Genomic DNA, 897561 nt, shown 5'->3' with positions numbered 1-897561 from the left:
CCCGCATCGGCCAGGTTGCAATATCCTGCGGATTTGGCGTCGCCGGTTCCCCCCGCGGCAAAGAAAAAAGGCGATCCGAAGACCGCCCTTTCTTATTCCAGAGACAGGACTGATTGGAAGTCCATGCCGCCCGTCTGGTGCGCTTGCGACGCCAGACCACCAAGGTGGCATGGGCGGCAAAGAAAAAGGGCGATCCGAAGACCGCCCTTTCTTATTCCAGAGACAGGACTGATTAGAAGTCCATGCCGCCCATGCCGCCGCCAGGCATCTGGGGCATTGCCGATTCCTTCTTCGGAAGTTCGGCGATCATGGCTTCGGTGGTGATCAGCAGCGAAGCAACCGAAGCTGCGTTCTGCAGAGCCGTGCGAACAACCTTGACCGGGTCGACGATGCCGAGCTGGATCAGGTCGCCATATTCGCCGGTCTGGGCGTTGTAGCCGTAGTTGTCTTCGTTCTTTTCGAGGATCTTGCCAACAACGATGGAAGCTTCGTCACCAGCGTTTTCTGCGATCTGGCGAACCAGAGCCTGCAGAGCCTTGCGCACGATGTTGATGCCGGCTTCCTGGTCGTCGTTTGCACCCTTGGCGGTGATCTTCGTGGAAGAACGCAGCAGGGCAACGCCGCCGCCCGGTACGATGCCTTCCTGAACAGCAGCGCGCGTCGCGTTGAGAGCGTCGTCGATGCGGTCCTTCTTTTCCTTCACTTCAACTTCCGTCGAACCGCCAACGCGGATCACGGCAACGCCGCCAGCGAGCTTGGCAAGACGTTCCTGCAGCTTTTCGCGGTCGTAGTCGGAAGTGGTTTCTTCGATCTGCGCCTTGATCTGGGCAACGCGGCCTTCGATGTCCGACTTCTGGCCGGCACCGTCGACGATCGTGGTGTTTTCCTTGGAGATCGAAACCTTCTTCGACTTGCCGAGCATGTCGAGGGTAACGCTTTCGAGCTTGATGCCGAGGTCTTCGGAAATGACGGTACCACCGGTCAGGATGGCGATGTCTTCCAGCATGGCCTTGCGGCGGTCGCCGAAGCCAGGAGCCTTGACGGCAGCGATCTTGAGGCCGCCACGCAGCTTGTTGACGACGAGCGTTGCAAGAGCTTCGCCTTCGACGTCTTCAGCGATGATGACGAGCGGCTTGCCGGTCTGAACGACAGCTTCGAGAACAGGCAGCATGGCCTGGAGGTTCGAAAGCTTCTTTTCGTGCAGAAGGATGTAGGCGTCTTCGAGGTCCGCAACCATCTTTTCCGGGTTGGTCACGAAGTAGGGCGACAGGTAGCCGCGGTCGAACTGCATGCCTTCGACGACTTCGAGTTCGGTTTCAGCGGTCTTGGCTTCTTCAACGGTGATGACGCCTTCGTTGCCGACGCGCTGCATTGCTTCAGCAATGTCGAGACCGATCTGACGTTCGCCGTTTGCGGAGATCGTGCCGACCTGAGCAACTTCTTCCGAAGTGTTGATCTTCTTGGCCTTGGCCTGAAGGTCCTTGACGACTTCTGCAACGGCCAGATCGATGCCGCGCTTCAGGTCCATCGGGTTCATGCCGGCAGCAACTGCCTTTGCACCTTCGCGAACGATGGCCTGGGCCAGAACCGTTGCGGTGGTGGTGCCGTCACCGGCGATGTCGTTGGTCTTGGAAGCGACTTCGCGAACGAGCTGTGCGCCCATGTTCTCGAACTTGTCTTCCAGTTCGATTTCCTTGGCGACCGAAACGCCGTCCTTGGTGATGCGCGGTGCGCCGAAGGACTTGTCGATTACGACGTTACGACCCTTCGGGCCGAGGGTGACCTTCACTGCATCAGCGAGAATGTCGACGCCCTTGAGCATCTTTTCGCGCGCTGTGCGGCCGAATTTGACTTCTTTGGCTGCCATTTTCAAAACTCCTGGTTTCGAACGGCCGGACCGGGTCCGGCTTGAAATTTACGGAAACGATGGGTCCGGCGAAATCAGCCGATGATACCCATGATGTCGGCTTCCTTCATGATCAGAAGGTCTTCGCCGTCGAGCTTGACTTCAGTGCCCGACCACTTGCCGAACAGGACGCGATCGCCAACCTTGACGTCGAGAGCGACGACCTTGCCGGCCTCGTCACGTGCGCCGGAACCGACGGCGACGATTTCGCCTTCCTGCGGCTTTTCCTTGGCGGTATCGGGAATGATGATGCCGCCCTTGGTCTTTGCTTCGGATTCAACGCGACGAACGACGACGCGATCATGAAGCGGGCGGAAATTGGTGCTTGTCATTGCCTAATCCCTCGATCAAATGACTTCAGGAACCTTTTGGAGGTTCACGTGATGGGTGTTAGCACTCCCCTTGTTGGAGTGCCAGCGAAACCGAGATAAGGAGGCGTTCTACCTGAGTCAAGAACGCGCCGTCGGAAAAATTTTATGCGCTATGGTTATCAGCGTTCCATGACAGAAATTTCCCATGCTTGGGAGAAGTCATAAAACTCCACATCGTGAGCTTGGACGGCGCGAAAAGTCGCCGCCGTCATCCTCGGGCTTGTCCCGAGGATCTGCCAACGCATTGATTTTCTCGACGTGTTTAGATCCTCGGGACAAGCCCGAGGATGACGGCGAGTGTGAGGCGGCATTCCGTTCGGGCCGAAGCCCCGCTCGATACCGCTTTTTTTCTTGCCATCGGCGTCCCGCTTTGCGATGTGACGCACACCCTTTTCTCGCATCCGGAAAGCATATCATGGCCCATCGCATTCTCACCCTCGGCGAAATCACTGATGGGTTCGACGTTATTCTTTCGGATGTCTGGGGCGTGCTGCACAATGGCGTCAGCGCCTTTCCCCATGCGGCGGTTGCACTGCACGAAGCGCGCAAGGCCGGCAAGACGGTGGTGCTCATCACCAATTCGCCGCGTCCAGCCCCGGTGTCATTGCCCAGCTTCGCGTGCTCGGCGTGCCGGATGAGGCCTATGACCGCATCATCACCTCCGGCGACGTTACCCGCGGCCTGATCGCCGAAGGTCCGAAGAAAGTCTTCCTGCTTGGCCCGGAGCGGGACATGCCGCTGCTCGAAGGTCTCGATGTCGAACGGGTGGGCGAGGCGGAAGCGCAATCCGTCGTCTGCACCGGTTTCTTCGACGACGAGACGGAAACCCCCGAGGATTATACCGAGATGCTCAAGGGCTTCATCGCCCGCGGCGCGCCGATGATCTGCGCCAATCCCGATCTGGTGGTGGAGCGCGGCGAGCGCATCATTCCCTGCGCCGGTGCCATGGCCGCCTATTATGAACAGCTCGGCGGCGAAGTCCGCATTGCCGGCAAGCCGCATGCGCCGATTTATGAAGCCTGCCTTGCGGCGGCCAAAGAAGTGCGCGGTTCCTTCCCGAAGGATCGCGTGCTCGCCATTGGCGATGGCATGCCGACGGATGTGAAGGGCGCGATTGCGAGCGGCCTCAACCTTCTTTATATCAGCGGCGGCATTCACGCTGCCGAATATACGCTGAACGGCCACACGGACGAGGCGCTTCTGAACGCCTATCTGAAGGGGCAGGGTGCTGCTCCCGGCTGGTGGATGCCACGCCTTGCCTGAGAACGTCTGGCCCGAGAACATCTGGCCTGAGCTGACGTAAAAAATGGATCGACTGCCATGACCGTCTTTCATCGCAACGAAAAAAAAGAGCCGCTGCCGGAAGCTCTTCGCGGCGGCGTGATCGCAATCGGTAATTTCGATGGTGTGCATCGCGGCCACCGCGCCGTTCTGGACCGTGCGCTGGAACTGGCCGAGGCGCGTGGCGTGCCCGCGCTGGTTCTGACCTTCGAGCCGCATCCCCGTTTCGTGTTCCGCCCCGAAACGCCGGTCTTCCGCCTCACCCCCGCACCGTTGAAGGCGCGCATTCTTGAAGCCATCGGTTTCCGCTCCGTCATCGAATACCCCTTCGACAGGGAATTCTCGCAGCGTTCGGCGGAAGAATTCGTCAAGTCCATTCTGGTCGACTGGCTGGGCGCCAGCGCCGTCGTCACCGGCTTTGATTTTCACTTCGGTAAAGGTCGCGAAGGCGGCCCGGCATTTCTGATGGCGGCCGGCAAGCGCCACGGTTTCGATGTGACGCTGGTGGATGCCTTCCGCGACGAGGGCTCGGATGTCGTTTCCTCCAGCCGCATCCGCTCGCATTTGTGCGAAGGCGATGTGGCGGGTGCGGCCGGATTGCTGGATTACCGCTTCACGGTGGAAAGCGAAGTCATCGGCGGCCAGAAGCTTGGGCGCACATTGGGTTATCCGACAGCCAACATGGCGCTGGCACCTGAAACGGAACTGAAGGCGGGTATCTATGCCGTGCGGTTCCGCCGTCCCGATGGTTCGATCCGAGATGGTGTCGCAAGTTTCGGCTACCGCCCGACGGTGACCGAAAACGGCGCGGCGCTGCTCGAAACCTATGTCTTCGATTTCTCCGGCGATCTCTACGGCGAAGTATGTTCGGTGTCCTTCTTCGGACACTTGCGCGACGAGCTGAAATTCGACGGTCTGGAGCCGCTGGTCGCGCAGATCAGGCGCGATGAGGAAGAGGCGAGGGCGATGCTCTCAGGCGTGCGGCCGCTGAGCGAAGTTGATGAGAAGATCGCGTTTTGAGCGCGCAGGGCCGGTCAGCCCGTATTCCGGCCCATATTGCTGTCGCTTTTCTCTTCCTTTTTGCTGGAAAACCGCATAAACAACCGGCCATGTCCCAATACCGGTTGATGTTTAAAAATCAGATTGGCCGAATTATTGGCCCGGCCTTCCGCCCGCTCTGAAGAGCCGGAAGGTCCGGGATTTTGGCGCTTGTCATGGCATTTGTGACGGTGCTTTCCGAATTTGCCCTCTTTGAAATTGAGACGGCGCGACCGACACGGCGCGCAACAACGGTACGATTATGAGCGACACCGCAGAAAAATTCGATTATTCCGCCACCCTCTATCTGCCGCAGACGGATTTTCCGATGCGCGCCGGCCTGCCGCAGAAGGAACCGGAAACGGTCAAGCGCTGGCAGGAGATGGGCCTTTACAAGCGGCTGCGCGCCTCCGCCGCCGGCCGCGAAAAATTCGTGCTGCATGACGGCCCGCCCTATGCCAACGGCAATATCCACATCGGCCATGCGCTCAACAAGATCCTGAAGGACGTCATCACCCGCTCGTTCCAGATGCGCGGTTACGATGCCAATTACGTGCCGGGCTGGGATTGCCACGGCCTGCCGATCGAATGGAAGATCGAGGAAGCCTATCGCGCCAAGGGCAAGAACAAGGACGAGGTTCCGGTCAACGAATTCCGCAAGGAATGCCGTGACTTTGCGGCTGGCTGGATCAAGGTTCAGTCGGAGGAGTTCAAGCGCCTCGGCATCGAAGGCGACTTTGAAAATCCCTATACGACGATGAACTTCCACGCCGAAGCCCGCATCGCCGGCGAACTCCTGAAGATCGCCCGCACCGGCCAGCTTTATCGCGGCTCGAAGCCGATCATGTGGTCGGTGGTCGAACGCACGGCGCTGGCGGAAGCCGAAGTCGAATATGCCGATGTCGAGAGCGACATGATCTGGGTCAAATTCCCGGTCGTGGATGTGAAGGGAGCAGCAAAAGCAGAGTGGGTATCAGGAGCCAACTCAGTTTTGCCTGTAGTCAATGATCTCAACGATCTTGAGGGTACTTCAGTCGTCATTTGGACGACCACACCGTGGACCATCCCCGGTAACCGCGCCATCGCGTTTTCGTCGCGGGTCGAGTATGGCCTCTACGAAGTTGAAAGCGCGCAGAACGATTTCGGTCCGCAGCCGGGCGAAAAGCTGATCTTCGCGAAGAAGCTGGCCGATGAGGCCGCCGCCAAGGCGAAGTTGACCTTTAAGCTCGTTCGCGATGTGACAAGCGAAGAACTGGCCGCCATCACCTGCGCCCATCCGCTGGCGTCGCTCGGTTACGATTTCGCGGTTCCGCTGCTCGAAGGCGATCACGTTACCGACGATGCCGGTACGGGCTTCGTGCATACAGCGCCGAGCCATGGCCGCGAAGACTTTGACGTCTGGACCGCGCATCAGCGTGAGCTGGAAGCGCGCGGCGTGTCGCCGGCCATCCCGTTCCCGGTCGGCGACGACGGCTTCTACACGGAGGACGCCCCCGGTTTCGGCCCGTCCGCCGAAGGCGGTGCTGCCCGCGTCATGGACGACAACGGCAAGAAGGGCGATGCGAACGAGCGTGTCATCAAGGCGCTGATCGCGGAAAACAACCTGTTTGCCCGAGGCCGTCTGAAGCACAGCTATCCGCATAGCTGGCGCTCCAAAAAGCCGGTCATCTTCCGCAACACGCCGCAATGGTTCGTCTATATGGACAAGGAACTGGGCGACGGCACGACGCTGCGTTCTCGCTCGCTTAGCGCCATCGACGACACCCGCTTCGTCCCGGCCTCCGGCCAGAACCGCCTGCGCGCCATGATCGAAGGCCGGCCCGACTGGGTTCTGTCGCGCCAGCGCAGCTGGGGCGTACCGATCGCCGTCTTCGCCGACGAAAAGGGCGAAGTCCTGGTCGATGAGGCCGTCAACGCCCGCATCCTCGAGGCCTTCGAGGCTGAAGGTGCGGATGCCTGGTTTGCCGAAGGCGCCAAGGAACGCTTCCTCGGCAATGACCACGACCACGCCAGATGGCTGCAGGTCATGGATATCCTCGACGTCTGGTTCGACAGCGGCTGCACCCACACCTTCACGCTGGAAGACCGCCCGGACATGAAATGGCCGGCGGATGTCTATCTTGAGGGTTCCGACCAGCATCGCGGCTGGTTCCATTCGTCGCTGCTCGAAAGCTGCGCGACGCGCGGCCGTGCACCCTATAACGCCGTTGTCACCCATGGTTTCACCATGGATGAGAAGGGCGAGAAGATGTCCAAGTCCAAGGGCAACGTGGTTTCGCCGCAGGAAGTCATGAAGGACGCCGGTGCGGATATCCTGCGCCTGTGGGTCATGACCACGGATTATTGGGAAGACCAGCGCCTCGGCAAGGCCATCATCCAGACCAATGTCGATGCCTATCGCAAACTGCGCAACACCATCCGCTGGATGCTCGGCACCCTTGCCCATTATGAGGGCGAGGAGATCGCCTATGCCGATCTGCCGGAGCTGGAAAAGCTGGTGCTGCACCGCCTGTCCGAACTGGATGGCGTCGTTCGTGAAGGTTATGACGGCTTCGAGTTCAAGAAGATCGCCCGCGCGCTGGTGGATTTCGCCAATGTCGAGCTTTCGGCCTTCTATTTCGATATCCGCAAGGACACGCTTTATTGCGACGCGCCGTCGTCGCTGAAGCGCCGTGCTTCGCTGTCGGTCATCGCAAAGCTGTTCGATTGCCTCGTCTCGTGGCTCGCGCCCATGCTGCCCTTCACGACGGAAGAAGCGTGGCTTTCGCGTTATCCGGATGCTGAATCGGTGCATCTTGCCCAGTTCCCGGAAATCCCGGCGGAATGGAAGAACGATGCGCTGGAAGCGAAGTGGGAAAAAATCCGCAAGGTCCGCACGGTCGTGACAGGTGCGCTGGAAGTGGAGCGTCGTGAAAAGCGCATCGGCTCCTCGCTTGAGGCTGCTCCCGTCGTGCATATTGCCGATGCCGACCTGCTGGCGGCGTTGAAGGGGCAGGATTTTGCCGAAATCTGCATCACTTCGGCCATTTCGGTGGTGGGTGATGAAGGCCCGGCCGATGGCTTCCGCCTGCCGGAAGTCGCAAAGGTCGTGGTCGAGCAGAAGCTGGCGGAGGGTGCAAAATGCGCCCGCTCGTGGCGCATCACCACCGATGTCGGTTCCGATCCGGATTATCCGGAGGTTTCGGCCCGCGATGCGGCCGCGCTGCGCGAGCTTGCGGCCCTGGCATAATGAAAATGGCCGGATGAATTGCGCTTTGGCTCTTCATCCGGTACACCTGCCTGAAAATGGCCGGATTTGCACGGCAATGCGGGCTGCCGCCTGCCGAAAGACGATGTCTGGCGCAGTGGGACAGACGGCTGGAAGGGTTTCGATGAAGACGATGCAGGGTAATGCGCAGGGTTTGGGCATGTTTCGCACGGTTGCAGGCATCACGGCGATAGGGGTGCTGCTCGGCGCTTGCACGAGCCCGACCTACGGTACGGGCAAGACGGCGGCGGAACAGCTTGTCGACGACCTCGGCAACGCGACGTCGATCACCGGTGATCAGACCAAGCGTAACCTGAAATACAGCCCCCGCCCGGGCCTCGTCGTTCCGGCCCAGTCCCGCGCCGAACAATTGGCCGCGCCGCAGCAGAACATGGCAAGCCGCGAAAACAACCCGCAATGGGTCGAATCGCCGGAAGAGACCCGCGAACGTCTGCGCGACGAGGCGGATGCCAACAAGAACAATCCGCACTACCGCTCGCCGCTGCTCGCCGGTAACGGCACTGCCGGCCAGATGACCGAAAGCCAGAAATGGGAAGCCTTCCGCAAGGCGAAGGCCGAAGCCCAGGGCGGCTCGGTCGTTAACGCCCAGCGCCGGTTCCTTACTGATCCGCCGGCCGAATATCGCAGCGTTCCGCAGGATCAGCTGACCGATCTTGGTGAGCCGGAGCAGAAGAAGGAAAAGCGCCGCAAGAAAGAAGCGGCTGTCGCAAATACCGGCAAGAGCTGGTGGAACCCCTTCCAGTAAAAACCAATGGCTGATGGCCTGCGAGAAAGCTTGCGCCTCCCGCCGGTCGCTCAATCGTCGAGACGTTTCTCGCGGAAAAATTGCCGCAGGATTTCCGCACTTTCGCTTTCCGCAAGTCCCGAATAAACATCCGGCGCATGGTGGCATGTCGGCTGGCTGAAGAAGCGTACACCATTATCCACCGCGCCGCCCTTGGGGTCTTCCGCGCCGTAATAAAGGCGGCGGATACGGGCGAACGAGATCGCCGCCGCGCACATGGTGCAGGGCTCAAGGGTCACATAGAGATCGGCGCCAGGCAGCCGTTCCTGCCCCAGCGCCTCGCAGGCCATGCGGATGACGGCGATTTCGGCATGCGCCGTCACATCGTTCAATTCACGGGTGCGATTGCCGGAACTGGCAATGACGCGGCCCTCCAGAACCAGCACCGCGCCGATAGGAACCTCCTGGCGTTCGCCGGCAGCGCGGGCTTCCGCCAGCGCCAGTTCCATGAAATGCGTCCTTTCGGCCATTGTGTTTCAATTTCCTCTTAACCCTTGTGCTTGGACCTGATAGGACAGCCCAAACAACAGGCAAACAGCAAATGACTTTTAAAGACAAGCCGAAGCGTGACGGCGGCAAGACAATTAGCCGCGACAAGAAGCCGAAAGGCCCCGGCAAGCCCGCCGCAGAGCGTGAAAAGAAACCGGTGGAAGCAAAGGCTGCCACGGCGCAGGAAGCCGTCGTCGGCACCAAGCCCGAGCGCATCTCCAAGATCATGGCGCGTGCCGGTGTCGCTTCGCGACGCGATGTCGAGCGGATGATCATGGAAGGCCGCGTGTCGCTGAATGGCGTCAAGCTGGATAGCCCGGTGGTGAACGCCACGCTTTCGGACAAGATCGAAGTGGACGGCATGCCGATTCGCGGTGCCGAGCGCACGCGTCTGTGGCTCTACCACAAGCCCGCCGGCCTGGTGACGACCAACTCAGACCCGGAAGGCCGCCCGACCGTTTTCGACAATCTGCCGGGTGAATTGCCGCGCGTCCTGTCGATCGGTCGCCTTGATATCAATACCGAAGGCCTGCTGCTTCTGACCAATGATGGCGGCCTGTCCCGTGTGCTGGAACTGCCGACCACCGGCTGGCTGCGCCGCTACCGCGTGCGCGCTCATGGTGAGGTCGATCAGGCCGCACTCGACAAGCTGAAAGAGGGTATCGCCGTTGACGGCGTGCTGTATGGCGCGATCGACGCGACTCTCGACCGCACCCAGGGCCACAATGTCTGGATCACCATGGGTCTGCGCGAAGGCAAGAACCGCGAGATCAAGAACGTGCTCGGCGCGCTCGGCCTTGAGGTCAACCGCCTGATCCGTATCTCCTATGGCCCGTTCCAGCTCGGTGATCTCGCTGAGGGCAAGGTGCTTGAAGTGCGCGGCCGCATGCTGCGCGACCAGCTCGGCCCACGCCTCATCGAGCAGGCTGGCGCCAATTTCGACGCGCCGATCTACGATGCGCCGACGGTTGACGACGAAGAAGAAGTACCGGCAAAGCGCGCCAAGCCGGAATGGGCAAAGGGCGACGCGCCGGAAGGCAAGCCCCGTTTTGAAAAGACCGCCGGCAAGCCGGAAGACCGTCGCGAAAAGGCGCTTGGCCGGCTCGACACCAGGCGTGGCGACAAACCTGCCGGCAAGTTCGGCTCCAAGCCCGCCGGGAAATTCGGCGCGAAGGGCCGCAGCGAGGACGATGGCGAAGAGCGCCGCAGCCCCCGCCAGCCCGCCGGCACCAACCGCACCGCCAATGTGTGGATGGCGCCCGGCGCAAGGCCGACCCGTGACGGCAAGGAACGCAAGTCTTCCGCCCGTGCGGAAGCCGAAAGCCTGTTCAAGAAGCCATCCGCCCAGGCGGAGGCGCGCCGCAACGTCGTCAGGCATGCCGATGCCGAGGGCGAGTGGATCCGTTCGGATTCCCCCCGCGAAGAGGAAGGTGGTCGCGGACGCGGCGACCGTCCGCGTGGCGGCAAGAGCTTTGGCGATCGCGCGCCTCGCGGTGAAAAGACTTTTGGCGACAGGCCATTCCGCGACAAGCCGCGTGAGGATGGTGACCGCCCGCGCAGCGACCGCCCCCGTGGCGAGAAGAGCTTCGGCGACCGCACCGCGCGTGGCGGAAAGCCTTTCGGCGACCGGCCGTTCCGCGACAAGCCGCGTGAGGAGGGTGATCGCCCGCGCAGCGACCGTCCGCGCGGCGAAAAGAGCTTCGGCGATCGCACCGCGCGTGGCGAAAAACCTTTCGGTGACCGGCCGTTCCGTGACAAGCCGCGTGAAGAGGGGGATCGCCCACGCAGCGATCGTCCGCGTGGCGAGCGACCTTTCGGGGATAAGCCCCGGGGCGCAAAACCGGGTGGCAGACCCGCATCGGGCAAGCCATCCTTTGGAAAACCGGGCGAGCGTGGCGAACGTTCGGGTTTTTCGGGCAAGGGTAAAGGCCCCGGCGGCAATGGCCCCGGCGGCGGCAAGCCGGGTGGCAAAGGCCCGGGTGGCAAACCTTCTGGAGGCAGGGGAATGACACGTAATGCGGATCGTAGGCGGTGAGTTCCGCGGCCGGACACTGGCCGCGCCGAAAACAAATTCCATTCGTCCGACAATCGACAGGACGCGGGAAAGCCTCTTCAACATATTGAGCCACGCCTATCCGGAAAGTCTGGATGGCACGCGCGTTCTGGACGTTTTTGCCGGAACGGGCGCGGTCGGTCTGGAGGCTTTGTCGCGCGGCTGTCGCGTGGCGCTCTTCGTCGAAAACGGCGTCGAGGGCAGGGGGCTTCTGTGGGAGAATATCGATGCGCTGGGGCTGCACGGGCGTGCCCGCATCCTGCGGCGTGACGCGACCAAGCTCGGCGGCGTCAACAATATCGAGCCTTTCGATCTTCTGTTTGCCGATCCGCCCTATGGCCATGGCCATGGCGAGAAGGCTTTCGCTGCTGCCCATGGTGGCGGCTGGCTGACACCCGGCGCGCTTGCCATTCTGGAAGAGCGCGGCGATGTCGCGGTCAATGTCGATGCAGCGTTCAAGCTGCTTGAAAGCCGTATCTTCGGCGACACGAAAATGCATTTCTACCGTTACGAGCCCTGACGGGAACACCTTCCCGTCACGCCACGGTCTTGTCTTGTTTGCCGAATAGGCAGAGCCTGCGTCCTGTCGACCTATACTGTCAGGCAGTGTCGCGGATAGGCTATGCCGGCAGACAGGACCTGTGCGGGGAAAGAGTTTTGGGTATTCGCATGGAGCAGGGTGTAAACGAGAGCGTCACGATCGTCCGCGCCGGAGAAGATGTTCTCGAAGGCGGCGGCACGGGTGGCCAGGAACCGACATTCGGCGTGGCGCTCGGTGGCGGCGGTGCGCGCGGCATCTGCCACATCAACGTCATCGAGGCGCTGGACGAACTCGGCATCCGGCCGGTGGCACTATCAGGCTCATCGATCGGTTCCATCATCGGTGCAGGCATGGCGGCCGGTATGACGGGCCGGGAAATCCGTGAATATACGCTCGAACTCATGGGGCGGAAGGGCTCGGTGGCCAACCGGCTCTGGAGCCTCGGCCCGGCATCGATGCGCCATGCGGTCGATGGTTTTCGCCTCGGGCAGTTCAATCTCGAACTCATTCTGCACGCACTGATGCCGCAGGCCCTGCCGAAGGATTTCTCGGAACTTGCCATTCCGCTCAAAGTGATCACCACGGACTATTACGCCCAGACCGAAGTGGTGGTGGAGAGCGGCGAAATCATCCAGGCGCTGGCGGCGTCCGCCGCCATTCCGGCGCTGTTCATGCCGGTGCGTATCGATGGCCGCATCATGATCGATGGCGGCATCTTCAACCCCGTGCCCTATGAACATCTGCTGGATCAGGCCGATATCGTCATCGGCGTCGATGTGGTCGGCGGTCCCGAAGGCGACGGCACCACCATGCCGAACCGGCTGGACAGCCTGTTCGGCGCCAGCCAGCTGATGATGCAGGCGGCGATTGCCCTGAAACTGAGGTTACGTCCGCCGCACATTTTCCTGCGCCCGCCGGTGCACCGTTTCGGCGTGCTGGATTTCCTGAAGTCCGAGGAGGTGCTGAACGCATCCGCTGGCATCAAGGACGATCTGAAACGGCAGATCGACATGCAGGTGGAACTGTTTCACCGCGGGCAGGGCGTGGAGGCTTGAGCGGTACTCCGTGAATATTCACTATCGAGCGAGCGGGTGCCACTCTCTTCTTCTCCCCGCCGGGGAGAAGGTCGCGGCAGCGGGATGAGAGGGCGACGGTAGCGATATACGGAGAGCTTGCCCCCTCATCTGACCCTTCGGGCCATCTTCTCCCCGGCGGGGAGAAGAAACAAGCAGCGCGCTCCCTGCGCTAATGCCTGCCTCGTCACCTACAACGAAACTTCCGTTTCCCCGTCTTCCTCTTCCTCACGCTTCTCCGCCTTGTTCTTCGGCTTCATCAGCGGCTCAGGCTTCACTTCGCGCACCGGCTTGTTGTGCAGCATCTGCCTGCCGGCGGCGAGACCTTCCACGGCCTGTAGCTGCAACCGCTCCTCGTCGCGTTCGCGTATGTCGTCGGAGATCGCCAGCGCCCTTTCGCCGTCCATGTCCAGCCCTTCCAGAATGCGCCTGCCGAACAGCAGGCCCGATTCCAGCGTCTCGCGGATTTCATATTCCACGCCCTTTTTCCTGAGATCGAGAGAATGCACGCGGTCATAGGAGCGGGCATAGATGCGCACGCTTGGAAATTCCGACTGGATCATGTCGATGATGCGGTCGGTGACTTCCTTCTTATGGGTGCAGACCGCCACCAGATCGGCCCGTTCGATGCCGGCCGCGATCAGCACATCCTTGCGGGTGCCATCGCCGAAAAAGATGCGGAAACCGAACCGTGCGGCCTGACGCACGCGATCGGCCGAACTGTCGATGACAGTCACATCCCGCCCGCCCGCCAGAAGGATTTGCGAGGCGATCTGGCCGAAGCGCGAAAAGCCGATCATCAGCACATCCGCGCCCGCCCCGTCGAAATCCTCGTCCAGAGTGTCTTCCTCAGCATCCTCCGCCGTCAGCCGGCGCGAAATCACGGCCAGTAACGGCGTCAGCGCCATGGAAAGCGTCACCACGGCAACGAGGATCGAGGCGGTCGCCTGCGGAAACAGTCCGGAGGCAGCGGCCGTCGTGAACAGCACGAAACCGAATTCACCGCCCTGCGCCAGAAGCAGCGCGATACGGCTCGACGCATAACGGGACGAGCCGGCGACGCGGCACAGATTGTAGATGACGGCCGCCTTCACCGCCATCATCGCCGGAACGGCGATCAGGATGAGGACGATGTGCTCATAGACGATGTTGACATGCAGCGACATACCGACCGCCATGAAGAAAAGCGCCAGAAGCAGCCCGCGAAACGGCTCTATATCGGCTTCCAGCTCGTGCCGGTAGGAGGATTCCGACAGCATCAGCCCAGCCAGCAACGCGCCCATGCCCATCGAAAGCCCGACCGCCTCCATGATGGCGGCAGCACCGATGACGACGAAGAGGGCGGCGGCGATCATCACTTCCCGCGCACCCGTGCGGGCAATGATCTGGAACATCGGTGTCAGCAGGTAGCGCCCCGCCAGCACCATGCCCGCCACCGCGATGATCGAAGCAAGGAGATCGTAGGACATCGAATCCGTCGGCACGTCCGGGCGGTTCGAAAGAATGGTGACGAGGGCAAGAAGCGGTACGATTGCGAGATCCTGAAACAGCAGGATCGAAAAGGAGCGATTGCCGTGGCGGGTGTTCATGTCGCCGTCATCGGCAAGGATTTGCAGCGCAAAGGCGGTGGAGGAAAGCGCAAGGCCGAAACCGGCGACGAGACTGCCGCGTGCATCGATCAAACCCGCCCACCAGGCAATGGCGGCCAGCACGCTGCCCGTCACCAGCACCTGCGCCAGTCCGAGCCCCAGAATGTCGCGCCGCATCTGCCATATGCGCGATGGCTTGAGTTCCAGGCCGATGATGAAGAGCAGGAAAACGACGCCCAGTTCCGAGACATTGAAGATGTCCTTGGCGTCCGTGACGAGATGCAGGAAGGGCCCGATGATGATGCCCGCCACCAGATAGCCGAGCACGGTGCCAAGCCCGAGTTTGCGGAAAACCGAGGCCGCGATGACCGCGCCGGCCAGAAGCAGCAAAGGTTCGGAAAAGAGAGCGTCGTGCTCGGTCATGCGGGCGGACTTTCGAATATGGCGGCGATGGAGCCGCTCAGATGGAGAAAGCGGCGTTTCGCCCTTGATGCGGGGTGCCTGGCACAATAAATGGAACAGGAATGAAAGGCCAACTCATGTCCTCAGAAATAGATTCTTCCAAACTTCTCGATCGCGCCAGTGAACTTGTCGATCTTGCCCGTGCAGCGGGTGCGGATGAGGCGGACGCCGTTGTCGTCCGTTCACGCTCGCAATCGGTCGGCGTGCGGCTGGGCAAAGTGGAAAGCACCGAATCCTCCGAGAGCGACGATTTTTCGCTCCGCGTTTTCGTCGGACGGCGGGTGGCGAGTGTTTCGGCCAATCCCGGCTTCGATCTGAAGACGCTGGCGGAACGGGCAGTGGCCATGGCGAAGGTCTCGCCGGAAGACCCGTTTGCGTGTCTGGCAGACAGGGAACGGCTGGCGACATCCTACGACGATCTCGAACTTTTCGATGCGACCGAGGTCTCGGCCGATCAGCTGCGCGAAGCGGCACTCGCCTCGGAAGAGGCGGCACTTGCCGTCAAGGGCGTCAGCAATTCCTCCGGCGCCGGCGCATCGAGCGGCATGGGCGGCCTCGTCCTCGTTACTTCGCACGGTTTTTCCGGCAGCTACATGGGCAGCCGTTTCAGCCGCTCCGTCAGCGTCATCGCTGGCGAAGGCACGAAGATGGAGCGCGACTACGATTTCGACAGCCGCCTCTATTATGCTGATCTCGATGCGGCCGAAGAGATCGGCCGTCGCGCCGGTGAAAAAGTCGTGCGGCGGGTCGGCCCGCGCCAGGTGGATACCGGCAGCAACATTACCGTGGTTTTCGATCCCCGCATCGCCCGCGGTTTCGTTGGTGCCATTGCCGGCGCGATCAACGGCGCTTCCGTCGCCCGCAAGACCAGCTTCCTGCGTGACAAGATGGGGCAGCAGGTTCTAAAAAAGGGCCTCCACCTCACCGATGACCCGCAGATCGTTCGCGGCCCGTCCTCTCGTCCCTTCGATGGCGAAGGTGTCAGGGGCGAGAAGATGACGATGATCGAGGACGGGGTGCTGAAGCACTGGTTCCTCTCCACCTCGGCAGCGCGTGAACTCGGCCTTGAAACCAACGGCCGCGGCGTGCGCGGCGGAACCTCGGTATCGCCGGCCTCCACCAATCTCGCGCTGGAGCCGGGCGAACTATCTCCGGAAGAACTGTTGGCGCAGGTCGGAAGCGGCTTTTACGTCACCGAGCTGATCGGCCATGGCGCCAATATGATCACCGGTGAATATAGCTGTGGTGCAAGCGGCTTCTGGATCGAGAATGGCGAAAAGTCCTTCGCGGTCTCGGAGGTGACGATTGCCTCGAACCTGAAGGACATGTTCATGCGTGTCACGCCGGCCAACGATATCGACCGCAAATACGGCGTCGCCGCACCGACGCTCGCCATCGAAGGCATGACGATCGCGGGCAAGTGAGGCAACCTGCGGGTTGTTTTCGCCGGCACTTTGTGTGCAAGTGCGAAGAGAAAAACAGGCGCGCCGCCTGAGGCGCGCGGAAAAGACGGCAAAATGAACGATATTGCAGAGGCCCGCTGGGCTTCCGATTTGAGGCTGGTCCTCGAGGCCGCGCGCAAGGCCGGCGAGACGGCGCTCGGTTTTTTCCGCAAGGATCCCGAGGTCTGGTGGAAAAATGGCGGTCTTTCGCCGGTGAGTGCGGCCGACTACGCCGCAAACGAAATTCTCGAAACCATCCTGCGATCCGCCCGGCCTGACTACGGCTGGCTGTCGGAAGAGACGGACGACGACACGGACAGGCTTGCCCGTTCCACCGTGTTCGTCGTCGACCCCATCGACGGAACCCGCGCCTTCATCGGCGGCAGGGACACCTGGTGCGTCAGCGTCGCGGTCGTGCATCAGGGGCGGCCGGTGGCGGCTGCCCTTGTCGCGCCGGCGCTCGCAGAGGAATTCACGGCAATGGAAGGCGGCGAAGCGCTGAAGAATGGGGAACCCATTTCCGCTGCCCGCGAAAATACCGGCACCTTCCATCTGGCAGCACCTGAAGATGTGATCGCGCACCTGCCGGACGAGGTTCGGGACGGCGTCAAGCGCATTCCGCATGTGCCGTCGCTCGCCTATCGGCTGGCCATGGTGGCGGATGGCCGCATCGACGGAACGCTCGTCAAGGCGAACTCGCACGAGTGGGATTTGGCCGCCGCCGACCTTATCCTCGAAAGGGCGGGCGGCCTTCTGGTCGGCCTTGATGGAAAACCTCTGATGTATAATCGCCGTGAGGTAAACCACCCCGCATTGTGCGCTGCAGCAGATTATGCGCTGCCTGCGCTTTTGAAAGCGTTTTCGCATCTGTCCGACGGTTGACGTTTGCCGGGAAATCCCGCAGATGAGGGGCTCTCTCAGAGCTTAAGAAAGAGATAAAGACATGACGGAATCTGGCAAACAGAAACAGCTGCTGCACCTGGTGTTCGGCGGCGAACTGGAAAACCTTCAGGATGTTCAGTTCCGGGATTTGAATGCGCTCGATATCGTCGGCATCTATCCTGACTATGCTTCTGCGCTGACCGCGTGGAAATCCAAGGCCCAGATGACGGTCGACAACGCCCATATGCGTTATTTTATCGTGCATATGCACCGTCTTCTCAATCCCGACGACAAAATTTGAGTACCTTTGCCCTTGCGTTGTAATACTATCGGGTGAAGGCGAGTTTTCCCGTGATTCCTGCCAAAGACGTGCAGGCCGGGATTTGGATTGCGAGAAAATGTGATCGCGCTTTCGTTTCCGATGACAAAAAATGACGCAATTTGAGAAGAAGTAGGCGGCGATAACAACAAAGAACAGGGGCAGGGCATTGAGCGGAATGATCAAGGGCAGAATGTCATGAGCAGCCGTCTCGCACGCTTCGCTCTTTCCGGTTACCGGATTGCCGGGATTGCCGCCTATCCCTTTGCCCGTCCCTATCTTTCCTATCGGGCGGCAAAGGGCAAGGAAGACAAGCGCCGTCGCCTCGAACGCTTCGGTTATGCCAGCGCCGAGCGCCCGCGCGGGCCGCTCGTCTGGTTCCATGCCGCAAGTGTCGGCGAGACGCTCGCTCTCATTCCGCTGATCCGCGAGATACGCAAGCGCGACATCTACGTGCTCCTGACCACCGGTACCGTGACCTCGGCCGAGCTGACCCGCACCCGGCTTGGCGATGATGTCATCCATCAATATGTGCCGCTGGACATCAAGATCGCGGTCAATCGTTTCCTCGCCTATTGGGCGCCGGATGCCGCCATCACCGCTGAATCGGAAATCTGGCCGGTGACGATGATGGAGCTGGAGCGCAGGCACATTCCCCAGATCAGGGTCAATGCGCGCCTGTCCGACCGTTCCTTCGATCGCTGGAACAACCGGCACGATATTGCGGAATCGCTGTTTTCCAAGCTTGCCCTCGTTGTCGCGCAATCCGATCTCGATGCCGAACGCTTCCGCGATCTCGGCTCCTGGCCGGTGGTCATTTCCGGCAACCTCAAGGGTGATACCGATCCGCCACCCTGCGACGAGGCTCTGCTCGAGCACTATCGCAAGCAGGTCGGAACCCGCAAGACATGGGCGGCGATCTCCACCTTCGACGGTGAAGAGAAGGCAGCCGCCACCGTGCATGCGGCGATCAAGTCGCGCAATGGTCAATTGACTATCATCGTGCCGCGCCACCCAGAGCGGGGCGACGATGTGGAAGCCATGCTGAAGACCATGGGGCTGACTGTAGCCCGCCGAAGCCGCAACGACGTCATCACGCCGGAAACCGATATTTTCCTTGGCGATTCCATCGGTGAGATGGGGCTTTACCTGCGGCTGACCGAACTTGCCTTTGTCGGCCGCTCGCTGACGGCTGAGGGCGGCCAGAACCCGCTGGAACCGGCGATGCTCGGCTGCGCGGTATTATCCGGCGCGCATGTGCAGAATTTCCGTGAGGCCTATCAGAAACTGATCCGTGCCGGCGGCGGTCGCATCATCCGCGATGTCGAGATGCTGGCCAAGGCGGTGCATTATCTGCTGGTCAACGACAATGAGCGTTACAAGATGATCGATGCCGGCAACCGGGTCATTCAGGATATGCGCGGCGCGCTTTCCTCCACCGTCAAGGCGCTGGAACCCTATATCAACCCGCTCACCGTTACCGCCAAGCTGCAACCGCGGAGCGCCATCGGTTCATGGTAGCGGATATCGAACGTGATGTGACGCAGTCGATCGCGGCCGTCCTTTTCGACAAGGACGGCACGCTTCTGGGCTATGACGCAAGCTGGGGACCAGTGAACCGCGAGCTTGCGGCGATCGCGGCCAAGGGTGATCCCGTTCTTGCAGACCAGCTGCTCGCCGCCTGCGGCATGGACCCCGTCACCGGCCATGTGGTACCCGACAGCCTGCTGGCCGCCGGCAATACGGCGGAAATCGCCGCCGGTCTGGTCGCGGCCGGTTCGCCCTGCGATGTCGGCGAATTGACTGCGCGGCTCGATCGGCTTTTCACTGAGGCAGCGGATAAATCCGTGCCCGTCACCGACCTCAAGGCATTTTTCGCAAGGCTGAAGGCACGCGGCTACAAGCTCGGCATCGCTTCCAGCGACAATGAAAACTCCATTCGCCAGACGGCCATTCGCTTCGGTTTCGAAAGCGATGTCGATTTCGTCGCGGGTTATGACAGCGGTTATGGCACCAAGCCGCAACCCGGCATGGTTCTCGGTTTCTGCGAGGCGGTTGGGTTCCCGCCGGAGCGGGTGGCGGTGGTCGGCGACAATAATCACGATCTGCATATGGCAAGGAATGCCGGCGCGGGATTGCGCATCGCAGTTCTGACGGGCACGGGATCACGCGAAAGCCTTGGCGCCGATGCGCATTATTGTTTCGATGACATTACCGCGCTGGAAGCACTGCTGCCGGAACGGGTTGCTTAGGACGATAAGGTCCATTTTCCGTCATTCCGGCCTTGAGCCGGAATCCAGCCAGCCCAAGTCCTTGGGCTGAAAGGAGACCTTCCCACCGCGCAGACGCGCGTCGACTGGATTCCGGCACAAGGCCGGAAAGACGGAGAGTGGGTGTCCCCAGCGCACAGACATGTCGAGTAAAGCACCGCAAGCCGGTGTCGGGACAGACAAGGGAAACCCACTCAGTCCATTTTTGCAATTTACGGTTTTTTCTGGCAAACAACCTCCGGACATGACATCCGAACGGAATGCTGCGGACGACGCGGCCGGGAGCGGGCATATATGGTTTCTGAAGCGCCGCCGTTCTGGTGGCAGAAAGCAGGCTGGCAGGCCTGGCTGTTATCACCGTTTTCCCTTCTATACGGCAATATTGCCGGCCGGCGGATGCGTACGGCAAAACGGGCGAGCGTTCACGTTCCGGTCATCTGCATCGGTAACTTCACCGTGGGCGGTGCTGGAAAGACGCCGACAGCGATGGCAATCGCCAGAGCCGCCGTCGCAAAAGGCCTCAAACCCGGATTTCTCAGTCGCGGATATGGCGGCACGCTTGATGTCACCACCCTTGTCGATCCCGCGCAGCACCGCTCCGCCGATGTCGGCGATGAACCGCTGCTGCTTGCACGCGAGGCGGTGACCGTCATTTCCCGCAAGCGGGTGGAAGGCGCGCACCGGCTGGTGAAGGAGGGCGTGGACCTCATCATCATGGATGACGGTTTCCAGAGCGCCCGCCTGACGCTGGATTATGCGCTCGTCGTCATCGACACGGTGCGCGGCATCGGTAACGGCCATCTCGTGCCGGGCGGTCCGGTCCGGGCGCCGCTTGCCGAACAGATGCGGCATATGACGGGACTTCTGAAGGTCGGCAACGGCCATGCAGCCGATCCGCTGGTGAGAATGGCGGCAAAGGCTGCAAAACCGGTTTTCGTAGCCGCAATCACGCCGCAGGAGCCGCAGGATTTCAGGGGAAGGCGCGTGCTGGCCTATGCGGGCATCGCCGATCCGGCCAAATTCTTCAGAACCGTCGAGGCTGTGGGCGGCGAGATCGTGGAGCGGCGCTCCTTTCCCGACCATCACCATTTCAGCGACGACGAGATCGCCGATCTTCTGCAGGACGCCGGCAAGCAAAATTTGCAGCTGGTGACGACGGCCAAGGACGCCATACGCCTCAACGGTCACCATGGCCGGGCGGAAGAATTGCTGTGGAACAGCGTGGTGATCGAGATCGACATGGTGTTCGACGATCCCAATGCGGCTGGAACGATCATCGAGACGGCGGTGGTGAACTGCCGCGCCCGCCTGCTGCGGGAACATGCGCGACCGTCGATTTAGAGTACCTAAGAAGATAAACCGCCGTGCACCTACTTCTCCTCATTCCTGTGCTTGTCACAGGAATCCAGCCGACGCGCGTCTGCGCGGCGAGAATAGTCCTCTCAGCCTAAGGACTTGGGCTGGCTGGCAACTGTATTGTCAGGTTTTAGCAAAGACGGTTTTATCCCTGAGGATTGCGTTTGCGGCGACGAGGATTTTGCGGGCGATGGCAATGATCATGACCTTGAACGGTTTGCCCTTGGTCTGCATGGTTTGCGCCGTGCGGGCGAAGGCGGTCTTCAGCCTGTAAGCCACCAGCGCCGCCATGTAGAGGGCATCGCGCACGCGCTTTCGTCCGCCGCGAATATGGCGCTGGCCGCGTTTGATGCCGCTGTCGGCATTGAAGGGAGCAAGTCCCGCCAATGCCGCCATGGCTTTGGAAGAGCTGCCGCCCAGTTCCGGCATATGCGCCATCAGCGTGAATGCGGTGACTGGCCCGACGCCCGGAATGGAACGAAGCCTGGTGCTTTGTTCGTTCAGTTCCGCGTTTTCCCGGACATGGGCGTGACAGGCTTTTTCGATCGCCTCGATCTCGCCGTCCAGCCAGATGAGATGGCGCTCCAGACTATCGTGCTCCATGGGTTCTGCGCTGGAAAGGCGAAGCCGCTCCTGCTGGCGCATGGCAACGAGCTGATCGCGCCTTGTATGGAAGCTGGCAAGCGCCTGCCGGGCCGGATCGGGTGGTGTGCTGGTTGCGGGGCCAAGCGTTTCGCCCATGCGTGCCAGCAGGCGGGCATCGATGGCGTCGGTCTTGGCCAGGCGGCCGGTGGCTCTTGCGAAGTCGCGCGCCCGGGCGGGGTTGACCCGGCAATACGGACGCTGTTGCCGATCGAGAGCCGCGCGCAGCTGCCTGTCATAACGCCCGGTCGCCTCCAGAATGACCGTCGCCTCCTGCCCCTCCAGGCTTTGCAGCCATGCATGAATGGCGGCAGCGGTGTTGTCGATGCGGATATGCCGGGATGTCCGGCCGTCGAAAAGATCAAGATGCGCCTTGGCGACGTCGCATCCAATGAAAACAGGGTGTATCATGGCAAGCCTCATCCTGTGCTTCGAGGTCCGCGCTCACGGCCTCAATCAACTGTTCAGGTTGGGATATCAAAGGCGGACGGAGGACCAGAGCCAGCAAGCGGTCTCAAACGACCAGGATCCCGACGGCCTTCCGTCCGCTACCATTCTAGCACAGACGCAATACACAGGATCCCTGTGACAAGCACAGGGATGAGGGTGGAGAGTTGAGCAGTCTCAGCGTGAAAAGAAGCGTTCTCACGCATGGCTCTTTATGGGCGTGCTTCCGCGCCTGATCACGCAGGCAAATTACCAGCTTTCTTTTCGGCCTCCAGCGAAGCGGCGGCGTCCACATAGGCTTCCTGCCGCGCCACGCTCCAGTAGCGGAGTTCGTCGAGCGGAATGGTCTTGCCGGTGATGGCGCAGGCAACATGCGAGCCGGTCTGCACGATCCGGAAGTCACCGTCGAGATATTCGATGACGGCGAGACGGTTTCCGCCTCCTTCAAATCTGTTCATCCGTTTTCGTCTCCTGCTATGTCCTGTCAGTGCATCCAGCCCGAAACGGCGCAGCGTTCTCCTGAACAATCCGGATGCTCCAGTCCCTTGAATTTATATCTCTCGACGCGGCCCAAGGCCAGCCCGCCGGGTAACGAGATCAGCTGCGGCCGAAGAGCCGTTCTATATCGGAAAGTTTCAGCTCGATATAGGTCGGTCGGCCGTGATTGCACTGGCCGGAGCCCGGCGTGTTTTCCATCTGCCGCAAAAGCGCGTTCATCTCCTCCGGCCGCATGCGCCGGCCGGAACGCACCGAACCGTGGCAGGCCATCGTGGCGGCGACATATTCGAGCTTGTTGGCAAGCGTGGAGGCGGCGTCCCATTCGGCAATCTCGTCGGCAAGCTGCCGCACCAGCCCCTGCACATTGACCTCGCCGAGCATGGCGGGCGTTTCCCGGACGGCGACCGCGCCCGGCCCGAAACGCTCGATGACGAGGCCCAGCGCATCGAAACCGGCGGCATGATCCATCAGCCGGTCGCAATCCTCTTCCGGCAGGTCGATGATCTCGGGGATGAGCAGCACCTGTGAAGGCGGGCGTCTGGAATGCAGCGCGTTGCGCATTTCCTCAAACACCAGCCGCTCATGCGCGGCATGCTGATCGACGATGACGAGACCGTCTTCCGTCTGCGCCACGATGTAGTTCTGGTGCAGCTGCGCCCGTGCCGCACCCAGCGGATAAAGCACCGGTTCTGGCGAGGGGCTTGCGGCGGCCTCGTAAGTCTCCCGCGGCTCGGCCCGCGCCGTCGGCATGGTGATGTCGGAAAAGCGCGACTGCACGGCCTCCGAAAATTGCGTTCCGCTGGAAACGGCAAGCGGCCGGGAAGGAGAAGTCGCGGCGGACCATGTTGCGGACGGAGAAGGCCGGAGATTGGACGGGCTGTAACCCGGGCGGAAGGCGCTCATCATCTGGCTCGCACCCGTCGTTGCCGCCCTGTCGCCGTCGCGCGTCAGCGCCTGGCGGATCGCGCCGACGATCAGCCCGCGAATAAGGCCGGGATCACGGAAGCGCACGTCGGATTTCGCCGGATGCACGTTCACATCCACAAAGGCGGGGTCGAGCGTCAGGGACAGCACCGCAACGGGATATCGCCCATGCGGCACGGTTTCGGCATAGGCGCCGCGAATGGCGGATAAAAGCAGCTTGTCCTGCACCGGACGGCCGTTGACGAAGACATATTGATGCGCCGAATTGCCACGGTTGAAGGTCGGCACGCCGGCAAAGCCGGTCAGCGTCACATCCTCGCGCCCGGCATCGATCTCGATGGCGTTGTCCTTGAATTCCGCACCCAGAATCTGCGCCATGCGGGCGAGGTGGTCATCGCCGGTCGAGGGGATTTCGAGCGTGGAACGGTCGGTGCCTGACAACACGAAGCGGATATGCGGAAAGGCGATCGCCATACGCTTGACGACCTCGGTGATGGCGGCCGCCTCGGCGCGTTCCGTCTTCAGGAATTTCAGCCGCGCAGGCGTGGCGAAGAACAGGTCGCGCACCTCGACGATGGTGCCGGCATTCGAGGCGGCAGGCCGCACGTCCGAAACCTTGCCGCCGGTGACGGAAATGACCGAACCCTGTTCCGCGCCCTGTTGGCGGCTGGTGATCGACAGCTTGGCGACCGAGCCGATGGAGGGCAGGGCCTCGCCGCGAAAGCCGAGCGTGCGGATATCATCCAGCGTCGTGGATATTTTCGAGGTGCAATGGCGCCGGACAGCAAGCTCGAGATCGGCAGGCGACATGCCGGAGCCGTTGTCGGTGATGCGCACCAGCCCCTTGCCGCCGCCCGCCGTGGCGATCTCGATCCGCGTCGCGCCGGCGTCGATGGCGTTTTCCACCAGTTCCTTCGTGGCGCTGGAGGGTCTTTCGATGACCTCGCCGGCGGCGATCTGGTTGATGAGGGTTTCTGAAAGCTGCTTGATGGCCATGATCGTCATTTTCGCGGATTCGTCACCGCTTCGAAAGCAAAAAACTCTGACGACGAGAGTTTGCACATGTTTTCCGGCCTGTTCGGCATTTAATCATTTCCGTCAACGCCGGGTTAAGCGTTAATCCGACTTTAATCGGCCCTGGTTATGGTGAGGCGGCTTGAAATGACCGCAGGAACGAGGCCCCCCTTTCGGGTGGTGTGTGACGTCGACTATGGGTGAGCGTCATCATCTCCTCAAGACTGCTTCAAGTGGCGAACCCTGATGTCTCTTTTTCGGAATGTGTCGTTTCATCCCGGCATCCGCCTCGGACGATTCCAATAGAAACATAAGCCTGACCCCTTAAAAACAGGCGGGAGTTTGCAGTTGAGTGATTTGGCGTCCTCTGGCGCGGGCGTTCATACGGTGATGCTTGATGCCCTTTGCGACGCGCTTGGCGCGGCGATCGTCGTTTACGACCGTAATGATCACATTATTTTCGCAAGCCGGAAGCTGTTAAGTTTTTTTCCGCTCGAAGAGGGCGTTGTCGGACCGGGCGCGCGGCTGCGCGACTATCTGAGCGCGCTCTACGATTGTTATCTTCTGGAGGCGGAAAGCCTGGCCGCCAATGCCCGCCAGCTCGGGCGGGACGAATGGATCGGCGAGCGTCTGGCGCTGCACTGGAAGGAACGGGCGGAAAAGACCGAGCGGCTGAAGGGGGAACGCTTCCTGCGTTTCGTCATGAACCGCCTGCCTTCCGGTCTCGGCATCAGTGTCGTTGCCGATATTTCCGAACAGAAGAAAAGAGAAGAGCAGTGGCGCATCGATCTTGAGCGCGTCCAGCTGATCGAGGATATTCTCGACAATCTGCCGTTTCCGGTTTTCGTTAAGGATCGGAACATGGCCTATGCCGCAATCAACAAATCCGCCTGCGCCATGGTCGAGACCAGTGCCGAAGCCATTCTCGGAAGAACCGTTTTCGATCTCCATTCGCGCAAGGTCGCAGGCCGCATCGACGCTGCCGATCGCATGGTGCTGGACACCGGCACGCCGAGCGTCATTCCCGAAAGGGTGAGACGCCTGAACGGCGAAGAGGTGCTGACGATCACGCGCAAGCAGCGTGTTGGGCGTTCGGGCCGATATTTCCTCGTGACGACGATGGAGGATGTGACGGCACTTGCCACTATCGATGCGAACGGCATGCCCGTCATTCCTTCGCTCGAACACGTTGCTTTCGTCGCCTCCACCTATGGCAAGGATGATGAACGCGATGCCAGAAGCGGCCTGCTGAAGAGCAAGGCGGTGCTGGTCGTATCCGAAAACGGTCGTTTTGGAGACGTTGCCGGTCGAAGGCTGACCGCAGGCGGCATGGATTATGCCGTCGTGACGAGCGAGGAAGAACAGCGCAGTTTCATCGACATTGCCGCCTCTGCCGGCGTCGGCATCGATGTCGTTGTCGTCGATGCGCAGATGAGCGTCGCATGCCTTGATATCGCGGAAGCCCATGGCCTGCCCGTCGTCACCATAGAGGAAGACGAAATCGATGCATCGCTGCTGCATTATCTTGCCGTTGGCCTCAGCTCCTCTCCCAGGGAAAAATCCTCTGAAGAAGATTGGGAGATCATGACCGAGGACCTGCCCAAAATCCTCAAGACCGGGGGCGTCTGCGAGATACTTCTCGTCGAGGACAACAGGGTCAACCAGATCGTCTTCTCGCAGATCCTCGAAGGCCTGGGGCTGTCTTACCGGCTCGCCACCTCGGGCGAAGAGGCGCTGCGTCTTTTTGCGGAACAGGCGCCCTCCGTCGTCCTGCTGGATACGACACTTTCCGATATCGACGGTTTCGAGGTTGCCCGCCGCATGCGCGAGCTCGCCGGTGACGATCGCATTCCCATTGTCGGCGTCATCACCCATGCATTCGAGGGTGATCTCGACAAATGCCTGGCGTCGGGTATGGACGACATGCTGCTGAAACCCGTCAGTCCCGATATGGTCGAGGCTGTTTTCCTGCGCCTTTTCGGCAAGGATACCCTGCGACTGCAAGCCTGAAATCCAGCCGCCACGGTGAAAACACAGCACATTTTTTGCCGCTGCTCGGGTCTTTTTGAGGCAAGCCGTGGATTTGCCGGAAAACGCCGCCGCTTTTTCGGTTCGCGGCTCTATGGCTTTTTTAATACTTGCCCTGCATTGTGAGCGCGATCACACAGGATTCACGAGATGCAGGAATGAAACGGCCAGAGCCGCAGACGTTGCAGGTCAGCCAGAACGAGCTGCAAGCGATGGCTTACAGCGATCCTTTGACGGGGCTCGGCAACAGATACCGTCTACGGGACAAGATTCGCATGCTCGCGAGCGAACGCTCCAGCGATCCCGCACCCTTCACGGTCGGCATTGCGAATATAGACGGCTTCAAACCCATCAACGATCTTTTCGGCGTGCAGGCGGGCGACGAGATTCTGTGCCAGGTGGCGCATCGCCTGAAGGCCTGCATTCCCGATGGCGCGGTCGTGACGCGCCATGACGGCGATGAATTCGCTTTCGTGCTGCCGCTGGTCTTCGAGCGCACCGGTGCCGAGCGCATCGGCAACATGATCAAGGACGTGCTCTCCGCCCCTTACGATCTCGGCGATCGCAACGTCCGGCTTTCCTCTTCCTTCGGTTTTGCCATCTACCCTTTTGCCGGCGATGATTTCGAGGATCTGCTGAAAAGCGCCGAGACGGCGCTTTACCGGTCCAAGCGGCGCGGCCGTGGCCAGATAACGGTCTATTCGCGCGAGATAGCGCAGGAGATGAAGCGCGCCACCCAATTGGAACAGGCTCTGCGAAACGCCATCATCACCGATGCGATCGATGTGCATTTCCAGCCCATCGTCAGGCTGGAAGAGGCCAAAGTCATCGGTTTCGAGGCGCTTGCCCGCTGGAACGATCCTGATCTCGGCTTCGTATCGCCCGCCGTTTTTGTGCCGCTGGCTGAAGAAAGAGGTTTTATCGACGCCCTTTCGGAAGCCCTGCTCAGGAAGGCGGCGGAAGCAGCCCTGTTCTGGCCGCGCGAGCTCTTCCTGTCCTTCAACCTGTCTTCCGCGCAGCTGATGGACCCTGGCACGGCGGACAATATTCTCTCTATCCTGTCGCGTGTCGGTCTCGACCCACATCGGCTGGAGCTTGAAATCACCGAAACGGCTGTCATGACCTCCGCCGATACCGCGCAGCGCATCATCAGCGAGTTGCAGAGCGCGGGTGTTCGCATCTCCCTCGACGATTTCGGCACCGGCCAGTCGAGCCTCGGCCGCCTGCGCGACTTCACCTTCGACAAGGTCAAGATCGACCGCGCCTTCGTTTCCCGCATCAGCAGCGATCGCCCCTCGGAACACATCATCAAGGCCATCGTCGCCATGTGCGAAGGTCTCGATCTTGAAGTGGTGGCCGAGGGTATCGAGGAGCGTGCGGAAGAGGAAAAGCTGCGCGCGCTCGGCTGCGCCATGGGCCAGGGCTATTTTTACGGCCGCCCCGCCGATGCCGCCGCAACCCAGCGTTACCTGCACGAGAATTACCGCGAGATCCTGTCGGATATTCCCTGAGAAGTGAAATGGCCGTTAAGAGGCGGTGGCGGGACCTCCCCACCTCCCTCATTCCTGTGCTTGTCACAGGAATCCAGCCGACGCGCGTCTGCGCGGCGAAACGACTCCTCTCAGCCCAAGGACTTGGGCTGGCTAGATTCCTGTGACAAGCACAGGAATGAGGGGAGGGCGGAGCGTGCTACGCCTCACAACCGGTAAAGCGGCTCGAACCGGCCTTTCACCTCAATCCCAAGCTCGAATGTCTTTCCGTGCTGCGGGTTGGCAGCAATGGCGTCGTCGTCGAGATTTTCGCGGGCGGATGTGACGAGAAGACGGGACGCATCGGGCCCAATGAAGGCCGGGCAGGTGGTCTGCCCCGCCGGCACCAGATAGCGTTCGATATGATTGCCACTGGCATCGTAACGATCGACCGCACCCATGCCCCAGCGGGCGTTCCAGATATGACCTTCCGCATCGCAGACCGATCCGTCTATGCCGCCATCGATACCGGCGGAATCGACCAGCACCTCGGCCTTACCGGAGGGAAGGCCTGTCTCGGCATCAAGAGGCACCTTCATCAGTTTATTCACCTTGGTGTCGACGTAATATCCGGTCGCGCCGTCAGGTGAAAAGCAGATGGAATTCGGAATGCTGACTTCAGCAAACAGCTTGGTGACGGTGCCTTTGGCGACGTGGTAGATGCTGCCCGCGCCGGTTTCCGCCTTCCTGCCCATTGTGCCGATCCAGAGCGCGCCCGAGGGATGCATGCGCCCATCATTGGAGCGGTTGCCGGGCATGTCCTTTTCCAGTTCCGCATGCAGCGTCAGCACGCCGGTCGCCGTGTCACGCAGGAAAAGGCCGTCATCGGAGGCGATCAATTGCTTGCTGTCGCTGATCTTGGCCAATGCGCTACCCATGAAAGGCAGGGCATAGACAGTTTTGCGGCCGGAAGCGAAATGCAGCTCATGCAGCTCCCGTTCGACAATATTGAACCACCAGGCGGTGCCGGTCGCGGCGTCAAAGGTCGGGCCTTCGCCAAGCGTCATCGGCGTCTCGTCCAGAACCTGTCCGGCAAAGGGAAAAACGGTTGCCAAGCTCTTATCCTCCGGTTGCGGCATCATAGGCAGAAAGCGTGACGGTGGCACGTTCCCGAACCTCCGCCGCCGTCATGCCGGGCTTGTAGAGGCTTGTTCCAAGCCCGAAGGCAAGGATGCCAGCCTTTGTATATTCGCTGAAATTCTTGTCCGACACGCCACCGACGGCGGCGATAACCAGATCCTTCGGCAGGATTGTCCTGATGGCATTGATACCGGCGGGGCCGATGATGCTGGCGGGGAAGAACTTCAGTCCCGTCGCTCCGGCCTTTGCGGCAACCAGCGCCTCGGTGGGGGTGAGAACGCCCGGCATCGTCACCATGCCCTTGACGCGCGCGGCGACAATCACGTCGGCATCGGCGTTCGGGCTGACCATCAGCTTGCCGCCGGCCGCATCAAGCGATTCCACGTCTTCCACACTGAGCACGGTGCCCGCGCCGATCAGGCAATCGGCGGGCGCCATCTTCGCGGCGATCTCGATCGAACGGAACGGATCGGGTGAATTAAGCGGGATTTCGATGGCGCGGAAGCCGGTCTCGATCAGCGCGCCGACGACGCCTTCGGTTTCCTCGGGTTTCAGACCGCGCAGAATGGCGATCAGCGGATATTTTATGGAAGGGAAGGGGATACGCATGGTGGTTCTTTCGTCCTGAAGCGGAATGGCGACAAGTGCGAGCGGTTTTCGCGAGAAATTCCGCTCACACTATATTATTTAGGCCCAGATGGCATTTGCAGCGGCCAGCAATCCGCGCCGCACGGCCTCATCTGCATCGATGACCGTATATTGAATGTCCAGGGCTGCGAATGCACCCTCGTAAAGCGCGCCAAGTGCGCCGGAGCCGATCAGCACCACCGGCGTATCCCGCCTTGCGGTGGAATGCGCGCCGGCGATTTCCAGCCCGATCATGATGCCGGAAAGCTTGGCCTTGGCGTCGGTTGCGGCAAGGCCATGCAGCAACTGCCCGGAGCGCAGGGTGAACAGGCGGTTGGTCGCCAGCTGCGGATTGGCGTAGATGTCGCGCACGGCCGCCTTGAAGGCCTCGTGTTCGCCATTAAAGGCTTCGGCCTCGGCCACCGCATGGGAAAGGATCGTCTGCTTGGAGATGACCTCGAAGAGTTCGCCGGTCATGAACGTGGCAAAGCCGGTAACGTCGCCGCCCTTGACCGTCACCCATTTGGAATGCGTGCCGGGCATGCAGACCAGCTTTTCGCCGGCATCGGCGGAAGCGAGCGCGCCGAGCAATTGCGTTTCCTCGCCGCGCATCACATCGGGCGCGTTTTTATCCCGCTGCGCCAGACCCGGCAGAATGCGCACATCCCGCGCCTGACCCGGCACACGAACTGCACCGTCAAGAACCGCGGAAAGCGATGCCGGCACGTCGATATAGCCAGCCTCGACCCAGCCCTGCCGCGCCCCCGCCATGCCGCAGACGAGAACCGGCAGGTTGTCCGGCGCGCCGATGGCATCGAGATGGGATTGCAGCACCTCGGCAAAGCCGGTGCGCATGGCTGTCGTCATGCCTTCCGCGCTGCGTCGTTCGGCCAGCACCGCGCCTGATCGGCTGAGGAGCCAGAGCCGGAAGCTGGTCGTGCCCCAGTCAACGGCGATAAAAGCGGGTTCAGACATTATAACAGGCCTCCGTCTACGATTATGGATTGCGCCGTGATGGCGCTCGATGCCGATGATGCGAGAAACAGGCACGGCCCCGCCAGATCGGCGGCGACAAGCGTGCGCTTGAGACATTGCCGCGCCGTGGTCGCGGCAATCCCGTCATCCGTCAGCCATAGTTCCTTCTGCCGCTCCGTCACGATCATGCCCGGCAAAAGCGCGTTGACGCGGATGTTTTCCGGCCCCAGCCGGCCGGCAAGACTTTTCGTCAGGCCGATAATCCCGGCCTTGGCCGCCGCATAAGAGGGAAGATCGCCCATGTTGAGTAGAAACGAGATCGAGGAGAAATTGACGATGGACGCATCCTTCGCTTTTCTCAAATGGGGAAGCGCCGCCTGAATGGTGAAGAACATCTGCTTCAAATTGACGGCCTGATTGGCATCCCAATAGGCTTCCGTCACGGTGTCGATGTCGTGGCGGTCGTCCCATGCGGCGTTGTTGACCAGCACCTTGAGGCCGCCGGTGGCGAATGCCGCCGCCTCCACTGTCCTTCCGATTGCAGGAATGTCGCTGAGGTCGGTCTTGAAGAAATGCACCGGGTGAGGCGCGGTGGCCGACAGCCGCCGGACAAGCGCGAGGCTCGGCTCTTCCGCAATGTCGATGAAGGCGACCTTCGCCCCCTGCATGGCAAAGGCTTCCACCAGCGATGCGCCGATGCCGGAGCCGCCGCCGGTGACGAGCACGCCCGCGTCCTTAAGGTCATGGAAATGGGCTTGCGTCATCGGCATCGTCTCATCCATTGAGGGCTTGATTGTTCCAATATATGGAACTAGATTTTACTAAATGGAATTATTCTCTTGGCGTCACGCTTATGTCAAGGCAGATGACGGTGGATGTTGCCATGCCTGATCTTAAAAAGCCCGATGATCAAAAGCATGACGCCGTTCCGGGCCGCGCGCGAAAAACGGAAACCGTGACCGGCACGCTCGGAAAGGCCGTCTCGCTTCTGGAACTCATTGCCTTTGCCGAGAAACCGATGCGCTTTACTGATGTGGTTGAGGCTTGCGGCCAGCCGCGCGGCACCGTTCATCGCCAGCTCTCCCATCTCGTCGCCGAAGGTCTGATCGACCATGCCGCCGACCAGACCTATGCCGTGGGTTTGAGGCTGCTGCAACTGGCGGCGAAAGCCTGGAGCGGCAACGATCTGCGCAGCATTGCCGCCCCCCACCTGGCAGCGCTGCAGGAAGCGACGCAGGAATCCGTGCATCTCGCCGTTCTGAACGGCGGCCAGGTCACCTACCTCGACAAGATGGAGGGCAAGCAAAGTCTGCGCATGCATTCGCAGGTCGGCAAAACCTCGCCGGCCTATTGCACGGGGGTGGGCAAGGCCGCGCTTTCGCTGCTTGCCATCAAGGATCTGGCGGGGGTCGCCGCAGGGCTGGACTTTCACCGCTTCACGCAAAACACGCTCATAACCCCGGAGGCGTTGATTGAGGATGTCTCGGCTATCCGTAAAAACGGTTATGGCTTCGACCTGCAGGAGCATGAGATCGGAATCCATTGTGTCGCAGCGCCGGTGCGGGCGCCCGGGCGCAATTTTTATGCGGCGATTTCCGTCACCGGTCCCGCCTATCGCGTTGATCTGGAACAGCTTCGCAAATGGGGACCGCTGGTGCGCGAAACCGCGGATAAAATTGCGGCGGAACTTGCTTTCAAATTATCCCCGGTTGCGGGCGGTTGAATAAAGCAGGGCTAGAGAAACGCTGGCAGAGAACGGGTTTGTGAAAGTGAAATCGTATTTTCGATTATTCTGAATTAAGTTTTCAACTTTTGTTTGCATGAATCGATTTGGTGAGTAACATCCGCAATTCCGGGCAAAGGGGGTCTTTGCGGCGGCATTTTCTCATTCTCGAAGAACAGCTTTCATGCAGAAAACAGAGACGGCCGCCGTTCAGTCGATTGGTGTGGATTGCGTTCGCGAGATCGCCGATCTGAACACGCAATTCGACATATTCCGTTTTTTGAAACGGTTGACGGAGGCATGGGAATTCAAGGCCTTCATGGTACTCGACCTGTCGTCCGAAATGGCGAGCGAGCTGTCGCAATATACCATCATCACCAGCTGGCCGGCCGAACTTTTGCAGCGTTACGATGAAGAGGGCATGCTGCAGAACAGCCGGGTGATGGCGCAGTTGAAAAAATCGACCGCACCCTTTTCCGTTTCCATGGATTTTCTGGCCAAGGGTGACGAACATATCGCCAGGAAATCGGTAATCGGTCTCTTCGAGCGGTTCGAAATGATCAATTCGGTTTGGTTTCCCGTTCACGACATCACCACGACGAGGGGCGCAGTGTCGTTCTCCGGCAATAAGACGGTTCTGCCGCTCAGCCAGCTGGCGGAGCTTTTCTATATTTCCAGCCATATCTTTGCCCGGCTATCTGAAATCCGCCGACTGGACCTGCGCGTGCCCGAAACATTGAGCGAGCGGGAAATAGACTGTCTGAACTGGACGGCGGCCGGCAAGACCAGCGCCGAAATCGCTGAAATCATGATGCTGTCTGAGCATACCATCAATCATTACCTGAACCGCGCGACGAAAAAACTCGACACGGTCAACCGCACCCAGGCGGTTGCCAAGGCTCTGCGCGTCGGCCTGATTAAATAGCGAAATCGCAATTTTATCATTGTGATAAACGGGTTCCTGGGCGATCCTTCTTTCGAATCACCGGAAAGGAGAAATCGTTTGCCGGAACGGCATAAGGTAAAAGCGGGATTTTCTCCGACTGTCGACTGCGCCGTGCTGGTAGCCGCTGCCGAGAAAGGCTTTGCTGCCGATGAAGGCATAGAACTGGAACTCGTCCGAAAGCAGTCCGCGCGCGCCGTGCTTGCCGCACTTGACGAGAATGACGTTCAGATCGCGCATCTGCCCGCGCCGCTTCCGGTCGGTTCCGCTGTTGGCCTCGATGATCTGCCCGCCGATATCATCGGTGTCTTCACACTCTCCCTTGGCGGATCGGCAACGACCGTTTCTCATGGATTTTACGACGAGCTTTACCGTGAAGGTTTGAAGCTGCCGGATCCGGCGGCCTTCGGGCGAGCCATGGCCCGTGTCTGCGCCGCGCGCCGGGCCGCGGGCGGGAACCCGCCTGTATTCGCGGTCGAGGATATCGTCTCCACACCGTTTTATGCCCTGCGATATCTGCTCGGAAGCTGTGGCGTGCTGCTCGGGCGGGATATGGAAATTGTCGAAGCCCTGCCGAAGGCGATGCCGGCACTTCTGGAAAGCGGCAAGGTCGACGCGCTCTGTACCGCCGAGCCGGCGGGCAGCGCCGTGGTTCTGGGTGGTACCGGGCGGATCGTCACCACCGGAGCACTGATCTGGCACAATGCCCCGGAAAAGATGCTGGCCACGAAGCGGCCCTGGGCGGAGGCGAACGCCACCCTGCTGGAAGGGCTGCTGCGCGCACTTTACCGTGCCGGCGAATGGTGCGCGAATCCCGCCAATATAGAAGAACTCACCGGCATTCTCGCCGCTCCCCATTATATTGACGAAAACGGCGAATTCCTGCTTCCGGCGCTGACGGGATATATTTCCACGTCTCCGAGGGACATGCAGCGCTATCCGGAATTTTTCGTGACGAGTGCCAAGGCCGCCAATTTCCCCTGGCAGAGTCAGGCCCTGTGGTTCTTCAGCCAGATGTTGCGCTGGGGCGAGGTTCCCGCCGAGCGCCGGTTCGACGCGGTGGTGGTGGAGGCTGCGCGCAATGCCTACCGGCCGGATATCTTCCGCAAGGCGATGAAGCCGCTTTTTGTGCCCGTGCCGGGCGCAAACCTGAAGCTGGAAGGCACGCTTAGGGAGCCGGTGCATGTCGGTGCCTCGCGCACCGGCCTCGTGCTCGGTCCAGATTGTTTTTTCGATGGCCGCGTTTTCGACCCGGAAACACTCGATATGGACGACGAAATCTGAAACCGGAGTGTTAAATCGTCGCGAATGTCCGCACCATCTTCTTTAGCATTGGCTAAGTGCTCTGGCTTGTCTATGGATGGCGCGGAATTGAGCCCCTATCCGGCGGGATGATGTAGCGGAGTAAAATTATGGCAGAGGTCAGCAAGAACCAGGTCGAGAAGGCTTTGGAGGCCGTCATCTATCCCGGCAGCGATAAAAACATCGTGGCGCTCGGCATGGTCTCTGAAATCTTCATTGCCGACGCGAAAGCCTATTTCTCGATCACCGTTCCCGCCGACAAGGCAGCCGATATGGAACCGTTGAGGCTTTCGGCGGAAAAGGCCGCCAATAGTGTTGAAGGTATTGTCGGCGCAGTCGTGGCGCTGACCGCGGATCGAAAGCCGGGCAAAGAGCCGCCGCCGCGCCCCGCCGCCGCGCCCGGCCGCCCGGCCGCCCAGCCACGCTCTTCCAAGGTCGGGGTCCCGGGCGTCGGCGCCATCATAGCGGTTGCCTCGGGCAAGGGTGGGGTCGGCAAGTCGACGACTGCTGTCAATCTGGCGCTCGGTCTGCAGGCGCTCGGCCTCAGGGTCGGCATGCTTGACGCCGATATCTACGGTCCGTCCCTGCCGAGGCTGCTTAAGATTTCCGGTCGCCCGCAGCAGCAGGAAGACCGCATCATCGTTCCCATGGAGAATTACGGGCTGAAGGTCATGTCCATGGGCTTCCTGGTGGATGAGGAAGCGGCGATGATCTGGCGCGGGCCGATGGTGCAGTCCGCATTGATGCAGATGCTGCGCGAAGTCGCATGGGGCGAGCTCGATGTGCTGGTGCTCGACATGCCGCCCGGCACGGGTGATGCGCAGCTCACCATCGCCCAGCAGGTGCCGCTCGCCGGCGCGGTCATCGTTTCCACGCCGCAGGATCTGGCGCTCATCGATGCGCGCAAGGGCATCACCATGTTCCGCAAGGTGGAAGTTCCGCTGCTCGGCGTCATCGAGAATATGAGCTATTTCATCGCGCCGGATACGGGAGCGCGTTACGATATTTTCGGCCATGGCGGCGCAAAGGCGGAGGCCGAGAGGATCGGCGTACCGTTCCTCGGCGAGGTGCCGCTCACCATCTCCATCCGTGAAATGTCGGATGCCGGAACGCCTGTTGTTGCCGCAGAACCGGACAGCCCGCAGGCTGCGATCTACCGCGATATTGCGGAAAAAGTCTGGGCACGCATCGGCGCGGACGAAAGAAAACCGGCGCCGAAAATCGTTTTCGAATAGCGTTCAACAAGCCGACCCAATAGTGGGATAGGAAGAATATCATTTAAATACAGTAGATTAATCGGTGCATTCGGAGAGGGTCTTCGGGTTTAATCTCCAGAGATGCTTCGCCTGCAAGGCTGTCGCGAAAAAATATTGCTTGATTGCTTCTCGCTTTGGGAGCATACGCCTGCGCCGTTTGGCTCTTGGTCCGTCGGGCTGGCGAGATGTGAAAATCCCGCCCGTTCCAGCGTTCCCTGAAGTGTCGTCCAAAGGTTTGCCGACCTTGAACAGGATATGTTAAGCAGCATTGCGGCTGAAGCCTGCGATGCGGACCGGAGAAACGGATTGATAAAAGCCTATCGCGCCAATTGCGAGGCGATCAGCCTGTCGCCAGACGACGGCTCCGAACAGATTCTCGACGACGTCGTCTGGATCGATCTCGTCAATCCGGACAGGGCTGAAGAGCATCATGTGGAAAAGCTGCTGGGGCTTGACCTGCCCACCCGCGAGGATTTGAAGGACATCGAGCCCTCCAGCCGCCTCTACATGGAAGACGGCAATGTCTTCATGACCGCTTCTCTGGTGTGGAAGGCGGACTCCGACGATCCGCGCCTGACCGACGTCGCTTTCATTCTTGCCGGCAAACGCCTCGTGACGATCCGTTATGCCGAGCCGAAGTCGTTCAACCTTTTCATCGCCGCCATCACCCGCGCGCCGCATGAAATGCGCAGCGGCACCGTGCTGCTTTTGAAGCTGCTTGAAACCATCGTCGACCGCACGGCGGAAATCCTCGAAAACTCGGTGGCCGGCATCGACAATCTCGCCGCCGAGATTCTCGGCAGCCAGGCGCGCAGCAAGCGCAAGCAACCGCGCTATCTCGAGGAACGCCTGACGAATATCGCCGCCTATCACCGCCTCATTTCAAAAGTGCGCGACAGTCTCGCATCGCTTGCCCGTGTGCAGGGTTTTCTGCACACAAGCACGCAGGTGCAGCAGGACAAGGAGGTGAGGGAGCAGGGCAAGTCGATCGGGCGCGATATCCAGTCGCTGACCGAACATGCCTCCTTCGTTTCCGGCAATCTGACGTTCCTGCTCGACGCTTCTCTCGGCATCATCAACATCGAGCAGAACGGCATCATCAAGATTTTCTCTATTGCCTCGGTGGTGTTTTTGCCGCCGACCCTGGTGGCTTCGGTTTACGGAATGAACTTTCAGCTCATGCCGGAGTTGAACTGGACGTTTGGTTATCCACTCGCGCTCGTCGTCATGCTGATGTCCGCAATCATCCCGTTTCTCTTTTTTCGTTGGAAGGGCTGGCTCTGAGGAGCCAGGATCATCATGTCTCAAATCGTCGACAAGGACGTTGCCGAGAAACCGGATTCGGACGACAAACATCAGAACAAGGGCTTTATGCCGCGATCCTTGGTTCCATCGGTGTTGTTTATGGCGATATCGGTACCAGCCCTCTTTATGCCTTCCGCGAAGCCCTGCGGCCGATCGCCTATGATGGCGTGACGCGGGAGGAAGTCATCGGCCTGACATCGCTGATGATCTGGGCTTTGACGATCATCGTGACGTTCAAATATATCACGCTTCTGCTGCGCGCCGACAATGACGGCGAAGGCGGCACGCTCTCACTTCTGGCGCTGTTGATGAAGACGGCCGGCACCCACCGCAGCATTCTCATCGTGCTCGGCCTCATCGGCGCTGCCCTTTTCCTGGGCGATGCCATGATCACGCCTGCACTTTCGGTGCTTTCGGCGGTGGAGGGTCTGAAACTCGTCACTCCGGCGATGGATGACTTTATTATACCGATTTCCGTCTGCATTCTCATCGGCCTCTTCGCGATCCAGTCGCACGGCACGGGAACGGTGGCGAAATTCTTCGGACCGATCACCGCGGTCTGGTTCCTGGTCATGGGTGTGGCCGGCCTCATTCACATCGCCGATGATTTCGGCATTCTCTATGCGTTCAACCCCTGGCATGCGGTCGAGTTTCTGGCCAATGAAGGCTTTTACGGCATCGTCGTGCTGGGCGCGGTTTTCCTGACGATCACGGGCGCTGAAGCACTTTATGCCGATCTTGGCCATTTCGGCCGCCGTCCCATCCAGTGGGCATGGTTCTGTCTGGTGTTCCCGGCACTGACGCTGAATTATCTCGGTCAGGGCGCGCTGGTTCTCAAGGATCCGGCGGCAATGTCCAATCCGTTTTACCTGATGTTCCCGCAATGGGCGATCCTGCCGGCCGTCATTCTGGCCACCGCCGCCACCATCATCGCCAGCCAGGCGGTCATAACAGGCGCGTTCTCGCTCGTGCGTCAGGCCATCCATCTCGGCTACCTGCCGCGCATGGAAATCCTCTTCACCTCGGAAACGAATACGGGGCAGATCTACCTTCCCGCCGTCAACACCATCCTGCTGTTCGGCGTGGTCGCGCTCGTGCTCACCTTCAAGAGTTCGGATGCGCTGGCCACCGCCTATGGCATTTCGGTCACCGGTGCGATGGTCGTCACCAGCCTGATGTTCTTCGAATTCGTGCGCAAGCGCTGGCAATGGTCCATCTGGCTGGCGCTTGCCGTGCTGGCGCCGCTTTTGCTGCTGGAACTGGTGTTCCTCGGCGCCAACCTGCTCAAGATTCACGATGGCGGTTACGTGCCGGTCATGCTGGCAATCGCCTTTACCATCATCATGACCACCTGGCAGCGCGGCTCGAAAATCCTCTTCGCCAAGACCCGTCGCAGCGATGTGCCGCTCAAGGCCTTCGTCGCTTCGGTCGAGAAGGAAAGCGCCCATGCGCCGGTGCGTGTGCCCGGCACCGCGATTTTCCTGACTGGCGATCCGGAGGCCGCACCGGCCGCATTGCTGCACAATCTCAAGCATAACCACGTCCTTCACGACAAGAACGTCATCCTGACGATACGCACCGAGGACCAGCCGCGCGTCCGCCCGGAAGATCGTTATACTCTCACGAAACTGAGCGATCGCTTTGCGGTGGTCGAACTGCATTTCGGCTTCATGGAAACCCAGAACGTCACCCAGGCGCTGGGTTACCTGAGGCGCACCGGCTACAAGTTCGACATCATGTCCACCTCGTTTTATCTCGGCCGTCGCAAGCTGGTGCCGGATCCGAAGTCGGGCATGCCGGGCTGGCAGAACCGCCTGTTCATCGCGCTCGCCGAAACGGCAGCCGACCCGTCGGATTATTTCCGCCTTCCGGCCAACCGCGTGGTGGAACTGGGCTCCCACGTCGTCGTCTGACCATTGGGTCGCATGCTCGTTGGCTACCGCGGAGAAAATCTGGTCGAAGCTTATGGAGATCTGCCCTACGGCTTCGTCAAGGAGCGTCGGTAATGCATGGCGACAACGCCGTTGCGGAGCGGTTTTACAGAAATCAGTTCGAGGTGTCGCGCGCCCGGCAAGCCGTTCTCGTACAAAGTGGGGCCGTGGCCGGCGATCCTGGGGTGAACGAGGAACTTGTACTCGTCGATCAAATCCAGCCGATCCAGCGCAGCCGCAAGCTTGCCGCTGCCCAGGAGCACGCCCGCCGGGGTCGCATCCTTGAGATTCTGTATGGCTGTTCGCAGATCACCGGCGATGTGGTGGCTATTGTTCCAAAGGAAGTCGGTTCGCGTTGACGACACCACGTATTTCGGCTTGGCATTCAGCTTGATCGCCCAATCGCGCATCGGCGGAGATGCCTCCGCCTCGCCGCGGGCGACTGCCGGCCAATAGCTTTCCATCATTTCGTAGGTGACGCGGCCCCACAACATCGCCCCGCTCTCGTCCATGAGCCGAGTGAAGAAGGCGTGTGTCTCGTTGTCGGCTATACCTTCCTGGTGGTCGACACAGCCGTCCAAGGTCACGTTGATGCTGAAGGTCAATAGTCCCATGCCGCAAACATACAATCTTCCGATATCGTAGTCACGCGGGCTCGTCCCTTGAAACGCCTGCCTCGGCTTTGGTGAGCCCGCACCCTGGAAGATGGTTACACATTAACGTGAAGCCACGTCCGGGCGCGGCGTTAACCAAGCATCAAGGTTAATAAGAGATTCTCGAACACCTGTAGCAAATTTGGTTGTCGGTGTTCGGAGTGCTGGTTTTGCGTTCGAAAAGTGTAATGCGTCGTCGGTCCTCCGCGTCCTTTCAGACATGGACGTCCAGATGGGCCTCACCGGTCGTCTTCGGCCTTGCCGCCTGGCTCGTCTTTCCCTCCCTCGCTGCGCGTGCTGATCTCGCCTCCCTGCTGGCCGGGCTGGACAATGGCGGCGAGCAATGGCGCATGGTGCTGACAGCCTCTCCGGCCGGCTCCGTTCACAACGCCTCGCTCACTTTCAACGATGCGGCAGGGGAGGCGGCGCTGCATGGCAGCGGCATGACCCTGCCCGATGGCCGCAAGGTGGCCTTCGTGACCAACAAGAAGGGTGAGGAGACGACACCTGACAGCGACCGCGTCAACCGCGCCGCCAAGAAGGGCCGCATCGTCGCAACCGAAATCATGCAGCCGCCGAAGGCCTTCACTGCCGGTTCCGTTCTGCAGCGCACCAGCATGCTGGATATAGAGCCGCTGAAGCGCAAGGACCGCACCGCTTTCGTCAAGCCGAAGCGCGGCAAGGATGTCGAACTCGCCTCTTTCTATTTCCGCCGTGATGAAAAGAAGGCGGACAAGAGCGTCTCGCCGATGCTGGCGGAACTCATCACCAACAGGACCCCGGACATTCTCGCCACGGCTTACGCGCCCGCCGCACCGGATTTTGCCCGCGAGTCTCCTTTCGACGCCATTCTCAGGAAGCCCGAGGCTGGACGTTTCGTGCCGCAGATCAGCGAGGAGGACCACGCCTGGGCTGCGACCCCGCTGCCGGCCGAGGTGTTTTCGCCGGCCGAACAGCAATGCCTCTCATCCGGCATCTATTTCGAGGCGCGCGGAGAATCGGTGAAGGGGCAGGCGGCCGTCGCGCAGGTCATCCTCAACCGCGTCCGCAACCCCGCTTATCCCAAAACCATCTGCGGCGTGGTCTACCAGAACAAGGACTGGCGCAACCGCTGCCAGTTTTCCTTCGCCTGCGACAATATCAAGGACCGCGTGAATTCCGAACGCCACTGGAAAATGGCGCGTGAAGTGGCCATGGCCACCACCGCCGGCAAGATCTGGCTGAAGGAAGTGGGTTCCGCCACCCATTATCATGCCGTTTATGTGCGTCCCGCCTGGGGCAAGACCATGAAGAAGGTCGGCAGGATTGGCCTGCACGTCTTTTACCGTACCTATGGTGGCGGCTGGAGCTGATCACACCGCCAATTTGTCGCATTTTCCGTGTCAAAAATGCCGATTCCCTCGCGAAACATCGCCGTCAAACGGCGATTTGGCATCAAGTCATTGTTTTTCAATGATTAATTTGTGCTGAAACAAGCGCCCTCAGTGCCTTGACTAGAGAAGCCCCTAAAACTATGTTGCGCGCGACTTCAGAGCGGGCTGGAACAGGCTTAATCCGTCACCGTTTACAACTCCAAAGGGTTCTGGCATGGCTGGAACGGAGAAAATGGGTGGGATTTTAAGATGACTGGCAACCGTGACGATAGTCTGGACGAGCGCCGCAAGCGCCTTGCTGACGAGCTGGCAAAGGTGAAGGCGGAGGATGAGGCGGAAGTGAGGGCGGAGACCAACGCTGCTGAAAACCGTAAAGGTTTTGCGATGGCGGTGAAGCTCTCATCGGAGTTCATTTCGGCCATCGTGGTCGGCGCTATGCTGGGTTATCTTCTGGACTATTTTGTCGGCACGACGCCGTGGGGGATGATCGTTCTTCTTCTTCTCGGTTTCTGCGCAGGCGTATTGAATGTGTTGCGCTCGACCGGCGCGGTGGCCAAGTCGCCGCTGCTGGAAAAGGCGGACAGACGAGACGAGGGTGGAAAAGGCGGCGTTTAAGCTGTTTTTTCTTGCAGTTGAGATGCCGCGCAGTCGCGGCGACAGGTAAAGAGGGCAGCCGGTGGCAAACGATCCGACCCATCAGTTCTTGGTGCAGCCGATCATTCCGATCGAAATTGGCGGCGTCGATTTTTCCTTCACCAATGCGTCGCTTTTCATGGTTGCGACCGTGGCTGCCGCTTCGGGTTTCCTTTATTTCGCGACGTCGAACCGCGGTCTGATCCCGACCCGCATGCAGTCCGTCGCTGAAATGTCCTATGAATTCATCGCCTCCATGCTGCGCGAAGGCGCCGGCAAGAAGGGCATGGTGTTCTTCCCCTTCGTCTTTTCGCTGTTCATGTTCGTGCTGACGGCAAACCTTCTCGGCATGTTCCCGTATTTCTTCACGGTCACCAGCCAGATCATCGTCACCTTCGCGCTCGCCTGCCTCGTCATCGGCACGGTCGTCGTTTACGGTTTCTACAAGCACGGTCTTCATTTCTTCGGCATCTTCGCCCCCTCGGGCGTACCGAAAGCGCTTTTGCCGCTTGTCGCGTCAATTGAAATGATCTCGTTCCTGTCGCGTCCGATCAGCCTTTCCGTTCGTCTCTTCGCGAACATGTTGGCCGGCCACATCACGCTCAAGGTTTTCGCAGGCTTCGTCGCCTCCATGGGCGCGCTCGGCGCGCTCGGCATCGGCGGCGCTGTCCTGCCTCTCATCATGACGGTCGCAATGACCGCTCTCGAATTTCTCGTTGCCTTCCTGCAGGCATACGTCTTCGCGGTACTGACTTGCATGTACCTGAACGACGCCGTGCATGGTGGTCACTGAGAAGTAAAGTCGCTGACCCCGGAAACGGGCGTCAAAAACAGCCGCAACAACCTATATCTCAAGGAGTCTCACATGGAAGCGGAAGCAGCAAAGTACATCGGCGCAGGTCTCGCATGCCTCGGCATGGCTGGTACGTCCCTCGCACTCGGCCGTATCTTCGGTGATTACCTGTCCGGCGCACTGCGCAACCCCTCTGCTGCCGACAGCCAGTTCGGCCGTCTGGTATTCGGCTTCGCCGTTACGGAAGCTCTGGGCATCTTCTCGCTGCTCGTTGCTCTCCTTCTCCTGTTCGCTGTCTAATATCGGCATCAGGTCTGGATCACGGCTCGCGCTAATGGCGTGCCGTGATCCTTCGCATTTGCAGTCCCCCTGGAGGTGAGCATGTTCGTGACCGAGGCTTATGCCCAGTCAGCACCGACCGTAGGTGAAACGCATACGGAAACTCCGGCTGTCGGCCAGCCGCAACCGGAAGCCACGCACACGGAAACCGGTGTAGCGCACGGCGCTGAACACGGTGCTTCCGGCGTTTTCCCGCCGTTCGACCAGTCTACTTATGCATCGCAGGTCCTGTGGCTGGCGATCACGTTCGGCCTTTTCTACCTGCTCATGCAGAAGGTCATCGTTCCTCGCGTCGGCGGCATTCTCGAAAACCGTCATGGACGCATCGCACAGGATCTCGATGAAGCGGCACGGCTGAAAACCGAAGCTGACGCTGCCGTCGAAACCTATGAAAAAGAACTCGCGGCAGCCCGCGCCAAGGCAAGCTCGATCGGCTCCGCGGCACGTGACGCCGCCAAGGCGAAGGCCGATGCCGACCGCGCCGCGATCGAAGCCGGACTTGCTGAAAAGCTCGTCGCCGCCGAAAAGCGCATTGCGGGCATCAAGGAACAGGCTTTTGCCGATGTCGGCGCTATCGCCGAGGAAACCGCGACCGCGATTGTCGACCAGCTGGTCGGCGCCAAGGTCAAGGACACCGACGTCAAGGCCGCCATTGCCGCCGCTTCGAATGTGAAGGGAGCCTGATATGGCGTTTGATGCATCATTTTTCGCTCTCGTCGGCCTTATCCTTTTCTTCGTCCTGATCGCCTATCTCAAGGTTCCGGGCATGCTCACCAAGTCTCTGGACGAGCGCGCACAGAACATTCAGGACGAGCTGGCCGAAGCCAAGCGCCTGCGTGAAGAGGCCCAGCACCTGCTGGCCGAATATCAGCGCAAGCGCAAGGAAGCGGAAGCGGAAGCAGCAGGCATCGTTGCCGCTGCCGAACGCGAAGCCGCCGCCCTGACCGCCGAAGCCAAGCAGAAGACGGAAGAATTCGTCGTCCGCCGCACGGCCCTTTCGGAGCAGAAGATCAAGCAGGCCGAAGAAGACGCCATCGGCGCCGTTCGCGCCGCCGCCGTGGACATCGCCATTGCCGCTTCCGAGAAGCTCATTGCCGAAAAGACCACTGCCGCCGCAAAGGCCAAGCTTTTCGCTGCGACGATCAGCGACGTGAAGTCGAAGCTGAACTGAGATTTATCTCGGTATTGTTCAAAACCCCTCCGGCTTCCGCCGCGAGGGGTTTTTTATTTTCGGCGCTGGGATTGTTTGGAAATACAGTGCCGACAGGCCTGTCGAAATGCTGTTCTCTTAATGGGCCACTCATACAAACGGTCAGCCTGCGGGGTGGAGGGCAGGTTAAAAAAGGGCGGGTATTGGCAAGCGTTAGGGTTTGGCTCTCGACCCTAAATATTCGATCGCGCGTCCGCTTATTGCCGCAGCAGCAGATTTCCTTATTCTACGGAGCAAGCGACTTGGTCGCGATGCTGAGACAGCCTCATGAAGCTCCGCAGGACATAGCCGAATGATCGACTTTTATCCGCTGTATTCTACCCCACAGAGTGAAGCGATCGAAGATTTTATCAATCGGCACTACGAACTAAAACGACCAGTCTCCTGCAAGCTGCTTCAGCGTGGATTTAATGACGTTTATCTCGTTACCGTGAACGACAGCGAGCGTTATGTGTTTCGGCTTTCCCACCGTCGTGCCCGTGGCGCAGCCGACGTCAAAAGCGAAACTGCATTTCTGTCCCATCTCTCTAAATCAGGAGTTCCAGTCGCCGGGCCAATTCCGACACGTGACGGTACTTTCTTCGTTCGAGGCCAGTCGCCGGAAGGTGTACGCGAGGGCGTGCTTTTTAACGCGCTTGGTGGGCGTGAAGTCCATGCCGCTGATACTGGCGATGCCCGGGCTAACGGAAAGACCCTTGCTCTTGTGCACAACGCGGCAGAGACATTTCCCATTGGCGAAACGCTATATCGACTTGATCTCGAACATTTGTTGCATCGGCCTCTCGCGCGAATACGTGACAGCGGAATTGTGGATGATGCGCGGGTTCTCGTTGATCTTCAAGACATCGCCAAGCGCGCAGCAACGGCGATCGAGGCGTCCGATAATCTGACTTGGACATATTGTCACGGAGACTGCCACGGTTTCAATTCGCGTATCAATGAGGCTGGTGAAGCCGTATTCTTCGACTTTGATGATGGAGGCCCGGGATATCTCGCTTATGATCTCGCTGTCTTCCTCTGGGCTCAAATCTCCTTTGGCCGGGAACAGATTACCGTCTGGCACGCCTTCGTGGATGGGTATCGGGCAATTCGGCCGATATCGCCTGACGACTTCGAAGCGGCGCTGAGGTTTGTGACGGTTCGTCACCTATGGCTTATGGGTGAACACGCAAGCCGAACCCACGAATGGGGAAGCAATTCTGTCGGATGGATCCCGCGGCAGGTTAATTTTCTCACCAAGTGGGAGATCGATCGATTTTCCGATCGTCTGTTCTGAGGCTGACGCCAGCGCACCAAGCTGAAAAGATTGGCCGCTCTTTGTCGCAGACAAAGTCAGGTTCTGATTTGCACCCGCTTCCCGGTTTCGCCCGTGTTGACCTATTTTGTATTGCGAAGGCGCTGATCGAACGAATTTATCTGAATTTCAAGTTGCGTCCGTCGCCACGATCAATCCTGCTTCAGCGGCCTGAAACTCATCCGGTGCAGCGGGCAGGGTCCATGGCTCTCGATGGCGCGAAGATGAGCCGGCGTGCCGTAACCCGCGTGGCCTTCGAAACCATAGGACGAATGCACGATGCCAGCCCGCTCCATCATCCGGTCGCGGGTTACTTTGGCGATGATCGAGGCGGCGGCGATGGAGAGGGAGCGGGAATCGCCCTTGATGACGGCCTTGGCCTCGCAGGTGATGCCCGGTGGCTTGTCGCGGCCGTCGGCCAGCACGAGGGCGGGGGAGGTTTCGAGGCCGAGCACGGCGCGGCGCATGGCATCGAGGCTGGCGCGCAGGATGTTCATGCTGTCGATCAGTCCGGGACCGGAGGAGGCGACGGAAACGACAGAGGTTTCCATGATGAGCCTGAACAGGCTCTCCCGCTTTGTCTTCGTCAGCTTCTTGGAATCGTCGAGGCCCTTTGGGATATTGTCCGGATCGAGAATGACCGCCGCAGCGACGACCGGTCCCGCCAGAGGTCCACGGCCTGCCTCATCCGTACCGGCCACGGGCCAGAGGCCCTTCTTTCTCGCTTCCAGTTCGAAAGAGAAATCCGGGCCGGCATCGGCAAGATCGAAGAGGGCAGGAGAATCGGGTGCGGTGCGGCGTTTCATGCGGCGAAACTTGCACACACACCCGATCTCCTGCAAGCCCCCGGAAGCGGGCGATGACAGGCGCGGTGAGCCGGGATCGAGGGGCGTGGCTCACCGTGCCCCTGAGGTCGTCATGACCTTTGATCCTCCAGCGGGGCGGCAGAGGAAAAATGATCGCACGCGAGGCGGCGGTTCCGGGGGGTGATGTCCGGCAGGCCAGGGAAAACCCGCCGGGCATTTCGTCGAGAGCAACAAGACAAGAAGGTTGCTCCTATGGTTCTGAATTCCGTCTGTTAAAGGCTCACAGAGCCTCCAATTATTGGCGAATTATCCTTCATGGTCGGCGTCATCTCCGGACCGAGCCCGGGGACGACGCCGTCTTCAGTTCCGGCATTCATCACCCTCGGACACTTTCCGCATCTGCTGCTTAAAGCAGCGACAATTGCACCCCCGCGCCACCCGGCGGCACGAAGAGATCGTCGCGCAGATGAATGCCGCGGCGAACGAGGCCGAGCCGTTTCGTTGCCATCTCGAAACGCCTGCCGATCTGCCAGGCATAGGGACCGGCGCCCTTCATGCGCTTTCCGAACTCCGCATCGTAATCCTTGCCATCGCGCATGGAGCGCACCAGCGACATGACATGCCGGTAGCGGTCCGGATAGTTGCGCAGCAGCCAGTCGCGGAAGAGGGGGCTGACCTCCAGCGGCAGGCGCAGCAGCACATAGGAGGCCTCGGTTGCGCCGGCGGCCTTGCCGGCTTCCAGAATGCGCTCGATCTCATGATCGTTGAGCGCCGGAATGACAGGCGCCATCATGACGGCCACGGGAATGCCAGCATCCGTCAGCGCCTTGACGGCCTCCAGCCGTTTTTCCGGCGTTGCGGCGCGCGGTTCCATGCTGCGCGCCAGCTTGCGGTCCAGCGTCGTCACGGAAATGCCGACCTTGGCGAGGCCCTTCCTGGCCATCGGCGCCAGAATATCGATATCCCGCTTGATCAGCGCGGATTTGGTGACGATGGCGACAGGGTGCTCGGCCTTCGCCAGCACTTCCAGTATTTGCCGCATGATGCGCCATTCGCGCTCTATCGGCTGATAGGGATCGGTATTGGTACCGATGGCGATGACGCGCGCCTTGTAGCCGGGTTTCGCCAGCTCCCTTTCGAGCAGCTTTGCCGCATCCGGCTTGGCAAACAGCTTGGCCTCGAAATCCAGCCCCGCCGAAAGCCCCATATAGCTGTGCGTAGGTCTTGCGAAACAATAGATGCAGCCATGTTCGCAGCCGCGATAGGGATTGATGGAGCGGTCGAACGGAATGTCGGGCGATTCATTGCGGCTGATAATGCTGCGCGGCTTTTCCACCTGCACCTCGGTGCGGAACGCTGGCAACTCTTCGAGGGTTTGCCAGCCATCGTCGAAAACCTCCCGCTGCAGGGCCTCGAAACGCCCGTCCGGGTTGAGACCCGCGCCACGGCCGCGACGACGGTCGATCTCGATCCGCAGGCCCGATGCATCGGCCAGCGCATTGGCAATGTCAGGCGTATGGCGCGGCTGAAAGGCAGCCTGCCCTGAAAGCGTATGGTCTCTCATCTGGATGCTCCAAGGTCATGACGCACCTTTGAAGGCACGCCCAACGCCCTAAACCGTTTCCGCTCGAAGAGGCTTTCACTGCCGCTTCGAATGATTAAATTCCTAACGCAGAAATGAGAACATTACAAGAACAAAAAATCACGATCGGCATCTTCCGCCTGGTCGTGCCGCGATAAGGCCATCGTGGATTTTCCCGTGACGAGCGGAGTGGCAATTTATTGTGCGATGCGTTAGAGCTATGCATATGTTGACAGTCATAATGGAATGCCGGGATCAGGAACCGGAACTGGCGCACACGCTGTCTGCGCTCGTAACCGGTGCCGTGGAGGGGCTTGTAAGCGATGTTGTGGTCCTCGATCACGGTTCGCGCGATGGGTCGTCGCGTGTCGCCGACGCCGCCGGCTGCCGTTTTTATGTGCAATGGGACATTGCCGATGTCATGCATTCGGCGCGCGGACAATGGATCCTGCTGGTCGAACCGGGCGCACGCCCGCAGAGCGGCTGGATCGAGGAAATCCTCGACTATGTGGCAGTGTGTGCGGAGCCGGCGCGGTTTTCCCCATCCCGTTACCACAAGCGCCCGTTCTTCAGCCGAATCATCCGCCGCCAGCCGCCATTGGAATATGGCTACCTGATGCCGAAGAAACATGCGGTGGCGATCGCAAAACCCGGCATGGGCCTGTCACAGCTCGTCCACGCGCAAAAGCCGCGCCGCCTGAATGCAGAGCTGGTTCCGGCCTGGACAGCGCGACCTTCAAGCTAAGCTGAAGCGCTTAAACTCTCAAAGTATAATCAACTGAAGACTGAACTGGGTTGCGATACCTGGAAACTGCAAAATTTTGCCGAGAAGCAAGAAGATGGACTCGACTTCTGCATGAATAAATGCAACCTATACATGTCTTTCAGGGGAGGGTTGCATGTTCTGCGGATTCTTTCAGTCTCATTCTTCTAAAATCCACGCTGCCTTTTGTTTTGCTACAATATTAGCTTTGCCGACGACAGCTTTGTCCCAGGCCCTATGTGGAACGGGGGGCGTCGTTTTCACCACGAAAGAACTCAAAGTTGATGCCGATGGGGCGCCGAACTCCTATCTGGTGAACGGCGAAGGCCTGTCCTACACCTGCGATGGAGTGACCGCGGTGGGGTCAACACCCGATACTGACCGGAATGGATGGCAGAAAAAATGCCGCGATGCCTGGAAGAAAGCTGTTGCGACCGGTGATTATTCGAAGGTCAGGATATTTGGTTTTTCCAAAGACGAGAACAATAGGCCGATAGTTCAAAAGGCTGGCGATCCCCTGCCGGGAAAGGCTTTCATAACGGAGACTTCCGTTTCGGTTCCGGATGGGCCGGCAGGAACACAAAGGCATTGGGTCGATGCCAACGAAATTCCGTATGTTGTTTTGTCTGGTAGTTTTGTGAGGAAGTATGGTGTGAAGGGTGGCGACATAGCCGTCGTTTATCGCCCGGCAACCAAACGTTTCGCCTATGGGATTTATGCTGATGGCGGTAAGCTTGGCGAAGCGTCCGTGCGCTTCCATCAGGATATCGGCAACAACCCTTTGGTAAACAAGGGTGGCGTCCTGAGAGCAAAATCAGGCATTGCCGACGAGAAGAAAAATAAAGATCCGATCCCGGTCATTACGGTCGTTTTTCCCGGAAAAACGTCTCATCCCACCGTCGACGCAAAAAAATGGCGTGCCGAGATTGCCGCGATGGGAAAAGAGCAATTCGACAAATGGGGCGGCATTGAGAAATTGATCGAATGTGCACGCTAGTTTGAGTTGTCCTATCCTGACGGAAAGCGGGCGGCGATGGGCCGCCCGTATTCGATCAGATCTTCGGTCAGCTTAACCGGCGGAGAGCACCTTGCCGGGGTTCATGATACCGGCAGGGTCGAAGGCATGCTTGATGCGCCGCATCAATTCCATTTCGATGCCGGGCCGGATGGCGGCCAGTTCGTCGCGCTTCAATTGGCCGATGCCGTGTTCGGCCGAAATCGAGCCGCCGAGCGACAGCACGATGCTGTGGACGATCTCGTTCATATCACGCCAGCGGCCGATGAACTCGGCCTTGTCGGCGCCGACCGGCTGGGAAATATTGTAATGGATGTTGCCATCACCGAGATGGCCGAAGGCGCAGACGCGGGCGCCCGGAATGGCGGCGATAACCGCCTTTTCCGCAGTCGCCATGAATTCCGGTATCTTCGAAACCGGCACTGAGACGTCGTGCTTGATCGAACCTCCCTCGGGTTTCTGTGCATCCGACATGCTTTCGCGCATGTGCCAGAGCGCCTGTCGCTGCGCTTCCGATGTCGCGATCACCGCATCCTCGACAAGCCCGGCCGTAAACCCGCGCTCCAGCAGCGATTGCATCATCGTCTCCGCCGTCTCCGCTGAATCGGAGGTGGAAATGTCGATGAGTGCGTACCAGTCATGCGGATTTTCGAGAGGATCGCGCACGCCGGGAATATGTCTCTTGGTGAATTCCACGCCGATGCGCGGCATCAGTTCGAAGCCGGTCAGCGCTGTGCCGCAAAGGTTCGAGGCCATTTCGAACAATCTCAGCGCGTCTTCGGTGGAGCCAAGCCCCGCAAAGGCCACCTGATGACCGAGCGGCTTCGGGAAAAGCTTCAGCACCGCACCGGTGATGATGCCGAGCGTGCCTTCCGAGCCGATGAAGAGGTCGCGCAGGTCGTAACCCGTATTGTCCTTCTTCAACCGGCGCAGCCCGTTCCAGATTTCGCCTGTTGGCAGCACCACTTCGAGCCCCAGGCAAAGCTGGCGCATATTGCCATAGGCGAGAACCGCCGTGCCGCCGGCATTGGTGGCCAGATTGCCGCCGATGCGGCACGACCCCTGCGAGCCGAGCGACAGCGGAAACATGCGCTCCACCGTATCGGCGGCCTTGTGAATATCATCAAGAATGCAGCCGGCATCCGCCACGATGATATTGGCGACGGGATCGATATCGCGGATGCGGTTCATGCGCTCGAGCGACAGGATGATATCGGTGCCGTCCGCACGCGGTGTCTGGCCGCCGACAAGGCCGGTATTGCCGGTCTGCGGCACGATGGGGGTTCCTGTTTCGCTCGCAAGCTTCAGGATGGCCGCAACTTCTTCGACCGAACCGGGCTTGATGAGCAACGGCGAGGCCCCGCGATAAAGCCCGCGATTTTCCACAAGGCGCGGCGCCATTTCCGCCGGGTCGCGGACCGCGTTCTTTTCGCCGACAATGGCGGCAAAGCGGTCGAGGATGTCGGAGGAGGGGATGGCGGTGGTCGTCATGGGCGGCGTCTCGCTGTCTTTTGAAACATGGGCGAAAGGATTGGGTGCCGTCAGCCTCGCGGCGCGGCGGCGCGGGAAAGGCGGTCGTTGATCGCCTCTCCGAGACCATGGGTGGGAATGGCGGTGATGGCGATGGTAGCCGCACCGCTAGCATCGGCGGCTTTGAGATAATCGAACAGATTGGCGGCGGCCTCGGAAAGATCGCCGGAAGGGCTGAGATCGAGCACGGTGCGTGCCGCCTCTTCACCGGCAATGGCGATGCCGCCGAACCGGATCAGCGCTTCGCCGGGGGAAACCGATGTTGCACCGAGGCGCACGGCAGCACCCGGCGCATAATGCGAGGCGAGCATTCCGGGCGCCTCAATGGCGGCAGAGGCTTTTTTCGGCCGCTCGAGCCGTTTGCCGGCAACGCGCTCTATCTCCTCTGTGACAATGCCGCCGGGACGGAGCAGCCGCACCCGGCCATCCTCTTCCACCTTGACGATGGTGGATTCGACGCCGACGGAAGCTGCCCCGCCATCGAGAATAAGATTGATCTTTTGACCGAGATCGGCCTCGACATGGGCCGCACTCGTCGGGCTGATCTTGCCGGAACTATTGGCGCTCGGCGCGGCCAGCGGCCGGTCAAACCTTCGGATCAAATCACCGGCAAAACCCTGCGGCACACGAATGCCGACCGTGTCGAGCCCGGCCGTTGCGAGCGAATGAATGCCGCTTGCCGGTTTGAGGGGCAGAACCAGCGTCAGCGGGCCGGGCCAGAAGGCTTCGGCGAGGCGGCGCGATACGGGGTCAAAAACCGCGTAACGTTCGGCCATGGCGATATCGGCCATATGGCAGATCAACGGGTTGAACTGCGGCCGGCCCTTCGTCTCGTAAATACGGGTGATGGCGGCCGGATCGGTGGCGTCGGCAGCAAGGCCATAGACGGTTTCCGTCGGCAGGGCGATGGGCTGGCCGTCTGCAAGCTCGCTAACGGCTGCCTGCAAGGCGGTTTCCCGCTCGGTTTCGATATTGATGTGACGCGCCATGATGCTGCCTTTCAGGGCGGTCAATAGCGTATTTCAAGCCTTTATGGGAAGCATTATCGCTGCTTTTATATTGCCTTGATGATCTTGCGCATCTCGTCCGAGCGCGCGCCGAGCATCAGCACGTTCTTCAGGGCCACACGCGGATCATGGGTCTGGAACAGAAGGCCGCTGCGATGGAAGGACGTATCGACCGCGAGGCCCCGATCGGGCAGCGCATTGATGGCGACGGCGAAATACATCCGTGAATAACGCGCATCGATATTTTCGAAGAAGTTTTCAGCGCCACTCAGCTCGGCAAAGAAATTCGCGAAATAGAACGACCAGAAAACATGGCGGCGCGCGTCGAAACTGGTTTTCGCCGCCGTGACATGGCAATAGCCGAGATGCGGCCGTTCATCGAGCAGATGGTGGAAAACCATCTTGGGAAAGCGGATGGACTGGTGAAAGCCATTGAGACGGCTATGGGTGGCGTCGGCGGCAGCTTCTAGCTTGCGCCCGGTTATCGCGGCCACCTCGTCATGGCTGTAATAGACGCGCTCCTTCGGCAGCCAGCGTTCTTCGTAACGGGTGATCCGTCCGGTGCGCAGGAAGTCCGAATGCGCGGTATTGGAACGTATCGGCGTGACCGAATGTTTTGCCGCATCGAAATAACGTATGCGTGTCGCCTTCTCCACCAGGAGCGCCCTCGTTGCTGTCGATAAGCCAACATAGTTTAGGCAGCGTTAAAACTCCGTTGCGCCGTTACCCCCGTTTTCTGACGGGTTGATAGGATGTGCGCAGCATCATGCGTCATATTGCGACGCGGTTTATCGGACCGAATAGCGCGCGGATTTCGCAAGCGGAATGGCCTGCGACGGCCATCGGCGCATGTCGCAATTTGTCGCCAATGCGGAAGCCGATGTCGCTGTTTGCGCTGCCGCAAATACCCGCCGGTGTTTAGATGGGATCATGCTTCCGCAGCCCGCGTGAATGGTGCCGGGCAGGGCGGTTTGATCGAGGATTTGGCCATGGAATTGCGTGAAACCGTATTGCGCCAGCTGAAGAACCGCCGCGAAGGCTTCAGTCTGGAACAGCCTTTCTACACGGACCCGGATTATTTCAAGCTGGACATGGAAACGATCTGGTATCGCGACTGGCTGTTTGTCGGCCATGATTGCGAGGTGGCGAAGTCCGGCAGCTATTTCACCGTTCAGGTCGGGGCCTATTCCGTCGTCATCGTGCGCGGTCGTGACGGGCAGATCCGTGCCTTCCATAATTCCTGTCGCCATCGCGGCTCCCGCGTCTGCACCACGCAGAAGGGCCAGTCCGCACGTCTCGTCTGTCCCTATCACCAGTGGACGTACGATCTGGACGGCAAGCTGCTGTTCGCCCGCCATATGGGCGAGGAGTTCGACAAGGGGATTTCGGCCTGAAGCCGGTCGCCTGCGAAACCGTTGCCGGTTACGTCTTCATCTGCCTTGCCGACCAGCCGGCGGATTTCGCGCCGATGCGCGCCGAAGTCGAAAGCTACATGGCCCCGCACCGCATCTGGGAGGCCAAGGTCGCGCATGAAAGCACTATCATCGAAAAGGGCAACTGGAAGCTCGTCTGGGAAAACAACCGCGAATGCTACCATTGCGCTGCCAACCACCCGGAACTCTGCCGCACCTATCCCGAAAATCCGAGCGTGACGGGAACGGATGGTGGTGCGAGCGATCCTGAAATCGGCGGCCACTGGGCGCGCTGCGAGGCCGCCGGCCTGCCGAGCCGTTTCAAGATCGACCCCAAGGGCCAGTTCCGCGTCGCCCGCATGCCGCTGATCGGCGAGGCCGAAAGCTACACCATGTCCGGCAAACGCGCCGTGCGCCGGCCGCTGTCCGACGATGTCAGCATCAGCCATATCGGCGCGCTGCTTCTGTTCCACTACCCGACGACGTGGAACCACTTCCTCGGTGACCACACCATTTCCTTCCGGGTGCTGCCGCTCAGCGCCAACGAAACCATGGTCACCACCAAATGGCTGGTGCACAAGGATGCGGTCGAGGGCGTGGATTACGATCTGGAAGACCTCACCCACGTCTGGAACGAAACCAACGATCAGGACCGCCGCATCGTTGAGGAAAATGCCTTCGGCATTCGTTCCCCCGCCTATGAGCCCGGCCCCTATTCCATGGAGGACGAGGGCGGCGTGATGCAGTTCGTCAACTGGTATGCCGATTTCATGGTCGACCGGCTGTCCGGCGACAAGGCCAGGCTTTCGGCTGTAGCGTGATGCGAAGATGAATATGGTTGTGAGCTACAAGCACATAGACGAGATGAAGCCGTGGAGTGACAAGCTTCACCTGCTGGAATGTATCTCGGTGACACCAGAGACGTCTGACGTGATGACGTTCCTGTTCCGCTCCGAGGATCAGAACTGGTTTCGTTATCTGCCGGGGCAATTCGTGACGCTGGAACTGCCGGTCGGCAAGGATTCGCTCTACCGGACATATACATTGTCCTCCAGCCCGTCGCGGCCCTATGCGCTGTCGGTCACGGTCAAGGCGCAGGCCAATAGCATCGGCACCCGCTGGATGTTCGATAATCTGAGGCCCGGCATGAAAATCCGGGCGCTCGGCCCGCTCGGCGACTTTTCCTACGTCAAACATCCCGGCGACAAATATCTGTTCATCTCGGCAGGCTCCGGTGTCACGCCGATGATGTCGATGGTGCGCGACATGAGCGACCGCGCCCCGCAGAGCGATATTGCCTTCATCAATTGTTCGCGGACTCCCGGCGATATCGTCTTCCGTCACGAGCTGGAATATCTCGCGCGCTTCATGCCGAACCTGTCTCTCGGCTTTATCGTCGAGAAATGCGGCCGCACCGATCTGTGGTCCGGCCTGAAGGGCATGGTCGACAAGGCCAAGATCGCATTGCTTGCGCATGATTTCATGGAACGCACCGTCTTCTGCTGCGGGCCGGAGCCTTTCATGGCCGCCGTCCGCTCCATGCTGGAAGCGTCGGGCTTCGATATGGGGCGCTACCATCAGGAAAGCTTTTCGCCCGCCACTCCCGTTGCCGTCGGCGAAAGCGTTCTTGTCGATGCGGATGGCGAAGCGCTGTCGATGGTGGGCTTTACCGTTTCCGGAAAAGAAATGCCGTGCCAGCCCGGCCAGACGGTTCTCATGACGGCGCGTGCTGCCGGTGTGCGCATCGGCGCTGCCTGCGAATCGGGAATTTGCGGCACCTGCCGGGTGCTGAAACTTTCCGGCGAGGTGGAGATGAACCACAATGGCGGTATTCTCGATGAAGAAATCGAGGAAGGTTATATTCTCGCCTGCTGCTCGAGGCCGCTGACGGACGTGAAGGTGGAAGCCTGACAGGCTGTGCACCACCTTCCAGTTCCACCGGTTTTTGTCGTGGAACTAAATTTCCTCAAACTCGTTTGCACGTCATCGAATTCTTTTCGGGTGTTCCATGGGGCTGACCCTTACCTCCGATGAGAGCGAGCGATGAAAAGGCGCGGTTCAACGCGTCAGAGCAAACGGAGGAAGATCATGATGAATTTCCGGACAACGAGCGTCGCCACGGCGATTGTCGTTTTCCTCACCAGCTTCACGCCGTCGCAGGCGTTCCAGGCGCCCGTGCCGATGCCGAAGCCGGCAATATCCACCGACAATAATGTCGTTCCGGTGCAGTACCGCGAATGGGACCGCCGCTACGACCGCAGGCACGGTGACCGCATGTATCGCCCGCGCCCGCCGCGTGACGGATATTACAACGGCCATCGTGGCTATCGCGATCGTCGTCCGGGTTACCGTTATCACAACGGTTACTGGTTCCCGCTGGCAGCCTTCGCCGCAGGTGCGATCATCGGTGGCGCCGTGCAGCAGCCGCGTCCTGCCTATGGCGGCAGCCATGTGTCCTGGTGCCAGAACCGTTGGCGCTCGTATCGCGCTTACGACAACTCCTACCAGCCGACCAGCGGTCCGCGCCGCATATGCTGTGGCGCGCCGCCGCCTTCTGGACAGAAATGAAATAACTTCTGGACAGAAATTTTTCTAGACCGTTAGAACTAGCTTGCCAGCCGCTGCCCATTCTGGTCCATCCACGCGGCATAACACTGATAGATTTTCTCCGGCTAGATGAATGGCTTTGAAAGCTGTGCAAGCCACTGGCATGCAGCCGCACGAATGAAAGCGTCTCCGTTTCCTCATCTATCAACATCCTATAGCGCGCAAAATCGAATGGCGTGTCGCGCAACAACGATTGGCAACAAAAATTCAGCGAGCGCTCCCACTATCAACATGGTCGTTGACCGCAGTGTGATTGCCAAATACCTCTTTCTCTAAACACTTGGAAGGCGGGGCAAGGCGATGACTGTCACATATGAGCATAGCAGTGAACGACGACTTTCCGTTTCGAGAACCGCGATTATTGCTGTGCTGCTATTTTTGTTTGCCTTGGCCGTTCGCCTTCTGGTTCCGTATGCGGAGTGGAACCTAGACGGAAATCACATCCTTCAGACTGTGATTTATTACACCCTCCAAGGTGTTCAGGCAGGCGGTGTGAAACTTCGATACTGGTATCAGGACAACCTCTATCAGTGGTGGCTTGAGGCCTTTTATCCCGTACGTGAATTTGCAAATCCCCTTACTACAGTGTCGTTCGAGCAGGCACTTCTAGTCGCCAGTTTGTTGCCGAAGATACTCGGCGCACTTAACGTTTCCCTTCTTTTCTGCCTGTCGATTTCGATGGGAGCGGACCGAAAGACGAGCATCCTCATGTCGTTGGCATACGCGGTGACGGCACAACACGTTGTTCTGTCCTCTATTGTCGAAAGACAGATCATCTCTCAGACGCTCTTGCTCATTTCGTTTTTGCTCGTTGCCGCTGCACCTCGAACGCTGTACCGCCGATACGCGACTTATGGCCTAGCACTGGTGGTCAACGTTTTTGGTGTCGTCTGCTATTCCCCACCGATCATCTTTCTGCCGTTCCTGCTGGCTTTCATGATCTCCTACGAGGTCCAAAAATATGCGGATGCTAGGTGTCGCTTAAACTGCTGCCTAGCGATATTGGGTCTGTTTCTCCTCGCAGACCTTATCGTTCTTATTGCGACAGGGGCATCGGTGCTCAGTGTTCTAAAACAGGCGATAGAGAACTTTGTGCTTTATGCCGATCCCGGCTCTCAAGACGAATTTTCAAAAATCGATAACTCATTGATCGTTGCCAATGTCTTCTGGCTGTTCGGGCACCTTTTTCAATGGTTGCCGTATTATCGATCCGAAAGACTTCCGGAAGTATCATTTTGGGCGGTCGCGCTGTCTGCAATCGTCGTGGCTTATTGCCTGTATAGCGCAACGGCTTCGTTGCTCGTATTTCGTCGCTATATCAATTCCGGTTTTGGCGACTTCTTTGGCACGGCGTCCGCTCGACTAGGCATACTTTCCGCCGCTTTCCTGACCGGTGTTGCATTTACATTGGTGGTCCGGCACGGCAACCAAACTGAGTTCTACATAATGCCGTACACATTCATTGTCCCCATCGTGGCTGAACGCCTGTCTCGCCAATGGACAGGTGGAGGAAAAACAACCGTCGCCTTACCGGTTAGTGTTGCCTTCGTTTTCCTAACGCTTCTCAACCATCCCTACATCGGAAAGAGTGTGCAGGAACGCAACGTCTACCTTGAAACCAACGCGGAAACGATCCTGCCATGGTTGCTGCTCAAGCCCGAGTAGCTAGAGGGTGTACCCCCAAAGATCGATAATCATCATCTTATTGAGTTCTGTAGGGCAACTGCTCTGAAGGGCGTAAAAGAAGTTACGCCTACCTTGAGCTATTGGCATCCGAACGTCGTCAGCGACGACATCAACACCAATCTCGTCTACCACCCACTCCTGCGTTTTGGCTCGATCCAGCACACGATTTAGATTGTAACGAGAAGGCATAACTCGCAGAGACACACATCCGGTCCCGCTCGTCGGAAGAGCGGTAAATCCTCGCTCGACGGTCAAGATGAGGCTCTTAGCGTTAGCGGGAACAAGGCCCGGATATCGGATATCGATGTCGATCGACCCGTATTCGTCTGCGATATCCTCGCAAATGATCAGGTTTTTGGGGTCCCAATCAGTGCCGTTGTCGAACCACACCTCGCTCATATCGTGTTTCCCGGACCGTTCGCAGGCCACGCGAATGCATCTACCCCAGCTACGTCCACGATGCCCCGGAGGCGATCAGATCATTCACTGCACCTTCAGCATTAAATGACGCCTGCACATGCGCTCCGACAGCAAGGGCTGCCGACGTGACCTCGGCGGCTGACAACGTGATCCAACCAGATAGGGCCTTGAATCTTGTAGACGGCGCGCCTGAACTGACGATGTAGGAATGTGCGTTAGCTATCATCGACTGGCTGTCGCGGCTTGTATCGATAGTTGCGCTGTTGATAACGATGCCGCCCGTCTCGACAGCAAAGCGTTTCATTGCGGCATAGGTCCGCAGCTCATCTGCCGTTGGAGCTGCTTCGACTGGCGCCTTGAAGGCTTTCCCGTCGTAGCTCCACCCTGCTTCCACTGGCTTACCGCAGGCAACAAATTTAGCAGCCAAGGTGGGGTGAAAAGCATCCTCTGCGGCTATATTTTCGGGAAGTGTGATGACTTCCAGAACGTTGCCGTTCTCAATACGTGCGAATTTTGTCATCTCTTGCCTCAAGGTAAGTAGTATTCGACTATGACCATTCCCGGAGCGCCAAATGCTCCGCCGTAGTTTGAGCCGCCGCCACCGCCACCGCCGCCGGGCGATTGTCCAACTGACGGCTGGCCACTTGATGTCCCTCCGCCAGGTCCGCCGCCTGACGCTCCAGCCCCACCGACGCCCCCGATGCCAGTTGAACCGATGATCGTTCCGGACGATCCTTGACCCCCTGTCGATTGGAAGTGGCCACCCATACCAATACCGCCGCCGCCGCTGATCCCTTGATTGTTTGGTGGCGCGCCTTTACCGCCGCCGCCACCTGTGCACGAGATGGCGGATCCAAAAGACGAGCTCCCGCCGTGCGCTCCATCCCCATACGTCGCGTTTCCGGCACCGCCCGCGCCGCCAGCACCAACGATGATCGGAACTGCAACTCCTGGTGTGACGGTGACATAACCTTCCGCATATCCACCACCACCACCACCGCCACCAGCGCCGACACTCTGGTTTCCTCCACCTCCTGCGCCGCCTGCCCAAACACGCGCGAAGCCGGAACGGACTCCGGCCGGAGGCACCCACGAATAAGTTCCAGCCAAGGAATAGACGACTACGACGCTTCCCCTGTTCAGCCGTGAGTTCAAAATGGATGTCGAGAACGAAATCTGGAAGGCAGCGCCGGTGTAGACAAGTTGGGCAATAGCCCCTGCAGGCAGATCACCTGCGGCCGGATCGTTACCGTTATCGAGCTTGATCGGTGCTGCGCCAAGGCCATTGATGTTGAGCGTGCACGCGCCTGTGTTGGTGGTCGAAATCAACAACCTGATCGGCGCGCCAACGAGACTGGCGAGAGAAAGAGGCGTCGGCGTTAGGATAGCGGTAAGCACGTTGGCTGTGCCACCGGCGACAGCATAGCTCCATTTGCCGGACTGAGCATCAAGCGCGAGCTTTTCGACGTAGGTACCGGCGATACGCTCGAACACGCGGCCATCCGGCAGGCTGACGCCATGACCATCGGGCGGCGAAGCATAATTCCAGCCTGAGCCATTCCACTCGGCAAATTTGCCGATATTGGTTGCCCATACGCCGGTAGCGTTAGAAGGAACAAGGTAGGTGTCACCCACGGCCGGGTTGCCGGGAGCGCTGGAGAGTGTCATGGACAGAACAGGCAACCAAGGCAGACGCATGAGCTGACCCATCGGAACCTTGCGGTTTTCTACCCAAGCCCGTGTGGCAAACAACAGGGAAGGATCGACCAGCAACGTCACATTGGCGTTTTCGCCAATGATGATCTGGAATTCGTAACGGATGTCTTCAAGCTGACCTTCGAGCGCGGTCGGCTTGTACTGGCTAACGGGCTTGGCGACGGCAATCATCGATCCGGCCTGATCAAAAATACCGAACTCGCGCATCCACCAGCCACCGGCATTAGTCGGGATGATCGCCGTCACCAGAATAGCAGATGGGTTGTCCGGATCGGTTTCGACGCTTTCGACCGGCGTGCGCCAGACCTCGCGAACCAAAGCTGTGCTGGCGGCGGTCGGGTTGGTTTCCGCGCCATTGCCGTCACCAATGGCGAAATGGGTGATAACAACCGCATCGCCACCGGCAGCGCTCTGCGCCAGCTTGACCTTGCCGTTGGTGGTAACGAGAGAGAAATATGCCTGCGCCATGCCTCAAGCTGCCTTTGCGTTGATGCGGATGCTGCGGAGCGCATAAGCTCCGGTCCCCGCGAAGGTGGAAATCGAATAGGCCGCATCACCGAGTTGCGGAGCCATGATGCGGACAGTGCGGCCACGGCGGGACGCGGCACCAAGGCGAAGGGTTGCTTCGCCGCGCACGCCGTACTGGATGGCGATATCCTGACTGTGCCGCTTGGCGGCAGCGATGATGCGGGCCGCCGCCTTCTGGTTCGGCAGATCGAGCGGTGCATGGCCGTTGATGACGGTATCGTTGATAAAGAGAACGACCTTGTGCGTGTCGTGGTAAGCCTTCGGCTCTTCCTGCCACCATTGCGTCCAGCGGGCGGACACGCCGATGGTTTCTAACGCCTTTTTCACACCGGCCACCGTTCCGCGCATGGCATGGATTTCAGGTGCAGCGTCGATCATGGCGCGCATCAAATCCTCGCGCATGTCCGGAGAGATGAAATCGAGCAGCGCCGCTTCCACCACCATGATGGCCAAGAGCGCGGCCGGGGCCGTCAAGGCATCCTGAACGACAAGCGCAGACGGCCTGAAGGTGGCGAGCGTCTGGGACAGTGCCTCAATGAAATCGCGGTCGCGCTGGTCGCTGACGCCGGGAGGAACAAGGATGGCAGGAATGAAATCACTCATTCGGCACCACCACGATGTTAACGACAAGCGAAGCCAAAACCGGGAACTCGTGGGCGGCAAGGTCGGTGAAATCGAAACTGGTCAGCTTGGCGTCCGCGACACGCGGCAGGGCTTTCAGCGCTGACGTGACGACAGACGGTGCGATCTGCGGGCCAAGCTCCTGCGTCCACGGCTGGAATGCCGCCTGCGCCACGCTTTCGAACAGCACCTGCTGACCGGCCGCCGCCTCGCGAACGCGGACGGTCAGCACCATGTTGAAATTGACCGGTTCCGGAGAGTGGACAACGACAAAATCACCCATCGGGCGGCGGGTGTTCGGATCAAGGTAGGCTAGAACCGCCGTCTTCAGCTCATTCGATGGAAGGCCGGTTTTCATAAGCGGGTAAATATCGATGTGGCCCGGTTCCGGTCGGATGACCGCAACGTCCACGATCTCCGGATTGACGGCCATGACATGCTCGCGATAGCCGTCGCGAGGTCCGGCCTTGCTGATCGTATGAAGGGCGTTGGCGGCGCGAAGGCGAAATCGTTCCTTCTCTTCGATATCGGTCCCGCCCGAAATATCCGTCATATTGCTGGCGCTGGTGACAAATGCCACCGGGTCGAGAATATCCGTCACCTTGCCGACGCCGAGACCGTTCCATGTCGCGCCGGTTGCCGTCGCTCTTGCGCCAACGGTCGCTGCCAGCATCCCGGCCGGAATGACAAGATCGGAATCGGTGGCGAAGGTCACGGCATTGCCAGCGCCGACGCGGGTACCTTTGGGAATGATCGTGTCCAGCAGCCGAATGGCTGATAGCCGAAACTCGATAGTGGTGGTGGCGGCCTGCGCCAGAAGCCGGAAGGTCGAGACATTGGCGGCACGGTTTTCGAGATGAATACCTTCGGAGAAAACGACCGTGTTCTGAAGAACGCCTGTCTGCGCCGCCTCGTTGAGCAACGACAGGGCATAAGCCGCGACTTCGATCAGGTACATTTCCGTTTGCGCCGGATAGAGCGTTCGGTTGGCAACCGCTTCGAACTTTGCCTTGAACTGCGCCTTCAGCACGGCCGGATCGCGCTCAAAAAATTCGGGAGCGCCATTGGCGCGCAGTTCTTCAAGGGTGCGCTTGACGGGATCAGCCATTATAAACGACCTCCGTTACCTGAAGATCGTCCAGCACGGACTGAACCGGCCGCCAGAAAACCTGTGTCTGGAAATGGGAAAACTGCACCATGTTGACCACGACACGCTCGACGGTGACACGCGGCTCCCAGATCGCGATCTGGTCCCAAATCTCGCGGGTCAGGTAGGGAATGCCGATATCCGGGTGCCGGTCGATGGAGCCGAGAATATCGACACCCTTTTCTGGTTCGGTCGGAACCGAGCCTTTTGGCGTCAGGATAAGGTTGGTCATCGACTGCGACAGGTCTTCGACCGCCGTAACGATCTGGCCGTAGGTGTCCGGCGCAATGGCGGTCTGAGGATCGGCGCGGCCGACCTTCATGGACCAGTGGCGGTGGGTGATTTTATCCTTGTCGATCATGCGGAGACAGTGCCGCACGCCACAAACAAAAATGACCGGAACTCGGTTCCGGTCAATCGCTGAAGGTGTAGGAAGGTTAGCGGCAAAAGGCTAAAATGACAAGCCCGAGACCTAATCCACCTCCCATTTAGCAGCGCCAGAGATCAGGGCAGCGCCGCAGCCGCAGATATCGCCGTCGCGGGCGATGGGTGCGCCCTCGCAACTGTACTTTCCCGAACCCGTGACAATGGGCGTGACGCCATGGCCGGGAATGGGGCAGGAATGCATGTCGCCTTTCCGGGCGATCAGCGCCCCCTCAGCGGACCAGTTCGCGGCGCTTGATATCACGGTGCCGCCGTGCGTGGATGCGTCACCAAGACGGACAATCTTCGGCATCAGGAGAAATGTCCCTTCGCAGCCTTCACGTTGAATTCGCCCGATACCTCAATATTGACGCTGCCCGGTATCTTGATGTCCAGATTGCCGCTCCCCGTATCGAGCCGGATGTGGCCACCGGCGAAGGTGATCACGACCTGTTCGTTGGCATCGCCTGAAGGCGCATCCTTGGCATTATAACGCGAGCCGATGATACAGCCGCTTTCGCCCTTGGCGTCCATGGCGCACCAGACCTCGTCTTTCTCACCGGGCATCTGGAAGGCGGAAACCCCGGTTGAGGATTTCGCCAGAACGTCGATCCATTGCGTCACCAGCTCGTCTTCGTCCTCGAACTGGACCTTGACGCGCATCGTCTTCGGATCGCGGTCAACGACGATGCCGCGCCGCGCTGTCGGGTTCTGCCCGTATTCACTATCGCTTCGCTTTGACAAGCTCTGCCCCCGTTGTATAGCCGCCACGGCTCATTGTGTGTCTGGAACTGTCGATGACCAGAAGCGTGTCGTAACGGCCGAAACCGCTGGTCTCGACTACGACGCCGGCGACGGCCGAGACATTGCCGACCAGCTCGACCGATCCGGACAGCGATTTCCGATTCTTGCGATGCAGGCGGGATTTCGCGAGCTTTTCGGCCTGCGCAGCATTTTCCACCCGCTCCCCGGTGATGTTGAGCACGTCACCAGTCTTTACGTCACTGTCCTCAACTTCGGCTTCGATCTTGGACTTCTGGTTTTCGTCCATGGCCGTCACCTTGGCCTTGGAATAGGTCTTGTCGGTCTGGAAACGAAAACGGTAGTTCAGCAATTGCAGCCCGAGCTGCGCATGGCTGATGGTCAGGGCGGCGGCACGGCCATCCACGGATTTGATGCTGGTAAAAATCGCTCGATTGCCCCGCACGCTGAAATAATGCCCGGTGTCTTCGGCAAGCCGCGTTAGAAACTCAAGGTCACGTTCCCTGCGCTGGGTAACGCGCTGGAAATTCTGCTCCTCGATGTCGCCTTCGACCGACAAACTGTTTTCGCCTGCGACCTTTTCCACGATCTGGCGTAGCGACTGCTTTTCGAAGGCACGGGTTTTCTGGGTCCGGAGCGGTTTCGAGATCGGCGCGGCAAGCCCGCGAATGGTCATTTCGTCGCCGCTCCGACTGCCCGACGCTTCCGGTTCATCCATTTCGAAGGTGCCGCAGGGAAGCACGCCGCCTGCGCCGTCGAAGATGGTGAGCGCCATGGTGTCGCCCTTCTCCGGAAGCCAGTCATTCTTCCAGAGGCCATCCTTGTCCTGCACTGTCACGTCGATTTCATCGATCTCACCGTGAGCCTTGTCGGTATAGGTGATCGACGTGGTCATGGGCTTGATATCCGATGAGATATCGACGCCCCTATAGATGAGCGAGAAATAAGGTTTCGTCGCCATGGTCAAACACCATAATCCGGCTTGTCGCGCTTCCACGGCGGTAACAGGCTGGTGTTAGCGGCCTCTTCCTCAATCACCGGAATTTTGAGCGTGACACCCTGCGGCAGCATGAGCGGCTGCACAGCCAGGTCATCAAGGATCAGGTGCCGGTTGGCCTCTAAAATGACCGTCTGTTTGTACTGGTCACCGTAATAGCGATAGGCCAGCAAATCCCAGCGATCCCCGGCAATTGTCCTGTGCTCGAAATACTCTCCTGTCAGCTTCACCGTCATTTACGCACCTGCGGATTGGTGGTGGCGCTGCCGGAGAGCGCCGTGGCACGGCTCTTGGCGATTGAGGTCAGTTGCGCGAACAGGCCACCCGCCAGCGGGTCTTCCAGCAAGCCCATGGTGGCCTCAATTCTAACGGGGCTGCCGCTGCGGTTCGTCTTGGTGATCCCGAGCGACAGGCTTTCGATCACGTAGCGCTTGCCGGTAAAAGTGCCGTCGCCAAGCGACAAGGGCAGCGGTGACTTGACCGCAAAGGCGATTTCCAGCTTCGCCAGTTCGGCGGCCGGGTCGCAGAATTCCTCAGAAAAGAAGAAGCTGAAGGACTGCGTATCGAGTTCTTCGCCAATCTCCTGAAGAGCCGGTTTACCCCGCGTGGTGGCATGCTGGACGAAGGTTCCCGCACGCTCGATGCCGTGCGACACGGGGCCGGTCAGTGGCGCAACGCCGAAGGGGATGGTGCCGAGAAGATAGATCACTCCGCAAGCTCCCACGTGCAGTCAAGCAACTGTTCCTGATAGCTCTGGCAGGAACGGCAATGGCGCTCCTGTCCTTCTTCAAGCATGGTGCCGCAATCGCACTGCCATGACCGTTCTTCGGCTACGGCATTGAGGGCGGTCTTGCGGGTTTCGAACCGGTTGCGATGACGCATGATCTTACGTTTCCCTTCTGCCCCTACGGCGATCTTCTTCTTCCATCATGGCCGCGAACTCCCGGCCACTTTCCCGCAACGCGTCCTTCACGGCCTGCTTGATATCGGCAGGCGCACCGGCTCCGGCCGGGATCGGGACGGTCGGGCTGAAATGGTAGACGTTTCCCGAACTGGCGGGAGCCGCTGACTGGACGGATGCGCGAGCAACCTGCGCACGGGCGGCGTCAGCGCCGGTGGATGCGGTCGCGACGTTCGGCGCGGAGATCGCGGCGGCCGCCATGGTCGCGGCCGATGCGGCGCGCATGGCCTTGACCATCGGTTCGGCCCGGATCGATGCGGCGATAGTTTCCCCAAATTTGAGGCGATGAATGTCAGAAAGCGGCCCAATCTTCGCAGGCGAGGACGGCAGGTGATCGCGTATCGTCTGCGTCATGCGCTGGATTTCTTCGACCACAACAGCGGCACGCGCCCGCATGCCCGCCGCCATGGTGTCCATCAGCGCTGCACCCTGATCGTAGAATGATACCCCGGCAAGATAGCTGCGGGCCTGCCCGATGACATTGGTGATCGACGGCACGAGTTTGGCGGCGGCAGCGTCCAGTTCCGCAAGTTTCTGCAAGGCGACGGTTGCGTTTTCGCGCAAAGCAACGGCGTCCGTCATGGTGGCGGGTGCGGCGGGCGTTTCAGCGGTATCATCACCGCTGAAGCTCAAAACCGATTTCACCTTTTCCCATGCTGCACCAGCTCGGGCGGCTGCGCCGTCGATCAATCCGCCAAGCGCATCGGAAATCCCGGCCCACGATCTCTGGATTGCCTCGACCGGTGACCATTCGAACAACGCTTTGATCCGCGACCAAACAGCGTCTACGGCTGCAAACGCGCTTTCCACCGCTTCTGTCGCTGTCGTGGACAGGCCAGCCCAAAGCCTTGAAATCGTCTCGACAGGAGACCATTCAAGGACGGCTTTAAGATTACTCCATGCCGCCTCTACAAGGCCGCGCAACGCCTCAATACCCATTGCGGCGAGTAACTGGTGGGCGTCCCAAAGTTTGGAAAGAACGGGCATAGGATCAAAGCCGATCCAGCCTTTGACGGTGTTCCAGGCATTGGTCGCGGCATTGGCCATTGAGTTCCAAAGATCGATAAAGAACGCCTTGATCGGCTCCCAGTTGAGATAGATCAGAGCAGCACCGGCGACGATGGCAGCAATGGCAAGCGCAATGGGATTGGCCATTAGCGCCGCGCTCAGCATCGACAGGCCCATGGCGATCTGGACGAGACCGGCCGCTGTGGAAATCAGGATCGGCGCAAAGGCCATGCCCGCGAGAATAGCGGCAAGGCGCTCCCATCCACCAACATATTCAGCAGCGACGGAGAGGTATTCGCCAAGGCGCGAGAGCACCTGATAGACGCCAGTGGCAAATTCCCATGCCGCAGTAAGCACTGTCACGAGGCGGTTACTGATGTAGGTCGCCCACTGCTGTAGGGTGCCATCGTCCGCCATACGGTTGACGGTGGCGAGAACCATTTCAAGTTTCGACTTCATCCAGTCGAAAAGACCGGCGTTCATTATAGCGAGCTGGAATTGCATCCAAAGATCGCCAAGATTGGAAATCATGCCCTCCCATGTGCGGGATAGCTTGTCCATCGCTCCGGAAAAGCGATCAGACATAATTTTTTGCAGTACTTTCTGGATGCCGCCGGGGTCCGATGCCAGTGCCTTGGCGATCCTTTTTTGGCCGTTGATGGTGTAGGAGTACGCGATCTCATCGCCATCTTTGGCGGCACGAATACCAAATTCCTTCAGGCGCTCATTCTCACCCGTCACGGCGTCCGCGATGGCTTCCACCGCCTGTTCAAGCGGCTTCCCCATCGCGGCGGATGCATCACCAAGATCACGAAGTAGACCGTTAGTGGGGTCAAGGCCATACGCTCGCAGCTTCACAAAGCTGTCCATAACGCCGTCCAGTTCGTACGGTGTTTTCGCTGCGAAGTTGGTCACCCACGCCATCGCATCTTTGGCTTTGGCGCTGGAGCCTTCTGTCGTTTCGAGAATGGTCTGGAATTTTTCGAATTTTGATGCGGTGCCAATCAGTTGGCCCGCAGCCAAACTAGCAGCTCCGACCGCGACGGTCGCAACCCCTGCGGCAAGCGCCACTCCGCGAAAGGTTTTTCCGGCTCCGGAGGCAACTTGCCCTAAACCCGATTTCGCTAACGCAATGGTCTTATTGTGCAGAGCGACGGTCGCACGGGCGGCGGCCTGCGCACCTGCAACAACGCCGTTGTACGCCGAACGGGCGATGGAGCCGATTTTTGAAAGTGCCGATGCATGACGTTCCGTCGCCCGCGTGGCACCGGCTGAAGCGGCAGCGCCAGCTTTTGCACCCGCCCGCATGGCCTTCGCCGTCTTGTCTTCGGCGGCCTTGAGCTTGTTCATGATTTTGCTGGCGCGATCCACGCCCTCGAAAATCATCTGGAACTTCATGCGCGTGCGTCTCCGGTCGGGACGGAATACCCCGGAACCAGAGATCGCATTTTATCCTGAGGGAAATGACCGGAACCCGGTTCCGGTCAGTTTTTGCCTGAAGCTGCTTTGATCGCTTCGGCCTTCGCCTCTTCCAAGGCGACTGTTTCTTCATACCAGAAACAGAATTCGTCTTCATTCATGGCATCAAGGTAACGATCTGTCCAGCCTTGCTGCACCATCATGACGTGCTGCGCCGGATCGGACAGTTTTACTTCGTCTGCGTCGTCCCGTTTCCCTCGCCGTCTTCACCAGCACCATCGGCTTCATCATCGCCGCCGAAGACTTCACCGATCAACTGGAGGGTATCGCCAGCGGACAGGAGTTCGGAAACTTCGGTGATGTTCAGCTTTTCGCCTTCGAAGAGGACAGTTTCCGCGACAAAGGCAACCTGCGCCTTGGCATGGTCGCGCTTAGCGATGCGCTGTGCCCGCATCCACTTGCCGTGATTGATGAACTTGGGGACCGTGCAAACGACGCCACTTTCATCCAGTGTGACGGTGCGGTTGCCGGCGTTGGCATCCTTGTGGGCCTTCAGCTTGGCGCGAACGCCGGTCAGTTTGACTTCTTCTGCCACGGTTGTCTCCTGTGTGACGTTAGAACTTGAAAGAAGGGCCGCGCCTCTAACGCGGCCCGATAGGCTGGAAGGGGTGCCGAGTTAGCAGCGCATGCGGGTTTCGATGAAGTTGAGCGCGTCCGTCTTCAGGCTTTCGGCATATTCAGGGGCAAGAGGGTGCGCCGTCCTGACTGCCTGATGCCAGGGCATGAATTCGTCCACCTCCATGGACGCGATGGCAACGGGGGAAACATGCATGACGAACGGGCCGATATCGTCGGCGCTGACGATAACGCTGTAGAAATCACTTCGGCTTTCCGTCGCAGCCGGGACCGGCGATGTGAAGAAAAGAGAGGCCAATACGAATGTCGCTGCGCCAAACAGTGCCAGATAAGGAAATGAAAGATATCGCTTTACCATGGGTTCCTCAGAAAGGGTTCAAGGTGTGTCAGGACGCGCTATCAGCGCGGCCAAACGTCTGCGCCATTGATGCGATAGATGTTGTTCCACGCATCAAATTCGATGATCGGGGTTTCGCCGCCATAGATGGACTGCTTGAAGGAGCTGATGGAAATATCGTGCTCCTGCCCGAGATTTTCCCCGAGCTTGGCGGTGCGGCCGCCCGTCTTCATCATCTGGAAGCCGATGTGGGTGATCAGCGTATGGGACTGGTTGCTGTTCAGTCCTTCGCCATCGAATACATCGACATAGGAATGAAGCTGGAGCTTGTGCACCTTGGTCGGGTTGAGGATCGTGCGGGACACTTCTTCGTCCAGCCATTCGAAGGTGATCTTGCCGTCAATCGCCTGCACCGGGCGACCGGGGAGCTTCAGGACGCCGATCATGCCGAGCGTCTGGTGTTCGATCTCGGCATGGGCGATTTCGCCCATGTCCAGCTCGGCCACGCGCCCGCACACATCAACCTCGTTGATGTAGCAGTCGGACTGCGTGATCTGACCGATTTTACGTGCCATGGATTATGCCTCCTGTCAGGCCGCGAGCGAAAGCGCGTTGGAAATGAATTTCGTATCGACATACGAGTCGATGGTGATGCGCTCCATGACCGAAATCGGGTGGCATTCGAGCCGGTAATAGAACTTTCCGTCCGCGATCTGCTCGGCGGTGTTTTTCTGCCGGTCAAAACGGAAAGTGCCGCCGTAGATGGCAACGTCGGTCTTCGAGCGCAGATAGGCGTTCACGCCTTCTTCGGCCGCTTCGACGGTCATGGGCGAACCAAGGCGATCCACGTAATTCATCGTGTAGAAGATGATCGCCTCGTGGATCATGTCGAGGATGCGGCGGGCATGAATGAAGTTCTCGACATGAGACGAGGTCGGGAAAGCCGCCGAGCGGTTGCCAAAGACCCGGATGCCGGTCGCGAAGGATCGCATGGCGGTAACGATCCCGGCTTCGTTGAGGAAGTTGGTGTCGTTCTGGTAATCGGACGGATAGAAGTTGATCGGCACTTCCAGATCGACAACGCCCTTGATTTCGCGGTTGGACGGCGAATTCTGCCAGCCTTCGTTGAGATCGGTCGCGATGATGACGCCAGCCAGACGCGAAGACAGCGGATCGAGCCGCGTTTCCGCAGCCCCTGTCGTGTCTTCGATAACGACATGCGGATAGGTCAGCACGGTGCGGGCGCTGGAAGTGTTGGCCGTTCCAGTCACGCCGCGAGCCGCGACGGCCTGCTGTTTCGTCAGGCCAAGTGGAAGGTCGGCAATCGCCAAGGCATGCAGGCGGCTGGCAACCACGTCCATCTCGGCGCGAACCGTTGCGGCAGGCGAATAGCCAGGCGCGATGATGAGCTTCGGGAAATAGCCGAAATTGTTGTAGCACTCGTAGGCGCCCGAAAAACCGGAGGCGAGACCGGCAGGGGAAATCGTGCCGTTGATGTCAACGGTTGTCACCTTGGAGGGATCGGGGTTCGCGCCCTCTTTGTGAACGTCCGGATCGAAGACGTTGTTGACGATGATCGTGCCGCCGTCGCCCTGATCGAAGATCGCATCCAGTGCGGCCGGGATCGTGTAACCGGCCTTGTGTGCGCCGAACGCCGCCGCACCTTCCGCCCGCGAGCGGATGATAACGCGCTTGTTGATGTAGTCTTCCCGTGCCAGTGCAGTGGCATGCACGTCCTGAATGGGTGCCGTGCCGTTGACATAGGTGACGGCGGATTTCACGTCGCGAACGACTGTCACGCCGTCCTTATGTTCGATGACTTCGGGGCCGTGGTGGAAAGTTGCCGCCATGTTTTAGGCTCCTTCAGCGGATGCGTCGGCAGGCGCTGCATCATCCTTGCCGGTTTCGACAATGAGCAGCTTGCGGGCGATCAGGTTTTTGACGGTGTCGTTGTCTTCCGGCAGATCGGCGTAGGACGTGCCGGGAAAGAGCATGCGGGTGGTTCCGTCCGCTTCCAGCGGCGTGACCGGGCCACTGTAGCGATACGATTTGCGGTTCAAAGGCGTCTTGGCCATATCCTTCTTTCCTTCAGGGGGTTGCTGTTGCGGGCCGGATCGGCGGCTGGAGATGGTGGCGGGCGACAGCCGGGACCGGCAAGGAAATGCGGATTTCCCAGCGCCAGACGCCGTCTACCTCTTCAATGAGTTGGTCACGGGTCATGACGGCGGGGCCAGCACCGGCAAAGGAGCGGCCCTGCACGGCAAGGCGGATGTCCTCAAGGTGCGCGTAAGCGCCACCTTCGCCGCGCAAAGACCGGACCAGCAGCACGAGCGACCATTCCATGGCGCGGGCCTGTGCGGTGTTGGCGGGGCCTTTCGGGGCCACGTAACGGGAACCGGCATAGTGGACGAGCAGAGCAGCGGGCAGGTTCGAAAAATCGTAGAGCTTTGGATCGTTCGGGAAATTCTCAACCTTGCACTGGCCGGAGACGTTCTCCTTCAGGTGCGGCAGAAGCGCATCTTCGACCTGTTCGATGATGAGCGGCGGGCGGGCGGTGCGCAGAACCTCGCTCATGAATTCCACCCGTAGAGAATACCGGCAACGCGGGAGGGCGGGATAATGGCGTCAGCGCGGGTCGATCCGGCCTCACCGTTGATCGGTTCGCCAGCAATCGGAAGCTCGAATTTCCCCGTGGCGACGGCCTTGATGTTTGACATGGCGGCGTCATGGCGCTCACGCACGGTGGTTTCGACCTGTCCCTGTCCACCCGACTTGTCGCGCAGGCGGTAACGGGCAACGTCACCGATCAAGCCCTTGACGAGCTGAGGCGTGGTTTCGGGGGTGAGCGTTTCGATGACGGCGTAACGGGCGCGGGAATAACCGACAAGAATATCTTCGGCAAAGGTGATGGCGGTTTCGATCTTCGCCACGTCGAGCGTGCGACCGACCATATCGTTCAGATTACCGATGCCCGCGATCTGCGAGACTTCGGCAAGGCCGAACATCGTCGTAAATTCGTCAACCGTTAGAAAACGTGGCATCGGTCAAAAATCCATGGGTGAGAGTGAAAACGAGCGGGATGGATGTGGTGCACCATCCCGCTCGAAAGGCCCGGCTTGGGAGACTTCGGAACGGGCCTTATTTCGGGGTCTTGGGCGTCTTCGCCTTGTCTGCCGACTGCTCGGCAAGCTTCGCCAGTTCGGCCTGTGCGTCCGCCAGTTTGGTTTCCGCGTCGGCTTTGGCCTGTTTTTCGGTGGTGAGGTCAGTTTCGAGATCCGCGATCTTCTTGCGTGCCTCAACAAGCTGGCTGTCCTTGGCCTGAAGATCATTGACGGCAGTGCTGATCGCACTCTTTTCGCGATCCAGTTCATGCGTCAGATCGAAAATCCGGTTTTCGAGCGTTGCGGTATCGAGCAGATGATCCGCGTTCAGCACATCAATCCGGCCAGCGGCGGCATCTTCCACCGCCTTCTGGAAATCGCTCTCCAGAACTGTGTCGGTCATGTCGAGTGCATTGGAAAGCTGCTCGGCAAGTTCCGGATTGATGACGCCGGAGGCAGCGAGTTGGAGTGCCAGCGTCGGAGTGACGTAGACAGTCTTACCAACCGGTTCTCTAACGCCATGAACCTTGGCGGGGCCGGTGAGTGTGACGGAAATGGTGTTTTTGTCCATGATCGTCCCCTATCAGGCCGCAGCCGCGCCAGCGTTCTGGAAGAGGAAGCCGCCTTCCGGCCCTACGAGATACGGGCGGCGTTCGAACTTGGCAGGATAAACCCACGAGTCCGTGCTATCGTCCCAATAGGGCTTCTGAATGTGCGGATATCCCTTCAGCTCGTAGGTGTATCCGTAAGACGGAACGCGGAAATTGTTTCCCTTCTCCGGAACATAGGCGAGGATCGCATCATCGCCCCATACGTCGAGAGCCGGGTCTTCGTCTCCGGAGGTTTCCGGCAGGTAGACGGCCTTGCCGATAACGACGCGCTTCACGTCGAAAAAGGCCGCCAGCATTTCTTCCGTGATGCTCTCACGGCCGGTATATTTGAAATGCTCCTTGATCTTCGCATGCCGTTTGAGGGCAGCACCGGAGGTCGGGCCAAGAGCCAGCGTGTTTGGATAACGCCCGATAGAGCGACGAATGACTTCTTTCGCGTCCGAAATATCGGCTTCCGGGTCACTGAGAGAGGAGGACCAGCGATCAGTGCCGGCAAGAGCAACTTTGTTGCTGTTGCTGTAACCCGCCGCGTCACGCGCCATTTTTGCGCAATCGTATTCGAGGCCAAGGCCAGTAATGTCCAGAACCTCTTCGACAGCGCCCTGTCCAAGATCGATACCGGGGACGCTGTTGGCTTCTTCCAGATATTCTTCCGGAACCACGCCTTCCAGCGCGTCCTGGACAAGTGAAATCGGATCGGAACCGTAGCCCGGCTGAATGCGCTTCTTCTTGGCGCCGGGGGCGCGGCGAGTGTTGACGAGGCGAAACGCGCTCTTATCGAAGCGCAGCACCTTCATGGAGCGGTTGGGAACCGGAACCGCCGGGAAAAGAACCGGAGCGATAAATTCGAGGTTTCTGTAACCGCGAGCATGTGTCGAAAGGATTGGATCGACGACTGCGGCGGTACGCTGGTTGAGAGTATTGCTCATTCGGTTTTGTCCTAACGGATAACAACAAAGATGGTGACGAACTGGCCATCGGCCGCAGTCGTAAGAGCGCGGGCAAAGACGTTGGCGGAATTGGCAAGGGCGGTCTTGACCCCACCAGCCGCAGCGGAAATGAGTTTGTCGCCCTTGGCGATGGCACCACGCGCACGGACACGAACCGTGCCGATCATCATGCCCGCAACATCAAGCCCGACTTCGGTGGCCGGGTTCTGTGCGACAGCCTTCACGGGAGCGTCGTCGGCTGTAATCTTCGCGTCGTTGAAATCGACAAGATCATAGGCGGCAAAGACGGTCGTTGCGGTGATGGTCTCGCTGTAGATCGAATTGAAATACTGCATGTCGGAAAGCTCCTGTCAGGAAACGGCGCGCACGGCGTCGAGATAGGCGGTGCCGGGGTGCTGGCGCTGGTAGGCCTCCGCTTTGGCATGCAGCTCCATACCGTTGGGATCGACCTGCTTGCCGTCAGCGGAGAAGGAAGCGGGACGGCTTCCAGAACCGGGAACTTCCGGCATGTCGAAAGCACCAAACGAAACGATCTTCGGCTGCGCTGCCAGAATATCGCGGAGCGCCTTGGCGACGGGAACAGCGGTTTCACCGGCCGCGAACGAAACGGAGGTTTCGGCAGGCAGGGCGTCAAGGATCAAAACGACCCTGTCCTTGCTGTCGGGCAGAAGCTTGCCGTCAGACACGAGGCCCTCCGCAAACGAGACGTTTTCAGCATGGGCGGCGTCGGCTTCACGCTTCTTGATGCGCTCTTCACGCGCCTTCAGATCGGCTTCCTGAGCCGCAAAGGACGGATTGGGGTTAGGCACGGGGGCAGGCTCCTTCAAAGGGGGAACAACGGGGGCGGAAAATGACGGGCGGGAAACGGGCTGTTTTTCGATCTCGGTTTCAGAAAGCCATTCGAGGCGATAGGCGGGCAGCGCCTTGTCGGCATCTTCCATGCCGAATTTCTCGATGAGGAAATCACGCAGCGACCGCAGGATGCTGGAAGTCTCTTCGAAACCGCGTTCCCCGAAGGACGAGGCGAAGGTGGCGCTGCCTTCAGAAGAGGAAAAGGCGACGTTCTTCAGGCCGGAGACCGCCGGGGCCGCGCCGCCAAGAAAGCCGATATGTTTCGGGTACCATGTGCCGGGGGTCGGATTGGCCGCCTGATCAGGAGAAAACAGCTGAAGTGACACCTTCTTGTAGGTGCCTTTCTTGACCTCTTCGGCAAAGGCCGGGTTGATCTCGCTAACCGTCGCATAGAGGCGATTGGTTGTCGCGTCGAAATCGAAGCTTTCGGCCCATGCGAAAGCAGGCGCATCCGTGGAAGGGTGGCCGACGACAACAGGTGCTGGCGCGGTCTCATAATCGTAACCGTCCGCCATCGCCTTCAGGTCGGCGGCGGTATAGGTCAGCTCGGTGCCTTCCATCGACTTGAAAGTGCCGGGGCGGAAAACTTCGATACGGGCAGTGGCGGAAGCGGTGGTCATGTCGGCTCCAGAAATCATCTGAAGCGACCATGCGGCACGCTGAAAAAGAAAATGACCGGAACTCGGTTCCGGTCAGCAAGATTGGGTTTGCAGACAGACAATGCGCCATGTCGTGATTGGTTTCAAGCCCGGATCGCACCCGAATGCGGCAGCAAGGCCGCAACCGGCTCACAGCCGGTTTCTAACGCGTCTCTAACGCGGGGGTAACCCAAAATCGGTATGAGCGGACACCCGAAAGGCTTATGCGCACCAGCGGGCGAAAATTTCAAGGGCGTTATTCGACCTCCAGCCAGTCCTCCGCAATCTCAAAAATTCTAGTTTCATCGTCGGATGAAAGACCGAGATAGGGCCGCGCCGGGATGGTGACTTTTCGATTCCGGCCCGCTTCGCCCCCGAGCTGGTGAATGGCGGCATAGACCAGCGCCGAACCGATACGGACATCGTTCTGACTGGCGACCATGTTAATGGAGCCGCGCAAGGCTCCAGAAGCCCGCAAGATGGTGATCGGCGCATTGCCGTACTTTCTCATGCGCAGATCCCGCGTCACCAGCGACAATGTTTTCCAGCGGGAACCGTCCGGTGCGGTTTCGCTGTCGAAGCGTTCGTCTGTCGAATTCAGCAGATGCTCCCCGACATTCTTGTGAAACCCTTCGCGGTTCGTCATGCGCTCGACCAGCTCCGCCAGCTTCTCGCGCATATCCGCGTCGTTGATCGTGGTTTTGTAGCTGATGCCTGCCATTGGACTTTTCCGCTATCTGAGCCTATATTATCATTGTCAGTGAGCGAGACCGGCGATGGTCACGCCAGTTTGCTGGCACAAAGGCCGGATCGCTCCCGGCCTTTTACTTTTTCGGGCGCTTATAAATCAGCTTGCCGACGCGCCGTTTCTCCAGTGCTGCGAAATCCGCTTCACCCTTCTTGTCGGTAAAGTCGAAGCTGGTGACGGCCTCCCACGTCTTCTCCCCGATCTCGAAAACAATCTGCATGGCGGTTTTTGGATCGACGCGGATATAGCGCCGGTCCACGACCATGTCGCCGCTTTCGACCTTGCGGGCGACACCCATCCAGATTTCGTCCGGATCAAGAAGTGCCTCGGCCATCATCGACATGACACGATGCCGGTTCCGCTTCAGCGCCTTCAGCTCGCCATGGCGATTTCTGAAAAGCAGATCGGAGACCGGGATTTTCGTGCCGGATTTATCCTCGAACAACACGGCCCGGTCGATATCGGCCCCGAAGGGTTTGAGGAAGGCGCGAACATAATCTTCCGGCGTCTGGCCGTCCTTCAGCAGTTTCGCCTTGAAGGGTTTTGCCGCCTTGACGAGATCGGAGACCGGCTCCGGCGTGTCGATCGCGACGGCCATGCGTGGATTATCGAGCAGCTCGCGGCCCTCATCCATCAGGCTGGACGGCGTTAGACCACGTTCCCAGAGATCACCCGGCATATAATCCCAGCCGTAACCGATGCCCTGCGGCTGTTCGATCAGCGCGCCAGAGACGGGGTCGATCATCGGCATCATCAGATCGGCAGGCGCTTCATCCGGCACGTCCTTGCCCCGGCGCTTCAGATCGCGCAGAGAGAGCGATCGGACGCCGCAGGAGCAATACCAGTCGTTCGGCGGAAAGTGCGTTTTCCACCATGGATCATCATGGCGATAAATCCTGCCATGCAATGCCTCATGCGATGGCCGGGGGATTTTCGGCTTGCGGGTTTCGCCGTGCCGGTATTCCCAGAACGGCCGCAGCTTCAGCACGTCCGGATCGCGCATCTGCTTCAGGCGACCGGCCATATAGGAGGTGCGCATGTTGGTTTCGAAGATGATGCGGGTGCGCCAGCCGTATTCGCCCTTGTAGGTCCAGCCGTATTTCGAGACGATGCGGTCGAAGTCGTTGCGGAAATCCTGAAGGGTGCCGCCCTTTTCCATTATGTCAGCAATCGCCGTCTGGAAATCAGAAAGCATCGCCAGATCGGTGGCACCGGCGATGACGAAAGCGCGGTCGTGGGTACCGCGCATGGCATCGGTCCACACCTTGGTGGGCTTGCCGCGCTTCTGCCTGAAGAACTCTATCTGTTCCTTGAAAGGCTGGTTGAAAACATCGGCGTCGATAAAACTTTTCGCCTCGCCATCAAGGAAAACCGCTTCACGCCCCTGAAGGCTGGAAAGCTCCAGCGCGTCACCGATCAGTTTTCCTAACGCATCCGGAGACCATTTTGCGCCGAGCTGGAGAATGGCGCGGGCGACGGCCGGGAGATCGGCCGCAGTATCTACGGCGGTGCGGATGGCATTCAGGCGGCGCGTGAAATGTCCCGCCGTCAATTCCTCAACCCGGTCGGCAACATCACTGACCGGATCGGGATCGGCGGCAAATCCTACCGAGCTACGGAGTTTTTTTTTACGTCGACCGGCCCAAACAGGGCAGCGAATGCCGGGTTTTCGGCGGCGGCCTTGCGCAACAGCGCATCACGCTTGCCATGTTCCGAGAAGGCGAAGCGTGCGTCTACCAGCCGGTCGATGGCCGTTTCCGAAAGCGCATGCGTCAGTTCGAACGAAACGATGAACTCGCGGGCTGTATCGTCATCGTCCATCATGGCGGCCGATTTGAGGATTTCGACCAGCGCCGCATTTTCTGACGTGGCGGCTTCAGCCTTTGCCTTGCGGGTTTCGGCCTTGGCCTTTTCGTTGCTCGGACGCACGCGCCAGACGCGGGGCACGCCAGCGCCGGGGAAGTTATAATCAATCAGCCACTGCACGAGCTGCTCGTGGAACGTATCGGACAGATGGTCGGCATCGCTGTCCACCAGCAGGTCGAGAATATCGGCGTGGGTTTCTGCGGCGGCTTTCGAACCGTGAGAGCCGATGTCGGTTGTGAGGGTCTCGCCAAGGATGCAGATGGAAATCTGGCGGTCCCAATATTCCATCCATTCCCTGTAGCTGACCGATCCGGAGCGGGCCGCCTCCAGAAATTTTACATCCGCACCCTTCGGCACGGTGATGGCGGCGCTGGTCTGGATGCTGGCAAGCTTCTGCAGAAGCAGGTTCTGTTCGTCCGTCAGCATGCCATAGGGCGTTTCCGCAATGACGGTCGGGCCTGCGAACTTTTCGAGGAAATGCAGCCAGAATGCCACACCCTCACGCTTGAACAGGACCGCCCAGAAAAGCTGCGAACCGAGACCAAGGCCATATGGATTGTTGCCGACGACGCCATGGCGATGCACGATGAACTTGCGGTCAGGCAGTTCTTCGCCCTCGTTCATGTTCGTCCAGGTGAGCAGGCGAGGCCGCCAGTCATGGCCGAAAGCGAAGCGGCGCTGATCGTGTGTCACGATCTTTTCCGGCACGATGCGGTTGTTGTCACGCTTCCAGACGACTTCCGAAACGGAAAAACCCTTCAGGATCGCGCCGCCGGACAAGTCTTCGGAGATACGGTCGAAGGGCAACTTCTTCAGCGTCTTGCGCACGAAATCCGCCGCTTCCACATCCTGCGGCTTGTCGGAGGCCGCAACGCATTCCCATTCGCGGGCGACAAGATGCTTATTGCGCTTGGTGAGGATGGCACCGGCATGGGTGTCGCGCTTGATCTCGTCATAGATTTTGAGACCTTTGCCGCCGCCGCGCTGGATCAGCGTATCGTCGGCATGCTGAAGCGCGCCGCTGAAAAACGGGATGGTGATGTCGTTCGTCGCGTTAGCAATCAACGCACGGGCGTCTGCGGGCAGGTTCTTCCGCTCGGCTGCTGTCACCGCTTCCGCTGCAAAGGAGGCCGATTTCTGTTTTTTGCGACGGCTCATAGGCGATACCCTCCAAGTCTCTGCTGGCCGCTGTTCGCAGCCGTATTAATCCCGCCGCTCGCTCCGGCCGTGGCACCACCCGCATATTCGAGCGTGTGCTGCCAGAGCATGTCGAGGCAGTCCGGGCCGTCATCGTGATCGGCGTTCGGCCATTGTTGAAGCTGGTCGATCAGCGTCTGGTGTGTTTTGTTGAGGCGGATCAAACCGCCCGCGACGGGGGGCTGAAGCCGCTCGATGCGCAAATCCTTGTCCGCAATCGGCGTGACCGGCACGGCGGAAATTCCAACGCCCTGCCGTGCCGCCGTCGCCATCAGCGTGGTACGCAAAAATTCCTGAAACTGAACGGCTTCCACAAACCACAGCAGGCAGCGATATTGCCGCTGCATGGCGATGACATCGGAAATGATGATGTCAGGCAGACGGCGGCGGATGGACGCTTCCAGCAAATCCATGGTGCCATGCAGCCGGTTGAAGCCGCCGACAAGAATAGCGCTCGGATCGCGGCCATGGCCCTTTTTGCCAAGCGACGGGTCGATGCTGCCAAAATGGATAAGATCGGGCTGCTTTAATACCCAGAACGTCAAATCTTTGAACGGGCTGGCCTCGTTGATCGGCTTGTTCTGGTATTCGGTCGCGAAGCTGTCATGGTCGGACGCCCGTTCCAGCATGAGGAAGATAAGCGGCTGGATCGCGGGCCAGTTGACGATGGCACCGGCATCCATGTCCGCCTTGCGCTCGGCGTAGAATGCGCGGGCAGCGTCCTCGCCGTCATTCTGGTAGACTTCCTCGAACTGGTCCCAAAGGTCCATCCGGTCGGGAAACTGGATGACCGCCTGAAACTCGGCAACCCGCCAGACCGGCGATTTCGCGGCACGAACAAGAACGGCGTCATAATGAAGAACGGTCCCAACCCAGACCACGTCCATGGAACCGTCTGGCGGCCCCACCTTCAGAGCGGCGCGCTTGATCCATGTTTCCAGCTTCTTGCGCTGCTCGGGCGAACGCACCGCCTCGTCATTTTCCAGATCGTCAAAGAACATCAGGTCGGGACGATACGGGCCATGGCGACGGCCGCGCAGCTTCTGGTTCGCACCAAGCCCTTCGACACGGATATTGTTCTTGGTGACGATCTCGCCTTCACGCCAGACACGCCCCTGACCGGCAACTTCCGGAAAGTCATTGGCAAGGCGCGGGTTTTCCGTCAGCTCTGCCTTGATCGCCTCGATCAGCAGCGCCGCCTGCGCATAGACATCGCAGACTTCCAGAATATAGCGCTTGTAGCCAAGGCAGATGCAATAAAGCGCAAAACCGAGCGACAGGTGCGTGGATTTGGATGAACCGCGTGGCGCGATAAACAAATCTCTAACGCCCTTTTCGGAGGCGAGGATTTCCGGAACACGGGCAAAGATCGTCTTGTGAAACAGGCTGTGTTCGCCCTTCACATAATGCGGCAGGTAGGTCTCCAGAAAATACTGGAAGCCCGTTTCGGGAATTCTGACTTTAGCCAGGCGCTCGGCTTTGGCCTTCGGATCGGCCGCAAAGGCGGAAACCGACAGGTCCACCCAACGGGCAAGCTTGTCGGCTTCGCTTGATATCCAGTCGCGAAAATCCTTGTCGCTGACCTTCGCCTTCAGGACCGGTTTTTTCATCATGACGAAAAGGCGCTCGCGATCCTGTCACCGAACGGAACAAGGATTTCCTGCACCACGGAAATGTGCTGCGGGAACTGCTCCTGAACGAAGGCAATGAGGTGCTGGACAACCGACTGCGCCACGCCCAGCTCGGAGATTTTAGGTGCCAGCTTTCCAGCAGATGCGGTGACCTTCACCATGGCATCGCCCAGCGCCACCATGTGCTTGATCTTCTGATCAATGGAGAGGTCTTTGTTGTTCTTAACCTCGTCCAGCAGGGCCTGCGCCATGATGACGAAATCTTCGACAACCGATGACACGACAACGTCGAGACCTTCACCGGCAAGCACCGCGCCCGAACGGGCCATGTCCCAATCGTCGCCATCGGCCTTCGCCGCCGCCTTCCAGCGCCCGATAGTGGCCTGACTGACGTTCAGCGTCACGGCGATGGTGGCAAGCGTCATGCGCCGATAGACATAATCGGAGCGGGCCTTGCGGCGGGTTTCCATATCGTTAGCCACTCAAGCCGCCTTTCAGAATAAATGCCATGATGCCGCCAATGATCGCCGTGACGATCAGCCACGCGACCTTGCTGATTGAATTCTTGATTTCGATAAGGCTGGTCTGCATGCCAACGGCGCGGACCTCAGCAACGGCAGAATCGCGCTCCAGATCGGTGACGCGTTCGGCAAGGTTATCGATTTTGGTGTGCGCCTGATCGACTTTGGTGGCGATATGCGAAGGGAAGTCAAAGCCGTTCATCGGCGTCCTCTAATGGCGGCAGCAATTGCATTGAGACCGCCGCCGACAGCCTGAATACCGAAGAAGGAAAGAAGGATCGCGCCCTGCCACTCGTCAAAGGGCGCGGGAAATTTCGGGATTGCCCAGCCCAGCTTGAAACAGGTGTCGAGGGTGACGAGCAGGAGATGCAGCGCAAAGCACCCGGCGATGATCGCCGTGATAAGCCGCATTTCCCAGAAACCGGAAGACGCCAGCCGGATTTCTTTCGCGTTCCGGGCGGCGTCGATCTGACGGTTGACATCGGAAATAGCAGCATCGGCAATAAGCCGTTGCTGCTCGTTGTCCGCCTTCAGCCGCAGTTCATAGGCGCGGGTCAACGCACCCGCGAGATCACCGGAAAGCCATCGCAAAAGGGCAGCTGTCATCAAATCCCCTTGATACGATTGACGGACCAGCGGCCGGAACCGAACATGTAGAGCGCGCCGCCACCCATCAGCAGCAACAGCGCCGTGACGCCAAAGGCCCATGGATTGTTAACGCCGACAAGGGCAGACGTGGCGGCCGTGACAACAGTGCTGCCAATCAAGGTTTTGACCGAACCACTGGCGGAGGGTTTGACATCATCCGCCGTCGCCAGCGCATGATTGGCATCGGTTTCCTGAAGCGGAACGGAAGCGGCCTCAATGGCATCGAGAAAGTTCTTGTGATAGCCGGCGATAAGCTTCGCCTTGTCGGTGCCGTTGACGATACGGCGAGCGCCTACGGCATCATCGGACTTGTCGTTGAAATAGTCGGAGAGCTTTTTGCCGGTGAACAGGCCTTCGGCCATGCCGACGATGGCGATACGGGCGCTGATAGCCGGGTCCATGGCGAGCGAGGGATTACCGACCAAATCGACGCCAAGACGCTGCCCAAGGCGGTCGTAGTTGTCCTCATGGGTGATCTGGATATCACCACGGCCGAACCAGCCGTCACGCCAGTAAGGCAGCTTTACCGAACCGAGTTTGCCAGCCTTCCAAGCCGCTTCAAGACGGCTTTTCGCCTGCGCGTCGGATGTTGCGAAAGTTTCCCGCACGGGCTGCATGCGTCCGCCAGTTTCATGGAAAATCTGCGCGAGGATGTTTGCCAGCCAGCGGCGGTCGATCAGCTTGTAATATTCCCACTGCTCCAGAATGACGTTGATGCCGTCGATCTGGCTTTGCGTCAGACGGCCGCCGAACGGCGCACGGCGAATGTAGGAAAAGAAGGTGGTCTGGTTTTTGATCGTGGACATGTCGCCTCGCGGGTGCGGTTTGCAGTTGCGAGGACATTGGCAAGGTCACCAAAAGAAAATGACCGGAACTCGGTTCCGGTCAGGTGTTTTCGAAGAGATCGAACTGATTGCTTGGCGGAGCGTTGGCAACTTCGCGGACCCACCGCTGCGTGATGCCAAGGCGTCGGGCAATTTCCCCGCGGGACAGTCCCTCTGCCTCCAGTCGCCTGATATCGGCCTTCATACTGCGCGGCGGGCGGCAGTGCGGGACCGACAAAAGCGATCCGCCCATATATTTGCATACCTCATACCCATCCTCTTTGCCAAGAGCCAGAATGACGGCATGCTGATCGTGCGGGTTTTTCGGAAACTTGATTTCCATGCCGCCGTACGTCTGCACGATCTTTAACGCCAGACGCATGCCGATGGTTTCAGCGATTTCCTCAATGGATGCGGGCATCGGGCGGGCGTCGGTCATGCCAGCACCGCCCGACTGCCGGAAACCATATTCCGCAAAACCGATTGCATAACGATGAGTGCCGCTGCTACACGTTGAGCGTTAGAAACGGGGTTGTTTCCATGAAGCTGCTTATTGCCGCCATTTTGTCGTTCGCTACGCCTTTCGCGGCCCATGCTGGTACAGATTGGCAGAAAAAGGCGCTCTCCGCTGTCAAGGCAGAAAAGACCGTGCTGGACGCCAAATGGCGTATGCCGAGCCAAAACGTACTTTGGGTGGCAATGGCGGGAGACGGCAGCAGCAGGGATGGTTTTGCTGAATATCTGTGCGAGGTCATCACCGACACTGCCCCGGCTGGCGCGTTGAAGACCGTTTGGATTTACGACCCCGCATCCTACAAGGCTGGCGGTACGGCGATGGGAACGGCTGCTTGCAAGTGAGATCATATCTTGCCTGCCTTTCCACGCTTCTCCATCGACTTCAGCGCAGACACAATTGGCTCCGCCTGAGCCTGCGATAGAAAATCCACATCGACGACAATCTTGGCGTCTTCCGGCGAAACGAACCGCTTGCAGAAGGCGCTGAGCGCCTTCACCGAAGCGTCGTCAATCACGCCGAGCCGTGCGCATGATTTCCACAACGCGTGAATATAACGCGACCACGGCCGATTGGCGGTCGGGCGATGTTTTTCAAGCTTTCCCTTGGCCGATTTTCCCGGCTGCACCTTGAAGCCGAGACGTTTAAACTCATCCACCACGGCGATGCGCTGGCGCTCCGACATAGCGCGAAGCGATGAAATTCCCGTCACTCGGACCAGCAAAGCGCGGTACTCGGTTTCGTCCAGCTCGAACTGCGATTTAGCGACATTGATCATGGCGATGGTGTTCATGCCACACCTGCCATTTCGGCTTCAGCCATTGCCGCCAGTACGGATGCTGCGAAGAACACCGGCGTGAAAACACGGGCGTAAACAAATTTGACCGTCATACCCTGCTGTTCGGCAGCGATCCAATGTGCGTCACGGCTTTCGGCGTCGGTAAAAACGGCAGCAATCGATTCCGCTTTCGTAGGGCGGAAACTATGCGGCAGCAACGTTCCTTCAGGGCTGCAAAGAGCATACCCCTGTGCGAAGGAGGGAGGTATGAAGCGATCAGAGTTCATCGGCCGCCTCCAACTCTTGCGGGTGACAAGACATGGTGTGCTTGTCGCCGCGAAACAGTACCTGGACGTAATGACCGGCGCTGGCATTCTCTGGCATGATCGTGCCGATCCGACCCGTCACGGTGTGACGCACGAACTGATTGACGGTGACTTCCACGCCGTAATAGTTGCGGATGTAATCGTAGCTCACGCAGCACCTGCCGTTTCCAGCTTGGGGCGGCGGCTGTCCGCCCAAGCCCTGAAGGCATCGAACTGGCAACGCGAGCAGGGGCGCATTTCGCCCTCAATGATGCTTTTCACCTTGCCGCTGCTATCGCAGCAACGGCACTTCAGCTTGACTGGCTCTGTCATTCCGCACCGCCTTGCTCGACAGAGACCAGAGCGGCTCTGGCGGTATGACCGGCAGCATTGTTTAGCACCATGGCGATGTTCGCCACGAGCAACGCAACGATTTCATCCGGCATGACGCCAGCAGAGTCGACGGTAAGAAGCTCTTCTCCGTCCGCATCCAGCAGGACGCCCATATCCTGCTGAGAGCAGGCTAGCGGAAAAGCGATGCCCAACTCCCCCATTGCTTGTGAGAAAGCTTCAGGCGTCGTGGGGTTCTCTACACGAGTTTCTCTCATCCCTCTTGCCTCACTGAACCGTTGAAATTTCGAGTTCGAGCGGCTCTATTGCGAACACCTCGCCCTCCGATTTGATCGTGACGCCCGCGACAGTGCGCGCCTTGTCTGGATCGTTCAGCATGGCCTCCTTATTGATTTCCTCTTTCTCGCGGATGAACGCCTTCAGACCGAGAGACTTGAGAGCCTCTATGACGGCTTCAGCGCCACGGATGGAGACACTGGCAGGAAGCGAGCGCCACCGGACGGTGCCGGTGCCGAAGTCGTGGAACTTCACCTTTTCGTTGTTGGTGAGGATCACGCGATTGGCTTCGCACCATGCTTGCACACCGCGCTCGTGCTCCGCCAGCTCGGCAGCAAAATCGGCAGTATCGGCTTCGAACTTTTCGCCGATCATCCTGATTGCTTCGTCCGCTAACGCCGTTTTGGCGGCAATCTCGCGGCGCAGCGTGCCGACACGGCCAACTGCCCAGATAGCGCCCTCGCGGGTCTGCGGAACGCGGGAGATGGCTTTGGATTTCTTTTTCAGTGCAGATTTCATGTGGAATGGACCTCGTATCAGGCGGTTTCAGTAGGATTGCTGGAAGGATTGGCCTTGCGGGCGCTGGCGAAGGCGGAAAGGGACACCACCTTCTCCGAAAGCAGCGGGCGCAGATCGACCGGTGCATCTGGCGTCGGATAAAGCGTGGCCTCCATGTCTTTCGCGTGCGCTTCGCAGGATGAAAGAAGGCAGGCGATATGCCCCGCCACATCGGGCGGCACGGCAACGCGGCCGTTATCGTAAGAAATCAGATGGTTCTTCAGGAGAGACAGGAGGGCCGAAAGCTTCAGCATCTTTAGGTTCCTTTCAGTGGTCGGAAACAAGGGCGATGGAAGAAAGAAGCTGACCGTTGAGCGGCACATGCGGGCGGCCGGTCAGATATTCGATGGTCATTTCCATGTGCTTCGCCTCCATTTCGATGAGGCGAAGCGTTAGAAAAAGCTCCGGGGCATCCAGTCCGCTAACGAGCGGCAACAGTCGGTCGCGCAGCTGCGCGGCGGCGTCAGACAGCATTTGCGGCCTCCGGCTTCTTCTGGTTTCTCGGGTTCTGCGGGCATGACTGGCACGCCAGCCACTGCTTGAGCTTGACGGGATCGCTTTTCGCCATCGGTGCGGTGCGGTGGCTTTCGCAAGTGCCGGGGGCGATGGCGTCACGAACATGCGGGCACCAAACCTGCTGCCCGTAGAGCGCCATAACCTTGTGCGCGATCTTCGCCTGCACCTTGTTCATGCCCGCGCTGTATGTGCCGGAGCAAAGCAGCGAGATCGCGGTGCGGGACACGCCCAACTCGTCACCGATCTGCTTTTTCGTGCGGTCAGGCTTGGCAGCTTCGGCGCGCAGAACGTCCAGCCATGCGGGATCGACAAGAGGCATCAGGCTTGCTTGGCGCATGGCATGGCCTCTCTGATGTTAGGATCGTAGACGCTGCCATCGACACTGCTGACGACAGGGGCAAGCAATCCAGAATTGCGGCTAAGCCGGTAGCGCATCTGGCCTTTCGGACCTCGCGGCAATTCGATGAGGTAACCCGCCCGTTTCAAGGCAAGCAGATATTTTCCGGCTTCCACTTCCGGCCGCTTCAAGGGCCAGTTCGCCGCCATGACAAGCTCCGCTGCCATGAAAGTCCCGGACATCCGCATGACGGCCCAAAGGCGCTGGCGAAAACTGTCGGACGGTGGCGCTGCGGGACGCACCGGCTGCACCGGCGTCGGAACAACGCCGGTACGTTTCGCCTTTTGCCCTGCGGCGGTGAGCTGATAGCACCCCATCTTGCGGCGCTCGATCAGAGCGACCGTCACCATCTTGGCCGTGACGCGGGCAAGCTGTGTCCGCGTCAGGCCGGATTTTTCCTCAAGCGCATCCAGCGTCAGGCATGCGGTGCCGTCGAGCGCCTCAAAAATGCGGTCAAAATGCAGGGTCGAACTATCCCGTTGCATCATGCAAACTCCGGGACATGGATGGGCTTGCTGGTACGCCGGTCGCTGAGAACCTTCAGACCCGCCATATCGGCCACGGTCACGCCTGCCGGGCCGGGATCGGCGCGCAGGCCGAATTTCTCGATGTTGGCGATGGCTTCCAGAACCTCGCGGTTAAAGCCCTGCGAAACCTTCAGCACGAAATCAATGAGGCAATCTGCCACCTTCACTTCGCATTTGCGGTCGATCAGCAGCCGGATATCCTCGCGACTGGCCTTCTGAAATTTGACGCGCTGGCTAATGCGGCTGGAAATCTGCGGGAAGCGGGAAATATTGTCGTTGATCTTGCCCATGCCCACGAGGATGACGGGCATCTCCAGCATGTCAGAAATGTCACGCACGGTTTCGAGCAAGGCTTCCTTGGTCGAGATATGGTCCGCCTCGTCAATGACGAGACCGAAGGTGCGCTTGGACATCAGGGCAGCGGAATGGCGGCTGCCAAGCTCGCGCAGGATGGTTTCGTACTTTTTCTCGATGCTGTAGGGCGGCTTGACGGGCAGCGCTTCCAGCAGCTCGTTCATCATCCACCCCGATTTCCATTCCTTTTTGGCGCGCAGATAGACCCAGCCGCTTTGGGCCACCCAATTCTTGAGCGTCGTGGTTTTGCCCAAGCCGGGTTCGCCATCGACCACGGCAAGGCAAGCCTCCTGCGCGCCGCGATCTTCCAGAGCCGACAACGCCGAAAGAAAGCGCTTCACGTTGCTGGTCTCGACAAATGTATTTTTCATGCGTATTTTTCCTCGTGTTAGTGGGCGTCAGGCAGCGGCGCGGATGACGTTTCGAAGGGCGTCCACGTCGATGCCTGACAGTCGAAACAGCTCAATGGTGGTTTGCCTCTGGAGGCATCGACGCAAAACACCCACCTGATTGGCTGTCAGTTTTTCCGAATTTTCTAACGCCCATGCCGCAAGCGCCTCATCGGTCGCGAAGGTCAGCCTGCGGTTGGTCTCTGCGGCTCCGGATGCCGCAGAAGGGGTTTCCGAATTATCGATCACCAGCACGGGACCAGCCGGAACCGGCTCGGGCGTGATATCGATGAAGGGCATGGGCTGGATCGGGGTTTCTTCCAGCAGATACGGGGCGATGTATTCGGCATCGATGTCGCGGCGCTTCGCCTCGTTGCGCTTGACGCGCCCCTTGTGGCGGGCGTCTTCCGCCGCCTTCTGGAAGGTGCGCGGCACATAATCGGCCTTGTTGCCGGTGAAATCGGCAACGCAGATCAGCGGCCCCGGCTGACCTTCCTCACGGTCGATCTCGCGTACCCAGACATAGCGGGCCTGCGCGAAGTCGTAGCCGACCATGACCTCTTCGCCGTGATACCGCTCCAGCGCCGCGTGGTAATACTGGTTGGTATTCCATTCCACGAGGCCGCGACGGGCGACACGGATTTCGTAGGGGCGGAACAGATCGTCGCGTAGATCGTCATCGACCGGGACCGGCTCGAAACCGTCAGCAACATGCAGCGCCCAGAACTCGTTAGGAGAATAGTGACGGTACCTGCCGGTGCGTTCGTCGCGGAAGCGCGGCAGGCCGTCATGCGGGCGGTTATTGTACTTGGCGATGGCTTCCTCGCACATGGCGCGGAAATCGTCCCATGACGGCAGCAGGCGGGAGGAGCCGAACTCCTTCAGGTCGCTGCGGGTCGCCTTGTGGGCGATCTTGGCGGCTTCCTTGTCCATCTCGGCACCGAGATAGGTGGGCAGCTTGCGGGCCAGTGGGTTCCAGACCGTGCCGTTAAAACGTTCGATGATGCCCTTGGCCTGCGAATTGTACGGCAACGCGTGCATTTTGGTGATGGACAGGCGGCCCATCAGGCCGTTTACATCGCCGTCGAATGTCTTGTTTTTGTAGCCGGGACCACGGTCGGTATAGAAGATGGCCGGAATGCCGTGGTCGCAGCAGGAGTTGCGCAGGGCCTCCGTCACCGAGATGACATTTTCCTTGAGCGCGATGGAGAAGCCGACGCACTTGCGTGTCGCCACATCAAGGATAGAGGTGATTTCCGGCTTGAACGGCTTCTTCGAAAATGGGTTTTCGACTTCGGCATCGAACGTTTTGCCGTCCGCCGTATAGATCGTGGTCGGGAAGAGGTTTTCCGTCGAGCGCTGGATGTAGGCCATGCGCGACCGGAGCGTTAGAAGCCCCTCGCGACCGACGTTCTTTTCAATGTCGTTCAGCTTGTGACGTAGCGTGTAACGCACATGCTCAATCGTCAGTGCGCTGCCGGGATGTTCAGCCTTGTAATCTTCCAACGCTTCCGTTGCCGCCAGCTTGGACGGCTTGCAGTAGAATTTGAGGAAGGCGGAAAACTCTTCCGAGATCGGCTCTTCTATCTTTGTCAGCGCGGGCGCTAGGGCGGTGATGCCGCCAGCATCGCGGGCACTGAACCATTCATAGATGGTGGCGCGGGAAATCCGGAACTTGTCGCCCGACCGGTCATTGGCAAGGCGCAGGGTATCTTCCAGCAGGCCAAAACCGTCCGGATCGGCAAGGAGCGAAACACATTCCAACAGGACGCGCTCCCGGCCGGTCAGGGCCTCACCGGCTTCGACCTTCTCCTTGGCGATGTTGCGCTCGGCATGTTCTTCCTGTGCCTGGACAAAGTCTAGAATGGCCTTGCGACGGCCCCATCCGCCCTTCATGGCGATATAGCGGTCAATGGCGAGTAGGATTTCGCCACGCGCCTCCATGGCCTGACGCTGGCGAAACCGCAGCGACGTGACCGGGAGTGCCGCAACCTTCTTCCGGGCGGTCTCACGCTCTTTTTCCTGTGCGGCAAGCTGATGTGCCCTGATCTCGCGACCTGTGATGACCGTATGCATAATGTCGGGCAGGACATTCAGATGGTATTCCCGGCCGCCACCGACAGCGGCGCGGTCACGGCAAAGATTTTCCGGCAGGTTGTTCCAGCCTTCTTCTTTGGCGCGATCTCTAACGCCGCGCTCCGAATTCGGGAAAACACTGCTTTTCAGCCCGCGCTCTGCGGCGATTTTCGCCAGTTCCCCTGCGGTAAACCATTCCTTGGCTATCATCGTTTTGCTCTCCTGCGGGTATCGAGTGCCCGAATACGGGCGTCGATTTCCTCGCGATGTTCTTCCAGAAGGCGCTGCTCGATCAGGTCGGCATACTCATTCTCGATCACGGTCAGACCGAACTGCCCCGGCACGAAGCCGAGCAGGTCTTTCGCGCCGGTGGCGTGAACAAGGGCAATGAAGGCGTCGAGCGGGATGCGGTGGCCTTCCGAGCCTTCGGAAGTCCACTTGTTGAGCATTTCCACCGATACTTTCCGGTCGAGAAACTTGCTGATCTGCTGCGCAATTTCATCGCGGCCAAGGCCGTCTTCGCGGGCATCGCGAAGCGCATGGGCAATCAGCCGCGCAATCTTGTTTTCCAGCCGCCCGCGACCGACCACGTCATCGCTGTAGCCGACAGCCACCTTGGGCGGCTCCCAGCTAAACAGGTCTTTCGTGAGAGGGTCGCGGCGGCGGGCCATTACTGGATGCGTCCCCGGCGCTTGAGCGAGGCAATGACGCGCTCTTCGTTCTGATCGATGACGCTATCCAGATCGTCGTCTTTCAGGTCGGCAAAGAACTTGCTTAGGATCGCGATGTTCTTTTTCATCTCCGCGAGGCGAGCATCGACCTGCGCCGACACCGCCGCGTCAGCGACGGGTGCAGGAAGGGAATTCAGGGTGCGCTTGATGGTTTCCAGCTTCTTTTCCGCTGGCGTCATCACCGTACCCTTGGCGAAAATCGTAACGGCCTCGCTGACCGTTGATGCGGCAGGCGGGTTTGAAAGCAGAAGATCGAGCACACCTGCCTGTGCGGTTGGCGACTGTTCGGAAATCTCTTTCAATGCTGATTGGTTGGCCGCAAGCCGTGTGCCAGCGGTCCGTTTACGGCTATCCGGCGTCAAATCCTTCCAGATTTTGACGGCCATTTCGACGGCGCGGCGTGACAGGCCGGTTTTCTCGGCGGCATCGGCTGCAAACGCAAAGATTTCGTTTGCAGAACCATTCTTCGCCAAAGCACCGGCGAGGCCAGCTTTAGTTTCAGGATGCTGTCGCTCATAAATCATCTTCAACTCATAAAGATGATGGCAGCGGTCACGGGCAGTGAGATCGTGGCGGTATAGGTTTTCCGAGACCTCTTCGAGGCGCGCATCATCATCGCTGGTCGCGGAAGAGATACGGGCGGGGATGCTGTCCCACTCAAGAAGAGTATAGGCGGCGTGCCGATGGAGACCGGTAACGAGTTGGTTCCGCCCATCGACAACGCGCACCGTGATCGGATTGATCAACCCGTGGGCCGCAATGTTGAAGGCCAGAGCTTCCGCCCATGCGGCGTCCAGTTCACGGGCGCGGTCCTCTGGGATTTCGATGTCTGAAAGTTTGATATCCTGCACCGGGGCGATGCGAATGTCGGGGATGGTGATCGTGGTGTGAGCGGTCATTCTTGCCCTGCAAAACTAAGGGAGTGCTGTCTGTGCGGAGCCGCCAGCGGGGGACGGCGTGGCGGCTCCGCAGGATCGCGCCGGACGCAAGAACCGGATCGGCGCGATGAAAGAGAAGGATCAGGCGGCAGAAGCGTCGTATCTGTCCGCGATTTCACGCAGGCGGCTGGCTACAAGCTTGGCGGCTTTGGCCTCAGCGTCACGTCTGATTTCGGCAAGGGTTGCGTCGTAGAGTCGAGCAGCAAGCGTGTCGAAGTCGCTGGATGCAGGCAGTTCCGCAATCATCCCGAGCACGTTAATCCGGCGCGTCTCGGGATCGATTTCAGCGGCAATCAATGGGCGCACTGGCCCCGCACTCTCCGGCACTGCCACCATGGCATCGACCGCATGGACCGCCAACTCCGCTTTCGCCTTCACCGAAGACGGCTGAAATTCAGGCAGCGCGGCTGCAAGCTTTTCCTGCGCGGTGGCGCGACGGTGACGGCGATCGTTCTCCGGTTCCCATCGCTTTTCCTGCCGGGCGGTGGAAGCAACCGGAACGGAAATAGCGGCGTTTGGACCCTCGCCACCTGGGCGAGGAATGAGGTTTGCCTGAACACCGGCAATCCAGCGCTTCACAATGGCGCGCGGCGGCGGCTCGATATGGAGGAAACGCAAATCCTGAGCGAAGTCCTGATAAGCAGTCTGGCCGTTGTAGCTGGCAGACTGCGCTTCATCCCATAGACGGGCGGCAGACGAGATGGCGGGTTTAGGCAAGTCATGGAAAAAAGGAATGACTTCACTGTCAGCAGAGCGAACGGAGTTGGACAATATGTTGCTCATGCTGCCACCCGCGTGTCAGCCGCCGCGTTAGATTTTTGACTTTCTAACGGAGGGTACTTTGCTGTATCCAAGATGCCGGAGCTTTTCTTTGGGTAACGATTCGGCCAGAGGTGTTCGGGCTTCTGTTCTATGAACGAAGCAAGAGTTGCCTGACCTTCGTAATGCGTGATGGTGTTCAGTTTTCGTAGCAGGGAGCTATGCAATCCAGAACGAATTGCGAGTTCGGTTAGCGTCATGCCTCTACGATGGACTTCGGCCTTTATGGCTTGCCAGTCCATCACCGGCTTTGATTTGCTCATAGGTTTTCTCCGCTGAGAAAACGGGCGTTGCAGCGCCCGTTTTTTTGGGACTTCTTCGGTACAAGTGCGAACCGCATAAGCGCTTCGCAGTTAGGAGTATTAGCAGAGATTCTCTGTTTTGAAAACAGGGTTTTTCTGTTTTGCTATGGCGCGCACAGCAATTGCAAAAACGCCTTTAGGTCAGAGACTTACCAAGGTGCGGGAAGCTATAGGCTTCCCGCATAGGAAGGCTTTTGCCGAAGAAATCAGTATAAATGCTGAAACTCTGGGAGGGTATGAGCGCGGCGATTCGGAACCGGACATTGCATTCCTTTCAACCTACAAACAGAGATACTCTGTTAATCTCGACTGGCTCATCACTGGTGAGGGGGAGATGTTCTCGCCAAAAGATGTAGTCCGCGAGCTAAGCAGCCGTGTCATTGACCCCACATCCGGATCGGGAAGTTTTCTTGTTGAAGCCGCTCGCTACATCGAAGAAAACAGGACAGAGCGTCTGCCCGTTGAGCTGAAGAAGGCCGATTTTGTTAATCTGCCTCAATATGATGTAAGGGCGTCGGCTGGTCGTGGCCTTATTCCGATCAACGAAATGCCAGTCTCAGAAACAGCCTTCGAAAGAGCGTTTCTGAGGAAAATGGGCGGCGCACCTGATTTTTGCTTTATGATGTGGGCAACTGGCGACAGCATGTTGCCGACGATTAATGACAACGCGCTGTTAATTGTCGATTCAAGTCAGCGTGTTGTGGATCATGGGCGAATTTACGTCTTTGCGGTGGGAAACGCTGTCTTGGTGAAGCGTGCAAAATGGCGCATGGATGGCACCCTTGAACTGACGTCAGACAACGTTGACGGAAACTATCCTGTCGAGACTTTCCGTGCTGATCGGGTCGAAGACCTGACGGTTGTGGGACGAGTAATCTTTATCGGCCATCAGTCGTGATTTAGTTTCTAACGCTGGAACGCAGTTCTTGGCTGCCGACTTATATTTCTGCGCATAAAACTGCCGCCTGTCGGAAATCTATTGAAAAACAGCATCTTAATTCAAGTCGGCAATCCGCCGTCTAAGTCGGCGCAAACTGCCGACTTAATAGCTTTCGTCCATCGGAAATTTTCGGCGACGGAAGCGCGTGAAGTAGCTCTTCTCTATTTCTCGCTTGTCCTCTCCGACGCCGAAACGCCTTATGCAGCAAGGTTTTTTGCCCGATGAGTGGACGCGCATACTAATGAGGAATCTTTGCCAGCAGAATGCGCGATTAATGGTTTGAAATGCGCGATTTCGGCCCGCCTTTGGACAGCCATTTGCAATCCTGTCCAGCACCCGCGTTAGCATATAAGAGCGATTTCCCCTTATTTCACAAGCCTTTGCGAGTTCCTTTTGGCTGGATAGCTAGTGTCCAGAAGGTGTTACCCCCCTACATATGCGTATCGCCTTACAGCCGCTGATAGTGGTTTTCGAAAGCCCGGATTTGATCCGGGCTTTTGCTTTCGGGCTGCCGGATCGGGTAACCGAAGCGTGAATGCATCGTTAATGCTGGGTTCAGGCGAAAACGCCTAGCCTGCAACCTCAAATGTAACGGCCAGCGCCGACAAGCTGGCTGAGTAAGAAGAAAAAGGTGCTATTATTCACGTATAACGGCCTGTCGACCGTCGTGAATGGAGGAAGTCAGATGAGAGACTATATGAAGAATATCTTGGCTGTCGGTCTTTCTGCGATCGTGGTTGCGGGAGCGATTGTTCCGGCAGAAGCGGCAATGCCATTGCCGACGGCACCGAAGAGTGTCGAGACGGTGGGCAACGACGCCAGCAAGAATATCGTGAATGTGCAGTACTGGCGCGATCGTCGCGACTGGGATGGCGGACGTCGTGGCTGGTACGGCGGCCATCGCGGTTATCGCGATTATCGTCCGGGCTATCGTCATCATGACGGTTACTGGTTCCCGCTCGCAGCCTTTGCGACGGGTGCGATCATCGGCGGTGCACTTTCGCAGCCGCGCGAAATCTACCGTCCGGTTCCGGAATATCGTCCGCGTCCGGTCTATCGCGAATACCGCCCTGTCCGTCGTGCCGGCATGAGCCAGGCGCATGTGAACTGGTGCTATGGCCGCTATCGGTCCTACGATGCCTATAGCAACACGTTCCAGCCGTATCATGGCCCACGCCAGCCCTGCTATTCGCCTTACAGCTGATAAGTGGACGAGCTGAAATCGATGGAGCTGCCCGGAGAAATTCCGGGCGGCTCAAGCTTCTTATAGGCCTCGTAACATCAGCCTTCGTCATCCTCGGGCTTGACCCGAGGATCTATTGTCGCCGGTGGTTGTGGATCCTCGGGTCAAGCCCGAGGATGACGCTGAGTGGGACTGTCGACGCCACCCCGCTAAGAAGTCGGTTGACCTCTGTTGATCGTCACAGAATCCGCGCCCGCTTCAGCACGAACCAGGCGAGCGCCACCGAGATCACGATGAAGATGCTGGCCGAAAGCGTGCCGCCCGTGCCGACCGTAAACGGCAGCTCATCCGTATTCATGCCGAAAAAACCTGTGACCAGCGATGGCGGCAGCAGGAATGCCGTCATCAGTGACAGGATATAAAGATGCCGGTTTGTCTCCGACGAGAGTTTGGAATCGATTTCCTCGTGCAGCAGCCTTGCCCGCTCCTGCAAAGCGTAGACGTCATGGTCGACGGCTTCCAGACGCCCCATCAGGCGTGAGGCGACATCCTCGAAACCGTTGGGCATCTCGTCATCATCGGCGGCCGAAGCTCGCCGCATCAGGGTCAGCACGGTGCGCAGATGCCGGTGCAGGCGCACCACCGTGCGGCGCAGCGGGGCAAGCCGCCGCCGTTCGTCGCGTGTCTCGCTGTCATAGACCATATCCTCGATGGCGTTCAGCTCTTCCGTCGTCTCCATCACCAGATTGATGAGTGAGCGCTGGAATTCGGCGACAAGGCCTTCGAACACATGCGATGGTGTGAGGTAACGGTTGGAATTCTTGTCGACCGCCGCCTTCAACCGGTCCACCGAACGCAGCGGCTGCAGGCGGGTGGTGATGATGAAGCGGTCGCTCACCGCAAAATGCAGCCACCCGAAATCACGCGTCTCCTTGTCGAATTCCCGCTGGAAATCGACAAGCGTGCCATAGAGCGATTTTTCATCCACCACGATGGAGGGATGTGTCTCATGGGTGGTGAGGCTTGCCCGCGCTGCCGGATCGAGGCCTTCGATGGTTTCGAGAAAATTTGCCACCCGCTGATCGGCGAGATTGAGATGCAGCCAGAAGAAGCCGTCGCACTCGGACATTTCCTCGAGACCTGCATCGGGCGCCAGCCGCCGGCAAGGCGCTTTTCCGGGCTGGAAATGATAGGCCCAGACAAGGCCGGGGATGACGGGTGTTATGAGATCCATCGTTGCAGTCCTGACCGGCTGGATGGGAGGAGGGAGGCGTTCGTCGTTCCGGTGTGGGAGCGGCGGCGGCGAAGCGCCTTTCAGCGCATGCTGAGCAAATTCATATGACAGTTTTATAACAATCCCGCTGAAATGACGGGAATTTTCAAATTGACGTTTACGTAAAAATCATTTAGCCCGAAGAGCAGCACGATAGGCAAAAGCTTCGGGAGGAGGCAGCATGTATACCGCGCCGGTGGACGATATCGCCTTTACGCTCAAACATGTGGCGGGTCTGCAAGACGCGCTTGCAAAGGGTGCGCTGGGGGACCTCGGTGAAGATGTCGTCGATGCCATTCTGCACGAAGCCGGTCGTTTCGCCACCGCCGAGGTCGCTCCGCTTGCCGAGATCGGCGATCGTCAGGGCGCAAAACTCGCCGACGACAAGGTCACGACGCCGGATGGCTGGGCCGATCTTTACCGTCGCTGGGCGGAAGCCGGCTGGAACAGCCTGACGGCACCGGAAGAGTTCGGTGGCCAGAACCTGCCGCATATGCTGAATGTCGCCGCGCTTGAGATGTGGAATTCCGGTTCCATGGCCTTTGCGCTGGCGCCGACGCTCACCATGGGGGCGGTGGAAGCCATTGTCACCCATGGCAGCAACGATCTGAAACGCACCTATCTTCCAAAACTCGTATCCGGGGAATGGACCGGTACGATGAACCTCACCGAGCCGCATGCGGGATCGGACCTTGGCGTCCTGAAGACCCGTGCCGAGCGCAATGGTGACGGCACCTACCGCATCTTCGGGCAGAAGATTTTCATCACCTGGGGCGAACATGACGCGGCGGACAACATCATCCACCTCGTTCTCGCCCGCCTGCCGGACGCACCGGCCGGCACACGCGGCATCTCGCTCTTCCTCGTGCCGAAGTTTCTCCCTGATGACGACGGTACGCCGGGCAGCAGAAACGATGTCTTCTGCCATTCTCTGGAGCACAAGCTTGGCATTCAGGGCTCGCCCACCTGCACGATGATTTTCGGAGACGGCAGGTTCGGGGAAGAGAAGGGAGCCCTGGGCTGGCTTATCGGCGAGGAGAACAAGGGTCTCGCCTGCATGTTCACCATGATGAACAACGCCCGCCTCGCCGTTGGCATGCAGGGCGTGGCGATCTGTGAAGCGGCGACCCAGAAGGCCATCGAATACGCCAGAGAGCGCACGCAGGGCAAGGCGCCCGGCTGGCAGGGTTCCGGCATGAGCCCGATCATCGAGCACCCGGATATCGCCCGCACGCTTCTGACGATGAAGGCGCTGACGCAGGGATCGCGGGCGATCTCCTTCAGCTGCGCGCATGCCATCGATATGGCGCACGCGACTGAAGACGCCCGGCAGCGCGCTCACTGGCAGGAGCGCGCTGCCCTCCTGACACCGATCGCCAAATCCTTCTCCACCGATGCCGGTGTCGACGTTGCCTCCATGGGCATTCAGGTGCATGGCGGCATGGGCTTCATCGAAGAAACCGGTGCCGCCCGTTACCTGCGCGACGCCCGTATCGCCCCGATCTATGAAGGCACCAACGGCATTCAGGCGATCGATCTGGTGGTTCGCAAGCTGCCGCTATCCGATGGCGCGCAGGTGCGTGGTTTCATCACCGAACTGCGCGAGATCGCCGCCCGGACCGCCGCCTCGAACCGCGACGATCTCGGCGAGACGGCCCGTTATCTGGAAACGAGCCTCAACGATCTGGAAACGGCGACCGACTGGCTGCTGGAACGGCTGAAGACGGGCGAAACCGAAACCGCACTCGCCGGCGCGACACCCTACCAGCGTCTCTTCGGGCTGGCGCTCACGGGAGCCTATCTCGCCAAGGGCGCATTGGCCTCCGTGGAAGACGGCAGGGGCGGACAACGCGCCGCACTTTGCCGGTTTGCGGCGGAAAACCTGCTGGCGGAAACGGCAGCGCTCAAGGACCGCGTCATCGCCGGGGCGGCAAGCCTTGCCGCTGCCCGCGCCGTTTTGGCTTCCTGAGTTGATTGAGGAGAGAGCTATGTCGGACGATCATATTCTCGTCGAGCGGGTCAGCCACGCACCCGAAGTCCTGACCATCCGCTTCAACCGGCCGGACAAGAAAAACGCCATCACCGATGCAATGTATCTGCGCATGGCTGAAGCCTTGCAGGCCGCCAATGCCGATCCTGATATTCGCGTCGTTGCGTTTCTCGGCACGGAAGGCTGCTTTTCCGCAGGCAACGATATGGCCGACTTCCTTGCATTCGCCATGTCGGGCGCAAAAGGAAAGCTTGCCGTTCTCGATGTTCTGAAGGCACTCGCGACCTTCGAAAAACCGCTGGTTTCGGGTGTCGATGGTTTGGCCATCGGCATCGGCACGACGCTGAACCTGCATTGCGATCTGACCGTTGCTTCCAATCGCAGCCTGTTCAAGACACCTTTCGTGGATCTGGCGCTGGTGCCGGAAGCGGCATCCAGCCTGCTTGCACCGAGGCTCATCGGCCACCAGCGCGCCTTTGCGCTGCTTGCCATGGGCGAAGGTTTTACCGCCGAACAGGCGTTGCAGGCCGGAATGATCTGGAAGGTCGTGGCCCCGGAACATGTCGAGAGCGAAACGCTGGCACTCGCGACCCGGCTTGCCGCCAAGCCGCAGCAGGCGCTGAAGATCGCCCGCGATCTCGTGCGCGGCAATACGCAGGATGTGCTGGCGCGCATCGATGAGGAAGCCCGCCATTTCATCGCGCAATTGCAAAGTGCGGAAGCACGGGCCGCCTTCGAGGCATTCATGCGCCGTTAAGCGTTTCGGCAGGAAGTCCTTGCGGTTAAGGAACCGGTCAATATGGCTTGGGTTAAATACCGTACCGTCATTGTCCGAAAGCCACCCGCATGCGTCACTTCGTTTTCGCCCTGTCCCTATTCCTTTCCGCCGCGACCGTTGCCGAAGCGACGATGATCGCGCCTTCGCCAGTTTCGAGCAACAACGTCATTCTGGCGCAGTCCACGCAGGACGGTAGCCCGAACTTCTATTCCGGGAACAGCCGCGATCGCCAGCGCCGCGCGCGGTTCGTCTGCGTCATCACTCCGCCGGATAGCGCCAATCGCCGCAGGCCCTATATCTGCCCCATCGAGCAGGGCCGCGTCGGCGGTTCGTGCCGTTGCTCGGGCGTGGTCGGTAACGGCACGGTCGATACGGCCTGGTAACAAACCCCTTGGCCCTCATTCCTGTGCTTGTCACAGGAATCCAGCCAGCCCAAGTCCTTGGGCTGAAAGGACTCCTCTCCGCCGCGCAGACGCGCGTCGACTGGATTCCTGTGACAGGCACAGGAATGAGGGCAGTAGTGATTGCGGGCACATGAATCGTTGCGTCAGCTTCTTGTGAACGGCTCTCCCCCCGGATTGCTTATTTCTCCAGCACCGCCACGGCTTCCACATGCGGCGACCATAAGAACTGGTCCACCGGCGTCACCCGTGTCACGCGATAGCCGCCTTCCGTGAGAAGGGCGAGGTCGCGCGCAAGCGTCAGCGGGTTGCAGCTGACGGCGACGATCTTCTTCACCGTGCTGCGGGCAAGTTCCTTGCACTGGAATTCCGCACCCGCACGCGGCGGATCGAACACCACCGCATCGTAGTTCTTCAATTCGCTCGTCATCAGCGGCCGGCGGAAGAGATCACGCTTTTCGATGCTGACGGGTTTCAGGCCCTGCGTGTTGCGGGCGGCGAAATCGAGCGCCTTCAGCGGCTTGTCTTCCGCTTCCACCGCATGTACCCGGCCGATACGCGCGAGCCTCAGCGCAAAGGTGCCGGAACCGCAAAACAGATCGGCAATGCGCTTGGATTTGCCCACATGGGCCAGCACCAGCTCGGCCATGGCGTCTTCGGCCTGTTTGGTCGCCTGGGTGAAACCGCCGGCCGGCGGCGAAACCGGAACGCCGCCGAATTCGATGATCGGCTTTTGCGGTTCGATGAGGATTTCACCCGACAGCGAGACGCGGGCGATGCCGCGCATGGCAAGCACCGTTTCCGTCAAGGCACGGCGCTGCTTGTCGCCGACGGATTTGATGCCTTCGACTGAAATGTCGAGACCCGAAAGCGTCTCGAGAACGGTCATGCGAAACGGCTCGGCATTCGACGCAAGGGAAAGGCCGATGGCGCGGATGGCATCCAGCCGCGCGACAATGCCGGGCGAGGTGACGGGACATTCCTCGATGGCGACGATGTGATGGCTGTTCGCCTGGCTGAAACCGAGAAGCAGACCCTTTTCCGTCCTGCGGGCGGCAAACACCGCGCGGCGGCGCTCGCCGGGGCGACAGATGACGAGATCGTCCACCGGCGGCGTGAGACCCTTCGATCGAAGCGCCGAAACCACCAGCTCCCGCTTGAAGGCGTGGTAGGGCTGATCGGCAAAATGCTGCAGCGAACAGCCGCCGCAGGCGCCGTTAACGCCCTCGGGACCAAAGTGGCGGCAGGCGGGTTCACGGCGGTCTGCCGAGGCTTCCGCAATCGAGATGATGGTGCCGGTATCCTTGACCTTGGCAATCGCCACGGTTTCGCCGGGCAGGGCGAAGGGCACATAGACCGGGCCGTCGGGACAGTGCGCAATGCCATCGCCCTGCGCGCCAAGGCTCTTGATGCTGACGGTCTGCGTGCTCATGGCTTTTGGCCTCCGAGAAGAAATTCGATATTGCCGTCGCCGCCGGAAATCGGTGAGGGAATGAGGCCAAGGCTCTTCCAGCCCATGTCTTCAACGAGCCAGCGCTCCAGTTCGGCAGCAACGGCGGGGCCGTTTCCGGCTCTTTCAACAGGCCGGCCTTGCTGATGGCGTCGCGGCCCGCCTCAAATTGCGGCTTGACCAAGAGAACCGCCAGCGCGCCGGAGGTTGCAAGCCCAAGTGCGGGGGCGAGCGCCAGCTTGATGGAGATGAAGGACACGTCGGAGACGATGAAGTCCACGGATCGGTCATCGATGTCGTCGGCCGTGAGGAAGCGCGCATTCAGCCCCTCCAGATTGGTGACGCGCGGATCGTTTTCGATCCTTGGATGCATCTGCCCGTGGCCGACATCGATGGAGGTGACGTGCTTGGCACCGCGATGAAGCAGCACCTCGGTGAAGCCGCCGGTGGAAGCACCGACGTCGAGACATTCGTGGCCCTTCGGATCGAGCCCGAAATGATCGAGCGCGGCGGTAAGCTTGAGGGCAGCGCGGGAAACATAGGCCTGCGCCGGATCGGTAATGGCGATCTTGACGTTTCCGGCAACGGTCTGGCTGGGCTTGGTGGCGGTTTTCCCGTTGACGCTCACGGTGCCGCGCGCAACCGCATCGCGCGCACGCGAGCGGCTGGCGAAGTGGCCGAGCGATACAAGAAGCTGGTCAAGCCGTTCATTTTCAGGTGTTTTGGACATGGTCCCGTGTCAATGACCGTCAAACTCCGCCGATGCAAGCGATTTATCATCGAAACCCGCCGACATTGCCGCCTTCGCCCTGATACAGGCGTGAATGTGGCATCGCTCAAACAGCATATGCGATTAATCCAATATAAAGGCTTGTATTGCACTTTGTGCGCAAGGCCCGTGCGGCCAGTCGGAACCTGCCATGACGGCATCTCCTCCAATCCACATTATTGCGACCGTTGCAACGCAGACGCTTGCTCCGAGGCATCGGGTCGCCGAGAGAGTTTGCGATGTCGCTGAAAAACTTCCCCATCAACATAAAGCTCATAGTCACCTTCTGTGCGTTGATGAGCGTATGCCTGCTCGCCTCTGCGGTCGTATTCTGGCAGACGCTGGGGAGTGAGCGCGTCACGATCGAAAACAACCGCACCAAGGATATCATCCAGGCCGTGGACGGCGCGACGGCCGCCATGCTGGAGCAGGCCGTCAACCAGCGCGGCTTCCTGCTGTTTCGCAGCGACAGCACCTATAATGATGTATTTGCCCAGCGCGACCTGATGCTGAAGAAGCTCGACGAAGCCCGCGTGCTTGCCGCCGGCCGGCCGGACATCCTGCAATCCATCGACGACATGCAGAAATCCGCCACCGTGTTCTTCAAGGAACTGGCGGAACCGCAGATCGCCGCGCGCAAGACGACCGAAGCGCCGATTTCCGAAATCATCGAGATCGGCCGCAACCAGGCCAAGGGCCAGCTCGACGGTTTCCGCGCCTCCGCGGCCAAGATCAAGGAACAGCTGAACGGCCTGTCGACCGCTTACGCGGCCGAACAGCAGGCTGCGGCGCTGAACCTGAAATACGCGCTTCTGGGCGGCGGCGCTGTCGCCGGTCTTCTCGCCGTTGCCCTCATCTGGGCGCTGTCGCGCTCGATCGTTACGCCGATCGTCGGCATGACGGCGGCGATGAGCAGGCTTGCCGATGGCGACATGACCACGGAAGTTCCGGCGGTCGATCGCGGCGACGAAGTCGGCAAGATGGCCAAGGCCGTCCTCGTCTTCAAGGAAGCCGGACTGGAAAAATCCCGTCTCGCCGGCGAAACCGAGCGCATGCGCTCCGCAACCGAGACCGAGCGTCGCCGCAACGAGGAAGAGAAGGCGCAGGACGAAGCCGCCAACGCCTTTGCGCGTGACGAGCTGGGCAAGGGTCTTTCGGCTCTGGCGGAGGGCGATCTTGCCTACCGGATCGAAACACCGTTCGCCTCCTACATCGACCCCATCCGTATCGATTTCAACAGCGCCGTCGAAAAGCTCCAGCATGCCATGCGCGCCGTTGGCGAGAATGCGGCAGCGATCAATGCCGGCGCTTCGGAAATGCTGTCTGCCGCCGATGATCTGTCGCGCCGCACCGAACAGCAGGCGGCCTCCATCGAGGAAACCGCCGCAGCCCTGGAAGAAGTCACCACCACGGTGCGTGATAGTGCCAAGGGCGCCGAAGATGCCGGCAGTCTGGTTCAACGCGCCCGCGCCGGTGCGGAAAAGTCGGGCGTTGTGGTGCGCAATGCGGTTGCCGCCATGCGCGAGATCGAAAAGTCCTCCGGCGAGATCGGCAACATCATCGGCGTCATCGACGATATCGCCTTCCAGACCAATCTTCTGGCGCTGAATGCAGGCGTGGAAGCCGCCCGTGCGGGTGATGCTGGCAAGGGCTTCGCCGTCGTCGCGCAGGAAGTGCGTGAACTCGCCCAGCGTTCCGCCAATGCCGCCAAGGAAATCAAGACGCTGATCGGCGCTTCCAGCCGGCAGGTGGAAAACGGCGTCAATCTCGTCGACGAAACAGGCAAGGCGCTGGACCTCATCGTGGCGGAAGTCGAGGAGATCAACGCCCATGTCAGCGCCATCGTCGTTGCCGCCCGCGAACAGGCGACGGGCCTGCAGGAAATCAACACGGCCGTAAACACCATGGATCAGGGCACGCAGCAGAATGCCGCCATGGTGGAGCAGCAGACCGCCGCCAGCCATTCGCTGGCCCGCGAAGCGGAAGCGCTCAACAGCCTGCTCGGTCAGTTCAGGATGGGTGGCACGCGTGCTGCCGTTGCCAGCGCCGGCAATGGTGCCGGCAGCTATGCGGCTCCTCGCCACTCCTCGGCAAAACCAGCCTTCCAGCCGGCACCCGCGCCGGCCAGGAAAGCACCGGTGAAACCGGCCTCCGCTACCGCAAGACCGGTCTCGTCACCGGCCCGTGCGCTTGGCCAGAGCCTCGCCCGCGCCTTCGGCGGCACGTCGGAAGCGCCAGCCGCGAAGGATCAGGACTGGACGGAGTTCTGAGCGGGGCGGTCAGTATCGTTGCACAGAAAAAAGGGGCCCGGTGCGGCCCCTTTTTATTGCTCTGTTTTCGGATCAAATAGGCGGGCGCTCGACCCTTCGCATCAGCAGATGATAAGTTAAGCCCGCCGCAGTTTTTCGAGAAAGGCGATTTCCAGATGGCAGCTCGCGTTAAGTTACGGCTTTTGGATGGTGAATATGGGGTGGCGCGGCTTCACGCGTCTGAAGCCATTCCGGCCTGGGCCGATGGCGGCGGGTTCGTCAGCATCAGCCGCACCGATGACGAACTTTCCATCGTCTGCCGGAAAGACCGCATCCCGCAGGATGTTCACTTTGATGCCGGCTGGTCGTGCTTTAAGTTTCAGGGGCCATTTGCCTTTGATGAAACGGGCATCGTCCTCTCCGTCATCGAGCCCTTATCCACCAATGATATAGGAATATTTGTGGTTTCGACTTTCGATGGCGACCACCTGCTTTTGAAAACGAGCGATCTCAAAAAAGCGTCCGGTCTGCTGGCAAACGCGGGACATTCGCTCACCTGAGGATCCATTTAGCCATGACGATTTTCTGACGGTAGGCGTTTTGAAGGGTCTCACGCGGAATGATCGGCCCGCATTGGATGCCAGATGGAAATATCCCGTGGCGCATCCAGAAGCTCTGGCAATGCATCGTGCCATGCCTGCCGATAGGGGCGATGTATCTGAACGTCGAGAACGTCCTGATGGTCGCTCCAGGTCTCATGCAGCAGGAAACGGTTTTCGTTTTCGCCGTCGCGATGCAGGGTCGCGTTCAAGAACGTCTTTTCGTGCCGCATGGCGTCGAGAAGCGCATTCAGCAATTCGAGAAAGCGCTCGCGCTGGCCGGGACGGACCTGAAAGCCGATAAGATAGGTGGTGTGCACGGGTCTTACTCCTTGGTGTCTTGCATCAGGGCGGTGCGGGTTGCTGCGTCAGCGGGGTAGAAACATTCCAGCACCAACTCGGACAGCGTGACGTCTGTGGCCGTTCCGAAAACCGTGGTGGTTGAAATGAAGCTCAATATGCCGCCCGAAGATGGATCGCGAAGCTGGAGCGGTATGGCCAGAGGGTCGGCCCCGGCGGCATCGGGCGAGGCCTTTGGCGCGGGATAGGCCGCAAGCTCCGCATGCAGCCGGGAAAGCACCCCGTCTCCCGTCTCTTCGACCTGACGGCGCAGCCGTTCCAGCAGGTGATGACGCCATTCGGCAAGGTTGGCGATGCGCGAACTCAGGCCCTGCGGATGCAGGCTCAGCCTCAAGGCGTTGAGCGGTGGGCGAAGCAGCTCTTCGGAAACGCCGGCCAGAAGCGACGTAACCGCCTCATTGGCGAGAACGACGTTCCAGTGGCGGTCTACGGCAAGGGCGGGGAAGGGCATGTGCCCATGCACCACGGTTTCGACGGCCCGCCGGGCCGCCGCCATATCGGGCGCGTCCAGCGAGTGTTCGGAATGAACAGGCGCATAACCCGCCGCCAGCATCAGCCGGTTGGCGGCGCGGGCGGGCATGGAAAGCTGCTCGGCCAGTTTCGCGAGCATCTCGCGGCTGGGGGATGATCGCCCGTTTTCCACGAAGCTCAGATGGCGCGCGGATATATCCGCCTCCATCGCCAGATCGAGCTGGCTCAACCTGCGGCGCGCACGCCATTCCTTCAGCACCTGGCCGACATGTTCTCGATGATGTGTCATGCCCCACAGCCTAGCAGAAGAGAGCGGCAATGCGATTACCTGTGAGGTAATTGTTCCGCTTCCCGACCCCCGGCATGTTTGGGCCGTCAACCAGAAGGAGCGCAATCATGACGCAGCATCTCGCAATCGCCGAAACCTATCTCGCAGCATGGAACGAGGAGGACAATGAACGCCGCAGGCATCTCGTCGGTCAGGCGTGGTCAGAAAACACGCGCTACGTCGATCCGCTGATGCAGGGCGAGGGTCAGCAGGGGATTGCCGCGATGATCGAGGCGGCGCGGCAGAAATTTCCGGGATATCGGTTCGTACTCACAGGCTCCCCGGATGGCCACGGCAATTTCACCCGTTTTTCATGGCGTCTCATTTCGCCAGACGGAGACGATGTCGCTGGCGGAACCGATGTCGTCAGCCTGAATGCCGAGGGGCGGATCGAAAATGTCGTCGGTTTTCTCGATGGCGCGGCATGAGGCAGAGGCGGGATCGTCCCGCCTCCTGTCCCGGCAATCTTGTCAGCCGGCGAAACCGACGCCGGCCTGACGCTGGCCGAGCGCATTAAACACGGTGGAAACGATGCCGGCACGGTCGAGGCCGGCATTGGCATACATGGTCTCGGGCTTGGCCTGCTCCACCCACTGGTCGGGCAGGGTCAGCGTCCGCACCTTCGGGCCATGGTCGAGCAGGCCGGCACTGGCCATGAAATGCAGAACATGCGCGCCGAAACCACCAACGGAGCCTTCTTCGATGGTCACCAGAACCTCGTGATGGCTGGCCAGCTGGCGGATGAGGTCGAGATCGAGCGGCTTGGCGAAGCGCGCATCGGCAACCGTGGTGGAAAGTCCGGCGGCATCGAGATCTTCGGCAGCCGCCAGGCATTCGGCAAGGCGCGTACCAAAGGAGAGGAGGGCGACCTTGGTGCCTTCCTTGATGATGCGGCCCTTGCCGATCTCAAGAATCTCGCCACGTGCCGGCATCTCGACGCCCACGCCTTCACCGCGCGGGTAACGGAAGGAAATCGGGCCTTCATCATAAGCCGCTGCCGTGCGGACCATATGTTTCAGCTCGGCCTCGTCGGCCGCTGCCATCACCACCATGCCGGGCAGGGTGGCAAGGAAGGTCGTGTCGAAAGAGCCGGCATGGGTCGGCCCATCCGCACCGACAAAACCGGCGCGGTCGATGGGGAAACGCACCGGCAGGCTCTGGATCGCCACATCATGCACCAGCTGGTCGTAACCGCGCTGCAGGAAGGTGGAATAAAGCGCGCAGAACGGCTTGTAACCATCAGCCGCAAGCCCCGCCGCAAAGGTGACGGCATGCTGTTCGGCAATGCCGACATCGAAGGTGCGAGACGGGAAAAGCTCGGCCATCTTGTCGAGGCCTGTTCCATTCGGCATGGCGGCGGTGACGCCGATGATCTTGTCGTCGAGGGTGGCTTCCTGGATCAGCGCCTCGGCAAAGACGCTGGTATAGCTCGGCGCATTCGGCTTGGCTTTCGCCTGCGCGCCGGTGATGACGTCGAATTTGTTGACGCCGTGATATTTGTCGGCCGCCGCTTCCGCTGGCGCATAACCCTTGCCCTTCTGCGTCACCACATGGATGAGAACAGGGCCTTTCTGGTTGTCGCGCACATTGCGCAGCACCGGCAAGAGGTGATCGAACGAATGACCGTCGATCGGGCCGATGTGATAGAAACCAAGCTCCTCGAACAGCGTGCCGCCGGTCACGTAACCACGGGCATGGGTCACGGCGCGGGTAATGGCGCGATCGATGGTCTTGCCGAGATAGGCCGTCAGTTTCTTGCCGAAATCACGGAAACCCATATAGGTGCGGCCAGAGGCAAGACGCGCCAGATAGGCGCTCATCGCGCCCGTCGGCGGCGCAATCGACATGTCGTTGTCGTTGAGGATGACGATCAGCCGCGCATCGAGCGCGCCGGCATTGTTGAGCGCCTCAAACGCCATGCCCGCCGACATGGAGCCGTCGCCGATGACGGCGATGACCTTGCGGTCGCTTTCATCCAGCCCCGCCGCCACCGCCATGCCGAGACCGGCGGAAATGGAGGTGGAGGAATGGCCGGCGCCGAAATCGTCATATTCGCTTTCGGCCCGACGCGTGAAACCGGAAAGGCCGCCTTCCTGGCGTAGCGTGCGGATGCGCTCGCGACGTCCGGTCAGGATCTTGTGCGGATAACATTGATGGCCGACATCGAAGATCAGCCGGTCTTCCGGCGTGTTGAACACCTTGTGGATGGCAATCGTCAATTCCACCACGCCAAGGCCGGCACCCAGATGGCCACCGGTTTTCGACACCGCGTCAATCATCTCGTCGCGCAATTCCCGTGCCAGTTCCGGCAGGTCGCGATCATCGATCTCCTTGAGATCGGAGGGGAAATTTACCCGGTCGAGCAATGGTGTCTGTGGCATTCCGGTCAATCGTTCGGCCTTTTCTTGTCGTCAGCAGGGCGTGCCAGAGCGTCTTTCATGTCGAAAGCCGACGGTGCAGCCCTGCATGTCGTACACTTCTATAGAATTTCAACCTTCCGGCAAAGGGACAAACTCTTCTTCGTCGCCGGGAACGATATCGAAGCGTCCGGTTCTCCACTCCTGTTTGGCCTGCTCTATGCGTTCTTTTGATGACGAAACGAAGTTCCACCAGATGTAGCGACGCTGATTGAGTGCAGCTCCACCAAAAATCATGATGTGACAGCCATTGCTGCCAGCCTGCAGCGTGATGTCGTCGCCGGGCCGGAAGACGAGCAGCTGGTCGGCGGCGAAGATATCGCCGGCCACATCGAGCGAACCGGAGAGAATATAGATCGCCCGTTCCTCATGATCGGCGGAGAAGGGAAATTTCACGCCCGGCTCCAGCGTCAAATCAACGTAAAGCGTATCGGTAAAGGCCGAAACGGGGGAGGTAAGGCCTTCAAATTCGCCGATTACCACCCGGCCGGACGCGCCCTTGAGGTCGATCAGCGGCATGTCTTCCTTCGCCGTATGGGCAAAGGCGGGGGCGATTTCTTCCATATGGTCTGGCAGGGCAAGCCAGGTCTGCAGGCCGGACATGGAAAGCGGATGGCCGCGCAGGTTTTCCGGTGTGCGTTCCGAATGCACGATGCCGCGCCCGGCCGTCATCAGGTTGATGTCGCCGGGGCGGATGACAAGCTCGGTGCCAAGGCTGTCGCGATGCTTGATTTCGCCGTCGAACAGATAGGTGACGGTGGAAAGCCCGATATGAGGATGCGGTTTGACGTCGAGTGCCTCGCCCGCTTTCAGGATCGCCGGGCCCATGCGGTCGAAAAAGATGAAGGGGCCGACAAGACGCCGCTGCCGCGTCGGCAGCGCCCGACGAACCGCAAAGCCGCCAATATCGCTGGTGCGCGGAATGATGAGATTTTCGATGGCGTCGCAGGCAAAGGCATCACCCGCGACGGGATCGTTGCCGGGAAAAAAGGACATCGCAAGTTCCTCGTTTTGTCTGGCGGGAGTTTATCACAACTGTCGGTACTGGGGAGCATCGCGATATTGAACGCTGTGTTTGTGCGTCGTTACCGGATGCAAGGGAGCGATTTTAACGCGGCTCAACCCACGAACTCCCTCATTCCTGTGACGAGCACAGGAATGAGGGAGGAGATAATTACTCCCCGTCCAGCGGTTCCACGCCCTGCGGCTTGCCCGCACGATCGAGGCGAATCTTCTCGATTCGCTTTTCAGCAGCGTTCAACAGTGTTTCGCAATGTTTCTTCAGGGCTTCGCCGCGCTCATAGATGGCGATTGATTCGTCCAGAGCCACGTCTCCGCGTTCCAGGCGTGCGACAATGCTTTCCAGCTCGGCGACGGCCTTTTCAAAGGAATAACCGCTGACATCGGCTGTGTTGGCATTTTCCGTCATGTTCAACCCTTCATCATTCTCAAAATATGCATGGCTGCCGATTCCGCCAGCCCTTCCAGATCATAACCGCCTTCAAGCAGGCTGACGACCCGGTTCGAGGCGTATTTGTCCGCCATTTCCAGAAGCCGCCCCGTCGCCCAGTCGAAATCCTCACCGACCAGATTGATCTGCGCCAGGGGATCGCGGTGGTGCGCATCGAAACCGGCGGAGATGATGATGAGATCAGGCGAAAAATCCGCAATTGCCGGCAGCACGCGCGATTTGAAGGCCTCGCGAAAATACTCGCTGCCGGTATTGGGCGAAAGCGGAGCGTTGACCACATTGTTCTTCACGCCGGTTTCGTTTTTATCGCCGCTCCACGGATAGAGCGGCATCTGGTGGGTGGAACAGAACAGCACGGAGGTGTCGTTCCAGAAAATATCCTGTGTGCCGTTGCCGTGATGCACATCCCAGTCGATGATGGCGACGCGCTCTGCCCCATGCACCTTCTGCGCATGGCGGGCGGCAATTGCCGCATTGTTGAAGAGACAGAAGCCCATGGCCTTGGCGGTTTCCGCATGGTGCCCGGGCGGGCGGGCGGCGACGAAGACATTGTCGGCGGCACCCGTAAAGACGTCGTCCACCGCCGCCATCGCCGCACCTATGCCGGTCAGCGCCGCCTGCAGGCTTTTCGGCGAGACATAGGTGTCGGCCTCGATGCGGTTGATCTCGCCATCCTCTTCGGGGATCTGGCGCATGACGGCAAGCAGATGCTCTTCCGGATGCGCCAGAAGCACGGCGTCCTCATTGGCCTGCGGCGCTTGCCTGCGTTCAAGGCGCTCGAAATTCGGATGTTCGAGCGCGATGTTCAGCGACCGCAGCCGATCCGGCCGCTCGGGGTGGCCTTCCGGCGTGATGTGCTCAAGGAAGATCGGATGTTCGTAAAGACGGGTCGCCATTCTTTTCCTCCCGGAGAAAGCTAGCTCAGGCGCGCTGCGGCAGGAGCGGATAACCCGCCATCACGGCGCGGCCGGCAAGAGCGGCAAGGACGGCCTTCAGCGCATCGCCCGGAATGAAGGCGAGCGAACCCATGAAGGCCTTTTCGAAACCAAGCCCGACGACCAGTGCCAGATAGGTGATGCCGAAAGCGTAAAGCACGACCACGCCGCCGATCAGGCTGGCGATGAAGAAACCGACGCCCTGCGCCAGAGCCGACTGGCCACGGTTGACGAGTTTTTCCGAGAGAGTGCCGGTGACGAAAACCGCCGCGATCCAGCCGATCAGGAAGCCCGTGGTCGGCGTGGTGAAGATGGAAAGGCCGCCGCGTCCGCCTGACAGTACCGGCAGGCCGATGGCGGCAATCAGGATCGTCAGGAGAACCGCCAGCGTGCCGCGTTTTGCGCCCAGCACGACACCGGCCAGCATGACGCCAAGCGACTGTGCGGTGATCGGCACCGGAATGAAACCCAGCGTGATCGGCGGCAGAAGCCCCAGTGCGATGATGATGGCGGAAAACAGCGAAATCAGCACAAGGTCGCGGGTCGTCATGGCTCGGAAACTCCGGATGGTTATCTGGCCGTCAGCTTTGGCCTCTGAAACCGCGCGCGTCAATGGCGTCGGCAATGGCATCGGCATCCTTCAACGTCATAATCACCAGCGGCACGATGATGGTGGCCATGCGCACCGGCAGGCCGCGCGCCCGGTGCGCATCGCGCACCGCATGGTAACGGTTGACGATTTCAGGCACGAACCGCACCACCAGCCCGACGGCAAGCCCGATATCGGCGGCCTTGACCAGCCCCAGCCTTTCCAGCGGTGCGGCGGCAAGCGCAATTTCGTCCATGAATTGCGAAATGCTGACGGTGATGGTGACGGCGGTGGCGAGAAGCGCCAGTGCTGTCAGCCGCAAAAGATTGACGCTGGCATCATGGGCCGGAAGCAGCAGATAGCTGAAGGCGGCAACGAGCAGAATGGTCAGCATCACCGGGCGCAGCCGCAGGCCGATCTCCCGCAAGGGCAGCCGCGTCTGGCGCAAAATGGCGGCGGCCAGAACCACGGCGCATCCCAGCAAAATCAGGTCTCGGGTAAGGAACAGCGCGATGCTGAAGACCATCAGCGTCAAGAGCTTGAGGCGCGGCGGGACGCGATAGAGCCAGCCGGTGCCTTCGACATGCAGGGACTTCATCGCGATGCCACCTCGAGATAGCGCGCCACCGCCTCTTCGGGGTCGGCATCGGCAACCAGCGCACCCTCGTGGAAGACCAGCACGCGGTCGAAGCCGGCAACCAGCGGCAGATCATGGGTGATGACAACAAGCGCCTGCGACAGCGCCGCCATCGTTTTTTCCACGATCGCGCGGTTTTTCAGATCGAGCTGGTTGGTCGGTTCATCGAGAATGAGGATTTGCGGGTCGGTGACCAGAAGGGCCGCCAGCGCCGAAAGCTGCAATTCGCCGCCGGAAAGCTCGTGCGCGCGCCGTTCTTCCAGATGAGAAATGCCGAGCCGGGCAAGCACGGCCTTCACCCGCGTTTCCGTCTCCACGTTGTTGAGGCTGAGCCGCTTCAACCCGAAGGCGACATCGTCGCGTATGATCGGCAGGATGATCTGGTTCTGCGGATTCTGGAAAATGAAGCCGACCGTCTGCAGCACCGCTTTTGCATCCTTGACGGTATCGAGACCGTTCACCGATACCTTTCCTTCGGTCGGCTTGGTGAGCCCGTTGACGAGCCGCGCAAAGGTGGTCTTGCCCGAGCCATTGAGGCCGATCACGCCGATGCGCCGTTCAGTCAATGTCAGGGACAGGGGCTGTAAAGCCTGCCTGCCCTCGAAGGCCACGCCGGCACTGTCGAAACGGATTTCCAAGACTGATGCATCCCTCTATCGCTTTCCGGTTCTATATCGTGTCATCAACAGAAGTGAAACAAAGAACAAAAAAAGAACATTGCAATCCTGAAAAAGCCGTCATACCTTCAACGCCATGACGATCAAGGTTTCGAACGAAGCGGCAAGGCGGATTTTTCTGGCGCGGCAGGGGCTTTCCTCTCCGCCCGGCAAGGCGCTTTCCAAGGATGGCCTGCTGCAGCTCATCACCGGTATCGGTTTCGTGCAGGTGGACAGTATCGGCACGGTGGAGCGCGCCCATCATCAGATAATATTCTCCCGCAATCAGACCTACAGGCGCGAACATCTGACCACATTGCTGGAAAAGGACCGCGCGCTGTTCGAGCACTGGACGCACGACGCCTCCATCGTACCGACGGAATTTTATCCCTATTGGAAACACCGCTTCCGCCGCCGCGAGCCGATCATTCAGGAACGCTGGCGCAAATGGCACGGCGAGGGTTTCGATGCCGCCTTCGGTGAAACGCTGGAGCGCATTGCCGCCACCGGTCCGGTTCTGGCGCGGGAGCTGAAGGAGGAGGGGCACCAGTCCGGCGGCTGGTGGAACTGGCATCCCTCCAAGACCGCGCTCGAATATCTCTGGCACACCGGCAAGCTCGCCATAGCCGGCCGCGTGAACTTCCAGAAGGTCTATGATCTCGCCGAACGGGTCATTCCCGGCGAGCATCATGAAACCGAGGTGGAACACGCCGAATTTGTCGACTGGGCCTGCCGCGAAGCGCTGAAGCGACTGGGTTTCGCCACCCATGGCGAAATTGCCGCCTTTTTCGATCTCGTTACCCCGCAGGAGGCGAGGGACTGGGTCAAGAACCATCGCGACGAACTGTGCGAGGTCTCGCTTCTCGCAAGCGATGGCGGTGCTGCCCGCCCGTCCTATGCCTTTGCGGATTTCAGCGCCGATGTCTCCGACCTGCCGGAACCCTCGTCCCGCGTCCGTGTGCTGAGCCCTTTCGATCCACTGTTGCGCGACCGCAACCGCACGGAGCGGCTGTTCGGCTTTTATTACCGCATCGAGGTCTTCGTGCCCGAGCCGAAACGGCAATATGGCTATTATGTCTTCCCGCTTCTGGAAGGAGACCGTCTGATCGGCCGCATCGACATGAAGGCGGATCGCAAGCGCGGCACGCTGGACCTGCGCCGCCTTTGGCTGGAGCCGGGCGTGCGCGCCTCAGCTGGACGGCTGGAGAAGCTCGACGCGGAATTGTCGCGGCTTGCGAAGTTTACGGGGGTCGAGAGTGTGAATTATCTGGAGGGCTGGCGGGAGGACGGATGAAGGTGCCTTTTTGCGGTGCCCGAATGTCGTGGCGAGCGCCGCCACACCCGACGTCATCCTCGCCCTTGAGGCGAGGATCCACAAGCGCGGAAACAATGGCTTCCGGGATCATGACTCCATGTGTCTGGAACACCGCAAGCGTGTCGCGTCGGAAACTGCGGGATGGATCCTCGGCACAAGGCCGAGGATGACGCCGAGCGGGCGGAGAGCGCACTAGACCGAAGCGCTCTCGCAAAGCCCCAAATCAGCAGATATCCGTCGCCGAAATCTTGATGCCGAAACCTTCGAGGCCGACGTAATGGCGTTCGCGCGTCGTCAGCAGCTTGATCGAACTGATGCCGAGGTCCTTCAGGATCTGCGCGCCGAGGCCGATTTCCAGCCACTCATTTTCGCGGGAACGGGCCTGCGCATGCGCCTCGTCCGGATCGCGTGACTTGCGCCGTCCGGCCACCTGGCCGACACCGACGGAGCCTTCGCGCAGATAGACGATGACGCCTCGGCCTTCCTCGGCGATCTTCTGCATATAGTGCCGCACCGGCTGGCGGTCGCCAAACACGTCGTCAGCAACGTTTTCGGGATGCAGGCGAACGGGAATATCGACGCCATCGCGAATATCGCCGAAAATCACCGCCATGTGCTGCATGCGGTCCCAGGGCAGGGAATAGGTCTGCGCCTTGGCCGGTCCGAAAGGCGTTTCGATGGTGAAGGCGGATTCCATCTCCACCAGCGTTTCCTTGCGCTGGCGATAGGCGATGAGGTCGGCGACGGAAACCTGCTTCAGCTGGTGTTTGTCCGCAAAGGCAGTGACCTGCGGCCCGCGCGTGACGGTGCCGTCATCATTGACGAGCTCGCAGATGACGCCGATCGGTGGCAGTCCCGCCAGCTTGCAGAGATCAACGGCCGCTTCGGTATGGCCGGAGCGCATCAGCACGCCGCCTTCGCGGGCAATCAGCGGGAAGATATGGCCGGGCCGGGTAAAATCGGCGGCGCCAACATTGGGGTTGGCGAGGTTGCGCACCGTCAGCGTGCGGTCGTCGGCCGAAATCCCGGTGGTGGTACCGTGCTTGAAATCGACGCTGACGGTAAAGGCGGTCGTATGGGCGCTGTCGTTTTCGGCAACCATGGCATTGAGGTTCAGCCGCTTGGCTTCCTCACGCGGCATGGGGGCGCAGACGATGCCGGATGTGTGGCGCACGATGAAGGCCATCTTTTCCGCGGTGCAATGAACCGCCGAAATAATCAGATCGCCTTCGTTCTCCCGGTCGTCATCATCGGTCACGACAACGATCTCGCCGGCTTCGAAAGCGCGGATGGCGTCGACGACACGTTTCTGATCATATGCCATTTCTAGTCTACCTCACTTCAACCGGCCGGTCTGGCCGCGATCTCTCAAGTAATGGTCGGCAACGGTGCAGGCCACCATAGCTTCGCCGATCGGCACGGCGCGAATGCCGACGCAGGGGTCGTGGCGGCCCTTGGTGCGCACATCCACATTGTTGCCGTCCGCGTCGATCGACTGGCGCTCGGTCAGAATGGAGGAGGTGGGCTTGATGGCGAAGCGGGCGATAACAGGTTCGCCGGTCGCGATGCCACCCAGAATGCCGCCGGCATGGTTGGAGAGGAAAATAGGCTTGCCGTCATTGCCCATGCGCATCTCGTCGGCATTCTCTTCGCCGGAAAGCTCGGCGGAGGCAAATCCCTCGCCAATTTCCACGCCCTTGACGGCGTTGATCGACATGAGATTGGAGGCGATATCCTGATCGAGCTTGGCATAAATGGGTGCGCCGATGCCGGCCGGAACCCCTTCCGCCACCACTTCGACAACGGCGCCGATCGACGATCCCGCCTTGCGGATGCCATCGAGATAGTCTGCCCACACGGGCACCATGGCCGCATCCGGGCAGAAGAACGGGTTCTGGTCGATCTGATCCCAGTCCCAATTGTCGCGGTTGATCCTGTGTTTGCCGATCTGCACCAGCGCGCCGCGCACATTGAGATCAGGCACCACCTTGCGGGCGATTGCGCCTGCGGCGACACGCGCCGCCGTCTCGCGCGCGGAAGAGCGCCCGCCGCCGCGATAATCGCGAATGCCGTATTTCAGGTCATAGGTGAAATCGGCGTGGCCGGGGCGGAAGCGCCTTGCGATCTCGCCGTAATCCTTGGAGCGCTGGTCGGTGTTTTCGATCAGCATCGAGATCGGCGTGCCGGTCGTCACCATCGTCTCGCCGTCCTCGTCCAGCATCACGCCGGAGAGGACTTTTACAATGTCGTCCTCGCGGCGCTGGGTCACGAAGCGGCTCTGGCCGGGCTTGCGCTTGTCCATCCAGTGCTGCACCTCGGCAAGCGTGAAGCGAATTCCGGGCGGGCAGCCATCCACCACGCAGCCCAAGGCGGGCCCATGGCTTTCTCCCCAGGTGGTAACGCGGAAAAGATGACCGAAGCTGTTATGCGACATATTTTTCAAGACCGGAAAACAGGGCCGACCTGCGGACAGGGGCCGTTTAAAACAAGCGGATTTGTCATAGTGGAAAATGAGACCAAGGCAAAAGCCTTTCTTTCATCGCAGGCCCGATAAGAAGGTGACATACCGTTCACGAAGCGCGACAGGCCGCAGGGCGACACACATAACCACGGAGAATAGACCCGGCTGGGGAAATGATTCGGTGTGAACCCCCGGGTTTTGGGAGATGACGAGAGTATAAAGATGCCGGCGTTTTCCACGCTAATCCGGAGTTTTCCAATATTGCTGCGAAATGCGGTGTAAAAATCACTAACGGCTTGAACGCGATCCCAAATCCGTTCATCAATTGGGCCGAAAATGTCATGGTTGCGGGCAATTTCCGCCACATTCGAAAGGCAATTCTTCATGCATGTAAGGTTTTCACGCAAATCCACGAAAGCTAGATCGATGCGTATGATGATTGCCGCCCTTCTGGCTACCGCCAACCTTTTGATGCCCATCAACGGCTTCGCCCAGAGCGTCGACGTGGAGGGAACGATCAGCAAGATCGACGCGAATGGCCTCAGCATTACGCTCAACGACGGCAAGACCTATCGCGTGCCGGAAGAGTTCAATTTCGAAGGCTTGAAAGCGGGCGTCAAGGTCGTGGTTTTCTACACGGAAGTGGATGGCAAACGCGTGGTCGACGATCTTCAGGTCGTTGAGTAAATTTCCAGGCGGTAGCTATTATCCACCCTCATTCCTGTGCCTGTCACAGGAATCCAGTCGACGCGCGTCCGCGCGGCGGGAGGAGTTCTTTTCAGCCCAAAGACTTGGGCTGGCTGGGTTCCTGTGACAAGCACAGGAATGAGGGAGTTCTCCGAGAAACCGGCCAGATTAAAGTCGCCCGCTGCTATTGATTTTTACGTCGCGGATTCTGTCCGCAATTGAGGAAGCCATTGCCGCAATTCCTTTACGAAATCCACTCCGCACTATTCCTGTCCATCTCGACTTTCAAAATCCGGTCCTGCGGGATTTGCGTCCGTGAGGCCTCGTCCTTGTCCATGCCTGACACCAGCCGGAAGATGGAGCGGATGACGCCGCCATGGCAGACGCATACCGTCGGAACCTCGACGGAGGATAGCCATGCGCCGATGCGCCAGGAGAGGATTTCATAGCTTTCGGCATCCTGTCCGGGGGGAATGAAGTCCCATTTGTTGGCCTTGCGCGCCTTCACCCGGTCGGGAAACTCTTTTTTCAGTTCCGGAAGGGTCTGGCCTTCCCAGTCACCGAAGGAAACTTCGACCAGACGGTCATCGGTGCGGTAGGCCCTGGGATCGAGCCCCATGGCCCCGCGCATCAGTTCCATGGTCTCGCGCGTGCGCCCGAGCGGGCTTGCCACGTAGTCGAAATCATCAGCCGATGCGCCGAGAATACGCGCCAGGACCTTGCCGTTGCCGACCGCCTGCTGGCGGCCAAAATCATTGAGCGGAATGTCTTTCTGGCCCTGAAGCCGGCGTATCGCATTCCAGTCCGTTTGTCCGTGTCGGATCACATAGACGAGCAAGGCGATACCCCTGTTTCAAGCATTCCTGAAGCGGGATGGCGAAAACTGAGAGCAGTTTTCGCCATCCCGCTCTAATTATTTGATCTCGTGGCGGTCAGTCCTTGACCACCGAAATGTCAGGCGCGTCCACCGCCTTCATGCCGATGGTGTGGTAACCGGAATCCACGTGGTGGATTTCGCCGGTCACGCCCGTCGAAAGGTCGGACAGCAGGTAAAGCGCCGACTTGCCGACTTCCTCGATGGAAACGGTGCGCTTCAGGGGCGCATTGTACTCGTTCCATTTCAGAATGTAACGGAAGTCGCCGATGCCGGAAGCCGCAAGCGTCTTGATCGGGCCGGCGGAAACGGCGTTGACGCGGATGCCGCGATTGCCGAGGTCGACGGCGAGATAACGCACGCTTGCCTCGAGTGCGGCCTTGGCCACGCCCATGACGTTGTAGTTCGGCATGACCTTCTCGGCGCCGTAATAGGTCAGCGTGACGATCGAGCCGCCATCATTCATGACAGGCTCGGCGCGCTTGGCAACGGCGGCCAGCGAGAAGACGGAAATGTCCATGGTGCGGTTGAAATTGTCGCGGCTGGTGTCGAGATAACGACCGGTCAACTCGTCCTTGTCGGAGAAAGCGATGGCGTGCACGACGAAGTCGATCTTGCCCCAGTGCTTTTCCAGCCCGGCAAAAACCGCATCGATCGTCTCGAGATCGGTCACGTCACAGTGGCCGGCCATGAATGCACCGAGTTCCTGCGCCAAGGGCTCGACGCGCTTCTTCAGCGCATCACCCTGCCAGGTGAGTGCGAGTTCCGCGCCTGCGTCCGCGCAAGCCTTGGCAATGCCCCAAGCGATTGAACGATTATTGGCGACGCCCATGATGAGGCCGCGTTTGCCAGCCATGAGGCCGGATGCCTGAGCCATTTTATGCTCCCTGATACTTTCGATTGATCCTGCCTATGGCATAGGCTGCAATCCTGTTCAAGATTGCCAAAGATCATCAACTGTTAGGGAGCGTAACAAAGGGTGCGTTGTCCCGCCTATTCGCAAAACTTTCACAAATAGAGGCCTTCGCGCATGTGCCGCATGAGGTCGGTCACCTTTTCATCCGGCTTTTCGAGCAGGATGATGCGCAATTCAATGACGAGATCGCCATACCCGCCCTTGCCATCGGCAAGACCCTTGCCGTCAAGCCTGAGCACACGATCAGAGCCGGACCAGGCCGGAATGGTGAGATTTTCCTCACCGAGCGGCGTTTTCACGATCGTTTCGCAACCCAGAACGGCATCGCCGAGCGAGATCGGCAGCGTCGTGTGAATATCGAAGCCGCGAAGGGAAAAGATGTCGTCGCGTGCAGCCAGCAATGTCACGGCAAGATCGCCGCGCGCCATGTTGGGAAGCTTCAGCCCCTGTCCCTTCAGCCGCACCACGTGACCGTCGGTCATGCCGGGTTCGAGCTGGAAACGGGCTTCGCGCTCCTCGGCAAGCGCAACGGTGATCCACTTGCGCTCGAGGAGGTCTGCGACCGTGACCGTGGCTTCCGCCGTAATGTCAGGTGCTTTTTCCGGTGTCGGCTGCGGTGCGCGGAAGCGGCGCACGAGGGCGCTGAAGAGATTGGCTGCAAGCGAGGCTGAGGAGGTTTTGTCGTCGGCGGTACCCGGCTGCGCCGTTTCGCCAGCAGCCGGCATATCGCTTCTTGCACCGCTGGCCGCCGCTTTCGCGGCTTCCGCCGCCTGCTGCACCTTGGGATCGTTCTGCGCCTCTGCGCCAAATATCCGCTCGACGATATCCTCGGCCGTTTCCGGCCGGCCATCTGTCTTCTGGCCGGTCTGCGCCCTGTTGCGGGCATCCGCGCGGGCCAGCTCCTCCATCAGCTTCTCGGCGGCTTTGGCGCGCTCGGCAGCCTCGCGCGCTGCCTCCCGCTGCTGCATGATGGTTTCGCCGCGCTGCTTCTTCTCGGCCGCCCTGCGGGCCTGATCGTAGAGATCGCGTTTCTTGGGGTCTTTCAAAAGATCATAGGCCTGTCCGATCTCGGCGAATCGCGCCGAGGCATCGGGGTCGTCGCGATTGGCGTCCGGATGGACGGTTTTCGCCTTCGTGCGCCAGGCGGCCTTGATTTCCTCGTGGCGGGCGTCACGTTTTACGCCGAGGATCGAATATGGATCGCGCATGCGAAACACCAGTTACATTGGCTCAGGTGCATGCTGCCGCTCATGGCGCAATCCTGAAACTAACCCCTCCGAAAAGGGATGCCCGCGATCATTCGCCTGCACGCCCTCGTTTTATCAACGTCGACTGTTGCAATAAGTTGCTAATCAGTTCTTTACGGAGGATACGCGCCGGGCTGGGGCCGGCCTTATTCCATGCGCCAAGGTAAACAGATTATTTCTGCTCGAAGCGTGTCAGCAGCCATTCGCCGGTTTCCGACAGGCAGGCCTGGCCGGCATAGGCTGCAACGCCCTCGAAGGAGTGGCGTGTCGTCCTGAATTCGCGGCAGACGAAACCGCTGGATTTGTCTTCGTGAATGGCGGTCACGACGCCGGCGCTGCCGGTTGCGGCATTTGCCCAGGGCAGCGGCTGGTCGGCAAGTTTGGCCAGATCCGCCGATGTCACCGCGTTGCGGATGGTCGCGTCGTCGGTCTGCGGCCCGTTATTCTGCTGGTTTGGAACGGAGGCGGTGGAAAGCGAGCGATCGACCTTGTCGCCGCCGAACAGATCGAGACTGACGCATCCGCTCAGCACCACGAGCATTGAGACGACGGCGGAAACTTCCGCGATCGACGAAAGGAGGCCCTTTGTTCGACTGTTCGACTTTGCTATGACGGTCACCATCTTTCACCAGAGATCATCTCTGGGGTCCAAATCAGCTCGGGAGCATTTTAGTCAATATGTCGGAAACGGGGTTAACATCCAGTGACTTCACTGAAGAAAATGAACCGTTCACGCTTTTTGCCGAATGGCTGAAGGATGCAGCGGCCTCCGAAATCAACGATCCGAACGCGGTCGCACTCGCAACTGTGGACGAAAACGGCCTGCCGAATGTGCGTATGGTGCTGCTGAAGGACGTCGATGATCGCGGCTTCGTTTTCTATACGAATTTCGAAAGCCAGAAGGGACGCGAAATCCTCGGCCAGAAAAAAGCGGCCATGTGTTTCCACTGGAAAAGCCTGCGTCGGCAGGTGCGCCTGCGCGGCGAGGTGGAGATCGTCACCGATGCGGAAGCGGACGCCTATTACGCTTCGCGCCCGCGCGGAAGCCGCATCGGCGCCTGGGCGTCGAAGCAGTCGCGGCCGCTGGAAGGCCGTTTCGCGCTGGAGAAGGCCGTCGCCGAATATACCGCCAAATATGCGATCGGCGATATTCCGCGCCCGTCCTACTGGTCCGGGTTCCGCATTCGCCCCGTCAGCATCGAATTCTGGCACGACCGCAAGTTCCGTCTGCACGACCGCGTCGAATTCCGCCGCGAGACGCCGGATGCGCCCTGGTCCAAGGTCCGCATGTATCCTTGATGCGGTAAAGGCGGGCCGTTTGAGCTGTTGGTGAAATCTCACGCCAAACTCGACGTCATCCTCGGGCTTGACCCGGGGATCCATGGTCGCGCCTGATTGTGGATCCTCGCCTCAAGGGCGAGGATGACGGAAGAGCAAGCGCACTGTTGTTGCAGTTGAAAGGCAGTCCCTTCTCTCCACCTATTTCAGCAGCGAATCGAAGAGCGGCAGGCCGATGACGGCGGAAATGGCGATCAGGCCGTAGCAGATGCGCCTGAACGCCGCCTCGTCGGCAAGCCCGTGCAAACGCGCGCCGGCATAAAGACCCGCCCCGTAAAATGGCAGCGCCAGCAGGAAGAAAACCAGGACATCGGCGGTGAACAGGCCGTTGAAAAAATAGCTGGCGGTGGAGATTACCGTCGAAATCGCGAAATAGAGAATGACATTGGCGCGCACGAAGGCGCCCTTGAGGGCGCCGCCGAGCCAGTAGGCAACGATGGGTGGGCCACCCAATTGTGCAGCACCCGAAAACAGCCCGGCGACAAGCCCGGTGAACAGGGTCAGCGGCGTTTTCGGCCGGCCGCTATAACGCCAGCCGGAAAGCAGGAACAATAGGAGCACGACGACCACGACGGAGATGATCCAGCGCAGCGCGAGTGGATCGCCGTTGGAAAGAAGGAGTGTTCCGAGCGGAACGCCGACAAGTGCACCGGCCGCCATGGTGAAGACTTCCCGCCGGTCCGCCATGCGCCATGCGGGCGGTATCATGCCGAGTGTCAGAACGCCGTCGACCACCAGCAGAACCGCCGAGGCGATGCGTGGCCCGACGATGGCGCTCGCCAGCGGAATGAAGATGAGGGCTGCGCCGAAACCGGAAAAACCGCGCGCAAGGCCGGCGAGAAAGGCAGCGCCCGCAAACATCGCAAGCAGCGACGGGCTATGCGCGGTGATGAGAGCCGAGAAAAAATCGAGGTGGGACATGGGCGATGGCACGGTTGTTCGAATACCTTTTCTCTATCTCGCTTGCAGGCGCATGTCGCGAAAATTTCCGTTCATGGTTGCACGACCCCCTTAAGGGTCGACGCCGTTGGAGAATCATGATTAGAGTTGTAGCGCAGGAACAAAGGATGAACAAATGCTTGCTGTCATGATGCACCAGTTTGAAGAAGCCTCGCAAAAATATGCTGCTGAAAACGGAATCTTCCGCGACCCGGACTGGTACATGCTGAAGCTTCAGGAAGAGGTTGGCGAGGTCACACAGGCCTGGAACCGGCTGACGGGGCGAGGGCGCAGCAAGGGTACGAGCAAAGAGGAGATGAAGCGGGATCTGGCCGACGAAACCGCCGATCTCCTCGGCCATGTGCTGTTGCTGGCCCATTATAACGGTCTCGACATCAAAGGGTCGATAGAACGCAAGTGGCGCTTTACGCCGCCGGCATGACAGTTCGTGGCGTGCGATTCGACCTCCACGTTGCCGGCTCTGCCACTGCTGCGATTATGAGAGCGAGACCATGAAGAACAGAGTTGCGAGAATGGCGGCCACCGGTGTCATGACCCGCCGCTCCGCACGGCTTCGCGACATGGCGTTCAGCCCGATGCTCACCGCAAGCGTGCAGGCGATGATCCAGATGCCGGCTTCGATCCAGCCTGCCGGCCAGAGAGTGATGACGCCTGCCTTTTGCAGCGGAAAAGATGCGGCAAGGGCGTAGATCGCGACAGACCCCACGCTGGCAATGCGCTGCGTGGCTGGAAGAACCCTGTGCTCGCCGCCCCAGGCGAAGCGACCGAGAGGCGCACCCGCCGCAAGGGTAATCTGAAATGCGGAAAGAACGAGCAGGATAAATGTCGCGAGCGACACGGCGACAAGCAGCATGACCACTCCATTTATGAATGCGCTGACAATGAATTCGAACAGGATCGGCCTTTCAGCCGATATGTGCCTCATCATAAAGACCAATGGCTAAAGCCATGTGACGCGCTTTCATGCCTCTGAAAGTTGCGCCTTTTGCAGAAGGCCTGCAACCGCATGAAGGTCGCTTGATACAGCGACGCATTTTTCCCGCATTTCATCCGTCGGCGGCGCGACATCAGGCACCATGATCGTCAGCATGCCAGCCGACGAGGCGGAGCGGACGCCGTGATAGGAATCCTCAAGCGCAAGGCACTGCCCCGGATCGATGCCGAGACGTTTTGCGGCGGTCAGATAGGGCATGGGCGAGGGCTTCGGATCCGTATAGTCGCCGCGTGCGACAATGGTGTCGAAACGCCTGAGCAGATCGTAGGGCCCGAGATGGCGCGTCACCGAATCATGCCGCGAGGACGTGGCGATGGCGCGGCGAATGTCGAGCCGGTCGAGGAGATCGAGAATCTCGACGACGCCGGGTTTCAGCGCTACGCCTTCCGCCATCAGCACGGCAAGATGCCGGAGCCACGCGTCGCGGAAGCTATCGATGGGGAAATCCGCGCCATAATCGGCAAAGATGGTTCCGGTGATGACGTCCCACGGGCTGCCGCAGACCTTCTGATAGGTCTCGACCCGCATGCCGTGGCCGCCCTCATCCGATGCGGCCAGAAAGGAATCGCGATAAAGCGTCTCACTTTCGATCAACAATCCGTCCATGTCGAAAACGACAGCATGAGGAAGAAAAGGCAGCATGGTGACTTAACCGAACCGGAAGGGGCGTTCGCCGAGGCTCTCGAACGGGCGGATCAGATAGCCGTCCGGATCGGCGACGATGAATTGCCGGTTGCCGACTTCGACGGTGCCGCGTCGGTACCATTTTTCTTCCGGCGACAGGACAAGATCGATCATGGCCCGCTCCAGCCGTGCGAGAACCGGCTGCAGCGAGGGGACGGCGAGCTGCAGGTTCATGCCGCGCCCCAGCGGAAATTCAAGTGCTGCATTTTCCGCAACGAAGGTCCGGGTCGCGCCGATCTGGTCGATCATCAGCTGCGCGTTACCCAGCGCCAGATAGGCAAAACCCTCTTCGGCACGCTCATAAACCACATGAAAACCGATCAGGTCACAATAAAAAGCGCGGCTTTTCTGCCAGTCGCTGACGGCTAGTTCCGGGACGAGGGCATTTCGTATGATGGTCATGGTCTCCTTTGCCGCGCAAGCCCGGGGTGGGAGGAGTGGCCTGCGGTGGTGGGGCGATCTTAGCGTCTTACAGGTGACTTGCCAGAGAAATCCTCATCATGGCAGCCATGTGCGACGCTGTGGGCTGAGACTGCCTGCGACGCTACGGGCTGAACCTGTCGCACGAGGTTCCATTTTCCATCAGGCCACGACATTCCCACCGTCATGCCAGACTAGATCCGGCATCCAGCCAGCCCAAGTCCTTGGGCTGAAAAGGAGTCTTTCTCGCCGCGCGAACGGGCGTCGGCTGGATTCCGGCTCAGGGCCGGAATGACGGATGTGGATTTCGCCACATCACGACAAAGGCCGCGCCGTGCATCGTGACTTACGCCACTAGCCGCAAGCCGAAAGACTTACGCCTTCGTGCCGCCGACGGTGATCTGGTCCATGCGCAGATGCGGCTGGCCGACACCGACCGGCACCCATTGCCCGGCCTTGCCGCAATTGCCGATGCCCGTGTCGAGTTTCGAATCGTTGCCGATCATTGAGACACGCTTCATCGCGTCCGGCCCGTTGCCGATCAGCATCGCGCCCTTGACCGGCGCGCCGATCTTGCCGTTCTCGATCAGGTAGGCCTCGGTGCAGCCGAACACGAATTTGCCGGAGGTGATATCCACCTGTCCGCCGCCGAAGGAAACGGCATATATGCCCTTTTTGACGGAGGCGATGATCTCCTCCGGCGTCTTGTCCCCAGACAGCATGTAGGTGTTGGTCATGCGTGGCATCGGCACATAGGCATAACCCTGCCGACGCCCGTTGCCGGTGGCCTTCGCGCCCATCAGCCGGGCATTCTGCCGGTCCTGCATGTAGCCCACCAGCCTGCCGTTCTCGATCAGCACATTATAGGCCGAGGGTGTTCCCTCATCATCGATGGTCAGCGAGCCGCGACGGCTGTCGATGGTGCCGTCATCCACGACGGTCACGCCGGGAGCAGCGACCATCTCGCCCATCAGGCCGGCGAAGGCCGAGGTCTTCTTGCGGTTGAAATCGCCTTCCAGACCGTGGCCGACCGCCTCATGCAGCATGACGCCGGGCCAGCCGGAGCCGAGCACCACATCCATGGTACCAGCAGGCGCATCGATGGCGGTGAGGTTGACCAGCGCCTGGCGCAGCGCCTCGTCGGCGCCGCGCTGCCAGTTCTCCGTCGTGATGAAATCGCCAAAGCCGACGCGGCCGCCAATGCCGTAGGAGCCGCTTTCCTGCCGGTCGCCTTCACCTGCGACCACGGAAATATTGATGCGGGTCATGGGCCTGACATCGCTGACGCGGTGGCCATCGGCGCGCAGAATATCCACCACCTGCCAGCTTGCGGAAATCGTCGCCGTCACCTGCCGGACATTGGCATCCTTGTCCCGCAGATAAGCGTCGATGTCGGTGAGAAGTTTCACCTTCTCCTCGAAGCTCGGGCTGCCGATCGGGTTTTCGTCGCCGTAAAGCTTCTTGTTGGTGCGCTGGGGTGCGGCGGCATAGGAGCCTGAATAACCTCTGGTAACTGCGCCGACCGCGTCCGAAGCACGTTTCAGCGCACTTTGAGAAAGCTCGCCCGCATGGGCGTAACCCACTGTCTCGCCGGCAACGGCGCGCAGGCCAAAACCCTGGTCGGTGTTGAAGGAGCCGCCCTTGAGCCGGCCATTGTCGAAGGTCAGCGATTCGGCCTGCGCATGTTCGATGAAAAGCTCGCCATCATCCGCGCCGGTAAGCGCTTCGGCGACCAGCTTGCGCAATTGCGACTCGTCGCAATCGAAGAGATTTACAAGGTCGTTGGTCATCGGCGGCTCCAGTCTTGATCGTTATGACCGATTTAGGGACTGGAGCGGGCAGAAGCAAGGCTGGCCTTTGATGGCAAGCAGTCTTAAGGAAGCGCGTCGTAGCCCTCGGCAAAGCCGGTCAGTTCGATCGGAATGCCGACACGGTCCTGATCGACGGATTCACGCAGCGCGAAGACGGCGGCCTTGCCGGCGCGCAGAACCTTCAGCAATTCGTCGTCGATATCGACTTCGACATAGCAGCCCTCGGAGAAGCAGCGGGTAAAATAGGCCCGGCCGATATTGTTGTTGTCGATATAAAGCTCCATGCCGTCCTTGAGCAGCACGCCGAGCGGCGCAAGGATGCGCAGGATGCGCGACTTGCGGTCGGCCGTCTTCAGCACCACCACCGAAAGCCCCACTTCCGGGCGGTCGTCGGCAATCACGTTCTGCATCAGGGCGCATTGTTCTTCGGACGCGCCTGCCGGCTTGTCGCAGATCACAGACCAGGCGCCATGCGTCGACTTCGGCGTGCCGGGCGGCTGCTGTTGCGCCAGCGCCGCAGCGGCGGGGGCGATGATGGCAAGACCGGCGGCGGCAAGAAAAGTGCGCGCGAGCGGGGAAAGACGCATGGATACCTCTGGGATTCGAATCAGTGCGGCTATTCTGACGCTATAATCCGGAAAAAAAAGCCTTGAGCCTTCAATTCCAGCGGAGTTGGGCGGAAATAGGACCTGTCCGTGCGTATGGACGTGTGATTTGCCTTGCACGACATTTATTATCCGGCGACGAAACTGGCCGCAAACCCGGCGTTAAGAAGGGGCTTCGTCGCATTTGCGCCGTTTGAAACTGCGTTCGGCCAGTCCCTCCGGCATGGGAGCGGAGAAAGTCGTCCGTGGATTGACCAATGGCAAAATTGGGGCGCATCCGTGTCCCGACGCATATTGCGGCTGAGGACAAACTGTGGTTTGAAGTTAGTACCATTAGCATGGATTCTGCGTTTGTGATTGATCAAGATCAGACGCGTGAGGGAGAGGGTACCGTGACGAATAGGATTTACGCAGCACTGGCGGGGATGACCTGTCTGCTCACGGCTGTCGGCGCCCAGGCCGATCAGCCGGTGCATTGGCAAATGGGCATGCAGGAGGCAGCCACGCCGATCATGCACGAAATACGCTGGTTCGAACAATATACGCTTTGGTTCATTGTTCCTGTTACGCTTTTCGTTCTTGCGCTGCTCATTATCGTCGCCTTGAAATTCCGCGCCGCGAAAAATCCGGTGCCTTCCAAGACCAGCCACAACACGACGATCGAAGTTGTGTGGACGCTCGCGCCGGTTCTCATTCTCCTGTTCCTCGCTTTCCCCTCGTTCAATCTTCTGAACGCACAGCTGACGCAGCCGGAAAACCCGGACCTGACGCTGAAGGCGACCGCGACGCAATGGCTGTGGAGCTATGAATACAAGGCCGCTGAAGGCGCAGAGCCGCTCTCCTTCGACAGCTACATGCTGAAGGAGCAGGATCGCGCCGCTGCCGGCAAGGAGGACAAGGCCCGCTATCCGCGTCTTCTTGCGGTAGATAATGAAATGGTCGTTCCGGTCGGCAAGACCGTTCGCCTTCTGGTCACCGCCGCTCCGACGGACGTGATCCACGCCTTCGCCATGCCCGCTTTCGGCGTCAAGATCGACGCCGTTCCGGGCCGCCTCAACGAGACATGGTTCAAGCCGGAAAAGGAAGGCCTTTATTACGGCCAATGTTCCGAGCTTTGCGGCAAGGACCACGCCTTCATGCCCATCGCCATTCGGGTGGTTTCCGAACAGCAGTACAACGCCTGGCACGCCGCCGCCGCTTCTGATCTGAACGGCGCGAACCGGGCGCTGATGGCCTCAATCGACGGTGCTCCGCGCACGGTTGATGTTGCGGCCAACGAAACCAACTGACGACTGGAGTGAGGACAATGGCTGGACCTTCCACACACGACGATCATCACTCGCATGGTCATTCCGCAAATGAAGCGCACGCGCATGACGATCATTCGCATGATGCGCATCATTCCCATACGCCGGGCTTTTTCGCCCGCTGGTTCCTGTCCACCAACCATAAGGACATCGGCACGCTCTATCTGATCTTCGCCATCATGGCGGGCATCATCGGCGGCGGGCTTTCCGTCGTCATGCGCATGGAGCTGCAGGAGCCGGGCATCCAGATATTCCACGGTCTGGCTTCCATGGTCTACGGCTTCGAGGGCGACGCTGCCATCGACGGCGGCAAGCACATGTTCAACGTGTTCACGACAGCGCATGCGCTCATCATGATCTTCTTCATGGTCATGCCGGCGATGATCGGCGGTTTTGCCAACTGGATGATCCCGATCATGATCGGCGCTCCGGATATGGCTTTCCCGCGCCTCAACAATATTTCCTTCTGGCTGATCGTTCCGGCCTTCATCCTGCTGCTCCTGTCGCTCTTCGTCGAAGGCCCGGCGGGCGGTTACGGCGTGGGTGGCGGCTGGACCATGTATCCGCCGCTATCGACCAACGGCATGCCGGGACCGGCGGTGGATCTTGCGATCTTCTCGCTGCACGTTGCCGGCGCGTCCTCGATCCTTGGCGCCATCAACTTCATCACCACGATCCTGAACATGCGCGCACCGGGCATGACGCTGCACAAGATGCCGCTGTTTGCCTGGTCGGTTCTGGTCACCGCATTCCTGCTCTTGCTTTCCCTGCCGGTTCTGGCGGGTGGCATCACCATGCTTCTGACCGACCGTAACTTCGGTACGGCCTTCTTCTCGCCGGAAGGCGGCGGTGATCCGATCCTCTACCAGCACCTGTTCTGGTTCTTCGGCCACCCGGAAGTGTACATCCTGATCCTGCCGGGCTTCGGCATCATCAGCCACATCGTGTCCACCTTCTCCAAGAAGCCGGTCTTCGGTTATCTCGGCATGGCCTATGCCATGGTCGCCATCGGCGCGGTCGGCTTCATCGTGTGGGCGCACCACATGTACACGGTCGGCCTCTCGCTCGAAGCGCAGCGTTATTTCGTTTTCGCAACAATGGTCATCGCGGTTCCGACGGGGATCAAGATCTTCTCGTGGATTGCGACGATGTGGGGCGGTTCGCTGACCTTCTCGACCCCGATGGTCTGGGCGATCGGCTTCATCTTCCTGTTCACGGTCGGCGGTGTTACCGGCGTGCAGCTCGCCAATGCCGGTCTCGACCGTTCGCTGCATGACACCTATTACGTCGTGGCGCACTTCCATTACGTGCTGTCGCTCGGTGCGGTCTTTGCGATCTTTGCCGGCTGGTATTACTGGTTCCCGAAGATCACGGGCTACATGTACAACGAGTTCATCGGCAAGCTGCACTTCTGGGTGATGTTCGTGGGCGTGAACCTGATCTTCTTCCCGCAGCACTTCCTCGGCCTTGCCGGCATGCCGCGCCGTTACATCGATTATCCCGATGCCTATGCCGGCTGGAACCTGGTATCTTCCTATGGTTCCTATATCTCGGCCGTTGCCGTGTTGATCTTCCTGTTCGGCGTATGGGAAGCCTTCGCCAAGAAGCGGATCGCCGGCAACAATCCCTGGGGTGAAGGTGCGACGACGCTTGAATGGCAGCTGTCCTCGCCGCCGCCTTACCACCAGTGGGAACAGCTTCCGCGCATTCGCTGATGCGTGGCCGGGAAGCGCAGGCGGGGCTTGCGCATTCCGGTGGCTGAAAATGGGATGGCACGGTATCGTTTCGTGCCGTTTCCCGCATCTGAAGGCATATCCGGAGGCGTGAGGCATTTTGTCCAAGCGAATCCGGGCGCCTGACATGATAAATGCCAAGCGCTGGGCTAAGATGGCATTCGACGCTTTATTCCGGTGACAGCCGCAAAGAACAAATCAAAGCGCCACCATACCGAAAAAGCCATTCGGTTTTCGGGCAGGTGCAAAGGATGCCGCGGCAAGCGGCATTCGTAAGAAAAACAGGACAAGAAATGACCGTTATCGACAATCGCGAAATGCTGGGTGCGGAAAGTTCCGAACTTTCGGAAGCCGGCGCGCGCGATTATTTCGAATTGCTGAAACCGCGCGTCATGTCGCTCGTCGTCTTCACGGCCTTTGCTGGCCTCGTGCTCGCGCCCGGCGAAATCAATCCGGTTCTTGGGCTCATCGCCATTCTCTGTATCGCCGTTGGCGCCGGTGCCTCTGGCGCTCTCAACATGTGGTACGATGCGGATATCGACGCCGTGATGACCCGCACCGCCAGACGGCCGATCCCGTCGGGCCGCGTCGCCCCGGGCGAGGCGCTCGCCTTCGGATTGACCCTCTCTGCCTTTTCGGTGGTCATCCTTGGCCTTGCGGTCAACTGGTTCTCGGCCGGCCTGCTTGCCTTCACCATTTTCTTTTACGCCGTCGTTTATACGATGTGGCTGAAGCGCTCGACACCGCAGAACATCGTCATCGGCGGTGCTGCCGGCGCTTTCCCGCCCATGCTCGGCTGGGCCTGCGTGACCGGCGGCGTCTCGCTCGACAGTATCATCCTGTTCCTCATCATCTTTCTCTGGACGCCTGCGCATTTCTGGGCGCTTGCCCTGTTCAAGATGCGCGATTACGGCTCCGTCGGCATTCCGATGATGCCGAACGTGGCGGGCGAGCGTTCCACCAAGAACCAGATGATCGTTTACGCCGTGCTGACCGCAGCCGCTGCGGTCGCGCCGTATTTTACCGGTCTCGCGAGCGTCGGTTACGGCATTTTCGCGGCGGTGCTGAGCGCGATCTTCATCTACTGTTCGTTCGATGTCCGGCGCATGCCGGAAGGAGACGAGAAGATGCTGCCCGCCAAGAAGATGTTCGCCTATTCGGTGCTTTACCTCTTCGCCATCTTCTCCGGCCTTCTGGCCGATCATTTCGCGCCGGCCCTGAAGGCCGTGATTTCGGGAGTTCTGTGATGGAAACGGTAGAACTGAGCGCTGCGCAGAAAAAATCGAGACGCGGGCGCAACATCGCGCTCGGTGTCGTGCTCGCGGGGCTGGTGGTGCTGTTTTACATCATCACGATCATCAAGATCGGTTCGCATTGACGGTCTGACAATGAGAGCTTGACTGGAGGAGTGGAGGAGGAGATGGCGAATATGGGAGCAGAAACGGCAAGGTCCGGCACGCAGCGGGTGAGCAATCGCTCCATCCTCGTGCTCTGTCTCGTGTTTTTCTGCGCGATGATCGGCATGGCTTATGCCGCCGTACCCCTTTATACCCTGTTCTGCCGCGTCACCGGCTATAACGGTACGACCCAGCGCGTCGAGCAATATTCCGACGTCATTCTCGACAAGACCATCAATGTCACCTTCGACGCCAACACGTCGAACGGCCTCAACTGGGATTTCCAGCCGGTCGACAGGAAGGTCACGCCGAAGATCGGCGAAACGGTGCAGGTTACCTTCAAGGCGACCAACCGCTCACCGGTTGCGACCACGGGCACGGCGGTCTTCAACGTCACGCCCATGGAAGCGGGCGCCTATTTCAACAAGGTGGAGTGTTTCTGCTTTACCGAAACGACGCTGCAGCCGGGCGAAACGCTCGAAATGCCGGTGGTGTTCTTCATCGATCCGGACATCGCCACGGCGCGCGAAACCAAGAGCATTCATACTTTGACGCTGTCCTATACGTTTTATCCGGCCAAAACCGAAAAACCGGTTGCGTCCTTGCCGGTAAAAACTGAATCTGGCGAAAGCAAATTGTGAGAGGAGATCTGGCCTTCATCTTAAGGCCGGATCAGGGAAGAGATACCAGGGGATTGTCGCAATGGCAGATACGCATCAGAAGAACCACGATTACCACATCATAGATCCAAGCCCCTGGCCACTTCTGGCCTCGATCGGCGCCTTCATTCTGACCTTCGGCGGCGTCTGTTACATGCGTTACCTGTCAGCTGGCTCCTTCAAGCTGTTCGGTATGGAAATGGCCAATCCCTGGCTGTTCTATATCGGCCTGGTCATCGTGCTTTACACCATGTACGCATGGTGGGCGGACACGATCAAGGAAGCCAATGAAGGCAGCCATACCCGCGTCGTTTCGCTTCACCTGCGCTACGGCATGATCATGTTCATCGCCTCGGAAGTGATGTTCTTCGTCGCGTGGTTCTGGGCCTATTTCGATGCGAGCCTGTTTCCGCACGAGGCCATTCAGGCCTCCCGCCTCGAATATACCGGCGGACAATGGCCGCCCAAGGGCATCGAGGTTATCGATCCCTGGCACCTGCCGCTCTACAACACCGTTATCCTGCTTTTGTCCGGCACCTGCGTCACCTGGGCGCACCACGCCCTGCTGCACAATGACCGCAAGGGCCTGATCACCGGTCTCGTGCTCACCGTCGCCCTCGGCATCCTGTTCTCGACCGTGCAGGTCTATGAATACATGCACGCCCCGTTCGACTTCAAGAATTCGATCTATGGCGCGACCTTCTTCATGGCCACCGGTTTCCACGGTTTCCACGTGTTCGTCGGTACGGTTTTCCTTCTGGTCTGCCTGTTCCGGGCCATTGCCGGCGGTTTCACGCCCAAGCAGCATTTCGGCTTCGAAGCGGCCGCCTGGTACTGGCACTTCGTTGACGTTGTCTGGCTGTTCCTGTTCTTCGCCATCTATATCTGGGGTGGTTGGGGCGCGCCGGTACACGGGTAATTGCATCCGATAGAGACCCAGGCCCGAAGCAAGGCATCGCTTTTGGAGCGAGTGGGTCCAACTTGTTTCTTCTCCCCGCCGGGGAGAAGTCCGCGGCAGCGGGATGAGGGGGGCGACGTTAGCGATAGACCGAGAGCTAGCCCCCTCATCCGACCCTTCGGGCCACCTTCTCCCCGGCGGGGAGAAGAAATGCAACGCCGAGTAACGAGCTATTGCCCTTGTCTGGAGGTGAGCTTCCTGCAGGCTCGGCGTCATCCTCGGGCTCGACCCGAGGATACATAGCTCCGCTCAAATCGTAGGTCCTCGGGTCAAGCCCGAGGATGACGGAGGAGGGAGGATAGGTCCTTCGTCAACACTTCACGGGCGGCGATGCCGCCCTCGTGCTTGAGCGCCTTCCCAGCAAAGGGTTGCAGGCTGAAGCGGGAGGTCTCACCATGTCTGAACAATCAAACGGCAATTTCGCGCCGGTAGACCCGATCAGGGTCGGGCTGAAAGGCTGCTGCCCGCGCTGCGGCAACGGCCGGCTGTTTGACGGCTTCCTGACCCTTAGGCCGGCCTGCAGCGCCTGCGGGCTGGATTACGGTTTTGCCGATGCGGGGGATGGCCCTGCCGTCTTCGTCATGCTGATCGTGGGTTTTCTGGTGGTCGGGCTGGCGCTCTGGTTCGATCAGCGTTTTGCGCCACCCGTCTGGGTGCATGTCATGCTCTGGTTGCCTTTTACGGTGATTGTCTCGCTCGTGCTGCTGCGCAAGCTGAAAGGGATCATGATTGCGCTGCAATACCGCAACAATGCAAGCGAAGGCAGGCTTGATCGTGAATGACGTTTCCCACATGAAGGCGGCGGAAAGACGGGTCTGGTTCGCCGCGCCGCTGGTGCTGCTGGCACTTGCCATCCTTCTCGGGCTTGGCACCTGGCAGGTGAAGCGTCTCTATTGGAAAGAGGCGCTGATCGCCGATATCGAGGAACGGCTGAATGCTGGCCCGGTCGCGCTCTCCGATATGGAGGCGATGGCGAAAAGCGGCGGCGATATCGAATATCGCAGGGTCAGGCTGTCAGGCACTTTCGATCATGCCAGCGAACGGCATTTCTTCGCCACCTATCAGGGCCGAACCGGTTATTACATCTACACGCCGCTGACGCTTGCCGATGGCCGCATTCTTTTCGTCAATCGCGGCTTCGTGCCCTTCGAGATGAAGGAGCAGGCCAAGCGTCCAGACGGCCAGGTCGACGGCGAAGTCACGATAACCGGGCTGGCGCGCGCGCCGCTGGTGGCGAAGCCATCCTCGCTGCTGCCCGATAATGATATCGCCAAGAACATCTTCTACTGGAAGGATCTGGCAGCGATGGCCTCCAGCACCGATATCCCGTCCGATCGGCTGGTCCACCTTTTCGTGGATGCCGACAATACGCCCAATCCCGGTGGCTGGCCGCAGGGTGGCGTGACGCTGATAGATTTGCCCAACAATCACCTCCAATATGCGATAACGTGGTATGGCTTGGCGGCGGCCCTTGTCATCGTCGCCGGTTTTGCCTATTTCCGGAACGGTAAGGCACAGGGTGACTAAAGCGGGCGCCGTCCGGTAAGGCAGGTTATCGGGCAAAGGCCAAGGAGCACGAATGAACATCGCCGTTTCCAAACCCCCTTTGACGATAAGGCTGTGCGGACCGCGCGGCTTTTGCGCGGGCGTGGACAGGGCGATCCAGATCGTCGTGCTGGCGCTCAAGGCCTATGGCGCGCCGGTCTATGTTCGCCACGAAATCGTCCATAACCGTTATGTGGTGGAAGGGCTGGAAGCCAAGGGTGCGGTCTTCGTCGAGGAGCTGCATGAAATCCCCGCCGAGCACCGCGAGCAACCGGTGGTCTTTTCCGCCCACGGCGTGCCGAAATCCGTGCCAGAGGATGCGCAGGCGCGCAACCTGTTCTATCTCGATGCCACATGCCCGCTGGTCTCCAAGGTGCATAAGCAGGCCATGCGCCACCAGCGCCTCGGCCGCCATGTCGTGCTGATCGGCCATGCCGGTCACCCGGAGGTCATCGGCACCATGGGGCAATTGCCCGAAGGCACCGTCTCGCTGGTCGAAACGGTAGAGGATGCCGGCACTTATGAACCGGTCGATCGTGAAAACCTCGGTTTCGTCACGCAGACGACATTGTCGGTTGACGATACCGCCGGCGTTATCGCCAGGCTTCAGGAACGTTTCCCCGCCATTCAGGCGCCCGCCGCCGACAGCATCTGTTACGCAACCACCAACCGTCAGGATGCGGTCAAGCAGGCGGCGCCCGGCTGCGATCTGTTCATCGTCGTCGGTGCGCCCAATTCCTCCAATTCCAAGCGGCTGGTCGAGGTGGCGCTGCGCGCTGGCGCCAAACACTCGGTTCTGGTGCAGCGGGCAGCGGAAATCGACTGGGATGCGATCGGCGATATCCGCACGGTTGGTCTGTCAGCCGGTGCGTCTGCACCCGAAGTCATCGTCGACGAGATCATCGAGGCCTTCAAGGCGCGGTTTGACACGACGCTTGATCTGGCTGTCACGGTTGAGGAAACGGAGCATTTCCTCGTCAATCGCGAGCTGCGCAGCATTGAGCTGACGACGGACGACATGGCTTTCGTCAACGGCAATGCCAGCAACGCCCTGCCGCCCAAAACCGCCGCCTGAAACGGAATGGCGGTCAATGCGGGCGGTTTTCGCCTCGCATCCGTCATCCTCACCCCAGATTTCCACTCCATCCTTCATCAAGAGATTTGAAATTGGCAGTTTATACGGACATCACCGAAGATGATCTGAGGAATTTCCTCATACAATATGACGTCGGTACGCTCACCTCCTACAAGGGCATTGCCGAAGGCGTCGAAAACTCCAATTTCCTGCTGCACACCACCAAGGACCCGCTGATCCTGACGCTTTACGAGAAGCGCGTGGAAAAAAACGACCTGCCGTTTTTCCTCGGCCTCATGCAGCATCTGGCCGCCAAGGGCCTGTCCTGCCCCTTGCCTTTGCCGCGCAAGGATGGCGAGCTGCTGGGAGAGTTGTCCGGTCGTCCGGCGGCGTTGATCTCCTTCCTTGAAGGCATGTGGCTGAGAAAGCCGGAAGCGAAACATTGCCGCGAAGTTGGCAAGGCACTGGCCGCCATGCATCTGGCCGGTGAGGGCTTCGAGATCGAGCGCCCCAACGCGCTCTCCGTCGAAGGCTGGAAGGTGCTTTGGGACAAATCCGAAGCCCGCGCCGACGAGGTGGAGAAGGGCCTGAGGCAAGAAATCCGCCCGGAAATCGATTATCTGGCCGCCCACTGGCCGAAGAATCTGCCCGCCGGCGTCATCCATGCGGATCTGTTTCAGGACAACGTGTTTTTCCTCGGCGACGAACTTTCCGGCCTGATCGATTTTTACTTCGCCTGCAACGATCTGCTCGCTTATGACGTGTCAATCTGCCTCAATGCCTGGTGCTTCGAGAAGGATGGCGCTTACAACGTCACCAAGGGCAAGGCGCTGCTGGAGGGCTATCAGTCGGTGCGTCCGCTGAGTGCTGAGGAGCTCGATGCGCTGCCGCTTCTGGCGCGCGGTTCGGCGCTGCGGTTCTTCCTGACGCGTCTCTATGACTGGCTGACGACGCCGGAAGGCGCGCTGGTGGTGAAGAAGGACCCGCTGGAATATCTGCGCAAGCTGCGGTTCCACCGCTCCATCAGCCATGTCGCCGAATACGGGCTGGCCGGCGAATGAAACATGTTGATATCTTTACCGATGGCGCCTGTTCCGGCAATCCCGGTCCGGGCGGCTGGGGTGCCGTGCTGCGTTATGGCGAGGTCGAGAAGGAACTGTCCGGCGGCGAGGCGGAGACGACCAACAACCGCATGGAACTGCTGGCAGCCATTTCCGCGCTGAACGCGCTGAAAAGCCCCTGCGAGGTCGATCTTTATACCGACAGCGCCTATGTGAAAGACGGTATCACCAAATGGATTTTCGGCTGGAAAAAGAAGGGCTGGAAAACCGCCGATAACAAGCCGGTCAAGAATGTCGAGTTGTGGCAGGCGCTGGAGGCGGCGCAGGAGCGCCACAAGGTCACCCTGCACTGGGTCAAGGGCCATGCCGGCCACCCGGAAAACGAGCGCGCCGATGAACTGGCGCGCAAGGGCATGGAGCCCTTCAAACGGCGGTAATGGAAGCCTGTTCTGCTGCGGTCTTTATAATCCGGGGTTGTGAAAACTGAAACCCGATCTATCTTGTCGTCAAACAGCCGGACGGTGTTCCGGCGGAGGAGAGGAATTCGGATGATCCTGCATTGTGTATTTTTGCGCTTCAAGGCTGCGACGGCATCCTCTGAAAAACAGGCTATCTTTGAGGCGATTGCGGCCCTGAAGGACGTGATACCCGGCATCATCGATGTGAAACACGGCCAGAATGTCTCGCCCGAGGGCCTGAACGGCGGTTTCGTCGACGGTTTTATCGTGACGCTTGAAAGCCCCGAGGCCCGCGACGATTACCTCGCCCATCCCCAGCATATGGAAGTCGGCGAGCGCCTCGTGTCGCTGACCGATGGCGGTCTGGCCGGGCTTCTGGTGTTTGATATGAATGTCTAAGGGGAGGGCGGCTTGGCCGCCCTTTTTGTTTGTGGCTAAAAGCAGCGTTGATGCGTTTGGCGATGTCGTGTCAGTCGATACATCGTCACCTCGGACTTGATCCGGGGTCCAGCGCGATCAAGTCCTTGATCGCAAAAGACTCTTATCACGGCGCAGACGCGCCGTGGCTGGATGCCGGATCAAGTCCGGCATGACGGAGAGACTAAGCCACCAGCTCTCAAAGCTGCTCGATCATCGCCGCAGCGGCCGAAACCGTCGCCTGGCCGGGGTTTTCCTCGACATTGAGCGACTTCACCACGCCGTCTTCGACCAGCATCGAATAGCGCTTGGAGCGTACACCGAGGCCGCCGCCGGAAAGGTCGGCATCAAGGCCAAGTGCCTTGGTGAAAGAGGCATCCCAATCTGCGAGGAAGTGGATCTTGCCCTGACCGCCTGACGATTGCGCCCATGCGCCCATCACGTGCCAGTCATTGACGGCGACAACCGCGATGTCATCCACGCCTTTTGAGAGAATGGCGTCGCGGTTTTCGAGGTAGCCCGGCAGGTGGTTCAGCGAGCAGGTGGGGGTAAAAGCGCCGGGCACGGCGAAGAGCACGACCTTCTTGCCGCCGAAAAGCTGATCGGTGGTGGTTTCCACCGGGCCGTCGGCCGTCTTTTCCTTGAAGGTTGCGGAAGGCAGTTTTTCGCCGATCTTGATGGTCATGTCCATGCTCCTGTGGCCGTTCGGTTCGCGCGACTATAGAGCAACCAAATGAAACGTGTCATGCGGTTTTCGCGGGAAATTCCATTGCGGAAGCGATCGCGCAGGCGTCGCCGCCGAACCGATCAGGGCTTTGGAAAATTGAGCATCGTTTCCATGGCCCGGTCGCCGGATTTGACCAGGATGGGCCAGCTATTGCCCTGCACCTGGTAGGTTTTCGGCAGGCCCTTGATGTTCATGTAGAAAGACAGCTTGCGCTTGTCGCGCACCATGTTCTGCGGCTCGTAATAGGCAAAGCCGGAGGGACCGGCGATGAAAATGTCGGTTTCCTTCGGCGCGTTTTCCGGCAGTTGCAGCTGCACGCCGAGCATGGTCTTGTCAGGTGTGATATGGAAATCGGTCACCTTGAAATCGTCTGATGCCGCCTCGGGCAGTGTCTCGCGCGCCTCTTCCAGCAGGCGCCGTTCCTCGCCGTCGTCATCGCCCGCATTGCCGCGCTCAATCGAAAACGTCGCCTCGAAGGGAATGCAGATATTCTGGCAGACACCGATGAAGGCGGTGAGGTCGATCTTCCCGCTCGCCGATGTATCGGCGGCTTTCAGCTGAAAGGGAAGGCTGACGGCGTGATCATAGCCGATATCGGTAAGATCGCCGTTTTCGATGAGCTTGGGAACGGGATAGGCCATGGAGATAAGGCTCACGCCGCTTGCCGGGTCAAGCGAGATCTTCGGCGGTATGCCGGCTTCACCCGGTTCGCGCCAATAGGTAATCCAGCCGTCTTTCGGTTCGATCTGCAGCACGCCGCGCACAACGCCGTCGGCATCCATCGCAAGGCTTGCGACGCGCATCTGGCCGCCCTCGCTTCTCGCCCAATCGGTAATTTCCGCCTGGGCGGCTTGTCCGCCGCCGAGGAAGGCGGCGAAAGCGGCCGCGAAACGAAGATGTGAAAATCGAAAGAATGTCCTGACGCTCATAGTTCCCGTCTAACCCAACATCGGCTGGCGGACCAGTTACGAATTCGTGCGATGCATCATTTTCGGTTGATTGATGGCACGCGATGCCGCATCCTGTCCTTTGTCGAAGTGCGAACGCCGCTTTCCGTTCGATGACGGAATTCGGCCTGCTGGAGGCGACGGTGAGCTTTTCAACCCTGATGGACAAACGCGAACGTGGCTTTCTCGATGGTCAGTTCCTCATCGCGATGCCGGGGCTGGACGATGGCAATTTTGCCCGTGCGGTGATCTATATCTGCGCCCATTCGGATGCCGGCGCCATGGGTTTCATCATCAACCGGCCGCAGCAGATCACCTTCACGGATATTCTGCTGCATCTGAAACTGGTTGATAGCAACGACGCCATCATGCTGCCCAACCGCACCCGGGAATTTCCGATCCAGTGCGGCGGCCCGGTCGAATCCGGCCGGGGTTTCGTGCTGCATTCGGACGATTACCTGAGCGAATCCAGCATTCCGGTCAGCGACGACATTTCGCTGACGGCGACGCTGGATATTGTTCGCGCCATTTCCAATGGCCGCGGCCCGCAGAGGGCCACCATGCTTCTTGGTTATGCGGGCTGGGGTCCGGGCCAGCTGGAAAACGAGATCGCCAATAATGGCTGGCTGAACTGCCCGGCGGCGGAAGAGCTGATTTTCGACCGTGGACTGGACAATAAATATGAGCGGGCGCTCGCGCTGATGGGCGTCGACCCCCGCATGCTTTCCACGGATGCAGGGCACGCCTGAAATTTGCGCCGCCCCCACACGGTCGCGGGCTGGAACCAAACCTTGACCCCTTACGTTACTCACCCGGAAAGCCGGACAAACAGTGCGGCTCAACTAGGGAGCAGTGACATGGGTAGCACATCAGACAAGATCGCCGGCAAGGCCAACGAAGTCGCCGGCAAGGTCAAGAAGAACGTCGGCGAAGCCACCGGCAACAACGAGTTGCGCGCCAAGGGTGCGGCCCAGGAAACCAAGGGCAAGGTTCAGAAGAACGTCGGCAAGGCGAAAGACGCCGTCAAGGGCGCCGTCGACCGCATGTAATGCAGTCTGACGTGTTTCCGCCTCTTGGATGAAGCGGTGCTTTGGAGCGCATGTGTTTGTAGCACATGCGCTCTTGTCGTCTGGGCGTCGTTTGATGCGGGTAATTTCCCCGACAAGGGAAGCAGCGCAGACAACAGGTCAAGCAAGACCTTGAACCGTCAATCAAACTCGGCGTCGTCCTCGGGTCAGGCCGGAGAATGACGCCGTAACCGTAATTGCCAGGAGTTGGCGTATGTCGCCGACCCCTCCCGTCCCATGATCCATCGCAAGGGTTTCATAAATGAAGCTTTTTTCCTGCGCATCCTGTGGCCAGCCGGTCCATTTCGATAATCGTTTCTGCGTTTCCTGCGGCCATCGCCTGGCCTTTGTGCCGGAACGGCTTTCCATGGAAGCGCTGGCGCCTGCGGGCGAGCCCAATTGGCAGATCGTCGCCGACCCGCAAAAACAGGTGCGTTTCTGCGCCAATGAGGTGAATGACATCTGCAACTGGTCGGTGCCGGCGGAAAGCCAGAACGCCTTTTGCCCGGCCTGCAGCCACAACCGCCTGGTGCCGGATATCGCAACGGATGAGGGCGTCGAACAATGGCGCCGCATCAGCCAGGCGCAGCGGCATCTGTTTTATTCGATCCTGCGGCTCGGCCTGCCGCATCCGAACCGGGATGCCGATCCGGAAGGCGGGCTCGTTTTCGACTTTCTGGTCGATGAGGTCGCACCAGACGGTTCCGTCATTCCCGCCATGACCGGTCACGATGAGGGCCTGATCGCCATCCGTGCGGCCGAAGCCGATGATGCGACGCGCGAGCAGGTGCGCGCCAACATGAATGAGCCCTATCGCACCATGCTTGGCCATTTCCGCCACGAGGTCGGGCATTTCATCTGGAACAAGCTGGTTCGCGATGAAAACCGCCTTGAGGCCTGCCGTGCGGTGTTCGGCGACGATCGCGAGGACTATGCAGCCGCGCTTCAACGCAATTACGAGCAGGGACCGCGCCCCGACTGGCAGGAAAGCTTCATAAGCTCCTACGCCTCCGTCCACCCCTGGGAAGATTTCGCCGAGTGTTTTGCGCATTATCTGCACATCGTCGACACCCTTGAGACTGCGCGCGCTTTCGGTGTGGCGATCGATCCTGACGGACATGAGGAGATGGCGGCAGAAGTGACGTTCGATCCCTACAAGGCCCGCAGTGCCGCGCAACTGGTCAAGGCCTGGATTCCGCTCAGTGTCGCCATCAACTCGATCCAGCGCAGCATGGGGGAGGCGGACCTTTACCCCTTCGTGCTGTCGCCGCCGGTGGTGACCAAGATGGAATTCATCCACGACCTCTTGCACGGCAGGGTGGCGGCGGATGCGTCGCCGCCGGTGGCGATGGTTCAGTAAGGAACGACTTGCCCTCGACGTCATCCTCGGGCTTGACCCGAGGATCCACAATCACCCGCGATAATGGATCCTCGGGTCAAGCCCGAGGATGACCTCGCGTTTGGGGGAGGGAGAAGGGGAGGGGGAGTGCGCTGCTGCACCCCATCCCCTTTACGAAGCCCGCTTTGTCGGCTGGAACCGCTCCCGCAGAAGCTTCAGCGCGGCATCGCCTGACACGGGTGTGCCGAACAGAAAGCTCTGGCCGAAATGGCAGTTCATGCGCGAAAGCTCCGCCGCATCCTCCGGCGTCTCGATGCCTTCCGCCACCACCTGCATGTCGAGCGCGCGCGCCATGGCGATCACCGAGCGCAGGAGCACGTTGCGCTTGTCGCTGGTATTGGCCACCAGCGCCTTGTCGAGCTTGATCGTGTCGAAGGGGAAGCGGGTGAGATAGGCAAGCGACGAATAGCCGGTGCCGAAATCATCCATGGCGAGGCTGAGGCCGGTTTCCTTCAGCTTGGAAAGCACCAGCCGCGCCTGTTCCGGGTTTTCCATGACGACGGATTCCGTCAGTTCCAGCTTCAATTGCTGCGGATTGCAGCGTGTGCGCGTCAGCATGCTGCGCACGTCGTTGTACAACTCGTTGTTCAGCAATTGCGCGCTGGAAATATTGACGGAGATGAAGATCGGCATCTTCTCGATGGCATGCTGCCAGTCCATCAGATCGGTCGCCGCCCGTTCCAGCGCGAACATGCCGAGCGGTTCGATCAGGCCGGAGGCTTCCGCGATCGGAATGAACTCGCTTGGCGGGATATTGCCGCGCTTGGGATGTTCCCAGCGCATCAGCGCTTCGAAACCGGCCAGCTCCCCATCATCAAGCTTGACGATCGGCTGATAGGCGAGCGACAGCTCCTTGCGCTCGATGGCGCGGCGAAGGTCGCTTTCCATCTGCAGGCGGTCAGTGCCGGAAGTGCGGAAGGCGGGGCGGAACGGCTCGACGCGGTTACCGCCGGCGCGCTTGGCGCGATACATGGCAAGTTCCGCGTCACTCAAAAGTCCGGCCGCACTTTCCTGCTGGTCGATCCACGAGACAAGGCCGATGGAGGCGGTGAGGATGATTTCGCGATTGGCGAAATTGATCGGCACCATGATCGCCTTGTTCACCGCATCGGCGAAATCTGCGACACGCTGCGGATCGCGCTCCGAAGTCAGGATAAGGCCGAATTCATCACCACCGAGGCGCGCCAGCGTATCCTGCGGTTTCAACAGGCGGCGCAGGCGGCGCGTCAGCGCGATGAGAATATTGTCGCCGGCGGCAATGCCCAGCGTATCGTTGACCAGCTTGTAACGGTCGATATCGATCGCCATCACGGTCGGGCGCACGCCCTCGCTGTCGGGCGAGAGGTTGAGGATCGATTGCAGGCGGTCGAGGAATACCTGCCGGTTCGGAAGCCCGGTCAGATTGTCGTTCATCGCATCCTGCAACAGCCGCTCGACCGAATTCTTCTGCTCGGTAATGTCTGTAATCGTGCCGACACAGCGGATGATTTCGCCGTTGGAGCCGAGAACCGGACGGGCGCGGATTTGCAGCCAGTGGAAATGCCCGTCTTCAGCGCGAATGCGGAATTCGTGGTTGAGGCGGCCCTTGCGGTGGTCGAGCAGCACGTCGAGCGTCGCCTTGAACCGGTCGCGATCGTCAGGGTGCAGGCGCGGCAGCCAGTTGCGCGCGGCACCATGCATGGTGCCGGGTTCCAGCCCCAGCCGGTTGGAAATGTCGGGCGTCGTGACGATGCGGTCACGCGTCACGTCCCAGTCCCACACGGTATCACCGCTGCCCGTCAGTGCGAGAGATTGGCGCTCGAGATCGGAGAAGAGGCCCTGCTGATAGGCGCTGCCGGCAAAGGCGTGCTGAATGACCGTGAAGCCGATCAGAAGCACGATCAGCACCAGCCCGCCGCCAAGCGCCGGCTGCACGATGTCGTTGTCCAATTGTCCGGTCACCGTCAGCCAGCTGCCGAACAGCCAGACGAGGATGAGCGCCCAGGACGGAACGAGCAAAATAGCCCGGTCGTAACGGTTGAAGCCGAGATAGATGATGAGCGCGATACCGGCCGTTGCGGTGAGCGCGAAGGACACGCGGGCGATGCCCGACGCAACCGAAGGATCGTAGATCGCGACGCCAAACAGCAGCGCCAGACCCACCACCCAGGCAAAAGTCGCGTAACCCAGATGCGCATGCCATCGGTTGAGATTGAGATAGGTGAACAGGAAGACCACGAAGCTGGAGGCGAGCGCCACTTCGGCGCCCGCCCTCCATATTCGCTGATCGCTGGATGTGACGGTGATGAGCTTTTCAAGGAAGCCGAAATCGACGCAGATATAGGCGAGCACCGCCCAGGCAAGTGCGGCGGAAGCTGGCAGAACGGAGGTTCCCTTGACCACGAACAGAATGGTCAAAAGCACGGCCAGCAGACCGGCAATGCCGAGAACGATGCCGCGATAGAGCGTGAATGCGTTGATCGTGTCCTTGTAGGCTTCCGGTTCCCACAGATAGATCTGCGGCAATTGCGGCGTCGATAGCTCGGCGACGAAGGTGATGACGGAGCCGGGATTGAGCGTGATGCGGAACACGTCGGCATCCGGGCTTGGCTGCCGGTCCAGTGCAAAGCCTTCGCTCGGCGTGATCGCGATGATGCGCTGCGAGCCGAGATCGGGCCAGAACAGTTTCGAGTTCACCAGACGGAAATGCGGGGCGACGATGACGCGTTCCAGCTGCTCTTCGGAGACATTGGCGAGCGCAAAGACCGCCCAGTCGCCCTGGTGGTCCGTGGAACTGGCGCGCACCTCGATACGGCGGCGGATGCCATCGGGGCCGGGCGCGGTTGAGACCTGAAAGGCCTCGCCCTGATTGGCATAGATATCGGTGGTCGCGGTCAGATCAAGCGCCGTGTCGTCACGGGAAATCTTCACCGGCTCGAAGGCGTAGGAATAGGAAGCAAAAAGCAGGAACAGCAGGAAAAACGGCGCAGCCAGTGCGATTGCCGCCAGACGTTTCGACGAGCACGGCGCAGTGTGATTGTAGGTCATGTATCGTACTTCGTTCCGCCGGAGCTTTGCTTGTCGGCAAGAAGGGAAAACATCATATGATCCCGCCATTGGCCATTGATTTTCAGATATTCCCGCAAGAGACCTTCCCGCTGGAACCCGGCATTTTCGAGAAGCCGGATGCTTTTGAAGTTTTCCGGAATACAGGCTGCCTCGATACGGTGCAACTGAAGTCCGTTGAAGATGTAGGGTATTACCAATTTTAATGCGGCAGACATATGGCCTTTGGCAGCGTGGCGTTCGCCTGTCCAGTAGCCGATCATGCAGCTTTGCGCGGCGCCCCTGCGGATGTAACCGATGGTGATGCCGCCCACCAGCAGGGTCTCCTTTTCGAACAGCAGAAACGAAACGGCGGTGCCGGAGGAAAATTCCTGGCCGTTGCGCACCACGCGCATCCGGAAGGAGCCTTCCGTCAATTCGTCCGGGCGCCAGGTGGGTTCCCAGGGCTGAAGAAACTGCCGGCTTTCCGACCGCAGGACGTGCCACTGCTTGAAATCGCCATAGCGCGGCAGTCTGAGAAGATGGTCGGCGCTGCGCAGTTCGGGCGTGTCATTATGTCGGGAAAGAAAACGCAGCATTCACCATCCCTGTGCGGAAAAACCGCCACCCTCAGCCGTTCGCCTTTATCCTTGCAGGCTGCTGCGCAGAAAGCGCCGCAGTAATGTCTGAAAGAGGCGGCAGATGTTCGAGCGGGCCAATTGCGGACAATGTCGGAACTGTATCGAAAAACAGCCGTCCTGCAAGATCGGTCAGGCGGTCCTGCGTGATGTGCTCGAGGCGCTCCATCATCTCCTCATTGGGGATAGGCCGGCCGTAAAGCATCATCTGCCGGGCCATCTGGCCGGCGCGGGCGGCCGGGCTTTCCTGCCCCATCAGCAGCTGCGCGCGGATTTGCGCGCGGGCGCGGTCGATTTCTTCCTGATGGATGGTCTGCGACGACTTGCGCAATTCCTCCAGAATGACCGGCACCAGTTCCGGCAGGTCGTTGCCGCCGGTGGCCGCATGCACGCCGAAGATGCCGGTATCTGAAAAACCCCAATGGAAGGCATAGACAGAATAACAAAGACCGCGCGCTTCACGCACTTCCTGAAACAGCCGCGATGACATGCCGCCGCCCAGGATATTGGCGAGGATCTGCGAGCAATAGAAATCACGAGCGTGATAGGCCTTGCCCTCGAAGCCGAGAAGCACCTGCGCGTCCATGAGGTCGCGGGTCTCGCGGATTTCCCCGCCGGTATAAATGGCCTTTTCGAGAACCGGCGTGGCGGCCGGCAGCTGCGGCAGCGAGGCGAACCGTTCTTCTACCTGCTTGACGAAGCTATCGTGATCGACGGCACCCGCCGCAACGACGAAGATGCGATCCGTCGTGTAGTTGCGGGCGAGATAATGCCTGATCTGGCCGGTGGTGAAGGATTGTACGGTATCAGGTGTGCCGAGGATCGGGCGTCCGATGGTCTGGTCGCGATAGGCGACGCCGGAGAAATTGTCGAAGATCACATCGTCAGGCGTATCGGTTGCGGCACCGATTTCCTGGAGAATGACGTTTTTCTCCCGCTCCAGCTCGTCTTCGTCGAAGAGCGATTCCGTCAGAATATCGGCAAGGATATCGACGGCGAGGGGGACGTGGTCTTTCAGAACGCGCGCATAATAGGAGGTTGTTTCCGTCGAAGTCGCGGCGTTGACTTCGCCGCCGACATTTTCGATCTCCTCGGCGATCTGCCGGGCGGTGCGGCGCGCCGTACCCTTGAAGGCCATATGTTCGAGAAGATGGGCGATGCCGTGCTCGGCAGTCGTCTCGTTGCGGGAACCGGATTTGATCCACACCCCAAGAGCAACGCTTTCGAGATGTGGCATTTTTTCCGTGACAACGGTCAACCCGGATGAAAGCCGGGTCACATTAACTCTCATACTCAACGTCTTTCCGCGTCTCTATTTGCCGGCGCGTGCATGGCTGCCGATGAAGGTTTCCACGGCTTTCAGCTCTGCATCCAGAATGTCGAAACGCTCCTCCCGGTTCATAATGTCAGCTAACCATACTGGAAGCGCAGGCTCGATTGCGCAAGCGGATTTTACGGCGGCCGGGAATTTAGCCGGATGGGCGGTAGACAGGACCACCATCGGGCTGGATGCTTTTTCGTGCTTTTCCGCCACGAAAACGCCAGTGGCCGTATGCGGATCGATCAGGTAACCGGTCTTTTCAAGCGTATCGCGGATCGTCGCCGCCACCTGCTTCTCGGTGGCACGACCGGCACGGAAATCCTTTTTGATGAATTTCAGCGCATGCGGCGGAATTTCAAATGCGCCGGATTGCTTGAGGCCGTCCATGGACGCCTTTACCGCAGAGGAATCGCGGCCATAGGCTTCAAACAGCAGGCGCTCGAAGTTGGAAGAAATCTGGATGTCCATCGAGGGCGAGGTGGTGGGCGTGACGCCGCGCATCTCGTAACGGCCGGTCTTCAACGTGCGCGCCAGAATGTCGTTGTCATTGGTGGCGATGACAAGCTTGTCGATCGGCAGGCCCATCTTCTTGGCGACGTAACCGGCAAAGATATCGCCGAAATTACCGGTCGGAACGGTGAAGGAAATCTTCCGGTCGGGGCCGCCGAGCGACAGAGACGCGGTGAAGTAATACACCACCTGCGCCATGATGCGCGCCCAGTTGATGGAATTCACGCCGGAAAGCTTCACGCCATCGCGAAACTTCACGTCGTTGAACATTTCTTTGACGAGGTTCTGGCAATCGTCAAAATTGCCGTTGATCGCCAGCGCATGCACGTTGGAAGCCGTGGAGGTCGTCATCTGGCGCTGCTGCACCGGCGAGACCTTGCCGTTCGGGAAAAGGATGAAGATGTCGGTGCGCTCACGCCCGGCAAAGGCGTCGATGGCCGCGCCGCCGGTATCGCCCGAGGTTGCGCCGACGATGGTGGCGCGTTCGCCTCGCTCGGAAAGCGTGTAATCCATCAGGCGGGCGAGAAGCTGCATCGCCACGTCCTTGAAGGCGAGCGTGGTGCCGTGGAAAAGCTCCAGCACGAAGGTGTTCGGGCCGGTCTGCGTCAGCGGCACGACGGCCGGATGACGGAACGTCGCATAGGCGTCGTCGATCATCGCCCTGAACTTGTCGGCCGGAATTTCGCCGCCGGTGAAACGATAGAGAACCTCAAACGCGATGTCCTGATAGGATTTGCCGCGCAGGTTGCGGATTTCCTTCTTCGACATGGACGGCCATTCGCGCGGCACGTAAAGCCCGCCGTCACGGCCAAGGCCCGCCAGAAGCGCGTCGCAGAAACCAAGCGAAGGGGCCGCACCCCTGGTCGATACATATTTCACGAGATAGTCCCTTGTCCGGTGCCGGTCATCGGCTTCTTCTTCAGCAGCGTCTCACGGAAATGAGGCGATTGGCGAGGTAATGAAGGGCTTTTTTGAAAATTCAAGCAAAACCGAACATGCCAATCGATTTTTTCCGGCGTCGCTGCTATAGACCATCGCCAACCTGCGTGAAAGGTCAATAAACAGCGTCTCCGGTTCGGTTCCGGGACAATGGAGAGGGAATTAGAAGAGTGTCAGGGAATTTCTTGCGTTTGTCCGCCGCGATGTCGCTTCTGGCCGTTGTTGCAGGATGCAATTCCTCCAATCCGTCGGACTCGCTTGCCGTCAACCCTCCGGCGGCGCAGGCCAATGCCGTTGCTCCGGTGGTGCAGGCCAACTGCCCGACGGTCACGGTTCTCGATGCCAACGCCGTCCACCGCGTTTATGCCGGTGGCGCCAAGGATGATCCGCAGAAACTCGCCTATCAGGTCTCGCTGTCAGATACGACGCGCTCGTGCACCGCGAACGAAACCACGCTGACGGTGAACGTGCTGGCGCAGGGCCGCCTCGTTCCTGGCCCGATGGCCAAGCCCGGCCGCGTGACGGTTCCGATCCGCGTGACGGTGAAGGACGGCGACGGCGAGATTTACGGCGAAACGACCAATTTCGCCATCGATGTCCCCGCAGGCGGAGCTGGCACGCAGTTCATTTTCAACAACGACCATGTGGCCATTCCCAACGGTCCGGGCGGCGCACCGAAGTCGGTCAGCGTCTATATCGGCTTCGGCGGCGAGAGCGCGAAGTCAAAGACCAAGCGCCGGTGATTTGACGGGCGAAATGTAAAAACCGGAGTCTGCTCGGCAGGCTTCGGTTCTGATTGCGCGCAAAGGTCCGAATTCCGTCACCCCGGACTTGATCCGGGGTCCAGCGCGGTCAAGTCATTGATCGCAAAAGACTCTTCTCACGGCGCAGACGCGCCGTGACTGGATGCCGGATCAAGTCCGGCATGACGGAGGAGAGGTCTACGACTTTCCATGCTTTTTAAGCGGAGGGTTTTCCCACAGCCATCGCTTTCTCCGCTGACGGGCGGCTACGAGAGTTTCGATACTCCTCCACAGCCTCAAAAAAAGCTGGCGGCAAAACGTCCCTGGCGGGGCGCGCATTTGCTAGCTCTTCATTCGACATCTCGGGAAAGTCGACAGCATCCCAGTCCGCTTCGGTATAGCCTTGGCCGGGTACGAATTCCTTTTGTGGCTGGGATGTAACCACAGCTACCTCGTCAAAAAGCGCCTTCCCACTCCGCCATTGCCGCAATGACGGCGGGCAGGTCCTGCATGCGCGAAATCACTGTTTCCGCGCCCGCATCCGTCAGCCGGTCGGCATGGCTCGGATAGGTGTGGGATGCGCCGGTGAAGCCGATGACGCGCATGCCGGCGGCCTTCGCGCCATGGATGCCGTGCACGGAATCTTCGACCACGACCACGCGGTCGGGGGAGACGCCGAACTGGGTCGCGCCGTGCAGGAAGATATCCGGCTTCGGTTTCACGCGGTCGGCTCCGAGATCCTTGGCGGAATAGATATGCGGCGCGAAATAGGGCTTCAGACCCACCTTCGTCAGCATCATGTCGAGGCGGTGGCTGGAGGAATTCGAGCAGATGCAGCGCGGTGTCGTCAGGCGCGACAGCGCGAATTTGACGCCCTCGATGATCTTCACGTCGCGTTCCAGCCGCATGTCGAGCAGCTTTTCGGATTTGTCGAGCAGGGAGGCGGAGAGGGGAATGCTGGCTTCGCTTTCCACCTGCAGAAGAATGTTCTTCCAGGTCATGCCGGCGAAGCGCTCGCCCATTTCCTCGACGGAGATCGGATAACCGGCCTCGGTCAAAAGACGGGACTCCACCTGCGCCGCGATGATTTCGGAATCGACCAGAACGCCGTCACAGTCGAAAATAATGAGGTCGAAGCCGCTCATGGGCGCTCCCTGTATCGAATTTGCTTGGAAGAAAGTGATGCCGGCGCTTTTAGACCATGTCTGCGCCAAGCTCAACCGGTTGCCCCGCAAGGGTCGGTCCCATCAGGCTCATAGCTTGGCCGGTCGGGCAAGCGACTGTGCGGCTTCGAATATTCGGCTTTGCGCATCTGCCGCGTGCAAAAAGCGCTACACACAGTCGCGCCAGATGCGTTAAGGGATGTTATGCCCAAGACAGTGAAAACCACGCCTGAAGACACCATTGCCGCACGCATCAGCCGCACTCTGGCCGACCGCATCGTTCGCGGTGAACTGTCGCCGGGTGAACGGCTGAGGCAGGATCATATCGCTGCCGAATTCGGCGCCTCGCATGTGCCCGTGCGTGAGGCGTTCCGCAGGCTGGAAGCGCAGGGCCTGGCGGCGAGCATTCCGCGCCGGGGCGTGCGGGTCGCGGATTTCGGCCTTGCCGATGTGCGCGAAGTCGCGGAAATGCGCGCGGCACTCGAGGTTCTGGCGCTGCGCCACGCCATTCCCAACATGACTTCAGCCATTCTCGACCAGGCGGAAGCCGCGACACTCGAAGGCGATAGCGCCGTCGATGTGCAGCACTGGGAGGAGGCCAATCGCCGCTTCCACCGCCTCATCACCGCGCCCTGCAACATGCCGCGCCTGATGGAGGCGATCGACGGCCTGCATGCGGCGAGCGCCCGGTTCCTGTTTTCCGCATGGCGGGCCGGCTGGGAGCGCCGCACCGATACCGACCACCGGGCAATCCTTGACGCCTTGCGCGGTGGCCGCGCCGAGGAGGCGGTGCGCATCCTCGACGGCCACGTGCAATGGATCGGCCGCAAGGCGATCCGCACCTCTTCCGGCTCGATGCACGACGCCTTCGCGATCGTTGGATAAGTCAAGCGCAACTTGCTCCATATGGTGGCTCTCGGCTCGCCCTTTTGGACTCCGTCGAAAAAGTCGGGTATCGATATCCTGTCCGCGACAAGATCAGCGGAAGGGGGAGATGGATGACGGTTGAGACGGCGAAATCACCGGGCGGATTTTTCGGCTGTCCCGCCTTGCGCTCCCTCTGTCCGCAGACCCCTTTCCAGCCCGGGAAACACCGCCAGTGACGGTTCGACTGCGCCCGCATCACCTTCTCTGCATGCTGACCTATGTGGGGAAGGGATATTCATCCGGCTTCGTCGAAAATTACGATCGTGTTGCCGCTCGCCTGAATGCGGGCGACGAAGATATCGAGCTGGTGGACGGCCCTGACGATATCTGCGTCGGCCTTTTGTGCGAAAGCCATGCCCACTGTTTCAACGAAGGCGTAGTGCAGAGGGACGAGGCGGCCCGGCTTTCGGTTTCGACGCTTTTGGGCGAAACACTGACCGCCGGCAAACGGCTGCGGGTGACGCCGGATCTTTTGGCAAGGATGCGCATGGCTTTCGCCGCCGGAGACATCCGGCAGGCCTGTCGCGGTTGCCAGTGGATCAGGTTGTGCGATCGCATCGCGGCGTCAGGATTTGCCGGCGTGAAAGTTGGCGAGCCGCTGCAAATGACGGTCAAACACGAAAAGCATTTTTCCAGCCATCCGATGCTCAGGCCTAAATATGGATCGTCTGGCCGGAAACTGTGACGGTCCACATTCCACATTCCCCCAACGCCCTCATTCCTGTGCTTGTCACAGGAATCCAGCCAGCCCAAGTCCTTGGGCTGAAAAGACTCCTCGCGCCGCGCAGATGCGCGTCGACTGGATTCCTGTGACAAGCACAGGAATGAGGGCGGGAGGACCCATCAGCCACTACTCCGGCACGTTCGTCTCTGTCCGCTCTGCGGCCTTGACCGTCGCCTTGATCTCCTTCGGGTCGCGGCCGGACTTCTCGTCGTAGCTCACCTTCACCGAATAATCGCCGGGATGCAGGGTCTCCTGATGCCGGGTGCCGTACCGGCCGGAAATTTCCTTTTGCGTGCCCTGAAGGTCTTTGGTCGTTTCGACGATGTCGATCCGCTCGGCACCCGGCGCCGTGATTGCCAGAACGCCCGCATTAAGGTCGATGTTGATTTCAGAGCGTTTTCCGGCCGTCACGGTAAAGGGCTGCTCGACCATGACTTTGCCCAGACGGGCGCGCATCACGAAATCGCCCGCCGGCATTTCCATGATCTTGCCGGTGCCGTAAACGCCGTTGATGGTCTGGCGGGTGCCGTCCAGCGTCTCCTTGGCCGAGAGCGCCTCGAAACGGATATCGTCCGTCTCCACTGCCTTGCCGTCCTGCGCATAGACCGCCTTGGCAACGACCACGCCGCTCGGAATGACGAGCTCGTGGCTGATCTTTTCCCCGGCCTTGATGGCAAGCGTTTCCTGCGCCCGTGCCGGGCCGATGCTGCCGGTGAGGAGCACTTCGCCTGCCGGCACGAAGGCCGTGTTCTGGCCGTAGACGCTGTCCTTGAAATCGCCCTTGGTGATTTCGGTCTTCGCCTGCGTTTCCACATCGCTGTCGGGGCTGCGCTTCGGCACCACCGTCAGTTCTGCCGCGTCGAAATTAACCTTCGGCCTTGCGACGCTTCCGTCCTTCACCTCAAATGGTATTTCGCGGGTGACATTGCCCAGCACCGCGACGCCGACATATCTGCCGGCCGGCAGCTTCGCCTCGAAAGTGGCGTCATAGGACCCGCCGGCATTGGCATCCGTGCGCGTTCCGTTCCGATCGGCCTTGTAAAAATCCCACCGCACTTTGTCGCTGTTGCCGAGCGAGGGGCCGCCATCGAAAAGAACAGCGTCGGTCACGACGTTAAATTGCGGTGCCGGCTGCTGCGCCCGCGACGGTGACGGCAGTGCCGCCACCAGAAGAACGGCGGAAACGACATGCATTGAAAAAGAAGCCGTTCGCATCATGGACCCCATTCGGATTACCCCCCGTTATTGCCGGCCTTCCTGCCGCATGGATATGCGCAACAGGACAACCCGTTGTGCACAACGTTTTTACGGGACTTCGGGTTCCCCATGCGGCGGCGCAAATCCGCCATGCACGCCTCGACAGCCATTTATTTTGCATTTTCCGTGACTTGTTCAGGCTTTGATAACCATCTTCGGTAACCATAAGCATCAGTAGAGAGTAAGCGTATGGAGCGAGTACCAATGGCAGCAGTTTTTCCGCTGGCCGATTTTCGGCGTGCCGGTTTTGATCGTGCGGGCGAGAGTGACGCCTGGAAAGACAGCATCATCAAAGGTGATTGTGTCGCTGCCTTGGATGCCCTCCCGAGCCAGTCGGTGGATGCGATTTTCGCCGATCCGCCCTATAATCTCCAGCTTGGCGGCACGCTTCACCGGCCCGATCAGTCGCTGGTCGATGCCGTCGATGACGAGTGGGACCAGTTCGCCTCCTTCGAGGCTTATGACGCCTTCACCCGCGCTTGGCTGCTCGCCTGCCGCCGTGTGCTGAAGCCCAATGGCACCATCTGGGTCATCGGCTCCTACCACAATATCTTCCGCGTCGGCTCCATGCTCCAGAACCTCGATTTCTGGATCCTCAACGACATCGTCTGGCGCAAGACCAACCCCATGCCGAATTTCAAGGGCCGCCGGTTCCAGAACGCCCATGAGACCATGATCTGGGCCAGCCGCGATCCGAAAGCCAAGAACTACACCTTCAACTACGATGCGCTGAAGGCCTCCAATGACGATGTGCAGATGCGCTCCGACTGGCTGTTCCCGATCTGCAGCGGCCATGAGCGGCTGAAGGGTGACGACGGCAAGAAGGTGCATCCCACCCAGAAGCCGGAAGCGCTGCTGGCGCGCATCATCATGGCCTCCACCAAGCCGGGCGACATCGTGCTCGACCCGTTCTTCGGCTCCGGCACCACGGGTGCGGTTGCGAAACGTCTCGGCCGCCACTTCGTCGGCATCGAGCGCGAACAGGATTATATCGATGCGGCCTCCGCCCGCATCGCCGCCGTCGAGCCGCTCGGCAAGGCGGAACTGACCGTCATGACCGGCAAGAAGGCCGAACCGCGCGTGGCCTTCAATACGCTGGTGGAAAGCGGGCTTGTCCGCCCGGGCCAGGTGCTGACGGATGTGAAACGCCGTTATAGCGCCATTATTCGTGCCGATGGTACTCTGGCATCCGCCGGGACCGCCGGCTCCATCCACCGCCTCGGCGCGAAGGTGCAGGGTCTCGACGCGTGTAACGGATGGACGTTCTGGCATTTCGAGGACGGCGACGAATTGAAGCCGATCGATGATCTCAGAACCATCATCCGCAGTGAAATGGCAAAGGCCGAATAGTCAAAAGCCTTGGAGGCTGAAGACGGACGATCCACCGCCCGCCCTTGTCAGGATACGTCTCCGTCCGGTTTAGTACCTTCAGTCCCGGATGGAGAACGACCAACGCCCGGCACCTCGGTGTCGGGCGTTGGTATATTCGAACATTTAATTTTAGCTAGACAAGTTTCGCGCAAGAGACCGGCCATAGTGTCTGATGCAAAGCAGTGGTTGTGAAAATCCGGTTCGGACAGATCACGAAAACATTGCTGTCCCATGCCGCTTGCGGCAGGACTGGCGCAGGCCGGAGACCGCCATTTCCGCCTGCGCCAATTTTCTTTTGTGGTTTCCGCAGGCTTTCATGAGCCGCCATGATGGCCCGCCCGGCAAAGACAAGTTCCCCAGCCTTAACAATAGATGTCCTGCGCGTTACGGAAGATTAACGTGACGCTATACACGCCCGGGAGTACATATTCTTCCAGGCTGAGTGTCGCCGGCGGTTGAAGAGAATCGCGACGCGACGATGCGAGACAGCCGGATTCGCGGGCCTTTGCCTGCGATGAACAAGGAGGCGTGCCATGCGCTCGCTTTTCAGGAAAGTCACAATAGCATCCTTCATTCTGGCGGCCGCCACGGGCGGCGCTTTCGCGGCCGGACATTCGCATGGCGAGCATTCCGGCTCGGGTGGAATGCATAGCGATCGCTCTCATGATTTCGACCGCGGTGGGAGACATTTCTTCCGCCATAACGATGACGACCTGTTCATGAACAACATGTCCATGAACTATACCGCCCCTGCCGCTTACGGGCAGAGGCCGCACCTGGTCCGTGTACTTCATGAGCTTCGTGTCGCCGACCACCGGATCGACTTCGAACGCCAGCAGGGCAGGCTGAGCGCAAGCGCTTTCAACAGGCTCGAAAATCAATCGTCCGCAATCCGCACCCAGGCGCTGAAAACGGCTGACATGCATCATGGCCATATTCCCATGAAGGCATTTTCCACCCTTCAGGGCGAAGTCCGGCAACTTGACCGGAACATCGTCCGCATGAGCTGACCGGGGCTTTCCCGCCCTTGTGCGGCAAGGACCGGAAAGACTGCCACAAACCGTGCCGGAGAGCGGTGACGGGGCACGAACCCGCCCTCCGGCCTTCCAGATTATCACCCCCTTGGGGTTGCGCGGATTTCGAAAGAAACGATCGGAAACTCAAAAAACCATGCGCCCGGCCGGATGCATGGGGAGGCGGGCCTGCCTGCTCCCCTGAGGGCCAAGGCCTTGAGGATGTCCTTGAAAGGAGAAACATCATGTCCACTATTCTTCGCAGATATCGCATCGCAGCTTTGCTTGGCGCAGCCTTTGTCGCCACACCGCTTGCAATGCCGCTTTTTCTGCACAACACGCCCGCTTTCGCCCAGGCCGGATTATCGGCCGTTCCCGGCCCGGTAACATCCGGCGGTTCCTTCGCGGGGATCGTCGCCTCCGACAAGCCGGCGGTGGTGACGATCACCACTGAAATGAAAACGCAGGGGCAGGCGACTGATGATACCACCCCCTTCGAGGAACAGTTCCGCCAGTTCTTCGGCGAGCAGGGTATTCCCATGCCGCAGCAACAGCCCAAGCAACGCCAGCCCCAGCAGGCGGAAGCGCTCGGTTCGGGCTTCATCATCTCGCCGGACGGCTATATCGTCACCAACAATCACGTCATCGACAATGCCACCGCCATCAAGGTGACGCTGGATGACGGCACCGAGCTTCCCGCCACGCTTGTCGGCGCCGACCCGAAATCGGATCTGGCCGTCGTCAAGATCACGGCGCCGAAGCCCCTGCCGGTCATCTCCTGGGGTGATTCCGACAGGCTCAAGGCCGGCGATCAGATCCTTGCCATCGGCAATCCGTTCGGCATCGGCACCACGGTTACGGCCGGCATCGTCTCCGCCCGCGGCCGCGATCTGCACAGCGGACCCTATGACGATTTCATCCAGATCGACGCGCCGATCAATCACGGCAATTCCGGCGGCCCGCTGGTCGATGTCGAGGGTAAGGTGGTCGGCATCAACACCGCCATCTACTCGCCAAATGGCGGCAGTGTCGGTGTCGGTTTCGCCATTCCTTCCGATCAGGCGCAGAATGTCGTCGTCCGTCTCATGAAGGACGGTTCGATCCAGCATGGTTTCATCGGCGTCCAGATCCAGCCGGTGACGCCGGATGTGGCGAATGCGATCGGGCTGGCAGCAGCGGAAGGCGCGCTGGTCGCCAAGGTTGATGCCGATACACCGGCAGGCCGCGCCGGCATAAAGACCGGTGATGTGATCACCGCGCTCGGCGGACAGGCGATCAAGTCGCCACGCGATCTGTCGCGCATGGTCGCCGATCTCTCACCCGGCCAGAAGGAACATGTCACTGTCTGGCGGCAGGGAGAGGACAGGGATCTCCTGATTACCGTGGGTGGAAACGACACCCAGGGCGGCGGGCAGCCTTCCACCGATAATGGTCAGCAGCAGGGCGACGCGTCATCGCAATCCCTGCCGATGATTGGCCTTGGTCTGGCGGACATAACGCCGGCCGTTCGTCAGGCTCTCAGCCTGCCACAGGGCGAGACCGGGACTGTGGTTGAAAGCATCGCGCCGTCGAAGCCTGCCGCCGAGGCCGGCCTGCAGGTGGGGGATGTGATCGTCTCGGTTAATCAGACCGCGGTGAAGTCGGCAAGCGCCGCCAAGGCCGCGATTTCGCAGGCGGGAAAGGCGGGGCGTAAATCCGTTCTGCTACTGGTTCAACGCGGAGACGCGCAGACCTATCTTGCCGTGCCATTCGCACATGGCTGAGGCCAGCATTCCGGAATGAACCGGACGATAAAGGGCAACTCCACCGGAGCTGCCCTTTCTCTCATTCTCAAGCATCGACACCGTAGGATCGCAGATCCTGTTTCAGCTTTTCAGCGCCGGTGAAGTGCACCGCCTGCCAGCCGGCGGCCTTGGCGCCTTCGACATTGACGAGCGTATCGTCGATGAAAATGCTGGCGGCGGGTCAAGGCCGAATTCCCGGGCGTGCAGCTCGTAGATCGCCACATCCGGCTTCAACAGCTTCACGTCGCCAGACACCGTCACGCCGCGCGGCAGGGTAAGGAAGGGGAACATCTTCTGCGCCTCGCGGAAGGTATCGGAGGCGAAATTGGTCAGCATCGTCACGTCGTGGCCTTTGTCGATCAAGCCAGTCATGATCGCGACGCTGTCGTCATAGGAATGCGAAACCATCTCGTGCCAGAACTTGCGGAAGGCGCGGATATGCTCTTCCCGCTCGGGAAACTGTTCCATCAGCAGCGCCTCGGCGTCTTCCCAGCCGCGTCCGCGATCCTGTTCGAGGTTCCAGTCATGGGTGCAGACATTCTCGAAGAACCATTTGCGCTCGTCGGCATCGGGAATGAGGCGGCTATAGGGAATATGCGGATCGTAATGGATCAGTACCTTGCCGATGTCGAATACGATATGCTCAATCTTGGTCATCGAAACTTCCTGCTTTCATCGAATGCGGATGGAATAGGCAGATGGAATAGCTTGGGCGATGACTTTTTTCATCACCGTCGGCAAGGCTTGCGCGTCAAGATTTGTAACCGGCTCCCACCATCCGTCATCTGGGCCGGTTTCAAGACAGTCCGGCACCTGCGCGCGATAGACCGTGAGCCTGAGCTCGAAATGGGTAAACACATGCACGATGACGCCCGCCGCCTGCCAGGTGGCAGCAAAGGGCGCGTGGGTCGTGTCCGTGCCGCCATCCAGGCGGGCGGTCCATGCCGTTGTCGGCACTTCGGTCATGCCGCCGAGAAGGCCGCTTTCGATGCGTCGCCTGAGCAGGATTTCGCCGTTTGCATTCACCGCCACGAAGGCGGCTCCCAGCCGCACCGGCTTTGCCTTTTTCGCGGCCTTGACCGGAAAACGCTCCGGCTCGTCATGGGCAAGCGCAAGACAGCTGCCATTGAACGGACAGAGGGCGCAGGCCGGCCGCTTCGGCGTGCAGATCGTGGCGCCCAGATCCATCATCGCCTGGGCAAAATCACCGGGCCGGTCGGAAGGGGTGAGCTCCGCCACCTTCGCCTTCATGGCGGGTTTGGAGCCGGGCAGGGGCGCATCTATCGCAAAAAGGCGGGAGATGACGCGCTCGACATTGCCGTCCATCACCGCCGCCTGCCGGTTGAATGCGATGGCCGCAACCGCCGCCGACGTATAATCGCCGATGCCGGGCAGTTTCTTCAGGCCCTCTTCGGTATCCGGAAAGACGCCGCCATGTTCTTTCGCCACCGCTTCCGCGCATTTTTTAAGGTTGCGGGCGCGGGCGTAATAACCAAGCCCCGCCCATGCGGCCATCACATCTTCGACCGGTGCCGCCGCCAGATCGCCGACACTTGGCCAGGCGGCAAGGAACTTCAGGAAATAGGGCTTCACCGCCTGCACCGTCGTCTGCTGCAGCATGACTTCGGAAAGCCAGACATGATAGGGATCGGCACGTTTTCCCTGTGCCGCCATGGCCGGAGACGTACGCCACGGCAACTCGCGATGGTGGCGGTCATACCATGCGAGAAGTCGTTCTGCCGTTGGATGTGATAGGTCTTGGCGAGCATATGTATTCATTGCCGCTGAACATAGTCGCGGCGCGGCAATCTGCAACAGGGCGCGACCGTGGCGAAGTGGAAAATCGCGTCCGGTGATGAATGCCGTCGACACCCGTCGTCTGATTTCGAAGAAAGGAAAACCGATGCCGAACGCGCTTCTCGATGTGATACCCCAGCCACTCCTGTCCGTTATCGGAGTTCTGCTTTCCCTCTACATTATCGGGCGGCTGCTGAACCATCTTGGCCGGATGTATTTCGGGCTGGAAAACAGCGTGGCTTTTGTCGTGGCGCGCGTGATCCGCGAAACTGGCGAACTGGAGAAAATGCGCTCGAAGCCCTCGCGGCGCTTTCGCATGTTTGAATCCGGTTTCTGGGCGCTTTTTTGTCACGTCCTGTGGATATACATGTTTGTCGTCTTGGCATGCATGTTGGTGATCGCCCTTATGTCGGATAAACCCGGCATGGCGCATCTGAAGATTTTGGTGGTGGCCTATTTCCTCTTTGGATGTTTGGTGGCGCGAATGATAAGCTTGGGCGCCCGCAGGGACTGGCGGCGATTCCGCGCGCTCCTGCGCGGTGAAGGAGATGACGATGGCGCGATCGTTTGAGGTCGGTTTTTCGCCTCTGTCGAGGAAAGCATGAAAAAACCTGCAAATTCGTTCCGCAAGGGCGTCGTACAGATCGCCGAAGTCGCCAATGGCATCATGGATCCGGTCCTGTCGAAACGGGCGGGTATCAACACGGCGCTGCTCGGCTCGTGGGATGAGATCGCCGGCGATGACTTTGCCGATTGCACGCGGCCGGAGAAAATCACCTGGCCGCGCCGCGACGAGGGCCGGATCGCGGCGGTTACCAGCCGGGTGTGCTGACGATTGCCTGCGAAGGCGCACGAGCCCTGTTTCTGACCCATGCGCAGGGCGAGTTCATTGCCCGCATCAACGGGTTTTTCGGCTTTCCGGCAGTGCGCCAGATCAGGATCGTGCAAAAACCGGTCTCCCAGGCCGTTACCCGAAGGCGAAAACCCCAGCCGCTGCGCGGCGACGCCGCCAAACGCCTCAACGACATGATGGACGGCATCGAGAGCGAGGCGCTGCGCAGGGCGGTGGAACGGCTCGGCACGGCGGTGATGCAGAAGAAGAAGCCGCGGGGCGGGACAATTTGATGCACTGCGTCGTCCTTGACTGGTCACAATTCTTTGACAAGAAGAGTTCAAAACGCCGCTTGTGATGAACAGGCCGTCGCTATATCGGAATCAACGGACAATAGAGTCTATTACCAACAGGTGCTTTCATGCATTTTCCCGAACTGACCATTTCCCGTCGCAGCCTGCTCGGCGGCGTTGCTCTTGCTGCCATTGCCACGGCCCTGCCGTTTGCCTTCACGCCCGGTGTTGCCGAGGCGCAGGAACTGCCTGAATCCACCGGTGACGTGGATATGGCTGCGGTGATGAAGCCCGGCCCGCTGCCGGAAGCGGCGCTCGGCGATGCGAATGCGCCCGTCAAGATCGTCGAATATATGTCGATGACCTGCCCGCATTGCGCAAACTTCCACAACAAGACCTTCGACGAGATCAAGAAGAAGTACATCGATACCGGCAAGGTCTATTTCGTGCTGCGCGAATTCCCGTTCGATCCGCGTGCGGCGGCGGCCTTCATGCTGGCGCGCTGCGCACCGGAAGGACAGTATTTCCCGTTCGTTTCCATGCTGTTCAAGCAGCAGCAGAGCTGGGCTGTGGCACAGGATGCCCGTGCGGCCCTGCTGCAATTGTCGAAAATGGCCGGTTTCTCACAGGAGTCTTTCGAGGCCTGCTTGACGAACCAGAAACTTCTGGATGATGTGAACGCAACGATGCAACGCGGTGCGACGGAATTCGGCATCAACTCCACGCCGACTTTCATCATCAACGGCAAGAAATATGCAGGAGACATGTCGGTTGAATCCATGTCGGCTGTCATCGACAAGCTGCTCTGATCGCCGAACCCCTAAAGGAACGGGCGGCGGATATTTCCGTTCGCCCGTTTTTTATTGCCGTATTTCTGTCCGGAGCGTTGCGGCATGAAGTTCAACAAGCTCCGCGTCGTCGGTTTCAAATCCTTCGTTGAACCTTCGGAATTCATCATCGAGCCGGGCCTGACCGGTGTCGTCGGCCCGAACGGCTGCGGCAAGTCCAATCTGGTGGAAGCGCTCCGCTGGGTGATGGGCGAAAACTCCTACAAGAACATGCGCGCATCCGGCATGGATGATGTCATCTTCTCCGGTTCCGGCAATCGCCCGGCCAGAAACACCGCCGAAGTCGGCCTTTATCTCGACAATTCGGACCGCACCGCGCCCGCCGCCTTCAACGATGCCGATGAAATTCAGGTGACACGCCGCATCGAGCGCGAAAACGGCTCGGTCTACCGCATCAATGGCAAGGAAGCGCGCGCCAAGGATGTGCAGCTTCTGTTTGCCGATGCCTCCACCGGCGCGCGTTCGCCCTCCATGGTGGGGCAGGGGCGTATTGGCGAACTCATCAACGCCAAGCCGCAGGCCCGCCGCCAGCTGCTGGAAGAGGCGGCCGGAATTTCCGGCCTGCATTCCCGCCGCCATGAGGCGGAGCTTCGCCTGCGCGCCGCCGAGGCCAATCTGGAGCGGCTGGAAGATGTGACCGCCCAGCTTGAAAGCCAGATCGAAAGCCTGAAACGCCAGGCGCGACAGGCCAATCGTTTCAAGATGCTGTCGGCGGATATTCGCTCCCGCGAGGCGACCCTGCTGCATATCCGCTGGGTGGAGGCGAAGGACGCGGAGGGCGAAGCGGAAAGCGCGCTCAATCAGGCCACGAACATCGTTGCCGAAAAGGCGCAGGCGCAGATGGAAGCGGCAAAACAGCAGGGCATCGCCAGCCTGAAACTGCCGGAACTGCGCGAGGATGAAGCGCGTGTGGCCGCCGCCCTGCAACGCCTGCAGATCGCCCGCACCCAGCTGGATGACGAGGCAAACCGCCTGTTGCGCCGCCGCGATGAGCTGGCGCGCCGGCTCTCCCAGCTTGGCGAGGATATTGTCCGCGAGGAACGGCTGGTTTCGGACAATGCCCAGATACTCGCACGGCTCGATGAAGAAGAGGCCGAACTTCTCGAAATTCTCTCCGATTCCGGCCGCCATGCCGAAGAGATGCGCGAAGCCTTCGAGGCTGCCGCCGCCAAGCTGACCGAAAGCGAAGCCGTTTTCACGGCACTGACCGCAGAGCGCGCCGAGGCCGCTGCGGGACGCCAGCAGCTGGAAAAGGCGATCCGCGAGCTTTCCGACCGTAAACTACGGTTGGAACGCCAGTCGCAGGAAGCGTCCTCCGAGATCGGTGCCGTCGATGAAAAACTCTCCGGCCTTCCCGATCCGTCCGAGCGCCGCGAGGCGGTGGAGGCTGCCGAGATCGCGGTGGAAGACGCGTTGATCGTGGCGGAAGAGGCCGAAGCCGCCGTTGCCGCGGCGCGCTCCGCCGAAGCGCTGGCGCGCGGCCCGCTGGAAACGGCGAGAAACCGGCTGAACGCGCTGGAAACCGAAGCGCGCACCATCACCAAGATTCTCGCCTCCAGCGCTGCCGCCACCGGCAGCTTCACGCCGGTTGCGGAAGAAATGACGGTGGAACGCGGTTTTGAGGCAGCGCTCGGTGCCGCCCTTGGCGACGATCTCGAGAGCTCGCTTGATCCCGCCGCTGCCGCCTACTGGGCCGGCAATGGCGACGGTGCCGGCGATCCCGCTCTGCCGCAGGGTGTAAAACCGCTTCTGGACTACGCGAAGGCACCGGATCCCCTGCGTCGCGCGCTCGCCCAGATCGGCATTGCAACCGATATTGCGCAAGCCCTGCACCTGATGCCATCGCTGAAAACCGGCCAGAGGTTGGTGACGCGCGAGGGGCGCTGTTTCGCTGGGACGGCCACATCGCCAGCGCCGACGCACCGGGAGCGGCGGCCCTTCGTCTGGCGCAAAAGAACCGCCTTGCGGAAATAGAGACGGAGCTTGAAGAGGCCCGTTTCGGTCTTGAGGAAGCCGAAGAGCAGCTCTCCATCAGAACCGAGGATATCCGAAGCGCTGAATTGCGGCTATCGGAAGTGCGCGACAGAAGCCGGCTGGCGACGCGCCAGCTTGCCGAAGCGCGAGAGGCGCTCACCGCCGCCGAACGCGCCTCGGGTGATCTTCTGCGCCGTCGCGATATCGTTTCCGAAGCGCTGAACCAGATCGGCGCGCAGATAGACGAGATCGTCGTTCAGGAAGAAAACGCCCGCATCGAAATGGAAGACGCGCCGGATCTTTCCGCCCTTGATCTGCGCCTGCGTGAAAGCCAGCTCGAGGTCGCCACCGATCGTGGCCTCTTGGCGGAAGCGCGTGCCCGCCACGAAGGGGTGAGCCGCGAGGCGGAAAGCCGCCAGCGCCGGCTGCAAGCGATTGCGCAGGAGCGTTCCACCTGGGCATCGCGCGCCGCAAGTGCCGCCGATCATATCGCCACCCTGCGTGAACGCGAGGAAGAGGCGCGCGAGGAAATAGCCGAGCTGGACATAGCGCCGGAGGAGTTCGACGAGAAACGCCGCAACCTCCTCAGTGAGCTTCAGAAAACCGAAGACGCCCGCCGTCAGGCCGCCGACCGGCTGGCGGAGGCGGAAAACCTGCAACGCGCTGCCGACCGGGTTGCCGTGACGGCGCTTTCCGAACTGGCCGAGGCCCGCGAAAAACGCGGACGCTCCGAAGAGCGGCTGGTCTCCGCCCGCGAGAAGCGGCAGGAAACCGAACATCGCATCCGCGAAACGCTGAATACCGAGCCGCACATGGCGCTGCGCCTGACCGGTCTTGGCCCTGACCAGCCGAAGCCCGATATTCGCGATGTCGAGCGCGATCTCGACCGGCTGAAGATCGAGCGCGAAAGGCTTGGCGCGGTCAATCTGCGTGCGGAAGAGGAGCAGGCCGAGCTTTCCGCCAAGCTCGCGGCCCTCATCAAGGAACGCGACGATATCATCGACGCCGTGCGCAAGCTGCGCGCCGGCATCCAGAACCTCAACCGCGAGGGCCGCGAACGGCTGATTGCGGCCTTTGATGTGGTGAATTCGCAGTTCCAGCGGCTTTTCACCCATCTTTTCGGTGGCGGTACGGCGGAATTGCAACTCATCGAATCCGATGATCCACTGGAGGCAGGGCTGGAAATTCTCGCCCGCCCGCCGGGCAAGAAACCCCAGACCATGACGCTGCTTTCCGGCGGCGAACAGGCGCTGACGGCCATGGCGCTGATCTTTGCCGTCTTCCTCACCAATCCAGCACCTATCTGCGTGCTGGACGAGGTGGACGCGCCGCTGGACGACCACAATGTCGAGCGTTATTGCAACCTGATGGACGAAATGGTGGCCTCCACCGAAACCCGCTTCGTCATCATCACCCACAATCCCATCACCATGGCGCGCATGAACCGCCTCTTCGGCGTAACCATGGCCGAACAGGGCGTCTCGCAACTGGTGTCCGTGGATTTGCAAACCGCCGAACAGCTGCGCGAAGCCGTCTGAGCGTCGTTTTCCAGTCATCATCCATCGTGAATTTATCTGGCCGCATCACCCATTCGGGTGGACGACAATGCGCGGCGTTTTGTTATGGTTAGTACAGAAGCCCAAGAGTGCTCTCCCAACCCCACCATCCGGTTTCCTGTACCGGATGGAATGCCTTGCGAGGCCGCTGCCGTGGCCTCGCAAGGCTTTCTTTATTGGTCTCGTGGTCTCTCGATCTCTCGGTCCCTCATTCCTGTGCCTGTCACAGGAATCCAGCCAGCCCAAGTCGTTGGGCTGAAAAGACTCTTCCCCGCCACGCAGACGCGTGTCGGCTGGATGCCTGTGACAGGCACAGCAACGAGGGAGTGGGGATGTACCGCTTGCGGTACTCAGACGAAGTGGCGCAGGAATTCCTTTCTGGCACCTACTCCGCCTCAAGCCGTCGCCCAACTCACGCGGGCACTAGCCGCAGCCGCGTGCCCCAGGGATCTATCGCTTCCACAACTTTGTTCTCCATCTCCACCAGCACATAACCGGCCGCCCGCAGCCGTGTTTTCTGCACTTCTAGGTCGGCGGGATTTTTGATGGTGAGCGCAAACCAGTCGAGGCCGGTTTCGGTGGTGTTACGGCCTTTTGCGCCCCGACTGTTCCAGGTATTGACGGCCAGATGGTGATGATATCCGCCTGAAGACAGGAAGGATGCATCCGTGCGGGCATCCTGTGTCGGTTGCAGGCCGATAGCTTCCTCGTAAAAGGCGCGGGCGGCGGCAATCTCGCCGACCCGCAGGTGAATATGGCCGATGCGCATCCCCCTGGGTGCGGCTTCATAATCGCTTTTCCTGGTGTTGGTCAGCGCCACGAGATCATCGACATCAAGCGGTTCGGTGCCCATTTTCACCACGTTCCCGCTCCACACCCATGTGTCCTTCGGCCGGTCGCTGTAAACCTCGATGCCGTTGCCCTCGGGATCGTTGAGATAGATCGCCTCGCTGACATTGTGATCGGCAAAACCGGAAAGCGGCACCTGTCTGAGCGCCGCATGCACCAGCCACCGCGCCAGATCCTTGCGGCTGGGCATCAGATAGGCGATGTGGAAGAGGCCGGCTGAAGTGGGGCTTTCGTAATCGGCGGCCGGCTTGTGGACGAGATCGAGCAGCGGCACGGTGCCGACGCCGAGCGTCACGCCCCTCGATGTGCGCTCCACCTCGTTAAGCCCCAGCACGGAACGGTAATAGTCGATCATCGGGTCAAGTTCGCGAACCCGAAGGGCGGCCTGGCCGATATGCATGGGGGTCGTCAGCGCGAAGGGAAGGACCGCGCCGGCATTTGCGGCGGACGTGGCGCCTTCTGCTCTCAGAGCACCGGCAAAGGCGGTCGCGGCGCAAGAAATTCCGGCAAATTTCAACGTATGGCGGCGAGTAAATTGCATGAATAATCTCTTTTTGGGCGATGTGAATGGCTTAGGGAACACTCCGTTTCTCCGCACTACACGAATGCGTCAGCAACGCTGTTATTTTGCTTTTGCGGCAATTCTGGTGCGCAATTCGCCGCAATTATGCTGCACTGCGATGTAAACTGCACGTTGCGGCGTTTCCAACATGCTGCCAATGCTGTAGATGATAGAAAAATGACAACGCTTCTGGGTGGAGAGCGTGGAATGAAAAAGTGGGTTTATACCTTCGGCAACGCTGCTGCCGAAGGCCGGGCAGGTGACGTTGCTATATTGGGCGGCAAGGGTGCAAACCTTGCCGAAATGGCAAGTCTCGGCCTTCCCGTTCCCCCGGCCTCACCATCATAACCGATGCCTGTGCGCTTTATCACAGGAACGATCGCGATCTTCCCGAGGAGCTGAAGCTGCAGGTCATGGCCGGGCTTCATGGCATGGAAGCCGTGACCGGCAAGACATTCGGCGGCAGCCAGACGCCGCTGCTTCTGTCGGTCCGCTCAGGCGCGCGCGCCTCCATGCCGGGCATGATGGACACCGTTCTCAATCTCGGTCTCAACGACCGTACCGTCGAGGCGCTCGGCCACGATGCGGGTGATGCCCGTTTCGCCTGGGACAGCTACCGCCGCTTCATTCAGATGTATGGCGATGTCGTCATGGGCCTCGACCACGAGCTGTTCGAGGAAATTCTCGAAGATGAGAAAGGCCGCCTCGGCCATGAATACGATACCGATATGTCGGCAGTTGAATGGCAGCACGTCGTCTCGCTTTACAAAAAGCTGATCGAGGACGAGTTGGGCGAAGCCTTCCCGCAGGACTGTCATGTCCAGCTCTGGGGCGCGATCGGCGCGGTGTTTGCCAGCTGGACGAACCATCGCGCCGTGACCTACCGGCATCTGCACAATATTCCCGGAGACTGGGGCACGGCGGTCAACGTCCAGGCCATGGTCTTCGGCAATCTCGGCTCGTCCTCGGCAACCGGCGTCGCCTTCACCCGCAATCCTTCGACGGGAGAGGCGGAGCTATACGGTGAATTCCTCGTCAATGCACAAGGGGAAGACGTGGTGGCGGGCATCCGCACGCCGCAATCCATCACCGAGGCTGCGCGTCTGGTCTCCGGTTCCGACAAGCCTTCGATGGAAAAGCTGATGCCGGAGGCATTCAGTGAATTCCTGGCGATCTGCAGGCGGCTGGAAAATCACTATCGCGACATGCAGGACCTAGAATTCACCATCGAGCGCGGCAAGCTCTGGATGCTCCAGACCCGTTCCGGCAAACGCACCACCCGCGCCGCCATGAAGATCGCCGTTGATATGGTCGAGGAAAGGCTGATTTCCAGGGAGGAAGCCGTCTGCCGCATCGAGCCATCTTCGCTCGACCAGCTGCTGCACCCGACCATCGATCCCGGCATCTCCCGGCCCGTCATCGGCTCCGGCCTGCCGGCTTCACCGGGGGCTGCGACGGGGGAGATCGTCTTCACCTCGGAAGAGGCGGTCGCCGCCGAAGCGGAAGGGCGCCGCGTCATTCTGGTGCGTATCGAAACCAGCCCGGAAGATATTCATGGCATGCACGCCGCCGAAGGCATTCTGACGACGCGCGGCGGCATGACCAGCCACGCCGCCGTGGTGGCGCGCGGCATGGGCATTCCCTGCGTCACCGGTGCGGGCTCCATGCGGGTCGACATGCGCAACAAGGTGCTGATCGGTGTCGGCTGCATGCTCAAACGCGGTGACGTCATCACCATCGACGGTTCCTCCGGCCGGGTGCTGAAGGGCGAAGTGCCGATGACGCAGCCGGAACTCTCGGGCGATTTCGGCAAGCTGATGCAATGGGCCGACGGGCTGCGCCGCATGACGGTGCGCACAAACGCCGATACACCGGCCGATGCGCGTGCCGCCCGCGCCTTTGGCGCGGAAGGCATCGGTCTCTGCCGTACCGAGCATATGTTCTTCGAGGGCGACCGCATCCATGTGATGCGTGAGATGATTCTCGCCGAAAGCGAAAAGGGCAGGCGGGCGGCGCTCGACGAGCTTCTGCCGATGCAGCGCTCGGATTTCACCGAACTTTTCCAGATCATGCACGGCCTGCCGGTAACGATCCGCCTGCTCGACCCGCCGTTGCACGAATTCCTGCCGAAGACGGATGGCGAGATCGTCGAGGTGGCCGCCGCCATGGGTATGCCGCAAACGGTGTTCCGCCAGCGGCTGGATGCGCTGCACGAATTCAACCCCATGCTCGGCCATCGCGGCTGCCGGTTGGCGATTTCCTATCCCGAAATCGCGGAAATGCAGGCGCGCGCCATTTTTGAAGCCGCCGTTGCGGCGGCGCGCATCACCGGTGCGCCGGTTGTGCCTGAGATCATGGTGCCGCTGGTCGGCCTCCGGTCAGAGCTTGATTACGTCAAGGCCGTCATCGACACGGTCGCCGCCGAGGTGGCGGAAGAGACCGGCATGACGCTCGAATATCTGACCGGCACGATGATCGAGCTGCCGCGTGCGGCGCTTCGCGCCCATGTCATTGCGGAAGCCGCGGAATTCTTTTCCTTCGGCACCAACGACCTGACGCAGACGACCTTTGGCATTTCCCGTGATGACGCGGCGCGTTTCATCAATACCTATCAGCGCAAAGGCATCATCGAGCGCGACCCGTTCATCTCGCTCGATTTCGACGGCGTGGGGGAATTGATCCGCATCGCCGCCGAACGCGGCCGCCAGACGCGGCCGGAACTGAAGCTCGGCATTTGCGGTGAACATGGCGGGGATCCGGCCTCAATCCATTTCTGCGAGGATGCCGATCTCGACTACGTGTCCTGTTCGCCCTTCCGTGTGCCCATCGCGCGTCTCGCAGCCGCTCAGGCGACGCTTGCTGCAAAGGCAAGGCAGGGCGAGACCGCCAGCAATGTCGCCTTCATTCCCGTCAGGGGTTCTGTCGGACGATGATCTGACGTTCGACCACGACCGGCCTATAGAACATGTCGCGGTTCATCTGCGCCTGCCAGGCGCGGTTGTCGGCGCGGCGGTCTAGATCAAGGTCCAGCAGGCATCCGGCCATCTGGTCCGTACCGGGGCGGAAACCATAACCCCGGCATGTCGCCTCGTCCCGCGCCCGGCGCTCTTCCGGCGTCAGCGTCTGGCAGGCGGTGAGTGCCAGCATGGCGGCAAGCGCACCGAAGACGATGGAAACGCGCATTTTGTTTCTCCCTTGAGCATGACAGCCGTACGGCACTTTTATTGCCGCGATTGATACGCCTGTTTTCTTGTGGGGAAAAGCCGCGTAGGGGCGGAAAGTTGCATTGGAAAGCTGGCGGCCGCAGAACTGCGACCGCCCTTCATTTGAACAGACGTCAGGCCGCCGCAACCTCCCGGTCATCGAGCGCTTCGATGTCCTTGGCGTTGTTGTAGACGGCCTCATCCAGAATGCCTTCACGCTTGGCGACGATGGTGGGCACCAGCGCCTGACCGGCGACGTTGACCGCCGTGCGGCCCATATCGAGGATCGGGTCGATGGCGAGCAGCAGGCCCACACCTTCGAGCGGCAGGCCGAGCGTGGAAAGCGTCAGCGTCAGCATCACCACCGCGCCCGTGAGGCCGGCGGTTGCGGCGGAACCGAGCACGGAGACGAAGACGATCAGCACATATTCCTGGATGCCGAGCGGCACCTGGAAGAACTGCGCGATGAAGATCGCCGAAATCGCCGGATAGATGGCGGCGCAGCCGTCCATCTTGGTGGTGGCGCCAAGCGGCACGGAGAAGGCGGCATATTCGCGCGGAACGCCGAGGCTCTTTTCCGTCACGGTTTCAGTGACGGGCAGGGTGCCGATGGAGGAACGCGAGACGAAGGCGAGCTGGATGGCCGGCCATGCGCCCGCAAAGAAGCGCGATGGCTTCAGGCCATGGGCCAGAAGCAGCGCCGGATAGACCACGAAAAGCACCAGTGCCAGACCGATATAAACGGCCGCCGCATACCAGCCGAGCTGCGACAGCGTCGTCCAGCCATATTGGTCAACCGCGCGGCCAAGCAGGCCGATGGTGCCGATCGGGGTGAGCCGGATGACCCACCAAAGGATTTTACGCACGATGGCGAGCAGCGACTGGTTGAAGGCGAGGAACGGCTCCGCCGCCTTGCCGGCTTTCAGTGCCGCAACACCAAAGGCAATCGATACCACGAGCAGCTGCAGCACGTTGAAGTTTAGCGAGGTGCTGCCGGAACCGTTGTTGATTTTGGTAGACGCTTCGAGGCCGAAGACGTTGGCAGGAACGAGGCCCTTGAGGAAGTCCAGCCACGAACCGGTGGAGGACGGCGCAGCCGCAGCCGTATTGGCAATCGCCGTGTTGACGCCCGGCTGAATGACGAGGCCGAGCACGATGCCGATGACCACGGCGATCAGCGCCGTGATTGCGAACCACAGAAGCGTCTGCCACACCAGCTTTGCCGCATTGGAGAGGTTCTTGAGATTGGCGATGGAGGCGACGATGGCAGTGAAGATCAACGGCGGAACCAGCGCGCGCAGGAGCTGCACGAAAATGCTGCCGATGGTCTGCAGCGTCACCGAAAGCCAGTTGGGGCTGCCGGCGGCATCGGGACCGATATTGCGCGCAACGAGCCCGAGCAGCAGGCCGATGACTATGGCTATCAGAACCTGAAAGCCGAAATTGCGATAAAAGGGTTTGGCCCCGGAGGGTCGGACGGGCGTCGTTGCCTGTGACATGGCGTGTCTCTTTTTTATGCAAGAAAGCGAGAATGATGCACGTTTTACACGCATTCTCGAAGTAAGGGACCGAGAATACGCCGATTTCCTCAGCAATTAAGGGATGAGCTTGCGTATTTGTTGCACTACCGGTGCATTATTCTCTTATGGGCAAACAATGCGGAAAAATATTCCCGCCATCGTCGCCCTGGTCACGCACACGCTCGAACCGATGTTGGAGGCTCGGAGCCTTTAGCTTGGCAACGCCGTGACAGCACGCTCCCCCACACCGGACTGGATCCGGGTCCATTGCGATCACGATCCCCGATCGCGGGCGTCTTCTTCCAATGCGCACACGCCGTTGCGTCATACCGGATAAGGTCCGGCATGACGCAGGAAAGGTTTGCGCACTTAGCATCGGATCGGACCCGTCCTTTGTTTTCACCGCAAATCCGGTCTATGACATCATATGCAGGTGATTCCCTTGCCAGATTTCGGGTGCAACGCTTTTACGCCAATGCGATCTTACGGATATCCGCTTCCATGACTGTGCGTTTCGTCCGGCCTTTTTCGGTTGCAGCCTATCTTTCCCGCTATCTTGGTCTGGCGGCGCTTTCGCTTTTTCTCATCGCCGCCGGCATTCACCGCTTCGGGCCGTTAACGACGCCTGATCTCGTCGGGCTGCTGATGATTGCCGCCGGAATTGCTCTGGTCGCCGTGCTTCTGGCGTTGATCGGCCTCGAACGGTTATGGACGAAAGGTGCGCGGGGCGGCCTTTCGGCGCTTTCGGCGCTGCTTCTGTCGGCTCTTCCGCTCGGCGTCGTCGGTTATGGTGCCTTTCTCTACTGGCAACAGCCGAAGATTTACGACATCTCCACCGATCTTGCCGATGTGCCGGAATGGCTGGTGATGCCGGCTGCCAACCAGCAATGGCTGGTCAGGCCCGCAACCGTTGCGAAAGAGGACCGCGATGCGCAGGCCGAAGCCTATGCGAGCCTCGCCGGACGCCGTTACGAAGGCGCGATAGACCGCATTTATGCCGCCGCCAAAAAAATGGCTGCCGCTCAGAACATTCGCATCACCCATACCAAGGGCGTCATCGGCGCGGTGGAGGCTCCTCCGGTCGTCATTCCGGAACAGGGCAAGACGCCGCCCGCCGAGGAGGGGCCGGTGGAGGATCTGCCCTCCATCGTGCCGGTGCCCATGGCCCGTCCGGCAGAAGCGCCGCAACCCACCTTCTTTAATGGCAGCGGTGTGGTGCTGATGCAGGGCGAAACCCGCACACGCATCTGGGGCCTGCGCTTCGATATCCTCATCCGCCTGAAGGAAGAGGCGGAAACCACCATCGTCGACGTGCGCGTCGCTTCCCGCTATGGCCCGCACGATCTTGGCATGGGTGCTGCAATCGCGGAGGCCTATCTCGATGCGCTGGATGCGGAAATGCAGGGGTTGAACGACAATTGAGCCTTTTCCGATAAGTGAGGTTTGCGGCAGTGAGTGTCGCTGCGTCGCTGCCGCTCGATTCTTCTCCCCGCCGGGAGAAGATGCCCCGAAGGGGCAGATGAGGGGGCAAAGCTTTCGGTCTATCGCTAACGTCGCCCCTCATCCCGCTGCCGCGACCTTCTCCCCGGCGGGGAGAAGGAGACAAGCCGCACCCGCTCGTCCCATCAACGGGGCAACGGGGATGAGGCCTTAACAAGTTTTGAAATGTCGCGTGCCAGAAATACCCGCTATGCCGGGAAATATTCCCCCAGCAGCGATGGCGCACCATCGGTCCGCACCTCACCCTTTTCAATCAGGTCTTCGATATGCGCCAGAACGGAAAGGGCCGCAGCCCCATGCAGGCGCTTGTCGGTGCTGGCATAGATGACCTTCACCATATCGGCGATCCGCCGGTCGCCATCTTTGATGCGCTTCAGAACCGCTTTTTCCCGCATGCGCCGATGGGCGCGCAGGCCCCGCATGAAGGCGGCGGGATCGGTGACCGGGCCGCCATGGCCGGGCAGGAACAGCCGGTCGTCGCGGGTGAGCAGCCGTTCCAGGGAGGCCATGTAATCGCTCATCGCCCCATCCGGCGGCGCGACGATGGTGGTGGCCCAGGCCATGACGTGATCGGCGGAAAAGACGATGCCGCTGCCATCAAGCGCGAAGGCGGCGTGGTTGGCGGTGTGTCCTGGCGTATGCAGGGCCGTCAGTGCCCAGCCGTCGCCGGAAAGGCTCTGGCCGTCACTAAGCGCAATGTCCGGCACAAAAGCCGTATCGGAACTTTCCGCAAAGGGATTGGTCTCACCCACATGCAGCGGCCGGGCGGCCCGGTGCGGGCCTTCCGCGACCGTCAGCGCGCCGGTCGCCTCTTTCAGCCGCCGCGCTAGGGGCGAGTGATCGCGATGGGTATGGCTGACGAAGATATGGGTGACCTCGCGGCCATCAAGCGCCGCCATCAGCGCCTGAAAATGCGCCTCATCCTCCGGGCCGGGATCGATGACGGCGACGGAACGGTCGCCGACAATATAGGAGTTTGTGCCGTGGAAGGTGAAGGCGGAGGGATTGTTGACGGTGATGCGCTGAATGAGCGGGGCGACGGGAACCGCCTCGCCATAGGCCGGCTGGAAATCGAGATCGAATGCCGGGTCCGCCATCGAGACCTCCTGAAAAATGCCATGCCACCCAGAGCCACGGCCTCAGCCGCGCCATCGCCAAGCCCTAACATGCCATGTCAGGCACGGCATCCAAAAAGCTTGGATTTTGTGAAAAAATAAGTCGCCGGGTCATTGCCGGGCCGGGCAGGCTTTGCTAATCAGGCGCGGTTCAGGCAGCGGCGTTTCGCCCACGCTGCCCTGTTGGGGCGTCGCCAAGCGGTAAGGCACCGGTTTTTGGTACCGGCATTCCCAGGTTCGAATCCTGGCGCCCCAGCCAAATTTTCTTACCGCAGTTAAATAAGAGACTTAGACGTAGATGCGTACCTCGGTGAGTACCTCACTATGTACCCCGTTTGCCGCAAGATTTGAACTCTTTCGACCACCTATGTTGCGTGAGTGATAGTCGCTCACTTTTTGCCAAGCAGTTGGCGGCGTCATGATCGGAAGTGAGGAAGCTGGAAGAGCGCGCCGCAACCTCATTGATAAATGGTTATTGCCCGGACTATCGAACAGTGACCTTGATACTATCGGCTGTGGATACCTGTGCGTTGCGAATATTATCGCAATTTTCGTAGGATATAGTGTGCGTCCTGTGCCTTGCCTTTTGGGGATCTAATTGAATGAAGACGACTTTACTATTCTGTGCAGCAGTGATGACGCTGGCTGGCTGCCAGACACCGGCACCACAATCTGTTTTGGATTCGCAGCGTCCTCCTACCAGATCGATTAAACGGGACTATGTGGCCGTCCTGCGCGGAACCATTAAACCTGGGGATTTCACGAAAGCCGAGATTTCGAGCGTAGTGTTGCTCGATCCCGCAAAGCAGATTTACGCTTTTTGCACGCGGACAGCAGAACGTTCCAATCCCAATTGGTCGTATATTGGCATAGCCTTGTACCAGAATGTGAGCGTGGACGCCTCAAAGAATGACTACCGCTGCCGTGACAAGCGGTTGCGTTACTATAATTTTCCTGAGTTGCTGAACATGAAGTCCTGATTGCGATTGCGCGGCGCAAAGCTCGTCTTCCGCGCCGCCCATCTTCACTCCTGTGCTGGAGACCATGCAAGGAAACTTCAGGAGAAGTTCGGGGGCTCAGCGAAAGACAGCAAAGACGCCGCGCATCCAGAGACACGCGGCGTCGAATCCTAAATCGCAGCCAAGCCTTAAAGCGCGATATCCGGCACCTTCTTCACCGGCGCGCCCGCAGGGGCCGCACCGGCGCCCTTCAGCGCCTCAAGGTCGATCTGCGGCGGGGTGGGCAGCTGCAGGTGTTCGGCGGTGTAGGCCCATTCCTGCTGCACTTTTTCCGGGTCGTCATTCAGCTTGGTGCCGTAGCTCGGCACGATCTGGCGGATCTTGGCCTGCCATTCCGGTGTCGCCACCTTGTCCTTGAAGACCTTTTCCAGAACGCTGAGCATGATCGGAGCGGCCGTGGAAGCGCCTGGCGAAGCGCCGAGCAGGCCGGCAATGCTGCCGTCCTTTGCGGCGACGACCTCGGTGCCGAGCCGCAGTACGCCACCCTTTTCCGCGTCGCGCTTGATGATCTGCACGCGCTGGCCAGCCTGCCACAGACGCCATTCGCCCTGCTTGGCATTCGGGAAATATTCCTTCAGCGCGGCAAAGCGGTCGTCGTCCGACATCATCAACTGGCCGGCGAGATATTCCACCAGCGGATATTCATCGATGCCGACGCGCACCATCGGCCAGGCATTGCTTGTCGTGACGGAGGAGACGAGGTCGAAATAGGAACCTTCCTTCAGGAACTTGGTCGAGAAGGTGGCAAAAGGCCCGAACAGGATGACGCGCTTGCCGCCAAGCACGCGGGTATCGAGATGCGGAACCGACATGGGCGGCGAGCCGACCGAGGCCTTGCCATAGGCCTTGGCCAGATGCTGCATCGTCACATCAGGGTTTTCATTGATGAGGAAGGAGCCGCCCACCGGGAAACCGGCATAATCATCACCTTCCGGAATGCCGGACATCTGCAAGAGGTGCAGCGCGCCGCCACCGGCGCCGATGAAGACGAATTTCGCATCCACCACCTGCTCGGCATCGGTCTTCGTGTTGGTGTAGGTCACGCGCCAGCTGCCATCTGCATTGCGCTGGATATCGGAAACCTCGCTGTTGACCTGCAGGTCGAAGTTCTGGTCACCCTGCAGATGCGATACGAACTGCCGGGTGATTTCGCCGAATTCCATGTCGGTGCCGAGCGGCGACCATGTCGCGCCGATCTTCTGGGAAGGATCGCGGCCTTCCATCATCAGCGGCACCCACTTCTTGATCTGCTCGGGATCAGTGGAATATTCCATGCCGGCGAAAAGCGGGCTGGCCTTCAGCGCCTCGTAGCGCTTTTCCAGATAGGCGACGTTTTCATCACCCCAGACGAAGCTCATATGCGGCGTGTGGTTGATGAAGGAACGTGGGTTCTTCAAAACGCCGTTGCGCACCTGCCATGCCCAGAACTGCCGGGAAATCTGGAAGGATTCGTTGATGTTGACGGCCTGGCTGATCTTGATGTTGCCGTTGTCGTCTTCCGGTGTGTAGTTGAGTTCGGCAAGCGCCGAGTGGCCGGTGCCGGCATTGTTCCAGCCGTTGGAGCTTTCAAGCGCCACGCCATCCAGACGCTCCAGCATCTGCATCGACCAGGTGGGCTCGAGTTCGCGCAGCCACACGCCAAGCGTCGCGCTCATGATGCCGCCGCCGATGAGAAGCACATCGACCTTCTTGGCGGCCGTGTTGGCGAGAAGCGGTGTAACCGGCAGCGCGGCTGCGGCGATGCCGGCGAGCGCGCCGCCCAGAACCTGTCGGCGGTTCATGGGAAATGCGTTGGAAAGGGAGGTTTCCTTGGAAAGATCAGTGAGCTGGGATTTGTCTTGATCAATGGGAGTCACGGCCATACCTGATTCTTGTTTTGTGTTAAAAACATTCCTCCCATTCGCCCCGTTACAGCAAAGCGTAAACCGGCACAACCCGGACTCATTCACTCCAGTTCAAGCGTTTTTGCGGGGTTTTTACCGGGACATAAGGTCGCAAACGCGATTTTCGCCGCCTTGCGAATTGTCATTTTTTAGGATTACGAAGATTAGGCGCGGCTTTCAAACGGTTGAAAACGTCCTGCGTGCAAGATGCCGCGGAAAGGCCAGCGAGCCGCCGTTTGCGGAGCTACAGCGGAAGGGCTGGGCCGTGGCAGGCAAATTTTTTTCAGGAAAATGACAATAGTCCCCAAAAAGTGAAAGGCCCGCCGGTGTGGGCGGGCCTTGCTGTTCCATTTGCTTGCCGAAAAGCTCAGTTTGCGGCGAGGAATTCCGCGCAGTAGCTCGGACCGTTGACGCCGGGGCGGTCGGAGACCGTGCGCACCGAGGTGATCGTATAGTCGCTGGAAACGACAAGCTGCACCGTGCAGGAGAGCGAGGCGGTGCGGGCAGGCGAGATCTGGCGACCCTTCTTGCCGTCCTTGCCTTCTTCGAACTTGGCCGGAATGGTGGCCTTCTTGTAGCCGCCGCGCCAGTTATAGACGGTCGAGCTGCCGGTCTCCGTGTCGCTCAGCGGCGGGCCGAATTTTGCGAAGAAAATACCTGCCGACTGGCCTACCCACCGCGTTTCAACGGGGCTCTTCTGGGTGAAGGAAGGGGCGGAGCCGCCCGTGGAGGTCGTGCAGGCGGAGAGCGCAATGGCAAACGCTGCGAGCGTTACGCTGCGAAATAGCATGGTGAAATGTCCTTTGTGCCGTGTCCGGCTTCCCGCCGGTCATTCCGTTCCCCTAGCAGATTTGACGGCGACGGGCAGGGGAGGCGTGCTGCCTGACGAAAATTTCCTGCCACAATTGCTTTTTTGTAACGTTTTCGGCCATCCAGGCCCGTGCCGAGGGCACCTCTTGGTCGCCCTTCGCCACGCCGGGAGAACTTGTCATAAAAAATGCAATATGCCGCTTGTCGAATGCCGGAGGCTGGTCTATAGAAGCGCCGCTGGTCACGGAGTGTAGCGCAGTCTGGTAGCGCACCACGTTCGGGACGTGGGGGTCGGAGGTTCGAATCCTCTCACTCCGACCAGCTTAAGCCCAATATTTCCCGAGGGCTTGCAGCCAATCCCGATAGTTACTGAAAATCCTTCGAAGTCTTCTACCGAAACCGGACCGTTTAGAATGCATTCGCGCACACGCGCCCGCAACTCAGAGCTTTAACGACTGCACGGGCAGTCAGCTACTCATTCCCGCCAGCGCGAGAATGAAAAAAACGCGGACAACAGCTTCGGACAAAAGTAATAGCCTCAACGTAAGTGCGGTCTATCGCCATTAGCGATAGCGGTAATCACCACGCCAGTCTCGACGGTCGCGCCAATCCCTTCGGTCGCGCCAGTCGCGACGGTCATAGTCACGATAGTGGCGGTCGCGGTCATAGCTGCGGTAATAAACGCCGGTCGTATAATATCCGCCGCTCCGGTATCCTCGATCGTCGACACAGCCGCTCAGGATGCCCACCGAAACCAGGCAGATCGCTGCAGTCAGAATTTTCATGATCTTCATCTCCCAATGACGGACTCTAACGTGCGCTTGAGTACGCAGTTCCATTGCTGGGAGAGTGAGCTGTCGACCATTAACCGGGCCTGAACGCGGTTCCACGGGTTTCCCTGTCAATTGCCGTGGCTGGACTATCCGGGCACCACGCAGGCTGCGACGCCAGTGCGAAGCGGTGCCACCGCGTTCGCCATCTTCCCGGCTCAGCTTGCGTTCGGAAATCTGATGAGTTTGCCGGTATCGACTGTAAAGAAGCCATTCTCAGTGCAGCCGCAGGGAACGCAACCGCGCCTCACCCGTTATCCATTCACAACGACAATGGAGGATAACATGCTAAAGGGTATTGCGCTGTGGGCTATGGGCGTTCCGGTTGTGGTGATCATTCTGCTTTATATGTTCGTGTTTTAAGCGGCGCCTACACAACGGCCCGCAAACGAAAAAAGGCGACCGCATCGCGGTCGCCTTTTCTGTTCGTATCGGAACGTCCGTCAGTCCAGATCGCCGATCAGCCGTGAGGCCGTTGCGCCATCCGTGCGGCGGATGTCGATTTCGTCGCGGTGTTTGGCCAGCAGTTCGCTTGCCAGAAGCTTCTCAGCCAGATGCGCGGGCAGGGACAGGATGACCCGGTCGCCCTGTTCCTCGGTCGCGCCAACGCTGCGCTTGCCGGTGATCATGCCGCCCGCAACCGTGTTGTTGGTATCAGGGTCGATCAGGATGAAGGAGCCGGTTGCCCGGTTCTGCTCATAGGCATCGAAGATCGCCGTCTCGTCAAAGGAGAGCCGCACCTTGCCGATGGCGTTCATGGAGAGCGACGTCTCGTGCGCCTGCCATTCGCCTTCCTTGAGGTTGAGCTGGCTCACCGGCTGCACGCTGACGCGCTGGCGGCGGCTGCCGCTTTTCAGCCAGTAGCGCTTGCCTGCCTCGATGCCGCCCGGCTGCAAGGCCACGATCTGGGCGTCGAAGGCAAGGCCCGTCTGCGGCTGTGCCTCGATGGAGACGATCATGTCGCCGCGCGACACGTCCACCTGACGATCAAGGACGAGCGTGACCGCATCACCAGCCACGGCGGCGTTACGCACCAGATCGAAAGTGACGATCTGCTTGACGTTCGCGACCATGCCGGAAGGCAGGATGACGACGCTGTCGCCCGGCTTCACCGAACCGCCGGCAACCGTGCCCTGATAACCGCGGAAGCTCTCACCGGGTCGCGATACGCGCTGCACCGGCAGACGGAAGCCGCCGGACTGCGCGGAGCGAACGGTGGCAAGCTCCAGCGTTTCGACAAGCGTCGGGCCTTCATACCAGGGCATGGAGGCCTTGCCTGAGAGCACGACGTTTTCACCCTTCAGCGCCGACATGGGAATGGCGGTAATCTGCTTGATACCGAGATCGGAGGCGAAATCACGGAACTCGTGGGCGATCAGCTCAAAACCGGCCTTGTCGTAATTCGTCAGGTCGATCTTGTTGACGGCCAGCACGAATTGCCGGATGCCCATCAGCGCGGCAATGGTGGCGTGGCGGCGTGTCTGTTCCAGAATGCCGGTGCGCGCATCGACGAGCAGCACGGCGAGATCGGCGGTGGAAGCGCCGGTCGCCATGTTGCGGGTATATTGCTCATGGCCGGGCGTGTCGGCCACGATGAAGGCGCGCCGATCGGTGGCGAAATAACGATAGGCGACATCGATGGTGATGCCCTGTTCGCGCTCCGCCTGAAGACCGTCGAGCAGCAGCGCGAAATCGGGCAGGCCGAGATCGTTCTGCTTGCCGCTATCGCGGTGCAGGGTTGCGGCCTGGTCTTCCTTGACGGCCTTGGTGTCCCAGAGAAGACGGCCAATCAGGGTCGACTTACCGTCATCCACGCTGCCGCAGGTGATGAGACGCAGCGGCCGCGTGTCGCGCGCCGCCTTCGAATGCTCGGCAAAGGGCAGAATGGTGGCGGAAGAGGCGTTGGGGGTCGCAGCGGCACTCATCAGAAATACCCCTCGCGCTTCTTCTTCTCCATCGAGCCGGACTGGTCACGGTCAATCGCGCGACCCTGCCGTTCGGAAACGGTGGCGATTTCGAGTTCAGCGATCACTTCCTGAAGCGTCGCCGCCTCGGAGCGGATCGCGCCCGTCAGCGGGAAGCAGCCGAGGGTGCGGAAGCGGATCGAGCCATGCTTGATCTCTTCGCCGGGCAGCAGTTCCAGACGCTCGTCTTCAGCAAGGATCATCATGCCGTCGCGCTCGATGTAAGGACGCTCGGCAGCGTAATAGAGCGGTACCAGCGGAATGTTTTCCGCCTCAATGTAACGCCAGATGTCGACTTCCGTCCAGTTGGAGAGCGGGAAGGCGCGCACGCTTTCGCCCTTGCGGACCATGCCGTTATAGATGTTCCACAGTTCCGGGCGTTGGTTGCGCGGGTCCCATTTGTGGTCGGGCGTGCGGAAGGAATAGATGCGCTCCTTGGCGCGGCTCGCTTCCTCGTCACGCCGCGCGCCGCCAAAGGCCGCGTCGAACTGGCCGGCATCCAGCGCCTGACGCAGCGCTTCTGTCTTCATGATGTCGGTGTAAAGCGCCGAACCATGAGAGAAGGGCGTCACGTTTTCGCTCGCACCGCGCGGATTGGTATGGGAAATCAGGTCGAGATCATATTCCTTGACGATATTGTCGCGGAATTCGATCATTTCCTTGAATTTCCAGCCCGTATTGACGTGCAGCAGCGGGAAGGGGATGCGGCCGGGGAAGAAGGCCTTGCGCGCCAAGTGCAGCAGCACGGAGCTATCCTTGCCGATGGAATAGAGCATGACAGGGTTGTCGAATTCGGCGGCGACTTCGCGGAAGATGTGAATAGCTTCGTTTTCAAGCGCCTTCAGATGGGGATCGAGCGGCGGCTTGGATGCGACAGTATTCTTGCTGTCCGTCTCGTGGACTGCGTTGGACATTGTGAACTCCGGGAGATGGTCTGAATGATTATCGTTGCGGGATGGCGGAAACGGCGGATGTCTGCTCCGCACCGGCGACATGAAGACCGCATTCGCGCTTCTCGTCGTTTTCCCACCACCATCGTCCGGCGCGCTCAGGCTCGCCGGGCTTGATGGCGCGCGTACACGGCTCGCAGCCGATGGAGGGGTAACCGCGCTGGTGCAACGGATTGACGGGGATGTTCTCCTGGGCGACATGCGCCCGGATGAGATCGATATCCCAGTCAGCCAGGGGATTGATCTTGATAAGATTTCGCTCGGCATCGAATTCGGCGAAAGGCGTCGTGGCGCGATTGCCCGACTGGCCGCGACGAAGGCCGGTGATCCAGAAGGAGGCGCCGTCCAGCGCCTTGCCAAGCGGGATCAGCTTTCTGACATGACAGCAGGCGTGACGGGCTTCAACACTCTCGTAAAAACCGTTGAGCCCATATTTTCCGGCATAGGCGTCGATATCGTCCTGCTCGGGCCGGAAGCGGCGGATTTCAATGCCGAAACGCTCCTCGGTTTCATCGATGAGATCGACGGTTTCCTTGAACAGGCGGCCGGTTTCGAGTGTCACCACATCGATCGGCAGGCGGTGAGTGCCGATGGCTGCCGTAATGACCTGATCCTCGATGCCGAGGCTGGTGGTGAAAACCGCGCGTCCGCCGAGGCCTGCGATAAACGAAAGCCGCCCCGCCAGATCGAGCCCGGCAAGCGTGGCATCGAGGGAAGTGGTATCGGCAGAGGCATTTGCTGAATTGATCGTCATTGTCACGTCCGGGATTTCCATGGCCGATTATTGTTGAAATCCGGCCTCTGGAACAGAAATGACAGTCTTTGTGCGCTGCGCTTAAGAGCAAAAATGCCTCTCGCGCGCGTGGTATGAGCAAAAGATGCCCGTTCACCTTCTTTGCCGCTTGGATATGCACCGTGGTGCGATCGGAAGTGATAACGACGTATATTCGCGGCTCAAGAAAATTTTGAGCTCGTATTACCCGAGCTGAGACCCTGCAGGCTAATGATCAGCGAGATCGAGGCGATGTAGCGCTGAGCGACCGGATCAGCCGTTATGTTTCGTATTGGTGAGGAGACAATCCTATTTTTATAATAAAGATATGTAATATATATATGGATATAGTGAATTAATATTTATTTATACTTTTAGTGTTACTATAATATAGGTGTATTAATCACGGGGATGTAAGTAATGAAAAATTTTAAAATATCATTATGGGCAATCGCCGCACTATTTATTCCGGCTAGTCACGCCTTTGCTTTTAACTTCGGTTTTGTGAGGGTACCAGATTGGATGGATTATTATATTTCGGTGCTTTTTGGTGTGTCTTTGGTCAGCTATCTTGGGGTTCTCGCAACGAAACCCCAAGGAGTTCCAACAAGTCAGCTTTCGCAGGTGAAGATTTCTCTCATCACAAATATTTTCCGTTTTATTTTGCTCATCGCGTTCGGACTGTTAATGCTCATGGTATTCGTCGGTATGGGTCTACGACGCTACGCAGAAGCGTAAGTCCGGCGTACCGGGCTGTCATAAAAGTCGGTCGCAAATCCGATTTTGCGACTGATTTATGCCACAGCAATTCAACGCCGGCGATTTTATCGAAAAACTTGGCTTGCGTGTTCGAGCACGCCAGCTAAAGGTTCATGGCGAAAAAGATTTGAACAAATAGGCAAGTCGTTTTCGCTTTAACTGTAAATATGAAAACTTCTTTAGCCGGAATTGCCGGGTTTCCGGGCTTGTGGTCTACTGGTTTTACAATGATTTCGCAGAAGGCAAAATATGCGCTGAGGGCGCTCCTTTCGCTGGCCAAGGCCGACGGCGCCTGTCCTGTGCAGATTTCCGACATTGCCCGTGAGCAGGCCATTCCGAAAAAGTTTCTGGAGCAGATCCTTCTCGAAATGAAGAAGGAACGTATCGTCGAAAGCCGACGCGGCAAGCAGGGCGGTTATCTCCTGGCGCGTCCGGCCTCGGATATCACCTTCGGCGAGGTGCTGCGCCTCATCGACGGGCCGCTCGCCCCCTTGCCGTGCCTGTCGCAGACCGCCTATCGCCGCTGCGAGGATTGCGATGGCGAAAAGCAATGCGAGATACGCCACGTGTTTGCACGTGTGGCCGACGCCACCCGCAACATCCTTTTCAACACCACCATCGCCGATGCCGTCGCCGGTGTCGACGTGCCGGAGCTTTTGACGGCCTGACCGCTCGGCGGCATTTGGCCTGCGCCAGCTGTTCCCTCCCCTCATTCCTGTGACAAGCACAGGAATGAGGGGAGGGACAGGGTGCGCCGTGTCTACCCTGAGCTTGAGCCCGCTGAACGGACAGCCCTGTGCTGATCGTCTCTCCCATCCCCTCGCACTGCCCGACGAAAAAATCGTCTAAAACCCCATAATATTTTTCGCCGTCAGCGTAAAAAATCGTCAAAAATGTGAAATGCTTTTGCATTCAGCAAAGTTTTACACGACGCTTGTTGCGCCTTTCGCTTATGCTGCGCTGTATTTGTTGCCCGGGGAAACGCTCTCGGGAAACACTTTTTCGATCGTATTCAGCCTCATTGACCAACTCTACTCAACCGGTAGAGTTAAGCCATCGCAATCAGGAGGGAATACCGATGTCCAAGTTTCTGTCCGGTTTGAGCGCTGTCGCTCTCGGCCTGTCCCTGACATTGGGGGGCGTTGGTTCGGCGGTTGCACAGACCAAGCTTCTCAATGTGTCCTACGATCCGACCCGCGAACTCTACAAGGATTTCAACGAGGCCTTCGCCAAGAAGTGGAAGGCTGACACGGGTGAGGATGTGACCATCCAGCAGTCGCATGGCGGCTCCGGCAAGCAGGCGCGTTCTGTCATCGACGGTCTGGAAGCGGATGTGGTGACGCTGGCGCTGCAGAGCGATATCGACGCCATTGTCGAAAATTCTGGCAAGATCAACAAGGACTGGCGCTCCCGCCTGCCGCATAATTCCTCGCCTTACACCTCCACCATCGTGTTCCTGGTCCGTAAGGGCAACCCCAAGGGCATCCATAATTGGGGCGATCTGGTGAAGGGTGACATCCAGATCGTCACGCCGAACCCGAAGACCTCGGGCGGCGCACGCTGGAACTACCTTGCCGCCTGGGCCTGGGCCAATGAAGAGTTCAAGGGCGACAAGGACAAGATCAAGGCCTATGTCGGCGAACTCTACAAGCGCGCCCCGGTTCTCGATACTGGCGCCCGCGGCTCCACGGTCACCTTCGCACAGCGCCAGATCGGTGACGTGCTGCTGGCCTGGGAAAACGAGGCCTATCTCGCCGGCCAGGAATTCGGCGCTGACGCCTTCGATATCGTCGTTCCGCCGATCTCGATCCTTGCCGAACCGCCGGTCGCCGTGGTTGACGCCAATGTCGACGCCAAGGGCACCCGCAAGGTGGCGGAAGCCTATCTGCAATATCTCTATTCCGACGAAGGCCAGAATATCGCGGCGAAGCACTTCTATCGTCCGTCGAACCCGGCTGTGGTCAACAAGGATCTGCTCAAGCAGCTGCCCGATATCAAGCTTGTCACCATCGACGATCCGCAGTTTGGCGGTTGGGCCAAGGCGCAGCCTGAACATTTCGGTGATGGCGGCATCTTCGACCAGATTTACAAGCCCGCCAAGTAAGCGGATGATGGGCTGAAAGAGATTGCCCGCCCGAAAGGGAAGCAGAATAACAGCAGCTCGATCGACCGGACACCATGCCGGTCGATCCTTTATAACAAGGCCGGGGAACACCGGCTCCCAGAGAGCATTTCCAGGAAAACTGGACCCCGGTTTTCTGTCTGGAAATGCGTTAAACTAAAGATTATCCGGAGCCTTGATGAGCAATAATACATCCGGAAACAGGTGGAAGTGGCGTCAGTCGAGCGTAATACCCGGCTTCGGCCTGACGCTTGGTTACACGGTAACCTATCTGTTTCTCATCATTCTTATTCCGCTGGGCGGCCTCATCTGGTCCACGGCGAAACTGGGTTTTTCAGATTTCATTGCGATCGCCACCGACAGCCGCACGCTGAATGCGCTGCGTGTCAGTTTCGGCACGGCATTTCTCGCCGCGTTGGTCAATGCGGTTTTCGGCGTCATCGTCGCCTGGGTTCTGACGCGATATCGTTTTCCCGGCCGCCGCTTCGTTGATGCCATCGTGGATTTGCCCTTCGCCCTGCCAACGGCGGTCGCCGGCATCGCGCTCACCACGCTTTATGCCAATCGCGGCTGGGTCGGCTCGCTGTTCGAACCTTTCGGCATCAAGATCGCGTTCACGCCGACCGGCATCGTCATTGCGCTGATCTTCATCGGCCTGCCATTCGTGGTCCGCACCGTGCAGCCGGTCATGGAAGAGATTGACCGGCAGGTGGAAGAGGTGGCGGCGACGCTTGGCGCCAACCGTTTCCAGACCATCACCCGCGTCCTGCTGCCGAGCCTGACGCCCGCCATTCTCACGGGTTTCGCGCTCGCCTTCGCACGCGGCGTCGGCGAATACGGCTCGGTCATCTTCATCGCCGGCAATATTCCCTACGTCTCGGAAATCGCGCCGCTCCTCATCGTCATCCGGCTGGAGGAGTTCAACTATGCGGCCGCGACCGGCATTGCCACCATCATGCTGATCATCTCCTTCGCCATGCTGTTCCTCATCAATCTCATTCAGGCCTGGAGCCGCAAGAGGTACGGTTATGTCTGACGCTTCCCGCACGTCTGCCCGGCCCTTCCGTGATCCCGCCAGCGAGAGCCTGCCAGCCCGGCTGGCGCTGATCGCCGTCGCCTTCCTTTTTCTTGCGGCCTTCCTGGTGCTGCCGCTGGTATCGGTGTTTTTCGAAGCCTTCCGGAAAGGCGCCGACGCCTTCTGGGAGGCGATCGTCGAACCCGACGCGCTCTCCGCCATCCGTCTGACGCTGCTTGTCGCCGCCATTTCGGTGCCGCTCAACCTCATTTTCGGGGTTGCCGCCGCCTGGGCAATCGCGAAGTTCGAATTCAAGGGCAAGGCGTTTCTGATAACGCTGATCGACCTGCCGTTCTCGATCTCGCCGGTCATATCCGGTCTGGTCTATGTCATCCTGTTCTCCTCGCACAGCGTGCTCGGGCCATGGCTGAAGGGTTACGGCATCGAAATCCTCTTCGCCGTTCCCGGCATCGTGCTTGCCACCATCTTCGTGACCTTTCCTTTCGTGGCGCGAGAATTGATCCCGCTGATGCAGGATCAGGGCAATGGCGACGAGGAGGCGGCGATTTCGCTTGGTGCTTCGGGCTGGCAGACCTTCTGGTATGTCACGCTGCCGAATATCAAATGGGGCCTGCTCTATGGGGTGCTGCTCTGCAACGCCCGCGCCATGGGTGAGTTCGGCGCGGTCTCGGTGGTGTCTGGCCATATTCGCGGCGAGACCAACACCATGCCGCTGCATGTCGAGATACTCTATAATGAGTACAATATCGGTGCTGCCTTTGCGGTGGCGACGCTGCTGGCCGGTCTGGCGCTCGTGACGCTCGTTCTCAAAACCATTCTCGAAATACGCTTTGGCGCGGGCAACGCAGCCGGCAAGCATTGAAAGGCATATTCATGGAAGTGAAAGTTTCCGGCATCACCAAGCAGTTCGATCGCTTTCCGGCGCTGAACGACGTGTCGCTCGACATTCGTTCCGGTGAGCTGATCGCGCTGCTCGGTCCCTCCGGCTCCGGCAAGACGACGCTGCTGCGCCTCATCGCCGGCCTGGAGCAGCCGACCGAAGGCCACATTTTCTTTGGCGATGAGGATGCCTCGCACCGCACGGTGCAGGAACGCAATGTCGGTTTTGTCTTTCAGCATTACGCGCTATTCCGCCACATGACGGTGGCGGAAAACATCGCCTTCGGCCTCAAGGTGCGTCCCTCCGCCAAGCGTCCGCCAAAGGCCGAAATCCGCAGACGGGTATCCGAGCTTCTCGACATGGTGCATCTCTCCGGTCTCGAAAAGCGCTATCCCACGCAGCTTTCCGGCGGCCAGCGCCAGCGCGTGGCGCTTGCCCGCGCGGTCGCTATCGAGCCGAAGGTGCTGCTTCTCGATGAGCCTTTCGGCGCGCTCGACGCCAAGGTGCGCAAGGAGCTGCGCCGCTGGCTGCGCGAATTCCACGACCGCACCGGCCACACCACCGTCTTCGTTACGCACGATCAGGAAGAAGCGTTGGAGCTGGCCGACCGTGTCGTCGTCATGAGCCAGGGCAGGATCGAGCAGGTCGGCACGGCGGATGACGTCTACGACACGCCCAATTCCCCCTTCGTCTTCTCCTTCATCGGCGAATCCTCAAGCCTGCCGGTAACGATCCGTGAACGCCATGTGCTGTTTCAGGGGGAAAGCATCGGTATCGATGAGAGCGGCGATGGCGAGGGCGTGCTTTTCTTCCGTCCGGAAGATGTGGCGCTGACGGCGGAGAAGGACGCGCTTTACGGCAAGGTCACCACCTGTCGTCGCCTCGCCGGCACGCGCATCGCGGAAATCGACATCGCCAATAATGGCCACGAGCCCTATCACCTTGAAATCGAGGTGCCGCTCAACGCCGCCGTCGCAGTGGGTGCCGAACTGCGCTTCCGGCCGACACGGTGGAAGATTTTCCGCAAATAACGGGCGGCGGGTCGGCGTCCGCAATGTCCTCGTCACACACCGGCCTTGCCGGTATTCAGTCAGCCCAAGGACTTGGTCTGGCTGAATCTCTGTGACAAGCACAGAGATGAGGGAAGCTGGTGAATGCGCTGATATGCCCGGAAACGGGAAAGGGCCGCCAGAGGCGACCCTTCCATGAGCTTGGTCCTGTTTACAGACCCGGGACTGTTTCTCAACGTTCCGAAGGCAAGAGGTTTTTACGCCGAGGGCTGCCCCGTCGAAAACCCACCCTTTCCATTGCCTGCACCAGAGACCGAAATCTCATTAGACATTGGATCACCTCCTTCCGATACGTTGAACATAACTAGAAGGTAGTACGATTCGCGGTTAATGCAAGAGGGGTTCGTTCGAGGTATTGCCAGGCGGATTACGCCGCTTCTCCGGCACTCACGTCGAATTCGAAATGGATGCTGTCGTAGGGAAACTCGATGCCGCCCTCATTCCTGTCGATGATGCCCGCGTGGAGCAGCGTCGTCACATCGCGATGAACGGCCTGCACATCCCGTCCCACACGGCGCGCTACCTCGCGGATCGAAAGCGCCCCCTGTCCCGCGAGAGCCCTGACGATGGCAAGACGCAGCGGTGCGAGAATGCGGTGCAAATCCTCATAGCTTGAAAATGCGACCGACGGTTTTGCCGCCACCGGCTTTCCGGACATCGCCAGATTTCCGGCGGTGACAAACCGGTCTTTAATGTCGTCGATTGAGCTGAGACGTACGGTGAGAGCGGTCATGTCAAAATCCTTTTCATATCAGCCTGAAAAGCATCGAAGAGGCTTCAAGCGTCGTGAACTCAATTGCGTCCTCATGCCCCGCCATATGGCGATGATCACCTTTCCCGCGCTCATTGTCATAACGCAGAACGCATTCCCCCTCGATCACAAGCGCCAGCCGGTATTTGAAAGAGTGGACGCTTCCAGGAACTGGCTCCGGCAGATGCCACAGGACAACCTCGAAGAAGGCCGTTTCATTGATCACTCTGCGGGTCTTTTCGAGCAGTACGGCCTTCATGTTGTTATTCATGACAACGCCCATGGATGTTGTCAACGAAAACAACGCTGTTCGCTTCTTGCCGTCAGGACACCCGCATCACGATCTTGCCGATATGATTGCTGCTTTCCATCAGCCGGTGGGCCTCCGCCACTTCGTCCAGCGTGAAGACCCGGTTGATAACCGGTGCAACCTTGCCGCTTTCGATGAGCGGCCAGACCTGCTCGACGAGGTCGTCACGGATGGCGCGTTTCTCGTCGGCGGTGCGGGGGCGCATGGTGGAGCCGGTGACGGTGAGGCGCTTGACCATGATCGGCGTGAGATTGACCTTCTCGGCGGTGGCGCCACCCAGAAAGGCGATGATGGAAAGGCAGCCATCCTTGGCGAGTGCGGCAAGGTTCTTTTCGAAATAGGCCGCACCAATCATGTCGAGAACGACATCGACGCCCTTGCCATCGGTCTCGGCCTTGATGACGGCGGCGAAGTCTTCCTCGCGGTAGTTGATGGCGCGTCTGGCGCCGAGCTTGACGCAGGCTTCGCATTTCTCCGCTGAGCCTGCGGTGGCGTAGACATCCGCGCCGAAGGCTTTGGCAAGCTGTATGGCCGTTGTGCCGATGCCGCTGGTGCCGCCGTGGATGAGCACGGTTTCCCCTTCGGTGAGGCCTGCCATCTGGAACAGGTTGGCCCAGACGGTAAAGAAGGTCTCCGGCAATGCGGCAGCCTTGACGGCGTCGTAGCCCCTGGGGAAGGGCAGGGCCTGTCCGGCCGGCACGGTGCAATATTCGGCGTAGCCGCCGCCATTGGCGAGCGCGCAGACCTTATCGCCCGGCTTGAATTCACTGACGCCTTCACCGAGCGCCACCACCTCTCCGGCAATTTCGAGGCCGAGGATCGGGCTCGCATCCTTCGGCGGCGGATAGGTTCCCTGCCTCTGCGCGACATCGGGGCGGTTGACCCCCGCTGCCTCGACCTTCACCAATATCTCGCCTTTGGCGGGTTTCGGCAAAGGCGCTTGCGAAAGCTGCATCACCTCCGGTCCGCCATGGGAGGGAAGGTCGATGAAGCGCATTTTTTCGGGCAGGGTCATGGTGTCGGGCATGGCCAGGGGCAACTCCTCACTTGTCGGCGTCGCCTGAAGATGTAGGTCAGATGCGCCGTTTAGGGAAGAAGTCCCTTTGTCACGAGTGTCATTTTGTCTCGCCGAATACCCGGATGACGAGGCCGCCGTCATTTTCCTTTGCGGCCGCCTTGATGCAGGCGATCTCGCCGCCGATACGCTCGGGATTGGCGATGATCAGCCCTTTCGGCAGCGTGAGGACGCCGATCGAGCAGCGCAGCAGGGCGAAGTCACGCTCGTTGCCGTGGCGGTCCTGGCCCTTCATGCATCCGGCTGCACGGTCTTCGTCGGAATAGAGTTCGGCGACGTCGTCATGAAAATCGCTGAGCAACCGTTCGAGGATTTCCGTCAGTTCCTCCATCGACCAGTCGCGCACACCGATGAAGAAGTCATCGCCGCCGATATGGCCGAGAAAGCAGTCACCGGCGAAGAAATACCGGCGCATCAGGGCCGAGAACAGGGTGATGGCGTGGTCGCCGGCGTTGAAGCCATATTTGTCGTTGAAAGGTTTGAAATTGTCGAAGTCGCAGTAACAGAAGAAACGGGTCTCGTCGCCATCGCTGCAGCTGTCGACGATGAAGCCGCCGATTGCGCGGTTGCCGGGCAGCGCGGTCAGCGGGTTCTGGTCCTGCGCCATCTTTAGCTGTTTTTCATTGATGACCTTGATGAGCGACGCTGCCGAGACGATGCCGGCGTAACGCATGTTCTCGGTCAGGATGATGCAGGCGCTGCCACCCATGCTGGCGAACATGTTCATCAACTGGTCGGCATCCGCATCCAGACCCACAATCGGCGCGGGGTCGACGAAGTGGGAAATGGTGCGCTCGTAGATCTTGTTCTTGAGCAGATCGCGTCCGAAAGGCCGGTAGATATATTCCTTGAGGTGATATTCGTTGATGACGCCGCGCGGTTCGCCATTGGCGTTGAGGACCGGGAAAAAAGCCTGCTGCGGGTTTCTGCGGAACAGTTCGAAGACGCTGTCGACGCTGTCATGCTCAAACACGGTGGGAAGACGCTCTATTTCGCGGCGGATCAGAATTTCGTCCAGCGACTGGCTGCTGCGCCGCGCCACGCCGAGACGGTTGAGATGGGGAAAGCTCTCAGGCAACTCGCTGATGAACACCGTCGGCTTGGCGATCAGCCAGCCCTGCACGAGATCGACGCCATATTCGCGGCAGGTCAGAAATTCCGCTTCCGTTTCGATGCCTTCCGCAATGACGCGAACGCCGAGAACATGGGCGATGTTGACGATGTTGCGCACGAGATGCTGCTTGCGGGGAAGGTGGTCGACACCGCTGATGAAATGCCGGTCGATCTTCAGGTAATCCAGCGGGAAGTCGCAGAGCAGCTTCATCTCGCCGTGGCCGGCACCGAAATCGTCGATTGCTAGCTTGAAGCCTTCCTTGCGCATCCGCGCAATCAGCGACGTGAATTCCGGCACGCTGGTATTGTCGAAACGTTCGGAAAGTTCAAAGCAGATGGAAGAGGCCGGAATGCCCGCCCGCGCCAGATGGCCGACGAGCTTGTCGAGAATGGCGTCTCCATGCGGGATCAGCCGCACATCCAGATTGAGAAACAGGGTGGTGGAGGAAAAGTCGGGCAGGGTGGAAAATTTTGCCAGCGCCCGGCTTGCCAGCATCTGCTCGAAGGCCTTCAACTCGCCGTCTGCTGCCGCCTGGTCAAGAAGCGCCAGCGGATTGGAAAAGCCAAGCCGATCATGGCCGCGCATCAGCGATTCATAACCGAAGATCGTGCCTGTCGTTGCCTCGACAATGGGCTGAAACGCGGTCTCAAGAACAAGCTTCGCCATCGGAAACATCTGCCCGGAGGCAAACCGTCTTATGACATCGTTTTCCACTGTGACGGCCTGCATTTCTGTTCTCCGCTATTGCCCGTCCCAATCGTGGCATGCGCATGGAATGCCCATACGGGACGCGTCTCTTTTGCGGCAACAATTGCAGATGACAGGTCAACAAAAGCTTTCACGACTGTGAAGCTTTTGTGAACGTTTTATAACGGGCCCTCTATATCTAAAGAGGGCGTTGCGCCGGGCCCTATGCCCGGCGGACGTGGCCGGTGTGAGCAGCGTAAAGTTCCGCAACATTCATGCGTTCGCGGTCCGACTCGACAGGTTCTGCGGGGGTGGAGCCGACACCGTGTTCGGCGGAGGCCGCCCATAGTCTCAGCGCGGCCCTGACGACCTCGCTGCCGGATGCATAAGCGCCGCAATTAACGGCCTCGCGCATTCTTGCTGCCTGTTCCGGGGAAATCGATACTGTCACCATTGGCATGATATCACTCCCTTTTTCAATGACCGCCATAGGCAACCCGATAGATGTCCGCCGTGCGGACGGGGCGATGGCAATCTTTTGCGGGCGGTCGTTTTTTGAGGTTTTCGTCTGGACGCCGCTTCCAGCGAAATTGGTATCATTGTCTATCTTACCACGAAACGCGTTCCATACCCAATTTGCAGTATATAGGGGTTTAGTTTTTCCCTGTTCCTCGTCTACCCGATATGAGGCGGCAGGCGCGCCACAAACACCCTTATGTACGCATTGCCATGGCGAGCGCGATCATCGCAAAGCCCTGCATGATAAGGTCAATCGCCAGAAACAGGCCAAGCACCCAGAGGCTGTTCACCGGCCAGCCGGCGGCAATCACCAGACCCGCCAGTGCGGTCACTGCACCCGCCACGGCAACCCAGCCCCAGCCGGTTGCCGGTTTCAGCCTGAAGCCGACGACAAGGCGGAAGATGCCGGCGATAACCAGCGAAACCGCCATCAATAATGTCAGCACCGCCGCCGTCAGATCAGGGTTCTGGAAGGCGATGACGCCGGCAATGGCATAAAGCAGGCCGCTCAGCGTCCAGAACAGCACGCTTTCCCAGCCCTTTACCTGAAAGGCATGGAAAAGCTGCAAAATGCCGCCCATCAGCATCATGACGCCGACGTAAAATACGGAGGCAACGGTGGCGACGAGAAGATTGCCGAGCGCAATGACCCCAAAGGCCAGAAGAACGAGGCCAAGGGCCAGAAACCAACCCCACTTTGCTCTGAGGGGTGAAAATCCAGGCGCATTGAGACTGTGTGTCATCTCGCTGTCTCCATGAATGGTCGGGGTAAAGCTATCACGATTGCAGCATAGCGCAACGAGAATGCCGAAGATTTGATCCAGATCATGAGGCGCATGCAGCGGCAAAACCGTCTGCGCTTCAGTCTTTCCGCCCGGCAGCACATCCGCGACATGAAATGGCGCATTTTTTATTGATTGATTGATCAATCAAGAATATTTTGCCCGCCATCAAGGAGACCCTTATGCCCAAGATCGGAATGGAGCCTTTGCGCCGGAAGGCGCTTGTGGATGCGGCACTGCGCACCATAGGCCACCATGGTTCGCTGAATGTGACGATGTCGGATATCGCGAGGGAAGCCGGTGTGTCGGCGGCCCTTGCGCATCACTATTTCGGCAGCAAACAGCAGCTCCTTCTGGAAACCATCCGCAGCCTGCTGCGCGACTTGAGGCGTGATGCGGTGGCGGCGCTGACCCGCGCCAATGGCCCGCGTGCAAGGCTGAGCGCCATCGTCCACGTGTCCTTTCAGAGCGACCAGTTCACGCCCGAGACAGTGTCGGCATGGCTTGCCTTTTATGTCGAGGCGCAGCGTTCCGAGGAAACGCGCCGCCTGCTCGTGCTCTATTCGCGCCGTCTGCGGTCCAATCTCATGGCAAGCCTCAACCGGCTTTGCCCGCCCGATGATGCCGCGCGCATTGCGGAAGGGGCGGCGGCCCTTATCGACGGGCTTTATATCAGGCACAGCCTGCGTTCGGCGCCCCTCGGTCTCGCTTCAGCGCCGGCGCTTGTCGAGGATTATTTCGACATGCAGCTCAAATCTTTTCCCGATGGACAGCGCCCGAAGCCGTCCATCTGTGTTCTCTAAGGAGTATTCGACATGACCATCGCGACGCCGCTTAAGGCGCAGCCCAAAGCCTCGCATTTCATCGACGGGGACTATGTCGAAGACAATACCGGCACGGTGATCGAAAGCATCTTTCCGGCAACCGGCGAGGTGATTGCACGACTGCATGCGGCAACGCCGGCCATTGTCGAGCGCGCCATCGCCTCGGCCAAACGCGCCCAGAAGGAATGGGCGGCGATGAGCCCCATGGCGCGCGGCCGCATCCTCAAACGCGCCGCCGATATCATGCGCGAGCGCAACGACGCGCTTTCGACGCTGGAGACGCTGGATACCGGCAAGCCAATTCAGGAAACCATCGTCGCCGATCCGACCTCCGGCGCAGATGCCTTCGAGTTTTTCGGCGGTATCGCGCCTTCCGCGCTGAACGGCGATTATATCCCGCTCGGCGGCGATTTCGCCTATACCAAGCGTGTGCCGCTCGGCGTCTGCGTCGGTATCGGTGCGTGGAACTATCCGCAGCAGATCGCCTGCTGGAAGGCGGCACCCGCGCTCGTTGCCGGCAACGCCATGGTCTTCAAACCCTCGGAAAACACCCCGCTCGGCGCGCTAAAGATTGCCGAAATCCTGATCGAAGCCGGTCTGCCGAAGGGCCTGTTCAACGTCATTCAGGGCGATCGCGACACCGGCCCGCTGCTGGTCAATCACCCGGATGTGGCCAAGGTTTCGCTTACCGGCTCGGTCCCGACCGGCCGCAAGGTGGCCGCTGCCGCTGCCGGGCATCTCAAACACGTGACGATGGAACTCGGCGGCAAGTCGCCGCTGATCGTGTTCGATGATGCCGATATCGAAAGCGCCGTCGGCGGGGCCATGCTCGGCAACTTTTATTCCTCCGGCCAGGTCTGCTCCAACGGCACGCGTGTCTTCGTGCAGAAAAAGGCGAAAGACCGCTTCCTCGAAAATCTGAAACGCCGCACCGAAGCGATGATCCTCGGCGATCCCTTGGATTACGCCACCCATCTCGGCCCGCTGGTCTCGAAAGCGCAGCAGGAGAAGGTCCTTTCCTATATCGAGAAGGGCAAGGCGGAGGGAGCAACGCTCGTCACCGGCGGCGGCATTCCCAACAACGTCTCGGGCGAGGGCGCTTACGTACAGCCGACCGTGTTCGCCGATGTGACGGATGGTATGACCATCGCCCGCGAAGAAATCTTCGGCCCGGTCATGTGCGTTCTGGATTTCGACGATGAGGACGAGGTTCTCGCTCGCGCCAACGCCACGGAATTCGGCCTCGCCGGCGGCGTCTTCACCGCCGATCTCGCCCGCGCCCATCGCGTGGTTGACCAACTCGAGGCGGGCACGCTGTGGATCAACACCTACAATCTCTGCCCGGTGGAAATCCCCTTTGGCGGGTCGAAGCAATCTGGTTTCGGGCGGGAGAATTCGGCCGCCGCGCTGGAGCACTATAGCGAGTTGAAGACGGTGTATGTGAGCACGGGGAAAGTGGACGCGCCTTATTAATTCGGTTTGGCGGGCGGGGCTTACCCCCCTCTGTCCTGCCGGACATCTCCCCCTCAAGGGGGGAGATCGACCTGAGGCACGGTCTCGCCAATCTCAACGTTCGAGAATGAAATGACGAAACAGCGTCTTGCTGATCTCCCCCCTTGAGGGGGAGATGTCCGGCAGGACAGAGGGGGGTGAAGCCCCGCCCGCCACAACCAATCGGAACCAACGCTCATCGGAGAGAGCAAATCATGCACGCAGATTACGTCATCGTCGGTTCCGGTTCCGCAGGCTCCGCCATCGCCTATCGCCTGTCGGAAGACGGCCGCTATTCGGTGATCGTCATCGAGGCGGGTGGTTCGGACTTCGGCCCCTTCATCCAGATGCCGGCAGCACTCGCCTGGCCGATGAGCATGAAGCGCTACAACTGGGGTTATCTCTCCGAACCCGAACCGAACCTCGACAACCGCAGAATTACAGCGCCGCGCGGAAAAGTCATCGGCGGCTCGTCGTCCATCAATGGTCTCGTTTATGTGCGCGGCCATGCGGAGGATTTCAATCGCTGGGAGGAGCTTGGCGCGCAGGGCTGGGCCTATGCGGATGTGCTGCCTTACTTCAAGCGCATGGAACATAGCCATGGCGGTGAAGAGGGTTGGCGCGGCACGGATGGGCCGCTGCACGTTCAGCGCGGACCGGTCAACAATCCGCTGTTCCATGCCTTCATTCAGGCCGGCGCACAGGCAGGCTTTGAACTCACCGACGACTATAACGGCTCCAAGCAGGAGGGTTTCGGCCTCATGGAGCAGACCATCCATCACGGCCGCCGCTGGTCCGCCGCCAATGCCTATCTCCGGCCGGCGCTGAAGCGCGGCAATGTCACGCTGGTGAGTGGTTTTGCCCGCAAGGTCGTCATCGAGAATGGCTGCGCCGTGGGGGTGGAGATCGAGCGAAAGGGTGTCGTGGAAGCCATCACGGCCAATCGCGAGGTGATCGTCTCCGCATCTTCCTTCAATTCCCCGAAACTGCTGATGCTTTCGGGCATCGGGCCTGCTGCCCATCTGGCGGAAATGGGCATCGAGGTGAAGGTGGATCGTCCGGGCGTGGGCGCAAACCTTCAGGACCATATGGAGTTTTATTTCCAGCAGGTCTCCACCAAGCCGGTCTCGCTTTATTCCTGGTTGCCGTGGTTCTGGCAGGGCGTGGCGGGCGCGCAATGGCTGCTGTCGAAGGGCGGGTTAGGGGCCTCCAACCAGTTCGAGGCCTGCGCCTTCCTGCGCTCTGCAGCCGGTCTGAAACAGCCTGACATCCAGTATCATTTCCTGCCCGTCGCCATTTCCTATGACGGCAAGGCCGCCGCGAAAAGCCATGGTTTTCAGGTGCATGTGGGCTACAACCTGTCGAAATCGCGCGGCAATGTCACCCTGCGTTCCGCCGATCCGCATGACGACCCGGTCATCCGCTTCAACTATATGAGCCATCCGGAAGACTGGGAAAAATTCCGTCATTGCGTGCGCCTGACGCGAGAAATCTTCAGCCAGAAAGCTTTCGACGATTTTCGCGGACCGGAAATCCAGCCGGGCGAAAAGGTGGAGACGGACGAGCAGATCGACGCCTTTTTGCGAGAGCATCTGGAAAGTGCCTATCACCCCTGCGGCACCTGCCGGATGGGTGATCGCAACGACCCGATGGCGGTGGTCGATCCCGAATGCCGTGTGATCGGCGTGGAGGGATTAAGGGTCGCCGACAGCTCGATCTTCCCGCATGTGACCTATGGCAACCTCAACGGCCCGTCGATCATGACCGGCGAAAAGGCGGCGGATCATATTCTCGGGAAAGCCCCTTTGCCGCGCTCCAATCAGGAGCCGTGGGTAAACCCGCGCGCGGCCGTCAGCGACCGGTAAGGATCAATGATAGTCGTCTTCGCGCTGGTGGCGGACGGCGGCGATGGTGACTGTTTCCGGGCCGTCGATGCGGAACAGCACGATATAGCCGGATGACCCGAACGGTACGAGGAGTTCGCGAATCAGGCTGTTTTCCGCAGATGCTTTGCGGCAACTGAAGGGAAACTCACCGAGAATCTCCAGTCCTGCTCTTATGGCGCGGATCGCTTTCTCAGCCACATCGATGTCGTAGGCGATCAGAAAGTCATAGATGCGATCAAAATCCGCCAGTGCTTCTTCGGTATAGCGAAGCTCATATGTCATTTTCGCTTCGCGGCTTTCGCAGCATCAAGCTTTCGTTGCATCATCGAAAGAACATCGTCGGTCGTATAATAAACGCCGGTGCGCTCAGCGTCTTCGAGTGACGCGAGCCCACGTGCAATGAACTCCGCCTGCGATTTGCGGATTTCCACCTGCCTGCGCACGGACTCTTCAACGAAGGAGGACAGTGTCTCGCCTTCCTTCAGCACGCTTTCAGCAGCTTCGCGAAAATCCGCGGTCACCCGCAACGAAGGGATCGTCGCCGTTTTCATATTGGTTCTCCGTGCGTTGCAATTGCGATGCGAAGCTTCGATCACGAACCGCGCAAAGTCAAATGCAAAACTTGCAATCAGTGCCCGGGAGGCCGATAAACGGGCATCCCGCCTACCAAAGACTGATCTGGACCGCCATGCCCGCCGACTACAAAAAGCTGAAGATGCTTCGCCGTTCCCGTGTTGTCTGGGGATCGTGGCGGGTGTGGAAGCCAAGAGCCGTATTCTGGTTTGGCGCGCTTGCGGTAGGCATCATCAGCGTCGGGTTCGCATGGGCGGCGGATCGCGCCCAGCATCTTTTCTTCACCGCCACCTCTTCCGGCGAATGGTCGTTCCTGTTGCCGCTCGTCATAACGCCGCTCGGCTTCACGCTTTGCGCCTGGCTGGCATTGACGGTTTTTCCCAATGCAGGCGGCAGCGGCATCCCGCAGGCCATCGCTGCGCGGCACCTGCGAGACGATGCGGATCGCTCGCGGCTTCTGTCGCTGAAACTCGCCTTCGGCAAGGTGGTGCTGACGGTCGCTGGTCTTTTGTCCGGTGCTTCCATCGGCCGTGAGGGCCCGACCGTTCAGGTGGGCGCCTCGATCATGCTGCAGGCCGCGCGCTGGGGCGGCATGGCGCAGGCGAAAGGCCTCATCCTTGCGGGATCGGCGGCGGGCATTGCGGCCGCCTTCAACACGCCGCTCGCGGGCATCGTTTTCGCCATTGAGGAAATGAGCAAGACCTACGAATCCCGTGCCAACGGTCTCGTCCTCACCGCCGTCATCCTGTCGGGTCTTGCCTCGCTGGCGCTGGTTGGAAGCTATACCTATTTCGGTGCGAGTTCGGTACTCGCTGAAACGGTGAAGGACTGGCTTCTGGTGGTGATCTGCGGCATCGGCGGCGGTGCGTTCGGCGCGCTTTTCAGCGCCGGGGCACTGCGCCTTTCCGCCCGCATCCGCCGCTTTGCGCAGACCATGCCATTGAAGCGGATGCTTGCGGTTGCCGCCGCCTGTGGTCTTGCCTCCGCTATTATCGGCATTGCAACGGGTGGCGCGACCTTCGGAACGGGCTACGAACAGGCGCGTGCGGCGATCGAGGGTCAGGCTGCGCCAACCTTCTTCTTTATCGAAAAGCTGGCTGCGACTTTCCTCGCGATGATGTCGGGTATTCCCGGCGGTATTTTCGCGCCGTCACTGTCGGTGGGCGCGGGCTTTGGCAGCACCATGGCCAATTTACTTGGCACCAGCATCGGCCTCGGCGCCATTGTCGGCATGGCGGGATATTTTGCGGGCGTCGTGCAGGCGCCGATGACGGCCTTCGTCATCATTCTCGAAATGACCGGTAATCATGAGGGGGTCATTCCCATCATGGCCGCTTCGATGCTGGGATATCTGACGTCCCGCCTGTTTTCCCGCGAGCCGCTCTATCACGGCCTGTCGCGCGTTTTCATCGCGCAGGTCATCCGCGCAAGAAGGGCAGGTCATACCTCCAATGCCTGATGGCGTCAGATGCGGGTATCCGCCACCCCGAAATAACCCAGCCCCGGTATCTTCACGCCGGGCCGGCTGAAATCCACACCCGCAACCAGACCGAGGAAATTGACCTCGAAGCCGCTGCGCGCGCCTGCGGAAATGCCGAACAACCCGCCAAGCGAAATGCTCGCATCCTTCCAGTCATCGGCGACATGATAAAAAGCGCCGTTCGGCAGATAATCACGGCCAACCGCGTCGGGCGGCAATACCACTCCCAGTTCAGGCACGCTGCGCAGCACATGGGCGACGAAGGTGTTGGAGTTCGGGCCGGGATAGATGCGGTATCCGCCCGGTTTGCCATAGGGGTAATCGGCAATCGCCTTTTCGATCTTCGGGATCAGCTTTTCCGCCTCTGCGCCATGGATGGCGACGACCTGACGCGGGGTGTTGGAATACCAGAAGGCATCCGCGGCATAGCCGTTGCGGCGGATCGGCGTGCCCCAGCCCACCTTGTCGTAACGGTCATAAGCCGTCGCGCCCGGCTTTTTCAGCACGATCCAGGCGTGGCTGGCAACGGAGCCCTTGAAGCCGCCGGTCATGGCGGAGAACACATAAACCGCGGCCTCACCGTCGGCGTCGGCTTGCGGAAGGGCGCCGGAAGATGACCAGCGGGCATCACGCCAGCCCTGCGGATGCTCCCGCATGGCCCACAAACCGGCTGAGGCCAGTGCGGGAAGCAGATAGATAACGGCAATCGCCAGCAGCAGACGTTTTGCAAATTTCACTGATAGCCCCGTGCATCGGAAAATCAATCGCGCTATCAACGGCATGAAATCAGAATTTTTTGAGGCTGCGAACATGAACAATTCCGTTACCGTCGAAGTCACCCGTGGAAACCTTGTCGAAAGCCGCCATCAGGGCCTTGCCGTGGTGGTGGATGGCGATGGTGACGTTCTGTTCTCGGCCGGCGATATCGAGCGTGGCATCTTCCCGCGTTCCGCCTGCAAGGCCATGCAGGCCCTGCCGCTGGTGGAAAGCGGTGCTGCGGACGCCTATGGTTTCGGCAGCCGTGAACTGGCGCTTGCCTGCTCCTCCCATTCCGGCGAAGACGACCATGCGGAGCTTGCCGCCTCCATGCTTGCCAGGGCAGGCAGGGATGTCGATACGCTGGAATGCGGCGCGCACTGGTCTTCCGATCAGAAAACCATCATTCATCAGGTCCGCACGCTGGAAAAGCCGACGGCGCTTCACAATAATTGTTCCGGCAAGCATTCCGGCTTCATCTGCGCCTGCTGCCACACGGGCACCGATCCCAAGGGCTATGTCGGCTACGATCACCCCCTGCAGCGGGAAATCCGCGCGACGATGGAAAGCCTGACGGGCGCGGCGATCGGCCATGACAATTGCGGCGTGGATGGCTGTTCGATCCCCACCTATGCTGTGCCGCTGAAGGGGCTGGCGCATGGTTTTGCCAAAATGGTAACGGGCAGGGGGCTGGACGAGGGGCGTGCCAAGGCCTCCCGCCGCCTCGTGGAGGCCTGCATGGCGGAACCGTTTTACGTGGCGGGCACCGGCCGCGCCTGCACGAAGCTGATGCAGATCGCACCGGGAAAGATTTTCGCCAAGACCGGCGCCGAAGGCGTCTTCGTCGCGGCGCTGCCGGAACAGGGCGTCGCGATCGCGGTAAAATGCGAGGACGGCACGACACGCGCGGTCGAAGCGATGATTTCGGCATTGCTCGCCCGCCATTTTGGGGAAGGCAGCGCCGAGCAGCAGGCCTTGCTGGGTATGGCGAACCGGCAGATGCGCAACTGGAACGGCATCCATGTCGGCGATATCCGCGTTGTCGGCCTTTAGAAATAACCTTTGACGCGACCGGTTGCCGGCACGATGATGGCTGGCCCTTGCGCGTGGCAGCCATCCCGTGGCTGCCGGCAGGGGCCGGCGTCCGCACACGAGGAGGTGGGCGCCCTCATTGCTTTGGAGGTCGCATATCCATGTTCACACTGTTTTTCTCCCCCGGCTCCTGCTCGCGCGCCAGCCATATCGTGCTTGAGGAATCCGGCCTGCCTTACACGGCCCACCGCGTCAATTTCGCAGATGGCGAGCAACGCTCCGAGGCATTCCTGAAAATCAATCCGAAAGGCCGCGTGCCGGCGCTCGCCACGGCCAGCGGGGTGTTGACCGAAACGCCCGCCATTCTCGCCTTCATCGCCCAGATGGCCCCGGAAAAGAAACTCGCACCGCTCGACGATCCCTTCGAGTTTGCCCTGATGCAATCCTTCAACGCCTTCATTTCGTCCACGGTGCATGTCGCCCATGCGCATGGCCGGCGCGGCAGCCGCTGGGCGAGTGAGGACAGTTCTCTGGCGGATATGAAGGCGAAGGTGCCGCAAACCATGACCGACTGCTTCGAGCTGATCGAGCACGGCATGCTGCATGGCCCATGGGTTCTGGGCACGGCCTATTCGGTCGCCGACCCCTATCTCTTCGTCATGTCCGGCTGGCTGGAAAGCGACGGCGTGGATATTGCCCGCTTCCCGAAGGTGCATGATCACTTCCGCCGCATGAACGAGCGGCCTGCGGTTCAGAAGGCGCTGGCGGGTGAGAAGGGGTGAAGCCTTAATGCGCCCAAGGGACCCCGGCTGGCGCCCTCGTTCAAGCAGCTTGCTTGTTTGCCACGCTCGCTTCCCTCATCCCTGTGCTTGTCACAGGGATCCAGCCAGCCCAAGTCCTTGGGCTGAAAGACTCTTCCCGCCGCGCAGACGCACGTCGGCTGGATTCCTGTGACAAGCACAGGAATGAGGGGCGAAAGAGATGCGCGTCGGCTCAAGGCCGGAACGAGGGAGGTGCGGGAGGAGGAAGAACGCCTTCTGCTCAAGCCGCCTCGGCGGCCCGGCTGTCCCACATCGTCTTGAAGGCCGTGCGGGCCTGGCAGCGGCCCAGCCAGCTTTTTACCGCCGGATGGGCGTCGAACAGCGGCTGGTGACCCTGCGCATAACGGACTATTTCCGCCGCATTGAGATCGGCGACGGTGAAACGGTCACCCACCAGATAATCATGATTGGAAAGATGCTGTTCCAGCACCCGGAAAGGGCGCTTCAAGAGGCGCGCGGCGACATCGATGACCGCCCTGCCGGCATCGCCTTCCGAGAGCCCTTCGGCCACGGCCGAAGAAATCTTCAGCGAATTGGCTTCGACTTCGGTTGCGGCGAAAAAGGACCATTGCAGCATCGCCGCATCTTCCTTCAGATCGACCGGGGCGAGCGATCCACCATATTTGCGGGCGAGATAGAGATTGATGGCCATGGATTCATAAAGCACCATGCCGTCATCCTCGATGCAGGGAATGGTGCCCATCGGGTTGATGGCGAGAAACTCGGGAGACAGCGTGTTGAGCGGGGCGTCGGTCGCCAGCGGATCGGCAAGGCGGCGGGCCTGTATCACCGGCACATGCTTGAATTCTATGCCCAGTTCCCCCGCAAGCCAGAGCGTGCGCGTGGCGCGGGAACGGTAGACACCGTAAATCGTCAACATCGAAATTTACCCCTTGAACCAGTTCGGTGACGGCACGTTACGGTTTCACTGTTTTAAAGTGAAGTTGCAGATCGCTGGGCCAACTATGATTTTTTCTGATCCGTCAGGAAGTCCGTATCCGGCGAGAGACGATACTCGAAACGGTCGATGAAGCGTTCGAACAGACGTGCGAATGTCTCGACATCCTCGTCCGCCCATCCATCCATCACATCCTTGATAACGCTCATCTTGGTCCTGCGCATTTCCTGCAGCAGGCTGGTGCCGAGCGGTGTGATCTCGACGATACTGCGACGGGCATCCTCCTGCGAGACGCCGCGTTTCAACAGGCCGCGCCCGACCATATCCGCCACCACGCGGCTGCCGCGCGAGGGGTCGATGCGCATGCCCTCGGCAATGGCGCCAACGGTAACATCGCCGTCCGCGCGGCGCAGGATGTCGAGGACGTCGATATGGGAGAGTTCGAGACCGGGAGCGAGCTTGGCCAGCGCCATGCGGCCGATGATGCGGCGTCCGATCATGATGCGCATGCGCGTCATCGTATTACCGATACGCCTGATGTCATCAGGCAGATCCTCGTTCCAGTCTTCCTCAGTCGCCACGCTTCATCGTCCCTTTCGATGCTGTTTCCGATCACATTTAGTGGCATTAGCATAGATGTCAAAAACTTGCCATTGACATATATATGCTAATAGCACACAAATTGTCGCAGCAAAACCGCCGGAAGCCAACGAGATTTTTCATGGATATGTCTACCGCCCCCGTGGCGCCGCTTGTGTCGGATCACCGGCGCAGGCTCATCGTCTTTCTGTTTCTGATGCTGGCCATGTTCATGGCGACACTCGACAACCAGATCGTATCGACAGCACTTCCCACCATCGTCGGCGAATTCGGCGCGCTGGAGCGTTTCGGCTGGATCGGCTCGGCCTATCTTCTGGCCACCAGTGCGGTCATGCCTGTTTATGGCAAGCTGGGCGATCTGTTCGGACGAAAATACGTGATGATTGCGGCGGTCATCATCTTCACGCTCGGTTCGCTCGCCTGCGGGCTGGCCTGGTCGATGGATAGCCTGATCGCGGCCCGCGTGCTTCAGGGCCTCGGCGGCGGCGGCATCATGGTGTCGATCTTCTCCGTCAATGCGGATCTGTTCGAACCGCGCGAAAGAGCTCGCTACCAGAGCTATTCCAGCCTCACCATCATGGCCTCCGGCAGCGTCGGGCCTATCCTCGGCGGCACGATGAGCGATCTGTTCGGCTGGCGGTCGATCTTCCTCATCAACCTGCCGCTCGGGCTGATCGTCATCACCGGCCTGATTTTCCTGCTGCCTTACCGCCGCCCCGCGCGCCAGCCGAAGATCGATTATCTCGGCGCCGTGCTGCTGGCAGCGACGATTGCCAGCGTCGTCTTCTGGGCCGACAGCAGTGAATTGTTCGGCTCGCTCATTGCCGGTCCAAGCCTCGGCATCATCGCCTTCGCCGTCATCGCCGCCTTCCTCTGGGTGCAGGTGGAGCGCCGCGCGCCGGAACCCGTGGTGCCGCTCAGGCTCTTCAAGGACAGCACCTTCCCGCTGTTGATGATCGTTTCGCTGACCAGCGGCGGCATCGGAATCGGCATGGTGAATTATTATGCCCTGTTCCTGCAGACCACCACCGGGCTTTCCCCCTCCCATGCCGGGCTGTTCTTCATCGCGGTCACCGGCGGCATCGTCATGGGCTCGCTATCGGCCGGGCGGCTGATCTCGATCACCGGCGTCTACAAGCCGTTTTCGGTGGCAGGTCTGACGATCAACCTTCTCGCCATGCTCTGCTTTACGCAGGTGCATGCCGGCACGCCGCTGGTGCTGATCGGCGCGCTGATGCTGGTGCAGGGTTTCGCCGTCGGTCTTGGCCAGCAGGCGCCGATCATCGGCGTACAGAATTCCGCGCCAAAGGCGGATATCGGTGCCGCAAGCGGCGCGGTGACCCTGACCCGCATGGGTGGTGCTGCCATCGCCATCTCGGTCTATGGCGCAATTGTCACCTCCAGCCTCAAGGGCGTTGCCGTCACCATTCCGGGTGTCGGCAGGATCGAGGAGTTGACGCCGAAGATGCTGTCCGAACTGCCCGCGGCATCCCAGACAGCGGTTGCAGCCCTTTATTCGGATGCCTTTACCCCGCTGTTCTTCGCAGCCGCCGCAACCGCCGCCATCGGGCTTGCCGCAGCACTGATGCTGAAACCGGTGCGGCTACCCTCGGCGACACCGGCGGCGAAGCCGGCGGAGAGTGCCGGGGAGTAGGGGCGGGACTTTTGCCTGGACAAGAAAATCGTTGAATGCGGGCTTTACGCGGCATTCAACGATTTTTCGACGGCCAGACGGAAGCCCAGCGCATGCATGACTTTCTGCACTGTTTCGTAGCGAAGCTTCGAGCCCGGCTTTAGAGCCTTGTAGAGGCTTTCCCGACCGAGACCGGAAACATCCGCAATGTGTGACATTCCGCGAGCCCTGGCGACTGCGCCAAGGGCGGCAATGAAGACATCCGGGTTTTCATCTTCCATCGCGACGGCCAGATATTCGATCATGGTTTCATCGCTGTCGAGGTAGTCTGACACATCAAATTTGCTGAATTCCGTCATGGTCATTTCTTTCCAATTGTTTGCGCCATGTCGATCGCAAGCTTTATGTCCCGCTTCTGGGACGACTTGTCCCCGCCGATCAGAAGGAAATAAACTTTTTTGCCAATGCGGGTGAAATAGACCCTATACCCCGGACCGTAGTGGATGCGCATTTCGGAAACGCCGCCACCTACCGGCTCGCAATCGCCGAAATTTCCATGCTTGGCAGCGGTAAGACGGTGAAGAATCCGCACCTTTCCAGTGCGATCCTTTAAAGCCTTCAGCCATTCGTCGAACTCCGCCGATCTCTCGAAACTGTTCATCATAAAAAGTATCCGAGTGGATACAATTTAGCAAGCGCAAATCCCATGGCTGTCCTCCAACCGGCCGTGCGCTTGTATTGCGCCCGCGAACGTCGTGCCGCAACTCGATACAGCCCCGGCTCAAAGCCAAAATGACAGTGGGGTGACGGCAAAACAAAAACACCCACGCTGGAAATTTAACGCCCGTTCCGCGTTATGCTCGCAGCACTTTACATTCGCGCGGGCGGTCCTATCTCAATGAATATGAAGCCGGAACAGCTCCTGAACTCCACGCCCAAGGGCCTTTATTGTCCGCCGGGCGATTTTTATATCGACCCCGTGCGCCCGGTGGCGCGCGCGTTGATAACCCACGGCCATTCCGATCATGCCCGCGCCGGCCACGGGTCCGTGCTGGCCACCCGCCAGACGCTTGATATCATGCGCATCCGTTATGGCGAGGATTTCTGCGGCAGCGAACAGGCGGTCGCGTTCGGCGAGACGGTGGAGGTGAACGGCGTGACCGTCGGTTTCCATCCCGCTGGCCATGTGCTGGGTTCGGCGCAGATTTCCGTGGAAATGAACGGCATTCGCATCCTCGCCTCCGGCGATTACAAGCGCGGTATCGACCCCACCTGTACGCCCTTCGAAACGGTGCCGTGCGACGTGTTCATTACCGAGGCTACCTTCGGGTTGCCGGTGTTTCACCATCCGCTGCCGCGGGTGGAAATCGGCAAACTGCTGACCTCCATCAGGCAGTTTCCCGAGCGCACCCACCTGGTCGGGGCCTATTCGCTCGGCAAGGCGCAGCGCGTCATCAGGCTCTTGCGCGATAATGGTTACGCCGACCCCATTTATATCCACGGCGCGCTGGCGCGGCTTTGCGATTATTACGTTTCGCAGGGCATCGATCTCGGTGATCTCAGGCCCGCAACAGTGGAAAAAAGCAATCCCGCCGCTTTCAAGGGCGCCATCGTCGTCGGCCCGCCCTCGGCCTTTCAGGAACGCTGGGCGCGACGTTTCAACGAGCCGCTGATCGCCTTCGCATCCGGCTGGATGATGGTGCGGCAACGGGCAAAACAGGGCGGCGTGGAGCTGCCGCTAGTGATATCAGACCATTGTGACTGGCCGGAACTGCTCGAAACCATCCAGGAAATTGGCCCGCAAGCCGTGTGGGTCACCCATGGGCGCGAAGAGGCGCTGGTGCGCTGGTGCGAATTGCAGGGCATTGCCGCCAAGCCGCTGCATCTTGTCGGTTACGAGGATGAGGGGGATTGAGATGAAAGCCTTCGCCACGCTGCTCGACCGCCTCGTTCTCACCCCCTCGCGCAACGGCAAGCTGAAGCTGCTGACCGATTATTTCCGCGATACGCCTGATCCCGACCGGGGTTACGGACTGGCGGCGATTGCCGGCACGCTGGACCTTAAAAGCGTCAAGCCTGCCATGCTGCGCGAGCTGGTGCTGGAGCGCATGGACGAGGTGCTGTTCCGCTATTCCTACGATTATGTCGGCGATCTGGCCGAGACCATATCGCTGGTCTGGGGCAATATCGGCGGTGCTGATGATTCCGAGGCGCAGGATCCGCGTCTCGGCGAAGTCGTCACATTGATGAATTCGCTCGGCCGTACCGAGGTGCGCGGCGCCGTGCGCGATCTGCTCGACCGGCTCGATACATCCTCGCGTTTCGCTTTCCTCAAACTCGCCACCGGCAGCCTGCGCATCGGCGTTTCGGCGCGGCTGGCGCGTCAGGCGCTGGCGGATTTTGCCGGTAAGGACATCACCGAGATCGAGACCCTCTGGCACGGGCTGACGCCGCCCTATACGCCGCTTTTCGCCTGGCTGGAGGGCAAGTCCGAGCGGCCGGTGCTGGCGACGCCTGCCATCTTCCATTCGGTGATGCTGGCGACACCGGTTGCAGACGGCGATCTCGATGCGCTGGACCCGGCCGACTACGCCGCCGAATGGAAATGGGACGGCATTCGCGTGCAATTGTCCCGCGCCGGCGCCACGCGAAAACTCTATTCCCGTTCCGGCGACGATATTTCCGGCGCCTTTCCCGATGTTCTTGACGCGATTGACTTCGAAGGGGTGATGGATGGTGAGTTGCTGATTGGCGGCACAGCGCGGTCCAACAATCTCACCCGCACCTTCTCCGACCTGCAGCAGCGGCTGAACCGCAAGACGGTGACAGCGAAGATGCTGGATGATTATCCAGCCTTCATCCGCGCCTATGACCTGCTGTTCGAGGGCGAGAGCGACATCCGCGCGCAGACCTATCTGGAGCGCCGCGGCAGGCTGTCGGATATTATCGAGCACGCACCGCATGACCGTTTCGACCTTTCGCCGCTGATCGGCTTTTCCAGCTGGCAGGAACTCGACACGCTGCGCGCCGCCCCGCCCGATCCGGTGATCGAGGGCGTGATGATCAAGCGCCGCGACAGCGCCTATCAGGCCGGCCGTGCCAAGGGGCCGTGGTTCAAGTGGAAACGCGATCCCTACAATATCGACGCCGTCATGATGTATGCGCAGCGCGGCCACGGCAAAAGGTCGAGTTATTATTCCGATTTCACCTTCGGCGTCTGGGCGGAAGGTGAGGACGGCGAACAGCTCGTGCCCGTCGGGAAGGCCTATTTCGGCTTCACCGATGCGGAGCTGGAGGTGTTGGACAAGTTCGTGCGTGACAATACGGTCGAGCGTTTCGGCCCGGTGCGGGCGGTGCGCGCCACGCCGGATTTCGGTTTCGTGCTGGAGGTGGCCTTTGAGGGCATCAACCGTTCCACCCGCCACAAATCCGGCGTCGCCATGCGCTTCCCGCGCATCGCAAGGCTCAGGGCCGACAAGCTGCCGGCGGAGGCGGATCGCCTGTCCACGCTGGTGGCGATGATCGATGGTGTGGAGGGGTAGTGCTTCCTTGTCCAGAAATTGCCACGATGCCTGCGAATACATTGTTGTCATTCGCGAATCCGTGATTGGACAGTTTCCCGCCGCAGTGTTGAACTGCTAATATTCTCATTCCCGCCCTCAGGTGCACATATGGCAGAAAAACGCTTTCTTTCCTCACCTTTCGGACAGGAAGAGAGCGGCGTGATCTGCCCGAGCCTGACACGGCGCGGCCTGCTTGTCGGCGCGATTGGCGCCTCGGTGGCAGCGCTCTTGCCGCCGGGTGCAAGCGCGGCGGGTTTTTCCGCCCCCGAAGTCCTGCCGCTCGAAAGACAGGACTATGCGGAGGCCCGCAGACGTTTCCACACCCATCTGCTGCGCAAGATGCCCGCACCGGAAAAATCCTCAGCCCTCGGCACGCCACCCGGTGCCGAACGGGTTACCTATCCGGGCGGGCCTGACGGCTCCATCGAGCTTGTCGCCTGGCTCTCCCACTACCAGCCATCCGGGACGCCGAAACCAGCCGTCCTGTTTCTCCACGGCGGCAATGCCACGGGTGACGGCCATTGGGCGCTGATGAAGCCCTATTGGGAAGCCGGTTTCGTCGTGCTTCTCCCGTCCTTCCGGGGTGAGAACGGCCAGAACGGCAATTATTCCGGTTTTTATGATGAAACGGCGGATGCGCTGGCGGCTGCGGCCTATCTGGAAAACCTGCCCGGCATCGACAAAAAGCGGTTCTTCATCGCCGGCCATTCCAATGGCGGCACGCTGACGCTGCTGGCGGCCATGAGCCGCAAATTTCGTGCCGCCGCGCCCATGTCCGCGGGCGTCAATTCATGGCGTTATTTCAACCGCTATTCGGACGAGATCTGTTTCGATGAAACCGACGAGCGCGAATTCATCATGCGCTCCTCGGTCTGTTTCGGCCCGAGCCTCAAATGTCCGGCGCTGCTGCTGCGTGGTGACGAAGAGCGGCCATTTGATGCCGATCACCAGCTGTTTGTCGATCGTGCTTTGTCTTCCGGTTTCAAGGTCGACAAAAAACTGCTGCCCGGAACCCACAATGGCGTGGTCCCGGGCGCGGTGACGGAAAGCATCCGCTTTTTCAATCAATTCACATAAAAGGGCCGAAAACCGCTCGCGCAGCTTTCGGCCCTTCTGAAATCAGGCGCTCTTCTTGAAATAGCCGAGCAGCCGCATGGCATTGGCGGTAACGAGAACCGTCGCGCCGGTATCGGCAAAGACCGCAAGCCACAGGCCGGAAAGGCCGGTAACGGTCGTCACCAGAAACACCGCCTTCAGGCCAAGTGCGATCGTCACATTCTGGCGGATATTCGCCATCGTGGCACGCGAAAGACCGATAAGGCGGGCCGCATCGCCGACATTGTTGCGCATCAGCGCCGCATCCGCCGCTTCCATCGCCACATCCGTGCCCGAGCCGATGGCGACACCGACGCTGGCGGCGGCAAGTGCCGGCGCATCGTTGATGCCGTCACCCACCATCACCACGGTCTTTTGGGCGGCCAGCTTGCGGATTTCCTCGACCTTGTTCTGCGGCAGGAGTTCGCCGCGCGCTTCAAGGCCCAGCTTGTTGCCGATGGCACGCGCCGTGCGGGCATTGTCACCCGACAGCATCAGCGAGGAAATGCCCATGTCCTTCAGCGCCTTGACACCTTCAGCCGCATCCTTGCGCGGTTCGTCGCGCATGGCGAAGAGGCCGCTTGCGGTTCCGCCGGCCATCACGACAGCCACGGTCTTGCCTTCGCTTTCCAGTGCGGAAATGCGATCGGCCAGTTCCTTCGAGAGGGTGCCGACTTCGGTTGCAAAGCGCGGCGCGCCGATGAACAGGTCCTTTCCGCCGACAGTGCCCTGCATGCCGCGACCGGAAATCGCCTTGATGTTGGAACCGGGCAGGGGCTTCACACCGGCCTTTTCGGCATGGTTGACGATGGCCCGCGCCAGCGGATGGCTCGATTCATGCTCGATGGTTGCCGCCTCGGCGATCAACCCGACCTCGTTGCCATCAAGCGCCACCACGTCGGTCACCACAGGTTCGCCAAGCGTCAGCGTGCCCGTCTTGTCGAAGGCAACGGTTTCGGTACGCGCCAGCATCTCGATAACCGCGCCACCCTTCACCAGCATGCCGTGGCGTGCCGCAGCCGAAAGGCTGGAGGCGATGGCCGCGGGAACGGAAATGACGAGCGCGCAGGGGCAACCGATCAGAAGCAAGGCGAGACCGCGATAAATCCAGGTGTCCCAGTCACCAAGGCCGGCAAGCGGCGGCACGATGATGGTGAGCACGGAGATCGCCACGATCAGCGGCATGTAATAACGTGAGAAGTTCTGGATAAAGCGCTCGGTCGGCGCGCGCGCATCCTGCGCTTCCTCGACAAGGGTGATGATGCGGGCGATCGTGTTGTCTTCCGGTGCGCGGTCGACGCGGATGCGCAGCGAACCGTCATGGTTGATCGAGCCGGCAAAGACGCGCGCGCCTTTTTCCTTGGCGACCGGAATGCTCTCGCCGGTCATCGGCGATTCGTCGACGCTCGACTCACCTTCCATCACCACGCCATCGGCGGCGATACGGTCGCCCGGACGTGCCACGACCACCTGGCCGATGCGCACCTGATCGGCGGCGACCTGACGCAGCGCGCCGTTTTCCTCCACCAGTGCCGTTTTCGGCAGCAGCGAGCCAAGGGCCTTGATGCCCGAACGGGCGCGAGCGGCCGCAAAGCCTTCCAGCAATTCACCGATGGAGAACAGGAGCACGACGATGGCCGCCTCTTCCGCCTCGCCGATGAAGATCGCGCCGATGGCGGCAATCGTCATCAGCATCTCGATGGTGAAGATCGCGCCGAAACGCGCCGCGTTGAAGGCATTGCGTGCAATGGGGAACAGCGTCACCAGCGTCGCGACGATGAAGGCGTAACCGCCCCAGGCCGGAAAGCTCAGCTCCGCCGCATAGGCGACCGCGACCAGAATGGTGCCGGTGAAAGTGTTGCGGGCCTTTGCGGTGCGCCACCAGGCGCCTTTTTCATCCGCGCCGTGGGCATGGCCGACTTCAGCGCTCGGGGCTGCTGCCGTCACCGTCTGCGCCTTGTCATGGGAATGACCGGCGTGATCATGGTCGTGGCCGCCGCAATTTGCATGGTCGTGATCCGAGTGATCATGGCCGGCGTGATCGTGGCCTGAGTGGTCATGCCCCGAATGGTCATGCTTGTGATCATGGCCGCTGCACGAACCGTGATCGTGGTCGTGATTACCCTCCACCTTTTCGCGGGCAGCCTTTTCCTGCGGCAGCAAAGCGGGCTTGAAGCCGAGCTTGCGCAGCGTGTCCTCGATTTTTTCGACCGGGGTTTTGCTTTCGGCAAGCGACAGGTTCAGCCTTTCGCGTGCGACGGATACCTTGACGTCGGCAACGCCGGGCAGGCGCGAAAGCGCGGTCTCGATCTTCGCCGCGCAGCTGCCGCAATCCATGCCGCCCACAGAAAAGATCAGGGCATTGCTGCCGTCAGCCTTCGTCTCCGTGTCGGCATGGTGGTGGCCACCGCACGATGAATGGTCGTGATGCTCGGCCTCGACTTTTGCCTGCGGGGCCTTTTCCTGCGGCAGCAAAGCGGGTTTGAAGCCGAGCTTGCGCAGCGTATCTTCGATCTTTTCGACCGGGGTTTTATTCTCGGCGAGCGACAGGTTCAGCCTTTCCCGCGCAACGGAAACCTTGACATCGGCCACGCCGGGCAGGCGCGAGAGCGCGGTTTCGATCTTCGCAGCACAGCTGCCGCAATCCATGCCGCCGACCGTAAAGGTCAATTCCTCGGAGTTGCTGTTCAAATTGTCGCGTGTCGAAATATTCATGATTTCCGCTCCTGAATTCCAATCGACAGCCAATCTGGCACCTCTAGCAACTAGAGGTTCAAGAGCAAAAATGCAGTTTCTCGATTTTTTTTGAAAGGCTCACACCAGCTTCGCGCCAGCCGCGTGGTGCATCTTGCCGCCACAGTTGGTTCCATGAAGCGGTTCAGATGACAGCACTCCTATTGAAAAACGGCCGCCGGGCGGCCTCTCTGGCGGGCCTTGCGGCTCTGCCCCTGTTGAGCGGCTGCCTTTTCGTGACGGATACGAGCCGGATGAACCCTGACGTCTTCGTGCAGGAAACCGCGCCCGTCTTCAATTTCAATTCCGTAAGCTCCAATCGCCAGCCGGAGCTGCCGCCGCAGCCGGGTCAGCTTTCCACGCGCCCGCCGGACCTGTTCAGAACCCGCTTCCATCAGGAATATGGCCCGCCGGTGCGCGGCCAGGGCCTCAGCGCACCGCAGGTTCAGGGCATGAATACGCCGCGGGCCGCGGGCCAGAGCGCGCCGCTCGCACCCGACCGGATGGCGACCTATGGCCTGCCCGTCTCCAACCCGCTGCACCGCGTGATGTATGGGCCGATCCGCGATGATGACCGTTCCTTGCCGGCCATTCCCTATGGCCGCATCGATCCGCGCTATTTGAGGCAAGAGGTGAGTTACCAGACGGCGGAAGCGCCGGGCACCATCATCGTCGATACGAAACAGCATTTCCTTTATCTGGTGCAATCGGGCGGCAAGGCCATCCGTTACGGTGTCGGCCTTGGACGTGACGGTTACGCCTGGTCGGGTCGCGGCAAGATCCAGTGGAAGGCGAAGTGGCCGCGCTGGACACCGCCCGACGAAATGGTGAAGCGCCAGCCGGAACTCACTTCCATTTCCGCCGCCAATGGCGGCATGACGCCGGGTCTCAACAATCCGCTTGGCGCCCGTGCGCTTTATATTTTCAAGGACGGCAAGGACACGCTTTACCGCGTGCACGGCACGCCCGACTGGCAGTCCGTCGGCAAGGCGACCTCGTCCGGCTGCGTGCGCATGCTCAATCAGGATGTGATCGACCTCTATGAGCGCGTGCCGCAGGGCGCGCAGATTGTGGTTATCTGACCACGTTCTGAAAGAAAGCGCTGTGCCGCGCCGTCGCTCAAACGCCTTGTGACTGGCTTTTAGCGGTCGGTTAACTATTTTCGCAATACGCCTGAGACGTGGAACAAACGACGTACAACGGCGATATAGCCGTTCGCAATGTGGGACAAACCGGACTTATGACGAGCACCGACACAGATCTTTCCAGACGTACCTTTCTCTCCCTTCTCGGCATTTCCTCCGCTTCGCTTCTGGCAGGCTGCGCCTCGTCGGGCACGGGAGACGCCATCCGCCAGCAGGCAAGCGCCATCGGCAGCGATTTCCGCCAGATGTTCTCGCCGGGCGTCAGCGATGCGGAACTGGCCGTCATGTACGGCTCCGTCGAGGATGGCGGTTACGTCATTCCCGCCGTGCCCTATCAGAAAATCGACCGGCGTTATTATCGCCAGCGGGTCGTCGACCCGACCGGCGAGCGCCCCGGCACCGTCGTTGTGGATACGCGCTCGCGCTTCCTCTATGTCGTGGAGCAGGGCGGCAGCGCCATGCGTTACGGCGTCGGCATCGGCCGCGATGGCTTTGCCTGGTCGGGTGAGGGCGTCATCCAGTGGCGTCAGAAATGGCCGAAATGGACCCCGCCGGATGAAATGGTCGCCCGCCAGCCGGAACTGGTCAAATATTCGTCCAAGAATGGCGGCATGCCGCCGGGCCTGAAGAACCCGCTCGGCGCGCGCGCCCTCTATATCTTCCAGAACGGCAAGGACACGCTTTACCGTCTGCACGGTTCGCCGGAATGGAACTCCATCGGCAAGGCCGTCTCTTCGGGTTGCGTGCGCCTGATGAACCAGGATGTCATCGACCTTTACGACCGCGTGCCGCAGAAGGCGCGTGTGGTGGTCTGGCAGTAAGCCGATACTCAATCGCATAAAAAGGCGGCCATGTGCCGCCTTTGTTTTTTGAGGATTATGGTCGCGCCAGGCTATCCTTCAGCGCATTCACCCGGTCCCGCAGCTGCGCCAGCTCCTCCAGCCCGCAACCGGTGGCGCCGCCGATGGCCGCCATGATCTTCACGCCCTCTTTCTTGAGGTCGGCGCCCTTCGTCGTCAGGGCCACCAGCACCTGCCGCTCATCCACCGTGCCGCGTTTGCGGGTAATCAGCCCTGCATGTTCCAGCCTCTTCAGCAGCGGCGAAAGCGTGCCCGAATCAAGCCCCAGCATTTCGCCGAGCGCCTTGACGGTGGAGGTCTCTTTTTCCCAAAGCGCCATCATGACCAGATATTGCGGATAGGTCAGCCCGATCGGGTCTAGCAGCGGTTTATAGGCCCGCGTGAAGGCATGTGCCGCGCCATATAGGGCAAAGCATATCTGCTGGTCCAGCCTCAACAGGCTTTCCATCTTGGTGTTATCGCCCTCTACGCCCATTGTTTTGCTCCAAAAATCAACCGGGAAGGGAACAATCGGCCCCGGCTTTCGGTTCCTGCCGCATGGATGCGCGACGAAATTTCGTGAAAATTATCGCAAAAAACAATTTCGCATTCAATGTACAAAATTATATTGCGCACAATTTAATTGTTCGCTATAAGAGCTTCAACACCAACCCGAAGGGAGTAAATGCCATGCCTATTCTCTACACGACCAAAGCATCCGCCACCGGTGGCCGCGCCGGCAACGCCAAGTCGGAAGACGGCGTCCTCGACGTCACGCTGACTGTTCCGAAGGAACTGGGCGGCGATGGCGCCCGTGGCACCAATCCGGAGCAGCTTTTTGCTGCCGGTTATTCGGCCTGCTTCCTCGGCGCCTTGAAGGCTGTCGCCGGCAAGCAGAAGGTAAAGATTCCTGAAGACACGACTGTGACGGCAACTGTCGGCATCGGCCCGCGCGAAGACGGCACCGGCTTCGGCATCGAAGTGTCGCTGAAGGTCAACATTCCCGGTCTGGAACGCGAAAAGGCAGAGGAACTGGTTGCCGCCGCCCATATCGTCTGCCCCTACAGCCACGCGATGCGCACCTCCACGGAAGTGCCCGTTTCGGTAGCCTGATTTTTCAGGCTTGAAATGCGGGGCCGGGGTTCATCCTGGCTGCTGATGGGGAGCGAAACTCGCAGCACCCGCGACGTCATCCTCGGGCTTGACCCGAGGATGCATCGGTCTCGGTGGGTATGGATCCTCGGGTCAAGCCCGAGGATGACAGAGGCGAGATTTCGCGCCTCCGTCGGCAACGCTTGGGCCGGGTTCATCCCGGCCTTCTTGTTTTCAGAAAGAAACATGCTATATTCTTTCTAAGGAAAGGATTTGTGCCATGAATATTCACGCCAAGACCGCCAGTGATCCTGCATCGCAGGGCAGGGTCGTTACCAAGGCCGTCATCGCCGCTGCCGAACGGCTGGGCCTGAACGCCGCCCGCACGGCGGATATTCTCGGCGTTTCCGCACCCACGGTCTCGCGCATGAAACGACTTGATTTCCTGCTGGAGCCGGGCGCCAAGTCCTTCGAGCTTGCGGTGCTGCTGATCCGGGTGTTTCGTTCGCTGGACGCCATCGCCGGTGGCGATGAGGCGGTCGCGAAAAACTGGCTGCGCAATCACAATACGGCGCTTGATGCCGTGCCTGCCGACAGACTCACCACCATTACCGGATTGATCGATGTCCTCTCCTATCTGGACGCCCGACGCGCTCCTGTCTGAAAAACGCACCGCATCGGGAAAATACTGGCGGCTGGTGGAGGCGCAGCATCAGGTTTCCACCATGAAGCTGGTGGACACGGTGGAAGAGCAGTCGCTGCTGGAAGATATTCTGGAGGCGAGCAAGAGGCCGTTTCCGCCGGAATGCGCCGGTTTCGACTATCTTCTCGCCACCCCCTTCCGTTATGGCGCTGCCTATCCGCATGGCTCGCGTTTCCGCCGGGCAGGGTTTACCGAAGGCGTTTATTACGCCGCCGCGAAGGTGGAAACTGCGCTTGCCGAAATGGCCTTCTACCGGCTGCTTTTTTATGCGGAATCCCCCGGCACGCCACTGCCTGCCAATCCCGCCGACTATTCCGCCTTCGCGGCACGCATTGCCACGGATGCGGCGCTCAATCTCACCAAGCCCGAACTGAGCCGGGACGAAGCGCACTGGACCGACCTGCAGAATTACGAGCCCTGCCAGGCGCTTGCCGAGCAGGCGCGGCTGGCGAAAATCGAGGCCATTCTCTACCGCTCGGTGCGCGATCCCGCAGGCGGCCTCAACATTGCCATCCTGTCACCTAAGGCCTTTGCCGCGAAAGCGCCGGTGGAACGGATGAGCTGGCGCATTCACCTGTCCAAAACAGGGGTGCAGGCGCTCTGCGAATTTCCGATGCGCAGAACTGGTTTTTCGGTTTCGGATTTTGCCGGTGATCCGCGTCTGGCGGGTCTGTTGGGTTGATTCTCGTCTGTTAGGCAGGACGTCGCCGCCTGTTTCTTCTCCCCGCCGGGGAGAAGGTGGCCCGAAGGGTCGGATGAGGGGGCAACGGCAGCGATGGACCGCACCCTTGCCCCCTCATCCCGCTGCCGCGGACTTCTCCCCCTAGGGGAGACGAAACAAGCGGCATCCCTACAGTCTAATCGGGCCTAGCCGTAAGTTCGGGCAGCCCTTACTGCTTCGCCACACGCGCGCGCAGTTCTTCCACATGCGCAGCGATTTCCGGTGTCACCGCCTCGCCGAAATCTTCCATTTCAAACATCGGGCGGATTTCGATCTCGCTTTTTTCCAGCATCGGGTTCGGGCAGCGTTTCACCCATTCCACCGCCTCGTCCATGTCTTTCACCTGCCAGAGCCAGAAGCCGGCAACCAGTTCGTTGGTATGCGGGAAGGGGCCGTCGATTACGCTGCGGCTGTCGCCGTCAAAAACGATCCTTTTGCCCTTGGAGGAGGGGTGCAGGCCGTCGCCGGAAAGCATGATGCCGGCATTGACCAGTTCCTCGTTGAATTTCCCCATCGCCTCCATCAGCTCGGTCGTCGGCATGACGCCATCTTCGCTGCTTTTCGTGGCCTTTACAAAAACGATGACACGCATTGTCTTTCCTCCTTGGTTGCGTCTTCCCGATAGTTTCGCCGTTCGTCGCGACGGCCCGATGACATTTTCGGCGACAAAAGTGGCGATATGCCGCCTTCGTGTCAGCCGAGGTCGATGAGATCGCGGCGCAGCCGGTCAGGGTCGCCGCTGCCGATGCGGGCTTCGATTTCGGCATGGGTCTGTTCCCAGATGGGGAAGGCGGCGGCGAGCACGGCCATGCCATCGGCCGTCAGCCGCAGGCGCTTGCCGCGCCTGTCCCTGGGATCCTGCTCGATGCTGACCAGCCCGCGCCGTTCCAGCGGCTTCAGCGCCGCCGTCAGCGTCGTGCGGTCCATGGCCAGAAGGTTGGCGACCGGCCCCATCGGCGGCGGTTCCGGCCGGTTGAGCGACATCAGCAGCGAAAACTGGCCATTATTGATGCCAACAGGCTTCAGCGCGTTGTCGAACAGCCGCGCAAGCGCCCGTGCCGCACGCTGCGCATGCAGGCAGAGACAGGCGTCCCGCACGAAAAGAGTTGCTGAAAAAGGAATTACGCTGGCGTTTGACATGGGATAAATATGTTGATATCAACCTAATTAGTCAAGCGGAACTTGATGCCCCGCTGATGGTTTTATTGACTTTCAATGCAGAAATAGGCGGCGCGCTGCGTGGGAGCGGAGTGGTGCCGTGGTGAAAGACGGATCCAAGGAGGAAAGATCATGTCTCATCCCGTTGTTTCGAATGAGGAGTGGATTGCGGCCCGCCGCGACCTGCTGGTGAAGGAAAAGGAACTGACCCGCGCCCGTGACAGGCTGAACGAAGCGCGGCGTGCATTGCCCTGGGAAGAGGTGACGAAGGACTATATTTTCGATGCGCCTTCCGGCCCGAAATCGCTGAAGGAACTCTTTGGCACCTGCAGCCAGCTCATCGTCTACCATTTCATGCTGGCGCCCGACTGGGAGGAGGGCTGCACCGGCTGTTCCTTTTTTGCCGACCATGTCGATGGTGCGATGGTTCACCTGAAGCACGGGGATGCGGCCTTCGTCGCGGTCTCCCGCGCGCCGCTCGAGAAGATTGAAGGCTACAGACATCGCATGGGCTGGAAGTTTCCGTGGGTTTCGGCTGACAGCAGCGACTTCAACTATGATTATCAGGCCTCCTTCCGCGATGAGGATATCGAGAGCGGGGCTATCACCTATAATTACCGTGAAATCGAGCCTATGGGCGACCTGAAGGACCTGCACGGTGTCAGTGTTTTCGCCAAGGGCGAGGACGGCAAAATCTACCATACCTATTCCGCCTATGCCCGAGGCATGGAACAGGCGCTCGGCACGCTGATGCTGCTCGATCTGGTGCCAAAAGGCCGTAACGAAGACGGGGTAATGGATTGGGTGCGTCGGCACGATCAATATGAGGACGAGCCGAAAGCCGCATCCTGCTGCCACTGAAAACAGACAGACGAGGAGGACACAAGATGGAAATGGAAATCGCCAAACCGCAGAAGGAACATGAATTCCTGAAGAGGATTGTCGGAGACTGGGTCATGACCTCCAGTTCCGGCCATGAGGGATATGATCCTGATGATCCGAACCAGCAATTCAACGAGACCGTCCGCTCCATTGGCGGGCTGTGGATCATTGGCGAAGGCACCGGCAAGATGCCTGACGGAACGGAGATGACGGCCGTCATTACGGTGGGTTTCGACCCGGCCAAGGGCAATTTCGTCGGCACCTGGGTGGGGTCGATGATGACCAATCTCTGGGTCTACAAAGGCTGGCTGGAAAATGACGGCAAAACCCTGACGCTGGAAGCGGAAGGGCCTGCCTTTGACGGTTCCGGCCGCATCGACACCTATCACGATGTACTGGTGCTGCATGACGATAGTCACCGCAGCTTTTCCGGCAGCGTCAAGCAGCCGGATGGCACCTTCAAAACCTTCATGACGTCGGAATTCCGGCGCAAGGCATAAAGCGCTGCCGGAATTCATCCGAACCCGAAGCGCCGCCGCATTCCGCGGCGGATGATCGCTAAAAATTCGCACCAAGATCTCCGGAGGAGACAAAATGTCCGATACACACGGAAAATTCATATGGGTCGAATTGATGACGCCTGACATGGAAGCGGCCGCCCGCTTCTATGGCCATGCCATCGGCTGGCAGACCAAGGATTTCGGTTCGCCGGAAATGCCCTATCTCGTGCTGGAAGCTGACGGCAAAGGCATGGGCGGCATCATGGAGCTGACCGAGGAACATAAAGGGCAGGGCATTCCGCCGAACTGGACCGGTTATGTCTCCGTGGACGACGTCGATGCCTCGGCGAAACAATTCGAGGCAAAGGGCGGCTCCGTCATGCGCCAGCCGCAGGATATCCCGGAAATCGGCCGCTTTGCGGTGGTGGCCGATCCCTATGGTGCGGTTATCTGCATCATGACGCCGCTGCCGATGGAGAGCGGCGGTTTCCCCGAGGACATGCAGAGCAAGCAGGGGCATGTCGGCTGGTACGAACTGATGACGGGCGATGTGGATGGAGCGACCGCCTTTTACGGCGACGTCTTCGGCTGGACCAAGGACCATGATTTCGACATGGGCGAAATGGGCCCGTATCGCATCTTCGCCCATAACGGCAAAGCCATTGGCGGCATGATGAAACGCATGCCGCAGGTACCCGTCTGTTATTGGGGTTATTACTTCAATGTCGACGGTATTGATGACGCCGTCACCCGCATCAGCACCGGCGGCGGCAAGGTCGTCAACGGCCCGATGGAAGTGCCCGGCGAGAGCTGGATCGTCAATTGCCAGGACCCGCAGGGCGCGTTCTTCTCGCTGGTTTCGCAGAAGAAATGACGGTTAGTACCCCTCCCGCCGCGAAACCGGCGGGAGGGGGTGGCCCATTCGAGGGCCATTACGCCGAGGCGAAAAACGCTTCCGGATCGTCGACTTCCACCAGCTTCCGCTTGTCTATCAGCCAGAAACGGGTCCCGACCGCCCGCACGAAACTTCTGTCGTGCGAGATGAGGACGCAGCTGGCTTCATGGCCGGTAATCTCCGCCTCCAGCGCTTCCTGCCCTTCAATGTCCAGATGGTTGGTGGGCTCGTCCAGCAGGTAGAAATTCGGTTCCGTCAGCCGCAGCGCCAGCATGGCAAGCCGGGCCTTCTGCCCGCCGGAAAGCGTTGCGATGCGGCGTTTCTGCATTTCCATGTCGATCCCCGCACCCGCAAGCAGGCCGCGCACCCGCTGGTCGCCAATGTCGAACCGGCGCGTCATGAGCGCAAAGGCTGTGCTGTCGTCGTCGATTTCCGCAAGCGACTGATCGACATATCCGGCCACCAGCGATGGCGTCGCCTTTATGCCTTCGCGTATCTGCTCGGCATCGGTCACCGCTTCTTTCAAAAGCGAGATCAGCCGCGTCTTGCCGACGCCGTTGCGGCCGAGAATGACGACGCGGTCGCCCTGGCGGATAAATTGCCGGCCGGTGCGAAACAGCACTGTTCCATCCGGTATCGAGACGGGGATATCTTCCAGTGTAATCAGGACCTTGGCGTGGGTGCCACGATTGGCGAGCTGGATCTTGCCGGCTGATCGTTCCTGATGTGCCGGCCGCGCTTTTTCCTCCAGCTTTTCGGCGCGCTGGCGCAACTGCTTGGTCTTGATGGTCAGTAGATCGCTGCCGGAATTGATGCCGATATTGTTGAGCTTCGCGGCCTGCCGGCGCAATTGCTGCACGGTTTTCATGTCGCGCTGGAAGCGTCGCTCATCGGCCGCATCCTCCTCCGCAAGTGCCGCACGCGCGTGGCTATAGGGCAGGCGGAAGAGCGCCGAATTTTCCGGCCGCAGAAACAGCGTGGTTCTTGTAACATTGTCGAGGAAGGCGCGGTCATGGCTGACGATGACGACCGCCGTATCGCGCGGCAGCTGATTGAGCCAGCTTTCCAGCACGTTGATTTTTTCAAGATCGAGATGGTTGGTCGGCTCGTCGAGCAAAAGGACATCCGGCTCGGTGATCCAGGCCCGCGCCAGCATGGCAAGCCTCTGCCAGCCGCCGCTCAGTTCTTTCAAAAGGCGCTGACGATAGGGCTCCGGCACCATCATGGCGTCGAAAATAATATCGGCGCGCCAGCTTTCATTGTCGATCGCATCCGCCGGCAGGGCGGAAAGCACGGCGTCCCGCATCCTCTGTTCCAGAAGCGCCGACGGCAGGTGCTGATGGACGATGGACTGCGTCAGCCCGCGTAGCCGGGTGATATCGCCATTGGTGGCGTCCAGTTCACCGGCAAGGCAATTGAGCAGTGTGGATTTGCCGCAACCATTCGCCGCCACGATGCCGATGCGGTCTCCCGCATTCACGGTGAGGCTGAGATTGGAAAAAAGCGGTTTTCCCAGAATGATTCCGAGATTGCGAAGCGTGATAAGGGTCATGAAGTCGTCTCTGGCAAACGGACCAGCAACGAGCCGTGCTCCGCCATGGGCAGGACTGCGTTCAGCTCGAGTTGGTCAGTTATGAAAAATGCGCAACCGCAGACATGCTGCTTTCTGCGCGGCCTTTTGGGCAAACCAGAGTGTTTGGTGTTCCGGTCAGCCCTGCAAACGCGTCTGCAGGGCAAAAAGGTGGCAGAGCTGGCGGTTGCGCCAGAAGCAGGAAATATCCATGCGAAGCCTCCTTTCTTGATACGGGTTGAACTGATCGATGCTTAACAGCGGCGGCGTTGGGAGGCAATGGGTTTTGTAAAAGGGGGAGGTTAGGGAATGCGGTATGGGCGCGCAGCGACGATTGATCGCCAGACGCCTCCACTTCCGTCATTCCGGCCTTGAGCCGGAATCCAGTCAGCCCAAGTCATTGGGCTGAAAAGACTCTCTCCGCCACGCAGACGCGTGTCGGCTGGATACCGGCGCAAGGCCGGTATGACGGAAGGAGCTTACGGAAACGCTGTAAGCATGGAGCCTGCCCCAACAGGTGCGACCTTTGCGGTAGACCGGCTGAAACGTATCGCTTTACCGCTTCAAGCTCCCCAAAATCCCCCGCACGATCGCCCGACCGACAGAGGTTGCAACCGAGCGGGCAGCACTTTTCATCGCCGCCTCGATCACCGTCTCGCGCTGGTAGCCGCTCGTCTTGCGTGCCCCGCCATTGCGGGTGCCGGTGGTGGAGGCCTGCGTGGGTTCGTCATCGCCGAAGCCTGGCAGACGCCAGCGTCCCGAGGCATTGTCGGACTGGTTTGCGGTGTTTTCCTCTTCCGCGCGTTTGGCGGCTTCGGCTTCCGCCGCCTTCTGGGCGCGGGCATTGAGGATTTCGAAGGCTGATTCCCGGTCGATATCCTTGTCATATTGGCCGGCAACCGGGCTCAGATCGATCAGCGATTTGCGCTCGGCATCCGTCAGCGGCCCGACACGGCCCGATGGCGGCCGCACGAGGGTACGCTCCACGATGGAAGGCGCGCCCTTGTCATGCAGGGTGGAAATCAGCGCTTCACCCGTGCCGAGCGTGGTGATGATGTCGGCCGTGTTGAAAGCCGGGTTCTGGCGGAACGTATCGGCCGCCGTTCTCACGGCCTTCTGTTCGCGCGGCGTATAGGCGCGAAGCGCGTGCTGCACGCGGTTGCCCAGCTGGGCGAGGACGGTTTCCGGCACATCAAGCGGGTTCTGCGTGACGAAATAAACGCCCACGCCCTTGGAGCGGATAAGCCGCACCACCTGCTCCACGCGCTCGACCAGCACCCGCGGCGCGTCGTTGAACAGCAGATGCGCCTCGTCGAAAAAGAACACCAGGCGTGGCTTTTCCGGGTCGCCCACTTCCGGCAGTTCCTCGAAGAGTTCCGAGAGCATCCACAGCAGGAAGGTGGCGTAAAGACGTGGATTCATCATCAGCTTGTCGGCGGCGAGAACCGAAACCGTGCCACGCCCATCGGTGCCGACGCGCATGATGTCGGCGATCTTGAGTGCGGGTTCGCCGAAGAAATTCGCCGCACCCTGCTGTTCGAGGACAAGCAGCCCGCGTTGCAGCGAGCCGACCGAGGCCTTGGAGATAAGGCCGAACTGGTTGGAAAGCGCCGTTGCGTTTTCGCCCATGTAGTTCAGCAGCGATTGCAGATCCTTGAGGTCCAGCAGCGGCAGCCCGCCCTGGTCGGCGATCTTGAAGGCGATGTTCAGCACGCCTTCCTGCGCTTCCGATGCATCCATCAGCCGGGCGAGCAGCAGCGGCCCCATTTCGGCGATGGTGGCGCGCACGCGATGGCCTTTTTCACCGTAGAGATCCCAGAAGATCACCGGCGACTTGCCATAGGAAAAATCCGTAAAGCCGATCTGCTCGGCGCGTTTCTGCACCCAGTCTTTCGCCTCGCCCTCAGCGGCGATACCGGAAAGATCGCCCTTGATATCGGCGCAGAAAACGGGAACGCCGGCCTTGGAGAAGCTTTCGGCCAGAACCTGCAAGGTCACGGTCTTGCCCGTTCCCGTCGCGCCGGTGATGAGGCCGTGACGGTTGCCGAATTTCAGCTCCAGATATTCGCCCTTGTTCAGGCTGTCGTCCGGATTGCGGCTGGTCCCGATATAGAGCTGTCCGTCCTGCAACATCGACCATTTTCTCCTGCGGCTGACGCGAATTAAAGCGTTACAAGCATGCTTTGGCCGCTGCCTGTAAAAGCGGCCTTTTCATAGTTTGGTTGTGATGATCTTATAAGGACAGTTTCAAGGCGCAACAACTGCTTGATGGCGATGAAGAAAAACCGCCTCATGAAAGTTGCCGCACCCGCCCGCCGCCCGCTTGAATGCGGCATGGGATTGTTTTACGTTGACGTTAACGTCAGTTATTCGATGTTGGCGTCGTTTTTCAACAGGAGGCAAGAATGAACGAAGTCGTAGATCAGATCGCCGCAAAGGCGGGTATCGACCCTGCACTGGCCGAAAAGGCCGTTGGCATGATTCTGGGTTTTCTCCAGCGCGAGGCGGCAGACGGTCCGATCGCCCGCATGATCGAAGCCATTCCGGGCGCCAGCGATCTGGTGGCGCAGTATAACGGCGAGGGCGCCGGCAACGGTGGCGGCCTGCTCGGCGGCCTGATGAGCGCGATTGGCGGCGGCGGCATCATGGGTCTCGGCCAGCAGCTGATGAGCCAGGGCCTCGGCATGGGCGAAATTTCCACCCTTGCCAAGGAAACCATCGCGGTTGCCCGCCAGCATGCGGGCGATGAGGTTGTCGATCAGGTGATCGCTTCGGTTCCGGGCCTCAGCCAGTTCGCTTGATGCGACGTTATTCCAATGCGGGGCGCGGCGGCTGTTCGTTGAACAGGCGCCGCGCCTCTTCTATTTCCGCATGGTGCGTTTCCGCCCAGATCCATACGCCGCAAAAGGCGCTGCCAAGCGTTCTGCCCAGAGGCGTGAGATCATAATCCACATGCGGCGGAATGACGGGGTGCACGGTGCGGCGCACCAGCCCGTCGCATTCCATTTGCCTCAGCGTTTTCGTCAGCATCTTCTGGCTGATGGTGCCGACCAGCCTGCCGATCTGCGTGAAGCGCAGGGTGCCGTTCTCTTCCAGCACCTCAAGGATCAGCATCGTCCATTTATCCGCGACTTTCGCGATGATGTCCTGCACCAGCGCCTCGATGACCGGATCAGTCTCAGTCGGCGGCGGGACCTTGCGCCTGTTCTCGATCACGGGATCGGCGGCGTGCCGTTTCATCTTACACTCTCCTTTGGGTAAGTATAATTCTTTCGGGTGCCTACTTACGAATAGAGAGTAGAATAGCTAATTTCCTGTCATCCAACAAGCACGACAACACGACAAGGATTTTCCGATGAAAACGACAGGCAACACCATTCTCATCACCGGTGGCGGCTCCGGCATCGGGCGGGCGCTGGCGGAAGCGTTCCACAGGCTCGGCAACAAGATCGTCATTTCCGGCCGCCGCCAGACCGTGCTGGACGAGGTGACGGCGGCCAATCCCGGCATGGCCTCGGTGGTCATGGACGCGACCGATGCCGATGGCATCCGCGCTTTCGCGGACAGTCTCATCAAGGCGCACCCGACGCTCAACGCCGTCATCAACAATGCCGGCATCATGCGGCCGGAGGATATCGGCGCGGCCCCGGATTATCTGGAGACGGCAGAGGAAACCATCGCCACCAATCTTCTGGCGCCGATCCGGCTGACGGCGGCGCTCCTGCCGCATTTCCTCAGGCAGCCCGATGCCACGGTGTTGACCGTGTCCTCCGGTCTCGCCTTCGTGCCCATGGTGCTGACACCCACCTACAGCGCCACCAAATCGGCCATCCATGCCTATTCGGTCGCGTTGCGTGAGCAGCTGAAAGAGACCCCGGTCGATGTCATCGAAATCGTGCCGCCCTATGTGCAGACGACGCTGATGGGCGAAGGGCAGGCAAGCGACGAGAGAGCCATGCCGCTCGAGGCCTTCATTTCCGAAGTGATGGATATTCTGACAAACCGCCCGGAGGACAGGGAAGTGGTGGTGGAGCGCTGCAAGCCGCTGCGATTTGCTGCCCAGAACGGCAATTTCGATCAGGTCTTCGGCATGATCAACGGCATGCATCCGTAAGCGTCCCTGTGCGGGGCAGGCTGCCTGTGATAGCCTGGCGTTCTTTGAAGGGAGCGCCAGGTTTTTTATGGGCAGTCGTCAATTCCTCATGCCGAAAACTGCCATGCCCGGTATCTCTGCGGTTGTGGCGGATAGCGACCGTGTCTTCCCACGCCACATGCACGATCAGTTCGGCATTGGCCTTGTGGAGCGCGGCGCGCAGAAATCGCTCTCCGGTCGCGGCATGGTGGAGGCGAAAGCGGGCCATGTCATCACGGTCAACCCGGGTGAGGTCCATGACGGCATTCCGTTGGGAGAGGGCGGCCGCGCCTGGCGGATGCTCTATCTCGACATCGATATCGTACGGGACGCCATTGCCGATATCAGCGAAAAAGATCACGGCACTTTCGAATTTTCCTATCCCGTTGACATCAGGCCTCTGGCAGATCGGTTCCGCGCGCTTTTTTCAGCCGTGACGGCAACGGATCGCCGGGGTGACACCCTTCGCAGCGACGAGACCCTGCTGATGCTGCTCGTGGGTGCAATGGAAACGGTGGCAACACCACGCGAGACGGCGGCACCCGATAGCATAAGACGGGCGAAAAGCAGGATCGATGACGATCCCGCCCGGCCATTGCGCCTAATCGATCTGGCGCAGGAGGCCGGCATGAGCCAGTTCCGCTTCCTTCGATCCTTCAGCAAGGCCACGGGGCTGACGCCGCACCGCTACCTTTTGCAGCGACGCCTGCATCTGGCACGGGATGCGCTGGCCAAGGGCGCGCCGCCCGCCGATGTCGCCTTTTCCGCCGGTTTCTCCGACCAGAGCCATTTGAACCGGCTTTTCGTGCGGCAGTTCGGGGTGACGCCGGCGGCGTATAGGGTGGCGGTTTCGTAGAAGCTATCCTCCCTCATTCCTGTGCTTGTCACAGGAATCCAGCCAGCCCAAGTCTTTGGGCTGAAAGGACACCTGCCCGCCGCGCAGACGCGCGTCGACTGGATTCCTGTGACAAGCACAGGAATGAGGAGGAGTGGGTTGAGCCCAGCCCGTATCCAGCTGCAATTTCATCCAAGACCCCCGCGCCGGGCACAGTCATGCTCCTGTCCTCCATCCCACAGGACTTGCAGCTTTCATGACCCTTGAATTCCTCATCACATCCCTCGTCGTCGCGGCCTCTCCCGGAACCGGCGTGGTTTACACGCTCGCCGCCGGTCTCTCCCAGGGGGCGAAAGCGAGCATCATTGCGGCCTTCGGCTGCACGCTCGGCATCGTGCCGCATCTGCTGGCCGCCATCACCGGCCTTGCCGCCATTCTGCACGCCAGCGCGCTGGCCTTCGGCGTGGTCAAATATCTGGGTGTCGCCTATCTCATCTACATGGCATGGAACACGCTTCGCGAAGATGGCGCGCTGAAGATCGATGATGGCCAGGAACATCGCGGGGTGACACGGGTCATCGGCGAGGCGATCCTCATCAATCTCCTGAACCCGAAACTGTCGATCTTCTTTTTCGCGTTCCTGCCGCAATTCATTGCGCCGGAGGAGGTTTCTCCGACATGGCGCATGGTCGATCTGGGGCTGATCTTCATGGCCATGACGTTTCTGGTGTTTGCGCTTTACGGCTGCTTTGCCGCCTCGGTCAGGCGCCAAGTGGTGGCGCGCCCGGCCGTGCTCACCTGGCTGAGACGCAGTTTCGCCGCCGCTTTCGTGGCGCTCGGGGCGAAACTGGCTTTGACGCAGCGGTGAGGCCGAGCCGGGCTCACGCTACCGGTTGTCTCAATCGTCCCAATCGGGTGCGAGGTGGCCGGGGCTGACGATGCGGCCGTTCGGTTTGGCAAGCGCGTGGATCGCCTGCATTTCCTCTTCCGTGAGCGCAAAATCGAAGATGTCGAAATTCTCCTTCAGGCGGCTTTCCGTCGCGGTCTTGGAAAGCGCCACGACATCCGGCTGCTGCACGGCCCAGCGCAGGGTCACCTGTGCCGCCGTCTTGCCGTGCCTTGCGCCGATATCCTTCAGCACCGGATCGTTCGGCACCCTGCCATCGGCCATCAGATAATAGGCGGTGACCGAAAGCCCGTTTTTGCGCGCTGCCGAGATCACCTTCGTCTGGTCGAGATAGGGATGGTATTCGATCTGGTTGGTGGCAAGCGGCGTGTCGGACAGTTTAACCGCCTCTTCGGTCAGCGCCACGTTGAAGTTGGAAATGCCGATATTGCGGACCTTTCCGGCTTTGCGCACCTCGTTCAGCGCACCGATCCGTTCCGCCAGCGGCACATCGCTTTTCGGCCAGTGCAGGAGCAGGAGATCGACATAATCCGTCTTCAATTTCTGCAGGCTTTCATCGACCGAGGCTAGAAAATCATCGTGCCGGTAGCGGTCCACCCAGACCTTGGTGGTCAGGAAAATATCGTGCCGGGAAATGCCTGATTGCGCGATGACCTCGCCGACCGCACCTTCGTTCTTGTAGATCTGCGCGGTGTCGACATGGCGGAAACCGAGTTTCAGCGCCTCCGGCAGAATGCGCCGCACATCGTCTTCCGGAATGCGGAAGGTGCCGAAACCGAGGGCGGGAATATTCGCGCCGTTGGCGTTGATGTGATACATGGATGTCTCTCCTGTTTGCTGAAAACATGACCGGCAAGGACTGCCGGACGGGGAAGCGGTCTTTTATTAACTGGTGTCCGCGCCATCGGTTTCAACCGGGTGGGCGATATCACATCAATACGTAATCCACCGGGCGCGGATCGGCCGGAAGGTCCGTCTCGCCCATCGCCTCGCGCAGATTGATCTCGATGACGGTGGCGAGCGAATTGATCGGCAGCGCATTGAAGCCGGTGCCGAAGGGGTCTTCCAGCTCGTCGGACAGGGCATCGAGGCCGAAAAATGTGTAGGCGATCAGTGTGCTGGTAAATGGCGTGGCCCAGCCGAGCAGATCGGTGAAACCAAAGGGCAGCAAAAGGCAGAAGAGGTGCGCGGTGCGGTGCAGCAGCAGCGAATAACCGAAGGGAACCGGCGTGTGGCGAATACGCTCGCAGGAGGCAAGTGCGGCCCCCATCTGCTGCACGGTGGCATCCAGCATCTGCAACTGGATATCGCTGATCTGCCCTTTTGCGTTTGCGGCAACGAGATCGCTGGAAATTCCGCGCAGGAGCATTTCCGGCCTGTTGCGGCTGCGGGCATAGCTCTCCGCCAGATCATCCGGGATGAGCCCGGCAACAGCCGATTTCGCCCCGCCCGGGCGCAGATGCGAAACCAGCTCGTGGCAGAAGACGATGGCGAGATCGATGACCCGTCGGCGCGAGACGGGATCGGTGACGCCCTGCCGGCTTTCCAGAAGGGCGCTCTGGCGCGAGAGCGTGCGCGCCACGGTAATCAGTGCACCCCATTGCTTGCGGGCTTCCCACCAGCGGTCGTAACAGGCATTGGCGCGAAAGCCGAGGAAGACCGAAAGCGCAATACCCAGCAGTGAAAACGGCGCGCCGTTCAGCGCCTGCACCAGGTCGGGCCGATCCTTGTGCGCCCAGACGACGAGCGTCGACAGCAGGAAAACGGCAAGCACCTGCGGAAAGATGCGGACGATGATGGAGCCGCGCACGATGATGAAAAGTTGCAGCAGGTTCGGTTTTGGACGAACGATCATGGCGGAGACTCGAAAATGCCTGTGAGCTGGGTGGTGATGGGAGCAAAAACCCGGGGCATATCTACATAATGGCAGGCCTCTATTGTCCACCCTTTTTTACGCGATTGCGCCCGGCGGCAGGCGGCGCTACCTGTCGGGCACGAAAGATCGCCAACGGCAGATTGGAATGTGGAGGAAGGTCGCGTGTCGCGCTCACAACGGCTTCTTGATCTGTTGCAGATCCTGCGCTCCCACCGCATGCCGGTCAGCGGCACGGCGCTGGCCGCGCAGACCGGCGTCAGCCTGCGCACGCTTTACCGTGATATTGCAACGCTGCAGGCGCAGGGTGCGGACATTGAGGGCGAGGCGGGTGTAGGTTACGTGCTGCGCCCCGGTTTCCTGTTGCCGCCGCTGATGTTCTCGCAACAGGAGATCGAGGCGCTGGTGCTCGGGTCGCGCTGGGTGGCGGGCCGCGCCGATGAGGGGTTGGCGCAGGCCGCCCGTGATGCGCTCGTGAAGATCGGTGCCGTCTTGCCCGACACCCTGCGCGAGGAACTCGACAATTCCACGCTGCTCGTCGGCCCCGGACAGGCCCTGGCCGCCATCCGCGTCGATCTCGCCGCCATTCGCGATACGATCCGCAAGGAAATGAAGGTCGTACTGACCTATCGCGATGAAAAGGGAGAGGCGACTGAGCGGGTGGTCTGGCCCTTCGCGCTTGCTTTTTTCGATCTTGTGCGGGTGGTGCTCGCATGGTGCGAGACGCGGCAGGATTTCCGCAGTTTCCGGGCCGACCGCATCGAGAGTTTCCACGTGACGGGCAAGCGTTACCCACGCCGCCGCCAGACCCTGCTGAAGGAATGGCGCGAGCGCGAAAAACAACGGCGTCGGCAATACCATGCTGACAGGAACTGACAGCAGGCGGGTCTAGAACCTGTTCATCCGCAACCAAGGAGAACAGCCATGACGACCCACCCTGATTTCACCATTCTCTACGTCGACAACCCGCCGGCCAGCACGGAGTTTTACAAGGACCTGCTGGGTGCCAGGCCGGTCGAAGCGTCTCCGACATTTTCTCTGTTCGTCCTCCAGAACGGTATGAAGCTTGGCCTCTGGTCGCGGCACACGGTGGAGCCGAAGGCATCCGTCACGGGCGGCGGCGGCGAGCTTGCCTTCCGCGTTGAAACCGATGCGCAGGTGGATGAAACCTTCTCCGGCTGGAAAGCGAAGGGCATCGCCATTCTCCAGCCGCCGGGCACGATGGAGTTTGGCCACACATTCACCGCCGCCGACCCCGACGGTCATCGTCTGAGGGTCTATGCTTTCGCGGGTTAGAGATGAGGCGTTGAGGTCTTGGCCAAATCTAAGTTAGCCTCTGCTCTCTCCTCATCCCTGTGCTCGTCACAGGGATCCAGCCGCCGCGCGTCTGCGCGGCGAGAGGGGGCCTTTCAGCCCAAGGGCTTGGGCGGGCTAGATTCCCGTGACAGGCACGGGAATGAGGGTGGAGGGGGTGCGTCGGCATGCGAAAAACGCCGCATCCCGTACCGCGCGCTACTTCTTCACCGCCACCACGAAAAGCCGGGGAAAGCGTAGAAGCAGCCGGCCATCCGCCATCGGTGGATAGGCAGCTGCGATGCGGCTTGTATAGTCGGCGAGGAAAGCCTCGCGGTTTTCCTCTCCGGCGGCGGCAAGATAGGGGCGCAGGCCCGTGCCTTTCACCCATTCCACGATGCTTTCCGCATCCTTCATCGGGTGGTTGTAGATGGTGTGCCACACATCCACCCGCGCGGATTTCGGCGCCAGCGCATCGAAATAGGCGGCCGGTGCGGGCAGGGGTTTGCGGCGCAGCTTGCCGTCCGTGAACGTGTCCTTCCAGGGGCCGCTCGCGCCCGTTTCCTCCATGGCGCGATGCGTCGGCTCCTGCAGATTGTCCGGCATCTGCACGGCGAGAACGCCGCCGCTTTCCAGCTGGTCCATCAGCTGCGAAAGAACGGCGAGATGGTCCGGCACCCATTGGAACACCGCATTGGCATAAAGCAGGTCCGCCTTCTGCGCCGGCTTCCACTGGCCGAGATCGGCCTTGCCGAAACGCGTGTTGGGCAGCCGGTCAACCGCCTTTTCCAGCATGTCGTCATCGCTGTCGATGCCGGTAATGACGTTGACACCGTAACGATCGGTCAGGAGCTCGGTGGAATTGCCGGGGCCGCAGCCCAGATCAAAGCCGTTCAGCACCCGCTCCAGCGGCACCTGCGCCAGCAGATCCCTTGCGGGACGTGTCCGCTCGTCTTCGAATTTCAGATATTGCTGGGCGGACCATGCCATGATTTCCTCCTGCTGAATGCCGCATCCGGACGGGCGAGCGAGGATGCGTAAAGGACGCCGCAGGCGCCGTGAGACCACCAGCATCGCATGGGCGAAATTGCCCCGCCATCATCCGACACATGAATTATTGTGATGAACCTATTCATCAACCTTTTGTTTCGCCTCATAAAACATCTTTGTCACGGCGTCTCGTTGTTATTTTCCATCAAAATCGAAGATCGCGGCAATTAAAACTTGACCTCGCCCGGTCAGAGGCATTCACTCCCGCCGATTTCCAGACCCAAATGGGCAAAAGCGCGAAGCGCTCTGCATCCGGAAATGCACCAGAACAAGAAGACGGAGCGTTTTCGCCAAGCGGAAATGCTTAGGACAGGAGACCATCATGAGCGTCGATACCGCACCCCGATCAACCACCTGGACCTATGTTGACGGTCAATGGCTGCCCGGCAATCCGCCGCTTATCGGCCCGACCTCGCATGCCATGTGGCTGGCCTCCACGGTGTTCGACGGCGCGCGCTGGTTTGATGGCGTGGCTCCCGATCTCGATCTGCATTGCCAGCGCGTCAACCGCTCGGCCACCAATATGGGCATGAAGCCGACGATGACGGCGGAAGAGATCGAGGCTCTCGCGCTGGAAGGCGTCAAGAAATTCGATGGCAAGATCGCGATCTACATCAAGCCGATGTATTGGGCCGAACATGGTTCGGTCGGCAGCGTCGTTGCGCCTGACGCCAATTCCACCCGTTTTGCGCTCTGCCTTTTCGAAGCGCCGATGGATGCCGGCAAGCCCTTGACGCTCACCGTTTCGCCACTGCGCCGTCCTTCGCCCGAAACTGCGATGACGGATGCCAAGGCTGGCAGCCTCTATCCCAATAGCGGCCGCGCCATTCTGGAAGCCCGCGCGCGCGGTTTCGACAATGCGCTGATGCGCGACATGAACGGCAATGTCGCCGAATCCGCTTCGTCCAACATCTTCATGGTCAAGGATGGCGTTGTCCTTACCCCCGTTCCGAACCGCACCTTCCTTGCCGGCATCACCCGCTCGCGCGTCATCGGCCTTCTGCGCCAGGCCGGTTTCGATGTGCGTGAGGCGACGCTTTCGGTCGAGGATTTCCGCGAAGCGGATGAAATCTTCTGCTCGGGCAATTACTCCAAGGTTTCGCCTGTCGTGAAGCTGGATGACCGGGAGTTGCAGGCCGGTCCGGTCGCGCGCAAGGCGCTCGATCTTTATATGGACTGGGCACGTCTCGGCGCCGATGTCTGAGGTCAAAGACCGCTATTTCAAAAACCGCGGCGGGTTCTTAACCGCCGCGGTTTTTATTTTGGACCGGCGGCATTATCCCTTGAAAATTCAGGGGTAAATTTAATCTAATTTTATAGAAGCACCCTGTAGCTTGCGGCATTACCGTTTTGGGCTATGGGGGCCGCCAATGTCTTTCAGCATACGCAATATACTTGTGAGTTTTTTTCTGCTCGTCGGCATGGCGCTCGCGGGTTTTGTGGGCAACGGCATGTGGCAGTCGGTGAACCGCGCCCGCACCTTTTCCGAAGTCGCGCAGCTCGTCTCGCTCGACAAGCTTCTTTTCAACGCATTGCTGAATTTCCGCAGCGAACGGGGCAACAGCGCCTCGGCCCTGACCGTCGATCCGGCGAAAACCGCCAATACCATCGCCAGCGTTCAGGCTTCGCGCCAGAAGGTGGACGCGGCGATGAGCGCCTTTCTCGAACAGTCCGCAGCGCTTGATCAGGCCGGGCTGCAGGCGCCGCTCAGCCGCGTGAAGGATATCTACAGGCAGTTTCTGGAGCTGCGCAAAAAAGTCGACGCCAACGTCACCCTGCCGCTCGATCGCCGCGAAAGCGGTCTGGACAAGACCGTGCTGGCGCTCGGGGCGGATTTCCTGACAGCGCTTGAGGCGGGATCGACGGCGATGGAGGGCGAAGTCCGCTCGCTGGACCAGAGCCTGACCGGCCTCATTCAGTTGCGGTCCTACGGCTGGTCGGCACGCGCGCTCGGTGGCAGCGCCACCGTCATCATCAATGCGGTCGTGGCCCAGCAGCGTCCGCTGACGGCGCAGGAAACCCAGCAGCTCAACAATTTCGATGCCGGCGCAGCCTTTGCCTGGAAAGCCACTGGCGAACTCGTCGCGCATCAATCGACGCCGCAATCGCTGAGGGACACCTATGCGGTTGCCGACAGGACCTATTTCAAGGGCGATTTCGTCACGCAGCGCGCAAAGCTGATTGACGATCTGAACAATGGCCGCACCCCGGCCTTCACCATCGACACATGGCGCGACACGGTAACGGCAAGTCTCGATACGATCGCGAAAATCGCCTCCGAAGCGATGGATGTTCTCAACGCCAATGCTGAAAAGGCAAAACAGGACGCCTTTATCGGCTCCATGGTTTACCTCGCCGCCTTCATCTTCACGCTGGGCATCTGCATTCTCTGCCTCGGCGTCATCGTCGGCCGCGTCACCCGCCCGATCAGCCGCCTGACCAATTCGATGATGGAACTTGCCAACGGCAACCTGTCCATCGACGTGCCCGGCGCCAAACGCGGTGACGAAATCGGCGAGATGGCCCGCGCGGTGGAGATTTTCCGCGAGGCGGCCATTCGCAACCGTGAGCTCGAGACGCAGGCCGACACCAATCGCGAAAAGGCCGAGCGCGACCGTGTCGAATTGCAGCAGCGCGCCGAAGCCGAAGCCGAGGAGCGGTTGAGCCAGGCCACCGGTTCGCTGGCCGGCGGCCTTCGCCGGCTCGCCTCCGGCGACATGGTCTGCGAGATCGCCACGCCTTTCGCCCCGCAATTCGAGGCGCTGCGGCATGATTTCAACAGTTCCGTCGTTCAGCTGCGCGAGGCGCTGGCAAGCGTCGGCAACTCCGTCCACACGGTGAATGGCGGTGCACACGAGGTTTCCTCCGCCTCCGACGATCTTTCCCGCCGCACCGAGCAGCAGGCCGCTTCTCTTGAAGAAACAGCCGCCGCGCTGGAAGAAATCACCGCCAATGTCTCGGCCACCTCGAAGCGGACCGGCGATGCGCGCGACACGGTAAGGGAAGCAAGGGCGAAGGCCGATCTCTCCGGCAAGGTGGTGCGCGATGCCGTCTCCGCCATGGAGCGTATTGAGCATTCCTCGCGCCAGATCGGCCAGATCATCGGCGTCATCGATGAGATCGCCTTCCAGACCAACCTTCTGGCGCTGAATGCCGGCGTCGAGGCGGCGCGGGCAGGTGATGCCGGCAAGGGCTTTGCGGTCGTGGCGCAGGAAGTGCGCGAACTGGCGCAGCGCTCCGCCAATGCGGCAAAGGAGATCAAGCAGCTCATCAACGCCTCCGCCGTCGCCGTCAGCGAGGGCGTGAAGCTGGTCGCCGATACCGGCGTCGGCCTCTCCGAAATCGAGCAACTGGTGCTGTCCGTCAATGCCCATATGGATGCCATCGCCACGGCGGCGCAGGAACAGTCCGCCGGTCTCGCCGAGGTCAATACCGCCGTCAACCATATGGATCAGGCCACGCAGCAGAATGCCGCCATGGTCGAGGAAATGAACGCGGCCGGCGCAGGGCTGGCGCAGGAATGCGCCAATCTCCATGCCCTGCTGGCGCAATTCCAGCTCGGCCAGCAAGCCTCCGCCCTGCATGAGACGGCAAGGCAGATGCAGCGCGCCGCAAGCCCGGCCCGTGCCCCTGCCGCTCCGGCCCCAAGGGCCCGCCCGGTTGCCGTCTCGCGCGGCAATGCGGCGCTGGCCGTGAAGGGCGATGAGTGGACAGAGTTCTGAAGGCGATCCAGCGTTGGATATGGCAAGGAACTAGTATCCGCACTCCGTCACCCCGGACTTGATCCGGGGTCCAGTGCGATCAAGTCCTTGATCGCGAAAGAGTCGTCTCACGGCGCAGACGCGCCGTGGCTGGATGCCGGATCTAGTCCGGCATGACGGAAGAGAAGTGTCCCATCAACAGGCCGAGGCTCGCGTCCTCACCCGGTGCGGGCCTCATCGTTTCTGCAAGCCCGGCAAGGCAGCCGCAAGCGCCCTGAGTGGCGCGGTCATGTGCTTGTCGCGTCTCAACGCCAGCGCGATCCTGCGCTCCAGCGGCGGTTCGAGCGGGCGCCACTCCAGCCCCGACGCTGCGCCCTCATGTTCCATCGCCATGCGCGGCACGATAGCAAGGCCAAGGCCCGCGCCCGCCAGTTTCTTGATGGCCTCGACGCTGCCCAGCTCCATGGCCGGTTGCACGGTGCGGCCGCCTGTCGAAAACCATTGATCCACGAGCTTGCGCGTATTGCCGCCCTCGTAAAGCAGCAACGGCTGTGTCGAAAGGGTCTCCGCGTTCAGGATCGTTGCGGCGGGAACGGAGCCGCGCGGGAAAACGGCGACCAGTTCGTCGAGATGGATATCGCTGATATCGAGGCTGCGGCCGCTCGCGGGCAGGGCCACCACCGCCGCGTCGATGGTATTGGCCTCCAGAAGCCTCAGGATATCGTGGGTATTGCCGGTCTGCACGACGATGTCGATACCCGGCATCTCCTGCCGGATCCTGCCCAGCACCGGCGGTAGCAGATAGATGCAGGCCGTTGCCCCCGTGCCAATGCGCAGGCGTCCCGTCACCCCGTTGCGATGCGGTGCGACGGTGTCAATGGCATGGGCCACTTCCTCGGCGATCCGCCTTGCATGGATCAGGAAATCCCGACCTGCCGCCGTTGGCTGCGCGCGCCTGCCGACCCTTTCGATCAGCCGCACGCCCAGCTGCTTTTCGAGCAGCCGGATATGCAGGCTGATGGCCGGCTGCGTCAGCCCTGCCTTGTCGGCGGCGGCGGAAAAGCTGCCGAGATCGGCCACATCCATGAAGCTGCGAACCTGCCGCAGATCGAGGTCCATAATCAAAGAAAACCTTATCGTTTGTATAAGACAGATAATCTTTATTTTGATTGCATCGCAATGCACAATGATGCCGTGAATGACCCGCAGGACAAGAGAATGACCCTTTCCACCGTTTCCAGCCTTTTGATCCGCCCCTGTGAGGAGGCGGATATTCCAGCCATTACCGAAATTTACCGCGACGCCGTGCTGCACGGCCGCGCCAGCTTCGAGATCGATCCGCCGGGCGTGGACACGATGCTAGAGCGCCGCCGTCTGCTGGTGGAGGGAAATTACCCCTATCTCGTTGCCGAACTTGATGGAAAGGTGGCCGGATATGCCTATGCCGGGGCTTACCGCGCGCGCCCGGCCTATGGCGCTGCGGTAGAGGATTCCGTCTATGTCGATCCCGCCGCAAAAGGCATGGGGATTGGCCGGAAACTGCTCGACGCGCTGATCGAGGAGGCGACCTCACGCGGCTTCCGGCAGATGATTGCGGTTATCGGCGACAGCGCCAACGCCGCCTCTATCGGCGTGCACCGCGCCGCAGGTTTCGAGCATGTCGGCACCTTCAGGTCCATCGGCTGGAAACACGGCCAATGGCTGGACACCGTGCTGATGCAGCGTGCGCTGGGCGTGGGCGACACCACGCCCCGTTTCTAAGGCGTCAAGGCTTGGTGGAGCCGGGAATTTCAACCTTCAGCGTATCGCCGGCAAGCTCGCTGCCGAGTTCGACGGCCTTGGTCTTCTTGTCATAGACGCAGATATGGCTGATCGTCGCGTCTGCTCCCTTGGCCTTGCCGGTGATGATGGCGAGGCCGTAATTCTCGCTGCCGACCGGATCGACCACGGCCTTCGCGTCCTCGATCATGTCTTTGCTTGCGGCAAGGCATGCCGTCTGCACATCCGCCACGAATTCCTTCCACGCATCGTCCGACGAGGCGGAGGCGGGCAGAGCCAGCGACGAGAAGGCGGCGACAGCGAGAATGTTTCGGGTGATGGAGCGCGTCATGGAATTTCCTTCCTGCAATCTCGGCAAAAGCGAACCGATAGGGTGGAAAACGGTACGCCAAGGTTGTGAAACAAATGTGGTGGCGGCTTCACGGAGAGGAATTTTCTCTTTTGTCGGAACATTTTGATATTTCGCAGGTTGCCCAAACAGAGGTTCGCTCCTATGGTCCGCTCACACGGTTTCTAGGAGCGGTAACCCGCTGCAAAAAGGAGTAAAAACCATGGCCTTCGAACTTCCTGAACTCCCCTACGACTACGACGCGCTTGCACCCTACATGTCGCGCGAGACGCTCGAGTTCCATCACGACAAGCACCACAAGGCATATGTCGACAACGGCAACAAGCTGGCTGCTGAAGCAGGTCTTTCCGACCTGTCGCTTGAGGAAGTCGTGAAGAAGTCCTTTGGCACCAATGCCGGTCTCTTCAACAACGCTGCCCAGCACTACAACCACGTCCATTTCTGGAAGTGGATGAAGAAGGACGGCGGCGGAAACAAGCTGCCGGGCAAGCTGGAACAGGCAATCGCCTCCGATCTCGGCGGTTACGACAAGTTCAAGGCTGATTTCATCGCCGCCGGCACCACGCAGTTCGGCTCCGGCTGGGCGTGGCTCTCCGTCAAGAACGGCAAGCTCGAAATCTCCAAGACCCCGAACGGCGAAAACCCGCTGGTTCACGGTGCAGAGCCGATCCTCGGCGTCGACGTATGGGAACACTCCTACTACATCGACTACCGCAACCTGCGTCCGAAGTACCTCGAAGCCTTCGTCGACAACCTCATCAACTGGGACTACGTCCTGGAGCGTTACGAAGCTGCTGCCAAGTAAGGCTTGCTGACTGGAACTTTTCGAACACCCGGCCCCTCAGGCCGGGTGTTCTGCTTTTGAGGCCGTACAATCCAACTGTCGCCCCGGCTTGTCACAAGCCTGTCATCAGCCGGGTTTATCGCGGCGCATCATGACTGAAAAAACCAGACCGCTCTTCTCCTTCGGCATCGTTGCCGATCCCCAATATGCCGATGCTGATCCCCGCCCGGAAATGGGCCGGTATTATGCAGAGAGCCCGAAAAAACTGGCGCAGGCGATCGATGCCTTCAACCGCGAGGACCTGGCCTTCGTGGTGACGCTTGGCGACATCATCGACCGCGGCTTTGAAAATTTCGAGGCGATCCTCGGCGTTTATGACACCCTTCGCCATCCCTCGGTCATGCTGCCGGGCAATCACGATTTTTCCGTTTCCCCCGAGCATCTGCCCGCCATCCATGCCCGCCTCGGCATGAAGGCTCCCTGGCATGATTTCGCCATCGGCGAGATACGCTTCGTCGTGCTTGACGGCAACGAAGTCAGCCTCTTTGCCCCGCCGCCCGGTGATCCGCGCCGCGCGCTTGCTGAAAACAGGTTGAAGCGCCTGCAAGATGCTGAAGCCATCAATGCGCAAGACTGGAACGCATCGCTCAGCGACGAGCAGTTCGAATGGCTGCGCACCGTTCTGCAGAAGGCGGATGCGGCAGGCGAAAAAGTGGTCGTTCTCTGTCACTACCCGGTCTATCCGGAAAACGCCCACAATATGTGGGATGCGCCGCGCATCCTCGATCTTTTAGGCGCGCACCCTTCGGTCACCGCATGGTTCAGCGGCCATAACCACGATGGCAATTACGGCGTGCTGGGCAACACCCACTTCGTCAACTTCAAGGGCATGGTGGATACACCCGACCAGAACACCTTCGCCATCGCCGATGTTTTTACCGACCGGATCGTCATTCGCGGTTTCGGGCGCGAGGAGGATCGGGTGCTGGAGCATCTGCGGCAGAATGCTGCCGTAATTTGAAGACAGCACACCCCTCGCCGCCCTCATTCCTGTGCTTGTCACAGGAATCCAGCCAGCCCAAGTCCTTGGGCTGAAAGGACTCCTCCCGCCGCGCAGACGCGCGCCGACTGGATTCCTGTGACAAGCACAGGAATGAGGGTGGAGAGGGCGCGTGCTGACACAGAACAATGGCTCCGAGCCGCGCTAAATCACGTGCTCTCACAACGCCAGCTTAATCCGTCACGCGTTCCGGAGTTCTGTTTCCCAGCTGATTGCTCTGCCAGCCGCTCATCCACAATTGCCGCAACCTTTCGCCTTCCATCTTGAAAAAGCTGCCCGTGGTTTTGCAGGCCATCACCCGGTCCGAGCGGAAGTTGCGGATCGCCTGGCGCAATTCGCACCAGGCGACGATATTCATCGTTTCCGAATAATAGATCACGGCAATGGGCCGGATCTGCCGCCGGGTCTCTGCGCCGGTTTCATCGCGATAGGTGAGGTCAAGCCGCTCCTCGTCGCGTACTGCCCGCCTGACCATGGAAAGATCGATGCCGGCGGGTGAGGGGGCGATGCTGCCCCAGGCATGCAGGGCATTGGCGGAGAGCGTCTTCGACAGCGGTTCGGGCAGGGATGCGGCGATCTTGTCGCTGACCTTTTTTGCCGCCTGCCGCAATTCGGCATCCCCCGTGCGGGCAACCATGGCGAGCGCAAGCACGATTGCCTCGGTCTCCTCGATGGAAAACATCAGCGGCGGCAGGTTGAAGCCGGGACGCAGGATGTAACCGACACCGCGTTCCCCCTCGATCGGCACACGCATGGTCTGAAGGGCGGCTATATCGCGATAGACCGAGCGCGCCGTCACTTCCAGCGTCTCGGCAATGGTCTGCGCGGTCACCGGCCTGCGCGCCACCCGCAGGATCTGAATGATCTCGAACAGTCTCGACGCCTTGCGCATTGCCGTTTTTCCCGGTTCCTTCACCACGCAACTGACACAACGCTGTCAGTTGGCTTTTCCTATAAACAGGAAAACACATTGAGAAACATATGCTTTCCCGAATGTGTCGCAAACTGTCTTGGGAGATACTGACATGAGTTACGCTGAAAATCTCTGGCTTTTCTTTCTGGTCCTGTTCGGCATCATCATCCTGCCGGGCATGGACATGCTGTTCGTGCTGGCAAGCGCGCTGACGGGCGGCAAGAGAACCGGCCTTTCCGCCGCAAGCGGCATGAGCGCGGGCGGCATCGTGCATTCGCTTTACGGCGCCCTGGGTGTCGGCATGCTGGCCGCCTGGATGCCGTCGCTTTTCCTGCCGCTGCTGGTTTTCGGTGCGGCCTATATGATCTGGATCGGCATCGGCCTGATGCGCAGCGCGGTCGTCGTGAACGGTGATGAGGCGCAGGCGAGCGCCTCGGTCAGAAAGGCGTTCTGGCGGGCGGTGCTGACCTGCCTTTCCAATCCGAAAGCCTATCTGTTCATGATGGCGATCTACCCGCAATTTCTCAAACCCGCTTATGGTCCGATCTGGATGCAGGGGCTGGTGATGGGCGCGATGGTGGCGGTCACCCAGTTTACGGTCTATGGCGCGCTGGCGCTGACGGCGGATAAAAGCCGGGCATGGCTCGTTTCTTCGCCGGGCGCCACGATCTTCATCGGCCGCGCCGCCGGTTTCATGCTGATTGCCGCGGCCCTGCTGACGCTTTGGGAGGCCTTGTCCTAGACTTCTGTTTTCACGAGGGAATTCACCGCAATGTGACTTCTTTTCGCCATCCGGAAAGGGCATCCTCGCGCCGTTCCATCTAGCGTCCGGCGTCCGCCGGAATCAAGGAGAGAGTGTATGAAACTGAAAACCATCGCGGCGGCCATGCTTTTCGGCTGTCTTTGCGCCGGAGCGGTCTACGCTGCCGGCGAAGTCGAAAAGCGTGAAGGCATGATGAAGCAGATCGGTGGCTCCATGGGTGCGCTCGCCGCTATCTCCAAGGGCCAGAAGCCCTTCGACGCCGACGTTGTCAAGGCAGCCGTCACGGCCATCAGCGCCAACGCCAAGGCTTTCCCCGACCAGTTCCCGCCCGGCAGCGAGACCGGCAGCGCTGCGGCCCCGCCATCTGGGAAAATTTCGAGGACTTCAAGGCCAAGGCGGCGAAGCTCGGTGCGGATGCGGACACGGTTCTCGCCAATCTCCCCACCGATGAAGCGGGCGTCACCACCGCCATGAAGACGCTCGGTGCAGACTGCGGCACCTGCCACCAGACCTATCGTCTGAAGAAATAATGTGTCGGAAGACTGCTTTCGAGCGGTCTTTTCCCGGTCGCGGCTAAGCCGTGAACCGCTCCCGCGTCATCCTCGCCCCTGAGGCGAGGATCCATAAGCCGTCGAATTGTGGACCCTTGGTTCAGGCCCGGGGAAGACGTCCAGCAAGCGGGAGGGCTATCGATAATCTCGACCGCCTTCGGGCGGCCAAATATGCTCGGTCGGGCAAAAGGGGAGAGGGGTCATGTCCTCCATTTGGACGAAGCTTGCGGGCGGGATCGCGGTTGCGGCCATTGCGGGTTACGGTATTTTCGCCTGGGTCACCGCGCCTCAGCGGCAGGCGCCAAGCCATTGGGTGAGCCTTGGCGAGCCGGATCTGGCCAATGGCGAAACGCTGTTCTGGGCCGGCGGCTGCGCAAGCTGCCATGCGGCACCCGATGCGACGGGTGATGCGCTTTTGACGCTTTCGGGCGGGCAGGCGCTGAAAAGCCCCTTCGGCACCTTCCATGTGCCCAATATTTCCTCCGATCCGCAGCATGGCATCGGCAGCTGGACGCTGGCGGAATTCGGCGATGCCATGACGCGCGGCGTCGGCAAGAACGGCGAACATCTTTACCCCTCCTTCCCCTATGCCTCCTATGCCCGGATGACGCAGAAGGACATCAACGACCTCTACGGTTATCTGAAAGTCCTGCCCGCCAGCCAGAACGACGCGCCGGACCACGATCTACCTTTCCCCTTCAACCTGCGCATGGCGCTGGGCGGCTGGAAATTCCTCTATTTCGACACATCGACACGGCCCGTGTCGAGCTTGCCGATGCCAACGCCGAATTGCTGCGTGGCCAATATCTGGTGGAAGGGCCGGGCCATTGCGGCGAATGCCATACGCCGCGCAACGCGCTTGGCGGGTTCCTCAAGGATAAATGGCTGGCCGGCGGTCCCAATCCGGAGGGCGAAGGCCGCATCCCCGACATCACCCCCGGTTCGCAAAGCATGGGAGCCTGGGCGGCGGCCGATATTGCCAGCTATCTGGAAACCGGCTTCACCCCGGAATTCGACAGCGTCGGCGGTTCCATGGTCAAGGTGCAGCAGAACATGGCGCGTCTGACGGCCGATGATCGCGATGCGATTGCCGCCTATCTTAAGGCGATACCGTCGCGGTAACCCTCAGCCGTCATGCCGGACTTGATCCGGCATCCAGCCACGGCGCGTCTGCGCCGTGAGACGGATCTATTGCGATCAAGGACTTGATCGTGCTGGACCCCGGATCTAGTCCGGGGTGACGAAGGTGGAGGCGACGGCGTGCGGTTGGAAAGCAGGCCCGCCATTGACTCCCGCACCCACCCGTCGGATAACAATCCTGTGATGGTTCCTTCCGGGCGTTCCGGAAGGTGAAAAGGGAACACGATAGGGAGACATCCTCATTCGTGGCTGCCCCCGCAACTGTGAGCGGAGAGCCTGAAACGAAATGCCACTGGTAAGCCATCTCGCGGGGAACCGAGGTTCCCGATCAAGGTGAGGGTGACGCCGGGAAGGCGTTTCAGGTTTTGACCCGTAAGCCAGGAGACCTGCCATTACGGAAATGTCCATGCCGGCGGGGTGTCCGGAAGAGCGGAATTTCAGGGTGGCCAGGCAAGGTGGCTCCCTGTGTCAGTCTCGTTATCCCCGTGGTGAAGTGTATCGCATGCGGCTGCGCGGCTTCTTGCCGTTCCGCCGCGTCTAAAGGCGCGGGGTCGCGCCGTAAGAGGGGTCACCATGTCCATCAACCAGAATACGGCAAATGCCGCCGTTTCAGCAAAAACGGGCAGCTTCGCGCAATCGCTGACGGCGATCGTGCTTGGCCTGTTCGTCGTCGGTTTTGTCGGCTTTTCGCATGTCGAAGCCGTTCACAATGCCGCGCATGACACCCGTCATGCCAATGCTTTCCCCTGCCATTGAGGGGTAACGGCATGTCGTTCTTTCGCAATATCGTTTTTACCGCCGTTCTCGTCGGCATCGTCGGCGGTTTCGCCGTTTCGGCCATGCAGGCTGTCGGCACCACGCCGCTGATCCTTCAGGCGGAAACCTATGAAAGCGCCGGCGGCGAAGCAGCCCACAGCCATGATGCGCCCGCTGCCGGTTCCGCAGCCGCCGTTCCCGCCCATGAGCATGATGAAGAGGCCTGGGCTCCGGCCGATGGCTTCGAGCGCACCGCCTATACGGTCGCCGCCAATGTTCTGACCGCCATCGGTTACGCATTGGTGCTGACCGGCCTCATCTCTCTGCGTGGCACCAATGCCGGCTGGCGAGAAGGTCTTCTGTGGGGCGTTGCCGGTTTTGCCGCCGTCATGCTCGCACCGATGATCGGCCTGCCGCCGGAACTGCCGGGAAGCCCGGCTGCAGCCCTTGAGGCGCGACAGATCTGGTGGCTCGCAACCGTTGCCGCAACCGCGGGCGGCATTGCGCTGATCGCGTTCCGGCGCGAACCCTGGGCAATCGTTCTGGCGCTGGTGCTGATCGTTGCCCCGCATGTTGTGGGCGCGCCGCTTCCGCCGGAAGGCGAACATGCGCTGGCACCGCTGCCGCTGGAGCGCCAGTTCATTGTTGCCGCGACCATTACGAGCTTTGTTTTCTGGGCCCTGCTTGGAACATTGAGCGCGTTTTTCCTGAAGCGCTTCCAGTCGGCTTGAGACCATGCAGGACGCAGCGGAATGGAGTGAGGAACTCGATGCGCTGCGTTTTGCCGTTCCCGGTCACGGCGCTTTCTGCGCCGTACACCGCCTTGCCTTCAAGGCAGTTCTTGGCGCCAGCCCCGAAAGGGGGCGGCGCTCGCTTTCTTCCATGAGCACGAAGCTGCTTTTACGGCTGCGGCACTCGCCAAGATAAAACGCTCGGCCTTGCCCGCCGGTCGCAGCCTGCATTTGAACAGCCGCGATATCCGCCGGGCTATTGCGGGCGAGGGCGGGGATGTCGCGCCCCGTGTCTGCCGGGTGCTTGATCGCGGGTAATGCGCGATAGTCTCACGACTTAACCTCCCCACCACCCTCATTCCTGTGCTTGTCACAGGAATCCAGTCGATGCGGCTCTCGCGCAGCGGGATGAGTCTTTTCAGCCCAAGGACTTGGGCTGGCTGGATTCCCGTGACAAGCACAGGAATGAGGCTAGGAGAGCCTGCAAAACTGTCGATACCAGAATGCGCCTCACCGGTGCTCCGCCGCAAAAATTCCAAGTTCCGCCTCGGCTTCCGGACCAAAGAGGCCGAGGTGTTTCAGAATTTCCACCGCGAAACTGACCGGCGCACTGCCGGCTGCCGTGATGATGCCGCCATCACTGACCGCTTTCGGCTGGTCGCGATAAAGGCTCTCGCCGCGATAGGCCGGATAGGCCTTATGCGAGGTCAGCGAATTGCCGGTATGGGCGACGTCATCAAGGACGCCCGTGCCGCCGAGCGCGCTTGCCGCCGCGCAGATGCCGGCAACCAGCCGGTCCTTCTTGCGAAACCGCTGCACCAACCCGCCAAGATCGGCAGCCGTTCCCTTTTCCCAGCTGAGGCCGCCGGGAATGACGAGCGCATCGATATTGTCAGGGTCGAGCGCGTCATAGGTTGTGTCGGGCGTAACCTTCAGCCCGCCCATCGATGTCACGGGCCCACCATCCGGCGTGGCGTAAACGATCTCGACGCCGAGATAGTTGCGCGCCGCAGCAGCAAGCAGCGCCGGTTCCCAGTCCGCAAAATCCTGCGCGAGCGCAATCGCAATCCGTGTCATGGCCGTCTCCGTTCGGTGCAATCAGGCGATAGACTGCATGTAGCGCATGCCGGTGACCGGCCGGGGCGCGAAATCCATGTTTTCGTAGAAACGATGCGCCGCCACATTGCCGGTCGTGGCGCTGACGGAAAGATAGTCGCAGCCGAGCCGCTTGGCGATGTCGCGCGCGCGGGAAACCAGGTGCTGGCCGGTGCCATGGCCACGATGGCCGTCACGCACGTAGAGATGATGCAGCTCAAGCCCGCGCCGGCCTTCCTGCGCCCTGTAGAGCGGCAGAAGCAGGGCGTAGCCGATCAATTCACCATCGGCTTCCGCCACCAGCCCATGCACCCAGGGAAGCGGGCCGAACAGGTCGCGTTCCAGCTTCGCCGGCGTGATCGCTGCCGCATCGCCATGGTAGGCGGCAAGCAGGGTGATCATCTCGTTGAGTTCGGGCAGATCCGTCTTGCGCGCGCCACGAATAATGACGACGGGCGGTCTTTCCAGTGTAAGGGAGCTATCTTCGGTCATTTCGCTGGTCCTTCGGTTTTATCGGTGCCGTCAGGACGCTTGAAAAACAACAAAGCCGCCTGACGGCGGCTTGTTGACAATATGATCTGTCGAGCCGCCCTTAAAGGTAGGCCCAAAAGTACGAGCAGGAGATGGGTGCGCGTTCGTTGATCATGCCAATCAAATGCGCCCGAATCTAAAATCTGTCAAGCGGGTCAATTCGCAAATCGCGCGATTGCCGAAACAATGGCTTCCTCCATCCCCGCGTCTGCCGTGGAGTGTCCGGCGCCGTCGATCATGATCAGCTCGCTTCCCGGCCAGGCCACGGCAAGCTCGTAGGCGGTAACCGGCGGCCCCTGAAGATCGTGCATGCCCTGGATGAGCAGGCCGGGAATACCCGCCAGCCTGCCGGCGTTGCGAAGAAGCACCCCGTCGTCCAGCCAGGCCGCATGGTGGAAATAATGCGCGCAAAGACGCGCCCGTGTGAGCCTGTAGTGCTCATCCTGCCATTTTTCGGGAAAGGCCGAGGTGCTCTCTGCGGTAATCGAACCAGCCTCCCACAGATGCCATTCATAGGCCGCCCCTGCGCGGATGGCGGGGTCGGCATCGTTCAAGAGCTGATAATAGGCGGCAACAGGATCGTCCTTCGGCATGTGGTCCGGGATCGCTGCGATGAAACGCTGCCATTGCCCGGGCAAAAACATTCCCAGTCCCTGATACAGCCAGTCGATTTCCTTCTGCCGCGTCGTCGTGACACCCGCCAGCACCATGGCGCGCACGTGGCGGGGATGGTGCTGGGCATAGGCCAGGCCAAGGGTGGAACCCCAGGATGTGCCGAAAACCAGCCAGTCATTCACGCCAAGCGCGGCACGAATGGTCTCCATGTCGTCGATCAGATGGTGCGTGGTGTTGTGCTCGAGGCTGACCGCGGCATTCGGCGTGCTTTGCCCGCATCCACGCTGGTCGAACTGGATGATGCGGTAACGCTTCGGATCGAAGTAGCGCCGCGCCGTTGCCGATATTCCGGAGCCCGGGCCGCCGTGAAGCAGGATGGCGGCCTGCCCGGCCGGATTGCCTGCAATCGTCACATGCAGCCTGTGGCCTTCGGAAACATCGATGAAAATAGTATCGAAGGGGGCAATTTCGGGACAGGTTTCTGGCATCCGGCATCTCTTTTGAAGCGATGGCAGGCGCATATATCGCCGGGATGACAGCTGAATGTCATCGCCTCAGTCTTGCCGGCGTCTCAGTGCTCGCCTTCGCACATGCCGTGGTCGGAAAGCGCGCGGATAACGTAGCAATCCTCGATCGAATGGCCATGGCAATGCGAGACGATGCGCTCCAGCTCATGCTCCAGCTTCTTCAGGCTGGCGATTTTTTCACGCACATGGGCGAGGTGTTCGGCAGCGATACGGTCCGCCCCCTCGCACGGCATTTGCCGGTGCTGGCTGAGCGCGATCAACTCACGAATGGCGTCGATATTGAGCCCGATATCGCGGGCGTGGCGGATGAAGGCCAGCCTTTCGAGATCGGTTTTTTCGTAACGGCGCTGGTTACCCTCCGAACGTCCCGCCTCGCGGATGAGGCCCATCTGCTCATAATAGCGGATCGTCGGCACCTTGACGCCGGTACGCTTCGACAGTTCACCGATGGACAGCATGGCTTTCTCCATATCCCTGACGCAGCGGCAAGAGGGCGAGGCGGCCTCGCCACTCATGATCCGATGCTCTAGTCTCTAGAGATATGGCTTTTCAGCCCGCCATTCAATGGGTGTCAGGCGGCCGCGTCCACGCCGAGCGCCTGAGCCAGCGCCTTCAAGACTTCCGTCTCGAGGCTTACGGCTGCTTCAGGCTGCGCAGCGGATGTCATCTCAAGCGCGGGCGTGGTGGCAGCGGAAGCACCGCTATCAAGGTTCCACAATGCAGCGGCGAGGCTGGCGGAAGCGCTGGCGGCCGGTGAGACTGCCGCAGCGACGCTTTCGGCGCTCGATATAGCGCGGTGCGCTGCGCGGGTCAGCTCCAGCAGAGCGTCGGTGGTGGAGTGGGCTTCCCTGTTCTTTGCCGGTTCAAGGGTCCGGACCGGCGTTGCGTAATAGCTGCTGGTGGTTGCTGCGATAGTCGTCATGACTGAGTCCCCAAGTTCTGATGGAGCATTTTTAGGGGCCGAAACATTCGCGAGGATTGCGTCACGTAGGCCTTGAACGGAAAAACATCGCGATATAGTATACCCCCCTATAGTATATGAGGTGCCGATGTCCCACACGATCCGCAACAAGGAGAAGCTGCTTGCCCGCATCCGCCGCCTGAAAGGGCAGATGGAGGCGGTGGAGCGCGCATTGGACGATTCCAAGCCCTGCGGCGAAGTGCTGCAATTGCTGGCCTCGGTGCGCGGCGCGCTGTCCGGCCTGACGGGCGAGGTGATGCAGGAGCATCTGCACGAGCACGTGGTGCATGCCGAAAACGAAGACGAGCGGGCGCGGGCGGCGGAAGAGCTGGCCCAGGTGCTGAAGACCTACATCCGCTGACATATCTCCCGAAAGTCTCCGTGTTTTGGGGATGCGAGCGTGAAACAAAATATTCCAGGATCGAGCAGGATTAGCGACATGACGACGACATCCGAATTTCCCACAGCGGCCGGCCACGACCATGTTTTCCTTGGCCAGAACCACGAGCGTAACGAAAAGCGCGTGTGGATGGTGATTGCGCTGACCACGGTGATGATGGTGGCAGAGATCGTCGCCGGCCACTGGTTCGGCTCCATGGCGCTGACGGCGGATGGCTGGCACATGTCCACCCATGCGGGCGCGATGCTCATCTCGGCGCTGGCCTATCTCTATGCCCGCCGCGAGGCGCGCAATCCGCGCTTCACCTTCGGCACCGGCAAGTTCGGCGATCTCGCGGGCTTTGCCAGCGCCATCGTGCTGGCGGTGGTGGCATTGCTCATCGCTGTCGAAAGTGCGATGCGTCTCGTCAATCCGGTCGAAATCGATTTCAACCAGGCAATCCTCGTCGCCGTCATCGGTCTTGCCGTCAATCTCGTCAGCGCCGTGCTGCTGAAGGATGATCACCACCATGATCACGCCCACGGCCATGGTCACGCGCAGGGCTCACATGCCCATCACGGTCACGGTTCTCACGCGCATCATGGTGAACACGGCGCAAAGGGCGGCAGGGACAATAATCTGCGCGCGGCCTATCTGCATGTGCTGGCGGATGCGCTGACCTCGGTTCTGGCCATCGTCGCGCTGCTGCTCGGCAAATGGAACGGCTGGTCCTTCCTTGATCCGGCGATGGGCATCGTCGGCGGCCTGGTCATCGCCCGCTGGTCATGGGGTCTGGTTCGCTCCACGGCGACGACGCTGCTAGACGCACTGCCGCAGGCCGACGACCTGCCGCAGGAAATCCGTCAAAGCGTGGAAACGGAAGAGGATCGCATTACCGACCTGCACGTCTGGCAGGTCGGCCCGGGCCATCACGCCGCCATCGTCGCCATCCGCTCGCAAGTGCCGAAGGCCCCGGCTTTCTACAAGCAGAAGCTTGCGGCCATACATGAACTTTCGCATGTAACGGTGGAGGTCAGCCCGGCAAGGGCCTGATGGGAATCACGTTTTCTCTGGTGGCTGGCGAGCGACCGCCAACCCGCATCCGTCATCCTCGGGCTTGACCCGAGGATCCATGCTCCGCCGGCAACGTGGATCCTCGGGCCAAGCCCGAGGATGACGGAGGGTGCGGTTAAGGATGACGGAGGGTGCGGTTGAGGCTTTGTTCTGAAAGCCTATTCCGTATATTCCGAATAGGCGCTGCGCACCCATTCGGCCTTTGCTTCCACCTCGACCTCTGCAGATGCCGCAGCCGGCGCGCTGCCATTGCCGACGGCCCACAGCACATTGGCGAGCGACTGGGAAAGAATGGTGCTGGAAACAGTCGGGTTTCCGGGGCCGCGTTTTACAGCCTGCTCTTCTGGCGCGCTCTGTGCGCTGCCGGCTTTTTCGATGTCGCGGATACGTCCCTGATAATTGTACCCGCCAATATTGCTTTCGATCTGCATGTCGGTGATTCCGCGTTCAAAAGTTAACAAATGGTTAACGGCGGCGGCTTGCCTGAAGCTTGCGTTTGCTGCGTTGCAGCGTCATTCCCGACTTGACAGCCGGCAAAGGAGTGCTTCGTTTTTGCATGACTGGACGCGAGGCCGGGGCAGCTATCTCCGGATTTTGCACGGCGGCGGGGAAGAGCAAGCGGGCGCTGGCGCTTGAGCTCAAGGCTGGCACTGAAATACGCCTTGCCTCACACTCCGCGTCATCCTCGCCCTTGAGGCGAGGATCCATAGCCGTGGGCTTATCGACGCAAAATGGATCCTCGGGTCAAGCCCGAGGATGACGCGGAGTTTGGGGCAGGGCCAGTCAGTTCCCGGAATGCCGGATTACGCCGTTTCTTTTTCCACCGGAACAACCGTTTCCTGGGGCTCCTCTGCCGCTTCCGCCTTCACCTCAACCTCAACCTCCTGCGGCGCGGGCGTCACCATGGCCGCCACCAGCGTGTCGAGGCCGATGCTGCCGACCGGCTTGCCGTCCTCGTCCACCACATGGGCGGTGGTTTCGTTCGCCTCCGACATGTCGCGGGCGATGGTTTCCAGCGTCGCGTTCTCAGGCACGGACATGCCCTCCGGGCGGCTTTCAAGCGGCTCCATCACCGTGGTCGCCTGCAGCACGCGGCCGCGATTGACGTCGCGCACGAAGTCGGTGACGTAACCATCCGCAGGCGAGAGGATGATGCTCTGGCCGTCGCCCTGCTGCACCACTTCGCCGTCCTTCAAAATGGCGATATGGTCGCCGAGCCGCAAAGCCTCGTCCAGATCGTGGGTAATGAACACCACGGTCTTTTTCAGCTCCTGCTGAAGATCGAGCAGCATGGTCTGCATGTCGACGCGGATCAGCGGATCGAGCGCCGAATAGGCCTCGTCCATCAGCAGAATATCGGCGTCATTGGCAAGCGCCCGGGCAAGGCCGACGCGCTGCTGCATGCCGCCGGAAAGCTGGTTCGGATAATAATCCTCGTATCCGGCAAGGCCGACACGCTCCAGCCAGTAACGGCCCTTTTCTTCGCTCTCCCTGCGCGGCACGCCCTGGATGTCGAGGCCGTAGACGCTGTTTTCCAGCACGGTACGATGCGGCAGAAGGCCGAATTTCTGGAACACCATCGCCGTTTTATGGCGGCGGAATTGCCTCAGCGCCGACGCACTCATGCCGCAGATATCCTCGCCGTCATAGAGAACCTCACCCGCCGTCGGGTCGATCAGCCGGTTGATGTGGCGGATCAGCGTCGACTTGCCGGAACCGGAAAGGCCCATCACGACGGTGATCTTGCCGCCCGGCATGGTGATGTTGATGTTGTTGAGACCGAGCACATGGTTGTGTTTGTCGTTCAGCTCGACCTTATCCATGCCTGATCGCACCGCTTCGAGGTATTTCTCGGGATGCTTGCCGAAGATCTTGTAAAGATTCTTGATTTCGATGCTTTTAGCCATGGGAGACCTCGCGGTATTTCTGCAGACGCTTGCCGAAAGCCTGGCTCGCCCGGTCGAACATGATGGCGATGGCGACCAGAGCGAAACCGTTCAGGAAGCCCACCGTGAAAAACTGGTTGTTGATGGCCTGCAGCACGTTCTTGCCCAGCCCGCCGACACCGACCATGGAGGCGACGACGACCATGGCGAGCGCCATCATGATGGTCTGGTTGATGCCGGTCATGATGGTGGGCAACGCCAACGGCAGCTGCACGTTGAACAGCTTCTGACCGTTGGAGGAGCCGAAGGCATCGGCCGCCTCAAGCACTTCCCGGTCCACCAGGCGAATGCCGAGGCTGGTGAGGCGAATGACGGGCGGAATGGCGTAGATCACCACTGCGATCAGGCCCGGTACCTTGCCGATGCCGAAAATCACCACCACGGGGATGAGATAAACGAAGCTTGGCAGGGTCTGCATCACGTCGAGCACGGGATTGATGAGGCGTTGCAGGCGTTCCGAACGTCCCATCAGGATGCCGAGCGGCAGGCCGATGACGATGGCGATCAGCGTGGCGATGGCGACGATGGAGAGCGTCGTCATGGCGTCGCGCCAGAGGCCGACCGCGCCGATCATCAGCAGGGAGATGGCAGTGCCACCGGTGATCTTGAAGCTGCGCCCGGCCAGATGAACGATGGCCAGAATGACCAGCATGGTGATGATCCACGGGGTCTGGATGAACAGCCGCTCCGAGGAATTGAGGAAGAGCTGCAGCGGATGCACGACCACGTCGATCGCATCGCCATAATTGCGCACGATGTCGCGAAAACCATCATCGATGGTCTTGCGTGCCACACGCATCGTGGAATTGTCGATGGCCGGAAACTTGCAGAGCATGTCCGGCAGGTAATTGCAGAGGGCCATTATTGTTGTTTTCCCTTTGGGGTTTAGGAGATGGGATGGGAGGGACGGTGGAACTGCTGGAGTGTGCGGCCACCCCCCTCTCTCCTGCCGGACATCTCCCCCTCAAGGGGGGAGATCGGCAGGACGCACTGCCTCCACGATTCGCACCGTCCGTGATGGGCGATGCCCCGCCGCGATTCGATCTCCCCCCTTGAGGGGGAGATGCCCGGCAGGGCAGAGGGGGGTAAGCCACAGATGCAAACCCAGACTTTTCCCTCCTGCGGATGGGTTACATCGAAGCCTTGATCTTCTCCGCCACCTCGGCCGGAACCCATTTCGTCCAGATGTCCTCATGGTTCTCGAGGAAATACTCCGCACCGTCCTCGTTGGTGCCCTGGTTCTCATCCATCCAGGCAAGGATCTCGGCAACGGTCTTGTTGTCCCAGTTGCGGGCCTTGATGTAGTCCATCGTCACGCCCGCCTTGTCGGCGAAATCCTTGGTGATGACGGTGAAGACGTCGGCCACCGGATAGGCGTTCACCTTGGGATCGGCGCAATCGACCTTGGCCGTGCACTCGTCGTAATGGGCGCGGTCCAGCTCGACGCCGTCATCCAGCTTCACCATCTCGTATTTGCCGAGAATGGCGGTGGGTGACCAGTAATAGCCGAGCCAGCCCTGCTTCTTTTCGAACGCGTTGGCGATCGAGCCGTCAAGGCCGGCGGCCGAACCCGTGTCGACCAGCGTGAAGCCCTTTTTGTCGCCTTCGCGCGCCTTGTAGAGATTGGTGGTCGTCACCTGGCAGTTCCAGCCGGACGGGCAATTGTGCACGGCGCCCTTGCTGGCATCTTCCGGGGCGGGGAAGAGTTCGGGATGTTTCAGGGCATCCTCGACGGTCTTGATGTCGGGGTGGGCGTCAGCGATGAATTTCGGGATCCACCAGCCTTCGACGCCGCCATCGCTGAGGATTTTCGACGCCTCGATCATGCGGCCTTCCTTGACGGCGGCGCTGAGCGGCTCACGCACGGCATTGACCCACAATTCGGGCGCCATATCCGGCTGGCCCTTTTCGTTCATGGAAGCAAACGTCGGCATGGTATCGCCGCTGACGACGTTGACCGTGCAGTCATAGCCGTTTTCCATGATGAACTTGTCGACGTAAGCCGCGACACCGGCGGAAGCCCAGTTCATTTCGGCGATGGTGATGCTGCCGCAGTCTTCAGCGGCGTTGGCGGAATTTGCTGCACCGGCAGCGATGATAAAGCCCGTTACGAGAATGGTCGAGGCCAGGAGTTTCTTCATGGTGTAAGACCCCCAAGTCTGATGCAGTGTTTTCAATTGGCAAAGCGGGAGCACTGCAAAGCCCGAATTGCCAAGGGCGAACTGACATGGCGCGTGAAAAAGCCGAAAAATTACGGCACTAAGAATATCCGCAAGACGTGCTGCAGGATTGCCGCAGGAAGAGCGGCGAAAAGGCGCATGAATATGTCAACGACCGGCATAATACGGCCAAAAAGTGATATTGCAACGCGAAATGGCGCATCGCAGCCATGCGTTCGATTTTCGGAACATTTTCTAGTGTCGCGTAATACATGACACTTATTTGGGTTTCGCAACAATATAGTTAGAGTTGCAGTAACGGGAAATAAAAATTCATCGACGCCGAAAGTGGCATTTGTAGAAAAGATGAAGTCGAGTTTTTGTGGAAAAAATATTCATAAAGAGGTTTTTAATGGGTATTTTCGTCTCAAATGAGAGCGGGCGACGATTGAATCGCCGCCCGTTTTTGCAATCAGCGTGTCATACGGCGTCCTTGCCCGCCACCTTCAGCGCGAAGGCATATTCGAAGGCGATTTCCTCCAGCCGCTGGAAACGGCCCGACTTGCCGCCATGGCCCGCCGCCATGTTGGTCTTGAGCAGGATCGGGGCTTCCCCCGTCGTTTTTTCACGCAGCTTCGCCACCCATTTGGTCGGTTCCCAATAGGTCACCCGCGGATCGGTGAGGCCGGAAAGCGCAAGGATCGGTGGGTAGGGCTTGTTCGCGACATTGTCATAGGGGCTGTAGGCGGCGATCCACTGATATTCCTCTTCCGATTCCAGCGGATTGCCCCATTCCGGCCATTCCGGCGGGGTGAGCGGCAAAGTGTCATCAAGCATGGTGGTCAGCACGTCCACGAAGGGAACGGCGGCGATGATGCCGGCGAATTTTTCCGGTGCCATGTTGGCAACGGCCCCCATCAGCATGCCGCCCGCCGAGCCGCCTTCTGCGATGATGCCCCCATAGGAGGTGAACCCTTCCTCCACCAGATGATCGGCAGCGGCGATGAAGTCTTTGAAAGTATTCTGTTTGTCTTCCATCTTGCCGGTTTCGTACCATTCGAAACCCTTGTCCTTGCCGCCGCGGATGTGGGCGATGGCATAGATGAAGCCACGGTCGGCCAAAGACAGCGTGGTGGTGGAGAAGGAGGCGGGAATGGAGATGCCGTAAGCGCCGTAACCGTAAAGCAGGCAGGGCGCGGAACCGTCCAGCGCCACGCCCTTGCGATAGAGCAGCGAGACCGGCACCAGTTCGCCATCATGGGCAGGGGCCATGATGCGGCGGGTGATGTAATCATCCGGATTGTGGCCGGAGGGCACTTCCTGCGTCTTCAGCAGCGTGCGCTCGCGCGTCACCATGTCGTAATCGAACAGCTGGCTCGGTGTCGTCATCGAAGAATAGGAAAAGCGGATGACATCGGTATCGTATTCGGCAGCACCGTGCAGGCCGAGCGAATAGGCCTCCTCGGCAAAGGCGATGGAATGTTCCTCACCGGACCTGCGGTCACGGATGACGATGCGCGGCAGGCCGTCGCGGCGCTCCAGCCAGATCAGGTGGCGGGCATAGGCATCGACCGAGAGGATGAGGCGGCCCGGCTCATGCGGCACGACTTCTTTCCAGTTTTCCTTGCCCGGCGCGGTCACCGGCGCTTCCATGATGCGGAAATCCTTGGCATCGCCGTCATTGGTGAGGATGTAGAAGACATCGCCGCCTTCGCACATCGAATATTCGATCCCCTCTTCGCGCTCAGCCACGATAGCGGGCTCGGCCGTCAGGTCCTTCGTGGAAAGAATGCGGTATTCGCTGGTCTCGTGGTCGTGAATGTCGATGAAGATGAAATCGTCGAGAACCGATGCGCCGACGCCCATGAAGAAGCCGGGATCCTTTTCCTCATAGACCAGCCGGTCGGCCGATTGCGGCTCGCCGATGATATGGTGGAAGACCTTCGAGGGGCGGTGGTTTTCGTCCTGCAGCGTGTAGAAGAAGCTCTTGCCATCGGGCGCCCATGCGCCGCCGCCGCCGGTGTTTTCGACGATATCCGCAAGGTCCTCGCCGCTTTCGAGATTGCGGATGCGCAGCGTGAAATATTCCGACCCCTTGTCGTCATAACCCCAGATGCCGTGACTGTGATCGGAAGACTGGTCGAGGCCGGCAAGACGGAAATAATCCTTGCCTTCCGCTTCCTTGTCACCATCAAGCAGCACATGTTTTTCGCCGCCATCGCGCGGAGTGCGGAAATAATGCGGCTGCTCGCCGCCGGTCACGAACAATGTCCCGTAAGCATAGGGCCCGTCATTGACCGGCACGGAGGAATCATCCTGCTTGATGCGGCCTTTCATCTCCTCGAACAGCTTTTCCTGAAGCGCCCTGGTGTCGCCCATGGCCGCTTCCATATAGGCGTTTTCCGCTTCCAGATGGGCGCGGATCGACGGGTCGAGCAGGGTAGGGTCCTTGAACATGGCCTGCCAGTTATCGGCCCGGAACCATGCATAATCGTCGGTGCGGGTGATGCCGTGATGCGTGTCCTGAACGGGCTTTTTTTCGGCGGTTGGAGCAACGGGCAGGTTCTTGAAAATCGGCAAGGGAAACTCGCTTTCCTGTAAAATCCGTGGGCGGTACCAAGATGTAGAGTGCCCCTTCCGGCCGATCAAGTTTCAAATCTCCACAGCCGCAATGTGGCTTGGGCACAATTTCGTCAGCTTTCGATCACATTTTGGCAATATCTGGCAAATCGGCGATGATGCGCGCCGGCCATCGGTCCGCCGTCCCTCGCCAGGAAAACGAAAAAAGACAAGAACAAACGAAAAAACTGACAGGATCCCATGCGAAAGCTTCTTCCCGCTGCCCTCTCTGCCTTTTTCCTTGGCTTGCAGGCCTTCACGCCCGCTTTTGCAATCGATGCCAGCGTGATGCGGCAGTTGAACGCGCTGGCGCCGGAGGAGCGCCTGGAACAGCGCTGCGATATCGAAGCGATGGAAAGAATAGCGACCGAGCAGAAGGGCATGCGGCCGGACAAGGTCATCGCTTACACCTTCGGTGATCCGGAGGTGGGCAAGAATTCCATCAAGGCGCCGGGCGCGGTCTTCAGAAGCGCCGGCGAATGGTACAAGCTCAAATACAAGTGCCAGCTGAAGAGCGACAGCCTCAGCATCCAGTCCTTCGACTACCGCGTCGGCGACAGGATTCCGGAGGAGCAGTGGAAGAAGTTGTATCTTTATGACTGACCGCCGAAATTTTCGGCGTCCATGCAAGGTTTAGCCCCCGCCTTTCTTGCCGCCCCGCCGGTGGCTCTGTAACCCTGTTTCTCGATCGAAGTGAGGGAGACGGGCATGGCGACACGATTCAAGGGACTTTCAGCTTTTCCGATGACGCCGGCCGATGAGGCCGGGCAGGTCGATACGCAGGCCTTTTCCGCTCTCATCGAGCGGCTTGATGCGGCCGGGGTGGATTCCGTCGGCATTCTCGGCAGCACCGGCATCTACATGTATCTGTCGCGCGCGGAGAGACGCCGGGCCATCGAGGCTGCCGCTGCGGTTTTGAAGGGCAGGCGCATATTGATGGCCGGTGTCGGCGCCCTGCGCACCGATGATGCCGTGGCACTGGCAAAGGACGCTGAAGCTGCCGGTGCGGATGCCCTGCTGCTGGCGCCCGTTTCCTACACGCCGCTGACGCAGGAAGAGGCTTATCATCACTTCGCCGCCGTGGCCGGCGCAACGGGCCTGCCGCTCGCCATCTACAACAACCCGACGACGACGCGGTTTTCCTTCAGCGACGACCTTCTGGTGCGGCTCGCCTATATCCCCAATATTCGCGCCATCAAGATGCCGCTACCGGCCGATTCGGATTATGCGGGCGAGCTTGCGCGGCTGAGGCCGAAGCTGACGGATGATTTCGCCATCGGTTACAGCGGCGACTGGGGCTGCGCCGAGGCGACGCTTGCCGGCGGCGACACCTGGTACAGCGTCATCGCGGGTCTGCTGCCCGTTCCGGCACTGCGGCTGATGCGGGCGGCGCAAGCCGGCGACGCAGAGGAGACACGCCGGATCGACGCGGCCTTCCAGCCGCTCTGGGCGCTGTTTAAAGAATTCGGCAGCATCCGCGTGGTCTATGCCGCCGCCAGCATCCTGCCATTGGCGATCGGCGAACCGCCCCGGCCGATCCTGCCCCTCACCAGTGCGGAACGCCAGCGGGTGGAAGAGGCGCTGGCCGCCGTTGCTGCGCTGGAAGCCACGCCATAATTCGGGCGTTTTGCAGGCGGATTGCCACGTCCTTACACTTCGGAAACTGAAAAATGCTGCGTCGCCTGTCTTCTGCCGTCCTCTTCCTGTCCCTCACGACCGCTGCTTTCGCGGGAACGGGTCTTGTCGAGCCGTCTCTGAAGATGACGCCGCAGCATGACGGCAAGGTGCGGGTGGCCATGACGCTCGATGCCTGCATGGGCAAGACCGACCACCGCATTCTCGATACGCTGGTGAAGGAGCGCATTCCGGCGACGATCTTCGTTACCGCCCGCTGGCTGAAACATAATGGCGAGGCGCTGGCCACGCTCATGGCGCATCCGGACCTGTTCGAGATCGAAAACCATGGCGAAAACCATGTGCCGGCGGTGGATAAGCCGGTTTCCATTTACGGCATCGCCGCCGCCGGTTCGGAAGCGGCGGTCGAGCAGGAAGTGGAGGGCGGCCGGCAGGCCATCGTCGCCGCCACCGGCCTCCAGCCGCAATGGTTCCGAGGTGCCACGGCCAAATATACCAAGTCCTCCATGACCACCATCAACCGGCTGGGCATGCGGGTGGCCGGTTATTCCGTCAATGGCGACGGCGGCTCGCTTCTGGGGGCTGCTGCAACGGCAAAGCACATTGCTTCCGCCAGGGACGGTGACGTCATCATCTCCCACATCAACCAGCCCACCCACGAAGCGGGTGCCGGCGTGGTGAAAGGCCTTCTGGCACTGAAAGCCCGCGGCGTGATTTTCACCCGCCTCGACGACCCGTCTTTCACACCGCCAGGGAACTGAGCGGCGCGGATCCCTCCTCATTCCTGTGACATGCACAGGAATGAGGGAAATGAGCATCCCACATCCACGCCCGTTTTTCGGCGGCATGCCACTCAAATTTGCGCTAGCATCCTCCCATGATGCTGTTCAAACGCCCCGACACCGAAACCCTCTATTCCGCCCTTGTGAACAAGGACCCCGCCTATGAAGGCGTGGCCTATGTCTGTGTGACCTCGACGAAGATTTTCTGCCGTTTCACCTGCACGGCGCGAAAGCCGAAGATTGAAAATTGCCGGTTCCGCGAGACCATTGCGGAATGCCTGGAAGCGGGCTTCCGCCCCTGCAAGCGCTGCAAACCGATGCTCGCCTATGGCACGGCCGACGAGACCGTGACTGCGCTGCTGACCGCGCTGGAGAACGAGCCCGCCCGCCGCTGGCGCGAGGAGGATGTGGTGGCGCTCGGCCATGACCCTTCCACCGTGCGCCGCACCTTCAAGCGCCGTTTCGGCATGAGCTTTCTGGAAATCGCCAGGCTGCGCCGGGTGGGCGATGCGGCAACGAGCCTTGCCTCGGGCGAAGCCGTGATCGGTGCGCAGATCGATGCGGGCTATGAATCGGGCAGCGGTTTCCGCTCGGCCATCAACCAGTTCTTCGGCACCTCTCCGGCCGCCATGAAGGGCAAGGGCTTCCTGAAGGGCGACTGGATCGATACGCCGATCGGCCCGATGCTGGCCGTTGCCGACGATCACGCTTTGCATCTCCTAGAATTCGCCGACCGGCCGGCGCTTCCCACCGAGCTGAAGCGGCTGAAGACGCGCACCGGCGCGGATATGGTGCTCGGCCGGACGGCCGTGACCGGCCAGATCGAAGCGGAACTAAAGGCCTATTTCGCCGGGCATTCAGCCGCCTTCGAAACTAGGCTTGCCGGCCACGGCACGCCCTTCGAGCGTGACGTCTGGCGCAGCCTGCGGGAAATCCCGGCGGGCGAGATCGTCAGCTATTCTTCGCTCGCAACCGCCATGGACAGGTCATCCGCCGTGCGTGCGGTCGCGCGTGCCAATGGCGCCAACCAGATCGCCATCGTCGTGCCGTGCCACCGTGTGCTGGGCGCGGATGGCAGCCTGACGGGTTATGGCGGCGGGCTGTGGCGCAAGAAATGGCTGATTGAGCACGAGCGCCGCATGGCGAGCGCGCAGGGGGAGGCGCAGGGAATGCCGCTCGCTTCCTGAGCGGCCTTGGCTGCTGGCGCGTGGGGTTTACCCCCCTCTGCCCTGCCGGGCATCTCCCCCTCAAGGGGGAGATCGGCAGGAGGCGCTACCGCCATTTCATTCTCAACGTTGAGATGGGCGAAACCTCGCCGCAGATCGATCTCCCCCTTGAGGGGGAGATGCCCGGCAGGGCAGAGGGGGGTAAACGCCACACGCCCCCGTCAAAGGACAATCTCCTGACAGCTCAAACCCGGGGCGCTTCGCACTTCCCGCCGGAAAACCGCCGGTCAATCCGGCAGTTTCGGCACCACCCGGCGTGAGGGAAACAGCTCTCGCGTCACCGTCATGGCGATCAGCGACAGCGGCAGCGCCAGCATGGCCCCGGCCGCCCCCCACATCCACGTCCAGAAGATGATCATCACGAAGACGAGGAAGGGGTTGATCTCCATGTTGCGGCCCACCACGGCGGGAAAGGCGAGGTTTTCCATCAACAGGTGGATGGTGAAGAAGATCGCTGCCGGCAGAAGCGCCAGAACGATATTGTCGTGGGTGATGATGCCGGCCACCGTCAGCGCAATCGTCATGGCGGTAATGCCGAGAAACGGCACGAAGCTGGAAAGGAAGGCAAAAAGCCCCCACAGAAGCGGCATGGCGAGCCCGCCCAGATAGGCGATGACCACCATCGTCACCCCGAGCCCAGCATAGATCAGCGCCGCCGTCGCGAAATAGGTGCCGAGCACCTCTTCCACCGAGGCGATGATGCGGATGGTCCGCAGTCGCTGGTGGCGGGCCGGAAAAGCCATGATGATCGCCTTGCGCAGCCGCAGTCGGCTGTAAAGGAACATCAGCAACGCGGCGAGGAAGATCATGCCCTGGATGACGGCGGGGGTGATGTTGGAGCCGAGCACGGAAATGATCTCGCCACTGCGCGAAATCAGCGATTCCATCGACATCGACCCCATGCTGAAGGTTGCCGCCGAGATATTCAGCCATCGCAGACTTTGCAGGTAGGGCAGGAAGCGGTCGATACTTCGTTCTACCAGCGCCGGCCCCTCGGAGGCGAGCTGCGACAGCGGGTCGATTAGCGAATTGACCACGAAGAACATCACCGCGGCCACAAGCGAGGAGAGAATGAGCGCGACGCCGAAGCCGGGAATGCCGTAGGAGCCGAGTTTTTCAGCAGCGATGCCGAGGATCATTCCCACCACGATGGCCATGACCACCGGGATCAGGATCAGCGACAATTCGTGAATGACCGCCATCATCACAATGAGAAAAATGCCGATCACCGACCATGCGACGACGACATCAAGGGCTTCGCGGCCAAGAGGTTGCTGGCTGCGTGCATCATCGCGGTGCGATCCGGACGCAAGTCCCTCAAGCGGGTCGGCTCTCGTAGCCGAGGCATTGCCTGAGCCTGCAGCCGATCGCCCCCCGATATTGCCCAAACTGCCGGTTTTTTCCGGTCTGGCATTCTCATTCATCGAACTGTCCCCCAATGAGATGACAAACGTCCGAAAAATGAGGCGGTTCCGGGGCGGTGAAAATTTCGCCGCCCCGTCTTCCTTTACGCGGAAAGCTTCAGCCCGATGCCCCACGGATCCTTCAGGACAATACCATCGCCCTGCCGTTCCGTGGCGATTTCCAGCCGGTCGAGAGCAGCCGCAGCGCGGTCAAGGGCATCACGCTCGTTGAATTTCAGCGAGTAGCCGGAAAGGCCGGTCATGTTGTCCTTGCGGGCCGTGGCGCCGCGGCTGTTCCAGATATTGGCCGCCACGTGGTGGTGATAGGCCCCGGAGCCGAAGAAGCTCGCGCCCGGATACCGCGCCATGATCTTCAGCCCCAGCACGTCCTGATAAAATTCATCCGCCTGCGGAATATTGCCGACCTGCAGATGGATATGGCCGATTGCGGTTCCCTCTGCAGCGCCTTCGAACGCCGTCTTCGGTGCACTGTCGTAAAGCGCCTGCAGATTGAGGCCGAGCGTTGCCATCTCCACCGTGCCGTCCTGCTGATAGGTCCATTCCTCCGGCGAACGGTCGCGATACACCTCGATGCCGTTGCCTTCCGGGTCGGCAAGATAGATCGCCTCGCTGACCAGATGGTCGGACGCGCCCTGAAGCTGGATATTGTTGTGGGCGGCATGCACCAGCCAATGCGCGAGATCGTGGCGGCTCGGCATCAGGAAGGCGGTGTGGAACAGGCCTGCGGCATTGCGCGGCGCGCGCTCCGCGGCAGTTGAGGTGGAAAGCGTCAGCAGCGGCTGGCCATTGACGCCGAGAACCTCGCCGCTCGGGCTTTTTTCGATGACCGAAAGACCGATGATCTTCTGGTAGAAATCCGAAACGCGCGGCCGATCGTGAACGACGAGATGAGCCTGACCGACATAAGCCGGGCGCGTCAGGGCGAATTGTTTGATTTCACTCATCATAATCCCCATATTGAATCTGACGCGCCGAGGGCGGATCGGCGGCCGCCGGCATCGTCCGACGCCGCTTTGCGGCGTTTGTCGAAAGCGAATATGGGCGGATTTCATCGTTCAGCAAAGATCGCCATCCGGCGATTGACCGTCCACAATTCGTTGACAATGCCCGCCCAAGCATGTCTCCCGGCTTTGACTTCGATCAAGGCGAAGGATGTGCCGGCGGGGAATATGAGCTTGAGCCACGAGAAACGGCAGATTACGCCAAAGGAGACAGCCATGTACAAAAAGATCATCGTACCGGTAGACCTCAGCGCCACCGACAAGGGTGAAAAAATCCTCGCCAAGGCCAAGGCGCTGCTGGATGCCGATGGCGAGATCGTCCTCATCAATGTGGTTGAGGAACTTCCCGGCTACATGGCGATCGACCTGCCCGTCGACCTTATTGAAAATGCCATCAAGGACGCCAAGGCGAAACTAGCGGACTTGAAGACGAGGGTCGGTTTCAACGGCAGTCAGGAAATCCGCAGCGGCGCGCCCGCGCGTGAGATCATTGCCGCCGCCGAAGAGCACAAGGCGGACCTCATCATCATCGCGTCGCATACGCCGGACTTTACCAACTATTTCATCGGCGCCACCGCAGACCGCGTGGTGCGCCACGCCAAGTGCTCGGTGCTGATCGACCGTTAAAGTGAGTTGAAATCTTGGGGTTGCGGGCGATTTTCGCCCGCACCGGCTGGAGGAAAAGACTATGAATGTCGAAAGTTACGAGAAAATCCTGCGAGACCGCCAGCGTGAGCTTTATCGCCGCCTGCATAGAATAGAGGCTGATTTCGAGGAGCCGCGCAACCCTGATGACGACGACCGCGCGACCGAGCGCAGCAATGACGAGGTGCTGGACGAGCTGGGGCAGGTGGGGCAGGACGAGCTGCGCGCCATCGACGCCGCCCTCGACCGCATCGCGAACGGCACTTTCGGCACCTGCGTCAAATGCGGCAAGAAAATTTCGGAAGACCGCCTGAAAGCCGTTCCCTATACGCCGTTCTGCCAGGAATGCGCTGCGGCGCTTTGAGGGGCGTTCCTTATCTACCCTCATTCCTGTGCTTGTCACAGGAATCTAGCCAGCCCAAGTCCTTGGGCTGAAAGAACTCTTTCCGTCGCGCAGACGCGCGTCGACTGGATTCCTGTGACAAGCACAGGAATGAGGGGGCCGGCGAGGACCGCTACTCAACCTCTCCTTTCGAAACAGCCTCGAACGCAATTTGATCGCCGTTAACCGGCTGCTGTCTTGTTCCTGTCTAATATTGCCGTCATGCTTGGCCACAAGCAGGCAAACGGGAATGGACTATGAGTAACGTGTGGCGGTTTGGTCGCCAGTATGATTTTCACGAGATTGTCGCCGATGGCATCGTCCACGGCGTGGGTATCGTTTTTGCGCTGGTGGGCGCCACGGCGCTGATTTTTTACGCGACCGTCTGGGGCAGCCTCAGCGCCATTGCGGCCGCCTGGATTTATGGTCTCGGCCTCGTCGCCTGTCTTTCCGTGTCTTTCACCTATAATATCTGGCCGCATTCCAACGTAAAATGGTTCCTGCGCCGGCTGGACCATTCGGCGATCTTCATCCTGATTGCAGCCACCTATACGCCCTTCCTGATGCGCGGCATTCACGATCCGCTGATTGCCACGATGCTGGGGCTGATCTGGCTTGCCGCCATCTGCGGCATATTGCTCAAATGCCTGTTTCCCGGCCGATACGACCGCGTCGCCATCGGCCTTTATCTCGCCATGGGCTGGAGCGGCATCATGGTGGTGCAGCCGCTTTCGTCCCATCTGGCGCCTGTCACGCTCTGGCTGATCGTTGCCGGCGGCGTCATCTATTCGCTTGGCGTGGTCTTCCATGTCTGGGAAAAGCTGCGGTTCCAGAACGCCATCTGGCACGGTTTCGTCGTCGCCGCCGCCGTGGTCCACTATTTTGCGGTCGTCACCTCCTTCAGCCTCGCTCCCCTGACGTCCTGACGAGTGACGTCCTGATATCGCGAGCACTGGACAGCCATCCGCGTCATCGCCTAATGCTCGCGTGAAGATCGTGTCCGGCAGGGCTCGGTGCAGGCAAGAACGAGGGCGAACGATAATGAGCGTGGAACTGCGCGATGCGACCGTGGATGATCTTTCCGGCATCATGGAGATTTACAATGACGCGGTCCTGAACACGACGGCGATCTGGAACGAGGTGCTGGTCGATCTGGATAACCGCAAGGAGTGGTTTTCCGCCCGCAAGTCACGCGGCTTTCCGGTCATCGTCGCGATTCTTGACGGCAAGGTCGCCGGCTATGCTTCCTATGGCGACTGGCGCGCCTTCGACGGTTATCGCCACACCCGCGAACATTCCGTCTATGTCCACAAGGACGCACGTGGCCACGGCATCGGCAAAAAGCTGATGCAGGCGCTGATCGACCATGCATCCGGCAATGACGTGCATGTACTGATCGCCGCAATCGAATCGGAAAATCACGCCTCCATCCGCCTGCACGAAAGCCTGGGTTTCAGTGTCGTCGGCCGGTTTTCGGAAGTTGGCACCAAATTCGGCCGCTGGCTGGACCTGACCTGCATGGAGCTGAAGCTGAATTAGCAGCCTGGCCGGGATTTCTCTCAGGCCGGACGCCGGGCGAAGGCGAGCATGACGCCGAAGGCCATCATCATGGAGCCGCTGATCCGGTTCACGCGCTTCAGGGCGCGCGCATTACGCATCAGACCGGACAGCCGAGAACCCACAAAGGCGTAAACGGTGATAGCCACCACCTCGAGCAGCAGGAAAATTGCGCCGAGCGTGGCGAAACTCTGCCAATAGGCGTCCTGCTGGATGAATTGCGGGAAAAACGCCGTGAAGATCAGGATGGCCTTCGGATTGCCGGAGGCGACGAAAAACTCCTGCCGCAGATAGGTCTTGAGAACATTTCCGTTGCCCGAGGATACATCGGGAGCGGTGACGTCCGCCCTTGAGCGGATGAGCTTGAAGCCGATCCACAGCAGGTAGAGAACGCCGATCCATTTGATCAGCGAAAACATCATTTCGGACGCCATCAAAAGTGCGCCGAGGCCCAGCGCAGCAATCGCAATCATGCCCGCGAAAGCAACCAGCCGGCCGCTTGCCGCCATCACCGCCGTCGCCATGCCGTATCGCGCACCGACAGTCATCGACAGGAGATTGTTGGGCCCGAACGCCATGTTCAGGGCAAAGCAGGCGGGAATGAATATGAGGATGGTTTCTAGCGCCATGATGGTGATCCGGAAGGAGTGAGATCGCGATAATCTCACTCTCCGGTCCGGCTGTCGAGACGGTCATTTTCTTCGCAACAACGGCCGGCAGGCAGCCGGCCGTTACCCGTCTCTGATCAGATCGGTTCGAACACCATCGAATGGCCGTTGATGCAGTAGCGCAGGCCGGTTGGCTTCGGGCCGTCCGGGAAGACGTGGCCGAGATGGCCGCCGCAATTGGCGCAGCGGATTTCCGTGCGCACCATGCCGTAGCTCGCGTCACGATGTTCCGTCACGGCGCCCGGCTTTACCGGCTCGAAGTAGCTCGGCCATCCGCAGCCCGCATCGAATTTCGTGTCGGAGAGGAACAGCGGCTCGTCGCAGGCAGCGCAGCGGTAAAGACCCTTCTGGAACGTGTCCCAGTAGGGGCCGGTAAAGGCGCGCTCCGTGCCGTGTTCACGCAGGATGTGATATTGCTCCGGCGTCAGCTGCTCGCGCCAGTCGGCATCGCTCTTGTTCACTTTGGGGGATGTCAGATCGCTCATGGAATGATCCTTTCTGTTCCTGCCAGAAATAGTCATCACCGTTGCCGATTGAAAGAGGGCAGCCGTCATAACGAGTACGTTATGAGCCATGTGAAGAGTCGATTTGGGTTGAGATGGCGGTTCCTATGCCTTAACTGGAAAAATCGATTTGTAGAGTTTGAAAAGGAACGTCACCGAGTTGGCGTTCAAAGGGGTGGGGGAACCCCGGGAGATGTGAATGACATCAGATGTCACGTCGCTGACATTCCTGTCGCTGTTTTTGCCGTTTCTGGCAGCACTTGCCGCACCGGCGCTGGTGAAGAGGTTCGGTCACAACGCCGCATGGATCCTGGCGATTGCGCCCGGGCTGGCATTTGCCCATTTCGCGCTGATGCTGCCGCAGGTGGCGGCGGGCGGCGTGGTAACGGGTGGTTATGCCTGGGTTCCGAGTTTCAACCTCAGCTTCTCCTGGTTCATCGACGGCCTGTCGCTGACATTCGCGCTTCTCATCACCGGCATCGGCCTGCTGATCGTGCTTTATGCGGGCGGGTACATGAAGGGGCACCCGCAGCAGGGGCGTTTCCTGTCATTCCTGCTTCTGTTCATGGGGGCGATGCTGGGCGTCGTCGTTTCCGACAGCCTGCTGATGCTGTTCGTTTATTGGGAGCTGACCTCGATAACCTCCTTCCTGCTGATCGGCTTTGACCATACGCGTCCCGCCGCCCGCCGTGCCGCCTTGCAGGCGCTGGTGGTCACGGGTGGGGGCGGTTTGCTGCTGCTCGCCGGGCTGATCTTCATCTGGGACATGAGCGGCATGACGCAATTGTCCATGCTGGTGCGTGGTGGCGACATATTGCGCGACAGCCCGTTTTATCTCGCCGCGCTGCTTCTGGTGCTCGGCGGCGCCTTTACCAAATCGGCGCAGTTTCCCTTCCATTTCTGGCTGCCCAACGCCATGGAAGCGCCGACCCCGGTTTCGGCCTATCTGCATTCCGCAACAATGGTGAAGGCCGGCGTCTATCTTCTGATGCGCTTCAATCCCGTGCTCGGCGATACCGCCGCCTGGCAGATATTGCTGCCGTTCTTCGGCGGGCTGACCATGCTCACCGGCGCGCTGCTTGCCGTGCGCCAGACCGATCTGAAGCTGATGCTCGCTTATACCACGGTGTCGTCGCTCGGCCTGCTGGTCATGCTGACCGGCTTCGGTTCGGACCATGCCATCGAGGCGGCGGTGCTTTATCTGGTGGCGCATTCGCTTTTCAAGGGCGCGCTGTTCATGGTTGCCGGCATCATCGACCACGAAGCCGGCACCCGCGACGTGACGAAGCTCGGCGGCCTGCGAAAAGCCATGCCGATCACCTTCTGGGCGGCGCTCGCGGCGGCCATCTCCATGGCGGGCCTGCCGCCCTTCTTCGGCTTTCTCGCCAAGGAAGAGATTTATTATGCGCTGGCGCACGGCAATCCGCGCGCCGTGCTGTTCACCGGCGTCGCCATTCTCGGCAATGCGCTGATGTTCGCCATCGCCTTCGCGGTGGCGCTGAAACCCTTCCTCGGCAAGCCGGTGAAAACCCCGAAACACGCGCATGAGGGACCGCTGCTGCTGTGGCTCGGCCCGGCGTTGCTGGCGGTGAAGGGGCTGACCATCGCTCTCTTTTCCGGTATCGCGCATTTCTACATTTCGACGCCGATGGCAAGCGCGGTCGCGGGCGAGGCACGCCCGATTGAAATATCGCTCATTCCCCATATCGGCGTGCCGCTCGGCCTGTCGCTGCTGACGATCGCGCTCGGCATCGTCCTCTACACGCAGCTTTCCGCTGTCCGTGGACTGATCGACCGCACCTTCAAGGCGCTGGGGGCAGGGCCGGACAGGGGCTTTGACGTCTTCATCGAAATGCTGGTGAAAGTGTCGTTCCACATCACCCGGATCATCCAGCCGGGCAGGCTGGAATTCTACGTCACCGCCACATTCGCCGTCATCGCCGCGGTGCTGCTTGTGCCGCTGTTCCTTTATGGCGAACTTCCCGCCATGCCGGCATGGCCGCACGATATGCAGATCCATGAGCTGACCTTCATCGTCATTGCGGTGGCGGGTCTCTTTGCGGTGCTCACGGCTTCCAGCCGGCTGACCGCCATCATCGCGCTCGGCATTCAGGGCTTTGCCGTGGCCGTCATCTTCCTGCTGTTCGGCGCCCCCGATCTTTCCTTCACGCAGTTCATGGTCGAGACGCTGTCGGTGGTGATATTGACGCTGGTGATGACGCGGCTTCGCCTGTCACCGTCGGACCATCGCGGTCTTGGCCAGAAGCTGCTGGACAGCACCATCGCCATCGCCTGCGGCACCGGCTTTGCCCTGTTCCTGATGCGGGCGACGGAAGCCTCGTTCGACAATCGCCTGACGGACTTCTACAATACCTATTCCAAGGTCATCGCCCACGGCGCCAATGTGGTGAACGTCATCATCGTCGATTTCCGTGGCACGGATACGCTCGGCGAAATCGCGGTGGTGATGATCACAGGTCTCGCCATCCTCGCGCTCATCCGCATCCGCCCGGCCGCCGCCGTCAAGGGGCCGGCCAAGACCGCGAAAAAGAAGGGAGCGCGGGCATGAACACGCTCATTCTGCGCACCGTCGCCCCTGTCGTCACCAGCCTCATGGTGCTGTTTTCCATCTTTGTGCTGCTGCGTGGCCATAACGAGCCGGGCGGCGGTTTCATCGGCGGGTTGATCGCGGTTTCGGCGCTGGCGATCTACGGCATCGCCTATGGCGTGGCGGCGGTCCGGCGCGCCATCGTGTTTCATCCGCTGTCCATCGCCGGCGCCGGGCTTCTCATGGCGATGCTCTCCGGCCTCGCCTCGATTGCCGCGGGCGTGCCGTTCATGACCGGGCTCTGGATCTATCCAAGCCTGTTCGGCATCGAAGTGCCGCTCTCCACCGTCATGTCCTTCGATATCGGCGTCTACCTCGTCGTGGTCGGCGCCATCACCTCCATTGCCTTGGCACTGGAAGAAAGGGAAAGCGACTGATGGAAGCGGTTTTCTCCATTCTCGTCGGCATCTTCTTTTCGGTTGCGATCTATCTCATGCTGTCGCGCCACAGCATCCGCATGCTGCTGGGCATCGCCATTCTCGGCAATGCGGTCAATCTGCTGCTGTTCACGGCGGGAAGGCTGACGCGCGAAGTGCCGCCGATCATTCCGGCTGGCATGGATACGCTGCCGGCAGGTGCCGCCAATCCGCTGCCGCAGGCGCTGATCCTGACGGCAATCGTCATTTCCTTTTCCTTCTTCTGTTTCCTTCTGGTGCTGACCTGGCGTGCGTTCCAGGAATTGCAGACCGATGACACGGACGAAATGCGCACCGCAGAACCGGCAGGCGAGCCTTTGCCGCCGCTCGGTTATTGAGCGGGCGAGGCGTAGACACACATGGCTTCATCCACCACCTCCGCAGTTTCCGATCTTTCCGCAGCGCTCGTTGTCGCTCCGGTGCCCTTTGCCGACTGGCTGATCATCCTGCCCGTCGCGCTCTGTATCGGCGCAGGCGCCATTCTCATGATGATGCGCCACGCGATCCGCCGGCATGCGGCCATTGCCATCACGGCGCTTTCCCTGCTGGTGCTTCTCGATGCCGCATTGCTGTGGAAGGTCGTGACGCAAGGGCCGTTCACCATGGTCATGGGCCGCTGGCTGCCGCCCTTCGGCATTGCCTTCACTGCCGACCTCACCGGTGCCCTGCTATCGCTCGCGGCTGCGATTGTCGCGCTCGCCGGCGCCATCCACGCCAGCGCCGATATCGACAATAGCGGCAGGCGATACGGTTTTTATCCCTTCCTGATGCTTCTGATGGCCGGTGTTACCGGCGCGTTCCTGACCGGCGACCTCTTCAACCTCTATGTCTGGTTCGAGGTGCTGCTGATTTCGTCCTTCGGGCTGATCGTGCTCGGCTCGACACGCGAGCAGATCGACGGCGCGCTGAAATACGCCATTCTGAACCTCATCGGCACAACGCTGTTTTTGATCACGGTCGGTTATCTCTACGCCATCTTCGGCACGCTCAACATGGCCGATATCGCGCAGAAGGCGACTGAGCTACGTGGTACTGCACCGCTGATGACGCTTGCCAGCCTCTTTGCGCTCGCCTTCGCCATGAAGGCGGCGGCATTTCCGGTGAATTTCTGGCTGCCCGCTTCCTATCACACACCGCGAATCGTCGTTTCCGCCCTGTTCGGCGGCCTGCTCACCAAGGTCGGCATCTATTCGCTGCTGCGCGTCATGGTCATGCTGTTTCCGGTCGAGCGTGAGGAACTCAGCATCGTCATCGCCATCTCCGCGGCGCTGACCATGGTGCTGGGCGCCATGGGCGCGCTGGCCCAGAACGATATTCGCCGGATGCTCGGTTATGTCGTCATATCAGGCATCGGTTACATGATGGCGGGCATCGCCATCGGCACGCCCTCCGGCGTATCAGGCGCGATATTCTACGCGCTGCATTCCATGGTGCTGATGACGGCGCTTTATCTTGCTGCCGGCCATGCCGCCCGCCTCGGCGGCAGCTTCAGCATGCGCTCGCTCAGTGGCCTTTACCGGCAGGCGCCTTGGTTCTCGGCGCTCGCGCTCGCGCTGTTTTTCGCCGGCTCCGGCCTGCCGCCCTTTTCCGGCTTCTGGCCGAAGGCGGTCCTCGTCAAATCGGCGATCGATATCGGCGCCTGGTGGCTTGCAGCCGCCATCCTTGCCTCCGGCTTCATCGCCACCATCGCCTTTGGTCGGCTCTTCCTTCTGTGCTTCTGGCGTCCGGCAGTGGCGACGGCCGGCCAAACTCCCGCGCCGCCCGCGTCACCACTCTCTGCACCCTCTCTCGTGCCGCTGGTGGGCCTGACAGCGCTGGTGGTGGGCTTCGGCCTGTTTCCCGAAAGCCTGCTCAATCTCAGCCAGCAGGCGGCCGCCGGGCTGGCTGATCCGCAGGCCTATATCCAGTCCGTCTTTTCCGAGGGGGGCAAACCATGAGCCTCTATATTGTCCAGCTGCTCTTCGTCGCCGTGTGGCTTGCGGTAAGCGGCAGCATCTCACTGGCGAATATCGTCTTCGGCCTCATCGTTTCGACGCTGGCGCTCGGCCTCATCCGCCACCAGCTACCGGGCGGCGATAATCACTGGCTGCGACTTACCCGGGTGCTGTCGCTCGTGCTGCTGTTCTTCAAGGAGCTGGCGCTGTCCGCCTGGAAGGTGGCGGTGCTGGTGACGCGGCCGAGACTCGACGTGAAGCCCGGCATATTCGCCTATCCGCTGACGGTGACGACGGATTTCCAGATCACGCTGCTCGCCAACCTCATCACTTTGACCCCCGGCACGCTGTCGGTCGATGTTTCGGCGGACCGAAAAACGCTTTACGTCCACGCAATCGATTGCAGCGATATCGAAGCCACGAAGAACGACATCAGAAATGGCTTTGAAAAAAAGATCATGGAGGCGTTTCAGGGATGACGCCGGAACTAATAGTTTCATTTGCAACTATACTTGCCTCGGTTGTACTGTCGGTCGCCTTTTTGCTGACAGTATATCGGGTTGTGGCAGGTCCGACCTTGCCGGATCGGATCGTGGCACTCGATATGCTGGTCGGTATTGCGATCGGCTTCATCGCAGTCATCGCCATCCGTACCGGCGTCAATCTTTATGTCGATATCGCCATTGCGCTCGGTCTCGTGGGCTTCCTGGCGACGGTCGCCTTTGCCCGTTTCGTGCTGTCGCGCGGCCCGGATGGCAAACGGGAACGACAGACGGTGCTGGATGGCGAGCGGACGCCGGAAACCGCTGAAAAGCCAGCAAAACCGGGGCCGAGTGGCGGAAAAAGAAAGGGTGGACGATGATGGGCTGGATCGTGGCTATTCTTGTTGCGGCGCTGACTGTCTCCGGGGCGGCGTTCTCGCTGATCGCGGCGATAGGGATTAATCGCCTGCCGGATGTCTACACACGCATGCATGCGGCTTCCAAGGCGGGCACAGTCGGGTCCGGCCTGCTTCTTCTCGCCGTCGGTATTCACGCGGTGGAATTATCGACGCTGGCGCGGGCGCTCGCCGGTTTCTTCTTCTTTATTCTGACTGCGCCGGTCTCCGCACATCTTCTTGCAATGGCCGCGCACAAGGCAGGTTATCCACTGGATGTTAAATCGGTAGTTGATGACTTGAAGAAAATTTGAAGTTGAATTTCCCCCTAATAATAGGGGGTATGCATTTTCCATTACTACTTGGCATAGTATTTTATTACCCGTGATTTTTTGTATTGGGATTAGACTGTTTTGAACTGAAAAATTCACAATAGGAATTTGACTTTTGCTGTTTTGCTGTTATCCAAATTAAGTGTAAAGTTGCTAATCGCAATTTGCATCTAGCCTCTTCATAGTCGGCATAGACATTTTATTAATGTCTAATCTATGGTCCATCAGGCCATTGCTGCCCATGTCGCGGGCCGTAAGTTGAATCTCGGATCAATTCGTTTCCGGTTTTCGCTTGAAATCTAGGGGTAGATTTCACGTTGGTTTCAACAGGGCGGAGGTGGGGCACCGGGTAACTTCACATCGCCTGATGCGGCGTTCGCCCGCGTCAGGGGGTCAATAAACAGGAGATACTTAAATGACGGAAACTGCATACGGTAACGCCCAGGATCTGCTGGTCGAACTGACGGCGGATATTGTGGCTGCCTATGTTAGCAACCACGTCGTTCCGGTAACAGACCTTCCCGGCCTTATTTCGGATGTTCACACGGCACTCAGCGGAACATCGGCACCGGCTTCCGTGGCCGTTAATGTCGAAAAGCAGAAGCCTGCCGTCTCCGTTCGCAAGTCGGTTCAGGACGATCATATCGTCTGTTTGGAATGCGGCGGCTCGTTCAAGTCGCTGAAGCGTCACCTGACGACGCATCACAGCATGACGCCGGAAGAATACCGTGAGAAGTGGGACCTGCCGGTCGACTATCCGATGGTTGCTCCCGCCTATGCCGAGGCCCGTTCGCGGCTCGCCAAGGAAATGGGTCTCGGCCAGCGCCGCAAGGCCAGCCGCTAGTCGGATTTGCCCATTCTTCTCCCCGCCGGGGAGAAGATGGCTTGAAGGGTCGGATGAGGGGGCAACGTCAGCGATAGATCGCACTCTCGCCACCCTCATCCCACTGCCACGCCTTTCTCTCCGTCGGGGAGAAGACGCCAGCGGAACTAGCCCGTTCCATATTCAGCGCTGAAAACCATGCCTTGTCTCAAAGGCCATGACTTGCGGGAAGTTCTCTCGCCCTTCACGGAAATGTCCAGCCGGTCTTTCGACCGGCTTTTTTATTACCGCCAGCAATATGGGTGGAGGAAAAAAATCCTTGATCGTGAAAAGCTAGACCTCAAAAACAAAGCGAAATCAATCTCATATTTTTCGCCATCAAATTTGCACTTCCCCACATCCATCCTCAGGTGTATGAATTAATTCCTATTCGTAAAGGAGTTGCATATGCCGTCGGATATATCGTCTTTGCCTCCCCCGCGCGGCCCTGCCTGGAGGTCGCCGATCGTCGTCTTCGCAGCTGGTCGCCTGCTGCCGGGCGCGATGAGATTTCGCGCATCTGCCGGCTGGTTCGTCAGCTGACGGGCGAAATGGTGAAATTGACCGGCGACCGGCTGGCGGCGCGTCGCGACCGGCGGCGCAGCGAATGCCATATCCGCCAGATCGCCATGTATGTGTGCCACGTGCAGCTCGGCATTCCCATGTCGGATATCGGCCCCTGTTTCGGCAGGGACCGAACGACGGTCGGCCATGCCTGCCAAGTGGTGGAGGACCGCCGCGACGAACCGGCCTTCGATGAATTTGTCGCAACGCTAGAGCGGCTTGCCGGCAGCATTTGCAACGTGATGAGGGGTGTCCGCGATGAGTGAGGCGAAAGACACCTCCGATGCTCGCCCCGATCCTGTCCTCCTGCGACTACTGCGTTTTGTCGCGGCGGGCGCCGCCGACATTTCGGACGATGGTGGCGATATGGTCTTGCGGCGGCCCGGCGCAGGAAAAAGCGGGGCAGGGCGCGAGGCATCGCGGTTCCCGGTCGTGACGGTGCAGTCCGCCATCTCTTCGGGGCTGATCATGCGGCTGGAAAACACGCTTTCCGCTGCACCGGCGCTCGCCGCCTATCTGAAGCGCGCCATCGTGAAAGACCGCGACGAGATTTTTCAGGAACAGCACCGGGAGGTGCAAAATGTGGTGGTGGATGTCGGCGAGGGCAGGCAGCCGGCCCGGCGCAACCTCAACACCTCGCCTCTGACCAGCCTTTCACGCCTGAAGGAGCGGGACGGCACGGCGTTTTTTACCATCGATGCCCTGCAGGCGGGCGAGCGTCTCGCCGCCGATTTTCACCGCGCCCATCTCAATCCCAGGGTAACGGCGACATGGGAGCCGAGAATTGCCACCCGCACCAAAGGGGAGGCAGGTGGCGCGTTCGATCTCACCGAGGCGGCGATGGCTGCACGGGCGCGGTTTTCCCGTGCGGCAGATGCTATGGGGCCTGAACTCTCAGGTGTCGCCATCGATGTCTGCTGTTTCGAAAAGGGGCTGGAGACGGTGGAGCGGGAGCGGCAATGGCCGGCGCGCTCGGCAAAACTGCTGCTGCGCGCTGCGCTGCTCTCGCTTGCCCGGCACTATGCGCCGCAGGCGCAGGGCTCCAAAAGGACAAGCTACCATTGGGGCGACGACGATTATCGCCCACAAATGGCAAGAACGATGGCGGCGAGGTGAGGGGTCAGGCGGCCAGAAGCCGCGCTTCCTCGCGGATGCGCTTGACCATGGAGCGCAGGCCGTTTGCCCGCTGCGAGGAAAGATGCTCCACCAGCCCGATCTTGTCGAACACCTCGATGGCGTCGAGGCCGGCGATTTCGGAAGCCTTCTTGCCGGAATAGACGGCAAGAACGATGGCGACGAGGCCGCGCACGATATGCGCGTCGGAATCGCCTTCGAAGGTCATCAGAGGGTCTTCCGCGCCATCGCTATGGCTGACGAGCCAGACCTGGCTTGCGCAGCCCTGCACCTTGTTTTCGGCAGTGCGCTTGTCTTCCGGCAGATCGGGCAGCGCCTTGCCGAGTTCGATGACATAACGATAGCGATCCTCCCAGTCGTCAAGGAAGGCGAAATCGTCAAGGATCGTATCAAGAGAGGCCATTTGCGCGCCGTATCGTCCGTTATTGCATGTCTTTGCTACGATATAGGCGAAGTGCGGGCGGTTTTGAACCGTGCGGCCACGAAAAAGCCCACGGAAAACAGGTTTCCGTGGGCAAGTTTGGCAGGCAGTCACGCAGACGGACATATCCGGCTGCAGAGAAGGGGCGACGCGGCGTTCAGCGGCGGCGCAAAATATCAGGGTGCGGGGCGCTTCTGCGGCAGGGGAATGATGGTGCCGGTCTTCAGCGTGTCGGCATTCCCGGGGAATTCGACGCTGATGGCGGGCACTGCGGCCAGTTTTTCGCTCTCGCTCACAAGTTCGGCTGCGGGGGCGGTCTTTTCACCGCCGGCAAGCTGCGCGTCGAGCAATTCATAAGCGACCTTGGCGCCTTCCTTTGCCCGTTCACCGAGCGCGTGGAAAGTTTCGGCGCCCTTGACGCAGACATCGGGTTTTTCGATGCAGATGGCGCTGACATAACGATAGGCCTCACCGGCTGCCGAAACGGCGCTGGGAATATCGAATGCCGAAGGTTCCTTGGCGGGATCGTTGCTGCTGCCGAAATAGGACAGCGCCACGAGAACCAGCGAAAACCAGAATGTTCCTTTGATCAGAAACCACATTGTCAGACTACCCTGCCAGATGATCTTTGTTTTGAAGCCCCGCCCGTTTTGGGTCATCGGCCTTTGTCCCGTTTTTCGGGCTTGTGCAGAAGCTACAGGTGACCGGCGAACAGCCGATTGCAAAAAGCGGCGCAATTTAATTCAAATTGTATCTATTCTCCTCGCATCGGGACTTCGGCCTGCAATTCCTTCGCATTTTAACAGTCCATGTTAAGCATAATTGCGACAGAGGCCGCCTGTTCCGGGCGAAAGCTGGGCCCCGTGCTGCCACAAAGGTTAACGCGATGGCAAAAATGAAGCGAAATCCGTCGCTTACCCGTCATTAACCATGATTGGCAAAGGCTGGATGAAATGCCCCGTAATGGGACTGCGACGCATTTCGCAGGCGTTTGGCGTCATTCTTTTTATCCATTCCTTAAGCCGCCGCCTTCTATTGTCGGAGCCGTTAGATCCGCCTATGGGATTCGGTATTGGTATTGCGTAATATGAGAGAAAAAGCGGTCGCACTGGTCGACCATGCCGCAGGCAGATGGCTTGCGCGTATGGAAGAGGACGCCGAAAGGCGCGCCGGAACCGTTGCGCGCCTGCGCCGGCTGATTGCCTTCGGTGCTGTCGGCCTTCTGGTTGTGCCCGCCGTCTTCAGCCTTGTCTTCAGCCCCGCCATTGCGCTGCCCATCGGGGCTGCGCTGGTGCTGGCGCTGTTTCTGTCCGCCGCCGCCCTGTCGATCGCCTTTTCCCGCCCCGTGCGCGGCGTGGCGTCCTTTTCCGCCCCTGTCGCTGGCGACGATCTTGTTGCGGCATCGCAAATGCCGGGCCTTGTGCTCACCATCAATGAAAACGGCCTCGTCGAACGCGTCTCCGGCCGCGACCTCGACACGTTTCCGGTCGATCTTCAGGCCTGCAAGGGCCATGTCTTTGCCGAATATGTCTATGTCTCGGACCGTCTCGAACTGATGCAGGCCTTCGATCTTCTGCGCCAGGGCGAGGACAAGGCAAGCGCGGAACTCAGGTTCGAAACCGGTGCCAAGGCGCGCCAGACACAGTTCATGCATGTGCGCATCGAGATGACGGCGATCCGCAGCGCTGCCGGCCGCCTGCGTCGTGTGGTCGCCCAGCTTTCCGATGTCACCGAGATGGAGCTTCTGCGCCGCGATGTCGCCCGCAAGGCGGCGGAGGCGGAATCGGCCAACGATGCCAAGTCGCGCTTCCTCGCCGCCGTCAGCCACGAGCTGCGCACGCCGCTCAATGCCGTCCTCGGCTTTTCCGACATTCTGGCCGGCGAATATTTCGGCAGACTGGAAAACGACCGCCAGCGGGAATATGTCGGCTTGATCCGCCAGTCCGGCGCGCATCTCCTGTCGGTGGTCAACACCATGCTGGACATGAGCAAGCTGGAAGCCGGCCGTTACGAGCTGATGATGGAAAGCTTCCCGATTGCCGAGACCATATCGTCCTGCGAGGCCATGCTCGGCCTACAGGCGAAGGAAAAAGGCCTGACTTTGACCAGCCGCATCCAGCGCGGCATCGGCGAAATCGCAGCCGACCAGCGCGCCATCCGCCAGGTTCTCATCAATCTGGCCGGCAACGCCATAAAATTCACCGATGCGGGTGGTGTAGTATCGATCGATGCGGCGCGTGAAGGCAAGATGCTGAAGCTGACCGTCAGCGATACCGGCATCGGCATCGCGTCCGACAAGATTGACCTTCTGGGCCAGCCTTTCATGCAGGTTCAGAACGAATATACCCGTCGCTATGAGGGCACGGGTCTGGGACTGTCCCTGGTCAAGGGCCTTGTGGCACTGCATGGCGGCACTTTCGCCATTGCCAGCAAGCCGGGCGAGGGGACAGTCGTAACGATCATGTTGCCTGCCGACGGTTCCGGCATGGCAGGGGGCGAAAACGCTGAAACCGAAAGCATGGTGGAATTTCCGCCGCGCATCAGGCAACTCGGCGAAATGGCCGCGATTATGAAGAAGGATGGTGACGATGGCCCCGCGAAAGCGAAAATCGCCTAAGAAAACAACGGCCCAGATCGGCGCCGGGATTGTTTCCTTGGTGGTTTCGGCCATCGGGCGCGAAATCCTGCGCCATCCGAAGCTGGTGGGCGGCTCAGGCGCCTTCGCCGTCGTCTTCGGTTTTGTCGCCGCCAATGCGCTCTGGTACCAGCCGGGCGTCCACCCGTCTCCTTTCCTGCGCACGCGGGATGCGGAAAACCCGAACGGTATTGCCGGTTATCGCCCGGCAGAGCCGCTCGGCACCCACGGCAACGTCACCACCTTTCGCATAGAGCGGCCGGCTGAGACGGAAGCGACGCAGCAACCGGCCGCCGAGACTGCGGCGCTGCCGCCAGCCGAAAGCCAGAAGCCGCAGCAGATCATTGCCGATATTCAGGGCGAACTGAAAAAACGCGGACTTTACGAAGGCGACGCGGATGGTCGCATGGGGCCGAAGACCGCCGCCGCCATCATGTTCTTCGAGGAAACGCTCGGCATGGAACAGACCGGCGAGCCGACGACACGCGTGCTGGCAGCCCTCAGGATCGACGGCGCGACCGTTGCGGCAATTCCAAAGGACCGGCCGTCCGACACCAACACTGGCGGCGGAGTGGAAATCGACCCGGTCGCCGCCGCCATCCGTAAGGCGGAAAAGCCGCAGGTAAAGGCCGAACCAGCCTCCCTCAACAGCGCGGCTGCCGGCGCCAAACCCGTAAACAGCGCACTGATCGCCAAGATCCAGCAGGGCCTGATCAATATCGCCTATGCCGACGTGAAGGTGGACGGTGTGGCCGGCCAGCAGACCCGCAACGCCATTCGCGCCTTTGAAAAACACTATCGCCTACCGGAAACCGGCGAGCCGAGCGAGGCCGTGTTGAAGAAGCTGAAGTCGATCGGGGCGATTTAGAGGGTTAAGCTTCAGGAGGTTGTCCGGTTACAGCGGGCCGGAGGTGCGTGGGGCTTACCCCCCTCTGCCCTGCCGGGCAGAGGGGGTAAGCCCCGCGCACCTTCGGCCCGCTACCAACGCAAAACCTCTGAAAATCATTGAGAGCAAGTCCCACCGTTTTCATCGAAAGCACATCCATGCGCCTCAAATCCGAAATCTTCGTCTCAGCCCTCATCCGCCGGGTTTTTGCCGCCGGCGGATTTGCCGCTGTCGAAAAAAAGGGGCGGAAGATGCGGGCGCGATCTTCATCCGCCAGCGCTTCCGTGATGGCCGTGAAAACCTCTATGGACCGGCCCCGCAAAGTTTCGCCGATGATGAGGAAATCCGCTCTGAGCGCCGTTTTGAAACGCGGCTTGCAGGTGTTGAGGGGGAGGAGGCCGCCGCCCTTCTGGAGAGGGAGCGCCGGTTCGACAGCGATCTGTGGATCGTCGAAATCGAAACCGATGAGATCGGCGCTCTCCTGACGCTGGTCGATCAGGTCTAGGCGGGCTTAACCCAGCGTTCCGGTTCTTTGAGTAGCCGGCGCGCTGCGGCTCTGCCGCTCGCGGCCGTGGGTGTAGCTGTCGGCGCGCCGCCAGCTTTCCACGCGCTCTTCGCATTCCACTGTATCGAGACGGTCGAGCAGGGCTTCGGCGCGGCTCATATCGCCTTCGGCGGCGGCGAGGTGCGGATAGAAGCATTGCAGGATGAAAGCGGCTTCGGAAAACTCCATGCCGAGCCCGATGAGCGTGGTGGCGAGCTGCGCGCCTGATATATCGAGCATGATGCGCTCCGACAGCCAGTAGCTGGACGACAGCGAATCCGCCAGCGCCACCGCGAACTGCCGGGCATTGCGCTCACGGGCAAACCGCACCAGCAGGGCCTCCTGCACGTCGCTCAGACGGCGCAGGCCAAGAACGTCGCTTTCCGGACGGTTGAGATGATGCGCCATCTGCTTGATCCGCTGGCGCATTTCCTCCTCGAGTGCGGATGCGGCCGCAATGCCTGCCGCTTCTTCTTCCACCTTCGTTTCTTCGAACTTAGGCTCTTCGGCGCTGACCACCGGCGACGGCGCGACGGCACTCGTCTCCTCGTCCGGCCGCTTCAAATCCTCGGCGTGGCGCAGACCGACAAGCGCGTCGATGACGGTGGGGGAAAGATCGTCCCGGCGCACGATGGCGCGCGCATGGGCGGCACCCTGCGTGCGGGCAATGGTGATCAGGGTTTCGTCATCGAGGCACTTCGACGAAATGAGGAAAGGGGCGGCAAGGGAAATCGGCTGGCAGGCGATGAAGAAGGCGACCGCCGAAGGCACGCTCGGATGCTGGGACAGCGCTGCAATCGCCTCCCGCTTGGCTTCTTCGGTGGAGGCAATAAAAAGCGGCATGAAAAGTTCGGCGAACTGCCGAAGGTCCGTTTTTGACGGATGGGAAACATTCTCGAAATTCGTCACCGTGGCCATAAGCACCACATCTTTCTTCCTCACGGCTCTTGGCCTCTCAAGTTCTCGAAACCGGTCGGTCAACGCACTACCCAACAAACGCAAACACAATATCGCGTCAAATTAGAGCAAATGCGTTGACGTCCTGTTAACTATGGGGGTGGCAAGAGATAATCTGCCTCTATCAACAAGGAAATTTTAAAACCTTAATGACGGAAAAAATGGCATGGAACTTTGCCGCATCGCCTTTGTTTTCAACGGATGCAGGGTTTGGGCGGATAAGTTGCCGTCTGGAGATTAAGGTTAACGGATCATTAACCTCTGTCTGTTTGTAATTTCATGGGCAGTATTAGGATTCCATGTTATTCTGAAACCTGGAATAAGAGCCTGAATGGCATCGAGATGCCTGAATGTCCGCATAGTCCTTCGTTAAGACGCTTTCGGTTTTAAGGGGCATGCGAAAACCAGTCTGTGGGCTGGATTATGCGCAATGTGATGGTGATGAAATTCCCGACGCAAGACGAGGCTTGCGCGGTTCCCATGGGCAACATTGACTCCCGAAGAGGAGAAAAGCATGGCAGACATTATTCCAATCGGCGACGCACGACGAAGCCTGCGCCCGGCCGGCCTGGTCGGCAAGGTGATCGGCCCGGCAAAGGTCGTTCTGTTTACCGGCGTGCGTTATGAAAAACGCGATGCCGAGCCCTCCGACAAGGCGGCGCGCAAGCGCAAGCCCGCATCGGAAACCGCTGCAAAGTCCTGATTACGCGTGATAAACCGGCGTTATTTCCACGGCGTCGGCTGGCATTTCGCCTCGTTCAAGAACCGTTCCGCTTCTTCCCCGAAACTTGGCTGCGGCACCATTGTCCGCAACACCACATACCCTTCCGACTGATCCGATTCCGCCAGAATGGCCTGTGAGAGCGCTGGCGGCTGCGCCTTGCGGATCGCCGCGATCTGCACCGAATCCGCCACCAGAATATCCATCACCCCGGCAGCGGAGGTGCGGTCGTTCATGCTGAAGACCTCGTTCGACGCCTTGTCGTAAACCGCGACGGACCAGAAGGGCACGGCGCCGAGTGCAGTCAGCCGGATCGGCTTTTCGTCGATATTGAAGGTGCAGACCGCGACCCGCATGAAGGGATCGCCGCTGCCAAGCGTCTTTTTCTCCGTCGTCTCTTCGAGAAGATGAAACAGATGCGGCTTTCCTTCCGCCACCGCCCGGGTATAGGCGTCGCGATTGCTGAAATGCGGTATCGCCAGAAGAATGATGACATGCAGCACGGCGGCGGCGACAAGGCCGGTGACGATGGCGAGAAGGACCCTAAGCATTGCCACACCCCAGCTTGCGGATTTGCGGCATGGCGATGTCGATCAGGCCGGAGCTGCCGGCAACCGGCGTATCGAGCAGTGTCATCACCAGCTTGAAGGTCTGACCCTGCGGCACCGCCAGCCAGTTGTAGGTCTGGGCGTCGGGCGCAATGGTAACGTCGATGCCGCCATCGGCGCTGCGCAGAAGCGTGCGGGAATTGAGCGCGAAAGGCCGTCCCGCATCTTCCGCAAGCACATTGCCCTGCTGGTCGGCGGTATAAAGCGTCCAGAAACGCGAGGGCGGCACGGCCCCGCCAGCCGGTAACGGCATTCGCCGGTCAGACGCTGGCCATCGCTGTCGACGGAGGCGGTAAAGGCCAGTCCTTCGGCTGTTCCATAAAGCAGCTTGCCGGCATCCGCGCGATGCGACTTGGCGTAAGGATCGGCCTCGATCGTCTGCGCTTCGGGGAAGGCGTCCCATGAGCCGATGCGGATCGAGCCGAAGCCGGATGTCGCCTCAAGTGCTGCGAGCGTCGCGGCAATACCGCCGCCAAAGGCGATCAATAGGGCGATGCCGACAAGGAATGGAACTCGAAACACGCTGTTTTCCCGTTTTTGAACAGGTCGAGGACTATCACTGATTCCCTGTTTGGAAAATGGTACGCCAAGTTTAGTCTTTGTGAAAATGCTCGGAACCGGGATTGCCGCTTTCAGGCCCCATGACCAGCTTGAAGGCAATCGCCCACATGGTGAAGGCGATGACGCCTTCGAGGATGCGCCAGGCGGAGGGTCTTTCGAAAATCGGCCGCAGCCAGCGCGCGCCGTAACCGAGCGAAAAGAAGAATAGCAGCGAGCCGGTGGCCGCACCCGCGGCAAATGTCTTCTCAAAGCCGGGAAACTGCGTGGAGATGGTGCCGAGCAGCACGACGGTGTCGAGATAGACATGCGGGTTGAGAAAGGTCAGCGCGAGACAAATGGCAAGCGTCTGCCACAGGCTGGCCTCCTGCCTTTCCGCGACTGAAAGCGCCTCCGATGAACGCAGCGCCGAAAGCAGGCTTCTGGCGCCATACCAGATGAGGAAGGCGGCACCTGCATACCGCATGATGGGATCGAGCGCCGGCATGACGGCGCTTATCCGCTGAAAGCCGAAGACACCGACGGTAATCAGCAGCGCATCGGAAATGGCGCAGGTGGCGCAGACGGCAAAGACATGCGAGCGCGCCAGCCCCTGCTTCAGGACAAAAGCGTTCTGCGCGCCAATGGCGACGATGAGGCTGAGACCCATCGTCAGGCCGGTGAAGAAGATTTGTATGTCCATGCTGGCTGCTGCCTTTTTGTCTCTGCCTGTGCGGATGGCCGATGCCGCCGCTTCCAGACAGAGTGCCTGGATATTTCGCTTGCGTGGTTTAATCAAATTAAACAAATTCAGTTCAAGTAAGAAAAACTAATGATCCGTCGAACTATGCAAGGAGGAGATTTTCCGCGTCATTGCCTCCCCTCTTCCCTCATTCCTGTGCTTGTCACAGGAATGAGGGAAGAGGAGAGTGCTGCTGCCCGGACGCTTTGCTGCACCCACTACACCCGTATCAACCCCTACAGGGACGCCTCTGATGCTTGACTATCCCTCCATGCGGGCCGTGGCGCTCGTCGCGCAGACCGGCAGTTTCGAAAAGGCGGCGCAGGTGCTGTGCGTTACGCCGTCGGCCGTCTCCCAGCGCATCAAGCAGCTGGAGGAGCGGTTGGGCGTTGTGCTGATCGTGCGCGGCAACCCTTGTGTGGCGACTGAAAAGGGTGAGTGGCTCTGCCGGCACATGGACCATGTCGGCATGCTGGAAAGCGAATTGTTCCGGCAGCTTCCAGCGCTCGCGGAAGCGGGGGAGGTGCCGGAGCGCGTCACGCTCAACATCGCCACCAATGCCGACAGCCTCGGCACATGGTTTCTGGACGCCGTTTCGAAATTCACCGGTCATTCCGATTATCTCGCCAACATCGCGGTGGACGATCAGGACCATACGGTGGAATGGCTGCGCGGGGGCAGGGTGCTCGCCGCTGTCACCGCCCATGACAAGCCCGTACAGGGTTGCCGCGTGACGCCGCTCGGTGTGCTCAGATATCACGCCACCGCCAGCCCGGACTTCATGGCGCGCCATTTTGCCGATGGCGTCTCGCCCGCCACGCTTTCGCACGCCCCGGGGCTGACCTTCAACCAGAAGGACAGGCTGCAGGCCAGCTGGATCAAAAAGGCGCTGGGTGAGGATGTCTCCTATCCCACCCACTGGCTGCCCTCGACCGATGGTTTCGTGAAGGCAAGCCTTGCCGGCATGGGCTGGGGCCTCAACCCGGTGCAGCTGGTGGGGGAACACCTTACGGCTGGCCGGCTTGTGGAACTCATGCCCGGCACGCCGCTCGATATCCCACTCTACTGGCAGGTCAACCGGCTTGCCGCCGATCGTCTCGGCGCGCTGACGTCGCATGTGGTGGAAACGGCGAGGGCGGCGCTCCTTTCTTGAGGCGCATCAAATAGTCTGCCATTCACTCCAACTTAACACGCGCGGAATCTGCGGTTTTGCTTCGCCGCCAAGAAACGCGATATATTCCAGCGAGTGGCCATCGGGATCCCTGAAATAGACGCTGGCTGCCGGCATCCATGGAAAGACGACGGGCTCGTCTATCTCCTTTTCACCGTCAAAGCCGAGAGGTACTACGCCGTTTCGGCGTAGATAGTCCGGTGCGGCGAGAAGCTGATCAAACTCGACGCTGAAGGCGATGTGGAGTTTCATGTTAATGGGTGCGGAATGGATGGACCACAGGCCGAGCATCGAATGCCCACGTTCGCCGGTCCAGAAGAACGCTACATTCCTTTCCGGGAACCTTTGCGCCAACTCCAGGCCGACGACATTGCGATAAAAATCAACCGATCGTTCCAGATTCGAAACGGTCAAATGCGTCTCGAACAATGCTTTTACTTTCACCATTTCCTGTCCTCAATTGCCTGGCGCCTGCCCCTTCCGGGCATTCGCTCTCTTGCAACAGGACTGTGCAACCTCAACCATAATTGAGGTCAAGCGCCGAATGTCGATTTTTCAAATCAGCGTGCAGTCTGCGGTCTTTAGGGAGGAACGCCTTTAGCGCGGATGAGCCGAGGCGGCCACGCCCTCAGCGCCTTTCCGCCTCATCCCTGCCGTCGCGAATGGCGGCTTCGGCTACTTTCTGCGTCGTCACGGTCAAGGGTGATGCTTCTTTCATCTTCTTGGCGATGGAGCGGATGACGCGGGTGGCTTCGGCTGACAGTGAGCGCGGGCGGGTGAGCGCCGGCATGGCGGGCGTGTTGGCGGATGCGCCGGCCACCTGCGCCGAAGGCTGCGGCCGCGCGCCTGTTGGCAGCGGGTTCTGGATGCCGGGAATGGGGCGCAGCTCCATGCCCTGATGGGCATAATCCATCAGCCGCTTGTAGGTCATCGCCGGCAGCGCGCCGCCGGTCATGTTGTTCATCGGCGTGAAATCGTCGTTCCCGAACCAGACCGCAGTCGTGTAATTACCGGTGAAACCAATGTACCAGGCATCGCGGTAAGCCTGAGAGGTGCCGGTCTTGCCGCCGGAAACGATGCCGTTTTCCAGCGCGCCGCGCCGGGCCGTGCCCATGACGGGAATGGTCACCAGCATCTGGTTCATCTTCGCATTGGCGTCTTCGGAAAGCACCCGCTTGGCGGGCGGCTCGTCATGGCTGAAGTCGTAGAGAACGTTACCCTCGTAATCCAGCACCTGCTCGATGCCGTGGCGGCGTGATTGCATGCCGTCGGCCGGGAACACGGCATAGGCAGTCGCCTGATCGAGCACCGTCACTTCCGATGTGCCGAGCGGGATGGTCTTGTCGCTGCGCAGCGGCGTGGTGACCCCCATCGCCTTCGCCGTGTCGACGATCACCTGCGTGCCGAGCACGTCCTTGGCGAGCCGCACCGGCACGGTATTATAGGATTTGGCAAGCGCCACCTGCAGTGTCACCCTGCCGGCATAGGAGCGGCCGTAATTCTGTGGCGACCAGCCGCGCCAGGTCACGGGCGCATCGGAAATCACGGTATCGGGCTTCATGCCCTTTTCCATGGCAGCCGAGTAGGTATAGACCTTGAACGAGGAGCCCGGCTGGCGAAGTGCTGCGGTTGCGCGGTTGAACTGGCTTTCGCCGTAATCGCGCCCGCCGACCATGGCGCGCACGCCGCCGCCATTTTCGATCATCACCATCGCGCCCTGCTTGACGCGGTAGCCCTCGCCATACTCACGCAGCTCCATTTCCATCGCCTGCTCGGCGGCCTGTTGCAGGCCGGTGTCGATGGTGGTGCGCACGACCACGGTGTGGTCCTTGAACTTGCCTTCGGCGGCCAGCCGCTGCACCTCGTCGAAAGCCCAGTCGAGGAAATAATCCGGCGCTTTCACGTCGGCGCGGTCGATGACGGTGGCCGGGTTGCGCCTTGCGCCGATCACCTGGCCCTCGGTCATCAGTCCGCTCTGCACCAGGTTGGAAAGTACGGTGTTGGCACGCGCACGCGCGGCGGGCAGGTTGACGTGTGGCGCATATTTGGCCGGCGCCTTGAACAGGCCGGCCAGAATGGCGGATTCGGCAAGCGTCACATCGGTCAGGTTCTTGCCGAAATAAAACTGCGCCGCCGCCGCCGCCCCGAAGGTGCCGCCGCCCATATAGGCGCGGTCGAGATAAAGGCTGAGGATTTCCTTCTTCGACATGTTGCTCTCAAGCCAGAGCGCGAGGAAGGCTTCCTTGATCTTGCGCTCCAGCGAGCGCTCATTGGTGAGGAACAGGTTCTTGGCAAGCTGCTGCGTCAGCGTCGAGCCACCCTGCACGACGCCGCCGGCGCGGGCGTTCTCGCTCATGGCGCGGGCAAGGCCGATGAAATCAATGCCGAAATGGTCGAAGAAACGCCGGTCTTCGGTCGCCAGAACCGCCTTGATGAAATGGTCAGGCATCTGGTCGATCGGCACGGAATCCTCATGGATGATGCCGCGATGACCGATGGTGTTGCCGTAGCGATCCAGGAAGGTGACGGCGAAATCGCCGCGATAACGCCAGTCCTTCTTGGTTTCCTCGAAGGCGGGCATGGCCAGCGCCAGAACCACGACGGAGCCCGCCGTTCCGAAGGTCAGCGCGTCCCCCGTCAGGTTGACGAGAAGTTTCTTCCAGCCGCGCACATGCAATTTGCGCGAGGCTATGGTAACGTCTTCCCAGAAATCGACCAGCCTTGCCGCAGCCGTCCACAGGCCGGAGTCGATGAAGCTATCGATCCTCAGCAGGATATGCCGTTTTTTACGGCCTTTTTTATCGTCTTTTTCTTCCTGCACCTGGCGATATTTTCCTGTTCAGCGCAACGCGGCCCGTCGATATGTCTGCTCCAACCCATTCCCGACGCAAAACCGTGGCATGGTTGTGTCGGAATTGCTTGACGCGGTGGCCTCTTGCGGGCCAATGACCCTCAGCCGCCTGCCAATATGCTAAAATATCGTACAAACCAGCCCTTGGCGATACGATATAAAGGATTAGGGACCGGTTAAACACTCCCGTCCAAGTAATCAAAATGAAACGGAAATGTTAACGATGAATGACGCGCCGTTCTGGAAAACCAAATCGCTCACCGAGATGACGGGTGAGGAATGGGAAAGCCTGTGCGACGGCTGCGGCCTGTGCTGTCTGAACAAGCTGGAGGACTGGGACACCGGCGAAGTGGTGTTCACCTCGGTCCGCTGCGTGCTTCTCGACGGCGAAAGCTGTCGGTGCTCCGACTACGAAAACCGCCGCGCCACGGTGCCGGATTGCATCCAGCTCGATCTGAAGAAGGTGCATGAGATTGGCTGGCTGCCGCCCACCTGCGCCTATGCGCTGGTGCGCGACGGCAAGGATCTGTACTGGTGGCACTATCTCGTCTCAGGCGACACCGAGACTGTGCATCAGGCCGGCATTTCCGCGCGCGGCCGCACGGTGAGCGAGGCGGATGTGGATGTTGACGACTTCGAGGATTATGTGGTCGACTGGCCGCTGACAGTGGGTGAGAGGGCAGGCGAAAAGGAGCGGACTTGACGGAAAGCGCCAATTCTCGTTTTGGTCCTATTCCTGCCCCATCAGTCACCTAAACCGCTCTTACCATTCAGGCAAATGATCCGCAAAATGTGGACGAGGGACATCAAAACGCATGCGCTACCGGCTGCCCGCCATCGTTCTTTCGTGCCTTGCCCTTCCGGGCCTCCTGCCGCTTTCCGCTTTCGCCCAGCAACAACCGCAGGCCTTCGAGTGCACGCTCGTCACCTCCATCGAAACCGGCGCGGTCATCAATCAGCAGGGCGCCTGCGACCAGCGCGTGGCGCCGGCCTCCACCTTTAAAGTGCCGCTCGCGCTGATCGGTTATGATGCCGGTATTCTTCAGGATGAGAAAAGCCCCGCCTGGGACTGGAAACCCGGCACGGAAGCCCGCGCTTCGGACCGTAAAACGGTCGATCCCACCATATGGGAGCAGGATTCGGTGCTGTGGTACTCCCGGGAAATCACCCGCCGCCTCGGTCCGGAAAAATTCGCCGCCTATGTGAAGCGTCTCGGTTACGGCAATACCGATGTTTCCGGCGAGCCGGGCAAGAATAACGGGCTGACCCATTCCTGGCTCGGATCGTCGCTGACGATCTCGCCGGTTGAACAGGTGGGTTTCATCCGCCGTCTGCTGGCCGGAAATCTGCCTTTTTCCCGTGACGCGCAGGCGAAGACAAGGGCGATCGTACCGGTTTTCGACGCGCCGGAAAGCTGGGCGGTGCACGGCAAGACCGGCACCGGCTATATGCGCGACGAAAAAGGCAACCCCGACCGCAATCGCCCCTTCGGCTGGTTTGTCGGCTGGGCGGAACGCGAAGGCCAGCACATTGTCTTCGCCAGGTTGCGCGTTTCCGACAAACCGTCGAACGAGCCGCTAGGCCCCGCGGTGCGCGACGCCTTCCTGCGCGATATTCCGCGGCTGGCGGTGCACAGGTGATTGCGCTGTCGGGTTGACCCCGGCTTGACCTTTGTCCGAAAAGGATACGCGCATGTCGGATATCTCCAATGATGTCATCAGGCTCTATAATGACCACGGCGCCGATTTCGACAGTCTGCGCGGTCGTTCGCTTGCCGAGAAACCATGGCTGGACAGGTTCGCGTCGCTCTTGCCGCAGGGCGCTTCCATTCTCGATATTGGTTGCGGTTCCGGCGAGCCGATTGCCGGCTATTTCATCGGCAACGGTTATGACGTGACGGGCATCGATGCGTCATTGCCGCTGATCGAACTTTGTCGCGCCAGATTTCCGGAAAAGCTCTGGGTGGTTGCCGATATGCGAAAACTCGCGCTTGGCCGCCGCTTTGACGGTTTGATTGCCTGGCACAGTTTTTTCCATCTGAACGCGGAGGATCAGCGCCGCATGTTCGCAATTTTCCGGCAGCACGCCAATGGCGGTGCGGTTTTGATGTTCACGGCCGGACCGGGGCAGGGCGAAGCGATCGGGACTTTTCAGCGAACGCCGCTTTATCACGCAAGCCTTGCCCGGGAAGAATATGAAAGCCTGCTTGCAGCGCACGGGTTCCGGCTTCTCGATCATATCGTCGAGGATCCGGATTGCGGCGGAGCGACGGTTTACCTCTCCAGACGCGCCGTGGCCTGACCGTCGGTTTCGCAGCCCGCCCATCTCAGCCCGCAAGCCGCGTGACCCCCTTGATATTACTGGTTTTATGGTCTGCGGCTGTGCTCACGATTGTGTGTTCAACAAAAAGCTTGCTCATACCTTGACCTTCCCATCATGGGAATCTCTACATAAGGTCTCGAAAGGGGATTTCCCATGAACGAGACAGTCAGACACGCCCATTCACAAGACCCGGTTTCCATTCCAGTGGAAGGCATGACATGCGCCTCCTGCGTTCGCCGCGTGGAAACGGCAGCCGCCAAGGTGCCCGGTGTCCTATCCAGTTCCGTCAACTTCGCCACGAAGAAACTCACCATCGAACCTGCGGACGGATTCTCGGCCAGGGTGCTTGGCGCCGCCATTAAGAAGGTCGGTTACGACATCGCCCCGGAACGGCAGGAATTTCTGGTGGAAGGTTTGCACGGCGAGGCGAATGCAGAACGGCTCAACGCCGTTCTGGAGGCGGTCGCCACCATCGTTGCCGTCAAGGTTGACGCTGCCTCGGCCAAGGTTACCGTGGACATGATCGGCGGCCGGCGCGAACGCGATGCACTTGTTGAAACGGCAAGGCTTGCCGGTTTTACGCTGAAAACGCCGAGGGCGCACGATCATTCGGCCCATCACGGGCACCATGGACATCATCAGGGTCAGGCTCATGAGGCAGCCGGCGCAACCGGTGGCCACGACCATATGCGGCATGCGGGCGAAGAGGGGGCGCTGAAGCGCGACCTGACGATTGCCGCAATCCTGACCGCGCCGCTTTTCGTGCTGGAAATGGGCGGCCATCTCTATGAGCCGATGCATCACTGGCTGATGGGCGTCGTCGAGACGCAGAACCTCTATTATGTGTACTTCGTGCTGGCGACGGCAGTGATCTTCGGGCCGGGCCTGCGCTTCCTCAAGACCGGTTTTCCCGCTTTGCTGCGTGGCGCACCGGAAATGAATTCGCTGGTGGCACTGGGCGTCACCGCGGCCTATCTCTATTCGGTCGTCGTCACCTTCGCGCCCGATCTGCTGCCGGAAGAGGCCCGGTTCGTCTATTATGAAGCGGCCACCGTCATCGTGACGCTGATCCTGACCGGGCGTCTTCTCGAAGCCCGCGCCAGTGGCCGCACGGGAGATGCCATCCGCAAGCTGATGAGCCTGCAGGCAAAGACCGCCCGGGTGGAGCGTGACGGGAGCACCATCGATATCTCGCCGGAAGATCTGGTCGCGGGCGATATCGTCGTTATCCGTCCCGGCGAAAGGCTGGCGGTGGATGGCGAAGTCGTCGAAGGCTCGTCCTATGTCGATGAATCCATGATATCTGGCGAACCCGTGCCGGTGGAAAAGACCATTGGCGCAACGGTTGTCGGTGGCACCATCAACAAGACAGGCGCCTTCAAGTTCAGGGCAACCAAGGTGGGTGCCGACACCATGCTGTCGCAGATCATCCGCATGGTGGAGGAGGCGCAAGGGTCCAAGCTGCCGATCCAGCTGCTGGTGGACCGCGTCACCGCGCTGTTCGTGCCTGTCGTCATCGCCATTGCGGTTCTGACCTTCATCGTCTGGGCGATCGTCGGTCCCGAGCCTGCCTATACTTTCGCGCTGGTCAATGCCGTGGCGGTGCTCATCATTGCGTGCCCCTGCGCCATGGGTCTCGCCACGCCGACATCCATCATGGTCGGCACCGGCCGGGCGGCGGAACTTGGCGTGCTGTTCCGCAAGGGACAGGCGCTGCAGGAATTGCGTTCGGCGCAGATCGTCGTGGTCGACAAGACCGGCACTGTCACCAAGGGTCGCCCGGAACTGACCGATCTGGTGGTTGCGGAAGGCTTCGCCGATAACGAGGTGCTGGCGCTCGTCGCCGCCGTCGAGGGCCGCTCGGAGCATCCGATTGCCGAAGCCATCGTCCGGGCTGCGGAAGAAAAGAAGGGTGCGACCCCTGCAGGACTCGAACCTGCGACCGTCGAAAACTTCGAAAGCGTGACGGGTTATGGCATCGCCGCCACCGTCAATGGCCGCAGGGTCGAAGTCGGCGCGGATCGCTACATGGCGAAACTCGGCCATTCCGTGGATATCTTTGCCGAAGCCGCCGCAAGGCTGGGTGACGAGGGCAAGACGCCGCTTTATGCCGCCATCGACGGCAGGCTGGCCGCCGCGATTGCCGTCGCCGATCCGCTGAAACCCTCGAGTGTGACTGCCATCAGGGCGTTGCAGGCCATGGGTATCGAAGTGGCGATGGTGACGGGCGACAATGAACGCACGGCGAACGCGATCGCCCGGCAGGTCGGCATTTCCCGCGTTGTGGCCGAAGTGTTGCCCGAGGGCAAGGTGAAGGCCATCCACGAGATGCGCGCAGGCGGCAAGGTGCTGGCCTTCGTGGGTGACGGCATCAATGACGCGCCGGCGCTGGCCGAGGCCGATATCGGCATCGCCGTTGGCACCGGCACGGATGTCGCCATTGAAAGCGCCGATGTGGTGCTGGTTGGCGGCGATCTTCTGGGCGCAGTCAACGCCATCGAGATGAGCCGGGCGACCATGCGCAACATCAAGGAAAACCTGTTCTGGGCCTTTGGTTATAACGTGGCGCTGATACCGGTCGCGGCGGGCGTGCTTTATCCTGCCTTCGGCATCACGCTGTCGCCGATGATCGGCGCGGGCGCCATGGCGCTGTCCAGCGTCTTTGTTCTTGCCAATGCGCTGCGGTTGAAACGGGCGAAGGTGGCCCATCGGGAGGTGACGTCATGAATATCGGCCAGGCATCGGAAGCATCGGGCGTTTCCGCCAAGATGATCCGTTATTACGAGCAGATCGGCCTCATCACCCCCGCCGCCCGCACGGGCAATAATTACCGGGTCTATGGTGAGCAGGACGTGCACAATCTGCGCTTCATCAAGCGGGCGCGCACGCTCGGTTTCTCGCTCGAAGAAACCGAGACGCTGCTGAAACTCTGGCAGGACAAGACCCGCGAGAGTTCGGCGGTCAAGGAAATCGCGCTCGTCCACATCGCCGATCTCGAGCAGAAGATCGCCGAGATGAAGGGCATGGTGAAGACGCTGTCCCACCTTGCCCATTGCTGCGGCGGCGACCACCGGCCCGATTGCCCCATCCTTGACGATCTCGCGGGCGCTGAAAAGAGCGCCGGCAAGGCCGCCAGAACCCACTGAGCTGCAATGCGGCTGGAACGAAGATGGAAGATGTGCTACTGAGTAGCACCATCTTCCACGATAAAGGGAGCGCCGCAATGTCGGTCAAGGCATCCGTATCCATTTCCGATCAGCAGGATATCTTTGCCCGCAGGCTGGTTGAGGAGGGGCGTTACGCGAGCCTCAGCGCCGTGGTGCAGCGCGGACTGGAGCTGCTCCGACAGGAAACGGAACTGAAGGAGGCCGAACTCGCCGCGCTTCGAGTTTTACTGGTTGAGCGCGGGAAGGGAGACTTCGTCTCTGTCGAAGACGGCAAGGACAGGACGACGGCCATGATCGCAGCCAAAAAGGCCGGTTATGGCCTTTAAGGTCCTGCGTTCGACGCAAACGGATCAGGACCTTGGTCTCATTCTGGACCATCTCGTCCAGTCCTATCTGGACCTTGGCGATGCTCTGCCTGCGGCTTTCGCACGGGCTGCGAGGCGTATTGCGTCTATTGAGGTGGATATGGAGGCTCTGCACAAGGCGCCTTTTCAGGGGACGTTGTCATCCGAAATATTGCCGGGCCTGCGCCGGGTCACAAAAAATCAGGCGGTATTTTATTTCGATGTTGATGAGGGCGAAAAGACCGTGCGTATTCTCGCGGTGTTTTTTGGCGGGCAGGACAATCTGCGCCACATGTTGAAGCGCCTTGCGCCCCGCCCATAGTCGTTTTCAGACCTCGTCGAACGCCCCGCCTTCCCGTGAGGGATTGCGGTTGATCACCCGTTCTTCCGCGTCGTCGGGAAGGGCCTCGTCGCTTTCCTGATAGGGGTCATCCTCGCTCTCGGCTTCTTCTTCCTCGATTTCCTGTTCGATGGATTGCGGAATTTCTCCCTTTGCCGGAAGGGCGTCGATGTCGAGATCGAGCAGGTCCTCATTCATGGCGTCTTCGTTGAGGGGTACAGCTTTCTTGCGGTCCATGACGATATCCTTTCTATCGGGTCATTGCGCAAACGGCCGGGGGCGCAGAGGGTTCCTGAGACCGGTCGATTCGCTCAAACGGCATCGCGTGAAAAAGGCGTCTTGACCTCAATAGTGCTTGAGGTTCTAGTTTGCCCGCCGTATCGCAAAAATGGAAAGGATACGGCTTTGACGAGTGTGGAAATGACGGAGAAAAATGGCTGGATGGAATTGTTGAGCGGGGCGAACCTCTCGCTTCTGACCGTCATTTCCTCCGGTATCGGCCTGCATGCCTTCAATCAGTTCGCGGTGGTAACTGCCCTGCCGGTGGCCGTGCGCGAGATTGGCGGCGCTGCATTTTATAGCTGGGCCTACAGCCTCTATTTCGTCGGTTCCGTGGCGGGTGGCGTCACCGCCGTCCTGTTTCGCGAGCGATTTGGCGCGCGCGCCGTTCTCCTCCTGTGCTGCCTGATCTTTTCCATCGGCTCCGTCATGTCGGCGCTTGCCGACAGCTTCCTCTGGGTCGTCATCGGCCGGGCCTTGCAGGGGCTTGCCGATGGCCTGATCGTGGCGGTGTGCTACAGCCTCATACCTGCCGGTTTCCGTTCCGCCCTGCTGCCGAAGGTCTTCGCCATCGAGGCGGCCATATGGGCGGTCGCATCTTTCATCGGGCCTTTGACCGGCGGTTTTGCCACCGAGCACCTCTCCTGGCGCGCGACCTTTCTTTTGTCCGCGCCGCTGATTGCGCTGTTGCTGGCCTATACCAACTCTGCCGTATCCGCTGAGAGGCCGGTCGCTGCGACGCGCAAGCCGCTGGTTCCCCTGGCTCTTTGCCTTGTCGGCGCGCTGGCCTTTTCCGCGCCTTCCGCCTTCGAGGATGCGAGCCTGCGCGTCATTGCCCTGCTTGCCGGCGCAGCGCTGTTATGGGCCTCGCTGAAGGCGGGCGTCCGCCCTTCGACCGGCCTTTTCCCGACGGATTCCTTCCGGCTGAAAACGGTGCTTGGCAGCGGTTTCTGGGTGTTGTTCCTGATGTCCTATGCCCATGCGCTGGGCAGCGTCTATCTCGCTTATGTCGCCATCAATCTCTGGCAATATGAGCCGACCTTCGCAGGTTTCATCGTCGTGACGATGCCGCTTGCCTGGAGCTTCGTCGCCATGCTCATCGGCAGCCTGCGTTCCGGCCGCCTGCGGGAAATTTGCCTGCATTACGGGCCTTACCAGATGGTGCCGGGCTGCGCTCTGCTGGGGCTGGGGCTTTCGACGGGGAACTGGATGGAAATGCTCATCGGGCAAATCCTGATCGGTTCGGCTTTCGGCATGTCCTGGGCGGGTATCAGCCAGGCGGCCATGGAGGCGGCGCCTGAGGAAGAGCGCAAGATGACGGGCGCGCTGCTGCCCACGGTCGCGACACTGGGTGCGGCAGCCGGAGCCGGTGCAAGCGGCACCGTCGCCGCGGCAACCGATCTTGTCACGCAGATCGAACGCGCCGATGTGACGATGCCGATGGTCTATCTTTATGGGCTGGGTGTTCTGGTGTCGCTGCTGGCGATCCTCACCACGCGCGGGCTGCGGAGCGCAGAGCGTTAAATCTCCGCCACGTGGCGCGTGGTTTACGACTGGGTGGCGGCGATGGTGATCGCCGCCAGATAGACGACGAAGGACATGATCGCGATTGCGCCGATAATGATGATGATGCCCTTGCCGGCGCGTTTCTTCTCACCCTTGTTTTCGTGGGCTTCGGTCGGAAACAGAATGGGATCGCTTGAATCGCTGATTTTGGTCATGCCGTTTCTCCTTCGGGCGGTTTTCTCAATGATCAACAGCCAGATCCGCCAAAAGGTTCCTCAGGGTCGCAGCGCCCAGGTGGTGGCGTGCACCACGGTGCCGGGTGCTGCTCTGAGCATGGCGGAGCGCACGGGCTCGAAACCCTCGATCCGTTTCGTGCCGACATAGCGGCCCCGATTGGCAAAGACCTCGATGGAGCCGTAATCCAGAAAGATGCGGATGCGCGATGCCCTCGCGCCCTTGGCGATATAATGCGGGGAGGGGCCGTCACGCCCGTCCTCATGGCGGATCCACAGGCCGGTTTCATCGGAGACGAGACCAAGCGTCACCGCCGGATGATCGAGGGCCAGCTCGAAAGGCGCGCCGGGCGAGGCAAGCTCGATCAGCATTTCCACCGCCCCGTTGATGAAGGTAACGCGCTCGCCGGCCGCCAGACGCGTGCGGTCGAGAATATGGCTGCGCAGGCTTTCCGCAGCACCGATCGGCGGCGTCAGAAGCTCGCCGTTCGAATAGTGAATGCGGCGCGGCAGGGTCATGGAGGTGGGGAAATCGATTTCCGGGTTGGCATCCGCCCAATTGGCAAGCCAGCCGATACCGATGATGCTGTCGCCATCGAGAAATGCCTGAAAGGCGTAATTGTCGGTGCCGAAATCCAGTTCCTGGCCGAATTCCCTGTTGAATGTCTTGCCATCGAACCAGCCGACATCGGCCATGGTCAGGTTCTTGCGGCCGGTCTCCGGGTCTTCCGAATGCATCAGCCCATAGACCAGCACCCAGCGGGTGGAGCGGGCATTGGCCGGGCCGTCAAGCGGCAGCAGGCAGGGGCATTCGATGGCCGTGGTCTTGTAGCGCGTTTCCACCCACAGCTTGCCCACATAGGTCCAGCCGGAGGCCGCAGTCGGATCGAGTGTTTCATAAAGAAGAATGACGCCACCACCGTCGCTCTGGCTGCCGAGCACCATTTTCCAAAGCCCATCGGGACCGCGAAAGACGTAGGGATCGCGGAAATCCGGTGTCAGCCCCTGTCCGTCCGGTCGGTGGCCGAGGATGACCTCGGCCTGTCCGGCCATGATGAGATCGGAGGATGTGGCGGTAAGCTGGATCTGCTGTTCGGGAATGCGGTCCTGCACCTGCTCGGTGAAGAACACGCGGATGCCCGTGCCTTCCACCAGCGGAATGGTGGAGCCGGAATAGGCGCCGCCGCGCTTGTCGGGCCGGGTCGTCAGATCCTCGGAGGGGAAAAGAAAGATCGGCAGGTGCCGCCAGCGAAGATAATCCGACGAGACGGCATGGCCCCAATGCATGGTGTTCCAGCGCAGCCCGTGTGAATAATGCTGATAGAACAGATGCGGCCTGCCTTCGAACCGTCCGAAACCGTTGGGATCGTTCATCCAGCCGAAGGGCGGGCGGAAGTGATAGCTGTCAGGCAACTCGGGTGCCGCATTGTCAGGCTTGGTGTGAACGACGGTGATGCCGGTTTCGAGCACGTCCGAAGCGGTGAACCAGTAGATGACGGAAACGGCTGTGGTGACCGTGTCGTAACTCAGCTCCACATGGCCGCCGCCGAAGACCTGGTAGATTCGAAAACCGAACTCTTCCGTGTTGAGGCTTGAAACCTCAGCGAATTTTCCGTTCGCATTGGAGAAGGAGACGGCACCGGGTTCGGCCGGTTTCTTCGCCTTCAGCCAGACATGGAAGGTGGCATTGACCGGCAGGTCGGTGTGAAGGGTGCGGATGGCGCTTTCCGGCTCGGCGGCTACGGCTTCAACGACGGTCATTCCCGTTCCTTTCGTTGCGGCGTTTCTGGTTCAGGAAACGCAACGAATGGGACGAAAGAAAGTTCAACTCCCGGCTTCAGTCCGGCGTTGTTGTTTCGTATTTGCCTTCCAGTTCGAATACCAGCCCGTCGGGATGGTAGAAGGTGCGGCCTTCGCCTGAGAAATAGGCCGCGACGATCTGGTTGGTAAGCCGCGAACCGAAACCCTTGCGCGTCGGCGTCCTGACCGCGGGCCCGCCGGCCTCCCGCCAGCGCAACGCGAAACGATCATCCTCATCCAGCGTCCAGACAATGTCGACCTTTCCGTTTTCATTGGAAAGAGCGCCGTATTTCAAAGCGTTGGTCGCCAGTTCATAGACGGCGAGCGACAGGCCAAGCGCCTGTTGCGGCGCGATTTCCAAGTCCGGCCCGGATATCGTGACGCGGGTCCTGTCGTCCAGATGCGGATGCACGCTGCTGTAGATAAGCTCGGCTATGCTGGTGCCCTGGCCGGAGGCGTGCATGAGGTTCTGGGCGTTGCCGAGCGCCGCGATGCGCTTCTTGATGGTGTCGCGCGCCTCGTCAAGCGATTGCGAATGGCGCAGGGTGGCGCTGACGACGGCAGTCGTGATCGCCATCGTGTTCTTGACCCGGTGGACGAGTTCGCGCCGCAGAAGCTCTTCCCGGCTGCGGCTCTGCACCGCCCCGGTCGTGTCGACGGCTATGTCTATCAGCCCCGCGATCACGCCCTGGTCGTCGTAAAGCGGGCTGTAGGAAAAGGTCCAGTAGGTGTCTTCGGGATAACCGTTGCGGTCCATGACGAGGTGCATGTCCTCGGCGAACGTGCCCGTGCCGGACAGCGCCTGATCAACGAAGTGTTTCACATCGTTCCAGACATCGGACCAGATGATGTGAAACGGCTTGCCGAGCGCACCCTCTTCCTTCAGTCCAAGAAACGGGCGGTAGGCGTCGTTGTAGATGATGTTGAGGTCAGGCCCCCAGAACAGACAGATTGCATGCCCTTGCTTGAGGATCATCTGCACGGTGGTTTTGAGTGATACCGGCCATGTGCTGATCGGGCCCACGCTTGTCGAGGACCAGTCGAAGTGGCGGATGGCCTTGCCCATCTCACTGTCGTCATGGGGGAAGTCTGGCACCAGGATATCCTGCTTGAACTGTCACTCATCTATTGGCTGTTTGTATGTTCAAATATACGTACAGTTCAAACTGATTTTTCCGAAGTCCGGCGCAGCTTTTGACAATTGCAAATTTCGCACTCGAAAACGGGCGTGAAAATGGCCATATCAGGCAAAAGCAGGGAGTTTACCCGTGATCAGATTCGACAATTCCTATGCCCGCCTGCCGGAGCGTTTCAGCGCCGCCGTGCTGCCAACGCCGGTGAAGGCGCCGCGTCTCATCGCTTTCAACCGTGCGCTTGCCGACGAGCTTCTTCTCGACGTATCAGGCCTCGATGATGAAAGGCTGGCGGCGATCTTTTCCGGCAATGTGGTGCCGCAAGGGGCCGAGCCGCTCGCCATGGCCTATGCGGGCCACCAGTTCGGCGGTTTCGTGCCGCAGCTCGGCGACGGTCGCGCCATTCTCCTCGGCGAGGTGATCGACAAAAACGGCAAACGCCGTGATATCCAGCTCAAAGGCTCCGGCCCGACACCGTTTTCGCGAAGGGGAGACGGGCGCGCGGCGCTCGGCCCGGTGCTGCGTGAATATATCGTGTCGGAGGCGATGTTTGCGCTCGGCATTCCCGCGACAAGGGCACTGGCCGCCGTCCTTTCCGGTGAAAGGGTGCAGCGCGAGGTCGGTCTGCCGGGCGGCGTTTTCACCCGCGTTGCGGCCAGCCACATCCGTGTCGGCACCTTCCAGTTCTTCGCGGCGCGCGAGGATGACGAGGCGATCAGGAACCTCGCGGACTACGTGATCGAGCGCCACTATCCCGAAGCGAAAAATGCCGGCAATCCTTACCTCGCCCTTTTGCAGGGGATTGCGCAGCGGCAGTGTGAACTCATCGCCCGCTGGATGATGGTGGGCTTTATCCATGGCGTCATGAATACCGACAATATGGCGGTCTCCGGCGAGACCATCGATTTCGGGCCCTGCGCCTTCCTTGATGAATATCATCCCAACAAGGTGTTCTCCTCCATCGATGCGCAGGGGCGCTACGCCTTCAACAACCAGCCGGGCATCGCCCAGTGGAACATCGCAAGGCTGGCGGAATGCCTGTTGCCGCTGCTCGACTCTCAAGTCGAAAAAGCAGCCGAGCTCGCCAACGCCGTGCTCGCCGATTTCGCCGCTGCCTTTCCCAAGCGCTGGCTTGCCGGCATGCGGGAGAAACTGGGCCTGACGGTGGAGGAAGAGGGTGACATCGATCTGGTGCAGGCGTTGCTGGCGCTGATGCAGGCATCGGAGGCCGATTACACGCTGACCTTCCGGCGTCTTTCCCATGCGGCCGACGGAGATGCCGAGCCGTTTCGCGGCATGTTCATCGATATTGCCGGGGCGGATGAATGGCTGGGGCGCTGGCGGGAGAGGGCCGCGCGGGAAGGTGTTTCCGCCGCTGCAAGGTCACAGGCGATGCTCTCGACCAATCCGGCCATCATTCCGCGCAACCACCGCATCGAGGAACTGATCGCGGCGGCGGTGGAGGACGATGATTTTGAACCCTTCCACGCCATGCTGGCCGCAATTGCAACGCCCTTCGAGGAACGGCCGGACAATTTCGTCTACATGCAGCCACCGATGAGCCATGAGAGGGTATTTCGGACGTTTTGCGGGACGTAGTTGGGATAAGGTCGTGGCCTTCCCCGTCATGCCGGACTTGATCCGGCATCCAGTCGACGCGCGTCTGCGCGGCGGAGAGAGTCATTTCAACCCAAAGACTTGGGCTGGCTGGATGCCGGATCAAGTCCGGCATGACGGGAGAAACTGCAGCCGTTTTCTTTACCCAACCCGGGCGAGCGGCTCATGCGTGCCGTAATACCGGCCGAACCGGTTTTCGAGGAATTTCGGCAACGCCACTTCTTCCTGCCGGACGAAGCCCTTCTGCGGCAAAGAGCCTTCCGCGAGAAGGTCGAGAACCGTGCAGATGCCGGCGGCGGTGGTGATCTGGATGGCGCTCATCATCCGGCCGGAAACCGGACCCGCATAGACCTTGTTGGCATAGGTTTCCTGCAGGAAACGGCCATTGCGGGTGCCGCAAACGGTGACGAAGACGATGACCACATCCTGCATGGTGCCGGGCAGGGCGTTTTCGAAAAGATCCTTCAGCACATCGCGGCGGTTGCGCAGGTTGAGGTCGTTCAAAAGCGCCTTCATGATCGCCACATGGCCGGGATAACGGATGGTGCGGTAATTCATCGTCCGCACCTTGCCTTCCAGCGTGGCGCAAAGCGTGCCGAGGCCGCCTGACGTGTTGAAGGCCTCATAGGTCACGCCGTCGAGCGAGAATTCCTCGCGTTCCTCAAGGGCGGGAACGGCGGTAAGGCGGCCTTCGACGATTGCTTCGCAGGGCTCGATATATTCGTTGATCAGCCCGTCCGTGCTCCAGGTGAGGTTGTAGTTGAGCGCGTTGGACGGATATTGCGGCAGCGCGCCGACGCGCATGCGCACGCTGTCCAGCTTGTCGAACCGGGCCGCGAGATCGGCGGCCACGATGGAGATGAAGCCGGGGGCAAGGCCGCATTGCGGAATGAGTGCGGTCTGCGCCGTTTCCGCCAGCGCCTTGACCTTGCGGGTGGATTCGACGTCTTCGGTGAGATCGAGATAATGCGTGCCGACGGCGACGGCCGCCTCCGCAATGCCCGCCGTCAGGTGGAAGGGGGCGGCGGAAAGCACGGCGAACTTGCCCTTCAGCAGTGCTTCCAGAGCGGGACGATCGGTGATGTCGACGATTTCCGTGTCGACGCGCTCATGCGCCGGCACATTTGCCAGCTGGTCGGCCGAGCGATCGGCAACCGTGATGCGATAATCGCCGGTAGCAGCCAGCATCCAGGCGATGGCCGAACCGATATTGCCCGCGCCGATGACGACAATGTTTTTCATGTTTTTGTTCCCCGCAGTAAATTCGCATATGTGCGCGCACCGGATGCGCTTCAAAGACAGAATGCCAGCTTTTATTGACGATTCGCAGCTTCACTATGTGCAGATAGTTGGTTAATATTGCGCAGTTAGACGACAGGATTGGTCACTATGACGATTGCCGAAAAGGACCGGGCACTGCTGGCCCTGCTTTCCGAAAATGCCCGCATGCCGGTGGCGGAACTGGCACGCAAACTCGGCCTTTCGCGCACCACGGTACAGGCCCGCATCGAGCGGCTGGAGGCCGACGGCGTGATCGCCGGTTATGGCCTGAGGCTTGCGGAAAGCTATCTGTCGGGGCTGGTGCGCGCCCATGTGCTGATCACCATCGGGCCAAAGGCGCTGCCGGGGGTGACGGCGGCGCTTTCCGCCATCAAGGAGGTGACGACGCTGCATTCGGTCAGCGGCACTTTCGACCTGATCGCCATTCTGGCAGCGCCTTCCATCCTCGACCTTGACCGGCTGATCGACCGGATCGGCGCGCTGGATGGCGTGGAGCGGACGTTATCGTCGATCATTCTTTCGACGCGGATTTCGCGGTAGGGGACTTGGGGCGTGCGGTGGGTGCAAAGGCCGGTGGGTGCGCGTGATACTCTCTTCTTTCCTCATCTCTGTGCTTGTCACAGAGATCCAGCCAGCCCAAGTCCTTGGGCTGAAAAGACTCTCCCGCCGCGCAGACGCGCGTCAGCTGGATTCCTGTGACAAGCACAGGAATGAGGGAGGTGTTAAAGACGGTGAGCTTACCCTAAACCACCGCCCGCTCGTCATAAGCCCTCTGTGCCGCCATCACCGCGTCGATATTACCCTCCGCCCAATGGGCAAGCGCCGCCACCGTGTCGGTCAGCGTCCGCCCGAGCGGCGTCAGCGAATATTCGACCGTCACCGGCACGGTCGGAAAGACCTGCCGGGAAATCAGCCCGTCGCGCTCCAGCTTCTTCAGCGTCTGCGACAGGACCTTTTGCGAAATGCCCTTGATCTCGCGCCGCAGCAGGTTGAAGCGCACGGGGTCCAGCCGCAGCTTGTCGAGGATCAAGAGCGCCCATTTGTCGGCGATCCTGTCCAGAACCATGCGTGTGGGGCAGCGGTCCTCGTAAACGTCATAAACGCGTTCCATCGATATCATCCTTCTTCAATGGCCGTGCCGGTTTCCGCAAGGATACCAGATAACCGAAAAGTGCTCTCTTTTAATGATTTCCAACACGCAGTATGTGTGTTCTCGAAACATGGTTTCCATTAGATACTAAGGATATTTGAGATGACAGGCAAGATACTTGTAATCGGTTCGACAGGCACCATCGGCACGCCGCTGGTCAAGGCGCTTCTGGCCAAGGGCGAAAGCGTGAAGGCGGCCTCGCGTAGCGGCAAGGCGGCGGACGGCGCGGAAGGTGTGAGGTTTGATTATACCGATGCCTCGACTTACGCTGATGCCTTCGACGGCGTGGACCGGCTGTTTCTGATCCTGGCGGGCGGGCGTCTGGATGCCATCGACGCGCTGACGCCGGTGGTTCAGGAAGCTGCACGCCGCGAGGTGAAGATCGTGTTCCTCAGCGTCTTCGGCGTCGATGCCGATGATTCCATTCCCTATCGCCAGATCGAGCTGAAGATCATCGCGTCTGGCGTGCCTTACGTCATTCTGCGCCCCAACTGGTTTGCGGATAATTTCCACACCTACTGGAAGGCCGGCATCGAACACGGCGAGATCGCCGTTCCGGCGGGCGAGGGCAAGTCGAGCTTCATCGATGTACGCGACATCGCCGACAGTGCCGCCGCCGCCCTGACCTCGAATGCCTTCGATGGCAAGGCGTTCAACCTGACCGGCCCGAAAGCGTTCGGTTACGGCGAGGCGGCCGCGATCATCTCGCAGGCAATCGGCAAGCCGGTCGGCTATAGCGCGGTTTCGGACGAGGCCTTCATCGCCATTCTCACCGGCGCTGGCGTTCCGAAGGACTATGCCTCTTTCCTCGCCTCTATCTTCCACCCGGTGCGCGAGGGCTGGACATCGGCGGTGACGGGCGATGTCGAGACTTTGACCGGCCGTGCGCCGCGTTCGCTGGAGACCTATGTGGGCGACCATGTGGACGTGCTGAAGGGCTGACGCTCAGAGCGATACGCCCGCCGCGCTCACGCCGGATCGGTGGAGCCGCGGCGGGCCTTGAAGAACATCTTCAGCCGCTGGATATCCTCGGCGCTCCAGCCTTCCGGTTCCGTCACCTCCGTCCACGCATCGATATAGTGTTCCGGCGCATAGACATGGCCGTAACCGATCGGCGCCGTGGTGGCGGCGGCAACATCGAGCCCGAGTTGCAGCAGGGTGACTACCGGGAACCAGCGGAAGGATGTGGAAACGTCAGGTCCGTGATGGGCCATCCATTCCGGCCGCCGGTAAAGCGAGGCGGCCTCGAAGAAGGTGATCGGATCGCTCGCATATTGCAGATAGACGATGCGCATCGGCCCCCACGCCACGCCGGGCATATGGGCGGTGGTATATTGGTTGGCGAAGCGGATGACGGAGGAATCGCGGAAACGCGGCAGCCATTCCGGCGTGCCCTTCACCCGCCCATTGGTCGCCATGCGCCATGTGGGGCTGGAAAAGGGCGGGCCGCTCCACAGCGCGCCCTGGAAGGGATCGGCCAGCACATCGTAAAGATCGGAGGATTTCTGCGAATTGAGCGAGCCGAGGCTGAGGCCATGCAGATAGAGCTTCGGCCGCGTCTCCTTCGGGAGGGTCGTCCAGTAGCCATAAACGGCCTGAAACAGCGCGCGCGCCGTTTCCACACCGTAATCCGGTTCGGTCAGAAGTGCGATCCAGCTCGAAAGATAGGAATATTGCACGGCGACGCTCGCGACATTGCCGTCGTGCAGATATTCAACTGTGTCGAGCGCTTCCGGGTCGATCCAGCCGGTGCCCGTGGGAATGACGACCAGCAGCACCTTGCGCTCGAAACCGCCGACCCGCTTCAGTTCTTCCAGCGCAAGCGCTGCTCTTTCCTCGGGCGTCGAGGCCGAGTTGAGCCCGGCATAGACCCGCAGCGGCTCCCTGGCGGGGCGGTGGGTGAAGGCGGAAATCTCCTGTGCCTCCGGCCCGCCGGCCACGAATTCACGGCCTCTGCGGCCAAGCGATTCCCAGCTCATCAGGGAAGCGCTGCTGCCGGTCTTGAGTGCGTCGGACGGGCGCGGCACATCCGGCTCGATCAGCGCATCGACCTGTTTCAGCGATGAATCGGCAAATCTGAGGCCGATGTCGAAGATCAGACCGTTCAGCAGCATCCAGGACAGCACGATGGCGGCGGCGATGCCAAGCACATTGGCAAGCCGGCGCGGCAGGAAATGACGGCTGCGCGCGGAAAAGAACCGCCGGATGAGCTGGAAAAGCCGGCCCGCGCCGATGAGGAGCGCGGCGACCAGCACCGCAACGCCGCCGGTCTTGGTGGGGTGGGCGCTGGGCAGCGGATCAAGTTCCATCAGGATGCGGATGGAATTCTGCCAGTCTTTCGCCTGCCATAAAAACGCGATGGCCGTGATGGCGCTGGCAAGCGCGATGAGGAAACGAATGCCACGCGCATTATGGCGCGAGGGTTCGGGCAGTTCGAGATAGGCCCAGACCGCGTGTATCGCCACGCCGATCAGATAACCGATGGCAAAGGAAAATCCGCACAGCACACCCTGCATCAGCCAGGTGCGCGGCAGAAGAGACGGTGTGAGCGAAGCGCAGAACAGAATAGTGCCGAAGACGATGCCGGTTGCCGAAAGACCCGCAAACAACCGCTCAACCCATTGTTTCACCAACTTGACCTGCCCCTTCTGCTCACCGCTTGCCGCCGAGTGTAATATGCGGCGGGCGAGGGTGCAAACCCTGTGGTAAGGATAAAAATCATGAATATAGGAAAATAATCCTTTACAGCGTGACGGTGGTTTGATAGTGTTTGGATACAGTCGGAGATTTGCGGCTGAGGGAAGAAGCCGGTTTGACAGGTTGTGTTCGTGTTTGATGACAAACCTTCTGCCCTATCCGACGTCATCCTCGCCCTTGAGGCGAGGATCCATAGCCGCTCAAAACGTGGATCCTCGGGTCGAGCCCGAGGATGACGACGATGGGCCTTGCAGCTTGTCTGCAATCTGAACCGGTTCCGAGGGTGGAATTTCCCTGACCGATACGCTCTGTCGCATTCATCTTGTTATCTCGCGGATCAATCGCCATGACGAGTTCCCCCAATTGCGATCCGGCGCTTTACAGCGCGTGGCCGGAGAGGCCCGCCTATGGAAGCGAGTGCGTGACGGACACCGCGCCCGAGACAAAGTCGCGGGCCGACAAGCTGGCCGCCGAGGATGCGGCGCGTAACGGCGAGCTGCGGCAGATGCTGAACGAGCTGACGGTGGAGATGCGCGATCAGTTTCACATGTATCGCAACCTGCGTCAGGCGAGCGAGGCGGCATTGCTGGCGGCGGCGGAAGACACTTCGGGTAAACAGGCGCGCGCCGATGTGAAGGCCGCGACGGATCAGCTTTCGGTGGTCGTCCGCACGCTGGAGAGGATCGATGTCCTGCAAAGGCTTCTGGCGGAAGAGCGCGCCGCGCTTTCCGGAGAGGATGACACCGATACCGAAGATTACGAAGCTGCGGTGGCGCATTTCCTCCAACGTATCGACGAACTGGCCGAGCAGAAATGCCGCGCGCGGATGGAGGCGGAAAGTGCGGTTACGGACGAGCCCCCGCAACTCCGTCATGCCTGCCCTTGAGGCGGGGGTGACGTCGGGACTGTTGAAGGCTGCCCAATGAACATGAAGCCGAAGGCCGAGGAGGCGGGACCAGATGACGAACTTCTCGCCCGACCCCCATCTGCAGGAACGGGTCCATACCCTTCTGCGCGACTGGCGCTTCATCGGCAACCTGCCGCAGCAGCCGCCTGAGGGCGACTGGCGGACGTGGCTTCTGATCGGCGGGCGTGGCTCCGGCAAGACCCGCGCCGGCGCGGAATGGGTGCACAGGATTGCGTCCGCCGCGCAACATTCGGATCTGCGTATCGCGCTGGTGGCGGAAACGCTGGGGGATGCCCGTGAGGTGATGATCGACGGCATTTCCGGCATCTGCCGCATTGCCCGCCGCCGCCGTCCTGCTTTCGAAGTGTCGCGCCGCCGTCTCGTCTGGCCGAACGGCGCGATGGCGCAGGTGTTTTCGTCTGAAGACCCTGAAAGCCTGCGCGGACCGCAATTTCACATGGCCTGGGCCGATGAACTCGGAAAATGGAAATATCCGCAGGAAACCTGGGACATGCTGCAATTCGGCCTGCGTCTGGGGGAGGCCCCACGGCAACTGGTAACGACGACGCCACGGCCCATTCCGCTCCTGAAAGCGCTTCTCGCCGACCCCTCAAGCCGGGTGGCGCGGATGCCGACGGCTATGAATGCACAAAACCTGTCGCCCGGTTTCCTGAAAGCCATGCATGACCGCTACGGCGGCACCCGGCTGGGACGTCAGGAAATCGGCGGCGAGCTGATCGACGAGCGCGAGGGCGCGCTGTGGAAACGTTCCGACCTGGAAGCGATTGTGGAGGCGGCGCATGAGCCGCTGGCACGGATCGTGGTGGCGGTCGATCCGCCCGCCGGGGTCGGGGAGAATTCCTGCTGCGGCATTGTCGTTGCGGGGCTCGGCATGTCCGGCAGACTGGTGGTGCTTGCGGATTGTTCGGTGGAAGGCGAAACGCCGGCCGGCTGGGCGCGCGCCGTGGTCGCTGCCGCCCGTCACCACGAGGCCGACCGGGTTGTGGCCGAGGTCAACCAGGGCGGCGAGATGGTGCGGGCGATGCTGCAGAGCATCGACGCCAACCTGCCGCTGACGCTGGTGCGGGCAAGCCGGGGCAAATTCACCCGCGCCGAGCCGGTGGCCGCACTTTACGAACAGGGCAGGGTGCGCCACGCCGCACGGTTTGAAAAGCTCACCGACCAGATGACGGATTTCGGACCCGGCGGCTTGTCGTCAGGTCGTTCGCCGGACCGGCTGGATGCGCTGGTGTGGGCGATAACGGCATTGACGACGATGGTGGCGAATGAGCCGAGGGTGCGGGGGATGTGAGACAAGGCGGACGCTCTAAAGGCCGTGCCGAAACACATCCACCGTTATCCTCGCCCTTGACGCGAGGATCCATTCGGCATTGAAGCCGTGGATCCTCGGGTCAAGGGCGAGGATGACGTAGAGATAGGAGAGACGCTGTCGTCAAACCCGATCTTTATTTATTTCTTCGGAGATTGCGCCGGCTTCGGCTGGGTGCCGGTTTCGCGCATCTGGCGCCACTCGTTCTCGAGACGGTCATAAACGGTCTGGGGGATTGTCGCTGTCATGGTGGCATTCCTCCTTGAATGGTCAACGCTGCGGAAGTGCGCGGTGAATGGAGTTAGCGCTCCAAGGTTCCCGAACTCAAGGAATTTTTTACCCCAAAACCCCGGCCTGCGGATTAAAATCGATTAGGTTTTTTCAAATCGATTTAGTCCTGACGGCCGTCATGTGGAAAAACCGGGCGTTACATCGCCCCCGATTTTCAGGAGCCGGCTATGGCCTATGACGAGGCGCGATTCTTCGCGTCGGTGCGGATTTCGATCTTCGGTGGCCGCCTGCGCGCCACGCAGCTTGCCGGCACGAAGACCATACTTGCCGGTTTCGAGAAGGCCATGCCGGACGGCGATCCGCGCTGGCTGGCCTATATGCTGGCCACCACCTTCCACGAGACGGCAGCGACCATGCAGCCGGTGTGTGAGACATTGGCGGCTGGCGATACGGAGGCGATCGCAAGGCTCGACCGGGCTTTTGCGGCGGGCAGGCTGCCCATGGTGCGCAAACCCTATTGGCGGCCGGACGCTGAGGGCAAAAGCTGGCTTGGGCGTGGTTTCGTGCAGCTGACACATCGCCGCAATTACGAGGCGATGTCGCGCCTGACCGGTGTGGATCTTCTGGCCCGCCCCGAGCGGGCCATGGAGCCGGACGTGGCGACGACGATCCTGATCTGCGGCATGGTTGCCGGCAGTTTTACCGGCCGCAGTCTCTCCGATTTCTTCAGCGCAGAACGCGAGGATTGGGAGGGCGCGCGCGCCGTCATCAATGGCAGCGACCGGGCGCAGCTTGTCGGGAACTACGGGCGGGCATTTCATGGCGCCCTTGTCGCAGCGCGGATTGAACCCGGGCGGGCCAGATGATAACCCGTTACTCGGCGCCCAAAGGCCGAATTCGAATTTTGCATGACAGGTGACACCGTGATCCGCCATATCGTTTTTTTCACCGTTCCCGAGGAAAACCGCGACGCCGTGCGCAAGGGGCTTTCCGGGCTCACCGCCATACCGCATTCGCTGAAGCTGGAAATCGGCGAGAACGTGAAGAAGGACCAGTGGGGCAACTCGGTCGACTTCATCGTCTATGGCGAGTTTGAAAACGAGGCGGCGCTGGCCGCCTACAAGGCCGATCCCGCTTATGATCTTTCCACCCGTACGGTAAAGCCGCTGCGCGAGACCCGTGTTGCTGCCGATTTCAACAGCGATACCGCGGTGAAAGCGCCGATCCGTTAAGTCTCGTCAAGATCCAAGCCCTCCACCCTCATTCCTGTGCCTGTCACAGGAATCCAGCTGACGCGCGTCTGCGCGGCGAGAAGAGCCTTTTCAGCCCAAGGACTTGGGCTGGCTGGACCCCGGATCTAGTCCGGGGTGACGGCATATGGACGCCGCACGGCGGCACAACAAGGACAATTCCATGCGATTTCCGTTTTCCCTGCCGTGGCGGCGCCCGGCGGATGGCAGAGCCGTGCCTGAACGCAAGACGGCGACGGGCGGTTTCATGGCGGTGGCGGCACAGGGCGGACAGGCCTTCTGGTCGGGCCGTTCCTATGCCGCACTTGCCCGCGAGGGCTTCATGAAAAACCCGGTGGCGCACCGCGCCGCCCGCATGGTGGCGGAAGCGTCCGCGTCGGTCAGCTGGCTGCTTTACGATGGTGATCAGGAGATAACCGATCATCCGCTGCTGGCGCTTCTGGCCAAGCCGAGCGCCCACATGGGCGGGCCGGATTTCTTCGAGGCGCTTTATGGCCACCTGATGCTTGCCGGAAACGCCTATATCGAGCCGCTGCTGATCGGCGAACGCCTGCGTGAACTGCATCTTCTCAGGCCCGACCGGGTCAGCATCATCGAGGGGTCAGACGGCTGGCCGGTGGGTTACGACTACCGTGCCGAGGGCCGCGCCATCAGGCGCATCTCAGCCGAACGGGATGGGCTGGGCCTGCTGCACCTGAAGCTTTTCCATCCGCTCGACGACCGGGCGGGTTTTGCGCCACTTGCTTCGGCGGGCGCAGCACTTGATCTGCACAATGCCGCAAGCCATTGGAACAAACGCCTGCTCGACAATTCCGCCCGGCCTTCCGGCGCGCTGGTCTACCAGCCGAAGGAGGGCGGCAATCTTTCCACCGAGCAATATGAACGGCTGAAGCGCGAACTGGAGGAAGGTTATCAGGGCGCGATGAATGCTGGCCGGCCGCTTCTTCTGGAAGGCGGGCTCGACTGGAAGGCCATGGGGCTTTCGCCGCGCGACATGGACTTTCTGGAGGCGCGCAACGGTGCGGCGCGGGATATAGCGCTCGCTCTCGGCGTGCCGCCGATGCTGATCGGCATTCCCGGCGACAACACCTATGCCAACTACCAGGAGGCCAACCGCGCCTTTTATCGTCTCACCGTGCTGCCGCTTGTTTACCGCACGGCGGCAAGGCTCTGCGGCTGGCTGTCGCCGACCTTCGGCGCCGGGCTGCGGCTGGAACCGGATCTCGACAGGATCGCCGGGCTTGCCGGCGAGCGGGACGCGCTGTGGACGCGCATCGGCGCTGCGTCGTTTCTCTCCGACGAGGAAAAGCGCGAAGCTGTCGGTTATTGATCGCGCCGCAGCGGGATCGCCCCCCGGTTTCCTGCTCAAGCATTTTCTGAAGACGCGGACTCTCTTTCTGAGAACTTCCGCCCAAGCGATTCTGAAGATTCGTGAAATCACCCGTCGCAGACGCGCAAAGAACGCCTGCGGGCGACGCAGTGCGTCTGCCCGATTGCAACATCCTAAACCGGAATGATTACCCATGTCTGAATTCGCCAATGAGGCCGGAATCTGGGCCGCCCGCATCACCGGCGCCGTGGCGGGCGCGGGTGTATCGCTCGTCTATCTGCTGCCGAAAAGCAAACGCGAAGCCGCGAGCCGTTTCATCACCGGGGTCTCCTGCGGCATGATCTTCGGCGGCCCCGTGGGGCTGTGGATCGTGCAGCAGCTTGACATTGCCGGCGCGCTTTCGGGCCGCGAGATCATGGTGGCGGGCTCGGCCGCCGCCAGCATGGTGGCCTGGTGGGGGCTTGGCCTCCTGGTGCGCGTGGCCGACCGTTACAACGCCCGTCCCCGCGCTTAGCCTCCACACGCCTCCCTTTCCCCATTGCAGGAGTTACCCATGCACGCCTATCGCGGGCCGCGTCCCGCCACGCGCAAATTCGCCAATCTGGAACTGCGCGGCATTACAAGTGACGGCACGTTTTCCGGTTACGCCAGCGTCTTCGGCGAGGTCGATCTTGGCCGCGACGTGATCGAACGCGGCGCTTTCCACCGCTCCATCGAGGAACGTGGCGCAGCCGGCATCCGCATGCTCTATCAGCATGATCCGGCCGAGCCGATCGGCGCATGGCGCACCATTCGCGAGGACGAGCGGGGCTCTACGTCGAGGGTGTTCTCGCCCCCGGGGTCGCCCGCTCCCGCGAGGTGCATTCGCTGATGAAGACGGGCGCGCTGGACGGGTTGTCGATCGGTTTTCGCACCGTGCGTTCCAGTGGGGAGGCGCGATCCGGCAAGGCGGCTCGCACGGGCGTCAGGCGCATTCTGGAGGCTGATCTCTGGGAAATCTCGGTCGTGACCTTTCCGATGCTGCCGTCTGCACGGGTCTCTGACGTCAAGCATGCCCGCTTCTTCCGCGACCGCGAGACTGAACTGGTGCGCACCATGCGCCGCGCCGCGCGCTCGCTTTTCGACACTGCCTTCAAACGCTGACTTCCGACAAAAACTTCCGACAAACCACCTCCGACACAAGGATGGCGACATGACTGACCAGACCACCAAACCGGCCGCAACGACGGTCGCGCCGCAGGTGAAGGCCGTGCCCGACACGATGACGGCCGCCTTCGACGAATTCATGGAGGCCTTCGAAGCCTTCCGCGACACCAACGACCAGCGGCTTTCCGATATCGAGCGCAAGATGGGCGCTGACGTCGTGACCCGCGACAAGCTCGACCGCATCGACAAGGCGCTGGACGACAACCGCAGGATCATGGACGATCTGGCACTGAAGAAGGCGCGGCCCGCTCTCGGCCGCAAGGAAGCGCTCTCCCATGACGCGGATGAACACAAGGCCGCCTTCGAGGCCTATATCCGCCGCGGTGAGGAGGGGGCGCTGCGCGATCTGGAGGCCAAGGCCTTTGCCGGCTCGACAGGCGCCGATGGCGGTTTTCTGCTGCCGAGCGAGACGGATGGCGAGATCGGCCGGCGCATGACGGCGATTTCGCCGATCCGGGCGCTGGCGACCGTGCGGCAGGTTTCCACCGCCGTGCTGAAAAAACCGTTTTCGCCCGGCGGGCTTGCCACCGGCTGGGTCTCCGAAACGGCGGCTCGCCCCGAAACCACGACGCCGAAGCTCTCCGAACTTTCCTTCCCGACCATGGAACTCTACGCCATGCCGGCCGCGACCCAGGGCCTGCTGGATGATGCGGCGGTCGATATCGAAGCCTGGATCGCTTCGGAAGTGGACATCGCCTTCGCCGAACAGGAGGCCGCCGCCTTCATCGCCGGCGATGGCGTCAACAAGCCGAAGGGTTTCCTCTCCTATACGGCCGTCGCCAATGACAGCTGGAGCTGGGGCAATATCGGTTATGTCGCGACCGGCGTGTCGGCGGGCTTTGCATCTGCCGGGCCGATGGATGTGCTGCTGGATGCCGTCTATGGGCTGAAGGCCGGCCATCGCCAGAACGGTAACTTCCTGATGAACCGCAAGACGCAAGGGGCGCTGCGCCGTTTCAAGGACACGACCGGCGCTTATCTCTGGCATCCGCCCGCCGCCGCCGGCCAGCCCGCCTCGCTGATGGGTTTTCCGGTGATGGAAGCCGAAGACATGCCGAACGTCGCGGCAAACAGCTTCGCCATCGCCTTCGGGGATTTCCGTGCCGGCTATCTCGTCGTCGACCGCACGGGCGTGCGCATCCTGCGCGATCCCTATTCGGCAAAACCCTATGTGCTGTTCTACACCACCAAACGTGTTGGCGGCGGCGTGCAGAACTTCGAGGCGATCAAGCTGGTGAAGTTCGGGGTCAACTGACCGCAAACTTTGCTGCCCTTTTCTTCTCCCCGTCGGGGAGAAGACGGCCCGAAGGGTCAGATGAGGGGGGTAAGCTCTCCGCATATCTTTGGCCTCGCCCCCTCATCCCGCTGCCGCGACCTTCTCCCCTCGGGGAGAAAAAACAAGCCGCACCCGCTCGCGCAATATGTGATTACCTGCATTCCTTTCCGGAGACCCCATGACCTATGCCCTCATTCATCCGCCGCAGGCGGAGCCGCTGACGCTTGCCGAGGTCAAGGCGCATCTGCGTCTCGACGCAGGCGACGAAGATGCACTTCTCGCCGCACTGATCCGCACCGCCCGCGAGCATCTGGAGCGCGTGACCGGCCTTTGCCTGTTGCGTCAGACATGGCGGCTTTATCTCGACGGATGGCCGCCAGGCGACGTGATTCCGATTGGCAAGGGACCGGTGCAAGCCATCGAAACGATTCTGGTTTTTGATGGTCAAGGGCGCTCGACCGACATCACCGCCGCCGACAGATTGCTCGATGGCGAGGCGCGGCCCGCAAGGCTGTGGCTGCGCGATCCGTCGGCTCCCGGACGGGCGATGAATGGCATCGAGATCGACTTCATTGCCGGCTACGGCGAGGCGGGAACGGATGTGCCCGACACGCTGAAACGCGCCATGCTGATGCATGTGGCCCAGATGTTCGCCTTTCGTGGCGCTGTCACTCTGGAAAACCAGCCGGCGGGCGTTCCTGCCGGTTATGAGCGGCTGGTGTCGCCTTTCTGCCGTGTGGGTCTTTAAGCCATGAACCTTGTTTTTCTCGACCCCGGCAAGCTGACGGCACGGCTGGAGCTGGAAGTGCGCGTGCAAACGTCGGACGGGCAGGGCGGTGCTGCGGAAAGCTGGAATGTCCTGCGTTCGCTCTGGGCCGCAATCGAACCCGTATCGGATGCATCCCATGAACGCGCCTCGGCTGAGGGCGTGACGATCACCCACCGCGTCTGGCTGGCCCATCGCAGCGACATTGCCGCTGGCATGCGCTTTCGCAAGGGCCGGCGCATTCTGGCGATCCGCACGGTGATGGACCCGGACGAGACCGGCCGCTTCATCGTCTGCCGCTGCGAGGAGGAAAACCCGTGAGCGCTGCAAACCCGCTTCTGCAGGCGATTTTCGCAAGGCTTGGCAGCGACGTGGCGCTGACGGCGCTCATTCCCGGCGGCATTGTCGACCGGCTTTTACCGCGCGGGCTCTTGCCATTAGTCGTCATCGCCGACCTTGAAAGCCGCGATTATTCGACCGCGACGGAAAAGTCCGAAGAGCATTTTCTCACTCTGGAAATCTGGAGCGATGCCAATGGCCGCAAGCGCGCGGCTGAGATCGCAGCGCGGGTGAAAATCCTGCTCGACGATGCGACCCTTCCGCTAAGCGGTGTCTCGCTCGTCGCTCTGCAATTCCTCTCCAGCCGCTCGCGGCGGGAGCCGAAGACGCGGAATTTCCTTGCGGAAATGCGTTTCAGGGCGGTGACGGAGTAATTCTGTTTCACGAACCCTGCTTGCGCACGGCTCTCCACAGGACGATCAGCAGCAGAAATGAAATGCCGATCAGTACGGAGGCGATAATCAGCATGGCCGATACCCCGCCACGATCCAGCGCCAGCGTGAAGATGACGGGAGCCACGGCAATGGCAAGGTTCTGCGGCAGCGAGATGCGCGCTGCCTGGAGGCCATATTGCTCGGGTGAAAACACCGCCAGCGGCAACACGGCCCGGCTGACGGTGAGCACGCCCGCGCCAAAACCGAAGAACACGATGAAGGCGATGAAAGCGGGCATGGCGGGCGCAAAAGCGAGCAGCAGCAAAAGCGATAGCAGCAGCAGACAGAAACCGATCATGGCCGTTACAAAAGGGTTGCCGTGTTTTCCAAGCAGGAAATCGAGCCCGCGCGCCGTAATCGCAAGCACGCTGCGCGCCGCTGCCAGCTGCACGGCAAGCGATTGCGATGCGCCCGCCTGCACCAGCAAAAGGGGCAGCAGCGGCGACAGGCCGAAGGTCGTGAAGGCGCTGATCGTCGTCATTGCGGCCAGCAGCAGAAAGGCGCGTTTTGTGTCGACAGGCGATGGCGCAATCGCGGCCGCTTCCCCTGACTTTGCGGTTTTACGGGCCGGGCGTCCCGGAAGGACGAAGACATAAAGAGGCAGAAGAACGAAGAGTTGCAGACAGGCGTAAGCGATGAGGGTGCCGCGCCAGCCGAAGTGCTCAGCCACAAGCGCGGTGAGCGGTAGGAAAACCGCCGCAGAAAGCCCGGTAAACAGCATCAGAAGCGTCAGCAACCGGCCGCTTTCCGCACCGACCCGTTCCACCACCGCGGCGTGCGCCGCTGTCGTCAGGCCGCAGGCTGCCGCAAAACCGATCACCGCCCAGCCGATGGCGTAACTTATGACGCCGCCCGCGAAGGCGAGCACGACGAAACCGGCGGTGAACAGCAACGAGCCCGCCACAAGGACGGGCGCTGCGCCGCGGCGCACGAGCGTTCTTCCAAGATAAGGGCCGCACAGCGCGCTGATTGTCATCATGACGGTGAGGCCTGCAAAAACGACCTCGTTTGCGATGGCCAGTTCCTGCCCGATCCGTGGCCCGAGCACGGCAAGCATATCGAAACCGCTGCCCCAGCTGACGATCTGCCCAACCGCAAGCACGCCGATAAGGCGCGCGCGGGACGTGAAGGGGCGGCGTCGGACATGATGAAAATCGCGGGTGCGAGATGCGGGAATAGTTTTGGTAGCAGGCCCTTTGCGGCCCGGCAACATCAATCGAGACGACATCCATCGAAACGGCATTCATCGACACGAGAGGGAGAACACCATGGTGGCGCAGAAGGGCAAGGACCTGCTGCTGAAGATCAACAATGCCGGTTCCTATGTGACCGTGGCGGGGCTGAGGACCAAGCGGCTGGCATTCAACGCGCAGGCCGTGGATATAACCGACGGGGAAAGTGCCGGGCGCTGGCGCGAGCTTCTGGCCGGTGCCGGCGTGCAGCGGGCGTCGCTGACGGCGTCGGGCATTTTCAAGGACCTGGCGAGCGATGCGCTGGTGCGTGGCGCGTTTTTCGCAGGCAGCATTCCGGGGTGGCAGATCGTCATTCCCGATTTCGGCACCATCACCGGACCGTTCCAGATCGTCGCGCTCGAATATTCCGGCCGCCACGATGGCGAGGTGCAATTCGAGACTGCGCTGGAATCGGCCGGTCTCCTGAACTTCGGAGCGCTGTGATGCCGCAAGGACTGCGTTACGGGCGCGCGAACCGCCATCGCGGCGAGATCGAAGCGCTGATTGACGGCGAAAGGCGCATCCTGTGCCTGACGCTCGGCGCCCTCGCCGAACTCGAAACCGCCTTTCAGGCTGACGATCTCACCGCCCTTGCCGAACGTTTTGCAGGCGGGCGCATGAAGGCCGCCGACATGATCCGTGTCATCGGCGCGGGGCTGCGCGGTGCGGGCAACCTATTTTCCGATGAGGATGTGGCCTCAGCCACTGTGGAGGGCGGCATCGCCGGCCACGCCGCCATCGTCGCCGATCTTCTGACCGCGACCTTCGCCGGCCCAAGAGGAGAGACCCCGCCGGACCCTTGAGCGCCGCGGCAGGTGAGGCGGACGATGGCGCACCACGCCCGTTTCCCTGGGAGGCGGTGATCCACACCGGCTTATGCCTGCTGCGGCTTTCCTCCCAAACCTTCTGGCGCCTGACGCCAAGGGAGTTTTTTGCAATGACGGGCGGTGCGCGCGCCATTTCCCGCACCATCGACCGTCTGGCGATGGAGACGATGATGCGGCGGTTTCCGGATCGGTGAGCCGGGCTTTCGTATTGGTGAAAACCACCAGACAATTCAAAAATCTACGGCTCCGTTTTGAATCAGAAAGGCAAGCGCGATGGCAGGCGAAGGATCGATTGCGGAAAACCGTGAGCAGGCGGAAGCGCTGGTGGATGTGATGGGTGATCTCGAGCGGCGCTCCGAGCGGTTCGGGACGGCGCTGACCTCCGCCATGCAGGCGGCGGTGACGGGCGGCAAAGGGCTGGATGATGTGTTGCGCGGGCTCGGGGAACGGCTGTCCGGCATGGCGCTTTCCGCCGGCCTGAAGCCGCTGGAGAACATGATCGGCAATGCTGTCGGTGGGCTTTTGAACGGTGGCGGCTCCCTCTTCGCCTCTGCCGACGGCGGCGTGCCGGGACGAAACATCACGCCTTTTGCCGATGGCGGCGTGGTTTCCAGCCCGGCCTTCTTTCCGATGGGGGCAGGGCTTGGCCTGATGGGGGAGGCGGGGCCGAGGCTATCCTGCCGCTAAAGCGAGGTTCAGATGGGGCTCTCGGTGTCGCCGCACCGGCCGGTGGAGGTGGCGCGCAGATCGTTTTCAACGTGACGGCGACGGATGCGGCGAGCTTCAGAAAAAGCGAAGGCCAGATTGCCGCCATGCTGGCGCGCAGCGTCGGGCGGGGCCAGCGCGGCTTGTGACGGATTGCCCCTCCTGCCTATCCTCATTCCTGTGCCTGTCACAGGAATCCAGCCGACGCGCGTCTGCGCGGCGAAAAGACTCTTCTCAGCCCAAAGACTTGGGCTGGCTGGATCCCCTGTGACAGGCACAGGGATGAGGGAGAGCGAATGACGCACCTGCCCGACCTTTGTGTCGAGCGTCATCCTTCCATCTTTCCCAGACCATCAAAAAGAATCCAGGAACAACGACATGGCGGCATTTCATGAAGTGCGGTTTCCGCTGCGGCTCGCGCTTGGCGTGAGCGGCGGGCCGGTGAGGCGAACCGATATCGTCAACCTTTCCAACGGGCGGGAGAACCGCAACCAGCGCTGGAAGAATGCCAGGCGCGCCTATGATGCGGGATCGGGCATCCGCTCCGTTGCCGATCTTTACGAGGTGCTTTCCTTTTTCGAGGCGCGGCGCGGGGAGCTTTACGGCTTCCGGTTTCGCGATCCGGTGGATTTCAAATCCTGCCCGCCGGGCGCGGCGCCCGCCGCAACCGATCAGAGGATTGGCACCGGCGACGGGGTGACGGCGGGCTTTCAGCTGGTGAAGACCTATGCCGATGCGGGTGGATCCTTCAGCCGGCGGGTGCAGAAACCGGTCGAGGCTTCGGTCATCCTCTCCGTTGATGGGGTGAAAGCACTGCCGGCGGATTTTTCTGTCGATCATGCGACCGGCATGGTGACGTTTCGCGCCGGTCGGGCGCCGACAGCCGGTTCGGCGATCCGCGCCGGTTTCGAATTCGACGTGCCGGTGCGGTTTGCGATCGACCGCATCGACGTGAACCTGACCGCCTTCGAGGCGGGCCGCATTCCCTCCATTCCGCTGATGGAAATCCTGCCGTGAAGATTGTTCCTCCCGCCCTTGCCGAGCATTTGCGTGGCGACGCCACAACCACCTGCCATTGCTGGAAGGTGACGTTGAAGGACGGCGCGGCAATCGGTTTTACCGACCATGACGAGGCCCTTTCCTTCGCCGGTGTGACCTACCTCGCCGCAAGCGGTTTCGGGGCCAGCGACAGCGACAGCGAAACGGGGCTGGGCGCGAGTGCGGGCGAGGTGACGGGGGGCTTTTCGAGCGAGGTCATTTCCGAAAGCGAGCTGGCAGCCGGGCGTTTCGATGGCGCGAAGGTGGAGCTTTTCCTCGTCAACTGGCAGGCGCCGGAACAGCATGTGCTGCTGAACATGCGCGAGATCGGCGAGGTGACGCGGGCGGGCGGTGCGTTTCGCGCTGAACTGCGCAGCATCGCGCACCGTCTCTCCCAGCCGCAGGGCAGGGTCTATGGCCGGCGCTGCGATGCCGCCCTTGGCGACCGGCGCTGCGGTGCCGATCTGGCGCGGTTCACCGGCAGCGGCAGCGTGACGGGGGTGGATGCGGCGGGCAACCTTTCAGCCACCGGGCTTGATGCTTTTGCCGAAGGCTTCTTCAGCCGGGGAAAGTTGCGGTTTCTGACCGGTGGGCTCACCGGCAAGAGTTTCGATCTCGACGGGCATGAGAAGCGCGATGGCGGCACGCGTCTGTCCTTCTGGCTGGCTCCGGAACAGTCGCCGTTGCCGGGTGACGCTTTTTCAGTCATCGCCGGCTGCGACAAGAGTTTTCCGACCTGCAAGGCGAAATTCGCCAATCATTTGAATTTTCGCGGCTTTCCACATCTGCCGGGGGCGGATTTCGCCTATTCCTACGCCAGCGGCGGCCAGAGGCATGACGGCAAGGCGTTGTTTCCATGAAGAGCACCGGAGAAAGAGTGCTGGCGCTGGCTGAAGGATGGATCGGTACGCCCTATCGGCATCAAGCATCGTTGCAGGGCGTCGGCTGCGATTGCCTGGGTCTCGTCAGGGGCATCTGGCGTGCGCTTTACGGCGAGGAACCGGAACTGCCGCCGCCCTATGCGCGGGATTGGGCCGAACGCGGCGGAGAGGACCGGCTGATGGCGGCGGCGGAACGTTACTTTTCAGCGGTGTCGGATATGGGAGAGGCGAGGCCTGGCGATCTGCTGCTGTTTCGATGGCGAGCCGATGCCGCGGCCAAACATCTCGGCATTTTCGCAGGGCCTCAGCATTTCATCCATGCCTATGAACAGGCATCGGTGCTGCGTTCTGCGCTGGTGCCGGGCTGGAAGCGACGCATTGCCGGCGTCTTCCGTTTTCCCGATCCCTGATATTTTTCCGAGGCGAGCATGGCGACTATTCTCTTTCAGGCGGCGGGTGCAGCACTCGGCGGCGTTTTCGGCCCGGTGGGGGCCATCATCGGCCGCGCGGCCGGCGCGCTGGCGGGCAATGCCGTCGACCGCGCGCTGCTTTCGAACGGGCGGACGGTGTCCGGCGCCCGGCTTTCGACGGCACGTATTCCGGGCGCGGACGAAGGTGCTGCGATCAACCGGCTTTACGGCACGGCGAGGATCGGCGGCACGCTGATCTGGGCGACGCGTTTCGAGGAAAGCATCGCGGTGGAGCGTCGCGGCGGCAAGGGCAGTCGCGGCCCGAAGGTCGAGACCTATCGTTATTTCGCCAATCTTGCCGTCGGGCTGTGCGAGGGCGAGGCGGCCATGGTGCGCCGCGTCTGGGCAGATGGGCGGGAACTGGACCTGAGCGCCATCGAGATGCGCTTTTATCCCGGCAGCGAGACGCAATTGCCCGATCCGCTGATCGAGGCAAAACAGGGTGCTGGCAATGCCCCCGCCTTTCGCGGGCTGGCCTATGTGGTGTTCGAACGCCTGCCGCTTGACAGCTATGGCAACCGCATTCCGCTCATGCAGTTCGAAGTGGTGCGGCCGGTCGGAAGACTGGAAAAAGCCATCCGCGCCATCACCGTCATTCCCGGTGCCACGGAACACGGTTACGCGACGGCGCAGGTTTCGGAACGCACCGGCATGGGCGAGAGCCGCATCATGAACCGCAACGGCCCGACGGCCTTGACCGACTGGCAGGCCGCGATCGACGAATTGCAGGCGCTGTGCCCCAATCTGCAAAGCGTGGCGCTGGTGGTGAGCTGGTTCGGCACCGACATGCGGGCGGGTGAATGCCGCATTCTGCCGGGCGTGGAAGTGGCAGGTCGCGACAGGGAAAGTGCACCATGGTCCGTCGCCGGTGTTTCGCGCGGACAGGCACATCTCGTCAGCCACCACGGGGGTGGTCCCGCCTATGGCGGCACGCCGGATGATCAAAGTGTTGTGCAGGCGATAGCCGACCTCAAGGCGCGTGGTCTGAAGGTCTGCCTTTATCCCTTCGTGATGATGGATGTACCCGCTGGCAACGGCCTGCCTGACCCCTATGGCAAAGGCGAGCAGGACGCCTATGGCTGGCGCGGACGCATCACCTGTTTTCCGGCACCCGGCAGGGCCGGTTCTCCCGACCGTGGCGACGGCGTGCGTGAGGAGATTTCCGCCTTCTGCAACCGTACTGAAGGGTATCGCCGCATGGTGCTGCATTATGCGGCGCTGGTGGCACAGGCAGGCGGGGTAGATGCCTTCCTGATCGGCTCGGAGCTTCGCGGGCTGACAAGCCTGCGCGACCGCAACGACGCCTTTCCTTTCGTGGAGGAACTGGTGAGGCTGGCAAGGGATGTGCGCGCCCTCGTCGGACCGGTCACGAAACTGACCTATGGTGCCGACTGGAGCGAATATTTCGGTTATCAGCCCGCCGATGGTTCGGGTGATGTGTTCTTCAACCTCGATCCGCTCTGGGCAAGCCCGGATATCGATGCCATCGGCATTGACAATTACATGCCGCTCTCCGACTGGCGCGACAAGGATGTTGCAAACGGCAATCCTGACGGCATGACCGGCCCGGACGATGCCGCCGCCTTCCGCCGTGCGATCACGGCGGGCGAGGGCTTCGACTGGTTTTACGCGAGCGACGCGGACCGCGCGGCGCGGCGGCGCACGCCCATCACCGATGGGTTGAAGGGAAAGCCATGGGTGTTCCGCTACAAGGACATCAGGAGCTGGTGGCAGGATGCCCATTTTGACCGGGTGCGGGGTGCGGAGAAATTGACGCCGACCGCATGGGTGCCCGGCTCGAAGCCGGTCTGGTTCACCGAACTCGGCTGCCCGGCGGTGGACAAGAGTGCGACGCGCCCGAATGTGTTTCCCGATCCGAAATCGGCGGAAAACGCCTTTCCCTATTTTTCCCGCAGAAGCCGCGCCGACAGCCAGCAGCGGCGGTTTCTGCAAGCCCATCTCGACCATTGGACGGGCGAGGGTGATGCGGCGATGGTGGACCAGAACCGGGTCTACCTGTGGACCTGGGATGCGCGGCCTTTTCCCGCCTTTCCGCAGAATGTCGAAGCCTGGAGCGATGGCGGCAACTGGCGCACCGGCCACTGGCTGAACGGCCGGCTGGGCACGGCCACACTTGCCGATACCATGGCTGCGATTTTGACGGACCATGGCTTTTCCGGCTTCGATGTCTCGGCCGTCAGCGGCGATCTGACCGGCTATGTACAGGGCGATGTTACCTCCGCCCGCAACCTCCTGGAGCCGCTGATGACGGCGTTTCAGGTGGATGTGGCGGAAGATGGCGGAACCCTGCGTTTCCGCTCCCGCAATACGGCGGTCCTGCCTGTCCACGACGTTCCCGTGCTTGCCGATCTGGACGACGAGCCGCTATGGTCTGAAAATCGCGGCCATGACAGCGATTTTGCCGCTGAAGCCGTGCTGACCTCGTTCAATCCAGCGCTCGATTACGAGCAGGCAAGCGTACGTTCGCGCCGCGTTGACAATGCCGGTAGCCGCGTCGTGCGGCTGGACCTCAACGCGGCCCTGCCGGCGGAAACGGCGGAAGCAGCGGTTGATGCCGTGTTGCGCGACAATCGGCAGGCCCGGCGCACTTTGCGTTTTGCGCTGCCGCCAGGAGATGTCGTTCTCGAACCCGGCGATTGCATCCGCCTGCCGCAGGACGCTTTTCCGGAAGCTCCGGCAGGGCGGTTTCTGGTCAGCCGGATCGAGGATGGTGCTGTGCGGCAGGTCGAGGCACGCGCGTTTTCCGCCGCCCTCTCTGTTTTCGCGGGCGCTGCAGATGAGCTGCGAACAAACGGCGCTAGCGGCGCGGAAGGTTTCGCCCCGGAAGTGCTGTTTCTCGATCTGCCGCGCCATGACGGCATCGCGCCGGAGGATTCGGCGCGGATCGCCGTCCTTGCAAGACCCTGGCGTCCAATCATCGTTTCCGCATCGCCCGGCACGGAAGGTTACCGGCAGCGCGCGGTGCTGGATCGGCCCGCGATGATCGGCGCGCTAGCGATGCCGCTGATGCCCGGTCCCATTGGCCGTTTCGACCGCAAAAACACCATCCTGATCGATCTGCCTTTCGGAGAGCTTTCCTCGGCTCCGGAGCTTTCGGTGCTGAACGGTGAGAACCGGATCGCGCTCAAGGCTGCAAACGGCGTGTGGGAGATTGCCGCTTTTGCACGGGCGGAGGAAATCGCACCTTCGCGCTGGCGGCTTTCAACTTTGCTGCGTGGGCTTGGCGGCACGGACGATGCGCTGGCAGCGGGTACGCCCGCGGGAAGCCCGGTCGTGGTGCTGGATGCGGCCGTGCAGCCGCTCGGCCTTGCCGCAAGCGAACGCGGCAGGCGGCTGAACTGGATTGCCGAGGCAGCGGGGAGGGCGGGCGCGCCTGCCGGGCCTTTTGCCTTCGAGGGTGGTCTGCGGGCTGAAACGCCGCTTGCGCCGGTGCATCTTTTCGGCGAGCGGCGCAGGGGTGGCGTTCTGCTGCGCTGGATCCGCCGGGGCAGAATGGAGGCCGATGGCTGGGATGCCACGGACATACCGCTGGATGAGCCGTTCGAGCGCTACCGCGTGGAAGTGCTCGATAGCGGGGCCGTTAGACGCGCAGCGGAGGTCTCCGAACCCTTCTGGCTATACTCTGCGGCAGCCGAACTCACAGATTTCCCGACCTTGCGGGATCACATTTCCGTGCGTGTCCGCCAGCTTGGCCGCGCGGTGCCCTCGGGAGTGGCGGCGCAAGCCCTTCTCCCGCTCTGACAACCACCTGAAAAACAACGCAAAGGACGAGATTATGGAGAGTACCAAGCCATGGTATCAATCGCGCACGATCTGGGGCGCGCTGATTGCGGTTTTCGCACCGCTTTTCAGCATCGCCGGCCTTAACCTGCCTGCCGGCCTGCAGGGTGAGCTCGCGGAAGGGCTGGTGACGGTTGCGGGCGGAATTGGCGGCCTGATCGCGCTTTACGGCCGCCTTTCAGCGACCCGCGCCATCCACTGACAGCGCCCGTGCCCATGCCGTTCCCGCCGTGCGTCGTGGCGTCGGGGGCGGCATTCATTTGCCATTCAGACGCTTTGCGCTACATATTCGGTCACAATAGGGTTCGAGACGCACCCGGTTTTCTGTGGAAGTTTGTTCAATGGCATCACCTCTCATCATCGCGACGCTTGCAGCCGGGCTCTCCGGTTTCACGGCGCCCGAGGCTGATTTGCAGGGCCATTACATCCTGGCTGCCAGCGATTGCGGCGCAGCCGTCGCACGTGTCGTGCGCGAAACCGGTGGCCAGCTTCTTTCTGTCTATCCCTCCGGCGATGGTCAGTCCTGTGTCGTGACCGTTCTCGTCCAGGGCAATGGCGAGCGCCCGCGCAAGGTGACGATGCGCGTGCCGATGTAGCCTTGCCCGCATCGCCGAAATATCGGAAAACAATCCGAGATAATTAGCATGACCGGCAACGCGCGCGCGGGCCGGGACGAAGGAAAGGGCGGACAATGCGTATTCTCGTGGTTGAGGACGATGCCAATCTCAATCGTCAGCTGACCGATGCTCTGAAAGAGGCCGGTTATGTTGTCGATCAGGCATTTGACGGCGAGGAAGGGCATTATCTCGGCGATACCGAGCCCTATGATGCCATCGTTCTCGATATCGGCCTGCCGCAGATGGACGGCATCACGGTCGTCGAGAAATGGCGTGCGGCCGGCAAGGCCATGCCCGTCCTCATCCTGACCGCCCGCGATCGCTGGAGCGACAAGGTGGCGGGCATCGATGCCGGTGCCGACGATTACGTGACCAAGCCCTTCCATGTCGAAGAGGTTCTCGCCCGCGTGCGCGCGCTCATCCGCCGCGCCGCCGGCCATGCGTCCTCCGAACTTGTCTGCGGTCCCTTCAGGCTCGACACCAAATCCTCCAAGGCGACCGTCAACGGCACGACGTTGAAGCTCACCTCGCACGAGTTCCGCCTGCTTTCCTATCTCATGCATCACATGGGCGAGGTCGTCTCGCGCACGGAACTGGTCGAGCATATGTACGACCAGGATTTCGACCGGGATTCCAACACGATCGAGGTGTTTGTCGGACGTCTGCGCAAGAAGCTCGGGGTTGATCTGATCGAGACGATCCGTGGTCTCGGTTACCGGATGCAAGCGCCGGCAGATGCGAAGTAACTCTCTTACCGCCCGCGTTCTGCTGCTCGCCTCCGCTTGGTCGGCGCTGGCGCTTGTGGTAATCGCCGTCGTGATTTCGACGCTCTACCGGCAGGGCGTGGAGCGCAGCTTCACCGATCTGCTGCGCGCCCAGCTTTACAACGTCATCAATTCCGTGACGATTTCCAACGAGAACACGCTTGCCGGCAGCCCGCAGCTGGGCGATCTTCGCTTTTCGCAGCCCGATACCGGCTGGTACTGGGTGGTTGAGCCGCTCGGCAATTTCCAGACCGCGCCGCTGGTTTCCTCTTCGCTCGGCGTGTCCTCCTTGCCGGTGCCGAGCATTCTCGACGCTCCCTTCGATAACAGATATGAGCGCTTTTACGCCGTCACCGATGAGGCGGGCAACAAGGTGCGCGTGGCGGAAACGGAAGTCGTGCTGGATGGTGAAGGCCGCGCGGCGCGGTTCCGCGTCTCCGGCAATCTGAATGTCGTGGAAGACGATGTGCGCGATTTCTCCAACAGCCTTTATCTGGCGCTTGCCGTCTTCGGCGTCGGCAGTCTCGTGGTCAACGGCCTTGCCATTCTTTACAGTCTGCGGCCGCTCGATCAGGCTCGCCTTGCGCTCGGCAAGATCCGGGGCGGGAGGCGGAAAGCCTCGAAGGCGAATTCCCGCGCGAAATCCAGCCATTGGCAAACGAGGTGAACGCGCTGATCGACAGCAACCGCCGGCTTGTGGAGCGCGCGCGTATGCAGGTCGGTAATCTCGCGCATTCGCTGAAAACACCGATCGCCGTCCTTCTGAACGAGGCCCGCACGCTGGAACCGCAGCATGGCGATCTGGTGCGCGCGCAGGCGGATGCCATGCAGGCTCAGGTGCAATCCTATCTCTCCCGCGCCCGCATCGCCGCCCAGCGCGGCTCGATCCTTGCCCGCGTGGAAGCGGAACCGGCGCTGGAACGGCTGGTGCGCGTGATGCGCCGCCTGAACCCCGACAAGCAGTTCGTGCTGAATTTCGACCAGCCCGGCGCCGTCCTCGGCATGGAGCAGCAGGATCTGGAAGAGGTCGTCGGCAATCTTCTCGAAAATGCCGCCCGTTTTGCCCAGACGCGCGTGGTCGTCACGCTTGCGACCGGCACCCACCCGTCCTCCGATGCGGAAATCGCCCGTCGTTCCTGGGTGGAACTGACGGTGGAGGATGACGGGCCGGGGCTTGAGCCGGAACAGATCAGCGAAGCGATGAAGCGCGGCAGACGGCTTGATGAAAGCCGGCCGGGCACCGGACTGGGACTTTCCATCGTTTCCGAGGTGGTGTCAGAGTACCATGGCCGCTTTTCGCTGTCGCGCAGCGGCATCGGTGGGCTGAAAGCCGATCTGATTTTGCCGGGCCTCTCGAAAGAGCTTGCGTGAGGCAAGAAAAAAAGCAAGAAATTCAATGGTAGCATATTAGGTGCGATGCGGTAGGAAGAGGACAGGGTTTGGTTGACGTGTATGATGGCTGTCGCTCCGTGACGATGCGTTCGCTGGTGTCACGCCCGGCACTTCTCTCTATCCTGTGCGTTTCGATGCTGAGCGCCTGCACCACCACGGGCACCCGCCCGTCGGGCGGCGGCCTGTTCGGCCGATCCTCGCAGCCTTCGACGCCTTTCCTTGCCAATCTTGAGGGTGGCATTGTCGGGCGAAGCGGCGTGCAACTCGACAGGGGCGACCAGACCAAGGCGCTGGAAGCCGAATACAAGGCGCTGGAAACGGCCCCGGTCGGCACGCCGGTATCCTGGACCGGCGATGACGCCAAGGGTCAGGTGGTCGCCAATGCGCCCTATCAGGTCGGCAACCAGAATTGCCGGCAATATTCCCACAGCCTGACGGTTGACGGGCGCGAAACCAGGGTGCGCGGCGCGGCCTGCCGCAATGCCGATGGAAGCTGGTCTCCCCTGACCTAAATCACTTTGACGTAAATCAAGGTCGCGAACCCCGCGCAATGACAGGAAGAGGCATGGCGGCACAGGCGGAATGTGCTGGCGGTGCGGCGTGATGTCTCAAATTCACGTCATTGCCGCGCTTCATGTTTCCATGTGCCGCGCATTCGAGTAATTGAGCCTTATGTTCTGGATTGTCGTTGCGATACTGACGGCGGCTGTCGCCATCGTCCTGATGTACCCGCTGATGCGGAAGACCGAGGTGGCTGAGACGCGCCGCGACGGCGAAGTTGCCGTCTATCGCGACCAGCTTGCCGAACTGGACCGTGAACGCGCCGCAGGCCTGATCGGCGAGACGGAGGCCGAATATGCCCGCGCCGAAATCGGCCGCCGGCTGCTTGCCGCTGCCGATGCCGGACAAAATGCTGAGAGCAGCACCCGACCGCTGAGACACAATCTCGCCGCGACCCTCATCACCGTGCTGCTGCCGGCACTCGGGCTCTGTCTTTACATCTGGAACGGCAGTCCGGATGCGCCGGACATGCCGCTGGAGGCACGTCTTGAAAAACCCGGCAACGACATGAACCTGCTGATCGCCCGGGCCGAAAGGCATCTGGCGGAGAACCCGAATGACGGCGCCGGCTGGGATATTCTCGCGCCGATCTATTTCAAGACGATGCGGCTCGGCGATGCCGAGCTTGCCTATCGCAACGCTATTCGTCTTCTCGGACCCAGCCCGGAACGGCTGACGGGGCTTGGCGAAACGCTGGTGGCGGGCAATGATGGCATCGTCATCGAGGCCGCGCGCGACGCTTTTGCTGAGGCCGAACGGCTGAAGTCCGGCAATCCGCGCGCCCGCTTTTACCTGGCGCTCGCGCTGGAGCAGGCGGGCAAGGCGGAAGAGGCGCGTGCAGCCTTTGCCGCACTGGCCGCCGATGCGCCGGCCGGCGCGCCATGGCTGCCGCTGGTGCGCGAACACCTTGCCCGGACCGGTGGCGCGGCGGCCCCTGCCGCACCCGGCCCGACCGCAGGTGACGTGGCGGCGGCAAACGACATGACGCCTGCCGACCGGCAGGCGATGATCGAGGGCATGGTGGCGAGCCTTGACGCCAAGCTGAAGGATAACCCGGCTGATTTTGAGGGCTGGATGCGGCTGGTGCGCGCCTATTCCGTGCTGAAGAACGAAGCCAAGGCCGGAGAGGCCCTGCGGGCGGGACTGAAGGCTTTCCCGCCGGAGGGTGAGCAGGGCAGGCAGCTTCTGGCGCTGGCGAAGGAGCTGGGCGTTTCGGCCGGGCCGCTTCGGGGGAACGCGCCGCAGAATGCGATGCCGCAGGGAGTGACGCAATGACCCGCAAACAGAAACGTCTGGCGATCATCGGCGGCGGCATGAGCTTCATCGTTGCAGCCGTGCTGCTCGTCATGTTCGCCTTCGGCCAGTCCATTGCCTATTTCTACATGCCGGCCGATCTGGAGAAGACGCCGGTCGATCCCGGCACCCGCATTCGCCTTGGCGGGCTGGTGGCGGAAGGCTCCGTCAAGCGCGGCGAAGGCCGCACGGTGAGCTTCACCGTGACCGACGGTGAAGCGAACGTGCCGGTCAGCTATACCGGCATCCTGCCCGATCTCTTCCGCGAAGGGCAGGGCGTGGTGACGGAAGGCGTTTTTGATGCAGCCACCCACGGCTTCGTGGCCGACAGCGTGCTGGCCAAGCATGACGAGAACTACATGCCGAAGGAAGTGGCCGACCGGCTGAAGGACAAGGGCCTGTGGCAGCACACGGAAGAGGGCGGACAGCCTTCGGGCGCTGCGACTGAGGGGGCTTCGGCCGACAAGACCGGAGCGACAAAATGATCAACGAGATCGGCCACTATGTTCTGGTTCTGGCGCTCGCCGTGGGGCTGATCGTCTCGACCTTGCCGGTGATCGGCGCGCGGCGCAACGACCGTGCGCTGATGGATGTCGCCTCGCTCGGCTCCATCGTGATGTTCCTGCTGGTGGCCTTGTCTTTTGCTGCGTTGACAAGGGCCTATGCCGTCTCGGATTTTTCCGTTCGCAACGTCTGGGAAAACTCCCATTCGCTGATGCCGACGCTTTACAAGCTGACGGGTGTGTGGGGCAACCACGAAGGCTCGATGCTGCTGTGGTTGCTCATTCTGGTGTTTTTCAGCGCGCTTGTTGCCGTCTTCGGTCGCAATCTTCCGGAAACGCTGAAAGCCAATGTGCTTTCCGTACAGGCCTGGATTTCCGTCGCCTTCCTGCTGTTCATCCTCCTGACGTCCAATCCGTTCCTGCGTCTGGAGCCGGTGCCGGCCGAGGGGCAGGACCTGAACCCGATCCTTCAGGATTTCGGTCTCGCGATCCATCCGCCGCTGCTTTATCTCGGTTATGTCGGCTTTTCCGTCTGCTTCTCCTTCGCTGTCGCAGCCCTTCTGGAAGGCCGCATCGATGCGGCCTGGGCACGCTGGGTCAGGCCATGGACGCTTGCCGCCTGGACCTTCCTGACCGCCGGTATCTCCATGGGTTCCTACTGGGCCTATTACGAACTCGGCTGGGGCGGCTGGTGGTTCTGGGATCCGGTGGAAAACGCTTCTTTCATGCCGTGGCTTGCCGGAACCGCGCTCCTGCATTCGGCGCTTGTCATGGAAAAGCGCGAGGCGCTGAAGATCTGGACCGTGCTTCTGGCGATCATGACCTTTTCCCTGTCGCTGCTCGGCACCTTCCTCGTCCGTTCCGGCGTTTTGACCTCGGTCCATGCCTTCGCCACCGATCCGAGCCGCGGCATCTTCATTCTCGGCATTCTTACGATCTTTATCGGCGGAGCCTTTGCGCTCTTTGCATGGCGTGCGCCTTCGCTGAAAGCTGGCGGCCTGTTCGCGCCGATCTCGCGCGAGGGGCGCTCGTCCTCAACAACCTGATCCTGCCGGTCTCGACCGCGACCGTGCTGATCGGCACGCTGTACCCGCTCATTCTCGAGACCCTGACGGGGGAGAAGATCTCGGTCGGCGCGCCATTCTTCAATCTCACCTTCGGCCTGCTGATGATCCCGATCCTGATCGTCACGCCCTTTGGCCCGATGCTGGCCTGGAAACGCGGCGATCTGCTGGGCGCCTTCCAGCGGCTTTATGTGGCGGCGGCGATTGCTGCCCTTGCCGGGCTGACGCTCTGGTACGTGGAAAATGGCGGTCCGGTGCTGGCGGCGCTCGGCATCGCGGCCGGTTTCTGGCTGATCCTCGGCGCGTTGGCCGATCTCTGGTATCGCGCCAATTTCGGCAAGCTGGCCTTCGGTATCGCGTTCCGTCGCCTGAAGGGCCTGCCGCGCTCGGCCTTCGGCACCGCGCTGGCGCATATGGGGCTTGGCATCACCGTGCTCGGCATCGTCATCGTCACCACCTTCGAGACCGAAACGGTGCTGGAAATGAAACAGGGCATGGTGGCGGAGGCGGGCGGCTACAGCCTCACCTTCGATGGTATCCGCCATGCCGTCGGCCCGAACTTCACCGAGGATCGCGGCCATTTCACCATCCGCAAGGCCGGTGTGGAGGTGGCCGATGTCTGGTCGTCCAAACGGCTCTATACCGCGCGCCGCATGCCGACGACGGAAGCCGGTATCCTGACCTTCGGCCTCAGCCAGCTTTACGTCTCGCTGGGTGACCCCATGGACGATGGCGGCATGGTGGTGCGCATCTGGTGGAAACCCTTCATCCTGTGCATCTGGGGCGGCACGCTGTTCATGATGGCGGGCGGTTTCATCTCGCTCTCCGACAGGCGGTTGCGGGTGGGTGCGCCGAACCGCAAGGCAAAGCCGGCAAAAACGGCCGCGATGCCGGAGGCGGCGGAATGAGTGTGGCCTTGCTACCCTCATTCCTGTGCCTGTCACAGGAATCCAGTCGACGCGCGTCTGCGCGGCGAAAGACTCCTTTCAGCCCAAGGACTTGGGCTGGCTGGATTCCTGTGACAAGCACAGGAATGAGGGAGGTTGTGGCGGGACTTACGCTCCTTCTCGTATTCTTGTTTGCGGTCTCTCCAGCCTTCGCCTTCAATCCGGACGAGGTGCTGAAAGACCCCGTGCAGGAACAGCGCGCCAGAAACCTGACCTCGCAGCTGCGCTGCATGGTCTGCCAGAATCAGTCGATCGACGACAGCAATGCCGAACTGGCGCGCGATCTGCGCGTTCTGGTGCGCGAACGGCTGGTTGAGGGCGACAGCGACAAGGCGGTCATCGATTACGTCGTGTCGCGCTATGGCGAGTTCGTGCTCCTGAAACCGCGCCTCAGCCTTCGCACCGTGCTGTTGTGGGGCGCGCCCATCGGCCTCACCCTTGCCGGGGTTTTTGCCGTCTTCATCTTTTCGCGCCGCCGGGCAACGCAGGAACGGCCGGAAAAACTGAGCGCGGACGAAGAAGAGCGAATTCGCAATCTCATTGAAAAATAACCGATTTCCATATCGGTCCCCGGTTCTTTTTCAACATTACGGATTTTTCATTCGTCAGACACTTCGCCGTAAGGTGTTGCCTCCTATATCTTCATCATCCACCGCTTCCATCCCGGTCAAACGGGCCCCAGTCTGAATGAAGAAAGAAGGTACACCATGTCTCAATCGCAAAACGGACGTTCCTCACTGAAGACGGCCTCGCTGAAGACGGCTCTGAAGGCCACGACCGTTGGCGGCCTTGCCGCGCTGATGCTCTCAACCGGCATTGCAGCACCGATCGTCCATTCCCTTGCCGCTCCGGTCGAGGTGACTGCGCCGCAGGTTCCGAGCTTCGCCAATGTGGTTGATGCCGTTTCGCCCGCGGTCGTCTCCGTTCGCGTACAGTCGAATGTGCAGCCCGCTTCCGATGATGCCAGCAACTTCTCCTTCAATTTCGGCGGACGTGGTCTCGACCAGCTGCCCGACGACCATCCGCTGAAGCGTTTCTTCAAGGAATTCGGCGGCGGCCAGAACCAGGATCGCTCCGACCGTGGCCCGAACCGCCACCGTGACGGCAAGGGTCCGCTGCGCCCGGTTGCTCAGGGCTCCGGCTTCTTCATCTCCGAAGACGGTTATATCGTCACCAACAACCATGTGGTCGACGACGGTTCCGCCTATACGATCGTCATGAACGACGGCACGGAACTCGAAGCCAAGCTCGTCGGTCGCGACCCGCGCACCGATCTGGCGCTCCTGAAGGTCGATGTGAACCGCAAGTTCACCTATGTGCAGTTTGCCGATGACAGCAAGATCCGCGTCGGTGACTGGGTCGTTGCCGTCGGCAACCCGTTCGGCCTCGGCGGCACGGTCACCTCGGGCATCATTTCCGCCCGTGGTCGCGATATCGGCTCCGGGCCCTATGACGACTACCTGCAGATCGACGCGGCCGTGAACCGTGGCAACTCCGGTGGTCCCGCTTTCAATCTCAACGGCGAAGTGGTCGGCATCAACACCGCCATCTTCTCGCCCTCCGGCGGCAATGTCGGTATCGCCTTCGCTATTCCGGCATCCGTCGCCAAGGACGTGATTGCCGACCTGCAGAAGGACGGCAAGGTCGAACGCGGCTGGCTCGGCGTGCAGATCCAGCCTGTCAGCAAGGATATCGCCGAATCGCTCGGCCTTTCCGAAGCCAGCGGTGCGCTCGTCGTGTCGCCGCAGTCCGGTTCGCCGGGCGACAAGGCAGGCATCAAGCAGGGTGACATCATCACCGCCGTCAATGGCGAGCCGGTCAAGGATGCCCGCGACCTGTCGCGCCGCATCGGCGGCATGGCGCCCAACGCCAAGGTTGAAATCTCGCTCTGGCGCGGCGGCAAGTCGCAGTCGGTCACGGTGACGCTTGGTGATCTCGCAAGCGACGACGCTTCCAAGGCGACGCCGACCCAGAACGACGACAAGGGCAGCCAGTCTTCCAGCGAGAAGGTCCTGTCCAGCCTCGGCCTGACGGTTTCGCCCGCCGATGACGGCAACGGCCTTGCCATCACCGATGTCGATCCCGACAGCGACGCCGCTGCCCGTGGCCTGAAGACGGGTGAGAAGATCACCTCCGTCAACAACCAGCAGGTCGCTTCCGCCGCCGATATCGAGAAAATCCTCGAACAGGCCAAGAAGGACGGTCGCTCCAAGGCGCTGTTCCAGATCCAGACGGACGACGGCAGCCGCTTCATCGCTCTGGATATCGACCAGGGTTGATAATTAGAATGACGATGCCGGTTCTTTTGGGAGCCGGCGTCGTATCCCGCTCTTGAGATGGGGCGGTTGAGTATGGCAGGGCGTTGCGGCCCGTTTCTTCTCCCCGCCGGGGAGAAGATGCCCCGAAGGGGCAGATGAGGGGCAACCCCTCGGTCTATCGCTAACGTCGCCCCCTCATCCCGCTGCCGCGGACTTCTCCCCGGCGGGGAGAAGAAACAAGCGGCACCCGCCTGATCCATAGGCGATTGTTCCGCCTTGAAGCGCGATAGTGCTCAAGGCCATGTCTTCGGAGGAAATCTCATGGAAAACAAGGTTCAGGAAATGTCTGTCGCATCTCTTTCCGGTTGTGTGGAAAAGGGCGAGGGCGCTATTGTCCCGCACATGAAGATTCTTGTGATTGAAGACGACCTCGAGGCTGCGGCCTATATGACCAAGGCGTTCCGCGAAGCCGGGATTGTCGCCGATCACGCCAGCGACGGCGAGAGCGGCCTGTTCATGGGCTGCGAGAATGCATACGATGTGATGGTGATCGACCGCATGTTGCCGCGCCGCGACGGGCTTTCCGTCATCAGCGAGCTGCGCCGCCGCGGCATCGAGACGCCGGTTCTGATCCTTTCCGCGCTGGGGCAGGTGGATGACCGCGTCACCGGCCTGCGTGCCGGCGGCGACGATTATCTGCCGAAGCCCTATGCCTTTTCCGAACTGCTCGCCCGCATCGAGGTGCTTGGCCGCCGCAAGGGCAAGCCCGAGCAGGACATGGTCTACCGCGTCGGCGATCTTGAGCTTGACCGGCTGTCGCATGATGTCCGCCGGGGCGGCAAGGAAATCCTGCTGCAGCCGCGTGAATTCCGCCTGCTGGAATATCTCATGAAGAATGCCGGCCAGGTGGTGACCCGCACCATGCTTCTGGAAAATGTTTGGGATTATCACTTCGACCCGCAGACCAATGTCATCGACGTGCATGTCTCCCGCCTGCGCTCGAAGATCGAGAAGGACTTCGAGAAGCCGCTGCTGAAGACCATTCGCGGCGCGGGTTACATGATGAAGGACGAGGGCTGATTGGCGAAAATGGCTCGCCTCAGAATAGTGTTCCGGTCGACAGCGGTGCGCCTTTCGGCGCTCTATATCCTGCTGTTTGCGCTCTGCGCCGCCTTCCTGGTCTTTTATGTCACCGCCCTTTCCGAACGGCTGCTCAACCAGCAGACGCGCGACGCGGTGCTGCAGGAAGTATCGGATGTGCAGCGCATCTATAATCGCGGCGGCATCAACCCACTTCTGCGGATGATGGAGCGCCGCGCCCGTCAGCCGGGAGCGAGCCTCTACGTGATTGCCGGGCCGAACGGCGAAATCCTTGCCGGCAACGTCGCCTCCGTGCAGCCCGGCGTCTTCGACAAGGAGGGCTGGACGGGCTTCCCCTTTCGTTATGAACGTTATTCCGAAAGCGGCGACAGCGTCCAGCATCTCGCCACCGCCAATGTCTTCATGCTGGATAACGGGTTGCGCATCCTGATCGGCCGCGACCTTGGCGAACCGACCAAGTTCCGGGCGCTGGTGCGCAACGCGCTGATGGTGGCGCTGGCCATCATGGGCGGCGGCGCGCTGCTCATCTGGTTCGGCATCGGCCGCAATGCGCTGAAACGTATCGACCGCATGTCGGCGGCGACCAAGAAGATCATGGCCGGCGACCTTTCGCAGCGCCTTCCGCAGGGCCGTTCCGGCGACGAATTCGACCGGCTTTCCGGCTCGCTCAACGCCATGCTCGGCCGCATCGAAAAGCTGAACGAGGGTTTGCGGCAGGTCTCCGATAATATCGCCCATGATCTCAAGACACCGCTGACGCGGCTGCGCAACAAGGCGGCCGCAGCACTTGACGACGATGACGAAACCAGACGGCGTGCCGCACTTGAGGGCATCATTGCCGAATCCGACCAGCTCATCCGCACCTTCAACGCGCTGTTGATGATTTCCCGCGTCGAGGCCGGCTCGATAGCGGCCGAAATGACCGATGTGGACATGTCGGCAATCGCCGCCGACAGCGCCGAGCTTTACGAGCCGGTGGCCGAGGATGCCGGGCTTGTGCTTGAGGCCGAAATCGAGCCTGGCCTGTCCGTAAAGGGCAATCGCGAACTGATTGGACAGGCGCTGTCAAACCTCATCGACAATGCCATGAAATATGCCTGTGAGGGCGAAGGTGACAAGAAACTCGTCGTCCGCCTTGTGACGGAACCGGAAGCCATCGTGCTTTCCGTTGCGGACCATGGCCCCGGCATCCCCGCCGATAAACGCGGCGAGGTGCTGAAACGCTTCGTGCGGCTGGACGAAAGCCGCTCCAAACCCGGCACGGGGCTTGGCCTGTCTCTGGTGGAGGCCGTGATGGAACTGCATGGCGGATCGCTCGTGCTTTCAGACACGGACGCCTCGAATGCGGCCTGCCCGGGATTGACCGTTTCGATGGTGTTTCCCCTTCCCAAGCCGTAGACTGTGCCGTCTGGCGAGATTATCGCAGGCGAGATCGCTTCGTGATCGACAAAAGGACCTGCGACGGATGGCAAGCACATCTCCCTCGACCGGCGACCGACACCACCCGATCATTCTGTTCGATGCCGAATGCGTGCTGTGCTCCGTGAATGCGCAATTCGTGCTGCGGCATGACAAGGCCGGATATTTCCGGCTGGCATCCATGCAGGGAGACGTCGGTGCGGAAATCTACCGGCGCCATGGCATGGACCCGAAGGATCCGGTCAGCCTGCTTGTCGTGGAAGGCGAAAGGGTGCGGCAGGACAGCGACGCGGTTTTGAGCATTTACGAGGCGCTGGGCATGCCGTGGCGGCTGCTTGCCGTCCTGCGCATCATTCCCGCATTTTTGCGCGATCCCGTTTATCGTTATGCCGCACGCAATCGCTACCGTTGGTTCGGAAAGCGTGAAGAATGCTGGGTGGCGTCATCGGACTACAGGGACAGGATCCTTTAACCCGGCCATCCGCCCAAGGCGTGCGGTAATCTCCGTGCAGGGAAAGATGCGCGGCTGGCTTGGCAGTGGCCGCGCACCCTCTCTCTGGGCGGGTGCCCCGGCTCAGAACGTGTAGGCTACACCCACCATCGCGAATGGCTGAATATCCTTTTTCGACAATGGGCTGTCCTTGGCGTCGCCCAGCAGGAAGCCGACGCCACCGGTGCCGGTGATCGACCAGTTCTCGGTCATAAGGTAAGTGAGGGAGGCGCTGGCGTCGATGCGCTTGAAGCCCGATTTGGCGTCATAGCGGCGCAGGCCGGAACGGGCGGATTGGGCCGAGGTGACGCCGAAATAGGATTTCATGTGCTTGTCGTCCGCCCACGTGGCGGAAAGGTCTGCGCCGAGGATGAACTGGTCGACTTTGTGCGAAACGCTTGCACCGACGGTTGCGGTCAGGCCTTCGCTGCCGCTGATTGTCTTGTCCACCTTGGCATAGACCTCGAAGGGGTCGAAGCCATAGGCGATAACGCCGCCGACCACGCCGCCCGCCTTGATGTCGCCCATTCCGCGAAGATTTTTCTTGTCGTCCTTTTCCTTGCGCCCGGCTTCCCAGCCGCCCTTGACGCCCAGTCTGAAGCCGTTGCTGTTCAGCAGGTTGACGGTGACGCCGCTGAAATCGATGCTCAGCGTATCGCCATACTCAACGGAAACCAGCGGAACCGCACCCGCTTCCAGCTTGTCCGAGCCCTCATATTTGGGAGCATAGGCAGCACCCACGCCGAGCGTGATCTTCCACTCGCTGGAACTGCTGTAGCGGGCATTGTCGAAATTGCCCTGCGGATCGGCGAACCTGTCGGATTTGCCGATATCGGCAGCGAAGACGGGCGTAGAGACGGCCTGCGCCAGGGGCAGCGTGCCCAGGCACAAGGCCATGGCACGCAGGTTCTTTTGCCATTTCACTGTAAAAATCTGTTTCATGATCATATCCGTTGCAGCATCAAGCCTTGCAAAACCTGGGAGTCGGGTTTCGTTGAGGAGGACGCTACGCGGGCACAATTGCGGAGACATTACGCGAGATCGCCGGCCACGACTGAAATGGCGCTTGCGAATATCGGGACCTGGAAAAGATCGGCAAAAACGGTTTTCCTGATCGCAAAGCGCCCCGCATTTGTTACAACGCGGGGTGTATGCGCCCGAAAGCTTCGACAATCGCGGCGGCAAGACGATTTTGCGGGGAGTGATCCTTCCTGAAAGTCAGGCAGCGTCGAAGCGCAGGACGCCCGGGAGAGGGAGAGAGACAGTGACGAAACGGGAAGCCGCTGAAAGGCGGCTGAGCGAGGTTCTGCCGGGCGTTATCCGCCCCTATACGCAGACGGAACTGAAATCCGTTCTCTCGACGCTCAAGGATATCGCCAAGGGCGAACCGGCGGTGGCCGCGCTGCTCGCCGCCGAAAGCCCGCTGAAGGACTTCATCGCTGCAGCTTTCACGCTCTCGCCCTATCTGCGCGACATGGCGGCGGCCGATGAGGGGCTGCTGACGCTTGCGATTTCGAAGCCGCTGGAGCCGCTGCTGGCCGATCTCGTCCGTGAAGCGCGCGATTGCTGGAAACCCGGGGAAGAGGGCGGCGTGCCCGTCGAAAACGAAGTGATGTCGCGGCTGAGGGTCGCCAAGCGGCGGCTTTCCTTCGTCGCAGCGCTTGCCGATCTGGCCCGCATCTTCACCGCCCGCGATACGACGCGCTGGCTGAGCGACATGGCGGATGCATCGCTCTCCGCCGCCATCGATCACCTGCTGCTTTCAGCCCATGAGAGCGGCAAGCTCAAACTGAAGAACCCTGCCGCGCCGAGCGAAGGTTCCGGCCTGATCGTGCTCGGCATGGGCAAGCTCGGCGCGCGCGAACTCAACTATTCCTCCGATATCGACGCCGTCGTGTTCTTCGAGCCTTCAGCGGGCATCATGGACGATCCCTATGATGCGACGGAGAATTTCGGACGCATGATGCGCCGTCTCGTGCGCATCATGCAGGAGCGCACGGCCGATGGTTACGTTTTCCGCACCGATCTGCGGCTGCGGCCCGACCCCGGCTCGACGCCACTCGCCATTCCCGTGGAGGCGGCGCTGCTTTATTACGAGGGCAGGGGCCAGAACTGGGAACGCGCCGCCTATATCAAGGCGCGGCCGGTGGCGGGCGACATCAAGGCGGGCGAAAACTTCCTGCGTGAGCTGACACCCTTCATCTTCCGCAAATATCTCGACTATGCGGCAATTGCGGATATTCACTCCATCAAGCGGCAGATCCACGCCCATAAAGGCCATGGCGCCATTGCGGTGAAGGGCCACAACGTCAAGCTCGGGCGCGGTGGCATTCGCGAGATCGAGTTCTTCGCGCAGACCCAGCAGCTGATTGCCGGCGGGCGTATGCCGGCGCTTCGGGTGCGCGCAACGCAGGAGGCGCTTGCAGCGCTGACCGAGGCGAAATGGATCGATGCCGAAACGCGTGACAGCCTGACGGACGCCTATTGGTTCCTGCGCGAGGTGGAGCACCGCATCCAGATGGTGCGCGACGAACAGACCCATGTGCTGCCGGACACCGAAGCCGAATTGAAGCGCATCGCCTTCATGCTTGGTTTCGAGGACACCAAGGCCTTTTCGGAAAAGCTGGAAGAGGTGCTGCGGCTGGTGGAGCGCCGTTATTCGGCCCTGTTCGAACAGGAAACGAAGCTCTCCGGTGAGGCCGGCAATCTGGTCTTCACCGGCCAGAAAGATGACCCCGATACGTTAAAGACGCTGTCAGCGCTCGGTTTCGGACGACCGGAGGATATTTCCCGCGTCATCCGCACCTGGCACAATGGCCGTTACCGGGCGACGCAATCGGTCGAGGCGCGCGAACGGCTGACGGAGCTGACGCCGGATCTGCTGAGGGCCTTCGGCGAAAGCAAGCGGGCGGACGAGGCGCTGCTGCGTTTCGATAATTTCCTCTCCGGCCTGCCGGCCGGCATCCAGCTCTTCTCGTTGCTCGGCAACAATCAGGCGCTGCTGTCGCTTCTGGTGATGATCATGTCTTCGGCCCCGCGTCTTGCGGAAATCATCGCCGCCCGCCCGCATGTCTTCGACGGCATGCTGGACCCGGCATTGATGAGCGACGTGCCGACGCGCGATTATCTCGCCCACCGCATGGGCAATTTCCTCTCCAATGCCCGCCACTACGAGGATATTCTCGACCGGCTGCGCATCTTTGCCGCCGAACAGCGGTTCCTGATCGGCGTCCGGCTGCTGACCGGCGCGATCCGTGGCGAAGTGGCCGCCCGCGCCTTCACCCATCTTGCCGATCTGGTGATCGAGGCGGCGCTCAATGCCGTTCTGGGGGAGATGGAAGCGGCGCATGGGCTCTACCCCGGCGGGCGGGTGGCTGTCATGGGCATGGGCAAGCTCGGCTCCTTTGAACTGACCGCCGGTTCGGATGTCGATCTTATCCTGCTTTATGATTACGACGATGCCGCTCATGAATCCACCGGCGCAAAACCGCTCGATGTGGTGCGTTATTTCACCCGCGTCACGCAAAGGCTGATTGCGGCGCTTTCCGCGCCAACGGCGGAGGGCGTGCTTTACGAGGTGGACATGCGGCTTCGCCCCTCCGGCAACAAGGGCCCGGTGGCGACGCGCATTTCCGCCTTCGAAAAATACCAGCGCGAGGAAGCCTGGACCTGGGAACATATGGCGCTTTCCCGCGCCCGCCTCGTCTGCGGCGATGCTTCGCTGATGGAAGATGCGCGCCGCATCATTGCCTCGATACTGTCCCGCAAGCGCGATGTGGCAAAGGTCTCCACGGACGTGCTGGAAATGAGAACTCTCATCGAGCAGGAAAAGCCGCCGGAAAACATCTGGGACTTCAAACTCATCAATGGCGGGCTGGTCGATCTGGAATTCATCGCCCAATATCTGGCGCTGGTCGGCCCGGTAAAGGGCCTCGCCCGCACGAGCCCGGCCGCAACACGGCCGAAGCGCTGCAGGCGCTCGCCGCGCCGGTGATGGAACCGCAATCCTTCGACGACTGCATGGCGGCAATGGGGCTTTACACCGAGATTTCGCAGATCGTGCGGCTCTGCATCGACGGCGCCTTCAATCCGAAGGAAGCGCCGGCCGGTCTTATTGATCTGGTTTGCCGGGCTGGGGATTGCCCTGATATCTCGACTTTGGAGGGCGAGGTGAAACGGCTGGCGAAGACGGTGCGGAAGGCGTTTGTGGTGACAGTGAAGAATGGTACTTGATGGTGGATGTGATACCCCCTCTGCCCTGCCGGGCATCTCCCCCTCAAGGGGGAGATCGACCCGTGGCAACCGCTCGATCATCGCAAACGTTACGGATTTATCGGGGAGCAACCCTCTAGCTGATCTCCCCCTTGAGGGGAGATGCCCGGCAGGGCAGAGGGGGTATCACGCACTCGACCTTTACTTATTGCAAGCCAGCGAGCACGGCCCGACGTCCACTCAATGCACCGTCCCGCAATGCCCCGCCGCATGCGGAATGATGATCGTCACCACAGTTCCCCTGCCTTCGCAGGAGCGGATTTTCATCGTGCCGCCATGCAGCCTGACGAGTGAGCGGGAGATGGCGAGACCGAGGCCTGAGCCGCCTTGGCTTTTGGCATATTGGCTCTGCACCTGCTCGAAAGGCTGGCCGATCTTGTCGAGCGCCCCGGCGGGAATGCCGATGCCGGTATCGGCGATGGTGAGGATCATGGCGGCCTCGTGCACATGGGTGCGCAATGCGATCCGGCCACCGTCGCCGGTGAATTTCACGGCATTGGACAGGAGGTTGAGCATGATCTGCTTCATGGCGCGGCGGTCGCCCTGCATGGTCAGCCCGGCGCAGACCTTCTGCTGTACGGTGATGTTCTTCTGTTCCGCCTGAATGGCGGTGAGGCGCAGGGTTTCTTCGATGAGCGGCGCAAGGTCTATCGTCTCGCGATTGATGCGCATATGGCCGGCTTCGATCTTCGACATGTCGAGAATGTCGTTGATGACGTTCAAGAGGTGCTTGCCGCTATCGTGGATATCGCGGGCATATTCGGAATATTTCGGCGAACCGACCGGCCCGAACATCTCGTTCTGCAGGATTTCGGAAAAGCCGAGAATGGCGTTGAGCGGCGTGCGCAGCTCATGGCTCATATTGGCGAGGAATTCGGATTTTGCGCGGTTGGCGGCCTGGGCACGCTCTTTTTCCGCGAGATAATTGGCGTTGGCGGCGGAAAGCTCGGTTTTCTGCCGCTCCAGCTTGTGCTGCGAGGCGGAGAGATCGCCGATGGTCGCCATCAGTCGGCGTTCGGAATCGCGCAGGCGCTCCTGATGGCGCTTGAGCAGCGTGATGTCGGTGCCGACGGAGACGAGGCCGCCGTCGCGGGTGCGCCGCTCGTTGATCTGCAGCCAGCGATCGTCGGCAAGCTGCACTTCCGTCATGCGCGAAAGGCCTGATTGATCGGGGTCGGCAACGCGCCGCTCCACCACCGGGCGGGCGGCGGCCGCATGCACCGTGCTTTTTTCCGTGCCCGCCACCAGCACGCTGTCCGGCAGGCCGTATGCCTTCTGATAATGGGTGTTGCACATCACCAGACGGTCGTTCTTGTCCCACAGCACGAAGGCTTCCGAGGTGGATTCGATGGCGTCTGCAAGGCGCTGGTCGGCCTCGGCATAACGCTGTGCAAGACGATGCTGCTCGGTCACATCCATGGCGATGCCGATGACGCGCGGGCCGTTATTGGTGCGGATGACCTGGGCGCGGGCGCGCAGCCAGACATAATGGCCTTTGGCATGGCGCATGCGGAAGATCTGATCGATCTGGCGCAGGTTACCGCAGCCGACGGCGCGGGCAAGCTCATAGAGATTGCCGTCTTCGGAATGCATCATGCGGGCGGCATCGGAAAAGGAAAGCGGTGCGGCCTTCGGCGGCAACCCAAGAATTTCGTAAAGCGAACCGGACCAGAACATGCGCCGCGTGGAAAGATCGAAATCCCACAACCCGCAGCGGCCGCGTGAGAGCGCCGTCTCGACCCGCAGGTTGGATTCGGCAAAGATATCGTCGGCGTCACGGGCGCGCTTCACCTGCATGTAATAGGCATAAAGCACGACCAGCAGGATCGAGGATATGCCGGCAAACAACGTCACATTCATGGCGATTTCGCTGCGCCAGAAGGAGCGGATCGGCTGCAGCGAGCGCGCTGCAATCACCATCGCGCCATCGTCGCCGAAGGGGATCATCGTCGCATAATGCTGCTGGCCATCTATATTGGTCTCGATGGTGCCCGGCGCGCCCGGAAAGCGCTGCACGATGGCAATTTCCGGAAGCAGGGCGGGCAGCGACGTGCCGATATAAAGCATCGCTTCCTTGCCGGCGCCGGCGAAAATGCGGCCATTGCTGCCGGAGAGAAGCACCATGGTGCCATCGGCAAGGCTGCCCGACGGTAGAGCCGCAACGAGAGCAGCTTCTGCCTGGGCGCGCTCCTGCGAGGCGAAGACCGAACCGTTATTGAGAAGAGCCGCCTTGGCAGTCAGCGCCGTCAGCGCCGTGGAGTGGCGGGCGGCCTCTTCCATGCGGCCGTATTCGGCAGCGATGCCCAGCATGCGTGACGCAGCGACGACCACGAGGAAGGCGAGGATGAGAATGGGGATCAGGCGCTTCAGCAGGGTCTCGACCTGCAAGACCGGGCGGTCGGAGCCATTCATCAAACCCATCAGGTCGCTGGAGAGCTTTTCGCTCCAGGCCGCAAGATCAGAAAATTTGGCATACGGCCGCTCATCGCCCGCAGTCGCCCGCCGCACGTTCGTCATTGTCCCGCCTTTTAGATGTCCCCAGTGATTCGAAGCGCCGCCGCTCGAATATCTCTAATGAATCAAATGCGATTCGCCCTGTCCAGAGGCAAAAGTTAAAAGAATTTTAACCCCTTGAACCGACTCCGTATTTTTTCGGGACAGTGCAGGATGCAAGGACTTCCGATGTCGTTACACCCACATTTCCTCATTCCTGTGACAAGCACAGGAGTGAGGGTTGTAGAGCACTCCGGCAGTCCGTTGCTAACTGCCGGAAAAATGAGGGAAATCAGCCCTTCAGGATACGCCCGACAATGTCGCTCACATCCGTCGAAAGCCCCTTTGCGTCGGCGATCGTCGAAAGGGCGGCCCGGGCATGTTCGGCGCGGCTTGCCTCCAGTGACCGCCATGAGCGCATGGAGGTGAGGATGCGGGCGGCAAGCTGTGGATTGCGCTTGTCGATGGCGACGATCTGCTCCGCGAGGAACCGATAGGCAGCCCCGTCGGCGCGGTGGAAACCGGTGGGGTTGGAGAAGGCAAGCGTTCCCACCAGCGACCGGACCCGGTTCGGATTGGTGGCGATGAAATGTTTCGATTTCATCAGCGCCTTGATGCGCTCCAGCGCCCCGTCGCCGGGAATCGCGGCCTGCAGCGAGAACCACTTGTCGAGAACGAGCGCATTATCGGCAAAGCGCGTTTCGAAGGCGGCAAGCGCTTCTTTCGTCTCGGCGCTGTCAGGGAAACGCTGGGTCAGCACACTCAATGCGTGGGCAAGATCGGTCATGTTGGTGGCGTCGGCATAGGCCCTCGCCGCGCGGGCCGGTGTCTCCTCGGCAAAGGCGAGATAGGTGAGCGCGCCGTTGCGAAGCGAACGGCGTCCCGCACTTTCCGCATCCGGGCTGTAGGCCTCGCCGTTGACCGTGCCTTCGCCAAGCTGCCTGAAGGTTTCAAGCCCGGCCGTTGCAATCGCCTTTATCGTGGCGTTGCGCGCCTTGTGGATGGCTTCGGGATCGTTGTCACCGCCCAGTTCACGGGCAATGTCCGTCTCGCTCGGCAGCGCCAGCGCCTGCGCCCGGAACGCGGGCTCGAGCGCCGGATCGCCGACGATTTCGATGAGGGTGGAGATGAGTTCGGCATCCGTGCGCACCTCGCCACCATTCTGCACGGCCCTGGTGGCCGCAATGAGCGCCGGCAAAGCGAGATCGGTGAGCGCCTGGAAGCGGGCGAACATATCCGTCTCGTGCCGGGCGATCTGCACCAGATCGGCAGCACTCTGTTCGAAATGCAGATTGACCGGCGCGGAGAAGCTGCGGTTGATCGACAGCACCGGCCGTGAGGAAATGCCGGAGAAGGAGAATGTCTGGTTACGTTCGGTCAGATGCAGCACGCCGTTGCGGTATTCACCACCCTCGACGGCCTGCGGCTCGGCGATCTGGCCGTTGTCGAGGATCAGCGCCAGCGACAGCGGAATGTGACGCGGCTGTTTCACCGGCTGGCCGGGGGTAGGCGCGGTCGTCTGTTCCAGCGTCAGGCTGAAGGTGGCGGCGGCGGCATCGTAGCGGCATGAAACAGAGACGAGCGGCGTTCCCGCCTCGGTGTACCACAGCGAAAACTGCGAGAGGTCGCGACCGCTGGCATCGGCAAAACTCTTGACGAAGTCTTCCACTGTCGCGGCGTCACCGTCATGACGCTCGAAATAGAGGTCCATGCCCTTTTTGAAGTCGTCTTCTCCAAGGATCGTGGCGATCATGCGGGTGACTTCGGCGCCTTTTTCATAGACGGTCGTGGTGTAGAAATTGTTGATTTCACGATAGGTATCGGGGCGCGGCGGGTGTGCCAGCGGGCCGGAATCCTCCGGAAACTGCTCCGATTTCAGATGGCGCACATCGGCGATGCGCTTGACCGGGCGCGAACGCATGTCGGCGGAAAATTCCTGGTCGCGATAGACTGTCAGGCCTTCCTTCAGGCAGAGCTGGAACCAGTCGCGGCAGGTGATGCGGTTGCCGGTCCAGTTGTGGAAATATTCATGGGCGATGATGCGCTCGATATTGGCGTAGTCAGCATCGGAGGCGGTTTCCGGGTCGGCCAGCACGAATTTGTCGTTGAAGACGTTGAGACCCTTGTTCTCCATCGCGCCCATGTTGAAATCGGACACGGCGACGATCATGAAGATATCGAGGTCGTATTCGCGGCCGAAACGTTCCTCGTCCCATGTCATCGAGCGTTTCAGCGCATCCATGGCATAGGCCGCGCGCGGCTCCTTGCCGTGCTCGACATAAATCTTGAGCGCCACTTCACGGCCGGAGACGGTGGTGAACGTGTCTTCCACCACGCCGAGATCGCCGGCGACGAGCGCGAAGAGATAGCTGGGTTTCGGATGCGGATCGAACCAGGCCGCAAAGTGGCGGCCTTCATCGTAATTGCCGCCGCCGAGGAAATTGCCGTTCGACAGCAGCAGCGGATTGCCTTCTTTCGCGGCAATGATCGTCACCGTATAGGGTGCGAGAACATCAGGCCGGTCCGGGAAATAGGTGATGCGGCGGAAACCTTCCGCCTCGCATTGGGTGCAATAGACGCCATTGGTGCGGTAAAGCCCCATCAGCTGCGTATTGACCTGCGGATTGATGTAGTTGGTGACACAGATCTCGAAGGGAGACGCCGCCGGCAGATCGCGGATCGTCAGGCTGTCAGGCGTCGCGTCATATTGGCTGGCAGGAACATCCACCTGATCGAGCAGCAAGCCCGAAAGCGTCAACTCGTCGCCATCGAGAACGAGCGGCGCTGCCACGTCTACGCCCTCTCGGCGATGAAAGATCAGACGGGCTTCGACCTTGGTATTCTTGGGGTCGAGTTCGAAGGTGAGATCCACCCGCTCCAGAACGAAATCGGTGGGGCGGTAATCTGCCAGGTGAACGATCTGGCCCGTGTCTGTTCGCATGACTGTTCCTGAATAACTTTGTCGTTGTCCTCCGGGCATCATGTCGTCATCAGGCCCGGATGTAAAATAGGTGCAGTATTCGTCACGTTCATGTGCGAGTCGGGGGACGTTCTGTCCCGCCATGGAAGGCTTTTCCAGCCCCGCAGACGATCCTCCCGCTGCCGGACCTGCGGACCATGCCAGCAAATGTTGAACGATTGCTGAAATTGTATTTTATTTTCTTCAAATTTTAGCGGGCGTCTGTTTTTGCCGGCTATACTTTGCAATACCCCGACACTTCTCCCTCCGTCATTCCGGCTCAGGACCTGAATGAGAGGCCGCAAAAACGTGAAAGCGATCCCTTGTCGCCACCAGATCAACCGAATTCATGGGTGAATAACATTTTTTGATGTAAAGGGCCGGAGTAATGCTCTAGCCTTGCATAAATCCAACTCCCCTGCGTCGTCCTTCCCCGCATGAAAAATCTTCCGATGGCGTGTTTGCGCAGCCGATATGAGTAACTGCCAATGAACGCCGAGCCGACAAATCCCTTTCGCGGGATAAGCATGAAGCTGATTTCGGTCGGCTTTTTTCTGGTGATGCAGACCTGTATCAAGGCCTCCGGTCCCGATGTGCCGGCCGGCCAGATCACCTTCTTCCGCTCCGCTTTCGCTATTATCCCCATCGTCGTTTATCTGGCCTGGCTGCATGCGCTGACAAGCGCGCTGCAGACCAACAATCTGCTTGGCCATTTCAAGCGCGGTTTTCTCGGCATCCTGTCCATGGCCTGCGGTTTTTATGGCCTCACGCTGCTGCCGCTGCCGGAATTCATCGCCATCGGCTACGCGTCGCCGCTGCTCGCGGTGGTTTTTGCTGCATTCGTCCTGCATGAGAAGGTGCGTGTCTATCGCTGGAGCGCGGTTTTCGTTGGCATGATGGGCGTGCTGGTGATCCTGTGGCCGAAGATGACGCTTCTGAGGGAAGGCGGCTTTGCTGCGGGCGAGGGGCTGGGCGCGATCGCCGTGCTTTGCGGTGCAGCACTGGGTGGTCTTGCCATGATCCAGGTGCGGCAATTGGTGGAGACGGAAAAGACGCCGACCATTGTGCTTTATTTCTCACTCACCGCCACATTGCTGTCATTGATCAGCGTGCCTTTCGGCTGGAGCGACCTGGACACAAGACAGTCCGTCCTCCTGATTACCAGCGGCATCTGTGGCGGTGTTGCGCAGATCTTCCTGACGGAAAGCTATCGCCACGCGGAGGTCTCCACCATCGCACCCTTCGAATACAGCTCCATCGTGTTCGGCATCGTCGTCTCCTATATCCTGTTCGGAGACGTGCCCACCGTCACCATGCTGATCGGCACGGCAATCGTTATCATGGCGGGCATCTTCATCATCTTCCGGGAGCATCAGTTGGGGCTGGCGAGACGGGCGGCGCGCAAGGCCTCGACCCCGCAGGGGTGATACTCCGGATGCGGCGGATGACGCAGATCCTGCGGCATCTGTCGTTGCATCCTATACGACGCAGATGTTTCCCACGCCGGGCAAATCTCAACCTCATTCCTGTGCTCGTCACAGGAATCCAGCTGACGCGCGTCTGCGCGGCGAGAGAGTCTTTTCAGCCCAAGGACTTGGGCTGGCTAGATCTCTGTGACAAGCACAGAGATGAGGAGAGGATCGCGCCCTGTAAAAGCAGGGTAACCGACGCACCGGCGCCAAACCCTTGCGTCGCATCATATGACGCCGCCGGCGGCCATCGTCAGGTGCCGCAAAACCCCTGAAAAAGCAAAAGGCGCCTTCCCGAAGAAAGACGCCAGCGCGCAATCATCTATATGGACAGGATTTTACGCCTGCCTGAATGCTCTCAGCGCTCGCGGAAATCCGCGAAGACAGCTGCGGGACGTGTGACACGAACCTGCTGCATGGCAGCGCGTGCGGTCATCTGTTCGTTAGCGGCAGCGCCGAAACGATGGTAACCCTGACTGGAGCGAGGGCCGAGGCCTGCCAGACGGAGTGTTTCAAAGCCGGAATGCACCGGACGGAAGCGAGTGGTCATTGCCTTGGTTCCTTAAACCGAATTCCTCCCAAGACACGCCGCCTATATCGCAGCGCAGCATGGATTCGGCAAGGCGGCCAAATGCGCCGCTGTTATGCACATTGTGCATGGCTTTTTTCATAATTCGTTTACACTGAGCAAGAAGAAGGCAATCAGCCTTCGGAGACTTTTGCTTGAAATGCTAATAAATCCTGCCATGCCAATGACTTGGAGGCCGGAGCGTTCAAAAGTTCCTGCGGATGCAGGCTCGCCAGAGCCGGTAAAACCAGGTGTCCGGCTGCGACATCACGCCACTGTCCGCGCAGCGTATGGATCGTTCCCGTGCCGCCAAAAAAGAAACGTGCGGTTAAGTTGCCAAGAAGCAACAGGTGTTTCGGCTCCGCAAGCGCGATCTGGCGCTCGATGAAGGGGCGGCAAATATCCATTTCGGCCTGTGTCGGCGGGCGGTTGCCAGGCGGACGCCAGGGCACGACATTGCCGAGCATGATGCCTGAGCGTTCAAGGCCGATCGCCGCCAGCATGCGGTCCAACAAAAGCCCGCTCTTGCCGGCAAAGGGCAGGCCCTCCCGGTCGTCATCCGCATCCGGCATGGGGCCGATGACCATGATGGCGGAAGCGGGATCGCCCTGCGTGAACACCGTGTTGCGGGCGCTGTTCTTGAGGTTGCAGCCGCTGAACCCCTCAAGAGCGGTTTTCAACTCGGGAAGCGACCGCGCGCTTTCTGCCGCAAAACGCGCGGCTGCCACGGCCTGTTCGTCCGGCACGGCGACATTTTGCTGAACGGCGGGGGCGGGCGGTGCACCTCTGGTCGGGGCGGCACGATCCGCCGCCTGCCGCTGGGGAGCATCGGTGCGACGCTCTGGTCCACCCTCCATCTGGCGCGTGGGGCGGAATTTTCCTGTCGCGCTGCCGGACGGGCAGGGCGGGCAGCGGCAAATTCGGCGAAACGGTCGAGCGGACTGTCCTCAAGCAGCCAATCCACACCCGCATCCGCATGGAAATGCAGGAGGGCGGCGAGTTCGGCCGGGGAGAGGTCGTGAGCGGCGATCATGGCTGGAAATTATCCCATGTTCGCCGCCCGGGAAACCCGTAAATCACGCTGTCCAGCGCTGAATGTCACCGCTTTCGCCGATCATCGCCAGACCATGGGCAATCGAGAGCAGCTCGCCGCCGGTTTCGATCCGGTCCGCGTCGAAACGACGGGTGAAAAGCTCCCGCACCGCCGGCACGAAGGAGGTGCCGCCGGTCAGGAACACCTTGTCGATCGCATCCGGCGCAACCTTCGTCTTCTCCAGAACCTCGTCCAGCGCGCCCTCGATCTTGGCAAGGTCGTCGGCGATCCAGGTGTTGAAGTCGCTGCGCTTGACCGTTTTGCGACCGGCCTTGCCGAGCGGTGCGAAGTTGAACTCCGCCTCCTCGGCCGAGGAGAGCGCCATCTTGGTGGCGGAAATCGACTGATAGAGCGGATAACCCTCGTCATGCTCCACCAGATCGATGAAAAGTTCGAGCTTGTCCGGCTCGATCGCCGAACGTACCAGCGATTTCAGATCGGTGAATTCCTTCGAGGTCTTGAAGATCGACAGCTGGTTCCAGCGGCCGAAATTCACGTAATAACCAGAGGGCACATCCAGCACCTTGTCGAAGCTCTTGAACTTGCTGCCCTTGCCAATCTCAGGCGAGACCAGATTGTCGATCATCCGGAAGTCGAAATGGTCACCCGCCACGCCGACGCCCGAATGGCCGATGGGGGTGGCGGAAAGCTTGCCGGCATGGGTCTCGAAACGGATCAGCGAATAGTCCGTGGTGCCGCCGCCGAAATCCGCCACCAGCACGTTGGCGTCCTTTTTCAGGCTCTGGGCGAAATAATAGGCGGCCGCCACGGGCTCATAGACATAGTGGATCTCCGGAAAACCGGCCCGGCCCAGCGCCTCGTTGTAACGGGCAAGCGCGAGAGACTCGTCCGGATTGCTGCCGGCGAAGCGCACCGGCCGCCCGGCGATGACGGTCGAGACGTCGCCCGGCCATTCCGCGCCCGCATAGGTCTTCAGCTTACGCAGGAACACGTCCATCAGGTCCTCGAAGCTCTGGCGCTTGGCGAAGATCAGCGTGCCCTGGAAGAGCGGCGAGGCCGCGAATGTCTTGATCGACTGCAGGAAGCGACAATCGCCCGCATTGTCGATGAATTGCCGGATGGCGGCATGGCCTGCTTCGACATGCAGGGCAGCAGCACCCAGCCCTGAATCCTTCATGAAGGAGAGCGCGGTGCGCATGCTGTCATCCGTGCCCGCGCTGCTGGTGAAGCGCATGGAACGGCTGTCGCCGCTGCCGTCCGAAAGAGCCATGACCGTGTTGGTCGTGCCGAAATCGAGGCCGAGAGCCCGCTTTTGCGTCATCGCCATATTCCTTGTCGCCGATGGAAATGCCCGCCCGGCCCTTGAGGTGGCCCGGCGTGAAAATGAGGGATGCCCTTGGCGTCCCGATGTCAGAGGAGGGCGGTTGATTGCATAAGCCCGGCGGAATGGCAAGCACCGCATCCACGTTTATTGTGACATTTTCATGAAGTAACCGTCGCAGTCAGGATGCGCCCTTGTCGCGTACATTAAATATTTTTTCGCACAAACAGAGTATAAGGCTGGGCTATAACATTAAATGGCAGGTTTATTTTTGTATTTGTGCGTTTGTAAACGGAGCCACAATGTCCCGCAAGCCGGCTCGTTCCTTGCCTGAAGAAGTGCCGCCAGAGAGGGCCGCGCTTGTTCGCGGCGACGTTGAAAGCTTTAATCACCATCTCATGGATCTGATGGAGATCTCGCAGCAGGGTTATGCCCTGTTCGACGGCGGCGACCAGTTGCGCTTCGCCAACAGTGCGTTTCGCATGGCGCTCGGCATCGGGCCCGAGGACTTCCCGACATGGGTGGAGCTGATGCGCATCGGCTATCGTAGCGCCACCGGCACCGCCATCGAAACCTCCGATTTCGAACTTTGGCTGCGCTCCGCCAAGACGAGGCGCGGCAAATTGCCATTCCGCACCATCGAGACCAGCCTGAATGACGGTCGCTGGATGCTGACCACGGAAACGACGCTGCCCGGCGGCTGGATGCTGTGCGTGATCACCGATGTTTCCGAACTCGGCATAGAATTGCGCGATCTTCGCCAGGAACGCGACAAGGCGCTGAAATCGGCACTGAGCGACGAGTTGACCGGTCTTGGCAACCGCCGTTACGCCATGGATAGTCTCAACCACATGCTTGGCCCCAACAAGGCCCAGGCCCTTGCGGTGATCATCATGGATATTGACCACTTCAAGGCGGTGAACGACCGCTTCGGGCATGCAAGCGGCGATCTGGTCCTGAAAGATTTCGCCGGCCGCCTCTGCGCCGCCGCCGGCCGCGACGATCTGCTCGGGCGGATCGGGGGCGAGGAGTTCCTGCTCGTTCTCGGCGGTTCACGCATGCTGAGCGCCGAGATCATCATGCAGCAACTGCTGTCGTCGTTGACCGCGGCATCGCCGCTGAGCGACGTGCCGGATTTCCGCTATAGCTGCTCGGCCGGCATCGCCTTTGCCAATCCCGGCGAGAGCGCCGGCGATGTCTTGCGCCGTGCTGACACAGCGCTTTACGAAGCCAAGAACACCGGCCGAAACCGCTTCGTGATCTACGGAGCGGCTTCTTGACCGGTTGAGTTTTGCCGGCGTCAGTTCGACTTCGCTGCGCCGCCATCCACCCTGAGCATCGTGCCGGTGATGTAGCTTGCCGGCACCGAGCAGAGGAAGGCGCCGGCGGCGGCGAATTCTTCCACCGTGCCGAGCCGGCCGGCCGGAATGCTCTTGACGGAAGCCTCACGGATTTCCTCAAGGCTTTTACCCAGACGCTTGGCATTGGCGCCATCGAGTTCGTCGATGCGGTCGGTATGGATGCGGCCGGGCAGGAGAAGATTGGAGGTGATGCCGAAACCGGCCACTTCGGAGGACAGCGTCTTGCTCCAGCCCACCAGCGCCCCGCGCAGCGTGTTGGAGAGCGCCAGATTGGGGATGGGCTCGAAAACGCCCGAGGAAGCGACGGTCAGGATGCGGCCAAAACCCTGTTCCTTCATCTGCGGCAAAAGCGCATTGGTGAGCGTGATGACGCGCAGCACCATGGATTGGAAGAAGTTTTCCAGTTTCTCGGCCGTGATCTCCTGCGCAAGACCCGGTGTCGGGCCGCCGGTATTGTTGACGAGAATATCGATGCCGCCGAGCTTGTCTTTCACGGCCTGAACCATGGCTTCGACGAAATTGTCATCGGCAAGATCGCCCCACACCCAGTCTGCCTTGCCCTTGCCCAGCGCGTTGATCGCCTTGCAGTTCGCATCCAGCTTCTCGCCGCTTCTGCCGACGAGAAGAACATTTGCGCCTTCCTTCGCCAGCGCCGTTGCAATGCCCAGCCCAAGGCCGCGTGAGGAGGCGAGAACGAGGGCGCGTTTGCCGGAAATGCCGAGATCCATGGGTTTTGTCCTGTCTTGTTTGCGATGTCTTCGCTGTTTATAGGAAGGTGAAACCCGCTTTTGAAGGTCAAATACGCGTCATGACAGAACAATCTCTGCTTAAATTTTCCATTGCCGTCACGGTTCTTCTGGCCGCGTTCGGCATCGGCGCGGGTTTGTTCTCGGGCTCCTTCGCGGTGGTGTTCGATGGCGTTTATGCGCTGACCGATGCTTTCATGACGGTGCTGGCGCTGCTTGTCGCGCGGCTGATCGCGGCCTCGGCAGCACCAAGGCCCGGTGGCCGGTTGGCGGAACGTTTCACCATGGGTTTCTGGCATCTGGAGCCGATGGTGCTTGGCCTTAACGGCACGCTCTTGATGGGGGCTGCGATCTACGCCCTGATCAATGCCATTGACAGCCTGATGGACGGCGGCAGATCGATCGAGTTCGATTACGCCATCATCGTCACCTTCGTCAGCTTCGCCGTCTCGCTCATCATGGCGTGGTTCGTCAAACGCCAGAACCGCAGGCTGAAATCAGCTTTCGTGGCGCTGGACGCCAAAAGCTGGCTGATGAGCGCGCTCCTGAGCGTGGCCCTGTTCCTGGCCTTCGCCATCGGTTACGGGCTGACGGGAACGGCGCATCAGTGGATCGCGCCCTATATCGACCCTGCCGTGCTGGCGCTCGTCTGCCTCGTCATCATCCCCATGCCGTTCGGCAATGTGAAACAGGCGCTGGCGGATATTCTTCTGGTGACACCGCTGGAATTCAAGCAGCACGTGGACAGGGTGGCAGGGGAGATCGTGGCGAAGTTCGGCTTCTCTTCGCACTATTCCTATGTGGCCCGCGTCGGCCGCGGCCGCCAGATCGAACTCTTCTTCATCGTGCCGAAGAACTGGCCGGCCCGGCGCCTGGAAGAATGGGACGCCATCCGCGACGAAATCGGCGATGCGCTCGGCGGCGAGGGAACGGATCGGTGGCTGACGATCGTGTTTACGACGGATGAGGAATGGGCGGTTTGAAGCGGAGAATTCGGCGGCGATCTTCGCGCGCCGCTAATCCTGCGTGAGCGCTTCAACAGGAGCAAATAGCGAAAAGACCAGACCATCACGCTCGAAAGCAAGGTCCACCGTGCCATGAACATAGCTGGCAAGCGCCCTTTCGATCATTCGTGAGCCAAAGCCTTTTTTGGCGGGATCAATGACCGCAGGACCGTCCCGTTCCCGCCAGACAAGATTGAGGCAGTCTTTTTCGTTGACCTTCTCAATCTCCCAGCTGATGGAGATATTTCCGCTCTCATTTGCCAGGGCGCCATACTTGATGGCGTTGGTCGTCAACTCGTGAAAGGCGAGCGCGATTGCGAGACCGCTTTTAGGCGCGAGGGTAACCTTGGGTCCGTCGATCCTTATTCGATCAGCGGACTGCTCGTTTGCCACCGTTTCGGCAACGGCTTTCAGCGTCGTCATGTCGTGGCTCGGGCGCAGCAACAGGTCATGCGCGCGGCCAAGTGCAGCCAGCCGGGCAAGAAAGGCGGGCTTTGCCACTGACATTTCGTCATCGTCTTTAAGGGTTTGACCCGCAACGGATTGCACGAGAGCCAGAATGTTCTTGATTCTGTGTGATAATTCATTGCGCAGAAGAAGCTGCTGTTCTTCGAATTCCTTCACGCCGGTGATGTCTCGGGAGATGGAAAGAATGCTGTCGACCGAGCCGCTGTCGTCAAAAATCGGAGACACCTTGACGTCCCAGAAGCGGCGGTTTCCCGTTGCCGTATCCGCAAATCCGAGAAATCGGGAGCTTCTGCCTTCACGTGCCTCGTTGATGGCCGCTACAGCTGCGATATTGCCCTTTCCTTCCCAGAAATCCGGCCAGGGGCAGCCTTTTACGGCTTCGAAATCCTGTATCTCCATGACCCGTTGCCCGCCCTCATTCATGAACTGAAGGGAGCCATCCAAACCAATAATTTTTATGCAGTCGTCCGAGGCAGCCAAGGCGGCGTGGATAAATCGCTGGCTTTGATCGTTTGACGTTTGCGTCATTGAAAATCCACCTGAACCGAGAGCACCATATAAGCTCTGCTGAACAATTATTGGTGGCTTTGGGATAAACATAGTGGATACTTTTCTAAATGCCAAGATGATCACATATGGCGCATATCCGAAGTAATGACCTTGTCACGAAGCCCTCATCGGCCGAACGACGGGATGGGTTTTTGGGTGCGAGACCCGACGCCAACCTAACGTCACTCTCAAATCTGCAAACACTGACAAGCTTGACGCCCACACTAGCTGCGCCTATCCTCTATATTACGTGAACGTAAAAGTAATAAATTAGTCATCAGGTTGTCTGACAATGGGGTGGCGTGCGACATGTTTTGCCGCTATAGAAGCTCGACAAAGGCGTCCTGCTTTGCGAAGACAGGCGCTGGTGAATGCGGTGTCGCGGATGGCTTTTGACCTGCGCAGCCAATGCGGCGAAGATGCCAAAAAGCGGATATAACAACAGCCGGATGGGACCGGCGATGCGGAGAGGACAAGATGACGGAAGTGATGGAACTGCCCGAACGCGAAGCGATGGAATTCGACGTTGTGATCGTCGGTGCTGGTCCTGCGGGTCTTGCCGCCGCGATCCGTCTGAAGCAGGTCGAGCCGGAGCTTTCGGTTGTCGTTCTGGAAAAGGGCGCTGAAGTCGGCGCGCATATCCTCTCGGGCGCTGTGGTTGATCCTATCGGCATCGACAGGCTGCTGCCCGGCTGGCGGGAAGAGGAGGGGCATCCCTTCAAGACCGAGGTCAAGGACGACCAGTTCATGTTCCTGGGCCCTGCCGGCTCCATCCGCCTGCCGAACTTCATGATGCCGCCGCTCATGAATAATCACGGCAATTACATCGTCTCGCTTGGTCTCGTCTGTCGCTGGCTGGCGGAAAAGGCGGAGGCTCTCGGCGTCGAGATCTATCCGGGCTTTGCCGCCACCGAAGTGCTTTATAATGACGAGGGCGCGGTGATCGGTGTCGCCACCGGCGATATGGGCATCGAGAAGAACGGCGAACCGGGTCCGGCCTTCACCCGCGGCATGGAACTGCATGGCAAATATGTGCTTGTTGGAGAGGGTGTGCGCGGTTCGCTCGCCAAGCAGCTGATTTCCAAATTCGAGCTTTCCAGAGATCGCGAGCCGCAAAAATTCGGCATCGGCATCAAGGAGCTCTGGCAGGTCAAGCCGGAACACCACAAGCAGGGTCTCGTGCAGCATTCCTTCGGTTGGCCGCTCGGTTTCAAGACCGGCGGCGGTTCCTTCCTCTACCATCTCGAGGATAATCTCGTCGCCGTCGGCTTCGTGGTGCACCTCAATTACAAGAACCCCTATCTCTATCCTTTCGAGGAATTCCAGCGCTTCAAGACCCATCCGGCCATCCGCGATACCTTCGAGGGCGGCAAGCGCATCTCCTATGGCGCGCGCGCCATCACCGAAGGCGGTTACCAGTCGGTGCCGAAGCTGACTTTCCCGGGCGGCGCGCTGATCGGCTGTTCCGCCGGTTTCGTCAACGTTCCGCGTATCAAGGGCAGCCATAATGCTGTGCTGTCGGGCATGCTGGCGGCGGAAAAGATCGCCGCGGCGATTTCCGCCGGCCGCGCCCATGACGAGGTGGCGGAGATCGAGGCCGAATGGCGCGACGGCGATATCGGCAAGGACCTGAAGCGGGTGCGCAACGTCAAGCCGCTGTGGTCGAAATTCGGCACGCTCGTCGGTGTCGGTCTTGGCGGTCTGGACATGTGGACCAACCAGCTGTTCGGTTTCTCCTTCTTCGGCACGCTGAAGCACGGCAAGACGGATGCGCAGAGCCTCGAACCGGCTTCGAAGCACAAGCCGATCGCCTATCCCAAGCCTGACGGCGTTCTGACCTTCGATCGCCTGTCGTCGGTGTTCCTGTCCTCCACCAACCATGAAGAGGACCAGCCGGTGCATCTTCATGTGAAGGATATGGAGTTGCAGAAGCGCTCCGAACACGACATCTATGCCGGCCCCTCGACGCGTTATTGTCCGGCAGGTGTTTACGAGTGGGTGGAGAAGGACGGCGAAGAGGTTTACGTCATCAACGCGCAGAACTGCGTGCACTGCAAGACATGCGACATCAAGGATCCCAACCAGAACATCAACTGGGTGCCGCCGCAGGGTGGCGAGGGGCCGGTTTACGCCAATATGTGATGGCGATTACGGCTGAAGCCTTCTCCTCCGTCATGCTCGGGCCTGTCCCGAGCATCTGCACGGGCTGATTTTACGATACGTGAGTGGATCCTCGTGGCAGGCCCGAGGATGACGTCGAGCGTGGGAAGACCGCTTGCAATCACTCTCGACCGTTATTTTCGGAACGAGCAAGTCTTTGATTGCAAGGACTGATTTTCCACGGCGCATTCGCCCCTGACTGGTTGGCGGGTCAAGCCCGGCTTGACGGGATGTGGTATCCACAGCCCCGTTGCCCCCTGTCTATTTGTGGATTGCTCTTCGATTTCTTACATATAGGATGTTGGGGTGTTGTAGCGTCAACGGCGAGTGGAGTGCGGGCCGTAAATGCGGTAACGCCTTGATGTGCATATGGTCCTAGGTGCCGTCGCCCGGCGGCAGGGAGTTAAGAGAATGTCCGGCTTTCAAAGGCTGAATATCGTGCGGAACACAAGGTTTGGCGTCGCTTTGGCGGCGGGGGTGGTCGTTGCAGTCTCATTGAGCGGCGGTCCGCTGGTGGCTGCCAGTTGCCGTACGGATGCCATGGCCGGCATCGACTGGCGCGAATGCAACAAGCGCCTGCTGATGCTGGGCGGCAGCAATCTCGATTCGGCAATGCTTTACGGCACCGATTTCACCTATACCGACCTGCGCGGTTCCTCTTTGAAGGGCGCCAATCTCGAAAAGGCGAAACTCATCCGCACGGCTCTGGGAGAAGCAAACCTTCAGGGCGCCAACCTGACCAAGGTGGAAGCCTATCGCAGCGATTTTTCAGCCGCCGATGCCACCAATGCCAAATTCATCAATGCCGAAATGCAGCGGACCAAGTTCGAGAATACCAAGCTCGACGGCACGGATTTCACCAAGGCCGAACTCGGCCGTGCCGATTTTGAAGGCGCGACGCTGAACGGCTCGAAATTCTCCCTGACCAACCTGTCGCGTGCCCGTTTCGGTGGCGCAAAGCTTGGCGGCCCGGTGGATTTCACCAGCGCCTTCCTGCTGTTGACCCGGATCGAAGGGGTTGATCTTTCCACCGCGACCGGGCTGGAGCAAAAGCAGGTGGATATCGCCTGCGGCGACGCCAAGACCAAGTTGCCGAACGGCCTGACGGTACCCGCCTCCTGGCCATGCCCGGAAGATCCGGACGACGAGTGACGGGAGGGGCCGCGCGGTTTTTACGCGGCAAATGCGTTTTCCGTAAAAGGGGATAGAAGCGTCCGCGATGCGGACGCCTCATCTTCGATCAGAAGCCCGAAAGTACGATCTTGCCCTTGGCCTTGTTGCTCTCGATCAGAGCATGCGCCTTGATGAGGTTTGCGGCGTTGATGGTGCCGAAAACTTCCGTCAGCGTCGTTTTGATCTTGCCGGCATCGACCAGCTGCGCGACGTGGTTGAGCAGCTTGTGCTGTTCGATCATATCAGGCGTCTCAAAAACCGCGCGGGCGAACATCATTTCCCAATGGATCGATATGCATTTGCGCTTGAAGGCCATGATGTCGAAACCGCCGGCCGGATCGTCGATCAGCGCGAAACGGCCCTGCGGGGCGATGGTTGCGACGCTGTCGGCGGCGTGGATATCGCTGTGGGTGGTCGAGAAAACGAAGCCCGGGGCACCGAGACCAAGCGCCTCCACCTGCGGGGCGATCGGCTTGCTGTGATCGACGACGTGATGTGCGCCGAGGTCTTTGGCCCATTGCATCGTTTCTGGCCGTGAAGCCGTGGCGATGACGGTGAGGTCCGTCAGCGCCCTCAGAAGCTGGATGGCGATCGAGCCGACCCCGCCAGCGCCACCAATCACCAGAACGGCGTTCGCGGCACCCGGAACCGGCTCCTTCACCCGCAGCCGGTCGAACAGCGTCTCATAAGCGGTGATCGCCGTCAGCGGCAGAGCGGCGGCTTCCTCGAAACTCAGTGATTTCGGCTTTGCGCCGACGATCCGCTCATCAACCAGGTGGAATTCGCTGTTGGAGCCTGGGCGGTTGATGACACCGGCGTAAAACACCTCGTCGCCGGGCTTGAACAGCGAGACCTTGTCGCCGACGGCCTTTACCACACCCGCCGCGTCGAAGCCGAGCACGCGAGCTGTGCCGTTTTCCGGAGCCTGATTTCGGCGCACCTTGGTATCGACGGGGTTGACCGAAACGGCCTTCACCTCCACCAGAATATCGTGCCCCTTCGCCTCCGGCTGGGGCAGGTCGATATCGACAAGGGCTTCTTTTGCGGTGATTGGCTGGTTCGTCCTGTAACCGATGGCGCGCATGAACAGTCTCCTTTGCTTGTTTGCGTGCCTCTTACTTGATACATATGAACATCGATCGCAAGAATGCACATTTTGTGATGATACATACAAAAAGGATACTGTGATGTCGCGACCGCGCGCCAAGCTTACCGGCAACTTTCCCGGCTGCCCGGTGGAATCGGCCTTAAGTTTCCTCGATGGAAAATGGAAGGGCGTGATCCTCTATCATCTCATCAACGAGGGCACGCTGCGCTTCAACGAGCTGCGCCGCCATATTCCCAGCGTTACCCAGCGCATGCTGACGAAGCAGCTGCGCGAGCTGGAAGAGGCGGGCCTGATTTCGCGCACCGTCTTTCCGGTGGTGCCGCCGCGCGTGGACTATGCGCTGACACCGCTTGGCGAGACCATGAGGCCGGTAATCTCGGCGCTGAAAGTCTGGGGCGACGCCCATGTCGTCTGCAAGAACGGCGCGAAATATACCCAGCTTCCAGCGACTGAAGAGAAGGCAGCCTGAAAAATCACGGGTAAAACCACATCCACACTTGCGGGCCGGGGATGGTGCGACGCAACACGGATTTGCCCCGATTGATGCATAATGCTGCCATCGTGATTCGCAGCAGGGACATCAAAGCACATGAGCATGGGTTGGATGGAGGCCGGATTTCTCGGCCTTTTGCAAGGACTTACGGAATTTCTTCCGATTTCTTCAAGCGCGCATCTGCGGATAGCCGGGGAGTTCCTACCCTCCGGCGCGGATCCCGGTGCCGCCTTCACCGCGATTACCCAAATCGGCACGGAAATGGCGGTGCTGGTTTACTTCTGGTCCGACATCATGCGGATCGCCACCGCCTGGCTGCGGCAGAACCTTCGCCTCGGCCCCTATGACAAGGCCGATGCCCGGCTTGGCTGGCTGATCATCGTCGGCTCGGTGCCGATCGTCTTTCTCGGCCTGTTCTTCAAGGATGCCATCGAGCATTCGCTGCGCAACCTCTATATCACCGCCGTAATGCTGATCGTCTTCGGCATCGTCCTCGGCATCGCCGACAGGATCGGTGAAAAGCGTTACAAGCTGAACCAGCTGATCTGGCGCGACGGTATCCTGTTCGGCTTCGCGCAGGCCATGGCGCTCATCCCCGGCGTCTCGCGCTCCGGCGGCACCATCAGCGCCGGCCTGCTTTTAGGCTACACCCGCGAGGCGGCGGCCCGTTATTCCTTCCTGCTCGCCGTTCCCGCCGTCTTCGGCTCCGGTTTCTACCAGCTCTTCAAGAGCATCGGCGAGGATAATCCGGTCGGCTGGGGACCGACGGGACTTGCGACCCTGATCGCCTTCATCGTCGGTTATGCGGTGATTGTTGTGTTCCTCAAGCTGGTCTCGACCAAAAGCTACATGCCCTTCGTCTGGTACCGCGTGGTCATCGGCTTCATTCTGCTTGGGCTGCTGGGAACGGGCGTCATCAGCGCCGGCGGGTGATGGGCTTTTCCAGGAACCATGCTTTTGGCAAAGTTGCATCATCCGCACGCCGTCACCCCGGACCAGATCTGGGGTCCAGCGCGATCAAGTCATTGAGCGCAAAAGACTTTTCTCACGGCGCAGACGCGCCGTGGCTGGATGCCGGATCAAGTCCGGCATGACGGAGGAGAGATTATGACGTGCCGCGAAATGTAGAAGGCCCGCTTGTTGGAGCGGGCCTTTCGTCTTTCAAAGCAATGTGCCGCTCAGGATTACCAGCGCCACCGAGAAGTAGATGACGAGGCCGCTGACATCCACCAGCGTGGCGACGAAGGGGGCCGATGCGCTGGCGGGATCGAGCCGCAGGCGCTGCAGCACGAAGGGCAGCATGGAGCCGGCGAGCGAACCGAAGGTGACGATGCCGACAAGCGCCGCAAAGACGGTGGCGCCCACCAGCAGCCAGTGCTCGCCATAGTCATAAAAGCCCGCCTGCTGCCAGACCGTCAGACGCAGGAAACCGATGGCGCCCAGAATGCAGCCAAGCGTCAGGCCCGTCGGGATTTCCCGCAGAAGCACCCGCCACCAGTCGGAAAGCTTCAACTCGCCGAGCGCCAGCGCCCGGATGATGAGCGAGGTGGCCTGCGAACCGGAGTTGCCGCCCGAAGACATGATGAGCGGAATGAACAGCGTCAGCACCACGGCCTTTTCCAGCTCACCTTCAAAATGCTGCATGGCGCTGGCCGTCAGCATTTCACCGAGGAAGAGTGCTGCGAGCCAGCCGGCGCGCTTGCGGATCATGTCCGGAAAACCGATCGTCATATAGGGCTTGCCCAGCGCTTCCATACCGCCGAACTTGTGGGCGTCTTCCGTGGTATCGGCGATCATGGTGTCGATCACGTCGTCAACGGTGACGATGCCGAGAATATGCGAGTGGTCATCGACGACGGGCAGCGCCAGAAGGTCGTGCTTGCGGATCAGCCGGGCGACATCCTCCTGTGACATCAGGGGGCTGGCGCAGACGATGCCTTCCTTCGATGCGACGGAGAGGATGGAAGCGCCGGGCTCACCCGTCACCAGGCGGCGCAGCGTCACGACGGTGGAGAGCGTTCCGTCCTCAGCCAGCACATAGATGGCATAGACCGTTTCACGCGACCGCTCGACGACGCGGATGTGCGAAAGGGTCTGTTCCACCGTCCAGTCATCAGGCACGCTGACGAATTCCGTGGTCATGATCGAGCCGGCGGTGCGCGGCGGATAACCCATCAGGTGCTTGATGGAGAGAGCCGTCGTCCGGTCCAGCCGGGAAAACAGCTTTGCCCGCGGCTCTTCCGCCATTTCCGCCATGACGTCGGCAACACGGTCGTCAGACATCAGGTTGACGAAGCGGGCTGCCTGTTCGACAGGAATATGGGCGATGATGGCGGCTGCGCCATGCAGTTCGGGCCGGTCGAGAATGGCGACGGCCTTTGCCTGCGGCATTGCGAGGAGGGCGGTTGCAGCTTCGCTGACATCGAGCGTGTTGAGGTGCTCGACGCGTTCGGCGATGGTGGTGGAGGAACCGGTGGTTCCGCTACGAAGAAGACGTGCGGCCTTGCTGGCCCTCTGGGAGAGGTTGTGGAAGTTCATGATTGCTCACCTTTCCGTCGATTCGCCGATAACGGCGAACGCGGTGGTGAGCCGACAGTGGTCGGATCAGTTCACGTTCGCCGGTCTCGGCAAAGGCAATCGACTGCTACTGTCGCTAGACATCCAATGATGCTCCGTTGAAATCCGCGCCGTGCTGGTTGGCATGCGCGTAAGGCCGTGTTGCGCCTGAAACCGAAAAGAGTCAAGCACCCGATTATGAAATTTCCGCAAGGTTCTGCACCGCGGCGAGGGGCGGCGATGCAGGCTGTAAAAAAGGCGACTTCAAGCCGCCTTTTCGCGTCGTTCGACGGTGACGGAAACGAGGAAAACGCCAAGCCCGAGAAGGGACAAAACCGCGCCGACATAACCTGTCGAGGCATAACCATAGCCCATGGCGATAACGAGGCCGCCGAGCCAGGCGCCGAGCGCATTGGCGATGTTGAAGGCGGAATGGTTGGAAGCGGCGGCCAGCGTCTGCGCATCCGCTGCCACATCCATCAGCCGCGTCTGCACGGCCGGACAGGCGGCGAAACCGCAGCCGATCAGGAACACGCAGAGGCAGAGCATGAACGGATCCTGCGCCGTCATGCCGAAAACCGCCATGACCACCACGTTGAAGGCCAGCATGCCGCCAATCGTGCCGTTGAGCGATATATCCGCAAGCCGCGAACCGACCACATTGCCGACATTCATGCCGATGCCGAACAGCGCCAGCACCATGGAAACGGTGGAAACCGGCATCATCGCCACATCCGTGGTCGTCTTGGCGATATAGCTGAAGACCGAGAACATGCCGCCGAAGCCGACCGAGGCGATGGCGAGCGTCAGCCACACCTGCACACGGCGGAAAGCGCCGAGTTCGCGCCAGACGCTGGCACCTTCCTCCACCTTGTCACGCGGCTGGAACAGCCACAGGAGAGCAACAGTCAGCAGTGCTATGCCGCCCACCAGCATGAAGGCCGCGCGCCAGGACAGCAGCTGGCCGAAGAAGGTGGCAAGCGGCGTGCCGAGCAGAGTGGCGATGGTGAGACCGAGCATGACGCGACCGACGGCGCGGGCGCGCTTGTGGATCGGCGCCATGGACGCCGCCACCAGCGCCGCAACGCCGAAATAGGCGCCATGCGGCAGGCCGGTGATGAAGCGCAGAACGGTGAAGCTCAGGAAATCGGGTGCAAGGGCGCTCAGGATATTGCCAGCCGCAAAAAGCCCCATGAGGCCGAGAAGCAAAGTGCGGCGCGTCATGCGCGCGGCAAGGACCGCGATGATGGGTGCGCCGATGACGACACCCAGCGCATAGGCCGTGATGACGTAACCCGCCTGCGGCACCGTCACGCCATAGGTCGTAGCGACATCGGGCAGCAGGCCCATGATGGCGAATTCGCCGGTGCCGATGCCGAAGCCGCCGGCGGCAAGCGCCAGCTCGATGAGAGCGATGGCAAACGGTGACAGGGCCACAGCCGGTGCAGCCGTGTAAACGGTTTCATTCTCCGCTCCGGAGCGGACTTCGGAAATATTCGACTGGCTCATTGTGACCTGAGAAGGGGAGGGCCCCACAGAAAAAAGGGCAAGACCGTATGGGAGCGGTCTGCCCTGACTGGAGATGCGCGGTCATGAAAATGACCTTAAGTCATCCCTAACATGAAATGATGCGTTGCGGTAGAGCGATTCTCGGCAAAAGAGCATCTTCACGCGATGGTGTTTGGAACCCTATATAACCCCAGGCATTTACGCGCGGCTGCCTCACGGGATCAGGTTGGAACATGAAGCTCATAGCAATTTTCAATCGTGACGGCGGCACCTTTCGCACCACGGATATGGATGCCTATTGCGAACACGCCCGCGAGGTCTTTTCCCGCGCCGGCCACACGATCGATTGCCGGCTGGTTTCCGGAAAGGATATCGTTGAGGAAATGGAGCGCGCCGCCGATGAGCCTGATATCGAAGGCATCATTGCCGGCGGCGGTGACGGCACGATTTCGGCGGCTGCCGGTATTGCCTGGAAACACGGCATCGCGCTCGGCATCGTGCCCGCCGGCACCATGAACCTGTTTGCCCGTTCGCTGAAGCTGCCGCTCGATATTCGCCAGTCCCTGGAAACGCTGGCAAATGGAGAGGTTGCCAATGTCGATATTGCCAGCGCCAATGGCAGGCTCTTCGTCCACCAGTTTTCGGCGGGCCTGCATTCGCGCATGGTACGCTATCGCAACAACCTCGCCTTCGCGTCCCGTCTCGGCAAGATCAAGGCAAGCATCCGCGCCGCCATCAGCGTCATTCTCAATCCGCCGGTGTTCGAGGTGGACTACACGGTCAACGGCACGGTGCAGCACCGCAAGGTCTCCGCCATTTCGGTCTCCAACAATGAGTTCGGGCAGAATTCTCTGCTGGTGGCGGATAGTGTGTCGGGCGGCCATCTCGGTTTTTACCTCACCGATCCGCTGCCGCCTTCGGGTGTCGCAAGGCTCGTTTTCGACATTCTGCGCGGCAGGCTGAAGGAAAACGCCGCCGTAACGGCCATGACCGTGACGGATGTGGAGCTGCATTTTCCAAAGAAACGCCATGATGTGCGCTGCGTCATCGACGGCGAATTGCTGCCGATGGAACGCGACGTGGCGCTCAAGGTTCACGCCGGCGAATTGAAGGTGCTGGTGGGGCGGTCGTTCTTCGCATAGCGCGTGGCTGAGATGCGAGACAACCGCGCTGGATCGGGTGGTCGCCGCTTGTTTCTTCTCCCCGAGGGGAGAAGTCCGCGGCAGCGGGATGAGGGGGCGAGGGTCGAGATATGCGGAGAGCTTGCCCCCTCATCCGACCCTTCTTCTCCCCGGCGGGGAGAAGAAACAAGGAGCGATGTCGCGCCCTCAATACCCCCTCAAAAACGCCAGTCTTGCCAAATCGAAGCCGCCCGGCCATGTTCGATTGGATGCGGCAGCGTGAGCGGCCGTTGCTTTTGCGGGAGTGCGATCTGTCATGAATGAAGTCTCCAAGCCGATGTCCAACCTTGCCGCCATCGATGCCGCCCATCACCTCCATCCCTTTTCCGACATGGGCAAGCTGAATGCCGCCGGCACCCGCATCATCGAGCGCGCGGAAGGGGTGTTCATCTATGACAGCACCGGCAAGAAATATCTCGACGCCTTTGCCGGCCTGTGGTGCGTCAATATCGGTTATGGACGCCGCGAGATCGCCGATGTCGTGCAGCGCCAGATGAACGAACTGCCCTATTACAACGCCTTTTTCGGCACCACCACGCCGCCCGCGACGCTTCTCGCGCAGAAGATCGCTTCGCGCGCCGGGCCGAAGATGAACCATGTTTTCTTCACCAATTCCGGTTCGGAAGCCACCGACACCTGGTTCCGCATGGCGCGGGTTTACTGGAAGGCGCTCGGCCATCCGACGAAGACCAAGGTGATTGCCCGACGCAACGGCTATCACGGCTCCACGGTCGCCGGCGCTTCGCTCGGCGGCATGAAGTGGATGCATGAGCAGGGCAACCTGCCGATCGAGGGCATTGCCCATATCGGCCAGCCCTATTGGTATGCTGAGGGCGGCGATCTCTCACCCGCTGAATTCGGCCTGAAGGTGGCCCGCGAACTGGAAGCGAAGATCGATGAACTCGGCGAGGAAAATGTCGCCGCTTTCGTAGCCGAACCCATTCAGGGTGCGGGCGGCGTCATCGTGCCGCCGGAAACCTACTGGCCGGAAATCGCCCGCATCTGCAAGGCGCGCAACATTCTGCTGGTGTCGGATGAGGTGATCTGCGGTTTCGGTCGTCTCGGCTCCTGGTTCGGTTACCAGCATTTTGGTGTGGAGCCGGACCTCGCGCCCGTCGCCAAGGGCCTGTCTTCCGGTTATCTGCCGATCGGAGGCGTCATCGTTTCCGACCGTGTGGCGGAGGTGATGTTGTCCGAGGTTGGCGATTTCAACCACGGCTTCACCTATTCCGGCCATCCCGTCTGCGCCGCTGCTGCCCTTGAAAACCTTCGTATCATCGAGGATGAGGGGCTGGTGGAGCGGGTGCGTGACGATATCGGCCCTTATTTTTCTGAGGGCTGGAAGAGCCTCACCGACCACGAACTGGTGGGTGAGGCGGTGAATGTCGGCCTCATGGGCGGCCTGCAGCTGACGGCCGACAAGGCGACCCGCAGACGTTTTGACAAGCTGGATGATATCGGCACTGAAGTGCGCAACCATTGTCTGGCGAACGGCCTCGTGATGCGCGCCACCGGCGACCGCATGCTGGCTTCGCCGGCGCTGACGATCAGCCGTTCGGAGGTGGACCAGATCATCGAGACGCTGCGCCACGGGCTCGATCACCTGCGCGATACGCGAGAGCATATCCGGTAAAAGCGTATAGCCATTTACGTCCGGAAAAATGCGACAAAAAACTCTTAAGGGAGGAATTAACATGGCAGGACAGGAACATCACTATGCCGTTCAGGTGAAGTGGACCGGCAATCGCGGCAAGGGCACCTCGGGCTACCGTGACTATGAACGCGACTATACGATTTCCACTTCGGGAAAAGCCGATATCGCCGGCTCCTCCGACCCAGCCTTCCGCGGCGATCCTTCCCGCTGGAACCCGGAAGACCTGCTGGTCGCCTCGCTCTCGGCCTGCCACAAGCTCTGGTATCTGCATTTCTGCTCCGTCAATGGCATCATCGTTGAAGACTATATCGACAATGCCGAAGGCACGCTGGTGATGGAAAAGGACGGCGCGGGGCAATTCAGCGAAGTGGTGCTGAAGCCCGTTATCACCATCTCGAAAGGCGACCTCGCCAGAGCGGACGAATTGCATCACGACGCGCACGATAAATGCTTCATCGCACGGTCGGTGAATTTTCCGGTGCGTGTGGAGGGGACAGTGAAGCTAGTTTGAAATTCAGGCCAGTTGCAGACCGAGATGATCGGCCATAGGCTGAAAGTCTCGGTCGTTGTGCAGCAGTTCGTATCCGTTTTCGATGCAGTAAGTGCCGATGATGAGGTCGTTGTTTTTACGGATCGTATAACCGCGCCCCCGTAGGAAGCGGTAATTCGCGGCAGCCTTGATAGCGAGTTGGGGAGACATCATCGCGACGCAGGGAAATTCGCTTAACATTTGCTCCAGACGGCGAGCATGTTGGCCGTCGCGTGCACCCTGAAGAACCTCCAGGAGAACAATGTCTCCGACAAGGATGTTACTCTGCGTTATGGCGGTGCGAAGCTTTAAAGCGAGGGCGGGTGAATCTTTTCGAATGAGCGAAATCCATGCAGACGTATCTGCGACGATCATTTGGAATCCTTTATGTCCCAATCCGTTTCCGCATCCCAGTCCGTCCGCATCTCATCCAGATTGCCTTCCCAGCCCATGCCCTCTAATGCATCAAGCGCACGCATTTGACGGTGAATGCGCACGAGATCCCGCAATGCCTTTTCTACTGTCGCTTTTTTGGTGGAGAGACCGGTTATTTCCATCGCCTCGGCGATCAAGGCGTCATCAAGTTCAATGTTGGTGCGCATTGGGAAAACCCTTGGTGTATCGATTTTCGAAACAATACACCAAGGACGCTTTCTGCGATATCTGTTTTTACTGGAACGCCGTCTCGTAAAAGCTTCTGAGCTTGCGCGAATGCAGGGTTTCCGTCGGCATGGCGGCCAGTTTCTGCACGGCGCGGATGCCGATCTGCAAATGCTGGGCGACCTGCGTGCGGTAGAACTCCGTTGCCATGCCCGGCAGCTTCAGTTCGCCATGCAGCGGCTTGTCGGAGACGCAGAGCAGGGTGCCGTAGGGCACGCGGAAGCGGAAGCCGTTGGCGGCGATGGTGGCCGATTCCATGTCGAGCGCTATGGCGCGCGATTGCGACAGGCGCTTGACGGGCCCGGCCTGATCGCGAAGTTCCCAGTTGCGGTTGTCGATGGTAGCGACGGTGCCGGTGCGCATGATGCGCTTCAGTTCGAAGCCTTCATAACCGGTGACTTCCGCGACAGCGCCTTCCAGCGCCAGCTGCACTTCGGCAAGCGCCGGGATCGGCACCCAGACCGGCAGGTCGTCGTCGAGAACGTGGTCCTCACGCACATAGGCATGCGCCAGAACATAATCGCCCAGTCGCTGACTGTTGCGCAGGCCGGCGCAATGGCCGACCATCAGCCAGGCATGTGGGCGCAGCACGGCGATATGGTCGGTGATCGTCTTGGCGTTGGAAGGGCCAACGCCGATATTGACCAGCGTAATGCCGGCATGGCCCTTTTTCTTCAGGTGATAGGCGGGCATCTGCGGCAGGCGGCCGAGAACGGCGTCCGTTTCCGGCCTGTCGGAGCCGGCAGGGGTGATGATGTTGCCCGGCTCCACGAAGGCCGTGTAACCCTCACCGCCATTCTTCATCAATTGACGCGCCCATGCGGCGAATTCATCGATATAGAACTGGTAGTTGGTGAACAGCACGAAGTTCTGGAAATGGCTGGCGCTGGTCGCCGTATAGTGGCTGAGGCGCGCCAGCGAATAATCGATACGCTGCGCCGTAAAGGGTGCAAGCGGCGCGGGTTCGCCGGGCACCTGATCATATTCGCCATTGGCGATGAGATCGTCGGTATTGTTGAGATCGGGCGTATCGAACAGATCGCGCAGCGGCACGTCGGATAGCGACGAGGCCGCCGCCGCCTCGACATAGGCGCCTTCGCCGAAAGCGAAATGCAGCGGAATGGGCGTGGCCGATTCCGATACCGTGACCGGAACGCCGTGGTTCTTCATCAGAAGCCCCAGCTGTTCCTTGAGATAATGGCGGAAAAGCTCCGGCCGGGTGATCGTCGTTGTATAGACGCCGGGGGCGGTGACATGGCCGTAGGAGAGACGCGAATCGACATGGCCGAAGGTTGCGGTCTCAAGACTGACCTGCGGATAGCAGGCGCGGTAGCGGCCGGCAATTGGCGCGCCCTTGGCCAGTTCGGTGAAGGAATTGATCAGGAACGCCGTATTGCGTTCGTAAAGCGCGTTCAAAGCCGCCACCGCTTCTTTCGGGTCCGTGAATGTCTGCGGCGCGAAAGGCTCAGGAGTGACGAAGGTGAGGGGCGGAATCGTTGGTTTTGCTATTGTCATGGCCCATTATAAGAGGCCTATTTCGACAGGCAAGCGACAGAAATACGAAGAAACTGAAAAGAAACGGAAAAAGCGGCTGAAGCGATAAGGGGATTTGCGAAATCTCAGCCGAGCGCGCCGCGCTGCAGGCTCATCAGAAGCACGAAACCGGCGCCCTTGGATGCCGGGCGGGGATCGGCCTTGTAAACCGCAAGTCCCGCCACCGGGCCGAGAAAGATCGAGGCCATCAGCACCAGTCTCAGTGCGGAAAACAGGCCATTGGAAAAGCTGCTGGTCATGGACCTGTCCTTCTTAGAGCACGACGGGGCAATTGGCGACGGGCGCCGGGCTATGCTGGCAGGCGATGGCCGCACCGGCATTCACCCGCTGAAAGCTGCGGTTGGGATTGACGACGAGCGAAGCGAAGGACATGGCGAAGATCGCCATGAGAAACGCGAAGATTGCCAGCCGGCTGATCAACTTTGTCATGTCCATTCCCCTTTATTGGAGTTGATGGACAGAGTTTTGCCACAGTCGGACTGAACGGACCCTGAGACCCCGGTTCATATGGTGTTCAGGGAGGTTAACAGGCCAGAGTGCGGCAGAAATTGAAGCTTTCGAAGGTGCAAGGAACATGGACGCCCGCTTTCCGCATCATGCGGGAGAAGCTCCGGCGCGCTCGACAAGTTCGATGACGAAGCTCTCAAGCGCTGCGGGTTTCGCAACATCCACAAGCGGCATGCCGTTTTGCCGCGCCGATGCCAGCATTTCGGTATTTTCACGCAGCGATCGTTCGATGAAGGCATCCATGAGCCGGCGCTGGCCGGCCGTCGCATCGGCGTATCGTGCCTGCAAGCGCATTCTCTCCAGAAGAAAATCATTCTCCGCATGGAGGAGGACGCCGGCGGTGGTGATATCAAGAAGCGGGGCTATCAATTCCGGCCGCAGGGCCGCACCCTCGAAAACGGCGAGATTGCCGGTGCCGGTTTTGCTGTCGATCAGCCCGCGGATAAGCGGCCAGATATTCTGGTGATGCACCTTCAGAAACCAATGGATCGTTTCTGCCGACAGTTGCGAGTAAAATTCTTCCACAGGCGCCGGTATGCCGGGCCAGGGACGTCCCGGGTGGCGCGCGAGACTGTCGGTCGATATTGCCTCGCAACCGAGCTCTGCGCTCAAGCGACCGGCAAGGGTGCTTTTGCCGACATGCGAGGTGCCCGAGATCAGGATTGTGGAGAGGGTGGGGCGCATGCGTCGCTCTTGATGGTATTCGGCTGGGCCGTAACGATACACCAGCGGATAAATCTGTTCCACGCCACATCCGTTTGCAACGGCAGGCAAGCTGTCAAAGCTTACCCGCCGCGCCTTGTCTTACAGCCGCGTCCAGGTCTGTGATTTGCACAGGATCTTCAGCACGCAACCCTTCATGCTCAGCGAATTGCCGGAAACGGTGCCGGAGCCGCTATATGTCTTGTCGGCGGCGGGATCGGTGATTTCGCCGGCATAGCTGTTTCCCTTGCCGGAAAGCTTGCCGATCTGTTTTCCGGCATGTTTGCCGGTCTTCAGCGTCACGCAGAAGGCCGCGCCGCAGGGGCCGATTGAGGCTGTCTCGCCACTTGCCGTCTTCCAGTTGCCTTCAATGGGCTCGGCGGCAAAGGCAAAGGTGCCGCCCATCATGAGGGCGGCGGCAATCATCATCACACGCTTCATAAAAACTCCTCCCGAAATTCGCGCAGCGTCTCCTGAACCCGGTCAGGGACTATATGCGCAGATCCAAACCTCTTCGGCTGCCACGCGTCATCCACGATGCATGGCCACCCTGCGGCGCAACGATTGCTCGCTCCGTTCGCTTTGTCCTTTGCCTGTTTCATCCTCATGACAGGCAGGCGGATATTATTTTACGTTCACGTAAAAGGAAACAGAAATTTGCGGTCGTTAGGCAGCATTTGCGCCTGCGGAAAGCGCAGAAGGGTGGGAAATTCAAAAATCGTTGTTTTGATCGTGGTGAATGAAGGGTTGAAATCCAATTCTGAAGTTTTCGTAAAATTCGCCGCAAAGTCCTTAATTTCCGCACCTTGCGATATTTAACAAAAAACCAATTTTACCAATCGTTTGCAGTTTGTTTGCGTCACATTAATCATGCCTTTTAAGCGCCCGTTGAAAGCCTCGTGGCATATTCAACTCATCAAAAGCGCAGGGAAAACCTGCCGGCCGAAAGGACAAAAAAGCCGCAAAAGACGGCAGGTCCGAAAGGTAGCCTCGGCAAGAAGGCACTTGATGAAACAGGCGAGAAGACAGGGATTAAAACGATGGCACGCTTTGAAATTCGCGATATCGAAATGGCAGTTGCCGGTGGCGAAACCCGCGCCGACACCCTTTGCAATCTCGGCCTGGTCTACGCGACGGGCCGGGGCTGCAAGGTGGATCTGATTGCGGCCCACAAATGGCTCAACATCGCCGCGATCCGCGGATCGGAAAGAGCCGCTTCGCTGCGTGCCGATCTTGCCCGCAACATGACCAAGGCGGAACTGGCCGAAGCGCTGCGTGCCGCCCGCGACTGGATGACGATGCACTGACGCACCCGCATCCGCGATAGAATTTCCGGTCCGGTTCCCTCCAGTCCCGATGACCGGTGCAAACGAAAGTAAACCCGAAGGGGAATGCGGCGAGGGCTTTGAAAAGGGCTTTTGCGCTGACACATCAAACCGCGACCGGCAGGAACAAGGCCGGCGCGGTTTTCTTATGTTTGGCAATGTCGTTTTCTGGAAAATGATTCGCGGGCAGGGGCTTGCGGGCGGATTTTGAATCGCATTCGCATCACGCTGTGGTGGGGATGAAACCGCTCCGGCAGACATGGCAGATGCGGTTTTCGATTTGCTTCCTTCTTCCGTCATGCCGGACCTGATCCGGCATCCAGCCACGCCGCGTCTGCGGCGTGAAAGAGTCTTTCGCGATCAAGGACTTGATCGCGCTGGATTCCGGCTCAGGGCCGGAATGACGGAAAGGAAGCACTAAATATCACCCCAGCGCCTTGATAACCTTCGGCAGCGCCGTTTCAAAAAGATCGAGCTTGTCTTCCGGTCCCACACTCACGCGAATGCAGCGGTTGAGCGGAGCGATGCCCGGCATGCGGATGAACACGCCATGCTCCATCAAGCCGTCAACGATGGCGCGGGCGTAAGTGCCGTCGCGGTGACAATCGATGGTGACGAAATTGGTGGCCGAGGGGAGCGGCGAAAATCCGTTATCGCGGGCAATCGCCGAGATGCGATCGCGGGCCTCTGAGATTTTCCCGACGACCTCATGCAGATAGGCCTGGTCCTTCAGCGCCGCCAATGCGCCGGCGACAGAAATACGCGCCATGCCGAAATGATTGCGGATCTTGTCGAAGGCTTCGACATTGCCAAGCGTGCCGATGGCATAACCCACGCGGGCGCCAGCCAGCCCATAGGCCTTCGAGAAAGTGCGCATGCGCAGGATGTTCGGCTGGCCGATCAGCGCGTCAATGGCCGGTACGGCGCTTGCGGGTGTGGTCTCGCAATAGGCTTCGTCCAGAATGAGCAGGCAGGTTTCCGGCAGCGCCCGGGCAAAGGCAACGACCTCGCTTGCTTCCCACCAGCTTCCCATCGGATTGTCGGGATTGGCGAAATAGACGAGCGGTGCATTTTCCCGGATAACGAGATCGAGAAGCCCGTCGAGATCCTCGTGATCGTCGACATAGGGTGTGGTCACGAGTTTTCCCCCAAAGCCGTTCACGTGGTAATTGAAGGTGGGATAACCGCCGAGCGAGGTGACCACCGGCGTTCCCGGCTCGACGATCAGCCTTGCGATCTCACCCAGCAACCCATCGACCCCGCCGCCAATGGCAATGTTGCCGCGCGCAACGCCGTGGTGGATGGCCAGCGCCTCCTTCAACTCGAAATTTTCAGGATCGCTATACATCCAGGTGTCGGCGGCCGCATCCCGCATGGCCAGAAGCACGGAAGGGGCGGGGCCAAAGCCGCTTTCGTTGGCGCCTATCCGCGCTTCCACCTTCAGGCCGCGGTTTCGCTCGATGGCCTCGGGGCCAACGAAAGGAACGGTTGAAGGGAGCGAGACGGCAAGCGGCGTAAGGCGTGAAAAAGCGGACATTGGCTGAGAGTTCCGGTACCTGTTTTAAAACCCGGCACACAATAGGTGCAAAAAAACCGGACGCAAGCCGCGCCCGGTTATCGGATGACTGTTTTGGAACAGTTTTTTCCTCGGCCACTCCCCGACAGAAAAACCTGCCGGCGAATCGGTCGGCACGCCGTGTCGGGTTCAGGCGCTGGTCTCGAAACTCAATCTGCGCACATGGTGCAGGAATTCGGCATCGATCAGCATGTTGAAGCCGATGGTCACCTTTTCCTCCTCCCGACGGATCAGCGTGCAGCCGATTTCGTCGCGAATACCGAGGATTTCCAGATAGAAATTGGCAGGCATCTCCAGATGCGGGCTGACTTCGAGTTCCGCGCCGTAAAGGGAAATGGTGCGCACGAGGCAGCGCATCGTGTCCTTGGCGCTGAGATGATGCCCGATGAAGGTGATCTTGCCGGGCCGGTCGATCTGAAATTTCTCGTACTGCTCGTCCTGGGGGACGCTTTGACGGGGATCCATATGTAAAGCCATGACAACCTCCCGGATTGCCTCTTCCTGGTGCCTATTTTAACGCGGCTTCCTTGCCAGGTCGTGAAGGAAATCCGCGCAATTATACCTTGTCCGTCTCGACATGGGCCAACATCCATTTCGCAAAACGATGTTTCCCTTGATGGAAATGCGCCCGGCTCCTTCCGGTTGCAGTCCTGTCTGAGCCTGTGCTGATAATGCGTCATGCTTGCACAGGGCTGGCGTGGCTGCGCGGTTGACGCGGGCCGTACTTGGCGTTACGCCTGATCCGGCAATATGGCTTCGTGAATGCGGCAGGATCGTCCCATCGCGATTGTTCTGGGAGTGGAATGTGACGGGAAGGCTGGTAATCGTCGGGGCAGGGCAGGCCGCTTTCGCGCTGGCCGCAAAGCTCAGGGCGCTGAAGGATGAGCGCCCCATCACCATCATCGGTTCCGAGGATGCCCATCCTTACCAGCGGCCGCCGCTTTCCAAAAAATACCTTCTCGGCGAGATGAGCTTCGACCGGCTGATGTTTCGCCCCGTGGAATGGTACGCGGAAAACAATGTCGATATCCGGCTCTCCACCTGGGTGGAGGAGATCGACGGCGCGGCCAAATCGTTGCGCATGCAGGATGGCAGCACGCTTTCCTACGACAGGCTGGTGCTGGCAACCGGTGCTTCACCACGCCTGCTGCCCGCCAGCATCGGCGGCGATCTCGAAGGGGTTCTGACCGTTCGCGACAAGCGCGATGCCGACCGGCTGATGGAAGAGATGAAGCCCGGCCGCAGGCTGCTGGTTATCGGCGGCGGTTATATCGGTCTGGAAGCGGCGGCTGTCGCCCGCAAGCTCGGCCTCGATGTGACCTTGATCGAAATGGCCGACCGCATTCTCCAGCGTGTGGCAGCGCCGGAAACGGCTGACATCATGCGCGGCATCCATCAGGCAAACGGCGTCGCGATCCGCGAAAAGACCGGCCTTGTGCGTCTTGTCGGCATGGATGGCCGGGTTGCCGCCGCTGAACTTTCCGATGGTTCGACGCTCGACGTGGATTTCGTCATCGTCGGCATCGGCGTGACCCCGAATGATCGTCTTGCCCGCGAATCGGGCCTTGATGTCGGCAATGGCATTCTGGTGGACGAATATACCCGTAGCTCGGACAAGGATATTCATGCGGTGGGCGATTGTGCCTTGCTGCCCTGGCGCGGCCAGCATGTGCGAATCGAATCGGTCCAGAACGCGGTCGATCAAGCCGAGGCCGCCGCTCATGTGCTGGCCGGCACAGAAATCGCCTATGACGCCAAGCCGTGGTTCTGGTCGGATCAATACGAGGTAAAGCTGCAGATTGCCGGTTTCAACCTCGGTTACGACGAGACGGTGCTGCGGCCCGGCGCACGCGAAGGCAGCTGGTCTGTCTGGTATTTCCGCGATGGCCGCTTCGTGGCCGTCGATGCCGTCAATGACGCGAAGGCCTATGTCTCCGGCAAGAAACTGCTCGATACCGGCGCAGAGCCTGACCGCACCATCCTGGCGGACCCGTCTGCCGATCTGAAATTACTGCTCTCCTGAGGACATCATGCCCGCTCCCGAAAATCGTTTCAAAACAGCCATCCATGCCGGCAAGCCGCAAATCGGTCTCTGGCTCGACATGGGTGAGGCCATCACGGCGGAAATCGCCGGAACAGCGGGGTTCGACTGGCTGGTGATTGACGGCGAGCATGGGCCGAACGATCTGCGCAGCATCATCGACCAGCTGCGCGCCCTTGCCACATCGCCCGCCGAGCCGGTGGTGCGTGTGCCGGTCGGCGAAAGCTGGATGATCAAGCAGCTATTGGATGCGGGCGCGCGCACGCTGCTCGTTCCCATGGTTGATTCGGCAGCCCAGGCTGAAGGTTTGGTCAGCGCCATGCATTATCCGCCACGCGGTATTCGCGGTATGGGGGCGGCCGTTGCCCGCGCATCCGCCTTCAATACGATAACCGACTATGCCGATAGCGCCTCCGATAGCGTCTGCCTGCTGGTGCAGGCCGAAACCCGTGCGGCGATCAACGATCTCGACAATATTCTCGCGGTGGAGGGTGTGGACGGCGTCTTTATCGGCCCGGCGGATCTCGCGGCGGATATGGGTTATCTCGGCAAGCTGGATGAGCCGGAAGTGCAGGCGGTCATCGAGGCGGCAATCGTCAAGATCGTCGCAGCCGGCAAGGCTGCCGGCATTCTCACCTTCAATGAGACTTTCAATCGCCGTTATCTCGAACTCGGTGCGTCCTTTGTCGCCGTCGGTGCCGATGTCACGGAATTTGCCAACACGTTGCGGTCGCTCTCCAGCCGCTACAAGGGCGGGGCAGCACCTGCGGCGAAATCCGGATACTGACGCTCAATCGTCGTTGCTGGCATTCAGCTTTTCCGGCGGAATGCCCTCTTCGCCGGAGGCAAGATAACCGTTGTTGATGAGGGCGGCGCGGACGATGCGCTGGATCGCCTCATCCCTGTTAATGCCGTGATCTCTCGCAAAATCCGACAATGCCTCTTCAAGATCGTCGCTGAACTGCATGTTCGCCCCCATTTTTCATGTCTTTGGAATTAGCGCGAAGAAGCAAGGCGGAATAAATCCCGCCTTGCCCTGGGTTTTGATCGTATAGGCAGACTATCAGCGCCAGCGATAAAGGCTGCTGTTGGACGAGCTCTGCTGTGTGCCCGCGCCGACCGCATAACCGATCGCAAAACCGAGTGCGCCGACGATCGTCAGCAGCGAGGTCGCGGTGCCGGGATTTTCCTTGACCGCCTCCACGACGTTCTGTCCCTGGGCGCGCACGTTGCTTGCCGCCTTGCGAACGCGGCCACGTGCCTCATCCAGAAATTCGGATGCATCCTCGCCTACACCTTCCGCGCGGGCGGAAACGGATTTGGAGAGAGACGCGATTTGCGTGCGCAACTCCGCAATCTGGTTTTCGATCGTGTCTTCGACAACATTCAGTTTGGTCTGAGCCATTAGAACACCTCTTTTGTTTCCGAAGCGAGAACGTGCCGGCATTAAAGAAGTTCCCCAATTGCCTGCAAAGTTTCACTGACCGTTGCTCCACCAACAGGTTTTTCGGCTTCTCGGCGAAAAAGCCTTGCAATCATTTTTTTTAAGCAATAATCAGGCCGCACCGGAGAGGTGGCCGAGTGGTCGAAGGCGCTCCCCTGCTAAGGGAGTATACGTCAAAAGCGTATCGTGGGTTCGAATCCCATCCTCTCCGCCATCAAGCGCAATGCGCAACCTTCTCTGACAAATCTTCTCAAAACGACTCACCTACGAGCCGCGTACAACCTTCCGCGGCGAGCACCCATTTGGCGCAAATCAGTACGCCCTGTGACAGGCCGCGACCAGCGTTCCGAATCGTTGTCTGGTGAAACGGCCGCGGTCCGTCCGTGTTTCTCGGTGCCGTTGATCCCGTCATGCCAGAGACGGGACAAGGGAAAGCAAAAATTTCCGTTATCCTTGGCCGGCGAAGCAATAGTTCATCGAAAAGGCTCGTAGTTTAGAAAGGCCTTGTTAACCGCGCTAACTAACGGATTTTCAAGGAACTTCTTAACGCATTGTAAAGCCGCCTGCCAGCTGGCGACGCGCTGTGTGTTGTTTCCGCAACAAACCGAAATGAAGCATATACGTAAATGCGGTTTATCGGATGTTGGCGATTGCAAGCCGCGAAACCTTTTGTATTTTCACGACCAGAAGCGAGGCGGTGGATCGTTTGGCTTCTAAGAACACGGGAATGGGGCAGGGAATGCTGTCCTTCAGCGAAAGTACCCAGACCCTTTTAAAAACTTTGACTGGAGGTCAACCATGAACATCAAGAGCCTTCTGATCGGCTCCGCTGCGGCACTCGCAGCAGTATCCGGCGCCCAGGCTGCTGACGCTATCGTCGCTGCTGAGCCTGAGCCCCTCGAATACGTTCGCGTTTGCGACGCTTTCGGCACCGGCTTCTTCTACATCCCCGGCACCGAAACCTGCCTGAAGTTCCAGGGCTACGTTCGTTTCCAGGTAGACTTCAAGAACGGTAACGGTACAAGCGCCGGCACCAACAACGGCGGCACTTCTGATTGGGACGCTTTCACGCGCGCTCAGTTCGAAATCGACACCCGCACCGACACCGAGCTCGGCGCTCTGCGTGGCTTCATCGGTTTCCGCGGCAATGCTGACAACGGCTCTTCCTCGTCCTCGAGCGTTTTCGTTGACCAGGCCTTCATCGAACTCGGTGGCCTGAAGGTCGGTAAGTTCTACAGCTGGTGGGACGATGGCCTCTCTGGCGAAACGGACGAGCTGTCTTCCAACGCTCTGTTCAACTCCATTCGTTACACCTACGACGCTGGTTCCTTCTGGGCAGGTGTTTCGGTTGACGAACTCGAAGGCGTTAGCGTCGCCAACACCCTTGGTGGCACGCTTAACGAATCCGACAACAATGTTGGTGTTGCTCTCGGCGTTGGCGCCAAGCTCGGCGCTGCTTCCTTCCAGCTCATCGGCGGCTACGACACCGACCGCGAAAACGGCTCTGTACGCCTGATCGCAACGGCTGACGTTGGTCCGGGCACGCTTGGCCTGGCTGGTGTTTGGGCTTCTGGCGCAAACGCTTACTACAACGTCTCCGAGTGGGCAATTGCTGCTGAATACGCCATCAAGGCAACCGACAAGCTGACGCTGACCCCCGGCGTTCAGTACTACGGCAACTACGGCCTGGTTTCCTGGGATGACTTCTCGAACGACGACGGTTGGAAGGCCGGTCTGACGCTCGACTACAAGATCACGCAGGGCCTCTCCACGAAGATCGCTGTTAACTACGTTGACATCGACAACCGTGACGACCAGGTTACCGGTTTCGTTCGCCTTCAGCGTTCGTTCTAATCTGATCTGACATTGTCAGTGATGGAAAGCCCGGCTCTCGAGCCGGGCTTTTTTATTTTCTGTCAATCTGACCTCGGAAGGCGCGTGTGACGCATCACTGCACAGGTGATCGAGCTACGATTGACTGCGGTGCTTCGAGTGCATTTTCTCTGACTGGCGTTAGACGGCGTCCATGGCTGCCGATTCGTTCATATATTGAGCGGGGCGGTGAGGCGGTTCTGAGCGCCGAACGTGTCCGATTCTACAGCCCAGCAAATCGCTTTTTGGCAACTTCGCGTGGTCTGATTGCGTCGGCATTCTGTTTTTTGGCCGAATCTTGCTCGCGAGGGAATTTCGCCCTTCCTCGTAAGTATGTGAAATAAATAAGAAATTAACGATTCATTAAGAATTGAGTTGGGGCAATTAGAATTGTAGCTATTTCGCAACAATGAAAAACTAAGGACACCTTACTGTCTTCCTTTTGTCACGATTGCGATTGCCTGTCCGGCCCGTTTTGGCTCTAATCATCTCCATAAGCGGCACGCATCGATTTGTGTTTCCCACTCGCTGCTTAGAAGATTAAGCGTTTGACTGGAGGTCAACCATGAACATCAAGAGCCTTCTCATCGGCTCCGCTGCGGCTCTCGCAGCAGTATCCGGCGCACAGGCTGCTGACGCTATCGTCGCTGCTGAGCCTGAGCCCCTCGAATACGTTCGCGTTTGCGACGCTTTCGGCACCGGCTTCTTCTACATCCCCGGCACCGAAACCTGCCTGAAGTTCGGCGGTTACATCCGTTTCCAGACCAACTTTGGCCGTGACTCGTCCGGCACTTCTGACTGGGATTCGTTCACACGCGCCCAGTTCGAAGTTGACACCCGCACCGACACCGAACTCGGTGCTCTGCGTGGCTTCATCGGCTTCCGTGGCAACGCTGATGGCGGCACCGCTGGTGCTGTATCCGGCACCGGCAACACTGGTTCTGGCGTTTTCGTTGACCAGGCCTTCATCGAACTCGGCGGCCTGAAGGTCGGTAAGTTCTACAGCTGGTGGGACGACGATCTGAATGGCGAAACCGACATCCTGTCGACCAACACCCTGTTCAACTCGATCAAGTACACCTACGATGCGGGCTCTTTCCAGGCTGCTCTCTCGGTTGACGAGCTCGAAGGCCAGTACGGTCAGTACCAGTACGGTGCAGACAACAACGTCGGTATCGGCGGCATGATCGGCGGCAAGTTCGGCGCAGTTACCGCCAACCTGATCGCCAGCTACGACTTCGATGCAGAAAACGTTGCTATCCGTGGCATCCTGTTCGCGGACATTGGTCCGGGCACCTTCGGCCTCGCCGGTGTATGGGCCTCTGGCGACAACGCTTACTACGCAAAGTCTGAATGGGCTGTTGCCGTTGAGTACGCGATCAAGGCTACGGATCGCCTGACGCTTACCCCCGGCTTCGAATACCTCAGCAAGCTGGACGTTAACCAGCTTGACGGCGACTTCACTGGCGACCGTGACGCCTGGACTGCTGGTCTGACGGTTGACTACAAGATCACCGAAGGTCTGGCCACCAAGATCACCGCCAACTACTACGACGAAGATGGTCGTGACGACGAAGTTACCGGTTTCGTTCGCCTTCAGCGCACGTTCTAATCTGATCTGACATTGTCAGTGATGGAAAGCCCGGCTCTCGAGCCGGGCTTTTTCTTTTGAATCTCATCAAGGCAGAAAAGCTGTCCGCACAGATGCGGAAAACAAAAAAGCACCGGACCAGCCGGTGCTTGAATGCATGCAGCGATCGGCCGATTCTGGCCGTTATCCCGCCCGCCCATGACGCAAATCATCGACGATATCGGCGGTCTGTCCAAGCCGGGTCTTGTAAACCTGATAATTCTCCATCACCCGCTGCACATAGTTGCGGGTTTCGGGGAAGGGGATGCGCTCGATCCAGTCAACCACCTCGTCGATCGGCTTGCCGCGCGGGTCGCCGTAGCGGGAGATCCATTCCGGCACGCGCTTCGGGCCAGCATTGTAGGCGATGAAGGTGAGGATGTAGGAGCCGCCGAAACTGTCGATCTGCTCGCCAAGATAGTGAGCACCGAGTGTGGCGTTATATCCCGCGTCGCTCGTCAGCATCGCCTGCGTATAGGGCAGGCCATGGCGTCCGGCCACGCCCTTGGCGGTTCCCGGCAATAATTGCAGCAGCCCGCGGGCGTTGGCGGCGGAGACGGCGGCCGGGTTGAAGGCGCTTTCCTGCCGGGCGATGGCATAGGCAAGCGCCTTGCCGGAACCGGCAATATTCGCGCTCGCGGGAATGACGCCAAGCGGGTAGGCGAGCGCTGCCGCATCGATGCCGCGGCTGAAGGCCGTCTTGCCGATTTGCAGCGAAACCTGATGGTTGCCGTTGCCCTCCGCGCGGGCGGCCAGAATGGCAAGTTCGCCCGGGCTGTCGAGCTGATCCGCCAGCGACCGGTAAAGGCTGTCGGCCCGCCAGCCATAACCTGCGGCCTCCAGCCGGTCGATGGCGCGCACGGCTTCGCGGCCGGCGAAGCGTTCACGGTCGCCGCCGCTGGGGGCGGGATAGGTCACGTTCAGTGTCTTTGCGCCTATCCGTGCAGCGGCGAGCTGGCCATAAAAGGTGCCGGGATGACCGGCGGCCTTGGTGAAGAAATCTCGCGCATTGCCCGGCCCGCCCGCTTCCGCCGCCCGTCCGAGCCAATAATAGGCGCGCGAGGCCGAAAGCGGCCGGTTCGAGGTCTGCAAAAGCGTATTGAAGTGGCGGGAGGCCACCGCGGGGTCGCGCAGCGCCCGCAGCGCGTACCAGCCGGCGTGGAATTCCGCATCGGCAATATCAACGGCGGAGGTGGCCGAATGATTGGCGACGATGCGATAGGCCTCGGCGAAATCACCGAGATCCGCAAGACCGCGGGCGATGATGCGCCGCTCGTTCCACCATTCGCCGGGATTGACGAGTTTGCCCGCTTCTTTGGGTGCCTGCCGCAGCAGGGCGGCCGCTTCGGGGTATTTTTGCTGGTTGCGCAGGTTTTCAACGCGCGCGAAGAGAAAAGCCGTGTCGTTGCGCCATGTCGCATCCACCTTGCCCAGGAGCGCGCCCGCATTGGCGGATCGCTGCAATACGGCGGCCCACGCAAGGTAGAGTGACTGCGCCTTGCCAAGGTCACCAAAACGCTTCGCCTGGCCGATGCGGCTGCGATACATCAGGTAATCCATGCGCGCCTTGTGGTCGGCGGGCGTCAGATAGCTGGGGAACTCGGCAAGAACACGGTCTTCCATGTCCTTGTCCATGCCTTCGCTCACCCAGAGCTGGCGAATGAGGTTCTGTGCTTCGGCGCCCTTGCCGGAAGAAGCAAAGGCCTTGGCGAGTACGACGGTGCCTTCGGCGGTCTCCGGCCGGCTGCTGCCAAAAGCGGCAAGCACCTGGGACGCGGGTGGATCTTCACGGTAGAGCGCTTTTTCGGAATTGGCGCGCAAGGTTGCCGCGCCCGGCCAGCCGGTCAATTCGCGCTGGGCTGCGGCGATCTCGGCAGAAGGCACATCCTTCTGGCCGGAAACGGCAATCGCCCAGGAGAGGATATGCCGGTCGAGGCTTCCCGTCGGCATGGCGTTGCGCAGTGCAATGGCGCGCGCGGCATCGCGGCTGGAAAGGGCGTCGAGGCCCGCCTTCAACTGGCCGGCGTCGTCGGGACGGTTAAGCCGCGGTATCGCACCGGTGATTTCGGGGGAGGCGGGCATGAAGGCAGGAACGGTCGGCGCATTCGGCTTCACATAGGGAAGCGGCACGGAACCTTCCGGCACGGGGCCGGCCAGCGCGTTCCAAACGGTTGCGGCAAGACCTGCCGCCATCAATGCCCAAACTGTCTTTTTCATACCGCTCTTCATCACCGGACGGAAACAATCGACCTTCTTGTATTGTCAATTCATTGCAGCGGGATTGCGGGAAGCGCCTGTGGTTCTGGTCCGAAATCCCGCCTTCAAATCTACGGAGATCGAGGTTAACGAAATCTTACCTGCCGCCGCGCAATCCTATCAACTTTTATTCACCGGCTCGCGAGCGGCGCGCATTTCCACCGCCTCGTTTTTTCAGCAGCCGTGTGGCGCTCGAAGAGTGTCACACTTCCGACAATTTCGGACAAAATAGGCTTCCTTTGCGCTTGTCGGCGCCAAGGGCTGGCACTAATGTGTGCCGGTTTTAACCATCGAATGCGGCCGAAGCATGAACCGGCTCGGCGCCAGGAGCTTTGCATGTTCAAGGGATCAATTCCCGCCCTCATTACCCCGTTCACGGACAATGGCGCCGTGGACGAACAGGCGTTTGCCGCCCATGTGGAATGGCAGATCGCTGAAGGCAGCAACGGTCTTGTGCCCGTGGGCACGACGGGGGAATCTCCGACCCTGTCCCACGACGAGCACAAACGTGTGGTCGAGCTGTGCATTGAGGTAGCGGCGAAACGGGTTCCGGTCATTGCAGGTGCTGGCTCCAACAATACTGATGAGGCGATCGAGCTTGCCCTGCATGCGCAGGATGCCGGTGCGGACGCGCTGCTGGTGGTCACACCTTATTACAACAAGCCGACGCAGAAGGGGCTTTTCGCCCATTTCGCTGCCGTGGCCGAAGCGGTGAGACTGCCGATCGTCATCTACAATATCCCGCCGCGCTCGGTCGTGGATATGTCGCCGGAAACCATGGGCGCGCTGGTCAAGGCCCATAAGAACATCGTTGGCGTCAAGGATGCGACGGGCAAGATCGACCGCGTTTCCGAACAGCGCATTTCCTGCGGCAAGGATTTCATCCAGCTTTCGGGTGAAGACGGCACGGCGCTCGGCTTCAACGCCCATGGCGGCGTCGGCTGCATTTCGGTCAGCGCCAATGTCGCGCCGCGCCTCTGTTCGGAGTTCCAGGCGGCGATGCTTGCCGGCGATTATGCCAAGGCCCTTGAGTATCAGGACCGCCTGATGCCGCTGCACAAGGCCATCTTCATGGAGCCCGGCGTCTGCGGCACCAAATATGCGCTTTCGAAAACCCGTGGCGGCAACCGCAAGGTTCGCTCGCCATTGATGAGCACGCTGGAACCGGCAACGGAAGCAGCGATTGATGCGGCGCTGAAACATGCCGGCCTGATGAACTGAGAGAGGCTTGAAGGCCTTGAAGGCGCGCAATGGACCTGCTTCGCGACAGAAGCGGTTCCGCGCGCCTTTTCTTTTTGCGATGACGATACTAAATAGAGCATGCCTCCCAAAAGTGGTCACCGGTTTTGGGACAAAGACATGCGCAAAAATATAGTTCGAAAACCGCTCCAGCCGGCAGGCTGCGGCGCAATAAGAAAAACAAGGGATTGAAATATCATGGCCCCCAAAGGCAGCCAGCGCGTGGTGAACAAGATCGTTGCGGAAAACCGCAAGGCCCGGTTCAACTACGAAATCATCGACACCTATGAGGCGGGCCTCGTGCTGACCGGCACCGAGGTCAAGTCGCTGCGCGAAGGCAAGGCGAACATCGCCGAATCCTATGCCTCGGACGAGGGCGATGAAATCTGGCTCATCAATTCCCATCTGCCGGAATATCTGCAGGCCAACCGGTTCAACCACGAGCCGCGCCGCCGCCGCAAGCTGCTTTTGAGCAAACGCGAAATCAGCCGCCTGCGCGCCGGCATCAACCGCGACGGCATGACACTGGTGCCGCTGAAGGTCTATTTCAACGAAAAGGGTCGCGCGAAGCTGGAACTGGCGCTCGCCAAGGGCAAGAAGCTGCACGACAAGCGCGAGACGGAGAAGGAACGCGACTGGAACCGGCAGAAGTCGCGGCTGCTGAAGGGCGGTAACGCTTAAACCCTACTCCCTCATTCCTGTGCCTGTCACAGGAATCCAGCTGACGCGCGTCCGCGCGGCGAGAGAGCCGTTCCAGCCCAAAGACTTGGGCTGGCTAGATTCCTGTGACAAGCACAGGAATGAGGAGAGCGAGGATACTTTCGCTGCAGCGAGCCGTTACGCAGCCCGGTAAGTCCGCTCCACATAGGCCTTCGACGCCGAAACGCTGAAGCGGCTGACAAGCGCTGCGAGATTGGCGCTGACATCGCTCAGATTATGCGTCGCCGCATTGGTTTCTTCCACCATGGCCGCATTTTTCTGCGTCAGATTGTCCATGCTGTTGATGGCGGCGCTGATTTCCTGAATGCCGACGGACTGCTCCTGCGCCGCCTTGGTCAGCGAGGTGATGTGATCCTGGATGTGATCGACCTTGTTGCCGATCGTGTTGAGGGATTCGCCCGTCTTGTTGACCAGCGATACACCCTGCATCACATCGTCGGAGGATTTGGCGATCAGGGTCTTGATTTCCTTGGCGGCGGTGGCCGAACGCTGCGCCAGCTCGCGCACTTCCTGGGCGACGACGGCAAAACCCTTGCCGGCATCGCCGGCACGGGCGGCTTCCACGCCGGCATTCAGCGCCAGAAGATTGGTCTGGAACGAAATCTCGTCGATGACGGAAATGATCTGGGTGATCTTCTGCGACGATTCCTCGATGGCGCCCATCGCCTTGACCGCTTCAGTCACCACATCTCGCGACCGTGCCGCCTCGACAGCCGAGCTTTCGACGATGGCCTTGGCCTCTTCGGAGCGCTGCGCCGAAAGCCTGGAAATGGTGGTGATTTCCTCAACGGCGGCGGCGGTTTCCTCAAGGGCTGCCGCCTGCTGCTCCGTCCGGCGGGCCATGTCGTCGGTCGCTGACGTCAGTTCACGCGTATTGCCCGATATCTTGTTGGCTTCCTCGACGATCTGCGCAAATGCACCGGAGAGATTGCCGACGGCGGCATTGAAATTGGCGATCAGCCCTTCGAATTGCGGCGCGGTTTTTTCGCCGATGCTGGAGGTGAGGTCGCCATTCGCCAGCTTGGTGAGCGCGTTGTTGAGCAGCTCGAGAACGTGGTCCTGCTCCTTCTTCATCTGCGCCTGCTGTGCCTCGACCTTCAGTCGCTCGGCTGCGAGCACGTCAAGATAAACGGAGATGGAATAGTCCATGTCGAGAAGGGCGGCCTTGACGGTCACCGTCAGGGCGTCCTTTAGCTTCCTGGCCTTCTTTTCCACGAAAAGGCCCTTCAATTCGGAATCGATGACGGCCTTGACGATGCCATCAAGCATCAGCGCATAGCCGCCAATATACCATCTCGGCTCCAGACCCAGCTTTGCGTGGGTGCGGCCAATGGCGGTCACGGCCTCGGTGTAATCCGAATTGAACGTGCCGGAGGCAATTCGCGTCCAGTGTTTCACCTGCATGCTCTTGGCGTGCTGAATATGCGCATCGCTCGAAAAGAACTTCGCCGTCTCCGGCACCGTGCGCACCTTCGCATAAAAACGGTCGAGAGAAGCATCGAGAGAACCGGTGATGACACCCTTAATTTCTGAAAGGTTTTGCCGTTGCTCGTGACCAAGCCCCAGAAAATTCAGTCTTTCATCGAGTTGTCGGTCGGTTTTTGCTTGGCCATGCATGTCTAGTCATCCTGATTTGGCACCGAAATCATGTGGTTGGCGCCGTTACGGTGATTTAGACACGTCTAAAATTAACCAAGTTATAATTTTCACTGTCTGAATTTGATGTTTGTTAATTTCAAGGGCAATTTTTACCTCTCACGCCGGGCGGCTGCGCGAGGCGAGGACGCCAAACAAAAAACGCGCCCGTCTTTTGGACGGACGCGTTCGTGATGTAATTGCAGCGAAAAACGGGATCAGATCGTCTCGGAGCTTTCGGCGTGACGGGCAGGGCGCTCGTTCGGATCGCGGCCGATCTCGGCCTTCAGCGTCATGAGATCAATGAAGTGGTCAGCCTGCCGGCGCAGGTCGTCGGCAATCATTGCGGGCTGCGTTGCCATGGTGGATACCACGGAAACCTTGCGGCCCTTGCGCTGAAGCGCATCGACGAGCGTGGTGAAATCGCCGTCGCCGGAAAACAGCACCAGGTGATCGATGGTCTCGGACTGCTCCATGGCATCGACTGCAAGTTCGATATCCATGTTGCCCTTGATCTTGCGGCGACCCAGCGCGTCCGTGAATTCCTTGGCGGGCTTGGTTACGACCTTGTAGCCGTTATAATCCAGCCAGTCGATCAGAGGGCGGATCGAGGAATATTCCTGATCTTCGATAAGCGCGGTGTAATAATAAGCGCGCAGCAGATAGCCACGCTTCTGAAACGCCTTCAGAAGCTTGCGATAGTCAATATCGAACCCCAGGCTTTTCGATGCTGCATAAAGATTGGCTCCGTCTATGAAGAGCGCAATTTTCTCCCGTGGATCGAACATTCCATCCCATTCCTTTTTTTGGAAAGGCCATTATCTGGCTTTTATTTCCGGTCGCTAACGCAAAAAATCATGTCGTATCAACGAATTTTGCGCGTCGCCGTTGCGTTTTAAGTAAGCTACCTTCCCCCGTATTCCAAGACAATTCTTCTAGACATTTTGTTCATCAGACGCCAAACATGGGCAATAAGGTGCCAAAAGACGCCAAAGACAGGAAAAACTTGAATTCCGCGGCCAATGGCTGTATCGGAAGCTGGAAGGCATCGTCGCGAAAAATATCCAGCGTTTTTCTCAAGGCACGAAGCACAGATTCAATAGGTTAGAGTGTCCCTTGTGCACCCCCGGGAACGCACGGCGCTCTGATCCACGACATTACGACCCGCAAAGGACAGGCAATGGCCCGCGTCACAGTAGAAGATTGCATTGATAAAGTAGACAACCGTTTCGAGCTGGTGCTTCTTGCCAGCCACCGTGCACGCCAGATTTCTCAAGGCTCTTCCATCACGGTTGACCGCGACAACGACAAGAACCCTGTCGTGGCGCTGCGCGAAATCGCTGATGAGACGCTGTCTCCCGACGATCTGAAGGAAGACCTCATCCACTCGCTGCAGAAGCATGTGGAAGTGGACGAGCCCGAGCCCGATCCGGTCACGCTCGCAGCTTCCGCTGCTGCCGATGGCGAAGACGACGACCAGCCGGAAACGGTTACTTTCGACCAGATGTCGGAAGAAGAACTGCTGGCCGGTATCGAAGGCCTTGTGCCGCCAGAGAAAAATGACGACTATTGATCTGACTTTATGACGCCATGACAGGCGGTGGTTACCGTCTGTCAATATTTGCCGTCATAATCTGATCCTTATTGATGCAGCATTGTGCGCCGACCCCAAGGTTGGCGCGCTTTCTTTTTGTGGAATATCGCATGATGCGGCAATACGAACTCGTCGAGCGGGTTCAAAAATATAAACCGGATGCGAATGAGGCCCTGCTGAACAAGGCCTATGTGTATGCCATGCAGAAACATGGCCAGCAGAAGCGGGCCAATGGCGACCCCTATATCTCGCATCCGCTGGAAGTTGCCGCGATCCTCACCGAAATGCATCTCGACGAATCGACCATCGCGGTGGCGTTGCTGCACGATACGATCGAGGACACCACCGCCACCCGCGCAGAAATCGACGAGCTTTTCGGCGAAGACATCGGCAGGCTGGTGGAGGGGCTGACCAAGCTCAAGAAACTCGACCTCGTCACCCGCAAGGCCAAGCAGGCCGAAAACCTGCGCAAGCTGCTGCTCGCCATTTCCGATGACGTGCGTGTCCTTCTGGTCAAGCTCGCCGACCGCCTGCACAACATGCGCACCATGGAATATATGCCGGCGGACAAGCGCAGCCGCATTTCTGAAGAGACCATGGAAATCTATGCGCCGCTCGCCGGCCGCATGGGCATGCAGGACATGCGCGACGAGCTGGAGGACCTGTCCTTCCGTTATCTTAACCCGGAAGCCTATGAGACGGTGACCAACCGCCTGCAGGAACTGGAAACGCGCAACGAGGGCCTCATCAAGAAGATCGAGGACGAACTGCGCGAGCTTCTCGTGGCGAACGGCCTGATCGGGGCCAACGTCAAAGGGCGTCAGAAGAAGCCCTATTCGGTGTTCCGCAAGATGCAGTCGAAGTCGCTCTCCTTCGAGCAGCTTTCCGACGTCTACGGTTTCCGCATTCTGGTGGACGATATTCCCTCCTGCTACCGGGCGCTCGGCATCGTGCACACCCGCTGGCGCGTGGTGCCGGGCCGCTTCAAGGACTATATCTCCACACCGAAGCAGAATGACTATCGCTCCATCCACACCACGATCGTCGGCCCGTCGCGCCAGCGTATCGAGCTGCAGATCCGCACCAAGCGCATGCACGAGATCGCCGAATTCGGCATCGCCGCCCATGCGCTTTACAAGGATGGCGAAAACGGCGAGGGCGATCTGCTCTCCAAGGAGTCGAACGCCTATTCGTGGCTGCGCCACACCATCGAATCGCTGGCCGAAGGCGACAGCCCGGAAGAGTTCCTGGAACATACCAAGCTGGAACTGTTCCAGGACCAGGTGTTCTGCTTCACGCCCAAGGGCAAGCTGATTGCGCTGCCGCGCGGCGCAACACCCATCGATTTCGCCTATGCCGTTCACACCAATATTGGCGATACGACCGTCGGCGCCAAGATCAACGGGCGGATCATGCCACTCGTAACCCGGCTCAACAATGGCGATGAGGTGGAGATCATCCGCTCCGGCGTGCAGGTGCCGCCTGCCGCATGGGAAGAGGTGGTGGTGACGGGCAAGGCCCGCTCTGCCATCCGCCGCGCCACCCGCATGGCCATCCGCAAGCAATATTCCGGCCTCGGTTATCGCATTCTGGAGCGCACCTTCGAGCGCGCCGGCAAGGCCTTCTCCCGTGAAGCGCTGAAGCCCGTGCTGCATCGTCTGGCGCAGAAGGATGTGGAAGACGCCATCGCCGCCGTCGGCCGCGGTGAGGTCTCCTCGCTGGATGTGCTGCGCGCGGTCTATCCCGATTATCAGGATGAGCGCGTCACGGTGAAGATGACCGGCGATGATGGCTGGTTCAACATGCGCAGCGCCTCCGGCATGGTCTTCAAGATCCCCGGCAAGTCGCGCTCGGTTCTCGAGGACGACGGTGCGGCCGAAATGCTGGATGGGCCGGACCCGCTGCCCATCCGTGGCCTTTCCGGCAATGTCGACGTGCATTTCGGTGCCGCCGGCGCGGTTCCCGGTGACCGCATCGTGGGCATCATGGAAAAGGGCAAGGGCATCACCATCTATCCCATTCAGACGCCGGCGCTGCAACGCTTCGACGACGAGCCGGAGCGCTGGATCGATGTGCGCTGGGATCTCGATGAGGCGAACAAGTCGCGCTTCATGGCGCGGGTGATGATCAATGCGCTGAACGAGCCGGGCACGCTCGCCTCGGTGGCGCAATCGATCGCGACGCTTGATGTCAATATTCGCGGCCTCAACATGGTGCGCATCGGCACGGATTTCTCCGAGCTGGCGCTGGATGTCGAAGTCTGGGATCTCAGGCAGCTGAACCAGCTCCTGTCGCAGCTCAAGGATCTCGATTGCGTCTCGACAGTGACGCGTGCCTTCGATTGAGGCATTTTTGATCCTTTGCAAATACTAAAAGGCCGCTGTTATGCGTTGAATGCATGGCAGCGGCCTTTTCCTGTCTCTGGTGGTGGAGGCGGTTTGCGACTATTTTCATCTCAGAAATTGAAGAGAAGGAAATGCGGCGTGCCGGTGGATGAACACCGATGAGAAACGCCAGTTCCAAACCGAAAGGACCAAAAATCATGTTTACTCCGCTTCGCAAGATCGCCCGTGCCGTTCGTGGCAAGACCACTCAGGAACGCGAATTCGAATATCTCAGCGCCTCCGTGTCGAATGTCGACCTGGAATTCCGCCAGCGCGAAATCGACCGCGGCCTGTTCCGCCGGTAATGCACGCAGCGCATGGCAGCCAATCGCCATGCGTATGGAGCCAGCAGGTGCAGCCGTATCGGCCTGTGTATTGCTGTGTCTCGCAAAACTATGTGAATGCGCGCTTCAAGCGGGCGTCCCAAACTGGTTGACCCAATACGCCGCAAAAAATTCCGGCTCAGTCCCCTGTCGCAATAGGCGACACTAAATTGGGACTGATATCGAAGGCTCGATATTCACTGTATTCGTGACATCCCGCGTCCGTCACGCCGGACTTGATCCGGCATCCAGCCAGCCCAAGTCTTTGGGCTGGAAAGAGTCTTCTCGCCGCGCAGACGCACGTCGGCTGGATTCCGGCTCAAGGCCGGAATGACGGAAGCGGAGAATACACCTGCAAAAGAAATCCCTGCGTCATCTATGATGCTCTTGGCTCAGCCCGGGCGATGAAATAGACTGAGCCCATGCCGTTTCGCCGCCGTGAACCCGTTGGTTTTTCAGAGAAGATTCGCGACCTCTTCTGGCCGCGCACGGGTTTTACCCGTTCGCTGCGCTATATGAAGCTGCGTCTGCTGCGGCTTTCCGCCTCTCCCCATTCCGTCGCCGCCGGTGTCGCCATTGGTGTTGGCGTGGCATGGACGCCGTTTCTCGGTATTCATATCATCATCGCCATGGCGCTTGGCTTCCTCATGCGCGTCAATCTTGTTGCGGCCGCACTCGGCACCACCTTCGCCAATCCGCTGACATTTCCCTTCATATGGGCGTCCACCTGGGAGCTGGGGCATTTCATCCTCGGCCGGCAGAGGGCGGAAAGCGCTGCCCATGTGGATTTCGTTGCGCTATTCAGCCATCTTGAATTCCGGCAGATATGGACGCCGGTGCTGGAACCCATGACCATCGGCGCGATTCTTCCCGCAGCCATCAGCGCCGTCATCGCCTATGTCGCCGTTTATGGCCTCATCAGCGGCTTTCAGCGGCGCAAGATGGAAAATCTTGCGCACCGCGCCGCCAATAAAAATGCCTCTCTGGAGATGTTGAAATGATCATTGGATTGGGTAGCGACCTGATCGACATTCGTCGTGTTGAAAAGTCGATCGATCGTTTCGGCGACCGCTTCACCCATCGCTGTTTTACCGATATCGAGCGGGCCAAATCCGATGGCCGCAGGAACCGCGCCGCGTCCTATGCCAAGCGCTTCGCCGCCAAGGAGGCCTGTTCCAAGGCGCTGGGGACCGGACTTGCGAACGGTGTTTTCTGGAAGGATATGGGCGTCGTTAACCTGCCGGGCGGCAAGCCCACCATGGTTCTGACCAATGGGGCAGGGGAAAGGCTGGCGGCGCTGCTGCCTGCCGGCCACCGCGCCAATATTCACCTGACGATCACGGACGACTTCCCCTATGCTCAGGCATTCGTGATTATCGAGGCGCTTCCCGTGAACGGGTAAGACGCGACGCTGCCGCATTGCCGCTCTATTTGCGGGCGTGTGACAGAAGCGCTTCCCTTCGGGCTGGAAAGGTTCTAGAGAAGTCGCAGAAATATGAAAGCGTTGCCGGCTGCGTAAAAACCGCTTGCCCGCCGCATATGCGATAAAACAACGGCCCGGAGGCCTTCGTGAAACCGAAGAAGCCGGGAAACAATCAGGCAGGTCTTTAAGTGTCCGAAAAAGCTGAAAAGAAGCAGAACGCCCTCTGGGAGAACGTCAAGGTCATCATTCAGGCGCTGCTGCTGGCCATGGTCATCCGCACCGTGCTGTTTCAGCCCTTCACCATCCCCTCCGGCTCGATGATGCCGACGCTTCTGGTTGGCGACTATCTTTTCGTCAACAAGTTCTCCTACGGCTATTCGAAATATTCGCTGCCCTTTTCGCCGAACCTGTTTTCGGGCCGCATTCTCGAATTCAGCAAGCCCAAGCGCGGCGATGTCGTGGTGTTCCGCCTGCCGCCAAATCCTGAAGTGGATTATATCAAGCGTCTGGTGGGCCTGCCGGGCGACCGCATCCAGGTGACGAACGGCGTGCTGTTCATCAACGGCCAGCCGGTGCCGAAGCAGCCCGATGGCACCTTCACCTCCGATTACCGTGCCGATCCGGGCGCCAATGTGCCGGTGTTCCGCGAAACGCTCGACAATGGCGTCACCTACGACACGCTCGACCAGTCGCCCGATTCTCGCGGCGACAACACCCGCGAATTCGTGGTGCCGGAAGGCCATTATTTCATGATGGGCGACAACAGAGACAATTCGCTCGATAGCCGTTTCGACGTCGGTTTTGTGCCGGAAGAAAACCTGATCGGCCGCGCCAGCGTCATCTTCTTCTCGCTGGGCAACGACACGCCGTTCAGCCGCATTTGGGAATGGCCGGCCAACATGCGTTGGGACCGCCTCTTCAAGGTTGTGGAATGAGCAAGACCAAGCCGCTTTCGGCGGACGAGATTTCCCGTCTGGAAGCGTTGATCGGATATGAATTCAAGGAAAAGGCCCGGCTCGACCGGGCCTTGACCCATGCCAGCGCCCGCTCGGCGGCGGCCGGCAATTACGAGCGGCTGGAATTTCTGGGCGACCGTGTCCTCGGCCTCTGCGTCGCGGAATTGCTGTTCTCCACCTTCCGCAACGCCACCGAAGGCGAGCTTTCGGTCCGTCTGAACCAGCTCGTCAGCGCCGAATCCTGCGCCGCGATCGGCGACGAGATGGGCCTGCATAATTTCATCCGCACCGGCTCGGATGTGAAGAAGCTGACCGGCAAGGCGATGCTGAACGTGCGCGCCGATGTGGTCGAAAGCCTGATCGCCACCATCTATCTGGATGGCGGGCTGGAGGCGTCGCGCAAATTCATTCTGAAATACTGGCAGGGCCGCGCAACCAGCGTGGATGCGGGGCGACGCGACGCCAAGACCGAGTTGCAGGAATGGGCGCATGCCAGGTTTGCGACCACGCCCTCTTACCGGGTTGACGATCGTTCCGGACCGGATCACGATCCACGCTTTACGGTGACTGTCGAAATTCCCGGCGTGAAGCCGGAAACCGGTGTCGAGCGCTCCAAGCGCGCGGCCGAACAGGTGGCGGCAACAAGATTGCTGGAACGCGAAGGCGTCTGGCAGAAGACCCCCACCCGGAACTGAGCACCCGGCGAACCGGGTGCTGAAAATCGAGCGCATGGCGGACCCGCGGGCCGCATGTTGAATACCTCTGACCTTGATGGATAACATGACCGATCACGAAAACCCCGCCATTGAAGGCGAAGACAATAACCTTCCGACCCGTTCCGGCTTTGTGGCCCTTATCGGCCCGACCAATGCCGGCAAGTCGACGCTGGTCAACAGGCTGGTGGGCGCCAAGGTCTCGATTGTCAGCCACAAGGTTCAGACGACGCGTGCGGTGATGCGCGGTATCGCCATCCACAAGAACGCGCAGATCGTTTTCATGGACACGCCCGGCATCTTCAAGCCGCGCCGCAGGCTCGACCGCGCCATGGTCACCTCCGCCTGGGGTGGAGCGAAAGATGCCGATCTCATCCTGCTGCTGATCGACAGCGAGCGTGGTCTTAAAGGTGACGCCGAGGCCATTCTCGAAGGCCTGAAGGATGTTCCGCAGAAGAAGATCCTCTGCCTCAACAAGATCGACCAGGTGAAGCGCGAAGATCTTCTGAAGCTTGCCGCCGCCGCCAATGAGACGGTGGCGTTTGACCGCACCTTCATGATTTCGGCCACCAATGGTTCGGGTTGTGAAGACCTGATGGATTATCTGGTGGATGCCCTGCCGGAAGGTCCGTGGTATTACCCGGAAGACCAGATTTCCGATCTGCCGATGCGTCAGCTCGCTGCCGAAATCACCCGCGAGAAGCTGTTCCTGCGCCTGCATCAGGAGCTTCCCTACGCCTCGCATGTCGAGACGGAGAAGTGGGAAGAACGCAAGGACGGCTCGGTACGCATCGAGCAGGTGATCTATGTCGAGCGTGACAGCCAGAAGAAGATTGCACTGGGCAAGAACGGCGACGCCATCAAGGCGATCTCCACCGCCTCGCGCAAGGAACTGTCGGAAATCCTCGAGCAGCCGGTCCACCTTTTCCTCTTCGTCAAGGTGCGCGAGAACTGGGGCGACGACCCCGAGCGTTTCCGGGAAATGGGCCTGGAATTCCCGCGAGGCTGACGCACATCCTCTCCATCCCTCATTCCTGTGACAAGCACAGGAATGAGGGATGTGCGCAAGGTACGCCTCACAAATCTTCAGCCTCCATCGGGAACCGATTGCGTTCGGGCGGGTTGTTCCAAAACAATTGGGCGCAACCTTTTTCGATGACGAGCATTCATGTCGCCAAAAAAACCGAACGGAATTTCCACTACGCCTTGCCAGCACTGTCCCTTGCGCGACCTGCCGCATTTCAGGGATTTTTCATCGCCCGAGTTGGATTTCGTCTCCCGTTTCAAAACGGGGGAGCTGGCGGTTGAAAGCGGCTCCGTCATTCTGATGGAAGGGTCGCACAGCGCCCATCTTTATACCGTGCTGCATGGCTGGGCGTTTCGCTACAAGACGCTGGAAGACGGAAGGCGGCAGATCCTCAATTATGTCATGCCGGGCGATCTGGTCGGCCTCCAGGGCACGGTGATGGGGGAAATGCAGCACTCGGTGGAGGCGCTCTCGCCGGTGACGCTCTGCGTCTTCGAGCGGTCCCGCCTCAACAATCTCTTCACCGATCATCCGACCCTTGCCTATGACCTGACCTGGATTGCGGCAAGCGAGGAGCGCATGCTCGACAACCATCTGCTCAGCATCGGCCGGCGTACCGCGCTGGAACGCGCCGCCTACCTCATCGCCTTCCTTTACAGCAAGGCCAAGGCGGTCAATCTCATCCAGGGGCAAACGCCGATCCCCGTGACCCAGCAGCATGTGGCCGATACGCTCGGCCTCTCCATCGTCCACACCAACAAGACGTTGAGAAAGCTTGTTGATCGCGATCTGATCCGCTGGACGGACAAGGGATGCCTCGTTCTGGACAATGACGGGCTGAGCCATGTGGCCGGTTGGCAAAGCGATGAAAAGCGCCAAAGACCCTTCATCTGATCGTCTTTCGACATGTCTTTTTTAAATGACGGTCCGGCCGTAATTTGCGAATCCTCTCGTGCTATCGCACAAAAGACATTTCGGAGACCGCAGCGGATATCCGGGTGGTTCCCCTCAATTTGAAAGAAGAAAACATATGGTGCCACAACGGTGTGTCATCGTTGAAGATGAGTATCTGGTGGCGCTCGATGTCGAGGCGGTCCTCCAGTCCATCGGCGTCGAAACCATCACGATTGCAACGACACTGGCGCAGGCGAAGGAGACCATCGGGCAGGATGGCGCCGACTGCGTGCTTCTTGATGTCAGCCTTTCCGACGGTAAGAGTTACGATTTCGCGCGTCAGCTGCGCGATCAGGGCATTCCCTTCGGTTTCGTCAGCGGTTACGGGGACACGAGTGGTTTTCCCGATGATCTTGCGGATGCGCCCTTGCTCGGCAAGCCTTTCGGTGAAAGCGAGATTACCGATTTCGTCCTCGGGCTCGTCGGCGCGGCCGGTGCGACGGGTGAGGCCGCAAAAGAATAACGTTTCCCCGCCAGATCGGTTATGATCGGGCCTGAATCGGAATTCGGACACGTTTCATGCAGTGGCAGGACGAGGCAATCATTCTTGGCGTAAAACGTCACGGCGAGACAAGCGTCATCGCCGAGGTGATGACCCGTTCGCGCGGCCGCCATCTGGGGCTGGTGCGCTCGGGGCGGTCCCGCAGCATGCAGCCGGTTCTGCAGGCGGGAAACCGGGTGGATGTCATCTGGCGGGCGCGGCTTGACGACCATCTCGGCGAATTCCGCATCGAGCCGCTGCAATTGCGGGCAGCGCAGCTGATGGAAACGGCAACCGCCGTTTATGGCGTTCAGGCCATGGGCGCGTTGCTGCGCCTCTTGCCGGAGCGTGATCCCCATCCGCACCTCTATCAGGCGCTCGACGTCATTCTCGATAATCTCCATGATCCTGTCGATGCAGGGGAATTGTTCGTGCGCTTCGAGCTGGCGGTGCTGAACGATCTCGGCTTCGGCCTTGATCTCACCGAATGCGCGGCAACGGGCCTGCGCACCGATCTCATCTATGTATCGCCAAAAACGGGCAGGGCGGTCTGCCGTACCGCGGGCGCGCCCTATGCGGAGCGGATGTTGTCATTGCCGGCTTTCTTGAGCGAGGGCCAGTCGAAGGCGGCCGACCGCGATAGCCTCGCGGCCGCCTTCCGCCTCACCGCCCATTTCCTCAACCGGCATGTCTATGATCCGCGCGGCCTCAATGAAAACGCCGCCCGCGACGGTTTCGTGCAGGCGGCGCTGAAGGCGCTGGATCGAAAGGCGCTGCCGCCCACGCTCGATAGAGCCGTATAGCTTCAGGCTATTGCGGGCCGGGGTGCCGGCCGCTCCTGGATGGGCCAGTGCACGATGGCCGCAAAAATCCCCATGCCGACGCCGAGCCACCAGACGAGATCATAGGAGCCGAGCCGGTCGTAAAGAAAGCCGCCGAGCCAGACGCCGAGGAACGAGCCGATCTGGTGCGACAGGAACACGACGCCGCCCAGCATGCCGAGATGGCGGGTGCCGAACATGATCGCCACCAGCGCGTTGGTCGGCGGCACGGTCGAAAGCCAGAGGATGCCCATGACGGCGGCGAAGATGATGACCGAAAGCGGCGACTGCGGCAGAAGCAGGAAGGCGCTGACGGCGATAGAGCGGGCGATATAGATATAGGCCAGCATATAGGGCTTCGAATAACGCTGGGCGATGACGCCTGCCGCCAGCGAGCCGATGATGTTGAAGAAACCGATCAGCGCCATGGCTATCACCGCATAACGCGGCTCGATGCCGATATCGCCGAGATAGGCCGGGAAATGCGCGGTGATGAAGGCCACCTGGAAACCGCAGACGAAGAAGCCGGTGGTCAAAAGCAGATAGCTCTTGTGGCCGAGCGCTTCCCTCAGCGCTTCGCCCGCCGTCTGCTGGAATTGCGTCTGTGACTGGCTGCCGGAAGAGGAGTTGCCGCGCATCGGATAGGCGAGCAGCGGCACGAGCATCATCATCACGGCAAGCCAGACGAGGCTATCAGACCAGCCATAGGTGGAAATCAGGCCCTGGCTGATGGGCGCAAACAGGAACATGCCGGCCGAGCCCGCCGCCGTGCCGATGCCGAAGGCGAGTGAGCGCTGCTGCGGCGTGACGTGGCGTGCGAAGGCAGACAGGATGACGCTGAAGGAACCGGCGGCGATGCCAAGCCCCACAAGAACGCCGCCGCCGAAATGCAGCCAGAAGGGCGAGGTGCCGAAGGACATGCAGATGAGGCCGGCCGCATAGAGGAAGCCGGAAAGCACGAGCACGCGGCCGGTGCCGAACTTGTCGGCGATGGCGCCGAAGAACGGCTGGCCGAGACCCCAGAAGAGGTTCTGCAACGCCATGGCCAGACCGAAGGTGGAGCGGTCCCAGCCGGTATCGGCGAGCATGGGCAGCTGGAAAAAGCCCATGGCTGACCGTGGCCCGAAGGTCATGACCGCAATCAGCGACCCGGCGACGATAATCAGCCAGGGCATCGTCTGGCGTGTGGCTTGCGACATGAAAACTCTCCCGCTGAAGCACCTTGCGGATTGGCGCAAGGCTTGCTGCAGATTCCCCGTTGATGAGAGGAATATTATCTTTTGTCAGGCCGCCCCACTAGCGACTTTTCTTGACGGCATTATTCGTGCGATTGATGAGACGCTCAGGGTTGAATGCCATCGGGTAATATGAGGAAGCGATGAAGCAGAATATTTATGACGACCCGCAGTTTTTCGAGCGCTACAGCGCCATGCCACGCTCGCTTGAAGGGCTGAGGCAGGCGGGCGAATGGCATGAGCTGCGCGCCATGTTGCCCACGCTGAAAGACAGGACCGTTCTCGATCTCGGTTGCGGTTTCGGCTGGCATTGCCGTTATGCGGCGGAAGAGGGCGCGGCGCATGTCGTCGGTGTCGATCTTTCGGAGAACATGCTGCGCCGTGCAGCCGAGATAAACGGCGGACCCGGTATCGAATATCGCCGCGCCGCGATCGAGGATATCGACTTTGCGCCTGATAGTTTTGATCTGGTGCTGAGTTCGCTCGCCTTGCATTACGTCCGCGATCTCGACGCGGCCTTCGCGAAGGTTTTCACCGTCCTGAAATCCGGCGGCGACTTCGTCTTTTCCATCGAGCATCCCGTATTCACGGCGCTGGACAAACAGGACTGGTTCTACGGCGAGGACGGCGAAATCCTGCATTGGCCGCTCGATAATTATCAGAACGAAGGCGTACGCCATTCCAACTGGATGGCGGATGATGTCGTCAAATATCACCGCACGGTGTCAGGCATTCTCAACGCCCTGCTGGCGGCTGGCTTTACGATCACGCGGCTGGCGGAACCAAGGCCCGATCCCGCTCTGCTGGCGGAGCGCCCGGACATGAAACATGAAGACCGCCGCCCGATTTTCCTGATCGTCGGTGCACGTAAAGCGTGACATAGCTGGTGCGTTGTACCGCCGGCTTGCACGAAGATTGAGATCGGCGCGTCAGGCTCGAAGCTTGCCGTTGTCCATAGTGCTCCCGTCCTCTCCTCATCTCTGTGCTTGTCACAGAGATCCAGCCAGCCCAAGTCCTTGGGCTGAAAAGAGTCCTCTCGCCGCGCAGACGCGCGTCGGCTGGATTCCTGTGACGAGCACAGGAATGAGGGAGCGAGGGTGTGCCGGCGTATGAGAACACCGCGCCGTTTGCTGTGGATTCCGTTTGAACCGGACCGACTTACCGCCGCTTGATCGCCCAGCCGTCCGGCCGTTCCTCGACCACCTTTGCCACATCGCCAACAGCTAGCCTGCCTTCGCCGCGCGGCGTGACATTCCAGCCGAAGAGCGGGCCAGGTACACGCCGGTCACCGGACATGCGGATGCGGCCCATGGCCTTCATGGGAGAGGGCACATCGCGGGAACCGGTTGTCTGGTCCTGCGTGGTCATGATGCAGCGGGCGCAGGGTTTGACGAGGTCGAAACGGATGCCACCGATCTCGATGGCCGCCCAGCGATCCTCCGCCCACGGCTCGTCCGTTTCCAGCACGATATTGGGCCGGAACCGCTCCATCCCGACGGCGTCCTCGCCATTGTCGCGCATATTGTCGTTAAGGGCTGCAAGCGAGGCGGTGGTGGTGACGAGGATCTGATAACCGTCGGCGAAAGTGACGGGCGTTTCGTTACCGGTCCATTCGAGGCTTGCAATGCGTCTGGAGGCGTCGTCGAAGAACACCAGCTTCACCTCGCGCCCCAGCCAGGTCGAAAGCGTGTCGTTGGTTTCGTCATCGGCAATATTGGCGCTGACGATCGATTTCCACACCGCCACATCCATGCGCTCTCCGGAAGGTTGCGCGAAAATCTCGCTGCCCGCTTCTCTCGAAAGCGCCATGCCGCCATTCTCATGGCGTGCCAGAATAGTGGCGATATCAGGCAATTCGCGCTGGGTGATGAAGTGGCCGGAAGGATCGGTCAGCATGGCGCGGCGGTCGCCGGGCAGGCCTTCCGCCGAGACATCGCTTTGCGAGAGGACGATGCCGCGCCCGCTCTTCAGCGGGTAGATGTTGAGTTCGGTCACACGCATGTCGCGTCTCCTCAGATTTCGTCGAGAAACAGGTCCAGCACCTGTTGCAGGCGTTCATGGCGGGCCTTTGCCAGTTCTCGCCCCGTTTCGGTGCGGAAACCGTCCACAAGCTTGAACAGCTTCGTTTCGAAATGGTCGATGGCAAAGGCGCGGTCGTCAAGCGGGCGGTCCTTGGCCAGCGGATCGGCCGGATCATAAAGCGCCGACCCCATGCGCCCGGCGATATAAAAGCACCGGGCTGCCCCCACCATGCCAATGGCGTCCAGCCGGTCGGCATCCTGCAGGATTTTTGCTTCCAGCGTCTGCGGTTCGATATTGGCGGAAAAACTATGGGTGGTGATGGCATGCGCGGCGGCGTCAATGTCGACCTGCCGCCAGCCAAGCCCGGCCAGAATGCCGGCAGCTTTCTCCGCCGCCAGCCGCGATGCCTGCGCGCGAAGCGGCGAGTTCTTCTCCACCGCCACGCAATCATGCAAAAGCACGCTGGCAGCCAGCACCGTGCCATCGCCACCTTCGCCCGCATGGATGCGCATGGCGTTGCGGAAGACCCGGTGAATATGGGCAAGATCATGCGAGCCATCGCCCGCATCGGCGGCGTGCGGTATCAGTTCCTGCGCAAGCGCCTCAAAAGGCGCGAAAGCCTCGGCCGCGATCATGCCTGCGGCTTCCGGGTGAGGATTTTCTGGTAGAACAGGCCGATGCCGATCAGCACCGCGCCAAGCCCGATGAAGGACAGCGCCCGCAGCACGCCTTCAAGATTGCTCATGTCGATCAGGAAGGCCTTGGCGACGGAGATCAACACGAATGCGGCGGAGGCCAGACGCAGGCTGCGGGCATTGAAGCGCGAGCCGACGATGAGCAGCAGCACGCCGATCAGCAGCCACACCACCGAATAGCTATACGTTTCACCCTGCAGGAAGCCCTTCCAGTCAGCAATATTTTCGCCCTGCCAGAAGCGGCGGACCGAAAGTGTGGCCCAGGCGAAACCGAGTGCCGCACCCGCCACCGCCAGCAGGCTGACATAAGCGGCGGGCCGTTTGCCGCGCGCATACCAGGCAAGACCGCCATAGGCGAGCGCCGGCAACAGATAGCCGATCAGCAACAGATTGAGGAATGGGATGCGGCCGGTATTTTCGCCGGTGAAATAGGGATTGAGCGTGAAGAAATGCATCGTCAGCACGTTGATGACGGCGATCACGCCGGCAATCATCGAGCCGTAACGGAAGACGGGGCTGGGGCTCTTGAGATCCAGCGTCATCAGCACGCCTGAGAAACCGATGGTCAGCAGCGTATAGATCGACTGTTCGCCGAGCGTCGGCACGCTGTCATTGAGAGTGCCGCCATTCATCGCATGGCGGATGAGGATGGCGACCGCCAGCAGACCCATGACGCTGGCGATGGCCTGCAGGAAGTTCTTTGCCCGGACGTTCGGCCAGTCGCGCAGCATCCAGGCGGAGACGATGGCGAGCAGGGCCGGAATGCCATAACCCGGCAGCAGCGCGTTGAAGACCGGTGTGGGCCCAAGATTTTGCGGTCCGACAATGGTGGGTTCCCAGGCGATGCGGCCAAGAACGGCAACACTTGCCACCGCCATCACCCAGGGCAGAATATCCCAGTTGCGATGGCGGGTCGCCAGCACATAACCGAAGCCGATGACGGAGAGCAGCACGGTTGTGGCGAGCCCCTCCGTCAGCGTGTGCAGGCAAAGCGCGAAGGCGGCAAACGAGCCGAGCACGAGGATGTTGAGCGGTTTGCGATAGGCCTCATTGTTCTGCCGATGCAGCCATTCCGCGCCGGCGATCAGCACGAGGCCGAGGCCAAGACCATAGGCCGCATGCAGCCAGTCACGGCCGAGATTGCCATATTCGACGAAGCTTGCCGTGCCGAGCCAGACCGGGAAAAGCGCTGCAATCCCCGCCCAGAGCTGGGCGAAATCCGGATCATCCGCGCCCTTGCGTTTCAGGAACGAGAAAGCGCAGAGGAGAAGGATGGCGCCAAGGCCGAGCGCCATGGCGATGGCTGCGGTGTAGCCCGTTCCGACGGGAGGAAGCGTGACGGCGGTATCATTTATCAGGCCGATGAAATCGATACCCTGCCGCGACATCAGGGAGACCGCAGCCTGTGCGCCGAGTGCGGCGATAATGGCCGGCCACACCGCATTGTGTCGCGCAGCGCCAAGGGCGGCAAGCGTTGCGATGAGTGCGGAAACGACGAGGGCCGGATGGGTGTCGATGCTGCCATCGGTGAAGAGGAAGCCGATTGCCGGCAGGATCACGGCCATCGAGACAGTGAGGCTGATGGCAAGCGACGGGCGCAACAAAAGCCGCATGGCGCGAATGGCGCGCCGCTCAGGCGTGGCGGCCTCGTTTTCCTCGGCGGGCGGCGTGTCGAAGTGCCGTCCCGGCCAGAGGAAGAGGGTGCCGGCCAGCATGACGAGCAGGGACAGTGTCGGCGGATCGGCCTCGATCGTTTCGGAAAAAGCGATATAGCCGAGCACCCAAAGGCCGAGACCCGCATTGGCAAGCGAGGGAACCACGGTCCAGCCCTGCCTGCGCGCGGCCGCCGCGGTGGCGAGCCACGAGATCGTCAGGAAAACAAACAGCGCCCAGATATTCGGTGTTTCGCTGGAAATCAGCGCCGGCGTCAGCATCGACCCCAACAGGCCGAGACCCGCGAGCGCCTGTCCGTGCAGAAGCGACAGGCCGATGGTGGCGAAGGCGACGAGCCCAAGTAGAATGAAGGCGGTGCCGGAGCCGATATAGTCATAAATGCCATAGGCCGCATAAACCACGCCGAACAGCGTCAAGGCACCGGCGGCCGTCAGCACGCCCGGTATCATGGCGTTGGCGTAAGTGGTGGCGATGCCCGGCACAGCCTTGCGGCGGATCGCCTCACCGGCAAGGCCAAGAACGAGACCGAAAATGGCGGCGAGCGAAAGCCGAACGGCCGGGCTCAGGAGCCCCGCTTCGATGGAATATTTGACAAGGAAAATGCCGCCGAGCGCCAGCGCCAGACCGCCAGCCCAGACGGCCCAGCGTGCGCCGAGCAGGCTTTCGAAGCTTTCCTTCGTTTCCGGTGTGGATGCAGCCTCACGCGCAAGCACGCGCTCTTCTTCCTTGCTGGCAAGGTCTTCCGCCTCCGCCATGGCGGCGGCCACTTCCGCTTCGGACGGGTGTTCGGCCTGGAAGGCTGCGTCTTCCTCAGAGGCCACGCTTTCCTCTTCCGCGTCGAAATCCGCTCTCTCCGCCGAATCGGCCGTCTCCGCCTGCGCTGCCACAGGGGCGGCCACCCCGGCCGCCATCAGCCGCTTGAGGCTGACAACCTCGCGTTCGAGAGACTTGATTCGGCTTGAATTGCGGATGCTTGCGACCAGCGTGTAGATGAAGGCCGCGATGACGGCGAGGATAAGCAGCGGGATTTCCAAACAGAACTCTCCAATTACGAAGCTGTTTTTAAAGCCCTTTTGGCGAATTTATGCAAGGCCCGGTTGATGAATGGCTGGGCCGCCGGGGAGTAAGCGTGTGCCGCTTGTTTCTTCTCCCCGCCGGGGAGAAGTCCGCGGCAGCGGGATGAGGGGGTGACGGTAGAGATATTCGGAAACGTCGCCCCCTCATCCGACCCTTCGGGCCACCTTCTCCCCGGCGGGGAGAAGAAACCAAGAGGCGACGCTGTATCTTCAGATGGTCACGCCGCAAGCCAGCGCCGCGCCGCCTCGATATCTGCAAGCCCAAGCTCGTGTCCGTCATCCACCATTTCCACCCCGGCCTGCGCGCCGCTGCAGGAAATCCTGTCTCGCAGCTCCGTCGCCTTGTCGCGATATTTATCGCGTTCGCCGGCCACAAGCAGGAAGTTCCGCCCGGAAAGATCGGTTTCCGGCCAGGTCTCTAGAACCGGCATCGGCCGATAGAGCAGCGCGTCTCCGGCAAGCTCCGGATAAAGCGCTGCAAAGGCGGTATAGAAATTCGCGCCATTGGAATGGCCGACAAAACGAAGCCTCGAACGATCAAGGCCATAGGACCGGATCGCGCCATCCACAAAGGCGGCAAAGGCTTCCGCCTCCGTGACGATATCCTTCTGGTCGAAGCTGAAATCGGGATAGCGGCGGAACCAGCGGGCGATGTCCTCTTCCGTGCTGCGGCCGCGAACGCCGAGAAGCGTGGCACCCGGCGCCGCCCGGTGCGCCAGCGGCATCAGGCTCGTCTCGCTGCCGCCGGAACCGTGCAGCAGGATGAGGGTGCTACCGTCAGGTTTTTCGGGCGTGTAGAAGCGGTGCACGAAAGGCAGGTCGCGATAGACGATACGCTCTTCGCCGGGCATCGAGAATTGCGGCAGCGCGACGCGCACATCCGCCTCATCCTTCATGAAAAGCGGCGGAATGAACAGCTTTTCGCCAAGCGCTTCCAGGGGTTCGTCAACGGTCATGCCGGGCGCGTCGGTCGCCATTTCGATCAGCACTCCACCCGGTTCGCGGACATAAAGCGAGTGGAAATATTTCCGGTCATGGGCATTGGTGGTGCTGGAATTCAACGATTTCAGCTCACCCAGCACGGCGTTCAGCTCGTCCAGATCCTGTGCGCGGAAAGCGATATGATCGACGGTGCCGGTGCCCGGTGCGCTGGACCAGAAGCCGGTGGCGTCACGCACGTCGATGATGTCATCGCTTTTCGAAACGAGCCGGCGGATAGCGCCCGTCTGGCTTTCCTGCTGGTAACCGAAATATTTTGTGAGGAAAGCCACCGTTTCTTCCGGCACCTCGCTCAGCACGGTTGCGCCATAGATGCGGCGAATGGCGTCTTCTGCCGGAATGTCGTTGGTTACATGCGGCGTGGCATCGGGGAAGGCGTGGGTGCCGACCAGCTTGACGATGAGGCCATCAGGGTCTTTCAACCGGATGACCGGGGTGCTGAATTCGTCGGATGGTCCCTCGGCGCGGATGCCGAATTTCAGCGCCCGCGTCAGCCAGAAACCGATGCTGGCGGGATCGATCGCCAGTGAGACCTCCAGCGTCTGGCCATAACCCACACGGCCCTGGCCACCATCTTCCCAGACCAGAAAGGTCAGCAGGGAACCGGGTGAGGCGATATCGTCGCCATAGAGCAGATGAAGCTGCATCGCGTCTTCGAAGCCCGCCGTGCGCTTGGCCAGCCTTAAGCCGAGGAAGCCGGCGTAAAAATCGACATTCGCCTGCACCTTCCGGGTGATCATGGTGATGTGGTGTATGCCCAGTGCAGAATTCATCGTGCCGTCCCGTCGTTTTGCCTGCCATTCGTGGCTCTATTTGTCTTACCCTGCACCTGATCCGCAACCCCGGCAAATGAGAACGCTGTGTTCTCTGCATGAACGGAATTGCCCTGGCTTCGTTGCATGCGAGATGGGCAGAGATAGGGCTTTTTGCCTCCATATCAATCAATGATGCATATAAAATAAGCATACAAAATAACGGCTATTTTGTATGCAATTTTATCTTGCCTTGAGGGCTGGAATTGGGTCTTATGCAACCAATCCAACAAAACCATCAGGGGAATAGATGATGTTAACGCGCAGGTTGTTGTCCAGGGCTCTGGCCATTGCCGCTGTCTCCGCCGCTGCCGGATTTACGTTGCCCGTAACGGGTGCTCATGCCGAAACGCCGGTGAAATTCACGCTCGACTGGAAGTTCGAAGGTCCCGCCGCCGGCTTCCTGCTGGCGCTCGACAAGGGATACTTCAAGGCTGAAGGCCTCGACGTGACGATCGACAGCGGCAACGGCTCGGTGGAGGCCATTCCGCGCGTGGCGACCGGCGCTTACCAGATGGGTTTCGGCGACATCAATTCGGTGATGAAGTTCCTCGACGAGGATCCGAGCCAGAAGATCAAGGCTGTCTACATGGTCTATGAACGCCCGACATTTGCCGTTGTCGGCCGCAAGTCGCTCGGCGTCACCGGCGATCCGAAGTCGCTGGAAGGCAAGAAGCTCGGCGCGCCGCCGCCGGATGGCGCCTTTGCGCAATGGCCTGCCTTTAAACAGGTCGCCGGGCTTGATGACAGCAAGATCAAGATCGAATCGATCGGCTTCCCGGTGCGTGAGCCGATGCTGGCCAAGGGCGATGTCGATGCCGTTTTCGGTTTTGCCTTTTCGGTGATCCTCAACTTGAAGAAGCAGGGCATTGCCGATGACGATATCTCGACCATTCTAATGGCCGAGCACGGCTTGAATCTTTATGGCAATGCGGTGCTGGTAAACACTGATTTCGCTGAGAAAAACCCCGATGCCGTCAAGGGTTTCCTGAAGGCGCTGGCCAAGGGCTTCGCCGATTCCGTCAAGACCCCGGAAGAGGGTGTGGCGGCCGTGCTCAAGCGCAACGAAACGCTCGACAGCGCCATCGAGCTCGAACGCCTCAACATGGCCAACAGCATGAACATCAAGACGCCCTATGTGGTGGAAAATGGCATGGGCGGCGTCGATCCGGCCAGGCTCGCCGCTTCCGTCGAGACGCTGAAAGTCTCGCTTGGCCTCAAGGGTAACGTCAAGGCGGATCAGGTCTTTGACGCGACCTACCTCCCGGCCAAGGAAGAGCGCATGCTTCCCTGAGGGGATTTGTGGGGCCTGTTTGGCGCCTGGAGTGGTGGAGTTTCTCCACGTCATCCTCGCCCTTGAGGCGAGGATCCATCGCCGGCTGGAATAGTGGATCCTCGGGTCAAACCCGAGGATGACGAAATAGAGGTGTGGCGTTGACTGTGGTGAGGTTGCGCGCGCCGAAAAACTGGGGACTGCGATGTCACATCTCGTGGAAATAGACAATGTCGACATGCGCTACGGCGGGTCGGCCGGCACGCTGGCCGTATCCGGCCTTAATCTGACGGTCGACAAGGGTGAGTTCGCGGCCGTCGTCGGCCCCTCGGGCTGTGGCAAGTCGACGCTCATGAAGCTGGTGACGGGGCTGCATATTCCGCAGAAGGGCAATGTCATCGTTGCCGGGCGGCAGGTCACGGAGCCGGTTTCCATCGTCGGCATGGCGTTTCAGAACCCGACAATGCTGCCCTGGCGCACCACGCTTGAAAACATCCTGCTACCGCTGGAGATCGTCGAGAAACATCGCCGGCGCCTGCGCGCCCACAAGGCGGAATATGTCGCAAAAGCCGAGCGGCTGCTGGAGATTGTCGGTCTGAAAGGCTTCGGCTCCAAATATCCCTGGCAGCTTTCCGGCGGCATGCAGCAGCGCGCCAATCTGTGTCGCGCTTTGATCCACGAGCCGGATCTCCTGATGCTGGATGAACCCTTCGGCGCGCTCGATGCTTTTACCCGCGAGGAATTGTGGTGCGTCATCCGCGATCTGCATGCCGCGCAGCGGGTTACCATCATTCTGGTGACGCACGATCTGCGCGAAGCGACCTTTCTCGCCGACAAGATTTTCGTGATGAGCGCAAGGCCTGGCCGCGTGCTGGCTGAACACCGCGTGCCTTTCGCACGCCCCCGCCAGCTGGATATCATGTATGACAAGGGTTTTAACGACATGGTGCAGGAACTGCATGGCGAGATAGCGCAGGCGAGGGTGGCGGCATGAGCGCGATTGCTGAAAGCACCGTGGCGGCCGCGCCGCGCAAGCCCCTGATCGACCGGGTCAACTGGGTGAAAGCCGCCCCCTGGCTTTATACGCTGGCGCTGTTCGTGCTGTGGGAACTCCTGGTTTACGCGCTGAAAATGCCGCCGACCATTCTGCCGTCGCCTGTCAGAGTAGGGCAGGCCATCGTGCAATATTGGTCGCCGATCTGGAAGAACTCGCTTCAGACGCTGTATACCACGACGCTGGGCTTTGCCATTGCGGTCGCCGCCGGTCTCGCCATCGGCCTTTTTATCGGCTGGTCGAAAACCATCTATGCCGGGCTTTATCCACTGATGATCGGTTTTAACGCCATTCCGAAAGTGGCGCTGGTGCCGATCCTCGTCATCTGGTTTGGCATTGGCACCGTGCCTGCGGTTCTCACCGCCTTCCTGATCTCCTTCTTCCCGATTGTCGTCAACGTCGCGACCGGCCTTGCCACCATCGAGCCGGAAACGGAGGATGTGCTGCGCGCACTCGGTGCAAAGAAAATGGATATCATGCTGAAGGTCGGCATTCCGCGCTCCATGCCTTACTTCTTCGGCTCGCTGAAAATCGCCATCACGCTTGCCTTCGTCGGCTCGGTCGTATCGGAAACCGTCGCCTCCAACTATGGCCTTGGCAATATGATGAGTTCGGCACAGAGCCAGTTCAACGTGCCGCTGGTCTTCGCCGGCCTGCTCATGCTCGCCGTGGAGGGCATCGTCATGTACGCGATCATGGCCTGGCTCGAAAAGCGCATGACCGGCTGGGCGCATCGCTCGACCATGGGACAGTGATCGGTGGCCGCTCGTTTCTTCTCCCCGAGGGGGAGAAGGTGGCCCGAAGGGTCGGATGAGGGGGCAACGTTGCCGAATATCTCGACCCTTGCCCCCTCATCCCGCTGCCGCGACCTTCTCCCCCTCGGGGAGAAGGCGAAAAGCCTCAACCACTCGCGTCATTCACGCATGCTGCGGAAGGTTGCGAGCCTGCGCTCTCAATGCGCTGCCATTTCCTTCACAATCTCCGGGCCGTCCATCATAAACGGATAATAGGTCGGCCAATTGGTCACCTCGTCGAGTAGCGCCTTGCGGTCATTGCCCCAATAAAGGTGGTAATGGCCGGCCTTGGCAGGCGCGATGGTGTGGTCGCTGAACTGGACGAATTGCGGAGCTGCGGCATCTCCAATGGTCTTCTTGAAAATGTACCTGACACCGCGATTGCCCTTCTTATAGGTCAGGATTTCGTAGCCGTCGGCGGCATAGGTAGCCTCAACGGGCTTGGCTCCGCGATAGAAGGAGAAGCTGTTACCCTTGATGACGATGCGATTGACGTCGGTCTTGTAGCCGATCTCGTAATAGGCGCGATATTCCTCGGCGCTCATGTCTCCATGCGCCGCCTTTTCCGCCATGATCGGATCGAGGGAGCCGTTCAGCAGATAGGGGTAGACCGACTGCCAGTCGCCTTCCCAGTCGGAAAGCGTGCGTGGCTTCACCTGGGCATCCTCGAAATAACCCTTGTAAATCTGCTTCTCGGCTTCGGTCTGGCCATGGCTGTGGTCGTGGCTATGAGCGGAGGAAGCCTTGTCTTTGCCGGCCGCCAGTGCCGGGGCTGTCATCAGCAGCATGGAACCGATTGCAAGCGCGCCGGTGACGCGGGTGATCGTTTTTTGCATTCTTCTGGCCCTTGTGTGTCTGTAAAGCGAAAAATAAGTTATGTAATAACATTACGATTCATCGTATAAACACGTCCGCCTGCAGACGCAAGGGCGGTATCTGAAAACGCAAAAAGCCGGCTGAGCGCCGGCCTTCATGTTTGGAGAAGCGTCTAACACCAAGTCAGGGAGCGCGGTCCTCAAGCGGGTTGCGCGTTCACTTCCGCTTTGCGCTCGTCGAAAGCGAGCTTCATCGCCTTTGTCACCTCACGCGTTGTCGCGAAGTAATTGTCGCTGCGCACCCAGTAGCGCAATTTGACTGTGGCGCTGTCCGTGGTGACCGAATCCACGAACGTCACGGGCGCGGGGTCGAGCAGCACACGGCTTTCCGAACGCACCACGCGCATCAGCATGTCCTGGGCGGCGGACAGATCCTCGTCATTCTTGACCGTCAGGCTCAGTTCGTGGCGGCGTGAGGGGAAGCGGCTGTAGTTGGTGATCGGCACGTTCCACAGCGTGGAATTGGGCGCGAGGCGATACAGCCCGTCGCTGGTTTTAAGCTCGGTCGCAAACAGCCCGATTTCCACAACCGTACCGCTGACCGAACTGGTCTCGATATATTCGCCGACCCGGAAGGGGCGCAGCACCAGAAGCATGATGCCGGCGGCAATGTTCTGCAGCGTGCCCTGCAACGCAAGGCCGATGGCGAGACCGGCGGCGCCGAGTGCGGCAAGAATGGAGGCCGTCTGCACCCCGAACTGGCCAAGTACCATGACCAGCACCAGAATGAGCACCACGTAACGAATGGCGCCTGCGAAGAAACCGGCAAGCGTCGCATCGAAACCACGGATGCGCGACAGGCCCTGAAAAGCCCAGCGCTGCAGGAAGGTGGCGGCCAGCCAGCCGACGATGAGCAGCAGAAGCGCGCCGACGATCGAGAAGGAATATTGCACCGCAAGCGCGCTCGCCTGTCGAACCGCCGCCTGCGATGCGACGATGATATCGGTTGCCTGTTGTTCCATGAATTATCCCGTGATTTTCATTGCTGTTCAGGGTTGCTAACGAACGGACGCCGCCCGGGTTCCGCAAAATGGATGCTTTCAGGCACCGAGCGGCAATACGAACGGCATGTTGCCATCCGTATCCGCGCCTCTGCCGATTGACTTGATTGCCTTGACCAGCCTGCCGTCCCGCCCGAGCAGCCGGTCGCCAATGGCGATGATACGGGCATTGGGCGTCGCATAGGGCGAGGCGGCGCGAAGGCTGAGTGCAAGCGCCATCTCGTCCTGATCCGGATAGAGGCTGAGCGCCGCAATGACGGCGGCGGCGGGCGAGCGCGACACGCCCATCCAGCAATGGATGAGAAGCGGTGCGGATTGATCCCATTCGCGTGCGAAATCGATCAGTCGCAGCACATGCGCATCATCGGGCGCGATAAGATCGCCCGTGCCCTTGAAGGCGATGTCGTTCATGGCGAGTGTGAGGTGCCGCTCTGCGGCAATCACGGCCGGGCGGTGAAAGGTCTGCTCCTTGGCGATCAGCGTCACCATTTCGCGGGCCTTGTGCTTCACGGCCATTTCGGCGATCCGCGATAGCGGCGATACGACGATGGCCGTCATGTCACGTCGCCCGTCTTCCCGGCCCGCAGCGCTTCGATCGCCTCGAAACGTTTGACGAACAGCGACTGCGCCTCCGTCGAGGGAAGGGGGGTAATATCGAACATGTCGCGGGTGATGCCGCGCGGCAGGCCGAAGAATTTCTGCGCCTCGGCGATGGAAAAGCCGGCAAGCTCCGTCGCCTCGAAAAAGGCGGCAACCGTATCTGCCTTCTTGATGCGGTCCTTCAATTCGCGCGAGGCATGCGGCGGCAGGCCGAAGCGCAGATGCACGGCGGCCTCCAGTCTCTTCTCCACGGTCTTGTAACCGCCGCCGACGACCGATTTGAACGGCGAGATCATGTCGCCGATGACATATTCCGGCGCGTCATGCAGAAGCGCCATCTGCATGTCATCGGGCGTGGCACCCGCGCACATCCGGCAGAAGATCGTTTCGACGATGAGGCAGTGCTGTGCGACGGAAAAGGCGTGATCGCCGCGGGTCTGGCCGTTCCAGCGGGCGACGCGGGCAAGGCCATGGGCGATATCGGCGATTTCCACGTCAAGCGGCGAAGGGTCGAGCAGGTCGAGACGCCGCCCGGAAAGCATGCGCTGCCAGGCGCGCGGACTTTTTGCGGGCGCCACGCTTATTCCTCCGCCTGCGCCGGATCGACTGTCGGGAAGGAAATGCCGCTCCAGACCGGCAGGGTCACGGAGACAGTGATATTGTCCGCAAGCAGCGGTGTGCCGGATGCCAGCGCATCGGCAATACGGTCGATCCGCACGATGGCAAGCGCTTTGGTGCCACAAACGGTTCCGAGCGTGCCCACCGGTTTTCCGTTGGCGGTGATGTCCGTCCCGGTAGCGGGAAGTTCGCGTTCACCCGCGACGGTGACAACGCGCCGTCTTGCCGTGCCACGATGTTTCATGCGCGAGACGACCTCCTGACCGACGAAGCAGCCCTTTTTGAAGGAGACGCCGTCATTCACATCCATCAGCACATCATGGGGAAAGGCATCCTGCAGCGCGTAATCCCGGCCGGATTCGGCAATTCCGTGTTCGATGCGAAGCGCATCGTAGGCAGCGACATCGCCGGAGGCCGACGCGCCCGGCAGACGGAAAAGATTGATACCGGCCTTGGCAAAACGGCCGTCCTTCACGCCCGCTTCAGGCGCGCTCTCATTCCAGAACAGGCTCACGCCTTCGACAGGTTCGGCCTTGAGATCGACGGGTGCGCGCAGCTTGTACATGGTAAGGCGGCGCAGCAGCGCATCCAGTTCAGCCGCACCCGTTTCGATCAGATAGTCCGACCCATCGCGCGCGATCAAGAAATCGAACAGGATCTTGCCCTGCGGCGTCAGAAGTGCCGAGGCGCGGGCTTCTCCCTGCGGCAGATTTTCAACATCGGCCGTAATGAGATTGTTCAGAAACTCCTCGGCACCCGTGCCGGAAACTCTGATCAGGCGGCGGTCGGCAAGAAAGGCGGAAGGCATGGCGTCACCATTCGGTTCATCGAGCGCATCTGGTCGAAACCTTTTACAGTGTATGGCGCAAAGTCCAAGATTGGTCCGGCAAGCGCAGGGCTTACGGCCGTCGAAAAGGCTCGCTGTCTCCGTCATCCCGGCCTGGGGCCGGAATCCAGTCCACGCGCGTCGGCGCGGCGGGAGGGCTCCTTTCAGCCCAAGGACCTGGGCTGGCTGGATTCCGGCTCAAGTCCGGATGACGGGAGAAGGAAACTTAAGAACCGCAGCAAACCAGAGCTGGCCGCGTCAATCTCAATCCTCGTGTCGTTCACTTTGAAAACGAATCTTAGAAATGCTCCCTCGATTGCTTCACACATCACGGCAACAACGCGACCGCGCTTTTGCCAGAATGCTCCCGCACAGTTAGGATTTTTACAAAAGAACGGCAAGCGCCGCGATGCGATCAATCGCCGGCGGTGAAGAACTTCCACTTGCCGTCAGGCGAGATGCCGATGCGGTAAAAGCTGTAATTGCCGTATTCCTGCATGTCCGCCAGATCGCCCGCCGTGATGATGCGCAGCAGCTCCACTTTTTCAGGCGCGGTCAGCGTATTGAGCGGCTTTCCGGCGAAATAGGGGAAAACATAGGCTTCATCCGGCGTGCCGGCGTCGACATGGGCATAACCGGTCGACAGCAGGTCGATGATGATGGCCAGCACTTCAAGCCCGTCGGGATCGCCGGAATAGCTTTTCAGCGCCGCGATCGGGTCTTCGCCGTCATTGCCGTCTATGCGGAATTCTTTCTGGCCGGCCGCGATGAAGGGCCGCAATTTCTCGATATCGCCCGATGCGGCCGCGTCGATGATCTCCTGGCGGAGCTTGCGCACGGCTTCCGGCGCCTTGGAGATATCATGCTCGATCACGACGGACATTTCAGGGGCGTTGTCCGTGGCGGCGGGCTTCTGGTTCGCCTGACCGGCGGAACGGTCGATCAACGGGTCGGGCAGGGGAATGCCATCCGAATCGCCTTCGATCTCATCCGGTTCCGGCGGCTGGGGCTGCTGCGGCTCTGCGCCGTTTTCAGCCTTTGGCTCACTTTCGGTGTTTTGTGCCGGTTTCAGCTCGGAAAGAGCAAAGGCACGACTTGGCAAGCCAACAGACCCGGCGGTCATGGCAAGCAGGATGGACAGCATGGCGGAAGAGCGCAAAAGCCCCTTGCTCAGGCAAGACATGATAGACCCCTGCTTTACTGTATCACCCGCTGCGGAGAAAATTCGCCTTCAAGCATGCGCTGGCGCAGCGATTCCAGCATTGCTTCAGCGCCGGCCTCGCCATGCATGCGAATGGTTTCGCGCATGGCCAGAGCGATTGCGGCATCGGCGATGATCTCAGGCTCGATGCCGTCGGCCATGCCGTCAGCCCATGCCTCGTTCTGGTGTTCCAGAGCGACCTGCATCTTTTCATGCACGATCATGTCGTCGATTTCGTTACGGCTCGTCTGCATTTTTCATCCTCGGCAGGGCGGGCAAGTCCTTACCACCCTGTTAACAACACTATCAGTCTTTTATCAAAACGGCACGGCCTGCGGCGAAAAGAGGTTAATAATCCGCTAATTTCCGAACCTGGACGCGATTTCCTGAGCAAGTGTTGCCCCTTCGTTACGGTAGCTCTCTTCTGCCATGACGGCGGCGCGTGTGCAACTGGTGTGGATAGCCGCAAAGGAGCGGTATCCACGGTTGAATGCAGCCGTCATGCGCCGACGCCGCTCAGGCTCGTTGGCTGTATCCGCAGCCAGAAGATCGCTCATGGATCTGCGCCAGTCCTCTGGACCGGAGGAGGGGCACAGGGTTCTCAAGTATTGCACCGCGCCCAGTATCTCGGACAACCGGGCCAGCCTGTCGTCATAGGGGGCGGGTTTGGGGGGCTGCGCTTCCGGGGGCGTGCCTCCTTGGAAACGGCATTCGAAGGCTGCGCGTAAGCGACGCCTTCCAGCCCGGCCACGGCCAGCATGGTCAGTAAAAGAGACAGGAAAATGGTTTGCCGCATCAAAATTCTATTCTGCCCCACACATACTCGTGAACACCCGGCGGGCGGATTATTCCTAAATAATCGCGATTCTGGCCGCCTGGCAATCATGCAAGCAGACGCTCGGCGCATTCGACGACGCTTTCCGGCGCCGGCAACCGGCGGATTTCCGCCAATGTGTACCAGCCCGCATCCGCCGCATCGTCGGCTGCCGTCACCTCCGGGTCTTCATCCGTTTCCACAGTGAAGACGGAGAGGAAATAATGGCTTGTCAGCACCCCTTCCGCATCGTGGGACGGCAGATCATAGGTCGCGAACAGTTGCGGCTTGCGCGCGAGGATACCGGTTTCCTCGTGAAGTTCGCGAAGCGCCGTCTCGGCCGGCGTTTCCCCCTCTTCGCCGCGCCCGCCCGGAAAGGCGAACATGTCCTTGGAAGGCGGATTAATGCGGCGCACGAGAAGCAGCCGGTCTCCGTTCCTGACGATGGCGGAAGAAGCGGGGCGGGGCTTGATACGAAGGGTCATTGAATGGGTCGCCTGTTTCAGCCCTCTGGGCCAGTCTCTATTGGGCGCATGAACCCGGGGAGCCGAAGTTGCGCCGCACAAAAATCGATTCCGCTTTCTGCGCCGATGTTATAGTCCGGAATCGGTTGGATTGTGCACGCAGAAGACGGTGGAATGAAGGTCTATCTTATTTATGCCCTGGCGGCGCTTGCGGAAATCGTCGGCTGCTTTTCCTTCTGGGCCTGGCTGAAACTCGGCAAGACGGGATGGATATTGCTGCCGGGCATGCTCGCGCTGGCCGCTTTTGCCTGGCTTCTGACACTGGTGCCGACCGAGGCGGCGGGCCGGGCCTATGCCGCTTATGGCGGGATCTATATCGCCGCGTCGCTTTTCTGGCTCTGGGGCGTGGAAGGGCATGCGCCGGACAAGTGGGATATCGCCGGCGGGGTCGTCTGCCTTGCCGGCACTGCCATCATTCTATTCGGCCCGCGCGCCTGAGGAGACAAGCATGTGCGGACGTTTCGTTCTGAAAGCGACGCCAGAGGAGATCGCCGATTATCTCGACCTGATCGGCCTTGAAGATTTTCCCGCCCGCTTCAATATCGCGCCCACCCAGCCCATCCTGATCGTGCTGGAGGGCGAGCGGCAGGAGCGCGGCAGCAACCTGCCCAACCGACGGGCCATGCTGGTGCGCTGGGGTTTTATGCCCGGTTGGGTCAAGGACCCTAAGGATTTTCCGCTGCTCATCAATGCGCGCTCGGAAACGGCCATCGGCAAGGCATCCTTCCGCGCCGCCATGCGCCATCGCCGCGTGCTTGTGCCCGCAACCGGCTTTTACGAATGGCGACGCCCACCCAAGGAGGAGGGCGGCAGGCCCCAGCCCTATTTCATCCGCCCGAAAAGCGGCGGCATCGTCGCTTTCGCCGGCCTCATGGAGACCTGGTCTTCCGCTGACGGATCAGAGGTCGACACCGGCGCGATCCTCACCACCGCCGCTAATGCCGCGATCGGCCGCATCCACGACCGGATGCCGGTGGTGATTGCGCCCGAGGATTTCAGCCGCTGGCTGGATTGCAAGACGCAGGAGCCCCGCGAGGTGGCCGATCTGATGCGCCCGGTTCAGGATGATTTTTTCGAGATGATCCCGGTGTCGGACAAGGTCAACAAGGTCGCCAATATCGGCGCTGACCTCATTGAACCGGTGCCGGAAAGCGTGCCGCTGGTAAAGATCAAGCCGGCGAAGGATGAGGGGCAGATGTCGCTGTTCTGACGAGTGGAGGGCCTCAGCCGTTCCGCCCGATTTTCTGCAGGCCTTCCTGGATCATGATGTCGGAATAGACGCGGTTGCGGCCGTTCGCCTTGGCGAGATAGAGCAGCTGGTCTGCGGCATTGAGCTGATTGTCGAAGGGTTCGCCCTTTTCGATTTCCACGACGCCGAGCGAAATCGTCAGCGCCAGGCTGCTGCCGCTCAGCTGGCGGCCGTTCTTTTCGACGGCGCCGCGCAGCTCCTCGCAGAACTGATAGGCCGCCCGCGCGTTGAGCCCGCGCAGGAACACGGCGAATTCCTCGCCGCCAAGGCGCGCGGGAATGTGGCGTTGCTCATGGCACATGTCGTGCAGCAGTTCGGCAAGCTTCTTCAGCGCCCTGTCGCCGGCATCATGCCCCAGCGTGTCGTTGATCTTCTTGAAATGGTCGATGTCGAGAATGGCGACCGCGCCGTTCTCGTCATTGTCGTTGATGACGTCCATCAGCGCCCGCGTACGCTCGAAGAAGGAGCGACGGTTCGGCAGACCGGTCAGATGGTCCCGCTCGGCCAGTTCGCGCAGGCGTTTGAGCTGTTTCAGCGTTTCGATATTGTTGTCGATACGGCACTGCAATTCTTCCGGCACGAAGGGGCGGTAGACGAAATCCGACGCCCCGGCCTTGAGAAAGCTTGCCGAAAGCAGCCGGTCCGTGGAGGACGAGATGCCGATGACCCGCAGGTCTTCCGAAGAACTGCTGTCGCGGATGCGGCGCGTCAATTCATAGCCGTCCATGTCAGGCATATGGTAGTCGGTGATGACAAGCTGGATCGATGGATCCTGCGACAGGATTTCCAGCGCTCGCTTACCCGAATGAGCCTCGCTGACCCTGAAATTCTGCCGCTCGAGAATTTCCACGAGGCCGGAGCGCGCGGTGCGCGCATCATCCACCACCAGCACGGAAAACAGCCTGTTGGTCAAAATCCGGTCGACCGTTTTCACCACGGCATCAACGGTGCGATGGCCATCCTTGACGATGTAGTCGATGATCTTCTTTTCGGCGTAGCGCTTGCGCGCCTCTTCATCCACCGTTGCGGTGAAGACGATCGCCGGCACCTTGTGGTCGGCAAGAAGTGCGAGAATTTCACCCTTCGGCGCATCGGGCAGATTGAGACCGGTCAGTGCCAGCGTGAAATCATGGGCGCGCAGCAGGATATCGGCCTGCGCCATGCTGTCACAATGGATCACTTCGGCTGCCGTTTCCTCCGAAAGCCGCGACTTCAGCAGCATGGAAAGAGCAACGGAATCTTCAATCAGAAGGATTTTATCCTGCATGCCGTATGAAGCCCCCCATGGCCCGTCTTCGTTGTTTTTCCCGCAACATCCGAATTGGTCCGATACCGCCTGTCAACGGCATCGAAAATCGGCCTTGTTCGCTGTAGCAGGAAGAATCGCTAAAGTAGAAAATTTTTTGATGCTCAGTAATCGATGCGAGACTATCCGTACAGTCGTCCCGTGGAAGTCGAATACTTTACTTCGTTTTCGTTGCAGCTTCGTTACGGATTGGGAAATTTTATGAAACAGGCCGGTTTCATGCGGTTCTCGATGGGGGCCGCACAAATGGAGACGGCGCTAATATTAGCGCCGCACATTTATCCGGATGTTTTTCGGATTGACCGTTGCCATCGCAAGTCCTGCCAGGCCCTGGATGGTGTGCTTTTAAGAAAAGCGAATGTTTTCAGGCGGTTTTGGCGGCGGGTTTGCGCTTCAGCATCAGGGCTGCGGCCGCAACGGCCTTCAGTCCGAGCGGTCGGTAGTGGCTCTTGAGGTCGGGCTTCGCCTGCGGCTGTGCCTTCGTCTCGTTCGTCATTTCTCTTTCTCCACAATTCACGTCAATCGCCGTTTCGATACGTGTGAGCCACTTCTTTCGTGGGTAATCTTGACGGATTCGAGGCGAAAGAAGACGAAGCCCGCTTTTCGGGCTGCGACATTTTGCGTCACGTCAAACGCTGGTTCGCGGGAGAAAAATAATACCTGCGGTTTCAAATACCGCGATCGAGGCCGTTGCCGCCATTGGCGTCGTCATGCGCGTCTTCCTCAATCGTCAGCGTGCCGTAACGGCGGTGCCACAGGCGGGCGCTGATGGGAATGAAGACGAGATAGGCGGCCACCGTCAGAACCAGCACCTCCCAGGTGAAGCTCATCAGCATTGCCACGTAAAGCACGACGACGAGGATCATCGGCAGCACCAGATCGCGGCGAATGCGGCTTGTGCCGGATTTTCCCGACCAGACCGGCAGGCGGCTGATGAGAAGATAACCGATCAGCACGGTATAGGCGGCGGCGACATAAGCGAAGGGCTTGTCCGGCTCGACACCGAGGAAACCGAGATAAACGGGCAGAAGCACCAGCATCGCGCCCATCGGCGCAGGCACGCCGACGAAGAATTCATTCTGCCACGGTGCCTTCACCGGCCGCTCGATCATGACGTTGAAGCGCGCCAGCCGCAGGCCGGCGGCAATGACATAGATGAGGGCGGCGATCCAGCCGAGCGAACGCGCCTGATCGAGCAGATAGGCATAGACCACGAGGGCAGGGGCGACGCCGAAATTGACGATGTCGGCCAGACTGTCCATCTGTTCGCCGAATTTGGAGGTCGCTTTCATCATGCGGGCGATGCGCCCGTCAATACCGTCGAGGAAGGCGGCGAGCAGCACCATGCCGACGGCCAGCTCGAAGCGGCCCTCGATGGCGAGGCGCACGCCGCTCAGGCCCGCACAGATGGCCAGAACGGTGATGAGATTGGGTATCACGAGGCGAAAGGGAATTTCCCTCAGGCGAGGCCCACGGCCGCTATCGTTGCGGCCCTCAGCTTTTCCGTTCTGTTGTGGCTCCGAGATCGGCGTTTCCATGGCGCATGCCCTTCCTGTTTTCGTCAGCCGCGGCGGCTGACGACCGGGCCCTTGGCGGAGCCGAATTCGGCGAGCACGGTTTCACCCGCAATCGCCGTCTGGCCGACCGAAACGCGGGGCTGAAAACCTTCCGGAAGGAAGATATCGAGACGCGATCCGAAACGGATAAGACCGAAACGCTCGCCGGCATCAACCGGTTCATTCGGCTTGACCCAGCAGACGATGCGGCGGGCGACCATGCCGGCAATCTGCACCACGCCGACCTTGCCATGTGCGGTCTCGATGACGAGGCCGTTGCGTTCATTGTCTTCGGACGCCTTGTCCACTTCCGCATTGAGGAAGAGGCCCGGGCGGTAGGCGACATTGACGATGCGGCCGCGCACCGGCGCGCGGTTCACGTGGCAGTTGAAAACATTCATGAAGACCGAGACGCGCACCATCGGCTCCTTGCCGAGTTCCAGCTCCAGCGGCGGAACGACGGTCTGGATGGCGGAGACCTTGCCATCGGCAGGGCTGATGATCAGGTCGTCATCCTGCGGCGTCACGCGTTCGGGATCGCGGAAGAAGTATGCGCACCAGGCCGTCAGTACGAGGCCGACCCAGAACAGGGGTTCGGATATCCAGCCGAGCACCAGCGATGCGACGAAGAAGGCGGCGACGAAGACATAACCTTCCTTGTGGATCGGTACGATGGTGTTGCGAATGGTGTCGAACAGATTCATGAGATTCCTTGCTCCGGTTTTCGTCTGCCGCGTCTATATGTAGTCGTGATACGACACGATCCATACGGCAATGCGACAAATTTTGCCTAGCTGGTTACAGCCAAACGCCCCGCCCGGCAATGGCCCGGTTGCTGTGCCGCCCCAAGTTCCCCGGGGTTTCTGCCGGTTAATGCGCGGGTTCGCCGCGGTCCACCACGCCAAGGTCGTCGGTTTCGCGAACATGGCGCAGCCTCTCCTCCGCCCGGATCGCCTCGCGCTGGCGGCTCCACATCGAGGCATAAAGCCCGTTCTGCGCCATCAGCGAGGCATGTGTTCCGCGCTCGGCGATCAGCCCTTCTTTCAAAACGATGATTTCGTCAGCGCCGATAACAGTGGAGAGGCGGTGGGCGATAACCAGCGTCGTGCGGTTTTTCGAGACGATATCGAGCGCGCTCTGGATTTCCTGCTCGGTATGGGTATCCAGCGCCGAGGTCGCCTCATCGAGGATGAGGATCGGCGGCGCCTTGAGAATGGTTCTGGCTATCGCCACGCGCTGCTTTTCGCCGCCGGAAAGCTTCAGGCCGCGCTCACCCACCATGGTGGCGTAACCTTCCGGCAGCTTGCCGATGAAGGCGCTGATCTGCGCCGCATCCGCTGCCGCGGTGACCTCCTCATTCGTCGCCGAAGGGCGGCCGTAACGGATGTTGTAGGCGAGCGTATCGTTGAACAGCACCGTATCCTGCGGCACCATGCCGATCACCGAGCGAAGGCTCTTTTGCGTCACGTCGCGAATGTCCTGCCCGTCAATGGTGACGGCACCTTCCTGAATATCGTAAAAACGGTAAAGCAGACGCGAGATCGTCGATTTTCCCGCACCCGAAGGCCCGACGATCGCCACCGTCTTGCCTGCCGGCACATCGAAGGAGACACCCTTCAAAATCGGCCTTTCAGGATCATAGGCAAAATGCACATCGCGGAAGGAGATGGCGCCGGGTCCGCTGGCGAGCGGTTTTGCATCCGGCCTGTCGGTAACCTCGGCCTCGACCTCCAGAAGCTCGAACATCTGTTCGATGTCGGTCAGGCCCTGGCGGATTTCGCGATAAACGAATCCGATGAAGTTCAGCGGCACCGAAAGCTGCAGCAGAAGCGCATTGACGAAGACGAAATCGCCGATGGTCTGTTCACCGCGCTGCACGGCCAGCGCCGACATCACCATCATTATCGTGGAGCCGATACCGAAGATCACGCCCTGGCCGAAGTTCAGCCAGCCGAGCGAGGTCCAGATCGAGATCGCCGATTTTTCGTAACGCTCCATGGCGACATCGAAGCGTTTCGCCTCCATCTCTTCATTGCCGAAATATTTGACGGTCTCGAAATTCAGGAGCGAGTCGATCGCCTTGGTATTGGCGTCGGTATCGCTGTCGTTCATGGCGCGGCGAATGCCGATACGCCAGTTGCTGGCCCGGACGGTGAACCAGATATAGGCCCAGACGGTGATGACCGTGACCAGCACATAGGAAAAGCCGTAGGACGCCCAGAAGATGATCGCCGTCAGCAGGAATTCAATGAAGGTTGGCGCGGTGTTGAGAATGGTGAAGCGGACAATGGTTTCGATGCCCTTGGTGCCACGTTCGATAACCCGCGAAAGCCCGCCGGTCTTGCGCTCCAGATGGAAGCGCAGGGAAAGCCGGTGCATGTGCACGAAGGTTCTGTAGGCGAGCTGGCGCACCGCATGCTGGCCGACGCTTGCAAACAGTGAATCGCGCAGCTGGTTGAGGCCGACCTGGATCAGCCGCGTCAGATTATAGGCGATGACCAGCGCGACCGCGCCGAGCAGGAAGGCCGGGACCAGTCCTGCCATGTCGAGCTTGCCATTCAGCGCATCCGTCGCCCATTTGAAGAAATAGGGAACGGCAATCAGCACCAGCTTGGCGACAACAAGGAATATCGTCGCCCACACCACCCGCATCTTCAGGTCCCAGCGGCCCTCCGGCCACATATAGGGCCAGAGATTGATCAGCGTCTGGGTCGGATTGCTGGAATCCGCCGAAATGGTTTTTTTCTTCGTGGCCATCATTCTCTCCGGTCACTGCCGGAAGCCGACAGCAGGACGGCGGCTTTGCTCAAGCCGCCGCGCGTGTCACAGATAGGGTCGCCGCGGGTTCACCGCAACGCTTCAAATGCTCAGGAGCCGCCCTTCAGCCGCTTGCGGTGAAGTTCTTCAGCATTTGGCAGCGCCTCCTTCGGCACGCCGAAAATCTGGCCGGGCTCGATCAGGTCAGGGTTTTTGATCTGGTCCTCATTGGCGAGGTAGATCGTGGTGTACCGCACGCCCTGACCATAAACGCGGCGCGAAATCTGCCAGAGCGTATCGCCACGGCGGATGATGACGCTGTTCTGGCTTTCGGCGAGCGGCGCCTGCTCGAAGGTCTGCGGACCGGCCGGCGCCTGCGGCGCGGGAGCGGGCGGCGCGGTGATGTGGAGTTCGGCAAGGCGGCTTGCGAGCGAAGCGATGCCCTTGCCGATTGCCGCCACGTCGTTCGGCCATGCCTCGACCGTTGTCAGCAGCTGACGTGCCTTGGCGGCAATGTCGCCTGCAAAGGCGGTGAAGGCCGGTTCGGTCGCGGCAGCGGTGCGGAATTCGGAGAGCGACTTCAGGCCGATCACCACAGCGGAGCGGCCGGCAATCGCCTGGTCGAGCGCAGGTGTGGCCTGATCCTTGTAGAGATTGGAAAGAATGCCGAAGGCCTTGGCGATATCCGTGCGCAGTTTTTCGAAAGCGGCGCGGTCGCTGGCTGTGCTCTGGTTCTCAGACGGCGCAGCCGTTGCAGTGGCGGCGGGAGGTGCCTGCATGGCGACGGTTGCCTGATCAGTCTGCGGACGCTCGAAAGGAACGCGCACGCGCACCTTAACCGTGCCGTCGGCATTCAGCTCTTCGACGGTGATGATATGGCTGCCAACAGTCAGATCGACATCGCCCTCGATGACGAAATGGCCGGAGGCTTCCGCGGTGGTCTTGCCGATTTCCCTGTCGTCGACCAGCGCACGCACCGTCGAGGCAGCAGGTGCTGAACCGGCAACGAAAATCTTCGACCCTTCGAATTCAACGGCGCTGACCTGAACGGTTGACGTCAGCGGGGCAGCGGCCGGAGCCATGACGCCGGCAGCAGGGGCGGGCGTGTTGCTGGCGCCTGTTTCGGAGGTTGCCGCAGGCTGCTGCGATTGCGCGGCTTGCTGGGGCTGAAGGGCTGGAGGTGCGGCCTCAGGCATTGCGAGCACGCGGCTTGCCTTGCCGGGCTTGGAAACCATGGCCAGAAGCTCGCCCGCCTTGTTCTCGGGCACGGAAACGGTTGCGACTTCTTCCGATTGCGTCGCCTTGCCGCTCGCGTCGGTCGAGCGCAGCACCAGCTCATGGTCGCCCGGTGGCAGCGGATTGTCGAAGACGGCGGCGAAATCACCGGTGCCGTCGATCGTCGTCTGCGCGATTACCTTGCCGTTGCTGAGAATTTCGAGCTTCGCGCCGGGCTGTGCCTTGCCCGCGACAACGGCTGAGCCATCCGGCTCGACGCGCAGCACGTCGAAAGTCGGCGCGCCGGGCGTGGCCTGGGCGGCATCGCCGGGTGCGGGGGCCCCTGCGGGCTGTGCCGGCTGGGCTGCGCCATCATCGGTGCCGGCAAAAACGCCTGCCAGGCGACGGACCTGTGCTGCCGCCGCCGCCGCACTGTCGGGCAGGCCGCGCAGGAAGGCCGTGGTGCGTTCGGCCGCCGAACGGGCCGTGGTGATCAGCCGCGACGTGGTTTCATCCAGCGTTTCAGGAATTTCGATGTTGGTCAGTTCTTTGAGCGATGCCTCGACCTTCTTGCGCGCTGTCGCGAAATCGGCGTCGGAAGGAACCTTGCTATCGGCGAAAAGCGTGGTCAGATCCTTGATCGACTGGGTCGCGGAAGCGGCGAGACGCCCGACCTTGTCGGCAATATTGGCGGTCTCCTGGGCGGCGTCGGACAGAATGTCTCCGGCCTTGTCGCTGCCCATTTCGACGCTGTTCTTCACGGCATTGCCCGCCTCGTTGATGGCGTCGCCGATCGGTTTGCCGTCATTGGAAATCCTCGGCAGGACGAAAAAGATCATGAGCAGGGACGCAATCCCCAACACGATCAGCGCCAGCAAACCGGCTTTATTGTTTTTCATCCTGGAATCTCCGGGTATTTCAAGCGTTTCACACAAGTTGAGATTGCTAGCGTCTTACCTTGCCCCAGACAAGCGGCGTGTGGGCAAAAGGCCACATTTGCAAGGGATTTCCCAAATTTTCTTGACGCGCCGCATCCTGCATTGTTCCTTCCCCTCATGACGGACAAAAATACAGCGATTCGATCCATCTGCGTTTATTGCGGTTCCCAGCCCGGACGTGATCCGGCTCACATGGAGGCCGGCCGCGCGCTTGGGAAATCCATTGCCGAAAACGGCATTCGCCTCGTTTATGGCGGCGGCACCAAGGGCATCATGGGTGCGGTTGCCAGCGGCGTTCTTTCCAATGGCGGCGAAGTAACCGGCATCATACCGGAGTTTCTGGTCGATATGGAGGCGACTCGCCATTCTCTCGGACAATTGAACGAGCTTGTCGTCACCAAGGACATGCATGAGCGCAAACATATGATGTTCGAGCGCTCGGATGCCTTCGTGACGCTGCCGGGCGGTGTCGGCACGCTGGAAGAGATCGTCGAGATCATGACCTGGGCGCAGCTCGGCCGTCACGCCAAGCCGATGGTCTTCGCCAATATCAACGGCTTCTGGAACCCGATGCTGGAACTGGTGCAGCACATGCGCGACCAGGGCTTCATTCACCGCGCCCATCTTCTGAACCCGCTGGTCATCGACGAGGTGAAGGACATCGTGCCCGCCATCATCGACCGGGCGCTGGCGCAGCAGAACCCTGAAGGCGATCCTTCGGTCATATCCCGCCTATGATCCATGCGGCCCCAGCGGGGGCAGCGGTTTCGGGGTAACGATCTCCATCACTCAGCAAAAGAGCGTTAACGAGCCGCCACGCGGTTCGTTATAATTTTAAGTGTATATTAATACAGTTTTAACTGCGGCATTGCCCCGCCCGCTCTTTTCATGGCCCCGTGACCGATCCTGTGCCAGCGTCAACAAGGCGTTGGTTGACCGCGAAATTTGTTTCGCCGCCAAGAGCGTGGGTGTTATCGGAAATGATTGCTTTTGTGGTGCGGCTAAAAAGCCGGGCGCATTTCATTATTCAAAGAAGTCCGCTGCGCAGCAGGGAGGCCATCCTCGGCTCCGCCGCCCGCCACAGGGTCGATGCGAAAATGCGGCTCGGGCTGCTCATCGCGGTCTTCGCGGTCCTTTATGGTGTGGTTGCCGCGCGCCTTGTTCAATATGGTTTTGCCGAACCTGTCACGACCGCCTGGATCAATAGCGGCGCGACCGCAGTCGCATCCCGCCCCGATATTGTGGACCGCAATGGCCGGTTGCTGGCGACCGATCTCAACATGGTGTCGCTCTATGCGGATCCGCGCAGGGTCGTGGACGCCGATGAAGTCGTCGAAAAGCTCGCAACCGTCATTCCCAATCTCGACTGGCGCGAGACACATCGCAGATTGCGTATGGACAGCGGCTTCCAATGGCTGCGACGCCAGCTCACGCCCCGGCAGCAGGCGGATATCTTGAACCTCGGCATACCGGGCATCGGCTTCAGGCCGGAAAAGCGGCGTTTTTATCCGGGCGGCCCCACGGCCTCGCATATCATCGGCCACGTCAATGTCGATAATCAGGGCCTTGCCGGCATGGAGCGTTATCTCGACCAGCAGGGGCTGGCTGATCTGCGCGCGACGGGTCTGGCGAGCGGCGTGGCGCTGGAGCCGGTGAAACTGTCGATCGATCTGCGGGTGCAGAACATCGTCCGGGAGATCGTCGTAAAGGCGAAAACCGACTATCAGGCGGAAGCGGCGGGTGCGGTGATCGTAGATGTGGAAACGGGCGAAGTGCTGGCCATGGCATCGGTGCCGGACTACGATCCGAACGAACCGTCCCGTACCCTTGCCGATGGCAGCATCGACAGGGAGTATGAAAAAGGCTGGTTCAACCGGATGAGCAACGCCACCTTCGAGATGGGTTCCACCTTCAAGAGCTTCACGCTGGCCATGGGTCTGGATGCAGGCGCGATCACGCTCAATTCGGTGGTCGATGCGACGCGGCCGATCCGCATTGGCGGTTTCACCATCAAGGATTTCTGGGCAGGAACCGCCCGCTTTCAATTCCGGAAGTGTTTCAGTACTCGTCGAATATCGGCACGGCGGCGGTCGCCGACATGGTCGGCGTCGAAGGCCACCAGCAGTTCCTGACGAAACTCGGGCTTCTTTCACGGATGGAGACGGAGATGCCCGGCGTCGCCATGCCCACCCAGCCGAGGGCGTGGAAGAAGATCAATTCCGTCACTATTTCCTTCGGGCACGGCATCGCCACCACGCCGCTGCAGACGGCGGTTGCCGCCGCAGCGCTCATCAATGGCGGAAACCTGATTTCGCCGACCTTCCTGTCGCGCTCCAGGGAGGAGGCCGTCATGATTTCCCGGGCCGTCATCAATGGCAAAACCAGTGCCGACATGCGTTATCTTTTCAACTGGAACGGCATCAAGGGCTCGGGCAGGCGTGCGCAGGTCGATGGGTTTCACGTCGGCGGCAAGACCGGCACCGCCGACAAGGTCATCAACGGCCGTTATGCCAAGGACATCAACTTCAACAGCTTCGTTGCCGCCTTTCCGATGCACAAGCCGAGATATGTGGTCCTGTCGATGATCGATGCGCCGAAGACGGGTGAGAACGGCGGCCGTACGGCAGCCTCGACGGCAGCACCGATGATCCGCGAAATCGTCACCCAGACGGCGGCACTTCTCGGCGTCAAGCCGCGTTTCGGTTATGAAGCTGCACCGGAATTGCTGATGGATTATTGACTTCCACTTCCCTCATTCCTGTGCCTGTCACAGGAATCTAGCCAGCCCAAGTCTTTGGGTGAAAGGACTCTATCCGCTGCGCAGACGCGCATCGGCTGGATTCCTGTGACAAGCACAGGAATGAGGGAGGGAAACTTCGACGTACTTCCTTACCGCTTGAGCCGTAGCAGGCTCGAACCGGTATAGATCGCCAGCGCCATCCATATCATCGCAAAGGCCGCCATCCGCACCATGTCGAAAGGCTCCTTGAAGATGAAAATGGCGATCAGGAAGATCATCGTCGGGGCGATGTATTGCATGATGCCAATGGTCGACAGCCGCAGGAGTTTCGCGCCATTGCCGTAAAGAATGAGCGGAACGGCGGTGATGAGGCCGCTGGCGACCAGAAGCCAGGTGTCCGTCGCATTACCAGCCATGAAATGCGCCTGTCCACTGAAGCCCAGCCATGCCATGACCAGGACGGCCGGGATGGACAGCAGCATGACTTCCAGCAGAAAGCCCTGTGTCGCACCAATCGGCAATGTCTTGCGGAAGAAGGCGTAAAAACCCCAGGAGACGGTCAGCACAATGGAAACCCATGGCAGGCTACCCGCATGCCAGGTGAGGATCGCGACCGCAAGCGCCACCAGAACGATGGCGGCGATCTGCGCCGGATAAAGTTTTTCCTTCAGAAGCACTGCGCCGAGGAAGATGCTGAACAGCGGATTGATGAAATAACCAAGGGCGGCATCAAGCGCGCGGCCGGCGCCAATCGACCAGATATAGACGCCCCAATTGATACTGATGAGAGCGGCCGTGAGGCTCGCCATGGCCAGCATTTTCGGGTTCTTCAGCGCCGCCCTGATTTCCGTTGTCCGCCCGAGTGCAATCAGCACCGCCGCTGCGATCGGCACCGACCAAATGACGCGGTGAACGATGACCTCGATCGGCGAGATATGCGCGACCGCTTTCATGTAGAGGGAAGAAACCCCACAGCAGATATGCGGAAAGCGCGAAAGCAAAACCGCGCGCGCTGTCGCCGCCCTCTTGGGCCGGGAGCGTTTTGTCGAGTGCCATGGGAGTACCGCCAAATTGTTCGGATGGTCCTTTCATAGCGGATCGGTGTGGCGGGAGCCAATTCATTTCCGTGAAGGGTTCATGAGAAAAACTGCATGAATAAAAGGCGCTTTGCCGTTGAAACAGGCGGCGTCGTGACCGGCCGGATGACCCACACCCGACAATTCATATGAATCATTGTCTCATCCGGCCGCTTCAAGCCACTGAAAGAGCTGATTATTTCCCTGCGAACCGATCGTTTGCGCGGATCAGCTGATCAAGTATGCCTGGCTCGCTCATGGCATGTCCTGCGGCCTCGATGATATGGAAATCCGCCTTCGGCCAGGCCTTGGCAAGCTGCCAGGCATATTTCAGCGGGCAGGGCATGTCGTAACGTCCATGCACGATGACACCGGGAATATCCCGGAGTTTGCCGGCATCGCGCAGCAATTGCCCCTCTTCCAGCCAGCCGCCATTCACGAAGAAATGGTTCTCGATACGGGCGAAAGCAATGGCATATTTGTCCTCGCCGAAATCCTCGACACGGTCAGGATCCGTCACGAGCGCGATGGTCGCGCCTTCCCACTGGCTCCATGCCTTGGCGCATTCCAGCTTCTTTGCCTCGTCGGTGCCGGTGAGATAGCGGTTATAGGCCTGCATCATCCCGCCGCGCTCGGCTTCCGGGATTGGCGCGATGAAGTTTTCCCAGCGGTCGGGGTACATTTCGGAAACGCCGAACTGGTAATACCAGTCCAGTTCCGGCCTGGTGACGGTGTAAATGCCGCGCAGGACCAGTTCGCTGACGCGGTCGGGATGGGTCTCGGCATAGGCGAGCGCCAGCGTCGAGCCCCAGGAGCCGCCGAAAACCAGCCAATTTTCGAAGCCGCAGAGTTCGCGCAGCCTTTCGATATCGGCAACGAGATGCCATGTGGTGTTGGCTTCAAGCTCCGCATGCGGCCTGGAGCGGCCGCAGCCGCGCTGATCGAACAGGATGACGTCGTAAAGGGCGGGATCGAAAACGCGGCGATGCGTGGAGTTCACCCCGCCGCCGGGACCGCCATGCAGGAATACCGCCGGTTTAGCACCCCGTGTGCCCACCCTTTCCCAATAGATCGTGTGGCCGTCGCCGACATCGAGCATGCCGGTCTCGAACGGTTCTATCTCGGGGTAAAAGCCGCGCAATTCTTCGGTCATGGGTCATCATCCTTCGCTGGCCATTCGGCCGTATCATGGTCCGGGTGCTGGCAATTGTTCACCCGAGGGGGAGGGTTATCCGTTGCAGGTTCCGGCTCGACCGGCAAGCCATCGAGTGCGCCGAACCAGTGCATCTTGCCGGCGAGATTGGATTGCGCCTCGGGCCTTACCCGCTGCGGCTCGTCCAGCGAGCCGAGGGTGATATTGATGAAATCGGCGCCCGGCATGTCGTAGAACAGCGGCGTGCCGCATCGGCCGCAAAAGCCGCGGCGCACGTGATCGGAGGACTGGAACCATGCCGCTTCGCCGCGGGTCATTTCAAACTGCGTAAGCGTACTTGCGGCAAGCGGCATGAAATAATTGCCCGATGCCTTCTGGCACATGCGGCAATGGCACAGATGCGGATAACGAAGACCGCCTCCTATCCGATAACGCACCGCGCCGCACTGGCATCCACCGCTGAAACCCTCGGCTCCGCTCATGCGCGCTCGTCTTCCGGCGGCCAGACCTGGGTGTCGTGATCCGGGTGCTGATAGGAGGTGATTTCGGCCTCGTCCACGCCCTGTTCCAAGGCCGGTTTGCCGAACAGCTGCTCGATCCACGGCATGCGCCTGTGGAAATTGACCTGCACCTGCGGCTCAATCCGCTCGGGCTCATCGAAGGCGCCGATGGCGATCTCCACGCCGCCGGGATAATGATAGGTCAGCGGCGTGCCGCATTTGTTGCAGAAACCGCGATGGATTTTTCCCGAGGAGCGGAAGAGGGCCGGCTGGCCGCGTGTCCAGGTCAGATGCGCCTGATCGGCGCTGACCAGCGCGCCGAAGAAATTGCCGAAATGTTTCTGGCACATGCGGCAATGGCAGATGGAGGCCCGGCCGAGCGTGCCCGCATGGAAACGCACGGCGCCGCACTGGCAACCGCCGGAAAATCCCGTTTCGCTCATCATCTGTTCTCCGGTGGCCAGTTTTCAGTGTCGTGGTCGGGATGCTGGTAGGAAACGAGATCGGCGAGGTAATCAACCTGCGTCAGGTCGTCTTCGGTGGCAACGGCAGGCAGCGTGTGAAGCGTGTCGACGAAATCGATCTTGCGTTCCACGCCCCACTGAATGGTTGGGGGCAGCGCGGCGGGATCGTCAAAAGCCCCGGCCGCCACCGCCACACCGTCAGGCGCTTCATAGGTCAGCGGAGTGCCGCATTCGGGGCAGAAACCGCGCTTGACGACACTGGAAGACTGGAAGCGTTTCGGCTCACCGCGCGTCCATTCGAATTCAACGTCGCGTACGGAGACCAGCGGCGCGTAATAGGCCCCGAAAGCCTTCTGGCACATGCGGCAGTGACAGATGGAACTGTCTTTCAGGTCGCCGGTTGCACGGAAACGGATCGCGCCGCACTGGCACCCGCCGGTATATGTCGTCATGGTCGGTCCTCCTTCACCGTTCGGATAATGTGGAGACAGACATTGTCGATGTCTCTGAGGATATCCTCGTTCCAGAAACGGAGGACTGTCCAGCCGTCTTCCTGAAGCCGCGCAGTTCTTGTCTGATCGTAGCGCAGTGCCGCTTCAGATGTGTGTTGAGAACCGTCGACCTCGACAATCAGACGATGATCCGAACAGGCGAAATCAACGATAAAGCCGGCAATCGGCATTTGTCTGCGAAAACTTAGTCGTTCAAGGCGATGAGCGCGAATGGCATTCCAGAGCTTCAGCTCGGCATCCGTCATGACTTTACGCATCTGCTTCGCATAATGGCGATGCATCGGATCGACGTCTGCATGCGGCATGATTTGGCTCGCTGTTTAGTGCCTCAACTTAGATTGGTTGAGGTAACTCAAAACCGCAAGCGGATTGTGGTGACCGTCGGCCCCCCTCTGCCCTGCCGGGCATCTCCCCCACAGGTGGGGAGGTCAATCGCGGTGACCGCTCGCCCAACTCTGACGCTGCGGATGGAGCGGGGAGTGTGCTTCTAGCCGATCTCCCCACCTGTGGGGGAGATGCCCGGCAGGGCAGAGGGGGGTAAACCGCAAGCCGCAGCAGCAAATTACCGCTTCAACTCCCAAGTCGTCGTCCGCTCGCCGGTTTCCTTGTCCTTGCCATCCTTCAGCTGAATGCCCTTCTCGGAAAGCTCGTCGCGCAAACGATCCGCCTCCGCAAAGTTCTTCGCCTTCAGCATTTCCAGACGCAACTCAACCAGCGCATCGACGGCCGAAACGATGGCCTCGTCCATTTCCGCCTTCTTCGGCAGGACACCGAGCAGGGCAGCACTCGCCGCAAAGGCGGGCAGCCTGGATGGATCGGTGTTGGCTGCATGCGCCAGCGCATGCAGCGCCTGCACGGCGGCAACCGTGTTGAGATCGTCGGCAAGCGCTTCGAGCACGGTGTCGTCCGGTGCAGCATCGGAAGCTTCCGCCGCCGGCCACTTGGCGAGCAGGCGTTCGGCCTCTTCCAGACGCTTCACCGAAAAATCGATCGGCTCGCGATAATGCGTCATCAGCATGGCAAGGCGCAGAACCTCGCCCGGCCATTTCCGGCCGCCGAATTTCTCCGTGTGCAGCAATTCGTAGATCGTCACGAAGTTGCCCTCGGACTTCGACATCTTGCGGCCTTCCACCTGCACGAAGCCGTTGTGCATCCACACATTGGCCATGACATGCGTGCCATTGGCGCAGCGCGATTGCGCGATTTCGTTCTCATGGTGCGGGAAGATAAGGTCGAGCCCGCCGCCATGAATGTCGAAGACCTCGCCGAGGTAGCGACCGGCCATGGCCGAGCATTCGATGTGCCAGCCCGGACGGCCGCGACCCCAGGGGCTTTCCCAGCCGGGCTCATTATCTGACGACAGTTTCCACAGCACGAAATCGCCCGGGTTCTTCTTGTGGGCTTCCACCGCCACGCGCGCGCCGGCCTGCTGCTCGTCCAGTGGCCGCTTGGAAAGCTGGCCATAATCGGCCATCGAGCGGGTATCGAACAGCACCTCTCCGCCCGCCGTATAGGCATGGCCGCGGGCGATGAGCTTCTCGATGATGTCGATCATTTCCGCGATGTAGTCGGTGGCGCGCGGTTCGACGGTCGGCGGAAGGCAGCCGAGCGTGGCCACATCCTCATGGAACTGATCGGCGGTCTTTTTCGTCACCGCATGAATGGCGTCGTTCAGCGGCAGATGCGGATAGTCGCGCAGCGCCCGCGCGTTGATCTTGTCGTCGAGATCGGTGATGTTGCGGGCATAGGTCACATGGTTTTCGCCATAGACGTGGCGCAGCAGCCGGAAAAGAACATCGAAAACGATGACCGGGCGCGCATTACCGATATGGGCGAAATCGTAGACCGTCGGTCCGCAGACATACATGCGCACATTATCAGCGTCGATCGGCGCAAATTCCGCCTTTTCGCGTGTCAGGGTGTTGTGGAGTTTCAGGCGCAAGGACATGCGGGTGTTCCCTAAAGGCAGTCAATTGTCCTGACCGGACCGTTTGTCTGTTGGACCTTGCGGGAAGACGAAAACGACCTGGCCTGTGGCGAACCAGCAAAATTTATTCAGCAGCAGGTGCAGATCGTTGTTTTCATGCCTTGCCTTATGGCGCGGGCAGGGCCTTTGGTCAAGGCCCTGCCAGTCTGGATCAGACAGGCTTGCGGCCGATGCCGTTTCTCGCCACGGTCACGAGAAAGATCAGCATGGAAATGACGGTAAGGATCGAACCGACCGCCACGAGAATCGGCGCGCCGCCGGTCAGGACGATGGCAATGCCCGGCACGAGACAGAGAACGCCGACAAGGGCGAAGGCGAGATGCATCTTCGAAAGCATCGTGCCCTCGGCGGCCGGCGTCACGGTGTAATAAAGGCCGAACAGCCCAAGCGTCGTCCAGCCGACGAGGTTGAGATGGGCATGGGCCATGGACAACGAATGATCCCTGGAGATCGACATTTGGACGCCCCAGATCATTCCGGCCGTCGCACTGAGCACGGCGGCGACAAAGAAATAGAAAGCAACATTTTTCATCCGGATATTCCCATTGAAAAGAGACCTGCAAACGGTGCAGCTCCGCAACGCCTTGGAGATAAAACTTCGGAAATGCGGCAGTACAATCAGGAATCTTGAGCCTGTAGCTCGAAATATTTGTCTGAAATAATTGTGTTCTGTCTGGAAAATGGTGCGGCTGAACTCGCCTTCGGCGAAAAACGATCCGGAGGCTTCCTAGCAGAACTATACGACGCTTTTGCATCAACGCGCTACGCGAGCGACGAGGCCCCTTCGCTCACCAGGCAAGGCGGGATTGCCGGCCTTACCGCCGGAAATCCCGCATATCACCGATCCCGCTTATTCGGGCTGGCGGTACTCCACGAATTTCCTGTCGCGCACCACGAAGAGCTTGCCGGTTTCGGTCAGATCGGGCGAGGCGAGCGGAAGAATGGCCGCGGCGACCTCTGATGGATGCGGCACGGTCGCCGGGTCTTCGCCGGGCATGGCCTGGGCGCGCATGGCCGTGCGTGTCGCGCCGGGATTGATGCTGTTGACGCGAAGCGCGCTCTTCTGGGTTTCCGCAGCCCAGGTGCGGGCAAGCGCTTCGACGGCGGCCTTGGAGGTGGAGTAGACGCCCCAGAAGGGACGACAGCTATGGGCGGCCCCTGACGACAGGATCAGCGCACGGCCCGCATCAGATTTCATCAGCAGCGGCTCGACAGAGCGGATCAGCCGCCATGTGGCGGTGACATTGATGGTCATGACCCGTTCAAAGACTTTCGCCTCGATATGGCCGACCGGCGAGATGACGCCGAGCACGCCGGCATTGGCGACCAGAATATCGAGCTTGCCCCAGCGTTCGAAAATATTGGCGCCCAGTGCATCGATGGCGTTCATGTCGGAGAGATCGAAAGGGACGAGGGTGGCGGTGCCGCCGACAGCCTTGATGGCGTCGTCCAGTTCTTCCAGACCGCCGACCGTGCGCGCGCAGGCGATGACATGCGCACCGGCCTTGGCGAGTTCCAGCGCCGTGAAATAACCGATGCCCCGCGAAGCACCGGTGACGAGCGCGATCCTGCCCTTGAGATTGATGGTCATGTTGCCCCCTCCGAAATTGATTCCGCTTCTTTTATGAAACGACTGGCGCCAACCGCAAGCAATCAAAATGCCGCAGTGGGCACAGTTTCAATCGCAGGCAAGAAAAAAGCGGCCACCGGAGGCCGGTGGCCGCTTGTTCGTCCGGACTATCAGCCGTTGCTGGCCAGCATGGAAATCTTGCTGCCCATCGACTCGCCGTTTTGATCGAGAAGGCGGGTCGGGTAGTCGCCGGTGAAATAATGGTCCGTGAATTGCGGCCGCGCATGGTTGCGGTTTTCGCCGCCGACGGCGCGGTAAAGCCCGTCGATCGACAGGAAGGCCAGCGAATCGGCGCCGATGAATTTTGCCATGGCGTCCACATCGGCATATTGGTTGGCGAGCAGCTTGTCGGCATCCGGCGTGTCGATGCCGTAGAAATCCGGATGGAAGATCATCGGGCTGGCGACGCGGATATGAACTTCCTTGGCGCCGGCTTCGCGGATCATCTGCACGATCTTCACCGAGGTCGTGCCGCGCACGATGGAATCATCCACCAGCACCACGCGTTTGCCTTCAATCATCGCCCGGTTGGCGGAATGCTTGAGCTTGACGCCGAAAGCGCGGATCTGCTGGGTCGGTTCGATGAAGGTGCGGCCGACATAATGGTTGCGGATGATGCCATATTCGAAGGGAATACCGCTTTCCTGCGCAAAACCGAGGGCTGCCGGCGTGCCGCCATCGGGAACCGGAACCACGACATCGGCTTCCAGCGGCGCTTCCTTGGCAAGGTTCATGCCCATGTTCTTGCGCGTCGTATAGACGTTGCGGCCGCCGACGACGGAATCGGGGCGGGCGAAATAGACATATTCGAACAGGCAGAGACGCTCCGGCTGCGGCTTGGAGGGCTTGCGCGCATCGATGGTGATCGAACCATCAGGCTGGATCTCGCAGATGATGACTTCACCGTTTTCAACATCACGCACGAATTTCGCGCCGATGATATCGAGAGCGCAGGTCTCCGAGCAGAAGATCGGCTTGCCGTCTAGTTCGCCCATCACCAGCGGGCGGATGCCGATCGGGTCGCGCGCGGCAATCAGCTTGGTGCGGGTCATGGCCAGCATCGAATAGCCGCCTTCCATCTGCCGGATGGCGTCGATGAAGCGATCGGCGGTGGAAGAGTGGCGCGAGCGGGCGATGAGGTGCAGCACGACTTCGGTATCGGAGGTCGACTGACAGATGGCGCCGGTGGCGATGATCTGGCGGCGAAGTGTCAGGCCATTGGTGAAATTGCCGTTATGGGCAATGGAAATGCCGCCTTCTTCCAGTTCGGCAAACAGCGGCTGCACGTTGCGCATCGCCACTTCGCCGGTCGTGGAATAACGGGTGTGGCCAATCGCGATGGAGCCGGGCAGGCGGGCAAGCGTTGCCGGATCGGTATAATGATCGCCGACGAGGCCCATATGGCGTTCCTGGTGGAAGCGTTTGCCATCGAAAGAGACGATGCCCGCCGCTTCCTGACCGCGATGCTGCAGCGCATGCAGGCCGAGAGCGGTCAGCGCCGAGGCGTCGGCATGACCGAGAATGCCGAAAACGCCGCACTCTTCGTGCAACGTGTCGCCGTCGATCTCTTCCTTGAAAGTGGCCCCATGGAACTTGGAATGCGAAAGCGGCTCAATCATCCGGCTTGCCCTTGCTCTCTACCGAGAAAAACGAAAGACCTCTCCGGTGAGCTTGTCTCCCGGTCGGCCTGTCTGTGTCGTGCTTGATATTTAGCACAAATAGCGCGCCTTGCATGCATTGCAAGGCGCACCCTCGTGTCAATTATTCGTTGCCGGCGGATTTGTCGCCGGTGCATCTTCCGCTGGCGCCTGCGCAGCTGTCGGTTCCTGTGGCTTTCCGAGAATGCGGGCGCGAATCTGCGGTTCGATATCGTCAGGCAGCACCGCCTCCAGCTTGCCCACCAAACCATCCAGGAAAGGCTTGGACTTCGCCTGCGTTACCCATTCCGGCTGCGTCTTCACATCCACCAGCCAGTTCCAGAAGGCGACCGCGACAACAAGCAGCAGAATGCCGCGCGCCGCGCCGAACAGGAAACCAAGCGTGCGATCCAGCGCGCCGATGCGGCTGTCGATGATGAAATCGGCAATGCGCGAGGTGATGAAAGAGATGACGATCAGCGAGACGAGGAAGACCACGCCCGCCGAGCCGGCAATGGCGATCTTGTCGTCATCGGTATAGTTGCGCGCATAGGGCAGCAGGACCGGATAAAGATAATAGGCGGCGGCGACCGAACCGGCCCAGCTCGCGATCGACAGAATCTCGCGGGAAAAGCCGCGTACCATCGCGAGAATGGCGGAGAAAAGAACAACGGCGATGACGATGCCGTCGAAAATTGTAATGGGCATATACCAACTCCGGAGGTGCGACGCCTTGTCAGACGCTGCCTTGCCAATTTTGCGATCCTCTTACACCACTGTTTCCCTTGGCGAAAGGATCAATATTCGTCGTCCTCAACCTGTTTGAACCGGTTGCCGGAGCCGGCGATGCGCGCCACGAGGTCTGGCAGGCTTTCAACTTCCGTCCAGCGCCCCTTGCCGCCCTTCGGCAATTCAGCCGAAGCAGAAGGCAGAAGTGCGGCGGAAAAGCCGAGTTTCTCAGCTTCTTTCAATCGCTGGCCCGTGTGCGAGACCGGCCGCACCGCGCCCGACAGGCTGACTTCGCCGAAATAGACGCAATCGGCGGGCAGGGCAAGACCGGCAAGCGAGGAAACCAGCGCAGACGCGATCGCCATATCCGCAGCCGGCTCGGAAATTCTATAACCACCGGCGACATTCAGGTAAACATCGTGCTGACCGAGCTTCACCCCGCAATGGGCCTCCAGCACGGCAAGGATCATCGCAAGCCGCGAACTGTCCCAGCCGACCACGGCGCGGCGCGGCGTGCCGAGCGAGGTGGCGGCGACCAGCGCCTGCACCTCAACCAGAATCGGGCGCGTGCCTTCCATGCCGGCAAAAACGGCGGCGCCCGGCGATTTTTCGTTGCGCTCGCCCAGAAACAGTTCGGAAGGGTTGGAAACCTCACGCAATCCCTTGTCCGACATTTCGAACACCCCTATCTCGTCCGTCGGTCCGAAGCGGTTCTTGACGGTACGGAGAATGCGGTAGTGGTGACCGCGATCGCCTTCGAAATACAGCACGGCATCGACCATGTGCTCGACCACGCGCGGGCCGGCGATCTGGCCTTCCTTGGTCACGTGGCCCACAAGCACCATGGTCGCGCCGGTCTGCTTGGCGAACCGGATCATCGCCTGCACGCCGGTGCGCACCTGCGTCACGGTGCCGGGGGCGGAATCGGCCGTGTCGCTCCACAGCGTCTGGATGGAATCGATGATGACGAGATCGGGCCGCTTGCCCTCGGAAACCGTTGCGAGGATATCCTCGACATTGGTTTCGGCGGCCAGCAGCACATCGGTCTCGGCTGCACCAAGGCGCTGGGCGCGCAGGCGCACCTGCGCCACCGCCTCTTCACCCGAAACATAGATGATGCGGTGTCCGCGCCTCGAAAGGGCAGCGGCCGCCTGCATAAGCAGGGTGGATTTGCCGATACCCGGATCGCCGCCGATCAAGACCGCCGATCCGCGCACGAAGCCGCCGCCGGTCGCCCGGTCGAGTTCGCTGATGCCGGTCGGAATGCGCGGCGCTTCCTCGATCTCGCCGGAAAGCGAGGTGAGGGTGACAGGCCGACCCTTCTTGGGTGTCTTGCCCGGCCCGGAGCCGATGCCGCCCATCGGGTCTTCCTCGACGATGGTATTCCACTCGCCGCAGCCTTCGCATTTTCCCGCCCAGCGGGTGTGAACCGTGCCGCAGTTCTGGCACACAAATTGGGTCTTGGCTTTGGCCATCTTGTGTCAGTTTTCTTCTTGTTTGAAATGGTCGGCGGAGATTTCTTGGTGGCCGTGAAGCACGCGCATGACGGTAAGCTCGCTATCGCTGACACGAAAGAAAATCACGCGCTCCCGGTGCGCAATACTGCGAATCCCAACGCCGTATCCGCTTCTTGAAACGCCGGTCAAACCAAGTGCCGCCGTCGATTCGATTTTATTGTAGATATCAAGAACGAGGCGATCCGCAGCAAGGGGATTTTCAGTCTCGATATAGGCATGATCGTCAACGAGATCGCGCCTCGCCCTGGTGGTCCATACAGGGATTCGAATCTTAATGATCGATCCCCGTTTTTTGTTGCGCAGCAATGCGTTTGATATCGCTCAGAAAGTCGTCCTGGGAGGCATAACGGTGAACCCGTCCGGCTTCCGCATCATCAATGCCCTCCTGTATCAGCAATTTAAGGGCGGCTCTCTTGCCTTCATCACTGCTCAACAATTGCAGGCTCGCATGAATAACCGCGTCCGCATCGCTGTAGATGCCCGCCGCCACCTGTTCTTCGATGAACTTCTCGTCCTGCTCGCTCAAATGGATTTCGGGCATTTCGATCTCCTTTTGTTCTCTTTTAGCACAGGTGACGTCAGCTTTCCAAGGGCTAAAGGCGAGGCTTAGTCATCGGCCATCAGATATTGCCGCTCGTAACGCAGGCCAAGCCCCGTCAGCATTTCATACCCGATGGTACCGGCCGCCCGTGCGGTCTCGTCGACCGGCACATTGGGACCGAAAAGCTCGATATAGTCGCCGGCGCGGATGGCATTGGCCGGAATATCCGTGACGTCGAAAATGGTGAGGTCCATGGTGACGCGGCCGGCGACCGGCACCCTGTGGCCGTTGACGATGCCATAGGCGCCGCCGTGGCCCATTTCGCGCAGGGGAATGCCGGAGCCGGAAAGCGACCGCTGGTATCCGTCCGCATAACCGACGGAAGCGATGGCAAGGCGGCTCGCCCGTTTCAGCAAATAGGTGCCGCCATAACTCACGGTCTGGCCTTCACCAGCCTCGCGAAGCTGGATGATCCGCGCTTCGGCCTTGGCGACGGGCCGCATCGGGTTTGTCACGTCATTGACCGCTTCGCCGCCATAAAGCGCGATGCCGGGGCGGGTGAGGTCGAAATGATATTCGTTGCCCAGAAATATGCCTGCCGAAGCCGAAAGGCTTGATTCGATACCTTCGAAAGCAGCGCTAACCCTGCGGAATGATTCGAGCTGGACCCTGTTCATCGGCGAAGACGGCGTGTCGGCGCAGGCGAGATGCGACAGTACCAGAACCGGGTCGAAACTTGCCGGCCGTGTCACGTCGTCGGCCAGAAACAGCGCGTCGTCGAGCGGCAGTCCGAGCCGGTTGAAGCCGGTATCCACATGCAGCGCGCAGGGGTGGCCGCCGCGCTCGGCAACCGTCGCCATCCAGAAGGAAAGCTGCTCCTCTGAGGCCAGAACCGGAACCAGATCATTGTCGAAGACCTGACGCTCCTGGCCCTGCCAGATGCCTGATAGCACGAAAATGCGCGCCTCCGGTGCATAGGAACGGAGAGTCGCACCCTCGGACACCGTCGCCACGAAGAAGTCGCGTGCGCCGGCATGGTAAAGCGTCGCGCCGCAATCCTCGATACCAAGCCCGTAGGCATCCGCTTTCACGACGGCCGCCGTCCGCGCCTTGCCGGAGCGCTTCTTCATGTCGCGCCAATTGTCGGCGAGCGCGCCGAGATCGACGGTAAGCCTCAGCGGCGCGTGCTCGAAAGCGTCGGTTTCGTTTTCGGGAAAGCTGTCTTCGAAGTCGTCTGTCATGCCATGCGTCCGGTTGATTTGGAACCGGTTCGGACCCTAGCACTTTTGTTCAAGACGGTAATGACCGAATGCTTTAAACTCCTTCTATGCACAATGTTTCGCAGGAACAGGCCATAGACGTCATGCCCATTGCCGCGACGGAAACGACCCGTTTCTGGCGCGACGGGCGTTTTGGCGGCATGGAATGTCTGAGCGCGACGTTCCTGACGCATGAATATTCCCCGCATGCGCATGACACTTTCTCCATCGGTGCGATTGAAAGCGGCTCTCAGATTTCCACCATTCAGGGCACCACCGAGCAGACAGGGCCGGGGCATCTTTACCTTATCAACCCGGATGAGATTCACGATGGCGCATCGGCGGCTGGAGGCGAAGTCCGGCGCTCTGGAGGCGGATGAGGGCATGTTCTCGGTTCTTGCGGCCCTGTTCGGCAGGCACGGCAGCGCCATCATTCTGCCGGTCGAAACCCGCGAGAAAACGGCGGTCTATGCCGCCCGGGACTATCTCTCGGACAATTACGAGACCGATATCGGCCTTGAGGAACTGGCATCGACAGCCGGTCTCAGCCGCGCCCACCTCATACGCGCCTTCCGGAAGGAGTTTCACATCACCCCGCACGCCTATCTGACGGATGTGCGCATCCGGCAGGCTCGCCGCCTTCTGCGTGCGGGTGAGACGCCGGCCGAAGTGGCGGCCTTGTGCGGTTTTGCCGATCAGGCGCATTTTACCCGGCATTTCAAGGCGCGCACCGGCGTTACGCCCGGGCAATTCCGTGCGGCGTGATTTTTCAGCACAATGTCACTTTCATTCAAGACCGGGAGGCTTGTCGGGCGTAATCGCACTGTTCTGCAAGGGAGAATGCGATGTCCGTATTGGAAAAGCGCGCGGAATTCGGCGCGGGGTTGAGGGCTGCCGCCCCGCTGCTGGTCGCCATGGTGCCCATCGGCGTGGTGTTCGGCGCAGTCGCTGTCGGCAAGGGCCTGTCACCGCTGGAAGCCTCGTTGATGTCGCTGCTGGTCTTTGCCGGCGGCTCGCAATTCGTGGCCATGGATTTGTGGATGCATCCGGCAAGCTGGAGCGCGCTCGGTTTCGCAGCCCTGCTGGTCAATCTGCGCCATGTACTGATGAGCGCCTCCATTGCCGGCAAGCTGGATGATTTTACCGGATGGCGAAAATATGCGGCGATGCTGGTTTTGACCGATGAATCCTGGGCGCTGTCGGAGTTCCGGGTCATCGCTGGCAGGCTGACGGCGGCTTTCTTCGCGGGTGCTGCACTGTCGATCTACCTCGTCTGGAACCTCGCCACTCTGGCAGGCGCACTGCTCGGCTCCGTCATGGGAGACATGTCGGTCATCGGTCTGGATTTCGCCTTCCCGTCTTCATCGTGTTGCTGATGGGATTCTGGAAGGGCAGGGAAACCGGCTTCGTGCTTCTGGCGAGTGCTTCTGCTGCTTATCTCACCCACGCGCTGGTTCCGGGCGCCTGGTATATTGCCGCCGGCGCGCTGGCAGGGCTTGCCGCTGCGGCCTTCGGTCATGAAGATCAGGCGGAGCAGCCGGCATGACGCTCGATCAAAATACGCTGCTGGCGATCCTCGCCATGATGGCGGCAACCGTCGCCACACGGCTCGGCGGTCTGCTGCTGGTCAATCATTTCACCCTGACGCCGCGCCTGAAGAAGGCGCTTGGGGTGGTTCCGCCCGCCGTTCTGATGGCCGTCGTCACGCCGACGGCGCTTGCGAGCGGACTGGCCGAAACCATCGCCTGCGCGGTGACGGCAGTCGCGGCACTCCGCCTCAGCCTGCTGCCGGCCGCAACACTCGGCGTGGCGTGCGTGGCGCTGCTGCGCGGAATCGGATTGTGAAACAATACGGCCAAGGTCCTGAAAAGACTCCGTTCGTTCCATTCCAAACCTGAGGCATAGGTTGAGGGCGAAACCATTCGCCCTCAAATATCCATATGGGATCAATGCTCTTCGTATTGGCTGAAGCTCGGGTCGGCCAGATCCGCAAAGCGGGTGAATTCGGACTGGAAGGCGAGCTTTACCGTGCCGGTCGGTCCGTGGCGCTGCTTGGCGATGATGACATCAGCCGTGCCCTTCACCCGGTCGAAATGTGCTTCCCATTCGGCATATTTCACATCGCCGGGGTCACGCGGCTCCATGTTTTTCACATAATATTCTTCACGGAACACGAACAGCACCACGTCGGCGTCCTGCTCGATGGAGCCCGATTCACGCAGGTCGGAGAGCTGCGGGCGCTTGTCCTCGCGGCTTTCCACCGCACGGGAGAGCTGTGACAGCGCGATGATGGGAACATTGAGTTCCTTGCCCAGCGCCTTCAGGCCCGTGGTGATCTGGGTGATTTCCTGCACGCGGTTTTCGCCGCCCTTGCCACCGCCGGTCATCAGCTGAATATAGTCCACGACAAGAACATCGAGGCCGCGCTGGCGCTTCAGGCGGCGGGCGCGGGCGGAAAGCTGGGCGATGGAGATACCACCGGTCTGGTCGATATAAAGCGGCACTTTCTGCATCATCTGGGAGCAGGCGACGAGCTTTTCGAAATCGGCCTCGGTAATGTCACCGCGACGGATTTTCGAGGACGAGACTTCCGTCTGCTCGGAAATGATACGGGTTGCCAGCTGTTCGGACGACATTTCGAGCGAATAAAAGCCGACGACGCCGCCGTTTTTCGCCTTGAACGAACCATCGGGCTGGACTTCCTGATCGTAGGACGCCGCGATGTTATAGGCGATGTTGGTGGCAAGCGAGGTCTTGCCCATACCCGGACGACCGGCAAGCACGATAAGGTCGGACCGCTGCAAACCGCCCATGCGGGCGTCGAGCGAGTGAATGCCGGTGGAGATGCCGGAGAGATTGCCGTCGCGCTCGAAGGCAGCCCCCGCCATGTCGATCGCCAGCGCCACTGCGTCGTTGAACGACTGGAAGCCGCCATCGTAACGGCCGGTTTCCGCCAGTTCGAACAGTCGGCGCTCGGTGTCCTCGATCTGCGCCTGCGGTGGCATGTCGAGCGGCGCGTCATAGGCGATGTTGACGACATCCTCGCCGATCTGGATCAGCGCGCGACGCAGCGCCAGATCGTAAATCGCGCGGCCGTAATCTTCTGCATTGATGATCGAAACGGCTTCCGCCGCCAGACGCGCCAGATATTGCGCCACCGTCAGGTCGCCGATCTTGTCGTCGGCGGGCAGGAAGGTCTTGATCGTCACCGGATTGGCGGTCTTGCCCATGCGGATGATATCGCCCGCCACCTCGAAAATCTTGCGATGCAAGGGTTCGTAAAGATGCACGGGCTTCAGGAAGTCCGACACGCGGTAATAGGCGTCGTTATTGACGAGGATGGCGCCGAGCAGCGCCTGTTCGGCCTCGATGTTGTTCGGCGCTTCGCGGTAATGCGGTTCCGCCGGCTGCGCGGGGTGATCTTTCTCACAGCGTCGTTCATGGTTTGCGCGATCTCCCTTTGCCTTGTCCTTAAACCTCGGGTTTGGCTTCCTGGGGCATGGCAGTCAATGATATTGTTGCAACACTATACGGCAGGCTGACGTCCGTTCTGAAAAGCTGGATCACATCTTCAGTTGTCCCCAGCAATCCACAGGCGGGTGGGAACGAGGTGCCGGAATTTCCCGGCAACGTGATTCGCTGCCATGAGTTTACCGCATGGCAGACCCGGCATGAAAGAAACTTGAAAATCATCAGGCTTACGAATAAGTAGGCAGTAAATAAGTAGTGTGCTAATTATAAGGCTTGCTGACATGTCCCGCGAGACAGACAAGGAACAGCTTCTGGACGAGGTTTCCGCTTTCACCCGCAAACTGCGCGCGTTTTTCGACGCGAGGGTAGGGGAAAGCGGCCTGACGCTGGCGCGTGCGCGTGCGCTTTTTGCCCTGTCGCGGCGCGGGCCTTTGACCCAGACTGAACTTGCCGAGGAAATGGAAATCGAAACGCCCACGCTGGTGCGCGTGCTGGATGGCATGGAGAAACAGAACCTCATCGAACGCCGGTCCGACGAAAACGACCGCCGCGCCAAACGCATTCACATGACGGCGGAAGGAGAGAAGACCTCGCAGACGGTGCAGGCGGTGGCGAAATCGCTGCGCTCGGAAATCGCTGCCGATATTTCCTCGCAGGAACTCGCAATGGCGCTTGATGTCATGCGCCGGCTTTCAGCCAATCTGCAAAATCTGGCGGCCGGGAGGGTGCAATCGTGAGCACCGTGTTGCCGCAGACAACGGATGAGGCCGCGCCCGCAAATACAGAAGCGACCGTCAAGCCGGACGACATTCCGGAAGAGCAGGCCAGCACGTCGCTGAGCGATGCAGGCACAGGCGAGACCGCGCCGGAAGCTGCCGTTCCCGCCGCGCCGCAACCGGTGGAGCGGCCGGTGTGGCTGCGGCTGTGCTTCATCTTCGCGGGCCTGTCGTTCTTCATTACCCAGGGTCTGGGCATGAACCTCGTCATGGCCAATATCTACCAGCTTCAGGGCGAGTTTTCCGCAACGGTGGCGGAAGTGGCATGGCTCTCCGCCGCCTATATGGCGCCCTATGCCACGTTTTCCATCGCTCTCTTCAAGATCAGGGCGCAATATGGCCTGCGGCCTTTTGCCGAACTCTCGATCATCGCTTTTGTGGTCGCTTCCTGCCTCAACCTCTTCGTGACGGACCTGCATTCGGCCATCGTCATCCGCTTCGTCAGCGGCATGGCGGCCGCGCCGATTTCGTCGCTCGGCTTTCTCTACATTCTGGAAGCCTTTCCGCCCGCGCGGAAATTCTCGCTCGGTTTCAGCATCGCGCTGACCGGCACCTTGCTGTCGGCACCCATCGCCCGCATCGTTTCGCCCTCTCTTTTGGAAATCGATGGCTGGAACGCGCTCTATTCCATGGAGGTGGGGTTTGCGCTGATCTCCTTCGCAATGATCTACGTGCTGAAAGTCACGCCGCCGCCGCGTGCGAAAGTCATCGAGCGCATGGATATTCTGAGCTATCTGCTGTTTGCGGGCGGTCTCGGCTGTCTTGCCGTCATGCTCACCCTTGGCCGGTTCTACTGGTGGTTCGAAACATGGTGGCTGGGCGTGCTTCTGGCAACCTCGATCGCGCTCCTGACCCTCATGGCCTTCATCGAATTGCCGCGCAAAAACCCGCTGCTCGACCTGCGCTGGATTTTTTCGAAAACCAACCTGCATATTATCGCGGTGCTGCTCGTTTATCGCGCTGTTTCTTCCGAGCAATCCTCAACGGCGGTCAGCTTCTACCAGCAGCTTGGCCTGCTGAACGACCAGACGACGACGCTTTATGCGCTGGTGTTGCTGGCGACGGTGCTTGGCGGTGCGGCCTGCGCCTGGCTGATGCTGACGAAATACGTGGATACGGCGCATGTGATTGCGCTGGCGCTGATCGCCGCCGGCTCGTTCATGGACAGCCAGTCCACCAATCTGACGCGGCCGGGCGAAATGTATCTCAGCCAGATGATGATTGCCTTCGGCGCGGCCATGTTCCTGCCGCCCGTCATGTCCAAGGGTTTTGCCGCGGCCCTTGCCAGAGGCGCACCCTATCTGGTGAATTTCATCACCATCTTCCTGTTCACCCAGATCACGGGTTCGATGCTGATGACCGGACTGCTCGGCAGTTTCGTGACGCTGCGCGAAAAATTCCATTCCAATATACTGGTGGAAAATGTCCTGCTCACCAATCCCGTGGTCGCCCAGCGCGTATCCCAGCTTTCCGGCGCCTACAGCCATGTCATCACCGACCCGGCGCTGCTGAAGGCCGAGGGGCTTTCCCTTCTCGGTCAGCAGGTCAGCAAGGAGGCCTATGTGCTTGCCTATAATGATACGTTCCTGCTGATCTCCGTTGTTTCGGCGCTGGCGCTCGTCGCGCTTTTGATCCACCTTGCATGGCTGCGCATCCGCCCGTTCCTCCTGAGGAACGATGTCGATGCCGCACCGGCACAACAGTCTTGAACCTTCCAAGAGTGATAAAATGCTGAAGAAGTTTTTTACCCCCGTTTCCATTCTCGTGCTGCTCGGCGGCCTCGCCGGCGTCGCACTGGTGCTTTACGCTTGGCGGCTGCCGCCGTTCCTCTCCACGGTCGAAATGACTGACAACGCCTTCGTGCGCGGTTACGTCACCACCATGAGCCCGCAGGTCAGCGGTTATGTCGTCGACGTGCCGGTCAAGGACTATCAGGAGGTCAAGAAGGGCACCTTGCTGGCAAAGATCGATGACCGCATCTACCGCCAGAAACAGGCGCAGGCGGAAGCCACGCTCGATACGCAGAAGGCGGCGCTCGATAATTCCCGTCAGCAGGAAAACGCCGCCAATGCCAATATCCTTTCCAGCCAGGCGGCAGTCGATGCCGCTGAGGCCTCTCTGAAGCAGGCGCAGCTTGCATCCGACCGGCAGGATAATCTCATCAAGAGCGGCGTCGGCACCTCAAGCCTTCAGGAAGAGGCGCATGCCGCTCTTGAAAAGGCGCGCGCATCCCTGTCGCAGGCGAAAGCGGCCCTCGAGGTCTCGCGGCAGGATCTGCAGACGATCATCGTCAACCGCAGCTCCCTGCAGGCGGCAGTCGCCAATGCTGAGGCCGCCGTCGAACTCGCGAAGATCGATCTCGACAATACCGAGATTCATGCGCCGGTCGACGGCAGGCTCGGCGAAGTCAGCGTGCGCACCGGTCAATATGTCACGGCAGGGACGCAATTGATGGCGGTCGTGCCGCATGATGTCTGGGTCATCGCCAATTTCAAGGAAACCCAGCTTTCCGGCATGCAGGTCGGCCAGCCGGTGACGATCTCGGTGGATGCGCTGCATCGCCGCAAGCTCAACGGCCGCGTCGAGCGGTTCTCGCCCGCCACGGGATCGGAATTCGCCGTCATCAAACCCGACAATGCGACAGGCAATTTCGTGAAGATCGCCCAGCGTGTCGGCGTGCGCATCTCGATCGATCCCGATCAGCCGCTGGTGGCGGATCTGTCACCGGGCATGTCGGTGGTCGTGCACCTGGACAAGAGCATCGCGCCGGAGGCGGCGGAGACGGCGGCGAGGTAGTCTTGCTTGGGAGTGTGCGGAGAGGGACCCCCCTCTGTCCTGCCGGACATCTCCCCCACAAGGGGGAGATCGATATGCGGTTGGGTCTCGCCCATCTCAACAGTTGCGAATGAAGTGGTGACAGCGCCTCTTGCCGATCTCCCCCTTGTGGGGGAGATGCCCGGCAGGGCAGAGGGGGGTAAACCTTCCCGCGAACACAACCCAACAAAAAAACCCCGGATGTCTCCATCCGGGGTTTTTCTTCGGCCGTTAGGCCAAATCTTATTCGTCGTCCTCGTTGCCGTCGGCTTCCGGATCGAAGAAGTCTTCCGGGCGCAGGGCGTCTTCGTCAACGCCGTAGATGGCGTCGGCGGAGGTGAGGCTTTCGCCCTTGGACTGACGCTCGGCTTCTTCGGCGGAACGGGCAACGTTCAGCTCGACCTGAAGCTCGACTTCGGCGTGCAGGTGCAGGGTGACGTTGTGCAGGCCGATGGTCTTGATCGGCGTGTTCAGTTCAACCTGGTTGCGGCCGATGTTGAAGCCTTCTGCGCCGAGGATTTCGACGACGTCGCGGGCAGCAACAGAACCGTACAGCTGACCGGTTTCGCCAGCCGAACGGACGACGATGAAGGACTTGCCTTCGAGTGCTTCGGCAACCTTCTGGGCTTCCGACTTGCGCTCGAGGTTACGGGCTTCAAGCGTTGCGCGCTCGGTTTCGAAACGGGTCTTGTTGGCGGCGTTGGCGCGCAGCGCCTTGCCCTGCGGCAGCAGGAAGTTACGTGCGTAACCGTCGCGAACCTTTACGGTTTCGCCCATCTGGCCGAGCTTGTTGATGCGTTCGAGAAGAATAACGTCCATCTTCTTGATCCTTTCTATGTGTTGGTTTCGTTCGTATTGTCGGTTTTCCGTGCAGGCGTCAGCGAGATCGTGCTGCGCACGTCGCTCAAGCCGAGCACGAGAATGATGAACAGCGGAAAGACAAAGACCGCTGAAAGATAGGCGAGGATGAGAACCGGCAGACGCCAGTCTTTTCCACGCGCGCGTTTATGCAGCGAGGCATAACCAGCCATCAGGAAGCCCGCGCCAAAGGTGCCGCAGACGACTGCGCCAACCATGGCGGCGACGCCCCCGAAGAACATGGCGACGATACCGCCAAGAAAAATGAAGATCGCGTTGCGGTGCATGCGCAGCGCGGAAGCAATGTCCTCACGCGGGCGAAGGCCCTTGCCGAAGGAACCGACGAGCCGGGTTGCAAAATAATAGGCCGCGAACAGAAGGATGACCCACAGGCCGCCCTGAACGATCGGCAGCATCAGCACCAGCAGCGATTTTGTCTGGGCGAGCGCCTCGGCATTGGGTTCGAACAGCGGCTCGCGGTTCTGCACCGAGGTCATCATCAGGTCGACCATGCGCGCGACGAGATCGGGACCATAACCGATCATCCAGCCGAGAATGACGACGGCAACCGCAACCAGAAGGCAAAGATGCAGGATGATGCCGGAGAGCGGATACCAGGCAAGCAGATCATCCGGGCCGCCAAGTTCGGAGGCCGGGCGCGCGAGGTTGGCGAGATGCGAAAGCCAGCCCGCCGGGATCAGCGTGAAGATCGCGATGGTCAGCGCGAAAAGCGGCGAGATGACAAGCGCGCCGATGATGGCGGTGGTGATGATTGCAACAATGGCGGCGCGGTTGCCCCAGCCCATGCCGGCGATGAAGATGGGCATGGCCGAACCGGCATAGAGCAGGAAAGAAAAGGACGACTGTGCCGTTGCGCCAAGCGTTAGAAACGCGGCGCATATGCCGGCGAGAACGCCGGTGATCAGCACTGTCTGGTTCAACTTTTGCACTTCGCTGTCCTGCTGAAACTAAAGCAGTTAGAGGATCGCTCCTGAGAGCCTCATCCCCAACATGGGTTTTATGGTATCGATCCGCGCCCAACGCGAAAGGATATAAACTCGCAACCTACTGATTAAAAGTCAGTTGCTTTAGAGAAAACGAGGCCGCGCCGAAACGCAGCCTCGCTTCAATTCATTACGCTACGACGTAAGGCAGCAGGCCGAGGAAACGGGCGCGCTTGATCGCCTGGGCGAGTTCGCGCTGCTTCTTCTGGGAAACGGCCGTGATGCGGGAAGGAACGATCTTGCCGCGCTCGGAAATGTAGCGCTGCAGGAGACGAACGTCCTTGTAGTCGATCTTCGGAGCGTTTGCGCCGGAGAAGGGCACGTCTTGCGACGGCGGTGGAACGGGCGGCGTGCCTGGGAAGAGGATGTATCAGCCATTGGTCAATTCTCCTTATGCACGGTCTTCGCGCGGACGGCGCGGACGGTCTTCGCGGTCGCCAAAGCCACCTTCGCGCGGTGCGCGGGGACCACGATCTTCACGCGGGCCACGGTCCGGACGGTCGCCGTCGCGGCGCGGACGGTCGTCACGGTCGCGCTTCTGCATCATCGCGGACGGGCCTTCTTCGTGGGCTTCGACGGCGATGGTCATGTAGCGAAGAACGTCTTCATTGATGCGCATCTGGCGCTCGACTTCATGAACTGCAGCCGCCGGAGCGTCGATGTCCATGAGAGCGTAGTGAGCCTTGCGGTTCTTCTTGATGCGGTAGGTGAGGGACTTCAGACCCCAGTTCTCGACGCGTCCGACTTTACCGCCGAACGATTCGATAACGCCCTTGTACTGCTCGACAAGTGCGTCGACCTGCTGGGCAGAAATATCCTGCCGGGCAAGGAAGATGTGTTCGTAAAGAGCCATTTAAGCTTTGCCTTTCTTGCGTTTCGTCCTTCACCCGGCAACGGCGCTAAGCCTCAACGACTGCTCTTGGGTGAGGCGGTAAAGCCTTAAAGCAAGAAAAGCGTTGTTCGAGACGGTCGAGAGCGGAGACACGGGAGGCCGGAAAAACCTTATGGTTCCTGCTGTTTCGTTACCGAAACCAGCCCTCCGTTCAGCCACCAGCCAATTGGACCGGGTGTTGTGAACAGCGCGCTTATACGCAATTTTGCCCGGAATGCAAGGGCAAGGGGCGAAAAAGCGCGCCGTGATCGTGTCAGATCGGCATCGGATATTGCCGATGGATCGCGGCGATGCCCTTCAGCACCTCTTCCGACAGTGCCACATCGGCGGCCGCAATATCGGTCTTCAGCTGTTCGATCGTGGTTGCACCGATGATGACGGAGGCCATGAAGGGACGCGTGAGGCAAAATGCGATGGCGAGCTTTGCCGGATCCACACCATGTTGCGCGGCAAGCTCCAGATAGGCCTTGACCGGCGCTTCCTGAAGCGGCTGCAGGCGGCCGCCGAGGTCCTTGTTGATGGTGGCGCGCGAACCGGCCGGGCGCGCGCCGTCCTGATACTTGCCGGTAAGCAGCCCCGCCGCGAGCGGCGAGTAGGCCAGCAGGCCGACATCTTCGTGATGGGCGACTTCCGCCATGTCGAGATCGAAGCTGCGATAGAGCAGGTTATATTCGTTCTGGATGGTGGCGACGCGCGGCAGGCCGTGGGCCTCGGCGATGTCGATATATTTCTGGGTGCCCCAGGCGCTCTCGTTGGAAAGGCCGATTGCGCGGATCTTGCCGGCTTTCACCAGTTCGCCGAGCGTCTCGAGCTTCTCGGTGATTTCGGCGAGCGTGCGCTGCTTTTCCTGACCCGAAGCGTCGAAGCTCCAGGCGCCGCGGAAATGATAGGTGCCGCGGTTCGGCCAGTGGACCTGATAGAGATCGATGTAATCCGTCTTCAGGCGATTGAGGCTGGTGTCCACCGCCTCGCGAATGGCGGCGGCATCGATATCGCGTCCGCCGCGAATATAGTCGCGACCGGAACCGGCGACCTTGGTGGCGAGCACGATCTGGTCACGCTTGCCGGTCTTTTCGAACCAGGAGCCGATAAACTCTTCCGTCCGCCCTGGGTTTCGGCGGAAACGGGGGTGGTGGGGTAAAGTTCGGCGGTATCGAAGAAGTTAACACCGTTTTCGATGGCATAATCCATCTGCGCATGTGCTTCGGCTTCGGTGTTCTGTGTGCCCCACGTCATCGTGCCAAGGCAAATTTCGGACACGGAAATACCCGTGCGGCCCAATAGTCTCTGTTTCATGGAAATGTCCCGGTACTTGGCGAGATGTTTTGAAAGGTGGCATGAAAGTAATGGGGAATTGCCGCAGTGCAAGAAAAAATATGATGAAAAGAATGCGGAAAATAGGTCGGCAAAACCCCTTGGGTGGGGCTGTCTGAGGGCTTGAAGCCTTGACTTCGCGGGCCGGAATGTGAATGGAAGTCCGAAAGAATAAAGGCAAGGCCAGACAAGAAGGACGACATCCCATGGGTATTGCATTCACATTTCCCGGTCAGGGAAGCCAGGCCGTCGGCATGGGCAAGGAACTCGCCGACACCTATGTCGAGGCGCGCGCCGTCTTCGAGGAAGTCGATGAGGCGCTTGGCCAGAAGCTTTCCGACATCATGTGGAACGGCCCGGAAGAAACGCTGACGCTGACGGCGAACGCCCAGCCGGCCCTCATGGCGGTGTCCATGGCGGTCATGCGGGTTCTGGAGGCACGCGGCCTGAAGCTCTCCGACGCCGTCTCTTATGTTGCGGGCCATTCGCTCGGTGAATATTCGGCGCTCTGTGCCGCCGGCACCTTCTCGATTGCCGACACCGCCCGTCTTCTTCGCATCCGCGGCAATGCAATGCAGGCCGCCGTGCCGGTTGGCGAGGGCGCCATGGCGGCGATCATCGGGCTGGAGCATGATGCGGTTTCGGCGATCTGCGGGGAGGCCGCCATTCTTGGCATCTGCCAGATCGCCAATGACAATGGCGGCGGCCAGCTGGTCATTTCCGGATCCAAGGCTGCGGTTGAAAAGGCTGCGGCCATCGCTTCAGAAAAGGGCGCCAAGCGCGCCATCATGCTGCCGGTTTCCGCACCCTTCCACTCGGCGCTGATGGCGCCTGCCGCAGAAGCGATGCGCGAGGCGCTGGCGACCGTCGAAAAGAACAACCCGGTCGTTCCGGTTATCGCCAATGTGCGCGCCGCTCCCGTTTCCGACGCCAATGAGATCGCCGCCTTGCTGGTTGAGCAGGTGACGGGCCAGGTGCGCTGGCGCGAAACGGTTGAATGGTTCGCCGCCAACAATGTGACGCAGCTTTACGAGATCGGCTCCGGCAAGGTGCTGACGGGCCTTGCCCGCCGCATCGACAAGACGGTGAACGGCGTTGCCGTCAACGGCGCTGCCGATATTGACCAGCTTCTCGCCACCCTTATCGGCTGAGACGGGCCTCGCCCCGTAACGGCCTTTTGTTTTACGGTAATTCCCGACGCAATTCCGCTAAAAGGCTTTTGCGGAATTGCTCTAAAGAAGGAACGGAACATGTTTGATCTGACAGGCCGCAAGGCTCTCGTAACCGGCGCGACCGGCGGCATCGGCGAAGAAATCGCCCGCCTTCTGCACAGCCAGGGCGCAACCGTCGGCCTTCACGGCACGCGCGTCGAAAAGCTCGAAGCGCTGGCGGCGGACCTTGGCGAACGCGTCAAGATTTTCCCGGCCAACCTTGCCGATCGCGCCGAGGTCAAGGCACTCGGCGAAAAGGCCGAAGCCGAGCTGGAAGGCGTCGATATTCTCGTCAACAATGCCGGCATCACCAAGGACGGCCTCTTCGTACGCATGAGCGACGAGGACTGGGACAATGTCATCGAAGTGAACCTGACGGCGATGTTCCGCCTGACGCGCGAACTGACACATCCGATGATGCGCCGCCGTTTCGGCCGCATCATCAACATCACTTCCATCGTCGGCGTCACCGGCAATCCCGGTCAGGCCAACTATTGCGCCTCCAAGGCAGGCATGATCGGTTTTTCGAAGTCGCTGGCGCAGGAAATCGCCACCCGCAACGTCACCGTCAACTGCGTGGCGCCCGGCTTCATCGAAAGCGCCATGACCGGCAAGCTGAACGACAAGCAGAAGGATGCCATCATGGGCGCCATTCCCATGAAGCGCATGGGAACCGGCGCGGAAGTCGCGTCCGCCGTTCTTTATCTGGCTTCCAATGAGGCGGGCTACATGACGGGTCAAACTCTGCACGTTAATGGCGGCATGGCGATGATCTGACGGCGCTCAAGGCCGTCTTGAAAAGGATTGCGGCGCTGTTTAAGCACCTTCTTGGGTAGCTGGCGCCGCAAGGCTCCGCCGACGGGTTTCCGGCGAAATTGCCTGTCATACGCTGTGCTTAGCGCGTTTTCAGGCTTTTCGACCGATTGAAACCATGTTAAGCGGGCCAAGACTGTGAACAGTCGTCCCGGAGAGACAGGAAGCCGTTGCGGTTTTGCGCGACGATGTCTAGCTTGGACCGGGTTGAACGGGTTTGCCCGCAGTGCCGGATTTGAACGGCGCATGAGGGCTTCTAACAGGGCAGGGTGCCGCGAGGCATTCCCTTCAAAATAAAGGTCGAGGAAACCGACATGAGCGATATCGCAGAACGCGTAAAGAAAATTGTAATTGATCATCTTGGCGTTGACGCCGACAAGGTTGTTGAAGGCGCTAGCTTCATTGACGATCTGGGCGCTGATTCGCTCGATACCGTTGAACTGGTCATGGCTTTCGAAGAAGAATTCGGCGTCGAAATTCCCGACGACGCAGCTGACTCGATCCTGACTGTCGGCGACGCCGTCAAGTTCATCGAGAAGGCCCAGGCCTGATCGACCTTCGCAGGGGAGGTGAAATACCCTCCCGTCTTGGCCCGGCTTGTCCGGGCCAATATTTTATCGTGAGACGGATCGCGCCCGAGATGGTGCATAGTCCGGGCTGACGCCTGACCCTCTTGACCGGAACAGGTCTGTGGTTGGCGTTATGCGGAAACAGAAAATGTTGCAGCGTCTCTTCCAAGACGTTTGACGTTGCAAAGAAGACCGATGATTTGGATAAGGGCGGAGCGTTGGCGATGAGGCGTGTCGTTATCACCGGTACCGGCATGGTATCTCCTCTTGGATGCGGAACGGAAGTGACCTGGGAGCGGCTGCTGGCCGGCCAGAACGGCGCCCGTCTCGTGACTGAATTCGAAGTCGAAGACTTGCCCGCCAAGATCGCCTGCCGCATTCCCGTCGGCGATGGGTCCAACGGCACCTTTAATGCCGACGACTGGATGGAAGTCAAAGAGCAGCGCAAGATCGATCCGTTCATCCTTTATGGTGTGGCGGCAGCCGACATGGCGCTTGCCGACGCTGGCTGGCATCCCGAAACGGACGAGGACCAGATCGCAACCGGCGTTCTGATCGGTTCCGGCATCGGCGGTCTGGAAGGCATTGTCGAGGCGGGTTATACGCTGCGCGACAAGGGCCCGCGCCGCATCTCTCCATTTTTCATTCCCGGCCGTCTGATCAACCTCGTGTCCGGCCAGGTTTCCATCCGCCACAAGCTGCGCGGACCGAACCATGCCGTTGTGACGGCCTGCTCGACCGGCGCGCACGCCATTGGCGATGCCGCACGGCTCATCGCGTTCGGTGACGCCGACGTCATGGTCGCGGGTGGCGCCGAATCGCCGGTCTGCCGCATTGCGCTTGCCGGTTTCGCTGCCTGCAAGGCGCTCTCCACCCAGCACAATGACGATCCGCAGAAGGCATCTCGCCCCTATGACCGCGACCGTGACGGTTTCGTCATGGGCGAAGGCGCCGGCATCGTCGTTCTGGAAGAACTGGAACATGCCAAGGCGCGCGGCGCGAAGATTTATGCCGAAGTCGTCGGTTACGGCCTTTCCGGTGACGCCTATCACATCACGGCTCCGTCCGAAGACGGCGAGGGCGCGTATCGCTGCATGGCTATGGCGCTGAAGCGCGCCGGCCTGACGCCTGATGATATCGACTATATCAACGCCCACGGTACTTCCACCATGGCTGACACGATCGAGCTTGGTGCCGTCGAGCGGCTTGTTGGCGAGTCGGCCTCGAAAATCTCGATGTCGTCGACCAAGTCGGCCACCGGCCATCTTCTCGGTGCAGCCGGCGCGATCGAGGCGATTTTCGCCACGCTTGCGATCCGCGACAACATCGTTCCGCCGACGCTGAACCTCGACAATCCCGACGTGGAGACGAAGATCGATCTGGTGCCGCACAAGGCGCGCAAACGGCAGGTCAACGTCGCCCTGTCGAATTCCTTCGGCTTCGGTGGCACCAACGCCTCCCTCGTGCTGCGTCGTTACGAAGCATAAATTGCGGCGGCGGTTTTGCCGTCGCGGTTGCGCCCGCGCCGCAAACCGCCTCCGGCGGTGCGGTGCTCTCCTGCCGGGCGCTGAAAAGGGTGTTCTTTCGCTTGAAGAACGCATTGCGGCTTGCGAAAGCCATTCCGGTTTTCGCGCCGATATTGTAGTCGTTTATGGAAGACGTTTGTGCGTTCGGGTGATTTCCGGCCGCAGACGGCCTCCTCCATCGGCTTTGTCCGAAACGATGGTCGTGAAGCCGAACAACAGGCCTTCACGATGTCTCTATGTGGTGCAGGAAGACATTCCGAACCTGTTTTTGCCGCATTACCTGCGCAAAAAGCGCTGACAACGCCGAACTGAAAAGGACCGACGGTGAGCGACACGAACCAGAACAGCCAGGGATCATACGGACAGAACGGCGCGGGCGAGGGCAATCGCGGCCCGATCATTCCGAAATCGCCGACCGAGGCGCTGCGGCCGGAAAAGGTGCCGGCGCCGCCGAAGCGCTCCCGCAAGGCTCACGGCCAGCTGGTGATCTTCCTGAATTTTCTGATGACGCTTGCCGTTGCAGTGTGTGTGCTTGCCATCGCCGCCTTCTATTACATGATCAACGCGTTCCAGGAGCCTGGTCCGCTCCAGACGAATACGCATTTCACGGTGCGCAACGGCGCCGGCATCATCGAGATCGCCAATAATCTCGAGCGCAACGACGTCGTCTCGAACGCCCGTGTATTCCGCCTGATGACGGGCAGCTACCTGCAAAAAGACCAGACGCTGAAGGCAGGCGAATACGAGATCAAGGCCGGGGCATCGATGAAGGACATCATGATGCTCCTGGAATCGGGCAAGTCTATTCTCTATTCCGTGTCGCTTCCCGAAGGCCTGACCGTCAAGCAGATGTTTGCGCGCCTTGGCGCTGATGAGGTTCTGGACGGTGAACTTCCCTCGGCCCTGCCGCCGGAAGGCAGCCTGCGTCCTGATACCTATCGCTTTACGCGCGGCACCAAGCGTGAGGAAATCATCAACCAGATGAGCGCGGCGCAGGACAAGCTGATCGACATGATCTGGGAACGGCGCGACCCCGACCTGCCGATCAAGACGGTCGAGGAATTCGTGACGCTCGCCTCGATCGTCGAAAAGGAAACCGGCAAGGATGACGAGCGCGCCCATGTCGCTTCCGTCTTCTACAATCGCCTGAAGAAGGGCATGCGCCTGCAGTCCGATCCGACGATCATCTATGGTCTGTTTGGCGGCGACGGCAAGCCGTCCGACAGGCCCATTTACCAGTCGGACCTGCAGAAGCAGACGCCGTTCAATACCTATGTCATCAAGGGCCTGCCGCCGTCTCCCATCGCCAATCCCGGTCGGGCGGCGCTGGAGGCGGTTGCCAATCCGTGGCGCACCGACGACCTTTATTTTGTTGCCGATGGCACGGGCGGCCATGTCTTTGCAAAGACGCTGGACGAGCATAACGCCAATGTGCGCCGCTGGCGCAAGATCGAGGCGGAAAAGGCGGCTGCCGGCGCTAATCCCGATGTTGCCGTGGATGGACAGCCCGGCGGCGCCGAGGCGGAAAAACCCGCCAACAACTGATAATCCTGACCGGGCCTTGTCATCGCAAGGCCCGGTTTTGCAAGGCATGATGGGGGGCTTTCAGAATATGACATTGCAATCGATGACCGGCTTTGCGCGCAGCGAGGGAACATCCGGCCGTTACCGCTGGGCGTGGGAATTGCGCTCCGTGAACGGCAAGGGGCTGGATGTGCGCCTTCGCCTGCCAACCGGTCTGGAAGCGCTGGAAACGAACCTGCGGGAGATTGCCGGTGAGCATCTTTCGCGCGGCAATATCCAGGCGGGATTGACGCTGTCTATTGCGGAGAACCGGCTGGAAGCGGTGATCAACCGCGATGCGCTTGCGGCAGTCCTCGCTCTGAAGAAGGAGCTGGGCGATGTCGTCGATGACAAGCCGCTGAGCTTTGATACGCTGCTGACGCTGCGCGGGCTGGTCGATTTTCGCGAGGCGGAAGACGATGCGCAGGCGCAGGCTGCGCGCAACAGCGATGTGCTGGGCGGCTTTGCCGCCGCCGTCTTGAAGCTGAAGGACATGCGCGAGCGGGAAGGGGCTTCCCTGTTTGCAATCCTCTCCGGCCATATCGACAGGATCGAGCAGCTTGTGGGCATCATTGAAAGCGACCCGTCCCGCCAGCCGGAGCAGATCGCGGCAAGGCTTGCCCAGCAGATCGCCCTGATCGGCGAGGGCATGCACGGGCTTGATCGCGACCGTCTTCACGCCGAGGCGGCGCTGATCGCCACCAAGGCCGATCTGCGCGAAGAGATCGACCGGCTGCACGCCCATGTGGAGGCGTCGCGCGAGCTTTTGCAAAATGGCGGGCCTGTCGGCCGCAAGCTCGATTTTCTTGCACAGGAATTTAACCGCGAGTCGAATACAATCTGTTCCAAATCGAACGCCAGTGCGGTAACCGCAGCAGGCATAGAGCTGAAAGTGGTTATCGACCAGTTCCGCGAGCAGGTCCAAAATCTGGAGTAGACCCATGGTCCCGATGAACGATTCCCCCGTCACGATTGCCCGTCGAGGGCTGATGCTGGTGATTTCGTCGCCATCGGGTGCAGGCAAGTCCACGATTGCCCGTAATCTGCTCGACAAGGACAAGAATATCAGCCTGTCCGTCAGCGTGACGACCCGCCCGCGCCGTCACAGCGAGATTGAAGGCATCCACTATCACTTCATTTCGCCGCGCGAATTCGAGCGCCTGCGTGATGGCGACGCGCTTCTGGAATGGGCGGAGGTTCACGGCAATTTTTACGGAACGCCGCGCGAACCTGTTGAAGTGGCAATGGCCGCCGGGCGCGACATGCTGTTCGATATCGACTGGCAAGGCGCCGAACAGCTTCAGGACAAGATGAAGGCAGATGTCGTGTCGATCTTCATCCTGCCGCCGACGATGACAGAGCTGCAATCGCGCCTGCACCGCCGCGCCGAAGACACCGAGGAAGTGATCAAGACCCGGCTTCTCAATTCCCGCGCCGAGATCGAGCACTGGCGCGATTATGACTATGTCATCCTCAACGACGACCTGCAGGCCGCCTTCGAGGCCGTAGAGGCGATCGTGAAGGCCGAACGCGTGCGCCGCGACCGCCGCCACGGCATGTTCGATTTCGTGCGGGCGCTGCTTGAGGAAGAGCCGAAGCTCTGATTGTTGCGGTGAAGACCGCGATATCTACTTTGTCCAGTGATTAAGCAGCCATTGGTGAGAGAAGCGCTCATCCGCAGCATCTTCCGCCCAGCCATGTCCTGTGGGAATTGTCTCCAGCGCAACATCTGCTCCGGCTCTTGCAAGTTGATCCGCCAGATAAGGCGCATCGGCAGGCTGCCGCCGCTCATCATGGGCGCCCGCAAGCAGAAGTGCGGGATATCCGGTGAGGGCCGGAAAATGCTCGCCTTCTCGAGGCGATAGCGGCCGTAGCAGAATGGCGCCTCTCGACAGGCGATTGTTCTGGCAGATCGTTTCAGCGGCTATGATCGCCCCGTTCGAATATCCCACGAGGAAGGGGCGTTGTCCCGTTTCCTGAAAGACGAAGTCGAAGAACCGGCAAAGGCTTTCGGCATGATGTTTCAGATCATCGACATCCAGTTGCCGGTCGGGCTTTCTGCGAAAAAACGCAAAGCCGTCTTCCCAGGGGACTGCCCCTCTGAGCGCAAACAAAACTCCATCGGGAAAGACCGTGCGGCCAAAGGAAACGAGGTCATCTTCCGTTCGCCCAGACCCGTGCAGCAAAACGACCACGCAATCAGGCGATCCGGCAGGGGTGTGGAGTTCGTAGTGAAAACCGGCATTCTCCACGCACTGGTCTCCTTATTCGACCTCTATCGACGAATCGGTTTGGCGTGCGCCCATGAATGGCGTTGCCGAAGCTCCGCGCTACTCACAGGCTATTCGCCAATGTCACGAATTCCTCAACAGACAGCGTTTCCGCTCGCCGGGTCGCATCGATACCCGCCTTTTCCAGCAGTGTCTCGCCACCGAGGCTTTTCAGGCTCTGGCGCAGCATCTTGCGGCGCTGGCCGAAGGCGGCCTCCGTTACCTTCTCAAGCTTGGCGACATCGCAGGGCAGCGGCTTTTCCTTCGGCAGCAGGTGCACGACGGTGGAGGTCACCTTTGGTGGCGGGCTGAAGGCCTGCGGCGGAACGTCGAAGGCCATTTCCGAGACCGTGCGCCAGCCGGTGAGAACACCTAGGCGACCATAATGATTGTCGCCTTCTTCCGCCACGATGCGCTGGCCGACTTCCTTCTGGAACATCAGCGTCATCGAGAGCCAGAAGGGCGGCCATTGTTTCGGCAGAAGCCAGTTGACCAGCAATTGCGTGCCGACATTGTAAGGCAGGTTGGCGATGATCCTGACAGGTTCGCCGGGAGGAATCAGTGCCTCGAAATCGGTCTTGAGAGCATCGCCCTCGATGACCTCGAGACGTCCCGGATAATGCGCTTCGATTTCCGCCAGCGCCGGCAGGCAGCGGCTGTCGCGCTCAACCGCGATGACTTTTTTGGCGCCAAGCGAGAGAATGGCGCGGGTGAGGCCACCGGGACCGGGGCCGACCTCGATCACCGTCACGCCGTCGAGCGGCCCTGCCGTTCTGGCGATTTTCTGGGTGAGGTTGAGATCGAACAGGAAGTTCTGCCCAAGCGATTTCTTTGCGTCGAGCCCATGCCGCTGGATGACATCGCGCAGCGGCGGCAGTCCGTCTATCGCGGCCATTATGCGCTGACCCGGCTGCGGGCGGAAATCTCCGCCGCCATCTTCAGCGCCGCGACCAGGCTCGCCTCATTGGCAATACCCTGACCGGCTATGCCGAAGGCGGTGCCATGGTCGGGCGAGGTGCGGATGAAGGGCAGTCCTAGCGTGACATTGACGGAATCGTCGAAGCCGAGCGCCTTGGCCGGAATGAGCGCCTGATCGTGGTACATACAAACCGCAACGTCGTAGCGCCTGCGGGCGGCATCGTGGAACATCGTGTCGGCGGGCAGGGGCCGAAAGCATCGATCCCGTCCTTCCGCAACCGAATGGTTGCCGGATGAACCACATCGCGGTCCTCGGTGCCAAGTGCGCCGTCTTCGCCCGCATGCGGGTTGAGACCGGCGACTGCCAGACGCGGCGCTTCGATACCGAATTTCTGCCGGAGATCGGCATCGATGATGCGGCAGGTCGTGACGATCAGCTCTTCCGTCAGCACCGCCGGCACGTCCTTTATCGGGATATGGATCGTTACCGGGACGACGCGAACCTTGGGTCCGGCAATCATCATCACCGGTGTCACCTGCTCGCCGGTGAGGCGCAAGGCGAGATCGGCAAGAAATTCCGTATGACCGGGAAAACCGAAGCCGGCTTCGTAGAGCACGGATTTCGCAATGGGATTGGTAACGACGGCGGCAGTCTTGCCCTCGACGGTCAGGGAAACGGCGGTCTCGATCGCCTTGATCGTCGCATGGGCCGCGCCGACATGCGGCTGGCCTGCCTGTACCTCGAAACCGACGGGAAGGGGAAGGACCGGAAAGGCGCGATCGAAAAGGTCGACGGCATCGGCCACATCGCACGTCTCGATATTGACCGGAATGCCAATCAGGGCCGCACGGCTCGCCACCACATCCGGATCGCCTATGAAGACGAAGGGCGCCACGCCGTTTTCCCGGCGCCTGGCCCAGGCGGCAATGGCAATATCAGGGCCGATACCGGCTGGGTCTCCCTGTGTCAGGGCAAGCGGCAGGGATGCATGTGTCACGGAAAGGCCGGCTCTCGTATCAGGTGTTGACGATCTGCGCTTTCTTGCGCAACTCATCCATGTATTTCTTTTCGTTCGGGTTTTCGCCTTCCTTGGCCTTCATCAGGTCTTCGGACTTGAACACCATTTCGGCGGCATAATCGTCTGAAACCTGACGCTGCTTGCAGATCGCCAGATATTCGACGCCCTTTTCGGTGACGCGCGTGCCGGTGGTGCCGCCTTCCTTGGTTTTTTCCACCAGCGCCTTCCAGTCTTCCGGCAGCTCGGGTGCGAGAATGCGTCCGAGATCCTTGATCGCCACATCGCGCATGGTCGCGGCGAAGGTCATGGCCTGGTCGCAGCCGGGATAACGCTTGCGGGAAGCTTCAGCCTCGGCCTTGCGCTTGCCGGTAATGGAGTTGCGCTTTGATTCCGGGATGACGAAAATCACCTGCTGCAGGAAATATTCCGTCGTTACCGGCTTTTCGCCGCGTTCCTTCAGACGGGTAACGAGATCCTGCGTCGACATCTTGCCACGTGCGCCGTAGCGGGCGTTGACGAGGCGCGGCCAGCTCATCTGCACGGCAATGAAGGATTTGAAATGGTCGGCGCCGACCCCAGCCTGCGACAACACCTTGGTCAATTGCTGCGGGGTCATCTTGTTGTTGCCGGCAAAACGCGCAAAAGCGGCATCGACGTCTTCGGTGCTGACCGACATTTTCACACGGCCGATTTCCTCACGTTTCAGCGCTTCGTCGACGAGCTGCTCGCGGGCCTTTTCATTGAGATTGCCGGACTGGCGCTGCAGCTTCAGGAAGGCGACGCGCTTGGCAATATCGTCATTGGTAATGGGGGTCTTGTTGACGACGATCTTGACGGTGTTATCGGCGAAAGCCTGGCCGGCATAGGGCACAATGGCCATGGGAACGGCGAATATCGCAAAGGCAAAAGCAGCGCCACGCAAAGCCGTCTTTCCGAAATTCATCATGTCCTTCTCCCTTTCGTCGGGCAGGGTCCTGTTTCCCCGTCCCGCCAATCTGTTCTGTCTGTCGATGGGGAGTTCCGCACCCCCGGCCTTTCAGACCTGCACTTCTGCATCCGCACCGCGAATTGCCACGTATATATCATCGCGATCCGCAAAACGGCAATGTGTCGGTTGTTGAAAGAAAACCCGATACGGTCTTATGCCAAGCCGACACTGGCGCGTTGTTGCGGCAAAACCGTGACTTTTACTGACTGAGCAGCAAAAAGGCAGGCCACGATGCTGTGCGGCCTGCCTTTAAACTCAGTAATTGTTCGGCTTCCAGCCGATATCCATGTCGGCCCAGTCTTCGTTTGCGGAGCCGATGCTGACATCGCCGAGTGTACGGAAAGCCAGACGGGCATTGATCGACCAGTCATTGGCGGCCTGCCGGCTGGAATTGATATTACCTTCGTCGGAGTAGCTGACCGTCAGGATCGTGCACTCATCCTGATAGGCAATGCCAATACGGCGCTCTGCCGCAAATTTTCCGTTCAGATCGTAATTGATCGAGCCGAACAGCGACCAGTTGTCGTCCATGCGCAATGTACCTGACGCCTGGATGATATCGCGGTCTTCGTTATAGCCATATTTCGGCTGTGCCTTGACCTGCGTATAGCTGAGCTTGCCGGTGAGGCGGCGGTCTGAATAGCTGATGCCCGTCTCCGACCGGTTGATGTCGAGATCGTCCTTGTCGAGACGCAGGCTCGACGACAGCGAAAGGCCGATCGGCGCATCGAAAGCCGCCATGGCGACGTAATCCGAACGGTCGGATTCGAGGCCCGAATTGGCTCCTGCATTGACGAGATCGTAGGAGGCGAAGGAATTGTCACCCGCCAGATGGAAGGACTGGCCGGCAATGGCGCGAACGCCGTAGCCATTGTCGAAGGTGCCGTTATAGCGGAAGCCGATATTTGCGCGCGTGCCGCCTTCGATCCGGTCGAAACCGGAGAATTTGTCGCGCTCGAAGAGGTTGGTTGCGTCGAATACGAAGGCCTGCGCATCCTCGTTCGGAAGACGGCCGGCATATTGCTCGTTCGGCCGCACGAAGATCTGCGCGATCGGTTCGATCACGTGGCTGCTGTTGAGCGCCGTGAAGAGCCAGGGATAACGCACTTCCAGACCGCCGGTGACCATGCCGCGAAACGCTGCGTCGTCATGCATCATGCCCTGATAGGTATAGGATGTGCCGCCGGAGGTGAAGCTTGCCGGCGACATGTCGGTCCACAGCGCATCGCCACGTGCGGCAAGGATCGGCGTGATCTGCAGGCCGCTGTCCATCGTAAACGTACGCTTCCACTCGGCTTCGGTGGAAAGCCGCGTATAGTCGCCTTCAAGCCCGTTGAAGCGGGAATAACCGCCAAGCGCGTAGGCATCCTGCTTCAGACGGGTGATGCTGGTGAGGTTGGTCGTCAGCGAAAGTTCACCGCCATAGATCGGATCCGGCACGAAATAGCGGTAGTCGACAACGGGATGAACTATGGCCTGCTTGCGTTCCTTGGATTCGGTGTTGTCCGTATCCTGAACATTGAAATAATAGCCGCGCGCGTCGAAGCTGTTCCGCTCGCTCGAACCACTCAAATAGATCTGATTGGTCTGAACGTCGTTCCTGTAACCCTTCAGCCCGTAGGTGCGCGAAAAGTTGTTGTCGGTCTGCACCATGGCATCCCAGCCGAACGCCCAGCGCGGATTGATGCTGAAATCGCCCTTGCTGGCGATCATGCCGCGATTGTCGTTGAGCGCGTCGCTGGTTCCAGCCGTGAAGGTCTCGGATTTCAGCTGGCTGATGCCGGCAATCGTTACCGTATGCATGCCGGTCTCGAAACGCTGGCGCAATTCCGCCTGCAACAGCAGACCCTGCGTCGTGTAATAGGTCGGCGTGACGGTCACATCCGACGTATCGGACAGAACCTGGAAATAGGGGACGCCGATACCAAAACCGAGATTGTCGGTGATGCTCATCTGCGGGAACAGGAAACCTGACTTCCGCTTCACCGTATTATCGGGAACCGTCAGGAACGGCACATAGGCGATCGAATGGCCGAAAAGCTGCAGGCGCGCCTTTTCGAGCCGGATCGTATGGGTCTTGCCATCCTGAACGACGCGCTCGGCCTTGACCTGCCACAGCGGCGCTTTCTCAGGCTTGGCGGCGCAGGGCAGACAGGCCGTATAGACGCCGTTGTTGAGGACCATCAGATCGCCTTCGAGGCGCTCGGCGCTTTCGCCCGCGATACGGGTATTGTCCGGGGTCTCGACACGCAGCGCATTGACGAAGCCCTGACCGAAATCGTCAGTGACATCCATCTCGTCGGCATAAATCTTGTTACCGCCGGGCTCGATCAATTCGATGTTGCCATGGGCGATCACGCGGCCGGTCTGCTGATTATATTCCACTTGCTGGGCCACCATGCGGTAGCCGGAATATTTCATGCGAACCACGCCCTTCGCGATGACGCGCTGGGAATCGCGATTATAGGTCAGTTCATTTGCTGTAAGCAGGAGTTTCGAATCGTCTTGGCTTGCCGACGCGAGCAATCCATCCTGGCCGAAAGCGACCGGGCTGGATGCCAAATACGCGCACACAGCGGCACCTGTCAGAAGGGCCGTCCAAAGCCGCCTGATATTCCCGCGGTCATATACCGCCACTAGCCGTCCTCCTGATGAAGCAGAATGGTTGCCCCCAAAGCCAACGCCACGACGACTGGAACCCAGACCGCGACGGTGGGAGGGACAACACCACCACTCCCGAATGCCCTTACGAGCACGGTTACTACATAAAGCACGAAGCCGGAAACGATTCCACCCAGAATCACGGAGCGCGATTGGGCGAAGCGGCTGAACTTTAATGAAACGGTCGCGGCGATCAAGGTCATCGCAACCAGAAGCAGGGGCGTCGATAGCAGGAAATGATACTGCGTCTCAAGCGCCTTTGAAGATAGTCCAAAGGACTTTGCAACTTCGATCTTGTGAGAAAGGTCAAAGAAAGCAACGGTTTCCGTCTGGGTCATCCGTTCCTGGACGAATTCCCGTCTCAGATTGGTACTGATCCGCGTGCTCTCTTGCCGAACTGGCACATGTCCGGCGCGGGTTTCAGTCACGCCGTTAAGAAGCCAGTAACCATCTTCCAACTTTGCCGACTTGGCATCCTGTCGCGAGACGATATTCCCGTCCTTGTCGAGGTGGATAAGCACCACGTCGAGAAGCATGGTTCCGTTGTCTTCGAAGCTCTTCGCGCCGATGATCGTGTCCTGGCCGCCGCTTGCCTGGCGCATCCACGGAATGATCTCCTGCTGGCGGCCGCCATTTGCTTCATTGCGCAGGCCCGCCTCCATCGCCAGCGACCGGTTCTGGCCCCAGGCGGCGATAGGATTGAGGACCACGACAGACAGAATGCCGATGAGGACAGAGCCAAGGACGAAAGGAAGGATGAATTGCCAGGCGGAGATGCCGGCCGCGCGCGTGACAACCAGTTCGTAACGCCGGTTAAGCGAGATCAGCGTCGTCATGCCGACGAAGAGCGCGATGAAGGGAACGGTCTGCTGCAGGATCAGCGGCAGGCGAAGCGCGGTGAGACCAAGCGCGGCCGGAACGGTATAGCCGGGCAGGCCGGACATGCGCCGTGCCGTTTCGCTGAAATCGGCGAGATAGATGATCGACGACACGCCGAGCACGAACCAGACGGCCGTCATCAGATATCGTTTGAGGAAATAGCGGGCGAGCGTGTTGAAAATCATGCGTTACCGCTCCCGGAGCTTCGTGCCAGCCGGCTGGAGAAAAGACGGCGTACGCGGCCGGCCGTATCCGCAATGATCTTCGGCATCCTAGGCTTGCGGCCCGTGATGAGAATGAAGGCGGCCGCAGCGCCGCTGAGACCCGGCACGGCATAGACAAGCGGAATGAAGGCCGCGCTCTGCTTGACCTGATTGGTGACGTAAAAACCGAGCCAGCGCAGCATGAAAGCGGTCACAAGTGCTGCGACCATCGGATGCAGGCGCGCCTCGCGATGTGAACGCGCATCGGCAGCGATGACCAGCGAGATCAATGCGAAGGCGAAGGCGAACATCCAGTCCGACAGGCGCTTGTGCAATTCACTGCGGAAATTTTCCGGTGAGCGCTTGTAGCTCGCATTATTCTCGTCGGGCGAGAGAAGAAAGCCGAGGCTGGCATCGCCCGGAGAAAGCGAGGGTTCCGAATCCTGCTTTTCCGACATGGTCGAAAGGTCGAAAGCATAGGACAGGAATTTGACGATCGAGACCTTGCCATCAGGCGTCTTCTGCTGAACCTCACCGTCTCGCATGGTCAGCGACGTGCCGCTTTCATCGATCATGCCTTCCTTGGCATAATAGATGAGATCGAAATTCGGATCGCGGCGGTCGGCGACGAACAGGCCCTTGAGGATGCGGCCCTGGCGTTGGGCGATCTGCACGTAAAGGCCGTCCTGAATGGTGCGGAAGGTCTTTTCCTCGATCACCGAGGACAGGAGGTCGGCATAGGCCGCCGCCACCATCTGCCGCGCGGAGCTTCGAGCGGGTGGCTCGATAAAATTGGTGATGGTAAAAGAAAACGCGCTCAGAACCGCGGCCAGAATGAGAACCGGGCGAAACATGATCGAACGCGGCGCTCCGGCCGCATCGATGATGGCAAGCTCGGAATCATTGTTCATCGCCGTGAATATCTGGGTAATGCCGATGACGAGGGCGAATGGCAGCACGACCGGAATGAGCGTCGGCAGGATCATCGTCGCGAGCGCCATGAAGGAACCCATCGACTGACCGGTATCGGTAACGAGATTGATTCTCTGGAGAACCTGGATGGTCCATATGATCGCGAGCACCGGCAGCAACGCGACCAGAAACATCTGCGTTGTCCGCCGCAGGATATAGTTCTCGAGAAGCTTCATACGGCCCTGTTCGACATTGTTTTCCTGTGCGGTCGCCCGCCGGATTTCCGCTTATCTAATCGCATCGTTTGCAATTGGCTATTCCGGCATGCTCACAAATATGTTTTGCGCGACGATTTTTCCGTCGCCTGTGTCTTTTTGTGGAACAAGCTGTCGGTTTCATGACGTGACCGTGCATTCCGCAAAAATACCTTTCCTTTAAAGAATATGGACCTTTAAAGAATGCAGGCCTTTAAAAATGCGGGGTTGCGCCAGGGGCCGAAAAGGCCATGATCAGGCGCACCACGCAAGTCGTCCACGAAGAGCAGGAAACCATGTCCGCCAAATTCGATATTTCTTTCGCCAATTCCGCCTCGCTTGAAAATGCCCTCGCCGTCGTGCTGCAGGCGTCTGGTGAGGCTCACGCCGTTGCCGGTGCTTCCGAGGCCGATCCGGGCGGCGTGATTGCCCGGGCGGCAAAGATTTCGGGTTTTGCCGCAAAGTCGATGACGACGCTCGATGTGATCGCGCCGCAAGGTTCGAGCGCCGACCGGCTTCTCGTCATCGGTCTCGGCAAGCCGGCGAAACTTGTCGCGCATGACTGGCTCCGTGCCGGCGGCACGGCTGCCGCCAATTTCAAAAAGGCGGACAAGGTCGCCATCTACCTCGATGCCCCCGGCGTCGAGATCGGTGCGCAGGCGGCTGCGGATTTTGCGCTTGGCCTTCTTTTGCGCGCCTACAGCTTCGATGCTTACAAGACCAAAAAGAAATCCGACGACGAAAAGACCCCGAAGAAAGTCGAGGTCGTTATTGTCACAGCGGCCCATCAGGAAGCGGAAAAGGCTTTTGCCGTCTCCGAAGCGGTTGCGGGTGGCGTGATTCTCGCGCGCGATCTCGTCAACCTGCCGCCGAATGCTCTCGGCCCGGTCGAGTTCGCGGAAAAGGCTGAAGAGCTGCGCAAGCTTGGCGTCGAGGTGGAAATCCTCGGCGAGAAGGAGTTGAAGAAGCTCGGCATGAACGCGCTTCTTGGCGTGGCGCAGGGCTCTGCGCGTCCGCCCCGGCTTGCGGTCATGCAGTGGAACGGCGGCTCCAAGAAAGACGAGCCGATCGCCTTTGTCGGCAAGGGCGTCGTTTTCGATACCGGCGGCATTTCGCTGAAGCCCGGCCTCAACATGGAAGATATGAAGGGCGACATGGGCGGCGCTGCGGCCGTTACCGGCCTCATGCATGCGCTCGCGGCCCGCAAGGCGAAGGCGAATGTCATCGGCGTCATCGGTCTGGTGGAAAACATGCCCGATGGCAACGCCCAACGCCCCGGAGATATCGTTACCTCCATGTCCGGCCAGACCATCGAGATCATCAACACCGATGCCGAAGGCCGTTTGGTGCTGGCCGATGCGCTCTGGTACACCAAGGAGCAGTTCAAGCCGAAGTTCATGATCAACCTCGCCACCTTGACAGGCGCGATCACGGTTGCGCTGGGTAATCTTCAGGCCGGCCTTTTCTCCAATGACGACGAGCTTGCAACGCGTCTTGCGCAGGCGGGCGATGTGACGGCGGAAAAGCTGTGGCGCATGCCGCTCGGCAAGGATTACGACAAGATCATCGATTCCAAGTTCGCCGACATGAAGAACAGCTCGGGTCGTCTGGCGGGCTCCGTCACCGCCGCGCAGTTCCTCAAGCGTTTCGTTGGCGAAACACCATGGGCGCATCTCGATATCGCCGGCACCGCAATGGGGTCGCCGATGACCGAGATCAACCAGTCCTGGGGATCGGGCTATGGCGTGCGGTTGCTGAACGAACTCGTTCGCGCCCATTACGAAGATTGACGCGACGGAGCTTAAAAGTCTGCGGATGACTGAAATTCTGTTCTACCATCTGACGGAATCGAAGCTCGAGGATGCGCTGCCGCCTTTGCTCGAAAAATCGCTGGAACGCGGCTGGAAGGTCGCGATCCAGACGGTGGACGAGGAGCGTCGCGATTTCCTCGATGCTCATCTGTGGACCTTTCGCGACGACAGTTTTCTGCCGCACGCGACGGACAGCTCTTCCACGCCGCAGAACCAGCCGATTCTTCTGACGGCATCGGCTGGCAACGGCAACGAAGCCAGCGTCCGCTTTCTGGTTGACGGTGCCGAACCGCCGGCCGTGGAAGCCTATGAGCGTATCGTGTTCATGTTTGACGGATACGATACCTACCAGCTCGAAATGGCGCGAAATCACTGGAAAAGGCTGAAGACCGAGGGGCATGCCCTGACCTATTGGCAACAATCGCCGGAAGGCCGCTGGCAGAAGAAGGCCTGATCACGGCTCCCCACACAAACAGACTGGCAAAAATTCGCATGTGGCGCCGCCTGCCGGTTTTCGCATTATGAGCCGAATCGGACATAGCGCTCTGATCCGGCCGACAGGTGACTGAAAGTGGCGGCTGCCACAGACGAAACAGCAGAAGGACATCATCATGGGACAGGCGATTTCACGGCCCGACAGGGAAATAGAGCGTCTGGTCGCGGTGCGGTCAATCATGTCCTTCAAGAATGCCGAGATGCCGGAACTGGAAGTGCTGTCTCGATTGGGGCAGGGCGTCTTTGACGTCCCGCGTGCGGCCGTTCACATCGTCGATGAGGACTGGCTCCATATTGCCGAACAGGCGGGGATGCAGCTGTCGGAATGCCCGCGCGATCTGTCGATCTGCAACCGCGTCATTGCCAGGCAGGATGTCGTGGTCATTTCCGATCTGACCCAGCACCCGGATTTCCGCTTCATGTCCTATGTAAAAGGCGGTCCGGAATTGCGTTCTTATGCCGGCGCTCCGATCGAGCTGGAACCCGGGCTGGTCGTCGGTGCCTTTTGCCTTGTCGATACGGTAACGAGAAAATTCTCCCACGGCGAAATCGACAATCTGAGGCATTTCGCATTGCTGGCGGCTGCACTCCTTCGTCTTCAGAAAGCCAATTTCACGATGAGCCTGGCGGAGCGCGAATTGCGGGATGCGGCGATGACCGATCCGCTGACCGGCTTTTACAATCGCAAGGCGCTGGAGGCTATTGTCGACAGCCAGCTTGGCGCGGCTCTGCGGGAGAACGAGGCCTTCGGCGTGCTCTATCTCGATCTGGACGGTTTCAAGGCGATCAACGACACGTTCGGCCACCCGGCGGGTGACCGGGTGCTGACCGCCGCTGCCGCACGCATTCGCAATGCGATCCGCGCCGAGGATACGGTGGTGCGCATGGGCGGTGACGAATTCGCCATTTTCATCCCCCGTCCCAGCACATCTGAGGTGATGAACGGGCTGGCCGATCGGCTTCTGGCCGCTTTCCGCGAACCCTTCGATGTCGACGGGCAGGCGGTCGGCGCCCGTCTCAGCATCGGCGGCGCAATCGCTCCGCAGGCGGGTTCGGACCGTGCCACGCTTTTGCGCAGTGTCGACGAGGCGCTGTATCAGGCCAAAAAATCAGGGCGCGACCGCTTCGTCAGCCGCGCCCTTTAATATATCTGGCTTTCGGCAACCCCTTGGCCTTCTCAGTCGTAGAAGGAATCCACGAATTTGTGGCGGCCGAGCAGGAAGGCGTCGGCCACATGGGTCAGCGGCGCAAGATCGACATCCGACCGGCTAGCCTTGATGATCTCCGCGAAGCGCTCGTAAAGCGCCGGATATTCCCGTTCCGGCTGCGACAGTTTCTCTTCGCCATTGATGGAAAGCTTCGCGCCGCCTTCCGACAGAACCATCCGTCCGGCTGCCGTCTCCGCCACGATATCCCAGCTCTGCTTGCCGGTCTGGCGCCAGTCGAATTCGGCGTGCACCGGCATTTTCGTCACGTCCGAAAAATGCAGGTCGGCGGCGATCGGCGCGTCGCGGTTTTCCGGGAATTCGAGCGTGGCCTTGGTCAGGAACAGCGCGCGCGGCAGGATATGGGTGATGATCGATAGCGCGTTAATGCCGGGGTCGAACACACCAAGGCCGCCCGCCTGCCAGATCCATGCCTGGTTCGGGTGCCAGTGGCGCACATCCTCTTTCCAGATCACATGCACGCTGTCGATTGTCGTCGAGGCCAGAAACGCCTTTGCGGCCTCAACCGCCGGCGCATAACGCGAGTGCCAGCTTGCAAACAGCGAAAGGCCTTTCGAATCGCCAAGGCGGATAAGGTCCTGAACTTCCGAAAGCGTCGCACCCGGCGGCTTTTCGAGGAAAACGTGCTTGCCGGCATTCAGCGCAGCATAGGCTGCCTCGTAACGATATTGCGGCGGCATGCACAGCGACACCGCTTCGATTTGCGGAACGGCTTCCAGCATGGCCTCGATGGTGCCGTAGGAAGCAACGCCGTCCACCGTGCCGTGGCGGCTCGCCGTGGCAATCAATTCGAAATCTGGATTACCCGCAATGGCTGGAAGGTGCTGGTCGCGAACGATTTTGCCGACGCCGACGATGGCAAGCTTGGTGGCTGACATGAATGGAACCTGTTTGAGCGCGTCATGGATAAAGTGTGACTTTACAAGTTTTTAGCAGAAACAATCGAAGGAGCAAGGCAATCGTCCCTGCAGGAACAGTCTTTTTTCAAGCTGTTATATCGTAACAAAAATGACGATTCCGTATCTTTATATTGTGTAATATTTGAATTTTACAAATATTTTTTCGAAATTTAAAGTGTTGTTTTTTGTTTGCTGCTAGTTTTAATGAAGGAATTTTTAGGTATATTCCCTCGATATTCGATAATTATCTTGTAAATTTTAGGTTTCGCTTGAATAGATTTTGAAGAGCACGTGTATGGTGGTTTTACTTGGGGATGACCGTTCGTCCGGGTTCGTCCAGAAAGTCAACGAGAGCAATCGTCAATTCAATACATATGGATTGGTTTTTGGCGTCGTCCTCTATAATCTGTACATATTCGTCGACATGACGCTGGTGCCGGAGATCATCTGGCTGGATTTCGTCGTCCGGTTGTTCGTTATCACGCCGCTCCTGTTCCTTTATTTTCCCGCACGATATTATGCGACGAGGGCGCGGCCGGATGCGATCGCACATGAGGTCCTTCACGGGCTGGGCTGCATGCTGGTCGTCGCGTCGCTGATGTTCATCTATGCCAATGCGAGGACTTCGGCGGCGAGCGAATATTATATGGGGATCATCACCGTCGTCCTCTACATGAATACGATACATCGCAAACCATTTCCGCTTGCGGTCATGGGAACGGTCGGTTGCATGGTCGTCTTCATCGTTGGCCTGGAATACGTCACGGTGACGAGTGAAGTTGCCAAGATGCCGGCTATCATGTGTTCGGTCGGTGTTGGCGTGGTCTCGCTCTTTGCAGCCTATCGCATCGAAAATGTCGAACGGCGGGATTATCTGGCGTCGGTGCGCGAAAAAACGCTGCTGCAACGCATTCAAAACGCAAATCGGGAGCTTCAGCAGCTTTCCAACACCGATCAACTGACCGGAATCCGCAATCGTCGCAGTTTTGATGAGGCGGCGGGCGAAGCTTCAGACAATGGCGGCAGGCCAAGGGCGCTCATCCTCCTCGATGTCGACTATTTCAAGAACTACAATGATTCAGAGGGTCATGTTGCGGGCGACGATTGTCTGCGCAGGATTGCCGGCAGGTTGCGGGGAGCGTTACGCAAGGACGACGACGACAGAAGTTTCGTCGCGCGCTATGGCGGCGAGGAATTTGTGGTCTTGCTCGACAATTGCGCCGTCTCCGCAGCTCTCGCCGTCGGTGAAAGGCTGCGGCTGGCTGTGTCCGACGAGGCCATACCCCACCCGAGCCGCCCGGACGGGCTGGCAATCGTGACAGTCAGCCTGGGGGTCGCGGTTTCGACCGATGGTAGGGAAATAACATCCGAAATGTTGAACCGGGCAGACGTTGCGCTTTACGAGGCGAAGCGCCAGGGCCGCGACCGGCTGGTGCTGGCGAACGAGAATATCGCGACGATTGCGAGGCCGGCTGGGTTCGCCGGTGTTGAGCCCGCAATAGCGATATAGACCGGCCGGTTCGACCGGCAGAGTGCGAATATGGTCCCGCACAAATGCGGGATCGGTGAAGGCCAAACGCCGGAATTCCGGCGCCATAACAATAATGACCGGGGGATTTGCAGATGATGGAATTGATCGCCACCCAGGCGGCGGCGGCCGCCGCCGAGCTTCCATTTCTGCTGCTCCAGGCAGCCGCCGTGATCGGCATGGTATCCGTGCTGATCCTTGTAAGGCGCGACATAGCGCTCGATGACGCGCGTTATAAGATCTACTATGGCCTCATATTCGGGGTGGCCGGCTTTTTGCTGACGCTCCTTGTTTCCGAGTTCATCAAGCTGCCCTCCAAACCCTATATTCGCTCGGACCTGTTGTTTCTGGCGGGCGTGCTGGGTTCCTGGCAGGGGGATTGATCAGCCTGGCGTTTATCGCCGTCGGGCGTCTCGTATTCGGTGGCACTGCGCTGTTTTTCGCCGCCTTTCAGGATATGGTGGTCATTTCGGCTAGCGGAATCATGCTGTATGGCTGGATGCGCAGGCGCCGTCTCAACGACCTCGGAATTCGGGATATTCTCGGCGTGTTCGCGGTGAGATTCGTTGCCGCGCTGCTTGCAATCTCCCTGTCATTCGGCATTGGTCTGATCGACCAGGCGCTTTTCCTGAGCGCGGTCGGCCGCCGTACCCTGGGTGCGGTGGCCGTTGGTCTGCCGATGATCGCCTTCCTGCTTCTCTTGCTGCGCGGCGAAGCGCGCGCACGGGAAGAAGTGAGGAAACGCGAAGCCGCAGCACGGACGGATTCCCTGACTGGCCTCCCCAACAGGCGTGCCCTCAAGGATCATATCGAAATGACGACCAGGCTTAAACCGGCCGTTCCGCATGCCCTTGTGCTGATTGAAATCGTCAATATTGCCGATGTCGCTGCCTGCGAGGGCGAGGATTGGGGCGATCTTTTCTGGCCGAGGCTGGCGCAGGAGATCTGCGACGAGGACAACGGCCTGCTGTCCAAATCCAACGCACCATGCAGCTTCATGTTCGGCGATACGACACTTGCGGTTGTCATGCAGGGGATTTCGCTGGAGAAGTCGGAAAGCGCGAGGCTGATGATGCGTCTCCATGACGCGTTGAGCGCATTTTCCAAGTCTACGGAGACGGGGCTTGCACCGCACCTGAAAATCGGCGCGGCCAATCTGGATATGCTGTCCCGGCAGAACGTGGCCTCCTTCCTCAGGCATCTTAGCCTGACGCTGAAGGGAAGCGAAAACCCGGTGCAGATTTTCCCGTTTTCCTTTGCTGAGAAAGCGACACGCGACGAGGGCGTGCGGCAGATGCTGGTCAGCTGGATCAAATCCGGCCGGCCGCCAATTTATTATCAGCCGAAATTTGAAATGCACAATCGCCGCATGATCGGCGCCGAAGCCCTTTTGCGGGCGGTCGATGCACGGGGGCAGCCGCTTTCGCCCTATTACGTGCTGGAGATTGCCGAGCGCCATCGGATGCTGGTGGAGTTCGAATGGTCCACGATCGAAGGCGTTGTCCGCGACCTCGCCGACCTGCGGGGCCTCGATGCGGATTTTCACCTGGCCGTGAATATTTCCGCCTCGTCCTTTGCAACAGCGCGTTTTGGAGATCGTGTCGTTGCGCTTTTGAACGGGATGGGGGTGCCGGTGCAGCGCCTCTCGATCGAGGTGACGGAGATGAGCAGAATACCGAATATCGATATCGTGCAGCAGAATTTCGACAGGTTGAGTGCCGCCGGCGTGCGGCTCTCACTGGATGACTTCGGTACCGGTTATGCCGCACTCACCCTGCTTGCGCGGTTCCCGTTCGAGGAGGTTAAAATCGATCACTGGATGACGTCACGGCTCGATCAATCGAGGTTCAGGGAGGCGATCGCGCTCGCCTTCGAAAGCGCCGAGCGTTATGGCGCCAAGCTGGTGACGGAAGGCATAGAAACGGAGGAGCAGAGCAGGCTGCTCATGCAGATGGGCATCCGTTTCGGCCAGGGCTATCTCTATTCGCCCGCCGTGCCGCTTGAGCGGTTAAAGCCCATGAAGGAATGCGCCTAGCATCTTTCGGTCAAATGCGTCGCCCTTATTCCCGTGCCTGTCGCAGGAATCGGGCCGACACGTGTCTGCGCTATAGGCTCTTTTCTGCCCAAATATCTGGACTGCTGGATGTCTATGACAAGCAAAGGGATGAAGATAAGCTGGAGTGCGGCGAACAATGGTAAGCTCCAGCCTGATATCTGAATTCAGCCCTGACTGGATTGAATGTTCCCCCGGTCTGTGCTGAGGAAGTCCTTTGACGAACCCATGTTCCGACCGTGTTTTGCGGTCACGCGAGCGAACGGATGCTTGAAAACGACGACATATGGCACGACGGGGCCGGCAAGCCTTCGCCGGAGAGACAGGCGACACGGGCGGGAAGCGTCAGCCAGTCGCTGCGGACGGTCGCCGATGCCGTGTCCGGTCGTCGGGGCCCTGCGGGCCATCCGCGCGCGAACTCTGGCTGGCCGTGGCTGAGGATGCTGCTGGTCTGGCTGTTGCTCATGGCGGCGGTCACTACCGCTTTGGCGGCTTATCAATATGTCAGCCTGCTCGGCGAACTGGAACGGCAAAGCAACGCCCTGCAGGCGGAGGCTTCGCGCCGGGCAGATCAACACGACGCCCATGTGACCGCGCTTTCGGCCGTGGCGCAGGCGGAGCAGGGGCCGGACTACGGCCTGCTGCTCGATGTGGCGGCTCCCATCCTGCAATTTTACCCGCGCATTGATGAAGTCCAGCTGGTGTCCCTCAACGATGAGGGCCCTGCCATAGGCACCCGGCCGCTTGAAGGTGAACTGGCCGCGGCGATCCGCAGGGCGGGATCGGTATTTACCGGCCGGCCGGCATTGCTGGCGAGCGGGCTGAGGCCCGGGCATTACATGATCGTCAAGCGCAGCCCCAACAGCGAGACGGCGTCGAAACTGCTGGTGCTCGCTGTCGACAGCGCCGGACTGCTCGCATCAGACGCGCCCTTCTGGTCGGCGAAACAGGCCGTGATCCGGCTGAAGATGCCGGACGGTACATTGCTGTTCGGTCCGCCGGAACTGCCGGAAAAACCGCAATATGTCCGGCAACTGAGCAGCGCCAGCCAGCCGCTGCTTCTGGAAGTTGCCCTGTCCATTACCTGGCAGGATCTTTTGCCTGGCCGCGCTCTGCTTGCCCTGCTGGGCAGCGCCAGCGTCGTTTTCCTGCTCGGTATCGTGATGGTGAGACAGAGGACGCGTATGCGGGCTGCCGAAAGGCGGGCCGAACTGAGCGGCATGGAAGCAAGGCTTACCCATGCCTCGCGGGTCAATGCGCTGGGCGAGATGGCCAGTGGCCTGGCGCATGAGCTGACGCAGCCCCTGACGGCAATATTGGCGCAGGCGCAGGCGGGACGGCGGCTTCTCGCCCGCCAGGATCTCGCAACGCTTTCCGGTGCTCTGGATGACATGGTCGAACAGGCCCGATGCGCTTCCAACATGCTCGACCGGTTCCGCAACTGGTCGCTGCCGCATCGACGGCCTGCGGCGGCGCATGACCTGCGGGCGGCACTTCGCAATGTCGATGCGCTTCTTGCCGGCGAGGCGGCGCGTCAGGATGTGATGATCGATATTGTCGTTCCGGACGTGCCGCTCCCGGTGCGGGTCGATCCGGTGGAAATCGAGCAGGTGATGTTCAACCTGCTGCGCAACGCGCTCGATTCGCTCGGCAGTTCGGAGGTCAGGGGCGCAATTACTGCCACTCTGAGCCAGCAGGGCGACTTCGCCGTGCTTGAAGTCACTGACAATGGCCCCGGCGTTGCGCCGGAATTGCGCGACCGGCTGTTTACGCCTTTCGCAACCACGAAAAAGAACGGCATGGGGCTGGGACTTGCGCTGAGCCAGAGGCTGGTGGAGCGCGCCGACGGCGAAATCCTTTATGTCGATGGTGAGAACGGCGCTCTTTTCCGGGTCGTCCTGCCAGTCGCGGCGGAGGCATAAAGGCCATGACCTTGCCCGTCTATCTCGTTGACGACGACGCCGCGGTGCGCAAGGCGCTGATTTTGCTGTTGTCCACCGTCGGCATCAAGGCGAGGGGTTTTGCCGATCCCATGGTTTTCCTCGGTCAATTGCAAAGCCTCGAGCCCGGCTGCCTTATCCTCGACATTCGCATGCCGGCGATCACCGGATTGAAGCTGCAGGAAAAGCTGCTGGAAGAAGGTGTTGACTGGCCGGTCATCATCATTTCCGGTCATGGAAATATCGATGCATGCCGCCGAGCTTTCCGCAACGGCGCGGTGGATTTCCTCTCCAAACCTGTAGACGAACAGGATCTCATCGACGCGATCCAGAAGGCGCACCAGACCCTGTCCCGCACGCTCGATGCGAAGGCGCAGCATGCCGAGACGCTGGCGCTGCTGTCGCTCCTGACCGCGCGTGAGCGTGAGATACTTGAACGCATCGCGCTTGGTTTCACCACCCGCCAGATCGCCGATGGACTTGGCCTTTCACCGCGCACGGTCGACAGCCACCGTGCGGCCATCGGTCTCAAACTCGGCACCACGTCGCAGGCGGAAATGACAAGGCTCTGGCTGGAAGCAGGAGAGGATCGTTAGGCGCGGATCGGTAGAACTACCGAGAGGCCGGCCAATCTTACGGATTCGCGCCCGCGCTCCTTACGCCTAAGGTACAGTCCTCACCACGCAAGAGGACTTTCTTATGCTCCGTAACCTTTTTATCGTTTCGCTTCTGATTGCCCCTTCGGCAGCTTTCGCACAGGCTTTGCCGACTGCGCCTTACCTGCCGCTCGAAATGGCGGAGAAGGCAGCCAGGGCAGCGCTTCAGGCCTGCTCGGCAAAGGGTAATGCCGTCACCGTCACCATCGTTGCCCGTGACGGCGCCACCAAGGTGATGCTGAAGGCCGACGGCTCCGGCCCCCATACGGTCTCCAGCGCAACCGGCAAGGCCTTTGCGGCCGCATCGCTCGGCCGTGACATTGGCGAGATTGCAGACTTCATCGCCTCCAAGCCCGCCAATGAAGGTCTGCGGACCATGGACGAGCGTCTGGTCATTCAGGCCGGCGGCCTGCCGATCAAGATCGGTGAAGCCCTGGTTGGCGGCATCGGCGTCGGCGGCGCACCTTCGGGCGCCATCGATAGCGAATGTGCCCGTGAAGGTCTCAACGCCATCGGCGCGAAGTAAGCACCACCAAAAAATGGATGCGGCGGCTTCGCTGGAAGCCGCCGCATTGTCGCGCATCACTGCGCCATCGCATCCTCATATTCACTTGAAAGCATGAGCCACTGCTCCTCGGCGTCCGAAAGCTTGGCAGCGGCCTCGCCGCGTTCTTTCACTTTCTGCGCGGCCTTGGCGGGCGCTTTTTCGTATAAAGCAGGATCCGCCAGTTCCTTGTCGAGCGCTTGAATCATTTTCTCAAGCTTCGCCGTCAGGGATTCGATTTCATTGATCTTTTTCTTGAGCGGTGCGAGCTGGGCGCGCTTTTCCGCATTGGCCTTGCGCTGGTCGGCTTTCGATGCCTGATCGGCGGTGGTCTCGACCTTGTCTTCCTTCCGCTTGCCGGAGGAAACGACGAGGTCGCGATATTCCTCCATGTCACCTTCGAAGGTCTTGACGGTGCCATCAGCCACCAGCCACAGGCGATCCACCGTCGCCTCGATGAGGTGCCGGTCGTGGCTGATGAGGATGACGGCGCCGTCATAGTCGTTCAGCGCCTCGATAAGCGCCCGGCGGCTGTCGATATCGAGATGGTTTGTCGGTTCGTCGAGGATGAGCAGGTTGGGCGCATGAAAAGCCGCAAGCCCCATCAGCAGCCGGGCCTTTTCACCGCCCGACAGGTCTTTCGCCGCCGTCGCCATCTTCTCCGTTGCCAGACCCATCTGCGCCACCCGCGACCGCACCTGCGCCTCCGGCGCCAGCGGCATCAGCTTGCGCACATGTTCGACCGGCGTTTCATCCGGCACGAGGTCATCCAGCTGGTGCTGCGCGAAAAAGCCGATCTTCAGGCCGGGCGCAACACGTAGATCGCCCGCCTGCGGGGCAAGCCGGCCGGAGATGAATTTTGCAAAGGTCGATTTGCCGTTGCCGTTGGAACCGAGCAGCGCGATGCGGTCGTCATTGTCAATCCGCAGATTGAGCTGTTTCAGGATCGATTTGCCCGGCTCGTAACCCACGGCGCCGCCATTGATGGCGACGATGGGCGATGCCGGTTGCTTTTCCGGCTCCGGGAATGTGATCGGCTGGACGTGATCCTCGATCACGGCAGCAACGGTGCCCATGCGCTCCAGCGCCTTGATGCGGCTCTGCGCCTGGCGCGCCTTGGTGGCCTTGGCGCGAAAACGGTCGATGAAGCTTTGCAGATGTTTGCGCGCAGCGTCGTTCTTGACCTTCGCCTTCATCTGCAATTCGTCGGCCTCGGCCTTCTGCCGCTCGAACTGGTCGTAACCGCCACGATAGAAGGTCAGTTTCTTCTGGTCGAGATGCACGATGGAATTGACGGCATTGTTCAGAAGATCGCGGTCGTGGCTGATGATGATGACGGTATGCGGATAACGGCGGATATAGTCTTCCAGCCAGAGCGTGCCTTCGAGGTCGAGATAGTTGGTCGGCTCGTCGAGCAGCAGAAGGTCCGGTTCGGCAAACAGCACGGAGGCAAGCGCCACACGCATGCGCCAGCCGCCCGAAAAGGAGGAGGCGGGGCGAAGCTGCGCCTCGTGATCGAAGCCGAGGCCGGCAAGAATGCTCGACGCACGGGCTTCGGCCGAATGGGCGTCGATATCGACGAGACGCATCTGGATTTCGGCGATACGGTGCGGATCGGTTGCGGTTTCCGCTTCGGCCAGCAGCGCGCTGCGTTCCTTGTCGGCGGAAAGCACGATGGAAATCAGCGATTCTTCCGTTCCCGGCGCTTCCTGCGCCACCTGGCCGATGCGCGCCTGTTTCGGGATCGTTACCGAGCCGCTTTCCGCAGAAAAATCGCCGGTGATGACCCGGAACAGGGTGGATTTGCCAGCGCCGTTTCGGCCGACAAGGCCTGCCTTCACACCCGCCGGCAGCGTTACGCTGGCATGGTCAAGAAGCAGGCGCCCGGCGATGCGGGCGGAAAGATCGGTAATCGTAATCATGGCGCCGTTTTGGCCGAACTGCGTGGCCAAGGCAAGAGCGCCCGCGCCACACAGCAACAGAATGCAGCGTCAACAGCCGAGCTGCGCCAGATAGCTGCCGCGGCTATGTTGCGCCACGTCCCGGGAGTAGCCGATGACGCAATTGCGCGTGCCGCAGCGGGCGGAGAGCAGGGCGAGTTCGGCATGGCCGAAAAATTCGGCGGGCGTGGCGGTGCCGTCCACTGCCGCGACCCCGATCGAAACCGTCAGATGTTCGCCTTCGCCCTCGCTGGTCACGAAGCGCAGCGCCGCCACATTTTGCCGCAACCGCTCGGCAATTGCTTCAGCGGTATTTTGCGAGACGCCGGCGAACAGAAAGGCGAACTCATTGCCGCCGATACGGGCGACGAAATCATCCTTCTTGATTGTCTTGCGAAAGAGCGTGGCAAACCGCCGAAGCGCCTTGTTGCCGGCGGTAGGGCCGTATTTTCCGTTGATTTCGCGGAAATGGTCGATGTTGAGCAGCACCAGCGACGTGGCGGATGGCGCTTGATCGCCTGAGAAGAGGTCTTCGAGTTTTTCAAGGAATGCCGGCCGATTGGGAAGCGCCGTCAAGGCGTCACGCAGGGAGTTCGCCTGAAGCTCGGCCCGTCGTTTCTCAACCTCGCGGATTTTCATCAGTCCCATCGAGATGAAATGCTTGAGACTGGTCTGTTCTTCGCGAATGTCGCCCATCAGTTGCGCAAGCCGTTCCAGTGACGGCGGCTCATCGTGATCTTCCTCGGCAAGGCTGGTGACGAATGTTTCGCTGCGCTGCAGGCCGGCTTCCAGCCGCGCGGAAATCTGATTGAGCGTTTCGAAAGCCGTGGCCGCCATCTGTTCCGCTTCGATGCGGGAGAAACCGGGCAGATTGTGCCTCTGGCCGATAATGTCGATTTCATGCTGTTGCGGCGCGTTGCCGAGCGCGAGAATATCGCGCCCCATGGCCGGGTTATGCCCCGACAATATCTCATAGATCAGTTCATAATTACGCGGCAATGGTGCAATGTTCATCTTGCCGATGAATTGCGTGATCCGGGTCACGACAAGACCGTTTCTGGACTGTTCGCGTTTTATATCGCCAGCAGATGTTGTCACGGTCAGCCCCAAGAGATCATGTTTATGAATGCGTCCAAATATTCGACTTCCGAATTGGGGTTACTCATACACGCGATGGTTTAAAATAGGCTAAACTCGCGGGAGGTTTTTGCCACCTTCAACCATAAATTCCGGCGTGGTGAAGGCTGTAAGTCGCAAACGGCTTTTGATCGGTGCTATGACAAATCCTGATTTGATTTCAGGTGATGGCCGTTCTTATATCGTTTCTCCAACAGGACATAAGAGGGTGCAGCCTATGACGACCTCCAGAACCTTATATTCTCTCTGCGGAAGCGATAGCTCCCGGCCGTTTTCTCCCCATTGCTGGAAAACGGTGCTTTCGCTGGCGCATAAGGGGCTGGATTTCGAGGAACGGCCCTTGCCCTTCACGGTCATTCCGACGGTGGAGGACGGTTTTTCGAGGACCGTGCCGATCCTGCGCGATGGCGACCAGCTGGTGAGCGACAGTTTCGAAATCGCCCTTTATCTCGATGAGGCTTACCCGGAGCGCCCGTCGCTGTTTAACGGCGAGGGCGGCAAGGCAATGGCGCGCTTTGTCGAAAGCTGGTCGCAGACCCAGCTTCACCCGGCCATCACCCGCATTGCCGTGCTCGATATCCACAATATGCTTGATGAGCCGGACCGCCTTTATTTCCGCGACAGCAGGACGAAGGCGCTCGGCCGGCCGCTGGAGGATGTGGTGGCCAATCGTCAGGCGGAAATCGCGGCCTTCCCGGCGCTCCTGGCGCCGATCCGCCGCATGCTGAGCTTCCAGCCCTTCATCGGCGGCACATCGCCGCTATTTGCGGACTATATCGTTTTCGGCGCGTTGCAATGGGCGAGGATCACCACCGGGGCTGATCTGTTTTCTGAAAACGATCCTGTCCGGGACTGGTTCGAGGGCTGCCTCGATCTCCACGACGCGAGAGGCCGCAGTGTGACAGCGGCGTGAAATGTCTGCCGCCATCGTCGCAATGTGGTTGATCCCCCTTGTTTTCGGGCCTTTGGGCGGGTAAAGACCGCCCACTTTCTATAGGAAAAGGAAACGGACACATGGCGATTGAACGCACATTTTCGATGATCAAGCCGGACGCAACCAAGCGTAACCTGACGGGCGCGATCACCAAGGTATTTGAAGACAACGGCCTGCGCGTCGTCGCCTCCAAGCGCGTCTGGATGAGCAAGCGCGAAGCCGAAGGCTTCTACGCCGTTCACAAGGAGCGTCCCTTCTTCGGCGAACTCGTTGAAGGCATGACCTCCGGCCCGACCATCGTACAGGTTCTGGAAGGCGAAAACGCCATCCTCAAGAACCGCGAAATCATGGGCGCCACCAACCCGGCCCAGGCTGCGGAAGGCACCATCCGCAAGACGTTTGCGCTCTCCATTGGCGAAAACTCCGTTCACGGTTCCGACGCTCCGGAAACCGCCGCACAGGAAATCGCCTACTGGTTCGCTGAAACCGAAATCGTCGGCTGATTCAAAATATCAACGGCTTGAATCGCCCTCTCAGGTGATTATGTGAAGCCGCTGAAAAGACTCGATGAAACGGAGCCGAAAGGCTCCGTTTTTTTGTTTCAAGCACCGGGTAAATGGTTTTGTGCGCGAGCATCACCACACCCTCATTCCTGTGCTCGTCACAGGAATCCAGCCGACGCGCGTCTGCGCGGCGAAAGAGTCCCTCCAGCCCAAGGACTTGGGCTGACTAGATTCCTGTGACAAGCACAGGAATGAGGGGGAGGTGTTCACGACGCCAGACACCCTCAACAGGCCGCATATCCATCTTGCCATCCGGTTTGAACACCTCCGGATTGGGCGTATAGAGCGGGCCGACCGTGAGCGGTTTGGCCGGAAGAAGTGACTGGTCCGTGTCGGAGCGGATCGTGGTCTCGATCGTCTGCAGAATATCGCCCTCCGGCCCCTTGATGCGGATGGTGACCTTGTAGGGCCGGTCCTGTTTCACGCATTCGACCGGCGGGCTTTGAATGGCAATCTTTTCATCCATCGGGAAAATCTTCTCCCGGGTCGTCAGTTCAGCGCCGCCTCGGGGGTTTTCGAAGGTCGCCTCCACCGTACTGCCGTCGCGGATAGGCGCAACGCGTTGCAGTGTTACCAGATAGGTCGCAATCGCCACCCGATAGTTGAAGACGAACATACGGCCCGAAACCTTCGCGACATCGCGCGGCTCATCCCGCTGGCAACCGGAGAGGGCCAGCGTCGCCGCAATCGCCAGCAATGAAACGGCAATTCCTTTCATTCCTCTGCCTCCTTCTTCCGATAATAGTGCCGGCTGGCCTTCTGTCGGTTGCCGCACACCGCCATGTCGCACCAGATCCGACTTCTGTTCTTGCTGCGGTCGATGAAGAGCCAGCCGCAATTACCGCAAATCTTCAGCCGCTCCTGCGTCTCTACTGCCAGTAGCGAAAGGGCGGAATGGGCTGTCGCATTGCCGAGGCTCGTCGCGGACGGAAACGACCGCAACGCCGCGCCGCAGGCGAAAAGAAGCTCCGCCAGCCTGCCGTCATCATTATCGCCAGTGGCGATCGAAGAACGGAAATAGTCGTCGATAGCTTCCCGCAGACCGAGAAAAACCGGCCGCTTTTCCGTTTCGGGGGCGATGAGCGCGGGAAATCTGCCTCGCTCTGCGCTGAGACGTATCGCGGCTTCTGCAAAGGTAACGATCTGCTCCGGCGCGGCAAAACGGTCGATCGATTTTGCCGCGTCGGAACGCAAGATGATGCTGTTGGCGACATCAAGTGCCAATGCGCCGCCTGCGAAACGATGAGCTGTCCAGCGAAAGGTCATGGCGCATATTATAACTATCAAAACGTATTTTAACAGTTATAATAATGATGGGAGGACGCGCTTGGCCTATTTCCTGCAACAATTGCTGAATGCCGTGCCGGTCGCCTCGCTTTATGCGGTTCTGGCCTTCGGCTACGCGATCGCCTTTTCGATCACCAGACGGGCGGATGTCACCTATGGCGCGATTTTCGCCTTCGCCGGCCAGACCTGCCTGTTATTTGCCGATTTCGGCTGGAACCGGCTGTGGCTGGTCCTGCCCGCAACCCTTGCCCTTGGAGCGGGGATGGGTCTGTTCGGTGGGCTTTGGGCGGCGGCTTTCATCGGCAGGGCAGTGATGCGGCCGCTGGCGAAAGCCTCCCCAATGCGGTAACGGTCGCCTCCATCGGCGTGCTGATCGCGCTCACCGAAAGCGCCAGACTTGCCGCCGGCACCCGTCAATTATGGCTGCCGCCGCTTTTATCCGAACCGGTGCGTTTCTGGGCCGATGGCAGCTTTGCCGTTACCTTGACGCCAATGCAGATGCTGAACACGGCCGTTTTCTGCCTGCTCGTTCTCGCAGGCTATTTCTATCTGCGGCGTTCCGGCTTTGGCAGACGCTGGAAGGCGGTGTCGGACGATGCTTTCGCCGCCTCGCTCTGCGGGGTGAATGCGGGCAGAATATTCCTGCTGTCCTATTGCGCGGCGGGCCTTATCGCCGCCATCGCCGGCGTATTGGCGACCTTTTATTACGGCACAATGGATTTCGGCGCCGGGCTGGTATTCGGCCTGAAGGTCGTACTCATTTCGGCGGCGGGCGGTTATGCCAGCCCACTCGTCTGCGCGCTCGGGGCCGCTGCCGTCGGTTTTGCTGAAACCCTGTGGGTTGGTTACGGGCCTGTCATCTGGCGGGATGCGGCCGTTCTGACGCTTCTGGTCGGTTGGCTGATCGTCATGCGCAGCAGGGTGGAAGCGCCCTAGAGCATTCCGAGGAGAAGTGGACGCCAGTTTTCCGTCCGGAAATGCGAAAACGACGAAGCGTTACCGCCACTTGTCCTTGGCCGCGTCATCCGTTGCCTTGGCCGCGATCCACTCGCCCGCCGTGCCATCCTTGCCGTGTTCCTTTTTCCAGAACGGCGCGGAGGTCTTGAGGTAGTCCATCACGAAATTTGCGCCGTCGAAGGCGGCCTGCCGGTGCCGGGCTGCGGCGACGACGAGGACGATATTTTCGCCCGCGGCAATCTTGCCGTGGCGATGGATGGCAGTGAGACCGAGAAGGGCGAAACGCTCGATGGCGAGATCGGCGATGCGGCTCATTTCCGCTTCCGCCATGCCGGGATAATGTTCAAGTTCCAGTGCTGCCAGCGTGCCGCCATCGTCGCGGCAAAGCCCGGTGAAGGCCACCACCGCGCCAATGCTCCTGTTGCCTTCCGTCAGCCTGCGGGTCTCCTCCGCAGCGTCGAAATCTTCGTGTTGCACGCGGATCGTCGGCTTGACGGCTGGCTGCATCCGCTCATCCCCCGGTCATTGGCGGGAAAATGCCGATCTCGCGCGCGCCGGCAATACTCTCGTCATGCTCGACATGTTCCTGATTGACCGCAACGCGGATCACATCCGGAAATTCGAAGGCGGCTTCGTAGTTTTCGCCACGGGTCGCAAGATAGGCGATCAGCTCACCGGCCGTGGTGACGGAGGAGGGGATGTCCAGCTCCTCCTCGGCCGTACCGATCTTTTCGCGCACCCAGGCGAAATAAACGATCCGTGCCATCATTCTTCGTCCACGATGTGCTTGAGGCCCGCCTTGAAGTAGTCGTAGCCGGTATACATGGTCAGCGCCGCCGCGAGCCAGAGAAGCGTAATTCCCATTTCTGTCGTGTAGGGCAGAACCTTGTCGCCCGCAGGACCGGCAAGCAGAAAGGCGATGGCCACCATTTGGATGGTGGTCTTCCACTTGGCGATGCGGGTGACGGGAACGCTGACCTTCAGCGCCGCCAGATATTCGCGCAGGCCCGAGACCAGAATTTCGCGGCAGAGAATGGTAATGGCGGCCCAGAGCGACCAGCCGGCAATGGTGCCGTCAGCGGCCATCAGGAGCAGCACCGAGGCCACCAGCAGCTTGTCGGCGATCGGGTCCAGCATGCGGCCGATATTGGAGGTCTGGTTCCAGATACGCGCCAGATAACCATCGAGAAAATCGGTCAGCGAGGCGATGATGAACAGCCAGAGAGCCGTCCAGCGCGCGAAATCCGAGCTTTCCAGCTTTCCTTCGACGTAAAAACACAAAACGATGACAGGAACCGCCAGAATGCGGGCATAGGTGAGAAGGTTGGGAATGTTATATGCGCGCGAAGCCATGGGAAACCTGTCAGTCTGGATAAGCTGCCTTGATGCCGCCCCTGACGCATAGGGTCAACACGTTATTATGTTTTTTTAGCAGTTCGTTGCGATACCGCGCCTTCAATCGCCACTGCTCTCATGGAAGTGATTGTAGATTTGCCGCGCCACCGCTTCTGAAATGCCGGTGACGTTCATCAGATCGTTGAGGCCTGCGCGGGAAACCGCCTTCGCCGTGCCGAAATGCTGCAGCAGCGAGCGCTTGCGTCCGGGGCCGATCCCCGAAATTTCATCCAGCGGATTGCGCACCATTTCCTTCTTGCGCCGCGCCCGGTGTGAGCCGATGGCGAAACGGTGCGCCTCATCACGCATGCGTTGAATGAAATAGAGCACGGGATCCCGTGGCGGCAGGGAAAAATCGCTGCGCCCATCCGCAAAGAAACGCTCGCGGCCCGCATCGCGGTCCACGCCCTTGGCGACGCCGATGGCGATCACACTGTCGCGTATGTCGAGTTCATCGAGGATGGCGCGCACCGCCGTCATCTGGCCCTGACCGCCGTCGATCAGGATCACATCCGGCCAGGTGGGGAAGGACATGTCGGCGGCTTCCTCCGGTGTCGGCGTCTGTGTCTGCCCGCGGTCGGGCTTGCCCTCTTCCTTCAACAGGCGCGAGAAGCGGCGGGTCATGACCTCGCGCATCATGCCGAAGTCGTCGCCCGGGGTGATGTCGGTCGATTTGATGTTGAACTTGCGATACTGGTTCTTCACGAAACCTTCCGGCCCCGCCACCACCATGCCGCCCACGGCATTGGTGCCCATGATGTGCGAGTTGTCGTAAATCTCGATCCGGCGCGGCACATAGGGAAGGCCGAAGGTCTCCGCAAAACCCTTCAGTAACCGCGCCTGCGAGGATGTTTCCGCCAGCTTGCGGCCATGCGCCTCGCGCGCATTGGCAAGAACATGGTCGGTAATGTCTTTCTTCTCGCCGCGCTGCGGCACGCTGATCGTCACCTTGTGTCCCGCTTTTTCACCGAGAGCAGCGGCCAGCAGTTCCTGTTCCTCCACCGTTTCGGACAGCAGGATTTGCTTCGGCACGGGCTTGTCGTCGTAAAACTGTGCCAGAAACGCATTGAGGATTTCTGAGCCGGGCAGGGACGGGTCCGCCTTCGGGAAATACGCGCGGTTTCCCCAGTTCTGCCCGGTGCGGAAAAAGAATACCTGAATGCAGGATATGCCGCCTTCGTGATGAATGGCGAAGACATCCGCCTCTTCGATGCCGGCGGGATTGATTCCCTGATGGCTCTGGACGTGGGAAAGCGCAGCCAGCCGGTCGCGATAAACGGCGGCGCGCTCGAAATCGAGATCCTCGGCCGCCTCGTTCATCTGCCGCGCGATTGCAGTCTTGACGCTCTGGCTCTTGCCGGACAGGAAATCCTTGGCTTCCTTGACGAGTTCCGCATACCCCTGATCGCTGACCTCATGCGTGCAGGGGCCGGAACAGCGCTTGATCTGGTAGAGAAGACAGGGACGTGTGCGCGTTTCGAAAACACTGTCGGTACAGGTGCGGATCAGGAAGGCGCGCTGCAGAGAATTGATCGTTCGGCCGACTGCGCCGGCCGACGCGAAGGGTCCGAAATAATCGCCCTTGCGCGCCCGCGCACCCCGATGCTTGAAGATCGCCGGGGCGCGATTGTCGGCGGTGATGAGAATATAGGGAAACGATTTGTCGTCACGCAAAAGCACGTTAAAGCGCGGCCGCAAGCGCTTGATGAGGTTGGCTTCAAGCAGAAGCGCCTCGGTCTCCGTGCGGGTAGTGACGAACTCCATATGGGTGGTGAAACGCACCATCTGGGCGATGCGGTTGGAATGGACACGGCCCTGCGCATAGTTGCCCACACGCTTCTTCAGCGAGCGCGCCTTGCCGACATAAAGCACATCGCCCGCCTCGTTAAACATGCGGTAGACACCCGGCGAGTTGGGCAGGTGTTTGACGAATTCGCCGATGAGGTCCATGCCCTTCAGGCCGGATTCATTCTTCCAGCCCGCATTCCAGTCCATGCCGGCAACGTCGCGCGGAGCCTCGGCCGCTTCTGTTACGGCAAGGCTTGCATCGTCGTCTTCGTCGTCGGTTTCATCGAAGAGAATACCGCCATCAGGCAGCTTCTTTCCGTTCATTCATTAATCTCCGCCACATCAGGGGTTTCCCAGCCAAGGTGCTGGCCGCCGTCGAGCGCGATCATTTGTCCGGTGACCGACGGCGTGTCGAAAAGAAAGCGAATCGTCCGCCCGAACTCATCTGCGGCAGGACCACGCTTTAATATAAGGCCGTCGATCTGCGCCTGAAAGTCCTCCGGCGCCTGTCTTTCGCTTTTGAAGGTGGGACCCGGTCCGATGGCATTGACCCGGACGCGTGGTGCAAAGCTCTGTGCCATCGTCCGCGTCGCGGTCCAAAGGGCGGATTTCGAAAGCGTGTAGGAGTAAAAACGCGGCGTGAGCGCAAGCACGCGCTGGTCGATGATATTGACGATCAGCCCGGATTTATCCTGTGGCAATTGTTCGATGAAGGCGGCCGCGATGAGGGAAGGGGCCCTGACATGCACGGCAAAATGCGCATCGAAGACCGCCGGATCGGGGGCCTCAGCCGAATCGTTGAGGAAAACGGACGCATTGTTGACGACGACGCCGATGGGGCCGAGCGCGGAAGATGCCTGTTCGACAAGCGCCATTGTCGGCGCAGATTGTGTCAGATCCGCCTGGACGGCGATGGCTTTGCCACCGTTTTGCCTTATTTCGTTAGCGAATTCCTCGGCTTCAGCCATTGAGGCATTGGCATGGACGGCGATTGCAAAGCCGTGGGCGGCCAAATCCGTGGCGATCGCCCGCCCAAGCCTTCGGGCGGCTCCGGTTATCAAGACTGTCTTCGGTATATTTTCTTTCACGGCGGACCTGCATTTGCTCATACCCGCCCTATTTGCTGGATATAAATGCAAATCGCAAGCTGTCCGTCGGCCCCAAAAGAATTGGGCGATTTTTTATTCACAATGCAATTTCGGTTTAATTTGAATATAACTAAGTTTAAAGCCGATCTATTGCTGATTAGGCTTCTGTTAGGGTTAATAAAACCCTTGTGGCAATTAGGCAACGTCTAATTCTAGTCACGTCTCTGCCCCAAACAATTCACATTTTGGCTCTTTGATCTCCGCATTCTCCCATCAAGTTCAGTTTCCAGAGGGGCGATTAACCCGACGATTTTTACACCGCGTCTGAAAACAATGTTTTGAGTGCAGAGCGGTCCTGAAAGGAGAATAGCATGCGTATTTTCGTAGCAACCCTTATGGCTTCGACCATGGCAGCTGCCGGCTTCTCGGCCGCTCACGCCGCTGACGCCGTAAACGAAGTGCCCCAGGCACCGGTGTCCTACGACCAACCCGCACCGGTTAAGGATTGGTCCGGCGCTTACCTCGGTGGTACGGTCAACTATGACTGGGGTCGTTTCAGCTCCAGCAATGACGGCCGTGACGCCAAGGGCTTCGGCGGCGGTCTCTACGGTGGTTACAACATGCAGAGCGGCCAGATCGTTTACGGTGCTGAAGCAGACGTGAACCTGGGCGACGAGAAGGGCTCCGCCGGTACGGTTGCCGGTAACGCCGTCGAAGGCAAGCAGGGCGTCAACGGCTCGCTGCGTGGCCGCGTTGGTTACGACATGAACCCGTTCCTGCTCTATGGTACGGCCGGTCTTGCTGTCTCCGACAACAAGGTTCGTGACGCGACCTCCAAGGACAGCGCCACCGCGCTCGGTTACACCGTTGGTGCCGGTGTAGAAGCCATGGTGACCGACAACATCACCGCCCGTCTGGAATATCGCTACAGCGACTACCAGAAGAAGGACTACGGTCTCGACTCCGGCGCGTTCTCGCGTGGTTTCGACGATCACTCCGTCAAGGCCGGTATCGGCGTCAAGTTCTGATCCTTCTCGGATCGGTAAAGGAAAAGCCGGGGTTTACGCCCCGGCTTTTTTGTTTCTGCGGCATGTGCCCAGAATGAATGCCCGGCTATCAGGCCAGGCATCGTCTTGCTTTGACGTCAGGCGGCGGCCTTCATTTCCGTGTAGGCTTCGAAACGCTTGCCGAATGTCTCAGGCCACTGCGCCAGCGCATCGCGACCCTCTGCCCATTCACCCGCGAAACGCAGATCGAGATAACCGATCATCGCCGCAAGCGCGAAATGGCCGCCATGCAGTTTCTTGCCGGTTTTCGGCAGGTTCGCGTTGAGATGGTCGAGGCCCTTCACAACCTTTTTCCACTGCTTGTCGATCCATGGCTGATGAATCTTGTCTTCGGGGCGAAAACGGCGCTCGTAAACAATGGCGAGCAGGCAATCCATGATGCCGTCGCAGAGCGCTTCCAGAATTTCCACTTCCGTGCGTTTGCCATTCTTCTTCGGGTAGAGCTTTCCGCCCGAAAGGCGGTCGAGATAGTGCATGATCGCCACGCTGTCATAGACCGAACCGCCATCATCCAGCAGCAGGACCGGGATCTTGCCGAGCGGATTATTGTCCATCAGCGTTGCCGGCTCGGCATTGGTGTCGACGCGCACGGACGTGATGTCGATACCGAGATGGCGGGCGGCCATGCGCACCTTGGCGGAATAGGGGGAGGCGGGCGAATAGAGCAGTTCCATGGTCGGGTCCTATGGGTTGGCGTCTCGTGACTGGAGTATTTCCAATAAAATGCGTAGCGGTTTTATGTCTGGAAAATATGTAAAATAAAGAAATAGAGATCATCCGATCCGCTTTAGCGAATGGGAATAATTTCGGTGGCACCGGCGCGGCAGCCTTTGCGGTCAAGCTCGGGGCAGTCGCGGAATGTCATGTCCGTATTGAGGCAGATGCGGACTTCCTCGAGGCGCTTTCCATCGCAGCTGATCGAGACGCCGCGTTTCGACATGCCGGGATTGGCATCGGTGAAGGCGGTTTCTATCGCGTCCGCAGAGAGGCTGGCCGCTCCGGCACCCGAGGCAATCCTCTCCGGCAGCCTGACCGTCTCGAAGGCGGCCCGGGTTGCCGAGAAATAATCCTTCTGCGAAAGGCCGGAGCACGAGCCGTGTTTGCGCCATTGGTGGCCGATCAGCCCCATGGAAGGCATGATGTCGAACATGGTACGGCCGATCGCGTCAGGCACACGGTCCGGTTCGCTGCTTTTGCAGAATTCGGGATAGCCAGTCTCGTTTTGCGGCCAAAGCCCATGCACGACGAAACCGTAACGCCTGTCGCTGCCGCATTGCTGGCGATTACCGGAGCCTTCGGAACTGGCGCAGAATGCCGGCGACCAAGACAGTGAAAGTACATAAAAATCAAAGCCCGTTCCGCGTGATACGGGATTTCTGCCCGTATCCTGCCGGGATGCATCGGGCCGGGAAGCGTCTGCCCCGGAATTCCCGACTGGCTGCGATTGTGATTGCGTCTGCCGGTTGTTGTCGGAGCCGGTGGGCGTGGATTTTTCCTGCGCGAACCAAAGCGCTGCAAGCGACAGAAGACCCAAGGCGATGAAACCCGCATAACGCTTCATTCTGCGCACGTTCCCCGGAAAATGGACGACCTCATGTCACCGTCGGCGACAAATCGGTCTTACATAAATTTGTGAACGGGGCAAACGGGCAATCTTCCATGAAAAGGTTGAAAGCTTCGCCGCATAACGAATAGAGTCGAACGAATCTTCTGCGGAAAGCGGAAATAGGGCTGGGGTGAAGCTGGAGGAAATAGGCGGGCATGACCGCATGACATCAAAGAAATACATCTGGCCCGTCGTTGGTCTGGCGACGATCGGTTTTTCAGCCTGGTTGCTCTATCATGAGCTGCGCGGTCTTTCGCTTGATGACCTGTGGGAAAGTCTGGCGGCCATTCGCGCACGGGACTGGGTGTGTTCCGGCCTGTCGACGCTGGTAGCCTATGCCGCCCTTGCCGGTTACGACCGCATTGCGCTCCAGCATCTCGGCCGCAAGGTGAACTGGTTCTTCATCACGCTCACCTCGTTTACCACCTATGCGCTCTCCCACAATGTCGGCGCTTCCGTGTTTTCCGGCGCCGTGGTGCGGTATCGTGCCTATACGTCCAAGGGGCTGAGCGTCGGGGAGGTCGGTGTGCTTGTCGCCCTTTGTTCCTTCACCTTCACCATCGGCACGATCATGCTGATCGGCATGGTGCTTGTCTACGAGCCTGACATTACCGAGCGCTTCACCGGCATCCTGCCCGTGGAGGCTTCAACGACAACCGGCATCCTGTTGCTCGTCGTTGTCGGTCTTTATGTGCTCGGCAGTCTCCTGAAGCTGAAACCGCTGAAAATCCGCTCGTTTTTCCTGCCCTATCCCGCGCCCAGACTGGTGGCGCAACAGCTGGTCATCGGTCCGATCGAGCTGATCGGCGCGGCAGGCATCATCTATTTCGCGCTGCCGGAGGCGGGAAATCCGGGTTTCATGATCATCCTCGGTATCTTCCTGATTTCATTCTCGGCGGCGCTGATTTCTCACGCGCCGGGCGGGCTCGGCGTGCTGGAACTGGTCTTCGTCACCGGCCTGCCGGACATGAACCCCGCTGACGTGATTGCGGCGCTGCTGGTCTTCCGGCTGTTCTACCTCATCATTCCCTTCATCATGGCCCTGTTCGTGATCCTGTTCTTCGAGCGATCACAGCTTGCGCAGGCGCAGAAGCGGGAAGGGCTGAGGTAACCCTTCAATCCTCTTCCGGCTTTCCCTCGCCGCGCAGCCAGAAGGCGCGGTGTGAAGCGTACCGGTCCTGCGCCATCACCGTTTTCAGGAATGGCAGCAGCGTGTGCAACTCGTCCTTCAACGTATAGGGCGGGTTGACGATGATGAGGCCGGAGCCGCTCAAGCCTTCCAGCCGGTCGCTTTTGACGGAGAGTTCGGCACACAGCATCTTCGGAATTTCGAAGGATTGCAGCCGCTCGTGAAAATCCTTTATCGGCGCACCTTTTTTTAGCGGATACCACAGGCAATAGGTGCCGGTGGAAAAACGCCGATAGGCCTTGTTCAGGCCATCCGCGAGCCGCTGATATTCGTTCTCCAGCTCGAACGGCGGATCGACGAGGATAAGGCCGCGCTTTTCCTTCGGCGGCAGATGTGCGCCGAGCGACAGCCATCCGTCCAGTTCGGTGACGCGCGCCTGATAATCGCCCTCGAACAGGCGGGACAGGGCGCGTGCATCGTCCGGATGTAGTTCCATGGCCGAAAGTCGGTCCTGCGGGCGAAACAGCATGCGCGCGAGTTTCGGCGAACCCGGGTAGAATTGCACGCCGCCATCGGGATTGAGCTCCCTGACGGCGGAAAGATAGGGTTCCAGCAATTCGGCGATGGGAGCAGGAAGATCGGCGTCCATCAGCTTGCCGATGCCGGTCTGCCATTCGCCCGTCTTTTGCGCCTCTTCCGAGGACAGGTCGTAAAGGCCGATGCCGGCATGGGTATCCAGCACGCGAAATGCCTTGTCCTTGTTCTGCAGGTAACGGACGAGACGGGCGAGAACGGCGTGTTTGAGAACATCCGCGAAATTGCCGGCGTGGTAGATGTGGCGATAGTTCATGGATGTGTCTCGCTTGCCGTTTATCCGGATGAATGGTGATGATGAATATTCTTGATGGGCGTCACTTCGGCCTTTTTGCCGCATCGCTGATGCAATATACAAAAGCCATGAACGTTGCGACCCCGATTTCCGCTAAAAACGCCGCCGAAGGCACCACACGTGTTGGCCACACGGTCTGCCCGCATGACTGTCCGAGCGCCTGCGCGCTGGAAGTGGACATCAATGCCGATGGCCGCATCGGCCGTGTGCGCGGCGCCAATGCCAATACATACACCGCCGGCGTCATCTGCGCCAAGGTGGCGCGTTATTCCGAGCGCATCTATCATCCCGGTCGTCTTTTGACCCCGAAGCGCCGCAGGGGCGCGAAGGGTGCCGGCGACTGGCAGGAGATTTCCTGGGAAGCGGCGCTGGACGAGGTCGCCGACGCTTTCGTCAAGGCGGAAGCCCGTCATGGTGCCGAGGCCGTCTGGCCCTATTTCTACGCTGGAACCATGGGGCAGGTGCAGCGCGATTCCATCGAGCGGCTGCGCCATGCCAAGAAATATTCCGGCTTTTTCGGGTCGATCTGCACCAACATGGCCTGGACGGGTTATGTCATGGGCACAGGTGCCCTGCGCGGTCCCGATCCGCGCGAGATCGCCAAGGCCGATGTCGTCGTCATCTGGGGCACCAATGCGGTTGCCACTCAGGTCAACGTCATGACCCATGCGGTCAAGGCCCGCAAGGAACGCGGCGCGAAGATCGTCGTCGTCGATATCTACGACAATCCGACCATGAAACAGGCGGATATGCGCATCGTCGTGCGTCCGGGCACGGATGCCGCGCTTGCCTGCGCCATCATGCACATCGCCTTCCGCGACGGTTATGCCGACCGCGACTACATGGCGCGTTTTGCCGACGATCCGGCCGGGCTCGAAGCGCATCTGAAGACAAAGACGCCGCAATGGGCGTCTGAAATCACCGGTCTCTCTGTCGAGGAAATCGAGGATTTCGCAAGGCTCGTCGGTACGACGAAAAAAACCTTCTTCCGGCTGGGTTACGGTTTCGCCCGCCAGCGCAACGGCGCGGTTGCCATGCACGCCGCTCTTTCGATCGCAACGGTACTCGGCTCCTGGCAATATGAGGGTGGCGGCGCCTTCCATAACAATGGCGATATCTTCCGGCTCAACAAGTCGGAGTTGATGGGCACGGCCTATGCCGACCCCGATGTGCGCCAGCTCGACCAGTCGCAGATCGGCCGCGTGCTGACGGGTGACGCGGAAGCGCTGCGTCATGGCGGCCCGGTGACGGCTCTGCTCATCCAGAATACCAATCCCGTTAATGTCGCGCCCGAGCAGCGGCTGGTGAAACAGGGTTTCCTGCGCGACGATCTTTTCGTTGCCGTGCATGAGCAGTTCATGACGGAGACGGCTGAAGTTGCCGATATCGTGCTGCCCGCGACCATGTTCCTCGAACATGACGATATCTACCGCGCCGGCGGCCAGAACCACATTCTGCTAGGCCCCAAACTGGTGGAGCCGCCGGAAACGGTGCGCACCAATCTCTTCGTCATCGAAGAGCTGGCGAAACGTCTCGGCATCGACCATATGCCGGGCTTCGGCCTCTCAGCCCGTGACCATGTCGACCGCATGTTGAAAGTCAGCGGCTGGGGCGATTTCGATACGCTGGCGGAAGAAAAATGGATCGATGCGCAGCCCGCTTTCGAGGTGGCGCATTATCTCGAGGGCTTCGGTTATGGCGACGGAAAATTCCGTTTCAGCCCCGAATGGGCAACCGGGCCGTCTCCCAACCGGCCGCCGAAAAACATCGGCGTGATGGGCCCCGTTTCGCAATTTCCAAAATTTCCGGATCAGGTAGACGTCATCGAAACCGCCGATCAGGACCATCCTTTCCGGCTGGCGACATCGCCGGCCCGCAACTTCCTGAACTCCACCTTTGCGGAAACGAAAACCTCCGTGCAGAAGGAAGGCCGTCCCGAACTGATGATCTGTCCTGCGGACGCTACCCGTAACAATATCGCCGATGGTGACATCGTGCGCATCGGAAATGGCCGCGGCGAAGTGCGTCTCCACGCAAAAATCGTGGAGGGTGCCAGACCCGGCGTTCTGGTTGCTGAAGGGCTGTGGCCCAACAAGGCACATCTGGACGGTGAGGGCATCAATGTTCTGACCGGCGCGGACGCCGTTGCCCCCTATGGCGGGGCGGCTTTTCACGACAACAAGGTATGGCTCCGCCGCGAAGATCAAGCCAGCGAGGCTTGATATTGCGCTGCGACAGGGGCAGGCTCAACCAATTCCACGACAGGCAAGGACATATCCGGTGACACAGACACAAGCGAAGAACGTTCCGGCCGATACGGATACCGGCAGGGTCCGACTGGTGGAAAAAGAGACCGTGTGGAAGGGCTTCGTGCATATGCAGAAGCTCGTTTTCGACCAGCTTATGCCGGATGGCAAGACGATCCGCATCGTGCGGGAAGTCCACGACCATGGCAGCGCCGCCGCCATCCTGCTTTACGATGCCAAGCGCGACAGCGTGGTGATGGTGCGCCAGTTTCGCCCCGCCGCTTTCGTGAACGGCGATCAAAGCTTCATGATCGAAGTTCCGGCCGGTCTTCTCGATGATGACAATGCGGCCGACGCCATTCGCCGGGAGGCGATGGAAGAATCCGGTTACGCGGTTGAGAAGGTCGACTATCTCTTCGATATGTATGCCAGCCCGGAACGCTGACCGAAAAAGTCAGCCTTTTCGTTGCCCGCATCGATCTTGACGTGCAGGCCGGCAGTGGTGGGGGGCTGGAAACGGAAGGCGAGGATCTGGAAGTCCTGACCTACGGTCTCGACGAGGCCTTCGCGATGATCGCGTCCGGCGAAATCACCGACTCCAAGACGATCATTCTGCTGCAATGGGCCATGTTGAACCGGGACAGAATTTCACGCTGAGTGCTGCCCGGTGAATAATATCTTCACCGAAGTATACTCTAAATTACTTGAAATTCAATTAAAGATTGCCGTTGATTATTTCATCAACCCACGTAAGCTCTGTGTGCGTAAGTTCACGAGCGGCTGGGGAGCTGATGATGATCTTGGAGAAGGGTTCGCGCGGAAGTACCGTGCAGGCGGTACAGGAAATACTGAATTTTCTGCATTTCGAAGGGCGCAAATCGGCCTCGGCAGACTATGACAGTCTTGAGACGGACGGCATCTTCGGTGCCGATACGGAAGAAGCGGTCCTCTCGTTTCAGGCGGACAGCGGGCTTTATGAGGACGGTCGCATCGGACCGGTTACACTGGCCGCTTTGCAGCAGGCGTTCGAAACCCGACAGCGAGAATTGTCGTCGCCGCTTTCACTCGGAGGGCAGGCGAATTACAGTATCGAGATGGGGCCTGCGGACCTCTTCGGGAGCGGAACGGAGAAAGGTTATCCGCGTCTCAGGCTGCGCAGCGATGTCATGTCCGCCTATAATCAGGTCTATAAAGAGGTTCATCGCCAAGGCGGATTGATGACCTCCTCTGGGGGCATCCGCGATTTATATGCCACCGTCAACAAGAACCGCAGCGCCACCTCCTTCCACTATTCCGGGCGGGCACTCGACCTCTTCATCTGGAGCGGCATGCAGGACCCGGCGACAGATGCCTATGTGGCCCAACGAGTTGGAGAGCGGCGCTACAATGTTTACGCCCGCTGCTGGCAGGATAAGGCTGAAAAAGGCGCTCTACCGCCACAGCAGACGATAACGGATGTCGTGACCAACAAGAGCCGGGTCAAGGGCGTGTCGGTCACCGGCCATTTCCTCGATCTGACCGCGCTTTTTGCCAAAAACGGCTTCAAGCCGATCCGCGCGCGCGCCGCCTTCGAGAAGGGTGGCGATTATCTCGGCGCCGAATGGTGGCATTTCCAGTGGGAAGTTGGCCTCGTTCCCGGCGTGTCGACCTTCGGTGCAGAATTGCAGAAGATCTATTCCAAGTCAGCCCTGGTCAATTCGCCGCCCTGGGCTTATCGCGATTATGTCTGGCAGCAGGACTGGTTTTAACGCCTGAAGGTGGGCACATGGATGATTGATTGAAGCCGCGTCCTTTTCGAAGGCGCGGCTTTTTCGGGGAGGCAGAAGACTGCCTCCGAAATCAGAACCGGCCCTTGACGCCGGCACCCACGAAGATCGACTGCAAGCTGCCACCGCCGGCATTTTTTTCCGATGACAGGTTTCCGGCTCCGGCACCGCTATAATAGGTATCTCCGCGCCCGAGGCTGGTATAGTCGTAGGCACCGTCGAGATAGATCGAGGCGTTTTCCGTCAGGTCATAGGCAACGCCTGCCTTTACCCCGAACATGCCGGCCACGTCGTATTTATCGGTAAAGCGCATGTCGCGCAGATGATGGTCGTCCGTTGCCTTGGCATAGACCATAGCACCGCCCTCCACACCGGCATTGAGCGACCAGTTGCCGAACCTTTGGCCGCCGGTCAAGTTGCCGTAGAAAACCGGGATTTGCTGGCGGTAGGTGATGACCTTCTCATCATCCCTGAATCTTCCACGCAAATCCCTTGGAGAGAAAAGGCTGTAGACGGCGCTACCGCCATAGGCCGACCATTGCACATCCGTGTAGCGAAAACCGACGCCAGCGCTCAGATATTGCTGCGGATCGTCAAGCAGCATGCGATTGAGTTCGAAGCTTCCCGAAAAATAATGATCAAGCCGCGTATCGTCATGTTGGGAGCGGTGACTCCAGTTGTTTTTGGAGCTGTCCCTGGAAAAAGGCGCCATCCAGTCGTAATCGGTCATGTAGCCATCGCCTTCGAAGCCGACGCGGCCTTCCGCCTTCACACGCCAGCCAGGCGCAAGCTCAAGCCCCAGCGAGCCGCGCAGCGCCATGGCATTTTTTGTTTCCCATTCGAGTTCGCTTACCTTGCGGTTGCCGATATGGACGGTTTCGGTCGCCCTGAGATTGAGAACACCGGCATCGAGCGAAGCGGTGATGCCGCTTTGCTCGGCGGCGAGCGGCAAGCTCGTGCTCACCAGTAAAAGGGCCGAAAGCGGCAGGGAAAATCTTGAAAATAGCATAATCGCTCCTGAATGACCGGAGGGCCCGAAATGCGGGGCCGTTGCGGGCATTAGAGATGATTATGGTAAATGATCGGTTTATTTTGGAATAAATGCCACTTTAAGTGTGTTTTTACTTTAGTGGTATCTTTATTATCAAGCAGAAATCAGGGTGCAATATTCAGATTTACTTGCGTCATTGTTGGTGATGGCCTTGCCGGCATCCATTCGCACCTTGCCTTCCGCCAGCTGCTTCAGGGCCAGCGGATAAAGCTGATGCTCGACGGTCAGGATACGCGCCGCAAGTGCTTCAGCCGTGTCGCCGGAGAGAACCGGCACCGCGCCTTGAGCGATCGTCGGGCCCTCATCCATGCCTTCGGTGACGAAATGCACGGTGCAGCCGGAAATCTTCATGCCGCTGTCGATGGCGCGCTGATGCGTGTGCAGGCCGGGAAAGAGCGGCAGAAGGGAAGGGTGGATATTGATGATGCGGCCTTCATAGGGGGCAATGAAATCCCCCGAGATCAGCCGCATGTAACCCGCAAGGCAGATAATATCAGGCGCGATCTCGCCAAGTGCGGCCAGAATGGCGCCCTCATGCTCGGCCTTGCTGGCATAGGTCTTGCGCTCGAAGGCCAGCGTGGGAATACCGAACTCCCGTGCCTTTTCCAGCCCGCCCGCTGACGCCTTGTCCGAGATCACGCAGACGATCTCGGCCGGAAAATCGGCCGCCTGACAGGCCTTGGCCAGCGACACCATGTTGGAGCCGCTGCCGGAAATGAAAACGACGACGCGTTTGCGGCCGGACGGGAAGGCGGCGCTCATCATAGGCCGAGGGTGCCCTTGTAGATCGTGCCGTGCGCGCCTTCTTCGCGGGCCACCATGCGGCCGAGCGGGAAAACGGTCTCGCCTTCCGCCGTCAGAGCATCAGTGACCTTGGCGGCATTTTCAGCCGAAACGACCACGATCATGCCGACGCCGCAATTGAAGGTGCGCAGCATTTCCTTGGGCTCGACGCCGCCGGTTTTTGCCAGCCACGAAAAGACGGCCGGAACCTTGATCGCGTCGAGATCGATTTCGGCAGCGAGATGCTTGGGCAGAACGCGCGGAATATTCTCCGGGAAACCGCCGCCGGTGATATGCGCCAGCGCCTTCAGCGCGCCGGTCTCGCGGATCGCCTTCAAAAGCGGCTTCACATAGATGCGGGTCGGCGTCAGCAGCGCTTCGCCAAGCTTCTTGCCCTCGGCAAAGGGGGCAGGGGCATCCCAGTCAAGACCGGAGACCGATACGATCTTGCGCACCAGCGAGAAACCGTTGGAGTGTACGCCGGAGGAGGACAGCCCAAGAATGACGTCGCCTTCGGAAATATCGCCGGCCGGCAGAAGCTGGCCGCGTTCGGCAGCACCCACGGCAAAGCCAGCGAGATCATAGTCGCCATCGGAATACATGCCGGGCATTTCAGCGGTTTCACCGCCGATCAGCGCACAGCCAGATTCGCGGCAGCCCGCGGCAATGCCGGTAACGATGGCAGCGCCCTGATCGGGATCGAGCTTGCCGGTGGCGAAATAGTCGAGGAAGAACAGCGGTTCTGCGCCCTGAACGACGAGATCGTTGACGCACATGGCAACGAGGTCGATGCCGACCGTATCGTGGTAATTCGCGTCGATGGCGATCTTCAGCTTGGTGCCGACGCCGTCATTGGCAGCGACCAGAACCGGATCGGTGAAGCCGGCCGCCTTCAGATCGAACAGGCCGCCGAAGCCGCCGATTTCGCCGTCCGCGCCGGGACGCCGCGTCGAGCGCACCGCCGGTTTGATCTTTTCGACCATCAGATTGCCGGCGTCGATATCCACACCTGCGTCACTATAGGTAAGACCGTTCTTGCCCGACTGGCTCATGGCTCTCGTCTCCGCTGGTTCCTTATGGCGTCGCCATTCGCACGGCACGGGGCCTGATGCAAGGGTTTGAGTGGCAAAACCTCCGGTTTTTAACGGCTTTGCGAAGCTTTGACCTTTTGTGAGCCCTGGGCTTCCTGACAGTCATATCTTCAATGCAGACTGGGAAACTCGTCTTCGCTGCGCTTGCCCGGCGCCGGCCTGCCAGCTGAGGTCGTGCTGTCGGTCTTGACCATGTGCACATGCACATCCTATCTCCATCATGGGCGGTGACGGCACGGCGACAAGAGGATGAACGGATGCAACCCCATGTGAGTGGTACGAACCTGCGCCGACAGGTGTTTTTCTGGATCGGCGTGCTTGCCGTCTTTATCCTTTTCCTGATGGTCTTCAGCTCCATTCTCCTGCCTTTCGTTGCGGGCATGGCGCTTGCCTATTTTCTCGATCCGGTCGCCGACTGGCTGGAGCGGCGCGGCCTGAACCGGCTGATGGCGACCGTTGTCATCCTCGTTTCTTTCGTGCTGATCTTCGCGCTGTCGCTCATCATCATCATTCCGGTCATTGCCGCCCAGGCCTCGGAATTCATCACCCGCATCCCGCAATATATATCGTCTCTCCAGCAGCTGATCGCCGGCGCGGATACCAACCTCCTGCCCGACTGGGTGAGCAGCCAGATCAATTCGGTGAAGGAGAATTTTTCCAAGCTCCTGACCGAAGGCGCCGGTTTCATCGGCACCCTGCTGACGCAGATCTGGAATTCCGGCAAATCGCTGGTCGATGTCGTGTCGCTGCTGGTGGTCACGCCCGTCGTCGCTTTCTACCTGCTGCTCGACTGGGACCGGATGATCGACAAGGTCGATAGCTGGATACCGCGCGACTACGTGCATACCGTCCGCCAGATCGCCCGCGACATGGACAATACGATTGCCGGTTTCGTGCGCGGGCAGGGGTCGCTCTGCCTGATCCTCGGCGTTTATTACGCTGTCGGCCTGTCGCTGGTGGGCCTCAATTTCGGCCTGCTGATCGGCCTTTTCTCCGGACTCATCAGCTTCATTCCCTATATTGGTTCGATGGTCGGCCTCATCCTCGCCGTCGGTGTCGCCATCGTGCAGTTCTGGCCGGACTATATTTATGTCTTTCTGACGCTTGCCGTGTTCTTCTCCGGCCAGTTCATCGAGGGCAATATCCTCCAGCCGAAGCTTGTTGGCAAAAGCGTCGGCCTGCATCCGGTGTGGCTGATGTTCGCCCTGTTCGCCTTCGGCGCGCTTTTCGGCTTTGTCGGCCTTCTGGTTGCGGTGCCGGCCGCGGCGGCGGTTGGCGTGCTTGTCCGCTTCGCCTTGTCGCGGTATCTTGAAAGCGATCTCTACCACGGGCATGCCGCCAATCTTCCCTGGGAAGCCAACCTTGCCTCGGAAGCCAACCTTGCCCAGGAAAAAAGGGAAACGTCCTCCAGCAAGGCGGATGGTCAGGGCTGACGATGACTGACCAGATCAAAACCGACAACGCCCGGTCAAAGGCCGAGCAGCTGCCGCTCGTATTCTCGCACCAGGCCGCCTCCGGCAGGGAAGACCTCCTCGTGTCCGCCTCGCTTGAGGCCGCCGTCAGCCTCGTTGACGAATGGCCGAACTGGCCGTCGCCGGTCGTGGTGCTGGCCGGGCCGCCAGGTTCCGGCAAATCGCATCTCGCCAATATCTGGAAAAACATTAGCGGCGCTGTGGAAATCCACCCGCAGGCCGGCGCGGATGCCGCGCGAGCGGCCGAGAGCGCACCGGTGCTTTTCGAAGATGCCGATCGCCGCGGTTTCGACGATACCGAACTCTTCCACGTCATCAACAGCGTGCGCCAGCACGGCAAGACGCTTCTGATGACCAGCCGGCAATGGCCGGCCGCATGGCCGGTGACGCTGCCGGATCTGCGCTCGCGTCTCAAAGCCGTAACGGTGGTCGAAACCGGTGAGCCGGATGAAGGGCTTCTGGCGCAGGTGCTGATGAAACTCTTCGCCGACCGTCAGCTTTACATGGATGACAAACTCATAGGTTACATTGTCAATAGAATGGAGCGTTCGCTCGACACGGCACAGACGATTGTGGACCGGATCGACAGGCTGGCGCTCTCGCGTGGAACAAGGATTACCCGTCCGCTGGCGGCGGAAGTCCTTAACGCGATGGACAGCACAGCGGTGGGCGAGGGGCTGGACGGCGATTGACTGTCACAGTTCCGTCGTCAAACTGTTATACGGGCAAGAAGGACGATCACGCGATGCAGCAGGATCACGGGACGGAAACAGGTCAGGGGATGGAACACGGCATGGACGCAATAGTGCAGGACAACTTGGACAAGGTTCAGCCGGCGACCGAGGGCGAGAACCTCTGGGACAGCCCGCCCGTTTCATCAACCGTGAATTCTCCTGGCTGCAGTTCAACCGTCGCGTTCTCGAAGAAACGCTGAACACGGATCACCCGCTTCTGGAGCGGCTGCGTTTCCTCTCCATCTCCGCTGCCAATCTTGACGAGTTTTTCATGGTCCGCGTTGCCGGCCTTGAAGGACAGGTGCGCCAGAAGATCACGGTCAAGACGCCCGATGGCAAGACGCCGGCCGAGCAGCTGGAAGACATTCTGAAGGAAATCGACAATCTGCAGATGGAGCAGCAGGCTTCGCTTGCCGTCCTGCAGCAATATCTCGCTAAGGAAGACATCTTCGTCGTGCGCCCTGCGGCACTTTCCGATGCGGATCGGACCTGGCTCGGCACCGAATTCGAAGAGCGTATTTTCCCGGTGCTGACCCCGCTTTCCATCGACCCTGCGCACCCGTTCCCCTTCATCCCGAACCTCGGCTTCTCCATGGGCCTGCAGCTCGACAGCGTCAACGGCCGCGAGCCGATGACCGCGCTTCTGCGCCTGCCGCCGGCACTCGACCGTTTCGTGCGCCTGCCGGATGACAGGAACGCCATCCGCTACATCACGCTCGAAGATGTGGTGGGCCTGTTCATTCACCGGCTTTACCCTGGCTATACGGTCCGTGGTTTCGGCACCTTCCGCATCATCCGCGACAGCGATATCGAGGTGGAGGAAGAGGCGGAAGATCTGGTCCGTTTCTTTGAAAGCGCGCTGAAGCGCCGCCGCCGCGGCTCCGTCATCCGTATCGAGACCGATAGCGAAATGCCGCAGTCGTTGCGCCAGTTCGTGGTGCATGAGCTTGGCGTGCCGGATAATCGCGTCGCCGTTCTGCCCGGCCTTCTCGCACTCAACACCATTTCGGAAATCGTGCGCGCGCCGCGCGACGACCTGAAATTCGAACCCTATAATGCCCGTTTCCCGAGCGCGTGCGCGAACATGCCGGCGATTGCCTTGCCGCCATCCGCGAAAAGGACATGGTGGTTCATCACCCCTATGAAAGCTTCGACGTGGTTGTGCAGTTCCTGCTGCAGGCCGCACGCGACCCCGAAGTGCTCGCCATCAAGCAGACGCTCTACCGCACCTCCAATGACAGCCCGATCGTTCGTGCGCTGATCGACGCGGCCGAAGCGGGTAAATCCGTCACCGCGCTGGTGGAACTGAAGGCACGCTTCGATGAAGAAGCCAATATCCGCTGGGCGCGCGACCTGGAGCGCGCCGGCGTGCAGGTGGTGTTCGGCTTCATCGAGCTGAAGACCCATGCCAAGATGTCGATGGTGGTGCGCCGTGAAGACGGCAAGCTCCGGACCTATTGCCACCTCGGCACGGGTAACTATCACCCGATCACGGCCAAGATTTATACCGACCTTTCCTTCTTCACCTGCAACCCGAAGATCGCCCACGACATGGCGAATATCTTCAATTTCATCACGGGTTATGGTGAGCCGGAAGAGGGCATGAAGCTCGCAATTTCGCCCTACACGCTGCGCTCGCGCATCGTGAAGCACATCAATGAAGAGATCGAGCACGCCAAGCGCGGTGCGCCGGCGGCGATCTGGATGAAGATGAATTCGCTGGTCGACCCTGAAATCATCGATTCCCTCTATCGCGCCAGCGCAGCAGGCGTGGAGATCGATCTTGTGGTGCGCGGCATCTGCTGCCTGCGCCCGCAGGTGGCGGGACTGTCGGACAATATCCGCGTCAAATCGATCGTTGGCCGCTTCCTGGAACACAGCCGAATCTTTTGTTTCGGCAATGGTTTCGGCCTGCCGTCCGACAAGGCGCTGGTCTATATCGGCTCGGCCGACATGATGCCGCGCAACCTTGATCGGCGTGTCGAAACACTGGTGCCGCTCACCAACCCCACCGTGCACGAGCAGGTTCTTTCACAGATTATGCTGGGCAATCTCATTGACAACCAGCAGAGCTACGAGATACTTGCGGACGGAACGTCGAGGCGCATTGAGGTGCGTAAAGGCGAAGAACCGTTCAACGCGCAGCACTATTTCATGACCAATCCCAGCCTTTCCGGACGTGGTGAAGCCTTGAAATCCAGTGCGCCCAAATTGATTGCCGGGTTGATTTCGTCCCGCAAGAAACAGGCTGAATGACTCGATCAGAAGCACAGGGGCGGCTGACCGGCCTTGCCCCGTTTCCGTCATAGATATTGGTTCGAACTCCGTTCGTCTCGTCGTATATGAAGGCCTCTCCCGCGCGCCCGCCGTGCTGTTCAACGAAAAGGTCCTTTGCGGTCTCGGCAAGGGGCTGGCTCTCACGGGCCGCATGCATGAGGAAGGCGTGAGCCGGGCATTGATGGCCCTGCGGCGCTTCCATGCGCTTTCCGAACAGGCGCAGGCGCAGCAACTCTACGTACTGGCGACGGCTGCGGCGCGTGAGGCGGAAAACGGCCCGGATTTTATCCGTGAAGCCGAAGCCATCCTCGGTTGCGAGATCGAGGTACTTTCCGGCGAAAAGGAAGCGCTTTATTCCGCTTATGGCGTGATCAGCGGTTTTTACGAGCCGGACGGTATCGCAGGCGACCTAGGCGGCGGTTCGCTGGAACTCATCGACATCAAGGGCAAAAGCTGCGGCGAGGGCATCACGCTTCCGCTCGGCGGTCTGCGGCTCTCGGAACAATCGGACGGCTCGCTTGAAAAAGCCGCGACCATTGCCAGAAAACATGTCAAATCCTTCGCGAAACTTCTCGCGGCCGGCGAAGGGCGCACATTTTATGCCGTCGGCGGCACATGGCGAAACATCGCCAAGCTGCACATGGAAATCACCGGCTATCCGCTGCACATGATGCAGGGTTACGAATTGCCGCTGGAGGAAATGCTGAATTTTCTGGAGGAAGTCATCGTTTCCAGGGATAGCAAGGATCCGGCCTGGCAGGCGGTCTCCAAGAATCGCCGTTCGCTACTGCCCTTCGGCGCCATCGCCATGCGTGAAGTTCTGAAGGTGATGAAACCCGCAAAGATCGCTTTTTCCGCACAGGGCGTGCGCGAAGGTTATCTCTACTCCTTGCTGACGGAGACCGAGCGGGATTCCGATCCGCTGCTGGTCACCGCCGACGAACTTGCCATTCTGCGCGCCCGTTCGCCTGAACATGCGCGTGAACTGGCGGACTGGAGCGGCCGCACCTTTCCGGTTTTCGGCATCGAAGAGACGGAAGAGGAAAGCCGTTACCGGCAGGCGGCCTGCCTTCTGGCCGATATCAGTTGGCGCGCCCATCCCGACTATCGCGGCCTGCAGGCATTGAACATCATCGCCCATTCCTCCTTCGTGGCGATCACCCATCCGGGCCGTGCCTATATCGCGCTTGCCAATTATTATCGTTTCGAAGGTCTGAACGACAACGGCACCACGCAGCCGCTTGCCGCCATGGCCGGCGACCGGCTGCTGGAGCTGGGGAAACTCCTCGGCGGCCTGCTGCGCGTCGTTTACCTCTTCTCAGCCTCGATGCCGGGTGTCGTCGACCACCTGAAATTCCGCAAATCCGGCAATCCGGATCTGGATCTGGAATTCGTGGTGCCACACGACTATTGCGATTTCGCGGGAGAACGACTGGATGGCCGCCTGCAACAGCTGGCGAGGCTGACGAGCAAGCGGTTGGCATTTGTGTTCGAATAAATGGTCGCGCGCATGACGTAGCATAGAATGCTGGTCAACATGGGAGCTGGCTTAAGGGGATCCGTTGACCGAGACACGATTTAGACTGGCGTTGCCGCACGAAGCGCTGATCGTGAAAGAGATCAGTGCTGCGGCCTATATTCCAGCATATCTACAAATCGTGGGTGCTGCGCCCAAACCCGCTTTTGAAGATTACCTGCCGCGCATTTCTGCGGAACAAGTGTGGTTTAGCGTAACCGATGGCGAAACGTCTGGATTGGTGGTTCTCGAAAGCCATCACCGATATCTCATGATTTACAGCATAGCCGTTAGTCCCATCTTTCAGGGAAGGGGCATCGGGAAATCACTTCTCCGTTTCGCAGAGCTACACGCTTTGGAATGTGGGATTGGCGAATTGCGCCTTTACACGAATATGCGGATGACGAAGAACATAGCGCTTTACAGCGATTGCGGCTTTGAGGAGTGCGGGCGTCGTCCGCATCCTTCAAGAGAAGGTGAAATCCTCATCGATATGAAAAAGTCGGTTGCATGATTTTGCAACTCTGTCTCACCGTGGCGAGGCTAACGGCCGGCTGGTATTTTTCTTCGAATAACAAACAGACGTTTTCGCCGTTGGGGCGCGAATTGTTTCAGGCCCAGCGCTCGCAAAAGGCTTCGATATCGCTCGACTGAAAATCGGCAAGCCGCGCCATGATTGTCTCGAATGGCCAGTCCCACCATGCGATGGCGGTCAGCTTTTCGGCGATGGTTCGAGAAAATCGCTCGCGAATGATCTTTGCGGGCACACCACCGACGATGGTATAGGGCGGCACGTCCCTGGTGACGACTGCGCCTGCTGCGAGCACGGCACCGTTTCCAACCATTACACCCGGCAACACGATGACCCCGTGACCAATCCAGACATCGTGACCGATGATGGCACGATCCGCCTTGCGCTGATTGAAGAAGGCGTCGTCGCGCACGGCATCCGCAGAGTAATATTCCGGGCAATAGCTGAAACGATGCATGGACGGTCGGTCCATCGGATGGTTCGGGGCGCCTATCCTGACCTCTGCGGCGATGGCGCAGAACTTTCCGATTGTCGCATCACCGACCATGCAACGGGGTCCAAGATAGGAGTAATTTCCGAGTTCCACATGGTGCAGGGAGGTGTCCGCCAGAATTTCGCAGCATTCGCCGACGCTCGAATCCCTTGTGCTTGCTGTCGGATGGATAAAGGTCTCTGCAAGCTTTGGGCGATTGATTTGTGCGGTCGGGTCCATTCCAGTCTCCGGATTTTGGCCTGCTTAACCGGGGATGATGAAGGGCATGTGACGTGGGATGGCTGAGGAACACCGGTCGGCCTGGGCGTTCGCTTTAAATGTAGATCATGCGCGCTAGGTGGAGCAAAATCTTGCCTTCATGCATGGTATGTCAATTGCCCGAACTCGCGTCTTTTTTCGTCCAGTAGTGATCGGATATGTTTTGAGCATTCCGGATGATATGCCCCGCAATTTCGGGGTCTCCGCCCTTGAATGTTTGCGGGTCGGCGCCACACAAGAGCAGGAAAAGCTGCTGGTGAGCGACAGCGGCGAAATAGTCATGCGGCGGGGGCTGCATTTCTGAGCCAACGGCCCGGAATTCCACGGCGGCCTGTTTGCTGGCGCGCTCAAGCGCTGCGTGAATGGTGGACATCATTGCCGCTTCCGTCCGTTCCAATATGTCCTGAACTTGCCGCTCAGCCGGTGTCGGAACCGGGCAACTCTCATTCATCGAACGTCTCTCCTGTCGGTGCGCTTCGTTTCGCTGACCGACACTATCGCAAGGATTGTGTCCGCTTTGCGGGAGAGATCTAAATCTGGTTGCTGAAATTGAGAATGATAGCTGCCGTCATGCCGGACTGGGGACAAGACGGCAATCGGCCGATACTTATGTGCAAGCAGGTCAGCCGTGCCCAAGCGCCTTGCGGATGCAGGCGCTGAGATAGGCATATTGCAGCGGCGTGGTCGTCGCCATGGCTTCCGTCCGGCTGGCGAGCGCGTCCTGATAGCCGACTGGAATATCGAACTGGCTGAAGGTGAAATCCCAGCGGGTGCCTTCGACGATATTGTAAAAGTGGTCCCCACCGCTGACGGCGGTTTTGGCCAGTTCACCGCCGAAAATATCCTGAACCACCAGCGCGGTCACGCTGCCTTGCCCCCTGGCCGGGTTCTCGCGTGACCACAGGCTGCTGGTCTCGCCCGACCAGCTCTTCCTCAAGGCGTAATAAAGTCGTTCGGCATGGTCCTGCATGTGGTGTCTTCCCTGTTTCGGAACCGGGTTCCGGGTCAGGCATGGTCAGTGGAGAAACGGAGCGCCGCGCATCCCTATGAAGGCTGCAGGAACGCTCCGACTGTTGAATTCACGCCGATGCGTGGGCGGTGCCGGAATGAATTCCGGCACCGTTTTCCTTACTTGGCGTCAAGCAGGTCCTTGACTTCGAGGAGGACGAACTCGTTGTCATCGGCCTTGTCCAGCGCACGGCCGGCGGAGAAGGGCAGGTTGTTGTCGTTGCCGACGATGATATGCGTGGCGTCAACGCGATCGACATTCTCGATGGTGACGAAAGGCATGTCGTAGACACCGTTGCTGCCGCCCTGACGCTTCTTGTTATCAGGGTCGGAGATTTTCAGCAGATCGATATAGCCGATCTTGCGCGCGGCCTTGCCGACATTCGCGTCGTTGAATTCGATCTTGTAGATGCGCTTGACCTTGGAGGGCACGGCAAAGCAGTTTGCTTCCGGCTTCTTCGGGTCGGCGCAGGCCTTGTCGGCGGTGCCGGCGCCATTGTCACGCTCGATGACCAGCGCCGTGCTGTCGTCCAGCATGTTGAAGTCGCCGATGGCTTCGCCGCCTTGGGCCAGCGGATAAAGCCAGGTGCGGCCGGTCCATTGCTTATTGGCGGTGTCGAGTTCGATGATGCGCAGCGCGGTCGAACCGTCTTCGGTCTTCTCCACCTGGCCGTCGGCGGTGTAAAGCGGGCCTTCGAGAAGGCCATAAAGCTTGGAGCCATCCTTGGAGAGCGCCATGCCTTCATAACCGCCTGAACGCTTCAGGTTGAAAGCGGGCATTTTCTGCGTCGGGTTACCGGGCAGTGCCAGGGTCGGATGATCCGGGGACTTCACCTCGATATCGCCGGCCTTGGTGGCGATGACGTCGGTCAGCTTGCCGTCGCGGGTGAATTTCAGGATGTAAGGCCCGAATTCCTCGCCAACCCAGAAACCATCGGCAACCGGCTGAATGGATTCAACGTCGAAATCGGCGCCCGTCAGGTAACGCTTGCTCGAGCCTTCCAGAACGATGGGGAAGGGTGCTTTCATGTCCGGGTCGGAAAGGAATACGGTTTCAAGCGCATTGACCTTGCCGGCGTCCCAGTCGAATTTCAGATGGTGAAGCATCAGCATGGCGTCGCTGGAGTTGAGCTTGGAACCGAAGCCATTGTCGGAAAGGCTCCAGAAGCTGCCGTCCGGCATGGCCTTGATGCCGGAGAAGCCCTGCATCGGCTGGCCGTTGAAGGGCATGGAAAGGCCGGTCAGGCGCACGCCGTCCTTGCCGGGCACGGTGCCGAGGCCTTCGGCGCGCTTGCGGTCGGCGGTGGTGAACTTTGCGGAAGTCTTGAGATACTCCGGCGCATCGGCAGGTGCCGCGATGATGGTGTTGGCCGGCAGAATGGCGTGGGAGACCAGCTTTGCCGGAAACTCCTTCTCAGCCGCATGCGATGCGGAAGCGAGCGCGAGAAACGCGCAGGAGGCGAAAAGAATGTGCTTCATGATGGAGACCCCTCGATACCTGTTGAAGACAGGATTGAGGCGATAGGGTCGGCACATGACAGGCTGGTGATTATCGTTTGAAGCTTTGATGAATTTTGATGACGGGCGTCTTAAAAAACAGGATCGCGCCGCCTCTTTCGCTTACGCGGCAGGGGCCTGATACTGGCTGAGCGTACACACGCCCAGCGTCTGGCCACGGCCCTTGACGGCGTGTTCGCCGAGATATTCGCTGCGTACGCCCTTGGGAAGCACCAACTGATGGGCGAGATCGGCCGAAATCAGCACCGGGTGTCCCAGCATCTTGCTCAGTGATTCGAGCCGCGAGGTCGTGTTCACCGTGTCGCCGAAATAGGTGATCTTGTGGTGATCGACGCCGATTTCCGCCGTTATGACCGGTCCGCCATGGATGGCGAAGCGCAGGCGCGGCACTTCGCCAAAGCGGGCAAGCCACATGTCGCGATTGCTTTCGATGGTGGCCTGGATCTCGAAAACGCAGCGCACGCAGGCTGCCCGCCTGATCGCCATATGATAGGGCCAGGTGATGATGGCGGCATCGCCAATATAATCGTCGATGACCCCGCCGTGTTTTCTGACGGGTGCTGCATAGCTTGCGAAGATTTCGCCGAGAAACTCCTGCGCCTTCAGGTCACCATGGGTTTCGGCGAAGGAGGTGGAGCCGACGAGGTCGATGAAGATGAAGACGCGGTCTTCGCTGACCGGCCGGCGATAGCGTCCCAGAATGAGGTCGATGAAGATATCGCGGCCGAGAAGCTCACGCACGCGCATGATGAAAACGATGATGCCGCAGACAATGAGGGTAAAGACAAGGGTCTGCACCTCGGCATGCACCGCCCGCTTCCAGGTGCCGGGAAATATCCCGCTCAGCCACAGGATCGTGCCGCCGAGCCCGAAACCGCAAAAGACGAGAATGGCATAGATGATGAGGCCGACGGCGATATAGGCCGGTGTCGGCAAAGCACTGACCTGCCGCGACAGGCCCGGCATGATGTAACCGCGCTCGAAAGCGAGGATGGGCGTGCAGGCGAACAGGGCATAGGTGGCACCGATCAGCGCGCCGCCGCCATATTCCAGGAGTGCGTAAGCCACGCCGCTGCCGGCCACAGCAACGAAGAGCACCACGTAATCCAGAATGGGCAGCAATTTTCTCATGTCGATTCTGATCTCGGGAAGGAAAGGCCCGCCGCTCTCGCCGGGTTATGCTTCTGTTCAGGTCATATGCGACATTAATGTGGAAAATGCGCCGCAAAAAGTGACCTTTCGGTAAGGTCGCATGAAGGATTGGAAAGGTTGTTGCCCTGTTGCCGCAAAACGGGTTCTGATGCCGCGCTACATCTAATATGATGTTCTGTAATAGACCGTTTCAAGCGGGGATTGCGGCCGGTCATCCGGCGAGCGGTTCGACCATTTGACTGGAAAAGCGGCAAAACGCAGCCGGTTGCCGTCGATCCATGCGCGGTCGAACAAAGTTTCGCCCTTGCCGGCAAAGGTGATGGCCGCGCAGGTCCTGCCATCGACGTCCAAGGGAATATTCTCTTTCCAGCCGCTGAGGCCGCAGCCGGTGCCCTTCGGGTCGCCATTATAGTGCTCGACAACCGTGGGGTCGTTCGGTGTCATGGTGATCGAGGTGACGGTGTGGGCAAAGAGCAGGCTGTCACTGTCTTTCAGTCCACCATCCAGCACGCCCTCGTAACGCACCTGCACCGTTGGCTGCTGGCAGCCGCTGCGGGCATAGATCTGCGAGACGGCGTGCATGCGGCCGCCGCGTATGGTAATGCGCGTGACGATGCCGTGCCGGTCGTTCTTGCCGATCTTCAGGCAGTCGGTGGTCCACTCGCCCTGAAGGTCGATCTTGCCGCCATCGGCGAAGACGGGGGCGGGGGCATGAAGGATACCGGCGGCCGCAACAGAGGCGGCCAGCAGCAGAGTGCAGGCAGGTTTCATGGAAAGACCCTCAAAGCGCGACCATCGGCAAAAGATGGAACGCGATGCGGGCAAAATTGGGGAGAGAGATGCGCGGGGCGATTACGCCTCGCTCACCGCCACTTCCACGGCCTCGACCTTCTTGCCGGCGAAACGCAGCGCCACTTCGCCATTGATGAGTTTCAGCGCCACATCACCGAAGAGTTCGCGCCGCCAGCCGGTCAGTGCCGCCACGGTTGCCTTCTCGCCCTCGGAGGCGATCTTGTCCAGATCCTCGCTGTTGGCGATGACCTTGGCGGCGACGCCGTGCTTGTCCGCGGTCAGCTTCAGAAGAACCTTCAGGAGCTCCACGGCAGCGCCCGAACCTTCCGGCGCGTGGCTGTGACGCGGCGCCTTCGGCATCTCTTCTTTCGGAAGCGCCAGCGCCGCATTCACGGTTTCGACGATGGCCGTTCCGGAGGTGGAACGTTCCCAGCCCTTCGGGATGGTGCGAAGCCGCGACAGGGCCTCTGCGTCCTTCGGCTGCTGCTGGGAGATCTCGAAGATCGCATCGTCCTTCAGGACGCGTGATCGCGGCACGTTGCGTGAACGCGCCTCACGCTCGCGCCAGGCGGCCACGAATTTGAGGATGGCGAGTTCCGTCGGCTTGCGCAGGCGAGATTTCAGCCTCAGCCACGCATCGTCGGGATGCATGTCATAGGTGTCGCGCGACTCCAGAATGTCCATCTCTTCGGTCAGCCACAGCGAGCGGCCTTCGCGCTCCAGCTGTGCCTTCAGCGCCAGATAGACATCGCGCAGATGGGTCACGTCGGCCAGCGCGTAATCCAGCTGCTTTTCGGTCAGCGGACGGCGGCTCCAGTCGGTGAAACGCGAGGATTTGTCGATCTGCACGTTTTTGATCTTCTGCACCAGCTGGTCGTAGGAGATCGAATCGCCGAAACCGCAGACCATGGCGGCAACCTGCGTGTCGAAGATCGGATGGGGAATGAGCCCGCCCAGATGGTAGATGATCTCGATATCCTGCCGCGCGGCGTGGAAAACCTTGACGACGTTAGGATTGGCCATCAGCTCGAAAAGCGGCGTAAGGTCGAGACCCTTGGCCAGCGGATCGACCAGCACCTCAAGCGTCGGGCTTGCCATCTGTACGAGGCAGAGCTCCGGCCAGAAGGTCGTTTCCCGCAGAAACTCGGTGTCGATGGTGATGAATTCCGATTTCGCCAGTTCCGTACAGGCTTCGGCGAGGGCGGCAGTCGTTTCAATCATTGCAAATGGCCACTCGTGAAAATTATCCGTCTTACTTTCCCTTTGCCGGGCGCATGTCAATACAAAGCCCGCTTTTGAAGGCTCATGGATCGTTTTTCTGGGGCGGATTTGGCTCCTGTCCGTCCTTTTTGGGCGGCGGGGGCGCGGCGAGCTTCTGGAAATAGGCGGATGTGCGCAAGAGCGAGCGGAACCGCCAGTTTCTTTCCTCCACCGGAACACCTTCCCGCACCTGCAGCCGGTAGATGGTATAGGCGATGAAAACGATCTGGATCGCGGCCGTGTAACTGAACAGCGCTTTCGGGCCGAACTGGTCGATCAGGACGGAGGCGAGCAGCGGCCCGACGGTTGCGCCCACCGACCAGAAGAACAAAAGCCCGGCGGACACCATCGCATGTTCGCCCTCCTTGGCATGGTCGTTGCCGTGAGCGGAACTCAACGAATAGAGCGGTAGGGCGAAGGCGCCAAAGATGAAGACGCCGATAATGTTGCTCCACTCATCCGTGCCGGCGAAGAGGGCGAGAAACAGACCGACGATCACCGAGCCTGCCGTGGTGGCGAGAATGATGATGCGCCGGTCGTAGCGGTCGGAATAGACGCCGAGCGGATATTGCAGCACCACGCCGCCGATGATGCCGGCGCTCATGAAGGTGGCGATGGCGGTGACGGAAAGGCCGATCTGCTCGGCATAGATCGGGCCGATATTGCGAAACGCCGCCATGCTGAGACCGACAGCCACGCAACCGACGACGGCAAGCGGCGAGATGCGCCAGACCGCGAAAAGATTGAAGGGTATCTGTTTCGGCGGCGCGGGGTTGGATTTGTCGGCAATCGAGATCGGCACCAGCGACAGCGTCAGCGCCATGGCGATCAGCGAGAATACGATGGGCCCGTCGATGCCGGCGACGGGAATGATATATTGGGCGAGCGTCACGGAGCCGAGATCGACGAAACGATAGATGGAAAGCGTGCGGGCACGATTGGAATTCGTCACCTGCGCGTTGATCCAGCTTTCGATCGCGGCGAAAAGACAGGCGACTGCTATGCCGATCACAAAACGCATCGCCAGCCAGAAGAGCGGATGGGTGATGAGCGGCATGGCGATCGATGCGGCGGATGCAACGGCCGCCATGGTGGCAAAGGTGCGGATGTGGCCGATCTTGCGCAGCAGGCGCGTCACCGAAATGCAGCCAAGCGCGAAGCCGAGGCTGTAGGCGGCGCTGATGAGGCCGATGGTGCTGGCCGAAAATCCTTCGGACAGGCCGCGCAGCGCGATATAGGTTCCCTGCAGGCCGTTGCCGCCGATCAGAATGCCGGCGGTGACGAGAAGCGGGATAAGAGGTCTGATCTGGCTCATTGCGGGCCGACTCGGTTTGGCGGGCTGGATTAGCCCTATCTAAAGCGAAGGCAGGGGAAAGGACAGGCTGAAGACGACATTGTTGCGCTTTGCCTTGACAAATCAGGCTGGCCATGCGCTTTTCCGGCAAATTTCGACAGTGCCGCCCATCTGGCCCCCATCAGGGCCCACGACACGTTCCAGGATATAAAAATGCATCGTTACCGCAGCCACACCTGTGCCGCTCTCCGCAAGTCCGACGTTGGCGAAACCGTTCGCCTTTCCGGTTGGGTTCACCGCGTGCGAGATCATGGCGGCGTTCTCTTCATCGACCTTCGCGACCATTATGGCATCACGCAGGTTGTGGCCGATCCGGATAGCCCGGCCTTCAAGATTGCCGAAACGGTGCGTGGCGAATGGGTCATCCGCATCGACGGTCTGGTCAAGGCGCGCTCGGAGGACACCGTCAACAAGGGCATGGCGACCGGCGAGATCGAGCTTTACGCACAGGAAATCGAGGTTCTGGGCGTTGCCAAGGAACTGCCGCTGCCGATCTTCGGCGAGCCTGAGTACCCTGAAGACGTTCGCCTGAAGTACCGCTTCCTCGATCTTCGCCGCGAAACGCTGCACAAGAACATCGTCAAGCGCACGCAGATCATCTCCGCCATGCGCACCGGCATGGGCGAGATGGGCTTTGCCGAATATACGACGCCGATCCTCACCGCCTCTTCGCCGGAAGGCGCGCGCGACTTCCTCGTGCCCTCGCGTATTCATGAAGGCAAGTTCTTCGCGCTGCCGCAGGCGCCGCAGCAGTACAAGCAGCTTCTGATGGTGGCCGGTTTCGACCGTTATTTCCAGATCGCGCCGTGCTTCCGTGATGAAGATCCGCGCGCTGACCGCCTGCCGGGCGAATTCTATCAGCTCGACGTCGAAATGAGCTTCGTGACCCAGGAAGACGTCTGGACCACGATGGAGCCGATGATGACGGCCGTGTTCGAGAAGTTCGCCGAAGGCAAACCTGTCACCAAGCAGTGGCCGCGCATTCCCTATGACGAAGCGATCCGCAAATATGGTTCCGACAAGCCGGACCTGCGCAACCCGATCGTCATGGAAGCCGTGACCGAACATTTCGACGGTTCGGGCTTCAAGGTCTTCGCCAACATGATCGCTTCCAACCCCAAGGTTCAGGTCTGGGCGATCCCGGCCAAGACCGGTGGTTCGCGCGCTTTCTGCGATCGCATGAACGCCTGGGCGCAGAGCCAGGGCCAGCCGGGCCTCGGCTACATCTTCTGGAAGGAAGAGGACGGCAAGGTCGGCGGTTCCGGTCCGCTCGCCAAGAACATCGGCGAAGAACGCACCGAGGCGCTGCGCCAGCAGCTCGGCCTCGAGGCGGGCGACGCCTGCTTCTTCGTTGCCGGTGATCCCGCGAAGTTCTACAAGTTCGCCGGTGAGGCGCGCACCCGTGCCGCCGACGAGCTGAACCTGATCGATCGCGACCGTTTCGAAATGTGCTGGATCGTCGATTTCCCCTTCTTCGAATATAACGAGGAAGAAAAGAAGATCGACTTTGCCCACAACCCCTTCTCCATGCCGCAGGGCGGTCTGGAAGCGCTGGAAGGCGACGATCCGCTTTCCATCAAGGCCTTCCAGTATGACGCGGTCTGCAACGGCTTCGAAATCGCCTCCGGCTCGATCCGTAACCAGTCGCCGGAACTGATGGTCAAGGCCTTCGAAAAGGTTGGTCTGTCGCAGAGCGACGTGGAAGAGCGCTTCGGCGGCCTTTACCGCGCCTTCCAGTACGGCGCGCCTCCGCATGGCGGTTGCGCTTTCGGTATCGACCGTGTGGTCATGCTTCTGGTTGGCGCCAAGAACCTGCGCGAAATCACCCTGTTCCCGATGAACCAGCAGGCGCAGGACCTCCTGATGAACGCGCCGTCGCCGGCAACGCCGACGCAGCTTCGTGAACTGGCGCTGCGCGTCGTTCCGTCCAAGAAGGACTGATATGGTGAAGACGCTGCTCGACCGGGTTCGCGCAGCCTTCACCCGTGCATTGGCGGCCGCACTTGCGGCCGCTTTTGCGTTCTGGGTCGCGCATCGGTGGCTGGGCCATCCACAACCCGTCTTTGCCGCAATCAGCGCGCTTATCTGCCTTGCTCCGGGAATCCCGAGCCATGTTCGTCAGGGCCTTGGCCTGATGGTCGGCGTCACCATCGGCATTCTTGTCGGGGAGATCGCGCTCCTTGTCCCGCATGATGTCGCTGAAATCAGGCTGGCCTCGGCGACCTTCATCGCCATGATCCTCGCTTCCATGTTCGGCCTGCCGCCGGTCGTGCCGATACAGGCTGGCGCTTCGGCCATGCTCGTGCTGCTGATGGGGCCGCAGGCTGCCGGTTTTGTCCGTTTTGTCGATGTGATCGTGGGTGTGGCGACTGGTGTGGCCGTAGCGCTCGTCTTCTTTCGTGAGCGGCTGAAGCTCTAGTGGTCTTGTCATAAAACCTTAATCAAACTGACAAATCCGGTAGAGGAGTTCTTAAGTCTTCTCAATCATTCATCCCCATCGTGAAATATGCAAACGAGGGTTGAATGTTTTCGCTGGTCTCGACGTTTAAAATCGCACATCGCATATCCATGCTCGCACTGGCTGCGCTCTGCGGTATCGCCGTCATTGCGGGCATGCTGCTGTGGCAAAGGCATATGGAGGCGCGTTACCGGATTGCCGAAGACACTCTTATCCAGAGGGACGGCGTGCTGACGACGCTGATGGACGGGCTGCATGAAAGCCGCCTCCATCAGAGGGATTTCCTGCTTTCCAGGGACATGAATTCCGTCGCCGAGTTTGATCAGACGATGGACAAGGTGCATCAGTCGCTGAGCAGCCTCGAAGGCAGCGCGACGCCGCAGGTCCGCGCGAAGCTTGACGCACTGGCGCAGGGTACCCTTGCCTATACCGACCGCATGAAGGCGCTTGTTTCCAAAAACCGGGAGCTTGGCCTCACTCCCACCGAGGGCCTTGAGGGCGCGATGCGCAACGGCGTGCATTCCATCGAAAAACTCATCGACGTCGTCGCCAATGCCGAAATCCGCGCCAGCATGCTGATGATGCGCCGGCACGAGAAGGATTTCATCCTGCGGCGCGATGAAGCCTATACGGGCAAGCATGCAGCCGAGGTTGAGACCTTCAAGGCGCTGGTGAAGCTGGAATACCGGCCGGGTGTGGAGCGCCAGCGCATCATGGATGCACTGGAGATTTACACCGCCTCCTTCCGTTTTTATGCGCAGGCCGTGCTGGAGGAACAGAAGGCGCGGGAAACGGTCGCTTCCGCCTATAATGCGCTGCTGCCCGTCGTCGCGGATATTTCCACGGCCTATCGGCAGGAGCGGGAAGCCAGCGCGCTGCAAAACCAGACCGCGGCGGAAACGACCGTCTCGATCGTTGTCATCCTTATCGCGTTCGCCGTCGTGAGCCTTTTTGCCGGGGTCTACTTCATCGGCCGGTCGATAACCCGTCCGGCGACCGCGATCACCGGCGCGATGCGTCGTCTGGCCGAAGGCGAAACCGAGTTTGCGGTTCCCGGCCTTCGTCGCAGGGATGAGTTTGGCGCCATGGCGCAGGCGCTGGAGATTTTCCGGCAGGCGGCCATCGCCAAGATCGAGCTGGAGCGCCAGGCACTCGTGGCCCGTCAACGCGCCGAGGATGAAAAGGCCGGGTTCCAACGCGAGGCGGAGGCACAAGCACAGGCGCGGTTGATGCAGGCAACGACCGGACTTGCGGCGGCGCTGCATCGCCTGGCCGAAGGCGATCTATCCTTCGAACTGAACGAGCCCTTCGCGCCGGATTTCGAGGCGCTGCGACACGATCTCAACCGGACGATCCGCCAGCTCGATGCCGCCATGTCCGGCATCGTGCAGTCGAGCGTCGCGATTGACGGCGGTAGCCAGGAAATCAGCCAGAGCGCTGCCGATCTTGCCCGCCGCACGGAACAGCAGGCCGCCTCGCTCGAAGAGACCGCCGCCGCCCTTGATCAGCTGACGGCAAACATCCGCATTTCGGCGGATCGTGCGGTGGAGGCGCGCTCGGTCGCCCATTCGGCCGATGAGGATGCCAGCCGCACGGCCGATCTCGTCGTCGACACGATCATGGCCATGGAAAAGATCGAGCAATCCTCCGGCAGGATCGGCAGCATCATCAGCGTCATTGACGAGATTGCCTTCCAGACCAACCTTCTTGCTCTCAATGCCGGTGTTGAAGCCGCGCGTGCGGGGGAGGCGGGACGTGGTTTCGCCGTCGTTGCGCAGGAGGTGCGCGAACTGGCGCAGCGCTCCGCAAAGGCCGCCGCCGAGATCAAGGTGCTCATCCGCAACTCCAGCACGGAGGTGAAGGATGGCGCGCGGTTCGTGCGCGAAACCGGCGCCGCCCTGTCGCGCATCGGCGGTTCGGTGAAGACGATCAACGATCATATTGAGGCGATCGCCGCTGCCACGAAGGAGCAGTCGCTCGGGCTTTCCGAGATCAATACCGCCGTCAACCATCTGGATCAGGGCACCCAGCAGAACGCCGCCATGGTCGAGGAGAACAATGCCGCCAGCGCCATGCTGGCCGGTGAGACGGCGCGTCTCAAGCAACTGGTCCATCAGTTCCGGCTGAGCGAAGCGGATATGTGGGATAATCGCCAGCGCGAAGCAGCCTGACCCTTCATTTCCAGACATCGAAAGCGGGCGCGCAACTTGCAGCCCGCTTTTTTGCCGTCTATAGGTGGGCTATTCACCACGGACCCGGTGAAATCCCGGGTGGCTCTTCTGGCCGCCGATCCGCCAGACAACGCAAAGCACCGACATTCTTTTTTAATCTACCGGAGATGTCTCCGGCCGGTGCGTCATACTTTGCGAAAAAATCAAATGAACAGATTTCAGACTTACAGACGTGAGTGGTTTTCCAATATTCGCGGTGATGTCCTTTCCGGCATCGTCGTGGCACTCGCCCTCATTCCCGAAGCCATCGGCTTTTCCGTCATTGCCGGCGTCGATCCCAAGGTGGGGTTGTTCGCATCCTTCGCCATCGCCTGCGTTTCCGCCTTCACCGGCGGCCGTCCCGGCATGATTTCCGCGGCAACTGCCGCCACCGCCGTGCTGATGGTCACGCTCGTCAAGGAACACGGCCTGCAATATCTCTTTGCGGCCACCATCCTCATGGGCGTGCTGCAGATCGCGGCGGGCTTTGCCAGGCTCGGCCGGGTGATGCGCTTCGTCTCGCGCTCGGTCATGACCGGTTTCGTCAACGCGCTGGCGATCCTGATCTTCATGGCGCAATTGCCCGAGCTTATCGGCGTGCCGGTCGAAACCTATGTCATGATCGCGGCAGGCCTTGCGATCATCTATCTCTTTCCGCTGGTTACGAAAATCATCCCGTCGCCGCTGGTCGCCATCGTCGTCCTGACCTGCGTGGCGGTGTTTTCCGGCATGGACATCCGCACTGTCGGCGATCTCGGCGAGTTGCCTTCGACATTACCGGTCTTTGCCCTGCCGCAGGTGCCGCTGACCTTCGAAACGCTTCAGATCATCTTTCCCTATTCCGCAGCACTTGCCGCTGTCGGTCTCCTGGAATCGCTGCTAACGGCACAGATCGTCGACGACATGACGGATACCGGCAGCAACAAGAGTCGGGAATGCATCGGGCAGGGGACAGGCAACATCGCGTCTGCGCTCATCGGCGGCATGGGCGGCTGCGCCATGATCGGCCAGTCCGTCATCAATGTCCGCTCCGGCGGCAGGGGCCGGCTCTCCACTTTCGTGGCGGGTGCTTTCCTGCTGTTCCTCATTCTGGTGCTCGACGACCTCGTCCGCATCATTCCGATGGCTGCTCTGGTGGCAGTCATGATCATGGTTTCCATCGGCACCTTCTCGTGGCGCTCGATCCTCGATCTGCGCCGCAATCCGCCGTCCTCCAGCATCGTCATGCTGGTAACGGTCGGAACGGTGCTGGCGACCCATGATCTTGCAAGGGGCGTGCTGGCAGGCGTGCTTCTGTCCGGCGTGTTTTTTGCGGGCAAGGTTTCCAGGCTTTTCCACGTCCGCCCTGAACTTGCGGCGGATGGCCGGCAACGCATCTACCGTGTCGATGGCCAGATATTCTTCGCTTCGACCGAAAGCTTCATTGCCGCTTTCGATTTCGCCGAAGAGGTGGAGGCAGTGACGATCGATGTCAGCCAAGCCCATCTCTGGGATATTTCGGCAGTTGGTGCGCTGGACAAGGTGGTCCTGAAATTCCGCAAATCCGGCAAGAGGGTCGAGGTGATCGGCGTCAACGAGGCGAGCGCCCATATGATCGACCGTTTCGCCCTGCACGACAAGCAGGATGGAGCGGCAGCCCCGCTCCACTGACCAGAAGTGAAAAGCCCCGGCGGAAACCGGGGCTTTTTATTATGCTATTCGTTTGCCGTCACCGTCACGCCGAGCATTTTCGGCAGGGTGTTCGGCGCGCCCATCGCGGCGCCCATGATCATCGGGAACGGAACCGGCTTTTCCGGCTCTGCCGTAATGGTGAAGTTCTTCGGATTGTCGATATAGGTGTTGATCGCGGCCGACACCATGTTCTGCAGGTCCGGAACATTGAGCGAGGCCATCATGATGGGCGCCATGCCCTTGATGGTCTGGGAAAGCTGCTCGCCCGTCATGCCCTGCTGGCTTGCGGCGTAGTCGATGGCGCGCTTGGTGATGCTGGCGTCCTCGAAGCTGATTTCAGCATTGACGAAGGAAAGCTGCTGCATCAGGCCAAGCATGGCAAGGCTTGCAGCCTGATCCGCCTGTTCCTTGTTCGGATTGGCGGCCTGCGCCTTCACCGTTTCCTGCATCGACTTGATGAAGTCGAGCGTGTAGCCGGAGAAGCCGAACGACATGTTGAGACGGCCGATATTGTCGAGGTCGATGGCATATTCCTCGACATCGACGGTGCCGGAAGCCACTTGCCAGCTGCCGCTCATGGTCATGTCGCCGGAAAGCGCCTTGAGTTCGAGTTTCTCGATGGCGTCTTTCGTGCCGGGATCGGTAACTTCGCTGAGATCCGCCTTGAAGCCGGATGCGTCGAGTTCGAAGCCGATCGATGCCTTGTCGTCGCTGACGGACATGGTGGCGGTGCTTTCCTCAAGCGAGAAAGCCTGCTTGCCATCGACGGAAACGGAAATCGGACCGCTATGCGCCTCATCATAGAACATCAGCGCATCGACCGTGCCAGTCGTGGCGTCAGCAGGAATGGTGAGACCGGACATGTAGATGTCGCTGGCCTTGATCTCCACGTTTTCCTGCTTGTAATCGATATTGTCGAAACGCGCATTCTTGATGGTGTAGCCGCCGTTGTTTTCCTGGACGTCCTCAAGCGTGATGTTGCCGACCGGGATTTTTTTGGCCGGATCGGCGACCGAGTTGAAGGTCACGCCGTTCAGCGTCACGGTGGAGCCGTTGACGGCGACCGAGCCGGCTGTGATTTCGCCACCCTGTGCGGCGTAGGCGGCATTGATCTTCTTCAGCACATCGCCGCCATCAAGCGCGAAAGCCGGCGCCGAAAGCACAAGAAGCGCGGCACTTGCGAAAAGAACTTGCCGGGTGGATTTCAGTCTCATGATGTTTCTTCCCTCAATGTGCAGATGCGCACCGTGTTCTAGATATGGATGGTGACATTTATATTCGCGATTATTCAAAGGTCTACAGGATTTAGATCGATTCGTATGACGGCGGCATTGCGGCATTTACAACGCGGTTAATAAAAAACCTCTTGAAAGAGGTGGTTTCATCCACAGGGCAGACCCCTGAATTTCTTGCCGGGAATCGGCATTTCGGCTAGTCAAGCACCATGGGAAAAAATCTTGTACCTCCGTCAGGCGGAGACGATAACATTCATCCGGTCGATTTGAAGGCGGCGCTTGAAGAGCGCTACCTCGCTTACGCCTTGTCGACGATCATGCATCGTGCGCTGCCGGATGTGCGCGACGGCCTGAAGCCGGTTCACCGCCGCATCATCCACGCCATGAGCGAGATGGGCATCCGCCCCAACTCGGCCTTCAAGAAATGCGCCCGTATCGTCGGCGACGTGATCGGTAAATTCCACCCGCATGGCGACCAGTCGGTCTACGATGCGCTGGTGCGTCTCGCGCAGGATTTCTCGCAGCGTTATCCGATCGTGGACGGGCAGGGCAATTTCGGCAACATCGATGGCGACGGCGCCGCTGCCTATCGTTACACCGAAGCGCGCATGACCGATGTGGCGGCGCTGCTGCTGGAGGGCATTGGCGAGGACGCGGTGGATTTCCGCGCCACCTATAACGAGGAAGACGAAGAACCCGTCGTTCTGCCGGGCGCATTCCCCAATCTGCTCGCCAATGGCGCCTCCGGCATTGCGGTGGGCATGGCGACCTCTATCCCGCCGCACAATGCGCACGAACTTTGCGATGCGGCGCTTTATCTCATCAAGCATCCGGATGCGTCGGTGGAAAAGCTGGTGGAATTCATTCCCGGCCCCGACCTGCCGACCGGCGGTGTGATTGTCGAAAGCCGCGAGAATATTCTCGATGCCTATAAGACGGGTCGCGGCGGTTTTCGCGTGCGTGCCAAATGGGAAACGGAAGATCTCGGACGCGGCGGTTATCAGATCGTCATCACCGAAATCCCCTTCCAGGTGCAGAAATCGCGCCTGATCGAAAAGATCGCCGAACTGCTGCTTGCCCGCAAGCTGCCGCTGCTCGAGGATGTCAGAGACGAATCCGCCGAAGACGTGCGCATCGTGCTGGTGCCGAAGAGCCGCACCGTTGACGCCACGCTCCTGATGGAATCCCTGTTCCGCCTGTCCGACCTCGAAAGCCGCCTGCCGCTCAACATGAACGTGCTGTCGCTTGGCAAGGTGCCGAAGGTGATGGCGCTGAACGAGGTGCTGAGCGAATGGCTGGCGCACCGCAAGGATGTGCTGGTCCGCCGTTCCCGCCACCGTCTCGCGGCCATCGACCGCAGGCTTGAAATTCTCGGCGGCCTGCTCGTCGCTTACCTCAATCTCGATGAGGTCATCCGCATCATCCGCGAGGAGGATGAGCCGAAACAGGTGATGATGGCGAAATGGTCGCTCACCGACAATCAGGCCGAAGCCATCCTCAACATGCGGCTGCGCAATCTGCGCAAGCTGGAAGAATTCGAAATCCGCAAGGAATTCGATGAACTCAGCAACGAGAAGGCCGAAATCGAGGGGCTGCTCGCCTCCGATGAAAAGCAGTGGCAGACGGTCGCCTGGGAAATTGGCGAAGTCAAAAAGAAATATGCCAAGGCAACCGAGATCGGCCGTCGCCGCACGCAGTTTGCGGATGCGCCGGATGCCGATATCGAGGCCATCCAGCAGGCGATGATCGAAAAGGAACCGGTCACCATCGTCATTTCGCAGAAGGGCTGGATCAGGGCGCTGAAGGGACACATGTCCGATACGTCGTCGCTCACCTTCAAGGAAGGCGACGGCCCGAAGCTTGCCTTCCCGGCGCAGACGACGGACAAGCTGCTGCTGCTGACGACGGGCGGCAAGGCCTATACGCTCGGCGCCGACAAGCTGCCGGGCGGTCGCGGCCATGGCGAGCCGATCCGCATCATGGTCGACATGGAGAACGATCAGGACATCCTGACGGCCTTCGTCCACGATCCGTCCCGCAAGCTTCTCCTTGTCTCGACCGCAGGCAACGGCTTCATCGTGGCCGAAAGCGAAATGGTCGCGAATACCCGCAAGGGCAAGCAGATCATGAATGTCTCCATGCCCGATGAAGCGAAGCTCGCGGCGCCGGTCACGGGCGACCATGTCGCTGTCGTCGGCGAAAACCGCAAGCTGCTCGCCTTCCCGCTGTCGCAGGTTCCGGAAATGTCGCGCGGCAAGGGCGTGCGCCTGCAACGCTATAAGGATGGCGGTGTCGTGGACGTGAAATGCTTCGCGCTCGCGGATGGCTTGAGCTGGTCCGACACGGCCGGGCGTCTCTTTACCAAGGTTGGCGAAGAATTGCGCGAATGGCTGGCCGACCGCGCCACCGTTGGCCGCACTGTGCCGAAGGGTTTTCCGCGTAGCGGGAAGTTTGGCGGGTAACGCAGCCCGACGTTGATGGGATATCGAAAAAGCGCCGCGTATCGAAATGATATGCGGCGTTTCCGCTTAGGCAAATGGGACGGCGTGGTCTTTGAGGAAAAGACATGCGCCTTCCTCGTCTATTTCACCGGCGGCGACGTTCAGAACGAAAGTATAGAGAGTAGCTTCGTCGGTCTCGATCATGTAGCCGTTTTCCATCAGAAAAACACCGGCGGCAACGATGGCGATCCGCTTGTTGCCATCGATAAAGGCGTGATTGCGTGCGAGTCCAAAGAGATAAGCTGCAGCAAGTTCACACGGATCGTCTGCACCATAACCCGCTTTGTTTATCGGTCGGTGCAGAGCGGATTCGAGTATGCCTTCATCACGCAGGCCATGAACGCCGCCAAAACGCTCTATTTGCATGACATGTAATTGCTTGACGATGTCGCTTCGAAGAAAGATGAAGTCCGTCATTCGGCGAGTTTCTTCAAGGCAACTTTGTATTTCTCCATAAAGACACGTGCGTGATCGAGCTGCCGTGCGAAATCCGCGTCAGCAACACGCAGCTCAAAGCCGCCGTTTTTTTCTTCGATGGCAAGTGTGTCGCCCGTCTTGAGGCCCATGCGATCCAAGACTTCCTTAGGAATGATAATACCTTCGGAATTACCGATCTTGCGGATTGTGACATTCATGACGCTAACTCCTGTTATAACGATGTTATAACACATGAGGTTTTGTCATTCAACGGGCAGGTTTGGGTGCATCGTCAGACTTTATCGCCTGCCTCGCCGGATGGCGTGTAAACCTCCCACCCGCGCGGTGTCAGATGCTCCTGCGGATGATAGCGCGTCTTGTATCCCATCTTTTCCGAACCATCTACCCAGTAGCCGAGATAGACGTGCGGCAGGCCGAGCGCGCGGGTGCGGGTGATGTGGTCCATGATCATGAAGGTGCCCAGCGAGCGTTTTTCGAGATCGGGGTTGAAGAAGGAATAGACCATCGACAGCCCGTCGCTCATCACGTCGCTCAGCGCCAGGGCCAGAAGCTCGCCGCGCTTGCTGGGATCAATGCCGGAGCCCGGTTCGCGCACGCGGTATTCGATGATGCGGGTGTTCACATGCGTGTCCTCGACCATGATCGCATAATCGAGCGCCGACATGTCGGACATGCCGCCCGACTGGTGGCGGTGGTCGAGATAGCGGCGAAACAGCGAGAACTGTTCGGTGGAGGGCTCGGCGGCGTGGACGGTGGCGACGACATCCCTGTTGATGGACAGAACGCGCCGCATCGATTTTGTCGGCTGGAACTGTTCGGTCAGGATGCGCACGGAAACGCAGGCGCGGCAGTTTTCGCAAGCCGGGCGATAGGCGATGTTCTGCGAACGCCTGAAACCGCCCTGGGTCAGAAGGTCATTCATTTCCGACGCACGCGGGCCGACCAGATGCGTAAAGACCTTCCGCTCCATCTGGTTCGGCAGGTAGGGGCAGGTGGCCGGTGCCGTAAGATAGAATTGGGGAGAGGGCGTCGCCTGCGTGTTCATCGAACCGTGATCGCCTCCTGCGTCTGTTATGAAAGCGCGCCGCGATTTCACGGGGCTGGCGGCGGCGCTTCAAGCGACAAGCATAATGTCACAGAATGGCAAAATGCCGGAAAACGTCAACTGCGAGATACGGCATTTGCCTGATATGAAAGCCACGTTTACGTGGCTTTCGGCAATATCAGCGCGTTCTGACGATAACGGTGCCAAGCAGGAAGTCATGAACGAGGCGCGAGCGCTCGGTAAACAGGCCCGCGAGCAGAATCAACGGGGTCAGAACCGAGTTGATGACCCAGAAAAGCACGATGTGAACGGTCGAAAGAAGAAAATCGATTCGCCGTCCGTCCATGCGCGCCATCGCTATACCCATCGCCCGCATGCCGGGGTCGCCTGCGATGGGCCGCCGAGCGTCATGCCGAAATAAAGCACCGCCACGATGACGAACAGCGCCGGATAGAGGAAGAAGCCGAGACCCAGCGTGATCACGCCGAGAAAGAAGACAATCACGGCCGCCGGAATGCACAGCAGGAGAACGATCGCATAATCGATCAGGAACGCGAAGACGCGCCGGCTCAGGACGCCGCTATAGGCGCGCCAGTCATCCGGTGCGATATAGGTGGGGTTCTGGTCGAGGTTCATCGGTCGTTTTCTCCTGAGAGGTTCTGACAGCTCGGCACATATGCCGTGTCAGCAGACAATATGGGAAGCAAACGACCGAATACAATAAGCGCCAGCTTTCGTGTAGCCTGTCAGCCCTTTGCGAGTTTGCGTGCGGCCTCGATGGCGAAATAGGTCAGGATGCCATCGCAGCCCGCACGCTTGAAACAGAGAAGCGTTTCCATCATCACGCGCTCGCCGTCGATCCAGCCATGCATGGCCGCGGCCTTGATCTGGGTATATTCGCCGGACACCTGATAGGCGAAGGTCGGCAGGCCGAAATTCTCCTTCAGCCGCCAGCAGATGTCGAGATAGGGCAGGCCGGGTTTGACCATCAGCATGTCAGCGCCTTCCTCAACGTCGAGCGCGGCGTCGCGGATCGCCTCCATGCCGTTGGCCGGGCTGATATAGTAGCTGTTCTTGTCGCCCTTCAGCAGTCCCGCCGTGGAAATGGCCTCGCGATAGGGGCCGTAATAACCGGAGGCGAATTTCGTGGCGTAGGCCATGATGCCGACATTTTGGTGCCCCGCCGCATCGAGGCCGCGGCGGATGGCGCCGATACGGCCATCCATCATCTCCGACGGCGAAATAATGTCCGAACCGGCTTCGGCCTGAAGGATTGCCGCCCGCACGACCTGTTCCACGGTCTCGTCATTGACGATCTCGTCGCCGCGCAGAATGCCGTCATGCCCATGGCTGGTGAAGGGGTCGAGCGCAACATCGGTGATCATGCCGATATTGGGAACGGCTTTCTTGACGGCGATGGTTGCCTGATTGATGAGATTATTCGCCTCGAGTGCGTTGGAACCGGTCTCGTCGCGCAACTCCATCTCGATGTTCGGAAAGGTCGCAATTGCCGGAATGCCGAGATCGGCGGCCTCTTTTGCGGCTTCGACCAGCTTGTCGACGCTCATGCGGTTGACGCCCGGCATCGCCGGAATGGGATCGAGAATATTGCTGCCCGGCACGATGAAAACCGGCCAGATGAGATCGTCGACGGTGAGGCGGCTTTCCTGCACCAGACGGCGCGTCCAATCCGCCTTGCGATTGCGCCGCATGCGACGATGGCCGGTGATCTCGTCGACCAGATGCGTTTTGTCCTGCATGTAAGAATGTCCTTCGATCAAATTTGGAAAGCTGCATAGCATGAAGCTTGGCCCATGCGAATGCGACAATCTTCCCTCATCGGCGTCCCGCACCGGCGTGATGTTTTGACAAGGCAGGCCGTGGAATTCAATATGGGCTGGTCGCCCGCCCGTCGAGACCGTATCTTCCGGCCATGGAACCTGATTCTCAACCTCTGCCGAAGCGTCCGCTTACGGAAATCCTCTTTCTGGTCTTCATGAGGCTGGTCGCGGTTTCCTGTTTCTGGTTCGGCCTGCAATATTGGGCGATGCTGACGGGATATTCGCTGGGAGGGCACGGACGGTTCGATATGCTGAACCTGCCCTGGCGGGTGGCGGGCAGCGCGCTTGCGGTGATTTTCCCGGTCGCGGCGCTCGGTCTCTGGCTCGGCGCTTCCTGGGGGGCGGTCATCTGGGTCATGGGCGCGGGCGCTCAGATCGCCATGTACAAGGTGTGGCCGCATATCTTCGGCGCCAACACGCTCGTACCCGTGATGCACGGCCTGGTGGCAACCATTTATATACTATTTCTGGTCGCTTTCTGGCTGGATCAGCGCCAAAATGAAGAGCGCGCAAGAATTGATTTACCATAAGAATAAAGCAATTCGGCCCGATTTCGGGCCTGATTTTATCGCTAAGCCATTGATTTATAATGACTGGCTGGGAACCATTCCCGCTTCGCCACAAGTTTGGCCCCTTTGGAAAAATGCAGGTAACCATTTGTTAATCGTAGCTTTTAAGTAGAATTTTATGCGCATTGATTAGGTTCTCACTCAAGGCGGGAGACAAACAAACACACCGCCAAACAAAACAGTGAGGCAGTCATGATCAATAGCAAAGTTAAGCCGCAGGCCGTTGTTGCCGATGCACATGAAGATACCATCCGCTCGCTCTACATGGAGTCGCTGCACCTGGTGGAACGTCTCCACCGCCGCCTCCTCGATGTCATCAAGGATGAGTTCGACCGTCAGGGTCGCGATGACGTCAACGCCGTTCAGGCCCTGCTGCTGTTCAACATCGGCAATTCCGAACTGACGGCCGGCGAGCTTCGTTCGCGTGGTTATTACCTCGGCTCGAACGTCTCCTACAACGTCAAGAAGCTGGTCGACCTCGGTCTCATCAACCACCAGCGCTCGCGTGTCGACCGTCGCTCGGTCCGCATCAGCCTGACCGAAAAGGGCCAGGAAATCGCCGAAACGGTTGCCCGTCTTTATGAACGCCACGTCGGCTCGATCGAAAAGGTCGGCGGCATCGGCACCGGCGAGTTCTCCGAAATGAACAAGCTGCTGCAGCGCCTCGATCGCTTCTGGAACGACTCGATAGCCTATCGTCTTTAATACCGCGACGGTTTCACTGTTTAAGCCGGGGGCATGACTTTGCCTCCGGCTTGCGGATTCGCCTCGGAACGTTCCCCGTTTCAGCGTGTCAACCCCGGCTCACAAACCAGGCCTTCGCCCCTTTTTGCAGGGGATACAAAGCTTCGTGAGAAAAGGCTCGTGACACGAATTGGCCATATTGATATGGGACCCGCAAAGGTGAAGGAGCCGGCGGTTTCTCCTGCTGTCGTGGCAAGTCCCGACTGTTCTGCCAGACAATAGCGCCCGGATCATGGGTGTTGAGCATTACCGGCCGGCAGACACGTTGTACGTGTTTGTTAATCATATTGATTTAGGCATTGTTCAGAATGCCGAAGAGAGTGGCTGGTAGGTAGAATGACAAAGAAATCCGTATCCGATTCCGTATCGCGCCGTGCGCTTCTGCGCTCCGCCGTTTCCGTTGGTGCCGCAGCGCTTGCCGCGCCTGCCTTCGCGCAGAACGCGCTTAACGATCTCATGGGCTCTTCGCGCCGCGGCAACTGGGATGACCAGTTCGACGCCAACTCGTCGCGTTCCGCCGTGGGTGTCGTCTCCAACAACCCGGTTCTGGGGCGGGAAGCGCCTGTCTATATGCAGCAGGCGATCATGCAATATCAGCAGATCGTGCAGAACGGCGGCTGGCCCGACGTGCCCGTCACCCAGCAGCGTCTTCAGATCGGCGTCTCGGATCCCTCGGTGCAGGCGCTTCGCCAGCGCCTGATGGTCTCCGGTGACCTGACGCGCGAAGCCGGCATTTCCAGCGCCTTCGATTCCTACGTCGACGGTGCCCTGAAGCGCTTCCAGGCGCGCCACGGTCTTCCGGCCGATGGTGTCAGCGGTGAATATACGACAAAGGCGCTCAATGTTTCGGCCCAGATCCGTCTGGCGCAGCTGCAGACCAACCTTGTCCGCATCCAGTCCATGTCTGGCGATCTCGGCCAGCGTCACCTGATGGTGAATATTCCGGCCGCCGCCATCGAGGCGGTGGAGAACGAGCGCGTCGTCCTGCGCAACACGGCCGTTGTCGGCCGCGCCAGCCGCCCGACGCACGTCATCAATTCCAAGATTTATGAGGTCATCCTCAACCCCTACTGGACAGCGCCGCGCTCGATCGTCGAAAAGGACATCGTGCCCCTGATGCAGAAGGACCCGACCTATCTGGAGCGGAACAACATCCGCCTCATCGATGGCAAGGGACAGGAAGTGTCGCCGACATCCGTTGACTGGTTCGCGCCGAAGGCCCCGAACCTGATGTTCCGTCAGGACCCCGGCAAGATCAACGCCATGTCGTCCACGAAGATCAACTTCCACAATCCGAACAACGAATATATGCACGACACGCCGCAGCAGGGCCTGTTCAACAAGCTGATGCGTTTCGAATCCTCCGGCTGCGTGCGCGTGCAGAACGTGCGCGACCTGACAAGCTGGCTGCTGCGCGACACGCCCGGCTGGTCACGTCAGGAAATGGAGCGCGTCATCGCAACCCGCGTCAACACGCCGATAAAGCTGGCGCAGGAAGTTCCTGTCTATTTCGTCTACATCACCGCATGGTCGGCGAAGGACGGCGTGGTGCAGTTCCGCGACGACATCTATGAGAAGGACGGCAACGCCGAACTGGCACTCAACACGACGACCGGCATCGAGCAGCCGGCCGGCCCGGTTGACGACGACCTGTTGCCGCGCAACTGATCCGGCTTTGCTTTCATTGAAGGCCGCGCTTCGCCGGGTGCGGCGTAGCCCTCATACGCCGTCACCCCGGACCTGATCCGGGGTCCAGTGCGATCAAGTCCTTGATCGCGAGAGAGTCCTTTCACGGCGCAGACGCGCCGTGGCTGGATGCCGGATCTAGTCCGGCATGACGGGAGGAAAGCTTGTCGCCTTTCCTCACAAGTCTGATCCTCCCCGCCGCGTGCGGCTTTTTCTCCTCTCACCGCTGCTTTCATAAAAACAACTGTCGTTTTTTGTCGCAACGTCGCAGTTTGACGGGCAAATCTCGCAGCCCGTATTGCTCTTGTCCGGGCAGGGCGCTAAGACGCCATCGCATTACTGTTTCAGGAGCCTTCACCATGTCGAACACAGATGCTTTCTTCTCCCGTCCGCTTGCCGAAGTCGATCCGGATATTTTCGGCGCGATCGAGAAGGAACTGGGTCGCCAGCGCCACGAGATCGAACTGATCGCCTCGGAAAACATCGTTTCCCGCGCCGTGCTCGAAGCGCAGGGTTCGATCATGACCAACAAATATGCGGAAGGTTATCCGGGCAAGCGTTATTACGGCGGCTGCCAGTTCGTCGACATCGCTGAAGAACTCGCCATCGAGCGCGCCAAGAAGCTGTTCGGCGTCAACTTCGCCAACGTGCAGCCGAATTCCGGTTCGCAGATGAACCAGGCCGTGTTCCTCGCGCTCCTGCAGCCGGGTGATACCTTCATGGGTCTCGACCTGAACTCGGGAGGCCATCTGACGCATGGTTCGCCGGTCAACATGTCTGGCAAGTGGTTCAACGTCGTGTCCTACGGTGTGCGCGAAGGCGACAACCTGCTCGACATGGACGAAGTGGAGCGCAAGGCCAAGGAAACCCGGCCGAAGCTGATCCTTGCCGGCGGCACCGCCTATTCCCGCATCTGGGACTGGAAGCGCTTCCGCGAGATCGCCGATGAAGTCGGCGCCTATCTGATGGTCGACATGGCCCACATTGCCGGTCTGGTTGCCGGTGGCCAGCATCCGTCGCCATTCCCGCATTGCCATGTTGCCACGACAACGACGCACAAGTCGCTGCGCGGCCCGCGTGGCGGCATGATCCTCACCAATGACGAGGATTTGGCCAAGAAGTTCAACTCGGCCGTTTTCCCCGGCCTCCAGGGCGGCCCGCTGATGCACGTCATCGCCGCCAAGGCGGTTGCCTTCGGTGAGGCGCTGCAGCCGGAATTCCAGGACTACGCCGCGCAGGTCGTCAAGAACGCCAAGGCGCTTGCCGAAACGCTGGTCGAAGGCGGTCTGGATGTCGTCTCCGGCGGCACCGACAACCACCTGATGCTGGTCGATCTTCGCAAGAAGAACGCCACCGGCAAGCGGGCGGAAGCAGCCCTTGGCCGCGCCTACATCACCTGCAACAAGAACGGCATTCCTTTCGATCCGGAAAAGCCCTTCGTCACCTCGGGTGTGCGTCTCGGCACGCCGGCCGGCACGACGCGCGGTTTCAAGGAAGCGGAATTCCGCGAAATCGGCAAACTGATCGTCGAAGTTCTCGATGGTCTGAAGGTTGCCAATTCGGATGAGGGCAATGCCGCCGTCGAGGCTGCGGTGCGTGAAAAGGTCGTCGGCCTGACCGACCGTTTCCCGATGTACCCCTACATGTAAGAGAGGAAGACGATGCGCTGCCCATTTTGCGGTTCCGAAGACACACAGGTCAAGGACTCGCGTCCGGCGGAGGACAATACCTCCATCCGCCGGCGGCGCATCTGCCCCGATTGCGGCGGCCGCTTCACGACCTATGAGCGCGTGCAACTGCGCGAGCTGATGGTCATCAAGAAAAGCGGCCGCAAGCTGCCCTTCGACCGGGAAAAGCTGGTGCGATCCTTCGAGATCGCGCTGCGCAAGCGCCCGGTCGACCGTGACCGGATCGAGCGCGCCGTCTCCGGCATCGTCCGCCGCCTGGAAAGTTCCGGCGAGACGGAAATCCCCTCGGAAGAAATCGGCCTGCAGGTTCTCGAAGCGCTGAAGAGCCTCGATGACGTGGCCTTCGTGCGCTACGCCTCGGTCTATCGCGATTTCAGCCACGCCGAGGATTTCGAGAACGTCATTGCCGAAATCAACGCCAAGATCGCCCGTGATACGGACGCCGGAGTGTAGACGTGACGACCCGCGCCGATGACGAAAGATTCATGGCCCGGGCAATCGAGGTTTCGCTTCGCCATCAGGGTCAGACGCTCACCAACCCATCGGTTGGCTGTGTTCTCGTAAAAGACGGGCAAATCATCGCCGAAGCGGTCACCGCCATTGGCGGCCGCCCCCACGCCGAGAGGCAGGCGCTGGAGATGGCCGGGCAAGCCGCACGCGGCGCTACCGCCTATGTAACCCTCGAACCCTGTTCGCACTGGGGCAAGACACCACCCTGCGCCAATGCGCTGGTGGAATTCGGCGTTGCCCGCGTCGTGGTTGCTGTCGACGATCCGGATGAGCGTGTTTCGGGGCGCGGTTACGCGATCCTGCGCGATGCGGGCATTGCGGTGGAAACCGGCCTGTTGCGCCGTGAAGGCGAGCGGGCGCTTGCCGGTTACCTCACACGTCAGGTTAGAAAACGCCCGCATGTGATTCTAAAGCTTGCTGTTTCCGCTGATGGCATGATCGGCAGGAAAGGCGAGGGGCAGGTGGCGATTACCGGGCCGCAGGCTCGCCACGCCGTGCATGAGCTCCGGGCGCGCTGTGATTGCATCCTTGTCGGTATCGGTACGGCGATCGCGGATGATCCGGAATTGACGGTCCGCGTTGAAGGTCTAGAGGATCGCTCGCCGGTCCGCATCGTGCTTGATCGACATTTTGAATTGCCGCTGACATCGAAGCTGGTGAAGACGGCGCGCGAGGTGCCGGTAATCGTTGCGGTCGCGGCGTTACCCCCTCTGCCCTGCCGGGCATCTCCCCTCAAGGGGGGAGATCGATGGAGCGCTGCTCGGTCATGCATCGATGGCCAGAGAGGGTGAACCGGCACCGAAATTTGAACGATCGGACAGCCCCTTGCCGATCTCCCCCCTTGAGGGGGAGATGCCCGGCAGGGCAGAGGGGGGTAACGCCGAGTCAAAGCGCCAACTCCTGACCGACGCCGGCGTCCAGATCCTCGAAGCCCCAACCCTCGAAAACCTCCTCCACATTCTCGCCGAAAGCGGCATGTCGGAACTTCTGGTCGAAGGTGGCGCTTTTGCCGCAAAATCATTCCTTGAAGCGGGGCTGGTGGACCGTATCATGCTATTTGAAAGCCCGGTCGTGGTCGGTGACGGCGGCATTGAAACGCCGCTCCGCCGTGCCGATATTCCGGGCGATTATGTTTTGGTCAGCGAAACCACCTACGGGCCGGATCGCTGCTTCGATTATGAAAGGCCGCTTTGATGTTTACCGGAATTGTCACCGACGTTGGAACCGTGTCCGAGCTGGAAGCCCTGGCAGAAGGCATCCGTCTGCGGGTGGCGACCAATTACGATCCCAGGACCATCGATATGGGCGCATCGATCTCCCATGGCGGCATCTGCCTGACGGTGACCAGACTGCCGGAAGACGGCAGCAATGAGCGCTGGTTCGAGGTCGAGGCCTGGGAAGAGGCATTGCGCCTGACGACGATCGCCAGCTGGCAGACGGGCACGCATGTCAATCTGGAGCGCGCGCTCAAGATCGGCGACGAGCTTGGTGGTCACATCGTCTCCGGCCATGTCGACGGACGGGCGGAAATCCTCGCGGTAGAGCCGGAAGGCGAAGCGGTCCGCATCCGCCTGCGTGCACCGGACCATCTGGCGAAATTCGTCGCGCCCAAGGGCTCCGTCGCGCTGGACGGCACATCGCTGACCGTCAACGCCGTCGAGGGCACGGATTTCGACGTTCTTTTGATCCGCCATACGCTTTCCGTCACCACATGGGGCGAACGCCAGCCGGGCGATTTCGTCAATTTCGAAGTCGACACCATGGCACGTTATGCCGCCAGACTTGCGGAATTTCCCTCGGCGTAAGTCGAGGAGGCAGGTTCGGCGTTTTATTGTGTTCGCCTGACGCTTCCACCTCCCGTCATTCCGGCTCAAGGCCGGAATGACGGGAGGTGCGTTACACGTACCGGAAATCGCGACACATCAATCGTTGTCCGGCACTCAGCTTCCGATTGAGGCGCAAACGCTATAAAGACATGTCTAGTGCCGATAGCGGGACCAACCGGGGTAGGGGAAATACATCATGCCGTCTTTTGAGCTGCTGACAGCCTTTTTCATAACCACCGCCCTGTTTGCCTATATTCCCGGCCCGGCCATGCTTTATGCGGCGGCGCAGACAATGGCGCGCGGCCGGTTTGCCGGGCTTATGGCGGTGCTCGGCATCCATGTCGGCTGCTATTTCCATATCGTCGCCTCTGCGGCGGGGCTTTCGGTGCTGTTTCAGGCCGTACCGTGGCTTTATCTCGCCGTTAAGCTGTGCGGTGCGCTTTATCTCATCTGGCTCGGCTTCTCGATGGTGCGCAGCAAGCTTGAAGGTGAGGCCGTCAATCTGGCCATCGAGCCGAAATCGGCGAGGCGCGCCTTCATCGACAGCATCATCGTCGATGTGCTCAATCCAAAAACCGCGCTGTTCTTTCTGGCGTTTCTGCCGCAATTCGTCGACCCTGCGGCGGCCTTTCCGGTCTGGCTGCAATTGCTGATCCTCGGCATCGCCGTCAATTTCATTTTTTCCTCGGCCGATCTGGTCGGCGTGCTTCTGGCCGGCGCAATGGTCGGTCGACTGAAGCGTTCCAGCGCCGTGCAGGTGCTTGCCCGCCGCGCTGCCGGAACCGTGCTGATGGGGCTCGGCGTCCACCTGGCCTTCCAGAAAACCTGATTCTTGTCGGGTGGCGCCGAAAGGCTTGAAACCCGGCGAAATGCCCCGCAAACGGGTCCTCCTGCGCCGGTGATACATGAAATTACTTGCCAAGAACGGCCAGCCGTGGTTTGACCGCCGCAAAAGCCGGTATGATCCGGCGCGAACCTTTTCAGGAAAATTCCATGTCCAAACCCCATCTTCTTATCGTGGAAGCACGTTTTTATGACGATATGGCCGATGCTCTTCTCGAAGGCGCAAAGTTTGCGCTTGATGAAGCTGGCGCCACCTATGACGTCATCACCGTTCCCGGCGCGCTCGAAATCCCCGCTGCCATTGCCATGGCGCTGGATGGCGCGGATAATGACGGCACGGAATATGACGGTTTCGTCGCACTCGGCATGGTCATTCGTGGCGAGACCTACCATTTCGACATCGTCTCCAACGAATCGTCCCGCGCCCTGATGGATCTCGCCGTCAGCGAATCGCTGGCCATCGGCAACGGCATCCTGACCGTTGAGAATGACGAGCAGGCATGGGCGCGTGTTCGCCGTTCCGACAAGGACAAGGGCGGTTTTGCGGCCCGCGCGGCTCTGACGATGATCGAGCTCAAGAAAAAACTGGGTGGCTGAACGCATGTCGAATGTTGAAAATGGCGGCGAACCGCGCCAGCCTTCGGTAAAGCCGGCAAACCAGCGCGGCGCGGCCCGCCTTGCGGCTGTGCAGGCCCTTTACCAGATGGATGTCGGCGGAACGGGCGTGATGGAAGTCGTGGCCGAATACGAGGCGCATCGCCTCGGGCAGGAAGTCGATGGCGATACCTATCTGAAGGCCGATCCTTCCTGGTTCCGCTCCATCGTCTCCGGCGTCGTCCGCGACCAGACGAAGATCGATCCGCTGGTGCGCTCCGCACTTCTGGAAGACTGGCCGCTGTCCCGTCTCGATGCTACCGTGCGCGCCATCCTGCGCGCCGGCGCTTTCGAGATTCTCGAGCGCAAGGACGTGCCGGTCGCCGTCATCGTGACGGAATATGTCGAAATCGCCCGTGCTTTCTTCGAGCACGACGAGCCGAAGCTGGTGAATGCGGTGCTCGACCGCATTGCCAAGCAGGTGCGCGGCGAGGCAAAACGCTAAGATACGTTAGGTGAGGAAGACATGAGCGCCGTTTCCGTCCCCGGACTTGAAGTTCAACTGGACGAGGCGAAGCGCAACGTCTTCCTCCTGACCGCCGCTCAGGCGATCATGGGATCGGCAGCGCCTTTGAGCTTCTCGGTCGGCGCGCTTGCCGGCTATCAGTTGCTCGGGGCTGACAAGTCGCTCGCCACCGCACCGCTGACCGGCTTCAACATCGGCGTTGCGCTTGGCGCCATCTGCGTTGCGGCAGCGTCTCGATTTCTCGGCCGCAAGACGGGCTTCATGGTCGGCGCGCTGATGTGCTCGATTGGCGGCGGTATCGCTGCGGTGGCGCTCTTCCGTTCGGATTTCTGGCTATTCGCCATCGGCCTGCTGCTGATTGGCATTTCCGGCGGCTTCACGCAGAAAATCCGCTTCGCCGCCGCGGACGCATCCCCCTCCTTCTACAAGCCGAAAGCCATTTCCTGGATATTGGCGGGTGGCATCGTCTCGGCCATCGTCGGGCCGCAGCTTGCCATCTTCGGCAAGGACGTCTTCGCACCGGTCACCTTCGCCGGTGCTTTCATCGCGCTCGTGCCGCTCGGCATCGTTTCGATTGTGATTCTATCATTCCTGAAATTGCCGGATCCGAAGGCTGCCTCTACCCATGCGCAGGCGGCGCGGCCCCTGTCGGAAATCGTGCGGACACACCGTTTCATCACTGGCATGGTCTGCGGCATCGGTTCCTATGCGTTGATGACCTTCATGATGACGGGCGCACCGCTCGCCATGGTGGTGGGCTGTGGCTTCCCCACCGAACTCGCGACCCTCGGTATTCAGTGGCACGTCCTGGCAATGTTCGGGCCGAGCTTTTTCACCGGCATGCTGATCTCGCGATTCGGAGCCGAAAAAATCGTCGCCTCCGGTCTCGTCGTGCTGATGGCCTGCGCCATCGTTGCCCACATGGGCATCGAACTGTGGAATTTCTGGGCGGCGCTCATCCTTCTCGGACTTGGCTGGAATTTCGGTTTCATTGGCGCAACCGCCATCATCACCTCGAGCTATCGCCCGCATGAGGCGGACAAGGTGCAGGGCTTCCACGATATCGTCCTGTTCGGCACGGTGGCGCTTTCGTCTTTCTCGTCCGGCAAGGTGTTCACGGCCTGGGGCTGGTCGGTGATGAACCTCGTCATCTGGCCGGTTGCGGGGCTTTGCCTCCTGCTCGTGCTGTCGCTGCTGCTCACTCCGCGCAGGAACGCCGCCTGAGATTGCGGTCGCGCTCTACCCCTTTCATGTTTCAGGCAAAATTGTGGGCTTGACGCCGCGCCTTTCGCCAACGCAATCTTGCCGCGCAGGTCATTCTTCCTTGGGAGGGGAACAAATGGCCACGACAGGACCTGGAGCGCTTGCGATCGCCCCCGTCCTTGCACAAGGTTTCGCCACGCCGGGGAGGGAGTGAGACCCGGCTTTTTGGGAGGTAAGTGCGCATGACCGTAATACCCATAGTAATTTTATGCGGTATCCTGTCCGTGGTTTACGCGGTATGGACAACCAGAAGCGTTCTCGAGGCCGATCAGGGCAACGAGCGCATGCGTGAAATAGCAGGTTTTATCCGTGAAGGTGCGCAGGCTTATCTCACCCGTCAATATCTCACCATCGCCATCGTCGGATTGATCGTCGCCGTTCTCGCCTGGTATCTGCTGTCGTCCATGGCGGCCATCGGTTTCCTCATCGGCGCGGTGCTTTCGGGCGCTGCCGGTTTTGTCGGCATGCACGTCTCCGTCCGGGCCAATCTGCGCACCGCGCAGGCGGCGTCCCACAGCCTTTCCGCCGGTCTCGACATCGCCTTCAAGTCGGGCGCCATCACCGGCATGCTGGTGGCAGGTCTCGCGCTGCTCGGCGTTTCCATCTATTATTACATCCTGACCTCGGTGATGGGCCATGCGCCCGGATCGCGTGAGGTAATCGACGCGCTGGTGTCGCTCGGTTTCGGCGCGTCGCTGATCTCCATTTTCGCCCGTCTCGGCGGCGGCATCTTTACTAAAGGCGCAGATGTCGGCGGCGATCTCGTCGGCAAGGTCGAGGCCGGCATTCCGGAGGACGACCCACGCAACCCCGCAACGATCGCCGACAATGTCGGTGACAATGTCGGCGATTGCGCCGGCATGGCGGCCGACCTTTTCGAGACCTATGCCGTCTCGGTTGTCGCGACCATGGTTCTTGCGGCAATCTTCTTTGCCGGAACGCCCATTCTGGAAAGCGCCATGGCCTATCCGCTGGCCATTTGCGGCGCCTGCATCCTGACCTCGATTGCTGGCACCTTCTTCGTCAAGCTCGGCACCAATAATTCCATCATGGGTGCGCTCTACAAGGGGCTGATCGCCACGGGCATCTTCTCGATCGCCGGCCTCGCAGTCGCCACCTATGCCACGGTTGGCTGGGGAACGGTGGGCACGGTGGCCGGCATGGAGATTACCGGCACCAACCTCTTCCTGTGCGGGATCGTCGGCCTCGTCGTGACGGCGCTGATCGTCGTCATCACCGAATATTATACCGGCACCAACAAACGCCCGGTCAATTCCATCGCGCAGGCATCGGTCACCGGCCACGGCACCAACGTCATCCAGGGACTTGCGGTCTCACTGGAATCGACGGCGCTGCCGGCACTCGTCATCGTCGGCGGCATCATCGGCACCTACCAGCTCGGCGGCCTCTTCGGCACCGGCATCGCGGTCACCGCCATGCTGGGTCTGGCAGGCATGATCGTGGCGCTCGACGCTTTCGGCCCGGTGACGGACAATGCCGGCGGTATTGCCGAAATGGCCGGTCTCGACCCTGATGTGCGCAAGGCGACCGACGCGCTGGATGCCGTCGGCAACACCACCAAGGCCGTGACCAAGGGTTATGCCATCGGCTCGGCCGGTCTCGGTGCGCTGGTGCTGTTTGCGGCATATTCCAACGACCTGTCCTATTTCGCCGCCAATGGCGATACCTATCCCTACTTCAAGGACATTGGCGAGATTTCCTTCAGCCTCGCCAACCCTTACGTCGTTGCCGGTCTGCTGTTTGGCGGCCTCATTCCGTATCTCTTTGGCGGCATCGCGATGACGGCGGTGGGCAAGGCCGCAAGCTCGATCGTCGAGGAAGTCCGCCGCCAGTTCCGGGAAAAACCCGGCATCATGGCCGGAACGGAAAAACCGGACTATGGCAGGGCGGTCGATCTTTTGACCAAGGCTGCCATCAAGGAAATGGTCATTCCGTCGCTCCTGCCGGTTCTGGCGCCGCTCGTCGTTTATTTCGGCGTGCTGCTCATCTCTGGCTCCAAGGCGTCTGCCTTCGCGGCGCTGGGCGCATCTCTGCTCGGCGTCATCATCAACGGCCTGTTCGTGGCGATTTCCATGACCTCCGGTGGCGGCGCCTGGGACAATGCGAAGAAGAGCTTCGAGGATGGCTTCATCGACAAGGACGGCGTGCGCCACCTCAAGGGCTCGGACGCCCACAAGGCGTCGGTGACCGGCGACACGGTCGGCGATCCCTACAAGGATACAGCCGGTCCGGCCGTCAACCCGGCCATCAAGATCACCAATATCGTGGCGCTGCTGCTGCTTGCGGTTCTTGCCCACTGAAAACTGAGGTTCCGACGAATGAAAAAGGCCCGGGGAGCGATCCCGGGCCTTTGAATTTCCGTTCCTTCTTCCGATCAGGGGGTGTTGTTGCCCTGGCCGAGAATGCTCTTGGCGATATTGGCGCCCGAGGTGCCGCCGGAGAGCAGCTGCTGCAGGAAGGTCAGATCCTTGCCGCCTGTCGGGGTGGTGCGCGAAATCGTGTCGAAGACCTTGCCGTCCTGCAGCGCGTAATTGGCCTTGCGCTCGATCACGCCGTCCTTGTTGAAATAGATCGCAAGAATATTCTGCTCGACCAGCGTCGGCTTCATGAAGGCCGCGCGGCGCACACGCTTCTGCGAGATGTAGTAGAAAACTTCGTTGCCGAAGGTCGCCGTGGTTGAGGGCGTGCCCATGGTCAAGAGAACCTGCTCGCGGCTGGAGCCTTCCGGGATCAGCTGGAGCGCCTGGTCGTCCATGACGTAGCCATTGTGGAACACGTCGGTCGTGCTGGTGCAGGCGGAAAGCAGGCCGGACGCGAGGACGATTGCGATGGCCGTTTTGCTCAGAATTTTGCCCTGACTTTCGGATTTCTGCTTGCTCAACTGCGTTTTCCCGACTGCGATCATGAATGGCACCTTCCGGCATTGCGTGGTGCACAGTGTCTGTGCACATGATTGTGTCAATCCGGGGACGGAAAATCCCGATCACCCCCCAAATTCAATGCTTTCCCGGCCTTCTGGAACTCCTCCGGTTCTCTTTGACTGTTTCAGCGCAAAGACGAACGTGACCGCGACAGCATTGCAATTCGTGGATGCTTCGGTAAACCAGCTTTGACAATCATGCAACAAGTGCGATGGGCGGTAAGCGAATTCACCGGTCACGTTCGGAAAAAAACGATGATATTCGGGCTGTTCAGGAAGAAAAACAACAACCGCGCCATAGTCGACCGGCAATATGCGACCTTGACGGCTGCCGCCCGCACACCTGCGTTTTACATGGATCTTGGCGTTCCCGACACGGTGATGGGCCGTTTCGAGATGCTGTCGATCATCATGATTCTCTATTTCCGCCGCACCAAATCATCCGGCGTCAGCGGGCAGGAGATCGCCCAGGAGATCGTCGACGCCTTTTTTCAGGATATCGATCATTCCATCCGTGAACTGGGCATCGGTGACCAGGGCGTGCCGAAACGGATGAAGAAATTCGCCGGCATGTTTTACGGGCGGCTCGAATCCTACGCGGCGGCGCTGGATGCGTCCGATGCCGTTGCCCTTGCCGCAGCGCTTGCGCGCAATATATATCCGCAGACAGACGATAAGGCGCCGCAGCTGGACGGGCTGGCGGGTTGGATGATGGAAACGTCTTCCGCCCTTTCCGCATGCTCCGAGGAAACGATAGCGACCGGAAGCCTGACGCTGCCCCTGCCTGGACAATGAGGTTTACGATGAACGCGCGACACGCCGCAAATGACGACCTGCCTTTTTCCTATCCCGTAAAGGTAGGTCATATTTCCGCCAATCCCGTCAGGATTGGTCTCGAAGCCAATGCCGAGGAGCTGAAGGCGCTGGCGAAATTCTGGGATGTTGTATCCGTCGAGTATCTGAAGGCGGAGTTGCAGGTTTCCCGCTGGAAAAAGGATGGCGTGAAGATCAAGGGCGAGGTGCATGCAACCGTGACCCAGGCCTGCGTGGTGACGCTGGAGCCGGTCACGAGCAAGATCGACGAGGCCGTGGAGCATATTTTCGTTCCGGAAGGATCAAAGCTGGCGCGAATGGTGACCAATGAGCAGGGCGAGATCGTGCTTGACCCGGATGGCCCTGACATTCCCGACCAGTTTACCGGCGACAGCATCGATGTTGGCGCCACGGTTGCGGAATTCGCGGCTCTTGCGATCGATCCCTATCCGCGCAAATCGGATATCGAATTTACCGATACGACCGAAAATGAGCCTGAAGAAGAAAAGCGTCCGTCGCCTTTCGCCGTGTTGAAAGACTGGAAAAAAGACTGAATGCGCCGCCGGGCTGAAATAATTTTATTGTAACACAGGCCGGAACGGGTATTTTCGCGCAAAATCCGCTTGAGTGGCGGCAAGAAGGATAAGGGACGAGTGATCAGAATAGCGATTGACGTCATGGGTGGCGATTTCGGCCCTGATGTTGCCATACCCGGTGCTGCCAAGGCGCTTGAACGGCATAACGATGTAACTTTTCTGCTCTACGGGCAGAAGAGCAAATGCGACCCCATTCTGGCACAATATCCCGCCCTTCGGGAAAAGTCGGTCTTTCACGATTGTGAAGTCTCGGTCAGCATGGATGAAAAGCCGAGCCAGGCGCTTCGGCGTGGTCGTTACGTCTCCAGCATGTGGCGCGCCATCGAGGCTGTGAAGCTCGGTGAAGCGGATGTCGTCGTCTCCGCCGGCAATACCGGCGCGCTGATGGCCATGGCCAAATTCTGTTTGCGCACCATGGCGCGGGTGGAACGTCCGGCGATCGCCGGCATATGGCCGACGCTGAAAGGCGAAAGCATCGTGCTCGATGTCGGTGCGACGATCGGTGCCGATTCCCAGCAATTGCTCGATTTCGCCCTGATGGGCGGCGCCATGGCGCGCGCGCTGTTTGATATCGACCGTCCGACTGTCGGCCTGCTCAATGTCGGCGTCGAAGAGGTCAAGGGTCAGGAAGAGGTGCGTGAGGCCGGGCGTCTCATTCGCGAGGCCGATCTCGGCACCATCGATTATCGCGGTTTCGTCGAAGGCGACGATATCGGCAAGGGTACGGTGGATGTGGTGGTGACCGAAGGTTTCACCGGCAACATTGCGCTCAAAGCTGCCGAAGGCACGGCGCGGCAGATCACCACGCTTCTGCGTGAAGCGATCTCCCGCAGCTTCTTTGCCAAGATCGGTTATGTCCTGGCAAAAAGCGCATTCGACGTGCTCAGGGAAAAAATGGACCCGCGCAAGGTCAATGGCGGCGTGTTTCTCGGTCTGAACGGCATTGTCATCAAAAGCCATGGCGGCACGGATGCCATCGGTTTTGCTTCCGCCGTCGATGTCGGCTACGACATGGTCCACAACGGACTTACGGCGAAAATTGAAAACGATCTGAAGATTTACCACGCAAGACGGCTTCCGCCCCGGCGCCCGAAGCACTCGTGGCTGACGAGGAATAACGGAATGATCCGCTCTATCATACGTGGCTTTGGCGCGGCGCTTCCGAAGCGTGTCATGACCAACAGGGAAATCGAAGGGGTCGTCGAGACCTCCGACGAATGGATCGTGCAGCGCACGGGCATCCGGCAGCGTTACATCGCCGGCGAAGGTGAGACGACCGCTTCGCTCGGTGAAGCGGCGGCGCGCGCGGCCCTCGACAATGCCGGCCTGACGCCTGACGATATTGATCTCATCATTCTGGCCACATCGACACCGGACAACACCTTTCCGGCAACGGCGGTGAACATCCAGAACCGCCTCGGCATGACCCACGGTTTCGCCTTCGACATGCAGGCTGTCTGCTCCGGCTTCGTTTATGCCGTGTCGACCGCCGATCTTTATATTCGCGGCGGCATGGCCAAGCGCGTTCTGGTGATCGGCTCCGAAACATTCTCGCGTATTCTCGACTGGAAGGACCGCACCACCTGCGTCCTGTTCGGCGATGGCGCAGGCGCAATCATTCTGGAAGCCGGTGAAGGCGAGGGGACGTCCGATGATCGCGGCATCCTCACTTCGCAGCTGCGCTCCGACGGTTCTCACAAGGAAAAGCTCTATGTCGATGGCGGACCTTCCACCACCGGCACCGTCGGCCATCTGCGGATGGAAGGTCGGGAAGTGTTCAAGCACGCTGTCGGCATGATCACCGATGTCATCGAGCAGGCCTTCGAGGCAACGGGCACGACGGCGGATGACCTCGACTGGCTGGTTCCGCACCAGGCCAACAAGCGTATCATTGACGGATCGGCGAAGAAGCTCGGTATCGATCCGGAAAAGGTCGTCATCACCGTCGATCAGCACGGCAATACCTCGGCCGCCTCCATTCCGCTGGCGCTGGCCGTTGCGGCCGCAGACGGACGCATCAAGAAGGGCGATCTGGTCATGCTGGAGGCCATGGGCGGCGGCTTCACCTGGGGCGCGGTGCTGCTGCGCTGGTAAGGATTGATTTCCGCGTTTGCCGGGGCATCGGCGCAAAATCGGTTGTGGTTTTCGCCCTCACGCCCCGGTCAGATACGCTGGAGCGGCCCGAGCCTGTGTCAAAACCGTATTAGTCGCTCTAAGCCCTTGCACTGATTGCCGAAAGCCTCAAATGAATCTGGAACAATCGCTTGACCGGTCGCCACAAGGGAAATAATCTCGGCGGCTCCTAGAGAAAAATTCAGACACGGTTTGTGGGGAAAAATGGCCGGGAAGACAGTGACACGCGCAGATCTTGCAGAATCTGTGTTTCGTAAAGTCGGGCTGTCCCGCACCGAGTCCGCCGAACTGGTCGAAACGATCATCGACGAGATTTGCAACGCGATCACCCGTGGTGAGGTCGTCAAGCTGTCGTCCTTCGCGACATTCCAGATCAGGGAAAAGAACGAGCGCATCGGCCGCAACCCGAAGACGGGTGAGGAAGTTCCGATTTCGCCGCGCCGCGTCATGACCTTCAAGGCGTCGAACGTGCTGAAACAGCGAATCCTCAAGGCGCATACGGCCCGCAAGGCCAAACAGAAGGGCCAGAAAGCCGGCTCCTGAGCCGGCGGTCGCGCAGCCTTTTTTGCCCCCTGGCGGGCTTTTTCCCCATTCTTCCTGTGAACATACTTGAATTTCAACGTGCAAGCCGTTGAAATCCGGTCGACTCGCATCATAATCAATTTTATTAAATGGCATCTTGCCGCTTCGGGCATCGGTGCGAGGATCGGGTTCGATTTTCGCGAACTGTGATGCACGGATCAGCGAGCGAGAGGCGTTCTTGTTCAGTGCCCGGCTCTAAGCAAGGCGCTCCGGGTCCGGATGGGAGTGGAAATTTGGACAAAAGCCCCGACGCGTTTCGGACGATCAGTGAAGTGGCGGATGAGCTGAACCTGCCGCAGCACGTGCTGCGTTTCTGGGAAACGCGCTTTCCGCAGATCAAGCCGATGAAACGGGGTGGGGGCCGCCGTTATTACCGCCCCGATGATATCGATCTCCTGAAGGGCATTCGTCATCTTCTTTACGACCACGGCTACACCATCAAGGGTGTGCAGAAGCTTCTGAAGGCCAATGGAAACCGTTTCGTGGCAGCAATCGCGTCTGGCGATCTTGCAACCATGGAAGCCATCATGGCGGCGAGCGGCGAAAAGGAAGTTGCCGAACCGCGGGTGATGGATACGGATGAGGACGAGGTCGTCGGCCGCCCGAAGGCGAAGCCAAGCGGCCGCTTCTTCGGCTTCGGCGGCGGCAGTAATGATGCCGAAATATCTGTCGGCAAGTCGGGTATCGGCAAGGACGACCGTGCGCTGCTGCAGGAAGCACTGTTCGACCTCCTTGAATGCAAGCGGCTGCTCGATCAGGTTCGCTGACGGTTTATCCACAGCTGTTTTAGAACGCCAACCTTTCGGAAACTCCTTTGGCCGATAATGCGGCTCCGTTATAAAGGAGTCCGATCGTGAGCAATCGAAAACCGACAGGGCGACGCCGCACGGCGAAGAAATCGGGCGGCGGCAGCGTTTGGCCCTGGGTGCTGATGCTGGGCGTCGTTGCTGGTGGCATTCAGGCTTATGAACATCGCGACAGCCTTCTGCCGCAGCGGCAAGTCGCAAGGTCGACCTCCGCGACGTCAACGTCATCCAAGGTGGCCGCTGCTGCGAAACGCGAGACCGTCGCGCCGGAGAGAGCGTCGGCCATTCGGCCCACATCGCCGGTTTTGCCGGGCAACGGCCCCGTGCCGCCCCGCTCGATCGCCATGCCGCCTGCGACACAGCAGAGCCAGGTTGCCGCTATCCTGCCGGAAACACGCCCCTCGGTCGAAAAAATCTCACTCGGAGAAAAAAGCGGCGCCTTTGCCTTTTGCGGCCGCTCGGGCTGAACAATTGCGTGGCTGACGGCAACACCTTCTGGATGAAGGGCGTGAAAATGCAGCTCGCCGGCATCGAGGTTCCGCAGATCGACAGGGCGCGATGCATGGAAGAGCGCCAGCGCGGTTTCATTGCCAAGGTCAGGCTTCGTGACCTGCTTAATGCGGGCGCCTTCGATGTCGCCTCTTCCGGAGCGGCAGGCGGGCAGGCGATGGAACGCAAACGCCTTTCACGGTCGGGCGTGTCCTTCGCCGATCAGCTCGTGCGGGAAGGTCTGGCGCATCCGGCCTCGGCAAAAAATCAGTCCTGGTGTGGCTAAGGCCCCGTTGACCGAAACGGCCCGTCCTGTGTAGATGAGGCACTGTCGGTGCTTGGGACTGGACGCTGTTTGTTCAATGCCCGAACAATAACGAAACAGTTTTGCAGCGCCGGGCCGGATCGGTACGCGGCGCGGCAAATGCGGACGTGGCGAAATCGGTAGACGCAGCAGACTTAAAATCTGCCGACCATTGGTCTTGCGGGTTCAAGTCCCGCCGTCCGCACCACCTCCACTCCTGATTCCAGGATTTCTCTTTCTTTTTTCTGCGATCTGCGGGCCTTCCGGATGTGTTTTTGCATCGGATGCGCTGATTTCTTGGCACAGATCGCATTAAATCAGGCTGATGAGCCTAAAAAATGAGCTTGGTCAAGCAGGCGGCATTTTTCCGTAGAAATCACCCAAAAGAGCCTATTGACCTTGCCACGATGGGAAGCCCTATCTTTTTTGATATAAGTAAAAAAGGGGTCATAGGCATGTCACAAATCCAGGTCCGGGCGAGCCATACGATAGCCATCGATGGGATGACATGCGCCTCTTGCGTTGGTCGTGTGGAGAAGGCGATCGCCAAGGTGCCGGGGGTTCTGAAGGCCTCGGTCAATCTGGCGACGGAACGCGCCGATATTTCTTTTTCCGGGCCGCCGGATGTGCTCGCCGTTATCGATGCAGTCCGGCATGCTGGATATAGCGTCGATGAGAAGACCATTGAACTCGACATTGAGGGCATGACCTGCGCCTCCTGCGTCGGCCGCGTCGAAAAGGCATTGAAGGCCGTTTCGGGTGTTGCCGATGCGAGCGTTAATCTCGCAACGGAGCGGGCCACCGTCCGTGTCGCCGGCAACGCCGCCTCTGCCGCCACCCTGGCGGAAGCGATCAAGCAGGCGGGCTACAAGGCAAGCGAGATCGCCGCCGATACGGCCAAGGGTGATGAGCCGGACAGGCGCGAAGCCGAATTGCGCGGTCTGAAAATCAGCCTTGCCATTGCCGCCATCCTGACGCTGCCGGTCTTCGTTCTGGAGATGGGCTCGCATATGATACCCGCCATCCATGACTTCGTGATGGAAACGGTGGGCATGCGCGAAAGCTGGTATCTGCAATTCGTGCTGACCACGCTGGTCCTCTTCGGACCGGGCCTGCGCTTCTTCAAAAAGGGCATACCGGCTCTTCTGCGGCTGGCACCGGACATGAATTCGCTGGTGGTGCTGGGCACTGCCGCCGCCTGGGGATTTTCGGTGGTCGCCACTTTCGTTCCCGAAATCCTGCCGAGAGGCACGGCCAATGTCTATTATGAGGCAGCGGCGGTTATCGTCACGCTGATCCTGCTCGGCCGTTTTCTGGAAGCACGCGCCAAAGGCCGCACCAGCGAGGCGATAAAGCGGCTCGTCGGCCTGCAGGCCAAATCTGCCCGCGTGCTGCGCAACGGTGAAACCATTGATGTGCCGCTGCAGGATGTTGTGACCGGCGATGTCATCGTGGTCCGCCCGGCGAGAAGGTGCCTGTCGATGGTCTGGTGCTCGACGGTTCCTCCTATGTCGATGAATCGATGATCACCGGCGAACCAATCCCGGTGACCAAGGTGGCCGGTTCCGAAGTCGTCGGCGGCACGGTCAACAGGAACGGCTCCTTCACCTTCCGCGCCACCAAGGTCGGCGCCGACACGCTGATTGCGCAGATCATTCGCATGGTCGAGGAGGCGCAGGCCGACAAGCTGCCGATACAGGCGCTGGTGGACAAGGTGACCAACTGGTTCGTGCCGGCGGTGATGCTGGCCGCACTCGCCACCTTCATTGTCTGGTTCGTTCTCGGGCCGGATCCCGCCTTGACCTTTGCGCTCGTCAACGCCGTTGCGGTGCTCATCATTGCCTGCCCCTGCGCCATGGGTCTTGCCACGCCGACGTCGATCATGGTCGGAACCGGCCGCGCCGCCGAAATGGGCGTGCTGTTCCGGCGCGGCGATGCGCTCCAGACCCTTCGCGATGCTGACGTCATAGCGGTGGACAAGACCGGCACGCTGACACTCGGCAAACCCTCGCTTGTGCATTTCACCACGACCGAAGGTTTCGACCCGGATGAGGTGCTGCGTCTTGTCGCCTCGCTTGAGAGCCGTTCCGAGCACCCGATTGCCGAGGCGATCGTCGAGGCTGCGAAACATGGCGGTCTGACGCTTGTCGATGCGGAAGGCTTTGAGGCGACCCCCGGTTTCGGCGTTGCGGCGATGGTTGACGGCCGCAGGGTCGAGGCCGGCGCGGACCGCTTCATGGTGAAACTCGGCTACGATGTCGCGATGTTCGCGGATAACGCCGACCGGCTGGGCAGGGAAGGGCAGTCGCCGCTCTATGCCGCCGTCGATGGCAGGCTGGCCGCAATCATCGCGGTTGCCGATCCGGTGAAGCCGACGACGCCGGAAGCAATAGCGGCCCTGCATGCGCTCGGTCTCAAGGTCGTGATGATCACCGGCGACAATCGCCGCACGGCGGAAGCCATTGCCCGCCGTCTCGGTATCGACGAAGTGGTGGCGGAAGTGCTGCCCGATGGCAAGGTGGAGGCCGTCAAGAGGCTTGCCGCTGGCGGGCGGAAGGTTGCCTTTGTCGGTGATGGTATCAACGACGCGCCGGCCCTTGCGGCAGCCGATGTCGGGCTTGCGATCGGCACGGGTACGGATGTCGCCATTGAAAGCGCCGATGTGGTGTTGATGTCGGGCGATTTGCGCGGCGTTGCCAATGCCATCGCACTCTCCAAGGCGACGATCCGCAATATCGGCCAGAATCTGTTCTGGGCCTTTGCCTACAATGCCGCGCTCGTTCCCGTGGCGGCCGGAATACTGTATCCTGTCAACGGCGTTCTGCTGTCGCCTGTCCTTGCTGCCGGAGCCATGGCGCTTTCCAGCGTGTTTGTCTTGACGAACGCGCTGCGCCTCAAAAGCTTCCGCCCGCCGCTTGTGGACAGATCATCCGGCACGCAACTCGCAGCGGCCGAATAGGAGGCTGATGTCATGACGCCTCAAAACACAGTCTATCTGCCACGTATCGGGCGCAGCATCCTGGCGGCGCAGGGCGAGACAGTCCTTCAGGCTGCTCTCGCAGCTGGAATATCCTATCCGCATGGCTGTCGCATGGGCCGGTGCGGCGCCTGCAAATCGCACCTCGTCGCAGGTGAGATCGACCTTCTCAAGCATACGCCCTTTTCATTGACTGAAGAGGAAAAGGCGGAAGGTCTGACGCTCGCCTGCCGCGCCGTGCCGCTGAGCGACGTGACGATCGGCTGGCTCGATGGCGAGGATGAGTTCGCCGATATTCCGACCGGCCGTTTCGAAGGTGAGGTCGCGGAAGCGGTGGATGCGACACATGATATCAAGCTCATCCGCATCAGGCTCGACGATCGCGAACTGTTCACCTTCAAGGCCGGCCAATATGTACGCCTGCTTTATCCGGACTGTTCGCCGCGTGACTATTCCATCGCCAGCCGCATCGATGAGGACCTGATCGAATTCCATATCCGGCATGTGCCCGGCGGCATCACGAGCGGCCATATTTTCGCGAACGCCAAGCCGGGTGATCCTGTCACGCTCGTCGGCCCCTTCGGGTCTTCATACCTGCGGGAAAAACATTGCGGACCGATCCTCGGCATTGCCGGCGGTTCGGGGTTGGCGCCGGTCAAGGCTGTGGTCGAGGCAGCGCTTGCCACCGGCCGGGCAACGGGTCGCGAACGCCCGATTCATGTCTATTTCGGCGCCCGTGCGCAGCGTGATCTCTATATGATCGACCGTTTTGAAGAACTTGCCGCAAAGCACCGTAATCTGAGCTTCGTTCCGGTTCTCTCGAATGAAGAGCATGCGCAGATGCGGTGCGGTTATGTCGGTTCTGCGGTAGCGGACGACTTCGACGATCTCGATGGCTGGAAGGCTTATCTCGCAGGGCCGCCGGCGATGATCGAGGCGACGGTGCCACAGCTTTTGGCACGCGGCATCCGCACCGCCGACATTCATGCAGACGTGTTTTTCACCCCGGAAAGATAGGAGCAGGATCGATGAATATTGGTACAGCCGCCACCGCATCCGGTGTTTCTGCAAAGATGATCCGCCATTACGAAACGATCGGCCTGATCAAATCGGCCAACCGTACGGAATCCGGTTATCGGGTCTATACGGCCAACGATCTGGAAACGCTGCGCTTCATCCGGCGTGGCCGCGACCTCGGATTTTCAATCGAAAAGATCCGGCAGCTCATGACCCTGTGGCGCGATCCGGGCGGCGCGTCCTGCGATGTCAAGCGCATCGTCATGGAGCATGTCGTCGACCTCGAAGCCAAGATGCATTCGCTCCGGGACATGGCCGACACGCTTCGAAATCTCGCAACCTACTGCCCTGATAATGGTGAACCGGATTGCCCGATCATCCAGGATCTGGCGCAATCGGAAGATCCCGATTTCACGCCGGTAGCGGTGGTGCCCAAGCGTTCCGGCATGCTGAAGGGCACGTCCGGTTCACTGACGGAGCATCGCCTAGCCAAATAAACCGCCGTTCCCTCGCGGGGGCGACAGCCGATTGCAGTGAAAACACCAATTGCGGTGAAGGAGACCAGGCCATGTGGATACAGATACTACAGCGCTTCCTTATTCTGTGCCTGATGCTGACGATCGTTTCCGTCATCGCGTTTCTTTTGCCCTATATGGCGGGCGGCGATCCAGCCCGCACCATTCTGTTTTCGCGCATGCGTGATACGGCGCTCGATCCGCATGCGGTCGAGGCGCTCAGGGTAAGCCTCGGGCTCGACCGGCCGCTTTATGTGCAATATTTCGCATGGCTGTCGAATGCGCTGCGCGGCGACCTCGGATTTTCCTTCACCAGCAGCCAGCCCGTGGCTGGCGAACTTCTGCGCTCTCTCGGCGTGTCGGTGACATTGGCGCTGACGGCGCTGGCGATTGCCGTGGCCGTTGCCCTGCCGCTCGGCACGCTGGCGGCGATGCGCCCCGGCGGACGGCTGGACAATTTCGCAACGCTGATGATCCAGACCTTCGTTGCGACGCCGGAATATTGGTTCGCGCCGATGTCGGCGCTGGTCTTTGCGCTTTATCTCGGCTGGTTGCCGTCGGCGGGATGGGATAGCTGGCGCTCGCTGGTGCTGCCCGCCCTGACGCTGACCCTGCGCCCACTTGCCTATTTCACGCAGGTGACGCGCGCGGCCATGGCAGAGGTTCTGCGTGCGCCTTACATCACAGCGGCCCGCAGCCGTGGTCTCGGCATGCATAGCACGGTTCTGCGCCACGGCGTCCGCAACGGCTCGCTTCCGGTTGTCACCTTCTTCGCATTGTGGCTCGCGGGCCTGCTTGGCGGGTCGGTGGTCGTGGAGGTGATATTCGCCATCCCCGGAATGGGCCGGCTTCTTTACGACGCCGTGGTCAATCGGGATATCCCGATGCTGCAGGGCGGTTTCATCTGCATCGTGGCCCTGTCCATCCTGATCAATACGCTGGCCGACGGCTTTTATGTCCTGATCAATCCAGCAATGCGAGGCCACCATGACCATTAGCCACTTCCCGAGCGCGCCGGTAGCCGCCTTGCCCATGACCGAGACGCCCAAGCGCCCATCGACACTCTCCCGGTTCACGGATTTCATCAGCCGTCGGCACTGGACCTTCTATGCGGGATCGGCAATTTTTCTCGTCATCATCCTGTTGCTCGTGATAGCACCATGGATATCGCCCTATAATCCCGCCCAGCAGAACCTGCGCCTGCGGCTGAGTGCACCCAGCGCCGCTTACTGGCTGGGAACGGACCATCTCGGGCGTGACGTCCTGAGCCGTCTGCTGATCGGCGGCCGTTTTACGGTCACGATCGCCGCCATCACCGTCATTCTGTCGGTCGCGATCGGAACCTTCATCGGCATTATCAGCGGACGAAGCCGTGGCGTGCTTGATGAGATACTGATGCGCGTGGTGGATCTGCTCATCGCCATACCGGATGTGGTGATCGCCATTTTCCTCGTCGCCATATTCGGCCCAGGATACGGAACGCTGATCGCATCGCTGACGATCGTCGGCTGGACGCCTTTTGCGCGGCTGGCACGCGGGCTGACGCTTTCGATCAATTCCCGCGAATATATCCGCGCCGCCGAAGTACTGGGCTGCACGCGTCGCTTCATCATCTTCCGGCATGTCATTCCCAACACGATCTGGCCCATCGCCGCTGTCGCTTTCCTGCGCTTCGGCCACAAGCTGATCACGGTGGGTGGCTTGTCGTTTCTCGGCCTTGGCGTGCAGCCGCCGGCTGCCGACTGGGCGCTGATGCTGGCCGATGCGCAGGCCTATGCGGAACGGATGCCCATTCTCGTGATCGCACCGGGTCTGGCGATTTTCCTGTCGGCCTTGAGCGTGACGTGGATCGGCCATGGCCTGAACATGGATACGAAGAAAGGCAACGGTCATTGACGCCTGCCAACAGGCTATGACCCGTTTGACGATCGTCAAACATAGCTGAGGCAAAGGAGCCGGAAGGAGAGTAATATCGTCTGAAGCCGCATGAAAATACGCAAATGCCTCCGATTCAATAATAATAAGGGGAACTCTTATGAATATCGAAGGACAGACGCATGCCAATACGGCCGTGTCCCCTGAATGCGCACCGCTTCTGGAGATCGAGGACCTGCACGTTTCTGTGCCGGCTCCAAATGGCCGCAAGTTTGTTATTTCTGGCCTGACGCTTTCCGTCAATGCCGGGGAAGTCGTCGCTCTCGTCGGCGAATCCGGATCTGGCAAGAGCATGACGGCTCTGTCGCTGATGCGGCTTTTGCCGCAGGGCGCGGAAATCAATTCCGGCCGTATTTCCTTTGCCGGGCGCGATATTTTGGCCTTGTCATCCTCCGAGCTCGATGCGCTGCGCGGCGCCGATATCGGCATGCTGTTCCAGCAACCCCAAGCCATGCTGGACCCGACCAGCAGGGTCAGAACGCAGGTTGCCGAGCCGCTCTGGATCCACCGCAAGATGAGCCGGCATGCGGCGCTCAGCCGGGTTGTCGGCTTGTTGTCCGACGTCGGAATTCCCGACCCTTCGGCGCGGGCGCAATGTTTCGCCCATGAGCTTTCGGGCGGCATGGCGCAACGCGTCATGATCGCGGCGGCACTCTCCGGCAATCCGCAACTGCTGATCGCCGACGAACCGACGACGGCGCTCGATGTCACCGTGCAGGCACAGATATTGCGCCTGCTGGATGACGAGCGCCGCAAGCGACGGCTTGCGACGTTGCTCATCACCCACGACCTGTCTGTCGTTGCCGCTTTCGCAGACCGGATCGCGGTAATGTATGCGGGCCGCATCGTTGAGGAGGGGCCGACCCAGGCGATCCTCAAGGCGCCGCAACATCCCTACACCAAGGCGCTCATCAGCTGTTCGCTTCTGACCACGGACAGCGACGGTCAGCTGCTGACGATCCCGGGTTCCAGCTCCCAGGCCCACGACATGTCCTGCGGCTGCCGGTTCCATCCTCGCTGCGCGCTGGCCAAGTCGGCCGGCATGGGCAGCCGGTGCATGGCATCGGAACCGGATCTGAATACCTTGCCCGAAGGGCGCAAGGCGCGGTGCTGGGCGGTCGATGACGACCATGCCAGCCACCACGCGGTCTGCTGAGGGAGAGGGCGATGCAATTGACAGCGATAAAACAGACCATGCCAGCAGCGGACAGCAAGAACCGCCCCTATGTGGTGGCGAAGAACCTCTGCAAATACTACCCCATATCCGGCCTTGGTCACCGTGTGGTGAAATCGGTTGATGACGTTTCCCTGACCATCGGCGAGGGCGAAGTGCTGGGTCTCGTCGGCGAATCCGGATGCGGTAAAAGCACCGTCGCCGGTTTGATAACGCGGTTGACCCACGCGACCAAGGGCGAGGTCAGCATTGGCGAACACGATATTCTGCACATGCAGGGCGAGGCGCTCCGGCGCATGCGCCGCGTCGTGCAGCTGGTGTTCCAGGACCCTTATTCCGCTCTCGATCCGCGCATGCGCATCGGCCAGAGCATGGAAGCGCCGCTTGCCCAGCACGGCATTGGTACACGGGATGAACGTGTGGCGCGGGTTTTCAAGATGCTGGAGGAAGTCGGCCTCGATGCTTCCTTTTATGATCGTTATCCAAGCCAGTGTTCCGGCGGGCAATTGCAACGCGTCGTCATAGGGCGCGCGCTTCTTCTCAACCCCAGCTTCCTCGTGTGCGACGAACCAACATCGGCGCTCGATGCCTCGATGCGCACGCAGATCCTCAACCTGCTGATGGACATGAAGCGCCGTCACGGTTTGACGGTTCTGATGATTTCCCATGACCTGCGCGTGGTGCGTTATCTCTGCGATCGCATCGCGGTGATGTATCTCGGACGCATCGTTGAAATTGCCGACCGCGAGGAGCTCTTCCGGGCGCCGAAACACCCCTATACCAAGGCCCTGATCGCTTCATCGATGCTCGACGAGACCGGACTCTATGCGCCGGAAATGCTTCTGGACGGAGATTTGCCAAGCCCTCTCAATCCTCCTGCCGGCTGCAAATTTCACACCCGCTGCAAGCATGCGACGCAGATATGCGGCGAGAAGGAACCGGTTCTGGAAGCCGTCGATGGGGAGCATTTCGCACGCTGCCATCACTGGCGCGAGTGGGGCTGAGGACCAACGCAGTTACAGTCTTCTGGTTTGGTAAAAACAGATGAATTGTGCGTTTGAGAATTAATATCGGAATTATATTCCGAGTATAAAAACATAAAATGAATAATATTCAAATGGGTGTTAGTAAAACATCCATTGGGTATGCTTTTGTCATACGAAAACTAATAAATTAAAAATGAAAATTTCGTAAGTGTGTATGAATTGTGAGCGTTGTCATCAAAAATAAAAGGGGAATATTCTATGGTGAAGCACGCACTTTTGGCGACATGCGCCATTGTGGTTTCGTTCGGAGCTGACGCTGCAAAGGCCGGCACGATTACCTATGATGATAATTTCGGTGTCAAGACGGGCTGGCAGATGGCTTCCGACGACGCCTATCTCGGCTCACGGGCGGGTTGTTTTGAAAGCCTGATACGCGTCGGCTACGATATGAAACTGGAGCCAAGTCTCGCCGAAAGCTGGACGCAGACCGGCCCCAAGGTTTGGGAATTCAAGCTGCGCAAGGGCGTCAAATTCCAGAACGGCGAACCGCTCGATGCAAAGGCTGCGGTCAATGCGCTAAGCAATCTTCTGCAGGCGCCCGTTCCCGCCCGTGCCTTTTCGCCGAAGCTGATTGCCTCTGTCGAGGCCGGCGGCGACGATATCGTGAAGATAACCACCATCGAGCCTTCGGTTCTGTTGCCGGCGCAGATGGCGAGCCCCGCCACCTCGATTCTTGCTCCATCCGCCTATAAGGACGGCAAGGTCAATCCGATTGGAACCTGCACCGGGCCGTTTACGATGACGGAGGTTGACCCCAGCCAGCATATGGTTCTAACGGCCAACCACGATTATTGGGGCGGCATGCCGAAGCTTGCCGGCGGCCGCGTGAATTTCGTGCCCGATGCCGACACCCGCGCCACCCAGGCCCGAACCGGAGAAGCGCAGATTTCACGCCTCGTCCCGCCCTGGACGGTGAAGACCATCGAATCCACGGATGGCGTCAAGGTTGCGCCGATCCCGTCGCCGCGTATCACGGAACTGTTGCTGAACAACTCAAAGCCGCCTTTCAACAATCTGAAAGTGCGCCAGGCGATCCAGTCCGCAATCGACACGACCGGCATTGCCGACAGCATCTATGAAGGCGTGGTCAAGGGCGCGACGATGCCCTTCGCGGCTGGAGAGCCCTGGGCTGAAAATGAATCCAAGCCCGCCTATGACGTGGAGAAAGCAAAGGCTCTGCTGAAGGAAGCGGGCGTGGCGCCCGGCAGTCTGAAGGTTACGCTTCTTGCCTATACGGCAAAGACGGAGCTCAAGGATGTCGCGGCGATTATCCAGGCCCAGCTGCAGGAACTCGGCATCAAGGTCGATGTGCGCGTTGCCGACTACAGCGCAATCGAGCCGGATATGCTGGCCGGAAACTTCGACATGGCGCTGCTGTCGCGTGGTTACGCAACCGACGTCGCCGAACCAGCCGGTTTCCTCAATGCCGATTATACCTGCGGCGGCAGCTACAACATCTCGCATTATTGCAATGCGGATACGGACAAGCTGATCAAATCCGCCTATTCGGCGGCCGAACCGGCCAAGCGTTATGCCATCTATGGTGAAGCGGCGAAGAAAATCTATGACGAGGCCGTTTCGGTCTTCCTCATCCATGAAACGGTTTTCGATGCCTATTCGGCCAAGCTCGAAAACTACAAGCCGCATCCGCTCAACTACTTCGTCATGACGAAGGATCTGACGACGAAGTAGGCTGACGTAACGTTGCCTGTAAGGCTGAACCCGGCTCGCAAGAGCCGGGTTTCATTGTTTAGGGGAAGCAACCCCTCTTGCGTGTCATCCTCGCCCCTGAGGCGAGGATCCATCCCCCGCCGAGAGCATGGATCCTCGGGTCAGGCCCGAGGATGACGTCGCGGTGGGAGCGAGGTTTGTCATTACCCAAAACCGTTCTGCAAAGCCGGTTTTCCACGCGAGTGACAGCGACGAGTGCCAGCGGTCAAACTATAAGTTTCAAAAATTCGGAAAACCTCCGCCATCATCCTCATCGAAAAGGGAGAGGGCATTTGCCGTCTGGGGAGGGAGGAGGGACGAAGCCCTATGTCGTCCAAAGGCCGTCACGCACATTCAGCGTGAAGCGGGGGCAGGCAAAGCGATCCGGCGGCGGTTGGGATAAGACGCCGCCGGTGTTTCTTCAGATCAGGCGCGTGCTTCCGGCGTGTAGCCTGCAGCGGTGATGATTTCGGCAATGCGTGCCGCGTCGGAGACGCCGCCAACCACAACCGTGCGGCTTGCCGGATCGGCATGCACGGCAGCACCGGGAACGGTCTTTTCGATCGCGCCCTTGATCACACCGGCGCAGTGACCGCAGGTCATGTCTTCAACGTGGAAAGAAAGGTCGGCATCAACGGGTGCGGCAGCGGTTTCGGGGTGATGCTGGTGGGCGGTGCACATGGGCGGTTCTCCTTGGTTTGGAATTCGTAACAGGAGGAGCCTGAACTATTCCAACGTGGGAAGGTCAAGCGCTTTATTCACACGGACAGAAGGAGCGCGCCGGCATTTTAGCTGCGCCAGAAAATCGGCATCAGCAACACGAGAACGGTGAGGATTTCCAGACGTCCGAGCAGCATCATCACCGACAGGAGATAGAGAGCCGGGTCGCTGATCGTGGAAAAATTGCCGGCCGGTCCGATGATCGGTCCTATGCCGGGGCCAACATTGGCAAGCGAGGTCGCGACAGCCGAGGTGGCGGTCAGCAAATCGTAGCCCATCGCGCTCATGGCGAGGCTGCCGACGATCCACAGCGCGATGAAGCAGCTGACGAAAAGGAAGACGGTCCTGATCGTGTCGGGGTCAACCACCTGCTGGCCATAACGGACCGAATAAACAGCGTTCGGATAGATCAGCTTCTTCAAACCGGCCCGAACGACATTGAACATGATCAGGAAACGATAGGCCTTGATACCGCCCGCCGTCGAGCCGGAGCAACCGCCCATGAAGGTCGCGAAAAAGGCGACGACGACAACGAACGGGCCCCAGAGCGTGTAGTCGTCGCTCGCAAAACCGCCGGTCGAAAGGATGGAGGTCATGTTGAAGAAGGAATGGCTGAGCGCGTCATCCAGCGGCACGCCGTTCCTGAGATGATGGTAGACGCCGACCGCAATCGAGATCGCGCAGAGATAACCGAGGAAGACGGCAATCTGCGGGTCGCGCAGCGTCTCCAGCCTGCGGCGCACCGCAAGCAGGATCATCACCGAAAAGGGCAGGCTGCCGAAGATCAGGAAGATGGTAGCGATCCACAGCAGCGCCGTATTGTTGAAATAGGCGAAAGACGCGTCATGGGTGGAGAAACCACCGGTCGCGACCGTCGACATGGCGTGGTTCAGGGCATCGAAATGCGACATGCCGGCAAAATCGTAAGCGACGGTGCAGGCCAGCGTCATGATGATGTATATGGCCACGAAAGCCCGGGTGAAGCTTGCCAGCCGTGCGAATGGCCGGTCGTTGCCGGTATCGGAGGATTCCATTCGGAAGAAGGTCATGCCGCCGACGCGCAGCAGCGGCAGAATGAACAGGCCGAGCGCGACGATACCGATGCCGCCGAGCCAGCAGAGCAGCGAACGCCACAGAAGAATGCCCTGAGGCGCGTTGTCGAGGCCGGATATGGCGGTCGATCCCGTGGTGGTGATGGCTGAAATGGACTCGAAGATTGCCTGGCCGAGCGTCAGGTCGAGATTGGAGAGATAGAGCGGCACGGCCCCACCAGCGAAAACACCAGCCAGAGCACGTTGACGAGCAGGAAGCCGAAACGTTTGTTGAAGGACGCGATCGGCCCGCGGGTCGCCAGCGCACAGGCAAGCGCAAAGCCGCCGCACATGAAGCCCGAAAGCGCAAACACCATCCAGTCGTCATTGCCGTAATAAAGATCGGTCAACGCGGGCAGGAACATGGCCGTCGCGAGATAGAGCCCGAAGATGGACGCCACGTATATGACCGAGCGCAGAAGGTTGCTGTTCAAGAAATGTAACCCGGAGTTCGTGGCCGCGCTGAAATGAGTCTTTGTCTCAGACGCCTTCCTATGGCATAGCGGGTGCCATTATGAATTTCAATGGATTGACAATCGTGGACAAGCAGCTTGTGGAGGCAGCGCGGCGGGAAGTGCGGGAGATATTCCCGGAAACGCCGTTGCAGTTGAATGAACATCTCAGCCGTCGGTATGGCGCGTCGATTTGGCTGAAGCGTGAAGATCTGTCCCCGGTTCGTTCCTACAAGATTAGAGGCGCATTCAATTTTCTCCGCAAGGCTGTGGCGAAGGCCGGCAAGGGCAAGGTGTTCGTCTGTGCTTCCGCCGGCAACCACGCACAGGGTTTTGCTTTCGCCTGCCGTCATTTCGGCGTTCACGGCGTTGTGTTCATGCCGGTAACGACACCGCAGCAGAAGATCGACAAGACCCGCATCTTCGGCGGCGAATTCATCAGCATCCGTCTGGTGGGCGACATATTCGACCAGTGTTACGCCGCTGCGCGCAAATACGTGGAAGATAGTGACGGCTACATGGTGCCGCCCTTCGACCATGAGGACATCATCGAGGGCCAGGCAACGGTCGCAGCCGAAATCATGGACCAGCTTCCGGAAGGCACGAAGCCGGACATCGTCGTCATGCCTGTCGGCGGCGGCGGTCTGTCGGCAGGGCTTTCGGGCTTTCTGGCCGGCACGGTCCGCAAGGAGAACTTCGTGTTCTGCGAACCCGAGGGTGCACCGAGCCTGAAGAAGAGCCTGGAACGCGGCGAGCCGGTCACGCTCACCAAGGTCGACAATTTCGTCGACGGCGCCGCCGTGGCCCGCATCGGTGACCTGAATTTCAAGGCGTTGAAGGATTTCCCGGCCGAGCAGGTCTTGCTCATCCCCGAAAACGCCATCTGCGTGACGATCATCGAGATGCTGAATCTCGAAGGTGTGGTGCTGGAGCCGGCGGGCGCGCTGGCGATTGCAGCCCTGGAAAAGCTCGGCCGCGAGAAGCTGGAAGGCAAGACGGTCATCGTTGTCGTCTCCGGCGGCAATTTCGATTTCGAGCGTCTGCCTGACGTCAAGGAACGCGCCATGCGTTACACCGGCGTGAAGAAATACTTCATTCTGCGCCTGCCGCAGCGCCCCGGCGCGCTGCGCGATTTCCTCAATCTGCTCGGCCCGGACGACGATATCGCCCGTTTTGAATATCTGAAGAAATCCGCCCGCAATTTCGGCTCGATCCTGATCGGTATCGAAACCAGCGCGCAGGAAAACTTCGCGGGGCTTCTGGAGCGCTTCGAGGCCGCGGGTCTCGGTTATGAGGATATTACCGAAAACGACATCCTGTCGAACCTGATCATCTGATTGGTTTGAGAGCGACAGGGAGGGGCGGATGAGATCCGCCCTTCAAAAGGCGACATCGATTTTAGGGAGTGAAAGCCATGGCATCGTTTTTTTCCAAAATCCTCTCGGCCTTCGGCTCCGGCCAGCCGTCCGACGCGCCGCAGAAGACGGCGCAGGTGGAGCCGCATGCGCACGGCGAATATCTGATCTACGCGACGCCGCTCAAGGAAGGCGGCCAGTTCCGGCTGGCCGGCCGTATCGAGAAAAAGGTCGGTGATGAGGTGCTGGTGCACGAATTCGTGCGCGCCGATGTCTTCTCCAGCCTGGATGATGCGGTGGAGTTCACGGTCCGCAAGGCAAAACTGATCATCGACCAGAACGGCGCATCGCTTTTCCCAGGAAAATGATGACGGTTTCTTGCGTCGTACATTAAGATTCCGTTGGTTGCTTCGCCCTATCGTCCTTGGGGAGCATGGAGTCGCGCGCCACTGAAACCGCGCGATGTGAATAGATAGGGCATGTGCCGATGCAATGGGCAAATCTGGCACTCTTCGCGACGGAGGCCATCGTCTATTTCTCGGTAATGACGGCGTTCCTTCATTACCGGCATATTCTCGGCATCGGTGTTTTTCTCACCGCGCTGGGCGTGATGCATTTCATGGAAACCTACCTGGCGGCCGTCTTTTACGTCGAGCTGCCCTTCGGCGTGGCATCACCCGGCTCCTCCATCCTTTTTGCCGGCAAGCTGATGATGATCCTGATGCTCTATATGCGTGAGGATGCGGCGGTCGTGCGCCAGCCGATCTACGGCCTGCTTCTCGGCAACATATTGACCGTCATCATGGCGCAGATCATCCATTTTCATCAGACGGTCGCAATTGTGCCCGGACAGTCGGTCAGCGCCGGTTTTCTGGATGAGATGGGCGTGTTGATGGTCTGGGGAACCAGTCTCCTCTATATCGACGCCATCGCCATCATTCTGTTTTACGAAAAGCTGGGGCGCTATCTGCAGCGCCATATCGTCCTGCGTTTCGCCATCTGCGGCGTCGTGATTCTAAGCCTCGATCAGGCAGGCTTTTACGGGGCGTTGCGGTATATGCTGAACGCGCCGATCGATGTCTTTTACGATGGCTGGAAGGCGAAGATGGCGGCGGTCGCCATTTATTCCCTGCTTTTTGCCATTTATCTCAAGCTGACGGCGGCGAAGGGGCGCTTCCTGACGCGCCGCAGCGTTGCCGACGTGTTCAACGATCTCACCTTCAGGGAACGTTACGAGGAGCTTCTGTCGCGCTCCGGCCGTGACATGCTGACCGGCGTCTCGGACCGTGCCCGCATGGAGCTCGATGCGCCATCCGTTGTCGTGGAATGCCTGGAGAAAAAGCGCCCGGTCAGCGTGCTGATCGTCGATATCGATCACTTCAAGACCGTCAACGATACGTTCGGGCACTTGCAGGGCGATGAGATATTGCGGGAGTTTGCCGCCGTTCTGAAACGCATGGTGCAGCCGCATGGCCATTTGTACCGTTTCGGAGGCGAGGAGTTCGTGGCGCTTTTGCCTGCGGTTCCGCATGAGGCCGCACTTGCCTTTTCCGCCAGTCTGAGGATGGCGATCCTCGCGGACATGCAGCGGCCGGACGGTTCGCCGCTGACCGTCAGCATTGGCGTTGCCACGTCCTTCGAGGACGGGCAGCTTTTCCGCGCGCTTCTATCGGAGGCCGATGCGCGGCTTTACGCGGCAAAAAATAACGGCCGGGACCAGGTCCACGGCCGTTATGGAATGTGGGTCGGCTGATACCGGCAAACACGCCGGCATCGCCCGCATCGGATTGGCTCAGGCGGCCTGCGCCAGTTCGGCAACCTTGGCGCCGGCGGCTGCAACGGCCTTCTCGACGGCTTCCGGACCGAATGCCAGGCCTTCGACATAGATCACTTCCACATCGGTCATGCCCATGAAGCCGAGAACGGTCTTGAGGTAAGGCACGGCATGGTTCAGCGGAGCGGCCGGGCCTTCCGAATAAACGCCGGCGGCAGCCAGCACGATGTAAACCTTCTTGCCGGTGGCAAGGCCTTCCGGACCGGTTTCGGTGTAGCGGAAGGTCTGGCCGGCGCGGGCGACGTTGTCGATCCACGACTTCAGGCCGGAATAGATATTGAAGTTGATGAGGCCGGTGCCGATGACAACCGTGTCGGCGGCCAGAAGCTCGGCAACCAGCTTGTCGGAGTAATCGGCGGCAACCGCTTCTTCAGCCGTGCGCTGGTCGGCCGGCTTGCGGATCGCAGCGGTCTTGACGGTGTCGAGATGCGGAATGGGGTCGGCAGCGAGATCGCGGTGGACAAGGGTATTCGCCGCCGACTTGGCCTTCAGCTTGTTTGCGAGTTCACCGGAAAACTTGTTGGAAACCGATTCGTCGCCACGCGGGCTGGAGGTGATGAGCAGAATGTTGGACATGGTCTTTCCTTGCAATATGCGATGAATTGACGGGCGCCTTGGGAGGGCGGGAGAGCACGATGCCCTTCCTTTGCCCCTATATGAGGAATTGCTGCCATCAAGAAAACTGTGATAATATGGAAGCCATCTATCGAGGAAATGGATGGAACATGGACGCGAACCCGACGCTCGACCAATTGCAGGTATTTTTGACGGTCGCCGAGACCGGCAGTTTTTCCGCCGCGTCGCGGGCGCTCAACCGCGCCCAGTCGGTGGTCAGCTACACCATCGCCAATCTCGAGGCACAGCTTGAAGTCACCCTGTTCGAGCGCAACGGCGTACGCCAGCCACGGCTGACGGATGAGGGCCGCGCGATGCTCGAGGATGCAAGGCGCATCGTCGCCGGCCTGCAGGAGATGCGCGCACGCGCCAAGGGGCTGAAGCAGGGGCTTGAGGCGGAGCTTTCCGTCGCCATCAGCACCATGGTGCCGGCAGAAGCGGTCGTTGCAGTGCTGCGGGATTTTCGCAAGGAGTTCCCCACCGTCGCTCTCAGCCTCAATGTCGGCGAGCTGGGCATGGTCATGGACATGGTGCTCTCCCGCAAGGCCGGCATCGGCATCGGCGGAGCGCTGCTGCGCCAGGATGACGAACTGGTCGTCGAAAAGGTCGGCCATTCCTTCATGTTGCCGGTCGTCGCGTCGGATCACCCTCTGGCGCAGATCGAACGGCCGCTGGTCCTTGGCGACGTCCGCGAGGAGGTGCAACTCGTCGTCACCGACGCGTCGGGGCTGACCAAGGGGCGTGATTTCAACGTTCTGTCCTACAAGACCTGGCGGGTGAGCGACATCGCCACGAAATATCAGCTCATCAAGGGCGGTCTCGGCTGGGGCGGTCTGCCCGCATCGATCGTCCGCAACGATCTGACCAATGGCAGCCTGAAGGCGCTGGACCTCGAGGCCTATGAGCAGGGCGAATACCCGCTCTTTGCGCTCCGCCGGGTCGATTCACCCGCCGGCCCGGCCGGCCAGTGGTTGGCCACGGCATTCCAGCAGCGTCTGTCGGCCTGCCCGAACCAGAAGGATTTCAACAGGATAGTTGCCGGAAGCAAGCAGAGGAATATTTCTGTCGCCGCGGAGTGACATCAGCTGAATCCGCGACAATTGGATATGGATCGAGAGGGTGCCGCTTGTTTCTTCTCCCCGAGGGGGAGAAGTCCGCGGCAGCGGGATGAGGGGGCAACGTCAGCCGTATTCGGAGAGCTGCCCCCCATCCGACCCTTCGGGCCACCTTCTCCCCGCGGGGAGACGAAACTTGGGGCGACTTCGGCGCTAGGCTGCGGCAAAGCCAATTGACGAAGGCAGGCCCTCTGCCTATACCTGACCCACGGTCAGCAGTTCACCGAGGCATCGCCGTCCCGCAAGGGAAGCTAAACCTGCATTTGGAAAGATTGACAGCACTTATCCCGTGCCTTGTCGGAAGCCGGCGATCAGCGACACCTTTTCGGAATGGCACTTGAGGGTAAGTCATGCCACGTTCGATCCTTTCCATTGATATTGCCGACGTCTCGACCTTTGCCAGATCGCTCCGCGAACAGATCGGCCGGCTGGACCGGCAGCCAAGCCATGTGGAGATGCTCAATCTTCTAAGCCGCGCTGCCGGGTTCCGCAATTTCCAGCATCTGCGTGCGTCACGCACGCCATCCGCAGAAAGCGGTCCTCCGTTACCGCAGACACGAGCGGAGACAATACCCGCCGCCAACGAGGGCAGGGTGCTGAAGACCGCGCGGATTTTCGATGGCGACGGCCGGTTGATGCAATGGCCCGCCCGCCGATCCCAGCAGGAACTATGCCTCTGGTATCTCTGGGCAAAAATCCCCACCGGCCGCAGTTTCTCCGAACGCGAATTCAGCAGCTTTCTGGATGGTCTGCATCTTTTTCGGGATGCCGCGATGCTACGGCGCGACATGGTCGGCCTGCGGCTCATCCGCCGCAACCGCGACGGCAGCGACTATCAACGTATCGAGCAGAAGCCACCGGCGGAACTGCCGCTGCTGCTACGCGCTGTGGGTGGCCGTGACTGAGAAATGGTCAGCAATGTTACTGACAGGCTTTCATCAAACTCGACGTCATCCTCGGGCTTGACCCGAGGATCCACACCCAGCCGCAGTCAATGGATCCTCGGGTCAAGCCCGCGGATGACAGCTAGCTAGGCGGAGGCTTCATGAGCAGTTTGCCCTCCCGGCGCATTCCCGCCGGGAGGGGGAGCATCCTCAGAGAACCAGGCGGAACTTTGCGAAACCTTCCGCGCCGTCGCCTGCATCCTCTATTTTCGCGCCCTTGATATCCGCCGCATAGTGGCGACCCTTCGGGCCGGTCTCGAAGATCGCGCTGGTATTGGCGACAGGGGCGAATGACCAGTTGGCATCCGCCGATGGGTTGATGGTGCCCTGATCGATGATATAGCGCACAATCACGTCGCGGTTGGTGTCGGGTGCCACGAAGATCACCTTGTCGGCTGCGATATCGGGGAATTTGCCACCGCCGCCGGCGCGGTAATTATTGGTCGCCACCACGAATTTCTGCTCGGGATCGATCGGCTTGCCTTCAAATTGCAGGTTGACGATGCGGTTGCTGTCGGGATTGACCGCCTTGCCGTCCTTGTCGAACTTCGCCGGCTTGGAAATATCGATCTGGTAGGTGACACCGTCGATGACGTCGAAATTATAGGACGGAAAATCCGCGTTCAAGAGCGGTGCGTCTTTCGCGCCGGCCTCGACCGTGTTGAACATGCCGGCAGACATTTCCAGCCAGTTCTTCACCTGCGCGCCGTTGATCAGCACCGCCTGCACCGTGTTGGGGTAGAGGTAAAGATCGGCGACGTTCTTGATGGCGATGTCACCGGCGGGGACATCGGTATAATAATCCGCGCCACCGCGACCGCCCGACTTGAAGGGTGCGGCTGCCGAAAGCACCGGCAGGTCCTTATATTGCCCTTCCTTCAGCATGTCCTTGATATACCAGGTCTGGGCGTTGGAGACGATCTGGACGGAAGGATCGTCGGCCACCAGTGCGAAATAGGAATAGAGCGGGGCAGAGGTCTTGCCGACCGGCCGGCGCACATAGGCGAGCGCCGCTTCGTGATCGGCCTTGGCGGCGGCGATGACTTCCGGCTTGTCCGTGAAGTCTGCAACGATCTTGCGGTTTTCGTCGCGGTGATAAATCGGACGGGCTTCAGAGGTGAAGTCGACAATCTTCCAGCTCTTGCCGTCCTTTTCGAGCAGCAGGTCGATGAGGCCCATATGCGACCCCCAGAAACCGGCCATCACGGCAGGCTTGCCCAGAAGCGTACCCTTCACCGCATCCACACCCTCGATGCCGTCCCAGGTCTTCGGACCGGGGAAGACGAGATGCTGGTGGCCGGTGAAAATGGCGTCGATGCCCTCGACACCCGCCAGATAAAGCGAGGCGTTCTCCATGCGATCGGTCTGGCCCTTGCCGTCGATGCCGGAATGGGACAGCGCGATGACGATATCGGCGCCTTCTTCCTTCATGACCGGCACCCAGGCTTTCGCCGCCTCGACGATATCGCGCGTCTGCGCCTTGCCCTCGAGGTTCTTGGAATCCCACATCATGATCTGCGGCGGCACGAAGCCGATGATGCCGACCTTGACCGGGCTGGTGACGCCCGCGCCGTCGCGGATCTGTTTTTCGAGGATGACGTAAGGCTTGAAGAACAGCTCGTCCTGCTTGGGATCAGATGCCAGCTGACCCTTGGTGAGGTTGGCACAGACATAGGGAAAACCGGCACCCGCCAGCGTATTGGCCATATAGTCGAGGCCATAATTGAATTCGTGATTGCCAAGCGTGCCGCAATCATAGCCGAGAACATTCATGGCATTGATCACGGGGTGCTTGTCGCCGGCCTTCATGCCCCGCTCATAGGCGATGTAGTCGCCGAGCGGATTGCCCTGCAGGAAGTCGCCATTATCCACCAGCATCGAGTTTCCGGCTTCGGCGCGGATCGTGCCGATGATCGAGGCCGTGCGGGAAAGCCCCATCGTGTCGTTCGGCTTGTCGGCGTAATAATCATAGGGAAAGACGTGAACGTGAATGTCCGTCGTTTCCATGATGCGCAGATGCGCCTGATTGGCCGCAGCACGCGCGGCAAAAGGGTGCAGCATCACCAGCGCCGAGGAGGCCGCAATGCCGCCGAGAAGCGAACGGCGGGTGATGGGGTGGAGAGCGAGAAGCGACGACATGGGAACTCCTTCGGATGAAGCTTGCTCTGTCATGGAAAACGACAAGGTAGAAGCAATCGCCGAGGAGTCCATCATCAAAATGACAGGGCGGTGACGGACGGAGCCTTTTTCAACCGTTTGATAAATTTTTTGTCACGGGAGCGCCACGCGCGTCATCGCATGGGAATGCGCTTTGCTTGGTCAGCGCATTCCGATTTCGGAAACCGATGTCTTCAGCGGGCGAGCGTCGGCTTCACTTCTTCATGGAAAAAGCGGAAATAGGAGGAAAGCTGCGCCAGCGTGTTGCTGGAAAGCCTTAGTTGCAGGCCGAGGCGGTTCTGGTGCTGCCATTGCACTTCACCTTCGATGAAACCAAGGTCCTCGCTCTGCACCTTGACCCGGCTGCCCTTGGCGGCAGCGAAAGGTCCGTCCAGTTCGAGCGCCATTCCGGTGGCCGACAGGTCCAGTACGCGGCCCCGGGTCGACTGGCTGAAATAATGCACGGTCGCGAAAATCCTGGTCTTGCTGCGCGGTGCGCTGCGGGTCGCCATATTAAGGTTGTTTGCCATTTTGCTACTCAAATCAATTGTTTTCGATACCATGCATCATGGCGCTGAAAGTTTGAAAGCCGTTTAGCTCTGCTGTTAAAATTGTAAGTAATCGTGCGATTATGCTCTATCAATACGGCACTGGTAGCAATTATTGCGGGCAGAACGCACGTGTACATAGGCGACGTCGCCGCGCTCCAGAAGATGTTCGGCGCGTGCCAAGATCTCACTGGTCGCGGTCACCGCGCCGGTGCCGTAGACGATGCGGTTGTCAGCGCCATATCCGCGAACGATATAGTCCGGGCTGTTAAGCATCGGGGGAACGGCATCCGTTTGCGGATAGCGCTCACAGGCCTCCGCGTGAAGAAAGACCGGGCCCGTTTCGGCATAGGGCTGGAGCGAGGGGAAGGGCCGGTAGGCGAGGATCAGCATTCCTTCGCCTTCGTTAATCTGGGCAAGGCAATGGCGGCAGGGCATGCCGCCGGGGGAAACGGCTTTTTCCGGCGGGTTGCCATAGGCGTCGCCAGCTCCTGCACGAAAGGCTTCAGCTTCCTTAGCCGGCATTGCTGTAAAAACGAGATCGGTCATGGCTTGGTCCTATAGGTTCGGGTCGGCGTTGCTTCTTTGCAGCTATGATCTCGAAACAGAGCTCTATCCACCCGATTCTTGACAGGCGATGCAACCAGCCCATTGCGTGTTTCGTTAGCATCGGGAATCAGTGACGCTCCTCGTTCCCGGAAGGTCTGATTTTATGTTCCGTCGTTTTCTGGCCGCCGTTCCGCTGGCTTTCGTTTCGTTGACGGCTCCGATCGGGGCGCAGGCGCAGGTCGCCTCCGGTCTCGATGGCCTGTCCGACGAGCAGCTGCAGCAGGCGGTCAATTTCGTTATCGGCAACGCGATCTTCTCGCTCTACCACGAGGGCTCGCGCATGCTGATTTCGGATTTCGGAGCGCCGGAAACGGGAAGTGTCCAGGCCCCGGCCGATCAGCTGGCAGGAACCCTCATCCTCCAGGCCAATGAGGAATGGCTCGATACCGCGCTCGTCAACGCCACCGACAGCTGGTATCTGGCGCGCGAGGCGGTGACCTTGCCCGATCACGAAGCGCCGGTCTTTTCCGCGCTGGTGCCGGACAGAAGCCGTGACCGCAACATGGCCTGCCTGATGGTTGGCCGCGACAAGGACGGTTATGGCGATCTTGCCGCCATGATGGGGCTCGACAATGCCGAATTCGGCAAATGCGCCGCCGCCTATCCGGGCGTCGCTAAGGCCTGGGAGGATTTTCTGGCGCCCCACCGCAGCCAGACGCCGTCCAGACTAACCGTCAGCTACGTAGCGCCGCGTGATCCCGAGCTTGAACCCTATGCCATCATGGTCAAAGAATCGAAGGTTCTCGATCTCATCAGCCGCAGTTTTGGTGGTTTTGGCCTGAAGGGGGACGTCAAGCTGACGGCAAAGTCCTGCGGCCGCCCCGATGTCTACTGGTCGGCGGAAAAGCGCGAGATCACCTATTGCTACGAGCTGGGAAAATTCCAGGCGGAACTGATCGCCGATCATCTCCTGAACAACGTCACGGAAGACAAGGGTGCCGCCGGCGGGCAAATTCCGACGGCGGTCAATCTGGAGCGGGAAATCTAAGGCCGATTGCCGGAAGCTGGCGATCTGGCCTGCTGAATGCGGGAGGAGAGTACCATGCCGAAGGTTGTCGTTCGCAATTTCGCCATCTCGATTGACGGATATGGCGCGGGACCGGACCAGAGTCTCCAGAACCCGCTGGGCGTGAACGGCGAAGCGCTGCATCAATGGGCGGTCAAAACCCGGACCTTTCACCGCATGTTCGGAAAGGATGGCGGCTCGACCGGTACGGATGAGGATTTTACCGAAAAGAGCTTCGCAAATATCGGCGCATGGATATTGGGACGCAACATGTTCGGGCCGGTGCGCGGCGCATGGCCGGATGAAAGCTGGAAGGGTTGGTGGGGCGACGAGCCGCCCTATCATGTTCCGGTTTTCGTCTTGACGCACCATGCGCGTCCGTCCTTCACAATGAAGGGCGGCACGGTGTTTCATTTCGTCACAACCGGCATAGAGGCTGCTTTAGACATGGCGCTGACGGCGGCGGATGGCAAGGACGTGCGCATCGGCGGCGGCGTTTCTACCATCCGACAATATATGGCTGCGGGCATGATCGATGAATTACATCTGGCGATCGCCCCGGTTTTTCTCGGCAAGGGTGAGCATTTGTTCGAGGGGATGGACCTGCCCGCGCTCGGCTACCGCTCTACCGGGACCGTGGCGGGCGAGGGCGCTACGCATCTGATTATCGACAAGGCATGAATGCTGCGCGTTAAAGGTATCCCCACCAACATTGCGCAGCGGTTTTCTGCGCTGACAGTTCCCCCACTCCCTCATTCCTGTGCTTGTCACAGGAATCCAGCCAGCCCAAGTCCTTGGGCTGAAAGGACTTTTCTCGCCGCGCAGACGCGCGTCGGCTGGATTCCTGTGACAAGCACAGGAATGAGGGTGGAGTAGTCGGATGTGCTCTATAGTCCGGGAACGGCGCGGGCCATCCCCGACGTGACGAACTCAGTTGCGCAGCGAGATTTCCAGAAGCTCGGTGTCGGACAGCGGCTCCACCCAGGCCTCATAGGTGCCGACAGGCGAAAAGCCCATCATCTGGTAAAGTTGCAGCGCGCGTGGGTGGTCGAGCGTGTTGGTGGTCACCGTCACGCGTTTGGGATTGTCCTGCCAGGCGGCGTAAAGCGCCTGCAACAAGAACCATTTGCCGACACCAGCGCCGATCGCCTCTTCGAGCAGCCCGAAATAGGAAAGCTCGGTCACCTCGTCACTCGCTTTATTCAACTCGAAGAAGCCAGCGGGGGCACCGTTCATGTAAAGAACGGTGACGCTGTTCTTCGGGTCCTTGAGAACGGCGGAGAGTTCCGCATCGCTCATGCGCATGCGTTTTTGCCAGTGCCAGCGTTTTCCCACCCGCCAGTAAATATAGCGATAGAAATGCAGGGGAATATTGTTGACCCGCATCAGCGCCGTCTGAATGTTGACGGGTATCGGCAGGCTGACCTTTGGCGGTGCGGTCATTTCCAGCTGCGTGACATGCGCCTTCAAAGGCCCATGCGAGATCACGGGAACAGGCTCGGCGGGGCCGGTGACGACAGGGGTGTCTTCCAGGCCGCCCCATTCCGACCAGGAACCGTCATAGAGCGAATTGTCCGAATGACCGAGCGATTCCAGCGCAAGCGTAATGACGGCGGCGGTGACGCCCGAGCCACAGCTGGTGACGACGGGCTTGCCGAGATCGATACCGGCGTCGGTCACCATCTTGCGGATGGCGGTGAGATCCTTGAAGTGGCCATTCTCGGAAAAGGCTGTGGCGGGCAGGCTGCGTGCGCCGGGCATATGGCCGGAGCGCATGCCGGCGCGCGGTTCGGCCTCGTCGCCGGTGAAACGTCCCGCGCCGCGGGCATCGGCGATCTGCTTTTCACCGCTGTCGACGATGCCGCGCATGGTTGCCAGAGAAGTAACGCGCTTCTCGTTGAAGTCAGGTGTGAAGGTGGCGGGTTCGATCTCCGGCGTACCGGTTTCAAGCGGCCGGCCTTCGTGCTTCCAGCCGTCAAGACCGCCATCCAGCACATAGGCCTTGCGCACGCCCATCACCCGCAGCATCCACCACACGCGCGGTGCGGAAAAGAAACCGGGGCCATCATAGACCACGATCGTATCGGCCTCACTGAGGCCAAGCTCGCCGGCCTGTTCCGCAAAGAACTCCGGCGAGGGCAGGGAATGCGGCAGGCCGGTCGCATGATCGGCGATCTTGTCCTGATCGAAGAACACGGCGCCGGGCAGGTGACCTGCCGCAAATTCTTCCGCGCCGTTGCGTTTATGCGCCGGCAGATACCAGGAGGCATCAACGACACGAAACCCGGCCGTGCCGAGCTGCTTTTCCACCCAGTCCGCCGAAACGACGAAACGGCTCTTATCCGTGCTCACGATGTCTCTCCTGATTTCAGGCAGCAGCTTCAGGCGCGCCGAAACGAATGCGGAACCGCCTGTTCTCCTTGCCCTTCTTTTCTATCTTGGCAATGTGAATATCGCCCACTTCCTGCGTTTCGGAAACATGGGTGCCGCCGCAGGGCTGGCTGTCGATGCTGGAATTTTCGCCGATGCAAACGAGGCTGACCCGACCAAGGCCCATCGGTGGCCGCACATTCTTGGATTTGACGATGCCCGGATTGGCCTGAAGTTCCTCGTCGGTGATCCATTGCAGGAAGACGGGATGGTTGGCTTTCACCAGCTCCATCAGCTTTGCCGTCACCTCATCCTTGTCGATGGTTTCCGACATGTCGAAATCGACACGCGATTCGTCCTCGCCGACGGCGGCTCCGGTAATCGGCCACTGGCAGACGACGGAGAGCAGATGGCAGGCGGTGTGCATGCGCATCAGCTTGTAGCGGCGCGGCCAGTCCACATGCAGGGTGAGTTTTTCGCCGATCTCGGGGGAAGGCTGGCCTTCGAGCGGCACATGGATGATCACGCTCTTGTCGGCGCCATTTTTGGTGATGCCGAGTTCGATGCGCGAACCGTCTGCCCGCTCGAGAAAGCCGCTATCGCCCGGCTGGCCGCCGGAGGTGGCGTAAAAGCAGGTCTGGTCGAACTCGATGCCGCCATCCTCATGCACCGCCGTGACGATCGCTTCTGCGGTGGAAAGATAAAAATCGTCACGGAACAGGGCATTCACAGGCATTTCGGCATGTCCTCAAACGGTTTCGTACGGAACCGCAATCTCGCTTTTCGTCGCCAGCCACTGTGGAACCGGAAGCCCCTTGGAACGCAGGAAATCCGGATTGAAGAGCTTCGACTGATAACGATTACCGTAGTCGCAAAGTATCGTTACGATGGTATGCCCCGGACCAAGCTCGCGGGCAAGGCGGATTGCACCGGCAATGTTGATGCCGGAGGAGCCGCCGAGGCAAAGACCCTCTTTGGTGACCAGATCAAACAGCACCGGCAGGGCTTCGGCATCCGAAATGCGATAGGAGAAATCCGGGGCGAAGCCTTCCAGATTGGCGGTGATGCGCCCCTGTCCGATGCCTTCGGTGATGGATGAGCCTTCCGACTTCAGGACGCCGTGCTTGTAAAACTCATAAAGGGCGGCCCATCAGGGTCGGCAAGGCCGATCTTGATATCAGGGTTGAAATCGCGCAGGCCGTCGGCCACGCCCGCAAGCGTTCCGCCGGAGCCCACCGAGCAGATGAAACCATCGACCTTGCCATCCGTCTGATCCCAGATTTCGGGTGCCGTCGTCTCGATATGGGCCTGACGGTTGGCGATATTGTCGAACTGGTTGGCCCAGACCGCGCCGTTTTCATCCGTGGCGGCGAGCTGTTTCGCAAGCCGACCGGAGACCTTCACGTAATTGTTCGGATTGGAATAGGGCGCTGCCGGAACCTCGACGAGTTTCGCACCGAGAAGCTTCAGCGCGTCCTTTTTTTCCTGGCTCTGCGTCTCCGGAATGACGATGACCGTCTTGTAGCCGAGTGCATTGGCGACCAGCGACAGGCCGATGCCGGTATTGCCCGCAGTACCCTCCACGATGGTGCCGCCCGGCCGCAGCTGTCCGCGCCGTTCGGCGTCGCGGATGATGTAGAGCGCGGCGCGATCCTTCACCGACTGGCCGGGGTTGAGGAATTCCGCCTTGCCGAGGATTTCACACCCCGTCGCTTCCGAGGCAGCTTTCAGACGGATGAGCGGCGTGTTGCCGATAGCACTGAGCGCAGAGGGATGAATGGTCATGATTGAGCCTTCTTGTCTGAGCGGAAATTAGGTGCCGTTATGTCCCGTTACAACCGCCTCAAGGCAAGAAATTATCTTCCCGGCTTTGGCTTAGCCACGCAAAATTTTGCCGATACCCAATTTTATGCGTTGTTCTTCACCGCGGCATAGGCCGCAAGCGCTCTTTCGCGCGCCTTCGTGTGGTCGACAATCGGTTGCGGGTAGGTTTTGCCAAGCTCGATGCCCGCCTTGTTCAGCAGTTCTCTCGGGGCCTGAAACGGCTTGTGGATGAATTTCCGGTCGAGCTTTTCAAGCTCCGGCACGAAGCGGCGCACATAATCGCCATCGCTATCGAATTTTTCACCCTGCAATATGGGGTTGAAGATGCGGAAAAACGGCGAGGCATCCGCGCCAGACCCCGCCACCCATTGCCAGTTGGCGGCGTTGGAGGCGGGATCGGCATCCACAAGTGTGTCGCGAAACCATTTCTCACCCTTCCGCCAGTCAATCAGCAGATGTTTGATGAGGAAGGAGGCCACGATCATGCGCACCCGATTGTGCATGGTGCCGTGTTTCCACAATTGCCGCATGCCGGCATCGACGATGGGGTAACCTGTCATGCCGCGCGTCCAGGCTTTGAAGGATTTTTCATCATCCCGCCAGCCGAAGGCATCGAAACTGTCGTTCCAGTTCTTCTCGTCCAGTTTGGGGAAATGAAACAGCAAGTGGTAGCAGAACTCCCGCCAGACGAGCTCCTTGCGAAACCGGCTGATATCGTTGGAGGCGATATGGCGGGAAAGCCCCTTTGTGGCGTGCCAGACGGCGGCAGGCGATATTTCGCCGAGCGCCAGATGCGGTGCAAGCATCGAGGTGGCGTCTTTCGCCGGAAAATCGCGACCTTCCTCGTAACCCTTCAAAGCGCCGTCGATGAAATCATCGAGTTTTTCCCGTGCCGCATTTTCGCCGGGTGTCCATATTTCGCTGAAATCCCTGGCCCAGTCCGGTTTGACCGGCAGAAGCTTCCAATCGTCGAGTTTCTCCGATTTCGGCCATGTCTCAGGTGATTTCAGGCTCTTTGGTGCATCCGCCGGCGCATGTGGCTCCTCGCCGCCCTCCAGCGCGCGCCAGAAGGGCGTATAGACCCGGTAAGGGCCGCCGGATTTTGTCTGTACCCGGGATGGTTCATGCAGCAGATGTCCGGCAAAGCTGCGGACCGTCAGGCCGTCGTCGCTGAGCGCCTGTTTCAGTGCCTTGTCCGTCGCCATGCCCGCCGGATCGTAGCGGCGGTTCCAGAAGATCGTGTCGGCGCCAGTTTCGCGTATCACATGGCGCAGCGTTTCCTCGGCGTCACCGCTCCGGAGCAGCAGGCGGCTACCGGTTTCTTCCAGTGCGACGGTGAGGGAAGCCAGCGAATGGTGAAGCCACCATTCCTGCGCACCGCCCAGCGGGCCGGAGGATTCTTCCTGAATATAGAGTGGGATGACGGGGCCGCCATGCTCCACCGCTGCAAGCAGGGCAAGATTGTCCGAGAGGCGCAGGTCCTTGCGGAACCAGACGATGATGGGGGAGGCTGTTGTCGGCATGAAAGGACCCGGTTCACTTCCGCTTGAACGAGTGTTGAAACGCTTTGTTCCGCAAATCGGCTAGAATGGAAAGATGGGGCACATGGTTTCTCGAGGGTTATTTTTTCGACCTTGAAACCGCAGGTGAAGGGAACCAACTGGAGGAGCCGGCGTTTGTCGCGGGTTAATAGAGCATGGAAGTGCAATCAATGTTGCTGAATGACGTTAAGTGGGAAAAGCCCGTTACCATATCTCTTGAGAACGGTGCTCCCCGGATTTTCAACGGCGTTTACGAAGCCTTCGATTTTTTGCAGCACGAATGGCCGGAACGCGGTGGCAAGGCGCATGAACAGGCGCTGCGTCTGTGCCGTTCCTCGCTGATGGGCGACGTGGCAGGAGAAATTGCCCGCACAGCCTTCGTCGCCGCAAGCCGGCAGGCGCAGTGCCTGATGGAGGATAAGGCGGAAGAACAGAATAAGATCGCATCCTGATCCGTTTCGGAGGACCGACACCAGCGAGGCCACCCGCCAGAACCGGGTGGCCTTTGTGATTGAGGGCAGGAAGCGGGTTGTTTCGAACGCAGGATATGGCATCGTGCACACGAAATGACGGATGAAGACGGCAATGAGCAACCACTACGGTTATATTGTTTTTCCAACAGCCCTTGGCCATTGCGGCCTCGCATGGGCAGGGCGCGGCATTGCCCGTCTGCAATTGCCCGGAGCCGATGCGGGTGAGACGGAAAAGCTTCTCCTGAAACGCGTGCCGTCTTCCACAATCGCGGTTCCCGAGACACGGACGCGTGAGGTGATTGCGATGATCACCCGCTATTTCAACGGTGAGGCAATCGATTTCGCCACCGTCGAACTCGATCTTGCAGGGCAGGACCGTTTCTTTCTCGATGTTTATGCGGTGGCACGGCAGATCGGCTGGGGCCGCACGACGACCTATGGCGGCATCGTGAAAACGCTTGGCCTCGGCATGGAAAAGGCCCGTGATGTCGGACAGGCGATGGCGAAAAATCCGGTGCCGCTGATCATTCCCTGCCACCGCGTTCTGGCTGCCGGTGGCCGGCTGGGCGGCTTTTCCGCACCGGGCGGCACCAACACCAAATTGCGCATGCTCGATCTCGAAAATGCCGGCCGCAGCAACGCGGATGATGCGCAGGGCAATCTGTTTTAAAGCAATGACAGATCAGCGCGCATGAATAGCCGTCTGATTTCTGCCCTTATCTCGTCAAATTGTCGCTAAATTGTCACAATACACGGACGCCCTCTAACATAAGGGCAAGACGTTTGAGAGTATCCGCGTTAATTCTATCCGCTGCCTTGGCTTTTACAGTCGTGGCACCAGCTTCGGCTGGCATGCTGAACCAGGCTGAAAAATACACCGGACTGCATGAATCCAAAAACAACAAGAGCCTGAAGAATATTCTCGGGGCCAATCCCCGCAGCACGCCGTGGTGCGGTCTTTTCCTGCATGCCGTTGCCAGCAAGGCCGGGAGGCAATCGCCGAAGTCCTATGGATTTGCGAAATCCTGGACCTCTTTCGGTTACGCCGTTCCGGTGAGCCAGGCAAAACCCGGCGACGTCGTCGTCATCCGCAATGGGCGCGGCTATCATGCCGGCATCCTGAAGGGAATGAGTGGCAAGACCGCGCAAATCCTTGGCGGCAATCAGTCGGGCCGGGTGCAGGTTTCCAATTTCAATCGCAAGGCCATCGTCTCCGTTCGCCGCTGAAGAGCAAACAGACAATAGTACATTGTTATATTGTTATAAAGGCGGGCCATGGCCCGCCCTATCTGTTTTAAGGCGCCTATGGCTGCTCCCTGACGCCGGGCGCTGCGTCGCGCTGGTCGTCATCCTCAAGGTCCGTGGCGACGATGAAGGCGTCCTCATGTTGCCGCGCCGCCTGCCGGCGTGCACGCAGGTTGATGGATTCATCCGGATAAATCTCGCCGTCCTTGGATTTGAGCTCACTGTCGGTTTCGAAATGCGGCACGTCCTCGTCACGTATGTCGAGTGGCTTGTTCTCTTTGTGTTTTGGCGCGTCCATGATGGTCCTCCTGAGGGGTTTCCTGTCGGGCAAACGATCAGCCGCAGGGACGGTTCCCTTTTTAGAGGAAACACTTGTTCGCGATGGAGCGTCGCGGAACAATTTCTTGCCTTTTCTGTTTTTCTCTCGGCACAATCAAAACCGGCGCAACGAAAGAGGGAGGCCCGTTATGAACCATGATCGCGAAGCCGCAATCCGCGAAAAAGCGCGCGCAATATGGGAGAGGGAAGGACGGCCGGAAGGGCACCACGAACGACACTGGATAGAGGCGGAGCGGGAAATCTCCGCGAGTGCCGAAACCGTAAAAGCCAATGGCAAGAACGGTACGAAGAAACCAGCTGCCGCTGCAAAGGCCACGGCGAAGAAAGCACCAGTGGATAAGGCCCCGGCAAAAAAGCCAAAGTCGCCGGCGGTAAAATCGCTTCAGAAGGAGCAGAAAGCTGCGAGCCACGAGAAGGTCGACGATGATCTGACCGAAAGCCTGGAAGAAAGTTTTCCGGCAAGTGATCCGCCGGCGCTTACCAACGCCACGAAGGCAACGAAGCGAACGGTCAAGAAGACGTGAGATCCATATAGCCCGCTGATAGGGCAAGGATAAAATGCCACGATCCGGATCGGGCGAATGCAGCTGCACTTCGCTCTTCAAAACATGTTTTTGAGAGAAATGGCTCCCCGGGCCGGATTCGAACCGGCGACCTGTCGATTAACAGTCGAATGCTCTACCGCTGAGCTACCAGGGAACGTGCGCTGCTTGGCGCGGTGTGAGCGGGGTAATACAAATGCTTTTCCGATTTGCCAAGCGGTTTTTTCAAAAAAAACGCATTCCTCTTGTTTTATATCCCCGGAGTCCCGATTTTCCGGGCTTATCGCCGGTGAAAAAATTATCCACAGGGCAGATGCAAAAGGGCAGGATGGAATGAAATTCGGTATGGACCACAGAACGGGTCGCCTCAATCTCGGAAAATGGAGCCTTGCCATGCCGCGTTCGCGCGTCGGCAGGATCGCTACGGGTTCGGCGCTGGTGGTGGGCGGAACGCTTGGATTTTTGCCCATCCTCGGTTTCTGGATGATTCCGCTTGGTTTGATCGTGCTCTCCCACGATCTGCCGGCCGTGCGCCGCAGGCGGCGACGGCTGGCGGTGTGGTGGGCATCGCGACAGAACCGCCGCGAGGCCCGCAACAGAGACCGGCAGTAGGCCTCAGCCGCCGATGGAGCTGCTGATGCCCTGTCCGGCCCAGAAGGCGGCATAGGCAAGCGCTGCGAAGTAGATCGCCGTCAGGCCAAGGAACAGGTAACCGCCAAGCACCGTGACGCCATCCCTCTGGATCATGCCGGCCGACAGTAGCAGGATGGCGACGCCCGGCAGGGTGTTGGAAAAGGGAATGAAGCCGAGCGGCATCATCAGCAGGACGCCGGCGGTCATCAGGGCCAGGCCATTTATCCTGTTGGCGACGATGCCTGTGGTCAGTACGGGAATGCGCGGGCGGATGAAGCGATCGAGCCTCGAGACGATCGAGACGCCCTTGCGAAGCGCGGGCACGAGTTTTGCCGTCTCCATCTGCCGGTCGAGAATCTTTGCCGGCAACCATGGCAGGCGATTGAGTGTGATCGCGAGGCTCACGAGAATGATCGCCGCACCGAACACGGTGCTGACGCCGGGAATGGACACCGGAATGAGGAAGGGCAGGGACGCGATCGCACAGATGAGCAAGAGGCCCTGTTCGCCAATCGCTTCCATCAACTCGCGCAATGTGATCGTCTGACCTTGCAGTTTTCCTATCAGTTTCTCGAGCGTGGTGCTGAGTTTTTCAGACGTATCAGTGAATGCGAATTCGTTCGACATGCCGCTTCCCGGAAGTTGTTTTAACTCCGGGTTTGATAACATTCATCAGGCTTGATGCCTATCACCGATAGAAAATCAGCATCGCCGCCGTCTCTCGTGTCGTTCGCCTTTTATTAGTGCGAAACCCAGCTGCTGTAAGCGCCGGCAAGAAGAACCACCAGCAGGATGACGAGTATGACCGGGTTGATCGACGTAATGAAGCCTACATAGTCCATGATAACTTCCTCCTCTGTCCCACGCCTTATTCTATCGTAAAAACAGGGTTTTATCTACCAGAGGATGAAATTTCGCATCGCAGCAACCTTGTGCCGCTGTGGTCTGGAATTGTTTGTCTTTCCCGTTTTCCGCAGCGCAAAAATAAATCTACCGACATTTGTCCCAACATTTGCCATTGTCCTGCGTTGTCTCTAAATCGTGATGTGGCGGCGGGCCGGATGTCTTCTGTTCCCCGCCGAGAAACCGCCGCTTGAGAGGCCTTGGCTCCCGCCTTGCCTTCCGTCTACGATGATCTTCCAGGGGATATGAAATGCTGAAAAACATCTATGCCTGGACGATGGCTCTCGCCGCTCGCAAGACCGCCGTATGGTGGCTGGCAATCGTCGCTTTCGTGGAAAGCTCCGTCTTCGTCGTTCCGGCGGACGTACTCTTCCTGCCCATGGTGCTGGCAAAACCGAAGAAGGCGATGTTTTATGCCTTCGTTGCCACGGTCGCCTCCGTACTTGGCGGCATCGCCGGCTGGTTCCTCGGTCATTATGCTTTCGAAAGCATCGCGCGGCCCATTCTGGAATTTTACGGCAAGCTGGACAGTTTCGAGCATCTCAAGAACTCGGTCGACTATGAGACCATTGTTCTCCTGCTGGTGACATCGGGGCTTGCGCACCTGCCGCCGATCAAGGTCGTCACCATTCTTTCCGGCGCGGCCAATATCAGCCTCGGCCTGTTCATTCTCTCAGCTGTCGTCACGCGCGGTGCGCGCTTTTTCATCCTCGCCGGGCTGCTGCAGAGATACGGTGAATCGGTGCGTCATTTCATCGAGAAACGCCTGGGCGTCATCACCGCCGCGGCGGCCGCCGCCCTCATCGGGATCTATGCGGTTTACGTTTTCGTGCGGTGATCGGGCGATAATCTTCTACTCTTACAATACTGTCGCATAACTTTCAGCTTACTGTCAGAATCCGCCTGTATCGGTTCTCTCGTCGAATTAGGGAACCGTTCTATTATGCGAAGATTCTGGAAGTGCTCGTTTGGGGGCATGGGTATTGCTGTGCTTGCCACAGGCGGTTATCTCTACGCCATCCAGCTTCTCGGTAACTTTCACGAGGTGTTGGCCGGGCAGCTTTATCGCTCCAACCAGCCGAGCGTTGAAGAGCTTGTGCGCTACACCAAGGAAAATGGCATCAGGACGGTCATCAATCTGCGCGGTACCAATGAATCGCAAGCGTGGTATCAGGACGAGATCAAGACATCGCGCGAGCTTGGGCTGAATCACATCGATTTTGGCATGTCGGCAAGCAAGGAGCTCGACATGAACCAGGTGAACCAGCTGGTCGCAATCATGCGCGACGCACCCAAACCCATCCTCATCCATTGCAAGGCCGGTGCTGACAGGACGGGCCTCGCAACCGCGCTCTATCTCAGCCGCGTCGCGCTTCTCAGCGAAAAGGAGGCTGAAAGCCAGCTCTCCATCCGCTACGGTCACGTCGGCATCCCCTATCTGTCGGCAACCTATGCCATGGACCGGACCTGGGAGAATGCGGAAGACATGCCGATTACCGACGACTTTACGGTTGCATCCAATTAGTTTTGAAGGCCGTTCGGACAAATTTCCCGCAGTATCGCGATTGACTGTCTGACAGCCATTTGTGGCTGTCTTGACTGCGCCAGCGATCGGCATGGGCGTGAACATGCCGATATCGCCGCGTGGATTCGCGCAGTCTGGAACATGTGTTCAGATCATGCGGCGCTACTACATCGACAATTGTCGCTCCCCTGCCTGCCCCTTGAAACAACAACCGCGATCTGCTCAATCCCGGCCCATATCCGGCGTCCACCCGCGCGTATATCCCTTTCCCATGATGGCGACAGCAAGGGAAAGCTGTTCCTGCAAATGCTCGATTTCGCCGAGAAGGGCCTCGACAGCCGCCTTCGCATCGCCGTCATGACACTGGATGACATATCCCGCTATGTCATCAGGCTGTATGGGAGTGGACTTTTCAGCGTTGGACATATTGGATGACCTCTCTTTTGTTCACTAAATGTTCTAATTTTAGCGAAGAGTCAACAAGGCAATGTTCCCCGTCTTCCGACGGCGAACGGCTTGGAAATTACGGTTTCAGGAATTTACCCGGTGAAGGCTCTCGATCGCAAATGGAGAGGGAGAGTGGTCGAGGGATGGATTCGGACCCGAGACCCATGCGGCGCAGCGCCGAAGAGGCAAGCGTCAATGAACTGACGGATCTTCACCGTCCAGGAAGCTGCGAATCCCGTCTTTCTCACAGGTGGCTAAAAATTCTTCCCAGGCGTCTTTGTCGGTCGCGAAGGGCTCATCCCAGGTGGTGACATCGTCGTGCTCGCTGATAACCTCGAGCGTCCAGTCTTGCTGTGTGCCAGCCGGCCGGTGGATATCAACAAGGACCGTGATACCGTCGTCTTCAAACTCGCCTGAGAATTCCGAGTGTTCAATTTTCGTTTTTTTGGGCATCTCGGCACACCTCGTTCTCAGGCTTTGAATAAACGCACACCCGAACCGGGTCTTTTAAATTCGCGCATAGCGCTGGCTGCAAGGTCGCTAAAACAAATATAGCCAGCTCTGGGGGAACTGGCTATCTATCTGTTTTTACTGGTCGGAGCGGCGGGATTCGAACCCACGACCCCTTGACCCCCAGTCAAGTGCGCTACCGGGCTGCGCTACGCTCCGAACCTGAAAGCCGTTTATATATAAGCCTGTTAGGGCGCAAGCGGAAAATCGCCTTTTCTCAAAAAAAGGAACAAAGGATGTGGGTCGGCGGGGAAGGGGACTGCACGGCGCCGCTTATTATTGCGTGCCGCGTCAAATGCCTGACACATCATCTTTCCATCATGGCCGGAACCTGCCGTAGTTTTCGGCGTTCAAACCCAGCGGAACTGAAACTCAGGGAGATAAATATGTCTGAACTCGTCGTTGTTGGTTTTGATGGAACGGAAGAGGCCGACCGCGTCCTTCTGAAGCTTGCCAGCCTGAAAAAGGAGTATCTGGTCGATCTGGAAGACGCCGTGGTCGTGGTTCGAGATGAAAACGGCAAGGTGCATCTGAAACAGAGCGTCAATCTGACGGCGCTTGGCGCGAGCTCCGGCTTCCTTTCCGGTGGTCTCTGGGGTGGCCTTGTTGGCCTGCTGTTCCTCAATCCGCTGGCGGGATTTGCGATCGGCGGCGCCATTGGCGCGGGTACGGGCGCGCTTGCGGGTTCGCTGACGGATTTTGGCATCGATGACGATTTCATCAAATCGCTTGGCGAGACCATTCCCAACGGTTCGTCTGCGCTGTTCGTGCTGATCCGCAAGGTACAGCCGGAAAAGGTGCTGGCGGAACTGGAAGGGCTGCGCGGACGCGTCATCAAGACATCGCTTTCGCCAGAGCAGGAAGCGCAACTGCAAAAGGCCCTGTCCGGCGGAACCGAACAGCCCGCCGCCTGAGCGGGCAGAACGAGAAAAACGCTGCGGCATGATCCATGCCGCAGCCATTTCTTGAGGTAATCTGGAAGCGGCTGCTTATAGCGTCAGCGTGCCGTTTTTCGCCTGAGGCCAGGTCAGATAATAATAACGGCTGCCGACGCTGCCAAAAAATGCACTATCCCCGGAAATGCGATCAACATAGGCGCCACCAGAACTCTTGGCATAGGCCGAGCCGTCGCGTTTGAGATGATCTTTCAGAAAGTCGCTCCAGCCCGTGGTGGCGATTTCGGTTGCCGGTTTCGAGGTGGTTTTTTTGTCGGTCTCGACATCCCAGGCTTTGATCTGTGCCCCTTCCGCCGGATCGGAGACGGTTAGCGTTCCCTCTTTAAGCGCTTCGAGCATCGCCTTGGCCTGTGCAGCCTTGTCCGCGTCCTTGGACAGTTCTTCCAGGGTCTCTTTCAGGTTCTTCATGAAATCGGCCTGGGTAATGTCACCGGAAGACACCTGTGTGTCCGTATCGTCGGTTTTCGTATCGTCGCCGGAGGCCTGCCCATATTGCGCCAGAAGCTGCGTCAGCCTGGTATTGGTGGAGGAGGATGATGTGTCGACTCCGTAGGAGGCCAGCAGTGCCGTCCTTGGCGACGAGGAAGAAGAGGTCGCCGCGGAATTGTCTTCCTGCTCCCTGATGGCCTTGAGGGCCAGTTTGGTGGCGGTGAGGCGTGTGGAAAGGTCGATGGAGGAGACCATTTTTCTAACTGTTCCATGATCGGCCCCGATACGCATCATTCGTACCGAACCGGCTCGGCATGGATCCTCGATCCCGCCTTTTCGTCCTCTCTCATAAGAAGACCGGGTGCATTCCGCGCCGTTTCTGGCTTGGATTGCACCCGGTCTAATGGCCGGACTTTGCGCGACGCTTACGTCTTAATTTTCCTGAACGGAAACGCCGTTCGGGCCGATGTTCATCTCGATCCCTTTCGGCTTGCTTTCCTCGTGCCAGACATAGGCTCCAAGGCCGACAAGGACCACCAGAAGTGCGCCGATGATGAGATAGAGATTATTGGTCTGCGTCATAAGATGTCTCCCCGTTTGACAACATAATCGGGGGCTAAACGCATGAAATAGCGCAGGGTTCCGTAACGGTAAGTATTTTAGGAATTGCTTCTGCGACGGCGCAGGCTTTCACGTTTTTCGAGCGCCATGCATCCCCACAATATGCCGAGCAGCAGGAAGAAATGCCGCCAGTGGTCGGTATCGATGACGGCGCCGATCATCACATGACCGACGAAGGTCACCCAGGCAATGATCAGGAATGGCTGCCACGGCCGCTGGCGCAAGAGGTGCCGGAAGCCGGCGGCGATGGTCCAGCAGATCAGCGTGAGATAGATCACGAAGCCGAACCAGCCATGCGTGGTCAGGCTTTTCAGCCAGATATTATGTTCGGCAGCGGGAAAGATATTGTCGAAGACCAGCGGCCCGATCCCAAGCGGATGATCCATCGCCATCAGGAAGCCGAGATAATGGCGGGCAAAACGCCCGAGATGGCCGCCATCATAGGATTGCACCGCCGAGGCGCGACTGGAGAACAGATCCGCCACCTGCTTGAACTGCAGCGCGATGATGACGGCCGCAACCATCAAGGCGACGGCGACAAGAAACAGCACGAGGATTTTCAGACGGAACGCGGCGGTGCGCTCCTTCAGCAGCATGACGAAAACCAGAAGGACCGCCGAAAACAGGAACAGGCCCCACGCCGCGCGCGAAAACGACAGGAAGACGCCGAGCGACAGGATGAGCAGGCCGATAATCCGCCACGGCGCATGCATCGCCTTGCCGGTCAGCAGGCCGTAGATCAGGTAAAGCGACGGTGTCACCAGAAAGGGACCGAAGACGTTGGGGTCCTGAAAAGCGCCCTTGGCGCGATCGTAAAGGGTGAAGACCTCGAAACCGGGAATGGCGTGGAAATATCCGATAATGCCGAGCAGGGAGGTAATCAGCGCGGCTGCGAGCCAGGCCCGGAAAATCAGGAGCAGCCGCTGGTGCTTGTCCTCGATGATCGCCGCATAAAAAACCGAAGTCAGCGCCAGAAAGGTTGATACGGCCAGATAAAGCGGCCCCTCGTCCAGATCGGCCATGGTGGTGAGCGAAAGATAACCGCCGACGTTGAAAGCAAGCAGCATGCACAGAAGCAGCACCACGGTGCGCGAAAGCCGCAGGCCGAGCAGGAACCAGATCGCCACCTGTCCCACCATCATCAGCTCGTATGGCGCCGGCTCCGAGATCACGAAACCGGAAAGAAACACGCCGAAAGCAATGAAGAACGCGCCGACCAGCCGCATGGCGGCAAGTGGCGCGTCGAAGTCCGGTGCGTGCTGGTAGCCGGTGTGGGTCAATAGGCGTTTTCCGATTTGAGCAGGCGTATCGGCGTCAGGAACAGGATCTTGAGATCGAAGAACAGCGACCAGTTCTCGATGTAATAAAGATCGTATTCCGTGCGGAACTTGATCTTGTCGCCATGGTCGATTTCACCGCGCCAACCATTGATCTGCGCCCAGCCGGTAACGCCGGGCTTGACCTTGTGGCGTGCGAAATAATGCTCCACTACTTCGGTATATTTCAGATCGCCCGTCTGGGCATGGACCGCGTGGGGGCGTGGTCCGACCAGAGAAAGGTCGCCGTAAAGCACGTTGAAAAGCTGCGGCAACTCGTCAATCGAGGATTTGCGCAGGAACCGGCCGACCGGTGTGACGCGTGGATCGTTCTTCGTGACGGCCTTCTTCGCCGTCGGATCGCTGAGTTCCGTATACATGGAGCGGAACTTCCAGACATTGATCGTCTCATTGTTGAAGCCGTGACGCTTCTGCTTGAAGAGGACGGGGCCCTTGGACGTCGCCTTGACGGCGATCCCCGCGCCCAGCATCACCGGCCAGAGCAGGGCAATGCCGATAAGGCTGAAAATGATGTCGAACACCCGTTTTGCCACCGAATCCCAGTCGCGTATGGGCTTGTCGAACACATCGAGCATCGGAACGTTGCCGACATGCGAATAGGCGCGCGGGCGGAAGCGCAATTTATTGGCGTGCGCCGCGATGCGGATATCGACCGGCAGCACCCAGAGCTTGCGCAGCAGCTGGAGAATGCGCGCCTCGGCGCTGAGCGGCAGGGCTATGATCAGCATGTCAAGCTTCGTCAGGCGTGCAAATTCGACCAATTCTGCGAAGGTGCCGAGTTTGGGATAACCTGCAACGACTTCGGGGGAACGCTCGCTTTTTCGGTCGTCGAAAATGCCGCAGATGCGGATATCATTGTCCGATTGCTGTTCCAGGGAGCGGATGAGGTCTTTCGCCGTATCGCCGCCGCCAACGATGACGGCGCGGCGCTCCATGACACCGTTGCGCCCCCAGTGGCGAATGGCAAAGCCGAGGATCAGCCGTCCGGTGAAAATCGCAATCGCGCTCGTTGCATACCAGATACCGAAGGCCTGCCACGAATGCAGCGCATCCGGGAAAAGGACGAGAAGGAAACAGGCGACACCGACGAAGGACAGGCAGACGGCGCCCTGAATGCGGGCGAACATTTTAAGCGGCGTGCGCAGCGTTGGAAGCTGGTAGCAATCTCCCGCCTGTAGAAGGAACACGCAGAGCGCTGCCCCCAAAACGCCGCCGCCGAAAACCGCCAGGAAGGTTTCGAGACCCCGATCGGCCGCGATACCGTTGACGATGGCGGCGATGACCACAAGCATCGAAAATTCCAAAAGCCGCAACTGGCCGATCACCATGTTCGGCGAATGGTTGCCGGCGCGCAGCTGGTTGGCAATCTGCCGCGCCAGCGGATTGAGAACGACAGTTTCCGGCGCTGACGGCTCCCCGGCCTCGCGCTCGGAGATTTGCTTGCGCAAAGACGCCAGATCGAATTGCAGTCTGTCCTTGTCAGCCTTGGTCATTGCTTTGGTCCGCACCCTCTAGCGCATCGGCCCGAAAACCGGAATCGGTCTTCGACAGGAACGATGCGCAACTTCAAAGTGGTAGAGCGTCCTCGTGTGACATCCGGAAGGATGCACGCACTCTACGAGCAGGAAACTAGCCGAAACATGCTAAGAAACGTTTATGATGACTTTCTACAGGAAAGCGGAATATACAATTAAAAATCGTGTTTTTGAAACGTTTCTAGAGCGAAAGCAGGTCGCGATAGAGCTTCATCATGTCACTGGCCATCACCGGGGTTGAAAATTTCGCCTTGAAGCTGTCGGGGTGCGGCATCACCCGTTTTGCCCAGTCGTTGTTTTCCGCGTCCTTGACCATGATCTGCGCCAGCGCATCGGCATCTCCGGCCGGAACGAGCGCCTCGCTGTCTTCTCCCAGAACCTCGGCGATGCCGCCGACATGCGAAGCGATGACGGTTTTGCCCGCTGCGAGCGCTTCCAGCACGATATAGGGCATGGCCTCGGCGCGCGAAGGAACCACCACTGTCGGCGCCAGCGCGAAAGCCTGTCTGGCGGGCATGGCGGCATGCATGGAAATGCGTTGGGAGAGCCCGGCCTTTTCGATCATCGCCGCATATTTGTCCCTGTCCGGCCCGTCGCCGACGATCACGCCGGACATGGGCTGGCCGATGCTGCGCTCCATCCTGGCGAATGCCTTGATGAACACGTCCGGCCCCTTGAGATCACGCAGCATGCCGATATAGAGGAAGCGCGCGGCACCCTCGCGGGCGGGTACGGTTTCGAATTCGCTTTCCTGCACGCCGTTATAGATCATCGCCGTGCGGGTGCGCGGCTTGCCCACCTTGGCTTCGTAGGTCGCCTGCTCGAAATTGCAGACGAAACAGAGCGCGTCGGTAAAACGCTCCTGAAACCGCTCGATCCGCAGGAACAACTGTCCCTTCAGGCTCTTGCGGTCATAATGCAGGCTGCCGCCATGCGGCGAATAGAGGCGGGCTACGCGATACCTGTTCGCCCGCAGCAATGAGCCGATCAGCCGGGCCAATGCGCCACCCTTGGCGCTGTGCCCGTGCAGAATGTCCGGCCGCAAACTTTTGATATGGTTATAGGACTTATAGAGCGCCATGAGGTCGCCCGGGCTGATGGACCGCCGGATGGGCATGCGGGTGAGACCCAGCTCCAGCATCGGGGCGATCTGCGCGAAAAGCCGTTCCTCATGGGCGCCGCCGGTGGAGCTGTCGCAGACGATGCCGACCTTGTGGCCCTGTTTGACATGTTCTTCGATCAGGTCGCGCACATGGCGGAAGACACCGCCGACCGGGGAGCGGAAACAGTGAATGATGCGCAGGGGAGGGCCGTCATCCGACATGGGTGCCACTCCGTTTTTCAGAAGAAGCGTTCACGCACATAGACCGTATCGCCCGCCAGCATCGGGGCGGTGATCCCGATCCGACCGGTCAATACCTCGGCGTTGATCTTGCGTGTGATGTCGACATCGGCCTGATTGGCGCGCGGAGTGAAGCCGCCGGCGATGGCGATGGCGTTTTGCACCGTCATGCCCGGCACGTAGGAATATTGGCCGGGACGGCCGACTTCACCCATCACGAAGACGGGACGATAGCGGTCGATTTCGATCGTCACGTCAGGATCGCGCAGATAACCCTGGCGCAATTTGGCGGCGATGGCGGCTTCGAGTTGCGGCAGCGTCTTGCCCCTTGCAGGAACCTGGCCGACGAGGGGAAGGCGACGTAGCCGGCCTGATCTACCGTGTAGGTATTCGTCAGCCCTGTCTGCTCGAACACGTTGATGCGCAGCCTGTCGCCGCTATCGACGTGATAGGGCTGCAACGCGACCTCGTGAAACGCCTTGGGCGCGGGTTGATATGCCGCGCACCCGGAAAGGGCCGTCAGAACGGCAAGCGTCAGTGCGGTGACATGTCGTGATCCGGCGAGCGGCATCTCATCTGGCTCCGAGTCGATCTTTGATCATTCTTATCGTTCTGTTAGGGTTAATGCGCGGTAAACGCCCGGCCCCTGGGATAGTAATATCGGCTTTATTTCGTCGGATTCGTCGGGATTAACCGTTGTGTTACCGGAAACACTTAAACTTCGCGAAAATTGGCCATTTATATTTTGGACGCTAGAGGCTTGCCTCGGTTACGGAGTTCGCATGAACGGCGATCGCATTGACGACAGGGATGTGGATATCGATCTTGCGCGCCTCGTCGCAGCCATATGGCAACGCAAGGGCCGGATCGCGGCCATCACCCTGCTGGCCGGGGGCGCAGCCTTCGTTGTCGCCAGCATGATGTCGCCCGCTTACAAGGGCGAGGCGCGCGTCCTCATCGAATCCCGCACCGCCTCCTTCGGCGCCTCGCAGCAGTCGAACGCGCCGGCTGAACCCGTGCTCGATGAGTTGACCGTTTCCAGCCAAGTGCAGATCCTGCAATCCGTCGATCTCATCAAGCAGGTCGCGAAGGACATGAAGCTTTATGAGCTGGAGGAGTTCGATCCCGATGCACGCCCCTCCCTCGTCTCAGGGCTGCTGGTCGCGATCGGCATCAAGAAGGACCCGTTGCAGGTGCCGCCCGAGGAGCGCATTCTGACGGCCTTCCGCGAGAAGCTGCAGGTCTATCAGGTCGAAAGCTCGCGCGTCATTACCGTCGAATTTTCCTCGCAGGATCCGAAGCTCGCAGCTACCATCCCCAACGAGATGATGAAGGCTTACATTGCGCTGCAAAGCGGCGCGAAGCTGGACACGAGCACCGAGGCGGCGCGCTGGCTGGAGCCGGAGATCGCCAATCTGCGTGAAAAGGTACGGGCTGCGGACAGAAAGGTCGCGGATTATCGCGCCTCATCCGATATTCTTTCCGCCGGGCAGGGCGAAACGCTCGCCACCCGGCAGCTCAGCGATATCTCGACCGAACTTGGCCGTATCCGGGGTGAAAGGGCAAATGCGGAGGCGCGGGCGGAGAGCGTGCGCAACGCACTTTCCAGCGGCCGCCCGCTCGATACCTTTCCCGATGTCGTCGGCTCGCCGACGATCCAGCGATTGAAGGAAAACGAGACGGGTATCCGCAGCCAGATTTCCGATCTTTCGTCCTCGCTGCTGGAAGGCCATCCGCGCCTCAGGGCGCTGCGCAACCAGCTTGACGGCATACAGGCGCAAATTCAGGAAGAGACACGCAAGGTGCTCGCGAGCCTCGAAAACGAGGCCAATGTGTCGCGCCTGCGGGAACGGCAATTGGTTCAGCAATTGAACGTGCTGAAGACGGAGAGCGTGCGCGCCGGCGAACAGCAGGTTGGTCTCAACGATCTGGAACGCGAGGCCTCGGCCCAGCGCCAGCTTCTGGAAACCTATCTTGCCCGTTACCGCGAAGCGACGTCGCGTGCCGGTTCCGTGGATTCCACGCCCGCCGATGCACGTGTGATCTCGGCGGCGGTAGAACCGCGCGAACCCTATTTCCCGAAGACCGGCGCCATCACCATTGTCGTCACGCTGGCAGCGTTCCTTCTCTCCTGCATCGTCGTCATGCTGGTGGAACTGTTCACCGGGCGGGCCTTGAAGCCGGTCGGCAAAAACCATGTGCCGCCATTGTCCGATCCGCCTTCGCCCACGCGCGCGCCTGCCGCAAAGGATGAGGCTACGGATGTGCCGGAACAGCCTCTGCCAATACCAACACATCACGAGGATGCGCCGCCCGCTGTCCGGGCCATGCCCGCCGCGGCTTTCCAGCCCGTCGTAGAAGAGGAGCGGCCGATACCGGTCGCAGCTGTAGCTGCCCCACCGGCCTTGGCTGCACGGGAACTGGCCGCACAGGAACTGGCCTCCGTGACAGAGGATACGGCGGAACAGGAGACCGATACCGAAGGTGACTTCTCGATCAATGCCGTCGCGGCTTTCCTTGCCACGCGGCTTGCCAAACCCGTCGCCGCCGTCGTGTCGCCGGCCGGTGATAGCGGTTCCACCACGACCGTCATGCTGGCACGCGCTTTGTCTGAAACGGGCCGGTCGGTCGTCCTCGTCGACATGACGGCATCGGCCTGTCCGACGCGTCTGATGGCGCCTGATGCCGGGTTGCCTGGTGTCATGGACCTTCTGGCGGGTGCTGCCGCCTTTGGTGAAACCATTCACGGTGACCGGCTTTCCGACGCCCATATCGTGCCGCGCGGCAATGCGCAGCCACGCGAAGCCATGCGCGCGATCGACCGTCTGACAATGATCCTCAGCGCCCTGTCCGATGCCTATGATACGGTTCTTGTCGAATGCGGTGCGGTGCAGATATCGAGCCTTGAGAAGATGCTGCGCAATCTGCCGGCGGAAATCATCGTTTCCGTTCCCGGCAAGGACAGCGAAATGCTGGAAAAGACTTTGAGCGAACTGGTGGCCCACGGCTACGAACACGCATTGCCGATGACTGGCCTGCACAGGACCGACCGCCTGAGCGCTGCCTGAGACAGGCAGCAGAAGATACTCAATCGGCGGCGGGTGGCGTGTCCATCCGTGGTCGCCCGGCGCGGAAACGCTGGATGAACGCATAAAGCGACGGATTGGATTTGATCAGGGTCTTCGTTCTCGCAATCGCCACATAAGCGGAGGCGGCCGCACGGCCCTTTAGTGTCACCGGCAGGAATATGTCATGCTGAACGGTTGCCAGCGGACACCAGCTGCGTTTGTAAGGCTGGTCGCCGACCCCGAAATCGAACAGCGCGGCTTTTTCCCTGCACGCCTTTTCGATCATCAGCCAGAACAGTAATTCGCCGGGGCTGATGTCCGAAACCGCCTCATCGATCGAGCCGAACTGGCAGATGATGTGATCCTGCTTGCGCGAAAGGCCCGCTATGGCGGCGATCACGCCTTCATTGTCGCCATGCAGACGAATGGCGTGCAGTTCCAGAAGGCTGTCCGTGCCCGTTTCCGGAAAATTGGCCAGATCGTAGAAAAAATTCTTCACCGATTGATCGCGAAAGGCATCCGGAATGCCCTGAGAGGCGAAACGGGCGGCCTTCTGGCGGAAGAACGCCTGCAGCAATTCGCATTTTTCCTGGGGCGAACGGGCGATCACATGGCTATGACCGCCCATTTCCTCGGCCCGTCGGCTCTGGATACGGAATTTCTTTCGCCGCCTCTTGGCATTGACCTGCCGCAGGGTGTTTTCGAAACTGTCGAGCAGGGGAAGCTGAAAGGCGGGGTTCTGGTTTTCAACCGAAGCCAGATGCGAGAGCGGGTTGGCCCTGCCGCGCCAGATCAGCGGTATGTTCTGCAGGGCGAGAATATCCGCGCGGCCATGCAGCAGTTTTCGAGCCTCGCGGGCAATGGCCGCCGCCGTCTTATGCCCGGCCTCTTCGGCGAAGGTCGGGTCGAAAAGCCCGGTATTGATATTGTTGAAACGTCCACCGGGGAAGTGCGCCTTGCGGATGCCGCCTTCCTGAACGATTTCCAGCGGCAGCAGAAACACCGTCTTTCCATCCTGCCTGCCGCGAATGATGACAAGGGGGCTGTTCTGCGTTTGCGCCCAGATGGAGCACCAGCCAAAACCCTGATGCAACGAATTGAGCGGATCGCGCTCCAGTTGCTCCCAGTCGGAGCGGATGGTCGAGGCGTCTTCAACGAGATCTATGGTCAGACGGTCGGCGCCACGCCGCTCGCCTTGCATGGCTGCAGGTTTCTTGTCCTCGCTCGTTGTGACCGGCCCCACAGCCGCCATCCACTCTCTCCGGTTGTTTCGATCGCACTATAGCGTTGAGCGGCAAACAATCGGTTTATAAAATTGCGACCTCTGGATGTCCCATGGAAAGAGGGCGGCTACCCCCGTTTTTTTGATCCGGCCATCCATTTGATGACGAGCATGGCGGGCAATATCCACAAAAGACCGCTCAGGACAAAATAGATGAGATGCACCCACCAGGGCGATTGCGCCAGCGTTGCCGATGCGATGGCCGTCGCCGCCACGGCGTAAACGACGACGAGGCAGATGATGACGATGGTGCCGATAAGCGATCTGAGGCGAGGGTGCATGAAGTCTTCCGTCATTGAGTATCTGCGCCGGACTATACCGCCGCGACCGGATGCCGCAAACCCTCAGCCCTTGTTTTGTGGTGCCGGTTGGGGCTAATCAACATGACTGTATGATGGAGACCCGAAAGATGCGTTCGAGCGGCATGACGATGACAGATGGTTCTGCGGAATTGGTGGTGGAGGCTGCCCTGCAGAAGCAGGAGAAGGATCGCCGCCTGCTGCGCATCTGGCTGCGCGTCGTCCTCTTCACGCTTTTTTGTCTGGTCCTCGTCGGCGGCGCCACGCGGCTCACCGAATCCGGCCTGTCTATTACCGAATGGAAGCCGATCCACGGCGCCATTCCACCGCTTTCCGTGGCCGAATGGGAAGAGGAATTCCAGCTCTACAAGCGCATTCCCCAATATCAGGAAATCAACAGGGGCATGTCGCTTGATGAGTTCAAGACGATCTTCTGGTGGGAATGGGCGCATCGCCTGCTTGCCCGCGCCATCGGCCTCATCTTCGCTTTGCCGCTCGCCTTCTTCTGGCTCACCGGCCGTATCGAAAAGCGCCTGCGCCTGCCGCTGGTCGGCCTTCTGGCGCTTGGCGGTTTTCAGGGCTTCATCGGCTGGTGGATGGTGTCTTCCGGCCTCGTCAACCGCACGGATGTCTCGCAATATCGTCTCGCCACGCACCTGACCATCGCCTGCCTCATCTTTGCGGGCTGCATGTGGATATTGCGCGGTCTGTCGCATCATTCGCCGGAGGCGGCTGATGAAAGGACGGGCAGGGGCTTTGCCGCACTGTTGACCTTCCTCTGTCTGTTCCAGATTTATCTTGGCGCGCTGGTGGCGGGGCTGAATGCCGGCCTTTCCTACAATACCTGGCCGCTGATGGATGGGTCGCTGGTGCCGGGTGACCTCTTCCTGCAGCAACCCTGGTGGATCAACCTCTTCGAAAACCCGAAGACGGTGCAGTTCGTCCACCGTCTCGGCGCCTATACGCTGTTTGCCGCCACGCTATGGCATATGGTGTCCATCGCCCGCGCCTTGCCCGGCACGCCGCATGCCCGCCGCTCCGTGCTGTTCTTCGTGCTCGTCTCCATTCAGGCAGCACTCGGCATCACCACGCTGCTGATGCATGTGGATATCCATGTCGCGCTCGCCCATCAGGGCATGGCGCTGATCGTGCTTGGTTTTGCGGTGGCACACTGGCGCGGTTTCATCGGGGAATACCCGGCACCGGTCGCCGTCGAAGTCAGGGACTGACGACGTTTAAAGCTGCCTGAGCACACTCTTGGTGGTTGCGACAACGGCAAGTTCATTGTCGCGCTCTTCCACATTGCCGTCCTCGTCATGCCAGGCTGCCGAAAGGCAGCCATAGGCAAAGGCATATTGCAGAAGAACCCGCTCGTCCCGCTTGAGCGCCTTCGCAAAAATCGACGCCATGGAGGCGATGCGCGCTTCGCTGCGTGTCAGATCGAAGCGATCAAGCGGATTGGAGAACATGTTGGCGACGTCGAGTGCCGCATCGCCGATCAGGCCCGCCGGGTCGATGATGATCCAGCCCCGCGCACTGCGCATGATGTTTTCGTGATGCAGATCGCCATGCAGAGGACGGACATCGCTTTGGCGGCCGATAAGCTCCTCGGCAAGCGAAGCGGCCTCCATATAGGGGCTCTCGATACCGTCGGTGCGGTCCTGTTCGGCTTTGCGGAACAGGCTTTTGAAATATTGCGGCAGCGTCAGCAGGCTTGACGGTGGCGGCTGTGTTGAAGGCTGGTGATAGTGCAGGAGAACATCGGCGGCGATTTCCGTTGTGGCATCGTCGTTGCCGTCGCGGAACAATACGTCGCGCAGCGTCTCCGATCCGGCATGTTCCATGAGAATGATGTCGTCGGAGCGGTCGAGCAGCTTCACGCAGCCGACACCCGCTCGCCATTCGATGAAATCCGCGCCGCGCAGGCTGTCTGTCAGAACCTTGTCTTTCAGCGCCTTGGCAACGGCGAGGGAGCCATCGCCAAGCGTCACCTCGTAAACCATCCCGGCCGGCGTGTCGGCAATCTGTTTTGCGGCCTCGATATTCCACGAGGCCGGAAAAGAGGGGAGTCGCTGGTTCATGCAGACAGCATCAATTCCATGTTCTGGACGGCCGCACCGGATGCACCCTTGCCGAGATTGTCGAGCAGCGCCACGAGGTTGATGTGCTCGCCGCCCGGCGTGCCGAAGACGAAGAGTTTCATCGTGTCCTTACCGGCCAGTTCCTCGGCATCGATCCGGGAAAGACCCTTGCTCTCCGCAAGCGGAACGACGCTGACGATGTCCTGCCCGGCATAGTGCGCGGTGAGGGCGGCATGCACGGTCTCGATGGTCGTGCCTTCCTTGAGGTCGGCGGCAAACAGCGGAACCTGTACGATCATGCCCTGCGGGAAACGCCCGACGGAGGGCGCAAACAGCGGGGCACGGTCGAGCTGGCCGTGAATGGTCATTTCCGGCACGTGCTTGTGGGTAAGCGTCAGGCCATAGAGGAAGTTGTTAGCGCTGATCGCGTCGTCCCGGCTCTGGTCTTCCATCTGCGCAATCATCTGTTTGCCGCCGCCGGTGTAACCGGAGACCGCATTGACGCTGACGGGATAACCGTCCGGCAGGATGCCGCCAGCGCGCAGCGGACGTAGAAGGCCGATGGCACCGGTCGGATAGCAGCCCGGATTGGCGACGAAACGGGCGGAACGGACCTTCTCGCCCTGTTCCTTGTCCATTTCGGCAAAACCGTAAGCCCAGTCCTTGTGAACGCGATAGGCGGTCGAGGTGTCGATGATGCGGACATTGTTGTTGCCGGCCACCATCGAGACGGCTTCCCGTGAGGCATCATCCGGCAGGCAGAGGATCGAAATGTCGGCGTTGTTGAGCATATCCTCGCGCATCGCCGCATTGCGGCGCTCAGCTTCGGGAATGGACAGCAGCTCGATATCGCGGCGATCAGCAAGGCGCGTGCGGATCTGCAGACCCGTTGTGCCGTGTTCGCCATCGATGAAGATCTTCGCTGTCATGTCCTTGTCCTGACTTTTCAAAGGGTTGCGAGGGTAATCGGAATCAGTTCTGTAAGTGCCGTTTTCTGTGTCAGCCAGCCTTCGCCAGCCGCTCGGCACGCAGGCCAAGCATATACATCGCAACGGTGGCTCCGGCAATGGCAGTAATATCCGCATGGTCGTAAGCGGGCGCGACTTCCACCACATCGGAACCGCGAATATCGAGCTGACCGAGCCTGCGCAGAACGGACAATATCTTGGCGCTGGTCGGTCCGCCCGCGACAGGCGTGCCGGTTCCCGGTGCGAAGGCTGGATCGAGGCAATCGATATCGAAGGTGAGATAGGCTGGCATGCCCGCCGTGTGCTTGACGATCAGCGAGGCGATGTCGCTTGCCCGCATCTCCTCCACCTCGTAACCGTGGAGAATGCGGATGCCGAAATCCTCCGGCGCATGGGTGCGGATGCCGATCTGGATCGAGCGGTCGGCATCGATCAGGCCGTCGCGCACGGCGCGTGCCACGAAGGAACCGTGGTCGATACGCTTGCCATCGTCAAACCAGGTGTCCTGATGGGCATCGAACTGCACCAGCGCCATTGGGCCGTGCTTTGCCACATGCGCCTTCAGAAGCGGCCAGGTGATGAAATGGTCGCCGCCGAGCGTCAGCAGATAATCCGTCTTGGAGATGATCCGGCGCGCTTCCTTTTCGATCGTGTCGGGCGTTTTCCAGTGATTGCCGTAGTCGAGCAGGCAATCGCCGTAATCAATGGTCGGCATATGGGCGAAGAGATCGCGCGCGAAGGGATATTGCGGATCATTGTCGAAAATTGCCGAAGCCCGGCGGATCGCCTGTGGCCCGAAGCGCGCACCCGGCCGGTTGGAGGTCGCCGCATCGAAAGGAATGCCCCAGACGGCCGTCGATACGCCCTTGAGGTTCTTGGTATATTTGCGCCGCATGAAGGAAAGGACGCCCGCATGGGTCGGGTCGGTGGCAGCCGATGTCAGCGCTGCGGCGGTAAAGGCATGGTCGATGGTTTTGGACGGCATTGATCACCCCATTGCGATTTGCGCCGAGGTTGCTGTCTTCCTGCTGAAAAAACAAGGGAGGAGACAATGAAAAAAGGCGGAGCCGAAGCCCCGCCTTTCGAAGTTCTGAACGAACAGTTCGGATAAGCGATTAACGCTTGGAGAACTGGAACGAACGGCGGGCCTTGGCCTTACCGTACTTCTTACGCTCGACAACGCGGCTGTCGCGGGTCAGGAAGCCTCCCTTCTTCAGAACGGAGCGCAGGCCCGGTTCGAAGTAGGTGAGAGCCTTGGAAACACCGTGACGAACTGCACCGGCCTGGCCGGAAAGACCGCCGCCTGCAACCGTCGCAATGATGTCGAACTGACCGGAGCGGGCAGCTGCGACCAGCGGCTGCTGGAGGATCATCTGCAGAACCGGACGTGCGAAATACGTGGTGAAATCGCGGCCGTTGATGATGATCTTGCCAGAACCGGCCTTCACCCATACGCGGGCTACGGCGTTCTTGCGCTTGCCGGTCGCGTAGGAGCGGCCGAGGGTATCAACCTTGCGGACGTGCACGGGAGCCGAAGCTTCCGATGCCGGGGCGAGGTCTTTCAGAGAGGAAAGATCGGCCATTATCAGGCGCTCCTTACGTTCTTCTTGTTAAGCGCGGCCACGTCGAGAACGGTGGGCTGCTGTGCTTCGTGCGGATGGTTCGAGCCGGCGTAAACGCGCAGGTTCTTCATCTGGCGACGGCCGAGCGGGCCGCGCGGGATCATGCGCTCGATGGCCTTTTCAACGACGCGCTCCGGGAAGCGGCCTTCGATGATCTGGCGAGCCGTACGCTCCTTGATGCCACCCGGGTGACCGGTGTGCCAGTAGTACTTCTTGTCGGAGTACTTGTTGCCGGTGAAGGCAATCTTTTCCGCGTTGATGACGATGACGTTGTCGCCATCATCGACGTGGGGGTGTAGGTGGCCTTGTGCTTGCCGCGCAGGCGGGTTGCAACGATGGTGGCGAGGCGACCAACAACGAGGCCTTCGGCGTCGATGATGACCCACTTCTTCTCCACCTCAGCAGGCTTCTGAACGAAAGTAGACATGGATTTCACTTTCTAACGTGGACCCGTCATCCTCTTTTAAATAAGAGCATACGGGCGTTTCTTGTTGCTTGGTTTGGTCACCCGAAGGCGACCGCAAATGACCATATTCCTTCTGGAATCCGATCTGGCGCGCTTATACGGTGTGCTGGATGAAGCGTCAATATCGCGGACTTGGACGACGGTAAAAATAAACCAATAAAAACAATCGGTTATTTGTGTGGTATTATTTTACCCCACCTGCATGGTCGATTTTATCCCAGCCGCATGACCAGAACACCTGCCGCGATGATGCCGCCGGCAAGATAACGCCAGATGCTGGCGCGTTCTTTCAGGATCACGACGGAGATAACCAGCGCAAACAGAATGGAGGTTTCGCGAAGGGCCGCAACGACGGCGACGGGGGCCTTGGTCATGGCGTAGAGCGCCAGCCCATAGGAGAGAATGGAGCCGCCACCGCCGATCAGACCGCGCCACCAGTTGCGCCGGACATGCGCCGCGACGGCACTTGCTCCACGCTGGTAAAAAGCAAAACCGAACAGCAGCACGGGCGGTAGAAGCGACATCCACAGCGTATAGGAAATCGCATTGCCGGAAAGCCGTGCACCGACACCATCGACGAAGGTGTAGGAGGCGATCACGAAGGCATTGATGAGCGCAAGGATGATCGCCTTGCCGCCGCCGCGCCGCGCCTCGAAGGCGAGCGTCAATATGCCGCCGGATATGATGGCGATGCCGGCAAGCGCAAGCGGGCTCAGAACCTCGCTCAGGAAAAGACTGCTTGTCGCCGCAACGATGAGCGGCGCCACCCCGCGCATGACGGGATAAACGAGGCCGATATCGCCGATCGTATAGGCAGCCGCAACAAGCCGGAAATAGGCAAACTGTAAAAAGGCCGAGGCGATCAGAAAGGGAATGGCCGCTGGCGCGGGAAACGGCAGAAAAGGCAGAAACGGCAAAGAGCAGGCTGCAGCCCCCGCGGCAATCAGCGAGGCATCGAGCGATTTGTCGGAACCGGATTTGACCAGTGCATTCCAGCCGGCATGCAGTATCGCGCCCAGGAGCACCAGAAAAAGAATATCAATTGTCACAATAGAGACTCGCTCGCGGGCTATTCTGGGCAACCTACAGCATCAGCTTAAAAACCGGAATCCATTTTCGATGAAGGTGATGCGCAATGCTGATCGTCTGAAAGTGGGCGCAGGGAGCCGCCGGATTGCTCTTTGCAGGCTGCGGCCATTTTACGGATTGCGACACGCGTCAAGTTTCGGATTTGTGCATGTTGCGAGGCAGGGCGGGTGGCTTTTGCGTCACACGATGTCTGGCCCTGCTCATGAATTCATCCCCAAAACAGCCGCACCGGCGTCGGATGCACGGCTCGCCGCTCTATGGCGGAGCGTTTTTTCCTCAAAAGATGGTCTTTTTTGCCGCCTCTTCAGGCTGAAATTCGCATTGGTTTCCGGCCCAAGGGTGTATCAATTGAATGCCGGTATTGATGTCCAAACTGAAAAGGAATTTCATGAACTTACTGAATGGTTGACTGCAACGTTTCAGATTTGGATATCGATAGATTTGCAGAATAACTTTCTGAAAATTAGATTTGCCTAATTCATCGGTGAACGGAATGAAAACAAACAGGACACGAAGTGCGCATTAAATGCACGCAAATGTTGTTATCGCAAGCATTCCTTCCGATACGCGCCATTTTGAAAACTGGATTGAAATACTCAATACAACTGCAGTTGGCGCATTTTTGTGAAATCATTTTGCGTGAAAAAAATCTGCCGTTTCAGGCGGGGAACATCGGCGTGGTCATGATTTTCAGACGGGCAGGGGTTCAAGAGAGCGACAGCGCTTCCTAGATGTGAATGACCGCCGCAGGGAACACCGCCAGTATTGCTCATGCGGGAAACGCGACGCTTCCTGTGGCTCTCCAACCTGAAGTGCGGGCTGGGGGCCTGAAATCACCCGATGTGCCAGAGGGATAAGTTGACATGCAGCATGATACTTACGAGCCGGATTACATCAGAAAAATCCTGACGGATGTCAGCACCATCGCTTTGCTTGGCGCTTCGCCAAACCCGGACCGCCCGAGCCATGGCGTGATGCGCTTTCTCCTCTCCAAGGGTTACCGCGTTTTCCCGGTCAATCCCGGTCAGGCGGGCAAGGAGATATTGGGGCAGAAGGTCCATGCCCGGCTTGCCGATATTCCCGAACCGGTGGATATGGTCGATGTTTTCCGCGCACCGGAATATCTGTCTGCAATCGTCGAGGAGGCGATATTGCTGCCGCAGCGCCCGAAGGTGATCTGGGGCCAGCTTTCCGTGCGAGACGACAATGCCGCGGCCAAGGCCGAAGCCTACGGCATAGACGTGGTGATGGACCGTTGCCCCGCAATTGAGTATCCGCGTCTCAATATTATGCGATAGTTGGTACACATTGGACTTATCATTTGGCGGCAAGGCATTATGATCCCTCCAAAATTTCATTGGAGGAAACATTATGTCGAGCAGCAATCCCGGTTTTTCAACGCTGGCCGTGCACGCAGGCGCGCAGCCTGATCCGACCACCGGCGCGCGCGCGACGCCTATCTATCAGACGACGGCCTATGCCTTCCGTGATGCCGATCACGCTGCCGCGCTGTTCGGATTGAAAGAGTTTGGCAATATCTACACGCGCATCATGAACCCCACCCAGGCGGTTCTGGAAGAACGTGTCGCAGCCCTCGAGGGCGGCACGGCGGCACTCGCCGTCGCATCCGGTCACGCCGCTCAATTGCTCGTCTTCCACACGCTGCTGCAACATGGTGACAACTTCATTTCCGCCCGCCAGCTTTATGGCGGCTCCATCAATCAGTTCGGCCATGCCTTCAAGGGCTTCGACTGGCAGGTGCGCTGGGCCGATGCGACCGACCCGGCCAGTTTCGAACGGCAGATCGATGAGCGCACACGCGCCATCTTCATTGAAAGTCTTGCCAATCCCGGCGGCACATTCGTGGATATCGCCGCAATCGCCGATGTCGCCCACCGGCATGGCCTGCCGCTCATCGTCGACAACACCATGGCCAGCCCCTATCTGCTGCGGCCGCTGGAGCATGGTGCGGATATCGTGCTGCATTCGCTGACGAAATTCCTCGGCGGCCATGGCAATTCCATGGGCGGCATCATTGTCGACGGCGGCACCTTCGACTGGTCGGCGACGGACAGATATCCGGCGCTCTCCCAGCCCCGTCCGGAATATTCAGGCGTCGTGCTGCACCAGACCTTCGGCAATTTCGCTTTCGCCATCGCCTGCCGCGTGCTTGGCTTGCGCGATCTTGGCCCGGCGATCTCGCCGTTCAATGCCTTCCTCATCCTCACCGGCATAGAAACCCTGCCGCTGCGCGTTCAGCGCCACTCCGACAATGCGCTGGCCGTCGCCAAATGGCTGAAGGCGCATCCGAAGGTCGGCTGGGTGCATTATGCCGGGCTGGAAGACAGCGACAACTATGCCATCCAGCAGCATTATTCACCAAAGGGAGCAGGCTCCGTCTTCACCTTCGGCATCAAGGGCGGTTATGCCGCCGGCAAGGCGCTGGTGGAAGGTCTGCAGCTTTTCTCCCATCTCGCCAATATCGGCGATACACGCTCGCTGGTCATCCATCCTGCTTCCACGACACATGCGCAGCTGACACCGGAACAGCAGACGGCGGCAGGTGCCGGACCGGATGTTGTGCGCCTGTCGATCGGTATCGAGGACGTCAAGGACATCATCGCCGATCTCGAACAATCGCTTTCGAAGATTTGAGGGCCGGGGTCATTATGACGAATTTTCTGACATTCGATGATGTCTCGGCCGAGGTGGAGCACGGCGCGCCTGCGCCGGAAAGGCTGATTTCCGGCGATCCCAGATTCACCACATGGAATCTGGAGGAAGCGCCCGGCGGCATCTATGCCGGCATCTGGCAATCCACGCCCGGCAAATGGCGTGTGGTTTATGACGAATGGGAATATTTCAGCATTCTGGAGGGCCACTCGATCCTGACCGAGGATGGTGGCGAGCCGCGCCACCTGAAGCCGGGCGACAGGCTGATCCTGCGGCCGGGCTTTGCGGGCACGTGGGAGGTCGTGGAAACGACGCGTAAGGATTATGTCATCCGGCTGTAGGGGCCGGATGATTCATAAATTCGTCAGCTAGGGGAGGCCATTTCCGAAATGGCTGTCACCAGCTGAGATCGAGCCGCTCCAGGCCATGGAAATGATAGACATCCTTGACCCTGAGCGGCTTGGCGATCTTCAGGCCAGGCAGGCGTTTGAAAAGCAGCGGCAGGGCAAGGTTCAGTTCCAGCCTTGCCAGCGGCGCGCCGATGCAGAAATGGATGCCGGCGCCGAAGGAGACGTTGGCGCCCTCATTCCGGTCCGGCCTGAAGGCCAGCGGATCGGAGAACTTGGCCGGATCGAGATTGGCTGCCGCCAGAATGAGACTGACCTTGTCGCCGCGTTTGAATTCCACGCCGTCGATCTCGACCGGCTCCAGAACCCAGCGCTGGAAGATATGGACGGGTGCGCAGATGCGCAGCGTCTCCTCCACCGTGCGTTCCGTGGCCGTCTCGTCGTGGAACAGGGCATCCGGGGAAATGCCGCTTTCCAGAATGATGCGCACGGAATTGCCGATCTGGTGCACGGTTGCCTCGTGCCCGGCATTCAATAGAACGATGGTGGTGGAGATGAGCTCGTCGTCGGTGAGATACTGGCCCTTATGTTCCGTGTGGATCATGTGGCTCAGGAGATCGTCCTTCGGCTCCGCCCGCCGCTCGGCAATCACGCTGCGCACATAGTCCGAGAATTCATGGGCCGCCTTGTCGGCCAGAAGCTCGTCCTCGGGGGTGCGCTTGAACATGTACATGCCGACATAGGCATGTGACCATTTCAGCAGCTGCGGGCCCATCTCCTCGGGAATGCCGATCATCCGCGCGATCATCGTCACCGGAATGATGTCGGCATAGGAAGAGAGGAGTTCCGTCTCGCCGTTCCGTTCGAAGGCGTCGATCAGGCGGTTGGCGAGTTCCTCGATTTCCGGCTTCATCTTGTCGACATGCCGCGACACGAAGGCGCGGTTGATGAGCGTGCGCAGGCGGGTGTGTTCCGGCGGTTCCAGTTCCAGCAGCGAATGCTGCTCGGCGGCATCAAAATGCTTCACATGGTCCTGCGGTTGGGGAAGGCCTATTTCCTCGCGGCTCGCCACATGCAGGATCTGCCGTCCGAACCGGCGGTCGCGCAGAAGGGCGCTGACATGGTCGTATCCGGTGAAGAACCATTGCCGCTGTTCTTCCCAGTAGAAGGTGGGACACTCCGCATGCAGGGCGGCATAGACCGGGTTCGGGTCGTTGTAGAAGGCCGGATCGCGGGCGTTGAGCGAAACGCGGCGTGTGGCAGGGTCGATTTTGAGAAAGGGAAATGTCGCTGTCATGCCCATGGTTTATTCCGCACTTGATGCTTTTGGAAGGGCATGAAAAAGCCCCTCATCGTGTTTTCTGACTGTCACCGTGTGGTTACCTTGTCACCGGCTGGCGATGGCCGATATCCGGTTCAGTGCAGCGACCTGCCGGTCGGCATTGTTGTCCATCGGGTTTTCGTCCCGGTCAGGAGAGGGCACGACGACATTGGCTGAATTGACGTGGAGGACGGTTCTGTTGCGGCCGGCTTTTTTTGCCGCATAGAGCGCGCGGTCGGCCTCGGTCATCATCACGCTCAGGTCGGCATCCCTGATCGTGGCTTCGGATATGCCGACACTCGTCGTAACCTCGATGCTTTCGCCACGCGCAGTGATCTTCGACTGGCGCAGATTGCTGCGGATGGCTTCCGCCAGCGTCACCGTGCTGGAAGGGCTTTCCACTTCCGCCACCAGCGCGAACTCCTCACCGCCCATCCTGACGAAGAGGCCGCGATCGCCGATGACGCGCTGCGCCATCGTGCAGAAGTGCACGAGAACCGCGTCACCGGACTGGTGGCCATATTTGTCATTGATCTTCTTGAAGTGGTCGATGTCGAACAGCACCAGCGCCACATAGCGGTCGGAGGCCGGCGACCGCTTTTTGATGCGGTCGAATTCCTCCAGAAGACCGCGCCGGTTGAGAACGCCGGTTAGATGATCGGTCATGGCGAGCCGGTGAAGACGAATTTCCGTGTCCTCCATGATGATCTTGGCGCTGATCATGATGATGGCCGTGAAGCCGAGCATGCCGGAAATGGAGAGCGCCGACGTCATGGGAATGGCGTTGGGAACCGCGGCATTGGCGGGGATGACGATGGATGCGACGAGCGCCCCGGCAAAAGCCTGCAGGATCAGGATCGTGGCCAGTACCTTTCGGCTGCGTGTTGTGCGCGCCCTGCTGGCCAGAAGGACACCGGCGAGCATGAAATAGCCCGTGGCCGCGCTGGCATGATAGAGCAGGATGCGGGCGACCATGTCTTCGCGCACGGGCGGCACGAGCATTCCGGCGATCCACAACAGGGCCGGAATTGCAATCCAGCCGCCGAGTTTCCGCTGCTCCAGGCATAACAGGCCCGCGAGCCAGAAACCGAAGGCGGACAGCGCCAGCGTATTGCCGACCTGAATGGATAGAAAACTGGAAATATCCCCGCGAAACGCCACCATCACCGTGCCGAATCCTGTGGCGAGAAAGCCGGCGGCGAAGTAGAGATTATGCTGGCGGGAAGGGCGGTGCAGCCACAGCGTTCCCAAAAGCACAGCAAGGGTGAACGTTTCCGCCGCCCACAGTAGCGTGCTCGTCTTTGCATCCAGCATTGCAAAATCCTATCTGCGCCATCATGCGGTAAAAGCGGGCTCTTTCGCACGAGGTGCGTTATGCCCGCTGGAATTGTTGAGCTGCCATTTCGCCTCAGGGAGGCTCCTGTCTCCTGTTGGAAACCGGAAATTCGCGGCCGCAGTATCAGCCGCAAATACCTAACGAGTTCTTGCCGGTAAGAAGTTATATCTGTGCATGACCACCGGTTTTTATGTCTGCGCTCCGTCCCTGTGAAAAATAATGCCGTTAAGGGAGAGTGGTCCTGCGGGCGCCGGGCAGTTCGAAGTCGCTGCCCGCACCGGCGGCAAAGGCCTGCAATCGCTGTTGAGCCGTTAAGGATATGCGGCTTCGTGTCTTGAAGTACGGGGCAGGGACACTCTATGTAGGGAGAATGAAGGTTAGAAGTGATTCCGGAGCGGTTTTTCGCGAAGGGCAGAGTTTGACAAAGGACGGACATGAAAAATCCAGTTGATACCGCCATGGCTCTGGTGCCGATGGTCGTAGAGCAGACCAATCGCGGCGAACGCTCCTACGACATATTTTCCCGTCTTCTCAAGGAACGCATCATTTTCCTCACCGGTCCGGTGGAAGACCAGATGGCTTCGCTCGTTTGCGCGCAGCTGCTTTTCCTCGAGGCTGAGAACCCCAAAAAGGAAATCGCGCTCTACATCAATTCGCCGGGTGGCGTCGTGACCGCCGGCATGGCGATCTACGATACGATGCAGTTCATCCGCCCTGCGGTTTCCACGCTCTGCGTGGGCCAGGCCGCATCCATGGGTTCGCTGCTTCTGGCCGCTGGCGAGAAGGGAATGCGCTTTGCAACCCCGAACGCCCGCATCATGGTTCACCAGCCTTCCGGTGGTTTCCAGGGCCAGGCTTCGGACATCGAGCGTCACGCCCGTGACATAATCAAGATGAAACGTCGCCTTAATGAAGTCTACGTGAAGCACACCGGCCGCACGCTCGAAGAGGTTGAAAAAACCCTTGATCGCGACCACTTCATGGATGCAGACGAGGCGAAGGACTGGGGTGTGATCGACAAGATCCTCACCTCGCGCCAGGAAATGGAAGGCGCCGCCGCGAATTGAGGCGCGATGCTTTTTTGACGTTTGTTTAACCCCGGAAAGTAATTTCGGGGCTTTCAACCGGAACAGAAAGCGATATTAGTGTATATAAAGGCTGTGTTGAATTTTTATGACGTGGCCTTTGGTTTGATGGGGAATTCGTTGCAGCCGGTTGTCAGCTCCTGTATCTGATACGGCTAGTACCCCGGGAAACGAGGCGGATACGGTGATGCACCCCAAGGGCTGCCGTATCGGCGGGCGGTAAGTTGACCGCGATCCGTTTGGCGGACCTGCGGCGTGCTGGAAGGAAAGAGATATGAGCAAAGTCAGCGGCAGCAACGGCGGCGACTCTAAAAATACACTCTATTGTTCATTCTGCGGCAAGAGCCAGCACGAAGTCCGGAAACTCATTGCCGGGCCGACAGTATTCATCTGCGATGAATGCGTCGAATTGTGCATGGACATCATCCGCGAGGAGAACAAGACGTCGATGGTGAAGTCGCGCGAGGGTGTTCCCACCCCGCAGGACATCATCAAGATCCTCGACGAATATGTCATCGGCCAGAAACAGGCGAAGAAAATCCTGTCTGTTGCCGTTCACAACCATTACAAGCGCCTCGCGCACGCCTCCAAGAACGGCGATGTCGAGCTTGCGAAGTCGAACATCATGCTCGTCGGTCCGACGGGTTGCGGCAAGACCTATCTTGCCCAGACGCTCGCCCGCATCATCGACGTTCCCTTCACCATGGCGGATGCAACGACGCTGACCGAAGCCGGGTATGTCGGCGAGGACGTGGAAAACATCATCCTGAAGCTGCTGCAGTCTGCGGATTACAATGTCGAACGCGCCCAGCGCGGCATCGTCTATATCGACGAAGTCGACAAGATTTCCCGCAAGTCGGACAATCCCTCCATCACGCGTGACGTGTCGGGCGAGGGCGTCCAGCAGGCGCTTCTGAAGATCATGGAAGGCACGGTCGCTTCCGTGCCGCCGCAGGGCGGCCGCAAGCATCCGCAGCAGGAATTCCTGCAGGTGGATACGACCAACATCCTGTTCATCTGCGGCGGCGCCTTTGCCGGGCTCGACAAGATCATCTCGGCCAGGGGTGAAAAGACCTCGATCGGCTTCGGTGCCACTGTCAAGGCGGAAGACGATCGTCGCGTCGGCGAAGTGCTGCGCGAACTGGAGCCGGAAGATCTGGTGAAGTTCGGCCTCATCCCGGAATTCATCGGCCGTCTGCCGGTTCTGGCGACGCTGGAGGATCTCGACGAGGATGCGCTGATCCAGATCCTGTCGGAACCGAAGAACGCGCTGGTCAAGCAGTATCAGCGCCTGTTCGAGATGGAAGATGTGGAATTGACCTTCCACGAGGACGCGCTGCGCGAGATCGCCCGTAAGGCAATCACCCGCAAGACCGGTGCCCGTGGCCTGCGCTCGATCATGGAGAAGATCCTTCTGGATACCATGTTCGAACTGCCGACGCTGGAAGGCGTGCGCGAGGTTGTGATCTCCAACGATGTCGTCAGCGGCGTCGCTCGTCCGCTCTACATCTATGCGGATCGTCAGGAAGAAAAGACCAACGTTTCCGCCTGATAGGCTGATCCGGTCTGGTATGAATTGGAAGGCCCGCACCCGTGCGGGCCTTTTCTGTTGGGCCAGGGTGTGAAACTTGCGCCTAACTTGGCTGAGCCCGATTTTGCGTTTGGAGCGGATTGCGCTTTGCTGATAAAGTCTTACAACTGATTTGCAGCGCGATATGACGGAAATGTGAATTACCGTCGGCGACCCGGTTCCTGGCCTTCAAGGATAACCGGAAATGTCGGGAGTAATGGCCGGCGCTGGGTTTTGTTGAATTTTACGGTCTTGCCGCTGCGCGGGGCCGTCTCTTCCGGTGACTTGAAATCGGTGTTTCGAAACTCCACTTTCAGTCTCGAGAAATGAATATGCCGGACGCCCCAAGACGTCCTGCAAAGTGTCCCGAAAGGGACCATGGAAAGGAAATGATATGACGAACATCACGTCTGCGGCATCTGGCGGTACCTATCCGGTACTTCCCCTGCGCGACATTGTCGTTTTCCCGCATATGATCGTTCCCCTGTTCGTCGGGCGGGAAAAATCCATTCGCGCGCTCGAGGAAGTCATGGGTTCGGACAAGCAGATCATGCTTGTCACCCAGATCAACGCCAGCGATGACGATCCAACCCCGGACGCCATCCACAAGGTCGGCACGGTTGCCAATGTTCTCCAGCTCCTGAAGCTGCCCGATGGCACTGTCAAGGTTCTGGTGGAAGGCAAGGGCCGCGCCCAGATCGATGAATATACCGGCCGCGAGGATTTCTACGAGGCGTCTGCGACGCCGTTGCAGGAGCCTGCCGAAGATCCCGTCGAGATCGAGGCCCTGTCGCGTTCGGTCGTTTCGGAATTCGAGAGCTATGTGAAGCTCAACAAGAAGATCTCGCCCGAGGTTGTCGGCGCTGCCGGTCAGATCGACGATTATTCGAAGCTGGCCGATACGGTCGCTTCGCACCTGTCGATCAAGATCACCGAAAAGCAGGAAATGCTGGAAACCGTCAGCGTGAAGCAGCGGCTTGAAAAGGCGCTCGGCTTCATGGAAGGCGAAATTTCCGTGCTTCAGGTCGAGAAGCGTATCCGCTCGCGCGTCAAGCGCCAGATGGAGAAGACGCAGCGCGAATATTATCTGAACGAACAGATGAAGGCGATCCAGAAGGAACTCGGCGACGGCGAAGATGGCCGGGACGAGATGGCCGAACTGGAAGAGCGCATCGCCAAGACCAAGCTTTCCAAGGAGGCCAAGGACAAGGCCGAGGCGGAAATGAAGAAGCTTCGCCAGATGAGCCCGATGTCTGCGGAAGCGACTGTCGTGCGCAACTATCTGGACTGGCTGCTGGGTCTGCCATGGGGCAAGAAGTCGAAGATCAAGACCGACCTCAACGCCGCCGAGACCATCCTCGATCAGGATCATTTCGGTCTGGACAAGGTCAAGGAGCGTATCGTCGAGTATCTGGCAGTGCAGGCGCGCGCCACCAAGATCCGTGGCCCCATCCTGTGCCTCGTCGGCCCTCCGGGCGTCGGCAAGACCTCGCTCGCCAAGTCGATCGCCAAGGCGACCGGCCGCGAATACGTGCGCATGGCGCTGGGTGGCGTTCGTGACGAGGCGGAAATCCGCGGTCACCGCCGTACCTATATCGGCTCCATGCCGGGCAAGATCGTCCAGTCGATGAAGAAGGCCAAGAAGGCGAACCCGCTCTTCCTGCTCGACGAAATCGACAAGATGGGCATGGATTTCCGTGGCGACCCGTCGTCTGCCCTGCTGGAAGTTCTCGATCCGGAACAGAACTCCACCTTCATGGACCACTACCTTGAAGTGGAATACGACCTGTCCGACGTGATGTTCGTGACCACGGCCAACACGCTGAACATTCCGGGTCCCCTGATGGACCGTATGGAAGTGATCCGCATCGCCGGTTACACGGAAGACGAAAAGCGCGAAATCGCCAAGCGTCACCTGTTGCCGAAGGCGATCAAGGAACATGCCCTGCGTCCGGAAGAGTTCTCGGTCAGCGATGACGCTCTGATGATCGTGATCCAGCAATACACCCGCGAGGCGGGCGTGCGCAGCTTCGAGCGCGAGCTGATGAAGCTTGCACGAAAGGCCGTGACCGAGATCATCAAGGGCAAGGTCAAGTCCGTGGAAGTCACCGCAGCCAACGTTCCGGATTATCTGGGCGTTCCGCGGTTCCGCCACGGCGAGGCCGAGCGCGAGGATCAGGTCGGTGTCGTCACCGGTCTTGCCTGGACGGAAGTCGGCGGTGAGCTGCTCACCATCGAAGGCGTGATGATGCCGGGCAAGGGCCGCATGACGGTGACCGGCAACCTCAAGGAAGTGATGAAGGAATCCATTTCGGCAGCGGCATCCTATGTCCGTTCGCGCGCCGTGGATTTCGGCATCGAGCCGCCGCGTTTCGACAAGAGCGACATCCACGTCCACGTTCCGGAAGGGGCAACCCCGAAGGACGGACCGTCCGCCGGTGTTGCCATGGCAACCGCCATCGTCTCCATCATGACCGGCATTCCGGTCTCCAAGGATGTGGCGATGACGGGCGAGATCACCCTGCGTGGTCGCGTGCTGCCTATTGGCGGCCTGAAGGAAAAGCTGCTTGCAGCACTTCGTGGCGGCATCAAGAAGGTGCTGATCCCGGAAGAGAACGCCAAGGATCTGGCGGAGATTCCGGACAATGTGAAGAACGAGATGGAAATCATCCCGGTTTCGCGCATGGGCGAGGTCATCGAACACGCGCTGCTTCGCAAGCCGGAGCCCATCGAGTGGGACGGCAGCATCGAAACGCCTGTCATCGCCACCGTTGAGGGTGTCGACGAAGGCGGTCAGACGATCGCGCATTGATCAAGGCATCGACGCGGAGGCCGGAATCGGTTTTCGCAAAAGGTGATGCATAGAATCAATGCGTTAGGTGCCGGAAGGCACAGGCGGCGCTTCGGCCCGCGCAAGTGATGCCAATTTGGCACGAATATGTGGAAGGCCGGCAGAAATGTCGGCCTTTTTTGTGAAAAAAATCGCAGACCCCTTGTTTTTCAGGCGATTCCAGCGCTTTTGGGTTGCTGCGCGTGGATGTAAACGTATTCTGCGCCGGCTTAATTCCGAGTCGTTTCAAACCATTGAAAGGGGTGGAAACATGAACAAGAACGAGCTCGTCTCTGCTGTTGCCGAAAAGGCTGGTCTCACGAAGGCAGATGCTGCTTCCGCTGTTGATGCCGTATTCGAAACCGTACAGAACGAACTGAAGAGCGGTGGCGACATCCGTCTCGCTGGCTTCGGCAGCTTCTCCGTTAGCCGCCGTGAAGCCTCCAAGGGCCGTAACCCTTCCACGGGTGCTGAAGTCGATATCCCGGCTCGCAACGTGCCGAAGTTTTCCGCAGGCAAGGGCCTGAAGGACGCTGTCAACTCGTAAGGTTTCCGGAAAGCCGTAACGCCCGGCGGCGGACGTGCGGCTTTTCAGGTTCACGAGGAAACATGTTTTGACGCCCTGACGCCATCAGGCCGGCCCGAAAACCGGGCGGCTCTTCGAAAAGCTCTTTTCGGACAGCCCAGTTTTTCAACCGGCAGGATGATAATTGAAAGTAGGGGAGCGCGCCTGTGTAGCCCCCATCCGGTCACACGGCGTTCCGATACGCGGAATGTGCGCATAAACAAGAAAGCCCGGCCTTTATGGTCGGGCTTTTTGATTCCAACATGAAATGTCATGCCACTGTCATGTCTTTGACGCAGAAGCCATGGGGTGTTTCTGGACCCAAGGGGGATTACAATGGCGTTCCGATTTTCTCACATGGCTTTGACCGCTGCTCTGCTCACATCCGCAGCCTTTCCGGCTGTGGCCGAGCCGGTATTCAACCGCATCGCATCGTTTCCGGTGGCGAAGAACCTTCCCGCGGACAAGGACGCCAAGTCCGTCACATCCGCTGAGATCGTCACTGCCAGCGAAGACGGCAAGACGCTGATCTATTCGGACAGCCCGCTTGGCGGCATCGGCTTCATCGACATCACGGACGCCAAGGCTCCCAAGGCCGGCGGCGCTTTGCTGCTTGAAGGCGAACCGACTTCGGTTGCTGCTGCAGGCGTCAAGGTTCTGGCCGGCGTCAACACGTCGGAAAACCGCGCCAAGCCCTCCGGCAAGCTGGTCACGGTCGATATCGCCACCAAGAAGATTGAAGCAAGCTGTGATCTCGGCGGTCAGCCCGATTCGGTTGCCGTTTCCCCCGACAAGACCTTTGCCGCTATCGCGATCGAAAACGAGCGCGACGAAGAGGTGAACGAAGGCGCCCTGCCGCAGATGCCTGCCGGTTATCTGGTCACCGTTGGCCTGAAAAACGGTGTTGCCGACTGTGCGACGCTGAAGAAGATCGAACTGACCGGCCTTGCTGAAATTGCCCCGGAAGATCCGGAGCCGGAATTCGTGTCGATCAACGCAAATGGCGAGATCGCGCTCACGCTGCAGGAAAACAACCATATCGTCATCATCGACGGCAAGACCGGCACGGTGAAGACGCATTTCTCCGCCGGCAAGGTCGATCTGGAAGGCATCGATACGAAGTCCGACGGCCAGCTGAAGTTCACTGACAAGCAGGAAGGCCGCAAGCGCGAGCCCGACGCCGTGAAGTGGCTCGACAATGACCGCATCGTCATCGCCAACGAAGGTGACTGGCAGGGCGGTTCGCGCGGCTTCACCATCTTCGACAAGACCGGCAAGCTCCTCTATGAAGCCGGCTCCTCGCTCGAACATGCGGTCGCGGCTATCGGCCACTATCCGGAAAAGCGCTCCAAGGCCAAGGGCATCGAGCCGGAAGGCCTGGAAGCGGCGACATTCGGCGATCAGAAGTATTTCTTCGTCCTTTCCGAGCGTGGCTCCATCGTCGCGGTCTACAAGGACACCGGAAAAGAGCCGGAACTGACGCAGCTTTTGCCGTCTGGCATTTCGCCGGAAGGCGCTGTCGCCATCCCGTCGCGCAATCTTTTCGTGACCGCGAACGAGGTCGATCTGGTTGAGGATGGCGGTGCCCGTTCGCACGTCATGATCTATGAGCGCGCTGAAGGCACGGCTGCCTATCCGCAGCTCGTCTCCGCCACCGTCGACGGCGCCCCGATCGGCTGGGGTGCTCTTTCCGGTCTGGTCGGCGATGCCGAGAAGCCCGGCATTCTCTATGCCGTGTCCGACTCGGTCTATGGCAACCAGCCGTCGATCTACACCATCGATGCGACGAAGAAGCCTGCCACCATCACCAGCGTCCTGCGCATTAAGCGTGACGGTATCGCGGCCCAGAAACTCGACATCGAAGGCATCACGCTCGATGGCAAGGGCGGCTTCTGGCTCGCTTCGGAAGGCGATAGCGCCAAGCTCGTCCCGCATGCGCTTTACAACGTCAACGCCAAGGGCGAGATCAAGGCTGAAATCGCTCTGCCGAAGGAACTGCTGGCCGGTGACACCCGCTTCGGTTTCGAAGGCGTGACCATGATCGGCAAGGGCGACGACACCACGCTGTGGATGGCCGTGCAGCGCGAATGGGGAACGGACGAGAAGGGCTTCGTCAAGCTCGTCTCCTACAATCCGAAGTCCAAGGAATGGGGCGCCGTGCGTTACCCGCTCGACAAGACCGAGGCAGGCTGGGTTGGCCTTTCCGAAATCACCGCCCAGGGCGAGCATGTGTATATCGTCGAGCGCGATAACCAGATCGGCGAGAAGGCAAAGATCAAGAAGCTCTACCGCGTTGCGATCGCCGACCTGAAGCCGGGCAAGATCGGCGGGGAGCTGCCGCTGGTGGCCAAGCAGGAAGCGCATGACTTCCTGCCCGACCTCAAGGCCCAGACCAATGGTTATGTCGTCGACAAGCTGGAAGGCTTCACCTTCGACAAGGCGGGAACGGCCTATGCCGTCACCGACAATGACGGCGTCGACGATTCTTCCGGTGAAACGCTGTTCTTCACTGTCGATCTGAAGGCGATCAACTGATCCTTCCAAATGACATCGAAAATGAGAAAAGCCGGGCATGAGCCCGGCTTTTTTATGCGGCAGAGGCAACCCTTGTACGGAGGTGCCTGTCTGGCGCGATGTTTCGCAATGCAGGCCGTCAAACCGGCATTGCCACTTTGCTATCGGTCATCGGGGGATTGTCCGGGGGGGGGGGACGCCAGGCAAAAGCCGCGAACCGATCGCAAAGGATCACCGCCCCATGGAATTCTTGCTTTTGGGAGTATTGTCTTTTTCCGAATCCTGCTGGACCCAGCGGAAAAAAATATAAACAGGCAGCGCAATAAGCGCGAGTGTTACAAACGCGTCGACCATGGTTTCATCCATTATTTCTGCCGCTCATCATGAAACGGCTCGAAAACATTGCCTGAAATCCCTTTAAAAAGTCTGAATCTGCTTATTTTCCCGTATGTTGCAGGGTGGCACACAGATCAGAATCCATTGTCGGAATATGAAACATCCGTGCCGATTTGGATTAGGTGGAAATCGAAAAAAGCGATTCCGACGCCCAGAACGTCAATCCGGCCGCAATAGGCCAGATTGCAGCGGGCAGGGGATGATTCTCAATGCCGGAAATTCGCGGCAAAGAAAAACGTGTTCCGAACAATGTCCGGTCTAACTGCCTGGGAATTTGGAGAGTTTGGAAAATGGTGGGCGATGAGAGACTCGAACTCCCGACATCCTCGGTGTAAACGAGGCGCTCTACCAACTGAGCTAATCGCCCTTCGCGTCCTGCGGATCATGTCCGCCGCGTCGGTGGCCGTGATGTATTCGGATCGGAAAAAAACCGCAAGGGCTTTTATGAAGTTTTTTTGTTTTTTTTCCGGGTCGTATTTTCGTATATGCGTGGCTGACGGCCAAAAGGCTGGAACTGCGGGCTTTTTGGCAAAAACAGAAGCCGCAGCCAGCGCGAACGACGCACGGGGATCTTCCTGCGGACGCCCGCGGCTGTGGACAAGATTTTTGTTTTCGTTGGGAAAAGCCCGCAAAACAGGGCGTTTGCCGGAACGCCTATCAATGGCCATCAGGTTTTTCCCGATCAAAATGAAAAAGCTTATTCTTTTGTCGTGAAACCTGCTTGACACCCCCGCACGAACGCCGTAGTTAGCCGCTCAACGAACAGCCGAGGCTGGTTCGTACGGCGGGACAAGGTCCTGTCCGTCAGGATAAGCGGGTGTAGCTCAGTTGGTTAGAGTGCCGGCCTGTCACGCCGGAGGTCGCGGGTTCGAGCCCCGTCACTCGCGCCATCCTGTTCCTCGGAAAAACGCAGATGAATGTCTGTGGAGCGCGGGTGTAGCTCAGTCGGTTAGAGTGCCGGCCTGTCACGCCGGAGGTCGCGGGTTCGAGCCCCGTCACTCGCGCCATTTCTCTTCCTGAAATGTCTCCTTTGAAAGCTGAATTGACGCGCTGTTTGTGCGGCTCGTTATTGGCCATTTCGGACCATGATTCCCGCGCTCGCAAGCGCGATTTTTCCTGCCATTTATACTCAAGTTTCGATTGGCGCAGATCGTCACTTCGTTGCCATTTTGCCGTAAAATTCGTGTGACTTTTTTGCGGTTGCGTCGTTCAATCGATTATTATTGTATTTGAGGGGCTTAGGTCGGAATTGTGGCCCAAATTTGCGTCAATTCCGGCAATATTGTTGCCAATCAATGCGGCAGGTGTCTTGAAATGGTGCCTAAACTCTTGCAGAGAGAGCGCGGCTGCGCTAACCACTTTGGCGTTGCAACATATTTGTGCGCCTTGAGACTTTTCGGTCCAAAGGCAGGTCCGGCACCCGGCCGGACAGGGAAGAGACCATGACTGAACTCCTCAGTTCCTATATTCCGATCGCAATCTTTATCGGTATCGCTCTTGTCATTGGCCTGGCGCTTCTCATTGCGCCTTTCGCTGTCGCCTACAAGGCGCCGGACCCGGAAAAGCTCTCCGCTTTCGAGTGCGGTTTCAATGCCTTCGATGACGCCCGCATGAAGTTCGATATCCGTTTTTATCTGGTGTCGATCCTCTTCATCATCTTCGATCTGGAAGTCGCCTTCCTCTTCCCCTGGGCGGTGTCTTTTGGTGAGATGGGCTGGTTCGGTTTCTGGTCGATGATGGTGTTCCTTCTCGTCCTCACCATCGGCTTTATCTATGAGTGGAAGAAGGGAGCGCTGGAATGGGCATGAGCCAGAACAACAGCACGCTCGTTGCGCCGCAGCCGAAGGGGATCATCGATCCCTCGACCGGCAAGCCGGTTGGCAGCAACGATGCCTACTTCACGGAAATCAATGACGAGCTGGCCGACAAGGGCTTCCTCGTCACCTCGACCGACGAGCTGATCACCTGGGCGCGCACCGGCTCCCTGATGTGGATGCAGTTCGGTCTCGCCTGCTGCGCCGTCGAAGGCCTGATGCAGGCGTCCGGTCCGCGTTATGACATGGAGCGCTTCGGTGTCGCCCCGCGCGCCTCACCGCGCCAGTCGGACGTGATGATCGTCGCCGGCACGCTGACCAACAAGATGGCGCCGGCTCTGCGCAAGGTCTATGACCAGATGCCTGAGCCGCGTTACGTCATCTCCATGGGCTCCTGCGCCAATGGCGGCGGTTATTATCACTATTCCTACGCTGTCGTGCGCGGCTGCGACCGCGTCGTGCCGGTGGATATCTACGTTCCGGGCTGTCCCCCCACGGCGGAGGCGCTGCTTTATGGCGTGCTTCTGCTGCAGAAGAAGATTCGTCGTACCGGTACGATCGAGCGCTAAGGGCAAAGGACGGATTAAGAATGAGCGAAGCTCTCAACGATCTTGCTGCTTACGTTAAGGAAGCGCGCGGTTCCCTCGTGGTGTCGGCTGATATCGCCTATGGCGAACTGACGCTGAACACGACGCCTGAAAGTGTGATCGCGCTTTTGACCTTCCTGCGTGACGATGTGCAGTGCGGTTTTGTCAACATCATCGACATATGCGGCGTTGACTGGCCGCAGCGCGAAAAGCGTTTCGATGTCGTCTATCACCTGCTGTCGCCGCGCCAGAACCTGCGCGTCCGCATCAAGCTGCAGGTAGCGGAAGACGAGGGCGTGCCGTCTTCGACCTCCGTTTACATGGGTGCCGAGTGGTTCGAGCGCGAAGCCTGGGACATGTATGGCATTCCGTTCGAAGGCCACAAGGACCTTCGCCGTATCCTCACGGATTACGGTTTCGAAGGCCATCCGCTGCGCAAGGATTTTCCGGTTACCGGCTTTGTGGAAGTACGTTACGATGACGTACTGAAACGGGTTCTTTATGAACCGGTCGAACTGAAGCAGGAATTCCGCAACTTCGATTTCCTCTCCCCATGGGAAGGAACCGAATATGTTCTCCCGGGTGACGAAAAGGCCAAGCAATGAGCCAAGCCCCCGCGACAGAGCATGCGCAATGTCTTTGCGGCGCCGTCGGCCTCAAGGCCGCGATCGGTGCCCGTGAATTTGGCGTTTGCCATTGCTCCATGTGCCGCCGCTGGTCCGGCGGTGCGTTTCTGGCTGTCGAATGCGCTGATATCTCCGTCGAAAACGAAGAGAACCTCGGCGTCTATTCCTCGTCGGAATGGGGTGAGCGCTGCTTCTGCAAGACCTGCGGCAGCACGCTGATGTGGCGTTCCAAGGACGGCAAGCATTTTGCCGTTTCGCTGCAGGCTTTCGACAACCCTTCCAGTTTCAAGTTCGCGTCGCAGATTTTCACGGATGAGAAGCCTTCGAGCTATTCTTTCGCCGAAACCACGCAGAACATGACCGGCCCCGAATTCATCGCCATGATCACCTCGGCGGAGCACTAGAATGACTGAGCATAACGTCCGCAATTTCACGATCAACTTCGGTCCGGAACATCCGTCCGCGCACGGCGTGCTGCGTCTGGTTCTGGAACTGGACGGCGAAATCGTCGAGCGCGTCGATCCGCATATCGGTCTTCTGCACCGCGGCACCGAAAAGCTGATCGAGACCAAGACCTATCTGCAGGCCGTTCCCTATTTCGACCGCCTCGACTATGTCGCGCCGATGAACCAGGAACACGCTTTCGCGCTCGCCGTCGAAAAGCTGCTCGGCCTCGAAATTCCGATGCGCGGTCAGTTGATCCGCGTGCTTTATTCGGAAATCGGCCGCATCCTGTCGCACATCATGAACGTGACGACGCAGGCTATGGACGTCGGCGCGATGACGCCGCCGGTCTGGGGCTTCGAAGAACGCGAAAAGCTGATGGTGTTCTATGAGCGCGCCTGCGGCGCGCGCATGCACTCGGCCTACGTTCGTCCGGGCGGCGTGCATCAGGACCTGCCGCCGGAACTGGTCGATGATATCGGCAAGTGGTGCGACCCGTTCCTCACCGTTCTCGACAATATCGAGGGCCTGCTGACCGATAACCGCATCTACAAGCAGCGTAACGTCGATATCGGCGTCGTTTCGCTTGAAGACGCCTTCGCCTGGGGTTTCACGGGCGTGATGGTGCGCGGCTCGGGCGCTGCCTGGGATTTGCGCCGCGCGCAGCCCTATGAGTGCTATTCCGATCTCGAATTCGACATTCCCGTCGGCAAGAACGGCGACTGCTATGATCGTTACCTGATCCGCATGCAGGAAATGCGCGAATCCGTGAAAATCATGAAGCAGTGCGTCGATCTTCTTTCTGGCAAGCACCGCATCGGCCCTGTCTCCTCGCTCGATGGCAAGGTAGTTCCGCCGAAGCGTGGCGAGATGAAGCGTTCGATGGAAGCGCTGATCCACCACTTCAAGCTCTACACCGAAGGTTATCACGTTCCGGCCGGCGAAGTTTACGCCGCCGTCGAAGCGCCGAAGGGCGAGTTCGGCGTTTACGTGGTCGCAGACGGTTCGAACAAGCCTTACCGCTGCAAGATCCGCGCTCCGGGTTACGCACACCTGCAGGCTATGGATTTCCTGTGCAAGGGCCATCAGCTTGCCGACGTTACAGCCGTTCTCGGCTCCCTCGACATCGTGTTCGGGGAGGTCGACCGCTGATGCGTCTGCCGCTCGCCATTCCGGCTTTTCTTGCTGCGATGTCGACCCCCGTTCTCGCCCAGACGGCGACGGACGAGGGCGGCGTATCGCTGTCGAGCGGCGGCGGTTCCACTATCAAGCAGCTTCTGTCTTCGGGATTCGAGATCAAGGCCTCGGTTCCCAATGGCAGCAAGTTCATCGTGTTCATGCAGAAAGACAAGGCGGCTTACGCCTGCGAATTCGTCACGGTGGCGAGATCGCGTTGTGAGACGTTAAACTGAAAAGGCGTGAGGAAGTATGTCCGTTCGTCGACTAGCCGAAGATCAGTTCCAGCCCGTGGCATTTGCCTTCAATGCGGAAAATACCGCATGGGCTGAGAAGACGATTCTGAAATATCCCGAGGGACGCCAGCAATCGGCGGTCATCCCGCTGCTCATGCGTGCGCAGGAGCAGGACGGCTGGGTTACCCGCGCCGCCATCGAAAAGATCGCCGACATGCTGGATATGGCCTATATCCGCGTCATGGAAGTGGCGACCTTCTATACCCAGTTCCAGCTGAAGCCGGTTGGCACGCGCGCCCACGTTCAGGTCTGCGGCACCACGCCCTGCATGCTGCGCGGCTCGGAAGCGCTGATGGATGTCTGCCGCAAGAAGATCCACCACGATCCGCTGCACACCAATGAGAGCGGCACGCTCTCCTGGGAAGAAGTGGAATGTCAGGGCGCCTGCGTCAACGCGCCGATGGTCATCATCTTCAAGGATGCCTATGAGGACCTGACGCCAGAGCGTCTGGAAGAGATCATCGACACGTTCGAAGCGGGCAAGGGCGACACCGTCAAGACCGGCCCGCAGATCGACCGTCACGAGTCGGTTCCAGTCGGTGGACTGACGACGCTGACGGAAGAGATCAAGCCGGATCGTTCCAATCTCGACAAGCCGGCCGAAGTGCCTGCGGAAGCCGCACCGGTTCCGCCGTCCAATGCCGCCAAGCCGAAGACCGATGCGCCGGAGACAGATCCGAAGCTGAAGACGCCGGCAAACGAGCCGAAGGCTGCGGAAGCCAACGTCAAGGCCGCCGAAAAGGAAGCTTCGGGATCTGCGAAGCCGTCGCTCGATTCCAAGGATCGTCCGGCGGGTATCGAGAAGCCCGCAACGCCTGACGACCTGAAGCTCATTTCCGGCGTCGGTCCGAAGATCGAAGGCACGCTGCATGAGCTCGGCATCTTCACCTTCGCGCAGGTCGCGGGCTGGAAGAAGGCCGAATGCGACTGGGTTGACGGTTATCTGAATTTCAAGGGCCGCATCGAACGCGACGAGTGGATCAAGCAGGCCGAGGCGCTCGCCAAGGGTGGCGAAGCCGAGTATATCAGGGTCTTCGGCAAGAAGCCGCGGTAAGAGGTGAAGCATGTTAAAAGATCAGGATCGCATCTTTACCAATCTCTACGGCCTCAAGGATAAGTCCCTGAAGGGCGTGAGAGCGCGCGGCCATTGGGACGGCACCAAGCAGATCATCGAAAAGGGCCGTGACTGGATCATCAACGAGATGAAGGCATCAGGCCTTCGCGGTCGCGGCGGCGCTGGCTTCCCGACGGGTCTCAAGTGGTCCTTCATGCCAAAGGAAAATGACGGCCGTCCGCATTATCTCGTCGTGAATGCCGATGAATCCGAGCCCGGCACCTGCAAGGACCGCGAAATCCTGCGCAACGATCCGCATACGCTGATCGAAGGCTGCGTTATCGCCGGTTTCGCCATGGGCGCGCATACCGCCTATATCTACGTTCGCGGCGAATATATGCGCGAGCGTGAGGCGCTGCAGGCGGCCATCGACGAGTGCTACGATGCCGGCCTGCTCGGCAAGAACAACAAGAACGGCTGGGATTTCGACATCTACGTCCATCATGGCGCGGGTGCCTATATCTGCGGCGAAGAGACAGCTCTGCTCGAAAGCCTCGAAGGCAAGAAGGGCCAGCCGCGCCTCAAGCCGCCGTTCCCGGCCAATATGGGTCTCTACGGCTGCCCGACGACCGTCAACAATGTTGAATCGATCGCCGTTGCGCCGACCATCCTGCGCCGTGGCGCTGCATGGTTCTCGTCCATCGGCCGTCCGAACAATGTCGGCACCAAGCTGTTCATGGTGTCAGGCCATGTCGAGCGTCCCTGCACCTTCGAAGATGCGCTGGGCCTGTCCTTCCGTGAGCTGATCGAGCGCCATTGCGGCGGCATTCGCGGCGGCTGGGACAATCTGCTCGGCGTCATCCCCGGCGGCGCATCTTGCCCCATCGTTCGCGGTGAGGACATGAAGGACGCCATCATGGATTTCGACGGCATGCGCGAAGTGAAGTCTTCCTTCGGTACCGGCGGCATGATCGTCATGGACAAGTCCACCGACGTCATCAAGGCGATTGCTCGCATCGCGGCCTTCTTCAAGCATGAAAGCTGCGGCCAGTGCACGCCGTGCCGCGAAGGCACCGGCTGGATGTGGCGCGTGCTGGAGCGCATGGTCAAGGGCAATGCTCAGAAGCGCGAAATCGACATGCTGTTCGAAGTGACGAAGCAGATCGAAGGCCACACCATCTGTGCGCTCGGCGACGCCGCCGCATGGCCGGTACAGGCGCTGATCCGCAATTTCCGTCCGGAAATCGAAAAGCGCATCGACCAATATACCTACAGGGCCATGGATGATGGCGCTGTTCTGGAAGCCGCTGAATAAGCATAGAAGGCTTCGAGCGGAGCCGGAATTTTCCGGCCTCGCGACACCATGAAGCGTCTGGCAGACGACACGAGTGCCGGGCGTGATTAAGGATTTGTTGCGGACCGTGTGAGACATGGGACGAACAGGCAACAGGACGTAAGTAGGACCATGGCAAAGCTCAAGGTTGACGGTAAAGAGATCGAGGTTCCGGATCATTTCACGCTGTTGCAGGCGTGCGAGGAGGCTGGTGCTGAAGTTCCGCGCTTTTGTTTTCATGAGCGCTTGTCGGTCGCGGGTAACTGCCGCATGTGTCTCATCGAGGTGAAGGGCGGACCGCCCAAGCCTGCCGCATCCTGCGCCATGGGCGTTCGCGATGTTCGCGGCGGCCCGAACGGTGAATTGCCTGAGGTTTTCACCAACACGCCGATGGTCAAGAAGGCCCGCGAGGGCGTGATGGAATTCCTGCTCATCAACCACCCGCTGGATTGCCCGATCTGCGACCAGGGCGGTGAATGCGACCTGCAGGACCAGGCCATGGCCTTCGGTATCGCCGGTTCGCGTTACGCAGAAAACAAGCGCGCGGTTGAAGACAAATATATCGGCCCGCTCGTCAAGACGGTGATGAACCGCTGCATCCACTGCACGCGCTGCGTTCGTTTCACCACGGAAGTGGCCGGCATTGCCGAACTGGGCCTTATCGGCCGCGGTGAAGATGCTGAAATCACCACCTATCTCGAGCAGGCCATGACCTCGGAGCTGCAGGGCAACGTTGTTGACCTCTGCCCGGTCGGCGCGCTCACCTCCAAGCCTTTCGCTTTCACCGCCCGTCCGTGGGAACTGAACAAGACCGAAACCATCGACGTGATGGACGCGCTCGGTTCGGCCATCCGCGTCGATACCCGTGGCCGCGAAGTCATGCGCGTCATGCCGCGTGTCAACGAGGCGATCAATGAAGAGTGGATTTCCGACAAGAGCCGTTTCATCTGGGACGGCCTGAAGACACAGCGCCTTGACCGCCCTTACGTCCGCAAGGATGGCCGCCTGCAGCCCGCAAGCTGGGGCGAAGCCTTCGGTGCGATCAAGCAGGCGGTTGCCGCAACATCCGGCAGCAAGATCGGCGCAATTGCCGGCGATCTGGCCTCCGTTGAAGAAATGTTCGCGCTGAAGTCGCTTCTGGCGTCGCTCGGCTCGGCCAATGTCGATTGCCGTCAGGATGGCGCTGCACTCGATCCGTCGCTCGGCCGCGCCAGCTACCTGTTCAACTCCACCATCGAAGGTATCGAGCAGGCCGACGCCCTGCTGATCGTTGGTTCCAACCCGCGCTACGAAGCGGCCGTGCTCAACGCCCGCATCCGCAAGCGCTGGCGTCGCGGCGGTTTCCCGATCGGCGTGATCGGTGAAGCCGGCGAACTGCGCTACAATTACGAATATCTCGGTTCCGGCGCTGAAACGCTGTCCGATCTGGCCAACGGTTCGCACAGCTTCGTCGACAAGCTGAAGTCCGCCAAGAACCCGCTGATCATCATCGGCCAGGGTGCTCTTGCCCGCGCCGATGGTGCCGCCGTGCTCGCTGCCGCTGCCAAGCTCGCCGTTTCGGTCGGTGCTGTCAGCGAAGAGTGGAACGGTTTCTCGGTTCTGCACACCGCCGCTGCCCGCGTTGGCGGTCTCGATATCGGCTTCGTGCCGGGCGAGGGCGGTGTTGCCGCCGCTGAAATGGTCGCGTCCATGGATGTTCTCTTCCTGCTCGGCGCCGATGAACTCGACCTTTCCAACAAGGGCGCCAAGTTCACCGTCTATATCGGCAGCCATGGCGACCAGGGCGCGATGAACGCCGACGTTATCCTGCCGGGTGCGGCCTATACCGAAAAATCCGGTATCTGGGTCAATACCGAAGGCCGCGTGCAGCTGGGCAACCGCGCCGGTTTCGCACCGGGCGAAGCCCGCGAAGACTGGGCGATCCTGCGTGCGCTTTCCGATGTTCTCGGCAAGAAGCTGCCGTTCGATTCGCTGTCTGCCCTGCGCGGCCAGCTCTATGTCGCGCATCCGCATCTTGCGGAAACCGACGAGATCGTCGCCGGCACGGCCACGGATATCGAAGCGCTGGCTGCCAAGACCGGCTCGCTCAACAAGTCGGCGTTTGCCTCGCCGGTTAAAGACTTTTATTTGACGAACCCGATTGCGCGCGCATCCGCTGTCATGGCCGAGTGCTCCGCATTGGCCCGCAACAATTTCCAGGCTGCGGCAGAGTAAGGGTAGGGGATTTATGGAACAGTTTTTCTGGAGCTACGTCTGGCCCGCGCTGATCATGGTCGGCCAGTCCCTGCTGCTTCTCGTTTGCCTTCTGGTGGCCATCGCCTTCCTGCTGCTCGCTGACCGCAAGGTCTGGGCGGCCGTGCAGCTGCGCCGTGGTCCGAACGTCGTTGGTCCCTTCGGTCTCTTTCAGTCCTTTGCCGACCTTTTGAAGTTCATCTTGAAGGAACCAGTCATTCCGGCCGGCGCCAACAAGGCCGTCTTCCTTCTGGCGCCGCTGGTTGCGGTGACGCTGGCGCTCGCCACCTATGCCGTCATTCCCTTCAACGAAGGCTGGGTCGTCGCCAATATCAATGTCGGCATTCTCTATATCTTCGCGATTTCTTCGCTTGAAGTATACGGCATCATCATGGGCGGCTGGGCTTCGAACTCGAAGTACCCGTTCCTCGGCGCGCTGCGTTCGGCGGCGCAGATGGTGTCCTACGAAGTGTCGATCGGCCTCGTCATCGTCACCGTTCTGCTTTGCGTCGGTTCGCTGAACCTGACGGACATTGTTCTGGCCCAGAAGACCGGCCTCGGTACCATGCTCGGCCTGCCTGCCTCGTTCCTCGACTGGCACTGGCTGTCGCTGTTCCCGATGTTCATCGTGTTCTTCATTTCGGGCCTTGCCGAAACCAACCGTCCGCCCTTCGATCTTCCGGAAGCGGAATCGGAACTGGTTGCCGGTCACATGGTCGAATATGGCTCCACGCCTTACATGATGTTCATGCTCGGCGAATATGCTGCGATCGTCCTGATCTGCTGCCTGACGACGATCCTGTTCATGGGCGGCTGGCTGCCGATCGTGGATGTGTGGTTCCTGAACTGGGTTCCGGGTATTGTCTGGTTCGCGCTGAAGGGCTGCATGGTCTTCTTCATGATCGCTCTGACCAAGGCTTTCGTTCCGCGTTACCGTTATGACCAGCTCATGCGTCTCGGCTGGAAGGTGTTCCTGCCTCTGTCGCTCGCCATGGTCGTTATTGTTGCATTCGTATTGAAGCTGACGGGGTGGGCCGGTTGATGTCCGTACTCCTCGCTCAGAAATCTGGAGACTGAGATGGCAAGCCTCTCCCAAGCCGTCAATTCACTGTTCCTCAAGGAGTTCGTGGGCGCGATCCTGCTCACGATGCGCCACTTCTTCAAACAGAAGGCAACGGTGAACTATCCTTTCGAAAAGGGCCCGGTCTCTCCGCGTTTCCGCGGCGAACATGCACTGCGCCGTTATCCGAACGGTGAAGAACGCTGCATCGCCTGCAAGCTGTGTGAAGCTATCTGTCCCGCTCAGGCGATCACCATTGAAGCCGGCCCGCGCCGCAATGACGGCACCCGCCGCACGGTGCGTTACGACATCGACATGGTGAAGTGCATCTATTGCGGTTTCTGCCAGGAAGCCTGCCCGGTGGATGCCATCGTCGAAGGCCCGAACTTCGAATTCGCGACGGAAACCCGCGAGGAGCTTTATTTCGACAAGCAGAAGCTTCTCGACAATGGCGACCGCTGGGAGCGTGAAATCGCGCGCAACCTCGCACTGGATGCGCCTTACCGTTAAGGCGCAACCGTCTTTCCGGGGAGACCCCGGAGAGCGATGAAAAGTAAAATGCCTGCGCGGTTTTCGCCGGCGGGGACGAAACGGGTGAGGGGCCTTCGAGCCATCTTTGCCCGATGAGGACAAGAAGGCACCAAGATGGGTCTGCACGCTGTATTCTTTTATATATTCGCTTTCGTCGCCGTGGCGTCTGCGTTCATGGTCATCGCATCGAAGAACCCTGTTCATTCGGTGCTGTTTCTGATTTTGACCTTCTTCAACGCAGCCGCGCTGTTCCTGCTGACGGGCGCCGAATTCCTCGGCATGATCCTGCTGGTGGTTTATGTCGGCGCCGTGGCGGTGCTCTTCCTCTTCGTCGTCATGATGCTGGATGTGGATTTCGCGGAGCTGCGCTCCGGCGTGCTGCAATATGCCCCGGTCGGCGCGCTGATCGGTGTGATCCTTGCGGCTGAGCTGATCGTCGTTGTCGGCGGCAGCGTCTTGAACCCGCAGGCGGCGAAATCGATCACCATGCCGATCCCGCCGGTCACCGAGCGCACCAACACCGCAGCCCTCGGCGACGTGCTCTATACCAATTACGTCTACTTCTTCCAGCTCGCCGGTCTCGTGCTGCTGGTGGCCATGATCGGCGCCATCGTGCTGACGCTGCGTCATCGCACCGACATCAAGCGGCAGGATATCTCCACGCAGGTTGGCCGTGACCCGAAGACCGCCGTTACCACGGTCAAGGTCAAGCCGGGCCAGGGCATCTGAAGGCGCGAACGGATCCAAGGAAACAGAATATGGAAATCGGTCTTTCCCACTACCTGACGGTCAGCGCGATCCTCTTCACGATCGGCATCTTCGGCATCTTCCTCAATCGGAAGAACGTCATCGTCATCCTCATGTCGATCGAGCTTATCCTGCTTGCGGTCAACATCAACATGGTGGCGTTTTCGGCTTTCCTGAACGACATTGTCGGCCAGGTCTTCGCCTTGTTCATTCTGACCGTTGCAGCCGCCGAAGCGGCCATCGGTCTTGCAATACTCGTTGTCTTCTACCGCAACCGCGGATCGATCGCCGTCGAAGACGTCAATATGATGAAGGGCTGATAAGGCTATGATCTACAAGGCTATCGTCTTTCTTCCCCTGATCGGCTTCCTGATCGCCGGCCTGTTCGGCCGTTCGATCGGCGCCAAGGCTTCGGAATATGTCACCACCGGTCTGATGATCGTGGTCGCCATCCTGTCCTGGATCGTGTTCTTCACCGTCGCGCTTGCCCATGGCGAGCCGGGCGAGGTGATCAAGGTCACCGTGCTGCGCTGGATCCAGTCCGGCGGCATCGACGTCGAATGGGCATTCCGCATCGACACGCTGACGGCCGTCATGTTCGTCGTCGTCAACACCGTCTCGACGCTGGTGCACCTCTATTCGATCGGATACATGCACCACGATCCGCATCGTCCGCGTTTCTTCGCCTATCTGTCGCTCTTCACCTTCGCCATGCTGATGCTGGTGACCTCCGACAACCTGCTGCAGATGTTCTTCGGCTGGGAAGGCGTGGGTCTGGCGTCTTATCTGCTGATCGGTTTCTGGTTCAAGAAGCCGTCCGCATCGGCTGCCGCCATGAAGGCCTTCATCGTCAACCGCGTCGGTGACTTCGGCTTCATCCTCGGCATTGGCGGCGTGTTCGTGCTGTTCGGCTCGATCAATTTCGAAACGATCTTCGCTGCCGCCAGCACCTATCTGCCGGCCGAAGGTGCCGCATCCACCGAAACCGTCATCAACCTGTTCGGCATGCAGCTGGACAAGGCCAATGCGATGACGGGCGTTTGCCTGCTGCTCTTCATGGGCGCGATGGGTAAATCGGCGCAGTTCCTGCTGCACACCTGGCTGCCGGACGCGATGGAAGGCCCGACCCCGGTGTCCGCCCTCATTCACGCTGCAACCATGGTTACCGCCGGCGTCTTCCTCGTTGCCCGCATGTCGCCGCTGTTTGAACTGTCGCATGATGCGCTGACTGTCGTGACGCTGATCGGTGCGATCACCGCCTTCTTTGCGGCGACCGTCGGTCTCGTACAGAACGATATCAAGCGCGTCATCGCTTATTCGACCTGCTCGCAGCTCGGTTATATGTTTGTGGCGCTCGGCGTCGGCGCTTATGGTGCTGCCGTGTTCCACCTCTTCACGCACGCCTTCTTCAAGGCTCTGCTGTTCTTGTGCGCCGGCTCGGTCATCCATGCCGTCGATGGCGAGCAGGACATGCGTTACATGGGTGGCCTGCGCAAGCATATCCCCCTCACCTTCTGGACCATGACCGTTGGCACCCTGGCGCTGACCGGCGTTGGTATTCCGGGCACGATGATCGGTTTTGCCGGCTTCTTCTCGAAGGACGTCATCATCGAATCCGCTTATGCTTCGCATTCGGTTCTCTCGGGCGTCGCCTTCACGCTGCTGGTCATCGCGGCCCTGTTCACCAGCTTCTACTCCTGGCGTCTGGCCTTCATGACCTTCTTCGGCAAGCCGCGCGCTTCGGCCGATGTGATGCACCACGTGCATGAATCGCCGATGGTCATGCTGATCCCGCTCTTCATCCTCACAATCGGCGCGATCTTCGCCGGTGTGGCCTTCGAAGGTTACTTCTTCGGCGAGGAATATGCCGAATTCTGGAAGGGTGCCCTGTTCACGCTTCCCGGCAACGAAATCCTAGAGGAATTCCACCACGTGCCGCTGTGGGTCAAGTGGAGCCCGTTCTTCGCCATGGCGCTTGGTTTCGTGACCGCATGGTACATGTATATCAAGTCGCCCGAGACGCCGAAGCGTCTGGCCGAGACCCATCGTGGCCTCTACCAGTTCCTTCTCAACAAGTGGTACTTCGACGAACTCTACGACTTCCTCTTCGTTCGTTCCGCAAAGGCGCTCGGCCGCTTCCTGTGGAAGAAGGGCGACGTCGCCGTCATCGACCATTATGGACCGAACGGCATTGCAGCGCGTGTGGTTGACGTGACCAACCGCATGGTCCGCCTGCAATCCGGTTACCTTTATCATTATGCCTTTGCGATGCTGATCGGCATCGCGGCGCTTGTCACCTGGATGATGCTCGGGAGTGCCCTCTGATGACCGATTGGCCCATTCTTTCAACGGTCACCTTTCTGCCGCTCGTCGGCGTGGTGCTCTTGCTCTTGACCAATGAGAACGGCCCCTTCGGTCGCCGCAACATTCTCAACGTCTCGCTGCTGACGACCGTTTTCACCTTCCTGGTGTCGCTGTTCATCTGGATCGGCTTCGATAATTCGAACCCCGGTTTCCAGATGGTGGAAAAGCACGCCTGGTTCGGCAACATCGCCGCTTACCATCTGGGCGTCGACGGCATCTCCATGCTGTTCGTCATCCTCACCACTTTCCTCATGCCCTTCTGCGTGCTGGCAAGCTGGGATTCGATTGAAAAGCGCATCAAGGAATACATGATCGCCTTCCTGCTTCTGGAAGTCGTCATGATCGGCGTCTTCGTGGCGCTGGATACGGTTCTCTTCTACGTCTTCTTCGAAGCGACGCTGATCCCGATGTTCATCATCATCGGCGTCTGGGGCGGCAAGGATCGCGTCTACGCCTCCTACAAGTTCTTCCTCTACACGCTGCTCGGCTCGGTTCTGACCATGCTCGCCATCATGGCGATGTACTGGCAGTCCGGTACGACTGATATGACGGAACTTCTGAAATACGGCTTCCCGGCCGGTATGCAGACCTGGCTGTGGCTTGCCTGTTTCGCGGCCTTCTCGGTCAAGATGCCGATGTGGCCGGTCCACACCTGGCTGCCCGACGCCCACGTGCAGGCGCCGACCGCCGGTTCGGTCATCCTTGCCGGTGTCATGCTGAAGCTCGGCGGTTACGGTTTCATCCGTTTCTCGCTGTCGATGTTCCCCTTGGCGTCGGACTATTTCGCTCCCTTCGTCTTCACGCTGTCGGTTCTCGCCATCATCTACACCTCGCTGGTCGCGATGATGCAGGACGATATCAAGAAGCTGATCGCCTACTCCTCCGTTGCCCACATGGGTTACGTCACGATGGGCATCTTCGCCGCCAACGTTCAGGGCGTGCAGGGCGCGATCTTCCAGATGCTGTCGCACGGTATCGTCTCGGGCGCGCTCTTCCTCTGCGTCGGCGTTGTCTATGACCGGCTGCACACTCGCGAGATTTCGGCCTATGGCGGTCTCGTGAACAACATGCCGAAATATGCCGTTGCCTTCATGATCTTCACCATGGCCAATGTCGGTCTGCCCGGCACCTCCGGCTTCGTTGGTGAATTCCTGACGCTGATCGGCGTATTCCGCGCCAACACGCTGGTCGCGCTGTTTGCGGCAACCGGCGTCATCCTCTCGGCCGCCTATGCGCTGTGGCTTTATCGCCGCGTGATTTTCGGCGCGCTCGAGAAGGAAAGCCTGAAGGCGATGCTCGATCTGTCGACCCGCGAAAAGGTCATCCTTTATCCGCTGGTCGTCCTGACGATCTTCTTCGGCGTCTATCCGGCGCCGGTGTTCGATGCCACCGCCGCATCGGTCGATCTTCTGGTAAACAACTATACGGCTGCATTGCAGGCGGCGCAAAATGTTGCGCTCACTATGAATTGACGACAGGACCCGTTGGACATGACCGCTGAAATTCTTTTTGCCAGTCTGCACATCGCGACGCCCGAGCTGATCCTTGCGGTCGGCGCGCTGGCGCTGCTCATGATTGGCGTCTTCTCGGGCGACAAGTCGACAACGACGGTCACGGGCCTCTCCGTGGCCCTGCTGCTCGTCGTCGGTCTCTGGATCGTCTTTGCGCCCGCTTCGGGTGTGGCCTTCGGCGGCGTTTACGTCGCCGATGCCTTCGGTAACTTCATGAAGGTGCTGGCGCTGATCGGCTCGATCACCGCCATGATCCTTTCCGTCGGCCAGGGCCGTTTCGAACCGGTCGGCCGGTTCGAATATCCCGTGCTGCTGGTTCTGGCGACCCTCGGCATCCTGCTGATGATCTCGGCCAACAACCTGATCTCGCTCTATATGGCGCTGGAACTGCAGTCGCTTGCGCTCTACGTCGTCTGCGCCATCAACCGGGAAAGCCTGCGCTCCACCGAAGCGGGCCTGAAATATTTCGTTCTCGGCGCGCTCTCCTCGGGCATGCTGCTTTACGGCATGTCGCTGGTTTACGGCTTTACCGGCAATACCGGCTTTACCGAAATCGCCCAGGTGCTGACGGCAGAGACGCGTTCGCTCGGCCTCGTTTTCGGTCTGGTCTTTGTTCTCGCCGGTCTGGCATTCAAGATCTCCGCCGTGCCGTTCCACATGTGGACGCCGGACGTTTATGAAGGCGCGCCGACCCCGGTCACGGCCTTCCTGTCCGCGGCCCCAAGATTGGCGCCATGGCGATCTTCGTTCGCATCGTCATTGATGCTTTCCAGCCGGTTTTTGCCGACTGGCAGCAGATCGTCGTCTTCATCTCCATCGCTTCCATGCTGCTCGGCTCGTTTGCGGCAATCGGCCAGAAGAACATCAAGCGACTGATGGCCTATTCCTCCATCGGTCACATGGGTTACGCGCTTGTCGGTCTGGCGGCGGGTACAGAGGCTGGTGTTTCGGGGGTCATTCTCTACATGACCATCTACATGGTCATGACGCTTGGCACCTTCGCCTGCATTCTCTCCATGCGCCGCAAGGAAATCGGCAATGTGGAGACTGTCGAGGATCTGGCCGGGCTTTCCTCCACCAACCCGTTCATGGCGGTTGTGCTGACGATCCTGATGTTCTCGCTTGCCGGTATCCCGCCGCTCGCCGGCTTCTTCGGCAAGTATTACGTCTTCCTCGCCGCCATCGAAGCCAAGCTCTACCCGCTCGCCGTCATCGGCGTGATCGGTTCGGTCGTCGGCGCGTATTATTATATCCGCGTCGTCAAGGTCATGTGGTTCGATGAGGCCAAGGGCAGCTTCGAGCGTCCGGCCGGCGAACTGAAAATCGTTTATGCGCTTTCGGGACTGTTCGTCGTCGCCTTCATCGTCTTCGGCGGTGCGCTCGGCAATGCGGTCACGGTCGCAGCAAAGACGTTCTTTTGACCAATACGCACAGGCATACGGGCCGGGTGTCCATCGATGACTTCCGGCACGAAGCGATGGTGGAAACACCATCGACCAATATAGAATGTTTTGCCCGGGCGCGGGCGGGCGATGGCGGCAATCTGTGGATCACCGCCATCCGCCAGACCGGCGGGCGCGGCCGTCGCGGCCGGCCGTGGGTCTCCGAGCCCGGCAATCTCTACGCCTCGCTTCTTCTGATCGATCCCGCTCCGACGGATCGCATAGGGTCTCTGCCGCTCGCCTTTGCGCTGGCTGTCTATCGCGCCATCCGTGCGGTCCTGCCGACAGGCGGTGCCCCGCTTGAAATCAAATGGCCGAATGACGTGCTGATTGGTCGTCAGAAAACCTGTGGCATTTTGATGGAGGCGGAGCTTCTGCCGGACGGACGGCGCGCCATCGTCATTGGCATCGGCATCAATATCGCCCACAAGCCGGAAAACCCGCTTTATCCCGTCACCATGCTTTCCGAACACGGTGCTTCCTGTTCACCCGACGAACTCTTCGCCCATCTTTTCCGCGAAACGGCGGATGTGCTGAAAAGCTGGGATGAGGGCAGGGGTGTGTCCGGCGTCATGACCGGCTGGCGGGCGGCCGCCTGCGGTATCGGCGAACATATCACCGTCAATTTTCCGGACCGCTCGATAGGCGGGCGTTTCGTCGGAATTGATGATAATGGTTATCTGCTGCTGGACGAGGATGAGGGCGCAAGACGCTCCATCGCCGCCGGTGATGTCTTTTTCGGATGAGGTGCGCGGTGCGGGCTGGACGCCCGCGCCGAACCGCATCCCACAGGTTGGAGCTTTCCTGCAGCTCTTGAAAAGCAGGGTGGCAGACCGGCTCCGCATCGGCCCGGTCGATCAGATGGTTTAACAGGTCCGATGCTGGTAACCGGCGCGGGGCGCGGCAGATCGCCGTCGCTCGCGCGTTCTCGTGAATGGATAAGAAGAATAATGGCTAAACAGGACGAACTGGTATTTCTGCCGCTTGGCGGCGTCGGTGAAATCGGCATGAATCTGGCGCTTTACGGATACGGTCCAGCAAGCAAGCGCGAATGGATCATGGTGGATTGCGGTGTGACCTTTGCCGGTCTCGATCTGCCGGGGGTCGATCTGGTTTTGCCCGACATCAGCTACATCGCCGAGCAGAAGAAGAACCTCAAAGGCATCATCATCACCCACGCCCATGAGGACCATTACGGCGCGCTGAACGATCTGTGGCCGGGCCTCAACGTGCCCGTCTATGCCTCGGGTTTCACCGCCGGCATGCTGGAGGCGAAGCGCGCCTATGAAGGCTCCCGCGCCGAGATCCCGGTGACGCCTTTCAAGGCGGGCGATCGCATCAATGTCGGTCCCTTCGAAATCGAGGCCGTCGGCGTCAATCACTCCATCCCGGAGCCGATGTCGTTGGTCATCCGCACGCCGCTCGGCAATGTCATCCACACGGGCGACTGGAAGATCGACGAAGCGCCGTCGCTCGGTCCGTTGACGGATGAGGCCCGCTTCCGCGCCATCGGTGAAGAGGGCGTGCTGGCGCTGATGTGCGACAGCACCAACTCGCTCCGCGACGGCGTGTCTCCGTCGGAACACGAAGTCTCCGAAGGTTTGCGGCAGATCATCGAAAATGCCGAGGGCCGCGTGGCCATCACCACCTTCTCCTCCAATGTCGGGCGTATCCGTTCCATCGCGCAGGCTGCAGAAGCGGCGGGCCGCGAGGTGCTGCTGCTCGGCTCGTCGCTGAAGCGCGTCGTCAACGTCTCGCAGGATCTCGGTATCATGGAAGGTATCAAGCCGTTCCTGGCCGAAGACGAATATGGCTATATCCCGCGCAACAAGGTCGTCGTCATTCTCACCGGCTCTCAGGGCGAGCCACGCGCGGCCCTTGCCAAGCTGTCGCGTGACGAGATGCGCAATGTGGCGCTTGCCGCCGGGGACACGGTCGTGTTTTCCTCGCGCGCCATTCCCGGCAACGAAAAGGCAATCATCGAGATCAAGAACGGCCTGATAGAGCAGGGTGTCCACATCGTCACGGACAATGAGGCTCTGGTCCACGTTTCCGGCCATCCGCGCCGCAACGAACTTCTGAAGATGTATGAATGGACGAAGCCGCAGATCGTCGTGCCGGTGCATGGGGAGGCCGCCCATCTGGTGGCGCAGAAGGAACTGGCCGAACAGGCCGGCATCTCGCAGGTGCCGAAGGTGCGCAACGGCAATATTCTGCGCCTGGCGCCCGGTCCGGCGGAAGTCATCGACGATGCACCGCATGGCCGCGTCTTCAAGGATGGCAATCTCATCGGCGATATGGACGAGATGGGCATCTCCAACCGTCGCAAGCTTTCCTTCGCTGGCCATGTGTCCGTCAATGTGGTGCTGGACAGCCGTTATGACTTCCTCGGCGATCCTGATGTCGTGCCTTTCGGCCTGCCGGAATTCGATGACGAAGGCGAGGATATGGAAGATACGCTTTATGACGCCGTTCTCGGCGCTGTGGAGAGCATTCCCCGCGCCCGTCGCAAGGATCTGGAACTGCTGCGCGAGGCGGTTCGCCGCGCCGTGCGCGCTGCCGCCAACCAGACCTGGGGCAAGAAGCCGATCGTGACGGTTTTCGTGACGAAGGTCTGAGCCGGAGAGCCGCTGGACCTTTCAAACAGCTGCGTCGCGCCATATCCGGGTTGATCCGGATATGACGTGGCAACTGTTTCCCGCTTCTTCCTGTGGCTTTTTGCGCTTCTGGCAGGGAAGTGATTCCGGTTTACGGATGAATGCGTTACAAGGAACGCACATGCAGGGAGGATGTCATGCCGCTTCTTTCGGTCTTCGCCATTTATTTCATCGTCTGGTGGACGGTTCTTTTCGTCGTGCTGCCGATCGGCCTTCGTACCCAGGCGGAAGACGGAGACGTGGCGCTGGGCACGGTCGCAAGCGCACCGTCGCGGTTCAGGGGCGGCCGCGTCGTTTTGTTGACCACCCTGATATCGGCCCTGATCTGCGGCATCTGGTACGGCGGATCCTGGTGGTTCGGCGTCAGCCTTGATGACCTGCCGAGAATTATTCCCGTTTACGACTGACGCATCGGAAGCCTGTCGGCACCCATAGCAGACGTTCTCTTCCCCTCATTCCTGTGCCTGTCACAGGAATCCAGCCGACGCGCGTCCGCGCGGAGAGAGCGTCCTTTTCAGCCCAAAGACTTGGGCTGACTAGGCCCCTGTGACAAGCAAAGGAATAAGGGAAAGAGGCAGAGTAAAAAATCCTCACATGTCAGCACCCACCACGGCGCGGCAAGCGGCGCACCGGACACTGTCATAAGGATGTCATCTCCATCGTGCACACAGCATGGACGTATCGGACGGCTGATTCACCGTCACAATTTAACCGGAATAACGAGCCGGGGGTTGGTCGCGTCCATGAATCAAAAAAAAACAAGGCTTTTCAGCCTTGTTTTTCAGGTTTCGCGTGATCTGTAACCGTTACCGGGGCAGCGAACGAGCGCGCCTAAGATCTGATCCTCCAAGACTGACCGCGAAAACGACAAGAATTTAGACTTCCTGCCTCTTTTGTAAGCTAAAGCTAGCTTAATCACCCATGCTTGTCATCTCATTTTTTGCATATTTGTTACAGTCGGCAAAAAATTCCCTATGGTGCAATTTGTCGCACCGGAACAAGAATAATATTCCGACCAAAGCGTTTTGACGCGAATTAGCTATCGCGAAAATGCCATGAAATCGCCTTGAGCGCTCTTTTCATGGCGGGTTTTCTTCTTGGCGGGAAACGGCTATGTACGGCGCCAATATCCCTCTATTCGGGGCGATTCCCGCGCATATGCGCGTTATCGCCAATATCAATGGAAGCCGTCATGCGTCTTAGCCGTTATTTCATGCCCATCCTGAAGGAAAACCCCAAGGAAGCGGAGATCGTCTCCCACCGCCTGATGCTGCGTGCGGGCATGATCCGGCAGCAATCGGCTGGCATTTATTCCTGGCTGCCGCTCGGCAAACGTGTGCTGGACAAGGTCAACAGGATCATCCGGCAGGAGCAGGACCGCTCCGGCGCCATCGAGCTTCTGATGCCGACGCTGCAATCGGCCGAGCTCTGGCAGGAAAGCGGCCGCTACGATGACTACGGCAAGGAAATGCTGCGCATCAAGGACCGCCAGGACCGTCAGATGCTCTATGGTCCCACCAACGAGGAGATGATCACCGACATCTTCCGTTCCTATGTGAAGTCCTACAAGAACCTGCCGCTCAACCTCTACCATATCCAGCTGAAGTTCCGCGACGAGGTTCGCCCGCGTTTCGGCACCATGCGCTCGCGTGAGTTCCTGATGAAGGACGCCTATTCCTTCGATCTGACCAAGGAAGACGCGATCCACTCCTATAACAAGATGTTCGTGGCTTACCTGCGCACCTTCGAGCGCCTTGGCCTGCGCGCCATTCCCATGCGCGCCGATACCGGCCCGATCGGCGGCAATCACAGCCATGAATTCATCATTCTGGCCGATACCGGCGAATCCGAAGTCTTCTGCCACAAGAGCTTCCTCGACCGCGCCATTCCCGCTGAAAATACCGATTTCGACGATGTCGCGGCGCTTCAGGGCGTTTTCGACGAGTGGACGGCCGATTATGCCGCCACCTCCGAAATGCACGACGAAGCCGCCTATGACGCCATTCCCGATGGCGAGCGCCTTTCCGCGCGCGGTATCGAAGTCGGCCACATCTTCTATTTCGGCACCAAATATTCCGAGCCGATGGGCGCGAAAGTGCAGGGCAAGGATGGGAAGGAACACCCCGTCCACATGGGTTCCTATGGCATCGGGCCGACACGCCTTGTTCCCGCCATCATTGAAGCATCGCATGACGAGAACGGAATCATCTGGCCTGCTTCGGTTGCTCCGTTCGATGTCGTCATCATCAACATGAAGGCTGGCGACGAGGCCTGTGATGCTGCTTGCGAAAAGCTGTATTACTCGCTGTCGAACGCCGGCAAGGATGTTCTTTACGACGACACCGACGACCGCGCCGGCCAGAAGTTTGCCACCGCCGACCTCATCGGCGTGCCGTTGCAGATCATCGTCGGCCCGCGTTCGGTCGCGAATGGCGAGGTCGAAGTGAAGGACCGCAAGACCGGCGAACGTGAAACCGTCACGATCGAGGCGGCAATGAACAGGGTGCTTGGCTAAGCACGAACGGAAAGATGGGAGCGGCCTTCATCCGAAGACCGCTCCAGTTTTAGAGCGGATGCCGCAGAGATTGGGACCGGTCTTTGAAAAGACCGATCTTGCAAGGTGAGATCAGGGAGACGAAATGGCAAAAGCCGAGGCTGACAAGGGTGCGGCTCCTTCCGCCCGGGAAAAAACCGCCCGGCCGTTTTCCGCTTTCGAGCGCATGGTGGCGTGGCGCTATCTGCGATCGCGGCGCAAGGAAGCGTTCATTTCCGTCATCGCCGGCTTCTCCTTCGTCGGCATCATGCTGGGCGTCGCGACGCTCATCATCGTCATGGCGGTGATGAACGGTTTCCGCACCGAGCTGATTTCCCGCATTCTCGGCATCAACGGCCACATGATCGTCCAGCCGATCGATCAGCCCTTCAACAATTATGATGAGCTGGCGAAGAAATTCGCCGCCGTTCCGGGTGTCAACATGGCCCTGCCGCTGGTGGAGGGCCAGACCCTGGCCTCCGGTCGCGGCGGCGCGGGCTCGGGTGCCTTGGTGCGCGGCGTGCGCCAGGAAGACATCGACAAGATCAAGGAAGTCGCGACCAACATCAAGACCGGCGATCTCGTCGGCTTCATGGCGGGCGACGGGGTTCTGGTCGGCTCAAGGCTTGCCGCCCAGCTCGGCGTGACGGCGGGTGACGATATCACCCTCATTTCGCCGGAAGGCGATGTGACGCCGATGGGTGTCAATCCACGCGTCAAATCCTACAAAATATCCGGTGTCTTCGAGATCGGCATGTCGGAATATGACGCCTCGATGATCTATATGCCCTTGTCGGAAGCCCAGCTTTATTTCAATGCCGATGGCATCGTGCAATCGATCGAGCTTTATGTCAGCCGCCCTGATGATGTCGACGGCATCCGGCCGCTGGTGGAGCAGGCGGCCGAACGGCAGATCTATATCACCGACTGGCGACAGCGGAACCAGACCTTCTTCTCCGCCCTGCAGGTGGAAAGAAACGTCATGTTCATGATCCTCACCCTCATCGTTCTGGTGGCAGCGCTGAACATCATTTCCGGTCTCATCATGCTGGTGAAGGACAAGGGCAGCGATATCGCCATTCTGCGCACGATGGGCGCCAGTTCCGGTGCGGTCATGCGTATCTTCTTCATGACGGGGGCGGCGATCGGCACGGTCGGCACCTTTGCCGGCGTGGCGCTCGGCGTCATCGTCTGCCTCAATGTGGAATCCATCCGGCAGTTCTTCTCCTGGGTATCCGGCACGGTGCTGTTTGATCCGCAGCTGTATTTCCTCAGCCAGCTGCCGGCCGAAATGGATTTGAGCGAGACCATCACCGTCGTCATCATGGCGCTGACGCTTTCTTTCCTGGCAACGATCTTTCCAGCATGGCGGGCTTCCAAGCTCGATCCGGTGCAGGCCCTGCGTTACGAATAAGGACCGCTTCGCAATATGGCAAAAAAAACAGTGCTGCGGCTTACCGGCGTCGAGAGGACTTATGGTCAGGGCGAGACGTCGCTTTCCATTCTGCGCAAGGCCGATTTTGAACTGAAGAGCGGCGAGATGGTGGCACTTGTCGCCCCCTCGGGAACCGGCAAATCCACGCTGCTGCATCTGGCGGGGCTTCTCGAACATCCCGACGCAGGTGAGGTCTTCATCAATGGCGCGCCCTGCAACGGCCTGCCGGATGAAACCCGCACGGCGATCCGTCGCAGCGATATCGGCTTCGTCTACCAGTTCCATCACCTGCTACCGGAATTTTCAGCGGTGGAGAATGTGATGATGCCGCAGCTCATCGCCGGTTTGACGCAGGCCGAGGCTCGCAAGCGCGCCAGCGCGCTGCTCGACTATATGCGCGTCGGTCATCGCGGCGAACATCGCCCGGCGGAACTTTCAGGCGGTGAACAACAGCGTGTGGCCATTGCGCGCGCAGTCGCCAATGCGCCGCTCCTGCTGCTTGCCGACGAGCCGACCGGCAACCTCGACCCCGAGACCGCGCATTATGTGTTCGATGCGCTGGAAGCGCTGGTGCGCCAGTCCGGTCTTGCGGCACTGATCGCCACCCATAATCACGATCTCGCCAACCGCATGGATCGTCGCGTGACGCTCGCCGAAGGGAAGATCGTCGATTTCTGATCGTCACTGCATAGGGCGATCATTGCGACACCCGGTGCGATCCGTACCGAACCGGTGAGTCTCTTCACCCTGCGTCGGCCAGACTGTCGCTCGCTCTTCCACAACTGAATTTTTCCGAACCCGGAGGTGTTTTTTGCCTCCGGGTTTTTTTGCTTTGGAGTCAGGGACTTGCCGACAACGCCAACGGAACCGCGGCCGATTCTCTCGCGTTAGCAAGAGGAACCTCAGCAGAACCCTGTTGACAATGGAACGAAATGAGAACAAAGTTGGAACATAACGAGTAAGGAGAGACCAATGACTGATTTCATCCGTGACGTTGCCGCTTTCGCTTCCATCGCTGTCTTTGTTGCCAGCTTTTCGGTGATCCTCACTGCCCTGTGAAGGACGCACCGGCGCAGAAGCCTGTATAGAGGCCGCAAGGCTGTGGACTTTGAGCGCCGGAAATCGGAAAATCGCCCCCTCGATTCAGAATGACAGGACGATGTTATGGGCGATACGGTTGTGCGTGGAGAAAACTCTGACGGAACGCTGAAGACGCCGGGTTTCGTCCATCTGCGGGTCCATTCCGCTTACTCCCTGCTTGAGGGGCGCTACCCCTCAAGAAAATCATGTCCAAGGCCGTTGCTGACGGCCAGCCGGCCATTGCCATCACCGACACCAACAATCTTTTCGTTGCGCTGGAATTTTCCGAAAAGGCGCGCGATGAGGGTCTGCAGCCGATCATCGGCTGCCAGGTATCGATCGACATGCAGGATGCGGCGGATGATCGCCGCAACCATAACAGCCACCTCGCAAAACTTCCCGCCATCGTGCTTCTGGCGGCCGATGCTGAAGGTTACGAGCGGCTGGTGGATCTGATCAGCCGTGCCTATCTGGAGGGTGAAAGCGGAGGCCAGTCCGTGCATATTACCCGCGCGTGGCTGGAGGAAGCCTCCAATGCCGGTTTGATCGTGCTGACGGGCGCCTCGGGTGGTCCTGTTGATATGGCCCTGAAGGAAGGGCATGCATCCCAGGCAAAAGAACGTCTGATAACGCTGAAGTCGCTCTTCGGTGACAGGCTTTACATCGAATTGCAGCGCCAGTCCGGTTATGACCGCGCCCATGAGCGGCGTATGATCGGGCTTGCCTATGAACACGATATTCCGCTTGTCGCCACCAATGAGGCGTTCTTTCCTTCAAAGGCCGATTACGAGGCGCATGATGCGTTGATGGCGGTGGCGCATAACGCCATCGTTTCCGATGACAGCCGGTTTCGCCTGACCCCCGACCATTATCTGAAAAGCCGCGAGGAAATGACGGCGCTGTTTGCCGACATTCCCGAGGCGCTGGAAAACACCATCGAGATTGCGCTCCGCTGCTCCTACGTGCTGAAAAAACGCGGGCCGATCCTGCCGCGTTTCACCGGCGCCAGCGACGATCCGGAGGCTGCGGAACACGCCGAAACCGAGGAGCTTCGTCGACAGGCTGTCGAGGGGCTGGATCAGCGGCTCGCCGCGCTCGGCATGTCGCCCGGCTATACGGAGCATGATTATCGCGAGAGACTGGATTTCGAGCTCGGCGTCATCTCGCGCATGAAATTCCCCGGTTACTTCCTCATCGTTGCCGACTTCATCAAATGGGCCAAGCAGCAGGATATTCCGGTCGGTCCCGGCCGCGGTTCGGGTGCCGGCTCGCTCGTTGCCTATGCACTCACCATCACTGACGTCGATCCCCTGCGCTTCTCGCTGCTGTTCGAACGCTTCCTCAATCCCGAACGCGTATCGATGCCCGACTTCGATATCGACTTCTGCCAGGATCGCCGCGAAGAGGTGATCCGTTACGTGCAGCGCAAATATGGCCGCGAGCAGGTGGCGCAGATCATCACCTTCGGTTCGCTGCAGGCGCGTGCGGCTTTGCGCGACGTTGGCCGCGTGCTGGAAATGCCCTATGGGCAGGTGGACAAGATCTGTAAGCTCGTGCCCAACAACCCGGCCAATCCGACACCCTTGTCGAAAGCCATCGAGGAAGAACCGCGTCTGCAGGAAGAAGCGGACAAGGAACCGGTCGTCGCCCGTCTGCTTGATATCGCCCAGAAGATCGAAGGGCTTTACCGGCACGCATCCACCCATGCCGCCGGTATCGTCATCGGAGACCGGCCGCTGTCGAAGCTGGTGCCGATGTATCGCGATCCGCGCTCCGACATGCCGGTCACGCAATTCAACATGAAATGGGTGGAAAGCGCCGGCCTCGTCAAATTCGACTTTCTCGGCCTGAAGACGCTGACGGTGCTGAAGGTGGCCGTCGATTTCGTTGCCAAGCGTGGCATCAAGGTCGATCTTGCCGCAATTCCGCTCGATGACGCCAAAACCTACGAGATGCTGTCGCGTGGCGAGACCATCGGCGTGTTCCAGGTGGAAAGTGCCGGCATGCGCAAGGCGCTGATCGGCATGCGCCCGGACTGCATCGAGGATATCATCGCGCTGGTGGCTCTCTATCGTCCGGGACCGATGGAGAATATCCCGGTCTATAATGCCCGCAAGCATGGCGAGGAGGAGCTGGAATCCATCCATCCGACCATCGACCATCTCTTGAAGGAAACCCAGGGCGTTATCGTCTATCAGGAACAGGTGATGCAGATCGCCCAGGTTCTCTCCGGTTACTCACTCGGCGAGGCCGATCTTCTGCGCCGCGCCATGGGCAAAAAGATCAAGGAGGAGATGGACAAGCAGCGCGAACGTTTCGTTGATGGCGCCATCAAGAACGGCGTATCGAAGCCGCAGGCCGACACCATCTTCGACCTTCTGGCGAAATTCGCCAATTACGGCTTCAACAAGAGCCACGCCGCCGCCTACGCCATCGTTTCCTATCAGACCGCCTATATGAAGGCGCATTATCCGGTGGAGTTCCTTGCGGCCTCCATGACGCTTGATATGGCGAATACGGATAAGCTCAACGATTTCCGGCAGGATGCCGGCCGCCTCGGCATCGAGATCGTCGCACCTTCCGTGCAGACCTCCTTCCGCCAGTTCGAGACGGGCGAAAACCGCATCTATTATTCGCTGGCCGCCATCAAGGGCGTGGGCGAGGGGGCGGTGGAGCACATCGTCACTGTTCGCGGCGACAAGCCGTTTACGAGCCTTGAGGATTTCTGCCTGCGGATCGATCCGAAGCAGATCAATCGGCGTGTGTTGGAAAGCCTCATCAATGCCGGCGGTTTCGATTGTTTCGGTCGCGACCGTGCCGAGATGATCGGCGGTCTGGACCGTATCATCGGTTATTCGCAGCGCGCGCAGGAAAGCCGTGTCACCGGCCAGTCGGACATGTTCGGCTCAGGCGGCGCAAGCGGTCCGGAAAAGCTCGTGCTGCCCGCCTTCCAGCCCTGGCTCGCTTCGGAAAAGCTGCTGCGCGAATATCAGGTACTCGGCTTTTACCTCACCGCCCATCCGCTCGATACCTATCGGCCGGTCCTGGAGAAATTGCGGGTACAGAATTTCGCCGATTTTTCAGCGGCGGTGAAGCAGGGCGCAACCGCCGGGCGTCTGGCCGGCACGGTCACGGGCAAGCAGGAGCGCAAGACCCGCACCGGCAACAAGATGGGAATCGTCACCTTCTCGGATGCCTCCGGCCAATATGAGGCTGTGCTGTTTTCCGAAGGGCTCGGCCAGTTCCGTGATCTGCTAGAAGTGGGCAAATCGCTGGTCATCACCGTTCAGGCCGAAGAGCGACCGGAAGGCATCGGTCTTCGCATCCAGACGGCGCAATCGCTGGAGGAGAAATCCGTGCAGATGCAGAAGGCTCTGCGCGTTTACGTGCGCGATTCCGGCCCGCTGAAAACCGTCGCCAGGCACCTCAACACGAAGGGTGACGGATCGGTCTATTTTATCGTCATCAAGGATGAAGGCAGTCGCGAGATCGAGGTGGAACTGACGGAGAAATACCGCATTTCGCCGGAAATCGCCGCAGCACTTCGCTCCGCTCCCGGCATTGTTGATGTCGAGCTGGTGTGAGGCCTCGATCGCTTGCAGCCTGCTCAGACCGGCCCTTCCCTGGTCACGGTGATGAAGTCCGTTCCAGCGCCTGTCTCCATCTGGTGACTGAGGTCGGAAACGGTGATCGAGCTGCCCGTTGAAAGCTCCTTTTCGATGCGGGCGCGGATGTCGGCCGGTATGTCGAGGCGGCTGAGCACGGCGCTCAGCTGGTCGAAGCCGCCAGGAGCCTCGGTAACGGTAATGCCCAGCCGCTTGCGGGCAGCGGCCGGCAGGTGGTTTTCCAGCGTCAAGCCGTTCCATTCGGCGGTGCCCTTCGCGCGGTCCACCGAAACGGCCTCGAAGAAATGGGTTCCGAGCGCCACTTCAGGATCCTTGATGTCGATGGCGGCCTCGAACAACGGCTTGAAATCCTGCCGCACCATGATCTGGCCGCTCAGTGGATGGTCTTCACCGGCGGAAGCATAAAGCGCCGTTACGAAAGCATCCGTCAGAAGCGGTCCGGTGGTTTTCAGCCCTTTCCAGCGCTTGAAACCGTTAATGGCGCTGATCGTCATCTCTCCGGCATAACCATCCGCTGAACCGGCGTCGAAGCCAAGGCGGGTCAGCACGGCCTGAATATCCATTACTTTTTCCCGCTCACCGCGCCGGGTGATGAGGATTCGCAGGGGCGAGGCTTCCTTATCTTTTGCGGCCGGTTTGAGAGCCGGCTTGAGAGAATGCGTCTTTTCATTGACGGCGACCTCCACCGCACCCAGTGCGGCATCGAATGTCGCCGGACGCAGCTCGACATCGGAGAGCAGCAGCTCGCCGTCATCGCCATCCTCGCGCGGCTCAAACAGCGCCGGATGCTGCACGAAGCGCAGCGAGACCGGCCGGTCGGTGATGATGACGTGCACGCCGCGTTGCGTGTCGCCGAAGAGTGACTTTGCGAATTTGGAGGGCAGGCGCACACAGCCATGCGAGGCCGGATAATTCGGCACCTTGCCTTCGTGGAGTGCTATGCCCGACCATGTCAGCCGCTGCATGAAGGGCATGGGGGCGGCCGAGTAGATATTGGATTCATGGTATTTGCGCTTTTCCAGAATGGAAAATATGCCGCTCGGCGTCTCATGTCCGGCCTTGCCGGTGGAGACTTTCGATGTGGCGATGATCTCGCCGTTTTCATAAAGCGCCAGCGACTGATCGTTTTTCGAAACGATGATCTGCAGGGACTTGCTGTCGGCGGCGAGCGCCGGAAAGGCAAGAATGCTGGCCGACAACATGCCGGTCAGAAAACAGAGGCGAAGGGACATGACGCAATACACCACATGCACAAAACTTGCTTCACTCAACCACGCGAAGTTTAATGAAGTTTAAGGATGCGCCAGTTGCAGCATCACTAATTTGTGTAAAAGCTTAAATAAACGCGCGTCATTCGCTGAGAGCGGCGCCGGCATGCGCAGGCCTCACTTGCGTGTGCCGAAAGTGTAGCCGGTCTCGACGCTGCCCTTGCCGAACTTGTCGCGCAGCTTGTCCATGGCCGCTTCCGCCGCTGCCCGGCGTTCAGCCTGTCTGTCGACGAGATCGGGAGGATCGGCAAGCCCTCCATCGCGCAGATCGCTGACGCCGATACCGATCAGCCGGAACTTGGTGCCGTCGGTTTCTTTTTCCAGCAGCGAAAGACCGGTGCGGAATATCCGGTCGGCAAGCTGGGTAGGGTCATCAAGCCTGCGGTTACGGGTGCGGCTCTTGAAGTCGGCCGTCTTCATTTTCAACACCACCGTCTGGCCTGAAATGCCGCTCTTCTTCAGCCGCCAGGCGACTTTTTCGGACAGCGAGCGCAGGATCGGGACGAGGTCATCGTGCCGGGAAATATCGTTGAAGAAAGTGGTCTCGGAAGACACGCTTTTGGCCGGGTCATTGTTGTGGACATGACGCTCGTCTATGCCGCGTGAGAGCCGGAAGAGCCGCTGCCCCATCACCCCGTAGCGGCGCATCAGATCGCCTTCCTCCATCTCCTGCAGCTGGCCCACCATGCGGATGCCGTCCGCCTCCAGCGTTGCCGCAAATGCCTTTCCCACGCCCCAGATGGTGGTGACGGGCCGCGTCGCCAGAAAGGAAAGCGCCTCGGCTTCGCCGATTACCGAAAAGCCACGCGGCTTTTTGAGGTCAGACGCGACCTTGGCCAGAAACTTGCAATAGGACAGGCCGGCCGAGACCGTCACGCCGACTTCTTTTTCCACCCGCTTGGCAAATTTCGCCAGCACGCGCGCCGGCGGATCATGGTGCAGCCTTTCGGTTCCGGAAAGGTCAAGAAATGCCTCATCTATGGAAATCGGCTGCACGAGCGGCGTCAACTCCTGCATCATGGACCTGATTTCGCGCCCGACTCGGCTGTATTTTTCCATGTCCGGCTTGATGACCACCGCATCCGGGCAGGCTTCCAGCGCCTTGAACATCGGCATGGCGGAACGCACGCCCTGAATGCGGGCAATGTAGCAGGCGGTGGAAACCACACCGCGCTTGCCACCGCCAACGATGACCGGCTTGTCGGCAAGTTCGGGATTGTCCCGTTTTTCGACGGAGGCGTAAAAGGCGTCGCAATCGATATGGGCGATGCTGAGATCATAGAGTTCGTCATGGTAGACGAGACGCGGGCTGCCGCAGGCGCGGCAACGCCTCAGGCCCGCTGGCTGGCCCGCCAGACAGTCACGGCAAAAACCGGGATCATAGTGGTGCGACGTGGGCATGGACCGAAAACAAAACCAGAACGTTGCCGACCATACTCCGGTGGTGACCTTGGCTCAAGTGGTCGGCCTGTCAATACACGCCTGAATCCAGCCCAGGCCCGGAAAAATGGTTCCAGGCGGCAGCCACCGTTTCGGGAGAGGTACCCGTCGCGGCACAGAAGGCCATGAGGTCGGGCTCGTGGCTCATCAGGAAATCGGTGAGGCCCGCCAGAAAGCCGGGATCGTGGGCGGCCTGACGCAGCATGTTGGCCTGCAATCCGCTCAGCGCCAGAAAACGCGCCAGCATGTCCGGCTCGTTTGCCAGCCAGCCAAGTATGGCGGCTGCCGTTTCTTGCGGATCTTTGCCGGCATCGTCTTTGTTTTTTGGATCTCGCAGCATTTCTCTACCGAAGTTACCTATTTTGAAACCAAATCCATCTAGCCTTGCGCAACAAATGGACGATGGAATCGGTTCTCTGACACCCTATATGTCTGGATGAAGGTTTCAAAGCGAAACGGGGACTGCTCACCATGCCCAAGCAGGTCATGATAGTCGAAGATAACGAGCTGAACATGAAGCTCTTTCGCGACCTGATCGAGGCGTCTGGCTATACGACGATCCAGACACGCAACGGCATGGAAGCGCTGGACCTTGCCCGCAAGCACCGCCCGGACCTCATTCTCATGGATATTCAGCTGCCGGAGGTTTCCGGGCTGGAGGTGACCAAGTGGCTGAAGGAGGATGACGAGCTGCACGTCATTCCGGTCATCGCGGTCACTGCGTTTGCCATGAAGGGCGATGAGGAACGCATTCGTCAGGGCGGATGTGAGGCCTATGTGTCGAAGCCGATCTCCGTTCCGAAATTCATCGAAATCATCAAGACATATCTTGGCGATGCATAAGGCGACTGGGGAACTGTTATGACGGCGAGAGTTCTGGTTGTTGACGACATACCCGCAAACGTCAAGCTTCTCGAGGCGCGGCTTCTGGCGGAATATTTCGACGTCGTCACCGCCGAGGATGGCTTCAAGGCGCTGGCGATCTGCGACGAGGAACAGGTCGATATCATCCTGCTCGACATCATGATGCCGGGCATGGACGGTTTCGAGGTGTGCGAACGCCTGAAGGCCAACCCCAAAACGGCGCATATCCCGGTCGTCATGGTCACCGCGCTCGATCAGCCGTCAGACCGCGTGCGCGGCCTGAAAGCGGGCGCCGACGATTTTCTGACCAAACCGGTTAATGATCTTCAGCTGATCGCCCGTGTCAAAAGCCTGGTGCGCCTCAAGGCCGTCAGTGACGAATTGCGGATGCGCGCCGAAACGGCAAGGCAGATCGGCATCGAGGAGATGCTGCGCAGCGATGGCCTTATGCAGACGCCAGGCCGTGTGCTCGTCGCGGATGGCCGTGCCAGCTCGCAGGAGCGCATTGTCAGGGCGCTGAAGCCGGTTGCCGAGGTCGATGCCGTCACCGAGCCGCAGGCGGCACTGCTGAAGGCAGCGAGCAACCCCTTCGAACTCGTCATCGTCAATTCCAATTTCGAAGACTACGATCCGCTGCGACTGTGCTCGCAGCTTCGCTCTCTGGAGCGCACCCGTTTTCTGCCGCTGCTTCTGGTGGCGGAGCAGGGGGCGGACGATATGGTTTCGCGCGCACTCGATCTCGGTGTGAACGATTACATTCTCCGCCCGATCGATCCCAACGAACTTGTCGCCCGGTCGCTCACGCAGATCAGGCGCAAGCGCTATAACGAGCATCTGCGGCTCAATCTCCAGCATACGATGGAACTTGCCATCGTCGACGGGCTGACAGGTCTTAATAATCGCCGTTATCTCGACAGTCACCTCAGGATACTTTTCGACCGTGCCGCCGTTCGTGGCCGCCCGATCTCCATCTGCATGACCGACATAGACCGTTTCAAGCTGGTCAACGATACCTATGGCCATGATGTTGGTGACGAAGTCCTGCGGGAGTTTTCAGCGCGTATCCGCAGCACGGTGCGCGGCGCCGATCTCGCCTGCCGTTATGGCGGGGAAGAATTCGTGGTCGTCATGCCGGATACGCCGATGGAGCTGGCGGCAAACGTTGCCGAGCGCCTGCGGGCAATCGTCGAGGACAAGCCTTTTTACGTGCGTTCCATCGACCGCGAACTGAGCATCACTGCTTCACTTGGCATCGCCACCAGTAAAGGTGCCTTCGGCACGCCTGACGAACTCTTGAAACAGGCCGACAGGGCGCTCTACGAAGCAAAGGGCGCCGGACGCAACCGGGTTGTGGCAGCTGCGGCCTGACGCCCCCCAAACTCCACTTTACGTGGAGAATTCATGCGCCTTTTTTCTTGTGCTGCGTACTGGCAATAGCCGCATAACGAATTTTAGGAGGGACTCGATAGGTCCCAAGCCCCTGACGCGGCCTGTATTTTATCTTCTTGCAATGAGGGCGTGAAAGTAAGCAGGGTTAATAGAGTTCAAGTTGAAAAATACGTTGAATTCAATCTCTCAGGGAACTATAGTGTGCCAGCTTGGTATATTTAACCATGTTTTCCAAGTGATGTATCTCTGGCTTAAGAATTTGTTGATTTTTATTTTACTTCTGCGCACACTCCCTATTGAGAGTAACAGTTCTTCCGGCGGGTTTTCCGTCTTGTGATGATGGAATGATGGCGGTTGACACCGCCGCGATTTCGCTCGTCAGGGGCTGGTATTGCGTAGTTCGAATGCCCCATGATGCTCAGGTCCGCCGCATCTCCTGAATCGTGGGGTCGGTCGGCTGACGATGTCCGAATCGGTTCCTCGTGCCGTAATCACATCGTTGGCCGACCGCCTTATCCCTCAAAATCCGTCTGCCTGTAACGCGCCTTTAGCGGAGTTTTCTCTTACGATGCATTCGGGCGACGGAAGCGTTCGCGACACAGAGGGCTTCCGGCACTCATCGCGCGTCACCTTGTGGTCTCGTCACCGGCTTGGCTTGGAATGGCGGGGAAGGGGCCTTCGGCACATCCTCCCCTGCGATGTCCGTACGAATAAGAGTGCGGCTGGATTTGCCCTAGCGCACAAACAAAAAACGCGCCCGTTGGGCGCGCTTTTGCCGGAGAACCCGATCAAGAATTACTTGATCTTGGTTTCCTTGAATTCAACGTGCTTGCGTACAACCGGGTCGTACTTCGTCTTCGTCATCTTGTCCGTGAACGTACGGCTGTTCTTGGTGGTGACGTAGAAGGTACCGGTGTCGGCTGTCGACAGCAGCTTGATCTTGATTGTTGTAGCTTTCGCCATGGTCGTCCTGCCTTTAAACAAAAGAGAAGCCGCAGGCGCTTCTCACCTCGGCTAAATCTGGCGCGAAACTACGTATCGCGCCTGAAAAGTCAAGTCTGTTTTGCCCGGAAAACAAAACGGAAGGCATAAAGCACCACGTAAAGCCCGAAAAACACGGCGAGCGCCCAGGCGAAGCCATCGGTGCCGGCGACATCCATGGAAATGCCCACGGCCTGTGGTCCTGCTATCGTGCCCATGGCGTAACAGAAGATGAAGGCGGCATTGGCGGCCACGAGATCTGCACCTTTCAGGCGCGATCCGAGGTGCGTGAGGCCGACGGTATACATGCCGGATACGAGGCCGCCCCAGAACAGCAGCAGGGCCGCCACGAGGATCCAGCTGTCCACCAGCAGGGGAAGCGCCAACGTGCCGCAAACGCCCGCAAGGGCCATCAGCGCGAGCATCGTGCGCCGGTCCTTCATCCGGTCCGAAAGCAGGCCGATCGGTATCTGGAAGACCATGTTGCCGATGCCCATCACGGTGAGCAGAAGTGCGGCCTGTGATTCGTTGAAGCCTTCACGCGTCGCATAGATCGGGAAGAGCGACAGGCCGCCCGCCTGCACCGAACCGAAGACAAAAGCCGCAGCGGACGCCATCGGCACCAGCCAGACGTAACGGATGAAATGGTGGTTGGGCCGCTCGTCCAGCTCCGGGCTCTCGCCGCGCGCCAGATAGATCGGGATCGCCGCCAGCAGGATGATCGCCGCGCCGACCAGGAAGGGCAGGATGCCCTCGCTGCCGACCACGGAAAACAATAGCGGGCCGACAGCAAAGCCGACCGCAAGTCCGGTGGCGTAGATGCCGAGAACCATGCCGCGTTTTTTCGGCGGCGCTGTCATGTTGATCCAGTATTCGGAGAGGATGAACAGCGTGGTGGTTGCGCCATGGAAGACGATTCGCAGCGGAAACCACATCCAGAAGGCGTCGGCGAAATAGAAACAGAGCGCACTCAGGGCCGAAACGACGACCGCAAACAGCATCGTTCGCGCCACGCCGAAATCATGGGCGATCTTGGTGGTCACCGGCGCTGCCATCATCGCGGCGACGCCGGCCATCGCCGAATTCACGCCGATCATGGTGGAGGAGATGCCACGCTTCTCGAGGATGATCGACAGGAGCGGCAGGCCAAGACCGATGGCGACACCGACCGCACTGATGGCGGAAATCGCGGCGATCAGTGAGGGCCAGTGAATGGCATCCGCTTCGCATTTCATTTGTGACATAACGGCCTTTATACAAACTCTTGAATGAATCGGCCGTGGCGCGTGAAATAGAGCCGCGCGGGGCTGTCAAAGGGCAGTGAGGGATCACCTATCATGAGTTTTGTGACATCTTCGAGAACCGTGCGCGTGATTTTCGGCATGTTCAGACCGGAAAGGTCATTCATGTCAAGCCATTGCACATTGTGCAACTCGTCGGAATCTCGGGTTAGCCGGGTATCCAGCCGCAATTCGTCGGCATAACAGCAAAAAAATCGGGTGTCGTAACGCCTGATATTGCCGGGCGGGGTGATGGCGCGCGCCACATATCGGAAACAGGAAAGATCCGGACCGCCCTTATCGAGCCCGATATCCACGCCGGTTTCCTCGACAAGTTCGCGGGCGGCGGCAAGCGCCAGTGCTCTTGCCCCGGCAATGCTCAGGCGGCGCGCCGCAGAGACTGTCAGGCTGTTGATGACAGCGGGATGCAGGTCGCTTGAGAAGGGCAGGGCGTGGTCGCGCGGATCGCGTTTGCCGCCGGGAAACACGTAAGCGCCCGGCATGAAGACATGGGCGCTGCTGCGCTGGCCCATCAGCACCCGGAGAGCTGGACCGGAACGGTCGAACAGGATAATGGAGGCGGCATCGCGCGGACGCATCTGTGTGCTCGCCGCTCCGGTATTCGTGGGACGCTGGGGCACGTGAAAGTTCCCGCCCGCGGTCAGTGGGAGGAGCCGTCTATCTGCGCTTTTGGCTGCTTTCCGTCAAAGCCGTGCATCTTAAGCGCCCATTGCAGGCCGATGACGCCACCCTTGATCGGCTGCAGCGTCAAAAGGGCAGCGAGAATGGTGATCGGCACCCAGATGGCGAAATGCACCCACATGGGAACGGAAAACACCATGTCCGTCATCATGAAACCGCCGACGGCGATATGGCCGATGATGACGATGGAGATGTAGGGCGGCAAATCATCGGAACGGTGGTGATGCATTTCCTCACCACAGGCCGCACAATTATCCACCGGCTTCAGGAAAGCGCGAAACAGGCGGCCGCTGCCGCAGGCCGGGCAGCGGTTCGCCATACCCCGCATGATGGAGCGTCCAAGCGGCCGCTCCGCACTGTTGTCGCCGAAGGTGACCGTTTCCGAGCTCTGATGTGCACTCATCCTTAAGTCCTTCTCCCGTTTCCTTCTACCGCCTGCCGCGGTCTTGTTAGCGTCGCCGGCCTAACGTCGCCTTCTGGGCGGCCGTGTTCCGGGCTTTGCGGCAGGACGCGATGTCCGCCGGCCCGCCTTGTGGAACGACCGGGTGCCGACCGGCATCTTGCGCCCAGGGCTCAGCATATCAAAACGCAGCGCACCCGCCAGTGGCACCGCTTCCGCGAGCCGCACCTGAACCGTGTCGCCGAGTTGATAACCGAGACCCGTCTTTTCCCCCGTCAGAGCCTGATGCGCCTCGTCGTAAAGGAAATAGTCGGTTCCGAGTGTAGATATAGGAACAAACCCGTCCGCGCCAAACTGCGGCAGCGCGACAAATAGTCCCGCCTTGGTGACACCGCCGACGCGGCCCTCGAATTCTTCACCCACCCGTTCGGAAAGATGATGCGCGATCAGCCGGTTGACGGTGTCGCGCTCGGCCGCCATGGCGCGCCGCTCGAAGGTGGAGATTTCGGCGGCGATATCATCAAGCGTCGCCTCTTCCTGCGGGGTGATGCCGCCTTCGCCGAGGCCCAGTGACCCCACCAGCGCACGGTGCACGATCAGATCGGCATAACGGCGGATCGGCGAGGTGAAATGCGCGTATTTCATCAGGTTGAGGCCGAAATGGCCGATATTTTCCGGGCTGTAGATCGCCTGGCTCTGGCTGCGCAGCACCATTTCGTTGACCATGATCTGGTGCGGCGTGTCGAGTGCGCGTGCCAGAATGCCGTTGAAGGAATTGGCGCGCATGGCCACGCCCTTGGCCATGGAAATGCCGATCGTGCCGAGGAATTCGCGCAGCACCTCCTGCTTCGAGAGCGTCGGCGCGTCATGCACGCGGTAGACCAGCGGCTGCTTTTTCTTTTCAAGCGTCTCGGCGGCGGCGACATTCGCCTGGATCATCATTTCCTCGATCAGCTTGTGCGCGTCGAGGCGTTCGGGAATGACGACCTTGTCCACCGTGCCGTCGGGCCTGAGCTGAATCTTGCGCTCCGGCATGTCGAGTTCCAGCGGCTGGCGGCGGTCGCGGCCGCGCTTCATCACGGCATAGGCGTGCCACAGCGGCTTCAGGATCGGCTCCAGCAGTGTGCCGGTCTTGTCGTCCGGGTGGCCGTCGATTGCTGCCTGAGCCTGCTGGTAGGAAAGCTTGGCAGCACTTTTCATCATGATGCGATGGAAGGTGTGGCCCGCCTTGCGGCCTTCCTTGGAGAAGGTCATGCGCACGGCAAGGGCAGGGCGGTCGACGCCTTCCTTCAGCGAGCAGAGATCATTGGAAATGCGCTCCGGCAGCATCGGCACGACACGGTCAGGGAAATAGACGGAGTTGCCGCGCTTCAGCGCCTCGCGGTCGAGCGGCGCGCCTGATCGCACATACCAAGAGACATCGGCAATGGCGACGGTGACGATGACGCCATCCGGGTTATCGGGCGAGGTATCCGGTTCGGCATAGACCGCGTCGTCATGATCCTTGGCGTCAGCCGGATCGATGGTTATGAGCGGCAGGTCGCGCCAGTCCTCGCGGTGCGACATGGTTGCGGGCTTGGCAGCATCCGCTTCGGCCAGAACGTTAGACGGGAAGATGTGCGGGATGCCGTGGGCATGGATCGCGATCATCGAGATCGCCTTTTCCGAGGCGACCGAGCCGATGACAGACAGAACCTTCGCGCGCGTCAGGCCGTAACGGCCGCTATTGCGTGAGGTTTCCACCTCGATCAGATCGCCGTCCTTGGCATCGCCGACACCATCGGGGTCGATCACCATCTCCTCGCCGCGCCGGTCGATTGGCATCAACCGCCCGCCGCCGCCTTCCGTTTGCTTGAACACGCCGAGCAGCGCGTTCTGGCGACGGTCGATGAGCTTCACGACGCGGGCGGTATAGGCTGGGCCGACGCTGTCCTTGGAGGGGAAGATCTTTGCCAGAATGCGGTCGCCCAGACCGGCCGCCGGGGCTTTCTTGCCGCGATCCTGCGAGGACTGGCGGATGAGCACGGCAGGTGCCGCGCCCATATCTTCTGGCCATTCCGCCGGCCTGCCAATCAATTCGCCATCCTTGTCGCGGGTGGTGATGTCGAGAACCGTAACGGGCGGCAGGCCACCAGGCCGCGTCAGCGTCTTGCGGCTCTTCTGCACCATGCCGTCGTTTTCAAGCTCCTTCAGCAGCGCCTTGAGAACAACGCGGTCGTCCCCCTTCAGCCCGAAAGCCTTGGCGATTTCGCGCTTGGAGGCCTGCTGCGGATGGTCTGCGATGAATTTCAGCAGCACTTCGCGGGAAGGCACCTCGCCATGGATGATGCCCTCACCTTCGCTCACACGCTTGCCGCGCCCGGTGCGTCCAAAGCCGTCGCTGGCGGAACCCTGTTTCTGACGCGGCGCCTTGCTCACGATTCTGCCTTCTTGGATTTGGCTGCGGCCTTCGGCTTGGCAGCCGTCTTGCTCTTTGTTGCGGCCTTGGCTTTCGTCGCCTTCGGCTTTGCGGCGGCATCGCCATCGGCCTTCTTGGCGGCAGGTTTCTTGGCCTTGGCGGGCTTGCCGCCGGTTCCGGTCTTGGCGATGCGCTCGGCGATCAGCACCAGGGACTCGTCCAGCGTCACCGACGCCGGGTCCTGCCCCTTTGGAATGGTGGCGTTGACCTTGCCCCAGTTGACGTAAGCACCGTAACGCCCGTCGCGGACGGTAATCGGACCGCCATCGGGATGGTCACCCAGTTCCTTCAGCGCTGCCGGCGTGCCGCTGCGGCCGCGTCCCGGTCCCTTGCTCTGCTTTTCGGCAATAACGGTGACGGCGCGGTTGAGACCGATCGAGAACACGTCCTCAATGCTTTCAAGGTTCGCATAGGAACCGTCATGCAACAGGAAAGGTCCGTAGCGGCCGAGGCCGGCGGAAATCATCTTAGCCGTTTCCGGATGTTTGCCGATATCGCGCGGCAGGTTGATGAGCGCCAAGGCCTTTTCGTGGTCGATGTCCTCAGGCTTCCAGCCCTTGGGCAGCGAAGAGCGCTTGGCTTCCTTGCCTTCGCCGCGCTGGATATAGGGTCCGAAACGGCCCGAGCGCAGCGTCAACTCTTCACCGGTCATCGGATCGGCGCCGAGCGCCTTCGGCTCGTTCGAGGCCGCAGCTTCGGCTTCCGAACCATCGGAGGTGAGCTGGCGCGTATAGTTGCATTCAGGATAGTTCGAGCAACCGACGAAAGCGCCATATTTGCCGAGCTTCAGCGAGAGATTGCCGGTGCCGCAAACCTGACAGATGCGCGGATCCGACCCATCCTCGCGCTTGGGGAACACCAGCGGCGCCAGAACCTCATTCAGCGCATCCAGCACGTTGGTGACGCGCAATTCCTTGGTATCTTCGATCTGCGCGAAGAAATCCTTCCAGAAATCGCGCAGCACCTGCTTCCAGTCCAGTTCGCCCGCGGAAATACGGTCGAGCTTTTCTTCGAGAGCGGCGGTGAAGTCGTATTCGACATATTTGGAGAAGAAGCTTTCGAGGAAAGCCGTCACCAGTCGTCCGCGCGAATGCGGTATGAGCTTGCGCTTGTCGACAATTATATATTCGCGGTCGCTCAGCGTCTTCAGCGTCGCCGCATAGGTGGAAGGGCGGCCGATGCCGAGTTCTTCCATCTTCTTGATGAGCGATGCTTCCGAATAACGCGGCGGCGGCTCGGTAAAGTGCTGGCTGGCGTTGATCTTCTGCTTGGCGAGGTTTTCGCGCGCATTGATCTGTGGCAGGCGGCCTTCGTCGTCACCGTCGTCGCTCTGCTCGCCATCTTCCTTCTGGTCGGTATAGGCGGCGATAAAGCCGTCGAAGCGGATCACCGAACCGACGGCACGAAGACCGGCCTTTTCGCCGTTCTTGTCGGCAAGAATTTCCACCGTGGTACGTTCGATTTCGGCAGATGCCATCTGGCTTGCAATGCCGCGCTTCCAGATCAGGTCGTAAAGACGCAGCTGGTCGGCATCAAGGTAACGCTTCACCTGATCCGGCGTGCGGTTAAAGTCGGTCGGGCGGATCGCCTCGTGCGCTTCCTGGGCGTTCTTTGCCTTCGTTGAATAGAAGCGCGCCTTTTCCGGCACATAGCGGTCGCCGAACTGCTCGCCAATGGCGCGGCGTGCGGCGTCGATCGCTTCCGGCGCCATCTGCACGCCGTCGGTACGCATATAGGTGATCAGACCGACGGTCTCGCCGCCGATATCGATGCCTTCATAAAGCTTCTGTGCCACCTGCATGGTGCGCGAGGCTGAAAAGCCCATGCGTGAAGACGCCGCCTGCTGCAACGTCGAGGTGGTGAAGGGCGGGCCGGGATTGCGCTTGACGGGCTTCGCCTCGACGGTGTCGACCACATAGGTCGCACCTTCGAGCAGCGCCTTCAGGCGGTTGGCGTCCTCACCGGTCTTGATCGAGCGGCTTTGCAGGCGCTTGCCATCGGCGGAAACCAGCTTGGCTTCGAACTCGTCACCGCGCGGTGTCTTCAAAAGCGCGCTGATGTTCCAGTATTCCTCGGAGACGAAACGTTCGATCTCGGATTCACGATCGCAGACGAGACGCAGTGCAACGGACTGCACACGTCCGGCCGAGCGGGCGCCGGGCAGCTTGCGCCACAACACCGGCGACAGGTTGAAGCCGACGAGATAATCGAGCGCGCGGCGGGCGAGATAGGCGTCAACCAATGGAATGTCGATGTCGCGTGGGTTCGCCATCGCATCCAGCACCGCCTTTTTGGTGATGGCGTTGAAGACCACACGCTTCACCGGCTTGTCGCCGAGAACGCGCTTCTTCTTCAAAAGATCGAGCACATGCCAGGAAATCGCTTCGCCCTCGCGATCCGGGTCGGTTGCGAGAAACAGGCCGTCGGAGGATTTCACCGCGTCGGCAATGTCCTTCATGCGCTTGGCGGACGCGCTATCGACCTCCCAGGACATTTCGAAGTCCTGGTCGGGCAGCACCGATCCGTCCTTGGCAGGAAGGTCCCGGACGTGGCCAAAAGATGCAAGAACCTTGTAGCCGGGACCAAGATACTTGTTGATCGTCTTGGCTTTGGCCGGAGATTCTACGACGACGACATTCATATTTTTTTCTCTGGGAACTGGTCCGTTAACATAGCCGGGTTGCAACCGAATGCTGCAACAAGGCCTCTTTATAATTCGACATGGACAGGTAATGCGCGCGGGTCAAGAGGCAAGGCCGATTTTATCGCTCCAAGGCGGGTGCAACCTATGGATAATCTATCGTTGTATTGCAATCTTTGGTAAATTGGTTATAGTGACCAACATGATTTGAATCTACTTAATGCCGTTTGTTTCAGATTGAATTTCCAGGATAGATATATGGTCCCGAACGCGACAAACAATAATGCCGATAATGAAGGGACCAGAGAGAACTTGGCTTACATTCGCCAGATGCTGGCGGAACTGCGCCAGGTCGCCAGCCGCGAGGGAGCAGATATGCTCTGCTACCTGATCGAGATGGCCTATGTCGAAGTCGGTGACATCCAGAGCGGACGACGCAAGCTCTCAATCCGCGACGAAGAGCGAAACCCGACCCCCGGCATGCCGGTTTAGTCGCCCGGCTATATCAAGTTCCAGCAGCACCAGATGAACGGTGGCGGCGGAAAAACCCGTGTGACGGATGATATCGTCCGTTTCCACGGGCGAGGGACCGAGAGCGGCTGCGATGATGCTGCGCTCGTCGTCCCCTGGTGGTGACATCTCGATGTCGGATCTCGGTTCCTCGACCTTTCGCTCATACGGCAATTGCGGCTCCATCAGCGGCCGCAGCGCATCGAGAATATCTGAAGCCCCCGTCGTCAGCATCGCGCCTTCCTTGATCAGCCGGTTGGTGCCTTCGCAGCGTGCATCGAGTGGCGAGCCCGGCACGGCGAAAACGAGCCGCCCCGCTTCGCCGGCAAGCCGCGCCGTGATCAGCGAACCCGAACGCTCCGCCGCCTCCACGATGACGACACCGAGGGAGACGCCTGATATCAGCCGGTTGCGGCGGGGAAAATCCCGTGCGCGCGGTTCCCAGCCAAAGGGCATTTCGCTGATGGTCGCGCCGCCCTGATCGTATATGTCCTGGAGCAGCCCGAAATTTTCCTGCGGGTAAGGACGGTCGAGACCGCCCGCCAGCATCGCCACCGTGCCGGTTGCAAGGCTTGCCCGGTGCGCTGCCGCATCTATGCCACGCGCCAGTCCCGAAGCGATCGTATAACCGGCCCTGCCGCAGTCGCGCGACAGCATTGCGGCGAATTTCGCGCCGTTGATGGAGGCGTTGCGCGAGCCGACAATGCCGACACAGGGTCTTGTTGCGGTGGATGCCGATCCCTTCATGGCGATCAGCGGCGGCGCACCGTCCAGATGCCGCAAGGCGGGTGGATAGTCAGGCTCACCAATGCCGACGAAACGCGCGCCGAATCTTTCAGCCGTTTCGATTTCGCCTTCCGCTTCCGCCAGCGTGGCGATGCGCGGGCTGCGCAATGAACCGCCGCGCCTTGAAAGCTCGGGCAGGGCATCAAGCGCCTTTTCGGCACTGCCGAAATGATTGATGAGTTCGCGGAAGGTGACGGGACCGATATTGTCGCTGCGGATCAGCCGCAGCCAGGCGACCCGCTGCCGGGCGGAAAGCTCTATGCCCTGCCGTGTCGTTTCCTCATGCGGCATGACATATCCTTAAAGACTGGCCTTAGCCTTTTTGCCCGATCCGGCTTTCCGTACCGGCCAGAAGCCGCGATATGTTCTCGCGATGTTTCCACCAGGAAATGGCGCTCAGCACCGTTACCAGCAGCGCCGTCTTTTCAGGTCCGAGTATCCAGAGCGCCACGGGAATGACCAGCATGGCAAGCAGCGCTGACAGCGAGGAATAACGGGTGATGAAAGCGGTCGCGAGCCAGATCAGCGCAAAGGCCAGCATCATTAGCGGTGCTGCGCCTAAAAGCACGCCGATATAGACGGCCACACCCTTGCCGCCCTTGAAACCGAGCCACACTGGAAACAGGTGCCCAAGAAAGGCGAAGAAACCGGCGACCAGCGACGCTTCGTAGCCCCAGAGCGCATTGGCAACCAGGACGGCCGCGGTGCCCTTCAGCGCATCGAGCAGCAAAGTCGCTGCGGCGAGCTTCTTGTTGCCGGTGCGCAGAACGTTGGTTGCGCCGATATTGCCGGAACCAATTTTGCGCACATCCCCCAGCCCGGCCATGCGGGTGAGAAGGAGGCCGAAGGGTATCGAACCGAACAGATAGCCGATCAGCGCCGCAAGCGCGAGAAGGGCAGGCGCCGTCTGCCAGTCAGTCAAAGCACTCATTCAAACGTCCCCTCTGTCGCGCCGGCTGCGTGATCTCTGTCGTGTTCTTATGCCAAGGAATGAACGGCTTTGCCAGCCACATAAGTGGCCACAGCGCGACCGCTGAAACGGGCGTCCTCGAACGGCGTGTTCTTGGATTTCGACACCAGTTGTTCCCGCGTGACGAGCCATGGTTCATCGAGGTCGATCAGGGTGATATCGGCTTTTGCGCCGACTTTAAGCGTTCCCGCATCCAGACCGAAGATTTTCGCCGGACGGGTGGAAAGCGCATCGATCAGCCGCATCAGCGGAACCTCGCCGCTGTGGTGGAGCCGCAGCGCCGCCGCCAGCATGGTTTCCAGCCCCACGGCACCGCTTGCCGCGTCCGAAAAGGGCAGACGTTTGGTGTCCACATCCTGCGGATCGTGCGAAGAGACGATGATGTCGATCGTGCCGTCTTTCAGCGCTTCCACCATGGCCTTGCGATCGTCTTCGGCGCGCAGCGGCGGCGAGAGCTTGAAGAAGGTACGGTATTCGCCGATATCATTCTCATTGAGCGTCAGATGGTTGATTGAGATGCCACAGGTCGCCTTGACGCCCCGCTGCCGGGCGACACGGATCGCTTCGGCCGATTCCGGCACGGAAATCTTGGCGGCGTGGTAGATCGCCTGTGTCAGCCCGGCAATGCGCAGATCGCGTTCCAGCGGGATGATCTCGGCTTCCTTCGGAACGCCTGACAGCCCGAGCCAGCTTGCGAACAGCCCCTCGTTCATGTCACCGCCGCCGATATATTTGTCGCGGGTTTCGAGCGCGATGACAGCGCCCAGTTCGCGCGCATAGGTCATGGCGCGGCGCAGGACTAGCGTGTCGGAAAGCGCCTTGCGGCCATTGGTGAAGGCCACCGCACCGGCTTCCTTCAGCATGCCGATCTCGGTCATTTCCTCGCCCCTGAGGCCTTTGGTCAGCGCCGCCGAGGGATGAACATTGACAATCGCCTTGTCGCGCGCCGTCTTTTTCACATATTCGACCAGCGCGATATCGTCGATGACAGGATCAGTGTCCGGCATGACGATGATGCTGGTAACGCCGCCGGCCGCTGCCGCGCGCGAGGCGGATTCGATCGTTTCGCGGTGCTCGCCGCCCGGTTCGCCAACGAAGACCCGGGCGTCCACCAGACCGGGAACGGCCACCAGCCCCTTGCAGTCGCGAACCGTCGCACCTTCGGGAGCACCCTGATTGTGAGCATCCCTGCCGGACGCGAGGATCGTGCCGTCAGCACTGATGATGACGCTGCCGGCCTCGTCCAGATTGCGGGAGGGATCGACGATGCGGAGGTTCTTGAGAACGGTTACGGCACTCATACGCGCTCACCCTGGTTTTGCGAGACAAGCAGGGTTTCCATGACGGCCATACGCACGGCAACCCCCATTTCCACCTGGCTTTCGATGACGCTCTGCGGACCATCGGCCACTTCGGAAGCGATTTCGACGCCACGGTTCATCGGGCCGGGATGCATGACCAGCGCATCTTCCTTCGCCGCCTTCAGCTTTTCGGCATCGAGACCGTAATAATGGAAATATTCACGCACCGAAGGCACGAAGGAGCCGGACATGCGCTCGCGCTGCAGGCGCAGCATCATCACCACATCGGCGTTCTTGAGCCCTTCCTTCATGTCGTGGAAGACCTCGACGCTCATGTCGCGGATACCGGAGGGGAGAAGCGTGGCGGGGGCGACGACGCGCACGCGCGCACCCATCTGGTTGAGAAGGATGATGTTGGAGCGGGCGACGCGCGAATGCAGCACGTCACCGCAGATCGCCACCGTGATGCCGGACAGTTCGCCCTTGGCGCGGCGGATTGTCAGCGCGTCGAGCAGCGCCTGCGTCGGGTGCTCGTGCTGACCGTCGCCGGCATTGACCACGGAGCAGGCGACCTTCTGCGCGAGAAGCGCTGCCGCACCGGCGGAAGAATGGCGCACGACCAGCACATCCGGGCGCATGGCGTTCAGCGTCATCGCCGTATCGATCAGCGTTTCGCCCTTCTTCACCGAGGAGTTGCCCACCGACATGTTCATCACGTCTGCGCCAAGGCGTTTTCCGGCAAGCTCGAAGGAGGATTGCGTGCGCGTAGAGGCTTCGAAAAACAGGTTGATCTGCGTGAGGCCTCGGAGCGTCGAGGTCTTTTTCTCGCGCTGGCGGCTGATTTTCACCGCCTCGTCGGCCTTGTCGAGAAGCAGGGTGATGTCCTGATGGGAAAGCCCCTTGATGCCGAGGAGATGGCGATGGGGGAAGAAGACCATGCGGTTTGCCTCCTGACGGGCGTCGCATTTTCCCGTGAAAATGCCCGGAACGCCCGAATGCTGATCCGTGCGCTCCATTCGCTGTGAACACGCCGGTGGAGTGCCGCGGAATTCGGTCCTGCGCTCTATAGAGATTGCTTGCCGCAGGGGCAAGCACCCGTGAACCCCTGAAATGAAAACATGGCGATGTTTCCCCAGCGTGCGAGAAAAAGTGGACTATCTGACCGCGTTTGAGCGAATGTCAGATGATGCCATGCTTTCTCAAAAGCGCCTGCTCGTCGCCCGAAGCCCAGCCGAAAACTTTAGGCTTCCCGTCCAGATTCTGGACAAAGTAGTGAACATCGAAATCGATTGCGACATCCGACTGGCTTTTGGGGGCAAAGGTCGCCGTCCAGGCAACATGGGCGACGCAATGATGTTCATCGATGGGCGAGAGGTGGATATTGCGTATCCGCATCTCCTTCGTTCCTATCGCCCGATAGCGCTCATAACCCTTTGTCATGACCTGCCTCAGTTGCGCGTCATTCTTTCCGGTCATCACTCCTGAAGGGGAAGCGGCGATGAAGTCTGACGCATAGAGGGATGCGACCTCTTCCATATCCATGTGGCCGTTGAGCGACCTGTTGAAAAACCGCTCGTATCGCTCGAAGAGCTTTCTTACACCGGCCTCCATGGTTTCCTCCCTGCGCAGCCTTCCAGTAAGTTGCGAACCGAAAAAGCCTGCCGAAAGTTCCACGTCGGGTGATGGCTTATGCACAATATTCGACATATGCGATGATTGGGTTTCAGCCAGATCACGCATTCGCTTCAGGCGGAGTGGAGTTGCCATGTGCAGAGACCGATATTGAAGTGGCTGAGGGGTCGTCGCTTGCCTTACATCAAGGCGCCGCACATCCTTTTTTTGCGCTGGTGGCATGCGCGGTCCTTGTGGGATTTCGATTGGAAGGCTTCTCATCCGCCATGCGGGCCACTCGTCGCCGCGGCTCGTTCGAGGAACGGCATCCGGCTTCCTCATGGCGCTGTCCCTCGGTCTTGCCGGAAACGTGTTCGGCATTTTCTAGACCGGTCCTGAAAAATGCTGAAAGCGGGGGTTTAATCGTCTCAATCGCTTCCTGTGGGCGGGATTATGCAATATCACCCCCCTATGCAATTCCAGTAAAAAACAGCTAGAAGCAGTGGATGACCCAGAATTCCCGGACAGAAGAAACGCTCGCCGAACTGAACCAGCCCAGCCTCTGGTCCGGTATCAATGCCTATCGTTCCGACCCGCTGATCGTCGACCTCACCTCTGGCCTGTCCCGCAATCTGAGAGAAGAGTTCGACCAGCTCGGGCGATACGTGACCTCGCATGAGGCGCAGGAACTGGCGCGCATGGCCAACCAGGGCGTGCCGCAGCTGCACACCCACGGCCCGCGCGGCGAGCGTCTCGATCACGTGGAGTTCCACCCCGCATGGCACGCGCTGATGCGCCGCTCCATGTCATCGGGCCTTCATTCCAGCGTCTGGGAAAATCTGGCCGAAACGCGCGGCAATGAACACAAGGCCCGCGCCACCAAGTTCTATCTGACCTCGCAGCTCGAGGCCGGGCACCTCTGCCCGCTGACGATGACCAGCGCCTCCGTCGCCGCCATCATGACCTCGCCGCGCGTGCAGAAGGAATGGGTGCCGAAGATCCTGTCGCGCAAATATGATTCCTCGCAGAAGCCGGGGCTGCAGAAAACCGCCGTGACCATCGGCATGGGTATGACGGAAAAGCAGGGCGGCACGGATGTGCGCGCCAACCGCACCACGGCGGAGCGGGTGGGCGAGGGCATCTATCGCCTGTCCGGCCACAAGTGGTTCCTGTCCGCGCCGATGAGCGACGGTTTTGTGATGCTGGCCCAGATGGGCGACGGCATGGGCTGCTTCCTGGTGCCGCGTTATCTGGAAGATGGTTCGAAGAACGGTCTGCATTTCCAGCGCCTCAAGGACAAGCTCGGCAACCGCTCCAACGCCTCTGCCGAGGTCGAGTTTACCGATGCTTTCGGTTATATTCTCGGCGATCCCGGCAGCGGGGTGCGCACCATCCTCGACATGGTGACGCTGACGCGGCTCGACTGTGCGCTCGCATCGGCCGGCATGATGCGTGCCTCGCTCGCGGAAGCTGTGCATTTCGCCCGCGGCCGTTCGGTTTTCGGCAAGATGCTGGTCAGCCAGCCGATCATGACGCGTGTTCTTGCCGACATGGCGCTGGATGTCGCCGCCGCGACGGCGCTTTCCTTCCGGCTGGCGTCGGCCTTCGATGCCGCGCGTAACAATCCGGCGGAAGCCGCCTATGCACGGGTCATGACGCCGATCGTGAAATACTGGTGCTGCAAGATCGCGCCCGCGCTGATTTACGAGGCCATGGAATGCCTCGGTGGCAACGGTTATGTCGAAGAGCGGCCAATTGCCCGCCACTACCGCGAAGCGCCTGTCAACGCCATCTGGGAAGGCTCCGGCAACGTCATGGCGCTGGATGTGCTGCGGGTTCTTCAGCGTGGCAAGGATCTGTTCGATCTCGTCTTCCAGACGCTCGAGCGGGATCTTGGGCCTGCCGGCAAAAAGACCACCGACGTCCTGCGTGCCGCAATCGCCCTTGCCGAGCGCGATGAGGGGGCTGCCCGCCTGCTGGTCGAGCAGTTCGCGCTCGCTGCGGCCGCTGCCGAGCTTTGCCGGCTGGGTGCCGGCAAGATCGCCGACGCGTTCCTGGAGACCCGTCTTGCGGGCGGCTGGCGCCACACTTACGGCATGCTCGATTCCCGCTTCGATCCAAATTATATTATCGATCTTCTGTATCCGCCCGCGTCCTGAGCGACGAAGGGGTGGATGACGGTTGTTGCATTCCCGGCGGGAGGGGGCTCGGATTTGAAAAAAAGCGGTGGCATGGAGCGTGCTTTGATCTGTCGTGACAGCGTCGCGTGTCGATGCGCGGCAATGGAGGGCGGCTGCAGATGCTGACCTTTCGTTCCGCCCGCCTGGAAGATGAGGATGCGCTTTACGCCATAAGTCTTGCAACCGGGGACGCCGGGGAAGACGCGACGCCGCTCTACCGTGACGGCCGCATGGTGGGTCATATCTATTCCGCACCTTACCTGCATCTGTGGCCCGATGCCGTATTTGTGGCGGAGGATGAGGAAGGTGTGTGCGGTTATATCGCCGGCACGCTTGATACGGCCTTGCACGAAGCGCGTCTGGAAGAGGAGTGGTGGCCGCATCTGCGCGCCCTCTACCCCGACCCCGGCGGTGACCAGCAGACATGGGACGCCGACCAGCGCCGCGCCCATTTCATCCACCACCCGCGCCGCACACCCATCTGGCTCACTGACCCGTTTCCGGCCCACATCCACATGAACCTTCTACCGCGCACGCAGGGCAAAGGCGGCGGCACACGGCTTTTGTCGCGCTGGCTGGACATGGCAAGGCAAAACAACGTCTACGGCATCCACCTTGGTGCCAGTGAGCGTAATAGCGCAGGCATGCGCTTTTGGGAAACGCGCGGCTTCAAGCGTCTCGACAGCCACGAGACACCCGGCACCGTGTGGTTCGGCATGGCGCTGGAATAGAAGCTGAGGATAACGCTATCCACGTTGCTTCAATATCGCCGCGGCGACCGCCACTTCGGTTCCGGCGAGACCGATTGAGCAAAAAAGAGTGGTTGCATCGGCGCTTCGGTGCCACGGCGTGTTTTCAGCAATGATTGACGCCAGATCTTCGACCCGTTCTTCGTGGCTTGTTCCCGCCAGAAAGAATGGAGAAGCGTAGGCTCGCATCTGTTCGGGGGAATCGGTCGCGATACGATGCGCCATTTTCGCGACATCCAGATCGATTTCGTGGCCTTCAATGGTTTTGGGACCAACGGTGTTGATATGGGCGCCCGGCTTTAAATCCTTCGCACGAAGAACGGGCACTGAACTGCTTGTCGCACAAATGACGATATCGGCACCGCGAACGGCTTCTGCGGCACTGTCGACAGCTTCAATATCAAGGCCGAGATACCGCTGCATCTCCTCCGCGAAAGCTTTGCGATTTGCTTCGCTGCGGCTATAGACCCGAACATGCGAGAGCCGCCGCACCGCTGCCGCTGCGACAAGTTGCATTCGTGCCTGCAAACCGCTTCCGACAACGCCGGCTGTGGTTGCATCCGCGTCACTCAGGTGTCGAATGGCGACGCCGCCGATTGCGCCGGTGCGAATCGCGCCAAGTTTCTCTCCGATGACGATGCCTTCCAGCTTGGCAGTTTCCGTTGACCAGACCGCGACGATCTGCGAGTGGTGACTGCCATTGAAAGTGTCGTAGACGCGAAAGCCGGCAGTCGGCGCGCCGTCCTGAACGCCTCCCACGGTAAAAACGAGATCGCCTTTACCGGGAAAGGTGACGTGGTGCCGTGGCGGCGAGACCATTCGGCCATGCGCCTTTTGCCGCATGGCAATTTCCACCGCGTCGATGGCGATCTGCATGATCGCGCCGCCGGTCAAATCCTCATCCGTCAATATTGTCGTCATGGCGTTTTCCTTGAAGGCCTCGCAACCTAAAATAACAAGCAAAGTTGAGGTCAAGCCGCCCTTCTGAAAATTCTTCTGTTGCCTCCACCCTTGTCATCCACAGGAACCTTCTCCCCAGCCGCTCCGCTGCATTGTCCTTGTCTTCATGCTTTGTTAACCCCTTGGATCAGGCCTTTTAAACGACGGGTAGAAAAGCATGCTGGCGACCGCAGAGGTGATTTCAGCCGACATACCGGAAAAGCGCGTCAAGGATCGCGCCGCGACCGAGAAGGCGATTTTTAACGCCGCGCGGTCGCTTCTGGCGGAAGAGGGCTTTCAGGGTTTCGGCATCAATGCCGTTGCCCGTCGCGCCGGCTGCGACAAGCAGCTCATCTATCGCTATTTCGGTGGTCTCGACGGCCTGATCGAGGCGATCGGCGAGGATCTTGGCTCCTGGGTGAAGGACCGTATTCCCGAAGATACCGGCGGCATGTTCCTTCTGACCTATGGCGATCTCATGGAAAAGCTGGCGCTTTATTTCATGGATGCGCTGCGCAGCGATCCCCTCGTCTGCAAGATCATCGCCTGGGAAGTATCGGATGGCTCGCCGCAGGTCAGGCAGTTGGCCGAAGCCCGTGCCAAATCGCTCGGCAAATGGCTGGAGCGCATGCGCGGTTCGCTGGCGGCGCCGAAGGGTGTGGATACCGCGGCCGTCAACGCCGTGTTGTTTGCCGCCATCCAGCATCTTGTCATTTCCGCTGCAACCAGCGGCCAGTTCGCCGGCGTACCGCTTAAATCCGACCGTGACTGGGACAAGATCACGACCGCCGTCAAACGGCTCGTGCGCGGCGTTTACGGCTGAAACCGCTTCGAGGGGCGGGGATACTTGTCGCCCTTGAAGGGCAGTCAGCGATTAAGGAAAAATCAGCCATGTTTTCACCGGCGGGCAACCGTCCGGCATCTCAGTCCGTTGCCCTGGGTCACACGCTTGTCCACAGACCCGGGCCGCCAGCGTTAACCATAATGACAGCTTTCATTTGCGTCGCCATGCCTGCCGGTCCAGTGTGAATTAACGAAGTGTTAACCATGCGCAATGATTGCGCATAAGGGAGCCGCAAGTGAGCCGCTGGACAGCTTTAGGCGTCATGATGACGTTTTTTGTTATGCTGCCGTTGGATATCGACGCGCCGGCGCTGAACCTTTGCCTGATGGCTCTGGTGCGCTGGGCGGTGCTTGCCGGCATCCCCGACACGGTATTTGGCGGGGAACAGGCGGCATGAAGTGGTTTCTGATCCTCTGGGCCGGTCCCGTGGCATTGCTGGGCAGCTGGTACTGGCTTTCCTACTACGACATGAGCTTCGGTTTTTATATGCTGACGCGCGAAACGCATGATCTGGTGTTTCAGGTTTATGGCAATATTCTCGGCCTGCCGCCCGAAAGCCTGCCGCCGCTCGTCGCGCGTGCCATAGCGGTCGACAGCCTGATCGTTTTTGCGATCCTTGCTTTCCGCAGGAGAAAGCAGATTGCCGCCTGGTGGCGGGGCCGTCAGTCGGTCGCGCGGGCGAGTGCCGAAAGCCTGTCCAGCGCGCCCTGAAGAATGAAACTCGCGGCCGCCGAATCGATGCGTTCGGCCCGCTTGGCGCGTGATACGTCCATTTCCAGAAGCGCACGCTCGGCGGCAACGGTGGAAAGCCGCTCATCCCAGAAAATGAAGGGCAGGGCGGTTTTTTCGCCCATGGTGCGCACGAAGGCGCGCGTCGCCTGCACGCGCGGTCCGGCTGAGCCGTCCATGTTCATCGGTAGGCCGATGATGAAGGCGGCCACCTTCTCCTTCTCGGCAAAAGCCAGCAGTACTTCGGCGTCCTGCGTGAATTTTACCCGCTTGAGGACGGGGCGGGGTGTCGCGAAACGCCGCGACAGGTCCGACATGGCAAGCCCGATGGTTTTCGTGCCAAGGTCGAGGCCCGCAATAGCCTGTGCGGGCTGAAGCGTTTCCGCAAGTTCCTCGATGGTGAGTATCGCCATGTCGCGCGCTGCCTTATCGTTTGCGGACGAATTCGGTGCGCAGCACCAGACCCTTGACCGTCTCGTGCCTGCAATCGATCTCTTCCGGGTTTTCGGTCAGTCGGATCGATTTGATGACGGTGCCCTGCTTGATGACCGTGTTGGTACCCTTGACCTTCAGATCCTTGATCAGCGTCACCTGGTCGCCATCCGCAAGCACATTGCCTGCCGCATCGCGGACTTCGTTGGCACGCGAGGCCTCGGCGGCCAGTTCGGAAGCGGGCCGCCATTCGCCAGTTGCCTCGTCATACACGTAATCGTCATTATCCGCGGCCATTGTCGCCTCTCTGAAATATCGGTAGTGCGGTGTTCAGGCCGTCCAGAGCGCATCCGGTTTGAACGGGACTGCTGGACGTACTCTAGACCTTTGATTTTACGCATTTTCCGGACGTAAAACCGCTACACACTTTTACTGGAAATGCTCTATGTCATAATATACGGGCAATACAAAGGAGAACTTCCCATGAAAATCACCTGGCTCGGCCATTCCGCCTTCCGCCTCGAAAACGGCAGTGCGAAGATCCTCATCGACCCGTTTTTCACCGGCAATCCCGGTTTTGCCGGGCAGGACGGAAAGACGGCGGCCGAAGGCATTACCCATATTCTCCTGACCCACGGCCACGGCGACCATGTGGGGGATACCGTCCAGCTTGCCCGCGAAACGGGCGCGACAGTACTTGCCAATGCCGATCTCGCCGCCTGGCTTTCCACCAAGGGCGTGGCGAAGGTCGATATGGGCAATACCGGCGGCACCGTGCATTTCGATGGTTTTTCCGTCACCTTCACCAATGCGCTGCATTCCTCGGCCCAGATCACCGAGGATGGCGTCTCGCATTCGCTCGGCAACGCCAATGGCCTGATGCTGCATTTCGAAGACGGCCCGGCCGTCTATCACATGGGCGATACGGATATCTTTTCGGACATGAAGCTGATCAACGAATTGCATCAGCCGGATATCGGCCTGGTGCCCATCGGTGACCGCTTCACCATGGGTGGGGCTGTGGCGGCACTGGCCTGCCAGCGCTTCTTCAAGTTCGAAAATGTCATCCCCTGCCATTACGGTTCCTTCCCGATCATCGACCAGACGCCGGAGAAGTTCGTGACCGGCATGGAGGGGTCGGAAGCGCGCGTCCATACGCCGAAGGCCGGCGATACATTGTCCTTCTGAGGCTCCATTCAGGCATGTCGCCGCAGCAAAACCGTTCCACAGTTTGGTGCGACATGTTTTCTACCGTTGCGAATGGCGGGCATGGTCATTATAGCGGGTAGGAAAATTCCTACCGGAGTAAAACCATGTCCGTCGATCTCGCCACCGTAAAGCGCGTTGCGCGCCTTGCCCGTATCGCTGTCAGCGAAGAAGAAGCACAGAATATGCTCGGTCAGCTGAACGGCATACTCGGTTTCGTGGAGCAGCTTTCGGAAGTGAATGTCGACGGCGTCGAGCCCATGACCTCCGTGACGCCGGTGGAAATGAAAAAGCGTGCCGACGTGGTGACCGACGGCAACAAGGCGGAAGACATCGTGGCCAATGCGCCCGCGACCGACCGGGACTTCTTCATGGTTCCGAAAGTGGTCGAATAGTCCGACCGCCGTTTGCCGCCCGATTTTTCCAAGATTTCGAAAGCCGTTGCCGACCATGACCGACCTGACGAGCCTGACCATTGCCGAAGCCCGCGAAAAGCTGAAGGCGAAAGAGTTTTCCGCCCTTGAGCTGACCGACGCCTATCTCTCCGCCATCGATGCGGCGAATGGCGCGCTGAACGCCTATGTCGTAACCACGCCTGAAAAGGCGCGCGACATGGCGAAAGCCTCCGATGGCCGCATCGCCGCAGGCACGGCGGGTGAACTGGAAGGCGTTCCGCTTGGCGTGAAGGATCTTTTCGCCACCCGCGACGTGCACACGCAGGCATGTTCGCATGTTCTCGACGGCTTCAAGCCGAAATACGAATCCACCGTCACCCAGAACCTCTGGGATCAGGGCGCCGTAATGCTCGGCAAGCTGAACATGGACGAATTCGCCATGGGCTCGTCCAATGAAAACTCCTGGTACGGACCGGCGATCAACCCGTGGCGCGCCAACGGTTCCGAGCAGAAGCTCGTGCCGGGCGGCTCTTCCGGTGGTTCGGCCGCAGCCGTTGCCGCGCATCTGTGCGCAGGTGCCACCGCCACCGACACCGGCGGCTCCATCCGCCAGCCCGCAGCCTTCACCGGCACCGTCGGCATCAAGCCAACCTATGGCCGCTGCTCGCGTTTCGGCATCGTCGCTTATGCTTCCTCGCTCGATCAGGCCGGCCCGATCGCCCGTGACGTGCGCGACGCGGCGATCCTGCTCAAGACCATGGCAAGCGTCGATGCGAAGGATACGACTTCCGTCGACCTGCCGGTGCCGGATTACGAAAAGGCCATCGGCCAGTCGCTGAAGGGCCTGAAGATCGGTATCCCCAGGGAATACCGCGTTGACGGCATGCCGGAAGAAATCGAAAAGCTCTGGGCCAAGGGTGTCGAATGGCTTCGCGATGCGGGTGCCGAGGTGGTCGATATCTCGCTGCCGCACACCAAATACGCGCTGCCCGCCTATTACATCGTCGCGCCCGCGGAAGCTTCGTCCAACCTCGCTCGCTATGACGGCGTACGTTACGGCCTGCGCGTCGACGGCAAGGACATTGCCGACATGTACGAGAAGAGCCGTGCCGCCGGTTTCGGCAAGGAAGTGCAGCGCCGTATCATGGTCGGCACCTATGTGCTTTCGGCCGGTTATTACGACGCCTATTATCTGAAGGCGCAGAAGGTCCGTACCCTCATCAAGCGCGATTTCGAAAACGTCTTCCATGAGGGCGTCGACGCCATCCTGGCGCCCATCACCCCGTCTTCCGCCTTTGCCGTGGGTGATGAGGAACTCGCTTCCGATCCGGTGAAAATGTATCTTCAGGACGTCTTTACGATCACCGTCAACATGGCCGGCCTTCCGGGCCTTTCGGTGCCCGCCGGTCTTGACGGCAAGGGTCTGCCGCTCGGCCTGCAGCTTATCGGCAAGCCATTCGAGGAAGAAACCCTGTTCAAGACGGCCCACGCGATCGAACAGGCTGCCGGTAAGTTCACCCCCGCCAAGTGGTGGTGATCCATCTAACCAGGGTTAGCAATCGGACGGGCGGCATCCAATGCCGCCCGTTTGTTTTTCATCGATTGTCCAGCTCACCCCGCACGAGTTCCAGCCCACGCGTGGTGATGCGATAAGGCTTGCCGCTGGAAGAGGCGATCGCTCTCTTCCGTTTCAGTTTGCGGAAGGTGAGGAGATCGAGGCCGCTGAAAATCCAGCCGTCACGCGTATAGAGCGCGAGTTTTTCGATTTTGTGGGCGTCGTCTCGTACGAGTTCAATTCTGCCGCCCTGGGCGAGCAGGTGAAGAATGCGCTGTTCGGCGCGGGAAATGTCCATTTTTTGGAAGTCCGGTCGGCGTCATATAGACGCGTGAAAGCAAATCCGGGTGCCGTTAAGGCATCCGGCTCGGTTTCAGCATGGCCCGGCGCGCAAGAAACTTGCGGGCAGGGCCTTTACCGGGACTCCGATTGAGCGAACATAAAAACTCCTGACTTGCGCCTTTTGGTTAGCGGGCGAGGCCGTTGCGGTCAAGTCCGGCGTTTTCGCATCCTCCACCGCGCGGGCGGTCGCATGGATCGAGATTGCGTCTCAGGGCTGCACTGGCAGAATCGCGCTACCGGTGCTTTACTTCCTTCAGCCATGGAGGGCGCGGTTTGATCGTCATTCGCAATGCGTATGAACAGGAAGCGGAGGTTCTGGCGGCCATTGGCCTCAGGGCATGGCGACAGGCAACCGCGGCTCTCGGCATCACCCCGACCCTTTATGACAATGCAGCCAGCGCCTTTTCCAATTTTACCCGCTCGTCATGGTTGGCGATCAGGGTGGCGGAGTTTGGCGGCTCGGTTGCGGGTTGGGCGGCGCGGGAGCATTTCGACGAGACGATTTCCGATTTCTGGATCGATCCTGATTTTCATCGCAGAGGTGTCGGCAGCCACCTGCTGGGCGATGTCGAAAGGCTGATAGAGGACAGGGGTTTCGAGACTATCCGGCTTGAAACCCATGCCCAGAATGAGCCGGCCGTCGCCTTTTTCCGCCACCATGGCTACAGCGTCCGCTGGCTCTCCATCTCCTATGCGCCGAAGCTCGATCGCGAGGTGCAATCGGTAGGCCTGCAGAAGCAATTGGCCGAGGTCGAGAGCGGTCTTTATGGGCCGGCTTTCTAAGATAGAGTTTGCAGAGCGTCCACCAGCCGCATTGGCCAGTCCGGCATGATGGCGAGCGATGCGACAAGGCCGACCTGCAATATCACGATCGATATCAGAATGCTGCGGAAGGGCTCCTTGCGCGTTTTATGCCGCAGCAGCCGTTGCGCCGAGATTGCGCCCAGGCTTCCGCCAATCAGCGCAAGCGATAACAGCGTGCTTTCCCGGATGCGCCATCCGCCATTTCTCGCCGCTTCCTTGTCCCACCAATAGACAAGAAAGACGAAAAGATTGAAGGCGATATAGGTCATGAAACAGAGAGCAATCGTCACCATGACGTGAATTGAAACCGCGAAGCGTAAAAAACCCGTATCCTGTATCGGCGAAAATCCCTGGCCTGGCGTGAGAGGGCGCAACATGTCTTGCGCCCGCGCTCCATTTGTTCTACCCACCAAGGCCAAAGAACCCGTATATCGTGAGCTTCAGATGACCCTTGTAGACGTGCGCACCCCCGACCCGAAACGTTTCATTCCCGGCGCCACCGGCGATTGGGAAATCGTGATCGGCATGGAGGTGCATGCGCAGGTTCTCTCCAATTCCAAGCTGTTTTCCGGCGCTTCGACCACCTTCGGCAATGCGCCGAACTCCAACGTATCGCTGGTTGACGCGGCCATGCCCGGCATGTTGCCCGTCATCAACGAGGAATGCGTCCGGCAGGCGGTTCGCACCGGCCTTGGCCTGAAGGCCCAGATCAACAATCGTTCGATCTTTGATCGCAAGAACTACTTCTATCCGGATTTGCCGCAGGGCTACCAGATTTCGCAGTTCAAGGACCCGATCGTCGGCGAGGGCACCATCACCATTTCGCTCGGTCCGGACCGGCAGGGCAATTTCGAAGATATCGAAATCGGCATCGAGCGCCTGCATCTGGAACAGGACGCCGGCAAGTCCATGCATGACCAGCATCCGACCATGTCCTTCGTGGACCTGAACCGTTCGGGCGTGGCGCTGATGGAAATCGTCTCCAAGCCGGACATGCGCTCGTCGGATGAGGCCAAGGCCTATCTCACCAAGCTGCGTTCCATCGTGCGTTACCTCGGCACCTGCGACGGCAACATGGATGAAGGCTCGATGCGCGCCGACGTCAACGTCTCCGTGCGCCGTCCGGGCGAAGGTTTCGGCACGCGCTGCGAAATCAAGAACGTCAACTCCATCCGCTTCGTCGGCCAGGCCATCGAATATGAGGCTCGCCGCCAGATCGCCATTCTGGAAGATGGCGGCGTCATCGATCAGGAAACCCGCCTGTTCGATCCCGGCAAGGGCGAGACGCGGTCCATGCGCTCCAAGGAAGATGCGCATGATTACCGTTATTTCCCCGATCCGGACCTCTTGCCGCTCGAATTCGACGATGCCTTCGTCGAGGCGCTGAAGGTCGACCTGCCGGAACTGCCTGACGACAAGAAGGCCCGTTTCGTGGCCGATCTTGGCCTGTCGGTCTATGACGCCTCGATCCTCGTGTCGGAAAAGGCGATTGCCGATTATTACGAGGCCGTGGCCGCCGGCCGCGATGCGAAGGCCGCCGCCAACTGGGTCATCAACGACCTGCTCGGCGCGCTCAACAAGTTCGGCAAGGATATCGAGACGACGCCGGTTTCGCCCGAACAGCTCGGTGGCATCATCGATCTCATCAAGGCCGAGACCATTTCCGGCAAGATTGCCAAGGACCTGTTCGAAATCGTCTGGAACGAGGGCGGCAACCCGGCGGAAATCGTGGAAGCCCGCGGCATGAAGCAGGTGACCGATACCGGCGCCATCGAAAAGGCCGTGGACGAGATCATCGCCGCCAACCCGGATCAGGTCGAGAAGGTGAAGGCAAAGCCGACGCTCGCCGGCTGGTTCGTCGGTCAGGTCATGAAGGCGACGGGCGGCAAGGCCAACCCGCAGGCGGTGCAGGCGCTGGTGAAGGCCAAGCTCGGTATTGAGGAAGAGTAGGAACTGCGGGCCGGAGTGGCCCTCAGAAAAGGTTGAGAGAGACTGTAGACCTCTCCTTCGTCATCCTCGGGCTTGTCCCGAGGATCTAACGACCCACAAGATCAAACGTGATTAGATTCTCGGGACAAGCCCGAGGATGACGGGGAGATTGGGGGCTGACATCGCTTGCTGCCGGGATCAACGCCCGGCTTTTTCTATTCTGAGACGGAGCCAGATCATGTTTTTCATCCGCACGGCAAGCCAGCGCGATATCGAACCCGTCCGGGCGCTGCTCGCCACGACATGGCATGCGACCTATGACGCCATCTACGGCGCGGACAAGGTGAATGAGCTGATTGCCGCGTGGCATTCGCCACAGGCCATGAAGGACCGCATCGAAAAAAAGGGCGGCGAGTTTCTGGTGGCCGATGACGGCAAGCGGATTGGCGGCATGGCCTATGGTTCCATGTCCACCAAAATGGCGAAGACGGCCCTGCTGCACCAGCTCTATGTGGCACCCGACCTCCAGCGGCAGGGCGTGGGCCGTGATCTCTTCGCCGAACTCGAAACCTGCTTTCCGGATGCGGAAATCATGCGTCTTGAAGTCGAGCCTAAAAATACTGTCGCAATCGCCTTTTATGAAGGCGTCGGATTTGTCGAGGTAGACCGAATCGAGCGCATGGCGGGCATCGAGGGTCTGCCCGGCATCGTTATGGAAAAGAGCCTGACCCGATGAGTGAGACACTTCAAAGACTGATCATCCGCACCGCGCGGGAAGACGATCTTCCGGCACTCGCCGCCATTTTTGCCGCCGACGAAATTGGCGGCCACGGCGATACGGCGGAAGAATCGGCGCAGCCGGACTATCTCGCCGCTTTCCGTGCCATCGAAGCGTCGCCGAGCGAAACGCTCTATGTGGCGGAACTGGATGGCGAGGTGGTCGGCACCTTCCAGACGGCGATCCTGACCAAGCTCGTCGGGCGAGGGGCGAAGTCCATGCTGATCGAAGCGGTGCAGACCCGCGCCGATATGCGCGGTCGCGGCATCGGCGCTGTGATGATCAATCATTGCCTGGAAGAAGCCCGCCGTCAGGGCCTGAACGCTGCGCAGCTCACCTCCAACATGGCCCGGCTGGACGCACATCGCTTCTATGAGCGACTGGGTTTCGAGAAGCGGCATTTAGGCTTCAGGATGAAGCTGAAATAGCGCGGATATATCTCGAAATGCTGGACAATTGCCGTGAGGGGCGGCATAAGCATGTCTTGTGCCGTGCACGGAAAATCGCTGCGGCGCATTCAAGCCCGAGGAACGTAGAATGAAGACTCTCCTGACGCAAATCTTCACCTGGTGGAACGGCCAGACGATCGGAACGCGGTTTCACACCTGGCGTTTCGGCAAGAAGGTAGGACAGGACGAGTTGGGCAATACCTATTACGAAGGCGGTACCACCTCCTGGGGCATGCCGCGCCGCTGGGTCATCTATAACGGTTATGCCGAAGCCTCGGCCATTCCGCCCGGCTGGCATGGCTGGATGCATTACCGCACCGACGTGCCGCCGAGCCAGGAAAGCTACGTTGCACGCGACTGGCAGAAGCCGCATCAGCCGAACCTCACCGGTTCGTCGAAGGCCTATCGCCCTCAGGGATCGCTGGCCGTGGCTGGCGAGCGTCCGCGCGTGACCGGCGACTACGACGCCTGGACACCCGGCAACTAAGCATCTTGTGATGCGCGGTGTTGTGCAAAACACCGCGCTTGCATCCGGCCTCACCGGTTTTTGCCACATTCCGCCCTTAGGCGTTGATCCGGTCGGCATTTCGACACAGGCAAATATTTGGAGACATATCGTATGAGGAAAATCACGCGGGATCGTTCTTTGCGTGCGCTGACAGTCTCGCTGTTTGCAGCGGTCTCTGCTGTCATCCTCATTTCGCCCGTCTCCGCCGCCCGTCTCGAAAACCGCGTGGCGGTGTTTTCCGGCATCGACAAGATCACCGGCCGCATCACGTCCTTCGATGTCTATATCGATGAGACCGTGCAGTTCGGCGCGCTTCAGGTGACGCCGAAAGTCTGTTATTCCCGAGACCAGACCGAAACCCAGAAGATCGACGCCTTCATCGAGGTGGATGAAATCACCCTCGATCGCAAGATCAAGCGGATTTTCACGGGCTGGATGTTCGCCGACAGCCCCGGCCTCAACGCCGTGGAACACCCGATCTACGACGTGTGGCTGACTGGCTGCAAGCAGGAATCGGACGTTCCCGCTCCCTCAACGGCAAGCAAATAACCTAACGTAAAGTCTTCAGAATTGCAGGCTGGGCCGGTTGACGGCAAGGTCTAGCATTTTCGCATAATCCTGCTTCGGCACGTCGATTGCGCCGAATGTCTTGAGATGCTCTGTTGTGAATTGCGTATCGAGCAGTACGAAGCCGCTCGCTCTCAACCGCTCCACCAGATGTACAAGGCAGATCTTCGATGCATTGGTGCGGCGAGAAAACATGCTTTCGCCGAAGAAGGCGGCCCCGAGCGAGACACCGTAAAGACCACCGACAAGCTCCTTGCCTTCCCAGGCCTCGACGCTGTGGGCATGGCCGATCTGGTGCAGCTCGGTATAGAGCCTGCGAATGGTGGTGTTGATCCAAGTGCTCGGCCTGTCCGGCGCTTCCGCTGCACATCCGGCCATGACAGCTTCGAAGGCGGTGTTGAAGCGTATCTCGAACGGCTTCTTGCGCATCGCCTTGGCGAGACTTTTGGAAATGTGAAAATCATTGAGCGGGATGATGCCGCGAATCTCGGGCTCGACCCAGAAAAGCTCGGGATCGTCAGCCGAATCGGCCATGGGAAACAGGCCGGCGGAATAGGCGCGCAGCAGGATATCGACCGTTATGTCGTTATTTCTGCTGCGCCGCCCAGCCATATCGTCTTAGTGAGACGCGTCACCGGCCAGATATTTTTCCAGCCAGTGAATGTCGTAGTCGCCGTTCAGAATATCCTCGTTCTGGAGGAGGTCCTGGAAAAGCGGCAGCGTGGTCTTGATGCCATCGACGACGAATTCGTCCAGCGCCCGGCGAAGGCGGCGAATGCATTCGTCACGGTCGCGACCATGGACGATCAGCTTGCCGATCATGCTGTCGTAATAGGGCGGAATCTTGTAGCCCTGATAGGCACCCGAATCGACGCGCACGCCAAGGCCGCCCGGCGTATGGAAGTAGGTCAGCGTGCCCGGCGAGGGAACGAAGGTGCGCGGGTCTTCGGCATTGATACGGCATTCGATGGCGTGGCCATGGAATTCGATATCCGCCTGCGTGACCGACAGGCCCTGGCCTGAAGCGACCCTGATCTGCTCCTGCACGAGATCCATGCCGGTGATGGCTTCCGTCACCGGATGCTCCACCTGCAAACGGGTGTTCATTTCGATGAAATAGAACTCGCCGTTTTCATAGAGGAACTCGATGGTGCCGGCGCCGCGATATTTCAGCTTGCGCATGGCGCTCGCGCAGATCTCGCCGATCTTCATGCGCTGTTCGACGGTCAGAGCCGGCGAATTGGCTTCTTCCAGCACCTTCTGGTGGCGGCGCTGGAGCGAGCAATCGCGTTCGCCGAGGTGAACGGCATTGCCTTCGCCATCGCCGAAAACCTGCACTTCGATATGGCGCGGCTTGCCGAGGTATTTTTCCATATAGACGGCGTCGTTGCCGAAGGCTGCCGCCGCTTCGGAGCGGGCCGTCGCAACGGCCTCTTCCAGATCGGCTTCGGTCTTCGCCACCTTCATGCCGCGGCCACCGCCGCCCGCCGTCGCCTTGATGAGGACCGGGAAGCCGATCGTCCGGGCGATTTCGAGCGCGTTTTCAGGCTTCACTTCGCCATCGGAACCGGGAACCACGGGAATGCCGAGTTCCTGCGCCGTCTGCTTGGCGGTGATCTTGTCGCCCATGATGCGGATATGTTCGGCGGTCGGTCCGATGAAGGTGATGCCGTGCGCGTCGAGAATATCGGCGAACTTGGCATTTTCCGACAGGAAGCCGTAGCCGGGGTGAACAGCGTCCGCACCGGTGATTTCGCAGGCCGCAACGATCTGATGGATGTTGAGGTAGCTGTCACGCGAAGGCGGCGGGCCGATGCACACGCTTTCGTCGGCAAGGCGCACATGCATCGCATCCGCGTCGGCCGTGGAGTGCACGGCGACAGTCGGAATGCCAAGCTCTTTCGCGGCGCGCAGGACGCGCAGCGCGATCTCGCCACGGTTGGCTATGAGGATCTTCGAAACCATGCTGAACCGCCTTTATTCGATGACCACGAGGGCTTCGCCATACTCCACGGGCTGAGCGTCGTTGACGACGATTTCCACGACCTTGCCGGACTTGGGAGCCGGGATCTGGTTCATGGTCTTCATGGCTTCGACGATGAGGATGGTCTGGCCTTCCTTGACGGTTGCACCCACTTCGATGAAGGGACGTGCGCCCGGGGCAGGCGACAGATAGACCGTGCCGACCATCGGCGAGGACACGGTGTTGGCCGGGTTGCGGGCAGGCGCTGCGGAGGCAGCAGGCGCTGCAGGCGCGGCGACTGCCGGAGCAGCAGCGGGCGCTGCTGCCGGTACTGCGTAGGGAGCGGGCGCCGCGGCATAGACCGTGGCGGGCGGAGCGGCGCGGGAAACGCGGATGCGCAGGTCGTCCTGCTCCACTTCGATTTCCGAAAGGTCAGTATCATTGAGGATATTCGCGAGCTCGCGGATCAGTTCCTTGTCGATACCCTGTTTCTTTTCAGACATGACAAACCCTATTCTTTGTTTCTTTTTATGCCGTGATGTTCTTCAGCGCGTGAAGCGCCATGATGTATCCATATGGTCCGAAACCGCAGACCATGCCCTTCGCCGCCGGTGATACCATCGATTTGTGACGGAACTCCTCGCGGGCGTGGATGTTGGAAATGTGCACTTCCACGACCGGCGTGGAAATCGCGCGAATGGCGTCGTGCAGGGCGATGGACGTGTGGCTGTAGGCGCCGGGATTGATGACGACGCCCGCCGCGCGCTCGCCAGCCTCATGCAACCAGTCCACGAGCACACCTTCGTGGTTGGACTGGCGGAATTCCACTGCGAAACCGAGATCGGCACCAGCCGCAAGACAATCATTCTCGATGTCCTTCAGCGTCTTGCCACCATAGATACCCGGTTCCCTTTTTCCCAGCATGTTGAGATTGGGGCCATTGATGACGATGATGATGTTGCTCATTCACGTTTCCATAAGAAAATCAGCGACACCTATAGACTGCGCAGCCGTCAAGGAAAAGCCCCCGCAAGCCGTAAAGCGCCGGCTTGTCCGGCATCTCACAGGGAATACAGGGGCTTTTTGCGCAATCAGGAGCAGGTGGCCTTTCCGCAGCTGCGCATATTGGCGATTTTTTCCATCAGAGGGTCCGCACCCACAGCCCCGAAAACGGCTTCGTCGCCGACGATATAGGACGGCGTGCCGGTGATGCCGAGGCTGTTCGCGAGCTTGTAGGTTTCCTGAACCTGCGCGTCGTTGGGGTTCTCCGCCATCGATTTGCGGATATCGGCTTCCTTGAGGCCAAGCGACGTCGCGACCTCCATCGCGCTTTCCTCATTCGCCCGTCCGCGCCCGCCAAGCAGGGTGCGCTGGAATTCGGGATATTTGGCAGGCGCAAGCAGCTTCACGGCGTTGGACACGCGATGTGCTGCGACCGATTCCGGACCGAGGATCGGGAATTCCTTAAGAACGACACGCACCTTCTTGTCCGTCTTCAGAATATTGTCCATGTCGCCCATGGCGCGTTTGCAATAGCCGCAATTATAGTCGAAAAACTCGACCAGCGTGACGTCGCCGTCCGGATTGCCAAGCGCCAGATCGTATTTCGATTCGAAGATCGTCTTCTTGTTGTCGGCCACCGCTTCCGCCGCCTTGGCGTTGCGGGCCGCATATTGCTTGCGTTCAAGCGCGTCCTGAACCTCAAGCATGATTTCGGGGTTCTCGATCAGATATTGCTTGATGAACTCGCCCATTTCCTTCTTCTGCTGCTCATCCAGCGCGTGGGCAGGCAGAGAAGCGAAAACCGTCGAAAGGGCCGTCACGCTGGCGAGAAGTGTTGAACGGAGAAGATGCGCCATATCGGTCCTCATACTGTGCGGCCAGTGCCTCATGAATATTATGATGGCAATTACCTTACTTTAAGCCAAATGCCATACGCCAAAAATAGTTGTCCGCATTATGGTCGCATGATTGTGAAGATTGTGATTCTGCGGCAAGTCTCTGAAATACGGTTCAGGAAAGAGCATGCCCTTGATAACGATGTCGAAGCGGAGCGCAGTCGAACCCTTTCACGCCATGGACATCCTGGCGGAAGCGAACCGGCGCAGGCAGGCGGGACGCCCCGTCATTTCCATGGCCGTCGGCCAGCCGTCCCATCCCGCGCCCAAGGCCTCGCTGGAAGCCGCGCAGGAGGCGCTGAAACATGGGCGCATCGGCTATACCGACGCGCTCGGCCTGCGTGAACTGCGCGAAGCGATCGCCGGCCACTACCGGCTGCGCCATCAGATCGCGGTCGATCCGGCCCGCATCGCCGTGACCACCGGCTCCTCCGCCGCCTTCAATCTTGCTTTTCTCAGCCTCTTCGATGCCGGTGATTATGTCGCGATAGCAAGGCCTGGCTATCCCGCCTATCGCAATATTCTAAAAGCGCTCGGCCTCAATGTCGTCGAAGTACCGGTAACGGCGGAAACCGGCTACACACTGACACCGGCCAGTCTGGAGCGGGCGGAAACCAGGGCGGGTTGCAAGCTGAAGGGCGTACTTCTGGCAAGCCCGGCCAATCCGACTGGCACGGTCACGGGCCGTGAGGCGCTGAAGCGGCTGGCCAGCTATTGCGAAAGCCGCGACATGGCCTTCATTTCCGACGAGATCTATCACGGTCTCACTTTTGTCGGCGAAGAGACGAGTGCGCTCGAAATCACCGACAATGCCGTGATCATCAATTCCTTCTCGAAATATTATTGCATGACCGGCTGGCGTATCGGTTGGATGGTCCTGCCGGAAAATCTGGTCCGGCCGGTCGAGTGTCTCGCCCAGAGCCTCTATATTTCACCACCCGAGCTGTCACAGCTGGCGGCAACCGCAGCCTTTTCGGCGGCGGAAGAGCTGGATGTTTACAAGGAAACATATCGCACCAACCGTGATTTCCTGATGGCGCGCCTGCCCGAAATCGGCCTGCCGCTGGCATCCCCCATGGATGGTGCTTTTTACGCCTATGTCGATACCAGCCGTTTTTCCAACGACAGCATGGATTTTGCCAAACGCATGCTGGCGGAAATCGACGTGGCGGCGACGCCGGGCATGGATTTCGACCCCGAGGAGGGCCACCGCGCTCTGCGCATTTCTTATGCGGGTTCGGTGTCGGATATCGCCGAGGCCGTGGGACGTATCGCCGGTTGGCTGAAATAAGCCACCGGATTCGCCCTCTTCGTGAGGGATCAGGCGGGTGTGCAGCCGAAGGTGCTGTTAAACGCCTTTTCGCCCTTTGTGGTGAATGTCAGCACGCGGCCGTTTCCGCGCCGAAGCCAGTCGCGCTGCTGCATGGCTTCCAGAAGCGAAGCGCCAAGCCCGCCGCCGAGGTGATGCCGGCGTTCGCTCCAGTCCAGGCAATGCAGGCAAACCGGGCGTCGGGCCTTTTCCAGCAGCGATAGATCGATGCCGAAGCTTGAGAAGAAATCACGTCCGCTGTCCGTCAGTGCAGGATCGTCTCCTGAAGTCACGAGCCCGTTTGCGGTAATGGTGGCAAGCAGCGCCACGCCGCTTTCCCCGGCCAGATGGTCGTAACAGATACGCGCCTCGCGAAGCGCCTTGTCCTTTGGTCCCGTGCGGACGCGCACCGCACCCGTGCGTTGGGCAAGGCCCATCAGCGCTTCCAGAACCTGCGCCACATCTTCGTCGGAAAGACGGAAGTAGCGATGCCGGCCCTGTTTTTCCATGATTAGCAATTGCGCGTCGGAGAGTTTCGCCAGATGCCCGCTGGCGGTCTGCAGGGTAACGCCTGCAGCCTCGGCAAGCTCGCTTGCCGTCAGCGCGCGACCATCCATCAGCGCCGTCAGTATATTGGCGCGGGCAGGGTCGCCGATCAGCGCGGCGACATTGGCGATCAAGGGTCCGTCTTTCATGGTTCGATGATAGCCGAAGCATTGGAGTAGGGCAACGGCATAAACGGAGAGGCAGAACATGAGGAGACCGACGTTGCTGACCTGTTTCATCCGCTACGAGATCGACCCCTTCAAGGTCGATGCTTTCGATCAATATGCCCGTAACTGGGGTGAAGCCATACCGCGCTGCGGGGCCGATCTGATCGGCTATTACGCCCCGAAGGAGGGATCGAACACGATCGCCTACGGTGTCTATAATATCGAGAGCCTCGCCGCTTACGAGGCCTACAGGGCGCGGCTTGCCGCCGACCTGGCCGGGCGGGAGAATTATGAATTTGCACGGCGCGAGCAATTCATCCGCCGCGAAGACAGGCTTTTCCTGCGTCTGGCGTCGGCGCCGCATGGCGGAGGTGAACGATGATCGCGGTCATCTTCGAGGTCTGGCCGGCTGAAGGCGAGAAACAGCACTATCTCGATATCGCCGCCAGCCTGCGCACCGAGCTCGAAACCATTGACGGCTTCGTGTCGGTCGAGCGGTTTCAGAGCATCAGCAATCCGGACAAGATGCTCTCTCTGTCATTCTTCAGGGATGAGGAGGCGGTAAAGGCATGGCGCAACACCGCACCACACCGCGCAGCCCAGGCGCTGGGACGCTCCGACGTCTTTTCGGACTACCGCCTGCGTATCGCCGCCGTGATGCGGGATTACGGCCTGCGGGAGAGGGAAGAGGCCCCGACGGACAGCTGGCACGTCCATGCCGCGAATGCGCAAAAGCAGCGCTGAAATGCCTTCAGCATCAGTTTTTCTTCACGCCGCGCCAAGGCTTTCTGGTTCGAACTCGCTTGCGAAACCCGCTATAGATGAGGGGATTGTGGGTGGAGAATGGCCGCCAAGCGGCCGTTCGCCCGATTGGAAACGGAGAGAGAACGATGTCGGCAGAAAAAGTGGCGATTGTAACGGCAGGCGGCAGCGGCATGGGGGCTGCCGTGGCGAAACGTCTGGCCGCGGACGGCTACAAGCTCGCAATCCTGTCGTCATCCGGCAAAGGAGAAGCGCTGGCGAAGGAACTTGGCGGTATCGGCCTCACCGGCTCCAACCAGTCCAATGATGATCTCCAGCGCCTTACGGATCTGGCGCTCGAAAAATTCGGCCGCATTGACGTGCTTGTCAACAGTGCAGGCCATGGCCCACGCGCCTCCATCCTTGATATCACCGATGAGCAATGGCACACGGGTCTTGATGTCTATCTCATGAACGTCATTCGCCCGACGCGGATCGTGGCTCCGGTCATGGTCAAACAGAAGGCAGGCGCGATCGTCAATATTTCGACTGCCTGGGCTTTCGAGCCGAGCAGCATGTTCCCGACCTCGGCCGTCTTCCGCGCCGGTCTCGCCTCCTACACCAAGATTTTCTCCGATACCTATGCGGCCGACAATGTGCGCATGAACAATGTGCTGCCCGGCTGGATCGACAGCCTGCCGGCGACGGAAGAACGCCGCGAGAGCGTACCGATGCAGCGATACGGCAAGAGCGAGGAGATCGCCGCCACCGTGGTCTTCCTCGCTTCGGAAGGGGCCGGATACATCACCGGCCAGAACATCCGCGTCGATGGCGGCCTGACGCGGTCCGTGTAACGGGCGGGTATCCTCGCCCCTCATCCCTGTGACAAGCACAGGGATGAGGAAAGGAGAGCAACTACAAAAAGCAGGGTCTCTCAACCGACGCAATTAGCGGCTCAAGCATAGAAATCGCTCGTTATTGCACCACCGAAAGCAAAACGCCCGCAACATGGTTGCGGGCGTTTTTTAATCCAGTTTCTTCTCTCAGAAGAAGCCCTTGCGCTGCCACCAGCCGCCCTTGCGCGGCTTCGGCTCATCACCATCAGGGCTTGCGGGCGCACCGGAAGAGGTAACCACCGGCTCGGAACTGGAGACATTGCTGCCCCGGTTCGCGCGGACTTTTTCTTCGCTCGCGGGTGCTTCCGGCTCAGAAGAGAGATCGGCCGAAGCTTCACCGACTTCCTCGATGGCGACATCGACGACGGTCGCTTCGACGATTGCCGGCTCAACGACCACCGGTTCAACCGTTTCAACGGCTTCTGCCTTCGGTGCCTCTTCCGTCTTGGCTTTGGCCTTGCGGGTGCGGCGCGGCTTCTTCGGCGCTTCCTCTTCCACGGTGTCGGCGACAACGCCTTCCACCACGGCGGCAGCTGTAGGCTCTTCGGCGACCGCAGCTACAGCGGGAACCTCTTCGCCTTCACCTTCCGTCTCGCCTTCGTCGCCGGCTTCCGCGCCTGCAGCATCCAGAGCCTCGTCTTCGGCACGGTTGCGGCGACCGCCGCGCTTGCCGCGACGACGGCGCTTGCGCTTGCCATCCTCATCGGAATTTGCAGCTTCGCTTACGCCGTTTTCATCGGCTTCCGCTCCGGCATCATCGGTTTCGACGTTATCGTCATCATCCGAATCGTCACCTTCGTTTCCGGCCTCGGCATCAAGCGTATTGTTCTGTTCGTTTTGTCCGCCCTTGCCACGACGGCGACGACGACGCTTGCGCTTGCGCTTGCCGTCCTCACCATTGTCGCTTTGCTGCTGCTGGCGCGGTTCGGAGCTCTGGACCTTGACGATTTCTTCTTCGTCTTCGTCCTCTTCCACCTCGGCGACAAAATCGTCTTCCTCTTCCACGAAGCTTGGCAGCATCTGGATGAGGCTTTCGATCTTCACCGGATTTTCGACGGCTTCGCCGCGATCAATGGCGAAATGCTGCGCGCCGACGCTCGAATCGGCGGCAATGATGATCGACACGCCGAAGCGGCCTTCATAATCGACGATCGTGCCGCGCTTGTGGTTGAGCAGGTAAAGCGCCGTTTCCGGCGTCGTCCTTACGGTGATGTTGTGCGTGGTATTGCGCAGCAGATATTCCTCGATGCCGCGCAGAACATGCAGCGCAATGGAGGATTCCGAGCGCACATGACCCGTGCCGCCGCAATGCTGGCAGACCTGCGTGGTCGATTCCAGCACGGAAGCGCGGATGCGCTGGCGCGACATTTCCAAGAGGCCGAAATGCGAGATGCGGCCGACCTGGATGCGTGCGCGGTCGTTCTTCAGGCAATCCTTGAGCTTCTTCTCGACAGCGCGATTGTTGCGCTTTTCTTCCATGTCGATGAAGTCGATGACGACGAGGCCGGCAAGGTCGCGAAGACGCAATTGCCGTGCAACTTCTTCCGCTGCCTCGAGGTTGGTCGTCAGCGCTGTTTCCTCGATGGAATGCTCGCGGGTCGAGCGGCCCGAGTTCACGTCGATGGAAACCAGTGCTTCGGTCTGGTTGATGATGAGGTAACCGCCCGATTTCAGCGTCACCTGCGGCTGCAGCATGCGGTCGAGCTGGGCTTCGATGCCGGAGCGCGAGAAGATCGGGTGAATGTCGCGGTAAGGCTGAACCACCTTGGCATGGCTCGGCATCAGCATCTTCATGAAGTCTTTCGCTTCACGATAGCCTTCCTCGCCGGAAACGATGATCTCGCTGATATCCTTGTTGTAGAGATCGCGGATCGAACGCTTGATGAGCGAGCCTTCCTCGTAAACGAGGCAGGGAGCCGTGGAATTCAGCGTCAGGGTGCGAACGTTTTCCCACAGGCGCATCAGATATTCGAAGTCGCGCTTGATCTCGACGCGGGTACGGTTGGCGCCTGCGGTGCGCAGAATGACGCCCATGCCCTGCGGTACTTCCAGATCGCGCGCGATTTCCTTCAGGCGCTTGCGGTCCGTCGGCTGGGTGATCTTGCGGGAAATGCCGCCGCCACGTGCCGTATTCGGCATCAGCACGGAATAACGGCCGGCCAGCGACAGATAGGTGGTGAGTGCGGCACCCTTGTTGCCGCGTTCTTCCTTGGCGACCTGCACCAGAAGGATCTGGCGGCGCTTGATGACTTCCTGGATGCGGTACTGCTTGCGCGGCTTGCGGGCGACGCGATCGGGAACCTCTTCCATGGCGTCTTCTGCGCCAACGGATTCGATCACTTCCTTTTCGTGATGATCGTCATCATCGTCGTCATCATCGTCGTCGTCATTGCCACGACGAAGGCCTTCGACTTCCTCGGAAATCGTATCGGTATCGACCATGGCGGCCATTTCGCCGCCGGTGCTGCCATCTTCCTCGGAAGAAGCCTCAGCGGTTTCGGCTGCAATTTCTTCAGCGGTTTTCTTCTTGGCGCGGGGGCGACGGGTACGCTTCTTCGGCTTTTCTTCCTCGGCGGGCGCGTCTTCGGCGACAGTCTCGACGGCTGCGACGGCTGTTTCCTCGGATACGGCCTCGGCGGCGGGCGCGGCATCTTCCGTCACCACGGTCTCCGTGGCTTCGCTGACGGCGACAATGCCGACATCGGGCTGGTCAACCTGCGAAAGGTCGATGGCCGGCGCGCCGGGTTCGGGGGTGTCGGCCGATTCGAAGTCGTCGCTGCGGCGATGATCCTCGGCTTCCGCCTTCAAGAGGGCCTGACGGTCGGCAAGCGGAATCTGGTAGTAGTCCGGGTGGATTTCCGCAAAAGCGAGAAAGCCGTGGCGGTTTCCACCGTAATCGACGAATGCCGCCTGAAGGGAGGGTTCAACCCGCGTGACCTTGGCAAGGTAGATGTTGCCGCGGATCTGTTTCTTGTGCTCCGATTCAAAATCGAATTCTTCGATCCGGTTCCCACGGACAACGACTACGCGTGTCTCCTCTTCGTGGGAGGCGTCGATAAGCATTTTGTCTGCCATGTAAGCTGTGCTCCTCGGCGCAGCCTTGTTTTATACGAGAACAGGCCCGCCATGAGGACGGGCCTTTCATATGAGTGCAAGGATGTGCCGGAAATGAAGTCTCCAGCCGGGCCTCTGTAAACTGGCAGCATCCGGACCGACGGCGAGGCGCTTGGCCTGCTCCTGGTATCCGGTTCATGTGAAAACTGCTGCGACATCATTGGCCAGGCGGAACGACAATAATATATAGACCCCTTGGGGTCCGATGAATTTGCTCTCCTCAGAGCGGCGGTGGCATGACCACCGGGTAGGTCTCCGGCCACGGCCGGAATTGATCCAGTTTCAGGATAAATGTAACGACGGCAGATGATTGCCCGATTTGCAGCGCCAGCGTCTTTTTCGATTGGCAGCCGGCGGGCATCTATCCCGTCAACACTTTTAACCCTCCCGCGTGTTGTATGTTTTCTCTGTCATAATAGCAATAGGCTGGCTAAATATGCCATATTATTGGTGGAATTTCCGGGTTAATAATTGGTTCACCAACGCCTGCGATTGTGGGGCGCAAACGCGAAAACAATCGTCCGGCGTGGTCGAAACGGTGCCGTTCCCGGCGCTTTTCCGCCCCATTTATCGAAAACGACTGAAATACGGAATTTCTTGAAGACCATGAATTTCACGCGCAGCGCAGCGATATTCCGTGGGGCAGGGCCGCTTGGCGCGCGAATCGCGCGGATTGCGGGCGCCTTCTCATTTCTTGTCACCGCATATGTTTCCGCCGCTCCCGCAGCCTTTGCCGTCGAACCGCTTGTCGTCCATCAGGCCCGCATCATCGGCGACGAGGCGCGTACCCGCATCGTCCTCGATTTTGCCGAGGAGCCGGAATTCGATGTCCACTATCTCGATTCGCCCGCCCGCATCGTCGTGGACTTTCCCGCGGTGAATTTCACCTTTCCCGCCTCCGATCTCAAACCGACAGGCCTTTTTTCCGATATCCGCTTCGGCAGCATGGGGCAAAACAGCGCCCGTATCGTGCTGACGGCGAAAAAGCCGGTTCAGGTGGCGGTTGCAGAGACGAAGAAGGGCGAAGATGGCGCCTCTTTCCGTTTCGTGCTGGATACGGAGATCACCACCAAGGGTAAATTCGCCGAACTGGTGAAGGAGCAGCAGTGGCAGGTGCCGGCGCCCGTCACCACGGCCGCGATCAGCCCCGGCGATAAGACATCGCGCCAGGCGGAATTCGTCATTGCGGTCGATGCCGGCCATGGCGGCATCGATGCCGGTGCGACCGGCGGTGTGACCGGCACGGAAGAAAAGGTCATCACGCTGAACTTTGCCAGGGAACTTGCGGAACGGCTGAACCGTGAGCCCGGCATCAAGGCGTTCCTGACCCGTGATGCCGATACCTTTCTTGCCCTGTCCGAACGGGTGACGATCGCCCGGCAGAACAATGCCAACCTGTTCATCTCGGTGCATGCCGATACGCTGAAGCAGAAGGGCATCCGTGGCGCGACCGTCTATACATTGTCCGACCGCGCCTCGGACAGGCAGGCGCAGGAGCTGGCGGAGCGAGAAAACAAGTCCGACCAGATTGCCGGCGTGGCCGCCTCCACCGAGCCGCCGGAAGTCGCCGATATCCTGCTCGATTTCACCCGCCGCGAAACCCAGGCCTTTTCGGTGACGCTGGCCGAAAACATCGTGTCCTCCTTCGAGGGGCAGGTCGGCCTCATCAACAATCCGCATCGTTATGCCGGTTTCATGGTGCTGCGCGCCCATGACGTGCCCTCTGTTCTGCTGGAGCTCGGTTTTCTCTCCAATGCGGAAGACGAAAAACTGCTTCTCGATGGCGAATGGCGCAAGAAGGTGGCCGACAGGCTGGCAACGGCGGTCGGACGATACCGTGCCAAGGCCATGGCGAACGGTGGCTGAAGCGCCAGCCGCCGGTACAATGATCCTGTTGCCGCCATGCCGCTTGCGCCCGAAAAGCTGTTCAATTCTTTGACCTTGCGGACGATTAAGGCCTCGAAGCCCTATTTTACTCACATTCGCCGCGTTACTCGGGAAGCGGATTCGGTGGCAATCCGCGAAGCGACACAGACGCGATTGCGGTGGTTGGCCCGGTAACATATCGGCGAATGCTACCGTATCCGGCTTGTCATCGAAGGTATGGTGTGCAAAACGGCACGCGATATGCAAGGATGCGCCCGTATATCGTCGGGCGTTGATGGTTACGATTCGAATTATCGGTAGCTTGGTATGATCAGACTGATTGGATATTTTTTCGGCTTGGCCAGCGTGCTCTTCCTGTGCGCCGCCGCCGCCGGTGCAATTTATTTGCACGGCGTGACGAAGGACCTGCCGGATTATGCAGTTCTGAGCACGTATGAGCCGCCGGTGACGACCCGCGTGCACGCCGGCAACGGCGCGCTGATGGCGGAATACGCCCATGAGAAGCGCCTGTTCCTGCCGATCCAGGCCATCCCCGACCGGGTGAAGGCCGCTTTCCTTTCGGCGGAAGACAAGAATTTCTACAACCATCCGGGTGTCGACGTCTTTGGTCTCGGCCGCGCCATTCTCGTCAATATCCAGAATCTCGGCTCCGGCCGCCGTCCGGTCGGCGCGTCCACCATCACCCAGCAGGTGGCGAAGAACTTCCTTCTGACCAACGACCAGACTATCGACCGCAAGCTCAAGGAAGCCATTCTCTCCTTCCGCATCGAGCAGACCTATTCCAAGGACAAGATTCTCGAACTTTATCTCAACGAGATTTTCTTCGGCCTGAATTCCTACGGCATTGCCGGTGCGGCGCTCACCTATTTCAACAAATCGGTGACGGAACTGACGATCGCGGAGACCGCCTATCTCGCATCGCTGCCGAAGGGACCGGCCAACTACCACCCGATCCGTCGCGAAAAGGCGGCTCTCGAGCGCCGCGACTGGGTGATTGATCGCATGGCTGAAAACGGCTACATCACCGTCGCCGACGCCACTGACGCCAAAAAGCAGCCGCTTGGTGTCAATCTGCGCCGTGGCGGCGCTCATATTTTCGCGTCCGATTATTTCGCAGAGGAAGTCCGCCGCCAGATCGTCGAGAAATACGGCGAGGAAGCGCTTCTCGAAGGCGGGCTGTCGGTTCGCACATCTTTCGATCCGCAGATTCAGATGGAGGCCCGCAAGGCGCTTCAGGATGGTCTCGTTCAATATGACGAGCGCCGTGGTTTCCGTGGAGCCGCCGAAAAGATCGAGACTGCCGGCGACTGGACGGCCGCTCTCGCCAAGGTGAAGGGCCTGCGCGACGTTCCGGAATGGAAGGTTGCGGTCGTGCTCGCCGTTGCTGCCGATGGCGTCGATATCGGCGTACAGGCGGATACGGAGACGGAAGACGGTGACAAGCGCACGCGCGGTCACATCTCCGCTGAAAACATGCGCTGGGCCTATCGCGATGCGACCGGCAAAAAGGCGACCGCCAAGTCGCCGGTCGGTGTTCTCTCGGTGGGAGACGTCGTTTATGCGCAGCCGCTTTCCAATTCCGGTAACGAATACCGCCTGCGCCAGCCGCCGAAAGTGCAGGGCGGCATGGTGGTGATGGACCCGCATACCGGCCGTGTTCTGGCCATGGTCGGCGGCTTCTCCTATGCGCAGTCGGAATTCAACCGCTCCACGCAGGCGATGCGCCAGCCTGGCTCTTCCTTCAAGCCGTTCATCTACGCGGCAGCGCTGGACAATGGTTATACCCCGGCATCGGTCATTCTCGATGCGCCAATCGAAGTTGTGTCGGGCGGTCAGGTCTGGAAACCGCAGAATTACGGCGGGGGTTCCGCCGGTCCGTCGACCCTGCGTCTCGGCATCGAAAAATCCAGAAACCTTATGACCGTGCGTCTGGCGCAGGACATGGGCATGAATCTGGTGGCGGAATATGCCGAACGCTTCGGTATCTACGACAAGATGCCGCCGCTTCTCGCAATGTCGCTCGGTTCGGGTGAAACCACCGTCATGCGCATGGTTTCGGCCTATTCGGTCATTGCCAATGGCGGCAAGCAGATCAAGCCGACGCTGATCGACCGCATCCAGGACCGTTACGGCAAGACGATCTTCCGGCACGAGGAGCGCGCCTGCGAGGGCTGCAACGCCACCAGCTGGCAAAATCAGGATGAGCCGGTCATCGTCGACAATCGCGAGCAGGTTCTCGACCCGATGACCGCTTACCAGACGACCTCCATGCTGGAAGGCGTCGTCCAGCGCGGTACCGCGGCAGGCAAGATCAAGGTCGATCTGCCGGTCGCCGGCAAGACGGGCACCACCAACGATGAAAAGGATGCCTGGTTCGTCGGTTACACGCCGGACATGGTCGCCGGTCTCTATATCGGTTTCGATTCGCCGGCGCCTCTTGGTCGCGGCGGTACGGGCGGTTCGCTGTCGGCGCCGATCTTCGGCGAATTCATCGCCGATGCGGTCAAGCATATGGAGCCGAGCAAGTTCATCGTGCCCGCTGGCATGAACTTCGTCGCCGTCAACCGCAAGACCGGCATGGCGGCGGTTGAAGGGGAACCTGATACCATCATGGAAGCCTTCAAGCCGGGCACGGGTCCTGCTTCCAGCTTCTCGGTGATCGGCGCGGAGGGTTACATGTCGCAGGAAGATATTCTGAAGACCTCGCCGCAGGCCCAGCAGGCCATCACCGGCGGTGGCGGCGGTCTTTATTGATACCAGTCGTGGAGTTTGGCGGGGGCGCGGGTCTTTACATCCGCGCCCCCCGCATTTATTTGAGCAACGAGTTTCAATGAAGGTGAAGAACCAGCGAAATGCGCAATGAAATCGTGAATGTAGTCGACGAAATCAAGCAGGCCATAAGCCTGCTGAGGAGGCATCTTTGACTGGGACCAGGCGATAAGACGGCTGGACTGGTTGAATAACAAGGCAGAGGATCCGACCCTCTGGAACGATGCCTCAGAGGCCCAGAAACTGATGCGCGAGCGCCAGCAGCTGGATGACAGCATCAATGGCGTGAAGGCGCTTGAGCAGCAGCTCAGGGACAATATCGAGCTGATCGAACTCGGCGAGATGGAAGGCGACGACGAAATCGTCAAGGACGCCGAGGACTCGCTGAAGGCGCTGAAGAGCGAGGCGAACCGCCGTCAGGTGGAAGCCATGCTTTCGGGCGAGGCCGATGGCAACGATACCTATCTCGAAGTGCACTCCGGCGCCGGCGGCACGGAAAGCCAGGACTGGGCGAACATGCTGCTGCGCATGTATACCCGCTGGGCGGACCGTGAAGGTTTCAAGGTCGAGGTGCTGGAAGTTCACGACGGCGAAGAGGCCGGCATCAAATCCGCGACAATCCTCGTCAAGGGCCACAATGCCTTCGGCTGGCTGAAGACGGAATCTGGCGTCCACCGCCTGGTCCGTATTTCGCCCTATGACAGCAATGCGCGTCGCCACACATCGTTCTCCTCAGTCTGGGTCTACCCAGTGGTTGATGATTCGATCCAGATCGATGTCAACGAAAGCGATTGCCGCATAGATACCTATCGTTCGTCCGGTGCGGGCGGCCAGCACGTCAACACCACGGATTCGGCCGTGCGCATCACACACATTCCGACCGGCATCGCTGTTGCCTGCCAGCAGGAGCGGTCGCAGCACAAGAACCGCGCCAAGGCGTGGGACATGCTGCGCGCTCGCCTTTACGAGGTGGAACTGCAGAAGCGGGAAGAGGCGGCAAACGCCCAGGCGGCGTCCAAGACCGATATCGGCTGGGGCCACCAGATCCGTTCCTACGTTCTGCAGCCCTACCAGCTGGTCAAGGACCTGCGCACCGGTGTAGAAAGCACCGCACCCGGCAACGTGCTGGACGGCGATCTGAACGAATTCATGGAAGCGGCTCTCGCACATCGCATCAGCGGCGGCGCGGATGTGGAAGTGGCTGATATCGACTGACGCGCCCAAGCGTCGATTGAAACAAAGATCACCCCTCGCAAGCCCGTTGCGAGGGGTTTTTCGTTGGAGGACATGCATGAAACAGGTGCTTTACATCGTCGACGTCCAGCCGAGCTTCAATCCGCCGGCCGCGCTTGTGGCGGAGATAACGGCACTCGCCGTCACCATGCCGAGCGTCGCCAGCGTCGAGCGCCATGATGAAAGCGTGACGCCTTTCGAACGGCAGCTGGGTTGGAAGCCGGGCAGGGACGACTGCTCGCTGGTTCAGGCAGATCGGATATTCATCAAGCACGGCTATGCGCCGCCGAGGGAGGCTGTCGACCATCTTCTGTCGCTGGAGGTCGAAAGAGTATTGGTCTGTGGCATTCAGGCCGATACCTGCGTGCTGGCGGCCGGTTTCGCATTTTTCGATGCGGGGCTTCATCCCACGCTTCTGCCGTGGCTGACGGTGGGTTCCAGCCTCGACCGTAGCGGCGAACTCGGTGCCAGATTATGGAAACATCATTTCGGCGCGGTTCTGGCCGGGCCGCACGAGCTTAAACCGGACGTGCTCTAGCCCTCAGTTCGAAGCTTTCTCGATCTTCATCTCGCCAAGCTCGTCGATCAGAACTGTCCAGCTTTCCGCTTCCTTGGCCATAGGGTCCGTTTTCAGATAGACCGTCACGAACAGGCCGGGCGAGGCGGAAGCGCCGTTCGAGCTTTCGGGACGAATATCCGTGACGTAGGATTTCATCTGGCTGAACTCTTCCAGCTCGACATTTTCGAGGAGGTTAGGCCCGTTGGCGGTGAATACGATGCGCTGCAGGTAGACTTTCGCGGTGCCATCGTCCTGCCGGATTGCAACAACCTTGTAATAACCGCGCGTAGGCGTCGCCGGCGGCGGCCGCAGCTGACCATCGGCGCCTTTCACCGGCTCCAAATTCTGCTCTTCCCACATGCCGCTGCTGACGACGAATATCGCCGACACGGGCAGGGCGTCGATCGCCTCCGTCTGCGCCCGCGCGGAAAGCACGGCGGTGGCGAATATGAGTGTTGCAAGGATCGATCTTTTCAGGTGCATGGTCGTTGTCAGTGGTTGGTGTCAATTGTTGAATTGTTCGGCGAGAACCCGGTCGGACCACGAACGGTCCGGGTCCGAGAGAATTCTGGCCGTTCTGTCCTGCGATTGCGCAATCCGCACATGGCGAACGGATTTCACCTCCGTATGGTCGGCCACCGCGTTTACCGGTCGTTTGTCCCGCTCCAGAACGTGAATATCGACCGTCACCTTGTTCGGCAACAGCGCGCCGCGCCAGCGCCGTGGCCGGAAGGCGCTGACGGGGGTGAGCGCCAGAAGCGGTGATTCGAGCGGCAGGATCGGCCCATGGGCGGAGAAATTGTAGGCCGTTGATCCTGCGGGTGTCGCGACCATCATGCCATCGCAGATGAGCTCTTCCAGCCGCACCTTGCCGTCCACCTCGACGCGAAGTTTGGCGGCCTGATGCGACTGCCGGAAGAGGCTCACCTCATTCATGGCGAGTGCCGTAAACTCGTCGCCATCGGAATCCGTCGTCGTCATGCGCAGCGGGTGAAAATCATTGCCCGTCGCCACCGCGATGCGCTCGCGCAGGCCTTCCACGCGGTAGTCATTCATCAAAAACCCGACCGATCCCCGGTTCATGCCGTAGACGCGTCTGCCGGAATTCATGGTCTCGTTGAGGATCTGCAGCATGAAGCCGTCGCCGCCGAGCGCGACGATCACCTCGGCTTCCTCGAAAGGCGCGTTGCCGTAAGCCGTTTTCAGCTCCTCCATCGCCATCTGCGCCTCTTCTGATGCAGATGCGACGAAGGATAGTGAATGGGTAGAATGCGACATCCGCTTCCCTCGACAACGACACAAACCGCAACCGGCCTGTGACAGATGTTCTAACCTGTTGAAGCGACTTGCAATCTCCAGACCGGGACGGGCACGGTCGCTTGCAAGCCACAAGACCCGTCCTTGGTACATGAAGACAGCGGCTCGCCACAAGGCCTTTCGGGCAGGCAGGCGTTCGCCTTTCTCACCCGAGGCCGGTCCACAGCTTCTTGATTTATCGTCTCGGAGAAAGGGTTGCGATGCGGGGCGGCCTGAGGCAGTTTGCGCAAAGCAGGCGGAATGAGGAATGGCAGGAGATGGGTGTGGTACTGAACTACAATATCTACGATGTCTTTACCGAGACCAGAATGGCGGGAAACCCGCTGGCGGTCATGTATGACGCGGACGATCTCGATCAGGTGACAATGCAGGCGATCGCCCGGGAAATGAACCTTTCCGAGACCGTTTTCGTCAATCGTTCGGGTAACCCGGCCCATGCGGCGTCGCTGCGTATCTTTACACCTTCGGGCGAATTGCCCTTCGCCGGCCATCCGACCGTCGGCGCGGCGGTTGCGATCGCCGAGCGCAATCGTGGCGAAGACGATGACGATATCGACATGGTCTGCGTGCTGGAGGAGCAGGTGGGCCCGGTGCGCTGTGCGGTGAAGATGCGCGCCGGCGCGGTCAGCTTTGCCGAATTCGACCTGCCGCGCAAATCCTCGCGCGTCGACCTGCCGCTCGATCATACAGCACTTGCCGACGCGCTGGGTGTCAGCGAAGGCCATCTCGGCTTTGAAAACCACGTCCCGTCGATCTGGACGGCGGGCGTGCCGTTCCTGCTCGTGCCGCTGCACAACATCGCCGCCATCAGCGACATGGATTTTGACGCCAATCTGTGGTTGCGCACCGCGCCGCTGGTAGAGGGACGCCTGGCGGCGGTCTATATCTACTGTCGCGGCGGCGTCAATCATGCGGCGAAATTCCATGCCCGCATGTTCTCGCCGGATATGGGCATTTCGGAAGACCCTGCCACCGGCTCGGCCGTTGCTGCACTCTCGGGTGCCATCCATCATTTCGACGGCCTGACCGACGGTCACTATCCCATCCTGGTGGAGCAGGGCGTGGAGATGGAGCGGCCGTCCCACATCCACCTGCGCATGGACATCAAGGACGGCGAAATCGCCCGTGCCCGCATCGGCGGCCACGCGGTGCGGGTCGCGTCTGGCACATTCGAGATTTGATTTGAAGGCAACCGGCTGAATTCCAGTCGAAAATCCGCCTGTCAGCCAAAATGAAAAACCCCGGTCATGACCGGGGTTTTATTGTTTCTACTCGCACCAGAGATCAGTTGAACCGACCTGCCGCATGCGCAAGCATCGTATAGACCTTGCCGGTATCGGAGGTGAGGTAGGACTGGGTAACACTCCGGTCGCGGTCGGTGCGCGCCACATCGGCGAGCAGCTTTTCGAAATCGGTGATGTAGCGGTCCACGGCGGTGCGGAATTCGGCTTCCCGCTCGTATTTGCGCTTGATCTCGTCAAACGTCGTCTGACCTTTCAGCGTGTAGAGGCGGCGGGTAAAGACGTCGCGCTCGCCGCGCTGGTACCGGCGCCACAGTTCCACGGACGCATCGTGGTCGATGGCGCGGGCAATGTCGACGGACAGCGAGTTCAGCGATTCGACCATGTGGCGCGGATTGCGGGTGTCGGCCGCACGGGTCGGCTGCTGCTCAGTGTTGGCGCGCGGTGTGGACGCTGCTGGCGTTTCCTGTGATGCGCCGCGCAGCAGATCGCTGATCCAGCCGCCACCTTCTTCGCGACGTCCGGCAGGCGCTGTTGCCGTCTGCGACGGGGCAGGTGCCTGACGGTTTTCGACCTGGCGGTTCTCAAGCGGCAGCGTACCGCGCAAGGCAGGTGCGGCGCCAGTCTGCGGCTGCGCCGGGCGCTGCTGCACCGGAGCGGCTGCTGCCGGCTGCGGACGCGCCTCGACGCGGCGCTCGGCGGCTGGCTGGGTCGCTGCGATGGCGCGGGCCACCGGTTCGGAGACTTCCATCTGGTGGGTCGAACGACCGACAAGCTGGGAAATATCCTGCAGGGCCTTGATCTGCTCGGAAACGGCGCGGCGCATGGCGGCAGCGCTTTCCTTGGCCTCTTCCGGCAGGTCGAATGCGCCGCGCTTCAGTTCCGCACGCGTCGCATCCAGCTCGCGGCGGATGTCGTGGCTGGAGCGACGGATTTCGTCCGTCGCGCCGGCAAAGCGGCTGACAGCTTCTTCGACAGCCTGACGCAGGGTTTCCTTGAGGTTGGCGGCGGCGGCATTGGATTTTTCCGAGGCGCTGCCCAGAAGATTGTCGACTTCCGAAAGCGAGGATTCGACGCCGCCACGCAGGCGGTTGACGAGTTCGTCGGAATATTTCTGCGCGTCGGAAAGCGTGCTTTCGATGGAGCGGCTGGCATCCTGACCGGCGGCAAGCAGGGCCCCCCGCATGGTCTGTGCGGCCGAGCGGGCGCGCTGTTCGGTCTCATCGAGCGAACGGCCGATATCGGTGAAGGATGCCTGCAGATTGTCCCGCAGATTGCCGGCGACGTTCTGCGAACGCTCCTCGGCATCGTTGAGCGTGGTTTCCACAACGCCGACGACGTTGCGCATGGCGCTTTCGATTTCCTCGGAGCGCTTGACGAGACCGACGGACAGGCTGCGAAGCGCGTCCTGACGTTCTTCCAGCGTGCCGACGAGGCTCGACTGTGCCGCGTTGAGCAGTTCGGATGCCTGGCTCAGCACCTTCGAATGTTCCTCGAAGCGTCCGACGATACCGGCAACCTGCGCCAGTGTCTGGCCGGAAATATTCGACAGACGGTCGATCTTTCCTTCGAGCAGACGGCTGGAGCTGGACACCATGTCGGCGGCCTGCGAGGCGCTATCGGAGAAGCGGGTCGCCGATGCGTTCAGCGCTTCGTCGGCCGTGCCGAATTCCTGCGCGGCGCGCTCGACAGCGGAGTTGAAGTTGGTTGCCGACTGTTCGACGATTTCGGCCATGCTGTTATGGGTCTGCGACAGCATGTCGGTGCTCTGGCGGGTGGCGGCGACCAGCTTGTTGGCTGCATCGCTGCCCGCACGGGCGTATTTGTCGATACCCTGCTCGACGGCATCCGCCATGGCGGTATGGGTCTGCGACAGCATGTCGGTGCTCTGGCGGGTGGCCGCGACAAGCTTGCTTGCCGCATCCGTACCGGCATTGGCGTAATCGCTGATCGCCTGTTCCACCATACCGACCATGCCGCTGTTGCTCTGCGACAGGAGTTCGGCGCTCTGCTGGGCGGCGGAAACGATCTTTTCGGCGGCTTCGCGACCGATGGTGGCGTATTCGTCGACCACCGGCTTTGCCTTCTCCTCGATGAGGCGAGACAGTTCCGCGGAACGGCTGGCCAGCATCGAGTTGAGCTCGCGGGTACGGTTGTCCAGCGCCGAGCGGATGGATTCGCCGCGTGCGTCGAGGGCCGATTCGACGCCGGTCAGTGTCTCGGAAATGACGCCGACCTGCGACCGCACGACCGCTTCAGCCTCGGCAACCTTGTTGACGATGATGTTGCCGGCCTCGGAGAAGGTCTGGGCGACAGCGGCGGCCTGGCCGGAAAGGCGCGTCTGCGCATCCGAAATGCGGTTGACGATCTCGCCGGACCGCTCCTCGATAGCCTTGGTGAAGGCCTCGTTCTGCGCCTGCACCTGCTCTGCGAATTCCGAGCCGGACTTGGCGAGAAGGGACGTGGAACGGGTAGCCTCTTCGCCGATGCTCTGGGTGGCGGAGATGACCGCGCCACGCAGGCTGACGGCGAGATCGCTCGCCTTGCCTTCAATGGTGCGGTTGACGTTTTCGAGACCGATCGTCAGCGCGCGGTCCATGGTGCCGAGGCGCTCGTCGATGCGGGCCGAGCCGGCATCGAAGGTTTCCGCCAGACGGTTGGTGCGGCTTTCGAAGGTGTCGCTGACGCGTATCGCCTGCTCGTCCAGAATGCCGGTGATGCGTTGAGCCGCATCATCGCTGGTGCGGGCAAAGGCGGCAGTCTTGTCTTCCAGCGCATCGGCAAAGCGACGGCCGGCATCTTCGATCGAGGTGTTGACGTTGCCGAGATCACTCGAAACGCGCTCCTGCAGCGTACCGAGCGAGGTCTCGATGCGTGCGCCGGTCTCGTCGAGCCTGCCTGTGACGCTTCCAATCGAGGTTTCGATCCGCGAGGAGAGCGCATCGGTCGCGCCGCCGATTTCTCGGGCAGCTTCGCCGATCTTGACGGCGATATCGCCTGCGCTGTTGCGAAGACGCTCTTCCAGCGTCGCCGCACTGCCGTCAATCGCCTTCTGCAAGGTTTCCTGCTGGGTCTCAAGCGAGAGTTCGAGCATGCTGGCGCTTGATGCGACGGTGGTGCCGATCATCATCGCCTGTTCGGAAAGCATGTCACCCATCTGGGTGGTTGCCGAACTCAAGGTTGCGGCGAGATCCGCCTGACGCTGGTCGAGCGCGGTGCGGATATCCTCATGCGACTGCGAGAGATTGCTTTCGAGGCGGGAAACGCCTTCTTCCACCGTCTGCGCAAAACGGCTGCTGCCGTCTTCCACGACGCTTTCGATACGGTTGGCTGCGCCCGAGACGCTCTGCTCGATCAGGCCGCTATTGCGCTCGAGCGAGCCCGCGATGCGCTCGGCCTGCGAGCCGAGCATGGTCTCCAGCCGCTCGTGGCCGCTAGCAAGTGCGTTTTCGAGCGTGAAGGCAGTCGATTCCAGTCGCTGGCCTACGCCGGCCGCTGCCAGCGAAAGCGAGGCGGTTCTAGCATCCATGGCCTCGGCGATCCGCTCCTCGACACCCGAAATCGTCATGTCGAGCGCCATGGTACGGCTGTCGAGCGCATCCGCGATACGTTCTTCCGCGCCGGAGACGATCCCTGAGAGCGCAGCTGTACGGCTGTCCAATGCGCCGGCAATACGGTCCTCAACCCCGGAAACAGCCGTATGAATTGCGGCGGTGCGGCCATCGAGAATATCGGCGATCTTTTCTTCAACACCGGAGAAGCTCATGTCGAGCGCCATGGTGCGGCTGTCGAGCACATCCGTGATCCGCTCTTCCGCACCGGAAACGACGTTCTTGAGGGCATCCGTGCGGCTGTCGAGTGCATCGGCAATGCGGGTCTCGGCACCGGCCACCAGCTCGCCAAGGGCGGCCGTGCGGGTGTCGAGCGCTTCGGTGATTTTTTCCTCTGCACCGGAAAACGCCATGTCGAGCGCCATGGTGCGGCTGTCGAGTGCATCTGCGATGCGTTCTTCCGCACCGGAAACCACGGCGTTGAGCGCTGCCGTGCGGCCATCCAGCGTTTCTGCGATACGGGTCTCGGCACCGGCGACGACGTCGCCGAAGGTGGCGGTGCGGCTGTCGAGCGCGCCCGCGATCTTCTCTTCAGCACTGGCGACAATGCCGGTCAGCGCGGAGGTGCGGTTGTCCAGCGTCTCGGAAAGTCTTTCCTCGACATTGGCGAAGGTCATGTCCAGCGACAGCGTGCGGCTGTCCATCGTGTCGGCGATGCGTTCCTCTACGCCGGAAATTGCGCTGGAAAGAGCGGCCGTACGGCCATCGAGCGTTTCGGCGATGCGGTTTTCGGCGCCTGATACAACGTCATGAAGGGCAGCCGTGCGGCTTTCCAGCGTGTCGGAAATGCGGTCCTCGATGCCGGAAACGGCACCGGTGATGGCGGCAGCCCGGGTTTCGAGCGTTTCCGAAAGACGGCGCTCGACATCGGCGACGACATTGTTGATTGCGGCTGCGCGTTCATCAAGCATCGCGGCAAGACGTTCGGCCGTGCCGGAGACCGAGCCGGTGATGGCCAGCGAACGGCTTGCAAGCGCCTCGTCGAAACGGTCCTGGCTGGCCGAAAGCGCGCCGAACAGGGCGTTGCTGCGCTCCGCCAGTACGCCGTCGATCTTCTCGTGCGAATAGGCAAAGGCATTGGTGATGTCGGTGGTGCGCTGGCTGATCGCGTCGCTGAACTCGCGGGTGCGGGTTTCAAGCGCGCTTTCGAGCATTTCCTGACCCGTGCCCAGTGCGGTTGCAAGGGCAAGCGACTGATCGGTCATGGTGGTGCCGATGCGCTCAAGACCGCTGGTCAGCATGGTGTCGAGGGCTTCGGAACCGCCGGCAACGGTTTCGTTGATCCGGGCAAGGCTTTCCATCAGCTTGCTGTCGAGGCTGCCTGCGCGCTGGTCGAAGGCGCTGGCGAAATCTGCGACATGCTCGTCAAAGGCGGAATTGACCTGGCCAACCGTTGCCTGCAGCCGTTCCTCATAGAGGCCGGAGCGAAGATCGAGATCCATGATCGCATCGTCAGCCGTGCTCTGCAGGCTCTGGCGGAAGGAGAGACCCTTTTCTTCAAGCGTCGTGGAGAGCTTGTCGAGCACGGTATCCAGAGAACCGCCGATGATCTGCTGGCCGCGATCGATATTGCGGTTGAGTTCCAGTGTGCGGGTGGACAGCGTCTCGTTGAGCTGGCGGGTACGTTCCTCCAGCGCGCTGTTGAGGCTTTCCGCACCGCTGTCGAGCGTCGAAGCATGGATGGCGAAGCGTTCGAGCAGAACTTCGCCGCGCTCATCTATCGTCGAGGTGAGGTTATGCAGACGCATGTCGAATTCGTTCGACAGGGTCGAGCCTGATGTATTCAGCGCCTGCAGCAGGTTTTCTGTCTTGGCGGCAATCAGGCTGCCCATTGCTTCCGTGGAGGCGCGTGATTTTTCGAGCAGCGCGGCCGAGCGCGTGTCGATCATCGAGGCGAAGGCCTCACCGCTGGTGGCAAGCCGCATCGAAAGCTCTTCGCCGACGATGGAAAGCTCTTCCTTGATCTGTTCCTGCGCGCCGATAATGGACGAGCGGATGCGCTCTGCATGGTTGACGATGGCGTCGCGTTCCGCGGTCAGTTCCTGCACGAGGCTGCGGACACGCAATTCATTGTCCGCGTAGCTGCGCTCAAGTGCATTGACTTCCGAATGGACCAGCGTTTCGAGTTCCGTCGCCCGCGCAATCGTGCGCTCGATCCCGTCATTCATCGCCGAGACTTCGCGGCGAACCGCCTGGCCGACGGACATGATCCGGTCGGACGCAACGGTTTCCGGCTCCGCAAGGCGGAGGGCGACTTCGGCCATGGAACGGGCGGCGTTGCGCAGGTCACGGGCACGCGCCATCATGATCGCGAAGGCGAAGAACAGCATGACCGGCACGATGATGCCGACGATGATGGCCATCAGGCCGGGAATTGCGGTGAGATCGGCAAGCGAACCGATGTTCCACAGCGCATTGCCATAAAGAAGATGCGCGATTCCGAGGCCGCCGAGCGCCCAGATCACCGACATGATCGTCGCGTTTCTGAGCGCGCCGCCGATCGAGCCGCCTTCGAGCGATTTCAGGATCATGGCCGGGCTGCGCTTGGAGCCGTCATTTGCCGCTTCCAGATTGGGCGATTTCGGTGCCTGTTCGGCAGGCGCGCGTGCGGCGTCCGGAGCAGGGGTCTGTCTGCTGGCTTCCTTCAATCTGGCCTCCGGCTGCTTTGGCGCTGTCGTTTTCCGCGATTCCGGCTTTTCTTCGAAAGCACCGAGCTGCAAGGCGTCTTCCAACGCCTGAAATGCAGTCTCGTCGACAGAGTCGCTGATCTTGTTGTTCGCCATGCGGTTACGCCTCGTTACACATACGCCCGGCTTCATGCCGTTGACCACTTGCATTCAGCAAGCGGACTGCCGCCATCATGCCAGCGGAACATTATCCCTCAGGAGAGAACAATTCCGCCATTACCAAATCCCGAATTGCTGGTGGTCCAGCTTTCGGGCGAAATTACATCACTGTGCCGCAATAACAAAGCTTGAGCTCAAGCCTCGCAGGAGCGGCAGTACCGTAGTGACACATTTAGGTGTTCGAAACAATTAATGCGGATTTACGGCAGCGGCGAAGTGTCGGCTTTTTAACAGTTTTTAAACCTGAGTTTCACGCTGAACGCCTTGTTTCGCATAAGTTTAACATAAATTAACCATAGCAGAAGATTTTCGCCAGCGTCACGCCGTAATTTAAGCCGATAGCACCGGCTTCAATGCGTAAATACGACACAGATGTGACACGAAACAGGAAACGGCGAGACAAGGAATTTCAGCCATGGCAGCGGTCAGTATTGCTTTCGAAGCTCCGGATAATTGCGGCGGCGCGCCGCTCGCCACGAAGAAGCCGATCGATTTCGATCATCTCGCCCGCCAGACCATGGGCGACAAGGATCTGGAAATCGAGGTGCTGCAACTGTTCAGCCGCAATGCCCGCGCCGCCCTGCATGAAATCGCCGACGCCGACGACAAGACTGTCAGGGCGACTGCCCACCGTCTGAAGGGGGCAGCACAGGCTGTCGGTGCCTCCGCCGTGGCCACAGCCGCCGCATCTGTGGAGGATGCTGGCAAGGACAGCGCGGCGATCGCAAAGCTCGCCGCAGCCATCGTGGAAGCGGAAAACTTCATACTCAAGCTCTGCCGCTGAGGCGGAGTCGATCAATTTTGCGGTTTTGTGAGGCCGGTTGCGCCTGGCGCCCTTGAAGCGGGTTGCCAAGCCGAACCGGCCTTTCTATGTGTTTAGAACAGTTCTTAGATCACATTTTGGATTTCCGGCATGACAAAACTGACCATCGTTGCCTTTGACGGCACGCCCCATGAACTCGACGTGAGCAACGGTTCCACCGTCATGGAGAATGCCGTGCGCAACTCCATTCCCGGCATCGATGCGGAATGCGGCGGCGCCTGTGCGTGCGCGACCTGTCATGTCTATGTGGACGATGCATGGGCGGAGCGCGTCGGCGGGCCCGAACCGATGGAAGAGGACATGCTGGATTTCGCCTTCGATGTGCGCCCGACCTCGCGTCTTTCCTGTCAGATCAAGATGAGCGACGAGTTTGACGGCCTTGTCGTTCACGTTCCCGAGCGCCAGGGCTGAAAACCCTCGGCATTGCCTGACGCAGAAAAAGCCCCGCTCACCTGGTAGCGGGGAGCGGGGCGAGGCGGGTACGCAGCATGCAGGCGAGGGAGGAAACACCTGCGAGCCCTCAAGTGCGCACCGGGAGAACCGGAGACGGTTAAAACGCCCGACCCGCTGCGGGCAGCGACCGTTCCAAACCGTATGAGCAAGCTACAATGAGTCTCGGCGACCGCACCATGACGAGAATTCACGGGTGAGATCGGACATGACGTTACGTCATGTCCGTTGCGTCCGGTGGGTTTGGATAGGGGAGGACGAGAGGCGGATCAGCGGCGATTCTGGCCCTGTTCGAGCCGGTTTTTCAAAAGCCGCGTCATGCGGGCATCGAAATTTTTCGATTCCACCACATCAAAGCGCATCTGGTCCCTGTCGTGCTCATCCATCACCGTCTGGGTGATCTTGCCGACCATTTCCTGCAGCGTCTCGCAGTTTTTCTGCGGGCGAAGCGCCGTCAACTGCCTTTCGAGCGTGCGGGCATGGGTGCGGGCGATTTCCGCGTGGCGTTCCTCGTGGCGCTTGATATCGGCAAGCAGCGTGTCCCAGATGAAGGCCAGCTCCGCCGTGGTGCGGCGGCGATTTTTCCATTGCGGCAAAAGGATGCGGGTGTTCAGAACCACTTTCGCCGTTCCCACGCTGCAAAGCCCGTTCTTCTCGACATAGGTGAGTTCGCCGCCGAATTTGATTTCCGTCGCACCGGGATGCCGCGCGCCGGTATTGCGGGTGAGCGGACCGTGTTTCGAAAGCTGCTGATCGAGGTCGGCTGCGGTTTTGCCGCTGATCGAAAAATACGAATAGGTCTTGCGAACGATGGTTTCGGAAAAAGCCGATCCGGGCAGGGAAATGGCCAATGCGGCCGCGACAGCGGCGCAAAGAGCACGTGATGATTTGGTCATGACCCGGCCTTCCGGTTGAACTTGAAAAACGTTTGCTGCATAGGCGGAGCGGAACTTATAAGAATTGGCATAACACTCCGTTATTCCCGAAAGGCGCGTGTTACGTGATAACAGCCGGCAGCAATGTGTGGCAAGCGGCCCATGGTCGCTCCCTGAAACTTGATGGGCGTGGCCGTATTATGGCCATCGTCAACGCGACACCCGATTCCTTTTCCGACGGCGGCCGTTATCTCGCCCTCGATGCGGCCTTTTCCCATGCGTTGAGCTGCGTGGAGGAGGGCGCTGACATCATCGATATAGGCGGGGAATCCACCCGGCCGGGTGCGGCCGCAGTAACGGAAGGCGAGGAGCAGGACCGGGTGCTGCCCGTCATCGAGAAGCTTCGCCGCGAGACGGATGTTCTGATTTCCGTCGACACCTACCGCGCATCGACCGCAAGGCGCGCGATCGAAGCGGGCGCACATATCGTCAACGATGTCTTCGGCCTGCAGAAGGACGCGGAGATGGCGGGCGTGATCGCTGCCGCGCGTGCGGGCGTCTGCATCATGCATACCGGCCGCGACAGGCAGAAGCTTGCCGACGTTATCGAGGACCAGTTCGAATTCCTCAATCACTCGCTGGAAATCGCCGGCGACGCTGGTATTGCCCGCGACGCCGTCGTCCTCGATCCCGGTTTCGGTTTCGCCAAGGACGAGGGGGAAAATGTTGCGCTGATGGCGCGCTTTGGCGAATTGGCGGCTTTCGGCCTCCCGGTTCTCGCCGGCACGTCGCGCAAGCGTTTCATCGGGTCGCTGACGGGCAGGGATGCGGCCCCGGAACGCGATATCGGAACAGCAGCGACAACGGCGATCCTCAGACTGGCGGGTGCTTCGATTTTTCGGGTGCACAATGTCGCCGCGACACGCGATGCGCTGGCAATCGCCGATGCGGTTCTTGCCAAAGCCTCGGCAAAGGCCGATGCCTAGATCAACAGTACCGGAACGCCATACGCCGAAAAGCGCGGCGTCCCGGCAAAACACCCCTGCCATGGAGGCGATGCGATGAGCCGCTACACCATCATTCTGAAAAACTGTTCTTTTTTCGCCCGTCATGGCCTTCTCGAGCAGGAGGAGGTGCTGGGCCAGCGCTTTTTCGTCGATGCCGAGATGGAGGTCGAAGCGGGTGACGCTCTGGAAACCGACGATATCGAAAATACCGTCGATTACGGCGTGGCCTTCGCCGTCATCGAGAAAATCGTCGTCGGCCAGCGCCGTTATCTGATCGAAGCTCTGGCCAATGACATCTGCAAGGCTCTGCGCGAGCGTTATCCGCAAATCGTCTGGTTGCGGATAACGGTGCGCAAACCCTCCGCGCCCGTTCCCGGCATTCTGGATTATGCACAGGTGAGCGTTGAACACCGTGCCTGACAGAATGACGATCGCCGCATTGGGCCTGGGCGGCAATATCGGCGATCCCGCTGTCGCTATGGCGAGAGCCCTTGGCGAACTGGATGCGCATGGCGACTGCCGCGTGCTGGCCGTCTCCGGGCTTTACCGCACGCCGCCCTGGGGCAAGACGGACCAGGCGGATTTCTTCAATTGCTGTGCGCTGGTCGAAACCTCGCTTTCAGCACCGGCGCTGCTGCAATTATGCCTCGACATCGAAAGGGGCATGAAGCGGGTGAGGACGGAACGCTGGGGTCCTCGCACCATCGATATCGATGTGCTGACCTATGGCGATGAAACTATCGTTACGGAAAGCATCGAAGTGCCACATCCGCGCATGACGGAACGTGCTTTCGTGCTGATGCCGCTCGCCGATATCGCGCCCGATCTCGAGGTCAAGGACAAGCCCGTGCGGGAATGGCTGCGGCAGGCGGACAAGACCGGAATAGTCCGCGCAAACGAAAAACGGGAGTGGTGGACACTCCCGCTCGGTGATGGGTAATGGGCCCCGGTGCTCTTACGGCTTGATCGAGCCGACGGCCATCTGGTCGATGTCGCGTGCCAGCGTCACGCCGATCACCGGGATCATCTGGTCTGCGACCTTGACCGAAATGGTGATGTTCATCGAATTGTCGCTTGAGACGCGGGCGACCATCGCGCCGTTGAGCTTGGCGCGGTTGATACCGACGACGACCTTGTCGCCGCTGACCTGTCCGGAGGTGATGTCGAGACCCTTGCCGGTGGCGCCATCGAGGAACTTGCCCTCGTAAGAGTTGCCCTTCTGGCTGATGACCGCGGACATGGGTTGGCTGAAAACGCCGACGCGGCAGGTGCCGCCGAGCTTGATGCCGGTCTGCTTGTCGTCGAGCGGTTCGCCAGTCAGGTCGCAGGTGAATTTGGTGCCCTTGTATTTGCCGGCGACGATTTCGCCCGGGCCTTTCCAGCTTCCGGCAACGGAGCGGAAAAATACGTCGTCGCGATCGCGCGATGCGGCATGGACGTCAGACATGCCGAAGCCGGCGCTGACGGACAATATGGCGGCAAGTCCGCCCACAAGCGAAAAGAAGCGCGAATACATGATACTTTCCCCGGCGAAGAAGCCTGTTCGATAGGCTGCAATCTACCGGCGGAATGGTTAATGCTTGGTTTATTTCGACCTGATTTGCGGCTTCATCCGTAACCTTTTGATCCGCATATGCCCTTTGGATCAGGCTTTTCCACCGGTTTTTCCGCCACCCAGATCGGGCGTCAGGTCGGACATGAAGTCGCCTATTCCGGGTCGCTTCACCGCCCTGAACGGCAGCGGACGGCAAAGATCCATCGCCGCTATGCCGATTCGCGCCGTCATCAGGCCATTGATGACGCCTTCGCCCAGACGGGCGGAGAGTTTCGAGGCAAGACCATGGCCGAGAACCTGCTGCGCAAGCCCGTCACCGACGGCGATCGAACCCGTGACGGCGAGATGGGCGACCACGTCCCGCAACAGCCGCAGCATGCCGAGCGTACCCGGGCGGCCGCCATAGAGTTCCGCCATGGCGCGTACCAGCCTTGTTACCTCGAACAGCACATAGGCGAGATCGACCACCGCGCGCGGGCTGACCGCGGTGACGACGGAGACGCGTTTGGAGGAGTTGAGGATCAGCGCGCGCGCCTGCCGGTCGAGCGGCACCAGCAATTCGCGTTCGGCAAGATCGATCAGATGCGGACCGTCGATCACATCGTTTTCGGTATCCTTCAGCGCAGCACGCCCCTTTGCGGTCTCGGCACGGTGTGACAGGACCGCATTGAGGCGGGTGATGATGGCGCGCGCGGGCTTGGGGCTCTTGTCCAGGCTCGCCGTCTCGGCATCCGCCTTCAGGGATTGCACGGCGTTCAGCCGCATGATGCCGAAGACCTCCCGTCCGACGAGAACGAGGACCGCAAAAAGCGCAACGAGGAGGGCGATGCTTGCCGTGTAACCCAGCCAGTCGGAGCGGGAGAAAAGATTGCGGATAAGCTGATCCGCCCAAAGGCCGAAGGCGAGCGAAAACAGAACGCCGATTGCCCCGAGAGCAAGCTTGCCGAAGGAAAAGCGGCTCTTTTTCGGCGTCGCCACCGGCAGGGCGGCGGCATCGATCTCCTCCGGTGCCAGAAAGGGGTCATCCTCGTCGGGCGTCAGTGAAATCTCGGCGTCGAAGCTGCGTGGCGCATGTTTCTGCGCAACGGACGGGCGTGCCGTCTCTTCCGTTTCGAGTGTGAAAGCCGCCGGACGGCGTGCCTGCGGATCGTTTGGTGTGGGAGCCTTCATGCGAGCTTGTCTCCAAACAGGAACTGCATGGCGCGGTCGAGCCTTATATGGGGAACGGAAAGCCTGATGCCACCGCTGCCCGGTTCGTCGATATTGGGCGGGCGGAAACGCACGACATTGACGTCGGGAAGCGTCGCCTTGTCGCCATCCCTGTCGATGCTGCGAAAAAGCGGCTCGGGATCCTCCGGCAGGTCGCCGGGAAAGATCGCCGTCTTGCGATTGCCGTCGAAGGTCTCGCCATTAATTGTCTCACCGGCCATTGGCGTGCCAACGATGACCGGAAGGTCGTGACCATCCTGCCGCACGGTCGCTTCCCGCGTGGCGCGCACGGAAGCCAGCGCCATGACCTCGATGCCGGCGCCGTTCATGCCGATTGTAGTGATGGCGCGGTCCACCAGCCGGCGGGTCAACCGCTCCAGCCGGTCATGGCTCTCGTGATGCAGATGGTCGGCCTTGGTGGCGGCAATCAGCACCTTGTCGATGCGCCGGCCGATGAGAGAGGACAGGAGGCTGTTGGTGCCGGGGCGGAAACAGGCGAGAACATCGCCCAGCGCCCGTTCCAGATCCTGCACGGCCTCCGGGCCGCGATTGACCGCCTGAAGCGTGTCGATGAGCACGATCTGCCGGTCGAGACGGGCGAAATGCTCGCGGAAGAAGGGTTTCACCACGATAGACTTATAGGCGTCGTAGCGCCGCTCCATCATGGCGCGCAGCGATCCTTTGGGCGCTTTCTCATCCGTCAGGCCGGGCAGGGGTGCGAAAGTCAGCGCCGGCGATCCTTCCAGGTCTCCCGGCATCAGCAGGCGGCCCGGCGGCAGCGTGGAGAGCGATCTTTCGTCGGACTTGCAGGCCTTCAGATAGGCGGCAAAACTTTCGGCGAGACGTCGCGCCGTCATCTCGTCGGCGGGTGCGTTGATGTCGAGCGAGGAGGCGATTGCCAGCCATTCCTGCGCGAGCTCCGCACGGACGCCGTTTTGCGCCAGCGCCACTGTGCTGTCGCTGAAGCCCTTGTAATCCTGCGACAGGAGCGGCAGGTCGAGCAGCCATTCGCCGGGATAGTCGACGATATCGATGGAAAGCTTGCCGGCGGAAAACCAACGGCCCCAGCCGCTGGCGCTCTGGTAATCCAGCGTGATGCGCAGCTCCGAGATCGCCCGCGTCGAATCAGGCCAGAGTCGGTCGCGCACCAGCGCCTGAATATGATCCTCATATTGAAAACGGGGAATGGCATCGTCCGGCTGCGGCTCCAGCCGCACATTCGAGACGCGCCCGGACCGCATGGCTTCAAACAGCGGCAGGCGGCCGCCGTTCAGAAGATTATGGACGAGGGAGGAAATGAAAACCGTCTTGCCCGCCCGCGAAAGGCCGGTAACGCCAAGCCGCAATGTCGGGTTGGTGAGGGTGCTCGCACGATCGGCCAGATTGTCGAACGCGATGAGCGCACTGTCCGTCAGGGACGTAAGAGAAGGCGGCAATGGCAGTTTCCCTGCTGTGTTTCACGGTCACGGCTGCAATATAGGATGGCGCGGCTGCCCAAAAAAGAAGCGAGCCGGCGGATTTTCCACGACATCCCTTTAAGCCCCCCAGTCGTTCGCAGCAGCTGCTATTTGCCCGGCGAGAGGAAATCGACGAGCCGCCAGCGATTCTTGCCATTGCCGGCGCTGTCGTCGTGATCGAGCACGGCAAGCCCCGATGTGGGAAAACCGGAAGGCAGGGCGGCGTGCAGCAAATCCTCGCCGATCATCGCCTCAAGCGTCGCCTCCATCGTGGGATTGTGCCCGACCAGCATCACGGACTGCACATCCGTTTGCGCGGCGATGAGGGAGAGATAGGTTTCGCTGCGCGCATTGTACATCTCATCGATATAGGCGATGTCGATGCCCTCGTTGAAGGCCCGCTGCCAGGCTTGCGTGGTCTGCCGGCAGCGAGCGGCCGTGGAGGACAGGAGCACGTCTGGACGGTAGTGCCGGTCGGCGGAAAGGTCGGCGATAATCTCCGCCTCGGCGAAACCCGCCTCGTTCAATCCTCGGTCGAAATCGCGCTCTCCCGGTGCCGCCCAGGCGGCTTTGGCGTGGCGCAGAAGATAAACTCGCTTCAGGGGAGAATCTGTCAAGGGCGGGGACCGGCGTTCGAAACTCTGGAGGCACGGTCCGAATGCTACAGGATAGGCTCACGGGACCGCAAGTCCTCTTTCCTGTTAGCAAGTCGCGTCTAAGTGATCGAAGAAGAGATCGCTTCCACGCCAATAAAGGATAAAAATTAGTCATTTAGATGATTTTTATGTCAGTTTTAAAAATGCCTGAAAACTGATCTGTAGACTTGAACCGGCCTATATCATTGGAGTATACACCGCCGCATTGAGATGTTCTTCGAGGAGAATCGCGTTGAGTGAGAAGATCGATCTTAGCAAATATGTACTCTCGGAAGACGACGAGTTCATGAATGCCAGCCAGCGTGCCTACTTCCGCGCGAAGCTGGTCGCCTGGAAAAACGACATCCTTAGAGAAGCGCGCGAGACCCTCGGACATCTCGCTGAAGAAAGCGCCAACCACCCCGATCTCGCCGATCGGGCTTCTTCAGAAACAGACAGGGCGATCGAACTTCGCGCCCGGGACCGCCAGCGCAAGCTGATCTCAAAGATCGACGCGGCCCTTCAGCGGATCGAAGACGGCACCTACGGTTACTGTGAGGAAACGGGTGAGCCTATCGGCCTCAAGCGTCTTGACGCCCGCCCGATAGCGACCCTGTCCATCGAGGCACAGGAACGTCACGAGCGTCGCGAAAAAGTCTATCGCGACGAATAGGACGGAGCGTTGTCCGGTCGCCACGGTGAACCGGTCAGCCAATGGGATGCGAATGAGTAAGGGCACGGAATTGCTTCCGTGCCCTTTTTTCTGCGTTGAAATCACATCTGCCGAGAGTGTCAGCGGTCGCGAGTGACTGAAAGCTCGCCAAAGATACGCGCCATTTCCTTCTGCATGTCACCATCCGGAGTGGTGCCGGTAACCGGCGGCGAGACGGGCTGGGTCTTCGGCTGCTGTTCCGGGGCGACTGCAATTTCCGGTTCTTTCTCCGCATCCTTGCTCTTGGCGATCTCCGCCTCGAGAAAGCTTTCGAAATCGCTGGCAAGGTCATCGGAAAATTTGGGCTCGGCGTCAGAGGCGGTGACGGCTGGGTTTTCAGGCTTGGGCGGGAAGGGCGCCGGTGGCGTATTCTCTCCCGGTTTCAGCCCGGGAAGAACGCGCTCTCGCGCAGCGTCGAGAAAATCAGCGGCGGTCGATTGGTCGATAGCAGGTTCCCGAGCGGCAAAAACCGGCGGCGCAAGCACCGTCGGACGCTCCTCTGGCGCCTTCGCCTGCGCGACAACAGGCGGTGCAACCGGGGCCGGGGCAGGCACGAAAGGCTCAGCTTTTCGCTGTTCGGTTCGTTCTGCGGCCATATCCAGCGAGGCGGCGGCAATTGGCAAAACGGCGGCTGCCGGTGCGGCCACGGAGACCGGCGGCGGCACGGGGCGGGCGATCTCCCTCTCGGGCACGGCCTGCCTTACCGGCGGCGCAGGCTCACGTGCAACTGAAGGTGTTGCGGGAACCGGTTGCGGCGGGGCCAAGGGGCGCGGCGGCGGGGGCGTGGGCGATGCCGCGGCAGGCGCGGGGCGAGGCGCCGGGGCAGGCTGTTCAGGCCGTTGCGCCTGCCTTATGGGTTCTTCCGTTACGGAAGCGGGTGCAACAGCCGACACAGGCTGCTGTTGAGGCAAGGCGGGGCGGCGTTCCTGCGGGATTGACGGCTCGGCTCTTTTCTGTTCGTTTTCCTGGCGTGGCAGCGTCTTTAATTCCGGCTCCTGAACATCCCTGACGATCGGGATTGCGCCGATACCGCTTTCGATGACGATGTCAGTCGGGCCGCCGATCATCACCAGATGTTCGACATTGTCGCGACGCACCAGCACGAGACGGCGGCGCGCATCCACAGCCGTCGCATCGAGAACCTGCAGGCGCGGCTGCCGATTGCGTCCACCGCGGATAAAGGGGGCCGAGCCGCTGCGCCTGCGCAAAAGCCACAGGGCGATCGCCAGAACAAGCAGCGCCACACCCACACCGACAACAGCGACGATGAGATTGTTTCCATAGGTGCCGATAAAATCATCCATCATGGAGATCATCCCTTCAGATTTTTTCGAGCAATTAATATTGCCGTGGTTCTTATAGTGTGAACGTTAAGCAGGAAAAGACGATTTTTTTGGGCGCGATACAAGGTTTATTCATCTCGCCCCACAGGATCGCCGCATCATCCAGACAGACGCCACCAAAGTGCCATATGTTGTCCTTCAATGCTGAGGGACAATGAAGGTTGCAATTCTTCAGCCGGAGGAGCCATCAAAAATGTCCGGGAAGCTACCCATCACTACGCTTCTTGTACGAGGTTTCATTTTTGTTGTTTTCGCCTGGCTGCCGGTCTTTGCATTCCCACATCTGGCTGCAATGGCAGATGACAACGCGTCAGAAAACGCTGCAAGCATGACGGAGTTCGTAAGAGACAATCCATCCTGCATCGAGTTCACGGACGGGTGCTCGGTTTGTACGGTCACAGAGGGCAATATTGTCTGCTCCGCACCGCGCATTCAATGTCAGGTGAAGCCACTGACATGCACTCGGCAATAGGCGTTGAGACTTTTACGTCTTTTGAGCCGTTTCTCTGTGCGTTTTTAAGCCTTTGTGTCCCAGCGGAGCTTTTTGATGGCCAAGCGAGTTGCTACAAGAAATTCTGCTGCCCGATTCCGTCTGGGAAACGTGGCTGACCGAATGACGACCTGCAGGACTGCGAGGCCAAGATGACACGGGTGCGCGAGACAAGCGACAACGACCTTCCGCTGGTGGACAGGCGTGCCCGTTCCGGCACGGTTTTGCGCATCCTGCTTCTGGCGCTGGTGCTGATCGCAGCGGCGGCCGCTTTCGTCTATTTCAAGGATTCGCTCGAAAACGAAATCGTGCTCGGCATTCTCGGCGTGCTGGCGATGATGGGCATCTTCTTTCTGGTCTCGTCGATCATCGGTTTCATCGAGGTCATGCCGCAGTCGCAATCGGACGGGCTTGCCCGCCGTTTCCTGTCGGCCCACCCGGAAGGCACGCTGATTACCGATGCCAAGGGGCATATGGTCTATGCCAACGCCACCTATTGCCGCATGAGCGGCACCACCAAGGCGAGCGATATCCAGAGCCTCGAGACGCTCCTGTCACGCAGCCGGGAATCCACCGAAGCGCTTTATCGCCTCATCAATGTTCTGCGTGAAGGCCGCGACGGTTACGAGGAATTCCGGCTGCTGAAACCGCTTGGAGATGTCGCAGGTGCGGGACCGCACTGGTACCGGCTCAAAGGCCGCGTGCTGAAGGATGCGAGCGGCGAGGGCCTGCATGTTTTCCAGATCGCCGATATCACCCCCGAGCGGGAAGATCAGGAGCGATTTTTCCGCGAATTGCAGAACGCCATCGACTATCTCGACCATGCGCCGGCCGGTTTCTTCTCCGCCGGCCGCAAGGGCGAAATCGTCTATCTGAACGCCACCCTGTCCGAATGGCTCGGCATCGATCTGGCGCAATTCTCCCCAGGTTCGATGACGGTTTCCGATATTGTCGCAGGCGAAGGCATGGCGCTGATCGAATCGGTCCATCCTCAGGGCTCGGCAAAGCGCACGGAAATCCTTGATCTCGACATGCGCAGGGTCAACGGCCAGAGCATGCCGGCCCGCCTCGTGCATCAGGTTACTGCAAAGGACGGTGCGCCGGGCGAGAGCCGGACCATCGTCCTGATGCGTCCGAAGGGGCAGGAGGATACCGAATCGTCCTCGGCCATGCGCTTCACGCGTTTCTTCAACAACACGCCGATGGCGATTGCCTCGCTCGACGGCGAAGGTCGCATTCTGCGCATCAACGCGCCCTTCCTCAAGCTGTTCTCCGGCGTCGTCGGACGTGACGATATTGATCGCGGGATAGCACTCGAAACCATCATTCACGACAATGAGAAGCCGCGTCTGGAGCAGGCGCTGGCCGAAGCCAAGGACCGTCAGGGCGACATCGCCCCGTTCGATTCCCGCCATCCGAGCGACGAGGGCCGGCATTTCCGTTTCTACGTCAACGCCGTCATTGATCAGGATGACGAGGCGCCGGAAGAAGTGGCGATCGTTTATGCCATAGAGGTGACCGAGCAGAAGGCACTCGAAACCCAGATGGCGCAGACGCAGAAGATGAATGCCGTCGGCACGCTGGCGGGCGGTATCGCCCACGACTTCAACAACGTGCTGACCGCCATCCTGCTGTCGTCCGACCATCTGCTTCTGCAGGCGCGGCCGGCCGATCCAAGCTTTGCCGACCTCATGGAGATCAAGCGCAACGCCAACCGCGCCGCGGTGCTGGTGCGACAGCTTCTCGCTTTCTCGCGCAAGCAGACCATGCGTCCGGCAATCCTCAATCTGACCGATGTGATCGGTGATCTGCGGATGCTGGTAGACCGGCTGATCTCCGGCACCAATGTCAAGCTGGAAGTGGATTACGGCCGCGATCTCTGGCCGGTGAAGACCGACCTGTCGCAATTCGAGCAGGTGCTCATCAATCTTTGCGTCAATGCGCGCGACGCCATGCCGGAAGGCGGCAAGATCACCGTCCGGACGCGAAACGTCGAGGCGAAGGAAATCGCCGCGCTTGGCCGACCCGAATTCCCGGCGGAAGACATGGTCATGATCGAAGTCGCCGACAACGGCACCGGCATTCCGCCTGAGATCATGGACAAGATCTTCGAGCCCTTCTTCACGACGAAGGAAGTCGGCAAGGGCACCGGTCTGGGTCTGTCGATGGTCTATGGCATCGTCAAGCAGTCGGGTGGCTATATCTACCCCGAATCGGAAGTGGGCAAAGGCACCGCATTCCGCATCTACCTGCCGCGCCATGTGGTAGAAGTCGTTGCCGGCCAGCAAACCGGTCAGGCGGCGCTCACGCCAGTGGCAGCCCCTGAGCCTGTGAAGGAAGAGCCGCTCGATCTGACCGGCAATTCCGCCGTCGTCCTTCTGGTGGAAGACGAGGAGGCGGTGCGGCGCGGCGGCAAGCGCATGCTTGAGACTCGCGGTTACACCGTGCACGAGGCGGGATCCGGCACCGAGGCGCTGGAGGTGATGGAAGAGCTGGAAGGCAAGGTCGACATCGTCGTATCCGATGTGGTGATGCCGGAAATGGACGGTCCCTCGCTCCTGAGGGAGCTGCGCAAATCCTATCCCGACCTGAAATTCATCTTCGTTTCGGGTTATGCCGAGGACGCCTTTGCAAAGAACCTGCCGGCGGACGCCAAGTTCGGCTTCCTGCCGAAGCCCTTCTCTCTGAAGCAGCTGGCGATCGCCGTTCGCGAAATGCTCGACGAAAAGGAATGACGGCAGCCTGCAGGGCGATGGGGCATGGGCTCGTCGTCGCTGCCGGTTGCCGCACGCCTTTTCGTCAGGTCTGAAAAACGCGCCGATACGCCTGTTTCGCATCCGCGCTACCCATACCTGCCGCTACATCGCACTTTTCCAGCGGTTTGCCTCTTCGCAAACGCAATAGTGATTGCACCGTTTCGCAAGGGGCTTAAAATCGCATCTTAACGACCTAGATATGAAGAGGCGAAGTTCTCCCTCCTGGCAAAGAACTGTCGGTTTGAGAACGGTTTGGAGAATGATGAAAGATGATCGCTAGGCCGATCTACATGCAGGGCGAGGGCGAAGGGGAAGATGGCGGTACGAACCGCGGAACTTCCGTTATTACCCGCGTCAAGCCGAAGACGAAAAGACCGAATTTGTACCGTGTTCTTTTACTGAATGACGACTACACTCCCATGGAGTTCGTCATCCATATTCTGGAGCGTTTTTTCCAGAAGGATCGCGAAGCGGCGACCCGCATCATGCTGCATGTGCACCAGCACGGCGTAGGAGAATGCGGGGTGTTTACATATGAGGTCGCAGAGACGAAAGTAAGCCAGGTCATGGATTTCGCCCGACAGCACCAGCATCCGCTGCAATGCGTCATGGAAAAGAAATGAGGATCGCAACGTGCCAACTTTTTCCCCAAGTCTCGAGAAGGCGCTGCACCAGGCACTGACCTTTGCAAATGAGCGTCATCACGAATATGCGACGCTTGAACATCTCCTTCTGGCGCTGATCGACGACGCGGATGCCGCCGCCGTGATGGGCGCTTGCAATGTCGATCTCGATGCGCTGCGCAAGACCGTCAGCGATTACGTCGACAACGAACTGACCAACCTCGTCACCGGTTACGACGAGGATTCCAAGCCCACATCCGGTTTCCAGCGGGTTATTCAGCGGGCTGTCATTCATGTACAATCGTCCGGCCGCGAGGAAGTGACTGGCGCGAACGTGCTTGTGGCCATTTTCGCCGAGCGCGAAAGCCATGCCGCCTATTTCCTGCAGGAGCAGGAGATGACCCGTTACGATGCGGTCAACTACATCTCCCACGGTATCGGCAAGCGTCCGGGCACGTCGCAGACGCGCACGCCGCGCGGCGCCGATGAGCCCGAAAGCGAAAGCAAGGCGAGCCGCAGCAATCCCGAGGAAGAGGGATCTTCCTCCAAAAAGCAGCAGGATGCGCTGAAGGCCTATTGCGTCAACCTCAACGACAAGGCGAGGAACGGCAAGATCGACCCGCTGATCGGCCGCCACGAGGAGGTCAACCGCACCATCCAGATCCTCTGCCGTCGCTCCAAGAACAACCCGCTTTATGTGGGTGACCCCGGCGTGGGCAAGACCGCCATCGCCGAAGGCCTCGCCAAGCGCATCGTCGAAGGCAAGGTGCCGGAGGCTCTCGCCAACGACACGATCTTCTCGCTCGACATGGGCACGCTGCTGGCCGGAACCCGTTATCGCGGTGATTTCGAGGAGCGTCTGAAGCAGGTCGTCAAGGAACTCGAGGAGTTTCCGGGCGCGGTTCTGTTCATCGACGAAATCCACACCGTCATCGGTGCGGGTGCCACCTCCGGCGGCGCGATGGATGCATCGAACCTCTTGAAGCCGGCGCTGTCTTCGGGCGCGATCCGCTGCATCGGTTCGACCACCTACAAGGAGTACCGCCAGTTCTTCGAAAAGGACCGCGCACTCGTGCGTCGTTTCCAGAAGATCGACGTCAATGAGCCTTCCATTGATGATGCGATCGCGATCATGAAGGGGCTGAAGCCTTATTTCGAGGATTATCATCACCTCAGATATTCCAACGAGGCGATCAAGGCTGCCGTCGAACTGTCGGCCCGCTACATTTCCGACCGCAAGCTGCCGGACAAGGCCATCGACGTGATCGATGAGACCGGTGCGGCGCAGATGCTGCTGCCGGCGTCCAAGCGCCGCAAGCTGATCACCGAGCGGGAAATCGAGGCGACTATCGCGACGATGGCCCGCATTCCCCCGAAGACGGTTTCCAAGGATGACGAGATGGTTCTCGCCAACCTCGAAAAGGAACTGCGCTCGGTCGTTTACGGTCAGGACATCGCCATCGAGGCGCTTGCCACCGCCATCAAGCTGGCACGCGCCGGCCTGCGCGAACCCAACAAGCCGATCGGCTCCTATGTCTTCTCCGGCCCGACGGGCGTGGGCAAGACGGAAGTGGCCAAGCAGCTTGCCGCCTCGCTCGGTGTCGAGATGCTGCGTTTCGACATGTCGGAATATATGGAACGCCATACCGTGTCGCGCCTGCTCGGCGCACCTCCCGGTTATGTCGGCTTCGATCAGGGCGGTCTGCTGACCGACGGCGTCGACCAGCATCCGCATTCCGTGGTGCTGCTGGACGAGATCGAGAAGGCGCATCCGGATATCTACAACATCCTGTTGCAGGTGATGGACCACGGCTCGCTGACCGACCATAACGGCAAGAAGATCGACTTCCGCAACGTCATCCTCATCATGACGACCAATGCGGGTGCTTCCGAAATGGCGAAATCCGCCATCGGTTTCGGTTCTTCGCGCCGCACGGGTGAGGATGAAGAGGCGATCAATCGTCTGTTCACGCCGGAATTCCGCAACCGTCTGGATGCGATCATTCCGTTCTCGCCGCTGCCGACCGCCGTCATCCACAAGGTGGTGCAGAAGTTCGTCATGCAGCTCGAGACCCAGCTGTCCGAACGCAACGTCACCTTCGATCTGCACGAGGATGCGATCTCTTGGCTGGCGGAAAAGGGTTACGACGAAAAGATGGGCGCTCGCCCGCTGTCGCGCGTCATCCAGGAAAACATCAAGAAGCCGCTCGCCAACGAAATCCTCTTCGGCAAGCTCAAGAAGGGCGGTGTCGTCAGCGTCACCGTCGGCAAGAAGGACGATGGCTCCGACGGCCTCATACTCGACGTTCTGCCCGAGACTGCGCCCGTGAAGCCGAAGCCGGAGGCGGAGCTCAAGGCCGCAAAGTCGCCGGGCAAGGCTTCGAAGGGCAAGGCGAAACCTGCCTCGAAGGCTGCCAAGGCCAATGAGGAGGCGGATGTTCTGGTTGCCGAGGCGGACAAGGCTGACGAAGAGAACAAGCCGCGCCGCAAGGCCAATACGGTGCCGAAAGTGCCGAAGAAGAAATGATCGCGGTCTTTCGATCGATAAACCGATGCCGGGCGAAAGCCCGGCATTTTCATGTATAGTGGATCAGCAATGCAGACTGCCGACAGCGATGCCATCCCCCTGCGTGGCTGGTTTTTCAGGGGAATGCGGGGCATATTTTCGTTACCCTCGCTCATTCTCATGACATCCTTTGTCGGTTTCAGCGCCTTCGCGCTGGAATCGGGCGTGGCACGCGGCGAAGCGGTGTTCATGACGCTGACGATCTGGGCCCTGCCGGCCAAGATGATCCTGATCGGCTCCATGGTCGGCGGCGCCAATCTCGCCGCCTGTTTTCTGGCGGTGACGCTGTCATCGGTGCGGATGATGCCGATGGTCGCCTCCATCGTTCCGGAAATGCGCGGCGCGAAGACGCCGACATGGATATTGCTGTTTCTTTCTCATTTCGTTGCGATCACGGCCTGGGTCTTCGCCACGCAGAATCTCTCGAAAGTGCCGCGTGAGGCGCGCGCTGCCTGGTTTGCCGGTTTCGGCATCACGCTTACCGTCGTCAACGCCGTCATCGTCGGTCTTTGTTACGGCGTCGTTGCTGCCTTTCCGCCACTAGTCGCAGGCGTCCTGTTCTTCCTCACGCCCGTTTATTTCGTGGCGTCGATCTGGGCGTCAGCCCGCCATTCCGTCGTCAAGGTCGCCTTTGTCATCGGCGTGATCGCAGGTCCGGTCTTTGCGGTGATCGCACCCGAATTCGACATTCTCTATGCCGGCATCGGCGGCGGGACCGCGGCCTATCTGATAGATCGATTTGTCTTCCGACGCAGGATCAAACCCGTCTCACCGGAGAGCGAGCCATGATGACCGAAAACTGGTGGGCGCCCTATCTCTTCATCGCCATTGCCGGCTGGCTGGCGACCGATCTCTGGCGCTGGCTCGGCGTTCTCGCCGGTAACCGGCTGAAGGAAGATTCCGAGGCGCTTCACTGGGTGAGGGCGGTGGCCACCGCACTCGTCATGGCCGTTACCGCCAAGCTGATCGTATTCCCGACGGGATCGCTCGAAGCGTCACCGCTATGGCTGCGCATCGGAGCGGCGACGCTCGGTTTCATCGCATTCCTGTTGGCCGGCCAGCGCGTCATCGTCGGCGTGGCCGTGCCGATCCTGCTTCTGGCCGGCGGATTATTCGCGCTTGGTTTTTAATACTCCCCTTATCCGAATATTAAGCCCGTTGCCGTAATGTGCCGCTGACTAAACAGGGGCCAATTCCATGCGGCTATTTGCGGCAGAACGTTTTGTACTTGGCGTGGTCGCCACATTATTCCTCGTGGATGCGGCACTGATCGCTGTCAAAGGCATCAGGGTAGACTACGTCGGGTATTTTATATGCAGCCTGGCGGGAGCGGGCGTTTTCCTCCTCGGTCAATTCTATCGTAAGAGCGGACGTGATCTTCGCATCGCTGCCGCCCTCATTTCAGGCGGACTGTTCATCCTGTTTACGCTTGTCGCGTCCGTTTTTAACTACATGTTTCTGCCTGTCGCTTTTCCGACGATTGATCATGTGCTCTTCCGCGTGGATGCGGCCTTCGGTTATAGCTGGGCGGGTATCGTCCTGTGGGCTGCGACGCACCCATGGGTCGGAACAATCCTGTTCATGGTCTATGCGACATCGCTTCCGCAGCTTCTGGTGGTCGTGATCACGCTCGGTTTTACCGGCAAGGAGCGGATGCTGCACCATTTCCTCGTCACGGGAGTGCTGGGCGCCTGTGCAAGCATCGTTTTCTGGATATTCTTCCCGACATTCGGACCTTCTGCCTATGTGCAGGTGCCGCAATGGGTATCTCAGACTATCCCTCTGGCCGTCGGGAATATCTACGGGCAGGAGTTGGTCCGCCTTACAACTGAGGGCGTGGTCTATTTGTCGCCCAAAGACGTGCTGGGGCTGATCGGATTTCCGTCATTTCACATCTTCATGGCGGCAATGTCAGTCTGGTTCGTGCCGCGTCACTGGGCGGTGATGGCGGTGATCCTGCCGATCAACCTCTTGATGCCGCTGGCCGTTCTCGTCCAGGGCGGACATCACCTTTCGGATGTTTTCGGTGGTCTTGTTGCTTTTGTCATCGTCTGTGCCGTCTCAGGCCGCCTGCTCAAGTGGCTTGCGTCAAGGGAACGGGCAGGGGATGCGGCAACCTCTCCTGCTCGGATCGTCGCAGCGGAATAATCGCCGCGAGTTTCGCTCGCGCGGGCTTCCGTAATAAGCCAGTCCGACAGGATGCGGGCCGAAGCTGTCATTTCTTCCGCCTCGATCAGCCAGTAATATTTGTCCGAATCGGCTGCCCGATCGAAGAGCACCGTCAATTGACCTTCGGCGATTTCGCCGTGAAGAAGTGCGGTCGGGCAAAGGCCGATACCCTGTCCATCCTTAAGCGCCGTCACCAGAAGATTGAAATCCGCAAAGATGGGGCCAGCACGCTTTGGCAGGGATAGGCCCTCAATTGCCAGCCACTCCCGCCACGCTATCTCGCTATCGTCATGCAGTAATTCTGCCCGCAGCAGGCTCGAGACGTCATCGAAGGGCCCGGATGTCGCGACGTAGGCAGGCGCGCATGTCGGATGTGTCTCGGCGCTGAAGAGCGCCACGGCTTTCTGCGCAGGGGCTGGGCCGTGTATGATACTGAGATCGGCTTGCGTTGCGTTATCCCTGCCGGAATAGCTGATCGAAACCTGTATGTCGGGATGCAGTGCCCGGAAGCGGGGAAGGCGCGGTGTCAGAAAATGCGCCACCACCGAAGGCAGGCTTGCGAGGTGGACGGTCATGCGGTCGCGGCCCTGGCTGATCCGCTGCGCGCCGGCGGCGATCTGCCGCAAACTATCCGAGACGGTAATGCCGAATTCACGGCCAGCCGGGGTGAGCCTGACGCCTCTTGCATGGCGCTCAAAAAGGGGCACACCCAGCCACGCCTCCAGATTGCGCACATGCTGGCTGACGGCAGTCGCCGTCATGCCGAGTTCGACCGCTGCCAAAGAAAAGCTTGTTCTTCTGGCGGCGGCTTCAAAAGCGCGAAGGGTGGCGAGTGGTGGCAGTTTCATGATCCGCAAGGGTAAGTAAGACTTGGTCTGAGCGCAAGAAAAACCCATCTTGTCAGTTGGGCATTCATGCCGCAATTTCGCGCCGACATCTACATCGCTCCGAGGATTTCATGACCCCTATGCCTGCCGCCGAGCCCGTTGACGCCGCCGCGCGCCGCGCTGTCCGCCCCGTTGTCGTTTATCCGAACGGCACACTTCAGACACCTGACCTTGCGCTTCTGGAGAAGGCAAAGGGACATATGAAGAAGATCGACGAGGTCATCGTGCCGCCGCGTGACGGCCGCAGCTTCAACGTGCCGAAGGGGCACTTCTTCCGCATCGTCAGCATCGATGGGCCGCAGGTGGGGGATCTGAACCTCTGGAACGCCCATGATCTGACGGAACGCTTTTTCAGCGGCAAGACCCGCGCCCTGCATGCCACCCATGTCTGCGTCGGCAACCGGCTGTGGAGCAACCTGCCGTCCCTGCGGCCGATGGCGACCATCACCCATGATACGCTCTCATGGTATGGCTGGGACGAGGATGGTGGCGGCGTGCATGACGTGATCGGCACCCGTTGCGATCCCTATACCAACAGGCTTCTGAGCGGTGGCGATTACCACCATTGCTGCCATTCAAACCTCACCAATGCGCTGGCCTCGGCCAAGGGCCTGTCATTCGGCGAGGCGGAACCGCATGTGCATGACGTGCTGAATGTCTTCATGTGCACGGGTTTCACCCACGACACGCATCAATATTTCATGAAGGCGAGCCCCGTGCGGCCGGGCGACTATCTGGAACTTTTCGCGGAAATCGATCTCATCGGCGCGCTCTCAGCCTGCCCGGGCGGCGATTGCGGTTCCAGCCATTCCAGCGATGCGGTCCCGTGCTATCCCCTGAAGGTGGAGATATTCCGACCGGATATGGCGGCGCTTGAAGGCTGGCCTTGGCCGGAACGGAATGCGTATCGTCCTTTGGAATGATGATAAACACCTCTGTCGTCCTGCCGGACTAGATCCGGCATCCAGCCACAGCGCGTCTGCGCCGTGAAAGGATTCTTTCGCGATCAAGGACTTGATCGCACTGGACCCCGGATCAAGTCCGGGGTGACGGTGTGCGGATGCCGCTGTTCTGCCAAACGCGCAGGCGTCTCGGCACCCGTCACGAAGCAAGCGCCGCCTTTATCTTCTCCGCATGGGCTTTCAACACCTCGCCATCGGCCATCACACCGGAATGCGGCTTCAGCGGCTCTCCTTCCTTGCGCGGAATGACGTGGAAATGCAGGTGGAAAACGGTCTGACCAGCGGCCGGTTCGTTGAACTGGGCGATGAAGACGCCATCCGCATCGAAGGCTTCCTTGGCCGCCACGGCCAGTTTCTGCACCACGGGGATGGTTCTCGCCAGCACTTCCGGGTCGGCATCGAGCAGGTTGCGTGAGCCGGTCTTGGGAACGACGAGCAGATGACCCGGCGCCTGCGGCATCACATCCATGAAGGCCAGCGTATGTTCGTCCTCGTAAAGCTTGTGGCTCGGAATTTCGCCGCGCAGGATTTTCGCGAAGATATTGTTGTCGTCATAAGCGCTGGCCGTCATCGGTGATCTCCCCATCGCGGACTATGCGTCCGGTTCCTGTTCCTGTCTCTCGCCCTTGCGGAAGGGCGTGTGGTCTTCCAGATAGTCGCCGATATGCTCGACTTCTTCGCGCTCGCGCTGAAGATAGTCGGCAATGGCGCGGCGCAGACCCGGGTGAACGATGAAATGCGCCGAATGGGTGGTGACGGGCACATAACCGCGCGCCAGCTTGTGCTCGCCCTGCGCACCCGCTTCCACCCGCTTCAAACCCTTCGCCAGCGCGAAGTCGATCGCCTGATGGTAGCAGACCTCGAAATGCAAAAACGGATGATCCTCGATGCAGCCCCAGTGGCGACCATAAAGCGCATCCGAGCCGATGAAATTGATCGCGCCGGCAATATAGCGCCCCTCGCGTTTCGCCATCACCAGCAGCACATCATCGGCCATGCGCTCGCCGATCAGCGAATAAAACTCCCGCGTCAGATAGGGCCGGCCCCATTTGCGGCCGCCGGTATCCATATAGAAGGCGAAAAACTGGTCCCAGATATCCTCGGTCAGGTCGCTTCCGGTCAGCAAGTCGATTTCGATGCCGTTTTCCAGCGCCGCACGGCGTTCTTTCTTCAGCCCCTTGCGCTTGCGCGAAGAAAGGGCGTCGAGAAAATCACCGTGGTCGCGATAACCGTCATTGATGAAATGAAACTGCTGGTCGGTCCTGTGCAGGAAATCGCGCGGCAGAAGGGCGGAAAGATCGCTCTCTTCCAGAAATGTGACATGTGCCGAGGAGACGCCGATCTTTTCAGTCACCTGCGCGAGACCGGAGGCCAATAACGCCTTGAAGCGTGTCTCGTCTTCGTTTTCCGAAACGAGCAGCCGTGGCCCGGTTGCCGGTGTGAAGGGCACTGAACATTGCAGTTTCGGGTAATAGTGCCCACCCGCCCGCTCAAAGGCATCCGCCCAGCCATGGTCGAAGACATATTCGCCCTTGCTGTGGTTCTTCAGATAGGCAGGTATTGCCCCAACCAGCGCGCCGGACGCGTTTTCGAGAAGCAGATGGTGTCCAAGCCAACCGGTCTTGGCAGTCGCTGATCCGGAATCCTCCATGGATGATAAAAATTCGTGGGAAATAAATGGGTTGTAATATTTACCTAATGTATTGCGCGATGTTCCGGAAAGCCGCTTCCAGCTTTCCGGATCAATATCCCCAAGGGATTGCGCAACGCGTATGGAATAGTCTTCTGTCATGCCGTGGCGGAGGGGTTCTCTCTCGGGTCGAAACCTTCGAATGTCATCTGGTCCGCATATTTATAGGTAGTCTCGCGCGCATTTTCATCCCTGACCGTCCAGGTAATTACCGGAAGCCCAAGTTTTCTCTGCGCCTCGATGAAGCTGTTGGGCAGATGACCCCAATGATAGGAGATGAAATCGATTCCGGTTTGCATCGCCTCGTCATGTTTGAAGAAGTCTTCCGGCTTGTCGCCCTCGGCGGTCAGCCCGAGCGGCCAGGGCGAGCCCGCCGCCTTCAGATCCTTGAGGAGATGATGGTCGAAGCTCATCAGCGCCACATGGCCCTTGTAACCCTCGAGGTCCTCCAGCACCGCTTCGGCAAAACCGTCATCGACGCCTTCGCCTTCACGGCCTTTCAGCTCGATCACCAGTGGTACCTTGCCCGCGCAAAGCGTCAGAAGCTGCTTCAGCGTCGGGATACGGTCCTTGGTCTGGCCAACGGATAGGAGAGACAATTCACCGGAGGTATGTTCGCGTACGTCGCCCTTGATGCCCGTCAATCGGGCCATGTCGTCGTCGTGAAAAATGACGGGCACGCTGTCGGCTGCCAGCTGCACGTCGCATTCAATGGCGAAACCGGCCTCGATGGCGCGGGAAAAGGCCGAAAGCGTGTTTTCCCAGACCGCCTTGTTCAGATCGTGATAACCGCGATGGGCGACGGGCTCGGCCGTCAGCCAGGAGAGTTTAAGGGTCATGCTTCGATTTCCAGGATGGCGTCGATCTCGACGGCGGCATTGAAGGGCAGGCAGGCCATGCCGACAGCGGCGCGGGCATGCTTGCCGGCATCGCCGAGAACATTGGCGAGAAGGTTAGACGCGCCATTGATGACGAGATGCTGTTCGACGAATTCCGGAACGGAGGCAACGAAGCCATTCAGCTTGATGACGCGGCGGATTTTCGAGAGGTCGCCATTCAATGCGGCCTTGACCTGTGCGAGAATGTTGACGGCGCAAAGTTCGGCGGCGCGCTGGGCGCCTGGCACGTCAACATCGCGGCCGACAAGACCCGTCACCGCAATCTTGCCTGATTCCATCGGCAGTTGACCCGATACATAAAGAAGATTGCCGCTGATGGTGAACGGAACGTAGTTTGCGGCTGGTGCTGCCGCTACGGGAAGCGTAAAGCCAAGTTCCTTGAGGCGGCCTTCGATGACGTCCGACATTTTCGTCTCCGGTTTTGTTGTAAATCCTTCAAGAATCCGGCATTCAGAAGATGTTGATCCAAAAGCCGGGCGGTTGCTTGTACAATATGAGCGGTGAGTCCAACAGGAGATATTGCATGTTTGTCAGGACGCTTGGTTTCGTTGCCGCAACAGGGCTTATGACCGGCCTGTCGAACGCTGCCAATGCCTTGCCCGTCACGGTTCCGGATCTCGTTGCGCACCGCGCCATCTATGATCTCGAACTCAAGGATGCGTCCGACCGCTCCGGCATCGAGGGCATGACGGGCCGCATGGTCTATGAATTCACCGGCTCCGCCTGTCAGGGCTACAAGACGGACTTCCGTTTCGTGACGCAGATCAACACCGGCGACGCGGTCCGCATGACCGACCAGCAGACGACGACCTTCGAAGACCTGACAGCAAAGAAGTTCACCTTCGAGACCAAGTCCTACACGGACGACAAGCTGGACAAGGAAGTGCAGGGGGCCGCAGTCGACAGCAGTGAGGGCGTGAAGGTGGATCTGACCCGCCCGGACGCCCGTCAGGTCAGTCTCGTCGCCAGCGAATTTCCGACGGAACATATGGTCCAGGTCATCGAGCATGCCAGACAGGGAAAGCGCATCTTCGAATCCCGCATTTTCGATGGTTCGGATGATGGCGACGAAAGCCTGATCACCTCAACGCTGGTCGGCAAGTCGCAGATGCCGAAGGATGGCGACGCCGAGGCCGGCAAGGCGGGCGATTTCGCCAAGGCTGCATTCTGGCCGGTGACCATCGCCTATTACAACGACAAGACGGGTACGGACGCGCTGCCGATCTACCGCATGTCGTTCAAGCTTTATGAAAACGGAATCACCCGCGACCTGACGATGGATTACGGCGATTTCGTTCTGACGGGAAAGCTTGCGAAGCTCGATATTCTCAAGCCCGAAACCTGCGAAAACAAGCCTGTCCGCTGAAAGGCGGCTGTTTCTGCGGTTTTTTCGCATAAATGCTTGCATTTTCACGCGGGCGACTGTATGCGGCTCACCATTCCACACGCGAAGCTTGGGATGTTCCGGGAGAAATCCGGTTCGTTCCGCCCGGTGGTATCGATGAAAATCGGTGCTGTTCGCTTCGCGGGGGTTAAACCGGAAAAGGAGTAACAAGGCATGGCATTGCCCGATTTTTCTATGCGCCAGCTTCTGGAAGCTGGTGTTCACTTCGGCCACCAGACGCACCGCTGGAACCCGAAGATGAAGCCGTACATCTTCGGCGACCGTAACAACATCCACATCATCGACCTGGCTCAGACCGTTCCGATGCTGTCGCGCGCCCTTCAGGTCGTGTCCGACACCGTCGCTCGCGGCGGCCGCGTTCTGTTCGTTGGCACCAAGCGTCAGGCGTCCGAAATCATCGCCGACAGCGCGAAGCGTTCGGCCCAGTACTACGTCAACTCCCGCTGGCTTGGCGGTATGATGACCAACTGGAAGACCATCTCCAACTCGATCCAGCGCCTGCGCAAGGTCGACGAGATCCTGAACTCGGAAGCTTCCGGCTACTCCAAGAAGGAACGCCTGAACCTTGAGCGCGAGCGCGAAAAGCTTGAAAAGGCTCTCGGCGGTATCCGCGATATGGGCGGCGTTCCGGACCTGATGTTCATCATCGACACCAACAAGGAAAAGATCGCGATCGAAGAAGCCAAGCGTCTTGGCATTCCGGTCGTTGCGATCATCGACAGCAACTGCGATCCGGATCACATCGACTACCCGATCCCGGGTAACGATGACGCATCGCGCGCCATCTCGCTCTACTGCGACCTGATTGCCCGTGCTGCCATCGACGGTATTGCCCGTCAGCAGGGCGCTTCCGGCCGCGACATCGGCGCTTCTGAAGAAGCTCCGATCGAGCCCGCTCTCGAAGACGAGGCTGGCGCCTGATTTAGGCCCTGTCTGGCGGCGATTTCTTGATCGCCGTCTCCTCGACCAGGATATGACAAGGCCGTCAAAGACCTTCAATGGGTTGACGGCCTTGTTCGTTTCAAGCGCTCCGCTACGTTTTTAGGAAACCGCTGGCGTCTGACGTGGTTGAAACGCAAGGCAGTCTTCATAACGCTGTCACACTTCGGCGGCACCCATCATTCCGATGTATGGAGACGCCGCAGCACTTGGGAATGCGCATGCCCCTTTCCTGAAATCCTCTCCGGTTTCAAAGGGTGTGCGGCCGGGTACAGTCATCACCCAGAACTTCGGCACGGCAAATTCCGCCGGCTGACCGATCGAACCGATAAGAGGCAAACAATGACCGAAATCACAGCCGCAATGGTGAAGGAACTGCGCGAAAAGTCTGGCGCAGGCATGATGGACTGCAAGAAGGCTCTTGCTGAAACCAATGGCGACATGGAAGCGGCGATCGACTGGCTGCGCGCCAAGGGCATCGCAAAGGCCGACAAGAAGTCTGGCCGTACGGCTGCCGAAGGTCTGGTCGGCGTTGCCACCATGGGTCACAAGGCTGTTGTTGTCGAACTCAACTCCGAAACCGACTTCGTTGCCCGTAACGATGCGTTCCAGGACCTTATCCGCGGTATCGCCCAGGTTGCCCTCACCACCAACGGCACCGTTGACGCTGTTTCCGCTGCCACCTATCCGGCAACCGGCAAGTCCGTTGCAGACAGCATCAAGGACGCCATCGCCACCATCGGCGAAAACATGACGCTGCGCCGTTCGGCTGCGCTCGAAGTCGAGCACGGCGTTGTCGCGACCTACATCCACAATGCTGCCGGCGACGGCATCGGCAAGCTCGGTGTTCTCGTTGCCCTGAAGTCGGTTGGCGACAAGGCTGTCCTGAACTCCATCGGCCGCCAGGTTGCAATGCACATTGCTGCGACCAACCCGCTCGCCATCCGCGCTGAAGAAGTCGACGCCGCCGTTGCTGAGCGCGAGCGTAACGTCTTCATCGAACAGGCCCGCGAATCCGGCAAGCCGGAAGCCATCATCGAAAAGATGGTTGATGGCCGCATGCGCAAGTTCTTCGAAGAGGTCGCTCTTCTGTCGCAGGCTTTCGTCATCAACCCGGACATCACTGTCGGCGCTGCCGTCAAGGAAGCCGAAAAGGAAGCCGGCGCCGCCATCGAAGTGACGGGCATGGTTCGCCTGCTGCTCGGCGAAGGCGTTGAGAAGGAAGAAAGCGATTTCGCAGCAGAAGTCGCCGCAGTCGCCAAGGGCTGATTATATTTACCCAATCTTGGGAAAACGGGAGGGCATCGCGTGACAACGCGGTGCCCTTCGTGTATCCGCGTTTCGGTTACATTTCCGAGGAGTCATGATGTCTTCCAAGCCGATCTACAAACGTGTTCTTCTCAAGGCTTCCGGTGAAGCCCTCATGGGCGATCAGGGTTTCGGCATCGATGTGGCGGTGGCCGACCGGATTGCCTCCGATATCGCCGAAGCAAGGGCGATGGGCGTTGAAGTCGGCGTCGTCGTCGGCGGCGGCAATATTTTCCGCGGCGTCGCCGTGGCCTCCAAGGGTGGCGACCGCGTCACCGGCGACCACATGGGCATGCTGGCCACCGTCATCAACGCGCTGGCGCTCGCAACGTCGCTGCGCAAGCTCAGCATCGACACCGTCGTTCTGTCCGCAATCGCCATGCCTGAAATCTGTGAGAGCTTCTCGCAGCGCGCAGCTCTTCATCATCTCGCACAGGGTCGCGTGGTGATTTTTGCCGGCGGCACGGGCAACCCCTTCTTCACCACCGATTCCGCCGCAGCGCTGCGCGCCGCGGAAATGGGCGCGGAAGCCATCTTCAAGGGCACCCAGGTGGACGGCATCTATTCGGCCGATCCGAAGAAGGATCCGACAGCCACCCGTTTCGACGAGCTGACCCATAGCGAAGTGCTCGGTAAGGGTCTCGCGGTCATGGATATCGCGGCTGTCGCGCTTGCCCGCGAAAACCACATCCCGATCATCGTTTTCTCGATCCACGAGAAGGGCGGTTTCGCGCAGATATTGACCGGCGGTGGCCGCAAGACCATCGTGCACGACAAGTAATCAAGAAAAGATGCCGCCCCTCGGGGCGAATTCCGGCCGGAACGGCCGACAGAGATGGAGTATCAAGATGAGTGGTATTGACCTCAACGATATCAAGCGCCGCATGGATGGCGCCATCAATGCGTTCAAGAGCGATATCGCATCGCTGCGCACCGGCCGTGCTTCGGCCAACATTCTCGATCCGGTAACCATCGAGGCCTATGGCTCGCGCGTACCGCTCAACCAAGTCGCAAACATCACCGTTCCGGAGCCGCGCATGCTCGGCGTCAATATCTGGGACAAGTCGATGGTCAACGCCGTCGACCGTGCGATCCGCGAATCCAATCTCGGCCTCAACCCGATCGTTGACGGCCAGAACCTCAGAATTCCGCTGCCCGAGCTCAACGAAGAGCGCCGCAAATCGCTCGTCAAGGTGGCCCATGATTATGCCGAAAAGTCCAAGGTGGCGATTCGCCATGTTCGTCGTGACGGCATGGATGGTCTGAAAAAAGCCGAAAAGGACGGTGACATCGGTCAGGACGAAAGCCGTGGCCAGTCTGAAAAGGTCCAGAAAATGACCGACGACACGATTTCGGAAATTGACCGCTTGCTTGGCGAGAAGGAAAAGGAAATCATGCAGGTCTGATATCGCTTGCGATAGACCTGTATTTTATTCGTTTTAATTCCGCACTGCCTGTTACTGGATCGATATGCCGACGACGACACGTTCCTCCATACCCGAGCACGTCGCCATCATCATGGATGGCAATGGACGCTGGGCAAAACAGCGCGGTCTTCCGCGCGTGATGGGGCATCGCCGCGGGGTGGAGGCCGTGCGCGAGACCGTGCGTGCGGCGGGCGATTGCGGTATCCGCTATCTCACGCTGTTCGCTTTCTCGTCGGAAAACTGGCGCAGGCCGGAATCCGAGGTCAGCGACCTGATGGGCCTTCTGAAGGCTTTCATCCGGCGCGACCTTGCGGAACTTCATCGCGAAAACGTCCGTGTCCGGATCATCGGTGACAGGCAGGGGCTGAAAAACGATATACGCAGCCTTCTCGAAGAAGCCGAACAGATGACGGCTGATAACACCAAGCTGACGCTGGTGATCGCCTTCAATTATGGCAGCCGCGATGAGATTACCCGCGCAACGATGGCGATCGCCAGCGACGTCGCGGAAGGCCGGCTGGACGTGGCATCGATCACGCCCGAGATGATTTCGGCGCGACTTGACACGTCCGGAATACCGGATCCTGATCTGATCATCCGCACCAGCGGTGAGGAGCGTCTGTCGAATTTCCTGCTTTGGCAGGCGGCCTATTCCGAATTCCTGTTCATTCCGGAATATTGGCCCGACTTCGACCGCCAGCTGTTTTTCTCCGCAATCGAGCAATATGCATCGCGTGACCGCCGCTTTGGCGCAATCGCCGAGCAGGTTGCCGTGGCAGGCGCCTGATGAGCCGTGAACTCAGACTGCGGATCGTGTCCGCAATTGTCATGGCGGCGGTCATATTGGCCGCGACCTGGTATGGCGGCATTCTGTTCCGCATCGTGGCCGGTCTCCTGGCGATCCTCATCTATTATGAATGGTCGAAGATCACCCGCCTGTCGGAAACCAATTCCACCGGCAATGCCTGGGGCTGGTTTGCGGTCGCTGTCATCGCCGGCAATACGATTTTCGGCGAGCCTTCGCTCGATCTGCCGCTGCTCTCGGGCTTTACGCTGACCGCAGCCTTGTTTCCCGTTCTGCGCGGCAGGAACTGGTGGCTGGTGGGCGGCATCGTTTATGCGGGCCTGAGCGGCATATCGCTTGCGGCCATTCGCGGCGACGAGCTGACCGGTTTTGTCTCCATCCTGTTTATCTTTGCGGTCGTCTGGTCGACGGATATTCTCGCTTATTTCGTCGGACGCGCCATTGGCGGGCCGAAGCTTGCGCCGGCGATCTCGCCGGGCAAGACCTGGTCGGGCGCGATAGGTGGTGCAGTGGCCGCATTGATCGGGGGAGGCGCCGTGTCCCTCGCCTATCACGGCAGGATAAGCCTGCTCGTATTGGGGCTCGCTCTCATCCTTTCGGTATTCAGCCAGATCGGCGACCTCTTTGAATCCTTCGTGAAACGACGGTTTCAGGTCAAGGATTCCAGCCATCTCATTCCCGGCCACGGCGGCTTCATGGACCGGGTTGACGGTCTTGTTTTCGCCTGCTTTACGGTATTCCTCATTGCTTTCGTGCATGCAGCGGCAACCGGCGACGTACCCGGCTCGGGTGGCGGTCTCTTGCCGGGCTTCTAAGCGGCGCGAAAGGTCATGAAATAAAGGGCAGATTGTCATGAACACAGTAATGGCGGCGACCGGCTTTCTGACCGGCTATATAGTGCCCTTCATCCTGGTGCTTTCCCTGCTCGTTTTCGTCCATGAGATGGGCCACTACCTCGTCGGACGCTGGAGCGGCATCCGTTCCACAGCCTTTTCCATCGGTTTCGGCCCTGAGCTGATCGGCTTTACCGACCGGCACGGCACAAGATGGAAGATTTCCGCGATCCCGCTTGGCGGCTACGTGAAGTTCTTCGGCGACGAAGATGCGGCCAGCAAGCCGGATAGCTCAGGCCTGTCGCATATGTCGCTGGAGGAGAGGGCGCAGACGCTTTCCGGCGCCAAGCTGTGGAAAAGGGCGGCGACCGTTGCTGCCGGCCCAATCGCCAACTTCATTCTCGCCATCCTCATCTTCGCGGTCCTCTTCGGTGTCTATGGCCGGATGATCGCCGATCCCGTCGTGGCCGAAGTGCGTGAAAACAGCGCGGCCGCCGCAGCCGGCATACACCCCGGCGACCGTCTGATGGCGATCGACGGTGAAAAGATGACAACCTTCGAGGATGTCCGCCGTTATGTCGGTATCCGGCCTGGCACGCCGATCACCGTGACGGTCGAAAGATCGGGCGAAGAGCTTAAGCTGCCGATGGTACCGACTCGCACGGAAACCACCGACCAGTTCGGCAACAAGCTGGAAATGGGTATTATCGGTATCGTCACCGACCAGAGCAGCGGCAATTTCCGCCACATCGAATATTCGCCGTCGCAGGCGTTGCTCGAGGGCGTGCGCGAAACGGGCCACGTCATCACCGGCACCTTCAACTATATCGGCAACCTCGTCACCGGGCGCATGAACGCCGATCAGCTCGGTGGTCCGGTCCGTGTGGCGCAGGCGTCGGGCCAGATGGCGACACTCGGCATTTCGGCCGTTATCCAGCTGGCCGCCGTTCTTTCCGTGTCGATTGGTCTTCTGAACCTGATGCCTGTCCCGGTTCTGGATGGCGGGCATCTGGTGTTTTATGCAATCGAGGCCATCCGCGGCAGGCCGCTTGGCGCCGGTGCGCAGGAGGTGGCTTTCCGTATCGGCATGATGATGATTTTGGGTCTTATGGTTTTTGCAACATGGAATGATATCAGCAGCTTGATCGGCTGAGGATAGTGTTTTAACGGTTTTGTTAGGGACTTGTTTACCCTGTTTTTATGCCGAAGTGGCGAATGAGCCACTCTGGATCACGAAGTAAACAGAATTTAACGTTCTGACTTGCTTGTAGGGGAAAAGCAGGTAAAACGACGCACATGGCCGGAGTCGGGTTCCGCCCGCTGAGGGACAACGTAAAAAGGTAAGAATTGAAATGAAGGCTGGTTCAAGGTTTTTGAACGCTGTGTCGGCGGTTGCGCTGTCTGCTGGTGTTTCTTCGGTTGCGGGCCTCGGCGTGCTTGCCTCTGCTGGCGTTGCAAATGCAGCTGTCATCAGCAGGATCGATGTTCGCGGGGCCGAGAGGTCCGGTGCGGACTCCGTGCGTTCCAACATCACCATTGCGCCGGGTAAGAACTTTTCCAATTCGGACATCGATGAATCGGTGAAGCGTCTTTACGCCACCGGTTACTTCTCGAATGTCTCCATGCGCGTTTCCGGCAGCACGCTGGTCGTGACGGTGAACGAAAACCAGCTGGTCAACCAGGTGGTCTTCAACGGCAACCGCAAGATCAAGGACGACAAGCTGGCCGGCATTGTGCAGACCCAGCCGCTCGGTCCGTTCAACCAGGCTATCGTGACTGCGGATATTGCTCGCATCAAGGAAGCCTACGGTGCCATCGGTCGTAGCGACGTCGAAATCACCACCCAGACCGTTTCTGTCGGTCAGGGCCGCGTGAACATCGCTTTCGTCATCAACGAAGGTGAGCGCACCAAGATCGGCCGCATCGATTTCGTTGGCAACAATGCCTACAGCGACGGCCGTCTTGCCGCCGTCATCAACACCAAGAAGTCCAACATGCTGTCGTTCCTGACGCGTAAGGACGTTTATAACGAGGACAAGCTGCGCGCCGACGAAGAGGCGCTGCGCCAGTTCTACTACAACCGCGGTTATGCCGACTTCCGGGTCGTGTCTTCCGAGGCTGTGCTGGACGAGTCCAAGAACGAATACACCATCTCGATCACCGTCGACGAAGGTCAGCGTTACGATTTCGGCAACGTCGCCGTCGAATCGACCGTGCCGGGCGTTGATGGTTCCGAATTGCAGGGTCTCGTTGAAACCCGCCAGGGCGCAAGCTACAGCGCCAAGGAAGTTCAGCAGACCATGGAAGCGATTTCCAAGCGCGTTGCCGGCGAAGGTTATCCTTTCGCCCGCGTAACGCCGCGCGGCGACCGCGACATGTCCGGCAACACCATCGGTGTGACCTACATCGTCGATCAGGGCGAGCGCGCCTATGTCGAGCGTATCGAAATCCGCGGCAACACCCGCACGCGCGATTACGTCATTCGCCGCGAGTTCGATATTTCCGAAGGCGATGCTTTCAACCAGACGGTCATCACGGCGGCAAAGCGTCGTCTTGAGGCGCTCGGTTACTTCTCCAAGGTCAATATCTCGACCGCCGGCGGCAGCGCGCCTGACCGTGTCGTCATCGTTGTCGATGTTGAAGACCAGTCCACGGGTTCGTTCGGTATCGGTGCAGGTTACTCGCAGAACGACGGCGTGCTGCTTGAAGCATCCATCGAAGAGAAGAACTTCCTCGGTCGCGGCCAGTACATCCGTCTTGCCGCCGGTGCGGGTGAAGATGATGCACGCAGCTACACGCTGTCCTTCACCGAGCCGTATTTCCTCGGCTACCGTCTGGCTGCAGGCTTCGACCTGTTCAAGAGCCAGAGCCGCAGCGAAGACTATTACGATTACGATGAGCAGGGCTTTGCGCTGCGCGTCACCGCGCCGATCACCGAGAACCTCTCGACGACGTTCAAATACACCTACAAGCAGCTCAACTACGATGGTGAGGGCGATTGGGAAACCGGCAGCAATCTTGCCGAACCCTATAAGGCTCTGATCCGTGGTGGTGACTGGACACAGTCCATCATCTCGAACACGCTGAACTACAATACGCTCGATGACCGCAACATGCCGCGCGAAGGCTGGCAGGCTGCCCTGACGAACGAATTTGCAGGTCTCGGCGGCGATTCGGAATACTACAAGATCTACGCCAAGGCGCGCTTCTACTACACGCTGTCGGACGAGTACGATGTCATCGGCTCGCTCACCGGTCAGGCGGGTCACGTTGTTCCGACGGGCGACAATCTGCTGGTATTCGATCAGTTCAAGTTTGGCGGCCGTCAGGTTCGCGGCTTCAAGAACGACGGTATCGGTCCGCGCATCGGCAACGACTCCATCGGCGGCACGACCTACTTTGCGGCTTCCGCAGAAGTCACGGCCCCGATGCCTGGCGTTCCGGAAGATTTCGGCCTGCGTCTGGCTGGCTTCGTCGATGCCGGTACGCTGTACGGCAACAAGGTTGCAAACAGCGCAGGTGTGAAGGACGACAACTCCATCCGCGCATCCGCCGGTATCGGTGTGATGTGGGCGTCGCCCTTCGGCCCGATCCGCGTCGACTATGCCGTTCCGATCGCCAAGGAAGACTACGACGAGGAACAGCGTTTCCGGTTTGGCATGTCCAACACTTTCTGATATCGGCAGTCCAGAACTGCAACTTTGAACGTTCTGGAGTTTCCGGCTAATGGAATACAATGCCTTTTTTCCGCCCCACGATGGACTGCGATTGAAAGATATCGCAGACCGTTTTGGGGCGGAACTGTCTGACGACACGGCAGGAGAGCGGATCATAAGATCCGTTTCCCCGGTCTACCGGGCAAAGTCCGACCAGCTCTGCTATATTCTCACCCGCAAGAATCGCGATGAGCTGCAGACCTGCGAGGCTGGCGCCGTCATTTGTGACGCCGCGCTTAAGGATATGGTTCCGTCCCACATACCGGCGCTGATATCGAAAAACCCCCACACGCTCTTTGCGCAGATCGGTGCCTTGCTGCATCCAGCCGCCATGCGTCCCGCGACGATTGCGCCGATGGAGGGTGAAATCTCCAGTGCCGCGCATGTCGATCCTTCCGCGAAGCTGGAAGCGGGCGTGATCGTCGAGCCGCTTGCTATAATCGGCGCCGGCGCCCATATCGGTGCGGGCACGCGCATCGGCCCGGGTGTCATTATCGGGCCGGATGTACAGGTGGGCCGCGATTGCACCATTGCCGGCGGCGCGAGCATCCTTGCTTCTCTCATCGGCAACAATGTGATCATCCACAACGGCGCCCGCATCGGCCAGGATGGCTTCGGTTACGCGCCCGGTCCGCGCGGCATGCTGAAGATCGTCCAGATTGGCCGTGTCATCATTCAGGACAATGTCGAGATCGGCGCCAATACCACGATCGACCGCGGCACCATGGATGACACTGTCATCGGCGAAGGTACGAAGATCGATAACCAGGTCCAGATCGGCCACAACGTGCGTATCGGCCGCCATTGCGGCATCGTCAGCAAGGTCGGTATCGCGGGCAGCACCCGTATCGGCGACGGCGTGATGATCGGCGGTGCGGCGGGCATCAATGGCCATATCAATATCGGCGACGGCGTGCAGATCGCGGCGATGAGCGGTGTGGTCGCGGACGTACCGGCAGGCGCGCGCTACGGCGGAACGCCTGCACGTCCGATGAAATATTTCCTGCGCGACATGGCCGAAATTTTGGCACGCGCTGAAGGGCGTGATAAAAAAACAGGAGAAAAAAAAGATGACTGAAGAAACTAAGACGACGCTCGGCGCGGCTGACATTCTGGAAGTCATGAAGCTTTTGCCGCATCGTTACCCGTTCCTGCTCATCGACAAGATCATCGAGATCGATGGTAATAATTCGGCGATTGGCATCAAGAATGTGACGGTCAACGAGCCGCATTTCACCGGTCATTTCCCGGACCGCCCGATCATGCCGGGTGTTCTGATCGTTGAAGCCATGGCCCAGACCGCAGGTGCGATCTGCGCACGCAGCCAGGGTGAGGGTGGTTATCTCGTCTATTTCATGACCATCGACAATGCGCGCTTCCGCAGACCCGTCGTTCCGGGAGATCGTCTGGAAATCCACGTGGTCAAGCAGCGCCAGCGCGGCAATGTCTTCAAATTCCATTGCGAGGCAAAGGTGGACGGCGTGCTGGTGGCGGAAGCCGATGTCGGCGCGATGATGATCCCCGAGGACCAGCAATGAGCACGATCGCGGCTTCGGCCAGAATTCACCCGACCGCCGTTGTCGAAGACGGCGCGGTTATCGGTGAAAACGTCGTCATCGGTGCCCTGAGCTATGTCGGCGCGAAAGTCACGCTGCACGACGACGTCAAGCTGCACAATCATGCCGTCGTCTCCGGCCTGACCGTCATCGGCCGTGGGTCGGTCATCCACCCAATGGCGGTCATCGGCGGCACGCCGCAGGCGGTACGTCACGACGGCTCGGAAACGACGCTCGAGATCGGTGAGCGCTGCATCATGCGCGAAGGCGTGACGATGAATGCCGGCAGCTCCGATGGCAGCGGCAAGACGATTGTCGGCGACGACAATCTGTTCCTCGCCAATTCGCATGTAGCGCATGATTGCCGTCTCGGCAGCCATATCATCCTGTCCAACAATGTGATGCTGGCGGGACATGTGACCATCGAGGACCGCGCCATTCTGGGTGGCGGCTGCGCCGTGCACCAGTTCACCCGCATCGGTCGTCAGGCCTTCATCGGCGGGCTGTCGGCAGTCAATTACGACGTCATTCCCTATGGCATGTTGAACGGCAATCCCGGCATTCTCGGTGGCCTCAACGTCGTCGGCATGACACGCGCCGGTATAGACCGTGCGGATATCCACAAGGTCAGGCGCGTCTTCAAGCAGATATTCGAAGGCGAAGGCGCCATCCGCGCCAATGCAGCCGCGATCGACCGCGCGGAATATCTAGACTGCCCCCAGGTCATCGAAATCCTCGACTTCATCGGTGCGGATAGCGACCGCGCGCTCTCCTCGCCAAACCGGGGCAAGTGAGCCGTGACTGGCGGCGGGCGTCTCGCCATCGTGGCCGGCAGCGGCCAGCTGCCGCTCTATGTGGCAGCTGCCGCGCGCGAGATGGGCGAAAACCCCTTCATTGTGCGGTTGCGCGATGATTCCCGCTTCGACTGGACGGGTTTCGACAATGCCGTGATCAGTGTCGGCGATGTTGCCGGGCTTGGTCGTCTGCTGCGTGACAACCAGGTAGACCGCGTCGTGCTTTCCGGCGCCGTTGCGCGGCGTCCGGAATGGCGTGAAATTCGCCCCACGGTCGGCATCGTGCTGAAATTGCCATCCATCGTGCGGACCCTGCTTTCGGGCGGAGATGACGCTGTTCTGCAGATGGTCATCCAGGTCATCGGCACGCTCGGCGCAAAGGTCATAGGCGCCCATGAGATCGCCCCCGGGCTGCTTGCCACGATAGGTGCTTTCGGTGCGCAGAAACCGGCTGAGGATGATCTGCGCGACATACGCAAGGCGGCTCAGGCGGCACTTGCGCTTGGCACGCTTGATGTCGGGCAGGGCGCTGTCTCCGTCGGCGGCCGCATCGTGGCGCTGGAAGGCGTTGAGGGAACCGACGCTATGCTGGCGCGTGTCGCAGCGCTGCGCGCCGAGGGCCGCATCTCGCCCCGCCGCAGGGGCGTGCTGGTAAAGCTCTGCAAACCACAGCAGGATATCCGCGCCGACCTGCCGACCATCGGTATCGAAACGGTGGAGAATGCGCAGAAAGCCGGGCTGGCGGGCATCGCTGTCGAAGCTGGACGGGCGCTGGTGCTCGACCGCGAAGAGATGTTGAAAGCCGCCGATCAGGCGGGCATATTCGTCTGCGGTATCGATACGTCACTAGGTGAAGACATGGTAGGCGGAGACATGGCGGGATGACGGCAACGTTGAAAGTGGCGGTCATAGCCGGCGAGGTCTCCGGCGACCTTCTGGGCGCGGACCTGATCCGTTCCCTGAAAGCCCGGTGTGATGGATCCATCGAGCTGATCGGCGTCGGCGGCGAGGCGCTGGAAGTGCAAGGTCTGGTCTCGCTGTTTGATTATTCCGAGCTTTCCATCATGGGGTTTACGCAGGTCCTCAAAAAACTGCCGAAGCTCATTTCGCGGATCAACCAGACTGCGCAGGCAATCATTGCCGCAAGGCCGGATGTCCTGCTGATTATCGACAGCCCGGATTTCACCCATCGCGTCGCGAAAAAAGTCCGCAAACAATTGCCGCATCTGCCGGTCGTCAATTATGTCTGCCCGAGCGTGTGGGCGTGGAAGGAATATCGCGCCACCGCGATGTTGTCCTATGTCGATCACGTTCTCGCCCTGCTACCCTTCGAGCCGGAGGCGATGCGGCGTCTCGGCGGCCCGCCAACAACCTTTGTCGGCCATCGCCTGAGCGTTGATCACGATGTGCTCTCCGTGCGGCAGAGACGGGTGGAGCGGCCGCTTCCCGCCAATGGCGAACCGAAAACCATTCTTCTCCTGCCGGGGTCGCGCTCCACGGAAACGACGCGGCTGATGGAGCCGTTTCAGGAGGCTGCAAAAGCCTATGTCCAGCGCAACGGCCCGACGAGGTTCCTGCTGCCCACCGTGCCGCGCCAGGAGGCGCGCATCCGCGAGCTGGCGGCGGCATGGCCGCAGGAAATCAGGCCAGAAATCGGCATTGATCCCGCTTTTAAATGGAATGCTTTCGCTGCTGCCGACGCGGCGATTGCGGCCTCCGGCACCGTTATTCTCGAACTCGCGCTCGCCGGCGTGCCAACCATCTCGGTTTACAAGACCGACTGGATTTTCACAATGCTGAGCAAGCGGGTGAAAACCTGGACGGGCGCGCTTCCGAACCTGATTGCCGACTATGTCGTCGTGCCGGAATATTTCAATGAGGTGGTACGGGCAGGGTCGATGCTGCGCTGGGCCGAGCGGCTCTCATCCGACACCACCGAGCGTCGGGCGATGCTGGAGGGTTATGCCCTGGTACAGGAACGCCTGCGCACCGATGTGCCCCCGGGCGAAACCGGCGCCCTTATCCTTCTCGATGTTCTGAACAGCCGCAGACAGCAAGGCTGAGCCGGCAGCGATCTTGTCTGGCTCCTACTGGACGTCGGGCTGGGCAGGGTGCTGCTTCTTCTCGATGGTCGTATCCAATAAAAAAGGCCGGCGGATAAAACCCGCCGGCCTTTTGATATTGGACTATTTCCCGGCTTAACGCTTGGAAACCGGAACGTAATCGCGCTTGCCGGCGCCCGTGTAGAGCTGACGCGGACGACCGATGCGCTGCTGCGGGTCTTCGATCATTTCGTTCCACTGCGCGATCCAGCCGACGGTGCGTGCAAGTGCAAACAGCACGGTGAACATGGTCGTGGGGAAGCCGAGCGCCTTCAGCGTGATGCCCGAATAGAAGTCGACGTTCGGGTAAAGCTTCTTTTCGACGAAATAAGGATCGGAAAGGGCGATCTTTTCCAGTTCCAGCGCGACCTGCATGATCGGATCGTCGGAGTTGCCGGTGGCTTCCAGCACTTCGTACATCGTCTTCTGCATGATCTTGGCGCGCGGGTCGTAGTTCTTGTAGACGCGGTGGCCAAAGCCCATCAGGCGGAACGGATCGTTCTTGTCCTTGGCGCGGGCGATGTATTCGGGAATACGATCAACCGTGCCGATTTCGTTGAGCATGTTGAGCGCCGCTTCGTTGGCGCCGCCATGTGCGGGACCCCAAAGGCAGGCGATGCCCGCTGCAATACAGGCGAAGGGGTTCGCACCCGACGAACCTGCAAGACGCACCGTGGAGGTGGACGCATTCTGCTCGTGATCGGCATGCAGGATGAAGATGCGGTCCATGGCGCGGGCCAGAACCGGATCGACCTTGTATTCCTCGCAAGGCACGGCAAAGCACATGTGCAGGAAGTTGGAGGCGTAATCGAGATCGTTCTTCGGGTAAACGAAGGGCTGGCCAATATGGTACTTGTAGGCCATGGCGGCGATCGTCGGCATTTTCGCGATCATGCGCAGGGAAGCGACCATGCGCTGGTGCGGATCGGTAATGTCGGTCGAGTCGTGATAGAAGGCCGAGAGAGCGCCGACCGTGCCGCACATGACGGCCATCGGATGCGCGTCGCGACGGTAGCCGGTGAAGAAGCGGCTCATCTGCTCATGCACCATGGTGTGGCGCGTAACGCGGGTGTCGAAGTCCTTCTTCTGTGCAGCCGTCGGCAATTCGCCGTAAAGCAGCAGATAGCAGGTTTCCAGGAAGTCGCCCTGTTCGGCGAGCTGCTCGATGGGGAAGCCACGATGCAGGAGAACACCCTCGTCACCATCGATATAGGTGATCTTGGATTCGCAGGAGGCCGTCGACGTGAAACCCGGGTCATAAGTGAAAGAGCCCGTGTGCTTGTACAGCGTGGCGATATCGACGACGCTTGGTCCAATCGTGCCTTCCCTGACCGGGAGTTCGACCTGTTTTTCGCCAAGTGTCACTGTAGCGCTTTTTTCCGTCATACTGATCCTCCGAAAACATGCGGGTGGGGCGTTGAGACACGCCCCGCGGTTAAGCGTCTACCGATTAGCTATATGATCCTTGCGCAGATGCCAAGCTATCCGAAGGTCAAATTGTGCATTGCGGCAAACGCAATCGGGTTGCTCCGGGCTTTCCCGGCGATAGCAATTCAATCTCGGTCAACGCACCGTTAAAGGAAAGGATTGCAATCCCTCGCGCCTGCCTGCAAACCTGTTTCCAGTGCGGCAAGGGGCGGCGCAGATTGCTTGGTCAAGGGGAAAAACAGCATTTCGGATATGCCGAAACGTTGCAGGGCAGCTTGCCCGGCACGCGCGATATTCTGTTTCCTCTTCGCCGGACAAGCGATGCCACGATATACGATACGCCCGCCATCGTTCCTGCCCGAAATCTCAAACATACCGTCACGGAAAAAATAGCCGCATGGGTGGCTGAAGAGCGCGCTTTCGGCCACGATTTTCTTTTCATTCCCGTCTTTATCGGCTGTGGCGCTGTCCTGTGGTTTTCTCTCGATGCCGCGCCGTCGTCGCTGGTTCTGGCTTTCGCTTTTGTGCTTGTCGCAGGCCTGGCGCTCATCGTCAGATATACCACCGGCTTCATGTCGGTGGCCTGCAGCCTTTTCGCTTTTGTTTTGCTCGGCATGCTTCTGGCGGATTTTGAAACCCGGTGGGCGGGAACGGTGGTGCTGGACACGCCCGTCACCACCACCATCACCGGTACGGTTGCGCGCCGGGAGGTCGATGCGCGCGGCTACTGGCGATATGTGGTTCGGCTGACGGCGACGGAAGCGCCGACATTGTCACGTCCGCCACAGACGATTTCGGTGCTTTCACGCGGCGGCGGGCAACCGGCGGCACTTGGCGCCACCATTCGCGGCAAGGTGCGCCTTTCGCCGCCATCCGGCCCGGCCTTGCCGGGACTGAACGACTTCGCCTTCGCCTCCTATTTCAAAGGAGTAGGTGCGACCGGTTTCTTCTATAAACCGCCGCAAACGCTTCCGTCACTCACGGGTGACATCAAGGCCGAAACTGGCTGGCTCGAACGGGCCGATATGTGGCTTTACGGACTTCGCAGCGCGATTGCCGAGCGCATACGCTTAACCATCGGCGGTGATGCCGGCGCCTTCGCCGCCTCCATCGTCACCGATGAGAGACAGGCAATATCGGCGGAGACGATGGAGGCGCTGCGGCTCTCCGGCCTTGCCCATATCGTTGCGATATCGGGGCTTAACATGGCGCTGGCGTCTGGCATTTTCTTCGTTGGCCTGAGACTGGCTTTCAGCCTGTTTCCGGCCTTTGCGCAGCGCTGGCCCGTCAAGAAGATCGCGGCCTTCGCAGCATTGCTGATGACGCTCGCCTATTATCTCATTTCCGGCTTTGCCGTCTCGGCCGAACGCGCCTGGCTGATGATGTCGGTGATGCTGATCGCGGTTCTGTTCGACCAACCGTCACTCAGCCTCAGAAATGTTGCTCTTTCCGCTCTGGTCATTCTTATCTTTTCGCCATCGGAAATCATGGGCCGAGCTTCCAGATGTCATTTGCGGCCACCATTGCGCTTGTTTCCGCCTATGCCTTCTGGAGCCGCTGGCGCATTGATCGCGACCGGCTGTTCATTGGGCGAAAACCGGCATGGATGAAGGTGGCGGGAACGGTGGGCGCGGTCATCGGCGGTGTTGTCACAACGTCCCTTATCGGCGGCCTTTCGACGGCGATCTATTCGGCTGAACATTTTCACCGTGTCACCACCTATGGACTTTTCGCCAATCTGGCCGCCATGCCGCTCATGTCTTTGATCGTCATGCCATTCGGCCTTCTCGCCATGCTGCTGATGCCCTTCGGGCTCGATGCGCCGTTCCTGAAGATAATGGGGTATGGCATGGCTCTCGTCATCGAGGTTGCCAATGAGGTGGCGTCGTGGGGCGGCAGCGCGGCGACGGGTCGCCCGCATGGCTGGTTCATCGGTATTGCCTCGGTGGGTTTCCTGTTGCTGACTTTGTTGCGCAGCCGGCTGGCACTTCTCGGTATCCCGGTTCTGCTTTTCGCTTTCGGCCTGTCAGCGGCAACAGCCTCCCGCGATCCACCGGATCTTCTGGTGCACGAGGACGGCGAGCTGGTGGCGATGGTGGAGGATGGCAAGGTCTTCACGACCAAAGCGCGGCCACCGGACTTTGTTTATGGCCAGTGGCAGAGAGCGCTGCTGCTGCCGGAAAAACCCGTGCCACCGGTGATTCTGGCGGCGGAGGCAACCGTGAGCAATGCCGTCTCGGGCCCCAAAACGAAGCTGACGCCTAAAGAGATCGCGGCGGTGACAAGGGAGATGACCGCTGCACTGAGAGATGCCGAGACTGGCGTTTTTACCTGCAGGAAAGGCGTATGGTGCGCAGCGCGCGCCGGCAGCGGCGAGTGGATCATCGTTCTGGAAGACGGCCGCTTTGCCGGAACGGCCTGCGATATCGCCGATATCGTTGTTGTTTCCCGCAGAACCTCTTTCTCACAGTGCCGTTCCGGCGCTCTCCTGCTCAATCGCAACATACTGCGACGTATCGGCTCGGTGGAAATAGACTTTGCCAATATGGACCAGGCAGGGGTGGTGGGGCGGCTGCGCGCCGCAATCTCCGGAACGGACAGGCCGTGGAGCGAACATCGTTATTACGACTGGAAAAGCGGCCGTTTTGATCACGAGGTGCCGGACGCCGTCAACAGGCTGCTGGCGACGTCAGAATGAGCCGCCAGCTTGGTTCATCAGGCCTTGGCGCGCAGATCCTCGGTCAATTGGCCTATCTCGCCGATTTCCTCTTCATGCGCCGTGTCGCGCCAGGTCTCTTTCAAACCGGCCTCATACCACTCACGCATGGCGGGCAGGGCGAGCAGCCTTTCGTAATAGCTCTTCGCTGCGGGCGAAAGATCCGCGCCGTAGGTCTGGAACCGGAATGCGACTGGGCAGAAGAAGGCGTCGACCACCGTGAATTTCGCGCCGGCAAGATATGGTCCGCCAAATTTCGCAAGGCCTTCGCTCCAGAGCGCATCGATGCGTTTGATATCGGCCGCAAGTCCGGCATCGCCACCTTTCGGCTTTACCCTTATGCCGACCGACATGGGATAGAGATTACGCAGCGAGGAGAAGCCCGCATGCATCTCACTGGCCGCCGAGCGCGACCAGGCTCTTGCCTGCTTGTCGCTTGCCCAGACGCCCTGATGTCTTTCGGCAAGATATTCCCCAATCGAAAGCGTTTCCCATACCGTGAAGCCTTCATCGACGAGGCAGGGAACCTTGCCGGTTGGTGAAAACGAGGCAAAGGACACGCCTTCACCGAACGGAACCAGTTTTTCATCGAAGGCGATACCAAGCGTGCGCATCAACACCCACGGTCGCAACGACCAGGAAGAATAGTTCTTGTTGGCTATATAAAGATCGTACATGGCGTATCTCCCGGACATGACGCGCATTTCTACACCTGCCTTACGTCCACGGAATATCGAAAATAATCCATGGCTCCCATAAGCCGTATTGATGAATGGCAAGGCGCGGGCATGGACGGCAGCACCCCGTCAATATCACCGCTTGGAGACGGCGGAAATTCATCACGTGACGCGATGGCGAAAATTCAATCTTGCAAAAACGTTGGCAGAAGTTCCGGCGCTGATCGCGGTCAACTGCACATGCATCGCTTCGCTATATAGACGGAAATATCGGTATGAAAATTGGATCAGTTTCCAAAAGGCGTCGATCCTGAAGGTCGCAGAGTATCGCTTCCTACCGCAAAATCATGGCCTGCTCCGGACCAGCCTTCACACTTATGCAACGGACGTCACCTTCCGATGACGCCTGCTGAAAACTGAACCATGTCCGGTCCCTTATGATCAATGATAGCGGCGGATCAGCCCAACTAGCTTGCCCTGAATCTTAACCCGGTCCGGTCCGAAGATGCGGGTTTCATAGGCTGGGTTTGCTGCCTCCAGCGCGATGGATGCGCCCTTGCGGCGGAAGCGCTTCAGCGTTGCTTCCTCGTCATCCACCAGCGCCACGACGATATCGCCCGGATTGGCGGTGTTGCCGTTGCGGATGATGACGGTATCGCCGTCGAAAATGCCTGCCTCGATCATCGAATCGCCCTTGACCTCAAGCGCGTAATGTTCGCCGGTGCCCAGCATGTCCACCGGCACGGCAACATCATGGGTGTTGTTCTGGATGGCGGAAATCGGCACGCCGGCGGCGATGCGGCCCATGACCGGCACGGTGACAGCGCCGCCGAAATCATTGGCAGGCGCCTTGGGGCAGGGGCCGGTTCCGGCGCCTTCGGTTTGCCGAGACTGCCTTCGATGACGCTCGGCGAAAAGCCGCGCTGCGGCCTTGCTCCGGGCGTGTAGGCCTCAGGCAGCTTGATGACTTCCAGCGCCCTCGCCCTATTGGGTAGCCGGCGAATAAATCCGCGCTCTTCGAGGGCGGTGATCAGCCGGTGGATGCCGGATTTCGAGGCAAGATCGAGTGCGTCCTTCATTTCATCGAAGGAGGGCGGCACGCCGGACTCTTTCATTCGTTCATGAATGAAGAGAAGCAATTCCTGCTGTTTGCGCGTGAGCATGAGGAAAACACCCTTGAGAATCGTAGTGGAAGTCGCGAAACAAATACAGAACGAACACTATATGTTCCATATGTGTTCTGCAATCCCCTAAAATTTCGTGAAGCAGCTATCTGTTGTTTTGATGATTTGCCTCATTGCCTGCATTTGTGCTTTTCTTCGGTCCGAACCGTTGCAGCCTGGGACTGGCCACGCCGCCAGCAGGAAAAAAATAATGACGAAACCCGCAAGCGTCGATCATCTCGTTCTGCCCGTGCAGGCTCTCGGAATCGCTGAAAAGCGCCTTGGCGCTCTCGGTTTCACGGTTGCACCGGAGGCTCTTCATCCCTTCGGCACGCTGAACGCCTGTGTTTTTTTCGCTGACGGAACCTATCTGGAACCGCTCGCGATTGCTAATCCGGCTAAATATAATGCCTCGGTGGAGAAGGGGGATGTGTTCACCGGCAGGGATCAGGCCTTCCGGCAGCGTGATAGACAGGAGGGTTTTTCGGCGCTCGTGGCCCGAACCGATGATGCCTTTGGCGATCATGACAGGTTTGCGATCTCCGGCCTCTCGGCAGGCGATGTCTTCGAGTTTTCGCGGCCTCTCCGGATGCCGGACGGTTCGCAGGGTGAGGCGGCGTTTCGGCTTGCTTTTGCGGCGAGCGGATCGGCTGAGGATTTCTTTTTGTTCAGTTGCCAGCGGCTACAGGCCCTGCCGGGCGACCGCACTGCGCTGGAGCGTCATGCCAACGGGGTCTCTGGCCTCAGCGAAATAGTCCTGTTTTCCGGCGGCGATGCAAAGGCGGCGCGCCTGATCGAAACGGTGTTTGGCTGTGAAGGCACGATATCTCCGGATGGTGATATGGTTTTCGTGACCGGCAATGCGCGCATCAGATTGACCGGGAAACCGGCTTTCGGCGGGCATGCCGTGAGTGCTTCGGATTGGAGCGACGGCGGATTGCGCGGCGCGGGCATCGTCTTTCTGTCACACGATCTTGCCGTGACAGAAGCGGTGCTTGCTGCTAATGGCGTGTCCTGCGCAAAAGCGGGCGGCCGCCTGGTGGTGCCTGCAGCACCCGGTCAGGGCGTAACATTCGCCTTCGAGGAAAAATGATGAGCGTTACGAACAATCTCAAAGTCACAGCCGGCGATGGCGCCAGCAAGGTTTCCTTCTCCAATGCCGAACGGTTTTCGCTGATTGCCGGCCCCTGCCAGATGGAAAGCCGGGAACATGCCTTCATGATCGCCGGTGTCCTGAAGGAGCTTTGCGACAAGCTGGGAATAGGGCTTGTCTACAAATCCTCTTTCGATAAGGCGAACCGCACCTCGCTTTCCGGCAAACGCGGCATCGGCCTTGACAGCGCGATACAGGTTTTCGCCGATCTCAAGAAGGAATTCGGCTTTCCGGTCCTGACCGACATTCACACCGAAGAGCAATGCGCCATCGTGTCCGAAGTGGTGGACGTGCTGCAGATCCCGGCCTTTCTCAGCCGCCAGACCGATCTTCTCGTCGCCGCCGCCAGGACCGGCCGTGTCATCAACGTCAAGAAGGGCCAGTTCCTGGCGCCCTGGGATATGAAGAACGTACTTGCCAAGCTCAATGAGAGCGGCAATCCGAATGTGCTTCTGTGCGAGCGCGGCGCTTCCTTCGGATACAACACGCTGGTTTCCGACATGCGCTCGCTGCCGATCATGGCATCGCTTGGCGCGCCGGTCGTGTTTGACGCGACCCATTCGGTGCAGCAGCCGGGCGGGCAGGGCGGCTCCACGGGCGGCCAGCGCGAATTCGTCGAGACTTTGGCGCGGGCGGCCGTTGCGGTGGGCGTGGCTGGCCTCTTCATCGAGACCCATGAGGACCCGGACAATGCACCGTCCGACGGCCCCAACATGGTTCACCTGAAGGACATGCCGAAACTGCTCGAAAAGCTTCTGGCTTTCGACGCCATCACGAAAGGCTGAGGGCTGGCCGCTGCGGTGAGCGCCGTTTGAGCCAATCGATTTTAATGGCGGGCGGGCCGTTTCCGCCGTCCGCCGTCATTGTAATTTCTTCGCCATCGTCTAAGACAGGCGACGGAAAATATCTGTTCCATTCCCAAGGGAGAGACCATGACTGCCATTACCGATATCATCGCGCGCGAAATCCTCGACAGCCGCGGCAATCCGACCGTTGAAGTCGACGTTTATCTCGAAGACGGCTCCATGGGCCGCGCTGCCGTTCCGTCCGGCGCCTCCACCGGCGCGCATGAGGCGGTTGAGCTGCGTGATGGCGGCAAGCGTTATCTCGGCAAGGGCGTGGAAAAGGCGGTTGAAGCCGTCAATACCGAAATCTTCGACGCCATCGGCGGTTTCGATGCCGAAAACCAGATCCAGATCGACCAGACGATGATCGCGCTCGACGGCACGCCGAACAAGTCGCGCATCGGCGCCAACGCCATCCTCGGCGTTTCGCTCGCCGTTGCCAAGGCTGCCGCTGAAGCCTCCGGCCTGCCGCTTTACCGTTATGTCGGCGGCCCCAACGCACATCTGCTGCCGGTTCCGATGATGAACATCATCAATGGCGGCGCGCATGCCGACAACCCGATCGACTTCCAGGAATTCATGATCCTGCCGGTCGGCGCAGAAAACATCCGCGAAGCCGTGCGCATGGGTTCGGAAGTCTTCCATACGCTGAAGAAAGAACTGGCGGCGCAGGGCCACAATACCAATGTCGGCGACGAGGGTGGTTTCGCTCCGGGTCTCGAAAGCGCGCCCGCCGCGCTCGATTTCATCATGAAGTCGATCGAAAAGGCCGGTTACCGCCCGGGCGACGACATGTTCGTCGGTCTCGACTGTGCATCGACCGAATTCTTCAAGGACGGAAAATACGTTCTTGAAGGCGAACGCCGCACGCTCGAGCCAGGCGCAATGGCTGAATATCTGGCTGAACTCGTTGCCAAATATCCGATCATTTCCATCGAAGACGGCATGGCTGAAGACGACTGGGAAGGCTGGAAGACGCTGACCGATCTCGTTGGCAACAAGTGCCAGCTCGTCGGCGACGATCTCTTCGTCACCAATTCCGCACGCCTTCGCGACGGCATCAAGATGGGTGTGGCCAACTCCATCCTCGTCAAGGTCAACCAGATCGGTTCGCTTTCCGAGACGCTGGATGCGGTCGAAACGGCGCACAAGGCCGGCTATACCGCGGTCATGTCGCACCGTTCGGGCGAAACGGAAGATTCCACCATCGCCGATCTCGCGGTCGCCACCAACTGCGGTCAGATCAAGACCGGCTCGCTTGCCCGTTCGGACCGGCTCGCAAAGTACAACCAGCTTATCCGCATCGAGGAAATGCTGGGTCCGCAGGCGGCTTACGCCGGCCGTTCGATCCTGCGCGGTTAATTCCGGCAGTATTGGTTGTGATGCGGCCCGCCGCCTTGGCGGGCTCATTCAGGGGCGAGCGGTAGCATCCGCATTCCGTCACCCCGGACTTGATCCGGGGTCCAGCGCGATCAAGTCCTTGATCGCGAAAGACTCTCCCCACAGCGCAGACGCGCTGTGGCTGGATGCCGGATCAAGTCCGGCATGACGAGGGTTCTTTTGACGTCGCTGCCATTCTTAGCCCGCCCTCCGGCGGGCTTTTTTGCGCCTATTCGCCAAAGACAATTTAAGGTCAACGGATAGTTAAACAATCAGCCTTAATCTCGAGACTCAAAGGTTACGCGTTTTAAGGCTTCTCTGCGGCATGTGGACCAGACATCATAAAAAGAGACGATTCGGCCGTTTGATCGTTCCGGCCATCACGATCGCTTTTCTTTCCTATTTCGGCTATCATTCCATCCATGGCGACTTCGGCCTTCAGGCAACGGAGCGGCTGGAGCGGCAGCGTATCACCCGTACTGCGGAGCTTGCAAAGCTGACGCAGGCCCGTGTTGCGCTGGAGCGGCAGGTGGAATTGCTGAGCGACGGCTCGCTGGAGCGCGACATGATCGACGAGATTTCCCGTTACCAGCTGAATATGTCCCGCACGGACGAAATCGTCATCATGAACACATATTTCTAATTAACCTAAATCAAGTTAATTTAACATTTCTGATTTATTCACAGCATCTTAGCGTGAATATGTGCCATGCGTTTAAAGCATTGCTGCATGGCATTTTCTTGCATATGGTACGCGCCACTCTATCCATTCAAACGGCAACTCAGGGAGGGATGAATGGCGCCGCGAAAACCAGCGACCGTATCCGGCCGCAAGACCACGGCAAAGGCAGCAACCGAATTCACCGGCAAGAACAGCCCGGACTTCTCGAAGGAAGAAGAGCTTCACGCTTATCGTGAAATGCTGCTTATCCGCCGTTTCGAGGAAAAGGCCGGCCAGCTCTATGGCATGGGCTTCATCGGTGGTTTCTGTCACCTCTACATCGGTCAGGAAGCTGTCGTCGTCGGCATGCAGATGTCGCAGAAGGAAGGCGATCAGGTTATCACCGCTTACCGCGACCACGGCCACATGCTGGCGCTTGGCATGAGCGCGCGTGGTGTCATGGCCGAGTTGACCGGCCGCAAGGGCGGCCTGTCGAAAGGCAAGGGCGGCTCGATGCACATGTTCTCCAAGGAGAAACATTTCTACGGCGGCCACGGCATCGTCGGGGCGCAGGTTTCACTCGGAACCGGTCTCGCTTTCGCCAACCGCTATCGCGGCAACGACAATGTCTCCGTGACCTATTTCGGTGACGGCGCCGCCAACCAGGGCCAGGTTTACGAGAGCTTCAACATGGCCGCTCTCTGGAAACTGCCGATCATCTATATCGTCGAAAACAACCGTTATGCGATGGGCACCTCGACCGCCCGCGCCACCGCCCAGTCGAACTATTCGCTGCGCGGCCAGTCCTTCGGCATTCCCGGCATCCAGGTGGATGGCATGGATGTGCGCGCCGTCAAGGCCGCCGCCGATCAGGCGCTGGAACATTGCCGCTCCGGCAAGGGTCCGATCATTCTGGAAATGCTGACCTACCGTTACCGTGGTCACTCCATGTCCGACCCGGCGAAATACCGTTCGAAAGACGAAGTGCAGAAGATGCGCTCCGAACATGACCCGATCGAGCAGGTCAAGGCACGGCTTCTGGAGCAGGGCTGGGCAAGCGAAGACGAACTCAAGGCCATCGACAAGGATGTCCGTGATATCGTCGCCGACAGCGCCGACTTCGCCCAGAACGACCCAGAGCCGGATGTATCCGAGCTCTACACCGACATTCTGCTCTGATCGGGAAAGGGAAACCCATGCCAGTAGAAATTCTTATGCCCGCCCTTTCCCCGACCATGGAGGAAGGCACGCTTTCCAAATGGCTTAAAAAGGAAGGCGACAAGGTCACCTCCGGCGACGTGATCGCCGAGATCGAGACCGACAAGGCGACCATGGAAGTGGAAGCCGTTGATGAGGGCGTTATCGGCAAGCTGCTGATCGATGCCGGCACCGAAGGCGTCAAGGTCAACACGGCTATTGCCGTGCTTCTTCAGGACGGCGAAAGCGCCGACGACATTTCTTCTTCCGCCAAGAAGGAAGAGCCGAAGGCTGAAGCTGCAAATTCCGATTCGGATGCGGCCGGCGGCAAGACCCGCGAAGCGACCGAGGAGCCGAGCGCTGCCAAGGAGGCGGCCAAGGTTCCAGCAGCACCCAAGATCGAAGTCGCAGCCGATCCGGACATTCCGGCAGGCACGGAAATGGTGATGACGACGGTGCGTGAAGCGCTGCGCGACGCCATGGCCGAGGAAATGCGCGCCGACGAAAAAGTCTTCGTCATGGGTGAGGAGGTCGCCGAATATCAGGGCGCTTACAAGATCACCCAGGGCCTGTTGCAGGAATTCGGTGAGCGTCGCGTCATCGATACCCCGATCACCGAGCACGGTTTTGCCGGTATCGGCGTCGGCGCTGCGATGACGGGCCTGCGCCCCATCGTCGAATTCATGACCTTCAACTTCGCCATGCAGGCGATCGACCAGATCGTCAACTCGGCGGCAAAGACGCTTTACATGTCGGGTGGCCAGATGGGCGCTCCGATGGTGTTCCGTGGTCCGTCCGGTGCGGCTGCCCGCGTCGGCGCCCAGCATTCGCAATGTTACGCCGCATGGTACAGCCATATTCCGGGCCTCAAGGTCGTCATGCCCTATACGGCTGCCGACGCCAAGGGTCTGCTCAAGGCCGCCATCCGCGATCCGAACCCGGTCATTTTCCTGGAAAATGAAATTCTCTACGGCCAGAGCTTCGAAGTGCCGAAGCTCGATGATTTCGTGCTGCCGATCGGCAAGGCACGCATTCACCGCAAGGGCAAGGATGCGACCATCGTTTCCTTCGGTATCGGCATGACCTACGCGATCAAGGCGGTTGCGGAACTCGAAAAGCTTGGCATCGACGTCGAACTGATCGATCTGCGCACCATCCGCCCGATGGACCTGCCCACCGTCATCGAATCGGTCAAGAAGACCGGTCGTCTGGTCACGGTCGAGGAAGGTTTCCCGCAGTCATCGGTCGGTGACTTCATCGCTAACCAGGTCATGCGCGCCGCTTTCGATTATCTCGATGCGCCGATCCTGACGATCGCCGGCAAGGATGTTCCGATGCCTTACGCGGCAAACCTCGAAAAGCTGGCTCTGCCGAACGTCGATGAAGTCGTTCAGGCCGTCAAAACCGTCTGCTACAAGTAAGGGGAGGCGTTTCGATGCCGATAAACATCACCATGCCTGCCCTTTCTCCGACGATGGAAGAGGGCAATCTGGCCAAGTGGCTGGTCAAGGAAGGCGACAAGGTCGCACCCGGTGACGTGATCGCCGAGATCGAGACCGACAAGGCGACCATGGAAGTGGAAGCCGTTGACGAAGGCACGGTTGCCAAGCTCGTTGTTCCGGCAGGCACTGAAGCGGTCAAGGTCAACGCCCTGATCGCCATCCTCGCCGCCGATGGCGAGGATGTTGCCGAGGCGGCAAAGGGCGGCGCTGCCGCTCCCGCCAAGGCCGAGGCTCCGAAGCAGGAAGCTGCAAAGGCCGAAGCGCCGAAGGAAGAATCTGCCCCGGCCAAGGCTGAAAAGCCCGTGGCTGATCAGGCTGCCGCATCGTCCACACCGGCTCCGGTCGCAAAGTCCGGCGAGCGCATCTTCGCTTCGCCGCTTGCCCGCCGTCTCGCCAAGGAAGCCGGTCTCGACCTCTCGGCCGTTTCCGGTTCCGGCCCGCATGGCCGTATCGTCAAGACCGACGTGGAAAAGGCCGCCGCTTCCGGTGGTGCGAAGGCCGCACCAGCTGCTGCTGCATCCGCAGGCGCAGCGGCTCCGGCTCTCGCCAAGGGCCAGTCGGACGAAGCCGTTCTCAAGCTGTTCGAACAGGGCTCCTACGAGCTTGTGCCGCATGACGGCATGCGCAAGGTCATCGCCAAGCGTCTGGTCGAATCCAAGCAGACGGTTCCGCATTTCTACGTTTCGGTGGATTGCGAACTCGATACGCTTCTGGCGTTGCGCGCCCAGCTCAATGCTGCTGCCCCCGAAAAGGATGGCAAGCCCGCCTACAAGCTGTCGGTCAACGACATGGTCATCAAGGCGCTGGCTCTTGCCTTGCGCGATGTGCCTGATGCCAACGTCTCCTGGACGGAAAGCGCCATGGTCAAGCACAAGCATTCGGATGTCGGCGTTGCCGTTTCCATTCCGGGTGGCCTGATCACGCCGATCATCCGCAAGGCGGAAGAGAAGTCGCTCTCCACCATCTCCAACGAGATGAAGGACTACGGCAAGCGCGCCAAGGAGCGCAAGCTGAAGCCTGAGGAATATCAGGGCGGCACGACCGCCGTGTCCAACATGGGCATGATGGGCGTCAAGAGCTTCTCCGCCGTCATCAACCCGCCGCATGCCACCATTCTGGCGGTCGGCGCGGGTGAAGAACGCGCTGTCGTGAAGAATGGCGAGATCAAGATCGCCAACGTTATGACGGTCACGCTTTCCACCGACCACCGCTGCGTCGATGGCGCGCTCGGAGCCGAGCTGATCGGCGCCTTCAAGCGCTACATCGAGAACCCGATGGGCATGCTGGTTTGATCGGAGCGTGACATGGTGAAATCGGTCCTCTGCTTTGGCGATTCCCTGACCTGGGGATCAAATGCGGAAACGGGTGGCCGTCACAGCCATGACGATCTTTGGCCGAGCGTCTTGCAAAAGGCGCTCGGTCCCGACGTGCATGTGATCCACGAAGGGCTGGGCGGCCGTACCACCGCCTATGACGATCTGACGGCCGATTGCGACCGCAATGGCGCAAGGCTTCTGCCGACGCTGCTGCACAGCCATGCGCCGCTTGATCTCGTCATCATCATGCTCGGCACCAACGACATGAAACCGTCGATTCACGGATCGGCGATTGTCGCCATGAAGGGTATCGAGCGATTGGTGAAACTCACGCGCAATCACGTCTGGCAAGTGGCTGACTGGGAAGCGCCGGATGTTCTGATCGTCGCGCCGCCGCAGCTTTGCGAAACGGCAAACCCCGTGATGGGGGCGATCTATCGCGATGCGATCGATGAATCGGCCATGCTGGCTTCCGTTTACCGGGACCTTGCCGACGATCTCGATTGCGGATTTTTCGACGCCGGGTCGGTTGCGCGCACGACGCCGGTGGACGGCGTTCATCTCGATGCTGAAAACACGAGGGCCATCGGCCGCGGGCTGGAGCCCGTCGTCCGCATGATGCTCGGACTTTGACAACAATTCTCGTTTCGGAACGGCATGCCGTGACCCGATAAGACAAGGCAGGACACCTATGGCTCAATCTTATGACGTCATCATCATCGGTTCGGGACCGGGCGGTTATATTGCCGCGATCCGTGCAGCCCAGCTCGGCATGAAGGTTGCCGTGGTCGAGCGCGAACACCTTGCCGGCATCTGCTCCAACTGGGGCTGCATTCCCACCAAGGCGCTGCTGCGCACCGCCGATGTCATGCACACCGCCACCCACGCCAAGGATTACGGCCTGACGCTGGAAGGCTCGATCAAGCCTGATGTGAAGGCAATCGTGGCGCGCTCGCGTGGCATCGCCGCGCGCATGAACAACGGCGTCGGTTTCCTGTTCAAGAAGAACAAGGTCGATATCATCTGGGGTGAAGCAAAAATCACCAAGCCGGGCGAAATCGTCGTCGGCAAGTCCACCAAGCCGGTGGTTCAGCCGCAGGGTCCCGTGCCGAAGAACACGCTGGGCGAGGGCACTTACACTGCCAAGCACATCATCGTCGCGACAGGCGCCCGTCCGCGCGCGCTTCCCGGCATCGAGCCGGATGGCAAGTTGATCTGGACCTATTTCGAGGCGATGAAGCCGGAAGAACTGCCAAAGTCGCTGCTCGTCATGGGCTCGGGCGCGATCGGCATCGAGTTCGCCAGCTTCTACCGCACCATGGGCGTAGACGTTACCGTCGTCGAGATCATGAGCCAGGTCATGCCGGTCGAGGATGCGGAAATTTCCACCTTCGCCAAGAAGCAGCTCGAAAAGCAGGGCATGAAAATCCACCTTGAAACCAAGGTTTCCAAGGTGGAGAAGGGTGCGAACTCCATCACCGCGACGCTCGAGAAGAAGGACGGTTCTTCCGAGAAGATCACCGCTGACCGCATGATTTCGGCCGTCGGCGTCGTCGCCAATATCGAAGGTATCGGCCTCGAGGCAGCGGGCGTGAAGACGGATCGCGGTTTCATCGTCATCGACGGTTACGGCAAGACCAACGTACCTGGTATCTATGCCATCGGCGACGTTGCCGGCCCGCCGCTGCTTGCCCACAAGGCCGAACATGAGGCCGTCATCTGCGTCGAAAAGATCGCCGGTCTGCCGAATGTCCACCCCATGGACAAGCTCAAGATTCCCGGCTGCACCTATTGCAACCCGCAGGTCGCCTCGGTTGGTCTCACCGAAGCCAAGGCGAAGGAACAGGGCCGCGACATCCGCGTCGGCCGCTTCTCCTTTGCAGCAAACGGCAAGGCCGTGGCGCTCGGCGAAGATCAGGGCATGGTCAAGACCATCTTCGACAAGAAGACGGGTGAGTTGCTCGGCGCGCACATGGTTGGTGCGGAAGTCACCGAACTCATTCAGGGCTTCGTTGTTGCGATGAACCTCGAGACCACTGAAGAAGACCTGATGCACACGATCTTCCCGCATCCGACGATTTCGGAGTCGATGAAGGAAAGCGTGCTCGACGCCTATGGGCGTGTGCTGAACGCATAAGTGCTCCGTGATACCCGGCATTGTCTAACCTTGCCGGGTGTCCCATATGTCTCGATGCAGGCCGCTCAAGGGGCCGGTTCTTTCAGGGAGCGTGGGAATGGAAAGTGTAGGCTGGATTGCAGCAATCATCATCGGCGGTCTGGCCGGCTGGCTTGCGGGCAAGCTCATGGACATGCGCTTCGGCGTTTTCATGAACATCGTTCTTGGCATCGTCGGTTCGGTCGTCGCGGTTGCGGTACTGAGAACCTTCGACGTTTTCGTCCAGGACAGCAGGCTCGGTTATTTCGTAACGTCCTTCATCGGTGCCAGCCTGTTGCTGTTTTTGGCAAAGCTGGTACGTCGCTGACAAGGCTTCGTGCCCGGAAGGGGCTTACGCTTTTTCTGGAATTGTTCTAAAGCATCGCGTCAATAAGTGTGATGATCGCGGCAAGCGATAGAAGCAGGTTTCTTATGGTCACTATTCTCGACAGGACTTCGTCCGAAGAAAAGCGTATCCGCCACCCGGAAAAGGCCCATCGGCCCGATACCGAGGTGATGCGCAAGCCGGAATGGATTCGCGTCAAGGCGCCGACATCCAAGGGCTATCACGAGACGCGCGAACTGGTGCGCAGCCACAAGCTGGTAACGGTGTGCGAGGAAGCCGGCTGTCCGAATATCGGCGAATGCTGGGACAAGAAACACGCGACCTTCATGATCATGGGTGAGATCTGCACCCGTGCCTGCGCCTTCTGCAACGTCGCGACCGGCAAGCCCAATCCGCTCGATATGGATGAGCCGGAAAACGTCGCCAAGGCCGTCAAGCAGATGGGCCTTTCCCACGTCGTCATCACGTCGGTAGACCGTGACGACCTCGCCGACGGCGGTGCTGAACATTTCGAGAAGGTCATCTGGGCGATCCGTGCGGCATCGCCCAACACGACCATCGAAATTTTGACCCCCGACTTCCTGAAGAAGCCGGGCGCGCTGGAGCGTGTCGTCGCCGCCAAGCCCGATGTCTTCAACCACAATATGGAAACCGTTCCGGGCAATTACCTCACGGTTCGCCCCGGCGCGCGTTATTTCCATTCCGTGCGCCTGTTGCAGCGCGTCAAGGAACTGGATCCCACCATGTTCACCAAATCAGGCATCATGGTCGGCCTCGGTGAAGAGCGCAATGAAGTGCTGCAGCTGATGGACGATCTGCGCAGCGCCGACGTGGACTTCCTGACCATCGGCCAATATCTGCAGCCGACCCGCAAGCACCACAAGGTCGAGGCGTTCGTGACGCCGGAAGAGTTCAAGTCCTACGAGACCGTGGCTTATACCAAGGGCTTCCTGATGGTTTCTTCCAGCCCGCTGACCCGCTCTTCCCACCATGCCGGCGACGATTTCGAACGCCTGCGCGCAGCCCGCGAGAAGAAGCTGCTGGCGGCTGCGGAGTAAGAGGCGGGTATTGCGCACCAGCGGTGCAATTACCCTCCGCCGTCATCCTCGCCCTTGAGGCGAGGATCCATAAGCCGTTGAAGAGGTTGATCCTCGGGTCTAGCCCGAGGATGACGTTGAGTGTGGGGTGAGGTTTGTTGTGAAACCTCAGACCGATTGCGGCTTTTACCTAAATTCAAACCACAGCCTTCTCCGGCCGATGCGCCCGCATGCACAATATAACGCTCAGCACCACCGAGCAGATCGCCACGACCTCGATCAGCGTGGGGCCACGGCCTTCCCATAGAAAACCGTAAAGCAGCGCAAACAGCGTTTCGAACAGGATCATCTGCCCGACCATGGTGAGCGGCAGCATGCGGCTCATGCGGTTCCAGAAGGCATTGCCGAGAATGGAGGCGGTAAAGCCGAGACCAGCGGCGATGGCCATGAAGTGCAGCCATTCCCCTGAACTATGGCTTTCACCGCCGAAAGCGAAGGCCGGGATTGCGAGCATCAGCGCGAGCCCGCCCGTCACCACGCCCGTCATCATGTTCCAGTCATCGGCGGTCACATCATGAAGACGCGACAGCCAGCGTGCATTGCCAACCGCAAAGGCCGTCCAAGAGGCGAGCGCGCCCAGCGCACAGGCCAGTCCCATGAGGCGCGAGACATCCAGCCCCGCATCGTTTTCCGTCAGCGATTGCCAGGAAATGCCGATAATGCCGATAGCGCCGAAGGCAAGCGACGGCCACAGCCGCCTGAGCGACACCGCGCCGTGATCGCGACTGCCGATGATGGTGACGGCAACCGGCAGGAAACCGATGATGATCGAGGTGAAGGCGACACCGCTCAATTTCACCGCCGTCGATATGAAGACATAATAGGCGATGTTGCCGATCATGCTCAGCCAGCCGAGCGCGATCCATTCGCGTGCGCCGAAATGGGCCGACACGCGTTTCAGGCGCGGTCCGATGATGATCAGCGAAATCAGCCCGTAGGTCAGGTAGCGGGCCGTCGACAATTGCAGGGCTGAAAAATCCGGTACGAGTTTCGGGGCAAGGAATATCCCTCCCACAGCGCACCCGCCAATATGCCGTAAAAAACCCCGAGGCTTGTCTTGTTCATGTCATGTCACATCCGCATTCAAGATTATCCGCGATGTGCCACAGCCCATTGCGGCTGTCTTGACAAAAACTCCTGACCCAAGATGTCTGGTGGTTTCAGTGCAGTCCGAAGGCCCGGCGATAGGCGGCGGGCGTTTCGCCCATCGCGTTGCGCATGGCGCGCGTCAGCGCCGTCTGGTCGGAAAAACCGGCCTGCAAGGCAATTTCGGCAATCGGCAGCGTGGATTGGCGCAGCAATGCGCAGACCTTGTCCATGCGCAACTCGGCAAGCCAGCGGTGAGGGGAGAGGCCGAACTCTTCGAGAAACAGCGCATGCAGGCGGCTCTCGCTGATTGCGGCACAGGCTGCGAGCATCTCGATGGTCCAGGGGAAGAATGGTTCCGCCTTGACGACGGCAGCGAGCGCTTGCAGGCGGCGGCGGATATCGGTTTTTTCAGTCGCAAGGCTATCGACCAGCAGCGGCGCCCAAAGCCCGGCAATATCGTCGCGCGGCCCATCCGATCCGATGACGCTGCGCATATAGGCGATCAATTGCCTCGTATCCTGCGCAACATCGAGAAAAGGCGCGTGGGCGAATCGCTCAAGCGTCTGCTCTGGAACCGTGCCTTCGTCGATATCGACCACCAGCGAGTGGTTGCTTGCCGTCGCTTCCTGGGTGTGCAGAGCGCCGCTATGAATGAAGACACCGCGCCCGGTGGAAAGTTCGTCCTGCCGTCCCGCCACGTCGATCTGCAGACGCCCAGACAGCGGAAGAACGATCTGCACGAAGCCGTGCCGTTCCTTCGGTCTTTCTTCCCTGTAGGTTCTGATATCGGCGGTTGCGGCCATCATGACGCTGTCGTTTCCATCGTGCAAAGAAATGGCCGCATCGAAAAGCGGCCATTTTCATTTTGTGATTATGACATCGTCTTGAAGATTGGGCCAGCCGGCTTTATCGGTCAGCCTTGCTTGCGCCTAACAGTCTTCCTTGGCGGTCGATTCGCCGCGTTTGCGCTTGCGCAGAACCGGCTTGTTCTCTCTCGCTTCGCATTTCGCGACGTCGATCAGGTAGGCAAGCACGGGCATGCCGTTCATCGATGCGAGTTGCTTGGCGGATTCGAGAAGGTTGATGATGTTGGAAAAATCGTCCATCGGCTCACTCAGTGGCTCAAAGCGGTTATGGGCTCGAAGCGGTTATGTCGGGTCTGAACCCAAAGATGAATACGCAGGGCAAAATCGGGAGGTCCCGGCGCGTTTGCATCCAATGGGTGTAATATTAGTGGCAATTAAATAGCAATCCCTGCGAGGGAGTTGCAATAGTCAATTTTCCGTAACTGCCATGCGCAACCACGATATCGCTCAAGTGGGAGATATCGCATTGGCAGCACCATGTTCCAGCGGTCAGAACGAGGTTTACGCGATGCCGCACTATCTTGATAGAGCCGAAGACGCAGCAAAGGTCATTGCGAGTGCAAAACGCATCATGGTCGTCGGCTGCTCGGGCGGCGGCAAGTCAACGCTTTCGCAGAAGCTCGCAGCCGCCTTCGGACTTCGCTACATTTCCATGGATCGCGAGATTTTCTGGCTGCCCGGCTGGCAGGCGCGCCCGCGTGAGGAACAGCGGCAGAGGATAGCCGCCATGGTCACCGAGGAGCGCTGGCTGATGGATGGCAGCAATCCATCGTCTTTCGACATGCGGCTTCCGATATCCGACATTGTCCTCTGGGTGCGCATGCCGCGCTGGCTCTGCCTGTGGGGCGCGATCAGCCGGGCGATCAAGGGTTATGGCAAGGCGCGACCCGAAATGGCGGAGGGATGCCCCGAAAGGATTGACGTCGATTTCTTGCGCTATATCTGGAATTTCGAACGCCGCCACGCCCCGATCTTCGAGCAGAATTTCGCGCTTTTTGGGCAGGGTGTGCCGGTATTTCAGCTGAAAAGCCGAAAACAGTTTCGTCGCCTTCTTGATCTTCTGCATATCGAGGATTAACTGCCGCTCATGCCACAGTTCGAAACGCATCGCCTTGTAAAACACTCACCTGACCGCATGTACGACCTCGTCGCCGATGTGGAGAAGTATCCGCAGTTTCTGCCGCTTTGCGAGGCGCTGACCGTCCGCTCACGCAAGGAACGGGACGGAAAGGTGTTGCTGGTGGCGGATATGACGGTCGGCTACAAGGCCCTCCGCGAGACCTTCACCACGCAGGTGCTGCTGAACCCCGCCGAGCGCGCCATCGATGTCAAATATATCGACGGACCTTTCAAATATCTCGACAATCGCTGGCGTTTCGAAGCCACCGAAGATGGTGGTTCGGCCATTCATTTCTTCATCGACTATGAATTCAAGAACCGTCTGCTCGGTGCGGTCATGGGCTCGATGTTCGACAGGGCATTCCGCATGTTCGCGGAAGCCTTCGAAACCCGCGCCGATAAAATTTACGCGGATCCGGCCTGATCGAGGGCAATCAGCATCTCAAGTGCAGTCCTGACCGTCGCAAGACGGATTTCCGTGCGGCCAATCTCGCCGTAACGCATTTCATGATGCAGGATTTTGCCGCTGCGTGCCCTGGCGGCCAAATGCACCAGCCCAACCGGTTTATCAGCCGAACCGCCGCCCGGACCGGCAATGCCGGTTACGGCCACGGAAAAATCCGCCCGTGAACGGAACAGGGCGCCATGCGCCATCTGCAATGCGGTCTGCCGGGATACCGCGCCGAATGTCGTCAGCGTCTCCGCCCCAACCCCAAGCATGTCCATCTTGGCCTGGTTTGTATAGGTGACGAAACCGCGGTCAACGACGGCGGAAGAGCCGGCAATTTCGGTCAGCGCACCGGCGATCAGGCCGCCGGTGCAGCTTTCCGCCGTGGAGACCATGAAGCCGCTGGCGGTAAAGTCGGAAATGATCCGCCGTGCCAGCTCTTCTATATCCGCGGGAAACAGGCTCATAGTGGTCTGCCCGTGTAGACCACGGTGGCAGTGGCAATCGCTGCGATACCTTCCCGACGCCCGACAAAACCGATCGTCTCGTTGGTGGTCGCCTTGACCGAGCAGCGCTCTAGCGCGATGCCGAGCATGTCGGAAAGCGCCTCCCTCATGGCCTGCCGGTGCGGACCGATGCGCGGTGCTTCGGCAATCAGCGAAACATCGGCATTCATGATCGTGCCGCCATTGTCACGCACCACCTTGGCCGCGTGTTCGAGGAAGATGCGCGAAGCGGCACCTTTCCATTGCGGATCGGAGGGCGGGAAATGGTCGCCTATGTCGCCCGCACCGCAGGTGGCGAGCAGGGCATCCGTCAGCGCATGCAGCGCCACATCGGCATCCGAATGTCCCTTGAGTTTCTGGTCGTGCTCGATGAACACGCCGCACAGCGTCACACCGTCGCCGGGCTCCAGCTGATGCACATCGTAACCATTGCCGGTGCGCACGTCAGGCATTGCATGGGAAAGCTTTTCATCAGCCATGGCGATATCCCGCTTCAGAGTGAGTTTCACATTGTCGACCGAGCCTTCGGTCAGCGTCACGGCCAATCCCGCCCATTCGGCGATCGATGCGTCATCGGTAAAATCCGTCTTGCCCGAAGCGGCAGCAGCGCGATGCGCGGCAAGAATTTCCCCAAAGCCGAAACTCTGCGGTGTCTGCGCCGCATAAAGTCCCTGTCTGGAAACGGTTTCCACAACGAGATCGCCTGCGCCGCGCTTCAGCGTATCGGTGACGGGCAGGGCTGGCAGAACGCCGACTGCGCCCGCCCTGTGCAAGGCCATGATGCGCTCCAGCATGTCCACGGCGACGAAAGGCCGCACCGCATCCTGGATCATCACATGCGTCAGATCCTGCGAAGCCAGCGCCACCAGCCCGGCAAGCACCGATTGCTGGCGTGTCGCGCCGCCCGTGACGGTGACGATCCGCTTTCCGGCATTCAGCCGTTCAAGGATCGGCGACAGCAGTGCTGCATCGTCTGCATGGCTGACGACAACGATCGAGGAGGCGTGATCCCAATCCAGAAAGGTCGACAATGTATGCTCGATCACGGCCCTCCCGCCGATCGGGCGATATTGTTTCGGCCCTTCCTCGGGGGAGCCTGCCCTTTCGCCGCGTCCTGCGGCGACGATGACGATGCCGAGTTTCATAGTACTTTCCTGCATTGGTCTTATGCTTTGCGCGCAACCCTTAGCGGTTGACAGTCCTGCTCTAGCGTTTCAAAACCCGGATGGCCAGCCCGATAAGACGCGCATCCGCCCCTGCACCTCGCAGGATCCGCAATCCTTGCGTGTTCGAACCTGCACAAATTGCTGCCGACAGCAAAACAGGCAGGCAGTCGCCCAGCAAATAAAAGGTGCAACTCTCTAAAAGTGCTTGGCAACTGCACAAACACTGTCTAAAAATAATGCAAATAACCCTTCTGCATGAAAGATCATCAGTTGCCCCTTCCGGAGTTGTCAGAACCGTTCAGCATCGGCTCAGTTGCGATCCGTAATCGCGCCGTGCTGGCGCCCATGTCGGGCGTGACGGATCTGCCGTTCCGGCAGCTCGCCTGGCGTTACGGCGCGGGCCTTGTTGTCACGGAAATGGTGGCAAGCCGCGAACTTGTCGCCAATCGCGGGGAATCCTGGGCGCGGCTGAAAAATGCCGGCATGGTTCCGCATATGGTGCAGCTTGCCGGGCGCGAAGCTCACTTCATGGCTGAGGCGGCGAAGATCGCGGCTGACAATGGCGCGGGGATAATCGATATCAATATGGGCTGCCCGGCCAAGAAGGTGACGGGCGGTTATTCCGGTTCGGCTCTGATGCGCGATCCCGATCACGCCCTGTCGTTGATCGAAGCGACGGTCGACGCGGTCGATGTGCCCGTGACGCTGAAGATGCGGCTCGGCTGGGATGAAAACACCATCAATGCGCCGGAGATCGCCCGTCGCGCCGAGGAAGCAGGCGTTCAGCTCATCACCATTCACGGCCGTACCCGCATGCAGTTTTATGAGGGACGGGCGGACTGGAACGCCATTCGTGCCGTGCGCGAGGTGATTTCAATACCGCTGATCGCCAATGGCGATGTCGAGACCGCAGAAGATGCGCGCGAAATCCTGCGCCGGTCCGGCGCGGATGCCGTCATGGTCGGTCGCGGCGCGCAGGGCCAGCCCTGGCTGCCGGCGGTGCTGGCGGGACATGCTGCGCCGCATCGCGCGGAGATTGCCGATATCGCTGTCGAACATTACGACATGATGCTGGAATTTTATGGAAGGGAAGCCGGTCTCAGGCATGCCCGCAAACATCTGGGCTGGTATCTCGACCGTTTCGCGCTCGAAATCGCTACCCCTGACAAGGTTAAAATCATGACATCGCGCGATACGGGGAAGTGGCGGATCTGCTGCGCTCTGCCCTTTGCGACACTGCGGGCAAAGAAGCCGCAAGGAAGGCCGCATGAGCGCTGACAAACACAGCCCGGCAGATGCAAACCCGCTCGCCATGGCGGTTCTGAACGCGGTGCAGAACCCCGTCATTCTGGTGGATGCCGAAGGTTTCATCGCTTTTGCCAATTGGGAAGCCGAATCCTTTTTCGGGGCAAGCGCTTCCCATCTCGCCCGCTACCGCGTCTCCACCTTCATTCCCTTCGGCAGTCCGCTGCTTGCGCTGATCGATCAGGTGCGGGAGCGTCGCGCGCCGGTGAACGAATATCGCGTCGATCTGAGCTCGCCGCGGCTCGGCCAGGACAAGCTTGTCGATCTTTATGTCGCGCCCGTTGTCAGCGAACCGGGATCGGTGGTCGTCGTCTTCCAGGAAAGGTCGATGGCCGACAAGATCGACCGGCAATTGACCCACCGGGCGGCGGCGCGTTCCGTCACCGGCCTCGCGTCGATGCTGGCACATGAGATCAAGAACCCGCTTTCGGGTATTCGTGGTGCCGCCCAGCTTCTGGAGACATCCGTTGCCGACGAGGATCGGGCGCTGACGCGACTGATCTGCGACGAGACCGACCGGATCGTTTCGCTGGTCGACCGCATGGAGGTGTTTTCCGACGAGCGGCCGGTGGACCGCGTGCCGGTCAACATTCATTCCGTGCTCGACCATGTGAAGGCGATCGCCAAGGCCGGTTTTGCCCGCAACATCAAGATTTCGGAAAATTACGACCCGTCGCTGCCGCCGGTCTATGCCAATCGCGACCAGCTGGTGCAGGTCTTCCTCAATCTGGTGAAGAATGCGGCGGAAGCCGTGGGCAACCAGCCGGATGGCGAAATCGTGCTGACGACGGCCTATCGTCCCGGCATGCGGCTTTCGGTTGCCGGCAGCCGTGAGCGCATCTCGCTGCCGCTCGAATTCTGCGTGCATGACAACGGCCCGGGCGTTCCGGCCGATCTCCTGCCGCATCTTTTCGATCCCTTCATCACCACCAAGACGAATGGTTCGGGCCTTGGCCTGGCGCTTGTCGCCAAGCTTATCGGCGCCCATGGCGGCATTGTCGAATGCGACAGCCAGAACCATCGCACGACCTTCCGCGTATTGATGCCCGTCTCGCCGGAAGTGGCGCTGGACGACAGCACTTTGCCGAACTCGACAGGAAATGACCCATGACAGCTACTATCCTCGTCGCCGATGATGATGCCGCAATCCGCACGGTTCTGAACCAGGCGCTGAGCCGTGCCGGTTACGACGTACGCATCACCTCCAATGCCGCAACGCTCTGGCGCTGGGTTTCGGCGGGTGAGGGCGATCTGGTGGTGACCGATGTTGTGATGCCGGATGAAAACGCCTTCGACCTCCTGCCGCGCATCAAGAAGGCCCGCCCGGACCTGCCGGTTTTGGTGATGAGCGCGCAGAACACCTTCATGACGGCGATCAAGGCCTCGGAAAAGGGTGCCTACGATTACCTGCCCAAGCCCTTCGACCTGACGGAGCTCATCGCCATCATCGGCCGCGCCCTCTCGGAGCCGAAGCGCAAGCCCGCTAAGCTTGATGACGACATGCAGGACGGCATGCCGCTTGTCGGCCGCTCGGCGGCGATGCAGGAGATCTATCGCGTTCTGGCCCGTCTGATGCAGACCGATCTGACGCTGATGATCACCGGCGAATCCGGCACCGGCAAGGAGCTGGTGGCGCGGGCGCTGCATGATTACGGTAAGCGCCGCAATGGCCCCTTCGTCGCCATCAACATGGCGGCTATCCCGCGCGATCTGATCGAATCGGAACTTTTCGGCCATGAGAAGGGTGCCTTCACGGGTGCGCAGAACCGCTCGACCGGCCGTTTCGAGCAGGCCGAGGGCGGCACGCTGTTTCTCGACGAAATCGGCGATATGCCGATGGACGCCCAGACGCGCCTGCTGCGCGTGTTGCAACAGGGCGAATATACGACGGTGGGCGGGCGCACGCCGATCCGCACCGATGTTCGCATCGTCGCCGCCACCAACAAGGACTTGAAGCAGTCCATCAACCAGGGTCTTTTCCGCGAAGATCTCTATTATCGCCTGAACGTGGTGCCGCTGCGGTTGCCGCCGCTGCGCGACCGGGCCGAAGATATTCCCGATCTTGTGCGCCATTTCATCCAGACGGGTGAGAAGGAGGGTCTGGAAGGCAAGCGTTTCGAGACCGAGGCGCTGGAGGTCATGAAGGCCTATGCCTGGCCGGGCAACGTGCGCGAACTGGAAAACCTGATCCGCCGGCTGATGGCGCTTTATCCGCAGGAAGTCATCACCCGCGAGATCATCGAGCAGGAATTGCAGTCTGATGTTCCAGATAGCCCGCTCGACAAGATGGCCGTCCGTACCGGTTCGCTCAGCATTTCGCAGGCGGTCGAGGAAAACATGCGGGACTATTTCGCAAGTTTTGGTGATGGCCTGCCGCCGCCCGGTCTTTACGACCGCGTACTGCGCGAGCTGGAATATCCATTGATCCTCGCCGCCCTGACCGCGACACGCGGCAACCAGATCAAGGCTGCCGATCTTCTTGGCCTCAACCGCAATACGCTGCGCAAGAAAATCCGCGAGCTTGGCGTTTCCGTCTATCGCAGTTCCCGCCCAAGCTGAGAATGTTGACAAGGCCGCATTTGTCGTTGCATTTTCGCCACATTGTGTTGCTTGGAAAACACTAGAAGGGAGAGAGATTCGCCAATTTGCAGCGAGCCTCACCTGACTTTGGAAATGTGGTGCTGGCTGGCCAGCGATTGGGAGTAGTGCATGCGGAAACCCGCCGCCGAAAACACCGTTGCCGACGACGCAGCGGGAATGGTGGTTGCCGATCGCAGGATGTCTTTCGCTCTGCCGGGGCTGGTGCTCGCCGGCATTGCTCTTGTTTGCGCTATTGTGACACTTTTCGTGCTGCTGGGCGTCACGCCCATTGCACCGACATCGAATGTCGTCATCGCCTCGGTGGTCATCAATTCGATCTTCGTGATCGGGCTGATCTTTCTCATCGGCCGGGAAATCAACCGCCTGCTGAAAGCGCGGAAAAAGGGCAGGGCAGCGGCGCGATTGCATGTGCGCATCGTCGTGCTTTTCTCCATCGTGGCGATTACGCCCGCCGTTCTCGTCGCCATCTTCGCCAGTCTGACGCTGAATGTCGGTCTCGACCGCTGGTTTGCGCTGCGCACCCAGTCGATCGTGGATTCTTCCAGCAATATTGCCCAGGCCTATATGATGGAGAATGCCGGCTATCTTCAGGGACAGACCCTGTCGATGGCCACCGACCTTGATCGCAACCGGGCTCTTTTCTATCTCGATCGCACCGGTTTCGTTGATCTCATGACCCGCCAGGCCAAGGGCCGCGGCCTGCTTGGCGCGTTTCTTGTGCAGGAGGACGGCGACGCCGTCGCGCAGGCCGACATCAAGACGGAAAAGCCGCTTCCAGCCATTCCGCATGATGCGCTTGAAAAGGCCGCCGCCGGCCAACCAACCCTTATTCCGCCTGGCATCACCAACCTCGTCGGCGCCATCATCAAGCTCGAAGGCATCAGCGGCACCTTCCTTTACACCGTGCGCGCCGTCGATCCCAAGGTGATGGGTGCGATGCGGCTGATGGAAGAGAACCGCGCCGAATACAAGGCAATGGAGGCGGGCCGCGCGCCGCTGCAGATCGCCTTTGCAATCCTTTATCTCGGTTTCGCGCTGATCGTGCTTCTCGCCGCCATCTGGACGGCGATTGCTGTCGCCGACCGCATCGTGCGCCCGATCCGCCTTCTCATCAGCGCCGCCGATAGTGTCGCCACCGGCAACATGCATGTGCTGGTGCCGGTGCGCGCCGTCGACGGCGACGTCGGCCGCCTGTCGCGGACCTTCAACAAGATGGTTTCGGAACTACGCAGCCAGCAGGAGCAGATCATCGAGGCAAAGGACGATATCGACGACCGCCGCCGCTTCATCGAAGCCGTGCTATCGGGTGTCACCGCCGCCGTTATCGGTGTTGATGAAAACCGCAGGATCACTATCGTCAATCCCTCAGGAGAAGAGTTCCTGGCGCAGACCTCCGAGCAGCTGATCGGCGCGCAGCTTTCGGAGATCGCGCCTGAAATCGAAGAGGTCGTGACCGAGGCCAATACCTGGGCACGGGGCAACTTCCGCAAGCAGATCAACATTATGCGGCGCGGCAAGGAGCGGACACTCAATGTCCAGGTGACCCGCGAGGATGCCCGTGATAGCCGCGATAGCTACGTCATCACGCTCGACGATATCACCGATCTCGTCATCGCCCAGCGCTCGACGGCATGGTCGGACGTCGCGCGGCGTATTGCTCATGAGATCAAGAACCCGCTGACGCCGATCCAGCTTTCCGCCGAGCGCATTAAGCGCCGTTTCGGTAAGCAGATCGATGAGAGCGACCGCGCCATTTTCGATCAGTGTACGGACACCATCGTCCGGCAGGTCGGTGATATCGGCCGGATGGTGGATGAATTCTCGGCCTTTGCGCGCATGCCGAAGCCGACGAAGGAGAAGTCGGACCTGCGTTCGATTTTGAAGGACGCGGCATTCCTGCGCGAAATCAGCGCCGCGGACACCAAATTCTCAACGGAACTGGGCGACATTCCGCTGGAGGGCATGTTCGATGCCCGCATGCTGGGACAGGCGTTCGGCAATCTTATCAAGAACGCGACGGAAGCCATCGAGGCGGTGGAAGGCGAAAAGCGACCGGGCAAGATTCTGGTGCGCGCATCCTTCGACGAGGCCAATTCCCGTTTCGTGGCTGACATCATCGACAATGGCCGCGGCCTTCCCGTCGAGAACCGCCACCGCATTCTCGAACCCTATATGACGATGCGGGACAAGGGCACGGGCCTCGGCCTCGCCATCGTCAAGAAGATCATCGAAGAGCATGGCGGGTATCTTGAACTTCACGATGCTCCGCCGGAGTTCGACCATGGCCATGGCGCCATGATCCGAGTGCTGCTGCCCTATATCGAGGCGGTCGGCGGCGAAAATAACAAGGAAGCAGCATATGGCGTCTGATATTCTGGTCGTGGATGACGAGGCGGACATTCGCGAAATCGTAGCGGGCATTCTCTCCGATGAGGGCCACGAGACGCGCATGGCGTTCGACAGCGACAGTGCGCTGGCCGCAATTTCGGAGCGCGTGCCGCGCCTGATCTTTCTCGATATCTGGATGCAGGGCTCAAAGCTCGACGGTCTGGCGTTGCTCGATGAGATCAAGAGCCGCCATCCCGAAATTCCGGTTGTGATGATTTCCGGTCACGGCAATATCGAAACCGCCGTCAACGCCATCAAGCGCGGTGCCTTCGATTTCATCGAGAAACCCTTCAAGGCCGACCGCCTGATCCTGATCGCCGAGCGGGCGCTGGAAAACTCCAAGCTGAAGCGCGAGGTCCAGGAACTCAAGAAGCGCACCGGCGATGCCGTTGAACTCGTCGGCGCGTCACTTGCGGTTTCCCAGCTTCGCCAGACCATCGACAGGGTAGCCCCCACCAACAGCCGCATCATGATCCTCGGGCCGTCCGGTTCCGGCAAGGAGCTGGTCGCGCGTATGGTGCACAAAAAATCCTCGCGCGCCACCGGACCCTTCGTGGCCCTGAACGCCGCGACGATCACGCCGGACCGCATGGAGATCGCGCTCTTCGGCACGGAAGGCCTGCCCGGACAGCCACGCAAGGTGGGCGCTCTGGAAGAGGCCCATCGTGGCGTTCTTTATCTCGACGAAGTCGGCGAGATGCCGCGTGAGACGCAGAACAAGATCCTGCGCGTTTTGGTCGATCAGCAGTTCGAGCGCGTCGGTGGCGGCAAGCGGGTGAAGGTGGATGTACGCATCATTTCCTCGACCGCCCACCACCTTGAAAGCCTGATCGCCGAAGGCCAGTTCCGCGAGGATCTCTATCACCGTCTCGCCGTCGTGCCGGTGAAGGTTCCGGCGCTGTCCGAGCGGCGCGAGGATATTCCTTTCCTCGTTGACATGTTCATGCGGCAGATTTCCGAACAGGCCGGCATCCGCCCGCGCAAGATCGGCGACGATGCCATGGCGGTTCTCCAGACGCATGACTGGCCGGGCAATATCCGCCAGCTGCGCAACAATATCGAACGGCTGATGATCCTCGCGCGTCCCGAGGGCGGCGAGGCGCCCATCTCGGCCGACATGCTGCCGGCCGATATTGGCGACATGCTGCCGAAGATTTCGGCGCAGGGCGACCAGCACATCATGACCCTGCCGCTGCGTGAAGCCCGCGAAATGTTCGAACGTGACTATCTGGTCGCCCAGATCAACCGCTTCGGTGGCAATATTTCGCGCACGGCGGAATTTGTCGGCATGGAAAGATCAGCGCTGCATCGCAAACTGAAATCTCTCGGGGTATAAGAAACCAAGGCGCATCGCCGTAACCGATTATTCCGTCAGAGAGACAGCATGAAAGTCATCATTTGCGGCGCAGGGCAGGTGGGTTACGGCATTGCCGAACAATTGTCGCGTGAGGATAATGAGGTGTCGGTCATCGATACCGCCGCGCCGCTCATTACCGCCATCACCGAGACGCTGGATGTGCGCGGTTATGTCGGCCACGGCGCGCATCCCGACATGCTGGCGAAGGCGGGTGCCGACCAGGCCGACATGATCATCGCTGTGACCCTGCATGACGAGATCAACATCGTCGCCTGCGAGGTGGCGCATGCGCTCTTCAGCGTTCCGACCAAGATTGCCCGCATCCGCGACCAGAGCTATCTGAAGCCGGAATATGCCGATCTCTTCAGCCGCGAGAACATGTCGATCGACGTCACGATTTCCCCGGAAGTCGAGGTCGGCAAGATGGTGCTGCGCCGCATCGCCTTTCCGGGCGCCACCGATGTCGTGCGTTTCGCCGACGATACGATCTTCATGCTGGCGATCGAATGCATGGAGGACTGCCCGGTCATCAACACGCCGCTGCAGCAGCTCTCCAACCTGTTTCCGGACCTGATCGCGACGGTGGTGGGCGTTTACCGCAACGGCATCCTCAAGGTCGCGCATTCCTCCGAGCAACTGCGGGTCGGTGACCTTGCCTATGTGATCTGTCAGCGCCAGCATGCCCGACGCACCTTGAGCCTCTTCGGACACGAGGAGCAGGAGGCGCAGCGCATCGTGATCGCGGGTGCCGGCAATATCGGCCACTTCGTTGCCCGCAAGATCGAGGAGTTGCAGCCGAAGACGCGGGTAAAGATCATCGAGGCGGATCGCGACAGGGCGATTGCCGCATCGGAACAGCTCAGCAACACCATCGTCATGCATGGTTCGGCGCTTGATCAGAAAATTTTGATGCAGGCCGATATTCAGGATGCGGATCTGATCGTGACGCTCACCAACAACGACCAGACCAATATTCTGGCAGCGGTGATGGCCAAGCAGCTCGGCTGCAAATCCAACCTCGCCCTGCTGAACAGCTCGTCCTTCCATGAGGTTGCGGCTTCACTCGGTCTCGATGCCTATATCAACCCCCGGGCCGTCACTATTTCACGCGTGCTCCAGCACGTGCGCAAGGGACGCATCCGTTCGGTTTACGCCGTCCAGCGCGGGTCGGCGGAGGTGATCGAGGCGGAGGCGCTGGAGACATCGCCGCTGGTGGGGCAGTCCTTCCGTGACATCGACATGCCTGATGGCGTGCGCATCGGCGCGATCTATCGCGACGGTGTGGTGATCCGACCGGACGGCAGCACGAAAATCAAGGCGAAGGACCGTGTCGTGCTGTTTGCATCCGCCGATGCGGTGCGCGACGTGGAACAACTTTTCCGTGTTTCGATACAATATTTCTGACTGTCCCGAATTGAACATGCGGGTCAATACTCGTACTCATTCGGCTGTTTTGACCGTTGCGGAACGGAACATGATTTGATACCAGAGTTTGAGGTCGGCGAAGCGGGGGACAAGACTTGGCCGGCTTATTATTGATGGATTATTTTCCGGTATCCCTGCCGGCAAAAAAGAAAGAAGCGGCGCCATGGCGGAACGTTCTCAAAACCTTCAGGATCTCTTCCTCAATACCGTTCGTAAGCAAAAGATCTCGCTCACGATTTTTCTGATCAACGGCGTCAAGCTGACCGGCGTTGTCACCTCCTTCGACAATTTCTGCGTGCTTTTGCGCCGTGACGGTCATTCGCAGCTGGTCTACAAGCATGCGATCTCCACCATCATGCCCGGCCAGCCGATGCAGATGTTCGAGAGCGAAGAAGGCGCAGCCTGATCAGGCTCCTGCGACGGTATCTTCAACATAAGCTGACCCGCACCGGGAACATTTCCGGTCTCGTCAGGTTTATTCCCAAGGCCGTCCGCGCGGATGCGGTCGGCCGCAATGTTCTTTCTGGATAAGGCTGAGCCCATTTCGACGCGAGACACCTCGAACGAATCGATCATTCCGGAGCAGGAGAAGCGCCGCGACGACATGCGCGCCGTGGTTCTCGTACCGGTTCTCAAGCAGCAACGCGAAAGCCGCGACGCGGCGGCAGCCCCGGCTACCGCCAGCCGGTCTGTCGAAGCAAAACTTGAGGAAGCAAAGGGTCTCGCGCTTGCCATCGACCTGGAGGTCACTCAAGGCCTGATCGTGCCGGTCAACCAGCCGCGCCCCGCAACGCTCTTTGGAACCGGCAAGATCGAGGAAATCGGCCATCTTCTGGATGAGACCGATTCCGGCCTCGTGATCGTTGATCATCCCCTGACGCCGGTGCAGCAGCGCAATCTCGAAAAACAGTGGAATTGCAAGGTCATCGACCGCACGGGTCTGATCCTCGAAATCTTCGGCCGCCGCGCCTCCACCAAGGAAGGCACGCTGCAGGTCGATCTTGCGCATCTGAATTACCAGAAGGGCCGCCTCGTCAGAAGCTGGACCCACCTTGAACGCCAGCGCGGTGGTGCAGGCTTCATGGGCGGTCCGGGTGAAACGCAGATCGAGGCCGACAGACGCTTGCTGCAGGATCGCATCGTCAAGCTTGAGAAGGAGCTTGAGCAGGTGGTTCGCACCCGCCAGCTTCACCGCGCCAAGCGCCGCAAGGTGCCGCATCCGATCGTAGCACTTGTCGGTTACACCAACGCCGGCAAATCCACGCTGTTCAACCGCATCACGGGTGCTGGCGTTCTGGCCGAGGACATGCTGTTCGCCACGCTTGATCCGACATTGCGCCGCATGAAGCTGCCGCATGGCCGCACGGTCATCCTGTCCGATACGGTGGGATTCATCTCCGATCTGCCGACGCATCTTGTCGCCGCTTTCCGTGCAACGCTGGAAGAGGTGCTCGAAGCCGATCTCGTTCTGCACGTGCGCGACATGTCCGATCCTGACAATGCCGCCCAGTCGGCCGACGTGCTGCGCATTCTCGGCGATCTCGGCATTGACGAGAAGGAAGCCGAAAAGCGTATCATCGAGGTGTGGAACAAGGTTGACCGTCTCGAGCCGGAAGCGCATGACGCCATCATCGAGCGCGCCGAAGGCCGCTCCAACATCTGCGCCGTTTCGGCCGTCGCGGGCGAGGGCGTCGATGCCCTGATGGACGAGATTTCGGCGCGTCTGTCCGGCGTCCTGACGGAAACGACCGTTGTCCTCTCCGTCGAGCAATTGCCGCTGATCTCCTGGGTCTACAGCAACTCCATCGTCGATAACCGTGAAGACCATGAGGACGGCTCGGTTGCGCTGGATGTACGCCTATCGGAAGCGCAGGCCTCCGAACTGGAACGGAAGCTTGGCAAGGCGACCATCCGCGAGCGCGAAGACTGGGAGCAGTAAGCGCTCCTCGCATTGTACCAAACTCTTCCCGTCATGCCGGACTTGATCCGGCATCCAGCCACGGCGCGTCTGCGCCGTGAGGAATGAGTCTTTTGCGATCAAAGACTTGATCGCGCTGGACCCCGGACTAAATCCGGGGTGACGGTTGCGGATGCTGCGCTGCTGCCAGATGCATTCCCCAACCATAAGAGAGGTGCTGTGCCTTCCCGGGTTCACTGCATATCCGACTGATCAGCACGAGACCGTATCGAGCGACCGTTCGATGCGTTTTGCCGCCTGCCACAGGTCTTCCATTCTCTCAAGGCTCGCTTCTTCAAGCGTCTCGCCGTTTTCGGTGAGCGACGTTTCGATGTGATTGAAACGCCTGCGGAATTTCGTATTGGTGCCGCGAAGCGCATTTTCCGGATCGGCCTTGACGTGGCGGCCGATATTGACCAGCGCGAAAATGAGATCGCCGAGTTCGTCCGAGACCTTCTCCGGCTTTCCCTCCGCCAGCGCCTCACGCAGTTCGGCGATTTCCTCCTCGATCTTGTCGAGAATGGGAGCGGGATCCGACCAGTCGAAACCGGCGCGCGCGGCCTGTTCCTGCAGCTTCAGGGCCTCAGTGAGCGCCGGCTGGCTGCGCTGCACGCCGCCCAGAAAGCCAGCCTTGAAATCCTCGGTAATACCCCGGCGCGCACGGCGCTCCCCACGCTCGCGTTTTTCCTCGGCCTTGATCTTGTCCCATTGCAGCTTGACGCTGTCAGGCGTATCGGCATCGGACACGGCAAAGACATGCGGATGGCGGCGGATCATCTTTGAGGTGACGGCCTCAACCACGTCGCCAAAGGCGAATTCGCCCCGTTCCTCGGCAATGCGGGAGTGGAAGACCACCTGCAGCAACAGGTCACCCAGCTCATCGCAAAGATCGTCCATATCCTTGCGCTCGATGGCGTCGGCGACTTCGTAGGCCTCTTCGATCGTATAGGGCTTGATCGTCTCGAAGGTCTGGACGACATCCCAGGGGCAACCGGTTTCGGGCTGGCGCAGGGCTTGCATGATCTCGATCAGGCGGGAAATATCCTTCGAGGCTTCCATATGTCTCAAACCTTCATTCTTTGTTTTCATGCTTTTCCAGAGGGAAAACCGTCTGGAAAAGCTCTAGTTCAGCGGAATATCGTTGCTGCTCTTCGATGACTGATAGCTGGTGGACAGATCGTCATAGGCGGCCTTGATCCGGGCTGTCTGCGCCTTCAGCGCGGTTTTCAGCGGATCGTCTTCGCTCTCCACCAGATCGGCGATGAAGAAAGAGTTCCAGAAGGCGTTGTTGCGGCGATATCCGCCCGGCTCCAGCCCGAAAACTTCCTTCAGAATTTTAAGATCGTGCGGGATCGCGAAAGCATCGCGGGAATCCTCGTGGCTGAAGAAGGAATAGAAATTGTCGAAACCGGCCCAGGTGATGGCGGACATGCACATGGTGCAGGGTTCATGGGTCGAAAGGAAAATCAGCTCCTTCGTGTTCGGCTTTTCTCCCAGCTCGTAAAACCGCTTCAGCGCATGCACTTCGCCGTGCCAGAGCGGGTTTTCGAGCTCGTTATTCGTCTCCGCGATCACCAGCGACAGGTCGGATTTGCGCAGGATAGCCGCACCGAAAACCTTGTTGCCGAGGCTGACGCCGCGCGCCGTCAAGGGCAGGATATCGTGTTCGATGACATCGAGAAGACGGGCGGCGATGCTGGAGCTTGTCAAGGGTCTGATCCTTCGTCCCGCCTTAGGGAAAAGCGGTTTTTGCTTGGAGAAATCGACGAAAATTGCCTCCCCTTGTTCGGCGCGAGCACCTCGTTTGTCAAGGGATTCTCACGGGATTTCGAGGCCTTTGACTGAGCCGTAACAGAGGTGACGGTTTGTTTTCCTCCAAAACGGGGGTCTTCGAGAAATAAAAATCCAGGTGTCGGAAAGGCTTGAATTTCTGTTTCTTCAATCTTGCGCGGCAATGCGGGATAAATGCCCGATGCACAACGAAGATGATTTTTCCGCCGTCGGCGACCGCCTTTCGACCTTCCCCGCTTTCTTCCGGGTTGAGGGCAGGCAGGTGGCTGTTTTCGGAAATGGTGACGAGGCTTTCGCAAAGGTCAGGCTTCTTGCCAACACCAATGCGCATATCGTCGCCTATGCCGATGAGCCGGAAGAGGATTTCGCGCGCTATCTGCGTGACAAAGGCATTGATCATCGGGCGCTGGGCTTTTCCAGCCGGCTGATCGATGGCGCAACGCTGGTTTTTGCCGCAACGGGCGACGACGTGCTGGACCGCGAGATTGTCTCAGCCGCGCGCGCAAAGAAAATCCCTGCCAATGCGGTGGATCAGCCGGAATTCTGCGATTTCTTCACGCCGGCACTCGTCGCCCGTGCGCCTGTCGCCATCGCGATCGGCACCGAAGGCGCAGGGCCGGTTCTTGCCCAGATGATCCGTGCACGCATCGATCAGATGCTGTCACCGTCGCTCGGCAAGCTTGCCCGCCTTGCCGTGCAATATCGTGACGCGGCCGAGCAGAATGTCCCCAAGGGTGCCTTGCGGCGCAATTTCTGGCGTCGGTTTTTCTCCGGTCAGGTCGCGGATGCGGTCGCTCTAGGCGATACATCCTCGGCTCGTGAGGCCGCTGACCGGTTGCTGCAATCGCCCGAACGCAGCGAAGGACGCGTCTGGCTTGTCGGTGCTGGCCCGGGTGTGGAAGATTTGCTGACGCTGCGCGCGCAGCGTGTTCTGATGGAAGCCGACGTCATTGTCTATGATGCGCTGGTGCCGCAGGCAATCGTCGATATGGGCCGCCGCGACGCCGAGCGGCTGTCCGTCGGCAAGCGCAAGGGCTGCCACAGCAAGTCGCAGGACGAGATCAACCGCCTGCTGGTACGCTTGGGCAAAGATGGCAGGCGCGTCGTGCGTCTCAAATCCGGTGATCCGCTGGTCTATGGCCGCGCAGGCGAGGAAATGGCGGCGCTGCGCGATGCTGGTATCGGTTACGAGATCGTTCCGGGCATTACGTCGGCTTTCGCCGCCGCTGCCGATTTCGAATTGCCGTTGACGCTGCGCGGTGTCGCTTCGTCACTGATTTTCACCACCGGCCACGACCTGACCGGCGATGTCCTGCCGGACTGGGCGCGGCTTGCCGTCTCCGGTGCGACGATTGCCGTCTATATGGGCCGCAGCGTTGCAGCGTCGGTCGCGACAAGGCTGATCGAGGCTGGTCTCGGCGTGGAAACGACGGTGGCCGTCATCGAAAATGCCAGCCGCGCGGATCGCCGCCTGCTGCATGGCACATTGAACGATCTGCCCGACCTCGAATATCGCGATGAGCTGACCGGCCCGGTCATGGTCATCATCGGCGATGCGGTGGCGGGCGCCAATTTCGACAGATCCGAGGCGCTTGCGCTTGCTGTGAAGCCGGCGAGCCTCAAAAGGGAGTATGCAAATGGTTGACAAGGTTTTGACCGCCAACCGTCTGGGCGATGGCATCGCCGTCTGGCTCGACGCCAATGGCGAATGGACGGAGAACCTGCAGGGGGCAATCGTGGCCCGCCATGCGGAGGCCGTCGCCTCGTTCGAAGAAATCGGCAAGCGCGATTTCTCCGCCAATAAGGTCGTTGACGTCGCCATCGTCGATGTCGTGGAGGAGAATGGCAAGCTCTGGCCGACGCGGCTTCGCGAGCGCATTCGCGCCGCTGGCCCCACCATGCACTATGCCGCCGGTTACAAGCCGGCCGATGCAGCATTCATCGCAGTCTGAGGAAGAAGATGTACCGTTACGACGAGTTCGATCACGCATTTGTTGAAGGCCGCGTGGCGCAGTTTCGCGATCAGGTCGAGCGCCGGCTGTCCGGCGAGCTGGCCGAGGACGCATTCAAGCCGCTGCGCCTGATGAACGGCGTCTATCTCCAGCTGCATGCCTATATGCTGCGCGTCGCCATTCCCTACGGTACGCTGAATTCGAAGCAGATGCGGATGCTGGCCCATATCGCTCGTAAATACGACCGGGGTTACGGCCACTTCACCACCCGCCAGAACATCCAGTACAACTGGCCGCGCCTGTCCGACACGCCGGATATCCTGTCCGAACTGGCGAGTGTGGAAATGCATGCGCTGCAGACGTCCGGCAACTGCATTCGCAACGTCACTGCCGATCATTTCGCCGGTGCTGCGGCTGACGAAGTGGCCGATCCGCGCCCCTACGCGGAAATCCTGCGTCAATGGTCTTCCGTACACCCGGAATTCTCCTTCCTGCCGCGTAAGTTCAAGATCGCGGTTACGGGCGCCGAGCGCGACCGCGCCGCCATTCAGGTTCACGATATCGGCCTGCACCTGAAAAAGAACGACAAGGGCGAGATCGGTTTTGCCGTTTATGTCGGCGGCGGGCAGGGCCGTACGCCGATGATCGCCAAGAAGATCCGCGACTTCCTGCCGGAAGAGGATCTCCTGTCCTATACCACAGCGATCATGCGCGTTTATAATTTGCACGGCCGCCGCGACAACAAATACAAGGCGCGTATCAAGATCCTCGTGCACGAAACCGGTGCGGAAGAACTGGCCCGCCAGGTTGAGGTCGAGTTCGCGGAACTGAAAAACACCGAATTGAAGCTGCCGGATGCGGATATCGCGGCCATCACCGCCTATTTCGCGCCGCCGGCATTGCAGGACCGTCCCGAAGGCTGGGAAAGCCTCGCGCGCTGGAAACGGGCGGATGAGGGTTTTGCCCGCTTCGTCGAGCAGAACGTTGCGCCGCACAAGCATCCCGATTACGGCATGGTGACGATCTCGCTGAAGCCGATCGGTGGCATTCCGGGCGATGCGACCGACGAACAGATGGAACTCGTCGCCGATATTGCCGCCGAATATGCCTTCGACGAAATCCGCATCAGCCACGAGCAGAACATCATCCTGCCGCATGTGGCGCTGGCCGATCTCGAGCCCGTCTATCGCGCCCTGGTGGGCGCGGGGCTCGCCACCGCCAATGCCGGGCTCATCACCGATATCATTGCCTGTCCCGGGCTGGACTATTGCGCGCTTGCCAATGCGCGCTCCATTCCGGTGGCGCAGGAGATTTCCACCCGTTTCGGCGCACCGGAGCGTCAGGCGGAAATCGGCGAATTGAAGATCAAGATTTCCGGCTGCATCAATGCCTGCGGCCACCACCATGTCGGCCATATCGGCCTTCTGGGCGTGGAAAAGAAGGGTGCCGAACTCTACCAGATCACGCTTGGCGGATCGGGTGATGAAAACACCTCCATCGGCGAGATCATCGGCCGTGGTTTTGAGCCGGAAAAGGTGACAGACGCGGTGGAAACCATCGTTGACACCTATCTGGGCTTGCGCCTTTCGAAGGAGGAAAACTTCCTCGAAGCCTATCGCCGCGTCGGACCGCAGCCATTCAAGGATGCGCTCTACGGCTCCGCCGCTGAAGCCGCCTGAGGAGATTGCCATGACGAAAATCTGGAACCGCGACGGCTTCGTGGAAAACGATCCCTGGGTGATTGAAACCGAGGAAGTGAAGGCAACGGCCGAGCAAAAGCCGGTCCTGCCGCTTGCCGATTTCCTCGTCCGCGCCGCTGAAAGCAACGATATCGGCCTCGGCGTTCTCATCGCTCCGGCTGACGATGTCCTCAGGCTCGAACCCTATCTCGACCGTATCGACCTCGTCGCCGTCAGCTTTCCTGCATTCAATGACGGTCGTGGTTTTAGCCACGCTTCGCTGCTGCGCAGCCGTCTAAATTTTGCGGGCGAGGTGAGGGCGGTTGGCGATGTGCTGATCGACCAGGTGCCGCTGATGCTGCGCACCGGCTTTTCAAGCTTTGCGGTGACGAACGACACGGCGATCCGTCGCCTGTCCGAAAATCGCCTGCCGGAAATCCCGGTCTATTACCAGCCGACGGCCCGGCCGGCGAGTGGTGGCGAGGCCTATAGCTGGCGTCGCCGTGCGGCCCAATGACACGTTGCGTAGAAATATGAGTTTAGGATACATATTTTCTGCGCATGGCAGTATTGACATTCTCATGCCTTCAAACCGGAGCAAAAATGGTATAATTGCCCGGACGGAGAATGTCGCTTATCGAATGAACGGACGGAACCTGAAATGAACGCGCCAGCCAAGACGGAAGATTTCGCGATCAAGATACCTGATGGTGTTTACGCCGAGACGGTTTTGTCGGTGGAGCATTATACGGATCACCTGTTCCGTTTCCGCATGACGCGTCCGGCCGGCTTCCGTTTCCGATCTGGCGAATTCGCGATGATCGGGCTTATGGTCGGCGAAAAGCCGATCTATCGCGCCTATTCCATCGCCAGCCCCGCCTGGGACGAGGAACTGGAATTCTTCTCGATCAAGGTTCCGGATGGTCCGCTGACCTCGCATCTTCAGGCGATCAAGCCCGGCGATACCGTCCTGATGCGCAAGAAGCCGACAGGCACGCTGGTTCTCGATGCGCTGACACCCGGCAGACGGCTTTATATGTTCTCGACCGGCACCGGCATCGCGCCTTTCGCGAGCCTGATCCGTGACCCGGAAACCTACGAGAAGTTCGAGGAGGTCATCCTCACCCATACCTGCCGCGATGTGGCCGAGCTGAAATATGGTTTCGATCTGGTCGAGGAAATCAGGAACCACGAATTCCTGAACGAGATTGTCGGCGACAAGCTCAAGCATTATGCAACGGTCACCCGCGAAGATTACCCCTTCAAGGGCCGTATCACCACGCTGATCGAGAACGGCAAGCTGTTTGCGGATCTGAGTGTTCCGGCACTCGATCCCGAGATCGATCGCGGCATGATCTGCGGTTCTTCGGCCATGTTGAAGGACACCAAGGAACTGCTTGAAAAGGCCGGCCTTACCGAAGGCGCCAACAACAAACCCGCCGAGTTCGTGATCGAGCGCGCTTTCGTCGGCTGACGTCGAATTTCTTTTGCAGACGAATAAGACAGGAGGCCGTACGGCCTCCTTTTTGTTTCAAGGGTCGGTTGCGGTGTTGGGGCGGCAATTCAACGGGCTGGAACATCCTGCGGCGATCGCGCGTTAGCTTTCAAACGAAACCGAACCGACGAAGTCGCCCAATGAAAAAAACTGGAACAATCCGCACCTCAATCATCGCCGTAACGGCGGGATTTTTCGCCGCGATGCCCGCAGCCGCAGACGAAAGCTCCTTCCTGTCGTCGCTGGAAGGCAAATGGACTGGCAAGGGAACGGTGATCACCCGCATCGGCATGCCACCCATCAATGTCAATTGCACATTGAGTTCCGACGCAAAGGCAACGGCGTTGCGCATGTCGGGCACCTGTCGTGGTCTCGTGGTTGTAAGACGCGCTATCGCTGCTGATCTTGCCGCCACCGGCGCGCGTTATAGCGGCACCTATACCGGCCCCTCCGGTCGTCCTTCGGCGCTGGCCGGCAACCGCCAGGGAAATGCGATCAATCTCACCGTCCGCTGGAACCGCGAAATCAATGGCGACCGCGTCGCGGCCATGACCATCGAAAAGGTCGGTGACAACGGCCTGCGGCTGCGCACCACCGACAAGGACGGCAGGACCGGCAAGACGGTGGTGACAAGCGATATCCGGCTTGTGCGCTAATCGGCGTCCCTTAACCGGTCCCGGAATGGCGCTTCCTCAGGAGACGTTGGCAATATCCGCCACGGTTTTATTGCGCCCGCTGTTCTTGGAACGGTAAAGTGCCGCATCGGCACGGGCATAGGCTGATGAAATGTCTTCGCCCGGACGTATCGACGTCAGCCCGAAACTGGCGGTCACGGGAACATCCGCTGGAAAATCCAAAAACAGCGCAGGCACGCCCTGGCGGATTTTTTCAACCAGCGCCGTTGCCTCCGCAATGTCCGGGCGGGCCATGAACAGCGCAAATTCCTCTCCGCCCATTCGTCCCGCCATGTCGTCGGCACCGACGAAACCGCGAATATGATCGGCAAAACGACGGATCACCTCGTCTCCCGTCGCATGGCCGAAACGGTCGTTTATCGCCTTGAAGCGGTCCAGGTCCGTAACAACCACTATTCCTCTTTCGCCGCGGGGCCGGGCCGTCCTTGCCATGACGCCTTCCTCGAACCCGCGACGGTTGAAGAGGCCGGTCAGGAAATCATATCGCGCCTGCCGCTGCAGTTCGCCGGCAAGATCGGCGGAGACGATCAGAAGCGTCAGGATGCCGCTTGCGATCATGCCGGTCGGCGTACCGATCGACAGGACGATGATGAAGGCCGCGTCGGAAATCTCACCGCCGGATCGCGCAAGCCAGGCAGCGACTGCAACGCTCGTGATATAGATGCCAAAGACGGTCATGGCCCAGCGGACGGTTCGTCCGACGCCCGTCGCCCGCCTCAACGTATGCACGATGATGCCGACCAATGCCGCATCGGCAATGGCCGTCATCATTCGCGAAGCCATGCGCCATTCCACGAGCTGGAAAGCCCAGACCACAAGAATGAACAGGGTGGAAATAATCCATACGATCGCAACACTGTTGCTGTTGCGTTTCGCCCGCAGACGGAAACCCCAAGCCAGCAGTGCGAAACTGCCGATCGAGGCATGGCAGGCGAGCATGGCCGTCAGCGATTGATGATCGGGAAACAATCCACCAACAATGCGCAGCCCGTGGCCGATGGCTGACGACATGAAGGACAGGGCCCAGATCATGGCGTGTTGCTTCAGCCCGAAATGCCGCCAAGCGACCAGCAGCGCCACGCCAAAAAGCAGGCTCACGACAACGATGCTCAGCGATGTGACGACGGTAGAAAGCATAGCCGGATTTAAGGGCCGCGGATGAACAAAGCTTTACGGCGAAAGCCCTTATATCTTCGCCTTCGCATGAATTTCAATCCCGCTTCTTTACCCGTGCATGGAGCCTTTCCAGGAAAAGTGGCCACCGGTTTTCCGTCTGGAAATGCGACAAAATAAAAAGTTAGAGTGTTTTTCGTGATCCGAAGAAAAGCGAAAACGCTCAAACTAGGCTGTCGGCAATGCAAATGCTTAGCTGAATTCGAGCAGCAGAGGGCAATGATCCGAGACTTCCGGCTGTCTCACGACATTGAAGTGATCGACCTTCACGGCCGGGTTGACCAGCATGTAATCCGCATAACGGTTCTGTTTGGCGTAATGTGATGTCCGGGTGTCGGTGAAGCCGCGTGTCGTGACGAGTTCGACAAGATCCAGCTCTTTCAGCACCGCGAATGTCTCGCTGTCAGGCAGAACATTAAAATCGCCGCAGACGATAACCCTGTCGCCTTCTTCCCTAATGTTTTTGACAAGCTGAACGAGGCGCTTTGCCTGCGCCAGACGGGCAGGGTTGTCATGTTTGCCATCGAGGTCCCGCAGCCCGTGCATATGGGCGATGACGGCTGGCTGGCCGGCCACGAAATCAAAGACACGGATGGCATGGCCGGTGCGCGACCTTGGGTGATCGCCGTATCCGTCGGCGGAGAAAGCGCCATGCACGAAACCCTGGGCCTGCGCGACAATGGCAATGGATTTGCGCACGAAGGTCGCCAGCCCCCATTGGGAGGGATAACTGATCTCACCATGGAAGAGATCGCCCTGCGCCGCCGGGCAGAAGATTGCCAGATGATCAGGCAAGGCTTCGGCGACGTCACGCAGAAAATTCGCCCGCTGCGGCAGGTCAATGCCGTGATCGCGATAGGTCAGCCACTCCTGCGTGGCGGCCGGAGTATGAATGACTTCCTGCAGGCACAGAATATCGGGGGCGGATGCAGTGAGATAAGAAACAAGCTCGTCGTGGAGTTTGCCACCCCAGCCGTTCAGGCAGATCAGACGCATTTCCTCTCCATGGCCAAGGATTTCACGAACCGGTTTAGCATGGAACGAGGAGCGATCAATCGTGTCACTCTTTCCTCGAAGCCGGAAATCTTGCGGGTGAAATATGAAGGAATGGATCGTTCTTTACGCAGGCTGCTGAGCCTCTCGACCGTCATCCTCGGGCTTGACCCGAGGATGACGTTGAGTGTCTGGAGATATTTGCCCATTACTCTAGGCCCGGATTGCTCCGGGCCTTCGTATGTTGGTTTGTACTGATGCCTTATTCAGCCGCTTCGGCGTAAGCTTCCATCGGCGGGCAGGTGCAGATGAGGTTGCGGTCGCCATAGACATTGTCGATGCGGTTGACCGGCGACCAGTATTTGTCGATGCGGAAGGCGCCGGGCGGGAAGCAGCCCTTTTCGCGGCTATAGGGGCGGTCCCACTCGCCGACGAGGTCTTCCACCGTATGCGGGGCGTTCTTCAGCGGATTGTTGGTCTTGTCCGCACGGCCTTCCTCGATGTCGCGGGCTTCCTCACGGATCGCCAGCATGGCATCGCAGAAACGGTCGATTTCCGCCTTGGTCTCGGATTCCGTCGGCTCGATCATCAGCGTGCCGGCAACCGGCCAGCTCATGGTCGGCGCGTGGAAACCGCAGTCGATGAGGCGCTTTGCAACATCGTCCACCGTCACACCGCAGCTATCCGCCAAGGGCCGGGTGTCGATGATGCACTCATGCGCCACACGTCCCGTTTCGGACTTGTAGAGCACGTCGTAAGCGCCCTTCAGCCGCTCAGCAATGTAGTTGGCGTTGAGGATTGCAACCTTGGTCGCCTGCGTCAGCCCTTCGCCGCCCATCATCAGGCAATAGCTCCAGGAGATCGGCAGGATCGAGGGCGAGCCGAAGGGGGCAGCAGACACCGCACCCTCGCGACCGTCCGTCGAAGGATGGCCGGGAAGATAGGGGGCAAGATGCGCCTTGACGCCGATCGGCCCCATGCCGGGGCCGCCGCCGCCATGCGGAATGCAGAAGGTCTTGTGCAGGTTGAGATGCGAAACGTCCGAACCGATATCGCCGGGGCGGGCAAGGCCGACCATGGCGTTCATATTGGCGCCGTCGAGATAGACCTGACCGCCATGCTTGTGGGTGATCTCGCAGATCTCGCGAACCGTCTCCTCGAACACGCCGTGGGTGGACGGGTAGGTGATCATGCAGCACGAGAGGTTTTCCGCATACTGTTCTGCTTTTGCACGGAAATCATCGATATCGATGTCGCCATTGTCCCGCACCTTCACCGGCACGACTTTCATGCCGACCATCTGCGCCGAGGCAGGATTGGTGCCATGCGCCGAGGTGGGAATGAGGCAGACGTCGCGATGGGTGCCGCCATTGGCGAGGTGGTAGTTGCGGATGGTCAGAAGTCCGGCATATTCCCCCTGCGCGCCGGAATTCGGCTGCATGGAGAAGGCGTCGTAACCGGTGACCGAGCACAGCTTTTCGGAGAGATCGTCGATCATTTCCTTGTAGCCGAGCGCCTGATTGGCCGGCACGAAGGGATGGATGTCGGAAAATTCCGGCCAGGTGATCGGCAGCATCTCCGCAGTTGCGTTCAGCTTCATGGTGCAGGAACCGAGCGGGATCATCGAGCGGTCGAGCGCGAGATCACGGTCCGAAAGGCGGCGGATGTAACGGGTCATCTCGCTTTCGGCACGGTTCATGTGGAAGATCGGATGCGTCATGTACTGGCTGGTGCGCAGCAGTTCCTTCGGCAGGCGATAGTCCGGCTCGAAATCCGAGATCGAGAAATTGCCGCCGAATGCGCGCCACACGGCTTCCAGCGTTGCCGGGCGCGTGCGCTCGTCAAGGCTCATGCCGATCTTGGTCGCGCCGACCTTGCGCAGGTTCACGCCTTCCGCCACGGCCGAGCGCAGGATGACGCCCTGCATGTGACCGACTTCGACGGTGATCGTATCGAAGAAGGTTTCCGGCTCGATGGTGTAGCCGAGCTTTTCCAGCCCCTTGGCCATCAGCACGGCCTTCTGGTGGGTCTGCTGGGCGATCGCCTTGATACCCTGCGGGCCGTGGAAGACGCCGTACATGGAGGCCATAACGGCCAAGAGCACCTGCGCCGTGCAGATGTTGGAAGTGGCCTTTTCGCGGCGGATATGCTGCTCGCGGGTCTGCAGCGACAGGCGATAGGCGCGGTTGCCACGCGCATCGACCGAGACGCCGACCAGGCGGCCTGGCATGGAGCGCTTATGTGCGTCCTTGACGGCCATGTAGGCCGCATGCGGGCCACCATAACCGACCGGAACGCCGAAACGCTGCGAGGTGCCGATGGCGATATCCGCGCCCATCTCGCCGGGTGACTTCAACAGCGTCAGCGCCAGAAGATCGGCGGCGACGGCGGCGATGGCGCCCGTCTGGTGCAGACGCGAGATCAGGCCGGAGAAGTCGCTGACATGGCCGTGGGTGCCGGGATACTGGAAGATCGCGCCGAACACGTCGACCGGATCGAGATCGGTGAACGGGTTGCCGACGATCACTTTCCAGCCGAGCGGGGCCGCACGGGTCTCGATCAGCGCGATGGTCTGCGGGTGGCAATTGGCATCGACGAAGAAGGCGGTCGCCTTGGACTTGGCGACGCGCTGGCACATGGCCATGGCTTCGGCAGCGGCCGTCGCTTCATCGAGCAGCGATGCGTTGGCGACATCGAGGCCGGTCAGATCGCAGACCATGGTCTGGTAGTTCAGCAGCGCCTCAAGACGGCCCTGGCTGATTTCCGGCTGGTAGGGCGTATAGGCGGTGTACCAGGCCGGATTTTCCAGAATGTTGCGCTGGATGACCGGCGGCGTGATCGTGCCGTAATAACCCTGGCCAATCAGCGAGGTCAGCACCTGGTTCTTGTTGGCCGTTTCGCGCAGGCGATCGAGCGCCTCGCGTTCGGTCAGCGCAGCACCCCAGGTCAGCGGTACCTTCTGGCGGATGGAGGAGGGAACGGTGGCGTCGATCAGGGCATCGAGGCTCTTGTAGCCGATGACCTTCAGCATCTCCGCCATTTCCGACGGCGACGGCCCGATGTGACGCCGGTTGGCGAAATCATAGGGTTGATAGTCGGTGAAATGAAATTCCGTGGGCGTCGTCATTACGCGATCAGCTCCTTGTAGGCTGCCTCGTCGAGCAGCGTCTCGGCATCCGCGACGTTGGAAAGCTTCAGCTTGAAGAACCAGCCGGCACCCTGCGGATCCGAATTGACCAGCGAGGGGTCGTCAACGATGGCCTGGTTGATTTCCACCACTTCGCCATCCAGCGGACAATAGACGTCGGAAGCCGCCTTGACGGATTCAACGGTCGCCGCGTCGCCATCCTTGGAGAAGGTGGCGCCCACTTCCGGCAATTCGACGAAGACGAGATCGCCAAGCTGTTCAGCGGCGTGGCTGGTGATGCCAACGGTGGCGATATCGCCTTCGAACTTCAGCCATTCGTGTTCTGCGGTAAATTTCAGCATCGTATTTTCTCCGGAGATGGGATGAAGATTATCGTTTGTAGGTGGGCTTGATGAAGGGCAGGGCTGCGACGGTGACGGGCAGATATTTGCCACGCACTTCCGCAAAGATCGCAGTGCCGGGAGCCGTGTAGGCCGTTGGCACGTAACCCATGGCGACGGGGCCTTCAACCGACGGGCCGAAGCCGCCGGAGGTCACTTCGCCGATTTCCGTCTTGCCTTCGGCATCCGCAAAAAGCTTCGAATGGCCGCGCACCGGCGCCTTGCCTTCCGGCTTCAGGCCAACGCGGCGGCGCGATGTGCCGTCTTTCAGTTCGCCGAGAATGCGCTCTGCGCCGGGAAAACCGCCCTCGCGGTCGCCGCCAGCGCGGCGCGCCTTCTGGATCGCCCATTCGAGCGAGGCTTCGATGGGGGAGGTCGTGGTGTCGATATCATTGCCATAAAGACAAAGGCCGGCTTCCAGACGCAGGCTGTCACGCGCGCCAAGACCTATCGGCTCGCAATCGGGATGTTCGAGCAGGGCCTTGGCAATCTCTTCCGCCTTTGCGGCGGGCACGGAAATCTCAAAACCGTCCTCACCGGAATAACCGGAGCGGGAAACGATGCAGGGAACATCGTGCAGCGGAACTTCCAGCACGTCCATGAACTTCATTTCAGATACGCCTGCCCACAGTTCGGCCAGAACTGCTTCAGCGCGCGGTCCCTGAAGAGCGATCAGCGCCCGATCATCGAGCAGGGTAATTTCACAGTCGTCGGAAAGATGCGCCTTCATATGGGCGACATCGGCGTCCTTGCAGGCCGCGTTGACGACGACAAAAAGATGATCGCCGCGATTGGTGATCATCAGGTCGTCCAGGATGCAGCCGTTCTCATCGGTGAAGAAACCGTAGCGCTGGCGGCCTTCCTTGAGACCGAGAATATCGACTGGCACCAGCTTTTCCAGTGCAAGCGCTGCGTCGGCATTGTTGCCGGACTTCGCCTTCACGATCACCTGGCCCATGTGGGATACGTCGAACAGGCCGGCGGAGGTGCGGGTCTGAAGATGCTCCTTCAGAACGCCCGCCGGATATTGCACCGGCATGTCATAACCGGCGAATGGCACCATGCGGGCGCCAAGCGAAAGATGCAGGGAATGCAACGGCGTGATGTCAAGCTCGGCGGTATCGTCCAAGGACGCCTCCAGGGTTGCGCGAAAAATCGCGCGGGCTCAGGTCATGGCGTGAAAAACACGCCGGGTTCAAGAGCCCCCTCTGTCCTTGTCGCCTGAGATTGTTATCCCTTCGGCGAGCCGTCCTTATGAAAGGTGGCTTCTCTCCAGAGTTCCGTCATCACCGCTGGTCCTTTTGCCTGAGAGTTTCCGGGGCGGTTGCTCCTTCGGCACCGCATTGAAGCGGCTTCTCCCAATGGTGATGCGACGCTCATTATCTGCGAAGCCCCGCTGTTGGCAAGGACCAAATGACGCATCTGAACAGATTCTTGCTCCATCTGCGCCATCGCCACCGAAAGACGCAGTCGATAGTTTGGAAGCGGTGTGCCATCAGTCTGATTTTTTCTCCGGCAGACCTTTGCGTTTTGTCGATGCCAGTTCATCAAGTTCCTTTTCTGTCATGGACTTCTCCATGCTTTTTGAAGCACCTTGTAAACTGGATTTCTTGACTTCGCCGCGTTTTGCGGCCAGTGCCGCACCTGCTGCTTTCTGTTGCGCTTTCGACTTGGCTGGCATGTCGGATCCTCCTTCCGGAATGGTCTTGTCGCGAGGGAAATGTTGCGCTCCGACGATGGTTCCCTTCGAGAGGTTGGGGCTGCGGCAAAATTCCCCTTTGAAATCGGCGAGAAAGAGGGGTATCGCGAGAATATGGACGCAAATCGAAAACGACGGGTGGCAGGGGTGGAGAAAATGCTTCGCATTTTCTGTGCAGCCCTGATGTTGTCGCTCGGTTTCGCGCATAAGCCTGCACTTGCCGCCGCCCCGGAAGTCGTGCTCGATGAGAGCTACCGGCTGCCGGACGGCACCTTTGCCGAGATTTGTCTGGGCCACAGCGGTGGGGTGAATGCCTCGCATGCCAAGGACAACCCCGCCCATTCCAGCGACGCAATCCTGTTTTGCGAGGCGTGCCTGCTGGCCTCATCCATTCTTGTGCCGGTCCCCGATGCGGCGGGCTGGCTCAGAACGGAATTCGCCTGGCTCGAAAATCGCTTATCCGCGGAGTGGACTTTCCGCTCGGTCCTGACGATCCGCAAACCGGCTGCACGCGGCCCGCCATCCCTGTCCGCCTGATCTCTTCGTTTCACAGGATCATCGCCGCCGGCTGGCGGCAAGCAATGGCTGCACTGCTTTATTGGCATCAGTCGCAAGGACAAGACACATGAAAACCACCAAGATCATCACCTGCACCCTGTTCATGGCCTCCGTCTCGACGGCACAAGCTTTCGCTCACGCGACCTTCGTTGACGGTTCGGCCGAACAGGACAGCACCATCGTTGCCGCACTTCAGGTGCCGCATGGTTGCGATGGCGGACTTGCCACCACCGAAGTGCAGATCAAGCTGCCGGAAGGCTTCATTTCCGCCAAGCCGCAGCCAAAGGCCGGCTGGGAACTGGAGATCATCAAGGGCGACTATCAGAAGGCCTACAAGAACCACGGCAAGGAGATCAAAAGCGGGCCGGTCGAAATCCGCTGGAAAGGCGGCAACCTGCCGGACGAGTTCTACGACACCTTTGCCGTGCAGGGAAAAATTTCCGGCATAGAGGCGAGGCAGGACCTGCCCTTCAAGGTGACGCAGCTTTGCGGCGACAAGGGCAAGGTTTCGTGGGATGAGGTGGCGGCCGCTGGTGTCGATCCTCATTCGCTGAAAAGCCCGGCTCCGACCATCCGTGTTACCGAAAAGGCCCATGCGGGCGGACATGATCACTCTGCCATGGCTATGGACATGGACATGAATATGGATGTCGCAAAGGCCGGCAGCCTCGAACTCTCCGCCGGCACGACAAAGGCGATGCTGCCGGGTCAGCCCGTTGGCGGCGGTTACGTGACGATCAAGAATACCGGTGACAGTGACGACAAGCTGATTGGCGTCGAATCCCCAGCCGCCGGCCGTGCCGAAATTCACGAAATGGCCATGGTCAACGACGTCATGAAGATGCGCAAGCTGGATGACGGCGTCGTCATTCCCGCCGGCCAGATCGTGGAGTTGAAGCCGGGCGGCCTGCACATGATGTTCTTCAACGTGAAGAAGCCTTTTGCCGAAGGCGACAAGGTGCCGGTAACGCTGATCTTTGAAAAGGCCGGTAAGGTCGAGATCGTGCTTTCCGCCGGCTCGGCCAAGGGCGATGCTCACCAGCATAATTGATAACTAAAAAACGGCTACCGGAACGCGTGACAAGTCCGGTAGCCGCAAGCTTTTTAGATTATGTCCTTGCTTTCAGCGCCGTGACGGAAAAGGCGTGATGGCCATCGCCTCCGTGATTTTTCCGGCATTCGGTGAGAAATATTTAGAAAAACAGCCTGACATCAGCCTGAATGCAAAAGCGGAACATTAGATGTGCCGGATATAAGAGATAAGATTGGAATATTCACATATCAATTTGATTTGTATTGATATTTTCAGAATAGGTTTTCGCGTTATTTTCCTCATAGGCTTCCACGGCCTGATCGAGTGTCGCCTGTCGTTCGTGACGCTGGCTGGCGACTGTCAGGAAATAAAGCGTCAGGGCGGGCGGCTTGATCGCCGTCATCAGGGATCTGAGCTGGAAGTCGTCTCCATGTTCCGCCTTGCGCGCCAGTTCGTGAATGGCCTCTTCAACCTCAGTTCTGCGCGGTACGCGCTGCGAAGGCTTCACGGCCTCAAGCGCATAGGCAGCCGTATTTGCTGAAACGGAAAGAACCTGTGTCATCCAACCTCCGGCCATCTTCGCCGACCTCTTAAAGAACGGAGATTAGCATCTGCGCCTTGTTGGAAGGCTAAATCGCGCAGCTGTAATTTAATCGTATTTTAATGGACGAAAGTGCCGGGCAAAGGGGTTTCGCGTGCCGTTTCTATGGTCTAGAAATGCATCGGACAGCCCGGTCCGGCAATTTCCTCCGGAGACAATCCCTCATGGTGAATATCGTTCTCGTCGCCGCAGGCGGCGCAATCGGTTCCGTATTCCGTTATCTGGTCGGTGTCTGGAGTGTGCGGCTGGCGGGGCCGAACTTTCCCTGGGGAACTCTGGCGGTCAATGTGGCCGGGTCGTTCCTGATCGGTCTTTTGGTCGAGCTTGTGGCAAGGCGTCTCAATGCGTCGATGGAAATGCGGCTGTTCCTCGTCACCGGCGTGCTCGGCGGGTTCACAACCTTTTCGTCCTTCTCGCTCGATGCGGTTGCGCTTTTTGAGCGCGGCGCCCTCGGTCTTTCAGCCATTTACGTCATTACAAGTCTTGTGGTTTCCATAGCCGCGGTTTTCGCCGGGCTGGCCTTGGGCCGCAGTTTGTTCTAAAGGCTTGATCCAAACGGCGCGCCACAGATATGGGCGTGCGATCAAGACAGAGAGACTGGAAATTTCATGGCAGGTATCGAGCATATCAAGGTCGAGGCCGACGAGGCCGGTATGCGCCTCGATCGCTGGTTCAAGATTCACTATCCGGGTTTGGGTTTCGGGCAATTGCAGAAGCTGTTGCGCTCCGGACAGGTGCGCGTGGATGGCGGCCGGGTAAAGACGGATGCGAGAGTGCAGCCGGGACAGATGGTGCGCGTGCCGCCGGTCGATTCCGACCTCAGGGTTAAAAGCGGACCGATCGGCTCGAGGGATCTAAAACATTCCGAAGACGCAGAGCTTCTGGCGCGCATGCTCCTGCATGAGGACGACAAGGTATTTGTTTTCAACAAGCCGGCTGGCATTGCCGTTCAGGGCGGCTCCGGCGTCAACCGCCACATCGACGGACTTCTGGAGGCCTGGACCAGCCCGAAGGGCGAAAAGCCGCGTCTGGTGCACCGCCTCGACCGCGACACCTCCGGCGTGCTGGTGGTCGCCCGCACCCGGGGTGCTGCGCAGAAGCTGACGGCCGCCTTCCGCGAGCGCGATACCAAGAAAACCTATTGGGCGCTGGTCAAGGGCGTTCCGCGCAAGCATCAGGACAAGATTTCCACCTGGCTGGTCAAGGAACAGACGGCGGACGGCGACCGCATGCGCATTGCCAAGCACGGCGAGGAGGGGGCGGATCACGCCATTTCCTATTACCGTGTCATCGATACCGCCGCGCAAAACCTCGCCTGGCTCGAGATGGAGCCCTATACCGGCCGTACCCACCAGCTGCGCGTCCACGCCCTGCATATGGGACACCCGATCATCGGCGATCCGAAATATTATATCGACGATCCGAACTGGGACTTTCCGGGCGGCATCCAGAAGCGCCTGCATCTGCATGCGCGCCATATCGACATTCCGCATCCGAATGGCGGCCGGCTTCGCGTCAGCGCGCCTTTGCCGCCGCATATGGTACAGACTTGGAACTTGCTCGGTCTCGACGTGGCCGATGGCGACAGGGAAGACTAAAAGTCGATGAAACTCGTTCTTTTTGATTGCGACGGCACGCTGGTGGATAGTGCGGGCCTCATCCATGCCGTCATGTCCGATACCTTCGCCGATTTCGGAAAGCCGCGTCCGGATATCTCGCAGACCAAGGCGATCATCGGCCTGACGCTCGATATCGCCATCGCCCGCATGCTCGGCAAGACGCATGTGGATGACGAGGCGCTGGCGATGACGCAGCGCTACAAGGAAATCTATCATCCGGTCCGCGCCCGTCCGGGCATGATCGAGCCGCTTTTCGACGGCATCGCTGCGCTGATCGATACGCTTTCGAAGCGGGACGATGTGCTGATCGGAGCGGTCACCGGCAAAGGCCGTCGCGGCCTGACCCATATTCTCGAAACGCATGGTTTTACCGATCATTTCATTGTGTCGCGCACGGCGGATGATTGTCCTTCCAAGCCACATCCGGCCATGGTGATGGAATGCTGCCATGAAACCGGCATGGTTCCGGCCGACACTGTCGTCATCGGCGATGCGATCTATGATATGCAGATGGCAAAGGCTGCAGGCGCAAAGGCGATCGGCGTCGCCTGGGGATACGCCTCGGTCGATGACCTCTGGAAGGCCGGCGCCGATGCGGTTGTCAGCCACCCGCGCGAAATTTCGGCCTATGTTCCCGCCGATATTCCTGAATGACCCTTTCTATTCGACTGATGAGGACGTGCCATGCGTGATCTCCTGAACGACCTTACGGAGGGCCTGAGCCATCCCGATCCGATCCTGCGCGCGCAAATCCAGATGCAGAAGCCTTTGCCGAAGCGCTTCTATAAGGATGTCACCGTCGCGGAAGCCGAAGATGGCGGCTTCACCATCCTCCTCGATGGCAAGCCGTTGCGCACGCCCGCCAAGAAGCCGCTCATCGTGCCGTCAAAGGCGCTTGCCGGCCTGCTTCGCGATGAATGGGATGCGCAGACGGACGTCGTCAATCCGGTGGTCATGCCCGTATCCCGGCATGTGAATACGGCCATTGACGGTGTCGCCAACGACACCCAGGCCGTTTTTGAGGATATACTCCGGTTCTCCTCATCCGATCTTCTGTGCTACCGCGCCGGCGATCCGGCCGCACTGGTTCAACGCCAGACGGACCATTGGGATCCTGTGCTTGACTGGGCAGCCAATGTGCTTGGCGCGCGCTTTATCCTTGTTGAAGGCGTCATGCATCGCGAGCAGCCGAAGGAAGCTATCGCTGCCTTTTCCGTCACGCTCAGAAAATACGATAAGCCGATCGCGCTTGCCGCCCTGCACACCATGACGTCGCTGACCGGCTCCGCCACTCTGGCGCTGGCGCTGGCGGAAGGAGAGCTGACGCTCGAGGAAACCTGGGCGCTGGCGCATCTTGATGAGGACTGGACCGCCGAGCAATGGGGCGAGGACGAGGAGGCGCTGGAGCGCCGCGCCGTCAGGCTCATCGACATGCGCGCGGCCCTCAATGTTCTCGAGGCGCTGAAGAGCGCGTCTTAACGCTTTTCTAACCCTGATATCAGAACATGCGGTTACCTCACGTTAGGGGAGCCGCAGATCATGATCATAATGCTGAAACGCCTTGGCATCGTTGTGCTGGCGTGTTTCACGCTCATGTCTTTCAGGCTTGAACCGGAAGCGACCAATGCAGACCGGCTGCTTTACGATGTGCGCGGCGCATTTGTCGCGGCAAGACCCGATGTCGCGCCGGCGTTGATGCAATCCATTCATGCGCAGGTGCAAAACGCCATCAAGACGACGGCGCGCGGCGAAATCAGACCGCGCGTGGTGCTGACCATCCGCCTCGCTTCCGTCACGCGCGGCCCATTTCTCTTCGGAGAACGGGCGTCCGCCAAGGTCATCGTGCGCGCCGCCGCCGTGGCGACGGGTGAGGTAATCGCCGAAGCCAAATTCACCGCTACCGTCGTCAGCTTCGACAACCGGTCAATCGAGCAGGAACTCGCTTATGGCGTTGCGGAACGTGTCATCCGCGAGTTCCGGCTGAGCCGGCCCGGTCCGACAACGCTCGCGACGGCATTGTTTCCGTGAACCGCAGCGGAAACCCGAAGATAAAAGAGCGCAGGGAATCCTGCTCCAAGACTGACTACAGACACCGAGAGCTTACACCGGCTTTTTAAGAAGACCGGTGGCCAGGGATTGGAAGGCCTCGACAGCCTTCGGCAGAACTTTCTCGGGCTTGTCGCTGGCAGCAATCCACAGCGCGGCATTGAGCGCGGCGCCACTTAGAAGTCGGGCCGCAGCTTCCGCATCGACTGGTTTGAGGATTCCCTGCTCGATCAGCCGTTGTACCGTCCGCTTTGTTACCTGCAGGCAATTGTTCTGGCTGGGCCATTGCGACGGATCGCCGAGTACCGCCGGCCCGTCGAGCAGAACGATACGTTGCACTTCCGGATCAAGCGCCATCTCGATATAGGCGACACCTTCAGCCAGCAAACCCTGCCAATCGTCTCCCGCGCGTGCCCCGATTTCCTGGGCGCGTGACGCCATTTCAGAATCAATCTGATTGACGGCTGCCGCCAGAAGCCCCCGTTTATCCCCGAAATTATGATAGAGCGCGCCCCGCGTCAGACCGACCTCTGCGGTCAACTCGTCCATGGATGCAGCCGCATATCCCTTTTCGGCAAAGATCTTGCGCGCAGCTGCGATCAGCCTTGCGCGGTTCTCCTCCATTGTCTCGGCCCGTCGTCTCGCCATCGGCTCCTCTAATTCACATGCATCACGTATATGAACTTGACATACGGCGTGTATGTCAGATATTTCACATACACACCGTACATGGAATGAGGCGGCTTGTGAAGCTTTGAAAAGCTCTGCTGCGCTCATCGGTGCCAATTCAATCATGAAAAAGAGAGATCCAAAATGACTGAGCGCGAAGCAATTTTTCCCGCAAACAGACACGCTCTTTACGAGGAGCATGGTTACTCGGCCGCTATCCGGTCTGGCGACCTTCTATTCGTTTCAGGGCAGGTTGGCAGCCTTTCCGATGGGACGCCAGAGCCCGATTTTGAACGTCAGGTCCAGCTGGCTTTCGCAAATCTCAAGGCGACGCTGGAAGCGGGCGGCTGCACGTTCGACGATATTGTCGATATAACGACGTTCCACACGGACCCCGAAAACCAGTTCGGGACCATCATGGCCGTCAAGCAGCAGATTTTCAGCAAAAAGCCTTACCCGAACTGGACGGCAATCGGCGTCAACTGGCTCGCCGGTTTCGATTTCGAGATCAAGGTTATCGCCCGCATACCGTCAGACGCATAATTCCTATTTCGGGAAACCTCTGCGAGACGGCGTTCTGAAAACGCCGTCATGCCGCCGTTCTTCTACCCTTCAACCAAGCCTCTCGGCATGCCATCTCAAATGGTCGTCCATGAAGGTGGAGATGAAATAATAGGAGTGGTCATAACGCTCGTGCATGCGCAGTGTCAGGCCGATCTCCGTGCCCTTGATCACTTCTTCGAACAACCAGGGCCGCAGCCCGTTTTCAAGGAAACTGTCGGCCTTGCCCTGATCGATCAGGAATTCAGGAAAACGGGCGCCGTCCTCAACCAGCGAGCAGGCGTCATATTGCCGCCACGCGGCCCGGTCCGTGCCGAGATATTTTTCCAGCGCCGGTTCGGACCAGTCGGCGGAGGAGGGCGCGACGATGGGAGCAAAGGCGGAGCAGCTTTTGAAGCGGTCGGGGTTCTTCAGGGCAATGGTCATGGCGCCATGCCCTCCCATCGAATGGCCGAAAATGGCCTGGCGGCTCATATCCGCGCGGAAATGCTGGCCGATAAAGGCCGGCAGCTCTTCCGTCACGTAGCTGTACATGCGGTAATGCTCGGACCATGGCTCCTGCGTGGCGTCGAGATAAAAACCGGCACCCTTGCCCATCTGCCAGTTGGTCAGCTCGTCAGGCACGTCATTGCCACGCGGGCTGGTGTCCGGGCAGACGACGATGAGCCCGAGTTCGGAAGCCATGCGGCGATACTCACCCTTTTCCATGACATTGGCATGGGTGCAGGTGAGGCCGGAGAGATACCAGACAACCGGGCAGGGCTCCTGGATCGCCTTTGGCGGCACGTAAACCGCAAAGGTCATCTCGCAGTTCAGGGTTTCGGATGCGTGCGAAAATACGCCCTGCATGCCGCCAAAGGCCGTATTTTGCGAAATGATGTTCATGAAGCCATTCCCTTGAGAAGATTTCCGTTCAGCCTGCAAGCGAGACTGCGGCATTGACCGCCGCCGCAACCAGAACCGTGTTGAAGAAAAAGGAGACGATGGAGTGCAGCAGCGTGACCTTGCGCATGGCGGTCGTGGTCACCCCCACATCCGATGTCTGTGCCGTCATGCCGATCACCACCGAAAAATAGAGGAAGTCGTAACCGCAAGGCTCTTTCGTTGCCGGAAAATCCATGCCGCCGCGATGCTGGCGCTTGCCGTCTACCGTGGTCGGCCTCCAGTAAAGATGAGCGTAATGCATGGCCGTCATGGTGTGGATCGTCAGCCATCCGAAGATCACGGAGGCGAAGGCGATGAGCAGCGTCCAGACCGTTTCGCCGCTATGGTTGAGCGCCTGAAACAGCGACACGACGGCGACGCCGACCGCAAGCAGCGTGATTGCAATGATGGCGATTGCGGGCAGGTCGTCGCTGTCAGCGTGGGCTTTCAGATGCTGCGCCGTCAGTCCCGGCAGGTGAAAGGCGGCAAGCGTCAGATAAGTCAGGAAAAACAGAACCGCAGCGACCTCGATGGCGAGCGACGGTGCCAGCGTCAAGGCAAGGGCAAGGCCCAGGGCTCCAGCCAGAAAAGCGATGACGAAGGGTTGATGGCGGCGATAGACGTTGCTTCTCGGGGGGCCGGGGTCATGGGCTGCGCCTTTCTGTTTGCGCGCTCATTTTTTGACACGGCGGCAGAAACGGTCAAGCGTCTCCAGAAAGGCGGAACGGTCGCGCGGCGAAAAAGCCGCATTATATCCCTTGCTCTCGCCGGTTTCGCGCAAATGAGCGCCAAGATCGCGCATCGCCGTCGCCATGCCGATATTGGACGGATCGAAAACGCGGCCCGTCGGCCCCGTCACCAGCGCGCCCTTGGCAACGCAACGCCCGGCCAGCGGCACATCGGCAGTGATGACGATATCGTTTTCACCCGCATGGTCGGCGATCCAGTCGTCGGCGGCATCGAAACCCGCAGATACTATGACGTTTTTCACCATCGGATCCCGCGAGGGGCGCAAACCGGAATTGGCGACGAAGGTCACTTCCAGCCCATGCCGTTCCGCCACCTTCAGTATCTCCGGTTTCACGGGGCAGGCATCGGCATCGACATAGATCTGCGGATTTTGCGACATGGATACTCTTTGCGGATAATTTCTGCGTCGCTTTTAAGGGTAAACGCCCCGATTACCAAGCCCGCTATCTTCGAAAATATGGCGCGAGGCGCAACAGGGCAGACGCTTGCGGCCATCACGCAATTCACATATGTTCACTTTATGTTCTTTCTTGAGGGGTGTCACATGCTGGAAGAATTCATCGTGCAGGCAAAAACCAACACCTATGTGGGCGGTGGCGACAAATCCCCGACGCCCACTCGCCCCGGCGCGCATGATCTGGTCTATCAGGACGGGGACTGGCATTATCTCGACAGCTATTTCGGCGGAACCGACTTCATCGGCCAGGAGGTCGTCTGGCATCGGGGTGTTCCGCTGTGGGCCATGAGCTATTACGGCCGCATCATCCGCCCCGAAACGATGGACGCCGGTGTGGCGGGCAGGGTGATCCAGCGCTCGCTTTCAGCGCTTTACGGGGAAGGGCGCTTCCTCGGTGGCTTCACCCATCACGTCGAAGACATGATCTATGTCGACACCAATGAGGGTGAGTTCCGGTCTTTCACTGGCGTCGAACGGATTTATCGGGAGGGTATAGAGGCGTACCGGCTTGACTATCATGGCGGGATCATAAAGCCGTAGAGCAGAGGAACGTGCCTTGGACAGGGACTGCAATGGCAAATGGCGACGCTCAATATTTCAAGGCGACACTCTATTTCGACAACGAACCCGCGATCTCGGGTTTGACTCTGACTGAGGCATGGGGCGCGGAAGGATATGAATGCGAACCGTTGAGCGAAAAGGGCGTCTTTGACGGCCTGCGCGGGTCGACCAGGGTTTTTGTTGGCGCGCCAGAACCGGTAACGGCGCCGGTTCCACCGGCCCAATATCCGGCGGTCGCGCAAACCAAGATCGACTGGTCAAAGACCTTTTGCGTTGATGCGAAAGCGGCATATGACGATTTCCGCCTTGCGACGCATCAGTGCGAGTTCAGGTTCCTCATCATGGCGGATGAGAATGATCCCGAAATCGCGCATAACGAAATAGTCTCAACCCTGCTCGGCATCCATCAGGTCGCTCCGATGCGCGCCGTTGCGCTGTATTATCTTGATATGATCGTTGGCCGCACCAATCTTGACGACTATCTCAACTATGCAAACAGTCATCTGGATCAACCGCAGCAAATGGCGGAGATGCTGGCCTTCGGAGCCTTTGTGACGGAGGAGGCAGGAGCAATCAGATCATGGACAACGGGTCTGGAACATTTCGGCCAGACGAACCTGATTCTCGACACTTCGAAGGTAGAGGCGACCGAGGTGCTTCTCACCATATTCGGCCTCGGCCATCTCGTCGTCAACGGGAGGCGCTTTGCAGCCGGTGAAGCCATCACGTCCTATGATCTCCTCGCTCGGTTCGAAGCTGCGGAGGCGGACGGACGGCCCATGCTGCGCATCGTCAGGCATGAGGCCGGCGAGAATACCCCGTCATAACGTGCAGAGCGAGCGGACGGGACGATGACGGATCATCGTCCCATTGCATCTTTCAAATCAGCCAGGCTGCTTTGTCTTGCGCAGATAGGGAAGAACCGTGTCGTAGTAGCCGAAACGGGCAATCGCATCCTCGTTTGAAACGGCGGCGGTAATGATGACATCCTCGCCCTGCTTCCAGTTGGCCGGCGTCGCCACCTGGTGTTTCGAGGTTAGCTGGATGGAATCGATGGCGCGGAGGATTTCCTCGAAGTTGCGGCCAGTGGTCATCGGGTAGGTGAGGACCAGCTTGATCTTCTTGTCGGGGCCGATGACAAAGACGGAGCGCACGGTGGCGTTGTCTGCCGGTGTGCGGCCTTCGGAGCTTTCGCCAGCGCCCGCCGGCAGCATGTCATAGAGCTTGGCCACCTTCAGGTCCTTGTCGCCGATCAGCGGATAGTCGACGTTGAAGCCGGTCGCCGTGCGGATGTCGTTCTTCCATTTTTCATGGCTCTCGACCGGATCGACCGAAATGCCGATGATCTTGACGCCGCGCTTTTCGAATTCCGGCTGCAGGCCGCCCATCGCGCCGAGCTCCGTCGTGCAGACCGGCGTGAAATTCTTGGGATGTGAAAACAGGACCGCCCAGCCGTCGCCGATCCAGTCGTGGAAGCTCACCGGGCCATGCGTGGTCTCGGCGGTGAAATCGGGTGCGATGTCGTTGATACGAAGGCTCATCTTTGGGTTTCTCCCTAATGATTTGAACTGAAATACTGAAGTTTTTTGGCAATCCGTGTCCGGCGCAGGAGCTTAGAGTTTTTGCGCGGATTGGCCAGCCTTTTCATCGGATGCGCGTCGTCTCCTTGATTGATATAGGTGGGTAAAGCCGCACGCCAATGACATATCCCGGCAATGTGTGCGAATTGTCTTCGCGCAGGCCTCCGCCAATTCTGATGCCGCATACCTGACGCCGGAACGGCCCAACATATGCCGAATTGCAGGGAGAAACTTCGCCCGGCAATTCCCAGCCGTTTCCCAAAAGACGCGATGGAGAACAGCAATGACGATCACGATCACCGCTTTCGAAAATTCGCCCGATGGCGGCAAGGGTCTGGCCCGTGATATGCGCGTGCGCTGGGCGTTGGAGGAGGTGGGGGCGCCTTACGATGTGCGTCTCGTTTCCTTCAAGGCAATGCGGGAGCCTGCGCACCTGGCGCTTCAGCCATTCGGACAGATACCGACCTATCAAGAGGGCGATCTTGCGCTGTTCGAATCCGGCGCGATCGTGCTCCACATAGCCGAACGACATACCGGACTGTTGCCGGTGGATGCGGATGCACGGGCGCGGGCAATAACGTGGATGTTCGCAGCCCTCAGTACAATAGAGCCGCCAATCGTCGAGCGCTTTGTTGCCGGATATGTGGAAAGGGACAGGAGCTGGCATGATGAACGCCTGCCCCTGGTCGATGAACGCATTCGCAAACGGCTTGGCGAATTATCCAGGCGCCTCGGCGAGGCGGACTGGCTCGACGGCGCATTCAGCGCCGGTGACCTTATGATGGTGTCGGTTCTGCAGAGGATAAGAAGTTCAGGCATCCTCGACGAATATCCGAACCTTTCAGCCTATGTGGCCCGTGGCGAGGCGCGCCCCGCCCATCAACGCGCCTTCGCCGATCAGCTGGCGGTTTTTAAGGCCGCCTCGTCACGCTGAACCTTTCCGCATCTCGCCAGAATATCATCAGCGACGCTGGAGAGTGGTGCCGTGGCGTCGATGATCGTCGCATTGCCGGAATGCTTCCAGGCTGCCGGCGACCCAATCCGGCCGAGTGGAAAGCGAGGAGAGGGGGCCTTCTTCAGTTCTGGATTATGCGTCTGGAACCTTTGCTGCGTGGGTAGCATGCCATTCGGATTTCAAAATCGCATAGATGAATTCGTCTCCCCACTGCCCATTGAAACGATCGTTTTGGACAAGATGTGCTTCCCTGCGCATTTTCAGCCGTTCGACAATCCCGATGGAGCCATGATTGAGCGTGTCTAGCCGTGCAAAAATCCTGTGACACCCCAACTGATTGAAACCGAGATCCATGATGGCGCGCACAGCTTCTGTCGCATAACCCTTGCCGGAGAAAGAAGGGTTGAAGATATAACCGACTTCGAGTTGCAGAGCATCTTTACTGGCGATTTTCAGGAGTACTTCGCCAAGCAGCATCGCATCCTCTTGACGCACGACCGCCAGTCGCAAAGTGTCGCCATCTTTCGAGAAAGGAGCTGAAAGCAATTCGGCAAACTGCACTGCAAGCGCATCTGGCAGAGGCGGAGATGTGTAGAGAAACCGATAGACGTCGTCGCGCCCATGGTAATCGGCGTAGGATGGCAAATCGTCGGGCTGGAACGGACGCAGGGTGAGACGATCGGTATGTATGGGCAAGAGGATTGCAGTGTTCATTGGTACTCGCATTCAAAGGCGGAAGACCAAGGCTATTTGGGGTCCGGAACGGGAGAAACAAGTCCGCAATTCATTCGCTCTTGCGGGTGCGCTATCGGCTGACGCCGGACAAGCTGGCAATCCGCTTGTCGTTAGGGTGTTCCATTCTTGCGAGCGCCCTATATCCAATGGTCGCATAAGATAGATTATGGAACTAAATTGCCTTTGGAAGCCTTGCGTTTCAGGCCTTAAGACCTTTCGGAAACGTCAGGCGATCGTTCTGTTGCGGGCCAAAACATCCGCCAGATCGTTCCCTGCGATACCTGCGTGTCCCTTGCACCACGATATATCCACATTGGGATTACGAAGCAGCAAGCGATCCACATTCCGCCACAGAGCTCCATCTGGTATCTGCCGTTTCCGTGCTCGCGAATTGGGGTTGATGCGTTTCCACCCGTTTGTCCGCCAGATTTCGCGCCAGCGATGGCAACCCTCGACGACATGGGCGGAGTCCGTCCAAAGCCTGGCCGTCCGGCCTGGCGCATGGGCATCCAGCCACAAAAGCGCATTCATGACCGCCATCACTTCAAACGCATTATTTGTCAGTCCGGTTTCCATTCCTCGCGCGGCATGAAACTGCTGCTCGGCTTCAAACACGACGAATGCCCAGCTTCCCAATTGTGCAACCGGGTCGTATGAACCATCCGTGTAAATTTCAAGTGCTGCGGTCATCGAACTCGTTTTCCCGCATCAACGCGGCATTCGTGCAAAACCTTTTGCCAGAATTGGTCCGGTTGGTCTGCCTGTCGGCGATCCGCCTGCCTGCTCAAGTGTAATTTCGTAGAGCTGGTCGCTTCTCGGTGTCGGCAATACCGGCCCTTCAAGACGTGCGGATCGAACACCGTCGATCAGGCCGAGCGAAACGGGCCCAACCTCTCTGGATGGCAACGTCCATAGCTGGATCGTCTTGTCCTGCGGCACGGCAAAATCAGCCAGCATCCGCAAGGTCGCCTTTTCGTTTCCGAAATCCTCGACCACGGCCTGAACCTCGCCCGCCTCGTTGAGAAGGACTGCGATCACCAGCGGCTCCGCTGTCCGCGTCAGACTGAAGGTCAACCCGGCAGCAAGAACGACTGTTGCGGCAATGGCGGAAATCGCAATCGACCGCCATCGGTTTCGTTTATTGTCGTTTGCGGTGCGGATCGGCCTATTGGCCGTGGATTTGTCCTGCGGCGGCAAACGGCTTTCGATATTGTTCCATAATTCACCGTTGACAGCGGCAGGCTCAACGCCGGTATCGAGCGGCAGAAAGCGCTCGCGGCTTTTAGCGATTGCCGCCCGCAATTCGCCGTCGCGTTCCATGGCTGCTTCGATAGCTTCAGCGTCCGATGCCTCAAGCAGACCCAATACATAGTCATCGGCGATGGCCGGAATGTCTTCGCGATCGAATGTCATGCCATGCATTCCCGGAGTGCCGAAAGCCCTCGCCTTATCCAGGATTTCGTCGTCCCGAGCGGAGCACGCAACCGGCCGGCAATTTCGCCGTGGGAATATCCGGCGACGTAAGCCATTAAGATGCCTTGTCTTTTTGTCTCGTCAAGTGCACCGAGACATTCATAGAGGCGCGAATTCCTGTCGAGTTTCTGCCATGCGGCAATTACCTCGTCCGCCTGTTCACTGTCGCGAAGCGTTTCAACATCCTGCACGGCGAGTTCACGCCTGCCGTCGCGCAGAAGATTGAGCGCCCGGTTTCTGACGATGGCGTAAATCCAGCCGCGTGCCGAACCATGGTCCGCTTTATACTGGTGCGCATGAGTCCAGATGCGCACGAAGCTCTCCTGCACCACCTCCTCCGCAAGTTCCCTGCGCTTGACGATACGCTCTGCCACCGCGATCAACCGCCCTGCCTCACGGTCGAAAATAGCGCGCAATGCGTTTCGGTCGCCCCTGGCGCAGGCGGCGAGCGCCCTGTCGAGATCGTCCGGCACGGAGCCCATACGCATGCAAAACCTTTCGAGTTCAGACCGCAAGCCACGGTTGGCTTTCGCATAATACCCATAGCGCGACGATATGGATGCATGCGGCAGATATTTTTTTGCCTGCTGCATCCAAACGCATCATTCCGCGTGTCTTTATTGTTGGAAGCGTCGAAAACCAAAGGCTGGACGGCTTCCAAACGGATCAACGCACGGGAGAAAGACATGAAACCTATCCGCTTCACTCTGATCGCCTCGGCCGCTTTCGCAGCAACGGCGAGCGTCGCAATTTCAGCACCGGTCCTTGGACTGACCGGCGACAAGACGCTGGTGATGTTCGATACCGAAAAGCCGGCCGTCACCAAGACGATGGATGTCACCGGCGTCGACAAGCTCGTCGGAATCGATTTTCGCCCGGGCAGCAAGACCGTCATCGGCGTAACGCCGGATCATCGCATCGTCTCCATCAATCTTGAGACTGGCGCGGCAACCGAAGTGGCCAAGATGGACAAGATGCTGACCGTAACCGAAGCCCCGGTCGTCGTCGATTTCAACCCCATGGCGGATCGTCTGCGCTTCATGACCGGCACGACCAATCACCGCGTTCATCCCGATACCGGCGCGGTCACGGTCGATGGCGCACTCGCCTTCGAAGACGGCGACATGCACAAGGGAGAGACACCCAATATTGTCGCCGCCGCCTATACCAATTCCATCGGCAAGCCGGAAAAAACGGCCATGTACAATATTGATGCCACCATCGGCGCACTGGTCCAGCAGACAAAGCCAAACGACGGCACATTGAAAGCCATCGGCAAGCTTGGCCTCAAGGAGAAGCCGGCGACTTACGCATTCGATATCCACGGCGAGGAAGGCGGCAAGAACACTGCCTATCTGGCCGCAGGCAATAGTCTCTACACCGTCAATCTGGAAACCGGCGCGGCAACCGAAGTCGGTATAATCACGGGTGCGGACAAGGGCCTGCGCGACATGACGGTCCTTCCTGCAATGTGATTTGCCATCGCGGGCTCTGAACAGCTCAAAAAAGAAGGCTGGCCCCGTTTTCGGGCCAGCCTTTTTCACTAAGCCATTTATCTTGCGGGTCACATCTTCGGAAGCAGAACCTTGTCGATGACGTGAATGACGCCGTTCGACTGCTTGACATCCGCGATGGTGACATGCGCCACGCCGCCCATCTCGTCGGTCAGCGTGATCTTGCCCATGCTTTCCTTGGCTTTCAGAATGCAGCCGCCAACGGTCTTGACGTCATGCGTACCCTTGTCGTCCTTGATCATCTTTTCGATGGTCTTGGACATGGCATCGGCTGCCACGACATGGCAGGTGAGAATCTTCGTAAGCTGGGCCTTGTTTTCCGGCTTCAGCAAGGTTTCGACAGTGCCCTTTGGCAGCGCCGCAAAGGCTTCGTTGGTGGGAGCAAAGACCGTGAAAGGCCCCTTCCCCTGAAGCGTTTCAACAAGGCCCGCGGCCTTGACCGCTGCGACCAATGTTGTGTGGTCCTTGGAATTCATCGCATTTTCAACGATGTTCTTGTTGTCATACATGGCAGCGCCGCCCACCATTGGATTGGCGGCAAATGCGCTGGCGGAGATGGCGGACACGATTGTTGCGAGTGCAAGCGTGCGTATCGTGGACCTGATCATCGTAATTTCCTCTTGTTCGGTTGCCCCGACGCTCGATACGCGCCTCCTCGGGCTGGCACTCCATAATCGGAGCAAGACAAGATACGAGACGGTCACGGAAAGAGTTTCAGCCGATCCGGATTCTTGAAAACTTATTATCGCCCTACAGGGTGAGCCTCCCCTCGCCCATCAGATCGATCCCAATGAAACGCGCTTCTCAAGCTCGGCCGCCTCTTCCTTGCGTTCGCTGTAGCGGTCCGTGAGATAGGCTGAGGCGTCACGCGTCAGCAGGGTGAATTTCACCAGCTCTTCGCAGACGTCGACAACACGGTCGTAATAGGATGACGGCTTCATCCGGCCTTCAGCATCGAATTCCTGATAGGCTCTGGCCACCGATGACTGGTTGGGAATGGTGATCATCCGCATCCATCGTCCGAGAATGCGCATCTGGTTCACGGCATTGAATGACTGGCTGCCCCCGGAAACCTCCATCACGGCGAGCGTCTTGCCCTGTGTCGGGCGGACCGATCCGACAGAAAGCGGAATCCAGTCAATCTGCGACTTCATGATGCCGGTCATCGCGCCATGGCGCTCCGGGCTCACCCACAGCTGACCTTCGGACCACAATGACAGCTCGCGCAGTTCCTGTACCTTCGGGTGGCTCACGGGCGCTTCATCGGGTAGTGGCAGGCCTTTCGGATCGAATATCCGGACCTCGCACCCGAACCTTTCAAGCAACAGTCCTGCTTCAAAGGCGAGTAAACGGCTGTAGGATACCTCGCGAAGCGAGCCGTAGAGGATGAGGATGCGGGGCTTGTGGGTCGAGGAGGCCGGACGCAGTGCATCGAGATTGATCTCGTGCAGATGCTCGCCTTTCAGTGCGGGGAATGTGTCAGGCAATTCGCTTTCCTTCCTGATCGAGAACCTGTTCGCCATCCTCCTTGAAGAATGGCCCCTTGAAGCTGTCTGGCAGGATATCAAGCACGACCTCGGAAGGGCGTGCGAGCCTGGTGCCGAGCGGTGTCACCACGAAGGGACGATTGATGAGGATCGGCGTGCCGATCATGGCATCGAGCAACTGGTCATCGGTGAGGTCCGGATTATCGAGACCCAGTTCGGCATAGGGTGTCCCCTTCTCGCGGATGGCTGCTCGAACGCTCAGGCCAGCATCCGCGATCATCGTCGCGAGTTCTTCGCGCGTTGGCGGCTCCCGCAGATATTCGATCACCTTCGGTTCGATCCCGGCGGCGCGGATCAGCGCCAGTGTGTTGCGAGACGTCCCGCAGGACGGGTTGTGATAGATCGTGATGTCCATGCTCATTGCCTTTCGGTGATTGTCTTTCGGGAAGCATCGGGGCGGGAAACAGCGGGGGCAGCCTCATACCAGTCCTTCGAGCGGTTCACGATCCAGACGACCGAGAGCATGACCGGAACCACGATGAGGACACCGACAACGGTCGCCAGCGCCGCGCCCGATTGAAAACCGAACAGGCTGATGGCGGCCGCGACCGCGAGTTCGAAGAAGTTGCTGGCGCCGATCAGCGCAGATGGACCGGCAACGCAATGCCGTTCGCCGGTCATGCGGTTCAAAAGATAGGCAAGCCCGGAGTTCAGATAGACCTGGATCAGGATCGGGATGGCGAGCAGACCGATGACGGCCGGCTGCGCGATGATCTGCTCGCCCTGAAAAGCGAAGAGAAGAACCAGCGTTGCAAGCAACGCCACCAGCGAAACAGGGTGCAGCCTGGCAAGAACGCGATCCAGCACCTCTGAAGTGCCATCCGCCATGAGCCGCTGCCAGATGACCTGCGCGAGAATGACGGGCACGACGATATAGAGCGCAACGGACAGAACGAGCGTGTCCCATGGAACCGTGATTGCCGACAGACCAAGCAGCAGACCCACAATTGGAGCAAATGCGATGACCATGATCGCATCATTGAGCGCGACCTGCGAGAGCGTGAACAGCGGCTCGCCCTTTGTCAGATTGCTCCAGACGAAGACCATGGCCGTGCAGGGTGCTGCGGCAAGAATGATCAACCCGGCGATATAGGAATCGATCTGGCCTGCGGGAAGATAGGGGCGGAAAAGCCAACCGATGAAAAGCCAGCCCAGCAGCGCCATCGAGAACGGCTTGACGGCCCAGTTGATGAACAATGTGACGCCGATGCCCCGCCAGTAGCTGCCGACCTGCGCAAGAGACCGGAAATCGATCTTGAGCAGCATTGGAATGATCATCAGCCAGATCAGTATCGCGACGGGGATATTGACCCTGGCGATCTCTGCCGCACCGATAGCCTGGAAGGCGCCGGGCATCAGATGACCGAGGGCAACACCGACGACGATGCACAGAAACACCCAGACGGTGAGATAACGTTCGAACATTGACATCATGCGGACTTTCGTTGCGTCGTTGCTGAGGAAGGAAAGCGCGCCCAGTTGCCGTTCCCTCACCTTTGCCTATGGGAAAATAGAGCGAGCGGAATTGCGCGTGCGCAGGGGGCGCACGTTAAGGACAGCGTCGATCATGGTCTTGATCCGTGGTTAGGTCGGCGGCCTGGTAGATTTCACGAGCGGCTGGCCTCCGGGCTGCAGCAGGGTGTGAGTTCGGCGATGAGCGGAGCACAGAGTTCCGTCGAGCCGCCGCAACAATCCTTGAGCAGAAACAGGGTCAGTGCACGCAGGCCATCAAGATCCGCCCGGTAGATGATCGACCGACTTTGCCGCTCGCTCTTGACCAGCCCTGCCCGCGACAGTGTGGCAAGATGTGCCGACATCGTGTTCTGGGGAATGTCGATGAGACGCGCCAGTTCACCCGCCGGAACACCTTCCGGCTCGTGGCGCACGAGAAGCCGGAATGTTTCCAGTCGAGTGGATTGGGCCAAGGCGCCGAGCGCCGTTATCGCAATGCTGTTATCCATATATCCAGAATAACGGATATATTGAGCCTGTCAACAGCGCGGCTTTCTTTATCTGCCTTATGGGCGGTGGCAGGTTAGAATGAAGCGCTGATAAACATAGGTGCGCAGCCTGTTGCGTAGGTTAGCGTTCTTCCGCTGCGCTTTTGCGATCGGATCATGGGAGTGCAGTTCGATGTTGGTAAAGCCGGCGTCAGTCAGAAGCGGCGTCAGCATTGCGGGCCGCAGCCCCTGCCCGAACGGAAGCGCCTTCATGATTGCGGCGTGGTGATCGCTCTGGGCGCCGTCATAGTTCCTGTCGGCTCCCGCCAGGCGGTCGATAAGCCAGATCAACTGGCTAGCAAAGCGCCCCGCCGGCTTTGGCCTTGCCCAGTCACCATCGACGAACAGCAGGCGACCGCCCGGACGAAGCAGCCTGAACCACTCGCGGAAGGCCGTCTCGGGCTTAGTCAACGTCCAGACCAGGTGCCGGCAGATGATCGCATCATAGGACTGGTCCGGTTCCATGGTGTTTTCAGCATCCGCCATGATGAAACGCAGCCTCGTTTTTCCGGCATGTTTCGCTCGCGCCACGAACAGCATCGCCTCTGAAAAATCCAGCGCCGTGACGTCGTGGCCGAGATCGTGAATGAGCCGTGTCACCTCGCCCGTGCCGCAGGCCAGTTCAAGGATGCGCTTCGGTTCTGTGCCCAGCAGATCCCTGATCGGCTTTTGCCATGCATCGGCCTCCGGGCCGGCCGCAATCCTGTGTCCAAAGGCCAGATCGAAAGTCTCGGATCTTTTCGACCAGTAATCCCGGATTTCCTCCTTCAGATCGAAATTGCCGCCATCCATCGCGTGATCCTCTATGTGCTGCATATTGTTTCTGTATTGACGAAATGGTCAGTCGGACGTGTCGAACAGAGCGTTGAGCGTGGCGACCGTCATGGCGATTGCGACGCCCGGCCAGATCATCAGGCTCGGATGGTCGAAAATAAAAACGCGATATTCGAACAGCATGGAGCCCCAGTCGGGCTTTGATGGATCCGCTCCAAGGCCGATAAAGGCGAGCGAGGCATAAGCGGTGACCGCAAAACCCGCCTGATTGCCGGTATGCGTCACCATCAGCGGCAGGATGTTCGGCAGAAGATGCCGAATGATCATCCGGAATGGCGGCACGCCCAGGGCTTCCGCCGCATGGACAAAGGTTTGCCCAAGCACGCGCTGGCTGAGGGAATGGGCAAAGAGGGCCGTCGGTCCTATGCCGGCAAGACCAAGCGCCAGTCCCGCCGTCATCGGCGTGAGACCGAAAACCGCCGCCGTTGTCAGCGCGATGATCAGCGTCGGAACGGTGATGAAGAATTCGCAGCAGCGCAGCAATGCGCGCTCCTTCCAGCCCCCCAGCACCGCAGCGCTGGTGCCGAGCAATGTGCCACCGGTAAAGGCGATGAAGCCGACCGAAAAAACCACCAGCGCCGTGCGCCATCCCCCCGCCATGATGCGGGAAAAAAGGTCGCGGCCGAGGTGATCGGTTCCAAGCAGATGGCTCGCCGTCACGCCCGAATGACGGGCGAGAATATCTACCGCATCCGGATCATAGGGCTGCCAGAAAGTGCTCAGGAGCAGAAACAAGAGCAATGCGGCAAGTGCAAGATATCGGATCATCAGGCAAGCCGCGGATCAAGAAAGCGTTGAAGTATCTGAACGATCAGGTTCATGACGAGCAGCCACAGCGCAATGACCATGACATAGGCCTGCAGGACCATCTGGTCGCGAACTGCGATGCTCTGCACGAGAAACTGGCTGAGACCCGGAAGGTTGAAGAGAATTTCCATGGTCGCCGTCGAGCCGATCACCCAGCCCGCCTCGGAACGCACCGCCGAAAGCAAGGCGTAGAACGCGCCGCGATGCGCGTGACGCCAGAGCGCCTGCCGGCGCGAAAGTCCCTTGGCGAGAGCGGTGCGGAAATAGGGCTGCCGCATGGTTTCCATCATGTCTCGCCGATAGACGCGCGCAAAGACGGCGGCCGAATGCGAGGCTATCAACATGACGGGCAGCACGATCGCGGTGGCGTCGGTCGCGAAGGGACGGATCCATCTCAGCTGGACGCCGAGAACCCAGAGCAGAACGAGCCCCAGCCAGAAGCCCGGAACGGCCTGGACGAAGACTGAAAATATGCGGCTTGCGCGATCGGCAATACCACCCGGCCGCGCCGCCGCGAAGAAACCGATCGGCACCGCAACGACGATGGCGATCAGCATCCCGGATAGGCCGAGCAGGAGCGAAACGGGAAGACGCTCGCGAAACTCCGCAAAAACGGGTTCGCCGGTGCGGAAGGACCTCCCCCAGTCACCGGTGACGAAATCCGTAAGCCAATGCAGATAACGCAGAAGAAGGGGGCGATCGAGGCCCCATTCTTCCCTCAGCGCAGCAACGGTTTCACCCGTTGCCGAAAGATTCCATACACGGATGGCAATTTGCACCGGATCGGCAGGCATCAGGGCAATAAGCGTGAAGGATGCGAGCGACAGCGCAAGCATTGCCAACGCCGAGCGTATGCCGAACCGGAGCAATTGCATCAGAATTACCTGGCCTCGCCGATATCGGCGCGCAGGACATAATAGTCCGAACCCCAGGGCTCATAATTCTGCAGCCGCTTCGAGAGACCCACATACCAGACAGGAGAAACCAGGAAGGAGGCCGGAACGTCCTTGAACAGTTTTGCCTGAGCATCGAGAGCAATTGCAGCCCGCTCTTTGGCCTCGCCCGCCACAGCAAAGCGATCAAGGATGGCGTCGAAATCCGCAGAGGCATATTTCGCATAGTTGAGCGAAGCGCCGCTGCGCAGCATCGAATTGAGGAAGAAGGCCGGATCGCCATTCGGCGCGGTGTGTTGCGCCCAGAGCGCGATATCGAACTCGCCGGCGGCCGCCACATCCTGAATGTTTTCCACAACCTTCGTGTCAAGCTGGATGCCAACCCTGGCAAGCTGCGCCTTTACGACAGGCAGCATGGTAACGAGGTCCGGACGCTGCGGATAGGTGATGGCGAGAAGGCGCAGCGGCGCGCCGTCCTTCGTGCGGTTCCCTGCTCCGTCCCTGACCCATCCGGCTTCATCGAGAAGCGCTTCGGCTTTTTTTATGTCGGTCGGACGCGGCTGTTTTCCGGCGAAGGGGAAGTAGGCGGCATAGGCGCCGGTAGCCGGTTCACCGCCGTTAATGGCGGCCGCCAGTTCCCTGCGATCGAAAGTCAGGTCCAGCGCCTCACGCACCTTGATGTCGGTGGTAATCGGCCTTTTGGTATTGAGGAAGGCGAGATATTGATAACCTACCGGAAACGACTTGATCGTCAGATCCGGATTGGTTTGCAGCCGCGTCACGACTTCCGAGGGCAGCCCGAAGGCGAGGTCCAGCTCACCCGCCTCCAGCGCAAGGGTCATGCTCTGCGCATCACCGAACCTGCGAAAGTCGACCGGAGAACGGGAACCGGCGTCAGCAAAATGGGTATTCGGCGCCAGTCTCAGCGATGTATCCGCCTTGAAATCCGCGATCTGATACGGTCCGGTGAACAGAGCACGGCCATCGGCGGCAGTCGTATAGGCAACCAGCGGCCACTCCGCAAACAGCGCCTGCAGGAAGGACACCGGTTTCTCCGTCGTGATATCGAGCGTCAGTGCATCGACTGCCTTGAAGCCAAGCTTTCCACCTGTCGCAAGCGCCGCCTTGTTGGTTGCGAAAGTATGCTCGAATCCGGCCGCAAGGGCTGCTGCCGTTACGGCAGAACCATCGGAGAAGGTCCGGTTCGGTTTCAGCGTCACTGTCCAGGTCAAATCGCCGGTGCGTTCCGCTTTCTCGGCAAGGTCAGGCACAAGCCGTCCATCTTTGTCGACGGTAAAGAGGTTCTCTCCCACACCGTGACTGACGAGCGCCCAGCCATTGGAACCCTTTGCGGGATCAAGGCCACTTGTGATGTAGGTGGCGCCGACGCGCAAGGGTTCGGTGGCCAGCGCATTGCCCGCCACTCCCGTAATGAAAGCCGCGAGCCCGGCTGCCGCCAGACGCGAAATGCTCTTTGCCGACATTATGTTTCCTCTCATGCTATTCGGATAGATTGCGCAGCCGCTGCTTGCGGCCGGTCGGGTGATAGGCGAAATCTTCGACAACACACCCGCCAAGCAGGTGTTCGGCAACGATGCGATCGACAGCCTCCTCGGTAACGCCGCCGTAATAGGTGCCTTCGGGAAAGACCTGCATGACCGGTGCAAGGTTGCAGGGGCCAAGACAGGTGGATTTGGCCGTCATGGTGCCATCGCCGGTAACCCGAAGCTTCTGCCGTTCCTGCTGGTTGCGCAGATGTCCCCAGATCGCGTCAGCACCGGCCGAATTACACGGGGCGCCCTGACAGACGAGCACGCGGCGCTTCTGCGCAGGCACCAGCGACCCCTCGCCCGCCGGACGTACCGAGGATGAAAGATCGAGCGCCTGCGCCGTTCCGGCGAGGTCTTCGAGAAGGCGCGCCATAAGGGTGCTTGCGGTAGGGCTCGCGGTTATCGAGAGCGACGGCCACGGGCGCGGGTCCGCTGCCCGCCATCGTTTCAGGGTCTTGGTCAGCCAGTTCTGAAAACTCGGCTCGAGTGGCAGCATGAGCGGCACGAGGAGGAGATTGCCGACACCCTCGTCGATGAGCGCACCGAGCGCTTCGCGCAGGGACGGCGTGCCCTGTTCGGTGAATGCAACGCGAACGGTTCTCGCTCCGCGCAACTGGCCCGCCAGCGTCGCGAGACGCTGCATGTCCTGATGCGGCGCTGCCGCGAAAGCCGATTTGGCGACGAGCAGCACGGCGTCGGGCTGAGAGGGCTCTCGATGGATTGGTTGGGTTTCGGTTGTCACAATGCCTCATTCACGAGGCGGCAACGAAAATGACGGGCCTCCGGCCGAAATGCCGGAAACAGCCATCATTCCCATGGCACCCCCGACCACGGAATTACAATATGTCAGGCAGGTCTCCTGGCTTGCGGGTCAAAGCCACCTCACCCGTCTTCCCGGCATTGCTGCCAGTGACATCGTGGGCGATTGGCTCACCGCTTACAGTTGCGGGACAGCTCCGGGTCTTCACCGGATTCCCTCTTAGCTTCCACCGGGTGGCGGAAGAACCATGACGGAGCGAACCTACACTGCCGCAGGCCGCTGTCAACTGCCTGCGCCGCAAGTGAACACGCTACGCAAGTCTCCTTCGTCCAATCAATTGTTACGTTATAAAGTTACATACACTTGGTTTTATTTGCTGGTCAAGCCCATGTTTTACGATGCGGTACCGAATTGACGCACCCACCGCCGTCATCGCGCGGAAACCAAAAATAAAAAGGAAGATATGATCTATATAAAATACAATTATATCAATGCTTAAAGCAAACAACATAAAGTGATTTATAATTCACCGGAGGCCTCCCGGCGTCGCAATTCAAGCTCTTCACTGTAGCGCCTGAGCGTGTGGCTCTCCGTCAGAAGGCCAACCGGGCGGTTTTCTATCTTGTCGTTGACGACGACCAGCGCTTCGCTTTCCGTGGCATCGAAAGCGGCTGCCGCCTGCCGCGCATTCATCGTCGGCAGCAGCACGTCATTCTTGTAGTGCAGATAGGTTTCGAGGCTGATCTTGCTCGGGTCGCGATCCATCGGATCGGCGTAGATTTCCGGTACGAGGACGATGCCGGCGTAGCGACCGTCATCATGCGTCATGATCACCCGCTGCGTTGATCCCAGTGGAAACTTTTCCTTGAAGGCTGGAAGACCCATGCTGACATTGGCCTTGCGAATATCGGCACGCATCATCTTGCCCACGGTCAGGTCGCGGATCCAGCCAATGTCATGGGCGCTGCGAATGCTTTCGCCTCTAAGGTGGAAGCGCCAGGTGGCGAAGGAGTAGCCGAAGGTCGTGCGCACCACGAGCGAGGTGGTGATGACGGCGGCAAGCACCAGAGCCGTGATCTGGAAGTCTCCGGTCAGTTCCAGCGCCAGGAACGTCATCGTCAGCGGACCGCCGATAATGGCGGCGGCAAAGGCGCTCATGCCGATCACGGCATAGACGATCGGCGCTGTCGAGCCATAACCGATATAGGGGGCGCAAAGCGCGAAAATCTTTCCGAGCAGCGATCCCATGAACAGCGAGGCGAAGAACAGGCCGCCACGGAAATTAGAACCGATGGAAATGGCGCTGGCCGCCGCCTTAAGCACGAATAGCCCGGCCAGCCCGTAGATCGTCAATTCGGCATCGATATTGAGATGCAGCGCACCATGGCCACTGGACAGGACCTGCGGTGAAATAAGCGCGAGGGCACCGACAGCCACGCCCCCCATTGCCGGACGCAGCCAGCCCGGAATGGCGCTTTTGCGCGCCGTCTCTTCGATGAAGGACACCGTCTGCATCAGCGCGATGCCGATCGCCGCGCACACGACGCCCAGAAAGATGGCGGGCACGTAGTCCGCCGGCGTTACACGGCTGGCATCGACGATATCGATGGAGAGGCCGTGGCCGCCAATAAGCCCGATGACGGTGGCTGCGACGAGCGCCGATACGATGAGCGGCGCAAGCGTCACGACGGTATAGGTGCCGATGATGAGTTCGATGGCGTAAAAAGCTCCTGTCAGAGGCGCGTTGAAGGCCGCCGCTATCGCGCCCGCAGCACCACAGCCAACGAGGATACGCATGTCCCCGCGCCTCAGTTTCAGCTTGATGCCGATCTTGGAGGCGACGCCACTGGCGATCTGCGTATAGCCGGCTTCCAGCCCCACTGACGCACCAAAGCCGTTGGAGACGATGTTCTGCACGCAGACGATGATGCTATCCGTCAGCGACAGACGGCCGCCATGCAGCGCATTCGCCTCGATCGGGTCGACCATCGGTTTTTTGCGAGTTTTGGAAAGAATGAAGATGATGATGCCAAGCACGATGCCGCCGATGATCGGCCCGGCCAGCACGATCGGGCCGGAGAGATCGCTGCTGCTCAAGCGCTCGACGCCATAGACCAGAACATGCAGCGCCGTGCTCAAGGCGCCGATCAGCGCCACCAGGAGGCCCGCAGCGATGCCGATGAGAACGGCGAGAGCCACCAGCCCCAGTTCTCCGCGCCGGAACATCGCCCGCAGGCGGCTGGCGCGCAGATTGTCGAAAAAGCTCGCCATACTGGGTGCACGGAAAGGCCGGGTCGACATGCTATTCCTTTTCAGGCGGTATTAGGGCGCTTCAATCTCGATCTCGACTTCGAAACGCATCTGATCGTAAGCCGGTTCAACATGATCAGGCGTTTCACGTATCACCGTGTCATAATCGAGCGGAATGTGCATATGGGTCAAGATCGCCCTTTTGGGTGCAAATCTTTCAATCCATCCGAGCGCCTGTTCCAGCGAAAGATGGCTGGGGTGATAGCGGTGTTGCAGCGCATCGATGACGAGAATATCGAGGCCGGCAAGCTTCGGCAGGGTCTCAATCGGAAAATCGCTGACATCGGTGCAATAGGCGACATCGCCGATCCGAAAGCCGAGCGAATGCACGTCGCCATGCTGCTGCATATGCACGTTGAAAGGTATCGGCCCACCTGCCCCCTCGACGATCAAGGGCGCATCGATATCGGCGATGATCCGCGGTTCGACGATGGGCGGATAGCTGCTGCCCGGCGGTGTCTCAAGGCAATAGGCAAAACCATCCCATATGCGCGCCATGGTAACGGGATCGGCATAGATCGGAATGCGGTTCTGTTGAATGGCGAAATAGATGCGCAGATCGTCGATGCCGTGCAGATGGTCGGCATGGGCATGGGTGTAAAGCACCGCATCGACCGCTTCTACCTTCGCCGCGATCATCTGTTCGCGAAAATCCGGGCCGGTATCGATGACGACGGTTGTCTTGCCGCCATCGGGTCCGATCTGCTCCACCATGAAGGCCGTGCGCGTGCGCCGATTCCTGGGGTTTTCAGGGTCGCAGGCGCCCCAGTCGCCGTTGATGCGCGGCACGCCGGGCGACGACGCGCATCCGAGAACCGTGAAGCGGCGACGGTATATTGCCACGCCTACACCCTTGTCATCTTCGAAAAGCAGCGAAAGGCATTCTCGGTGGTGATGTCAGCCATCCGCTCGAAGGAAATGCCATGCACCTCGGCCAGAACCTCTGCCGTGTTGACCACATAGGACGGCTCGTTGCGCTTTCCCCGCCAGCGCTTCGGCGCAAGATAGGGCGCGTCCGTTTCCACCAGCAACCGGTCCAGCGGCAGGGTGGCGGCAATATCGCGGATGTCCTGCGATTTAGGGAATGTCAGAATGCCGGAAAAGGACACATAACCGCCAAGTTCAACGCCCGTTTTCGCGAGATTAGGACCGGCGGAAAAGCAGTGCAGGATGAAGGGAAACGCCCCCTTCTCACTCTCCGCGCGCAAAATCGCAGCCATGTCCTCATCGGCACTGCGGCTGTGGATGACAAGCGGAAGCTTCGTCCTTCTTGCCGCCTCGATGTGGCGAAGGAGGCCGGTCTTCTGGTCTTCCGGCTTCTGCGTATCGTAGAAATAATCCAGCCCCGCCTCGCCGATCGCCACGATCTTGTCGTGGCTCTCGGCAAGCCGCACGAGGTCGTCGGCCGAAATATCCAGCTCCTCGGCCGCGCTGTTGGGATGTGTGCCGACCGAGCAGAAGACCGACGGATATTTTTCCGCGATCTTCAAAAGCTCGGGCAGACGGCGCACCCGTGTCGAGATCGTCACCATCTGGCTGACGCCCGACGCGTGGGCGCGGGCGATGATATCGTCGCGCTCAGCCTCGAAATCGGGAAAATCCAGATGGCAATGCGTATCGATCAGCATGGGTGTCGCCTTCACGCTTCCGGTGCGACGTAACGCGGGAAGACGGGCTTGGGTGCCTCAAGCGGCGTGCCCGGAACCAGACGGCCCGCTTCGCCGAGTGCTGCAAAATCACGTTTATCGGCAGGGGCGGCAACGAGATCAAGCAGCTTCTCGCAGGACTCCGGCATGAAGGGCTGCAGGAGAATGCCGATCTGGCGCACCACTTCCGCCGTAACGTAAAGCACGGTGCCCATACGCTCCGGATCGGTCTTCTTCAGCGCCCACGGCTCCTGCGACGCGAAATAGCGGTCTGTTTCCGAGACGACGGCAATGATGGCCGCAAGCGCGCGATGGATGAGCTGCTTGCCCATCTCGTCGCGGCAAACCACCAGCAGCCCGTCGGCGGAGGCAAGCATCGCCTTGTCTTCATCGGTGAGCTCGCCGGGCGTCGGGATCTGGCCGTCACAATTCTTGACGATCATCGACAGCGAACGGCTGGCGAGATTGCCGATACCGTTGGCAAGATCGGCATTGATGCGGGTGGCGATGCCCTCTTCGCTGTAGCTGCCATCCTGGCCGAATGAGACTTCGCGCATGAAGAAGTAGCGGACCTGATCGAGACCGAAATGGTTGACCAGATTGACCGGATCAACGACGTTGCCGAGCGACTTCGACATCTTCTCGCCCTTGTTGAGCAGGAAGCCGTGCGCATAGACGCGCTTGGGCAGCGGCAGCTTCGCGCTCATCAGGAAGGCAGGCCAGTAGACCGCGTGGAAGCGGATGATGTCCTTGCCGATGATATGCACGTCGGCCGGCCAATATTTCGCGCGCGGACCGTTCTTGTCTTCGATGTAACCGGTGGCGGTAATGTAGTTGGTCAGCGCATCGACCCAGACATACATGACATGCTTCGGATCGTTCGGAACCTTGATGCCCCAGTCAAAGGTGGTGCGGGAAATCGACAGGTCCTTGAGGCCAGACTTCACGAACGAGATGATTTCATTGCGACGCTCGGCCGGACCGATGAATTCAGGGTTCTCCTCGTAGAGCTTCAGCAGCTTGTCCTGATATTCGGAGAGCTTGAAGAAATAGCTTTCCTCCTCGACCCATTCAACCGGTGTGCCCTGCGGCCCGTAGCGAACGCCGTCGGCGCGCACTTCCGTCTCGTCCTCGCCGTAATAGGCCTCGTCGCGCACGGAATACCAGCCGGCATAGCTGTCCTTGTAGATGTCGCCGCTATCGGCCATCAGGTTCCAGATATTGCGCGAGGTCTCGTGATGACGCTCTTCCGTGGTGCGGATGAAATCGTCGTTCGAGGCGTTGAGCAACTTGCCCATCTCGCGAAACTGGTCGGAATTGCGCTGCGCCAGTTCTTCGGGCGAAATGCCTTCTGCCCGCGCCGTCTGCTGCATCTTCTGGCCGTGTTCGTCGGTGCCGGTCAGGAAGAACACATCCATTCCGTCCAGGCGCTGAAAGCGTGCCATGGCGTCCGTCGCGATCAGCTCATAGGCATGGCCGATATGCGGCTTGCCGTTAGGATAGGAGATCGCGGTGGTGATGTAGAAGGGTGTCTTGTCTGTCATGACGGTCTATCGACTTTACAGGCTGTTTTTTGGATAGACCGCTCTTAAACCATTGTTCGCAGCAGCGAAAGAAAAAGCGTACGTTTTGTACGACGGCTTGCAGACAAAGTGGATTTGGTGAGCGCTTGGCATCCGCACTACCGTCACCCCGGACATGTTCCGGGGTCCAGTAGCGATTAAGTCCTTGATCGCGAAAGACTCACTGCTCACGGCGCAGGCGCATCGTGGCTGGATGCCGGATCAAGTCCGGCATGACGGAGGAGACGTTTCCGTATCGGTAAAATCGTACGTTTCATACGATTTCCTGTCTTCAAACGCCGCGAATATCTTCCAGAATGGAAAGCACCATCTGCTTCTTGTCGAGATTATAGGCCTGCGCCACGGTAATGCGTTCCGAAAGCGTCGAGGAAAGCCGCGCATGTCTTTCCGCCGCGGCGATATCGCCCGCCATCGCCGCCGACCGCGCCCGATCCATCAACTCTTCCGTCACGTGCTCCATGAAGAAGCCGAGAACGATATCGCCATCCTTCTGCGCCAGAACTTCGGCGAGTTTGTGCATCTGCTTGCGCACCCCCGGCCCCTCCGCCGCCATGACCGAGGCGAAGGCCTCGACGATATCGGAGCCGCCGTAATTCATCAGCTTGAGCGCCTGCGCGACGCTGCCCTTGGAGCCGGCAAGCAGGGCATCGCGTTTTTCGCCGGTGGCATTGATGCCCAGATGCTCGAGGGACTGCACCATATCTCCATCCGAAAGCGGCAGCAGCCGGAGCGGCATGCAGCGCGAACGGATGGTTGGCAGCAATTTGCCCGGCGCATGCGACAGGACGAGGAACATCGCCCGCTTGGGCGGTTCCTCCAGTATCTTCAGGATGGCGTTTGCGGCATTGCGATTGAGATCGTCAGCCGGATCGATGATGACGATCCGCCAGTTGCCGGTGCCCGATGTCTGCGAGAAGAAATGCCCTGCCCGCCGCACCTCATCCACCGTGATGGCGGATTTCACCCGGCCGGTCTTTTCATCCACCGGGCGGGTCAGGTGCAGGAGATTATGCGACGCGCCGGAGGTGATCTGTCGACTGACGAGCGATTCCGGATCGGGATCGGCCAGGAAATCCGGTGCGGAGGCAGGGTCGGGATGGGTGAGCACGTGATTGGCAAAACGGAAAGCGAGCGTCGCCTTGCCTATGCCTTCCGGCCCCTCGATCAGAATGGCATGGTGGCCCTTGCCGGAGCGATAGGACTGCGCCAGAAACGCCTCCGCCTCGCCATGGCCGAAGAGCTTCGTGTTCTGCTGTGGCGCGATTGCGCCATCGAGAACGCCCTGAACCTCACTCATGCCTGGCACTCGCCGCAGTCTCAAGCCGCCCTAGCATAGGTTCCACGAACGACATGACGTCTTCGGCGACCTTTTCTTCCGGCTGGTCGGCATTGACGATCCGGCAGCGACGCGGCTCAGCAAGCGCGATATCCAGATAGGCTTCCCGCCGCTTCTCGTGGGTCTCGATTTCCTCTTTTTCGAACCGGTCCGGTGTTGCGCCCTCATCCGCACGCTTTCTGGCGCGGGCGAGGCCTTTTTCGGCGGCGATGTCGAAGATCAGCGTCAGTTCCGGCACGACGCCGTCGATCGCGACCCGTTGCAGCGTCTCGATGAAATCCGGCTCCAGATTGCCGGTCGTGCCCTGATAGACACGGGAGGAATCGAGAAACCGGTCGCAGAGCACGATCGCGCCCTTCTCAAGTGCCGGGCGAATGACCTCCTCGACATGATCGTTGCGCGCCGCCGCAAACAGGATCGCCTCCATGCGCACGCCGAAGGATTCCGCCGCACCGGAAAGCAGAACGTGGCGAACGGCCTCCGCCCCCGGCGAACCGCCAGGTTCGCGCGTCACGACCACCTCGAAACCACGGCCGCGAAGCGCCTCGGCAAGCGTGCGAATCTGCGTCGACTTGCCGGCGCCCTCGCCGCCTTCGAAGCTGATGAACAATCCGGTCTTTTCGGCCAATGTCACGTCCTGTGAGGAATTCTCAGAAATATTGAAATGCCTGTTTACAGCATCGAAGCGAAAAGTGTGAAGCGCTTTTCAGAAAATCCGGTGGCTGAACAAAAGCATAGGAAAGCTGTCGATTGCGGAAGAGGCCTCAAAGCCAGAACAGCAGCAATTCCTTGAGCGCACCTGCCGCATTCTGGGTCAGTGTGCCCTTGCCGACGGCTGCCTTGGTATAAAGCGGCACTTCCCGCAACAACCTTTCGCCTGAAAAAACCTTGAGCGTTGCGACATTCGCGCCAACGTCGAGTGGTGCATTGAGCGGCCAGCGATAGACGATCCGCCCCGAAATACGCTCCGGATTATTGACCGGCACCAGCACGCTGACATCCTCCTTCGGCGAAAGATCGATATGGGAGACATCGCCGCCATAGACGCTGACGGAGCCAACGGCTTCATCCCTCGCAAAAAGATGGCGTTTTTCGAAGGCCGTCAGCCCCCAGTCCACCACCCGGCGAGCCTCTTCCTGCCGCGTCTTGTCATCGACGATTCCCGCCAGTGCCAGATAGACCCGGCGACCCTCACGTTCCGCCGAAACGACGGCCGCAAAGCCGCTGCCTTCCGCAAAACCGAGGCCGAGACCGTCTATGCCGTTGCCCAACAGCGAGTTCTTGTTGCGCTGGAAAATGCGGTTCCATTCGAAATCCGGCTTGACGAAAAGCCCGTAGCGATCCGGATAGGTATCATGCAGATGCTGGGCGAGACGGACCATATCCCTGGCGCTCGTCTGATTGCCCGGACCGGGCAGGCCTGTCGAATTGGCAAAGGTGCTGCGGTTCATGCCGAGTTCGCCCGCCCGCACTGTCATGCGCTTGGCAAATGCCGGGTCGGAACCCGCCATGCCCTCGGCGATGATGATGCAGCCGTCATTGGCGTTCTGCACGATAATCCCGGTCAGGAGATCATTGATGCTGACGGAGGATTTCAGCGCGGCGAACATGGTCGAGGTTCGCGAGGGCGCGCCACCCGTGCGCCAGGCATATTCCGATACGGGATAAGGCGTCTCGGGCGTCACCTGCCCTTTCGACAGCGCATCCAGAACCACCTCCACCGTCATCAGCTTGGCAAGTGAAGCGGGCGGAAAGGACTGGTTTTCGTTCTGGGAAAGAAGCACCGTGCCGGTCTCGGCATCGATCATATAGGCCTGTTCGGCCTTGGCGATGAAAGGTGCAGTTTGCGATTGCGCCGGATTGCCACCGAAAAGCGCAAACGCCGCCGCTACCGCGACCGGGAGAAAAGAACGATGAATGGCCTTGCGCATGAAACCGCCCAGCTTTCCCTGCCGCAACCCGCCACTCGCGACGAAAACGCAAGTCAGCCATAAACTCTTCATACCGTCAGCGTGTTTTCGCCTGCTGACGCTTCACATGGGCGAGTATGGAATCCTCATTCAGCGCTCCACGATCGACGAGCACGCTCTCGAACGCACGTGAGGTCCTGGAAACTGTAGCAGATTCCTCGGAATAAGCGGCTGCATATTTGGAAGATGGGGTTGGCACGCGCAGATAATTGCCGCCGGGTGCTGCCGGCTCACGCATGAAATTGCCTTCCGGGCGCTCGGCCAGGAACGGACCGATTTCCGGCAGGATTGCAAATTGTTCGAAGGCCGGTGCCGGGCCATTGACCAGCGGCATGGCCTGGAGCGCCGCATTCCTCTTGGAACCCACCAGCGCCGTCTGCGTGGAACCGCCGTAATTGGGGTTGGACGTCGGAGCCGGCACGAAATTCGGGGAAGCCGAAGCCACCATGACGCCGGTCGCAATCTGCCCTTCCGGCGCAACACCCGGCGAACGCGAGCCCTTCGGAATATAGGACGCCATCAGATAAGGCATGTCGTGCCCGTCAAGCGGCGCGCGGCCGGCATATTGCACCCGCACATTCGCCGTTCCGGTTGCCTTCATATCAAGAAGGTCAGCCGTCTTGCTGGAAACGTCGATCAGGCGGCCCTCATGGAAGGGTCCGCGATCGTTGACGCGCACCAGAACCGAAGCGCCGTTCTCCATATTGGTGATGCGCGCATAGCTCGGCAGGGGAAATGTCGGATGTGCGGCGGAAAGATGTTCCTTGTCGTAGACTTCGCCATTCGCCGTCAGGCGACCGTGGAAGGCGGAACCGTACCAGGACGCAAGTCCGGTCTTGTTGTAACCCGGCTCTTCTTTCGGAAAATAACGACGGCCCTTGACGGTATAGGCGTTGCCGACAAGCTCGCGCCCGCCGCCTTTGGGGATGCTTTTTCCGTCTGCCACACGCGGGCTGGCTTTGACGCCATATTCGGATTCGGAAAAATATTCCTTGCTGCGCTTTGGCTTCGGCTTGGTATCGGAGGTGGTTGAACACGACGCTGTCGCGGCGCAAAGCACGGAAATTGCAAGCCACTTCGCACCCGATCTGGTGCTGATGCCGAGTTTCTTGACCGTAGAATTCAAATCGTCTGCCCCACGCTGCTTACAGGCTCGGAGAACCGTACCCTCTTCCGCTTCGATTGCTTTGCCCCTGCCATCGAAGCACCTAACAGTCGCTTAATCTTGTGCATAACGTGGCGAAAATGCGAACGACTTCTGCAAAATCGATAAAATTGTAACGAACGTGGTTAATGATTTATGTCTTTTGGAGGGCGTTGAATACGCGCTTTACCCCTCATAGAAGCCCTCTGCTGCTTCAGTCCCCCTACGGAACAAACGGATTGTCACCGCGTTTCCGCAGGACATGGAGTTGAGAATCGGCCCCGATGGCGTCCGCCCGGTCATTCGAGATCGTGACAGGGACGTGGACCGCCGTGGCCCGCCCCGCATGCGCGGCTGCAGCGAACGCGAAGCCCGCGCCGCCGCCCGCGAGGCCGGCCTGCGCGACCCGGAAGTCGTGCGCGTCACTCCCGGCCGGGTCGTGGTCCAGGGCTTCACCCGTCGAGGACCGGACCGGATCACCTTCGCGAATGAACGTGGTTGTCCGGAAATCTGACGACATATGAAGTTTGGAGCCCGCCGAAAGGCGGGTTTCTTCTTCCCTGATGATGATGCGAGGCCATTTCCGAGATCAATTGATTCTTCTGCGCCTGTAATGAGCGATCACGAGCCATGCTGTACCGAGTGAAACAACGCCTGCGAAGAAGCTCGTCAAAGCAAGATAAACCGGACGCGATTTTAGCTGTGCCGTTTTCTCGCTCAGGGTATTGATGATCGTCGAAACAGATGACGGTGACACGGGTTCCCACCCTTCTTCAATGCGGGCTAACCTTGCTCCATTAACGAAAAGGCCGAGTTCCGGTGCTCCTGGGTCAAGGTTTTCGGCAGAAAGTCCGATTTCCGTATAGTTGAATGAGCCACCTCTCATACCCTTGGTCCACTCATCGCACCGCCAGCATCCGCCCTCACCTTTGCTGCGCCAGTCTTCAACCCACTCCCAAACATTACCGCCCTGTTGGCGAGTGCCGTAGTAACTTTCCGATGCTGCAAATGCATCAACCGTGCTTACGAAGTAAGGCGTACCCTCGCCTAACTGTTCACGTAACGTATAGTTCGCCCCCGTCAGCATTCGCTCCGACGCCGGATTCGGGGGATGTCTGATTTTGTTGGATACTTGAAATATCGGCGATGCTCAGCGTTGTAGTAAGCCGCCTTGTACCACTCATCGTCGCTCGGAATAAAAAATTTTGCGCCGAGGTTTCGAGTCGGCAAGCGCGAGCTATCAAATGACGCCATTGGGGCGGGAAAGACGCGGGTGTCATATGCACCGGTCTTTTCGTCTCCTTCAGTGGTACCCAGCTCCTGTCTGCCGGTCGCAGGGCGACCGTAATGCAGCCAGTTTGCCATACGGGCAAGATCAAACCACGAGACATAGGTTACAGGCCTTGTCTCCCAACCTGGCTTTGATCGATATCTGGCTTTGCCATCTTCGGATATTTTCTCCAAGCCACCAACAACTCCGGTCTGCATATCGGCATTGAAGAGGCCAAAAGTGTCGCCTTCGCGCGCAACCGCGTTCAGGAATTCCGCATATTCCTGATTGGATAGCTCGTACTTTCCTATGTCAAAATCATACTCGACGCGCCCGCGGCCCGTTCTCGGATCATCCGGATTTCCTGTGTCGCCGACACGGACAAACTCGTATTGTTTAAACGGGGCGTCAGGGGATTTTACGAATTCTGGCACCAGCGGGCTAATTCGCGAGGCCACCCGAAAGCCGATGCTGGAGATGGTCACATCAGGATATTCTGTATCCACATATTCCGACCTTACAGCCGTAGCCGGTAACAGCAACGATCCTCCCAGCGCTATGCGCTGGCCTCCGATCGGATCCTCTACCCATTCCAGGGCATTGCCTGCTTGTCCCACCGTTCCGCTGGCAGAACGTGCCGTATAGGCCTCCCGTGCCGATATCAGGTGCGGGAACGGCGCAGCCCAATGGCCATTGAAGTAATTTGCGGATGATGGCCCAACACCGGCGGGCGGCAATTCATTTCCGGTGACATAGCGGCGCAGCTTGTTTTGGGCAGGATCGAAGAACGCGGCCTGACGCCACTCTGCACAATTTGGCAACCAGTATTGTGCGCCCTTATTTCTTACCCATTTCGCGGTATCATATGCGCCGTTGGAATCGTCACCTTCCGTGGCACCTAAACCAGCAGGTTTCAGCGGCTCTCCGTAGTGCATCCAATTCGCATATCTGACAGTGGAGTACCAGCTCACGAATGTCACTGGAAGGTCAGCATATCCGGGTTTTGGTGCATACCTAAAGCCTCCGCGCTCGCCCTCTCTTAATATCCCACCCCAAAAATGTGTCTCCATCATCGGTGAAAACAGCCGATAGGGGTCATCCAGGGCGGCCACCGCATTCAGAAATTCGGCATATTCAGTATTTGTGGTTTCTGATTTCGCCATCGCGAAGTCGCCGCTAACGCGGCCACACGATGATCCATCGCCACCATCGCGTATCACCACCATCTGAGATGCTTTTGCGCTCGATTCACTACCGTTGAAGGTCAGATAAAACAAAGCAATAAAAGCCGAATATGCAAATATATTCATTAATATCTCGAATATATATCAAAATAAAATAATAAAAATCTGGGTGAACGAGTAACCCAAAAGGGTTACGATAGTCAACGCCCAAGAATTGCCTTCCATTTCGTTGGAAAACCGTGGAGCAGGATCGGATCGTTATTGATTTTTTCCACTGTCATCAACATCGACCACCCGAACAAGTGGCTGGCGCCTTCTGATGCGGTGAAATGCGTCAATGCGCTTACATTCGCCGCATCGATAGTACAAAACGTCACGGAAACCGTTGGGACAGATGATCCGGAACCGTTTGAGTACAAAGGTTGAATAGGAAAAGTATGATGTAAAATGGCAGATGGGGTGGGATTCGAACCCACGGTACGCTCTCACGCACGCCGGTTTTCAAGACCGGTTCCTTAAACCACTCGGACACCCATCCATCGGTGGTGAGGCTTTATAGCGGTTTGAAAATGGCCGTCAATCCCGCTGGCGCAAGCCCGCGTCCTCCTCCTGTTGCCAAGCTGTAAATCATTGCCCAGGCGTCGTCGCCGGCGGCAATAAAGAGCCCTCGCCTGAAGGAATCGCGGGGATTTGCTGGCCCGAATCGAACAGCGTCAGGCTGAGAACGATTGCAACAAGCACCAGCAACAGTGCCACGAAGAGAATTCCGGATTTATCCATGCGTCTGCTCATGTCCGGTTATGTTAGGGTCGAATATGTGCAATTCGAGGCAACATCAAGAATCGGGCAACCTGCCGGGGGATTGTCGGATCGCTTTTCCCGTTTTGCAATGGCCAAACCGCTGAAGCAGTCAGGCGGGGCCGCACCGACCTGAAGCTCCCAGCTCAATAGTTGTCGAAGAACCATCTCTCAAAATCTCACCCATTGAGCAAAATTTATGCGTCGGCGTACTGTTTGGGACGGAAGTGGCCTATCGCGTCAGCAATATTGTCGCTTATATAAGCACATCGCTCCCGGGCATTGCCCAACTTTCCCCGAGCGATCAACCTGCCCCGCCCGTTTGCGGGGCTTTTTTCTTTGATACAGTGGAAAAATAGGACCATCGGTGAAAGGCTGGGTGGTACAAACTGCACCTCTTCGCCGGCTCGATGCGTCAGACGCCTATACTCGGCCCGCCGTCGCCGTGCCGTCCGCCACCCTTTAAAATATCCTCGAAAAGATTGAGCAGCGCCGGCGGCAATGTGTCGGAGAGTTCAGCGATGATTTCGTTGGCCCTATTATAGGAGTAGATGGCGCAAAGCGTCAGCACCAAAAGCACAATCCACGGCCAGATCGGCTTGCGCCTCTGCGGCGCCCCGTTCGGTTGTTGCGATATGGTCATGCCAGCACCTTCCGTTCAGGCCTTCACGCGCGGTTCGCCTCCCGGCGCATAGGCGGTTTTCTGCAGGAAACGGAATATGTTGCCGCATTGGCCGCAGCGGATCATGAAATCCGTGGGGTCGCCGGAGGCGCGCTCGGTGCGGAAGCCGCGCGGCATTTCATCGACGCGAAAATCGACGTTGGGCCGGCCCTTTTCATCGGATTCCGACACCTCGGCAAAACCCTGATGGCCACATTTGGAACATTCGAGCTTCCGGGAATATCTGTCACGCGCTGCCATATGCCGTCCTTTGCTTGCATCCCATCAGGTAGCAGCGGCAAAACATCATTTCAATGGCGATCGCCGCAGGTTAAAGCTTTGCCCATCTATTTCCACCCGGGGAAATGCGGCCGATGGCAAGAACGAATCTGGAAGCTCATGCATAACGGAAGCCCCCTGCTTTCATCGTCCCTGATGCGGCGCGTCGTGGTGATCGCCGTCATCATTCTCGTTTTCGTCGCTGCCCTCAATTTCGGCATCAAATGGTATGGCGACCGAATTCTCCAGGCGGGCCACACGACGGCAACCGATGAGGTGCAGATAACAATCGGCAACGATCGGCTGAAGCTTGCCAAAAACACGCTGCGGGTGCCCTCCGAACGTCAGGACGGAGAGCGCGAGCGGGTTGATCTTTATCTGACTTGGCCGGAGCTTGAGGGATATGAAGACGCCAATCGGGCCGCCTTTGATGACCCGGCAAAGGCGGCTGGGCTGATTTTTATCCAGCTGTCGCAGAGCACCATGTCCGAGGATATGTCTGGCCGTTTCGGGCCAATTTATTCCCGGCTGACGGAAGGAGAGCCGGTCCCGTTGAAACATGGCCTGATGTTGCACCGTCTGCGCGCCGATTCCGGTTACGGCAAGGAAGTCATATTGACCGGGAAGCGTGAAGGCGAAAACGACTACGTCGTCCGCTGCCTCCTGCCGCAGACACCGCAGGAGGCGACCGGCAGCGACTGCCAGAGGGACATCCACGCCGGTCAGGACCTCAGCCTGTTCTATCGTTTTTCAGCCAGCCTGCTGCCGCAATGGGCAAAGCTCGACGCGGATATAAAAGCTTATGTCGAGCAGCGCCTCGTAAAAGACAGAAATCCGTGACACGGCACGGGACAGATTGCGGGCGAAAAGTCGCATTTTATGGAAACCGGATACCTTTCATAAACCACTTGGTAACGCCATCCCGATAAAGTTTCTTCCCGGAGCATTCGGGCGGGGCGTGTCCGAGCGGAACAGAAATATGCGATTGAAGAGTTCAGCAGTGTTGAAAAGTCTATCCGGGGCACTTTCGCGCAATGTAGGCGCGGCGTCTTTTGTAAGGTTTGTTGCGTTGACCCTTGCTGCGGCGTTCATAACCGCAACATCCGTGGGAACCGCACAGGCGGATCCGAAATATGCGGGCATCGTCATCGACGCCAAGACCGGCAAGGTTCTCTATGGCGAGGATCCGGACGGCCTGCGTTATCCCGCATCGCTCACAAAGATGATGACGCTTTATCTGACCTTCGAAGCGCTGAATACCGGACGTATCTCGCTCGATTCCAAGGTTCCGGTCTCGGCCAACGCCGCAAAGGAGCCTCCTTCCAAGCTCGGCGTTCGCGCCGGCGGCTCGATCACGGTAGAGCAGGCCATTCTGGCGCTCGTCACCCGCTCCGCCAACGATATGGCGACAGCACTCGGCGAATATCTCGGTGGTTCGGAAGACCGTTTCGCCCGTATGATGACGGCCAAGGCCCGCGCCCTCGGCATGACTCGGACGACATATCGCAATGCCAACGGCCTGCCCAACACGGCGCAGATGACGACGGCACGCGACCAGGCACGTCTCGGCATCGCCCTTCGCCAGCACTATCCGCAATATTACGGTTATTTCTCCACCCGTACCTTCAATTTCGGCAAGCAGGTCATCGGCAACCACAATCGCCTCGTCGGAACGGTAAGAGGCGTGGACGGCATCAAGACCGGTTACACCCGCGCCGCTGGCAGCAATCTCGCGACATCGGCGCAGCTTGACGGCCGCTCCATCGTTGCTGTCGTCCTCGGAGGACGCTCCAGCGCCGCCCGCGACGCCACCATGCGCAAGCTTGTTGCCACCTATCTGCCGCAGGCATCGCGTGGCGGAAACAGCAATCTCATCGCACAGACACGGTCCGCGCCGGTTGAAGAACCCGTCGCAGTAGCAGCAGCCGTTCCTTCCGTAGCCGTTGCCGCAACTGCAGCCGGCCTGCCCAATTCTGGCCCTGTGCCGCAGACCCGTTACGAAGAAGCGCCGGTTACCGCCTTCGCCGGCTCCTCTTCCAATGCAGCCGTAAAGGCCATGGAGGCCGCCACCTGGCAGAAGGGCAAGGATCCCATCAATCAGGCGCCCGTCGCACCCGACCGCAAGTTGATTACCAACTCGACCAAGGTGGACAATATCGTCACCGCATCGACAGCACCTTCCGTATCGTCTGCTCCTTCCGTCTCCGCAAGGGCAGAGGTTTCGCAGGGCGGCTGGGTGATCCAGATCGGTGCATCGCCGGACGAGAATTCCGCTCGCGGCCTGTTGCAGAGCGCACAGGAAAAAGGTGGGGCCGCTCTCCGCTCTGCAAAACCCTTCACAGTTGCCTTCAGCAAGGACGGCTCCCAGATCTACCGCGCCCGTTTCGGCGGTTTCGATGGCCAGAACGCCGCGGTAAATGCATGCAATGCATTGAAAAAGAAAGGCGTCAGCTGCTGGGCGTCACTCCAGTAACGAACGTTTCCACAGGCGGTGGCTTTTGTTCAAAACACCGCCTGACTCCTCGAATTGTGTAATGTGTAGCGAGGCTTTCCAAGATGGCAGTCAACGAGAATTATTCGGACATTGCGTCTGGCAACGGGCATGGCAGTCTGTCGGTTCTGCATCCCATTCACGAGGCGGCAATGCGTATCGCCGATCTCGGTCTCAACCGTTCCAAGGCAAAGACGCGCGATCTCGTCAGCCTGCTCCTGTCGCACGGCGCCCGCGCCTGGCGGGCCAACCAGCCGGAAGCCAGCATCCACCTTCATGTCGCGCGCCGTTCGGGACGGGCGCCTGTCCATATGCGAATTCGGTAAGAACCGGACATAGTCGGTAACACGCAAAGAAAAACCCCGCGGAGCACAGGCTTCGCGGGGTTTTCTGTTGAAGGGCGTAAGGAAACGAGGCGGCTTACGCCTCGCTCTCCGGTGCCTCCGGCGTATTCGGCAGATTGTCGTCCGCCTCTTCGCCATTGCCGTTTTCGGCTTCGTCGTCGCCTTCCGGCTCGTTGATGCGCTCCACGGAAACCACCTTCTCATCCTTCGCGGTGGAGAAGATCGTGACACCCTTGGTCGCGCGGCTTGCGATGCGGATGCCGTTGACCGGCACGCGGATGAGCTGGCCGCCATCGGAAACCAGCATGATCTGGTCGCCTTCGTCGACCGGGAAGGCGGCGACGAGTTCGCCGATCTCGGCTGTCTTCGAGGTGTCAGTGGCGCGGATGCCCTTGCCGCCGCGACCCGATGTGCGGAAATCGTAAGAAGACGAGCGCTTGCCGAAGCCCTTCACGGAAACCGTCAGCACGAATTCTTCGCGCGCCTTCAGCTCCTGATAACGCTCTTCACTGAGCTCGCCCTCTTCGGTCACTTCCTCGCCAACCAGTGCAATATCATCCTCATCGACGCCAGCGGCGCGCCGCTCGGTAGCCGAACGCTTCAGATAGGCGGCGCGCTCCCACGGTTCAGCCTCCACGTGACCCACAATGGTCATGGAGATGATGCGGTCGCCTTCGGCCATGTTGATGCCACGCACGCCGACGGAGTTGCGGCCGGCAAAGACGCGCACATCGTCCACGGGGAAGCGGATGCACTGGCCAAGAGCCGTTGTCAGCAACACATCGTCCTGGTCCGTACAGGTTTCGACGGAGAGGATTTCATCGCCCTCCTCGTCGAGCTTCATGGCGATCTTGCCGTTGCGGTTGACCTGCACGAAATCGCCGAGCTTGTTGCGGCGAACCGTGCCGCGTGTCGTCGAGAACATCACATCGAGCGTTTCCCAGGTCGTCTCGTCCTCGGGTAGCGGCATGATGGTGGTGATGCGCTCGCCGGGTTCCAGCGGCAGCATGTTGATGAGGGCCTTGCCCTTGGATTGCGGCGTACCGATCGGCAGGCGCCAGACCTTTTCCTTATACACGATGCCGCGCGAGGAGAAGAACAGCACCGGCGTATGCGTATTCGCAACAAAGAGACGGTTGACGAAATCCTCGTCGCGCGTCGCCATGCCGGAACGACCCTTGCCGCCGCGACGCTGCGCCCGGTAAGTGGTCAGCGGCACGCGCTTGATGTAACCGAGATGCGAAACGGTAACGACCATATCCTCGCGGGCGATGAGGTCCTCATCGTCCATATCGGGACCGCCTTCGACGATCTCGGACCGGCGCGGGGTGCCGAACTCGTTGCGGATGGAGATGAGCTCCTCCGTGACGATCTGCATGATGCGCAGGCGCGAAGACAGGATTTCAAGATATTCGCTGATTTCCGCGCCGATCTTGTTCAACTCATCGCCGATTTCATCGCGGCCAAGCGCGGTGAGACGGGCAAGGCGCAATTCGAGAATGGCGCGCGCCTGCTCTTCGGAGAGATTATAGGTGCCGTCTTCGTTGATGCGGTGACGCGGATCGTCGATAAGACGGATCAGGCTTTCCACTTCCTGCGCCGGCCAGCGCCGGGTCATCAACTCCTCGCGGGCCGTAGCCGGATCTGGAGCGTGACGGATGACGCGGATGACCTCGTCGATATTGGCAACCGAAATCGCCAGACCCACCAACACATGCGCGCGGTCGCGCGCCTTGCGCAGCAGGTACTTCGTGCGGCGGCTGACGACTTCCTCGCGGAAGGACACGAAAGCGCGCAGCATGTCGAGCAGCGTCATCTGCTCCGGCTTGCCGCCGTTCAGCGCCACCATGTTGCAGCCGAAGGATGTCTGCAGTGGCGTGTAGCGATAAAGCTGGTTCAGGATGACATCGGCATTGGCGTCGCGCTTCAGCTCGATGACGACGCGGTAACCCTGGCGGTCGGATTCGTCGCGCAGGTCGGAAATACCCTCGATGCGCTTTTCCTTGACCAGTTCCGCCATCTTCTCGATCATCGACGACTTGTTCACCTGATAGGGAACTTCGGTGATGATGATCTGCTCGCGGTCGCCGCGCATCGGCTCGATGGTCGCACGGCCGCGCATAATGACCGAACCGCGGCCCGTCTCGTAAGCCGAGCGGATGCCGGAACGGCCCATGATCAGCGCACCGGTCGGGAAATCCGGGCCGGGAATGATCTGCATCAGTTCCGGCAGTTCGATCGCCGGATTTTCGATCAGCGCGATACAGCCGTCGATGACCTCGGACAGATTGTGCGGCGGAATATTGGTGGCCATGCCGACGGCGATGCCGCCTGCGCCGTTGACCAGCAGGTTCGGGAACTTCGCCGGAATGACGACCGGTTCCTGCAGGGTGCCGTCATAGTTGTCGCGGAAATCGACCGTCTCCTTGTCGAGATCGTCGAGCAGCGAATGGGCGGCCTTTTCGAGTCGGCATTCGGTGTAACGTTCGGCCGCCGGCGGATCGCCGTCGATGGAGCCGAAATTGCCCTGCCCGTCGATCAGCGGCAGACGGAGAGACCAGTCCTGCGCCATACGCGCCAGCGCATCATAGATCGCCGAATTGCCGTGCGGATGGAATTTACCCATCACGTCACCCGTGACGCGGGCGCATTTGACGTATTTCTTGTTCCAGTCGATGCCAAGTTCGGACATGCCGTAAAGAATACGGCGATGAACCGGCTTCAGACCATCACGGACATCGGGAAGCGCGCGGGAGACGATGACGCTCATGGCGTAATCGAGATACGACCGCTGCATTTCCTCCATGATGGAAATCGGTTCAATGCCTGGCGGAAGTTTTCCGCCGCCGGGGGGGCTCTGGTCAGTCAAAACGGATCACATTCTCTGTTAAGAATCGGATGGATTTTTATAGCGGAAACAGCCACGTTAAGCCAATTTCCCGGCGAGTTTTGAACAGTCTTTTGCGTCATTTGCAAGACATACACCGCTTTTCGCCATTTAGGTCGGCAAAAGCGCCGCCGCTCCCTTTTAAAGCGGGCGCGACTTGCGTAGGCTCACGCACAAAAAGGCAATAAGCGGGGAAAAAATGGCCAGCAGCGAAACGCTCATCAACGCGCTTACCACACTTCTGGTCACGCTCGATCCGCCGGGTCTCGCGCCCGTATTTCTTGCGCTCACCACCGGCATGACGCGTGGCCAGCGCAGTCAGGTGGCGCTTCGCGGCTCGCTGATCGCCTTCGGCATTCTTGCCGTCTTCGCACTGTTCGGCCTTACCATCCTTAACCTGCTCGGCATTTCACTCGGTGCCTTCCGCATCGCCGGTGGCCTGTTGCTGTTCTGGATTTCCTTCGAGATGATTTTCGAGAAACGCCAGGAACGCAAGGAAAAGACCTCCGAGATCGCCATTACCAAGGACCACCTGCACAATCTGGCGGTCTTTCCCCTCGCCTTGCCGCTGATCGCTGGGCCGGGCGCTATCTCCGCCACGGTGCTGCTGGCGGGGACGATGAAGACGACACTCGAAATGGTCGTGCTCATTCTCATCCTGGCTTTCGCCATGGCCCTCGTCTACGCCGTCCTGATCGTGTCTGAACGCATGGACCGCTTTCTCGGCAATACCGGCCGCGCCATCCTGACGAGGCTGCTTGGCGTCCTGCTCGCAGCCCTTTCCGTGCAATTCGTCGTCGACGGAATAAAGTCGGCCTTCGGCTTCTGAGCTACCGCCCATCTTGATGCCCGTGCAACGAAAACCCGCAACGGGCAGACATTGCGGAAAATCCACCCTTTAAATCCGACACCTGCCTCGGCTAAAAGACGCATGTCTTCCGGATTCGAAAGTTTTCTCCATGCGATCCACGCTGCGCCGCCTCATCCCGGATGCCGCTCCCGTCAGTCACAGGGAAAGGCTGCGTGCCGCAACCGGCGCCTTTGTCGGCATTCTGCTGACCGGGCTCCTCGGCAGCCTCGCGTTACGCCTCGACCCCACCCTGCCCGCCATGATCGCGCCAATGGGCGCTTCGGCAGTACTTCTCTTCGCCGTGCCCTCCAGCCCGCTGGCGCAACCCTGGTCGATCCTCTGCGGCAATCTCGTTTCGGCTTTCGTGGGCGTGACGGTGGCGCTCCTCGTTCCGGATATTTTCCTTGCCAGCGCGCTCGCCATCGGCCTTGCCATTGCCGCCATGATGGCGCTGCGCTGCCTGCACCCGCCAAGCGGCGCGGTGGCGTTGACGGCCGTTCTTGGCGGCCCCGCCGTGCACGGCCTCGGCTATGGTTTTCTCCTCTGGCCCGTCGCCGGAAACTCGCTGATCCTTCTTGCCCTCGCACTCGCCTACAACAATGCCACCGGCCGCGCCTATCCGCACGGTCTGAAGCTGGGAAAGGCGAGCCATGGGACGGCAGACCCGACGCCAATCCAGAAAATCGGCTTTTCCTCGACCGATCTCGATGAGGTGCTGAAGGAATATGACGAGGTTCTCGATATCGACCGCGACGATCTGGAGACCATCCTGCGCAGGACCGAACTGCGCTCCTTTCGTCGCCGCGCCCTTCATCTCGATTGCGAAAGCGTCATGTCACGCGATGTCGTCGGCGTCGCCCCTGACGATAGCCTGCGCCACGCCCATGCGCTGATGCGCAACCGCCATTTCAAGGCTCTGCCCGTGACCAACGACAGGGCCGAAATTGTCGGCATCGTCACGCAGACGGATTTTCTTGAAAAGGCCAGCTGGAGAAACGGCCGCCCCTCCATCGGTTTTCTGCAGCGCCTGCGCCTCATCCTCTCGGGCGCAAGCGCGCCAAACGATACGGTCAAGGACATCATGACATCGCCGGTCAGAACCGTGCGGCCGGAGACTGCGATCGAGGAAGCCATCATCCGCTTTGCGGAGGAAGGGCTGCATTACCTGCCGGTGATCGATGCCAACGGCAAGATGGTAGGCATTGTATCGCAATCCGATGTCATGGTTGCGATGCTGGCGGATAAGGCTGCGGTATAAACAGCCGCAACCTCGAAGCGGGCACAGCCTCGCCATGCCCGCCTTCATTCATTCGCATCCACTCAGAACGGAATATCGTCGTCCATGTCGTTGGAGAAGCCGCCGGAGGGCTGGCCGCCGCCACGGGAAGCACCGCCACGCGCCGGCTGCTGTTCATAACCGCCGCCATAGTTGCCGCCGCCGCTGCTGCCGTAATCGCTACCGCCGAAGTCTCCGCCGCCGCTGCGGGCACCGCCGCCGCCCTCACCGCGACCGTCAAGCATGGTCAGCGTGGAGTTGAAGCCCTGCAGCACGATTTCGGTGGAGTAACGGTCGTTACCGGTCTGGTCCTGCCACTTGCGCGTCTGCAGCTGGCCCTCGATATAGAGCTTGGCGCCCTTCTTCACATATTGCTCGACGACCTTGCACAGGCCCTCGTTGAAAACAACGACCGTGTGCCATTCGGTTTTTTCCTTGCGCTCGCCGCTGTTGCGGTCCCGCCAGCTCTCGGAAGTGGCGATGCGCAGGTTGGCGATCGGACGGCCGTCCTGGGTCCGGCGGATTTCGGGATCGGCGCCAACGTTTCCGATCAGAATTACCTTGTTTACGCTACCAGCCATCTCGTCATCCTGTCCGCCAGCCGTCATGACCGGCAATTGCATTTCAAAAAATTCCGCACACAATAACCATCGCGGCCGCTAAAAGGCACCGCAACAGGGGAACTATCCACAGCGAATAATCTTGAGCTCCGCAGAGGAATATTCGCGCTTGCAATTTGTTCCTTTTTTGTTCTATTGAATCGCGAAATTCGAGTCAAGTGAGCCGAAAAGCCGCCGACTATAGGGAATAGACCTCGACACGTCCGGCTGCGTCACTACATAAGGGCGCGCTGCCATCAAGCCTGTTATTTTTGTCCGAGCCTTGTCATGAGTGAACTGAAGACGATTTCCATCCGTGGTGCCCGTGAGCATAATCTCAAGGGCATTGATCTGGATCTGCCGCGCAACAAGCTGATCGTCATGACCGGGCTCTCCGGATCGGGCAAGTCTTCGCTTGCCTTCGACACGATCTATGCCGAGGGCCAGCGCCGTTATGTCGAGAGCCTCTCGGCCTATGCGCGCCAGTTCCTCGAGATGATGCAGAAGCCGGATGTCGACCAGATCGACGGCCTGTCACCGGCGATCTCCATCGAGCAGAAGACCACGTCGCGCAATCCGCGTTCCACGGTCGGCACGGTCACGGAAATCTACGACTATATGCGCCTGCTGTTTGCGCGTGTCGGCGTGCCCTATTCGCCGGCCACGGGCCTGCCGATCGAGAGCCAGACGGTCAGCCAGATGGTGGACCGTATCCTCGCCTTCGAGGAAGGCACGCGCCTTTATATTCTCGCGCCGATGGTGCGCGGCCGCAAAGGCGAATATAAAAAGGAACTTGCCGATCTCATGAAGAAGGGCTTCCAGCGCGTCAAGGTGGATGGCCAGTTCTACGAAATCGCCGACGTGCCTGCCCTCGACAAGAAATACAAGCACGATATCGACGTGGTGGTCGACCGCGCTGTCGTGCGCCCGGATATGGCTGCACGCCTTGCCGACAGTCTTGAGACCTGCCTGAAACTCGCAGACGGTCTGGCGGTCGCCGAATTCGCCGACAAGCCTCTGCCGCCCGAGGAAACCTCGGCCGGCGGCTCAGCCAACAAATCTCTCAACGAGACCCATGAGCGTGTGCTGTTCTCGGAAAAATTCGCCTGCCCCGTCTCCGGCTTCACCATCCCGGAAATCGAGCCGCGACTTTTCTCCTTCAACAATCCGTTCGGCGCCTGCCCCAGCTGTGACGGCCTTGGCTCGCAGCAGAAGGTGGATGAAAACCTGATCGTGCCGGAGCCCGCCCGTACCCTGCGCGACGGCGCAATCGCTCCCTGGGCGAAATCGTCCTCGCCCTATTACAACCAGACGCTGGAAGCACTCGGCAAGGCCTTTGGTTTCAAACTTTCGAGCAAATGGTCGGATCTTTCGAAGGAGGCGCAGCACGCCATCCTTCAGGGCACTGACGACAAGATCGAATTCAACTATCAGGACGGCGCTCGCTCCTACAAGACGGTGAAGAATTTCGAAGGCATCGTGCCCAATCTGGAGCGCCGCTGGAAAGAGACTGACAGCGCCTGGGCGCGCGAGGAAATCGAACGCTATATGTCGGCCGCACCCTGCCCGGCCTGTGCGGGTTTTCGCCTGAAACCCGAAGCGCTCGCCGTCAAGATCAACAAGTTGCAGATCGGCGAAGTCACCCAGATGTCGATCCGCATGGCGCGCGACTGGTTCGAGACCCTGCCGGAGACGCTGAACGCCAAGCAGAACGAGATTGCGGTTCGCATCCTCAAGGAAATCCGCGAGCGCCTGCGCTTCCTCAACGATGTCGGGCTGGATTATCTCAGCCTGTCGCGCAATTCCGGCACGCTTTCCGGCGGCGAAAGCCAGCGCATCCGTCTGGCCTCGCAGATCGGCTCCGGCCTCACCGGCGTTCTCTATGTTCTGGATGAGCCGTCCATCGGCCTGCACCAGCGTGACAATGCCCGCCTGCTCGATACGCTGAAGCATCTGCGCGATATCGGCAATACCGTCATCGTGGTCGAACATGACGAGGACGCCATTCTGACGGCGGATTATGTCGTCGATATCGGCCCGGCCGCCGGCATTCATGGCGGTCAGGTGATCGCCGAAGGCACGCCGCAGGAGGTTATGGCCAATCCGAAGTCGCTGACCGGCAAATATCTTTCCGGCGAACTCGGCGTCGCCGTGCCGGCTGAGCGCCGCAAGCCCAAGAAGGGCCGCGAGATCAAGGTTTTTGGCGCACGCGGCAACAATCTGAAGAATGTGACTGCGGCGGTGCCGCTTGGCGTCTTCACTGCCGTTACCGGGGTTTCCGGCGGTGGCAAATCCACCTTCCTGATCGAAACGCTCTATAAATCGGCGGCACGCCGCGTCATGGGCGCGCGCGAAATCCCGGCCGAACATGATCGTATCGACGGTTTCGAATTCATCGACAAGGTGATCGACATCGACCAGTCGCCGATTGGCCGTACCCCGCGTTCCAACCCCGCCACCTATACCGGTGCATTTACGCCGATCCGCGACTGGTTCGCCGGTCTGCCGGAGGCGAAGGCGCGCGGTTACGCGCCGGGCCGTTTCTCCTTCAACGTCAAGGGCGGCCGCTGCGAGGCCTGTCAGGGCGATGGCGTCATCAAGATCGAGATGCACTTCCTGCCGGACGTCTATGTCACCTGCGACGTCTGCCATGGCAAACGCTATAATCGTGAGACACTTGATGTCACCTTCAAAGGCAAATCCATCGCCGATGTGCTGGATATGACGGTGGAGGAAGGCGTGGAATTCTTCGCCGCTGTTCCGGCGGTGCGCGACAAGCTGCAGTCGCTCTTCGATGTCGGCCTTGGTTATATCAAGGTCGGCCAGCAGGCCAATACGCTCTCCGGTGGCGAGGCACAGCGCGTCAAGCTCGCCAAGGAACTATCGAAACGCTCGACAGGCCGCACGCTTTACATTCTCGACGAACCGACGACGGGCCTTCATTTCCACGACGTCAACAAGCTGCTGGAAATGCTGCAGGCGCTGGTGGACCAGGGCAATTCCGTCGTGGTGATCGAGCATAATCTCGAAGTTATCAAAACCGCCGACTGGATCATCGATATCGGCCCCGAAGGCGGCACTGGCGGCGGCGAAGTGGTGGCAACCGGCACGCCGGAAGACATCGTCAAGAACGAGCGATCCTATACCGGTCACTTCCTGAAAGAACTTCTGGAACGCCGGCCGGCGGGAAAACGTGAGGCTGCGGAGTAATTCCCGGATATTGCCGGGGACGACCTCTTTCCCTCCGTCATCCTCGCCCTTGAGGCGAGGATCCACAGCCGCCGAAAACATGGTTCCTCGCCTCAAGGGCGAGGATGACGTCAAGAGCGACGTTGAAAAGAAAACGTCTAGAATTGGGAGGAACAGCATATGTCGACATCAGGCACGATCCGCACCGGTATCGGCGGCTGGACCTTTGAGCCGTGGGAAGGCACGTTTTATCCGGAGAAATTGCCGAAAAAACGCCAGCTCGAACATGCCAGCCGGCAATTGACGGCAATCGAGGTGAACGGCACCTATTATAGCAGCCAGAAACCCGCGACTTTCGCCAAATGGGCTGCAGACGTGCCGGAGGATTTCATCTTCTCCCTGAAGGCAAGCCGCTTCGTCACCAACCGCAGGGTTCTGGCCGAGGCTGGCGAATCGATGACGAAGTTCCTGACCCAGGGCCTGACGGAACTTGGCCACCATCTCGGCCCGATCCTTTGGCAATTCGCACCGACAAAAAAATTCGACGCGGATGATTTCGGTGCGTTTCTGGCGCTGCTGCCCGAAAAACAGGACGGCATCCGCCTTCGTCATGTGGTCGAAGTGAGAAACCCGACATTTCAGGTGCCGGAATTCATCGAACTGCTGGAAAAACATAAGGTCGCCGTCGTCTGCGCCGATCATCACGACTATCCGATGCTGCCGGATGTGACGGCCGATTTCGTCTATTGCCGCCTTCAAAAGGGCGAGGACGATATCGAGACCTGCTACCCGAAGGCCGGGATCGATCATTGGGCAAAACGGGTCAAGACCTACGCCGCGGGCGGCGTGCCCGATGACCTGCCGCTGATCGCGCCCGACAGACAAGTCGAAAAGACCCCGCGCGACGTCTTCGCCTTCTTCATCACAGGTGGCAAGGTCAATGCACCGAACGGTGCGCAGGCGCTGCAAAAAGCGGTTTGAGCTTCCCGCCCTCCCTCTAGTTTGCGTCTGGTAGAACTGGGCTAGAACCGGTGGTATTGCGCTGCGGCCACGGTTGCCGTCTTATAACCGTCATATCGCAGCGGCAAGAATGTCGACCTGGATCGCAAGACCTCCATCGCGTCGAAGGGTTGGCCGGGAATGGGAATGATAGAAACGGAACGTCTGCGCCTTCACCACTGGCGGGACGATCATTTTGAAGCCTTCGCCGCGATGCACACCGACCCGGACGTGATGGCCGACTATGGTGGGCCGGTGAGCCATGCCGAGAGCAGAGAGAAGTTCGAGCGTTATCGCGCGGCCGAGCGCGAGCACGGCTTTGCCCGCTGGGCGGTGGAAAGTCCCGATGGCGTCTTGCTCGGATATGCAGGCGTAATGCCGCGTCTGTCCGAAGACCATCCGCTCGGCAGGCACCACGAAATCGGATGGCGGTTTACGCGGCCGGCCTGGGGAAACGGCTACGCGACCGAAAGCGCGAGGGCGGCGCTGGCGCATGCGGCTGATGGCGCATGTCTCGCTCAGATCATCGCATATACAAGTCCCGATAATATCCGGTCCCAGGCCGTTATGACGCGTCTTGGCCTCAAACGTGAACCTTCGCTGGATTTTTCTGCTCCCGGCCAGATGGACAGGGAGTGGCACGGGCTGGTCTGGATCGTTCCCTCTGAGGCTTTCCGTCGCCCGCAAAAGACGCTGCCCCTCACAGCCTCGTCAGTATGAAAATAGAACGAACACCGTTGCCAGCCCTCAGCCAGCCAGCTCCTTCGTCGGGTTGAAATCGATGGCTGCGAAAGCCGCCTCGATCACCTCGGTTCCGGCCCCCGGCCGGGTAGCGTCGCTGGAAAGGATTTGCCGGAAGCGGCGCGCACCCGGCATGCCCTGAAACAGGCCGACCATGTGGCGGGTGACGTGGTTTAGACGCCCGCCCGCCGCGATATAGTCAGCCGCATAGGCCATCATGGCGTCGCGCAACCCCATCCAGTCAGGTTGCCGGGCTTCTTCGCCATAGATGCGATGGTCGACATCGGCAAGGATGGACGTATTGTGATAGGCCGCGCGGCCAAGCATCACGCCATCCATATGCTGTAGATGGCCGCAGGCCTGATCGAGATCGGCGATGCCGCCATTGATGCCGATGAAGACGTCAGGATTTTCCCGCTTCATGCGATAGACGAGATCATAATCGAGCGGTGGCACCTCACGGTTTTCCTTCGGCGAAAGCCCCTGCAGCCAGGCTTTTCGCGCATGGATCCAGATGGCATCCGCACCGGCAGCGACAACGCGCGCCAAAAAATCCGGCAGCACCGCTTCCGGCTCCTGATCGTCCACACCGATGCGGCATTTCACCGTGACCGGCACCTTCGCAACAGCCTTCATCGCCGCCACGCATTGCGCCACGGTCTCCGGCTCGCGCATCAGGCAGGCGCCAAAAGTGCCGGATTGCACCCGGTCCGAAGGGCAGCCCACATTGAGGTTGATCTCGTCATAACCGTAGTCACCGGCGATCCGCACCGCCTCCGAGAGCTTGCCCGGATCTGATCCACCCAGTTGCAGCGCCACCGGATGTTCCTGGCGGTGATAGCTGAGCAGCCTGTCGCGCTGACCATGGATGATGGCGTCAGCGACGATCATTTCCGTATAAAGCAGCGCACGCTTCGACAATTGCCGGTGCAGAAATCTGCACCTCGTGTCGGTCCAATCGATCATCGGGGCCACGGCGAAGATTTTTTCGCCGTTTGCAAGCGCTTGTCTATACATGGGTAACCTCTTTGCGCCGGCTTCTACAGCAAAGGGCGGCAAAAAGCCAGTTTTGCGATCGACGCCATTTTGAACTGGAAATCGCCCCGGAATCTTGGGACAAGAATTGCACCTTAAAAGACGACAGGAAATCCCATGGCCACGACAGTCATCCCCGCCCCGAAACCCGTTCTTCTGCCTGTCGAAGGCACAGGTGACACCTTCCCCGTGCGGCGGGTCTATTGCGTCGGCCGCAATTATGCCGATCACGCCATCGAGATGGGCCATGATCCCTCGCGTGAGCCACCCTTTTATTTCCAGAAAAACCCGGACAATCTCCTGCCCGCAGGCCAGGATTTCCCCTACCCTTCGCTGTCTTCGAACGTGCATTACGAGGTCGAATGTGTCGTGGTATTGAAAAGCGGCGGCGCAGATATTCCGGCAAGCGAAGCGCTGAGCCACGTATGGGGTTACGCCGTCGGCATCGACATGACGCGCCGCGATCTGCAGGACGGCCTGAAGAAGATGGGACGTTCCTGGGAAGGCGCCAAGGCGTTCGAATATTCCGCGCCGGTCTCCGCCATCGTTCCGGCGGAAAAGATCGGCCACCCTGCCACGGGCGCGATCTGGCTCGATGTGAATGGTGAGCGCAAGCAGACGGGCGATCTTGCCCAGATGATCTGGAAGGTGCCGGAGGTGATTGCCGAGCTTTCCAAACTGTTCACGCTTGCCGCCGGCGACGTCATCATGACCGGCACACCGGCGGGCGTCGGCCCCATCGTGCGCGGTGACCGTATCGAATGTGGCGTGGAGGGTGTCGGCACCCTGTCCGTCACCGTCGCCTGATCATCTTCGGCGAATAATCCAGAGGAGGAAAATTGCCATGCCGCTTTATCGCCTCGGCGACCGGGTGCCGCAAATCCCAGCCCCGGATCGCTATTGGGTAGCGCCCGATGCGAATGTCATAGGCTCGGTGGTACTCGGTGAGGATGTCGGCATCTGGTTCGGCGCAACGCTACGCGGCGATAACGAACCGATCCGTGTCGGGCGCGGAACGAACATTCAGGAAGGCGCGATGGTGCATAGCGATCCCGGTTTTGCCGCAGCGATCGGCGACATGTGCACCATCGGCCACCACGCCATCGTACATGGCTGCACCATCGGCGACAATTCGCTTATTGGCATGGGCGCTACGATCCTGAATGGCGCCAAAATCGGCCGCAACTGCCTGGTCGGCGCCAATGCGCTGGTGACGGAAGGCAAGGAATTTCCCGACAATTCCCTGATCGTCGGATCACCGGCCAGAGCCGTCAGGACGCTTGATGAAGAGGCCGTTTCCGGCCTCCGCCGCTCGGCGGAAAAATACATAGAGAACTGGAAGCGTTTTTCGAAGGATCTGGCGACCATCGAAGAATGACAGGGCGGCGAGCAGCAATGCTCGCCCCTCGTTAATGGCGCGCCCGGCCTAAGCCGCGCAGGCGGCGCAAAGACCGCGAATTTCGATCGTGGTCTTTTCCGCCTTGAACTTGCTGTCCTTCACCCAGCGCTCAAGGCGGTGGTCAATCTCGTGATCGTGGAACTCCGTTACCTGCCCGCAGGATTCGCAAATGGCAAAGGCCACCGTTCCATGGTGGTGCGAGCAGCACTCGGCCTCGGTGTGGGTGCAGGCGACAAAGGCGTTGAGGCTTTCGAGCCGATGCACGAGACCGTATTCGACAAGCTTCTCCAGCGCCCGGTAAACCTGCAGCGGCGCGCGAAAACCATCGTCGCGCAGCTTGTCGAGGATCATATAGGCGCTGAGCGGTGCATGGGCATTCGACAGGGCATTCATGACCAGCGACTGGTTCTTGGTAAGGTTCTGCGCATTCATGACTTGCCTCCTTCATCCGCGGAGCGGGAAAAACCCGGCGCCGGCAACAGGCTTATAACGAACAGGATCACGGCGGCAACCACGATGGACGGCCCGGATGGCGTATCATAGGTCAGCGAGCCGAACAGGCCGCCAATGACGGCAACCGCTCCGATCAGCGAAGCGACCACCGCCATCACCTCGGGCGTTGCCGAAAACCGTCTGGCGGTCGCCGCCGGTATGATAAGCAGCGATGTGATCAGCATGATGCCGACCACCTTCATGGCGATGGCGATCACCAGCGCCATCAAAAGGGTAAATATGAGCTTGGCGCGTTCGGGTTCAGCCCCTCCGCCTCGGCCAACTCGTTATTGACGGTAGAGGCCAGAAGCGACCGCCACAGGAAGACCATGGAGACGACAACCACCAGCCCGCCGCCCCAGATCAACGCGATGTCGCTGCGGGTAACGGCCAGAATATCGCCAAACAGGAACGAGACGAGATCGATGCGCACCCAGCTCATGAAGGCGACGATGACCAGACCGATCGCAAGCGCCGAATGGGACAATATGCCGAGAAGCGCGTCGGCGGACAGGGCCTGCCGCCGCTGCAGAAAGATCAGCAGGATCGAAACGGCGGATGCCACCAGAAAGACGCTGACAATGAGGTTGAGCTGCAACAGCAGCGAGAGCGCCACACCAAGCAGCGCCGAATGGGCCATCGTATCGCCGAAATAGGCCATGCGCCGCCAGACGACGAAGCAACCGAGGGGACCGGCGGTGAGAGCAACGCCGATGCCCGCGACAATGGCGCGAACGAAGAAATCGTCAAACATGCCGCTCTCCCTGCTGATGATTTGAAGTGGCATGGCCGTCATGCTCATGGCCGCAACCGCATTCGCCGTGGTCGTCATGATCGCGGGCATGAGAATGCGCGTGGTCATGATGATGGCCGTCATCGGGGTGGCAATGATCGGTCACCGAGCCATCCGCATGCTGCACCCGGCCATCGGGCAGATGAGTGTGATCGTGATGGTGGCTGTAAACGGCAAGGCCCTTGGCCGCAGCGCCACCGAACAGACGCATATATTCCGGGCTTTGGCTCACCGCCTGCGGCGTACCGCGGCAGCAAACATGACCGTTCAGGCATATCACGGTGTCGGTTTCAGCCATCACCACATGCAGGTCATGCGAGATTAACAGAATTCCGCAATGACTTGAATTTCTGATATTTTTTATCAATTCATAGAGCGCGATCTCGCCCGAGAAATCGACACCCTGAACGGGTTCGTCCAGAACCAGCAGATCCGGCTTCCGCGCAATGGCACGGGCCAGAAGCGCACGCTGGAACTCGCCGCCGGAGAGATGCTGCACTTCCGCATTGGCCAGATGCGAGATGCCCGTGGCATTCAGCGCCGCATCGATTTCGCGCGCGGGCAACGGCCCGGTCAGCGTCATCAGCCGGCGCACCGAAAGCGGCATGGTCCAGTCCACGGAAAGCTTCTGCGGCACATAACCGACCCTCAGACCAGCAATGCGCGACACCTCGCCTTCGCTCGGCTTCAACACGCCGATAGCCATTTTAGCGCTGGTGGATTTTCCCGAACCATTGGGACCGATCAGCGTGACGATCTCGCCCTTGCTGACGGAAAACTCCACGCCGCGCACAAGCCAGCGGCCGTTGCGCTGCACGCCGGCATTGGAAAGGGAAACCAGTATCTCGTTACCCTTGGGGGCGGAATGAAGCATGGGATTGTCCGATCGGCGATGTTGCTTACCGCTATTGCATACGTTATAGAGTTACGCAATAAATGTAATAACATAACTATACTTCTTCAAGTGGAGTGCATTTCATGAAATCGATCCTGATCCCGCTCATGGCATCGGTGGCAATAGCGGCAGCCGCTTCCGGCGCCACAGCCGCGCCCAATGTCGTGGTCTCGATCAAGCCCGTCCATTCCCTCGTCGCGGCGATCATGCAAGGTGTCGGCGAACCGCAGCTGATCGTCGATGGCGCGGCCTCACCGCATACCTATAATCTAAGGCCATCCAATGCCCGCACGCTGGAAAAGGCCGATCTGGTCTTCTGGGTCGGCCCCGGACTTGAAGCCTTCCTGCAAAAACCGCTGGAGGCGCTTGCCAGCAAGGCAACGGTTGTGGAACTGGAAGACGCAAAGGGGCTGGAAAAACTGCCCTTCCGTGAAGGCGGCCCTTTCGAGGCGCATGACCACGGCGAGGAAGGCCATGGAGAACATGAGGACCATGCCGAAGAGGCAGGCGCCCATGATCATGGAAACGACCATGGTCATGACGACCATGAACACGGCGCATATGACACGCATCTCTGGCTGGATCCCGCGAATGCCAAGGCCATGGCCCAGGAGATCGAAACCGCGCTGATCACGGCCGATGCCGGTAATGCCGCGATCTATCAGGCGAATACGAAAAAGCTGATCGATGACATCGATGCGCTGGACACCGAGATCGCGAACACGGTGAAACCGGTGAAGGACAAGCCCTTCATCGTTTTCCACGACGCCTACCAATATTTCGAGCACCGTTACGGCGTGAAGACGGCGGGATCGATCACCGTCAGCCCAGAAACCCTGCCCGGCGCGGATCGCGTCAGCCAAATGCAGGAAAAGGTCCGCCAACTTGGCGCGACCTGCGTTTTTGCCGAACCGCAATTCGAGCCGAAACTGATCTCGGTCATCACCGAAGGCACGGCGGCAAAGTCTGCAACGCTTGATCCGGAAGCAGCCACGCTGGAACCCGGTCCCGATCTCTATTTCAAACTGATGCGCGGCATTGCCGGCTCATTGAAGGATTGCCTGTCCTGACGCGTTTAACGGCGAGCGGTAGTCCTCCGCCTCCGTCATTCCGGCCTTGAGCCGCAATCCAGCCGACGCGCGTCTGCGCGGAGAAAAGACTCTTTTCAGCCCAAGGACCTTGGCTGGCTGGATGCCGGATCAAGTCCGACGTGACGGAAGGTAATCGTGACAAAGTGCAACTAGGTCGAAATGCGGAGCGGCTAGTTAGGGCTTCGGCGCCATCTCCGACCAGACCGGCCCGCTGACGCTTTGCAGCGTTTCCGGCGGCGCGCCGTTGATACGCGCCAGAAGGGCCTTGGCAAGCTCCCTGCCCGCCAGCTTGATGTCTTCGTTGACGGTGTGGATCTGCGGCTTGATCCAGTTCAGGAATTCGGCGGATTGTTTTGACACGATGTCGATATCCTCGCCGATCCTGACACCGGCCGCCTCAAACCCCGCCACGAGCGCAATGGTGCTGCTGCCGCTGATGGAAACGATACCATCAGGGCGATCGTCCGACCGCATCAGCCGCTCGCCAAAATCACGGATTTTCTCCAGCGGCGTTTCAATGGTAACGGCATCGATTGGAAATTCGGAGAGGCCGAAATCCCTGATTCCCCGGTTGAAACCCTTGCGGGCGTGATCATGGAAGGAAAAGCGCGATGGCGGCACGATGATGGCGATCCTCTTTCGCCCGCATTGCGCCAGCCGCTCGACGGCCTCATAGGCATAGGCCTCGTTGTCGAAATCGTGATAGGCATGTTCGATGTCCATATCGGACCGCCCATGGGTAACGAAGGGCATGTTGCGCTCCGTCATCAGTCGGACGCGCGGATCGTTCGGCTCAATTTTGGAGATAATGACCCCATCCGCCGAGCCCGTCTCAAGAATGTAGCGGATCGGCACCATGGAATCCTTGGCGTGGGTATGGGGGGTGACGACCAGGTGATATTGCGTCGCGGACAGTATCTCGGTGATGCCGAACACCATCTGGCTGGTGAAACCCATCAATTCCTCGTCCACGCTCAGCACCAGAGCGATGACATTGGTCTTGCCGGTGCGCAGGCGCACGCCGGCGCGGTTCGGCTGGTAGCCGATCTGACGGGCGATCAGCCGCACACGTTCCTTGGTTTCAGCCCCGATATCCGGAGCATCCTTCAGCGCGCGTGACACGGTGGTGATACCCAGACCCGTCATGAAGGCGATGGTCTTCAAGGTCGGACGTTCGCCCGTCGTGGCGGGCGTATCGCCCCTGCCGGATTTGCCTGTATCGTTCATGTCATTTCGCCACGCTTTACCGAACGGTAATCATAGATAGCTTTTGCGCTGTTGCAAAGGCAAACGTCAGAGGCCGCCTACGTGCCCAATCCCTGCACCGCAGATTATGGCTACAACGATATAGGTTCGGAAAAATTCTCCTGACGCGGGTAATGCATTTCCGAATGGGAGCCGCAGAATGACGACCATTGCGCAGGGAAAAATTCTTATAATCCAGATTATAAAAGCTACAAAAACATCTGATTTATAATAAGAAAGACGGACTTTAATAAAACGCCCTTCCTTGCTGGGTACCATATCTCATCCGCAGGCGCCCAGACCTCGGTAAGTTTCATTCCGAAGGCATGACGGAACGATTGTTTTACGGTAACGTTGCCGGAGGGAGGAGATCGTCAGGCCATGCGAGCTGGCAGCAGCCGGCGTGCGGGCATCCATCTTCCCCAGATTCCGACACAAGCCTGCATCACAATGCAGGCCCATCCGCTTCGAATTCGTATTATGCAGGGTCCGATCATGATTTCTTCCTCCACGCCCGAAACCGTCATCGATCTGGCCGGGCCGTGGCGCCTGGCATCCGTGGAAGGAGACCATGCGACCGAACTTTCCGTCCCCGGCGATATTCATAGCGCACTCAAAAATGCCGGCATCATCCCCGACCCCTATCACGGCGCCAATGAACATGCGGTGCAATGGGTCGCAGAGCGCGACTGGATCATCGAGCGGACATTCATCCTCGATGATGCCGATGCCAGCTGGTATCTCGATATCGACTATCTCGATACGGTGGCCATCGTCTTCGTCAACGATGTCCCGGTTTTGAGTTCAGACAATTGCTTCCGCCGTTACCGTCCCGATGTATCGCGCGCCTTGCGCCCCGGTGAAAACACCGTTCGCATACACTTCCATTCCAACATCGCCGCCGGCGCGGAGCGGCAGGCGCGGCAGCCATTTTATGTTCCCTATCACCCAGGCAACTCGCCGATTGCCAACGGCAACATGCTGCGCAAGCCGCAGTGCCATTTCGGCTGGGACTGGAACATCGCGATTGCGCCGTTCGGCCTTTACGGGAAAATCCTGCTGAAGCGCCTCGATACGGCCCGTGTCGAACATGTCGTCACCTCCCAGCACCACGTCGAAGGCGGCGTCGAGCTGCATGTGGCCGTCACGCTGTTTGCCGAAGGCCCGGCGAGCCTGCCGCTCTATCTTTCCCTCAACGATGACAGGCTGCGGCTCGATTGCGGCGTCGGTGCGGGCGAGACGGTAGTGCGCCACATCTTCTTCGTGGAAAATCCGGCACTCTGGTGGCCGGCGGGCAGCGGCGAGCAGACGCTCTACACGCTGACGGTGGAACTGCCGGATGAAACCGTCACCCGCCAGATCGGTTTCAGAACGATCGAACTTCTGACGGACAAGGATGAGGCCGGCAGCCGCTTCGCCTTCCGCATCAACGGCCGGGAAATCTTCTGCCGCGGCGCCAACTGGATTCCAGCAGACGCGCTCTATTCGCTGACCAGTCGGGAAAAGACCGAGGACCTCTTATGTTCGGCAGTCGAGGCCAACATGAACATGATCCGCGTCTGGGGCGGCGGGTTCTATGAGGAAGACTGGTTCTACGATCTCTGCGACCGTCTCGGCCTTCTGGTGTGGCAGGATTTCATGTTCGCCTGCAACCTGTATCCCTGCAGCGAGGACTTTCTCGACAATGTCGAACACGAGGTCGACTATCAGGTGAAACGCCTGTCCTCGCACCCGTCCATCGCGCTCTGGTGCGGCGACAACGAGCTGGTGGGCGCGCTGACCTGGTTCGAAGAGCCCCGCAACAATCGCGACCGATATCTCGTGGCCTACGACCGCCTGAACCGGACCATCGAACGGGCACTGAAAAAAGCCGCCCCGGAAGCGCTCTGGTGGCCCTCCAGCCCGGCTTCAGGCTACCTCGATTATGGCGACGCCTGGCATGCGGATGGTTCCGGCGATATGCATTATTGGTCCGTCTGGCACGAAAACAAATCGTTCGATAATTATCGTTCGGTGAAGCCGCGCTTCTGCTCCGAATTCGGTTTCCAGTCCTATACATCCATGCCCGTCATCCGCACCTATGCGGAAGAGAAGGACATGAACATCGCCTCCCCGGTGATCGAACTGCACCAGAAGAATGTCGGCGGCAACGAGCGAATAGCCGGCACCATGTTTCGTTATTTCCGCTTCCCCAAGGATTTCGAAAACTTCGTCTATCTGAGCCAGGTTCAGCAGGCACTGGCCATCCGCACGGCGGTCGATTACTGGCGCTCGCTGAAACCCCATTGCATGGGAACGCTCTACTGGCAGCTAAACGACACATGGCCGGTCGCCTCATGGTCGAGCCTCGATTATGGCGGCGGCTGGAAAGCGCTGCATTATGCCGCCCGCCGTTTCTTCCAGCCGGTCGCAGTCTCGGCCATTCCCTCGCAAGACGGACGCTTGGTGAGCTTTTCCATGGTCAACGACACGGCGGAAGATGTCGAGATCGACATGAATATCGTTGCCCTCAATCTGGACGGTACCCGCGTGCCGCTGAAATCCGCCAACGGCACCTGCGGCACGGAAAAGGCTGCGGCGCTGACTGAAATAGACATGGACAGCCTGCCTGATGGCGCGATCCTTGCCTGGAACTTCATCGCCTCCAACGGCATGACCGGCGAAGGACACCATGTGCGCGACACCTACAAGGCTCTGGAGCTTAAGCCCGCCGGCCTGACCTTTTCGGTCAGCACGCTGAAAAACGGCCAGTTCGAGATTGATGTCACGGCCACGGGGCTCGGCCTCTTCGTCATGCTGCAAGCCGATCAGCCCGGGCGTTATTCGGACAATCTGTTCGATCTCTCGGCCGGCGAAACGCGCCGCATCATCTTCACGCCGAAGGCGGGCGGCGCTCAGCCGCATTTCCGCATCTTCGATCTTCATACCTGCCAATCCTCGCATTGAAACCATGCGTCGAAAGGCTTAACCATCCCCTCGAGAAAGCAGGCGTCCGCGCCTGTCTTCATCGGTTCAAAGGGTTGCGGGTTCTCCGCAACCAGTCATCAGCAAGTGGAGGAAGACCCATGGTTTGGCAACCGGCCGAAAACCGATACAAATCCATGAAATACAATCATTGCGGAAAGACCGGCCTGAAACTGCCGGCGATTTCGCTCGGCCTTTGGCACAATTTCGGCAATGACACGCCACACCAGACCAAACAGGCCATTTGCCGCCGCGCCTTCGATCTCGGCATCACCCATTTCGATCTCGCCAACAATTACGGCCCGCCGCCCGGAAGCGCCGAAACCGCCTTTGGCGAGATTCTGAAGACGGATTTTGCCGGCTATCGCGACGAGATGATCATCTCCTCCAAGGCCGGTTACAACATGTGGCCCGGTCCCTATGGCGAATGGGGCAGCCGCAAATACGTAATCGCCTCCTGCGACCAGAGCCTGAAGCGCATGGGCCTGGACTACGTCGATATCTTCTATTCCCACCGTTTCGACCCCAACACGCCGCTTGAGGAAACATGCGGCGCGCTGGACCAGATCGTGCGCTCGGGCAAGGCGCTTTATGTCGGCATCTCGTCCTACAACTCGAAACGCACCCGCGAGGCCGCCGCCATCCTGAAGGAGCTCGGCACGCCCTGCATCATCCATCAGCCGAGCTATTCCATGATCAACCGCTGGATCGAGGAAGACGGTCTGGTTGATACGCTGGAAGATCTGGGCATCGGCTCCATCGTCTTCTCTCCGCTGGCGCAGGGCATGCTGACGACGAAGTATCTCGGCGGCGTGCCGGACGGCAGCCGTGCATCGCAGAGCAAGTCGCTCAACCCGGCCTTCCTCAATGAGCGCAATGTCGAAAACATACGCGCGCTCAACAGCATTGCCGAACGGCGTGGCCAGACGCTGGCGCAGATGGCCATCGCCTGGGTGCTTCGCGGCGGCCGCATCACCTCGGCACTGATCGGCGCCAGCCGTGTCGAGCAGGTCGAGGATTGCGTGAAGGCGCTCGATAATCCCGATTTCTCCGCAGAGGAGCTTGCGGAAATCGACCGTTACGCCAGGGATGCGGACATCAACCTCTGGGCAAAATCCGCCGAACGCGTTTGATGAAGAAGCGACCGCCCGGTTATTCCGGGCGGTCCGACCCACTCGATAAACTCAAAACGAAAGATTAACTTCCGCCCTAAGCATTAACAACCATTACATAAATGTAATTTTAAATTCAGTTTCCGTTCATTCGTTTATTCGTAAGTTCTCCTCATCGAAACACGAGAGGAAACATTCATGAAAAAGTTCGTCACCATTCTTCTGGCCGCCACTGTTCTTGCAGCTCCAATGGCCCAGGCGCAGAGCCGCCACGACGATCGCCATCGCGGCGTCACCGTCGAGCGTCAGGTCACCACCAAAAAGGTCATCGTCAAGAAGCACCGCTGGGATCGCGGCCAGCGCCTGTCTGCGGGCGAACGCCGCCACACGGTCGACCGCCGCGACTATCGTCGCTACCGTCTTGCCGAGCCGCGCCGCGACCAGCGCTGGGTGCGCGTCGACAACCAGTTCCTGCTTATCAACGCCGTCAGCGGCCTGATCGTCGGCCTCGCTGCCGCACGCTAATCCAGGCCTCGATGAAATGAAAAAGGCCCGCTTGCGCGGGCCTTTTGTCGTCTATCGTTTTAGCCGATCAGAAAATGTCGGCGCCGCTGCCCCACGGGCCGTGCGGCTTGTCGACGCCGTCGGTGCGCTCGAAACCATGCGCGCCGAAGAAGTCGCGCTGCGCCTGGATGAGGTTGGCGCTGCCGCGGGCGCGGCGATAGGCGTCGAAGTAACCGAGCGCCGAAGCGAGAGCCGAAACCGGCAGACCCGAGAGAACCGCGTAGGAAACGACACGGCGCAGAGCAGCGTCGGTGTCCTTGACGATGCCGGAGAAGGCAGGCGTCACGATGAGGTTGGCCACATGCGGGTCCTTGGTGAAGGCCGAGGTGATCTCATCGAGGAATTCCGAGCGGATGATGCAGCCAGCGCGCCAGATGCGGGCAATCGTCGGCATCGGCAGGTTCCAGTTAAACTCCTTCGATGCGGCAGACATGATTGCGAAGCCCTGTGCATAGGCACCAACCTTGGCGGCCAGAAGCGCGCTTTCCAGATCGGCGATGAAGGCCTTTCTGTCAGCAGGCGTTGCTGCGACGGTCGGCAGGCCGAAGATCTTCTCGGCAGCTTCGCGCTCGTCCTTCTGCGAGGAGAGGATGCGGGCAGCCACGGCCGCCTCAATGGCGGTTGCGGCGACGCCCATATTCTGCGCTTCGATGACCGACCACTTGCCGGTGCCCTTCTGGCCGGCCTTGTCGAGGATCAGATCGACCATCGGCTTGCCGGTGATCGGATCGGCGGCGCGCAGAACCTTCTCGGTGATTTCGATCAGGTAGGAGTTGAGGCGGCCCTTGTTCCATTCAGCGAACACGTCGGCGATTTCGACTGCGCTCATCTTCAGGCCGTCACGCAGGATGCCGTAGATTTCGGCGATCATCTGCATATCGGCATATTCGATGCCGTTGTGGATGGTCTTGACGAAATGGCCGGCGCCGTCATTGCCGAGCCATGCCACGCACGGATCGTCATTATACTTGGCGGAAATGGAGGTCAGCACCTTCTCGACGCGCTTCCAGCTATCCTCGGTGCCGCCGACCATGATCGACGGCCCATGGCGCGCGCCTTCTTCACCGCCGGATACGCCCATGCCGATAAAGGTCAGGCCGCTGTCCTTGAGGTTATCAAAACGGCGGATCGTATCGCGGAAATTCGCATTGCCCGCGTCGATCATGATGTCGCCGTTCGAGAGGTGCGGCTTCAGGATTTCCATCTGCTGGTCAACCGGATCGCCGGCCTTGATCATGATGATGATCGGGCGCGGAGGGCGAATGGCGGAGACGAATTCCTCGATGGTTTCGCATGGAATGATCTGGCCCTGCAGATCGCCAGCGTCAGCGTAGAATTTTCGTGTAACTTCCGGGGTTCGGTTGAATACGGCAATCTTGTTGCCCTTTTCCGCGATGTTCAACGCCAGGTTCGAGCCCATGACGCCGAGACCGATCAAACCGATTTCTGCCTGTTCCACGGATGTGCCTCCATCTTGCTTTTAGGTGGTCGTGTTGTGGCACTGTAATGAACAAACGGCAAGGCTAGGGGCGACTGAAACGATTAAATTTTGATGACGCAAATCAGCTTTGCATATTTGCGACAGGTCGAGGCAAGCTCAGAACACCGCTAGGAAGAACGCGGCCGGTCGTCTCCGTCATCGAGCGCCCGCCAGGCCGCCCCATCCATATCCTCATATTGCCCTGATCGCACCGACCAGAGAAAGGCAAAGAGCCCGAGCGCACCAAGAAACAGTGCGACGGGGATGAGATAGATCAGCATGTTCATGCCGCTTGCGCCCCCTCGCCCGTAAATTCCGTCACCACCGCCTCATTCCTCGAAACTGGCTCGGCCGTTCCCGCAAGACGCAGGGCATTGGCAACGACGATCAGCGACGATGTCGACATGGCGATGGCCGCGATCATCGGCGTCGCGTAACCGGCAATCGCAATCGGCACGGCGATGACATTATAACCAATGGCAAGGGCGAAATTCTGCCGGATGAGCCGTCCGGCCAGACGCGATGTCTCGATTGCGACGGGAACGGCACTGAGATCCTCATGCATGAAGACGAAGTCGGCGGCCTGCCGACCAATATCGGCGGCGGTGGCAGGCGCCATGGAAACGTGGGCTGCAGAAAGCGCGGGTGCATCATTGATGCCATCACCCACCATCAGTACCTTTCGCCCCTCACCTGCCAGCGCCGCACAACGCCCCGCCTTGTCTTTCGGTGACAGGTCCGCGTTCCATTTGGTTATCCCCAGACGATGCGCCATGGCTTTGACCGCGGCTGCCCGGTCGCCGGACACGATTTCCTGCACCAGTCCCCGCGCAGATAGGCCGCGCAATGCCGGCATTGCACCGGGTCGCGGATTGTCTTCGAAACCGAACGTCGCCAGATGCCGGCCGTCGAGCGAGAGCACCACTTCCGAGCGCGCATCGTCATTTTCCGGCTGTGTGTCTTGCGGGCAGGCAAACCGGCGATTGCCAAGCCGATAGGTTCCCGCCGCCGTCTTTGCCTCGACGCCGGAACCGGGAATTTCTCGCACCGCGTCGTAGACCGGTAAAGTTCCGGCATAGGCGGCATGCAGGGCTTTAGACAGCGGGTGGCGCGAATGGGCAGCGAGGCCGGCGGCAATCGCCATCGTTGCTGGCTTCACATCGCCGGTTTCCACCAGCCTCGGTTTTCCAACCGTCAGTGTGCCTGTCTTGTCGAACAGCACGGTGTCGATCTCGGCCAGTCGCTCCATCGCCGAACCTTCCTTGACCATGATGCCATGCCGGAAGAGCCGCCCTGCCGCCACCACCTGCACGACAGGAACAGCAAGACCCAGCGCACAGGGGCAGGTGATGATGAGAACCGCAATCGCGATCAGCATCGCCTGCTTCCAGTCGCCGCCGAAAATGCCCCATCCAAGAAAGGTCACGAGAGCAAGAAGATGTACGACGGGCGAATAATAGCTCGCGGCGCGGTCTGCGAAGCGCCGGTAACGCGCCCGTCCGCCTTCCGCCGCCTCCATCAGCCCGATCACTTCGGAGAGAAACGAATCCTTTGCCGATGCGGTCACCCGCGCCGTCAGCGAACCGGTGAGATTGAGCGTACCGGCCTGAAGCAGATCGCCCGCCTCCACCCGGCGCGGCGCGCTTTCGCCGTTGACGATGGACATGTCGAGATCGCTGCTGCCGCTGATGACCATCGCATCCACGGCCACGCGGTCACCCGCGGCAATTGCAATCGCCATGCCGGGCAGCACATCGGCAAGCGGACGATATTCCCGCGTTCCGTCCTCACCGACCACGGTCACGCCGCGCGGCGAAAGCCGGGCCAGGCCGGCAATGGCCGAACGCGCCCTGTCGCGCATGATATGGTCAAGCGTGCGGCCGATCAGCAGGAAGAACAGCAACGATACGGTTGCGTCGAACCACGCATGTTCGCCATGATGAATGGTTTCCCAAAGCGACACGGCATAGGAAAGCGTGATGGCGAGCGCAATCGGCACATCCATATTGGTGCGGCCATGCTTCAGCGCATTCCACGCCGACTGATAGAAGAAACGGCCGCCATAGATCAGCGCCGGCGCGGCGATCATCGCCGAAATCCAGTGGAACATATCGCGCGTCGCCGCATCGGCCCCGGACCAGACGGACACGGACAGCAGCATGATATTGGCCGAAGCAAAGCCACAGAGCGCCACCGCCCTGATCAGTTGCGAGCGCAATGCGTCGGAGGCATCCTGTCCACTCGCGAAAAGATGCGTGCGGTAACCCGTTTCAAGGATCGCACGGGCGAGATCGGCGGGGTCAGTCCTGATGCCGTCGATCTCCTCCTTCCAGACAATCGCCACCCGTTTGGACGACAGGTTCACACGAGCCTGTTCCACTTGCGGCAGACGGCGGAGCGCGGTCTCGACGGTGGTGATGCAGGCCCCGCAATAAACGCCCGGCACGCTGAGGTCGGTCTGGCGCAGCCCCTGCCCCAGATCGCGGCTTGCCAGCATCAGCTCCTCTGATGAGGGCGGGTTGACCGGCTCGCCAAGTTGTATCGATCCTTCCGTTCCGGGTGCGCAGCAACTCATTTGCGCCCCCGGATGACGGCGATCCGCGTGCCCTCGTGCACGATGATCCTGCCGTCCTTGACGGCAGTGACTTCAACGATCCATTGGCCGGGCAGCATATCGTGTGCGCCGGTGAAGACACCGGTGGAAACCGGCGTCAGCTCCATGTCGAAATTCTGATGTTCGCCGACCGGACGGCGGAAATGCGCTGTCACCGTATCCGTATCGACACGGCCGGTATCGGGATGAAACACCTCGTAGCGCACGGTGTTTTCATCCACCACCAGCTTGCCCTTGATGCCGGTCGCAGCCCTTGCCTTGGCGGCTTCGGCCTTGGCGTTGAACTGCTGGCTGGCGACATAGGTATTGGGCACCACCAGCCCGCTCCAGCTGGTAACGGCATTCCACGCCATCACCATGTTGACGGTGATGATGGTGCCGAAGAACAGCACCATCACGCCGAGCATATGCCAACCGGTGAAAACGAAGCCGGATACCTGGCTTTTATTGGTTGTCATTTATTCACTCCCGGAGCGTTGAAGACGGCATCGTAACGGGCCGTCTCATGGCCGCCCGTATCGCTGACGATGAATTCGAAATTTTCCGCAGCCCGCGCCACATCGCCGCCCGGCAGGGTGACGAAGACCTTCAGCGTCGTCGCCTCGTCCGGCTCCACCGTCACCTCGAAGGCACGAGCAGCCGCATCCGGCATGCCATTGATCTTCATCACCGCATTCGGAATGCCCTCGATCGTCAGGCTTATCGTGCGCGGTTGCGGCACCATGTTGAGGATGCGGACCGTGTAGCCGTTGCGGATGGAGCCGCTCGATTCCAGCACATATTGCGGATTGCGATCATGCAGGACATTGAGCGCCAGCCGCTCGCGCGTCACCAGCGTCACCAGCAGGCCGATGCCGACGGCAGCCCAGATCGCCGTGTAAAGAAGCGTGCGCAGACGGAAGACGATGCGCCAGTCGAAACGGCGAATGCTGTTTTTGAAACTGCCGTCCTCATCGCGCACATTGGCGGGACGGATCGCGTGCCGGCCGTTGTCGGTCGCGAGCGCCATGTTGGACTGGTATTCGGACAGCGTCGCATAGGCGATCAGCCCGCGTGGCTTGCCGATCTTGTCCATCACCCCGTCGCAGGCATCGATGCAGAGCGCGCAGGTAATGCATTCCAGCTGCTGGCCGTCCCTGATGTCGATGCCCATGGGACAGACCGCCACGCAGGCGTTGCAATCGACGCAGTCGCCGATGCTCTCCCCTGCTGCGGCGGCCTTTTTTGCGTGTCTCGAGCGTGGCTCCCCGCGCCAGTCATTATAGGTCACGACCAGTGAATTCTCATCCAGCATCGCCGCCTGGATACGCGGCCAGGGACACATATAGGTGCAGACCTGCTCCCGCATCAGCCCGCCGAAAACGTAGGTCGTGGCGGTGAGGATCGCGACGGTCGAATAGGCGATCATCGGCGCCTGCCCGGTCATGAACTCCATCGCCAGCGTCGGCGCATCGGCGAAATAGAAAATCCAGGCGCCGCCGGTCAGAACGCCGATCACCAGCCAGATCGCATGTTTCAGGACGCGTTTGCGCAGCTTCTCGAATGTGACGGGCGCGGCATCCAGTTTCATGCGGGCGTTCCTGTCACCCTCGATCGCCCGCTCTACGACCAGAAACAGGTCCACCCAGACGGTCTGCGGACAGGTATACCCACACCATGCGCGACCCACCGCGGAGGTGACGAGAAACAGCCCCAGCCCCGCCATCACCAGCAGTCCGGCAACGAAAAAGAACTCCTGCGGCCATATCTCGATGAAGAAGAAATAAAAGCGCCTGTTGGCGATATCGATCAGCACGGCCTGGTCGGGCGCGTAAGGTCCCCTGTCCCAGCGCAAAAACGGCGTCAGGTAATAGATGCCGAGGGTGACGAGCATCACCAGCCATTTGAACCGGCGAAACCGGCCCTCGGCCCGCTTGGGAAAAATCTTCTTGCGCGCTTCATAGAGGGGTTTACGCGTCTTTGCCGAATTGACGGCTTCCGCTTCCAGCCTTTCAACGGGCTGTTGCGGGCGATCTTGTCCGGCGCGATAGATGTTCATGTCAGGAGCCCATTTTTATCTCCTTGCTTTCTCCCATCTCACCGGCAAAACATCCTTGACTTACATCAAGCGACGACAAAGTGGCGCAGTGAGAGGACTGCACCGCAAAGGGAGGATGCGATGCCTGTCATGCAGTCGAGAATCATTCATCTGTCGGTCGAAAAACCATGGAGCCATGTCTACGATTTCACGTCCGATCCGCAGACCATGCCGCGTTGGGCCGCCGGTCTTGCAGGCGGCCTCAGACCGCAAGGCGAAGACTGGATAGCCGATGGCGGGCCGCTCGGTGAAGTGCGCGTCAATTTCGCGCCGACAAACGAATTCGGCGTGGTAGACCATGTCGTGACATTGCCCGGTGGCCTGAAGGTCTATAACGCGCTGCGGGTGACGCCGAATGGCAGCGGCGCTGAAGTCAGCTTCACGCTGCTTCGCCTTCCGGGCATGACGGACGAAGATTTCGAACGGGATGCGCAAATGGTCCGGGCAGACCTCGAAACATTGAAGTCGCTGCTCGAAACGGAATGATGGAGAAAACAATGACCACGAATACGAACGACCGGCGGATCGATTACGTCGAATTCAATGTGACCGATATCGAGCGCAGTAAGGAATTTTACGGCGGCGCTTTCGGCTGGTCCTTCAAGGATTACGGCCCGCAATATTGCGAATTTTCCGACGGCCGGCTGACCGGCGGTTTCACCACCACAGCACCGGTCTCTGCCAAGGGCGGGCCGCTTGTCATTCTCTACGCCGCCGATATCGAGGATATGCAACGGCGCGTCGAGGCAGCCGGTGGACAGATCAGCGTCGCAATCTTCGCCTTTCCCGGCGGACGCCGCTTTCACTTCACCGATCCTGATGGATACGAGCTGGCCGTCTGGTCGGATCGATAAGAAAAGGGCCGCATCGCGGCCCGTCTATTGAAACCTCTCCTCCGTCATCCTCGGGTCAAGCCCGAGGATGACGGAGAGTATGTGGGAAGGTTAGTTATTCCTCTTCGGCCGGGCCGCATCACGCGGCCCTTTCCTTTTCCTGTTTAGCAATCACTCACCACCGCCCAGCGAATGCACGAAGATCGCCAGCTGCTTGACGGTGGTATCGCCGAGACGCGCACCCCAGGCGGGCATGACGCCGTGCTTCGGCGAACGTATCTGCGAGACAATGCCCTCTTCGCCATGGGACTTCAGCCAGATGGCGTCGGCAAGGTTGGGTGCGCCGAATTCCCGATTACCCCTGGCATCCTCACCGTGGCACGAGGCGCAATTATCAGCGAAAAGCTGCTTGCCCGGTTCCACCAGCGCCGGATTGGCGGGCTTGCCGGTGAGGCTCACGACATAGGCGGCGACCTCCCGGATCTCGTTCGGCTGGAGAATGTCGCCGAAGGCCGGCATTTCCGAAGCGCGTGTATCCGCATCGTCGGCAAAACGAATGCCGTGCTTCACCGTCGTATAGATATCCTCGACGCTCCCGCCCACATCCAGTCGTCATCATTGAGGTTGGGATAACCCTGCCCGCCCTCGGCACCGGAACCGTGACACTGGATACAATTGACCTTGAAAGCGGCGGCACCGCCGGAAAGGGCAAATTGTCTCAGGGTCGGATCGGCCTGTATTTCGGCGAGTGAGGAGCTGGCGATCCTGTCGACGTAAACGCTCTGCGTCTGCTTCGCGTCAGCCATATCGGCGGCAATCTCGCCGCGGCTGCTCCAGCCGAGCAAGCCTTGTGTCGCGCCGTTGATCAGCGGCCATGCCGGAAAGGCGATGGTATAGCCGATTGCCCAGATGATGGTGGCGTAGAAGGTCCAGACCCACCAGCGTGGCATGGGGTTGTTCAACTCGCGGATACCGTCCCATTCGTGGCCGGTGGTTTCGACGCCGCTGATGTCATCAATGTGTTTTTCGGACATATCCTAGTCCTCCCTGAGCGGAATGCTGGCGGCATCATCCGCGGCTTTTTTCGATCCGGGGCGAAGGGTGAAAACGACGACGCCGGCGAAGAACAGGGTCATGGCAAGCAGGCCCCAGCTATCGGCAAAGTGGCGCATGGCCGTGTAGGTTTCCATCGTTTCGCCTCCTCACCGGTATCCGGCGGCATCGTCATAGGTCGAGAAATCGACCAGCGTGCCGAGCATCTGCAGATAGGCAACCAGCGCATCCATTTCGGTAAGCCTGGCCGGATCGCCGTCGAAATCGCCGATTTTGGCCTTGGGATAGCGCGCCAGAAGCTCGGTCGTATCGGCGTTCGGATCGGCCTGGGCGGCAAGATCGACTGCGGATTTCTCGATCATCTCGTCGCTATAGGGAACGCCGACAGCGCGGTTGGCCTTCAGCTCCATCGAGATATCGGTGATCTTCAGCGGCGTGGTCTTCAGAAACGCATAGGAGGGCATGATCGATTCCGGCACCACCGAGCGCGGATCGGCCAGATGTTGCACATGCCATTCGTTCGAATAACGATCCCCGACGCGCGCGAGGTCAGGCCCCGTGCGCTTGGAGCCCCACTGGAACGGGTGGTCGTACATGGATTCCGCCGCCAGGCTGTAATGCCCGTAGCGCTCCACCTCGTCGCGGAACGGCCGGATCATCTGGCTGTGGCAGACGTAACATCCCTCGCGGATGTAGATGTTGCGCCCGGCAAGCTCCAGCGGCGTGTAGGGCCGCATGCCTTCCACCTTTTCGATGGTATTTTCGAGATAGAAGAGCGGTGCGATTTCCACGATGCCGCCAATCGAGACGACCAGCAGGGAGCCGACCAGAAGCAGCGTGGCGTTGCGTTCGATGACGCCGTGTTTGTCGAGTATGGACATCGGCCCCTCCTTATTCAGCAGGCTGTAGCGAACGGGTTTCGGCGGGCTGCGCCGAAGCCTCGGCATCCGTGTGGATACCTTCGTCGCGTTGATGACCGAGGATGGTCATCGTGACGTTGTAGGCCATGATCAGTGCCCCGCTGAGGAACATCAGGCCGCCCAGTGCACGCATCACGTAATAGGGGAACAGCGCCGCGACCGATTCCGCGAAGGAATAAACGAGGAAGCCCTGCGTATCGTATTCGCGCCACATCAGCGCCTGCTGGATGCCGGCCACCCACATGACGGCGGCGTAAATGACGATGCCGAGCGTGGCGAGCCAGAAGTGCCAGTTGACCAGCTGCAGGCTGTAGAGACGCTCCCTGCCCCAGAGTTTCGGCGTCAGGTAGTAGATCGCGCCGAAGGTGATCATGCCGTTCCAGCCGAGAGCACCCGAATGCACATGGCCGATGGTCCAGTCGGTATAGTGGCTGAGCGAGTTGACGGCCTTGATCGACATCATCGGCCCCTCGAAAGTCGCCATGCCGTAGAAGGCCACCGCCATCACCATCATGCGCACGATGGGATCGGTGCGGATCTTGTCCCAGGCGCCCGAAAGCGTCATCAGACCGTTGATCATCCCGCCCCAGGATGGCATCCACAGCATGATCGAGAACACCATGCCGAGCGTCTGCGCCCAGTCCGGCAGCGCCGTATAGTGCAGATGGTGCGGACCGGCCCAGATATACATGAAGATCAGCGCCCAGAAGTGGATGATCGACAGGCGGTAGGAATAGACCGGGCGGTTCACCTGTTTGGGAATGAAATAATACATCATGCCGAGGAAGCCGGCAGTCAGGAAAAAGCCGACGGCGTTATGGCCGTACCACCATTGCGTCAGCGCGTCCTGCACACCCGAGAAAGCCGAGTAACTCTTCACCCCGAGGAACGACACGGGTATCGCCAGATTGTTGACGATGTGCAGCATGGCGATGGTGACGATGAAGGCGAGATAAAACCAGTTCGCCACATAGATATGCGGCTCCCTGCGCATCAGGATCGTGCCGAGGAAGGCAACGAGATAGGCGACCCAGACGATGGTCAGCCAGATATCGACATACCATTCCGGCTCGGCATATTCGCGGCCCTGCGTGATACCAAGCAGGTAGCCGGTGGCGGCCATGACGATGAAGAGATTATAACCCCAGAAGACAAACCAGCCGAGATTGCCGCCGAAGAGGCGTGCACGACAGGTTCTCTGCACAACGTAAAATGACGTCGCGATCAGCGCATTTCCCCCGAAAGCGAAGATCACCGCGGAGGTGTGCAGCGGCCGCATGCGGCCGAAGTTAAAATAAGGCGCGATGTTGAGATCGGGAAAGGCAAGCTGCAACGCCACCACGACCCCGACCAGAAAACCGACGACGCCCCAGAACACGGTGGCGATGACACCGTATTTCACCACCTCGTCGAAATACTCCGACTTGAGGCGCGCGCGCGCAGCCTGATCAACCGGCGCGAAGGAAACGCGGCGCAGCAGAAGCACCGTGCTGACCAGAAGCGTAAAAAACAGCACCCACATATGGGCGGCGAAAAGACTGTCGTGAGCGAAAGCCGCCCCGAGCAACGCGAGAAAGGCCCCGAGGGCCACGATCGCGGTTTCTAACGTGTAATTCATTGTTGGTTTCCCCCAACGTGCAAGCAGAGCGACGCCAGACACGGCGCACGCTTTACGAAGCGGAAACGGGCCTTTGCGTCGGTTGGAGCATTGCCACCGGCGTGGGAAAGCCACCTTGATTCAGATCAAGAAAGCAAAGCTGTCGCAGCGGGAGAAAAACGGTGCAGTTACGGACAGGCAATGTCACTGCAAAAAGGCCGGGCTGCGAGTTGGTCCCGGCTTAAGAGGCGGGCGCTATCAGCCCTTCATCTTCAATGGCAGTCCGGCAGCAACGAAATAGACCTCGCCGACAATTGCGGCGACGCGCTGATGCAGCCGCCCGGCATGATCGCGAAATTCCCGCGCCATGCGGTTTTCCGGCACGATGCCGAGACCAACCTCGTTGGAGACCAGAATGAGTCTCGCCCTCGTGGAAGCGATCGCCGCTTCAAGCCCGGCGAAGGCGGCCTCGATATCGGCATTTTCCATCATCAGATTGGTGAGCCACAATGTCAGGCAGTCGATGAGGACGACATTGTCCGACGCATCGAGCCGCGCAAGCACCGCAGCGATATCGACCGGCGCCTCGTGGGTTGTCCACTCCCCGCCGCGCCGCGCCTGATGGTGATCGATGCGATCGCGCATTTCATCGTCCCATGCCCGGCCGGTTGCGAGATAATGCAGATGCCCGCCGGCGGTCCCCGCAAGCTCTTCGGCGAAACGGGACTTGCCCGACCGCGCACCGCCAAGAATGAAAACGGAGCGGTTTTTATCTGTCATGGGAAACCTGAAAGAGAGGATGGAGCGGACCGGCGTCTTTGCGATGGTGCAAGCCAGAGGCGGCGCGGACATGAAGGGAACGATTCGTAGAAAAAGGCGTCCCCCGGTTGCTCATGCCGGACTGCCGCTGATACCGGGCCGGAGAGATCAAAACCTGTCCACACGATGCGGACCTATCAAAGCCTTGGCAACTCCGGACGCCGGAAACACCGGTCCTCATAAAAGGCTAGGTGTGAAAGGCGGCCCTGTCAATCGGCAAGCGATATGGCCGGGAAATCGAAGCGGAACCGGTACGCAAAACCTGACCCGGAACCGGCAGACCTGTCGTCCGCGAGAGGATTGATAAAGCCACTTGGTTACCGGAACGTTAGCAGAGAATAAAATGATCGGGCTGCAACGCTGTAGCAGAATGTTGGATGACGGCCGCCGCCGCCATTGCCTTGCCATAGCCTTCAAATCAATATGCTTTCGAAGATTCGCAAACAGCAAGGTGGCCTGCCCGTGATGACCATCATGGACTATATTTCGATCGTCGTTTTCATCGTGCTGTGGGCTGTCTATACGCATGTCACAACGGGAAGGACGCTGTTTTCGAGAACCAGCCTCAATCAGGCCATGGCCGAGCGCCGGCGTGAGTGGATCATGAACTCCCTCAAACGCGACCTGAAGATGATCGACACGCAGATCATGGCCGGCCTGCAGAATGGCACCGCCTTTTTCGCCTCCACCTCCATCTTCGCCATCGGTGGCTGTTTTGCGCTTCTGGGTGCGACCGAGCAGGTCGAATCGGTGTTTCGCGACATGCCTTTCGTGCACTATGCCGGACGCACGGCCTTCGAGCTGAAGGTTATCGGGCTGACGTGCCTATTCGGTTATTCCTTCTTCAAATTTGGCTGGTCCTACCGCCTGTTCAACTATTGCACGATCCTGTTCGGCGCCATTCCCATGGTCCACGACGTCAATTCGGACCGTGAGGCGGCCGAGCGCGCGGCTGAAAACGTCATAAAGATGAACATCATCGCTGCTAAGAACTTCAATGACGGCCTGCGGACGATCTTTCTGTCCATCGGTTATCTCGGCTGGTTCATCAGCCCTTATGTCTTCATTGCCAGCACCGTCATCATCATCGTGGCGCTGTTGCGCCGTCAGTTCTTTTCCGAGGCGCGCCGCGCCATCATGGAAGAAACCCGGCCTTGAAATAGCCGCACTTCAAGGGCCAAGCCCGAGTGAATATTGGCCCTCCAAAAAGCTGAAAAAGCGGGAACCATGGACACAAACACAGCCGCAAACGAAAACAGCCGCAAAGGCCGCATCGGCGGTCTCGATACATTGCGCGGGCTGGCGCTCATCGCCATGGCATCCTATCACTTCACGTGGAACCTGGAATATTTCGGCTATCTCGAACCCGGCACAGCGACCACGGGCCTCTGGAAGCTCTATGCGCGCGGCATTGCAAGCTCGTTCCTGTTCCTGGCCGGCTTCAGCCTGTTTCTCGCCCATGGCAAAGGCCTGAACTGGCCGTCCTTCGGCAAGCGTTTTGCGATGGTGGCCGGCTCGGCGCTGCTCATCACCATCGCCACGTATTTCGCCTTTCCGGACAGCTTCATCTTTTTCGGCATCCTGCACAATATCGCCGCCGCAAGCCTCGTGGGCCTGCTGTTTCTGCGCGCGCCCGCGCCCGTAACGCTGCTTTTCGCGGTGATTGCCTTTGCGCTGCCGCAGTATGTCCAGTCTGACCTGTTCAACAGCAAGTGGCTGGCCTGGATCGGCTTCTCCACTATGCCGCCGCGCTCGAACGACTATGTGCCGCTCCTGCCATGGCTTGCGCCTTTCCTTGCCGGGCTTGCTGTCTCGCAGTTCGTCACGCCGCGCGACTGGCTGGATCGTTTTCGCAGCCCCAGTTCACCACGCAATCTGATAGCAAGCGCCGGCCGTCACAGTCTGGCCTTCTACCTTATCCACCAGCCGGTGCTGATTGGCCTCGTCTACGTCCTGTCGCAGGCGGCTCCGCCTCCACCGGTCGATCAGGTGGAGCTTTACAAATCAAGCTGCGAAAAGAGCTGTGTCGAACAGCCGAACGGGCTGGAATTGTGCCAGCGTTTCTGCGGCTGCACGCTGGAAAAGCTGCAGGCGGAAAACCTGTTCGACACGATGATGGACGGCAAGCTCAGCACCGAGCAGCAGACGAAGGTCAGCGAAGTGGCGCAGCAGTGCACGGTTGAGGCGCAATAGGGGAAAGTTGCGGGGTCACAGAGGGACGGCGTGGTGTCCTGCACTCGACGTCATCCTCGGGCTTGATCCGAGGATCCATCGACGCCGCCGTGGACCCTCAGGTCAAGCCCGAGGGTGACGAAAGAGAGGTCTCGACCTCTAAATGTGTGCCGTAAGCGCGACAGCCAGGGCCCTATTTCAAGTCCCCACGCCGATTTCGGCAAGCCGTGTCAGACAGGCCTCTTCGACATTGTCGAGTTCAGCAAGGGTCTCTTCGATGTCCTTGCGTTTTTGTCTGAGATCGGCGCGCTTTTCATCGACCTTCTTCATCAGAAGCACCAGTTGGCCCGATTCGCCGGGCGGCTCCTTGTAGACGTGAATAATCTCGCGAATTTCGGAAATCGTGAAACCGATACGGCGGCCGCGCAGAATCTCTTGAATAAGACGGCGATCCGCAGCCCTGAAAAGCCTCGTGCGCCCGCGACGCTCAGGGTGAATCAGTCCCTCATCCTCGTAAAATCGTAGGGTGCGGGTGGAAACACCGAATTCGCGTGTCAGTTCGGTTATGCTATAATACTTGTCCAAGGGCCTATCCGATTCATAACCGGATAATATTATTTGACCTTCACGTAAAAGTCAATTTTTGCCTGCCCCGCCTATCCGGAAATGCCGTACCACCAGGTCGCGATACCGAGAAAGGCAAAAAAGCCGACAATGTCAGTCACCGCCGTGACGAATACCGCCGAGGAGACGGCGGGGTCGGCCCCGAACTTGTCGAGAACCAGCGGAATGAGAATGCCTGCCAGCGCCGCTGCCAGCATGTTCAGACACATGGCGGTGGCGATGATGCCGCCAATATGCACATCCTGAAACCAGATACCGGCAACGACACCGATGGCGCAACCGAACAGCATGCCGTTGAGGATGCCCACACCTGCCTCGCGCCGGATGATGCGGGCGGCGTTGTGAATATCGAGGCTCTTGGTCGCCAGTGCCCGCACCGACACTGTCATGGTCTGCGATCCGGCATTGCCGCCCATGCCGGCAACCGCCGGCATGAGGATCGCCAGCGCGATGATCTGCTGGATCGTCGCGTCAAACAGGCTGATCACCGAGGCGGACAGAAAGGCAGTGAGGAGGTTGACTGCAAGCCACGGCACGCGGGAGCGCGACGTACTGACAATGCTGTCAGACAATTCTTCGTCGCCCACGCCGCCAAGCCTGAGCAGATCCTCTTCCGCCTCTTCCTGAATGACGTCGACCACGTCATCGATGGTGAGCACACCGACCAGCCGGCCGTTACTGTCAACGACGGCTGCGGAGAGAAGGTCATATTGCTCGAAAAGCTGCGCCGCCTCTTCCTGGTCCATCTCGGCCGGAATGGAGTGGTTCGTCTCGTGCATGATCGTTTCGATCTTCACCTGACGCTTGGCGCGCAGCACCTTGTCGAGATCAAGCGCACCAACCAGCTTGAAGGTGGGGTCGATGACGAATATCTGCGTGAAGGAATCCGGTAGCTCCTCCTCCTCGCGTAGATAGTCGATGGTTTGCCCGACAGTCCAGAACGGTGGCACGGCGACGAATTCCGTCTGCATGCGGCGGCCAGCCGAGCTTTCCGGATAATCCAGCGCCCGCATCAGCCGCACCCGTTCGGTGAACGGCAGTTGCGAGAGAATATCCTCGCGGTCCTCATCGTCGAGATCCTCGAGAATGTAGACCGCGTCGTCCGAATCCAGCTCGCCGATACCGGCGGCGATCTGCTCGTTCGACATCTGGTCGACGATATCGAGACGGATGCCTTCATCCACCTCGGTCAGTGCCGTCATGTCGAAATCGGAGCCCAACAACCGAACCAGCGCGTGGCGCTGTTCCGGCAGGATGGATTCGAGCACGTCACCAAGTTCCGACTCGTGCAGCCGCGCCACATTCTTGCGCAGGAAAAGCAGGTCGCGGTCAGCGATCGCCGCCCCGACCATCGTCAGAAAATCCGAGCGAACGGACCCGTCTTCGGCGTAGATATCGGAAGGTGCCTCTGCCGGCCTCAACTCTTCGGGCGCGACAAGATCGTCGTCACGGTCTGTCATCTGGCGTCCTCTTGTATTCAAATGCCGCAGTGCACGAATGCGCAGGCAGAATGGCGTTAAAAAGTATATTGTCAACAACCGGATAGGCGGAAAACAACAAGCCTCCCGACTGCGACGCAAATGTCATGAACCGCCGCTTTGCGAGACCGCGATTTAAGGACGCAACACTGCTCGATGGCGCGCCAGGCGTGCATGATGCCGCGATTCTCTCAACGCGTTACACACCCCTGCCGTTCCACGGAGATAGCCGGAAGAGACCTTTTACCGTTCCCGGCAGCAGCAAGATAGAGATTGACATATGTCGTCCATAGGCGATTCTGAAACAGCTTTTTTACATAGGATCGGCCGCAGCGACCACGCGGCCGCGAACGCGATTTCGGGAAAGCCAAAGCAATGAGCAAGACGGATTTCATCGGCAAGGCATCGTCTGCCGCAGGTGGCTGGGGTGCGCTTAAAAGCGTCGGCAAACGGCTTCTCGAATCAGGAGCGCCGATTTCCGGCGCACGTACGCTGCTGAAGGCAAACCAGCCGGATGGTTTCGACTGTCCCGGCTGCGCCTGGGGCGATCCCGAACACGGCTCCTCCTTCGAATTCTGCGAAAATGGCGTCAAGGCAGTCGCGTGGGAGGCGACGGAGGCCCGCGTGCCGCCGGATTTTTTTGCCGCCCATACCCTGTCCGAACTACGCGGCTGGTCCGACTATGATCTGGAAAAACAGGGCCGCCTGACCAACCCGATGCGCTACGACCGGGCGACCGACAAATATCTTCCCGTATCCTGGGACGATGCCTTTGCCGAAATCGGCAGGATCCTGAACAGCCTCGACAGCCCGGACCGGGCGGAATTCTACACGTCCGGCCGCGCCTCCAACGAGGCAGCGTTCATCTATCAGTTGATGGTACGGCTCTACGGCACCAATAATTTCCCCGATTGCTCCAACATGTGCCACGAGGCAAGCGGCGTTGGCCTCAAAGCGTCGATCGGCGTCGGCAAGGGCACGGTGCTGCTGGAGGATTTCGAACAGGCCGATGCGATTTTCGTGATCGGCCAGAACCCCGGCACCAACCATCCCCGCATGCTGGGCGATCTGCGCCGCGCCGCCCTTCGCGGCGCCAAGATCGCCGTCCTTAATCCTATCCGTGAAAAGGGTCTGGAGCGCTTTGCCGATCCGCAGGACAAGATCGAGATGATCACCGGCGGCAATACGAAGATCGCCACCAATTACTACCAGCCCCGGCAGGGCGGAGATATGGCCGCCGTGCGCGGCATGAGCAAGGCGGTCTTCGCCGCCGATGATGCCGCAAGGGCGGCGGGAGAACCCGCCATCATCGATTACGATTTCCTCGCCGAACACGCGGTGGAATTCGAGGCCTATCGCGCCGCCGTCGAGGCAACCGACTGGGAAACCATTCTCGACCAGTCCGGCCTGACGCGCGCCCAGATCGAAGAAGCCGCCGGCATCTACATGAATGCCGGTTCGGTCATCGCCACATGGGCCATGGGTGTCACACAGCACCGGCACTCCGTCATCATCATTCGCGAAATCACCAATTTCATGCTGCTTCGCGGCAATATCGGCCGGCCGGGCGCCGGCCTTTGCCCCGTTCGCGGCCATTCAAACGTGCAGGGCGACCGCACCGTTGGCATCGACGAGAAAGCGCCGCCTGCCCTTCTCGACGCGCTGGAGAAAGAACTCGGCGTTTCCATGCCGCGCAAGCCCGGCCACAACACCGTGGAGGCCGTCGCTGCCATGCTGGATGGCAAGGCTCAGACATTCATCGCGCTCGGTGGCAACTTCCTGCGGGCGACGCCCGACAGTCCGCTGATCATCAAGGCTTTCGAGAAGCAGAAACTCACGGTCAATATCGCCACCAAGCTCAACCATTCGCATCTGGTGCCGGGCGAAACCTCCTTCGTGCTGCCCTGCCTCGGGCGAACGGAAATCGACCGCAATTCAGCAGGCCGGTCGCAGATCGTTACGGTCGAGGATTCCATGAGCATGGTGCATGGTTCCGGCGGTATCAACCCGCCGGCCTCGGACGAACTGCGCTCGGAAGTCGCCATCGTTGCCGGTATAGCGGAAGCCACCCTTGGCAATGTCCATGTCAACTGGAAGGCGCTCGCCGATGATTACGATCTCATTCGCGACATGATTGAGCGGGTCATTCCCGGTTTCGACAATTTCAACGAGCGCGTCCGTGTGCCGCGCGGTTTTCATCTGCGCAACACGGCGGCCGAACGGCAGTGGAACACGCCGGCGAAAAAGGCGACCTTCTACGCAGGCCCGCTTCCCGGACAGACAGAGCACCAGCAGGCGCTCAGCCGCGACAATCTTTTCGTGCTGCAGACCTTCCGCAGCCACGATCAGTACAACACCACGATTTACGGCATGGACGACCGCTATCGCGGCGTCTATGGCGAACGCCACGTCATCTTCATGAACCCTGCGGATATGGAAGCTCTTGGCGCCCATTCCCGCCAGCGCGTCGATGTCATCGGCGAATATGGCGATGGCGTGGAACGCGTCGCGGAAAACTTCCGGCTCGTGCCCTATAATATCCCGCGCGGCAGCGTCGGCGGTTATTATCCGGAACTGAACGTGCTGGTGCCGCTGTCGAGCTATGGCGAAGGCAGCTTCACGCCGACATCGAAATCGGTGCTGGTTTCCGTCCGCCTGCTTGCCGATGCTCCCTTGAAGGCGGATGCTTCCTGATGGATGAAGAGCAATCCGCTGCCGCCTTCATGGCGGCGGTGGAGCAGATCCAGCAGGCATCCTCCTCGGTTCTTACCGCGACGGGTGCGGCGATCCTCTTGGCGATCTGTCAAGACATTGCCACCGACAGCCGCAGCATTGCGAACCGGCTTGGGCTTGCGCACGCTCTCGTTCTGCGCGAAATCGCAGCGCTCACGCCCCGCTTCGTGCGGGTGACGAAACGAGACGCCCGCACCCAGCGCAGCTTTCTGGAGGCGACGGCGGAAGGACAGGCGCTTGCCGCGTCTCCCTCCCGAAACTGAAACGAACGGAGCATTCCTTGGCAATCAGGCCGATCCTGCCCTACCCTCATTCAGGCCTTTCCGAGACTTGCGGGCCAGTCACCGTTTTTGACGATCATCTGCAGGACCTGGTCACAGACCTGACCGACACGATGCGCGCCGCCCCCGGCGTCGGCATTACCGCGGCCCATATTGGCGTGAGGCAGCGCGTCTTCGTGCTCGAACTGACACCGGGAACCGTCCTCACCTACATCAACCCCGAAATTCTCAGCCAGTCCGCGAAAACCATGCGGCATGTGGAAGGCAGCGTCTCGATGCCGGGCTTTACCGATGAGGTGGAGAGGCCATCCGAGATCGAGTTAAGGTTTCAGGACGCGGCAGGTGTGGAACATAACGAAACTGCCGAAGGGTTTCACGCCATCTGCATCCAGCATGAGATCGACCAGCTCGACGGCGTCTTCTGGCTGAAGCGGCTTTCGAAGCTCAAGCGCGACCGGCTGGTGAAAAAATGGGAAAAATCCCGCAAGCCGTAACGATCAGCCGGCAACCGACAGCACAAATTCCGCCTCGCCTTTCAGCGTGTTGCTAACGGTGCAGATATCCTCCGCCGCATGCGCCAGTGCCGCACGGGTCGCCGCGTCGAAATCGCCGGCAATTTCGATTTTGATATCGAAACGGACGATACGATAGGGCTCCTCTACGGATTTCTCACCGGAAACGTCAACGGCAACGCCTTCGAACCGGTCCAGCAGGCCCATGTGGCTCGCCGCGATGCGGGCGCTGAGCGCCAGACATGCGGCAAGCGACGAATAAAGAAGATCGAGCGGGTTGAAGCCCGGCTCCGAGACGCCAGTCACGATCTCAAGAGCACCGCCAGTCCTCGTTGAAATGACTGGGCGACCAAGCCGCCCGACCCTGGCTGTCGCGCCAACCGGCCTCATCTTCACTTTCGCACCGCCCACCATTCAAAAAATCCTGATTTAATCGCACGCAACCGATCGCATGGAACAAAAACCTATCTGGCGCTTTTTACTCACACAACGGTGAACGACCGTTGAACCTTTATTTTACAGGGAGCTGGGACATATGGTTACATCTACGCTCGTCAGCATTCTGATCACCTTCCTGGTGATCGTGCTCGTCTTGTGGCTCATCGCACGACTGCCCGTGGGCGGCGGCGCGAAACAGATCGCGCAGATCATCGTCATCATTATCGGCATTATTTCGCTGCTGAAATATCTCGCCGTCTTCTGATGTCCCGGCAAAGCGCGAACAAAAAAAGGCGGCGAAAGCCGCCTCTTTTTTGCGTTATTGGCGCGGCTCGAACTGATAGGCTTTTTTAAGGGTAATGTCCCGAACGCTGCCAATGCCAAGAAACGGCGTGTTGTCCGCATCAAAAAGCGCCCTGCCCTTCGCCACGATCCAGCGGGCCGAACCATCGGGCAGATTGACCTTGTAGCGCTGATCAAAGAAGACGCCGGTGGTGATACTGTCGAAAATCGCCTGCGCCACCTGATCGCGCATTTCGACATCGATTCTCTCGAGAACATCCTCGATCGTCACACCCCGCGACGCAACGGTTTCGGAAAACCCATGGCATTCTGCGGTGACCGCATCCATGATCAACCTGTTGTCGGAAATGCTCCACATATAATAGCCGAGCGCATTGTCTGAATCCGTTTTGTCCCCTTGCACGAAAACCCCCAGACATTTTTCCTGACAAAAGCTAACATCAGACCTCTAATATTCCACCCCTCGTTTTTGCAGGGGAACCGCCCGACTACTGCAGCGTGCATCGATATCCACCGAAATTTGATGGTGAGCAAACTCGGATGTCCGCCTCCAGAGGGAGATAAATTCTGAAGAGATGTCGTAAACCCCTCTGCACGCACCTACATAGCTTTGCGCTAAAATTTCGAAGGAGGCCAATATGCTGCGAACCGCCCTTACTATCGGACTACTGTCTGCCACCGCTTTTCTCGTCGGGTGCCAGACGTGGGAAAGTCCTTATCGCGGAAGCGGATGGAGGATGGATCAGGTCATGGATGGAGATCCGTACCGCGTCGGTGACGGAAACCACCAAGACAATGGCACAGCTTCGAATATCATCCGACGCTAGGCCGTCGAATATTGCATCCGGCTGGCGGCAAAATCGATAATTTGCCGCCCCGAAATTTTAGACCCGACCTATGGACAAAAAAAGAAACACGCGGCGCAAGCCTCGTCCAGTCAGCGTCAACGGGATTTGTATTCTGGGGAGCGCAACGCCAAGCGATTGACTGAAAAAGAAAAAACCCGCCGAAGCGGGTTTCTTTGGTGCGGTCGAGAAGACTCGAACTTCCACGGGTTGCCCCACAGCGACCTCAACGCTGCGCGTCTACCAATTCCGCCACGACCGCATCGTGGTAGGCGTCGACTTGCGCCGACGGGGGTGCATGTAGCAAAAGGATTTTGGGTGCACAAGAGCGTCGTGACAGTTTTTTGAAATTAAAAATCGCCCCGGCCCACCCTATATGCAGGAAGCCCGGAAATGCTGGGGTTGCCGCCTCGTCGTCATTTTGCGAGAAGGCTGTGGAAAGGACTTTTTCATGCTCACACGCACGGATATCGAGACAAATATGTTGCCCGCCGCCGGCTCACCGCCCGTCCGCTGGCGAATCTCGGAAGGTCTCGTGCCTTACGAGGTGGCAATAGAGGAGATGGAACGGGAAGTTGCCGCCATCGCCAGCGGCGAAGCAGATGAACTCGTCTGGCTTCTGGAGCATCCGCCGCTTTACACCGCCGGCACCAGCGCCGACGCCGCCGACCTCATAGAGCCGGATCGTTTTCCTGTCTTCGCCACGGGCCGTGGCGGCGAATATACCTATCACGGGCCGGGACAGCGGGTCGTCTACGTGATGCTGGACCTGAAACGCCGGCGTCAGGATGTACGCGCCTATGTGGCGGCGCTGGAAGACGTGATTATCCGCACGCTCGACAAGATGAATGTGCGCGGCGAACGTCGCGAAGATCGTGTTGGCGTCTGGGTCCGGCGGCCGGAGAAACCTCTTCTGCCAGATGGCAGCATGGCTGAAGACAAGATCGCGGCACTGGGCATCCGGCTGCGCAAGTGGGTGAGCTTCCACGGCCTGTCGATCAATGTCGATCCCGACCTCACGCATTTTTCCGGCATCGTTCCCTGTGGCATCAGCGCCTATGGCGTCACCAGCCTTGTCGATCTCGGATTGCCGGTTATGATCGGCGATGTCGACGTTCTGCTGCGTGAAGCCTTCGAGGAGGTTTTCGGCGCGGCAGTGCCCGAAGCCGGCTCCGGCGGCTGAAACCGCCGCAACCTTTGCCGCCTGCCGGTGTTTCCACCATCGATCACCACAAGAGGAGGAACGACCATGTTCACAACGTCCGCCTATGCCTGCGATGACGGTTCTTCGCCGATGAAGCTCGCGACCATCAAGCGTCGCGATCCCGGCCCGCGCGATGTCGAAATCGAGATTGAATTCTGTGGCGTCTGCCACTCCGATATCCACACGGCCCGCAGCGAATGGCCGGGTTCCCTCTACCCCTGCGTTCCCGGCCACGAAATCATCGGCCGCGTCGGCCGGGTGGGCGCGCAGGTCACTAAATTCAAAGCGGGTGACCGGGTCGGTGTCGGCTGTATCGTTGATAGCTGCCGGCAATGCGCAAGCTGCGCCGAGGGGCTGGAGCAATATTGCGAAAACGGCATGACCGGCACCTATAATTCGCCGGACAAGGCCATGGGCGGCGGCGCGCATACGCTTGGCGGTTATTCCGCTCATGTCGTCGTCGATGACCGCTATGTCCTCAACATTCCCGAAGGGCTCGATCCGGCAGCGGCGGCTCCCCTGCTCTGCGCGGGTATCACCACCTATTCGCCGCTGCGCCACTGGAACGCAGGACCCGGCAAGCGTGTCGGCGTCGTCGGCCTCGGCGGCCTTGGCCATATGGCCGTCAAGATAGCCAATGCGATGGGCGCGACGGTGGTAATGATCACGACGTCACCCGGCAAGGCGGAAGACGCCAAGAAGCTAGGCGCCCATGAAGTTATCGTCTCGCGCGATGCCGACCAGATGAATAAGGCTGCCGCAAGCCTCGACCTCATCATCGATGCGGTTGCCGCCGACCATGACATCAACGCCTATCTCGCGCTGCTGAAACGCGATGGCGCGCTGGTGCAGGTCGGAGCGCCTGAAAAGCCGCTCTCGGTGCATGCCTTCAGCCTCATCCCCGGCCGCAAGACCTTTGCCGGCTCGATGATCGGCGGCATTCCCGAGACCCAGGAAATGCTGGATTTCTGCGCGGAAAAAGGCATCGCCGCCGAAATCGAGATGATCGACATCGATCAGATCAACGACGCTTATGAACGCATGATAAAAAGCGATGTGCGTTATCGCTTCGTCATTGATATGAAGAGCCTGCCGCGCCAGAAGGCCGCCTGACCCTTCGAGGGGGCGTCTTCTGGCGCTCCCATTTCCTCGTTGGACCTTTTGGTCGAAAGCGCAGCCCGACCCATGACCAGCCAGACCGGTTTCAACGATGTCGCCAAGGGCATGACCATCATGGCGGGCTGCATGTTCGTGCTGCCGGTCATGGATGCGATCGCCAAGTACATGGCGGTCAGTGGCGGCATGTCGCCGGCGCAGGTCACCTTCTACCGTTTTTTCTTCCAGGTACTGTGCACCCTGCCCCTATTGTTGCTGGTCTCGCCCAAAGCGCTGTTCAGCGCCAGGCGGCCGTGGATGAACTGCCTGCGCGGCGTACTGCATGCCTCAGCCAGCCTGATGTTCTTTGCCGCCGTCAAATACATGCCGCTCGCCGATGTCTTCGCGATCTATTTCGTCGAACCCTTCATGCTGACGATGATGTCGGCGCTGTTCCTCGGTGAAAAAGTCGGCTGGAAGCGCTGGACGGCGATTGTGGTGGGGTTTGGCGGCGCGCTGATCGTCATTCAGCCGAGTTTTGAGATCTTCGGCTGGACGTCGCTCCTGCCGGTCGCCTGCGCTTTTCTCTACACGCTCTACCTGTTCCTGAACCGCGCCATCGGCGATGCCGACAGCCCGCTCGTCATGCAGACAATGTCCGGCATTGCCGGCACGGTGTTCATGGGGGCGGCCCTTCTGGCCGGTGATGCATTCGGCGACAAGGATTTCGCCGTCTCGCTTCCACAATCCGGTTTCGCCCTTACCCTGCTCATCCTGCTGGGTTCGATATCCGGCTACATGCATCTCCTGATCGTCCGGGCCTTCAGAATGGCGCCGCTCTCTCTGCTGGCGCCGTTCCAGTATTTCGAGATCATCTCGGCGACGATTCTCGGTTACACGCTGTTTTCGGATTTCCCGACGCCATCGAAATGGCTCGGCATTCTCATCATCGTCGCATCCGGCCTGTTCATCATCTGGCGGGAACGCAAGCAGGCGCAGACTGCACTGCCACTCGACGGGCAATGACGGCTGCGCCGATCGCCTTCAGGTGCCGGAGGGCAGCGGTCCCTCGTCGTGATGGTCCTGCGCCTCCACGAGGCTGCCGAGCAGCCAGAGGGAGACCTCCGCCGCCTCTCCGGCCGATTTGAAGCGATATGAGCCGCTATATTTCGGCGTGTCGAAAAAGGTCACGACGAAACCGTCGCCGCTTTCCAGACTTTCGACCCTTATCCGCTCGGGATCGATCATCATGCACACATAATGAGACCCCATATTGCGCATGAAGCCTGCCTTGTTGTCGTGAAGGCGCACGAAGGCCGCACCGCCACCCACCGTCATATGCAGGCTTCTGATCGCCTCGTTCGGAAAGGCGCGGGCGAAATCCATGATCGCCTGTCCCACATCATGGCTGTTATCCTCTTCCGTCGCCCGCGTCATGCGCCAGGCATAAACAGCGAAGACCGAAAGCAGCACGAAAACGATAATCCAGATCGCAATACTCACCCGGGACGCTCCCTCAGCACCGAAACATCACGATTCGCGAATCGAAACGATGCGAACCCGGTTTCGGTTCATAAAGATCGTGGCTTGCGTGAAGTGTGGCTTCCTGAAATCGGCGTCGATTCATTCGCATCGCGTGCGGCTTGCGGAATCAGAAACGCTTGAGAAAAGACGCCTTTGCCAGCAGCCATTGCCGGCGCAGCTGCGATAGTTGCAACTCGCCTTCGAACACGCCCGCTCCCGCCTTCCGGGCGGCGAGGATGACGGGGCCTGACAAAGCGACGGGTAGATAGGCAGCAAAGACAGTTCCGGGAATCTTCGCGCGTCTTGCCTTTTCAATATGGTCCAGAGCATGCGCGGCGAAAATCTCGACGGCGATACCGATGCGTTGCCTGTCCTGGCCTTCAAGAAACGTCTCCCGATCAAGCCCGGCAGCCGCCAGCATGTCGGCAGGAATATAGACCTGCCCGCGCCGCCGGTGCAGCGGCATCAGGAGCAGGATGCCGGCCATGGCCTGCGCCACCCCCGCATGTCCCGCCGCCTCCGCGCTCGAAGACGCATCTTCGGGTGAAAGCACAAGGCTCGCGAGTTGAATGAGAGCGGAGGCGGTTTCCCCGGCATAACCTTCAAGCGCGTTGCGATCCTCAAACAGATCGTCATAGAGATCGAAGATGCGCGCTTCGATCATATTGGCGAGCACCGGCGGCGGCAGGCGATATTGCTCGATTGCGGTCAAAAGAGCGGCGGCAACGGGATGAGACTGGCTGTCACCATGCGGATTGCCGTCAAGAAGATCGCGCCACCATTGCATGCGCACTTCGCCGGGCAGCGCATCGCGAACGGAATCGCGGATGCGGGCGATTTCGGCGTTGAAGGCATAGAGCGCAGCCAGAGACGCACGCTTGTCGGCCGGCGACAGAAGGCATGCAAGATAGCGGTCGCGATCGGTGTCGCGCAGCGTCGCGAGGCAGACGTCAAGATCTTCTGTGGGTGCCATGGTTCCCCGCGCGAAACGTCCTGTCAGCCTTCGACGGCAATCAGCGCCGCAGCCACGGCGCGCGATTCCGAAAGCATGATATTATAGGTGCGCACGGCAGCCCCCGTACTCATGGGATCAACCGAAATGCCCGAATCCCTAAAGGCCGCGCGCAATTCCTTCGGCAAAACCCGCATGCCATCGCCCGTGCCGATCAGAAGCACTTCGATATCCTGCGCTTCAGCCAGAACCTTGTCGAAATGCTCGAGCGCGAATTCCTTCGCATCGACCGGGCTCCACCCGTAAATGCCGGAAGGCAGAAGCAGGAGCGAACCGCGATGCGACATGTCGGCAAAGCGGAAACCGCCATTGCCATAGGCATCGATGGGCGCCCGGCCGGGAAAATGGGCCGGGCGTATTTCAATCCCGCCGGCCATCAGACGGCAGGCTTGCCGCCGATGGCGTTGCCGGACTTCTCATCCTTCTCGTCTTCCGCATCCTTGCTATCGGGACGCAGCTTGAAGGCGATCAGCACCGGAGCCGCGATATAGACCGAGGAGAACACGCCGATACCGACGCCGAACAGCATGGCGAAGGTGAAGGAACGGATGACCTCGCCACCGAAGAGGTAGAGTGCCAGAAGCGCCAGAAGGACAGTCAGACCAGTCAGGATCGTGCGCGACAGGGTCTGGTTCAGCGACGCATCGATGATCATCGACAGCGGCATCTTTTTGTACCGCCTCAAATTTTCACGGACACGGTCATAGATGACGACGGTGTCGTTCAGCGAATAACCAATGATCGTCAGGATCGCCGCGATACTGGTGAGGTTGAACTCTATATCCAGGAAGACGAAGAGGCCGATGGTGAAGACCACGTCGTGAACCATCGAGATGACCGCGCCGAGTGCAAACTGCCACTCGAAGCGAACCCAGATGTAGACCATAATCGCCGCCATGGCGAGCACAACGCCGATCGTGGAGGTGAAGGTCAGGTCACCGGAAACGGCAGGACCGACGACTTCCACGCGGCGGAAGTCATATTTGTCCTCAAGCTCGCCACGCACCATGGTGATGGCGGACTGCTCGGCATTTTCACCGCCGTCCTGCGCCTGAATGCGGATGAGAACATCCTGCGGTGTGCCAAAGTTCTGCGCCTGGATTTCACCGAGGTTCAACTGGTTCAGACGATCGCGAATATCGGCGAGATCGGCCTCACCCTGCTTGGCGCGCACTTCGATAACCGAACCGCCCTGGAAGTCGATGCCGAGGTTCAGGCCCTTGGCAACGAAACCGCCGACACAGGCGAGCATGATCACGCCGGTGATCATGAACACCACGCGGCGATAGCGCATGAAGGGAATGTCGCGGCCATCGAACATGGCGGTACGCACACCCTTGGGCAGATGCTTCGGGCGGCTGCGGCGAACCCAGTAGCCGAACATCCACGCCGTCAGCGTATAGGCCGTGAAGACGGTGGTGATGATGCCGACGGCGAGCGTAACGGCAAAACCCTTGACCGGACCGGTGCCCATGTAGAACAGCACGCTCGCCACGATCAGTGTCGTCAGGTTGGCGTCGACAATGGTCGCAAAGGCGCGGGTGAAGCCGTTGTCCAGTGACTGGATCAGCGGTTTGCCGCTCTTTACCTCTTCGCGTATTCGCTCATAGATCAGAACGTTGGAATCCACCGCCATGCCGATCGTCAAGACGATACCGGCAATGCCGGGCAAGGTCAGCGTCGATCCGATCACACTGAGGACCGCAAGCAGCATGACGACGTTGACGATGAGCGCAATATTCGCGAGCAGGCCGAAGAAGCCGTAGAAGACGAACATGAAGATGAGGACGCCGACGGCGCCGATGGCGCTTGCCGTCAGGCCGGCGGTGATGGAGTCGTTACCAAGGCTCGGACCGACGGTGCGTTCTTCGACCACGGTCAGCGTGGCCGGCAGCGCACCCGCGCGCAGCAGCACCGCAAGGTCATTGGCGCCCTGAACCGAGAAGTTCCCGGAAATCTGTCCCGAGCCGCCGATGATCGGCTCGCGGATAACAGGTGCTGAGATGACCTGGTTGTCGAGCACGATGGCAAAAGGCTTGCCGACATTCTGCTGCGTCGCCTGCGCAAAGCGCTGCGCGCCGCGGCTGTCGAAGCGGAAGGTGACGACCGGTTCGTTGGTCTGCTGGTTGAAGCTTGCCTGCGCGTCGACGAGATTGTCGCCGGAAACCAGCGCACGGCGTTCCACCAGATAGGGAACCGGCGGATCATCTTGCGAATAGAGAACTTCAGAGGTCGCGGGCGGACGGCCGTTCATGGCTTCCTGCACCGGCATGGTGGTGTCGACCATGCGGAAGGACAGCTTTGCCGTCTGGTTGAGGAGCGATTTCAGGCGCTGCGGGTCCTGAAGGCCAGGTACCTGCACGATGATGCGGTCGGAACCCTGACGCTGGATGAGCGGCTCGGTGGTGCCCACTTCGTCAACGCGGCGGCGCACGACTTCGATGGACTGCGACACGGCCGAAGACAGGCGGTAATCGATGCCTTCATCCGTGAGGTTGAGCCGCAGCAGATTGTCGCCGCCGTCGTTCATCGTCACTTCGGTGATGGAACCGCCGACCAGCGTTCCGGCGGACACCGGCTGCGTCAGGTCGCGAAGCGCGTTCTTGGCGGCTTCGTATTGTGCCGGGTCGCTGATGCGAACCTGGATCAGCTGGCCGTTACCGGTCAGCCCCGAATAGCGGATATTGGCGTCGCGAAGCTGGGTGCGCACATCGCCGACGATAGTTTCAAGCCGTTCCTTGACAATGTCGGAACGCTCGATCTTGAGCATGATGTGCGAGCCGCCCTGAAGGTCGAGACCGAGCGTTACCTTGTTGTCCTTGTACCAGGCAGGCATGCCCTCCAGCTGTTTGTCCGAAAACAGGTTGGGAGACGCGATAAAGACGCTTGCCAGCACAAGCAGCCAGATGAAGACTGTTTTCCAACGGGAAAAATGAAGCATTTCGATCTCGGTCAGGGTTGGGGTTGCGCTGATGACGCAACCCGTCAAATTCGGAAGCGGACGTTCAATTATCCGGCAGGATCAGGAAGCGGCTTCCGTCTTGACCACTTCGCCCTTCACGCGCACTTCGGCAATGTAGGCACGAGCGGCACGGATTTTCACGCCTTCTGCGATTTCGACTTCGAGTTCATTGTCGTCGATGACCTTGGTCACCTTGCCGACGATGCCGCCGCCGAGAACGACCTGATCGCCACGGCGAATGCTGGTCAGCGTCTCCTGACGCTTCTTCATCTGCGCGCGCTGCGGACGGATGAGGAAAAAGTACCAGACCACCATAAGCGGCGCAAACAGGAAAAGCATTTCAAGGCCAGACCCGAAGGCCGATGCGCCGCCCGTTGCGTCCTGGGCAAAAGCTTGACTAATGAACATATAAAACTCCTCAACGATTACGGCACGACCTCGTATGCCGCCCCAGCTTTCAAGCCGCCGGAATATAGTGGGGAACGCCGGGATTGCAACAGATGCAGGGACCCCGCCGTACCGATTCCGGACCTCTTAACCTTTATGGGCCGGAAACGCCATGCTAGGCCGGGCCGAAAACATCGTTTTGAACACCAGATAAGCGGAAGAAACACCATGATTCGAGAAGAGACGGCCACCCTGCTTCTTGCCGAACTGCGTAGGCTGAACGTTGCCGTGGAACGGCTGGCTGGCCCGCGCCGGCCATAAACGATTGGAATGCGGCGGATTGTTTCGTCTGGTCGCCGGTCAACTCCTTCCTCCAGCCGGTCTCGCGGCCCAACCGCATCGCGCTGAAGCTCATTCGCGGCGTCGATCATGTGCGCGACATCCTGCATGAAAACACCCTGCGTTTCGCCGATGGTTTTCCGGCCAACAACGTGTTGCTCTGGGGCGCGCGCGGCATGGGCAAATCCTCGCTGGTCAAGGCCGTTCACGAAGATGTGCGCGCCGCAAGCGGTGTTCCCCTGAAGCTGGTCGAGGTACACCGCGAGGATATCCACACCCTGCCCGCTTTGCTCGACATATTGAAGGCCTCCGGTGAACGCGTCATCGTCTTCTGCGACGACCTCTCCTTCGATCACGACGACACGGCCTACAAATCCCTGAAGGCGGCGCTTGACGGCGGCATCGAGGGACGGCCGGACAACGTCCTGTTTTACGCCACCTCCAACCGCCGCCACCTTCTGCCGCGCCACATGATGGAAAACGAGCAGTCGACGGCCATCAACCCCTCGGAAGCGGTGGAAGAGAAAGTCTCGCTCTCGGATCGCTTCGGCCTCTGGCTCGGCTTCCACAAATGCGGACAGGAAGACTATCTGACGATGATCGACAGCTATGCCGCGCATTTCGATCTGGGGCTCGATCGAGAAACCCTTCATCACGAGGCGCTGGAATGGGCGACCACACGCGGCGGCCGCTCCGGCCGCGTCGCCTGGCAATATATTCAGGATGCCGCCGGCCGCCTGAGAAAATCGATCGACCGATAGGCTGCGATCAAAGGGCCCGGAGCGGATTTGTCCCGCAGGGATCAGGCCTCACAGCGCCTCATCCACCCTCAGTCCCGCGCGTCTGACAATCCGCGCGGGAACGCCCACGACGGTGCAGTCGGAGGGAACGTTTTTTATGACAACCGCATTCGCACCCACTTTGGCATTGTCACCCACGACAATGTCTCCCAGCACCTTGGCGCCGGCATTTATCGTAACGTCGTCCCCAATCTTGGGTGCGCCGGTCGAGCTGGTGTAACCGATGCTGACCTGCTGGTTTATCCAGCAATTGGCGCCGATCGACTCGGCCGATATGATCGTTGCAAACCCATGCTGGATGAACAGGCCGGGGCCTATATCGGGGGTGAGAATGTGCAGCGTATTTTCAGGCCGTGCCAGAAACTTGAAAAAACGAGCCCTCGGCAGCCGATAATAAAAAAGGTTGCGAAACTCGGTTGTGCCGGTCAGCAATCTCACCGCATCGAGCATGAGATCACCCCGCTGCGTCGATGACCTCCGAAGAAGTTTTTCGCTCCACGCCTCGATGTCCCGGAAGATCGGGTTTCCGGGTTTTGCCATGAAAAGCAGGACCAGGTGCGGCGTAACGGACAAGGCCGATACTGCAAAACAGATTTTTTTAAAAATGATCACAATAAAATCCTTAAATAATAAAAAGGTAATTTATCGTCTCGAGCGCAACTTGCAACAGAGTATCGATGCCGTGTCTGCGAGACGGCAATTGTTGCTGCTGACGTGAACACGCGTGTCGTTAAGGCTACAGAGGGTGTCGTATTCCCGAACGTCACCTCGCCCGCCACATGGTTTGCTGCAGGCATCCGGCACCATCCCGTCAATTCAGCGAGGTGGAACCGGAAAACCGGCGAAATGCCGGTGATTGCGGCGGCGGACGATCAGGAGGTGGCGGCGTCTTTTCGAAACGCTCCATGTGCTCCCCTTTCCATCCCTGCGCCGAGAGATCGCATGCGAGCCGTCACCGGTTCGTCCGTGCAGTTCGACAATATCCTGCCTGCGGAGGAGCGGGCCGGCATTGATGTTCAAACCCAAGGAGGAGATGGATATGAGCAGGAACAGAGGCGTCGTTTATCTGAAGCCGGGCCAGGTCGAAGTCCGAGACATCGACGACCCGAAGCTGGAGGCGCCGGATGGCCGCCGCATCGAGCACGGTGTCATTCTCAAGGTTATTTCCACGAATATCTGCGGTTCCGACCAGCATATGGTGCGCGGCCGCACCACGGCGATGCCGGGTCTCGTTCTCGGCCACGAAATCACTGGCGAAGTCATTGAAAAAGGCGTCGATGTCGAAATGCTTGATATCGGCGACATCGTCTCCGTGCCCTTCAACGTCGCCTGCGGCCGCTGCCGCTGCTGCAAGTCGCAGGATACCGGCGTCTGCCTGACCGTGAACCCGTCGCGCGCCGGCGGCGCTTACGGTTATGTCGATATGGGCGGCTGGATCGGCGGACAGGCCCGCTATGTCACCATCCCCTATGCCGACTTCAACCTCCTGAAGTTTCCCGACCGCGACAGGGCGATGGCCAAGATCCGCGACCTTACCATGCTGTCAGACATCCTGCCGACCGGCTTCCACGGTGCGGTCAAGGCCGGTGTCGGCGTCGGCTCCACTGTCTATGTCGCGGGTGCCGGCCCGGTTGGTCTCGCGGCTGCCGCCTCGGCCCGTATCCTCGGTGCCGCGGTCGTCATGATCGGCGATTTCAACAAGGATCGCCTTGCGCACGCCGCAAGGGTCGGTTTCGAACCCGTCGATCTCTCCAAGGGAGACCGGCTGGGCGATATGATCGCGCAGATCGTCGGCACCAATGAGGTGGACAGCGCCATCGACGCCGTCGGTTTTGAGGCACGCGGCCATTCCGGCGGCGAACAGCCGGCCATCGTTCTCAACCAGATGATGGAGATCACCCGCGCTGCCGGCTCGATCGGCATTCCCGGCCTTTATGTCACCGAGGATCCGGGTGCGGTCGACGCTGCGGCGAAACAGGGCAGCCTGTCTTTGCGCTTCGGCCTCGGCTGGGCAAAGGCGCAGTCCTTCCATACCGGCCAGACGCCGGTTCTGAAGTATAACCGTCAGCTCATGCAGGCCATCCTGCATGACCGTCTGCCTATTGCCGATATCGTCAACGCCAAGATCATCGCACTCGATGACGCCGTGCAGGGATATGAAAGCTTCGATCAGGGCGCTGCAACCAAGTTCGTTCTCGACCCGCATGGCGATCTGCTGAAGGCCGCCTGAGCCTCCCTCAATCAGATCCTACGACGAAATGCCCGCGACACATACCGTCGCGGGCTTTTTTTGCGACGAGACTATGTCTCCAGCCGGAGATATCAAGCTTCGATTTCAACAAGTGCTTCAAGCTCGGCCTTCGCCTCGGCAGAAAGATAGGGCCTGAACAGGCTGGAAACCTGCTGCAGCCCCCAGTCCAGCTGCTGCGGTCCGAATTCGCTGACGCCTTCCTGCAGGTTGAGATAGGCCGCCCAATAGGTCGAAACGATCCATAGGTTGGTCAGGACCGCATCGTGTTCGCTTTCGGGAATATCCACCAGCCCCGCTTTCTGCATACGGCTGACAATATCACCGACCGCCAGCCGCATGGCAGCACTTATGGTCCTGACCGGCTCCACCAGCGCCGGTGCAAGCGCAACCAGACCGACCAGATCGCGAAACAGAAAGCGGTAACTCCACACCAGAGAGAACCATTGACGCAGAAAGCCGGCATAGGTGGCAGCAGCCCCCTCGCCTGCCCCATCAACGGTTGCGACAAGCACCATCGCATCGGCTTCGAACCGCGCAAACAGCGCGAGGACCAGCAATTCCTTCGTCCGGAAATGATAATAAAGATTGCCCTCGTTGATATCGACCGCAAGGGCGATTTCGGCAGTCGTTACGCGATCAGGCCCGCGATCGTTGAACAGGTCGAGGGCGGCATCCAGAATCCTGTCGCGCGTGCGCCGTTTCCGTGGTGGCTGTGCCTCGTCGCTCTTCATAAAATCCTGCCTCGCCATTGAAACCTAAGGCATGCACCTTAAATACCTAAAATAAGGTATATACCTTAACAGCAAAATCCCGTTGTTCAAACGCGAATTGAAGGAGCTGTCAATGACCGGAACCGGCCTCCACACACCGTCCACATCATCTGCCACAGCAGAACCCCTATCGAAACTCGCCGCCGCGCGTCTGGCAATCTCCCTTGTGCGTAATCCGCTAAAGGCACTGCCACCGGATATTTTCAGCGAACCGGCGGTCTTTACCCGTCTCGGCGGCACAATGCGTGTACACCTCGCCGACCCCGTGCTGATCCACGAAGCCCTGGTCAAGAACGCCCATCTGCTCGGAAAGGGCGAGGATGTGCGCCGGGTGCTCGGCCCCGCGCTTGGGCAGGGTCTCCTGACGGCAGATGGCGACCACTGGAAATGGCAAAGGCAATCCGTATCCGCCGCCTTCCGGCATGAAAAACTGCTGGAGCTGCTGCCGGTCATGATCGAGACGGCGCGGCGCACGGAAACACGCTGGCGCTCCCCTTCCATCGGTGACATCGATATCGGCCATGAAATGATGCGAACCACATTCGACATCATCGTCGAAACCATGATGTCCGGCGGATGCGGCATCGATATCGCGCGTGTCGAACAGAGCATCACCGACTATCTGAGACCGACAGGCTGGACTTTCGCTCTCGCCATGCTGGGTGCGCCGGAATGGCTGCCCCATCCCGGTCGGCGCAAATCCCGCGCCGCCGTCGATTATCTGCGCGCCAGCCTTGCAAAGGTCATCGCCGGGCGGCGAAAGAACCCGACCGGGAGAACCGACCTCGTCTCCATGCTGCTGGAAGCCCGGGATCCGGAAACCGGACGCATGATGAGCGACACGGAAATCATCGACAATCTTCTGACCTTCATCACCGCCGGCCACGAAACGACGGCGCTCGGCCTCGCCTGGACATTCCACCTGCTGTCACAAAACAGCGATGTGGAAACGAGGGTCATCGAAGAAATCGAAGCCGTCACCGCCGGAGAGCCGGTCACAGCAGACCATATCGCCGGGTTGACCTACACCCGGCAGGTGTTTTCTGAGGCAATGCGGCTTTACCCGCCTGCCCCGGTCATCACCCGCACGGCGCTGCAGGATTTCAGGCTCGGCGAGCACGATATTCCGGCCGGAACCGTTCTCTATGTGCCGATCTATGCCGTCCACCGGCACACGTCGCTTTGGGATAAACCCGAACGCTTTGACCCGTCACGTTTTGAGCCCGAAAAGGTCAAGGCGCGCCACCGCTATGCCTACATGCCCTTCGGAGCCGGCCCACGCATCTGCATCGGCAATGCCTTTGCCATGATGGAGGCCGTGGCGATCCTTGCCGTTCTCCTGCAGACGGTTCACCTTGAAAACAGGTCCGCGGCTGCGGCGGAGCCGCTGATGAGAGTGACATTGCGACCGGAAAACCGCCTGATGATGCAGATCAAGCACCGAAAAAACAAATTGCCCACGGCGTGAACCACCGCGGGCAATTTTAATCCTGAAGAAATCCACCTATCACCAAGTGGTGACGATCACAGATCAACGTCGAGGATCGCCATGGAGAAGTTGTACGAACGGTCGCCATCTTCGTCATCGATGTAGACGACGCCGAGAAACTCTTCGCCAAGATAAACTTCGGCAGAATCGTCCTTGCGGGGACGCGCCTTCACAACCATCTTTTCATTGAAGGTGCGCTTGAAATAGGCGTCGAGTTTTTTGATTTCGTCGGCTTTCACCACTATTCTCCTGTGCGGTTCGCGTTGCGCCGCTTTTGGCATGGGACAAAGGCCAAAGTAAAGTGAAAGCGGCACATTGCCCCATGTCTTTCACAGGCCATGGCTTTCATGCGTCGCGTTCCACATGGACGATTAAGACCATATCGGACCCGTCAGATATCGGCTCCGATGACCTGGTCCATCAGGCGCGAGGGTTCCGAACACCCTGCTTCTCCCACCACCCGCGCCGGCACACCGGCAACGGTGGTCTTCGGCGGGACCGGTTTCAGCACCACCGAACCGGCGGCGATGCGCGAGCAGCTGCCGATCTCGATATTGCCGAGGATTTTCGCGCCCGCGCCGATCATCACGCCATTGCCAATCTTCGGATGACGGTCCGCCCCCTCCTTGCCGGTGCCGCCAAGTGTAACGCCGTGCAGGATGGAAACGTTGTCGCCGATCACAGCTGTCTCGCCAACCACGAGCCCGGTGGCATGGTCGAGGAAGATGCCCTTGCCGATGCGTGCAGCCGGATTGATGTCCGTCTGGAAGATGCTCGACGAGCGGCTTTGCAGATAAAGCGCCAGATCCCGGCGGCCCTTCTGCAGCAGCCAATGGGCAAGGCGATGGGTCTGGATGGCCTGAAAACCCTTGAAATAGAGCAGCGGCTCCATGAAGCGCGTGCAGGCCGGGTCGCGATCGTAAACGGCCTGAATATCGACACGCAGCACGCTTCCCCATTCCGGCCAGTCATCCAGCATGTCCTGGAACGTCTGGCGCAGAAGAACGGCCTGCATATCAGGATGATCGAGGAGTTCGCAGATACGATAGATCACACATTCTTCGAGAGACCGGTGATTGAGGATCGTCGAATAAAGGAAGGCGGACAGCAGCGGGTCCTGCGCTGCGGCGCTACGCGCTTCATGCAGCAGGCTGCCCCAGATCGGATCGACGATCGCCAGCTGTTCGGGCTGACGGGCCTCGGTACGTGCGACCATGAATGGTCTCCTCGTTTGCAGTGGTCGTTCTTTATACAGAAAAAGACGTGGATAAGAAATGGGATTCGAATGACGACTTTAAAGACGGCAAGGCTTCAGTTTTTCTGCATGCAGCGTGAAAAAGCGTTTCTTGCCGCCCCCGGTCAAAGGCTGCGGTAAAATTCCAGAACAGCCGCCTTGAACACCCGGTCGCCAACGGCGAGCATGTGGTCACGGCCGGGAATGTCGATCGCCCGCGCATGCGGCATGATCGCCGCAAGTTCGGCCCCCGATCCAGCGATATCGTCACTCGTTCCGACCGCAATCAGCGTCGGGGCATCGATCTTTTCCGCCTGTTCGCGGGTCACGAGAACCCGCGATGTCTCGATACAGGCGGCCAGCGCCAGCCGGTCGCTTTTCGTCTGGTCGGCAAAGGCGCGGAACATGCGGCCGCGCTCATGCGTGACGACATCGAGCGACGGCGCCAGCAGCGCCTCGGCAATCGGATCCCAGTCGCCCACACCTTCCACCATGCCGATGCCTAGCCCGCCGAAAACGAGCGAGCGGACACGCTCCGGATGGGCCATGGCCAGAAAGGCGGAAATGCGCGCACCCATGGAATAACCCATCACATGGGCTTCCGCGATGCCGAGATGATTGAGCAGCGCCACCGCATCACCGGCCATGACGGACGGATAATAGGCTTCCGGATCATGCGGCTTGTCGCTTGCACCATGGCCGCGATTGTCGATGGCGATCACCCGGTAACCCGCATCTCCGAGCGTTTTCAGCCAGCCGGGATGCACCCAGTTGACATTGGCGCTGGAGGCAAAGCCGTGAATCAACAGGACCGGATCGCCCGCCGGATCGCCTTCGTCAAAATAGGCAAGGCGAAGACCGTCATGGGAAAAATCGGAAAATTGCGGCGTGTTGAGATTCATCAAGGACATCCTTTTTGCCGGACCATATGGCAGGAAATCGCAATTTTGAACATGTTTTCCTGACGATTTTTATGGAGATGCAATGCGTTTGAGGCTACATATTCGCAGCAATGAGCCCATGATCGAGGACGATCTGCGGCTTAACCACGATATTGCATTTGGAGACGAACATGGCCGGGCATTCCATTCCCCACTTCCAGAACGATGGCGGACACAGCGTAATCGAGATCGGCGTCAAGGAATTCATGTGCACCGGCGCTTCGGTGCCTTTCGATCATCCCCACATCTTCATCGATATGGGCGACGACAACGAGAAGGTCTGTTCCTACTGCTCCACGCTCTACCGCTACAATCCGTCGCTGAAGGCCGAGCAGACCAATCCTCCGGGCTGCGTCTTCCATGTGAAGGCCGCCTGAGCTTCCACCTCTTCTGATCGGGGCGCATCATGCCCATCACCTCCGTAGCCATTGTCGGTGCCGGTATCGCCGGTCTCACCGCGGCCCTTTCTTTTGCCCGGCACGGCGTCAGCTCCGACATCATCGAACAGGCCGGTGAGCTCACGGAAGTCGGCGCCGGCCTGCAGCTGTCGCCCAATGCCGCCCGCCTCCTCGCCGAACTCGGCGTGATGCCGGAGATCGAGGCACGCTGGACGGAGCCGGTCAGCGTCGATCTTGCATCGGGAAGAACGCTTGCCCCGCTATTATCGCTGCCCATGGGCGCAGTGGCCCGCACGCGCTGGGGCGCACCCTACGGCGTCCTCCACCGCTCGACGCTGCAACGCGCACTTCTCGATGCGGTGACCCGCAATCCACTCTGCCGCCTGCATCTCGGCAAACGTCTGGAAAACGCCACGGCGGATGTCATCGCCTCGATCACCTTCCGCGACCATGACCTGATAGTCGGCGCGGACGGCGTGTGGTCGGCGGCCCGTTTTGCCGTCCCCTCTGCCCCCGTCGCCACCTTCTCCGGCAATGTCGCCTGGCGCTTCACGGTCGCTGCAAAAGATGTGCCTTCCGCCATCAACAAAAGCGCCGTCACCGCCTATCTCGGTTCGGGCGGCCATATCGTTGCTTATCCGCTAAAGGAAGTCGACGGCTTCAACATCGTTGCCATCGCGCTCGGTGCCGATCCCGGCGCGACATGGCGGGCCGAATCGAGCGGGCAGCAGAAAGCCATGCTGCTGGCGCAATTTCGCGACTGGAGCCCGGATATCGTCCGGCTCCTGTCATCGTCGGAAAATCCGACCTTCTGGCCGCTTTATCAGGCCGGTCCCGGGCGCTGGCACAATGGCCGCGATACGGTGCTGATCGGCGATGCCGCCCATGCGATGATGCCCTTTGCGGCACAGGGAGCGGCTATGGCCATCGAGGACGCCTTTGAACTGGCGGGCACGCTTGCCGGAACGACCCTGCCCGTGCCGCAAGCCCTTGCCGCCTTCGAGGCCCTGCGCCTTCCGCGCATAGAAAAGGCCCGCAAGCGGGCCTCTCTCAATCGTTTTGCCTATCACGCCACGGGTCCTGTCCGTCTTGCCCGGGACTTCGTCTTTTCGACACGTCCGACGGAAGCCTTTCTGAAAGACTTCGACTGGCTTTATGGCTACCGCGCCAAGGGCTGAGGTTAGACCCCAGCCGCCGCCGCAAACCCGGCCTCGAGATCCTTCTTGAGGTCGGCGATATCTTCAAGCCCGATCTGCAGACGGATGACCGGACCTTCCGACGGGCCTTTGGCAATCGTCCTGTCGACAAGCGATACGGAAACGGCAAGCGATTCGTATCCACCCCAGGAATAACCGAGCCCGAAGAACGTCAGTGCATCGAGGAATGCCGCAGCCGTCTGCTTGTATTTGCCCTCCTGCGCCTTCAGCACGAAGGAAAACACGCCGCTCGCGCCCTTGAAATCGCGCTTCCAGAGTTCGTGCCCGGCAAAGCTCGGCAAGGCCGGGTGCAGAACGCTGACAACATCGTCGCGGCTTTCCAGCCAGGTGGCGATATCGAGGGCGCTCTCCTGATGGTGCGCCAATCGAATGCCCATGGAGCGCATGCCGCGCAGGATCTGATAGGCGTCATCCGGCGTCACGCAGATGCCGAGATTGGTATTGGCCTGATAAAGCGCCTTCCAGTGCTTCTCATTGGCCGAGACGAACCCCATCAGCACATCGGAATGCCCGGAGGGATATTTGGTGGCGGCGTGGATGGAAACATCGACGCCGAAATCGAGCGGCTTGAAATAGAGCGGCGTCGCCCAGGTATTGTCCATTGTCACGACGCAATCGTGCCTGTGGGCGATCTCGGTGACCAGCCGGACATCCTGTATCTCGAAAGTGTTCGAACCCGGCGCTTCCAGATGCACGAGCTTCGTATTCGGCCGAATGAGCGCCTCGATGCCAGCCCCGATCGCCGGGTCATAATACTCCACGTCCACACCGAGCTTCTTCAGCATCGTGTTGCAGAAGCGGCGCGTGGGAAAATAGACGGAATCAACGACCAGCGCATGATCGCCCGCGCAGAGATAGGCAAGGAAAGGCACGGTGATCGCAGCAAGACCGGATGGTACGAGAATCGTTCCGAACGAACCCTCCAGCTCGTTGACGAGATTGCACAGCGCATCCGTCGTCGGCGTTCCGTGGGTGCCGTAGGTATATTTCTGGTTTTCAGTCGAAAGCGTCTCGGCGTCGGGGAAAAGTACGGTGGAGCCGCGCACGATCGGGGGATTGACGAAACCGAAACAGTCCGCGGGATCGTTGCCGCCGTGGGTCAGGCGCGTATTCACACCTGCGGCGGAAAGCAGGTCATTTTTCTTGGTCATTTCAGATCAGCTTTCGAAGGGATATTGACGCAAGCGACAATGCTAAGAGCGAACGGCAAGGTCAAGTCCCGCAAAGCATCGCCGGCGCGTCGATTGCTGCACGGTAAAGCAGCATACAAGAAGTATACAAAATTCGTGCAAGTGCAAATTTTCGCAAAAATATGCTTATATTTTCACCCTTTGCACACTTCCCGACCAAAATTTGGAAAATTCCGTTTTATAGGCACAATTATTGCCGGCACGTCTTGACCCCGCTGCCAATTGCGATTGTGATAGAAAAAGCGGATCGAAAAGGTCTTGCTGAAGGGGAGCTGGGGTAAAACAAAGATGCCGGTCCCCTTCCATTGACGATAACAAACAAAGGTTGGGAAAAATGAAAAAGGCAATTCTGTCAGCCGCTATCGGCGCAGCAGTTTTGGGAGGAGCCTCGGTCGCTTCGGCTGCGACGCTTCAGGATGTGAAGTCGAAAGGTTTCGTCACCTGCGGCGTGAGCGCGGGCATTCCGGGATTTTCAAATCCCGACGACAAGGGCGAATGGTCCGGTATCGACGTGGACTATTGCCGTGGTATTGCCACAGCGGTTTTCGGTGATCCTTCCAAGGCAAAGTTTGTCGCCCTTTCGAGCAAGGACCGCTTCCCGGCCCTGCAGTCTGGCGAAGTCGACGTTCTGACCCGTAACACCACCTGGACGATCAGCCGCGATACATCGCTCGGCTTCAACTTCCGCACCGTCAACTATTATGACGGCCAGGGCTTCATCGCCAAGAAGGGCCTCAACGTGAAGTCCGCGCTTGAGCTTTCCGGCGCCGCCGTCTGCGTTCAGACCGGCACGACCACCGAACTCAATCTCGCCGACTACTTCAAGACCAACAATCTTCAGTACAACCCGGTCGTTTTCGAAAAGGAAGCCGACGCAACCTCCGCCTATGATTCCGGCCGTTGCGACGTCTACACCACCGACCAGTCGGGTCTTTACGCCATCCGCCTCAAGCTGAAGAACCCGGACGACAACATCGTTCTGCCTGAAGTCATCTCCAAGGAGCCCCTTGGACCGGCCGTTCGCCAGGGTGACGACCAGTGGTTCGACATCGTGACCTGGGTTCACTACGCCATGGTCAATGCCGAAGAACTGGGCATCACCTCCAAAAACGTTGATGAACAGAAGACCAGCGCCAACCCGGATATCAAGCGTCTGCTCGGCACCGAAGAAGGCACCAAGATCGGTACCGACCTCGGCGTGACCAACGACTGGGCTTACAACATCGTCAAGCTGGTGGGTAACTACGGCGAAGTCTTCGACCGCAACGTCGGTGCCGGCTCGCCGCTGAAGATCGAGCGTGGCCAGAACGCGCTCTGGACCAAGGGCGGCCTGCAATACGCACCGCCGGTCCGTTGATCGACCCCATCCTCGGCTAGATCATGCAGGGAGGCTGGGCAACGCCCAGCCTCCATTTGAAATTATATAAATAAGCTCGCAAAGAGCATATAAAAGGGAAAGGTGCCTATGGCAGGCAACGCGGTCAGTTCGCAACGATCGCGCGCGCAAAGCGCGTCGTCACTTATCTATGATCCACGCATACGCGGCATATTCTATCAGGTTCTGACAGTCGTCATCCTGACCGCTTTCGTCTGGGTCATCGTGACGAACACGATCACCAATCTTCAACGGGCAAATATCTCATCCGGCTTCGGCTTCCTCAACGGAAGAGCCGGTTTCGATATCGGCCAGTCGCTCATCGCCTATACCAGCGATGCGACCTATGGCCGGGCGCTGCTCGTTGGCATTCTCAACACGATCCAGGTCGCATTTTTCGGCATCATCGCCGCCTCGATCATCGGTTTCATCGTCGGTATCGCGAGACTTTCGAGCAACTGGCTGATCTCGAAGCTCGCGCAGGCCTATGTGGAAATCTTCCGCAACATCCCGCCCCTGCTTGTCATCTTCTTCTGGTACAAGGGCGTCATTTCCGTCCTGCCGCAGGCGCGCGATTCTCTGGAATTTCCGCTCGGAAGCTACCTCAACAATCGCGGTTTCTTCTTTCCGAAGCCCCTCTGGGGCGAAGGCACGTGGCTCATTCCGCTTGCCTTCCTGGTAGCCATCGTCATCAGTTTCTTCGTTTACCGCTGGGCAAAGGCGAGGCAGGAAAAAACCGGCCAGCAGTTCCGCACCGGAATAACGGTCACGCTTCTCATCATCGGCCTGCCGCTCGCGACATTCCTCGCGCTTGGCTCACCGCTGACATTCGACTATCCGATTGCCGGGCGGTTCAACCTCTCGGGCGGCGCGGTCGTCGCACCTGAATTCATGTCGCTGTTTCTGGCGCTCTCCTTCTACACCGCCTCCTTCATCGCCGAGATCGTTCGCGGCGGCATCAAGGCCGTGGCAAAGGGGCAGACCGAGGCAGCGGAAGCACTGGGCCTTCGCCAAAGCACGACGACACGTCTGATCGTCGTTCCGCAGGCAATGCGCATCATCATTCCGCCGCTGACGAGCCAATATCTCAACCTGACCAAGAACTCCTCGCTGGCGGTCGCTGTCGGTTTCGCCGACATCGTCTCCATCGGTGGCACGATCCTGAACCAGACGGGACAGGCGGTTGAAGTCGTTGCGATCTGGCTGGTCATCTATCTCTCGCTGTCCCTGCTCACGGCCGTGGTCATGAACTGGTTCAATGCGAAAATGGCCCTGGTGGAGAGATAATCGATGACGATCAGCAATCACGCTTTCGTGCGACACACCATTGAGGATGCCAAACCCGCGCCGTCGAGCGCGGTCGGCATCGGCCATTGGCTTCGCACCAAACTCTTCGCCACGCCGAAGGACACCGTCCTCACGGTTATTGCCATCGCGTTCCTTGCCTATCTTCTGCCGCCAGTCATCGACTGGCTGTTCATAGATGCGGTGTGGACCGGCAGCGATCGCATCGCCTGCCTGACCGCCTCCCAGGGCGGTGCGCTTCCGGACGGCCAGTCCGGCGCGTGCTGGGCTTTCGTTTCGGCCAAGCTCGGGCAATTCGTCTTCGGTCGCTACCCGCTCGACGAGCGCTGGCGTCCGATCCTCGTGATGGTGACATTCGCCATCCTGCTCGTGCCCATGCTCATCCCGAAGGCACCGTTCAAGCGTCTGAATGCGCTGGCGCTTTTTATCATCCTGCCCTTCATTGCGTTTTTCCTGCTCATCGGCGGCGTCTTCGGCTTGCCTAAGGTGGAAACGCAGCTCTGGGGCGGCCTGATGGTGACCCTCATCCTGTCGTTCTTCGGGATCACGGTCTCCCTGCCCTTTGGCATTCTTCTGGCACTCGGCAGACGGTCAAACCTGCCGGTCATCAAGATGCTCTGCGTGCTTTTCATCGAAGTCATCAGAGGCATTCCGCTGATTACCGTCCTGTTCTTCGCCAGCATCATGCTGCCGCTGTTCCTGCCCGACGGCTGGACCTTCGACAAGTTCCTGCGCGCGCTGGTCGGTGTGTCGCTGTTCTCCTCGGCCTATATGGCGGAGGTGATCCGCGGCGGCCTGCAGGCCATTCCGAAGGGACAATATGAAGGGGCGGATTCGCTTGGCCTGAACTACTGGCAGAAGACGCGGCTGATCGTGCTGCCGCAGGCGCTGAAGCTGGTCATTCCGGGCATCGTCAACACCTTCATCGGGCTTTTCAAGGACACGTCGCTGGTCTCGATCATCGGCATGTTCGACCTGCTCGGCATTGTCACACTCAACCAATCGGATGCGAACTGGGCGACACCCGTCACGGCCATGACTGGCTATATTTTCGCAGGCTTCGTATTCTGGATATTCTGCTTCGGCATGTCGCGTTATTCGCTGTTCATGGAACGGCACCTCGACACCGGGCATAAACGATAAGGGACGCTCAAATGGCAGAAACCCAAGCAAAAAAACTGACCGTTTCGGCTACGGACGTGGCAATCGAAATCGTCGGCATGAACAAGTGGTACGGCGACTTCCACGTGCTGCGCGATATTAACCTGAAGGTGATGAAGGGCGAGCGCATCGTCATCGCCGGCCCTTCGGGTTCCGGCAAGTCGACCATGATCCGCTGCATCAACCGGCTGGAGGAACATCAGTCGGGGCTGATCAACGTCGATGGTATCGAACTCACCAACGACCTGAAAAAGATCGACGAGGTGCGGCGCGAGGTTGGCATGGTGTTCCAGCACTTCAACCTGTTCCCGCATCTGACGATCCTCGAGAACTGCACTCTGGCGCCGATCTGGGTTCGCAAGACACCCAAGAAGGAAGCCGAGGAAATCGCGATGCACTATCTGAAGCGCGTCAAGATTCCCGAGCAGGCCCACAAATACCCCGGCCAGCTCTCCGGCGGCCAGCAGCAGCGCGTGGCGATCGCCCGCTCGCTTTGCATGAAGCCGAAGATCATGCTGTTCGACGAACCGACATCAGCGCTCGACCCTGAAATGGTCAAGGAAGTGCTCGATACCATGGTCGGCCTTGCCGAAGACGGCATGACGATGCTGTGCGTGACCCACGAAATGGGCTTCGCCCGCCAGGTCGCCAACCGCGTCATTTTCATGGACCAGGGCCAGATCGTCGAACAGAATTCGCCCGCCGAATTCTTCGACAATCCCCAGCACGAGCGCACCAGGCTGTTCCTCAGCCAGATCCTGCACTAAGAACTGCGCGATCACCAAAGCATCATCCAGCGGGGCCTTTTCGGCCCCGTTTTTTTATGGTGGCAAACAATTCTCCACACTCGACGTCATCCTCGCCCCTGAGGCGAGGATCCACTTCTTCCCCGCTCATGGATCCTCGCCTCAAGGGCGAGGATGACGGGCCGAGGGGTGGTTTAATTTGCCCTGGTTTCTCACCTTCCCAGCGAAGCAACAGCCACACCGAGTCGTCGTTCCACATTACTTCCCTTCCGTCAAAACGGTGAAACCATCAACTCCGCCAACCATTTAACCATCTGTTACGAAACAGGAATCCTTGTTTTGCAGGGCTTGTAGCGGCCCATGTCATTTTTTTGTCAAATCATGCATTTTTCCGCTTGCAGACCTTCGGGAGCCTGACTATAAGGGCGCCACACCACAAGCGCACGCGCCCTTCGTCTATCGGTTAGGACGTCAGATTTTCATTCTGAAAAGAGGGGTTCGACTCCCCTAGGGCGTGCCACTTGCCTTCCTGTTTCCCCTTCAAGATATGCAATGACGCGATTTGTCACGATCGTTCTTCGATCGAGCATCCGCAAATTTTCCATCGCGACGATGACGACGCTGGAACCGATTGCCGGCAGGTACGTTAAAATGCTGTCCCCCCGATGGAAGGCGAGCCGGGCGAAATGCCAATGGGCAAATTATACGGCTTGCCTTTCCCTCCTCCCCGATTTCCGTGTTGCCAAACCAGCGATCAATTGAAGCCAGCTAAGGCTTCAGTAATCGTGCACTTCATTTGACCAAGCCAAAAACCGCTCCAAATCACTCAGCGATAGAGCCGTTATTTCAAAGCTTTGGCCTCTCCCATCACGGTTTTCCACAGCCCTTCCGCTCCGCGTAAAAAAACTCGTCATGAAGCGAAAAAAATCGATTTTTCCGCTTGCGGACCACCGGGAGCCTGACTATAAGGGCGCCACACCACAAGCGCACGCGCCCTTCGTCTATCGGTTAGGACGTCAGATTTTCATTCTGAAAAGAGGGGTTCGACTCCCCTAGGGCGTGCCACTTTCTTCTCTCATAAAATCATCATTCTACATAAAGTTCCTCACGCGATACATGAGAATGAAGACGCGCATCGTTGCCGTTCGTCCGTCCGCTTTTTCCCTGAAATTGAAGCTCGATCCGCAGCCCTTCAGGGCGCGAAAGCCGCGTCCAGAACCCGCAGCTGCACACGCCTCTGGCCCTGCCAGAGATCGGCGCCCACCGTGCCCGCGACATGGATGGACCTGCCGCGCGCATTCAGCAGCATCTGCCCCAAAGGGGCCTCTGCGGCGCGAAATGCTATGCCGTCCAGCCGCGAGCCGTCCATGGCCTCGAGCGTGATCTTGACGTGGGCGGTGCCGACCAGGCGCACATCGCGCAGCCTGTGGGCTGGCACGGCAAAGATCGGCTGGGAATGGCCGGAGCCATAAGGACCTGCCTGCTCCAGCTGATCGACCAGCTGCAATGTCGCGCCGGACGCGCCGATCGCGCCGTCGATCTTCAGCACGCTGCTTTCCACCAGTTCGCTCACCGTCTTGAGGGCGGCCTCCTCGAAGAAAGCCCGGAGCTTGCCGAGATTGGCGCGCTCCACCGTCAGGCCGGCCGCCATGGCGTGACCGCCGCCCTTGACCAGCAGTCCCGCATCCACGGCAGCCCGCACCATCCGGCCCATATCGAAACCGTTGATCGAGCGGCCGGAACCCGTGCCCTTGCCGGAGGGATCAAAAGCAATTGCAAAAGCCGGACGGCGGAAACGGTCCTTCAGCCGCGAAGCGAGCAGGCCGACAATACCCGGATGCCAGTTTTCCCGGGCGGTGACGATGACACCAGCACCAGAACCGTCACCATATTCGAACAGGGCCTCCGCTTCTGCTTCCGCCAGCATCGCGGCTTCCATGGCCTGCCGCTCGCGGTTCAGCTCATCCAGCCTCTCGGCGATGACTTCAGCCTGTGACGGGTCTTCTATGGTCAGGAGGCGGCTGCCGAGCGCGGCATCGCCGATGCGGCCGCCGGCATTGATGCGTGGCCCGATCAGGAACCCGAAATGATAGGGCGTCACCGGCCCGCCCAGCCCTGCCTTCTTGAACAGCGCCGCCAGCCCCGCATTGTTCATATGGCGTGCCGCAATCAGCCCCTTCACCACATAGGCGCGGTTCAGCCCCTTTAGCGGCACCACATCGCAAACGGTCGCAAGTGCGACGATATCCAACAGCGATAGCAGATCGAGCGTGAAGGCCTGCCGGTTGCGCCTGTCTTTCAGCAGCCTGAGGGTAGCAACCAGCACCAGAAACACCACGCCAGCAGCGCAGAGATGCCCCTGCCCCGAAAGATCGTCCTCCCGGTTGGGATTGACCAGCGCGACTGCCGGCGGCAGTTCCGAGCCAACCTGATGGTGATCGATCACCACCACATCGGTGCCCGCATCCTTCGCCGCCTGCAGCGATTCATGGCTGGTGGAACCGCAATCGACGGTAACGATCAGGGTGGCGCCATTGGCGGCAAGCTGCTGCATCGCCGCCGGGTTCGGCCCGTAGCCTTCAAAAATCCGGTCAGGAATGTAGATTTCCGATGTGAGCCCGAAATGCGCAAGAAAACGGTACATCAAGGCGGAAGAAGCAGCGCCGTCGACATCGTAATCGCCAAAGATCGCCACTTTTTCGCCGGTCTCGATGGCGCGCACCAGCCTTTCGGCCGCCTTTTCGCAATCAGTCAGCATATGCGGATCGGGCATCAGGGAACGGATCGTGGGATCAAGGAATGTCAGCGCGTCATCGACGCCCACCCCGCGCCCGGCCAGCACCCGTGCAATCAGTTCGGGAATGGCATGGACCTGTGACATGGCCAGCGCACGGTTCTGTCCGGCCTGATCCAGCCGTGAAACCCAGCGCTGTTCTGTCGCCGACCGCTCCACGCTCAGAAATGCGCGGGCCACGGTATCGGCCGGCTCCATCATTGCCATCCTGTCCATCGTCCTGTCGTGTGCGTGCGCATCCGCGCCTTTTCTTACACCGGGCTAAATGGCGATGGCGGGTTTTTCAAGCAAAAACGCCTGTGCAGGGTTTTACACCGAAAAAATCGAGAAGAACGGGCTGACGATCGATACCGCGCCGACCAGCAGCAGCAGTGAAAACACCGCAAGCGAACACCAGTTGCGCTCATAGTCGGCAATATCGAATTCCATGCTTCGAATATTGTCATTGGCATTGTGAGGCCGTGCCCGATGATGGGCGGCCAGAACGCCTTCGCGCTTGTTGTCCTTGAAAAGGATAATCGATGTCACGGCCACGCCTCCCTCGCTTGGTGAACATGATTAACCATAGAGGCGAATCGCGTTGCATTCCAGTGAGTTTGGAGAGGCTCGCACAAATTTTATAGGCGTTACCGGTTCAAATAAAAGCCAAACAGGTTTCGCTGAAACTTCTGTTCGGT

General features: G+C 59.9%; 846 protein-coding genes, 13 tRNA genes, 55 pseudogenes, 3 riboswitches and 1 other annotated feature. Of the genes and pseudogenes, 481 read left to right on the top strand and 433 right to left on the bottom strand.

Annotated elements, in window-relative coordinates:
* Window positions 1–232: 232 nt before the first annotated feature.
* Window positions 233–1867 carry a chaperonin GroEL gene (gene groL, locus G3A56_RS07680; protein WP_003494079.1) on the bottom strand — a complete coding sequence of 545 codons (1635 nt, stop codon included), beginning with the start codon at window positions 1865–1867 and terminating at the stop codon, window positions 233–235.
* Between the two features lie 74 nt (window positions 1868–1941).
* Window positions 1942–2238, bottom strand: a complete 297-nt coding sequence (gene groES / locus G3A56_RS07675) for a co-chaperone GroES (protein WP_003494080.1) — start codon at window positions 2236–2238, stop codon at window positions 1942–1944.
* A gap of 454 nt (window positions 2239–2692) precedes the next feature.
* On the opposite strand from groES, the pseudogene G3A56_RS07670 reads away from it, so the two are divergent.
* From G3A56_RS07670 to G3A56_RS07655, 4 genes and pseudogenes are all read left to right on the top strand, one after another.
* Window positions 2693–3540 (top strand): annotated as a pseudogene (locus G3A56_RS07670) (TIGR01459 family HAD-type hydrolase).
* A gap of 57 nt (window positions 3541–3597) precedes the next feature.
* Window positions 3598–4578, top strand: coding sequence for a bifunctional riboflavin kinase/FAD synthetase (locus G3A56_RS07665; protein ID WP_082183790.1), 981 nt, complete (start codon window positions 3598–3600; stop codon window positions 4576–4578).
* A gap of 280 nt (window positions 4579–4858) precedes the next feature.
* Window positions 4859–7825 carry an isoleucine--tRNA ligase gene (gene ileS / locus G3A56_RS07660; RefSeq protein ID WP_082183791.1) on the top strand — a complete coding sequence of 989 codons (2967 nt, stop codon included), beginning with the start codon at window positions 4859–4861 and terminating at the stop codon, window positions 7823–7825.
* 142 nt (window positions 7826–7967) lie between these two features.
* Entirely contained in the window at window positions 7968–8609 is a 642-nt protein-coding gene (locus G3A56_RS07655) for a hypothetical protein (RefSeq protein WP_164056235.1), read from the top strand.
* A gap of 50 nt (window positions 8610–8659) precedes the next feature.
* Here G3A56_RS07655 and G3A56_RS07650 read toward each other — a convergent pair whose 3' ends face one another.
* Window positions 8660–9118, bottom strand: a complete 459-nt coding sequence (locus G3A56_RS07650; protein ID WP_082183792.1) for a nucleoside deaminase — start codon at window positions 9116–9118, stop codon at window positions 8660–8662.
* A 71-nt stretch (window positions 9119–9189) separates the two neighbouring features.
* Here G3A56_RS07650 and G3A56_RS07645 point away from each other — a divergent pair, with 71 nt between their 5' ends.
* The 3 genes from G3A56_RS07645 (at window position 9190) to G3A56_RS07635 (ending at window position 12786) form a co-directional block, all read left to right on the top strand.
* The gene (locus G3A56_RS07645; protein WP_082183793.1) at window positions 9190–11172 is read left to right on the top strand and encodes a pseudouridine synthase; all 1983 of its coding nucleotides are present in this window, start codon (window positions 9190–9192) and stop codon (window positions 11170–11172) included.
* Entirely contained in the window at window positions 11153–11710 is a 558-nt protein-coding gene (gene rsmD / locus G3A56_RS07640) for a 16S rRNA (guanine(966)-N(2))-methyltransferase RsmD (RefSeq protein WP_082183794.1), read from the top strand. Before G3A56_RS07645 ends, rsmD begins: the two co-directional genes overlap by 20 nt.
* Before the next feature lie 149 nt (window positions 11711–11859).
* Complete coding sequence (locus G3A56_RS07635) at window positions 11860–12786, top strand: patatin-like phospholipase family protein (RefSeq protein ID WP_080833606.1); 927 nt, start codon at window positions 11860–11862, stop codon at window positions 12784–12786.
* A 209-nt stretch (window positions 12787–12995) separates the two neighbouring features.
* Here G3A56_RS07635 and G3A56_RS07630 read toward each other — a convergent pair whose 3' ends face one another.
* Window positions 12996–14816, bottom strand: coding sequence for a monovalent cation:proton antiporter-2 (CPA2) family protein (locus G3A56_RS07630; protein ID WP_082184601.1), 1821 nt, complete (start codon window positions 14814–14816; stop codon window positions 12996–12998).
* 116 nt (window positions 14817–14932) lie between these two features.
* On the opposite strand from G3A56_RS07630, the gene G3A56_RS07625 reads away from it, so the two are divergent.
* The 6 genes from G3A56_RS07625 (at window position 14933) to lpxK (ending at window position 21109) form a co-directional block, all read left to right on the top strand.
* On the top strand, window positions 14933–16279 hold the full coding sequence (locus G3A56_RS07625; RefSeq protein WP_003494091.1) for a TldD/PmbA family protein: 1347 nt from the start codon (window positions 14933–14935) through the stop codon (window positions 16277–16279).
* A gap of 93 nt (window positions 16280–16372) precedes the next feature.
* On the top strand, window positions 16373–17179 hold the full coding sequence (locus G3A56_RS07620; protein ID WP_082183795.1) for a 3'(2'),5'-bisphosphate nucleotidase CysQ: 807 nt from the start codon (window positions 16373–16375) through the stop codon (window positions 17177–17179).
* A 61-nt stretch (window positions 17180–17240) separates the two neighbouring features.
* Window positions 17241–17480 carry a DUF4170 domain-containing protein gene (locus G3A56_RS07615; protein ID WP_003494094.1) on the top strand — a complete coding sequence of 80 codons (240 nt, stop codon included), beginning with the start codon at window positions 17241–17243 and terminating at the stop codon, window positions 17478–17480.
* 216 nt (window positions 17481–17696) lie between these two features.
* Window positions 17697–19019 (top strand): lipid IV(A) 3-deoxy-D-manno-octulosonic acid transferase, encoded by a 1323-nt coding sequence (waaA, locus tag G3A56_RS07610; protein ID WP_003494096.1) that lies wholly within the window; start codon window positions 17697–17699, stop codon window positions 19017–19019.
* Entirely contained in the window at window positions 19013–19750 is a 738-nt protein-coding gene (locus G3A56_RS07605) for an HAD family hydrolase (RefSeq protein WP_003494098.1), read from the top strand. Before waaA ends, G3A56_RS07605 begins: the two co-directional genes overlap by 7 nt.
* Before the next feature lie 312 nt (window positions 19751–20062).
* Window positions 20063–21109: a tetraacyldisaccharide 4'-kinase gene (lpxK, locus tag G3A56_RS07600; RefSeq protein WP_082183796.1), complete on the top strand. Its 1047-nt coding sequence runs from the start codon at window positions 20063–20065 to the stop codon at window positions 21107–21109.
* A 138-nt stretch (window positions 21110–21247) separates the two neighbouring features.
* On the opposite strand, the gene G3A56_RS07595 is transcribed toward lpxK, so the two are convergent.
* The 3 genes from G3A56_RS07595 to mutL form a co-directional block, all read right to left on the bottom strand.
* On the bottom strand, window positions 21248–22177 hold the full coding sequence (locus G3A56_RS07595; RefSeq protein WP_082182843.1) for an IS110 family RNA-guided transposase: 930 nt from the start codon (window positions 22175–22177) through the stop codon (window positions 21248–21250).
* 272 nt (window positions 22178–22449) lie between these two features.
* Window positions 22450–22671, bottom strand: coding sequence for a DUF2093 domain-containing protein (locus G3A56_RS07590; protein WP_003494102.1), 222 nt, complete (start codon window positions 22669–22671; stop codon window positions 22450–22452).
* A 139-nt stretch (window positions 22672–22810) separates the two neighbouring features.
* A complete protein-coding gene (gene mutL, locus G3A56_RS07585) occupies window positions 22811–24631 on the bottom strand; it encodes a DNA mismatch repair endonuclease MutL (protein ID WP_082183797.1) in 1821 nt (606 codons plus the stop codon).
* Window positions 24632–25039: 408 nt separating this feature from the next.
* On the opposite strand from mutL, the gene G3A56_RS07580 reads away from it, so the two are divergent.
* Complete coding sequence (locus G3A56_RS07580; RefSeq protein WP_164056627.1) at window positions 25040–26659, top strand: response regulator; 1620 nt, start codon at window positions 25040–25042, stop codon at window positions 26657–26659.
* 176 nt (window positions 26660–26835) lie between these two features.
* Window positions 26836–28188, top strand: a complete 1353-nt coding sequence (locus tag G3A56_RS07575; RefSeq protein ID WP_003494108.1) for a putative bifunctional diguanylate cyclase/phosphodiesterase — start codon at window positions 26836–26838, stop codon at window positions 28186–28188.
* Window positions 28189–28373: 185 nt separating this feature from the next.
* Here G3A56_RS07575 and G3A56_RS07570 read toward each other — a convergent pair whose 3' ends face one another.
* The 4 genes from G3A56_RS07570 to G3A56_RS07555 form a co-directional block, all read right to left on the bottom strand.
* On the bottom strand, window positions 28374–29261 hold the full coding sequence (locus G3A56_RS07570; protein WP_082183799.1) for an SMP-30/gluconolactonase/LRE family protein: 888 nt from the start codon (window positions 29259–29261) through the stop codon (window positions 28374–28376).
* A gap of 4 nt (window positions 29262–29265) precedes the next feature.
* On the bottom strand, window positions 29266–29895 hold the full coding sequence (locus G3A56_RS07565; protein WP_082183800.1) for a 2-dehydro-3-deoxy-6-phosphogalactonate aldolase: 630 nt from the start codon (window positions 29893–29895) through the stop codon (window positions 29266–29268).
* 78 nt (window positions 29896–29973) lie between these two features.
* Window positions 29974–30888 (bottom strand): 2-dehydro-3-deoxygalactonokinase, encoded by a 915-nt coding sequence (locus G3A56_RS07560; protein ID WP_003494114.1) that lies wholly within the window; start codon window positions 30886–30888, stop codon window positions 29974–29976.
* Entirely contained in the window at window positions 30888–31670 is a 783-nt protein-coding gene (locus tag G3A56_RS07555; protein WP_082183801.1) for an SDR family NAD(P)-dependent oxidoreductase, read from the bottom strand. The genes G3A56_RS07560 and G3A56_RS07555 overlap by 1 nt, the downstream gene beginning before the upstream one ends.
* A gap of 71 nt (window positions 31671–31741) precedes the next feature.
* Between G3A56_RS07555 and G3A56_RS07550 the strand changes: the two genes are divergently transcribed.
* From G3A56_RS07550 to G3A56_RS07525, 7 genes are all read left to right on the top strand, one after another.
* Window positions 31742–32611, top strand: coding sequence for an IclR family transcriptional regulator (locus G3A56_RS07550; RefSeq protein ID WP_164056234.1), 870 nt, complete (start codon window positions 31742–31744; stop codon window positions 32609–32611).
* Window positions 32612–32795: 184 nt separating this feature from the next.
* A complete protein-coding gene (locus G3A56_RS07545) occupies window positions 32796–33536 on the top strand; it encodes a helix-turn-helix transcriptional regulator (protein WP_003494120.1) in 741 nt (246 codons plus the stop codon).
* 78 nt (window positions 33537–33614) lie between these two features.
* Window positions 33615–34838 carry a CmpA/NrtA family ABC transporter substrate-binding protein gene (locus G3A56_RS07540; RefSeq protein WP_035241673.1) on the top strand — a complete coding sequence of 408 codons (1224 nt, stop codon included), beginning with the start codon at window positions 33615–33617 and terminating at the stop codon, window positions 34836–34838.
* A 128-nt stretch (window positions 34839–34966) separates the two neighbouring features.
* Window positions 34967–36091: an Mrp/NBP35 family ATP-binding protein gene (locus G3A56_RS07535; RefSeq protein WP_082183803.1), complete on the top strand. Its 1125-nt coding sequence runs from the start codon at window positions 34967–34969 to the stop codon at window positions 36089–36091.
* A gap of 327 nt (window positions 36092–36418) precedes the next feature.
* A complete protein-coding gene (gene corA, locus G3A56_RS07530) occupies window positions 36419–37396 on the top strand; it encodes a magnesium/cobalt transporter CorA (protein WP_164056233.1) in 978 nt (325 codons plus the stop codon).
* A 15-nt stretch (window positions 37397–37411) separates the two neighbouring features.
* Window positions 37412–37588: a hypothetical protein gene (locus G3A56_RS28775; protein WP_246231326.1), complete on the top strand. Its 177-nt coding sequence runs from the start codon at window positions 37412–37414 to the stop codon at window positions 37586–37588.
* Window positions 37504–39330, top strand: a complete 1827-nt coding sequence (locus G3A56_RS07525; RefSeq protein ID WP_246231278.1) for a potassium transporter Kup — start codon at window positions 37504–37506, stop codon at window positions 39328–39330. The genes G3A56_RS28775 and G3A56_RS07525 overlap by 85 nt, the downstream gene beginning before the upstream one ends.
* Window positions 39331–39395: 65 nt before the next feature.
* On the opposite strand, the gene G3A56_RS07520 is transcribed toward G3A56_RS07525, so the two are convergent.
* The gene (locus G3A56_RS07520) at window positions 39396–39962 is read right to left on the bottom strand and encodes a dihydrofolate reductase family protein (RefSeq protein ID WP_082183808.1); all 567 of its coding nucleotides are present in this window, start codon (window positions 39960–39962) and stop codon (window positions 39396–39398) included.
* Window positions 39963–40189: 227 nt separating this feature from the next.
* Between G3A56_RS07520 and G3A56_RS07515 the strand changes: the two genes are divergently transcribed.
* The 7 genes from G3A56_RS07515 (at window position 40190) to G3A56_RS07485 (ending at window position 45625) form a co-directional block, all read left to right on the top strand.
* Entirely contained in the window at window positions 40190–41353 is a 1164-nt protein-coding gene (locus G3A56_RS07515) for a cell wall hydrolase (protein WP_164056232.1), read from the top strand.
* A 270-nt stretch (window positions 41354–41623) separates the two neighbouring features.
* Complete coding sequence (locus G3A56_RS07510) at window positions 41624–41989, top strand: AtpZ/AtpI family protein (protein WP_082183810.1); 366 nt, start codon at window positions 41624–41626, stop codon at window positions 41987–41989.
* Window positions 41990–42050: 61 nt separating this feature from the next.
* Entirely contained in the window at window positions 42051–42800 is a 750-nt protein-coding gene (locus G3A56_RS07505) for a F0F1 ATP synthase subunit A (RefSeq protein WP_003494138.1), read from the top strand.
* Between the two features lie 72 nt (window positions 42801–42872).
* Window positions 42873–43100, top strand: coding sequence for a F0F1 ATP synthase subunit C (locus G3A56_RS07500; RefSeq protein ID WP_003494147.1), 228 nt, complete (start codon window positions 42873–42875; stop codon window positions 43098–43100).
* An 81-nt stretch (window positions 43101–43181) separates the two neighbouring features.
* On the top strand, window positions 43182–43823 hold the full coding sequence (locus tag G3A56_RS07495; RefSeq protein ID WP_082183812.1) for a F0F1 ATP synthase subunit B: 642 nt from the start codon (window positions 43182–43184) through the stop codon (window positions 43821–43823).
* A gap of 1 nt (window position 43824) precedes the next feature.
* Window positions 43825–44310 carry a F0F1 ATP synthase subunit B gene (locus G3A56_RS07490; protein WP_003494149.1) on the top strand — a complete coding sequence of 162 codons (486 nt, stop codon included), beginning with the start codon at window positions 43825–43827 and terminating at the stop codon, window positions 44308–44310.
* A 331-nt stretch (window positions 44311–44641) separates the two neighbouring features.
* Window positions 44642–45625 (top strand): phosphotransferase enzyme family protein, encoded by a 984-nt coding sequence (locus G3A56_RS07485; protein WP_082183813.1) that lies wholly within the window; start codon window positions 44642–44644, stop codon window positions 45623–45625.
* 170 nt (window positions 45626–45795) lie between these two features.
* On the opposite strand, the gene G3A56_RS07480 is transcribed toward G3A56_RS07485, so the two are convergent.
* Window positions 45796–46449, bottom strand: coding sequence for a ribonuclease HII (locus tag G3A56_RS07480; RefSeq protein WP_082183814.1), 654 nt, complete (start codon window positions 46447–46449; stop codon window positions 45796–45798).
* A gap of 406 nt (window positions 46450–46855) precedes the next feature.
* Window positions 46856–48013 (bottom strand): PA0069 family radical SAM protein, encoded by a 1158-nt coding sequence (locus tag G3A56_RS07475; protein ID WP_082183815.1) that lies wholly within the window; start codon window positions 48011–48013, stop codon window positions 46856–46858.
* A 244-nt stretch (window positions 48014–48257) separates the two neighbouring features.
* Here G3A56_RS07475 and G3A56_RS07470 point away from each other — a divergent pair, with 244 nt between their 5' ends.
* Window positions 48258–48776 carry a glycosyl transferase gene (locus G3A56_RS07470; protein ID WP_082184604.1) on the top strand — a complete coding sequence of 173 codons (519 nt, stop codon included), beginning with the start codon at window positions 48258–48260 and terminating at the stop codon, window positions 48774–48776.
* Window positions 48777–48930: 154 nt separating this feature from the next.
* A complete protein-coding gene (locus G3A56_RS07465) occupies window positions 48931–49791 on the top strand; it encodes a glycoside hydrolase family 75 protein (RefSeq protein WP_082183817.1) in 861 nt (286 codons plus the stop codon).
* A 72-nt stretch (window positions 49792–49863) separates the two neighbouring features.
* Here G3A56_RS07465 and G3A56_RS07460 read toward each other — a convergent pair whose 3' ends face one another.
* The 3 genes from G3A56_RS07460 to G3A56_RS07450 form a co-directional block, all read right to left on the bottom strand.
* Entirely contained in the window at window positions 49864–51300 is a 1437-nt protein-coding gene (locus tag G3A56_RS07460; protein ID WP_082183819.1) for an FAD-binding oxidoreductase, read from the bottom strand.
* A 50-nt stretch (window positions 51301–51350) separates the two neighbouring features.
* Window positions 51351–52328: an L-threonylcarbamoyladenylate synthase gene (locus G3A56_RS07455; protein WP_082184605.1), complete on the bottom strand. Its 978-nt coding sequence runs from the start codon at window positions 52326–52328 to the stop codon at window positions 51351–51353.
* A gap of 65 nt (window positions 52329–52393) precedes the next feature.
* Window positions 52394–53002 (bottom strand): DUF6656 family protein, encoded by a 609-nt coding sequence (locus tag G3A56_RS07450; RefSeq protein ID WP_164056230.1) that lies wholly within the window; start codon window positions 53000–53002, stop codon window positions 52394–52396.
* A gap of 333 nt (window positions 53003–53335) precedes the next feature.
* Between G3A56_RS07450 and G3A56_RS07445 the strand changes: the two are divergent.
* The 4 genes and pseudogenes from G3A56_RS07445 (at window position 53336) to G3A56_RS07430 (ending at window position 58030) form a co-directional block, all read left to right on the top strand.
* Window positions 53336–54579 (top strand): annotated as a pseudogene (locus G3A56_RS07445) (aromatic ring-hydroxylating oxygenase subunit alpha).
* 7 nt (window positions 54580–54586) lie between these two features.
* Window positions 54587–55669: an FAD-binding oxidoreductase gene (locus G3A56_RS07440; RefSeq protein WP_137067523.1), complete on the top strand. Its 1083-nt coding sequence runs from the start codon at window positions 54587–54589 to the stop codon at window positions 55667–55669.
* Between the two features lie 177 nt (window positions 55670–55846).
* On the top strand, window positions 55847–56326 hold the full coding sequence (locus G3A56_RS07435) for a BA14K family protein (protein ID WP_164056229.1): 480 nt from the start codon (window positions 55847–55849) through the stop codon (window positions 56324–56326).
* A 339-nt stretch (window positions 56327–56665) separates the two neighbouring features.
* Complete coding sequence (locus tag G3A56_RS07430; RefSeq protein ID WP_003491942.1) at window positions 56666–58030, top strand: hypothetical protein; 1365 nt, start codon at window positions 56666–56668, stop codon at window positions 58028–58030.
* Here the strand turns inward: G3A56_RS07430 and G3A56_RS07425 are convergent, their stop codons facing one another.
* The 34 genes from G3A56_RS07425 to G3A56_RS07260 form a co-directional block, all read right to left on the bottom strand.
* Window positions 58031–58450, bottom strand: a complete 420-nt coding sequence (locus tag G3A56_RS07425) for a hypothetical protein (RefSeq protein WP_035241005.1) — start codon at window positions 58448–58450, stop codon at window positions 58031–58033.
* 49 nt (window positions 58451–58499) lie between these two features.
* Window positions 58500–58991: a DUF4376 domain-containing protein gene (locus G3A56_RS07420; RefSeq protein WP_164056228.1), complete on the bottom strand. Its 492-nt coding sequence runs from the start codon at window positions 58989–58991 to the stop codon at window positions 58500–58502.
* 8 nt (window positions 58992–58999) lie between these two features.
* A complete protein-coding gene (locus G3A56_RS29305; protein ID WP_003491945.1) occupies window positions 59000–60655 on the bottom strand; it encodes a phage tail-collar fiber domain-containing protein in 1656 nt (551 codons plus the stop codon).
* Between the two features lie 3 nt (window positions 60656–60658).
* Window positions 60659–61318 (bottom strand): phage tail protein I, encoded by a 660-nt coding sequence (locus G3A56_RS07410; protein WP_003491947.1) that lies wholly within the window; start codon window positions 61316–61318, stop codon window positions 60659–60661.
* Window positions 61311–62444 (bottom strand): baseplate J/gp47 family protein, encoded by a 1134-nt coding sequence (locus G3A56_RS07405; protein WP_003491949.1) that lies wholly within the window; start codon window positions 62442–62444, stop codon window positions 61311–61313. Before G3A56_RS07405 ends, G3A56_RS07410 begins: the two co-directional genes overlap by 8 nt.
* The gene (locus tag G3A56_RS07400; protein WP_003491951.1) at window positions 62437–62844 is read right to left on the bottom strand and encodes a GPW/gp25 family protein; all 408 of its coding nucleotides are present in this window, start codon (window positions 62842–62844) and stop codon (window positions 62437–62439) included. Before G3A56_RS07400 ends, G3A56_RS07405 begins: the two co-directional genes overlap by 8 nt.
* A gap of 111 nt (window positions 62845–62955) precedes the next feature.
* A complete protein-coding gene (locus tag G3A56_RS07395; protein WP_003491953.1) occupies window positions 62956–63219 on the bottom strand; it encodes a PAAR domain-containing protein in 264 nt (87 codons plus the stop codon).
* Window positions 63219–63650, bottom strand: a complete 432-nt coding sequence (locus G3A56_RS07390) for a hypothetical protein (protein WP_003491955.1) — start codon at window positions 63648–63650, stop codon at window positions 63219–63221. The genes G3A56_RS07395 and G3A56_RS07390 overlap by 1 nt, the downstream gene beginning before the upstream one ends.
* Window positions 63631–64629 carry a phage late control D family protein gene (locus tag G3A56_RS07385; RefSeq protein ID WP_139009041.1) on the bottom strand — a complete coding sequence of 333 codons (999 nt, stop codon included), beginning with the start codon at window positions 64627–64629 and terminating at the stop codon, window positions 63631–63633. Before G3A56_RS07385 ends, G3A56_RS07390 begins: the two co-directional genes overlap by 20 nt.
* Window positions 64630–64631: 2 nt before the next feature.
* Complete coding sequence (locus tag G3A56_RS07380) at window positions 64632–64901, bottom strand: tail protein X (RefSeq protein ID WP_003491959.1); 270 nt, start codon at window positions 64899–64901, stop codon at window positions 64632–64634.
* Window positions 64898–65374: a phage tail protein gene (locus G3A56_RS07375; protein ID WP_003491961.1), complete on the bottom strand. Its 477-nt coding sequence runs from the start codon at window positions 65372–65374 to the stop codon at window positions 64898–64900. The genes G3A56_RS07380 and G3A56_RS07375 overlap by 4 nt, the downstream gene beginning before the upstream one ends.
* Entirely contained in the window at window positions 65371–65547 is a 177-nt protein-coding gene (locus G3A56_RS07370) for a hypothetical protein (RefSeq protein WP_003491963.1), read from the bottom strand. The genes G3A56_RS07375 and G3A56_RS07370 overlap by 4 nt, the downstream gene beginning before the upstream one ends.
* 4 nt (window positions 65548–65551) lie before the next feature.
* On the bottom strand, window positions 65552–68032 hold the full coding sequence (locus tag G3A56_RS07365; protein ID WP_003491965.1) for a tape measure protein: 2481 nt from the start codon (window positions 68030–68032) through the stop codon (window positions 65552–65554).
* A gap of 86 nt (window positions 68033–68118) precedes the next feature.
* A complete protein-coding gene (locus G3A56_RS07360) occupies window positions 68119–68256 on the bottom strand; it encodes a hypothetical protein (protein WP_003491967.1) in 138 nt (45 codons plus the stop codon).
* Between the two features lie 26 nt (window positions 68257–68282).
* On the bottom strand, window positions 68283–68648 hold the full coding sequence (locus G3A56_RS07355) for a hypothetical protein (protein ID WP_003491968.1): 366 nt from the start codon (window positions 68646–68648) through the stop codon (window positions 68283–68285).
* A gap of 81 nt (window positions 68649–68729) precedes the next feature.
* Entirely contained in the window at window positions 68730–69047 is a 318-nt protein-coding gene (locus G3A56_RS07350; protein WP_003491970.1) for a hypothetical protein, read from the bottom strand.
* A gap of 41 nt (window positions 69048–69088) precedes the next feature.
* Window positions 69089–69601, bottom strand: coding sequence for a phage major tail tube protein (locus tag G3A56_RS07345; protein ID WP_003491972.1), 513 nt, complete (start codon window positions 69599–69601; stop codon window positions 69089–69091).
* A 15-nt stretch (window positions 69602–69616) separates the two neighbouring features.
* Window positions 69617–70876, bottom strand: coding sequence for a phage tail sheath family protein (locus G3A56_RS07340; protein WP_003491974.1), 1260 nt, complete (start codon window positions 70874–70876; stop codon window positions 69617–69619).
* A 3-nt stretch (window positions 70877–70879) separates the two neighbouring features.
* Window positions 70880–71101 (bottom strand): hypothetical protein, encoded by a 222-nt coding sequence (locus G3A56_RS07335; RefSeq protein WP_003491976.1) that lies wholly within the window; start codon window positions 71099–71101, stop codon window positions 70880–70882.
* A gap of 13 nt (window positions 71102–71114) precedes the next feature.
* Window positions 71115–71600, bottom strand: a complete 486-nt coding sequence (locus tag G3A56_RS07330; RefSeq protein WP_035241010.1) for a Gp37 family protein — start codon at window positions 71598–71600, stop codon at window positions 71115–71117.
* Complete coding sequence (locus G3A56_RS07325; protein ID WP_003491981.1) at window positions 71597–72067, bottom strand: phage protein Gp36 family protein; 471 nt, start codon at window positions 72065–72067, stop codon at window positions 71597–71599. Before G3A56_RS07325 ends, G3A56_RS07330 begins: the two co-directional genes overlap by 4 nt.
* Before the next feature lie 97 nt (window positions 72068–72164).
* Complete coding sequence (locus tag G3A56_RS07320; protein WP_003491984.1) at window positions 72165–72698, bottom strand: hypothetical protein; 534 nt, start codon at window positions 72696–72698, stop codon at window positions 72165–72167.
* Window positions 72699–72710: 12 nt separating this feature from the next.
* Complete coding sequence (locus G3A56_RS07315) at window positions 72711–73667, bottom strand: major capsid protein (RefSeq protein ID WP_003491987.1); 957 nt, start codon at window positions 73665–73667, stop codon at window positions 72711–72713.
* An 11-nt stretch (window positions 73668–73678) separates the two neighbouring features.
* On the bottom strand, window positions 73679–74023 hold the full coding sequence (locus tag G3A56_RS07310) for a capsid cement protein (protein WP_003491989.1): 345 nt from the start codon (window positions 74021–74023) through the stop codon (window positions 73679–73681).
* Between the two features lie 15 nt (window positions 74024–74038).
* On the bottom strand, window positions 74039–75160 hold the full coding sequence (locus tag G3A56_RS07305) for a hypothetical protein (protein WP_139009042.1): 1122 nt from the start codon (window positions 75158–75160) through the stop codon (window positions 74039–74041).
* 274 nt (window positions 75161–75434) lie between these two features.
* Window positions 75435–75899 (bottom strand): phage virion morphogenesis protein, encoded by a 465-nt coding sequence (locus G3A56_RS07300; protein WP_003491993.1) that lies wholly within the window; start codon window positions 75897–75899, stop codon window positions 75435–75437.
* Between the two features lie 103 nt (window positions 75900–76002).
* Complete coding sequence (locus G3A56_RS07295; protein WP_003491995.1) at window positions 76003–77478, bottom strand: PBECR2 nuclease fold domain-containing protein; 1476 nt, start codon at window positions 77476–77478, stop codon at window positions 76003–76005.
* A 53-nt stretch (window positions 77479–77531) separates the two neighbouring features.
* Window positions 77532–78950, bottom strand: a complete 1419-nt coding sequence (locus G3A56_RS07290) for a phage portal protein family protein (RefSeq protein ID WP_003491996.1) — start codon at window positions 78948–78950, stop codon at window positions 77532–77534.
* Window positions 78947–80602, bottom strand: a complete 1656-nt coding sequence (terL, locus tag G3A56_RS07285) for a phage terminase large subunit (protein ID WP_003491999.1) — start codon at window positions 80600–80602, stop codon at window positions 78947–78949. The genes G3A56_RS07290 and terL overlap by 4 nt, the downstream gene beginning before the upstream one ends.
* Window positions 80599–81102 carry a DUF1804 family protein gene (locus G3A56_RS07280; RefSeq protein ID WP_035241014.1) on the bottom strand — a complete coding sequence of 168 codons (504 nt, stop codon included), beginning with the start codon at window positions 81100–81102 and terminating at the stop codon, window positions 80599–80601. Before G3A56_RS07280 ends, terL begins: the two co-directional genes overlap by 4 nt.
* The gene (locus G3A56_RS07275; RefSeq protein ID WP_003492004.1) at window positions 81095–81343 is read right to left on the bottom strand and encodes a hemolysin XhlA family protein; all 249 of its coding nucleotides are present in this window, start codon (window positions 81341–81343) and stop codon (window positions 81095–81097) included. Before G3A56_RS07275 ends, G3A56_RS07280 begins: the two co-directional genes overlap by 8 nt.
* Window positions 81340–81747 (bottom strand): hypothetical protein, encoded by a 408-nt coding sequence (locus G3A56_RS07270; protein ID WP_003492006.1) that lies wholly within the window; start codon window positions 81745–81747, stop codon window positions 81340–81342. The genes G3A56_RS07275 and G3A56_RS07270 overlap by 4 nt, the downstream gene beginning before the upstream one ends.
* Window positions 81747–82595: a glycoside hydrolase family 19 protein gene (locus G3A56_RS07265; protein WP_003492008.1), complete on the bottom strand. Its 849-nt coding sequence runs from the start codon at window positions 82593–82595 to the stop codon at window positions 81747–81749. The genes G3A56_RS07270 and G3A56_RS07265 overlap by 1 nt, the downstream gene beginning before the upstream one ends.
* Window positions 82596–82674: 79 nt before the next feature.
* A complete protein-coding gene (locus G3A56_RS07260; protein WP_003492010.1) occupies window positions 82675–83052 on the bottom strand; it encodes a helix-turn-helix domain-containing protein in 378 nt (125 codons plus the stop codon).
* Between the two features lie 101 nt (window positions 83053–83153).
* Here G3A56_RS07260 and G3A56_RS07255 point away from each other — a divergent pair, with 101 nt between their 5' ends.
* Window positions 83154–83471 (top strand): hypothetical protein, encoded by a 318-nt coding sequence (locus G3A56_RS07255; RefSeq protein WP_003492012.1) that lies wholly within the window; start codon window positions 83154–83156, stop codon window positions 83469–83471.
* A 2-nt stretch (window positions 83472–83473) separates the two neighbouring features.
* On the opposite strand, the gene G3A56_RS07250 is transcribed toward G3A56_RS07255, so the two are convergent.
* The 16 genes from G3A56_RS07250 to G3A56_RS07175 all read right to left on the bottom strand — a co-directional run bounded on the left by G3A56_RS07250 (window position 83474) and on the right by G3A56_RS07175 (window position 92405).
* Window positions 83474–83920 (bottom strand): regulatory protein GemA, encoded by a 447-nt coding sequence (locus G3A56_RS07250; protein ID WP_003492014.1) that lies wholly within the window; start codon window positions 83918–83920, stop codon window positions 83474–83476.
* Complete coding sequence (locus G3A56_RS07245; RefSeq protein ID WP_035241017.1) at window positions 83917–84192, bottom strand: hypothetical protein; 276 nt, start codon at window positions 84190–84192, stop codon at window positions 83917–83919. Before G3A56_RS07245 ends, G3A56_RS07250 begins: the two co-directional genes overlap by 4 nt.
* A complete protein-coding gene (locus G3A56_RS07240) occupies window positions 84182–84382 on the bottom strand; it encodes a hypothetical protein (protein ID WP_003492019.1) in 201 nt (66 codons plus the stop codon). Before G3A56_RS07240 ends, G3A56_RS07245 begins: the two co-directional genes overlap by 11 nt.
* On the bottom strand, window positions 84379–84543 hold the full coding sequence (locus tag G3A56_RS07235) for a hypothetical protein (protein ID WP_158001514.1): 165 nt from the start codon (window positions 84541–84543) through the stop codon (window positions 84379–84381). Before G3A56_RS07235 ends, G3A56_RS07240 begins: the two co-directional genes overlap by 4 nt.
* Window positions 84540–84818, bottom strand: coding sequence for a hypothetical protein (locus tag G3A56_RS07230; protein ID WP_035241019.1), 279 nt, complete (start codon window positions 84816–84818; stop codon window positions 84540–84542). Before G3A56_RS07230 ends, G3A56_RS07235 begins: the two co-directional genes overlap by 4 nt.
* Window positions 84819–84828: 10 nt before the next feature.
* On the bottom strand, window positions 84829–85356 hold the full coding sequence (locus tag G3A56_RS07225) for a host-nuclease inhibitor Gam family protein (protein ID WP_164056227.1): 528 nt from the start codon (window positions 85354–85356) through the stop codon (window positions 84829–84831).
* A 17-nt stretch (window positions 85357–85373) separates the two neighbouring features.
* Window positions 85374–85649 carry a hypothetical protein gene (locus G3A56_RS07220; RefSeq protein ID WP_003492026.1) on the bottom strand — a complete coding sequence of 92 codons (276 nt, stop codon included), beginning with the start codon at window positions 85647–85649 and terminating at the stop codon, window positions 85374–85376.
* Between the two features lie 13 nt (window positions 85650–85662).
* Complete coding sequence (locus G3A56_RS07215) at window positions 85663–85869, bottom strand: hypothetical protein (protein WP_003492029.1); 207 nt, start codon at window positions 85867–85869, stop codon at window positions 85663–85665.
* The gene (locus G3A56_RS07210) at window positions 85859–86248 is read right to left on the bottom strand and encodes a MarR family transcriptional regulator (RefSeq protein WP_035241022.1); all 390 of its coding nucleotides are present in this window, start codon (window positions 86246–86248) and stop codon (window positions 85859–85861) included. Before G3A56_RS07210 ends, G3A56_RS07215 begins: the two co-directional genes overlap by 11 nt.
* Complete coding sequence (locus G3A56_RS07205) at window positions 86230–86796, bottom strand: hypothetical protein (RefSeq protein ID WP_003492034.1); 567 nt, start codon at window positions 86794–86796, stop codon at window positions 86230–86232. Before G3A56_RS07205 ends, G3A56_RS07210 begins: the two co-directional genes overlap by 19 nt.
* A complete protein-coding gene (locus tag G3A56_RS07200) occupies window positions 86793–87560 on the bottom strand; it encodes an AAA family ATPase (protein WP_003492037.1) in 768 nt (255 codons plus the stop codon). Before G3A56_RS07200 ends, G3A56_RS07205 begins: the two co-directional genes overlap by 4 nt.
* A 27-nt stretch (window positions 87561–87587) precedes the next feature.
* A complete protein-coding gene (locus tag G3A56_RS07195; RefSeq protein ID WP_003492039.1) occupies window positions 87588–89864 on the bottom strand; it encodes a Mu transposase C-terminal domain-containing protein in 2277 nt (758 codons plus the stop codon).
* Complete coding sequence (locus G3A56_RS07190; RefSeq protein ID WP_035241025.1) at window positions 89861–90325, bottom strand: hypothetical protein; 465 nt, start codon at window positions 90323–90325, stop codon at window positions 89861–89863. Before G3A56_RS07190 ends, G3A56_RS07195 begins: the two co-directional genes overlap by 4 nt.
* Window positions 90325–91284, bottom strand: a complete 960-nt coding sequence (locus G3A56_RS07185; RefSeq protein WP_003492043.1) for a ParB N-terminal domain-containing protein — start codon at window positions 91282–91284, stop codon at window positions 90325–90327. The genes G3A56_RS07190 and G3A56_RS07185 overlap by 1 nt, the downstream gene beginning before the upstream one ends.
* A 120-nt stretch (window positions 91285–91404) precedes the next feature.
* Complete coding sequence (locus G3A56_RS07180) at window positions 91405–92106, bottom strand: hypothetical protein (RefSeq protein ID WP_003492045.1); 702 nt, start codon at window positions 92104–92106, stop codon at window positions 91405–91407.
* A complete protein-coding gene (locus G3A56_RS07175) occupies window positions 92103–92405 on the bottom strand; it encodes a helix-turn-helix domain-containing protein (RefSeq protein WP_035241028.1) in 303 nt (100 codons plus the stop codon). Before G3A56_RS07175 ends, G3A56_RS07180 begins: the two co-directional genes overlap by 4 nt.
* A gap of 118 nt (window positions 92406–92523) precedes the next feature.
* On the opposite strand from G3A56_RS07175, the gene G3A56_RS07170 reads away from it, so the two are divergent.
* From G3A56_RS07170 to G3A56_RS07160, 3 genes are all read left to right on the top strand, one after another.
* Window positions 92524–93342 (top strand): XRE family transcriptional regulator, encoded by an 819-nt coding sequence (locus G3A56_RS07170; RefSeq protein WP_246231204.1) that lies wholly within the window; start codon window positions 92524–92526, stop codon window positions 93340–93342.
* Between the two features lie 81 nt (window positions 93343–93423).
* A complete protein-coding gene (locus tag G3A56_RS07165) occupies window positions 93424–93609 on the top strand; it encodes a hypothetical protein (protein WP_139009043.1) in 186 nt (61 codons plus the stop codon).
* 460 nt (window positions 93610–94069) lie between these two features.
* Window positions 94070–94588, top strand: a complete 519-nt coding sequence (locus G3A56_RS07160; RefSeq protein WP_035241698.1) for a BA14K family protein — start codon at window positions 94070–94072, stop codon at window positions 94586–94588.
* Between the two features lie 217 nt (window positions 94589–94805).
* On the opposite strand, the gene G3A56_RS07155 is transcribed toward G3A56_RS07160, so the two are convergent.
* Window positions 94806–95801, bottom strand: coding sequence for a transporter (locus tag G3A56_RS07155; protein WP_082183823.1), 996 nt, complete (start codon window positions 95799–95801; stop codon window positions 94806–94808).
* A 220-nt stretch (window positions 95802–96021) separates the two neighbouring features.
* Here G3A56_RS07155 and G3A56_RS07150 point away from each other — a divergent pair, with 220 nt between their 5' ends.
* The 3 genes from G3A56_RS07150 to G3A56_RS07140 all read left to right on the top strand — a co-directional run bounded on the left by G3A56_RS07150 (window position 96022) and on the right by G3A56_RS07140 (window position 98991).
* Window positions 96022–97809 (top strand): acyl-CoA dehydrogenase, encoded by a 1788-nt coding sequence (locus G3A56_RS07150; protein WP_082183825.1) that lies wholly within the window; start codon window positions 96022–96024, stop codon window positions 97807–97809.
* Window positions 97810–97828: 19 nt separating this feature from the next.
* A complete protein-coding gene (locus tag G3A56_RS07145; protein WP_082183827.1) occupies window positions 97829–98587 on the top strand; it encodes a crotonase/enoyl-CoA hydratase family protein in 759 nt (252 codons plus the stop codon).
* Window positions 98588–98676: 89 nt separating this feature from the next.
* The gene (locus tag G3A56_RS07140) at window positions 98677–98991 is read left to right on the top strand and encodes a hypothetical protein (RefSeq protein ID WP_082183828.1); all 315 of its coding nucleotides are present in this window, start codon (window positions 98677–98679) and stop codon (window positions 98989–98991) included.
* Window positions 98992–99190: 199 nt separating this feature from the next.
* On the opposite strand, the gene G3A56_RS07135 is transcribed toward G3A56_RS07140, so the two are convergent.
* Window positions 99191–100441 carry a class I SAM-dependent RNA methyltransferase gene (locus G3A56_RS07135; RefSeq protein ID WP_082183830.1) on the bottom strand — a complete coding sequence of 417 codons (1251 nt, stop codon included), beginning with the start codon at window positions 100439–100441 and terminating at the stop codon, window positions 99191–99193.
* Window positions 100438–101189, bottom strand: a pseudogene (locus G3A56_RS07130) (TlyA family RNA methyltransferase). The gene G3A56_RS07135 and the pseudogene G3A56_RS07130 overlap by 4 nt, the downstream one beginning before the upstream one ends.
* A gap of 278 nt (window positions 101190–101467) precedes the next feature.
* Here G3A56_RS07130 and G3A56_RS07125 point away from each other — a divergent pair.
* The gene (locus G3A56_RS07125) at window positions 101468–103498 is read left to right on the top strand and encodes a methyl-accepting chemotaxis protein (RefSeq protein WP_082183834.1); all 2031 of its coding nucleotides are present in this window, start codon (window positions 101468–101470) and stop codon (window positions 103496–103498) included.
* A gap of 155 nt (window positions 103499–103653) precedes the next feature.
* Window positions 103654–104037 (top strand): ACT domain-containing protein, encoded by a 384-nt coding sequence (locus G3A56_RS07120; protein WP_035241701.1) that lies wholly within the window; start codon window positions 103654–103656, stop codon window positions 104035–104037.
* 50 nt (window positions 104038–104087) lie between these two features.
* Here the strand turns inward: G3A56_RS07120 and G3A56_RS07115 are convergent, their stop codons facing one another.
* Both G3A56_RS07115 and G3A56_RS07110 read right to left on the bottom strand, forming a co-directional pair.
* Entirely contained in the window at window positions 104088–104396 is a 309-nt protein-coding gene (locus G3A56_RS07115) for a putative quinol monooxygenase (RefSeq protein ID WP_003494188.1), read from the bottom strand.
* Between the two features lie 5 nt (window positions 104397–104401).
* A complete protein-coding gene (locus G3A56_RS07110) occupies window positions 104402–105196 on the bottom strand; it encodes a helix-turn-helix domain-containing protein (RefSeq protein WP_003494190.1) in 795 nt (264 codons plus the stop codon).
* 107 nt (window positions 105197–105303) lie between these two features.
* Between G3A56_RS07110 and G3A56_RS07105 the strand changes: the two genes are divergently transcribed.
* On the top strand, window positions 105304–105663 hold the full coding sequence (locus G3A56_RS07105) for a nuclear transport factor 2 family protein (RefSeq protein WP_082183836.1): 360 nt from the start codon (window positions 105304–105306) through the stop codon (window positions 105661–105663).
* Window positions 105664–105705: 42 nt separating this feature from the next.
* On the opposite strand, the gene dxs is transcribed toward G3A56_RS07105, so the two are convergent.
* From dxs to G3A56_RS07070, 7 genes are all read right to left on the bottom strand, one after another.
* The gene (gene dxs / locus G3A56_RS07100) at window positions 105706–107625 is read right to left on the bottom strand and encodes a 1-deoxy-D-xylulose-5-phosphate synthase (RefSeq protein WP_035241704.1); all 1920 of its coding nucleotides are present in this window, start codon (window positions 107623–107625) and stop codon (window positions 105706–105708) included.
* Window positions 107626–107724: 99 nt separating this feature from the next.
* A complete protein-coding gene (locus G3A56_RS07095; protein ID WP_082183837.1) occupies window positions 107725–108648 on the bottom strand; it encodes a pirin family protein in 924 nt (307 codons plus the stop codon).
* A 178-nt stretch (window positions 108649–108826) separates the two neighbouring features.
* Window positions 108827–109081, bottom strand: coding sequence for an exodeoxyribonuclease VII small subunit (locus tag G3A56_RS07090; RefSeq protein ID WP_003503059.1), 255 nt, complete (start codon window positions 109079–109081; stop codon window positions 108827–108829).
* 2 nt (window positions 109082–109083) lie between these two features.
* Window positions 109084–110019, bottom strand: a complete 936-nt coding sequence (locus tag G3A56_RS07085; RefSeq protein ID WP_082183838.1) for a histone deacetylase family protein — start codon at window positions 110017–110019, stop codon at window positions 109084–109086.
* A 25-nt stretch (window positions 110020–110044) separates the two neighbouring features.
* Window positions 110045–110608, bottom strand: a complete 564-nt coding sequence (locus G3A56_RS07080; RefSeq protein WP_082183839.1) for a biotin transporter BioY — start codon at window positions 110606–110608, stop codon at window positions 110045–110047.
* 31 nt (window positions 110609–110639) lie between these two features.
* Window positions 110640–111245, bottom strand: a complete 606-nt coding sequence (locus G3A56_RS07075) for an energy-coupling factor transporter transmembrane component T family protein (RefSeq protein WP_082183841.1) — start codon at window positions 111243–111245, stop codon at window positions 110640–110642.
* A complete protein-coding gene (locus G3A56_RS07070; RefSeq protein WP_082183843.1) occupies window positions 111242–111922 on the bottom strand; it encodes an energy-coupling factor ABC transporter ATP-binding protein in 681 nt (226 codons plus the stop codon). The genes G3A56_RS07075 and G3A56_RS07070 overlap by 4 nt, the downstream gene beginning before the upstream one ends.
* Before the next feature lie 115 nt (window positions 111923–112037).
* On the opposite strand from G3A56_RS07070, the gene G3A56_RS07065 reads away from it, so the two are divergent.
* A complete protein-coding gene (locus tag G3A56_RS07065) occupies window positions 112038–113234 on the top strand; it encodes a winged helix-turn-helix domain-containing protein (protein ID WP_082183845.1) in 1197 nt (398 codons plus the stop codon).
* Window positions 113235–113478: 244 nt separating this feature from the next.
* Here G3A56_RS07065 and ribB read toward each other — a convergent pair whose 3' ends face one another.
* Genes ribB through G3A56_RS07050 form a run of 3 tightly spaced genes read right to left on the bottom strand, consistent with a single transcriptional unit; the run spans window position 113479 to window position 116102 of the window.
* Complete coding sequence (gene ribB, locus G3A56_RS07060; protein WP_082183847.1) at window positions 113479–114579, bottom strand: 3,4-dihydroxy-2-butanone-4-phosphate synthase; 1101 nt, start codon at window positions 114577–114579, stop codon at window positions 113479–113481.
* 12 nt (window positions 114580–114591) lie between these two features.
* Entirely contained in the window at window positions 114592–115689 is a 1098-nt protein-coding gene (aroC, locus tag G3A56_RS07055; protein ID WP_082183848.1) for a chorismate synthase, read from the bottom strand.
* Window positions 115690–115694: 5 nt separating this feature from the next.
* Window positions 115695–116102, bottom strand: a complete 408-nt coding sequence (locus G3A56_RS07050; protein ID WP_164055982.1) for a hypothetical protein — start codon at window positions 116100–116102, stop codon at window positions 115695–115697.
* 40 nt (window positions 116103–116142) lie between these two features.
* Here G3A56_RS07050 and G3A56_RS07045 point away from each other — a divergent pair, with 40 nt between their 5' ends.
* A complete protein-coding gene (locus G3A56_RS07045; RefSeq protein ID WP_006699882.1) occupies window positions 116143–116403 on the top strand; it encodes a DUF1344 domain-containing protein in 261 nt (86 codons plus the stop codon).
* 244 nt (window positions 116404–116647) lie between these two features.
* Here the strand turns inward: G3A56_RS07045 and G3A56_RS07040 are convergent, their stop codons facing one another.
* The 4 genes from G3A56_RS07040 to G3A56_RS07025 all read right to left on the bottom strand — a co-directional run bounded on the left by G3A56_RS07040 (window position 116648) and on the right by G3A56_RS07025 (window position 120062).
* Window positions 116648–117241 (bottom strand): histidine phosphatase family protein, encoded by a 594-nt coding sequence (locus tag G3A56_RS07040; protein ID WP_082183850.1) that lies wholly within the window; start codon window positions 117239–117241, stop codon window positions 116648–116650.
* A 94-nt stretch (window positions 117242–117335) separates the two neighbouring features.
* A complete protein-coding gene (gene fabI, locus G3A56_RS07035; RefSeq protein ID WP_003494220.1) occupies window positions 117336–118154 on the bottom strand; it encodes an enoyl-ACP reductase FabI in 819 nt (272 codons plus the stop codon).
* A gap of 131 nt (window positions 118155–118285) precedes the next feature.
* Window positions 118286–119401 (bottom strand): DnaJ C-terminal domain-containing protein, encoded by a 1116-nt coding sequence (locus G3A56_RS07030; protein WP_082183852.1) that lies wholly within the window; start codon window positions 119399–119401, stop codon window positions 118286–118288.
* 211 nt (window positions 119402–119612) lie between these two features.
* Window positions 119613–120062, bottom strand: coding sequence for an RT0821/Lpp0805 family surface protein (locus G3A56_RS07025; RefSeq protein WP_035218578.1), 450 nt, complete (start codon window positions 120060–120062; stop codon window positions 119613–119615).
* 56 nt (window positions 120063–120118) lie between these two features.
* On the opposite strand from G3A56_RS07025, the gene pdxH reads away from it, so the two are divergent.
* Window positions 120119–120739: a pyridoxamine 5'-phosphate oxidase gene (gene pdxH / locus G3A56_RS07020; RefSeq protein WP_003494227.1), complete on the top strand. Its 621-nt coding sequence runs from the start codon at window positions 120119–120121 to the stop codon at window positions 120737–120739.
* A gap of 180 nt (window positions 120740–120919) precedes the next feature.
* Here pdxH and G3A56_RS07015 read toward each other — a convergent pair whose 3' ends face one another.
* The gene (locus G3A56_RS07015) at window positions 120920–121699 is read right to left on the bottom strand and encodes a sulfite exporter TauE/SafE family protein (protein WP_164056226.1); all 780 of its coding nucleotides are present in this window, start codon (window positions 121697–121699) and stop codon (window positions 120920–120922) included.
* A 154-nt stretch (window positions 121700–121853) separates the two neighbouring features.
* Here G3A56_RS07015 and G3A56_RS07010 point away from each other — a divergent pair, with 154 nt between their 5' ends.
* The gene (locus G3A56_RS07010) at window positions 121854–122159 is read left to right on the top strand and encodes a pyrophosphohydrolase domain-containing protein (RefSeq protein WP_003494231.1); all 306 of its coding nucleotides are present in this window, start codon (window positions 121854–121856) and stop codon (window positions 122157–122159) included.
* A 54-nt stretch (window positions 122160–122213) separates the two neighbouring features.
* On the opposite strand, the gene G3A56_RS07005 is transcribed toward G3A56_RS07010, so the two are convergent.
* From G3A56_RS07005 to G3A56_RS06985, 5 genes are all read right to left on the bottom strand, one after another.
* Window positions 122214–122591 carry a hypothetical protein gene (locus G3A56_RS07005; protein ID WP_082184608.1) on the bottom strand — a complete coding sequence of 126 codons (378 nt, stop codon included), beginning with the start codon at window positions 122589–122591 and terminating at the stop codon, window positions 122214–122216.
* A gap of 108 nt (window positions 122592–122699) precedes the next feature.
* Window positions 122700–123374, bottom strand: coding sequence for an HAD family hydrolase (locus G3A56_RS07000; protein ID WP_082183853.1), 675 nt, complete (start codon window positions 123372–123374; stop codon window positions 122700–122702).
* Window positions 123375–123380: 6 nt separating this feature from the next.
* The gene (locus G3A56_RS06995; RefSeq protein ID WP_082183854.1) at window positions 123381–123818 is read right to left on the bottom strand and encodes a bleomycin resistance protein; all 438 of its coding nucleotides are present in this window, start codon (window positions 123816–123818) and stop codon (window positions 123381–123383) included.
* A 392-nt stretch (window positions 123819–124210) separates the two neighbouring features.
* Window positions 124211–125626 (bottom strand): metalloprotease TldD, encoded by a 1416-nt coding sequence (tldD, locus tag G3A56_RS06990; protein ID WP_082183855.1) that lies wholly within the window; start codon window positions 125624–125626, stop codon window positions 124211–124213.
* An 83-nt stretch (window positions 125627–125709) separates the two neighbouring features.
* Window positions 125710–126234 (bottom strand): invasion associated locus B family protein, encoded by a 525-nt coding sequence (locus G3A56_RS06985; protein ID WP_003494243.1) that lies wholly within the window; start codon window positions 126232–126234, stop codon window positions 125710–125712.
* A gap of 443 nt (window positions 126235–126677) precedes the next feature.
* Here G3A56_RS06985 and coxB point away from each other — a divergent pair, with 443 nt between their 5' ends.
* The 12 genes from coxB (at window position 126678) to G3A56_RS06930 (ending at window position 136844) form a co-directional block, all read left to right on the top strand.
* Window positions 126678–127541 (top strand): cytochrome c oxidase subunit II, encoded by an 864-nt coding sequence (coxB, locus tag G3A56_RS06980; RefSeq protein ID WP_035242025.1) that lies wholly within the window; start codon window positions 126678–126680, stop codon window positions 127539–127541.
* Between the two features lie 17 nt (window positions 127542–127558).
* Window positions 127559–129274 carry a cytochrome c oxidase subunit I gene (gene ctaD / locus G3A56_RS06975; protein WP_003494249.1) on the top strand — a complete coding sequence of 572 codons (1716 nt, stop codon included), beginning with the start codon at window positions 127559–127561 and terminating at the stop codon, window positions 129272–129274.
* A 311-nt stretch (window positions 129275–129585) separates the two neighbouring features.
* Window positions 129586–130539, top strand: coding sequence for a heme o synthase (locus G3A56_RS06970; protein ID WP_035241717.1), 954 nt, complete (start codon window positions 129586–129588; stop codon window positions 130537–130539).
* Window positions 130539–130670 carry a hypothetical protein gene (locus G3A56_RS29300; protein WP_082183856.1) on the top strand — a complete coding sequence of 44 codons (132 nt, stop codon included), beginning with the start codon at window positions 130539–130541 and terminating at the stop codon, window positions 130668–130670. Before G3A56_RS06970 ends, G3A56_RS29300 begins: the two co-directional genes overlap by 1 nt.
* Before the next feature lie 42 nt (window positions 130671–130712).
* Window positions 130713–131330 (top strand): cytochrome c oxidase assembly protein, encoded by a 618-nt coding sequence (locus G3A56_RS06965; protein ID WP_035241719.1) that lies wholly within the window; start codon window positions 130713–130715, stop codon window positions 131328–131330.
* A 61-nt stretch (window positions 131331–131391) separates the two neighbouring features.
* Window positions 131392–132267, top strand: a complete 876-nt coding sequence (locus G3A56_RS06960; protein ID WP_003494257.1) for a cytochrome c oxidase subunit 3 — start codon at window positions 131392–131394, stop codon at window positions 132265–132267.
* A gap of 434 nt (window positions 132268–132701) precedes the next feature.
* On the top strand, window positions 132702–133088 hold the full coding sequence (locus G3A56_RS06955) for a DUF983 domain-containing protein (protein WP_082183857.1): 387 nt from the start codon (window positions 132702–132704) through the stop codon (window positions 133086–133088).
* 10 nt (window positions 133089–133098) lie between these two features.
* Complete coding sequence (locus G3A56_RS06950; RefSeq protein WP_082184609.1) at window positions 133099–133833, top strand: SURF1 family protein; 735 nt, start codon at window positions 133099–133101, stop codon at window positions 133831–133833.
* A gap of 52 nt (window positions 133834–133885) precedes the next feature.
* The gene (ispH, locus tag G3A56_RS06945; RefSeq protein WP_082183858.1) at window positions 133886–134926 is read left to right on the top strand and encodes a 4-hydroxy-3-methylbut-2-enyl diphosphate reductase; all 1041 of its coding nucleotides are present in this window, start codon (window positions 133886–133888) and stop codon (window positions 134924–134926) included.
* A gap of 92 nt (window positions 134927–135018) precedes the next feature.
* On the top strand, window positions 135019–135987 hold the full coding sequence (locus G3A56_RS06940; protein WP_082183859.1) for a homoserine kinase: 969 nt from the start codon (window positions 135019–135021) through the stop codon (window positions 135985–135987).
* A complete protein-coding gene (gene rnhA, locus G3A56_RS06935; protein WP_003494262.1) occupies window positions 135984–136424 on the top strand; it encodes a ribonuclease HI in 441 nt (146 codons plus the stop codon). Before G3A56_RS06940 ends, rnhA begins: the two co-directional genes overlap by 4 nt.
* 111 nt (window positions 136425–136535) lie before the next feature.
* On the top strand, window positions 136536–136844 hold the full coding sequence (locus G3A56_RS06930) for a Dabb family protein (protein WP_082183860.1): 309 nt from the start codon (window positions 136536–136538) through the stop codon (window positions 136842–136844).
* Window positions 136845–137061: 217 nt separating this feature from the next.
* Here the strand turns inward: G3A56_RS06930 and G3A56_RS06925 are convergent, their stop codons facing one another.
* Window positions 137062–137547, bottom strand: coding sequence for a peroxiredoxin (locus G3A56_RS06925; protein WP_035241725.1), 486 nt, complete (start codon window positions 137545–137547; stop codon window positions 137062–137064).
* Window positions 137548–137669: 122 nt separating this feature from the next.
* Window positions 137670–138518 carry a protein-disulfide reductase DsbD domain-containing protein gene (locus G3A56_RS06920; RefSeq protein ID WP_082183861.1) on the bottom strand — a complete coding sequence of 283 codons (849 nt, stop codon included), beginning with the start codon at window positions 138516–138518 and terminating at the stop codon, window positions 137670–137672.
* Between the two features lie 161 nt (window positions 138519–138679).
* Between G3A56_RS06920 and G3A56_RS06915 the strand changes: the two genes are divergently transcribed.
* The 3 genes from G3A56_RS06915 (at window position 138680) to G3A56_RS06905 (ending at window position 140963) form a co-directional block, all read left to right on the top strand.
* Entirely contained in the window at window positions 138680–139285 is a 606-nt protein-coding gene (locus G3A56_RS06915) for a YqgE/AlgH family protein (protein WP_035242027.1), read from the top strand.
* Between the two features lie 108 nt (window positions 139286–139393).
* Window positions 139394–139585, top strand: a complete 192-nt coding sequence (locus G3A56_RS06910) for a CsbD family protein (protein ID WP_003494272.1) — start codon at window positions 139394–139396, stop codon at window positions 139583–139585.
* 280 nt (window positions 139586–139865) lie between these two features.
* On the top strand, window positions 139866–140963 hold the full coding sequence (locus tag G3A56_RS06905; RefSeq protein WP_082183862.1) for a zinc-binding metallopeptidase family protein: 1098 nt from the start codon (window positions 139866–139868) through the stop codon (window positions 140961–140963).
* A gap of 150 nt (window positions 140964–141113) precedes the next feature.
* Here G3A56_RS06905 and G3A56_RS06900 read toward each other — a convergent pair whose 3' ends face one another.
* From G3A56_RS06900 to thrC, 4 genes are read right to left on the bottom strand one after another with little or no spacing between them, the layout of a single operon-like run.
* Window positions 141114–144029, bottom strand: a complete 2916-nt coding sequence (locus G3A56_RS06900) for an EAL domain-containing protein (RefSeq protein WP_082183863.1) — start codon at window positions 144027–144029, stop codon at window positions 141114–141116.
* The gene (locus G3A56_RS06895) at window positions 144026–144625 is read right to left on the bottom strand and encodes a GNAT family N-acetyltransferase (RefSeq protein WP_082183864.1); all 600 of its coding nucleotides are present in this window, start codon (window positions 144623–144625) and stop codon (window positions 144026–144028) included. Before G3A56_RS06895 ends, G3A56_RS06900 begins: the two co-directional genes overlap by 4 nt.
* A gap of 31 nt (window positions 144626–144656) precedes the next feature.
* The gene (locus tag G3A56_RS06890; protein WP_035241728.1) at window positions 144657–145955 is read right to left on the bottom strand and encodes a M16 family metallopeptidase; all 1299 of its coding nucleotides are present in this window, start codon (window positions 145953–145955) and stop codon (window positions 144657–144659) included.
* 21 nt (window positions 145956–145976) lie between these two features.
* Window positions 145977–147374 (bottom strand): threonine synthase, encoded by a 1398-nt coding sequence (gene thrC / locus G3A56_RS06885; RefSeq protein ID WP_082183865.1) that lies wholly within the window; start codon window positions 147372–147374, stop codon window positions 145977–145979.
* 263 nt (window positions 147375–147637) lie between these two features.
* Here thrC and G3A56_RS06880 point away from each other — a divergent pair, with 263 nt between their 5' ends.
* Window positions 147638–148177 carry a PilZ domain-containing protein gene (locus G3A56_RS06880; protein ID WP_164056623.1) on the top strand — a complete coding sequence of 180 codons (540 nt, stop codon included), beginning with the start codon at window positions 147638–147640 and terminating at the stop codon, window positions 148175–148177.
* Between the two features lie 250 nt (window positions 148178–148427).
* Here G3A56_RS06880 and G3A56_RS29450 read toward each other — a convergent pair.
* Together G3A56_RS29450 and G3A56_RS06875 are read right to left on the bottom strand one after the other, a co-directional pair.
* A pseudogene (locus tag G3A56_RS29450) lies at window positions 148428–148622 on the bottom strand (BrnA antitoxin family protein); the annotation flags it as partial.
* Between the two features lie 10 nt (window positions 148623–148632).
* Window positions 148633–149322 carry an HAD family hydrolase gene (locus G3A56_RS06875; RefSeq protein WP_003494280.1) on the bottom strand — a complete coding sequence of 230 codons (690 nt, stop codon included), beginning with the start codon at window positions 149320–149322 and terminating at the stop codon, window positions 148633–148635.
* Between the two features lie 222 nt (window positions 149323–149544).
* On the opposite strand from G3A56_RS06875, the gene G3A56_RS06870 reads away from it, so the two are divergent.
* Together G3A56_RS06870 and G3A56_RS06865 are read left to right on the top strand one after the other, a co-directional pair.
* Window positions 149545–150225: a GntR family transcriptional regulator gene (locus tag G3A56_RS06870; RefSeq protein ID WP_082183867.1), complete on the top strand. Its 681-nt coding sequence runs from the start codon at window positions 149545–149547 to the stop codon at window positions 150223–150225.
* Between the two features lie 250 nt (window positions 150226–150475).
* Window positions 150476–150952, top strand: coding sequence for a DUF1284 domain-containing protein (locus G3A56_RS06865; RefSeq protein WP_082184610.1), 477 nt, complete (start codon window positions 150476–150478; stop codon window positions 150950–150952).
* A gap of 165 nt (window positions 150953–151117) precedes the next feature.
* Here G3A56_RS06865 and G3A56_RS06860 read toward each other — a convergent pair whose 3' ends face one another.
* Window positions 151118–152218, bottom strand: coding sequence for a hypothetical protein (locus G3A56_RS06860; RefSeq protein ID WP_082183868.1), 1101 nt, complete (start codon window positions 152216–152218; stop codon window positions 151118–151120).
* 234 nt (window positions 152219–152452) lie between these two features.
* Between G3A56_RS06860 and G3A56_RS06855 the strand changes: the two genes are divergently transcribed.
* The 3 genes from G3A56_RS06855 (at window position 152453) to G3A56_RS06845 (ending at window position 156395) form a co-directional block, all read left to right on the top strand.
* Window positions 152453–153598, top strand: coding sequence for a site-specific DNA-methyltransferase (locus G3A56_RS06855; RefSeq protein ID WP_003494284.1), 1146 nt, complete (start codon window positions 152453–152455; stop codon window positions 153596–153598).
* 554 nt (window positions 153599–154152) lie between these two features.
* Entirely contained in the window at window positions 154153–154629 is a 477-nt protein-coding gene (locus tag G3A56_RS06850) for a hypothetical protein (RefSeq protein WP_082183869.1), read from the top strand.
* A gap of 248 nt (window positions 154630–154877) precedes the next feature.
* Entirely contained in the window at window positions 154878–156395 is a 1518-nt protein-coding gene (locus G3A56_RS06845) for a DegQ family serine endoprotease (protein WP_082183870.1), read from the top strand.
* A 67-nt stretch (window positions 156396–156462) separates the two neighbouring features.
* Here the strand turns inward: G3A56_RS06845 and G3A56_RS06840 are convergent.
* Both G3A56_RS06840 and mutY read right to left on the bottom strand, forming a co-directional pair.
* Window positions 156463–157073, bottom strand: a pseudogene (locus G3A56_RS06840) (HAD family hydrolase).
* Between the two features lie 15 nt (window positions 157074–157088).
* Window positions 157089–158195 (bottom strand): A/G-specific adenine glycosylase, encoded by a 1107-nt coding sequence (mutY, locus tag G3A56_RS06835; protein ID WP_137037226.1) that lies wholly within the window; start codon window positions 158193–158195, stop codon window positions 157089–157091.
* 76 nt (window positions 158196–158271) lie between these two features.
* Here mutY and G3A56_RS06830 point away from each other — a divergent pair, with 76 nt between their 5' ends.
* The 4 genes and pseudogenes from G3A56_RS06830 to G3A56_RS06815 all read left to right on the top strand — a co-directional run bounded on the left by G3A56_RS06830 (window position 158272) and on the right by G3A56_RS06815 (window position 163698).
* Window positions 158272–158784 (top strand): hypothetical protein, encoded by a 513-nt coding sequence (locus G3A56_RS06830; RefSeq protein ID WP_246231200.1) that lies wholly within the window; start codon window positions 158272–158274, stop codon window positions 158782–158784.
* 30 nt (window positions 158785–158814) lie between these two features.
* A pseudogene (locus tag G3A56_RS06825) lies at window positions 158815–159338 on the top strand (DUF721 domain-containing protein).
* Between the two features lie 128 nt (window positions 159339–159466).
* Entirely contained in the window at window positions 159467–160147 is a 681-nt protein-coding gene (locus G3A56_RS06820) for a DsbA family protein (protein WP_003494292.1), read from the top strand.
* An 84-nt stretch (window positions 160148–160231) separates the two neighbouring features.
* A pseudogene (locus G3A56_RS06815) lies at window positions 160232–163698 on the top strand (chromosome segregation SMC family protein).
* A gap of 430 nt (window positions 163699–164128) precedes the next feature.
* Here G3A56_RS06815 and G3A56_RS06810 read toward each other — a convergent pair.
* Window positions 164129–165106: a VOC family protein gene (locus G3A56_RS06810; RefSeq protein ID WP_082183875.1), complete on the bottom strand. Its 978-nt coding sequence runs from the start codon at window positions 165104–165106 to the stop codon at window positions 164129–164131.
* Window positions 165107–165334: 228 nt separating this feature from the next.
* On the opposite strand from G3A56_RS06810, the pseudogene ppdK reads away from it, so the two are divergent.
* Window positions 165335–168060: pseudogene (gene ppdK, locus G3A56_RS06805) on the top strand (pyruvate, phosphate dikinase).
* Here ppdK and G3A56_RS06800 read toward each other — a convergent pair.
* Window positions 168038–168310, bottom strand: a complete 273-nt coding sequence (locus tag G3A56_RS06800) for a hypothetical protein (RefSeq protein ID WP_082183877.1) — start codon at window positions 168308–168310, stop codon at window positions 168038–168040. The pseudogene ppdK and the gene G3A56_RS06800 overlap by 23 nt on opposite strands.
* Window positions 168311–168464: 154 nt before the next feature.
* Window positions 168465–169829, bottom strand: a complete 1365-nt coding sequence (locus G3A56_RS06795) for a dicarboxylate/amino acid:cation symporter (RefSeq protein WP_164056225.1) — start codon at window positions 169827–169829, stop codon at window positions 168465–168467.
* A 522-nt stretch (window positions 169830–170351) separates the two neighbouring features.
* Between G3A56_RS06795 and G3A56_RS06790 the strand changes: the two genes are divergently transcribed.
* Window positions 170352–171272 carry a DUF1499 domain-containing protein gene (locus G3A56_RS06790; protein ID WP_082184612.1) on the top strand — a complete coding sequence of 307 codons (921 nt, stop codon included), beginning with the start codon at window positions 170352–170354 and terminating at the stop codon, window positions 171270–171272.
* A 266-nt stretch (window positions 171273–171538) separates the two neighbouring features.
* Here G3A56_RS06790 and G3A56_RS06785 read toward each other — a convergent pair whose 3' ends face one another.
* Entirely contained in the window at window positions 171539–172447 is a 909-nt protein-coding gene (locus G3A56_RS06785) for an MBL fold metallo-hydrolase (RefSeq protein WP_082183878.1), read from the bottom strand.
* Between the two features lie 202 nt (window positions 172448–172649).
* Between G3A56_RS06785 and G3A56_RS06780 the strand changes: the two genes are divergently transcribed.
* Together G3A56_RS06780 and G3A56_RS06775 are read left to right on the top strand one after the other, a co-directional pair.
* Window positions 172650–172724: transfer RNA gene (locus G3A56_RS06780), tRNA-Gln, on the top strand.
* Window positions 172725–173067: 343 nt separating this feature from the next.
* Complete coding sequence (locus G3A56_RS06775) at window positions 173068–173445, top strand: putative periplasmic lipoprotein (RefSeq protein WP_035241748.1); 378 nt, start codon at window positions 173068–173070, stop codon at window positions 173443–173445.
* 167 nt (window positions 173446–173612) lie between these two features.
* Here the strand turns inward: G3A56_RS06775 and mqo are convergent, their stop codons facing one another.
* Together mqo and G3A56_RS06765 are read right to left on the bottom strand one after the other, a co-directional pair.
* On the bottom strand, window positions 173613–175346 hold the full coding sequence (gene mqo, locus G3A56_RS06770) for a malate dehydrogenase (quinone) (protein WP_164056224.1): 1734 nt from the start codon (window positions 175344–175346) through the stop codon (window positions 173613–173615).
* 388 nt (window positions 175347–175734) lie between these two features.
* Window positions 175735–176157, bottom strand: coding sequence for a hypothetical protein (locus G3A56_RS06765; protein ID WP_003494303.1), 423 nt, complete (start codon window positions 176155–176157; stop codon window positions 175735–175737).
* A 264-nt stretch (window positions 176158–176421) separates the two neighbouring features.
* On the opposite strand from G3A56_RS06765, the gene G3A56_RS06760 reads away from it, so the two are divergent.
* Window positions 176422–176498 (top strand) — tRNA-Pro (locus G3A56_RS06760).
* 242 nt (window positions 176499–176740) lie between these two features.
* Here G3A56_RS06760 and G3A56_RS06755 read toward each other — a convergent pair.
* Complete coding sequence (locus tag G3A56_RS06755; RefSeq protein WP_035241752.1) at window positions 176741–176962, bottom strand: hypothetical protein; 222 nt, start codon at window positions 176960–176962, stop codon at window positions 176741–176743.
* Window positions 176963–177082: 120 nt separating this feature from the next.
* On the opposite strand from G3A56_RS06755, the gene G3A56_RS06750 reads away from it, so the two are divergent.
* The gene (locus tag G3A56_RS06750; protein ID WP_082183880.1) at window positions 177083–177370 is read left to right on the top strand and encodes a hypothetical protein; all 288 of its coding nucleotides are present in this window, start codon (window positions 177083–177085) and stop codon (window positions 177368–177370) included.
* An 80-nt stretch (window positions 177371–177450) separates the two neighbouring features.
* Here the strand turns inward: G3A56_RS06750 and cysN are convergent, their stop codons facing one another.
* The 3 genes from cysN to G3A56_RS06735 are packed head-to-tail and all read right to left on the bottom strand — an operon-like array spanning window position 177451 to window position 180696.
* Entirely contained in the window at window positions 177451–178932 is a 1482-nt protein-coding gene (gene cysN, locus G3A56_RS06745) for a sulfate adenylyltransferase subunit CysN (protein ID WP_164056223.1), read from the bottom strand.
* On the bottom strand, window positions 178932–179885 hold the full coding sequence (cysD, locus tag G3A56_RS06740; protein ID WP_082183882.1) for a sulfate adenylyltransferase subunit CysD: 954 nt from the start codon (window positions 179883–179885) through the stop codon (window positions 178932–178934). Before cysD ends, cysN begins: the two co-directional genes overlap by 1 nt.
* Window positions 179886–179913: 28 nt before the next feature.
* Window positions 179914–180696, bottom strand: coding sequence for a phosphoadenylyl-sulfate reductase (locus tag G3A56_RS06735; RefSeq protein WP_164056222.1), 783 nt, complete (start codon window positions 180694–180696; stop codon window positions 179914–179916).
* 417 nt (window positions 180697–181113) lie between these two features.
* On the opposite strand from G3A56_RS06735, the gene G3A56_RS06730 reads away from it, so the two are divergent.
* From G3A56_RS06730 to G3A56_RS06705, 6 genes are all read left to right on the top strand, one after another.
* On the top strand, window positions 181114–181431 hold the full coding sequence (locus tag G3A56_RS06730) for a hypothetical protein (RefSeq protein WP_082183883.1): 318 nt from the start codon (window positions 181114–181116) through the stop codon (window positions 181429–181431).
* A gap of 248 nt (window positions 181432–181679) precedes the next feature.
* Window positions 181680–182120, top strand: coding sequence for an RrF2 family transcriptional regulator (locus tag G3A56_RS06725; protein ID WP_082183884.1), 441 nt, complete (start codon window positions 181680–181682; stop codon window positions 182118–182120).
* Between the two features lie 410 nt (window positions 182121–182530).
* Window positions 182531–183556, top strand: a complete 1026-nt coding sequence (locus G3A56_RS06720) for a sulfate ABC transporter substrate-binding protein (protein WP_082183885.1) — start codon at window positions 182531–182533, stop codon at window positions 183554–183556.
* A 196-nt stretch (window positions 183557–183752) separates the two neighbouring features.
* Complete coding sequence (gene cysT, locus G3A56_RS06715; RefSeq protein ID WP_003509001.1) at window positions 183753–184610, top strand: sulfate ABC transporter permease subunit CysT; 858 nt, start codon at window positions 183753–183755, stop codon at window positions 184608–184610.
* Window positions 184603–185472, top strand: a complete 870-nt coding sequence (cysW, locus tag G3A56_RS06710) for a sulfate ABC transporter permease subunit CysW (protein WP_082183886.1) — start codon at window positions 184603–184605, stop codon at window positions 185470–185472. Before cysT ends, cysW begins: the two co-directional genes overlap by 8 nt.
* An 11-nt stretch (window positions 185473–185483) precedes the next feature.
* The gene (locus tag G3A56_RS06705) at window positions 185484–186521 is read left to right on the top strand and encodes a sulfate/molybdate ABC transporter ATP-binding protein (RefSeq protein ID WP_082183887.1); all 1038 of its coding nucleotides are present in this window, start codon (window positions 185484–185486) and stop codon (window positions 186519–186521) included.
* Between the two features lie 406 nt (window positions 186522–186927).
* Here G3A56_RS06705 and G3A56_RS06700 read toward each other — a convergent pair whose 3' ends face one another.
* From G3A56_RS06700 to G3A56_RS06675, 6 genes and pseudogenes are all read right to left on the bottom strand, one after another.
* Window positions 186928–187293 (bottom strand): HVO_A0114 family putative DNA-binding protein, encoded by a 366-nt coding sequence (locus G3A56_RS06700; protein WP_035241759.1) that lies wholly within the window; start codon window positions 187291–187293, stop codon window positions 186928–186930.
* A pseudogene (locus tag G3A56_RS06695) lies at window positions 187290–187570 on the bottom strand (toxin-antitoxin system TumE family protein). Before G3A56_RS06695 ends, G3A56_RS06700 begins: the two are co-directional and overlap by 4 nt.
* 64 nt (window positions 187571–187634) lie before the next feature.
* The gene (locus tag G3A56_RS06690; protein ID WP_164056221.1) at window positions 187635–188648 is read right to left on the bottom strand and encodes an NAD(P)H-quinone oxidoreductase; all 1014 of its coding nucleotides are present in this window, start codon (window positions 188646–188648) and stop codon (window positions 187635–187637) included.
* 88 nt (window positions 188649–188736) lie between these two features.
* Window positions 188737–190539 (bottom strand): GGDEF domain-containing protein, encoded by a 1803-nt coding sequence (locus G3A56_RS06685; RefSeq protein WP_082183888.1) that lies wholly within the window; start codon window positions 190537–190539, stop codon window positions 188737–188739.
* A 181-nt stretch (window positions 190540–190720) separates the two neighbouring features.
* On the bottom strand, window positions 190721–190957 hold the full coding sequence (locus tag G3A56_RS06680) for a ribbon-helix-helix domain-containing protein (RefSeq protein ID WP_082184616.1): 237 nt from the start codon (window positions 190955–190957) through the stop codon (window positions 190721–190723).
* Window positions 190958–191210: 253 nt separating this feature from the next.
* Window positions 191211–191759, bottom strand: a complete 549-nt coding sequence (locus G3A56_RS06675) for an HdeD family acid-resistance protein (protein WP_035242032.1) — start codon at window positions 191757–191759, stop codon at window positions 191211–191213.
* 221 nt (window positions 191760–191980) lie between these two features.
* Between G3A56_RS06675 and betI the strand changes: the two genes are divergently transcribed.
* The 3 genes from betI to betA all read left to right on the top strand — a co-directional run bounded on the left by betI (window position 191981) and on the right by betA (window position 195978).
* Entirely contained in the window at window positions 191981–192601 is a 621-nt protein-coding gene (gene betI / locus G3A56_RS06670; RefSeq protein WP_082183889.1) for a transcriptional regulator BetI, read from the top strand.
* Window positions 192602–192613: 12 nt separating this feature from the next.
* Entirely contained in the window at window positions 192614–194095 is a 1482-nt protein-coding gene (gene betB, locus G3A56_RS06665; protein WP_082183890.1) for a betaine-aldehyde dehydrogenase, read from the top strand.
* A gap of 233 nt (window positions 194096–194328) precedes the next feature.
* On the top strand, window positions 194329–195978 hold the full coding sequence (gene betA / locus G3A56_RS06660; protein WP_082183891.1) for a choline dehydrogenase: 1650 nt from the start codon (window positions 194329–194331) through the stop codon (window positions 195976–195978).
* Window positions 195979–195981: 3 nt separating this feature from the next.
* On the opposite strand, the gene G3A56_RS06655 is transcribed toward betA, so the two are convergent.
* Window positions 195982–196281, bottom strand: a complete 300-nt coding sequence (locus G3A56_RS06655) for a type II toxin-antitoxin system RelE/ParE family toxin (protein ID WP_082183892.1) — start codon at window positions 196279–196281, stop codon at window positions 195982–195984.
* Complete coding sequence (locus G3A56_RS06650) at window positions 196278–196550, bottom strand: YlcI/YnfO family protein (RefSeq protein ID WP_035218459.1); 273 nt, start codon at window positions 196548–196550, stop codon at window positions 196278–196280. The genes G3A56_RS06655 and G3A56_RS06650 overlap by 4 nt, the downstream gene beginning before the upstream one ends.
* Window positions 196551–196687: 137 nt before the next feature.
* On the opposite strand from G3A56_RS06650, the gene G3A56_RS06645 reads away from it, so the two are divergent.
* A complete protein-coding gene (locus G3A56_RS06645; RefSeq protein ID WP_164056220.1) occupies window positions 196688–198031 on the top strand; it encodes a chloride channel protein in 1344 nt (447 codons plus the stop codon).
* 5 nt (window positions 198032–198036) lie between these two features.
* Here G3A56_RS06645 and G3A56_RS06640 read toward each other — a convergent pair whose 3' ends face one another.
* Window positions 198037–198789: a DUF3750 domain-containing protein gene (locus G3A56_RS06640; RefSeq protein WP_164056219.1), complete on the bottom strand. Its 753-nt coding sequence runs from the start codon at window positions 198787–198789 to the stop codon at window positions 198037–198039.
* Window positions 198790–198862: 73 nt separating this feature from the next.
* Between G3A56_RS06640 and G3A56_RS06635 the strand changes: the two genes are divergently transcribed.
* Window positions 198863–199861 (top strand): asparaginase, encoded by a 999-nt coding sequence (locus G3A56_RS06635; protein WP_082184618.1) that lies wholly within the window; start codon window positions 198863–198865, stop codon window positions 199859–199861.
* A gap of 140 nt (window positions 199862–200001) precedes the next feature.
* On the top strand, window positions 200002–200622 hold the full coding sequence (locus tag G3A56_RS06630; RefSeq protein WP_082183894.1) for a glutathione S-transferase family protein: 621 nt from the start codon (window positions 200002–200004) through the stop codon (window positions 200620–200622).
* A 259-nt stretch (window positions 200623–200881) separates the two neighbouring features.
* Here the strand turns inward: G3A56_RS06630 and G3A56_RS06625 are convergent, their stop codons facing one another.
* A complete protein-coding gene (locus G3A56_RS06625) occupies window positions 200882–201541 on the bottom strand; it encodes a glutathione S-transferase family protein (protein ID WP_082183895.1) in 660 nt (219 codons plus the stop codon).
* 83 nt (window positions 201542–201624) lie between these two features.
* Window positions 201625–202140: a MarR family winged helix-turn-helix transcriptional regulator gene (locus tag G3A56_RS06620; protein WP_003494334.1), complete on the bottom strand. Its 516-nt coding sequence runs from the start codon at window positions 202138–202140 to the stop codon at window positions 201625–201627.
* A gap of 140 nt (window positions 202141–202280) precedes the next feature.
* On the opposite strand from G3A56_RS06620, the gene G3A56_RS06615 reads away from it, so the two are divergent.
* Window positions 202281–203813 (top strand): MDR family MFS transporter, encoded by a 1533-nt coding sequence (locus tag G3A56_RS06615; protein ID WP_164056218.1) that lies wholly within the window; start codon window positions 202281–202283, stop codon window positions 203811–203813.
* Between the two features lie 44 nt (window positions 203814–203857).
* Here the strand turns inward: G3A56_RS06615 and G3A56_RS06610 are convergent, their stop codons facing one another.
* Entirely contained in the window at window positions 203858–204157 is a 300-nt protein-coding gene (locus tag G3A56_RS06610; protein ID WP_003494336.1) for an addiction module antidote protein, read from the bottom strand.
* Window positions 204154–204456 (bottom strand): type II toxin-antitoxin system RelE/ParE family toxin, encoded by a 303-nt coding sequence (locus G3A56_RS06605; RefSeq protein WP_425503358.1) that lies wholly within the window; start codon window positions 204454–204456, stop codon window positions 204154–204156. Before G3A56_RS06605 ends, G3A56_RS06610 begins: the two co-directional genes overlap by 4 nt.
* A gap of 234 nt (window positions 204457–204690) precedes the next feature.
* Between G3A56_RS06605 and G3A56_RS06600 the strand changes: the two genes are divergently transcribed.
* The 3 genes from G3A56_RS06600 to G3A56_RS06590 all read left to right on the top strand — a co-directional run bounded on the left by G3A56_RS06600 (window position 204691) and on the right by G3A56_RS06590 (window position 208432).
* Window positions 204691–205707, top strand: coding sequence for a ligase-associated DNA damage response exonuclease (locus G3A56_RS06600; protein WP_164056217.1), 1017 nt, complete (start codon window positions 204691–204693; stop codon window positions 205705–205707).
* Between the two features lies 1 nt (window position 205708).
* Window positions 205709–207334 carry a cisplatin damage response ATP-dependent DNA ligase gene (locus tag G3A56_RS06595; protein WP_082183896.1) on the top strand — a complete coding sequence of 542 codons (1626 nt, stop codon included), beginning with the start codon at window positions 205709–205711 and terminating at the stop codon, window positions 207332–207334.
* A gap of 129 nt (window positions 207335–207463) precedes the next feature.
* Entirely contained in the window at window positions 207464–208432 is a 969-nt protein-coding gene (locus tag G3A56_RS06590) for an alpha/beta hydrolase family protein (protein WP_082183897.1), read from the top strand.
* Window positions 208433–208474: 42 nt separating this feature from the next.
* Here G3A56_RS06590 and G3A56_RS06585 read toward each other — a convergent pair whose 3' ends face one another.
* Window positions 208475–211165, bottom strand: a complete 2691-nt coding sequence (locus G3A56_RS06585) for a heavy metal translocating P-type ATPase (RefSeq protein WP_137067525.1) — start codon at window positions 211163–211165, stop codon at window positions 208475–208477.
* Between the two features lie 167 nt (window positions 211166–211332).
* On the opposite strand from G3A56_RS06585, the gene G3A56_RS06580 reads away from it, so the two are divergent.
* Both G3A56_RS06580 and G3A56_RS06575 read left to right on the top strand, forming a co-directional pair.
* Complete coding sequence (locus G3A56_RS06580) at window positions 211333–212265, top strand: L,D-transpeptidase (protein WP_082183899.1); 933 nt, start codon at window positions 211333–211335, stop codon at window positions 212263–212265.
* A 158-nt stretch (window positions 212266–212423) separates the two neighbouring features.
* A complete protein-coding gene (locus G3A56_RS06575) occupies window positions 212424–213149 on the top strand; it encodes a L,D-transpeptidase (protein WP_003494344.1) in 726 nt (241 codons plus the stop codon).
* Between the two features lie 55 nt (window positions 213150–213204).
* On the opposite strand, the gene G3A56_RS06570 is transcribed toward G3A56_RS06575, so the two are convergent.
* Window positions 213205–213663 carry a MarR family winged helix-turn-helix transcriptional regulator gene (locus G3A56_RS06570; protein WP_003494345.1) on the bottom strand — a complete coding sequence of 153 codons (459 nt, stop codon included), beginning with the start codon at window positions 213661–213663 and terminating at the stop codon, window positions 213205–213207.
* Between the two features lie 194 nt (window positions 213664–213857).
* Here G3A56_RS06570 and G3A56_RS06565 point away from each other — a divergent pair, with 194 nt between their 5' ends.
* The 3 genes from G3A56_RS06565 (at window position 213858) to G3A56_RS06555 (ending at window position 215644) form a co-directional block, all read left to right on the top strand.
* A complete protein-coding gene (locus G3A56_RS06565; RefSeq protein ID WP_003511906.1) occupies window positions 213858–214280 on the top strand; it encodes an organic hydroperoxide resistance protein in 423 nt (140 codons plus the stop codon).
* Window positions 214281–214539: 259 nt separating this feature from the next.
* Window positions 214540–214923: an MbcA/ParS/Xre antitoxin family protein gene (locus G3A56_RS06560; RefSeq protein ID WP_003494347.1), complete on the top strand. Its 384-nt coding sequence runs from the start codon at window positions 214540–214542 to the stop codon at window positions 214921–214923.
* Entirely contained in the window at window positions 214883–215644 is a 762-nt protein-coding gene (locus G3A56_RS06555) for an RES family NAD+ phosphorylase (RefSeq protein ID WP_164056216.1), read from the top strand. Before G3A56_RS06560 ends, G3A56_RS06555 begins: the two co-directional genes overlap by 41 nt.
* Before the next feature lie 208 nt (window positions 215645–215852).
* Here the strand turns inward: G3A56_RS06555 and G3A56_RS06550 are convergent, their stop codons facing one another.
* Window positions 215853–216275 (bottom strand): YciI family protein, encoded by a 423-nt coding sequence (locus G3A56_RS06550; protein WP_082183901.1) that lies wholly within the window; start codon window positions 216273–216275, stop codon window positions 215853–215855.
* A gap of 101 nt (window positions 216276–216376) precedes the next feature.
* Complete coding sequence (locus G3A56_RS06545; protein ID WP_082183902.1) at window positions 216377–216823, bottom strand: MarR family winged helix-turn-helix transcriptional regulator; 447 nt, start codon at window positions 216821–216823, stop codon at window positions 216377–216379.
* Between G3A56_RS06545 and G3A56_RS06540 the strand changes: the two genes are divergently transcribed.
* The 4 genes from G3A56_RS06540 to G3A56_RS06525 all read left to right on the top strand — a co-directional run bounded on the left by G3A56_RS06540 (window position 216790) and on the right by G3A56_RS06525 (window position 219097).
* Window positions 216790–216948, top strand: a complete 159-nt coding sequence (locus G3A56_RS06540) for a hypothetical protein (protein WP_164055981.1) — start codon at window positions 216790–216792, stop codon at window positions 216946–216948. The genes G3A56_RS06545 and G3A56_RS06540 overlap by 34 nt on opposite strands.
* Before the next feature lie 25 nt (window positions 216949–216973).
* Window positions 216974–217702, top strand: coding sequence for a DUF899 domain-containing protein (locus tag G3A56_RS06535; protein ID WP_082183903.1), 729 nt, complete (start codon window positions 216974–216976; stop codon window positions 217700–217702).
* A gap of 26 nt (window positions 217703–217728) precedes the next feature.
* Entirely contained in the window at window positions 217729–218223 is a 495-nt protein-coding gene (locus G3A56_RS06530; RefSeq protein WP_082183904.1) for a DUF1579 domain-containing protein, read from the top strand.
* Window positions 218224–218317: 94 nt separating this feature from the next.
* Window positions 218318–219097 carry a VOC family protein gene (locus G3A56_RS06525; RefSeq protein WP_082183905.1) on the top strand — a complete coding sequence of 260 codons (780 nt, stop codon included), beginning with the start codon at window positions 218318–218320 and terminating at the stop codon, window positions 219095–219097.
* 58 nt (window positions 219098–219155) lie between these two features.
* Here G3A56_RS06525 and G3A56_RS06520 read toward each other — a convergent pair whose 3' ends face one another.
* Both G3A56_RS06520 and G3A56_RS06515 read right to left on the bottom strand, forming a co-directional pair.
* Window positions 219156–220670, bottom strand: a complete 1515-nt coding sequence (locus G3A56_RS06520) for an ABC-F family ATP-binding cassette domain-containing protein (RefSeq protein ID WP_082183906.1) — start codon at window positions 220668–220670, stop codon at window positions 219156–219158.
* 573 nt (window positions 220671–221243) lie between these two features.
* Window positions 221244–222821 carry a helicase HerA-like C-terminal domain-containing protein gene (locus tag G3A56_RS06515; RefSeq protein ID WP_082183908.1) on the bottom strand — a complete coding sequence of 526 codons (1578 nt, stop codon included), beginning with the start codon at window positions 222819–222821 and terminating at the stop codon, window positions 221244–221246.
* A gap of 272 nt (window positions 222822–223093) precedes the next feature.
* Here G3A56_RS06515 and G3A56_RS06510 point away from each other — a divergent pair, with 272 nt between their 5' ends.
* A complete protein-coding gene (locus G3A56_RS06510; RefSeq protein WP_003494362.1) occupies window positions 223094–223489 on the top strand; it encodes a hypothetical protein in 396 nt (131 codons plus the stop codon).
* A gap of 7 nt (window positions 223490–223496) precedes the next feature.
* On the opposite strand, the gene G3A56_RS06505 is transcribed toward G3A56_RS06510, so the two are convergent.
* The gene (locus G3A56_RS06505; RefSeq protein ID WP_082183910.1) at window positions 223497–223928 is read right to left on the bottom strand and encodes a winged helix-turn-helix transcriptional regulator; all 432 of its coding nucleotides are present in this window, start codon (window positions 223926–223928) and stop codon (window positions 223497–223499) included.
* Between the two features lie 115 nt (window positions 223929–224043).
* Between G3A56_RS06505 and G3A56_RS06500 the strand changes: the two genes are divergently transcribed.
* The 3 genes from G3A56_RS06500 (at window position 224044) to G3A56_RS06490 (ending at window position 226523) form a co-directional block, all read left to right on the top strand.
* Entirely contained in the window at window positions 224044–224802 is a 759-nt protein-coding gene (locus tag G3A56_RS06500; RefSeq protein WP_082183911.1) for an SDR family oxidoreductase, read from the top strand.
* A gap of 67 nt (window positions 224803–224869) precedes the next feature.
* On the top strand, window positions 224870–225676 hold the full coding sequence (locus G3A56_RS06495) for an AraC family transcriptional regulator (protein ID WP_082183912.1): 807 nt from the start codon (window positions 224870–224872) through the stop codon (window positions 225674–225676).
* A gap of 235 nt (window positions 225677–225911) precedes the next feature.
* Window positions 225912–226523, top strand: coding sequence for a LysE family translocator (locus G3A56_RS06490; protein ID WP_082183913.1), 612 nt, complete (start codon window positions 225912–225914; stop codon window positions 226521–226523).
* Between the two features lie 30 nt (window positions 226524–226553).
* On the opposite strand, the gene G3A56_RS06485 is transcribed toward G3A56_RS06490, so the two are convergent.
* Together G3A56_RS06485 and G3A56_RS06480 are read right to left on the bottom strand one after the other, a co-directional pair.
* Window positions 226554–227381, bottom strand: coding sequence for an aldo/keto reductase (locus G3A56_RS06485; RefSeq protein WP_082183914.1), 828 nt, complete (start codon window positions 227379–227381; stop codon window positions 226554–226556).
* Window positions 227382–227490: 109 nt separating this feature from the next.
* Entirely contained in the window at window positions 227491–228417 is a 927-nt protein-coding gene (locus G3A56_RS06480) for a bestrophin family protein (protein ID WP_082183915.1), read from the bottom strand.
* A gap of 183 nt (window positions 228418–228600) precedes the next feature.
* Between G3A56_RS06480 and G3A56_RS06475 the strand changes: the two genes are divergently transcribed.
* Both G3A56_RS06475 and G3A56_RS06470 read left to right on the top strand, forming a co-directional pair.
* Window positions 228601–229311, top strand: coding sequence for a helix-turn-helix transcriptional regulator (locus G3A56_RS06475; RefSeq protein WP_082183916.1), 711 nt, complete (start codon window positions 228601–228603; stop codon window positions 229309–229311).
* A 48-nt stretch (window positions 229312–229359) separates the two neighbouring features.
* Window positions 229360–229731 carry a VOC family protein gene (locus G3A56_RS06470; protein WP_082183917.1) on the top strand — a complete coding sequence of 124 codons (372 nt, stop codon included), beginning with the start codon at window positions 229360–229362 and terminating at the stop codon, window positions 229729–229731.
* A 216-nt stretch (window positions 229732–229947) separates the two neighbouring features.
* Here the strand turns inward: G3A56_RS06470 and tam are convergent, their stop codons facing one another.
* A complete protein-coding gene (tam, locus tag G3A56_RS06465; protein ID WP_082183918.1) occupies window positions 229948–230718 on the bottom strand; it encodes a trans-aconitate 2-methyltransferase in 771 nt (256 codons plus the stop codon).
* Between the two features lie 382 nt (window positions 230719–231100).
* Here tam and G3A56_RS06460 point away from each other — a divergent pair, with 382 nt between their 5' ends.
* Window positions 231101–231982 (top strand): branched-chain amino acid aminotransferase, encoded by an 882-nt coding sequence (locus G3A56_RS06460; protein ID WP_082183919.1) that lies wholly within the window; start codon window positions 231101–231103, stop codon window positions 231980–231982.
* 166 nt (window positions 231983–232148) lie between these two features.
* Window positions 232149–234500 carry a methyl-accepting chemotaxis protein gene (locus tag G3A56_RS06455; RefSeq protein WP_082183920.1) on the top strand — a complete coding sequence of 784 codons (2352 nt, stop codon included), beginning with the start codon at window positions 232149–232151 and terminating at the stop codon, window positions 234498–234500.
* A gap of 213 nt (window positions 234501–234713) precedes the next feature.
* Here the strand turns inward: G3A56_RS06455 and G3A56_RS06450 are convergent, their stop codons facing one another.
* The gene (locus G3A56_RS06450) at window positions 234714–235601 is read right to left on the bottom strand and encodes a LysR family transcriptional regulator (RefSeq protein ID WP_082184623.1); all 888 of its coding nucleotides are present in this window, start codon (window positions 235599–235601) and stop codon (window positions 234714–234716) included.
* A gap of 96 nt (window positions 235602–235697) precedes the next feature.
* Here G3A56_RS06450 and G3A56_RS06445 point away from each other — a divergent pair, with 96 nt between their 5' ends.
* Entirely contained in the window at window positions 235698–236240 is a 543-nt protein-coding gene (locus G3A56_RS06445) for a GNAT family N-acetyltransferase (RefSeq protein ID WP_082184624.1), read from the top strand.
* Between the two features lie 4 nt (window positions 236241–236244).
* On the opposite strand, the gene G3A56_RS06440 is transcribed toward G3A56_RS06445, so the two are convergent.
* The gene (locus G3A56_RS06440; protein WP_003494379.1) at window positions 236245–236589 is read right to left on the bottom strand and encodes a hypothetical protein; all 345 of its coding nucleotides are present in this window, start codon (window positions 236587–236589) and stop codon (window positions 236245–236247) included.
* A 220-nt stretch (window positions 236590–236809) separates the two neighbouring features.
* On the opposite strand from G3A56_RS06440, the gene G3A56_RS06435 reads away from it, so the two are divergent.
* The gene (locus G3A56_RS06435) at window positions 236810–237412 is read left to right on the top strand and encodes a superoxide dismutase (RefSeq protein WP_003494380.1); all 603 of its coding nucleotides are present in this window, start codon (window positions 236810–236812) and stop codon (window positions 237410–237412) included.
* A 130-nt stretch (window positions 237413–237542) separates the two neighbouring features.
* Complete coding sequence (locus tag G3A56_RS06430) at window positions 237543–238412, top strand: metallophosphoesterase (protein ID WP_082183921.1); 870 nt, start codon at window positions 237543–237545, stop codon at window positions 238410–238412.
* Between the two features lie 211 nt (window positions 238413–238623).
* Here G3A56_RS06430 and G3A56_RS06425 read toward each other — a convergent pair whose 3' ends face one another.
* Window positions 238624–239343, bottom strand: coding sequence for a helix-turn-helix transcriptional regulator (locus G3A56_RS06425; RefSeq protein ID WP_035241791.1), 720 nt, complete (start codon window positions 239341–239343; stop codon window positions 238624–238626).
* A 133-nt stretch (window positions 239344–239476) separates the two neighbouring features.
* Between G3A56_RS06425 and G3A56_RS06420 the strand changes: the two genes are divergently transcribed.
* From G3A56_RS06420 to G3A56_RS06395, 6 genes and pseudogenes are all read left to right on the top strand, one after another.
* The gene (locus G3A56_RS06420; RefSeq protein ID WP_082183922.1) at window positions 239477–240106 is read left to right on the top strand and encodes a LysE family translocator; all 630 of its coding nucleotides are present in this window, start codon (window positions 239477–239479) and stop codon (window positions 240104–240106) included.
* A 117-nt stretch (window positions 240107–240223) separates the two neighbouring features.
* Window positions 240224–240657, top strand: a pseudogene (locus G3A56_RS06415) (c-type cytochrome).
* A 223-nt stretch (window positions 240658–240880) separates the two neighbouring features.
* Window positions 240881–241800, top strand: a pseudogene (locus tag G3A56_RS06410) (c-type cytochrome).
* Between the two features lie 185 nt (window positions 241801–241985).
* Window positions 241986–242226, top strand: a riboswitch (cobalamin riboswitch).
* 165 nt (window positions 242227–242391) lie between these two features.
* The gene (locus tag G3A56_RS06405) at window positions 242392–242574 is read left to right on the top strand and encodes a CbtB domain-containing protein (RefSeq protein ID WP_003494386.1); all 183 of its coding nucleotides are present in this window, start codon (window positions 242392–242394) and stop codon (window positions 242572–242574) included.
* An 11-nt stretch (window positions 242575–242585) separates the two neighbouring features.
* Window positions 242586–243305 (top strand): CbtA family protein, encoded by a 720-nt coding sequence (locus tag G3A56_RS06400; RefSeq protein WP_003494387.1) that lies wholly within the window; start codon window positions 242586–242588, stop codon window positions 243303–243305.
* Window positions 243306–243309: 4 nt separating this feature from the next.
* Window positions 243310–243623: pseudogene (locus tag G3A56_RS06395) on the top strand (hypothetical protein).
* Window positions 243624–243815: 192 nt separating this feature from the next.
* On the opposite strand, the gene G3A56_RS06390 reads toward G3A56_RS06395, so the two are convergent.
* The 5 genes from G3A56_RS06390 to G3A56_RS06370 all read right to left on the bottom strand — a co-directional run bounded on the left by G3A56_RS06390 (window position 243816) and on the right by G3A56_RS06370 (window position 246995).
* On the bottom strand, window positions 243816–244382 hold the full coding sequence (locus G3A56_RS06390) for a type 1 glutamine amidotransferase family protein (protein WP_082183925.1): 567 nt from the start codon (window positions 244380–244382) through the stop codon (window positions 243816–243818).
* A 21-nt stretch (window positions 244383–244403) separates the two neighbouring features.
* Window positions 244404–244892 carry a GNAT family N-acetyltransferase gene (locus tag G3A56_RS06385; protein ID WP_003494390.1) on the bottom strand — a complete coding sequence of 163 codons (489 nt, stop codon included), beginning with the start codon at window positions 244890–244892 and terminating at the stop codon, window positions 244404–244406.
* Between the two features lie 194 nt (window positions 244893–245086).
* Complete coding sequence (gene pip / locus G3A56_RS06380) at window positions 245087–246034, bottom strand: prolyl aminopeptidase (RefSeq protein ID WP_082183926.1); 948 nt, start codon at window positions 246032–246034, stop codon at window positions 245087–245089.
* 83 nt (window positions 246035–246117) lie between these two features.
* Entirely contained in the window at window positions 246118–246531 is a 414-nt protein-coding gene (locus tag G3A56_RS06375) for a MerR family transcriptional regulator (protein WP_082183927.1), read from the bottom strand.
* Between the two features lie 113 nt (window positions 246532–246644).
* A complete protein-coding gene (locus G3A56_RS06370) occupies window positions 246645–246995 on the bottom strand; it encodes a hypothetical protein (RefSeq protein ID WP_082183928.1) in 351 nt (116 codons plus the stop codon).
* Window positions 246996–247122: 127 nt separating this feature from the next.
* On the opposite strand from G3A56_RS06370, the gene dmeR reads away from it, so the two are divergent.
* Together dmeR and dmeF are read left to right on the top strand one after the other, a co-directional pair.
* Window positions 247123–247395, top strand: coding sequence for a Ni(II)/Co(II)-sensing transcriptional repressor DmeR (dmeR, locus tag G3A56_RS06365; RefSeq protein WP_003494395.1), 273 nt, complete (start codon window positions 247123–247125; stop codon window positions 247393–247395).
* Window positions 247396–247473: 78 nt separating this feature from the next.
* Complete coding sequence (gene dmeF / locus G3A56_RS06360) at window positions 247474–248466, top strand: CDF family Co(II)/Ni(II) efflux transporter DmeF (RefSeq protein WP_082183929.1); 993 nt, start codon at window positions 247474–247476, stop codon at window positions 248464–248466.
* A gap of 179 nt (window positions 248467–248645) precedes the next feature.
* On the opposite strand, the gene G3A56_RS06355 is transcribed toward dmeF, so the two are convergent.
* The 5 genes from G3A56_RS06355 to G3A56_RS06335 form a co-directional block, all read right to left on the bottom strand.
* The gene (locus tag G3A56_RS06355; RefSeq protein ID WP_003494397.1) at window positions 248646–248918 is read right to left on the bottom strand and encodes a hypothetical protein; all 273 of its coding nucleotides are present in this window, start codon (window positions 248916–248918) and stop codon (window positions 248646–248648) included.
* Between the two features lie 372 nt (window positions 248919–249290).
* On the bottom strand, window positions 249291–250394 hold the full coding sequence (locus G3A56_RS06350; protein ID WP_082183930.1) for a quaternary amine ABC transporter ATP-binding protein: 1104 nt from the start codon (window positions 250392–250394) through the stop codon (window positions 249291–249293).
* On the bottom strand, window positions 250387–251295 hold the full coding sequence (locus G3A56_RS06345) for an ABC transporter permease (RefSeq protein ID WP_082183931.1): 909 nt from the start codon (window positions 251293–251295) through the stop codon (window positions 250387–250389). The genes G3A56_RS06350 and G3A56_RS06345 overlap by 8 nt, the downstream gene beginning before the upstream one ends.
* A 268-nt stretch (window positions 251296–251563) precedes the next feature.
* Entirely contained in the window at window positions 251564–252574 is a 1011-nt protein-coding gene (locus G3A56_RS06340; RefSeq protein WP_082183932.1) for an ABC transporter substrate-binding protein, read from the bottom strand.
* 498 nt (window positions 252575–253072) lie between these two features.
* Window positions 253073–255172, bottom strand: a complete 2100-nt coding sequence (locus G3A56_RS06335) for a S9 family peptidase (protein ID WP_082183933.1) — start codon at window positions 255170–255172, stop codon at window positions 253073–253075.
* A gap of 240 nt (window positions 255173–255412) precedes the next feature.
* Between G3A56_RS06335 and G3A56_RS06330 the strand changes: the two genes are divergently transcribed.
* The 4 genes from G3A56_RS06330 to G3A56_RS06315 all read left to right on the top strand — a co-directional run bounded on the left by G3A56_RS06330 (window position 255413) and on the right by G3A56_RS06315 (window position 258815).
* A complete protein-coding gene (locus G3A56_RS06330; RefSeq protein WP_082183934.1) occupies window positions 255413–255814 on the top strand; it encodes a DUF930 domain-containing protein in 402 nt (133 codons plus the stop codon).
* Window positions 255815–255919: 105 nt separating this feature from the next.
* Window positions 255920–256828 carry a dihydrodipicolinate synthase family protein gene (locus tag G3A56_RS06325; protein ID WP_082183935.1) on the top strand — a complete coding sequence of 303 codons (909 nt, stop codon included), beginning with the start codon at window positions 255920–255922 and terminating at the stop codon, window positions 256826–256828.
* Window positions 256829–256881: 53 nt separating this feature from the next.
* A complete protein-coding gene (locus G3A56_RS06320; protein ID WP_082183936.1) occupies window positions 256882–257607 on the top strand; it encodes a polysaccharide deacetylase family protein in 726 nt (241 codons plus the stop codon).
* A gap of 116 nt (window positions 257608–257723) precedes the next feature.
* Window positions 257724–258815 carry a bifunctional transcriptional activator/DNA repair enzyme AdaA gene (locus G3A56_RS06315; protein WP_082183937.1) on the top strand — a complete coding sequence of 364 codons (1092 nt, stop codon included), beginning with the start codon at window positions 257724–257726 and terminating at the stop codon, window positions 258813–258815.
* A 266-nt stretch (window positions 258816–259081) separates the two neighbouring features.
* Here G3A56_RS06315 and G3A56_RS06310 read toward each other — a convergent pair whose 3' ends face one another.
* Both G3A56_RS06310 and G3A56_RS06305 read right to left on the bottom strand, forming a co-directional pair.
* Window positions 259082–260278 (bottom strand): AI-2E family transporter, encoded by a 1197-nt coding sequence (locus G3A56_RS06310; RefSeq protein WP_082183938.1) that lies wholly within the window; start codon window positions 260276–260278, stop codon window positions 259082–259084.
* Between the two features lie 83 nt (window positions 260279–260361).
* Window positions 260362–261222, bottom strand: a complete 861-nt coding sequence (locus tag G3A56_RS06305; protein WP_082183939.1) for a VOC family protein — start codon at window positions 261220–261222, stop codon at window positions 260362–260364.
* A 273-nt stretch (window positions 261223–261495) separates the two neighbouring features.
* Here G3A56_RS06305 and G3A56_RS06300 point away from each other — a divergent pair, with 273 nt between their 5' ends.
* From G3A56_RS06300 to G3A56_RS06285, 4 genes are all read left to right on the top strand, one after another.
* Complete coding sequence (locus G3A56_RS06300) at window positions 261496–261906, top strand: universal stress protein (protein WP_003497216.1); 411 nt, start codon at window positions 261496–261498, stop codon at window positions 261904–261906.
* Window positions 261907–261967: 61 nt separating this feature from the next.
* Entirely contained in the window at window positions 261968–262288 is a 321-nt protein-coding gene (locus G3A56_RS06295) for a TraR/DksA family transcriptional regulator (protein WP_082183940.1), read from the top strand.
* Between the two features lie 275 nt (window positions 262289–262563).
* Window positions 262564–263232 (top strand): PAQR family membrane homeostasis protein TrhA, encoded by a 669-nt coding sequence (gene trhA, locus G3A56_RS06290; RefSeq protein ID WP_035242747.1) that lies wholly within the window; start codon window positions 262564–262566, stop codon window positions 263230–263232.
* 115 nt (window positions 263233–263347) lie between these two features.
* Window positions 263348–263845 (top strand): GNAT family N-acetyltransferase, encoded by a 498-nt coding sequence (locus G3A56_RS06285; RefSeq protein WP_082183941.1) that lies wholly within the window; start codon window positions 263348–263350, stop codon window positions 263843–263845.
* A gap of 20 nt (window positions 263846–263865) precedes the next feature.
* On the opposite strand, the gene G3A56_RS06280 is transcribed toward G3A56_RS06285, so the two are convergent.
* Both G3A56_RS06280 and msrB read right to left on the bottom strand, forming a co-directional pair.
* Complete coding sequence (locus G3A56_RS06280; protein ID WP_003497209.1) at window positions 263866–264492, bottom strand: LysE family translocator; 627 nt, start codon at window positions 264490–264492, stop codon at window positions 263866–263868.
* Window positions 264493–264608: 116 nt separating this feature from the next.
* Window positions 264609–265016 carry a peptide-methionine (R)-S-oxide reductase MsrB gene (gene msrB / locus G3A56_RS06275; RefSeq protein ID WP_082183942.1) on the bottom strand — a complete coding sequence of 136 codons (408 nt, stop codon included), beginning with the start codon at window positions 265014–265016 and terminating at the stop codon, window positions 264609–264611.
* Window positions 265017–265233: 217 nt separating this feature from the next.
* On the opposite strand from msrB, the gene G3A56_RS06270 reads away from it, so the two are divergent.
* The 10 genes from G3A56_RS06270 (at window position 265234) to G3A56_RS06225 (ending at window position 273743) form a co-directional block, all read left to right on the top strand.
* Complete coding sequence (locus G3A56_RS06270; RefSeq protein WP_082183943.1) at window positions 265234–267603, top strand: putative monovalent cation/H+ antiporter subunit A; 2370 nt, start codon at window positions 265234–265236, stop codon at window positions 267601–267603.
* Window positions 267600–268019 carry a Na+/H+ antiporter subunit B gene (locus tag G3A56_RS06265; RefSeq protein WP_003497194.1) on the top strand — a complete coding sequence of 140 codons (420 nt, stop codon included), beginning with the start codon at window positions 267600–267602 and terminating at the stop codon, window positions 268017–268019. Before G3A56_RS06270 ends, G3A56_RS06265 begins: the two co-directional genes overlap by 4 nt.
* Window positions 268019–268396 carry a Na+/H+ antiporter subunit C gene (locus G3A56_RS06260; RefSeq protein ID WP_003497192.1) on the top strand — a complete coding sequence of 126 codons (378 nt, stop codon included), beginning with the start codon at window positions 268019–268021 and terminating at the stop codon, window positions 268394–268396. The genes G3A56_RS06265 and G3A56_RS06260 overlap by 1 nt, the downstream gene beginning before the upstream one ends.
* A gap of 21 nt (window positions 268397–268417) precedes the next feature.
* Entirely contained in the window at window positions 268418–269995 is a 1578-nt protein-coding gene (locus tag G3A56_RS06255) for a Na+/H+ antiporter subunit D (protein ID WP_082183944.1), read from the top strand.
* Window positions 269992–270471, top strand: coding sequence for a Na+/H+ antiporter subunit E (locus G3A56_RS06250; protein WP_082183945.1), 480 nt, complete (start codon window positions 269992–269994; stop codon window positions 270469–270471). Before G3A56_RS06255 ends, G3A56_RS06250 begins: the two co-directional genes overlap by 4 nt.
* Window positions 270468–270854: a cation:proton antiporter gene (locus G3A56_RS06245; protein ID WP_035242745.1), complete on the top strand. Its 387-nt coding sequence runs from the start codon at window positions 270468–270470 to the stop codon at window positions 270852–270854. The genes G3A56_RS06250 and G3A56_RS06245 overlap by 4 nt, the downstream gene beginning before the upstream one ends.
* Complete coding sequence (mnhG, locus tag G3A56_RS06240) at window positions 270851–271183, top strand: monovalent cation/H(+) antiporter subunit G (protein ID WP_003497184.1); 333 nt, start codon at window positions 270851–270853, stop codon at window positions 271181–271183. The genes G3A56_RS06245 and mnhG overlap by 4 nt, the downstream gene beginning before the upstream one ends.
* A gap of 433 nt (window positions 271184–271616) precedes the next feature.
* A complete protein-coding gene (gene ros / locus G3A56_RS06235; RefSeq protein ID WP_003497181.1) occupies window positions 271617–272045 on the top strand; it encodes a MucR family transcriptional regulator Ros in 429 nt (142 codons plus the stop codon).
* Between the two features lie 389 nt (window positions 272046–272434).
* The gene (locus G3A56_RS06230; RefSeq protein WP_246231196.1) at window positions 272435–272893 is read left to right on the top strand and encodes a helix-turn-helix domain-containing protein; all 459 of its coding nucleotides are present in this window, start codon (window positions 272435–272437) and stop codon (window positions 272891–272893) included.
* Complete coding sequence (locus tag G3A56_RS06225; RefSeq protein ID WP_082183947.1) at window positions 272886–273743, top strand: DUF6456 domain-containing protein; 858 nt, start codon at window positions 272886–272888, stop codon at window positions 273741–273743. The genes G3A56_RS06230 and G3A56_RS06225 overlap by 8 nt, the downstream gene beginning before the upstream one ends.
* A 4-nt stretch (window positions 273744–273747) precedes the next feature.
* Here the strand turns inward: G3A56_RS06225 and G3A56_RS06220 are convergent, their stop codons facing one another.
* On the bottom strand, window positions 273748–274164 hold the full coding sequence (locus G3A56_RS06220) for a SufE family protein (protein WP_082183948.1): 417 nt from the start codon (window positions 274162–274164) through the stop codon (window positions 273748–273750).
* Window positions 274165–274358: 194 nt separating this feature from the next.
* Complete coding sequence (locus G3A56_RS06215; protein ID WP_003497166.1) at window positions 274359–274784, bottom strand: DUF5330 domain-containing protein; 426 nt, start codon at window positions 274782–274784, stop codon at window positions 274359–274361.
* A gap of 485 nt (window positions 274785–275269) precedes the next feature.
* Here G3A56_RS06215 and G3A56_RS06210 point away from each other — a divergent pair, with 485 nt between their 5' ends.
* From G3A56_RS06210 to G3A56_RS06200, 3 genes and pseudogenes are all read left to right on the top strand, one after another.
* Window positions 275270–276799: a sensor histidine kinase gene (locus tag G3A56_RS06210; RefSeq protein ID WP_082183949.1), complete on the top strand. Its 1530-nt coding sequence runs from the start codon at window positions 275270–275272 to the stop codon at window positions 276797–276799.
* Window positions 276771–277685: a peptidoglycan-binding domain-containing protein gene (locus tag G3A56_RS06205; RefSeq protein ID WP_164056214.1), complete on the top strand. Its 915-nt coding sequence runs from the start codon at window positions 276771–276773 to the stop codon at window positions 277683–277685. Before G3A56_RS06210 ends, G3A56_RS06205 begins: the two co-directional genes overlap by 29 nt.
* Window positions 277686–277861: 176 nt before the next feature.
* A pseudogene (locus G3A56_RS06200) lies at window positions 277862–278208 on the top strand (DUF1491 family protein).
* A gap of 6 nt (window positions 278209–278214) precedes the next feature.
* On the opposite strand, the gene G3A56_RS06195 reads toward G3A56_RS06200, so the two are convergent.
* Window positions 278215–279165 (bottom strand): DUF2336 domain-containing protein, encoded by a 951-nt coding sequence (locus G3A56_RS06195; RefSeq protein WP_425503360.1) that lies wholly within the window; start codon window positions 279163–279165, stop codon window positions 278215–278217.
* 553 nt (window positions 279166–279718) lie between these two features.
* On the opposite strand from G3A56_RS06195, the gene G3A56_RS06190 reads away from it, so the two are divergent.
* Window positions 279719–279907, top strand: coding sequence for a hypothetical protein (locus tag G3A56_RS06190; protein WP_003497157.1), 189 nt, complete (start codon window positions 279719–279721; stop codon window positions 279905–279907).
* A 20-nt stretch (window positions 279908–279927) separates the two neighbouring features.
* Here G3A56_RS06190 and G3A56_RS06185 read toward each other — a convergent pair whose 3' ends face one another.
* The 3 genes and pseudogenes from G3A56_RS06185 to G3A56_RS06175 form a co-directional block, all read right to left on the bottom strand.
* Window positions 279928–280476 (bottom strand): DUF1254 domain-containing protein, encoded by a 549-nt coding sequence (locus G3A56_RS06185; protein WP_003497155.1) that lies wholly within the window; start codon window positions 280474–280476, stop codon window positions 279928–279930.
* Window positions 280469–281055 (bottom strand): annotated as a pseudogene (locus G3A56_RS06180) (DUF1214 domain-containing protein). Before G3A56_RS06180 ends, G3A56_RS06185 begins: the two are co-directional and overlap by 8 nt.
* Window positions 281056–281125: 70 nt before the next feature.
* On the bottom strand, window positions 281126–281773 hold the full coding sequence (locus tag G3A56_RS06175; RefSeq protein ID WP_164056213.1) for a LysE/ArgO family amino acid transporter: 648 nt from the start codon (window positions 281771–281773) through the stop codon (window positions 281126–281128).
* A gap of 292 nt (window positions 281774–282065) precedes the next feature.
* Between G3A56_RS06175 and G3A56_RS06170 the strand changes: the two genes are divergently transcribed.
* On the top strand, window positions 282066–282965 hold the full coding sequence (locus tag G3A56_RS06170; protein WP_082183954.1) for a LysR family transcriptional regulator ArgP: 900 nt from the start codon (window positions 282066–282068) through the stop codon (window positions 282963–282965).
* Window positions 282966–282971: 6 nt separating this feature from the next.
* Here the strand turns inward: G3A56_RS06170 and G3A56_RS06165 are convergent, their stop codons facing one another.
* Together G3A56_RS06165 and G3A56_RS06160 are read right to left on the bottom strand one after the other, a co-directional pair.
* The gene (locus G3A56_RS06165) at window positions 282972–283430 is read right to left on the bottom strand and encodes a VOC family protein (protein WP_082183955.1); all 459 of its coding nucleotides are present in this window, start codon (window positions 283428–283430) and stop codon (window positions 282972–282974) included.
* Window positions 283431–283611: 181 nt separating this feature from the next.
* The gene (locus G3A56_RS06160; RefSeq protein WP_082183956.1) at window positions 283612–285804 is read right to left on the bottom strand and encodes a transglycosylase domain-containing protein; all 2193 of its coding nucleotides are present in this window, start codon (window positions 285802–285804) and stop codon (window positions 283612–283614) included.
* Between the two features lie 253 nt (window positions 285805–286057).
* Here G3A56_RS06160 and G3A56_RS06155 point away from each other — a divergent pair, with 253 nt between their 5' ends.
* From G3A56_RS06155 to G3A56_RS06125, 7 genes are all read left to right on the top strand, one after another.
* Entirely contained in the window at window positions 286058–286537 is a 480-nt protein-coding gene (locus tag G3A56_RS06155; protein WP_003497144.1) for a YcgN family cysteine cluster protein, read from the top strand.
* A 112-nt stretch (window positions 286538–286649) separates the two neighbouring features.
* Window positions 286650–287474, top strand: coding sequence for a class D beta-lactamase (gene blaOXA, locus G3A56_RS06150; RefSeq protein ID WP_003497141.1), 825 nt, complete (start codon window positions 286650–286652; stop codon window positions 287472–287474).
* 52 nt (window positions 287475–287526) lie between these two features.
* Window positions 287527–288135, top strand: a complete 609-nt coding sequence (locus G3A56_RS06145) for a class I SAM-dependent DNA methyltransferase (protein WP_082183957.1) — start codon at window positions 287527–287529, stop codon at window positions 288133–288135.
* Between the two features lie 174 nt (window positions 288136–288309).
* Window positions 288310–290883: a heavy metal translocating P-type ATPase gene (locus tag G3A56_RS06140; RefSeq protein WP_164056212.1), complete on the top strand. Its 2574-nt coding sequence runs from the start codon at window positions 288310–288312 to the stop codon at window positions 290881–290883.
* Window positions 290880–291302 (top strand): Cu(I)-responsive transcriptional regulator, encoded by a 423-nt coding sequence (cueR, locus tag G3A56_RS06135; RefSeq protein ID WP_082183959.1) that lies wholly within the window; start codon window positions 290880–290882, stop codon window positions 291300–291302. Before G3A56_RS06140 ends, cueR (G3A56_RS06135) begins: the two co-directional genes overlap by 4 nt.
* Window positions 291303–291379: 77 nt before the next feature.
* Window positions 291380–291649, top strand: a complete 270-nt coding sequence (locus G3A56_RS06130; RefSeq protein ID WP_082183960.1) for a ribbon-helix-helix domain-containing protein — start codon at window positions 291380–291382, stop codon at window positions 291647–291649.
* Window positions 291639–291989 (top strand): KluB, encoded by a 351-nt coding sequence (locus tag G3A56_RS06125; RefSeq protein WP_082183961.1) that lies wholly within the window; start codon window positions 291639–291641, stop codon window positions 291987–291989. The genes G3A56_RS06130 and G3A56_RS06125 overlap by 11 nt, the downstream gene beginning before the upstream one ends.
* 6 nt (window positions 291990–291995) lie before the next feature.
* Here G3A56_RS06125 and G3A56_RS06120 read toward each other — a convergent pair whose 3' ends face one another.
* Window positions 291996–292244, bottom strand: coding sequence for a hypothetical protein (locus G3A56_RS06120; RefSeq protein WP_003497133.1), 249 nt, complete (start codon window positions 292242–292244; stop codon window positions 291996–291998).
* A gap of 183 nt (window positions 292245–292427) precedes the next feature.
* On the opposite strand from G3A56_RS06120, the gene G3A56_RS06115 reads away from it, so the two are divergent.
* Window positions 292428–293810: an MFS transporter gene (locus tag G3A56_RS06115; protein ID WP_082183962.1), complete on the top strand. Its 1383-nt coding sequence runs from the start codon at window positions 292428–292430 to the stop codon at window positions 293808–293810.
* A 23-nt stretch (window positions 293811–293833) separates the two neighbouring features.
* On the opposite strand, the gene G3A56_RS28410 is transcribed toward G3A56_RS06115, so the two are convergent.
* From G3A56_RS28410 to G3A56_RS06105, 3 genes are all read right to left on the bottom strand, one after another.
* Entirely contained in the window at window positions 293834–294007 is a 174-nt protein-coding gene (locus G3A56_RS28410; RefSeq protein WP_082183963.1) for a hypothetical protein, read from the bottom strand.
* A gap of 60 nt (window positions 294008–294067) precedes the next feature.
* Window positions 294068–295786: a glycoside hydrolase family 32 protein gene (locus tag G3A56_RS06110; protein ID WP_137067527.1), complete on the bottom strand. Its 1719-nt coding sequence runs from the start codon at window positions 295784–295786 to the stop codon at window positions 294068–294070.
* Window positions 295787–295862: 76 nt separating this feature from the next.
* Window positions 295863–296921: a sensor histidine kinase gene (locus tag G3A56_RS06105; RefSeq protein ID WP_246231187.1), complete on the bottom strand. Its 1059-nt coding sequence runs from the start codon at window positions 296919–296921 to the stop codon at window positions 295863–295865.
* 175 nt (window positions 296922–297096) lie between these two features.
* Here G3A56_RS06105 and G3A56_RS06100 point away from each other — a divergent pair, with 175 nt between their 5' ends.
* Window positions 297097–298557, top strand: a complete 1461-nt coding sequence (locus G3A56_RS06100; RefSeq protein WP_082184629.1) for a protein adenylyltransferase SelO — start codon at window positions 297097–297099, stop codon at window positions 298555–298557.
* A gap of 159 nt (window positions 298558–298716) precedes the next feature.
* Here the strand turns inward: G3A56_RS06100 and G3A56_RS06095 are convergent, their stop codons facing one another.
* Window positions 298717–299817, bottom strand: a complete 1101-nt coding sequence (locus G3A56_RS06095) for a saccharopine dehydrogenase family protein (RefSeq protein ID WP_003497118.1) — start codon at window positions 299815–299817, stop codon at window positions 298717–298719.
* Between the two features lie 147 nt (window positions 299818–299964).
* Between G3A56_RS06095 and G3A56_RS06090 the strand changes: the two genes are divergently transcribed.
* Complete coding sequence (locus tag G3A56_RS06090; protein WP_003497116.1) at window positions 299965–300396, top strand: Lrp/AsnC family transcriptional regulator; 432 nt, start codon at window positions 299965–299967, stop codon at window positions 300394–300396.
* Between the two features lie 202 nt (window positions 300397–300598).
* On the opposite strand, the gene G3A56_RS06085 is transcribed toward G3A56_RS06090, so the two are convergent.
* Window positions 300599–300967, bottom strand: a complete 369-nt coding sequence (locus tag G3A56_RS06085) for a winged helix-turn-helix transcriptional regulator (RefSeq protein ID WP_035242843.1) — start codon at window positions 300965–300967, stop codon at window positions 300599–300601.
* Between the two features lie 141 nt (window positions 300968–301108).
* Here G3A56_RS06085 and G3A56_RS06080 point away from each other — a divergent pair, with 141 nt between their 5' ends.
* On the top strand, window positions 301109–301948 hold the full coding sequence (locus G3A56_RS06080; RefSeq protein ID WP_082183964.1) for an SDR family oxidoreductase: 840 nt from the start codon (window positions 301109–301111) through the stop codon (window positions 301946–301948).
* 26 nt (window positions 301949–301974) lie between these two features.
* Here G3A56_RS06080 and G3A56_RS06075 read toward each other — a convergent pair whose 3' ends face one another.
* Entirely contained in the window at window positions 301975–303615 is a 1641-nt protein-coding gene (locus G3A56_RS06075) for an alpha/beta hydrolase (protein WP_164056619.1), read from the bottom strand.
* A 434-nt stretch (window positions 303616–304049) separates the two neighbouring features.
* Between G3A56_RS06075 and G3A56_RS06070 the strand changes: the two genes are divergently transcribed.
* The 11 genes and pseudogenes from G3A56_RS06070 (at window position 304050) to G3A56_RS06020 (ending at window position 312712) form a co-directional block, all read left to right on the top strand.
* Window positions 304050–304589 carry a hypothetical protein gene (locus G3A56_RS06070; RefSeq protein WP_082183966.1) on the top strand — a complete coding sequence of 180 codons (540 nt, stop codon included), beginning with the start codon at window positions 304050–304052 and terminating at the stop codon, window positions 304587–304589.
* A 73-nt stretch (window positions 304590–304662) separates the two neighbouring features.
* Window positions 304663–305922: a DNA-packaging protein gene (locus G3A56_RS06065; RefSeq protein WP_164056211.1), complete on the top strand. Its 1260-nt coding sequence runs from the start codon at window positions 304663–304665 to the stop codon at window positions 305920–305922.
* Between the two features lie 476 nt (window positions 305923–306398).
* The gene (locus tag G3A56_RS06060) at window positions 306399–307037 is read left to right on the top strand and encodes a lysozyme family protein (RefSeq protein WP_082183967.1); all 639 of its coding nucleotides are present in this window, start codon (window positions 306399–306401) and stop codon (window positions 307035–307037) included.
* A 42-nt stretch (window positions 307038–307079) separates the two neighbouring features.
* Window positions 307080–307403, top strand: coding sequence for a Dabb family protein (locus G3A56_RS06055; RefSeq protein ID WP_003512096.1), 324 nt, complete (start codon window positions 307080–307082; stop codon window positions 307401–307403).
* Between the two features lie 181 nt (window positions 307404–307584).
* On the top strand, window positions 307585–308751 hold the full coding sequence (locus tag G3A56_RS06050) for a phage portal protein (RefSeq protein ID WP_082184631.1): 1167 nt from the start codon (window positions 307585–307587) through the stop codon (window positions 308749–308751).
* A gap of 193 nt (window positions 308752–308944) precedes the next feature.
* Window positions 308945–309265, top strand: coding sequence for a DUF6107 family protein (locus G3A56_RS06045; RefSeq protein ID WP_003497097.1), 321 nt, complete (start codon window positions 308945–308947; stop codon window positions 309263–309265).
* Between the two features lie 39 nt (window positions 309266–309304).
* Window positions 309305–309894, top strand: a pseudogene (locus G3A56_RS06040) (HK97 family phage prohead protease).
* Window positions 309895–309943: 49 nt separating this feature from the next.
* Window positions 309944–311212, top strand: coding sequence for a phage major capsid protein (locus G3A56_RS06035; protein WP_082183969.1), 1269 nt, complete (start codon window positions 309944–309946; stop codon window positions 311210–311212).
* 199 nt (window positions 311213–311411) lie between these two features.
* Window positions 311412–311981, top strand: coding sequence for a head-tail connector protein (locus G3A56_RS06030; RefSeq protein WP_082183970.1), 570 nt, complete (start codon window positions 311412–311414; stop codon window positions 311979–311981).
* A 3-nt stretch (window positions 311982–311984) separates the two neighbouring features.
* A complete protein-coding gene (locus G3A56_RS06025) occupies window positions 311985–312320 on the top strand; it encodes a phage head closure protein (RefSeq protein ID WP_082183971.1) in 336 nt (111 codons plus the stop codon).
* Complete coding sequence (locus tag G3A56_RS06020; protein ID WP_082183972.1) at window positions 312317–312712, top strand: DUF3168 domain-containing protein; 396 nt, start codon at window positions 312317–312319, stop codon at window positions 312710–312712. The genes G3A56_RS06025 and G3A56_RS06020 overlap by 4 nt, the downstream gene beginning before the upstream one ends.
* A gap of 7 nt (window positions 312713–312719) precedes the next feature.
* Here the strand turns inward: G3A56_RS06020 and G3A56_RS06015 are convergent.
* Window positions 312720–313918, bottom strand: a pseudogene (locus G3A56_RS06015) (MFS transporter).
* Between the two features lie 122 nt (window positions 313919–314040).
* Here G3A56_RS06015 and G3A56_RS06010 point away from each other — a divergent pair.
* The 21 genes and pseudogenes from G3A56_RS06010 (at window position 314041) to G3A56_RS05910 (ending at window position 334117) form a co-directional block, all read left to right on the top strand.
* Window positions 314041–314448: a phage major tail protein, TP901-1 family gene (locus G3A56_RS06010; RefSeq protein ID WP_003497085.1), complete on the top strand. Its 408-nt coding sequence runs from the start codon at window positions 314041–314043 to the stop codon at window positions 314446–314448.
* A complete protein-coding gene (locus G3A56_RS06005) occupies window positions 314448–314807 on the top strand; it encodes a gene transfer agent family protein (RefSeq protein ID WP_082183973.1) in 360 nt (119 codons plus the stop codon). Before G3A56_RS06010 ends, G3A56_RS06005 begins: the two co-directional genes overlap by 1 nt.
* Window positions 314804–315025 (top strand): rcc01693 family protein, encoded by a 222-nt coding sequence (locus G3A56_RS06000; RefSeq protein WP_082183974.1) that lies wholly within the window; start codon window positions 314804–314806, stop codon window positions 315023–315025. Before G3A56_RS06005 ends, G3A56_RS06000 begins: the two co-directional genes overlap by 4 nt.
* Window positions 315026–315104: 79 nt before the next feature.
* Window positions 315105–315685 (top strand): annotated as a pseudogene (locus G3A56_RS05995) (phage tail tape measure protein).
* A 229-nt stretch (window positions 315686–315914) separates the two neighbouring features.
* Entirely contained in the window at window positions 315915–316553 is a 639-nt protein-coding gene (locus G3A56_RS05990) for a TIGR02217 family protein (RefSeq protein ID WP_082183976.1), read from the top strand.
* Entirely contained in the window at window positions 316550–317434 is an 885-nt protein-coding gene (locus tag G3A56_RS05985) for a DUF2163 domain-containing protein (protein ID WP_082183977.1), read from the top strand. Before G3A56_RS05990 ends, G3A56_RS05985 begins: the two co-directional genes overlap by 4 nt.
* Window positions 317431–317865 (top strand): C40 family peptidase, encoded by a 435-nt coding sequence (locus tag G3A56_RS05980; RefSeq protein WP_082183978.1) that lies wholly within the window; start codon window positions 317431–317433, stop codon window positions 317863–317865. The genes G3A56_RS05985 and G3A56_RS05980 overlap by 4 nt, the downstream gene beginning before the upstream one ends.
* Before the next feature lie 18 nt (window positions 317866–317883).
* Window positions 317884–321687, top strand: coding sequence for a baseplate multidomain protein megatron (locus tag G3A56_RS05975; protein ID WP_082183979.1), 3804 nt, complete (start codon window positions 317884–317886; stop codon window positions 321685–321687).
* A 34-nt stretch (window positions 321688–321721) separates the two neighbouring features.
* On the top strand, window positions 321722–321928 hold the full coding sequence (locus tag G3A56_RS05970) for a hypothetical protein (protein WP_003497071.1): 207 nt from the start codon (window positions 321722–321724) through the stop codon (window positions 321926–321928).
* Between the two features lie 139 nt (window positions 321929–322067).
* The gene (locus tag G3A56_RS05965) at window positions 322068–322322 is read left to right on the top strand and encodes a hypothetical protein (RefSeq protein WP_003497070.1); all 255 of its coding nucleotides are present in this window, start codon (window positions 322068–322070) and stop codon (window positions 322320–322322) included.
* A gap of 95 nt (window positions 322323–322417) precedes the next feature.
* Entirely contained in the window at window positions 322418–323089 is a 672-nt protein-coding gene (locus tag G3A56_RS05960) for a response regulator transcription factor (RefSeq protein WP_164056210.1), read from the top strand.
* Window positions 323079–324478 (top strand): annotated as a pseudogene (locus tag G3A56_RS05955) (ATP-binding protein). Before G3A56_RS05960 ends, G3A56_RS05955 begins: the two are co-directional and overlap by 11 nt.
* A gap of 104 nt (window positions 324479–324582) precedes the next feature.
* Window positions 324583–325011, top strand: a complete 429-nt coding sequence (locus G3A56_RS05950) for a lipA protein (protein ID WP_003497058.1) — start codon at window positions 324583–324585, stop codon at window positions 325009–325011.
* 160 nt (window positions 325012–325171) lie between these two features.
* Window positions 325172–326335, top strand: a complete 1164-nt coding sequence (gene ccmI / locus G3A56_RS05945) for a c-type cytochrome biogenesis protein CcmI (RefSeq protein ID WP_164056615.1) — start codon at window positions 325172–325174, stop codon at window positions 326333–326335.
* Complete coding sequence (gene ccmE, locus G3A56_RS05940; protein WP_035218206.1) at window positions 326332–326838, top strand: cytochrome c maturation protein CcmE; 507 nt, start codon at window positions 326332–326334, stop codon at window positions 326836–326838. The genes ccmI and ccmE overlap by 4 nt, the downstream gene beginning before the upstream one ends.
* Window positions 326835–328828 (top strand): annotated as a pseudogene (locus tag G3A56_RS29585) (heme lyase CcmF/NrfE family subunit). The gene ccmE and the pseudogene G3A56_RS29585 overlap by 4 nt, the downstream one beginning before the upstream one ends.
* 125 nt (window positions 328829–328953) lie before the next feature.
* Window positions 328954–329418, top strand: a complete 465-nt coding sequence (locus tag G3A56_RS05930; protein ID WP_164056209.1) for a cytochrome c-type biogenesis protein — start codon at window positions 328954–328956, stop codon at window positions 329416–329418.
* A 156-nt stretch (window positions 329419–329574) separates the two neighbouring features.
* On the top strand, window positions 329575–331146 hold the full coding sequence (locus G3A56_RS05925; RefSeq protein WP_082183984.1) for a Do family serine endopeptidase: 1572 nt from the start codon (window positions 329575–329577) through the stop codon (window positions 331144–331146).
* Between the two features lie 300 nt (window positions 331147–331446).
* Window positions 331447–332205 (top strand): response regulator transcription factor, encoded by a 759-nt coding sequence (locus G3A56_RS05920; protein ID WP_003497047.1) that lies wholly within the window; start codon window positions 331447–331449, stop codon window positions 332203–332205.
* Window positions 332206–332214: 9 nt separating this feature from the next.
* On the top strand, window positions 332215–333624 hold the full coding sequence (locus tag G3A56_RS05915) for a sensor histidine kinase (protein ID WP_082183985.1): 1410 nt from the start codon (window positions 332215–332217) through the stop codon (window positions 333622–333624).
* 67 nt (window positions 333625–333691) lie between these two features.
* On the top strand, window positions 333692–334117 hold the full coding sequence (locus G3A56_RS05910) for a thiol-disulfide oxidoreductase DCC family protein (RefSeq protein ID WP_082183986.1): 426 nt from the start codon (window positions 333692–333694) through the stop codon (window positions 334115–334117).
* 102 nt (window positions 334118–334219) lie between these two features.
* Here the strand turns inward: G3A56_RS05910 and G3A56_RS05905 are convergent, their stop codons facing one another.
* Window positions 334220–335083, bottom strand: coding sequence for a MipA/OmpV family protein (locus G3A56_RS05905; protein WP_164056208.1), 864 nt, complete (start codon window positions 335081–335083; stop codon window positions 334220–334222).
* A 316-nt stretch (window positions 335084–335399) separates the two neighbouring features.
* Between G3A56_RS05905 and G3A56_RS05900 the strand changes: the two are divergent.
* Window positions 335400–338368 (top strand): annotated as a pseudogene (locus tag G3A56_RS05900) (bifunctional [glutamine synthetase] adenylyltransferase/[glutamine synthetase]-adenylyl-L-tyrosine phosphorylase).
* 219 nt (window positions 338369–338587) lie between these two features.
* Here G3A56_RS05900 and G3A56_RS05895 read toward each other — a convergent pair.
* Together G3A56_RS05895 and pepN are read right to left on the bottom strand one after the other, a co-directional pair.
* On the bottom strand, window positions 338588–340924 hold the full coding sequence (locus G3A56_RS05895) for a PAS domain-containing sensor histidine kinase (protein WP_082183988.1): 2337 nt from the start codon (window positions 340922–340924) through the stop codon (window positions 338588–338590).
* Between the two features lie 268 nt (window positions 340925–341192).
* Window positions 341193–343841, bottom strand: a complete 2649-nt coding sequence (gene pepN / locus G3A56_RS05890) for an aminopeptidase N (RefSeq protein ID WP_082183989.1) — start codon at window positions 343839–343841, stop codon at window positions 341193–341195.
* A 506-nt stretch (window positions 343842–344347) separates the two neighbouring features.
* On the opposite strand from pepN, the gene G3A56_RS05885 reads away from it, so the two are divergent.
* Entirely contained in the window at window positions 344348–345286 is a 939-nt protein-coding gene (locus G3A56_RS05885) for a DMT family transporter (RefSeq protein WP_082183990.1), read from the top strand.
* A gap of 400 nt (window positions 345287–345686) precedes the next feature.
* On the opposite strand, the gene G3A56_RS05880 is transcribed toward G3A56_RS05885, so the two are convergent.
* From G3A56_RS05880 to G3A56_RS05870, 3 genes and pseudogenes are all read right to left on the bottom strand, one after another.
* Window positions 345687–345878 carry a hypothetical protein gene (locus G3A56_RS05880; protein WP_003497027.1) on the bottom strand — a complete coding sequence of 64 codons (192 nt, stop codon included), beginning with the start codon at window positions 345876–345878 and terminating at the stop codon, window positions 345687–345689.
* A gap of 152 nt (window positions 345879–346030) precedes the next feature.
* A pseudogene (locus G3A56_RS05875) lies at window positions 346031–346929 on the bottom strand (uracil-DNA glycosylase).
* Window positions 346930–346972: 43 nt separating this feature from the next.
* Window positions 346973–348271 carry an Hsp70 family protein gene (locus tag G3A56_RS05870; RefSeq protein ID WP_082183992.1) on the bottom strand — a complete coding sequence of 433 codons (1299 nt, stop codon included), beginning with the start codon at window positions 348269–348271 and terminating at the stop codon, window positions 346973–346975.
* 302 nt (window positions 348272–348573) lie between these two features.
* On the opposite strand from G3A56_RS05870, the gene G3A56_RS05865 reads away from it, so the two are divergent.
* Window positions 348574–349551 carry a sensor domain-containing diguanylate cyclase gene (locus G3A56_RS05865; protein ID WP_164056207.1) on the top strand — a complete coding sequence of 326 codons (978 nt, stop codon included), beginning with the start codon at window positions 348574–348576 and terminating at the stop codon, window positions 349549–349551.
* Between the two features lie 20 nt (window positions 349552–349571).
* On the opposite strand, the gene G3A56_RS05860 is transcribed toward G3A56_RS05865, so the two are convergent.
* Window positions 349572–350360: an SDR family oxidoreductase gene (locus G3A56_RS05860; RefSeq protein WP_082183994.1), complete on the bottom strand. Its 789-nt coding sequence runs from the start codon at window positions 350358–350360 to the stop codon at window positions 349572–349574.
* 80 nt (window positions 350361–350440) lie between these two features.
* Between G3A56_RS05860 and G3A56_RS05855 the strand changes: the two genes are divergently transcribed.
* Window positions 350441–351361 carry a cation diffusion facilitator family transporter gene (locus G3A56_RS05855; protein ID WP_082183995.1) on the top strand — a complete coding sequence of 307 codons (921 nt, stop codon included), beginning with the start codon at window positions 350441–350443 and terminating at the stop codon, window positions 351359–351361.
* Between the two features lie 33 nt (window positions 351362–351394).
* Here the strand turns inward: G3A56_RS05855 and G3A56_RS05850 are convergent, their stop codons facing one another.
* Window positions 351395–352483 (bottom strand): HWE histidine kinase domain-containing protein, encoded by a 1089-nt coding sequence (locus tag G3A56_RS05850; RefSeq protein WP_137067528.1) that lies wholly within the window; start codon window positions 352481–352483, stop codon window positions 351395–351397.
* Between the two features lie 393 nt (window positions 352484–352876).
* On the opposite strand from G3A56_RS05850, the gene G3A56_RS05845 reads away from it, so the two are divergent.
* Together G3A56_RS05845 and G3A56_RS05840 are read left to right on the top strand one after the other, a co-directional pair.
* Window positions 352877–354541: an electron transfer flavoprotein-ubiquinone oxidoreductase gene (locus G3A56_RS05845; protein WP_082183997.1), complete on the top strand. Its 1665-nt coding sequence runs from the start codon at window positions 352877–352879 to the stop codon at window positions 354539–354541.
* Window positions 354542–354970: 429 nt separating this feature from the next.
* Window positions 354971–355711, top strand: coding sequence for a pentapeptide repeat-containing protein (locus G3A56_RS05840; protein WP_082183998.1), 741 nt, complete (start codon window positions 354971–354973; stop codon window positions 355709–355711).
* Window positions 355712–355799: 88 nt separating this feature from the next.
* On the opposite strand, the gene G3A56_RS05835 is transcribed toward G3A56_RS05840, so the two are convergent.
* On the bottom strand, window positions 355800–356816 hold the full coding sequence (locus tag G3A56_RS05835; RefSeq protein ID WP_082183999.1) for a zinc-binding alcohol dehydrogenase family protein: 1017 nt from the start codon (window positions 356814–356816) through the stop codon (window positions 355800–355802).
* A gap of 103 nt (window positions 356817–356919) precedes the next feature.
* Between G3A56_RS05835 and G3A56_RS05830 the strand changes: the two genes are divergently transcribed.
* Window positions 356920–357309, top strand: coding sequence for a winged helix-turn-helix transcriptional regulator (locus G3A56_RS05830; protein ID WP_082184000.1), 390 nt, complete (start codon window positions 356920–356922; stop codon window positions 357307–357309).
* Window positions 357310–357429: 120 nt separating this feature from the next.
* The gene (locus tag G3A56_RS05825; protein ID WP_082184001.1) at window positions 357430–358266 is read left to right on the top strand and encodes an undecaprenyl-diphosphate phosphatase; all 837 of its coding nucleotides are present in this window, start codon (window positions 357430–357432) and stop codon (window positions 358264–358266) included.
* 228 nt (window positions 358267–358494) lie between these two features.
* Here the strand turns inward: G3A56_RS05825 and mgtE (G3A56_RS05820) are convergent, their stop codons facing one another.
* Window positions 358495–359871 (bottom strand): magnesium transporter, encoded by a 1377-nt coding sequence (gene mgtE, locus G3A56_RS05820; protein ID WP_082184002.1) that lies wholly within the window; start codon window positions 359869–359871, stop codon window positions 358495–358497.
* A gap of 282 nt (window positions 359872–360153) precedes the next feature.
* Window positions 360154–361398, bottom strand: a complete 1245-nt coding sequence (locus G3A56_RS05815) for an MFS transporter (protein ID WP_082184003.1) — start codon at window positions 361396–361398, stop codon at window positions 360154–360156.
* Between the two features lie 233 nt (window positions 361399–361631).
* On the opposite strand from G3A56_RS05815, the gene G3A56_RS05810 reads away from it, so the two are divergent.
* The 3 genes from G3A56_RS05810 (at window position 361632) to G3A56_RS05800 (ending at window position 364744) form a co-directional block, all read left to right on the top strand.
* Window positions 361632–362540 (top strand): diacylglycerol/lipid kinase family protein, encoded by a 909-nt coding sequence (locus tag G3A56_RS05810; RefSeq protein WP_082184004.1) that lies wholly within the window; start codon window positions 361632–361634, stop codon window positions 362538–362540.
* 295 nt (window positions 362541–362835) lie between these two features.
* Window positions 362836–364212, top strand: coding sequence for an aspartate aminotransferase family protein (locus G3A56_RS05805; RefSeq protein WP_164056206.1), 1377 nt, complete (start codon window positions 362836–362838; stop codon window positions 364210–364212).
* A gap of 61 nt (window positions 364213–364273) precedes the next feature.
* Window positions 364274–364744, top strand: a complete 471-nt coding sequence (locus G3A56_RS05800; RefSeq protein ID WP_082184006.1) for an OsmC family protein — start codon at window positions 364274–364276, stop codon at window positions 364742–364744.
* Between the two features lie 3 nt (window positions 364745–364747).
* On the opposite strand, the gene vapC is transcribed toward G3A56_RS05800, so the two are convergent.
* The 7 genes from vapC to G3A56_RS05770 form a co-directional block, all read right to left on the bottom strand.
* Window positions 364748–365137 carry a type II toxin-antitoxin system VapC family toxin gene (gene vapC / locus G3A56_RS05795; RefSeq protein ID WP_082184007.1) on the bottom strand — a complete coding sequence of 130 codons (390 nt, stop codon included), beginning with the start codon at window positions 365135–365137 and terminating at the stop codon, window positions 364748–364750.
* Entirely contained in the window at window positions 365134–365364 is a 231-nt protein-coding gene (locus G3A56_RS05790; protein WP_082184008.1) for a type II toxin-antitoxin system VapB family antitoxin, read from the bottom strand. Before G3A56_RS05790 ends, vapC begins: the two co-directional genes overlap by 4 nt.
* A gap of 67 nt (window positions 365365–365431) precedes the next feature.
* Window positions 365432–366937: an AMP nucleosidase gene (gene amn, locus G3A56_RS05785; protein ID WP_003496988.1), complete on the bottom strand. Its 1506-nt coding sequence runs from the start codon at window positions 366935–366937 to the stop codon at window positions 365432–365434.
* 104 nt (window positions 366938–367041) lie between these two features.
* The gene (locus tag G3A56_RS28405; RefSeq protein WP_003496987.1) at window positions 367042–367215 is read right to left on the bottom strand and encodes a hypothetical protein; all 174 of its coding nucleotides are present in this window, start codon (window positions 367213–367215) and stop codon (window positions 367042–367044) included.
* A 13-nt stretch (window positions 367216–367228) separates the two neighbouring features.
* On the bottom strand, window positions 367229–367411 hold the full coding sequence (locus tag G3A56_RS05780; protein ID WP_003496986.1) for a hypothetical protein: 183 nt from the start codon (window positions 367409–367411) through the stop codon (window positions 367229–367231).
* 159 nt (window positions 367412–367570) lie between these two features.
* Window positions 367571–368167, bottom strand: coding sequence for a P-loop nucleotide/nucleoside kinase family protein (locus G3A56_RS05775; RefSeq protein ID WP_082184634.1), 597 nt, complete (start codon window positions 368165–368167; stop codon window positions 367571–367573).
* Window positions 368168–368287: 120 nt separating this feature from the next.
* Window positions 368288–368626 carry a DUF2147 domain-containing protein gene (locus tag G3A56_RS05770; RefSeq protein WP_003496984.1) on the bottom strand — a complete coding sequence of 113 codons (339 nt, stop codon included), beginning with the start codon at window positions 368624–368626 and terminating at the stop codon, window positions 368288–368290.
* Between the two features lie 599 nt (window positions 368627–369225).
* On the opposite strand from G3A56_RS05770, the gene G3A56_RS05765 reads away from it, so the two are divergent.
* Together G3A56_RS05765 and G3A56_RS05760 are read left to right on the top strand one after the other, a co-directional pair.
* Complete coding sequence (locus G3A56_RS05765; protein ID WP_082184635.1) at window positions 369226–369492, top strand: SEL1-like repeat protein; 267 nt, start codon at window positions 369226–369228, stop codon at window positions 369490–369492.
* Window positions 369493–369541: 49 nt separating this feature from the next.
* Window positions 369542–369721 (top strand): hypothetical protein, encoded by a 180-nt coding sequence (locus G3A56_RS05760; RefSeq protein WP_082184010.1) that lies wholly within the window; start codon window positions 369542–369544, stop codon window positions 369719–369721.
* A gap of 213 nt (window positions 369722–369934) precedes the next feature.
* Here the strand turns inward: G3A56_RS05760 and G3A56_RS05755 are convergent, their stop codons facing one another.
* Complete coding sequence (locus G3A56_RS05755) at window positions 369935–371047, bottom strand: pyridoxal phosphate-dependent aminotransferase (RefSeq protein WP_082184011.1); 1113 nt, start codon at window positions 371045–371047, stop codon at window positions 369935–369937.
* 168 nt (window positions 371048–371215) lie between these two features.
* Window positions 371216–371563: a hypothetical protein gene (locus G3A56_RS05750; protein ID WP_035242718.1), complete on the bottom strand. Its 348-nt coding sequence runs from the start codon at window positions 371561–371563 to the stop codon at window positions 371216–371218.
* A 328-nt stretch (window positions 371564–371891) separates the two neighbouring features.
* Between G3A56_RS05750 and G3A56_RS05745 the strand changes: the two genes are divergently transcribed.
* A complete protein-coding gene (locus G3A56_RS05745) occupies window positions 371892–373109 on the top strand; it encodes an NAD(P)/FAD-dependent oxidoreductase (RefSeq protein WP_082184636.1) in 1218 nt (405 codons plus the stop codon).
* A gap of 7 nt (window positions 373110–373116) precedes the next feature.
* Complete coding sequence (locus G3A56_RS05740) at window positions 373117–373914, top strand: aldolase/citrate lyase family protein (RefSeq protein WP_082184012.1); 798 nt, start codon at window positions 373117–373119, stop codon at window positions 373912–373914.
* 3 nt (window positions 373915–373917) lie between these two features.
* Here G3A56_RS05740 and G3A56_RS28400 read toward each other — a convergent pair whose 3' ends face one another.
* Together G3A56_RS28400 and G3A56_RS05735 are read right to left on the bottom strand one after the other, a co-directional pair.
* A complete protein-coding gene (locus tag G3A56_RS28400; protein WP_167373896.1) occupies window positions 373918–374094 on the bottom strand; it encodes a hypothetical protein in 177 nt (58 codons plus the stop codon).
* 96 nt (window positions 374095–374190) lie between these two features.
* Window positions 374191–374532: a hypothetical protein gene (locus G3A56_RS05735; protein WP_003496975.1), complete on the bottom strand. Its 342-nt coding sequence runs from the start codon at window positions 374530–374532 to the stop codon at window positions 374191–374193.
* 162 nt (window positions 374533–374694) lie between these two features.
* Between G3A56_RS05735 and G3A56_RS05730 the strand changes: the two genes are divergently transcribed.
* The 3 genes from G3A56_RS05730 to G3A56_RS05720 all read left to right on the top strand — a co-directional run bounded on the left by G3A56_RS05730 (window position 374695) and on the right by G3A56_RS05720 (window position 378055).
* Window positions 374695–374785, top strand: a tRNA-Ser gene (locus G3A56_RS05730).
* A 584-nt stretch (window positions 374786–375369) separates the two neighbouring features.
* Window positions 375370–376425 (top strand): porin, encoded by a 1056-nt coding sequence (locus G3A56_RS05725; protein WP_082184013.1) that lies wholly within the window; start codon window positions 375370–375372, stop codon window positions 376423–376425.
* A 583-nt stretch (window positions 376426–377008) separates the two neighbouring features.
* Window positions 377009–378055, top strand: a complete 1047-nt coding sequence (locus tag G3A56_RS05720; RefSeq protein ID WP_003496963.1) for a porin — start codon at window positions 377009–377011, stop codon at window positions 378053–378055.
* A gap of 162 nt (window positions 378056–378217) precedes the next feature.
* Here the strand turns inward: G3A56_RS05720 and G3A56_RS05715 are convergent, their stop codons facing one another.
* Window positions 378218–380290, bottom strand: a complete 2073-nt coding sequence (locus tag G3A56_RS05715) for a lytic transglycosylase domain-containing protein (protein WP_164056205.1) — start codon at window positions 380288–380290, stop codon at window positions 378218–378220.
* A 375-nt stretch (window positions 380291–380665) separates the two neighbouring features.
* Here G3A56_RS05715 and dapA point away from each other — a divergent pair, with 375 nt between their 5' ends.
* Entirely contained in the window at window positions 380666–381550 is an 885-nt protein-coding gene (gene dapA, locus G3A56_RS05710) for a 4-hydroxy-tetrahydrodipicolinate synthase (protein ID WP_082184015.1), read from the top strand.
* A 216-nt stretch (window positions 381551–381766) separates the two neighbouring features.
* Window positions 381767–382249, top strand: coding sequence for an SsrA-binding protein SmpB (gene smpB / locus G3A56_RS05705; RefSeq protein WP_035218083.1), 483 nt, complete (start codon window positions 381767–381769; stop codon window positions 382247–382249).
* A 156-nt stretch (window positions 382250–382405) separates the two neighbouring features.
* Here smpB and G3A56_RS05700 read toward each other — a convergent pair whose 3' ends face one another.
* Both G3A56_RS05700 and G3A56_RS05695 read right to left on the bottom strand, forming a co-directional pair.
* Window positions 382406–383905, bottom strand: coding sequence for a methyl-accepting chemotaxis protein (locus G3A56_RS05700; RefSeq protein ID WP_082184016.1), 1500 nt, complete (start codon window positions 383903–383905; stop codon window positions 382406–382408).
* A 236-nt stretch (window positions 383906–384141) separates the two neighbouring features.
* A complete protein-coding gene (locus tag G3A56_RS05695; RefSeq protein WP_082184017.1) occupies window positions 384142–384711 on the bottom strand; it encodes a LabA-like NYN domain-containing protein in 570 nt (189 codons plus the stop codon).
* Between the two features lie 392 nt (window positions 384712–385103).
* On the opposite strand from G3A56_RS05695, the gene rpoZ reads away from it, so the two are divergent.
* The 11 genes from rpoZ to recO all read left to right on the top strand — a co-directional run bounded on the left by rpoZ (window position 385104) and on the right by recO (window position 394581).
* Entirely contained in the window at window positions 385104–385496 is a 393-nt protein-coding gene (gene rpoZ / locus G3A56_RS05690) for a DNA-directed RNA polymerase subunit omega (RefSeq protein WP_082184018.1), read from the top strand.
* A gap of 131 nt (window positions 385497–385627) precedes the next feature.
* A complete protein-coding gene (locus G3A56_RS05685; protein WP_082184638.1) occupies window positions 385628–387862 on the top strand; it encodes a RelA/SpoT family protein in 2235 nt (744 codons plus the stop codon).
* A gap of 197 nt (window positions 387863–388059) precedes the next feature.
* A complete protein-coding gene (locus G3A56_RS05680; RefSeq protein WP_162180472.1) occupies window positions 388060–388206 on the top strand; it encodes a DUF3563 domain-containing protein in 147 nt (48 codons plus the stop codon).
* Between the two features lie 440 nt (window positions 388207–388646).
* A complete protein-coding gene (locus tag G3A56_RS05675; RefSeq protein WP_080833988.1) occupies window positions 388647–389225 on the top strand; it encodes a DUF2062 domain-containing protein in 579 nt (192 codons plus the stop codon).
* Window positions 389222–389626 carry a holo-ACP synthase gene (acpS, locus tag G3A56_RS05670; protein ID WP_035218058.1) on the top strand — a complete coding sequence of 135 codons (405 nt, stop codon included), beginning with the start codon at window positions 389222–389224 and terminating at the stop codon, window positions 389624–389626. The genes G3A56_RS05675 and acpS overlap by 4 nt, the downstream gene beginning before the upstream one ends.
* 209 nt (window positions 389627–389835) lie before the next feature.
* Complete coding sequence (gene lepB, locus G3A56_RS05665; RefSeq protein ID WP_003496938.1) at window positions 389836–390582, top strand: signal peptidase I; 747 nt, start codon at window positions 389836–389838, stop codon at window positions 390580–390582.
* On the top strand, window positions 390579–391298 hold the full coding sequence (rnc, locus tag G3A56_RS05660) for a ribonuclease III (protein WP_082184019.1): 720 nt from the start codon (window positions 390579–390581) through the stop codon (window positions 391296–391298). The genes lepB and rnc overlap by 4 nt, the downstream gene beginning before the upstream one ends.
* Window positions 391299–391383: 85 nt before the next feature.
* Window positions 391384–392325 carry a GTPase Era gene (gene era, locus G3A56_RS05655; RefSeq protein ID WP_082184639.1) on the top strand — a complete coding sequence of 314 codons (942 nt, stop codon included), beginning with the start codon at window positions 391384–391386 and terminating at the stop codon, window positions 392323–392325.
* Window positions 392326–392484: 159 nt separating this feature from the next.
* Window positions 392485–393237 carry a Crp/Fnr family transcriptional regulator gene (locus tag G3A56_RS05650; RefSeq protein ID WP_003496932.1) on the top strand — a complete coding sequence of 251 codons (753 nt, stop codon included), beginning with the start codon at window positions 392485–392487 and terminating at the stop codon, window positions 393235–393237.
* A 136-nt stretch (window positions 393238–393373) separates the two neighbouring features.
* Window positions 393374–393760 carry a response regulator gene (locus tag G3A56_RS05645; protein WP_082184020.1) on the top strand — a complete coding sequence of 129 codons (387 nt, stop codon included), beginning with the start codon at window positions 393374–393376 and terminating at the stop codon, window positions 393758–393760.
* A 56-nt stretch (window positions 393761–393816) separates the two neighbouring features.
* Window positions 393817–394581, top strand: a complete 765-nt coding sequence (recO, locus tag G3A56_RS05640; protein WP_082184021.1) for a DNA repair protein RecO — start codon at window positions 393817–393819, stop codon at window positions 394579–394581.
* Between the two features lie 2 nt (window positions 394582–394583).
* On the opposite strand, the gene G3A56_RS05635 is transcribed toward recO, so the two are convergent.
* The gene (locus tag G3A56_RS05635; RefSeq protein WP_082184022.1) at window positions 394584–395798 is read right to left on the bottom strand and encodes an MFS transporter; all 1215 of its coding nucleotides are present in this window, start codon (window positions 395796–395798) and stop codon (window positions 394584–394586) included.
* A gap of 179 nt (window positions 395799–395977) precedes the next feature.
* Here G3A56_RS05635 and G3A56_RS05630 point away from each other — a divergent pair, with 179 nt between their 5' ends.
* The gene (locus G3A56_RS05630; protein ID WP_082184023.1) at window positions 395978–396712 is read left to right on the top strand and encodes a class I SAM-dependent methyltransferase; all 735 of its coding nucleotides are present in this window, start codon (window positions 395978–395980) and stop codon (window positions 396710–396712) included.
* Between the two features lie 280 nt (window positions 396713–396992).
* On the opposite strand, the gene G3A56_RS05625 is transcribed toward G3A56_RS05630, so the two are convergent.
* The 4 genes from G3A56_RS05625 to G3A56_RS05610 all read right to left on the bottom strand — a co-directional run bounded on the left by G3A56_RS05625 (window position 396993) and on the right by G3A56_RS05610 (window position 403073).
* Window positions 396993–397835 (bottom strand): MOSC domain-containing protein, encoded by an 843-nt coding sequence (locus G3A56_RS05625; RefSeq protein WP_082184024.1) that lies wholly within the window; start codon window positions 397833–397835, stop codon window positions 396993–396995.
* Between the two features lie 11 nt (window positions 397836–397846).
* Window positions 397847–398491 (bottom strand): HD domain-containing protein, encoded by a 645-nt coding sequence (locus tag G3A56_RS05620; RefSeq protein ID WP_082184025.1) that lies wholly within the window; start codon window positions 398489–398491, stop codon window positions 397847–397849.
* On the bottom strand, window positions 398488–401259 hold the full coding sequence (locus tag G3A56_RS05615; RefSeq protein WP_164056203.1) for a DUF2339 domain-containing protein: 2772 nt from the start codon (window positions 401257–401259) through the stop codon (window positions 398488–398490). The genes G3A56_RS05620 and G3A56_RS05615 overlap by 4 nt, the downstream gene beginning before the upstream one ends.
* Before the next feature lie 260 nt (window positions 401260–401519).
* Window positions 401520–403073 (bottom strand): VOC family protein, encoded by a 1554-nt coding sequence (locus G3A56_RS05610; RefSeq protein WP_082184026.1) that lies wholly within the window; start codon window positions 403071–403073, stop codon window positions 401520–401522.
* 289 nt (window positions 403074–403362) lie between these two features.
* Between G3A56_RS05610 and G3A56_RS05605 the strand changes: the two genes are divergently transcribed.
* From G3A56_RS05605 to G3A56_RS05595, 3 genes are all read left to right on the top strand, one after another.
* Complete coding sequence (locus G3A56_RS05605; protein WP_082184027.1) at window positions 403363–404406, top strand: ABC transporter substrate-binding protein; 1044 nt, start codon at window positions 403363–403365, stop codon at window positions 404404–404406.
* A 184-nt stretch (window positions 404407–404590) separates the two neighbouring features.
* Window positions 404591–405379 (top strand): ABC transporter ATP-binding protein, encoded by a 789-nt coding sequence (locus tag G3A56_RS05600; protein WP_164056202.1) that lies wholly within the window; start codon window positions 404591–404593, stop codon window positions 405377–405379.
* Entirely contained in the window at window positions 405376–406194 is an 819-nt protein-coding gene (locus tag G3A56_RS05595) for an ABC transporter permease (RefSeq protein ID WP_003496907.1), read from the top strand. Before G3A56_RS05600 ends, G3A56_RS05595 begins: the two co-directional genes overlap by 4 nt.
* 197 nt (window positions 406195–406391) lie before the next feature.
* Here G3A56_RS05595 and G3A56_RS05590 read toward each other — a convergent pair whose 3' ends face one another.
* The 9 genes and pseudogenes from G3A56_RS05590 to G3A56_RS05550 all read right to left on the bottom strand — a co-directional run bounded on the left by G3A56_RS05590 (window position 406392) and on the right by G3A56_RS05550 (window position 412653).
* Window positions 406392–407069: a ZinT family metal-binding protein gene (locus G3A56_RS05590; RefSeq protein ID WP_082184028.1), complete on the bottom strand. Its 678-nt coding sequence runs from the start codon at window positions 407067–407069 to the stop codon at window positions 406392–406394.
* Window positions 407070–407248: 179 nt separating this feature from the next.
* Window positions 407249–408070: a mechanosensitive ion channel family protein gene (locus G3A56_RS05585; RefSeq protein ID WP_082184029.1), complete on the bottom strand. Its 822-nt coding sequence runs from the start codon at window positions 408068–408070 to the stop codon at window positions 407249–407251.
* A gap of 78 nt (window positions 408071–408148) precedes the next feature.
* Window positions 408149–408667 (bottom strand): tyrosine phosphatase family protein, encoded by a 519-nt coding sequence (locus tag G3A56_RS05580; RefSeq protein ID WP_082184030.1) that lies wholly within the window; start codon window positions 408665–408667, stop codon window positions 408149–408151.
* Window positions 408664–409287, bottom strand: a complete 624-nt coding sequence (locus tag G3A56_RS05575; protein WP_164056201.1) for a YfbR-like 5'-deoxynucleotidase — start codon at window positions 409285–409287, stop codon at window positions 408664–408666. Before G3A56_RS05575 ends, G3A56_RS05580 begins: the two co-directional genes overlap by 4 nt.
* A 2-nt stretch (window positions 409288–409289) precedes the next feature.
* A complete protein-coding gene (gene ygfZ / locus G3A56_RS05570; RefSeq protein ID WP_082184031.1) occupies window positions 409290–410135 on the bottom strand; it encodes a CAF17-like 4Fe-4S cluster assembly/insertion protein YgfZ in 846 nt (281 codons plus the stop codon).
* A 433-nt stretch (window positions 410136–410568) separates the two neighbouring features.
* Complete coding sequence (locus G3A56_RS05565; RefSeq protein WP_082184032.1) at window positions 410569–411336, bottom strand: hypothetical protein; 768 nt, start codon at window positions 411334–411336, stop codon at window positions 410569–410571.
* A gap of 14 nt (window positions 411337–411350) precedes the next feature.
* Window positions 411351–411608 (bottom strand): hypothetical protein, encoded by a 258-nt coding sequence (locus tag G3A56_RS05560; protein WP_003496894.1) that lies wholly within the window; start codon window positions 411606–411608, stop codon window positions 411351–411353.
* 105 nt (window positions 411609–411713) lie between these two features.
* Window positions 411714–412153, bottom strand: a pseudogene (locus G3A56_RS05555) (TIGR02301 family protein).
* A gap of 83 nt (window positions 412154–412236) precedes the next feature.
* On the bottom strand, window positions 412237–412653 hold the full coding sequence (locus G3A56_RS05550) for an NUDIX hydrolase (protein ID WP_082184034.1): 417 nt from the start codon (window positions 412651–412653) through the stop codon (window positions 412237–412239).
* Between the two features lie 153 nt (window positions 412654–412806).
* On the opposite strand from G3A56_RS05550, the gene G3A56_RS05545 reads away from it, so the two are divergent.
* Entirely contained in the window at window positions 412807–413130 is a 324-nt protein-coding gene (locus G3A56_RS05545; RefSeq protein WP_082184035.1) for a YnfA family protein, read from the top strand.
* 10 nt (window positions 413131–413140) lie between these two features.
* Window positions 413141–413902 (top strand): SOS response-associated peptidase, encoded by a 762-nt coding sequence (locus tag G3A56_RS05540; protein ID WP_082184036.1) that lies wholly within the window; start codon window positions 413141–413143, stop codon window positions 413900–413902.
* 13 nt (window positions 413903–413915) lie between these two features.
* Here G3A56_RS05540 and G3A56_RS05535 read toward each other — a convergent pair whose 3' ends face one another.
* From G3A56_RS05535 to G3A56_RS05515, 6 genes are all read right to left on the bottom strand, one after another.
* Window positions 413916–415208 carry a GGDEF domain-containing response regulator gene (locus G3A56_RS05535; RefSeq protein WP_003496884.1) on the bottom strand — a complete coding sequence of 431 codons (1293 nt, stop codon included), beginning with the start codon at window positions 415206–415208 and terminating at the stop codon, window positions 413916–413918.
* A 403-nt stretch (window positions 415209–415611) separates the two neighbouring features.
* Window positions 415612–415743, bottom strand: coding sequence for a hypothetical protein (locus G3A56_RS29295; protein WP_004440985.1), 132 nt, complete (start codon window positions 415741–415743; stop codon window positions 415612–415614).
* 172 nt (window positions 415744–415915) lie between these two features.
* Window positions 415916–416785 (bottom strand): CDP-diacylglycerol--serine O-phosphatidyltransferase, encoded by an 870-nt coding sequence (pssA, locus tag G3A56_RS05530; protein ID WP_082184037.1) that lies wholly within the window; start codon window positions 416783–416785, stop codon window positions 415916–415918.
* Between the two features lie 23 nt (window positions 416786–416808).
* A complete protein-coding gene (locus tag G3A56_RS05525; protein WP_003496881.1) occupies window positions 416809–417507 on the bottom strand; it encodes a phosphatidylserine decarboxylase in 699 nt (232 codons plus the stop codon).
* A gap of 166 nt (window positions 417508–417673) precedes the next feature.
* Window positions 417674–419560 carry an ABCB family ABC transporter ATP-binding protein/permease gene (locus tag G3A56_RS05520; protein WP_082184038.1) on the bottom strand — a complete coding sequence of 629 codons (1887 nt, stop codon included), beginning with the start codon at window positions 419558–419560 and terminating at the stop codon, window positions 417674–417676.
* Between the two features lie 110 nt (window positions 419561–419670).
* Complete coding sequence (locus G3A56_RS05515) at window positions 419671–421674, bottom strand: LysM peptidoglycan-binding domain-containing protein (protein ID WP_082184039.1); 2004 nt, start codon at window positions 421672–421674, stop codon at window positions 419671–419673.
* A 156-nt stretch (window positions 421675–421830) separates the two neighbouring features.
* On the opposite strand from G3A56_RS05515, the gene G3A56_RS05510 reads away from it, so the two are divergent.
* Together G3A56_RS05510 and G3A56_RS05505 are read left to right on the top strand one after the other, a co-directional pair.
* On the top strand, window positions 421831–422451 hold the full coding sequence (locus tag G3A56_RS05510; protein ID WP_065115288.1) for an LOG family protein: 621 nt from the start codon (window positions 421831–421833) through the stop codon (window positions 422449–422451).
* 242 nt (window positions 422452–422693) lie between these two features.
* A pseudogene (locus tag G3A56_RS05505) lies at window positions 422694–424453 on the top strand (peptidoglycan D,D-transpeptidase FtsI family protein).
* A gap of 149 nt (window positions 424454–424602) precedes the next feature.
* Here the strand turns inward: G3A56_RS05505 and rarD are convergent.
* The 15 genes and pseudogenes from rarD to alr form a co-directional block, all read right to left on the bottom strand.
* Window positions 424603–425509 (bottom strand): annotated as a pseudogene (rarD, locus tag G3A56_RS05500) (EamA family transporter RarD).
* A 216-nt stretch (window positions 425510–425725) separates the two neighbouring features.
* Window positions 425726–426682 carry a prolyl aminopeptidase gene (gene pip / locus G3A56_RS05495; RefSeq protein ID WP_082184042.1) on the bottom strand — a complete coding sequence of 319 codons (957 nt, stop codon included), beginning with the start codon at window positions 426680–426682 and terminating at the stop codon, window positions 425726–425728.
* Window positions 426679–427164 carry a GFA family protein gene (locus G3A56_RS05490; protein ID WP_082184043.1) on the bottom strand — a complete coding sequence of 162 codons (486 nt, stop codon included), beginning with the start codon at window positions 427162–427164 and terminating at the stop codon, window positions 426679–426681. Before G3A56_RS05490 ends, pip (G3A56_RS05495) begins: the two co-directional genes overlap by 4 nt.
* Complete coding sequence (locus G3A56_RS05485; protein WP_082184044.1) at window positions 427161–427625, bottom strand: GFA family protein; 465 nt, start codon at window positions 427623–427625, stop codon at window positions 427161–427163. Before G3A56_RS05485 ends, G3A56_RS05490 begins: the two co-directional genes overlap by 4 nt.
* Window positions 427625–428098 carry a GFA family protein gene (locus G3A56_RS05480; RefSeq protein WP_082184045.1) on the bottom strand — a complete coding sequence of 158 codons (474 nt, stop codon included), beginning with the start codon at window positions 428096–428098 and terminating at the stop codon, window positions 427625–427627. Before G3A56_RS05480 ends, G3A56_RS05485 begins: the two co-directional genes overlap by 1 nt.
* On the bottom strand, window positions 428095–428463 hold the full coding sequence (locus tag G3A56_RS05475; protein WP_082184046.1) for an endonuclease domain-containing protein: 369 nt from the start codon (window positions 428461–428463) through the stop codon (window positions 428095–428097). The genes G3A56_RS05480 and G3A56_RS05475 overlap by 4 nt, the downstream gene beginning before the upstream one ends.
* 257 nt (window positions 428464–428720) lie before the next feature.
* A complete protein-coding gene (gene cysS, locus G3A56_RS05470) occupies window positions 428721–430106 on the bottom strand; it encodes a cysteine--tRNA ligase (protein ID WP_082184047.1) in 1386 nt (461 codons plus the stop codon).
* 190 nt (window positions 430107–430296) lie between these two features.
* Entirely contained in the window at window positions 430297–430677 is a 381-nt protein-coding gene (locus tag G3A56_RS05465) for a hypothetical protein (protein ID WP_082184048.1), read from the bottom strand.
* A 318-nt stretch (window positions 430678–430995) separates the two neighbouring features.
* Complete coding sequence (locus G3A56_RS05460) at window positions 430996–431736, bottom strand: SDR family NAD(P)-dependent oxidoreductase (protein ID WP_082184049.1); 741 nt, start codon at window positions 431734–431736, stop codon at window positions 430996–430998.
* Window positions 431737–431885: 149 nt separating this feature from the next.
* Window positions 431886–433394, bottom strand: a complete 1509-nt coding sequence (gene purF, locus G3A56_RS05455; protein WP_003496866.1) for an amidophosphoribosyltransferase — start codon at window positions 433392–433394, stop codon at window positions 431886–431888.
* Between the two features lie 138 nt (window positions 433395–433532).
* Window positions 433533–434120 carry a CvpA family protein gene (locus G3A56_RS05450; protein WP_003496865.1) on the bottom strand — a complete coding sequence of 196 codons (588 nt, stop codon included), beginning with the start codon at window positions 434118–434120 and terminating at the stop codon, window positions 433533–433535.
* 89 nt (window positions 434121–434209) lie between these two features.
* Window positions 434210–435616 (bottom strand): DNA repair protein RadA, encoded by a 1407-nt coding sequence (gene radA / locus G3A56_RS05445; protein WP_082184050.1) that lies wholly within the window; start codon window positions 435614–435616, stop codon window positions 434210–434212.
* 6 nt (window positions 435617–435622) lie between these two features.
* Window positions 435623–435964, bottom strand: a complete 342-nt coding sequence (locus G3A56_RS05440; protein WP_246231166.1) for a type II toxin-antitoxin system RelE/ParE family toxin — start codon at window positions 435962–435964, stop codon at window positions 435623–435625.
* Window positions 435930–436199, bottom strand: coding sequence for a type II toxin-antitoxin system ParD family antitoxin (locus G3A56_RS05435; RefSeq protein ID WP_082184051.1), 270 nt, complete (start codon window positions 436197–436199; stop codon window positions 435930–435932). The genes G3A56_RS05440 and G3A56_RS05435 overlap by 35 nt, the downstream gene beginning before the upstream one ends.
* Window positions 436200–436264: 65 nt before the next feature.
* Window positions 436265–437440 (bottom strand): alanine racemase, encoded by a 1176-nt coding sequence (gene alr, locus G3A56_RS05430; RefSeq protein ID WP_082184052.1) that lies wholly within the window; start codon window positions 437438–437440, stop codon window positions 436265–436267.
* A 122-nt stretch (window positions 437441–437562) separates the two neighbouring features.
* Between alr and G3A56_RS05425 the strand changes: the two are divergent.
* From G3A56_RS05425 to G3A56_RS05415, 3 genes and pseudogenes are all read left to right on the top strand, one after another.
* Window positions 437563–438223: pseudogene (locus G3A56_RS05425) on the top strand (helix-turn-helix transcriptional regulator).
* An 80-nt stretch (window positions 438224–438303) separates the two neighbouring features.
* Window positions 438304–439004 (top strand): annotated as a pseudogene (locus G3A56_RS05420) (AzlC family ABC transporter permease).
* Window positions 439001–439303 (top strand): AzlD family protein, encoded by a 303-nt coding sequence (locus G3A56_RS05415; RefSeq protein ID WP_082184053.1) that lies wholly within the window; start codon window positions 439001–439003, stop codon window positions 439301–439303. Before G3A56_RS05420 ends, G3A56_RS05415 begins: the two are co-directional and overlap by 4 nt.
* A 101-nt stretch (window positions 439304–439404) precedes the next feature.
* On the opposite strand, the pseudogene G3A56_RS05410 reads toward G3A56_RS05415, so the two are convergent.
* Window positions 439405–440900, bottom strand: a pseudogene (locus tag G3A56_RS05410) (replicative DNA helicase).
* Window positions 440901–440957: 57 nt separating this feature from the next.
* Here G3A56_RS05410 and G3A56_RS05405 point away from each other — a divergent pair.
* From G3A56_RS05405 to G3A56_RS05390, 4 genes are read left to right on the top strand one after another with little or no spacing between them, the layout of a single operon-like run.
* Complete coding sequence (locus G3A56_RS05405; protein WP_164056200.1) at window positions 440958–441170, top strand: hypothetical protein; 213 nt, start codon at window positions 440958–440960, stop codon at window positions 441168–441170.
* Between the two features lie 40 nt (window positions 441171–441210).
* The gene (locus tag G3A56_RS05400; RefSeq protein WP_082184054.1) at window positions 441211–441666 is read left to right on the top strand and encodes a MarR family winged helix-turn-helix transcriptional regulator; all 456 of its coding nucleotides are present in this window, start codon (window positions 441211–441213) and stop codon (window positions 441664–441666) included.
* Window positions 441663–443414 carry an MFS transporter gene (locus G3A56_RS05395; RefSeq protein ID WP_164056199.1) on the top strand — a complete coding sequence of 584 codons (1752 nt, stop codon included), beginning with the start codon at window positions 441663–441665 and terminating at the stop codon, window positions 443412–443414. The genes G3A56_RS05400 and G3A56_RS05395 overlap by 4 nt, the downstream gene beginning before the upstream one ends.
* Before the next feature lie 19 nt (window positions 443415–443433).
* Window positions 443434–444501 (top strand): HlyD family secretion protein, encoded by a 1068-nt coding sequence (locus tag G3A56_RS05390; protein ID WP_082184644.1) that lies wholly within the window; start codon window positions 443434–443436, stop codon window positions 444499–444501.
* A 261-nt stretch (window positions 444502–444762) separates the two neighbouring features.
* Here G3A56_RS05390 and rplI read toward each other — a convergent pair whose 3' ends face one another.
* The 5 genes and pseudogenes from rplI to G3A56_RS05365 form a co-directional block, all read right to left on the bottom strand.
* The gene (gene rplI, locus G3A56_RS05385) at window positions 444763–445338 is read right to left on the bottom strand and encodes a 50S ribosomal protein L9 (RefSeq protein ID WP_080825394.1); all 576 of its coding nucleotides are present in this window, start codon (window positions 445336–445338) and stop codon (window positions 444763–444765) included.
* Window positions 445339–445352: 14 nt separating this feature from the next.
* Window positions 445353–446327: a DUF2232 domain-containing protein gene (locus tag G3A56_RS05380; RefSeq protein WP_082184055.1), complete on the bottom strand. Its 975-nt coding sequence runs from the start codon at window positions 446325–446327 to the stop codon at window positions 445353–445355.
* A gap of 184 nt (window positions 446328–446511) precedes the next feature.
* Window positions 446512–446759, bottom strand: a pseudogene (gene rpsR / locus G3A56_RS05375) (30S ribosomal protein S18).
* Between the two features lie 13 nt (window positions 446760–446772).
* Complete coding sequence (gene rpsF, locus G3A56_RS05370) at window positions 446773–447234, bottom strand: 30S ribosomal protein S6 (protein ID WP_003496829.1); 462 nt, start codon at window positions 447232–447234, stop codon at window positions 446773–446775.
* 292 nt (window positions 447235–447526) lie between these two features.
* A pseudogene (locus G3A56_RS05365) lies at window positions 447527–448569 on the bottom strand (aldo/keto reductase).
* Between the two features lie 224 nt (window positions 448570–448793).
* Between G3A56_RS05365 and fabD the strand changes: the two are divergent.
* The 4 genes from fabD to fabF all read left to right on the top strand — a co-directional run bounded on the left by fabD (window position 448794) and on the right by fabF (window position 452667).
* Complete coding sequence (fabD, locus tag G3A56_RS05360; RefSeq protein WP_137067530.1) at window positions 448794–449738, top strand: ACP S-malonyltransferase; 945 nt, start codon at window positions 448794–448796, stop codon at window positions 449736–449738.
* Between the two features lie 99 nt (window positions 449739–449837).
* Window positions 449838–450575 (top strand): 3-oxoacyl-[acyl-carrier-protein] reductase, encoded by a 738-nt coding sequence (gene fabG / locus G3A56_RS05355; protein ID WP_003496820.1) that lies wholly within the window; start codon window positions 449838–449840, stop codon window positions 450573–450575.
* A gap of 350 nt (window positions 450576–450925) precedes the next feature.
* Window positions 450926–451162: an acyl carrier protein gene (locus G3A56_RS05350; RefSeq protein WP_003502080.1), complete on the top strand. Its 237-nt coding sequence runs from the start codon at window positions 450926–450928 to the stop codon at window positions 451160–451162.
* A 242-nt stretch (window positions 451163–451404) separates the two neighbouring features.
* Complete coding sequence (gene fabF / locus G3A56_RS05345) at window positions 451405–452667, top strand: beta-ketoacyl-ACP synthase II (RefSeq protein WP_035242677.1); 1263 nt, start codon at window positions 451405–451407, stop codon at window positions 452665–452667.
* Here fabF and G3A56_RS05340 read toward each other — a convergent pair.
* A complete protein-coding gene (locus G3A56_RS05340) occupies window positions 452655–452885 on the bottom strand; it encodes a hypothetical protein (RefSeq protein WP_164056198.1) in 231 nt (76 codons plus the stop codon). The genes fabF and G3A56_RS05340 overlap by 13 nt on opposite strands.
* 145 nt (window positions 452886–453030) lie before the next feature.
* Here G3A56_RS05340 and mltG point away from each other — a divergent pair, with 145 nt between their 5' ends.
* The 3 genes from mltG to gmk all read left to right on the top strand — a co-directional run bounded on the left by mltG (window position 453031) and on the right by gmk (window position 455873).
* Window positions 453031–454251 carry an endolytic transglycosylase MltG gene (mltG, locus tag G3A56_RS05335; RefSeq protein ID WP_082184059.1) on the top strand — a complete coding sequence of 407 codons (1221 nt, stop codon included), beginning with the start codon at window positions 453031–453033 and terminating at the stop codon, window positions 454249–454251.
* A gap of 67 nt (window positions 454252–454318) precedes the next feature.
* Window positions 454319–455206: a YicC/YloC family endoribonuclease gene (locus tag G3A56_RS05330; RefSeq protein ID WP_082184646.1), complete on the top strand. Its 888-nt coding sequence runs from the start codon at window positions 454319–454321 to the stop codon at window positions 455204–455206.
* A 4-nt stretch (window positions 455207–455210) separates the two neighbouring features.
* On the top strand, window positions 455211–455873 hold the full coding sequence (gene gmk, locus G3A56_RS05325) for a guanylate kinase (protein ID WP_035242673.1): 663 nt from the start codon (window positions 455211–455213) through the stop codon (window positions 455871–455873).
* Between the two features lie 24 nt (window positions 455874–455897).
* Here the strand turns inward: gmk and G3A56_RS05320 are convergent, their stop codons facing one another.
* From G3A56_RS05320 to G3A56_RS05290, 7 genes and pseudogenes are all read right to left on the bottom strand, one after another.
* A complete protein-coding gene (locus G3A56_RS05320) occupies window positions 455898–456521 on the bottom strand; it encodes an alpha/beta hydrolase (protein WP_082184060.1) in 624 nt (207 codons plus the stop codon).
* Between the two features lie 82 nt (window positions 456522–456603).
* The gene (gene rsmA / locus G3A56_RS05315) at window positions 456604–457434 is read right to left on the bottom strand and encodes a 16S rRNA (adenine(1518)-N(6)/adenine(1519)-N(6))-dimethyltransferase RsmA (protein ID WP_082184061.1); all 831 of its coding nucleotides are present in this window, start codon (window positions 457432–457434) and stop codon (window positions 456604–456606) included.
* Window positions 457434–458455 (bottom strand): annotated as a pseudogene (pdxA, locus tag G3A56_RS05310) (4-hydroxythreonine-4-phosphate dehydrogenase PdxA). The gene rsmA and the pseudogene pdxA overlap by 1 nt, the downstream one beginning before the upstream one ends.
* A 19-nt stretch (window positions 458456–458474) precedes the next feature.
* Window positions 458475–459422, bottom strand: coding sequence for a SurA N-terminal domain-containing protein (locus tag G3A56_RS05305; protein WP_003496802.1), 948 nt, complete (start codon window positions 459420–459422; stop codon window positions 458475–458477).
* 297 nt (window positions 459423–459719) lie between these two features.
* The gene (locus G3A56_RS05300) at window positions 459720–462101 is read right to left on the bottom strand and encodes an LPS-assembly protein LptD (RefSeq protein ID WP_164056197.1); all 2382 of its coding nucleotides are present in this window, start codon (window positions 462099–462101) and stop codon (window positions 459720–459722) included.
* Window positions 462101–463189: an LPS export ABC transporter permease LptG gene (gene lptG, locus G3A56_RS05295; protein WP_082184064.1), complete on the bottom strand. Its 1089-nt coding sequence runs from the start codon at window positions 463187–463189 to the stop codon at window positions 462101–462103. Before lptG ends, G3A56_RS05300 begins: the two co-directional genes overlap by 1 nt.
* Complete coding sequence (locus G3A56_RS05290; RefSeq protein ID WP_003496796.1) at window positions 463186–464355, bottom strand: LptF/LptG family permease; 1170 nt, start codon at window positions 464353–464355, stop codon at window positions 463186–463188. The genes lptG and G3A56_RS05290 overlap by 4 nt, the downstream gene beginning before the upstream one ends.
* Window positions 464356–464669: 314 nt before the next feature.
* Between G3A56_RS05290 and G3A56_RS05285 the strand changes: the two genes are divergently transcribed.
* The 3 genes from G3A56_RS05285 (at window position 464670) to G3A56_RS05275 (ending at window position 467824) form a co-directional block, all read left to right on the top strand.
* On the top strand, window positions 464670–466163 hold the full coding sequence (locus tag G3A56_RS05285; protein WP_082184647.1) for a leucyl aminopeptidase: 1494 nt from the start codon (window positions 464670–464672) through the stop codon (window positions 466161–466163).
* 25 nt (window positions 466164–466188) lie between these two features.
* Window positions 466189–466638 (top strand): DNA polymerase III subunit chi, encoded by a 450-nt coding sequence (locus tag G3A56_RS05280; protein ID WP_082184065.1) that lies wholly within the window; start codon window positions 466189–466191, stop codon window positions 466636–466638.
* Between the two features lie 157 nt (window positions 466639–466795).
* On the top strand, window positions 466796–467824 hold the full coding sequence (locus G3A56_RS05275; protein WP_082184066.1) for a sensor domain-containing diguanylate cyclase: 1029 nt from the start codon (window positions 466796–466798) through the stop codon (window positions 467822–467824).
* Between the two features lie 32 nt (window positions 467825–467856).
* Here the strand turns inward: G3A56_RS05275 and G3A56_RS05270 are convergent, their stop codons facing one another.
* The gene (locus G3A56_RS05270; protein ID WP_082184067.1) at window positions 467857–468783 is read right to left on the bottom strand and encodes a Gfo/Idh/MocA family protein; all 927 of its coding nucleotides are present in this window, start codon (window positions 468781–468783) and stop codon (window positions 467857–467859) included.
* Window positions 468784–469099: 316 nt separating this feature from the next.
* Between G3A56_RS05270 and G3A56_RS05265 the strand changes: the two genes are divergently transcribed.
* From G3A56_RS05265 to G3A56_RS05245, 5 genes and pseudogenes are all read left to right on the top strand, one after another.
* Window positions 469100–470314 (top strand): GGDEF domain-containing protein, encoded by a 1215-nt coding sequence (locus G3A56_RS05265; RefSeq protein ID WP_082184068.1) that lies wholly within the window; start codon window positions 469100–469102, stop codon window positions 470312–470314.
* Between the two features lie 113 nt (window positions 470315–470427).
* Window positions 470428–472367 (top strand): annotated as a pseudogene (locus G3A56_RS05260) (EAL domain-containing protein).
* 284 nt (window positions 472368–472651) lie between these two features.
* Window positions 472652–474307: a sensor histidine kinase gene (locus G3A56_RS05255; RefSeq protein WP_082184070.1), complete on the top strand. Its 1656-nt coding sequence runs from the start codon at window positions 472652–472654 to the stop codon at window positions 474305–474307.
* Window positions 474308–474312: 5 nt separating this feature from the next.
* On the top strand, window positions 474313–474921 hold the full coding sequence (locus tag G3A56_RS05250; protein ID WP_082184071.1) for a response regulator transcription factor: 609 nt from the start codon (window positions 474313–474315) through the stop codon (window positions 474919–474921).
* Window positions 474922–475024: 103 nt separating this feature from the next.
* Window positions 475025–475507: a GlcG/HbpS family heme-binding protein gene (locus G3A56_RS05245; protein ID WP_082184072.1), complete on the top strand. Its 483-nt coding sequence runs from the start codon at window positions 475025–475027 to the stop codon at window positions 475505–475507.
* Between the two features lie 56 nt (window positions 475508–475563).
* On the opposite strand, the gene G3A56_RS05240 is transcribed toward G3A56_RS05245, so the two are convergent.
* Together G3A56_RS05240 and G3A56_RS05235 are read right to left on the bottom strand one after the other, a co-directional pair.
* Complete coding sequence (locus G3A56_RS05240) at window positions 475564–477447, bottom strand: ABC-F family ATP-binding cassette domain-containing protein (RefSeq protein WP_082184648.1); 1884 nt, start codon at window positions 477445–477447, stop codon at window positions 475564–475566.
* Window positions 477448–477516: 69 nt separating this feature from the next.
* A complete protein-coding gene (locus G3A56_RS05235) occupies window positions 477517–478563 on the bottom strand; it encodes a GGDEF domain-containing protein (RefSeq protein WP_164056196.1) in 1047 nt (348 codons plus the stop codon).
* A 256-nt stretch (window positions 478564–478819) separates the two neighbouring features.
* Between G3A56_RS05235 and G3A56_RS05230 the strand changes: the two genes are divergently transcribed.
* Window positions 478820–479515, top strand: coding sequence for a glutathione S-transferase family protein (locus tag G3A56_RS05230; protein WP_080600306.1), 696 nt, complete (start codon window positions 478820–478822; stop codon window positions 479513–479515).
* Between the two features lie 101 nt (window positions 479516–479616).
* Window positions 479617–480039, top strand: a complete 423-nt coding sequence (ndk, locus tag G3A56_RS05225) for a nucleoside-diphosphate kinase (protein ID WP_003496769.1) — start codon at window positions 479617–479619, stop codon at window positions 480037–480039.
* A gap of 226 nt (window positions 480040–480265) precedes the next feature.
* Here the strand turns inward: ndk and G3A56_RS05220 are convergent, their stop codons facing one another.
* Complete coding sequence (locus tag G3A56_RS05220) at window positions 480266–480817, bottom strand: hypothetical protein (RefSeq protein WP_164056195.1); 552 nt, start codon at window positions 480815–480817, stop codon at window positions 480266–480268.
* Complete coding sequence (locus G3A56_RS05215) at window positions 480814–481365, bottom strand: CGNR zinc finger domain-containing protein (protein ID WP_082184074.1); 552 nt, start codon at window positions 481363–481365, stop codon at window positions 480814–480816. The genes G3A56_RS05220 and G3A56_RS05215 overlap by 4 nt, the downstream gene beginning before the upstream one ends.
* A 61-nt stretch (window positions 481366–481426) precedes the next feature.
* Here G3A56_RS05215 and G3A56_RS05210 point away from each other — a divergent pair.
* Window positions 481427–482322: pseudogene (locus G3A56_RS05210) on the top strand (branched-chain amino acid ABC transporter permease).
* Window positions 482323–482382: 60 nt separating this feature from the next.
* Here the strand turns inward: G3A56_RS05210 and G3A56_RS05205 are convergent.
* The 5 genes from G3A56_RS05205 to G3A56_RS05185 all read right to left on the bottom strand — a co-directional run bounded on the left by G3A56_RS05205 (window position 482383) and on the right by G3A56_RS05185 (window position 486635).
* Window positions 482383–482850, bottom strand: a complete 468-nt coding sequence (locus G3A56_RS05205; RefSeq protein WP_082184076.1) for a molybdenum cofactor biosynthesis protein MoaE — start codon at window positions 482848–482850, stop codon at window positions 482383–482385.
* A gap of 4 nt (window positions 482851–482854) precedes the next feature.
* Window positions 482855–483109, bottom strand: coding sequence for a molybdopterin converting factor subunit 1 (moaD, locus tag G3A56_RS05200; RefSeq protein ID WP_082184077.1), 255 nt, complete (start codon window positions 483107–483109; stop codon window positions 482855–482857).
* Complete coding sequence (gene pgsA / locus G3A56_RS05195) at window positions 483109–483696, bottom strand: CDP-diacylglycerol--glycerol-3-phosphate 3-phosphatidyltransferase (RefSeq protein ID WP_045015850.1); 588 nt, start codon at window positions 483694–483696, stop codon at window positions 483109–483111. The genes moaD and pgsA overlap by 1 nt, the downstream gene beginning before the upstream one ends.
* A 102-nt stretch (window positions 483697–483798) precedes the next feature.
* Entirely contained in the window at window positions 483799–485850 is a 2052-nt protein-coding gene (gene uvrC / locus G3A56_RS05190; protein WP_164056194.1) for an excinuclease ABC subunit UvrC, read from the bottom strand.
* Window positions 485847–486635: an SDR family oxidoreductase gene (locus G3A56_RS05185; protein ID WP_082184078.1), complete on the bottom strand. Its 789-nt coding sequence runs from the start codon at window positions 486633–486635 to the stop codon at window positions 485847–485849. The genes uvrC and G3A56_RS05185 overlap by 4 nt, the downstream gene beginning before the upstream one ends.
* A 350-nt stretch (window positions 486636–486985) precedes the next feature.
* Here G3A56_RS05185 and G3A56_RS05180 point away from each other — a divergent pair, with 350 nt between their 5' ends.
* On the top strand, window positions 486986–487642 hold the full coding sequence (locus G3A56_RS05180; protein ID WP_035217887.1) for an outer membrane protein: 657 nt from the start codon (window positions 486986–486988) through the stop codon (window positions 487640–487642).
* Window positions 487643–487758: 116 nt separating this feature from the next.
* Here G3A56_RS05180 and G3A56_RS05175 read toward each other — a convergent pair whose 3' ends face one another.
* Both G3A56_RS05175 and G3A56_RS05170 read right to left on the bottom strand, forming a co-directional pair.
* Window positions 487759–488355 (bottom strand): glutathione S-transferase, encoded by a 597-nt coding sequence (locus G3A56_RS05175; RefSeq protein ID WP_082184079.1) that lies wholly within the window; start codon window positions 488353–488355, stop codon window positions 487759–487761.
* Window positions 488356–488468: 113 nt separating this feature from the next.
* Window positions 488469–489242, bottom strand: coding sequence for a ribonuclease T2 family protein (locus G3A56_RS05170; protein WP_082184080.1), 774 nt, complete (start codon window positions 489240–489242; stop codon window positions 488469–488471).
* 208 nt (window positions 489243–489450) lie between these two features.
* On the opposite strand from G3A56_RS05170, the gene G3A56_RS05165 reads away from it, so the two are divergent.
* Window positions 489451–490398, top strand: a complete 948-nt coding sequence (locus G3A56_RS05165) for a lysylphosphatidylglycerol synthase domain-containing protein (RefSeq protein WP_082184651.1) — start codon at window positions 489451–489453, stop codon at window positions 490396–490398.
* Window positions 490399–490402: 4 nt separating this feature from the next.
* Here G3A56_RS05165 and G3A56_RS05160 read toward each other — a convergent pair whose 3' ends face one another.
* Window positions 490403–491266 carry a 23S rRNA (adenine(2030)-N(6))-methyltransferase RlmJ gene (locus G3A56_RS05160; protein ID WP_082184081.1) on the bottom strand — a complete coding sequence of 288 codons (864 nt, stop codon included), beginning with the start codon at window positions 491264–491266 and terminating at the stop codon, window positions 490403–490405.
* 41 nt (window positions 491267–491307) lie between these two features.
* On the opposite strand from G3A56_RS05160, the gene G3A56_RS05155 reads away from it, so the two are divergent.
* The 3 genes and pseudogenes from G3A56_RS05155 to G3A56_RS05145 all read left to right on the top strand — a co-directional run bounded on the left by G3A56_RS05155 (window position 491308) and on the right by G3A56_RS05145 (window position 495299).
* Window positions 491308–493527, top strand: coding sequence for a molybdopterin-containing oxidoreductase family protein (locus tag G3A56_RS05155; protein ID WP_164056613.1), 2220 nt, complete (start codon window positions 491308–491310; stop codon window positions 493525–493527).
* 58 nt (window positions 493528–493585) lie between these two features.
* Window positions 493586–494208: pseudogene (locus G3A56_RS05150) on the top strand (NUDIX domain-containing protein).
* Window positions 494209–494342: 134 nt separating this feature from the next.
* Window positions 494343–495299, top strand: coding sequence for a peptidoglycan-binding domain-containing protein (locus G3A56_RS05145; RefSeq protein ID WP_082184083.1), 957 nt, complete (start codon window positions 494343–494345; stop codon window positions 495297–495299).
* A 91-nt stretch (window positions 495300–495390) separates the two neighbouring features.
* Here the strand turns inward: G3A56_RS05145 and G3A56_RS05140 are convergent, their stop codons facing one another.
* The 3 genes from G3A56_RS05140 to purM form a co-directional block, all read right to left on the bottom strand.
* The gene (locus tag G3A56_RS05140) at window positions 495391–496326 is read right to left on the bottom strand and encodes an omptin family outer membrane protease (protein ID WP_082184084.1); all 936 of its coding nucleotides are present in this window, start codon (window positions 496324–496326) and stop codon (window positions 495391–495393) included.
* Between the two features lie 135 nt (window positions 496327–496461).
* Window positions 496462–497133 (bottom strand): phosphoribosylglycinamide formyltransferase, encoded by a 672-nt coding sequence (purN, locus tag G3A56_RS05135; RefSeq protein WP_082184085.1) that lies wholly within the window; start codon window positions 497131–497133, stop codon window positions 496462–496464.
* A complete protein-coding gene (gene purM, locus G3A56_RS05130) occupies window positions 497130–498203 on the bottom strand; it encodes a phosphoribosylformylglycinamidine cyclo-ligase (protein ID WP_003496737.1) in 1074 nt (357 codons plus the stop codon). Before purM ends, purN begins: the two co-directional genes overlap by 4 nt.
* Before the next feature lie 296 nt (window positions 498204–498499).
* Here purM and G3A56_RS05125 point away from each other — a divergent pair, with 296 nt between their 5' ends.
* The 6 genes and pseudogenes from G3A56_RS05125 (at window position 498500) to G3A56_RS05105 (ending at window position 504755) form a co-directional block, all read left to right on the top strand.
* Window positions 498500–499675 (top strand): AI-2E family transporter, encoded by a 1176-nt coding sequence (locus tag G3A56_RS05125; protein WP_082184086.1) that lies wholly within the window; start codon window positions 498500–498502, stop codon window positions 499673–499675.
* A gap of 2 nt (window positions 499676–499677) precedes the next feature.
* Window positions 499678–500406 (top strand): DnaA regulatory inactivator HdaA, encoded by a 729-nt coding sequence (hdaA, locus tag G3A56_RS05120; RefSeq protein WP_082184087.1) that lies wholly within the window; start codon window positions 499678–499680, stop codon window positions 500404–500406.
* Entirely contained in the window at window positions 500403–500648 is a 246-nt protein-coding gene (locus tag G3A56_RS29580) for a hypothetical protein (RefSeq protein WP_246231324.1), read from the top strand. Before hdaA ends, G3A56_RS29580 begins: the two co-directional genes overlap by 4 nt.
* A pseudogene (locus G3A56_RS05115) lies at window positions 500570–502704 on the top strand (RNA degradosome polyphosphate kinase). The gene G3A56_RS29580 and the pseudogene G3A56_RS05115 overlap by 79 nt, the downstream one beginning before the upstream one ends.
* Window positions 502701–504223 (top strand): annotated as a pseudogene (gene ppx / locus G3A56_RS05110) (exopolyphosphatase). The pseudogenes G3A56_RS05115 and ppx overlap by 4 nt, the downstream one beginning before the upstream one ends.
* Before the next feature lie 64 nt (window positions 504224–504287).
* Window positions 504288–504755, top strand: a complete 468-nt coding sequence (locus G3A56_RS05105; RefSeq protein WP_137037418.1) for a GNAT family N-acetyltransferase — start codon at window positions 504288–504290, stop codon at window positions 504753–504755.
* A gap of 97 nt (window positions 504756–504852) precedes the next feature.
* Here the strand turns inward: G3A56_RS05105 and G3A56_RS05100 are convergent, their stop codons facing one another.
* The 8 genes from G3A56_RS05100 to G3A56_RS05065 all read right to left on the bottom strand — a co-directional run bounded on the left by G3A56_RS05100 (window position 504853) and on the right by G3A56_RS05065 (window position 512569).
* Complete coding sequence (locus G3A56_RS05100; RefSeq protein ID WP_082184089.1) at window positions 504853–505485, bottom strand: DapH/DapD/GlmU-related protein; 633 nt, start codon at window positions 505483–505485, stop codon at window positions 504853–504855.
* 151 nt (window positions 505486–505636) lie between these two features.
* Complete coding sequence (locus G3A56_RS05095) at window positions 505637–505975, bottom strand: hypothetical protein (RefSeq protein WP_082184090.1); 339 nt, start codon at window positions 505973–505975, stop codon at window positions 505637–505639.
* Window positions 505976–506146: 171 nt separating this feature from the next.
* Window positions 506147–506494, bottom strand: coding sequence for a YunG family protein (locus G3A56_RS05090; RefSeq protein ID WP_003496724.1), 348 nt, complete (start codon window positions 506492–506494; stop codon window positions 506147–506149).
* A 158-nt stretch (window positions 506495–506652) separates the two neighbouring features.
* A complete protein-coding gene (locus G3A56_RS05085; RefSeq protein WP_082184091.1) occupies window positions 506653–508011 on the bottom strand; it encodes an esterase-like activity of phytase family protein in 1359 nt (452 codons plus the stop codon).
* 141 nt (window positions 508012–508152) lie between these two features.
* Complete coding sequence (locus tag G3A56_RS05080) at window positions 508153–509181, bottom strand: adenylate/guanylate cyclase domain-containing protein (protein ID WP_003496720.1); 1029 nt, start codon at window positions 509179–509181, stop codon at window positions 508153–508155.
* Between the two features lie 183 nt (window positions 509182–509364).
* Complete coding sequence (locus G3A56_RS05075; protein ID WP_137067531.1) at window positions 509365–509973, bottom strand: hypothetical protein; 609 nt, start codon at window positions 509971–509973, stop codon at window positions 509365–509367.
* A gap of 81 nt (window positions 509974–510054) precedes the next feature.
* Complete coding sequence (rnd, locus tag G3A56_RS05070) at window positions 510055–511215, bottom strand: ribonuclease D (protein WP_164056193.1); 1161 nt, start codon at window positions 511213–511215, stop codon at window positions 510055–510057.
* Window positions 511216–511297: 82 nt separating this feature from the next.
* On the bottom strand, window positions 511298–512569 hold the full coding sequence (locus G3A56_RS05065) for an MFS transporter (RefSeq protein ID WP_082184093.1): 1272 nt from the start codon (window positions 512567–512569) through the stop codon (window positions 511298–511300).
* A gap of 192 nt (window positions 512570–512761) precedes the next feature.
* Here G3A56_RS05065 and aspS point away from each other — a divergent pair, with 192 nt between their 5' ends.
* From aspS to G3A56_RS05045, 4 genes are all read left to right on the top strand, one after another.
* Entirely contained in the window at window positions 512762–514549 is a 1788-nt protein-coding gene (aspS, locus tag G3A56_RS05060; RefSeq protein ID WP_035242653.1) for an aspartate--tRNA ligase, read from the top strand.
* A 1-nt stretch (window position 514550) separates the two neighbouring features.
* Window positions 514551–515027, top strand: a complete 477-nt coding sequence (locus G3A56_RS05055; protein WP_003496707.1) for an FUSC family protein — start codon at window positions 514551–514553, stop codon at window positions 515025–515027.
* A gap of 104 nt (window positions 515028–515131) precedes the next feature.
* Window positions 515132–517237 carry a methyl-accepting chemotaxis protein gene (locus G3A56_RS05050; protein WP_082184094.1) on the top strand — a complete coding sequence of 702 codons (2106 nt, stop codon included), beginning with the start codon at window positions 515132–515134 and terminating at the stop codon, window positions 517235–517237.
* A gap of 77 nt (window positions 517238–517314) precedes the next feature.
* Window positions 517315–517370: a sequence feature (sul1 is cis-regulatory element that is thought to sense ions involved in sulfur or methionine metabolism; They are found in Alphaproteobacteria), on the top strand.
* A gap of 74 nt (window positions 517371–517444) precedes the next feature.
* Window positions 517445–518926 (top strand): SulP family inorganic anion transporter, encoded by a 1482-nt coding sequence (locus tag G3A56_RS05045; RefSeq protein ID WP_082184095.1) that lies wholly within the window; start codon window positions 517445–517447, stop codon window positions 518924–518926.
* 44 nt (window positions 518927–518970) lie between these two features.
* On the opposite strand, the gene G3A56_RS05040 is transcribed toward G3A56_RS05045, so the two are convergent.
* A complete protein-coding gene (locus G3A56_RS05040; RefSeq protein ID WP_082184096.1) occupies window positions 518971–520161 on the bottom strand; it encodes a hypothetical protein in 1191 nt (396 codons plus the stop codon).
* Between the two features lie 230 nt (window positions 520162–520391).
* Here G3A56_RS05040 and parC point away from each other — a divergent pair, with 230 nt between their 5' ends.
* Window positions 520392–522644, top strand: a complete 2253-nt coding sequence (gene parC / locus G3A56_RS05035; protein ID WP_082184097.1) for a DNA topoisomerase IV subunit A — start codon at window positions 520392–520394, stop codon at window positions 522642–522644.
* A 66-nt stretch (window positions 522645–522710) separates the two neighbouring features.
* Here the strand turns inward: parC and G3A56_RS05030 are convergent, their stop codons facing one another.
* From G3A56_RS05030 to hemB, 5 genes and pseudogenes are all read right to left on the bottom strand, one after another.
* Window positions 522711–523100, bottom strand: coding sequence for a type II toxin-antitoxin system death-on-curing family toxin (locus G3A56_RS05030; RefSeq protein ID WP_082184098.1), 390 nt, complete (start codon window positions 523098–523100; stop codon window positions 522711–522713).
* On the bottom strand, window positions 523097–523318 hold the full coding sequence (locus tag G3A56_RS05025; protein WP_082184099.1) for an AbrB/MazE/SpoVT family DNA-binding domain-containing protein: 222 nt from the start codon (window positions 523316–523318) through the stop codon (window positions 523097–523099). The genes G3A56_RS05030 and G3A56_RS05025 overlap by 4 nt, the downstream gene beginning before the upstream one ends.
* Window positions 523319–523392: 74 nt before the next feature.
* On the bottom strand, window positions 523393–524166 hold the full coding sequence (locus G3A56_RS05020) for an arginyltransferase (RefSeq protein WP_082184100.1): 774 nt from the start codon (window positions 524164–524166) through the stop codon (window positions 523393–523395).
* 178 nt (window positions 524167–524344) lie between these two features.
* A pseudogene (locus G3A56_RS05015) lies at window positions 524345–524802 on the bottom strand (RDD family protein).
* 110 nt (window positions 524803–524912) lie between these two features.
* Window positions 524913–525926, bottom strand: a complete 1014-nt coding sequence (hemB, locus tag G3A56_RS05010; RefSeq protein WP_082184654.1) for a porphobilinogen synthase — start codon at window positions 525924–525926, stop codon at window positions 524913–524915.
* 173 nt (window positions 525927–526099) lie between these two features.
* On the opposite strand from hemB, the gene G3A56_RS05005 reads away from it, so the two are divergent.
* From G3A56_RS05005 to G3A56_RS04950, 12 genes and pseudogenes are all read left to right on the top strand, one after another.
* On the top strand, window positions 526100–526537 hold the full coding sequence (locus tag G3A56_RS05005; RefSeq protein WP_164056192.1) for a DUF6163 family protein: 438 nt from the start codon (window positions 526100–526102) through the stop codon (window positions 526535–526537).
* A 234-nt stretch (window positions 526538–526771) separates the two neighbouring features.
* A complete protein-coding gene (gene ldtR / locus G3A56_RS05000) occupies window positions 526772–527281 on the top strand; it encodes a transcriptional regulator LdtR (protein ID WP_026363448.1) in 510 nt (169 codons plus the stop codon).
* Between the two features lie 375 nt (window positions 527282–527656).
* A complete protein-coding gene (locus G3A56_RS04995) occupies window positions 527657–528988 on the top strand; it encodes a L,D-transpeptidase family protein (protein WP_082184103.1) in 1332 nt (443 codons plus the stop codon).
* A gap of 377 nt (window positions 528989–529365) precedes the next feature.
* Window positions 529366–530655 carry a serine hydroxymethyltransferase gene (gene glyA / locus G3A56_RS04990; protein ID WP_003496677.1) on the top strand — a complete coding sequence of 430 codons (1290 nt, stop codon included), beginning with the start codon at window positions 529366–529368 and terminating at the stop codon, window positions 530653–530655.
* Window positions 530656–530667: 12 nt separating this feature from the next.
* A complete protein-coding gene (gene nrdR / locus G3A56_RS04985; protein ID WP_003496675.1) occupies window positions 530668–531147 on the top strand; it encodes a transcriptional regulator NrdR in 480 nt (159 codons plus the stop codon).
* Window positions 531148–531149: 2 nt separating this feature from the next.
* Window positions 531150–532398, top strand: a pseudogene (gene ribD / locus G3A56_RS04980) (bifunctional diaminohydroxyphosphoribosylaminopyrimidine deaminase/5-amino-6-(5-phosphoribosylamino)uracil reductase RibD).
* A complete protein-coding gene (locus G3A56_RS04975; RefSeq protein WP_082184105.1) occupies window positions 532398–533009 on the top strand; it encodes a riboflavin synthase in 612 nt (203 codons plus the stop codon). Before ribD ends, G3A56_RS04975 begins: the two are co-directional and overlap by 1 nt.
* Window positions 533010–533226: 217 nt before the next feature.
* Window positions 533227–533859: a LysE family translocator gene (locus G3A56_RS04970; RefSeq protein ID WP_003496670.1), complete on the top strand. Its 633-nt coding sequence runs from the start codon at window positions 533227–533229 to the stop codon at window positions 533857–533859.
* 164 nt (window positions 533860–534023) lie between these two features.
* Window positions 534024–534470, top strand: coding sequence for a 6,7-dimethyl-8-ribityllumazine synthase (ribH, locus tag G3A56_RS04965; protein ID WP_035242828.1), 447 nt, complete (start codon window positions 534024–534026; stop codon window positions 534468–534470).
* 4 nt (window positions 534471–534474) lie between these two features.
* The gene (gene nusB, locus G3A56_RS04960; protein ID WP_035242827.1) at window positions 534475–534972 is read left to right on the top strand and encodes a transcription antitermination factor NusB; all 498 of its coding nucleotides are present in this window, start codon (window positions 534475–534477) and stop codon (window positions 534970–534972) included.
* A gap of 21 nt (window positions 534973–534993) precedes the next feature.
* Window positions 534994–536217, top strand: a complete 1224-nt coding sequence (locus G3A56_RS04955; RefSeq protein ID WP_082184106.1) for an MFS transporter — start codon at window positions 534994–534996, stop codon at window positions 536215–536217.
* Window positions 536218–536438: 221 nt separating this feature from the next.
* Complete coding sequence (locus G3A56_RS04950; RefSeq protein WP_035242648.1) at window positions 536439–538577, top strand: sodium-translocating pyrophosphatase; 2139 nt, start codon at window positions 536439–536441, stop codon at window positions 538575–538577.
* Window positions 538578–538651: 74 nt separating this feature from the next.
* On the opposite strand, the gene G3A56_RS04945 is transcribed toward G3A56_RS04950, so the two are convergent.
* Window positions 538652–539182 carry an outer membrane protein assembly factor BamE gene (locus G3A56_RS04945; RefSeq protein ID WP_003496665.1) on the bottom strand — a complete coding sequence of 177 codons (531 nt, stop codon included), beginning with the start codon at window positions 539180–539182 and terminating at the stop codon, window positions 538652–538654.
* A gap of 270 nt (window positions 539183–539452) precedes the next feature.
* Here G3A56_RS04945 and G3A56_RS04940 point away from each other — a divergent pair, with 270 nt between their 5' ends.
* The 16 genes and pseudogenes from G3A56_RS04940 to G3A56_RS04865 all read left to right on the top strand — a co-directional run bounded on the left by G3A56_RS04940 (window position 539453) and on the right by G3A56_RS04865 (window position 555276).
* Window positions 539453–539992 (top strand): ubiquinol-cytochrome C chaperone family protein, encoded by a 540-nt coding sequence (locus G3A56_RS04940; protein WP_082184107.1) that lies wholly within the window; start codon window positions 539453–539455, stop codon window positions 539990–539992.
* An 8-nt stretch (window positions 539993–540000) separates the two neighbouring features.
* Window positions 540001–540564 carry a YceD family protein gene (locus G3A56_RS04935; protein WP_082184108.1) on the top strand — a complete coding sequence of 188 codons (564 nt, stop codon included), beginning with the start codon at window positions 540001–540003 and terminating at the stop codon, window positions 540562–540564.
* A 99-nt stretch (window positions 540565–540663) separates the two neighbouring features.
* Window positions 540664–541701, top strand: a pseudogene (gene plsX / locus G3A56_RS04930) (phosphate acyltransferase PlsX); the annotation flags it as partial.
* 27 nt (window positions 541702–541728) lie between these two features.
* Window positions 541729–542700: a beta-ketoacyl-ACP synthase III gene (locus G3A56_RS04925; RefSeq protein WP_082184109.1), complete on the top strand. Its 972-nt coding sequence runs from the start codon at window positions 541729–541731 to the stop codon at window positions 542698–542700.
* Between the two features lie 243 nt (window positions 542701–542943).
* Window positions 542944–543282 (top strand): integration host factor subunit alpha, encoded by a 339-nt coding sequence (locus G3A56_RS04920; protein ID WP_035217795.1) that lies wholly within the window; start codon window positions 542944–542946, stop codon window positions 543280–543282.
* Between the two features lie 272 nt (window positions 543283–543554).
* Window positions 543555–544088 carry a MerR family transcriptional regulator gene (locus tag G3A56_RS04915; RefSeq protein WP_035242646.1) on the top strand — a complete coding sequence of 178 codons (534 nt, stop codon included), beginning with the start codon at window positions 543555–543557 and terminating at the stop codon, window positions 544086–544088.
* A gap of 86 nt (window positions 544089–544174) precedes the next feature.
* Window positions 544175–544902 (top strand): annotated as a pseudogene (locus G3A56_RS29445) (nuclease).
* Window positions 544903–545042: 140 nt separating this feature from the next.
* Window positions 545043–545128, top strand: a tRNA-Leu gene (locus tag G3A56_RS04905).
* A gap of 247 nt (window positions 545129–545375) precedes the next feature.
* Window positions 545376–547879 (top strand): annotated as a pseudogene (locus tag G3A56_RS04900) (heavy metal translocating P-type ATPase).
* Between the two features lie 12 nt (window positions 547880–547891).
* The gene (locus tag G3A56_RS04895) at window positions 547892–548914 is read left to right on the top strand and encodes a 2Fe-2S iron-sulfur cluster-binding protein (RefSeq protein WP_082184111.1); all 1023 of its coding nucleotides are present in this window, start codon (window positions 547892–547894) and stop codon (window positions 548912–548914) included.
* 11 nt (window positions 548915–548925) lie between these two features.
* Complete coding sequence (gene cueR, locus G3A56_RS04890; protein ID WP_035242640.1) at window positions 548926–549411, top strand: Cu(I)-responsive transcriptional regulator; 486 nt, start codon at window positions 548926–548928, stop codon at window positions 549409–549411.
* A 71-nt stretch (window positions 549412–549482) separates the two neighbouring features.
* On the top strand, window positions 549483–550427 hold the full coding sequence (locus G3A56_RS04885) for an ABC transporter permease (RefSeq protein ID WP_035242638.1): 945 nt from the start codon (window positions 549483–549485) through the stop codon (window positions 550425–550427).
* Complete coding sequence (locus tag G3A56_RS04880; protein WP_082184112.1) at window positions 550417–551325, top strand: ABC transporter permease; 909 nt, start codon at window positions 550417–550419, stop codon at window positions 551323–551325. The genes G3A56_RS04885 and G3A56_RS04880 overlap by 11 nt, the downstream gene beginning before the upstream one ends.
* 139 nt (window positions 551326–551464) lie before the next feature.
* Window positions 551465–552520, top strand: a complete 1056-nt coding sequence (locus tag G3A56_RS04875) for an ABC transporter ATP-binding protein (protein ID WP_003496641.1) — start codon at window positions 551465–551467, stop codon at window positions 552518–552520.
* Window positions 552521–552531: 11 nt separating this feature from the next.
* The gene (locus G3A56_RS04870; protein ID WP_003496640.1) at window positions 552532–553542 is read left to right on the top strand and encodes an ABC transporter ATP-binding protein; all 1011 of its coding nucleotides are present in this window, start codon (window positions 552532–552534) and stop codon (window positions 553540–553542) included.
* Window positions 553543–553782: 240 nt separating this feature from the next.
* Window positions 553783–555276 (top strand): ABC transporter substrate-binding protein, encoded by a 1494-nt coding sequence (locus tag G3A56_RS04865; RefSeq protein ID WP_082184113.1) that lies wholly within the window; start codon window positions 553783–553785, stop codon window positions 555274–555276.
* A gap of 444 nt (window positions 555277–555720) precedes the next feature.
* Here the strand turns inward: G3A56_RS04865 and G3A56_RS04860 are convergent, their stop codons facing one another.
* Together G3A56_RS04860 and G3A56_RS04855 are read right to left on the bottom strand one after the other, a co-directional pair.
* Window positions 555721–555975, bottom strand: a complete 255-nt coding sequence (locus tag G3A56_RS04860) for a heavy-metal-associated domain-containing protein (protein WP_003496638.1) — start codon at window positions 555973–555975, stop codon at window positions 555721–555723.
* A 107-nt stretch (window positions 555976–556082) separates the two neighbouring features.
* Window positions 556083–557539, bottom strand: a pseudogene (locus tag G3A56_RS04855) (TrkH family potassium uptake protein).
* An 80-nt stretch (window positions 557540–557619) separates the two neighbouring features.
* Between G3A56_RS04855 and ilvA the strand changes: the two are divergent.
* From ilvA to G3A56_RS04840, 3 genes are all read left to right on the top strand, one after another.
* Window positions 557620–558894 carry a threonine ammonia-lyase gene (gene ilvA / locus G3A56_RS04850; protein WP_082184657.1) on the top strand — a complete coding sequence of 425 codons (1275 nt, stop codon included), beginning with the start codon at window positions 557620–557622 and terminating at the stop codon, window positions 558892–558894.
* A gap of 77 nt (window positions 558895–558971) precedes the next feature.
* Window positions 558972–559280, top strand: a complete 309-nt coding sequence (locus G3A56_RS04845) for an HlyU family transcriptional regulator (protein WP_035242632.1) — start codon at window positions 558972–558974, stop codon at window positions 559278–559280.
* A 119-nt stretch (window positions 559281–559399) separates the two neighbouring features.
* Entirely contained in the window at window positions 559400–560665 is a 1266-nt protein-coding gene (locus tag G3A56_RS04840) for a GGDEF domain-containing protein (protein WP_082184114.1), read from the top strand.
* A 39-nt stretch (window positions 560666–560704) separates the two neighbouring features.
* Here G3A56_RS04840 and G3A56_RS04835 read toward each other — a convergent pair whose 3' ends face one another.
* A complete protein-coding gene (locus G3A56_RS04835; RefSeq protein ID WP_082184115.1) occupies window positions 560705–561322 on the bottom strand; it encodes an FMN-dependent NADH-azoreductase in 618 nt (205 codons plus the stop codon).
* A 149-nt stretch (window positions 561323–561471) separates the two neighbouring features.
* On the opposite strand from G3A56_RS04835, the gene G3A56_RS04830 reads away from it, so the two are divergent.
* Both G3A56_RS04830 and G3A56_RS04825 read left to right on the top strand, forming a co-directional pair.
* Window positions 561472–562440, top strand: a complete 969-nt coding sequence (locus G3A56_RS04830) for a LysR family transcriptional regulator (protein ID WP_035242628.1) — start codon at window positions 561472–561474, stop codon at window positions 562438–562440.
* A 386-nt stretch (window positions 562441–562826) separates the two neighbouring features.
* Window positions 562827–563381 carry a DUF2087 domain-containing protein gene (locus G3A56_RS04825; RefSeq protein WP_082184116.1) on the top strand — a complete coding sequence of 185 codons (555 nt, stop codon included), beginning with the start codon at window positions 562827–562829 and terminating at the stop codon, window positions 563379–563381.
* 189 nt (window positions 563382–563570) lie between these two features.
* Here G3A56_RS04825 and G3A56_RS04820 read toward each other — a convergent pair whose 3' ends face one another.
* From G3A56_RS04820 to G3A56_RS04810, 3 genes are all read right to left on the bottom strand, one after another.
* The gene (locus G3A56_RS04820) at window positions 563571–565559 is read right to left on the bottom strand and encodes a bifunctional 2',3'-cyclic-nucleotide 2'-phosphodiesterase/3'-nucleotidase (RefSeq protein ID WP_082184117.1); all 1989 of its coding nucleotides are present in this window, start codon (window positions 565557–565559) and stop codon (window positions 563571–563573) included.
* Window positions 565560–565771: 212 nt separating this feature from the next.
* On the bottom strand, window positions 565772–566107 hold the full coding sequence (locus G3A56_RS04815; RefSeq protein WP_035242626.1) for a PilZ domain-containing protein: 336 nt from the start codon (window positions 566105–566107) through the stop codon (window positions 565772–565774).
* Window positions 566108–566206: 99 nt separating this feature from the next.
* Window positions 566207–566674, bottom strand: coding sequence for a DUF1203 domain-containing protein (locus G3A56_RS04810; RefSeq protein ID WP_082184118.1), 468 nt, complete (start codon window positions 566672–566674; stop codon window positions 566207–566209).
* A 163-nt stretch (window positions 566675–566837) separates the two neighbouring features.
* On the opposite strand from G3A56_RS04810, the gene G3A56_RS04805 reads away from it, so the two are divergent.
* Both G3A56_RS04805 and G3A56_RS04800 read left to right on the top strand, forming a co-directional pair.
* Window positions 566838–567722 carry a DUF4344 domain-containing metallopeptidase gene (locus tag G3A56_RS04805; RefSeq protein WP_137067532.1) on the top strand — a complete coding sequence of 295 codons (885 nt, stop codon included), beginning with the start codon at window positions 566838–566840 and terminating at the stop codon, window positions 567720–567722.
* 54 nt (window positions 567723–567776) lie between these two features.
* The gene (locus tag G3A56_RS04800) at window positions 567777–568421 is read left to right on the top strand and encodes a dihydrofolate reductase family protein (RefSeq protein ID WP_082184119.1); all 645 of its coding nucleotides are present in this window, start codon (window positions 567777–567779) and stop codon (window positions 568419–568421) included.
* Between the two features lie 249 nt (window positions 568422–568670).
* On the opposite strand, the gene sseA is transcribed toward G3A56_RS04800, so the two are convergent.
* The 4 genes and pseudogenes from sseA to G3A56_RS04780 all read right to left on the bottom strand — a co-directional run bounded on the left by sseA (window position 568671) and on the right by G3A56_RS04780 (window position 573457).
* The gene (sseA, locus tag G3A56_RS04795) at window positions 568671–570092 is read right to left on the bottom strand and encodes a 3-mercaptopyruvate sulfurtransferase (RefSeq protein WP_082184120.1); all 1422 of its coding nucleotides are present in this window, start codon (window positions 570090–570092) and stop codon (window positions 568671–568673) included.
* A 16-nt stretch (window positions 570093–570108) separates the two neighbouring features.
* On the bottom strand, window positions 570109–570846 hold the full coding sequence (locus G3A56_RS04790) for an alanyl-tRNA editing protein (RefSeq protein ID WP_082184121.1): 738 nt from the start codon (window positions 570844–570846) through the stop codon (window positions 570109–570111).
* 12 nt (window positions 570847–570858) lie between these two features.
* Window positions 570859–571895, bottom strand: a pseudogene (locus G3A56_RS04785) (cysteine synthase A).
* A gap of 122 nt (window positions 571896–572017) precedes the next feature.
* Window positions 572018–573457: a cryptochrome/photolyase family protein gene (locus tag G3A56_RS04780; RefSeq protein WP_082184123.1), complete on the bottom strand. Its 1440-nt coding sequence runs from the start codon at window positions 573455–573457 to the stop codon at window positions 572018–572020.
* 188 nt (window positions 573458–573645) lie between these two features.
* On the opposite strand from G3A56_RS04780, the gene G3A56_RS04775 reads away from it, so the two are divergent.
* The 3 genes from G3A56_RS04775 (at window position 573646) to G3A56_RS04765 (ending at window position 575175) form a co-directional block, all read left to right on the top strand.
* Window positions 573646–573927 (top strand): DUF982 domain-containing protein, encoded by a 282-nt coding sequence (locus G3A56_RS04775; protein WP_164056191.1) that lies wholly within the window; start codon window positions 573646–573648, stop codon window positions 573925–573927.
* A gap of 133 nt (window positions 573928–574060) precedes the next feature.
* Window positions 574061–574618 (top strand): methylated-DNA--[protein]-cysteine S-methyltransferase, encoded by a 558-nt coding sequence (locus tag G3A56_RS04770; protein WP_082184124.1) that lies wholly within the window; start codon window positions 574061–574063, stop codon window positions 574616–574618.
* A gap of 113 nt (window positions 574619–574731) precedes the next feature.
* Window positions 574732–575175, top strand: a complete 444-nt coding sequence (locus G3A56_RS04765; RefSeq protein WP_035242620.1) for a TIGR02594 family protein — start codon at window positions 574732–574734, stop codon at window positions 575173–575175.
* A 76-nt stretch (window positions 575176–575251) separates the two neighbouring features.
* Here the strand turns inward: G3A56_RS04765 and G3A56_RS04760 are convergent, their stop codons facing one another.
* Complete coding sequence (locus tag G3A56_RS04760) at window positions 575252–575491, bottom strand: hypothetical protein (RefSeq protein WP_003496601.1); 240 nt, start codon at window positions 575489–575491, stop codon at window positions 575252–575254.
* 169 nt (window positions 575492–575660) lie between these two features.
* Here G3A56_RS04760 and G3A56_RS04755 point away from each other — a divergent pair, with 169 nt between their 5' ends.
* Window positions 575661–576056, top strand: coding sequence for a DUF2934 domain-containing protein (locus G3A56_RS04755; protein ID WP_082184125.1), 396 nt, complete (start codon window positions 575661–575663; stop codon window positions 576054–576056).
* Between the two features lie 100 nt (window positions 576057–576156).
* Here the strand turns inward: G3A56_RS04755 and G3A56_RS04750 are convergent.
* A tRNA-Asn gene (locus G3A56_RS04750) sits at window positions 576157–576231 on the bottom strand.
* Window positions 576232–576407: 176 nt separating this feature from the next.
* Here G3A56_RS04750 and G3A56_RS04745 point away from each other — a divergent pair.
* Window positions 576408–576686 carry a hypothetical protein gene (locus G3A56_RS04745; protein WP_003496547.1) on the top strand — a complete coding sequence of 93 codons (279 nt, stop codon included), beginning with the start codon at window positions 576408–576410 and terminating at the stop codon, window positions 576684–576686.
* Window positions 576687–576689: 3 nt separating this feature from the next.
* Here the strand turns inward: G3A56_RS04745 and G3A56_RS04740 are convergent, their stop codons facing one another.
* A complete protein-coding gene (locus G3A56_RS04740) occupies window positions 576690–577334 on the bottom strand; it encodes an exopolysaccharide biosynthesis protein (protein WP_003496545.1) in 645 nt (214 codons plus the stop codon).
* A 526-nt stretch (window positions 577335–577860) separates the two neighbouring features.
* Between G3A56_RS04740 and G3A56_RS04735 the strand changes: the two genes are divergently transcribed.
* Together G3A56_RS04735 and G3A56_RS04730 are read left to right on the top strand one after the other, a co-directional pair.
* Window positions 577861–578448 carry a YqaA family protein gene (locus G3A56_RS04735; protein ID WP_003496544.1) on the top strand — a complete coding sequence of 196 codons (588 nt, stop codon included), beginning with the start codon at window positions 577861–577863 and terminating at the stop codon, window positions 578446–578448.
* Between the two features lie 138 nt (window positions 578449–578586).
* Window positions 578587–579135 (top strand): dual specificity protein phosphatase family protein, encoded by a 549-nt coding sequence (locus G3A56_RS04730; RefSeq protein WP_164056190.1) that lies wholly within the window; start codon window positions 578587–578589, stop codon window positions 579133–579135.
* 222 nt (window positions 579136–579357) lie between these two features.
* On the opposite strand, the gene G3A56_RS04725 is transcribed toward G3A56_RS04730, so the two are convergent.
* The 3 genes from G3A56_RS04725 to G3A56_RS04715 all read right to left on the bottom strand — a co-directional run bounded on the left by G3A56_RS04725 (window position 579358) and on the right by G3A56_RS04715 (window position 580251).
* A complete protein-coding gene (locus G3A56_RS04725) occupies window positions 579358–579561 on the bottom strand; it encodes a hypothetical protein (protein ID WP_003496539.1) in 204 nt (67 codons plus the stop codon).
* A gap of 213 nt (window positions 579562–579774) precedes the next feature.
* A complete protein-coding gene (locus G3A56_RS04720; protein ID WP_003496538.1) occupies window positions 579775–580035 on the bottom strand; it encodes a hypothetical protein in 261 nt (86 codons plus the stop codon).
* Between the two features lie 139 nt (window positions 580036–580174).
* Window positions 580175–580251 (bottom strand) — tRNA-Pro (locus tag G3A56_RS04715).
* A 227-nt stretch (window positions 580252–580478) separates the two neighbouring features.
* Between G3A56_RS04715 and G3A56_RS04710 the strand changes: the two genes are divergently transcribed.
* Entirely contained in the window at window positions 580479–581006 is a 528-nt protein-coding gene (locus tag G3A56_RS04710; protein ID WP_003496536.1) for a DUF1269 domain-containing protein, read from the top strand.
* Between the two features lie 75 nt (window positions 581007–581081).
* Here the strand turns inward: G3A56_RS04710 and G3A56_RS04705 are convergent, their stop codons facing one another.
* The 6 genes and pseudogenes from G3A56_RS04705 to uppC all read right to left on the bottom strand — a co-directional run bounded on the left by G3A56_RS04705 (window position 581082) and on the right by uppC (window position 586883).
* Window positions 581082–581732 carry a hypothetical protein gene (locus tag G3A56_RS04705; protein WP_164056611.1) on the bottom strand — a complete coding sequence of 217 codons (651 nt, stop codon included), beginning with the start codon at window positions 581730–581732 and terminating at the stop codon, window positions 581082–581084.
* 177 nt (window positions 581733–581909) lie between these two features.
* Window positions 581910–582059, bottom strand: coding sequence for a hypothetical protein (locus G3A56_RS28395; RefSeq protein WP_003496532.1), 150 nt, complete (start codon window positions 582057–582059; stop codon window positions 581910–581912).
* A gap of 77 nt (window positions 582060–582136) precedes the next feature.
* Window positions 582137–583378, bottom strand: coding sequence for a polysaccharide biosynthesis O-antigen ligase family protein UppF (uppF, locus tag G3A56_RS04700; RefSeq protein ID WP_082184128.1), 1242 nt, complete (start codon window positions 583376–583378; stop codon window positions 582137–582139).
* Entirely contained in the window at window positions 583375–584928 is a 1554-nt protein-coding gene (gene uppE / locus G3A56_RS04695) for a polysaccharide biosynthesis glycosyltransferase UppE (RefSeq protein ID WP_003496528.1), read from the bottom strand. Before uppE ends, uppF begins: the two co-directional genes overlap by 4 nt.
* A 223-nt stretch (window positions 584929–585151) precedes the next feature.
* Complete coding sequence (gene uppD / locus G3A56_RS04690) at window positions 585152–586294, bottom strand: polysaccharide biosynthesis type 4 glycosyltransferase UppD (RefSeq protein WP_082184129.1); 1143 nt, start codon at window positions 586292–586294, stop codon at window positions 585152–585154.
* Window positions 586295–586311: 17 nt separating this feature from the next.
* Window positions 586312–586883, bottom strand: a pseudogene (gene uppC, locus G3A56_RS04685) (polysaccharide export protein UppC).
* 211 nt (window positions 586884–587094) lie between these two features.
* Here uppC and uppB point away from each other — a divergent pair.
* Complete coding sequence (gene uppB, locus G3A56_RS04680) at window positions 587095–589380, top strand: polysaccharide biosynthesis protein UppB (RefSeq protein ID WP_164056189.1); 2286 nt, start codon at window positions 587095–587097, stop codon at window positions 589378–589380.
* Between the two features lie 19 nt (window positions 589381–589399).
* Here uppB and uppA read toward each other — a convergent pair whose 3' ends face one another.
* Together uppA and G3A56_RS04670 are read right to left on the bottom strand one after the other, a co-directional pair.
* On the bottom strand, window positions 589400–590632 hold the full coding sequence (gene uppA, locus G3A56_RS04675) for a polysaccharide biosynthesis GNAT family N-acetyltransferase UppA (protein WP_082184132.1): 1233 nt from the start codon (window positions 590630–590632) through the stop codon (window positions 589400–589402).
* A 98-nt stretch (window positions 590633–590730) separates the two neighbouring features.
* Window positions 590731–590943, bottom strand: a complete 213-nt coding sequence (locus G3A56_RS04670; protein WP_035218889.1) for a DUF2842 domain-containing protein — start codon at window positions 590941–590943, stop codon at window positions 590731–590733.
* 128 nt (window positions 590944–591071) lie between these two features.
* Between G3A56_RS04670 and G3A56_RS04665 the strand changes: the two genes are divergently transcribed.
* Window positions 591072–592190 carry a COX15/CtaA family protein gene (locus G3A56_RS04665; RefSeq protein WP_082184133.1) on the top strand — a complete coding sequence of 373 codons (1119 nt, stop codon included), beginning with the start codon at window positions 591072–591074 and terminating at the stop codon, window positions 592188–592190.
* Window positions 592191–592196: 6 nt separating this feature from the next.
* Here G3A56_RS04665 and G3A56_RS04660 read toward each other — a convergent pair whose 3' ends face one another.
* From G3A56_RS04660 to G3A56_RS04635, 6 genes and pseudogenes are all read right to left on the bottom strand, one after another.
* Complete coding sequence (locus G3A56_RS04660) at window positions 592197–593042, bottom strand: aminoglycoside phosphotransferase family protein (RefSeq protein ID WP_164056188.1); 846 nt, start codon at window positions 593040–593042, stop codon at window positions 592197–592199.
* On the bottom strand, window positions 593039–593971 hold the full coding sequence (gene argC, locus G3A56_RS04655) for an N-acetyl-gamma-glutamyl-phosphate reductase (protein WP_082184135.1): 933 nt from the start codon (window positions 593969–593971) through the stop codon (window positions 593039–593041). Before argC ends, G3A56_RS04660 begins: the two co-directional genes overlap by 4 nt.
* Window positions 593972–594041: 70 nt before the next feature.
* Complete coding sequence (gene speB, locus G3A56_RS04650; RefSeq protein WP_082184136.1) at window positions 594042–594995, bottom strand: agmatinase; 954 nt, start codon at window positions 594993–594995, stop codon at window positions 594042–594044.
* 130 nt (window positions 594996–595125) lie between these two features.
* Window positions 595126–595593 carry a 30S ribosomal protein S9 gene (rpsI, locus tag G3A56_RS04645; RefSeq protein ID WP_003496509.1) on the bottom strand — a complete coding sequence of 156 codons (468 nt, stop codon included), beginning with the start codon at window positions 595591–595593 and terminating at the stop codon, window positions 595126–595128.
* 2 nt (window positions 595594–595595) lie between these two features.
* Window positions 595596–596059, bottom strand: a pseudogene (rplM, locus tag G3A56_RS04640) (50S ribosomal protein L13).
* Between the two features lie 251 nt (window positions 596060–596310).
* Window positions 596311–597147 carry an EamA family transporter gene (locus G3A56_RS04635; protein ID WP_082184137.1) on the bottom strand — a complete coding sequence of 279 codons (837 nt, stop codon included), beginning with the start codon at window positions 597145–597147 and terminating at the stop codon, window positions 596311–596313.
* Between the two features lie 70 nt (window positions 597148–597217).
* On the opposite strand from G3A56_RS04635, the gene G3A56_RS04630 reads away from it, so the two are divergent.
* The 4 genes from G3A56_RS04630 to G3A56_RS04615 all read left to right on the top strand — a co-directional run bounded on the left by G3A56_RS04630 (window position 597218) and on the right by G3A56_RS04615 (window position 600201).
* Window positions 597218–597664 carry a hypothetical protein gene (locus G3A56_RS04630; protein WP_137067533.1) on the top strand — a complete coding sequence of 149 codons (447 nt, stop codon included), beginning with the start codon at window positions 597218–597220 and terminating at the stop codon, window positions 597662–597664.
* Window positions 597665–598050: 386 nt separating this feature from the next.
* A complete protein-coding gene (locus G3A56_RS04625) occupies window positions 598051–598485 on the top strand; it encodes a CoA-binding protein (RefSeq protein ID WP_082184138.1) in 435 nt (144 codons plus the stop codon).
* 73 nt (window positions 598486–598558) lie between these two features.
* Complete coding sequence (locus G3A56_RS04620; protein WP_003496498.1) at window positions 598559–599842, top strand: O-acetylhomoserine aminocarboxypropyltransferase; 1284 nt, start codon at window positions 598559–598561, stop codon at window positions 599840–599842.
* A gap of 14 nt (window positions 599843–599856) precedes the next feature.
* Window positions 599857–600201: a cupin domain-containing protein gene (locus G3A56_RS04615; protein ID WP_082184139.1), complete on the top strand. Its 345-nt coding sequence runs from the start codon at window positions 599857–599859 to the stop codon at window positions 600199–600201.
* A 55-nt stretch (window positions 600202–600256) separates the two neighbouring features.
* Here G3A56_RS04615 and G3A56_RS04610 read toward each other — a convergent pair whose 3' ends face one another.
* The gene (locus G3A56_RS04610) at window positions 600257–601510 is read right to left on the bottom strand and encodes a cytochrome P450 (RefSeq protein ID WP_164056187.1); all 1254 of its coding nucleotides are present in this window, start codon (window positions 601508–601510) and stop codon (window positions 600257–600259) included.
* A gap of 84 nt (window positions 601511–601594) precedes the next feature.
* Window positions 601595–602842, bottom strand: coding sequence for a GGDEF domain-containing protein (locus G3A56_RS04605; protein ID WP_082184140.1), 1248 nt, complete (start codon window positions 602840–602842; stop codon window positions 601595–601597).
* A gap of 456 nt (window positions 602843–603298) precedes the next feature.
* Between G3A56_RS04605 and clpP the strand changes: the two genes are divergently transcribed.
* The 5 genes from clpP to G3A56_RS04580 all read left to right on the top strand — a co-directional run bounded on the left by clpP (window position 603299) and on the right by G3A56_RS04580 (window position 611449).
* Window positions 603299–603931: an ATP-dependent Clp endopeptidase proteolytic subunit ClpP gene (gene clpP / locus G3A56_RS04600; protein ID WP_003496491.1), complete on the top strand. Its 633-nt coding sequence runs from the start codon at window positions 603299–603301 to the stop codon at window positions 603929–603931.
* Window positions 603932–604223: 292 nt separating this feature from the next.
* Entirely contained in the window at window positions 604224–605501 is a 1278-nt protein-coding gene (gene clpX / locus G3A56_RS04595) for an ATP-dependent Clp protease ATP-binding subunit ClpX (RefSeq protein WP_003496489.1), read from the top strand.
* A 412-nt stretch (window positions 605502–605913) separates the two neighbouring features.
* Window positions 605914–608331, top strand: a complete 2418-nt coding sequence (gene lon / locus G3A56_RS04590; RefSeq protein ID WP_003496483.1) for an endopeptidase La — start codon at window positions 605914–605916, stop codon at window positions 608329–608331.
* Window positions 608332–608620: 289 nt separating this feature from the next.
* On the top strand, window positions 608621–608896 hold the full coding sequence (hupB, locus tag G3A56_RS04585; RefSeq protein WP_003496481.1) for a DNA-binding protein HupB: 276 nt from the start codon (window positions 608621–608623) through the stop codon (window positions 608894–608896).
* A gap of 354 nt (window positions 608897–609250) precedes the next feature.
* A complete protein-coding gene (locus tag G3A56_RS04580; RefSeq protein WP_082184141.1) occupies window positions 609251–611449 on the top strand; it encodes an esterase-like activity of phytase family protein in 2199 nt (732 codons plus the stop codon).
* A 210-nt stretch (window positions 611450–611659) separates the two neighbouring features.
* On the opposite strand, the gene G3A56_RS29290 is transcribed toward G3A56_RS04580, so the two are convergent.
* Together G3A56_RS29290 and G3A56_RS04575 are read right to left on the bottom strand one after the other, a co-directional pair.
* On the bottom strand, window positions 611660–611794 hold the full coding sequence (locus G3A56_RS29290; protein WP_003496477.1) for a hypothetical protein: 135 nt from the start codon (window positions 611792–611794) through the stop codon (window positions 611660–611662).
* A gap of 321 nt (window positions 611795–612115) precedes the next feature.
* Window positions 612116–612191 (bottom strand) — tRNA-Val (locus G3A56_RS04575).
* Between the two features lie 41 nt (window positions 612192–612232).
* Between G3A56_RS04575 and G3A56_RS04570 the strand changes: the two genes are divergently transcribed.
* From G3A56_RS04570 to dnaE, 26 genes and pseudogenes are all read left to right on the top strand, one after another.
* Complete coding sequence (locus tag G3A56_RS04570; RefSeq protein ID WP_164055980.1) at window positions 612233–612538, top strand: hypothetical protein; 306 nt, start codon at window positions 612233–612235, stop codon at window positions 612536–612538.
* Between the two features lie 99 nt (window positions 612539–612637).
* A tRNA-Asp gene (locus G3A56_RS04565) sits at window positions 612638–612714 on the top strand.
* A 40-nt stretch (window positions 612715–612754) separates the two neighbouring features.
* Window positions 612755–612831 (top strand) — tRNA-Asp (locus G3A56_RS04560).
* 435 nt (window positions 612832–613266) lie between these two features.
* A complete protein-coding gene (locus tag G3A56_RS04555) occupies window positions 613267–613632 on the top strand; it encodes an NADH-quinone oxidoreductase subunit A (RefSeq protein WP_003496469.1) in 366 nt (121 codons plus the stop codon).
* The gene (locus G3A56_RS04550; RefSeq protein WP_003496467.1) at window positions 613623–614207 is read left to right on the top strand and encodes a NuoB/complex I 20 kDa subunit family protein; all 585 of its coding nucleotides are present in this window, start codon (window positions 613623–613625) and stop codon (window positions 614205–614207) included. Before G3A56_RS04555 ends, G3A56_RS04550 begins: the two co-directional genes overlap by 10 nt.
* 20 nt (window positions 614208–614227) lie before the next feature.
* On the top strand, window positions 614228–614830 hold the full coding sequence (locus G3A56_RS04545) for an NADH-quinone oxidoreductase subunit C (protein WP_035217676.1): 603 nt from the start codon (window positions 614228–614230) through the stop codon (window positions 614828–614830).
* A complete protein-coding gene (locus G3A56_RS04540) occupies window positions 614827–615255 on the top strand; it encodes a GFA family protein (RefSeq protein ID WP_082184143.1) in 429 nt (142 codons plus the stop codon). Before G3A56_RS04545 ends, G3A56_RS04540 begins: the two co-directional genes overlap by 4 nt.
* A 1-nt stretch (window position 615256) precedes the next feature.
* Window positions 615257–616447, top strand: coding sequence for an NADH-quinone oxidoreductase subunit D (locus G3A56_RS04535; RefSeq protein WP_003496461.1), 1191 nt, complete (start codon window positions 615257–615259; stop codon window positions 616445–616447).
* Window positions 616447–616707, top strand: coding sequence for a hypothetical protein (locus G3A56_RS04530; RefSeq protein WP_003496459.1), 261 nt, complete (start codon window positions 616447–616449; stop codon window positions 616705–616707). Before G3A56_RS04535 ends, G3A56_RS04530 begins: the two co-directional genes overlap by 1 nt.
* Before the next feature lie 16 nt (window positions 616708–616723).
* Window positions 616724–617821 carry an NADH-quinone oxidoreductase subunit E gene (locus tag G3A56_RS04525; protein ID WP_082184144.1) on the top strand — a complete coding sequence of 366 codons (1098 nt, stop codon included), beginning with the start codon at window positions 616724–616726 and terminating at the stop codon, window positions 617819–617821.
* A gap of 10 nt (window positions 617822–617831) precedes the next feature.
* Entirely contained in the window at window positions 617832–619136 is a 1305-nt protein-coding gene (gene nuoF / locus G3A56_RS04520; RefSeq protein WP_003496455.1) for an NADH-quinone oxidoreductase subunit NuoF, read from the top strand.
* A gap of 150 nt (window positions 619137–619286) precedes the next feature.
* The gene (nuoG, locus tag G3A56_RS04515; protein ID WP_082184145.1) at window positions 619287–621368 is read left to right on the top strand and encodes an NADH-quinone oxidoreductase subunit NuoG; all 2082 of its coding nucleotides are present in this window, start codon (window positions 619287–619289) and stop codon (window positions 621366–621368) included.
* A gap of 13 nt (window positions 621369–621381) precedes the next feature.
* Entirely contained in the window at window positions 621382–622428 is a 1047-nt protein-coding gene (nuoH, locus tag G3A56_RS04510) for an NADH-quinone oxidoreductase subunit NuoH (protein WP_003496451.1), read from the top strand.
* Window positions 622429–622464: 36 nt separating this feature from the next.
* Window positions 622465–622956 carry an NADH-quinone oxidoreductase subunit NuoI gene (gene nuoI / locus G3A56_RS04505; protein ID WP_003496449.1) on the top strand — a complete coding sequence of 164 codons (492 nt, stop codon included), beginning with the start codon at window positions 622465–622467 and terminating at the stop codon, window positions 622954–622956.
* A 135-nt stretch (window positions 622957–623091) separates the two neighbouring features.
* Window positions 623092–623706: an NADH-quinone oxidoreductase subunit J gene (locus G3A56_RS04500; protein WP_082184146.1), complete on the top strand. Its 615-nt coding sequence runs from the start codon at window positions 623092–623094 to the stop codon at window positions 623704–623706.
* A gap of 29 nt (window positions 623707–623735) precedes the next feature.
* Window positions 623736–624044 carry an NADH-quinone oxidoreductase subunit NuoK gene (nuoK, locus tag G3A56_RS04495; protein ID WP_003496445.1) on the top strand — a complete coding sequence of 103 codons (309 nt, stop codon included), beginning with the start codon at window positions 623736–623738 and terminating at the stop codon, window positions 624042–624044.
* Between the two features lie 7 nt (window positions 624045–624051).
* On the top strand, window positions 624052–626049 hold the full coding sequence (gene nuoL, locus G3A56_RS04490) for an NADH-quinone oxidoreductase subunit L (RefSeq protein WP_082184147.1): 1998 nt from the start codon (window positions 624052–624054) through the stop codon (window positions 626047–626049).
* Entirely contained in the window at window positions 626049–627560 is a 1512-nt protein-coding gene (locus G3A56_RS04485) for an NADH-quinone oxidoreductase subunit M (RefSeq protein ID WP_082184148.1), read from the top strand. Before nuoL ends, G3A56_RS04485 begins: the two co-directional genes overlap by 1 nt.
* 99 nt (window positions 627561–627659) lie before the next feature.
* Window positions 627660–629020, top strand: a pseudogene (nuoN, locus tag G3A56_RS04480) (NADH-quinone oxidoreductase subunit NuoN).
* Between the two features lie 56 nt (window positions 629021–629076).
* Window positions 629077–629787 (top strand): biotin--[acetyl-CoA-carboxylase] ligase, encoded by a 711-nt coding sequence (locus G3A56_RS04475; RefSeq protein ID WP_167373912.1) that lies wholly within the window; start codon window positions 629077–629079, stop codon window positions 629785–629787.
* Between the two features lie 204 nt (window positions 629788–629991).
* The gene (locus G3A56_RS04470; RefSeq protein ID WP_082184150.1) at window positions 629992–631659 is read left to right on the top strand and encodes a ribonuclease J; all 1668 of its coding nucleotides are present in this window, start codon (window positions 629992–629994) and stop codon (window positions 631657–631659) included.
* 140 nt (window positions 631660–631799) lie between these two features.
* The gene (locus G3A56_RS04465; protein WP_003496431.1) at window positions 631800–632105 is read left to right on the top strand and encodes a DUF1467 family protein; all 306 of its coding nucleotides are present in this window, start codon (window positions 631800–631802) and stop codon (window positions 632103–632105) included.
* 785 nt (window positions 632106–632890) lie between these two features.
* Window positions 632891–634213, top strand: coding sequence for a proline--tRNA ligase (proS, locus tag G3A56_RS04460; protein WP_082184660.1), 1323 nt, complete (start codon window positions 632891–632893; stop codon window positions 634211–634213).
* Between the two features lie 124 nt (window positions 634214–634337).
* Window positions 634338–635645, top strand: a complete 1308-nt coding sequence (locus G3A56_RS04455; RefSeq protein WP_003496427.1) for a lipoprotein-releasing ABC transporter permease subunit — start codon at window positions 634338–634340, stop codon at window positions 635643–635645.
* Window positions 635646–635660: 15 nt separating this feature from the next.
* Complete coding sequence (locus tag G3A56_RS04450; RefSeq protein ID WP_137067534.1) at window positions 635661–636344, top strand: ABC transporter ATP-binding protein; 684 nt, start codon at window positions 635661–635663, stop codon at window positions 636342–636344.
* Window positions 636345–636830: 486 nt separating this feature from the next.
* Window positions 636831–640330: pseudogene (gene dnaE, locus G3A56_RS04445) on the top strand (DNA polymerase III subunit alpha).
* A gap of 23 nt (window positions 640331–640353) precedes the next feature.
* Here dnaE and G3A56_RS04440 read toward each other — a convergent pair.
* From G3A56_RS04440 to G3A56_RS04430, 3 genes are all read right to left on the bottom strand, one after another.
* Window positions 640354–641604 carry a L,D-transpeptidase family protein gene (locus G3A56_RS04440; protein ID WP_082184152.1) on the bottom strand — a complete coding sequence of 417 codons (1251 nt, stop codon included), beginning with the start codon at window positions 641602–641604 and terminating at the stop codon, window positions 640354–640356.
* Window positions 641605–641757: 153 nt separating this feature from the next.
* On the bottom strand, window positions 641758–643041 hold the full coding sequence (locus G3A56_RS04435) for a DNA polymerase IV (protein WP_003496413.1): 1284 nt from the start codon (window positions 643039–643041) through the stop codon (window positions 641758–641760).
* 70 nt (window positions 643042–643111) lie between these two features.
* Complete coding sequence (locus G3A56_RS04430; RefSeq protein WP_082184153.1) at window positions 643112–643420, bottom strand: DUF3572 domain-containing protein; 309 nt, start codon at window positions 643418–643420, stop codon at window positions 643112–643114.
* A gap of 131 nt (window positions 643421–643551) precedes the next feature.
* On the opposite strand from G3A56_RS04430, the gene G3A56_RS04425 reads away from it, so the two are divergent.
* Window positions 643552–643923 carry a response regulator gene (locus G3A56_RS04425; RefSeq protein ID WP_003496409.1) on the top strand — a complete coding sequence of 124 codons (372 nt, stop codon included), beginning with the start codon at window positions 643552–643554 and terminating at the stop codon, window positions 643921–643923.
* A gap of 18 nt (window positions 643924–643941) precedes the next feature.
* Window positions 643942–645312, top strand: coding sequence for a PleD family two-component system response regulator (locus G3A56_RS04420; protein WP_164056185.1), 1371 nt, complete (start codon window positions 643942–643944; stop codon window positions 645310–645312).
* A gap of 816 nt (window positions 645313–646128) precedes the next feature.
* Here the strand turns inward: G3A56_RS04420 and rpmG are convergent.
* The 6 genes from rpmG to topA all read right to left on the bottom strand — a co-directional run bounded on the left by rpmG (window position 646129) and on the right by topA (window position 653795).
* A complete protein-coding gene (gene rpmG, locus G3A56_RS04415; protein WP_003496403.1) occupies window positions 646129–646296 on the bottom strand; it encodes a 50S ribosomal protein L33 in 168 nt (55 codons plus the stop codon).
* Between the two features lie 89 nt (window positions 646297–646385).
* Window positions 646386–647549: an MFS transporter gene (locus G3A56_RS04410; protein ID WP_164056609.1), complete on the bottom strand. Its 1164-nt coding sequence runs from the start codon at window positions 647547–647549 to the stop codon at window positions 646386–646388.
* Window positions 647550–647566: 17 nt separating this feature from the next.
* Window positions 647567–648193, bottom strand: coding sequence for an NUDIX hydrolase (locus G3A56_RS04405; protein ID WP_082184155.1), 627 nt, complete (start codon window positions 648191–648193; stop codon window positions 647567–647569).
* 62 nt (window positions 648194–648255) lie between these two features.
* Entirely contained in the window at window positions 648256–648699 is a 444-nt protein-coding gene (locus G3A56_RS04400; protein ID WP_035242571.1) for a DUF983 domain-containing protein, read from the bottom strand.
* A 60-nt stretch (window positions 648700–648759) separates the two neighbouring features.
* Window positions 648760–651114: a ribonuclease R gene (gene rnr / locus G3A56_RS04395; RefSeq protein WP_082184156.1), complete on the bottom strand. Its 2355-nt coding sequence runs from the start codon at window positions 651112–651114 to the stop codon at window positions 648760–648762.
* Window positions 651111–653795, bottom strand: a complete 2685-nt coding sequence (gene topA, locus G3A56_RS04390) for a type I DNA topoisomerase (protein ID WP_082184157.1) — start codon at window positions 653793–653795, stop codon at window positions 651111–651113. The genes rnr and topA overlap by 4 nt, the downstream gene beginning before the upstream one ends.
* A gap of 258 nt (window positions 653796–654053) precedes the next feature.
* Between topA and G3A56_RS04385 the strand changes: the two genes are divergently transcribed.
* Window positions 654054–654287 carry a hypothetical protein gene (locus tag G3A56_RS04385; RefSeq protein ID WP_080600295.1) on the top strand — a complete coding sequence of 78 codons (234 nt, stop codon included), beginning with the start codon at window positions 654054–654056 and terminating at the stop codon, window positions 654285–654287.
* Here the strand turns inward: G3A56_RS04385 and dprA are convergent.
* The 5 genes from dprA to G3A56_RS04360 all read right to left on the bottom strand — a co-directional run bounded on the left by dprA (window position 654240) and on the right by G3A56_RS04360 (window position 658973).
* Window positions 654240–655382, bottom strand: a complete 1143-nt coding sequence (dprA, locus tag G3A56_RS04380; protein ID WP_082184158.1) for a DNA-processing protein DprA — start codon at window positions 655380–655382, stop codon at window positions 654240–654242. The genes G3A56_RS04385 and dprA overlap by 48 nt on opposite strands.
* A 22-nt stretch (window positions 655383–655404) precedes the next feature.
* Complete coding sequence (gene plsY, locus G3A56_RS04375) at window positions 655405–656022, bottom strand: glycerol-3-phosphate 1-O-acyltransferase PlsY (protein ID WP_003496394.1); 618 nt, start codon at window positions 656020–656022, stop codon at window positions 655405–655407.
* Window positions 656023–656069: 47 nt separating this feature from the next.
* Window positions 656070–657362 (bottom strand): dihydroorotase, encoded by a 1293-nt coding sequence (locus G3A56_RS04370; RefSeq protein ID WP_082184159.1) that lies wholly within the window; start codon window positions 657360–657362, stop codon window positions 656070–656072.
* Window positions 657359–658300 carry an aspartate carbamoyltransferase catalytic subunit gene (locus G3A56_RS04365; RefSeq protein ID WP_003502441.1) on the bottom strand — a complete coding sequence of 314 codons (942 nt, stop codon included), beginning with the start codon at window positions 658298–658300 and terminating at the stop codon, window positions 657359–657361. Before G3A56_RS04365 ends, G3A56_RS04370 begins: the two co-directional genes overlap by 4 nt.
* A gap of 241 nt (window positions 658301–658541) precedes the next feature.
* Window positions 658542–658973: a hypothetical protein gene (locus G3A56_RS04360; protein ID WP_082184662.1), complete on the bottom strand. Its 432-nt coding sequence runs from the start codon at window positions 658971–658973 to the stop codon at window positions 658542–658544.
* A gap of 506 nt (window positions 658974–659479) precedes the next feature.
* Between G3A56_RS04360 and G3A56_RS04355 the strand changes: the two genes are divergently transcribed.
* Window positions 659480–661132: an acyl-CoA dehydrogenase family protein gene (locus G3A56_RS04355; protein ID WP_082184160.1), complete on the top strand. Its 1653-nt coding sequence runs from the start codon at window positions 659480–659482 to the stop codon at window positions 661130–661132.
* Window positions 661133–661272: 140 nt separating this feature from the next.
* Window positions 661273–661884 carry a GNAT family N-acetyltransferase gene (locus G3A56_RS04350; protein ID WP_082184663.1) on the top strand — a complete coding sequence of 204 codons (612 nt, stop codon included), beginning with the start codon at window positions 661273–661275 and terminating at the stop codon, window positions 661882–661884.
* A gap of 15 nt (window positions 661885–661899) precedes the next feature.
* Here the strand turns inward: G3A56_RS04350 and G3A56_RS04345 are convergent, their stop codons facing one another.
* Entirely contained in the window at window positions 661900–662823 is a 924-nt protein-coding gene (locus tag G3A56_RS04345) for an ornithine cyclodeaminase family protein (protein ID WP_082184161.1), read from the bottom strand.
* Window positions 662824–663019: 196 nt separating this feature from the next.
* Here G3A56_RS04345 and G3A56_RS04340 point away from each other — a divergent pair, with 196 nt between their 5' ends.
* From G3A56_RS04340 to G3A56_RS04330, 3 genes are all read left to right on the top strand, one after another.
* A complete protein-coding gene (locus G3A56_RS04340) occupies window positions 663020–663664 on the top strand; it encodes a TetR/AcrR family transcriptional regulator (protein ID WP_082184162.1) in 645 nt (214 codons plus the stop codon).
* 256 nt (window positions 663665–663920) lie between these two features.
* On the top strand, window positions 663921–664082 hold the full coding sequence (locus tag G3A56_RS04335) for a hypothetical protein (RefSeq protein ID WP_158001526.1): 162 nt from the start codon (window positions 663921–663923) through the stop codon (window positions 664080–664082).
* Window positions 664079–664396, top strand: coding sequence for a DUF6105 family protein (locus G3A56_RS04330; RefSeq protein WP_082184163.1), 318 nt, complete (start codon window positions 664079–664081; stop codon window positions 664394–664396). The genes G3A56_RS04335 and G3A56_RS04330 overlap by 4 nt, the downstream gene beginning before the upstream one ends.
* On the opposite strand, the gene ruvX is transcribed toward G3A56_RS04330, so the two are convergent.
* A complete protein-coding gene (ruvX, locus tag G3A56_RS04325; protein WP_003496367.1) occupies window positions 664348–664827 on the bottom strand; it encodes a Holliday junction resolvase RuvX in 480 nt (159 codons plus the stop codon). The two genes, G3A56_RS04330 and ruvX, sit on opposite strands and share 49 nt — an antisense overlap.
* Window positions 664828–664840: 13 nt before the next feature.
* A complete protein-coding gene (locus G3A56_RS04320; RefSeq protein ID WP_082184164.1) occupies window positions 664841–665143 on the bottom strand; it encodes an alkylphosphonate utilization protein in 303 nt (100 codons plus the stop codon).
* A gap of 186 nt (window positions 665144–665329) precedes the next feature.
* Between G3A56_RS04320 and G3A56_RS04315 the strand changes: the two genes are divergently transcribed.
* From G3A56_RS04315 to gatA, 3 genes are all read left to right on the top strand, one after another.
* Window positions 665330–666034: a metal-dependent hydrolase gene (locus G3A56_RS04315; protein WP_082184165.1), complete on the top strand. Its 705-nt coding sequence runs from the start codon at window positions 665330–665332 to the stop codon at window positions 666032–666034.
* A 125-nt stretch (window positions 666035–666159) separates the two neighbouring features.
* On the top strand, window positions 666160–666447 hold the full coding sequence (gene gatC, locus G3A56_RS04310) for an Asp-tRNA(Asn)/Glu-tRNA(Gln) amidotransferase subunit GatC (RefSeq protein ID WP_003496362.1): 288 nt from the start codon (window positions 666160–666162) through the stop codon (window positions 666445–666447).
* 55 nt (window positions 666448–666502) lie between these two features.
* Window positions 666503–667984: an Asp-tRNA(Asn)/Glu-tRNA(Gln) amidotransferase subunit GatA gene (gene gatA, locus G3A56_RS04305; protein ID WP_082184166.1), complete on the top strand. Its 1482-nt coding sequence runs from the start codon at window positions 666503–666505 to the stop codon at window positions 667982–667984.
* A 58-nt stretch (window positions 667985–668042) separates the two neighbouring features.
* Here gatA and G3A56_RS04300 read toward each other — a convergent pair whose 3' ends face one another.
* A complete protein-coding gene (locus tag G3A56_RS04300; protein WP_082184167.1) occupies window positions 668043–668300 on the bottom strand; it encodes a YjhX family toxin in 258 nt (85 codons plus the stop codon).
* Between the two features lie 317 nt (window positions 668301–668617).
* Here G3A56_RS04300 and G3A56_RS04295 point away from each other — a divergent pair, with 317 nt between their 5' ends.
* Entirely contained in the window at window positions 668618–669127 is a 510-nt protein-coding gene (locus tag G3A56_RS04295) for a GNAT family N-acetyltransferase (RefSeq protein WP_082184168.1), read from the top strand.
* Here G3A56_RS04295 and G3A56_RS04290 read toward each other — a convergent pair.
* Window positions 669124–669441: a DUF1294 domain-containing protein gene (locus G3A56_RS04290; protein ID WP_164056607.1), complete on the bottom strand. Its 318-nt coding sequence runs from the start codon at window positions 669439–669441 to the stop codon at window positions 669124–669126. The two genes, G3A56_RS04295 and G3A56_RS04290, sit on opposite strands and share 4 nt — an antisense overlap.
* A gap of 151 nt (window positions 669442–669592) precedes the next feature.
* Between G3A56_RS04290 and gatB the strand changes: the two genes are divergently transcribed.
* The 5 genes from gatB (at window position 669593) to G3A56_RS04265 (ending at window position 673361) form a co-directional block, all read left to right on the top strand.
* Window positions 669593–671098: an Asp-tRNA(Asn)/Glu-tRNA(Gln) amidotransferase subunit GatB gene (gene gatB, locus G3A56_RS04285; protein WP_082184169.1), complete on the top strand. Its 1506-nt coding sequence runs from the start codon at window positions 669593–669595 to the stop codon at window positions 671096–671098.
* 217 nt (window positions 671099–671315) lie between these two features.
* Window positions 671316–671813, top strand: a complete 498-nt coding sequence (locus G3A56_RS04280) for a GNAT family N-acetyltransferase (protein ID WP_035217585.1) — start codon at window positions 671316–671318, stop codon at window positions 671811–671813.
* The gene (locus G3A56_RS04275; protein WP_082184170.1) at window positions 671810–672283 is read left to right on the top strand and encodes a GNAT family N-acetyltransferase; all 474 of its coding nucleotides are present in this window, start codon (window positions 671810–671812) and stop codon (window positions 672281–672283) included. The genes G3A56_RS04280 and G3A56_RS04275 overlap by 4 nt, the downstream gene beginning before the upstream one ends.
* Window positions 672284–672392: 109 nt before the next feature.
* The gene (locus G3A56_RS04270; protein WP_003521463.1) at window positions 672393–672791 is read left to right on the top strand and encodes an NADH:ubiquinone oxidoreductase subunit NDUFA12; all 399 of its coding nucleotides are present in this window, start codon (window positions 672393–672395) and stop codon (window positions 672789–672791) included.
* A 132-nt stretch (window positions 672792–672923) separates the two neighbouring features.
* Complete coding sequence (locus G3A56_RS04265) at window positions 672924–673361, top strand: DUF2155 domain-containing protein (RefSeq protein ID WP_082184171.1); 438 nt, start codon at window positions 672924–672926, stop codon at window positions 673359–673361.
* 15 nt (window positions 673362–673376) lie between these two features.
* On the opposite strand, the gene aat is transcribed toward G3A56_RS04265, so the two are convergent.
* From aat to G3A56_RS04240, 5 genes are all read right to left on the bottom strand, one after another.
* Window positions 673377–673991, bottom strand: a complete 615-nt coding sequence (aat, locus tag G3A56_RS04260; RefSeq protein WP_082184172.1) for a leucyl/phenylalanyl-tRNA--protein transferase — start codon at window positions 673989–673991, stop codon at window positions 673377–673379.
* A gap of 6 nt (window positions 673992–673997) precedes the next feature.
* Complete coding sequence (accC, locus tag G3A56_RS04255; RefSeq protein WP_059752741.1) at window positions 673998–675344, bottom strand: acetyl-CoA carboxylase biotin carboxylase subunit; 1347 nt, start codon at window positions 675342–675344, stop codon at window positions 673998–674000.
* Window positions 675345–675356: 12 nt separating this feature from the next.
* Window positions 675357–675845, bottom strand: a complete 489-nt coding sequence (gene accB / locus G3A56_RS04250) for an acetyl-CoA carboxylase biotin carboxyl carrier protein (RefSeq protein ID WP_082184173.1) — start codon at window positions 675843–675845, stop codon at window positions 675357–675359.
* 25 nt (window positions 675846–675870) lie between these two features.
* Window positions 675871–676308 carry a type II 3-dehydroquinate dehydratase gene (gene aroQ, locus G3A56_RS04245; RefSeq protein ID WP_003496340.1) on the bottom strand — a complete coding sequence of 146 codons (438 nt, stop codon included), beginning with the start codon at window positions 676306–676308 and terminating at the stop codon, window positions 675871–675873.
* A gap of 125 nt (window positions 676309–676433) precedes the next feature.
* A complete protein-coding gene (locus tag G3A56_RS04240; protein ID WP_035242563.1) occupies window positions 676434–677201 on the bottom strand; it encodes a DsbA family protein in 768 nt (255 codons plus the stop codon).
* Between the two features lie 172 nt (window positions 677202–677373).
* Between G3A56_RS04240 and G3A56_RS04235 the strand changes: the two genes are divergently transcribed.
* A complete protein-coding gene (locus G3A56_RS04235; protein WP_167373913.1) occupies window positions 677374–678531 on the top strand; it encodes a pyridoxal phosphate-dependent aminotransferase in 1158 nt (385 codons plus the stop codon).
* A gap of 29 nt (window positions 678532–678560) precedes the next feature.
* Here the strand turns inward: G3A56_RS04235 and G3A56_RS04230 are convergent, their stop codons facing one another.
* Window positions 678561–679244: an ArsR/SmtB family transcription factor gene (locus G3A56_RS04230; RefSeq protein ID WP_082184665.1), complete on the bottom strand. Its 684-nt coding sequence runs from the start codon at window positions 679242–679244 to the stop codon at window positions 678561–678563.
* Between the two features lie 73 nt (window positions 679245–679317).
* Between G3A56_RS04230 and G3A56_RS04225 the strand changes: the two genes are divergently transcribed.
* The 3 genes from G3A56_RS04225 to G3A56_RS04215 all read left to right on the top strand — a co-directional run bounded on the left by G3A56_RS04225 (window position 679318) and on the right by G3A56_RS04215 (window position 680857).
* Window positions 679318–679644 carry an NIPSNAP family protein gene (locus G3A56_RS04225; RefSeq protein WP_082184175.1) on the top strand — a complete coding sequence of 109 codons (327 nt, stop codon included), beginning with the start codon at window positions 679318–679320 and terminating at the stop codon, window positions 679642–679644.
* Window positions 679641–680006, top strand: a complete 366-nt coding sequence (locus G3A56_RS04220) for an antibiotic biosynthesis monooxygenase family protein (RefSeq protein WP_003496328.1) — start codon at window positions 679641–679643, stop codon at window positions 680004–680006. Before G3A56_RS04225 ends, G3A56_RS04220 begins: the two co-directional genes overlap by 4 nt.
* Before the next feature lie 146 nt (window positions 680007–680152).
* Window positions 680153–680857, top strand: a complete 705-nt coding sequence (locus G3A56_RS04215; protein ID WP_082184176.1) for an SDR family oxidoreductase — start codon at window positions 680153–680155, stop codon at window positions 680855–680857.
* A gap of 189 nt (window positions 680858–681046) precedes the next feature.
* On the opposite strand, the gene G3A56_RS04210 is transcribed toward G3A56_RS04215, so the two are convergent.
* Complete coding sequence (locus tag G3A56_RS04210) at window positions 681047–683974, bottom strand: Rne/Rng family ribonuclease (RefSeq protein ID WP_082184177.1); 2928 nt, start codon at window positions 683972–683974, stop codon at window positions 681047–681049.
* Between the two features lie 645 nt (window positions 683975–684619).
* Here G3A56_RS04210 and G3A56_RS04205 point away from each other — a divergent pair.
* From G3A56_RS04205 to G3A56_RS04190, 4 genes are all read left to right on the top strand, one after another.
* Window positions 684620–685879, top strand: coding sequence for an N-acetylmuramoyl-L-alanine amidase (locus G3A56_RS04205; RefSeq protein ID WP_082184178.1), 1260 nt, complete (start codon window positions 684620–684622; stop codon window positions 685877–685879).
* A 327-nt stretch (window positions 685880–686206) separates the two neighbouring features.
* Window positions 686207–688654, top strand: coding sequence for a penicillin-binding protein 1A (locus G3A56_RS04200; protein ID WP_003496311.1), 2448 nt, complete (start codon window positions 686207–686209; stop codon window positions 688652–688654).
* 98 nt (window positions 688655–688752) lie between these two features.
* Window positions 688753–689884, top strand: a protein-coding gene (prfB, locus tag G3A56_RS04195; protein WP_164056184.1) for a peptide chain release factor 2 whose coding sequence is annotated in 2 segments (ribosomal slippage) — window positions 688753–688821 and window positions 688823–689884 — 1131 coding nt in all. Because the reading frame shifts where the segments join, the coding sequence is not laid out codon by codon here.
* Window positions 689885–689960: 76 nt separating this feature from the next.
* Window positions 689961–690440, top strand: coding sequence for a cysteine hydrolase family protein (locus tag G3A56_RS04190; RefSeq protein WP_082184179.1), 480 nt, complete (start codon window positions 689961–689963; stop codon window positions 690438–690440).
* Between the two features lie 3 nt (window positions 690441–690443).
* Here the strand turns inward: G3A56_RS04190 and G3A56_RS04185 are convergent, their stop codons facing one another.
* On the bottom strand, window positions 690444–690944 hold the full coding sequence (locus G3A56_RS04185) for a hypothetical protein (protein WP_003496305.1): 501 nt from the start codon (window positions 690942–690944) through the stop codon (window positions 690444–690446).
* A gap of 21 nt (window positions 690945–690965) precedes the next feature.
* Entirely contained in the window at window positions 690966–691739 is a 774-nt protein-coding gene (locus G3A56_RS04180; protein WP_035242560.1) for an NAD kinase, read from the bottom strand.
* A gap of 302 nt (window positions 691740–692041) precedes the next feature.
* On the opposite strand from G3A56_RS04180, the gene G3A56_RS04175 reads away from it, so the two are divergent.
* On the top strand, window positions 692042–692959 hold the full coding sequence (locus tag G3A56_RS04175; protein WP_082184666.1) for a PhzF family phenazine biosynthesis protein: 918 nt from the start codon (window positions 692042–692044) through the stop codon (window positions 692957–692959).
* A 103-nt stretch (window positions 692960–693062) separates the two neighbouring features.
* Here G3A56_RS04175 and G3A56_RS04170 read toward each other — a convergent pair whose 3' ends face one another.
* Window positions 693063–699413: an apolipoprotein A-IV repeat region-like domain-containing protein gene (locus G3A56_RS04170; RefSeq protein ID WP_082184180.1), complete on the bottom strand. Its 6351-nt coding sequence runs from the start codon at window positions 699411–699413 to the stop codon at window positions 693063–693065.
* Window positions 699414–699891: 478 nt separating this feature from the next.
* Between G3A56_RS04170 and G3A56_RS04165 the strand changes: the two genes are divergently transcribed.
* Together G3A56_RS04165 and G3A56_RS04160 are read left to right on the top strand one after the other, a co-directional pair.
* Complete coding sequence (locus G3A56_RS04165) at window positions 699892–700260, top strand: Hpt domain-containing protein (protein WP_082184181.1); 369 nt, start codon at window positions 699892–699894, stop codon at window positions 700258–700260.
* 129 nt (window positions 700261–700389) lie between these two features.
* Window positions 700390–700710 (top strand): 2Fe-2S iron-sulfur cluster-binding protein, encoded by a 321-nt coding sequence (locus G3A56_RS04160; RefSeq protein WP_003496292.1) that lies wholly within the window; start codon window positions 700390–700392, stop codon window positions 700708–700710.
* A gap of 308 nt (window positions 700711–701018) precedes the next feature.
* Here the strand turns inward: G3A56_RS04160 and G3A56_RS04155 are convergent, their stop codons facing one another.
* A complete protein-coding gene (locus G3A56_RS04155) occupies window positions 701019–701645 on the bottom strand; it encodes a DUF922 domain-containing Zn-dependent protease (protein WP_082184182.1) in 627 nt (208 codons plus the stop codon).
* 104 nt (window positions 701646–701749) lie between these two features.
* On the opposite strand from G3A56_RS04155, the gene folP reads away from it, so the two are divergent.
* The 3 genes from folP (at window position 701750) to folK (ending at window position 703571) form a co-directional block, all read left to right on the top strand.
* Window positions 701750–702610: a dihydropteroate synthase gene (folP, locus tag G3A56_RS04150; protein ID WP_164056183.1), complete on the top strand. Its 861-nt coding sequence runs from the start codon at window positions 701750–701752 to the stop codon at window positions 702608–702610.
* Window positions 702611–702685: 75 nt separating this feature from the next.
* A complete protein-coding gene (folB, locus tag G3A56_RS04145) occupies window positions 702686–703051 on the top strand; it encodes a dihydroneopterin aldolase (protein WP_003496285.1) in 366 nt (121 codons plus the stop codon).
* 4 nt (window positions 703052–703055) lie between these two features.
* The gene (gene folK / locus G3A56_RS04140) at window positions 703056–703571 is read left to right on the top strand and encodes a 2-amino-4-hydroxy-6-hydroxymethyldihydropteridine diphosphokinase (protein ID WP_175414389.1); all 516 of its coding nucleotides are present in this window, start codon (window positions 703056–703058) and stop codon (window positions 703569–703571) included.
* 15 nt (window positions 703572–703586) lie between these two features.
* On the opposite strand, the gene G3A56_RS04135 is transcribed toward folK, so the two are convergent.
* The 4 genes from G3A56_RS04135 to G3A56_RS04120 form a co-directional block, all read right to left on the bottom strand.
* Window positions 703587–704147, bottom strand: coding sequence for a hypothetical protein (locus G3A56_RS04135; RefSeq protein WP_003496282.1), 561 nt, complete (start codon window positions 704145–704147; stop codon window positions 703587–703589).
* A 129-nt stretch (window positions 704148–704276) separates the two neighbouring features.
* Window positions 704277–705356, bottom strand: a complete 1080-nt coding sequence (locus tag G3A56_RS04130; protein WP_082184184.1) for a YcjF family protein — start codon at window positions 705354–705356, stop codon at window positions 704277–704279.
* Window positions 705353–706831: a YcjX family GTP-binding protein gene (locus tag G3A56_RS04125; protein ID WP_082184185.1), complete on the bottom strand. Its 1479-nt coding sequence runs from the start codon at window positions 706829–706831 to the stop codon at window positions 705353–705355. Before G3A56_RS04125 ends, G3A56_RS04130 begins: the two co-directional genes overlap by 4 nt.
* Window positions 706832–706959: 128 nt before the next feature.
* On the bottom strand, window positions 706960–707436 hold the full coding sequence (locus tag G3A56_RS04120) for a SixA phosphatase family protein (protein WP_051032443.1): 477 nt from the start codon (window positions 707434–707436) through the stop codon (window positions 706960–706962).
* 304 nt (window positions 707437–707740) lie between these two features.
* On the opposite strand from G3A56_RS04120, the gene dksA reads away from it, so the two are divergent.
* Window positions 707741–708160, top strand: a complete 420-nt coding sequence (dksA, locus tag G3A56_RS04115; RefSeq protein WP_003496274.1) for an RNA polymerase-binding protein DksA — start codon at window positions 707741–707743, stop codon at window positions 708158–708160.
* Window positions 708161–708279: 119 nt separating this feature from the next.
* On the opposite strand, the gene G3A56_RS04110 is transcribed toward dksA, so the two are convergent.
* Complete coding sequence (locus G3A56_RS04110; protein WP_164056181.1) at window positions 708280–709515, bottom strand: flagellar biosynthetic protein FliO; 1236 nt, start codon at window positions 709513–709515, stop codon at window positions 708280–708282.
* Window positions 709516–710184: 669 nt separating this feature from the next.
* Here G3A56_RS04110 and cckA point away from each other — a divergent pair.
* From cckA to G3A56_RS04080, 6 genes are all read left to right on the top strand, one after another.
* Complete coding sequence (gene cckA, locus G3A56_RS04105; protein ID WP_003496270.1) at window positions 710185–712767, top strand: cell cycle histidine kinase CckA; 2583 nt, start codon at window positions 710185–710187, stop codon at window positions 712765–712767.
* Window positions 712768–713057: 290 nt separating this feature from the next.
* A complete protein-coding gene (gene clpS, locus G3A56_RS04100; RefSeq protein ID WP_035242552.1) occupies window positions 713058–713411 on the top strand; it encodes an ATP-dependent Clp protease adapter ClpS in 354 nt (117 codons plus the stop codon).
* Between the two features lie 10 nt (window positions 713412–713421).
* Window positions 713422–715938: an ATP-dependent Clp protease ATP-binding subunit ClpA gene (gene clpA, locus G3A56_RS04095; protein WP_082184186.1), complete on the top strand. Its 2517-nt coding sequence runs from the start codon at window positions 713422–713424 to the stop codon at window positions 715936–715938.
* A 69-nt stretch (window positions 715939–716007) separates the two neighbouring features.
* Complete coding sequence (locus G3A56_RS04090; protein ID WP_003496261.1) at window positions 716008–716766, top strand: AzlC family ABC transporter permease; 759 nt, start codon at window positions 716008–716010, stop codon at window positions 716764–716766.
* Entirely contained in the window at window positions 716763–717107 is a 345-nt protein-coding gene (locus tag G3A56_RS04085) for an AzlD domain-containing protein (protein ID WP_003496258.1), read from the top strand. The genes G3A56_RS04090 and G3A56_RS04085 overlap by 4 nt, the downstream gene beginning before the upstream one ends.
* A 67-nt stretch (window positions 717108–717174) precedes the next feature.
* Window positions 717175–718125 (top strand): phosphatase PAP2 family protein, encoded by a 951-nt coding sequence (locus G3A56_RS04080; RefSeq protein ID WP_164056180.1) that lies wholly within the window; start codon window positions 717175–717177, stop codon window positions 718123–718125.
* On the opposite strand, the pseudogene G3A56_RS04075 reads toward G3A56_RS04080, so the two are convergent.
* Window positions 718113–718994: pseudogene (locus G3A56_RS04075) on the bottom strand (LysR family transcriptional regulator); the annotation flags it as partial. The gene G3A56_RS04080 and the pseudogene G3A56_RS04075 overlap by 13 nt on opposite strands.
* A 110-nt stretch (window positions 718995–719104) precedes the next feature.
* Between G3A56_RS04075 and G3A56_RS04070 the strand changes: the two are divergent.
* A complete protein-coding gene (locus tag G3A56_RS04070) occupies window positions 719105–719956 on the top strand; it encodes an urea carboxylase-associated family protein (protein ID WP_082184670.1) in 852 nt (283 codons plus the stop codon).
* A gap of 178 nt (window positions 719957–720134) precedes the next feature.
* Here the strand turns inward: G3A56_RS04070 and G3A56_RS04065 are convergent, their stop codons facing one another.
* Genes G3A56_RS04065 through G3A56_RS04050 form a run of 4 tightly spaced genes read right to left on the bottom strand, consistent with a single transcriptional unit; the run spans window position 720135 to window position 722991 of the window.
* The gene (locus G3A56_RS04065; RefSeq protein ID WP_003496252.1) at window positions 720135–720566 is read right to left on the bottom strand and encodes an HIT family protein; all 432 of its coding nucleotides are present in this window, start codon (window positions 720564–720566) and stop codon (window positions 720135–720137) included.
* Between the two features lie 21 nt (window positions 720567–720587).
* Window positions 720588–721787, bottom strand: a complete 1200-nt coding sequence (locus G3A56_RS04060; RefSeq protein ID WP_082184188.1) for a GNAT family N-acetyltransferase — start codon at window positions 721785–721787, stop codon at window positions 720588–720590.
* A complete protein-coding gene (locus G3A56_RS04055) occupies window positions 721784–722524 on the bottom strand; it encodes a glycerophosphodiester phosphodiesterase (RefSeq protein ID WP_003496248.1) in 741 nt (246 codons plus the stop codon). Before G3A56_RS04055 ends, G3A56_RS04060 begins: the two co-directional genes overlap by 4 nt.
* Window positions 722521–722991, bottom strand: a complete 471-nt coding sequence (locus G3A56_RS04050) for a RidA family protein (RefSeq protein WP_003496246.1) — start codon at window positions 722989–722991, stop codon at window positions 722521–722523. Before G3A56_RS04050 ends, G3A56_RS04055 begins: the two co-directional genes overlap by 4 nt.
* A 116-nt stretch (window positions 722992–723107) precedes the next feature.
* Between G3A56_RS04050 and G3A56_RS04045 the strand changes: the two genes are divergently transcribed.
* From G3A56_RS04045 to lpxB, 14 genes are all read left to right on the top strand, one after another.
* Window positions 723108–723950 carry a cell envelope integrity EipB family protein gene (locus tag G3A56_RS04045; protein ID WP_003496243.1) on the top strand — a complete coding sequence of 281 codons (843 nt, stop codon included), beginning with the start codon at window positions 723108–723110 and terminating at the stop codon, window positions 723948–723950.
* A gap of 192 nt (window positions 723951–724142) precedes the next feature.
* Window positions 724143–724910, top strand: a complete 768-nt coding sequence (gene rpsB, locus G3A56_RS04040) for a 30S ribosomal protein S2 (protein WP_003496241.1) — start codon at window positions 724143–724145, stop codon at window positions 724908–724910.
* Between the two features lie 360 nt (window positions 724911–725270).
* On the top strand, window positions 725271–726197 hold the full coding sequence (gene tsf, locus G3A56_RS04035; RefSeq protein ID WP_082184189.1) for a translation elongation factor Ts: 927 nt from the start codon (window positions 725271–725273) through the stop codon (window positions 726195–726197).
* A 97-nt stretch (window positions 726198–726294) separates the two neighbouring features.
* Entirely contained in the window at window positions 726295–727017 is a 723-nt protein-coding gene (pyrH, locus tag G3A56_RS04030; RefSeq protein ID WP_003502561.1) for a UMP kinase, read from the top strand.
* 67 nt (window positions 727018–727084) lie between these two features.
* A complete protein-coding gene (frr, locus tag G3A56_RS04025) occupies window positions 727085–727642 on the top strand; it encodes a ribosome recycling factor (protein ID WP_003496224.1) in 558 nt (185 codons plus the stop codon).
* A gap of 64 nt (window positions 727643–727706) precedes the next feature.
* On the top strand, window positions 727707–728450 hold the full coding sequence (locus tag G3A56_RS04020; RefSeq protein ID WP_082184190.1) for an isoprenyl transferase: 744 nt from the start codon (window positions 727707–727709) through the stop codon (window positions 728448–728450).
* Entirely contained in the window at window positions 728450–729283 is an 834-nt protein-coding gene (locus G3A56_RS04015) for a phosphatidate cytidylyltransferase (RefSeq protein ID WP_082184191.1), read from the top strand. The genes G3A56_RS04020 and G3A56_RS04015 overlap by 1 nt, the downstream gene beginning before the upstream one ends.
* Window positions 729284–729332: 49 nt before the next feature.
* Entirely contained in the window at window positions 729333–730454 is a 1122-nt protein-coding gene (rseP, locus tag G3A56_RS04010; RefSeq protein ID WP_003496218.1) for an RIP metalloprotease RseP, read from the top strand.
* Between the two features lie 199 nt (window positions 730455–730653).
* Window positions 730654–732978, top strand: coding sequence for an outer membrane protein assembly factor BamA (gene bamA / locus G3A56_RS04005; protein WP_035242544.1), 2325 nt, complete (start codon window positions 730654–730656; stop codon window positions 732976–732978).
* 49 nt (window positions 732979–733027) lie between these two features.
* Window positions 733028–734095 (top strand): UDP-3-O-(3-hydroxymyristoyl)glucosamine N-acyltransferase, encoded by a 1068-nt coding sequence (lpxD, locus tag G3A56_RS04000; RefSeq protein ID WP_082184192.1) that lies wholly within the window; start codon window positions 733028–733030, stop codon window positions 734093–734095.
* A complete protein-coding gene (gene fabZ / locus G3A56_RS03995; RefSeq protein ID WP_080600365.1) occupies window positions 734088–734555 on the top strand; it encodes a 3-hydroxyacyl-ACP dehydratase FabZ in 468 nt (155 codons plus the stop codon). The genes lpxD and fabZ overlap by 8 nt, the downstream gene beginning before the upstream one ends.
* On the top strand, window positions 734552–735367 hold the full coding sequence (gene lpxA, locus G3A56_RS03990) for an acyl-ACP--UDP-N-acetylglucosamine O-acyltransferase (RefSeq protein ID WP_003496208.1): 816 nt from the start codon (window positions 734552–734554) through the stop codon (window positions 735365–735367). The genes fabZ and lpxA overlap by 4 nt, the downstream gene beginning before the upstream one ends.
* A 3-nt stretch (window positions 735368–735370) precedes the next feature.
* Window positions 735371–736252, top strand: coding sequence for an LpxI family protein (locus G3A56_RS03985; protein WP_164056179.1), 882 nt, complete (start codon window positions 735371–735373; stop codon window positions 736250–736252).
* Window positions 736249–737430, top strand: coding sequence for a lipid-A-disaccharide synthase (gene lpxB / locus G3A56_RS03980; RefSeq protein WP_082184193.1), 1182 nt, complete (start codon window positions 736249–736251; stop codon window positions 737428–737430). The genes G3A56_RS03985 and lpxB overlap by 4 nt, the downstream gene beginning before the upstream one ends.
* Before the next feature lie 135 nt (window positions 737431–737565).
* Here the strand turns inward: lpxB and gltA are convergent, their stop codons facing one another.
* On the bottom strand, window positions 737566–738855 hold the full coding sequence (gltA, locus tag G3A56_RS03975) for a citrate synthase (RefSeq protein ID WP_003496202.1): 1290 nt from the start codon (window positions 738853–738855) through the stop codon (window positions 737566–737568).
* Between the two features lie 305 nt (window positions 738856–739160).
* On the opposite strand from gltA, the pseudogene G3A56_RS03970 reads away from it, so the two are divergent.
* Window positions 739161–741595: pseudogene (locus tag G3A56_RS03970) on the top strand (ComEC/Rec2 family competence protein).
* Between the two features lie 17 nt (window positions 741596–741612).
* On the opposite strand, the gene G3A56_RS03965 reads toward G3A56_RS03970, so the two are convergent.
* Both G3A56_RS03965 and lexA read right to left on the bottom strand, forming a co-directional pair.
* The gene (locus G3A56_RS03965) at window positions 741613–742290 is read right to left on the bottom strand and encodes a glutathione S-transferase family protein (RefSeq protein WP_082184194.1); all 678 of its coding nucleotides are present in this window, start codon (window positions 742288–742290) and stop codon (window positions 741613–741615) included.
* Between the two features lie 441 nt (window positions 742291–742731).
* Window positions 742732–743405 (bottom strand): annotated as a pseudogene (lexA, locus tag G3A56_RS03960) (transcriptional repressor LexA).
* Between lexA and G3A56_RS28735 the strand changes: the two are divergent.
* From G3A56_RS28735 to lipA, 12 genes are all read left to right on the top strand, one after another.
* A complete protein-coding gene (locus tag G3A56_RS28735) occupies window positions 743328–743726 on the top strand; it encodes a hypothetical protein (RefSeq protein WP_246231323.1) in 399 nt (132 codons plus the stop codon). The pseudogene lexA and the gene G3A56_RS28735 overlap by 78 nt on opposite strands.
* Window positions 743665–744546, top strand: a complete 882-nt coding sequence (locus tag G3A56_RS03955; protein WP_082184196.1) for a VOC family protein — start codon at window positions 743665–743667, stop codon at window positions 744544–744546. Before G3A56_RS28735 ends, G3A56_RS03955 begins: the two co-directional genes overlap by 62 nt.
* Window positions 744546–745391, top strand: a complete 846-nt coding sequence (gene kdsA / locus G3A56_RS03950) for a 3-deoxy-8-phosphooctulonate synthase (protein ID WP_082184197.1) — start codon at window positions 744546–744548, stop codon at window positions 745389–745391. Before G3A56_RS03955 ends, kdsA begins: the two co-directional genes overlap by 1 nt.
* Before the next feature lie 147 nt (window positions 745392–745538).
* Window positions 745539–746813 (top strand): phosphopyruvate hydratase, encoded by a 1275-nt coding sequence (gene eno / locus G3A56_RS03945; RefSeq protein WP_082184198.1) that lies wholly within the window; start codon window positions 745539–745541, stop codon window positions 746811–746813.
* 343 nt (window positions 746814–747156) lie between these two features.
* Entirely contained in the window at window positions 747157–747474 is a 318-nt protein-coding gene (locus G3A56_RS03940) for an FtsB family cell division protein (protein ID WP_004441601.1), read from the top strand.
* Window positions 747475–747627: 153 nt separating this feature from the next.
* On the top strand, window positions 747628–748671 hold the full coding sequence (gene pdhA, locus G3A56_RS03935; RefSeq protein WP_035262411.1) for a pyruvate dehydrogenase (acetyl-transferring) E1 component subunit alpha: 1044 nt from the start codon (window positions 747628–747630) through the stop codon (window positions 748669–748671).
* A 17-nt stretch (window positions 748672–748688) separates the two neighbouring features.
* Window positions 748689–750110: a pyruvate dehydrogenase complex E1 component subunit beta gene (locus G3A56_RS03930; RefSeq protein WP_035217464.1), complete on the top strand. Its 1422-nt coding sequence runs from the start codon at window positions 748689–748691 to the stop codon at window positions 750108–750110.
* A 14-nt stretch (window positions 750111–750124) separates the two neighbouring features.
* Window positions 750125–751483, top strand: a complete 1359-nt coding sequence (locus tag G3A56_RS03925; RefSeq protein ID WP_082184199.1) for a pyruvate dehydrogenase complex dihydrolipoamide acetyltransferase — start codon at window positions 750125–750127, stop codon at window positions 751481–751483.
* Between the two features lie 12 nt (window positions 751484–751495).
* Complete coding sequence (locus G3A56_RS03920; RefSeq protein WP_035217458.1) at window positions 751496–752140, top strand: SGNH/GDSL hydrolase family protein; 645 nt, start codon at window positions 751496–751498, stop codon at window positions 752138–752140.
* A gap of 58 nt (window positions 752141–752198) precedes the next feature.
* On the top strand, window positions 752199–753644 hold the full coding sequence (lpdA, locus tag G3A56_RS03915) for a dihydrolipoyl dehydrogenase (RefSeq protein WP_003502607.1): 1446 nt from the start codon (window positions 752199–752201) through the stop codon (window positions 753642–753644).
* Between the two features lie 97 nt (window positions 753645–753741).
* Window positions 753742–753990, top strand: a complete 249-nt coding sequence (locus G3A56_RS03910) for a GlsB/YeaQ/YmgE family stress response membrane protein (protein WP_082184200.1) — start codon at window positions 753742–753744, stop codon at window positions 753988–753990.
* Window positions 753991–754094: 104 nt separating this feature from the next.
* Window positions 754095–755066 (top strand): lipoyl synthase, encoded by a 972-nt coding sequence (gene lipA, locus G3A56_RS03905; protein WP_020012454.1) that lies wholly within the window; start codon window positions 754095–754097, stop codon window positions 755064–755066.
* Between the two features lie 175 nt (window positions 755067–755241).
* On the opposite strand, the pseudogene G3A56_RS03900 reads toward lipA, so the two are convergent.
* The 3 genes and pseudogenes from G3A56_RS03900 to G3A56_RS28385 all read right to left on the bottom strand — a co-directional run bounded on the left by G3A56_RS03900 (window position 755242) and on the right by G3A56_RS28385 (window position 757300).
* Window positions 755242–756170 (bottom strand): annotated as a pseudogene (locus G3A56_RS03900) (DMT family transporter).
* A gap of 95 nt (window positions 756171–756265) precedes the next feature.
* Window positions 756266–757000 carry a helix-turn-helix transcriptional regulator gene (locus tag G3A56_RS03895; protein WP_082184674.1) on the bottom strand — a complete coding sequence of 245 codons (735 nt, stop codon included), beginning with the start codon at window positions 756998–757000 and terminating at the stop codon, window positions 756266–756268.
* A gap of 123 nt (window positions 757001–757123) precedes the next feature.
* Complete coding sequence (locus G3A56_RS28385; protein ID WP_003496171.1) at window positions 757124–757300, bottom strand: hypothetical protein; 177 nt, start codon at window positions 757298–757300, stop codon at window positions 757124–757126.
* Between the two features lie 268 nt (window positions 757301–757568).
* Between G3A56_RS28385 and G3A56_RS03890 the strand changes: the two genes are divergently transcribed.
* Both G3A56_RS03890 and G3A56_RS03885 read left to right on the top strand, forming a co-directional pair.
* Entirely contained in the window at window positions 757569–758138 is a 570-nt protein-coding gene (locus G3A56_RS03890) for a P-loop NTPase family protein (protein WP_082184202.1), read from the top strand.
* 9 nt (window positions 758139–758147) lie between these two features.
* The gene (locus G3A56_RS03885; RefSeq protein WP_035242538.1) at window positions 758148–758603 is read left to right on the top strand and encodes a type II toxin-antitoxin system RatA family toxin; all 456 of its coding nucleotides are present in this window, start codon (window positions 758148–758150) and stop codon (window positions 758601–758603) included.
* On the opposite strand, the gene G3A56_RS03880 is transcribed toward G3A56_RS03885, so the two are convergent.
* Window positions 758585–759094 carry a CinA family protein gene (locus tag G3A56_RS03880; RefSeq protein ID WP_082184203.1) on the bottom strand — a complete coding sequence of 170 codons (510 nt, stop codon included), beginning with the start codon at window positions 759092–759094 and terminating at the stop codon, window positions 758585–758587. The two genes, G3A56_RS03885 and G3A56_RS03880, sit on opposite strands and share 19 nt — an antisense overlap.
* Window positions 759091–760278: a bifunctional 2-C-methyl-D-erythritol 4-phosphate cytidylyltransferase/2-C-methyl-D-erythritol 2,4-cyclodiphosphate synthase gene (locus G3A56_RS03875; protein WP_082184204.1), complete on the bottom strand. Its 1188-nt coding sequence runs from the start codon at window positions 760276–760278 to the stop codon at window positions 759091–759093. The genes G3A56_RS03880 and G3A56_RS03875 overlap by 4 nt, the downstream gene beginning before the upstream one ends.
* 276 nt (window positions 760279–760554) lie before the next feature.
* On the opposite strand from G3A56_RS03875, the pseudogene dusB reads away from it, so the two are divergent.
* The 8 genes and pseudogenes from dusB to hflX all read left to right on the top strand — a co-directional run bounded on the left by dusB (window position 760555) and on the right by hflX (window position 771314).
* A pseudogene (dusB, locus tag G3A56_RS03870) lies at window positions 760555–761570 on the top strand (tRNA dihydrouridine synthase DusB).
* The gene (locus G3A56_RS03865) at window positions 761567–762715 is read left to right on the top strand and encodes a two-component system sensor histidine kinase NtrB (protein WP_082184206.1); all 1149 of its coding nucleotides are present in this window, start codon (window positions 761567–761569) and stop codon (window positions 762713–762715) included. The pseudogene dusB and the gene G3A56_RS03865 overlap by 4 nt, the downstream one beginning before the upstream one ends.
* Window positions 762712–764163 (top strand): nitrogen regulation protein NR(I), encoded by a 1452-nt coding sequence (gene ntrC, locus G3A56_RS03860; RefSeq protein WP_003496154.1) that lies wholly within the window; start codon window positions 762712–762714, stop codon window positions 764161–764163. The genes G3A56_RS03865 and ntrC overlap by 4 nt, the downstream gene beginning before the upstream one ends.
* A gap of 150 nt (window positions 764164–764313) precedes the next feature.
* A complete protein-coding gene (locus G3A56_RS03855) occupies window positions 764314–766575 on the top strand; it encodes a sensor histidine kinase NtrY-like (protein WP_082184207.1) in 2262 nt (753 codons plus the stop codon).
* A complete protein-coding gene (gene ntrX / locus G3A56_RS03850) occupies window positions 766565–767929 on the top strand; it encodes a nitrogen assimilation response regulator NtrX (RefSeq protein ID WP_003496149.1) in 1365 nt (454 codons plus the stop codon). Before G3A56_RS03855 ends, ntrX begins: the two co-directional genes overlap by 11 nt.
* 48 nt (window positions 767930–767977) lie before the next feature.
* Window positions 767978–769354, top strand: coding sequence for a Trk system potassium transporter TrkA (trkA, locus tag G3A56_RS03845; RefSeq protein ID WP_003496147.1), 1377 nt, complete (start codon window positions 767978–767980; stop codon window positions 769352–769354).
* A 184-nt stretch (window positions 769355–769538) separates the two neighbouring features.
* Window positions 769539–769781 (top strand): RNA chaperone Hfq, encoded by a 243-nt coding sequence (gene hfq, locus G3A56_RS03840; RefSeq protein ID WP_003496145.1) that lies wholly within the window; start codon window positions 769539–769541, stop codon window positions 769779–769781.
* A 108-nt stretch (window positions 769782–769889) separates the two neighbouring features.
* A complete protein-coding gene (gene hflX / locus G3A56_RS03835) occupies window positions 769890–771314 on the top strand; it encodes a GTPase HflX (RefSeq protein ID WP_175414375.1) in 1425 nt (474 codons plus the stop codon).
* 231 nt (window positions 771315–771545) lie between these two features.
* Here hflX and mazG read toward each other — a convergent pair whose 3' ends face one another.
* Together mazG and G3A56_RS03825 are read right to left on the bottom strand one after the other, a co-directional pair.
* Window positions 771546–772391: a nucleoside triphosphate pyrophosphohydrolase gene (gene mazG / locus G3A56_RS03830; RefSeq protein WP_082184676.1), complete on the bottom strand. Its 846-nt coding sequence runs from the start codon at window positions 772389–772391 to the stop codon at window positions 771546–771548.
* Window positions 772392–772454: 63 nt separating this feature from the next.
* Window positions 772455–773042 carry a deaminase gene (locus G3A56_RS03825; RefSeq protein WP_003496123.1) on the bottom strand — a complete coding sequence of 196 codons (588 nt, stop codon included), beginning with the start codon at window positions 773040–773042 and terminating at the stop codon, window positions 772455–772457.
* 262 nt (window positions 773043–773304) lie between these two features.
* Between G3A56_RS03825 and cysG the strand changes: the two genes are divergently transcribed.
* The 6 genes from cysG (at window position 773305) to G3A56_RS03795 (ending at window position 778905) form a co-directional block, all read left to right on the top strand.
* A complete protein-coding gene (gene cysG, locus G3A56_RS03820; RefSeq protein WP_082184208.1) occupies window positions 773305–774768 on the top strand; it encodes a siroheme synthase CysG in 1464 nt (487 codons plus the stop codon).
* On the top strand, window positions 774761–775075 hold the full coding sequence (locus G3A56_RS03815) for a DUF2849 domain-containing protein (protein WP_082184209.1): 315 nt from the start codon (window positions 774761–774763) through the stop codon (window positions 775073–775075). The genes cysG and G3A56_RS03815 overlap by 8 nt, the downstream gene beginning before the upstream one ends.
* Before the next feature lie 8 nt (window positions 775076–775083).
* Complete coding sequence (locus G3A56_RS03810) at window positions 775084–776754, top strand: nitrite/sulfite reductase (RefSeq protein ID WP_082184210.1); 1671 nt, start codon at window positions 775084–775086, stop codon at window positions 776752–776754.
* Between the two features lie 10 nt (window positions 776755–776764).
* A complete protein-coding gene (locus tag G3A56_RS03805) occupies window positions 776765–777271 on the top strand; it encodes a DUF934 domain-containing protein (protein WP_082184211.1) in 507 nt (168 codons plus the stop codon).
* 144 nt (window positions 777272–777415) lie between these two features.
* A complete protein-coding gene (locus tag G3A56_RS03800; protein ID WP_082184212.1) occupies window positions 777416–778228 on the top strand; it encodes a ferredoxin--NADP reductase in 813 nt (270 codons plus the stop codon).
* Between the two features lie 161 nt (window positions 778229–778389).
* Window positions 778390–778905, top strand: a complete 516-nt coding sequence (locus G3A56_RS03795) for a hypothetical protein (protein ID WP_003496111.1) — start codon at window positions 778390–778392, stop codon at window positions 778903–778905.
* A 36-nt stretch (window positions 778906–778941) separates the two neighbouring features.
* On the opposite strand, the gene G3A56_RS03790 is transcribed toward G3A56_RS03795, so the two are convergent.
* From G3A56_RS03790 to G3A56_RS03765, 6 genes are all read right to left on the bottom strand, one after another.
* On the bottom strand, window positions 778942–780042 hold the full coding sequence (locus tag G3A56_RS03790) for a GGDEF domain-containing protein (RefSeq protein ID WP_246231151.1): 1101 nt from the start codon (window positions 780040–780042) through the stop codon (window positions 778942–778944).
* A 267-nt stretch (window positions 780043–780309) separates the two neighbouring features.
* Window positions 780310–781113: an endonuclease/exonuclease/phosphatase family protein gene (locus G3A56_RS03785; protein WP_082184214.1), complete on the bottom strand. Its 804-nt coding sequence runs from the start codon at window positions 781111–781113 to the stop codon at window positions 780310–780312.
* Between the two features lie 259 nt (window positions 781114–781372).
* Window positions 781373–784237, bottom strand: coding sequence for an aminomethyl-transferring glycine dehydrogenase (gcvP, locus tag G3A56_RS03780; protein WP_082184216.1), 2865 nt, complete (start codon window positions 784235–784237; stop codon window positions 781373–781375).
* Window positions 784237–784599, bottom strand: a complete 363-nt coding sequence (gene gcvH / locus G3A56_RS03775; RefSeq protein WP_082184217.1) for a glycine cleavage system protein GcvH — start codon at window positions 784597–784599, stop codon at window positions 784237–784239. The genes gcvP and gcvH overlap by 1 nt, the downstream gene beginning before the upstream one ends.
* A gap of 28 nt (window positions 784600–784627) precedes the next feature.
* Entirely contained in the window at window positions 784628–785767 is a 1140-nt protein-coding gene (gene gcvT, locus G3A56_RS03770) for a glycine cleavage system aminomethyltransferase GcvT (protein ID WP_082184218.1), read from the bottom strand.
* A gap of 154 nt (window positions 785768–785921) precedes the next feature.
* Window positions 785922–786009: riboswitch (glycine riboswitch) on the bottom strand.
* A 124-nt stretch (window positions 786010–786133) separates the two neighbouring features.
* Complete coding sequence (locus tag G3A56_RS03765; protein WP_003496099.1) at window positions 786134–786319, bottom strand: DUF3008 family protein; 186 nt, start codon at window positions 786317–786319, stop codon at window positions 786134–786136.
* A 174-nt stretch (window positions 786320–786493) separates the two neighbouring features.
* On the opposite strand from G3A56_RS03765, the gene G3A56_RS03760 reads away from it, so the two are divergent.
* Window positions 786494–786874: a hypothetical protein gene (locus G3A56_RS03760; RefSeq protein WP_082184219.1), complete on the top strand. Its 381-nt coding sequence runs from the start codon at window positions 786494–786496 to the stop codon at window positions 786872–786874.
* 88 nt (window positions 786875–786962) lie between these two features.
* On the top strand, window positions 786963–787946 hold the full coding sequence (locus G3A56_RS03755; protein ID WP_082184220.1) for a copper chaperone PCu(A)C domain-containing protein: 984 nt from the start codon (window positions 786963–786965) through the stop codon (window positions 787944–787946).
* A gap of 223 nt (window positions 787947–788169) precedes the next feature.
* Here G3A56_RS03755 and G3A56_RS03750 read toward each other — a convergent pair whose 3' ends face one another.
* Window positions 788170–788490: a hypothetical protein gene (locus G3A56_RS03750; protein WP_082184221.1), complete on the bottom strand. Its 321-nt coding sequence runs from the start codon at window positions 788488–788490 to the stop codon at window positions 788170–788172.
* Between the two features lie 203 nt (window positions 788491–788693).
* Here G3A56_RS03750 and crcB point away from each other — a divergent pair, with 203 nt between their 5' ends.
* From crcB to G3A56_RS03725, 5 genes are all read left to right on the top strand, one after another.
* Window positions 788694–789071 carry a fluoride efflux transporter CrcB gene (gene crcB / locus G3A56_RS03745; protein WP_082184222.1) on the top strand — a complete coding sequence of 126 codons (378 nt, stop codon included), beginning with the start codon at window positions 788694–788696 and terminating at the stop codon, window positions 789069–789071.
* Window positions 789072–789137: 66 nt separating this feature from the next.
* Window positions 789138–790127 carry an RluA family pseudouridine synthase gene (locus G3A56_RS03740; protein ID WP_003496085.1) on the top strand — a complete coding sequence of 330 codons (990 nt, stop codon included), beginning with the start codon at window positions 789138–789140 and terminating at the stop codon, window positions 790125–790127.
* A 6-nt stretch (window positions 790128–790133) separates the two neighbouring features.
* Window positions 790134–790802: an HAD family hydrolase gene (locus tag G3A56_RS03735; RefSeq protein WP_082184223.1), complete on the top strand. Its 669-nt coding sequence runs from the start codon at window positions 790134–790136 to the stop codon at window positions 790800–790802.
* 30 nt (window positions 790803–790832) lie between these two features.
* Entirely contained in the window at window positions 790833–791627 is a 795-nt protein-coding gene (locus G3A56_RS03730) for an ATP12 family chaperone protein (RefSeq protein WP_082184224.1), read from the top strand.
* A 60-nt stretch (window positions 791628–791687) separates the two neighbouring features.
* On the top strand, window positions 791688–792176 hold the full coding sequence (locus tag G3A56_RS03725; RefSeq protein WP_035242530.1) for a hypothetical protein: 489 nt from the start codon (window positions 791688–791690) through the stop codon (window positions 792174–792176).
* A 72-nt stretch (window positions 792177–792248) separates the two neighbouring features.
* On the opposite strand, the gene G3A56_RS03720 is transcribed toward G3A56_RS03725, so the two are convergent.
* The gene (locus tag G3A56_RS03720) at window positions 792249–792842 is read right to left on the bottom strand and encodes a TetR/AcrR family transcriptional regulator (protein WP_082184225.1); all 594 of its coding nucleotides are present in this window, start codon (window positions 792840–792842) and stop codon (window positions 792249–792251) included.
* Between the two features lie 165 nt (window positions 792843–793007).
* Here G3A56_RS03720 and G3A56_RS03715 point away from each other — a divergent pair, with 165 nt between their 5' ends.
* A complete protein-coding gene (locus G3A56_RS03715; RefSeq protein WP_082184226.1) occupies window positions 793008–793406 on the top strand; it encodes a RidA family protein in 399 nt (132 codons plus the stop codon).
* Window positions 793407–793475: 69 nt separating this feature from the next.
* Here the strand turns inward: G3A56_RS03715 and fghA are convergent, their stop codons facing one another.
* The 3 genes from fghA to G3A56_RS03700 all read right to left on the bottom strand — a co-directional run bounded on the left by fghA (window position 793476) and on the right by G3A56_RS03700 (window position 795477).
* Window positions 793476–794309 (bottom strand): S-formylglutathione hydrolase, encoded by an 834-nt coding sequence (gene fghA / locus G3A56_RS03710; RefSeq protein ID WP_082184227.1) that lies wholly within the window; start codon window positions 794307–794309, stop codon window positions 793476–793478.
* 28 nt (window positions 794310–794337) lie between these two features.
* A complete protein-coding gene (locus G3A56_RS03705) occupies window positions 794338–794943 on the bottom strand; it encodes a DUF1345 domain-containing protein (protein ID WP_164056606.1) in 606 nt (201 codons plus the stop codon).
* 78 nt (window positions 794944–795021) lie between these two features.
* The gene (locus tag G3A56_RS03700) at window positions 795022–795477 is read right to left on the bottom strand and encodes a YaiI/YqxD family protein (protein WP_003496076.1); all 456 of its coding nucleotides are present in this window, start codon (window positions 795475–795477) and stop codon (window positions 795022–795024) included.
* A 165-nt stretch (window positions 795478–795642) separates the two neighbouring features.
* Between G3A56_RS03700 and G3A56_RS03695 the strand changes: the two genes are divergently transcribed.
* Window positions 795643–796095: a DUF5680 domain-containing protein gene (locus tag G3A56_RS03695; protein WP_082184229.1), complete on the top strand. Its 453-nt coding sequence runs from the start codon at window positions 795643–795645 to the stop codon at window positions 796093–796095.
* A gap of 32 nt (window positions 796096–796127) precedes the next feature.
* Entirely contained in the window at window positions 796128–796943 is an 816-nt protein-coding gene (locus G3A56_RS03690) for a hypothetical protein (RefSeq protein WP_082184230.1), read from the top strand.
* A gap of 57 nt (window positions 796944–797000) precedes the next feature.
* Here G3A56_RS03690 and G3A56_RS03685 read toward each other — a convergent pair whose 3' ends face one another.
* Window positions 797001–797657, bottom strand: coding sequence for a peroxiredoxin (locus G3A56_RS03685; RefSeq protein WP_082184231.1), 657 nt, complete (start codon window positions 797655–797657; stop codon window positions 797001–797003).
* A 322-nt stretch (window positions 797658–797979) separates the two neighbouring features.
* Between G3A56_RS03685 and G3A56_RS03680 the strand changes: the two genes are divergently transcribed.
* Window positions 797980–798630, top strand: a complete 651-nt coding sequence (locus G3A56_RS03680; protein ID WP_082184232.1) for a glutathione S-transferase family protein — start codon at window positions 797980–797982, stop codon at window positions 798628–798630.
* 153 nt (window positions 798631–798783) lie between these two features.
* On the opposite strand, the gene G3A56_RS03675 is transcribed toward G3A56_RS03680, so the two are convergent.
* The 4 genes from G3A56_RS03675 to G3A56_RS03660 form a co-directional block, all read right to left on the bottom strand.
* Window positions 798784–799365, bottom strand: coding sequence for a GNAT family N-acetyltransferase (locus G3A56_RS03675; protein WP_082184233.1), 582 nt, complete (start codon window positions 799363–799365; stop codon window positions 798784–798786).
* A gap of 246 nt (window positions 799366–799611) precedes the next feature.
* Complete coding sequence (locus G3A56_RS03670) at window positions 799612–800076, bottom strand: ribonuclease H family protein (protein ID WP_082184234.1); 465 nt, start codon at window positions 800074–800076, stop codon at window positions 799612–799614.
* 18 nt (window positions 800077–800094) lie between these two features.
* Window positions 800095–800799, bottom strand: a complete 705-nt coding sequence (locus G3A56_RS03665) for an anti-sigma factor (RefSeq protein WP_082184678.1) — start codon at window positions 800797–800799, stop codon at window positions 800095–800097.
* The gene (locus tag G3A56_RS03660; protein WP_082184235.1) at window positions 800796–801341 is read right to left on the bottom strand and encodes a sigma-70 family RNA polymerase sigma factor; all 546 of its coding nucleotides are present in this window, start codon (window positions 801339–801341) and stop codon (window positions 800796–800798) included. Before G3A56_RS03660 ends, G3A56_RS03665 begins: the two co-directional genes overlap by 4 nt.
* A gap of 204 nt (window positions 801342–801545) precedes the next feature.
* On the opposite strand from G3A56_RS03660, the gene G3A56_RS03655 reads away from it, so the two are divergent.
* On the top strand, window positions 801546–802334 hold the full coding sequence (locus G3A56_RS03655; protein ID WP_164056176.1) for a DUF4394 domain-containing protein: 789 nt from the start codon (window positions 801546–801548) through the stop codon (window positions 802332–802334).
* Window positions 802335–802423: 89 nt separating this feature from the next.
* Here the strand turns inward: G3A56_RS03655 and G3A56_RS03650 are convergent, their stop codons facing one another.
* The 18 genes from G3A56_RS03650 to G3A56_RS03565 form a co-directional block, all read right to left on the bottom strand.
* On the bottom strand, window positions 802424–802981 hold the full coding sequence (locus G3A56_RS03650) for a fasciclin domain-containing protein (protein ID WP_003496063.1): 558 nt from the start codon (window positions 802979–802981) through the stop codon (window positions 802424–802426).
* Window positions 802982–803149: 168 nt separating this feature from the next.
* Window positions 803150–803896: an arsenical resistance protein ArsH gene (gene arsH / locus G3A56_RS03645; RefSeq protein WP_164056175.1), complete on the bottom strand. Its 747-nt coding sequence runs from the start codon at window positions 803894–803896 to the stop codon at window positions 803150–803152.
* Window positions 803853–804275 (bottom strand): arsenate reductase (glutaredoxin), encoded by a 423-nt coding sequence (arsC, locus tag G3A56_RS03640; protein WP_082184237.1) that lies wholly within the window; start codon window positions 804273–804275, stop codon window positions 803853–803855. Before arsC ends, arsH begins: the two co-directional genes overlap by 44 nt.
* A 2-nt stretch (window positions 804276–804277) precedes the next feature.
* The gene (arsB, locus tag G3A56_RS03635; RefSeq protein WP_164056604.1) at window positions 804278–805351 is read right to left on the bottom strand and encodes an ACR3 family arsenite efflux transporter; all 1074 of its coding nucleotides are present in this window, start codon (window positions 805349–805351) and stop codon (window positions 804278–804280) included.
* Between the two features lie 176 nt (window positions 805352–805527).
* Window positions 805528–805881 carry an ArsR/SmtB family transcription factor gene (locus G3A56_RS03630; RefSeq protein ID WP_003496055.1) on the bottom strand — a complete coding sequence of 118 codons (354 nt, stop codon included), beginning with the start codon at window positions 805879–805881 and terminating at the stop codon, window positions 805528–805530.
* Between the two features lie 57 nt (window positions 805882–805938).
* Window positions 805939–806712 carry a class I SAM-dependent methyltransferase gene (locus G3A56_RS03625; protein ID WP_082184238.1) on the bottom strand — a complete coding sequence of 258 codons (774 nt, stop codon included), beginning with the start codon at window positions 806710–806712 and terminating at the stop codon, window positions 805939–805941.
* A 48-nt stretch (window positions 806713–806760) separates the two neighbouring features.
* A complete protein-coding gene (locus tag G3A56_RS03620; protein ID WP_003496050.1) occupies window positions 806761–807522 on the bottom strand; it encodes an ABC transporter permease in 762 nt (253 codons plus the stop codon).
* Entirely contained in the window at window positions 807522–808436 is a 915-nt protein-coding gene (locus tag G3A56_RS03615) for an ABC transporter permease (protein ID WP_246231149.1), read from the bottom strand. The genes G3A56_RS03620 and G3A56_RS03615 overlap by 1 nt, the downstream gene beginning before the upstream one ends.
* A 5-nt stretch (window positions 808437–808441) precedes the next feature.
* Complete coding sequence (locus tag G3A56_RS03610; RefSeq protein ID WP_246231141.1) at window positions 808442–809938, bottom strand: ABC transporter substrate-binding protein; 1497 nt, start codon at window positions 809936–809938, stop codon at window positions 808442–808444.
* Between the two features lie 16 nt (window positions 809939–809954).
* Complete coding sequence (locus G3A56_RS03605; RefSeq protein ID WP_246231139.1) at window positions 809955–810746, bottom strand: (2Fe-2S) ferredoxin domain-containing protein; 792 nt, start codon at window positions 810744–810746, stop codon at window positions 809955–809957.
* Between the two features lie 90 nt (window positions 810747–810836).
* Window positions 810837–811030, bottom strand: a riboswitch (cobalamin riboswitch).
* A gap of 253 nt (window positions 811031–811283) precedes the next feature.
* Window positions 811284–813065, bottom strand: coding sequence for a chloride channel protein (locus G3A56_RS03600; RefSeq protein ID WP_082184241.1), 1782 nt, complete (start codon window positions 813063–813065; stop codon window positions 811284–811286).
* A gap of 21 nt (window positions 813066–813086) precedes the next feature.
* Window positions 813087–813917 (bottom strand): MBL fold metallo-hydrolase, encoded by an 831-nt coding sequence (locus G3A56_RS03595; RefSeq protein WP_082184242.1) that lies wholly within the window; start codon window positions 813915–813917, stop codon window positions 813087–813089.
* Window positions 813918–813919: 2 nt separating this feature from the next.
* On the bottom strand, window positions 813920–814702 hold the full coding sequence (locus G3A56_RS03590; RefSeq protein ID WP_082184243.1) for a TatD family hydrolase: 783 nt from the start codon (window positions 814700–814702) through the stop codon (window positions 813920–813922).
* An 11-nt stretch (window positions 814703–814713) separates the two neighbouring features.
* Window positions 814714–816264 (bottom strand): methionine--tRNA ligase, encoded by a 1551-nt coding sequence (metG, locus tag G3A56_RS03585; RefSeq protein ID WP_082184244.1) that lies wholly within the window; start codon window positions 816262–816264, stop codon window positions 814714–814716.
* Between the two features lie 310 nt (window positions 816265–816574).
* Window positions 816575–817600, bottom strand: coding sequence for a DNA polymerase III subunit delta' (locus tag G3A56_RS03580; protein ID WP_082184245.1), 1026 nt, complete (start codon window positions 817598–817600; stop codon window positions 816575–816577).
* Window positions 817593–818267 carry a dTMP kinase gene (gene tmk, locus G3A56_RS03575; RefSeq protein WP_082184246.1) on the bottom strand — a complete coding sequence of 225 codons (675 nt, stop codon included), beginning with the start codon at window positions 818265–818267 and terminating at the stop codon, window positions 817593–817595. Before tmk ends, G3A56_RS03580 begins: the two co-directional genes overlap by 8 nt.
* 136 nt (window positions 818268–818403) lie before the next feature.
* Window positions 818404–819570, bottom strand: a complete 1167-nt coding sequence (locus G3A56_RS03570; RefSeq protein WP_082184247.1) for a D-alanyl-D-alanine carboxypeptidase family protein — start codon at window positions 819568–819570, stop codon at window positions 818404–818406.
* A 76-nt stretch (window positions 819571–819646) separates the two neighbouring features.
* On the bottom strand, window positions 819647–820735 hold the full coding sequence (locus G3A56_RS03565) for a septal ring lytic transglycosylase RlpA family protein (protein WP_082184248.1): 1089 nt from the start codon (window positions 820733–820735) through the stop codon (window positions 819647–819649).
* A 259-nt stretch (window positions 820736–820994) separates the two neighbouring features.
* Between G3A56_RS03565 and G3A56_RS03560 the strand changes: the two are divergent.
* Window positions 820995–821267 (top strand): annotated as a pseudogene (locus G3A56_RS03560) (hypothetical protein); the annotation flags it as partial.
* 75 nt (window positions 821268–821342) lie between these two features.
* Here G3A56_RS03560 and G3A56_RS03555 read toward each other — a convergent pair.
* The 6 genes from G3A56_RS03555 to G3A56_RS03535 all read right to left on the bottom strand — a co-directional run bounded on the left by G3A56_RS03555 (window position 821343) and on the right by G3A56_RS03535 (window position 824927).
* A complete protein-coding gene (locus G3A56_RS03555; RefSeq protein WP_164056173.1) occupies window positions 821343–821840 on the bottom strand; it encodes a hypothetical protein in 498 nt (165 codons plus the stop codon).
* Complete coding sequence (locus G3A56_RS03550; RefSeq protein ID WP_164056172.1) at window positions 821834–823333, bottom strand: SUMF1/EgtB/PvdO family nonheme iron enzyme; 1500 nt, start codon at window positions 823331–823333, stop codon at window positions 821834–821836. The genes G3A56_RS03555 and G3A56_RS03550 overlap by 7 nt, the downstream gene beginning before the upstream one ends.
* A gap of 322 nt (window positions 823334–823655) precedes the next feature.
* Window positions 823656–823745 (bottom strand) — tRNA-Ser (locus G3A56_RS03545).
* 89 nt (window positions 823746–823834) lie between these two features.
* The gene (locus G3A56_RS28380) at window positions 823835–823987 is read right to left on the bottom strand and encodes a hypothetical protein (protein WP_003496017.1); all 153 of its coding nucleotides are present in this window, start codon (window positions 823985–823987) and stop codon (window positions 823835–823837) included.
* 433 nt (window positions 823988–824420) lie between these two features.
* Window positions 824421–824648: a hypothetical protein gene (locus G3A56_RS03540; protein WP_082184250.1), complete on the bottom strand. Its 228-nt coding sequence runs from the start codon at window positions 824646–824648 to the stop codon at window positions 824421–824423.
* A gap of 15 nt (window positions 824649–824663) precedes the next feature.
* Window positions 824664–824927, bottom strand: coding sequence for a hypothetical protein (locus tag G3A56_RS03535; protein ID WP_082184251.1), 264 nt, complete (start codon window positions 824925–824927; stop codon window positions 824664–824666).
* Window positions 824928–825065: 138 nt separating this feature from the next.
* On the opposite strand from G3A56_RS03535, the gene G3A56_RS03530 reads away from it, so the two are divergent.
* From G3A56_RS03530 to G3A56_RS03520, 3 genes are all read left to right on the top strand, one after another.
* Entirely contained in the window at window positions 825066–825785 is a 720-nt protein-coding gene (locus tag G3A56_RS03530; RefSeq protein ID WP_082184252.1) for a hypothetical protein, read from the top strand.
* A gap of 139 nt (window positions 825786–825924) precedes the next feature.
* Window positions 825925–827418: a D-alanyl-D-alanine carboxypeptidase gene (locus G3A56_RS03525; protein ID WP_082184253.1), complete on the top strand. Its 1494-nt coding sequence runs from the start codon at window positions 825925–825927 to the stop codon at window positions 827416–827418.
* A gap of 83 nt (window positions 827419–827501) precedes the next feature.
* Window positions 827502–827762, top strand: a complete 261-nt coding sequence (locus G3A56_RS03520; RefSeq protein WP_003496006.1) for a hypothetical protein — start codon at window positions 827502–827504, stop codon at window positions 827760–827762.
* Window positions 827763–827856: 94 nt separating this feature from the next.
* On the opposite strand, the gene gyrA is transcribed toward G3A56_RS03520, so the two are convergent.
* Entirely contained in the window at window positions 827857–830649 is a 2793-nt protein-coding gene (gene gyrA, locus G3A56_RS03515) for a DNA gyrase subunit A (RefSeq protein WP_082184254.1), read from the bottom strand.
* Between the two features lie 217 nt (window positions 830650–830866).
* Between gyrA and G3A56_RS03510 the strand changes: the two genes are divergently transcribed.
* Both G3A56_RS03510 and G3A56_RS03505 read left to right on the top strand, forming a co-directional pair.
* Window positions 830867–831496, top strand: coding sequence for a MarC family protein (locus G3A56_RS03510; RefSeq protein WP_003496002.1), 630 nt, complete (start codon window positions 830867–830869; stop codon window positions 831494–831496).
* A 130-nt stretch (window positions 831497–831626) separates the two neighbouring features.
* On the top strand, window positions 831627–832775 hold the full coding sequence (locus tag G3A56_RS03505) for an HPP family protein (RefSeq protein WP_082184255.1): 1149 nt from the start codon (window positions 831627–831629) through the stop codon (window positions 832773–832775).
* Between the two features lie 62 nt (window positions 832776–832837).
* Here the strand turns inward: G3A56_RS03505 and G3A56_RS03500 are convergent, their stop codons facing one another.
* Window positions 832838–833416: a single-stranded DNA-binding protein gene (locus G3A56_RS03500; protein ID WP_164056170.1), complete on the bottom strand. Its 579-nt coding sequence runs from the start codon at window positions 833414–833416 to the stop codon at window positions 832838–832840.
* 264 nt (window positions 833417–833680) lie between these two features.
* Between G3A56_RS03500 and uvrA the strand changes: the two genes are divergently transcribed.
* From uvrA to G3A56_RS03485, 3 genes are all read left to right on the top strand, one after another.
* The gene (gene uvrA, locus G3A56_RS03495; protein ID WP_082184256.1) at window positions 833681–836602 is read left to right on the top strand and encodes an excinuclease ABC subunit UvrA; all 2922 of its coding nucleotides are present in this window, start codon (window positions 833681–833683) and stop codon (window positions 836600–836602) included.
* Between the two features lie 159 nt (window positions 836603–836761).
* Window positions 836762–837562, top strand: coding sequence for a DUF72 domain-containing protein (locus G3A56_RS03490; protein WP_082184257.1), 801 nt, complete (start codon window positions 836762–836764; stop codon window positions 837560–837562).
* 165 nt (window positions 837563–837727) lie between these two features.
* Window positions 837728–838300 (top strand): GNAT family N-acetyltransferase, encoded by a 573-nt coding sequence (locus tag G3A56_RS03485; RefSeq protein ID WP_164056169.1) that lies wholly within the window; start codon window positions 837728–837730, stop codon window positions 838298–838300.
* A gap of 27 nt (window positions 838301–838327) precedes the next feature.
* On the opposite strand, the gene dusA is transcribed toward G3A56_RS03485, so the two are convergent.
* Complete coding sequence (gene dusA, locus G3A56_RS03480) at window positions 838328–839338, bottom strand: tRNA dihydrouridine(20/20a) synthase DusA (RefSeq protein ID WP_082184259.1); 1011 nt, start codon at window positions 839336–839338, stop codon at window positions 838328–838330.
* A gap of 135 nt (window positions 839339–839473) precedes the next feature.
* Between dusA and G3A56_RS03475 the strand changes: the two genes are divergently transcribed.
* Window positions 839474–840163, top strand: a complete 690-nt coding sequence (locus G3A56_RS03475) for a fumarylacetoacetate hydrolase family protein (RefSeq protein WP_082184260.1) — start codon at window positions 839474–839476, stop codon at window positions 840161–840163.
* A 37-nt stretch (window positions 840164–840200) separates the two neighbouring features.
* Window positions 840201–840734, top strand: coding sequence for a gamma carbonic anhydrase family protein (locus G3A56_RS03470; RefSeq protein WP_082184261.1), 534 nt, complete (start codon window positions 840201–840203; stop codon window positions 840732–840734).
* A gap of 48 nt (window positions 840735–840782) precedes the next feature.
* Here G3A56_RS03470 and zur read toward each other — a convergent pair whose 3' ends face one another.
* The 3 genes and pseudogenes from zur to znuC form a co-directional block, all read right to left on the bottom strand.
* Window positions 840783–841187, bottom strand: a complete 405-nt coding sequence (gene zur / locus G3A56_RS03465; RefSeq protein ID WP_003495988.1) for a zinc uptake transcriptional repressor Zur — start codon at window positions 841185–841187, stop codon at window positions 840783–840785.
* Window positions 841184–842001: pseudogene (gene znuB, locus G3A56_RS03460) on the bottom strand (zinc ABC transporter permease subunit ZnuB). Before znuB ends, zur begins: the two are co-directional and overlap by 4 nt.
* Window positions 841994–842914, bottom strand: a complete 921-nt coding sequence (znuC, locus tag G3A56_RS03455) for a zinc ABC transporter ATP-binding protein ZnuC (protein ID WP_003495984.1) — start codon at window positions 842912–842914, stop codon at window positions 841994–841996. Before znuC ends, znuB begins: the two are co-directional and overlap by 8 nt.
* A 104-nt stretch (window positions 842915–843018) precedes the next feature.
* On the opposite strand from znuC, the gene znuA reads away from it, so the two are divergent.
* Window positions 843019–844005 carry a zinc ABC transporter substrate-binding protein ZnuA gene (znuA, locus tag G3A56_RS03450; RefSeq protein WP_082184263.1) on the top strand — a complete coding sequence of 329 codons (987 nt, stop codon included), beginning with the start codon at window positions 843019–843021 and terminating at the stop codon, window positions 844003–844005.
* Between the two features lie 195 nt (window positions 844006–844200).
* On the opposite strand, the gene G3A56_RS03445 is transcribed toward znuA, so the two are convergent.
* Window positions 844201–845253: a LacI family transcriptional regulator gene (locus G3A56_RS03445; RefSeq protein ID WP_003495980.1), complete on the bottom strand. Its 1053-nt coding sequence runs from the start codon at window positions 845251–845253 to the stop codon at window positions 844201–844203.
* Window positions 845254–845751: 498 nt separating this feature from the next.
* Here G3A56_RS03445 and G3A56_RS03440 point away from each other — a divergent pair, with 498 nt between their 5' ends.
* The 3 genes from G3A56_RS03440 (at window position 845752) to G3A56_RS03430 (ending at window position 849872) form a co-directional block, all read left to right on the top strand.
* Window positions 845752–848217 carry a beta-mannosidase gene (locus tag G3A56_RS03440; protein ID WP_137067535.1) on the top strand — a complete coding sequence of 822 codons (2466 nt, stop codon included), beginning with the start codon at window positions 845752–845754 and terminating at the stop codon, window positions 848215–848217.
* 119 nt (window positions 848218–848336) lie between these two features.
* Entirely contained in the window at window positions 848337–849368 is a 1032-nt protein-coding gene (gene mgrA, locus G3A56_RS03435) for an L-glyceraldehyde 3-phosphate reductase (protein ID WP_082184264.1), read from the top strand.
* Window positions 849369–849545: 177 nt separating this feature from the next.
* Window positions 849546–849872, top strand: a complete 327-nt coding sequence (locus tag G3A56_RS03430) for an RcnB family protein (RefSeq protein WP_003495974.1) — start codon at window positions 849546–849548, stop codon at window positions 849870–849872.
* Between the two features lie 67 nt (window positions 849873–849939).
* Here G3A56_RS03430 and gndA read toward each other — a convergent pair whose 3' ends face one another.
* The 5 genes from gndA to ccoG all read right to left on the bottom strand — a co-directional run bounded on the left by gndA (window position 849940) and on the right by ccoG (window position 856043).
* Window positions 849940–851370: an NADP-dependent phosphogluconate dehydrogenase gene (gene gndA / locus G3A56_RS03425; protein ID WP_082184265.1), complete on the bottom strand. Its 1431-nt coding sequence runs from the start codon at window positions 851368–851370 to the stop codon at window positions 849940–849942.
* Window positions 851371–851519: 149 nt separating this feature from the next.
* On the bottom strand, window positions 851520–851678 hold the full coding sequence (ccoS, locus tag G3A56_RS03420; RefSeq protein WP_003495970.1) for a cbb3-type cytochrome oxidase assembly protein CcoS: 159 nt from the start codon (window positions 851676–851678) through the stop codon (window positions 851520–851522).
* The gene (locus G3A56_RS03415) at window positions 851675–853966 is read right to left on the bottom strand and encodes a cation-translocating P-type ATPase (protein ID WP_082184266.1); all 2292 of its coding nucleotides are present in this window, start codon (window positions 853964–853966) and stop codon (window positions 851675–851677) included. The genes ccoS and G3A56_RS03415 overlap by 4 nt, the downstream gene beginning before the upstream one ends.
* Entirely contained in the window at window positions 853963–854463 is a 501-nt protein-coding gene (locus G3A56_RS03410; protein WP_082184267.1) for a FixH family protein, read from the bottom strand. Before G3A56_RS03410 ends, G3A56_RS03415 begins: the two co-directional genes overlap by 4 nt.
* A complete protein-coding gene (ccoG, locus tag G3A56_RS03405; protein WP_082184268.1) occupies window positions 854460–856043 on the bottom strand; it encodes a cytochrome c oxidase accessory protein CcoG in 1584 nt (527 codons plus the stop codon). Before ccoG ends, G3A56_RS03410 begins: the two co-directional genes overlap by 4 nt.
* A 120-nt stretch (window positions 856044–856163) precedes the next feature.
* Between ccoG and G3A56_RS03400 the strand changes: the two genes are divergently transcribed.
* Both G3A56_RS03400 and G3A56_RS03395 read left to right on the top strand, forming a co-directional pair.
* Entirely contained in the window at window positions 856164–856568 is a 405-nt protein-coding gene (locus G3A56_RS03400; protein ID WP_082184269.1) for an SRPBCC family protein, read from the top strand.
* Between the two features lie 11 nt (window positions 856569–856579).
* Window positions 856580–856936, top strand: a complete 357-nt coding sequence (locus G3A56_RS03395) for a VOC family protein (RefSeq protein WP_082184270.1) — start codon at window positions 856580–856582, stop codon at window positions 856934–856936.
* Window positions 856937–857086: 150 nt separating this feature from the next.
* Here the strand turns inward: G3A56_RS03395 and ccoP are convergent.
* The 5 genes and pseudogenes from ccoP to cobU all read right to left on the bottom strand — a co-directional run bounded on the left by ccoP (window position 857087) and on the right by cobU (window position 861265).
* Window positions 857087–857949, bottom strand: a pseudogene (gene ccoP / locus G3A56_RS03390) (cytochrome-c oxidase, cbb3-type subunit III).
* A 3-nt stretch (window positions 857950–857952) separates the two neighbouring features.
* A complete protein-coding gene (locus G3A56_RS03385) occupies window positions 857953–858105 on the bottom strand; it encodes a CcoQ/FixQ family Cbb3-type cytochrome c oxidase assembly chaperone (RefSeq protein WP_006316283.1) in 153 nt (50 codons plus the stop codon).
* Between the two features lie 12 nt (window positions 858106–858117).
* Entirely contained in the window at window positions 858118–858849 is a 732-nt protein-coding gene (gene ccoO / locus G3A56_RS03380) for a cytochrome-c oxidase, cbb3-type subunit II (RefSeq protein ID WP_082184272.1), read from the bottom strand.
* 10 nt (window positions 858850–858859) lie between these two features.
* Window positions 858860–860506: a cytochrome-c oxidase, cbb3-type subunit I gene (gene ccoN, locus G3A56_RS03375; protein WP_082184273.1), complete on the bottom strand. Its 1647-nt coding sequence runs from the start codon at window positions 860504–860506 to the stop codon at window positions 858860–858862.
* A gap of 237 nt (window positions 860507–860743) precedes the next feature.
* Window positions 860744–861265: a bifunctional adenosylcobinamide kinase/adenosylcobinamide-phosphate guanylyltransferase gene (cobU, locus tag G3A56_RS03370; RefSeq protein WP_082184274.1), complete on the bottom strand. Its 522-nt coding sequence runs from the start codon at window positions 861263–861265 to the stop codon at window positions 860744–860746.
* A 504-nt stretch (window positions 861266–861769) separates the two neighbouring features.
* Between cobU and G3A56_RS03365 the strand changes: the two genes are divergently transcribed.
* Together G3A56_RS03365 and G3A56_RS03360 are read left to right on the top strand one after the other, a co-directional pair.
* Window positions 861770–862462, top strand: a complete 693-nt coding sequence (locus G3A56_RS03365; RefSeq protein WP_035242798.1) for a DUF599 domain-containing protein — start codon at window positions 861770–861772, stop codon at window positions 862460–862462.
* Between the two features lie 69 nt (window positions 862463–862531).
* Window positions 862532–863497 (top strand): heparan-alpha-glucosaminide N-acetyltransferase, encoded by a 966-nt coding sequence (locus tag G3A56_RS03360; protein WP_082184275.1) that lies wholly within the window; start codon window positions 862532–862534, stop codon window positions 863495–863497.
* 177 nt (window positions 863498–863674) lie between these two features.
* Here the strand turns inward: G3A56_RS03360 and G3A56_RS03355 are convergent, their stop codons facing one another.
* Together G3A56_RS03355 and mgtE (G3A56_RS03350) are read right to left on the bottom strand one after the other, a co-directional pair.
* Complete coding sequence (locus G3A56_RS03355) at window positions 863675–864061, bottom strand: MerR family transcriptional regulator (RefSeq protein WP_003495942.1); 387 nt, start codon at window positions 864059–864061, stop codon at window positions 863675–863677.
* 71 nt (window positions 864062–864132) lie between these two features.
* Window positions 864133–865560 carry a magnesium transporter gene (mgtE, locus tag G3A56_RS03350; RefSeq protein WP_082184276.1) on the bottom strand — a complete coding sequence of 476 codons (1428 nt, stop codon included), beginning with the start codon at window positions 865558–865560 and terminating at the stop codon, window positions 864133–864135.
* 393 nt (window positions 865561–865953) lie between these two features.
* Here mgtE (G3A56_RS03350) and G3A56_RS03345 point away from each other — a divergent pair, with 393 nt between their 5' ends.
* Genes G3A56_RS03345 through G3A56_RS03335 form a run of 3 tightly spaced genes read left to right on the top strand, consistent with a single transcriptional unit; the run spans window position 865954 to window position 869086 of the window.
* Window positions 865954–868272 carry an FdhF/YdeP family oxidoreductase gene (locus tag G3A56_RS03345; RefSeq protein ID WP_082184277.1) on the top strand — a complete coding sequence of 773 codons (2319 nt, stop codon included), beginning with the start codon at window positions 865954–865956 and terminating at the stop codon, window positions 868270–868272.
* Window positions 868272–868574 carry a hypothetical protein gene (locus G3A56_RS03340; RefSeq protein ID WP_082184278.1) on the top strand — a complete coding sequence of 101 codons (303 nt, stop codon included), beginning with the start codon at window positions 868272–868274 and terminating at the stop codon, window positions 868572–868574. The genes G3A56_RS03345 and G3A56_RS03340 overlap by 1 nt, the downstream gene beginning before the upstream one ends.
* Before the next feature lie 17 nt (window positions 868575–868591).
* Window positions 868592–869086 carry a peptide deformylase gene (locus G3A56_RS03335; protein WP_082184279.1) on the top strand — a complete coding sequence of 165 codons (495 nt, stop codon included), beginning with the start codon at window positions 868592–868594 and terminating at the stop codon, window positions 869084–869086.
* Window positions 869087–869089: 3 nt separating this feature from the next.
* Here G3A56_RS03335 and G3A56_RS03330 read toward each other — a convergent pair whose 3' ends face one another.
* Window positions 869090–869518 (bottom strand): OsmC family protein, encoded by a 429-nt coding sequence (locus tag G3A56_RS03330; RefSeq protein WP_082184280.1) that lies wholly within the window; start codon window positions 869516–869518, stop codon window positions 869090–869092.
* 121 nt (window positions 869519–869639) lie between these two features.
* On the opposite strand from G3A56_RS03330, the gene G3A56_RS28375 reads away from it, so the two are divergent.
* Window positions 869640–869807, top strand: coding sequence for a Thivi_2564 family membrane protein (locus G3A56_RS28375; protein ID WP_003495928.1), 168 nt, complete (start codon window positions 869640–869642; stop codon window positions 869805–869807).
* 54 nt (window positions 869808–869861) lie between these two features.
* On the opposite strand, the gene G3A56_RS03325 is transcribed toward G3A56_RS28375, so the two are convergent.
* On the bottom strand, window positions 869862–870248 hold the full coding sequence (locus G3A56_RS03325; RefSeq protein ID WP_082184281.1) for a PAS domain-containing protein: 387 nt from the start codon (window positions 870246–870248) through the stop codon (window positions 869862–869864).
* 619 nt (window positions 870249–870867) lie between these two features.
* A tRNA-Leu gene (locus G3A56_RS03320) sits at window positions 870868–870952 on the bottom strand.
* A gap of 189 nt (window positions 870953–871141) precedes the next feature.
* Here G3A56_RS03320 and lipB point away from each other — a divergent pair.
* From lipB to G3A56_RS03305, 3 genes are all read left to right on the top strand, one after another.
* On the top strand, window positions 871142–871873 hold the full coding sequence (gene lipB / locus G3A56_RS03315; RefSeq protein ID WP_137067536.1) for a lipoyl(octanoyl) transferase LipB: 732 nt from the start codon (window positions 871142–871144) through the stop codon (window positions 871871–871873).
* A gap of 66 nt (window positions 871874–871939) precedes the next feature.
* Window positions 871940–873007: an NAD(P)-dependent alcohol dehydrogenase gene (locus tag G3A56_RS03310; RefSeq protein WP_082184282.1), complete on the top strand. Its 1068-nt coding sequence runs from the start codon at window positions 871940–871942 to the stop codon at window positions 873005–873007.
* Window positions 873008–873079: 72 nt separating this feature from the next.
* Complete coding sequence (locus G3A56_RS03305) at window positions 873080–874015, top strand: DMT family transporter (protein ID WP_164056168.1); 936 nt, start codon at window positions 873080–873082, stop codon at window positions 874013–874015.
* 18 nt (window positions 874016–874033) lie between these two features.
* Here the strand turns inward: G3A56_RS03305 and G3A56_RS03300 are convergent, their stop codons facing one another.
* The 5 genes from G3A56_RS03300 to yajC form a co-directional block, all read right to left on the bottom strand.
* Window positions 874034–874492: a hypothetical protein gene (locus G3A56_RS03300; RefSeq protein ID WP_003495917.1), complete on the bottom strand. Its 459-nt coding sequence runs from the start codon at window positions 874490–874492 to the stop codon at window positions 874034–874036.
* 148 nt (window positions 874493–874640) lie between these two features.
* A complete protein-coding gene (locus tag G3A56_RS03295) occupies window positions 874641–875486 on the bottom strand; it encodes a phytoene/squalene synthase family protein (RefSeq protein WP_082184283.1) in 846 nt (281 codons plus the stop codon).
* Between the two features lie 23 nt (window positions 875487–875509).
* Entirely contained in the window at window positions 875510–875902 is a 393-nt protein-coding gene (locus G3A56_RS03290) for an Mth938-like domain-containing protein (RefSeq protein WP_082184284.1), read from the bottom strand.
* Complete coding sequence (gene secDF, locus G3A56_RS03285; protein WP_082184685.1) at window positions 875902–878466, bottom strand: protein translocase subunit SecDF; 2565 nt, start codon at window positions 878464–878466, stop codon at window positions 875902–875904. Before secDF ends, G3A56_RS03290 begins: the two co-directional genes overlap by 1 nt.
* An 81-nt stretch (window positions 878467–878547) precedes the next feature.
* Window positions 878548–878895: a preprotein translocase subunit YajC gene (gene yajC / locus G3A56_RS03280; protein ID WP_003495911.1), complete on the bottom strand. Its 348-nt coding sequence runs from the start codon at window positions 878893–878895 to the stop codon at window positions 878548–878550.
* 207 nt (window positions 878896–879102) lie between these two features.
* Here yajC and G3A56_RS03275 point away from each other — a divergent pair.
* Window positions 879103–879974: pseudogene (locus G3A56_RS03275) on the top strand (ATP-binding protein).
* Window positions 879975–880022: 48 nt separating this feature from the next.
* Here the strand turns inward: G3A56_RS03275 and G3A56_RS03270 are convergent.
* The gene (locus tag G3A56_RS03270) at window positions 880023–880553 is read right to left on the bottom strand and encodes a serine O-acetyltransferase (protein ID WP_082184285.1); all 531 of its coding nucleotides are present in this window, start codon (window positions 880551–880553) and stop codon (window positions 880023–880025) included.
* A 499-nt stretch (window positions 880554–881052) separates the two neighbouring features.
* Between G3A56_RS03270 and fdhA the strand changes: the two genes are divergently transcribed.
* The gene (fdhA, locus tag G3A56_RS03265) at window positions 881053–882243 is read left to right on the top strand and encodes a formaldehyde dehydrogenase, glutathione-independent (RefSeq protein WP_082184686.1); all 1191 of its coding nucleotides are present in this window, start codon (window positions 881053–881055) and stop codon (window positions 882241–882243) included.
* 92 nt (window positions 882244–882335) lie between these two features.
* Here fdhA and G3A56_RS03260 read toward each other — a convergent pair whose 3' ends face one another.
* Window positions 882336–882995, bottom strand: coding sequence for a TetR/AcrR family transcriptional regulator (locus G3A56_RS03260; protein WP_082184287.1), 660 nt, complete (start codon window positions 882993–882995; stop codon window positions 882336–882338).
* A gap of 112 nt (window positions 882996–883107) precedes the next feature.
* On the opposite strand from G3A56_RS03260, the gene G3A56_RS03255 reads away from it, so the two are divergent.
* Window positions 883108–884502 (top strand): cytochrome P450, encoded by a 1395-nt coding sequence (locus G3A56_RS03255; RefSeq protein ID WP_164056167.1) that lies wholly within the window; start codon window positions 883108–883110, stop codon window positions 884500–884502.
* Between the two features lie 56 nt (window positions 884503–884558).
* Here G3A56_RS03255 and G3A56_RS03250 read toward each other — a convergent pair whose 3' ends face one another.
* The 3 genes from G3A56_RS03250 to G3A56_RS03240 all read right to left on the bottom strand — a co-directional run bounded on the left by G3A56_RS03250 (window position 884559) and on the right by G3A56_RS03240 (window position 886659).
* Window positions 884559–884762: a DUF3126 family protein gene (locus G3A56_RS03250; protein ID WP_003515356.1), complete on the bottom strand. Its 204-nt coding sequence runs from the start codon at window positions 884760–884762 to the stop codon at window positions 884559–884561.
* Between the two features lie 152 nt (window positions 884763–884914).
* The gene (cysE, locus tag G3A56_RS03245; protein WP_082184288.1) at window positions 884915–885739 is read right to left on the bottom strand and encodes a serine O-acetyltransferase; all 825 of its coding nucleotides are present in this window, start codon (window positions 885737–885739) and stop codon (window positions 884915–884917) included.
* 143 nt (window positions 885740–885882) lie between these two features.
* Window positions 885883–886659, bottom strand: coding sequence for an alpha/beta fold hydrolase (locus tag G3A56_RS03240; protein ID WP_003495893.1), 777 nt, complete (start codon window positions 886657–886659; stop codon window positions 885883–885885).
* A 170-nt stretch (window positions 886660–886829) separates the two neighbouring features.
* Between G3A56_RS03240 and G3A56_RS03235 the strand changes: the two genes are divergently transcribed.
* The gene (locus G3A56_RS03235; protein WP_003495891.1) at window positions 886830–887075 is read left to right on the top strand and encodes a zinc-finger domain-containing protein; all 246 of its coding nucleotides are present in this window, start codon (window positions 886830–886832) and stop codon (window positions 887073–887075) included.
* A 29-nt stretch (window positions 887076–887104) separates the two neighbouring features.
* Complete coding sequence (locus G3A56_RS03230; RefSeq protein ID WP_082184289.1) at window positions 887105–888274, top strand: FAD-dependent monooxygenase; 1170 nt, start codon at window positions 887105–887107, stop codon at window positions 888272–888274.
* A 2-nt stretch (window positions 888275–888276) separates the two neighbouring features.
* Here G3A56_RS03230 and G3A56_RS03225 read toward each other — a convergent pair whose 3' ends face one another.
* Entirely contained in the window at window positions 888277–889464 is a 1188-nt protein-coding gene (locus G3A56_RS03225; RefSeq protein WP_082184290.1) for a cystathionine beta-lyase, read from the bottom strand.
* Between the two features lie 373 nt (window positions 889465–889837).
* Between G3A56_RS03225 and G3A56_RS03220 the strand changes: the two genes are divergently transcribed.
* The 6 genes from G3A56_RS03220 (at window position 889838) to G3A56_RS03195 (ending at window position 895155) form a co-directional block, all read left to right on the top strand.
* Window positions 889838–890860: an amino acid ABC transporter substrate-binding protein gene (locus tag G3A56_RS03220; protein WP_003495880.1), complete on the top strand. Its 1023-nt coding sequence runs from the start codon at window positions 889838–889840 to the stop codon at window positions 890858–890860.
* A 108-nt stretch (window positions 890861–890968) separates the two neighbouring features.
* On the top strand, window positions 890969–892165 hold the full coding sequence (locus tag G3A56_RS03215) for an amino acid ABC transporter permease (protein ID WP_003495878.1): 1197 nt from the start codon (window positions 890969–890971) through the stop codon (window positions 892163–892165).
* A gap of 3 nt (window positions 892166–892168) precedes the next feature.
* A complete protein-coding gene (locus G3A56_RS03210) occupies window positions 892169–893326 on the top strand; it encodes an amino acid ABC transporter permease (RefSeq protein ID WP_082184291.1) in 1158 nt (385 codons plus the stop codon).
* An 11-nt stretch (window positions 893327–893337) separates the two neighbouring features.
* Window positions 893338–894111, top strand: coding sequence for an amino acid ABC transporter ATP-binding protein (locus tag G3A56_RS03205; RefSeq protein WP_003495874.1), 774 nt, complete (start codon window positions 893338–893340; stop codon window positions 894109–894111).
* 424 nt (window positions 894112–894535) lie between these two features.
* Window positions 894536–894610 (top strand) — tRNA-Glu (locus G3A56_RS03200).
* A 470-nt stretch (window positions 894611–895080) separates the two neighbouring features.
* A tRNA-Glu gene (locus tag G3A56_RS03195) sits at window positions 895081–895155 on the top strand.
* Window positions 895156–895282: 127 nt separating this feature from the next.
* On the opposite strand, the gene recJ is transcribed toward G3A56_RS03195, so the two are convergent.
* Both recJ and G3A56_RS03185 read right to left on the bottom strand, forming a co-directional pair.
* Window positions 895283–897091 (bottom strand): single-stranded-DNA-specific exonuclease RecJ, encoded by a 1809-nt coding sequence (gene recJ, locus G3A56_RS03190; RefSeq protein ID WP_082184688.1) that lies wholly within the window; start codon window positions 897089–897091, stop codon window positions 895283–895285.
* A 102-nt stretch (window positions 897092–897193) separates the two neighbouring features.
* On the bottom strand, window positions 897194–897418 hold the full coding sequence (locus tag G3A56_RS03185; RefSeq protein WP_003495870.1) for a hypothetical protein: 225 nt from the start codon (window positions 897416–897418) through the stop codon (window positions 897194–897196).
* Between the last annotated feature and the right edge of the window lie 143 nt (window positions 897419–897561).

Source organism: Rhizobium oryzihabitans (assembly GCF_010669145.1).
In the GTDB taxonomy this organism is placed as follows: domain Bacteria; phylum Pseudomonadota; class Alphaproteobacteria; order Rhizobiales; family Rhizobiaceae; genus Agrobacterium; species Agrobacterium oryzihabitans.
The sequence above is the reverse complement of the archived record's forward strand: the minus strand, read 5'-3'. Positions and strand labels throughout refer to the sequence as shown.

What these genes read in the sequence shown, in the direction of transcription:
- G3A56_RS05240 (WP_082184648.1), bottom strand. Translation starts at nt 477,447, where the DNA reads ATGATTACGATTACCGATCTTTCCGCCCGCATCGCCGGGCGCCTGCTT.
- G3A56_RS04885 (WP_035242638.1), top strand. Translation starts at nt 549,483, where the DNA reads ATGTGGATACAGATACTACAGCGCTTCCTTATTCTGTGCCTGATGCTG.
- fghA (WP_082184227.1), bottom strand. Translation starts at nt 794,309, where the DNA reads ATGAACATCATTTCGCAAAATACGGCCTTTGGCGGCATGCAGGGCGTA.
- G3A56_RS03955 (WP_082184196.1), top strand. Translation starts at nt 743,665, where the DNA reads ATGACGAAACCCGCAAGCGTCGATCATCTCGTTCTGCCCGTGCAGGCT.
- G3A56_RS06055 (WP_003512096.1), top strand. Translation starts at nt 307,080, where the DNA reads ATGACAGGTGACACCGTGATCCGCCATATCGTTTTTTTCACCGTTCCC.
- G3A56_RS07425 (WP_035241005.1), bottom strand. Translation starts at nt 58,450, where the DNA reads ATGAGCGAGGTGTGGTTCGACAACGGCACTGATTGGGACCCCAAAAAC.
- G3A56_RS06860 (WP_082183868.1), bottom strand. Translation starts at nt 152,218, where the DNA reads ATGGGGTCCATGATGCGAACGGCTTCTTTTTCAATGCATGTCGTTTCC.
- G3A56_RS06255 (WP_082183944.1), top strand. Translation starts at nt 268,418, where the DNA reads ATGGCTTCATCCACCACCTCCGCAGTTTCCGATCTTTCCGCAGCGCTC.
- G3A56_RS06490 (WP_082183913.1), top strand. Translation starts at nt 225,912, where the DNA reads ATGACCCTTGAATTCCTCATCACATCCCTCGTCGTCGCGGCCTCTCCC.
- G3A56_RS04500 (WP_082184146.1), top strand. Translation starts at nt 623,092, where the DNA reads ATGGGTCTGCACGCTGTATTCTTTTATATATTCGCTTTCGTCGCCGTG.
- rnd (WP_164056193.1), bottom strand. Translation starts at nt 511,215, where the DNA reads ATGATTGAAACGACTGCCGCCCTCGCCGAAGCCTGTACGGAACTGGCG.
- G3A56_RS04865 (WP_082184113.1), top strand. Translation starts at nt 553,783, where the DNA reads ATGGTGAAGCACGCACTTTTGGCGACATGCGCCATTGTGGTTTCGTTC.
- G3A56_RS05585 (WP_082184029.1), bottom strand. Translation starts at nt 408,070, where the DNA reads ATGGAACAACAGGCAACCGATATCATCGTCGCATCGCAGGCGGCGGTT.
- G3A56_RS07515 (WP_164056232.1), top strand. Translation starts at nt 40,190, where the DNA reads ATGCGTCGTCGGTCCTCCGCGTCCTTTCAGACATGGACGTCCAGATGG.
- G3A56_RS06555 (WP_164056216.1), top strand. Translation starts at nt 214,883, where the DNA reads ATGTCCTCTCCTATCTGGACGCCCGACGCGCTCCTGTCTGAAAAACGC.
- G3A56_RS07155 (WP_082183823.1), bottom strand. Translation starts at nt 95,801, where the DNA reads ATGGATCTCATAACACCCGTCATCCCCGGCCTTGTCTGGGCCTATCAT.
- fabG (WP_003496820.1), top strand. Translation starts at nt 449,838, where the DNA reads ATGTTTGATCTGACAGGCCGCAAGGCTCTCGTAACCGGCGCGACCGGC.
- G3A56_RS03505 (WP_082184255.1), top strand. Translation starts at nt 831,627, where the DNA reads ATGCGATCCACGCTGCGCCGCCTCATCCCGGATGCCGCTCCCGTCAGT.
- G3A56_RS07615 (WP_003494094.1), top strand. Translation starts at nt 17,241, where the DNA reads ATGACGGAATCTGGCAAACAGAAACAGCTGCTGCACCTGGTGTTCGGC.
- G3A56_RS03210 (WP_082184291.1), top strand. Translation starts at nt 892,169, where the DNA reads ATGACGATCAGCAATCACGCTTTCGTGCGACACACCATTGAGGATGCC.
- G3A56_RS04465 (WP_003496431.1), top strand. Translation starts at nt 631,800, where the DNA reads ATGCGTTACAAGGAACGCACATGCAGGGAGGATGTCATGCCGCTTCTT.
- G3A56_RS04270 (WP_003521463.1), top strand. Translation starts at nt 672,393, where the DNA reads ATGAAGACTCTCCTGACGCAAATCTTCACCTGGTGGAACGGCCAGACG.
- G3A56_RS03430 (WP_003495974.1), top strand. Translation starts at nt 849,546, where the DNA reads ATGAAAAAGTTCGTCACCATTCTTCTGGCCGCCACTGTTCTTGCAGCT.
- G3A56_RS06350 (WP_082183930.1), bottom strand. Translation starts at nt 250,394, where the DNA reads ATGGCTAAAAGCATCGAAATCAAGAATCTTTACAAGATCTTCGGCAAG.
- G3A56_RS04920 (WP_035217795.1), top strand. Translation starts at nt 542,944, where the DNA reads ATGGCCGGGAAGACAGTGACACGCGCAGATCTTGCAGAATCTGTGTTT.
- ruvX (WP_003496367.1), bottom strand. Translation starts at nt 664,827, where the DNA reads ATGGCGATACTCACCATCGAGGAACTTGCGGAAACGCTTCAGCCCGCA.
- G3A56_RS04825 (WP_082184116.1), top strand. Translation starts at nt 562,827, where the DNA reads ATGCCACGTTCGATCCTTTCCATTGATATTGCCGACGTCTCGACCTTT.
- G3A56_RS04020 (WP_082184190.1), top strand. Translation starts at nt 727,707, where the DNA reads ATGCCGACGACGACACGTTCCTCCATACCCGAGCACGTCGCCATCATC.
- G3A56_RS04045 (WP_003496243.1), top strand. Translation starts at nt 723,108, where the DNA reads ATGTTTGTCAGGACGCTTGGTTTCGTTGCCGCAACAGGGCTTATGACC.
- rpsF (WP_003496829.1), bottom strand. Translation starts at nt 447,234, where the DNA reads ATGGCTCTTTACGAACACATCTTCCTTGCCCGGCAGGATATTTCTGCC.
- G3A56_RS03550 (WP_164056172.1), bottom strand. Translation starts at nt 823,333, where the DNA reads ATGAATATATTTGCATATTCGGCTTTTATTGCTTTGTTTTATCTGACC.
- G3A56_RS04090 (WP_003496261.1), top strand. Translation starts at nt 716,008, where the DNA reads ATGCAGACTGCCGACAGCGATGCCATCCCCCTGCGTGGCTGGTTTTTC.
- G3A56_RS04940 (WP_082184107.1), top strand. Translation starts at nt 539,453, where the DNA reads ATGATATTCGGGCTGTTCAGGAAGAAAAACAACAACCGCGCCATAGTC.
- G3A56_RS04845 (WP_035242632.1), top strand. Translation starts at nt 558,972, where the DNA reads ATGGCATCGTTTTTTTCCAAAATCCTCTCGGCCTTCGGCTCCGGCCAG.
- folB (WP_003496285.1), top strand. Translation starts at nt 702,686, where the DNA reads ATGAGCCGCTACACCATCATTCTGAAAAACTGTTCTTTTTTCGCCCGT.
- G3A56_RS03610 (WP_246231141.1), bottom strand. Translation starts at nt 809,938, where the DNA reads ATGTCGGCAAAGAGCATTTCGCGTCTGGCGGCAGCCGGGCTCGCGGCT.
- G3A56_RS03675 (WP_082184233.1), bottom strand. Translation starts at nt 799,365, where the DNA reads ATGAACACTGCAATCCTCTTGCCCATACATACCGATCGTCTCACCCTG.
- G3A56_RS04360 (WP_082184662.1), bottom strand. Translation starts at nt 658,973, where the DNA reads ATGGAGGCCGGTGTAAGAAAGCTCTTCGAGCGATACGAGCGGTTTTTC.
- G3A56_RS04670 (WP_035218889.1), bottom strand. Translation starts at nt 590,943, where the DNA reads ATGCACCCTCGCCTCAGATCGCTTATCGGCACCATCGTCATCATCTGC.
- G3A56_RS03270 (WP_082184285.1), bottom strand. Translation starts at nt 880,553, where the DNA reads ATGGCAAAACCCGGAAACCCGATCTTCCGGGACATCGAGGCGTGGAGC.
- G3A56_RS03440 (WP_137067535.1), top strand. Translation starts at nt 845,752, where the DNA reads ATGCAGGGTCCGATCATGATTTCTTCCTCCACGCCCGAAACCGTCATC.
- G3A56_RS03890 (WP_082184202.1), top strand. Translation starts at nt 757,569, where the DNA reads ATGCCGCACTATCTTGATAGAGCCGAAGACGCAGCAAAGGTCATTGCG.
- proS (WP_082184660.1), top strand. Translation starts at nt 632,891, where the DNA reads ATGCGTCTTAGCCGTTATTTCATGCCCATCCTGAAGGAAAACCCCAAG.
- cueR (WP_082183959.1), top strand. Translation starts at nt 290,880, where the DNA reads ATGAATATCGGCCAGGCATCGGAAGCATCGGGCGTTTCCGCCAAGATG.
- G3A56_RS05080 (WP_003496720.1), bottom strand. Translation starts at nt 509,181, where the DNA reads ATGAGAAAATTGCTGCCCATTCTGGATTACGTGGTGCTCTTCGTTGCT.
- dapA (WP_082184015.1), top strand. Translation starts at nt 380,666, where the DNA reads ATGTTCAAGGGATCAATTCCCGCCCTCATTACCCCGTTCACGGACAAT.
- mgtE (WP_082184276.1), bottom strand. Translation starts at nt 865,560, where the DNA reads ATGACAGACCGTGACGACGATCTTGTCGCGCCCGAAGAGTTGAGGCCG.
- G3A56_RS07245 (WP_035241017.1), bottom strand. Translation starts at nt 84,192, where the DNA reads ATGAACTCTGATCGCTTCATACCTCCCTCCTTCGCACAGGGGTATGCT.
- G3A56_RS05910 (WP_082183986.1), top strand. Translation starts at nt 333,692, where the DNA reads ATGGCAAGCACATCTCCCTCGACCGGCGACCGACACCACCCGATCATT.
- G3A56_RS04805 (WP_137067532.1), top strand. Translation starts at nt 566,838, where the DNA reads ATGTTCCGTCGTTTTCTGGCCGCCGTTCCGCTGGCTTTCGTTTCGTTG.
- G3A56_RS06430 (WP_082183921.1), top strand. Translation starts at nt 237,543, where the DNA reads ATGACTGAAAAAACCAGACCGCTCTTCTCCTTCGGCATCGTTGCCGAT.
- G3A56_RS07235 (WP_158001514.1), bottom strand. Translation starts at nt 84,543, where the DNA reads ATGACAGAGCCAGTCAAGCTGAAGTGCCGTTGCTGCGATAGCAGCGGC.
- G3A56_RS05905 (WP_164056208.1), bottom strand. Translation starts at nt 335,083, where the DNA reads ATGATCATGAAACAGATTTTTACAGTGAAATGGCAAAAGAACCTGCGT.
- G3A56_RS05230 (WP_080600306.1), top strand. Translation starts at nt 478,820, where the DNA reads ATGACGACCTCCAGAACCTTATATTCTCTCTGCGGAAGCGATAGCTCC.
- G3A56_RS07380 (WP_003491959.1), bottom strand. Translation starts at nt 64,901, where the DNA reads ATGACGGTGAAGCTGACAGGAGAGTATTTCGAGCACAGGACAATTGCC.
- alr (WP_082184052.1), bottom strand. Translation starts at nt 437,440, where the DNA reads ATGACAGACGACTTCGAAGACAGCTTTCCCGAAAACGAAACCGACGCT.
- G3A56_RS04975 (WP_082184105.1), top strand. Translation starts at nt 532,398, where the DNA reads ATGTTTACCGGAATTGTCACCGACGTTGGAACCGTGTCCGAGCTGGAA.
- rsmA (WP_082184061.1), bottom strand. Translation starts at nt 457,434, where the DNA reads ATGGCCGCGATAGACGGACTGCCGCCGCTGCGCGATGTCATCCAGCGG.
- G3A56_RS06480 (WP_082183915.1), bottom strand. Translation starts at nt 228,417, where the DNA reads ATGATCGTTCGTCCAAAACCGAACCTGCTGCAACTTTTCATCATCGTG.
- G3A56_RS04895 (WP_082184111.1), top strand. Translation starts at nt 547,892, where the DNA reads ATGACGCCTCAAAACACAGTCTATCTGCCACGTATCGGGCGCAGCATC.
- mnhG (WP_003497184.1), top strand. Translation starts at nt 270,851, where the DNA reads ATGATGGGCTGGATCGTGGCTATTCTTGTTGCGGCGCTGACTGTCTCC.
- G3A56_RS06790 (WP_082184612.1), top strand. Translation starts at nt 170,352, where the DNA reads ATGACTGTGCGTTTCGTCCGGCCTTTTTCGGTTGCAGCCTATCTTTCC.
- ctaD (WP_003494249.1), top strand. Translation starts at nt 127,559, where the DNA reads ATGGCTGGACCTTCCACACACGACGATCATCACTCGCATGGTCATTCC.
- G3A56_RS03755 (WP_082184220.1), top strand. Translation starts at nt 786,963, where the DNA reads ATGAAAACCACCAAGATCATCACCTGCACCCTGTTCATGGCCTCCGTC.
- G3A56_RS06585 (WP_137067525.1), bottom strand. Translation starts at nt 211,165, where the DNA reads ATGAATATTTCGACACGCGACAATTTGAACAGCAACTCCGAGGAATTG.
- gcvH (WP_082184217.1), bottom strand. Translation starts at nt 784,599, where the DNA reads ATGCTGAAATTTACCGCAGAACACGAATGGCTGAAGTTCGAAGGCGAT.
- G3A56_RS03815 (WP_082184209.1), top strand. Translation starts at nt 774,761, where the DNA reads ATGGTTGACAAGGTTTTGACCGCCAACCGTCTGGGCGATGGCATCGCC.
- G3A56_RS05815 (WP_082184003.1), bottom strand. Translation starts at nt 361,398, where the DNA reads ATGAGCCAGTCGAATATTTCCGAAGTCCGCTCCGGAGCGGAGAATGAA.
- G3A56_RS06370 (WP_082183928.1), bottom strand. Translation starts at nt 246,995, where the DNA reads ATGACGACTATCGCAGCAACCACCAGCAGCTATTACGCAACGCCGGTC.
- G3A56_RS03205 (WP_003495874.1), top strand. Translation starts at nt 893,338, where the DNA reads ATGGCAGAAACCCAAGCAAAAAAACTGACCGTTTCGGCTACGGACGTG.
- G3A56_RS05340 (WP_164056198.1), bottom strand. Translation starts at nt 452,885, where the DNA reads ATGGAGGAGGCCGTCTGCGGCCGGAAATCACCCGAACGCACAAACGTC.
- G3A56_RS03810 (WP_082184210.1), top strand. Translation starts at nt 775,084, where the DNA reads ATGTACCGTTACGACGAGTTCGATCACGCATTTGTTGAAGGCCGCGTG.
- G3A56_RS05930 (WP_164056209.1), top strand. Translation starts at nt 328,954, where the DNA reads ATGAGGGAGGTTGTGGCGGGACTTACGCTCCTTCTCGTATTCTTGTTT.
- G3A56_RS04280 (WP_035217585.1), top strand. Translation starts at nt 671,316, where the DNA reads ATGTTTTTCATCCGCACGGCAAGCCAGCGCGATATCGAACCCGTCCGG.
- G3A56_RS05020 (WP_082184100.1), bottom strand. Translation starts at nt 524,166, where the DNA reads ATGAACACGCAGGCGACGCCCTCTCCCCAATTCTATCTTACGGCACCG.
- hdaA (WP_082184087.1), top strand. Translation starts at nt 499,678, where the DNA reads ATGACTGACCAGATCAAAACCGACAACGCCCGGTCAAAGGCCGAGCAG.
- G3A56_RS04970 (WP_003496670.1), top strand. Translation starts at nt 533,227, where the DNA reads ATGCCGTCTTTTGAGCTGCTGACAGCCTTTTTCATAACCACCGCCCTG.
- lpxA (WP_003496208.1), top strand. Translation starts at nt 734,552, where the DNA reads ATGAGCACGATCGCGGCTTCGGCCAGAATTCACCCGACCGCCGTTGTC.
- G3A56_RS07400 (WP_003491951.1), bottom strand. Translation starts at nt 62,844, where the DNA reads ATGATCGACAAGGATAAAATCACCCACCGCCACTGGTCCATGAAGGTC.
- G3A56_RS04775 (WP_164056191.1), top strand. Translation starts at nt 573,646, where the DNA reads ATGTTGCTGAATGACGTTAAGTGGGAAAAGCCCGTTACCATATCTCTT.
- fdhA (WP_082184686.1), top strand. Translation starts at nt 881,053, where the DNA reads ATGAGCAGGAACAGAGGCGTCGTTTATCTGAAGCCGGGCCAGGTCGAA.
- G3A56_RS06590 (WP_082183897.1), top strand. Translation starts at nt 207,464, where the DNA reads ATGGCAGAAAAACGCTTTCTTTCCTCACCTTTCGGACAGGAAGAGAGC.
- ileS (WP_082183791.1), top strand. Translation starts at nt 4,859, where the DNA reads ATGAGCGACACCGCAGAAAAATTCGATTATTCCGCCACCCTCTATCTG.
- G3A56_RS06595 (WP_082183896.1), top strand. Translation starts at nt 205,709, where the DNA reads ATGAAAGCCTTCGCCACGCTGCTCGACCGCCTCGTTCTCACCCCCTCG.
- G3A56_RS05775 (WP_082184634.1), bottom strand. Translation starts at nt 368,167, where the DNA reads ATGCGCCCCACCCTCTCCACAATCCTGATCTCGGGCACCTCGCATGTC.
- G3A56_RS03800 (WP_082184212.1), top strand. Translation starts at nt 777,416, where the DNA reads ATGAACGCGCCAGCCAAGACGGAAGATTTCGCGATCAAGATACCTGAT.
- G3A56_RS07120 (WP_035241701.1), top strand. Translation starts at nt 103,654, where the DNA reads ATGGCAGCTCGCGTTAAGTTACGGCTTTTGGATGGTGAATATGGGGTG.
- G3A56_RS04210 (WP_082184177.1), bottom strand. Translation starts at nt 683,974, where the DNA reads ATGGCAGACAAAATGCTTATCGACGCCTCCCACGAAGAGGAGACACGC.
- G3A56_RS06895 (WP_082183864.1), bottom strand. Translation starts at nt 144,625, where the DNA reads ATGCTGCGTTTTCTTTCCCGACATAATGACACGCCCGAACTGCGCAGC.
- gmk (WP_035242673.1), top strand. Translation starts at nt 455,211, where the DNA reads ATGGTCCCGATGAACGATTCCCCCGTCACGATTGCCCGTCGAGGGCTG.
- G3A56_RS07275 (WP_003492004.1), bottom strand. Translation starts at nt 81,343, where the DNA reads ATGAACGGCTTTGACTTCCCTTCGCATATCGCCACCAAAGTCGATCAG.
- G3A56_RS04880 (WP_082184112.1), top strand. Translation starts at nt 550,417, where the DNA reads ATGACCATTAGCCACTTCCCGAGCGCGCCGGTAGCCGCCTTGCCCATG.
- G3A56_RS06065 (WP_164056211.1), top strand. Translation starts at nt 304,663, where the DNA reads ATGACGAACTTCTCGCCCGACCCCCATCTGCAGGAACGGGTCCATACC.
- G3A56_RS07080 (WP_082183839.1), bottom strand. Translation starts at nt 110,608, where the DNA reads ATGACGACCCGCGACCTTGTGCTGATTTCGCTGTTTTCCGCCATCATC.
- G3A56_RS05725 (WP_082184013.1), top strand. Translation starts at nt 375,370, where the DNA reads ATGAACATCAAGAGCCTTCTGATCGGCTCCGCTGCGGCACTCGCAGCA.
- trhA (WP_035242747.1), top strand. Translation starts at nt 262,564, where the DNA reads ATGAGTAACGTGTGGCGGTTTGGTCGCCAGTATGATTTTCACGAGATT.
- G3A56_RS06530 (WP_082183904.1), top strand. Translation starts at nt 217,729, where the DNA reads ATGGAAATGGAAATCGCCAAACCGCAGAAGGAACATGAATTCCTGAAG.
- G3A56_RS06910 (WP_003494272.1), top strand. Translation starts at nt 139,394, where the DNA reads ATGGGTAGCACATCAGACAAGATCGCCGGCAAGGCCAACGAAGTCGCC.
- G3A56_RS05270 (WP_082184067.1), bottom strand. Translation starts at nt 468,783, where the DNA reads ATGTCAGCCACCAAGCTTGCCATCGTCGGCGTCGGCAAAATCGTTCGC.
- yajC (WP_003495911.1), bottom strand. Translation starts at nt 878,895, where the DNA reads ATGTTCATTAGTCAAGCTTTTGCCCAGGACGCAACGGGCGGCGCATCG.
- parC (WP_082184097.1), top strand. Translation starts at nt 520,392, where the DNA reads ATGGGAAAAAATCTTGTACCTCCGTCAGGCGGAGACGATAACATTCAT.
- G3A56_RS04870 (WP_003496640.1), top strand. Translation starts at nt 552,532, where the DNA reads ATGCAATTGACAGCGATAAAACAGACCATGCCAGCAGCGGACAGCAAG.
- G3A56_RS03680 (WP_082184232.1), top strand. Translation starts at nt 797,980, where the DNA reads ATGACGATCACGATCACCGCTTTCGAAAATTCGCCCGATGGCGGCAAG.
- uppA (WP_082184132.1), bottom strand. Translation starts at nt 590,632, where the DNA reads ATGGCGGCTGTGGGGCCGGTCACAACGAGCGAGGACAAGAAACCTGCA.
- G3A56_RS03925 (WP_082184199.1), top strand. Translation starts at nt 750,125, where the DNA reads ATGCCGATAAACATCACCATGCCTGCCCTTTCTCCGACGATGGAAGAG.
- G3A56_RS07260 (WP_003492010.1), bottom strand. Translation starts at nt 83,052, where the DNA reads ATGACCGACGCCCGCCCGATGCCCGCATCCATTGAGGAAATCGCTGAA.
- G3A56_RS05915 (WP_082183985.1), top strand. Translation starts at nt 332,215, where the DNA reads ATGGCTCGCCTCAGAATAGTGTTCCGGTCGACAGCGGTGCGCCTTTCG.
- G3A56_RS03855 (WP_082184207.1), top strand. Translation starts at nt 764,314, where the DNA reads ATGCGGAAACCCGCCGCCGAAAACACCGTTGCCGACGACGCAGCGGGA.
- G3A56_RS03360 (WP_082184275.1), top strand. Translation starts at nt 862,532, where the DNA reads ATGGACACAAACACAGCCGCAAACGAAAACAGCCGCAAAGGCCGCATC.
- pdhA (WP_035262411.1), top strand. Translation starts at nt 747,628, where the DNA reads ATGGCGCCGCGAAAACCAGCGACCGTATCCGGCCGCAAGACCACGGCA.
- G3A56_RS04340 (WP_082184162.1), top strand. Translation starts at nt 663,020, where the DNA reads ATGCTGGCGACCGCAGAGGTGATTTCAGCCGACATACCGGAAAAGCGC.
- G3A56_RS05155 (WP_164056613.1), top strand. Translation starts at nt 491,308, where the DNA reads ATGAATATTCTTGATGGGCGTCACTTCGGCCTTTTTGCCGCATCGCTG.
- lpxB (WP_082184193.1), top strand. Translation starts at nt 736,249, where the DNA reads ATGACGGCAACGTTGAAAGTGGCGGTCATAGCCGGCGAGGTCTCCGGC.
- G3A56_RS06130 (WP_082183960.1), top strand. Translation starts at nt 291,380, where the DNA reads ATGTCGGTCAAGGCATCCGTATCCATTTCCGATCAGCAGGATATCTTT.
- G3A56_RS05330 (WP_082184646.1), top strand. Translation starts at nt 454,319, where the DNA reads ATGACATTGCAATCGATGACCGGCTTTGCGCGCAGCGAGGGAACATCC.
- G3A56_RS04365 (WP_003502441.1), bottom strand. Translation starts at nt 658,300, where the DNA reads ATGGTCTTCTTCCCCCATCGCCATCTCCTCGGCATCAAGGGGCTTTCC.
- rnhA (WP_003494262.1), top strand. Translation starts at nt 135,984, where the DNA reads ATGAAACATGTTGATATCTTTACCGATGGCGCCTGTTCCGGCAATCCC.
- G3A56_RS04820 (WP_082184117.1), bottom strand. Translation starts at nt 565,559, where the DNA reads ATGTCGTCGCTTCTCGCTCTCCACCCCATCACCCGCCGTTCGCTTCTC.
- cysT (WP_003509001.1), top strand. Translation starts at nt 183,753, where the DNA reads ATGAGCAATAATACATCCGGAAACAGGTGGAAGTGGCGTCAGTCGAGC.
- G3A56_RS05175 (WP_082184079.1), bottom strand. Translation starts at nt 488,355, where the DNA reads ATGGAACTGCTCTATTCGCCCGCCTCCCCCTATTCCGCCAAGGTGCGC.
- G3A56_RS03750 (WP_082184221.1), bottom strand. Translation starts at nt 788,490, where the DNA reads ATGACACAGGTTCTTTCCGTTTCAGCAAATACGGCTGCCTATGCGCTT.
- G3A56_RS05765 (WP_082184635.1), top strand. Translation starts at nt 369,226, where the DNA reads ATGGCACGCTTTGAAATTCGCGATATCGAAATGGCAGTTGCCGGTGGC.
- G3A56_RS03345 (WP_082184277.1), top strand. Translation starts at nt 865,954, where the DNA reads ATGAGCAAGACGGATTTCATCGGCAAGGCATCGTCTGCCGCAGGTGGC.
- G3A56_RS03305 (WP_164056168.1), top strand. Translation starts at nt 873,080, where the DNA reads ATGACCAGCCAGACCGGTTTCAACGATGTCGCCAAGGGCATGACCATC.
- G3A56_RS06920 (WP_082183861.1), bottom strand. Translation starts at nt 138,518, where the DNA reads ATGAGCGTCAGGACATTCTTTCGATTTTCACATCTTCGTTTCGCGGCC.
- G3A56_RS07135 (WP_082183830.1), bottom strand. Translation starts at nt 100,441, where the DNA reads ATGAGCACGCAGACCGTCAGCATCAAGAGCCTTGGCGCGCAGGGCGAT.
- G3A56_RS28375 (WP_003495928.1), top strand. Translation starts at nt 869,640, where the DNA reads ATGGTTACATCTACGCTCGTCAGCATTCTGATCACCTTCCTGGTGATC.
- G3A56_RS07045 (WP_006699882.1), top strand. Translation starts at nt 116,143, where the DNA reads ATGCGTATGATGATTGCCGCCCTTCTGGCTACCGCCAACCTTTTGATG.
- G3A56_RS05675 (WP_080833988.1), top strand. Translation starts at nt 388,647, where the DNA reads ATGCCGTTTCGCCGCCGTGAACCCGTTGGTTTTTCAGAGAAGATTCGC.
- G3A56_RS06575 (WP_003494344.1), top strand. Translation starts at nt 212,424, where the DNA reads ATGACGAGCACCGACACAGATCTTTCCAGACGTACCTTTCTCTCCCTT.
- cysG (WP_082184208.1), top strand. Translation starts at nt 773,305, where the DNA reads ATGCACAACGAAGATGATTTTTCCGCCGTCGGCGACCGCCTTTCGACC.
- G3A56_RS05245 (WP_082184072.1), top strand. Translation starts at nt 475,025, where the DNA reads ATGCTCCGTAACCTTTTTATCGTTTCGCTTCTGATTGCCCCTTCGGCA.
- cysW (WP_082183886.1), top strand. Translation starts at nt 184,603, where the DNA reads ATGTCTGACGCTTCCCGCACGTCTGCCCGGCCCTTCCGTGATCCCGCC.
- G3A56_RS04475 (WP_167373912.1), top strand. Translation starts at nt 629,077, where the DNA reads ATGGTGGAAACACCATCGACCAATATAGAATGTTTTGCCCGGGCGCGG.
- G3A56_RS06500 (WP_082183911.1), top strand. Translation starts at nt 224,044, where the DNA reads ATGAAAACGACAGGCAACACCATTCTCATCACCGGTGGCGGCTCCGGC.
- G3A56_RS07140 (WP_082183828.1), top strand. Translation starts at nt 98,677, where the DNA reads ATGCGTCACTTCGTTTTCGCCCTGTCCCTATTCCTTTCCGCCGCGACC.
- G3A56_RS03740 (WP_003496085.1), top strand. Translation starts at nt 789,138, where the DNA reads ATGGCAGGTATCGAGCATATCAAGGTCGAGGCCGACGAGGCCGGTATG.
- G3A56_RS07605 (WP_003494098.1), top strand. Translation starts at nt 19,013, where the DNA reads ATGGTAGCGGATATCGAACGTGATGTGACGCAGTCGATCGCGGCCGTC.
- G3A56_RS04290 (WP_164056607.1), bottom strand. Translation starts at nt 669,441, where the DNA reads ATGGTGACGATTGCTCTCTGTTTCATGACCTATATCGCCTTCAATCTT.
- G3A56_RS04430 (WP_082184153.1), bottom strand. Translation starts at nt 643,420, where the DNA reads ATGCTGCGAGATCCAAAAAACAAAGACGATGCCGGCAAAGATCCGCAA.
- G3A56_RS06095 (WP_003497118.1), bottom strand. Translation starts at nt 299,817, where the DNA reads ATGAAAAACATTGTCGTCATCGGCGCGGGCAATATCGGTTCGGCCATC.
- purN (WP_082184085.1), bottom strand. Translation starts at nt 497,133, where the DNA reads ATGATGAGCGCCGCCTTCCCGTCCGGCCGCAAACGCGTCGTCGTTTTC.
- G3A56_RS04015 (WP_082184191.1), top strand. Translation starts at nt 728,450, where the DNA reads ATGAGCCGTGAACTCAGACTGCGGATCGTGTCCGCAATTGTCATGGCG.
- lon (WP_003496483.1), top strand. Translation starts at nt 605,914, where the DNA reads ATGACGAACATCACGTCTGCGGCATCTGGCGGTACCTATCCGGTACTT.
- G3A56_RS03715 (WP_082184226.1), top strand. Translation starts at nt 793,008, where the DNA reads ATGACTGAGCGCGAAGCAATTTTTCCCGCAAACAGACACGCTCTTTAC.
- G3A56_RS07550 (WP_164056234.1), top strand. Translation starts at nt 31,742, where the DNA reads ATGTCAAGGCAGATGACGGTGGATGTTGCCATGCCTGATCTTAAAAAG.
- G3A56_RS05625 (WP_082184024.1), bottom strand. Translation starts at nt 397,835, where the DNA reads ATGCGTGTGACCGAACTCAACATCTACCCGCTGAAGAGCGGGCGCGGC.
- G3A56_RS07405 (WP_003491949.1), bottom strand. Translation starts at nt 62,444, where the DNA reads ATGGCTGATCCCGTCAAGCGCACCCTTGAAGAACTGCGCGCCAATGGC.
- G3A56_RS06960 (WP_003494257.1), top strand. Translation starts at nt 131,392, where the DNA reads ATGGCAGATACGCATCAGAAGAACCACGATTACCACATCATAGATCCA.
- G3A56_RS07265 (WP_003492008.1), bottom strand. Translation starts at nt 82,595, where the DNA reads ATGTCCACGATCAAAAACCAGACCACCTTCTTTTCCTACATTCGCCGT.
- G3A56_RS06225 (WP_082183947.1), top strand. Translation starts at nt 272,886, where the DNA reads ATGAGTGAGGCGAAAGACACCTCCGATGCTCGCCCCGATCCTGTCCTC.
- G3A56_RS03215 (WP_003495878.1), top strand. Translation starts at nt 890,969, where the DNA reads ATGGCAGGCAACGCGGTCAGTTCGCAACGATCGCGCGCGCAAAGCGCG.
- G3A56_RS06110 (WP_137067527.1), bottom strand. Translation starts at nt 295,786, where the DNA reads ATGACCGTCGTTGAAGCCGTAGCCGCCGAGCCGGAAAGCGCCATCCGC.
- secDF (WP_082184685.1), bottom strand. Translation starts at nt 878,466, where the DNA reads ATGCTTCATTTTTCCCGTTGGAAAACAGTCTTCATCTGGCTGCTTGTG.
- G3A56_RS07110 (WP_003494190.1), bottom strand. Translation starts at nt 105,196, where the DNA reads ATGACACATCATCGAGAACATGTCGGCCAGGTGCTGAAGGAATGGCGT.
- nuoI (WP_003496449.1), top strand. Translation starts at nt 622,465, where the DNA reads ATGGCAAGCCTCTCCCAAGCCGTCAATTCACTGTTCCTCAAGGAGTTC.
- G3A56_RS04370 (WP_082184159.1), bottom strand. Translation starts at nt 657,362, where the DNA reads ATGAGTGCCGTAACCGTTCTCAAGAACCTCCGCATCGTCGATCCCTCC.
- G3A56_RS05145 (WP_082184083.1), top strand. Translation starts at nt 494,343, where the DNA reads ATGATGATCTTGGAGAAGGGTTCGCGCGGAAGTACCGTGCAGGCGGTA.
- G3A56_RS05755 (WP_082184011.1), bottom strand. Translation starts at nt 371,047, where the DNA reads ATGTCCGCTTTTTCACGCCTTACGCCGCTTGCCGTCTCGCTCCCTTCA.
- G3A56_RS06950 (WP_082184609.1), top strand. Translation starts at nt 133,099, where the DNA reads ATGAAGGCGGCGGAAAGACGGGTCTGGTTCGCCGCGCCGCTGGTGCTG.
- G3A56_RS06580 (WP_082183899.1), top strand. Translation starts at nt 211,333, where the DNA reads ATGACAGCACTCCTATTGAAAAACGGCCGCCGGGCGGCCTCTCTGGCG.
- G3A56_RS05510 (WP_065115288.1), top strand. Translation starts at nt 421,831, where the DNA reads ATGACGGACAAAAATACAGCGATTCGATCCATCTGCGTTTATTGCGGT.
- G3A56_RS06890 (WP_035241728.1), bottom strand. Translation starts at nt 145,955, where the DNA reads ATGAGAGTTAATGTGACCCGGCTTTCATCCGGGTTGACCGTTGTCACG.
- ygfZ (WP_082184031.1), bottom strand. Translation starts at nt 410,135, where the DNA reads ATGCCTTCCGCCTTTCTTGCCGACCGCCGCCTGATCAGAGTTTCCGGC.
- G3A56_RS06345 (WP_082183931.1), bottom strand. Translation starts at nt 251,295, where the DNA reads ATGGCCCTCTGCAATTACCTGCCGGACATGCTCTGCAAGTTTCCGGCC.
- G3A56_RS04530 (WP_003496459.1), top strand. Translation starts at nt 616,447, where the DNA reads ATGCGTCTGCCGCTCGCCATTCCGGCTTTTCTTGCTGCGATGTCGACC.
- G3A56_RS07620 (WP_082183795.1), top strand. Translation starts at nt 16,373, where the DNA reads ATGAACGATATTGCAGAGGCCCGCTGGGCTTCCGATTTGAGGCTGGTC.
- G3A56_RS06435 (WP_003494380.1), top strand. Translation starts at nt 236,810, where the DNA reads ATGGCCTTCGAACTTCCTGAACTCCCCTACGACTACGACGCGCTTGCA.
- G3A56_RS06470 (WP_082183917.1), top strand. Translation starts at nt 229,360, where the DNA reads ATGACGACCCACCCTGATTTCACCATTCTCTACGTCGACAACCCGCCG.
- G3A56_RS06030 (WP_082183970.1), top strand. Translation starts at nt 311,412, where the DNA reads ATGACCTATGCCCTCATTCATCCGCCGCAGGCGGAGCCGCTGACGCTT.
- G3A56_RS07180 (WP_003492045.1), bottom strand. Translation starts at nt 92,106, where the DNA reads ATGAGCAACATATTGTCCAACTCCGTTCGCTCTGCTGACAGTGAAGTC.
- G3A56_RS05090 (WP_003496724.1), bottom strand. Translation starts at nt 506,494, where the DNA reads ATGCAGGACCATGCCGAACGACTTTATTACGCCTTGAGGAAGAGCTGG.
- G3A56_RS07370 (WP_003491963.1), bottom strand. Translation starts at nt 65,547, where the DNA reads ATGCGTCATCGCAACCGGTTCGAAACCCGCAAGACCGCCCTCAATGCC.
- cysN (WP_164056223.1), bottom strand. Translation starts at nt 178,932, where the DNA reads ATGAGTGCCGCTGCGACCCCCAACGCCTCTTCCGCCACCATTCTGCCC.
- G3A56_RS05885 (WP_082183990.1), top strand. Translation starts at nt 344,348, where the DNA reads ATGAACGCCGAGCCGACAAATCCCTTTCGCGGGATAAGCATGAAGCTG.
- rnc (WP_082184019.1), top strand. Translation starts at nt 390,579, where the DNA reads ATGAGCAAGACCAAGCCGCTTTCGGCGGACGAGATTTCCCGTCTGGAA.
- G3A56_RS06865 (WP_082184610.1), top strand. Translation starts at nt 150,476, where the DNA reads ATGCTGACCTATGTGGGGAAGGGATATTCATCCGGCTTCGTCGAAAAT.
- G3A56_RS07000 (WP_082183853.1), bottom strand. Translation starts at nt 123,374, where the DNA reads ATGCTGCCTTTTCTTCCTCATGCTGTCGTTTTCGACATGGACGGATTG.
- G3A56_RS05605 (WP_082184027.1), top strand. Translation starts at nt 403,363, where the DNA reads ATGATGTTAACGCGCAGGTTGTTGTCCAGGGCTCTGGCCATTGCCGCT.
- G3A56_RS06425 (WP_035241791.1), bottom strand. Translation starts at nt 239,343, where the DNA reads ATGCGCAAGGCGTCGAGACTGTTCGAGATCATTCAGATCCTGCGGGTG.
- G3A56_RS06260 (WP_003497192.1), top strand. Translation starts at nt 268,019, where the DNA reads ATGGAAGCGGTTTTCTCCATTCTCGTCGGCATCTTCTTTTCGGTTGCG.
- accC (WP_059752741.1), bottom strand. Translation starts at nt 675,344, where the DNA reads ATGGTTTCGAAGATCCTCATAGCCAACCGTGGCGAGATCGCGCTGCGC.
- G3A56_RS07220 (WP_003492026.1), bottom strand. Translation starts at nt 85,649, where the DNA reads ATGCTGAAGCTTTCGGCCCTCCTGTCTCTCCTGAAGAACCATCTGATT.
- betA (WP_082183891.1), top strand. Translation starts at nt 194,329, where the DNA reads ATGCACGCAGATTACGTCATCGTCGGTTCCGGTTCCGCAGGCTCCGCC.
- G3A56_RS06775 (WP_035241748.1), top strand. Translation starts at nt 173,068, where the DNA reads ATGAAGACGACTTTACTATTCTGTGCAGCAGTGATGACGCTGGCTGGC.
- G3A56_RS07150 (WP_082183825.1), top strand. Translation starts at nt 96,022, where the DNA reads ATGTATACCGCGCCGGTGGACGATATCGCCTTTACGCTCAAACATGTG.
- ros (WP_003497181.1), top strand. Translation starts at nt 271,617, where the DNA reads ATGACGGAAACTGCATACGGTAACGCCCAGGATCTGCTGGTCGAACTG.
- uvrC (WP_164056194.1), bottom strand. Translation starts at nt 485,850, where the DNA reads ATGAACGGAAAGAAGCTGCCTGATGGCGGTATTCTCTTCGATGAAACC.
- G3A56_RS04955 (WP_082184106.1), top strand. Translation starts at nt 534,994, where the DNA reads ATGAGCGCCGTTTCCGTCCCCGGACTTGAAGTTCAACTGGACGAGGCG.
- G3A56_RS04185 (WP_003496305.1), bottom strand. Translation starts at nt 690,944, where the DNA reads ATGCACCTGAAAAGATCGATCCTTGCAACACTCATATTCGCCACCGCC.
- G3A56_RS05610 (WP_082184026.1), bottom strand. Translation starts at nt 403,073, where the DNA reads ATGAATTCTGCACTGGGCATACACCACATCACCATGATCACCCGGAAG.
- G3A56_RS04265 (WP_082184171.1), top strand. Translation starts at nt 672,924, where the DNA reads ATGAGGAAAATCACGCGGGATCGTTCTTTGCGTGCGCTGACAGTCTCG.
- groES (WP_003494080.1), bottom strand. Translation starts at nt 2,238, where the DNA reads ATGACAAGCACCAATTTCCGCCCGCTTCATGATCGCGTCGTCGTTCGT.
- G3A56_RS03520 (WP_003496006.1), top strand. Translation starts at nt 827,502, where the DNA reads ATGGCAGTCAACGAGAATTATTCGGACATTGCGTCTGGCAACGGGCAT.
- G3A56_RS06680 (WP_082184616.1), bottom strand. Translation starts at nt 190,957, where the DNA reads ATGCCAATGGTGACAGTATCGATTTCCCCGGAACAGGCAGCAAGAATG.
- G3A56_RS04605 (WP_082184140.1), bottom strand. Translation starts at nt 602,842, where the DNA reads ATGCTGGATGCAAAGACGAGCACGCTACTGTGGGCGGCGGAAACGTTC.
- G3A56_RS07430 (WP_003491942.1), top strand. Translation starts at nt 56,666, where the DNA reads ATGACTGTCACATATGAGCATAGCAGTGAACGACGACTTTCCGTTTCG.
- coxB (WP_035242025.1), top strand. Translation starts at nt 126,678, where the DNA reads ATGACCTGTCTGCTCACGGCTGTCGGCGCCCAGGCCGATCAGCCGGTG.
- G3A56_RS04060 (WP_082184188.1), bottom strand. Translation starts at nt 721,787, where the DNA reads ATGACAGAAGACTATTCCATACGCGTTGCGCAATCCCTTGGGGATATT.
- G3A56_RS03965 (WP_082184194.1), bottom strand. Translation starts at nt 742,290, where the DNA reads ATGTACGATCTTTATATAGCCAACAAGAACTATTCTTCCTGGTCGTTG.
- G3A56_RS03795 (WP_003496111.1), top strand. Translation starts at nt 778,390, where the DNA reads ATGAAAAAAACTGGAACAATCCGCACCTCAATCATCGCCGTAACGGCG.
- G3A56_RS05685 (WP_082184638.1), top strand. Translation starts at nt 385,628, where the DNA reads ATGATGCGGCAATACGAACTCGTCGAGCGGGTTCAAAAATATAAACCG.
- G3A56_RS05960 (WP_164056210.1), top strand. Translation starts at nt 322,418, where the DNA reads ATGCGTATTCTCGTGGTTGAGGACGATGCCAATCTCAATCGTCAGCTG.
- G3A56_RS05220 (WP_164056195.1), bottom strand. Translation starts at nt 480,817, where the DNA reads ATGAAAGGAATTGCCGTTTCATTGCTGGCGATTGCGGCGACGCTGGCC.
- G3A56_RS03625 (WP_082184238.1), bottom strand. Translation starts at nt 806,712, where the DNA reads ATGGATGGCGGCAATTTCGATCTGAAGGAGGAAATCCGGGATTACTGG.
- G3A56_RS07210 (WP_035241022.1), bottom strand. Translation starts at nt 86,248, where the DNA reads ATGCGCCAAGCAAGCCTGATGCCTCTTGTCGATCCCGCATGGCTGGAC.
- G3A56_RS05490 (WP_082184043.1), bottom strand. Translation starts at nt 427,164, where the DNA reads ATGAGCGGAGCCGAGGGTTTCAGCGGTGGATGCCAGTGCGGCGCGGTG.
- G3A56_RS05285 (WP_082184647.1), top strand. Translation starts at nt 464,670, where the DNA reads ATGTCCGCCAAATTCGATATTTCTTTCGCCAATTCCGCCTCGCTTGAA.
- G3A56_RS04555 (WP_003496469.1), top strand. Translation starts at nt 613,267, where the DNA reads ATGACTGAACTCCTCAGTTCCTATATTCCGATCGCAATCTTTATCGGT.
- G3A56_RS06280 (WP_003497209.1), bottom strand. Translation starts at nt 264,492, where the DNA reads ATGGCGCTAGAAACCATCCTCATATTCATTCCCGCCTGCTTTGCCCTG.
- G3A56_RS03690 (WP_082184230.1), top strand. Translation starts at nt 796,128, where the DNA reads ATGGCAAATGGCGACGCTCAATATTTCAAGGCGACACTCTATTTCGAC.
- G3A56_RS06420 (WP_082183922.1), top strand. Translation starts at nt 239,477, where the DNA reads ATGAGTTACGCTGAAAATCTCTGGCTTTTCTTTCTGGTCCTGTTCGGC.
- aspS (WP_035242653.1), top strand. Translation starts at nt 512,762, where the DNA reads ATGCATCGTTACCGCAGCCACACCTGTGCCGCTCTCCGCAAGTCCGAC.
- G3A56_RS05075 (WP_137067531.1), bottom strand. Translation starts at nt 509,973, where the DNA reads ATGAAACCTGCCTGCACTCTGCTGCTGGCCGCCTCTGTTGCGGCCGCC.
- G3A56_RS06725 (WP_082183884.1), top strand. Translation starts at nt 181,680, where the DNA reads ATGATTTCGCAGAAGGCAAAATATGCGCTGAGGGCGCTCCTTTCGCTG.
- G3A56_RS03570 (WP_082184247.1), bottom strand. Translation starts at nt 819,570, where the DNA reads ATGCGCAAGGCCATTCATCGTTCTTTTCTCCCGGTCGCGGTAGCGGCG.
- G3A56_RS04800 (WP_082184119.1), top strand. Translation starts at nt 567,777, where the DNA reads ATGCCGAAGGTTGTCGTTCGCAATTTCGCCATCTCGATTGACGGATAT.
- G3A56_RS06925 (WP_035241725.1), bottom strand. Translation starts at nt 137,547, where the DNA reads ATGACCATCAAGATCGGCGAAAAACTGCCTTCCGCAACCTTCAAGGAA.
- G3A56_RS04410 (WP_164056609.1), bottom strand. Translation starts at nt 647,549, where the DNA reads ATGAAATGCGAAGCGGATGCCATTCACTGGCCCTCACTGATCGCCGCG.
- G3A56_RS05205 (WP_082184076.1), bottom strand. Translation starts at nt 482,850, where the DNA reads ATGCAGCCAGCCGTCAAGCCGACGATCCGCGTGCAACACGAAGATTTC.
- G3A56_RS06080 (WP_082183964.1), top strand. Translation starts at nt 301,109, where the DNA reads ATGACAGGCAAGATACTTGTAATCGGTTCGACAGGCACCATCGGCACG.
- G3A56_RS06070 (WP_082183966.1), top strand. Translation starts at nt 304,050, where the DNA reads ATGACGAGTTCCCCCAATTGCGATCCGGCGCTTTACAGCGCGTGGCCG.
- G3A56_RS05520 (WP_082184038.1), bottom strand. Translation starts at nt 419,560, where the DNA reads ATGGCCACGAAGAAAAAAACCATTTCGGCGGATTCCAGCAATCCGACC.
- G3A56_RS06210 (WP_082183949.1), top strand. Translation starts at nt 275,270, where the DNA reads ATGAGAGAAAAAGCGGTCGCACTGGTCGACCATGCCGCAGGCAGATGG.
- G3A56_RS06060 (WP_082183967.1), top strand. Translation starts at nt 306,399, where the DNA reads ATGGCCTATGACGAGGCGCGATTCTTCGCGTCGGTGCGGATTTCGATC.
- G3A56_RS03540 (WP_082184250.1), bottom strand. Translation starts at nt 824,648, where the DNA reads ATGACCATATCGCAACAACCGAACGGGGCGCCGCAGAGGCGCAAGCCG.
- kdsA (WP_082184197.1), top strand. Translation starts at nt 744,546, where the DNA reads ATGAGCGTTACGAACAATCTCAAAGTCACAGCCGGCGATGGCGCCAGC.
- mgrA (WP_082184264.1), top strand. Translation starts at nt 848,337, where the DNA reads ATGGTTTGGCAACCGGCCGAAAACCGATACAAATCCATGAAATACAAT.
- G3A56_RS07315 (WP_003491987.1), bottom strand. Translation starts at nt 73,667, where the DNA reads ATGAGCAATACTCTCAACCAGCGTACCGCCGCAGTCGTCGATCCAATC.
- G3A56_RS04525 (WP_082184144.1), top strand. Translation starts at nt 616,724, where the DNA reads ATGTCCGTTCGTCGACTAGCCGAAGATCAGTTCCAGCCCGTGGCATTT.
- G3A56_RS05760 (WP_082184010.1), top strand. Translation starts at nt 369,542, where the DNA reads ATGACCGGTGCAAACGAAAGTAAACCCGAAGGGGAATGCGGCGAGGGC.
- dmeF (WP_082183929.1), top strand. Translation starts at nt 247,474, where the DNA reads ATGACGACGACATCCGAATTTCCCACAGCGGCCGGCCACGACCATGTT.
- rsmD (WP_082183794.1), top strand. Translation starts at nt 11,153, where the DNA reads ATGCGGATCGTAGGCGGTGAGTTCCGCGGCCGGACACTGGCCGCGCCG.
- arsH (WP_164056175.1), bottom strand. Translation starts at nt 803,896, where the DNA reads ATGGCGAACAGGTTCTCGATCAGGAAGGAAAGCGAATTGCCTGACACA.
- G3A56_RS03865 (WP_082184206.1), top strand. Translation starts at nt 761,567, where the DNA reads ATGAGCGCTGACAAACACAGCCCGGCAGATGCAAACCCGCTCGCCATG.
- G3A56_RS04720 (WP_003496538.1), bottom strand. Translation starts at nt 580,035, where the DNA reads ATGCCCAAAAAAACGAAAATTGAACACTCGGAATTCTCAGGCGAGTTT.
- G3A56_RS07185 (WP_003492043.1), bottom strand. Translation starts at nt 91,284, where the DNA reads ATGACCGCTCACACCACGATCACCATCCCCGACATTCGCATCGCCCCG.
- G3A56_RS03295 (WP_082184283.1), bottom strand. Translation starts at nt 875,486, where the DNA reads ATGGCACCCACAGAAGATCTTGACGTCTGCCTCGCGACGCTGCGCGAC.
- G3A56_RS07665 (WP_082183790.1), top strand. Translation starts at nt 3,598, where the DNA reads ATGACCGTCTTTCATCGCAACGAAAAAAAAGAGCCGCTGCCGGAAGCT.
- G3A56_RS06495 (WP_082183912.1), top strand. Translation starts at nt 224,870, where the DNA reads ATGGGCAGTCGTCAATTCCTCATGCCGAAAACTGCCATGCCCGGTATC.
- G3A56_RS28380 (WP_003496017.1), bottom strand. Translation starts at nt 823,987, where the DNA reads ATGGATAAATCCGGAATTCTCTTCGTGGCACTGTTGCTGGTGCTTGTT.
- G3A56_RS04085 (WP_003496258.1), top strand. Translation starts at nt 716,763, where the DNA reads ATGATGACCGAAAACTGGTGGGCGCCCTATCTCTTCATCGCCATTGCC.
- G3A56_RS06535 (WP_082183903.1), top strand. Translation starts at nt 216,974, where the DNA reads ATGTCTCATCCCGTTGTTTCGAATGAGGAGTGGATTGCGGCCCGCCGC.
- G3A56_RS06035 (WP_082183969.1), top strand. Translation starts at nt 309,944, where the DNA reads ATGACTGACCAGACCACCAAACCGGCCGCAACGACGGTCGCGCCGCAG.
- G3A56_RS07580 (WP_164056627.1), top strand. Translation starts at nt 25,040, where the DNA reads ATGCTTGATGCCCTTTGCGACGCGCTTGGCGCGGCGATCGTCGTTTAC.
- nuoH (WP_003496451.1), top strand. Translation starts at nt 621,382, where the DNA reads ATGGAACAGTTTTTCTGGAGCTACGTCTGGCCCGCGCTGATCATGGTC.
- G3A56_RS05925 (WP_082183984.1), top strand. Translation starts at nt 329,575, where the DNA reads ATGTCTCAATCGCAAAACGGACGTTCCTCACTGAAGACGGCCTCGCTG.
- G3A56_RS28405 (WP_003496987.1), bottom strand. Translation starts at nt 367,215, where the DNA reads ATGACCAGCAGCTTTTCCAATGGCCTGTTTTCCGCACTGAGACTGGTG.
- G3A56_RS06385 (WP_003494390.1), bottom strand. Translation starts at nt 244,892, where the DNA reads ATGACCGAAGATAGCTCCCTTACACTGGAAAGACCGCCCGTCGTCATT.
- G3A56_RS05100 (WP_082184089.1), bottom strand. Translation starts at nt 505,485, where the DNA reads ATGGACCCGACCGCACAAATCAATCGCCCAAAGCTTGCAGAGACCTTT.
- mutL (WP_082183797.1), bottom strand. Translation starts at nt 24,631, where the DNA reads ATGGCCATCAAGCAGCTTTCAGAAACCCTCATCAACCAGATCGCCGCC.
- G3A56_RS04425 (WP_003496409.1), top strand. Translation starts at nt 643,552, where the DNA reads ATGCCCAAGCAGGTCATGATAGTCGAAGATAACGAGCTGAACATGAAG.
- G3A56_RS03290 (WP_082184284.1), bottom strand. Translation starts at nt 875,902, where the DNA reads ATGGCCGGCGGGATTGAAATACGCCCGGCCCATTTTCCCGGCCGGGCG.
- G3A56_RS03725 (WP_035242530.1), top strand. Translation starts at nt 791,688, where the DNA reads ATGATCATAATGCTGAAACGCCTTGGCATCGTTGTGCTGGCGTGTTTC.
- gatB (WP_082184169.1), top strand. Translation starts at nt 669,593, where the DNA reads ATGACCCTTGTAGACGTGCGCACCCCCGACCCGAAACGTTTCATTCCC.
- G3A56_RS07395 (WP_003491953.1), bottom strand. Translation starts at nt 63,219, where the DNA reads ATGCCGAAGATTGTCCGTCTTGGTGACGCATCCACGCACGGCGGCACC.
- pepN (WP_082183989.1), bottom strand. Translation starts at nt 343,841, where the DNA reads ATGCGAACAGACACGGGCCAGATCGTTCACCTGGCAGATTACCGCCCC.
- G3A56_RS07435 (WP_164056229.1), top strand. Translation starts at nt 55,847, where the DNA reads ATGATGAATTTCCGGACAACGAGCGTCGCCACGGCGATTGTCGTTTTC.
- G3A56_RS04055 (WP_003496248.1), bottom strand. Translation starts at nt 722,524, where the DNA reads ATGACCCTTAAACTCTCCTGGCTGACGGCCGAGCCCGTCGCCCATCGC.
- G3A56_RS03385 (WP_006316283.1), bottom strand. Translation starts at nt 858,105, where the DNA reads ATGGAAACCTACACGGCCATGCGCCACTTTGCCGATAGCTGGGGCCTG.
- G3A56_RS05620 (WP_082184025.1), bottom strand. Translation starts at nt 398,491, where the DNA reads ATGATCGCGGCCGAGGCTTTCGCGCCTTTTGAGGCGCTTGCGCAGGAA.
- G3A56_RS04725 (WP_003496539.1), bottom strand. Translation starts at nt 579,561, where the DNA reads ATGTCCAACGCTGAAAAGTCCACTCCCATACAGCCTGATGACATAGCG.
- G3A56_RS05800 (WP_082184006.1), top strand. Translation starts at nt 364,274, where the DNA reads ATGGCAGGACAGGAACATCACTATGCCGTTCAGGTGAAGTGGACCGGC.
- G3A56_RS07470 (WP_082184604.1), top strand. Translation starts at nt 48,258, where the DNA reads ATGTTGACAGTCATAATGGAATGCCGGGATCAGGAACCGGAACTGGCG.
- G3A56_RS03695 (WP_082184229.1), top strand. Translation starts at nt 795,643, where the DNA reads ATGCTGGAAGAATTCATCGTGCAGGCAAAAACCAACACCTATGTGGGC.
- G3A56_RS03445 (WP_003495980.1), bottom strand. Translation starts at nt 845,253, where the DNA reads ATGAACGATACAGGCAAATCCGGCAGGGGCGATACGCCCGCCACGACG.
- G3A56_RS05870 (WP_082183992.1), bottom strand. Translation starts at nt 348,271, where the DNA reads ATGACGCAAAAGCGGGCTCTCGGCCTCGATTTCGGCACGACCAACACG.
- G3A56_RS04300 (WP_082184167.1), bottom strand. Translation starts at nt 668,300, where the DNA reads ATGGACATTTCCCGCGCCGAACAGCGCATTCTTCACCTGCTCGCCCAG.
- G3A56_RS06765 (WP_003494303.1), bottom strand. Translation starts at nt 176,157, where the DNA reads ATGCTATTTCGCAGCGTAACGCTCGCAGCGTTTGCCATTGCGCTCTCC.
- G3A56_RS06970 (WP_035241717.1), top strand. Translation starts at nt 129,586, where the DNA reads ATGACCGTTATCGACAATCGCGAAATGCTGGGTGCGGAAAGTTCCGAA.
- G3A56_RS07485 (WP_082183813.1), top strand. Translation starts at nt 44,642, where the DNA reads ATGATCGACTTTTATCCGCTGTATTCTACCCCACAGAGTGAAGCGATC.
- msrB (WP_082183942.1), bottom strand. Translation starts at nt 265,016, where the DNA reads ATGAGCGATCTGACATCCCCCAAAGTGAACAAGAGCGATGCCGACTGG.
- G3A56_RS05095 (WP_082184090.1), bottom strand. Translation starts at nt 505,975, where the DNA reads ATGAATGAGAGTTGCCCGGTTCCGACACCGGCTGAGCGGCAAGTTCAG.
- G3A56_RS06905 (WP_082183862.1), top strand. Translation starts at nt 139,866, where the DNA reads ATGAAGCTTTTTTCCTGCGCATCCTGTGGCCAGCCGGTCCATTTCGAT.
- G3A56_RS07475 (WP_082183815.1), bottom strand. Translation starts at nt 48,013, where the DNA reads ATGAGAGACCATACGCTTTCAGGGCAGGCTGCCTTTCAGCCGCGCCAT.
- fabF (WP_035242677.1), top strand. Translation starts at nt 451,405, where the DNA reads ATGAGGCGTGTCGTTATCACCGGTACCGGCATGGTATCTCCTCTTGGA.
- G3A56_RS06305 (WP_082183939.1), bottom strand. Translation starts at nt 261,222, where the DNA reads ATGAGTGAAATCAAACAATTCGCCCTGACGCGCCCGGCTTATGTCGGT.
- ribH (WP_035242828.1), top strand. Translation starts at nt 534,024, where the DNA reads ATGTCCAAACCCCATCTTCTTATCGTGGAAGCACGTTTTTATGACGAT.
- G3A56_RS06460 (WP_082183919.1), top strand. Translation starts at nt 231,101, where the DNA reads ATGAGCGTCGATACCGCACCCCGATCAACCACCTGGACCTATGTTGAC.
- G3A56_RS07200 (WP_003492037.1), bottom strand. Translation starts at nt 87,560, where the DNA reads ATGAAAAATACATTTGTCGAGACCAGCAACGTGAAGCGCTTTCTTTCG.
- G3A56_RS04190 (WP_082184179.1), top strand. Translation starts at nt 689,961, where the DNA reads ATGAAACAGGTGCTTTACATCGTCGACGTCCAGCCGAGCTTCAATCCG.
- ribB (WP_082183847.1), bottom strand. Translation starts at nt 114,579, where the DNA reads ATGGCATATGATCAGAAACGTGTCGTCGACGCCATCCGCGCTTTCGAA.
- G3A56_RS05805 (WP_164056206.1), top strand. Translation starts at nt 362,836, where the DNA reads ATGAATGAAGTCTCCAAGCCGATGTCCAACCTTGCCGCCATCGATGCC.
- mutY (WP_137037226.1), bottom strand. Translation starts at nt 158,195, where the DNA reads ATGAATACATATGCTCGCCAAGACCTATCACATCCAACGGCAGAACGA.
- G3A56_RS03535 (WP_082184251.1), bottom strand. Translation starts at nt 824,927, where the DNA reads ATGGCAGCGCGTGACAGATATTCCCGGAAGCTCGAATGTTCCAAATGT.
- G3A56_RS05165 (WP_082184651.1), top strand. Translation starts at nt 489,451, where the DNA reads ATGACATCAAAGAAATACATCTGGCCCGTCGTTGGTCTGGCGACGATC.
- G3A56_RS06005 (WP_082183973.1), top strand. Translation starts at nt 314,448, where the DNA reads ATGCCGCAAGGACTGCGTTACGGGCGCGCGAACCGCCATCGCGGCGAG.
- G3A56_RS05465 (WP_082184048.1), bottom strand. Translation starts at nt 430,677, where the DNA reads ATGAAAAATGTTGCTTTCTATTTCTTTGTCGCCGCCGTGCTCAGTGCG.
- G3A56_RS06120 (WP_003497133.1), bottom strand. Translation starts at nt 292,244, where the DNA reads ATGGACCGCAAGAAAGCTGTACCCCTCAACGAAGACGCCATGAATGAG.
- G3A56_RS06930 (WP_082183860.1), top strand. Translation starts at nt 136,536, where the DNA reads ATGATCCTGCATTGTGTATTTTTGCGCTTCAAGGCTGCGACGGCATCC.
- G3A56_RS03685 (WP_082184231.1), bottom strand. Translation starts at nt 797,657, where the DNA reads ATGAGCCTTCGTATCAACGACATCGCACCCGATTTCACCGCCGAGACC.
- G3A56_RS07420 (WP_164056228.1), bottom strand. Translation starts at nt 58,991, where the DNA reads ATGACAAAATTCGCACGTATTGAGAACGGCAACGTTCTGGAAGTCATC.
- ccoS (WP_003495970.1), bottom strand. Translation starts at nt 851,678, where the DNA reads ATGAACATGCTGATCTATCTCATCCCCGTCGCACTGTTTCTTGGTGCG.
- G3A56_RS05435 (WP_082184051.1), bottom strand. Translation starts at nt 436,199, where the DNA reads ATGCCCGAAATCCATTTGAGCGAGCAGGACGAGAAGTTCATCGAAGAA.
- moaD (WP_082184077.1), bottom strand. Translation starts at nt 483,109, where the DNA reads ATGGCACGGATCGTTTATTTCGCCTGGGTGCGCGAAAAGATCGGTACG.
- G3A56_RS03930 (WP_035217464.1), top strand. Translation starts at nt 748,689, where the DNA reads ATGCCAGTAGAAATTCTTATGCCCGCCCTTTCCCCGACCATGGAGGAA.
- G3A56_RS05630 (WP_082184023.1), top strand. Translation starts at nt 395,978, where the DNA reads ATGAAGCAGAATATTTATGACGACCCGCAGTTTTTCGAGCGCTACAGC.
- metG (WP_082184244.1), bottom strand. Translation starts at nt 816,264, where the DNA reads ATGACAGACAAGACACCCTTCTACATCACCACCGCGATCTCCTATCCT.
- ccoG (WP_082184268.1), bottom strand. Translation starts at nt 856,043, where the DNA reads ATGAACATCTATCGCGCCGGACAAGATCGCCCGCAACAGCCCGTTGAA.
- G3A56_RS04745 (WP_003496547.1), top strand. Translation starts at nt 576,408, where the DNA reads ATGAAATTCGGTATGGACCACAGAACGGGTCGCCTCAATCTCGGAAAA.
- ntrX (WP_003496149.1), top strand. Translation starts at nt 766,565, where the DNA reads ATGGCGTCTGATATTCTGGTCGTGGATGACGAGGCGGACATTCGCGAA.
- G3A56_RS05400 (WP_082184054.1), top strand. Translation starts at nt 441,211, where the DNA reads ATGTCCCGCGAGACAGACAAGGAACAGCTTCTGGACGAGGTTTCCGCT.
- G3A56_RS05830 (WP_082184000.1), top strand. Translation starts at nt 356,920, where the DNA reads ATGTCGCGACCGCGCGCCAAGCTTACCGGCAACTTTCCCGGCTGCCCG.
- G3A56_RS06630 (WP_082183894.1), top strand. Translation starts at nt 200,002, where the DNA reads ATGTTCACACTGTTTTTCTCCCCCGGCTCCTGCTCGCGCGCCAGCCAT.
- cobU (WP_082184274.1), bottom strand. Translation starts at nt 861,265, where the DNA reads ATGACAGATAAAAACCGCTCCGTTTTCATTCTTGGCGGTGCGCGGTCG.
- G3A56_RS04420 (WP_164056185.1), top strand. Translation starts at nt 643,942, where the DNA reads ATGACGGCGAGAGTTCTGGTTGTTGACGACATACCCGCAAACGTCAAG.
- G3A56_RS04950 (WP_035242648.1), top strand. Translation starts at nt 536,439, where the DNA reads ATGACCGTAATACCCATAGTAATTTTATGCGGTATCCTGTCCGTGGTT.
- G3A56_RS03255 (WP_164056167.1), top strand. Translation starts at nt 883,108, where the DNA reads ATGACCGGAACCGGCCTCCACACACCGTCCACATCATCTGCCACAGCA.
- tsf (WP_082184189.1), top strand. Translation starts at nt 725,271, where the DNA reads ATGACCGAAATCACAGCCGCAATGGTGAAGGAACTGCGCGAAAAGTCT.
- G3A56_RS03910 (WP_082184200.1), top strand. Translation starts at nt 753,742, where the DNA reads ATGGAAAGTGTAGGCTGGATTGCAGCAATCATCATCGGCGGTCTGGCC.
- G3A56_RS07360 (WP_003491967.1), bottom strand. Translation starts at nt 68,256, where the DNA reads ATGATGGTGCAGCAAGGCTGGACAGATCGTTACCTTGATGCCATGAAT.
- G3A56_RS03240 (WP_003495893.1), bottom strand. Translation starts at nt 886,659, where the DNA reads ATGAATCTCAACACGCCGCAATTTTCCGATTTTTCCCATGACGGTCTT.
- nusB (WP_035242827.1), top strand. Translation starts at nt 534,475, where the DNA reads ATGTCGAATGTTGAAAATGGCGGCGAACCGCGCCAGCCTTCGGTAAAG.
- topA (WP_082184157.1), bottom strand. Translation starts at nt 653,795, where the DNA reads ATGAATGTCGTCGTCGTAGAATCTCCGGCCAAAGCCAAGACGATCAAC.
- G3A56_RS06115 (WP_082183962.1), top strand. Translation starts at nt 292,428, where the DNA reads ATGACGGAGAAAAATGGCTGGATGGAATTGTTGAGCGGGGCGAACCTC.
- G3A56_RS04830 (WP_035242628.1), top strand. Translation starts at nt 561,472, where the DNA reads ATGGACGCGAACCCGACGCTCGACCAATTGCAGGTATTTTTGACGGTC.
- acpS (WP_035218058.1), top strand. Translation starts at nt 389,222, where the DNA reads ATGATCATTGGATTGGGTAGCGACCTGATCGACATTCGTCGTGTTGAA.
- G3A56_RS06720 (WP_082183885.1), top strand. Translation starts at nt 182,531, where the DNA reads ATGTCCAAGTTTCTGTCCGGTTTGAGCGCTGTCGCTCTCGGCCTGTCC.
- G3A56_RS05950 (WP_003497058.1), top strand. Translation starts at nt 324,583, where the DNA reads ATGCGTTCGCTGGTGTCACGCCCGGCACTTCTCTCTATCCTGTGCGTT.
- G3A56_RS06785 (WP_082183878.1), bottom strand. Translation starts at nt 172,447, where the DNA reads ATGGCGGACCCGGCATTCGATCTCGATTTCCAGCCGGCCTATGGCGAG.
- G3A56_RS04995 (WP_082184103.1), top strand. Translation starts at nt 527,657, where the DNA reads ATGACAAAGAAATCCGTATCCGATTCCGTATCGCGCCGTGCGCTTCTG.
- G3A56_RS04660 (WP_164056188.1), bottom strand. Translation starts at nt 593,042, where the DNA reads ATGAACCAGCGACTCCCCTCTTTTCCGGCCTCGTGGAATATCGAGGCC.
- G3A56_RS05215 (WP_082184074.1), bottom strand. Translation starts at nt 481,365, where the DNA reads ATGACCTTTCGCTGGACAGCTCATCGTTTCGCAGGCGGCGCATTGGCA.
- G3A56_RS05855 (WP_082183995.1), top strand. Translation starts at nt 350,441, where the DNA reads ATGACAGAACAATCTCTGCTTAAATTTTCCATTGCCGTCACGGTTCTT.
- aat (WP_082184172.1), bottom strand. Translation starts at nt 673,991, where the DNA reads ATGGCTGGGCGGCGCAGCAGAAATAACGACATAACGGTCGATATCCTG.
- G3A56_RS05860 (WP_082183994.1), bottom strand. Translation starts at nt 350,360, where the DNA reads ATGGATCTCGGCATTTCCGGCAAACGCGCCCTCGTTCTCGCCTCCTCA.
- G3A56_RS04200 (WP_003496311.1), top strand. Translation starts at nt 686,207, where the DNA reads ATGATCAGACTGATTGGATATTTTTTCGGCTTGGCCAGCGTGCTCTTC.
- G3A56_RS06085 (WP_035242843.1), bottom strand. Translation starts at nt 300,967, where the DNA reads ATGGAACGCGTTTATGACGTTTACGAGGACCGCTGCCCCACACGCATG.
- G3A56_RS05515 (WP_082184039.1), bottom strand. Translation starts at nt 421,674, where the DNA reads ATGAAAAACAATAAAGCCGGTTTGCTGGCGCTGATCGTGTTGGGGATT.
- G3A56_RS06700 (WP_035241759.1), bottom strand. Translation starts at nt 187,293, where the DNA reads ATGACCGCTCTCACCGTACGTCTCAGCTCAATCGACGACATTAAAGAC.
- G3A56_RS07350 (WP_003491970.1), bottom strand. Translation starts at nt 69,047, where the DNA reads ATGGTAAAGCGATATCTTTCATTTCCTTATCTGGCACTGTTTGGCGCA.
- G3A56_RS06025 (WP_082183971.1), top strand. Translation starts at nt 311,985, where the DNA reads ATGAACCTTGTTTTTCTCGACCCCGGCAAGCTGACGGCACGGCTGGAG.
- G3A56_RS07535 (WP_082183803.1), top strand. Translation starts at nt 34,967, where the DNA reads ATGGCAGAGGTCAGCAAGAACCAGGTCGAGAAGGCTTTGGAGGCCGTC.
- G3A56_RS05600 (WP_164056202.1), top strand. Translation starts at nt 404,591, where the DNA reads ATGTCACATCTCGTGGAAATAGACAATGTCGACATGCGCTACGGCGGG.
- G3A56_RS04320 (WP_082184164.1), bottom strand. Translation starts at nt 665,143, where the DNA reads ATGGCCGCGGATAATGACGATTACGTGTATGACGAGGCAACTGGCGAA.
- G3A56_RS06955 (WP_082183857.1), top strand. Translation starts at nt 132,702, where the DNA reads ATGTCTGAACAATCAAACGGCAATTTCGCGCCGGTAGACCCGATCAGG.
- G3A56_RS06050 (WP_082184631.1), top strand. Translation starts at nt 307,585, where the DNA reads ATGCGATTTCCGTTTTCCCTGCCGTGGCGGCGCCCGGCGGATGGCAGA.
- G3A56_RS07460 (WP_082183819.1), bottom strand. Translation starts at nt 51,300, where the DNA reads ATGACGACCACCGCCATCCCCTCCTCCGACATCCTCGACCGCTTTGCC.
- G3A56_RS04550 (WP_003496467.1), top strand. Translation starts at nt 613,623, where the DNA reads ATGGGCATGAGCCAGAACAACAGCACGCTCGTTGCGCCGCAGCCGAAG.
- G3A56_RS03655 (WP_164056176.1), top strand. Translation starts at nt 801,546, where the DNA reads ATGAAACCTATCCGCTTCACTCTGATCGCCTCGGCCGCTTTCGCAGCA.
- cckA (WP_003496270.1), top strand. Translation starts at nt 710,185, where the DNA reads ATGACACGGGTGCGCGAGACAAGCGACAACGACCTTCCGCTGGTGGAC.
- speB (WP_082184136.1), bottom strand. Translation starts at nt 594,995, where the DNA reads ATGCCGTCCAAAACCATCGACCATGCCTTTACCGCCGCAGCGCTGACA.
- G3A56_RS03400 (WP_082184269.1), top strand. Translation starts at nt 856,164, where the DNA reads ATGCCTGTCATGCAGTCGAGAATCATTCATCTGTCGGTCGAAAAACCA.
- G3A56_RS07565 (WP_082183800.1), bottom strand. Translation starts at nt 29,895, where the DNA reads ATGCGTATCCCCTTCCCTTCCATAAAATATCCGCTGATCGCCATTCTG.
- G3A56_RS06010 (WP_003497085.1), top strand. Translation starts at nt 314,041, where the DNA reads ATGGTGGCGCAGAAGGGCAAGGACCTGCTGCTGAAGATCAACAATGCC.
- pssA (WP_082184037.1), bottom strand. Translation starts at nt 416,785, where the DNA reads ATGGAAACGCCGATCTCGGAGCCACAACAGAACGGAAAAGCTGAGGGC.
- G3A56_RS07635 (WP_080833606.1), top strand. Translation starts at nt 11,860, where the DNA reads ATGGAGCAGGGTGTAAACGAGAGCGTCACGATCGTCCGCGCCGGAGAA.
- G3A56_RS04130 (WP_082184184.1), bottom strand. Translation starts at nt 705,356, where the DNA reads ATGAAGGCTCCCACACCAAACGATCCGCAGGCACGCCGTCCGGCGGCT.
- G3A56_RS06165 (WP_082183955.1), bottom strand. Translation starts at nt 283,430, where the DNA reads ATGGTGAAAGTAAAAGCATTGTTCGAGACGCATTTGACCGTTTCGAAT.
- trkA (WP_003496147.1), top strand. Translation starts at nt 767,978, where the DNA reads ATGAAAGTCATCATTTGCGGCGCAGGGCAGGTGGGTTACGGCATTGCC.
- G3A56_RS04315 (WP_082184165.1), top strand. Translation starts at nt 665,330, where the DNA reads ATGAAAATCACCTGGCTCGGCCATTCCGCCTTCCGCCTCGAAAACGGC.
- G3A56_RS06855 (WP_003494284.1), top strand. Translation starts at nt 152,453, where the DNA reads ATGGCAGCAGTTTTTCCGCTGGCCGATTTTCGGCGTGCCGGTTTTGAT.
- arsC (WP_082184237.1), bottom strand. Translation starts at nt 804,275, where the DNA reads ATGGACATCACGATCTATCACAACCCGTCCTGCGGGACGTCTCGCAAC.
- mqo (WP_164056224.1), bottom strand. Translation starts at nt 175,346, where the DNA reads ATGGCCGTGACTCCCATTGATCAAGACAAATCCCAGCTCACTGATCTT.
- G3A56_RS07300 (WP_003491993.1), bottom strand. Translation starts at nt 75,899, where the DNA reads ATGGCAGGCATCAGCTACAAAACCACGATCAACGACGCGGATATGCGC.
- G3A56_RS05780 (WP_003496986.1), bottom strand. Translation starts at nt 367,411, where the DNA reads ATGGACATGACAAAGTTGATCAGCCGGCTGGCAATCTTCGCGTTTCTC.
- G3A56_RS05185 (WP_082184078.1), bottom strand. Translation starts at nt 486,635, where the DNA reads ATGAGCAAATGCAGGTCCGCCGTGAAAGAAAATATACCGAAGACAGTC.
- G3A56_RS03580 (WP_082184245.1), bottom strand. Translation starts at nt 817,600, where the DNA reads ATGAGTGAGGTTCAGGGCGTTCTCGATGGCGCAATCGCGCCACAGCAG.
- G3A56_RS03765 (WP_003496099.1), bottom strand. Translation starts at nt 786,319, where the DNA reads ATGCCAGCCAAGTCGAAAGCGCAACAGAAAGCAGCAGGTGCGGCACTG.
- G3A56_RS06625 (WP_082183895.1), bottom strand. Translation starts at nt 201,541, where the DNA reads ATGTTGACGATTTACGGTGTCTACCGTTCCCGCGCCACGCGCACGCTC.
- G3A56_RS06510 (WP_003494362.1), top strand. Translation starts at nt 223,094, where the DNA reads ATGAACGAAGTCGTAGATCAGATCGCCGCAAAGGCGGGTATCGACCCT.
- rpmG (WP_003496403.1), bottom strand. Translation starts at nt 646,296, where the DNA reads ATGGCGAAAGCTACAACAATCAAGATCAAGCTGCTGTCGACAGCCGAC.
- G3A56_RS05835 (WP_082183999.1), bottom strand. Translation starts at nt 356,816, where the DNA reads ATGCGCGCCATCGGTTACAGGACGAACCAGCCAATCACCGCAAAAGAA.
- G3A56_RS05545 (WP_082184035.1), top strand. Translation starts at nt 412,807, where the DNA reads ATGAAGGTCTATCTTATTTATGCCCTGGCGGCGCTTGCGGAAATCGTC.
- G3A56_RS03490 (WP_082184257.1), top strand. Translation starts at nt 836,762, where the DNA reads ATGTCGACATCAGGCACGATCCGCACCGGTATCGGCGGCTGGACCTTT.
- G3A56_RS05065 (WP_082184093.1), bottom strand. Translation starts at nt 512,569, where the DNA reads ATGAGCCAGATCAGACCTCTTATCCCGCTTCTCGTCACCGCCGGCATT.
- G3A56_RS04620 (WP_003496498.1), top strand. Translation starts at nt 598,559, where the DNA reads ATGTCGAGCAGCAATCCCGGTTTTTCAACGCTGGCCGTGCACGCAGGC.
- G3A56_RS07335 (WP_003491976.1), bottom strand. Translation starts at nt 71,101, where the DNA reads ATGGCCAAGACGCCTTTGAACCGCAAATCGTATCGCTACAGTGGCCCG.
- G3A56_RS06215 (WP_003497166.1), bottom strand. Translation starts at nt 274,784, where the DNA reads ATGTGGTTTCTGATCAAAGGAACATTCTGGTTTTCGCTGGTTCTCGTG.
- G3A56_RS05125 (WP_082184086.1), top strand. Translation starts at nt 498,500, where the DNA reads ATGCAACCCCATGTGAGTGGTACGAACCTGCGCCGACAGGTGTTTTTC.
- G3A56_RS06520 (WP_082183906.1), bottom strand. Translation starts at nt 220,670, where the DNA reads ATGACCCTTATCACGCTTCGCAATCTCGGAATCATTCTGGGAAAACCG.
- G3A56_RS03720 (WP_082184225.1), bottom strand. Translation starts at nt 792,842, where the DNA reads ATGGCGAGACGACGGGCCGAGACAATGGAGGAGAACCGCGCAAGGCTG.
- folK (WP_175414389.1), top strand. Translation starts at nt 703,056, where the DNA reads ATGACGATCGCCGCATTGGGCCTGGGCGGCAATATCGGCGATCCCGCT.
- G3A56_RS28410 (WP_082183963.1), bottom strand. Translation starts at nt 294,007, where the DNA reads ATGACCAAAATCAGCGATTCAAGCGATCCCATTCTGTTTCCGACCGAA.
- fabD (WP_137067530.1), top strand. Translation starts at nt 448,794, where the DNA reads ATGGGTATTGCATTCACATTTCCCGGTCAGGGAAGCCAGGCCGTCGGC.
- G3A56_RS07595 (WP_082182843.1), bottom strand. Translation starts at nt 22,177, where the DNA reads ATGATACACCCTGTTTTCATTGGATGCGACGTCGCCAAGGCGCATCTT.
- G3A56_RS05160 (WP_082184081.1), bottom strand. Translation starts at nt 491,266, where the DNA reads ATGAACTATCGCCACATCTACCACGCCGGCAATTTCGCGGATGTTCTC.
- G3A56_RS05275 (WP_082184066.1), top strand. Translation starts at nt 466,796, where the DNA reads ATGGGACAGGCGATTTCACGGCCCGACAGGGAAATAGAGCGTCTGGTC.
- G3A56_RS07250 (WP_003492014.1), bottom strand. Translation starts at nt 83,920, where the DNA reads ATGAACACCATCGCCATGATCAATGTCGCTAAATCGCAGTTCGAGCTG.
- G3A56_RS04455 (WP_003496427.1), top strand. Translation starts at nt 634,338, where the DNA reads ATGGCAAAAGCCGAGGCTGACAAGGGTGCGGCTCCTTCCGCCCGGGAA.
- G3A56_RS06295 (WP_082183940.1), top strand. Translation starts at nt 261,968, where the DNA reads ATGAATGTCGAAAGTTACGAGAAAATCCTGCGAGACCGCCAGCGTGAG.
- gatA (WP_082184166.1), top strand. Translation starts at nt 666,503, where the DNA reads ATGACCGACCTGACGAGCCTGACCATTGCCGAAGCCCGCGAAAAGCTG.
- G3A56_RS06830 (WP_246231200.1), top strand. Translation starts at nt 158,272, where the DNA reads ATGAATGCCGTCGACACCCGTCGTCTGATTTCGAAGAAAGGAAAACCG.
- G3A56_RS05140 (WP_082184084.1), bottom strand. Translation starts at nt 496,326, where the DNA reads ATGCTATTTTCAAGATTTTCCCTGCCGCTTTCGGCCCTTTTACTGGTG.
- G3A56_RS06985 (WP_003494243.1), bottom strand. Translation starts at nt 126,234, where the DNA reads ATGCGTCTTTCCCCGCTCGCGCGCACTTTTCTTGCCGCCGCCGGTCTT.
- G3A56_RS05265 (WP_082184068.1), top strand. Translation starts at nt 469,100, where the DNA reads ATGGTGGTTTTACTTGGGGATGACCGTTCGTCCGGGTTCGTCCAGAAA.
- G3A56_RS07345 (WP_003491972.1), bottom strand. Translation starts at nt 69,601, where the DNA reads ATGGCACGTAAAATCGGTCAGATCACGCAGTCCGACTGCTACATCAAC.
- G3A56_RS04735 (WP_003496544.1), top strand. Translation starts at nt 577,861, where the DNA reads ATGCTGAAAAACATCTATGCCTGGACGATGGCTCTCGCCGCTCGCAAG.
- G3A56_RS06675 (WP_035242032.1), bottom strand. Translation starts at nt 191,759, where the DNA reads ATGACACACAGTCTCAATGCGCCTGGATTTTCACCCCTCAGAGCAAAG.
- amn (WP_003496988.1), bottom strand. Translation starts at nt 366,937, where the DNA reads ATGACAATAGCAAAACCAACGATTCCGCCCCTCACCTTCGTCACTCCT.
- G3A56_RS04780 (WP_082184123.1), bottom strand. Translation starts at nt 573,457, where the DNA reads ATGCCGACAACAGCCTCCCCCATCATCGTCTGGTTCCGCAAGGACCTG.
- G3A56_RS04540 (WP_082184143.1), top strand. Translation starts at nt 614,827, where the DNA reads ATGAGCCAAGCCCCCGCGACAGAGCATGCGCAATGTCTTTGCGGCGCC.
- mgtE (WP_082184002.1), bottom strand. Translation starts at nt 359,871, where the DNA reads ATGAACTTCCACAACCTCTCCCAGAGGGCCAGCAAGGCCGCACGTCTT.
- G3A56_RS04215 (WP_082184176.1), top strand. Translation starts at nt 680,153, where the DNA reads ATGTCGGCAGAAAAAGTGGCGATTGTAACGGCAGGCGGCAGCGGCATG.
- G3A56_RS05005 (WP_164056192.1), top strand. Translation starts at nt 526,100, where the DNA reads ATGGAACCTGATTCTCAACCTCTGCCGAAGCGTCCGCTTACGGAAATC.
- G3A56_RS06810 (WP_082183875.1), bottom strand. Translation starts at nt 165,106, where the DNA reads ATGCAATTTACTCGCCGCCATACGTTGAAATTTGCCGGAATTTCTTGC.
- G3A56_RS07205 (WP_003492034.1), bottom strand. Translation starts at nt 86,796, where the DNA reads ATGATGCAACGGGATAGTTCGACCCTGCATTTTGACCGCATTTTTGAG.
- lpdA (WP_003502607.1), top strand. Translation starts at nt 752,199, where the DNA reads ATGGCTCAATCTTATGACGTCATCATCATCGGTTCGGGACCGGGCGGT.
- G3A56_RS05255 (WP_082184070.1), top strand. Translation starts at nt 472,652, where the DNA reads ATGCTTGAAAACGACGACATATGGCACGACGGGGCCGGCAAGCCTTCG.
- G3A56_RS04110 (WP_164056181.1), bottom strand. Translation starts at nt 709,515, where the DNA reads ATGATCTCCATGATGGATGATTTTATCGGCACCTATGGAAACAATCTC.
- betB (WP_082183890.1), top strand. Translation starts at nt 192,614, where the DNA reads ATGACCATCGCGACGCCGCTTAAGGCGCAGCCCAAAGCCTCGCATTTC.
- G3A56_RS06320 (WP_082183936.1), top strand. Translation starts at nt 256,882, where the DNA reads ATGCTGCGTCGCCTGTCTTCTGCCGTCCTCTTCCTGTCCCTCACGACC.
- G3A56_RS06875 (WP_003494280.1), bottom strand. Translation starts at nt 149,322, where the DNA reads ATGAGCGGCTTCGACCTCATTATTTTCGACTGTGACGGCGTTCTGGTC.
- G3A56_RS03525 (WP_082184253.1), top strand. Translation starts at nt 825,925, where the DNA reads ATGCGATTGAAGAGTTCAGCAGTGTTGAAAAGTCTATCCGGGGCACTT.
- G3A56_RS05480 (WP_082184045.1), bottom strand. Translation starts at nt 428,098, where the DNA reads ATGACGACATATACCGGCGGGTGCCAGTGCGGCGCGATCCGTTTCCGT.
- G3A56_RS06145 (WP_082183957.1), top strand. Translation starts at nt 287,527, where the DNA reads ATGTCGGATATCTCCAATGATGTCATCAGGCTCTATAATGACCACGGC.
- waaA (WP_003494096.1), top strand. Translation starts at nt 17,697, where the DNA reads ATGAGCAGCCGTCTCGCACGCTTCGCTCTTTCCGGTTACCGGATTGCC.
- rseP (WP_003496218.1), top strand. Translation starts at nt 729,333, where the DNA reads ATGGCGGCGACCGGCTTTCTGACCGGCTATATAGTGCCCTTCATCCTG.
- G3A56_RS07190 (WP_035241025.1), bottom strand. Translation starts at nt 90,325, where the DNA reads ATGGCCCGCCGCCGCGACCCTCTCACGAAAGACCTGTTTAGCTGGGAG.
- G3A56_RS07500 (WP_003494147.1), top strand. Translation starts at nt 42,873, where the DNA reads ATGGAAGCGGAAGCAGCAAAGTACATCGGCGCAGGTCTCGCATGCCTC.
- G3A56_RS06995 (WP_082183854.1), bottom strand. Translation starts at nt 123,818, where the DNA reads ATGACCATCATACGAAATGCCCTCGTCCCGGAACTAGCCGTCAGCGAC.
- G3A56_RS06265 (WP_003497194.1), top strand. Translation starts at nt 267,600, where the DNA reads ATGAACACGCTCATTCTGCGCACCGTCGCCCCTGTCGTCACCAGCCTC.
- G3A56_RS04760 (WP_003496601.1), bottom strand. Translation starts at nt 575,491, where the DNA reads ATGGACGCGCCAAAACACAAAGAGAACAAGCCACTCGACATACGTGAC.
- G3A56_RS06600 (WP_164056217.1), top strand. Translation starts at nt 204,691, where the DNA reads ATGAATATGAAGCCGGAACAGCTCCTGAACTCCACGCCCAAGGGCCTT.
- G3A56_RS03365 (WP_035242798.1), top strand. Translation starts at nt 861,770, where the DNA reads ATGACCATCATGGACTATATTTCGATCGTCGTTTTCATCGTGCTGTGG.
- G3A56_RS04570 (WP_164055980.1), top strand. Translation starts at nt 612,233, where the DNA reads ATGTATTCGGATCGGAAAAAAACCGCAAGGGCTTTTATGAAGTTTTTT.
- G3A56_RS28385 (WP_003496171.1), bottom strand. Translation starts at nt 757,300, where the DNA reads ATGGACGATTTTTCCAACATCATCAACCTTCTCGAATCCGCCAAGCAA.
- G3A56_RS05740 (WP_082184012.1), top strand. Translation starts at nt 373,117, where the DNA reads ATGCCCGCTCCCGAAAATCGTTTCAAAACAGCCATCCATGCCGGCAAG.
- dusA (WP_082184259.1), bottom strand. Translation starts at nt 839,338, where the DNA reads ATGTATAGACAAGCGCTTGCAAACGGCGAAAAAATCTTCGCCGTGGCC.
- G3A56_RS06140 (WP_164056212.1), top strand. Translation starts at nt 288,310, where the DNA reads ATGAACGAGACAGTCAGACACGCCCATTCACAAGACCCGGTTTCCATT.
- G3A56_RS03220 (WP_003495880.1), top strand. Translation starts at nt 889,838, where the DNA reads ATGAAAAAGGCAATTCTGTCAGCCGCTATCGGCGCAGCAGTTTTGGGA.
- G3A56_RS07510 (WP_082183810.1), top strand. Translation starts at nt 41,624, where the DNA reads ATGACTGGCAACCGTGACGATAGTCTGGACGAGCGCCGCAAGCGCCTT.
- fabZ (WP_080600365.1), top strand. Translation starts at nt 734,088, where the DNA reads ATGACTGAAGAAACTAAGACGACGCTCGGCGCGGCTGACATTCTGGAA.
- bamA (WP_035242544.1), top strand. Translation starts at nt 730,654, where the DNA reads ATGAAGGCTGGTTCAAGGTTTTTGAACGCTGTGTCGGCGGTTGCGCTG.
- G3A56_RS03700 (WP_003496076.1), bottom strand. Translation starts at nt 795,477, where the DNA reads ATGTCGCAAAATCCGCAGATCTATGTCGATGCCGATGCCTGCCCCGTG.
- G3A56_RS07645 (WP_082183793.1), top strand. Translation starts at nt 9,190, where the DNA reads ATGACTTTTAAAGACAAGCCGAAGCGTGACGGCGGCAAGACAATTAGC.
- G3A56_RS03875 (WP_082184204.1), bottom strand. Translation starts at nt 760,278, where the DNA reads ATGAAACTCGGCATCGTCATCGTCGCCGCAGGACGCGGCGAAAGGGCA.
- eno (WP_082184198.1), top strand. Translation starts at nt 745,539, where the DNA reads ATGACTGCCATTACCGATATCATCGCGCGCGAAATCCTCGACAGCCGC.
- rplI (WP_080825394.1), bottom strand. Translation starts at nt 445,338, where the DNA reads ATGGACGTTATTCTTCTCGAACGCATCAACAAGCTCGGCCAGATGGGC.
- G3A56_RS03805 (WP_082184211.1), top strand. Translation starts at nt 776,765, where the DNA reads ATGACGAAAATCTGGAACCGCGACGGCTTCGTGGAAAACGATCCCTGG.
- groL (WP_003494079.1), bottom strand. Translation starts at nt 1,867, where the DNA reads ATGGCAGCCAAAGAAGTCAAATTCGGCCGCACAGCGCGCGAAAAGATG.
- G3A56_RS03615 (WP_246231149.1), bottom strand. Translation starts at nt 808,436, where the DNA reads ATGCAATTGCTCCGGTTCGGCATACGCTCGGCGTTGGCAATGCTTGCG.
- aroQ (WP_003496340.1), bottom strand. Translation starts at nt 676,308, where the DNA reads ATGAGCAACATCATCATCGTCATCAATGGCCCCAATCTCAACATGCTG.
- pip (WP_082184042.1), bottom strand. Translation starts at nt 426,682, where the DNA reads ATGACCGAAGAATTGCGCGGCTTTTACCCCGAGATAGAACCGTTCGAG.
- G3A56_RS05750 (WP_035242718.1), bottom strand. Translation starts at nt 371,563, where the DNA reads ATGGCTTTACATATGGATCCCCGTCAAAGCGTCCCCCAGGACGAGCAG.
- G3A56_RS06730 (WP_082183883.1), top strand. Translation starts at nt 181,114, where the DNA reads ATGAAAAATTTTAAAATATCATTATGGGCAATCGCCGCACTATTTATT.
- tldD (WP_082183855.1), bottom strand. Translation starts at nt 125,626, where the DNA reads ATGACCAACGACCTTGTAAATCTCTTCGATTGCGACGAGTCGCAATTG.
- G3A56_RS07490 (WP_003494149.1), top strand. Translation starts at nt 43,825, where the DNA reads ATGGCGTTTGATGCATCATTTTTCGCTCTCGTCGGCCTTATCCTTTTC.
- G3A56_RS05595 (WP_003496907.1), top strand. Translation starts at nt 405,376, where the DNA reads ATGAGCGCGATTGCTGAAAGCACCGTGGCGGCCGCGCCGCGCAAGCCC.
- G3A56_RS04840 (WP_082184114.1), top strand. Translation starts at nt 559,400, where the DNA reads ATGCAATGGGCAAATCTGGCACTCTTCGCGACGGAGGCCATCGTCTAT.
- G3A56_RS07065 (WP_082183845.1), top strand. Translation starts at nt 112,038, where the DNA reads ATGACGATCAAGGTTTCGAACGAAGCGGCAAGGCGGATTTTTCTGGCG.
- uppB (WP_164056189.1), top strand. Translation starts at nt 587,095, where the DNA reads ATGAACGGCGATCGCATTGACGACAGGGATGTGGATATCGATCTTGCG.
- G3A56_RS07195 (WP_003492039.1), bottom strand. Translation starts at nt 89,864, where the DNA reads ATGATAGCCAAGGAATGGTTTACCGCAGGGGAACTGGCGAAAATCGCC.
- G3A56_RS04165 (WP_082184181.1), top strand. Translation starts at nt 699,892, where the DNA reads ATGGCAGCGGTCAGTATTGCTTTCGAAGCTCCGGATAATTGCGGCGGC.
- rpsI (WP_003496509.1), bottom strand. Translation starts at nt 595,593, where the DNA reads ATGGCCGATCTTTCCTCTCTGAAAGACCTCGCCCCGGCATCGGAAGCT.
- G3A56_RS04385 (WP_080600295.1), top strand. Translation starts at nt 654,054, where the DNA reads ATGGTCCCGAACGCGACAAACAATAATGCCGATAATGAAGGGACCAGA.
- G3A56_RS07340 (WP_003491974.1), bottom strand. Translation starts at nt 70,876, where the DNA reads ATGGCGGCAACTTTCCACCACGGCCCCGAAGTCATCGAACATAAGGAC.
- G3A56_RS04170 (WP_082184180.1), bottom strand. Translation starts at nt 699,413, where the DNA reads ATGGCGAACAACAAGATCAGCGACTCTGTCGACGAGACTGCATTTCAG.
- G3A56_RS04330 (WP_082184163.1), top strand. Translation starts at nt 664,079, where the DNA reads ATGAAGTGGTTTCTGATCCTCTGGGCCGGTCCCGTGGCATTGCTGGGC.
- G3A56_RS07090 (WP_003503059.1), bottom strand. Translation starts at nt 109,081, where the DNA reads ATGACGGAAAATGCCAACACAGCCGATGTCAGCGGTTATTCCTTTGAA.
- G3A56_RS04815 (WP_035242626.1), bottom strand. Translation starts at nt 566,107, where the DNA reads ATGGCAAACAACCTTAATATGGCGACCCGCAGCGCACCGCGCAGCAAG.
- ispH (WP_082183858.1), top strand. Translation starts at nt 133,886, where the DNA reads ATGAACATCGCCGTTTCCAAACCCCCTTTGACGATAAGGCTGTGCGGA.
- G3A56_RS07480 (WP_082183814.1), bottom strand. Translation starts at nt 46,449, where the DNA reads ATGAAACGCCGCACCGCACCCGATTCTCCTGCCCTCTTCGATCTTGCC.
- gcvP (WP_082184216.1), bottom strand. Translation starts at nt 784,237, where the DNA reads ATGACGACGCCCACGGAATTTCATTTCACCGACTATCAACCCTATGAT.
- pyrH (WP_003502561.1), top strand. Translation starts at nt 726,295, where the DNA reads ATGTCTTCCAAGCCGATCTACAAACGTGTTCTTCTCAAGGCTTCCGGT.
- terL (WP_003491999.1), bottom strand. Translation starts at nt 80,602, where the DNA reads ATGATGAAAAAACCGGTCCTGAAGGCGAAGGTCAGCGACAAGGATTTT.
- G3A56_RS07410 (WP_003491947.1), bottom strand. Translation starts at nt 61,318, where the DNA reads ATGAGTGATTTCATTCCTGCCATCCTTGTTCCTCCCGGCGTCAGCGAC.
- G3A56_RS06515 (WP_082183908.1), bottom strand. Translation starts at nt 222,821, where the DNA reads ATGTTGCAGGACGGACAGCTCTATATCGGGACCAGCCGCAATCCGGAC.
- G3A56_RS06185 (WP_003497155.1), bottom strand. Translation starts at nt 280,476, where the DNA reads ATGCTTAGGGTCCTTCTCGCCATCGTCACCGGCCTTGTCGCCGCCGCC.
- G3A56_RS06850 (WP_082183869.1), top strand. Translation starts at nt 154,153, where the DNA reads ATGCGCTCGCTTTTCAGGAAAGTCACAATAGCATCCTTCATTCTGGCG.
- G3A56_RS03225 (WP_082184290.1), bottom strand. Translation starts at nt 889,464, where the DNA reads ATGACCAAGAAAAATGACCTGCTTTCCGCCGCAGGTGTGAATACGCGC.
- pdxH (WP_003494227.1), top strand. Translation starts at nt 120,119, where the DNA reads ATGTCGGAAACGGGGTTAACATCCAGTGACTTCACTGAAGAAAATGAA.
- G3A56_RS05715 (WP_164056205.1), bottom strand. Translation starts at nt 380,290, where the DNA reads ATGAAAAAGACAGTTTGGGCATTGATGGCGGCAGGTCTTGCCGCAACC.
- G3A56_RS06090 (WP_003497116.1), top strand. Translation starts at nt 299,965, where the DNA reads ATGACGATTGCCGAAAAGGACCGGGCACTGCTGGCCCTGCTTTCCGAA.
- G3A56_RS05845 (WP_082183997.1), top strand. Translation starts at nt 352,877, where the DNA reads ATGACGGAAGTGATGGAACTGCCCGAACGCGAAGCGATGGAATTCGAC.
- G3A56_RS03235 (WP_003495891.1), top strand. Translation starts at nt 886,830, where the DNA reads ATGGCCGGGCATTCCATTCCCCACTTCCAGAACGATGGCGGACACAGC.
- G3A56_RS03260 (WP_082184287.1), bottom strand. Translation starts at nt 882,995, where the DNA reads ATGAAGAGCGACGAGGCACAGCCACCACGGAAACGGCGCACGCGCGAC.
- G3A56_RS07010 (WP_003494231.1), top strand. Translation starts at nt 121,854, where the DNA reads ATGCTTGCTGTCATGATGCACCAGTTTGAAGAAGCCTCGCAAAAATAT.
- G3A56_RS04240 (WP_035242563.1), bottom strand. Translation starts at nt 677,201, where the DNA reads ATGGCGCATCTTCTCCGTTCAACACTTCTCGCCAGCGTGACGGCCCTT.
- G3A56_RS05250 (WP_082184071.1), top strand. Translation starts at nt 474,313, where the DNA reads ATGACCTTGCCCGTCTATCTCGTTGACGACGACGCCGCGGTGCGCAAG.
- hemB (WP_082184654.1), bottom strand. Translation starts at nt 525,926, where the DNA reads ATGCAGGACAAAACGCATCTGGTCGACGAGATCACCGGCCATCGTCGC.
- hfq (WP_003496145.1), top strand. Translation starts at nt 769,539, where the DNA reads ATGGCGGAACGTTCTCAAAACCTTCAGGATCTCTTCCTCAATACCGTT.
- accB (WP_082184173.1), bottom strand. Translation starts at nt 675,845, where the DNA reads ATGTCTGAAAAGAAACAGGGTATCGACAAGGAACTGATCCGCGAGCTC.
- G3A56_RS29300 (WP_082183856.1), top strand. Translation starts at nt 130,539, where the DNA reads ATGGAAACGGTAGAACTGAGCGCTGCGCAGAAAAAATCGAGACGCGGG.
- G3A56_RS04925 (WP_082184109.1), top strand. Translation starts at nt 541,729, where the DNA reads ATGATCCGCTCTATCATACGTGGCTTTGGCGCGGCGCTTCCGAAGCGT.
- G3A56_RS05810 (WP_082184004.1), top strand. Translation starts at nt 361,632, where the DNA reads ATGAAGCTCATAGCAATTTTCAATCGTGACGGCGGCACCTTTCGCACC.
- G3A56_RS07125 (WP_082183834.1), top strand. Translation starts at nt 101,468, where the DNA reads ATGTCGCTGAAAAACTTCCCCATCAACATAAAGCTCATAGTCACCTTC.
- G3A56_RS07305 (WP_139009042.1), bottom strand. Translation starts at nt 75,160, where the DNA reads ATGACCACCGCTTCCGCCACTGCCCGTATCGAAGTTTTCCGCCCCGGC.
- G3A56_RS06900 (WP_082183863.1), bottom strand. Translation starts at nt 144,029, where the DNA reads ATGACCTACAATCACACTGCGCCGTGCTCGTCGAAACGTCTGGCGGCA.
- recO (WP_082184021.1), top strand. Translation starts at nt 393,817, where the DNA reads ATGCAGTGGCAGGACGAGGCAATCATTCTTGGCGTAAAACGTCACGGC.
- G3A56_RS04205 (WP_082184178.1), top strand. Translation starts at nt 684,620, where the DNA reads ATGAATTTCACGCGCAGCGCAGCGATATTCCGTGGGGCAGGGCCGCTT.
- G3A56_RS03415 (WP_082184266.1), bottom strand. Translation starts at nt 853,966, where the DNA reads ATGAGTTGCTGCGCACCCGGAACGGAAGGATCGATACAACTTGGCGAG.
- G3A56_RS06880 (WP_164056623.1), top strand. Translation starts at nt 147,638, where the DNA reads ATGTCGCTTCTGGCCGTTGTTGCAGGATGCAATTCCTCCAATCCGTCG.
- G3A56_RS03410 (WP_082184267.1), bottom strand. Translation starts at nt 854,463, where the DNA reads ATGACAACCAATAAAAGCCAGGTATCCGGCTTCGTTTTCACCGGTTGG.
- G3A56_RS03650 (WP_003496063.1), bottom strand. Translation starts at nt 802,981, where the DNA reads ATGATCAGGTCCACGATACGCACGCTTGCACTCGCAACAATCGTGTCC.
- G3A56_RS03590 (WP_082184243.1), bottom strand. Translation starts at nt 814,702, where the DNA reads ATGCTGATCGATACGCATTGCCATCTGGATTTTCCCGATTTCGAGGCT.
- dmeR (WP_003494395.1), top strand. Translation starts at nt 247,123, where the DNA reads ATGTCCCACACGATCCGCAACAAGGAGAAGCTGCTTGCCCGCATCCGC.
- G3A56_RS05840 (WP_082183998.1), top strand. Translation starts at nt 354,971, where the DNA reads ATGTCCGGCTTTCAAAGGCTGAATATCGTGCGGAACACAAGGTTTGGC.
- G3A56_RS07575 (WP_003494108.1), top strand. Translation starts at nt 26,836, where the DNA reads ATGAAACGGCCAGAGCCGCAGACGTTGCAGGTCAGCCAGAACGAGCTG.
- G3A56_RS03670 (WP_082184234.1), bottom strand. Translation starts at nt 800,076, where the DNA reads ATGACCGCAGCACTTGAAATTTACACGGATGGTTCATACGACCCGGTT.
- G3A56_RS04070 (WP_082184670.1), top strand. Translation starts at nt 719,105, where the DNA reads ATGACCCCTATGCCTGCCGCCGAGCCCGTTGACGCCGCCGCGCGCCGC.
- lpxK (WP_082183796.1), top strand. Translation starts at nt 20,063, where the DNA reads ATGGTTTCTGAAGCGCCGCCGTTCTGGTGGCAGAAAGCAGGCTGGCAG.
- G3A56_RS04710 (WP_003496536.1), top strand. Translation starts at nt 580,479, where the DNA reads ATGTCTGAACTCGTCGTTGTTGGTTTTGATGGAACGGAAGAGGCCGAC.
- G3A56_RS05865 (WP_164056207.1), top strand. Translation starts at nt 348,574, where the DNA reads ATGTCCCGCAAGCCGGCTCGTTCCTTGCCTGAAGAAGTGCCGCCAGAG.
- G3A56_RS07015 (WP_164056226.1), bottom strand. Translation starts at nt 121,699, where the DNA reads ATGTCCCACCTCGATTTTTTCTCGGCTCTCATCACCGCGCATAGCCCG.
- G3A56_RS05895 (WP_082183988.1), bottom strand. Translation starts at nt 340,924, where the DNA reads ATGACGAACGTGCGGCGGGCGACTGCGGGCGATGAGCGGCCGTATGCC.
- G3A56_RS05735 (WP_003496975.1), bottom strand. Translation starts at nt 374,532, where the DNA reads ATGGCTCAGACCAAACTGAATGTTGTCGAAGACACGATCGAAAACCAG.
- G3A56_RS28395 (WP_003496532.1), bottom strand. Translation starts at nt 582,059, where the DNA reads ATGACGCAGACCAATAATCTCTATCTCATCATCGGCGCACTTCTGGTG.
- G3A56_RS05580 (WP_082184030.1), bottom strand. Translation starts at nt 408,667, where the DNA reads ATGACGGCCATCGTCGTATCGCCGCTATCGCGGATCGCCGAAATGGCC.
- plsY (WP_003496394.1), bottom strand. Translation starts at nt 656,022, where the DNA reads ATGAGTGCTTTGACTGACTGGCAGACGGCGCCTGCCCTTCTCGCGCTT.
- G3A56_RS06965 (WP_035241719.1), top strand. Translation starts at nt 130,713, where the DNA reads ATGGCGAATATGGGAGCAGAAACGGCAAGGTCCGGCACGCAGCGGGTG.
- G3A56_RS07075 (WP_082183841.1), bottom strand. Translation starts at nt 111,245, where the DNA reads ATGAAGTCCCTGCATGTCGAAGGCACCGGCTGGCTCTATCGCGTCCCG.
- G3A56_RS07290 (WP_003491996.1), bottom strand. Translation starts at nt 78,950, where the DNA reads ATGAGCCGTCGCAAAAAACAGAAATCGGCCTCCTTTGCAGCGGAAGCG.
- uppE (WP_003496528.1), bottom strand. Translation starts at nt 584,928, where the DNA reads ATGACCAAGGCTGACAAGGACAGACTGCAATTCGATCTGGCGTCTTTG.
- G3A56_RS05695 (WP_082184017.1), bottom strand. Translation starts at nt 384,711, where the DNA reads ATGTTCGATCCACGGGAGAAAATTGCGCTCTTCATAGACGGAGCCAAT.
- recJ (WP_082184688.1), bottom strand. Translation starts at nt 897,091, where the DNA reads ATGGCAATGATGGAGCCGGCCGATACCGTGGCCCGCGCATTTCTGAGC.
- G3A56_RS06525 (WP_082183905.1), top strand. Translation starts at nt 218,318, where the DNA reads ATGTCCGATACACACGGAAAATTCATATGGGTCGAATTGATGACGCCT.
- G3A56_RS06155 (WP_003497144.1), top strand. Translation starts at nt 286,058, where the DNA reads ATGAATGACGCGCCGTTCTGGAAAACCAAATCGCTCACCGAGATGACG.
- radA (WP_082184050.1), bottom strand. Translation starts at nt 435,616, where the DNA reads ATGGCCAAAGCCAAGACCCAATTTGTGTGCCAGAACTGCGGCACGGTT.
- G3A56_RS06195 (WP_425503360.1), bottom strand. Translation starts at nt 279,165, where the DNA reads ATGGCCACGGTGACGAATTTCGAGAATGTTTCCCATCCGTCAAAAACG.
- G3A56_RS03600 (WP_082184241.1), bottom strand. Translation starts at nt 813,065, where the DNA reads ATGTCGACCCGGCCTTTCCGTGCACCCAGTATGGCGAGCTTTTTCGAC.
- G3A56_RS07255 (WP_003492012.1), top strand. Translation starts at nt 83,154, where the DNA reads ATGAAGCTGCTTATTGCCGCCATTTTGTCGTTCGCTACGCCTTTCGCG.
- G3A56_RS05590 (WP_082184028.1), bottom strand. Translation starts at nt 407,069, where the DNA reads ATGCAAAAAACGATCACCCGCGTCACCGGCGCGCTTGCAATCGGTTCC.
- G3A56_RS06605 (WP_425503358.1), bottom strand. Translation starts at nt 204,456, where the DNA reads ATGATGAACAGTTTCGAGAGATCGGCGGAGTTCGACGAATGGCTGAAG.
- G3A56_RS05180 (WP_035217887.1), top strand. Translation starts at nt 486,986, where the DNA reads ATGCGTATTTTCGTAGCAACCCTTATGGCTTCGACCATGGCAGCTGCC.
- crcB (WP_082184222.1), top strand. Translation starts at nt 788,694, where the DNA reads ATGGTGAATATCGTTCTCGTCGCCGCAGGCGGCGCAATCGGTTCCGTA.
- ccmE (WP_035218206.1), top strand. Translation starts at nt 326,332, where the DNA reads ATGACCCGCAAACAGAAACGTCTGGCGATCATCGGCGGCGGCATGAGC.
- G3A56_RS07590 (WP_003494102.1), bottom strand. Translation starts at nt 22,671, where the DNA reads ATGAACAGATTTGAAGGAGGCGGAAACCGTCTCGCCGTCATCGAATAT.
- G3A56_RS06340 (WP_082183932.1), bottom strand. Translation starts at nt 252,574, where the DNA reads ATGAAGAAACTCCTGGCCTCGACCATTCTCGTAACGGGCTTTATCATC.
- G3A56_RS06635 (WP_082184618.1), top strand. Translation starts at nt 198,863, where the DNA reads ATGAACAATTCCGTTACCGTCGAAGTCACCCGTGGAAACCTTGTCGAA.
- G3A56_RS07050 (WP_164055982.1), bottom strand. Translation starts at nt 116,102, where the DNA reads ATGAAGAATTGCCTTTCGAATGTGGCGGAAATTGCCCGCAACCATGAC.
- lipA (WP_020012454.1), top strand. Translation starts at nt 754,095, where the DNA reads ATGGTCACTATTCTCGACAGGACTTCGTCCGAAGAAAAGCGTATCCGC.
- lipB (WP_137067536.1), top strand. Translation starts at nt 871,142, where the DNA reads ATGCTCACACGCACGGATATCGAGACAAATATGTTGCCCGCCGCCGGC.
- uvrA (WP_082184256.1), top strand. Translation starts at nt 833,681, where the DNA reads ATGAGTGAACTGAAGACGATTTCCATCCGTGGTGCCCGTGAGCATAAT.
- G3A56_RS05305 (WP_003496802.1), bottom strand. Translation starts at nt 459,422, where the DNA reads ATGATGAATTTCGGAAAGACGGCTTTGCGTGGCGCTGCTTTTGCCTTT.
- G3A56_RS03730 (WP_082184224.1), top strand. Translation starts at nt 790,833, where the DNA reads ATGCGTGATCTCCTGAACGACCTTACGGAGGGCCTGAGCCATCCCGAT.
- pgsA (WP_045015850.1), bottom strand. Translation starts at nt 483,696, where the DNA reads ATGGCTTCGCGCGCATATAACATTCCCAACCTTCTCACCTATGCCCGC.
- hupB (WP_003496481.1), top strand. Translation starts at nt 608,621, where the DNA reads ATGAACAAGAACGAGCTCGTCTCTGCTGTTGCCGAAAAGGCTGGTCTC.
- G3A56_RS04345 (WP_082184161.1), bottom strand. Translation starts at nt 662,823, where the DNA reads ATGACGACAATATTGACGGATGAGGATTTGACCGGCGGCGCGATCATG.
- G3A56_RS05030 (WP_082184098.1), bottom strand. Translation starts at nt 523,100, where the DNA reads ATGACGGACTTCATCTTTCTTCGAAGCGACATCGTCAAGCAATTACAT.
- G3A56_RS05965 (WP_003497070.1), top strand. Translation starts at nt 322,068, where the DNA reads ATGGCATCACCTCTCATCATCGCGACGCTTGCAGCCGGGCTCTCCGGT.
- G3A56_RS28775 (WP_246231326.1), top strand. Translation starts at nt 37,412, where the DNA reads ATGTCTCAAATCGTCGACAAGGACGTTGCCGAGAAACCGGATTCGGAC.
- G3A56_RS06125 (WP_082183961.1), top strand. Translation starts at nt 291,639, where the DNA reads ATGGCCTTTAAGGTCCTGCGTTCGACGCAAACGGATCAGGACCTTGGT.
- G3A56_RS05170 (WP_082184080.1), bottom strand. Translation starts at nt 489,242, where the DNA reads ATGAAGCGTTATGCGGGTTTCATCGCCTTGGGTCTTCTGTCGCTTGCA.
- G3A56_RS05980 (WP_082183978.1), top strand. Translation starts at nt 317,431, where the DNA reads ATGAAGAGCACCGGAGAAAGAGTGCTGGCGCTGGCTGAAGGATGGATC.
- G3A56_RS05560 (WP_003496894.1), bottom strand. Translation starts at nt 411,608, where the DNA reads ATGCAGACGAGCCGTAACGAAATCGACGACATGATCGTGCATGAAAAG.
- G3A56_RS06270 (WP_082183943.1), top strand. Translation starts at nt 265,234, where the DNA reads ATGACATCAGATGTCACGTCGCTGACATTCCTGTCGCTGTTTTTGCCG.
- G3A56_RS04875 (WP_003496641.1), top strand. Translation starts at nt 551,465, where the DNA reads ATGAATATCGAAGGACAGACGCATGCCAATACGGCCGTGTCCCCTGAA.
- G3A56_RS03470 (WP_082184261.1), top strand. Translation starts at nt 840,201, where the DNA reads ATGCCGCTTTATCGCCTCGGCGACCGGGTGCCGCAAATCCCAGCCCCG.
- G3A56_RS03620 (WP_003496050.1), bottom strand. Translation starts at nt 807,522, where the DNA reads ATGATCCGATATCTTGCACTTGCCGCATTGCTCTTGTTTCTGCTCCTG.
- G3A56_RS07455 (WP_082184605.1), bottom strand. Translation starts at nt 52,328, where the DNA reads ATGGCGCGTCACATCAATATCGAAACCGAGCGGGAAACCGCCTTGCAG.
- clpP (WP_003496491.1), top strand. Translation starts at nt 603,299, where the DNA reads ATGAAAAATCCAGTTGATACCGCCATGGCTCTGGTGCCGATGGTCGTA.
- cueR (WP_035242640.1), top strand. Translation starts at nt 548,926, where the DNA reads ATGAATATTGGTACAGCCGCCACCGCATCCGGTGTTTCTGCAAAGATG.
- G3A56_RS06390 (WP_082183925.1), bottom strand. Translation starts at nt 244,382, where the DNA reads ATGACACGGATTGCGATTGCGCTCGCGCAGGATTTTGCGGACTGGGAA.
- G3A56_RS04435 (WP_003496413.1), bottom strand. Translation starts at nt 643,041, where the DNA reads ATGCCCACGTCGCACCACTATGATCCCGGTTTTTGCCGTGACTGTCTG.
- G3A56_RS03530 (WP_082184252.1), top strand. Translation starts at nt 825,066, where the DNA reads ATGCATAACGGAAGCCCCCTGCTTTCATCGTCCCTGATGCGGCGCGTC.
- G3A56_RS05050 (WP_082184094.1), top strand. Translation starts at nt 515,132, where the DNA reads ATGTTTTCGCTGGTCTCGACGTTTAAAATCGCACATCGCATATCCATG.
- blaOXA (WP_003497141.1), top strand. Translation starts at nt 286,650, where the DNA reads ATGCGCTACCGGCTGCCCGCCATCGTTCTTTCGTGCCTTGCCCTTCCG.
- G3A56_RS04630 (WP_137067533.1), top strand. Translation starts at nt 597,218, where the DNA reads ATGAAGGTGATGCGCAATGCTGATCGTCTGAAAGTGGGCGCAGGGAGC.
- G3A56_RS06375 (WP_082183927.1), bottom strand. Translation starts at nt 246,531, where the DNA reads ATGCTGTCCATCGGTGAACTGTCGAAGCGTACCGGCGTCAAGGTGCCG.
- dprA (WP_082184158.1), bottom strand. Translation starts at nt 655,382, where the DNA reads ATGCCGCATGAGGAAACGACACGGCAGGGCATAGAGCTTTCCGCCCGG.
- G3A56_RS06405 (WP_003494386.1), top strand. Translation starts at nt 242,392, where the DNA reads ATGTCCATCAACCAGAATACGGCAAATGCCGCCGTTTCAGCAAAAACG.
- G3A56_RS03475 (WP_082184260.1), top strand. Translation starts at nt 839,474, where the DNA reads ATGGCCACGACAGTCATCCCCGCCCCGAAACCCGTTCTTCTGCCTGTC.
- G3A56_RS04485 (WP_082184148.1), top strand. Translation starts at nt 626,049, where the DNA reads ATGACCGATTGGCCCATTCTTTCAACGGTCACCTTTCTGCCGCTCGTC.
- G3A56_RS04220 (WP_003496328.1), top strand. Translation starts at nt 679,641, where the DNA reads ATGATCGCGGTCATCTTCGAGGTCTGGCCGGCTGAAGGCGAGAAACAG.
- G3A56_RS06565 (WP_003511906.1), top strand. Translation starts at nt 213,858, where the DNA reads ATGCCTATTCTCTACACGACCAAAGCATCCGCCACCGGTGGCCGCGCC.
- G3A56_RS06690 (WP_164056221.1), bottom strand. Translation starts at nt 188,648, where the DNA reads ATGCCCGACACCATGACCCTGCCCGAAAAAATGCGCTTCATCGACCTT.
- G3A56_RS06325 (WP_082183935.1), top strand. Translation starts at nt 255,920, where the DNA reads ATGGCGACACGATTCAAGGGACTTTCAGCTTTTCCGATGACGCCGGCC.
- aroC (WP_082183848.1), bottom strand. Translation starts at nt 115,689, where the DNA reads ATGTCGCATAACAGCTTCGGTCATCTTTTCCGCGTTACCACCTGGGGA.
- G3A56_RS06795 (WP_164056225.1), bottom strand. Translation starts at nt 169,829, where the DNA reads ATGTCACAGGCAACGACGCCCGTCCGACCCTCCGGGGCCAAACCCTTT.
- G3A56_RS06440 (WP_003494379.1), bottom strand. Translation starts at nt 236,589, where the DNA reads ATGACGCGCTCCATCACCCGAAACATTCTCGCTGTCGCCGCCTTCTCG.
- G3A56_RS05025 (WP_082184099.1), bottom strand. Translation starts at nt 523,318, where the DNA reads ATGAATGTCACAATCCGCAAGATCGGTAATTCCGAAGGTATTATCATT.
- ndk (WP_003496769.1), top strand. Translation starts at nt 479,617, where the DNA reads ATGGCGATTGAACGCACATTTTCGATGATCAAGCCGGACGCAACCAAG.
- G3A56_RS06285 (WP_082183941.1), top strand. Translation starts at nt 263,348, where the DNA reads ATGAGCGTGGAACTGCGCGATGCGACCGTGGATGATCTTTCCGGCATC.
- nuoF (WP_003496455.1), top strand. Translation starts at nt 617,832, where the DNA reads ATGTTAAAAGATCAGGATCGCATCTTTACCAATCTCTACGGCCTCAAG.
- G3A56_RS04355 (WP_082184160.1), top strand. Translation starts at nt 659,480, where the DNA reads ATGACCCAGAATTCCCGGACAGAAGAAACGCTCGCCGAACTGAACCAG.
- G3A56_RS04350 (WP_082184663.1), top strand. Translation starts at nt 661,273, where the DNA reads ATGCTGACCTTTCGTTCCGCCCGCCTGGAAGATGAGGATGCGCTTTAC.
- G3A56_RS04230 (WP_082184665.1), bottom strand. Translation starts at nt 679,244, where the DNA reads ATGAAAGACGGACCCTTGATCGCCAATGTCGCCGCGCTGATCGGCGAC.
- G3A56_RS04440 (WP_082184152.1), bottom strand. Translation starts at nt 641,604, where the DNA reads ATGTCCCTTCGCCTCTGTTTTCTGACCGGCATGTTGTCGGCCAGCATT.
- G3A56_RS05975 (WP_082183979.1), top strand. Translation starts at nt 317,884, where the DNA reads ATGGCGACTATTCTCTTTCAGGCGGCGGGTGCAGCACTCGGCGGCGTT.
- G3A56_RS06820 (WP_003494292.1), top strand. Translation starts at nt 159,467, where the DNA reads ATGCATTTTCCCGAACTGACCATTTCCCGTCGCAGCCTGCTCGGCGGC.
- G3A56_RS06205 (WP_164056214.1), top strand. Translation starts at nt 276,771, where the DNA reads ATGGCCCCGCGAAAGCGAAAATCGCCTAAGAAAACAACGGCCCAGATC.
- G3A56_RS05680 (WP_162180472.1), top strand. Translation starts at nt 388,060, where the DNA reads ATGTTTACTCCGCTTCGCAAGATCGCCCGTGCCGTTCGTGGCAAGACC.
- lpxD (WP_082184192.1), top strand. Translation starts at nt 733,028, where the DNA reads ATGGAATACAATGCCTTTTTTCCGCCCCACGATGGACTGCGATTGAAA.
- G3A56_RS07555 (WP_082183801.1), bottom strand. Translation starts at nt 31,670, where the DNA reads ATGGATGAGACGATGCCGATGACGCAAGCCCATTTCCATGACCTTAAG.
- era (WP_082184639.1), top strand. Translation starts at nt 391,384, where the DNA reads ATGACCGATCACGAAAACCCCGCCATTGAAGGCGAAGACAATAACCTT.
- fabI (WP_003494220.1), bottom strand. Translation starts at nt 118,154, where the DNA reads ATGGCTCAGGCATCCGGCCTCATGGCTGGCAAACGCGGCCTCATCATG.
- mazG (WP_082184676.1), bottom strand. Translation starts at nt 772,391, where the DNA reads ATGGAAGCCTCGAAGGATATTTCCCGCCTGATCGAGATCATGCAAGCC.
- G3A56_RS06755 (WP_035241752.1), bottom strand. Translation starts at nt 176,962, where the DNA reads ATGAAAATTCTGACTGCAGCGATCTGCCTGGTTTCGGTGGGCATCCTG.
- G3A56_RS07520 (WP_082183808.1), bottom strand. Translation starts at nt 39,962, where the DNA reads ATGGGACTATTGACCTTCAGCATCAACGTGACCTTGGACGGCTGTGTC.
- G3A56_RS06445 (WP_082184624.1), top strand. Translation starts at nt 235,698, where the DNA reads ATGACCCTTTCCACCGTTTCCAGCCTTTTGATCCGCCCCTGTGAGGAG.
- ccoN (WP_082184273.1), bottom strand. Translation starts at nt 860,506, where the DNA reads ATGAATTACACGTTAGAAACCGCGATCGTGGCCCTCGGGGCCTTTCTC.
- znuA (WP_082184263.1), top strand. Translation starts at nt 843,019, where the DNA reads ATGAAATCGATCCTGATCCCGCTCATGGCATCGGTGGCAATAGCGGCA.
- G3A56_RS05290 (WP_003496796.1), bottom strand. Translation starts at nt 464,355, where the DNA reads ATGAAGCTTCTCGAGAACTATATCCTGCGGCGGACAACGCAGATGTTT.
- G3A56_RS06245 (WP_035242745.1), top strand. Translation starts at nt 270,468, where the DNA reads ATGACGCCGGAACTAATAGTTTCATTTGCAACTATACTTGCCTCGGTT.
- G3A56_RS28400 (WP_167373896.1), bottom strand. Translation starts at nt 374,094, where the DNA reads ATGCAGTTCAGCGACGATCTTGAAGAGGCATTGTCGGATTTTGCGAGA.
- G3A56_RS06550 (WP_082183901.1), bottom strand. Translation starts at nt 216,275, where the DNA reads ATGCGTGTCATCGTTTTTGTAAAGGCCACGAAAAGCAGCGAAGATGGC.
- G3A56_RS03880 (WP_082184203.1), bottom strand. Translation starts at nt 759,094, where the DNA reads ATGAGCCTGTTTCCCGCGGATATAGAAGAGCTGGCACGGCGGATCATT.
- purM (WP_003496737.1), bottom strand. Translation starts at nt 498,203, where the DNA reads ATGAGCCAGTCGGGCAAGAACGGTCTTACCTATAGTGACGCAGGTGTG.
- G3A56_RS07085 (WP_082183838.1), bottom strand. Translation starts at nt 110,019, where the DNA reads ATGGCGACCCGTCTTTACGAACATCCGATCTTCCTTGAGCACATCACG.
- G3A56_RS03735 (WP_082184223.1), top strand. Translation starts at nt 790,134, where the DNA reads ATGAAACTCGTTCTTTTTGATTGCGACGGCACGCTGGTGGATAGTGCG.
- G3A56_RS04665 (WP_082184133.1), top strand. Translation starts at nt 591,072, where the DNA reads ATGCGTTCGAGCGGCATGACGATGACAGATGGTTCTGCGGAATTGGTG.
- ilvA (WP_082184657.1), top strand. Translation starts at nt 557,620, where the DNA reads ATGAATTTCAATGGATTGACAATCGTGGACAAGCAGCTTGTGGAGGCA.
- G3A56_RS06685 (WP_082183888.1), bottom strand. Translation starts at nt 190,539, where the DNA reads ATGCAGGCCGTCACAGTGGAAAACGATGTCATAAGACGGTTTGCCTCC.
- G3A56_RS04615 (WP_082184139.1), top strand. Translation starts at nt 599,857, where the DNA reads ATGACGAATTTTCTGACATTCGATGATGTCTCGGCCGAGGTGGAGCAC.
- G3A56_RS06300 (WP_003497216.1), top strand. Translation starts at nt 261,496, where the DNA reads ATGTACAAAAAGATCATCGTACCGGTAGACCTCAGCGCCACCGACAAG.
- hflX (WP_175414375.1), top strand. Translation starts at nt 769,890, where the DNA reads ATGTTCTTTCTGGATAAGGCTGAGCCCATTTCGACGCGAGACACCTCG.
- G3A56_RS05475 (WP_082184046.1), bottom strand. Translation starts at nt 428,463, where the DNA reads ATGCCGCATGCAGACGTCGATCCGATGCATCGCCATTATGCGAAGCAG.
- G3A56_RS05635 (WP_082184022.1), bottom strand. Translation starts at nt 395,798, where the DNA reads ATGTCGCAAGCCACACGCCAGACGATGCCCTGGCTGATTATCGTCGCC.
- G3A56_RS06355 (WP_003494397.1), bottom strand. Translation starts at nt 248,918, where the DNA reads ATGCAGATCGAAAGCAATATTGGCGGGTACAATTATCAGGGACGTATC.
- G3A56_RS03555 (WP_164056173.1), bottom strand. Translation starts at nt 821,840, where the DNA reads ATGCTGACGGGGGCGAACTATACGTTACGTGAACAGTTAGGCGAGGGT.
- G3A56_RS06615 (WP_164056218.1), top strand. Translation starts at nt 202,281, where the DNA reads ATGGATATGTCTACCGCCCCCGTGGCGCCGCTTGTGTCGGATCACCGG.
- pip (WP_082183926.1), bottom strand. Translation starts at nt 246,034, where the DNA reads ATGCCAGAAACCTGTCCCGAAATTGCCCCCTTCGATACTATTTTCATC.
- G3A56_RS07330 (WP_035241010.1), bottom strand. Translation starts at nt 71,600, where the DNA reads ATGAGCGAGGTTCTGCGCACCGCCCGCCCGCCGCTCATCATCGAACAG.
- G3A56_RS07465 (WP_082183817.1), top strand. Translation starts at nt 48,931, where the DNA reads ATGTTCTGCGGATTCTTTCAGTCTCATTCTTCTAAAATCCACGCTGCC.
- G3A56_RS07440 (WP_137067523.1), top strand. Translation starts at nt 54,587, where the DNA reads ATGAATATGGTTGTGAGCTACAAGCACATAGACGAGATGAAGCCGTGG.
- glyA (WP_003496677.1), top strand. Translation starts at nt 529,366, where the DNA reads ATGTCGAACACAGATGCTTTCTTCTCCCGTCCGCTTGCCGAAGTCGAT.
- G3A56_RS07630 (WP_082184601.1), bottom strand. Translation starts at nt 14,816, where the DNA reads ATGACCGAGCACGACGCTCTCTTTTCCGAACCTTTGCTGCTTCTGGCC.
- gatC (WP_003496362.1), top strand. Translation starts at nt 666,160, where the DNA reads ATGTCCGTCGATCTCGCCACCGTAAAGCGCGTTGCGCGCCTTGCCCGT.
- G3A56_RS06735 (WP_164056222.1), bottom strand. Translation starts at nt 180,696, where the DNA reads ATGGAAATCCCGGACGTGACAATGACGATCAATTCAGCAAATGCCTCT.
- G3A56_RS04065 (WP_003496252.1), bottom strand. Translation starts at nt 720,566, where the DNA reads ATGACGGCCAGCGCTTATGACGACAACAATATCTTCGCGAAAATCCTG.
- G3A56_RS07655 (WP_164056235.1), top strand. Translation starts at nt 7,968, where the DNA reads ATGAAGACGATGCAGGGTAATGCGCAGGGTTTGGGCATGTTTCGCACG.
- G3A56_RS04740 (WP_003496545.1), bottom strand. Translation starts at nt 577,334, where the DNA reads ATGTCGAACGAATTCGCATTCACTGATACGTCTGAAAAACTCAGCACC.
- G3A56_RS03660 (WP_082184235.1), bottom strand. Translation starts at nt 801,341, where the DNA reads ATGGGCTCCGTGCCGGACGATCTCGACAGGGCGCTCGCCGCCTGCGCC.
- G3A56_RS07230 (WP_035241019.1), bottom strand. Translation starts at nt 84,818, where the DNA reads ATGAGAGAAACTCGTGTAGAGAACCCCACGACGCCTGAAGCTTTCTCA.
- G3A56_RS05720 (WP_003496963.1), top strand. Translation starts at nt 377,009, where the DNA reads ATGAACATCAAGAGCCTTCTCATCGGCTCCGCTGCGGCTCTCGCAGCA.
- G3A56_RS07225 (WP_164056227.1), bottom strand. Translation starts at nt 85,356, where the DNA reads ATGAAATCTGCACTGAAAAAGAAATCCAAAGCCATCTCCCGCGTTCCG.
- nuoG (WP_082184145.1), top strand. Translation starts at nt 619,287, where the DNA reads ATGGCAAAGCTCAAGGTTGACGGTAAAGAGATCGAGGTTCCGGATCAT.
- G3A56_RS04860 (WP_003496638.1), bottom strand. Translation starts at nt 555,975, where the DNA reads ATGTGCACCGCCCACCAGCATCACCCCGAAACCGCTGCCGCACCCGTT.
- zur (WP_003495988.1), bottom strand. Translation starts at nt 841,187, where the DNA reads ATGAATGCGCAGAACCTTACCAAGAACCAGTCGCTGGTCATGAATGCC.
- G3A56_RS04450 (WP_137067534.1), top strand. Translation starts at nt 635,661, where the DNA reads ATGGCAAAAAAAACAGTGCTGCGGCTTACCGGCGTCGAGAGGACTTAT.
- G3A56_RS05485 (WP_082184044.1), bottom strand. Translation starts at nt 427,625, where the DNA reads ATGAGCGAAACGGGATTTTCCGGCGGTTGCCAGTGCGGCGCCGTGCGT.
- G3A56_RS07270 (WP_003492006.1), bottom strand. Translation starts at nt 81,747, where the DNA reads ATGACAGCTGCCCTTTTGCGATGGCTTTCCGGTGATCTCGCGGGTGCG.
- G3A56_RS06250 (WP_082183945.1), top strand. Translation starts at nt 269,992, where the DNA reads ATGAGCCTCTATATTGTCCAGCTGCTCTTCGTCGCCGTGTGGCTTGCG.
- G3A56_RS06650 (WP_035218459.1), bottom strand. Translation starts at nt 196,550, where the DNA reads ATGAAAACGGCGACGATCCCTTCGTTGCGGGTGACCGCGGATTTTCGC.
- G3A56_RS07215 (WP_003492029.1), bottom strand. Translation starts at nt 85,869, where the DNA reads ATGCTGTCTGACGCCGCCGCGCAGCTGCGCGACCGACTGTTGCCGCTC.
- G3A56_RS04580 (WP_082184141.1), top strand. Translation starts at nt 609,251, where the DNA reads ATGGCGTTCCGATTTTCTCACATGGCTTTGACCGCTGCTCTGCTCACA.
- G3A56_RS05880 (WP_003497027.1), bottom strand. Translation starts at nt 345,878, where the DNA reads ATGACCACTCGCTTCCGTCCGGTGCATTCCGGCTTTGAAACACTCCGT.
- G3A56_RS06560 (WP_003494347.1), top strand. Translation starts at nt 214,540, where the DNA reads ATGAATATTCACGCCAAGACCGCCAGTGATCCTGCATCGCAGGGCAGG.
- cysD (WP_082183882.1), bottom strand. Translation starts at nt 179,885, where the DNA reads ATGTCCAACGCAGTCCACGAGACGGACAGCAAGAATACTGTCGCATCC.
- G3A56_RS07005 (WP_082184608.1), bottom strand. Translation starts at nt 122,591, where the DNA reads ATGCTGCTTGTCGCCGTGTCGCTCGCGACATTTATCCTGCTCGTTCTT.
- arsB (WP_164056604.1), bottom strand. Translation starts at nt 805,351, where the DNA reads ATGTCAATGTTCGAACGTTATCTCACCGTCTGGGTGTTTCTGTGCATC.
- G3A56_RS04135 (WP_003496282.1), bottom strand. Translation starts at nt 704,147, where the DNA reads ATGTATTCGCGCTTCTTTTCGCTTGTGGGCGGACTTGCCGCCATATTG.
- G3A56_RS05920 (WP_003497047.1), top strand. Translation starts at nt 331,447, where the DNA reads ATGGAAAACAAGGTTCAGGAAATGTCTGTCGCATCTCTTTCCGGTTGT.
- G3A56_RS05055 (WP_003496707.1), top strand. Translation starts at nt 514,551, where the DNA reads ATGGTGAAGACGCTGCTCGACCGGGTTCGCGCAGCCTTCACCCGTGCA.
- G3A56_RS04730 (WP_164056190.1), top strand. Translation starts at nt 578,587, where the DNA reads ATGGGTATTGCTGTGCTTGCCACAGGCGGTTATCTCTACGCCATCCAG.
- G3A56_RS07105 (WP_082183836.1), top strand. Translation starts at nt 105,304, where the DNA reads ATGACGCAGCATCTCGCAATCGCCGAAACCTATCTCGCAGCATGGAAC.
- G3A56_RS03230 (WP_082184289.1), top strand. Translation starts at nt 887,105, where the DNA reads ATGCCCATCACCTCCGTAGCCATTGTCGGTGCCGGTATCGCCGGTCTC.
- gltA (WP_003496202.1), bottom strand. Translation starts at nt 738,855, where the DNA reads ATGACGGAAAAAAGCGCTACAGTGACACTTGGCGAAAAACAGGTCGAA.
- G3A56_RS07625 (WP_003494091.1), top strand. Translation starts at nt 14,933, where the DNA reads ATGTCCTCAGAAATAGATTCTTCCAAACTTCTCGATCGCGCCAGTGAA.
- G3A56_RS05450 (WP_003496865.1), bottom strand. Translation starts at nt 434,120, where the DNA reads ATGCCCATTACAATTTTCGACGGCATCGTCATCGCCGTTGTTCTTTTC.
- G3A56_RS07385 (WP_139009041.1), bottom strand. Translation starts at nt 64,629, where the DNA reads ATGGCGACGAAACCTTATTTCTCGCTCATCTATAGGGGCGTCGATATC.
- G3A56_RS06330 (WP_082183934.1), top strand. Translation starts at nt 255,413, where the DNA reads ATGCGAAAGCTTCTTCCCGCTGCCCTCTCTGCCTTTTTCCTTGGCTTG.
- nrdR (WP_003496675.1), top strand. Translation starts at nt 530,668, where the DNA reads ATGCGCTGCCCATTTTGCGGTTCCGAAGACACACAGGTCAAGGACTCG.
- G3A56_RS07365 (WP_003491965.1), bottom strand. Translation starts at nt 68,032, where the DNA reads ATGAAGTTCCAGATGATTTTCGAGGGCGTGGATCGCGCCAGCAAAATC.
- G3A56_RS04755 (WP_082184125.1), top strand. Translation starts at nt 575,661, where the DNA reads ATGAACCATGATCGCGAAGCCGCAATCCGCGAAAAAGCGCGCGCAATA.
- G3A56_RS07650 (WP_082183792.1), bottom strand. Translation starts at nt 9,118, where the DNA reads ATGGCCGAAAGGACGCATTTCATGGAACTGGCGCTGGCGGAAGCCCGC.
- G3A56_RS06545 (WP_082183902.1), bottom strand. Translation starts at nt 216,823, where the DNA reads ATGTCAAACGCCAGCGTAATTCCTTTTTCAGCAACTCTTTTCGTGCGG.
- G3A56_RS05460 (WP_082184049.1), bottom strand. Translation starts at nt 431,736, where the DNA reads ATGACCATCAATCTCAAGGGCAGGATCGCGCTCGTCACCGGTGCTTCG.
- G3A56_RS05990 (WP_082183976.1), top strand. Translation starts at nt 315,915, where the DNA reads ATGGCGGCATTTCATGAAGTGCGGTTTCCGCTGCGGCTCGCGCTTGGC.
- rpoZ (WP_082184018.1), top strand. Translation starts at nt 385,104, where the DNA reads ATGGCCCGCGTCACAGTAGAAGATTGCATTGATAAAGTAGACAACCGT.
- G3A56_RS06315 (WP_082183937.1), top strand. Translation starts at nt 257,724, where the DNA reads ATGATGCTGTTCAAACGCCCCGACACCGAAACCCTCTATTCCGCCCTT.
- G3A56_RS04080 (WP_164056180.1), top strand. Translation starts at nt 717,175, where the DNA reads ATGCGGCTATTTGCGGCAGAACGTTTTGTACTTGGCGTGGTCGCCACA.
- G3A56_RS05770 (WP_003496984.1), bottom strand. Translation starts at nt 368,626, where the DNA reads ATGAAGCGTGTGATGATGATTGCCGCCGCCCTCATGATGGGCGGCACC.
- G3A56_RS03940 (WP_004441601.1), top strand. Translation starts at nt 747,157, where the DNA reads ATGTGGACCAGACATCATAAAAAGAGACGATTCGGCCGTTTGATCGTT.
- G3A56_RS04835 (WP_082184115.1), bottom strand. Translation starts at nt 561,322, where the DNA reads ATGTCCAACATTCTGCTCATCACCTCCAGCCCGCGTGGCGACGAATCG.
- cysE (WP_082184288.1), bottom strand. Translation starts at nt 885,739, where the DNA reads ATGGTCGCACGTACCGAGGCCCGTCAGCCCGAACAGCTGGCGATCGTC.
- G3A56_RS05415 (WP_082184053.1), top strand. Translation starts at nt 439,001, where the DNA reads ATGACGCTCGATCAAAATACGCTGCTGGCGATCCTCGCCATGATGGCG.
- G3A56_RS05650 (WP_003496932.1), top strand. Translation starts at nt 392,485, where the DNA reads ATGTCGCCAAAAAAACCGAACGGAATTTCCACTACGCCTTGCCAGCAC.
- G3A56_RS03395 (WP_082184270.1), top strand. Translation starts at nt 856,580, where the DNA reads ATGACCACGAATACGAACGACCGGCGGATCGATTACGTCGAATTCAAT.
- G3A56_RS04050 (WP_003496246.1), bottom strand. Translation starts at nt 722,991, where the DNA reads ATGTCGGACGTCATCGAAGGCCGCCTCAAGGAACTTGGCTTTACGCTT.
- ntrC (WP_003496154.1), top strand. Translation starts at nt 762,712, where the DNA reads ATGACAGCTACTATCCTCGTCGCCGATGATGATGCCGCAATCCGCACG.
- G3A56_RS03510 (WP_003496002.1), top strand. Translation starts at nt 830,867, where the DNA reads ATGGCCAGCAGCGAAACGCTCATCAACGCGCTTACCACACTTCTGGTC.
- G3A56_RS06175 (WP_164056213.1), bottom strand. Translation starts at nt 281,773, where the DNA reads ATGGACATACAAATCTTCTTCACCGGCCTGACGATGGGTCTCAGCCTC.
- G3A56_RS04470 (WP_082184150.1), top strand. Translation starts at nt 629,992, where the DNA reads ATGGCTAAACAGGACGAACTGGTATTTCTGCCGCTTGGCGGCGTCGGT.
- nuoK (WP_003496445.1), top strand. Translation starts at nt 623,736, where the DNA reads ATGGAAATCGGTCTTTCCCACTACCTGACGGTCAGCGCGATCCTCTTC.
- G3A56_RS07160 (WP_035241698.1), top strand. Translation starts at nt 94,070, where the DNA reads ATGAGAGACTATATGAAGAATATCTTGGCTGTCGGTCTTTCTGCGATC.
- G3A56_RS03665 (WP_082184678.1), bottom strand. Translation starts at nt 800,799, where the DNA reads ATGACATTCGATCGCGAAGACATTCCGGCCATCGCCGATGACTATGTA.
- G3A56_RS06610 (WP_003494336.1), bottom strand. Translation starts at nt 204,157, where the DNA reads ATGACCATGACGGAATTCAGCAAATTTGATGTGTCAGACTACCTCGAC.
- G3A56_RS07030 (WP_082183852.1), bottom strand. Translation starts at nt 119,401, where the DNA reads ATGCGCGATCCATATTCGATCCTCGGCGTAAAACGTGACGCCCGCCAC.
- betI (WP_082183889.1), top strand. Translation starts at nt 191,981, where the DNA reads ATGCCCAAGATCGGAATGGAGCCTTTGCGCCGGAAGGCGCTTGTGGAT.
- G3A56_RS03340 (WP_082184278.1), top strand. Translation starts at nt 868,272, where the DNA reads ATGGATGAAGAGCAATCCGCTGCCGCCTTCATGGCGGCGGTGGAGCAG.
- frr (WP_003496224.1), top strand. Translation starts at nt 727,085, where the DNA reads ATGAGTGGTATTGACCTCAACGATATCAAGCGCCGCATGGATGGCGCC.
- uppD (WP_082184129.1), bottom strand. Translation starts at nt 586,294, where the DNA reads ATGTCGGATGACGGCCCTCCCCTGCGCATCATTCACTGTTTCCGCTCC.
- G3A56_RS29305 (WP_003491945.1), bottom strand. Translation starts at nt 60,655, where the DNA reads ATGGCGCAGGCATATTTCTCTCTCGTTACCACCAACGGCAAGGTCAAG.
- G3A56_RS03760 (WP_082184219.1), top strand. Translation starts at nt 786,494, where the DNA reads ATGCTTCGCATTTTCTGTGCAGCCCTGATGTTGTCGCTCGGTTTCGCG.
- G3A56_RS05350 (WP_003502080.1), top strand. Translation starts at nt 450,926, where the DNA reads ATGAGCGATATCGCAGAACGCGTAAAGAAAATTGTAATTGATCATCTT.
- G3A56_RS04935 (WP_082184108.1), top strand. Translation starts at nt 540,001, where the DNA reads ATGAACGCGCGACACGCCGCAAATGACGACCTGCCTTTTTCCTATCCC.
- G3A56_RS06220 (WP_082183948.1), bottom strand. Translation starts at nt 274,164, where the DNA reads ATGGCCTCTCTTGATACGATCCTTGACGATTTCGCCTTCCTTGACGAC.
- G3A56_RS05280 (WP_082184065.1), top strand. Translation starts at nt 466,189, where the DNA reads ATGACTGAAATTCTGTTCTACCATCTGACGGAATCGAAGCTCGAGGAT.
- G3A56_RS04400 (WP_035242571.1), bottom strand. Translation starts at nt 648,699, where the DNA reads ATGAGTGCACATCAGAGCTCGGAAACGGTCACCTTCGGCGACAACAGT.
- G3A56_RS05540 (WP_082184036.1), top strand. Translation starts at nt 413,141, where the DNA reads ATGTGCGGACGTTTCGTTCTGAAAGCGACGCCAGAGGAGATCGCCGAT.
- G3A56_RS07325 (WP_003491981.1), bottom strand. Translation starts at nt 72,067, where the DNA reads ATGCCACGTTTTCTAACGGTTGACGAATTTACGACGATGTTCGGCCTT.
- tam (WP_082183918.1), bottom strand. Translation starts at nt 230,718, where the DNA reads ATGGCATGGTCCGCCCAGCAATATCTGAAATTCGAAGACGAGCGGACA.
- G3A56_RS06655 (WP_082183892.1), bottom strand. Translation starts at nt 196,281, where the DNA reads ATGACATATGAGCTTCGCTATACCGAAGAAGCACTGGCGGATTTTGAT.
- G3A56_RS05645 (WP_082184020.1), top strand. Translation starts at nt 393,374, where the DNA reads ATGGTGCCACAACGGTGTGTCATCGTTGAAGATGAGTATCTGGTGGCG.
- G3A56_RS03310 (WP_082184282.1), top strand. Translation starts at nt 871,940, where the DNA reads ATGTTCACAACGTCCGCCTATGCCTGCGATGACGGTTCTTCGCCGATG.
- G3A56_RS04275 (WP_082184170.1), top strand. Translation starts at nt 671,810, where the DNA reads ATGAGTGAGACACTTCAAAGACTGATCATCCGCACCGCGCGGGAAGAC.
- znuC (WP_003495984.1), bottom strand. Translation starts at nt 842,914, where the DNA reads ATGCTTCATTCCGCCCCCAAGGGTAACGAGATACTGGTTTCCCTTTCC.
- G3A56_RS07545 (WP_003494120.1), top strand. Translation starts at nt 32,796, where the DNA reads ATGCAGAAAACAGAGACGGCCGCCGTTCAGTCGATTGGTGTGGATTGC.
- G3A56_RS07025 (WP_035218578.1), bottom strand. Translation starts at nt 120,062, where the DNA reads ATGGTGACCGTCATAGCAAAGTCGAACAGTCGAACAAAGGGCCTCCTT.
- G3A56_RS06455 (WP_082183920.1), top strand. Translation starts at nt 232,149, where the DNA reads ATGTCTTTCAGCATACGCAATATACTTGTGAGTTTTTTTCTGCTCGTC.
- G3A56_RS04545 (WP_035217676.1), top strand. Translation starts at nt 614,228, where the DNA reads ATGAGCGAAGCTCTCAACGATCTTGCTGCTTACGTTAAGGAAGCGCGC.
- ccmI (WP_164056615.1), top strand. Translation starts at nt 325,172, where the DNA reads ATGTTCTGGATTGTCGTTGCGATACTGACGGCGGCTGTCGCCATCGTC.
- G3A56_RS03920 (WP_035217458.1), top strand. Translation starts at nt 751,496, where the DNA reads ATGGTGAAATCGGTCCTCTGCTTTGGCGATTCCCTGACCTGGGGATCA.
- G3A56_RS07145 (WP_082183827.1), top strand. Translation starts at nt 97,829, where the DNA reads ATGTCGGACGATCATATTCTCGTCGAGCGGGTCAGCCACGCACCCGAA.
- G3A56_RS03630 (WP_003496055.1), bottom strand. Translation starts at nt 805,881, where the DNA reads ATGGATAACAGCATTGCGATAACGGCGCTCGGCGCCTTGGCCCAATCC.
- G3A56_RS06845 (WP_082183870.1), top strand. Translation starts at nt 154,878, where the DNA reads ATGTCCACTATTCTTCGCAGATATCGCATCGCAGCTTTGCTTGGCGCA.
- G3A56_RS03330 (WP_082184280.1), bottom strand. Translation starts at nt 869,518, where the DNA reads ATGGTGGGCGGTGCGAAAGTGAAGATGAGGCCGGTTGGCGCGACAGCC.
- vapC (WP_082184007.1), bottom strand. Translation starts at nt 365,137, where the DNA reads ATGATCGTCGCAGATACGTCTGCATGGATTTCGCTCATTCGAAAAGAT.
- smpB (WP_035218083.1), top strand. Translation starts at nt 381,767, where the DNA reads ATGGCCCCCAAAGGCAGCCAGCGCGTGGTGAACAAGATCGTTGCGGAA.
- G3A56_RS06705 (WP_082183887.1), top strand. Translation starts at nt 185,484, where the DNA reads ATGGAAGTGAAAGTTTCCGGCATCACCAAGCAGTTCGATCGCTTTCCG.
- G3A56_RS07095 (WP_082183837.1), bottom strand. Translation starts at nt 108,648, where the DNA reads ATGTCCTTTTTTCCCGGCAACGATCCCGTCGCGGGTGATGCCTTTGCC.
- G3A56_RS04155 (WP_082184182.1), bottom strand. Translation starts at nt 701,645, where the DNA reads ATGACCAAATCATCACGTGCTCTTTGCGCCGCTGTCGCGGCCGCATTG.
- G3A56_RS04160 (WP_003496292.1), top strand. Translation starts at nt 700,390, where the DNA reads ATGACAAAACTGACCATCGTTGCCTTTGACGGCACGCCCCATGAACTC.
- G3A56_RS29295 (WP_004440985.1), bottom strand. Translation starts at nt 415,743, where the DNA reads ATGACGAACGAGACGAAGGCACAGCCGCAGGCGAAGCCCGACCTCAAG.
- G3A56_RS06645 (WP_164056220.1), top strand. Translation starts at nt 196,688, where the DNA reads ATGCCCGCCGACTACAAAAAGCTGAAGATGCTTCGCCGTTCCCGTGTT.
- G3A56_RS05405 (WP_164056200.1), top strand. Translation starts at nt 440,958, where the DNA reads ATGGCAGTCAATGATATTGTTGCAACACTATACGGCAGGCTGACGTCC.
- G3A56_RS05040 (WP_082184096.1), bottom strand. Translation starts at nt 520,161, where the DNA reads ATGAGACTGAAATCCACCCGGCAAGTTCTTTTCGCAAGTGCCGCGCTT.
- G3A56_RS05535 (WP_003496884.1), bottom strand. Translation starts at nt 415,208, where the DNA reads ATGCAGGATAAAATCCTTCTGATTGAAGATTCCGTTGCTCTTTCCATG.
- lptG (WP_082184064.1), bottom strand. Translation starts at nt 463,189, where the DNA reads ATGATTTTCAACACGCTCGCCCGCTATTTCCTCAAACGATATCTGATG.
- cysS (WP_082184047.1), bottom strand. Translation starts at nt 430,106, where the DNA reads ATGTCCTTGCGCCTGAAACTCCACAACACCCTGACACGCGAAAAGGCG.
- G3A56_RS04535 (WP_003496461.1), top strand. Translation starts at nt 615,257, where the DNA reads ATGACTGAGCATAACGTCCGCAATTTCACGATCAACTTCGGTCCGGAA.
- G3A56_RS03500 (WP_164056170.1), bottom strand. Translation starts at nt 833,416, where the DNA reads ATGCAATTGCCGGTCATGACGGCTGGCGGACAGGATGACGAGATGGCT.
- G3A56_RS06570 (WP_003494345.1), bottom strand. Translation starts at nt 213,663, where the DNA reads ATGGGCGTAGAGGGCGATAACACCAAGATGGAAAGCCTGTTGAGGCTG.
- clpX (WP_003496489.1), top strand. Translation starts at nt 604,224, where the DNA reads ATGAGCAAAGTCAGCGGCAGCAACGGCGGCGACTCTAAAAATACACTC.
- G3A56_RS05700 (WP_082184016.1), bottom strand. Translation starts at nt 383,905, where the DNA reads ATGCATGGCCAAGCAAAAACCGACCGACAACTCGATGAAAGACTGAAT.
- G3A56_RS03485 (WP_164056169.1), top strand. Translation starts at nt 837,728, where the DNA reads ATGATAGAAACGGAACGTCTGCGCCTTCACCACTGGCGGGACGATCAT.
- G3A56_RS05790 (WP_082184008.1), bottom strand. Translation starts at nt 365,364, where the DNA reads ATGCGCACCAACATTGAACTTGATGACGCCTTGATCGCCGAGGCGATG.
- G3A56_RS03885 (WP_035242538.1), top strand. Translation starts at nt 758,148, where the DNA reads ATGCCACAGTTCGAAACGCATCGCCTTGTAAAACACTCACCTGACCGC.
- G3A56_RS04790 (WP_082184121.1), bottom strand. Translation starts at nt 570,846, where the DNA reads ATGCCTGTGAATGCCCTGTTCCGTGACGATTTTTATCTTTCCACCGCA.
- rpsB (WP_003496241.1), top strand. Translation starts at nt 724,143, where the DNA reads ATGGCATTGCCCGATTTTTCTATGCGCCAGCTTCTGGAAGCTGGTGTT.
- G3A56_RS07495 (WP_082183812.1), top strand. Translation starts at nt 43,182, where the DNA reads ATGTTCGTGACCGAGGCTTATGCCCAGTCAGCACCGACCGTAGGTGAA.
- G3A56_RS07560 (WP_003494114.1), bottom strand. Translation starts at nt 30,888, where the DNA reads ATGTCTGAACCCGCTTTTATCGCCGTTGACTGGGGCACGACCAGCTTC.
- G3A56_RS05085 (WP_082184091.1), bottom strand. Translation starts at nt 508,011, where the DNA reads ATGAAGCACATTCTTTTCGCCTCCTGCGCGTTTCTCGCGCTCGCTTCC.
- purF (WP_003496866.1), bottom strand. Translation starts at nt 433,394, where the DNA reads ATGATTGAGCCGCTTTCGCATTCCAAGTTCCATGGGGCCACTTTCAAG.
- G3A56_RS04405 (WP_082184155.1), bottom strand. Translation starts at nt 648,193, where the DNA reads ATGCGTCCGCGCGATGCCGCCTCCATTATCCTGTTCGACCGTTCCGGT.
- clpS (WP_035242552.1), top strand. Translation starts at nt 713,058, where the DNA reads ATGATCGCTAGGCCGATCTACATGCAGGGCGAGGGCGAAGGGGAAGAT.
- G3A56_RS29290 (WP_003496477.1), bottom strand. Translation starts at nt 611,794, where the DNA reads ATGGATGAAACCATGGTCGACGCGTTTGTAACACTCGCGCTTATTGCG.
- G3A56_RS03895 (WP_082184674.1), bottom strand. Translation starts at nt 757,000, where the DNA reads ATGATGGCCGCAACCGCCGATATCAGAACCTACAGGGAAGAAAGACCG.
- G3A56_RS06505 (WP_082183910.1), bottom strand. Translation starts at nt 223,928, where the DNA reads ATGAAACGGCACGCCGCCGATCCCGTGATCGAGAACAGGCGCAAGGTC.
- G3A56_RS04770 (WP_082184124.1), top strand. Translation starts at nt 574,061, where the DNA reads ATGAGCAACCACTACGGTTATATTGTTTTTCCAACAGCCCTTGGCCAT.
- G3A56_RS04625 (WP_082184138.1), top strand. Translation starts at nt 598,051, where the DNA reads ATGCAGCATGATACTTACGAGCCGGATTACATCAGAAAAATCCTGACG.
- G3A56_RS06045 (WP_003497097.1), top strand. Translation starts at nt 308,945, where the DNA reads ATGTCTGAATTCGCCAATGAGGCCGGAATCTGGGCCGCCCGCATCACC.
- G3A56_RS05045 (WP_082184095.1), top strand. Translation starts at nt 517,445, where the DNA reads ATGAACAGATTTCAGACTTACAGACGTGAGTGGTTTTCCAATATTCGC.
- G3A56_RS05825 (WP_082184001.1), top strand. Translation starts at nt 357,430, where the DNA reads ATGAGCATGGGTTGGATGGAGGCCGGATTTCTCGGCCTTTTGCAAGGA.
- G3A56_RS05550 (WP_082184034.1), bottom strand. Translation starts at nt 412,653, where the DNA reads ATGACCCTTCGTATCAAGCCCCGCCCCGCTTCTTCCGCCATCGTCAGG.
- nuoL (WP_082184147.1), top strand. Translation starts at nt 624,052, where the DNA reads ATGATCTACAAGGCTATCGTCTTTCTTCCCCTGATCGGCTTCCTGATC.
- G3A56_RS04705 (WP_164056611.1), bottom strand. Translation starts at nt 581,732, where the DNA reads ATGGTCTCCTCCATCGACCTTTCCACACGCCTCACCGCCACCAAACTG.
- G3A56_RS07175 (WP_035241028.1), bottom strand. Translation starts at nt 92,405, where the DNA reads ATGAGCAAATCAAAGCCGGTGATGGACTGGCAAGCCATAAAGGCCGAA.
- G3A56_RS04610 (WP_164056187.1), bottom strand. Translation starts at nt 601,510, where the DNA reads ATGGGCATGACAGCGACATTTCCCTTTCTCAAAATCGACCCTGCCACA.
- G3A56_RS06310 (WP_082183938.1), bottom strand. Translation starts at nt 260,278, where the DNA reads ATGAATGAGAATGCCAGACCGGAAAAAACCGGCAGTTTGGGCAATATC.
- G3A56_RS05565 (WP_082184032.1), bottom strand. Translation starts at nt 411,336, where the DNA reads ATGTCTTGCCTGAGCAAGGGGCTTTTGCGCTCTTCCGCCATGCTGTCC.
- G3A56_RS06190 (WP_003497157.1), top strand. Translation starts at nt 279,719, where the DNA reads ATGGCAGACATTATTCCAATCGGCGACGCACGACGAAGCCTGCGCCCG.
- G3A56_RS04180 (WP_035242560.1), bottom strand. Translation starts at nt 691,739, where the DNA reads ATGTCGCATTCTACCCATTCACTATCCTTCGTCGCATCTGCATCAGAA.
- G3A56_RS03785 (WP_082184214.1), bottom strand. Translation starts at nt 781,113, where the DNA reads ATGCGTCTGATCTGCCTGAACGGCTGGGGTGGCAAACTCCACGACGAG.
- ccoO (WP_082184272.1), bottom strand. Translation starts at nt 858,849, where the DNA reads ATGTCCATACTCGACAAACACGGCGTCATCGAACGCAACGCCACGCTG.
- G3A56_RS05390 (WP_082184644.1), top strand. Translation starts at nt 443,434, where the DNA reads ATGCTGAAGAAGTTTTTTACCCCCGTTTCCATTCTCGTGCTGCTCGGC.
- G3A56_RS06400 (WP_003494387.1), top strand. Translation starts at nt 242,586, where the DNA reads ATGTCGTTCTTTCGCAATATCGTTTTTACCGCCGTTCTCGTCGGCATC.
- G3A56_RS07310 (WP_003491989.1), bottom strand. Translation starts at nt 74,023, where the DNA reads ATGCAGTATTTCAATTCGATCTACAGCGAGACCATCACCGCAACGACC.
- argC (WP_082184135.1), bottom strand. Translation starts at nt 593,971, where the DNA reads ATGACAGCGAAGATCTTCATCGATGGCGAACACGGCACAACGGGTCTG.
- G3A56_RS06170 (WP_082183954.1), top strand. Translation starts at nt 282,066, where the DNA reads ATGCTTGACTATCCCTCCATGCGGGCCGTGGCGCTCGTCGCGCAGACC.
- G3A56_RS07320 (WP_003491984.1), bottom strand. Translation starts at nt 72,698, where the DNA reads ATGGACAAAAACACCATTTCCGTCACACTCACCGGCCCCGCCAAGGTT.
- G3A56_RS06870 (WP_082183867.1), top strand. Translation starts at nt 149,545, where the DNA reads ATGCCCAAGACAGTGAAAACCACGCCTGAAGACACCATTGCCGCACGC.
- G3A56_RS04945 (WP_003496665.1), bottom strand. Translation starts at nt 539,182, where the DNA reads ATGATCGCAGTCGGGAAAACGCAGTTGAGCAAGCAGAAATCCGAAAGT.
- G3A56_RS04810 (WP_082184118.1), bottom strand. Translation starts at nt 566,674, where the DNA reads ATGACCGATCTCGTTTTTACAGCAATGCCGGCTAAGGAAGCTGAAGCC.
- G3A56_RS06800 (WP_082183877.1), bottom strand. Translation starts at nt 168,310, where the DNA reads ATGCGCGTTTCCATCGTCTTCGGTGCGCTTGCCGCCATGCTGGCACTC.
- G3A56_RS05970 (WP_003497071.1), top strand. Translation starts at nt 321,722, where the DNA reads ATGGAGAGTACCAAGCCATGGTATCAATCGCGCACGATCTGGGGCGCG.
- G3A56_RS06485 (WP_082183914.1), bottom strand. Translation starts at nt 227,381, where the DNA reads ATGTATCACATCAACGCCAACGGCGCGAATATTCCCGCCCTCGGTTTC.
- G3A56_RS05525 (WP_003496881.1), bottom strand. Translation starts at nt 417,507, where the DNA reads ATGAATCTGTTCGACACCATTCGCAACACCATCGTACCGATCCACAAG.